Origin of the sequence: Caldimonas brevitalea (assembly GCF_001017435.1) — a bacterium.
Classification (GTDB): Bacteria; Pseudomonadota; Gammaproteobacteria; order Burkholderiales; family Burkholderiaceae_C; genus Caldimonas; species Caldimonas brevitalea.
Window position 1 is genome coordinate 4,745,060 of the sequence record NZ_CP011371.1, and the last position, 922,746, is coordinate 5,667,805.

At 67.2% G+C, this 922,746-nt stretch carries 798 protein-coding genes, 7 tRNA genes, 3 rRNA genes, 14 pseudogenes and 1 other annotated feature (1 of these 823 running past the window's edge); of the genes and pseudogenes, 396 read left to right on the top strand and 426 right to left on the bottom strand.

The genetic code is table 11. The annotated features are described in order from the left end of the window. Positions 1-426: the 3' end of a YncE family protein gene (locus AAW51_RS19995; RefSeq protein ID WP_238947647.1), read on the top strand. Its footprint begins 552 nt before the window's first position; only the last 426 of its 978 coding nucleotides appear in the window; its start codon lies off the left edge, out of view; its stop codon occupies positions 424-426. A 186-nt stretch (positions 427-612) separates the two neighbouring features. Here the strand turns inward: AAW51_RS19995 and AAW51_RS20000 are convergent, their stop codons facing one another. Both AAW51_RS20000 and AAW51_RS20005 read right to left on the bottom strand, forming a co-directional pair. After that, positions 613-2,016 (bottom strand): heavy metal sensor histidine kinase, encoded by a 1,404-nt coding sequence (locus tag AAW51_RS20000; RefSeq protein WP_053013785.1) that lies wholly within the window; start codon positions 2,014-2,016, stop codon positions 613-615. A 14-nt stretch (positions 2,017-2,030) separates the two neighbouring features. Next, entirely contained in the window at positions 2,031-2,711 is a 681-nt protein-coding gene (locus tag AAW51_RS20005; protein ID WP_047196015.1) for a heavy metal response regulator transcription factor, read from the bottom strand. Positions 2,712-2,888: 177 nt separating this feature from the next. On the opposite strand from AAW51_RS20005, the gene AAW51_RS20010 reads away from it, so the two are divergent. The 12 genes from AAW51_RS20010 (at position 2,889) to AAW51_RS20065 (ending at position 12,256) form a co-directional block, all read left to right on the top strand. Further along, on the top strand, positions 2,889-3,209 hold the full coding sequence (locus AAW51_RS20010) for a copper-binding protein (RefSeq protein ID WP_047196016.1): 321 nt from the start codon (positions 2,889-2,891) through the stop codon (positions 3,207-3,209). Positions 3,210-3,372: 163 nt separating this feature from the next. After that, positions 3,373-3,768: a hypothetical protein gene (locus tag AAW51_RS20015; RefSeq protein WP_157359969.1), complete on the top strand. Its 396-nt coding sequence runs from the start codon at positions 3,373-3,375 to the stop codon at positions 3,766-3,768. Positions 3,769-3,888: 120 nt separating this feature from the next. Continuing rightward, a complete protein-coding gene (locus AAW51_RS28410; protein WP_053013786.1) occupies positions 3,889-4,368 on the top strand; it encodes a hypothetical protein in 480 nt (159 codons plus the stop codon). Positions 4,369-4,378: 10 nt separating this feature from the next. Continuing rightward, positions 4,379-5,818 (top strand): TolC family protein, encoded by a 1,440-nt coding sequence (locus tag AAW51_RS20025; protein ID WP_047196018.1) that lies wholly within the window; start codon positions 4,379-4,381, stop codon positions 5,816-5,818. Positions 5,819-5,840: 22 nt separating this feature from the next. Further along, complete coding sequence (locus AAW51_RS20030) at positions 5,841-7,259, top strand: multicopper oxidase family protein (RefSeq protein WP_047196019.1); 1,419 nt, start codon at positions 5,841-5,843, stop codon at positions 7,257-7,259. A gap of 52 nt (positions 7,260-7,311) precedes the next feature. After that, a complete protein-coding gene (locus AAW51_RS20035; protein WP_047196020.1) occupies positions 7,312-7,827 on the top strand; it encodes a cupredoxin domain-containing protein in 516 nt (171 codons plus the stop codon). Positions 7,828-7,837: 10 nt separating this feature from the next. Further along, a complete protein-coding gene (locus AAW51_RS20040) occupies positions 7,838-8,335 on the top strand; it encodes a cupredoxin domain-containing protein (RefSeq protein WP_047196021.1) in 498 nt (165 codons plus the stop codon). After that, the gene (locus AAW51_RS20045; protein WP_047196022.1) at positions 8,332-8,787 is read left to right on the top strand and encodes a DUF411 domain-containing protein; all 456 of its coding nucleotides are present in this window, start codon (positions 8,332-8,334) and stop codon (positions 8,785-8,787) included. The genes AAW51_RS20040 and AAW51_RS20045 overlap by 4 nt, the downstream gene beginning before the upstream one ends. 20 nt (positions 8,788-8,807) lie before the next feature. Further along, a complete protein-coding gene (locus tag AAW51_RS20050; protein ID WP_047196023.1) occupies positions 8,808-9,158 on the top strand; it encodes a copper-binding protein in 351 nt (116 codons plus the stop codon). A 241-nt stretch (positions 9,159-9,399) separates the two neighbouring features. After that, complete coding sequence (locus AAW51_RS20055; protein WP_047196024.1) at positions 9,400-9,774, top strand: four-helix bundle copper-binding protein; 375 nt, start codon at positions 9,400-9,402, stop codon at positions 9,772-9,774. A 294-nt stretch (positions 9,775-10,068) separates the two neighbouring features. Beyond that, on the top strand, positions 10,069-10,656 hold the full coding sequence (locus AAW51_RS20060) for a DUF305 domain-containing protein (RefSeq protein WP_238947648.1): 588 nt from the start codon (positions 10,069-10,071) through the stop codon (positions 10,654-10,656). 70 nt (positions 10,657-10,726) lie between these two features. Next, complete coding sequence (locus tag AAW51_RS20065) at positions 10,727-12,256, top strand: FAD-dependent oxidoreductase (protein ID WP_047196026.1); 1,530 nt, start codon at positions 10,727-10,729, stop codon at positions 12,254-12,256. 70 nt (positions 12,257-12,326) lie between these two features. Here the strand turns inward: AAW51_RS20065 and AAW51_RS20070 are convergent, their stop codons facing one another. Then, complete coding sequence (locus AAW51_RS20070; RefSeq protein WP_047196027.1) at positions 12,327-14,258, bottom strand: multicopper oxidase domain-containing protein; 1,932 nt, start codon at positions 14,256-14,258, stop codon at positions 12,327-12,329. A gap of 221 nt (positions 14,259-14,479) precedes the next feature. Between AAW51_RS20070 and AAW51_RS20075 the strand changes: the two genes are divergently transcribed. Genes AAW51_RS20075 through AAW51_RS20090 form a run of 4 tightly spaced genes read left to right on the top strand, consistent with a single transcriptional unit; the run spans position 14,480 to position 17,766 of the window. Next, entirely contained in the window at positions 14,480-14,737 is a 258-nt protein-coding gene (locus AAW51_RS20075) for a heavy-metal-associated domain-containing protein (RefSeq protein WP_047196028.1), read from the top strand. Continuing rightward, complete coding sequence (locus tag AAW51_RS20080; protein WP_335337635.1) at positions 14,721-15,056, top strand: DUF2933 domain-containing protein; 336 nt, start codon at positions 14,721-14,723, stop codon at positions 15,054-15,056. The genes AAW51_RS20075 and AAW51_RS20080 overlap by 17 nt, the downstream gene beginning before the upstream one ends. 48 nt (positions 15,057-15,104) lie before the next feature. Further along, complete coding sequence (locus AAW51_RS20085) at positions 15,105-15,326, top strand: hypothetical protein (protein WP_047196029.1); 222 nt, start codon at positions 15,105-15,107, stop codon at positions 15,324-15,326. A gap of 13 nt (positions 15,327-15,339) precedes the next feature. Beyond that, the gene (locus tag AAW51_RS20090) at positions 15,340-17,766 is read left to right on the top strand and encodes a copper-transporting P-type ATPase (protein WP_083438444.1); all 2,427 of its coding nucleotides are present in this window, start codon (positions 15,340-15,342) and stop codon (positions 17,764-17,766) included. Positions 17,767-17,871: 105 nt separating this feature from the next. Here AAW51_RS20090 and AAW51_RS20095 read toward each other — a convergent pair whose 3' ends face one another. Then, entirely contained in the window at positions 17,872-18,432 is a 561-nt protein-coding gene (locus AAW51_RS20095) for a hypothetical protein (RefSeq protein WP_047196030.1), read from the bottom strand. Between the two features lie 124 nt (positions 18,433-18,556). Here AAW51_RS20095 and AAW51_RS20100 point away from each other — a divergent pair, with 124 nt between their 5' ends. The 9 genes from AAW51_RS20100 to AAW51_RS20140 all read left to right on the top strand — a co-directional run bounded on the left by AAW51_RS20100 (position 18,557) and on the right by AAW51_RS20140 (position 30,968). Beyond that, positions 18,557-19,141, top strand: coding sequence for a Crp/Fnr family transcriptional regulator (locus tag AAW51_RS20100; protein ID WP_047198081.1), 585 nt, complete (start codon positions 18,557-18,559; stop codon positions 19,139-19,141). 158 nt (positions 19,142-19,299) lie between these two features. Next, on the top strand, positions 19,300-21,720 hold the full coding sequence (locus AAW51_RS20105) for a heavy metal translocating P-type ATPase (protein ID WP_047196031.1): 2,421 nt from the start codon (positions 19,300-19,302) through the stop codon (positions 21,718-21,720). Continuing rightward, positions 21,717-22,133, top strand: coding sequence for a Cu(I)-responsive transcriptional regulator (gene cueR, locus AAW51_RS20110; protein ID WP_047196032.1), 417 nt, complete (start codon positions 21,717-21,719; stop codon positions 22,131-22,133). The genes AAW51_RS20105 and cueR overlap by 4 nt, the downstream gene beginning before the upstream one ends. 97 nt (positions 22,134-22,230) lie before the next feature. Beyond that, positions 22,231-22,608: a DUF305 domain-containing protein gene (locus AAW51_RS20115; RefSeq protein WP_238947650.1), complete on the top strand. Its 378-nt coding sequence runs from the start codon at positions 22,231-22,233 to the stop codon at positions 22,606-22,608. A gap of 125 nt (positions 22,609-22,733) precedes the next feature. Next, complete coding sequence (locus AAW51_RS20120; RefSeq protein ID WP_047196033.1) at positions 22,734-23,132, top strand: hypothetical protein; 399 nt, start codon at positions 22,734-22,736, stop codon at positions 23,130-23,132. Between the two features lie 82 nt (positions 23,133-23,214). Then, positions 23,215-24,498 (top strand): TolC family protein, encoded by a 1,284-nt coding sequence (locus AAW51_RS20125; protein ID WP_047196034.1) that lies wholly within the window; start codon positions 23,215-23,217, stop codon positions 24,496-24,498. 4 nt (positions 24,499-24,502) lie between these two features. Continuing rightward, the gene (locus AAW51_RS20130; protein ID WP_047196035.1) at positions 24,503-26,038 is read left to right on the top strand and encodes an efflux RND transporter periplasmic adaptor subunit; all 1,536 of its coding nucleotides are present in this window, start codon (positions 24,503-24,505) and stop codon (positions 26,036-26,038) included. Next, entirely contained in the window at positions 26,035-29,217 is a 3,183-nt protein-coding gene (locus tag AAW51_RS20135) for an efflux RND transporter permease subunit (protein WP_047196036.1), read from the top strand. The genes AAW51_RS20130 and AAW51_RS20135 overlap by 4 nt, the downstream gene beginning before the upstream one ends. Positions 29,218-30,134: 917 nt before the next feature. Continuing rightward, a complete protein-coding gene (locus AAW51_RS20140; RefSeq protein ID WP_053013789.1) occupies positions 30,135-30,968 on the top strand; it encodes a TIGR04325 family methyltransferase in 834 nt (277 codons plus the stop codon). A gap of 218 nt (positions 30,969-31,186) precedes the next feature. Here the strand turns inward: AAW51_RS20140 and AAW51_RS20145 are convergent, their stop codons facing one another. Further along, a complete protein-coding gene (locus AAW51_RS20145) occupies positions 31,187-31,870 on the bottom strand; it encodes a class I SAM-dependent methyltransferase (protein ID WP_047196037.1) in 684 nt (227 codons plus the stop codon). A gap of 643 nt (positions 31,871-32,513) precedes the next feature. On the opposite strand from AAW51_RS20145, the gene AAW51_RS20150 reads away from it, so the two are divergent. The 10 genes from AAW51_RS20150 (at position 32,514) to AAW51_RS28420 (ending at position 45,670) form a co-directional block, all read left to right on the top strand. Continuing rightward, entirely contained in the window at positions 32,514-33,422 is a 909-nt protein-coding gene (locus AAW51_RS20150; RefSeq protein WP_047196038.1) for a DUF4124 domain-containing protein, read from the top strand. Next, entirely contained in the window at positions 33,419-34,195 is a 777-nt protein-coding gene (locus tag AAW51_RS28415) for an ankyrin repeat domain-containing protein (protein ID WP_053013790.1), read from the top strand. The genes AAW51_RS20150 and AAW51_RS28415 overlap by 4 nt, the downstream gene beginning before the upstream one ends. 53 nt (positions 34,196-34,248) lie before the next feature. Then, entirely contained in the window at positions 34,249-36,126 is a 1,878-nt protein-coding gene (locus AAW51_RS20160) for a type VI secretion system Vgr family protein (protein WP_053013791.1), read from the top strand. Positions 36,127-36,214: 88 nt separating this feature from the next. Next, a complete protein-coding gene (locus AAW51_RS20165; RefSeq protein ID WP_047196039.1) occupies positions 36,215-36,670 on the top strand; it encodes a DcrB-related protein in 456 nt (151 codons plus the stop codon). A gap of 33 nt (positions 36,671-36,703) precedes the next feature. After that, positions 36,704-41,338, top strand: a complete 4,635-nt coding sequence (locus AAW51_RS20170; RefSeq protein WP_047196040.1) for a PAAR domain-containing protein — start codon at positions 36,704-36,706, stop codon at positions 41,336-41,338. Position 41,339: 1 nt separating this feature from the next. Further along, positions 41,340-41,798 carry a hypothetical protein gene (locus AAW51_RS20175; protein ID WP_047196041.1) on the top strand — a complete coding sequence of 153 codons (459 nt, stop codon included), beginning with the start codon at positions 41,340-41,342 and terminating at the stop codon, positions 41,796-41,798. A gap of 129 nt (positions 41,799-41,927) precedes the next feature. Continuing rightward, positions 41,928-42,701 (top strand): hypothetical protein, encoded by a 774-nt coding sequence (locus AAW51_RS20180; RefSeq protein ID WP_157359971.1) that lies wholly within the window; start codon positions 41,928-41,930, stop codon positions 42,699-42,701. A 65-nt stretch (positions 42,702-42,766) separates the two neighbouring features. After that, the gene (locus tag AAW51_RS30100; protein ID WP_157359972.1) at positions 42,767-43,867 is read left to right on the top strand and encodes a hypothetical protein; all 1,101 of its coding nucleotides are present in this window, start codon (positions 42,767-42,769) and stop codon (positions 43,865-43,867) included. Between the two features lie 200 nt (positions 43,868-44,067). Next, positions 44,068-44,355 carry a hypothetical protein gene (locus AAW51_RS20185; protein WP_157359973.1) on the top strand — a complete coding sequence of 96 codons (288 nt, stop codon included), beginning with the start codon at positions 44,068-44,070 and terminating at the stop codon, positions 44,353-44,355. 307 nt (positions 44,356-44,662) lie between these two features. Then, the gene (locus AAW51_RS28420; RefSeq protein ID WP_053013792.1) at positions 44,663-45,670 is read left to right on the top strand and encodes a hypothetical protein; all 1,008 of its coding nucleotides are present in this window, start codon (positions 44,663-44,665) and stop codon (positions 45,668-45,670) included. A gap of 611 nt (positions 45,671-46,281) precedes the next feature. Here AAW51_RS28420 and AAW51_RS20195 read toward each other — a convergent pair. The 16 genes and pseudogenes from AAW51_RS20195 to AAW51_RS30115 all read right to left on the bottom strand — a co-directional run. Beyond that, positions 46,282-46,881 (bottom strand): annotated as a pseudogene (locus tag AAW51_RS20195) (integrase core domain-containing protein); the annotation flags it as partial. Between the two features lie 29 nt (positions 46,882-46,910). Further along, positions 46,911-48,191 (bottom strand): annotated as a pseudogene (gene tnpC, locus AAW51_RS20200) (IS66 family transposase); the annotation flags it as partial. Positions 48,192-48,455: 264 nt separating this feature from the next. Next, positions 48,456-48,722, bottom strand: coding sequence for a transposase (locus AAW51_RS20205; protein WP_047196044.1), 267 nt, complete (start codon positions 48,720-48,722; stop codon positions 48,456-48,458). A 1,233-nt stretch (positions 48,723-49,955) separates the two neighbouring features. Continuing rightward, positions 49,956-50,306: a hypothetical protein gene (locus tag AAW51_RS20210; protein ID WP_157359974.1), complete on the bottom strand. Its 351-nt coding sequence runs from the start codon at positions 50,304-50,306 to the stop codon at positions 49,956-49,958. After that, on the bottom strand, positions 50,290-51,840 hold the full coding sequence (tnpC, locus tag AAW51_RS20215) for an IS66 family transposase (RefSeq protein WP_047198089.1): 1,551 nt from the start codon (positions 51,838-51,840) through the stop codon (positions 50,290-50,292). The genes AAW51_RS20210 and tnpC (AAW51_RS20215) overlap by 17 nt, the downstream gene beginning before the upstream one ends. Continuing rightward, a complete protein-coding gene (gene tnpB, locus AAW51_RS29405) occupies positions 51,740-52,339 on the bottom strand; it encodes an IS66 family insertion sequence element accessory protein TnpB (RefSeq protein ID WP_157359975.1) in 600 nt (199 codons plus the stop codon). The genes tnpC (AAW51_RS20215) and tnpB overlap by 101 nt, the downstream gene beginning before the upstream one ends. Further along, complete coding sequence (gene tnpA, locus AAW51_RS20220; protein ID WP_047196046.1) at positions 52,327-52,710, bottom strand: IS66-like element accessory protein TnpA; 384 nt, start codon at positions 52,708-52,710, stop codon at positions 52,327-52,329. The genes tnpB and tnpA overlap by 13 nt, the downstream gene beginning before the upstream one ends. 312 nt (positions 52,711-53,022) lie before the next feature. After that, on the bottom strand, positions 53,023-53,286 hold the full coding sequence (locus AAW51_RS30105; RefSeq protein ID WP_157359976.1) for a hypothetical protein: 264 nt from the start codon (positions 53,284-53,286) through the stop codon (positions 53,023-53,025). A gap of 224 nt (positions 53,287-53,510) precedes the next feature. Beyond that, positions 53,511-53,933 carry a hypothetical protein gene (locus AAW51_RS20225; RefSeq protein WP_047196047.1) on the bottom strand — a complete coding sequence of 141 codons (423 nt, stop codon included), beginning with the start codon at positions 53,931-53,933 and terminating at the stop codon, positions 53,511-53,513. A gap of 605 nt (positions 53,934-54,538) precedes the next feature. Further along, a complete protein-coding gene (locus AAW51_RS30110; RefSeq protein WP_157359977.1) occupies positions 54,539-55,159 on the bottom strand; it encodes a hypothetical protein in 621 nt (206 codons plus the stop codon). A 149-nt stretch (positions 55,160-55,308) separates the two neighbouring features. Continuing rightward, positions 55,309-55,860 (bottom strand): beta-barrel domain-containing protein, encoded by a 552-nt coding sequence (locus AAW51_RS20230; RefSeq protein WP_053013794.1) that lies wholly within the window; start codon positions 55,858-55,860, stop codon positions 55,309-55,311. Positions 55,861-55,942: 82 nt separating this feature from the next. Continuing rightward, a complete protein-coding gene (locus AAW51_RS28425; RefSeq protein WP_053013795.1) occupies positions 55,943-56,611 on the bottom strand; it encodes a fascin domain-containing protein in 669 nt (222 codons plus the stop codon). A gap of 778 nt (positions 56,612-57,389) precedes the next feature. Then, entirely contained in the window at positions 57,390-57,824 is a 435-nt protein-coding gene (locus AAW51_RS20240; RefSeq protein WP_157359978.1) for a single stranded DNA-binding domain-containing protein, read from the bottom strand. Positions 57,825-57,835: 11 nt separating this feature from the next. Continuing rightward, on the bottom strand, positions 57,836-64,381 hold the full coding sequence (locus AAW51_RS20245) for an RHS repeat-associated core domain-containing protein (protein ID WP_047196049.1): 6,546 nt from the start codon (positions 64,379-64,381) through the stop codon (positions 57,836-57,838). Next, a complete protein-coding gene (locus tag AAW51_RS20250) occupies positions 64,378-65,283 on the bottom strand; it encodes a hypothetical protein (RefSeq protein ID WP_047196050.1) in 906 nt (301 codons plus the stop codon). The genes AAW51_RS20245 and AAW51_RS20250 overlap by 4 nt, the downstream gene beginning before the upstream one ends. A gap of 644 nt (positions 65,284-65,927) precedes the next feature. Beyond that, on the bottom strand, positions 65,928-66,167 hold the full coding sequence (locus AAW51_RS30115; RefSeq protein WP_157359979.1) for a hypothetical protein: 240 nt from the start codon (positions 66,165-66,167) through the stop codon (positions 65,928-65,930). Between the two features lie 370 nt (positions 66,168-66,537). Between AAW51_RS30115 and AAW51_RS28430 the strand changes: the two genes are divergently transcribed. Continuing rightward, entirely contained in the window at positions 66,538-69,105 is a 2,568-nt protein-coding gene (locus AAW51_RS28430) for a serine/threonine-protein kinase (protein WP_169788059.1), read from the top strand. A 158-nt stretch (positions 69,106-69,263) separates the two neighbouring features. Here AAW51_RS28430 and AAW51_RS20260 read toward each other — a convergent pair whose 3' ends face one another. After that, positions 69,264-69,530 (bottom strand): DUF6127 family protein, encoded by a 267-nt coding sequence (locus tag AAW51_RS20260; protein WP_047196051.1) that lies wholly within the window; start codon positions 69,528-69,530, stop codon positions 69,264-69,266. Positions 69,531-69,903: 373 nt separating this feature from the next. On the opposite strand from AAW51_RS20260, the gene AAW51_RS20270 reads away from it, so the two are divergent. Both AAW51_RS20270 and AAW51_RS29415 read left to right on the top strand, forming a co-directional pair. Beyond that, positions 69,904-70,746 (top strand): DUF6216 family protein, encoded by an 843-nt coding sequence (locus AAW51_RS20270; protein WP_047196053.1) that lies wholly within the window; start codon positions 69,904-69,906, stop codon positions 70,744-70,746. Between the two features lie 262 nt (positions 70,747-71,008). Continuing rightward, positions 71,009-71,937 (top strand): annotated as a pseudogene (locus AAW51_RS29415) (IS3 family transposase); the annotation flags it as partial. After that, positions 71,287-71,403 (top strand) — a sequence feature (AL1L pseudoknot). It overlaps the preceding pseudogene by 117 nt. A gap of 241 nt (positions 71,938-72,178) precedes the next feature. On the opposite strand, the gene AAW51_RS20280 reads toward AAW51_RS29415, so the two are convergent. After that, complete coding sequence (locus tag AAW51_RS20280) at positions 72,179-74,005, bottom strand: sensor domain-containing diguanylate cyclase (RefSeq protein ID WP_047196055.1); 1,827 nt, start codon at positions 74,003-74,005, stop codon at positions 72,179-72,181. Positions 74,006-74,438: 433 nt separating this feature from the next. Between AAW51_RS20280 and AAW51_RS20285 the strand changes: the two genes are divergently transcribed. Together AAW51_RS20285 and AAW51_RS20290 are read left to right on the top strand one after the other, a co-directional pair. Next, positions 74,439-74,834 carry a VOC family protein gene (locus AAW51_RS20285; RefSeq protein ID WP_047196056.1) on the top strand — a complete coding sequence of 132 codons (396 nt, stop codon included), beginning with the start codon at positions 74,439-74,441 and terminating at the stop codon, positions 74,832-74,834. Positions 74,835-74,957: 123 nt separating this feature from the next. After that, a complete protein-coding gene (locus AAW51_RS20290) occupies positions 74,958-75,683 on the top strand; it encodes a helix-turn-helix transcriptional regulator (protein WP_169788060.1) in 726 nt (241 codons plus the stop codon). Between the two features lie 364 nt (positions 75,684-76,047). On the opposite strand, the gene AAW51_RS30120 is transcribed toward AAW51_RS20290, so the two are convergent. Then, positions 76,048-76,386, bottom strand: a complete 339-nt coding sequence (locus AAW51_RS30120) for a hypothetical protein (protein ID WP_157359980.1) — start codon at positions 76,384-76,386, stop codon at positions 76,048-76,050. A 733-nt stretch (positions 76,387-77,119) separates the two neighbouring features. On the opposite strand from AAW51_RS30120, the gene AAW51_RS20295 reads away from it, so the two are divergent. Next, positions 77,120-77,962 (top strand): hypothetical protein, encoded by an 843-nt coding sequence (locus AAW51_RS20295; RefSeq protein WP_157359981.1) that lies wholly within the window; start codon positions 77,120-77,122, stop codon positions 77,960-77,962. A gap of 277 nt (positions 77,963-78,239) precedes the next feature. Here AAW51_RS20295 and AAW51_RS30125 read toward each other — a convergent pair whose 3' ends face one another. Both AAW51_RS30125 and AAW51_RS20305 read right to left on the bottom strand, forming a co-directional pair. Next, positions 78,240-78,392 (bottom strand): hypothetical protein, encoded by a 153-nt coding sequence (locus AAW51_RS30125; protein ID WP_157359982.1) that lies wholly within the window; start codon positions 78,390-78,392, stop codon positions 78,240-78,242. 349 nt (positions 78,393-78,741) lie between these two features. Beyond that, positions 78,742-80,283 carry a hypothetical protein gene (locus AAW51_RS20305; protein WP_157359983.1) on the bottom strand — a complete coding sequence of 514 codons (1,542 nt, stop codon included), beginning with the start codon at positions 80,281-80,283 and terminating at the stop codon, positions 78,742-78,744. Between the two features lie 283 nt (positions 80,284-80,566). On the opposite strand from AAW51_RS20305, the gene AAW51_RS20310 reads away from it, so the two are divergent. Further along, entirely contained in the window at positions 80,567-80,977 is a 411-nt protein-coding gene (locus AAW51_RS20310) for a TetR/AcrR family transcriptional regulator (protein WP_238947651.1), read from the top strand. A gap of 384 nt (positions 80,978-81,361) precedes the next feature. Further along, a complete protein-coding gene (locus AAW51_RS20315; protein WP_047196061.1) occupies positions 81,362-81,805 on the top strand; it encodes a hypothetical protein in 444 nt (147 codons plus the stop codon). 162 nt (positions 81,806-81,967) lie between these two features. Here the strand turns inward: AAW51_RS20315 and AAW51_RS20320 are convergent, their stop codons facing one another. Then, positions 81,968-82,921 carry a MipA/OmpV family protein gene (locus AAW51_RS20320; protein WP_157359984.1) on the bottom strand — a complete coding sequence of 318 codons (954 nt, stop codon included), beginning with the start codon at positions 82,919-82,921 and terminating at the stop codon, positions 81,968-81,970. A 352-nt stretch (positions 82,922-83,273) separates the two neighbouring features. Beyond that, positions 83,274-83,894, bottom strand: a complete 621-nt coding sequence (locus AAW51_RS20330) for a glutathione S-transferase family protein (RefSeq protein WP_047196064.1) — start codon at positions 83,892-83,894, stop codon at positions 83,274-83,276. A gap of 109 nt (positions 83,895-84,003) precedes the next feature. Here AAW51_RS20330 and AAW51_RS20335 point away from each other — a divergent pair, with 109 nt between their 5' ends. Next, the gene (locus AAW51_RS20335; protein WP_047196065.1) at positions 84,004-84,966 is read left to right on the top strand and encodes a helix-turn-helix transcriptional regulator; all 963 of its coding nucleotides are present in this window, start codon (positions 84,004-84,006) and stop codon (positions 84,964-84,966) included. A gap of 121 nt (positions 84,967-85,087) precedes the next feature. On the opposite strand, the gene AAW51_RS30130 is transcribed toward AAW51_RS20335, so the two are convergent. Further along, the gene (locus AAW51_RS30130) at positions 85,088-85,495 is read right to left on the bottom strand and encodes a hypothetical protein (RefSeq protein ID WP_157359985.1); all 408 of its coding nucleotides are present in this window, start codon (positions 85,493-85,495) and stop codon (positions 85,088-85,090) included. 71 nt (positions 85,496-85,566) lie between these two features. Between AAW51_RS30130 and AAW51_RS30135 the strand changes: the two genes are divergently transcribed. The 4 genes from AAW51_RS30135 to corA all read left to right on the top strand — a co-directional run bounded on the left by AAW51_RS30135 (position 85,567) and on the right by corA (position 88,920). Beyond that, positions 85,567-86,046 (top strand): hypothetical protein, encoded by a 480-nt coding sequence (locus AAW51_RS30135; RefSeq protein WP_157359986.1) that lies wholly within the window; start codon positions 85,567-85,569, stop codon positions 86,044-86,046. Positions 86,047-86,714: 668 nt separating this feature from the next. Beyond that, on the top strand, positions 86,715-87,182 hold the full coding sequence (locus tag AAW51_RS20345; protein WP_053013798.1) for a hypothetical protein: 468 nt from the start codon (positions 86,715-86,717) through the stop codon (positions 87,180-87,182). 375 nt (positions 87,183-87,557) lie between these two features. Beyond that, entirely contained in the window at positions 87,558-87,806 is a 249-nt protein-coding gene (locus AAW51_RS20350; RefSeq protein WP_157359987.1) for a hypothetical protein, read from the top strand. A gap of 139 nt (positions 87,807-87,945) precedes the next feature. Continuing rightward, a complete protein-coding gene (gene corA / locus AAW51_RS20355) occupies positions 87,946-88,920 on the top strand; it encodes a magnesium/cobalt transporter CorA (RefSeq protein ID WP_047196069.1) in 975 nt (324 codons plus the stop codon). 391 nt (positions 88,921-89,311) lie between these two features. Here the strand turns inward: corA and AAW51_RS20360 are convergent, their stop codons facing one another. The 6 genes from AAW51_RS20360 to AAW51_RS20385 form a co-directional block, all read right to left on the bottom strand. Then, complete coding sequence (locus AAW51_RS20360) at positions 89,312-90,373, bottom strand: universal stress protein (protein ID WP_047196070.1); 1,062 nt, start codon at positions 90,371-90,373, stop codon at positions 89,312-89,314. Positions 90,374-90,489: 116 nt separating this feature from the next. Further along, the gene (locus tag AAW51_RS20365; RefSeq protein WP_047196071.1) at positions 90,490-90,912 is read right to left on the bottom strand and encodes a GreA/GreB family elongation factor; all 423 of its coding nucleotides are present in this window, start codon (positions 90,910-90,912) and stop codon (positions 90,490-90,492) included. 481 nt (positions 90,913-91,393) lie between these two features. After that, entirely contained in the window at positions 91,394-92,956 is a 1,563-nt protein-coding gene (locus tag AAW51_RS28435; protein WP_083438453.1) for a DUF3466 family protein, read from the bottom strand. 127 nt (positions 92,957-93,083) lie between these two features. Then, entirely contained in the window at positions 93,084-93,533 is a 450-nt protein-coding gene (locus tag AAW51_RS20375) for a VOC family protein (RefSeq protein ID WP_047196072.1), read from the bottom strand. Between the two features lie 91 nt (positions 93,534-93,624). Continuing rightward, positions 93,625-94,443 (bottom strand): helix-turn-helix domain-containing protein, encoded by an 819-nt coding sequence (locus AAW51_RS20380; protein ID WP_053013800.1) that lies wholly within the window; start codon positions 94,441-94,443, stop codon positions 93,625-93,627. A 535-nt stretch (positions 94,444-94,978) separates the two neighbouring features. Next, the gene (locus AAW51_RS20385) at positions 94,979-96,124 is read right to left on the bottom strand and encodes a calcium-binding protein (protein ID WP_053013801.1); all 1,146 of its coding nucleotides are present in this window, start codon (positions 96,122-96,124) and stop codon (positions 94,979-94,981) included. A gap of 533 nt (positions 96,125-96,657) precedes the next feature. On the opposite strand from AAW51_RS20385, the pseudogene AAW51_RS30940 reads away from it, so the two are divergent. Both AAW51_RS30940 and AAW51_RS20395 read left to right on the top strand, forming a co-directional pair. Further along, a pseudogene (locus AAW51_RS30940) lies at positions 96,658-96,896 on the top strand (integrase core domain-containing protein); the annotation flags it as partial. A gap of 223 nt (positions 96,897-97,119) precedes the next feature. Next, positions 97,120-97,584: a DUF6194 family protein gene (locus tag AAW51_RS20395; protein WP_047196075.1), complete on the top strand. Its 465-nt coding sequence runs from the start codon at positions 97,120-97,122 to the stop codon at positions 97,582-97,584. A gap of 141 nt (positions 97,585-97,725) precedes the next feature. Here AAW51_RS20395 and AAW51_RS20400 read toward each other — a convergent pair whose 3' ends face one another. Next, positions 97,726-98,052, bottom strand: a complete 327-nt coding sequence (locus tag AAW51_RS20400) for an Hsp20/alpha crystallin family protein (protein ID WP_053013802.1) — start codon at positions 98,050-98,052, stop codon at positions 97,726-97,728. A 95-nt stretch (positions 98,053-98,147) separates the two neighbouring features. On the opposite strand from AAW51_RS20400, the gene AAW51_RS31240 reads away from it, so the two are divergent. Beyond that, positions 98,148-98,396: a hypothetical protein gene (locus tag AAW51_RS31240; RefSeq protein WP_053013803.1), complete on the top strand. Its 249-nt coding sequence runs from the start codon at positions 98,148-98,150 to the stop codon at positions 98,394-98,396. On the opposite strand, the gene AAW51_RS20410 is transcribed toward AAW51_RS31240, so the two are convergent. Next, the gene (locus AAW51_RS20410) at positions 98,383-99,579 is read right to left on the bottom strand and encodes an amidohydrolase (RefSeq protein WP_047196076.1); all 1,197 of its coding nucleotides are present in this window, start codon (positions 99,577-99,579) and stop codon (positions 98,383-98,385) included. The two genes, AAW51_RS31240 and AAW51_RS20410, sit on opposite strands and share 14 nt — an antisense overlap. Before the next feature lie 99 nt (positions 99,580-99,678). Then, a complete protein-coding gene (locus tag AAW51_RS29420; RefSeq protein WP_083438454.1) occupies positions 99,679-100,020 on the bottom strand; it encodes a response regulator in 342 nt (113 codons plus the stop codon). Positions 100,021-100,563: 543 nt separating this feature from the next. On the opposite strand from AAW51_RS29420, the gene AAW51_RS20415 reads away from it, so the two are divergent. The 3 genes from AAW51_RS20415 (at position 100,564) to AAW51_RS31405 (ending at position 102,241) form a co-directional block, all read left to right on the top strand. Next, entirely contained in the window at positions 100,564-101,028 is a 465-nt protein-coding gene (locus AAW51_RS20415) for a hypothetical protein (protein ID WP_157359988.1), read from the top strand. A 274-nt stretch (positions 101,029-101,302) separates the two neighbouring features. Next, a complete protein-coding gene (locus AAW51_RS31400) occupies positions 101,303-101,668 on the top strand; it encodes a DUF6968 family protein (protein WP_417903577.1) in 366 nt (121 codons plus the stop codon). 270 nt (positions 101,669-101,938) lie between these two features. Then, complete coding sequence (locus AAW51_RS31405; RefSeq protein WP_417903578.1) at positions 101,939-102,241, top strand: IS66 family insertion sequence element accessory protein TnpB; 303 nt, start codon at positions 101,939-101,941, stop codon at positions 102,239-102,241. Between the two features lie 288 nt (positions 102,242-102,529). Here the strand turns inward: AAW51_RS31405 and AAW51_RS29425 are convergent, their stop codons facing one another. Beyond that, positions 102,530-103,357: a PEP-CTERM sorting domain-containing protein gene (locus tag AAW51_RS29425; RefSeq protein WP_083438455.1), complete on the bottom strand. Its 828-nt coding sequence runs from the start codon at positions 103,355-103,357 to the stop codon at positions 102,530-102,532. A gap of 264 nt (positions 103,358-103,621) precedes the next feature. Between AAW51_RS29425 and AAW51_RS30140 the strand changes: the two genes are divergently transcribed. The 3 genes and pseudogenes from AAW51_RS30140 (at position 103,622) to AAW51_RS31410 (ending at position 105,579) form a co-directional block, all read left to right on the top strand. Then, entirely contained in the window at positions 103,622-103,774 is a 153-nt protein-coding gene (locus AAW51_RS30140) for a hypothetical protein (protein ID WP_157359989.1), read from the top strand. 516 nt (positions 103,775-104,290) lie between these two features. Further along, positions 104,291-105,070, top strand: a pseudogene (locus AAW51_RS20425) (glucose 1-dehydrogenase); the annotation flags it as partial. A 191-nt stretch (positions 105,071-105,261) separates the two neighbouring features. Then, complete coding sequence (locus tag AAW51_RS31410; RefSeq protein ID WP_053013805.1) at positions 105,262-105,579, top strand: GyrI-like domain-containing protein; 318 nt, start codon at positions 105,262-105,264, stop codon at positions 105,577-105,579. Between the two features lie 74 nt (positions 105,580-105,653). On the opposite strand, the gene AAW51_RS20435 is transcribed toward AAW51_RS31410, so the two are convergent. Beyond that, complete coding sequence (locus AAW51_RS20435) at positions 105,654-105,947, bottom strand: hypothetical protein (RefSeq protein ID WP_047196079.1); 294 nt, start codon at positions 105,945-105,947, stop codon at positions 105,654-105,656. A gap of 444 nt (positions 105,948-106,391) precedes the next feature. On the opposite strand from AAW51_RS20435, the gene AAW51_RS20445 reads away from it, so the two are divergent. After that, positions 106,392-107,102 carry a haloacid dehalogenase type II gene (locus AAW51_RS20445; RefSeq protein ID WP_047196081.1) on the top strand — a complete coding sequence of 237 codons (711 nt, stop codon included), beginning with the start codon at positions 106,392-106,394 and terminating at the stop codon, positions 107,100-107,102. Positions 107,103-107,421: 319 nt separating this feature from the next. Further along, the gene (locus AAW51_RS20450) at positions 107,422-108,072 is read left to right on the top strand and encodes a TetR/AcrR family transcriptional regulator (RefSeq protein ID WP_047196082.1); all 651 of its coding nucleotides are present in this window, start codon (positions 107,422-107,424) and stop codon (positions 108,070-108,072) included. Positions 108,073-108,356: 284 nt separating this feature from the next. Here the strand turns inward: AAW51_RS20450 and AAW51_RS20455 are convergent, their stop codons facing one another. Further along, complete coding sequence (locus AAW51_RS20455; protein ID WP_157359990.1) at positions 108,357-108,686, bottom strand: hypothetical protein; 330 nt, start codon at positions 108,684-108,686, stop codon at positions 108,357-108,359. Between the two features lie 302 nt (positions 108,687-108,988). Between AAW51_RS20455 and AAW51_RS20460 the strand changes: the two are divergent. Together AAW51_RS20460 and AAW51_RS20465 are read left to right on the top strand one after the other, a co-directional pair. Then, a pseudogene (locus AAW51_RS20460) lies at positions 108,989-109,207 on the top strand (transposase); the annotation flags it as partial. A gap of 740 nt (positions 109,208-109,947) precedes the next feature. Next, positions 109,948-110,151, top strand: coding sequence for a hypothetical protein (locus AAW51_RS20465; RefSeq protein WP_047196084.1), 204 nt, complete (start codon positions 109,948-109,950; stop codon positions 110,149-110,151). A gap of 28 nt (positions 110,152-110,179) precedes the next feature. On the opposite strand, the gene AAW51_RS20470 is transcribed toward AAW51_RS20465, so the two are convergent. From AAW51_RS20470 to nosZ, 6 genes are all read right to left on the bottom strand, one after another. Further along, the gene (locus tag AAW51_RS20470; protein WP_047196085.1) at positions 110,180-110,701 is read right to left on the bottom strand and encodes a nitrous oxide reductase accessory protein NosL; all 522 of its coding nucleotides are present in this window, start codon (positions 110,699-110,701) and stop codon (positions 110,180-110,182) included. Beyond that, complete coding sequence (locus AAW51_RS20475; RefSeq protein WP_047196086.1) at positions 110,698-111,516, bottom strand: ABC transporter permease; 819 nt, start codon at positions 111,514-111,516, stop codon at positions 110,698-110,700. The genes AAW51_RS20470 and AAW51_RS20475 overlap by 4 nt, the downstream gene beginning before the upstream one ends. A gap of 11 nt (positions 111,517-111,527) precedes the next feature. Further along, a complete protein-coding gene (locus AAW51_RS20480; protein WP_047196087.1) occupies positions 111,528-112,475 on the bottom strand; it encodes an ABC transporter ATP-binding protein in 948 nt (315 codons plus the stop codon). After that, a complete protein-coding gene (locus AAW51_RS20485) occupies positions 112,447-113,694 on the bottom strand; it encodes a nitrous oxide reductase family maturation protein NosD (RefSeq protein WP_047198100.1) in 1,248 nt (415 codons plus the stop codon). The genes AAW51_RS20480 and AAW51_RS20485 overlap by 29 nt, the downstream gene beginning before the upstream one ends. Before the next feature lie 54 nt (positions 113,695-113,748). After that, positions 113,749-116,361 carry a NosR/NirI family protein gene (locus AAW51_RS20490; RefSeq protein ID WP_047196088.1) on the bottom strand — a complete coding sequence of 871 codons (2,613 nt, stop codon included), beginning with the start codon at positions 116,359-116,361 and terminating at the stop codon, positions 113,749-113,751. 67 nt (positions 116,362-116,428) lie between these two features. Then, entirely contained in the window at positions 116,429-118,354 is a 1,926-nt protein-coding gene (gene nosZ, locus AAW51_RS20495; protein WP_047196089.1) for a TAT-dependent nitrous-oxide reductase, read from the bottom strand. Positions 118,355-118,573: 219 nt separating this feature from the next. On the opposite strand from nosZ, the gene AAW51_RS20500 reads away from it, so the two are divergent. The 5 genes from AAW51_RS20500 to AAW51_RS20520 all read left to right on the top strand — a co-directional run bounded on the left by AAW51_RS20500 (position 118,574) and on the right by AAW51_RS20520 (position 124,915). Further along, positions 118,574-118,969, top strand: a complete 396-nt coding sequence (locus tag AAW51_RS20500) for a c-type cytochrome (RefSeq protein ID WP_047196090.1) — start codon at positions 118,574-118,576, stop codon at positions 118,967-118,969. A gap of 22 nt (positions 118,970-118,991) precedes the next feature. Continuing rightward, positions 118,992-120,023, top strand: a complete 1,032-nt coding sequence (locus AAW51_RS20505) for an FAD:protein FMN transferase (RefSeq protein WP_047196091.1) — start codon at positions 118,992-118,994, stop codon at positions 120,021-120,023. Positions 120,024-120,970: 947 nt separating this feature from the next. Continuing rightward, positions 120,971-122,389, top strand: coding sequence for an aminotransferase class I/II-fold pyridoxal phosphate-dependent enzyme (locus AAW51_RS20510; protein ID WP_083438457.1), 1,419 nt, complete (start codon positions 120,971-120,973; stop codon positions 122,387-122,389). Between the two features lie 20 nt (positions 122,390-122,409). Then, positions 122,410-123,900: an AMP-binding protein gene (locus AAW51_RS20515; RefSeq protein ID WP_053013807.1), complete on the top strand. Its 1,491-nt coding sequence runs from the start codon at positions 122,410-122,412 to the stop codon at positions 123,898-123,900. 40 nt (positions 123,901-123,940) lie between these two features. Continuing rightward, entirely contained in the window at positions 123,941-124,915 is a 975-nt protein-coding gene (locus AAW51_RS20520) for a DMT family transporter (RefSeq protein ID WP_047196092.1), read from the top strand. Here the strand turns inward: AAW51_RS20520 and AAW51_RS20525 are convergent. Continuing rightward, the gene (locus tag AAW51_RS20525) at positions 124,879-125,814 is read right to left on the bottom strand and encodes a LysR family transcriptional regulator (RefSeq protein ID WP_053013809.1); all 936 of its coding nucleotides are present in this window, start codon (positions 125,812-125,814) and stop codon (positions 124,879-124,881) included. The genes AAW51_RS20520 and AAW51_RS20525 overlap by 37 nt on opposite strands. Positions 125,815-125,883: 69 nt before the next feature. Between AAW51_RS20525 and AAW51_RS20530 the strand changes: the two genes are divergently transcribed. Both AAW51_RS20530 and AAW51_RS20540 read left to right on the top strand, forming a co-directional pair. Continuing rightward, on the top strand, positions 125,884-126,324 hold the full coding sequence (locus AAW51_RS20530) for a hypothetical protein (RefSeq protein ID WP_047196093.1): 441 nt from the start codon (positions 125,884-125,886) through the stop codon (positions 126,322-126,324). Positions 126,325-126,975: 651 nt separating this feature from the next. Beyond that, positions 126,976-127,941, top strand: coding sequence for an AraC family transcriptional regulator (locus AAW51_RS20540; RefSeq protein WP_047196095.1), 966 nt, complete (start codon positions 126,976-126,978; stop codon positions 127,939-127,941). 124 nt (positions 127,942-128,065) lie between these two features. On the opposite strand, the gene AAW51_RS20545 is transcribed toward AAW51_RS20540, so the two are convergent. Beyond that, positions 128,066-128,635 (bottom strand): 2OG-Fe(II) oxygenase, encoded by a 570-nt coding sequence (locus tag AAW51_RS20545; protein WP_047196096.1) that lies wholly within the window; start codon positions 128,633-128,635, stop codon positions 128,066-128,068. A gap of 184 nt (positions 128,636-128,819) precedes the next feature. After that, positions 128,820-129,197, bottom strand: a complete 378-nt coding sequence (locus AAW51_RS20550) for a hypothetical protein (RefSeq protein WP_047196097.1) — start codon at positions 129,195-129,197, stop codon at positions 128,820-128,822. Positions 129,198-130,357: 1,160 nt separating this feature from the next. On the opposite strand from AAW51_RS20550, the gene AAW51_RS31170 reads away from it, so the two are divergent. The 6 genes from AAW51_RS31170 (at position 130,358) to AAW51_RS20585 (ending at position 136,713) form a co-directional block, all read left to right on the top strand. Continuing rightward, the gene (locus AAW51_RS31170) at positions 130,358-132,295 is read left to right on the top strand and encodes a glycosyl hydrolase (protein WP_047196098.1); all 1,938 of its coding nucleotides are present in this window, start codon (positions 130,358-130,360) and stop codon (positions 132,293-132,295) included. Positions 132,296-132,501: 206 nt separating this feature from the next. Next, a complete protein-coding gene (locus tag AAW51_RS29430; protein WP_083438459.1) occupies positions 132,502-132,906 on the top strand; it encodes a class I SAM-dependent methyltransferase in 405 nt (134 codons plus the stop codon). A gap of 163 nt (positions 132,907-133,069) precedes the next feature. Next, complete coding sequence (locus tag AAW51_RS20565; protein ID WP_047196099.1) at positions 133,070-133,744, top strand: phytanoyl-CoA dioxygenase family protein; 675 nt, start codon at positions 133,070-133,072, stop codon at positions 133,742-133,744. 100 nt (positions 133,745-133,844) lie between these two features. Continuing rightward, the gene (locus tag AAW51_RS20575) at positions 133,845-135,764 is read left to right on the top strand and encodes an acyl-CoA dehydrogenase family protein (protein ID WP_238947652.1); all 1,920 of its coding nucleotides are present in this window, start codon (positions 133,845-133,847) and stop codon (positions 135,762-135,764) included. A gap of 173 nt (positions 135,765-135,937) precedes the next feature. Then, positions 135,938-136,198 carry a hypothetical protein gene (locus AAW51_RS20580; RefSeq protein WP_047196102.1) on the top strand — a complete coding sequence of 87 codons (261 nt, stop codon included), beginning with the start codon at positions 135,938-135,940 and terminating at the stop codon, positions 136,196-136,198. Between the two features lie 266 nt (positions 136,199-136,464). Continuing rightward, on the top strand, positions 136,465-136,713 hold the full coding sequence (locus AAW51_RS20585; RefSeq protein WP_047196103.1) for a DUF3297 family protein: 249 nt from the start codon (positions 136,465-136,467) through the stop codon (positions 136,711-136,713). Positions 136,714-136,776: 63 nt separating this feature from the next. Here the strand turns inward: AAW51_RS20585 and AAW51_RS20590 are convergent, their stop codons facing one another. Continuing rightward, positions 136,777-137,421 carry a DJ-1/PfpI family protein gene (locus AAW51_RS20590; RefSeq protein ID WP_047196104.1) on the bottom strand — a complete coding sequence of 215 codons (645 nt, stop codon included), beginning with the start codon at positions 137,419-137,421 and terminating at the stop codon, positions 136,777-136,779. Between the two features lie 87 nt (positions 137,422-137,508). On the opposite strand from AAW51_RS20590, the gene AAW51_RS20595 reads away from it, so the two are divergent. The 5 genes from AAW51_RS20595 to AAW51_RS20615 all read left to right on the top strand — a co-directional run bounded on the left by AAW51_RS20595 (position 137,509) and on the right by AAW51_RS20615 (position 142,889). Then, positions 137,509-138,843: an aminotransferase-like domain-containing protein gene (locus AAW51_RS20595; RefSeq protein ID WP_047196105.1), complete on the top strand. Its 1,335-nt coding sequence runs from the start codon at positions 137,509-137,511 to the stop codon at positions 138,841-138,843. Between the two features lie 150 nt (positions 138,844-138,993). Then, positions 138,994-139,206, top strand: coding sequence for a DUF4177 domain-containing protein (locus AAW51_RS20600; protein ID WP_047196106.1), 213 nt, complete (start codon positions 138,994-138,996; stop codon positions 139,204-139,206). Beyond that, on the top strand, positions 139,203-139,415 hold the full coding sequence (locus AAW51_RS20605) for a hypothetical protein (protein WP_047196107.1): 213 nt from the start codon (positions 139,203-139,205) through the stop codon (positions 139,413-139,415). Before AAW51_RS20600 ends, AAW51_RS20605 begins: the two co-directional genes overlap by 4 nt. A 566-nt stretch (positions 139,416-139,981) precedes the next feature. After that, positions 139,982-142,240 carry a hypothetical protein gene (locus tag AAW51_RS20610; RefSeq protein ID WP_238947653.1) on the top strand — a complete coding sequence of 753 codons (2,259 nt, stop codon included), beginning with the start codon at positions 139,982-139,984 and terminating at the stop codon, positions 142,238-142,240. Positions 142,241-142,511: 271 nt separating this feature from the next. Continuing rightward, positions 142,512-142,889, top strand: coding sequence for a VOC family protein (locus tag AAW51_RS20615; RefSeq protein WP_047198106.1), 378 nt, complete (start codon positions 142,512-142,514; stop codon positions 142,887-142,889). Positions 142,890-143,030: 141 nt separating this feature from the next. Here AAW51_RS20615 and AAW51_RS20620 read toward each other — a convergent pair whose 3' ends face one another. Next, positions 143,031-148,958 carry a DUF4011 domain-containing protein gene (locus AAW51_RS20620; protein ID WP_238947654.1) on the bottom strand — a complete coding sequence of 1,976 codons (5,928 nt, stop codon included), beginning with the start codon at positions 148,956-148,958 and terminating at the stop codon, positions 143,031-143,033. Between the two features lie 664 nt (positions 148,959-149,622). Between AAW51_RS20620 and AAW51_RS30495 the strand changes: the two genes are divergently transcribed. The 8 genes from AAW51_RS30495 to AAW51_RS20660 all read left to right on the top strand — a co-directional run bounded on the left by AAW51_RS30495 (position 149,623) and on the right by AAW51_RS20660 (position 157,820). Then, positions 149,623-149,979, top strand: coding sequence for a DUF1294 domain-containing protein (locus AAW51_RS30495; protein WP_047196108.1), 357 nt, complete (start codon positions 149,623-149,625; stop codon positions 149,977-149,979). Between the two features lie 156 nt (positions 149,980-150,135). After that, positions 150,136-150,741, top strand: a complete 606-nt coding sequence (locus AAW51_RS20630) for a TetR/AcrR family transcriptional regulator (RefSeq protein ID WP_047196109.1) — start codon at positions 150,136-150,138, stop codon at positions 150,739-150,741. Between the two features lie 60 nt (positions 150,742-150,801). After that, the gene (locus tag AAW51_RS20635) at positions 150,802-151,923 is read left to right on the top strand and encodes an alkene reductase (protein WP_047196110.1); all 1,122 of its coding nucleotides are present in this window, start codon (positions 150,802-150,804) and stop codon (positions 151,921-151,923) included. A gap of 5 nt (positions 151,924-151,928) precedes the next feature. Continuing rightward, a complete protein-coding gene (locus tag AAW51_RS20640; RefSeq protein ID WP_238947655.1) occupies positions 151,929-152,684 on the top strand; it encodes an SDR family oxidoreductase in 756 nt (251 codons plus the stop codon). A 12-nt stretch (positions 152,685-152,696) separates the two neighbouring features. Beyond that, entirely contained in the window at positions 152,697-153,527 is an 831-nt protein-coding gene (locus AAW51_RS20645; protein WP_047196112.1) for an enoyl-CoA hydratase/isomerase family protein, read from the top strand. A 405-nt stretch (positions 153,528-153,932) separates the two neighbouring features. After that, positions 153,933-155,192, top strand: coding sequence for a hypothetical protein (locus AAW51_RS20650; RefSeq protein WP_047196113.1), 1,260 nt, complete (start codon positions 153,933-153,935; stop codon positions 155,190-155,192). A 424-nt stretch (positions 155,193-155,616) separates the two neighbouring features. Next, a complete protein-coding gene (locus AAW51_RS20655; RefSeq protein WP_238947656.1) occupies positions 155,617-156,018 on the top strand; it encodes a DUF3592 domain-containing protein in 402 nt (133 codons plus the stop codon). Between the two features lie 707 nt (positions 156,019-156,725). Further along, on the top strand, positions 156,726-157,820 hold the full coding sequence (locus AAW51_RS20660; protein WP_238947657.1) for a c-type cytochrome: 1,095 nt from the start codon (positions 156,726-156,728) through the stop codon (positions 157,818-157,820). A gap of 115 nt (positions 157,821-157,935) precedes the next feature. Here the strand turns inward: AAW51_RS20660 and AAW51_RS20665 are convergent, their stop codons facing one another. Continuing rightward, positions 157,936-158,721, bottom strand: coding sequence for an RNA polymerase sigma factor (locus tag AAW51_RS20665; protein WP_157359992.1), 786 nt, complete (start codon positions 158,719-158,721; stop codon positions 157,936-157,938). A gap of 125 nt (positions 158,722-158,846) precedes the next feature. Further along, positions 158,847-160,292 carry a serine/threonine-protein kinase gene (locus AAW51_RS20670; protein ID WP_169788062.1) on the bottom strand — a complete coding sequence of 482 codons (1,446 nt, stop codon included), beginning with the start codon at positions 160,290-160,292 and terminating at the stop codon, positions 158,847-158,849. 908 nt (positions 160,293-161,200) lie between these two features. Between AAW51_RS20670 and AAW51_RS20680 the strand changes: the two genes are divergently transcribed. Then, a complete protein-coding gene (locus AAW51_RS20680; RefSeq protein WP_047196116.1) occupies positions 161,201-164,911 on the top strand; it encodes a DUF2339 domain-containing protein in 3,711 nt (1,236 codons plus the stop codon). Next, entirely contained in the window at positions 164,908-166,353 is a 1,446-nt protein-coding gene (locus AAW51_RS20685; RefSeq protein WP_083438463.1) for a DUF3999 family protein, read from the top strand. Before AAW51_RS20680 ends, AAW51_RS20685 begins: the two co-directional genes overlap by 4 nt. Before the next feature lie 170 nt (positions 166,354-166,523). Here the strand turns inward: AAW51_RS20685 and AAW51_RS28440 are convergent, their stop codons facing one another. Further along, entirely contained in the window at positions 166,524-166,958 is a 435-nt protein-coding gene (locus AAW51_RS28440; protein WP_053013812.1) for a DUF4148 domain-containing protein, read from the bottom strand. A gap of 367 nt (positions 166,959-167,325) precedes the next feature. On the opposite strand from AAW51_RS28440, the gene AAW51_RS20695 reads away from it, so the two are divergent. Together AAW51_RS20695 and AAW51_RS20700 are read left to right on the top strand one after the other, a co-directional pair. Next, a complete protein-coding gene (locus tag AAW51_RS20695; protein WP_157359994.1) occupies positions 167,326-167,592 on the top strand; it encodes a hypothetical protein in 267 nt (88 codons plus the stop codon). Positions 167,593-167,627: 35 nt separating this feature from the next. After that, positions 167,628-167,864: a hypothetical protein gene (locus AAW51_RS20700; protein ID WP_157359995.1), complete on the top strand. Its 237-nt coding sequence runs from the start codon at positions 167,628-167,630 to the stop codon at positions 167,862-167,864. A gap of 34 nt (positions 167,865-167,898) precedes the next feature. Here AAW51_RS20700 and AAW51_RS30965 read toward each other — a convergent pair whose 3' ends face one another. Further along, positions 167,899-168,255 (bottom strand): nuclear transport factor 2 family protein, encoded by a 357-nt coding sequence (locus AAW51_RS30965; protein WP_238947926.1) that lies wholly within the window; start codon positions 168,253-168,255, stop codon positions 167,899-167,901. A 123-nt stretch (positions 168,256-168,378) separates the two neighbouring features. Continuing rightward, positions 168,379-170,388 (bottom strand): annotated as a pseudogene (locus AAW51_RS20705) (oxidoreductase); the annotation flags it as partial. A gap of 120 nt (positions 170,389-170,508) precedes the next feature. On the opposite strand from AAW51_RS20705, the gene AAW51_RS20710 reads away from it, so the two are divergent. Then, complete coding sequence (locus AAW51_RS20710) at positions 170,509-171,045, top strand: PadR family transcriptional regulator (protein ID WP_047196121.1); 537 nt, start codon at positions 170,509-170,511, stop codon at positions 171,043-171,045. 78 nt (positions 171,046-171,123) lie between these two features. Here AAW51_RS20710 and AAW51_RS20715 read toward each other — a convergent pair whose 3' ends face one another. Then, positions 171,124-171,360, bottom strand: a complete 237-nt coding sequence (locus AAW51_RS20715) for a hypothetical protein (RefSeq protein WP_047196122.1) — start codon at positions 171,358-171,360, stop codon at positions 171,124-171,126. Beyond that, positions 171,357-171,977 (bottom strand): TetR/AcrR family transcriptional regulator, encoded by a 621-nt coding sequence (locus tag AAW51_RS20720; RefSeq protein WP_047196123.1) that lies wholly within the window; start codon positions 171,975-171,977, stop codon positions 171,357-171,359. The genes AAW51_RS20715 and AAW51_RS20720 overlap by 4 nt, the downstream gene beginning before the upstream one ends. Before the next feature lie 77 nt (positions 171,978-172,054). Here AAW51_RS20720 and AAW51_RS20725 point away from each other — a divergent pair, with 77 nt between their 5' ends. Continuing rightward, on the top strand, positions 172,055-172,507 hold the full coding sequence (locus AAW51_RS20725) for a VOC family protein (protein ID WP_047196124.1): 453 nt from the start codon (positions 172,055-172,057) through the stop codon (positions 172,505-172,507). On the opposite strand, the gene AAW51_RS20730 is transcribed toward AAW51_RS20725, so the two are convergent. After that, the gene (locus AAW51_RS20730; protein ID WP_047196125.1) at positions 172,482-174,050 is read right to left on the bottom strand and encodes a methyl-accepting chemotaxis protein; all 1,569 of its coding nucleotides are present in this window, start codon (positions 174,048-174,050) and stop codon (positions 172,482-172,484) included. The genes AAW51_RS20725 and AAW51_RS20730 overlap by 26 nt on opposite strands. A gap of 284 nt (positions 174,051-174,334) precedes the next feature. On the opposite strand from AAW51_RS20730, the gene AAW51_RS20735 reads away from it, so the two are divergent. Next, complete coding sequence (locus tag AAW51_RS20735; protein ID WP_047196126.1) at positions 174,335-175,894, top strand: methyl-accepting chemotaxis protein; 1,560 nt, start codon at positions 174,335-174,337, stop codon at positions 175,892-175,894. 114 nt (positions 175,895-176,008) lie between these two features. Then, a complete protein-coding gene (locus AAW51_RS20740) occupies positions 176,009-176,446 on the top strand; it encodes a CBS domain-containing protein (protein WP_047196127.1) in 438 nt (145 codons plus the stop codon). 107 nt (positions 176,447-176,553) lie between these two features. On the opposite strand, the gene AAW51_RS20745 is transcribed toward AAW51_RS20740, so the two are convergent. From AAW51_RS20745 to AAW51_RS20765, 5 genes are read right to left on the bottom strand one after another with little or no spacing between them, the layout of a single operon-like run. Next, complete coding sequence (locus tag AAW51_RS20745; RefSeq protein WP_047196128.1) at positions 176,554-177,987, bottom strand: hypothetical protein; 1,434 nt, start codon at positions 177,985-177,987, stop codon at positions 176,554-176,556. Beyond that, entirely contained in the window at positions 177,977-179,602 is a 1,626-nt protein-coding gene (locus AAW51_RS20750) for a class I adenylate-forming enzyme family protein (RefSeq protein WP_047196129.1), read from the bottom strand. Before AAW51_RS20750 ends, AAW51_RS20745 begins: the two co-directional genes overlap by 11 nt. Positions 179,603-179,625: 23 nt before the next feature. Further along, the gene (locus tag AAW51_RS30150) at positions 179,626-181,266 is read right to left on the bottom strand and encodes an FAD-dependent monooxygenase (protein WP_053013813.1); all 1,641 of its coding nucleotides are present in this window, start codon (positions 181,264-181,266) and stop codon (positions 179,626-179,628) included. A gap of 10 nt (positions 181,267-181,276) precedes the next feature. Beyond that, the gene (locus AAW51_RS28445) at positions 181,277-182,416 is read right to left on the bottom strand and encodes a cupin domain-containing protein (protein WP_053013814.1); all 1,140 of its coding nucleotides are present in this window, start codon (positions 182,414-182,416) and stop codon (positions 181,277-181,279) included. 41 nt (positions 182,417-182,457) lie between these two features. Then, positions 182,458-184,137 carry an AMP-binding protein gene (locus AAW51_RS20765; protein ID WP_053013815.1) on the bottom strand — a complete coding sequence of 560 codons (1,680 nt, stop codon included), beginning with the start codon at positions 184,135-184,137 and terminating at the stop codon, positions 182,458-182,460. Positions 184,138-185,069: 932 nt separating this feature from the next. Between AAW51_RS20765 and AAW51_RS20770 the strand changes: the two genes are divergently transcribed. Genes AAW51_RS20770 through AAW51_RS20785 form a run of 4 tightly spaced genes read left to right on the top strand, consistent with a single transcriptional unit; the run spans position 185,070 to position 188,443 of the window. Continuing rightward, positions 185,070-186,290: a DprA-like winged helix domain-containing protein gene (locus AAW51_RS20770; protein ID WP_047196130.1), complete on the top strand. Its 1,221-nt coding sequence runs from the start codon at positions 185,070-185,072 to the stop codon at positions 186,288-186,290. 47 nt (positions 186,291-186,337) lie between these two features. Next, on the top strand, positions 186,338-187,021 hold the full coding sequence (locus AAW51_RS20775) for an NHL repeat-containing protein (RefSeq protein WP_047196131.1): 684 nt from the start codon (positions 186,338-186,340) through the stop codon (positions 187,019-187,021). A 51-nt stretch (positions 187,022-187,072) separates the two neighbouring features. Continuing rightward, on the top strand, positions 187,073-187,846 hold the full coding sequence (locus AAW51_RS20780) for a DUF899 domain-containing protein (RefSeq protein ID WP_047196132.1): 774 nt from the start codon (positions 187,073-187,075) through the stop codon (positions 187,844-187,846). A gap of 33 nt (positions 187,847-187,879) precedes the next feature. After that, a complete protein-coding gene (locus tag AAW51_RS20785; RefSeq protein ID WP_047196133.1) occupies positions 187,880-188,443 on the top strand; it encodes a hypothetical protein in 564 nt (187 codons plus the stop codon). A gap of 64 nt (positions 188,444-188,507) precedes the next feature. Here AAW51_RS20785 and AAW51_RS20790 read toward each other — a convergent pair whose 3' ends face one another. Beyond that, positions 188,508-189,308, bottom strand: a complete 801-nt coding sequence (locus tag AAW51_RS20790; protein WP_047196134.1) for an NAD(P)H-dependent oxidoreductase — start codon at positions 189,306-189,308, stop codon at positions 188,508-188,510. A gap of 120 nt (positions 189,309-189,428) precedes the next feature. Between AAW51_RS20790 and AAW51_RS20795 the strand changes: the two genes are divergently transcribed. From AAW51_RS20795 to AAW51_RS20835, 9 genes are all read left to right on the top strand, one after another. After that, on the top strand, positions 189,429-190,364 hold the full coding sequence (locus tag AAW51_RS20795; protein ID WP_047196135.1) for a LysR family transcriptional regulator: 936 nt from the start codon (positions 189,429-189,431) through the stop codon (positions 190,362-190,364). A gap of 88 nt (positions 190,365-190,452) precedes the next feature. Further along, complete coding sequence (locus AAW51_RS20800; RefSeq protein ID WP_053014045.1) at positions 190,453-191,163, top strand: c-type cytochrome; 711 nt, start codon at positions 190,453-190,455, stop codon at positions 191,161-191,163. Positions 191,164-191,168: 5 nt separating this feature from the next. Further along, positions 191,169-192,455, top strand: a complete 1,287-nt coding sequence (locus tag AAW51_RS20805; RefSeq protein ID WP_047196136.1) for a c-type cytochrome — start codon at positions 191,169-191,171, stop codon at positions 192,453-192,455. 9 nt (positions 192,456-192,464) lie between these two features. Then, positions 192,465-192,635, top strand: coding sequence for a hypothetical protein (locus tag AAW51_RS30500; protein ID WP_047196137.1), 171 nt, complete (start codon positions 192,465-192,467; stop codon positions 192,633-192,635). Continuing rightward, entirely contained in the window at positions 192,632-193,204 is a 573-nt protein-coding gene (locus AAW51_RS20815) for a cupredoxin domain-containing protein (RefSeq protein WP_047198116.1), read from the top strand. The genes AAW51_RS30500 and AAW51_RS20815 overlap by 4 nt, the downstream gene beginning before the upstream one ends. After that, on the top strand, positions 193,191-194,813 hold the full coding sequence (locus tag AAW51_RS20820) for a cbb3-type cytochrome c oxidase subunit I (protein ID WP_047196138.1): 1,623 nt from the start codon (positions 193,191-193,193) through the stop codon (positions 194,811-194,813). Before AAW51_RS20815 ends, AAW51_RS20820 begins: the two co-directional genes overlap by 14 nt. Continuing rightward, positions 194,813-195,631 (top strand): c-type cytochrome, encoded by an 819-nt coding sequence (locus tag AAW51_RS20825; RefSeq protein ID WP_047196139.1) that lies wholly within the window; start codon positions 194,813-194,815, stop codon positions 195,629-195,631. The genes AAW51_RS20820 and AAW51_RS20825 overlap by 1 nt, the downstream gene beginning before the upstream one ends. A 605-nt stretch (positions 195,632-196,236) precedes the next feature. Beyond that, positions 196,237-197,700 (top strand): copper-containing nitrite reductase, encoded by a 1,464-nt coding sequence (gene nirK / locus AAW51_RS20830; protein WP_047196140.1) that lies wholly within the window; start codon positions 196,237-196,239, stop codon positions 197,698-197,700. Between the two features lie 16 nt (positions 197,701-197,716). After that, positions 197,717-197,938: a DUF3079 domain-containing protein gene (locus tag AAW51_RS20835; protein WP_047196141.1), complete on the top strand. Its 222-nt coding sequence runs from the start codon at positions 197,717-197,719 to the stop codon at positions 197,936-197,938. 85 nt (positions 197,939-198,023) lie between these two features. On the opposite strand, the gene AAW51_RS20840 is transcribed toward AAW51_RS20835, so the two are convergent. Genes AAW51_RS20840 through AAW51_RS20850 form a run of 3 tightly spaced genes read right to left on the bottom strand, consistent with a single transcriptional unit; the run spans position 198,024 to position 200,348 of the window. Further along, a complete protein-coding gene (locus tag AAW51_RS20840; RefSeq protein ID WP_157359996.1) occupies positions 198,024-198,398 on the bottom strand; it encodes a hypothetical protein in 375 nt (124 codons plus the stop codon). A 28-nt stretch (positions 198,399-198,426) separates the two neighbouring features. Beyond that, complete coding sequence (locus AAW51_RS20845; RefSeq protein WP_083438469.1) at positions 198,427-199,986, bottom strand: multicopper oxidase domain-containing protein; 1,560 nt, start codon at positions 199,984-199,986, stop codon at positions 198,427-198,429. Between the two features lie 44 nt (positions 199,987-200,030). Then, positions 200,031-200,348: a c-type cytochrome gene (locus AAW51_RS20850; RefSeq protein WP_047196143.1), complete on the bottom strand. Its 318-nt coding sequence runs from the start codon at positions 200,346-200,348 to the stop codon at positions 200,031-200,033. Positions 200,349-200,866: 518 nt separating this feature from the next. On the opposite strand from AAW51_RS20850, the gene AAW51_RS20855 reads away from it, so the two are divergent. From AAW51_RS20855 to AAW51_RS20870, 4 genes are read left to right on the top strand one after another with little or no spacing between them, the layout of a single operon-like run. Then, positions 200,867-201,739 carry a c-type cytochrome gene (locus tag AAW51_RS20855; protein WP_047196144.1) on the top strand — a complete coding sequence of 291 codons (873 nt, stop codon included), beginning with the start codon at positions 200,867-200,869 and terminating at the stop codon, positions 201,737-201,739. A gap of 14 nt (positions 201,740-201,753) precedes the next feature. Continuing rightward, positions 201,754-203,133: a cbb3-type cytochrome c oxidase subunit I gene (locus AAW51_RS20860; RefSeq protein ID WP_047196145.1), complete on the top strand. Its 1,380-nt coding sequence runs from the start codon at positions 201,754-201,756 to the stop codon at positions 203,131-203,133. A 4-nt stretch (positions 203,134-203,137) separates the two neighbouring features. Beyond that, the gene (locus tag AAW51_RS20865; protein WP_047196146.1) at positions 203,138-203,938 is read left to right on the top strand and encodes a CbbQ/NirQ/NorQ/GpvN family protein; all 801 of its coding nucleotides are present in this window, start codon (positions 203,138-203,140) and stop codon (positions 203,936-203,938) included. A 3-nt stretch (positions 203,939-203,941) separates the two neighbouring features. Then, a complete protein-coding gene (locus AAW51_RS20870) occupies positions 203,942-205,942 on the top strand; it encodes a nitric oxide reductase activation protein NorD (protein WP_047196147.1) in 2,001 nt (666 codons plus the stop codon). Here AAW51_RS20870 and AAW51_RS20875 read toward each other — a convergent pair. The 11 genes from AAW51_RS20875 to AAW51_RS20920 all read right to left on the bottom strand — a co-directional run bounded on the left by AAW51_RS20875 (position 205,939) and on the right by AAW51_RS20920 (position 215,074). Beyond that, positions 205,939-207,120: an NnrS family protein gene (locus AAW51_RS20875; RefSeq protein WP_047196148.1), complete on the bottom strand. Its 1,182-nt coding sequence runs from the start codon at positions 207,118-207,120 to the stop codon at positions 205,939-205,941. The two genes, AAW51_RS20870 and AAW51_RS20875, sit on opposite strands and share 4 nt — an antisense overlap. Positions 207,121-207,190: 70 nt before the next feature. Next, positions 207,191-208,378, bottom strand: a complete 1,188-nt coding sequence (locus tag AAW51_RS20880; RefSeq protein ID WP_047196149.1) for an NnrS family protein — start codon at positions 208,376-208,378, stop codon at positions 207,191-207,193. Beyond that, entirely contained in the window at positions 208,359-209,474 is a 1,116-nt protein-coding gene (locus tag AAW51_RS20885) for a hypothetical protein (RefSeq protein ID WP_047196150.1), read from the bottom strand. The genes AAW51_RS20880 and AAW51_RS20885 overlap by 20 nt, the downstream gene beginning before the upstream one ends. A 22-nt stretch (positions 209,475-209,496) precedes the next feature. Beyond that, on the bottom strand, positions 209,497-209,853 hold the full coding sequence (locus AAW51_RS20890; protein WP_047196151.1) for a metal-sulfur cluster assembly factor: 357 nt from the start codon (positions 209,851-209,853) through the stop codon (positions 209,497-209,499). A 16-nt stretch (positions 209,854-209,869) separates the two neighbouring features. Continuing rightward, entirely contained in the window at positions 209,870-210,409 is a 540-nt protein-coding gene (locus AAW51_RS20895; RefSeq protein WP_238947659.1) for an RrF2 family transcriptional regulator, read from the bottom strand. A 61-nt stretch (positions 210,410-210,470) separates the two neighbouring features. Then, a complete protein-coding gene (locus AAW51_RS20900; protein ID WP_047196152.1) occupies positions 210,471-212,726 on the bottom strand; it encodes a nitric-oxide reductase large subunit in 2,256 nt (751 codons plus the stop codon). A gap of 39 nt (positions 212,727-212,765) precedes the next feature. Beyond that, positions 212,766-213,053 (bottom strand): DUF2249 domain-containing protein, encoded by a 288-nt coding sequence (locus tag AAW51_RS20905; RefSeq protein WP_047196153.1) that lies wholly within the window; start codon positions 213,051-213,053, stop codon positions 212,766-212,768. Between the two features lie 177 nt (positions 213,054-213,230). Then, complete coding sequence (locus AAW51_RS20910; protein ID WP_053013816.1) at positions 213,231-213,746, bottom strand: NUDIX hydrolase; 516 nt, start codon at positions 213,744-213,746, stop codon at positions 213,231-213,233. Positions 213,747-213,911: 165 nt separating this feature from the next. Continuing rightward, the gene (locus tag AAW51_RS20915) at positions 213,912-214,340 is read right to left on the bottom strand and encodes a VOC family protein (RefSeq protein WP_053013817.1); all 429 of its coding nucleotides are present in this window, start codon (positions 214,338-214,340) and stop codon (positions 213,912-213,914) included. Beyond that, positions 214,309-214,461 carry a hypothetical protein gene (locus AAW51_RS30155; RefSeq protein ID WP_157359997.1) on the bottom strand — a complete coding sequence of 51 codons (153 nt, stop codon included), beginning with the start codon at positions 214,459-214,461 and terminating at the stop codon, positions 214,309-214,311. The genes AAW51_RS20915 and AAW51_RS30155 overlap by 32 nt, the downstream gene beginning before the upstream one ends. Before the next feature lie 211 nt (positions 214,462-214,672). Continuing rightward, positions 214,673-215,074 carry a winged helix-turn-helix transcriptional regulator gene (locus AAW51_RS20920; RefSeq protein ID WP_047196154.1) on the bottom strand — a complete coding sequence of 134 codons (402 nt, stop codon included), beginning with the start codon at positions 215,072-215,074 and terminating at the stop codon, positions 214,673-214,675. A 92-nt stretch (positions 215,075-215,166) separates the two neighbouring features. Here AAW51_RS20920 and AAW51_RS20925 point away from each other — a divergent pair, with 92 nt between their 5' ends. Together AAW51_RS20925 and AAW51_RS20930 are read left to right on the top strand one after the other, a co-directional pair. Next, complete coding sequence (locus AAW51_RS20925; protein WP_047196155.1) at positions 215,167-216,030, top strand: alpha/beta fold hydrolase; 864 nt, start codon at positions 215,167-215,169, stop codon at positions 216,028-216,030. A 195-nt stretch (positions 216,031-216,225) separates the two neighbouring features. Next, the gene (locus AAW51_RS20930; protein WP_047196156.1) at positions 216,226-216,627 is read left to right on the top strand and encodes a GFA family protein; all 402 of its coding nucleotides are present in this window, start codon (positions 216,226-216,228) and stop codon (positions 216,625-216,627) included. Positions 216,628-216,802: 175 nt separating this feature from the next. On the opposite strand, the gene AAW51_RS20935 is transcribed toward AAW51_RS20930, so the two are convergent. The 6 genes from AAW51_RS20935 to AAW51_RS20960 form a co-directional block, all read right to left on the bottom strand. Continuing rightward, positions 216,803-217,330, bottom strand: a complete 528-nt coding sequence (locus AAW51_RS20935) for a hypothetical protein (RefSeq protein WP_047196157.1) — start codon at positions 217,328-217,330, stop codon at positions 216,803-216,805. 140 nt (positions 217,331-217,470) lie between these two features. Then, complete coding sequence (locus tag AAW51_RS20940) at positions 217,471-218,001, bottom strand: hypothetical protein (protein ID WP_047196158.1); 531 nt, start codon at positions 217,999-218,001, stop codon at positions 217,471-217,473. Between the two features lie 20 nt (positions 218,002-218,021). Further along, positions 218,022-219,563, bottom strand: a complete 1,542-nt coding sequence (locus AAW51_RS20945) for a TRAP transporter large permease (protein ID WP_047196159.1) — start codon at positions 219,561-219,563, stop codon at positions 218,022-218,024. After that, complete coding sequence (locus AAW51_RS20950) at positions 219,560-220,099, bottom strand: TRAP transporter small permease subunit (protein ID WP_047196160.1); 540 nt, start codon at positions 220,097-220,099, stop codon at positions 219,560-219,562. Before AAW51_RS20950 ends, AAW51_RS20945 begins: the two co-directional genes overlap by 4 nt. Positions 220,100-220,445: 346 nt before the next feature. Then, positions 220,446-221,603 (bottom strand): ABC transporter substrate-binding protein, encoded by a 1,158-nt coding sequence (locus tag AAW51_RS20955; RefSeq protein ID WP_047196161.1) that lies wholly within the window; start codon positions 221,601-221,603, stop codon positions 220,446-220,448. Positions 221,604-222,173: 570 nt separating this feature from the next. After that, positions 222,174-222,695: a GNAT family N-acetyltransferase gene (locus AAW51_RS20960; protein ID WP_169788063.1), complete on the bottom strand. Its 522-nt coding sequence runs from the start codon at positions 222,693-222,695 to the stop codon at positions 222,174-222,176. A 413-nt stretch (positions 222,696-223,108) separates the two neighbouring features. Between AAW51_RS20960 and AAW51_RS20965 the strand changes: the two genes are divergently transcribed. From AAW51_RS20965 to AAW51_RS20975, 3 genes are read left to right on the top strand one after another with little or no spacing between them, the layout of a single operon-like run. Next, entirely contained in the window at positions 223,109-225,964 is a 2,856-nt protein-coding gene (locus AAW51_RS20965) for a type VI secretion system Vgr family protein (RefSeq protein ID WP_047198122.1), read from the top strand. A 16-nt stretch (positions 225,965-225,980) separates the two neighbouring features. Beyond that, the gene (locus AAW51_RS20970) at positions 225,981-228,455 is read left to right on the top strand and encodes a M23 family metallopeptidase (RefSeq protein ID WP_047196162.1); all 2,475 of its coding nucleotides are present in this window, start codon (positions 225,981-225,983) and stop codon (positions 228,453-228,455) included. Further along, positions 228,455-228,907 carry a hypothetical protein gene (locus tag AAW51_RS20975; protein WP_047196163.1) on the top strand — a complete coding sequence of 151 codons (453 nt, stop codon included), beginning with the start codon at positions 228,455-228,457 and terminating at the stop codon, positions 228,905-228,907. The genes AAW51_RS20970 and AAW51_RS20975 overlap by 1 nt, the downstream gene beginning before the upstream one ends. 89 nt (positions 228,908-228,996) lie before the next feature. Here AAW51_RS20975 and AAW51_RS20980 read toward each other — a convergent pair whose 3' ends face one another. From AAW51_RS20980 to cysE, 11 genes are all read right to left on the bottom strand, one after another. Further along, on the bottom strand, positions 228,997-229,938 hold the full coding sequence (locus AAW51_RS20980) for an SOS response-associated peptidase family protein (protein WP_047196164.1): 942 nt from the start codon (positions 229,936-229,938) through the stop codon (positions 228,997-228,999). 334 nt (positions 229,939-230,272) lie between these two features. Then, positions 230,273-230,803 (bottom strand): cupin domain-containing protein, encoded by a 531-nt coding sequence (locus AAW51_RS20985; protein ID WP_053013820.1) that lies wholly within the window; start codon positions 230,801-230,803, stop codon positions 230,273-230,275. Between the two features lie 177 nt (positions 230,804-230,980). Further along, positions 230,981-231,283, bottom strand: coding sequence for a hypothetical protein (locus AAW51_RS20990; RefSeq protein WP_047196165.1), 303 nt, complete (start codon positions 231,281-231,283; stop codon positions 230,981-230,983). Positions 231,284-231,323: 40 nt separating this feature from the next. After that, on the bottom strand, positions 231,324-232,223 hold the full coding sequence (locus tag AAW51_RS20995; protein ID WP_047196166.1) for a helix-turn-helix transcriptional regulator: 900 nt from the start codon (positions 232,221-232,223) through the stop codon (positions 231,324-231,326). Between the two features lie 428 nt (positions 232,224-232,651). Continuing rightward, positions 232,652-233,014 carry a hypothetical protein gene (locus AAW51_RS21000; RefSeq protein ID WP_047196167.1) on the bottom strand — a complete coding sequence of 121 codons (363 nt, stop codon included), beginning with the start codon at positions 233,012-233,014 and terminating at the stop codon, positions 232,652-232,654. Continuing rightward, a complete protein-coding gene (locus AAW51_RS21005; RefSeq protein ID WP_083438473.1) occupies positions 233,014-237,396 on the bottom strand; it encodes an RHS repeat-associated core domain-containing protein in 4,383 nt (1,460 codons plus the stop codon). Before AAW51_RS21005 ends, AAW51_RS21000 begins: the two co-directional genes overlap by 1 nt. Then, a complete protein-coding gene (locus tag AAW51_RS21010) occupies positions 237,393-238,694 on the bottom strand; it encodes a tetratricopeptide repeat protein (protein WP_047196169.1) in 1,302 nt (433 codons plus the stop codon). Before AAW51_RS21010 ends, AAW51_RS21005 begins: the two co-directional genes overlap by 4 nt. A gap of 18 nt (positions 238,695-238,712) precedes the next feature. Next, positions 238,713-239,336 (bottom strand): hypothetical protein, encoded by a 624-nt coding sequence (locus AAW51_RS21015; protein WP_047196170.1) that lies wholly within the window; start codon positions 239,334-239,336, stop codon positions 238,713-238,715. A 22-nt stretch (positions 239,337-239,358) separates the two neighbouring features. Continuing rightward, complete coding sequence (locus tag AAW51_RS21020) at positions 239,359-241,587, bottom strand: type VI secretion system Vgr family protein (protein ID WP_053013821.1); 2,229 nt, start codon at positions 241,585-241,587, stop codon at positions 239,359-239,361. Positions 241,588-242,047: 460 nt separating this feature from the next. After that, complete coding sequence (locus tag AAW51_RS21025) at positions 242,048-242,317, bottom strand: hypothetical protein (RefSeq protein ID WP_047196171.1); 270 nt, start codon at positions 242,315-242,317, stop codon at positions 242,048-242,050. Between the two features lie 129 nt (positions 242,318-242,446). Beyond that, on the bottom strand, positions 242,447-243,304 hold the full coding sequence (gene cysE, locus AAW51_RS21030) for a serine O-acetyltransferase (protein ID WP_238947660.1): 858 nt from the start codon (positions 243,302-243,304) through the stop codon (positions 242,447-242,449). A 240-nt stretch (positions 243,305-243,544) separates the two neighbouring features. On the opposite strand from cysE, the gene AAW51_RS21035 reads away from it, so the two are divergent. From AAW51_RS21035 to AAW51_RS21045, 3 genes are all read left to right on the top strand, one after another. Continuing rightward, positions 243,545-244,039 (top strand): hypothetical protein, encoded by a 495-nt coding sequence (locus AAW51_RS21035; protein ID WP_047196172.1) that lies wholly within the window; start codon positions 243,545-243,547, stop codon positions 244,037-244,039. Positions 244,040-244,298: 259 nt separating this feature from the next. Beyond that, positions 244,299-244,661 (top strand): response regulator, encoded by a 363-nt coding sequence (locus AAW51_RS30505; RefSeq protein ID WP_047198126.1) that lies wholly within the window; start codon positions 244,299-244,301, stop codon positions 244,659-244,661. 285 nt (positions 244,662-244,946) lie between these two features. After that, positions 244,947-245,810 (top strand): ParB N-terminal domain-containing protein, encoded by an 864-nt coding sequence (locus AAW51_RS21045; protein ID WP_047196173.1) that lies wholly within the window; start codon positions 244,947-244,949, stop codon positions 245,808-245,810. Between the two features lie 59 nt (positions 245,811-245,869). On the opposite strand, the gene AAW51_RS30160 is transcribed toward AAW51_RS21045, so the two are convergent. Next, positions 245,870-246,034, bottom strand: a complete 165-nt coding sequence (locus AAW51_RS30160) for a hypothetical protein (protein ID WP_157359998.1) — start codon at positions 246,032-246,034, stop codon at positions 245,870-245,872. Between the two features lie 532 nt (positions 246,035-246,566). Here AAW51_RS30160 and AAW51_RS21050 point away from each other — a divergent pair. Next, positions 246,567-248,933 (top strand): peptidase inhibitor family I36 protein, encoded by a 2,367-nt coding sequence (locus tag AAW51_RS21050; protein WP_083438476.1) that lies wholly within the window; start codon positions 246,567-246,569, stop codon positions 248,931-248,933. Between the two features lie 85 nt (positions 248,934-249,018). Here AAW51_RS21050 and AAW51_RS21055 read toward each other — a convergent pair whose 3' ends face one another. Further along, complete coding sequence (locus AAW51_RS21055) at positions 249,019-251,652, bottom strand: 2-oxoglutarate dehydrogenase E1 component (RefSeq protein ID WP_083438477.1); 2,634 nt, start codon at positions 251,650-251,652, stop codon at positions 249,019-249,021. 237 nt (positions 251,653-251,889) lie between these two features. Then, positions 251,890-253,431, bottom strand: a complete 1,542-nt coding sequence (locus AAW51_RS21060; protein ID WP_047198129.1) for a methyl-accepting chemotaxis protein — start codon at positions 253,429-253,431, stop codon at positions 251,890-251,892. A 379-nt stretch (positions 253,432-253,810) separates the two neighbouring features. On the opposite strand from AAW51_RS21060, the gene AAW51_RS21065 reads away from it, so the two are divergent. Continuing rightward, on the top strand, positions 253,811-255,118 hold the full coding sequence (locus AAW51_RS21065; RefSeq protein ID WP_047196174.1) for an NYN domain-containing protein: 1,308 nt from the start codon (positions 253,811-253,813) through the stop codon (positions 255,116-255,118). 40 nt (positions 255,119-255,158) lie between these two features. Here the strand turns inward: AAW51_RS21065 and AAW51_RS21070 are convergent, their stop codons facing one another. Together AAW51_RS21070 and AAW51_RS28450 are read right to left on the bottom strand one after the other, a co-directional pair. Then, positions 255,159-256,349 carry a winged helix-turn-helix domain-containing protein gene (locus AAW51_RS21070; RefSeq protein WP_083438478.1) on the bottom strand — a complete coding sequence of 397 codons (1,191 nt, stop codon included), beginning with the start codon at positions 256,347-256,349 and terminating at the stop codon, positions 255,159-255,161. 280 nt (positions 256,350-256,629) lie between these two features. Continuing rightward, a complete protein-coding gene (locus tag AAW51_RS28450) occupies positions 256,630-259,206 on the bottom strand; it encodes a DUF1996 domain-containing protein (RefSeq protein WP_169788064.1) in 2,577 nt (858 codons plus the stop codon). A gap of 582 nt (positions 259,207-259,788) precedes the next feature. Here AAW51_RS28450 and AAW51_RS21085 point away from each other — a divergent pair. The 3 genes from AAW51_RS21085 to AAW51_RS21095 all read left to right on the top strand — a co-directional run bounded on the left by AAW51_RS21085 (position 259,789) and on the right by AAW51_RS21095 (position 261,107). Then, positions 259,789-260,100: a hypothetical protein gene (locus tag AAW51_RS21085; protein WP_047196175.1), complete on the top strand. Its 312-nt coding sequence runs from the start codon at positions 259,789-259,791 to the stop codon at positions 260,098-260,100. A 107-nt stretch (positions 260,101-260,207) separates the two neighbouring features. Then, entirely contained in the window at positions 260,208-260,459 is a 252-nt protein-coding gene (locus AAW51_RS21090; protein ID WP_047196176.1) for a hypothetical protein, read from the top strand. A gap of 63 nt (positions 260,460-260,522) precedes the next feature. After that, entirely contained in the window at positions 260,523-261,107 is a 585-nt protein-coding gene (locus AAW51_RS21095; RefSeq protein WP_047196177.1) for a TetR/AcrR family transcriptional regulator, read from the top strand. A gap of 24 nt (positions 261,108-261,131) precedes the next feature. Here the strand turns inward: AAW51_RS21095 and AAW51_RS21100 are convergent, their stop codons facing one another. The 6 genes from AAW51_RS21100 to AAW51_RS21125 form a co-directional block, all read right to left on the bottom strand. Continuing rightward, positions 261,132-261,548 (bottom strand): PaaI family thioesterase, encoded by a 417-nt coding sequence (locus AAW51_RS21100; protein WP_047196178.1) that lies wholly within the window; start codon positions 261,546-261,548, stop codon positions 261,132-261,134. Between the two features lie 192 nt (positions 261,549-261,740). Further along, positions 261,741-262,154 carry a hypothetical protein gene (locus AAW51_RS21105; RefSeq protein ID WP_053013824.1) on the bottom strand — a complete coding sequence of 138 codons (414 nt, stop codon included), beginning with the start codon at positions 262,152-262,154 and terminating at the stop codon, positions 261,741-261,743. 416 nt (positions 262,155-262,570) lie between these two features. Next, positions 262,571-263,266, bottom strand: a complete 696-nt coding sequence (locus AAW51_RS21110; protein WP_047196179.1) for an aspartate/glutamate racemase family protein — start codon at positions 263,264-263,266, stop codon at positions 262,571-262,573. Between the two features lie 42 nt (positions 263,267-263,308). After that, entirely contained in the window at positions 263,309-264,499 is a 1,191-nt protein-coding gene (locus AAW51_RS21115; RefSeq protein WP_047196180.1) for a sensor histidine kinase, read from the bottom strand. 31 nt (positions 264,500-264,530) lie between these two features. Beyond that, the gene (locus AAW51_RS21120) at positions 264,531-265,361 is read right to left on the bottom strand and encodes a CheR family methyltransferase (RefSeq protein ID WP_047196181.1); all 831 of its coding nucleotides are present in this window, start codon (positions 265,359-265,361) and stop codon (positions 264,531-264,533) included. Further along, the gene (locus AAW51_RS21125; RefSeq protein ID WP_053013825.1) at positions 265,354-268,920 is read right to left on the bottom strand and encodes a response regulator; all 3,567 of its coding nucleotides are present in this window, start codon (positions 268,918-268,920) and stop codon (positions 265,354-265,356) included. Before AAW51_RS21125 ends, AAW51_RS21120 begins: the two co-directional genes overlap by 8 nt. Positions 268,921-269,078: 158 nt before the next feature. On the opposite strand from AAW51_RS21125, the gene modA reads away from it, so the two are divergent. Genes modA through modC form a run of 3 tightly spaced genes read left to right on the top strand, consistent with a single transcriptional unit; the run spans position 269,079 to position 271,682 of the window. Beyond that, positions 269,079-269,864 (top strand): molybdate ABC transporter substrate-binding protein, encoded by a 786-nt coding sequence (gene modA / locus AAW51_RS21130; RefSeq protein WP_047196182.1) that lies wholly within the window; start codon positions 269,079-269,081, stop codon positions 269,862-269,864. A gap of 28 nt (positions 269,865-269,892) precedes the next feature. Next, the gene (gene modB, locus AAW51_RS21135) at positions 269,893-270,582 is read left to right on the top strand and encodes a molybdate ABC transporter permease subunit (RefSeq protein ID WP_047196183.1); all 690 of its coding nucleotides are present in this window, start codon (positions 269,893-269,895) and stop codon (positions 270,580-270,582) included. After that, entirely contained in the window at positions 270,579-271,682 is a 1,104-nt protein-coding gene (gene modC / locus AAW51_RS21140) for a molybdenum ABC transporter ATP-binding protein (protein ID WP_047196184.1), read from the top strand. The genes modB and modC overlap by 4 nt, the downstream gene beginning before the upstream one ends. Positions 271,683-271,694: 12 nt before the next feature. Here the strand turns inward: modC and AAW51_RS21145 are convergent, their stop codons facing one another. After that, the gene (locus AAW51_RS21145; RefSeq protein ID WP_047196185.1) at positions 271,695-273,014 is read right to left on the bottom strand and encodes a hemolysin family protein; all 1,320 of its coding nucleotides are present in this window, start codon (positions 273,012-273,014) and stop codon (positions 271,695-271,697) included. 59 nt (positions 273,015-273,073) lie between these two features. On the opposite strand from AAW51_RS21145, the gene AAW51_RS21150 reads away from it, so the two are divergent. From AAW51_RS21150 to AAW51_RS30970, 18 genes and pseudogenes are all read left to right on the top strand, one after another. After that, positions 273,074-273,895, top strand: coding sequence for a symmetrical bis(5'-nucleosyl)-tetraphosphatase (locus tag AAW51_RS21150; RefSeq protein WP_047196186.1), 822 nt, complete (start codon positions 273,074-273,076; stop codon positions 273,893-273,895). 408 nt (positions 273,896-274,303) lie between these two features. Beyond that, positions 274,304-276,625, top strand: coding sequence for an acylase (locus tag AAW51_RS21155; RefSeq protein WP_047196187.1), 2,322 nt, complete (start codon positions 274,304-274,306; stop codon positions 276,623-276,625). Between the two features lie 631 nt (positions 276,626-277,256). Beyond that, on the top strand, positions 277,257-281,129 hold the full coding sequence (locus AAW51_RS21160; protein WP_238947928.1) for a type I polyketide synthase: 3,873 nt from the start codon (positions 277,257-277,259) through the stop codon (positions 281,127-281,129). A gap of 92 nt (positions 281,130-281,221) precedes the next feature. Next, positions 281,222-282,409 carry a MupA/Atu3671 family FMN-dependent luciferase-like monooxygenase gene (locus tag AAW51_RS21165; protein WP_083438482.1) on the top strand — a complete coding sequence of 396 codons (1,188 nt, stop codon included), beginning with the start codon at positions 281,222-281,224 and terminating at the stop codon, positions 282,407-282,409. Then, a complete protein-coding gene (locus AAW51_RS21170; protein ID WP_053013827.1) occupies positions 282,406-283,779 on the top strand; it encodes a hypothetical protein in 1,374 nt (457 codons plus the stop codon). Before AAW51_RS21165 ends, AAW51_RS21170 begins: the two co-directional genes overlap by 4 nt. Positions 283,780-283,819: 40 nt before the next feature. Continuing rightward, a complete protein-coding gene (locus tag AAW51_RS21175; protein ID WP_047196188.1) occupies positions 283,820-289,036 on the top strand; it encodes a non-ribosomal peptide synthetase in 5,217 nt (1,738 codons plus the stop codon). Continuing rightward, the gene (locus AAW51_RS21180; protein WP_047196189.1) at positions 289,033-295,677 is read left to right on the top strand and encodes a non-ribosomal peptide synthetase; all 6,645 of its coding nucleotides are present in this window, start codon (positions 289,033-289,035) and stop codon (positions 295,675-295,677) included. The genes AAW51_RS21175 and AAW51_RS21180 overlap by 4 nt, the downstream gene beginning before the upstream one ends. A 22-nt stretch (positions 295,678-295,699) precedes the next feature. Beyond that, a complete protein-coding gene (locus tag AAW51_RS21185; protein WP_047196190.1) occupies positions 295,700-296,107 on the top strand; it encodes a carboxymuconolactone decarboxylase family protein in 408 nt (135 codons plus the stop codon). Continuing rightward, entirely contained in the window at positions 296,104-296,952 is an 849-nt protein-coding gene (locus AAW51_RS21190) for a nucleotidyltransferase family protein (RefSeq protein WP_047196191.1), read from the top strand. Before AAW51_RS21185 ends, AAW51_RS21190 begins: the two co-directional genes overlap by 4 nt. 33 nt (positions 296,953-296,985) lie before the next feature. After that, complete coding sequence (locus AAW51_RS21195) at positions 296,986-298,212, top strand: MFS transporter (protein ID WP_047196192.1); 1,227 nt, start codon at positions 296,986-296,988, stop codon at positions 298,210-298,212. 2 nt (positions 298,213-298,214) lie between these two features. Beyond that, a complete protein-coding gene (locus AAW51_RS21200) occupies positions 298,215-298,766 on the top strand; it encodes a hypothetical protein (protein ID WP_047196193.1) in 552 nt (183 codons plus the stop codon). Between the two features lie 19 nt (positions 298,767-298,785). Further along, positions 298,786-300,495: an AMP-binding protein gene (locus AAW51_RS21205; RefSeq protein ID WP_047196194.1), complete on the top strand. Its 1,710-nt coding sequence runs from the start codon at positions 298,786-298,788 to the stop codon at positions 300,493-300,495. Further along, positions 300,492-301,298 carry a thioesterase II family protein gene (locus tag AAW51_RS21210; protein ID WP_053013828.1) on the top strand — a complete coding sequence of 269 codons (807 nt, stop codon included), beginning with the start codon at positions 300,492-300,494 and terminating at the stop codon, positions 301,296-301,298. The genes AAW51_RS21205 and AAW51_RS21210 overlap by 4 nt, the downstream gene beginning before the upstream one ends. Next, positions 301,291-301,962 carry a LysE family translocator gene (locus AAW51_RS21215; RefSeq protein WP_053013829.1) on the top strand — a complete coding sequence of 224 codons (672 nt, stop codon included), beginning with the start codon at positions 301,291-301,293 and terminating at the stop codon, positions 301,960-301,962. Before AAW51_RS21210 ends, AAW51_RS21215 begins: the two co-directional genes overlap by 8 nt. Positions 301,963-301,982: 20 nt before the next feature. Next, the gene (locus AAW51_RS21220) at positions 301,983-303,107 is read left to right on the top strand and encodes a porin (RefSeq protein WP_169788065.1); all 1,125 of its coding nucleotides are present in this window, start codon (positions 301,983-301,985) and stop codon (positions 303,105-303,107) included. A 55-nt stretch (positions 303,108-303,162) separates the two neighbouring features. Further along, positions 303,163-303,633 (top strand): GNAT family N-acetyltransferase, encoded by a 471-nt coding sequence (locus AAW51_RS21225; protein WP_047196196.1) that lies wholly within the window; start codon positions 303,163-303,165, stop codon positions 303,631-303,633. A 54-nt stretch (positions 303,634-303,687) separates the two neighbouring features. Next, positions 303,688-303,777 (top strand) — tRNA-Ser (locus tag AAW51_RS21230). 428 nt (positions 303,778-304,205) lie between these two features. Next, a pseudogene (locus AAW51_RS30970) lies at positions 304,206-304,649 on the top strand (FxDxF family PEP-CTERM protein); the annotation flags it as partial. Positions 304,650-304,719: 70 nt separating this feature from the next. Here AAW51_RS30970 and AAW51_RS21240 read toward each other — a convergent pair. From AAW51_RS21240 to AAW51_RS28455, 4 genes are all read right to left on the bottom strand, one after another. Then, the gene (locus tag AAW51_RS21240; protein ID WP_053013830.1) at positions 304,720-305,856 is read right to left on the bottom strand and encodes a PAS domain-containing sensor histidine kinase; all 1,137 of its coding nucleotides are present in this window, start codon (positions 305,854-305,856) and stop codon (positions 304,720-304,722) included. Positions 305,857-305,942: 86 nt separating this feature from the next. Further along, the gene (locus tag AAW51_RS21245; protein WP_169788066.1) at positions 305,943-307,769 is read right to left on the bottom strand and encodes a GGDEF domain-containing protein; all 1,827 of its coding nucleotides are present in this window, start codon (positions 307,767-307,769) and stop codon (positions 305,943-305,945) included. 3 nt (positions 307,770-307,772) lie between these two features. Beyond that, positions 307,773-309,980 (bottom strand): putative bifunctional diguanylate cyclase/phosphodiesterase, encoded by a 2,208-nt coding sequence (locus tag AAW51_RS21250; protein ID WP_047196199.1) that lies wholly within the window; start codon positions 309,978-309,980, stop codon positions 307,773-307,775. After that, positions 309,980-313,852, bottom strand: a complete 3,873-nt coding sequence (locus AAW51_RS28455) for a response regulator (RefSeq protein WP_053013831.1) — start codon at positions 313,850-313,852, stop codon at positions 309,980-309,982. The genes AAW51_RS21250 and AAW51_RS28455 overlap by 1 nt, the downstream gene beginning before the upstream one ends. Before the next feature lie 178 nt (positions 313,853-314,030). On the opposite strand from AAW51_RS28455, the gene AAW51_RS28460 reads away from it, so the two are divergent. Then, positions 314,031-315,743 carry a sensor histidine kinase gene (locus tag AAW51_RS28460; protein WP_053013832.1) on the top strand — a complete coding sequence of 571 codons (1,713 nt, stop codon included), beginning with the start codon at positions 314,031-314,033 and terminating at the stop codon, positions 315,741-315,743. 39 nt (positions 315,744-315,782) lie between these two features. Here the strand turns inward: AAW51_RS28460 and AAW51_RS21265 are convergent, their stop codons facing one another. The 14 genes from AAW51_RS21265 to flgB form a co-directional block, all read right to left on the bottom strand. After that, positions 315,783-316,394 (bottom strand): response regulator, encoded by a 612-nt coding sequence (locus AAW51_RS21265; RefSeq protein WP_047196200.1) that lies wholly within the window; start codon positions 316,392-316,394, stop codon positions 315,783-315,785. Between the two features lie 91 nt (positions 316,395-316,485). Continuing rightward, the gene (locus AAW51_RS21270) at positions 316,486-320,127 is read right to left on the bottom strand and encodes a PAS domain-containing sensor histidine kinase (protein ID WP_047196201.1); all 3,642 of its coding nucleotides are present in this window, start codon (positions 320,125-320,127) and stop codon (positions 316,486-316,488) included. Positions 320,128-320,211: 84 nt separating this feature from the next. After that, positions 320,212-321,408, bottom strand: coding sequence for an EAL and HDOD domain-containing protein (locus AAW51_RS21275; protein WP_047196202.1), 1,197 nt, complete (start codon positions 321,406-321,408; stop codon positions 320,212-320,214). 66 nt (positions 321,409-321,474) lie between these two features. Beyond that, on the bottom strand, positions 321,475-322,659 hold the full coding sequence (flgL, locus tag AAW51_RS21280) for a flagellar hook-associated protein FlgL (protein ID WP_047196203.1): 1,185 nt from the start codon (positions 322,657-322,659) through the stop codon (positions 321,475-321,477). A gap of 37 nt (positions 322,660-322,696) precedes the next feature. Continuing rightward, on the bottom strand, positions 322,697-324,562 hold the full coding sequence (gene flgK, locus AAW51_RS21285) for a flagellar hook-associated protein FlgK (protein WP_047196204.1): 1,866 nt from the start codon (positions 324,560-324,562) through the stop codon (positions 322,697-322,699). Between the two features lie 10 nt (positions 324,563-324,572). Beyond that, entirely contained in the window at positions 324,573-325,451 is an 879-nt protein-coding gene (flgJ, locus tag AAW51_RS21290) for a flagellar assembly peptidoglycan hydrolase FlgJ (RefSeq protein WP_047196205.1), read from the bottom strand. A gap of 31 nt (positions 325,452-325,482) precedes the next feature. Beyond that, positions 325,483-326,595 (bottom strand): flagellar basal body P-ring protein FlgI, encoded by a 1,113-nt coding sequence (locus AAW51_RS21295; protein ID WP_083438489.1) that lies wholly within the window; start codon positions 326,593-326,595, stop codon positions 325,483-325,485. A 41-nt stretch (positions 326,596-326,636) separates the two neighbouring features. Then, the gene (locus tag AAW51_RS21300) at positions 326,637-327,311 is read right to left on the bottom strand and encodes a flagellar basal body L-ring protein FlgH (protein ID WP_047196206.1); all 675 of its coding nucleotides are present in this window, start codon (positions 327,309-327,311) and stop codon (positions 326,637-326,639) included. 15 nt (positions 327,312-327,326) lie between these two features. Beyond that, the gene (flgG, locus tag AAW51_RS21305) at positions 327,327-328,109 is read right to left on the bottom strand and encodes a flagellar basal-body rod protein FlgG (protein ID WP_047196207.1); all 783 of its coding nucleotides are present in this window, start codon (positions 328,107-328,109) and stop codon (positions 327,327-327,329) included. 55 nt (positions 328,110-328,164) lie between these two features. Further along, positions 328,165-328,899, bottom strand: a complete 735-nt coding sequence (flgF, locus tag AAW51_RS21310) for a flagellar basal-body rod protein FlgF (RefSeq protein WP_047196208.1) — start codon at positions 328,897-328,899, stop codon at positions 328,165-328,167. Between the two features lie 49 nt (positions 328,900-328,948). Further along, the gene (gene flgE, locus AAW51_RS21315; protein WP_047196209.1) at positions 328,949-330,301 is read right to left on the bottom strand and encodes a flagellar hook protein FlgE; all 1,353 of its coding nucleotides are present in this window, start codon (positions 330,299-330,301) and stop codon (positions 328,949-328,951) included. Between the two features lie 40 nt (positions 330,302-330,341). After that, positions 330,342-331,013, bottom strand: a complete 672-nt coding sequence (locus AAW51_RS21320) for a flagellar hook assembly protein FlgD (RefSeq protein WP_053013833.1) — start codon at positions 331,011-331,013, stop codon at positions 330,342-330,344. Between the two features lie 34 nt (positions 331,014-331,047). Continuing rightward, positions 331,048-331,452 (bottom strand): flagellar basal body rod protein FlgC, encoded by a 405-nt coding sequence (gene flgC / locus AAW51_RS21325; RefSeq protein ID WP_047196210.1) that lies wholly within the window; start codon positions 331,450-331,452, stop codon positions 331,048-331,050. A 22-nt stretch (positions 331,453-331,474) separates the two neighbouring features. Continuing rightward, a complete protein-coding gene (flgB, locus tag AAW51_RS21330; RefSeq protein ID WP_047196211.1) occupies positions 331,475-331,891 on the bottom strand; it encodes a flagellar basal body rod protein FlgB in 417 nt (138 codons plus the stop codon). A gap of 200 nt (positions 331,892-332,091) precedes the next feature. On the opposite strand from flgB, the gene flgA reads away from it, so the two are divergent. From flgA to AAW51_RS21345, 3 genes are all read left to right on the top strand, one after another. Continuing rightward, complete coding sequence (gene flgA / locus AAW51_RS21335) at positions 332,092-332,835, top strand: flagellar basal body P-ring formation chaperone FlgA (protein WP_047196212.1); 744 nt, start codon at positions 332,092-332,094, stop codon at positions 332,833-332,835. A gap of 183 nt (positions 332,836-333,018) precedes the next feature. Continuing rightward, positions 333,019-333,342, top strand: coding sequence for a flagellar biosynthesis anti-sigma factor FlgM (gene flgM / locus AAW51_RS21340; protein ID WP_047196213.1), 324 nt, complete (start codon positions 333,019-333,021; stop codon positions 333,340-333,342). A 56-nt stretch (positions 333,343-333,398) separates the two neighbouring features. Beyond that, complete coding sequence (locus AAW51_RS21345) at positions 333,399-333,800, top strand: hypothetical protein (protein WP_047196214.1); 402 nt, start codon at positions 333,399-333,401, stop codon at positions 333,798-333,800. A 132-nt stretch (positions 333,801-333,932) separates the two neighbouring features. On the opposite strand, the gene AAW51_RS21350 is transcribed toward AAW51_RS21345, so the two are convergent. The 16 genes from AAW51_RS21350 to AAW51_RS21430 all read right to left on the bottom strand — a co-directional run bounded on the left by AAW51_RS21350 (position 333,933) and on the right by AAW51_RS21430 (position 354,233). Further along, entirely contained in the window at positions 333,933-335,069 is a 1,137-nt protein-coding gene (locus tag AAW51_RS21350; RefSeq protein ID WP_047196215.1) for a PEP-CTERM sorting domain-containing protein, read from the bottom strand. Between the two features lie 791 nt (positions 335,070-335,860). Then, the gene (locus AAW51_RS21355; protein ID WP_047196216.1) at positions 335,861-336,574 is read right to left on the bottom strand and encodes an RNA polymerase sigma factor FliA; all 714 of its coding nucleotides are present in this window, start codon (positions 336,572-336,574) and stop codon (positions 335,861-335,863) included. 18 nt (positions 336,575-336,592) lie between these two features. Next, entirely contained in the window at positions 336,593-337,453 is an 861-nt protein-coding gene (locus tag AAW51_RS21360) for a MinD/ParA family ATP-binding protein (protein ID WP_047196217.1), read from the bottom strand. Then, positions 337,446-339,092, bottom strand: coding sequence for a flagellar biosynthesis protein FlhF (flhF, locus tag AAW51_RS21365; protein ID WP_047196218.1), 1,647 nt, complete (start codon positions 339,090-339,092; stop codon positions 337,446-337,448). Before flhF ends, AAW51_RS21360 begins: the two co-directional genes overlap by 8 nt. Then, positions 339,089-341,173 carry a flagellar biosynthesis protein FlhA gene (gene flhA / locus AAW51_RS21370; protein WP_047196219.1) on the bottom strand — a complete coding sequence of 695 codons (2,085 nt, stop codon included), beginning with the start codon at positions 341,171-341,173 and terminating at the stop codon, positions 339,089-339,091. Before flhA ends, flhF begins: the two co-directional genes overlap by 4 nt. Beyond that, positions 341,173-342,366, bottom strand: coding sequence for an EscU/YscU/HrcU family type III secretion system export apparatus switch protein (locus AAW51_RS21375; protein ID WP_047196220.1), 1,194 nt, complete (start codon positions 342,364-342,366; stop codon positions 341,173-341,175). The genes flhA and AAW51_RS21375 overlap by 1 nt, the downstream gene beginning before the upstream one ends. A 1,432-nt stretch (positions 342,367-343,798) precedes the next feature. Continuing rightward, entirely contained in the window at positions 343,799-344,416 is a 618-nt protein-coding gene (locus tag AAW51_RS21380; RefSeq protein WP_047196221.1) for a protein phosphatase CheZ, read from the bottom strand. Positions 344,417-344,436: 20 nt separating this feature from the next. Beyond that, positions 344,437-344,829 (bottom strand): chemotaxis response regulator CheY, encoded by a 393-nt coding sequence (gene cheY, locus AAW51_RS21385; RefSeq protein ID WP_047196222.1) that lies wholly within the window; start codon positions 344,827-344,829, stop codon positions 344,437-344,439. A gap of 71 nt (positions 344,830-344,900) precedes the next feature. Continuing rightward, positions 344,901-345,881 carry a flagellar motor protein MotB gene (gene motB, locus AAW51_RS21390; protein ID WP_047196223.1) on the bottom strand — a complete coding sequence of 327 codons (981 nt, stop codon included), beginning with the start codon at positions 345,879-345,881 and terminating at the stop codon, positions 344,901-344,903. A gap of 18 nt (positions 345,882-345,899) precedes the next feature. Then, complete coding sequence (motA, locus tag AAW51_RS21395; protein ID WP_047196224.1) at positions 345,900-346,763, bottom strand: flagellar motor stator protein MotA; 864 nt, start codon at positions 346,761-346,763, stop codon at positions 345,900-345,902. 293 nt (positions 346,764-347,056) lie between these two features. Then, positions 347,057-347,830, bottom strand: a complete 774-nt coding sequence (locus tag AAW51_RS21400) for a flagellar brake protein (RefSeq protein ID WP_047198145.1) — start codon at positions 347,828-347,830, stop codon at positions 347,057-347,059. A 34-nt stretch (positions 347,831-347,864) separates the two neighbouring features. Then, the gene (locus AAW51_RS21405; RefSeq protein WP_047196225.1) at positions 347,865-348,167 is read right to left on the bottom strand and encodes a flagellar protein FliT; all 303 of its coding nucleotides are present in this window, start codon (positions 348,165-348,167) and stop codon (positions 347,865-347,867) included. A 62-nt stretch (positions 348,168-348,229) separates the two neighbouring features. Continuing rightward, the gene (gene fliS, locus AAW51_RS21410; RefSeq protein WP_047196226.1) at positions 348,230-348,634 is read right to left on the bottom strand and encodes a flagellar export chaperone FliS; all 405 of its coding nucleotides are present in this window, start codon (positions 348,632-348,634) and stop codon (positions 348,230-348,232) included. A 217-nt stretch (positions 348,635-348,851) separates the two neighbouring features. Beyond that, a complete protein-coding gene (gene fliD, locus AAW51_RS21415) occupies positions 348,852-350,276 on the bottom strand; it encodes a flagellar filament capping protein FliD (protein WP_047196227.1) in 1,425 nt (474 codons plus the stop codon). A gap of 134 nt (positions 350,277-350,410) precedes the next feature. After that, positions 350,411-351,613: a flagellin N-terminal helical domain-containing protein gene (locus AAW51_RS21420; RefSeq protein ID WP_047196228.1), complete on the bottom strand. Its 1,203-nt coding sequence runs from the start codon at positions 351,611-351,613 to the stop codon at positions 350,411-350,413. Between the two features lie 1,420 nt (positions 351,614-353,033). Continuing rightward, positions 353,034-354,233 (bottom strand): flagellin, encoded by a 1,200-nt coding sequence (locus AAW51_RS21430; protein ID WP_047196230.1) that lies wholly within the window; start codon positions 354,231-354,233, stop codon positions 353,034-353,036. A gap of 390 nt (positions 354,234-354,623) precedes the next feature. On the opposite strand from AAW51_RS21430, the gene AAW51_RS28465 reads away from it, so the two are divergent. The 8 genes from AAW51_RS28465 (at position 354,624) to AAW51_RS21470 (ending at position 362,930) form a co-directional block, all read left to right on the top strand. Further along, positions 354,624-356,573, top strand: coding sequence for an O-linked N-acetylglucosamine transferase, SPINDLY family protein (locus tag AAW51_RS28465; protein ID WP_053013834.1), 1,950 nt, complete (start codon positions 354,624-354,626; stop codon positions 356,571-356,573). 59 nt (positions 356,574-356,632) lie between these two features. Beyond that, positions 356,633-357,406 carry a glucose-1-phosphate cytidylyltransferase gene (gene rfbF, locus AAW51_RS21440; RefSeq protein ID WP_047196231.1) on the top strand — a complete coding sequence of 258 codons (774 nt, stop codon included), beginning with the start codon at positions 356,633-356,635 and terminating at the stop codon, positions 357,404-357,406. 110 nt (positions 357,407-357,516) lie between these two features. After that, positions 357,517-358,626 carry a CDP-glucose 4,6-dehydratase gene (gene rfbG / locus AAW51_RS21445; protein WP_047196232.1) on the top strand — a complete coding sequence of 370 codons (1,110 nt, stop codon included), beginning with the start codon at positions 357,517-357,519 and terminating at the stop codon, positions 358,624-358,626. Next, on the top strand, positions 358,623-359,192 hold the full coding sequence (rfbC, locus tag AAW51_RS21450) for a dTDP-4-dehydrorhamnose 3,5-epimerase (protein ID WP_238947661.1): 570 nt from the start codon (positions 358,623-358,625) through the stop codon (positions 359,190-359,192). Before rfbG ends, rfbC begins: the two co-directional genes overlap by 4 nt. Further along, positions 359,189-360,412: a class I SAM-dependent methyltransferase gene (locus AAW51_RS21455; RefSeq protein ID WP_047196234.1), complete on the top strand. Its 1,224-nt coding sequence runs from the start codon at positions 359,189-359,191 to the stop codon at positions 360,410-360,412. Before rfbC ends, AAW51_RS21455 begins: the two co-directional genes overlap by 4 nt. Next, on the top strand, positions 360,409-361,512 hold the full coding sequence (locus tag AAW51_RS21460) for a DegT/DnrJ/EryC1/StrS family aminotransferase (RefSeq protein ID WP_047196235.1): 1,104 nt from the start codon (positions 360,409-360,411) through the stop codon (positions 361,510-361,512). The genes AAW51_RS21455 and AAW51_RS21460 overlap by 4 nt, the downstream gene beginning before the upstream one ends. A 7-nt stretch (positions 361,513-361,519) precedes the next feature. Continuing rightward, entirely contained in the window at positions 361,520-362,212 is a 693-nt protein-coding gene (locus AAW51_RS21465) for an acetyltransferase (protein WP_238947662.1), read from the top strand. Beyond that, positions 362,196-362,930 carry a cephalosporin hydroxylase family protein gene (locus AAW51_RS21470; RefSeq protein WP_047196236.1) on the top strand — a complete coding sequence of 245 codons (735 nt, stop codon included), beginning with the start codon at positions 362,196-362,198 and terminating at the stop codon, positions 362,928-362,930. Before AAW51_RS21465 ends, AAW51_RS21470 begins: the two co-directional genes overlap by 17 nt. A gap of 99 nt (positions 362,931-363,029) precedes the next feature. Here the strand turns inward: AAW51_RS21470 and AAW51_RS21475 are convergent, their stop codons facing one another. Further along, the gene (locus tag AAW51_RS21475) at positions 363,030-364,268 is read right to left on the bottom strand and encodes a glycosyltransferase family 2 protein (protein ID WP_053013835.1); all 1,239 of its coding nucleotides are present in this window, start codon (positions 364,266-364,268) and stop codon (positions 363,030-363,032) included. A 367-nt stretch (positions 364,269-364,635) separates the two neighbouring features. On the opposite strand from AAW51_RS21475, the gene flhD reads away from it, so the two are divergent. From flhD to AAW51_RS21495, 3 genes are all read left to right on the top strand, one after another. Next, positions 364,636-364,968, top strand: a complete 333-nt coding sequence (gene flhD / locus AAW51_RS21480; RefSeq protein WP_047198149.1) for a flagellar transcriptional regulator FlhD — start codon at positions 364,636-364,638, stop codon at positions 364,966-364,968. 70 nt (positions 364,969-365,038) lie between these two features. After that, complete coding sequence (gene flhC / locus AAW51_RS21485) at positions 365,039-365,581, top strand: flagellar transcriptional regulator FlhC (protein ID WP_047196237.1); 543 nt, start codon at positions 365,039-365,041, stop codon at positions 365,579-365,581. A 758-nt stretch (positions 365,582-366,339) separates the two neighbouring features. Next, positions 366,340-367,493, top strand: a protein-coding gene (locus tag AAW51_RS21495; RefSeq protein ID WP_157359999.1) for an IS3 family transposase whose coding sequence is annotated in 2 segments (ribosomal slippage) — positions 366,340-366,598 and positions 366,598-367,493 — 1,155 coding nt in all. Because the reading frame shifts where the segments join, the coding sequence is not laid out codon by codon here. Positions 367,494-368,005: 512 nt separating this feature from the next. On the opposite strand, the gene fliE is transcribed toward AAW51_RS21495, so the two are convergent. Further along, positions 368,006-368,338, bottom strand: a complete 333-nt coding sequence (gene fliE, locus AAW51_RS21500; RefSeq protein ID WP_083438491.1) for a flagellar hook-basal body complex protein FliE — start codon at positions 368,336-368,338, stop codon at positions 368,006-368,008. A 262-nt stretch (positions 368,339-368,600) separates the two neighbouring features. Between fliE and fliF the strand changes: the two genes are divergently transcribed. The 15 genes from fliF (at position 368,601) to AAW51_RS21575 (ending at position 382,784) form a co-directional block, all read left to right on the top strand. Then, entirely contained in the window at positions 368,601-370,292 is a 1,692-nt protein-coding gene (fliF, locus tag AAW51_RS21505) for a flagellar basal-body MS-ring/collar protein FliF (RefSeq protein ID WP_157360000.1), read from the top strand. A gap of 62 nt (positions 370,293-370,354) precedes the next feature. Then, positions 370,355-371,350: a flagellar motor switch protein FliG gene (gene fliG / locus AAW51_RS21510; RefSeq protein WP_047196241.1), complete on the top strand. Its 996-nt coding sequence runs from the start codon at positions 370,355-370,357 to the stop codon at positions 371,348-371,350. Next, positions 371,334-372,083, top strand: a complete 750-nt coding sequence (locus tag AAW51_RS21515; protein WP_047196242.1) for a FliH/SctL family protein — start codon at positions 371,334-371,336, stop codon at positions 372,081-372,083. The genes fliG and AAW51_RS21515 overlap by 17 nt, the downstream gene beginning before the upstream one ends. Next, on the top strand, positions 372,080-373,495 hold the full coding sequence (fliI, locus tag AAW51_RS21520) for a flagellar protein export ATPase FliI (RefSeq protein ID WP_047196243.1): 1,416 nt from the start codon (positions 372,080-372,082) through the stop codon (positions 373,493-373,495). Before AAW51_RS21515 ends, fliI begins: the two co-directional genes overlap by 4 nt. A gap of 61 nt (positions 373,496-373,556) precedes the next feature. Then, the gene (fliJ, locus tag AAW51_RS21525; RefSeq protein ID WP_083438492.1) at positions 373,557-374,057 is read left to right on the top strand and encodes a flagellar export protein FliJ; all 501 of its coding nucleotides are present in this window, start codon (positions 373,557-373,559) and stop codon (positions 374,055-374,057) included. A 60-nt stretch (positions 374,058-374,117) separates the two neighbouring features. Next, positions 374,118-375,365 (top strand): flagellar hook-length control protein FliK, encoded by a 1,248-nt coding sequence (locus AAW51_RS21530; protein WP_047196244.1) that lies wholly within the window; start codon positions 374,118-374,120, stop codon positions 375,363-375,365. A gap of 134 nt (positions 375,366-375,499) precedes the next feature. Beyond that, positions 375,500-376,117: a flagellar basal body-associated FliL family protein gene (locus tag AAW51_RS21535; protein WP_047196245.1), complete on the top strand. Its 618-nt coding sequence runs from the start codon at positions 375,500-375,502 to the stop codon at positions 376,115-376,117. A 46-nt stretch (positions 376,118-376,163) separates the two neighbouring features. Continuing rightward, complete coding sequence (gene fliM / locus AAW51_RS21540) at positions 376,164-377,168, top strand: flagellar motor switch protein FliM (protein ID WP_047196246.1); 1,005 nt, start codon at positions 376,164-376,166, stop codon at positions 377,166-377,168. A gap of 7 nt (positions 377,169-377,175) precedes the next feature. Further along, the gene (fliN, locus tag AAW51_RS21545) at positions 377,176-377,613 is read left to right on the top strand and encodes a flagellar motor switch protein FliN (protein WP_047196247.1); all 438 of its coding nucleotides are present in this window, start codon (positions 377,176-377,178) and stop codon (positions 377,611-377,613) included. 195 nt (positions 377,614-377,808) lie between these two features. Continuing rightward, complete coding sequence (locus AAW51_RS21550; RefSeq protein ID WP_053014049.1) at positions 377,809-378,165, top strand: FliO/MopB family protein; 357 nt, start codon at positions 377,809-377,811, stop codon at positions 378,163-378,165. A gap of 2 nt (positions 378,166-378,167) precedes the next feature. Then, positions 378,168-378,968: a flagellar type III secretion system pore protein FliP gene (fliP, locus tag AAW51_RS21555; RefSeq protein WP_047196248.1), complete on the top strand. Its 801-nt coding sequence runs from the start codon at positions 378,168-378,170 to the stop codon at positions 378,966-378,968. A gap of 56 nt (positions 378,969-379,024) precedes the next feature. Next, a complete protein-coding gene (fliQ, locus tag AAW51_RS21560; protein ID WP_047196249.1) occupies positions 379,025-379,294 on the top strand; it encodes a flagellar biosynthesis protein FliQ in 270 nt (89 codons plus the stop codon). A gap of 102 nt (positions 379,295-379,396) precedes the next feature. After that, positions 379,397-379,888 carry a hypothetical protein gene (locus AAW51_RS30170; protein WP_157360001.1) on the top strand — a complete coding sequence of 164 codons (492 nt, stop codon included), beginning with the start codon at positions 379,397-379,399 and terminating at the stop codon, positions 379,886-379,888. Next, entirely contained in the window at positions 379,882-380,643 is a 762-nt protein-coding gene (fliR, locus tag AAW51_RS21565) for a flagellar biosynthetic protein FliR (protein WP_047196250.1), read from the top strand. The genes AAW51_RS30170 and fliR overlap by 7 nt, the downstream gene beginning before the upstream one ends. A 987-nt stretch (positions 380,644-381,630) precedes the next feature. After that, a protein-coding gene (locus tag AAW51_RS21575) for an IS3 family transposase (protein ID WP_157359999.1) occupies positions 381,631-382,784 on the top strand; the annotation gives its coding sequence in 2 pieces (ribosomal slippage) (positions 381,631-381,889 and positions 381,889-382,784; 1,155 coding nt in all). Positions 382,785-383,072: 288 nt separating this feature from the next. Here AAW51_RS21575 and AAW51_RS21580 read toward each other — a convergent pair. Both AAW51_RS21580 and AAW51_RS21585 read right to left on the bottom strand, forming a co-directional pair. Continuing rightward, complete coding sequence (locus AAW51_RS21580) at positions 383,073-383,702, bottom strand: response regulator (protein ID WP_047196251.1); 630 nt, start codon at positions 383,700-383,702, stop codon at positions 383,073-383,075. Beyond that, positions 383,699-384,862 carry a hybrid sensor histidine kinase/response regulator gene (locus AAW51_RS21585; RefSeq protein ID WP_047196252.1) on the bottom strand — a complete coding sequence of 388 codons (1,164 nt, stop codon included), beginning with the start codon at positions 384,860-384,862 and terminating at the stop codon, positions 383,699-383,701. Before AAW51_RS21585 ends, AAW51_RS21580 begins: the two co-directional genes overlap by 4 nt. A 181-nt stretch (positions 384,863-385,043) precedes the next feature. Between AAW51_RS21585 and AAW51_RS21590 the strand changes: the two genes are divergently transcribed. The 16 genes from AAW51_RS21590 (at position 385,044) to AAW51_RS21665 (ending at position 403,916) form a co-directional block, all read left to right on the top strand. Then, positions 385,044-385,496: a hypothetical protein gene (locus AAW51_RS21590; RefSeq protein WP_047196253.1), complete on the top strand. Its 453-nt coding sequence runs from the start codon at positions 385,044-385,046 to the stop codon at positions 385,494-385,496. A gap of 45 nt (positions 385,497-385,541) precedes the next feature. Beyond that, entirely contained in the window at positions 385,542-385,904 is a 363-nt protein-coding gene (locus AAW51_RS21595) for a response regulator (protein WP_047196254.1), read from the top strand. A gap of 40 nt (positions 385,905-385,944) precedes the next feature. Next, positions 385,945-388,101, top strand: a complete 2,157-nt coding sequence (locus AAW51_RS21600) for a chemotaxis protein CheA (RefSeq protein ID WP_047196255.1) — start codon at positions 385,945-385,947, stop codon at positions 388,099-388,101. A gap of 49 nt (positions 388,102-388,150) precedes the next feature. Next, positions 388,151-388,648, top strand: coding sequence for a chemotaxis protein CheW (locus AAW51_RS21605; protein WP_047196256.1), 498 nt, complete (start codon positions 388,151-388,153; stop codon positions 388,646-388,648). A 58-nt stretch (positions 388,649-388,706) separates the two neighbouring features. Next, a complete protein-coding gene (locus AAW51_RS31205; protein ID WP_047196257.1) occupies positions 388,707-390,338 on the top strand; it encodes a methyl-accepting chemotaxis protein in 1,632 nt (543 codons plus the stop codon). 205 nt (positions 390,339-390,543) lie between these two features. Next, a complete protein-coding gene (locus AAW51_RS21615; protein ID WP_238947931.1) occupies positions 390,544-391,077 on the top strand; it encodes a chemotaxis protein CheW in 534 nt (177 codons plus the stop codon). A gap of 59 nt (positions 391,078-391,136) precedes the next feature. Further along, on the top strand, positions 391,137-392,924 hold the full coding sequence (locus AAW51_RS29450) for a methyl-accepting chemotaxis protein (RefSeq protein ID WP_047196258.1): 1,788 nt from the start codon (positions 391,137-391,139) through the stop codon (positions 392,922-392,924). A gap of 215 nt (positions 392,925-393,139) precedes the next feature. Then, on the top strand, positions 393,140-393,673 hold the full coding sequence (locus AAW51_RS21625) for a chemotaxis protein CheW (protein WP_238947932.1): 534 nt from the start codon (positions 393,140-393,142) through the stop codon (positions 393,671-393,673). A 105-nt stretch (positions 393,674-393,778) separates the two neighbouring features. Continuing rightward, positions 393,779-395,560: a methyl-accepting chemotaxis protein gene (locus AAW51_RS21630; protein ID WP_047196259.1), complete on the top strand. Its 1,782-nt coding sequence runs from the start codon at positions 393,779-393,781 to the stop codon at positions 395,558-395,560. Positions 395,561-395,929: 369 nt separating this feature from the next. Further along, positions 395,930-397,507, top strand: coding sequence for a methyl-accepting chemotaxis protein (locus tag AAW51_RS31210; protein WP_047196260.1), 1,578 nt, complete (start codon positions 395,930-395,932; stop codon positions 397,505-397,507). A 116-nt stretch (positions 397,508-397,623) separates the two neighbouring features. Next, positions 397,624-398,103 carry a chemotaxis protein CheW gene (locus tag AAW51_RS21640; protein ID WP_047196261.1) on the top strand — a complete coding sequence of 160 codons (480 nt, stop codon included), beginning with the start codon at positions 397,624-397,626 and terminating at the stop codon, positions 398,101-398,103. 14 nt (positions 398,104-398,117) lie between these two features. Beyond that, positions 398,118-399,704, top strand: coding sequence for a methyl-accepting chemotaxis protein (locus tag AAW51_RS31215; RefSeq protein ID WP_047196262.1), 1,587 nt, complete (start codon positions 398,118-398,120; stop codon positions 399,702-399,704). A 454-nt stretch (positions 399,705-400,158) separates the two neighbouring features. Beyond that, positions 400,159-400,902, top strand: coding sequence for a hypothetical protein (locus AAW51_RS30185; protein WP_047196263.1), 744 nt, complete (start codon positions 400,159-400,161; stop codon positions 400,900-400,902). A gap of 287 nt (positions 400,903-401,189) precedes the next feature. Further along, positions 401,190-402,074, top strand: coding sequence for a CheR family methyltransferase (locus AAW51_RS21655; protein WP_053013836.1), 885 nt, complete (start codon positions 401,190-401,192; stop codon positions 402,072-402,074). 72 nt (positions 402,075-402,146) lie between these two features. Beyond that, on the top strand, positions 402,147-402,821 hold the full coding sequence (gene cheD / locus AAW51_RS21660) for a chemoreceptor glutamine deamidase CheD (protein WP_047196265.1): 675 nt from the start codon (positions 402,147-402,149) through the stop codon (positions 402,819-402,821). 12 nt (positions 402,822-402,833) lie between these two features. Continuing rightward, complete coding sequence (locus tag AAW51_RS21665; protein WP_047196266.1) at positions 402,834-403,916, top strand: protein-glutamate methylesterase/protein-glutamine glutaminase; 1,083 nt, start codon at positions 402,834-402,836, stop codon at positions 403,914-403,916. Between the two features lie 36 nt (positions 403,917-403,952). Here AAW51_RS21665 and AAW51_RS21670 read toward each other — a convergent pair whose 3' ends face one another. The 6 genes from AAW51_RS21670 to AAW51_RS21695 form a co-directional block, all read right to left on the bottom strand. Then, positions 403,953-404,369, bottom strand: a complete 417-nt coding sequence (locus AAW51_RS21670; protein WP_238947663.1) for a response regulator — start codon at positions 404,367-404,369, stop codon at positions 403,953-403,955. A 112-nt stretch (positions 404,370-404,481) separates the two neighbouring features. Then, positions 404,482-405,687 carry a radical SAM family heme chaperone HemW gene (gene hemW / locus AAW51_RS21675; RefSeq protein ID WP_047196267.1) on the bottom strand — a complete coding sequence of 402 codons (1,206 nt, stop codon included), beginning with the start codon at positions 405,685-405,687 and terminating at the stop codon, positions 404,482-404,484. Continuing rightward, positions 405,680-406,294 (bottom strand): RdgB/HAM1 family non-canonical purine NTP pyrophosphatase, encoded by a 615-nt coding sequence (gene rdgB / locus AAW51_RS21680; protein WP_047196268.1) that lies wholly within the window; start codon positions 406,292-406,294, stop codon positions 405,680-405,682. Before rdgB ends, hemW begins: the two co-directional genes overlap by 8 nt. Further along, a complete protein-coding gene (gene rph, locus AAW51_RS21685; protein WP_238947664.1) occupies positions 406,294-407,022 on the bottom strand; it encodes a ribonuclease PH in 729 nt (242 codons plus the stop codon). Before rph ends, rdgB begins: the two co-directional genes overlap by 1 nt. Before the next feature lie 79 nt (positions 407,023-407,101). Further along, on the bottom strand, positions 407,102-408,013 hold the full coding sequence (locus tag AAW51_RS21690; RefSeq protein WP_047196270.1) for a PP2C family protein-serine/threonine phosphatase: 912 nt from the start codon (positions 408,011-408,013) through the stop codon (positions 407,102-407,104). A gap of 29 nt (positions 408,014-408,042) precedes the next feature. Further along, positions 408,043-409,011, bottom strand: coding sequence for a serine/threonine protein kinase (locus AAW51_RS21695; protein ID WP_047196271.1), 969 nt, complete (start codon positions 409,009-409,011; stop codon positions 408,043-408,045). A 28-nt stretch (positions 409,012-409,039) separates the two neighbouring features. Between AAW51_RS21695 and AAW51_RS21700 the strand changes: the two genes are divergently transcribed. From AAW51_RS21700 to AAW51_RS21715, 4 genes are all read left to right on the top strand, one after another. Further along, complete coding sequence (locus AAW51_RS21700) at positions 409,040-409,978, top strand: YicC/YloC family endoribonuclease (protein WP_083438495.1); 939 nt, start codon at positions 409,040-409,042, stop codon at positions 409,976-409,978. Between the two features lie 20 nt (positions 409,979-409,998). Next, positions 409,999-410,619 (top strand): guanylate kinase, encoded by a 621-nt coding sequence (gmk, locus tag AAW51_RS21705; protein WP_047196272.1) that lies wholly within the window; start codon positions 409,999-410,001, stop codon positions 410,617-410,619. A gap of 105 nt (positions 410,620-410,724) precedes the next feature. Continuing rightward, entirely contained in the window at positions 410,725-410,928 is a 204-nt protein-coding gene (rpoZ, locus tag AAW51_RS21710; RefSeq protein WP_047196273.1) for a DNA-directed RNA polymerase subunit omega, read from the top strand. Positions 410,929-411,039: 111 nt separating this feature from the next. Then, a complete protein-coding gene (locus AAW51_RS21715; RefSeq protein ID WP_047196274.1) occupies positions 411,040-413,307 on the top strand; it encodes a RelA/SpoT family protein in 2,268 nt (755 codons plus the stop codon). A 34-nt stretch (positions 413,308-413,341) separates the two neighbouring features. On the opposite strand, the gene greB is transcribed toward AAW51_RS21715, so the two are convergent. Both greB and AAW51_RS21725 read right to left on the bottom strand, forming a co-directional pair. Beyond that, positions 413,342-413,899, bottom strand: coding sequence for a transcription elongation factor GreB (gene greB / locus AAW51_RS21720; RefSeq protein ID WP_047196275.1), 558 nt, complete (start codon positions 413,897-413,899; stop codon positions 413,342-413,344). Positions 413,900-413,953: 54 nt separating this feature from the next. Then, on the bottom strand, positions 413,954-414,877 hold the full coding sequence (locus AAW51_RS21725; RefSeq protein ID WP_047196276.1) for a LysR family transcriptional regulator: 924 nt from the start codon (positions 414,875-414,877) through the stop codon (positions 413,954-413,956). Positions 414,878-415,047: 170 nt separating this feature from the next. Here AAW51_RS21725 and AAW51_RS21730 point away from each other — a divergent pair, with 170 nt between their 5' ends. Together AAW51_RS21730 and AAW51_RS21735 are read left to right on the top strand one after the other, a co-directional pair. Beyond that, complete coding sequence (locus AAW51_RS21730) at positions 415,048-416,229, top strand: acyl-CoA dehydrogenase (protein WP_047196277.1); 1,182 nt, start codon at positions 415,048-415,050, stop codon at positions 416,227-416,229. 102 nt (positions 416,230-416,331) lie between these two features. Beyond that, positions 416,332-417,558 carry a CaiB/BaiF CoA transferase family protein gene (locus AAW51_RS21735; RefSeq protein WP_047196278.1) on the top strand — a complete coding sequence of 409 codons (1,227 nt, stop codon included), beginning with the start codon at positions 416,332-416,334 and terminating at the stop codon, positions 417,556-417,558. A 435-nt stretch (positions 417,559-417,993) separates the two neighbouring features. Here the strand turns inward: AAW51_RS21735 and AAW51_RS21740 are convergent, their stop codons facing one another. The 4 genes from AAW51_RS21740 to AAW51_RS21755 are packed head-to-tail and all read right to left on the bottom strand — an operon-like array spanning position 417,994 to position 424,658. Further along, positions 417,994-421,149: an efflux RND transporter permease subunit gene (locus tag AAW51_RS21740; RefSeq protein ID WP_083438496.1), complete on the bottom strand. Its 3,156-nt coding sequence runs from the start codon at positions 421,147-421,149 to the stop codon at positions 417,994-417,996. Between the two features lie 29 nt (positions 421,150-421,178). Beyond that, the gene (locus AAW51_RS21745) at positions 421,179-422,390 is read right to left on the bottom strand and encodes an efflux RND transporter periplasmic adaptor subunit (protein WP_047196279.1); all 1,212 of its coding nucleotides are present in this window, start codon (positions 422,388-422,390) and stop codon (positions 421,179-421,181) included. Positions 422,391-422,400: 10 nt separating this feature from the next. Further along, the gene (locus tag AAW51_RS21750) at positions 422,401-423,867 is read right to left on the bottom strand and encodes an efflux transporter outer membrane subunit (protein WP_047196280.1); all 1,467 of its coding nucleotides are present in this window, start codon (positions 423,865-423,867) and stop codon (positions 422,401-422,403) included. An 8-nt stretch (positions 423,868-423,875) separates the two neighbouring features. Next, positions 423,876-424,658: a TetR/AcrR family transcriptional regulator gene (locus tag AAW51_RS21755; protein WP_157360002.1), complete on the bottom strand. Its 783-nt coding sequence runs from the start codon at positions 424,656-424,658 to the stop codon at positions 423,876-423,878. A gap of 205 nt (positions 424,659-424,863) precedes the next feature. Between AAW51_RS21755 and AAW51_RS21760 the strand changes: the two genes are divergently transcribed. Both AAW51_RS21760 and AAW51_RS28475 read left to right on the top strand, forming a co-directional pair. Then, positions 424,864-425,613 (top strand): hypothetical protein, encoded by a 750-nt coding sequence (locus AAW51_RS21760; protein WP_157360003.1) that lies wholly within the window; start codon positions 424,864-424,866, stop codon positions 425,611-425,613. Then, on the top strand, positions 425,603-426,211 hold the full coding sequence (locus AAW51_RS28475) for an RES family NAD+ phosphorylase (RefSeq protein ID WP_053013839.1): 609 nt from the start codon (positions 425,603-425,605) through the stop codon (positions 426,209-426,211). Before AAW51_RS21760 ends, AAW51_RS28475 begins: the two co-directional genes overlap by 11 nt. Before the next feature lie 71 nt (positions 426,212-426,282). Here the strand turns inward: AAW51_RS28475 and AAW51_RS21770 are convergent, their stop codons facing one another. From AAW51_RS21770 to AAW51_RS21790, 5 genes are all read right to left on the bottom strand, one after another. Then, complete coding sequence (locus AAW51_RS21770; protein ID WP_083438498.1) at positions 426,283-429,210, bottom strand: adenosylcobalamin-dependent ribonucleoside-diphosphate reductase; 2,928 nt, start codon at positions 429,208-429,210, stop codon at positions 426,283-426,285. A 137-nt stretch (positions 429,211-429,347) separates the two neighbouring features. Next, positions 429,348-429,779, bottom strand: coding sequence for a ubiquinone anaerobic biosynthesis accessory factor UbiT (gene ubiT / locus AAW51_RS21775; RefSeq protein ID WP_047196282.1), 432 nt, complete (start codon positions 429,777-429,779; stop codon positions 429,348-429,350). Then, complete coding sequence (locus AAW51_RS21780) at positions 429,776-430,702, bottom strand: U32 family peptidase (protein ID WP_238947665.1); 927 nt, start codon at positions 430,700-430,702, stop codon at positions 429,776-429,778. Before AAW51_RS21780 ends, ubiT begins: the two co-directional genes overlap by 4 nt. Before the next feature lie 33 nt (positions 430,703-430,735). Beyond that, positions 430,736-431,761 carry a ubiquinone anaerobic biosynthesis protein UbiU gene (gene ubiU, locus AAW51_RS21785; protein WP_238947666.1) on the bottom strand — a complete coding sequence of 342 codons (1,026 nt, stop codon included), beginning with the start codon at positions 431,759-431,761 and terminating at the stop codon, positions 430,736-430,738. A 64-nt stretch (positions 431,762-431,825) separates the two neighbouring features. Beyond that, positions 431,826-432,935 carry an NAD(P)H-dependent flavin oxidoreductase gene (locus AAW51_RS21790; RefSeq protein WP_238947933.1) on the bottom strand — a complete coding sequence of 370 codons (1,110 nt, stop codon included), beginning with the start codon at positions 432,933-432,935 and terminating at the stop codon, positions 431,826-431,828. Between the two features lie 416 nt (positions 432,936-433,351). On the opposite strand from AAW51_RS21790, the gene AAW51_RS21795 reads away from it, so the two are divergent. After that, positions 433,352-434,113: a glycine zipper 2TM domain-containing protein gene (locus AAW51_RS21795; RefSeq protein WP_047196284.1), complete on the top strand. Its 762-nt coding sequence runs from the start codon at positions 433,352-433,354 to the stop codon at positions 434,111-434,113. A 108-nt stretch (positions 434,114-434,221) separates the two neighbouring features. Here AAW51_RS21795 and AAW51_RS28480 read toward each other — a convergent pair whose 3' ends face one another. Further along, positions 434,222-434,680, bottom strand: coding sequence for a YbhB/YbcL family Raf kinase inhibitor-like protein (locus tag AAW51_RS28480; RefSeq protein WP_053013840.1), 459 nt, complete (start codon positions 434,678-434,680; stop codon positions 434,222-434,224). Positions 434,681-435,266: 586 nt separating this feature from the next. On the opposite strand from AAW51_RS28480, the gene AAW51_RS28485 reads away from it, so the two are divergent. Both AAW51_RS28485 and AAW51_RS21810 read left to right on the top strand, forming a co-directional pair. Next, positions 435,267-437,519: a hybrid sensor histidine kinase/response regulator gene (locus tag AAW51_RS28485; RefSeq protein ID WP_169788068.1), complete on the top strand. Its 2,253-nt coding sequence runs from the start codon at positions 435,267-435,269 to the stop codon at positions 437,517-437,519. Positions 437,520-437,821: 302 nt separating this feature from the next. Beyond that, complete coding sequence (locus AAW51_RS21810; protein WP_047196285.1) at positions 437,822-441,193, top strand: hypothetical protein; 3,372 nt, start codon at positions 437,822-437,824, stop codon at positions 441,191-441,193. 19 nt (positions 441,194-441,212) lie between these two features. Here AAW51_RS21810 and AAW51_RS21815 read toward each other — a convergent pair whose 3' ends face one another. The 3 genes from AAW51_RS21815 to AAW51_RS21825 form a co-directional block, all read right to left on the bottom strand. Next, positions 441,213-441,407: a hypothetical protein gene (locus tag AAW51_RS21815; protein WP_169788069.1), complete on the bottom strand. Its 195-nt coding sequence runs from the start codon at positions 441,405-441,407 to the stop codon at positions 441,213-441,215. Positions 441,408-441,502: 95 nt separating this feature from the next. After that, positions 441,503-442,129 (bottom strand): glutathione S-transferase family protein, encoded by a 627-nt coding sequence (locus tag AAW51_RS21820; RefSeq protein WP_047196287.1) that lies wholly within the window; start codon positions 442,127-442,129, stop codon positions 441,503-441,505. A gap of 209 nt (positions 442,130-442,338) precedes the next feature. Continuing rightward, positions 442,339-443,049 carry an FkbM family methyltransferase gene (locus tag AAW51_RS21825; RefSeq protein ID WP_238947934.1) on the bottom strand — a complete coding sequence of 237 codons (711 nt, stop codon included), beginning with the start codon at positions 443,047-443,049 and terminating at the stop codon, positions 442,339-442,341. Between the two features lie 302 nt (positions 443,050-443,351). Here AAW51_RS21825 and AAW51_RS21830 point away from each other — a divergent pair, with 302 nt between their 5' ends. Beyond that, positions 443,352-443,612: a VF530 family protein gene (locus AAW51_RS21830; RefSeq protein ID WP_047196289.1), complete on the top strand. Its 261-nt coding sequence runs from the start codon at positions 443,352-443,354 to the stop codon at positions 443,610-443,612. 25 nt (positions 443,613-443,637) lie between these two features. Here AAW51_RS21830 and AAW51_RS28490 read toward each other — a convergent pair whose 3' ends face one another. Further along, entirely contained in the window at positions 443,638-446,031 is a 2,394-nt protein-coding gene (locus AAW51_RS28490) for a serine/threonine-protein kinase (protein WP_053013842.1), read from the bottom strand. Positions 446,032-446,282: 251 nt separating this feature from the next. Further along, positions 446,283-447,254, bottom strand: a complete 972-nt coding sequence (locus AAW51_RS21840; RefSeq protein WP_047196290.1) for a TIGR03885 family FMN-dependent LLM class oxidoreductase — start codon at positions 447,252-447,254, stop codon at positions 446,283-446,285. A 168-nt stretch (positions 447,255-447,422) separates the two neighbouring features. Between AAW51_RS21840 and AAW51_RS21845 the strand changes: the two genes are divergently transcribed. Next, positions 447,423-447,782: an FKBP-type peptidyl-prolyl cis-trans isomerase gene (locus AAW51_RS21845; RefSeq protein WP_047196291.1), complete on the top strand. Its 360-nt coding sequence runs from the start codon at positions 447,423-447,425 to the stop codon at positions 447,780-447,782. Between the two features lie 69 nt (positions 447,783-447,851). On the opposite strand, the gene AAW51_RS21850 is transcribed toward AAW51_RS21845, so the two are convergent. Beyond that, on the bottom strand, positions 447,852-450,434 hold the full coding sequence (locus AAW51_RS21850) for a PEP-CTERM sorting domain-containing protein (RefSeq protein ID WP_047196292.1): 2,583 nt from the start codon (positions 450,432-450,434) through the stop codon (positions 447,852-447,854). 240 nt (positions 450,435-450,674) lie between these two features. Continuing rightward, positions 450,675-452,933: a sugar nucleotide-binding protein gene (locus AAW51_RS21855; RefSeq protein ID WP_047198166.1), complete on the bottom strand. Its 2,259-nt coding sequence runs from the start codon at positions 452,931-452,933 to the stop codon at positions 450,675-450,677. A 348-nt stretch (positions 452,934-453,281) separates the two neighbouring features. Here AAW51_RS21855 and AAW51_RS21860 point away from each other — a divergent pair, with 348 nt between their 5' ends. Beyond that, positions 453,282-454,574, top strand: coding sequence for a M16 family metallopeptidase (locus AAW51_RS21860; protein ID WP_047196293.1), 1,293 nt, complete (start codon positions 453,282-453,284; stop codon positions 454,572-454,574). A gap of 38 nt (positions 454,575-454,612) precedes the next feature. Here AAW51_RS21860 and AAW51_RS21865 read toward each other — a convergent pair whose 3' ends face one another. The 7 genes from AAW51_RS21865 to AAW51_RS21895 all read right to left on the bottom strand — a co-directional run bounded on the left by AAW51_RS21865 (position 454,613) and on the right by AAW51_RS21895 (position 462,008). Beyond that, positions 454,613-456,151 carry a UxaA family hydrolase gene (locus tag AAW51_RS21865; protein WP_417903579.1) on the bottom strand — a complete coding sequence of 513 codons (1,539 nt, stop codon included), beginning with the start codon at positions 456,149-456,151 and terminating at the stop codon, positions 454,613-454,615. Between the two features lie 12 nt (positions 456,152-456,163). Beyond that, complete coding sequence (locus AAW51_RS21870) at positions 456,164-457,189, bottom strand: lactonase family protein (RefSeq protein ID WP_238947667.1); 1,026 nt, start codon at positions 457,187-457,189, stop codon at positions 456,164-456,166. Further along, positions 457,186-458,160, bottom strand: coding sequence for a Bug family tripartite tricarboxylate transporter substrate binding protein (locus AAW51_RS21875; protein ID WP_047196295.1), 975 nt, complete (start codon positions 458,158-458,160; stop codon positions 457,186-457,188). Before AAW51_RS21875 ends, AAW51_RS21870 begins: the two co-directional genes overlap by 4 nt. 10 nt (positions 458,161-458,170) lie before the next feature. Next, complete coding sequence (locus AAW51_RS21880) at positions 458,171-459,460, bottom strand: TRAP transporter large permease (protein WP_238947668.1); 1,290 nt, start codon at positions 459,458-459,460, stop codon at positions 458,171-458,173. Between the two features lie 97 nt (positions 459,461-459,557). Beyond that, positions 459,558-460,052 carry a TRAP transporter small permease gene (locus AAW51_RS21885; protein ID WP_047198168.1) on the bottom strand — a complete coding sequence of 165 codons (495 nt, stop codon included), beginning with the start codon at positions 460,050-460,052 and terminating at the stop codon, positions 459,558-459,560. 53 nt (positions 460,053-460,105) lie between these two features. Further along, positions 460,106-461,044: a TRAP transporter substrate-binding protein gene (locus AAW51_RS21890; RefSeq protein WP_047198169.1), complete on the bottom strand. Its 939-nt coding sequence runs from the start codon at positions 461,042-461,044 to the stop codon at positions 460,106-460,108. A 142-nt stretch (positions 461,045-461,186) separates the two neighbouring features. Further along, on the bottom strand, positions 461,187-462,008 hold the full coding sequence (locus AAW51_RS21895) for an NAD-dependent epimerase/dehydratase family protein (protein ID WP_047196297.1): 822 nt from the start codon (positions 462,006-462,008) through the stop codon (positions 461,187-461,189). 91 nt (positions 462,009-462,099) lie between these two features. Between AAW51_RS21895 and AAW51_RS21900 the strand changes: the two genes are divergently transcribed. From AAW51_RS21900 to AAW51_RS21915, 4 genes are all read left to right on the top strand, one after another. After that, positions 462,100-462,837 carry a FadR/GntR family transcriptional regulator gene (locus AAW51_RS21900; RefSeq protein ID WP_047196298.1) on the top strand — a complete coding sequence of 246 codons (738 nt, stop codon included), beginning with the start codon at positions 462,100-462,102 and terminating at the stop codon, positions 462,835-462,837. A gap of 185 nt (positions 462,838-463,022) precedes the next feature. After that, positions 463,023-463,937, top strand: coding sequence for a 5-dehydro-4-deoxyglucarate dehydratase (gene kdgD / locus AAW51_RS21905; protein WP_083438728.1), 915 nt, complete (start codon positions 463,023-463,025; stop codon positions 463,935-463,937). Positions 463,938-463,974: 37 nt separating this feature from the next. Continuing rightward, entirely contained in the window at positions 463,975-465,300 is a 1,326-nt protein-coding gene (gudD, locus tag AAW51_RS21910; RefSeq protein WP_047196300.1) for a glucarate dehydratase, read from the top strand. A gap of 27 nt (positions 465,301-465,327) precedes the next feature. Continuing rightward, entirely contained in the window at positions 465,328-466,767 is a 1,440-nt protein-coding gene (locus AAW51_RS21915) for an aldehyde dehydrogenase family protein (protein ID WP_047196301.1), read from the top strand. A 173-nt stretch (positions 466,768-466,940) separates the two neighbouring features. Here AAW51_RS21915 and AAW51_RS21920 read toward each other — a convergent pair whose 3' ends face one another. Next, positions 466,941-467,684, bottom strand: a complete 744-nt coding sequence (locus AAW51_RS21920; protein ID WP_047196302.1) for an NUDIX hydrolase — start codon at positions 467,682-467,684, stop codon at positions 466,941-466,943. A gap of 177 nt (positions 467,685-467,861) precedes the next feature. On the opposite strand from AAW51_RS21920, the gene AAW51_RS21925 reads away from it, so the two are divergent. The 7 genes from AAW51_RS21925 (at position 467,862) to AAW51_RS21955 (ending at position 474,513) form a co-directional block, all read left to right on the top strand. Next, positions 467,862-468,413: an RNA 2'-phosphotransferase gene (locus tag AAW51_RS21925; protein WP_047196303.1), complete on the top strand. Its 552-nt coding sequence runs from the start codon at positions 467,862-467,864 to the stop codon at positions 468,411-468,413. Further along, entirely contained in the window at positions 468,410-469,408 is a 999-nt protein-coding gene (locus AAW51_RS29460; RefSeq protein WP_083438504.1) for a DUF4291 domain-containing protein, read from the top strand. The genes AAW51_RS21925 and AAW51_RS29460 overlap by 4 nt, the downstream gene beginning before the upstream one ends. 209 nt (positions 469,409-469,617) lie before the next feature. After that, positions 469,618-470,181, top strand: a complete 564-nt coding sequence (ahpC, locus tag AAW51_RS21935) for an alkyl hydroperoxide reductase subunit C (protein WP_047196304.1) — start codon at positions 469,618-469,620, stop codon at positions 470,179-470,181. Between the two features lie 134 nt (positions 470,182-470,315). Then, positions 470,316-471,875, top strand: a complete 1,560-nt coding sequence (ahpF, locus tag AAW51_RS21940; protein WP_047196305.1) for an alkyl hydroperoxide reductase subunit F — start codon at positions 470,316-470,318, stop codon at positions 471,873-471,875. A gap of 231 nt (positions 471,876-472,106) precedes the next feature. Then, positions 472,107-472,445, top strand: coding sequence for a helix-turn-helix domain-containing protein (locus AAW51_RS28495; protein WP_053013843.1), 339 nt, complete (start codon positions 472,107-472,109; stop codon positions 472,443-472,445). Then, complete coding sequence (locus AAW51_RS21950; RefSeq protein WP_047196306.1) at positions 472,442-473,740, top strand: HipA domain-containing protein; 1,299 nt, start codon at positions 472,442-472,444, stop codon at positions 473,738-473,740. The genes AAW51_RS28495 and AAW51_RS21950 overlap by 4 nt, the downstream gene beginning before the upstream one ends. Before the next feature lie 422 nt (positions 473,741-474,162). Beyond that, entirely contained in the window at positions 474,163-474,513 is a 351-nt protein-coding gene (locus AAW51_RS21955) for a hypothetical protein (protein ID WP_047196307.1), read from the top strand. A gap of 197 nt (positions 474,514-474,710) precedes the next feature. Here AAW51_RS21955 and AAW51_RS21960 read toward each other — a convergent pair. The 5 genes from AAW51_RS21960 to hemC form a co-directional block, all read right to left on the bottom strand. Then, a tRNA-Arg gene (locus tag AAW51_RS21960) sits at positions 474,711-474,787 on the bottom strand. Between the two features lie 36 nt (positions 474,788-474,823). Next, the gene (locus AAW51_RS21965; RefSeq protein WP_047196308.1) at positions 474,824-476,071 is read right to left on the bottom strand and encodes a heme biosynthesis HemY N-terminal domain-containing protein; all 1,248 of its coding nucleotides are present in this window, start codon (positions 476,069-476,071) and stop codon (positions 474,824-474,826) included. A 12-nt stretch (positions 476,072-476,083) separates the two neighbouring features. Further along, a complete protein-coding gene (locus tag AAW51_RS21970) occupies positions 476,084-477,250 on the bottom strand; it encodes a uroporphyrinogen-III C-methyltransferase (protein ID WP_047196309.1) in 1,167 nt (388 codons plus the stop codon). Next, positions 477,247-478,032 carry a uroporphyrinogen-III synthase gene (locus AAW51_RS21975; protein ID WP_047196310.1) on the bottom strand — a complete coding sequence of 262 codons (786 nt, stop codon included), beginning with the start codon at positions 478,030-478,032 and terminating at the stop codon, positions 477,247-477,249. The genes AAW51_RS21970 and AAW51_RS21975 overlap by 4 nt, the downstream gene beginning before the upstream one ends. Before the next feature lies 1 nt (position 478,033). Then, positions 478,034-478,978 (bottom strand): hydroxymethylbilane synthase, encoded by a 945-nt coding sequence (hemC, locus tag AAW51_RS21980; protein WP_047196311.1) that lies wholly within the window; start codon positions 478,976-478,978, stop codon positions 478,034-478,036. A 148-nt stretch (positions 478,979-479,126) separates the two neighbouring features. Between hemC and ppc the strand changes: the two genes are divergently transcribed. Further along, positions 479,127-481,976, top strand: a complete 2,850-nt coding sequence (gene ppc / locus AAW51_RS21985) for a phosphoenolpyruvate carboxylase (protein WP_083438505.1) — start codon at positions 479,127-479,129, stop codon at positions 481,974-481,976. A 15-nt stretch (positions 481,977-481,991) separates the two neighbouring features. On the opposite strand, the gene AAW51_RS21990 is transcribed toward ppc, so the two are convergent. Next, positions 481,992-483,200, bottom strand: coding sequence for a urate hydroxylase PuuD (locus AAW51_RS21990; RefSeq protein WP_047196312.1), 1,209 nt, complete (start codon positions 483,198-483,200; stop codon positions 481,992-481,994). A 134-nt stretch (positions 483,201-483,334) separates the two neighbouring features. Beyond that, positions 483,335-483,688, bottom strand: a complete 354-nt coding sequence (gene uraH / locus AAW51_RS21995) for a hydroxyisourate hydrolase (RefSeq protein WP_047196313.1) — start codon at positions 483,686-483,688, stop codon at positions 483,335-483,337. 136 nt (positions 483,689-483,824) lie between these two features. Here uraH and AAW51_RS22000 point away from each other — a divergent pair, with 136 nt between their 5' ends. The 5 genes from AAW51_RS22000 (at position 483,825) to AAW51_RS28500 (ending at position 491,417) form a co-directional block, all read left to right on the top strand. Then, a complete protein-coding gene (locus tag AAW51_RS22000; RefSeq protein WP_053013845.1) occupies positions 483,825-484,640 on the top strand; it encodes a GntR family transcriptional regulator in 816 nt (271 codons plus the stop codon). A gap of 7 nt (positions 484,641-484,647) precedes the next feature. Further along, positions 484,648-485,607, top strand: coding sequence for an allantoinase PuuE (gene puuE / locus AAW51_RS22005; RefSeq protein ID WP_047196314.1), 960 nt, complete (start codon positions 484,648-484,650; stop codon positions 485,605-485,607). Continuing rightward, the gene (gene uraD / locus AAW51_RS22010) at positions 485,607-487,436 is read left to right on the top strand and encodes a 2-oxo-4-hydroxy-4-carboxy-5-ureidoimidazoline decarboxylase (RefSeq protein WP_047196315.1); all 1,830 of its coding nucleotides are present in this window, start codon (positions 485,607-485,609) and stop codon (positions 487,434-487,436) included. Before puuE ends, uraD begins: the two co-directional genes overlap by 1 nt. Beyond that, the gene (locus tag AAW51_RS22015; RefSeq protein ID WP_047196316.1) at positions 487,423-488,646 is read left to right on the top strand and encodes a M20 family metallopeptidase; all 1,224 of its coding nucleotides are present in this window, start codon (positions 487,423-487,425) and stop codon (positions 488,644-488,646) included. The genes uraD and AAW51_RS22015 overlap by 14 nt, the downstream gene beginning before the upstream one ends. Positions 488,647-488,813: 167 nt before the next feature. Then, the gene (locus tag AAW51_RS28500; protein WP_083438506.1) at positions 488,814-491,417 is read left to right on the top strand and encodes a serine/threonine-protein kinase; all 2,604 of its coding nucleotides are present in this window, start codon (positions 488,814-488,816) and stop codon (positions 491,415-491,417) included. A gap of 27 nt (positions 491,418-491,444) precedes the next feature. On the opposite strand, the gene AAW51_RS22025 is transcribed toward AAW51_RS28500, so the two are convergent. Next, positions 491,445-492,404: a hypothetical protein gene (locus tag AAW51_RS22025; protein ID WP_047196317.1), complete on the bottom strand. Its 960-nt coding sequence runs from the start codon at positions 492,402-492,404 to the stop codon at positions 491,445-491,447. A gap of 90 nt (positions 492,405-492,494) precedes the next feature. Between AAW51_RS22025 and AAW51_RS22030 the strand changes: the two genes are divergently transcribed. The 9 genes from AAW51_RS22030 (at position 492,495) to AAW51_RS22070 (ending at position 502,295) form a co-directional block, all read left to right on the top strand. Beyond that, a complete protein-coding gene (locus AAW51_RS22030; RefSeq protein ID WP_083438507.1) occupies positions 492,495-493,577 on the top strand; it encodes an AraC family transcriptional regulator in 1,083 nt (360 codons plus the stop codon). Between the two features lie 271 nt (positions 493,578-493,848). Then, the gene (locus AAW51_RS22035) at positions 493,849-494,892 is read left to right on the top strand and encodes a hypothetical protein (protein ID WP_047196319.1); all 1,044 of its coding nucleotides are present in this window, start codon (positions 493,849-493,851) and stop codon (positions 494,890-494,892) included. Between the two features lie 9 nt (positions 494,893-494,901). Then, positions 494,902-496,839 (top strand): asparagine synthase (glutamine-hydrolyzing), encoded by a 1,938-nt coding sequence (gene asnB, locus AAW51_RS22040; protein WP_047196320.1) that lies wholly within the window; start codon positions 494,902-494,904, stop codon positions 496,837-496,839. A gap of 20 nt (positions 496,840-496,859) precedes the next feature. Continuing rightward, on the top strand, positions 496,860-498,392 hold the full coding sequence (locus AAW51_RS22045; protein WP_083438729.1) for a class I adenylate-forming enzyme family protein: 1,533 nt from the start codon (positions 496,860-496,862) through the stop codon (positions 498,390-498,392). 56 nt (positions 498,393-498,448) lie between these two features. Next, entirely contained in the window at positions 498,449-498,706 is a 258-nt protein-coding gene (locus AAW51_RS22050; protein ID WP_047196321.1) for an acyl carrier protein, read from the top strand. Between the two features lie 10 nt (positions 498,707-498,716). Further along, positions 498,717-499,715, top strand: coding sequence for an NAD(+) synthase (gene nadE, locus AAW51_RS22055; RefSeq protein ID WP_047196322.1), 999 nt, complete (start codon positions 498,717-498,719; stop codon positions 499,713-499,715). Then, positions 499,712-500,656 carry a N5-glutamine methyltransferase family protein gene (locus AAW51_RS22060; protein ID WP_047196323.1) on the top strand — a complete coding sequence of 315 codons (945 nt, stop codon included), beginning with the start codon at positions 499,712-499,714 and terminating at the stop codon, positions 500,654-500,656. Before nadE ends, AAW51_RS22060 begins: the two co-directional genes overlap by 4 nt. A 59-nt stretch (positions 500,657-500,715) precedes the next feature. Beyond that, complete coding sequence (locus AAW51_RS22065; protein ID WP_047198176.1) at positions 500,716-501,396, top strand: Crp/Fnr family transcriptional regulator; 681 nt, start codon at positions 500,716-500,718, stop codon at positions 501,394-501,396. Positions 501,397-501,455: 59 nt separating this feature from the next. Next, a complete protein-coding gene (locus tag AAW51_RS22070; protein WP_047196324.1) occupies positions 501,456-502,295 on the top strand; it encodes an urease accessory protein UreD in 840 nt (279 codons plus the stop codon). Positions 502,296-502,306: 11 nt separating this feature from the next. Here AAW51_RS22070 and urtE read toward each other — a convergent pair whose 3' ends face one another. The 7 genes from urtE to AAW51_RS22105 form a co-directional block, all read right to left on the bottom strand. Continuing rightward, positions 502,307-502,999, bottom strand: coding sequence for an urea ABC transporter ATP-binding subunit UrtE (urtE, locus tag AAW51_RS22075; protein ID WP_047196325.1), 693 nt, complete (start codon positions 502,997-502,999; stop codon positions 502,307-502,309). Continuing rightward, positions 503,000-503,878, bottom strand: coding sequence for an urea ABC transporter ATP-binding protein UrtD (gene urtD / locus AAW51_RS22080; RefSeq protein WP_047196326.1), 879 nt, complete (start codon positions 503,876-503,878; stop codon positions 503,000-503,002). Next, entirely contained in the window at positions 503,875-505,005 is a 1,131-nt protein-coding gene (urtC, locus tag AAW51_RS22085; RefSeq protein ID WP_047196327.1) for an urea ABC transporter permease subunit UrtC, read from the bottom strand. The genes urtD and urtC overlap by 4 nt, the downstream gene beginning before the upstream one ends. 43 nt (positions 505,006-505,048) lie before the next feature. After that, a complete protein-coding gene (urtB, locus tag AAW51_RS22090) occupies positions 505,049-506,662 on the bottom strand; it encodes an urea ABC transporter permease subunit UrtB (RefSeq protein WP_417903580.1) in 1,614 nt (537 codons plus the stop codon). A 106-nt stretch (positions 506,663-506,768) separates the two neighbouring features. Continuing rightward, positions 506,769-508,043: an urea ABC transporter substrate-binding protein gene (gene urtA, locus AAW51_RS22095; RefSeq protein ID WP_047196328.1), complete on the bottom strand. Its 1,275-nt coding sequence runs from the start codon at positions 508,041-508,043 to the stop codon at positions 506,769-506,771. A 141-nt stretch (positions 508,044-508,184) separates the two neighbouring features. Beyond that, positions 508,185-509,138: a response regulator transcription factor gene (locus AAW51_RS22100; protein ID WP_047196329.1), complete on the bottom strand. Its 954-nt coding sequence runs from the start codon at positions 509,136-509,138 to the stop codon at positions 508,185-508,187. Then, positions 509,119-512,595 carry a hybrid sensor histidine kinase/response regulator gene (locus AAW51_RS22105; RefSeq protein WP_047196330.1) on the bottom strand — a complete coding sequence of 1,159 codons (3,477 nt, stop codon included), beginning with the start codon at positions 512,593-512,595 and terminating at the stop codon, positions 509,119-509,121. The genes AAW51_RS22100 and AAW51_RS22105 overlap by 20 nt, the downstream gene beginning before the upstream one ends. 83 nt (positions 512,596-512,678) lie before the next feature. Between AAW51_RS22105 and AAW51_RS22110 the strand changes: the two genes are divergently transcribed. The 11 genes from AAW51_RS22110 to AAW51_RS22160 all read left to right on the top strand — a co-directional run bounded on the left by AAW51_RS22110 (position 512,679) and on the right by AAW51_RS22160 (position 523,506). Beyond that, positions 512,679-512,981: an urease subunit gamma gene (locus AAW51_RS22110; protein ID WP_047196331.1), complete on the top strand. Its 303-nt coding sequence runs from the start codon at positions 512,679-512,681 to the stop codon at positions 512,979-512,981. A gap of 52 nt (positions 512,982-513,033) precedes the next feature. Beyond that, positions 513,034-513,648 carry a HupE/UreJ family protein gene (locus AAW51_RS22115; protein WP_047196332.1) on the top strand — a complete coding sequence of 205 codons (615 nt, stop codon included), beginning with the start codon at positions 513,034-513,036 and terminating at the stop codon, positions 513,646-513,648. 20 nt (positions 513,649-513,668) lie between these two features. After that, positions 513,669-513,974, top strand: a complete 306-nt coding sequence (locus tag AAW51_RS22120; protein ID WP_047196333.1) for an urease subunit beta — start codon at positions 513,669-513,671, stop codon at positions 513,972-513,974. 86 nt (positions 513,975-514,060) lie between these two features. Then, positions 514,061-515,785, top strand: coding sequence for an urease subunit alpha (gene ureC / locus AAW51_RS22125; protein ID WP_047196334.1), 1,725 nt, complete (start codon positions 514,061-514,063; stop codon positions 515,783-515,785). A gap of 19 nt (positions 515,786-515,804) precedes the next feature. Further along, positions 515,805-516,467 carry a LysE family translocator gene (locus tag AAW51_RS22130; protein ID WP_238947669.1) on the top strand — a complete coding sequence of 221 codons (663 nt, stop codon included), beginning with the start codon at positions 515,805-515,807 and terminating at the stop codon, positions 516,465-516,467. Between the two features lie 62 nt (positions 516,468-516,529). After that, the gene (gene ureE / locus AAW51_RS22135; protein ID WP_047196335.1) at positions 516,530-517,201 is read left to right on the top strand and encodes an urease accessory protein UreE; all 672 of its coding nucleotides are present in this window, start codon (positions 516,530-516,532) and stop codon (positions 517,199-517,201) included. Then, positions 517,201-517,914 (top strand): urease accessory protein UreF, encoded by a 714-nt coding sequence (locus AAW51_RS22140; protein ID WP_047196336.1) that lies wholly within the window; start codon positions 517,201-517,203, stop codon positions 517,912-517,914. Before ureE ends, AAW51_RS22140 begins: the two co-directional genes overlap by 1 nt. Next, positions 517,911-518,561, top strand: a complete 651-nt coding sequence (gene ureG / locus AAW51_RS22145; protein ID WP_047196337.1) for an urease accessory protein UreG — start codon at positions 517,911-517,913, stop codon at positions 518,559-518,561. The genes AAW51_RS22140 and ureG overlap by 4 nt, the downstream gene beginning before the upstream one ends. A 210-nt stretch (positions 518,562-518,771) precedes the next feature. Continuing rightward, the gene (locus AAW51_RS22150) at positions 518,772-519,116 is read left to right on the top strand and encodes a hypothetical protein (protein ID WP_157360006.1); all 345 of its coding nucleotides are present in this window, start codon (positions 518,772-518,774) and stop codon (positions 519,114-519,116) included. A gap of 250 nt (positions 519,117-519,366) precedes the next feature. After that, complete coding sequence (locus AAW51_RS22155; protein ID WP_053013847.1) at positions 519,367-522,114, top strand: G8 domain-containing protein; 2,748 nt, start codon at positions 519,367-519,369, stop codon at positions 522,112-522,114. A 240-nt stretch (positions 522,115-522,354) separates the two neighbouring features. Then, positions 522,355-523,506 carry an ABC transporter substrate-binding protein gene (locus AAW51_RS22160; protein WP_047196339.1) on the top strand — a complete coding sequence of 384 codons (1,152 nt, stop codon included), beginning with the start codon at positions 522,355-522,357 and terminating at the stop codon, positions 523,504-523,506. 106 nt (positions 523,507-523,612) lie between these two features. Here the strand turns inward: AAW51_RS22160 and AAW51_RS22165 are convergent, their stop codons facing one another. From AAW51_RS22165 to AAW51_RS22180, 4 genes are all read right to left on the bottom strand, one after another. Further along, positions 523,613-524,617 (bottom strand): S49 family peptidase, encoded by a 1,005-nt coding sequence (locus AAW51_RS22165; protein WP_047196340.1) that lies wholly within the window; start codon positions 524,615-524,617, stop codon positions 523,613-523,615. An 82-nt stretch (positions 524,618-524,699) separates the two neighbouring features. Further along, the gene (locus AAW51_RS22170) at positions 524,700-525,086 is read right to left on the bottom strand and encodes a Rieske (2Fe-2S) protein (protein WP_047196341.1); all 387 of its coding nucleotides are present in this window, start codon (positions 525,084-525,086) and stop codon (positions 524,700-524,702) included. Between the two features lie 35 nt (positions 525,087-525,121). Further along, a complete protein-coding gene (locus AAW51_RS22175; RefSeq protein WP_047196342.1) occupies positions 525,122-525,799 on the bottom strand; it encodes an HAD family hydrolase in 678 nt (225 codons plus the stop codon). Further along, a complete protein-coding gene (locus AAW51_RS22180; RefSeq protein WP_238947670.1) occupies positions 525,796-526,788 on the bottom strand; it encodes an RluA family pseudouridine synthase in 993 nt (330 codons plus the stop codon). Before AAW51_RS22180 ends, AAW51_RS22175 begins: the two co-directional genes overlap by 4 nt. Before the next feature lie 794 nt (positions 526,789-527,582). Here AAW51_RS22180 and AAW51_RS22190 point away from each other — a divergent pair. Continuing rightward, positions 527,583-530,639 carry an Rne/Rng family ribonuclease gene (locus AAW51_RS22190; protein WP_047196344.1) on the top strand — a complete coding sequence of 1,019 codons (3,057 nt, stop codon included), beginning with the start codon at positions 527,583-527,585 and terminating at the stop codon, positions 530,637-530,639. 390 nt (positions 530,640-531,029) lie between these two features. Continuing rightward, positions 531,030-531,779 carry an SDR family oxidoreductase gene (locus AAW51_RS29465; protein WP_047196345.1) on the top strand — a complete coding sequence of 250 codons (750 nt, stop codon included), beginning with the start codon at positions 531,030-531,032 and terminating at the stop codon, positions 531,777-531,779. Here AAW51_RS29465 and AAW51_RS22200 read toward each other — a convergent pair. From AAW51_RS22200 to AAW51_RS22310, 23 genes are all read right to left on the bottom strand, one after another. Beyond that, on the bottom strand, positions 531,660-532,667 hold the full coding sequence (locus AAW51_RS22200) for a LysR family transcriptional regulator (protein ID WP_053013849.1): 1,008 nt from the start codon (positions 532,665-532,667) through the stop codon (positions 531,660-531,662). The two genes, AAW51_RS29465 and AAW51_RS22200, sit on opposite strands and share 120 nt — an antisense overlap. 36 nt (positions 532,668-532,703) lie before the next feature. Next, positions 532,704-533,765, bottom strand: a complete 1,062-nt coding sequence (gene nagZ / locus AAW51_RS22205; protein WP_047196346.1) for a beta-N-acetylhexosaminidase — start codon at positions 533,763-533,765, stop codon at positions 532,704-532,706. Between the two features lie 7 nt (positions 533,766-533,772). Continuing rightward, entirely contained in the window at positions 533,773-534,168 is a 396-nt protein-coding gene (acpS, locus tag AAW51_RS22210; RefSeq protein ID WP_047196347.1) for a holo-ACP synthase, read from the bottom strand. Further along, positions 534,165-534,962 carry a pyridoxine 5'-phosphate synthase gene (locus tag AAW51_RS22215; protein ID WP_047196348.1) on the bottom strand — a complete coding sequence of 266 codons (798 nt, stop codon included), beginning with the start codon at positions 534,960-534,962 and terminating at the stop codon, positions 534,165-534,167. Before AAW51_RS22215 ends, acpS begins: the two co-directional genes overlap by 4 nt. Continuing rightward, positions 534,959-535,744: a DNA repair protein RecO gene (recO, locus tag AAW51_RS22220; RefSeq protein ID WP_047196349.1), complete on the bottom strand. Its 786-nt coding sequence runs from the start codon at positions 535,742-535,744 to the stop codon at positions 534,959-534,961. Before recO ends, AAW51_RS22215 begins: the two co-directional genes overlap by 4 nt. A 28-nt stretch (positions 535,745-535,772) precedes the next feature. Next, complete coding sequence (gene era / locus AAW51_RS22225) at positions 535,773-536,720, bottom strand: GTPase Era (protein ID WP_047196350.1); 948 nt, start codon at positions 536,718-536,720, stop codon at positions 535,773-535,775. A gap of 52 nt (positions 536,721-536,772) precedes the next feature. Next, positions 536,773-537,459, bottom strand: coding sequence for a ribonuclease III (rnc, locus tag AAW51_RS22230; RefSeq protein ID WP_047196351.1), 687 nt, complete (start codon positions 537,457-537,459; stop codon positions 536,773-536,775). Positions 537,460-537,513: 54 nt separating this feature from the next. After that, on the bottom strand, positions 537,514-537,876 hold the full coding sequence (locus AAW51_RS22235; protein WP_047196352.1) for a DUF4845 domain-containing protein: 363 nt from the start codon (positions 537,874-537,876) through the stop codon (positions 537,514-537,516). A 67-nt stretch (positions 537,877-537,943) separates the two neighbouring features. Next, a complete protein-coding gene (gene lepB, locus AAW51_RS22240) occupies positions 537,944-538,909 on the bottom strand; it encodes a signal peptidase I (RefSeq protein WP_047196353.1) in 966 nt (321 codons plus the stop codon). A gap of 103 nt (positions 538,910-539,012) precedes the next feature. Next, positions 539,013-540,821 (bottom strand): translation elongation factor 4, encoded by a 1,809-nt coding sequence (gene lepA, locus AAW51_RS22245; protein ID WP_047196354.1) that lies wholly within the window; start codon positions 540,819-540,821, stop codon positions 539,013-539,015. A 597-nt stretch (positions 540,822-541,418) separates the two neighbouring features. Further along, a complete protein-coding gene (locus AAW51_RS22250) occupies positions 541,419-542,921 on the bottom strand; it encodes a DegQ family serine endoprotease (protein WP_047196355.1) in 1,503 nt (500 codons plus the stop codon). Positions 542,922-542,978: 57 nt separating this feature from the next. Further along, entirely contained in the window at positions 542,979-544,010 is a 1,032-nt protein-coding gene (locus AAW51_RS22255) for a MucB/RseB C-terminal domain-containing protein (RefSeq protein WP_238947671.1), read from the bottom strand. After that, positions 544,011-544,706: a sigma-E factor negative regulatory protein gene (locus tag AAW51_RS22260; RefSeq protein WP_157360007.1), complete on the bottom strand. Its 696-nt coding sequence runs from the start codon at positions 544,704-544,706 to the stop codon at positions 544,011-544,013. 14 nt (positions 544,707-544,720) lie between these two features. Further along, positions 544,721-545,326 (bottom strand): RNA polymerase sigma factor RpoE, encoded by a 606-nt coding sequence (gene rpoE / locus AAW51_RS22265; protein WP_157360008.1) that lies wholly within the window; start codon positions 545,324-545,326, stop codon positions 544,721-544,723. Then, positions 545,316-545,798: a hypothetical protein gene (locus AAW51_RS22270; protein WP_047196357.1), complete on the bottom strand. Its 483-nt coding sequence runs from the start codon at positions 545,796-545,798 to the stop codon at positions 545,316-545,318. The genes rpoE and AAW51_RS22270 overlap by 11 nt, the downstream gene beginning before the upstream one ends. A 30-nt stretch (positions 545,799-545,828) precedes the next feature. Further along, positions 545,829-547,073, bottom strand: coding sequence for a beta-ketoacyl-ACP synthase II (gene fabF, locus AAW51_RS22275; protein WP_047196358.1), 1,245 nt, complete (start codon positions 547,071-547,073; stop codon positions 545,829-545,831). A gap of 40 nt (positions 547,074-547,113) precedes the next feature. Next, entirely contained in the window at positions 547,114-547,353 is a 240-nt protein-coding gene (gene acpP / locus AAW51_RS22280; protein ID WP_047196359.1) for an acyl carrier protein, read from the bottom strand. 136 nt (positions 547,354-547,489) lie between these two features. Beyond that, positions 547,490-548,239, bottom strand: a complete 750-nt coding sequence (fabG, locus tag AAW51_RS22285) for a 3-oxoacyl-ACP reductase FabG (RefSeq protein WP_047196360.1) — start codon at positions 548,237-548,239, stop codon at positions 547,490-547,492. Next, positions 548,236-549,174 carry an ACP S-malonyltransferase gene (gene fabD, locus AAW51_RS22290; RefSeq protein ID WP_047196361.1) on the bottom strand — a complete coding sequence of 313 codons (939 nt, stop codon included), beginning with the start codon at positions 549,172-549,174 and terminating at the stop codon, positions 548,236-548,238. Before fabD ends, fabG begins: the two co-directional genes overlap by 4 nt. Positions 549,175-549,241: 67 nt before the next feature. Then, the gene (locus tag AAW51_RS22295) at positions 549,242-550,231 is read right to left on the bottom strand and encodes a beta-ketoacyl-ACP synthase III (RefSeq protein ID WP_047196362.1); all 990 of its coding nucleotides are present in this window, start codon (positions 550,229-550,231) and stop codon (positions 549,242-549,244) included. After that, on the bottom strand, positions 550,228-551,328 hold the full coding sequence (gene plsX, locus AAW51_RS22300; RefSeq protein ID WP_047196363.1) for a phosphate acyltransferase PlsX: 1,101 nt from the start codon (positions 551,326-551,328) through the stop codon (positions 550,228-550,230). The genes AAW51_RS22295 and plsX overlap by 4 nt, the downstream gene beginning before the upstream one ends. A gap of 339 nt (positions 551,329-551,667) precedes the next feature. Further along, positions 551,668-551,850 (bottom strand): 50S ribosomal protein L32, encoded by a 183-nt coding sequence (gene rpmF / locus AAW51_RS22305; protein ID WP_047196364.1) that lies wholly within the window; start codon positions 551,848-551,850, stop codon positions 551,668-551,670. Between the two features lie 109 nt (positions 551,851-551,959). Then, the gene (locus AAW51_RS22310) at positions 551,960-552,574 is read right to left on the bottom strand and encodes a YceD family protein (protein WP_053013850.1); all 615 of its coding nucleotides are present in this window, start codon (positions 552,572-552,574) and stop codon (positions 551,960-551,962) included. A gap of 11 nt (positions 552,575-552,585) precedes the next feature. Here AAW51_RS22310 and AAW51_RS22315 point away from each other — a divergent pair, with 11 nt between their 5' ends. Together AAW51_RS22315 and AAW51_RS22320 are read left to right on the top strand one after the other, a co-directional pair. Further along, the gene (locus tag AAW51_RS22315) at positions 552,586-553,224 is read left to right on the top strand and encodes a Maf family nucleotide pyrophosphatase (protein ID WP_047196365.1); all 639 of its coding nucleotides are present in this window, start codon (positions 552,586-552,588) and stop codon (positions 553,222-553,224) included. Continuing rightward, on the top strand, positions 553,221-554,003 hold the full coding sequence (locus AAW51_RS22320) for an SAM-dependent methyltransferase (RefSeq protein ID WP_047196366.1): 783 nt from the start codon (positions 553,221-553,223) through the stop codon (positions 554,001-554,003). Before AAW51_RS22315 ends, AAW51_RS22320 begins: the two co-directional genes overlap by 4 nt. A gap of 97 nt (positions 554,004-554,100) precedes the next feature. Here AAW51_RS22320 and AAW51_RS22325 read toward each other — a convergent pair whose 3' ends face one another. The 9 genes from AAW51_RS22325 to AAW51_RS22365 form a co-directional block, all read right to left on the bottom strand. After that, positions 554,101-555,552 (bottom strand): DEAD/DEAH box helicase, encoded by a 1,452-nt coding sequence (locus AAW51_RS22325; protein WP_047196367.1) that lies wholly within the window; start codon positions 555,550-555,552, stop codon positions 554,101-554,103. 71 nt (positions 555,553-555,623) lie between these two features. Further along, positions 555,624-557,498 (bottom strand): polysaccharide biosynthesis protein, encoded by a 1,875-nt coding sequence (locus AAW51_RS22330; protein WP_047196368.1) that lies wholly within the window; start codon positions 557,496-557,498, stop codon positions 555,624-555,626. A 15-nt stretch (positions 557,499-557,513) separates the two neighbouring features. Continuing rightward, positions 557,514-558,110: a sugar transferase gene (locus AAW51_RS22335; RefSeq protein ID WP_047196369.1), complete on the bottom strand. Its 597-nt coding sequence runs from the start codon at positions 558,108-558,110 to the stop codon at positions 557,514-557,516. A 10-nt stretch (positions 558,111-558,120) separates the two neighbouring features. Continuing rightward, the gene (locus tag AAW51_RS22340) at positions 558,121-559,296 is read right to left on the bottom strand and encodes a DegT/DnrJ/EryC1/StrS family aminotransferase (protein WP_047196370.1); all 1,176 of its coding nucleotides are present in this window, start codon (positions 559,294-559,296) and stop codon (positions 558,121-558,123) included. Beyond that, positions 559,293-560,036 (bottom strand): class I SAM-dependent methyltransferase, encoded by a 744-nt coding sequence (locus AAW51_RS22345; RefSeq protein ID WP_047198185.1) that lies wholly within the window; start codon positions 560,034-560,036, stop codon positions 559,293-559,295. Before AAW51_RS22345 ends, AAW51_RS22340 begins: the two co-directional genes overlap by 4 nt. A gap of 23 nt (positions 560,037-560,059) precedes the next feature. Continuing rightward, on the bottom strand, positions 560,060-561,079 hold the full coding sequence (locus tag AAW51_RS22350) for a glycosyltransferase family 2 protein (RefSeq protein ID WP_047196371.1): 1,020 nt from the start codon (positions 561,077-561,079) through the stop codon (positions 560,060-560,062). 43 nt (positions 561,080-561,122) lie between these two features. Further along, positions 561,123-562,193 carry a glycosyltransferase family 4 protein gene (locus AAW51_RS22355; protein ID WP_047196372.1) on the bottom strand — a complete coding sequence of 357 codons (1,071 nt, stop codon included), beginning with the start codon at positions 562,191-562,193 and terminating at the stop codon, positions 561,123-561,125. Then, positions 562,190-562,726 (bottom strand): acyltransferase, encoded by a 537-nt coding sequence (locus AAW51_RS22360; RefSeq protein ID WP_238947672.1) that lies wholly within the window; start codon positions 562,724-562,726, stop codon positions 562,190-562,192. The genes AAW51_RS22355 and AAW51_RS22360 overlap by 4 nt, the downstream gene beginning before the upstream one ends. Positions 562,727-562,830: 104 nt before the next feature. Then, positions 562,831-564,123: a lipopolysaccharide biosynthesis protein gene (locus tag AAW51_RS22365; protein ID WP_053013851.1), complete on the bottom strand. Its 1,293-nt coding sequence runs from the start codon at positions 564,121-564,123 to the stop codon at positions 562,831-562,833. A gap of 130 nt (positions 564,124-564,253) precedes the next feature. On the opposite strand from AAW51_RS22365, the gene lysS reads away from it, so the two are divergent. Both lysS and AAW51_RS22375 read left to right on the top strand, forming a co-directional pair. Continuing rightward, positions 564,254-565,777 carry a lysine--tRNA ligase gene (lysS, locus tag AAW51_RS22370; RefSeq protein ID WP_047196374.1) on the top strand — a complete coding sequence of 508 codons (1,524 nt, stop codon included), beginning with the start codon at positions 564,254-564,256 and terminating at the stop codon, positions 565,775-565,777. 44 nt (positions 565,778-565,821) lie between these two features. Next, on the top strand, positions 565,822-566,379 hold the full coding sequence (locus tag AAW51_RS22375; protein ID WP_047196375.1) for a pyridoxamine 5'-phosphate oxidase family protein: 558 nt from the start codon (positions 565,822-565,824) through the stop codon (positions 566,377-566,379). 9 nt (positions 566,380-566,388) lie between these two features. Here the strand turns inward: AAW51_RS22375 and AAW51_RS22380 are convergent, their stop codons facing one another. Further along, positions 566,389-567,177, bottom strand: a complete 789-nt coding sequence (locus tag AAW51_RS22380) for an enoyl-CoA hydratase (protein ID WP_047196376.1) — start codon at positions 567,175-567,177, stop codon at positions 566,389-566,391. Between the two features lie 171 nt (positions 567,178-567,348). Here AAW51_RS22380 and AAW51_RS28510 point away from each other — a divergent pair, with 171 nt between their 5' ends. Continuing rightward, positions 567,349-567,849 (top strand): hypothetical protein, encoded by a 501-nt coding sequence (locus tag AAW51_RS28510; protein ID WP_053013852.1) that lies wholly within the window; start codon positions 567,349-567,351, stop codon positions 567,847-567,849. On the opposite strand, the gene AAW51_RS22390 is transcribed toward AAW51_RS28510, so the two are convergent. Then, positions 567,818-568,996 carry a DUF3108 domain-containing protein gene (locus AAW51_RS22390; protein ID WP_169788072.1) on the bottom strand — a complete coding sequence of 393 codons (1,179 nt, stop codon included), beginning with the start codon at positions 568,994-568,996 and terminating at the stop codon, positions 567,818-567,820. The genes AAW51_RS28510 and AAW51_RS22390 overlap by 32 nt on opposite strands. A gap of 47 nt (positions 568,997-569,043) precedes the next feature. Then, the gene (locus AAW51_RS22395) at positions 569,044-570,786 is read right to left on the bottom strand and encodes a M61 family metallopeptidase (RefSeq protein ID WP_047198188.1); all 1,743 of its coding nucleotides are present in this window, start codon (positions 570,784-570,786) and stop codon (positions 569,044-569,046) included. Positions 570,787-571,190: 404 nt separating this feature from the next. Between AAW51_RS22395 and AAW51_RS28515 the strand changes: the two genes are divergently transcribed. Next, on the top strand, positions 571,191-571,565 hold the full coding sequence (locus AAW51_RS28515) for a DUF4148 domain-containing protein (protein WP_053013853.1): 375 nt from the start codon (positions 571,191-571,193) through the stop codon (positions 571,563-571,565). A gap of 130 nt (positions 571,566-571,695) precedes the next feature. Here AAW51_RS28515 and AAW51_RS22405 read toward each other — a convergent pair whose 3' ends face one another. Both AAW51_RS22405 and AAW51_RS22410 read right to left on the bottom strand, forming a co-directional pair. Continuing rightward, positions 571,696-572,418: a DsbC family protein gene (locus tag AAW51_RS22405; protein ID WP_047196378.1), complete on the bottom strand. Its 723-nt coding sequence runs from the start codon at positions 572,416-572,418 to the stop codon at positions 571,696-571,698. A 59-nt stretch (positions 572,419-572,477) separates the two neighbouring features. Then, positions 572,478-573,584 (bottom strand): FAD-dependent monooxygenase, encoded by a 1,107-nt coding sequence (locus tag AAW51_RS22410; RefSeq protein WP_047196379.1) that lies wholly within the window; start codon positions 573,582-573,584, stop codon positions 572,478-572,480. 72 nt (positions 573,585-573,656) lie between these two features. Between AAW51_RS22410 and AAW51_RS22415 the strand changes: the two genes are divergently transcribed. The 5 genes from AAW51_RS22415 (at position 573,657) to AAW51_RS29470 (ending at position 579,210) form a co-directional block, all read left to right on the top strand. Further along, on the top strand, positions 573,657-576,110 hold the full coding sequence (locus AAW51_RS22415; protein ID WP_047196380.1) for an AsmA family protein: 2,454 nt from the start codon (positions 573,657-573,659) through the stop codon (positions 576,108-576,110). Beyond that, positions 576,107-576,961, top strand: a complete 855-nt coding sequence (locus AAW51_RS22420) for an MOSC domain-containing protein (protein ID WP_083438511.1) — start codon at positions 576,107-576,109, stop codon at positions 576,959-576,961. Before AAW51_RS22415 ends, AAW51_RS22420 begins: the two co-directional genes overlap by 4 nt. A 116-nt stretch (positions 576,962-577,077) precedes the next feature. Then, positions 577,078-578,172 (top strand): redox-regulated ATPase YchF, encoded by a 1,095-nt coding sequence (gene ychF / locus AAW51_RS22425; RefSeq protein WP_047196381.1) that lies wholly within the window; start codon positions 577,078-577,080, stop codon positions 578,170-578,172. 457 nt (positions 578,173-578,629) lie between these two features. After that, positions 578,630-578,893 carry a hypothetical protein gene (locus tag AAW51_RS22430; protein WP_047196382.1) on the top strand — a complete coding sequence of 88 codons (264 nt, stop codon included), beginning with the start codon at positions 578,630-578,632 and terminating at the stop codon, positions 578,891-578,893. Between the two features lie 17 nt (positions 578,894-578,910). Continuing rightward, the gene (locus AAW51_RS29470; protein ID WP_083438512.1) at positions 578,911-579,210 is read left to right on the top strand and encodes a DUF1488 family protein; all 300 of its coding nucleotides are present in this window, start codon (positions 578,911-578,913) and stop codon (positions 579,208-579,210) included. On the opposite strand, the gene AAW51_RS22435 is transcribed toward AAW51_RS29470, so the two are convergent. The 4 genes from AAW51_RS22435 to AAW51_RS30195 all read right to left on the bottom strand — a co-directional run bounded on the left by AAW51_RS22435 (position 579,186) and on the right by AAW51_RS30195 (position 582,054). Then, complete coding sequence (locus AAW51_RS22435; RefSeq protein WP_157360009.1) at positions 579,186-579,632, bottom strand: hypothetical protein; 447 nt, start codon at positions 579,630-579,632, stop codon at positions 579,186-579,188. The genes AAW51_RS29470 and AAW51_RS22435 overlap by 25 nt on opposite strands. Before the next feature lie 562 nt (positions 579,633-580,194). Continuing rightward, complete coding sequence (locus tag AAW51_RS22440) at positions 580,195-581,280, bottom strand: glycosyltransferase family 4 protein (protein WP_047196384.1); 1,086 nt, start codon at positions 581,278-581,280, stop codon at positions 580,195-580,197. 269 nt (positions 581,281-581,549) lie between these two features. Then, positions 581,550-581,858: a hypothetical protein gene (locus AAW51_RS30190; protein WP_157360010.1), complete on the bottom strand. Its 309-nt coding sequence runs from the start codon at positions 581,856-581,858 to the stop codon at positions 581,550-581,552. Beyond that, positions 581,851-582,054: a hypothetical protein gene (locus AAW51_RS30195; protein ID WP_157360011.1), complete on the bottom strand. Its 204-nt coding sequence runs from the start codon at positions 582,052-582,054 to the stop codon at positions 581,851-581,853. The genes AAW51_RS30190 and AAW51_RS30195 overlap by 8 nt, the downstream gene beginning before the upstream one ends. Positions 582,055-582,463: 409 nt before the next feature. Here AAW51_RS30195 and AAW51_RS22445 point away from each other — a divergent pair, with 409 nt between their 5' ends. Next, positions 582,464-583,171 (top strand): Crp/Fnr family transcriptional regulator, encoded by a 708-nt coding sequence (locus AAW51_RS22445; protein ID WP_053013854.1) that lies wholly within the window; start codon positions 582,464-582,466, stop codon positions 583,169-583,171. Positions 583,172-583,916: 745 nt separating this feature from the next. Here the strand turns inward: AAW51_RS22445 and AAW51_RS22450 are convergent. Next, positions 583,917-584,636 (bottom strand): Crp/Fnr family transcriptional regulator, encoded by a 720-nt coding sequence (locus AAW51_RS22450; RefSeq protein WP_047196386.1) that lies wholly within the window; start codon positions 584,634-584,636, stop codon positions 583,917-583,919. A 719-nt stretch (positions 584,637-585,355) separates the two neighbouring features. Between AAW51_RS22450 and AAW51_RS22455 the strand changes: the two genes are divergently transcribed. The 8 genes from AAW51_RS22455 to groL all read left to right on the top strand — a co-directional run bounded on the left by AAW51_RS22455 (position 585,356) and on the right by groL (position 595,139). After that, a complete protein-coding gene (locus AAW51_RS22455) occupies positions 585,356-586,141 on the top strand; it encodes a hypothetical protein (protein WP_157360012.1) in 786 nt (261 codons plus the stop codon). A gap of 189 nt (positions 586,142-586,330) precedes the next feature. Then, the gene (locus AAW51_RS22460; protein ID WP_047196388.1) at positions 586,331-587,248 is read left to right on the top strand and encodes an aldo/keto reductase; all 918 of its coding nucleotides are present in this window, start codon (positions 586,331-586,333) and stop codon (positions 587,246-587,248) included. A 31-nt stretch (positions 587,249-587,279) separates the two neighbouring features. Further along, positions 587,280-588,416: an exonuclease domain-containing protein gene (locus tag AAW51_RS22465; RefSeq protein ID WP_047196389.1), complete on the top strand. Its 1,137-nt coding sequence runs from the start codon at positions 587,280-587,282 to the stop codon at positions 588,414-588,416. A 422-nt stretch (positions 588,417-588,838) separates the two neighbouring features. After that, complete coding sequence (locus AAW51_RS22470; protein WP_053013855.1) at positions 588,839-590,023, top strand: calcium-binding protein; 1,185 nt, start codon at positions 588,839-588,841, stop codon at positions 590,021-590,023. A gap of 264 nt (positions 590,024-590,287) precedes the next feature. Next, positions 590,288-591,394, top strand: a complete 1,107-nt coding sequence (locus AAW51_RS22475) for a catalase family protein (protein WP_047196390.1) — start codon at positions 590,288-590,290, stop codon at positions 591,392-591,394. Between the two features lie 47 nt (positions 591,395-591,441). Beyond that, positions 591,442-592,782 carry a PQQ-dependent sugar dehydrogenase gene (locus AAW51_RS22480; RefSeq protein WP_047196391.1) on the top strand — a complete coding sequence of 447 codons (1,341 nt, stop codon included), beginning with the start codon at positions 591,442-591,444 and terminating at the stop codon, positions 592,780-592,782. Positions 592,783-593,152: 370 nt separating this feature from the next. Beyond that, on the top strand, positions 593,153-593,443 hold the full coding sequence (gene groES, locus AAW51_RS22485; protein ID WP_047196392.1) for a co-chaperone GroES: 291 nt from the start codon (positions 593,153-593,155) through the stop codon (positions 593,441-593,443). A gap of 55 nt (positions 593,444-593,498) precedes the next feature. Continuing rightward, a complete protein-coding gene (gene groL / locus AAW51_RS22490) occupies positions 593,499-595,139 on the top strand; it encodes a chaperonin GroEL (RefSeq protein WP_047196393.1) in 1,641 nt (546 codons plus the stop codon). A gap of 121 nt (positions 595,140-595,260) precedes the next feature. Here groL and AAW51_RS22495 read toward each other — a convergent pair whose 3' ends face one another. From AAW51_RS22495 to yihA, 3 genes are all read right to left on the bottom strand, one after another. Next, positions 595,261-598,056 carry a transporter substrate-binding domain-containing protein gene (locus tag AAW51_RS22495; RefSeq protein ID WP_047196394.1) on the bottom strand — a complete coding sequence of 932 codons (2,796 nt, stop codon included), beginning with the start codon at positions 598,054-598,056 and terminating at the stop codon, positions 595,261-595,263. Positions 598,057-598,438: 382 nt separating this feature from the next. After that, positions 598,439-599,350 carry an alpha/beta fold hydrolase gene (locus AAW51_RS22500; protein ID WP_047196395.1) on the bottom strand — a complete coding sequence of 304 codons (912 nt, stop codon included), beginning with the start codon at positions 599,348-599,350 and terminating at the stop codon, positions 598,439-598,441. Positions 599,351-599,416: 66 nt separating this feature from the next. Beyond that, entirely contained in the window at positions 599,417-600,157 is a 741-nt protein-coding gene (gene yihA / locus AAW51_RS22505) for a ribosome biogenesis GTP-binding protein YihA/YsxC (RefSeq protein ID WP_157360013.1), read from the bottom strand. A 61-nt stretch (positions 600,158-600,218) separates the two neighbouring features. On the opposite strand from yihA, the gene AAW51_RS22510 reads away from it, so the two are divergent. The 6 genes from AAW51_RS22510 (at position 600,219) to AAW51_RS22535 (ending at position 606,801) form a co-directional block, all read left to right on the top strand. Continuing rightward, positions 600,219-600,836 (top strand): c-type cytochrome, encoded by a 618-nt coding sequence (locus AAW51_RS22510; RefSeq protein WP_047196396.1) that lies wholly within the window; start codon positions 600,219-600,221, stop codon positions 600,834-600,836. Between the two features lie 240 nt (positions 600,837-601,076). Further along, positions 601,077-603,191, top strand: a complete 2,115-nt coding sequence (locus AAW51_RS22515) for a cytochrome c biogenesis protein ResB (RefSeq protein WP_047196397.1) — start codon at positions 601,077-601,079, stop codon at positions 603,189-603,191. Continuing rightward, the gene (gene ccsB / locus AAW51_RS22520; protein WP_047196398.1) at positions 603,188-604,528 is read left to right on the top strand and encodes a c-type cytochrome biogenesis protein CcsB; all 1,341 of its coding nucleotides are present in this window, start codon (positions 603,188-603,190) and stop codon (positions 604,526-604,528) included. Before AAW51_RS22515 ends, ccsB begins: the two co-directional genes overlap by 4 nt. A 61-nt stretch (positions 604,529-604,589) precedes the next feature. Next, positions 604,590-605,024: a hypothetical protein gene (locus AAW51_RS22525; RefSeq protein WP_047196399.1), complete on the top strand. Its 435-nt coding sequence runs from the start codon at positions 604,590-604,592 to the stop codon at positions 605,022-605,024. A 144-nt stretch (positions 605,025-605,168) separates the two neighbouring features. Then, a complete protein-coding gene (msrP, locus tag AAW51_RS22530) occupies positions 605,169-606,167 on the top strand; it encodes a protein-methionine-sulfoxide reductase catalytic subunit MsrP (RefSeq protein WP_047196400.1) in 999 nt (332 codons plus the stop codon). Between the two features lie 16 nt (positions 606,168-606,183). After that, entirely contained in the window at positions 606,184-606,801 is a 618-nt protein-coding gene (locus tag AAW51_RS22535) for a protein-methionine-sulfoxide reductase heme-binding subunit MsrQ (protein WP_047196401.1), read from the top strand. 25 nt (positions 606,802-606,826) lie between these two features. Here AAW51_RS22535 and AAW51_RS22540 read toward each other — a convergent pair whose 3' ends face one another. After that, positions 606,827-607,381 (bottom strand): YaeQ family protein, encoded by a 555-nt coding sequence (locus tag AAW51_RS22540; protein WP_047196402.1) that lies wholly within the window; start codon positions 607,379-607,381, stop codon positions 606,827-606,829. 178 nt (positions 607,382-607,559) lie between these two features. On the opposite strand from AAW51_RS22540, the gene AAW51_RS22545 reads away from it, so the two are divergent. Continuing rightward, entirely contained in the window at positions 607,560-607,748 is a 189-nt protein-coding gene (locus AAW51_RS22545) for a hypothetical protein (RefSeq protein ID WP_047196403.1), read from the top strand. A 34-nt stretch (positions 607,749-607,782) separates the two neighbouring features. On the opposite strand, the gene AAW51_RS22550 is transcribed toward AAW51_RS22545, so the two are convergent. Next, complete coding sequence (locus AAW51_RS22550; protein WP_047196404.1) at positions 607,783-609,606, bottom strand: ABCB family ABC transporter ATP-binding protein/permease; 1,824 nt, start codon at positions 609,604-609,606, stop codon at positions 607,783-607,785. A 56-nt stretch (positions 609,607-609,662) separates the two neighbouring features. Between AAW51_RS22550 and AAW51_RS22555 the strand changes: the two genes are divergently transcribed. From AAW51_RS22555 to AAW51_RS22565, 3 genes are all read left to right on the top strand, one after another. Continuing rightward, positions 609,663-610,112, top strand: coding sequence for an acyl-CoA thioesterase (locus tag AAW51_RS22555; RefSeq protein WP_047196405.1), 450 nt, complete (start codon positions 609,663-609,665; stop codon positions 610,110-610,112). 86 nt (positions 610,113-610,198) lie between these two features. Then, the gene (locus tag AAW51_RS22560; RefSeq protein WP_047196406.1) at positions 610,199-611,305 is read left to right on the top strand and encodes a glycosyltransferase family 4 protein; all 1,107 of its coding nucleotides are present in this window, start codon (positions 610,199-610,201) and stop codon (positions 611,303-611,305) included. 60 nt (positions 611,306-611,365) lie between these two features. Continuing rightward, the gene (locus AAW51_RS22565) at positions 611,366-613,576 is read left to right on the top strand and encodes an amylo-alpha-1,6-glucosidase (RefSeq protein ID WP_238947673.1); all 2,211 of its coding nucleotides are present in this window, start codon (positions 611,366-611,368) and stop codon (positions 613,574-613,576) included. A gap of 15 nt (positions 613,577-613,591) precedes the next feature. Here the strand turns inward: AAW51_RS22565 and AAW51_RS22570 are convergent, their stop codons facing one another. The 10 genes from AAW51_RS22570 to AAW51_RS22615 all read right to left on the bottom strand — a co-directional run bounded on the left by AAW51_RS22570 (position 613,592) and on the right by AAW51_RS22615 (position 625,759). Next, entirely contained in the window at positions 613,592-614,407 is an 816-nt protein-coding gene (locus AAW51_RS22570; protein ID WP_053013856.1) for an SGNH/GDSL hydrolase family protein, read from the bottom strand. Between the two features lie 28 nt (positions 614,408-614,435). Continuing rightward, positions 614,436-615,200 (bottom strand): enoyl-CoA hydratase, encoded by a 765-nt coding sequence (locus AAW51_RS22575; RefSeq protein WP_047196408.1) that lies wholly within the window; start codon positions 615,198-615,200, stop codon positions 614,436-614,438. A 46-nt stretch (positions 615,201-615,246) separates the two neighbouring features. Then, complete coding sequence (locus AAW51_RS22580) at positions 615,247-616,140, bottom strand: alpha/beta hydrolase family protein (RefSeq protein ID WP_047196409.1); 894 nt, start codon at positions 616,138-616,140, stop codon at positions 615,247-615,249. Positions 616,141-616,235: 95 nt separating this feature from the next. Then, positions 616,236-617,435, bottom strand: a complete 1,200-nt coding sequence (locus tag AAW51_RS22585) for an acetyl-CoA C-acyltransferase (RefSeq protein ID WP_047196410.1) — start codon at positions 617,433-617,435, stop codon at positions 616,236-616,238. A gap of 18 nt (positions 617,436-617,453) precedes the next feature. Further along, positions 617,454-619,838, bottom strand: a complete 2,385-nt coding sequence (locus tag AAW51_RS22590) for a 3-hydroxyacyl-CoA dehydrogenase/enoyl-CoA hydratase family protein (protein WP_047196411.1) — start codon at positions 619,836-619,838, stop codon at positions 617,454-617,456. A 53-nt stretch (positions 619,839-619,891) separates the two neighbouring features. Continuing rightward, on the bottom strand, positions 619,892-620,332 hold the full coding sequence (locus AAW51_RS22595) for a DUF2147 domain-containing protein (protein ID WP_047196412.1): 441 nt from the start codon (positions 620,330-620,332) through the stop codon (positions 619,892-619,894). 67 nt (positions 620,333-620,399) lie between these two features. Further along, positions 620,400-622,190 carry an acyl-CoA dehydrogenase C-terminal domain-containing protein gene (locus AAW51_RS22600; RefSeq protein ID WP_047196413.1) on the bottom strand — a complete coding sequence of 597 codons (1,791 nt, stop codon included), beginning with the start codon at positions 622,188-622,190 and terminating at the stop codon, positions 620,400-620,402. A gap of 27 nt (positions 622,191-622,217) precedes the next feature. Beyond that, on the bottom strand, positions 622,218-622,940 hold the full coding sequence (locus tag AAW51_RS22605; protein WP_047196414.1) for a TetR/AcrR family transcriptional regulator: 723 nt from the start codon (positions 622,938-622,940) through the stop codon (positions 622,218-622,220). Between the two features lie 480 nt (positions 622,941-623,420). Beyond that, positions 623,421-624,407 (bottom strand): FHA domain-containing protein, encoded by a 987-nt coding sequence (locus AAW51_RS22610; protein ID WP_047196415.1) that lies wholly within the window; start codon positions 624,405-624,407, stop codon positions 623,421-623,423. Next, positions 624,395-625,759, bottom strand: a complete 1,365-nt coding sequence (locus tag AAW51_RS22615; protein WP_047196416.1) for a S1C family serine protease — start codon at positions 625,757-625,759, stop codon at positions 624,395-624,397. The genes AAW51_RS22610 and AAW51_RS22615 overlap by 13 nt, the downstream gene beginning before the upstream one ends. Before the next feature lie 355 nt (positions 625,760-626,114). Between AAW51_RS22615 and AAW51_RS22620 the strand changes: the two genes are divergently transcribed. The 4 genes from AAW51_RS22620 to AAW51_RS22635 all read left to right on the top strand — a co-directional run bounded on the left by AAW51_RS22620 (position 626,115) and on the right by AAW51_RS22635 (position 629,619). Next, positions 626,115-626,672 (top strand): HNH endonuclease, encoded by a 558-nt coding sequence (locus AAW51_RS22620; RefSeq protein ID WP_047196417.1) that lies wholly within the window; start codon positions 626,115-626,117, stop codon positions 626,670-626,672. Positions 626,673-626,997: 325 nt separating this feature from the next. Beyond that, positions 626,998-627,654 (top strand): peroxiredoxin, encoded by a 657-nt coding sequence (locus tag AAW51_RS22625; RefSeq protein ID WP_047196418.1) that lies wholly within the window; start codon positions 626,998-627,000, stop codon positions 627,652-627,654. 88 nt (positions 627,655-627,742) lie between these two features. Continuing rightward, complete coding sequence (locus tag AAW51_RS22630; protein WP_047196419.1) at positions 627,743-628,687, top strand: CysB family HTH-type transcriptional regulator; 945 nt, start codon at positions 627,743-627,745, stop codon at positions 628,685-628,687. A gap of 95 nt (positions 628,688-628,782) precedes the next feature. Next, positions 628,783-629,619: a DUF72 domain-containing protein gene (locus AAW51_RS22635; RefSeq protein WP_047196420.1), complete on the top strand. Its 837-nt coding sequence runs from the start codon at positions 628,783-628,785 to the stop codon at positions 629,617-629,619. Between the two features lie 57 nt (positions 629,620-629,676). Here AAW51_RS22635 and AAW51_RS22640 read toward each other — a convergent pair whose 3' ends face one another. From AAW51_RS22640 to AAW51_RS22675, 8 genes are all read right to left on the bottom strand, one after another. Further along, positions 629,677-630,207, bottom strand: coding sequence for a GNAT family N-acetyltransferase (locus AAW51_RS22640; protein WP_047196421.1), 531 nt, complete (start codon positions 630,205-630,207; stop codon positions 629,677-629,679). Then, positions 630,204-630,797, bottom strand: a complete 594-nt coding sequence (locus AAW51_RS22645) for a helix-turn-helix domain-containing protein (RefSeq protein WP_047196422.1) — start codon at positions 630,795-630,797, stop codon at positions 630,204-630,206. The genes AAW51_RS22640 and AAW51_RS22645 overlap by 4 nt, the downstream gene beginning before the upstream one ends. A gap of 196 nt (positions 630,798-630,993) precedes the next feature. Further along, on the bottom strand, positions 630,994-632,034 hold the full coding sequence (locus AAW51_RS22650) for a sulfate/molybdate ABC transporter ATP-binding protein (protein WP_047196423.1): 1,041 nt from the start codon (positions 632,032-632,034) through the stop codon (positions 630,994-630,996). Beyond that, a complete protein-coding gene (gene cysW, locus AAW51_RS22655; RefSeq protein WP_083438732.1) occupies positions 632,031-632,936 on the bottom strand; it encodes a sulfate ABC transporter permease subunit CysW in 906 nt (301 codons plus the stop codon). Before cysW ends, AAW51_RS22650 begins: the two co-directional genes overlap by 4 nt. A 24-nt stretch (positions 632,937-632,960) precedes the next feature. Further along, entirely contained in the window at positions 632,961-633,803 is an 843-nt protein-coding gene (gene cysT, locus AAW51_RS22660) for a sulfate ABC transporter permease subunit CysT (RefSeq protein WP_047196424.1), read from the bottom strand. A 259-nt stretch (positions 633,804-634,062) separates the two neighbouring features. Continuing rightward, positions 634,063-635,073 carry a sulfate ABC transporter substrate-binding protein gene (locus AAW51_RS22665; RefSeq protein WP_047196425.1) on the bottom strand — a complete coding sequence of 337 codons (1,011 nt, stop codon included), beginning with the start codon at positions 635,071-635,073 and terminating at the stop codon, positions 634,063-634,065. 153 nt (positions 635,074-635,226) lie between these two features. Further along, the gene (locus AAW51_RS22670; protein WP_053013857.1) at positions 635,227-635,838 is read right to left on the bottom strand and encodes an RBBP9/YdeN family alpha/beta hydrolase; all 612 of its coding nucleotides are present in this window, start codon (positions 635,836-635,838) and stop codon (positions 635,227-635,229) included. A 30-nt stretch (positions 635,839-635,868) separates the two neighbouring features. Then, complete coding sequence (locus AAW51_RS22675) at positions 635,869-636,087, bottom strand: TOBE domain-containing protein (protein ID WP_047196426.1); 219 nt, start codon at positions 636,085-636,087, stop codon at positions 635,869-635,871. 293 nt (positions 636,088-636,380) lie between these two features. Here AAW51_RS22675 and AAW51_RS22680 point away from each other — a divergent pair, with 293 nt between their 5' ends. Continuing rightward, on the top strand, positions 636,381-637,529 hold the full coding sequence (locus tag AAW51_RS22680; protein WP_053013858.1) for a sigma-54 interaction domain-containing protein: 1,149 nt from the start codon (positions 636,381-636,383) through the stop codon (positions 637,527-637,529). A gap of 276 nt (positions 637,530-637,805) precedes the next feature. On the opposite strand, the gene AAW51_RS30200 is transcribed toward AAW51_RS22680, so the two are convergent. The 4 genes from AAW51_RS30200 to AAW51_RS22700 form a co-directional block, all read right to left on the bottom strand. Next, the gene (locus tag AAW51_RS30200; protein ID WP_047196427.1) at positions 637,806-638,312 is read right to left on the bottom strand and encodes a hypothetical protein; all 507 of its coding nucleotides are present in this window, start codon (positions 638,310-638,312) and stop codon (positions 637,806-637,808) included. Positions 638,313-638,452: 140 nt separating this feature from the next. Then, positions 638,453-639,175, bottom strand: a complete 723-nt coding sequence (locus AAW51_RS22690) for an XRE family transcriptional regulator (protein ID WP_053013859.1) — start codon at positions 639,173-639,175, stop codon at positions 638,453-638,455. 12 nt (positions 639,176-639,187) lie between these two features. Next, positions 639,188-639,418, bottom strand: a complete 231-nt coding sequence (locus AAW51_RS22695) for a hypothetical protein (RefSeq protein ID WP_047196428.1) — start codon at positions 639,416-639,418, stop codon at positions 639,188-639,190. A gap of 202 nt (positions 639,419-639,620) precedes the next feature. After that, positions 639,621-640,748 (bottom strand): ABC transporter substrate-binding protein, encoded by a 1,128-nt coding sequence (locus AAW51_RS22700; RefSeq protein WP_047196429.1) that lies wholly within the window; start codon positions 640,746-640,748, stop codon positions 639,621-639,623. A gap of 288 nt (positions 640,749-641,036) precedes the next feature. On the opposite strand from AAW51_RS22700, the gene AAW51_RS22705 reads away from it, so the two are divergent. Continuing rightward, positions 641,037-642,047, top strand: a complete 1,011-nt coding sequence (locus tag AAW51_RS22705) for a TauD/TfdA dioxygenase family protein (RefSeq protein ID WP_083438515.1) — start codon at positions 641,037-641,039, stop codon at positions 642,045-642,047. 229 nt (positions 642,048-642,276) lie between these two features. After that, the gene (locus AAW51_RS22710; RefSeq protein ID WP_053013860.1) at positions 642,277-642,900 is read left to right on the top strand and encodes a histidine phosphatase family protein; all 624 of its coding nucleotides are present in this window, start codon (positions 642,277-642,279) and stop codon (positions 642,898-642,900) included. A gap of 96 nt (positions 642,901-642,996) precedes the next feature. On the opposite strand, the gene AAW51_RS22715 is transcribed toward AAW51_RS22710, so the two are convergent. Next, positions 642,997-644,436, bottom strand: coding sequence for a right-handed parallel beta-helix repeat-containing protein (locus AAW51_RS22715; RefSeq protein ID WP_053013861.1), 1,440 nt, complete (start codon positions 644,434-644,436; stop codon positions 642,997-642,999). A 636-nt stretch (positions 644,437-645,072) separates the two neighbouring features. Here AAW51_RS22715 and AAW51_RS22720 point away from each other — a divergent pair. From AAW51_RS22720 to AAW51_RS22755, 8 genes are all read left to right on the top strand, one after another. Continuing rightward, positions 645,073-645,867, top strand: coding sequence for a GntR family transcriptional regulator (locus tag AAW51_RS22720; protein WP_083438516.1), 795 nt, complete (start codon positions 645,073-645,075; stop codon positions 645,865-645,867). 51 nt (positions 645,868-645,918) lie between these two features. Next, positions 645,919-647,667, top strand: a complete 1,749-nt coding sequence (locus tag AAW51_RS22725; RefSeq protein WP_047196430.1) for a fumarate reductase/succinate dehydrogenase flavoprotein subunit — start codon at positions 645,919-645,921, stop codon at positions 647,665-647,667. A gap of 40 nt (positions 647,668-647,707) precedes the next feature. Next, positions 647,708-647,950, top strand: coding sequence for a 4Fe-4S dicluster domain-containing protein (locus AAW51_RS22730; protein WP_047196431.1), 243 nt, complete (start codon positions 647,708-647,710; stop codon positions 647,948-647,950). A 95-nt stretch (positions 647,951-648,045) separates the two neighbouring features. Next, positions 648,046-649,422: an ABC transporter substrate-binding protein gene (locus AAW51_RS22735; protein WP_238947937.1), complete on the top strand. Its 1,377-nt coding sequence runs from the start codon at positions 648,046-648,048 to the stop codon at positions 649,420-649,422. A gap of 16 nt (positions 649,423-649,438) precedes the next feature. Then, positions 649,439-650,296 (top strand): ABC transporter permease, encoded by an 858-nt coding sequence (locus AAW51_RS22740; RefSeq protein ID WP_047196433.1) that lies wholly within the window; start codon positions 649,439-649,441, stop codon positions 650,294-650,296. Then, entirely contained in the window at positions 650,293-651,156 is an 864-nt protein-coding gene (locus tag AAW51_RS22745; protein WP_047196434.1) for an ABC transporter ATP-binding protein, read from the top strand. The genes AAW51_RS22740 and AAW51_RS22745 overlap by 4 nt, the downstream gene beginning before the upstream one ends. Positions 651,157-651,202: 46 nt before the next feature. Further along, a complete protein-coding gene (locus AAW51_RS22750) occupies positions 651,203-652,171 on the top strand; it encodes a HEAT repeat domain-containing protein (RefSeq protein ID WP_047196435.1) in 969 nt (322 codons plus the stop codon). Then, entirely contained in the window at positions 652,168-652,479 is a 312-nt protein-coding gene (locus AAW51_RS22755; RefSeq protein ID WP_083438517.1) for a DUF971 domain-containing protein, read from the top strand. The genes AAW51_RS22750 and AAW51_RS22755 overlap by 4 nt, the downstream gene beginning before the upstream one ends. 179 nt (positions 652,480-652,658) lie before the next feature. Here the strand turns inward: AAW51_RS22755 and AAW51_RS22760 are convergent, their stop codons facing one another. The 4 genes from AAW51_RS22760 to AAW51_RS22775 all read right to left on the bottom strand — a co-directional run bounded on the left by AAW51_RS22760 (position 652,659) and on the right by AAW51_RS22775 (position 654,766). Beyond that, on the bottom strand, positions 652,659-653,030 hold the full coding sequence (locus AAW51_RS22760) for a thioredoxin domain-containing protein (protein ID WP_047196436.1): 372 nt from the start codon (positions 653,028-653,030) through the stop codon (positions 652,659-652,661). Positions 653,031-653,224: 194 nt separating this feature from the next. Continuing rightward, positions 653,225-653,833 carry a DNA-3-methyladenine glycosylase I gene (locus tag AAW51_RS22765; RefSeq protein ID WP_047196437.1) on the bottom strand — a complete coding sequence of 203 codons (609 nt, stop codon included), beginning with the start codon at positions 653,831-653,833 and terminating at the stop codon, positions 653,225-653,227. Beyond that, positions 653,830-654,147 (bottom strand): YciI family protein, encoded by a 318-nt coding sequence (locus AAW51_RS22770; protein WP_047196438.1) that lies wholly within the window; start codon positions 654,145-654,147, stop codon positions 653,830-653,832. Before AAW51_RS22770 ends, AAW51_RS22765 begins: the two co-directional genes overlap by 4 nt. Position 654,148: 1 nt before the next feature. After that, the gene (locus AAW51_RS22775; RefSeq protein WP_047196439.1) at positions 654,149-654,766 is read right to left on the bottom strand and encodes a TetR/AcrR family transcriptional regulator; all 618 of its coding nucleotides are present in this window, start codon (positions 654,764-654,766) and stop codon (positions 654,149-654,151) included. Positions 654,767-654,963: 197 nt separating this feature from the next. Between AAW51_RS22775 and AAW51_RS31005 the strand changes: the two are divergent. Beyond that, a pseudogene (locus AAW51_RS31005) lies at positions 654,964-655,098 on the top strand (MetQ/NlpA family ABC transporter substrate-binding protein); the annotation flags it as partial. A gap of 134 nt (positions 655,099-655,232) precedes the next feature. On the opposite strand, the pseudogene AAW51_RS22780 reads toward AAW51_RS31005, so the two are convergent. Together AAW51_RS22780 and wrbA are read right to left on the bottom strand one after the other, a co-directional pair. Then, positions 655,233-655,928: pseudogene (locus tag AAW51_RS22780) on the bottom strand (MFS transporter); the annotation flags it as partial. 89 nt (positions 655,929-656,017) lie between these two features. Further along, a pseudogene (wrbA, locus tag AAW51_RS22785) lies at positions 656,018-656,616 on the bottom strand (NAD(P)H:quinone oxidoreductase); the annotation flags it as partial. Positions 656,617-656,743: 127 nt separating this feature from the next. Between wrbA and AAW51_RS22790 the strand changes: the two are divergent. Both AAW51_RS22790 and AAW51_RS22795 read left to right on the top strand, forming a co-directional pair. Next, a pseudogene (locus AAW51_RS22790) lies at positions 656,744-657,100 on the top strand (LysR family transcriptional regulator); the annotation flags it as partial. A gap of 337 nt (positions 657,101-657,437) precedes the next feature. After that, a complete protein-coding gene (locus AAW51_RS22795; protein ID WP_053013864.1) occupies positions 657,438-657,965 on the top strand; it encodes a LysR substrate-binding domain-containing protein in 528 nt (175 codons plus the stop codon). On the opposite strand, the gene AAW51_RS22800 is transcribed toward AAW51_RS22795, so the two are convergent. Continuing rightward, positions 657,960-658,967, bottom strand: coding sequence for an AraC family transcriptional regulator (locus tag AAW51_RS22800; RefSeq protein WP_047198206.1), 1,008 nt, complete (start codon positions 658,965-658,967; stop codon positions 657,960-657,962). The two genes, AAW51_RS22795 and AAW51_RS22800, sit on opposite strands and share 6 nt — an antisense overlap. A 143-nt stretch (positions 658,968-659,110) precedes the next feature. On the opposite strand from AAW51_RS22800, the gene AAW51_RS22805 reads away from it, so the two are divergent. Next, positions 659,111-660,112, top strand: a complete 1,002-nt coding sequence (locus AAW51_RS22805; protein WP_053013865.1) for an aldo/keto reductase — start codon at positions 659,111-659,113, stop codon at positions 660,110-660,112. A 34-nt stretch (positions 660,113-660,146) separates the two neighbouring features. Here AAW51_RS22805 and AAW51_RS22810 read toward each other — a convergent pair whose 3' ends face one another. The 8 genes from AAW51_RS22810 to ssuE form a co-directional block, all read right to left on the bottom strand. After that, positions 660,147-661,433 (bottom strand): O-acetylhomoserine aminocarboxypropyltransferase/cysteine synthase family protein, encoded by a 1,287-nt coding sequence (locus AAW51_RS22810; protein WP_047196441.1) that lies wholly within the window; start codon positions 661,431-661,433, stop codon positions 660,147-660,149. 38 nt (positions 661,434-661,471) lie between these two features. Further along, positions 661,472-662,374, bottom strand: coding sequence for an ATP-binding cassette domain-containing protein (locus tag AAW51_RS22815; protein ID WP_083438520.1), 903 nt, complete (start codon positions 662,372-662,374; stop codon positions 661,472-661,474). 21 nt (positions 662,375-662,395) lie between these two features. Then, the gene (gene ssuC / locus AAW51_RS22820; RefSeq protein WP_083438521.1) at positions 662,396-663,226 is read right to left on the bottom strand and encodes an aliphatic sulfonate ABC transporter permease SsuC; all 831 of its coding nucleotides are present in this window, start codon (positions 663,224-663,226) and stop codon (positions 662,396-662,398) included. After that, positions 663,198-663,611, bottom strand: a complete 414-nt coding sequence (locus AAW51_RS22825) for a VOC family protein (RefSeq protein ID WP_047196442.1) — start codon at positions 663,609-663,611, stop codon at positions 663,198-663,200. The genes ssuC and AAW51_RS22825 overlap by 29 nt, the downstream gene beginning before the upstream one ends. 21 nt (positions 663,612-663,632) lie before the next feature. Then, positions 663,633-664,841 (bottom strand): FMNH2-dependent alkanesulfonate monooxygenase, encoded by a 1,209-nt coding sequence (ssuD, locus tag AAW51_RS22830; protein WP_047196443.1) that lies wholly within the window; start codon positions 664,839-664,841, stop codon positions 663,633-663,635. 82 nt (positions 664,842-664,923) lie between these two features. Next, positions 664,924-665,913, bottom strand: a complete 990-nt coding sequence (locus tag AAW51_RS22835; protein WP_047196444.1) for a sulfonate ABC transporter substrate-binding protein — start codon at positions 665,911-665,913, stop codon at positions 664,924-664,926. Then, entirely contained in the window at positions 665,910-666,875 is a 966-nt protein-coding gene (locus AAW51_RS22840; RefSeq protein WP_047198209.1) for a sulfonate ABC transporter substrate-binding protein, read from the bottom strand. Before AAW51_RS22840 ends, AAW51_RS22835 begins: the two co-directional genes overlap by 4 nt. 210 nt (positions 666,876-667,085) lie before the next feature. Then, positions 667,086-667,652: an NADPH-dependent FMN reductase gene (gene ssuE, locus AAW51_RS22845; protein ID WP_047196445.1), complete on the bottom strand. Its 567-nt coding sequence runs from the start codon at positions 667,650-667,652 to the stop codon at positions 667,086-667,088. 207 nt (positions 667,653-667,859) lie between these two features. Here ssuE and AAW51_RS22850 point away from each other — a divergent pair. From AAW51_RS22850 to miaB, 3 genes are all read left to right on the top strand, one after another. Continuing rightward, positions 667,860-667,936 (top strand) — tRNA-Met (locus AAW51_RS22850). 518 nt (positions 667,937-668,454) lie between these two features. After that, a complete protein-coding gene (locus tag AAW51_RS22855; protein ID WP_047196446.1) occupies positions 668,455-668,835 on the top strand; it encodes a hypothetical protein in 381 nt (126 codons plus the stop codon). Between the two features lie 10 nt (positions 668,836-668,845). Beyond that, on the top strand, positions 668,846-670,222 hold the full coding sequence (gene miaB / locus AAW51_RS22860) for a tRNA (N6-isopentenyl adenosine(37)-C2)-methylthiotransferase MiaB (protein ID WP_047196447.1): 1,377 nt from the start codon (positions 668,846-668,848) through the stop codon (positions 670,220-670,222). Positions 670,223-670,257: 35 nt separating this feature from the next. Here the strand turns inward: miaB and AAW51_RS22865 are convergent, their stop codons facing one another. Further along, positions 670,258-671,955, bottom strand: a complete 1,698-nt coding sequence (locus tag AAW51_RS22865; protein WP_169788074.1) for a 7TM diverse intracellular signaling domain-containing protein — start codon at positions 671,953-671,955, stop codon at positions 670,258-670,260. 28 nt (positions 671,956-671,983) lie between these two features. Beyond that, positions 671,984-672,268: a hypothetical protein gene (locus AAW51_RS22875; RefSeq protein ID WP_047196450.1), complete on the bottom strand. Its 285-nt coding sequence runs from the start codon at positions 672,266-672,268 to the stop codon at positions 671,984-671,986. Between the two features lie 109 nt (positions 672,269-672,377). On the opposite strand from AAW51_RS22875, the gene hemA reads away from it, so the two are divergent. The 6 genes from hemA (at position 672,378) to AAW51_RS22905 (ending at position 677,757) form a co-directional block, all read left to right on the top strand. After that, positions 672,378-673,658, top strand: a complete 1,281-nt coding sequence (hemA, locus tag AAW51_RS22880; protein WP_047196451.1) for a glutamyl-tRNA reductase — start codon at positions 672,378-672,380, stop codon at positions 673,656-673,658. A 73-nt stretch (positions 673,659-673,731) separates the two neighbouring features. Further along, complete coding sequence (gene prfA / locus AAW51_RS22885; RefSeq protein WP_047198210.1) at positions 673,732-674,829, top strand: peptide chain release factor 1; 1,098 nt, start codon at positions 673,732-673,734, stop codon at positions 674,827-674,829. A 120-nt stretch (positions 674,830-674,949) separates the two neighbouring features. After that, on the top strand, positions 674,950-675,834 hold the full coding sequence (gene prmC, locus AAW51_RS22890) for a peptide chain release factor N(5)-glutamine methyltransferase (protein ID WP_083438524.1): 885 nt from the start codon (positions 674,950-674,952) through the stop codon (positions 675,832-675,834). Positions 675,835-676,041: 207 nt separating this feature from the next. After that, a complete protein-coding gene (locus tag AAW51_RS22895; protein ID WP_047196453.1) occupies positions 676,042-676,692 on the top strand; it encodes a hypothetical protein in 651 nt (216 codons plus the stop codon). A gap of 119 nt (positions 676,693-676,811) precedes the next feature. Then, positions 676,812-677,126 (top strand): Grx4 family monothiol glutaredoxin, encoded by a 315-nt coding sequence (gene grxD, locus AAW51_RS22900; RefSeq protein WP_047196454.1) that lies wholly within the window; start codon positions 676,812-676,814, stop codon positions 677,124-677,126. 67 nt (positions 677,127-677,193) lie between these two features. Continuing rightward, the gene (locus AAW51_RS22905; protein ID WP_047196455.1) at positions 677,194-677,757 is read left to right on the top strand and encodes a UbiX family flavin prenyltransferase; all 564 of its coding nucleotides are present in this window, start codon (positions 677,194-677,196) and stop codon (positions 677,755-677,757) included. Between the two features lie 13 nt (positions 677,758-677,770). Here the strand turns inward: AAW51_RS22905 and AAW51_RS22910 are convergent, their stop codons facing one another. Continuing rightward, positions 677,771-678,415, bottom strand: coding sequence for a lytic transglycosylase domain-containing protein (locus AAW51_RS22910; RefSeq protein WP_047196456.1), 645 nt, complete (start codon positions 678,413-678,415; stop codon positions 677,771-677,773). Next, positions 678,412-680,157 (bottom strand): proline--tRNA ligase, encoded by a 1,746-nt coding sequence (locus tag AAW51_RS22915; protein WP_047196457.1) that lies wholly within the window; start codon positions 680,155-680,157, stop codon positions 678,412-678,414. Before AAW51_RS22915 ends, AAW51_RS22910 begins: the two co-directional genes overlap by 4 nt. A gap of 116 nt (positions 680,158-680,273) precedes the next feature. Between AAW51_RS22915 and AAW51_RS22920 the strand changes: the two genes are divergently transcribed. After that, complete coding sequence (locus AAW51_RS22920) at positions 680,274-680,879, top strand: RNA pyrophosphohydrolase (protein ID WP_047196458.1); 606 nt, start codon at positions 680,274-680,276, stop codon at positions 680,877-680,879. A 110-nt stretch (positions 680,880-680,989) separates the two neighbouring features. Here AAW51_RS22920 and proB read toward each other — a convergent pair whose 3' ends face one another. The 5 genes from proB to rplU form a co-directional block, all read right to left on the bottom strand. Next, the gene (gene proB, locus AAW51_RS22925; RefSeq protein WP_047196459.1) at positions 680,990-682,108 is read right to left on the bottom strand and encodes a glutamate 5-kinase; all 1,119 of its coding nucleotides are present in this window, start codon (positions 682,106-682,108) and stop codon (positions 680,990-680,992) included. 48 nt (positions 682,109-682,156) lie between these two features. Then, positions 682,157-683,257 carry a GTPase ObgE gene (gene obgE / locus AAW51_RS22930; RefSeq protein ID WP_047196460.1) on the bottom strand — a complete coding sequence of 367 codons (1,101 nt, stop codon included), beginning with the start codon at positions 683,255-683,257 and terminating at the stop codon, positions 682,157-682,159. Further along, positions 683,254-683,451, bottom strand: a complete 198-nt coding sequence (locus tag AAW51_RS22935) for a LiaI-LiaF-like domain-containing protein (RefSeq protein WP_047196461.1) — start codon at positions 683,449-683,451, stop codon at positions 683,254-683,256. The genes obgE and AAW51_RS22935 overlap by 4 nt, the downstream gene beginning before the upstream one ends. 208 nt (positions 683,452-683,659) lie before the next feature. After that, on the bottom strand, positions 683,660-683,917 hold the full coding sequence (rpmA, locus tag AAW51_RS22940; protein ID WP_047196462.1) for a 50S ribosomal protein L27: 258 nt from the start codon (positions 683,915-683,917) through the stop codon (positions 683,660-683,662). Between the two features lie 31 nt (positions 683,918-683,948). After that, the gene (rplU, locus tag AAW51_RS22945; RefSeq protein WP_047196463.1) at positions 683,949-684,260 is read right to left on the bottom strand and encodes a 50S ribosomal protein L21; all 312 of its coding nucleotides are present in this window, start codon (positions 684,258-684,260) and stop codon (positions 683,949-683,951) included. A 356-nt stretch (positions 684,261-684,616) separates the two neighbouring features. Here rplU and ispB point away from each other — a divergent pair, with 356 nt between their 5' ends. From ispB to AAW51_RS22985, 8 genes are all read left to right on the top strand, one after another. Continuing rightward, on the top strand, positions 684,617-685,609 hold the full coding sequence (gene ispB, locus AAW51_RS22950) for an octaprenyl diphosphate synthase (protein WP_256365019.1): 993 nt from the start codon (positions 684,617-684,619) through the stop codon (positions 685,607-685,609). A 110-nt stretch (positions 685,610-685,719) separates the two neighbouring features. Next, positions 685,720-685,796, top strand: a tRNA-Pro gene (locus AAW51_RS22955). Positions 685,797-686,205: 409 nt separating this feature from the next. Next, a complete protein-coding gene (pilB, locus tag AAW51_RS22960) occupies positions 686,206-687,924 on the top strand; it encodes a type IV-A pilus assembly ATPase PilB (RefSeq protein ID WP_047196465.1) in 1,719 nt (572 codons plus the stop codon). Positions 687,925-687,961: 37 nt separating this feature from the next. Then, a complete protein-coding gene (locus tag AAW51_RS22965; RefSeq protein ID WP_047196466.1) occupies positions 687,962-689,182 on the top strand; it encodes a type II secretion system F family protein in 1,221 nt (406 codons plus the stop codon). Between the two features lie 301 nt (positions 689,183-689,483). Beyond that, the gene (locus tag AAW51_RS22970; protein WP_047196467.1) at positions 689,484-690,338 is read left to right on the top strand and encodes a prepilin peptidase; all 855 of its coding nucleotides are present in this window, start codon (positions 689,484-689,486) and stop codon (positions 690,336-690,338) included. A 30-nt stretch (positions 690,339-690,368) separates the two neighbouring features. Further along, positions 690,369-690,989 carry a dephospho-CoA kinase gene (coaE, locus tag AAW51_RS22975; RefSeq protein WP_047196468.1) on the top strand — a complete coding sequence of 207 codons (621 nt, stop codon included), beginning with the start codon at positions 690,369-690,371 and terminating at the stop codon, positions 690,987-690,989. A gap of 166 nt (positions 690,990-691,155) precedes the next feature. After that, on the top strand, positions 691,156-691,908 hold the full coding sequence (gene zapD, locus AAW51_RS22980; protein ID WP_047196469.1) for a cell division protein ZapD: 753 nt from the start codon (positions 691,156-691,158) through the stop codon (positions 691,906-691,908). After that, entirely contained in the window at positions 691,908-692,129 is a 222-nt protein-coding gene (locus AAW51_RS22985; protein ID WP_047196470.1) for a DNA gyrase inhibitor YacG, read from the top strand. Before zapD ends, AAW51_RS22985 begins: the two co-directional genes overlap by 1 nt. Before the next feature lie 17 nt (positions 692,130-692,146). On the opposite strand, the gene AAW51_RS22990 is transcribed toward AAW51_RS22985, so the two are convergent. The 6 genes from AAW51_RS22990 to argB all read right to left on the bottom strand — a co-directional run bounded on the left by AAW51_RS22990 (position 692,147) and on the right by argB (position 696,589). Further along, entirely contained in the window at positions 692,147-692,578 is a 432-nt protein-coding gene (locus tag AAW51_RS22990; RefSeq protein ID WP_047196471.1) for an NUDIX domain-containing protein, read from the bottom strand. After that, positions 692,575-693,456, bottom strand: coding sequence for an ATP-binding protein (locus AAW51_RS22995; RefSeq protein ID WP_047196472.1), 882 nt, complete (start codon positions 693,454-693,456; stop codon positions 692,575-692,577). Before AAW51_RS22995 ends, AAW51_RS22990 begins: the two co-directional genes overlap by 4 nt. A 113-nt stretch (positions 693,457-693,569) precedes the next feature. Beyond that, the gene (gene pdeM, locus AAW51_RS23000) at positions 693,570-694,223 is read right to left on the bottom strand and encodes a ligase-associated DNA damage response endonuclease PdeM (protein ID WP_047196473.1); all 654 of its coding nucleotides are present in this window, start codon (positions 694,221-694,223) and stop codon (positions 693,570-693,572) included. A gap of 9 nt (positions 694,224-694,232) precedes the next feature. Continuing rightward, entirely contained in the window at positions 694,233-694,871 is a 639-nt protein-coding gene (slmA, locus tag AAW51_RS23005; RefSeq protein WP_047196474.1) for a nucleoid occlusion factor SlmA, read from the bottom strand. Next, the gene (locus tag AAW51_RS23010; protein WP_047196475.1) at positions 694,865-695,599 is read right to left on the bottom strand and encodes a pyrimidine 5'-nucleotidase; all 735 of its coding nucleotides are present in this window, start codon (positions 695,597-695,599) and stop codon (positions 694,865-694,867) included. The genes slmA and AAW51_RS23010 overlap by 7 nt, the downstream gene beginning before the upstream one ends. A gap of 60 nt (positions 695,600-695,659) precedes the next feature. Beyond that, complete coding sequence (gene argB / locus AAW51_RS23015; RefSeq protein WP_047196476.1) at positions 695,660-696,589, bottom strand: acetylglutamate kinase; 930 nt, start codon at positions 696,587-696,589, stop codon at positions 695,660-695,662. Positions 696,590-696,783: 194 nt separating this feature from the next. Here argB and AAW51_RS23020 point away from each other — a divergent pair, with 194 nt between their 5' ends. Both AAW51_RS23020 and AAW51_RS23025 read left to right on the top strand, forming a co-directional pair. Then, positions 696,784-697,245 (top strand): DUF411 domain-containing protein, encoded by a 462-nt coding sequence (locus AAW51_RS23020; protein ID WP_047196477.1) that lies wholly within the window; start codon positions 696,784-696,786, stop codon positions 697,243-697,245. 31 nt (positions 697,246-697,276) lie between these two features. After that, entirely contained in the window at positions 697,277-697,552 is a 276-nt protein-coding gene (locus AAW51_RS23025; RefSeq protein WP_047196478.1) for a copper-binding protein, read from the top strand. 43 nt (positions 697,553-697,595) lie between these two features. Here the strand turns inward: AAW51_RS23025 and AAW51_RS23030 are convergent, their stop codons facing one another. Then, positions 697,596-698,510: a LysR family transcriptional regulator gene (locus AAW51_RS23030; RefSeq protein ID WP_047196479.1), complete on the bottom strand. Its 915-nt coding sequence runs from the start codon at positions 698,508-698,510 to the stop codon at positions 697,596-697,598. A 92-nt stretch (positions 698,511-698,602) separates the two neighbouring features. Between AAW51_RS23030 and AAW51_RS23035 the strand changes: the two genes are divergently transcribed. Beyond that, entirely contained in the window at positions 698,603-699,640 is a 1,038-nt protein-coding gene (locus tag AAW51_RS23035; protein ID WP_047196480.1) for a zinc-binding alcohol dehydrogenase family protein, read from the top strand. Positions 699,641-699,656: 16 nt separating this feature from the next. On the opposite strand, the gene bioD is transcribed toward AAW51_RS23035, so the two are convergent. From bioD to bioA, 3 genes are read right to left on the bottom strand one after another with little or no spacing between them, the layout of a single operon-like run. Then, a complete protein-coding gene (bioD, locus tag AAW51_RS23040; RefSeq protein ID WP_047196481.1) occupies positions 699,657-700,361 on the bottom strand; it encodes a dethiobiotin synthase in 705 nt (234 codons plus the stop codon). Then, entirely contained in the window at positions 700,358-701,569 is a 1,212-nt protein-coding gene (bioF, locus tag AAW51_RS23045; protein ID WP_047196482.1) for an 8-amino-7-oxononanoate synthase, read from the bottom strand. The genes bioD and bioF overlap by 4 nt, the downstream gene beginning before the upstream one ends. Continuing rightward, the gene (bioA, locus tag AAW51_RS23050; protein WP_083438526.1) at positions 701,559-702,992 is read right to left on the bottom strand and encodes an adenosylmethionine--8-amino-7-oxononanoate transaminase; all 1,434 of its coding nucleotides are present in this window, start codon (positions 702,990-702,992) and stop codon (positions 701,559-701,561) included. Before bioA ends, bioF begins: the two co-directional genes overlap by 11 nt. Positions 702,993-703,328: 336 nt before the next feature. Here bioA and AAW51_RS23055 point away from each other — a divergent pair, with 336 nt between their 5' ends. Then, positions 703,329-703,790, top strand: coding sequence for a phasin family protein (locus AAW51_RS23055; RefSeq protein WP_047196483.1), 462 nt, complete (start codon positions 703,329-703,331; stop codon positions 703,788-703,790). Positions 703,791-703,903: 113 nt separating this feature from the next. On the opposite strand, the gene argJ is transcribed toward AAW51_RS23055, so the two are convergent. The 3 genes from argJ to AAW51_RS23070 all read right to left on the bottom strand — a co-directional run bounded on the left by argJ (position 703,904) and on the right by AAW51_RS23070 (position 709,450). Next, the gene (gene argJ / locus AAW51_RS23060) at positions 703,904-705,133 is read right to left on the bottom strand and encodes a bifunctional glutamate N-acetyltransferase/amino-acid acetyltransferase ArgJ (protein ID WP_047196484.1); all 1,230 of its coding nucleotides are present in this window, start codon (positions 705,131-705,133) and stop codon (positions 703,904-703,906) included. A 221-nt stretch (positions 705,134-705,354) separates the two neighbouring features. Then, positions 705,355-708,099: a preprotein translocase subunit SecA gene (gene secA, locus AAW51_RS23065; protein WP_047196485.1), complete on the bottom strand. Its 2,745-nt coding sequence runs from the start codon at positions 708,097-708,099 to the stop codon at positions 705,355-705,357. A 304-nt stretch (positions 708,100-708,403) separates the two neighbouring features. Further along, entirely contained in the window at positions 708,404-709,450 is a 1,047-nt protein-coding gene (locus AAW51_RS23070) for a M23 family metallopeptidase (protein ID WP_047196486.1), read from the bottom strand. A 15-nt stretch (positions 709,451-709,465) separates the two neighbouring features. Between AAW51_RS23070 and AAW51_RS29485 the strand changes: the two genes are divergently transcribed. Then, complete coding sequence (locus AAW51_RS29485; protein WP_083438527.1) at positions 709,466-709,771, top strand: DciA family protein; 306 nt, start codon at positions 709,466-709,468, stop codon at positions 709,769-709,771. Between the two features lie 58 nt (positions 709,772-709,829). On the opposite strand, the gene AAW51_RS23075 is transcribed toward AAW51_RS29485, so the two are convergent. The 6 genes from AAW51_RS23075 to petA form a co-directional block, all read right to left on the bottom strand. Then, a tRNA-Thr gene (locus AAW51_RS23075) sits at positions 709,830-709,905 on the bottom strand. A 79-nt stretch (positions 709,906-709,984) separates the two neighbouring features. Continuing rightward, on the bottom strand, positions 709,985-710,545 hold the full coding sequence (locus AAW51_RS23080) for a ClpXP protease specificity-enhancing factor (protein WP_047196487.1): 561 nt from the start codon (positions 710,543-710,545) through the stop codon (positions 709,985-709,987). Between the two features lie 11 nt (positions 710,546-710,556). Then, positions 710,557-711,168, bottom strand: a complete 612-nt coding sequence (locus AAW51_RS23085) for a glutathione S-transferase N-terminal domain-containing protein (protein ID WP_047196488.1) — start codon at positions 711,166-711,168, stop codon at positions 710,557-710,559. Positions 711,169-711,283: 115 nt separating this feature from the next. Next, entirely contained in the window at positions 711,284-712,060 is a 777-nt protein-coding gene (locus AAW51_RS23090; protein WP_047196489.1) for a cytochrome c1, read from the bottom strand. A gap of 23 nt (positions 712,061-712,083) precedes the next feature. After that, positions 712,084-713,484: a cytochrome b gene (locus AAW51_RS23095; RefSeq protein WP_047196490.1), complete on the bottom strand. Its 1,401-nt coding sequence runs from the start codon at positions 713,482-713,484 to the stop codon at positions 712,084-712,086. 33 nt (positions 713,485-713,517) lie between these two features. After that, entirely contained in the window at positions 713,518-714,114 is a 597-nt protein-coding gene (gene petA, locus AAW51_RS23100; protein WP_047196491.1) for a ubiquinol-cytochrome c reductase iron-sulfur subunit, read from the bottom strand. 236 nt (positions 714,115-714,350) lie between these two features. On the opposite strand from petA, the gene mscL reads away from it, so the two are divergent. Together mscL and AAW51_RS28520 are read left to right on the top strand one after the other, a co-directional pair. Next, positions 714,351-714,770, top strand: a complete 420-nt coding sequence (gene mscL / locus AAW51_RS23105; RefSeq protein WP_047196492.1) for a large conductance mechanosensitive channel protein MscL — start codon at positions 714,351-714,353, stop codon at positions 714,768-714,770. Between the two features lie 135 nt (positions 714,771-714,905). Beyond that, positions 714,906-717,569, top strand: a complete 2,664-nt coding sequence (locus tag AAW51_RS28520; protein WP_083438528.1) for a DUF1631 family protein — start codon at positions 714,906-714,908, stop codon at positions 717,567-717,569. Between the two features lie 21 nt (positions 717,570-717,590). Here the strand turns inward: AAW51_RS28520 and pdxA are convergent, their stop codons facing one another. Further along, the gene (pdxA, locus tag AAW51_RS23115) at positions 717,591-718,634 is read right to left on the bottom strand and encodes a 4-hydroxythreonine-4-phosphate dehydrogenase PdxA (RefSeq protein WP_047196493.1); all 1,044 of its coding nucleotides are present in this window, start codon (positions 718,632-718,634) and stop codon (positions 717,591-717,593) included. Positions 718,635-718,755: 121 nt separating this feature from the next. Continuing rightward, a complete protein-coding gene (locus AAW51_RS23120; protein ID WP_047196494.1) occupies positions 718,756-719,505 on the bottom strand; it encodes a Nif3-like dinuclear metal center hexameric protein in 750 nt (249 codons plus the stop codon). A gap of 13 nt (positions 719,506-719,518) precedes the next feature. On the opposite strand from AAW51_RS23120, the gene AAW51_RS23125 reads away from it, so the two are divergent. Then, a complete protein-coding gene (locus tag AAW51_RS23125; protein ID WP_047196495.1) occupies positions 719,519-720,673 on the top strand; it encodes a S1C family serine protease in 1,155 nt (384 codons plus the stop codon). A gap of 194 nt (positions 720,674-720,867) precedes the next feature. Here the strand turns inward: AAW51_RS23125 and tatC are convergent, their stop codons facing one another. The 18 genes from tatC to AAW51_RS23215 all read right to left on the bottom strand — a co-directional run bounded on the left by tatC (position 720,868) and on the right by AAW51_RS23215 (position 733,351). Further along, entirely contained in the window at positions 720,868-721,662 is a 795-nt protein-coding gene (gene tatC, locus AAW51_RS23130) for a twin-arginine translocase subunit TatC (RefSeq protein WP_047196496.1), read from the bottom strand. Next, positions 721,659-722,165 (bottom strand): Sec-independent protein translocase protein TatB, encoded by a 507-nt coding sequence (gene tatB / locus AAW51_RS23135; RefSeq protein ID WP_047196497.1) that lies wholly within the window; start codon positions 722,163-722,165, stop codon positions 721,659-721,661. The genes tatC and tatB overlap by 4 nt, the downstream gene beginning before the upstream one ends. A 64-nt stretch (positions 722,166-722,229) precedes the next feature. Further along, positions 722,230-722,454, bottom strand: coding sequence for a Sec-independent protein translocase subunit TatA (gene tatA, locus AAW51_RS23140; RefSeq protein ID WP_047196498.1), 225 nt, complete (start codon positions 722,452-722,454; stop codon positions 722,230-722,232). A gap of 34 nt (positions 722,455-722,488) precedes the next feature. After that, the gene (locus AAW51_RS23145) at positions 722,489-722,836 is read right to left on the bottom strand and encodes a histidine triad nucleotide-binding protein (protein WP_047196499.1); all 348 of its coding nucleotides are present in this window, start codon (positions 722,834-722,836) and stop codon (positions 722,489-722,491) included. Positions 722,837-722,843: 7 nt separating this feature from the next. Then, positions 722,844-723,215, bottom strand: coding sequence for a DUF4870 family protein (locus AAW51_RS23150; RefSeq protein WP_047196500.1), 372 nt, complete (start codon positions 723,213-723,215; stop codon positions 722,844-722,846). Beyond that, positions 723,212-723,580 carry a phosphoribosyl-ATP diphosphatase gene (locus AAW51_RS23155; protein WP_047196501.1) on the bottom strand — a complete coding sequence of 123 codons (369 nt, stop codon included), beginning with the start codon at positions 723,578-723,580 and terminating at the stop codon, positions 723,212-723,214. The genes AAW51_RS23150 and AAW51_RS23155 overlap by 4 nt, the downstream gene beginning before the upstream one ends. Further along, the gene (gene hisI, locus AAW51_RS23160; RefSeq protein WP_047196502.1) at positions 723,577-723,966 is read right to left on the bottom strand and encodes a phosphoribosyl-AMP cyclohydrolase; all 390 of its coding nucleotides are present in this window, start codon (positions 723,964-723,966) and stop codon (positions 723,577-723,579) included. Before hisI ends, AAW51_RS23155 begins: the two co-directional genes overlap by 4 nt. 51 nt (positions 723,967-724,017) lie before the next feature. Continuing rightward, positions 724,018-724,776 carry an imidazole glycerol phosphate synthase subunit HisF gene (gene hisF / locus AAW51_RS23165; RefSeq protein ID WP_047196503.1) on the bottom strand — a complete coding sequence of 253 codons (759 nt, stop codon included), beginning with the start codon at positions 724,774-724,776 and terminating at the stop codon, positions 724,018-724,020. A gap of 30 nt (positions 724,777-724,806) precedes the next feature. Then, entirely contained in the window at positions 724,807-725,556 is a 750-nt protein-coding gene (gene hisA / locus AAW51_RS23170) for a 1-(5-phosphoribosyl)-5-[(5-phosphoribosylamino)methylideneamino]imidazole-4-carboxamide isomerase (protein ID WP_047196504.1), read from the bottom strand. 58 nt (positions 725,557-725,614) lie between these two features. Next, entirely contained in the window at positions 725,615-726,259 is a 645-nt protein-coding gene (gene hisH, locus AAW51_RS23175; RefSeq protein ID WP_047196505.1) for an imidazole glycerol phosphate synthase subunit HisH, read from the bottom strand. 3 nt (positions 726,260-726,262) lie between these two features. Next, on the bottom strand, positions 726,263-726,874 hold the full coding sequence (gene hisB, locus AAW51_RS23180) for an imidazoleglycerol-phosphate dehydratase HisB (RefSeq protein ID WP_047196506.1): 612 nt from the start codon (positions 726,872-726,874) through the stop codon (positions 726,263-726,265). Positions 726,875-726,882: 8 nt separating this feature from the next. Continuing rightward, entirely contained in the window at positions 726,883-727,962 is a 1,080-nt protein-coding gene (gene hisC / locus AAW51_RS23185) for a histidinol-phosphate transaminase (RefSeq protein WP_047196507.1), read from the bottom strand. Position 727,963: 1 nt separating this feature from the next. Next, a complete protein-coding gene (gene hisD, locus AAW51_RS23190) occupies positions 727,964-729,295 on the bottom strand; it encodes a histidinol dehydrogenase (RefSeq protein WP_047196508.1) in 1,332 nt (443 codons plus the stop codon). 7 nt (positions 729,296-729,302) lie between these two features. Continuing rightward, entirely contained in the window at positions 729,303-729,959 is a 657-nt protein-coding gene (gene hisG, locus AAW51_RS23195) for an ATP phosphoribosyltransferase (RefSeq protein WP_047196509.1), read from the bottom strand. Beyond that, on the bottom strand, positions 729,956-731,218 hold the full coding sequence (gene murA / locus AAW51_RS23200; RefSeq protein ID WP_047196510.1) for a UDP-N-acetylglucosamine 1-carboxyvinyltransferase: 1,263 nt from the start codon (positions 731,216-731,218) through the stop codon (positions 729,956-729,958). Before murA ends, hisG begins: the two co-directional genes overlap by 4 nt. A 107-nt stretch (positions 731,219-731,325) precedes the next feature. Continuing rightward, the gene (locus tag AAW51_RS23205; RefSeq protein WP_047196511.1) at positions 731,326-731,589 is read right to left on the bottom strand and encodes a BolA family protein; all 264 of its coding nucleotides are present in this window, start codon (positions 731,587-731,589) and stop codon (positions 731,326-731,328) included. 17 nt (positions 731,590-731,606) lie between these two features. Next, positions 731,607-732,401 (bottom strand): ABC transporter permease, encoded by a 795-nt coding sequence (locus tag AAW51_RS23210; protein ID WP_238947674.1) that lies wholly within the window; start codon positions 732,399-732,401, stop codon positions 731,607-731,609. After that, positions 732,398-733,351 carry an ABC transporter ATP-binding protein gene (locus AAW51_RS23215; RefSeq protein WP_047196512.1) on the bottom strand — a complete coding sequence of 318 codons (954 nt, stop codon included), beginning with the start codon at positions 733,349-733,351 and terminating at the stop codon, positions 732,398-732,400. The genes AAW51_RS23210 and AAW51_RS23215 overlap by 4 nt, the downstream gene beginning before the upstream one ends. Before the next feature lie 138 nt (positions 733,352-733,489). Here AAW51_RS23215 and AAW51_RS23220 point away from each other — a divergent pair, with 138 nt between their 5' ends. After that, complete coding sequence (locus AAW51_RS23220) at positions 733,490-734,173, top strand: TetR/AcrR family transcriptional regulator (protein WP_047196513.1); 684 nt, start codon at positions 733,490-733,492, stop codon at positions 734,171-734,173. Between the two features lie 13 nt (positions 734,174-734,186). Continuing rightward, positions 734,187-734,960, top strand: a complete 774-nt coding sequence (locus AAW51_RS23225) for a tetratricopeptide repeat protein (RefSeq protein ID WP_047196514.1) — start codon at positions 734,187-734,189, stop codon at positions 734,958-734,960. Positions 734,961-734,985: 25 nt separating this feature from the next. On the opposite strand, the gene AAW51_RS23230 is transcribed toward AAW51_RS23225, so the two are convergent. Beyond that, positions 734,986-735,492 (bottom strand): DNA-3-methyladenine glycosylase, encoded by a 507-nt coding sequence (locus AAW51_RS23230; RefSeq protein WP_238947675.1) that lies wholly within the window; start codon positions 735,490-735,492, stop codon positions 734,986-734,988. 217 nt (positions 735,493-735,709) lie between these two features. On the opposite strand from AAW51_RS23230, the gene AAW51_RS23235 reads away from it, so the two are divergent. From AAW51_RS23235 to AAW51_RS28525, 3 genes are all read left to right on the top strand, one after another. Beyond that, positions 735,710-736,222, top strand: coding sequence for a hypothetical protein (locus AAW51_RS23235; protein WP_047196515.1), 513 nt, complete (start codon positions 735,710-735,712; stop codon positions 736,220-736,222). Positions 736,223-736,922: 700 nt separating this feature from the next. Further along, entirely contained in the window at positions 736,923-738,626 is a 1,704-nt protein-coding gene (locus AAW51_RS23240; RefSeq protein ID WP_047196516.1) for an ExeA family protein, read from the top strand. 4 nt (positions 738,627-738,630) lie between these two features. Continuing rightward, positions 738,631-739,377: a general secretion pathway protein GspB gene (locus AAW51_RS28525; RefSeq protein ID WP_053013869.1), complete on the top strand. Its 747-nt coding sequence runs from the start codon at positions 738,631-738,633 to the stop codon at positions 739,375-739,377. 24 nt (positions 739,378-739,401) lie between these two features. On the opposite strand, the gene uvrA is transcribed toward AAW51_RS28525, so the two are convergent. Then, on the bottom strand, positions 739,402-745,077 hold the full coding sequence (gene uvrA / locus AAW51_RS23250; RefSeq protein WP_047196517.1) for an excinuclease ABC subunit UvrA: 5,676 nt from the start codon (positions 745,075-745,077) through the stop codon (positions 739,402-739,404). 288 nt (positions 745,078-745,365) lie between these two features. Here uvrA and AAW51_RS23255 point away from each other — a divergent pair, with 288 nt between their 5' ends. Then, on the top strand, positions 745,366-746,487 hold the full coding sequence (locus AAW51_RS23255) for an ABC transporter substrate-binding protein (RefSeq protein ID WP_047196518.1): 1,122 nt from the start codon (positions 745,366-745,368) through the stop codon (positions 746,485-746,487). A gap of 102 nt (positions 746,488-746,589) precedes the next feature. Here AAW51_RS23255 and AAW51_RS23260 read toward each other — a convergent pair whose 3' ends face one another. The 7 genes from AAW51_RS23260 to AAW51_RS23290 all read right to left on the bottom strand — a co-directional run bounded on the left by AAW51_RS23260 (position 746,590) and on the right by AAW51_RS23290 (position 754,627). After that, positions 746,590-747,456, bottom strand: coding sequence for an alpha/beta fold hydrolase (locus AAW51_RS23260; protein WP_047196519.1), 867 nt, complete (start codon positions 747,454-747,456; stop codon positions 746,590-746,592). A gap of 172 nt (positions 747,457-747,628) precedes the next feature. Next, positions 747,629-748,771 (bottom strand): branched-chain amino acid ABC transporter permease, encoded by a 1,143-nt coding sequence (locus AAW51_RS23265; protein WP_083438530.1) that lies wholly within the window; start codon positions 748,769-748,771, stop codon positions 747,629-747,631. A 14-nt stretch (positions 748,772-748,785) separates the two neighbouring features. Further along, the gene (locus tag AAW51_RS23270; RefSeq protein ID WP_047196520.1) at positions 748,786-749,748 is read right to left on the bottom strand and encodes a branched-chain amino acid ABC transporter permease; all 963 of its coding nucleotides are present in this window, start codon (positions 749,746-749,748) and stop codon (positions 748,786-748,788) included. Between the two features lie 88 nt (positions 749,749-749,836). Beyond that, positions 749,837-750,589: an ABC transporter ATP-binding protein gene (locus AAW51_RS23275; RefSeq protein WP_047196521.1), complete on the bottom strand. Its 753-nt coding sequence runs from the start codon at positions 750,587-750,589 to the stop codon at positions 749,837-749,839. 346 nt (positions 750,590-750,935) lie between these two features. Further along, a complete protein-coding gene (locus AAW51_RS23280; RefSeq protein WP_047196522.1) occupies positions 750,936-751,700 on the bottom strand; it encodes an ABC transporter ATP-binding protein in 765 nt (254 codons plus the stop codon). A gap of 46 nt (positions 751,701-751,746) precedes the next feature. Further along, a complete protein-coding gene (locus AAW51_RS23285) occupies positions 751,747-753,243 on the bottom strand; it encodes an extracellular catalytic domain type 2 short-chain-length polyhydroxyalkanoate depolymerase (RefSeq protein WP_238947676.1) in 1,497 nt (498 codons plus the stop codon). Between the two features lie 178 nt (positions 753,244-753,421). After that, entirely contained in the window at positions 753,422-754,627 is a 1,206-nt protein-coding gene (locus tag AAW51_RS23290; RefSeq protein ID WP_047196523.1) for a substrate-binding domain-containing protein, read from the bottom strand. A 324-nt stretch (positions 754,628-754,951) separates the two neighbouring features. Between AAW51_RS23290 and AAW51_RS23295 the strand changes: the two genes are divergently transcribed. Continuing rightward, on the top strand, positions 754,952-755,461 hold the full coding sequence (locus tag AAW51_RS23295; protein ID WP_047196524.1) for a DUF2231 domain-containing protein: 510 nt from the start codon (positions 754,952-754,954) through the stop codon (positions 755,459-755,461). A 100-nt stretch (positions 755,462-755,561) separates the two neighbouring features. Here the strand turns inward: AAW51_RS23295 and AAW51_RS23300 are convergent, their stop codons facing one another. The 5 genes from AAW51_RS23300 to AAW51_RS23320 all read right to left on the bottom strand — a co-directional run bounded on the left by AAW51_RS23300 (position 755,562) and on the right by AAW51_RS23320 (position 763,294). After that, positions 755,562-757,094, bottom strand: coding sequence for a sigma-54 interaction domain-containing protein (locus AAW51_RS23300; RefSeq protein ID WP_047196525.1), 1,533 nt, complete (start codon positions 757,092-757,094; stop codon positions 755,562-755,564). Positions 757,095-757,361: 267 nt separating this feature from the next. Next, positions 757,362-760,271: an adenosylcobalamin-dependent ribonucleoside-diphosphate reductase gene (locus AAW51_RS23305; RefSeq protein ID WP_047196526.1), complete on the bottom strand. Its 2,910-nt coding sequence runs from the start codon at positions 760,269-760,271 to the stop codon at positions 757,362-757,364. 196 nt (positions 760,272-760,467) lie between these two features. Next, entirely contained in the window at positions 760,468-760,911 is a 444-nt protein-coding gene (locus AAW51_RS23310; protein WP_047196527.1) for a universal stress protein, read from the bottom strand. A 91-nt stretch (positions 760,912-761,002) separates the two neighbouring features. Further along, complete coding sequence (locus AAW51_RS23315) at positions 761,003-762,601, bottom strand: OpgD/OpgG family glucan biosynthesis protein (protein ID WP_047198218.1); 1,599 nt, start codon at positions 762,599-762,601, stop codon at positions 761,003-761,005. A gap of 225 nt (positions 762,602-762,826) precedes the next feature. Then, the gene (locus AAW51_RS23320; protein WP_157360014.1) at positions 762,827-763,294 is read right to left on the bottom strand and encodes a hypothetical protein; all 468 of its coding nucleotides are present in this window, start codon (positions 763,292-763,294) and stop codon (positions 762,827-762,829) included. Between the two features lie 138 nt (positions 763,295-763,432). Between AAW51_RS23320 and AAW51_RS23325 the strand changes: the two genes are divergently transcribed. Beyond that, a complete protein-coding gene (locus tag AAW51_RS23325; protein WP_047196529.1) occupies positions 763,433-763,990 on the top strand; it encodes a hypothetical protein in 558 nt (185 codons plus the stop codon). Positions 763,991-764,026: 36 nt separating this feature from the next. Here the strand turns inward: AAW51_RS23325 and AAW51_RS31415 are convergent, their stop codons facing one another. From AAW51_RS31415 to AAW51_RS23415, 19 genes are all read right to left on the bottom strand, one after another. Continuing rightward, on the bottom strand, positions 764,027-764,491 hold the full coding sequence (locus AAW51_RS31415; protein ID WP_083438533.1) for a helix-turn-helix domain-containing protein: 465 nt from the start codon (positions 764,489-764,491) through the stop codon (positions 764,027-764,029). Between the two features lie 32 nt (positions 764,492-764,523). Further along, positions 764,524-764,670 carry a hypothetical protein gene (locus AAW51_RS30515; RefSeq protein ID WP_169788075.1) on the bottom strand — a complete coding sequence of 49 codons (147 nt, stop codon included), beginning with the start codon at positions 764,668-764,670 and terminating at the stop codon, positions 764,524-764,526. A 22-nt stretch (positions 764,671-764,692) separates the two neighbouring features. Further along, on the bottom strand, positions 764,693-766,363 hold the full coding sequence (locus AAW51_RS23335; RefSeq protein WP_047196530.1) for an MFS transporter: 1,671 nt from the start codon (positions 766,361-766,363) through the stop codon (positions 764,693-764,695). Positions 766,364-766,559: 196 nt separating this feature from the next. Further along, on the bottom strand, positions 766,560-767,231 hold the full coding sequence (locus tag AAW51_RS23340; RefSeq protein ID WP_047196531.1) for a 2-hydroxychromene-2-carboxylate isomerase: 672 nt from the start codon (positions 767,229-767,231) through the stop codon (positions 766,560-766,562). A 13-nt stretch (positions 767,232-767,244) separates the two neighbouring features. Continuing rightward, positions 767,245-767,457 carry a DUF1289 domain-containing protein gene (locus tag AAW51_RS23345; RefSeq protein ID WP_047196532.1) on the bottom strand — a complete coding sequence of 71 codons (213 nt, stop codon included), beginning with the start codon at positions 767,455-767,457 and terminating at the stop codon, positions 767,245-767,247. Positions 767,458-767,467: 10 nt separating this feature from the next. After that, on the bottom strand, positions 767,468-767,971 hold the full coding sequence (locus AAW51_RS23350) for a YbaK/EbsC family protein (protein WP_047196533.1): 504 nt from the start codon (positions 767,969-767,971) through the stop codon (positions 767,468-767,470). After that, on the bottom strand, positions 767,968-768,891 hold the full coding sequence (locus AAW51_RS23355) for a hydroxymethylglutaryl-CoA lyase (protein ID WP_047196534.1): 924 nt from the start codon (positions 768,889-768,891) through the stop codon (positions 767,968-767,970). The genes AAW51_RS23350 and AAW51_RS23355 overlap by 4 nt, the downstream gene beginning before the upstream one ends. Positions 768,892-768,941: 50 nt before the next feature. Beyond that, positions 768,942-770,933: an acetyl/propionyl/methylcrotonyl-CoA carboxylase subunit alpha gene (locus AAW51_RS23360; RefSeq protein WP_047196535.1), complete on the bottom strand. Its 1,992-nt coding sequence runs from the start codon at positions 770,931-770,933 to the stop codon at positions 768,942-768,944. Positions 770,934-770,943: 10 nt separating this feature from the next. Continuing rightward, positions 770,944-771,723 carry an enoyl-CoA hydratase/isomerase family protein gene (locus AAW51_RS23365; RefSeq protein ID WP_157360015.1) on the bottom strand — a complete coding sequence of 260 codons (780 nt, stop codon included), beginning with the start codon at positions 771,721-771,723 and terminating at the stop codon, positions 770,944-770,946. An 11-nt stretch (positions 771,724-771,734) separates the two neighbouring features. Then, on the bottom strand, positions 771,735-773,357 hold the full coding sequence (locus tag AAW51_RS23370) for a carboxyl transferase domain-containing protein (protein WP_047196536.1): 1,623 nt from the start codon (positions 773,355-773,357) through the stop codon (positions 771,735-771,737). Between the two features lie 171 nt (positions 773,358-773,528). Beyond that, positions 773,529-774,131, bottom strand: a complete 603-nt coding sequence (locus tag AAW51_RS23375) for a 2-hydroxychromene-2-carboxylate isomerase (protein ID WP_047198221.1) — start codon at positions 774,129-774,131, stop codon at positions 773,529-773,531. Positions 774,132-774,217: 86 nt separating this feature from the next. Beyond that, positions 774,218-775,348 (bottom strand): acyl-CoA dehydrogenase family protein, encoded by a 1,131-nt coding sequence (locus AAW51_RS23380; protein ID WP_047196537.1) that lies wholly within the window; start codon positions 775,346-775,348, stop codon positions 774,218-774,220. 58 nt (positions 775,349-775,406) lie between these two features. Beyond that, positions 775,407-776,075 carry an SDR family oxidoreductase gene (locus tag AAW51_RS23385; RefSeq protein WP_047196538.1) on the bottom strand — a complete coding sequence of 223 codons (669 nt, stop codon included), beginning with the start codon at positions 776,073-776,075 and terminating at the stop codon, positions 775,407-775,409. 58 nt (positions 776,076-776,133) lie between these two features. After that, positions 776,134-776,589 carry a MaoC family dehydratase gene (locus tag AAW51_RS23390; protein WP_053013871.1) on the bottom strand — a complete coding sequence of 152 codons (456 nt, stop codon included), beginning with the start codon at positions 776,587-776,589 and terminating at the stop codon, positions 776,134-776,136. A gap of 54 nt (positions 776,590-776,643) precedes the next feature. After that, positions 776,644-777,822, bottom strand: coding sequence for an acetyl-CoA C-acyltransferase (locus tag AAW51_RS23395; protein ID WP_047196539.1), 1,179 nt, complete (start codon positions 777,820-777,822; stop codon positions 776,644-776,646). Positions 777,823-777,898: 76 nt separating this feature from the next. Then, entirely contained in the window at positions 777,899-779,749 is a 1,851-nt protein-coding gene (gene aceK / locus AAW51_RS23400) for a bifunctional isocitrate dehydrogenase kinase/phosphatase (RefSeq protein WP_083438535.1), read from the bottom strand. Further along, on the bottom strand, positions 779,749-780,432 hold the full coding sequence (gene can, locus AAW51_RS23405) for a carbonate dehydratase (protein WP_047196540.1): 684 nt from the start codon (positions 780,430-780,432) through the stop codon (positions 779,749-779,751). The genes aceK and can overlap by 1 nt, the downstream gene beginning before the upstream one ends. Positions 780,433-780,535: 103 nt before the next feature. Beyond that, on the bottom strand, positions 780,536-781,714 hold the full coding sequence (locus AAW51_RS23410; RefSeq protein ID WP_047196541.1) for an isovaleryl-CoA dehydrogenase: 1,179 nt from the start codon (positions 781,712-781,714) through the stop codon (positions 780,536-780,538). 115 nt (positions 781,715-781,829) lie between these two features. Further along, positions 781,830-782,264 (bottom strand): MerR family transcriptional regulator, encoded by a 435-nt coding sequence (locus tag AAW51_RS23415; protein ID WP_047196542.1) that lies wholly within the window; start codon positions 782,262-782,264, stop codon positions 781,830-781,832. A gap of 41 nt (positions 782,265-782,305) precedes the next feature. Between AAW51_RS23415 and AAW51_RS23420 the strand changes: the two genes are divergently transcribed. Further along, complete coding sequence (locus tag AAW51_RS23420; RefSeq protein WP_047196543.1) at positions 782,306-783,373, top strand: MBL fold metallo-hydrolase; 1,068 nt, start codon at positions 782,306-782,308, stop codon at positions 783,371-783,373. A 24-nt stretch (positions 783,374-783,397) separates the two neighbouring features. Here the strand turns inward: AAW51_RS23420 and AAW51_RS23425 are convergent, their stop codons facing one another. Then, a complete protein-coding gene (locus AAW51_RS23425) occupies positions 783,398-784,303 on the bottom strand; it encodes a LysR family transcriptional regulator (protein WP_047198224.1) in 906 nt (301 codons plus the stop codon). A 142-nt stretch (positions 784,304-784,445) separates the two neighbouring features. Here AAW51_RS23425 and AAW51_RS23430 point away from each other — a divergent pair, with 142 nt between their 5' ends. Continuing rightward, complete coding sequence (locus tag AAW51_RS23430; protein ID WP_047196544.1) at positions 784,446-785,051, top strand: DJ-1/PfpI family protein; 606 nt, start codon at positions 784,446-784,448, stop codon at positions 785,049-785,051. Positions 785,052-785,109: 58 nt separating this feature from the next. Then, positions 785,110-786,021 carry a DMT family transporter gene (locus AAW51_RS23435; protein ID WP_047196545.1) on the top strand — a complete coding sequence of 304 codons (912 nt, stop codon included), beginning with the start codon at positions 785,110-785,112 and terminating at the stop codon, positions 786,019-786,021. Here the strand turns inward: AAW51_RS23435 and AAW51_RS23440 are convergent. The 8 genes from AAW51_RS23440 to AAW51_RS23475 all read right to left on the bottom strand — a co-directional run bounded on the left by AAW51_RS23440 (position 786,018) and on the right by AAW51_RS23475 (position 794,506). Beyond that, positions 786,018-786,944, bottom strand: coding sequence for a M48 family metallopeptidase (locus AAW51_RS23440; protein ID WP_047196546.1), 927 nt, complete (start codon positions 786,942-786,944; stop codon positions 786,018-786,020). The genes AAW51_RS23435 and AAW51_RS23440 overlap by 4 nt on opposite strands. Before the next feature lie 31 nt (positions 786,945-786,975). Further along, entirely contained in the window at positions 786,976-787,746 is a 771-nt protein-coding gene (locus AAW51_RS23445) for a lysophospholipid acyltransferase family protein (protein ID WP_157360165.1), read from the bottom strand. A gap of 2 nt (positions 787,747-787,748) precedes the next feature. Beyond that, a complete protein-coding gene (gene gmhB, locus AAW51_RS23450; protein WP_047196548.1) occupies positions 787,749-788,339 on the bottom strand; it encodes a D-glycero-beta-D-manno-heptose 1,7-bisphosphate 7-phosphatase in 591 nt (196 codons plus the stop codon). 49 nt (positions 788,340-788,388) lie between these two features. Then, positions 788,389-789,000, bottom strand: a complete 612-nt coding sequence (gene gmhB, locus AAW51_RS23455) for a D-glycero-beta-D-manno-heptose 1,7-bisphosphate 7-phosphatase (protein ID WP_335337642.1) — start codon at positions 788,998-789,000, stop codon at positions 788,389-788,391. Between the two features lie 17 nt (positions 789,001-789,017). Next, positions 789,018-791,129 (bottom strand): glycine--tRNA ligase subunit beta, encoded by a 2,112-nt coding sequence (gene glyS / locus AAW51_RS23460; protein WP_047196550.1) that lies wholly within the window; start codon positions 791,127-791,129, stop codon positions 789,018-789,020. Between the two features lie 2 nt (positions 791,130-791,131). Next, a complete protein-coding gene (gene glyQ, locus AAW51_RS23465; protein ID WP_047196551.1) occupies positions 791,132-792,040 on the bottom strand; it encodes a glycine--tRNA ligase subunit alpha in 909 nt (302 codons plus the stop codon). A gap of 94 nt (positions 792,041-792,134) precedes the next feature. Then, positions 792,135-793,637 carry an apolipoprotein N-acyltransferase gene (gene lnt / locus AAW51_RS23470; RefSeq protein ID WP_047196552.1) on the bottom strand — a complete coding sequence of 501 codons (1,503 nt, stop codon included), beginning with the start codon at positions 793,635-793,637 and terminating at the stop codon, positions 792,135-792,137. Next, entirely contained in the window at positions 793,637-794,506 is an 870-nt protein-coding gene (locus AAW51_RS23475) for an HlyC/CorC family transporter (RefSeq protein WP_047198225.1), read from the bottom strand. Before AAW51_RS23475 ends, lnt begins: the two co-directional genes overlap by 1 nt. Positions 794,507-794,751: 245 nt before the next feature. Here AAW51_RS23475 and AAW51_RS23480 point away from each other — a divergent pair, with 245 nt between their 5' ends. From AAW51_RS23480 to hslU, 5 genes are all read left to right on the top strand, one after another. After that, positions 794,752-795,801 (top strand): CobW family GTP-binding protein, encoded by a 1,050-nt coding sequence (locus tag AAW51_RS23480; RefSeq protein ID WP_047196553.1) that lies wholly within the window; start codon positions 794,752-794,754, stop codon positions 795,799-795,801. 285 nt (positions 795,802-796,086) lie between these two features. Next, a complete protein-coding gene (gene dksA / locus AAW51_RS29490) occupies positions 796,087-796,932 on the top strand; it encodes an RNA polymerase-binding protein DksA (RefSeq protein WP_083438735.1) in 846 nt (281 codons plus the stop codon). A 15-nt stretch (positions 796,933-796,947) separates the two neighbouring features. Next, a complete protein-coding gene (locus AAW51_RS23495) occupies positions 796,948-798,642 on the top strand; it encodes a hypothetical protein (RefSeq protein ID WP_047196556.1) in 1,695 nt (564 codons plus the stop codon). A 122-nt stretch (positions 798,643-798,764) separates the two neighbouring features. Further along, positions 798,765-799,301, top strand: coding sequence for an ATP-dependent protease subunit HslV (gene hslV / locus AAW51_RS23500; protein WP_047196557.1), 537 nt, complete (start codon positions 798,765-798,767; stop codon positions 799,299-799,301). A 45-nt stretch (positions 799,302-799,346) separates the two neighbouring features. Then, positions 799,347-800,681, top strand: a complete 1,335-nt coding sequence (gene hslU / locus AAW51_RS23505; RefSeq protein ID WP_047196558.1) for an ATP-dependent protease ATPase subunit HslU — start codon at positions 799,347-799,349, stop codon at positions 800,679-800,681. An 11-nt stretch (positions 800,682-800,692) separates the two neighbouring features. Here hslU and AAW51_RS23510 read toward each other — a convergent pair whose 3' ends face one another. Further along, positions 800,693-801,472 carry a type III pantothenate kinase gene (locus AAW51_RS23510; protein ID WP_047196559.1) on the bottom strand — a complete coding sequence of 260 codons (780 nt, stop codon included), beginning with the start codon at positions 801,470-801,472 and terminating at the stop codon, positions 800,693-800,695. Positions 801,473-801,595: 123 nt separating this feature from the next. On the opposite strand from AAW51_RS23510, the gene AAW51_RS23515 reads away from it, so the two are divergent. Then, complete coding sequence (locus AAW51_RS23515) at positions 801,596-802,468, top strand: polyphosphate kinase 2 family protein (protein WP_083438736.1); 873 nt, start codon at positions 801,596-801,598, stop codon at positions 802,466-802,468. A gap of 21 nt (positions 802,469-802,489) precedes the next feature. Here AAW51_RS23515 and AAW51_RS23520 read toward each other — a convergent pair whose 3' ends face one another. Continuing rightward, complete coding sequence (locus AAW51_RS23520) at positions 802,490-802,738, bottom strand: hypothetical protein (protein ID WP_047196560.1); 249 nt, start codon at positions 802,736-802,738, stop codon at positions 802,490-802,492. Positions 802,739-802,980: 242 nt separating this feature from the next. Here AAW51_RS23520 and icmF point away from each other — a divergent pair, with 242 nt between their 5' ends. From icmF to AAW51_RS23540, 4 genes are all read left to right on the top strand, one after another. Continuing rightward, on the top strand, positions 802,981-806,271 hold the full coding sequence (gene icmF / locus AAW51_RS23525) for a fused isobutyryl-CoA mutase/GTPase IcmF (protein WP_047196561.1): 3,291 nt from the start codon (positions 802,981-802,983) through the stop codon (positions 806,269-806,271). Positions 806,272-806,472: 201 nt separating this feature from the next. Then, the gene (locus AAW51_RS23530) at positions 806,473-807,642 is read left to right on the top strand and encodes a zinc-dependent alcohol dehydrogenase (protein ID WP_047196562.1); all 1,170 of its coding nucleotides are present in this window, start codon (positions 806,473-806,475) and stop codon (positions 807,640-807,642) included. A 17-nt stretch (positions 807,643-807,659) separates the two neighbouring features. Beyond that, positions 807,660-808,214 (top strand): hypothetical protein, encoded by a 555-nt coding sequence (locus AAW51_RS23535; protein WP_047196563.1) that lies wholly within the window; start codon positions 807,660-807,662, stop codon positions 808,212-808,214. 49 nt (positions 808,215-808,263) lie between these two features. Next, entirely contained in the window at positions 808,264-809,271 is a 1,008-nt protein-coding gene (locus AAW51_RS23540; protein ID WP_047196564.1) for a metal-dependent hydrolase, read from the top strand. A gap of 22 nt (positions 809,272-809,293) precedes the next feature. Here AAW51_RS23540 and AAW51_RS23545 read toward each other — a convergent pair whose 3' ends face one another. Beyond that, positions 809,294-810,277 carry an alpha/beta hydrolase gene (locus tag AAW51_RS23545; protein ID WP_047196565.1) on the bottom strand — a complete coding sequence of 328 codons (984 nt, stop codon included), beginning with the start codon at positions 810,275-810,277 and terminating at the stop codon, positions 809,294-809,296. Positions 810,278-810,335: 58 nt separating this feature from the next. After that, a pseudogene (locus AAW51_RS23550) lies at positions 810,336-812,153 on the bottom strand (carboxyl transferase domain-containing protein); the annotation flags it as partial. Positions 812,154-812,383: 230 nt separating this feature from the next. Between AAW51_RS23550 and AAW51_RS23555 the strand changes: the two are divergent. Both AAW51_RS23555 and AAW51_RS23560 read left to right on the top strand, forming a co-directional pair. Continuing rightward, entirely contained in the window at positions 812,384-812,725 is a 342-nt protein-coding gene (locus tag AAW51_RS23555; protein WP_047196566.1) for a hypothetical protein, read from the top strand. Between the two features lie 112 nt (positions 812,726-812,837). After that, the gene (locus tag AAW51_RS23560; RefSeq protein ID WP_047196567.1) at positions 812,838-814,331 is read left to right on the top strand and encodes an AMP nucleosidase; all 1,494 of its coding nucleotides are present in this window, start codon (positions 812,838-812,840) and stop codon (positions 814,329-814,331) included. Between the two features lie 48 nt (positions 814,332-814,379). Here the strand turns inward: AAW51_RS23560 and AAW51_RS23565 are convergent, their stop codons facing one another. Continuing rightward, the gene (locus AAW51_RS23565; RefSeq protein ID WP_047196568.1) at positions 814,380-814,970 is read right to left on the bottom strand and encodes a helix-turn-helix domain-containing protein; all 591 of its coding nucleotides are present in this window, start codon (positions 814,968-814,970) and stop codon (positions 814,380-814,382) included. 101 nt (positions 814,971-815,071) lie between these two features. Here AAW51_RS23565 and AAW51_RS23570 point away from each other — a divergent pair, with 101 nt between their 5' ends. Both AAW51_RS23570 and AAW51_RS23575 read left to right on the top strand, forming a co-directional pair. Continuing rightward, complete coding sequence (locus AAW51_RS23570) at positions 815,072-815,830, top strand: SDR family NAD(P)-dependent oxidoreductase (protein WP_047196569.1); 759 nt, start codon at positions 815,072-815,074, stop codon at positions 815,828-815,830. Next, positions 815,827-816,948, top strand: coding sequence for an S-adenosylmethionine:tRNA ribosyltransferase-isomerase (locus AAW51_RS23575; protein WP_083438537.1), 1,122 nt, complete (start codon positions 815,827-815,829; stop codon positions 816,946-816,948). The genes AAW51_RS23570 and AAW51_RS23575 overlap by 4 nt, the downstream gene beginning before the upstream one ends. Before the next feature lie 34 nt (positions 816,949-816,982). Here the strand turns inward: AAW51_RS23575 and AAW51_RS23580 are convergent, their stop codons facing one another. Continuing rightward, entirely contained in the window at positions 816,983-817,975 is a 993-nt protein-coding gene (locus AAW51_RS23580) for a tripartite tricarboxylate transporter substrate binding protein (protein WP_047196570.1), read from the bottom strand. 200 nt (positions 817,976-818,175) lie between these two features. Between AAW51_RS23580 and AAW51_RS23585 the strand changes: the two genes are divergently transcribed. Beyond that, a complete protein-coding gene (locus AAW51_RS23585) occupies positions 818,176-819,747 on the top strand; it encodes an acyl CoA:acetate/3-ketoacid CoA transferase (RefSeq protein ID WP_047196571.1) in 1,572 nt (523 codons plus the stop codon). A 23-nt stretch (positions 819,748-819,770) separates the two neighbouring features. Continuing rightward, positions 819,771-819,977 carry a dodecin gene (locus tag AAW51_RS23590; protein ID WP_047196572.1) on the top strand — a complete coding sequence of 69 codons (207 nt, stop codon included), beginning with the start codon at positions 819,771-819,773 and terminating at the stop codon, positions 819,975-819,977. A 36-nt stretch (positions 819,978-820,013) separates the two neighbouring features. Here AAW51_RS23590 and AAW51_RS23595 read toward each other — a convergent pair whose 3' ends face one another. After that, entirely contained in the window at positions 820,014-820,253 is a 240-nt protein-coding gene (locus AAW51_RS23595) for a KTSC domain-containing protein (protein ID WP_047198229.1), read from the bottom strand. 250 nt (positions 820,254-820,503) lie between these two features. Here AAW51_RS23595 and fusA point away from each other — a divergent pair, with 250 nt between their 5' ends. Further along, positions 820,504-822,567 (top strand): elongation factor G, encoded by a 2,064-nt coding sequence (gene fusA, locus AAW51_RS23600; protein ID WP_047196573.1) that lies wholly within the window; start codon positions 820,504-820,506, stop codon positions 822,565-822,567. An 80-nt stretch (positions 822,568-822,647) separates the two neighbouring features. On the opposite strand, the gene AAW51_RS23605 is transcribed toward fusA, so the two are convergent. The 3 genes from AAW51_RS23605 to AAW51_RS23615 all read right to left on the bottom strand — a co-directional run bounded on the left by AAW51_RS23605 (position 822,648) and on the right by AAW51_RS23615 (position 825,332). Continuing rightward, positions 822,648-823,244 carry a PEP-CTERM sorting domain-containing protein gene (locus AAW51_RS23605; RefSeq protein WP_047196574.1) on the bottom strand — a complete coding sequence of 199 codons (597 nt, stop codon included), beginning with the start codon at positions 823,242-823,244 and terminating at the stop codon, positions 822,648-822,650. A gap of 153 nt (positions 823,245-823,397) precedes the next feature. Continuing rightward, on the bottom strand, positions 823,398-824,528 hold the full coding sequence (locus tag AAW51_RS23610) for a mechanosensitive ion channel family protein (protein ID WP_047196575.1): 1,131 nt from the start codon (positions 824,526-824,528) through the stop codon (positions 823,398-823,400). A gap of 240 nt (positions 824,529-824,768) precedes the next feature. Beyond that, entirely contained in the window at positions 824,769-825,332 is a 564-nt protein-coding gene (locus tag AAW51_RS23615; protein WP_047196576.1) for a Yip1 family protein, read from the bottom strand. A gap of 211 nt (positions 825,333-825,543) precedes the next feature. Here AAW51_RS23615 and AAW51_RS23620 point away from each other — a divergent pair, with 211 nt between their 5' ends. The 4 genes from AAW51_RS23620 (at position 825,544) to AAW51_RS23635 (ending at position 829,272) form a co-directional block, all read left to right on the top strand. Beyond that, complete coding sequence (locus AAW51_RS23620) at positions 825,544-826,299, top strand: ABC transporter ATP-binding protein (RefSeq protein ID WP_047196577.1); 756 nt, start codon at positions 825,544-825,546, stop codon at positions 826,297-826,299. 194 nt (positions 826,300-826,493) lie between these two features. After that, the gene (locus tag AAW51_RS23625) at positions 826,494-827,264 is read left to right on the top strand and encodes an ABC transporter permease (RefSeq protein ID WP_238947939.1); all 771 of its coding nucleotides are present in this window, start codon (positions 826,494-826,496) and stop codon (positions 827,262-827,264) included. A 46-nt stretch (positions 827,265-827,310) separates the two neighbouring features. Then, entirely contained in the window at positions 827,311-828,339 is a 1,029-nt protein-coding gene (locus AAW51_RS23630; protein WP_047196578.1) for an ABC transporter substrate-binding protein, read from the top strand. Positions 828,340-828,450: 111 nt separating this feature from the next. Beyond that, positions 828,451-829,272, top strand: a complete 822-nt coding sequence (locus AAW51_RS23635) for an HDOD domain-containing protein (protein WP_047196579.1) — start codon at positions 828,451-828,453, stop codon at positions 829,270-829,272. An 88-nt stretch (positions 829,273-829,360) separates the two neighbouring features. On the opposite strand, the gene AAW51_RS23640 is transcribed toward AAW51_RS23635, so the two are convergent. Continuing rightward, positions 829,361-830,809 (bottom strand): alpha/beta hydrolase family protein, encoded by a 1,449-nt coding sequence (locus AAW51_RS23640; RefSeq protein ID WP_047196580.1) that lies wholly within the window; start codon positions 830,807-830,809, stop codon positions 829,361-829,363. 364 nt (positions 830,810-831,173) lie between these two features. Next, a complete protein-coding gene (locus tag AAW51_RS23645) occupies positions 831,174-831,656 on the bottom strand; it encodes an Lrp/AsnC family transcriptional regulator (protein WP_047196581.1) in 483 nt (160 codons plus the stop codon). Positions 831,657-831,782: 126 nt separating this feature from the next. On the opposite strand from AAW51_RS23645, the gene hppD reads away from it, so the two are divergent. The 3 genes from hppD (at position 831,783) to AAW51_RS23660 (ending at position 834,804) form a co-directional block, all read left to right on the top strand. Further along, on the top strand, positions 831,783-832,910 hold the full coding sequence (hppD, locus tag AAW51_RS23650) for a 4-hydroxyphenylpyruvate dioxygenase (protein ID WP_047196582.1): 1,128 nt from the start codon (positions 831,783-831,785) through the stop codon (positions 832,908-832,910). Between the two features lie 10 nt (positions 832,911-832,920). After that, entirely contained in the window at positions 832,921-833,823 is a 903-nt protein-coding gene (gene phhA, locus AAW51_RS23655; RefSeq protein ID WP_047196583.1) for a phenylalanine 4-monooxygenase, read from the top strand. A 156-nt stretch (positions 833,824-833,979) separates the two neighbouring features. After that, positions 833,980-834,804, top strand: coding sequence for a hypothetical protein (locus tag AAW51_RS23660; RefSeq protein WP_047196584.1), 825 nt, complete (start codon positions 833,980-833,982; stop codon positions 834,802-834,804). Here the strand turns inward: AAW51_RS23660 and AAW51_RS23665 are convergent. The 3 genes from AAW51_RS23665 to AAW51_RS23675 form a co-directional block, all read right to left on the bottom strand. After that, on the bottom strand, positions 834,708-835,649 hold the full coding sequence (locus AAW51_RS23665) for an esterase/lipase family protein (protein WP_047196585.1): 942 nt from the start codon (positions 835,647-835,649) through the stop codon (positions 834,708-834,710). The genes AAW51_RS23660 and AAW51_RS23665 overlap by 97 nt on opposite strands. Before the next feature lie 96 nt (positions 835,650-835,745). Continuing rightward, on the bottom strand, positions 835,746-837,371 hold the full coding sequence (locus AAW51_RS23670; protein WP_047196586.1) for a GMC family oxidoreductase: 1,626 nt from the start codon (positions 837,369-837,371) through the stop codon (positions 835,746-835,748). A 14-nt stretch (positions 837,372-837,385) separates the two neighbouring features. After that, positions 837,386-837,835: a hypothetical protein gene (locus AAW51_RS23675; RefSeq protein WP_238947678.1), complete on the bottom strand. Its 450-nt coding sequence runs from the start codon at positions 837,833-837,835 to the stop codon at positions 837,386-837,388. Positions 837,836-838,300: 465 nt separating this feature from the next. On the opposite strand from AAW51_RS23675, the gene AAW51_RS23680 reads away from it, so the two are divergent. Both AAW51_RS23680 and AAW51_RS23685 read left to right on the top strand, forming a co-directional pair. Beyond that, positions 838,301-839,992, top strand: a complete 1,692-nt coding sequence (locus AAW51_RS23680; protein ID WP_047196588.1) for a long-chain-fatty-acid--CoA ligase — start codon at positions 838,301-838,303, stop codon at positions 839,990-839,992. Between the two features lie 107 nt (positions 839,993-840,099). Beyond that, positions 840,100-841,017 (top strand): MBL fold metallo-hydrolase, encoded by a 918-nt coding sequence (locus tag AAW51_RS23685; protein WP_047196589.1) that lies wholly within the window; start codon positions 840,100-840,102, stop codon positions 841,015-841,017. 33 nt (positions 841,018-841,050) lie between these two features. Here the strand turns inward: AAW51_RS23685 and AAW51_RS23690 are convergent, their stop codons facing one another. From AAW51_RS23690 to ptsP, 7 genes are all read right to left on the bottom strand, one after another. Next, on the bottom strand, positions 841,051-841,299 hold the full coding sequence (locus AAW51_RS23690; RefSeq protein WP_157360017.1) for a hypothetical protein: 249 nt from the start codon (positions 841,297-841,299) through the stop codon (positions 841,051-841,053). A 438-nt stretch (positions 841,300-841,737) separates the two neighbouring features. Beyond that, positions 841,738-841,850 (bottom strand): 5S ribosomal RNA (gene rrf / locus AAW51_RS23695). Between the two features lie 210 nt (positions 841,851-842,060). Next, positions 842,061-844,934 (bottom strand): 23S ribosomal RNA (locus tag AAW51_RS23700). A gap of 299 nt (positions 844,935-845,233) precedes the next feature. Beyond that, positions 845,234-845,309: transfer RNA gene (locus tag AAW51_RS23705), tRNA-Ala, on the bottom strand. Positions 845,310-845,330: 21 nt separating this feature from the next. Further along, a tRNA-Ile gene (locus AAW51_RS23710) sits at positions 845,331-845,407 on the bottom strand. Positions 845,408-845,570: 163 nt separating this feature from the next. Continuing rightward, a 16S ribosomal RNA gene (locus AAW51_RS23715) occupies positions 845,571-847,101 on the bottom strand. The 16S, 23S and 5S rRNA genes sit together here with 2 tRNA genes alongside, the layout of an rRNA operon. A 456-nt stretch (positions 847,102-847,557) precedes the next feature. Beyond that, entirely contained in the window at positions 847,558-849,348 is a 1,791-nt protein-coding gene (ptsP, locus tag AAW51_RS23720; RefSeq protein ID WP_047196591.1) for a phosphoenolpyruvate--protein phosphotransferase, read from the bottom strand. Between the two features lie 318 nt (positions 849,349-849,666). Here ptsP and AAW51_RS23725 point away from each other — a divergent pair, with 318 nt between their 5' ends. The 5 genes and pseudogenes from AAW51_RS23725 (at position 849,667) to AAW51_RS23745 (ending at position 853,056) form a co-directional block, all read left to right on the top strand. Further along, on the top strand, positions 849,667-849,990 hold the full coding sequence (locus AAW51_RS23725; protein ID WP_047196592.1) for a DUF1840 domain-containing protein: 324 nt from the start codon (positions 849,667-849,669) through the stop codon (positions 849,988-849,990). A 37-nt stretch (positions 849,991-850,027) separates the two neighbouring features. After that, positions 850,028-850,651: a YbhB/YbcL family Raf kinase inhibitor-like protein gene (locus AAW51_RS23730; RefSeq protein WP_047196593.1), complete on the top strand. Its 624-nt coding sequence runs from the start codon at positions 850,028-850,030 to the stop codon at positions 850,649-850,651. A gap of 73 nt (positions 850,652-850,724) precedes the next feature. Then, a complete protein-coding gene (locus AAW51_RS23735) occupies positions 850,725-851,396 on the top strand; it encodes a histidine phosphatase family protein (protein ID WP_047196594.1) in 672 nt (223 codons plus the stop codon). Positions 851,397-851,493: 97 nt separating this feature from the next. Further along, positions 851,494-852,468 (top strand): annotated as a pseudogene (locus AAW51_RS23740) (sterol desaturase family protein); the annotation flags it as partial. A gap of 183 nt (positions 852,469-852,651) precedes the next feature. Continuing rightward, on the top strand, positions 852,652-853,056 hold the full coding sequence (locus AAW51_RS23745; RefSeq protein WP_047196595.1) for a hypothetical protein: 405 nt from the start codon (positions 852,652-852,654) through the stop codon (positions 853,054-853,056). 52 nt (positions 853,057-853,108) lie between these two features. On the opposite strand, the gene ruvB is transcribed toward AAW51_RS23745, so the two are convergent. The 4 genes from ruvB to AAW51_RS23765 all read right to left on the bottom strand — a co-directional run bounded on the left by ruvB (position 853,109) and on the right by AAW51_RS23765 (position 857,521). Then, the gene (ruvB, locus tag AAW51_RS23750) at positions 853,109-854,170 is read right to left on the bottom strand and encodes a Holliday junction branch migration DNA helicase RuvB (RefSeq protein ID WP_047196596.1); all 1,062 of its coding nucleotides are present in this window, start codon (positions 854,168-854,170) and stop codon (positions 853,109-853,111) included. An 11-nt stretch (positions 854,171-854,181) separates the two neighbouring features. Next, positions 854,182-854,754 carry a Holliday junction branch migration protein RuvA gene (ruvA, locus tag AAW51_RS23755; RefSeq protein WP_047196597.1) on the bottom strand — a complete coding sequence of 191 codons (573 nt, stop codon included), beginning with the start codon at positions 854,752-854,754 and terminating at the stop codon, positions 854,182-854,184. Between the two features lie 28 nt (positions 854,755-854,782). Continuing rightward, the gene (locus AAW51_RS23760) at positions 854,783-855,448 is read right to left on the bottom strand and encodes a response regulator (RefSeq protein ID WP_047196598.1); all 666 of its coding nucleotides are present in this window, start codon (positions 855,446-855,448) and stop codon (positions 854,783-854,785) included. A 195-nt stretch (positions 855,449-855,643) separates the two neighbouring features. Continuing rightward, positions 855,644-857,521, bottom strand: a complete 1,878-nt coding sequence (locus AAW51_RS23765; RefSeq protein ID WP_238947679.1) for a sensor histidine kinase — start codon at positions 857,519-857,521, stop codon at positions 855,644-855,646. An 81-nt stretch (positions 857,522-857,602) separates the two neighbouring features. On the opposite strand from AAW51_RS23765, the gene AAW51_RS23770 reads away from it, so the two are divergent. Both AAW51_RS23770 and ybeY read left to right on the top strand, forming a co-directional pair. Continuing rightward, complete coding sequence (locus AAW51_RS23770; protein WP_047196600.1) at positions 857,603-858,565, top strand: PhoH family protein; 963 nt, start codon at positions 857,603-857,605, stop codon at positions 858,563-858,565. Further along, positions 858,565-859,029: an rRNA maturation RNase YbeY gene (ybeY, locus tag AAW51_RS23775; protein WP_047196601.1), complete on the top strand. Its 465-nt coding sequence runs from the start codon at positions 858,565-858,567 to the stop codon at positions 859,027-859,029. The genes AAW51_RS23770 and ybeY overlap by 1 nt, the downstream gene beginning before the upstream one ends. A gap of 40 nt (positions 859,030-859,069) precedes the next feature. On the opposite strand, the gene AAW51_RS23780 is transcribed toward ybeY, so the two are convergent. The 8 genes from AAW51_RS23780 to AAW51_RS23815 form a co-directional block, all read right to left on the bottom strand. Beyond that, positions 859,070-860,074, bottom strand: coding sequence for an ABC transporter ATP-binding protein (locus AAW51_RS23780; protein ID WP_047196602.1), 1,005 nt, complete (start codon positions 860,072-860,074; stop codon positions 859,070-859,072). 59 nt (positions 860,075-860,133) lie between these two features. After that, the gene (locus AAW51_RS23785; protein WP_047196603.1) at positions 860,134-861,126 is read right to left on the bottom strand and encodes an ABC transporter ATP-binding protein; all 993 of its coding nucleotides are present in this window, start codon (positions 861,124-861,126) and stop codon (positions 860,134-860,136) included. A 14-nt stretch (positions 861,127-861,140) separates the two neighbouring features. Continuing rightward, positions 861,141-862,055: an ABC transporter permease gene (locus tag AAW51_RS23790; RefSeq protein WP_047196604.1), complete on the bottom strand. Its 915-nt coding sequence runs from the start codon at positions 862,053-862,055 to the stop codon at positions 861,141-861,143. 83 nt (positions 862,056-862,138) lie between these two features. Beyond that, positions 862,139-863,713 carry an ABC transporter substrate-binding protein gene (locus AAW51_RS23795; protein ID WP_047196605.1) on the bottom strand — a complete coding sequence of 525 codons (1,575 nt, stop codon included), beginning with the start codon at positions 863,711-863,713 and terminating at the stop codon, positions 862,139-862,141. Next, complete coding sequence (locus tag AAW51_RS23800; RefSeq protein ID WP_047196606.1) at positions 863,710-864,942, bottom strand: M20 aminoacylase family protein; 1,233 nt, start codon at positions 864,940-864,942, stop codon at positions 863,710-863,712. The genes AAW51_RS23795 and AAW51_RS23800 overlap by 4 nt, the downstream gene beginning before the upstream one ends. Before the next feature lies 1 nt (position 864,943). After that, the gene (locus AAW51_RS23805; protein WP_047196607.1) at positions 864,944-865,924 is read right to left on the bottom strand and encodes an ABC transporter permease; all 981 of its coding nucleotides are present in this window, start codon (positions 865,922-865,924) and stop codon (positions 864,944-864,946) included. A 164-nt stretch (positions 865,925-866,088) separates the two neighbouring features. Next, positions 866,089-867,684 carry an ABC transporter substrate-binding protein gene (locus AAW51_RS23810; protein WP_047196608.1) on the bottom strand — a complete coding sequence of 532 codons (1,596 nt, stop codon included), beginning with the start codon at positions 867,682-867,684 and terminating at the stop codon, positions 866,089-866,091. A gap of 333 nt (positions 867,685-868,017) precedes the next feature. Continuing rightward, positions 868,018-869,079 carry a porin gene (locus tag AAW51_RS23815; RefSeq protein WP_083438542.1) on the bottom strand — a complete coding sequence of 354 codons (1,062 nt, stop codon included), beginning with the start codon at positions 869,077-869,079 and terminating at the stop codon, positions 868,018-868,020. Between the two features lie 256 nt (positions 869,080-869,335). Here AAW51_RS23815 and coq7 point away from each other — a divergent pair, with 256 nt between their 5' ends. After that, on the top strand, positions 869,336-869,977 hold the full coding sequence (gene coq7, locus AAW51_RS23820; protein WP_047198232.1) for a 2-polyprenyl-3-methyl-6-methoxy-1,4-benzoquinone monooxygenase: 642 nt from the start codon (positions 869,336-869,338) through the stop codon (positions 869,975-869,977). Between the two features lie 62 nt (positions 869,978-870,039). On the opposite strand, the gene AAW51_RS23825 is transcribed toward coq7, so the two are convergent. Next, positions 870,040-870,462: an OsmC family protein gene (locus tag AAW51_RS23825; protein ID WP_047196610.1), complete on the bottom strand. Its 423-nt coding sequence runs from the start codon at positions 870,460-870,462 to the stop codon at positions 870,040-870,042. Positions 870,463-870,959: 497 nt separating this feature from the next. Here AAW51_RS23825 and ilvA point away from each other — a divergent pair, with 497 nt between their 5' ends. Together ilvA and AAW51_RS23835 are read left to right on the top strand one after the other, a co-directional pair. Continuing rightward, on the top strand, positions 870,960-872,570 hold the full coding sequence (gene ilvA, locus AAW51_RS23830; RefSeq protein ID WP_083438543.1) for a threonine ammonia-lyase, biosynthetic: 1,611 nt from the start codon (positions 870,960-870,962) through the stop codon (positions 872,568-872,570). A 293-nt stretch (positions 872,571-872,863) separates the two neighbouring features. Further along, positions 872,864-873,910, top strand: a complete 1,047-nt coding sequence (locus AAW51_RS23835; protein WP_047196611.1) for a nicotinate-nucleotide--dimethylbenzimidazole phosphoribosyltransferase — start codon at positions 872,864-872,866, stop codon at positions 873,908-873,910. A gap of 190 nt (positions 873,911-874,100) precedes the next feature. Here the strand turns inward: AAW51_RS23835 and AAW51_RS23840 are convergent, their stop codons facing one another. Then, positions 874,101-874,625 (bottom strand): hypothetical protein, encoded by a 525-nt coding sequence (locus AAW51_RS23840; protein WP_047196612.1) that lies wholly within the window; start codon positions 874,623-874,625, stop codon positions 874,101-874,103. 99 nt (positions 874,626-874,724) lie between these two features. On the opposite strand from AAW51_RS23840, the gene gspG reads away from it, so the two are divergent. The 12 genes from gspG to AAW51_RS23900 all read left to right on the top strand — a co-directional run bounded on the left by gspG (position 874,725) and on the right by AAW51_RS23900 (position 886,785). Further along, positions 874,725-875,177 carry a type II secretion system major pseudopilin GspG gene (gspG, locus tag AAW51_RS23845; RefSeq protein ID WP_053013873.1) on the top strand — a complete coding sequence of 151 codons (453 nt, stop codon included), beginning with the start codon at positions 874,725-874,727 and terminating at the stop codon, positions 875,175-875,177. A gap of 16 nt (positions 875,178-875,193) precedes the next feature. After that, positions 875,194-875,658: a prepilin-type N-terminal cleavage/methylation domain-containing protein gene (locus AAW51_RS23850; RefSeq protein ID WP_238947680.1), complete on the top strand. Its 465-nt coding sequence runs from the start codon at positions 875,194-875,196 to the stop codon at positions 875,656-875,658. Beyond that, the gene (gspI, locus tag AAW51_RS23855) at positions 875,651-876,055 is read left to right on the top strand and encodes a type II secretion system minor pseudopilin GspI (RefSeq protein ID WP_047196614.1); all 405 of its coding nucleotides are present in this window, start codon (positions 875,651-875,653) and stop codon (positions 876,053-876,055) included. Before AAW51_RS23850 ends, gspI begins: the two co-directional genes overlap by 8 nt. Further along, complete coding sequence (locus AAW51_RS23860; RefSeq protein ID WP_047196615.1) at positions 876,052-876,738, top strand: PulJ/GspJ family protein; 687 nt, start codon at positions 876,052-876,054, stop codon at positions 876,736-876,738. The genes gspI and AAW51_RS23860 overlap by 4 nt, the downstream gene beginning before the upstream one ends. 5 nt (positions 876,739-876,743) lie before the next feature. Then, on the top strand, positions 876,744-877,745 hold the full coding sequence (gene gspK, locus AAW51_RS23865) for a type II secretion system minor pseudopilin GspK (RefSeq protein ID WP_047196616.1): 1,002 nt from the start codon (positions 876,744-876,746) through the stop codon (positions 877,743-877,745). Positions 877,746-877,922: 177 nt separating this feature from the next. Continuing rightward, entirely contained in the window at positions 877,923-879,092 is a 1,170-nt protein-coding gene (gspL, locus tag AAW51_RS23870) for a type II secretion system protein GspL (RefSeq protein ID WP_238947681.1), read from the top strand. Beyond that, on the top strand, positions 879,089-879,583 hold the full coding sequence (gene gspM / locus AAW51_RS23875; protein ID WP_047196618.1) for a type II secretion system protein GspM: 495 nt from the start codon (positions 879,089-879,091) through the stop codon (positions 879,581-879,583). The genes gspL and gspM overlap by 4 nt, the downstream gene beginning before the upstream one ends. Continuing rightward, positions 879,580-880,506, top strand: coding sequence for a type II secretion system protein N (gene gspN / locus AAW51_RS23880; protein WP_083438545.1), 927 nt, complete (start codon positions 879,580-879,582; stop codon positions 880,504-880,506). Before gspM ends, gspN begins: the two co-directional genes overlap by 4 nt. Before the next feature lie 2 nt (positions 880,507-880,508). Next, positions 880,509-882,833 (top strand): type II secretion system secretin GspD, encoded by a 2,325-nt coding sequence (gspD, locus tag AAW51_RS23885; protein ID WP_047196619.1) that lies wholly within the window; start codon positions 880,509-880,511, stop codon positions 882,831-882,833. A gap of 21 nt (positions 882,834-882,854) precedes the next feature. Further along, the gene (gene gspE, locus AAW51_RS23890; protein WP_047196620.1) at positions 882,855-884,276 is read left to right on the top strand and encodes a type II secretion system ATPase GspE; all 1,422 of its coding nucleotides are present in this window, start codon (positions 882,855-882,857) and stop codon (positions 884,274-884,276) included. A gap of 34 nt (positions 884,277-884,310) precedes the next feature. Beyond that, positions 884,311-885,525, top strand: coding sequence for a type II secretion system inner membrane protein GspF (gene gspF, locus AAW51_RS23895; protein WP_047196621.1), 1,215 nt, complete (start codon positions 884,311-884,313; stop codon positions 885,523-885,525). 261 nt (positions 885,526-885,786) lie between these two features. Next, on the top strand, positions 885,787-886,785 hold the full coding sequence (locus AAW51_RS23900) for an AAA family ATPase (protein WP_047196622.1): 999 nt from the start codon (positions 885,787-885,789) through the stop codon (positions 886,783-886,785). 149 nt (positions 886,786-886,934) lie between these two features. Here AAW51_RS23900 and AAW51_RS23905 read toward each other — a convergent pair whose 3' ends face one another. Next, on the bottom strand, positions 886,935-887,873 hold the full coding sequence (locus AAW51_RS23905; protein ID WP_047196623.1) for a hypothetical protein: 939 nt from the start codon (positions 887,871-887,873) through the stop codon (positions 886,935-886,937). Positions 887,874-888,041: 168 nt separating this feature from the next. Here AAW51_RS23905 and AAW51_RS23910 point away from each other — a divergent pair, with 168 nt between their 5' ends. Then, entirely contained in the window at positions 888,042-888,956 is a 915-nt protein-coding gene (locus tag AAW51_RS23910) for a 5'-nucleotidase (RefSeq protein ID WP_047196624.1), read from the top strand. Between the two features lie 17 nt (positions 888,957-888,973). Here AAW51_RS23910 and AAW51_RS23915 read toward each other — a convergent pair whose 3' ends face one another. Together AAW51_RS23915 and AAW51_RS23920 are read right to left on the bottom strand one after the other, a co-directional pair. Next, positions 888,974-890,836, bottom strand: a complete 1,863-nt coding sequence (locus tag AAW51_RS23915) for a M48 family metallopeptidase (protein WP_053013874.1) — start codon at positions 890,834-890,836, stop codon at positions 888,974-888,976. Positions 890,837-890,964: 128 nt separating this feature from the next. Further along, on the bottom strand, positions 890,965-891,684 hold the full coding sequence (locus AAW51_RS23920) for a Crp/Fnr family transcriptional regulator (RefSeq protein WP_047196625.1): 720 nt from the start codon (positions 891,682-891,684) through the stop codon (positions 890,965-890,967). Between the two features lie 160 nt (positions 891,685-891,844). Here AAW51_RS23920 and AAW51_RS23925 point away from each other — a divergent pair, with 160 nt between their 5' ends. The 9 genes from AAW51_RS23925 to AAW51_RS23965 all read left to right on the top strand — a co-directional run bounded on the left by AAW51_RS23925 (position 891,845) and on the right by AAW51_RS23965 (position 901,801). After that, on the top strand, positions 891,845-893,791 hold the full coding sequence (locus AAW51_RS23925; RefSeq protein WP_047196626.1) for an AMP-dependent synthetase/ligase: 1,947 nt from the start codon (positions 891,845-891,847) through the stop codon (positions 893,789-893,791). Between the two features lie 61 nt (positions 893,792-893,852). After that, a complete protein-coding gene (locus tag AAW51_RS23930; protein WP_238947682.1) occupies positions 893,853-894,734 on the top strand; it encodes an ABC transporter ATP-binding protein in 882 nt (293 codons plus the stop codon). Between the two features lie 39 nt (positions 894,735-894,773). Next, positions 894,774-895,703 carry a branched-chain amino acid ABC transporter permease gene (locus tag AAW51_RS23935; RefSeq protein ID WP_047196627.1) on the top strand — a complete coding sequence of 310 codons (930 nt, stop codon included), beginning with the start codon at positions 894,774-894,776 and terminating at the stop codon, positions 895,701-895,703. A 12-nt stretch (positions 895,704-895,715) separates the two neighbouring features. Next, a complete protein-coding gene (locus AAW51_RS23940; RefSeq protein WP_047196628.1) occupies positions 895,716-896,780 on the top strand; it encodes a branched-chain amino acid ABC transporter permease in 1,065 nt (354 codons plus the stop codon). 53 nt (positions 896,781-896,833) lie between these two features. Then, positions 896,834-898,159 carry an ABC transporter substrate-binding protein gene (locus AAW51_RS23945; protein WP_047196629.1) on the top strand — a complete coding sequence of 442 codons (1,326 nt, stop codon included), beginning with the start codon at positions 896,834-896,836 and terminating at the stop codon, positions 898,157-898,159. A 4-nt stretch (positions 898,160-898,163) separates the two neighbouring features. Then, on the top strand, positions 898,164-899,006 hold the full coding sequence (locus AAW51_RS23950) for an ABC transporter ATP-binding protein (RefSeq protein WP_047196630.1): 843 nt from the start codon (positions 898,164-898,166) through the stop codon (positions 899,004-899,006). Between the two features lie 33 nt (positions 899,007-899,039). Further along, positions 899,040-899,327 carry a hypothetical protein gene (locus AAW51_RS23955; protein WP_047196631.1) on the top strand — a complete coding sequence of 96 codons (288 nt, stop codon included), beginning with the start codon at positions 899,040-899,042 and terminating at the stop codon, positions 899,325-899,327. A gap of 40 nt (positions 899,328-899,367) precedes the next feature. Continuing rightward, positions 899,368-900,675, top strand: coding sequence for a phenylacetate--CoA ligase family protein (locus AAW51_RS23960; RefSeq protein ID WP_047196632.1), 1,308 nt, complete (start codon positions 899,368-899,370; stop codon positions 900,673-900,675). A 151-nt stretch (positions 900,676-900,826) separates the two neighbouring features. Then, on the top strand, positions 900,827-901,801 hold the full coding sequence (locus AAW51_RS23965) for a tripartite tricarboxylate transporter substrate binding protein BugD (protein WP_047196633.1): 975 nt from the start codon (positions 900,827-900,829) through the stop codon (positions 901,799-901,801). Positions 901,802-901,896: 95 nt separating this feature from the next. On the opposite strand, the gene dtd is transcribed toward AAW51_RS23965, so the two are convergent. The 3 genes from dtd to tyrS all read right to left on the bottom strand — a co-directional run bounded on the left by dtd (position 901,897) and on the right by tyrS (position 904,569). After that, the gene (dtd, locus tag AAW51_RS23970) at positions 901,897-902,343 is read right to left on the bottom strand and encodes a D-aminoacyl-tRNA deacylase (RefSeq protein WP_047196634.1); all 447 of its coding nucleotides are present in this window, start codon (positions 902,341-902,343) and stop codon (positions 901,897-901,899) included. Between the two features lie 5 nt (positions 902,344-902,348). Beyond that, on the bottom strand, positions 902,349-903,278 hold the full coding sequence (locus AAW51_RS23975; RefSeq protein ID WP_047196635.1) for a cation diffusion facilitator family transporter: 930 nt from the start codon (positions 903,276-903,278) through the stop codon (positions 902,349-902,351). Between the two features lie 112 nt (positions 903,279-903,390). Next, the gene (gene tyrS, locus AAW51_RS23980; protein ID WP_417903581.1) at positions 903,391-904,569 is read right to left on the bottom strand and encodes a tyrosine--tRNA ligase; all 1,179 of its coding nucleotides are present in this window, start codon (positions 904,567-904,569) and stop codon (positions 903,391-903,393) included. 290 nt (positions 904,570-904,859) lie between these two features. On the opposite strand from tyrS, the gene AAW51_RS23985 reads away from it, so the two are divergent. Both AAW51_RS23985 and AAW51_RS23990 read left to right on the top strand, forming a co-directional pair. After that, positions 904,860-906,236 carry a M23 family metallopeptidase gene (locus AAW51_RS23985; RefSeq protein ID WP_047196637.1) on the top strand — a complete coding sequence of 459 codons (1,377 nt, stop codon included), beginning with the start codon at positions 904,860-904,862 and terminating at the stop codon, positions 906,234-906,236. Positions 906,237-906,359: 123 nt separating this feature from the next. Further along, positions 906,360-907,472, top strand: coding sequence for an anhydro-N-acetylmuramic acid kinase (locus tag AAW51_RS23990; RefSeq protein ID WP_047196638.1), 1,113 nt, complete (start codon positions 906,360-906,362; stop codon positions 907,470-907,472). Between the two features lie 108 nt (positions 907,473-907,580). Here the strand turns inward: AAW51_RS23990 and erpA are convergent, their stop codons facing one another. The 6 genes from erpA to rplM form a co-directional block, all read right to left on the bottom strand. Further along, a complete protein-coding gene (gene erpA, locus AAW51_RS23995) occupies positions 907,581-907,949 on the bottom strand; it encodes an iron-sulfur cluster insertion protein ErpA (protein ID WP_047196639.1) in 369 nt (122 codons plus the stop codon). Positions 907,950-907,987: 38 nt separating this feature from the next. Continuing rightward, complete coding sequence (locus AAW51_RS24000; RefSeq protein ID WP_047196640.1) at positions 907,988-908,389, bottom strand: bactofilin family protein; 402 nt, start codon at positions 908,387-908,389, stop codon at positions 907,988-907,990. Between the two features lie 79 nt (positions 908,390-908,468). Beyond that, the gene (locus tag AAW51_RS24005; protein WP_047196641.1) at positions 908,469-909,176 is read right to left on the bottom strand and encodes a DUF6776 family protein; all 708 of its coding nucleotides are present in this window, start codon (positions 909,174-909,176) and stop codon (positions 908,469-908,471) included. Between the two features lie 34 nt (positions 909,177-909,210). Next, complete coding sequence (gene argC / locus AAW51_RS24010; RefSeq protein WP_047196642.1) at positions 909,211-910,263, bottom strand: N-acetyl-gamma-glutamyl-phosphate reductase; 1,053 nt, start codon at positions 910,261-910,263, stop codon at positions 909,211-909,213. A 135-nt stretch (positions 910,264-910,398) separates the two neighbouring features. Continuing rightward, entirely contained in the window at positions 910,399-910,791 is a 393-nt protein-coding gene (gene rpsI / locus AAW51_RS24015; protein WP_047196643.1) for a 30S ribosomal protein S9, read from the bottom strand. A gap of 9 nt (positions 910,792-910,800) precedes the next feature. Then, on the bottom strand, positions 910,801-911,229 hold the full coding sequence (gene rplM, locus AAW51_RS24020; protein WP_047196644.1) for a 50S ribosomal protein L13: 429 nt from the start codon (positions 911,227-911,229) through the stop codon (positions 910,801-910,803). A gap of 520 nt (positions 911,230-911,749) precedes the next feature. Here rplM and AAW51_RS24025 point away from each other — a divergent pair. The 4 genes from AAW51_RS24025 to AAW51_RS24040 all read left to right on the top strand — a co-directional run bounded on the left by AAW51_RS24025 (position 911,750) and on the right by AAW51_RS24040 (position 915,570). Continuing rightward, entirely contained in the window at positions 911,750-912,478 is a 729-nt protein-coding gene (locus AAW51_RS24025; protein WP_047196645.1) for a GNAT family N-acetyltransferase, read from the top strand. 238 nt (positions 912,479-912,716) lie between these two features. Then, positions 912,717-913,763 carry a DUF2726 domain-containing protein gene (locus tag AAW51_RS28530; RefSeq protein ID WP_083438546.1) on the top strand — a complete coding sequence of 349 codons (1,047 nt, stop codon included), beginning with the start codon at positions 912,717-912,719 and terminating at the stop codon, positions 913,761-913,763. A 28-nt stretch (positions 913,764-913,791) separates the two neighbouring features. Further along, positions 913,792-914,814, top strand: coding sequence for a serine/threonine protein kinase (locus tag AAW51_RS24035; RefSeq protein ID WP_047196646.1), 1,023 nt, complete (start codon positions 913,792-913,794; stop codon positions 914,812-914,814). A 147-nt stretch (positions 914,815-914,961) separates the two neighbouring features. After that, the gene (locus AAW51_RS24040; RefSeq protein ID WP_047196647.1) at positions 914,962-915,570 is read left to right on the top strand and encodes a PEP-CTERM sorting domain-containing protein; all 609 of its coding nucleotides are present in this window, start codon (positions 914,962-914,964) and stop codon (positions 915,568-915,570) included. Between the two features lie 217 nt (positions 915,571-915,787). On the opposite strand, the gene htpG is transcribed toward AAW51_RS24040, so the two are convergent. The 4 genes from htpG to pulA all read right to left on the bottom strand — a co-directional run bounded on the left by htpG (position 915,788) and on the right by pulA (position 922,733). Then, entirely contained in the window at positions 915,788-917,656 is a 1,869-nt protein-coding gene (gene htpG, locus AAW51_RS24045) for a molecular chaperone HtpG (RefSeq protein WP_047196648.1), read from the bottom strand. A 121-nt stretch (positions 917,657-917,777) separates the two neighbouring features. Beyond that, positions 917,778-918,530: an amino acid ABC transporter permease gene (locus AAW51_RS24050; RefSeq protein WP_047196649.1), complete on the bottom strand. Its 753-nt coding sequence runs from the start codon at positions 918,528-918,530 to the stop codon at positions 917,778-917,780. A gap of 28 nt (positions 918,531-918,558) precedes the next feature. Next, positions 918,559-919,443, bottom strand: coding sequence for a basic amino acid ABC transporter substrate-binding protein (locus tag AAW51_RS24055; protein WP_047196650.1), 885 nt, complete (start codon positions 919,441-919,443; stop codon positions 918,559-918,561). A gap of 185 nt (positions 919,444-919,628) precedes the next feature. After that, complete coding sequence (gene pulA, locus AAW51_RS24060) at positions 919,629-922,733, bottom strand: pullulanase-type alpha-1,6-glucosidase (protein ID WP_047196651.1); 3,105 nt, start codon at positions 922,731-922,733, stop codon at positions 919,629-919,631. Positions 922,734-922,746 lie beyond the last annotated feature (13 nt).

The following is a 922,746-nucleotide window of genomic DNA, read 5'->3' on the forward strand; positions in this document are numbered from 1 at the left end:
AAAGGGCCGGTGCAGGTCGGCTTCTCACCGGACGGCGCTCGGGCCTTCGTCTCCCTCAGCGCGGAGAACCGTTTGGGCATCATTGACACCTCCAAGGGCCGGCTGGTGAAGAAGGTCGCGGTGGGCAGCATGCCGATTCAGATGGATGCCACCCCGGACGGACGACGCGTCTACGTGGCCAACCAAGGGACGTCCAGCAAGCCCGCCGACACGGTGTCGGTGGTCGACCCGGTGGCTGGCAAGGTGGTGGCGACCGTGACAACCGACAAGGGCGCGCACGGTGTCGCGATGAGCAAGGACGGCCGTTATGTCTTTGTCACCAATATCGAGGCCGGCACGCTGAGCGTCATCGACACCGCCGTCAACCAGGTGGTGTCGACCCATCGAGTGGGCGCGGGGCCGAACGGCGTGACGTATTCGGAATAGTGCCGCGGTGCGCCCTGCAAAGAACAGGCGACGGCCGAGGTCGCACGAACACCCAGGCGCGTTTGCATCAGCTGGGCAGGGCCTCACCCAGGTCCCGGCTTAGATGCGGCCCACCCACGCCAGGGGCCTCGTGTCGCTCACGGTCCTGAGGCTGGCCTGGCCCTTTCCATGTGACACGCCGTTGTGTCACGCGCTATGGTTGGGTGCGGCCACGGCTGGCAGGGACGGGCGGTGCAGAGTGTCGCTGCGCGGTTGCGCGGGAAACTCCAAGCCGATCTCCGTCCAGCCCTCGGCGCACTGCGCCAACGTGCGCCCTCCGTGCATCACCGCGATCGCCCGCACAATCGCCAAGCCCAGCCCGTGGTGACTGCCCGAGCGCTCGCGGGCACTGTTGGCGCGGAAAAATCGCTCGAACAGGCGCGGCATCGATTCGGCGGGGATCGGCGGCCCCGGATTGCGCACCGCCAGCCGCACCCGGCCTTCGTGCTCGCTCACGTCCACATGGATACAGCCTCCCGCCGCGGTGTAGCGGGTCGCATTGCCCACCAGGTTGACGAGTGCCCGGCGCACCAGCGCAGGGTTGCACAGCGCCGTCGCGCCGCCCTCGACCTGCACCCGTTGCTGCAGCTCCTCCAGCAGCGGTTCGAAGTATTCCGCCACGCGCTGCGCTTCGCTGTGCAGGTCGGTCGGCGTGAGGCTGTCGGCCAGCCGACCGCGGTCGGCCTGCGCCAAGAACAGCATGTCGTTGACCAGGGCCGACTGCTCGCGCAGCACCTCCAGGTTCAGTTGCAGCGTCTCGCGCAACTCGTCGGCCGAGCGCTCCCGGCGCAAGGCCACCTCGGTGGCGTTGATCATCGTCGCCAGGGGTGTGCGCAGCTCGTGGGCGACATCGGCGTTGAAGCCTTCCAGCTGGCCATAGGCCGCCTCGACCCGGTCCAGCGCCCGGTTGAAGGCGTCGACCAGCAGCTGCAGCTCGTGCGTTTGCACGGGGGACAACCGTGCCGCCAGCGCGGTCGGGCTGAGCGAGGCAGCCTCCTGCGACAGCCGGTGGACCGGCCGCAGCGATCGCCGCGCGATCCAGGCCGTCAACAGCACGGTCAGCGCCACGCCCAGGCCGCACACCATGGCGATGGTGGCGCGGTAGCGCCGCAGCAGGGCGGCCTGAGGCCGGGTGTCCACCGCGACGACCAGCTCGGACGCGGGCAGTACCTGGGTTGACGGCAGGCGAACGCGGCGCCCCTCCATCGGCAACCCGTCCTCGCGCCGGACCTGCACGCGGTCGCCGGCCCGCGGTGTGAGCTCGGGTGGACGCTGGCCGCCGTACAGCACGCCCCCGTCGTCGCGCATCAGCCAAATCCGCATCTCGCCGTCGCCGATCAGCACGTCGTCCAGGTGGTGGCGCAGCTCCCCCAGGTCCTGGGCGGACTGGATCTCGTCGACAAAATGCCGCACCACGTCGACCTTGCCGGCCAGGTCCTGGTCCAGGGTGCGGTGCAGCTCCTCTTGCAGGGCGCGCTGCAGCAGCACCGCCACGGTGACGAACACCACGACCGCCACCAACGACAGCGCCAAGGTCAGGTGCGCGGCCATGGAGCGCGTTGCCCTCAACCGCGCGCCTCCAGCACGTAGCCCATGCCCCGCACCGTGTGCAGCAGGGGGCGATCGAATGCGTCGTCCAGCTTGGCGCGCAGCCGCCGCACCGCCACGTCGATCACGTTGGTCTCGCTGTCGAAATGCATGTCCCAGACCTGCTCGGCCAGCACGGTGCGCGACAGCACTTCACCCTGGTGGCGCAACAACAAGGTCAGCAGCGTGAACTCTTTGGGCGTCAGATCCAAGCGCTTGCCCGCCCGCGTTGCCTTGCGGCGGGCCAGGTCCACTTCGAGGTCGGCCAGGCGCAGGGTCGTCACAGGCTGACCGCCTTTGCCAGCGCCGCGGCGCAACAGCGCCTCCACGCGGGCCAGCAGCTCGGTGAATGCAAACGGCTTGACCAGGTAGTCGTCGGCGCCCCCCTTGAGACCCTGCACCCGGTCTTCGACCTTGTCCCGCGCGGTCAGCATCAGCACCGGCGTGTCCTTGCGCGCGCGCAGCTCGCGCAGCACCCCGAAACCGTCGATGCCGGGCAGCATCACGTCCAGCACCACCAGGTCGTATTCGCCCTCGACCGCGAGGTGTTTGCCGTCGATGCCGTCGTGCGCGAGATCGACCACATAGCCGTTCTCGCTCAGGCCCTTTTTGAGGTAGTCCGCCAGCCGGACTTCATCTTCCACCACCAAGATGCGCATGTCTGCAGTGTCGCCCAGGAGCGCCACGGCGTCACATTACGAAACCGTAATGAACTTGTACGGGTGCCGTGGGGGGCGGCTGTCTACAGTCGCGGTCACGGTGTGGCGATCGGTGGCAGCGGTAGTTCGCTCGCCCTGTGGCGCCGTCCTCAACGAAACTGGGAATCGGAGCAGACGATGAATTTCAGAGCCGTGATCCTGGCCGCGGGCCTGGCCTCCCTGGCACCGTGGATCGCCCTGGCGGCGAGTGAGGCGCCGGTCGCCACGGCAACACCGGCGGCCGGCTATGCCCAGGCGGAGGTGAAGAAGATCGATGTCGAGCAAGGCAAGATCACCCTCAAGCACGGCCCGATCGAGAACCTCGGGATGCCGGGCATGACGATGGTGTTCCGCGCCGACGCGGCGACGCTCGCCGGCGTGAAAGTGGGCGACCAGGTGAAGTTCAAGGCCGACAAGGTCGATGGCGCGATCAAGGTGACCGAACTCGCCCCGCAATGAGATCTGTGGCGCAGTCGGGTGTCGGTGACATCCGGTTGCGCCCTGATTCCGCGTCGGATATCTCACGTTTGAACAACATCCAATAGACTGTCGTTTCATGTGGCGTGTCATTCGGTCCGCTCTGTTATGGGTGCTTGCCGTCGCGCTGCCGTTCCAAGGAGCGGTGGCAGCGACGATGATCGCCTGCGGCCCGCATCACCACATGACCGGCGTCGTCGCCTCCCAACCCGCGTCGCACGGGACACATGACGAGGCCGGCGGGCACGCCGAGCACGGCCATGGGCCGCATGCGCACGGGCCTTCGACGTCGGCAGAGGACACCCCCGACGCCCAGGGTACAACCGCAGCCGACGCCCAGCCCGACGCCGAAGCGCACAAACCCGTGGCGTCGAAGTGCAGCGTCTGCGCGTCCTGCTGCTCGGCAGCCGCGTTGCCGGCCTCGGCGATCGTGATCGACCCGTCCCCGGTCGCCCACAGTGTGCGCCCGAGCGTCGAGTCGCACCCCGCGGTCTTCATGACCGACGGCCCCGAGCGGCCGCCCCGAACCTTCCTCGCCTGACACCGCCGTGGTGCGCCTCGGTGGACGCCCAGGTGCGTCCTGAGGCCGCCGTCTTCCACCGCCGCTGGCGTGGGGCGCCCTTGGTGCCCGCCGTGACGCGGAGTGCTTTGCGAGGAATTCATGTCCCACTGGAACACCGCCTGCCTGGCGGCTGCGCTCGGCGTTGTGCTGCCGATCGCGCACGCCCAACCACCCGCTGCCACTCCCGCCCCGGGCGCTTCGGCGCCATCGACCCAGCCCAGCGCGCGGGCCGCCGCGCCGCGTCCTGACGGCACCTACCGTTCCGCCTTCGAGGGCTACCCCCGTTACGCCGACGAGCCGGTGGTGTCCTGGAAAGAGGCCAACGACCATGTCGGCCGCATCGGCGGGTGGCGGACCTACGCGGCAGAGGCGGCGGGCGAGCAGGGCGGCGGCCATGCAGGCCACGGCGCTGCCCCGGCCTCGTCCGGCCAAACCCCGCCGCGCGCCGGCACGGCGAACACCGAGAAGCCCTTTGGTCAGACGGAAATGACCACCCCGCCGAAGACGGCACCGAAGCCGTCACCGGCTCCGGCGGCATCGCAGCCCGCGGCGCCCGCCGGCCACTCGCAACATCATTGAGGAGTCCCGCATGACCTTCAGGGCTGTACCACGCCCTCGGCTCACCGCCGTGGTGGCGGTGACCGCGGCGCTGCTGCTGGGCGGCTGCGCCAGCACGGCGATCGACCAAAATTTCCAAGGCGCCCAGCGCCTGACCCAGAGCCACCTCGGGGCCGAGGTGAAGTGGCTCACCAGCGACGAGGCTCGCCGCCAGGCACAGGCCGACGTGGACGCGACGCTCGCCAAGCCGCTCACGGCCGATGATGCGGTGCGGCTGGCGCTCGCGCACAGCCCGGCGCTGCAGGCGGCGCTCTTTGAGAGCGCCGCTGCCTCGGCCGGCGCGACCCAGTCCGCCCGACTGCCCAACCCGATCTTCACCTTCGAGCGCCTGGTGCGCCGAGAAGGCGGGGAAACCGAGCTCGACATCGGCCGCATGCTCGGCATCTCGGTGTTCGACTTCCTGCTGCTGCCCTCACGGCTGCGCATGGCGGATTTCCAGCAGCAGCAGCTCCAGCTGCGGCTGGCCAGCGACGTGGTGCAGGCGGCCAGTGACGCACGCCAGAACTGGGTGCGCGCGGTGGCCGCGCAGCAGTCGCTGCAGTACTTCGAGCAGGTCAAGCAGGCGGCCGATGCCAGTGCCGAACTGGCCCGCAGGATGCAATCGGTGGGCAACTTCAACCGGCTGCAACGGGCACGTGAACAAGCGTTCGCGGCCGACGCCGTCGCGCAGCTCACCCGCGCCCGCCAGGTGGCGCAGAGCACCCGCGAAGCGCTGGTGCGCTCGCTGGGGCTGAACGAGGCACAGGCGCGGCGTTTGACGCTGCCCGAGCGACTGCCTGACCTGCCCAAGGCGCCGAAGCAGGAAGCCGACATCGCGCAGCAGGCGCTCGACCAGCGGCTCGATGTGCGGCTGGCGCGTGCCGACCTGGAGTTCACGGCTCGCGACCAGGGACTGACGCGAGTGACGAGCTTCGTCAACGGGTTGCACGTCGCCGCCGTGCGCAACAGCGAGACCGGCGAGCCGCCCCAAAAGGGCTACGAGCTGGAGCTGCCCCTGCCGATCTTCGACTTCGGCGACGCCAGCCGCGCGCGCTCGCAAGCGACCTACATGGCCGCACTGAACCGCACGGCGCAGATTGGCGTGGACGCCAGTTCGCAGGTGCGCGAAAGCTACGGCGCCTACCGCACCACTTACGACGTGGCCAAGCACTACCTAGAAGAAGTGGTGCCGCTGCGCAAGACGATCGCCGACGAAAACCTGCTTCGCTACAACGGCATGCTGATCGGCGTGTTCGAACTGCTCGCCGACGCGCGCGAGCAAGTCGGCAGCGTGGTGCAGGCGATCGAAGCCCAACGTGATTTCTGGCTGGCCGACGCCGCCTTGCAGGCGGCCCTGATCGGCAAACCCACCGGCGGCGTGTCGATGCAGGCGGCCCCGGCGGCCTCAGGCGGCGGCGATGGCGGCCATTGAACCTCTAGACGGAGTACCTCCCATGACAACGAGTCGACGCCGCTTCCTGACCGGCACCGCCGCAGCGGGCGCCGCCGTGGCGGCCTCCACGGTGAGCAAGGTCGCGATGGCGGCCTTGCCCGAGCCGGTCATCCAGACCAGTCCACTGACGGCACCGCCGCTGGTGCCCAACACCGGCCGGCCCTACAACCCCATGGTCACGCTCAACGGCTGGAGCCTGCCCTGGCGCATGAACAACGGCATCAAAGAGTTCCACCTGGTGGCCGAGCCGGTGGTGCGCGAGTTCGCGCCCGGCATGAAGGCCCACCTGTGGGGCTACAACGGCAGCTCGCCGGGTCCCACGATCGAAGCGGTCGAAGGCGATCGGGTGCGCATCTTCGTGACCAACAAGCTGCCCGAGCACACGACCATTCACTGGCACGGCCTGCGGCTGCCTAACGGCATGGACGGCGTCGGCGGCTTGACCCAGCCGCACATCCAGCCCGGCAAAACCTTCGTCTACGAGTTCGTCGTGCGGCGCAGCGGCACCTTCAAGTACCACCCCCACGCCGACGAGATGGTGCAGATGGCGATGGGTATGTACGGCATGTTCATCGCCCACCCGAAGGACCCGAAGTTCATGGCCGTGGACCGTGACTACGGCTTCATCCTCACCGCCTTCGACATCGAGCCGGGCAGTTTCACCCCTCGGGTGAGCGAGATGACGGACTTCAACCTGTGGACCTTCAACTCGCGCGTGTTCCCGGGGATCGATTCGATGGTGGCGCGGCTCGGCGAGCGGGTGCGCATCCGCATGGGCAACCTGACGATGACAAATCACCCCATCCACCTGCACGGCCACGAGTTCATGGTCACGGGCACCGATGGCGGCTGGACCCGCGAGAGTGCCCGCTGGAACGAGGTGACGACCGATGTGGCCGTCGGCCAGATGCGCGTGGTGGAGTTCTTGGCCGATGAGCCGGGCGACTGGGCGTTCCACTGCCACAAGAGCCACCACACCATGAATGCGATGGGCCATGACCTACCTACGATGATCGGCGTGGACCACCGCGGCATCGCCCAACAGGTCCACAAGCTGATCCCCGACTACATGGTGATGGGCGAGCGCGGCATGGCCGACATGGCCGAGATGGAGATGCCGATCCCCGACAACACGCTGCCGATGATGACCGGCCAGGGCCCGTTCGGCCCGGTGGAGATGGGCGGCATGTTCACGGTGATGAAGGTGCGCGCGGACCAGAAGCGCGGCGACTTCAAAGACCCGGGCTGGTACCAGCACCCCAAGGGCGAGGTGGCCTACGAGTTCACCGGCACGCTGCCCGAGCCAGCCCGCTCCTTCGCGGCCGGCGGCCAGTCGATGCCGTTGGCGCGCAAGCCGACCAAAAACGTCGAGATGCGCGTGCGCAAGCCCACCGGCGGGGGCGGCCACAACGGGCACTGACACAGCCCCGCGTCCGATTTGCCCATCACCGATTCACTTCCAAGGAGCTCACATGACCTTCCATTCGATCGCCGTCACCCTGGCGCTGGCGCTGGCGGCGTCGGCCAGCTGGGCCGGCGACAGCCACGCCGGCGGCCACGGCCACGGCAGCGAGACCAGCCCGATCGGCGCACCCGGCGTGGCCGCCAAGGTGACGCGCACCGTCACGGTCGACATGACCGACGGCATGCGTTTCAGTCCGTCCAGCATCAGCGTCAAGCAAGGCGAAACCATCCGCTTCAAGGTGAAGAACTCCGGACAGCTGAAGCACGAATTCGTGCTCGGCACCGAGCAGGACCTGCAGGAGCACTACCAGCTGATGATCAAGAACCCGGAGATGGAGCACGAGGAGCCCAACATGGTGACGCTGGCCGGCGGCAAGACCGGCGAGTTGATCTGGCACTTCACCCAATCCGGCACCGTCCACTTCGGCTGCCTGCAGCCCGGCCACTGGGACGCGGGCATGAAGGGCGCGGTGACCGTGGCCAAGGGCCAGGCGCAGCGCGCTGCGGCGCACCACCATCACTGAGCGAGGCGGCATGAGCACCATCCATACCCTCGTACTCGTGACGCTGCTAGGCGTCACGGCTGCGGTCCACGCCCACGGCGACGACGACCACGCCAAAAAAGACGCCAGCCAGCCGGTCAAGAAGGAGCAGAAGGCCTGGGGCATCGCCGGCGATGCCAAGGCGGTCAAGCGCACCATTGAAATCAAGATGACCGATGACATGCGCTTCACGCCCGACCGACTGAGCGTGCAGCAAGGCGAGACGGTCAAGTTCGTGATCCGCAACGCCGGCCAGGTGATGCACGAGCTGGTCATCGGCACCAAGCAGGAACTCGACGAGCACGCGGCCTTGATGGCCAAGTTCCCGGAGATGGAGCACGACGAGCCCTACATGGCGCATGTCAAACCGGGCAAGACGGGGGAGTTGATCTGGACCTTCAACCGTCCGGGTGAGTTTGACTTCGCCTGCCTGATCGCCGGCCACTACCAGGCGGGCATGGTCGGCAAGATCAAGGTGGCTGCCAAATGAAGCGCCGCGATTTCGTCATGGCCGGTGCGGCGCTCGGGCTGACCGCCAGTGTCTACGCCAAGCCCACGCCGACCGCCATCGAGGTGTGGAAGTCGCCCGAGTGCGGTTGCTGCAAAGGGTGGATCGCGCACCTGGAGAAAAACGGCTTTGTCGCCATCGTCCACAACGAAGGCAACACCGACGCGCGCAAGGCACTGGGCCTCCCTCTGCAGTTCGGCTCGTGCCACACGGCCAAGGTCGGCGGCTACGCGATCGAGGGCCATGTGCCGGCGCGCGAGATCCGGCGGCTGCTGCAAGAGCGGCCCAAGGCGGTCGGGCTGGCCGTGCCGGCCATGCCCTTGGGCAGCCCGGGCATGGACGGCCCCGACTTTGACCACCAGACCCAACCCTACGACGTGCTGCTCGTCCTCCAAGACGGCAGCACCCGCGTGTACCAGTCGTACTTCCGCTGAACTCTCAAAGGAGCATCTTCATGAACAACAAATCTCTGCTTGCCCTGCTGGCGGCCGTCTCGCTGGTGACCAGCACCGCGGCGTTCGCCGCGCAGCAGGCCGCCAGTGGCTCAGACGCCAATGCCGCCGCGGCTTCGACGGCGGCAGGCGAGCTGGTCGAGGGCGAGGTCCGCAAGATCGACACGGCGAACAAGAAGATCACCTTGAAGCACGGCGAGATCAAGAACCTCGGCATGCCCGGCATGACGATGGTCTTCCAGGTGAAGGACGCGTCGCTGTTGGACAAGGTCAAGGTCGGTGACAAGGTGCGATTCGCGGCTGAAAAGTCCAACGGCGCCATCGTGATCACAGAGCTGCAACCGGCTCAGTGAAGCCAGCGCTTCAGGGTATCGCCCTGGTGAACGCCGATCCGCGTTGCAAGAAGGACAAGCACATGTAGACATCACCTGAGCGACTAGAAGAAATTTCAACGCACCGACCGATGTCGCGCAGAACGTGCACGGCAGGGATTGGTGCGATGTTGCTTTGCGCTCAAACGGTCTGTCCAGCTAGGACTGTCGCTTGCTTTTCAGCCAGTGCCGAATCCCCGGCGCTCTGACTTGGAGAGACAAGATGGCTCATGAACAGTACACATCGTGCATCGAAGCTTGCAGCGCGTGTGCGGTGGAGTGCAACCACTGCGCGACCGCCTGCCTGCAGGAGCAGGACGTGAAGATGATGGCGCGCTGCATCGCGTTGGACATGGATTGTGCCGCTATCTGCCAGCTCGCCGCGGCCGCAATGGCGCGGGGCAGCGAGCAGGCCCAGGCGATCTGCGCGCTGTGCGCGGACATCTGCGAAGCCTGTGGCGAGGAGTGTGCCAAGCACCCAATGGACCATTGCCAGTCCTGCGCGGCCGCCTGTCGCCGTTGTGCCGACGAGTGCCGTCGGATGTCGCAGATGCCGCGCACGCAAGCAGGCCAATCCGTGACCGGTCACGCACATTGATCGAGAGGAACTGTCGCGTCAGCGTCTGAAGCGCTGATGTGGCCCTCGGGCTTGTGCTCTGGCTGCTGTGCCGGTGAGGCGTCAGTGGCGCGGCGCCGCTGCCCGTCGTAGATTTCTCGATGGCGTTTGTCAACGCCATTGCCTTGTACCCCTTGGGAGCTCGCCATGTTCACCATCCCTGCTATGAGGCGCCCGTTAGCCGCCGTTTTCGCTTGTGTGACGCTGTCGCTGTCCCCCGCCTCTCATGCCGATGCCCCGGGCGCCGGCCACACGGCCGGGTTTGAGGTCGAGTTCATGCAGATGACCATCGACCATCACTTTTCTGCGCTGCGCATCACCGAGCTCGCTGCCGGCACCGACCTGCAACGCAACGGGGACATCGCCCCCAACGAAGGCGTGTCCCCGACGCCGGGTTTTGGCGCCACGCCGGCCAAGGCAACTTTGGACGATCTGAAGTCGCTGGCACGCCGCAACAACCGCATGCAGCGGGAAGAGATCATGACGCTGCAGCGCTTCCTGCACGACTGGTACGGCATCGACTACGAACCCAAACTCCGCCGCGACGGCCGCGAGATGATCGAGCTGCTGGAGCAGGCGCGCCCGGGCGCGGACTTCAACCACCTCTTTTATGAAGTGTTCAGCCGCCATCACTACACCTTGATGGAGCCGGTCAACGGCTGCGTCGCCGGTGTCGACTTGACGCACGAGGACCTGCGGCATGAGTGCAGCAACATGTGGCACAGCCAGACGGCCGACATCCACATGATGCGCAAGGAGTTGCGCAAGCACTTCGGCATCGACGACTACCAGCCGTTCAAGGGACGCGAGCCGCTGCGTGATCGCTTTTGGGGACCGCGCGGGCAGCACAGCCGTCACGACTGATGCGGCGTGCTGCGGCTGACCGATGGCGGGCAAAGGGCCGAGCGAAGGTCTTCGCGACGGAAAGGACAGGATGAGCACGACTTCCGTCTGGACTGACAAACGCACCTCTGCAGGATGGCCCACCCTGACGGAGGACGTGTCGACCGATGTCGCCGTCGTCGGTGGCGGCATCACGGGCGTGACCGCTGCGCTGCTCTTGGCGCAGGGCGGCCTGCGCGTGGTGTTGCTAGAAGCACACCGCGTCGGCGCGGGCGCTACCGGGTACTCGACGGGCAACCTGTATCAGACGGTCAGTCATGGCTTGCACGCAACCCGCAGCAGATGGGACGGTGAGGTCGCCTCGCAGGTCGCGCAGTCGCGACGTGATGCGATCGCCTTTGTCGAACGGCAAGCGGCGTTGGAGCAGAACGAACAGGGCAACCTTTGCGGCTTCCGGCGTTGTCCCCTCTACTTCTATGCTGCCGGCGCCGAGGCGGAGGGCACGGTGTACGACGAGTACCAGGCTGCGCAACAAGCCGGCATGGCGGCCCGTCTGGTCGGAACACTCCCGGAAGGCCTCACCCCAGCGGCTCATGGGCCGGTGCTGGTGATGGAGGGCCAGGCCCAGTTCCATCCGCTGGCGTACGTTCAAGCGCTCGCACGGCGTGCGCACGGTGCCGGCGCGCTGATCTACGAACGCTCGCCCGTCGTCGTATGCGATGCGTCCGAGCGCTCGCTGCGCACGCCGGTGGCGCACGTGCAAGCTCGCGAGATCGTGCTCGCCACACACTCACCGTGCGGACGGCATCCAGTCCAGGCGGGGCTGCTCCCCGGCCGCGAGTACGGCGTGGCGTACCGACTGGCCACGGACAGCCCATGCCCGCCCGGCATCTTTTGGGCACAAGGGGCTGAACGCCTGTCGCTGCGGGGCCTTGAGGACGAGCCGGGACGGTACTGGCTGGCGGTGGGTGTGAACCACGGCACCGGCCAGCGCGATGCCGTGCGGGCGATGCAAGAACTTGAGGATCGGGCCGAGCGGCAGCTGGGCCTGCGCGATCCTGCGTACCGCTGGTCGGGGCAGCATTTCCACTCGCCCGACGGCCTGCCCTACATCGGACGGGACGCGGCGGGTACCTACATCGCGACCGGCTTCGGGACTGACGGACTGACGTACGGCACCCTGGCCGCCCAACTGATCGCCGAGCAACTGGTGGAAGGCAGGCGCTCGGCCTGGAGCGAGCTGTACCGCCCGGATCGGCTCGCTCTTCGCCAGTCTCTGCGCGGCATGTTCGAGGGAGTCCGCAACACGGCCAAAGCATGGCTTTACGACTACCTGACACATCGCCACGGCCCCCCACTGCAACACGTGCAGCCGCACCAAGGCGCGATCGTGGAGGTCGACGGCGAGCGCTGCGCCGCGTATCGCGATCCGCAAGGTGACGTGCACCTGGTGTCGCCGGTGTGCACCCACATGAAGTGCATCGTTCGCTGGAACGCCCTGGAAACCAGCTGGGACTGCCCGTGCCACGGGAGCCGCTTTGCCCCGGACGGGCGCGTGCTAGAAGGCCCAGCGATGCGGCCGCTGGAGCGGAAGGTGGTCGCGATCCACAGGCAGGAGTAACTCTGTGAGGACTTTAGAGGTCCCGTACGGGCGGACCGACCGGGACGCATTTTCGGTGAAAGCCCATCCATCAGCCTTGCACGTCGAGCACCATGGTCAGGCCGCCGCCGCCCTTGTGCTCGACGTTGTTGTTGGTGGTGTGGTGGGGGATGTGGCAGTGGATCAGCCACTTGCCGGGGCGGCGAGCCCTCCAGACCACGTCGTAGCGCTGCCCGGGCCCGACGTTGACCGTGTCAGCTTCGAAGCGCGCGCCCTCGGCCAGTGTGTAGCCGTCACGCGCCACCACGGTGAAGGGCCCCCCGTGGACATGCATCGGGTGCACGAAGTTGTTGTGGGTGCCAATGAAACGCAGCTTGATGGTCTCGCCCACCTTCATCGAGATCGTGTCCGTCTGCGGGTAGGCCTTGCCGTTGATGGTGAAGTAATTCGGCAGGGCGCCTTCCATGAGCATGGCCGGGTAGGTCAGGCCCTGGCGTTGGAGCCACTCCTGCAGCTGGATCACGTACTCCTTGTCGGCTCTCGGCTCGCGGGTGGTGTCCCTTGGGTCGATGATCAGCGCGCCGTACAGGCCGAGCGCCTGCTGCCGGTCGGCGTGGTCGTGCGTGTGATAGAAGAAGGTGCCCGCCTGCTCTGTCGTGAACTCGTAGGTGTAGCTTCCCCCAGGCGGAATAGGGTCCTGCGTGATCTCGGCCGGCCCATCCATGCGATTCGGCAGGATGAGCCCGTGCCAGTGCACGGTGGTGGACTCGGGCAGCCGATTGGTTACCTTGATGCGCACACGGTCGCCCTCGGTCACGCGGATGCGCGGACCAGGGATCTGGCCGTTGAAGGCATAGCCTTCGACCCGCACATCGGGCAGCACATTCCAGCGCACCACGCCGGCCTCCAACTCGAAGACCTTGACGCCGTTCTCCAGCCTGGGATGCAGGGGCTGGTCGCCACGGGCGGTGCTCTGCGCGGTGCGCTGCACCAGGCGCGGGTGCACGGCGCCCATCTCGCGCATCGATTCCGCTGGTGTATCCCAGCCCATGATCATGCCCGGCGGCATGATGGCGCCGTCGACGTCGCGGGCGGACAGTTGCAGGTTCACGAAAAGCGCCGGCACGGTCATGCCGCCGAGCAGCAGGAGTGTCGTGCTCAAAGTGACGGCCGCGAGCTGCGCGCGCGTCACGTTGGGCGTCATCCCGTGGTGCTCGTGCGTCGTTCCGCTGTGCGGCGCTTGCCCATGCCCCGGGCCGGCCTGGTCGCCCGCATGGCCGTGACCTGCGGTATGCGCCGCACGGTGCGGCTCCGCCGACGCGTCGGTGTGGCGCTGCCCGGTCGCCGTGTTGCCCGTGCCGCGCTCGGTCATCAACCCGTGCTTGAGCTTGCGTGCCACCATCCACACGTTGACGGGGTAGCAGGTGGCGAAGCCGACGATGACGCCCAGCGACATCACCCCCCAAAACAGCAACTCGGTCGGCTCCATCGCGCGCATGTCGCGGCCCATCATCAGCAGCGACATGGTCGGCGCCATGCCGGCCATCATCGCGTTCATGCTGATGAACTCAGGCCTGAACGACCGGCGAACGTTCTCCCAGTAGCCGCCGCCCATCATGTTCTTCATGAACAACGCCTGGAAGATGAACAGGCCAAAGCAAAAGCCCGCCACGTATTCGACGATCAGGTCGATCCACATCGGCAGCCCCAGCGCGGCGGTGACCGCGGCCGCCAGGATGATGCCGGTCGCGTCGCCGGCCACGCAGTGGATCGAGGAGCCGGCGCCTTGCTTCCACAGCGGCTTGATGAACTCTTCGTGGGTGCCTGGTGCGGGTTCCTTGTCGGCCATCACGTACAGCAGCAACCCGATCGGTCCCATGTACAGGGTGATGAGCACGAAGCCCCATTTCATGACCACCGGCTCGGGGTTGTGACGGAACTGGTCCCAGGCGACATAGGCCGTCGACATGACGGCCAGTGCAAACCAGGCGATGAGGAAGTAGTCGATCGGCTGCGCAATCATGGTGGTTCTTCCTTGTCGATTCCCTGTGTCAGCCGAGCTCGGGGATCGGCTGCCCGCGGATGGACCGTTGAGTCTGCGCCTTGCCCCTATGGGAAGGTCAAGCACCGCCTCAGTCCCCGCCCGCGGTGGGGTTTTGTCGGAGGCTCGCTGGACTTTGCCATGGTGGGAAGCTTCAAAGTTCCCTCACCGGATACCCCAGACCCCTAGTGAAGGAGCTTGAGATGATTTCATTTGAAGTGAACGACATGACCTGTGGCCACTGCGTGAGCGCGATCACCAAGGCGGTCAAGCAGACCGACCGCGGTGCGGTCGTCGCCGTCGACCTCGGCAGCAAGCGCGTGCAGATCGATTCGAAGGTCGCCGACGAGGCCGAGTTGAAGGCAGCCATCGAAGAGGCCGGTTACACGCCGGTCAAGGCGGCGGCTGCCGCCGAGGCATCGGGCCAGTCCGGCGGGAGCTGCTGTGGCAGCTGCCACTGAGCGCGATGGATTGATTGAGGTCAAGGGGCTCGGCAGCGTCTTCCAGGAGCATGGCGTCATGAAGACCTCCTCGACTGCCTCTTCGAGCCGCGCCCGGCGCCTGCTCGCCATTGCCGCTTGGCTACTCGGTGCCGTCGGCGCGTACTTTCTGCTGACGCGCCACTTCGATCACGCGCTGCAGGCGGTGCCTTACCTGCTGCTGTTGGCCTGCCCGTTGATGCATGCTTTCGGGCACCGGCATGGGCAGAACGGACACCACGACGCGCACCACGCCCATGGGAACGCCCGTGACAAGGCCGGCGACAGAACCGGTGAATGAGGCCGGTGCCCTGACGGTCGCCGACTTGCTCTCTGCACTGGAGCGGCTGTGCTGGGCGCCGGGATCGCGCTGCTGTGGCCGAGCTTGGCCGAGCATGCGGTGGCGCTGCTCGTGGTCGGCTCGCTGGTCCATGCCACCGGCATGGGACTCAAACACCGCCTGCAACTCGACCAGGCGCAGCCGCGCTGGAGTCGCTGGCTCGTGGCGCTGTGCTGGGTCGCCCTGGCCGTGCTGGCGGCCACGCTCGCCTGGCACATCGGTTTCAGATGAACGGAGCAGAAGAATGAACCCACACCGGCACGATCCCCCCGGACGCCCAGTCCCCCCTTCGGCGGCTGCGCCCAGCGGCGCCGCTGTCTACACCTGCCCCATGCACCCCGAGGTCCGGCAGGACCGCCCGGGCAATTGCACCAAGTGCGGCATGCACTTGGTGCCTGAAGGCGCCGTTGGGTCTGCAACGGCGCATGCGCACCACGGCCATGGCGGTATGCCGCGCCACGAGGCCGCGCATGGGCATGACCACGGCCAGGGGCATCACCGTGGCGACGGTGCCGGTCCAGAAGCCCGACCGGCGCCGGCAAAGGCTCCCGCCGCGGCCCCGGCCACTCCCGGCGCCATCTACACCTGTCCGATGCATCCGGAGATCCGGCAGGACCGCCCCGGCAACTGCCCCAAGTGCGGCATGACGCTGGAGCCGTTGATCCCGGAGGCCACGGCGGACGACAACAACCCAGAACTGCGGGACTTCTCCCGGCGCTTCTGGTGGACGCTGCCGCTGACGGTGGCGGTCACGGTCCTGGCGATGGCCGGACACCGGCTGGGTTGGATGGATCCCGTCAAGCAGAGCTGGCTGGAACTGGTGCTCTCGCTGCCGATCGTCCTGTGGGCCGGCTGGCCCTTCTTTGTGCGCTGCGCCCAGTCGTTCCGGCATCGCAGCCCGAACATGTGGACGCTGATCGGCATCGGCACGGGAGCCGCCTTCCTCTACAGCGTCGTCGCCACCGTCGCGCCGCAGCTGTTCCCGGCCAGCTTCATGGCCCACGGCCGCATCGGCGTGTACTTCGAGGCCGCCGCGGTCATCATCTCGCTGACCCTGCTCGGGCAGATGCTGGAGCTGCGGGCGCGCTCGCAGACCTCCGCGGCGATCAAGTCGCTGCTCGGCCTGGCGCCCAAGACGGCCCGGCGGATCGAGCCGGACGGCAGCGAGGCGGATGTGCCGCTCACTCACGTCCATGTCGGCGATCGCCTGCGCATCCGCCCAGGCGAGAAGGTGCCAGTCGACGGTGTCGTGCTCGAAGGCACGAGCGCCATCGACGAGGCCATGCTGACGGGCGAGCCGGTCCCGGTCACCAAGCGGCCCGGCGACAAGGTCATCGGTGCCACGATCAACACCTCCGGCTCGCTGGTGATGCGTTCGGAGCGGGTCGGCTCGCAAACCATGCTGTCGCAGATCGTGCAGATGGTCGCGCAGGCCCAGCGCTCCAAGGCACCGATGCAGCGCATGGCCGACCAGGTCGCCGGCTGGTTTGTGCTGGTGGTCATCAGCATTGCCCTGGCGTCGTTTTTCACCTGGGGCTTGCTGGGCGGCGAACAGGGCTGGCAGTACGGGCTGATCAACGCCGTGTCGGTGCTGATCATCGCGTGTCCTTGCGCCCTGGGACTGGCCACGCCGATGTCCATCATGGTGGCCACCGGCAGGGCGGCCAGCCAGGGCATCCTGTTTCGCGACGCATCGGCGATCGAGCACTTCCGGCGGGTCAACACGATGATCGTCGACAAGACCGGAACGCTGACCGAAGGCAAGCCCGCCTTCGACCGCGCCGTGCCGGTGACGGGCGCCACCGAGGACGACGTGCTGCGCCTGGCGGCCAGCCTCGACCAGGGCAGCGAGCACCCCTTGGCACAGGCCATCGTGGAAGCGGCCCGCGGCCGGGGCCTGCGCCTGTCGGATGCGGTGGACTTCGAGTCGTCCACCGGCATCGGGGTGCGAGGTTTTGTCGACGGGCAGCGCCTGGCGCTCGGCAACACGGCGCTGATGGCGCAGGAAGGCGTTGATGTCGCCTCGCTGACGGGCGCGGCCGAGGAACTGCGCCAGCAGGGCAGCAGCGTGATGTTCCTGGCCCGCGACGGGCGCGCCGTGGGCCTGCTGGCCGTCTCCGACCCGATCAAGCCGAGCACGCCCGAGGCAGTCGAGAGCCTGCACCAGGCCGGGATGCAGGTGGTGATGGCCACCGGCGACGGTCTCACCACCGCACGGTCCGTCGCCCGGCAGCTCGGCATCGACGAGGTGCACGGCGAGGTGAAGCCCGCCGACAAGCTCGCACTGGTCGACCGACTGCAGCGCGAGGGACGTGTGGTCGGGATGGCAGGCGACGGCATCAACGACGCGCCGGCCCTGGCCAAGGCCGATGTGGGCGTGGCGATGGGCACGGGCACGGACGTGGCGATGAACAGCGCCCAGGTCACGCTGGTCAAGGGCGACCTGCGGGGCATCGCGCGGGCCCGGACGATCTCTCAAGGCACCGTGGCGAACATGCGGCAGAACTTGGTGTTCGCGTTCCTGTACAACGCCCTGGGGGTGCCGCTCGCTGCGGGCCTGCTCTATCCCCTGACCGGCTGGCTGTTGTCGCCGATGATCGCCGCGCTGGCGATGAGCCTCTCGTCGCTCAGCGTGGTGGCCAACTCACTGCGCTTGCGGGCGGGGAAGTAGTCGGGCCGGGGACGAGATCGAGGCTACACGCGCTCTTCCCCGCCCCACCGTCCCGGGCCCCGAGCGGTGGGTTCACGTGGACGGCGGCGGCGTGCCGCTTGTCATTCAATACCCGCGTAGCCGGCCGTAGGCGGCGACCTGGGCGGGGGTGAGGACGTCCACCATCAGCAGGTGGTACCGGAGATGCGCCGCCCGCAGCTGGCCTTGCACCCGGGCCGCGGTGGCCACTGCGGTGGCCACTGCGCCCGCGCTGGCGTGCCGTTCGAGGAAAAGCCGGTCCAGCGCCGCTTCCGCCGCGATGAACTGCTCGCCCAGGGCTGCGGCCTCGGTTTTCATGCGGTCGGCCAATTGCTGGGTCCGCTGGACCTGTTGCGCGCTCAATGCGAGCGGCTCGGCCAGCTCAAGCACATGCGTCGGGCCGGGGTAGCCATGGAGTTCGGCCGGCAGTGCCATCGCCATGCCGCGGCCCGCGCGGAGATCGGCGATCTGCTCTGCCGAGAGGGCCTTGATCTCACGGTGGTGCAGGCCGGCGTAGTGGGAGCGCGTGTGGCCGGTTCCACCTGCATCCCGGCCATCTGCTGCGCGAGGCGGGTGGTGGTCGTGCTGCTGGGCGGCTGCGGACGTGGCGAGCGCGAGAAGGAGGGTGAGCTGCAGGTGACGTTTCATGGCGCAGGGAGGTGAGGCAACCGCTTCACATCGTCCCAAGATCCGGCCCCTCTCGCTATGATTGCAATCATACGAGCCGATGCTCTCGGTTGTTGAGCCCCCTCCTCCGCAGGAACTCCCTTTGGTGTCCACCTTCCCCTTCGAACTCGGCGTCGATCCGACACGCCGAACCGTTCCCGCTGGAGGTGTGCTGTTTCGCCAAGGATCCGTGTCCGTGGGGGTGTTCCAGCTGGTCTCGGGACGTCTTCGCCTGATGCGCTCGACGCCCGGCGGTGCGGACGTCCCCATGCACACGGTCCGGCCCGGCGAACTGTTCGCCGAAGCGTCCCTGTTCTCCTCGCACTACCACTGTGACGCCGTGGCGCTGGACAACTGCGAGGCCCGGCTGTACCCGAAGGCGGCAGTGCTGCGCCATTTCGCTGACCGCCCAGAGGCCTTGTGGGCCTTCACGCAAGAGCTGGCCCACCGGCTCCAGAACGTTCGTACCCGTTTGGAGATCAAGCAGATCCGCTCGGCGACCGAGCGTGTCCTGCAGTACCTGCGCCTGATGAGCGACTCGAAGGGCGTGTGGCAACGCCCGGGCCCGCTCAAGCACCTGGCCGAGGACATCGGGCTGACGCACGAGGCGCTTTACCGGGCGCTGGCCAAACTCGAACGCGAGGGATGGATCCACCGAAGCGGTGCAGAGATCCGCCTGTGTCCGCCATAGCGGGCCACCCGTTTGGGGAGCAGCCGGCCCCGGGAGAGGGCAAGGCGGCTCTCCGGGGCGGGCCCAGGAATTTATTCTGCGAAGGCGCTTGACTCTCCCATGATGGGAAGCTTGAGACTTCCTGCAAGCCGGAGATGTCCCGGCAGCAAAGGAATGCCATGAGCACACTTGCCACCCATGTTCCGCCGCCGTCCCGCCGCTGGTCTTTTCCGGTGGAAGGCATGACCTGCGCCTCCTGCGTCGCCCGCGTCGAAAAGTTCCTGGCCGCCGTCCCGGGGGTGAAGGACGCCACCGTCAACCTGGCCACCGAAGCCGCCACCGTGGAGGCCGACGCGGCCGTGGGACTGGACAGTTTGCGGTCCGCGGTCGAAAAGGCCGGCTACCAGCTCGCCGAGCAGACGGTGGAGCTGCAGATCGAGGGCATGACCTGTGCCTCCTGTGTCGGGCGGGTCGAGAAGGCCCTGCGCCGTGTCCCGGGGGTGGTGGCGGCCGAGGTGAACCTGGCGACCGAGCGGGCGCTGGTGCGCGTCGCCGCCCGCGAGGCGGACAGCAGCTCGCTCGTCGCCGCCGTCGAGAAGGCCGGATATGCCGCGGCACCGGTCGCAGCGATGGCCGGGCAGGCGCCCGCCACTGCGGTTCGGCGGGGTGCGGACTGGTGGCCCATTGCGCTGGCGGCGGCGCTGTCGTTGCCCCTCGTGCTGCCGATGTTCGGGGCGCTGTGGGGCTCGGACTGGATGCTGCCCGGGTGGGTCCAGTGGGCGCTGGCCACGCCGGTGCAGTTCTGGCTCGGCGCCCGGTTCTACCGGGCTGGCTGGAAGGCGCTGCGGGCGGGCGCAGGCAACATGGACCTGCTGGTGGCGCTGGGCACCAGTGCCGGGTATGGCTTGAGCGTGTACCAGTTGGGGGTGCACGGCGACCACGGCATGCCGCACCTGTATTTCGAAGCCTCCGCCGTCGTCATCACCTTGGTGCTGCTCGGCAAATGGCTGGAGGCTCGCGCCAAGCGGCAGACCACCGAAGCGATCCGGGCGCTGAACGCCTTGCGCCCGGAGCGAGCCCGGGTGCGTCGCCGAGGGGTGGACGTGGATGTGCCGGTGGGCGAGGTCCAGCCGGGCGACCTGGTGGTGGTCCGGCCCGGCGAGCGGGTGCCGGTGGACGGCGAGGTGGTGGAAGGCGCCAGCCAGATCGACGAGTCGCTCATCACCGGCGAGAGCTTGCCGGTGGCCAAGCACCTTGGTGATCCGGTCACCGGGGGCTCGGTGAACGCCGAGGGCCTGCTCTTGGTGCGCACGACGGCGGTGGGCGCTGAGTCGACGCTGTCCCGGATCGTCCGCCTGGTGGAGTCGGCCCAAGCCAAGAAAGCGCCGATCCAGCGCCTGGTGGACCGTGTCAGTGCGGTGTTTGTCCCGGTGGTCATCGGCATCGCGGCGCTGACTTTGCTCGGCTGGGGCGGGGTCACCGGCGACTGGGAGGCCGCCATCCTGAACGCGGTCGCCGTGCTCGTGATCGCCTGCCCCTGTGCGCTGGGCTTGGCCACGCCGACCGCCATCATGGCCGGTACGGGCGTCGCGGCACGGCGCGGCATCCTGATCAAGGACGCCGAGGCGCTGGAGGTGGCGCACGGGGTCAAGGTGGTGGCCTTCGACAAGACCGGCACGCTGACCGAAGGCAAACCGGAATTGGTCGCCTTCGAGGCGGCCGATGGCGACCACCGGGCCCTGCTGGGAGCGAGCGCCGCGATCCAGGCCAACAGCGAACATCCCCTGGCCCGTGCGGTCATGGACGCGGCCAAGCGCCACCAGGTAGGTGTGCCGCCAGCGACTGAGGTTCGGGCGGTGGCCGGTCGCGGCATGGCCGCACTCGTGCGCGGGCGCTCGCTGCGCCTGGGCAGCAGCCGCTTCATGCAGGAACTGAAGGTCGACCTCTCGCCGCTGAGCGCGCGTGCCGAGCAGCTCCAGTCGCAGGGTCGCACAGTGTCCTGGCTGGCCGATGTCGGGGCCGCGCAGCCGCGCCTGATCGGCTTGCTGGCCTTCGGCGATGCGGTCAAGGCCAACGCTTTCGACGCGGTCCGCCGACTGCACCAGCTGAGCATCACCACCGTGCTCGTGACCGGCGACAACCATGGCAGCGCCCGAGTGGCCGGCGAGCAGCTGGGCATCGACCGCATCGAGGCAGAGGTGCTGCCGGAGGACAAGGCGAACATCGTGGCCCGCCTGAAGCAGGGCGGACAGCGCGTCGCCATGGTCGGCGACGGCATCAACGACGCCCCGGCACTGGCCGCGGCCGACGTCGGCATCGCGATGTCGACCGGGACGGACGTGGCGATGCACGCGGCCGGCGTCACCCTGATGCGCGGCAACCCGGCGCTGGTCGCCGATGCGATCGACATTTCGCGGCGCAGTTACGCCAAGATCCGCCAGAACCTGTTCTGGGCCTTTGTCTACAACGTGGTCGGCATCCCGCTGGCGGCCTTCGGCCTGCTCAGTCCCGTCATCGCCGGCGCGGCGATGGCTTTCAGCAGCGTGAGCGTGGTCACCAATGCGCTGATGTTGCGGCGCTGGAAAGGAAGCGAACAATGAACGAGGCGACCTTGTCCTCGGGGCCGTTCAACATTGGCGAGGCGGCCAGCCGCTCGGGGGTGTCCGCCAAGATGGTGCGGCACTACGAATCGCTGGGTTTGTTGCCCAAGGTCGGGCGCACCGACGCTGGCTACCGGCAGTACACCGACAAGGAGGTGCACACGCTGCGCTTCATCCGCCGCGCCCGGGATCTGGGCTTCAGCATGGCGGAGATCGCCGAGTTGCTCAAGCTGTGGCAAGACCGGCGACGCGCCAGCGCCAACGTCAAGCGCATCGCTTTGGCGCACGTCGCCGATCTCGACCGCCGCATGAAAGAAATGGACGCGATGAAGCGCACGCTGGAGCGCCTGGCCGCCTGCTGCCACGGCGACCACCGCCCGGACTGCCCGATCCTCGACGAGCTGGCGGATTGAACCGCCGCGATGTCCACGTGTGTGAGGAAAACGCGGGGGCTGTAGGCCATCGGTTTAGGAGCGCTGATTGCTTGGCTCGAAGGCGCGGGGATAACCCGTGACCTTCGACTTCTCAGGAGTGCGCATGAACCCTCACCTGACCCGATCGCTCCGTTGGGCCCTCTGCCCGCTCGTCGTTGCCGCCGGCCTGATCAGTGGCGCCGCGGTGGCCCAGTCCGCCCAGCACGGCTCCGAGCAGATGCACCAGTCCATGATGTCCGGCATGCAGGCCATGCAAGACATGAAGCCAAGCGGCGACACCGACAAGGACTTCGCGATGATGATGAAGATGCACCATCAGCAAGCCCTGGACATGGCCAAGGCGGAAGTGGAGCACGGCAAGTCGCCCGAGATGAAGGCCATGGCCCAGAAGATCATCAAGGACCAGACGAAGGAAATCCAGAAACTGGACAGCTGGCTGGAGAAACAAAAGTAAATGGGACGGCGGCGGCCGGCGCGCAACGGCCGGCGCAGTCGCATTGCAAGGACCAACTGGCACTTTTTTGCGCCACCGCAAAGCCCGCCGTGCGCCGCCGGCACTGTGCCCTGTAAACTGAGAATATGAAGCTGAACAAGGTGGCCCGACGCTGGGTGGCGAGTCTGCTCGCCGCGGTGTTGGTGTGCCTGCAGCTCGTCACCGCCGCCTATGCCTGCATGGGGTCCCAGTCATCCGAGGTCATCGCGATGGCGGACATGCCCGACTGCGAGGGTATGTCGGCAGCGGATACGCCACAGCCGCAGTTGTGCAAGGCGCACTGCGACCGCGACAAGCAGACGGTGAACAGCGCGCCGGTTGTCGACGCGCTGGCCCCGCCCGTGCTCGACTGGCTGATCACTCGCCTGCTGCTGGTGTTGCCGACGCTGAACGGGGAGGCCCTGCCCGCCACCGTCGCTGCGCACACCGGTCCCCCCGACGGCGCCCCTCCCCCGTACCTCGCCTTTCTCGTTCTCCGCAATTGAGCCGTGACGCCTCGTGCGCGGCTGCCTTGACGCAGCGGCGCTGACACGTGGTGTTCGTTTTGGGTCATTGTGGAGAACCGTCATGGCATTCTGTCTGGGCGAGGGCTTAGGGGCCCGCCCGTCCGCCGCGAGCCGCGCTCGCGCCCCCCTACGCGCTGCCTTGGTTGCGGCAGCGCTTCTATCCGGGGCCGTACACGCCGCCCCCCTCTCGTTCGAACAGGCGCTCGCGCTGTCGGAAGAACGCGCCGCCAGCTTGCAGGCGCGGCGGGCGGCAGTCGAAGGGGCTCAGCAAGCGCGGGTGGCCGCAGGCCAGCTGCCCGACCCTCAACTCGCCGTCGGCGTCGAGAACTACCCGGTCTCAGGTCCGGAGCGCTTCAGTTGGACCCGCGAGTCCATGACCATGCGCCGCATCGGCGTGATGCAGGAGGTGCCCAACGCTGCCAAGCGGGCTGCGCAGCGCGATTCCGCTGACGCCACGGCCGAGCGCGAGCGCGCCATGCTGGAGGCCGAACGGCTGGCGGTGCGCCGCGAGGCGGCGCTCGCCTGGCTCGGGTTGCACTTCGCCGAGCGCAAGCTCACCGTCTTCACCGTCCTCGAGCAAGAGAACCAGGTGCTCCAGGACACCCTGGCGGCACGCGTGGCGGCCGGCACGGCGATGCCCGCCGACGCGCTGATGGCACGCCAGGAAGCCCTGGAGCTGGCCGATCGCCGCGACGAGCTGCGAGCCGACGTCGAGCGGGCACAGGCCCAGCTGCGGCGCTGGACCGGGGAGTTGCCAGACCTGTCGGCGCGCGCCGAAGCTCCCGCGCTGCGGCTGGATCTCGCACGGCTGCTGAGCGGGCTCGATCGGCACGCCGAGCTGCTCGCCTATGCGCCGATGCAGGCCATGGCCCGCGCCGACTTCGACGAGGCGGTGGCCATGCGACGAGGCGACTGGGGTTGGGAGCTGGCCTACGCCAACCGGGACCGCGCCTTCGGCGACATGGTGTCGTTCCAGCTGACCTTCGAGCTGCCCGTCTCGCGCGCCACCCGCCAGGAGCCGCTGATCGCGTCCCGCCAGAAGGCGGTTGAGCGGCTGCAGGCCGAGCGCGAGGACGCGCTGCGCCGCATCCGCGCAGAGGTGGACGCCCAGGTGGCCGAGCTGCAACGACTGGAGCGCACGCTGCAGCGGCAACAGAGCGCCGCGCTGCCGCTCGCACAGGAGCGCGCGAAGGTGACGCTGACCAGCTACCAGTCCGGGCGCGCCGACCTCGGCGCCGTGCTCGCGGCGCGCAAGAGCGCCGCCGAAGCGCAGCTGCGCGGCCTGGATCTCCAAGCCCAGGTGATGGCCCAGCAGGCCCGCCTGGCCTACCTCATTGCGGAGTGACGCCATGACCGCCAACAAGAAGCTTTTCGTCGCCGCCGGGCTGCTCGTCGCCCTGGGAGCTGGGCTGGGTTACGGTGTCGCCCATTGGCGCTCCGGGTCGGGGCCTGCCTCACATTCCGAGACGTCCCCTGTCGCAGGTGCTGCCAGTGCTCCAGCGTCCGGCGAGCGCAGGGTGCTCTATTGGTACGACCCGATGGTGCCGCAGCAGAAGTTCGACAAACCCGGCAAGTCGCCCTTCATGGACATGCAGCTGGTGCCGAAGTATGCCGACGAAGCGCCTGCCGGCGGGGTTGCGGTCGACCCGCGTGTCGCCCAGACACTGGGCGTGCGCACCGCGGTGGTCGAGAAGCAGCGTATCGGCGCCTCGGTCGAAGTGCCCGCCACCGTACAGCTCAACGAGCGTGACGTGGCCATCGTGCAGGCGCGTGCCACCGGCTTTGTGCAACGGGTGGCGCGGCTGGCGCCGGGCGACGTGGTCGCGCCTGGCGCTGTCATCGCCGAGCTGCTGGTGCCCGAGTGGGCCGGCGCGCAACAGGAGTTCCTGGCGGTGCGCCGCACCGGCGATGAGGCGTTGGCGGCGGCTGCGCGGCAACGCCTGGTGCTGCTGGGCATGCCCGCTGCAGTCATCCAGCAGGTCGAGCGCAGCGGCCAGGTGCAGGCCTTGGCCCTGATACACGCCCCGACCGGCGGGCTCGTGCAGGAACTGATGGTGCGCCCCGGCATGACCGTCTCGCAGGGCATGAGCTTGGCACGCATCACCGGGCTGTCCACCGTCTGGGTGGAGGCCTCGCTGCCGGAGGCGCAAACCTGGGCCGCCCGCGTGGGACAGCCGGTCGAGGTGCAGCTGTCGGCGTTTCCCGGCGAGACGCTGCGCGGCAAGGTGACCTCGGTGCTGCCGGAGGCCAACACCGAGACGCGCACGCTGCGGTTGAGGGCGGAGCTGCCGAATCCTCAGGGCCGGCTGCGCGCCGGCATGTTCGCTCAGATGCGCTTCGGCACCCAGGCGGAAGAAGCGCTTTTGGTGCCGACGGAAGCCGTCATCCGCACCGGACAGCGCGCACTGGTCTACGTCGTCGAGCAGCCGGGTCGCTTCCGCCCCGTGCAGGTGCAGCTCGGCCGCGAGCTGGGTGACCAGCTCGAAGTGCTGCAGGGCCTGCAGCCGGGCCAGCAGGTCGTGGCCTCCGGCCAGTTCCTGATCGACTCCGAGGCGAGCATGCAGGGCGTCTTGCAGCGTCAGGCCAGCGCCAGCGCGCCGGCCGCCAGTGCCGCCACAGCACCGGCCCCGTTGCCGGCGGCTGCGCTGCACGAGGGTGTCGGCAGGATCGTGGAGCTGTCTGCGCAGGAGGTGACGCTGGACCACGGCGCTGTGCCGAGTCTGCGGTGGCCCCCGATGGAGATGGGATTCAAGCTGGCACAGCCGGAGGTGGCGAAGGGCTTCAAGGTCGGCGACACCGTCCGCTTCATGTTCCGAGAGGGCCAAGACGGCTATGAAGTGACCCGCCTGGAGCGTGAGCAGCACCAGCACGGAGGTGCGCGATGATTGCCGCCCTCATCCGCTGGTCCGTGGGCAACCGGTTCCTGGTGCTCCTGGCCACGCTGTTTCTCACTGTCGCGGGCGTGCTGTCGCTGCGCTCGACCCCGATCGATGCGCTGCCCGATCTGTCGGACGTGCAGGTCATCATCCGCACCAGCTACGCCGGCCAGGCGCCGCAGATCGTCGAGAACCAAGTCACCTACCCGTTGGCGACTACCATGCTGTCGGTGCCCGGGGCCAAGGCCGTGCGGGCGTTCTCGTTTTTCGGTGACTCCTTCGTCTATGTGCTGTTCGAAGACGGGACGGACCTGTACTGGGCGCGCTCGCGCGTGCTGGAGTACCTGAGCCAGGTCCAGGGGCGCTTGCCGGCAAGCGCCAAGCCCTCGCTCGGGCCCGACGCGACCGGCGTCGGCTGGGCCTTCCAGTACGCGCTGGTCGACCGCAGCGGGCGCCACGACCTGTCGCAGCTGCGCGCGCTGCAGGACTGGTTCCTCAAGTTCGAGCTGAAGTCGGTGGCGAATGTGGCCGAGGTGGCGACCGTCGGCGGCATGGTCAAGCAGTACCAGGTGGTGGTCGACCCGGCCAAGCTGATCGCCTACGGCATCACCCACGACCAGGTGCGCGAGGCGCTGATGAACAGCAACCAGGAGACCGGCGGCGCGGTGCTGGAGCTGGCCGAGGCCGAGTACATGGTGCGCTCGGGCGGTTTTCTAAAGTCGCTGGAGGACTTCCGCAGCATCGTGCTGGACAGCCGGAACGGCGTGCCGGTGCTCCTGAACCAGGTGGCCACGGTGCAGATCGGCCCTGAGATGCGCCGCGGCATCACCGAGCTGGACGGCCAGGGTGAGGCAGTCGGCGGCGTGGTGATCCTGCGCACCGGCAAGAACGCCCAGGCGACCATCGCCGCGGTCAAGGACAAGCTCAAGCAGCTGCAGACCAGCCTGCCTCAGGGGGTGGAGATCGTCACCACCTACGACCGCAGCTCGCTGATCCAGCGCGCCATCGACAACCTGTCGATGAAACTGCTCGAGGAGTTCGTCGTGGTCGCGCTCGTCTGCGCGGTGTTCCTCTGGCACCTGCGCTCGGCGCTGGTGGCCATCATCTCGCTGCCGCTGGGCGTGATGGCCGCGTTCCTGGTGATGCAGCAGCAGGGGCTCAACGCCAACATCATGTCGCTCGGCGGCATCGCCATCGCGATCGGCGCGATGGTCGACGCGGCCGTGGTCATGATCGAGAACGCGCACAAGAAGCTGGAGGCCTGGCAGCACGCGCACCCGGGGGAGGAGCTGAAGGGCGAAGCGCGCTGGGCGGTGATCACGGACGCGGCCGTCGAGGTGGGACCGGCACTTTTCTTCTCCCTGCTGATCATCACGCTGTCCTTCATCCCGGTGTTCACGCTGGAGGCGCAGGAGGGGCGGCTGTTCGGGCCACTCGCCTTCACCAAGACGTACGCCATGGCGGCGGCGGCGGCTCTGTCCATCACCTTGATTCCGGTGCTCATGGGCTACTGGATCCGCGGCAGGATCCCCGACGAGCAGCGCAATCCCATCACACGCGGGCTGATCGCGGTGTACCGTCCCGCGCTGGACGGGGTGCTCCGCTGGCCCAAGCTCACGCTGGTGATTGCCGTGGCGGTGTTCGCCACGACCGCCTGGCCGCTGATGCGGCTGGGCGGTGAGTTTCTGCCGCCGCTCGACGAGGGCGACTTGCTGTACATGCCCTCGGCGCTGCCCGGCCTGTCGGCCCAGAAGGCGTCGGAGCTGCTGCAGATCACGGACCGGATGATCAAGACGGTCCCGGAAGTCGAGCGCGTGTTTGGCAAGGCAGGGCGTGCGGAAACCGCCACCGACCCGGCGCCGGTCGAGATGTTCGAGACCACCGTGCAGCTCAAGCCGCGCGACCAATGGCGGCCGGGCATGACGCCCGAAAAGCTGGTGGAAGAACTCGACCGAACGGTCAAGGTGCCCGGGCTGAGCAACATCTGGATCCCGCCGATCCGCAACCGCATCGACATGCTGGCCACTGGCATCAAGAGCCCGATTGGCGTGAAGGTGTCGGGCACGGACCTCGCTTCGATCGATCGCGTTGCCTCCGCCATCGAGGGCGTGGCCAAGACGGTACCCGGCGTCAGCTCGGCGCTGGCGGAACGCCTGACGGGCGGCCGCTACGTCGATGTGCAGATCGACCGTGCAGCTGCGGCGCGCTACGGCCTGAACGTGAGCAACGTGCAGTCGGTCGTCTCCGGGGCCATCGGGGGCGAGAACGTCGGGGAGACGGTGGAGGGCCTGGCGCGTTTTCCGATTAACCTGCGTTACCCGCGCGAGCTCCGGGACACGCCCGAGAAGCTGCGCAACCTGCCGCTGCTCACGCCCACCGGTCAGCAGATCACCTTGGGGACCGTGGCTCGGGTGGTGCTGGTCGACGGCCCGCCCATGCTGAAGAGCGAGAACGCGCGCCCATCGGGCTGGGTGTACATCGATGTGCGCGGCCGCGACATCGCGTCGGTGGTCGGCGATTTGCGACGCGCGGTGGCCGAGAAGGTCAAGCTGGAGCCGGGTGTGAGTCTCGCCTATTCCGGCCAGTTCGAATACATGGAGCGGGCCAACCAGCGCCTGAAGGTGGTCGTGCCGGCGACCCTGCTGATCATCTTCGTGTTGCTGTACCTGACGTTCCGGCGGTTTGAGGAAGCCCTGCTGATCATGGCCACACTACCGTTGGCGCTCACCGGCGGTATCTGGTTCCTCTACCTGCTCGGCTACAACCTGTCGGTGGCGACGGGCGTGGGCTTTATTGCGCTGGCCGGGGTCGCCGCCGAGTTTGGCGTCGTGATGCTGCTCTACCTCAAACACGCATTGGAGGACCGGGCGCGTGCCGGCGTCGCGATCGATCGAGACGTGGTGCTCGACGCGATCCGAGAAGGTGCGGTCCTGAGGGTGCGCCCGAAGGCGATGACGGTGGCGGTCATCCTCGCAGGTCTGGTGCCGATCGTCTGGGGCTCGGGCACCGGATCGGAGGTCATGAGCCGTATCGCCGCACCGATGCTGGGTGGCATGGTGACGGCGCCGCTGCTGTCGCTGTTCGTGGTGCCGGCCGTCTTCCTGCTGATCAGAGGCAGGCAGCCGTCACGGGGCAGTCGCCTCGACAATCGGCATGTGGGGCTGGACAGCCAGATCCAAGCTGGGTGAGGAGGACACGCTGCGGCACTCGCCTGAACACCGGTCGTCCCCCTCAGACGGGGGGAAGCTGCGAGCGCCGCTTGGTAGAGGGCGCGCGCTCACATACACTTCCGGTCCATGTGGAGCATGCTGCTGCGAGCCGCACTTGTCTGGCTGATCACGATCGCCATACCCGTTCAGGGCATGGCGGCGGCGGCCATGTTGTTTTGCGGACCCGGCCACCACAGTCCAGCAGGCCCCGAGGATCATCGCGCTCAGCATGCTGCTCTCCTTCACGATCACGACCCGGGCAGCGCGACAGCATCCGACAGTGCCTTGTTGCACGCCGGGGAGCGGCAGCCGCAAGGACCAGCTGCCGTTCCGGTCCGCGGCGACAGTTGGATCAAGACAGGCTCTGCCGCTTCGGACGGACAGGCCGCAGCAGCCAAAGAGAAACCGATGGCGGCTCAGCGGTCACTGCCTGCCGTCAAGCACAAGTGCAGTGCCTGCGCTACGTGTTGTACGGCCTTGGCCCTGCCGTCTCAACTCTCGGCTTTGGACCTGCCTCCGCCGGACCGAGCCGTGGGCATCTGGCTGCGCCGCATGCGGCCTGACTTCCTCATCGACCGCCTTGATCGGCCACCTCGGGCGACGCGCGCGTGACGTTCGGCTGGGTCCACCAACCCAGCCGTCCCACGCTTGCCTTGACCCAGCCTTCTCCTGCGCCTGTTTGACGCTGCCTCCCGCCTTCGCGGCGATGGGCTGCAAAGGCAGGACGCTCGGGTCAGCCAGCCCTGATCGGCCTTACTGCACTTCGCGGTGAGGTAGAGCAGGACCGCTCCAATCACTTCTGTCGACCCGGCGCCGTCATGCTGGAGCAGCCACGACTGCGTCCGCTGTCCGCCGTACGCCCGATATGTCGACCTCACATCATCAGGACGAGTTTCATGAGTGCTCTGAACGCCCTCCGCACGGTGGCTTCCGCAGTCGGTGCGCTGCCGGTCATTCGGCCGCTCCGTGAGCGCGCTTACCGCCGCCGGTTCCTGAACAATCGGAACCAAAACCTTTTCATGGGGGTGTACGCGAGGTTTGAGGACGCCGCAGCGGCGGCCCCCTCGGGCGGCCGTGTCGGCTATGACAATCAGGAGTCTGCCGAGCTGTACACGCCCGAGATCTACCCCTACGACTACCCCGCATTGTTCTGGCTGCAACGCTCTTTCGACGAGGGCTTGCGCACCGTCTTCGACCTGGGGGGGCACGTTGGCATCAAGTACTACGCGTTCCGCCGCCACTTGCGATTGCCCGTCGGCCTGCAATGGATGGTTTGTGATGTCCCGGCAGTTGTCGCTCGTGGCCGGGCCCTTGCCGAGGGTCGGGGACTAGGTGAAGAGCTGCGCTTCACGACCAGCATGAGCGATGCCAGCGGCTTCGACGTGCTCTATGCATCCGGAAGTCTGCAGTACCTCCCGCGGCGGCTCGGCGAGTTGTTGGCCGACCTGGAGTCGTTGCCCAGGCGTATCGTCCTCAACATCACCGCGGTGCATCCGACGACGACGTACTACACCCTGAACAGTATCGGGACAGCCTTTTGCCCTTACAGGGTCCAGGCCCGCGATGAGCTGCTCGACGAAGTGAGCTCCTTTGGGTATGTCAAGCGGGATGCTTGGGAAAATCCGGCGAAGCTGCTCGTGCTGCCGTTTCGCCGCGGCTTGAGTCTGGACCACTACAGCGGGTTCTGTTTTGACCGCCTGCCGGCGGCGTCGGGCCGTGATGCTCTGTGACCGTCAACTGAAGTTCGACGAGTGACGAGCAACGCATTGGGGCAGCCCCCTGAATCACGACGAGCCTTGTCTCGACTTGCGGTGCAGCGACCGCGTCAACCGCACCGCCCAGCTCAGGATCGCGGTCGCTGTTGGCAGACATCCTTGGCGGGTAGCGGCAGCAACTCTATCGCCTGTCATGCCGGCTCCGAAAGCCGCTTGCACGGGGCGCTCTACCGCTACCTTCGCACGGCGGCCACAGCTTCGAAACCGAGCGCACGGAAGTAAGGGACCGGGGCAGCGAACCCGGCCTGTCCCAGCAATGCGTCACGGCGTGTGCGATCGATGCAGTGGAACTTGCGGGCGAGTTGTTCCGGCAACTGATCGGCCGCTGTGGCTGGCAAGCCAAGTGTGCGGCTGGCGGCCGCATGTGCCGGGCGTTCCCAGGCATCCTCCGGCCCCATCAGATCGGCGAGGAGCAGGACGCCCCCTGGCTTTAGCCGATGCGCGATGTCTGTCAGCAGCGCCAGTTTGTCCCCGGTGTCGGGGAGGAAGTGCAGCACGAGCAACAGCAGTGTTGCGTCGTGTTGAGTTGCCGGCAACGAGGTCAGCTCGCCGTGGTGAAGGCGGACCCGCTGCAGCACGCCGGCACTGCTCAGCCGTTCGCTCGCACGCTGCAGCATCTCGGTCGACAGGTCCGTTCCCACGAAACGCCATTCGGGGTGGGCCGGGGCGAGCCGCACGATCTCCTCGCCGCTGCCTGCGCCAACGATGAGCAGGTCGGCCTGCGCGGACAGCCGGCAGCTGAGCCGCGCGGCACTGAGAAGGTGCAGGACGTCATAGCCCGGCACCAGTGCACGAATCGAAGTGTCGTAGCGTCGCGCTTCCTCACGATCGAAGCGTTTCGTTTGCGTCTCTGGCATCCCTGTGGTCCTTCCACGATCCACAACCGTTGGCGCCAGCGGCTTGGCCCTTCCTCGGGTGGACCCTTGTGTGCCGAAGTTTCTCGACTTGGCAGGCAGGCAGTCAACAGTATGCAAACGAGAGTCGCAACACCTCCCTGGCGTGAAATCGAGCGTTCAGCGGACCGTGTTCTGTCGCTTGTGGCGACGTGTCCCCACATTGTTGCTTGAGGCGTTGAGGAGAGAAGGCACAGGACGATTTCTCACTGGCCGCCGCTACACTGCACGGCGCGTCCCAACCCTCTCCCAACTCCCTGACCGGGACGCCTTCGGCTCGCCAGTCCGGCATCCCGGACGCTGTAGCGGGCCGTTTTCTTGTCGACTCCTGCTGCCGCTTCGTCCGAAGCGTCAAGGGCGGAATCAGACACAAGTAAGCACAGGCACACTCCCGGTCAAACCCGCGGTGGAAGCATCCTGTTGCCATTCCCCCCAACTCGGGCGGGTTACGATCCGCCAACTTTTCCTCAAAATCAGCGCTGCAAAATTAAGCAGCCATCGCTCTCGGGAGGGGTCGTGAGACACGTTGCAGCGTTGTCGTCGCACAGAGCCGTTCTGTGCCTGAGCCGGAACACGCGCGGCTGCTCCCGCTTGAAGGGGCACTGACGTGGGGAACTTCTATCGCCAGGTCGATGAACACGGCAACGTTACCTACACCGATCGCCCTGTGCCGACTCAAGGGGAGATCGAGGCCGTAGGCCGCGATGGGCGCCGCCGACCGCCGAGCGAGGCGGAGGCCAAGAAGCGCCACGAGGAAACCACCCAATACATCAAGCAGACCCAGAAGTGGGTGCCCAAACTGTACGAGTACTACGAGTACCTGCAGTTCCTGCGCGACTTCGATCCCCTGCGCTTCGAACTGCTGATGAAGGATCTCCAAAAGGAGGATCCTGAAACCTGGTTGAAGTTGATGGAGCACCCCCAGTTCCGGCCGATGCACAACACCGCCCTCGGCGCCAAGGCCGCCGGCAACCGAGCGCACTACGGCGTAGACATCGTGGTCTCCCAAACCGTGACGGGCAAGTACACCGGCAGCGTCGAGAAATGGTTCGAGACGACAGTGCAGGAGATGATGAAAAAGCAGCGCTACGGTGGCTATGCTGATGTGCTCGGGGACAAGGCGACGACGCTGCCGACGAAGACACCCGAGTACTCATCGAGCCGGCTGGGGCAGTTCCAGAAGCTCGACGACGTGCGGGCTGCCGCCGCGGCGAAGGACGCACGGGCAGCAATGGACGCTGCCAATGCGGCTCGGCGCACCGCCCGAGGCGCGGCCATCACCCGACCCGGTAACACCTTGGTCGACATAGGTGTCCAGCTCCTCAACCCGGAGGCAGCGAGCAGCCTCGGCATCGCCAACCTGAACCGAAAAGCCCAAAAACTCTTCGAACGCGGCGTGCTCGATGTTGAGCAGTGGGCAAAGGCGAAGCAGTTGCTCAGCCAAGGACGCTATGTCGAGATGCAAAAGCTCATGGACGACGCGGTCCGAGATTACGTGAAAGGCGCGCCCGAGTGATCAGTGTGCGACAGGCCGTCGTGGCCGTGCTGGCGATGGCGGTGGCCCAAATCGGCTGTACTGCGCCCATCAAGCCTGTGGGGATGGAACGGTGTCCGGACGTAGAGGTGCCGGTCGACTTCGATCCGACGTCTCCTGCCTCGCTGCAGAAAACACGCCTCATCGGCCCCCGCATATTCAATGCATTGGGCAAAGGCAGTCGTGCAGAGCTGAAACGCCTGCTTGCCGAGGGCGAGAACCCCAATGTTTGCGCCTACAACCTCAGCCTCTTGTCCCTCAGCGCCTTCAATGGCGATGTCGAGGAGGTGCGGATCCTGCTCGACGGCGGCGCCCACCCGGACAAGCCGCTCTCGCCCGAAGGCCAGTCTCCCTTGCTAACGGCCCTGGGGATGGGCCGCTATGAAGTGGCTCAGCTGCTCGTGTCGCGCGGCGCGAACGTGATGCAAGCCTCCCATGGCGGCTTGACCGCCTTACACCAGTTGGCAACGGCACTTCCCCCCGAAGCCGGCCATGTCGAGGCCCAGTTGGCACTCGCCCGAGTGTTTCTAGACCGTGGCATTCCGGTCGATGCACTGGCCACGGTGCACCGAACATCACCACTGATGATGGCTGCGATCCAAGGCAACAGACCCTTGGTGGCGCTGCTGCTGCAGCGGGGAGCCGATCCGCAGTTGCGCAACGCCAAGGGTCAGACGGCGCTCAGTTACGCGCAGAAGCGGGGCCACACAGAGGTCGTGGAACTGCTCACCGCAGCTGCCGCAGCCCGGCGCTGAGGCGCGCCCGCGACCTCCACGACGCACTCGTCACTACATCCAGGGACCACCGAATGACCGACATGTCTGAAGCCAGTCAAGCGATCCTGGCACTCCTGGCCAACCCCCAGCACAAGCGCATGGTCCGCATGGAGTTCCCCCGTGGGGACGCTCCACAAGCGAAGATGCTCGCCAACAAGTTCGACGGCTACGAGTCAGTCTCGCGCGATTTTCACTTTGTCGTCGAGGTACTGTCCGACAACGCCCGCATCCCGCTCAAGGACGTGCTGGGCAAGATGGTGACCGTCGAGCTGGTGCGGGAGGACGGCAGTCTCAGGTATTTCAACGGCTTCGTCTTCGAGTTCCGCTTCGTCCGCACGGACGGCGCCTTCGCGTTCTATGACATGGTGCTGATGCCCTGGCTGGCCTTCCTGCGGCTGCGCAAGGACAACTACCTCTTTCATGGCAAGACCGTCGAAGAGCAGATCGACGAGATCTTCAAGGACTACCCCGAACACGACTGGCGCTACGAGGCGGAAGGCGAGGACCGGCCGATGACGGACGCCTGCCAGTTCGACGAAAGCGATTACAACTACGTCCACAGGCGCTTGGAAGAGCGCGGCCTGTACTACGCCTACGAGCACCGCAAAGATGGCCACACCCTGGTGGTCCGCAGCAACTCCACCCTTTGCCCGCCCATCGACGGCGCGACCTGCGAGATTGCCTGGCAGAGCGAATCCGGCTCGCTGGACGACGATGCGATCGCCGACTTTACACCGGTGCGCCGTATCGCGTCGACTACCGTCAGTGCCAGCTCCTTCGACTTCAAGGACCCGCGGCCCAAGTTCGCCGAGGTCCCCACAGTCAACAAGCAAGGCCAGGTGCCTCCGTTGGAGGTGTACGAGTACACCGGCGCCTACGGCTTTGCCACCCAGGACCAAGGGCAAGCGCATGTGCGCCGACGCATGGAAGAAATCGAAGCGGCAGCCAAGCACTTCCAGGCCAGTGGCAACGATCGCACCGCGCAGGCGGGGCGCTGGTTCCGCCTGACGGGGCATTTCGACACGGACTTGCTGGGCAGCTCCGATCCGGATCAGGAGTTCTTCATCATCCAGGCGCAGCATACGGCCCAGAACAACTATGAACAGGCCCGGGGTACACCATCGGAGTACTCCAACCGTTTTGTGTGCTTGCGCAAAAAGATCCCCTGGCGCCCGGGGCTGGGTTTCAACAGCTACCAGCCCAAGATCGACGCGCAAACCGCCATCGTCGTCGGTCCGAAGGGGGAGGAGATCTACACCGACCAATACGGTCGTGTGAAGGTGCAGTTTCACTGGGACCGCGTGGGGAATTACGACGAGAAATCGTCGGCCTGGATCCGCGTCTCGTCGGCCTGGACCGGCGACGGCTACGGCTTCATCGGCATCCCGCGCATCGGCCAGGAGGTGCTGGTGATTTTTCTGGATGGGAATCCGGACAGGCCGCTGATCACTTCTTGCCTGTTCAATGAGCATAACCAGCCGGCCTGGGGTTATCCGGAAGCGGCGCACCAGACCGGCATCCAGTCTCGCTCCACGCCCGGCGGCAACGGTTTCTGCGAGATCGTGATCCACGATCGCGCCGGCCACGAGTTGATCAACATCCACTCGCAGAAGGACATGGTCACGACGGTCCAGCACAACAAGGCCACCATCGTGAACGGTCCAATGCAGACCATCGACGTCACCAAGGGCTACCAGGAGACGAAGGTCAAGCAGCACATCAAGGTGGAATCGCTGGACGACGAAATCGAGATCGTGGCGGCGACGAAGATCACCTTGCGCTGTGGCGCCAGCACCATCGTGATGGACAAGGACGGCAACATCGACATCCAGGGCAAGGTGATCCGCTCGGTGGCGACGGACGATCACACCGTCAAAGGCTCAAAGCTGCATCTAAACCCGCCCGGCTGAGCCGGGGCGGCTCCCATCTACTTCGTCGTCAGCCTCGGCCGGCTCTGCCGACGGCTGTCCCTGTACCGAACCGCAGACACCCATCATCATGCAAAACATCGGCGAAGGCTCGCTCGACATTCCCGGGGAGTGGCACAACCGCACCGTCAACGTCTTCACGGCGCAAGGCCCCGGTGTGCCGGGTCTGAGCGTCACCGTCAACCGTGACCGGCTCCCGTTCCAGACCACCCTGAACGACTACACGCAGCAGCAGTCCCACAAGCTGGCGCAGCAGCTGAAGGGCTGGGAGCTGATCGACGAGGTCAGCCTGGAAGTCGATGGCCGGGCGGCGCGCCAACTCGAGTTCTCGTGGGAGACCGACGACGCCGGCCCCGTGCACCAAGTCCTGCTCTGCGTTGCCGACGGTCAAACCTTGCTCAACCTTGCCGCGTCGTTCGGCGGTCGCATGAGCGAAGCCCAGGTCGCGGAAGCGAAACGCATCCTGCACTCGTTCCGGTTTGCTGCGCCGGAAGACGCCGGGTCGGCCGCCAGCTCTGCAGCTTGAGTCTCCCTTCTTTTCGACAGAAAGCCCGCCGACATGGAGATGACCGCCGAGCAGCGCATCGCGCAAGTACAGCAGCAGGCCCGCACCGAGGTGGGGGACGACAAAGCGCTGGAGCGCGGTGAGCAGATCGCCACCGTCTCTCACTATGGCTCGATGGCCGTTGGGGCGGGCATCGCCGCAAAGGGCGGATGGGTGGGACTCGCCGCCTACGGTGCTGCGATCGGTGGGGGCTATGCGGGCGCCTGGGTGGCGGAGAAGACCCATGCCGACGAGTTGGCCGCGGACGCCATGGAGGCGTTCGGCATGCGCCGCATCGGAGGCGGCGGACCGCACCCGGCTACTGTGGGCGACCAGGTGGCGCACTCGCACGCGTTCGCTGGCTTCCTTGCCAGTGTCGTGGTCGGCGCGCTGGCGGCAGTTGCGGTAGGCGCCTTGATCGTCGCCACTGGCGGCGCAGCCGCCGTGGCCCTCATCGGTGCGGCTGCAGCAGGGGGATTCGTTGGCGGACTGGTCGGCGGCGCGATCGGTGCCGCTGCCGCGAAGATGGGAACACGGACAGGACCCATCATCAAAGGCTCCTCCGACGTGTTCATCGAAGGGCGGCCGGCGGCCCGCATGACCGATGTGGCCGCTTGCAGCAAGGAAAGCAGCCCGCAGCCGATCGTCGAAGGCAGCGAGACGATCTTCGTCAACGGCTTGCCGATGGCACGCGTGGGGCACAAGCTGCTGTGCGGCGCCGTGGTCGATCAGGGGCGCGACAGCGTCTTCGTGGACCAGACGACGGCCGCGTGCGCGCAGCCGGCCCCCGATATCCCGGTGTGGGCTCGTGTGGCAGCGGATTGGATCGGCTTTCTTCCGATGGGGAAGGTGGCGGCGGCCCTGGGCAACAGGACCCGGTCGGCGCAAGCTTGCGGCCGGTCACCCGTCAATTGCACCCGGGCCGGCGACCCCGTGGACGTGGCCACTGGCGAATTCGTGGACTGGCGCACCGACATCCACATCCCCGGCGTGCTGCCGCTGGAGTTGCGGCGCGACTATGCAAGCCGGCGAGCGTTCGCTGGCGAGCCGCCGTCGGGGCTGTTCGGCCCCCGCTGGCTCGACAGTTGGAGCGTGAGCCTGCGCCGCACGGATGAGGACAGCACGACGATCGACTATCACGCCGACGACGGCGTGGTCTACACCTTCGACACGCCGGATGAATTGCTCGAAGCCGAGCACCTTCGCGCGCCGCAACTCATCCTGCGCGGCACGCGGGGGGAGCCGGTTTTGCATGACCATGACAGCGGCTTGCGCACGCATTTCGAGTGGCGAGGCTTGCGGGCGCGCCTGAGCGGCTACAGCGACGCCAGCGGCAACCGGTGCGAATTCGTCTACCAGCCCGACGTGTCCGTCCCCGCCGAAGAGCGGCTCACCGCCATCCGGCATAGCGACGGCTGGCATGTCGAGCTGATGTGGGAGCGCGGCTGTCTGCAAAGCGCCTGGCTTCACGAGCCCGATCGTGTCGCGGTCGAGCTGGTGCGCTACCGGCACGACGAACAAGGCCGACTGATTCGCGCCGCCAGCTTGAACAGCGGCCGGTTCGCCTACCAGTACGACGACGAACATCGGATCGTCGGCTGGAACGACGACAGCGAGACGCGCGTCCAGTTGACCTATGACGGCGATCGGGTCGTGGAGGTGCTGACGCCCGGTGACGTGCTGAGCGCCCGCTTCGTGTATGACGTTCAGGGCCAGGTGACTCAGGTGTGGGAGTGGGAGCCAACGGAACCCGACGAAGAGCCGACCTGCACAACCTACGAGTACAACGACGAGGGGCTGGTGACCTGCATGCGCGATGCGCTGGGCAACTCAACGCTGACCGGATGGGACCGCCACCATCGCGTGCTGAGCCGAACTGATGCCTTGGGCCGGGTCACGCGATACGAGTACGACGAAGCAGGCCGGCTGACCAGCGTCGTTGACCATCGAGGGCGCCCGAGCAAGCTGGAATACGACGCCGAAGGGCGGCTGATGCAGGTCACCGACGTGCATGGCCGCGTGGCCTGCCAGGGCTACGACGATGCCGGCCGGTTGAGCGCAGAGACAAGCCACGATGGCGGCACGGTGCGCTACGAGTACGACGCACGCGGGTGGCTGCGGTATGAGCACCTGCCCGATGGCGGCGTGGTGCAGCACCACTACGACGAGCATCGCCGCCCCTGCGGTCGCACGGTAACCAACGGAGGCCACACCAGTTGGCGTCAGGATCGCCTCGGGCGAATGGACTGGCAGACCGATGCGGCAGGCGCGACGACACACTACGAGTTCGACCCAGCGCCCGAAGACGACGACGCTCCCCGCCTTGACGGTCACCTCCAGCCTGCACGGGTGGTCTTCGCGGACGGCGCGGTCATTCATCAACGCTACACGCGTGAAGGGATGCTGGCGGAGCGGGTCGACCCCCTCGGTCATGCCCAGCAGTGGCACTGGGGCGCGTTCGACCTGCTCACCGCTCACACGGACGCACTCGGCTTCACCACCCACTACCGCTACGGCCGCCAGGCCCGGCTGGTGGAGTTGACCAACGCACGCGGGCAACGCTGGCGGTGGCGCTATGACGCCGCAGGCCGACTGTTCGAGCAAATCGACTACGCCGGGCGACGCACCCTCTGGCGGCACGACGTTGTCGGCCGACCGGTGAGCCGAGTGGCACCGGACGGCGTCGAGCTGCGCTACGAATGGGATGAAGCCGGTCACCTGTGCCGTATTGGGGGCCCGGGTGTGCGCAACGAGTACCGCTACGACGAGCGCGACCGCCTCGCCGAGGCCCAGGTGTGGCGCGAGGACGTGCTTGAGAGTTCCTTGAGCCTGACATACGACGAGGCCGATCGGCTCGTCGAGGAGGCGCATCGGTGCGGCGAAGACGGCGAATGCCGACGTGTGCAGTATCGCTATGACGATCACGGCCGCCTGGTCGCGCGGCACGGGCCGCTCGGCGAAACCCGCTATGAACACGACGCGCTGGGCCTGCTGAAGGAGCTGCATACCGCCCACGGGACGGTCTATTTCGATCGCGACGTGCTGGGCAGGGAGGTGCAGCGGTCGAGTGCACCGCTGAAGCAGCACATCGGGAAGCCGAGCCATGGTGGACCGCGCTTCCTGTTGCAGCAGACGCACGACAAGCTGGGTCGCATCCAGCAGCAACGCGTCGCGGGTACGACGGCGGTAGCCGACACCGTCGTCCGCCGCTACCACTGGCAGCACGACCGCCTGACCGGAATCGACGACGGCCGTTTCGGCAGCGTTCGATGGCAGCTAGACGCGCGCGACCAGATCCGGGTGGCCGAGTACGACCCGGCCCACCAGGAGGTGGTGGGACAGCATCGGCTATCCGACGGCCCGTCGACCCTGCGGGCGTCGCAGAGCCTGTCGCGAGAGGAATTCCGATACGACCCGCTCGGCAACCTCGCCGAACAGGATCGCACCCCGCTGCGGTACGCCGCCGACACGGTGACGCAGGCAGGGCCGCATCGATACGAATGGGACGCCTGCGGACGAATGATCCGCCGCACGGAACAACGCAAGGGCTTCAGGCCGCGGACTTGGCAGTTCCAGTGGGACGCCTTCGACCGATTGGTGACGATCACGACGCCCGATGGACAGCGCTGGCGCTATGTCTACGATGTCTTCGGGCGTCGGCGCGGCAAACGTTGTGAGAGCGTTTCCCCGCCCAACACCGGTCGCGGCAGGCGAACGCTGCGGGAAGCTGAATACCTTTGGGACGGCGCGACGGTAGCGGCACAGTGGAAGGTGTATGCCGACGGCAGCACAGAGGCACCAGTGGCTCGCAGCACTGAAGAAGTGCAGGAGTGGCATTTCGAGCCCGGCACCTTCGCGCCCCTGGCGGTGCTTCAGGCCCGCGGCGGGCAGACGCAGCTGGTCCACGTCGTCAGCGACCTCAACGGCTCACCGCGTGAACTGCTGGACAACCACGGTGACCTGCTGTGGACCGGGCAGCTGAAGACCTGGGGGCACCTGGGTCGCAGTCATGTCAAGGACAACGACACTGCGTTCTCATCACAGTTCGCCGAGAGCTACCGGCCGGCGGCGAATGATCCGGCGATCGACGTGGAGCTGCGGTTTGCGAATCAGTGGGAGGATGAAGAGTCCGGGCTGTTTTACAACCTGAACCGATATTACGATCCATCATCAGGACAGTACGCCAGCCTCGACCCACTGGGGCCTGCTGGGGGGATTGCCACACACCGGTACGTTTCCAATCCGGCGACTTGGATCGATCCGATGGGACTTTCTGGTTGTCCCACCAGGTCGAAGGCCTTCAAGCGTGCCGACGCTATTGCTCGTCGATGGGTTGACCGTCTTACCGGTCAAACGCCGAACGATGTGGACGCGCATTTGCAGTCAAAAGGCTGGGTGAAGAGTTACCCCTTCCAAGGTACCCCAAAGACGCAGCACGTCTACTACACTAGAACGACCAAGAGCGGCACAGAATATCGGCTTGACTACAATCCTGACGGGAAGTTGCACGGAGTCGATTACTGGAAGGTGCTGAGAATTGATAGCCAGAGCGAGAAAACGGTGCTTGGTCGTATTGCTCATGGTCCATTTAAGAACTACGACCTGATCAACGATTCTCCTGTCTATGTTGATGGCGTATTGGTGAACTGAAATGGATATAAACGCAGAGATCATCTCCGGAGAGTCAATCGGGGGTGTGCGAATCGGCGAATGCCTGCTGCCAGCAATAGAGGAAGCTAGAGCGGAGGGGTTCTTGACGTTGGAGGCAGAGCCGGCAGGGTACGGGTTGAGCAGATACTATTTCTGGGATGGCGCCCTGGTCGTGGTGGTAGATCAAGGGCTCATCGTCAAACGGATGTGGTGCCGGAAGCCGTACGGGGGGAAGTACCGAGGGATTTTTGAACCAGGCATGACCGTAGAGGACGTTGTGAAAGCCTCTCGGAAGCAGCTGATTACTGCCGGCGTTCTTCTTCTGGACGGCGACTGCGGCGCAGGATTTGATATTCCCGACGAATTCGGCGATTATGATTATGTTGAGCAGTTACCGCAGGACTTGAAACTAGAGGAGTTTCACGTCGCGCGACCATATTGGTGGCGATTGCCGGATTGAGACGACACGTGCGGGAATAACAAGCCATCACCAGGATGCAGGTCGCAGGCGACTGAGCGGGCCACCTTCCTGGCTCGGCTCTGCGACAGCAGGTCACCGCAACCCCTTGTTCCCGGAAGACTGTGCCTCATGACGAAAGCAAGCCAACGCCCCGACGCGCCGGATCGTATGGCGGCCATACACCGCGCGGCCCAGGCCGCCGGCAACAGGTGCCTGGACACGCAGTGGCTGGGCTGCGAGCACAAGTACCGCTTCCGTTGCGCTCATGGCCACGAATGGCTGCGACGCGGCGACAACTGTGCTACACGCCCCCACTGCTCGCGGTGCATGAGAGCGGCAAAGTACAACCACGAGAACTTAGACAGACTGCGCGAAGTGGCGCTGGAGCGGATGGGCAAATGCCTCAGTGACGAATACCTCGGAATGCGGGCGCCCTACCGCTTCCAATGCCACCATGGCCACGCGTGGACGGCGGACGGCAAATCGGTGCTGAAGGGCAACTGGTGCGCGGTGTGCCGGGACCTCAGGCTCCAGCCTGGCCCAGAGGGCGTGCCAGCGCCCAGGAAGCGCCGCCCCCCGCAGCGAACCGCGTCCGACCAGCAGACGCAGCGCGAGCACCTGGACCACCGCAAGGAGCACCTGTTTGCTGCGATGCAGGATTTGGCTCGGGCTCGCGGGGGCACTTGCTTGTCGGAGCAGTACATCGGCGCCAGGCGCTACCGCTGGCGCTGTGCCCGCGGCCACGAATGGATGGCGGTGACCAAGCAGGTGTTTGCGGGCGCGTGGTGCCGCCAGTGCGAGCAGGAGGCGTGGCAAGAGCGTATGCAGGCGAAACGCAGCAAGCCGGCTCGCATCCTGAAGAAGACCATGTGCCTGGATCAATCGCCCCCCGACGCCGAGTGACGGCTTTGTCCCGCTCAGCACCGCCATCGTTTGGGCAGACCTACCGGAGCAGTCCGGACACGAGCATGACGCAGCCAAGCAAGACGGCCAAAAAGCAGCGCGCACCGGTGGGCTCGCTGCGGCAGCCTCATCCCGTATTGGATCGCAGCAAGAAGCTGCGGACGAGCGCGAACGAGATGGGCTGGATCTGCCTCGATGAAGCATGGTCAGGGTGGCACGTCCCCCACCGTTTTGTTTGCAGCAACGGTCACGTTGTACCCGCTCTTCCTTCGGGCGTTCTTCGGCAGATCGCGAGGTGTCTGCAATGCCACGCCGACGCCCAGCTCGAGGAACTGCGCCGCGCGGCCGTACGTGACGGCGTGGTGTGCCTTTCCTCCAAGTGGGAAGGGGTCATGACGCCCTACAGGTTCAGTTGCTCCTGTGGCCACGAATGGCTGCGCGCCCCTCGGCATGGGTTGAAGAAGGAAGGCTTGCTCCGGTGCCCGGAGTGTGTGAAAGCGGCAGCGAATGCCGGAAAGCGGTTGCATGACGGTCTGGACCGGTTGAAACGGGCTGCAGCCGACAAAGGTGGGCGCTGCCTCAGCAAGCGCTACGAGGGGTGGCATCAGCGCTACCGATTCCGTTGCTCGGCAGGGCACAAATGGGATGCGGTCGGCGGTGAAGTCATACGCGGTAGCTGGTGCCGCCTGTGCGCGCTGGAGGACAGGCGGCTTTCCTACCGGCTGCCTGATGGGCTTGAGCGCCTACAGACCATCGCCGCCGCCAAGGGAGGCTGCTGCGAGAGCGCCGCCTACATCGGAACCCGGGGTCGATACCGATTCCGCTGCGGCCAAGCTCATCGATGGGAGGCCGCTGGCGGCAATATCGTCAACGGCTCGTGGTGTTACGAGTGCAGCAAGGAAAGCAAACGCCTCGGCATCGAAGCCGCGCACGAAGCAGCGCGCGCTCGGGGTGGGCAGTGCTTGTCGGACACCTACGTCAACGCGGCAACCAAGCTGACGTGGGTGTGCCACCGGGGTCACATGTGGCACGCGGCCTTGTCAACCATCCGGCAGGGCCATTGGTGCCGCGAATGCGCAAACGCAGCACGCATCACCAACAAGAAATCCAGAGCGCGAGCCCGCTACGGCAACTCGCCGCGGCATTCTCCGAAGGCTGCTGGATGAGCCGGACAAGGCTGGAGAAGGGTATCCGTCCAGGTGCAAGATGAAGGTTTACTTTCTGGGGCGAAGGTCCAGCTGGGCGCGATTGAGTACCCGAAATAACTGCTCGCTTGCGCAGCTCCTTAACTGCCTTCCGGCTTCCGATCGCCCCGTCCGCTAGGACGAGGCCGGTCTGCGACACCTTTTGGGGAACGAGAGCCATCATGTCCCACATCAACCAACGCACAGTGAGAGGACCAACGATGGCGAAGCTACCGGGAAGGAAAATCAACGGCATCAAGCCGCTGCCGTTAAAACCGGAGTCCGAAGAGTTTCTCGAATGGGAGGAGCAGGTCACGCGACACATCGAAGAACACGGTGAGGTAGACCGGTCGGATGCGCAAGGCATCATGATGTGCCGGGACCGCTTGCTGCGCCGCTGCCACAGCGAGGGGAAGTGCCCTGCGGAGACGGGCGACCTGCTTTTGGAAGCACCGGCCGAGCCACTGTAAACAAGTAGGCGGCGTCTGCTCGGGGCGCGGCCCCCCTTAGGCCGAGTCGAGAGGGCGGGCGCCACGTACAGATCGGCTCTGCCTCTCACCCCGCCCGACGCTCCTGTTTGTATTCGTCCGCATCGCGAGCCGACTCTTGATACGGCGTTCCCCCCGGCATCCTTCTACCAGCCACCGGTCACACGATCTAACGACGGGCGCCCCGCGTCGCCGAGCGGGTATGTCAGCGCCGCGACGCTGAGGCAGCCGCGCAAGTCGGAGGCTCGACCGTGTATATTTATCCAGTGTTCTCGCCAAGGGAGGCGACGTGCAGATTCTGGAAGCCTATTGCGAAGAGCTGGACCGGGTCGTGGACATCTACGAGGCGAGGGAGGAGTTCATCGCGCTCCCGTTGGAAAGCCGGCGGCGATTCACCTTCCGGTGCTCCGACGTGCGGTGTCGGATCTCACGCAAACCTCAGGTGCTTGTCAGCGGCGTCAACTACGACAAGGTTGTCGAGGAGACGGAGCGCTATGTGCAGCCTCACTATCGAGCGCTGAACAATCACCCGCATCTCGATGACTGCGTGTGGGTCGTTGGCGAGCGCAAGCGGCAGAAGGCAGAGCCTGTCGATCCGCAGGAGCCGCACGGGCGCACGCCCCGGGCCAAGGGCAGCGACTTCGTCGATTTCTTCGATCCGCCAGAGTTTGACACGCCGAGTGGCAGTGTCAGCGCGCCGGTGCCGAATTCAATCGAAAAACCGGAGTCGGAGGAAGAACCCGGCCACCAGCGGGGTCCTCGGGACCATGGTGGCGTTACGACGACCTCCAAACTGGAGCGCTTCATTGATTGCTGGGCCCAGCTTGACGTCGAGGCGAGAAAGCAGGAGCACATCACTCTCAACAAGGGGGAGCGTGTTACCTACTACCAAGCCGTCCTCCCGATCCGGCTGGTCGAGCCCCACGAAAACGGGGCCCGTGTCGTATGTGGCGGCGCCCGCGTGAAGCTGTGGCCGCAAGACAAGCCAAAGTTCGCCTACATCAACTTCATCGACGCCTGCGAGCGATTTGAGTTGAACCAGGAGGCCCGCACCTTGACGATTGAACTGCCGCTGTCCCGGGTGGACCGATTCCGCGGTGGGGCATTGATGAGGCAACGGCTTGAAAAGGCGACTGCGCGCGGGCACTACCTGCGCATGTACGTGTGGGGCGTGATTACCCCACATCCGAAGCGTCCCGGCTACCTGTTGGAAGTGGCTGCGCTCGACAACCTGGTGCTCAAGGTCATTAAGAGCAAGGCCGCGGTCAATCAGCAGCTGGCAGCGCAGGAGGAGTGATCAGGGTCACGGTTTGGTTTCCTCTTGGGCATGGTTCGGCATTGCTTGCATACACTTCTATCATCGCAGGCGCCCGCGCGAGCTGCAAAGGACGGTTTGCACTGGCGTTGGACTGCACCACCAGCCACTCGCGCCCCAGTCGCTGCGCGCCCCTCGGCGGCCCGCGGGAACCCGCAGGAGCTTGAGAGGAAAGTTCGCCGTAGCCTCCTTCTCCTGCACCAGAACACAACGCCCAACCCTCTCGGTTGGGCGTTTTGCTTTGGGCGTTCCGCAGCGGCGCGCGGTTCCGGGCCATTCTGCGTAGGCCACGCCTTCGCCCTTCCCCGCCGTTTTTGGCCCGGTTGGACTCTCTTTTCCTCTCTCTTCTCTAAAAAGTAGGGCAACTTTTTCGGTCTGGCCTACGCAGAAGTCGTTTGGTGACGCGGACTTACGCGAAGGCCGCAGAGAGCGGTTTTCCACCCCGCTTGCTGTAGCAAGGACAAACGAAAAACAGGAACGTGCCGGCTGATGCTTAGTTTGCGAAAAGAGTGGCCGTCGCGTCCCGACCCGTTGCCGCCGTTCGACGTGCCGCCGCCGATGACTGGTACGCAGCGGTTGCGTAAGCTCCCCCGTCAAGTAGACATTCCAGAACTAGAGTCTGCGGCGGTTGTGATCCTGGGCAGGAACTGCCGCGGCGGCAGCCCTCCCAGGGCATCGTGAGGTCGGCGCTCGTTGTATTCGAGCAGCCATTCCTCGGTAATGTGCTGCACCTGCTCGATGGACCTGAACAGGTAGGCGTCGAGTACCTCGGTGCGGTACGTGCGGTTGAAGCGCTCGATGTAGGCATTCTGATTGGGCTCGCCGGGCTCGATGAAGCGCAGCGCGATACCCTTGACAGCAGCCCACTCGGTGAACGCCTGGGAGGTCATCTCCGGCCCGTTATCCAAGCGAATCGAGTCTGGCGTGCCGTACCACTCCATCAAGCGGCTGAGCGTGCGAATCAGCCGCCTGGCCGGAATAGAGGTGCCGACCTCGATGGCCAGCGCCTCTCGGTTGGCCTCGTCGATGACGTTCAGTGTCCTGAAGCGTCTGCCGTCGTACAGGGCGTCGTGCATAAAGTCCAGCGCCCAGCCTTGATTGATGTACTGGCCCGCCTGCAGCGGCACGCGCTCTCGCTGTGGCACACGCTTTTTCGTTCGCCGCGGCAGGTTCAATCCCATCTCGCAGTACACGGTAAGCGTCGCCGGCTCACGCCTTGACATCAGGCCGCCTGCAGTTCCTCGACGGCGCCGCGGTCCAGCAGGCTCGCGACGTTCCACGGCAGCAGCTCCGCCACACGGTCTACGCGGTGCTCGCCGATGTGTTCCAGCACATGCGCGAGGTACGCCTGCGGATCCAGCCCGTTCAGTTTGGCCGTTCCGATGAGACTATAAAGCGTTGCGGCGCGCTCACCGCCCGCGTCCGATCCGGCGAATAACCAGTTTTTCCTGCCTAGGGCCACGGCGCGGATTTCGCGCTCGGCCGCGTTGTTATCGATCTCCACCCGCCCGTCCTGCGCGTAGCGCACCAGCGCAGGCCAGCGACCCAGCGAGCAGCGAATCGCCCGGGCGAGTTCTGACTTCGATGAGGTGCCGGCCAGCACTCCGTCCAGCCATCCCCGCAGCGCCTGCAGCTTCGGCACGGCATGCTCCTGCCGCACGCGCCACCTTTCCTCGGGCGGGCGGCCACGAATGTGCCGCTCGACCTCATACAGCTCGCCGATGCGCCGCAATGCCTCGTGGGCCTGCGGCGACTTCGTCGCCTGGTGTAGGTCGAAGAACTTGCGCCGCGCATGCGCCCAGCAGGCTGCCTCGACCACCCGGCCTTGCTCACACAGTGCCTCGAAGCCCGCATAGCCGTCGGCCTGCAGGATGCCGTTGAAGCGCTTCAGGTGCTCTTGTGGCCGCTCGCCCTTGCGGTCGGGCGAGTATTGGAACCACACCGCGGGTGGTGCCTGGCTGCCCATCGGTCGCTCGTCCCGCACGTAGGCCCACAGCCGCCCGGTCTTCGTGCGTCCCTTGCCCGGCGCGAGCACGGCCACCGAGGTGTCGTCGGCGTGCAGCTTCTCGGCGCTGAGTACGTACTGCTGCAGCGCGTCCATCAACGGCTCCAGCAGGCGCGAGGCGCTGCCGACCCAGTCGGCCAACGTCGAGCGCTCCAGCTCCACGCCCTCGCGGGCGTAGATCTCGCTCTGCCGGTACAGGGGGAGGTGGTCAGCGAACTTGCTGACCAGCACGTGTGCCAGCAGGTTCACGCCGGCCAGGCCGCGAGCGATCGGGCGACTCGGTGCCGGCATCTGGACCAGGGTCTGGCACCGCGGGCAGGAGTACTTCGGCCGCACATGCCGCCCGACCTTGAAGCGCTGCGGCACCAGCTCCAGCACCTCGGCCACGTCCTCGCCGACGTAGCGCAGCTCTACGCCGCACTCGCTGCAGCTGCAGGCCGGCTCGTGGCGGACCGTCTCGCGCGGCAGGTGCGGCGGCAGTGGCTTGCGTGCAGGGGGATGAGTACACGCGCCATACCCTCTTGTGGTTCCACGCCCGCCCATCCAGGCGCAGCCGCTGGTAGCACTTCCAGAAGCCCCAGCGGCCATTGCGCCCGACAACGTCGTTCAGCGCCTGAATCACCTCCCCGTCGCGCATCGGACCGTGGACAGGCTTGCGGTAGTACGCCGCCCGCGACAGGCCCACCAGTGCGCAGGCCTGTTTGACCGGCACGTGGTGCTCGTCGGTCATGACTTGCACCACCTGCCGCTTCGCAGACGGCGTCACCACTTTCGCGACAGCACGTCCTTCATCGCCGCGATCTCCAGCGCCTGCTCCGCGTACATGCGCTTGAGCTTTGCGTTCTCGACTTCCAACTCGCGCATGCGCGTCAGATCGCTGACCGTTGCTCCCGCGTACTTGCTCTTCCAGCTGTAGTACGTCGCGGCGCTGACTCCGTGCTTGCGGCATAGCTCGGCCACCGCGACGCCCGCCTCGCTTTCCTTCAGGATCGCCACGATCTGGCTCTCGCTGAACTTGCTCTTTCTCATCGGTCCTCGTCTTCCTATTCGAGGCCGCATTCTCCAGATTCAGGTGTCTACGTCGAGGGGAAGCTTACGACTCCGCGGCACCTCGACAACATGAACGATGCCGGTCGTGAGTTGGGCCACGCGAATGCCCCTTGGGTCGCCGCCGGGTAGATAGATCTGGATGGTCTTAGGACGTGTGCTCACAAGCTGATCTCCCATGTGGTTGCGCCACTTCTTCGATGCGCTATTGATGTGGGAGAGGACGATAACGGCGCGCAAAGAGGCCGAGCAAGGCCGAATCTCACAGGGCGCGCCTGCTAAAACATGCAGCGTTGAGGTCGGGACCGCTTGTAGCGGCCTGGCGGCGAAGCGTGTACACCGCCCGTTCACAACGTTGTCCACCGCGCAGGTGAACAACCAGGATCCGCTGCTTTCAATTCGCAGGTGAGCACAGCCGAGAAGGAAGCGCACCTCCTCCCGGCCCGCTTGTCTTTGAGCCGACCCGGCTGCACGGCGGCACCCGAGCCTTCAAAGGCCTGAGCCTGAAACCGTCGCAGTACGGCTGCCGCGGCTACAGCCCCGCGGATTGATGGTGGTGACGCATGGTGACGGTCTTTCCTATTTATCCGCTGCGCCTGCGGGTAACGCAGTAATACGGAATGACGGTCACCAAGCGTCACCCGGTTCGACTCATTCGGATCAAGCAATGATGAACATGGCCTGGCGCCGGTGGATGGACGCGCTGGCCGTTGTCGCCGGCCGGCTCAACGTGAAGGGCACCGCAGGCGTGGCGAGCCGCAGCGGGAATTAGCGGGTTGTGCCGGGCCGGCGAGGGCTTGCGCGGGATGGCAGGGGCTGCTGCGGTTTTGGCGCGTGAACACTTTGGGCCGGTTTTGCGTACAGTTCGAACTACGGTGACGCAAGGACCAGCCTAAGCATCAGTTGAAGCGCCTCGAACCGAAGCTTGCCGACAAAGCCGGAGACGCGCCAAACGGCCCGACTGGAGACATGGCAGGATCTCGATGGATGGGATAGCTAACCGTCGAGCACACACTACGCCGCCTCTTCACCATGCATCTCTACCTACGTCTTCTGACGTGAATCCGGGCTTGCGGCCTCGCCGGAGGAGGCAAGGCGCCTCTGGGAGTTGTTGGCCTCCGCTCCGGGCGTGAATCGAATCAAGGGAATCGAATTACATCCCAAGGGCGTAAGCGGCTGGCGAAGGCCTCTTGACTTCCAGATGGCCATCGGACGTCACAGAACCTCTCGACGGAAGTACTCTTTGTTGGCACCAATCGAGACCCAATATGTTTCGGGGTCGAGGAAGTGCAAGTGACGTTCTTCGTCGCGATCTTCGGTCCTGCAGACGATGACGACGGAATCCGAATTGGAGGCAATCACGCGGTAGGAACACGCGGTCTGGTCACCATCAAACTCGGTGTGCACCGTTTCCGCCGTATAGCGAACGAGTAGCTTTCCGAGGGAGGCCTCCAAGGATGCCCGCCACGCTTCAGTCGAGTCGCTGGAGAAGATCCATTGCGACAAAGTTAAGTTCTTGTCGGACCGCCATGTACCAAGGAGGCGAGTATCAAGATTGCTTCCCATCGTGCTTGCTCAGAGGTTGCAGACCCCAATTGTGTGGCAGCAACTCCTCGATCGTCTGGTTCGGATGTGTGGGCAACCGAGTGAGCACGTCCTTGAGGTAAGCCCACGGGTCGTGCCCCTTCAGCTTGGCCGACTGCACGAGACTCATCACGATGGCCGCGCGCTGACCGTCCAACTCGCTGCCGGCGAAGAGCCAGGCCTTGCGCCCCATGGCCCAGGGCCGCAGCAGGTTCTCCAGGTGATTGTTGTGGCTGCTGACCTCGCCGTCGCGGAGGAAGCGGCCCAGCACCGCCCAGCGGTTCAGGCTGTAATCGATGGCGCCCGCAATGCCGCTGCCATCCGGCACCCGCTGGCGCTCGCGCTGCAGCCAGGCGTGCAGCTCGTCCCAGTGCAGTTGCGTCTGGCTCTGGCGAACCGCCAGCCGTTCCTGGGCGTTGCAATCCCGGGCGTCCTTCTCGAGCTTGAAGATCCAAGCCATGCGCCGGATCGCCTCGGCGGCCACCTCGCTGTGGCCGTGCTTGATCAACTCGTCGAACTTGCGCCGTGCGTGCACCAGGCAGCCGGCCTCGGTGCGGCCCTGCAGCTTGAACAGCGTCTCGTAGCCCTTGTAGTCGTCGCACACGAGGGTACCGTTCCAGTCCTTGAGGAACGCCACCGGGTATTTGCTGCCGCGGCCCACGCAGAAGTCGTAGACGACGCCCGGCTGCGCGTCGAACTCGCTGCGTGCGTAGCCCCAGACGTAGGCCCGCTTGGTCTTGCCGGCGCCCGGATCGAGCATCGCCACCGGCGTCTCGTCGGCGTGCAGCACCCGGCAGCCGAGCACGAACGCCTTGCGCGCCTCGAACAGCGGCTCCAAGCCGGCACCCGCCGCACCGGACCACGCCGCAAGGGTCGCTCGGGGGGTGTGAACACCGCAGCGAGCGCTGATCTCCTGCTGCCGATAGTACGGCAGGTGGTCGACGAAGCGGCTGACCAGGGTGTGCGCCAGCAGGCCGGGGGCCGGCATGCCCTTGTCGATGATCTGCGGCTCCACCGGTTGCTGCACCAGGATCTGACAGCACTTGCATGCCCATTTGCCGCGCACGTGCCGGTGCACGAAGAACTCGGCCGGCACGATGTCCAGCCGCTCCCTGACGTCCTCGCCGATGCGAACCATCGGCCGGCCGCAGCCGGGCGCGGGGCAGTTCGTGTCGTCAGGCTCGTGGCGGTGCTCAACCCGGCGCAGGTGATCCGGCAGCGGGAGGCGGCGGGGACGGTGCTTGTCAGCGGGCTCGGTGGCGTCAGGTGCGGGTGCGTGGTGCAATGCATCCAGCTGCGCCTGCAGGTCGGCCTCGTCCTCGGTCACGGTCTCCTCGAACAGGCGACGCTGCTCGGCGTTCATCGCCTCGGTCTTGGCGCCAAACTTCCACGCCTTCAGCCGCGCCAGCTCGAAGCTAACCTTCTGTAGCTTGGCGTCCTTGTACTTGATGGCCTCGTCGCGCTCGGCGATCTGCCTGGCATGCTCGGCGTTCATCGCCTCGATGCGCTGCCGCATCAGTGCCGCGATCTGCGTCGCCGTCCCGGCGTCCAGACCCTGCAGGTCTTCGGGCTTGAGCTGGTGGACGTCGACCATGGAGGGCAATTGTGCGCGTGCCGGGAAGTGGCAGGCAATCCAGGGCAACGTCCCGTTGCCATTGCACCGGCCACAGCCGCGAGATCACGCGCAGCTGCTCCAGGCGCTGCCACGGCAGCCCGACCACCAGCGCGTCGAACTGCTGCTGCGTCAGCTGCAGCGGTGGCGCCGAGGCGCTCAGATCTCGCGGCCAGACAAAGCCGCCCGTGTTCAGTCTGCGCGCCGCGCACCACACGCCAAAGCCATCGTGCACCAGCAGCTTGAGGCGACTGGCGCGGGCGTTCGCGAACAAGTAGCCGTGATGGGCCTGCGCTGCGCCGAAGACCTTGACCACCTGGGCCAGCAGGCGGTCAGCTCCGGCACGCATGTCCATCGGCTGAACGGCCAGCCACAGCGCGTCGATGCGGATCACTTCAGCCACTCGCGCAGCCAGGCGCCGCACTCGACAGCGGCAGCCGCGGGCCAGCTCATGACCATCGTGGTCGCGCCGCGTCGTAGCTCGATGCGGATGTCGGGGACCGTCGGTGGGGGCGGTACTGGAACTGCAACCGCGGAGAGCTGCAACGGCACGAAGCCGTCGGCAGGTACCGGGGGCGACGCCTGACCGCTCTGCTGCGGCTCGGTCCGCGCCTTGGCCTGCTGCTGGCGTCGCCACTTGTGCACGAGGTTGGCATTGAGACCATGTGACTGCGAAACTGCTGCCACGGATGCTCCGGGCTGGTCACACTCGACCAGCACCTGCGTCTTCAGTGCACGGCTGTGACGGCGCCGCTGCACCGGCTTGGAGTCCATAGGTGTCCACCTAAAAATTCTTGGTGGACACCATCGTGAAGCCACACCTCGGCCCGTTCAAGGTGGAATGCCGAGCCGCTTACGCAAGGGCGGCTACCGCGTACAGTTGGATGTGGAGCCGGAACTTCTTGACTCCCTCATCGAGTTCCTTCCGGCAAACGGTCTCATGTCCGTCATCTGAGACCACCGGCAGAGCCGTTCTAAGTTGGGGGCCGGCAGCGGCAGTCGCAGCCCGAAGTCAGCAAGGGCAAGCTGGACCGGCCCTGGCGCGACGCTCGCATGCTCAAGCAGGCGTCGGCAACGAGTTCTTCACTACATCCAGAACATGAGCCGACATTCGCCGGTCTCGTCACTGACGAAAACGACCGTGGGGTGATCACGAGGTGGAGTCGTCTTTCGTTTGACGGGCGGGCCCGCGTAAGCAAACTCCACGCAATACTCCCCCGCGGCCTGTCCTAAGGAAGGCGCCGGCGAGTGCTTGATGGACGAAAGCGGGCCGATCGGCGACTTTCCGCGCTTGGCTCTGAGGAACGCCTCGGCAAGGGCCGCCGCTTGATCCGACGAAATTTTGGTCATACCGCCATTCTGCAATCCCCTGACGCCGCAAAGCCGCCCCGGGTCTCGAAGTCAACCAGCTGCCCCGGTGCTTGCACTGATAGGAGAGTTTGCGGGTCCTTCCTTCTGGTACCCAATGCGGGGGGGAAACCCGCAACGCTTCGCTAGCGTCCGGCTGCGAACTGGGGTTCGCACCGTTCGCACATCGGGGTGTCAAGCTGCATCTCGAGGCTCGTGGGCCGATCTCAGGGTTCCTTGCCACTAACGCCGGTCCTGCAGATCGGCGTCGAGTTCGGGCGGTCGACTTTGAGCAGTGGTACCCGCTTGTTCGTGCGGTCGTTGACCACGGAAATGCGACAAGCCCCGGCACTCACCAGCACCTGTAGCCCCTCGGGATATACCCGCCCACCCGTCAGCGTGTAGCTCTCACCTTCTTCAAGCACCATGTCGGCCGTAACGTCGCAACTTCGGTCTGCTCCGCTCTCGAAGTAGGACAAGCGGATCACATGGCCAGCCGCAATGCGAACATAGTTGGTGGGCTGCCCTTTCGATTTTCTAAGGTCGAACAGCAGGCCGTAGGCACCTGCTCCCGGCGAGGACGGTTTTTCGCAATCGACCCCGCCCTTGAAATACACCTTGCGGCTCTCGTTGCGATTGCCCCCGAACATGTCGGTTCTCAAGCGGGCCGTTGGTATGTTTGCTGGTGGCTCCACGTACTTAGGCACTGCGGTGCATGCCGCAAGACAGCACAAAAGGAGGGTTGTGAGGGAGTGTTCTAACCTGTTCATGACTTCAGAACTTCGATTAGCGCTAGTGCAAGCCGGGTCATAACCGGTGCGGCGAGCGTGGAGGCTTGCCACATCCGCTTCTCCCTTAAGACGGGGTTCCATACCGGCGGCTCATACGTGACCGAGGCCGGGGCGGCGTGGAGCCGCCCGAGGCGCAGAAGGATGATAGATCCGAACTCGGCGGTCGAGTCGGCACGTCATGTCAAAACGGGCAAAGCCGTGTTGAACGAAGCAGCCGAGACGTGGTCTCGCTAACGAGAAAGCGCTGCCCAGCCGACCACTTGGCCTTGAACTCTGCGCTGCACCGGCAACGCCGGGCTGTACATCGGCTACTGAGAGGCTGCCCTCAGCGACCTTCCTCGCAATATCTCCCAGAGAGTTGAAGAGCGAATTACCAGCCGCTGATCCGGCACTGCCGATATCGAAAAGGTCTGCCGATGAAAGCTTCTCTCCCCAGACACTAATGAAGGTGTAGTCAGGTGTGCTCACGATTCAGTTCTCCGACGAGCGTGCGTATCAAAAAATAGACGAATATTCAGGAGTTGCGCTCCGCAGCAGAGCGCACCTGGATATATCAAGCAAACAGTGAGAATGGCAAAACCGACTCGATTGTCAGACGTCGCCCCTCTCGCGAAGGAAGGATCACCTGGCAACGTCACGAAGGCATAAATGGAAGCCAGGAAAACGAAAGCCCCGAGCAAGATGACCAGATGCTGACGCAACGTCAACGGCCCGAACGCCAAGCGCTTGGCTAGCAAAGTGTGATAGTTGATGTGATTGAGGACTGTGAACACGAGCGTCATCACAAAGAACGCGAGCAGGCTGAGGCTGTGCGTCAGTCTCGCCGGTTGCGGATATGTCGTTGAATCGGCGTGTTGTCCCATATTGACAAACGGAAGCAGCTGCTGAACCCATTCCGTCAGGGCTCTGGCAACGGGAACGGCATCGAGCACATCCGCAGGGGCAAACAGCGCCGATAAAAATGGCATGGAAAGGGGAATAAGCAGAAGTGGACTACACGCCCCCCGCCACGACATTGCCGGAATGCTGCGAGCAACAGTTGAGCGGTCGCGGTGGTTTTGAATATATTTCGATTGATGTTTCATGCGCATCCTTGAAATGCGTGCTCAACGCATCATATTTACTCACCCGCGAGGCCCACTCTGCGGGCCAGCCTGAGCACGAGCCGCGATATAAGATTTACTCAATGAGAGAAATTGGAAGTAGTGAGCAGAGCAATAGATGCCACTAATGCTTAGCGCTCACCCAAGCTTTCCGAGACCTGTCGTTGCAGCGGCGCCAACACATACTCAATCGCGCGGCGCTTCCCGGTCTTGATCTCGGCGTTCACATTCATCCCTGGCGTCAGCCCGACCGCCTTGCCGTCGACATCGATGCTCGCTTTGCTCAACTTCAACGTCGCCGGGAAGATCGCGCCTCGCTTCTCGTCCTGCACGGCGTCGGCGGTGACCCATGTCACCTTCGCCGGCACTGTCCCGTACTTGGTGAAGTTGAAGGTCTCCAGCTTGATCTCCGCGTCTTGACCAGCGTTGACGAACCCAATGTCCTTATTGTCGATCGTGACCTCCGCCGTCATCTCTGCATCGCGAGGCACGATTACCAACAGAGGCTGTGCTTCCGTGGCCACGCCACCGGCCGTGTGCACCGCCAACTGCTGCACCGTGCCGGCCACCGGCGCCGTCAACTGCGTGAGCTTCGTGCGCTGCTGCGCCTTGGCCCCTTCCTGCCTCAGCTGGTTGCGCTTGAGTGTGGCGTCCGATCGCCGATCGCTCAGAGGCGGATTCAACCGGTCGTCGCAACACCTTCAATCATGGAGGTGTTATGGGAAGACCCGCAGGGTGGATGGATGCCGTCGCCGAAATCCACACCTACCGGCCGCCGCCCTCGACAAGAATAAAAGCCTCCTGCCCTCCTACGAAACTGTTCCTCGCCCGCAGCATTCCTTGCTCGCCGCCAGCGTAGTTCAGCTCCGCGGAAACGTATAAATTGTTGGCAACGGATTGGAGGCTGAAGACCTGTTCCCCATACTGGTTGCGGTACAAGGAACGCACCCGGAACAGTTCATGGCCGCCCAGAAAGCTACTCCTCGCCCTGAGCCTGGCATAGTGGCTGCCGGTTCTCTCTACTTCCGTGGAAACATAATTGCCGGCGGCCCGCGACCATATCGCGTAGGTGCCGGATTCCCAGTCTGTCGACCGACACAATTCGAACTTTTCCCAATCACCGGCGCTACCGCGCCGCGTTCGAGCACGGATCAGCCCATACATGTCACCGGTGTAGCCGACCTCCGCCGTGACGTACTGGTTGGTCGCCTCGGCGACGATGAGGTACCGCACACAAAACATGTCGCCAGCCGTGGCCGCTTGTGGTCGGCTGGCGTCGGCGTCTGATTCGCTGTGCCCCGATGCCGAACTTGCACGCTGCTCCATACTGCTGGCCGCGCCTGCCTCTCCCGGGGTGGTGGCGTCGGCGGACTGCGCCGCGCTGAGAATGACGACAAGCAGGAGTGCAGTCGCGGACGGAAGGTGGGTTTTCATCTCGTTCTCCTTAGGTGGCTCGTTGCCCCGCGTAATGGACGATCTCTAAGCCAGATGGCGCCGCATTTCAGGCCGCGCGGCTCTCTCAGACGGGGGCGCAGGTCATATGCAGCTCTCGGCTGCGCTCGCTGTCCATCGCGCGCCAGCTTATGCGTGCGGGATACTGACCGCTATCTGTTCCAAATGCCAGGTGTTGACGCTGTTACCGACGAAGCGCATGGCTTGGCTCGGATGAAGGGACGGTCGCGCGCAGGTGCTGTTGCAAACGCACGCCAAGTCCTAGGGAGACAAGACCCGCGCCGCGGAGGCCGGATCAACCCGAGCAGACCGGACGCCGACTCTTTTCCCGCGGCGGTCTGTGCTTCGATGCCTTCGCGACCATTCACTCTGGCCGTAGCAAGAACCCGCTGCTGGTCGTCGAACGGTTGAACCGGGCGAGTCCGATGGATGCGTTGGATGAGAAGACAACTAACGTGTTCTTTGCCGATGCTCGCCTGCCGAGAGCACACCGCACTCAACTCGACGACTCCCGATCCAGCGGCTTCGATGGGGCCACATGGCGCCGGCCGGGGACATGCCCTGCCGGGGCTTCCGACCGCCACGGAAGGTCACAGGAAGTTCGGTCTTTGGTCCCTTGCTTCCCATGTCCCGGAGGGCACCGGGCCGGGCCAATGCCATAAGCAAGCGTCAGGTTGAACGAAGGCGCGCGGTACGAACACGGTTGGTCTCCAGAACCATTTAGCAACGCGTACCGCTGCTGCTGGCAACAAGCTGATCGTCACGGACATTGCAGGCCTTTCACAAACCCAATGCCAGTCAACGAGTATTGGCACTGCCCCATGTAAAACGCCGACGGATGGATCTCGTGGTTGAACGTGTAGCGGTAGTACTTGTAGGCAGCGAAGTACACGCCCAGCAGTTCCACTGGCTGACCCTGCGGAACGAAATAGGGGTTGTGCCGCAAATAGAGTCTGACAAAGCAGTTGCCTGCCGGGTCCTTCAGCTGCAAGATCCAATAGGCTCGCCCGCTGCCCGAGCGTCGCTTCTGGACACTCGTGATAACTCCTGCGGCGACCAACACCCTCGCATTGTGTTTTGCTCGTTCGTTCGAAAGGGTGCACACCGACGTGGCCGGGACAGGAGCCTGAGCCTGTACAGCTCCGGAGGGGCCCCAGAGGAGACCGAGCGCCAATAGGACGTGGACGAGTCTCACGATACAACTCCCTAGGGCGTTCCGTTGGTGGTCTTTGATGGATCCGGTGGCACTTGCGACGGCAGGTACAGACCGAGGTGGTTGAAGATCTTGACCACGTCCTCCCACGTCGCTGGCGCAGGCGCGCGAGCGTCGGGCAGTTCCTGCCATGCCCAATACAGGCCAAGTCGCTCGTTCAGCGACTCCGTGACGAGCCGGTAGTGAGCCCGCTCCGCGGTATTCCGGCGGTCGGCTCGAAACTGCTTCAGCGCTTCCGCCTCACTGTTCGCAATCCGCTGATTCATGCGATAGAACGGTCCGATCCAGTCATTGAAATCGTCGGCTGTGAGTGCCAGGTCGAGTAGGATTCCCGGCCCAGTCTCCATACCCTTCAGCCCCTGGCCTGGCGTGAACATCGGCATGAACATCAGCGGATTCGTCAGGCTAATCTGCAGTTCTCTGTGGGCCTGCCGGGCCGCGTCATTCTTCACCTGCATCTGTCGAACGAACACCTCGGCTTGATCGGCGTGGGAAAGGTCGGCCAAGGGCCGATCGTGCGGAAGCGGCTGCCGCACCAGAGGTTCTTGTGCAAAACCGCCTGGGGACGATCCCTGAACGTCCGCTTGTCCGGGCGCCGACGGAGGCCCCGAGGCCCCTGACGAGTTCTTGCTGGGACCCACCAGCCATTCGAGCAGTTCGGAGAGCCATGACGCGGAATCTCCGGTGTCGCCTCCTTGAGGTGACTCGCCGCCGAGCGATTTGTCGATTCGAGCGTCCTGGAAGCCGGTCGGGTCGGAGAAGGCGAGCGGATTGTTCAGCACGTACGAGTAAGGGTTGCGAGCCTGCCCCGAGCCGTTCGTCCGGACAAACGGGTCGGGAGTCAGGAACCGCGCTGTCGCGGGATCGTAGATCCGGCCGCCCATGTTGGTCAGGCCCGCTTCCGGGTCTGCTTCGTGTCCGCCGAAGCCGCGGTGAACAACGCCGTCTGGAATCCGGGTCGGATCCGCTAGCTGCAGCGGATTGCGGCGACTGCCGAACGGGTCGAATTTCAGGCGGTCCGTGATCGCGCCACTCGAATCCGTGACAGCGTCGGTCGATCCCATCCGATCGTCATGAAGGTAAAGCACATGGCGGTCGGTGATCACGCCATTGGTCTCGGCGGATACCAGTTGCGCTACCGCCCGCTCGGCGCCCATGACCGTCACGACGTGAACAACGGCCCCACCCGACTTTCGGCGCTCGTACACTCCACCTACGTACGCTGTCTCCTCTGAGGCGGACGACTTGATGACGCGCTTGCGAAAGGCGTCGTACTTGAAGTCCGTGGTGTCCGCGGACGTGACGATCTTCGAAGGCAGGTGGAAGGGCGTGTACGTGATCGTCCTATGCGACCCGGTCGTCTGCCTTCCGGCCGCGTCGTAGCCGAAGGAACCGACCCGGGTCCCCGTGGTCGAACTCTTCACCGCATGCGGCCCGCCCCCTAAGCCGGTGTAGCTGTTGACGACGTTGTCACCCAGGCCCTCGAGGACGGTTCTCGTGAGCAAGTTCCCGGCGTCGTCGTAGCCGTACTTCAGCACGGATCGCCCGCAATCTTGATAGACGCTCCATAGCGACAGGCGTGAAAGAAAGTCGAAGTCAAACGTCTCGGTCGTCTTCGCACGTGGATCGTGCCGGCCGGTCAGGTGGCCTCGTGGATCGGCGTAGTCGTAGGCGAGCCGTTGAATGGGGCCGGAAGTGCCTGCACTCTCGACATACTTCAAGCGGTTCTCGATGTCGTAGGCTCGTGTCGTTTGCAACCCGTTGCCAAACGTTTCGCCAGTGATGGCGCCGGCCGCGTTGCGGGCATCGGCGCGCCAGTACAGCGCACCGTTGGTGCCGTCGGCGCGTATTTCATGAAGGAAGCCGTGATCGTTGTACGTGTACCGAAGCGTGGCGCTCGGCACCGTGAGCCACTCGAGACGCCCATAGGCGTCGTACAAGCGGCCAACGAGCCAAGACTGCCCTTGAACTGAGGTCACCTCGTTCGTGACGCGTCCGGACAAATCGTAGCTGTATGCGGTCGCAACTCCATCCGCACTTTGCGTCTGTGCCAGCTTGCCCACGCCATTTGCTGCACTGTCCCATACGAAGAAGGTCGTGCCCGAGGAGTTCGTCGTGGTGTAAATTCGTCCGAGGACATCGACCGCGATCGTCGTGGTCTGACCGCTGCCGTCGGTGAACTGCTTGGGGTCGCCGAACGCATTGAACGAGGCAGTCTCCACGCCCGCGTCGAAGCTGGTGCGCTTCGTGAGGCGCCCCAGGGCATCGTGCTCGAACGAAACGACATCTCCCGCGGGTCCTGTCGTAGCCGTCAGGACATCGAAGGGTCCGTATTCGAACGTGCTCGACAACTCTCTTCCACCGGGCTCGACATCAACGCTCTTGACGATCCGACCCAGCACGTCGGTCACTGCGTAGCGCAGGTTTCCCTGCTCGTCACGGGTACTAGAAACGAGACCGTCGTACTCGAACGTCCGTGGCGCGGACGCCGGTCGGGTCGAACTCTTCATGCGGCCTAGGTTGTCGTAGGCATACGCCCACGATCCCGCTGCAGGCGGCGGCCCGCTGCTGCGGTACGGCACCGTGCGGCCGACGACGCGGCCGTGCCTATCGTAAGACACGTCGGAGACGGACTGGCCGCCTGCGAAAGTGGTGTGGGCGATACGAGCCGGACGTCCGATGCGGTCATAGACGATCGTCTGGCGCGGATCCTTCCACAGGACCGGCGACTGTGCGAGGTCTCGGACAATGGCCCGCCCTTGCACGTTGTTCCCGGAATACCCGGAGGTGTAGCGGAAGGTGGCGTCAGCCTCGCCGGGTCCGTCGATCTTGCGCACCCTTCCGTATCCGTCGTACAGCTGGTCCGTGCGAACCCCGTTGGGGTCGTCGATGGAGGCGAGGACCCCCAGCCCGGAGTGGTAGTACACGGTGGTGCGATGTCCTGCAGCGTTCGTGACAATCTGCGGAAACGTGTGATCGAGGGTGTCGTAGGCGATCGTCTCTTCGCGGAGGGTCCCGGCCGATCGGCTCACCCCGGTGACCAGGCCGAACGCGTCCCGCGAGTAGGCGGTATGCAGATACACATCGGACGACGAGGCCGAGACGGTGGCGTCGAACTGCGACGGCATCACTTCGACCGTCGCCAGTAGGCCGTTTGCCTGCTCGTAGTCGTACCGCCAGTCGCGTGTTTCGGCCGGGCGGCCAGGAACAGTGCTCAAGGCGGTGACCGTCAGCGGCAGTGCCACCAGCCATCGCGTGGCGTCGTTCCTGTAGCTTATCGCAACGTTCCTCGAATAGGCCGGTCCACCCGCAACTGCGGACGCAACCGTGGTCTGCGTCGAGTTGGTCGGACTGCCATAGCCGTCGACTTCGAGCACGTTGGTCCGCGTCCGAAACGGCGCCGGTGCTCCAACCCCTTCCGACTCTGTCGTCGTCGTAGATTGTGGGTAGGGAATCAGGATCTTTTGCGACGCGTCCAGGCGGGTCGCCAACGTCGCGTGCGTGGCCCGCCGGTAGGTGGGGGCGTTGGCGGTTGAATCGACCTTGACCTCGTAGGTGGATCGCTCGACCATCCCCGCGAACGGATAGGAGTACGTTGCCGCGGTCGGTGAAACACGCCCCACCGTGGCGTGATCGCGCGTCGTGGTCCGAATCTCCGCGAGCTGCTCATCCACGACGGACGACGTCCCGAATCCGAGCCAGCCCCGTCCCTGCAAGTCCTGGCGGCCGTCCTTGTACGTGTAGCGCCACGCGTTCTGCCCCGTTGCGCCGTCCTCGATGGTGTGCCGCGCCACCACCCAAATCCCCCGCGCCACGCACTCCTGCGGATGCGAGCAGGTGCCGCGGGTGTAGAGCGACGGGTCCGCGCCGATCGCGGCGTATGTGATCTGAATGCCGGGCGACTGCGGGCGAGCGGCCACCGCGACCAAGGCGTCGGGCTTGCGCCCCTTTCGCAGGTACAGGTGCAGCCGCCCGCCAAGCACTTGCACGATGTCGGTCAGGCCATCGCCGTTGGCGTCGAGCAGTTGCAGCATGCGCTGCCCGTGCCCGCGATCCCAGGGCCCGCCGCGCGGGCCAAGTAGCGTTGAATCTCCGATGCCGATGTTCAGACGCCGGGTGTTGAACCCGGTGTCGTTCGATTCCAGCACCACGAGCGTCGACCTCCGCGGCCCGCCGCCGAGGCGCTGTCCGTTGTCGCCGACAAGCAGGTCCATGCGGCCGTCCTGGTTGTAGTCGAACGGCCGCACACCAACGTCGACCGTGCGGCCAGCCGGGACGTCGAAGGTCGGAGAGATCTCGCCCACCGGATCCGTGAACTTCTTCTGGTACGCCTGGAAGCCGTTTCCGGTATTGAGCGCGACATACGGCTGGCCGTTGAACGTGGTCAGGCCAGTGGAACTTGGAAACGGGATCTTGAGGTGCTCGCGCACGGCCACGGCGTCGCGCAAACCATCGCCGTTCACGTCGATGAACCACGGCCGCAGGTAGTGGTACTGCGGCCAACTCGGCGCACCGGACGGCGTGATTTGCACACTCAGTTCGATGGGCAGCGCTGACAACGCCGTTGGCACCTTGTTGACCTGTCCCTGCGGAGTCACGCTCACGGCGAAGTACTGGGCGGAGAACCCATCGCCGGCGCCGCTGGCAATGGCGTCTCGAGCAAGGAAGTCGACGTTGCCATCATTGTTCCAATCGACCACGTGCGACGCGTGCTCAAAACCACTCACGATCCCCATGGATTCGTAATCATCCAGCGCGATCGAAGCGCCTGACGTGTTTCGGCGGAACGCCCAGCGAAACGGTTTCGGCTCCCCGGAAGGTTGCGACGGAGAGGTGGCGACCGTGGAGCGCACGAACTCAGGACGCCCGTCTCCGTTCAAGTCCGCTATGTGCATCGCCGGGAACAGCACCGGTTGGCTCGCTGTCCACCAACCCTGGAAGGTTTCCGCACCGATCGCCGCCGGCTGGAAACGTGTTCCATCGAACGTGAAAGCCTCATAGGACCCGTTGTGGCCGAGGTTCGGATCGGCATGCTGTACCGCTACGACGTCCACCCGCCCATCGGTGTTGAGGCCGACGGTTCGGAGATCATCGATGGCGCGCCCCGTTTTTGATTCGGGCAGAAAAGCTTTTGATGCGGGGCCGAATCCTCGCCCCGTCGAAAGGCGGAAGTGCCAGTCTGATTGAAGGAGCGCCGTTCGCGATGAGTTCAAAACGGGCACGCGGTACAGCAGGTCGTCGCGGCCGTCGCCGTCGATGTCAGCGGTCTGCAAGGTCCAGAGATCGGCAATTTGCGGAACAACCTGCCACGCTGTCGAGTCGCCCGAAAACTTCATCTCCTCGGCAACACCCAGGTCGATGTCCTCGAAGGGGCTCGCATTGGGATCAGTGCCAGCGCTGCACTCCGTGCCGATGCGTATTGGGAACGTAACGGTCCCCACGCCGCATCCCACTTCCCACCGGAAGTCGAACGGTACCCTGCACACTCCGCTGCCGTCGCATTCCTGGACGCCGGTGAGCAGACTGCGGGCACTGACGCTGTACGTGTCGTAGCGCAGCGTGAACCGCCTGAGCAATGTGGTGGAGCCTGCGTAGCTGGCGTCGCTCAGGCCGGGGCCGTGCATCTCGATGGTGGCCAGGCGCTCGGTCGACCGCAGTCCCAGCCCCGAGACAAACCGATACTCGGAGTCGGGTCGAGCCTCGTACCCAAATATCACCTTGCGGGTCGCAGGTGCTGGCGCACCCGCCGCAAAGCCGCTGAATCCGGTGTAGCTGATCTCGGCAGGGAGCTGCTCGACGTACGGGGCGCCGGGGCATTGCGCGCTCGAGAGCTTGTAAGTCCATCGCAGGTAGTTTCCCGCTCGGTCCCTCACCTCCGAGAGGGCCCACGCGTGGCGGACTGTCTGCTGGGTGGTCGTGAGCGTGTCGTCGCTGCCGGCCATCGTCATCCCGAGGCGAGTCCCTTCCAGGCGCGCATTGCCGCCGGCTGAACCGCCGAGCGCGGATCCGTACGTCGACACGCGGCCGTCACGCGTGGCCACCTCGAAGTGGGTCGGACCCGAGGCATCGAGGTGCATCAGCACGCGGGTCGACGCTTGCTGCTCGGGACGGTATTCGAGCGCTCCGGTACTGGTCAAGCCGACGGCGACAAGCTGCTGTCCGTCCAGACAAAATGCATCAGCCGCGGTGAAGTCCACCGCCGCGTTCACGCCGTTCTGAGCGAGAGTACGACGACATCTCGTGATCTGCGAGGCACCCGCAAGGCGCCACCCCACGCCGACGGGCCCGTTGCCTCCCCGGCTGCCGTAGGCCAAGGCCAGCACAGGTTGCACGGCAGCACGGCCGGGGGGGACCCAGAGGGGAATTTCGTATCGAGCTTCTCCGTCATGCGAGACGCTGAACACGCCGGTTGTGTCGCCGAGCCCGTGGGCATTGTCCTCCGTCGGCAGCAGTGTGTACCCGGCCGCGGATGTGCAGGTGGGTAGGGATAGCGTCAACGCCAGCAGCGTGGAACACCCGGCTAGTCTGTACGAAGTCATTGCGACACCTCTTCATGGGGGCCCCTGCGAACGCCGGCAGGCTGACTCGGACGGATCTGAACCGGAACGTCAGATGCCGCTATGGCAGGGATGGGGACGCACGAGGTGTTGGTGCTTGCGCAGACATCTCCTTCATCGATTTGGCCGTTGCCGTTGTCATCAAGTCCATTGCATGCCTCGCCCAGGACAGTGGGTCCTCCGGGTACGGGCTTGACGGGCGTTTCGCGCGACCCGGGATCGAGCGAAACGCACACCCAGTCGAAGACGTTTCCTTCGTGGTAGAGCCGCATCGAGATGCGGCCATCGACGGATTGGCCCGGCGGTGCATCGAGCCGCTCGTCAAATGCCGTGGAAAAGCCCATCGGTAGGCACGTCGGTCCAGGGCACGGACGGGGAAGAGAAGGACCTTGCGGCATCGTGCAGCGGCCGCGGGAAGGCAGCGGCAGATCGTCGACCAACGCGATGTGAGGGTTGCTCACCACCCACGCGGCGCGCCCAGACAGCGTCACGCCGGCGAGATAGAAGTCCCGCGCCTCGACGTACCCGTCACGTGCTCCGCGGTCCGGGTCACGGACGACCACGAAGAGATCCCCGCTGAACGAACCATCTTTTTCACTGAGTTTGCCGAACACGCCGAGTGCCGATGGGGTATTCGATAGCGCGGCGGCGCGCACGCCTTCTCGCGATGACATCTCGGACACCTGCGTCCTTCCCGAAGCCTGCAGCGCTGCGAGGAAATCGCTCTCCGCAATCAGTATGGCGTCCCCACCGATGGGCACCGCAGCGGCCATCTCGGCCATCACTGTCGACGGCTCGTCATGCGGTGGACCGGCGACCTTGTCTTGCACGAGACCGACGCAAGCTGACATCGACACCAGGGCTGCGATGGCGACCCCGGTCATGCTGGTTCGCCGGCCAGGCGCGGACTGCGGCCAGAGCAACCCTGAATCGTCTTGCATTGCGCGAACCTTCCCTGGTCAAATGCTCCACCCGCCACTCGCTTTGGGGTCGAACGAGCTCTCGTGGGGAGTCAGGAGATTGCTGCACCTGCATGACCGGGCGCGACCCGTCGCTTTGGTGATGCCCTCAATCTACTCGCGTATCTGCCCCCACAGTTCGGGGACTTGGGGGGGGCCCCTGGAACAGGGGGCGCTCCTACACCTTATTGAAACGACGCTGATCGTCGCCTATCACGGTCAAGGTATCGTCCCGGGCCCGTCATGCTTGCCCAAAACTGCGAACGCTTCCGGCCTGCCCTATACCTGCCGGCGCGCTCGGGCTCTTGTCGCTGCTATGTCGCTCCGCAGTGTTGCCGGCCGCGAGCAAAGGCGGTGGCGCCCTGTCCGCGGCTGGTGGAGCTCCAATGGCAGCAATGTCGGCTCTGTCGGGATGCGGCCGCAGTCGTTATCGAGAAATAGGCCGTAGCCGGAAGGTTCCCGGTTCGCTTCGTCTCTGGTACAGCAGCAGGCCGCGCAGCCGCTCTCTTCGACGCACACGCGGGAGTGTTTGCGGTGACGGGACCGTCCCTGCATTGCCTAGCGCAACCTCACTGCATCAGCTGATCGAATACCGTGTCCGCCATTGAGCAAAAGGCGGTACGCGCGATGGAAGGTTGGCGTTCGGCAAGCGCTTGGAACTCAGGTGAGAGCAGTTTTGCCGCGAAACGCTGTCGATGATCCGCATTCAAAAGCCATTCGCGAATCTTTCCCCGGAATTCAGGGCGATCACCGGCGAATGCGTTGCCATATTCTCGTTGCTCCCAGAAGTCGCAGTAGGTCGCGACCACAAACTGAACCGTGGAGGCAGGATCCTCGCAGTACAGTCAAAGATTCAGCAGCGGCTCAATCGCCAGCCCGCCGATGTCGAACATCAGCAGGACCGCTCTCTTCGACGCACGCGTAAATGCTTGATCCGAGACACCGTGCTTCCTCGGTAGCTCCGGCTCCCTCGCGCGGTCTTGCAGCGTCTGTGGAAGCGCTGCCATATGAACAGCGTCGGGATGCCTACGAAACGGCGTAGTTGTAAGCGAGCCAACGCCGCCTAAGCTAAAGCTGGATCGTGAGCAGCGCGGTGCCCCTCTCGCGGTTGAGCGCGCCACGTGATGCTGGTTGTGCCAAGACCAGCCGTCTTGGAGAACCGCTGCAATGGACTCTCGCGTGACCTCAAACGCGCGTTCTGCTCGAGGCCTCGACGCTGCCGGATGGCAACGCATTAAAACCTTGTTCGCCGAGGCGCTGACGCTGCCGCCCTCGCAACGCCTTGTATTCGTCGCCCGACTGGCGGCCGATGACGCTGCCCTGGCGGAGGAGTTGGGGGCCCTGTTCGACGCGGCTGCGTCCAGCAGCACGCTGCTCGACAGACCACTGGTTGCGATGCTATCGGTTGTAGATGTGTCGCGCATCGGTCATCAGTTGGGGCCTTACCGCATCGTCGCCCTGATAGGCCGAGGCGGCATGGGCGAGGTGTACCGGGCCGAGCGCGCCGACGGACAGTTCGAACAGCAAGTAGCGATCAAGCTGATGACGGCAGCCCTTGACCGGGAGCACGCCATCTCACGCTTCCAGGCCGAGCGCCAGATCTTGGCCAACCTCGACCATCCCAACCTGGCCAAGGTGTTCGATGGCGGCGTGACCGAGGACGGGCAGCCGTACTTCGTGATGGAACTGGTCGACGGCGAGCCCATCGATCTCTACGCCGAGCGCCGCCAACTACCGGTGGCGCCCCGCCTGGAACTGTTTCGCACTGTTTGCCAGGTCGTTCATTACGCCCACGGCAAATGTGTGGTGCACCGCGACCTCAAGCCGAGCAACATCCTGGTGACCGGCAGCGGCCTCGTCAAACTGCTGGATTTTGGCATCGCCAAGCGCCTCGCTCTAGCCGACAGCAACGACCAAACGAGTACCTGGACCGCGCAGCGCATTCTGACGCTGGCCTACTCCAGCCCGGAGCAGGTGCAAGGCGACGAGATCACGCCCGCCAGCGACATCTATTCGCTGGGCGTGGTGCTGCACCGGCTGCTGACAGGCCGATCACCCTACCTGGAAGGGCCGACGAACAGCGACTATGAGCTGGCCAAGGCCATTTGCGATGGGGAAGCGACGCCGCCGAGCAAGGCAGCCGCCGATCGGCGCCTTCGAGCGCAGCTGCGGGGCGACCTCGACGCGGTGGTGTTGAAGGCGCTGCGCAAAGACCCGGGGGCACGGTATGCCAGCGCCGAACATCTCGCTGATGACGTGTTCCGGCATTTGGAGCGGCTGCCCGTTCACGCACGCCGGGGAGCCTGGAGCTACCGGGCCGGCCGTTTTGTGCTGCGCCACCGGATCGCGGTCGCTGTCGCACTGATGGCCAATCTGGCGATGGTGGTCGGCCTTGCCGTTGCAGCACACCAGGCCTACGAGGCCACGCGCGAACGAGAGCGTGCCGAGCGGCACTTCGCCGATGTGCGTCAACTGGCCAACGTGTTTATCTTTGACATCCACGACGCTATCCGCGATTTGCCTGGCTCGACGCCGGTGCGCCGGCTAGTGGTGGAAAAGGCCTTGGCCTACCTGCAGAAACTGAGTAGCGAGGCGGGCAGCGACGCGAGCCTTCTCGTGGAAATTGCTGCCGGCTATCGCAAGGCAGCTGACGTTCAAGGTGCAGGCGTTGGATCTAACCTGGGCGACCCGAAGGGAGCGATGTCGAGCTACGAGAAAGCGAGGGCACTGCTCGAACCACTTGTGGCGTCCCGCAATGATCGCAACGCTGACCTCGCTGCGGCGCAGCGGGAACTGGCGGTAGTGTGCGTACTCCAGGCTCAGCTGTTGAGTGGGCTTGGCAAGTTCAACGAGGCAGATGCAGTTTTCCGTAGAGGCTTGTCTGTGGCAGGGGATCTGGCAACCGCTGACCCTTCTTTCGAAAACCAGCTGCGGCTTGCAAGGTTATATATGCGGCAAAGCATTGCGCAGTTGGACGCAGGGCAGATGGCCGCCTACGTCAAGACGTCCGAGACTTCCATCCGTTTGCTCGAGGCACTCGTCGCACGGCAGCCCGAGGAGCTCGATGCGGAAGCATATTTAGTGAGCGCGTACAGCAAACGCGGCCAATATTTCGTCCACATCGGACAATTTCACAAAGCCATGGTGGCCTCTCGTAAGGCCCTGTCGATATCGGAGCGCCAACATGCGAAATATCCAAATAACACTCGTTTTGCGAGCAACGTTGCGGGCGGACACAACAACCTGGGCGCCACATTACAGCAAGCCGGCGAGTCTAAACAGGCGGCACAAGAATTTCGGAGGGCGATTGAGCTGATTTCTTCATTGATGGCGAAAGACCCAGGTAACGTGAACTTTGGAATCAATCTCGCAACAGCAAACGCCAATATAAGCGAATCCCTATTCACTCTCGGGGATGTCGCGGGAAGCATTGATGCTGCACAAACCGCCCTCACTCTGTTTGACGATTTCCGCAAGGACGTTCACATGCGCGTGAACGTGCGCAGCGTCCAAGGCGAGGCTCACTACCATCTCGCTAAGGCCTTGGAAGCACGTGCAAGCGGACAAAACCGCGACGCCGCGGCGTTCAAGAAGGATCGTCAGGAGGCGTGCCAAAACTATCGCCGTGCGTTCGATATCTTGGAAGATCTAAAAGACCGCGCCAGCCTCCCTCCAGATAATGTTCGACCCGAGATGGCGCGTAAGGCGATGCAGGATTGCCCGCTGCAGCGTCAAGCCTCTAGGTAAGGTCTTGGCCCCTCTGGCCCCGCGTAGGCGCTCGAACTCCAGCGCCCTGTCCTGCACGGCCAGCTCGTGCGCACGCTCGCCCGCGCGGTCCAACCACTTGAGCAGCTCGGTTGAGAGCCGGAAGGCGCCGCCGAGCAGGCCGCCCAGCAGCGTCCCGATCACTGGCCGCCTCCCCAAGGGTTGAACTTGATGGAGACGACCACCAGCAGCGCGGCGAGCACGCCGGTGGTGAGCACCTTGACCACCGTCCGCCAGGCGGTACGACGGGCATCACGCCAGGCGTCCACCAGATCGCGCAGCTCTCGCAGGTCGCGTGCCGCAAAGCCTTGGTCGTCGAAGCCGAGCAGCATCAGCACGCGCTCGGCGCCGCGCTCTGCTGCGCGGTCCAGCAGATCGTCGAAGTCTTCCTTGTTCAACACGAGCATGTTGTCGACGAGGGCCCGTTTTTTTGTGGACGCGGCGCCTGCTCCCGCCGGGACTTCCGGGCAGCTTGTGTTTCATGACGGAGACGACTACCGCACGGAGGTTATTGCGTCCAGCATTGGAGAGTACTTCGATGACCTCATCTCGTGCCTGAAACGCAAGCTGATTTTCTCGGATGGGCATGCTTGGTTGAGTACGGCCACTGGAGCAAGCTTTTCCAATCTGAAGACGGTACGGGTGCGTTGAAACCAAAAGGACAAGCGGGCTCATCCTGTCAATGTTGTCGCCCTCGCAAGAGGGATCCCCAACGCCGAGACGAGCTAACAGAATCGCATCCCTATGGCTGAGTACGCGGTGACATGGCAAGGAGGCGACATGGAAGTGTCTGAGATCTCAAGCAGCATACAGACCGTCGTGGGGTGGCTAGGTGGGCTTCAGCTCGTCCTGCCTACGGGGCTGTTTCTCGCGCTGCTGGGTTGGGCTTGGTTCCGCACGGGCTCCTCGCACCTCATCACGGCAAGAATATGGCACTTCCTGCTCGGCAAGCGAGAGGTTTCACAGACTCAGATCTGCCAGTACTTGAATGAGCGCGACGCCCTGATGCGCTTTCGGCTACAGACCGGACTCAAGAAGATCCGGACCTTGGCGCAGGCGCAGTGTGTGATCCATTGGACACGACGGCATGACGAAGACATTGACGCTGTACGGCAGTGCGGACACTTCTTTGATCTTGAGATCCCCGGGCTCAAGCCTTTACTCCCGGGCCTGGCTTCCCGGATCTTGATCGTCGCGATCGCAGCCATCTTCCTTTACGGTGCACTCGGTCAGCTGGCGTGGACGGTTCTGGGTGATACGTTGATCCGGGTCAAGCTCACGGGGTCCTGGTATACCGCGAGCGATGAGAGCGCCCGCCGGTTCTCGCTCGTCGAGAAAACGCCCCGCTTCGGCGCCGCGGAGTGTGTGGACCCCGCGGCGATCGCGGCCCGGTCTCGCTATCCGCTTCACGATGCCACCGTTCTTTGCGATCTGATGAACGGCACCGAGGGTCGAAAGTTCTTGCGGCAGGAGCAGCGCGCTCAACGTGCTGCGCTTGGGTTCGGGGCGGCACTGATGCTCGCTATTGGATGCGTGCTGTGGGGAGAGCAGCGTCGAGTTGGTGCGGCCAGCGCGTTGAACGAGCGGATTGCGAGGCGAAAGGCCGGGCCACCTCGAGAATGAGGAGCGATCTTGCGCTGTTGCTGCACTGCACGAACGCCGTGGTCAGCAGCAATGGCGAAGGCAGACGCTTACCTACCCGCTGCTCAGCAGCAACAGCACCTCTGCCTCGCGACGCACGACCAAGCCAGGCAGCGCTTTGCCGCCGCCGCAGCCGCCTGCAGGCGGCTGCGGCGATGTCAGAGGAGCCGGAAAGTTCTACTTCCGAGCGGTACTGAACCGTCCCGGGATTTGAGGAGGCTCTTTTCTCTGAGAGGATAGAGCCATGAAGAAGTCCCCCAGGTTTTCCCCCGAGGTGCGTGAGCGCGCCGTGCGCATGGTGCTGGAGCACCGCGGCGAGCACCCGTCGCAGTGGGAGGCCATCGAGTCCATTGCCGGCAAGATCGGCTGTGTGCCGCAGACGCTGCACACCTGGATGAAGCAGCACGAGGTCGACGCCGGCCAGCGCGGTGGCATCACGACCGCCGATGCCCAGCGCGTCAAGGACCTGGAGCGCGAGGTGCGCGAGTTGCGCAAGGCCAACGAGATCCTCAAGCTGGCCAGCGCGTTTTTCGCCCAGGCGGAGCTCGACCGCCGCACCAAGTCCTGAAGGCTTTCGTCGATCAGCATCGAACGCAGTTTGGGGTCGAGCCGATCTGTCGCGTCCTGCAGATCGCCCCCTCGGCGTACCGACGCCATGCTGCTCGTCAACGCAGCCCGGCTTTGCGCTCGCTGCGAGCCCAGCGCGACGCGAGCCTGCTGCCGCAGGTGCAGCGTGTCTGGCAGGCCAACATGCAGGTCTACGGGGCCGAGAAGGTCTGGCGCCAACTCAACCGCGAAGGCGTCGCGGTGGCTCGCTGCACCGTCGAGCGGCTGATGCGCCAGTTGGGACTGCACGGTGTGCGCCGTGGCAAGGTGCCGCGCACGACCGTTGCTGATTCCAAGGCGCCGTACCCGCTGGATCGCGTCAATCGTCAGTTTCGAGCTCAGCGGGCGAACCAGCTCTGGGTCTCGGACTTCACCTACGTCTCGACCTGGCAAGGCTGGGTCTACGTTGCGTTCGTCATCGACGTGTTCAGCCGTCGCATCGTGGGCTGGCGTCAGAGCAGCTCAATGCACACCGAGTTCGTGCTCGACGCGCTGGAACAGGCGCTGTATGACCGCAAGCCGTCCGAAGACGATGGCCTTGTGCACCACTCGGACAGAGGCTCGCAAGGCGGCAGCGCAGAGAGGCAACTGCTTCGGGTCAGCTGTCGACACCATCTTTCGGCGGCGAGCGCTGCAATCGTGGCGTCGGGGAGCTTGGCCGACTGGACGATGTCCAGCAGGTGGACCAACCGCACGGCGCTCTTGGGCGGATGGGTTCGCAGCAACCTGACTTCAGGCGCTGTACTTCGATGTCGTAGGTCTTCACGCGCGTTCTCCTGCGGCTGGGGGCACTGCACGGCTGCGAACGCTACGAGGCCGCCTTTGGCGTCAGGGCCGCGGCCATCCGCACCTGGTTGCGCCCGTGGTGCTTGGCCTCGTAGAGCGCCGCGTCGGCGGCGGCGATGAGCCGCTCGCCGGTCTCGCCGGGCTCGGCGACCACGGCCACGCCGATGCTGGCCGTCAGCGGCACCGGTGTGCATTCGTGCACCGCCGCCAGCTGCTCGACCGCAGCGCGGATGCGCTCGCCCAGCCGCCCCGCGCCCGCCGCGTCGGTCTGCGGCAGCAGCACCGCAAATTCCTCCCCGCCGTAGCGCGCCACTTCGTCGCCCGGCCGGAACAGCGACTCCGCGATCGCGCCGGCCACCGCGCGCAGGCACGCGTCGCCGGCCAGGTGGCCGTGGCGGTCGTTGACGGCCTTGAAATGGTCGATGTCGATCAGCAGCAGCGACAGCGGCAGCCGGCTGCGCTCGGCCACCTTCAGCTGCAAGGCCAGCTGCTCGTCGAAGTACTTGCGGTTTTTCACGCCGGTCAGGCCGTCCAGCACATTGAGCTTTTGCAGCTCGTTGTTGGCCTCCGACAGGTTGCGCAGCGCCTCGTCCAGCTCGCGCGTGCGCTGCTGGACCCGTTGCTCGAGCTGGCTGGTGGCCTCGGCCTGGATGCGCCGGTTTTGCTGCTCCAGCACCTTCATGCGGTGCGCCAGCGCGAAGGACAACAGCAGGGCTTCCAGTGCCGAGCCGATCTGCATGCTGTACTCGGTAAGGAAGACGGTCGGCAGCAGCCCGATCGTTTTCAGCGGATACACGGCCACGCCGCCCAAGAAGATCGCCCAGGCCAGCAGGAAGTAGCGTGCTTGCGCGACACCCCGCATCGTGCAGATGACGCCGATCACGGCCATCGTGATCGACATCACGAAGCCATTGACCGTCGTCAGCTTGATCATGACGGTATAGGGCGCGAACAGGGACACGAAGGCCAGGACGGAGGCAATGCGCGCATACCACCAAGTGAAACGGTCCATCAGCGGCAGGTGCTTGGGCAGGTTCAGGAAGGAGCGCGCGAAGTTGGCCGCGCCCGCCCACGACACCAACAGGCTGAAGGGCATCGCCGCCTGCACCCAGCGCGGCCGATCCAGCCACAGGTATTCATGGGCCAGGCCGTTGAGGCACATCTGGATCAGTATGAAGCCGCCGATGTACTGCACGTAGTGCAGGTAGCTGATGTCCCGCATCGACAGGTAAACCAGGGCGTTGAACAGCAGCATCGCCGCCAGCACGCCATAGTAGAGGCCGAAGGCGAACTGCTCGTCGCGGTCCTTCAGCGCCAGGCGCTCGGGTGTCCACAGCACCAGCGGCAGCTGCAGGGAGCTTTCGGTGTCGACGCGCCAGTAGAGGTCGAGCGCCTGGCCCGCGGGCAGTTCTAGCGGGTAGACCAGATTGCGGTGGCGCATCGGACGCTGGCTGAACGGGAGCAGCCGGCCGGCCTCGGACGACGAGAGCACGGCCCCGTCCCTCAGCGCGTAAAAACGTACCTTGTCGAGCAAGGGATACTGCGCTTCCAGCAGCCAGCGCGACTGGGGCGCGTTGTGGTTCTCCAGGCGCAGGTGGAACCAGTACACCGACCGGGTGAAGCTGAAGTTCGGCACCTCCTGTTCGCTGGGGCGGAAGCTGTCGTGCCGGGCGATGACGTCAGCCAATGCCAGCTTTCCCTGCGGATCTTCCAGGTAAGCCAGATGCCGGCCCAGCGGGCTTCCGATCCGCGAGGTCTCAAGCTGGAGCGTTTGCGCCGGGGCGCCGAGGGCCGTGCCGCCGGCAAGCAGCCAGAGCACAACCAAGCGGTACAGAAAAATCCGGAACATGCTGGTTGGCGACGTCAGGGGTCGGGAGCTCGCGGTCGCGCCGGCCTGCAGGACCGGCTTGGGATGCTGGCGGTGAGTGAGGTTTGTTACGCGCATCCTAGTCTATCCATCAGGCTGAGAGTTTCTTTGCAGGCGGTCGGTGCGCCCGGAGTCGCGGCATTGGTGACGGACACCCGGAATCGGCCGCAGCTATTCGCATGCCACGCCCCCATCTCCCCAGGCCAAACGGTTGGCTCATGGGGTGAAGACGAGGTGGCGCCCACGCTTCGGCAGCCAGCCGTCGATTCGCCAGACGGGCTGCATTGGGAGCTGAAAGGCGGTATGAGCGGTTCGGCACCAAAGTTGATCGAAACCGGATCAACAGACCTCTCTTTCGGCGCCTACACTGTCTTCGACTTTATGTTCCTCCAGCGCAGACGATCAAGGAGAAGGAATGTTCAATCACGTCATGCTCGGAAGCAACGACCTCGAACGGTCGAAGCAGTTCTACGATGCGGTGCTGGGTGTTCTCGGGGCCGGTGAACCGGTCCGCAACACCGCGGCCTCGGGCCATGCCCGGCTCTTCTACCGCCACAACGGCAACACGCTGGGCGTCAGCCGGCCGATCAACGACGAGCCGGCCACGTTTGCAAACGGCGGCACCATTGCGTTCCGGTGTGAGTCGCCTGAGCAGGTGCATGCGTTCCACGACGCGGCAGTGGCCCGTGGCGGCACGTCCGTCGAGGAACCACCTGGCCTGCGCAAGGACGCCCACGGCTCCTACTACTTGGCGTATGTTCGCGACCCCGACGGCAACAAGCTCTGCGCGATTCACCGCGTGTCGCCATAGCGCCGTACACGCCAATCCCATTCGACGATGCGCAGCGGAACAAGAAGCCTTTTTACCCGTTGCGGGGTTGGGCTGACGGCGAATGTCGTACAGCACAGCGCGCTTCGGTTCAGCAGGGTCGTGGTGGACAGCCCCGCGCTTATCCTCTTGCGCCACGGGACGAAGTCGCTTCAAACCGGAGGGCGGCGGTGGACATTACAAGGCGGCGACGCCATTGCCGTCGCAGGCGGGCAGGCCTTCGACGTGACGAACCGGTTGTCGGCGGCCGGTCTCTACGAAGCTCGCTGGCTGGTGTGGGACCCGGCCATCATCGAGCGTTTCATGCAAACAGCCCCGGCGGGACCGCCACTGTCTGGCGCCATGGTGCTCAAGCAGGCGAGCGCCGAGTTCGTCGCAGCAGTGGACCGTGCCGTTGCCGCCGTTTCCGACCCTTCAGGTCTTGCCGAAGAAGTGGCACGACACAGGCTTGCGGAACTGCTGGTCTGGCTGTCCGTCGCCGGGGTTCGATTCGGAACACCTCAGACGACAACGGCAACGTCCAAGCTGCGAAGGCTTTTCGCCGAATCGCCTGCAACAGCGTGGACGATGCCCCAAGTCGCCACGCGACTCGCGATGAGCGAAGCCACGCTGCGAAGAAGGCTGAACTCGGAAGGCACCAGCTTTGGCGAGCTACTCGCCGACGTTCGCATGTCCCACGCGATGACGTTGCTACAGTCTACCGACCACCCTGTCGCGCACATCGCCTTGAAGGTGGGCTACGAGTCGGCCTCGCGTTTCGCCATCCGGTTCCGCGACCGGTTCGGATTCGCGCCGACAGTCATTCGGGGACACCGCAGAGCCGGCGCATGAGACGGCGGCGACCGGCCTCTCAAGACCGCTAACAAGGGGCCAACGGCAGTCCTTGCTCGTCAACGACAAGCGACACTAAAGCCGGCTTTCAACCGCCGAGAGCCGTCGTATCCGGAAGTCCGCTCTTGGCCGATTCTGTTGAAGAACTCAAAGCAGCTCCGGAAGCGACTTTCGCAGCCGTCCTCGAACCCTTGATCAGGTCGTGATCGTCGATCCTGAACCGTTCTGCAAGATCGGCCTTGGTGCGGGCTCGCGCTCGCCGCAAGCCACCCGGGTTTTTCAACAGAATCAGCCTGAAGCAGCGGCTTGAAGGCAGCGGAAGTGGTCGCGTTCGTCGAGGATTTGAAGATGCGAAACCGGCAACTCAAAGCGCAGATGGGCTTCGAGCCTTCAATGCGAGGACTTGGGCCAAGTTGATCCCTGGGGCCCCATCAGCCAACCATCGTTCGAACTCTTCCGGATAGGCAGGGCTTCTGCCAGTTGCCGTCGATTCGAGGTGGGCTTGCACATAGGTCATGAAGTGAAATCCCTTGCCGTCATAGTCTGCATAGCCGGCCGGATAGCATTCGGAGGACTCGTCATCCAGGTCGTTGTGGCTCGACGCTCCCGACAAGATCAACCGAACTTCATTCCCTAATGCGGAGGCAACTAGCTCGCGAAGCAAGGCTACTGTGTTTGGCGCATCAACAGGCATGGTGTTCACCGAAGGCTGCTCAACTCTTGAGATTCTGACATTCCGTTTGCTCAAGCTCTGTCCGCTTCCAGCCTTAAGCTTCCCCGTCAAGTAGCCATCCCAGAACTGGAATCTGCGGCTGTTGTGATCCTGGGCACGATCTCTGGAGGTTGGGTACGGGGCAACGGCACAATCTCTGCAGCGCTTGCGCAGCCCGTCGCTGACGCGCCTCAACGTTTGCCCCCGGCAACGGTGGGCTGGCCGGCATCGGACTTCTCGATGCACTGTTGAACAACGCGAGTGTGCGCATCAGAGCGACGATGAGCTTGCTGTAGTACGCCGCCCACGACAGATGCACTATTGCCGAGTACGGTGTTGGCCTGCCGAACCTGGCCTCAGGCTTCGCGAACTGACGGTCCGCTTCGCCCAGTTGGCGGAACGGACGACAAATCCGGCATAAGGTGCTCCGCTCAACTGGGGCACGGGCACCATGAAAAACTTCAACGTCGTTGGAAGTCCTCGCGCAAACGTTTCGCCACTTGACCAGCCGCGCACGACACAGGCCCCAGCTGGCGACAATCCCGCAGCATCGCGGCTACCGAGCCAGTCGGGACTCGCAGGCCTCGGGCGCCCCCCGAGCACACCTGCGGGGAGCAGCGACAGTAGACCGCGCGCCAGCCTGGACCGCCTTCAACAGCCGCCTTCAGCGGGCACTCAGACGGCAGGCTATGTGAGAACGCTGCAAGTCGTGTCTCCTACTAGCGTGTCCGACGAGCTACGCCTGCACGAACAGGGCGTTCCGGTGTCTGCAACCGCCGTGGGAACGGGCCCGTTCAGAGCCTTCCAACAGAACCAACGCAGCGGCCTGGTTTTCGCTCAGGAAACGCCGATGGTTCTCGGAGCCAAGAAAGACATGGGTACGAACGTGCTGATCAAGGACGAAGCGTTCGGGCAAACCGTGAAACAGTCGAACACTCGGCCCGACCCTGCCGTGTCGGAGGCCGCGAAGGCAACGCTGCAGAAGCATTACGCCCAGGACGCCGACGATGAGGACATCAAGCGGCCGAGGCTTTCCAACAACAAGCAAGAATTGCAGGCTAAATATCAAGAAATGGCATTGCGCCAGACCGGGAGCGTGGCCGACAAGAGTTCGAAGCATGTGATTGCCGACGCGCTGAAGCAGGAGGGGCCGAATTTTGCGAGCGCGGCTGCGGCAATGCCGTCGTCAGCGCTCAGTGCTCATCTACAGCAGAAAATGACGCCCGTTCAGTTTGCCGCGGCTCAGCACGCGCTGCCGAAGCTGGAAGCGATGACCCCAGCGGAACGGCAAGGCTACTTGGAAAAAGGCGCCGCCGAGGCAGGGCAGCCCAAGTATTCGTCGAAGACGATCCTCCCTCACAACGAAAACCTGATCCAACCCCGCAAAGAAGACGTCTTGGGCGTACTGGTGAGTCCGGCAAAACCGGACGCTGCGCTCGAGTTGCAAAGGCAATACGCTGCCGCCCAAGGCGGCAAGCAGCTTCCGTTCATGACCTACGACAACAAGACAGGTCAGGTGCAGCCGGTGTCCGAGCAGGATGTTATGCGGATGGCAGGCAATACCTGAGACTCCAACTATTGACATGAAGCTGCCCTGCTTAGCTTCGGACGTCAGCAGGTCGAATTGCTGACGTCCGAAGCTCTCGGCCGCGTTTGGACGGTCGCGAAAGTCTTAAGCGGCCTTGCCCAGCTCGCAATACCGCGTAGCGAGTTTCAAGACGCAGCGTCAGGTAGCTCGGGTAGAGCCGCGAGGAGCCGTTCGAACAGTGGGCCGCCAAGCGCAGCCATCGTAGCTCGGCACGCTCGGTCGACGTCGCAATGGACACAGCGCAGGGCCATGAGAGCTACTGCTGAACCGGAGCTAGTTCGGCCTCTTCGCGCTTCTGGGTCGAACCCGCCTCCTCTTCGAACTCGGTGTCCTCAGCTGCCACTACGGCTTCATAGGTCAGCTGCTGGTTAATCTGAACATCTGCGACGACGCCGCGAGCGGCGGTCACGCCGACAGATCCTCTGGCTGAACGGCAAACCAGCTTGTCAGTCGTCAGCAGCCTGCGAGGCTGGATGGAGCACAACGACCGCCCGGAGGTCCTGGCCTTCATAAAGGGAGCGTCGTCAACGAGGCACGCTCTTCGCTGCAGGCCTTCAAGGCCCGCAGGAGCTGCTGCGACTAACCGTTCCGGAAGTGCGCCTCCTCCTCTTGGCGCCGGTTTGCTCCCCTCATTCAACACCTCGGCACACTCCGGCCTGGTCGTGCGGGCATCGACCCCTTCAGGCTCGCGCCAAGACCTGCCACTGCCGCCGCAGACAACTACGACTGTAGTACTCGGGGGCCGACTCTGTGCGGCCTCAGAATCGCAGCGCGTAGATGCGCCTGGACACCGGCATATCGCTGTTCCAGGTGGTGCGCGCCTTGCCGTTTTCACGGTCCAGATCGTAGGCTGTGTAGACCAGCATGGCTGCGCCACTGCGGTTGATCGCGACCTTGGGCCCCCACAGCCTGGTCTTGTTCGCGGCCTTCTTCCACTCGCTCCATCCGTTGTTGAAGTCGAAGCGGCCGTAGATCACGAGCTCATTGGTCTCCTTCGAATTGCCGTCCTGCGCAATGACGGCGGCGACGGCCTGGCCCTCACTGTTCATCGCCAACGCGATGCTGCCGCGGGACACCACTGTCCCGATCGAAGCCAGATTGGGAATGACTTCCTTCGGTGCGGTCCACTCCCCGCCCTGGCGCGAAACAGACCACTTCAACCGTGCGGGCGCGAGCGGTTGAAGCAGGTCGGCCTCCTTCCACACCGCCAGGGCGTTGCCGTGTCCATCCATCACGAGAGCCGGTGGCACGGGAATGAACCCATCGGAGGGGGTCATCTGCGCGCTTTCGATCTTCCTGTCGGCCGAGTCGTTGATGCGAATCAGATGCAGGGCAAGCGCGGGGCACCTGTCGATCTCGCTCTCGGCACCGGGCGCGAGCATCGCGACGGTCGTGTGCGAGGTCGGCGAGCTGGCGACTGTCCAAGTACGCGCAAGAGCCGTAGGCGTATCAACGTTGACATCGGTATCGTCGAGCCCACACAAAGCTCGATACGAGGTGATCAGATACGGCTCATCGACGCCCTGCTCCAGGGAGACCTTGGCCCCCCTGAGCTCGAAATAGGTAACATCGTTGCTCCGCCGCGAGAGCCACAGCAGCTTCCCCTCGCTGCCCGACCCCGTCGCGAAGTATGTCTCCTCGAGCATCTGCTCGCTCGAGAGTCTCGGGACCCTGCCGATCGAGGTCGGCGTGGGGCTGCCGGCCACGCGGGTGTGCGCTTCGACAGCTTGCATTTTCGTCTGCGCATCGCTTACCCGGCGGCTCGTGACGACGGCGCCGTCGGGCAGGATGTCCAGGTCGGACGTCTCCGCATGACGGCGAAAGGCGATCTCGACAGCCGAACCCTCCCAATCTCCTGAGCCGGACGTGAAACGCAGCGCGCGGGAGGAAGCTCGTGTTTCGTCCAGGAACGGGATGTGCGTCGCCCATCCCAGCACCGCATCACCCGAGCTGTTCACGCGCAGGCGCAGTCCCCTCAGGCCGTCCACGCCCACAGACTGCGGCAGCACTCGCTGTGAACTCCAGCTGCCCTGCGTGTCAGAAAGGCTCCACGCAACCATGTCTTCCGGGGCGTCGCGTCGGTGAGGGATCCATGCGGCCAAGGCCTGTCCGTTGTCCATGAGGGCCAGAGCCGGGTCGAACAACAAATTTCCATAGTTGGCGACCTCGCCGATCTCCACAGTACCCGCCGCGAGCCCGCTGCGGCCCATCCCGTCCGGATACGTCTCAGGCGACGAATCCGCCCCGCCGCTGCCACCGCCACCACCACCACCACCACACGCGGCCAGCACGACCGTCATCAGAACGCTCAAAGGCAGAGAGATGTGCATATACACTTTTATTAAGAAAAAATGACAGTGACCCTGTCTTAGGATTCAAGACCAAAGGCTTACAGAAACGGCCGGCATGCTGCAGGCCTTCAGGGAGGAAACTCGATGGATGCTGCGAAGCCGATGGTCATCGGGCGTTTCAGATCCCTTGTTGAAGCCCGCCATGCCGAGGCGGGATGGGTGTGCATCTGAACGCCACATGGCCGTCATCAAAGTCGCAACGGCGCAGATAATATGAAAGTTCATTCACATTGTGAATTCGCATTCTTTGGCGCGCGATCCCAGTCTCCTCAAACCAAGAAAGAAGCCGCTTCAAGCCCGATCGACCCGCACGGTCGAAGCCATCTCCGATGCCTGTATTCAGGTTTTGGTCGATGGGGGTATCGAGCGCGTGACCACCACACGCGTGGCCGAGCGCGCCGGCGTGTCCGTCGGTTCGCTCTACCGGTACTCCCCCAATCAGCAGTCGCTCCTGGCGGCTTTGCTGGAGCGGTATCTGCTAGGGGTGGTCGAGGCTGTCGAGCGGCTTGCTCGGACCTGGGATGTTCCCGTTCACCTAGATCTTGAACGCCGTCAGGCCGTCGCTGAGTCCATCGCCCGCGACGACCTCGAGTGCGCACGTTTCACGCGCCCGCAGTGCGTCCCGCATGTCCGCCGCAGCTAGCGTCTGATGGCCGAACGCGCGGAGCTTGGCGGTCCAGAGCTCGATATCTGACGCGGAAGCAGGAGGAGAATTCGCATCCCGCGCACGGTGAAGGATGCGGTCCACCACTGCTTCGCCATCCAGCCCTTCAGGCTGAACCGCCCCGGGTATCGCGGAGGCCGGTTGGTTTAAGTCAGACGGTCGCAGTCTGACCCGCGCGTTGACGATGGTCGTTGGCTTCGAAGTCGGCAGGCGGGACATAGCCCAGCGGCTCCATGAGCCGGTGATGAGGCGGTTCAGAGGGAGGGAAAGTGGCAGCACATGCTTCACCCATCCCTAGTGTGCTTTCGTGCCCTCGCGTTGTATTTATCGTCTTCTAGCGAGTTAATCACTGAAGGAGCCATCATGAGGTGTACGCGTCTTACCGCATCACTGCTGGGAACCTGCTTAGCGCTGACGCTCCAGCAAGCGGGCGCACAAACTTCCAAGAGCAGCCAGGCGGAGGCCGGCGGCGTCACGCGCGAGCAAGCGAAGAAGGAACGTGACGAGTTCTTGAGAACCCATAGCTGGGACAAGGTGAACTCAGTCTGGACAGTCAAAGAGAACGTCAAGCCGCCGCCGGGCGTGAAGAGTCGCGAGGAAATCAGGGCGGAAGCCGAGGATTTCGTGAGCCGGCACCGCTGGGACGAACAAGCCGGAACGTGGAAGACGAATGATGGGCCTCCACGAGATTTGAGCACGATGACGACCGAACAGAGACGCCTCGAAACCCAGAGGTTCGTGGACACGCATCGGTGGGACGAGCAAGGTCAGGCCTGGGTCGAAACGGGGCAACGCGCAGGGAAATAGCCGCCGGTTTCTCGATCCCGCGTTTGGCGGGACGCGCCCGGTCCTCGGCCTCGACGTACGTCGAGGCTTCGCTTCCTCCGCCTCGTCGGGCTCGGTCGGTAGCGCCCGCCGAACAAGGAGGCGAACGGCCCCAATACCTTCATCGCGGCCTCTAGGCGCGCATTAACGCCATGTGTAGGCAATGCCGCCGCCCACGGTCCACTGGTTGGGATCGCCCCTTCGCGTGACGATGGGGCTGTCTGCCGCATCACCGGTCAGGCGCTGGTAGAAGGCGCCCGCGCCGGCGAACCAGCGAGGGCTCAGCCGGACCACCACGGCCGGCCACGCATAGAACTGCCGCACGCCGGCGCCAGCGGTGTACACGGGCAGCCCGCTGACCGCCGCCGCCCCGGGACTCACGCCGAAGCGTTGCCGCATGAAGCTGTCGCTCGACCACGTGAAGCCGGCGCCCATGCCGACGAACACCGTGCGGCTCAGCGGCATCCAGAAGCTGGCATAGGGCGTGACCTGACTGCCGGTCGCATCGCCGCCGATCGCCGTCATTGCAGAAACACCCACACGCAATCGCCACGGCACGCCTTGCGTGTTGACGTAGTGGTAGCCGCCGAAAACGCCTGCCTCGACTCCCCCATCGATCGGCGGGAGCGAGTTGACCACCGGGTCCTCGACATCCTTGCGGCCGAAGCGAAACGACAGCATCGGTCCGAACTCCCAGTTGGGGTGGTCAAGCACGTTGACGTCGCCAAAAGGACCATAGAGTTCCGCGAACCGGTGTCCCTCGAGTTGCACCCGCGCCGCCGGCACCAGGCCACCCACCTGGTCGGCGGAACCCATCCATTCGGTCGTGGTGCCGAAACCGAGGCCGACGAAATCGGGGACGACGTCGACCATGAGGCCCGCCGCCGTCAGCGGCGGCGTGACCGCTAGCGCTGCGAATGCGACCAGAACGTCAAGCCTGCGCTCGACAGCGGGGGGAAAGGCCGGCATGGGAACCTCCTCGGGTCGAATGAATCGACTGCTGCATTCGGGAGGTCTATGGTAGGAGTCACCTGGCCCCGACGCAATGAAGTAGCTCTTGTCCAGCGCGCCGTAGGCCCAGACCGCGTTGGACTTCAAGGGCGTATGAATGCGAGGCCGCCGCGAGGCAACGCGCTTGCGCGGGCGCTTCCCGGGCCCGCGCAGACCATGCCACAGCCGGTGCGTGCGCGACCAACTCAGCTCGAAACCTTGATGGCGATGTGCCGCTCGGCGAGGCGCCTCTTCTCGGTGCTTTTCGTGCAGGTCCCCCACGCGGATCCCACCGTCACGTACGCGCTCGAGATCGAGGCCAACGCGACGCTGCTGCGCGACGGGCCGATCGGGGGGGCGCGCTCGTGCGCCTGGTCACCTTGGGTGTCGTGTCGATGCGCAGCGGGCGCCGCAGGGGCGCTGATGGGGTGGCACATGCCGCCCCCTTACACCGCCGCCCTCACCCCTCACCCCTCATCGCCGGCCGCGCCTGCACCTTGCCCAGCCAAGCCTGCACACGCGCATGCTTAGCCACCGGCGCGCCGATGAACACGCTGTAGCCGATGACCGATGCCACGAGCAGGTCGGCCATCGAGTACTGCGCACCCAGCATCCACGGCTGCACCGCGAGCCGCTCGTCCAGCAGACGCAGCAGCCCGTCGAGCCCCTCGCGCGCGGCGTCGGCGTGCGCCGCACTGCGCAGCGCCTCGTCGCCCATGGTGGCCACCTGCAGGCGCACCAGCCCCGTGCCGTAGGTCACGTAGGCCCACGTGCACCACGACATCGCCTGCAGCCGCTCGGGCGTGCCGGCGGCGGGCCACAGGCCCTTCGCCACGCCGTACTCCTCAGCCAGCCAGAGCTGGATCGCCAGCGCCTCAAACATAGGCGCGCCATCCACCGTCAGCGTGGGCACCTTGCCGTTCGGGTTGAGGGCCAGGTACTCCGGCTTGCGCTGCTCGCCGGCCTTGATGTCGACCTTCACGCGCTGGTGTGGCACACCGAGTTCGGCCAACGCGCAGGCCACCGGCGTGGCGCTCGACATGGGGTGCCAGTACAGGACGATGGATTGGGGCTGGGACATGGAATTCTCCTTGGGCTGGGTGACGGGGTCGTCACGGTGGATTGATGGGGTTCACTGTAGGCATCATTGCGGACAGATTCCGCCCTCGATGTGAGCTAGAGTGCGGCGCATGCTCACCTCGTCTTCCCGCCTGCTGCGCCTGCTTTCGCTGCTGCAGGCCCGCCGCCACTGGGCCGGCGCCGAGTTGGCCGAGCGGCTGCAGGTCCATCCCCGCACCCTGCGGCGCGACGTCGACCGCCTGCGCGAGCTGGGCTACCCCATTGAGGCCAGCAGCGGCGTGGGCGGCGGCTACGCCTTCCGCCCCGGCCAAGCGCTGCCCCCGCTGCTGCTGGACGACGACGAGGCCCTGGCCGTGGCCATCGCGCTGCGCACCGCCGCCTCGGGCATGGTGGGCGGCATCGAAGAGACGGCACTGCGCGCCGTCGTGAAACTCGAGCAGGTGATGCCCGCTCGCTTGCGCAAACGCGCTGACGCTCTGCGCACCACCATCACGCCGCTCGACAGCATCGGCCCGGTCATCGACGCGACCCTGCTCGCCGCCCTGGCCAGCGCCTGCCGCGACCAGCTCAGCGTGCGCTTCACCTACACCGACATCCGCGGGGCTGCGAGTGAGCGCTGGGTGGACCCGCAAGGCGTGGTCCACACGGGCAGCCGCTGGTACCTCGTGGCGTGGGACCGCGGGCGCGAAGACTGGCGCACCTTCCGCCTCGACCGCATTCAACCGCCCGCAACCATGGGCGCCCATTTCGCCCCGCGCCCCGGCCCGGAAGGCGGCGACCTCAAGGCCTTTGTGTCTCGCTCATTGGCCGTGTCGCCATATTCCGCGCAAGCGCGCATCGTGCTGCACGCGCCCCGCGAGGTGATGGCCCAGCGCATCCCCGCCACCTACGGTCTGCTAGAAGCGATCGATGTCGAACGTTGCGTGCTGCGATGCGGTGCCCATGCCCTCGATCACCTGACCTACTGGCTGCTGGCGTTCGATGTGGATTTCGAGGTGCTGGAGCCGGTGGAGTTGAAGGAGCGCTTGATCAGGGCGGGGGAAAGGGTGGCGAGGAGCGTGGGCCCACGCTAGTGCCCTCCGCTGCCGGCACTCGACAGGGGGCTGGGGGCGGGTCCGAGCGGCAGCTTTGCGCGCTCCACGCGAGGGACAGCTCCGCCGCTGGAGACGAAAGATGTGCGTTTAGAACATCGGCCTACCGATGCGCAACCACCTTCTTGCCTGTGATTGTGCTCAGACGAGCACCGACGATCGATACCTCCGTGGCATCAGTGGTTCGACCGATTTGCACACGTGAAAGCCAAGAGATGTACAGGCTCACCCTCCAGGTTTCCTGACCTTCGTCGTCTGCCTCTCGAGCGACCTCGATCGATTGAATCTGGTCGAACAGAGCCAACACCCTGTCTCCGGACTTGATGGTGCGGTAGCGCTTGTTGGCGATGATCTCTCTTCCCATTGACCTCAGCACAAGGGAAACATCATCGTGATCAGCAATCTCGATGGTTTCGCCGGACAGAAGAACTTCCTTGGTCTTGCCAAGAAATTTGCAGGCGTACCGCTCGTACGGCGTATGGGAGCAGGTGAATGAAGAAATTTGCAGCACGAATGGGATATGGGAATACCGGAGGCAACTTCACTCTCTCGGTAGAGTGACAGAAAGTTTAAAATTTCTCCATGAGCGAAACACGACTGCGAATGGCCGCGATAGTCACGGGCTGCTGTGTCGGCGCGGCCGTGCTCCTCGCCGCATTCATTTTGGCGCCTGCGACTGACGAGCTTCGAGCGGTTTCCGCACGGACCGGACGGTTTGAGTATCACAAGGCCAGTGTTAGAGAGAGCGCCTTCGGCAGGTTGGACAATACGGCCATGATCTGCGGCGCTTCCATTACGGACATCAGCACTCGGTGCGGCATAGCCCCTAGCGGGACTGTCATGACAGTCTCCTTCACACGAGTGCGCACACTTCGCGGAACGTATGACGTCGCTATAGAAGCCACCGTTGGCGGACGGATAATTTATGCGCAGAACCCAGAACAATTTCTCGATGCGTGGTACTTCGGGTCCACATGGGATGCGATTTTCCTAGGTTCGTTAGTGACGTTCGTCGTCTATATCGGGCTGCTTGTTGTTCAAGATCGCAAAAAGAGCAAATGATGTCCGGAGTTCCTATTCCCATCAGCGGTAAAGTGGGCGCTGCTCTCGACAAGAGAGCATCGAGTTTCTATCGTGGGCTTTGAGTGATGCAAGACATGGCTCTGCAAGGCGCATGAAAAACGTTCCCCATCTTTGGTTGTCGCATTGAACGAAATTTTCTCAGCCCTGTTGAAGTGTTGAGGTCGAGGGGAGTGTTCGTTAAGGACGCGTGAAACGTCAGCGCTAGCAGTCTCTTGGTTGTGTCGCCACCGTCAAGCAGAAAAGCCTAGCCGGACGTTCCGAACAGCACAGCTATCTCTCACAGGCGCCATCCAACGAGAAATAGTGCACGCGGCACCGTGGGGCGTACATGAGATCACGAAAAGTCGTGGTTATCCTTGAATCCAAGATAACAACGTCCGACCCCACGACTCGCTGCCGACAACTGGATGCCGGCCATGGGTCGCTTGTCACACTAGCGGCGTGCTAATTGTCGGCAACGAGCCGCCCCCGCCGCGCTTGAGCGGACAGGCCTACAGTCCTGCACCTGATCTCAGACGGCCTGAATACGGAGATATTTAATGACCAGCACTTCAACGCTTCCAGAGACTATGCAGCAACGGCTTCGCACAGAATTAAAACCAGGGGAGTCGTTAGTGTGGGCGGGGCAACCAAATCCGACTTTGTACATGAAGTCTGGCTACAAAGCCTGGAGCTTCTTTGTTCCTTGGACTGCCTTCTCCTTGTTCTGGATGGCCGGTGCATCGGGGTTCCGTTTGCCGACCTTCGAAAGCGGCTGGAGCCTTTTTCCTCTATTTGGCCTTCCATTCTTGCTAATCGGAATCGCAGGGCTCGCTTCGCCCATCTGGCAGAAGCGCAAGGCCTACTCGATCGTTTATGCGATTACAAACCAACGGGCCTTCATCATGCAAGGGACGAAATCGGTCACGGTGAAGTCGTTTCGCCCTGTAGATATCGAGAATTTGGAACGAACAGAGCATCAAGGCGGCTTCGGCGATCTCCTTCTGAAGACAGAATTCTATCGAGATAGCCGTGGTCGCCAACGGGGGCATGAGCAGGGCTTCTTTGCGATTGCCGATGTGCGGCGTGTTGAGCGCATGATCGAAGCTCTTGTCCACCGTGCCGATGTGCCATGATGCATTCAACGATCTAGCAAGCGTAGGGCTCGGTGCGGCAAAGTCCCTTCCATCCGGTAAACCCCGTGGCTCAACTCTCCGAAGGTTTGCTCAATCAACTATATGAGCGGGGCTACTTTCGCTGTTCCAGCCCGGAGTTGTCGAAGGACGAGATGTCTTTGCACATCGAAAGCTATGGCTCTTGTTTGAGCCGCCGTCGTACTGACCGTCGAAGCTATTGCCCTTGTGCACGATCTCGCCGATATAGACATCGGTTGCGCAAAAGCTTGAAGAGATACAGCCGGTCGCCGCTATGCTCTCCCTTATCAAGCGTGAACGGGCGATCCAGTGGCGACTCCTGACCTGATCCAATCTTGGGCGAGAACCGAAGCCCTCTTGAACGAAGCCAGGACCGAGCTGCCTACGGACGTTGCGGCGGAGTTCTCGTCACAGCTCGAACAGTTCGCCGAGTTCCTGGCACACAACGAACTTGGCTTGGCCTTCGATACGATGCTCGGCATCGTCGAGGACGCCGGCTGCGCAGCCGCGCCCCTCATCCAAGCGCTTGTCTTGGCGGCAGGCAACATGGGGCGGGAGCAATTGCGGCAGTCCCTCGCCGAGCAACTCGCGTCTCTCACAAGCTGACGCGTGCATCTTGCCAAGGCGAGATCCCCGAATCCATACGACCCGGTTGGTAGAGGCGTGCGCCCAAGAGGAGATCTGACCGGCCGCCTGAGATCGTGAATCCCTCGTCCTGATCTTCGGCCATATAAAAGGAGCCACCGTGTTGATCAATTGCGTCGCCTACCGCGAAGGCGTCAAGGTCGCCGACATTCCGGTTGAGGCCATCAGCGACTACCTGCAGAAGCCCGAACATTTTGTGTGGGTCGCCCTCAAGGACGCGTCTCCCGAAGAGCTGCGCCAGATGCAGGAGGAGTTCACGCTGCACGACTTGGCGGTCGAGGACGCGGTTCACGGTGACCAGCGTCCGAAGGTGGAGCGATACGGAAGCTGCCTTTTCTTGTTCATGCATCTGGTCGAGCCTGGCGACCTTGCCGGCGGGGACCGGTGCGTTGGTGAGGTTTCGGTGTTCGCCGGGCCCAACTTCGTGCTCTCGGTGCGCAACCGCAGCAAGTCCGATTTCCTGGGCGTACGCAAGAGGACAGAAGCTGAGCCGGACCTGCTACGTCACGGGTCGGTCTTCGTCCTTTACGCTCTCATGGACGCCGTTGTAGATCGGTACTTCCCTGTCCTCGATGCGCTGGAGGAAGAGCTGGAGAAGATCGAAGACGACATCTTCGGCAAAGGCAGCGCAAGGGAGAACATTGAACGCTTGTACCGTCTCAAGCGCCGCGTCATGGTACTTCGGCGCGCAGTGGCGCCTTTGATCGAGGCCATGAGCGAACTGCAAGGGCCGCGCGTTCCTGCGCTGGTCGCCAATGTGCAGGAGTACTTCCGGGACGTCCTCGACCACCTCGCGCGCATCAACGGCTCCATTGATTCAATCCGCGAAACCGTCAACACGGCGATCCAGGTGAACCTGTCGATGACTGGCATCGAAGAGAACGCGGTGTCGAAGCGGCTTGCGTCCTGGGCCGCAATCTTCGGTGTCTGGACGGCACTGGCGGGTGTTTGGGGCATGAACTTCGAGCACATGCCGGAGCTGAAGCTCCAGTACGGCTATGCGCTGGCCCTCGGCACGATGGCCGCCGCCTGCGGCACCCTGTACTGGCGTTTTCGCCGCGCCGGGTGGCTTTGACACCTTCGTTCCAGCCGAAGGGTCCAGCCTGTACAGCTGGTTGGATCGGGTCAGTCGACTTGCGTCATTCCATTCGGTTCTCATTCGGACTCCGGTAAACGTCCCAATGCGAGGGCGCGACGAACTCCGTGTCAAGGCGGAACGAGGGGCGGTCGCCCTGTAGCAGCAGCGACGCCACTCGTCACGCCACTCGTCATGTGCGAGCACCATCGTTCCTTCGCACTGGGCAAGGCCTGGACGGGTCGGACGAGATCCGTCGCCGCCCTCGCGCTGCCGCCTCCCGGGGGCCCGCTACGACACCGGCTCAACCGACGGCTTCGGGCCGTTGCAGGTCTGCGCGGTTGCAGTTCCAGGACCGTCCCCACCGACGGTCCCCGACATCCGCATCGAGCTACGCCGCGGCGCGACCTCGATGGTCATCGGCTGGCCCGCCGCTGCCGGTGCCGAGTGTGGCAGCTGCCTGCGTGAGTGGCTGAACTAATCCACATCGACGCGGTGTGGCTGGCCGTGCAATCAGTGGACATGCCTTAGCGGAGCTGGAGAAGCCGTCTCGCCGCTCGGGTTGTGCGATCAAGCGAGGAACGCTCGCTTTGGGGATGACCAGAACGTCGCATGGCGTGTTGGACATCACGCGATTTACCACGCTCCCCAGCAAGAAGTCGCTCACCGTCGATTGGCCCTTCTTGCCCATCACGACAAGGTCCGCAACGATCCGCTTCTGCTTCGCGAGGGTCAGGTGGGCCGGGTCGCCATGGTCGGCGCAAATGTGGAGCCTGGCGTGATCCAGCGATGCCACCATCGAGCGGAGCCGGCGCACACCCCTTTGTCGGTCGCGCGCCTCGTACTCGCGGATCACCGCTTCGGGTACATCGGCCCGCAGTCGCGTCAAGGGGTGCCCGCTCAGCGCATGGATGAGATGTATCGCCGCGAAAGGGGCGAGATCGAGTGCTGTGCGCACGGCGGCTTCGGAGCTCTCGGTGAAATCCACCGGCACCAGCACACGACGGTACGGGCCCTCCAGCGGCTGCTTCGCCACGAGAACGGGTCGCCGCAGGAGCCTCAACAGCCTTTCGGTCGGCGTTCCGAACAGGAAGTCCTTGAGGGGATCTGCGCTGCTCGCACCGACGACCAGCAGGTCGGCGTCTTCCATCATCTGACGGACATGCTCGAGTGCGTCGCCGATTTGCACCGCGGTACGCACATGAACGTCGTGCCTGCCGGCGATCTCGGCGGCGAAGCCACCCAGGGCAACGTGGGCCTGCGCGACCTTGAAGTCGATGGCGGTCGACTTCGACACCCATCCTCGCAAGGGCCTGAAGGTGGAGGGATCGACGACATTCAGCAAGGTCATCCGTGCGTCGTGCTGCGCCGCGATCAAGGCGGCCCTGCGCACGGCGATGTTGGCTGCCACGGAAAAATCGGTGGCCACGAGAATGGACGTGATCGGGGTCATGAGAAATCTCCACTGTTGAGCTGGCATGACTCGCATGCCGCCCGGACGTGTGTATGCCCACCCCGCCAGCAAAGGCGTTGTGCAACAGGCGCGGGTGAGGCCGAGTGTTCGGGGCGCTACAACGTGTAGTCGCCGCAGGCCTCGGGCTGAAAGAGCAGTGCCACCACTTTCGCGGCGCCCTCTTCGCCGCCGGGCAGGCGCCACCGAGCGATGGAGCCGACGCGCAAACCGAGCAGGCTCGCGCCGACGGGCGACAGAACCGAGACGAAGCCGGCATGGGGCTCGGCATCCGGGGGATAGCAGATCGTCAGCCGGTATCTCTTGCCCGTGGTCAGGTCCGCAAGTTCAACTTGCGAGTACATCGTGACCACATCGGGCAAAACCCGGCGTGAAGGCACCAGCTCGGCGCCATCGAGAATGGCCAGCATGGCACCGTTGGCCTGCGGCGCCGCTGGCTCGCCCACGCCTCGGATCAGTCGCTCCAGGCGAACGTGGTCCAATTCAGTGAGCGTGCGTACCTCGTGCGTCAACACTTCCATGAGCACTCCTGTCGAAGGCTGGCGAGCACCTGCCAACGGCAGGCGCTCGCCAAAGCGCTGGGCGGGTGGCCCGGCGATCGAAGGTTTGCGCGGAAGGTGGAAGTGGATCGCCGGGCTTAGGGCTGTGCGGCCGGCTGGAGGAGCCTCGCCGCACACCAGGTGCTCATCGCTGGCATGCCGCACGATGAACCAGCCACTAGGGTGGCCAGCACGTGGGTGCCCGATTGCACTGGTGTGAACGAAGTGAAGCTCATGCGAGGATCATAGCGTCGAGCCACGGCCGCTCCCAATGGCGCAAGGCTTTGGCCTTGTCGTCGTTGCCGATATCCGTGTGCCGCGTCCGGGTCATCAGGGTCGCGTCCAGAGGCGCTTGCGCGCGGGATCGTGTTTGGCGGTGGTCCCACCGTGCGTCGTCGCGACCTCCACCCAGGTCTAGCGCTCGAACTTCTTCGCGGCAAGATCAAGCTCGACGCTCGGCACTTCAATCAGCAGGCCGGCGCCCCGGCTGATTCGTAGATGATCGTCCGCTTAACTGAGGCCCGCTCCAGTCCTGAATGACCGATACGAAGCTGGCGGTCGAGGGGTGGCGGGCGTATTCGTAGTCGAAGCCCGGATTGCCGTTGACCTGGCTGTCGGCTGCGGTGCGGATTTTCCCGATGGAATAGCGTGCCTGGTTTTCACCTGTGCTCTGCAACGTCACCGTGTCGGCAAAGGTGAGGGTCATGGTGAACGGGGTCGGATCGATCCACGGCTCGATGTACATGCCGTGGTGCAATCGGGTGTAGCCGACCTGCTCCATCTGCACGTCGAGCGAAATCTCTTTGGCGATCGCCGGCGCACCCGCTGCGGCGGTCAGCAAGGCCGCCAGACCGGCCACAATGCGCCTGCTGCTCTTGCTTTCGCCGCCTTTCCGGCCTCGGCCCGGCCCGGCAGCGCCGCGCCGCACCTGCCGCGCGGCGACGGCAGCCAGCCCGGCAAGCATGAGCACATAGCTGTGGGGCTCCGGTACGGGCGTCAGCAGGAATGCGCGCGTCACACCATCGACGACGCCAGTGCCGACGATCTCGCCGCGGTCGTTGATGGCATTGGCGAAGCGAAGTGTCCAACCTGCCCCGCTGCTGTCGAGCAGGAGGTGGAGGTCGAGCAGGGCGCTCCCGTCAAACAGGAAGGCATGCTGGGTGCCGCCGTCGATCATCGACGACCCGACCACGTGACCGTGCGAGTTCACATCCATGGCGCTCGAGTCATTCCCGCCCAGGGTACCCAGGTCGTGCATCGTCACGCCATCGTGCAGGAAGGCATGGCTCGCCGCATTGCCGGCAAGATCCGCCATGCCGACGACATGACCCGCATCATTGATCCCGTAGCCCCAACTGGTCATTCCACCCAGCGTTCCAAGATCATGCATCGATTCGCCGTCGTGGCGGAACGCGTGCACTGGCCCGTAATCGGCGATGCTGGCGTAGCCAGCGACCTGTCCGGAATCGTTGATTGCACTTGCGACGCTGTCGGTACCTTCAGAGGACGGGTCTCCTCCTAGAGACCCCAGCATGCGCGTGCCCTGGTTGTCGTACACGAATGCGTCGTAGCTGACACCGAGGCGGTCGGTGATGCCACCCACGATCTGGCCCTTCTCGTTGATGTCGTTCGCGCTGCCGTACTGACCCAGGCCGTGCATCGACACGCCATCGAACCAAGCCGGTTGGGAATCGTAGATGTACCAGGAGGGGCTGGAGCTCATGGCCACCTGACCTGCCCGATTGATGCCGCCGCCAGCACTGTATCCGCCGAGACTGGGCAGGGTGCGTAGCACGCCTGCCTTATAGATGTACGCCCGTCCCAACACGTTCTCGGCGTCATAGGCGGTGGCGGCCACGTACCCGGTCACCAGCCCGTTCTCGCTGATATCGACAGCCGTGCTGTAAGCCGAATTGAATCCGTCAAGGCTGACGAGCCGATAGCGCGGTGCCGCCTCTGCCGCTGCCAGCCCACTGCCGGCAAGTATGGCCAACGCAGCACGCACTGAGCGCCTTAGAGCCGTCATGAGGGGCCTCCGGTCCGGAGAGTAGAGAGTGCACGATAGCGGCACTCATTCAATGCCGGATCCCCCAGTTTGCGGTGGACCTCGGGTGTGCAGCTTGCTCCGGTCCTCGTCTCGACACTGACGTCGTTCAGGCTCCGGCAGCCATCATCGCCGTATAGCGCCGCTGCATCTCGTCGGGCTCGATCTTCTCGATCGAGTGCCCAAGCAGCCAGGTGTGGCCGAAAGGATCGCGCAGCCGGCACGACCGTTCGCCATAAAACTGATCGCTGGGGGGCATCAACATCGTGGCGCCGGCCGCGACCGCACGTTCGCCCATCTCGTCGGCGTTGTCCACATGCAGGTGGATCGTGCAGCCGGTGAACTGGTCGCCTTGCGGGCCTCGCATGCCGTACTCGGGGTATTCGTCGCACACCATGAGGACCGAGGGTCCGAGCTGCAGCTCCACGTGGCCGATGCGACCCGAAGGCTCGACCAGCCGGAACAGTTCAGTCGCGCCGAACGCCCTTTGGTAGAACTCGATCGCGGCCTTGGCGTCGCGCACCATCAGATATGAAAATACTTCGTGAATCTCGTTCATCGGGATCTCTCCTTCATGCGACGATGTGCCGCCAGGACCACAGCCTAAGAGGCCGGCTTCCGGGTGTATTGGAAATTTTTTTCGGCACGGTTCAAGGCCGCAGGGCTACGTGCATCGGCTGGCCGGGCTGCACCGGCACATAAGCACCGGGCGCCATGCCGGCCAGCTCGCGGAACTCGTGGATCAGGTGTGATTGATCGTAGTAGCCGGCACCCACAGCGATCTGTGCCCAGTCGCGCGGCCCGCAGCGAGCCAGCGACGGCAGCAGCACGCCGAAGCGCAGCACGCGCGCATAGCGTTTGGGCGTGAGCCCCACCGCCTGCTCAAAGCGGCGGATGAATTGCGCCGGCGTGCAGCCGCTGTCGTTCCGTACCGGCTCCACCCGCGCGCTGGCCGGGTCACGGCGGAAGGCATCGATCGCTGCGGCGACCAACGGATCCGGCAGCGTCGCATTGCGAAGCCGCTGCAGCAGTTCCCGCTGCAGCAGTTGCAGGGCGCGCCGGGGCGACCCTGCGGCCTGCAGCTTCTCGCGCAACTCGCGTGCGGCCGGTCCCCACACGTCCTCTAGCAGTTCGGTGCGGTTTCGAAGCTCGGGCAGCGCACCACCCAAGAATGCCGCGGCGCCGCCGGCCCTGAAGTGCACGCCGACCACGGCCGACGCGCCTTCGGTGCCCCGCACCCCGAAGCGGTCGCTCGCCCCCTGCACCACGGCGCCGTGCAGCCGGCGCGCATCAGTGGCCTGCTCGGTCTCGTAGCGGATCAGATGATCCTGCAGCAGTGGCACGACGATGTCGAAGCAGCCGGTGGGCAGGCTGCGCTCACGCGTGTGGGGCAATGCACCGCGCTCGCTGTACCAGAGGCAATCGACGTAAAGGGCGAGCGGGCCGGACGGGCGGTGACGCAGGAACATCGCTTCTTGTAGCCCGGATGTCATCCGGGAGCAAGCGCCGCGGCGCTACAGATCCGGACGCAGCTGCCAGATCTTCGGGCGGCCCGCGGAACCCCGCAAGAGCCGTTCGCAGAAACTCGTCACGCCCCATCTTCCATTGCTCCCGGCTGCTCGGGGCCGACTGTGAGGTGTCAGTGGACGTCCGGGTCGTGTGCCGACTCCCTACGCTCCACTCTACTGACGCGCAGAAGGTGTAAGCCGGCATGAAGCGCGGGGTCACCCTGCGCCAGCCGCCGTTGCAGAGGCCCGGCCCGCCGCACAGCGAACATCCGAATGCTGGCAGCGGTCCCCACGGGGCTTGCAACCGCACGGACACGCAACTCAAGTCCTGCATGTGGCCGTCCGCGTAAAGCGCTGACTCACATCTCGCATGCCGGCAGATGGCAGGCGTGGAGTTCGATGGCCCACCTATGGGGATACGGTGCCATCAGGCGCGGGGCTGCCGGAGGTGGCCCGATCGAGCGACCTCCGGCACTTCCGAGCACAGCGCGGCGCGTCACGCGCCGTAGATGAAATCGTTCTGCGTCAGTGCGGCCGCGGCGCCGACGGTGACCGTCCCGAGCAGTTCGGCATCGCCTCCCGCCGCGGTGGTCGGGTTGTACCAGATCTCACCATCGACAGTATCGATATAGATGCCGCTCGTGTTACCTGCCGCGTTGCCCGATACGTTGGCCCCCTTGAAGAAGGACGCCAGGGCCAGTGGGTTGCCGGGGTTGTTGCCGCCCGCAAACGTCAGCCCCAACACGCCTGGACTGATGGCGCCGGCCAGACCCGCATCCAAGGCATCCAGCAGCACGATGCTGTCGTTGGCGACGACGAAGTCGGTGATCGTGTCTGCATTGCCCGCGCCCCGGTTGCCGAAGACGAAGGTGTCGCTGCCGTTCCCGCCCGTGAGGGTGTCGTTGCCGACGCCGCCGTTCAGCTCGTCGGCGCCGTTGTCGCCGCTCAACGTATCGTTGCCTGCCTGCCCCGACAGCATGTCGATGCCGTTGTTGCCATTGAGCGTGTCATCGCCAGCCCCGCCCTCCACCGTGTCGGCGCCGTTGTTGCCATTGAGCGTGTCGTTGCCCGCGCCGCCATTCAGCGCATCCGCACCGTCGTCGCCGTTGAGGGTGTCGTTGCCGGCCCCGCCGTTGAGCGTGTCGGCACCGTTGCCGCCAGAGAGGATGTCGTTGCCGGCGTCACCGTTGAGGGCATCGCCGCCGTTTCCGCCGCTCAGCGTGTCGTTGCCATTGCCACCGTTGAGCGTGTCCGCTCCGTTTTCGCCGTTCAAGGTGTCGTTGCCGTCCAACCCGGACAGCACGTTGTTCGCGTTGTTGCCGGTGATCACGTTGTTCAACTCGTTGCCGGTGCCGTTCAACGCCACCACCGGCGCGGTGTTGTTCAGCGTCAGGTTTTCGACGTTGACCCCGAGCGTGTAGGCCCCAAGACTGGAGACCACCGTGTCCGATCCTTCGCCCGCGAACTCAACTACCAGGTCGCCTGCGGAGTTGACGAAATAGGTGTCGTCGCCGGTGTGGCCGATCATCACATCGTCGCCGCCGGAGAGGTTGCCGTTGAGTGTCGAATTGGGATCGGCGCTGAAGTCGATGAGGACGTCGTTGCCTGCGTTGCCATCGAGGATTGCCATGAAGATCTCCATTTAAGTGACTGCATCACACCCTCGGCGCTTCTGAACTGCGCGCTCGAGCGGTCCCATCGCCCGTGCCGTTGGCACGAGACAAAGCGCACTGCTCCCCTTGCGCTCCCCAACGCCTACAGCGACATCGCGGTCATCTCGACGTGCAGGCAGCGTGTCAGCCGGGAACAATCTCGGCGGAGAGAAAAACAGCCACGGGTACTCGGAGACATCGAGCGTTGCTGACGGGCCTTTGGGACCTGCAGCAGCACCATCGTGTCTCAGACTCACCTTCAGTGGCACCACCCAGGCAGCGGGCCTTGTCACTGCGCCATCTCTCCAACATGTCGAAGCTAGTCGACACCCCTTACGAGTCAATGCGGGAATATGTTGATGCGCCAGCCGCCTCTGCCACCGTGCTGATCCACTGCGTTGCCTACAAGGACGGGCACGCCACCAGGCATCCAGACTGAATCCGTCAACGCGGCCCTCGCACAGGCGAGACGGCTTCGTGCCGTTGCAGCTTCCTGCGGCTGCTGCAATACGCAAGGCTGCTGCAATACGCAAGCCAAGCGCATACGGAGTCGCTGGCCCGCCGTGGGCTGCTGGGCAGCATGAGCCGCAAAGGCAACGGTTGGGACAATGCCGCCATCGAGCGCTTCTTCCTCAATCTGAAGATCGAGCGCGTCCAGCGACACGACGGTGCCGACCAGGCCGATGCCACAGTTGACATCGCCGACGACATCGTCGGCTTCTACAACTCGCGCGCCTGCACTCCACGCTCCCCCTCGCATAAGGGGGCCTGGCACGCCGGCGCAGGCCTAGCGTGTAGTTGGTGCCCTCGCAATCACCGGCCCTGGAACTCAGAACCGAGTTGGACAGTCGTCGCAGAAAGCGAGGAGCGCTCGAGTTTTCTGGCGTCGACGATGGTCAATCGCAGCGGTGCCGCCGTGGAGGCCGGGATGTACCGCCGCGCGGGTTGCTAACATCTGGCCCCCTCAAGACGCAGGAGACCACCAGTGACCCAGGACGACATCCGCGCCCATCTTGCGAGCCATCCCCAAGTGCATGTTCTCCTGTCCGCCCCGGGCGACGGGACGCCGGAGATGGCATGGGGCGACACCTTTTTCTCGATCATCGATGCGACGACCGGCGAGCCCGGGAAGATGCCGTTCGCGACCATCGTGATCAAGGACTACGGGGACTTCGACAACGCGTCGGCGCTCAACCGCGGCGGGCTCTACCGGCTCAACGTCGAGGTCGGGAGGGAGAAGTTCGAGCAGCTGTTCGGGTTCAAGCCTGCGGAGCTCGAAGCCCATCGCGGACGCTTCGATTTCACCGAGGCCGATCGGCTGTTCCCCCACCCGGCCTACGGCTCGAGCGGATGGGTGTCGATCATCAATCCGGCGGCATCGTCCCGGGGCTTGGTAACGGAGCTGCTGGACGGTTCGAGGGATCGAGCGCTGCAGCGGAGCAGCCGCTAATAATCGTGGGCCTGACGCCGCGCCCCCTGCTTCAGGTCTCGGAGTGAGCCGGCCAGCACCGGTGCTTTCGAGCAAGGTCCCGGTCCGGCCGAGCGGCATTGAGCCGGTACACCGGGGCCCGGGCGCCGACGGCCCTCGGCATCACCCGCCCTTCACCCAGATGCGTTGGGTGCGCTCGCCGTCGGCCTTGAACAGCTCGATGCGCAGCACGCCGTCCCGATACGTCGCCCTGGTGCGATCGGCACGCACGTGGCAGGGCAGCTGCACGGTGCGGTGGAAGTCGCCGTAAGCGCCCTGCACCGTTCTCCAGCGGCCCGAGCTGGACTCGCGCTCGAAGCGCTTGCGCCCCTGCACCACGAGCTGGTCGCCGTGCAGCTCGACGTGACAACTGATCGGCGTGGCATCGGATTGGCCAGCGATGCAAATGAAGTTGGCCCAGTTCGGGCCTGCTAACGCGCAGAAAGCCACCGCTCAACGAGCCGAACCCAGAACGTGGCGCCTACTGGAATCAGTGCGTCATTGAAATCGTAGGAAGCGCTGTGCAATGTGCACGGTCCTGACCCATGGCCTTCCAGACGGTGGTCTTTTTCGCGCTGACCTTCGCCATTACCAACGCAGAAATACGAACCGGGCTTGATCTTGAGGTAGTAACCAAAGTCCTCGCTCCCCATGCTCGGCTCACGAGCATGCACTTTCTCCGGCCCCACAAGATCAATCATCAGCTGCCGCACAAACTCGGTCTCGTCAAGGTGATATCCGTCACCCAGCTGCAAATCAACTTGATCGATTCCACTTCGATTAGCGCACGGTGAGCCATCGCTCCACCAGCCGGACCCAGAGGGTGGCACCCAATGGAATCAGCGCATCATTAAAGTCATAGGAGGCGCTATGCAACGTGGACGGCCCAGGTCCGTGGCCCTCCATGCGATAGTCCTTTTCGCCTTGCCTAGGCCCAGCACCGACCCAAAAATACGAGCCGGGCCGGACATGCAGGTAGTAGCCGAAATCCTCGCCTCCCATCGTCGGCTCGCGCTCGTGCACTTTCTCTGCCCCCACCAAGTCAATCATCAACTGCCGTACAAACTCAGTTTCTTTTGTGTGATTGTCCACGCCGGGGGTGTAATGACTCCATTCGATGCGCCCGGCCAGCTCGTACGCTGTCGCGGTATTTTCAACGATCTGTGTCATGCGCCGCTTGAACATCGCCATCAGGGCTTCAGGGCAGCGGACGGTGCCTTGCAAAACGCAGCTGGACGGGACCACATTGACTGCCTCACCAGCATGAATCATGGTGACTGAGATAACCCCCCGTTCAACCGGCGCCTTGTTTCGGCTTATGACTGTTTGAAAGGCTTGTTCAATTTGACAGGCGGCGGGAATTGGATCCAGCCCTAAGTGAGGCATGGCGGCATGTGTCCCCCTGCCCTCCAACGTCACCTTGAAATTGATCAATGACGCGCCGGTGCCGAAACGGAATGCGAAATGACCTATCGGGAGGTTGACGAAATTGTGAAAACCAAAAATCGCGTCTACCGGAAATCTCTCGAACAGCTTGTCTTGAATCATGGCGCGGGCGCCGCCCATTATTTCCTCTGCGGGCTGAAACACCAGCACAACCCGGCCGTCAAATTTCGCTTCTTCCGCCAGCACTCGGGCGGCGCTTAGCAGCATCGTCGTGTGGCCGTCATGTCCACACGCATGCATCTTGCCGGGGGTTTTACTGACATGCGAAAATTGGTTCAGCTCCTGAATCGGGAGCGCATCCATATCTGCTCTCAGCGCGACGCTGCGATCAGACGTTCCCTTACGGATCACTCCGACAACTCCGGTGCCGCCTACACCGCGATGAACCTCCAAGCCCCAGCTTTCAAGGCGCTGCGCGACGATGTCAGCAGTCCGGTGCTCGTCAAATCCCAGTTCTGGATGAGCGTGAAGATCACGCCTGAGACGGACGTTTTCGTCGGCACGGCTGATCAGGCTTTCGACCACTTGCATAAATTATTTCTCCTCGTGGCACAGATGGTGAATTCTTGATGGGAGGTGGCTACTGCCGCACGCAATTTGATGCCGGCTTGGTTTTGAGGCAAGCTTGAGTTAATGCATCGGGCGGGATATGCCCATACTCGATACCGATCGACACGGCATGAGTGCGGCTTTTTGCGCGCAGAGCATCGATGATGGCGCAGAATTGTTATCGATCGTGCCGGGAGTCAGATTTAGCTGGCGCGCTTCTCGAATCAAGGATAAGCCGCGCGCTCCTGGAATATCGACATCGAGCCAAATTCGAAACCAGTCACTCTCGCTCTGCAGTTTCTGAATCGTCTGCGCGGCTGTGTTGCAGGTCTCGACTCTGTCAGCGAGCTGCATATTCAAGAAGAGAGACGCAGTGCACTGCGCAACGACTGGATGATCGTCGACGACCAGCATTCGCTTCATGGGTGCGGACCTCCCCGGGCTATCGGCGAATTAGAGCATTGGGTGGAATGAACGAGGCAGGAAAACCACTCCGACCGGATGCTCTTCGCTTCATACGCCCCATTTGCGAGGTTTGCGAAGTTTGCGAAGGACGTGTGGTTTCACATATTGCGTTTTGGCCGTGAGGTGGGAAGGCGGCGCTTGTCGTCGCTTTTTCACGCTCGACCTGCGAATATTCTCAGGAACTGAGTGTTCCCTCCTTGCTTTCCGTTTTGTCGTGATGTCGCCCGGCGTGGCAGGCAGGGCATGAGAAATCACATCTTTCCTACGATGACCAGCGGCACCACCATTTCGAGCCGTAAGGAGAACAGGGAGACGATTTACCGCCGGGTCGGCGCCGGTGTGTCTCGGGCGCATTGCGCTGCCCAGGCTACCCCGTGGGCCTGATGAGCGTGGGAGGGTGGGTGGTGCCGGCGTGAAAGCGCGTCTTGATAACGGGGCTGTCGGGCACCCACGCGCGCCATTTGCACTTCTTCCTCCGCTCACCCTTTCGGGAGCATGAACATGAGTGTTGACCGTAGAACCGTTTTGCAGACCTGTCTCGTCGCCACTGCCGCCATCTGTGCCGGCGCTGAACCCGTCATCGCGCGGGCGCTCAGGTTCTCCACGCCACTCGATGCGGCGGACGATACGTCGAACGTCGCCCTCTTCCTGACACAGATCGAGATCGGCGGAGCGACCCGTCTGGTGGGCTACGTCGGCGAGGTCGGGGTCGACCTATCGGCCGCTGGTCGCGCCCTGAAGGTGCATGTACCGACATCCTGGAGCGAACTGGCAACGACCGCGAACCTGCAGCGCGTGCGTGCGCTGATAGTCTGCCTTGAGCGCAGCGGCGCCGTGCAGCTGCATTCCGTTGACCTTGGTCCCACCACACGCCGCTCGCTGCCATCGCTAGCGTCGATGCTCATGGTACCCGGCGTGCGTTCCGTGAGTTTGAATCACGACGCGCAGGTCGTCGCCATCGTCTAGCCCGAGTCTCGACGGCACTGTTTTGCCGTCGTACAGCGTGCGACTGCTGGCATTGCAAAAAACCTTCACGAGGCTCACAGCAAAACCATGCCGCTGCGCCGCATCTGCGCACGACGTGCGGCGCTAGCGCCACCGCGGGCATTGAACTGCTGAGTGACGGCATCCGTGACAGGAATGCCATCGAAGCGGTCGCCTGGGATTCACCGGCCCTATAGACTGCCCGGTTGTCCTACAGCAAAGTCTGGTTCTACACCCATATCGTGACAGGGATCAGATGACACAACTAGCGCCAATTCCGTCCGACTTCACTTCAGCCGTTGCAACCCGGGAGTTCGAACTCGTCAGAGACGCGGTTGCCTCCAAGTTGCTCGTTGAGATCGGCACTCCCGTGCAAGACGTGGAGAGCCTGGGTGGAACTGACTGGCGGTGCCCTGTCCGATTCTCCGGCGGCGAGACAACTCGAGTGCAAAGTGCATGTGGTGTTGATTCGTTCCAGGCGCTACACCTTGCGTTTCGCTTGGTTCAAGTGGAATTGGATAGGCTGACAAAGGACGAGCAAGCTACACAAGTGCTGTTCCTTGGCGCAGCTTATGACGCAGATACTCACCTGCCGATCGGCGCTCCTGGCCTTCTTCTTTGAAGACGGCTTTCGCCGCAGGCTCCGCTCTGACCTACGCCAAGCCGAGATGCCTCGACAATGACGTGATCTGACACGCCCCTCGCCTCGGACCGACCGGCCCCCAGCAGGTGTACCGTACGCGTTCCGCCATTCCATTTTGAACGGCGAGCACTGGCATAGGAGTCTCGAGTCCACTTAACTTTTGGTGGACAAGTGAACACTGAGCTGGAAGACAAGGGCGCGGGACGCAGGCGGCGGCGCCGGCATAGTGGGGAGTTCAAGGCGGAGGTCGTGGCGGCCTGCCGTCACACCGGGGTCTCGATTGCAGCGGTGGCTCTGACGCACGGACTGAACGCCAACCTTGTGCGACGTTGGGTCGAGCAGGAGGAACGAGGAGCGCGCTCAGCGAAGGCGTTGCCACGGCCTGCTCCTGCAGATGAAGTGCCGGCCTTCGTGCCGCTGAACGTGGAGCCGCCGAGCGCGGCGCCCGACATCCGCATCGAGTTGCAGCATGGGCGGACCCTCGTGAAGGTCAGCTGGTCGGCCAGCGCTGCGGGCGAGTGCGCCGCCTGGCTGCGCGAGTTGCTGAGGTGATCGGGGTAGATGCCATCTGGCTGTCGGTGCAGCCGATGGACATGCATATGGGCACCGACACGGCGCTGGCGCGGGTGGTGGCGGTCTTCGGTGCGGCACGGCCTCACCATGCGGTAGCCTTCCGGTCGAGATGAGATGCCCCGACGCCTACCATTCTCTGCGCGCATCAACAAGTGAATCGTCGCACGATCCTTGAATGCAAGATCGGCATCCGGCAGCCGTGCGCCTCGGCCCCGATCATGTCTTCCTCCACGTCCTGGCCTTCCGCTCAGCGGTCCTCCTCGCTCATCAAAGGCGGCGGCGTCGCTTCCCAACAGCGACAGCGACAGCTGCCAGTCCTGCAAGCAACATTACGTTGGTCGCAGGCTCCGGAACTGGCAATATCTCTCCCTTAATTCCGAACTCGTCGAGTTCCAGCTCAATCCGAGGTGGCTTCGGCTCGAACGGAGGCCCCGGAGGATCTGGATCCGGCAGATCCGGTGGTGGCGTAGGTTCCGACTTCTTGGTCGCTATATCGATGGTGAGACGCCCGTCATTCAGAATATTGATCTCTGCCGGCCCATCTTGAGCCGCGACCGGCGTCCGAATTGCAACGCTCCCTCTTCCGGAAAATTTATACTCTTTATCAATCCCAGAAACAGGTAGCCCGATTGTCACATCGTTCGCCGTGTTAATCCATCCAGCTCCTAGAAGCCCGATCTCCTCATAATCAAACGTTGCATAGTTTCCTGCCACCGCATCCCAATTCCATACAACTTGACCCGACGTCGAGAAGCTCTGGCCCTTGATTGTGCCATTGGATGTCAAATTCACGACGATATTTTGTCCAAGGCTGCCCGCCAAAGTTCCTTGATAACTTTGCGAAAACGATTGGCCGTCTATTGTGCCGGTGCTAGTAGCGACAAAACCGGCACTCGTGAAGCTCCCCGTCACATCGAGAGTCGGTGTGTCTTCGATGTAATCGAGCAGTTGAAGTCCGTCCATCGAACGAACCAAGCCTTCCATCAGGGATACTACGTTCATCCCCTCCATCGTTGTCATCGCCAGCGATGAGGGCCCTAAAGCTGCCAGCGGCAAGCCAAAGAGCGGGGCCAAAAGGGTGCGACGTACTCTCATCTTCAGTCTCCTTCCTAAAATGGAGCGATAGACACCACCCAAACGAGGGTGAAACGGTCGCTTGCCGCGTCAAGCCGACTGCCGACGCCAAATGTTCAGACGCCTAGGTCCTGCCACATTCTTAGTACTATCCGGCACATAAAATCGTCCCCTAAAGGCGCTTGGTCAAGGAACATTTACGCTCAAAAGGGGCTGTTTCGCAGCGAACGGGCCCCATGACGCCGATCGTAGCGAGTCACTGCGAGGCGAAGAAGACAGCGCTACATGCTGAAGCAGTCGCAGGACGCACCTCCGCAGCTTTATGCCAAGACGCCAAGTTTTGTGAGCCGCTTTTTCATCGCTGACGGAACACCTGTATGCCCGAACAAGAACAACCCACATGAAAGCTCTGGTATCGGCTTGGCAGATCTCGATTGAGATGAATAAAAATTTCTCGACTCGCCTCCAAGTATGGAAGATTGCTTACGAGAAGCGATTAGTCAAGAAACGTCTATCCCCTCCCCCCAAAAATGGGAGTGCCACTTCGAACTCCGCACACCACACCGTTATTGCAGAGTCAAAAATAATGTCGGCGCCTAGGCAAGGATTGCTGGCTTCCGCGGTTTCAGCGTGGTGTGTGCTGTTGCCAGTTCGATGAACGTCCCCAAAGACTGTCCGGAGGCCCCCGAAGTTCTAACGCACCGGCACGCGGGTAAACGCACAGTGTAAAGATGCCATAGGGCGCACAGGTGCTTTCGCCGTGCCGCGGGAATCTTCAGCGAGCCGCAGGCCTCCGGTGTGTAAGCGGCTCGGCGTTCCACCTTGAACAGGCCGAGGTGTGGCTTCACGATCGTGTCCACCAAGAATTTTTAGGCGGACACCTATAGACTCCAAGCCGATGCAGCGGCGCCGTCACAACTGTGCACTGAAGACGCACGTGCTGGCCGAGTGTGACCGGACCACGGCGAGCGCAGCTACAAAGGCTCCGGCCGGATGCAAGGCAAGGTGGCTCTGATCACCGGTGGGGACAGCGGCATCGGCCGCGCCGTGGCCATAGCCTTTGCCCGAGAGGGCACCGATGTGCTGATCTCTTACCTGAACGAGCACCAGGACGCCGAGCAGACGGCACACTGGGTCACGGAAGCCGGCCGGCAAGCGGTGCTCGTGCCAGGAGACGTCGCAGGCCCCGGCCACTGTCGCGCGCTGGTGCAGCGTGCCGTGGACACCTTCGGCAGGATCGACGTGCTCGTCAACAACGCGGCGTTCCAGATGACACGTGACTCGCTCGACGAGATCGGCGACGACGAGTGGGACCGCACCTTCGATGTCAACATCGGAGCGATGTTCAGGATCACCAAGGCCGCGGTGCCGCACATGCCACCGGGTGGATCGATCATCAACACGGCGTCGGTCAATGCCGACACGCCCAAGCCCAAGCTGCTGCCCTACTCCGCGACCAAGGCCGCGATCCAGAACTTCACCGGAGGGCTTGCGCAGTTGCTCGCTGAGCGCGGTATACGGGCCAACTGCGTCGCGCCAGGCCCTATCTGGACACTGCTGATCCCCGCCACGATGCCGGCGGAGCAGGTGCAGAACTTCGGCAAGCAGGTGCCGCTGCAACGCCCCGGGCAGCCGGCCGAACTGTCCCCCGTGTACGTGCTGCTTGCGAGCGACGAAGGCAGTTATGTTTCCGGGGCCACCATTGCGGTCACGGGCGGCGTCCCGGTCTTGTAGCAGGCAGGCAAGCAGGCCGCGCCCTTGGCGAAGCGGTGCGGCAGCGAGGGCTCCAGCATCCGCTTCGCGGTTGCCCGACAACGTGGAGCCATCCGACAGACCGCAGGCAGTCCCAGGACATTCCCCGCTTCTAGGATGACTTCGGCGTACGGCGGTCGTATCTCCAATTGCCCTGCAGGGCAGCGCCAGACATGGCGCACGGAATATCCTGTCACTTCGAAGACGACGGCCGCTTCGCTTTTCTCGTCGGGGAGCCGGCCACCGCCGCTTGGGACGGAGTGCTGCCGGAAGGATTCACGCAAGTCGTCTTGCCCGCCGGGCGCTATGCCTGCTTCACGGTCGTCGGCCCTGCTTCTGGCGTGCCGGATGCCGGGCGGCACATCTACGGGTGCTGGTTGCCTCGAGCGGACGTGCAACGCGGCGAGGGTCCGGACTGGGAGGTCACCGACGTCCGCGCTTCTGCCTTCCCCGACAGGCTGCACGTGCAGATCTTCATCCCTGTGCGATGACGGGACTGCCGGCCAGCGAGCCACTGGCGTGAGCTGGAGCGGCCCCTGGGCACCCTCGCCCGAATTCACCGTCATCACATGGCGGGTAGCACCGGTGGATGCAGGTCCTCGTCTGGCACGGCGTCGTCCGCCGCTTGACCCGCCGAATAGGAAGCACCGAAGAGCGCTCGTCGAGTGGTGTCCAGCACATTCAACGTCGCTTGCATCATGACCACCTCCTCCTCGATCTGCCTCCACGGAACGGCGGCAGACCGATGCAGCTGATCGACGAGCTGTAAACGGGTCCGGCATTGCAGCTCGTGCCTCACGATCAACTTTTTGAACCTCACCACCACGTCGCCGTGCCCGGCACTCATTTCCATCGGCATCCAAGTCTCCTTGCTGGTAGTCGGCCGACTCTAGTGCGTTGCGACGGTGCGCGCCACGTGTCTTTCGTCAGGTGCCTTTAAGCAAGGCGTCTTGTTGTACTGTCACATGTGACAGGCCACGGTCTTCCTACCTGACCTCCTGAGATCGCCACCCCTTAGGGCCCGTACCCCGGACGTCTGTCGCCCATGCCCAGGTCTTGGGCCTGCTTCGTCTGCAATGCCGCCGCTGGTTCGCTCACTCCCTGACGGTCGGCCTTGCACTGCATCAGGTGTTGCATCGACTGCACGCCCATTGAGCAATAGTCTTTTGTCTGCGCGAGTCTCGGCAACCCCGTCATGGCCTGCGAAGCTGCGGCTACATGCAGTGCGACGGACTGCATCGGAGGCCCGGCAGCCGTTGCTTCGGCTCTCCGTCAAGACTTTCACTTCGGCAACAAGATCCACATGGCAGATGAACGCCTGACAGATATCAAGGTGCTCGCATTCGATGTGTTCGGGACGGTGGTCGACTGGCACGGCTCCATCACCCGGGAAGTCGAGGCGATGCAGTTGGACGTGGACGCACAGCGCTTCGCCTTGGCTTGGCGTGAAGGCTACAAGCCGGCGATGAAGCGGGTGTCGGACGGCCTGCAGGGTTGGACGAAGATCGACGCGCTGCACCGACAGATCCTCGACGAGTTGCTGCCGAGTTTTGGGCTGTCGGACCTGAACGAGGCACAACGCTTTCATCTCAACTTGGCCTGGCATCGTCTCGACCCCTGGCCCGACACGGTGGCGGGCCTGACACGCCTGAAACGCCGCTACGTCCTCACGACCCTGTCCAACGGCAATGTCAGCTTGCTGGTCGACCTGGCACGGCACGGCGGCCTGCCATGGGACTGCGTGCTGTCGGCGGAAACTTTCCGGTGCTACAAGCCGCACCCGGCCACTTACCTGGGCGTGGCGCAGCTGCTAGATGTGGCGCCCGAACAGGTGATGCTGGTCGCGGCCCATCACGAAGATCTGGAGGCGGCAGCGGCCTGCGGGCTGCGCACGGCTTACGTCGAGCGGCCGCTCGAATATGGGCCGGCACAGTCTAAGGACGTCTCGCCCCGCGCAAGCCACACGCTCCACGCGCGGCACCTGCTCCACCTGGCCGAGCTGCTCGGCGCATAGAAGGCGGGCCACCCGGCGCCGTTGAATGCGGGCCGGGCGGCCGCCGCCCTCTACATTTTTGCTAGAAAAAAATGACAGTGATCCTGTCTTAGGACTCAGAACCGAGGGCTTACAGAAACTGCCGGTGTGATGCAAGCCTTCAGGGAGGAAACCCGATAGACGCCGTGAAGCCTATGCATCGGGCGCTTCAGATCGCTTGCCGGAACACACCATGCCGACTCGGGATGGGTGGTGTGCCTCTGAACGCGACATCGCCGTCCTCGAATTCACAGCGGCGCAGATAATATGAAACTTCATTCACATTGTGAATTCGCATTCGATGGCGCGCGCTCCCAACCCCTACAACCCAAGAAAAAAACCGCTTCAAGCGCGCTCGACGCGCACCGTCGAAGCCATCTTCGATGCCTGCATTCAGGTTTTGGTCGATGGCGGCATCGAGCGCGTGACCACCACCCGCGTAGCCGAGCGTGCCGGCGTGTCCGTCGGGTCGCTCTACCAGTACTTCCCCAACAAGCAGTCGCTCCTGGCGGCATTGCTTGATCGGTATCTGTCGGGGGTCGTCGAGGCCGTCGAGCAGACGTGCTCAGCATCCAAAGGCTGCAGCTCGGACACCATGGCGGCCCAGGTGGTCGATGCTTTCGTGACTGCCAAGCTCAAGCATGGCCCCGCCTCCAGCGCCCTGTGTGGCCTTGCCAGCGAAGTGTGGGGAATCGACGTGGTCGCGCGGGCGACCGAACGCTGTCAGCTCGCCTTGCGCGACATGCTGGCGTCCGCGGCCGATCGTCGGTTCACGGATCTGGCCAACGTCAGCTTCGTCGTATCGACCGCCGTGATCGGGCCGGTGGAGGCCTTGCTGGCAGCCCAAGCCCCGCCAAGGCGGATCTCGGCCGTGCGCGCCCAACTCAGATCCATGGTGGCGGCTTACCTGCGTGAGGTCGCATCACTGCCGGCCGAGGAGCATTCGGGCTAGAACCTATCTCAAAACGACCGTATCGTGTCGCCTGTGGGAGTCGGTCCTCAATGCTTCCAGATACTTGACGCGGTGGGGCACGATGATCAGGCCCTCGCGATGCTGCGCAAGCATGCGTGCACATCCGCCTTGGGGGCCGCGGCGGCCTTGTCCAGCGCCTCCCACAACCCGGCGCGCACCGATGCGTCAGCAGGATGCAGCCCGCGCGGTCAACCCGCAACGGCATCAGCGGCAAGACGGGGATCGGGGCCGTTCTCGCCCGCGGCGGCCGAATGCTGGCTGTCTCAGAAGGGCGGCGGTGCGTCGGGCCGCGGCGGTCCGTCCGGCGGGAGAGGCGGACCACCGTCCGGAACCTGCGGTTGCTGAAAGCAATGGGCACTGACGATGATGTCGCGTGCCTTCAGAGACTTCTTGTGATGCCCTTCGCGGAACAAAAACGATTTGACGAAGTTCACCGTCTCTGGAGGCACTCGCACGACCAGCTTGCGGTGCGCCGCCTCTCCGACCAGTTGTTCCAAACAGCCCAGCGACTTGACCTCCTCCACGAGCTCGGCGATTTGGCTCAGGGACCATGCCATTGCATCGGTCCCCTTGTACAGAAATGGCTCATTCATTCTGCTCTCCCGTGCCGATCGCCGCTCTGAACGGAAAACGTCAAGGAAGCGGTGTGCGGTGTAGGCACTATGGGCCGAGGAGTTGCGGTGGACAAGCGCTTTGCTGCTGCCCCCCCACAGAGGGGGTGCTGGTGCCATGGCCGTCGCCGAAGGACAAAAAGCTCTAAGCCAGAACATCAGCGACTCACCTCACGGCTCACCTGACCTGACCTGACCCTTGACCCTGTCCCAGGTTTCCGTACCGTTCGGTAACAGAATGGACCGGCATGATGAGGCCTTAAATGGGCCTGGAAGGTCATGCGATGAGGAAGAGCAAGTTCACCGAGGAGCAGATGGCCTACGCGCTGAAGCAGGCGGAGCTCGGCATCAGCGTCGAGGACGTGTGTCGGAAGATGGGCATCAGCAGCGCGACCTTCTACAAGTGGCGCCAGAAGTACGCGGGTGTGGGGCCGTCGGAGCTGCGGCGCATGCGCCAGCTTGAAGAAGAGAACCGCAAGCTCAAGCAGATCGTGAATGATCTGCCGACGCGTTCAGAAAACTATATTGATAAAGATTTCCGGACCAAAGGCGGTGGATTGAATTGCGCAGAGAGTTCGCGGGCCTCGTCCGCTGCCGCCGTCGAAATGGTGTCTCAGGCGTTGACTTCGGGCGGCGGGGTGAGGGAATCCATCAAAGCTCTCGTCCAATGAGGTTGGTCTGCATGCCTTTGCTCTGCGCCGCCCAACGATCCCGCTCGCGCTGGCCATCGTCAGTGACGCACCGCACGACCCGCGTGTTGGCGGTGTTGGCGACCCTTGCCCTGCACCTGGCGGTGATCGGCTGGCTGGCCCGCACCCTTCCCTCCCTGTGGCCACCGGCGGAGCCTCAGGCGCCGCGGAGGATGGTCTATGTGACCTTGCCGCCGAGCGCCGGCGAGGGCGCGCTCCCCGAGGGCGAGGAGCACCGACCGGAGACGTCGCAGCCGGTCGCAACGGCGCCGCCAGCGACGAGCTCGAAACGGGCACAACGGGCAGGAGCACCCTCGGCCCCTGCACAGCCCACGCGCCCGAGCCCGCCTCCCCTCGCTATGCCGTCCACACCGAGCCCGCGTGATCCTCGGCCACAGACCCTGGACGAACCGGGCCGGGCCGCCGAGCAAGCACCGTCACCCTCGACGCCGGGCCCTGATGGAGATCAGGCGCCGGCGCCAGCACCTGAACTAGACCTCGGTCCGGGCGCGATCAAACATGCAACACAAGGGAGCAAAGGCGCGGTGGCACAGATGGCCGAACGGAGCCAGGCGGGTCCGCTGAACAGCGACCTGCCCGCGCCTGGCCAGCGCTTGAGCGCGCAGATGAAGGAGGCGGCCATTCCCGATTGTTTGCGCGAAGATGCCCTGAAGCATGCGCCGGTCCCCCTCGGCGGCCTGCTCGCGATTCCCTCCCTGGTACACGCCGCCGTGACCGGCCGCTGCAACACCCCGTGAGTCGCGGGCCATCGCCCCGAAAGCCAGCTCACATGCCTCCGTGCTGCTGCGCACCACCGCCGAGGTCGACCATCGCGGGCGTGACCTCGGCGAACCGCAGCACCTTGCCGCCGTGGTCACCCGCAAAGCGGCGGGCGTCGGCCTCCGCCGCGAAGCTGGCGATGGTGGGGCCCATCGACCCATGGCGCTTGCTGCCGGCCACGTACCAACCGGCCTTGGCGTCGATCCAGTGGCCGCGCGGCTGCTGCCAATCGGCGCGGCCCATGTCCTGCACGAACACCGCGCGCACGCTGCGCACCTGCTCAGGAGCCAGCAGCGTGCTGAACATCTCGACCGTGTCGCAGCAGAACACCGGCTTGTCCTGACCGGCGTAGTGAATCTGCGCCTTGGGCCCGGGGTAGTCGGCCAGCAGCATGCCGTCCAGGTCGCAGGTGGTGCCCGGGTCGATCTCGTGCGGCGTCACGGCCGCCGAGGTAGCACTGCGGTCGCAGCCGGCCAGAACGGCCGCGCCCAGCGCGGCGAGGAGAACGGTTCGACGGGGAAGCTTCATGATGAGCGAAATCTCCAAGTGGCCAGGCCGAGCGGGGCGACGATCCAGGCGAGCATGGCGCCCGCCAGCAGCCAGGGGCTGCCGAGCGCCGGTGGCACGAGGCTGTCCAGGCCATACAGCGTGCGAACCTGGTCCAGCGAAAACACATTGAGGATGCGGAACACGTCGGCCGGGTTCAGCAGCAACAGGTAGGGAAACAGATCACCGCCCCACCGGCCGCCGCCGAACACGAGCGCCCCCAGCAGCAGCAGGTCGAACACCAGCACGAACAGGAACCAAAGCGCGATCGCCAAGCCGGAGGCGCGGGCACGATCGTGCGCCAGCACCGACAGCATCACCGCGAGGCTGAGGAAAGCCAGACCCAACAGCATCGAGCTGAGGACAAAACCACCGTAGTGGTAGAGCCCGCCCCACCCCAGCGGTTTGAACATCAACGCCCCCACCAGCGCGAAGCCGGCGAGCATCGACAGCGACAGCGCCGCCGCCAGCCCGAGGTACTTGCCCAGCAGCAGCTCGAGCCGCGTGATCGGCAAGGCCAGCAGCAGGTCGAGCGATCCGCGCTCGCGTTCGCCGACGATGGCATCGAAGCCCAGCAGCAAGGCGATCAGCGGGATCAAATAGATCACCAGGCTGACCAGGCTGGCGATCGTGAACTCGATCGAACGGAAACCCAAAGCGCCCTGCTGGGCGCCCCCCATCGTCGCGATCACCAGGGAGAACACCGTGAACACCAGGGCCACGGCCAGCACCCAGCGATTGCGCATGCGGTCGCGAAACTCCTTGGCCGCCAGCGCCCAGATCTGTTGCCATTGCATGGGTCGGCTCCTCAGCGTGCCAGGTCGAAGAACACGTCTTCGAGCGAAGGTTCGGTGATATGCACGTCCAGCACCCGGGCGCCGAAGGGCGCCAAGGCCTGCAGCAGCTGCATCTTGGCGCTGCGAGGGCAGCGCAGTTGCAGGCCCTCGGGTGTGGGCTCGGGCTGCAGCGCACCGCACGGCAGCGACAGCGCGGACAGCGCCAGCGCCACGGCGGAGGTGTCGGCCGCCTCCACCCTCAGTTGCACGGTCAGCGGCATCGCAACCTGTTCGCGCAGCGACTGCACGCTGCCCATGGCCAGCACACGTCCGGCCGACAGGATCGCGAGCCGGTCGACCCGGTCCTGCAGCTCGGCCAGGATGTGAGAGGTCAGGATCATCGTCACGCCCTCGTCGCGCAAACCGCGCAGCGTGGCGTAGAAGTCGCGGATCGCGAGAGGGTCCAGACCCGTGGTCGGTTCGTCCAGGAACAGCACCTGCGGCTTGCCCAGCAGCGCCTGCGCGAAACCGAGCCGCTGGCGCATGCCCTTGGAATACTCGCGCACCGGCCGTTCTCCGGCGTGGGCCAGGCCGACACGCTCGAGCGCGGCTTCGCACTCCTGCGCCGGCACACTCTTGAGCCGCGCGAAGAAGCGCAGCGTTTCCAGGCCGCTCAGGTTGTCGTAGAGCACCACGTTCTCCGGCAGGTAGCCCATGTGCCGGCGCACGGCGCGAAAGCCGCGCCCGCTCACGGCCGCACCGCCGATCTGGATCTCGCCCGCGGTGGGCACGATCAGGCCCAGCATCATCTTGAACAAGGTGCTTTTGCCGGCGCCGTTGTGGCCGATCAAGCCGAACACCTCGCCGCGCCGCACGCTCAGGTGCACACCGTCGACGGCGCGCACCGTCCGGTAGTGTTTGCTGACGCCGCGCAGCCGGATGGCGTCGGCCTCAACGTTCGTTGGTTGGGTGTTCGACACGCCATTTGCTCCAATTCGGGTTGCCCGGCAGCATGCGCGGGTTCGGATCGACCACGCTGGGCACGCGCATCACCGGGAACTGCTGGCCCACCAGCCGCAACGCCTGCACCGCCGGGCTGGCCAGCAGCATCTTCACCGTCGGGTGCTGCCAGCTCAGCCGGTCCACCAGGTCGTTGGCTTCGTAGGGCACGTCGCCGCGGCCGTCGTCGTTGCGGTCCCAGCCCAGGTAGTTGCTCCAGTGGTTGCCACGCTCGCCTCCCCAGCGTTCGTCGCGCGCTCCCACGTAGCGCACCTGTTCGCGGTTGTGGATGAAGTCGTTGCCCTCGACCCTGTTGCGGGTGGAGCCGGCCGACAGGTGCACACCGACGTCGTTGTCCAGCACCAGGTTGCCCTTCAAGGTGGTGTATTCGACGTCATAGATGAAGAAGCCGCGTCCGTTGCCGGCCACCACGTTGTTCTCGATCGTCGAGTCCTGCAGGGTGCGCAGCATGATGCCGTGGTCCGAGTTGCCCCAGGCGCGGTTGTTGCGCACGATCTGGTCACGCACTTCCATCAACGCCAGGCCGCCGCGGTTGTTCCAGCTGTCGTTGTCTTCCCACACGTTGTGGTAGGAGTTCATGTAGTGGGTGCCGTAGCGGCTGTGGTGCAGCTTGTTGCCACGGAACAGCGCGTGGTGCGACACGTCCACGTACAAGGCGTCGCGCACGAAGGCGATGCGGTTGCCGACGATACGTGCACCGCGCGTGTTGTAGAGCTGCACACCGTTGCCACGCTGCGACGTGGCGTACTCGCGCTTGCCGGTGATCAGGTTGTGCTCCACCCGCACATCGTCGGCCTTCTCGATCCACAGGCCGAACAGGTTGTAGACCAGGTCGCAGTGCCGCACCACGGCACGGTGGGCACCGGGACGGATGTAGATGCCGGCGTTCTGCGCCAGCAAGCTGTCGCCGGAGTCGCGCACGATCAGGCCTTCAATCACGACGTCGGGCGCCGTCACCCGCACCGTGTCGCCGCTCAGGCCCCCGCTGAGCGTGGGCCGGCCGATGCCGCGCAGCGTCAGCGGCTTCGTGATCGTCAGGTTGCCCACGTACAGCCCTCGGGCGACCTCCACCACGTCGCCGGGCGCGGCCCGGTCGACCGCCGCCTGCACCGAATCGCCGGGCTTCACACTCCACGTCGTGGCCAGAGCGCCGGCGGACACGGTCGCGGCGGCGCACATCACGAGCCAGCGGATCCACCACCTTGCCATCACGGATCGCATGCCCGCTTCTCCTTACACCGCGAGCCGTCCGAGCGCTTTGAGCACCAGGAACAGGGTTGCGCCGATCAGCAAGTTCTTGAAGCCGACATAGCTGAGCATGTCCATCACGCTCGCGACCCGCCAACGGTGCAGCCACCATGGGCCGTCTTTCACCAGCCGCTTGTGGTCCAGACGGATCAACACCTCGTACAGGCTCCAACCGAACCACCAGCCGATCAACGCGCCCGCCGACAGCCGGCCGCTGGCCGCTAGCAGCCAGGCGACGCTCGCCGCCACCGCGATGGACAGGCCGGCAGCCTGCAGGGCGCGGCGGCGCCCGAAATCGCCTCGGCTCCAAGGCCACAGATGGTGCAGCAGCTCGGCTGCCAGCCACGGCAAGGTACGTCCGGGCACCGGGTACGGGGCGGGTGCCGGCGGTGTCGGCAGGCGCGGGTCCACGCCGCTCACCTCGCGAGCCGCAGGGGCGGTCTCCATCGGCACCGGGTGGATCGGAATGAAGTAGCCGTCGCGCCCGATCGGGGTCAGCGGCAGCCCGGCGCGTTCGCGCTGCTTGCGCTCCTTCGCCAGCGGCGGGCAGCCGGTGCTGTCGGTGTAGAGCACCATGCAGTCCAGGCAATGCAGGCATTCACGATGGTCGATGCGGCCATGCTCGTCGATCGCCTGCGCACCGCAGCCCACGGCGCAGGCCTTGCAGCGGTTGCAATCCGGCTTGCGTCGCAGCCCGAACCAGCGGAAGGTGCTGGGCATCGCCAGCGCACCGCCGAGCGGGCACAAATACTTGCAGAACGGCCGCTCGATGAAGATGGCCAGGCCCAGCAGGGTCGCGACGAACAGCGTGTAGGGCCAGGCGCGGTTGAACACGCCGACCAGGAAGGTGGTCTTGAACGGCTCCACCTCGGCCAGCATTTCGGCGAGGCCCATCGAGAACATGGACACCGCCAGCAGGCCGAAGAACACGGCGTACTTGACCCATTTCAGGCGGTCGTGCCAGCGCCGCGGCAGCTTGAACTGCCAGCGCTTGAGGCCGACCGCAGCGGCCACCTTGTGGATGATCTCCTGCAGCGAGCCGAAGGGACACAGCCAGCCGCAGAACAGCCCGCGGCCCCAGATGAACACGGTGATGACAATAAAGATCCAGAACAGGAAGATGAACGGATCGCTCAGGAACAGCGACCACCGCCACTGGAACAGCAGCGCGTGGAACCAGGTCAGCACTTGGGTGATAGACGGCTGCGCCATCGCCCCGAAGCCGACGAACACCACGCTCAACACCCACGCCGTGTACTTGAAGCCGTTGACCGGCCACTTGTTCTTGTGCGTGGCGCGGCGGGTCAGCCGGTCGCGCAGCGCATAGACCACCGCCACGGCCACCAGCAAAGTGGCGAACAGCGCGATCTCGACAGCGCGTGCCTTCCACACCCGCACCCAGGGAGCGTCCGGCGTCTGCACTTGCGGTCGGCCGCCTTCCAACGCGGCCTCGGGGAGCCAATAGGCGGCGTCGAAGTTGGCGAAACTGCGCGCGCCGGTGGCACGGTCGACGCGGTTGCCGAGGAAGCTCAGCTTCCACGGGTGGGCCGGCGAGAAGGCCGACGAACGCACGATGAAGATCGCCGACTCGGTGAACCTCGGAGCACCGGGGGCCTGCAGTCCGTAGAGGTTCAGGTAGTCCAGGTCGCGGAAGGTGAAAGCGTCGGCCTCCTGGTGCAGCTGGATGCGGTCGTAGATGCCGCCCCGCACGAAGCCGGAGCCCTTGAACGACTCACTGCCTGCGGTGCGAATCACGAACAGCGCATGCTCGTGGTCTTTCAGTTGCGCGCGCAGGTTGGCAAAGCCGCTGTCGCCGAGCAGGCTGCGGCCGATGTCGGGGTGGTTCAGGTCGCCGAACCACAGTTCGATGAACGGCGTATCGCCGTGCGGCAGGCCGACCTGTTCCGGTTGCACCACCAGGCGCTGCACCGCACCTTGCTCGACCAGCGAGGCCCAGTCGCTGCGCTGGCCGGTGACGCGAAAGCGTGCCGGCTCACGTTGCGTCGGGGCCAGGATGCCCACCTGCCGCGCCACCGCGGTGCCCGAGGCCGTCAGCACCTGGTTCTGCGCGATCACGGTGACGGTGGCGCCGGAGATCGCGTCCACCCCCAGCACACCCTCGTCCGGACGCGACTGGCCGACCTCGATCTTGTCCGCCACCGACTTGCCGACGTACTGCTGGTTGAATCGGACCAGCGCCTCCTCGGGGATGCCGAGCAGCAGGATGGGCTCGGAATGCTTGAGCACCTTGACGCCGACAAAACGGCCGGTGACGTCCATGCCGATCAGCGTGACCACCGGCTTGCCGGAATAGGCCGGCGTGTCGGTGATGTCGGTCGACAGCATCACGTAGCCCAACAGCTTGCGTGTACCGCCCGCGTCGGCCTCTCCGTAGGCCTCCACATAGGGAGGCTGGCCCTTGCGCTCGGAGAACGACCGCGCGCCGGGAAACACCTCGGCGCAGGGCACCCACGCGCACAGGTCTTTGGCGGTGCTCAATTCGGCCGGCAGCGACGCCTCGTAACTCGTCGCGCCGGCGGGGGCACTGACCAGCAGGCACAGCGCGGCCCAGCAGGCCGCAAGGACTCGGATCAACATCGTGATGGGTTCCAGCCGAGCGACCCGTGCGGCGTCGCCGTCGCACGGGTCACGGCACAGGGATGTGTCAGGCTTCGACGATCATCCGCGTGCGCATCTCCAGGTGGAGCGCGTGACAGAAGTGGGTGCAGTAGCACCAGAACACGCCGGGCTGGTCGGCGATGAAGGTCACCGAGGCCGTCTCCAACGGGTTGACGATGAAGTTGACGTTGTACTTCGGTATCGCGAAGCCGTGCGTCAGGTCCTCGACCTTGTCCAGGTTGGTGAGGATCAGCGTCACCTCGTCGCCCTTCTTCACGGTGAACTCGCGCAGGCTGAAGGCCGGCGCCAGCGAGGTCATCTTCACCGTCACCTTGCGGCCGCTGCGGAACACGCCGGACTCCTTAGGGTCCTTGACCGCCAGCGGGAAGTCGTCCAGCGCATAGACCTGCTTCGGGCGCAGCAGCTCACGCTTCAAGATGATGAAGTCGTGCGGCTCGCCGCGCACCGGGTGGTCACCCGCGAGCACCATCTTCTCGCCGGAGATGTCGATCAGCTGCTCGTTCTCGGGATGCAGCGGCCCGACCGGGAGGAAACGGTCCTTCGAGAACTTGCAACCCACCGCCAGCCACTTGCCGTCAGCCGCCACCGTTTCCGATTGCGACGCGTTGACGTGGCCCGGCTGGTATTGCACGTCGATGCGGTCCAGCACGTACTTGGCGGTCTTGTCGCCGGCGTGGAACTTGATGGCGGCCTCGATGTTCCACTTCACCACCTGGCTGTCCAGGAACAGGGTGGTGTAGCCATTGCCGCGGCCGTCGAAGGCGGTGTGCAGCGGGCCGAGGCCCAGCTCCACCTCGGCCACGATGGCCTGGTCGATCTTCTCCAGCTTGCCGTCGAACCAGTCGAGCACCTTGGCCAGCTCGATCACGGTGCCGGTCGGCGACAGCTTGCCGGCGCAGATGAAGTACTTGCCGTCCGGGCTGGCGTTCACGCCGTGCGGGTTCTTCGGCACGCTGACATAGGCGGTCAGCGCGGTCTTGGGATCGGCGTTGTTGGCGCGCGTGCCGTCGACCACGGGCACCTTCGAGGTGCCGACGGTGCGGAACTTGCCGTCCTTCACCGCCTGCTCGATGCGGGCGATGTTGAAGAACAAGCAGGCGTCCCGCTCGGCCGACATCATGTCCTCGTAGCGCGCGCCGTTTTCGACGTTGTACTGGTTGGTGGCCGCCAGCTTGCCGTCGTACGAGGTCGCGGTCAGGTCGCAATTGCCATCGATCAGCACCTGCCAGCGGACCTCCATCGTTTCCGCGTCCACGCAGGTGAACATCGACCGGTACTGGTCCGTCTTGTCGGTCCCCTGCCCCTGGTTGGGTAACGGGATCTGGAACTCGGAGCCGCAGAAGACACGCGTCGTGTAGTTGATGGCCGGGTCGACCGGGTCGCGCTTGTCGGGGAAGATGCCGTGGAAGCCCTGCACGTTGGGCAGCTCGGTGATCTTGTCGCAGACGAAGTAGTCGAGCCGGATGCGGGCCAGGCGGCTGTTGATCTTGTCGTTGATCCAGGCATAGCGACCGTCGTAGTTGCCGTCCTTGTAGGAGGCGTGCACGTGGTGGCTGTCGCCGACGGTGTAGCGCAGGCTGCCGTCGGGCTTGGTGCCCATGATCTTCTTGGACTCGTTGGTGATGCCCCAGCCCACCAGCGCATCCGGCACGAAGCAGGGAATGCGCAGGATCTCACGGCCCGAAGGCAGTCCCAGCACCCGCAGGTCGCCCGTGTGGCCGCCGCTCCAGAGGCCGTAGTAGGTGTCCAGCTCGCCGGGCTTCAGGTGCGGGCTGGATGCCTCGCCATGGCTGGCACCGGACGCCGCCGGGGCGGCCGATGTCGACGCGGCAGTCTTATCGGTACACCCGACGAAGCCGACGCTCAGGCCGGCGAGCGCTGCGGTATTCAGGAAGCGACGGCGGCCGGTGACGGGCGCGGATTCGTTCGGCGATTTTTTGCCTTGACTCATGTTGCGATCCTCAGGGATGGTCCGGCGACCTGAAATGGCGGGCTCCGGTACTGCTTGGATATGCATCCGGACTGAATACTCCGCAATCTCGCCGGCGTGCCTCTTGAGGTGGGTCAACGTTTTCCGAAGCTCGCAGACTTGCAACAGGCTTTGACGTGCGTCAGGTCACGGCCGCCGCGATCCCTCTAGGCTTCGTCCAACTTCTTCCTGGAATTGATCATGAGTAAACGACTGCTGATTTCCGTCTTGGCCATCGCGGCCCTGGCCGCCTGCGGCAAGAAGGAGGCGGAAGCGCCCACTGCCCCGCCGGCTCCCGCCACCACCCCTGCCCCTGCCCCGGCCGCTCCCGCGGCAGCTGAGAACGTGGTGGGCAAGAAGGTGTACGGCAACGTCTGTGCGATGTGCCACGCAGCCGGCGTTGCCGGTGCACCCAAGCCCGGCGACCAGGCCGACTGGACCGCCCGCTCGGCACAAGGCAAGGACGTGCTGTACAAGCACGCCATCGATGGTTTCACCGGCGCGAAGGGCATGATGCCCGCGCGAGGCGGCAACGCGTCGCTGACCGACGACGAGGTCAAGGCCGCCGTCGACTACATGATCGCCTTCACGCGCTGAACCTCGCAAGGACGCGGCTCTCATGGACACGCGATCTCACCTCCCGGTGAACCGGCGCCGCCGCAGCTTGATGGCCGCCCTGCCGCTGCTGGTCTGCGGACTCGGGCTCGGCGATGCCCGAGCCGAGCGCTCCGTGCTGCGAGACTCGCGCCTGCTGATGGGCACCCGAGTGGACATCAGCGTGGCGGCCGCGAACCCCGCACTGGCGCGTCGTGCCATCAACCTGGCTTGGACGGAAATGGGGCGCCTGGTGGACATGATGAGCCACTTCAGCGCCACCAGCGTCGTCGCCGCGATCAACCTGGCCGCCGGCGTGCAGGCGGTGCAGGTGCCGGCCGAGTTAATGCGCGTGCTGAAGATGGCTCAACAGGAGTCCGTACGCAGCCGTGGTGCGTTCGATATCACGGTGGGTTCGATCCGCGGCTGGTCCTTTGATCCGCATCAACCCGGGATGCCCTCCGGCGAGGCCGTCGCCCGGCAGTTGCCGCTGGTCGACTTCCGCCGTGTGGTGCTCGACGAACAGGCCGGGACTGCGTTCTTGACCCAGCGCGGCATGCGCATCGACCTGGGCGGCATCGCCAAGCTGCCGATCCTCGAAGCCGGCATCGAGACGCTGAAACGCAACGGGATTGCCAGCGCGATGATCAACGGCGGTGGCGACGTGGCCGTCGGCGGCCCGCTCGAGGAGCGTCCTTGGCGCATCGGCGTGCGCGACCCGCGCGCCCCGCAGCGCCTGCTGGGCGTGCTGCCGGTCACCGAGGGGTTTGTGGTCTCCTCCGGCGACTACGAGCGCTTTTTCATGCGCCATGGCCAGCGACTGCACCACATCCTCAACCCCGGCACCGGGCGTCCCACGGAGGGGCTGCGCGGCGTGACGCTGGTGGCCCGCGACCTGGAGTCGGTCAACGGCGTGGGGGCCAGCTTGATGGTGGCCGGCGCAGCCGCCGCAAGGCAACGTGTGCGCCGTGAGGCGGGGCTCGAGGGACTGTGGGTGAAGGCCGATGGAACGCTCTCGATGTCGCCCGGGCTGGCCCACCGTTGGGTCGGGGCCTGACCTGCCCCTGCCCCAGCTCTCCGGACGTTCGTTCACGAAGACGACCGGCATGACGGATGGGCCAAGCGGCCCGGAAGATGTCCGGTCACCGGGCGAGTTGACGTGGTAGACGTCGTGGTGATGCGGCCGAGAGCGGACCCGCGGATGCCGACAACGTCCTCGACTTTTCCCATGCTGCTGACACGCTGGCACCGCACGACGCGCTGGACGCCTCCCTGAGCGACCACCTGGAAGGTGGCGTGTTGGCGATGTTCGGCTGTTGGGGCAGCTGACGGTGAACCCGGCGCACCCAGTGAAGACGTTGGACTTCGTCTACGGCGCTTGAGCTCCACTCCGTGCGCGACGCTCCCCGAGGCTGGGGCCCACATCGGCGCCCTCGGCCGATTCGAGTGCAACAGCGCATGGTCAGTGGATCGGCAGGTGCCGCGTGACGGCCACTGAGCGACCGAACGTCGCGCGACTGCTTGTTTTGGCGTGCAAGCGGCACCAGCACCTCTGCTCGTTGTCGGCAGCCGGTGCAGCCAACGCCTTATGCCAGTCCTCCAACCCATCCCCGCTGTCGACCCGCTTGCGTTGCTCGTGCTCTTGCGCCCCGTGACGGACTTGGCGCCACAGAAATCGCCGAAGCCGCGGTCGCCCGGGCCACATGCTCTTCTTGCGCCAAGTGTGCCTCGCCCGCGGCCCCCACCGCCACCCCGGCAGGCCCAGCGTCTCTTCTCTCGTGCTCTTCTCCCCGACAGCGCAGGCGTCGCTCTTGACAGCGTTGCCACGGCATCGACGGCTCGGACAGCGGCCGCCTGGATCGCCGGCGTCGATCCGATCGCCATCGCCGGCCTGCATCACGAAATCTTTTAGCGATGATTCAAATTAACGAATGGCTTGCCTGAGGCTTCGTCCTTAGAGTCAACGTCATAAATCAATCAACCGGCTACTGGAGAGGGAAACACATGGCCCAGGATATATCGCTCGGAGAGGATGATAAATGGCTTGCCCCTATCGCCGACAGCTTACGAGCGCTTGCTAAAGATGTTCGATTCAACTTCCATGCCTTGCCCATATCGCAAGGCGCCTCCCTACACGGTACTCTCTGCAAAGAGAAATACCGAAAAATATTCAGCGAAGATGTTCTGAAATTTGAAACCACAGTGACTGGAAAGCACTTCGACACCTTCTTTTTCGCCGAAAGTTGCATTCAAAAGTCCGAAAAAATGGCGGCCGAGTTGTTTGGCGCCAATGGGACGCTGTTTATCACAGCTGGGACAACAGCAGCAAATCAGATTGCGCTGAATGCATTGTACAAAAACGGTCACAAAGTACTGCTCGATAGAAACTGCCACCAGTCTCTCCATTTCAGCCTCAACATGCTGCGCGCAGAGGTGTCCTATCTGACGCCGAACTGGTCATGCCATGCGACCGGCATGCGAGCGTGGGACGTTGACGCTTTGCTCGCCAACTGTCTTGCTGCACAGGAGTCCGGCGCTGGGTTCGATCTCATCATTCTGAATGCTCACTCATATGATGGCTTGGTGCACAGCATCCCCCGAGTTCTTGCACACCTGCTGAACAACGGAGTGAAAACCAGGAATTTTCTGATCGACGAAGCTTGGGGGGCCGCCAATTATTTTTGCGACATCCTCTCGGAGCATGCAGCCCTCAACATCGAAGAGCTTCAAGAATCGCATCCCGACCTCAATATCGTCGTCACCCATTCCTCGCACAAATCGCTCAGCTGTTTGCGGCAAGCTTCGATGGTTCATTACCGCGGCGACGGCAGCGTTCTAGAGAAACTTCGTATCTCACGTTTCCGCCTTCACACCACATCTCCGAGTTATCCGATCCTGGCCTCATTGGACCTGGCGCGCGCTCAGATGCAAGCCGAGGGATGGGAGCTCAGAAAAGAAGCACGACATCTTGCCGAGAGCTTCAAGCACGAAATCATCACCAACCCTCAATTCCAGTCGCTTTCGATTGACCTGCCGATGGTTCCGCGTTCGGCAGCATCCCATGTGATTCACGACCCGACGAAGATTCCACTCAACACCGAGCGACTCGCCATTTCGACGGAAGAGATCAAAGACTATCTTTTCCTACACCACGGGATATATGTAAACCGAATCACAGAAAAATCCATGCTGCTCAATTTTCATATCGGGATCACAAAAGAAGCGACAGTTGCCCTACTGGCGGCCCTATCCGATCTTTTGCACCAGGAAGGCATGTCCGCCCAAGCAGTCACGTCGACTGACTACATCATTCCCTACCCTCCCGGTGTGCCGCTGATTGTGCCGGGAGATCAGATAACAGCTGAAACGCACCGAGAAATCGACAACATCAGAAAACGTGGCATTTTGGTTTTCAACGCCTGACGCAACCCAAGGAGAACCATATGATTGCTTTGAAAGGAATTGCCGCGATAGCGAGGGAAACGCCCGAAGAACCGGCGATTGTGGATGGCCCGGTGGTGATGAGCTGGCGCCAGCTTGAAGGCTGTACGCGAAAGAAGATCGCCTTTCTTCTAGCGCATTACGGGAAAGATTTGCCTAAGCAAGCGCTGTACATCTCGAAGAATCGAGTCGAATTGGTGCCATGGTTGTCGGCATTCGCCACTCTGGGCGTACCGATTTCGGGGCTGGACTACACCTTATCACTGCAGTCCTTGAGCAGCCTTATCGAGAAGACGGGCGCTACCCTGCTTCTGATGTCCTCCACGCTCTGGGATCACCGTGCCGCTCTCGATCGCCTCGCACCAGAAAGCGTCTTGAAGATCGATCTTGACTCGGTAACCCAGTCGTTCTTCGAAGAATACTCTTATAGCGCACAACCGGAAAGCGCGTTGTCGCCCGAGCAAGGTTATGCCCTGCAAAGTTATCGCGCCCTAGGCTTCACGTCTGGCACAACGGGCCTCCCGAAAGCCGTGCTCCGCACCAAGTCATTCGACCCGCGGCGTTTTGCGTACTTTACCGCGACTTATGGGTTCAACCGCCGGGATCGCTATCTTCTGTGTATGCCGCTCTACCACGCAGCGGGAAATGGGTGGGCCCGACTTTTCTTGTCGCTCGGAGCCACCATCTTCATTGCGGATCTCGACTGCCCCGGGATATTGGTGGAGGCAATGGTGCGGCACGAGATCACCACCACGACCCTGACACCGGTAATGCTCTCGCGCCTGCTGGACCACATAGAGACCGCAGTCCTCGGGCAACCTGCTGCTTTGCGGTGGGTCCTGGTGGGCGGCAAACACTTTCCTGTTCCGCTGAAGTCGCGCGCGCTGTCGGTCCTGGGCAGCTGCGTACACGAGTATTACGGCACCACCGAAACCGGCGTGAACACTATCGCGGACCCGCGCGACATCGAACTCTGTCCCGGGAGTGTCGGTCGCGCATACGACGGGAACAAGATCATCATCATTGATGCGGATGGAAAGATCGTTCCGAATGGCGTCCCTGGCGCCGTGGCGATTCACAGCTATATGAGCATGGACCGCTATCTAGATGGGGACATGCAGCGGAGAACGATAGACGGCCTGGAGTATCTAGTGACCCCGGAGCTTGGCTACCTCGACGACGACGGCCGGCTTTTTCTACTCAACCGTACCGCAGACACTCGCCAGACGGCCCACCTTTATCGATTGGAAGATTCGATTCGAGCCCTACCTTGCGTCGCCGATGTGGCCATCGTCTCTGGAGAGGGGGCACCGCATTGTGCGCTCTCTCTCATCAAAGGACGCCTATCCACCGACCAAGCGGTGCTGGCCCGTGTTCAGCGCCTAGCCGAAGCCGAAGACGTGCGCTTCGAGCGCATGGCAATTCTGCCGTCTATTCCCTACAGCCCGAGCGGCAAGGTGCGCGTCCAAGACTTGGAGGCGTTACTCGCCTGAGTAGTGTCAGCACCCTGCAAACCGTTGAAGAGAGATTAATATGAAACCGACTTATCTGAAAGGCGTCCTCGCCTGTCTTATTGCCACAGTCTCATGGGGAGCAATGTTCCCAGTGATGACGTCAGCGTTGACCAAACTCGACCCGTTCAATTTCACCGCCCTGCGATACACCTTGGCGGGACTCGGCTTCATCATCCTCCTGCTGTTGATGGAGGGCTCAAAATCTTTGAGCTTGAAGGGCGAGCGCACCATTCTGGTGTGGTTCCTCGGGACATGCGGCTTTGCAGGGTTTGGTTTCCTTGTTTTTTATGGGCAGGAGCTGGCCGGCCCGAGCGGCGCACTCACGGCTTCTATCACGATGGCAACGATGCCCATGCTTGGAATGCTCGTCAACTGGATCGTCCGTCGCACACGTCCGCCCCTTCCCACGCTATTGCTCATCCTGCTGTCTTTCGCAGGCGTTTCCCTCGTCATAACGGAAGGAAATTTTTCCGACCTCGTCATGACCCCGGAAGCCTTTGTCCCCAATATCCCCATCCTGGCCGGCGCCCTGTGCTGGGTTATTTATACGGTGGGTGGCAGCTTCTTTCCGACATGGTCGGCCTATCGGTATACGGCGCTCACGACGGTGATGGGGCTCACAACGGTTTACGCAGTCGTAGCGGTGCTCACCGTGCTCGGAAAGATTCATATCCCATCCGTTGCCCAGGTCTTCAGCGTCGGCCCCCATTTGCTCTACATGGCGCTCGTGGCCGGACTGGTGGCGGTACTTTGCTGGAACGTTGGGAACAAGATTCTCACGCCACTTAACGGGGTTCTCTTTATGGACGTTGTCCCCATCACTGCCTTCACCTTGTCGGCATTGACCGGTGTTCAACCAGGCTCTATGCAAGTCGCTGGCGCCTGTATCACCGCCTTCGCCTTGATAGCGAACAACATCTATCAGCGCATGCAGGCGGCAGGCGCTTCCCGCAAAAATCAGATGGTGGGGCTGACCGCTAAACGAGCCGCATGAGAGCGGCGCCCGGCTTGATTTCCATGCCATAGGTCTGAGATCACGGAGAGGACAGCCCTGAGCATCGGGCTGTCCCGCTCAGACTTGAGATATACAAGGTTGAGATGGCTCACTTCCACACCCGGGCCCCAGATGACCAACTTCCCCGCAGTCTCCGCAGCAATGGCAAGGTCCTCGCGAAGAAGAGTCAATCCGACGCCGGTGTGCACAAGGTCAACCAAAGTATTTTCTTGGTCCGCTTCGATAACAGTCCGCGGAGCGACGCCGTTTCTCGCGAACATGTCCGAAGCGATCTGACGAAACGAGCATTTCGCCGGTGTCGTGATCCAAGGGTAGGTGGCAACGTCCTTCCAGGTGGCTTTTTGAATATCGTGCTGAAGTTGCATCGGGCCAACGACGCGCAACGTAATCGGAGCAACGGGAATGAATTCCAAATCAGGATGTGGTACTTCGCCGATGATGTACCCGGCGTTGATGGCCCTCTCCAGCACCCTGTCAACGATAAAACCCGAAATGCTGTGCGAAAGCGCAAGCCTGAGCTCTGGATACCGCTCCAAGATCAACGTCAAGAATTGACTCAACCTCAGCACTGAGGGTTCCGATATCGTCCCCAGCTTGAATTCACCTCGTACACCGTTGCCGTTGAAGGATTTAGCAGTGCGCTTTACGTTTTCCGCTGCCGAAAGTGCTTTGCTGGCCTCTTCTATTATGACCTTCCCCTCTTCCGTCAGGACCATGCCGCGCGGCGTTCTATCGAACAGTCGCAAATCGAGCTCTTCCTCGAGGCTCTTCAATTGGGCACTGACGGCAGGTTGGCTAAGGCACAGTTTGTCTGCAGCGAGAGTCAAGCTTCGCTCTTGCGCTATCACGACAAAAGTCCGGAGGTGCTGAAAATTCATCGCTAACACTCTTTAACGATCATTTTTTGCAGGATCAAGTTTTTCCCACTTAACCACTGAGGGAGTTCTATGACTACGGAAATCACCAGCCATCAGAAGTATTTCAATGCATTCATGGGACGCTGGGAAGGCCTGAGCAAGACATTCGACGAGAACGGCGCTCTTCTGGAATCGACTGCGGTGCACATGGACATTGCGTGGCTAGATTCAGAGACATTTGAGCAAGTCGAACACATCGAACGCCTGTATCAGGTGGGCGAGGTGACGCTCAAATCGAGGATCCGCGTCTCAGAGAAGATCGCACGGGCGAAGACCGACCATCTCGATTTGCAGGCGACGGCGCTATCCGCTGGAGTATTCTTTTTCCGCGTAGAGAGTGGAGTTTCAAAAACAACCCTTCATAACACTCACGTCTTTCTAGACCACAATACCAGGCGCGTGGTCACGCACAAAATCAAGGATGGGAAGACATTCGTCTTTCAGGTGCAAGACTTCAACCGGATCGACTGACTGACGCCGTTGCACCCCCGCTGCTAGCATGGCGCCTCGCGAGAGGCGGCTCGTCCTCCGATGGACTGCCTCCCCGCATGCCGCAAGTGAGAATGCGGCGCCCTCCGTGATTCGCAAACGTGAAGCCTTGCCCGTCCTGGGCTTGAGGAGTTGGGCTCTCGCGTGGTTCCGCCTGGACGGTGCCGGCATTTTTCTCCTCATGTTTATGAATTCGTAAGCGCACGTAGCGCCTTGCCCAGAGTACTCAAGCACGCCGGCACCGGCCAGCTGTAAGACCTACCAGAAGCGTGCGGTGCCGCCTGAGACGGCTGAGACCTCCCATCCGAGCCACTCCATCAAATCGAGGAGCGATGCATGAGGGGCGAACACGACCGCGTCGATCCACCCGACGCGGTGCGCCACCACCTGTTGCCTCACGTGCCGCGAGCTTGCCTGCAGAGCGTTCCCGCCGCAGGCCACGAGCTCCTGACGCGGTCGCGCGTGCGCTGGGTGAGATCGCCGCAGCCTCCGAGGCCTTGTTGCCCTCGAATCGCAAGCCGGGTGCGCCGGCGGCGTAGCGACCCACCGGGCAGGAAGGGCGCCGTGGCGGGGTTCGCCGTCGAGCACGGCCGGACACGCGCACACGGCGGCGTCCCTGCAGAATCCGCCCGCATGGCCCCCGTCCTCCGTCACCTCCGTGTCCCGCCCTTGCCGCGTATCGAGCGTAACGGCGAGCTGATCGCCCGGGCGCTCGTGCACATCGAGACCCACCTCGACGAGCTGCTCGACGCCAGCACGCTGGCCGATCACGCCGCGATGTCGCGCCACCACTTCCACCGCATGTTCCGGGCGTACGTCGGCTGCAGCGTTGCCGCGTATGTCACCTGGCGTCGCCTGCAGCGCGCTTGCGCGCTGCTCGCCAGCGGCCGCGAGCCCGTGCTCGACATCGCGCTGGCGGTCGGCTACGAGTCGGCGCAGGCGCTCGCGAAGGCCTTGCGCCGTGAACTGGGCACCACCGCGACCGCGGTGCGCAACGGCGACGCGGGGCCGTGGTCCGACCTGTTGTCCCCGGGGCGCTGGCCCCGCTTCCAACCACACCGCCAAGGAGATCCGATCATGCAGCCCACCCGCCACGCAACCTTGCCCGAGGGCATCGTCGCCCTCACCGCCACCGCGCGAGGTATGGTCGACCACCAGATGACCCGCTCGGCCCAGCAGGCCTTCGGCGAGCTCTATCCCGCGGTGGCCGCGCGGGGGCTGCTGCCACAGGTGTCCAGCATCATCAGCATCGTCCCGGACGAACCCAAGGGGCCGGACGATCCGCACTGCCGCTATGTGGGCGGTTTCGTGTTCGGCCATTCGATGCTCGACGGCACCGGCACCTGCCGGCAGCCCGAGCTGCCGCTCACCGGCACGCTGGCGTGGCAGCCCCTGCAGCCCGGCCGCTATGCCGTCTTCACCCACCGTGGCCCCTACAGCGGCCTGCAGCACACCTGGGCCGCGATCTACCGCGACTGGCTGCCGGCGTCGGGCGAGCAACTGCGCGACGCGCCGCCGCTGGAACTGTGCATCAACACGCCGCAGACCGCCGCCCCGGAAGACCTGCACACCGAGATCTGGATTCCGGTGGAGGCGTGAACGGCGGAGGCGGCCCGCGCCGCCGCCCTGGTCCATGCACTGAGCGTCAAGCGGCAGGGTAGCGGTCAACGGTGCGACGGCAACCGGTACGCACGCCGCACGCCCTCCGCTTCTCACCCTACCTTCAAGCGCACCGTTGGCCAGGCGCCGCCTGGCTTGCGTACATCACGTCAGACCGGAGCACGTACTTCACTCCCCTCGCCATCTTCGCCCCCTGATGCCGGAGGCGATGGGGAAAGACCAGCGCCCTTCCCTGCACCGGACGGACCGAGTCCCACCCAAAATCGGTACTGCCGCCCTCGAAATCGGCGTTCAGGTAGATCATGAACGTCAGCAAACTCTCTTCTTCCGGACTGATCCGCACGGTCCCGTCCTGGTGCCATGTGAACTTCTGCTCCGGGCCGTAGCGGTAGTAGCGCCAGCGCGGGTTCAGTCCTGACAACCGCCAACCGTCCAGCTCTGCCGGCAAGCACGGCTTGGCCCGCTCATACACCTTTAGGGCGAGCTCGTTGTCGTCAAAGATGATGCGATCGTTGTTGCGCGCTTCCTTGTACAGCCGATCTCCGTCGTCGGTTTGTATGGCGGCTTCCGAATAGCCCATGGCTTCACTGCGCACGATCAACGCGGTGCATTCTTCTGGTGAAAGGAAGCCATCGATGGTGAGGACGCCTGCACCGAGGCGAGTAACTTGCATGATCTTCTGGATGAGCCGACAAAGAGGACGTGGTTTGCACACGGCACACGCTCGGGCCAAAGGAGGTTGGTCTCGCGCCCCCTCCTCGGCCGGCTAAACGCTACCGCAAGATTGTACGAACCGATCTGCAAGCAGCGAGGCCATCGACGGTCAGCGATCTTCGTCGGAGGTTGAGAGACATCAGTTACCCGAGCCGCGCAACGTACCGCGCATAGCCCGCGCCTTCAGAGTTGACGTAGAGGATGGGCCGTCCCGGCGCCGCGATCTCCAGACACAGGAAGCCGCCGCCCACCGCGCCCCCTTCCTGGATCAGCCACTCGCGTCGCTTGAGGAGATCGCTGGCGAACTCGTCAAACTCGGCGGCGGTCATTTCATGCGTGTCGGTCACGTAGACCCACTGAAGGTCACCGTCCTTGACGTCGTGAAGGGTGCCGGGCTGGCGCGCAAACGGCAGCGGGATACCCAGCTCGGTGACCTCGAAACGTTGGCCGTTGAACATGACGGACCGGTGGGTCCGGGCGATGCTGATCGTCACCGCGTCTTGAGAAATCGTGATGTCCATCGTTGTGTTCATCCTGCGAGTCATCGTGGCAATCCGAGCGGGTGGCGAACCGTCGGGGCGACGAGGAAGTTATGGGGTTGGCTTGGGGAGGTTGATCGTGATGGGCTGCACGAGGGCCGCTGTCTGCGACGGAAGCGCGCTCACGGGGCGTCGCCTTGAGGTGTTCGAGTTCCCTGCTCCCGTGCGGCTTCGGTCAGGAGGAGGTCGAACGCCTTGAACGGGTCGAAGACACGCTCTGCGACCTATCCCACCCTAAGGCGACAGCGTGGGCAGCGGCCGCAGAACACCTCGAGCCATCGGATCGACCAGACCTCTATCGACGAGGACCGGCAGCGCCGCGGGGGGCGCCTATGACGTGAGGAGGAATCCATTCAATGAAGCCGTCTCTGTCGTCCATTGCGTACTCAAGGATCAGGTGGTGTGCATCGCGCAACGGTGTCTGGCTCACGGCAAGTCCTTGAAGGTGAATCAAGCAGGGTCACCTGGGCGGCAGCCCTCGCGTCATGAATCTCTCTACCAGGCCAGGAAGCAACTCTCCCGTCCTCCGGGTCGGCATGCGTTAGATGTCGCGACTTCAAGTCGTCTTCCGGAGGAGGCCAGGGCAACGTGCTCGGTCGCCTTCAGATGGAGGCTCGGAACTTGTTGCATCGCGTGCTCGCCAGCGCCTGCACCTTCATGCCGGTGCCATCGGTCACCTTGTCTCACAAGGAAGGCCTTCACCATGACCGGCGTGTCGCTCGCCGCCGCCCAGCGCCACGTCCGTGCGCAAGTTCCGGGAATTCTTGGCGCCCGCAGGCCGCGCGTCGAGTCCGCGAGGGGCCTGCCAGCCGCCCGCCCCCCGCGCGTCCAAAAAACCCTTACACGGCGGCCCGCCGCAGTGACAGCCCGCACCAAGCTGCGCTGATGTTGCCCAAACCCGATCGCGCCCAAAATTCTTCCTGTCGCAACGAGCATTCGACGCACAGACGCCAGTCTGTCACCGCTCGCTTTGCGGGGTAGAGGCAGTCCTGACATCACGTCGCATCGACACCGCTCGATGCCATTGCCTGAAACGCGTTCCCCCGCTGTTCCCGCCTGCTCTGCCTGTCCGGTCGTTGACCGGCGGGCCGAGCGGCACCTTCGGAAACACCGTCGAAAACGCTGCTCAGGAAATCAAGATCATGTCTGCTCTCAAGCAAGGTTGGCTCCCCGTTCTTACCGCTGTCTGTGCTGCCCTGTTGACCGCCTGCGGCGGTGGTGGTGGTGGTGGTGATGAGGGTGCTGAAAACACCGAACAAAGCGCGACCGCCGATCTGCCGGCGCTCGTGTCCGAGGCCCCCGACACCGGCGTGTCGACCGAGGAGCTGTCGGCCGAGACCCCCGAAGCCGGCGAACGCGCCACCGCGATGGCCGTCTCGAGCAGCGTGCTCAGCCTGCCGGCCCAGGGCGGCAGCTCGGTGCAGAGCACCCGGCTGGTGACGTCCTCGATGAACGACGCCTACTCCTACACCGCCCCCGGCTGGAAGCTGAACCTGTGGGGCTCGCCGGTGGCCACCGCCGACGCCGGCCGCGAAACCCGGGCCGGCTACGTCCGCAGCGGCGCCTCGCAGCGCTTTCGGATGACCAGCAAGACCAATGGCGACGCCCACCTGACCTACCCGTATGCCTTCGCCCGCGGCAAGACCTACCGCTCGACCCTGTGGGTGCGCAGCGACGTGGCCACCAGCGTGACGGTGCAGATGCGCCGCGACGCGCCGCCCTGGGACGCCTTCGGCACCAAGACCGTCCAGGCCAACTCGACCTGGCAAAAGGTCGAGATCACCGGCACCTACCCCGGCACCACCACCGGCACGCTGCGCGTCGCCTCGGGCACCCCCGGCGCGAACCTGTGGATCGACGACGTCACCATCGAACAGCTGGAGTTCAACGACCTGGCCCCGTTCAGCACCGCGCCGATCCCCGACACGCTGTTCGGCATGCACGTGAACAAGCTGGGCCGCCACCAGAACTACCCGCAAGTGGGCCACCACGTGGTGCGGCTGTGGAACACCGGCACCACCTGGCGTGACCTGGAGCCGAGCCGCGGCGTGTGGTCGTGGGCGAGCGGCGGCGGCGGCGGCAAGCGCCTGGACATGTACGTCGACTTCGTCAAGCGCAACGACCCGAACGCGGCCATCCTGTACACGCTGGGCCAGACGCCGGCGTGGGCCTCCAGCACCCCCTCGGAGAAGGGCCTGTACGGCTACGGCGCGGCGGGTGCTCCGGCCAACATGAACGACTGGCGCAACTATGTGCGCGAGGTGGCACGCCGCTACGCGGGCAAGATCAAGTACTTCGAGCTGTGGAACGAGCCGGACTACCAGCCGCACTACAACGGCACGATGCAGCAGATGGTCGAGATGGCGCGTATCGCCCACGAGGAAGTGAAGGCGGTCGACCCGACCAACGTGCTGGTGTCGCCCGGTGTCACGAGCGGCCAGGGCATGGGCTTTTTGAACAACTTCCTGGCCGCCGGCGGCGGTGCCCACGTCGACAACATCGGCTACCACTGGTACTTCAGCACCTCGCCCGAGAAGCTGGCCCCGATGATCGGCAACGTGCGCCAGATGATGAACAACTACGGCGTGGGCAACAAGCCGCTGTGGAACACGGAAGGTGCGCCGGGTTGCGATGCGCTGACCACCACCTGCGCCACCTTCGTGCCGACGCAGCAGCAAGTGCGCTCGTCGACGGCGCGTGCGCTGATGATCATGTGGGCCAAGGGGGTGAGCAACTTCAACTACCACATCTGGGAAAGCGGTGACGCGCTGGCGCGCATGGTGGAAGACGACTTCCGCACGCCGACCGAAGCGTCGACGTCTTACTCGACGATGGTGAGCTGGATGCGCGGGGCCCGACTGCTGGACGCGTATGCGTTGAACGGCCAGGTCTATGTGTTCAAGCTGCAGCGTGGCACCGAGTACCAGTATGTGCTGTGGTCGACGGTGGAAGGCCAGCAGGTGCAACTGCCGGACGCCTGGACGGTGTCGACGGCGGCGACGCTGCAGAACACCTCGTCTGCACTGCCCGCCTCGCGCCGGATCACCCTCGGGCTGGAGCCGGTGATGCTGCGCCGCTGAGCACAGTCGACCCGGTGGCTGCCCCAGCGGCAGTCGCCTGATCTTCGACACGCCGCCTTGACACCGATGGGTGCAAGGCGGCGTTTTCTATGGGGTGTCGGGTGCCGCTTTGGCCGTCCGCTCGGTGACAGCAGAACGAACAAGTCCCGAAACGCGCAGCTCCCGCTGGCATCATCGTCGACTCCAGGCCTCACCCATCTTCATCCATGAACTCATCAACCTCGTCTTGGTACGACCGGAAGGTGCTGCCTCGTCTCCTGGACTTCGCTTGCGGGCTATCACCCATCGCGGGGTTCGATTGTGTCGTCTGCACCTACACGCTCTGCAGCGTTCGAGATCCGTCCGCGGCCCTCGCGGAAATGCGCCGTGTCATTCGCCCGGGTGGAAGGCTCTTGTTCGCCGAGCACGGTCTTGCGCCAGACGCCTCCGTTCGGAAGTGGCGGCGCCGCCTCGAGCCCTGGTGGTCACGGATGGCCGGAGGCTGCCGCCTCACCCGCGACGTCCCGGCACTGCTGAAGAGCGCGGGTTTCACGCCGACCTACCAAATGGGGTATGTCGCTCGCCCCAAGTCGCTCGCCTACAACTTCTGGGGCGATGCAACGTGCCCCTAGTGTCCTGTCTCACGGGGACGGCCCCCGATGGCAAACTGTTCGGCTTTGACGCCTACCGACACATCACGATGGTTCACCTCGACGGCTCGGGTACTTGGTTTGGGTCGCAACTCGTCGGCGCCCCAGTAGCGGGGCGATGATCCCTTCCCAGAATGGACAGCCGATGTTCACGACCCAGTTCAAAGACCAGGGCTTTGTGTGCATTCCTCGGGTTCTCACCGACGACGAATGCAAGACACTGACGTGGTCTACAGACCAGTTAAATGCCAGGTCCGTGGGGACCAGGTGTTTGCTGTCGCTCGTCTGGGCGCGGCATTGTGTGGCGCGCCTGCGGCAGGATCCGCGCATCTCTCAAGTTGTCCCCGCTGACTATGTTGCCGTGCAGTGCACCTACTTCGAGAAGTCCGCCTCGCGGAACTGGTTGGTGCCTGTCCACCAGGATCTCAGCATTCCTGTCGCAGCGCGAGTCGAGGCGGCGGCGCTTGGAGGCTGGTCCGAGAAGGAAGGCGCGCTGTTTGTGCAGCCTCCGACCTCCGTGCTCGAACGCTTGATTGCCGTCCGACTGCACCTCGATGCCTGCGGCGAGCCAGACGGGCCTTTGATGGTGGTTCCAGGCACGCACACGGTGGGTCGCATCGAGTCGGAGGACGCGGCCGACATCCGTCGCCGCGCCCCGATGACCCCTTGCCTCGCGGCTGCCGGCGATGCGCTGGTCATGCGCCCCCTGCTCCTGCATGCCTCGTCTAAGGCGTCAGGGACAAGCTTGCGGCGGGTCTTGCACTTCTTGTTCGGGCCGCCAGTCCTACCTTTCGGGCTTCGGTGGCACCATACTGCTTGAGTCGCAGCATGCGTCGATGTCCGGCCGGGTTTTGCCCGCTCAGCACGCGGGTTCGAGAGACACGTCGGCTGAAAGAAACTCGCTTCTGCAGCAAAGCCGTTTGCCGACCAACACCTGCAACCGCCGTTCGCGGTGCGACGCTAGACGCTCGGCCTGCACGGCTCGGACGGCCGCAGCGGCCGATGGACTGCGAAGCAAATCCCACAGTTGCATCGCCGAAAGCAGTGAATTAAGGTCCACCCGCCGCGCCGCGCTGGACGGCGACATCTCTGCGCTCACGTCCCCCCTCACCGAGAGAAGCATGAATGCCTCGCACTCATCGGAGCCGCTGAAGCTTGCTCAAATGACCCGTGACGGCCACGCCACGCATCTCGTCGTGAACCAGGCACGCGCCCCTGCCGGGTTCAACGCCTTCGCCGCTGACGCCGTCCTGACCGCCGCCGTGGCGCGCGAGGCACCATGGGCAGCCGAGCGCTGTTCCGCACTGGGGCGTTTGGCGGGCGAGGACGACGTTCAAGAGTTGGCTCGGCTCGCCAATCGCTACCCACCAGAACTCAAGACCCACGACCGGTACGGCCACCGCGTCGACTGGCTCGAATTCCATCCGGCCTGGCATCAGCTGATGGACCTGGCCTGGAAGCACGAAGTGCACTCGCTGGCGTGGAGCGCCCCCGGGCCGCAGCCGCACTTCGCGCGCGCCGTCCTGTCCTACCTTTGGAACCAGGTCGAGCACGGCACCGGCTGTCCCACAGCGCAGGCCTACTCCGCCTTCGCCGGGTTCCAGGCAGAGCCGGCGCTGAAGGTCTGGGCCGAGAAGGTGCGGGGTACCCAGTACGAGTTCAGTCGGCGCGAGGTCGCACAGAAGCCGTCGGTCGTGGTGGGCTACGCGATGACCGAGAAGCAAGGCGGGTCCGACCTGCGGCAAACACAGACGACCGCGCTGTTCTCACACGCGGCCGACTACCACGGCGCAAGAGCCGAGTGGTACGTGTTGACGGGCCACAAGTGGTTCTGTTCCGTGCCGCAGGCCGACGGCTTCTTCACGCTGGCCAAGGTGGCGGGCGCGGTGACCTGCTTCTTCCTGCCGCGCACCTTGCCGGACAACAGCTACAACCCGTTCAGGATTCAGCGACTGAAAGACAAGTGCGGCAACAGGTCCAACGCTTCGAGCGAGATCGAGTACAGCGGCAGCCTTGCCATCCGGGTGGGAGCCGAAGGTGCCGGCCTACGCGAGATCCTCTCGCACAGCCACCTGGCCCGGCTCGACTTCGCCGTCGGGTCCGCCGGCTTGATGCGCCAAGCGCTGACGTTGGCGTTGAACCATGCCGGCACGCGCGATGCCTTCGGCGCGCCGCTGGCACGTCAGCCGATGATGGCCAACGTGCTGGCCGACATGGCCGTCGAGGTGGAGGCCGCAACCTTGCTGGCGTTGCGTGTGGCGAAGGCCACCGATCACCTCGGAGACGATGAGCAGGAAGCCGCCTTCGCCCGTGTCGCCACACCCCTCGCCAAGTTCTTCAACTGCTCCCGGGCCCCGGCCATTGCCTACGAGGCCATGCAGTGCCACGGCGGCAACGGGTTCATCGAGGAGCACCCGATGGCGCGCCTCTACCGCGAAGCGCCGCTGAACAGCATCTGGGAAGGGACGGCGAACATGATGTGCATGGACGTGCGCCGCGCCTTGCTGAAGAACGGCAGTTGCCGTGCGGCGCTGCAGGCCGAGTTCCAGTCTGTGCGCAAGCTCGACCAGCGGTTCGACACCTTCATCGACCGGCTCGATCCTCTGCTCGACACCCTGTTGCACGACGAGTTCGTGGCACGGCCAGCGTGCGAAGCCCTCGCGCGTGCCCTCCAAGGCGTGCAGCTGATTCGCCATTCGACGGATGAGGTGGTGCACGCCTTTTGCGAGACACGGTTGGGCCCGCCGTTCCACCTCGGCGGCCCACTTGGAACCACGGGAGCGTACATCGACAAAACCCAAGCGGATGCCATCGTCAACCGCGCTCACGTGATTCGCTGACCCTTCGCAAAAAATATACCGCCGGGCCCGCTCAGACGCACTTGACCGACGAAGACATTGCAGGCGCACATTTTTTCGGCGACGGGTGACGCTGCATCAGCGTTCGGCCCAATCCACAAATCCTCCGGATCGCGGTATGGTGCAGGCGTGATCACAGCAGCCGGAGTCCAGATTTGAAATACCAGGTGATCAAGCGCGGCGCACGGTTGGAGGCTGTGGGCGCCCACAGTGGTTATCGCATCCGGATGTCGACCCTGCCCGCCCCCGGACTCGACAGTTACCCCGTCACCGTACACGTGCGTGGTTCCGAAAGTGAGGACGAAGTGTTGGTCGAGGTGCCCAAGCGCATTCTGCGCGACACGACCGAGGCGTTCGACTTCGGCTACCAGTGCGCCACACTCTGGATCGACGCGCTCGACCATCGCAGGGGCTGAGCCAGCGCGCGGCCCGCCTAAGCTTCACATGTTCTCTCGCGCGACGCGCCCCGTGCCGGGTCTGGCTGACGCGTGACCCGTTTGATCGGAGGATCACGGCTCGCGCCCTGGTGTGACGCGCCAAGAAGAACGTGGTGAGAAGGCATCGCGGGGCCTTTGTACCCGGCAGCCGCATCCCGTGCTCAAGGTCCGACGCGCGGCTGCACCCGTCGCCTGCGTCGTGGACAATGCCGGGTCATCACTTGCCGAACCGAGGTCATTTGTCCATGAACGAGAACCAAGACAGACCCCCTTTGCCCGACCGCCTTTCGATCGACCCGAAGAGCCCTCACCACATCGCCGCCGTGTTTCAGCACGAAGTCGCCATCCGCTTCAATGGCAAGGAACGCTTCGACGTCGAGGAGTACTGCATCAGCGAAGGCTGGATCCGCGTCCCGGCGGGCAAGACGCTGGACCGCAAGGGCAAACCGTTGATGATCAAGCTGAAGGGCAAGGTCGAAGCGTCCTACAAATGAACGGCCCGGTCCGCCCAGGCACGACTTGGGCGACTCGGCGACGAGGACGCGCGGTGCCGACCGTCAGGGGCGTGGCCGAGCAGGCGAGGGACGCCCGGTCGCGACCGAGCCCTCCAGGAACGGCGTGATGTTGTCGATCGCGCGCGACACGTAGTCTTCTTTCTCGCCCACCGGTGCGACATAGTGCATCGCGCTTCGGGCCGCGTCGACACCCTCGAGGCGCGCGATGACCCAGGCCGCCAGGTACTGCGAAGACAAACACCCGCCCGCGGTGGCGACGTTCCCCTTGGCCACGAAAGGCTGGTTGAGGATGGCGACACCTGCCTCCTCGACCCACGGCTTGGTGGTCAAGTCGGTGCAGGCCGGAACGCCTTCGAGCAGACCGAGCTTGGCCAACACCAGCGTGCCCGAGCACTGCGCTCCCAGCAGTTGCCGTGTCGGGTCGAGCTTCAGTTGGGCCATCAGCGCCGCATCGGCCACCACCTCACGGGTCTGCAGGCCGCTGCCCACCAGCACCGCGTCGGCCTCCACAGCGTCTTGCAGCGATGCCTGCGCCTCGAGCACCACACCATTCATCGAACGGACTTTGGCGGTTGGACTGGCGATCGAGACGCGCCAGTCGGGTTTCTTGACCCGGTTGAGGATGCCGAGCGCGATCAGCGAGTCGAGTTCGTTGAAACCTTCGAAGGTGAGGATGGCGATGTGCATGGTGTCGTTTTCCCGATATGGATGCCGGGCGCCATCGTAGGATCGACGACCAATACAATCAAATAATTGTCATGGATACATTGAGGTATGGGTCAGGCTCGCTACAAGCAGTTGGTCGATCAGCTGGCGGCTGACATACGCTCAGGTCGCCTGCCACCGGGGACACGCCTGCTCACGCACCGGCAGTTGGCCGCCCGAGAGGGCTTTGCGCTCGTGACCGCCACGCGTGTCTACGCGGAACTGGAGGCCATGGGGCTGGTCAGCGGTGAAACGGGCCGCGGCACCTTCGTCAAAGAATCGGCGCTCCCCCGGGGCCAGGGCATCGATCAGCATGCGGTTGCGTCCGACATGGTGGACCTGAATTTCAATTACGCGTCATTGCCCGGCCAAGCCGAGACGCTGAGGGCCGCGCTGCGGCAGTTGGCGACGGCCGGTGATCTGGACGCGCTGCTGCGATACCAGCCACACGGGGGTCGCCCGCACGAACGGGCCATCGTCGCCCGCCACCTCAGTTGCCGCGGCTTGTCGGTGACGGCAGACCAGCTGACGCTTGTGGATGGTGCTCAGCATGGTCTGGCGTCGACGGTGATGGCGCTGCTACAGCCGGGAGACGTGGTGGCGACCGATGCCCTGACCTACCCGGGCTTCAAGTTGCTCGCGCAAGCGTTTCGCCTGGAACTCGTCCCGCTCCCGGCCGCCGGGCAAGGGCCCGACCTGGACGCCCTGGGCACGCTGTGCAAGCGACGACGGGTGCGCGCCGTCTACACCATGCCGACGCTGCACAACCCTCTGGGGTGGGTGATGAGTGCGAGCCGGCGGCGAGAGTTGGTGGCCATCGCCCGTCGGCACGGCCTGCTCATCATCGAGGATGCCGCCTATGCCTTCCTCGCCGAGACACCCCCCGCGCCGTTGGCCGCGTTGGCCCCTGAGACCACGGTCTATGTGTCGGGGTTTTCCAAGAGCGTGGCCACGGGGTTGCGGGTTGGCTTCGTCGCCGCCCCACTCGAATCGGTGCCGAAGATCGAGCGTGCGATCAGGGCCACGACGTGGAACACGCCCGGCGTGATGACGGCGATCACCTGCGGCTGGCTCGGCGACGGCACCGTAGCCCGGCTCGAATCCGAGAAGCGCCAGGATGCGGCGAGGCGACAGCGGCTGGCCGCGGAGGTTCTTGCCCACCGCCAGCGCGTCTGCCATCCGCTGTCTTACTTCGTCTGGCTCCCGCTGCCGCCAGAGGTTCGCGCGGACAAGGTGGCGATGGCGCTCCTGCGTGCAGGCATCTTGGTCTCCACCGCCGAACCTTTCTCGACGTCTCCCCGCGTACCTCATGCCATCCGCCTCGCGTTGGGTTCCGTCGAGCTCGATGCGCTGGAGGCGGCGCTGCGCAAGGTCGACCGCGTCATCGAAGACCAAACGTATTGAGACGCGACGCAGACCGGGTTTGCCTCGCTGCCCGGTTGCGACACACCCCGCTCCAGGGATTGATACTTTCAGTTACTTCCTCTAGGATGGCCTCGACCTTCACGACCGTCGGCCATCCGACGCACTTAATACTTTTGGCAGTTCGCGCATATGAAAGAGTACAAAGTCACGATTTATCAGGAAGGCATGCTCGGCTCGTTGCTGCTGGGCGCGTCCAAGGTGGACCCGGTCCGCTTCACTGCCTTCTTGAACAAGAACGCCAAGGAGGGCTGGCGCGTGATCACGATGGAGAAGGACATCCGCCGCATGCTGCTGCTGTGGCGTCGTGAGGCCTATGTTGTGATCATGGAGCGGGAAGCTTGAGGACCGGGGCCATCGTCTGCACCACCCTGTTCGTCGGCTGGGTCGCGCTCGCACTGGTGCAGTTGTGGACCTCGGCCCTCGACGGGGCCCTGTTCGTCAAGATTTCGCTCACGCTCGGCGCCCTGTTCGTCATCTGCCTCGCCGTCACGCTCGTGGCCCGGGAGGTCAAGAGCGACAACAAGCTGCAGAAAGACGGCTTCATCGACTAGACGCAGGGGCTCGGCCTTCGCATTGGGGCTGAGCCAGCTGCGCTTCGACTGTGATGCGTTTCCGTCGACCGTGAACGGGAATGCATCACGCGTGCAGAACGGTCTCTGGATCGCTCCTTCTCCCATTCCTTTTTTCCGGCTGGTTCCCGCTGCCGTCGGTGGTCGCCCACTTCCTTTCGATCCGTGCGCAACCCGGGGCAAGGAACGACCCAAGGCGCTTGCCTTCACGGGCACCTCCGCTCCCCATCTGAGATGGAGGCTCGCCGGCACGAGCTTGCAAGGCACGCCCCTTCACGATTGAGGCGTCATTCAAGGCCGACGGGACGGCATCGCGCCGTGCCAGCCTTCCTTGCAGTCCGGCGCCCAACCACCACCGTTCGGCGGCCGCATGCGGCACCTTTCGCAGTGACGACGACAATGGTCGCCGGAAGGTCGGACCGGCAAGGCAGCCGCACACGCCCCTCCAAGAACAACCACGTACGACAACTCGAAGGTGGGGTGGCGACAGTGCATGCGGAGCATCTTTCACAGGACACCGCTCCGACCCGCCGCTCAGGAGAGGCGAGATGAGCAGGACCAACCTCAGGCCCGGAACCGGAAGCGGGCATTTCCGACTGGCCGCCTTGCTGCTGTCGGCAGCACTCGCGGCCTGTGGTGGCGGCAGCGGCGGTAGCCGTGACAACGGCAGCGACGGCGGCGTGCCTCCCCCGGACGGCAGCTCCGGCCTCCTGCGCGCGGGGGCCCGACTCACGACGCTGCGCATCGACAGCAGCGCGTCGACCGCGCAGAGCGCCGTGCCGCTCACCTTCGGGCAGACCTTTCCACCCGGCCATATCGCCGCATCGCAAGGTGTGATCGCCACGCTGCCCGACGGGCGGCAACTGCCCGTCCAGCTCGATGCGAAGGCAACGCATGGGGACGGCTCCTTGCGGCACGCCGTGATCTCCACCGTATTGCCGGCCCTCGAGGCTGGGCAATCGCAGACCTTGGCGCTGTTCAGCCGGGCCGACCGCTCCGTGGCCGCGCCGCGTCACCCGAAGGAGTTGCTCGACCAAGGGTTCACGGCCTCGGTGGAAGTGCGGCTCGGCGGTCAAACCTATCGGGCCTCTGCCGACGCCCTGCTGCGCTCCGGTGCCGTGGAGCGCTGGCTCGAGGGCCCGATCGCCAACGAATGGCTGGTCGCCGCACCACTGACCACCGCCGGCGGGCTCGCGCACCCGCACCTGCAGGCCCGCTTCGCGCTGCGTCACTATGGCGGAAAGCGCGGCCGTGTCGACGTGGTGCTCGAGAACACATGGTCCTACGAGCCCGATCCGCAGAACTTGACCTACGACGTCCAGATCGAAGTGGGTGGACAGCCGGTCTACAGCAAAACCGGGCTGAGCCACTACCACCACGCCCGCTGGCGCCAGACGTTCTGGTGGGGCACCGCGCCGCAAGTCCACTTGCGCCACGACGCGGCCTACCTGATCGCCTCGCGCGCACTGCCGAGCTACGACACCTCGATCAAGGTGTCCGCCACGGCCCTCGGCCAGTTGGCCAGCCGCTGGAGCACCTCCGACCTGGAGCCGATGGGCCGCGGCCTCGTCACCGCCTACATGCCGACGACCGGAGGTCGTGGCGACATCGCCCCTATGCCGCACTGGGCGGCGATGTATTTGCTGAGCCAGGATGACGCGGCGAAGCGGGTCACGCTGGGCACCAGCGACCTGGCCGGCAGCTGGCCGATCCACTACCGGGACAAGGCCACCGGCCTGCCGGCCAGCATCGTCCAGTACCCCTACATGGCGCTCCTCGGGACACCGGGCGACAAGGTCAATCGCGCGACGGGCAAGAGCGAGGCGTTCCCGCCTTGCGCGGCGGGCGGCAGTTGCAGCACGCCGTACACGCCCGACACGTCCCATCAACCGTCGCTCAGCTACCTCCCCTATCTCGTCACCGGCGACCACTACCACCTCGAAGAGCTGCAGTTCTGGGCGAACTTCAACCTGCTGAATCTGAACCCCTGGTATCGCCAGTTCGACAAAGGCGTCGTGTCGTCCGATCAGGTCCGCGGCCAGGGGTGGTCGCTGCGCACCCTGGGGCAGGCGGCTTACATCACGCCCGACGCCCATCCGATGAAGTCCTACTTCGCGGGCCGCCTCCAGCACAACCTTGCCTACTACAACGCCAACTACACCCAGGCGCAGCCGAACGCACTGGGCGTGATCGACGGCACCGGGCTGTATGCCTTCAACCCCGTGGTCTACACGACGGCAACCGGCAGCCGCACCGGCATCGCGCCGTGGCAGGACGACTTTTTCACCTGGAGCGTGGGTCACCTGGCGGAACTCGGCTTCACCGACGCAGAACCGCTGCTGGCCTGGAAGGCGCGGTTCCCGGTGGGCCGCATGACGGCGCCCGGCTTCTGTTGGATCGAGGGCGCCGCCTACGCGATGGCCGTACGCCCCACCGACCAGAAAGGCCCGCTCTTCGCCAACCTTGCCCAGGTCTACACCGCCACCGTGCAGGAAGGCAAGCTGACCGACGACAGCGGGACGACACTCGTGCACCCCGCCGGGTTGAAGTATCTCGACCAGCCCTGCGGGAGCGAGGCGCAGGCGCAATGGCGCACGGCTGCCGGTGGCAACCCCTGGCGCGCCGGGCAGATGACCGGCTACTCCGCGTCGGAGTCGGGCTTCCCCTCGAACATGCAGCCTGCACTGGCGGTGGCGGCCACGTTCGGATTGCCTCAAGCGCGCGAAGCGTGGTCGGTGTTCACCGGGAGGTCGGTCAAGCCGGACTACAGCACTGGCCCGCAGTGGGCCCTCGTGCCGAGGCCCTGAGCCTCTCGAGCGAGTCCACGCAGTACCCGGTGCCGGCCGGCACCGCGGCCTTGCCGTGCGCGTGAGCCCCGACCTGCGAGTGTCGGTGGACGCAGAGCCGCACGCTCGATTGACGGGCGTGCGGGCAGCGCGTATACCGGATCGGTGACCCTCAGGAAGGGAGGGCGCTCAAAGCGTGCGTTGGCCTCGTCCCGCAGGTTTTGCCGCCTTCACCCGTGCGAAGCTCGAGCGTCTTCGAATTGCGGAAACGCTCTGCAAACAGGAGATGAGCATGCTGCAAGAGTCCCCGATGTACGCCTACATTCCGGCCCTCGACATGGCACGCGCGCGCCAGTTCTACGAGCAGAAGCTCGGGTTCAGGGCCAAGATGGAGACCGCGGGCGGCGTGGTGTACGAGTTCGGCCAGCACACCGCGTGCTTTCTGTACCCGACACCCAATGCGGGCACGTCGAAGGCGAGCCAGGCCTTCTGGCAAGTCGACGATGTGGAACGCGAGGTGGCCGACCTGCGTGCGCGCGGTGTCGAGTTCGAGCACTACGACGTGCCGGGTGCCAGCACCCGCGGCGACATCGTGACCGGGGGCGGCGCCAAGGCAGCATGGTTCAAGGACACCGAAGGCAACATCCTCGCGATCATCGAAGAGGAATGAGCGTCTATCCCGCGCCGCGAGGCTGCGCGCGAACCGAAACAGCGGTGCACGCGAGAGTCGCGGCCACGGCCCGCGAGTGACGGGCGGCGGACGGGCACCAGGCGCCGGCGGGCTCCTGGTGCCGACCGTCCCATCTTGTGCCTACAACGCAGCCGGTGTCGCCAGCTCCCGGCCGGCGCGCCGCGCCCGCAACAAGGCCTGCAACTGCCGGTGCACCTTCTCGAGCGTTCCGTCGGGGTCGATCCACCAGTCGGTCGACCACAGCCTCAAGGTGTCCCAGCCCAGGCTGCGCAGCACCTGCTCGCGCAGCTTGTCACGGTCCCGGGCGGTGGCGGAGCGCCGGTAGGTGGCGCCGTCGCATTCGATGCCGGCGAGGTAGCGGTCCGGGGCGTCCGGGTCCACCACCGCGAGGTCGATCTTGAACGCCGACACGCCGACCTGCGCACGCACGCGCCAGCCCCGATCACGCAAGGCGCGCGCGACCATCTGCTCGAACAGTCCGTCGGGCTCGCCAGTGCTGCCATGCTGGGGGCTGTCCTCGAGGGCGCCGGCCCCGCGCTCGGCGAACTCCATGAAGTGCTTGAGATCGCGCACGCCGATGGAGGCCGTGCGCGACAGGTCCATCTGCTCCGGCCTCAGACTGGAAAAGACGCGCAGCTCGTGGCGGGCGCGCGTGATGGCCACATTGAGCCGCCGCTCGCCGCCCTGGCGGTTCATCGGCCCGAAGTTCATCGACACGGCGCCGCCGGCACCCGGCCCATAGGTGATCGAGAAGTACATGATGTCGCGCTCGTCGCCCTGCACACTCTCGAGGTTCTTGACGAACACGGGCTCCGGCTGGTCCTCGGCGAAGAACGACTCGATGGTCGGGTCCTTGCGGCGCTCCTCGTCCAGCAGGTCTTCGACCAGCGACTGCTGCTCGACGTTGAAGGTGACGACCCCCACCGTCAGCCCGGACTCGCGGAAGCCGGGCGACTTCAGGCGATCCACCAAGTCGCGCACCAGCGCCTGGGCCTCGGGCTGGTTGGTGCGGCTGCCACCCTTGTCGTAGACACCATCGCCGACGTGATGGAAGCTGACCGACCGGTCCTGCGTGACGGGTGACGGGAAGGTCACCAGCTCGCCGCGGTAGTAACGGCGGTTGGAGAAGGCGATCAGGCTCTCGTGGCGGCTGCGGTAGTGCCACGACAAGTGCATCGTCGGCAGGCTAGCGCCGATGCATTCGTCCAGGATGCTTTCCAGGTCGCCGTCCAGCTCGACATCGTCGTCATCGTCCGACTCGGCACGGTCGAAGAAGTGGGTGGGCGGCAGCTGTTTCGGGTCGCCCACCATCACCACCTGGCGGCCCCGCGCCATCGCGCCGATCGCATCCCAGACCGGGATCTGCGAGGCCTCGTCGAACACCACCACGTCGAAGTTCGCCGTCTCGGCCGAGAGGTAGTGCGCGATCGACAACGGGCTCATCAACAAGCACGGCGTCAGCGTCAGGATGGCCTCGGGCGCGCGGCGCATCAGTTCGCGCAGCGGCAGGTGGCGCGTCTTCTTCTGCATCTCGTAGCGCAGCAGGCCCCAGTCGGAGTTCTTCGCCACGCTGTCTTGCACCGGCAACGACGCGCACAGCCGCGCCCGCACGCCTTCTCGCGTGAGGGCGATGAAACGCTCGTCGAGGGCCTGGAAGTCGCGGATGCGCTTCTCGTGCACCGCCGAGACGAAGCCGCGCAGCACCTCGTCACGGTCCACCACCGCGTTGAGCCACCAGCGGCAGTAATCGGTCTCGAACACCTCGCGCACCTGGCCCGGCGACACCGTGCCCTGCTCGAGGCCACCCACCAATGCCGTCAGGCCCAGGGCCAAAGCCTGCTCGCGTGCGCCGCGCCAGGCGCACCAGACGTGCAGCCGGCCGGCGGCATCGAGCAGCTGCCGGCAGGCGAGCGCGAGCGCCGCCGGCGTCTGCTCGGCAAAGACGACACGCCGCTCCTGGGGCATCGACGCCTGCTGCGTGAAGCGCGCCATCGCCTCGTGCAGGGCTTGCAGCGCCTTGCGCCAGGCCTGCGCCGCCACGGCGACCGGGCCGGAGGACTCCAGCAGCATGTTGCCCTCGCCCAGCAAGGGCTCGAGCGGCGCCTTCAGCTCTGCCAGTGCTTCGGGCGTGCTCGCCAGCTTGGCAAGGCTGGTCGACAGGGCGGCATGGAAGGCCACCGCGGCTTCGACCTCGTCGGTGCGGGTCTGCAGCCCCGCCCAGAGTCCCCCGGTCGGTGCCGACAGCGGGTTCAGCGTGTCGATCTCGCGCTTGAGTCCTTGCAACTGACGCAGCTGCGCGAGGGCGGCCGCGGCGGCCGGGCCGCAGCGGCCGTCCTCCACCGCGGCGTAACCCTCGTCACGCCACGGCTGCCCGTCACGGGCCGCCGCCAGCGCAGCCTGGAGGGCCAAGGCTGCCGCGGCAGCGCCGAGGTCGGTGTCATGACCGGCCCACACCACCGTGAGGTCCAGCGCGCCCAGGCGCTCCAACTCGCCGGCAAGACTGCGCATCTCGCGCAAGCGGCGCAGGTCTTCCGCCATGCCCGGGCCACACGCGCCTTCTGCGGCCGGCTCGAGCCCAGCCTCGTCCCAGGGCTGCCCGGCCAGCGCCAGCGGCAGGCTGGCCTGGAAGGCCAGTGCGGCATGTGCAACGTCGCGCCGTGTCTGCAAACCTGCCCAGATCTTGCCGGTGCGCAGCGACAGCGCGTCCAGCGTTTCGATCTCGGCCTGCAGCGCCCGCAGTTTCGCGAGCCGCTGGATGTCGCTGCCGACGTCGGGCTCGCCGCCGCCGCTGGCAGCCGACTTCAGCCGGCGTGCGAGTGCGCGGTGGCGCAGGCCGCTCAACGGCCAGACCGACTGCTCGGCCTCCTGCCAGTCACGCTGCAGCTGCGCCGCGTCGAGCTGGGCCACCGCGTCGCCATAAGGCAGCGAGAGCTGCTTGGCGAGGCCATCGTAGGCCGCGAGCCCCTGCACGCCGCGGGCGAACTCTTCGGTCAGCGCAGCCGACCAGCGGCAGGTGATCTGCGACGCCAACTCATTCCAGCGGGTCAGCAGCGCCACACCCCGGCGCAAGCGCTCGGTGGTCTGTGCGTCCCACGGCAGTGGCAGTTCGTCGCGCAGCTCGCGGTGCTGGGTGACCAGGCGTGCGCCGCGCTGCAGGTCCTCGGCCAACGCCCGCGCATCCGCACGCAGCGTGAAGCGCCAATTGCGCCCGGCGGCGCGCGGCAACACCTCGGCCAGGCCCAACAACCCTTCGCGCACGCGGCGCTCCAACGTGAACGTGGGCCAGCCGACCGCCTGCGTGAAGGCGAGCGCCGCCGCCTCGGCCCCTTGCGCCGTGCTGGCCATCCCCCGCACTGTTTCGAGCAGTTTGGCCTGCCAGCTCGGTGACCATGCGCCGTGCCCGATCCAGTGCCACGGGCCCGCCGCCAGGGCCGCAGCGCCAACCGCCTCGGCGTTGACGTCCAGCAGTTCGGCCGCCTCCTGGAAGGCGGCGAGTGCCGCCCCGTCGTGCAGCGTCGGGTCCGGCCAGGCCAGCTGCAGGGTGGGCAGGTGCTGGCCGGCGAGCACACGCCCGATGGCCTGGTGCACGCTCAGCCCGTTGGGATGGCTGCGATGCAGCCGCTCGACATAACCGTTGAGGCGATCGCGCAGTGCGCCCAAACGCTCGGCTTCGGCCTGCCACTGCAGCGGGTCGGCCTCGGCGCTGACGTTCCAGGCGCGGCGCAACTGCTCCAGCACCTCCGCCTTGCGGGCCTTGCTCGAATGCAACTCGAGGCAGAACTCGCCCAACCCAACATCGCGCAAGCGGCGCCACACCACGTCCAGCGCCGCCATCTTCTCCGACACGAACAGCACACGTTTGCCTTCGGCCAGACACTGTGCGATCAGGTTGGCGATGGTCTGGCTCTTGCCGGTGCCGGGCGGGCCGATCAGCACGAAGTCCTTGCCCTGCTTGGCGGCGACGACCGCCGACAGCTGGGAGGAGTCGGCCGGCAGCGGGCAGAAGGTGTCGCGCGGCGCCAGCTCCTGGTCGAGCCGGCGCGGGTCGGGAAAGGCCACCGTACTCGGGAACGGCTCGCGCGGCGTCTCGATCAGGTGCCGCACGACCGGGTTCTGCTTGAGCTGCTCGGTGCGCGAGCTGAGGTCCTTCCACATCAGGTACTTGGCGAACGAGAAGGTGGACAGCACCACGTCCTCCACCACCTCCCACCCCTTGATGTCCTTGATCGCGGCCGACACCTTTTTCCACACGCCGGTGATGTCGAGCCCGGAGTCGTCACGCGGCAGCTCAGCGTCCTGGACGCCCAGGCTCAGCTTGAAGTCCTGGCGCAGCATCTCCAGCAGCGTGGGGTTGAAGCGAGCCTCGTCGTCGTGCAGCTTGAGGCGAAAGCCCGAGCGCACGCTTTTGCGCTCCAGGCTCACCGGCACCAGCACCAGCGGCGCCTTGAAGCGCCGCTCGTCACGCTCGCCGCGCGCCCACGACAAGAAACCCATCGCCAGGTAGAGCGTGTTGGAGCCGCCCTCCTGCAAGCTGGCGCGGGCGGCCCGGTACAGCTCGACCAGCCGCGCCTCGAGATCGTCCTTGGGCAGGCCGACGAACACCTCGCTGCGCTGCAGCGCATCGAGCGCGTGCTGGCGGCGCAGGTTTTCGCGCTCGCGGCTCTCGTGCAAGGCCGGGTCGCGAGGGTCCTGGCCATCCATCAGCTCGGGCCGCGGCAACAGCTTGACCGCCTGGCCGGTGGCCAGCAGGTCTTCGAACCGGCCCGGGTCGGGTGCTTCCAGCTTCAAGGCCTTCTGGCTCATCTTGAAGCTCAACAGGTTGTTGCGCAGCGACAGGTCCAGGAGCTTGCGTTGCCAGCGGCCGAGGCGGTCTTCCGGGCCTTCGGGCAGATCGGCGTCGGAGGCGATGCGGTCGTCGAGCAACTCGGGAGCCGCTTCGAACGGCGGCTCCTCTTCGGGCGGCGGCAGCGCCACCAGGCCCGGTGCCGCCGGTGGCGGCTCGGCCCGCGCCGTCGCCAGTGGCTTGATACGCTGCAGCCGGGCGCGCCGGATGTCGACCGCCAGCTCGAAGGTCGGGGCTCGCTCTTCACCCACTTGCTGGGCACCGCGCTCGATGGCGTAGCTGAAGGGTGGCAGCGGCCGCTGCGTGACCAGCGTGGTCTCGAACAGCACCAACTCTTTGAGCTTCACCCGCTTGCGCAGCGCGGTGACGTCGTCCACCACCGAGGTGTTGAACTCCTCCGCTTGCAGCCACAGGCCCGCCAATGCGTGGCCCTCGGTGAACACCAGCACCGGGTGCAGCCCGGCCTGCTCCAGCGCGGCGCAGAACAACAGCGCGAGGTCCAGGCAGGTGGCGAGACCGGCCTCTGCGATCTGCGACGGGTCGCGCACCTTCTGGCCCTTGTGCTCGAAGCTCGCGGGTGGCAATGCGTAGTCCAGATGCAGTGCACCGACGGCGCTCCAGATGGCGGAGGCCAGTTCCCAGGCGCGTCGCGCGCCGCCGCGGTAGCCGTCGATGTCGGTGTGCCGGTCGGCCTTGCGCAGCACCTCGGCCGCCTGCTTCAACACCCGCCCGACGGCCGGATCATTCGGTTGCACGAAGGCGGCCACCATGTCCGGCAGGCCGGCCAGTCCACCCCACTGGTTGCGTGGCAGCAACTCCACCTCGACCTCACGTCGCGCAAGCTCTGTTCGGCCCTCGCGGCGCTTTTGCAACGAGAAGCTGACGATGGCGCGTTCGGCTTCGATCAGACGGCTCAACAGCACGCCGTCGAGGCCCAGATCGAGTTCGACGATGCGGTAGCGTTGCCCCGGCGCGATGGATTCGATGCGCCAGGTGCAGGGCTTCAGAAAAGGGGGCTGCGAGCTCATGCAGAGGTCGACCTCCGTCAGCGGCTCGTCACCGTTGTTCACCACGGCGAGTTCGCGCAATGCCGGGATGGCGTTCTGAAAGTCGGCCAGGTTCAGCTTGGGAACCAGCGTGAGTTCGATGTGCACCGACGGCGCCTGCGGCTCCGACAATACCTTCGAGCGGTCCATACGGCCCATGTCCTCTCCTGAGTGTGTTTCGTTCGGCCTGCGCACGGAGCCGGCCTTGGTCTTTTAGTTCGTCGTGATGCGTCGGCCGGCACTGCCTCGTTGGCCTGCCTGTCACGCGTCAATGTCGAGCTCTAGAAAGTTGAAGGGCACGGACGAAGACAGGCAGGCAGGCAGGGACGTGGCGAGCGCATGACAAGCGCAACATTGCATTCTCATCGCCAGCCCGCCGGAACACACTCGCTGACTGTGTAAGGTGCGCTACAGCTCACCAGGAGTGTGTCTTTTCCGCGTCGGTGCAGGTACTGCCGTCCGCTTCACTTCATATAGGAAGCATTCGAGGGCCGGTTGAAAGTGGTGGCGGCGCAACATGCTGATGACATTAACGAGTTGTTGCGGCGCTGTTCGACGCCGGCTGTCGCCCGCAATCGCTGCCGATACAGCTCAGCGTTTCGATCGCGTCGCTCGGTGCTACGATCCGCCGCGCTATGTGCTGATGAGACGAACAGCACGCCACTGCCTTCCCTGCCTGCTTGCATCCCGAACCTTGAGCCTTCCTCCCACCGCGAAGAGGCGCCCGAAAGCGCCGCAGCCCTCCTCCCGTCCCCTTGTTAGCCGCAAGCCGCGAGAGCAGCCCCGCACTTCGCGAGAGCAGCCCCGCACTTCGCGGCCCGCCATGCCGGTGAGCAGCATCGCGATCCTGGTCTTCGTGGCCATCTACCTCGCGGTGGCACTGACCTGGTCCGTGCCTTCATGGTTGATGGTCGTCTACCTCGCCGCAAGCTTTGCCTGTTTCGTCACCTACGCGCTCGACAAGGAGGCCGCGCGAGCAGGCCGCCGAAGGGTCCCTGAACGCACGCTGCACTTGATGAGCCTGGCGGGCGGATGGCCGGGGGCCCTGCTGGCCCAACAGTGGCTCCGGCACAAGTCGAGCAAGCCGTCTTTCCAGGTCCGGTTCTGGGCTACCGTGGCCTTCAATGTGTTGGCGTTCGTCCTGCTCAACTCGCCGTGGGTGGCGGCCCTCACGCGCTAGGGCCTGGGCCCTCCGCACGAGCACGGCCTCCGTCTCGATCGCGGAGGATGCGAACCGTTTCCTCCGTCCCGACTGCAACTGGCCCGAGCGCGTGGGCATGCCTCCCCTGTCGCGCAGGCGTCACAAGTTCAAGACGACTGGTCATATATTTCCTAGATGGCTCGCATCGCAGGAAGAACCAGCACACCCGAACGACTCTTGGTCGCAGGCCGAGAGCTGTTCTCCCGGTGCGGCTACAACGCCACCGGGATCCAGCAGATCACCGATGACGCAGGAGTACCCAAAGGGTCCTTCTACAACCACTTCGAAAGCAAAGAGGCATTCGCCGCAGCCATCATCGACCAGTACGCGGCGGAGACGCGGCAGGCGTGGTCGCGCATGATGGAGCGCGCGCCGGCGCAACCGGTGGCGGCGATCTCTTATGCGTTCGAGCAGATGATTGCGCACAACGAACGATCCGCCACCTGGACCGGCTGCCTGATCGGCAATTTCGCTGCGGAAGTGGCTGATTCCAGTGAGCTGTGCCGGCAACGTCTTGCGGTCGCGATGAGGGGCTGGCGCACCATGCTCACGCCCCTGATTCGCAAGGCGCAGACCCTGGGTGAAGTCCGCGACGACGCCGACCCCTCCCAACTCTCGGCCCTGGTGTGGGATGCCTGGGAGGGCGCACTGCTGCGCACCAAGCTCGAGCGGTCCGCCGCGCCTTTGCGTGAATGTTTCGACCTCATCCTGAATTGTCTTCTCCGCCCGTCGCGTCACTGACGGGCGGCGGCCGACCTTCGATCCGTTTTTCTTCACTCTCTGCAGCGCAGATCTCATCTCATGGGCAACCCAACCGAACGTTTCCTCACTGACGCCTTGTTCGAGCCGATCAGCCTCGGTCAACTGAAACTCGCCAACCGCATGGTGATGGCGCCGATGACGCGCAATCGGGCCGACACAGGCAATGTGATTGCCGACATGACGGTCGAGTACTACGCGCAACGCGCTTCGGTCGGCCTGATCATCGCCGAGGCGACCCAGGTGTCCGAGACGGCCCAGGGTTATGCCGATACCCCGGGTTTGCATACGCAGGAGCAGATCGCGGCCTGGAAGAAAGTGACCGACGAAGTGCACCGTCGCGGCGGCCGCATCTTCGTGCAGCTGTGGCATACCGGCCGCATGTCGCATGTCAGCTTCCAGCCCAACGGTCAGGCGCCGGTGGCGCCGTCGGCGATTGCCGCCAAGGCCAAGACCTATCTCGCCGGACAAGGTTTTGTCGACACGTCGGTCCCCCGTGCGCTGGAGACAGCCGAGATCGCCGGCATCGCGCAGGACTTCGGCCGCGCGGCGGCCAGCGCCATCGAGGCCGGGTTCGACGGCGTCGAGATCCATGCGGCCCACGGTTACCTGATCGATGCTTTCCTGCGCGACGGCTCGAACCATCGCACCGACCAGTACGGCGGCAGCATCGAGAACCGCGCGCGTTTCCTGCTCGAGGTGATGCAAGCGGTCATCGGCGCGATCGGCGCGGAACGCTCCGGCATCCGCCTCTCGCCGGTGTCGCCCGTCAATGACTCGAGCGAAAGCAATCCGCAGCCGCTGTTCGAGTACGTGGTGCGGGAGTTGGAGAAACTGCATCCCGTCTTCATCCATGTCGTCGAAGGCCATACCGGTGGCCCGCGCGACAACGCGCCCTTCGATTACGAAGCGCTGCGTCGCCTGTATTCCGGCATCTGGATGGTGAACAACGGCTATACGAAAGAGATGGCGGTCGAGGCGATCGCGAGCGGTCGTGCCGACATGGTGTCGTTCGGTCGGCCGCTGATCACCAACCCCGACCTGCCCCGCCGCTTCCGCGAGAACGCCCCGCTCAATCCTCCGTACAAGGATGCACCGCTGTACGGCGGCGTCGGGCCGCACGGCTACATCGACTATCCGGCGCTGCCCGCATCCGAAGGTTGATGGGCATGCACTTCTCGGGACGGGTTGCCGTCATGACCGGTGCCGGCCACGGCATCGGCCGGGCCACGGCCCTCGCCTTTGCCGCGCAGGGGTTGAAGGTGTTGGTGGCCGACGTCGACATCGCGGGCGGCGAGACAACCGTGGGCATGGTGCGTGACGCAGGCGGCGACGCCTCGTTCATCCGGTGCGACGTCACTTCCGAAGACGATGTCCGCACCTCGATGGACACCGCCGTGTCCCGGTTCGGCCGGCTCGACTACGCCTTCAACAATGCGGGCATCGACATCGAACGGACCAAGCTGGCCGAAGGCAGCATGGCGGAGTATCAGGCCATCATGGACGTCAATGTCCGCGGCGTCTGGCTCTGCATGAAGCACCAGATTCCCATCATGCTGAAACAGGGTGGCGGCGCCATCGTCAACACCGGCTCCACGTCCAGCTTGCATGGCGCGCCGCGCATGAGCATCTACGCCGCGTCCAAACACGCGGTGATCGGTCTGACGAAATCGGCGGCCATCGAGTACGGCAGGAAAAACATACGGATCAACGCCGTTTGCCCTGCCGTGATCGACACCGACATGTACCGGCGCGCCGTTGCCGAGGACGAGCGGGTCGAGAAGCAAGTGCTGTCCGCCCACCCGGTCGGCCGCATCGGTCGCGCCGAGGAGGTGGCCGGCGCGGTGCTGTACTTGTGCAGTGACGCCGCGGCCTTCACCACCGGCATTGCCCTGCCGGTGGACGGCGGTTTCTCAGCCATCTAGGAGAACGGATCGATGAGCACCTATCGAACCCTGCGTCGCGAGGACAGCCACGGCGTGGCTGTCATTCATTTCAACAATCCGCCGATCAATCTGGTCGACCGCGCTTTGCTCGTCGATCTGATCGCGCTGACGAAGGCGCTGGAAGCGGATCAGGACATTCGGGTGGTGATCTTTCGCAGCGACCATCCCGACTTCTTCCTGGCGCACTACGATCTGGCGGGCGAGGTCGGCGGCAAGCCGCGGCCCCTGCCGGAAGGCATGGCGAGCCCCCTCAGCACCTTGTTGACGCGGATCAGCCGATTGCCGCAAGTGACGATCGGCGAACTGCAGGGCCGCGCCCGTGGTGCCGGCAGCGAGTTCCTGCTGGCGCTGGACATGCGATTCGCGTCGCGGGAACGTGGCCTCCTCGGGCAACCGGAAGCGGCGGTCGGTCTGCTGCCCGGGGCCGGGGGCACGGTTCGGCTGGCGCAACTGCTGGGCCGCGCCCGTGCGCTGGAGGTGTGCCTGGGTTGCCACGACTTCGACGCTGAACTGGCCGAGCGCTACGGCTGGATCAACCGGGCCTTGCCCGACGCAGAGCTGCCAGCTTTCGTGGACGCGCTGGCGCGCCGCATCGCCGGTTTCCCGGCGAGCAGCATCACCCATGTCAAAGCGGTCGTCAACAAGGTGACGGAACCCGATCCCCAAGCGTTGATCGAAGAATCTCAGCGTTTCGTCGGCAACATGTATTCGGACGAAACCCTGAAGCGCGTGGCATGGATGGTCGAGCAGACCAACAAGAGCGGCAGCACCATGGAGATGAACATGGGGCCGCTGCTCGATCGGTATCCCGCCGAGATCTGACGCCTGCTTCGCTCGGGCCCACGCCCGAAGGTGCATCATCCGACGACGCCCAACCGGCCCCGGTTGGGCGTTTTGCGTTGTGAGTTTTGCGTTGTGAGTTCAGTGCAACGGTGCGAGGGTCGAAACCGACCGAGCCGCTCGGCTCACAGCCTCCTCGCCCGGCGCTTCTGATTTCAGGCCGTCGCTTCGCATTCGCGCCGCGGCCCCCCGGCGTTCTTCGAGAAAGTGAAGTCATCTGACAAAGCCGACAGGTTGAGTGCCGGCCCGCTTCACCTGGGGCCGCGCCGGCATTTGCCACGACACCAGGGGCCTTGAGCCGTGCGCGACAGCTCGCTCGCCGGGCACCGGCTCCAACATCCGCTGCAAGCGGACGGCTGCGTCATCACCCAACCCTCCGGAGGAAAGATGCAGAGCGTCAGCTTCAGTCCCGCCCCACTCGCCATCCTTGCGCAGCAGCAGCCGTGCCAGCCCAAAACCCAGCAAAGTGCGCTGACGCCCGAGATCCAGGCCGCGCTGAGTTTCCTGATGCTGGCGGTGGCTCAGCAACTCGCCGGCAGGCTCAAGCAATCGAGCCAGGCACAGCAGCAGCCGCAAGGGGGCAATCCCCTGGCCTTCGCGCCATTGCTGGCACCGCTCCTCCTCGCCGGGGCAGCCAACGCCCACAGTTCTTCCGGGCAAACCGGACCCGGCTCGAACGTGGGATGCGAAGGACCGACGCAGAGCAAGGTGCAGACGAGCAACGGCGAGTCCTCTGCAAGCGGCCCGCCGGCAGGCTCCCCCTCCGGCGTGCCGGGGGCGCCCGACAAGGTGCCCCAGCGCAACGACAAACCAGCCGGCAACCACAGCGTCGACGACTACCTCAATGCGAACAACGGCCTGCTGCGCAACCTCGGCAACCAGGAGGGCGTGAAAGACAAGCTCAAGGAGCGCTATGGCAACTGGGAGGACCCCAACCGCAGCGAGGCGGAGCGCAAACAGTCGGCCTACAACGCGTCGCGGCACGTCGGCACCATCAAGCACAAGCAAGCCTGGGACGGCACGGACCGTGGTGACGTGACGACCAACGGCAAGATGGAAGGTGCGACGAAGGACCGCGAGATCCGCGCCGGCACCGAGATGGCCGCACTGAAGGATTCTCTGAAGGGGACCGGTGCGGAGCAGGACAAGAACACCAACGACATCCTCGGCAACCCCAATCTCGCCAAGACCAAAGACAAGCACGTGCGCAAGAACGGCACCAACCGCGACAACGCGGAGGTGATCGCGCGGGACATCGGGCAAGGCTTCCTGAAAGGCCTCTCGGTGGTCTTCGGTGGCGTGGCGAGCTTGGTGAGCAAGACGCTGGGCCGCATCCCGGGTCTCGGCAAGCTGTTGGCCGCACCCACCGACGCCTTGTTCGGCACCCTTTCCAACTACACCAAGGCCGGTTCCGAGATCGTGGGCAAAGACCTGACCGGACAGGAGAAGCAGGACGTGCTGGACACCGCCGGGCGTAAGTCCGCCGGCAATGCCGCGGGGGCTTTCGTCAAGATCGTCGATCCGACCGGCGCCCTCGCCGGGGTCGTCGACAACGCCGTGCAGCATGCGATCGACCCTGAGAAAGTGGCCCTCGATCCGGGCAAGGGAGCGCTGGACGGTCTCGACCGGACCGGCCGTCTCGTGTAGGACCGACGGGTGTGAGCAGGCGGCGTAGACGCCGGCCCAGCAGGTCGAGCGGGGCGCACCGGCAAACGGCGGCAGCCGGCGCCGGTGGCTCCGAGCGGCCCTTGCGGACCGGCGGCGGCACTTCCAGTGTTGGCGATGCCAGCGACGCGGCACTCTTCGCACAAGGTCCGCCAGCTTTCCATCCATCACCGACTGGCTGCCATTCGAGGGAGCCGCGGCGCCAGATCCTTCACGACTGCCGCCATTTCATCCCAGCCCAGTGCGACGGCTCATGAGACAGTGCGAGGCAGATCTGTGACCTCCTGCTTGCTTCCATGTCTCGAAAAACCCGCCGTCAGCGGCCCCCTAAGGTGAGCGAGGGCTCGACCTATGCCCTCCTTTTTTTGGGCCCTTCATCATCGGTCTTGGCTTGTACTTGTGCGCCTTGGCCAGCCCGGACGTGCGCGATACGTGGTTGCTAGAGGCGGAAGCACGCCGCGCAACGGGGACAGTGGTCGCGATGCAGATGCGCGGAGGCGGCCGCAAGAGGAAGCTGACCTATGTACCGACCATCGAGTATGACGCTGGCGGGCAGATGCGCCGGTTCACACCAAGCGGGGTCAGCTCGACGAAGCCGTACCAGGTTGGAGAGCGATGGCCGGTTCTCTACCGTCCAGCCACGCCCACGACACGCATCCTCGAAGACGTGGAGCGACGCATGCCGCTGTGGGTCCTGCCGTCGACGTTCGTCGTCTTCTCGCTCGGCATTGCTGTCGCTGGCGCACTGATGCTGCGCCACGGGGTGCGGCAGTTCAAGCTGCTGATGAAGACACCCCAGCACTATTGAGGTGGCCGTGCGCAGCGTTGAATCGACCATTTCGAAGTCATCGGAATGTCGATGAGGGGTCCACGCAGACCGTCTGCGCGGCCACAGGTCCTCATCTGTCTTGTCATGGTCTGCCGGCCTCCGTCCGGCCCCGGTCATCCACCCCCTGCACGATGACAGGCTGAAAGTTGTCACCTTTCGGATGCTGCTGCGTCTAATGACCATCGCTGCTGGCAAAACTCGTTGTGCCAGCCGAAAGGCCACGCTGATGCCCATGCCGCCTTGCCGACCACCTCCCACGCCTGCACCGAGCTCGAACTCGGGCTGCCGGTGCTTCCAGCCGACGCCTCCGAGGCGTAGGACGTGTTACAGCAGGCTGCCGCACCGCTGGCCATGCTGCAGGCCTGCGGGCTGATGCCGCGGCACTGCCAGCGTCCCACCTTCCCCACTCTTCAGCTCAACAGGAGATGACCATGACAGGTCAGGGTACCCCTTTGCCGATCGATTCCTTTCCTTCTCACCGCGCCGTGCCGCTGCGCGGCTCAGGCCCGCCGCCCGTGTCTGCCAAGACGCCCCTCCCCTCCATCGGTGACATCGCCCATGCTCCTTCCAGGCCTCAGTCGACCCTGCGGTCCGTCAAGGCGCCCGCGGCCGCGCTGGCATGCGCGTTGGGGCTCGCCGCGTGCGGCGGCTCTGACAGCTCGGCCCCCCAGAGCGACCCGGGCCCCGTGGCAGAGGGCCGGCAAACCTTCCGCCACGACACCTTCGGCAACGAAGCCCACTGGACCGGCGTCCTGAAGCTGCACCAGGTGATCGAATCGGCGGTGGACCCGAAGACCGCCCTGTCGGTCGGACTGAAGGTGGACGCCGACGCGGTGCCATCGGCGGTGCTGCAGGCGATCCGCAACGGCACGGCCGACCTCGACAGCCCGGCCACCACCCTGGCCCTGATCCAGGCCGATGCGGTGGTGGGCGTGAAGGGCACCGTGCAGACCATTGACGGCGTGCAGCGGCTGACACGGGTCGGCATCACCTGCGCGCTGTGCCATTCCACCGTGGACGACTCGGTGACCCAGGGCATCGGCCGGCGCCTCGACGGCTGGCCCAACCGGGACCTGGACCCGGGCGCCATCATCGCGCTCTCACCCGCGCTCGACGAGGTGACCAAGGCGGTCTACCGCTCCTGGGGGCCAGGTCGCTACGACGCCCGTTTCAACATGGACGGGCAGAACAAGCCCGTCGTCATTCCGCCGGCCTACGGCCTGGCCGACATACACCGCATCACCTTCACCGGGGATGGGGACAGCATTGCCTACTGGAACCGCTATGTCGCCGTGACCCAGATGGGGGGCCTCGGCAGCTTCTCCGAGCCGCGCTTGGCGGTGAACGTCCGTCACGGCACCGAAGACCGGGTCGACGCCAAGCTGGATGCCTTGCAGGCCTATCAGCTTTCCCTGACAGCACCCAAGGCGCCTGCCGGCAGCTTCGACTCGGCCGCGGCGGCCCGTGGACGGGTGCTGTTCGCCGGCAAAGCGATGTGCATCACCTGCCACAGCGGCGACACCTTCACCGATGCCAACGAGCGCCTGCACCCGCTGACCGCGTCGATGGCCGAGCCGGAGACACCGAGCTACGCCTCGCGCTCGGCCACCAAGCTGTACCGCACCAGTCCGCTCAAGGGGGTGTGGCAGCACCCGCCGTATTTCCACGATGGCTCGTCACCGACGCTCGAACATGTGGTGGAACGCTATAACGAGCGGCAGCAGCTGCAGCTCTCGCCGCAGGAAGTGCAGGACGTGGCGCAGTACTTGAAATCGCTTTGAGCTTCCCGGGCCGCTGTCTGCCGCGAGTCGGCGTGCGGTGTACGGTCAGACATGCCCGTGGAAGTTCCGCCGCGGGCCTCGCCAGCGCGGCGCGCGCGAGTGCCCGTGCCCTGGATCACAGGCGCGTCGGCCTGCTCCGGGACAACGGGTCGGTCTCACCGGGAGGGGTCCCAAGGAGAAGCAATGGGGTTCGGTGCGCCCGGATCAGCCCACGTGCGTGCAGTTCGGCCAGCACGGTGGCCACCACGGCATCGCACCGCTCGCCAGCGAAGGTATGCACCCGCTGTGCGGCGACCCCGACCTCGGCGCCCAGTTCGCTGCGTAACATCGCGCGGGCCCGCAGAAACCGGGTCTTCACGACGTCGGGCGTCACGGCGAGGGTTTCGGCCGCTTCTTCCACGCTGAGCTCTTCGACCGCCCTCAGCATGAACACGCTGCGGTAGATGGGCGGCAGCCGGTCGATCGCCTGCTCCAGCAGTCGGCGCACCTGGGCCTGCGCAGCCTGCTCCTCGGGGCCGGCCGGGCCGGCGCCCGTCTCGCTCAAGGTGCGTTCGGGGCCGTCTTCAAGCACTTCATCTGGGCTATCCATCTCGATCCATCGGCTTTTCTTGCGCTGAATGGACACCGCGACGTTCATCGCAATGCGTGCCAGCCAGGTGGCCAGCGCCGACGCACCGCGCCAGCCCGCGATCGCCGTGAAGGCGCGCAAGTAGGCCTCCTGCACCACGTCTTGCGCCTCGGCGTCGTCTCCGACGATGCTGCGCGCAGTGCGGAACATCAGGCGGTTGTGGCGCCGCATGATGGCTTCGAAGGCGCAGGCGTCACCAGCCAGCACCGACTCCACGAGTTCGGCGTCGGTGCGGGCGTCGGAGGTGGGCAAGGCGGCGCGGGGCATCGACATTTCGGCTTGAACCAACAGTTTCGTCAGCGGCGATGGACATTAGACGCGGCGGCGGGCGAAAGGTGACAGTGCCTTCGCCGATCGCTCGGTCGACCTGGCTCGCAAGGGGCACTGGCCTTTCTAACTCATCGCCCCCCGCACGACGGGCCGGCAGGAGGGGAGCACGACGTGCGGCCCTGTGCCAGATCCTCGCGCACCTCCCCACTGCCGGTCCGGTTGCGCTGCGCCGGGGGCAGACCGGAGACGGACACGTTCGCCAGCTGCCGCAAGGCGTCGAGACGCCTCTCGGCCCGTTCGCGCTGCTGCTGTGTCTCATAGGCTCGCTGCACCGCCGTGACCAAGATGCCCGCGCAGGCCGAGGCGCCGACCAGCGCCATGCCGAACGCCGCGCGGTGGCGCAGCAAGAATCGCCGGATGCGGTAGCCCCACCCGTCGCGTCGGGCGGACACCGGCAGCCGCGCCAGGCAGCGCAACACGTCGGCACCGAATTGCTCTGCCGTCGCATAACGTCGCACAGGCTCCTTGCGCAGGGCCATCAGGGCGATGGCATCGAGATCGCGCTGCAGCGAGGCTGGCAGGCGTGCGGGCGCGACGGCCACACTGGGCGGCAACGGGTCGCTGCGCCGGATCGCCTCGACCAGCTCGTGGTCGCTGCCGGACACCTCGGTCGAGTAGGGTGAAACCGCCCCCAGCAAGCGGTACAGCAACACGCCCAGCGAGTAGACATCGCTGGCCGTGGTGATGTCGCGGCATTCCACCTGCTCGGGGCTGGCATAGGCCAGCGTCGCCGCGCCCCCGGTGATCTCGCTCGTCGCGGCGCTCGGCTCGGTGTCCACCTGTTTGGCGACCCCGAAATCGAGCAGCTTGACGTCGCCCTGCGGGGTCACGAGCAGGTTGCTCGGCTTCAGGTCGCGATGCACCACACCACGCCCGTGTGCAAAGTGAACCACGCGGCACACGCTGCAGAACAGGTGCAGACGCTGCTCGACCGGCAGTTGGTGCCGGTCGACGTACACGTCGATCGGCTCGCCGTCGATCAACTCCATCACGAAGTAGGGCCAGCCGTCGTCGGTCACGCCGCTGTCCAACACCTTGGGCACCTGGGGATGGTCGAGCCGGGACAGCAGGCGGCGCTCCGCCTGAAGGCGGGAGATGGACGCCTCTTGCTCGTCGCCGTCGCGTGCCAGCTTGATCGCGACCTGCTGCTCGTAGAGACCGTCCGCGCGTTCGGCTCGGTAGACCTCGCCCATACCGCCGCGCCCGATCAGCGCGACGATGCGGTATGGCCAGAACTGCTGCCCGATGCGCAGCACGCCGTCCGGCGCGTCGAGGGCCGGTGCCATTGCGACGGCCGCCGGAACCTGCGAGGCGCGACCCGGGGCTGTGGCTTCCATCATCGACCCCAGTTCCTCCGCCAGCACGGCGTCCTCGGCCGCCACGCGGGTAACGAAGGCGCTCCATTGCGAAGGCGGCAGCGTCAGCGCGTCAGCCAGCAAGCTCTTCAGGCGCTGCCACCGAGCGGGGTCGAAATCTCCGGTAGGTTGCGCGTGACGAGTCTCGCTGGAGTGCATGGAGCGGTTTTTTGGGGCAGTGGGTCGGGGAACCGGCATCCCGAGGATCGGTTCAGCCGCGGGGGCAGCGGCTGCCCAACTCGCGATCCTGCTTTAGCTTAGGCGGGACTGGCTGCGGTACAACTACGCTGCTCCGTAGGCTGCCGGCCGCGGTGTCGCTTCTTTCGTCTGTACGACAGAGGCGGCTCGACGATGTGGGGTGGCCCTGCGGCACGCCCCGGGGCGTGAGGACGGTCCGGGTATGCGTAGTCCCCGCGGGCGGGGTTCAAGTTGCGGCGCCCATCCAACGCCGTCAAGGCATACGGGAAGTACACCCCGGGGCTGCCCTGAAAGCCACCGGGCGGCACCCCCTGTCCGGGCGTTGCCGCCCGGCGAGAAGCCTCCTATCCTGCGGCCCCAAAAGCCACACGGCCGCGACTGGAACGCGACCACCGCCGCGCACCCGCGGCGGACATCACCACGAGGACTGGGGGAGAGGGGAATGAACCGCACGCCTGCAGCGCCACCGCGCAAGGTAGCGCTCGCGTCGCAAGGCGGGGACGAGGCGGCGTCGGGGGACGCCCTCGTCGAGCCTACCGCGGACGGCACGCCGGTGCACCGGCCGCGGCCTGAGCGACGCCTCGCGGCAACCTTGGCGTACACAGTCCGCGCCGATGATCTGACCGGTCTGCGCGCTCGATGAGGCCCGGGTTGTTGTCGCCGGCCCTGTCCGTGGCCGTGCCGACCGCGCGTCACACCGGTCAGACCCATGACACCGCCCCGGGGTTGCGCCGCGCGCGGCAAATCCTGCACCGCCACGATCCGGACAGCGTGTGGGCCACGACCACACGCTACAGGGTACCGTCCGCGATGAACGACATGCGCACCACCACGCCGCGGCGGCGGCCGACCATCGAAGAAACGAGCGTATGAAGATACTTGCTGCACTGATCGGCGCGGTCCTCGGCGGACTCTCGTCCGGCCTGCTGGGCGCCCTGGTCGGCCTCGTGCTGGGACCGGTCCTGGTCACGCTGCTGCGGAATTCCGCGAAAGACAAGCCGCCGCCGCAGGACAGCGCCGACCTCTCGTCACGCCGCTCGAGCGGCCTGGAAGCGCGCGTCGCCGCGCTCGAGCAAGAAGTCGCCGGCCTGCGCCAGCAGGTGCAGCGGCTTTCGCAGGGTCTGACCGAGGAAGACCGGCCGATCTTCGACTCGACGGCCCCACCCGAGACGCATGCTGAGCGGCCGCCCGTACCACCTTCTGCGCAGGCCACCGCCCCCGCCGCGGCACCGGTCATGCTCCCGGCCCGCGCCCCGCAAGTCGCTGCAGCAACGATGGCGGCGCCCGCCGTGATCCCGCCCATGCCGGCCCCGCAGCCGTCTGCGGTGCTGCCGAAGGCAACGGCCGCGCCCACTGACGCCGTGGGTGCCGCGCCGGCCAGGCGCCCGCCCCCACCCAACACCCCCGCGGCCCCGCCACCCGTGCCGCTGCGCGACCGCCTGCCGCCGTTCCTGACGCGCTGGATCTTCGGCGGCAACACCATCGTCAAGGTCGGCGTCCTGATCCTGTTCCTCGGCCTGGCCTTCCTGCTGCGCTACGCCGCGGAGCGTGTCACGGTGCCGCTGGAGTGGCGCTACGCCGGCGTGGCGCTGGTGGGCGCCGCGCTGCTGGGCCTGGGCTGGCGGCTGCGCTCGCGAGCCGATGCTGCCGGTGGTCAGGGCTACGGCTTGATCCTGCAGGGGGCCGGCATCGGTGTTTTCTACCTCACCACGCTGGCGGCGCTGAAGCTGCACGAAACGCAGGCGCTGCTGACGCCCACGGTCGCCTTCGCCTTCATGGCTGCCGTGTCGCTGCTGGGCGCCGTGCTCGCCGTCGCACAGAACGCCCCGTGGCTCGCACTCGTGTCGGTCGCCGAGGGTTTCGCCGCGCCGGTGCTGGTGTCGACCGGGCAGGGCAACCACATCGCCTTGTTCAGCTACCTCGCCATCCTCGACCTCGGCATCTTCGCGATGGCCTGGTTCAAGGCGTGGCGGCCGCTGCACCTGGTCGGCTTGGCCGGCACCTTCACGCTGGCCAGCGCCTGGGCGCAGCGGCACTACCAGGACGCGCTCTATCCCAGCACGCAAGCCTTCTTGCTGCTGTTTTTCCTGCTGTTCACCGCGATCGGCGTGCTGTTCGCGCGGCGGGCGCTGGCGGTCGAGCCGGAGCAGAGCGCTCCCGCCCCATCCTTGTCGTCGCGCGCCGTAGAAGCCCTGAACCAGGTGGGCCGGGTCGACAGTGCGCTGGTCTTCGGCGTGCCGCTGGCGGCGTTCGGCCTGCAATACCTGCTGGTGCAGCAGCGGCCGTTCGGGCCCGCCTGGGCCGCCTTCGGTTTTGCACTGTTCTACCTGCTGCTCGGCGGTGCGTTGCTGCGCGGCGGGCACCGGCGTTATGCCCTGCTGGGCGAAGCCTATGTGATCGTCAGCGTGATTTTCGGCACGCTGGCGATCCCACTCGCGCTCGAAGGCGAGTGGACCGGGGCGACCTGGGCCGTGGAAGCCGCCGGCATGTACTGGCTGGGCGCACGCCAGCGCCGACCCTATGCCCGCGCGTTTGCGCTGGCCGTGCTGGCCGGCGCGCTGGTGCGCCTGGCCACGGGCCTCGGGCTGGACCTGCAGCCGGGCACGCCGCTGCTCACCGGCTCGGTGCTCGGCGCCGCGCTGCTGGCCGCCAGCGCCGCGGCGATGTATCTCGTCTTCCGCCGGCTCCCGGCCGACCAGCGGCCCGCCTGGGAAGCGGCCAACACGCTCGCGCTGCCCTGGTGCGTGAGCCTGCCGCTGGCCGCCATCGCCTGGATGCTGCTGCCGCCGCCGTGGGCCAGCGCCGCCACCGCCTGGCTGGCCTTTGCCTGCACGGCACTGCAAGAGCGGCTGCGCCTCGGCGTGTTGCAGGCCAACGCCGGCGTGTTGCATGCGGTCGCGCTGGGCGGCCTCGCCTCGACGCTGCACACGGCGCAGGGCGCCGCGATGCTGAGCGATGGCTGGCAAGGCCTGGTGCCGGCGGTGCTGATCGGCACGGCCCTGCTGCTTGGCGCCCGGTTGGAGCTGCAGCGCGGGTGGCAGGCCGCATCCAGGTCGAAGGGCGCCGTGAGCTGGTCCTGGGCGAGCAGCGCCGGCCTGCTCGCGGGCCTCGGCGTGCTGAACCTCGGGTTGTTGTACCTGATGCCCGCAGAACGGGCGGCGCTGGTCTGGCCCTGGGTCGGCCTCGGTGCGCTGTGGGCCGGGTTGCGCCTCGGACATCCCGCGCTCTCGCTCGCCTGGGTCGTGCTGCAGTGGGCGGCGGGCTTCGCCGCACTCGCCTTCGGGCCCCCGTTGTGGCAGACCGCGCCCACCCAAGCGCCGTCACTGTGGGTACCGCTGGTGTTGACGGTCACCGGGCTGATCGCCGGCGACTGGCAGCGGCGCGTCGGTCCGCTGCGCCCGAAAGGTGGGCTGAACGCCTGGACGCGCGAGCCGGCGCTCCAGTGGGGCATCGTCGGCTGGAGCCTGGCCTGGTGGGCGGCAGCGCTGCCGCCAGAGTTGTACCGTTGGCTGCTGCGACGCGAGACGCTGCTGCTGTGGCCAGCGCTCCTGACCGGTTGGGTGCTGCTGACCTCGATCGGCGTGGTGGCGCTCGCCCGCGTGCGCCGTTGGCCGGTGCTCGGCCAAGCCAGCGCTTTGACGGTGCCGGCCTGGGTGGTGGCGGCGGCGATCGGCCCCGCCGTGGCCGGCCTCCTGCCCTCGAGCCAGTTCGGCTGGCTCGTGTGGCCGCTCGCGCTGCTGTGGCACGGTGTGCTGCTGCGCGCCCAGCAAGCCTGGTGGCGGCCGCAGCAGCTGCAACCGCTGCACCTGCTCGGCTTCTGGTTGTTCCTGCTGCTGGCCGCGCGCGAAGGCCAGCTGCGGATGTCGGCCCTGGGAGATCCCGGCTCGGCCTGGCCCGCGCTCGGCTGGATGCTGGTGCCGTCGTTGTTGCTGGTGCTGCTGACGCGTCCCCGGCTGCAATCGCGCTGGCCGCTGCGCGAACACCGCGACACCTACCTGATCGCCGCCTGCGCACCGCTCGCGCTCTACCTGCTGGGCTGGCTCTGGCTCGGCAACCTGGGTTCGGGCAGTGCAGCGCCGTTGCCCTATCTGCCGCTGCTCAACCCGCTCGAACTCGGACAGGGGCTGGTGTTGCTCGCGCTGGTGTCATGGCACCGTGCGCTGGCGCCGCGCATCGCGCAGTGGGTCTCGCCGGCTGCGTTACGCGCTGTATTGGGGGCGACGGCGTTCGCGCTCTACACCGGGCTGGTGCTGCGCGCTTGCCACCACTGGGCCGATGTCGCGTGGACGCCGCAGGCGCTGTTCGACTCGACGCTGACGCAAGCCGCGTTGTCGGTGGCCTGGTCGCTCGCGGGTGTGGGTCTGATGCTCGCCGGGCATCGTCGCGCCCATCGGCAGCTGTGGGCGGTGGGTGCGGTGCTGCTCGGCGTTGTGATCGCCAAGCTGTTCGGCGTGGAGTTGGCCGACCGCGGCAGCCTCTATCGCATCGTGTCGTTCATCGTGGTCGGCATGCTGTTGTTGCTGGTCGGCTACTTTGCGCCCGTCCCGCCCAAGCAGCGCAGCGCGCAGGTGAGCCCATGAGACGACGACCCACCCCCCGCCGCTACGCCGGCCTCTTCGCCTGCCTTGTCACGTGGGCGCTGACACCAGCGGCCTTCGGTGCCGGAGGTGCAGAGCTGGTGCTCCACGGCACCGGCCCCTACTTCACGCTGCAGCTGCCGATCGCGCTGCCGGCGCCGGCGGCAGCGGCCGCATCGCCCAACAACCTGCGCGTGCTGAACGGCCGCGGCGAAGTGCTGCCCTTCGCCTGGGACGACGAGGCCGCGCCGGTCGCCGTCGAGCAGCTGCAGACCGTGCCGCTGTTCAAGCTGCCGGGCGCACGCGCTGCCAACGACCGCCCGCGTGCAGGCGCCGAGCCGGGCTGGATACTCGACACCCGTGAGGTGAGCGGCACCCTGCAGCGCCTCGAGCTGGAGCTGCCGGAGAGCACGCGCGGGATGTTCACCTTGCAGGTCTCGGCCAGCGACGACTTGCAGCAGTGGCGCGTGGTGCGCGCCGCGGCCCCGGTGGTCGCGCTCCAACATGCCGGCCAGACGCTGCGCCAGACCACGATAGAGCTCGCGCCCCTCTCGGCGCGCTATCTCAAGCTGAGCCTCGCACAGCCCGGCACCCTGCCCGAGCTGATCGGCGCCCGCGTCGCCAGCCTTCGCGAACAGGCGCGCGGGCCTGAGCTGCAATGGACCGACCCCATCATGCCGAGCCGGTGCGACGCCCGCCACTGCGACTACCCGTTGCCGCCCCGGCTGCCCGTCGAACAGCTGCAGGTGATGCTGCATGAAGCCAACACGCTGGCCCTGATCGAGGTGCTGGGCAGCGTGGACCCGGAGCAGCCGGTCGCCGCCGCAGCACGCCACGGACTGCGCGAGCAGCTCCGTGCGGTGCGCCGCAAGACCGAGCCCGCGGCCGAACCGGCCTCGGAGCGCCATTGGGTCGGCCTGGCGGCGGCCACAGTCTATTGGCTGCGGCTGCCAGAAGCCGAGCTGAAGTCGCCGCCGTTGCCACTGGCCGGCAGCCAGCACGCCCAGCTGCGGCTGTCGAGCGCCGTGCCGATCTCCCAGCTCGGCCGCCAGCCCCCCATGCTGAGGGCGGCGGCCCGCACCCGCTCGCTGGTGTTCCTCGCGCGCGGTCCCGGCCCTTACCAGCTGAGTTGGGACGCGCCCCCGGCCGGGCCGCCCGCGCTGACGCTCACGCAGCTGATGCCCGGGCGTGCGGCCGCGGCCCCGCTGCCAACCGACCGGGCAACGGTGATGCTGGCCCGAAGCGCCGCCGTGGCCGTGTCACCGGGACCGACGCTGACGGTGCCCCAGCCCTCGCACCCCCGGGCCGCCGCCCCGTCCGGCGCACCCGGGTTGTGGGCGGTGCTGTTCGGCGGCCTCGCCCTGATGGCCTGGATGGCCCGCTCGCTGCTGAAACGCCCGGTCCGGCAAGACGCAAGGGCCCGCGCGCCGTCCGACCGACCCTGAGCGCGCTGCGCGCCCGGGCCCTGCCAGCCGCCTGACCTGTACCGAGGACCCGGGTGCTTTTCGTCTGGAACCGGAGCCATGACGACAAAACCCGCCGAAGCGGGTTTTGCTGTAGGTGCCGGGAGGCGGTGTCGGCGGCCTCTGGCTGAGAGGGCCACCGGCCGTGCTCATCAGCCGCCGATTTGTTCGCGCTTGGCGTCTTCGCGGTTGCGGGCCGTGGCGGTGCGCCCCTGCTCCGGGAACACACTGGCTTCACCGCTGAACACGGGCAACACGCTGGCGGCACGGGCTTCGGCCAGTTCCGCTTTCACCTCGGCGCGGGTCTTGCCGGCGACCGGGCTCGCCGTGAACCGGCTGTCCTCGCGGCGGCCGGCGAAGGCGGTGCGGGAGGTCGCCTCCGGGAACACGCTGGCTTCGCCGCTGAACACCGCCAGCTGGCCTTGTGCGCGCGCTTGGGCCAGTTCGGCCTTCACTTCGGCTCGCGTCTTCACCGAGGCGTACTTGGCGTGGAAGTTGTCGTCTTCGGGCGTGGCTTCCTGCGCAAACGCGCCGGCGGCGGCAAAGGTGGTCATCACGGCGACGATCAATTTCTTCTGGACGTTCATGGTGCTACTCCGTTCTTCAATCAGGTGATAGGTCCGGGTCGGGCGGGTAAGCCGTCTGGCCCATCGCTGAGTCGCAAGCGTGATTCGTTTGTGCTCATCGATGGGATGAACTGTAAAGATGCGGAAACTGAAGAAAAACGGGGGCCACCTCAATGGATTGTTTCCAAAACAGAAACAGACGCCACATGGACGCCGCGACGCTCGCCCCCTCGAGCAGGTGGGGAGCCGCAGCTCTGCTGCACAGGCCGTGAATTACTGCACGCTCTCCTTCGTCACGTCGGTGAGACACTGCTGGCCGTAACAAAATTTAACGAAACCTGCGGTGCGGATGACCTCCAGCGCCCAGGCCTGAACGAGGGGTGCAGAGATGATCAGTTGGCGAGGGTTGGGTTTTCTTGGATTCATGATTCCTTTGGCGCTCTGGGGCCTCGCCTTGTCGATTTGGGGCCACGACAACTTCGCCGCGGCGCGCGTCGCGCTCTTGCTGGCAGCGGTGCTGGTGTGGGTGATCGGCAGGAAACTGAATCAAGAAGCGCGGGAAGAGGGAGACGAAGAGCCGCATCAGGCCTTCGGGTTTCCGATGCAGTGGTCCGTGCTGCTCGCGCTCGGCGGCGTTTTTCTGACGTTCCTGTGAACGTCCGGCCCGTTGATGTGTTGGAGGGCAGATTCGTGAACCACCCGCGTCGCAGTCTCGTGCTGGCCGGCTTGCTGCTGGCGATTTCGGCTTCGGCCCGCGCGCTCCCTGAGGCCGGCGCTCACGCCCGCATCCCCCTGGTGCAGGCGAAATCATCGGCGCGCCGCTCCATCGGGGGCGGGCGGCGCCGATGGAGCGGTGGCAAAGTGCTGTTTGTGTTGGGGGGGCTGATCGCCGTCATGACCTACGTGGTCTGGCCGCGAAAGAAGTAGCGTCGCCCCCCCTGGCCCGGGCGCCCAGGCGAACTCAGGCCGTCTTCATCGCCGCCAGATAAGGTGCCAGGCGCCGGCCCATCTCCTCGCCCAGCGCCTGCAAGCCGCTCATGGGCCGGATCATCACCTCGAAGTCGACGATCTTGCCGTCCTCGTCGAAGCGGATCATGTCGATGCCCTTGAGCTGCTTGCCATGGACCGTCGCGCTGAACTCGAGCACGACGCTGTGGCCGTCGGTGTCGACGAACTCGCGGTGGTAGGTGAAGTTTTCGAACACCTTGATGACGGTGCCGAGGATCAGCTGCACCGCCTGGGCGCCGGGGTATGGCGTATGAGCCATCGGCGAGCGGAACACCGCGCGCGGATGCAGCAGCTCGGAGAGGCCCGCCATGTCGCCCTGCTGGACGATCGCATGCCAGCTCTGCAACGACTGGGCAGCCTTGGGCGCCAGCCGCTGTGCGGGGGTGTCGTGGTGCTGCGCTTCGGCCGACGAGGCATCGGCATCGAAGTGCAGCGCGAGCTCGGTGCCCTGCCGGATCGCGCGCTTGGCGTCCAGCTCGGCGGCCCGGTCGGCCCCGCCGATCAGGTGCACCTGGCAGCCGGCGGCCTGCAGCGCCGATTGCAACTCCCGCAGCGGCTCCTGGCCGGCACAGAGGATCACGTGATCCACCGGCAGGGTCGTGTCGCGCCCGTCGACGGTGATGTGCAGGCCCTCGTCGTCCACCTTGCGGTAGCTGACGCCCGGGATCATCTCCACGCCGCGTTGTTTCAGCGAAGTGCGGTGGATCCAGCCGGTCGTCTTGCCCAGGCCGTCCCCCACCTTGCTGGTCTTGCGCTGCAGCAGCCAGATCTTGCGCGGCGCGGGCGGCAGTTGCGCCGGCTTCAGGCCACCGCGGGAGACGCCGCTGCGGTCCACGCCCCATTCATCGAAGAACTTCGCGGCGTCCAGACTCGGCGACACACCCTCGTGCAGCAGGTATTCGGCCACGTCGAAGCCGATGCCGCCGGCACCGATGATGGCGACCTTGCGGCCCACCGGCCGCTTGGCGCGCAGGACGTCCAGGTAGCCCAGCACCTTGGGATGGTCCACGCCCTCGAACTCGGGCGTGCGCGGCGAAACACCGGTGGCCAGCACGACGTGCCGGAAGCCGGCGCCGACCAGGTCGGCTGCGGTCACCGGCTGCCCCAGCCGCAGCGTCACCCCGGTGATCTCGATCTGCCGCCGGAAATAGCGCAGCGTTTCGTGGAACTCCTCCTTGCCCGGCACCTGCTTGGCGATGTTGAACTGGCCGCCGATCTCGTTCGCGGCATCGAACAGCGTCACCTCGAAGCCGCGTCGCGCGGCGGTGGTGGCAAAGGCCAAGCCGGCAGGGCCCGCGCCCACCACGGCGATCGACTCGCGCAGCAGCGCAGGGGTTTCGACCAACAGCGTTTCGTGGCAGGCGCGCGGGTTCACCAAACAGGAGGTGATCTTGCCGGCGAAGGTGTGATCCAGGCAGGCCTGGTTGCAGCCGATGCAGGTGTTGATCTCGTCCGCCCGGCCCGCAGCCGCCTTGGCGACGAACTCGGCGTCGGCGAGGAAGGGCCGCGCCATCGACACCATGTCGGCCATGCCGCTGGCCAGCACCTGCTCGGCCACCTCGGGTGTGTTGATGCGGTTGGTCGCCACCAGCGGGATGCCGACCTTGCCCTTCAACTGCTGCGTCACCCAGGCAAAAGCCGCACGCGGCACCTTGGTGGCGATGGTGGGGATGCGCGCCTCGTGCCAGCCGATGCCGGTGTTGAGGATGGTCACGCCGGCGCGCTCCAGCGCCTGCGCGAGCTCGACCACCTCGTCCACCGTCGAGCCGCCTTCGACCAGGTCGAGCATCGAGAGGCGGAAGATGATGATGAAGTCGGGGCCGACGCGCGCCCGGGTACGGCGCACGATCTCCAGCGGGAACCGGATGCGGTTCTGGTAGCTGCCGCCCCATTCGTCGCTGCGCTGGTTGGTCTGCGCCGCGATGAACTCGTTGATCAGATAACCCTCGGAGCCCATGATCTCGACCCCGTCGTAGCCCGCGCTTTGGGCCAGCGCGGCGGCGTTGGCGAAATCGTCGATCGTTTGCTCGACCTCTTGGCGCGTGAGCTCGTGCGGGCGGAACGGATTGATCGGCGCCTTCAGCGGGCTCGGCGCCACCAGCTCGGGATGGTAGGCATAACGGCCGAAGTGGAGGATCTGCATGCAGATCTTGCCGCCGGCCTCGTGCACGGCGCGCGTGACAACGCGGTGCTTGTCGGCCTCTTCGGGTGTCGTCATCGCAGCGCCACCGGGCATCGGGCGGCCCCGGTGGTTGGGCGCGATGCCGCCCGTCACGATCAGGCCGACGCCGCCACGGGCACGCTCGGCATAGAAGGCGGCCATGCGCTCGAAGCCGTTTTCCACCTCTTCCAGCCCGACGTGCATCGAGCCCATCAGCACTCGATTGCGCAAGGTGGTGAAACCCAGGTCCAAGGGGGCCAACATGTGCGGATAAGCGGTCATCGGGGTGTCTCCTGTTCGGGCCGTCGCGGCGCCTTCTATGCAACCGGTTGCATACTTTAGTGCAACTCGGCCGAACAATGCAACTCGTTGCATACCGGGGACGTCGTATGCTTCGCCCCCATGTCTTTGCCCCATGCACTGCTCACGTCGCTGTTGGAGAAGTCGTCGTCCGGTTATGACCTGGCGCGGCGTTTCGACAAGTCGATCGGCCACTTTTGGCACGCCACGCATCAACAGATCTACCGTGAGCTGGCGCGTATGGAGGAACAGGGCTGGATCGCCTCCAAGCCGGCGGCCGACGCCGGCAAAACCCGCAAGCGCGAATACCGCGTGCTACCCAAGGGCCGTACCGAGCTGACGCGCTGGGCCAACGAGACGGGCGCGCCGCTGGACCTGCGCGACGGGCTGATGGTGAAGGTGCGCGCCGCGGCAACGCTGCCCGCCATCGAACTCGACGACGAGATCCACGCCCGGCTGCAAGATCACGCGCAGCAGCTGGCCCACTACCGCGAGATCGAACAGCGCGATTTCCCGGGCCCCGACAGCACCCGCACGCAGCGGCTGCAGCACTTGCTGCTGCGCCGGGGCATTTTTTATGAAGAAGCGTCGATCGCCTGGCTGAAGGAGTTGCAGAAGGCGTTGCGACAGAAAGACTGAACGATCGGGGCGAGCCGAGCCATCTACTCGCGCAGCAGCCGGCTCTCGATCATCAGTTCAGTTGTTCAGGCCCCGGTCTCAGCACCGCCCTGAACGCCGGCTGCGCGGCTGCAACTTGTCGAGCTCGGCCAGCTGCTGCTTCAGCAGGATCACCAGCGTGCGCGCATCCTCGACGCTCAGGCGCACGCTGCTGCTGGTCGACTGCTCGTCCCGCACCGGGCGGGACAACACCAGGGCGTCGACGGCGAGTTCGATCAGGCCTTTGTCGTGCTTCATCGACTTGAGGCGCTGCACTTCGATTTCGTAGGTTTTCACATCTTCTCCTCGGGATCTGCGACACCGGATTGTCCCTGTGATGCCGCCGCCGGGCCGAGCACGCGCTCGAGCAGCCACAGCATCGCCGACCGCACCTCCTGCGCACCGCTCCCAGCGTCGATCTCGAGTGCCGCACGATCGAACGCTGCCGAGAGCAGCTTTGCCAGCGCGTCGATGGCGACCGGTTCAGCGCCGAGCGCCGCGGCCAAACCTTCTCGCAGGGTGCCGGCCGCATGCGATGCGTCGATCGCCATCACCTCCGCCGCGCCGAGCACCGCAGGTCCTTCGATGAGCAGCAAGCGGGTGCGCCCTGCCACGGTCATCGCGTCCAAGTAGGCAAGGCTGCCGGCGAGCAAGGCCTGGCGCGGTGTGGCCTGCGCTGGCGCGGCGCCCTCGATGGCCGCGCTGACGGCGCGCGCCTCGCGCATCAGGACGGCTCGAAAAAGGTCGCGCTTGTCGTCGAAGTGATGGTAGAGCGCACCCCTCGTGATGCCTGCCGCGCCGCAGATCTCCGGCGTCGACGTGCCGCCGTAACCCCGGCTGACGAACAAGGCGCGGCCCGCGTCGAGGAGGGCGGTACGAGTGGCTTCAGCACGTTCTGGGTTGGAGCGGACCATGGGAGCGATTGAAAACATACAGCCTGTATGTTAGCCTTCAAAAACATACAGACTGTATGTTTTAAGGAGACTCCCAGATGAAGATCACCAGCTACTACCCGGTCGTCATGACCTTCGATGTCGCCAACACCGTCGCCTTCTATCGCACCCACCTGGGCTTCAAGCCCTTGTTCACGGCGGACTGGTATGTGCACCTGCAGTCAGAGGAGGATGCCGCCGTCAACCTGGCCGTGGTGGCCGCCGATCACCCGACCGTTCCAGAACCGGCGCGCGGTCGGGCCGCAAGCGGTGTGCTGCTCAACTTCGAGGTCGATGACCCGGATGCCGTCTACGCCCGCTTCACCGCCGCCGGGCTGCCCATCCTGCTGGCCTTGCGCGACGAGGCCTTCGGCCAGCGGCACTTCATCACCCAGGACCCCAACGGGGTGCTCATCGACGTCATCAAACCGATCCCGCCGAGTGCGGAATACGCCGTGGCCTATGAGGACGGGGCCCTAGCCCGAATCACACCCCCTGCGACGCGAGCTTGAACGCCTCGACACTCCTGAGCAGTTGTTGCGCTTGCTCCTGCAGCGAGGAGGCAGCCGCGGCCGACTCCTCCACCAGCGCCGCGTTCTGCTGTGTCATGTCGTCCAGCCGGGTGGCCGACCGGTGAATCTCACCGATGCCGTGCGCCTGCTGGCTGGCGGCATCCCGGATGCCGCCGATGATGACGTTGACCTGTGTCACCGACTCGACGATCTTCTGCATCGCGGCGCCGGCATGCTCGACCAGTCGGGTGCCCGACTCCACCTTGCTGACGCTGTCGCCGATCAAGGTCTTGATCTCGCCGGCCGCTTCGGCGGAGCGCGCCGCCAGCCCGCGCACTTCGGCGGCCACGACCGCAAAACCGCGCCCTTGCTCGCCGGCCCGGGCCGCCTCGACCGCGGCATTGAGCGCGAGCAGATTGGTCTGGAAAGCGATGGCGTCGATGGTGGTCAGGATCTGGCCCATCTTGCCGGAGCTGACGCGGATCTCACCCATGGTCTCGACCACCTCTCGCACCACGGTGCTGCCCTGCACGGCCGCGGCCGAGGCCGCGTCGGCCACCGTGTTCGCGTCGCGCGCGGCGGCTTCGGTGCGTTGCAGCAGGCCGTGCAACTGCGACATCGAGGCGGCGGTTTCCTGCAGGTCGGCCGAGGCCTGTTCGGTCCGATGCGACAGGTCGTGGTTGCCGGACGCGATCTGCGCCGCCGCACTCGCCATCGCATCGGCCGAGCCCCGCACCGTGCCGACCATGCGGTTCAGGTTGCCCGTCATGCGCTGCATGGCCGCGATCAGGCGGGCGATCTCGTCGCGCCCGCGCGGTGCCATCTCTTGTGCGATGTCACCGGCGGCGATGCCTTCGGCCACGCGCACCGCTTTTTCGACGCCACGCACGATGGTCCCGGACACGGCACGTCCCACCACCCAGCTGAGCAACGACGCGCCGAGAACCCAGGCGGCCAGCACGTACAGGTCGCGCATCAACTCGTCCTTGACGTCGTCCACATACAAGCCGGAGCCGAGGACCCACCCCCACGGGGCGAACCCTTTGACATACGACACCTTCGGCACCGGCTTCTCGGCGCCGGGCTTCGGCCAGAGATAGTCGACAAAGCCGGCCTGTTCGGCGCGCACCTTCTGCACGAAGGCGACGAACACGGCCTTGCCGTTGGGGTCCTTGTGCCCGCTCATGTCCTGCCCGATCAACTCGGGTTTCACCGCATGCATGAGCATGCGCGGGTGCAAGTCGTTGACCCAGAAATACTCGCCGTTCCCGTAGCGCATCTCACGCACGGTCTGCAGCGCCAGTTGCTGGGCGTCGGCCCGGCTGAGGCGGCCGGCCAGTTCCTGGGCGTGGGCCTGCACCAGCGCACCGTAGGCGGTCTCAACGGTTTGCCTGACCAACGCACCCCGCTCATCAAGGCCGCGCTGGTAGTTGTTGAACAGCATGACGACCGACACAGCCACCAAGGCAAGGATGCCGATGGCCGAGAGAACCCGCAACTGGGTCACGATGGACAAACGATGGAGCACACGGCTGAGCGGCATGAAACCTCCGGCAAAAGGAGAGAAACCACGGCAGCCCGAAGCCCGAGCGCCGGCCTCGTTTTCGGCATGGCCCCGACAAGATTGAGGACGTCGTGCATCCAACCGTCGAGGCCGGCGCGTTTGCGCGGGTTTTCCAGCGGTTGCGGGGCCCGCAAAGCCCTCTATTCCCACCCGCTCCGTAGGCAATTGGCTTAAGTTCGCCCCCTCTACAGCCGAAAGAGCACCGCAACAAGGCTTGCCCCGTGACCTGCCGGCCGCCCCCAATCCCAACATCAGACTCCATCATGCGCATCAACCAACCCGTCACGCAGCGCGAGTACGAACTGCGCGACCACGAACTGCTCGTGTCGACCACCGACGCGCAGGGCCGCATCACGCACTGCAACCAGCTCTTCGTGGAGGCGAGCGGCTTCACGTATGAGGAGTTGCTCGGGCAACCTCACAACATGGTGCGGCACCCCGACATGCCGCCAGAGGCCTTCAAAGACCTGTGGGGCACCATCGGCCGCGGGCGCCCGTGGACGGGCGTGGTGAAGAACCGGCGCAAGAACGGGGACCACTACTGGGTGGTCGCGAATGTCACGCCCGTGCTCGAGAACGGGAAACCGAAGGGCTACATGTCGGTCCGCACGAAACCCAGCCGCGAGCAGGTCCGCGAGGCGGAGCTGCTCTATGCACGTTTCGCTGCAGAACGCGAGTCCGGCCAGGCGACGATACGACTGCATGCCGGTGGCGTGCGCCGCATCGGCTGGCGCGACTGGCCCTACCGGGTCCACCGCCTGAACCTGAGCCAGCGTATGGCCCTGATCCTGGCGGCCATGGTCGCATTCGACCTGCTGCCTGCCCTGATGGGATGGGGGTGGGACCATGGATACGCCAGCAGTGCCGCACTCGCCCTGGTCGCAGCCGCCGTCTGGGGCTGGTTCCACCGCTCGATCGCCACCCCCCTGCAGCAGGCCACCCAATTCGCGACGGCCGTCGCCGGCTGCAACTTGAACGGCTCGACCCACTACAACCCCCGCCACCCGCTGGGTCAGCTGATGCGGCGCTTGGGGCTGATCAACCTGAACATGAAGGCGATCGTGGAAGACGTGCGTACCGAGGTCACGAACATGACGCGCTCGTCGGCCGAGATCGCCCAAGGCAGCCAGGATCTCTCGTCGCGCACCGAGCAACAGGCGGCAAACCTGCAGAAGACGGCGGCGACGATGGAACAACTGACGAGTGCGGTGACGCACACCGCCACCGCGGCACAGCAGGCCGCACAGGTGAGCAGCGATGCGAGCGACGTGGCCGCACGCGGGGGCGACGCGGTGGGAGAAATCGTGCGCACCATGCAGGCGATCCAGTCTGCCTCAACGCGTGTCTCGGAGATCATCCAGGTGATCGAGGGCATTTCGTTCCAGACCAACATCCTGTCCTTGAACGCTGCGGTCGAAGCGGCACGGGCGGGCGAGCAGGGGCGCGGATTCAGCGTCGTCGCCTCCGAGGTGCGGGCACTGGCGCAGCGAAGCGCCGAAGCGGCCCGCGAGATCCGCGGCCTCATCGGTGCGTCGGTGGAACAGGTGGCGGACGGCTCCCGCCGCGTCGATGCAGCGGGCTCGGTGATTGCCGAGGTCATCGGCGCGGTGGACCGGGTCGGCGATCTGGTGAAACAGATCACCGGCGCGGCCACCGAGCAATCGCAGGGGATTGCCGAGGTCAACGGGGCCGTCGCGAGCATCGACGCGGCCACGCAGCAGAACGCGGCGCTGGTGGAGCAGTCCGCCGCGGCATCGGCCAGCCTGAATTCGCAGGCGGCCACGCTGATCCGCTCTGTTCAGATCTTCCGGGTCAACGCCTGACAGCAGCTACCGCGCCAGGAACGGGCACACACCGTGCTCGCCCTGCTGGAGGCCCCAGCCGACACCGCGCCCGCGGTGGGGGCCCTGGCCACGCCGGGCGCGATGGAGACTGCTATGAAGGTAAGCGAAGCGATGACGGTTGACGTGCAGCTGGTCAGCCCCGACCAGACCATCGGTGAAGCCGCCCGGATGATGGCGGATCACGACATCGGCGCCCTCCCCGTCGGTCAGAACGACCGGTTGGTCGGCATGATCACCGACCGCGACATCACGGTGCGCGCCACCGCCGCCGGGCGAGGCCCCGACACGAAGATCAGCGAGGTGATGTCGCAAGAGATCCAGTACTGTTTCGATGACGACGACCTCGACGAGGTGGCCAACAACATGGGGAACATCCAGGTGCGCCGCCTGCCGGTGGTGAACCGGGACAAGCGGCTGGTGGGCATCGTCTCGCTGGGCGACATTGCCGCCTGCGAAGACGCCAAGCACACCGGCAAGGCGATGGCGGGCATCTCGACTCCGGGCGGCCCTCATTCGCAGACGGCGCATTGACCGGTGCAGGTCAGCAGCACATCGCGGCACCCTGGTCGGACGCTCGCTCATGGGTGCCGCGCTGGCTCTCGCACGGGGCAGGGTCGGGGCCGCCCTGCCCCGTCGCCCTATCCCGCCTTCGCCCCCAGCAGCGTCGCAGTCGCCCGCAAGGCCTGCGGCGCATTCGCCATCCGCTGCAGCTCCGCCAGGTAAGGGCCCCGGAACAGCTCGTCGAAGTGCTCCCCGAAGGCCGCCCGGTCATAGAGCAGGATCATCCGCACCCGGCCGCGGAAGCCGGAGAACTGGCACATCACCGAGCCGGGCGGGAACACCTGCGCATGGGTGAAGAACTCCATCACCTCCAACTCGCCGAAGCTGGGCAGGTCGAAGGGGATCTGCCCGGGATTGGTGACCAGCACACGGGCCTGGACGGTTCTGCCGATCATCCAGCGTTTCAGTTGCGGCAACCGCGCCCCGCGCAACAGCATGTTGGTCTTGGAGTACTTGAAGCACTCGCGCACATAACCGCCTGCCTTCACCTCACTGGTGCGCCGATAGATCTGCGCCAGCATCTCGCAGTCGCTGCCGCGCTCCACCCGCAGGGTGTAGGGCAGCACCAGGTTTTCGTACAGGTGACCCACCCCCGGGCCGAGCTGGCCTCGCATCGAGTACATGTCGAGCAGGCGCAGCACCCGCCCCGGCCGCGGGTGTGATGCCAGGATCACGCGGCACAGGGCCAACAGCATCACCGAATGCACCGTCGTGCCGCTGGCGCGAGCCGCCGCACGCAGCCCGGCGAACAGCGATTCGTCCATGTCCTGCACCACCAGCCCGCGCGAGCCGAGGGTGCGGGGGGCCGGCACCGGCAACGACGTGTCGGTGACCGCGAGGTCGCGCACACTGCCGGCCAGGACCTTCAGTTTTTCGAGCACACCCAGCGGCTCACGACTGCGCGCCACCACACTGTCCATGTCGGCGGCCGGCGGGTGCACCACACCGCGGTCCGTGAACGCAACCGCCGGGTTGGCGTACGCCTGCGCCAGGTCGTGGGAGATCAAATAGCTCGCGTAGGCGTCCTCCGCCACGTGGCTCGTGATGATCTGCAGCAGGCTGTAGCGAGGCGTCTCGAACACCGCCAGCGCGAACGGGATGCGCTGCTCCAGCGGCAGCTCGACCTCCCACGCATGGTTGACCGCGCGCTCCATCAACTGCGGCAGCGGCGTGTCGTCCACCTTGTGCCAGTGCAACACCACATCGCTCGGCGCCGGCGGCTCCGTCAACTGCCAGCCGATACGCCCGCGCTTGCGCGCCAGCATGGAGCGCAGCAGCGGATGGCGCCGCAGCAGTGCCACCGCGGCCTGCCGCAGCCGCTGTTCGTCGGGCGTGCCATTCAGCACGAACAGGCAGGCGGAGTTGGCGTTGACGAACTCGCTGCCATGCAGAAACAGCCGGCACATCGACGACATCGGACGCCAGCGCTCGGGGGCGCCGCGCGACGAGTGGGTGTCGGCCGGGTCGTCCAGGCCCGGCGAGCCGATCAGGCTACGTGCGTCATGCGCCATCGAGTTGCCTCCTCAGTTCGCGCTTCAGCACCTTCCCCGTCAGCCCGCGGGGGATCTGCTCGGGCACCACGATGCGCAGCTCCAGCTGATCCACACCCTGGGGCAATCCGGAGCGTGCCCATTGCAGCAGCTCGGCATCGGCGGCCCGCTCGTCGCGGCGCAGTTGCACATAGGCAAACGGCACATGGCTGCCGTCGGCCGCCCGCTTGCCGACCACCACCGCTTCGGACACCTTGGGGTGGTTCAGGATGTGTTCTTCGAGCAGCAGGCTGGAGACGGCGCAGGTGCGGGTGCGCACCGTGTCGACGTCACGGTCGAGGTGGAAGTAGCGACCGCGGGCATCCCGGTAGCCGACGTCGCCGGTCCACCACCAGCCGTCCTTGACCACGCCGTGCAGCCGGTCGTGGCTGTTCCAATAGCCCTTGAACAGCGTCGGGCCCTTTACCATCAGCCGCCCGATGTGATCGGGGGGCAGTTCCTGGCCATGTTCGTCGGCCACCTTGACCTGCGGCCCGGACCACATCCGCTTGCCGATGCAGCGGGAATACAGCGTGGAGTACCGCGACGAGATGCGGTGGAAGGCCGGGAACCCGACTTCCGAAGACCCAAGGTTGTCGATGTAGAGCGAGGGCAGCAGCGTCTTCCCGAACACCTTCACCAGCGAGCCCCGCCGCACGAACTCGCGGATGTGCGCCTCGTGGCTGCAGTCCGCCCCCGCCATCCACAGCTTGACCGAATCGAGGTCGTACTGCTTCATTCCGTGGTGGTACATCTCGACCAGCGAGTGGGGAAAGCTGAACACCACGCCGGGCCGCAGTTTCTGGATCAGCTCCAGCATGCGCTCGCCGCTCGGGCGGCTCACGAGGATGCCCACATTGCCGCCGACGAGGGCCGAACCGATGCCCTGGTAGGCGATGTAGTGGTTGAACGGGAAGGCCGACATGATCGGCAGGCGCTGCGGGATGATCGCCACCTTCAGCATGCCTTTGAGGCCGGCGACGTAGGAACCGCTGGTGTGCAGCACACCCTTGGGCACCCCTGTCGTGCCACTGGTGTGGACGATCAGCACGTCTTCGTCGGGCTCCAGCGCGACCGGCTCGAAGCGGTCGGAGGCACGGCTCAGCAAGGCCGGCAACGACCCGCCTTGGGGGCCGGGTGCGTCGGTGACCAGCACCTCGCGCACCTGCGGGCAACGCGAGCGCCAGTCGAGCGCCTCGAGCCGCTCGAGACGCTCCCGGTCGAGCACGACCACCGTCGCGCCGACATAGTTCAGATAGTCCACCACGATATGCGGCTGCATGCCCCCGTTCATCGGCACGGCGATGCCGCCGGCGCGCACGGCCGCGAAGCCGTAGACGAAGTAATCGGCGTCGTTGGCCTTGAGCAGCGCCACCCGGTCGAAGCGCTGCAGGCCATGCTCGAGCAGGACGTTGCTGGCCCTGTTCATCACGGCGATCAGCTCGCTGACCGTGATCTTCGGGTAGCGACGATCCAGCTCCAGCGGCACGTCGAAATCGAGAAAGTGCTTGTCGCCGTAGACCTGCAGCGCCTTCTCGAAGAAATTGGCCGCCGACAGACGGCGGTCGAAGATGATGTGTAGACGTTTGAGTGACATTGGTTTTCTCCTCCTCGGACGGGCTAGCGAAGCGTGAGCGGCACGGTATCGGGCAGCGGTGCGGCGGCGCGCAGGGTCGACCCTGAGGCGGTGTACAAGCCGCCGAACAGGTTGAAGCCGCGCACCGGGCACGACCGTGCCGCTGCGGCCGCTGCATGCAGACGCTCCAGCTCCATCGACAGCGCGCTGTCCAGGCCTAGCCGTGCCGCACCGCCTCGCTCGATGCCGAAGTGCAGCCATTGCACGCCAGCCAGGCCCAGCGAACGGGCGCGAATGCGGGCGAAATGGCCCAAGGCCTCGGCCTGGCAGTCGGTCACATGCAGCCGAGCGAGCCACGCCGCCGTCGGCTCGGCCTGGCCGGCCTCGCGCGCTGCCGCATGCAGCGCTTCGATGACGGCCGCCCGCTCGCTGCCGGCCACCAGCAGCTGCCCGCCCGGATCGCCGGCAAGCCGGGCCAGGGCCGCATGCGCCGCGAGCAGGCCGAATTCACCGGTCACCAGGTACAGCACGGAGGAGGCCGTTGCTTCGTCGACACCCTGCACGGCACGGCTCACGCCGTCCGCCGTCGGCTCCTCGGAACGGGTCAGCAGGCTGTGACCCAGTTCGTGCACCGGCCAGTGCATCCGATCGTCCACCTGCTGGAACCATTGCATCGACAGCTCGGCCTTGCGTTGCACGCGCACCGACACCTCCTGCCGCACCTCGGCGTAGCGCTGCAGCGCCGTGTCCAGGTCGACGTCGCGGCCCACCCCTTCCAGCGCATCGGCGAGCACCAGCGCATCGCCGAGCGCCAGCCGCGTGCCGGAACCGATCGAGAAGTGGGCCGTGCGTGCCGCGTCGCCCAGCAGCGCGACCCTTTGGTCACCCTGGCGCATCACCCAGCGCTCGCAGCGCACCGTGTAGAAGCGTTCCCAGGCGACACCGTTGCCCATGTTGGGCAATTGCAGCGCGCGTCCCTGCAGCGTTTGCTCGAAGGTGCGCGACAAGGACGTGGCCAGCGCCTCCGGGCTGCCGCAGCGCTGCGCCAGCTTGCTCGCGGCCGTGGCCGACATCTCGATCACGGCACTCGAGCGGTCGGCGGCGTACGGATAGCCGTGCAGCACCGCGACACCGTCGGCGGTCTCGCGCAGGTCGAACTCGAAGCTGTCGAACGCGACATCGGCGTACATCCACAGGTAGCGGTGTTCGTACTCGACATACGACGGCCGGAACGTCTCGGCATGCGCGTCGCGGAACTGGCTGCGAGCGCCGTCGGCGAGCAGCACCAGGTCTCCGGCGTCCTCGAGTGACGCCAGCGAACGAACGTTGTGGCCCCAGCAGATCTCGACGCCCTCGGCGAGGCAGCGCTCGACCAGGAGCTCGACCAACATCTGCCGGGACAGGCTGTACAGGTGCCGCTCACCGGCGGCATGCAGCCCTCCGCGATGCCTCACCGACAGCCGGTCGATGATGCGCACCCGCTCTGCGATCTGGCGCCCGAAGACTTCATCGCGCATCAGGAACGCGAGCAGGATGTTGCCGTGCAGGATGATGCCCAGGCCCCGGTCTTGGCCCCGCTGGCGTCGTTCGTGAACCACCACACGGCAGCCGGGCCGCTGGCGTCGCAGCAACAGCGCTGCGAACAGTCCGCCGGGTCCGGCGCCGATGATGTCGATCTTCTGCATGCTGTCTCCCTTAAGCTTGCTGAGGTTGTGCCTGAGGTGTTGTGACTGGCGACGGTGCGGGCACGGTGCCCTCGCAGGCGAGGTACAGCGCGTCCTCGTCCTCGCGCAGGTTGCGATGCTGGTACCAGACGCAGGCGGGGATGTAGACCGCGTCGCCCTCTTCCCATTCCACGCTGTGCTCGTCGATCACGGTCACGCCGCCGCCGCGCAGGATGTAGAGCATGGTCTCGTGTTCGGCGCGTTCGCGGGCCGTCGACTGCCGCGGCTCCAACTCGGTCAGCTTCATCCTCAGCGCCCGGCTCGGCAGCTCGACGTGCCGTTGCAGCGGGACACCGGGCGGCTGCCCTGCGGCCGGCAGGCCCTGCGCCCTGCGCAGCACCCGCTTGTGAATCCAGCTTTGCGGGCCGTGAGATGTGGCACTCGCCGACGTCTCGCGAACCGGCCCTGCCGCGGCCACCACGTCGTCGAGCCATGCCTGCCACGCATGCAACACCTGCTCGGCCGCCTGCAGCGCCTCACGCCACGCGACCGGGCGCGCCTGCATCAAGCGGCGCAACACGTCGCGCGTCACCCGCGCCTGCTCGGTCTCGCGTTCGATCGCGGCGTGGAAGTACTGCAGCGGCGCAGACGCGGTCCCGGCCTCGCGCAACGCGTGAAGGACGTCGGTGTACAGCGTCTGCAGGACGGCCGCCGTACCGAGCGCGAGCGCGCCCAGCCCCGCGGCGCCTCCCGGCATGCGGCACAGCATGAAGGTCGTGTCGACCACCTGCTGGGTGCGCGCCGAGATCGACGAGCAGCCGGGTTCGAGTTCGAGGCTGCGCAGCAACTGCTGATGCAGCGCCGCCGAACGCGGGTTCTTCGCGTCCACCTGGCGGCTCAGACTCTCACACACGAGCAGGTCTTCGCCCGGCTCGAGCGTCGAGATCAGCGCACACAGCAAGCGGACGCGGAAGTTGCCGTAGTGCCCGAGCTGGAGTACCAGCCCCTGCAGTTCGGCGCGCGATGCCCGTCCCTGTCGGCAACGTTGCACCAAGGGGTGAGCGCGCAGCCGATGGATCAGCGGGGCCACGGTCACGGCCCAGAAGTCGTGCTCGGACGTCTGAACCCGGGCGTCCGCGCATGGAAGGGGAAGGATGTCGATGTCGCTCATGACAGACTCCGGAAGATCTGAAGAAGATGGCTTCTGGCGCGTCACGCGTTGCCGGCCCTCGCCGAGGCTCCGGGCCCGAGGCGCAACTTGAAGCGCTGCAACTTGCCCGACTCGGTGCGCGGCAAGCTGCTGCAGAAGACGATGGAACGCGGGTACTTGTAGGGCGCGATGGTGGCTTTGACAAAGTCCTGCAGCTCGCTGGCCAGCACGTCGCTGGCTTCGAAGCCATAGCGCAGCACCACATGCGCCTGCACGATCTGCCCGCGCGCGGCGTCGGGCGCCCCCACCACTGCACACTCGCTCACGGCGGGGTGCTGCAGCAGCACCGCCTCGACCTCGGGGCCGGTGATGTTGTAGCCGGCACTGACGATCAGGTCGTCCGCGCGCCCGGCGTAATACACATACCCGTCCTGGTCGAGCCAGCCCACGTCGCCCGGGAGATTCCAGCCGTCCCGCACGTACTGCGACTGGCGCGAGTCGGCCAGATAACGGCACCCGGTGGGGCCGCGCACGGCCAGCAGCCCGGTGCTGCCGGGGGGCAGCGGTTGCAGTGCCTCGTCCAGCGCCACCACCTGGTAGCCTGGAATGGCCCGCCCGATCGCGCCGGGGCGGTAGTCTTGCGGCTTGCACGACACGAAGACATGCAGCAGCTCGGTGGAGCCGAGGCCGTCGATCATTTGCAGGCCCGTGGCCGCATGCCAGTCGAGGCGTGTCGTGGCTGGCAGGGACTCGCCCGCCGAGACGCTGTGGCGCAACGACCCCAGACGGTACTGCTGCACCAGCGGCACCATCTGCCGATAGAAGGTCGGCACCGTGAAGCACAAGGTGGCCTCGGTGTCCTGGATCAATTGCAGCAGCCCGGCCGGCGTCAGGCTCTCCGCCAGCACACCGGTGGCACCGTGGTACAGCGGGAAGCACAGCAGGCCCCCGAGACCAAACGTGAAACCGAGCGGCGGGGTGCCGCAGCAGCGATCGTCGGGGTTGACCTCGAGCACGTGGCGGGCAAAACCCTCGCAGATCGAGATCAGGTCTTGATGGGTATGGATGGCCCCTTTGGGCACGCCCGTGGTGCCGCTGGTGAAGCCGATCAGGGCCGGCTCGGTCGACTTGCCGGCCCAGGCCTCGAAGGTGTCGGGCCGGGTGGCCATGCGCCGCTCGAGGTCGGCACCGTTGCCATTGAAGTGAGCAACGTGCTCCAGCAAGCTGGTGTCCCCCATCCGCACCATGGCGCGGCATAGCTCCAGTTCTTCGCTGAACCGCTCGTCGCACAGGGCCAGCCGGATGCGCGCCTTGGAGACCACATCGCGCAGCTCTTTCGCCCGCAGCAGCGGCATGGTCGTGACGGCGACACCGCCGGCGCGCGCCACCGCCAGCCAGCCCACCGCCAGCATCAGGGTGTTGGGGCCGCGCAGCAGCACCCGCTCACCGGGCACCAGGCCCATCTCCTGCACGAGCACATGGGCGACCCGCGACACTTTTTCGTACAGCGCGGCGTAGCTGGTGCGATGCAGGCCCCAACCGTCGGCGCTGAGCAGGGCCAGACGTGCGTCGGTGCCGCGGCCCAGGTGTGCGTCGAGCAGTTCGTGGGTGGCATTGGTGGTCTGTCGAGCCGGTGCCGGCACCGCCTCGAGGCTCGGCAGCAAATGCGGTTCGGGAAGATTGGCCTCGACGAAGCGGTCACGCCGCGACGCTTCGGCCGGTTTGGTGGATGTGTTGCTCATGGTGACTCCTGCATGAAGGGGGACCGCTGTCGAGGGCGAGTGCGAGCAGCCGCAGCTGTCACGAGGGCCGCCGAGGCAGGGCGCATCGAACCGGCGCGTGCCGCGTCGACGCAGGGGTTGTCTCGTGTGCCACCACAGGCGGGATCGGCCATGGGTGCACGGTGGGAAGCTGGATGCCGCGCCTGGCGGGCCGCGCAGGGGTGTGCGCCGCGGCAGACAGTGCGTGGGCGAGCGGCGAGAGCCGCCATGCCGTCGCACCAAGACCTGCGCGCCACAGGGGCGAGCGCGACCGCTTCCAGCGGCTGATGAGTCGGCACCCAAAAGCATGTTCTCGCATAGCGTCTCGACCTCGAAGTAGCGCACCGCCAGAGCGACGGGACGATCGATAGAACGCCCGGTGCACACACCCGGAACGGGTTTGCACGGAGAGCCTCAGCAGCAATCGACAGAGGCTGGGCCCCTCGTCGTACGACCCGCCGTGGCGGATGTGTGCTGCAGTGCGATGGATGGTAGAGAGCCGCCCGGGTCCCGTCTCCTATTACTTTTTATAGGAATCGTTCATCTTCGAGTAAGCATCCTCGGGCACAGGGAAAAGGGCGCGGGCGCTGTGAAGGCGCCACCGCCCTCCCCGGCACAAGGGGTCGCGGCGACCCCGCAGCCCCTCGGTGGTTCAGGTCTGCGCGGCCTTCGACCTTGCGCAAAGGTTCTGAGGTGCCGGCTGTGCTCATGCGGCTCGCGCGGCTGACGCGCCATATGCTTCGCACCTAAACTGCCACTCCAAGGCCTCGATACCGAGCCAGTCCTCGGCCTAGCGAACATGACACAGCACCAGCAATGCAGGGCCAGGTGGGCGCCCCAGACCACAGCAGGATCTGGCGTATCGGCATCTGCCCAGCGGCGCGGCCTATGAGTCCCACGGCCGACGGCTGCCTATGGACTCCCTGATCAACGCAGCAGCCCGCGCCCTCGCGGGTGGCGATGCGCTGGGGGCTCTCAAGCGCGTCGCGCTGCGCGACGACCCGTCGGCGCTGGCCTTGCGCGGCATCGCGATGGCGCAACTCGGTGAGCACCCGCGCGCCCGAGAGCTGCTGCAGCGCGCAGCCCGCGGCTTTGGGGCCCATGAGGAGCTGGCGCGCGCACGCTGCATCGTGGCCGAGGCCGAGGTGGCTTTGGCCATGCGCGACCTCCGAGGCTCGCCGCGCACACTCGCGACGGCCGCCGGCACCCTCGAGGCACGCGCCGACCTTGCCAACGCCCTGCAGGCTCGTTTGATCGCGGTGCGCCGGCTGTTGCTGCTGGGCCGTTTGGAGGAGGCTGCCGCCGCACTGACACGCCTGGATGCTCGCGACATGTCACCGTCGCTCACGGCAGTGGCCGAACTGGCGGCCGCCGAGCTGGCGCTGCGCTCATTGCGGATCAGCGCCGCGCAGGCAGCGTTCGAGCGTGCGCACCAGGCCGCCACTCGCGCCTGCGTGCCGGCTCTGCTGGCCGAAGTGGCGGAGGCGCGGGCCACGCTCGATCGTCCTGCGGCTCGGCGTTGTGCCGGCGGGGTCGAACAGGCGCTGCGCCTCGACGAGGTGGCGGCGCTGATGGCGTCGAGCGGCCTGGTGGTCGACGCCTGCCGGCGCGGGCTGCACGCCGGTGCGACCTGGCTACCGCTGGCGCGTCGGCCGGTGCTGTTCGCCTTGGCACGCGCGCTCGCCGAGGCCTGGCCCGCCGATGTCGATCGCCAAGCGCTGATCGCGTGCGCCTTTCGCATCCGCCGCCCCGACGAGACCCACCGGGCGCGCTTGCGGGTCGAGATCGGCCGTCTGCGCGCCCTCATCTCTCCCTATGCGCATATCGAGGCGAGCGCGCGCGGTTTCGTCCTCAAGCTGCACGAGGGTGGCGACGCCGTCGTCCTGGCGCCGCCGGTCGACGGCGAGCAGGCCGCCCTGGTCGCGCTGCTCTCCGACGGTGTGCCCTGGTCGACGTCGGCACTCGCCTTGGCACTCGGCGCCAGCCAGCGCACGGTACAGCGGGCCCTGGCCGAACTCGAGACCGGCGGACGGGTGCGTTCGGTCGGGCGTACGCGGGCACGCCGCTGGCTGTCGCCGCCGCTGGCCGGTTTCACGACGATCTTGTTACTCCCCGCTGCGCTGCCGCCTGAGTAGAGTGGTCTCACGCCTCGCATCCCAGGGGCGTCACAAGGAAACAGGCGATGACGCGCAAGACCCAGGACCACCACCCAGCCTCCGTCCACCCAGCCCCCGTCCACGCGGCCGAGATCGTGCGCGAGTACGGCCCCTATCCAGGAGCGGACCGCGTGAATGGTGTCACCCACGACGGCCACCACGTCTGGGCCGCCACCGGCACTCAGCTGGTGGCCATCGATCCCGAGAACGGCCAGCCCACCCGCAGCCTCGACTGCGCATGCGATGCCGGCACGGCCTTCGACGGCACCCACCTCTATCAGATCGCCGAGGCACGCATCGACAAGATCGACCCCGCCACCGGCCAGGTGCTGGCCTCGATACCGGCGCCCGGCCATGGCAGCGACTCGGGGCTCACCTGGGCCGAGGGCAGCCTGTGGGTGGGGCAGTACCGTGACCGCAAGATCTACCAGATCGACCCGATGACCGGCGCCGTGCTGCGCACCATCGAGACCAACCGCTACGTCACCGGCGTCACCTGGGCAGAGGGTGAGCTGTGGCATGGCACCTGGGAAGGCGACGAGAGCGAGATCCGCCGCATCGATCCGCACAGCGGCGCCGTGCTGGAGCGGCTGCAGATGCCCGCCGGCACCGGCGTCAGTGGACTCGAGTCCGACGGCGCTCAACTCTTTTATTGCGGCGGCGGGCCGAGCGGCAAAGTCCGCGCCGTGCGACGCCCCAAGACGCGCTGACTGTCGCCCCGACCGACCCGCGTCCTTCAACCCCATTGGAGCCAACAGACCATGAACACAGCCTTGCCCGAAACGAGCCTCCTGAACCACCCCGTGGTGTCCCAAGACCGCTGGTTGGCCGAGCGCCAGCAGCTGCTGGCTCACGAGAAGGAGCTGACGCGTTTGAGCGACCAGATCGCCCGCGAGCGACGTGCGCTGCCGTGGGTGCGGGTCGACCAGACCTATGTCTTCGACACCCTTGAAGGGCCGCGCACGCTCACGGAGCTGTTCGAGGGCCGCCGCCAGCTGCTGGTGCAACACTTCATGTTCGCGCCCGGCTGGGACGCGGGCTGCAAGAGCTGCTCGTTCATGGCCGACCACCTCGACGGCGCCGCCGCGCACCTCGCACAGCGCGACGTCACGCTGCTGGTCGTCTCGCGCGCGCCGCTGGCCGACATCGAGCGCTTCCGACAGCGCATGGGCTGGCAGTTTCGTTGGGTGTCTTCGCACCGCAACGACTTCAATCACGACTTCAACGTCTCCTTCAGGCCGGAAGAACTCGCACAGGGCGAGGTCTACTACAACTATGCGATGCAAGCCTTCCCGGAAGAGGAGGCGCCGGGCATCAGCGTGTTCTACAAGGGCGCCGAGGGCGAGGTCTTCCACACCTACTCGACCTATGGGCGCGGCGTGGAGCTGATGATGGGCACCTACCGCTTGCTGGACATCACACCCAAGGGTCGCGACGAGGCGCATCTGGAACACACGATGGGCTGGGTGCGTCACCATGATCGCTACGAGCACACGCCGCAGGCCGGGGGCTCGTGCTGCACGACACAGGGCTGACGCCGACGTCAGCGCGATCCGGAGCAGACGGCGATGGCAAACGATTGGCCCTGGCTGGCGGTCGCAGGGTTGGGTGCCCTGCACGGACTGAATCCTGCCACCGGTTGGCTGTTCGCCGCCGCGTCACACCTGCAGGCTGGCGAGGGAGCGCCTCTGTGGCGCGTCTTGGGCCCGATCGCGCTGGGGCATCTCGCCGCGGTGGCGCTGGTGCCGGCTGCGGTGGCGTTGGGCGTGTCGCTGCACGGTACCGCAGCGCGAGCCCTGGTCTTTGCATTGCTGGCCGTCATCGCGCTGTGCCAGCTGTCGGGCTGCGCCTTGCGGCGGGCGCCCGGGGCAGTGCGGCATGCCGGGCTGGCGTTGTGGTCGTTCACGATCAGCGCGGTACACGGCGCCGGCTTCATGCTGGTGCCGGCGCTGACCTCCTTGTGCCTGAGCAACGCGCCGGCCCGCCAACTCACCGCCTCGGGATCGCTACTGCTGGCCCTCACGGCGGTGGTCGTGCACACCACGGCGATGCTCGTTGTCAGCGCCTTGATGGCGAGCGTGGTGTGCCGCGCAGCGCAGGGCGTGCGGGAGCGCCTGCGACGCCCGGCGTGAATATCTGCAGTCGTCCCCGCAGAGCATGCAAGGTCGCTGGGAACGCCTGACCCAGGCATCGGCCTCACGCCTGCATCTGGCCGGGCGAAGCATCGCTTGCGACATGGGCCGACAGCCCACTTTGGCCAACGGCCACTCCGTCGGCAAGCAGATGTCCGTCCGGATAGTCGCCGCCGTTCTGGGAGCGGAAGGGAATGGGACGGTCCTCAAAGAGGCGCTCGAGGCGCGCGCGCCAGACGGCCTTGGCCTGCGCCACGCCTTGCGCATCGAGACGCCCTGCGCCGAACACCGCGTGGGTCGGCAGCACGTGCATGCCGGGATAAAACAGCGTGCCGTGGGTGATGGGAAACAGCAGCTGCTCGAGCGGCCCGTTGATGCCGCGCGGTGAATAGTCTTCAGCCGGCCCTCCGACGGTCACCGACAGCAGCGCGCGCTTGCCCTTGAAGCCTCCGTCGCCATAACGATACCGATTGCCGGCCCCCTGGTACCCATAGGCCAGGCCATAGGCGAACACGCGGTCAACCCAGCCCTTGAGAATGGCCGGCATGCCGAACCACCACAGCGGAAACTGCAGGATCACGGCGTCGGCGGCCAGCAGCTTCTCCTGCTCCGCGGCGACATCCATCGTTTGCAGCCCGTGCTGGTAGGCGTGGCCGGACTCCCGGATGAAACACAGGCGTTCCGGGTCGGCGCGCACCGGAAAGTCATGCGCGTCGAACACGGCCTTCCAGCCCATCGCATACAGGTCGGACTGCAGGACCACGTGTCCTTGCTCGCACAGCGCCTGCTCCGCGACGTCGACCAGTTGGCGATTCAGCGATGTGGGCTCGGGTTGTGCATGGACGATGAGGATGTTCTTTTGCATGACGTCACGCTCCATCTCGTGTCGGGGTTGGGATGTGTAAGGTGGGGAAGTCGTCGGTGCAGTGTGGGGTGCACCGAGCCATTCGTGAAATTGCCTCTTTGTTTGGCTACCATCCACGCCATGGATACCTCGCGCCTGGATCTCAACCTGCTGGTGACGCTCGAGGCCTTGCTGGTGGAGCGGAACGTGACCCGGGCGGCGGCTCGCCTCCACTTGAGCCAGCCGGCGGTCAGCGCGCAGTTGGCACGCCTGAGGGATGTGTTCGGCGATCCGCTGCTGATTCCCGCGCACCGGGGAATGACGCCCACCGCCCGCGCCCTGGATCTGCTCAACCCGTTGCGGCTCGCCCTCGATCAGGTGCGCGCGACCGTCGGCACCCACCAGCGCTTCGAACCGGCAAAAGCCGAGTTGACCGTCACAATCGCCTGCACCGACTACCTCCAGGTCGCGCTGGTCCAACCGCTCGCCGTCGCCCTCAGGCGCGACGCGCCCGGTGTGCGCCTGGCGCTGCGCCATCTCGACGTGCCGCGGTTGGAGGCACAGATGGTGCGCGGGGACGTGGACCTCGCGCTCATGACCCCGCAGGCGGGCCCCCCCGGGTTACGCGCCCGGCATTTGTTCGACGAACGTTATGTCCTGATCGCCCGGCGCGACCATCCGCGGTTGCGGCGCCGACTCAAGGTCGAGGTGTTTGCGCAGTTGGAGCACGTCATCGTGTCGCCCGACGGCGGCGGCTTTGTCACGCCGGTGGACGATGCGCTGGCCGCCCTCGGCCACCGGCGTAAGGTGGTGCTGTCAGCGGCATCGTTCCTGTTCGTTCCCGAGATCGTGGCGCATTCGGACTTCGTGGCCCTGGTCCCGCAGCGCCTCGTCCAGGACCGCGGCGACCGGCTGCGCTTGCTCGACTGTCCGTTCCCGCTGCAAGGTTTCTCGGTGGGCATGGTGTGGCACGAGCGCCATCACGGCCACACAGGGCATCGCTGGGTGCGTGACACCCTGGTCGCGTTGGTAAATGCCAAGGCCGCTGGACGCAAAGGCGCCCTGACACGCGCCTGAAGCGGCGACCCATAATAGGAACACTACTTGCTGCACCGCTTCACCAGCTCGAGTAAGGGCGCGAGTGACCACGCGGCATCGACATCACATCGTCCGAGGACCGCGAGCGACAGTCTTGTCGCTCGGCTTGGTCGCGCTCGGCGCTCAGGCGCAAGAGGCCACCATCCCCTCATTCAATCGCATCGATTCGATGGAGGCCCGGGTGCAAGGCTGCGTGACCTGCCACGGCAACCACGGGCAGGGGACGAACAACGGCTACTTCCCCGGTATCGCCGGCAAACCCGCCGGCTACCTTTACAACCAGCTGGTGGCGTTTCGGAACGGCACGCGGCGGTACCCGCCCATGAATTACCTGGTCGCGTACCTCCCCGACGCCTACCTGAAAGAGATGGCCGAGCACTTCGCCAACCTCCGCCCTCCCTATGCCGCACAGGAACAGTCCAACGCAGACCAGACCACGCTGACGCACGGGCAACGCCTGGTCGTCAACGGCGACCCGACGCGCGGCATCCCCGCGTGCGTGGCCTGCCATGGGGCCGGGCTGACCGGCATGAACCCTGGCATCCCGGGGCTCGTCGGCTTGCGGCCCACCTACATTGCCGCGCAGTTGACACGCTGGAAAGTGGGTGAGCGGCACGCAGCCGAACCAGACTGCATGAAGCGCATCGCAACCCGCCTGAGCGACACCGACATCGCGGCCGTTTCGGCGTGGCTGGCACGCCAGCCCGCGCCGAGCGACCCGTCGCCGGAGCCGGCCAATCTCAACCGCATGCCCTTCGCCTGCGGCAGCCAGCGGTGAGGGCGATGCGCACACCCGTCAAGATCCTGCTCGCACTGGTGCTCCTCGGCTTGCTGGGGGTGCTGGCGCTGTATCTCCTGCGGCCGGGCACCCTGCCGAGCACAGGGCAGCCGGCGCAGGTCAACCAGACGACGCAGGTCATCAACCGCGGCGAATATCTCGCGCGCGCCGGCGACTGCGTGGCGTGCCACACCGCGCCAGGCGGCAAGGAGTTCGCCGGCGGCCGTGCGATGCCCACGCCTTTCGGCAATATCTACGTGCCCAACATCACCCCGGACGACGAGACCGGCATCGGCCAGTACACCGCCGACGAGTTCTACCGGATGATGCACACCGGCATCGCGCGCGACGGCAAGCTGCTCTACCCCGCCATGCCCTTCGCGTCGTACACCAAAGTGACGCGGGAGGACTCGGACGCGATCTACGCCTACCTGATGTCGGTGCCGCCGATCCAGCAGCCCAACCGACCGCACGAGCTTCGCTTCCCTTACAACCGCCGCGAGTTGCTGGTCGGCTGGCGCACCTTGTATTTCCAGGAAGGCGAGTACCAGCCCGACTCGAAGCAGTCCGCCCAATGGAACCGCGGGGCCTACCTGGTGCAGGGGCTGGGGCACTGCGCGATGTGCCACACGCAGGTGAATGCCTTGGGGGGCTCCAGTGAATCCAAGGCGTTCGAGGGCGGCATGATCCCCAACCAGAACTGGTACGCCCCTTCCCTGACGTCCAACCGGGAGGCGGGCCTCGGCAACTGGAGCCTGCAGGACATCAAGGACCTGCTGCAAACGGGCGTGTCGCAACGCAGCACGGTCTATGGGCCGATGGCCGAGGTGACCTACAACAGCCTCCAATACATGACCGACGAGGACATCGAGGCGATGGCGGTGTATCTGAAGTCGCTGCCGCCCCGGGATGCGGAAGCACCGCCGACGAGCCAGGCGCGCCTGGTCAGCCCCGAGGTGATGGAGCTGGGCCGCCGCACCTACGCGGCGCAGTGCGCGATGTGCCACGGCGACGAGGGCAAAGGGCACCCCCCTGCCTTCCCGCCCCTGGCCGGCAACCAGTCGATCACGATGTCGTCGCCGGTGAACTCGATCCGCATGGTGCTCAACGGCGGTTATGCGCCCGGCACGAAGAAGAACCCGAGGCCGCACGGGATGCCGCCTTTCAACCACATACTGAATGACGAGGAAGCTGCCGCCGTCGTGACGTACATCCGCGTGGCGTGGGACAACAGCGGTACGCCCGTCTCCCCCGCGCAAGTCAATGAACTGCGCAAGCTTCTGCCCGAATGAGGAGGTTCGATGGCCGAGCACCCACCCCACGACGACCCGGAACAGCGCAAGGTCGATGAGATCGTCAGCCGCGGGCCTTCGGGCGCCTTCGCGGTGGCCAGCGTGGCGACCGCCATCGTCGTCGCCCTCTACTTCATCTTCTACGTCGTCGTCTACCTCCCGCGAGGGGCGGTCCAATGACGGCGGCGACGCCTCCGGCGCATGCCCATTCGGAGGCGGTTGCCATCGCCGCCGAGCGACGTTGGGTTTATGTCGTCGGCGCCATCATCGCGCTGCTCATCCTGATGATGGTCGTGACCGGCCTGCACTGGGCCTCGATGCCGCCGTCTCGCGTGGAGACGGTCGACGTGAAGACGCTCCACCTGAAGGGTGAGTTCGTCGAGAACAACCTCGGCACGACGTTGGGCACGGACGGCAAGGTCACGGTTCGCCTCATCGCCCAGCAGTACGCGTTCATGCCCCAGTGCATCGTCGTCCCGGCCGAGATGCCGGTGACGTTCCGGGGTACGGCGACCGATGCCATCCACGGCTTCGTGGTGGGGACGACCAACGCCAACACCATGCTCATTCCCGGCTTCGTCGCCACCTTCACCACCACCTTCAAAAAGACCGGCGAGCAGCTGATGCCCTGCCACGAGTACTGCGGCACGGGTCACGAGGCGATGTGGGCCAAGGTCCAGGTGCTGCCACCACAAGAGTTCCTGGCCCGCGCGCGCAGCGGGGAAAGGCTGAGCTGTGTTGCTAGCTAAAAAGCTCGTCCTGGCGCACTTCTGGGTCGCCTTCGTCGCCTTCCTGGGGGCCATCGTCCTCGGCGAGTGGCAGATGTTCGTGCGCAGCCCGTTGGCGCAGTGGGTCAACAACCCGGAGCACTATTACCGATCCGTCACCGCACACGGCACCGTGATGGCCTATGTCCTCCCCACCCTGGTCGCGATGGGCTTCGGCTACGCGATCTCGGAGCTGGCCCTGAAACGGCCATTGCTCGGGGTCAAGTGGGCCTGGCTGGGTTTCTGGCTGGTGGTGCTCGGCACCGCGATGGCAGCCGTGACGATGGCGATGGGCAAGGCCTCGGTTCTCTACACGTTCTACCCGCCGATGATCGCCAGCCCCTTCTACTACTTCGGCGTCGTCCTGGTGGTCGTGGGCTCCTGGGTGTGGGTCGCCCTCATGTCCGTGAACCTGCACGCCTGGAAGAAGGAGAACCCCGGCCAGACGGTGCCGCTCGCGATGTTCGGCAATGTCGCCGGCGCCTACCTGTGGGCCTGGACGTCGGTGGGGGCGGCGGTCGAGGTGATCGTGCTGATCCTTCCCGCCTCGCTGGGATGGACGGACACCATCAACGCCGGGCTGGCGCGCGTCTTCTTCTCGTGGACGCTGCACGCGATCGTCTATTTCTGGCTGATGCCTGCGTACATCGTCTTCTACACCATCGTTCCCCGCGCGATCGGAGGCCGCCTGTACAGCGACACGATGGGCCGGGTGGCGTTCGTGCTGTTCCTGGTGTTCTCGATGCCGATCGGCATCCACCACCTGTTCGCGGACCCCCAGGTGGGCGCCGGCTTCAAGTTCGTGCATGCCGCGATGACGGCGATGGTGTCGGTCCCTACCCTGCTCACCGTCTTCACCATCGTGGCGTCGGTCGAGATTGCCGGCCGCCTGCGCGGCGGCACCGGCCTGTTCGGATGGATCAGGGCCTTGCCGTGGGGCAACCCGATGATGCTCGCCGTCACGTTCTCGTTCATCATGCTCGGCTTCGGCGGCGCCGGCGGCATCATCAACATGAGCTACCAGCTCAACGAGACGGTCCACAACACGCAGTGGGTCACCGGCCACTTCCACCTGATCTTCGCCGGTGCCATCGTGCTGATGTATTTCATGGCCGCCTACGAACTCTGGCCACAGCTGACCGGCAGCGGGCCGCTGCCGCAGTCCCTCATCAAGCTGCAGGTCTGGCTGTGGTTCATCGGCATGATGATTCTCTCGATGCCCTGGCACCTGGTCGGTCTGCTCGGCATGCCTCGGCGCATGGCCTACTACGACTACACACACCCCGACATCCAGCCGCAAGCCTGGACGGTGATCGCCTCGACCTTCGGCGGCCTGCTGCTGGTCATCTCCGCCTTCATCCTCGTGTTCATCCTGGCCAGGGCCCACAGGACGCCCAAAACGGCGCCGCCGCCGTTCACGTTCAGCCTCGAGGCCCATCCCGGTGGCCGCACCCCGGCGCTGCTGAACGGATACGCGCTCTGGCTGGCGATGATGATCGGCCTGACCCTCGTCAACTACGGCTTCCCCATTGCCCAGCTCGCGTCGCTCAAGGAAGCCTCCGTCCCCGTCATTCCGATCGGGAGCCGCTGATGGACCGGCACGCCCGCGTTTTCTCCTGGTCGAACCGCGGTTTTCGCTGGAGCGTCGTCTCGCTCGTCCTGTTGACCGTCGTCTCGTTGCTCGTCGGTTTCGTCTGGCTGCCGTCGGTCCACCCCGACTTCACGGCCCAGGGGCTGTGGGCCGCGATCTGTCGGGCCGCGGGCGTGCCCAGCCGCTGGTATGAAGACACGTCGGCGCAACAGCCGGCCGTGGCCAGCCACGTCGTGCTCGAACGCAACATGGCGCGGGTCACCGACGCCGGGTCGGTCGGCCGCGGCGCGACCCTGGCGCTGAACTGCACGATGTGCCACGGTGCCCAAGGCATGAGCACTTCCAACGCGCCCAACCTCGCCGGACAGTACCCCGAGGTCATCATCAAGCAGCTGATGGACTACCAGTCGGGCAAGCGGGTCCACGCGCTGATGCAAGGCCTGGCAGCGCCCCTGAGCGAGGAGAACATCCGCGATCTCGCGGCCTACTACGCGTCGTTGCCGAAGGCCCGCACCGCTCCCACCTTCTACGATGAATCGCTGCCCGCCCTGGTGCGGGTGGGCGCACCGCTGCGCAACATCGCACCTTGCATCTCCTGCCACGGCGGCGTCGATCAGAAGTTCGGCGCACCGTGGATAGAAGGGATGCCCAAGGACTACCTGGTGGGCCAGTTGCACGCCTTCCGCACCGGTGCTCGCGGCAATGACGTACAGGGGCAGATGCGCGCCGTCGCGCGCACGATGACCGACCAGGAGATCCAGGAAGTGTCGGAGTTCTACGCCCGCAAAGCGGCGGCGGCAGGCGTCCAGGGTCATTGACTGGTCGTGCACGCGATATTCGCGCCGGCGGGCCTTGTTCACGCGCGATTATTCTTTCCATATTCATCCGACCGCCCGGTCCCGATTCTGTTTTCTGCGCCGCGACGCAACCGGGTTGTATTCGCCGCTGTTGTGCAGCGCGCCGCCTTTTAACAGTACACGGCGGCGCAGAAGGCGATCGACTGCCGCTCGCGCCTCATCTATAACGAATTTCGCTCATTCAAGCGAGCAGGGACGGCGCCGAAAACCGCAACAAGAATGGTCGGGCCTATATTCCTGTCTGAATGGAGCCGGCCGCCCCTCTCGTCGCCCCTGCTCGTCCACGGGGTGGTCCGAAGCAGGCGCTGACGCACCGCGAGTCAGATCCCTTGAGGACGGCTGCCCAGCCGGGCTTGCGAACGTGTTAACTTGTGGCAATCGAAACCCTGCTATCGATAGTGAATACACATGCCGCCAATAAGTGGCGGACGGAGTTTGATGCAGGGCAACATTCGGTTTATCGACCCAAAACGACACGGTGCGTAATTCTTATACTTTCCGTACCGGTTCAAAAGATCGGCGCCTCACGGGGGGCTGCCCCGCGAATGACCGTAAAAGGTATAAAAATGTTTGCCCGCGTCCTTGCCCCGATTCCCTTCGCCATTGCCGTGTTCGTCGGCGCTGCGATGGCAGGACCTTTGACCTCTGTCGCCCAAGCGGCACCGGCCACGGCCCAGAAAGAAGTCGTACGGCAATACACCCTGTCCACCGGCATGGCCGATGGCAAGATGGTTTATCTCGATGCCCAAGGGAAGGCGTCGAATCCGGTCCTGAAGGCCAATGTCGGCGACACGGTGGTACTCACCATCGGCAGCGGCGAAGGCGCACAACACGATATCGTGATCCCCGACCTGAAGGTCGCCTCGAAGAAGTTCGACAGCAGCACCGGTTCGGTGACGGTGCGGTTCAAGGCCAGCAAGCCCGGCCGGTTCACCTACTACTGCTCGATCCCGGGCCATCAGCAGATCGGCATGGAAGGTGTCCTGGAAGTCGCAGCGACGTCGGCGAGTCCCGCTGCCGCGGCGCCGGCAAGCAAGGCCGCCGTCGCCGCAGCGGCCGGCCCTGCGCTGGCCCTGGCGCCCGCAGCCGCCGATGCGGTCAGCATCACGATGGACCCGAACAGCGTGCCGCCGGCCATCGGCAAGCGGGCGCCGACGTTGGTCAAGTACCGCATCGACACCGTCGAACTGAATGGCAAGCTCGATGACGGCACCACCTTCAACTACTGGACCTTCGGCAGCAAGGTGCCGGGCCCGATGCTGCGCGTGAAGCAAGGCGACACGGTCGAGATGACGCTCGCGAACCACAAGAGCAGCAAGATGGTCCACTCGATCGACCTGCACTCGGTGACCGGCGGTCATGGCGGTGGTGCGGACACGCAAGTGGCACCCGGGCAGGAGAAGACGATCCGCTTCAAGGCGCTGAACCCGGGGCTCTACGTCTACCACTGCGCCACCCCGTCGGTGCCTCACCACATCTCCGCCGGCATGTACGGTCTCATCCTGGTGGAGCCGGAAGAGGGCCTGCCGCCGGTGGACCGGGAGTACTACGTGATGCAGGGTGACCTCTACACCGGCCGCGCGGCCGGCACCAAGGGCCACCACGAGTACAGCCCGGAACGCGCGAGCGACGAACTGCCGAGCTTCTACACCTTCAACGGCGCCGTCGGCTCGCTGACCAAAGAGTTCAAGATGACGGCCAAGGTCGGCGAGACGGTGCGGGTCTACTTCGGCGTCGGGGGCCCGAACAAGGTGTCGTCCTTCCACGTGATCGGCGAGATCTTCGACAAGGTCTACAGCGAAGGCTCGGTGTCGAGCGTGAAGAAAGACGTGCAGACCACCCTCGTCGCGCCCGGCGGTGCCACCATCGTCGACTTCAAGGTGAACTACCCGGGCAGCTACATCCTGGTGGACCATGCCCTGTCGCGCGTCGGCAAGGGTCTGGCCGGCATCCTGGAAGTGACCGGCGAACGTGATGTGGCCGTCTACGAGCCGGTGAGCCCGACGCAGACGGTCGCCCACCAGCACTGAGCGGGAGCAGCAGGACATGGCCGCCAAGAAGTTTCCCATCGTCCCGCTGCACCCCGAGCGCATTTGCTGGGGCTGCGACCGGTACTGCGCTGCCGACTCGATGACGTGCGGCAACGGCAGCGTTCGAACCCCTCACCCCTCGGAGCTGTTCGGGGAGGACTGGATGGAGTGGGGGCTGGACGCCCGTTCAGCCGCAGCGCACGAAGAAGAACAGAGCCCGCTCGCCCCCACACCTTGACGCGCCGCGCTCGCTGGCCGTCCAGAAGCCGCCGTTCTCCGGGAGACGGCGGCTTCTCTTCTCCCGCGCATAGGTCGACACCCCCTCAGCGCGGGCTCAGCGTTCGGATCAACGAGACCTCGGTGGTTGGGCCGAGCAGTGCGGCGACGCGTGCGACGGCCCGCTCCGGCGTCTGTACGCCAGGATCGAGCGCAAACGAAAGCGCCATCGGTTGGGCCGACGCCCTGACCGTGTCCGCATCGACCCCCGGGATCGACTTCGCCGCCTGCAGCATCTGCTCGGGTTTCACCACACCTTTGACATTGCAGAAAACCACCAGCCGCTTCTGCGCCGCGGCCCGCTGCACCACATCATGGTCGTAGGTCGCCGCCATCTTGTCTTCGACGCAGACCCCACAACCGAAGGCCGGCGTCGTCACGCTTTGGCCGACGAACAGCATCACCGTCGCGGTCTTGCCCACCCACTGCAACCCATCCATGTCGCACTCCTCAATGGGCATGGCCCTTGGTCGTGGCTGGCGACGAAGGCTGCTTGGTGCCCGGCGGAATGGGGGTGGCCGACTTGGTTTCCGAGGGGGACAGTGCTGCACCCGGCGATGCCGGTTGCGGCTGGACCTTACCCTGCGGCTTCACGTGTTCGTCGGCCCACTTGAAGTAGGCGATGTACTGGCGCACCTCCTGGTCCGACAGATTCTGGTTCGGCATCGGCACCTTCCACTGCTCCAGCAACTTCCGGCCGAGCTCGTCGGTCTGCGCCATCCGCTCCGGGTCCTTCATCCAACGGAACAACCAGGCTTCGTCGCGGCGTCGAGACACGCCATACAGGTCGGGCCCGAGCTTGTCGCCGCCCGCGATGGAATGGCACGCCAGGCACTTGGACTCGAAGTCGAGCTTGCCGCGCTGCGCGACCGGATCGGTGGGCGCGGCCGTGGCCGGGATGTTGTGGTGCTCCGGGTCACCTGCCGGCGCATGATCCCCCGCACCGCCGCCTGCGGCGATGAGGCCGATGGCGCCTTGCGAGGCGTTGGCGAAGTGATGGTCGACCATCACATAGCTGCCCTTCTCCGGCACGAGGAACTCGACGATGGCGCCATTGGACGAGCCGAGCAGCACGGTTTGCGCACCGCGCCACTGATTGTCCGGGTTGCCTTCCATCCACACGCGGTCGAAGATGGTGCCGACCACGTGGAAACTGGAGGTGTTCGAGGGTCCGACGTTCAAGACGAAGAGACGCACGCGCTCACCCGGCTGCGCCGGCAAGGGCTTGTCGACAAAGCCGTTGTACTTGCCGTTGAAAACGGTGTAGGTGGGTGCCTTGGCTCGCACCCGGTCGCCGTCGAGAAGGTACAGCGGCACACCGTCGACCTGCCGCTTGTCGGGGTCCGGCTTGGTGTAGAACTCGCTCTGCACGACGGCGTATTCGCGGTCGACCTTGGTCGGATAGCCCTTGCGCGGCTCCACGATCATCATTCCGTACATCCCGGACGCGATGTGTTCCAGCACCATCGGTGTGCCGCAGTGATACATGTACACGCCGGGGTAGTTCGCAGTGAACTCGAACGAGATGGTTTGCCCCGGGGCGATGGACCGATATTTGTCCTGCGGCGACACCATCGCCGAATGGAAGTCCATCGAGTGCATCATCGGCGCCGCCGTCACCCTGACACCGGGAATAGGTTCATCCGACCGGTTGGTCATCGTGAACTTGATCCGGTCGCCCACCCGCGCCCGCACCACCGGCCCCGGCACCGTGTCGCCGAAGGTCCACGCGCTGAATTTGACGCCTGGCGCGAGGTCGATGATCTTGTGCGTCGTGTCGAGTCGCACCTCCTTGACCGGCTCGGGTGACAGTGGGCGTACCGTCGCGTCCATGCTCAAGGCACTGCCCGCCGCGTACGGCCCCGTGTAGCGCGTGCTGGTGACGACGGCCGGCGGCGATTTCAAGTCCATGTTCCGAACGTCGTAGGGGTCGTCCAAGGTGGTACAGGCCACTAGAAGTGCACAGCCGAGCACGGCCGCGCACACCCGAGGGTGCTGGCTCAAACGCATGATGGCTCCTCGTGAAAGAGAGGTGGAAAGCCGGCTGGATCGCGCTATTTCTGCTTGAGAATCCACTGCACCAGCTGGCGCGCTTCGGCCTCGCTGACGGCCTGCGGCGGCATCGGTACCGGCCCCCAGACGCCCGCGCCGCCCTTGATCACCTTGGTCGTGAGCGCCGTCACCGCGTCCTTCTGGCCGGCGTACTTCTTCGCGACGTCCTGATAGGAGGGGCCCACCATCTTCTTGTCTGCCGCGTGGCAGGCGAGGCAGTTTTTCTGCTGGGCGAGCTTCGCGGTGGCCTCGTCGTTCTGAGCAAAGGCGCAGCTGCTGGCAAGCGCCAGCACCGCGGGTAAAGGTGCAAGCAAGCGCATCGTGGGTCTCCTCTTACGGGATGGGGTCCGAGGGGCATTGCGCATGCCCAGGCCGAGTTTCGCGGCCTGGGCCAGAAGATCTAGTGATTCGAATGACAAGAGAGAGGTGCAAGCGACAAAGGGACGCTGGCGACCATCCTGCACACGAGCAGAAGCTGCATCACTGTTTACTTATTGCACGGAAGAATCTGCTCACGCCAACCGTTTTATGCACACGACCTTGCGGGAACGTGGCACTCGAACGCTACCGCGAGCCGATAGCACGCCTCACCTCAGGACGCTGCCGATCCACAGCATGTGCAGTGGATCGGCACACAGGTTGCTGGGCCCTACCCGCACCGCCGTCTCGCTGAGAGCGGCAGGCCCGACCACGCAACAACAAAGGGGTGCCCATGCATGCACCGCTCAAAATCCTGAGCTACCTCATCGTGCTCTTGATGGCCATCGCCGTCGCGTACGCGCTCTACATCTCGTTCACCTACTGGGCCGGCATCGGCGTCTGATCGGGGAGGCCCGCCATGAACAAGCGACAGTCCCGCCTGTTTGCCATCGCCTGCACCGGCATCGCGGCCGTGGTCTTCCTCGGCCTGACGGTCGACAGCCACCGTCAGTTCCCGACGCTGACGAACGAAGCCCAACTGACCCCGCAGGTCATCGCGGGCAAGGACGTCTGGCACAAATACAACTGCGTCAACTGCCACACCTTGTTCGGCGAGGGCGCCTACTACGCGCCGGACCTGACCAAGATCGCGAAGCACAGGGGTGAGCAGTACCTGCAGGCCTACATGCGCAACCCGGCCCAGTTCTACGACGAGCAGCGGCATCGGCGCCTGATGCCCAAGCAGGACCTGAGCGACGAGGAGATCAAGAACCTGATCGACTTCCTCGGCTGGGTCAGCAACGTCGACAACCAGGGCTGGCCACCGCGCCCCATCCTGGTCACCGGCGCCACCATCCCGGGCACCGACATGACCGCATCGCAACAGGCGCAGACCTCCGGTGAGCAGACAACCACCGGCCAGGTGCCGCCCGGTGCTCGCCCGTTGACAGGCAACGAAAACCCGATCGCCCTCGGGGAACGCCTGTTCCGGTCCGTGACGCCGGCGTGCAACGCCTGCCATTCGGTGGCCCAGGGCGCCAACATGGCCGGGCCGTCTCTGGCCGGCCTGACCGCCAAGGCGTCGCAGCTGGTGGGCTCGCCCGACTACAAGGGCAAGGCGAAGGACCCCGAAGGCTACATTCGGGAGTCGATCGTCGACCCCAGCGCGCATGTCGTACCGGGCGCCATGTACTCGGCGAACAACATGTCGTTCATGCCGAACACCTACGGACAGAGCCTGAAGCCGGAGCAGGTCGACCAGCTGGTGGCCTATCTCTCGTCGATCAAGTAAGCGAGGTGCCTGCCATGCGCTACAAATCCCAATCGGTCGCCTACTGGTACTTCGCGGTGGCGATGGTGCTGTTCGGGCTCCAGATCGTGTTCGGCCTGCTCTCGGCGACCAAGTACCTGGGCCCGGACCCGCTGCTGTACATCCTGCCGTTCGACGTCACCAAGGTCATCCACACCAACCTGCTGGTGGTCTGGGTGCTGACCGGATTCATGGGCGCCACCTACTGGATGGTCCCGGACGAGTCGCGCACCGAACTGCACAGCGTCAAGCTCGCCTACCTCCAGCTGGCCCTGTGGGTCGTGATGGGCGTCACCGCCGTGATCGGCTACCTGTTCCGCTACGGCACCGGCAACAAGCTGCTCGAGCAGCCGCTGCCGCACAAGATCGTCATCGTCGTGGTGATGCTGATGTTCCTCTACAACGTGGTCATGACGATCCGGAAGTCGGGTCGATTCACCACCACCGAAGGTGTGCTGCTGCTCGGCGTGGCCGGCGCGGCGGTGCTGTACCTCCCTTCCCTGCTCGAATACGACAACTACGTCGTGTCCATCTTCTACCGCTGGTGGACCATCCACCTGTGGGTGGAGGGCGTGTGGGAGATGATCCAGGGCGGCTTCCTGGCCTACCTGCTGATCCGCCTGTCCGGGGCCGACCGGGAGGTGATGGAGAAGTGGCTCTACGTCATCGTCGGCCTGGTCTTCATGGCCGGCATACTCGGCACCGCCCATCACTACTACTGGGTCGGTGTGCCGAGCTACTGGCTGCCCATCGGCGGGATCTTCAGCGCGCTCGAGCCGGTGGCCCTGGTCGGCATGGCGATGTACGCCTACTCCGCGATGCGCCGCTCCGGACTGGCCCATCCCAACACCCTGGCCCTGCACTGGACGGTGGGTAGCGCGGTCTACACGCTGTTCGGCGCCGGTTTGCTGGGCCTGGCCCACACCTGGCCCAGCGTGAACAAATGGACCCACGGCACGCTGATCACCGCGATGCACGGCCACGCCGCGTTCTACGGCGCCTACGCAATGATCGTGCTGGCGATGATCACCTACGCGCTGCCGGCCATCTCGCCGGCACGCCGCGAGCAAGGCACGTCGCTCGGCTATTGGGCGTTCTGGCTGCAGCTGGCCGGCATGTTCGGCATGACACTCTCGTTCGCCACTGCGGGCATCGGCCAGGTGTACCTGGAGCGCATCATGGGCCTGGGCTACCTCGACGCCCAGCTCAAGATCCAGGTGCACTTCCTGATGCTCATCGGCACCGGGACGCTGTTCGCCATCGGCGTGGCCCTGTTCATCATCGACTTCTTCCGCTATGCGCCCCGGCTCGAGGTGACGCAGGACGCGACCGACCCCGACCTGCAGGCGGTGCCGGTGAAGCCGGCACGCGCGTGAGCCCATGGCGGGGGAGGCCACACGCCTGCAGGACGAGCCCTATTACTTGCCCTCGGGCCGCGAGGTCGAGGTCTTCGAGCAATGCCACGCACGGCATCTGGCGGTGTTGCTCAAGGGGCCGACCGGTTGCGGCAAGACACGCTTCGTCGAGCACATGGCGTGGCGGCTGGGGCGGCCGCTGGTCACGATCTCCTGCCATGACGACCTGACGGCGAGCGACCTGGTCGGCCGTTTCCTGATCCGTCACGACGGCACCGCCTGGCAGGACGGGCCCCTGACCCGCGCCGTGCGCGAGGGCGCGATCTGCTATCTCGACGAAGTGGTCGAGGCGCGCCAGGACACCGTCGTCGTGCTGCACCCCCTGACCGACTACCGCCGCGTGTTGCCGATCGACAAGACTGGCGAACTGGTCGAAGCCGCGCCCGGCTTCCAGCTGGTGGTGTCGTACAACCCCGGCTACCAGCGCATGCTGAAGGACCTGAAGCCCAGCACCCGGCAGCGCTTCGTCGCGCTCGACTTCGATTTCCCTCCCGAGGACGTCGAAGCCCGCATCGTCGAACGAGAGAGCGGCGCCGACCGCGCGAGCGCCCATGCGCTGGTGTCGCTCGGGCAGCGTCTGCGCGGTCTCCGCGACCGCGGCCTGGCCGAAGTGCCCAGCACCCGCTTGCTGATCAACGCAGGCCGCCTAATCGCCAGCGGCATCGAGGTGCGACAGGCCTGCTACGCCGCGGTGGTGTCACCGCTGTCCGACGACCCGTCGCTGCTGAGTGCGATGCGCGACCTGGTCGATGCGTCTTTTGTCTGAACCATGGCAGAAGCGGAAGAGGTCCTGCAGGACGTTGCGAAACACGCGACGGTGTTTGCGCGCGACCTCTGGCGCAGGCATCGCAAGGCGCGACCCGGCCCCGCCCAGACCGCCTTGCGCGACGTGGCGCAACGCCTCGACCTGCTCCTCTGTGCCGCGTTCGGACGCTCGTTCCCGCTGAAGCTGGCCGAGCCGCCCGCACCGGCCAGCTTCCTGACCAAGGTGTTCCGCCGCGGCGAAGGCCCGCGTGTAGAGCAGGCGCTCCCGTCCACCGACGGGCTGTCGATCTGGCTGCCCGGTGCACTCGAAGACCAAGAGGCGCTGAGTGGCCTCGAGCACTACCGCATGTCGGCCTTGCAGCAGGCAGCCCGCGCCGTCCGCGGCAGCGCTGCTGCCTGGGCGTCGTTGGCGCGGCCGACCGAGCGCGCGCTGTTCCTGCTGCACGAGGCGCACGCCGCCGATGCGCAACTGTTGCAGCTGCTGCCCGGGACCATGCCTGTCCTGCAGCGCCTGAGAGGCCTGGCGTTGCGCCGCCGTCCACCGCTCGATGCCTTTCCTGCCCACCGCCAGCCGATCGAGCAGGCGCTGCGCCAGTTGCTGGAGAGCGACCTGCACGGTGCCCGGCCTCGACCCGTTGACGCCGTCGTGGCGCACGTGCGCGAACTGGCGCACGGCCTGCCCGACGTGCCCAGCGGGCGGCTGCTGCTGCGCGACGCGTGGACGGGGGAGTTCCGGCTCGCCTCGCCGGTGGCGATCAGCTCGTTGTCGGGCGGCGAGCCGCCGGACAGCAATGCAGAACCTCCGCGCAGCGCCCGGCTGGGCCGCCGACCGCAGGTGCGAGAGGCTGCGGAAGACGAGGACGACCAGCAGCCCGGCGCCTGGATGGTGCAGACCTCGCAGCCCCAGGAGCAGGCCGAGGACCCGGTCGGCCTGCAGCGCCCCACCGACCGGGACGCGTCGACCGCCGCCGAGGAACTGGCCGATGCCCTCTCGGAGCTTCCCGAGGCGCGCCTGGTCTCGACACCCGGCCGCGCCAAGGAAATCCTGCTCTCCGAAGACCCGCCAGAGCCGCGCGCGAAGCAAGCGCCCCTGCCCTCGCCCGCCGCCGCCGAAACGCAGCTGCGCTACCCCGAGTGGGACTACCGCGTCCAGGCCTATCACGAGGACAGCGTGACGGTGCACGTCGGAGAGGCTCCCGAAGGACCGCAAGCGTGGGTCGACGAGCGGTTGAAGACATCGCGCGCCATGCTCGACCTGGTGAGGCGCCGCTTCGAGATGTTGAAGGCCCAGCGGGTGCGGCTGCGCAAGCAGTGGGAAGGCGACGAGGTCGACCTGGATGCCTACATCGAGGCCCATGCCGACTTCCGGGCCGGCCGCCCGATGGCGCAAGCGCTCTATCAGAGCTGGCGCCAGGCGCGGCGCGACATGGCCATCCTCATCCTGACCGACGTCAGCGGCTCCACCGATGGCTGGATCTCGGCGCACCAGCGGGTGGTCGACGTCGAGCGCGAGGCGCTGCTGCTGGTGGCGATCGCGCTGCAGGGTATGGCCGAGCCTTGCGCGCTGCAGGCGTTTTCCGGCGAAGGCCCGCGCGGGGTACGGGTGCTGAGCCTCAAGCGCTTCGACGAACCCTTCAGCGACCGCATCGCCCGCCGCATCGCCTCGCTCGAGCCGGAGCACTACACGCGCGCGGGCGCCGCGATCCGTCACGCCGCGGCAACCTTGATGCGCGAGCCGGCGCGGCACCGCCTGCTGCTGCTGCTGTCGGACGGCAAGCCGAACGACATCGACGACTATGAAGGGCGCTACGGCGTGGAGGACATGCGACAGGCGGTCACCGAAGCCAAGCTGCAGGGCATCCACCCCTTCTGCCTGACCGTGGACCGCCAGGCGGCCCGCTACCTGCCGGGCATCTTCGGCCCGCATCACTATGCGTTGCTGCCCCGGCCGGACCTGCTGCCGACGGTCCTGCTCGAGTGGATGAAGCGCATGGCGCGGGCCTAACGGCCGGCCGGCGGCCGGAGGTTCCCGGCGCCGAGCCAGCGCCCGTGCCGCAAGGCCCACACCAACCAGATAGCAGCCCACAGGAGTCCGGCCGCGACGACGGCCGCGCCAAGGCCGACCACTGGGCCGACGACCCGCAGCACGGCGGCGGCCTGCAAAGCCCAGAACAAAGCCCACAGCAACGCGTCGACAACGACCGTGCGCCCAGCGCCTGTCGCGATCACGCGGCTCAGCATCGCCAGCATCGTGGTCCCGAGAAAGCCGAGCGTGAACGCATGCAGCGGAGCCGACCCCCACGGGTTGCCGGGCCGCCCACCACCGAGACCGGTGAGCACCAGGCTCGCGCCCAGCCACAGAAAGCCGGCATACAGCATCCTCAGCATCCGCGGCCGCAGGCTTTGCACGAAGGGCCACCGCAGGGCAAACACGACCAGGACGGCGCCCACGCAGAGGTCGATCGCGGCCGCCAGGCGTGCCGCTGCCGGAAGGAGTTGGGCGACGGCATTCGCGAGAAAGGCCAACCCCAGGCCGGCCAGTGACAGCCCGGGCCATGGCACCTCGAGTCGGCGCACGGGGGCTGCCGAAATGAAAGGCACCATCCGGTGCGCGGCGGCCCCGAAGGTGAGGCCGACGAAGCCCCACACCGACGCACGCGCCAGGGTCACCACCAGCGCCCACCGCTCGAGCAGGCTGGCGACGGCAGCCGCCCCCATCGCCACCGCCCCCACCGCACCGGCGAGCGCGATCAGGGTGACGTGCCCCGAGGGCGCCGCGGCGCGCCTCGTCGACAGCAGCGCGAGCCCGGCGACCATCCAGGCCCAGGCCCCGGCCGCCAGCGTCAGGCCCCCGGCAAGCCACGGCGGACGCTGCAGCGCCACCGCGCATCCCACCGCGGCCCAGCCGAGCAGGAAGGCGACCGTGGCCGGTGCGAGGAAGGCCGGCGGGCACGCGGGCACGTGCATCCACTTGAGGCCGGTGCTGAAGATGAACCCGGCGAAAAACATCGGGAAGAAGCCGAAGGTCATCACCAGCGCATGGACCGCAGCGGGCGGCATGCCGGAAGGACGGCTCGCCGGCGCGAGCAGCACGGCCGCCCACCAGAGCGACGCCAGCACGAGGATGAGCGCGCCGGCTGCGAAGCACAGGCGGTGCGGCCGCACCTCCCGGCGTTCAGCCATGGAGCGCGACCCGGGGGCCGCCGCATGAGCCGGGCTGCGGCTCCGTCTTCATCCCCGAACAGCCCACTACTCAGCCCGGCTTGCCGTCGAGGCGCGGCCGGGTGAGGACCGGGAAGTAGCGGATCGCGTAGAGCCCGAACCCGGCCGACCAGAGCGCCGCCGACCCAAGCACCGCCGCCAGCATCAGCTCCGGCGACGCGAGCGGCAGCACCACGCGGACCACCGCGGCCAGCAGCACCAGGACATAGCAGCTGGTGTCCACGGCGTCGGCGCGCAAGGGGCGGCCAGTGTGACCCTTGGCCGTCCGTGTCACCATGCCGATGATCAGGCCGCCGATGGCGCCGACCGTCAGCGCATGGACCGCTGCCGACGGCGGCACCGCGCCGAGCCCGGCCAGCGTGCGCAGGCCCAGATGCAGGGGCACCCACAGGTAGGCCAGGTGGAGCACCCACACCAGGGATTTCGAGCCGGTCTTCCAGGGTTGCCACAACAGCCACCGCACCAGGTGCGCCACGCCCGCGACACCGGCGACGGTCGCGATGGCGAGTTCGGGCAGCCGGGCCGCGTCGGCCACCGTCAAGCCGATCAGCAAGCCCAGCGAGGCCTTCTCCACTCCCGCCTGACGCATCGCGTTGGCACCGGGCACCCCGTTGTTCGTGAACATCGGAATCACGCGCCCCCCCATCACGGCCAGGATGAACAGCACGACGTCGAGCGCCACCTGGATGCCAAGGGGCCCGAGCGACGGCACCCTCCCCATCTGAGCAAGATGGAAGGCGCCAGCGGCCACGCCGAACATCAACAGCAAGCCGACGAAGAAGTAGTTGCGCCGGTTCCGGGCCTTCCAGAACGGGATGGCCAGTGCCACCGCAGCGGCCACCGGGAATGCCACGTTGGCGAGCGCCGCAGCCCAGGCGAACGGGGTCAGCACCAGAATCCGGGCGGCCAGCCACAGCCCGGCCAGCGCCGCAAGCGCGCTGCCAGTAGGCGTTGGAAGATTGCTCCAGTTGCGCCCGGCCGTGAACAGGAATCCGACGATGACGGCCAGCGTGAAGCCGAACACCATCTCGTGGGCGTGCCACAGCGGCCCGCTGAGATACGCATGGCCGAGCATTCCCGAGAACTGCAGGGCCCACAGCGGAATGGACAACGCCGCGAAGACACTGGCCAGCAGGTAGAAGGGCCGAAACCCGAGCGCCCAGAGCGCAAAGCCGCGGACCGGCGTCTGCGGAGGTTCTTCAATGGTGAGCAGAGGCATGTCGAGTCCGCAGGGAAGAGGTGGACGAGTGCTTGCGGCGCCAGGCCCATGCGGCGCCGGCGACGATGGCAGCGAACAGCCCCATCGCGGCCGCATTGCCGATCGCCCCGGCGGGCAGCAGCCCGGGGACGCCCACGCGCACCAGCAGGGACAGGTGGAGCAGCGCCAGCGGCAGGTAGAAAACAGGTCCGTACAGCAGCTTGACCTTCGCGACGGCCGGCAGGATGACGGGCGCATGGGCGAGCATCATGCTCACCACGAAGCCCAGCGCGAGCGCATGCAGCGCGGTATCGCGCACCGCATGGCCGAGACCGACGCCGATCCACGCCAGCCCCGCCACCCCCAGCCAGCCGTAGCCCAGCAAGAGGCACACGGCCATGTAGCGGCTCAGCGCGTTCGCCTTCACGGTGCGCCGCGCAATATCGAAGCAGAGCAGCCAGACCGCCAGACCGGCGAGCGCCAAGCCGAACACCAGCTGCCCAGCGGCCGGTGCCAACGACGCCGTCGCAGCCCCGGCCAGCAGCGTGCCCAGCAGCAAATACAACACCTCGGCCGCACCAGCGCGGCGTCGCATCAAGCGTGTCATCTCGAGCCGTTCGGCGGCGATGGTCAGCACGAGGAACGAGAACCACCAGGGCACCACGGCGTCGGCCGGCAGCCCGGCGGCGTAGAGGGCATTGCCGACCAGCCAGCCGACCGCCCCGACCAGCAGCAAGACGGTATGCGGCTCTCGGTGGCGTCGCACCACGTGCAGGTTGACACCGACGAACAACAGGGCCGCCGCAACGGCCAAGGCGGCAGCGGCCGCCCCTGCCCCTGCGAGCGCACACACGCCGCCGAGCGCCGACAGCGACGGCGCCCAGAACGACCAGCGCGCCTTGAGGGCCACCGCGCGCTCGAGGCCGATGACGGTGCCCATGAAGCCGGACACCATCAGGAACGCATGGGCCAGCACGGCATGCGGCACCCAGCCGCCGCTCACGGCCCCGGGCAGCAGAACACCGGCGCGGACCAAGCCTCCGAGCACGCCGCCCACCAGCGAGGAGGCGACCAGGCCCACGAACAGCAAGCGGGCCACGGGGGGGCGGCTGGGCATGATGTGGCGATTCCCGGCAGCCTCACCAGCCCATGAAAGCCTTGGCTTTCGCACTCATGCGGTCAGGCGTCCAGGGCGGCTCCCAAACGAGTTCGACCTCGATCTGGTAGTGGGCGGGCACGACCCGGTCCAGCTCCGACTGCACCTCGTCGAGGATGACATCGGTGACCGGACAGGCAGGCGACGTCATCGTGATCGTCAGGTGCACCAACTGGTCGGAGACCGCGACGCCATAGATCAGCCCGACGTCGACCACCGACATCGCGACCTCCGGGTCGACGACACGACGCAGTGCGGCTTCGATCGGCTGCCGCAGCGCTTCCGGGCCTTCATAGGGAAAGGGGGCGGCGGACGTGGCCGGCGTGGGGGCTGGTTGCATGATGGGGTGTGCGTTCTCACGCCATTTGCGGCGCAGGAAGGGTACGGTAGAAGTCGAGCACTTGCGCCAGCGCTTCCTGATTGCGCGTGACATCGGCCAAGGTGTAGCGGTCGAGCACGGCGTAGAAGGCCTGGACAGCCTCGGCCAGAACGCCTTTCAGCCCGCAGCAGCCGCCGATGGCGCAGTGTCCACCGCCACTCTCGAAGCATTCCGCGGGCTCGAGCAGGCCTTCGGTGTCGCGCACCACCCGGCCGACGCAGATCGCCTGCGCCGATGTGGCAAGCGTCATGCCGCCTCCTTTGCCGCGCACCGTCGTGATCCAGCCCTTCTTGCCCAGGAAGTGAACCACCTTGACGAGGTGGTGTTCCGAGACGCCGAAGGCGCGCGTGATCTCGGCAATCGTGGCCTTCTTGCCCGGGTGGGCAGCCAGATAGATGAGGACGCGCAGGCTGTAGTCGGTGAAGGCGGTGAGTTTCACGGTGAGCAATGCGGTGCAGAGGTGAAACAAACGCCGCAAGCGGCGTTCCAGGAGATCTAGATAGAGTGGCGACGGCATCGAAAGTTCGAGGGCCGCCGACACGAGGCAGGGGCGAGGCCGAGCTCCGCCCCTGCTGCCGTCACGGCTTGACCGGCAAGGCGCCCACGGGGGCGGACGTCACCGCGGGCTTCCGGAGCAGCTTCAGCGCATACAGCGCGAGGTACACCGCACCGGCCGCAAACACGATGTCACCGGGCACGCGCAGCCACACCAGGGTCTCCATCACGCTGCCGTGGATCACTTCGGGCGAGCGGGCGTACCACAGGCCTTGCGTGATGGCCGCGTAGGCCTGGTAGATGCCGGCGGGCAGCAGCGACATGAACACCATCATCGCGAGGCCACCGTTGAAGGCCCAGAAGGCGGGCTTGATCAACCGGTCGGCATGCAGCGAACGCTCGTACAGGCCACGCAGGCAGAACAACATCAGCCCGATGCCCAGCATGCCGTACACCCCGAACAGCGCAGCGTGGCCGTGGGCCGCCGTCATGTTGAGGCCCTGCACGTAGTACAGCGCAGCAGGCGGGTTGATCGCGAAGCCCAGCAGGCCGGCACCGACCGTGTTCCAGAAGCCGACGGCCACGAAACACAGGATGGGCCACTTGTAGGCTTGCAGCCAGGCCACCGACTGCGAGCGGCGCCAAGTTTGCATGGCTTCCAGGCCGATCAGGGTCAGGGGCACCACTTCGAGCGCGGAGAACACCGCACCGACGGCGATCACCGAGGTGGGCGTGCCGGTCCAGTACAGGTGGTGCAGCGTGCCCAGGATGCCGCCGAACAGGAACACGATGGTTTCCGCGACGATGGCCCGGTTGGCACTTGCGGCATGCACGAGACCCAGCTTGGTGAAGATGAGGGCGATGACCGCGGTGGCGAACACTTCGAAGAAGCCTTCCACCCACAGGTGCACCAGCCACCAGCGCCAGTACTCGACCATCGAGTAGTGCGTGTGCTGGCCCCAGGTGAGCGAGGTGGCGTAGAAGCCGCCGATGCAGGTCGCCGACAGGAACACCATCGCGATCAGGCCGCGGGTCTCCGAGGGTGTCTTCAGCGCCGGCCACAGGGCACGGCCCAGCAGGTACACCCAGAACAGCAGGCCGACGAACAGCAGCAACTGCCAGACACGGCCCATGCTGGTGAACTCCAGCCCCTGGTTGCCGAGCCAGAACGCGAAGTCGACACCGCGGTGCTGCAGGGTCCCGAGCCAGCCGGTGACGGTGGACCCGAGCACGACGACGATGAGCGCCCAGAACAGCGCATCGACCCCCAGCTTCTGCAGCTTCGGCTCGCGGCCGCCAAGCAGCGGGGCGATGTAGAGACCGGTGGCCAACCAGGCGGTCGCAATCCAGAATATGCCGACCTGGGTGTGGATGGTGCGGGTGCTCACGTAGGGCAGCACGTCGGCGAGCGGGATGCCGAAGAACGCCTTGCCTTCGACCGCATAGTGGGCGGTGATGACCCCCATGCCGATCTGCAGCAGGATCAGGCCGATGACCGCGAAGAAGTACTTGCGGGTGGCCTTCATCGACGGCGTGGCCTTGACGCCCAGCAGCGGATCGGTCTTGGGCACCTCGGCTTCTTCCTCGCCATGGCCGCGGGCATGCAGCCACAACATCGCGGCGATGCCGGCGAGCAGCAGGATCACACTGGCCATCGACCACATCGCCGCAGTGCCGGTCAGCGTGTTGCCCACCAGCGGCTCATGCGGCCAGTTGCTGGTGTACGACAGGCCTTCCTCGCTCGGACGGTCTGTGCTGGCGGACCAGGCCGACCAGAAGAAGAACGCGGTGAGGGCCTGGCGGTCCGCCTTCTCGGGCAGCACACCATCGCCCATCGCGTACTGCTCGCGCAGCGCGGCCAGCGACGCCTCGCTGCCAAACAGGCCGTCGAAGTGCGCCGCCACCTCGCGGATCGCCGCGGCACGTTCGGGCGACACCTTCACGGCGCCGCTGAGGTCGTCGTAGGTGTTGCGTCGCATCTCGCGTTTGACCTTGGCGTCGATCGCCGCGGCGGTTTCTTCGGTCAGGGCCTGCTGCCCGACGAGGATCTTGCGCAGCGCCACGGCTTCACGGTGCAACCAGTCGGCCGACCAGTCCGGGGCGACATAGCTGCCGTGCCCCCAGACGCTGCCGAGTTGCTGGCCACCGGCCGCCCGCCAGGCTTGTTGGCCGCGCTGGATCTGGTCGCCGGTGTACAGCACCTCCCCTCCCGTCGTCTGGACCGACTTCGGAATGGGAGGCGCAAAGAGATAAATCTGCCATCCGAGGTACCCGAGGGCCCCGAACGACAGGACGAAGATGAGGCCGAGCCAACGCCACAGCCTGTTGGTGCTCTTCATGGCATGTCCGATGTGGTTGTAGGAGGAAAAGACGGTCGCTCAGGCACCGCCGCAGCCGCCGCAGCAGCGACCTTCGCTGGCGGCAGCGGCCCGCTTGGTGATGCGCACGCGCCAGACGTCCGGGCCCGACTCCAGGGTGTCCCAGGTGAACCGCCCCGGCTGCATCTCCTGCAGCTGGAAGTACAGCGGTCGGGGGTCGTGGTCGTTGACGATCTCCATCGCAGCGCCATCCGCCAGGCTGTGGAAGGTGCCGAAGATCAGCGGGTGTCGTTCGCGAGGGGGGATGACGCGCACGTCGATCGTGGGGTGCGAGAGGGCTTGGGTCATGGGACGCTCCGTGGGGATTAAAGGTGCATTTGGGATGCACCTAATTTACGGAAGGCCTTTGTCGCGACCTTTGACCCACATCAACAGGCTTGCCGTACGCCCGGGGCCGGGCGTGGGGCACGAAGCCGACAACACCGCAGGCGCGGCGGCGCCTACGCGAGCCTTCAGGCGTAACCGTTACGCCGGGCGGCGCTCATTGCCAAGGTCGATCTGGAGGGTGTGGCTCGGAATGGCGCCCGCCAGCAGGGGTTCGAGGTGCCGCACCAGGCTGGGCGGCACGACGAACTCGCGGGTCTTTTTCAGCGCCGCCAGCGACCACCACTTGAACGACTTGACCACCTGCCGCTCCTGCTCGGTCATGCGGTCGGTGGACACATCGGTGCAGACCGTGCGCACCAACAGGAAGGTCTCCTGGTGGAGCGTGAGCACGCCATCGCGCTGCAGCCGGTGTTCGCCATACCAGACCGGCGGGCCCCACACCACGTCCCGGTCCGTCAAGCCGGTCTCTTCACGCAGCTCCCGCCGCGCGGCCTGTTGAGGCGTCTCGCCCGCGTCCATCCCCCCGCCGATCGTGCACCAGAACGTCCGGTCCGGCAGTGCGACCTTCATCAGCAGCAACTCATCGCGGCCGTTCAGAAGCACCAGCCGCATGCTGCGGCGCACCGGGGTCGAGGGGTGGGGCTGCGGTTCCAAGGGATCTCCTCGCACAAGGTTCGTGACGTCGGATCGAAGGGCTGAAGTATCCAGGGGCGCGCGGTTCATGCGCGGCCGAACAAGACGGGACGGTGTTCAAGACCGCGCGACCGTCTGCTGCCGTCGGGGCAGCCGAACGGGACCGTTGCTGCTTCCGCCCGCGGCTCAGTGCGCCGCAAGGCGCAGCCACCCGAACTGCAGGTACTCGACCACGTCTCCCGATGGAAGGCGCGCCGCCAGGTGTTGCCCGGTGCTGATGCGGTAGGGGCCGAACACGATGCGGGCCCCGGCCGCCAGCAGCGTCTGCTGCATCTCCTGCAGGTCGGTGACCACCGCAATCGTGTGAATCTCGGCCCGCGAGCCCAACAGGCCCGCCCGACCGCACATGAGCCAGAAGCCGCCGGCCAGCGCGGCCTCGAGCCCGCGATGCGTGAACCGCAGCACGGGCACCGTGGGCCGCAGCCGTGCAAAGGCAGACACCGCCTGCTCCAGGTCGGGCACGATCAACGGCGCGTAGACATGCAGGATGGCCATGGGCAGCACCAGCTCGGTGGGGGGCGGGTCAGCGCACGGCGCCGCCGAGCGGATGGACATCGGCCGTGTCGATCAAGTCGATGCCGGCCTCGTCGGTCGGCAGACCGACGGTCGTGGTGCGCAACACGGGACGCAACACGGTGAGGTCGGTGCGGCCGAGACGGGTGGTGGGAAGGGTCATGGGTGGTGCAGCAGCGGGATGTGGTGCGCTGCCGATGCAGCGTTCGTGCCACGCTCGAGGCGGCTGGACTGAACGACACGCAGCAATTCGGCGGGGCACGATGTTGCGGTGCCGGCAGCTTGCAGGCCGAGGTGTCGCGAATGCAGCAGGCCGCGCCGTCGTGCAGCGGCGAGGGGCTGGGGCCGCGCACGCCCCTGGTCGCGCAAGGGAATCAAGCCCGGTGGACGCGCACCGACGGCGGCCTCGCCTGCCGGGCATCGAAGCGCGCTTGGGCCGATTGCGTCCGCCCGAGGGTCTGCACCGCCCAGGCCCGCAGCTGCTCGACGATCTCCGCCAGACCGCGCCCGTGCGGCGTGATGGCGTAGGCGACGGCGATGGGCTTGAGGCTCCACACCTGCCGTTCGACCAGCCCGTTGCGCTCCAGCTGCTGCAGGGTCTGCCCCAGCACCTTCTGTGAAATGCCCTCGACCGTGCGCTTGAGTTCGTTGAAGCGCACCGGCTCGTCGCGCACCGCCATCAGCACCAGCACCGCCCACTTGTTGGCGATCTGATCGAGCAATAGCCGGGTCGGGCAGCTGGCCGACAAAGGGCCCTGGGGCAGCTTCCGCGCCATCGTGGTTTCCTCCTGGTATCCACTCACCTGCTGGTATCTGATTGATACCGCAATGTCTGAGGGTCAGCATAGCGTCATTTGAAGGAAACGCCATGCAAGCTACCCCCTCGACCAGCTGGTTCGAACCGCGCCTCGTCACGGCCAACGGCATCCGCCTCCATGTCATGCTGGCGGGCACCGGTCACCCTGTGCTGATGCTGCATGGCTGGCCGTTCACGTCGCACCTGTGGCGTTTGGTCACCCCGATGCTGACGGCGGCCGGCTACCAGGTGATTGCACCCGACCTGCGCGGCATTGGGCTGAGCGAGCGGCCGAGCCACGGCTACGACCTCTTCCATCTGTCCGAGGACGCGGCCCAGCTGCTCGATGCCTTGAACATTCCTGAGGCGCATGTCGTCGGCTTCGACCTCGGCACACCGGTGGCCTGGATGCTCGCCATGCGGCACCCGGCACGGGTGCGCAGGCTGGCGCTGATGGAGGCCCTGCTGGGGTCCCTGCCCGGGGCCGAAGCTTTTCTGGCCAGCGGCCCGCCCTGGTGGTTCGGCTTCCATGCGGTGCCCGGTTTGGCCGAACAGGTGCTGGCCGGCCGCGAAGCCGAGTATCTCGGCTGGTTCTTCAGCGCACGGGCTGCGGGGCACCGCGCGGTCGACCCGGCGGCGCAAGCTGTTTATACGCAGGCCTATGCGGGAGTCGAAGCCTTGCGTGGCGGCTTCGAGCACTACCGTGCGTTTGCGCTGAACGCACGGCAGATCGAGGCGGTGGTGTCGTCGCGCCGGCTGGTGCAGCCCACGCTCGCCATTGCCGGCGGGGTGGTGGGAGACAGCTTGTATCGCCAGCTGCAGCCGCTGTGTGACGACCTGTCGGGCGTGCAGATCGAGCACTGCGGACACAACATTCCGGAAGAGCAGCCCGAGCCGCTGGCGCGGGCGCTGCTGGAGTTCTTATTGAAGGGGTGAACCCGGCAGGCAGCTTGGTTGCAGTGCCGCCTAGACATCGCGAGGCCCTCGCCGCTGCTGCGCCACAGGTACCGTCAGTTGCAACCGTTCGGCGGTGCCGCAGGGGCCGGGCCGCGCGCCGCGTGTAAGCTGGCGCGACCAGGGTTCGAAGCGCCTGTCTCCGCCCACCGCTTCCACACGTCCGGTGCCTGCCCGATGCAAAGAACAGCTCGTTGCGCTTGCGGCCTCGCGTCCATCACCTTGCAAGGTGCGCCCGAGATGCATGGTGTGTGCCATTGCACCAATTGCAAGCGCCGCACCGGCAGCGCGTTCGGCATCTCGTCGTACTTCCCGAAAAGCAGCGTGGTCGAGACGAGCGGGCCCACCCAGGTCTATGCCTTCCATCATGTGGCGCAGCAGCACGAGCAGACCCGCCACTTCTGTCCGACCTGCGGCACCACGCTGTTCTGGTTGGTCTCGACACTGCCGGAGCTGATCGGGGTGGCGGGTGGCTGCTTTGCCGATCAAGGTCTGCCCGCGCCGACCTATTCCCTCACGCATGCCAAGAAGGAAGACTGGTTGAGCCTGCCGCCGCACTGGAAGGTCTATCCGGATTGAGGGGTCGGGGCCGCCGCTCGGGGGCCACCCGATCGTCCATCGTGCGAGGCCGTCGCCGCGTCCAACGCCCCGGCGGCGCGGGCGCGCAAACGACCAGCTCGGACCCACACGTCACCGCTTCAAAACGCGACGCCGCCCCACGGGCGCCATCGAACCGCCTTGCCGCCGCCTCGGGTTAAAGAGGGCCCGGGCCACTACGGGGCCGGCTGCCCAGGCGTGCCATCACACCTTCGAAGATCTCGCGGCTGGCCTGCCAGGCCGCCGGATCGCCATTCGCCCGCCCTTCGAGCAGGTCGATGGCGCGCTCGAGCGCTTGGCCGGCCATTTCGAGCGTCGAGCAGGTGGCCCGGGCATCGGCCCCGGCTTGGCGCAGCTTGCTCACGACAAGTTGTTGGACTTCGGGGGGAGCACTGTCTTTCAGCGGCGCGTCGGCCGCCAGCGCGTCGATACGGTCACCGCAGACACTGGCCCGCCCCCAACCCACCGCGGCCAGCGTGTGGGCCGCCCGCGCCAGCGGCAGCAAGGACTGCGCGCCCGCTGCGGGCCCCTCGGCCGGGTCGGCCGCCAGGGCTTCGGCGCCGCGGCCGGCGAGCCCGACGATCTGGCTGCACAACAGGCCCAGCGTGGCCAGCAGGCTGCCCAGCTCCCGCGCCGCGCGCGTCACGTCTTCCAACTCCGAAGCGATCTTTTCGTTGTTCGACATCAGTTCTATGGCCTGTGGTTTCGGGTCGGGGTGTCCCCCGCACGGAACAATGACACAGGCCGGCGCGCCGGGGCAAGCCCGGAATCAGGGGGTGAGGCAGGACTCACTGCGTTGCCCACCCTGCACCGGCGCCAAGGCGCTCAATCCCAGAGCGCGCCGTAGGTGAGCCGCGCGAAGGCGCGCAACACCTCCTGGTCCGCACTTTGGACCACCACGCGGCGGCCGGTGCGCAGCTTCAGCATCAAACGGGGCACGATCAGCCAGCTGAGATAAGGCACGTAGAGGAACTTGAACTGCACCACATCGGCCAATGCCACCTCTTTGGTCCACAACCCGGTCTGGCGGATGTGGGTGGCGTCGATGCGGGTGCGGCTTTGCAGCAAGGCGCCGTAGGCCACCACCAGGCTGGCGGCGACGAGCAAGACGAACAGCTGCATCGAAAGCGGCCAGCGCTGACTGAGCAGGGTGTCGACGGCGAGGCCGGCCTGCCAGGCGATGGCCAGCAACAGCACCCCGGCCAGCACCTTGATCGCGCGCGGGAACGCGGGCCCCTCACAGGCGGCCGCGGCGGGGCCCAGATGGTCAGCCGGTTGTGCGAGCGGTTGTGTGACCGGTTGTGCGACCGGTTGTGCGACCGGTTGTGCGGCCGCTGCGGCGGTAAGGTCGGACACCCTGCGCTCCTGCTCTTGCCTCACGGTGCAGAGGCGGCGGCCTCGACGGCCTCGGCCGCGCTGGCGGCCGGGTCGGTTTCGGCCGCCGGGGGCTCGAACCCGCGCATCGCGTCGTCTTCGGCTCCGTTCTCGGGGCCGTACGGGTCATCCACGGGCGCCTCGATCTTCACCTTGTCGAGATCGACAGCCTCTTCCTTCGGAAGGAACACGGTGACGGTCTGCGGCACGAAGATGACGATGACCACCAGCACCAGCTGCAGCACGACCCAGGGGATCGAACCCAGGTAGATGTCTCTCGATTCGACCCGCTTCGGGATGCTGCCGTTCTTGAACAGCGTGTCGGAGATGCCGCGCAGATAGAACAGCGCGAAGCCGAACGGCGGGTGCATGAAGCTGGTCTGCATGTTCACGCAGAGCATCACGCCGAACCACACCAGGTCGATGCCCATCTTCTCGGCCACCGGGCCGAGCATGGGCAGGATGATGAAGGCGATCTCGAAGAAGTCGAGGAAGAACGCCAGGAAGAAGATGAAGATGTTGACGACGATCAGGAAGCCGACCTGCCCGCCCGGCAGGCTCGACAACATGTGCTCGATCCACTTGGCGCCGTCGACCCCCTGGAAGACCAGCGAGAACACCCGCGAGCCGATCAGGATGAACACGACCATCGCGGTGATCCGCATCGTGCCCGCCATCGCCTCACGGACCAGCGCCCAGTTGAGGCGCCGGTGGATGGCCGCGAGGATGAAGGCCCCCACGGCCCCCATCGCGCCGGCTTCGGTCGGCGTGGCCACTGCCGTGGTGATGCCGGGCAGCCCGCCCATGCTGCCGAGCACGGCGAAGATGAGGATCGCCGACGGGATGATGCCGCGCAAACACTTTTTCCAGAGCTGCCAGCCGTGCAGCGTGCGCGCCTCGACGGGCACGCCCGGCAGGTAGCTGGGCCTGAGCCGCGTCAGCAAGAAGGTGTAGAGCGCAAACAGCACCACCTGCAGGATCGACGGGCCCCAGGCGCCCTTGTACATGTCGCCCACCGGGCGGCCGAGCTGGTCGGCCAGCACCACCAGCACCAGCGACGGCGGCACCAGCTGGGTGATCGTGCCGGAGGCCGCCAGGACGCCAGTGGCGTAGCGCATGTTGTAGCCGTAGCGCATCATCACCGGCAGCGAGATCATCGCCATCGCAATCACCTGGCCGGCGACGGTGCCGGTGATCGCACCGAGGATGAAGCCGACGATGATCACCGAGTAGCCAAGGCCACCGCGCATCGGCCCGAACAGCTGCCCCATCGAGTCGAGCATGTCTTCGGCCAGGCCGCACTTCTCGAGGATGGCGCCCATCAACGTGAAGAACGGAATGGCCAGCAACAGGTCGTTCGACAGGATGCCGAAGACGTTGAGCGGCAGGTTGGCCATGAAGGCGACCGGAAACCAGCCCATGTTGATGGCGATGAACCCGCACAGCAGCCCGAGCGCCGCGAGCGAGAAGGCCACCGGAAACCCGATCAGCATGATCAGAATCAGGCCCCCGAACATCAGGGGGGCGAAGTTCTCCATGCTCATTGCAGCGGCCTCTCGTAGTGGGTGTTCATCTCATAGCGGTTCATCAGCCACAGCACGCGCTTGATGATTTCCGCACTGCCCTGCAGCAGCACCAGACCGAAACCCAGCGGCAGCGTCAGCACGGCCGGCCACCGGATCAACCCACCGGCGTTGCCCGACATCTCGCCGCTGTTGAAGAACTGAATGAACATCGGCACCGAATAGATCAACATCACGACCATCACCGGCACCAGGAAGAACACTAGCCCGAACAGGTCGACCCAGACCTTGGCGCGGCCACTGAGCCGGCCATAGAACACGTCGACACGCACATGCTCGTTGAGGCGCAGGACCTGGGCGGCACCGCACATCACGCAGGCGGCGAACAAGTACCACTGGATTTCCAGCCACGCGTTCGAGCTGTAGCTGAAGGAATAGCGGATGGCGGCATTGCCGGCGCTGATGAAGCAGGACGCGATGACCGCCCACTGGGCGATCCACGCAAACCCGTCGTTGATGGCATCGACGAGCCGCGTGTACCAGAGCAATAGCCGCACGGATCTGTCTCCTCGGTGTGAACTTCTGTCGGGGGCGATCTCAATTCGGACGCAACTGTAGGGTTCAAACGCTGAACCGTCGCTTAAAAATCGCTGAGGGTCGGGAAAGTACTGCCCCGGAGCGAGCACTCGCCTGGCCGCGTCCCGCTGGGACATCGAGGCCGCGCAGCGGCGCCTTGCGCAAGCATGCGCGACGGTGCTCGACGCGTTCGCTGTGCCGAGGCTGCAAACGAAAACGCCCGACCTCCACAGAGGTCGGGCGTCATGGACGGCGGTGCTGCAGCACCGCGGCACAGCGGTCTGCTGCGACGCGGCCTGCCTTGCAATGGCAGGCCGCCGCGATACGTCAGGCGCGCAAGCGCCCGTCTCCGCTGAACACGCCGATACGGATCGAGTTCGACGCGACGAAGGGCGCGCTGCCCTGGAAGCCGAGCGTGAAGTCGCCCACGTCCATCTGGCGGATGCTGGCGAGGGCGCTGCGCAGCTTGTCGCGGGTCACGTCGCGGCCGGCGCGGCGCAGACCCTCGATGAGCAACTGGGCGTTGATCCAGCTTTCGAGGCCGCCGCCACCGATGTCGTCGAGCTTGGCGGCGCGCACCGCCGCCTGGTAGCTGCGGGTGGCTCCCGTTTTGGCGCTGAACGGGTCGGGGAACACGAGCGCCTGGCCGATACCTTGGGCCGCTGCGCCGAGCTTGGGCAACTCGGACGGCAGCACGGCCACCGACACGCCCAGCAGCGGCAGCGCCGCGGCCTTGGCGCGCAAGGCCAGCACGGCCTTGGTCGTCACCGAGCCGGTGGTGCCCATCAGCACGGCACCCGCCTTGGCGTCGAGCACTTGCTGGGCGACCTGGGCGGCGTTGCTGCCGTCGAGGGCGAGGGGGAAGGCACCCGCGGCCTGCAGCTTGTTGCTGACGAGCGTGCGCTGGGCCGCTTCGAGCACTTCCTTGCCGAAGGGGTTGTCGAGATAGACGATGGCGATGCCTTGCAAGCCCATGTTGACCAGCTGGGGCACCACACGCTGCACTTCGTCCTGATAGCTGGGACGCACGTAGAAGGTGAAGCGCTGGTTGGCCGTGCGCAGCGAGCTGGCACCGGTGATGGGGCCGACGAAGGGCACGCCCTGCTGCTCGACCATCGGCAACACGGCGGCGTTGTTGGCCGTGCCTGTGATGGACATCAGCGCAAACACCTGACCGCCGTCGAGCATCTGCTTGACGTTGGCGGCCGTGCGGGCGGGCACATAGCCGTCGTCCAACGTCTGCAGCCGCAACTCGCGGCCGTGGATGCCGCCGCTGCGGTTCACCGTGGCGAAGGCAGCCTTGATGCCGATGACGTGTTCGGCGCTGGTTCCGGCCAGGATGCCCGTGAGCCCCATCGAACTGCCGATGGTGATGTGGTTGGCCGACAGGCCTTCATCGGCGGCGCGGCTGCTGGTGGCCCAGGAGGCTGCGCCCAATGCGGCCGCGGCACCGGTGAGCCGGCTGACAAATTGACGGCGATCCATTCGAAACTACTCCTTCATGCCCACAAAGGCCTCGCCCGCAACACTGTGCGGTGCAAGGCCGGGCCCTGTTCCTTGCCTTTTGCGCAGGCACAACGAGACAGAACCCGATGACGATCGCGAGGGACTGCAGCCACGGCGACGCCGGCGACTTGCACCGGATGGGCCTGGTCGCGACGGCAGTCCTCACGCACGCACCCGAGCGCCTGCTCGCCCATAGGGTCACAGGTGCTACGGTTCTTGTCTCTTCACTCTCCTAACGCCCATCGCCCGCTTGTTGTGTGTCCAGCAGGTCTTGCGCTGGACGTATTGTCGCCTTACGACTCGCTTGGAACTGTTGCAATGGGGCCTTCCCGCCCCTCTTGAACGGGGGGGTTAAGAAATCGGATTTTCTGCCGACCAGAGGGTCTTCGGTGTGCTTCAGAAGCTTGCAAACAACTTAAGTTGTAAGAAAACCGGCGAGGATTTTGACAAAGAGGGGCGCCGGCCCGCGCCGCCCTGCGATTGTTCACATCTAAGGTGTCGCCTTCGCGACACGCCGCTCCTGTGGCATGGCGCGTCTGGGCGGCCAGCTCACCCGAGGGCGCGTAAGAAGCGTGTTTGGTCGGTTCCGGCGTATCCCTGCGCCTGGTAGAAGCGGTGGGCCTCTGTCCGCCGGTTGCCGCTGATGATCTCGATGCGGGTAGCGCCGCGCCCCGCGGCCCAGGCTTCGGCCGCGTGCAGCAGCGCCCGGCCCACACCGCCACGGCGCGCAACCTGTGTGACCACAAACCCGGTGATCTTCGCCAGCACGCCGGCATCGTGCAGCGTCGGCAGCACGTGCACGCTGATGAAGCCGATCACGGCGCCGCCGCGCTGCGCGACCAGCACCTGATCCTGTTCGGGGCGCAGTTGTGCCAGGCTTAGGCGCACGAACTCCGGCGTGCGGGGGTAGTCCCATTCGGCAAACAAGCCGGAGAGTGCGACGGCGTCGCCGCTATGTGCGGCGCGGATCGTGAGGGTCGGCCGTGCGTCGTCTAGAGGCGCAGGGCTCGGGCTGGTGCCGTTCTTCGGCGCGGCCGGCGGCTCAGGAGGCACGGGATGGGGGGAGGTCATGAGGGTCTGCGCGAGCGGCCTGTCGCCAAGAAGGCGGTGGTCGCATTCTGGCGAGAGTGCGCGCCGATTCAACGAAGAAAATGTAGGCAGCTTCATTGCCGCCTTGCAGCCTGCCCTCGAGGACCGGCCTCACGCGGGCATCATCCTCGCCCGCACACCGTCAGGGTGCTGCTGCCGGCGCTGGGTGTACTCGGCCGCCTAAGCCGCCAGCCGGTGCTCGTAACAGGACCGAGGGCGGTCGAGGGTGGCGTACTGGGCCGCCATGTCGGCTAGTAACGTCGGCCTGTAACAACAGCCGCTACTGTGACGGCACCCCCACCCGGGTGGTTGGGGTGCTTGCAGGGGTATGCGAGACTTGCGGCTCACGAAAAGGCTGACCGCTGGATCGGCGGCCACAGAACATGGGAGGGGTGATGCTCCGTGGGTCGCTAGGCGCGCCGGCTGCGCTCAACACCATCGCTCGCGCACTCGGCGTGACGTTGACTTCGGACACGCGACTCTTCGAGTTGAGCGGCGGCGGTGCCGTCGACCGGCTGCTGGTGGAGTCCTGGGTTGCCGACGAAGGCTTGTCGGACAGCTTTGAATATCGCGTGACCGCGCTCAGCGTGGACGCACACATCCCCCTCGACCAACTGCTCGGCCAACGCGCCGTGCTGACCGTCTCCCTCGCCGATGGCAGTCGCGCCACGCGCACCGGTATCGTGATGCAGGCGGGCACCTTGCAATCTGACGGCGGTCTGGCCCGGTATCAGCTCATCATCCGCCCCTGGCTGGCCGTCCTGAAGCTGCAGCGCCGCAGCCAAAGCTTTATCGACAAGACCGTCGTCCAGATTGTCGAGTCGATCTTCGCGGCGCACAGCAGCGTCGCCGCGTGGCGGTGGTCGGACGAGGTCAGCAGCGACCTGGCGCAAGTGCCGCCGCGCCACTATTGCAACCAGTTCCGCGAAACCGCTTACGACTTCATCCGCCGCATCCTCGCGGAAGAGGGCATCGGCTGGTGCTATGAAGAGGACGAAGCGGCACCGTACGGTCACCGGGTGCTGTTCTTCTCCGACAGCGCCCGCCTCCCAGAAGACTTGAGCAGCAAGCGCGACGGCGGCATCCGCTTTCACCGGGCCAGCAGCCAGGAAGACAGCGACGCGGTGCAGCAGTTTGCGCAATGGCACCGCCTGGCACCCGCCACCTTCACACTGCAGGCGTGGCACTACGGTGCGAAATCAGGCCGCAGCGCGAGCGTCCCGACACTGGGGGCGGTGGGGGGCAAGAATGCGCCGCACGTCGAGAGCTACGACGCAAGCGGCGGTGTCGACCACCACAACGGGGTGACCGCTCTCGCGAGCGAGCACTACAGCCGCCGGCTGCTGGAAGCGCACGAGGCGCGGCGTCAGCGCTATGTGGGCGAGGGGACGGTGCGAAGCCTGCGGCCCGGCACGCAATTCTCGCTGCGCGGCGCGCCGCTCGCCGCCGGCGAGGACACACGCTACACCGTCACGGCCGTGCGGCAGGCCGGCATCAACAACCTGCCCAAAGATCTCAACGACCGCATTGCGGCCCGGTTGGGTCAAGCCGAGCTGCAACTCGACGGGGTCAAGCTGTCGGACACCTTGCGTGCGCAAGTGCAGACGAGTGGCTACGCCAACGAATTCGAGTGTCTGCCGGCGCAGCGCCCCTGGCGTCCGATGCTGGTGGACGAGACGGGCGCCCGCCTCAATCCCAAGCCGACCGTACACGGCCCGCAAAGCGCAGTCGTCGTCGGCCCCGAGGGCAACACACAGCCGCAAGGCGCTGACGAGATCTACACCGACCGGCTCGGGCGTGTGCGCGTGCAGTTCCACTGGCAAGCTGCGGGCCACCACGGCGACGGCAGCAGTGACCACAGCATCTGGGTGCGTGTGGCGCAGCGGTATGCAGGGCCCGGCATGGGGGCTCAGTTCGTCCCGCGCATCGGCCAGGAAGTGCTGGTGGATTTCGAAGAGCTGGACATCGACCGCCCGGTGGTGCTGGCCGCGTTCTACAACGGCCGGGGCGAAGGCGGTGTGCCCGCCACGCCTGGCGGTGCCGCAGCCGAGACCGACACCGGCGTGTTCGGGCAATCCACTGATCATGGGCCCAGCGGCCAAGGCAACCTGGCGGGCGGTCAGGGCCCGGCCTGGCACGGTGCCGCCGCGGCCGAAGATCATCAGCGCAACGCCGCGGCATTGAGCGGCGTCAAGACCAAGGAGTTCGGCGGCGAGGGCTACAACCAGTTGGTCTTCGACGACAGCGACGGTCAGCTGCGCGTGCAGGCGGGCAACAGCCAGTACGCGACCTGGCTGAACCTCGGCCACTTGTTGCACCAGGCCGACAACCACCGCGGCAGCTTCCGCGGGACCGGATTTGAGCTGCGCACAGATGCCTACGGGGCGATCCAAGGGGGTCGTGGTGTGCTGCTGAGCAGTTTTGGGACATCGGCCGCGGCTCCTGCCGGTGATGATGCCCCGGGCATGGCGCTGGCGAAGCAGGCTCATCAGTTGTCGCAGACGTTCAGCGAGGCGGCCAAGACACATCAAACGGTACAACAGGCGGGGCACATGGGCAGCATCAAGCCCAACAGCAGCTCGCTTGACGCGGAGGCAGCACCGCTGAGGGCCCTGCACACCGCCCTCAGCGGGACAGTAGCGCAGTTGGACTACGACAGCGCGCTGAACGACGCCGCACAGAAGCACACCCAAGCTAAGCCAGAGAAGCTACCGCACACCACCGACCCGGTTGTCGCAGTGGCCGCCAAAGCTGGCCTGGCCCTCAGTGCGGGGCAGGACCTGCAGATGTCAGCCGCCGAGACGGTACACCTCGCAACCGGGCAAGACACACACGTGGCCGTGCGCGGGCAAGCTCGGTTGCACACCGGGCAAGCGATCGGGGTGCTGGCGGGCAGCGTCAAGGCTGGCCAAGGCGCTGCCGGCACGGGCCTGACCTTGGTCGCCGGGCAAGGCAACATCGACGTACAAGCGCAGGCGGATGCGTTGCAAGTGGCGGCCCACCAGCAGATCGACATCAAGAGCAAAAACGCACACATCGACTGGGCCGCGGTGAAGAAGATCACGCTTGCAACCGCCGGCGGCGCGAGTATCACTATCGACGCTAACGGGATAGTCACGCAGTGCCCGGGCAAGATCACTGTGCATGCCGGGAAGAAGAGCTTCGCCGGGCCACAGCACGTGAGCTATGACATGCCGCTGATGCCCAAGGGCGACTTCAAACCGAACAGCAAGCGCCTTTTCTCAGAATAAAACGACGTCAATCGAGATGCTGATCAGCCCTCCATTTCTTCCTCCTCGGGGAACCCTTAGCGAAGAGAACTGGCTTGAGCAGGCAATGGCCGTCGATCATGTGGCGCGCGGCTCCTATCCTGTAGGTCAATTGCTAGATTGGCACGGCGGACTGCATTTGGCTGCCCCTATGGGTCAGAACAACGTGCCGCAGCCTGTACGCGCCATTGCCGACGGGACGGTGGTTTACGTCAAACATCGATCAGAAGCTGCGCCTAACGGCCCCCTGCATTACGGTCCCGGCTACACCAGCGACGCCGTGGTCGTCGTTCGGCACAAGACGAGCATCGGCGTCGGGGCTGGGGAGGCGGCTGTTGAGGTGATCTTCTTCTCGATCTACATGCACTTGCACAGCGTCAGACCCTCGGTGATCAAGGGCAAGCCGATCTACCGCAAGGACGAAATTGGCCAGGCCGGTCATATCTATGGAGAACCGAACAAGATCCACTTCGAGATCGTTTGCGACGACCAGAACCTGCAAAAGTTGGTCGCAAGGACGACTCCCGCGCTCAACACACAAGTAGACGGGAGGACGGATGCGGTTTTTGGCGACATTTACTTCGTCGTCCCAGCCGGGGCCCCGGTCTACGCCGAGAACCCCTCCACGACGACAAGAGAGCACGTCTTGACCGCGGGCGACACGCCGGGGTCGCTTGCCGCTCGCTTCACCACCCGAGTATCAACTCTCAAAGCGATCAACGGGCGTAGTGCCGATACGGACGCAGCCTTCGCCACATGGATCGCGTCGAAACTCGCCTCGACAAACAAGAGAGTCAGGGTGCCGGCTCCGTCGACGGCTGCCGCGGCCGCAGCTGCGCCTGGCATTACGCGCATCGCGGAAGTGGGCAGGACCGGATCGGCAATGGTGGCCGGAATGCGCTTCGCTACCGGCGCTCGTGTCATGTACAGCTTGACCCTGGAAGGTCGCGCGATTGGCACGGAACCGCTAAGCGAACCAAACGCGGAATACCGCCTTCTTGCGGAGGCAACGTCTCTTTTTCCGAACCGTGCGAGCGCCGGCCTAGAGATCCTCAGATTTGGTCGCGTTCTGGGGACGGACACCTTGCACGCGGACGACACCAACCTGCACATCGGGCGCCATGTTCACTTCCGCCGGGTCAATGCAGTGCTCGAAGGGGGAGCGGTCTCCTCGGGTTGGATCGATCTCAACGCGCCGAACGTCAGGAAATTTAGCGATGCCGACTGTCCTCCCTGGGCAGGCTGGTCCTTGATCGATGACGACAAGGACGCCGACAGCCGGTGCAACTCGCCGACCCTTAGGCGATGGCTAGATGCGAATGGCGACAACGCGCTTACCGCCGCCGAAATCAGCGCCCGGCTCGCCACCGACGACCTGCGAAAGCGCGCGCGTCGCGCCATCTGCAAGTTCCCGACCGAATGGGACGCCTCCAACTACGACAGTCGTCACAGCTGGCTGAAGGTCCAGACGGAAGAGAATCTGCTGCCCCTGACCGACGTCGAGTATGCAGAGCGCCAAGCGCACGTCAGCGCTCTGAGCTTTTGGCAGTCGGCCAAGTTGAAAGCAAGTGACGCCGCCGACAGCGCCGATTTTCCCTCCACGCATTGGAAGTTCGACCCGAGGGAGTTCATCCGCCACTTCCGCAAGTGCGGATGGTTGAGCACGCGAGAGTTCGCTCAATGCATTCCCCGCCAGCACCGCCATCTTTCTTCCACCGGGACATTCCCGATTTCCAATGTTGCGTCGTGGGAAAATGCAGAAGCGAGAGCACGCCGCTTCGCCATTCCTATCAACATCGCTGCTCGGAAATATTTGATATCGGAATCGAAACAGCGACTCGCCCACCTGTTTGCTCAGTTGGCAGAAGAAAGCGGCTTCTTCCAGTTTGTCGTGGAGGGCGGCGGACCGAATGCCACGTATGCGCCGTATTACGGGCGCGGATTGATTCAGCTGACTCACTTCAATAACTACAAGACCTATGGCAAGTACCGAGGCTTCAATGGAACGGCGCCCGCACCGTTTCAAAATCTTGGCTACAATCCAAACGATGTGATCGCGAGCACAAATTCAAACTTCAGCGCGGCGAACTGTGCGGATAGTGGCGGCTTTTATTGGATCAACCCTTCCCTGATCGCCACCGGGATCAACGTGCTGCAAACGTCCGATGCGGGATTGCGGATTGACGACGTGGTAAATGGCAGTCGTGCCACCAATGGGAATGTGGCCATTGAGAAGGTGAACGGGTTGGCAACTCGACTGCAGGCTGCCGTATATCTGAAATATGTGTTGCTTGACGACATCAGTCAAAGCGACACCGAAACAATCGAGTTCGATTGGAGACGCAGGCCGGTCAAAGAGCCGATATTTAACGATGACGGCACCCCGGCGCTGAATGCGAACGGCCAACCCAAGAAGAAATTCTTCAGGGTGCATCACTCGATAGAAGTGCCGCTAACCAAGCAGAGGCAATAATGAAAAGTTTAATCATCGCGGCGATATTCGCCCTCTCCTTGCCGGCCTATTCCTGCGGCTCTCTGGAACAGCAGCAGGAGATGGCCAGCCTTCTGCATAAGGACAAAGAATACTTGCAGTTCGTCTGCGGCGAAGAGCCATGCGAACTGGATCAGTTCCAGTCCCAACTGGAGTTCCATGGCAAGAAGATCGCGAAGAAGGGAAACATTCAAGGCTGTTTTGTCGAGCCAGTGAGGAAGGCACGCAATTTCTACACGGGGGTGTTTTTGGTCGACGGTATGGCCGTGAAACAGCAATTCATCTACTTCGGATCGGGCATAGGCCCGGTGTCAAAAAGAACTGGCGGCTACAAGGACCTCGTTGGGACTGAACTGTCAGGTCCCAACGATTTCGAACGCCATTTGTTTAGATGGGATGGAACCCGGTACACAGAAAGCGACGGCAATAGGTGATCTCGTCACGGACCGGCTTCACGCGGCCATCATCCTCGCGGGCAAACAATCAGGTCGCAGCTCTGCAGGGGCCGCGCGTACTCGGCCGCCTAAGCCGCCAGCCGGTGCTCGTAATAGGGCCGAGGGCGGTCATCGAGGATGGCGTACTGCGCCGCCATGTCGGTCGGGTCGGGGTTGAGCCAGGCGTCGATGTGCTGCGGTTGGATCGGCACGATGCACCGGTCGTGGCCGGCCGCCGCCACTTCGGGTGGCGGCTCGTCGGTGATGGCGGCAAAGGAATACAGCACCTCGCCGGTGGCCCTGTCCTCCCAGCGTGACCAGAGGCAGGCGACCAGCATGTCCTGGGGGGGTTGGGGCCGGAACTCGAGCACGACGTTTTCCGTCGTGCCGTCGGCCCGGACGCCGCTGACGTTCTCGTAGAAGGCGTTGACGACCATCAGACCGTGCGAGTAGCCGAACAGCGGCTTCCAGTAGCCTTCGAGGTTGTCGCGGCGGGCGTTGTAGGTGCCCGGGAACTTGGTGTCGTAGGCGGCGAGCTTGCCGGCGGGGCGGCACTGGTAGCGCATCAGCTTGACCACCCGTCGGCCGCCCTCGGCGACCATCACCGGCGCATAGTGACCCGGGAAGATGCGGGCGTCCTGGTCTTGCACGTCGCGTCGCCCGAGGTCGGCCAGCTTGCCGCGCAGCCATTCGATCTTGGCCGTGGCGATACGCTGCGCTTCGAGTGCGGCCTTGGTCGTCTTGGTCTGCAGCCTACGCTCGGCGTCCGCCAAACGCTTCTTCTGCTTGAACAGTTCCTGCTCCCAACCGGTGGCCTGCGCGGCGCGGAACTCGTCGATCCAGGTTTTGACCTGTTGCGCCGGCTCGGACTCGGGCGTTTCGAAGCTCGCCTCGACGGCCCGCGGAATCTTGATCTTCGGATTGCTGCGGCGATGCCAGAAGACGTCGACGAACTGCGGCAGGTCGAGGATGGCGCCGAACTGCCGGATGAAATCGCGGTAGTGGGCCCAGATCTGCGCGGAGTAGCACATCTGAAAAATGTACTACGAGCGAGCCGCGCTGGTGTGCTCGCGCACCATAAGAAAAGCCCGCGGCCATTGCTGGCGGCGGGCTCGACTTCCGGGACATCGGCACAGCGATGGTGCTCGACGACGGTTTCTTTGCGCTGGGTGACGGGTTCCCGGGACATCAGTCCGATCCGCCCAATGTTGCGGCCGGTTCTGCGCTTCGATGGGGAAATTCTAGGCTTGCGGTGGTCGTCCGATCAGCGGAAATGGAGGGCTTTTGCAGTCCTTCTTGCGGGGACCACCCGATGCAAACTGCAGCGGCCGCGACGACGCGCCCAGGCAGCCGCTCGCCCGGCCCTTACCCAGGATCACGGCGACTGCGAGGCTCGACGGGTAACTCGAAAATTCGCGGCCGCTCCGGCTCACCGTCGTAGTAAGGCGCGTCGTCGAGGTAGCCCACCCGCCCGAGGCTGCGCACATTGATCTTCCCGGTGTCGGGATAGACGCAGACTTCATGCGGATCGTTGAGGCCGATGCCGAGGTAGACGAGGTCGCTGTCGAAGGGATTGGCGAGTTGATGCGCCACGCCGGTGTCGGCAGGGCACGAGATGCAGTCGCCGGGCCCGATCTCCTGCACGCTCTCGCCATACCGGAACACGCCACGGCCCGACAGCACGAAGAACACCTCATCTTCCCGGCTGTGCGCGTGGAAGGGACAGGCCGAGCGGCCGGATGGCACACGCGAGAGGTTGACGCCGAGGCGCCCGGGTCGTTTGTCGAGCGCCGGCGTCAGCGGCTTGAAGGCGCCGCCCCAGTGTTCACCTTGCAGGTGCTGCTCTTCCTCGACGCTGTCGACGTTGACCACGAATGGCGCTGGCTTGTCCAACATGGCGGCCCCCTGATGCAGAGCAGTTCATTGTGGCACTCTCACTTGACAGCCCAAGGCCTCTTGGACCTGCATGAAGTAGGGCTCCGACGGAGAGGCGTTGCCAACGGTGCAGTGTCCTCATCGCCGGTGAGCTGGGTCAGCTGAGCCCCTAGAACAGCCCATGCCGGCGTGCGGGCGTCATTCGTCTTGCAGAGCGCCGAAGGTCGCCAAGAACTCCTCGACAAAACGCGGCGAGCCGGCCAGGGTCAGCGTCACGACGTGCCAGGCACCGTCTTCCACATGCACCTGCAGATCATGGTCCCAGTCCATGCCGTCATCCACGGGCCCGTGCGTGTGCGGGAACCGCTGCCAGGCCCAGTCCAACACCTGCTGCGCCTCGGCGAGCACCGCTGCATGGTGTTCGGCCGATGTGGACGCCATGGCCTCCAGTGTGGTGATGCCCTCGGCACCTTCGCTGATGTCGAATGTCAGGTAGTGCACATCGGTTCTCCGCCTGAGGGTGCCCGGGCAACCGGCCTCGTCACACCGGCACCAGGCCCTGGGCGACCTGCAATAGTTGGACGCGATTTTGCACGCTGAACCGCTTGCGCAGCTTGCGCATGTGGTAGTCGACATTGGCGCGGGTGGTCTGCACTACGGCGGCGATCTCTTTGTCGGACAGGCCGCGCCGCAAGGCCTGCAAGATGCGCCGCTGGATCGGCGTCACCTGGCCCTCGGGCCCGGCCGGGTGCACCGGGGGCACGGTGTAGCGGCTGTAGAAGTCGTGCACGGCGAGGGCGAGCAAGGTGGCGGGCTGCAAGACCTCATACAGGCTTTCGACCTGCAACGTGGTGGAGGTCAGCGTGATGAAGTAGCGGTCGGCCCCGGTGCCGCTCGGCACGCTCACCGTGATGCCAGCGCGTGCACCGGTGGCTTCGAGATCGGCCACGAACCGGAGCAAGGTCAGGGACGCCGGCTGTCCGCCCATCTGTCGGAGGCCCTGCGTTTCCCACAGCAGAGGCAAGGAGGCGGAGGCGGCGGCAGGCAGTCGCGGATCGATTCGCCAGTATTGGGCGGCGAGGTAGCGGCGTACCCAGCTTTCGTCTTCGTGGGCGGAGCACAGGGCAATGGGGGTGGCGCGCCCGCCGGCGCATGTCATCCGGGCGTAGCCCAGCCACGACAGGCCGAGGCGCTGTAACGTGAAGGACAGGGCTTGGCGCCTCTGAGGGAGGCCACTGGCACGCAGCAGTTCGGCCAGGATGGGGGGCACGGCTGGGCCGGTGGGTCCGGACGGGTTCTGCTGGGAGACGTCGTAGCGTTTGGGCGGGTCGGCGTAGACGAGTGCACCTGCGGTGTCGTCCTGGTCCGCGAAGGCGTGCGCGGAGAGGCCGGACACGTAAACTCTGTTCTCGGTCGCCGAGCCTCGTCGCGACTTGTCCATGTGAGTCTCCTGCGGTACGGGGGGACGCAACAGCAATGCGTTGCATCCTTACAGCGCAGCGGGAGCGGGGCGGGTGTCAGATCTGATACAGGACGTCGCATCTAACGCAGCGCCATGTCGGTCGGATGTTTTGATGACCTGGAGCACCTTGGCAGGATGTTCTTGATCGGATTCGTAGCGAGGCGGTCGTCGCTACATCCCCCAATGCTCCTGAACGACGCTTGCCCGTCGGCGGACGCCGCTGCAGGCGCTTCCCGCCCACTGCCGCCGTCGTGCCGCGCAGAAAGCCTCCCGCGACGCGAACGACGTTCTCCTTGCGGGTCGCTTCTCTCGAAGCTGGACGCCTCGACCTCCGGGGCAGCCCGGTGCCAGTAGCGTCACGGGGAGCTTGCAGCCTGTTGGACTTCGCCGTTCGACTCGCTCTCGATCTACGCTTGCTGCGCGGCCTGACTGACGCGCTCAACCACCGTCCAATCCACATCGGCAGGAGCGCGTTCCAACACCTTGAAGGCTTCCTGCTCAATACCGGCATCAAAGCCATACCGAGCCTGGTATCGCTTTGCGAACACCAAAACCCAGTAGTACGCGTTGTAGAACGCGGCGGACTCCGACAGGTCACTGACACCCAACTCCCGCCGCAAATCGCTATCTAGCAGTGCGACATGGCGGGCATATGCCTGCCTTACGTCTTCGTCAAGGTCGCGCCAACGAACAGTCGGCACTTTCTCCGCCAGTCGCGTCAGCAACGCGACGCCAACGGTCAATCTGTTTTCCGAAATCAGGATGTCCATTATTCCCCCGCCACAGGCAGATACGTCACTGTAATCGGGATGGGCTGGGGTTGACTTTGGAACAGGGCCTGCAACTGAGCTGCTGCCCGTTCGTCGGAGACCAGCCATTCCACTTGCAGGTTCGCGGCCCTGGCCGCTTCCACCTGTCGATTGGCTTCTGCCAGGATATTCTTGTTTAGGAACTCAGGCTTGTCCGCGACATAGTAGATGGAACTCGGACTCGTAACCAGTTTTCCATCCTGAAGCGTGTCACCCGCAAGGTTCTCGAACTGAACGTACCCGCCATTGGGGTGAGGCAGGTAGTAGCTCTCGTTGTTCGGGTTTATCTGGCGCTCGTACGCGTCAGCGTCCGGGTCGGTCAGCGGAAACCTCTGGCCCCAGTAACCAGGGGGCGCCTCACGCACGTCCACATCCCTAATGCCCCAGCGGATCCTTCCCGTGTAATTCCCGACCTCGGAAGCTCCAGCATCGCCAGCTGCCGCCGTGCCTGGATCAGCCCGCTCCGCGTTCGGACCGCATCTCTCACAATCTGGTGTGGCGTCTTCTCCGTGCGGGCACGTCAGGCCTAGCACGTCGACTGCAAGCAGCGGATTAGCGGTGTAGGCGTATAAATTGTATCCCCCCGCCTGCCCCATCGGATCTGACTGCAGATATCGAGCGAGCATGGGGCTGTACGATCGAAATCGGTTGTAGTGCAGTCCGGTTTCGCGGTCGAACCAATGCCCCGGCCATCGCAGGTCGTACTCCACTGTATTACCGGAGACAACGGAGATGGAGCCGTACGGATCGATATCCTTCGCCTGCCACACTGCCCCAATCGATGCGTCCTGGATGAGTTCGGGCAACCCCACTTGATTGCAAAACACAAAGTGGGGTCGCCCTGACTCTGGCGTTTGCTCGACGCTGTCGTAATCGATGAACATGAACGGCAGCAAGGCTGCTTCGTCCACGTAAACGTAGATGCGCAAGTTACCTTCTGGCCCCACCTCTCCCGCCAGCCTGTCTCCGTCCCAGTAGTATTCAGTGCGTGCGGCATGGAGGGCCTTCGAGATTCGGCGGCACAGCCCGTCGTACTCTGCCGTCCAGGCACCTTCGCGGTTGCTCCATTCCACCCCGACCAACAGATCCATGCTGTTGTAGTGGTAGGACGTCCGAGTACCGAGGGCGTCAACGACTTCAGCCAAGTGGTTTCGCTGGTTGTAGTGGTACGTCCCCCGGGTCGACTCGACAAGCCGGTTACCGTTGTCGTAACGCATTTCGGGATTGCTCGAAGCCGACAACAGGTTGCCTGCACCGTCGTATTCGTAGCGTCGCAGCACCCAGCCGTCGCGGGCCTCGCCGACGAGCCGATGGGCTCGGTCGTAGTGGTACTCGACCGAGCCGTCGGCGCTGCTCACGACCCGCAGCAGCTCGCCCGTCGCGCTGTACTGATAGCGCACCCAATGCGCCGTCTGAGCGCATTCGCCCTGCCAGCGCAGTCGTCCGATACACCAACCGTCTGCGTCGAACCGCCTCAGCTCAGTTGTGCCGTTGTCCAGCTTCAAGAGAACCGCGCCGTCGGCGCTTCGCATCACTCGCTGAACACCCCCGTCGGGTGTTCTGATGCAGATGTCTCCATCGGCCGTGACGTCGTAGTGGATGACAAAGCGATTCAAGTACTCGCTGCGGGACAAGAGCGAGCGTCGGTACTCGTGTCGCACACCCTTGCCGTCGCGCAGGTCCGACGTCCGGCGGCCCAACGCGTCGTGCGTGATGCGCACGTCGTACTTTTTGGTCGACCCCATGGTCAGATTGCCCCGTTCGTCGTACTCATAGCTGTGGACCTCGCCACTGCGCAAGATGCGCTTGCTGTGCAGGCCGTTGCTTCCCACCTCGAAGCTCAGCAACGCCTCGCCGTTGGCGTCCCTCTTCTCGATCAGCCGGTCGCCGACGTCATAGCGATAGGTTTCCCGCACAATGCCGTGCCGGGTGACGCTCGTGAGACGATTTTTGTAGTCGTACTCGTAGCGGCTCTCGTTGCCGTTCGCGTCGATGACCTGCGCGACCTTCTCGCGCAGCGTGTAGCCGTACTGCACCGTATGGCCCAAGGGGTCGCCCTCGGCACCCCGCACTCGCCACGATGACCTGGCATAGCGCCAGATCTGCCCGTCCTTGTCCTCGCGTGACCTGAGGTGGCCGGCTGCATCGTAGGCAAACCGTTCCTTGCGCCCGTAGGCGTCCACCTCCTCCACCACCCGACCCGCCATGTCGCGCACGATCGCGGGCTCTGCCAGTACGGGTGCGGCCAGCGCGAGCACCTGCGCAGCCACAGATTGCAGTTGGACCGGAATGCCAAAGAACTCGGCCGGCTTGAGCGCCTGCACGTTTCCCCACTGCAACTCGAACGGCGTACCCGGCACGTCATGGGCCAGCGGATTGGGCAGGACCGGCGCCTCGTCTTTCGTCGGCCAGACATTCCCCCAACGGTCCATGCGCCCCGTATTGCGCCCCTTCGCGTCGTAAAGCCACCTCATCGCGTGACCGCCCGACCCGATCTCTTCAATGACCCGCCCGTCCTCACCGATGACACGTTCCGTCGCCCCGCCATACGGGTCCACGATCCTCGTCACCGTGCCAGCTTCGTTGTAGACGAAAACCCACTGCCCCCCATCCGCCTCGGTCACCCGCGTCCGCCCCGGCTCGTACTTCAGCTCCACCCGCCACACCTGGTCCTGCCCCGCGCTCGCGACGCAGCGCCCCTCGCCGTCGTATCCATAGAAGAACGAGAACCCGTTGGCGTCTGTCTCGCGCGTCATGCGCCGCTGGTCGTCGTAGCCGTAGGTCATCGATGCACCGAGCGCGTTCGTCCACGTGACGAGGCAGCCTTCCTCGTCATACGCGTAACGGGCAACAGTCGACAACTCATGTCCTTGCGATCGTTCGATCGTGGTCAAGTGCCCATGCTCGTCGTACCGGAACCAGAAGCTCTGCTCGAAGACCTGCTCTTCGCCCGCCGCGGCCACCGCTGCCAGCCGCTGATGGTCGTCGTAGCCAAAATGCATGCGCACGTCGCCAAGCACCAAGGCCACGAGCCGAGCCGTCTTCTCGTCCGGCGTCGCGCGCTCAAAGCCCATCGACCCGTGCACGTCGTGGCTGACCACGAACCGGTGCTCGTCGCGCTGCTCCAGTTCGTAGCCGGCCAGCACACCTCGGTAGACGCCGTCCTCCCCCCGCCGGAAGCTGTAGGTCTGCCCTTCCCCGTCCACGTACACGGCGCGCGTGCGCAACAGCCGCAGCTCCCGCTGGTAGTAGTGCCGAAAGCCCCATCCCAACGCGCCGTCTTCGTTGCAGCGCGCGCTGCTGTAGTACCGCTCCCACCGAAAGCACCCGGGGCCGAACTCTTCGTGGTCGACAAACTCGTTCACGCTTGCGCCGCTCACCGGGTCTACCGGGTGCCCGGGCCGATCGCATTTCGCGTTCTGCTTCTCCAGCGGCGGCTTCTTCGCCTTCGGTGGCGGCCCCGCCCTCTTCGCCGCCTTCAGCAGCCCGAACGCCTTGCCCACTGCTTCCATCGCATCGGGCAGCGGAAAGCCCCCGATCAGCACGGTCGGGCTGCCAGCCATCAGCATGCCCATGCTGGGTGCCATACCGGGGTCCTTGCCGAGCAAGGCGCTCAACGCCGCCATGATGGCGGCCGCCGCAGCGTCCGCCGCTGTCTGAGCCGCCGTCATCGCCGCCGCGCCAGAGTCACCCCCGGCCGCCTGCGCACCAGCGGCAAGTCCCCCCGTCACCGCACCGGCGGCCGACATCGCCATCCCCAGTTTGCCGATTGCGGACGCCGGGTTGCAGTGGCGCGTCAGGTCCATCCCCAGCCGGGCCGCCCTCGAGCCGCCGATGAAGGTGTTGCTCGACCCGGTGAAGACCTCATACGCCGGCGCATAGCCCACACAGGTGGGGGCCATGCCGATATCACCCGCACGAGCGGCCGGGATACCGGAGATCAACACACTCAAACACCCCGAGCCCACCGTGAGCCCGAGGCTGGGCAACGGCGCCATCATGCTGGGCGGGTGGGCGTGGGCATGCGGGGTCCCGAGGTGCGGCACTGTCAGAAAGGCCGCCGGCAAAGCCGGCGCGAGCGAGTTCAGCGGCGACGTCAACAGCGCGAAACCGGTGTTGAGCAGTTCAAAACATCCGCCCACCACCCCCATCGTCGCGCCCACCCAATGGCTCGCGACCCCCACACTGCCTTGCTCAGGCGGCGGGCTGCCCTGAAACGGCGATGCCGTGCGGTTCACCACCCCCGCGAGCGCATCGACACCGCTGTTGCCGGTCGGTGCGATCAGGGGCTGGGGAGCGGGCTCCTCAGCGCCAGGTTGCAGTTGATGCGACGGCAGTGTCATGTCGACAGCGACGAAGCCGGCTGGCCCGCTCTATGGTCACAGGCGTGGGCAGCCGCGTGTTCCGCACCAAGCGCCTCGGTCTTGCGGAGCAGCGCCCCCAACTCCAGTTCGCAAGTCGCCACCTCGGGCTGCATCCCCATCCCTGCGTACAGGTCACGCAAGCGGTCCAACAGCGAGCGCCAGGCATCGAAGCAATCGAACGCCCGGCACAGCCCCTTCGCGTCGATCCAGAGCTTCGCGGCATCGACGGGCTTGCCTTGTGCCGCCAGCGCCGCGCCCTGCTGCTCCATCGCCTCAATCTTGGCGTTCGTGAACAGCAGCTTGCCAGCCAGCCGGCTGGCAAGTTCGTAGTAGCCCTCGGCGTCGCCCCAGCGGCTCAGCCCTAGAGAGAGGCGACCGGCCGCCATCAACAGGTTGAGCATCACGCCTGCGCTCTTCGCCGGTCCCGCCAGCGCGATCGCTTGCTGATAGCGGTGGAGCGCTTCCTCCTCACGCCCCAGTCGCGTCGCGACGTCACCCGCACCGCCTAGCGCCAGCGCCCGGCCGACCATGTCGCCCTGCTGCCGGTGGTAGTCGTACAGCAGCGCATATTTCTCGTGCGCCATGTCGAAGCGCTCGTAGGCGAGGTCGAACGCGGCCAACTGCAGCAGCGCCTGCATGCGCTGCGGTAGCGGCTGCAAGGGGTCGTTGACGGCCTGCACGAGCGAGTCGGCCGCCCTGGCGGCAGAGAAGTCGATCTCCAGCCGCAAAACGCCGTCGAGCCGTTCGCGGCCTTGCAAGAGAAACGGCTCGTCGCGCCGGTCACGCACGATGAAGTGCTGGCCCAGCATCCAGTCGTGCACCCCCTCCAGCAGCGGCGCCACCAGATCGCGGTAGCCTTCGGCATCGCCGACCTCGTTGGGCAACATTACCCACACGACCTCTTGCTCGGCGGCCAACAGCCCGCGCACGTGCATGATCGCCGCGACCAGACGCTGCGCCGCCGGCCGGCGCTTGTCGAGGCACAGCAGCGGCAGCGGCGCCCACGGTGTCAGCCCTTCTTTCGCGCGCACTGCGTTGCCGGCCTGGATTTGCGTGCTCACCGCATCCAGGCTCGCCTTCAGAAAATCGTCGACCGTGTTGCACGGGAACGCAAACAGCATGAACACCGGATCGGGCCGCTGCCGGTCCCACTCCTGCAGGGCCTTGAGCGGAAACAGCATGTCTGCATCCGGGCCACGCAGCACCAGCACCGGGTCGTCGGGCTGCTCGATGAACTCTTGCAGCGCCGACTCCATGGCAACGTACTCGCGGCGCATGGACACTCGCCTTTGCGGTCAGTTGAGCCTGATGTAGCGGCTGCGCACCACCGTATCGGCCTCGGTGCGGATGTCCACGCCGCCGCGCCCCGCCTGCAACTCCAAGGTCTCGGCCTGCAGCTTCAAGGTCTTGGGGGCCTCCAGTGTCAACGCATCGCCCAGCAACCGTACGACAGGTCCCTGGCTCGATGCGTAGACCTCCAACAGCGGTCGCTGCGCATCGTCGGTGATGCGCACGCACTGGTCGTGCGGCAGCTCCAGCGTCTGAGCCACAGCCTCGGCGGGACGGGCCGAGGCCTCCTGGTCGGTGATCAGCACACCCGTCACCAGCTTCTCGGGCCAGTTGGCCGGCTGTTCCAGCAGCACACGGTCGCCTCGGTTCGCCGCCGCGCCGCGCACACAGGCCAGCCATTGCTCGCAAGACTGACCTGTCTCGGACAACCACTGCACGAAGACACGCCCGGGCAGGTCGGGATGGTGGGTGTCCATCACCTCGCCGACCAGCGAGGTCCCACCGCCGGCCGATGCAGCGGGCCGCGCCGGTTCCGTCGGCGTCGCCGCCTGCTGCAGCAACTGGCGCAGGGAGGCCCTCACGTCGTCGAGATCGATGTCGGCGGTCAGATGCACCTTGTCATGCCACATGATGTCTGTCTCCCTGCACACCTCAATTGATGTGCGCGATCGTGCCTTGCAGGATGATTTCGCCGCCGTCGAGGGTGATGCTGGCGCCGCCGCCCGTGGTCAGCACGACCTTCTTGCCGAACACCGTGGCCTCTCCCGTCGATTCGTTGCCGACGTTGACGGTCTTCGCGAACACCCGGGCCTGCTCCGTCCCGCTCAGCTCGCTGCCCGGATCACCGAACACCGCCACACCACCACCACCTTTTCCGTCGATGTACACACCTTCGGACGTGCCGAAAACCTTGACGCCCTTCTCTTTGCCATTGACCGTCACGCCGCCCTGGTTCCCGGTGATCATGACGCCCATCTGGTTGCCGGTGATCGACACGCCTTCGCCATTGCCGGTGAGTTTCACGCCCTTGGCGTTGCCGACGATCGTCGCGCCCATGTCGTTGCCGGTGATCATCACGCCTTGGGCGTTGCCCGTCAGGTTGACCCCTGCCACATCGCCGATCACGCTCACGCCCTTGCCCTTCCCGTGCAACGACACCGCTTGTGCCGCCACGGCCAAGTAGTTCCCGGTCAACACCGAAACCGTCCTCGAGCCGCTTTGCACGGTGTGACTGCTGTCGCCCTTCACGGTCACGCTGCGCGCCCCCGCCAGCACACTCAACGCGTCATTGCCGACCTGCACGGTCGTCGTTCGGTTGTTCTTCACCGTGTTCGTCTGGTCGTTCTGCACCGTGTTCGTCTGGTCATGGAGGACCGTCGTGCCCATGTTGTATTGGGCATGCAGGTTCATGTTCTCCTTGCCCGCCGTGTCGTCCATCGAAACCTCGTTGAACCCCGCCCCCTTGTGCGTCTGCGACTTCAACCCGCTCACCATCCCCGGCGCCGCATACGGCGGCATCAGTTCCGCGTTGTAGACCCGCCCCGTGATCAGCGGGCAGTCCGGGTCCCCTTCCAGAAACTCGACCACCACCTCCTGCCCGATGCGGGGAATGCTCACCGCACCCCAGCCCTTGCCGGCCCAAGGGTGCGACACGCGGATCCAGCAAGAGCTGTTTTCGTCGCCGCTGCTGTAGCGGTCCCAGTGGAACCGCACCTTCACCCGGCCCTGCTCGTCGGTGTGGATCTCCTCGCCCGCCGGGCCCACCACCAGTGCGGTCTGCGGCCCCTGAACGACCGGCTTGCGCGTGAGCCGCTCGGGACGGAAGGGCTGCCTGCTGGGCAGCGCCGTGAAACTGCAGTCGTAGCGCACGCCCTCCCCCTCGGCCGACTCGTACTCCTCGCCCTCTAGCCGGTAGTCGGCCGACAGCACGAGGTATTCGCGGTTCTGGTCCAGCCGGGGCTGCCCGGTCAGCTTGAACAAATGGCCGACGCACAACCCGCGCACATTGGCCTGGCCTTGCACGGTTTCATGGCGGGCCTGCAGTTCTTCGATGCGCACCTGCGCATAGTCGTGCGCCTCTTCGGGCGTGAGGTGGTTGTCGGGGTAGTCGTAGACCTCGTAGTCGGCGTGCGCGTGGGCCCGCGCCATCGCCGCCATGCCCTGCAACTGCACGCGGGGCTTCCCGGGGTCGTAGTTGTCGTGCACATAGCGGCCCGGCTGGATCTCGCGGCCGAAGCTCCACTCGCCGATGTGTTCGGTCTCGGCCCGCGCCGCATGCTCGTGCGGCAGGTAGGGAATGTGCTCGAAGCCAGCATATGGCCGGTGCCCGCCCATCGCGTCGGTCAGCACCAGCACATGACGCCCGGCTTCATGGCGGAAGTAGTAGTAGATGCCCTCGTGCTCCATCAGCCGGCTCACGAAATTGAAGTCGCTTTCGCGGTACTGCACGCAGTAGTCCCACTGCCGGTACTCGCCGCTCAACTCGAAGCTGGTGCTTGCCACGTCGCCGTGCGCGTCGAACACCTTCTTCAGGATCTCGGGCACCTTCATCTTCTGGAAGATGCGGCAGTTCGCATTGCGCGTCAGCAGCCACAGCCAGGGCCGCATCGTCAGCCGGTAAAGGTGCAGTCGCCGCTGGTAGCCGACTTGTGCAAAGCGCGTCGCGTGGCCGCTCAGGTACCGGTAGCCCCCCGTCGGCAGCTCGATCCGCACCGAGATCTTGCTGCCCAGGACTTGGTCAGGGTCCAGGTCCTCCCGTTCGCTCAGCGCATCGATCTCGAACTCGCCCAAACGGGCCAGTTCCTCACGACCGTGCATCCGGTGAAACTTCAGCACGTCGGGCCCGAGCGGCGTGATCAGCTGGAAGGTCCTGGTCGTCATGTGTCGAAGGCTCCAGATGAGGTGAACCCTCCCGGCGGGGCGATCGATGGCCTCCGTAGAAGCACCAACGTTCACGCCAGGAAGAGGTGATGCCGCGCACCTGACGGAGGCCGTTGCACGCCAGTCACCCTTGACACCTCATGCTAGGGAACATGCACCGGAGCCAACACCCCTAACTATCGGGCTGTAAGCATTGACAGGTGGCCAGCAACTGCTTGAGCTCCTGCTGTGAAGAAATCCGTTCACCTTGCAGCCATCGCCGCCCGCCCGTGGGCACGGCCGGCAAGGACGCTCCGAGCGCCCTGCGCCTGTTTCGGCTCGGCACTGCGCAAGGGCGAGGAGGCCCGCGCGTCACGCACTTTTCATGCACCGAAGGGCGTACAGGTTCGCAAGCGCCGGAACGAAGACGAGCAAGCGTCTAAAGACCACGATGGCGTTCAGGCCTCGTGATGCGGCGCCATCACCCGCCGAACTCGCCGCGGGTGCGAGGAGCGTCGGGCAGCTGTTCATCCAGCGACTGTCGGTAGCGAACGCAGCCGCGCATGAACTGCGGCCAGTCGGGCACCGCCACCTGCGGCGCGGTCTGCTCGGGAAGCAATGACCACAGCGCTGGGTGATGCCAGCACAGCTCCTGCCCAGTAGAGTCTCTGTGCGCCCGAATCGCCGCACGCAGCTTCTTGATCTGAGCCAGCAGTTCGTCGCGCGACAGGGTCTCGAGGTCTTCGTCCATTTGGTTTCCTCCTGTAGAAGTGAACCCGTCCGTGCACGCCAAGCGCCACGTCGACGCCCGCGACTCGACCCGCATCGACCCGCATCGACCGTAGCCGTCAGCGCTGAAGAAGCGCCGACGGTCGCCACCTCAGCACTCGGCCTCGGACAGCGGCACCGCCGGCTCGGCCGTTGCGCTCTGTGTCCCCGCCAGAGGGCGCTGGCCGTCTTCGGCCCATGCCCGATCCCCCTCGATCCGCTGATCCATCATCAACGCGGGACTGTCGACACGCGGCGTGCCCACCGGCCGCGCCGGCACGCCTACCACCGTCGTATGCGGCGCCACGTCGGACAGGACTACGCTGCCAGCGCCGATCTTCGAGCCCTCGCCGATGCGGATGTTGCCCAGCACCTTGGCACCGGCGCACACCAGCACCCCCTTGCCGACCTTGGGGTGCCGGTCACCGCTCTCCTTGCCCGTTCCGCCCAGCGTGACTTCCTGCAACAGCGAAACGTCGTCTTCCACCACGGCCGTCTCGCCCACCACCACCCCGGTACCGTGGTCGATGAACACGCCGCTGCCGATACGGGCCGCAGGGTGGATGTCGACCGCAAATACTTCCGACACCCGGCTCTGCAGGAACAGGCTGAGGCAGCGCCGTTGCCCTAGCCACAGGGCATGGGCGAGACGATACGCCTGCAGCGCCTGAAAGCCCTTGTGATGGAGAAAGACGTTGGCAACACCGTGGGCCGCCGGGTCACGGTCCGACGCGGCGACGAGGTCGCGCGCGACGGCCTGCAGGAGGTCGGGCGAAACGGCCAGGGTCTGCAGGAAGACGTCCGCGAGCTCACCTTCATCCACCCCCGCCGCCGTCAGCTTCGCCGCGAGCACGGCTGACAGTGAGCGGCCCAACGACGATTGCTCCAGCACGAACAGGCCCATGTAGCGCGCCAGTACAGACTCCTGATGCGCCGTTTGCTGTGCCTGATGGCGCAGCGTCGCCCACAAGTTGTCGAGTTCTGGAGAGTGCATGACGCAGCGCAGATGGCGGGTGGCAGGGGGTCTGACGAGAGCCTTGCGTCGGCCCTCACATGCAACGAGAGCGTAACGCAATCGCGTCGAACCGGCACAGGTGAACGACCGGTGGCCCGACCGGCTCCACGCTCGCGCGCAGCGCGTGGCGGTGTGCGCCGCAAGCGCCCGCGCCCACTTCATCTTCACTTCACCCGTCCCTCCTAGAGTCGCGCCATGAACACCAATGCGCTGATCTTGTGGGGAGTGGGCTACGCTGCGGTCGGCGCGCTGGCAGGCGCGTGGGTGTACCGACACGTGGCCGATCCGGCACTGCGGGTGCTCGGCGCAAGTTTTGTCTGGGCCCTCTTCTTCTCGTTGTCACTGGTGGTGGACCGTCTGCCCATCCCGCGCCCCACGTTGCTTTTGCTGATGGTGGTGGCCCAAGACTGGCTGGTGACGCTGTGGCAGGAAGGCTGCCCGTATTCGGCCCGGACCTGCCACCCCAGGCACGAAGGCGATTTCGTGGTGCTCGCGCCTCTGCTGCTTCAATGGATGGTGTGGCTGATCGGGGTCTTTGCGGTCGACGTGCTCCGCCCGACCACAGGGGCACAGTGGCGGCACAACCTTCAGCCGGAACAGACCCCGCCCCTGCCTGACCTGCAGGCGACATCCGCGTCGCTGCCCGGCCATCCTGTGCTCCCTGATGCATCGGGCCGAGCGCCGGGCTGAGCAACCCGGCGGTGGATGCGCTGGGCTTCCGACAGCCGACCGCTTGCAGCCATGGAACCTCACACGGCACTTCGACACCAATGCAGAACTGCGGACGTCGTCGCGACGTTCGGCTGTGGTGCCCTCGCCCCCCCATTTCGGTGGAGTGCGGGCGTCGAGATCACTTCGACGGCAGAATCCACACCCAACGCCAGCCGACAACGTATTTCCTGCAGGAGCGCCCTTTGCTACCCGTGATTCATCACCTCCGCACCGTCCCATGAGCAAGCCCAAACGTATCTTGGTGGCCGACGACAACCGCGACGCAGCCGATTCGCTGGCCGTCGTGCTCGAGATCTGCGGCCACGAGACCTGCGTCGCCTACGACGGTCAGCAAGCGGTCGAGCTGGCCGAGGAGTTCGGGCCCGACATCGTGATCCTGGACATCAACATGCCCGTGATGGACGGCTACGAGGCCGCCCGCTCCTTGCGCCACCTGGCGGGCGAGCGGCTGGTCCTGGTGGCGGTGACCGGTGTGCCGATGTCCGAAACACGCGAGAAGGCCGCCGACAGCGGCTTCGATGTGCACTTCACCAAGCCGGTCGAACTGCGCGACCTCGAAGACGCGATGCGCGTCAAGTAGCGAGCGTTCACCGGCCGACGCGATCCTCACACCGCCCTGAGAGCTGGCTCACCCTGTGCCGGCGCTGCGGGCGGCGCAGCGGCTGTCCCGCCCCTCCCATCCGACGGCCGCCGTTTACTTCGACCATCTGGCGCGCTGTCCGGACAGGCCGGCGCCGCGGATGCCCCGTCTCGACAGGCTCTAGAATCGCCCGCTCGTTTCGACTGCGGCGCCCTTTGCGCGCGCCCAGGCGTCGAGCCAGCCGTGCTTTGGCCTCGGCGTCCGTCTACCCCCACCGAACCCATCATGGACATCACCGTCAACGACGAACTGCGGGCTTATATCGACCCGTTGACTCCCGACGAACACGACGCGCTCGAGCGCAGCCTCCTCGCCGAGGGCTGCCGGGACGCACTGGTGTTGTGGGGCAACGTGCTGGTCGACGGCCACAACCGCTACGGCATTTGCCGCAAACACGGCATTCCGTTCCAGACGGTGCAGAACCCCCGCTTCAAGTCGATCGAAGACGTGCACCTGTGGATGATCGACCAGCACCTGGGGCGCCGCAGCGTCACCGACTTCCAGCGCGGCGTGCTGGCGCTGCGCAAGAAGGAGACCTTGGCAACGCGCGCCAAGACCGGGGTGGAGACGCCGGCCGCTGAACCGCCGGCCGAAACATCGCCGCGACCGGCCCCGGAAAGCCTCGACACCCGGGAGGCGATCGCCAAGGCGGCGCGCATCAGCAGCACCACCGTCAGCCAGATCGAGAAGATACAGAAGAGTGCGGCGCCGGAACTGGTGGCCGCGGTCAAATCCGGCACCATCTCGATCAATGCGGCGGCGGCGGTCGCTTCGCTGCCCAAGGAAGAACAGGTGGCCGCCGTCGTCGCCGGCAAGAAGGAATTGCGGCAGGCTGCCAAGCAGGTGCGCGAGTCGAAGGCCCGGGCGAAAGTGGCGGTGGCTGTGTCACCTGAAGACGCTGCCGCGGCACCTGCCGGGGCCTTGGGTTCGTCTTCGTCGTCCGTCAACCCGTTCGAGAGCGACGCAAGCGAAGAAGAGATCCAACGCCTGACACGTCAGGTGCAGGCACTGACGGCAGAAAACGTCGCGTTGAAAGAACAAGTCCGGCAACTGCAAGCCGAATTGGGTCAACACGCTGCGGCCGACTGAGAGGCCCGCCCTCACCTGCAGGACGAGCGACTCGTGGACGAGCGTCGCGATGCTACCGCTCAGCGGCGGCGGTACCGGCGCCAGGCGGACGAGAACGTCCTGAATGCGCCGCGCACGAAGACGCGGTAGACCCCGGCCACCAGCAGCATCAGGGTCAGGAGCGCATACACGGCGGCCACACGAGGGTTGTCGAGTTGGCGGGACAGATGGAGGTCGAGGGACACAAAGCACCCAGAGGAGTTCAGTGAGCCCACTGTAGGCAGGCCGGGTGAAGTCAGCATGAAGTGGCGCCCGTTCTCGGCGGCCTGCCGGGCAGCACCGGCGGCCCGGGCTGGAGACGCTTTCGCTCCAGGCAAAGACACCCGCCCCTCGGCTGGCGTTACGCAACCTATCGCCCGCACAAGGCCCGACCGGCAACACAAAACGTAAACGTTGCACCCTTCGTAACGCTGCACTGCCGCAATTGGCGGGGGGTGAGATACGGCCTAACCGCACGGTACGCTTGATCGCCATTGGAACCGGTCCCACCTTTCAGGGTTGCTGCTGCGCAGCACGGCGGTAGGAGCCGGTTACGGAAAGCGAGTCCCTGGTTGCATCGCCCGTCCTGACAATCAAGCGCCTTTAACGTTCGCTTAAAGGTGGGTTTACGCGAACTTCAAAGGCGCGGGCCTTCCGCACCCCAGTCCCATCCGACCGACACCGGCGTCAGCGGGTCCCGACGGAGACATCGACCCACCACCACCTTTCAAGGCCATCATGCATCACCCCCGACTTCACGCACCGCGGGTTCGCGCGCCCCGCTCTCGAGCACCTTGGTGCGGCTGGGCGCTGGCCGTCCTGTCCTTCGCCGGCGCCGTTCAAGCAGCCGACTACACGCAGGGCGTCGCCGTTTCCGGCAGCACCGCCACCCTCTGGTTCAAATCGAGCGTCAACACCAGCTGGGTCGACGTGCACTACCGCGTCAACAACGGCGCGCAACAGAACGTGCGGATGAACTACGTGGCCTCGGCGCTGCGCTACGAGCAGCGGGTGCCCGTGTCGACCGGCAACGTCATCAGCTATTCGTTCACCTACAACAACGGCACCCCCGCCTACGACACGCCCACGCTGACCTACACCGTGAATGGCGGCGGCCCCGTCTCGCCGCCGCCGCCGGACACCGGGCCGGCGTGCTTCTACGAGAACGCGTCTTACGGCGGCGGCTCTTATTGCGCCGGGGCCGACAGCGCCTTTGTCGGCGCCGCCTGGAACGACAAGATCTCGTCGGTCAAGGTCCAGTCGGGCTACGAGATCGAGTTGTTCGAGCACGCCAACTACATCGGGCGCGTGCGCAAGTTGACGGCGGACGCCGGCAGCCTCGGCGACTTCGACAACCTCGTGTCGTCGTTCCGGGTGAAGAAATCCGGCACCGGCCTGCCGACCTCCGACACGCCGGACTTCGGCCCCAACGTGCAGGTGTTCGACCCGTCGACGCCGTCCTCCACCATCCAGTCGCGCCTGGACGCCGCGTTCAACCCGCAGTTGCTGAGCCCGACGGCGCAGTTCGGCACACAGCGCCATGCCTTCTTGTTCAAGCCGGGCAAGTACTCGGGCATCTGGGCCAACCTCGGCTTCTACACCTCCATCATCGGCCTCGGCCAGAAGCCCGACGACGTGACCATCCAGGGCAACGTCAACGTCGACAGCGGCTGGAACTACGGCGATGCCGGCAACGCGACGCAGAACTTCTGGCGCTCCGCCGAAAACTTCGCACTGATGCCGACCGGCGGCACCAACCGCTGGGCCGTGTCGCAAGCCGCGCCGATGCGCCGCGTGCACATCATCGGCAACCTGCACCTGGGCCCGTCGAACCAGGACCACGGCCAGGGTTACGCGAGCGGCGGCTATCTCGCCGACAGCAAGGTCGATGGCTCGATCTCCTCGGGCTCGCAGCAGCAGTGGTACACCCGCGACAGCAACATCGGCGTCTGGTACGACGGCGTCTGGAACATCGTGTTCTCGGGCGTGAGCGGCGCACCGGCCACCAGCTTCCCGGCCGTGTGGGGCTCCGCGCCGCCGTACACCTCGCTCCCCACCACGCCGGTGTCGCGCGAGAAGCCGTTCCTGTACATCGACAGCACCGGCAAGTACCGTGTGTTCGTGCCCGCCCTGCGCACCAACGCCTCGGGTGCCAGCTGGGTGAGCGGCACCACCGCCGGCAGCTCGATCCCGATGAGCCAGTTCTATGTCGCCAAGCCCGGCGTGACGGCGGCCACCCTCAACGCCGCCCTGGCCCAGGGCCTGAACCTGTTCTTCACGCCCGGCACCTATCGCCTGAGCGAGACGATCAAGGTGACGCGCCCCAACACGGTGGTGCTGGGCATCGGCTTCCCGACGCTGATGCCTGAGAACGGCGTGACCGCGATGACGGTGGCCGACGTGGACGGTGTGAAGATCGCCGGCTTGCTGTTCGATGCCGGTACGGTCAACAGCCCGTCGCTGCTGACCGTCGGCACACAGGGCTCGACCACCCGCCATGCCACCAACCCGACCACGGTGCAGGACGTGTTCTTCCGCATCGGCGGTGCGGTCGCGGGCAAGGCGACCACCAGCCTGATCGTCAACAGCGCCGACACCATCATCGACCACATCTGGGCCTGGCGCGCCGACCACGGCAGCGCGCCGACCGGCTGGACCGTCAACCCGGGCGACACGGGCGTGATCGTCAACGGCAGCCACGTGCTGGCCACCGGCTTGTTCGTCGAGCACTACGAGAAGTACGAGGTGATCTGGAACGGTGAGAACGGCAAGACCATCTTCTTCCAGAACGAGAAGCCGTACGACGTGCCGAATCAATCGGTCTGGATGAGTTCGGCCGGCAACGGTTATGCCGCTTACAAGGTGGCCGACCATGTGAAGACGCACGAAGGCTGGGGCATGGGCTCGTACTGCTACTTCAACGTCAACCCGAGCGTGAACCTCTACCACGGCTTCGAGGTGCCCAACACGCCGGGGGTGCGACTGCACAACGTGTTCACCGTCTCGCTGGGCGGCGTGGGCACCATCACGCGTGTCGTCAACAACGTCGGCGGCACCGCGCAAGGTGTGCAGACCGTTCCGCAGAACGTGATCAGCTATCCCTGATCGACAGCGTTGCGACGGCTGTAAAACAAGAAGGGGGCCGAGGCCCCCTTCTTTCTTGCGGCTTGCGCGTGATCGCGCGCCCGCTTCAGCGCGCCGTCGGCGCCAGCCCCATGGCCTTCGCCACCAGCTCACGCTCCTCGCGGCCGTGCACGGCGTAAGAGGACGTCGCTCCCGAGGCGGTGTTGGGCCTTGCGACACAACGCAGCTCGACGCCGGCCGGGCAGGCCTGGCTGATGTCATCGCGCACGAACGACCACGCGCCGTGGTGCAGGTTCTCTTCCTGCGCCCACACCACCGTGCGCAGCGCCGGGTAGCGGCGCAGCACCTTGGCCAGCACGTCGGTCGGGAACGGATACAGCTCCTCCACCCGCACCAGCGCCACGTCGGCGCAGGCGTGCTCGCGGCGCGCGCGCTCGAGCTGGTAGTACAGCTTGCCGCTGCACAGCACCAAACGCGTCACCTCGCCGACCGGCCCGACCAGGTCATCATCCAGCACCGGCTGGAACTCGCCTTCGAGGAAGTGCTGCACCGGCGAATGCGAGCCGGGCTCCTTGTAGAGCTTGACCTTGGGCGTCATCACCACCAGCGGCTTGCGCGTTTCGCAAAAGGCCTGGCGACGCAGCAGGTGGAACATCTGTGCCGAGGTCGACGGGTAGGCCACTCGCAGGTTGTTGTCACCGCACAGTGACAGGAAGCGGCCGAGGTGGGCATTGGAATGCTCCGGGCCCACACCTTCGTGCCCGTGCGGCAACAGCATCGTCAGAGCCGAGCGATAGCCCCACTTGTCTTCGCCGGCACTGATGTACTGGTCGACATACACCTGGGCGCCGTTGACGAAGTCGCCGAACTGCGCCTCCCAAACCGTCAGCGCCCGCGAGGCCTGGACGCTGTAGCCGTACTCGAAGCCCAAGGCCGCCTCTTCCGACAGCACCGAGTTGGCAATGTCGAAGCGCCCGGTGGTGCCCAGTTGCTGCAGCGGAATGAACTCCTCTTGCCCGGCCGGCTGCGGCGCCTGGTGGTGCCACACAGCGTGACGGTGCATGAAGGTGCCGCGGCGCACGTCCAGCCCCGCGACGCGCACGTCGACGCCAGCGCCCAGCACCGAGGCATAGGCCATGTTTTCCGCGAAACACCAGTCGGCGGTGGCGGCCTCGCCGTTCGCGACAGCATGCCACCCCTCGATCAGCTTGCGAATGTGCACATGCGGCTCGAAACCAGCGGGCAAGCGCGTCATCTCCTGCACCGCAGCGCGCAGCGCTGCATGCGTGAGCGGGGCCGCTTCCGGTGCCGGCGAGCGCGTCGCTGCCACGCTGTCGTCGCCCCGGCGCTCCGGCGCGCTGAAGGCCGCAATCGCCGCCGACCGGCTGGCCGCAATGTGGGCCCCGATCTCGGCTTTCAAGGCCACGCCCGCCGCCACCAGGGCATCGCCATACACGGCCACCACCGACGGCTTGCCCTGCGTGGTCGCAGAACCGCGCGGGTTGGTGAGCGTCGGCATGTCGTGCTCGGAGTGGCCGAGGCGGCGGTAGCCGATCAGATCGATCACCACATCGCTGCCGAAGGTGTTGCGGTATTCGACCGCGATCGCCGCCGCGCGCAGGACCTGCTCAGGGACGTCGGCGTTGACGCGCAACACCGGCGCGTCCACCATGCGCGTGACATCGGTGCAATAGCGCGCCTGAGCCGCGTTCATCATGTTCAGTTCGGTGAAGCCGACCTGGTTGTTGATGATCACATGCACCGTGCCGCCGACCGAATAGCCCGGCTTCTGCGACATCGCCAAGGTTTCCATCACCACACCCTGGCCGGCGAACGCGGCGTCGCCATGCAGCACCAGCGCCATCGCACGGGTGCCGCGGCGCGGCGTGTCGAGCGCCTGGCTGGCGTGCGCCATGCCGGTCACGACCGGGTAGACGCTCTGCAAGTGCGACGGGTTGTAGGACAGCTGCACCGACACCTCACCCTGCGCCGTCGACACCACGTGCGACGCCCCCAGGTGATACACCAAGTCGTGGTGCTTCTCCGGGTTGGGCGACGCCGGGTCGAAATAGTCGAGGATGTCGGCCGGGGCCATGCCCAGCACATTCACCAGCACGTTGACACGGCCGCGGTGCGGCATGCCCATGAAGATGTGGCTCAAGCCTTGCGCCGCCGCCTCGGCGATCAAGGCGTCGAGCAGCGGCACCAGCGTCTCGCATCCTTCGAGCGAGAAGCGCTTCGCCTCCGGGAAGCGCTCGGCCACGTGTTGCTCCCACGTTTCGGCGCGGATCAAACGGTCGAGCAGCGCCTTGCCGCCGGCCGCGGCACCCAAGCCCGCGGTGGCTTCCATCTTGGCATACAGCCATTCGCAGCGGCTTTCGTCGCGCACCGCAGAGCAGTCCAGCGCCAGCGCGCTGCAATACGCTGCCTTCAGCCGCCGGTCCAGCTCCTGCACCTGGTGCGTGCCCAGCCACCCCTTGCCGGCACCGCCGAAGGTGTCGGTGAGCGCCAGGCCGAACCGCGCCGGCGCCAGGCCTTGCGCGTCCATCGGCTTGGCCACGCCGAGCGGGTCGAGCGCGGCAAAGCGGTGGCCTTCGCGCCGGTGCGCGGCGACGAAGCGCTGCACAGCGGCCTCGAGACCGGCGGCCGCGAGAGCACCCGCGGCGCTGGTGGTGATCGAATCGGTCTGGGAGCGGTGGCCTTGCAGCGCGCCGTCCGCCAAAAGCGTATCTGTAGACATGGGTCTCACTGACCAAAAGAATGTGGAGCCGCAGCTCCATGGGTCGTTCACGACGCGGCGGCGCTCACGCTGGCGCCGCTTCGTCGTCGTGATGTCCCGCATACGGGCAATGCGCGTCGCGCGTCGTCGCAACGGCACTGCCCACCCGATCGCCGAGCCGGGGCTCGGCGTGCGTCTCCTGCCCTGCTCTCGCCTGCCCCTGCCGACGCTGTGTCGGCGGGGTGGCGGTCAAGCGGCTCAGAGCGCGAAGGTCCTGACCATGTCGGTCAGCTGCTTGGCCTGGTCATGCATGGCGCGGGCCGAAGCCGTGCCTTGCTCCACCATGCGGGCGTTCTTCTGGGTCGCATCGTCCATCTGCAGGATGGTCGCGTTGACCTGCTCGATGCCCAGGCTCTGCTCGCGGCTCGAGGCGCTGATCTCGGCCACGATGCTGCTGACCTGCTGGATGCTGGTCACCACCTGGTCCATCGTGGCGCCGGCCTCTTCGACCATCTTGCTGCCCTTGTCGACCTGTTCGACAGAGGCGTCGATCAGCGTCTTGATTTCCTTGGCGGCATGCGCGCTGCGCTGGGCCAGGCTGCGAACCTCGCCGGCCACCACCGCGAAACCGCGGCCTTGCTCGCCGGCCCGGGCGGCTTCGACCGCTGCGTTCAAGGCCAGGATGTTGGTCTGGAAGGCAATGCCGTCGATCACGTCGATGATCTCCACGATGCGCTTGGACGACGTGGCGATCGAGCCCATCGTGTCGATGACCTGACCCACCACCTGGCCACCCTGGGCGGCGATCTGGGAAGCCGACACCGCCGACTTGCTCGCCTCGCTCGCACCATCGGCGCTCAGCTTGACGGCCGACGTCAGCTGCTCCATCGCCGACGCGGTCTGCTGCAGCGCGCCCGCCTGCTGCTCGGTGCGCGACGACAGGTCGAGGTTGCCCTGCGACACCTCGTGGGCGGCGCCGGCGATCGTGTCGGCGCCGGTGCGCACTTGCGACACGATGCCGTGCAGGCTCTGCACCATGTGCTGCAGGGCGTTGATCAGGCGCGCGACCTCATCCTTGCCTTCGACCTGCACCCGATGGGTCAGGTCGCCGGCGGCGACCGACTCGGCCAGCCCGATAGCGCGCTGGATCGGACGCGTGATGGAACGGGTGATGTAGAACGCGGTGCCTGCGCCCAGCAGCATTGCCACCAGCGAGGCCAGCACCATCTGGATCTTCGCCTGGCTCGCGCTGTTGCGCGCTTCGGCGGCGGCCGTGGTCATGTTCTGCGCCTGGTGGTCGACCATCTTGTCGATCAGGGCGTAGTAGCGCGCTTGCGGCCCGGGCATTTCGTTTTGGTACACCGCGAGCGCTTCTTCGCGCTGATCCTTCGCGATCAGGTCGAAGACCTTGCGGACCACAACGCCGTACTCCTTGCGCGCCTTGCTCTGCTCTTCGAAGATCGCCTTGGTTTCGGGCGAATGCACCATCTTCTCGAGCTTGGCGAGGTTTTCGGTGTTCGCCTTGCGGATGAGGGCGTACTCGTCCATGTACTTCTTCGCCTGCTCGGGCGTGCTGGACAGCAGCAGACGCCCGATCGTGAGCGCACCCTTGTCACCCATCGACTTGATGGTGTTGCTCATCGCGATCTGGGCATAACGATCGTCGACCGCACTGTCCATCGCAGAGCTAAGCTGGCCGAGAACCGACACGCCGACGCCGAGGATGACCAGCAATAGCGCAATGACGACCGAGAAGGCCAGTGCCAGCCGGGACCCTATCTTGAGATTTGTGATGCTCATGTTGATGCCTTGATATCGAGATGACAGCGACAGGCGCTGGAGCGGCGGGGTTGCCGCCGTCCGCTACGCCGCCGCGGCTTCAGGCGTCATCTTCGGCAGGGCACTGCGGGGGTTAAGGGCCGGTTGGGCCGCGTAGGGAATTTGGAAGGTCGCATTGCGGCAGATCAACGGCGAAACGGGGAACTTGTCACGAGCTGCGGCCGCACCCGCTTCAGGCCATCTGCGAGGGCCCTCGGCGTGCTTAGGGATACGGCTTATGCCCCAGGCCGCAACGCGATTACGGCGCGGCGATCCGCCCGGTGCAGGCATCGGACACGCCCTGCCACAGCGCCTGAGCGCGAACGCGCTAGCATGCCTACTTCTCACCCAAAGCGACTCTATGGCTTCAAACCCCGAAAACACCAGCATGGCGCTGTTCTGCGACTTCGAGAACGTCGCGCTGGGCGTGCGCGACGCCAAGTACGACAAGTTCGACATCAAGCGTGTGCTCGAGCGCTTGCTGCTCAAGGGCAGCATCGTGGTCAAGAAGGCGTATTGCGACTGGGACCGCTACAAGGGTTTCAAGGCGGCGATGCACGAGGCCAACTTCGAGCTGATCGAGATTCCCCACGTGCGGCAGTCCGGCAAGAACTCGGCCGACATCCGGCTGGTGGTCGACGCGCTCGACCTCTGCTACACCAAATCGCACGTCAACACCTTCGTGATCATCAGCGGCGACTCCGATTTTTCGCCGCTGGTTTCGAAGCTGCGCGAGAACGCCAAGCAGGTGATCGGCGTCGGTGTCAAGCAATCGACCTCCGACCTGCTGATCGCCAACTGCGACGAGTTCATCTTCTATGACGACCTGGTCCGCGAAGGCCAGCGCGCCGCCGCCAAGCGCAGCCCGCAGGAAGCGGAGCCGGGCCCCAAGCGCTCGCCCGAAGAAGACCGCCGCCGGCGGGAAGAGACCGAAGCACGCAAGAGCAAGGCCATCGAAATGGCGCTCGAGACCTTTGAGGCCCTGGTGTCCGAGCGGGGCGACAGCGGCAAGATCTGGGCCTCGGTGCTCAAGGATGCGATCAAGCGCCGCAGGCCGGACTTCAACGAATCGTATTTCGGCTTCCGGACCTTCGGCAGCCTGCTCGACGAGGCGCAGTCGCGCGGCCTGCTCGAAGTCGGTCGCGACGAGAAGTCCAACACCTATGTGTACCGTGGCCACGGCGGGGCGCCGCGCGGCGACACACCCGCCGCACCGGCCGTCCCCTCTTCCGGACGGCGGGGCCGAGGCAACGGCCGGGCCGCCGCCCCTGCAGCCGCTGCCAACACGGCCGCGCCGCTCGGCCCCGTGTTCCCGGCCGCACCGGACGCCGAAACCCGCGCGCCGGCGGTTGAACCGCCGCGGCCGCCCGAGGCTGCCGGCACGTCGGCCAGCGCCGAAGCTGCGCCTACGGCGGTCGAAGCGCCGCCGGCGGCGAGCAAGCGCCGCACCGGCCGCAAGACGGCAGGCAAGAAGACGTCGGCAGCACGGGAACAGCCGTCGACTGATGAGACGCCCGCCGCGCCGATGCCCGCCGTGGAACCCGAGGCCCCGCCGGCCCCTCAAGCCGAGGCGGCCCCGCCCGCCCGAGCCGCCGCCAAGCGGGCGTCTCGCAAGACCTCCACTCGGGCAAGGCGGCCACAGAAGGCAGAGGAAGGCGCCGGCGAATAACCGGAGCGCGGGGCGAGCCCGTGCGCAGGCGCGCGTCGGCTCAGGCCCGCCTTGCGCGCGTCACGCTCGCCGTTGCCCCCGCGCGCCCGGCGCGTGGCGTCGCCCGCAGGGCCTCGGCTTGCACGACCTCACACCCGTTGAACGCCGCCAGGGGTTGGAGCGCCTCGGCCAGGCTCGGCAGGAACAGGTCGACGTCCACCGTCCGGTCCTCCAGGTGCAGGCTGAGCACCTCGAACCGCTTTTCGGCGCGATGCGCCTTGCAATCGGCCCGTCCGATGAACCGATCGCCGTAGATCACGGGCAAGCAGAAATAGCCGAACCGGCGCTTGGGCGCCGGCACGTAACACTCGAGCCGGTAGTCGAACCCGAACAACTGGCTCAGCCGGTCCCGGTGGATCACGGCGTTGTCGAACGGTGACAACAGACGAACCCGGCTGGCCGCGGCCTTCGGCACGCGCTCCAGCGCGTCGGGCTCGGCGTAGCCGTCGGACAGGCCATCGTCGTGCAGCGCGACGAGGCGACGCTGCGCCATCCTGTCGCGGATCACGCCTCGCATGGCCTCCTTCAGCGGCTGGCCCGTCTTCAGGTGCAGCACCTGCTTCCAGGTGACCACGCCGTGGGCCCGGAGCGTGGTGTCGAGCAGGTGCTCGGCGTACTCCGGCAGCGTGGGCTCGCGCAGATCCAGGCCGGCCGGCAAGACGTTTTCGGTCAGGTCGTAGAGTTTCTCGATGCCGTTGCGCTCCCGCACCATCAGGTCGCCCTGCATGAACAACTGGTCGAGCGCGCGCCGGCCCGGTCCCCAGTTCCACCAGTTGCCGGGCCCGTCCTGGCGCGACTCGAGATCACGCACCCGCAGCGGCCCCTCCCCTCGCACCCGGGCCAGGATCTCCTGCGCGAGGCGCGGGTCGCCGTGATGGGTTCGGCTGCGGTAGGCCGACATGCGTGGCAACGCGAAACGGAAGTCGCGCATCGGCAGGTAGGACGCGGCATGGAACCAGTATTCGAAGACACGCCGCTCGCGGATCAGGCCGGTCAGGTGTTCCGGCCGGTAGCCCGGCACGCGCGCCCACAAGGTGTGGTGGTGCGCCCGCTCGACCACCGACAAGCTGTCGATCTGCACATAGCCCAGATGTTCGATCGCCCGGCAGGCGCCGGCCAGCCCCTTGCCGAAGGGCTGCGGCGACATCAGGCCCTGCCGGGCCAAGGCCAGGCGCCGCCAGTGCGTCTTCATGCGAGCGGTCGCCGGCGACCGGCTTGTCGATGGCGGCAGCACACGTGGGCTGCCGCAGGATCTGAGGTGGGCACGGGGACTCCTGGTTGAGATGCAGCCCCCGTGTACCCGCCTCACTGCAGCAGGTGTTCCGCGATGGCCGCTCGGCGCCGATTTTTCCATGCCACCGCCTCACCCGAGTCCGGCTGGAGCCCACAAAAAGAAAGCGCCGCCCAGAGGGCGGCGCTTCGTTGTGCAAGCCACGAGATGGGCAGTCACTCACGCGACGCCCGCAGCCGACTTACATCATCCTGCCGTCGCCGAGCAGGTGGGAGTGGCAGTCCAGCCCGGCCTGGTCGCAACCGCGAATCCAGGCGTCCATGATGTCCGACTTCCAGCCGTTCCACCAATCGGCATGCGCCGAGTAGCCGCCCGGCTTGGACGGGTCGTACATGTCCGAGCTCAGCCGCCAGCGCTGCGGTGCACCCGCTTCGGTGACCAGGTAGCGGATGTTGAAGGTGATCACCGGGATCGCCACCGGGTGGGTGGCCGGGCAGCGTCCGGCGGACGGATACGCCATGTGGCTCTTGTGATCCGCGGAGTCGAGGTTGCGGCCGTCCCAGCACTGCGGGAATTCGATCTCCAGCCACAGCTCCGAGCGCACGGGGCAGTTCGGGATCGCCTGCGAGTACATCGCATCCGCCCCCTCGCCAACGCACTTGTAGCGGTGCGGCCCCCGCGGTCCATCGTTCTTCGCGTCGCCGGCGATCATGCGCAGTCCTTGCGGAATGGCACGGATGTCTCGCGGTGCGATGCCGTAGTAGCCGCTCTTGTAATAGAAATGGCTGTCCATCGGTTTGAGCGGTCGCCCCTCGCGGGTGTCGATCATCGCCGGCACCCAATAGGCCGAACGGTTGATCGTGCCGCCGCGGCAGGTGGAGTTGCCGGTCCGTGCGATGCTGTCCGCGGTCGAGTGGGCGTTGACACCCGTGTTGCCGAAGAACACATGCAAGTGCGATTTGCCAGGCTGACCGGGGAAGACGATGGGATCGTCATAGGCCATGTGGCTGAACTCGCACATCGTGCGGAAGGCGCCGACGCCGTCCGCCGGCGTGGAAGGCCGCTCGCTGGTCGGGAAGAGCCGCTCCTCGCCGATGCCGGCCGAACCGGTGGGGATCAACGCGTTGTTGATCATCGGCCCATGACCCTCGTGGGGGTTGGGCGTCGGCGTCGGCGTCGGCGTCGGGTTCGGTGTGGGGGTGGGCGTCGGGTTCGGCGTCGGCGTGCTCGACGAGTTGTTGACTTCACACACCTTGCCTACGCCGGGCAGCGGGTCACGTCCGAAAAACTCGTTGCTGCAGCGCTGGGTACCGGAGACCGTCTTGGACACCCAGGACGTGTTGTTCCCGTAGCGCACCTGCTTGCTGCCGGTCACCGTGAAGGTCGCCCCTTCATACGCGATCCTCGTCCACTGCTCCGGCGCGGGAGCGGGAGCGGGGGTGGGCGTCGGCGTCGGCGTCGGCGTCGGCGTGGGGGTGGGGGTGGGGGTGGGTGTGGGCGTCGGCGTGCTCGCCGCGGTGGCGACTTCACACACCTTGTGCACGCCCCTCAACGGGTCGCGGCCGAAAAACTCGTTGGTGCAGCGTTGCGTGCCCGAGACCGTCTTGTAGACCCACGTGCTGTTCTTGCCGTAGCGCACCTGCCGTGTCCCGCTGACGGTAAAGCTCGCCCCTTCATTCGCGACGTGAACCCACTGCTGCGGCGCTGGCGGCTTTGCGGCACAACTGCCCGAGGTCTGGAAGTGGGTGCGCTTGGAGGTCTTCTGGATGCTGGCAGCGTCGCTCGACACCACCTCGGTCGCCCATCCCGGCTTCAACGTGGACAGGTGGATGCCGTCGCTCACCATGCTGAAGAGCGAGGCACCGTCAGGCCCCGGGCATTCGGTGCTGTGGCCGTCCCAAGACCAGGGCAGGTAGCCGATGCCGTAGGTCTGGGCCTGCCGGATGATGTGTTGGTAAGGCACCGACTGCGAGCAGGCGCCGGGCGTGACCGGGCCGAACTCGCCGACGATCAGCGGGATCTTCGCCGTCACCGCGGCATTGAACGCCGACGTGATGCGCGCTGCCTGCTCGTTGCCCGAGTCGTACGGATGCCACGAGAAGACCAGGTTGTGCAACGGGTCGGCGGCCTGCAGGCGCGGCGCGACGCGCAGCAGCTGCTCGACGTTGCGGCCCCAGCCGGCGGCATCGACCACCAAGGGCATGCGCAGGCCCGCCGTGCGCAACCGGCCGATGATGCGGGTGTAGGTGGAGACGAACTCCTCGTCGCTCACCTCGTTGCCGGCCTCGTTGGCGATGTTCAGCAGCAAACGCGATTCAAACTGGCGCAGCACTGCGATCGTCTCCGGCGCGGTCCAGTAAGCCTCGATCTGCGCGAGCCGGGCAAAGTTGCCCGTGGCGTCGTGCAGCTCCCACATCGGGATCAGATGCGAGTCCACGGCGCGCTGCAGCGTCTGCACGGCTTCCGACGCAGGCACCTGCGTGTTCCACATGAACCGAACGACGTTCGCACCGGCCTGGGCAATCTCCGGGAAGGAGTTTCCAGCCCGGTCCTGGTACACCGCCATCTTGTTCACGCCGCGCAGCACCACGGCTTCGCCGCAGGGGTCGTACAGCTTGCCGTCGCGCACATAGTAGGTGGCACCCGGGGTCGGCGGTGCCGCCGGTTGCACCGTGCTGGTGTCGCCGGGACTGGGATGGTGATGGCCGGTGTGCGTCGCGTCGACCTTCGAGGCGGACCCGGAAGAGCCGCCGCCGCAAGCCGTGAGCACGGCCATGAAGATCAGCGACAACGTCGCTCCGTGCCATGCGCCATGCATGGCGCGCCCTGCTTCTTGCATCTGAGAACCTTTCGTTGTTGTATGGATCGAAACCCGGCGGCCGCGACTCCCGACGGTTCGCGGCTGCGACAGCAGGTGCTCCTCACCTGCCGCCTCGCCTTCGTGCCTACGCCGCGCGCACCTCCAACACTGCGCGCCGAATTCAGCTTGGCGTAAGCAACAGGGGCCGATCGTAGAAGCCGGACCACCGCCTTCGCACCGAGTTTGTGGGATTTGGTAAGCCGGTCACGCTGCTCAGCGCGCGCTCACTTGTCCTTCGGGTTCCAACCTCACGACGCCGCCCGCATTCGCCCCGGTTCGGTCACGAACTCATTTGTTTGCGCTATTCACCGTTTGCTACCCAACAGTCAATGGAATGACATCCGCCTGAGGTCCGATTTGCGACCGTTTGTCGGCAGGCCGTTGTACCGGGGCCGCACCGTCTCGGAAGGCCAAGACAAAATGCCGGCACCTCCGAGGCCGTGTCCCTCGCGGCGTTTTCGCACCCAGTGCATGCCCCAGCCCTCGATCAACACCCACACCATGCGCATTGCAAGCACAGGCGCTCATTTAAGAACCGCGGTGCAACGTCCGCGTCGCACGCTCGGCATGCTGCTGTGCGCTGCGATGCTGTCGACACCGATGCTCGGCTGCCGCACGCACGACCCTCGAGTCCCCCCTGCCCTGGGACAGGTGGTGGCGGTCTATGCGACGGCAAGCGACGTGTATGACGTGGTACAGGGCCGCATGGGTGTGGTGCCGGTGGCGCTGGCGGCACCGGCCCACCTCGAGGTCGTCGCAGCCCCGGATGTCGCAGAGGATTTGGCGGTGTCGGTTCGCACCGCAGGCGGTGTGTCGGGCTGGGTAGCGCGCGACGAACTGAACCCCTCATAGGGTCGTCGTCACAGGGGGGAGGCGCGAGAGCTCGACCGGTGCGTTAGCGGCGTGACGCGTCAGCGCGCCCGACCACACCTACACTGAGGCCTGCGAAAGGGCTGGACGTGGGCGATGGGTTGGTGGAGGCGGTGATCGAGCTGGTGCTGATCGGCACCGGGAGGGTGGCGGTCCGTGTCGTGAGTCTCGGACGTTGGCGCGGCGCGGCGTTCGACGGCAACGAGGAGCGCATCTTCTCGGCGGCGGGCGCGCTGAGCTTCCGCAAGGAGGGGCGTCGGATCATCACCAGCACCGGGCTGTTGTTCGCCGGCGTGTTGGCCTACCTGATCCTGTTCGCCGTGCTGGTCGCAGCGGCATAGAAGCAAGAGCACCGCGTCGCACTTCTGTAGACTCACAGTCCCCCGGCCCTGCAACGCCTCCCCATGGCAGCCACACCCAAACACCGAGACGCCCTGGTGGCCTCCGCCACGCTGCTGTTCCGGCGGCATGGCTACAGCGGCACCGGCGTGCAGGAGATCTTGCAGCACAGCGGGGCACCGCGCGGCTCGCTGTACCACTACTTCCCCGGGGGCAAGGAGCAGATCGCCGTCGAGACCGTGCGCTTCGCCGGCGAGCAGGTGCACCGCACGCTGCTCGAGCTGGCACAAGAGCATCCGCATCCCAAGGATCTGCTGCGCGCATATGCCCGCCTGCTCGGCGACTGGATCGAAGCGTCCGGCTTCCGGGACGGCTGCCCCATCACCACCACGCTGCTCGAACTGGCGGCAGACGTTCCGCCGGTGGCTGAATGCGGCAGCGCTGCGCTTTCGGCCTGGGCCGGCGTGTTCGACGCTCGATTGACGTCGCTGGGATGCGAGGCCACGCGCGCGAAACGTGTCGCCCAGTTGACCATCGCCGCCATCGAGGGGGCGCTGATCCAGGCACGCGTCACCCGCTCGCGCCAGCCGATCGACGACGCCGTGGCCGAGCTCGGTCTGGTGATCGACGCAGCGCTGCGGCAGCCCTGAGGGCGCCGCGCCCCCGCCTGTGCGTCACACCCGGGCGATGGTCGCCAAAGCCGTCGCCACGATCTTCTCGCTGCCGGCCTGGCGGCAATAGACATCCGCGCGCACCACCACCTGGCGTGAGCCGCTCTTGATCACCTGCCCCACCGCACGCAGATGCTCACCGCGGGCCGGCGCCAGAAAGTTGAGCTTGTATTCCGAGGTCACGACATCGCCGACGGTCGACGCCGCTGCCCAGGCGCACGCCGTGTCCGCCAGGTAGCCGACCAGCGCGCCGTGCACGAAGCCGTGGTGCTGCGCCATCTCGGGGCGCACGTCGATCTCGATCTCTACCTCGCCCGCGGCGTAATGTCCGAGCCGGGTGCCGGCCCAGCGTGTGAAGGGGCTGCGTTCTATGGCCTGCTCCAGCGCTTGGCGGCTGACCACCGTGGTGTCGTCGTGCATGTCGTCTCCTCGACCCGGCCCGGTCGCCGCCCCGTTGCGGCGCCATCTAGACCGATCGTCATAGTAGGAGCCGGAACAGGACCGGTCAAGCGGTCTTCACGGCCGCCCGCAAAGGTTGGGGCACGGCGGCCCCTCTCGGCACGCGAGATCGCTCGGCTGGCTGCGAGCGACACCCTCGGTGCTGCGCGGACCTCAGGTTGCGCGGCTCGCCCACCCCGGCGCCACCGACGACGCCGCGACGAGCGGCGCGGCCCGACGACGCGCCGCATCACCACCGTAAGGACGGAGCGGCTCGTGCAACTTGGGTTTGTGCTGCTCGAGTTCCCACAACGCTTGCGCGACCGCCAGCAAGCGGTCGAGTTCCTCGAAGGGGTCGACGCGGTGATGCTTGGGTCGTTCGCGGCCCAACAGGTCATAGGCCTGCACGGCGACCCGCCAGTTCGCGCCGTCGGTGATGACCAGCGCGCGGTTGAACAGGCTGCGCAACACACGGCTGCGGGCCGCCCCCTTGACCTGCGGCGGGAACCACTCGATACGACCCTCGGTGTGGTCGATGGCGTGCTCGAGAACCTGGCGTTGGGTTTCGGTAAGGGGACGATCGGTCATGGGCAGCTCCGGTGCAGAAGCGGTTGAAGGTCGAGGTGACAAGCGGCCAAGAACAGGCCCGCGACGAGCGCGCCGGGCGGCTTCGCCCCACGACGCGAGCCAGGCGAGGTCAGGAGACAACCGTGCCGCGCGACTCGGCCTGAGGTGACCGGCATCCGGCAAGCCGTTGCGCCTGTGACGTGAACCGGCCCGGTCCGTGTGCCCCCGACGGGTTCAGCCCCGCACTGCGGACGCCACGGAGGGCCGCCTTGGCGTGGCTTGCATCCTGCCCGGCTTCCGCCGGCGCGACAAGCGCGTTGCCATCACAGGGGCGCGCCCGCCCGTCCGCCGCCTCGACAAGGACGACCGCCAGCGGTCGGTCAGTCACCTCGGTGCTCGGACTGCAAGGCGACCGCTTTTGCGCAGCGAGGCGACGCTCATGCTTGCAGGGCGCGCCGCAGCGCTGCGAGCGCCAACAGCCGGGTCGAATCCAAGGCCGGCAGCGGCAGCTGGGTGTCGCCGACGAGCAACGGGATCTCGGTGCACCCGAGGACCACTGCGTCACAGCCGTCCTCGTCGCGCAGACGGGTGACGACTTGCCGGAAGTAAGCCAGCGCCTGGGGCTTGAGCACGCCGTACACCAGCTCGTCCAGGATGATGCGGTTGATCTCGTCGCGCTCGGCGACATTCGGCCGTCTCCAATCGACCCCGTGGGGCGCCAGCTGGCCCGGGTACACCTCGCTGTCGACCAGCCAGCGCGTGCCCGTCAAGCCGACACGCCGGAATCCGCACCGCGCCGCCTCTGCCGCGACCACCTCGGCGATGTGGAGCCAGGGCAGGGGCGAGCGGGTCCGCACATCGGGCAGCACATCGTGGATGGTGTTGTCGGGGCAGATCAGGAATTGCGCGCCGGCTTGCGCCAGCTTGTTCGCAGACGACAGCATCAAGCTCGCGACGCCTTGCCGATCGCCCTGGCCCAGACATGCCACGTAGTCGGCCAGCGAGTGCGAGTGCAGCGACACTTCCGGGTGGGCGTGGGGGCCGAGCAGGCGCGCCCCTTCGGCGCAGATGGTGCGATAGCAAAGCGCCGCGCCTTCTGCTGAGCAGGCGACGATACCGATGTGTTGAGGCATGGGGCGAGTGTACAAAGCCGACCGCGCCCATGCGGCGGCCGCTCAGCGGGCCGGCGAGCCGGGCTCGACCCCGCGCGGCAGCGCAAAGCAGAAGGTTGCCCCCTGGTCGGGCGCGCTGTCGGCCCAGACCCTGCCATGGTGGCGCTGCACGATGCGCTTGACCGAGGCGAGGCCAACGCCCACCCCTTCGAAGGTGGACCCGGAATGCAGACGGTAGAAGGCGCTGAACAGCCGGCCGGCGCGTGCCGGATCGAAGCCGACGCCGTTGTCGGTGACGCGGTAGACCACCTCGTCGCCGGTGACCTCACCCGTGACCGTGATGCAGGCCGGGTCGCGCGTCTGCGAATACTTCACCGCATTGGACAACAGGTTCACCCACACTTGCCGCAACAGTTCCTGGTCGCCGGACGCAAGCGGCAGGGGCTCCAGCCGCCATTCGATCCGCCGCCCCTGGGTGGCGGGCTGCAGTTGCTCCAGGCATTCGCGCACCAGCGTTTCCATGTCGACCGGCGCGGTCGTCAACTCAGTGGCGCCGAGCCGCGAAAAGCGGAGGAACTCGCCGATCAACTGCCGCATGCGCATCGTGGACTCGCGGATGGTGCCGACGTACTGCTGCTCGCCGGGCGAGAGCTTGGACGCGGCCGAGGCCTGCAACAGATCGATGAAACCTTCGACGTGGGTGAGCGGCGTGCGCAAATCGTGCGAAACGGCAGCGCAGAACGCGTCCAGCTCCGCGTTGGCCGCGGCCAGTTCGCCGTTGCGCTTCTCGAGCAGCAAGTTCAACGCTTCGAGTGCCCCAGCAGCACGCTCGCGCTGTTCGATCTCGCGCTTCAAGCTGGCGCGTGCACGTTCCAGCTCGATGAAGACCTCGACCTTGGCGCGCAGGATGGCCGGCACCACCGGCTTGGTGAGATAGTCGACCGCTCCGGCCGAATACCCTTCGAACATCATCTCGGGGCTTTTCTCGAGCCCAGTCAGAAAGATGATCGGCGTGGTCTGCGACCGCCGACGTGACCGGATCAGCGTCGCGGTCTCGATGCCACTCATGTCGGGCATGCGCACATCGAGCAGGATCACCGCGAAATCGTCATCCAGCACCCGGCGCAGCGCCTCGGCACCGGATTGCGCCTGCACCAGCCGCTGTCCGAGGGGCCCCAAGACACCCTCCAGCGCTAGCAGGTTGGCCGGCTCGTCGTCCACCATCAGGATGCTGACGGTGTCTTTGTCGCTCATGAAGTGGCTGCCTTTGAAAGATCGGCCTGCATCAACGCAGGCGCCGGAACAGCGTCTCGCTGGGTTCGAGCCGCTGGTAGTCGCGCTGCTGCGACGAGTGCATCATCGACTCGCTGTTGCCGAGGCCGAGGAAGCCCAGCCGAGCAAGGCTTTCGTGTATCACGCCGAACGCACGGCGCTGCGCCGCACCATCCAGGTACATCAAGACGTTGCGACATGAGACCAGGTGGAACTCGTTGAAGGACATGTCGCTGACCAAATTGTGCACGGCGAACACGGCGTTGCCGAGCAAGTGCGGTCGCAAGCGGCTGTACCCCTCGGCGACCTCGAAGTAGTCCAGGAACTGCCGCTTGCCGCCGGCTGCCCGGTAATTCACTTCGTAATCTTTCAGTAGAGAGGCATCCACTGTGCCCGCCTGTGCGGTGGCCAGCACCCCCTCGCTCAGGTCGGTCGCATAGAGCGTGCAGCGTTCGCCGAGCCCCTCTTCCTCAAGGAGGATGCGATACGAATACAGTTCCTGGCCTGTGGAACAGCCCGCCACCCACAGCCTCGGGTGCGGATAGGTGCGCAAATACGGCACCACCTGCTCGCGCACCGTCCGAAAGAAGGACGGATCGCGGAACATCGAGGTGACGTGCAGTGTCAGGGCTCGGCGCAGTCGCGCCAGGCAATCCGGGTCGCGCTGCACTTTCTCCAGCAAGCCTTGCAAGGACCCGGCGTTCTCTGCTTCGACGCGCCGCAGCACACGGCGCAGCATGGCCGGACGCTTGTATTGCCGAAAGTCTTCGCCCGAGTGGCGGTAGACCTCCTCGAGCAGGGCGTGCAGGGCTGCACGCGTGGCATCCTGCGACTCTTCAAGCATCTGGCACCCCGGTGAAGAAGACGCGCAGCATGGCGCGCAGGCGGTCCATGTCGACAGGTTTGGTCAGATAGTCCGAGGCCCCGGCATCGATGCAGCGTTGCCGATCGCCGGGCATGGCCTTGGCCGTGATGGCGATCACCGGCAAGGTGCGCTTGCCCGGCATGAGGCGCAAACGTCGCATCGCTTCGAAGCCGTCCATCTTGGGCATCATCACGTCCATCAGCACCGCGTCGATGTCCGGGTCTTGCTCGATGATCTGCAGACCGTCGGCCCCGCTCTCGGCGTTCAGCACCCTCATCCCGTAGGCTTCGAGTGCCGCCGTGGTGGCAAAGATGTTACGCATGTCGTCGTCGACCACCAGCACCTTGCGGCCCGAAAGCAGGGGATCGTCCTGATGGCCACGCTCGATCATGCGCTGCTTGGTTTCGGGCAGCCGCGACTCCTGGCGGTTAAGCAACACCGCCGTCTCGCCCAGCAGGCGCTCGGGCGAACGCACGCCCTTGACGATGATGGCCTCCGAAATCGGTTTCAACGCGGCTTCCTCCGAACGGGTCATCTCGCGCCCGGTGTAGACCACGACGGGTGGGCACTGCGCGCCGAAGCGCTGGTGCATCGCTTCCAGCAGTTCCGCACCCTCCATGTCGGGCAGGCCCAGGTCGACCACCACGCAGTCGTAGGGAGCCCGGGCCAGTTCGTCGAGCGCCTGGCTGCCGGCACCGACGCCGGTGGCATAGACATCGCCGTTGCCGATCAGGTCGAGGATGGCCTGGCGCTGGACCGGATCGTCCTCGACCACCAGCAAAGTGCGATAGGGTCGGGCCAGTCGCTCCATGTGCGGCCCCAGCGTGTTTTCGAGCAACTCGGGCGTGAGACCCGTCGCCGGCAGGGTGGAGGCTGCTCCCAGCGACAAGGCGCGCTCGCGGTCACCGGGCGCGCAGACCAGGTGCACGGGCACAGAGCGGGTGCGGACGTTCTGCTTCAACACCCCCAGCGTCACCCAGCCCTGCTCGTCCTCCATCGCCGCCTCGAGGACCACCAGCGTCGGCAGCATCCGCTCGCACAAGCTCTTGAGCTGACCGAGTTCCGTCACCGGCACAGCCTCGAAGCCGCGGTCCCGGGCCACTGCGCTCACCTGCTCGATGAAGCCGGCGTCGCTGTGTGCGACCAGAATGCTGGAGCGCTGTGCAGCACCAGCCGTACGCGCGCCCGTGGACGCCGGCGCGACCGCGGGCACCGGGCTGCCAGCCACGGCCGGCGGCGGCGGCGCGGCCGGTGTTTCGGGAGCGGCCGCCGCCGCAGGGGCGCGCCGCATCGGGTGCAGGGGCAGGTAGAGCGTAAAGACACTGCCCTTGCCCAAGGTGCTCTCGACCCTCAACGTGCCGCCCAGCAATTCGGCGAGCTTGCGGCTGATCGACAGGCCGAGGCCGGTGCCGCCGTACTTGCGCGCGGTCCCCCGGTCGCCCTGGTGGAACGACTCGAAGATCTTCTCCAACTGCGAAGGTGCGATGCCGACACCCGTGTCCGCCACGGCCACCGCCACCCACGGCAGGGAGCCCGCCTGGTGCTCGAGACCCGCTGGCTCGTCACAGGGGGCGATGCTGAGCGTCACCTCGCCTTGCTCAGTGAACTTGAACGCATTCGACAGCAAGTTCTTCACGATCTGCCACAACCGGCGCGCATCGCTCTCGAGGCCCGCCGGCAGCCCGGCATCCAGCTGCGTCTTGAACCCCACCTTCTTGCTATCGGCCATCGCGCGGAAGGTGCTTTCGGCGGAACGCACCAGCTCGGCGAATTCGACGTCTTCGTGCTCCACCTGCACCGTGCCCGACTCGATCTTGGCCAGATCCAGGATGTCGTTGATCAGCGCCAGCAGGTCTTCGCCCGCACCGTGGATGGTTCGCGCGTACTGGATTTGCTTCGCGTTCAGCGTACCTTCAGGGTTGTCGGCCAGCAGCTGCGACAGGATGAGCAAGCTGTTGAGTGGCGTGCGCAGTTCATGCGACATGTTGGCCAGGAATTCCGACTTGTAGGCCGACGCCATCGTCAGCTGGTGCGCCTGGTCACGCAGCGTCGCTTCGCTCTGCCGCAGTTCGGCATTCGCTTCCTCGTACTCTTCGTTGGCCTGGCTCAGCCGCTCCTGTTGTTCGCGCAGCAGCGCTTCGGACTGGCGCAGCTGTTCGGCCTGCGCCTCCAGTTCGTCGTAGGACTGGGTCAGCTCGTCCTGCTTCTGTTGCAAGCTGGCGGTCAGCCGGCGCGACTCGGCCAGCGACGCCTCCAACGCCTGGCGAGCCTCCAGGCCGTTCAGCACCACCGCGAGATTGGTCATGAACCGGTCCAGGAACTCGACCTCGACCTCCGACAAGGGCTGCAGAAAGGCCAGCTCGAGGACGGCCTTGACATGGCCCTCGAACACCGCCGGCAGCACCCGGATCTCGGCCGGCAGGCTCGACCCTAAGGCCGAACTGACCCTCAGATAACCCTCGGGAACCGGGTGCAGGTGCAGCGGCCGTGCCTCCACGCCGCACTGGCCCACCAACCCCTGCCCCAATGCCAGCTGTTGCGGCGCGCCATCCGCCGCGTACGACGCGCAGAGGGTCAGCACTTGCCCTTCTTCGTCCGTTTCGGTCTTTTTGCAGCGCGTGTACATCACGGCATAAGGTGCGTTCATCAGCGGCGCGAGCTGCGACAGCATCGCGTGGCAGAACTGGCCCAGTTTGAACTGGCTCTGGAACAGCGGCAGAAACCGCGCCAGGCTGGACTTGATCCAGTCCTCCTGGGAGAGCCGGATTTCGCGCTGCTGCACCTGTTCGGTCATGCGGTTGAACATCGCCGCCACCTGGCCGATCTCGTCGGAGGACTCGCGCAGGCGCAGGCCGTAGTCGCCGCTGCCCACGCGCTCGCTGCCCTGTTTCAGCTCGCGCAAGGGTCGGTTGATCGCGCCGGCGGTGCGCCACAATCCCACCGCGACGATCAACACGGTCAGCGCGGTGGTGCCGGTGATCAGCAGGCGCGTGTGTCGTCCGGTGTTAGCCGCCTGTTCTCGGCGCTGCTCCAGCAGGCTGCGCTCATTGGCGCTGATGGCACCCAGCACCTGGCGGCTGCGCTGGGAAAAGGCAAGACTTTCCTGCTGCAGCTCCTGCCCCTCGGACAGTTCCCTCCCGCCGCCTTGTGCCCGGTACTCGGAGAGACGTTCGAGCAGGTCGAGACGCTGCTGAACGAGGGGCTCGAACTCGACCAGACGGTTCGATTGTTCGCGGTTGTCGGCGAGCAGCTGGCGCAGCGTCTCGATCGACGTGTGCAAGCGCGTCTGGGCCGTGCGGAAATTTTGCAGGAACTGCCGATCTCCCATCAGACGGTAGCCCCGCACGTTGTTCTCGGCTTCGGCCAGCTGGGTGGCGGTCTCGTTGACGGCGGCCAGCACCTGGAAGGTGTGGGTCACCCAGCGTTCGTCACTCGCGACGGCATCCAGGCGGCCGAGCGACAGACCGCCCACCACCAGCAGGCCGAGCAATGCAGGTACGAGCCCGAGGCCCAGGCGGAGCGGGATCGACAAAGTCATGCGGCGGCGTCTCCGGGACGGGACGCGTTCCGGGGTCGTGGGCCCCATGAAGACGGTCCTGCTGTTGTGATCTCATTGGCCTGCAAGCGCTGTGCCCACCTGGGCGCCCGCACCTGCTCCGGTAGACTGCCGGCTTCGCCCACTCCGCGAGCGCCCTCATGATCCAGCGCACCTTGCGCCACTGGCTTGCCGTGTTCGCTTTTGCAGCCACCGCGCCGACCGTGGCGGCGGCGGATCTGACCGTGTTCGGTGCCGCCAGCCTGTCGGACGCGCTGAGGGAGATCGGCCACAGCTACCGCGCGGCAACCGGTGAGGTGCCGCGGTTCTCGCTTGCGGCGTCATCGACGCTGGCGCGCCAGATCGAGGCCGGCGCGCAGGCCCAGCTGTTCATCTCGGCAGACCGTCAGTGGATGGACTATCTGGCCGAGCGCCGCTTGATCGAGCCGGCGACCCGCACCGATCTGCTCGGCAACCGCCTGGTGCTGGTGACCCCTGCCGACCGCCCTCGCACCGTGACGCTCGCGCCCGGCTTCGACCTGGGCGCGCTGCTCGGGCCGCAAGGCCGGCTCGCCACCGGCGACCCGAGCCATGTACCAGCCGGCAAGTATGCGCAGGCGGCGCTCACCTGGCTGGGCAGCTGGGCGGTCGCCCAGCCGCGCCTGGTCCGCACCGATTCGGTCCGCGCCGCGCTGGCGCTGGTGGAACGAGGCGAAGTGCCGGCCGCGATTGTCTATGCGACCGACGCCGCCGCGGCCCGTGGTGTGCACGTGGCCGCCGTCTTCCCGGCCGAGAGCCACCCGCCGATCGTCTACCCCGCCGCGGTGGTCGCGACGGGCGAGCCTGTCGAGCGTGAAGCCGCGCGCCGCCTGCTCGCCTGGCTGCGCAGCGCGCCGGCCAGCGCGGTGTTCCGCAAGCACGGCTTTGCCGTGCTGACGCCCCCGTGACGGGGGAGCCTTGCGCGCAGGGGGTGGCGTGCTGAGCCCGCTCGAATGGGAGGCACTGCGCCTGAGCCTGCAGGTGGCGTTGGCGAGCATGGCACTGTGCCTGCCGATGGCACTGGCCACCGCCTGGCTGCTGTCGCGCGTGCAGTTTCCCGGCAAATCGCTGGTGGAGGCGCTGGTGCATGCCCCGCTGGTGCTGCCGCCGGTCGTGATCGGCTATTTGCTGCTGATCTCGCTCGGCACCCGGGCCCCGCTGGGCCGCTGGCTCTACGAGGTGTTCGGCTTGCGGTTGATCTTCACAACCGAGGGTGCGGTGTTGGCTGCCGCCGTGATGGCGTTTCCGCTCGCGGTGCGCGCCATCCGGCTCTCGCTCGAGGCGGTCGACCCGGGCCTCGAGCTGGCCGCCCGCACGCTCGGCGCGTCGCGCTGGGACGCCCATGTCAGCGTGACGCTGCCGCTGCTGCTGCCGGGCCTGCTGTCCGGCGGCATGATGGCCTTCGCCGCGAGCCTCGGGGAGTTCGGCGCCACCATCACCTTTGCCGCCAACATCGAAGGCGAGACGCGCACGCTGCCGCTGGCCATCTACACCGCGACGCAGACCCCCGACGGCGACCGCACCGCGTTGCGCCTGGTGGCCTTGTCGATGGGGCTGGCGCTGGCCGCGCTGCTCGTCTCGGGCCTGTTGGAGCGGCGTGCACGACGCTGGCTGGGACGCGCATGATCGAGTTGGCGTTCGACAAGCAGCTCGGCACGCTGGGCCTGCAGGTGCGGGTGTGCCTGCCGGCGCGCGGCGTGACCGCCATCTATGGCCCGAGCGGCTCGGGCAAGACCAGTTTGATCAACGCCGTCGCCGGCCTCCTGCGGCCCGACAGCGGCGTGATCCGCGTGCAGGACCGGCTGTTCTTCGACGCGACGCGCGGCATCGACGTGCCGGTCGAGCGGCGCGGCATCGGCTATGTGTTCCAGGATGCACGCCTGTTCCCCCATCTCAGCGTCGCCGGCAACCTGCGTTACGGCCTCAAGCGGCATCGCGACGGACCGGCGCCAGTGGGCTTCGACAGCGTGGTGGCCGTGTTGGGCATCGAGCCGCTGTTGCAGCGCCGCCCGCACACCTTGTCGGGCGGCGAGCGGCAGCGGGTGGCGCTGGGGCGGGCCCTGTTGCGCCAGCCCCGCTTGTTGCTGATGGACGAGCCCCTGGCCGCGCTGGACGCGCCGCGCAAGGCCGAACTGCTGCCCTACATCGAACGGCTGTGCCACGAGTTCACGCTGCCGGTGCTCTATGTGAGCCATTCGGTCGACGAGATCGTGCGGCTGGCGCAGCAGATCGTCATCGTCGAGGGCGGCCGCAGCATCGACAGCGGCGAGTTGACCGAGGTCATGTCACGCCCGGCCCACGCCCGCCTGCTCGGGCGCTTCGAATCGGGCGTGGTGCTGGCCTGCGTGGTCGCGCAGCACGACGACCGCTACCAGCTGAGCACGCTGCGGTTTGCCGACGGTGAGCTGCGCGTGCCGCGGGTCGACCTGCCCCCCGGCAGCCCGGTGCGGGCCAGGGTGCGCTCACGCGACGTTGCGCTGGCGTTGGCACCCTCGCCTGCGCTAAGCATCGGCAACCAGCTGCACGGCCAACTCGTGTCGCTGGCCGACGTGCACGGGCCTTACCTCGAGACGACCGTCGCGCTGGGCACCACGCAGGTCCGCGCGCTGATCACCCAGGAGTCGCGCGACCGGCTCGGCCTGCAACCGGGCCGCGAGGTCTGGGTGATGGTGAAGTCGGTCGCGGTCGATGCGGTCGGCGGGCAAGGCAGCGAAGCGGGGCGCTGACGCAGCCCCACGTCAGGTCGACGGCTTGTCGTCGGTCGTGTCGTCGGCCTCGATCGGCGTCGCGAGCACTTTGTCGATGCGTCGACCGTCGAGGTCGACCACCTCGAAACGCCATTGCTGCCACTCGACCGCATCGGCGGTTTCGGGCAGCCGCCCGAGCAGCAGGATGACCATGCCGGCCAGCGTGTTGTAGCGGCCCCGGTCTTCGTCGGGCAGTTCGCGCACGTGCAGCCGGTCTTTCAGCTCATGCACGGGGATCAGGCCGTCGATCAGCCAGGAGCCGTCCTCGCGTTGCACCATCCAGGCTTCCTCGGGCCGGGTGGCCGACTGGAACTCGCCGGTGATGGCCTCGAGCACGTCCTGCAGCGTGATCATGCCCTGGATCTCGCCGTATTCGTCGACGACGAACACCATCTGCATGTCGGAGGCCCGGAAGCTTTCCAGCAGTTCCAGGCCCGTCAGCGTCTCGGGCACGAAGACGGGCGGCTGCAGGTCGGTGGTCAGGCTGAGGCCGGTGCCCTGCGCCAGTTGCTGCAGCAGCTGGCGCGCGGTGACCACCCCGGTGACATCGTCGAGACCGCCGCGGCACACCGGGTAGCGCGAATGCTCGGTCTGGGTGATCACGCGCAGCGCTTCTTCGGGCGGTGCCGAGGCATCGAGCCAGACAATCTCGCCGCGCGGGATCATCATCGATGACACATGACGTTCGTCGAGCCGGAACACGTTGCGCACCATCTGGTGCTCGTGCGCCTCGATGACGCCGGCGTCCAGCCCCTCTTCGAGGCTGGCCGCGATCTCCTCTTCGGTCACCGCGCGATCGGGGGCCTCCTTGATGCCCAGCACCCGCAGCACACCTTGTGTCGCGAGCGAGAGCACGACGACAAACGGTTTGCCGACATGGGACATCCAGTTCATCGGCTGCGCCACCAGTCGCGCCACCGTTTCGGGGTACATCTGGCCGAGCCGCTTGGGCACCAGCTCACCGAAGATGATGGTCAGGAAGGTGATGATGACCACCACCAGCGCGGTGGAGATCACCGCGGCGAGGCGCTCGGTCATCTCGAAGCGCTCGGTGAGCCAGGCGCTCAGCGGTTGCGAAAACGCGGCATCGCCGACGATGCCGTTGAGCACGCCGATCGACGTGATGCCGATCTGCACCACCGACAGGAAGCGGGTCGGGTCGTCGTGCAGCTCCATGGCCGCCCGGGCCAGCGCGTCACCGTCGTCCACCATCAGCTGCAAGCGCGTCTTGCGGGCGGCGGTCAGCGCCATTTCGGACATGGCGAACGCGCCGTTGAGCAGCACGAGAAATATCAGTAAAGCGACGTCCATTCAGGGCGACGGTGCGGGTCGGATACAACGAATGGTCCGCAGCGTAGCAGAATCTCGCGATGATTTACCTCATCGGCGACCTGCAGGGCTGCTGCGATGCCCTCGACCGTTTGCTGGCCACCATCGGCTTCAGCCCCTCCCGCGACCGCCTATACGCTCTCGGCGATCTGGTCAACCGCGGCCCCTGCTCACTCGACGTGCTGCGCCGCCTGCATGGTTTCGGGGACGCCGCCACCTGCTTGCTCGGCAACCACGACCTGCACCTGCTCGCGGTCGCCCACGGCGTGCGCCCGCCCCATCGCCGCGACACCTTGCAAGCGATCCTCGACGCGCCCGACCGCGCCGACTGGCTGCACTGGCTGCGACACCAACGGCTGGCCGTGCAGGCGCACGGCTGGTTGATGGTGCACGCGGGTGTCGCACCGGCCTGGGATGCGGCCCAGACGCTGCAGCTGGCCGGCGAGGTCGAGCAACGGCTGCGCAGCGCCGAGTTCGGTGATTTCCTGGCGGTGATGTACGGCAACCAGCCGGCACGTTGGCGCGATGACCTGCAAGGGCACGACCGGCTGCGCAACGCCGTCAACACCTTGACCCGCATCCGGTTCTGCAGCGCCGACGGCGTGCTCGAGTTCGCCGCCAAGGAAGACGCTGCACGGGCACCGGAGGGTTATCTGCCCTGGTTCGACGTTCCCGGCCGCCGCACGGCCAGCACGCCGATCGCTTTCGGTCACTGGTCGACCCTCGGCCTGGTGCAACGGCCCGACCTGCTGGCACTCGATACCGGCTGCGTCTGGGGCGGGCAGCTGAGCGCGGCACGTGTCGACGGCAACGAAGTCGAGATCCTCCAGGTGCCCTGCCGGCAAGCCCAGGCTCCCGGCTGAGGTTGCCGGTCGTCTCCTGCCAGGCCCTCGGCGACCCGTCGCCGCGAGGTCCTGTCAACAGGACGATCGAAAGCCCTGCGGCGACATTGCCGCCGAACGGGGCCGCTGGCATCATCCGTCGCCGCGCCGCTGGCGCGCACAAGGGAGGGGCCGACCGCAGAGTCTGCCGACATCGAACCGGTTGGGGCCGCTCCCGATGGCAGTCGTGTTTCAGAGAGCGACGTCACACAGCGACGAGGTCGAGACCGCGGGGGACGTTGCCGTCGCCGCGGTGGATCACGCCGCCGCGTCGCGATATCAACTCCACCCTGGTCCGCGGTCCTCTTCATGTCTTGCCTACACCTACTCTTGCCTGCGCCTGTGCGCGCTGCGGGCGCGTCCCGCACGGCCCATCGTCTGTATGCCGCCATGGCGGCCGCCACCCTCGTCGGGTGCGGCGGCCTGTCGTCCACGCCGTCAGCGCCGAACGGTTATGCGGTCGAGGTGCGCCGCACGACGCACGGTGTGCCGCACGTCAAGGCGGACGACTACGCCAGCCTCGGCTACGGGCTCGGCTATGCCTATGCGCAGGACAACCTGTGTCTGCTGGCCGACCAGATCGTCACCGTGCGCGGCGAGCGCTCGCGCCACTTCGGGCCCGACGCGAGCACGACCGTCGCGTTCCGCCCCCTGAAGAACCTCGACAGCGACTTCTACTTTCGCCTGACGATGGACGATGCCGGCCTGGCAGCCGGCTTTGCCCGGTCCAGCGCCGAGGCGCAAGCATTGCTGCGCGGTTATGCCGCCGGCTACAACCGCTACCTGCGCGACACGCCCGAGGCACAGCGGCCGGCAGCCTGCCGGGGGGCCGAATGGGTGCGCCCCATGACCTTGGCCGACCTGTTGCGGTTGAACGAAGAGAAGGCCACCCAGGCGGGCGCCGGCACCTTCGCACTCGCGATCGCCAGCGCCAGCCCACCGCAGCCGGGCGCCAAGCCGACCACTGCGCTGCCCAGGCTCGACCTCGCCGCCCTCGACACCGTCTCCAGCGTGCTGGCGCCGCCCATCGGCAGCAACGGTTGGGCCTTCGGCAAGGCGACCAGCGCCAATGGCCGAGGGCTGCTGCTGGCCAATCCGCACTTTCCGTGGGGCACCACCAATCGGTTCTATCAGGTGCACCTGACCGTGCCCGGCCAGCTCGACGTGATGGGCGCGTCGCTCGGGCAACTTCCGCTCGTCACGATCGGGTTCAATCGTGACGTCGCCTGGACCCACACCGTTTCGACAGCCCGGCGCTTCACCTTGCATGCGCTGCAACTGGTCCCCGGCCACCCGACCCGCTATGTCGTCGACGGCGCCGTGCGCGAGATGCAGGAACGTCTGGTCAGCGTCGAGGTGCGCGGCCCCGATGGAACGCTGAGCACCCAGACACGCCGCTTCCACACCACCGAGTACGGGCCCACGCTGGTGATGCCGGCGGCCGGGTTGCTTTGGACCGCTCAGCACGCCTATGCGGTGGCCGACGCCAACCGGCTCAACACACGCATGCTCGACACTTGGCTGGCCATCAACCGCGCCCGCTCGGTCGCCGAGGTCCGCGCCGGGCTCGGCAATCTGGGCATCCCTTGGGTCAACACGGTCGCGGCCGACCGTCACGGCGCGGTGCTGTACGCCGACATCTCCGCGGCGCCCAACGTGAGCGAGACCCACATGCGCCGTTGCGCGCCGCCGGAGGCGGCCAAGCTGTTCCAGAGCGCCAAGCTGGTGCTGTTGGACGGCGCCCGGCGCGAATGCGCCTGGCGGGTCGACCCGGCCTCGCCCGTGCCGGGTCTGTTCGCACCGGCCGAGATGCCGGCCACGGAGCGCGACGACTACGTGGCCAACAGCAACGACAGCTACTGGCTGACCCATGCCGCGCAACCGCTGTCGGGGCTCGCGCCCATCCTGGGCCCCACCGGCGTGCCGCAAGGGCTGCGCACGCGCATGGGTCTGATGGAGATCGGCCGGCAGCTGCGAAGTGGCGACGGGCACGCGCCAGGACGGGTCGACGACCGGCAGTTGCAAGACATGGTGTTGTCGAACCGCAGCCTGGCCGCAGAACTGGTGCTCGACGACCTGCTCGCCGTCGCGAGCGAGGCGGCCGATGCCGAAGTCCGCTCGGCTGCCGCCGTGCTCGCCCGCTGGGACCGTCGCCACGACGCGAACAGCCGCGGCGCGCCGCTGTTCAAGGAGTGGTGGTCGCGCGTGCGCACGCTGCCCTCGCTCTACCGCGTGCCCTTCGATGCAGCAGACCCGGTGCACACGCCGCGTGGCCTTGCGCTGACCGAGCCCGCGCGACGCGACCAGCTACTCGGGGCGCTCAGGGAAGCCCACGCAGCGATGCTTGCGGCCGGCTTCGCACCCGATGCGCCCCTCGGTGAGATGCAGGCCGCGCTCACCCACGGGGGACGCATTCCGGTACACGGCGGCGATGACCATGAAGGTGTGCTGAACAGCGTCGCCACGACGCGGCTGTCTCGCTCGGGTTACCAGCCGGTGTACGGCACCAGCTATCTGCAGACCGTCCGGTTCGACACGTCCGGGCCGATCGCCCACGGTCTGCTGGTCTACGGTCAAACCACAGACCCGTCTGCGGCCACGACAAACCAGGCCTTGACGCTGTTTGCCGAGAAACAATGGCCGCGGCTCCCTTTTACCGACGCGGCCATCAATGCCGAAAGCCTCTCGAGCCGCTTGTTTTTGCGCGAATAACAGCCACACACCCCTGTCAAATATGACAAGGGGAATGTCTTGCATTCACCAGAGCGGGCAGGCCCAATACGTGGACTTACTGCCCGCCTCTGTTGAACCAGCTTTTCAACCAGAGAAACAACACACGCGCTCCACCCCTGATCCCGGGGGGACCAGCGGCATGTGTCTTGCCCTCGCCCCAACTTTGTTCGGGGCCCCATGAGCGGCTGACAAGACAAGATATAGAGTAGCGGCACAGCCGCCTGCCACCCCCATGAGAGGGTGCACTCCGAGAATTCGGAGTGATGGCGTTGCATTGCACCATTCCCGTGCGTTGCGCCGCGCCAGCCCGCGTGGCGCCTCAGTTCCGCCGCTGCCCGCCAAGCCGCCTGCAATCTCGCGGTGGGCCGCTGTGCAGCACGATAACGGCGCTCTCACTCCCATCGCTTTACCACGCCAATTTGGTGCAAAAGGGCTGTATACCCACACGCAAAATTCGATGACGAACAGATGAAAACAGTAGGACAGTTACTACGTCTTACTTGTTGTCGCCTCCTGCAGTTTCAAACTTCGCAGGGTTGATGATCCGACTTGCCGGCATCGACAGTACAGATCCAGGTGTCCGGAGGTTGGTTTGCATTCTTCTGATTCTTTGTCACCTGAGGCTTTTGACAGGATTGCTGTCGTAGGCCTCCAGGGTGTTTTTCCTCAGGCAGAAGACGTCGAGGCGTTTTGGCAGCACATCGTCGCCGGGCGCGATTGCAGCACGGAGTTTTCGGACGCCGAACTGAAAGCCGCCGGCGTGCCGGAAACGCTGCTGAAGCAACCCAATTTCATCAAGCGCCGCCCGCTGCTCAAGGCGTGCGACCGCTTCGATGCGAAGTTCTTCGGCTACACCGACATCGAGGCCGAAGCCCTCGATCCGCAGCTGCGTTTGCTGCTGCAATGTGCCTGGCGGGCGCTCGAAGAGGCCGGCGCCGTGTCGACGACGCAGCGGCAGCGCGCGGGCCTGTTCGCCGGGTTGCGGCAAAGCCGCTATCTCGATGAACACCTGCTGGCCAGCCAGCGCCACTGCGACGCGCTGGGCGCCGACTACCTGCAGATGATCAACCGCAAGGACAGCGCCGCGACGCTGCTGGCGTACAAGCTCGACCTCGGCGGTCCGGCGATCAGCGTCAACACCGCCTGCTCGACCTCCTTGCTCGCGGTGCACCTGGCCTGCAACAGCCTGCTGTCCTTCGAATGTGACGTGGCACTGGCCGGCGGCGCCGCCATCCCGGCCTTCGGCCCCGACGGCCACCTCTACGTCCCCGGCGGCTTCTTGTCGGCGGACGGCCGCTGCCGCCCCTTCAGTGACGACGCCGGCGGCACCATCGATGGTGCCGGTGTCGGCCTGGTCGCGCTGAAGCGGCTGTCCGATGCACGCCGCGACGGCAACCTCATCCATGCGGTGATCCTCGGCAGCGCGGTCAACAACGACGGCGCCGACAAGGTCGGCTACACGGCACCCAGCGTCAGCGGGCAGGCACGCGTGATCGCCGACGCGCTGGCGCTGGCCGATGTATCGCCCGAGACGATCGGCTATGTCGAGACGCACGGCACCGGCACGCGCCTGGGCGACCCGATCGAGATCCGCGCACTGACGCAGGCATGGCGTCAGCACACATCCCGCAGCGGCTATTGCCATCTCGGCTCGGCCAAGGCCAATGTGGGGCATCTCGGGGCCGCGGCCGGCGTCGTCGGCCTGATCAAGGCGACCTTGGCGGTGCGCGAAGGACACATCCCGCCGCTGGCCAACCACCGCCAGCCCAACCCGCAACTCGAGCTCGAAACCTCGCCGTTTCGCGTGCCGCTGAAGGCGATCGACTGGCCGGCCGCCGACGGGCCGCGACGTGCGGCGGTCAGCAGCTTCGGCATCGGTGGGACCAACGTGCACATGATCGTCGAGCAAGCACCGGCGCCCCTGCCGCGTCCCGCTGCGCGGGCGACAACGACCGGCGAGCGGCTGTTCGTGCTGTCCGCCAAGAGCCCCGCGGCCTTGGCAGACACGGCCGCCGCCATCGCCGCTGCCGTGACCACGCTGCCGCCCGGGGCCCTCGACGACCTCGGGTTCACCTTGCGCCTCAGCCGGGCTCATCTGCCATGGCGCACCTTCGTGGTGGCCGACCGTGCCACCACGCTGGCCTCGCGCTGGCAGGCGCTGCCGCTGCCCGCCGCAGCCTCGGTGAGCCGGCCGCGCACGGCTTTCCTGTTCCCGGGCCAAGGTTCGCAGCACCGGGGCATGACGCTCGCGTTGCGCGACCGCTTGCCCGCCTATCGTGACGCGCTCGATCGCGCCGCCGCGCTGGTGCGCCAGCATGCCGGCTTCGACCTGCTCGACCTGCTCCAGCATGCCGACGACGCAGCCCTGACCCGCACCGACCGTGCACAGCCCGCCCTGTTCGCGACCAGCTACGCGCTCGCGGCGGCCTGGCAGTCGCTGGGGGTGCAGCCCGAGGCATTGCTGGGCCACAGCGTGGGTGAACTCGTCGCCGCCTGTGTGGCCGGCGTGTTCTCGCTGGAGGACGGCGTGCGGCTGGTGTGCGAACGCGGCCGTTTGATGCAGGCCGCACCGCACGGTGCGATGCTGGCCGTGCTACTGCCGGCGGCCGAGCTGGCACCGCTGCTGCCGGCGTCGGTCGAGCTGGCCGTCATCAACGGCAAGGCGGCCTGTGTGGTCGGCGCCGAGACCGGCGCGATCGAATCGATGCAAGCCGCCCTCACCTCGCGCGGCATCGGCACGCGCCGGCTGCACACCTCGCACGCCTTCCACACCGCGGCGATGGAAGAGGCCGCGCAGCGGTTTGCCGACGTGGTCGGCTCGGTGCCACTGTCGGCGCCGCGGCTGCCGGTGATTTCCAACCTGACCGGCGAGCTGCTGCGCGACGACCAGGCCCGCTCGCCGCAATACTGGTCGCGCCAGCTGCGCTCCACGGTCCAGTTCGAACGTGGCCTGGCGTACCTGGCCTCGATGGGTGTCGACTGCCTGGTCGAGGTCGGCGCGGGCACCACGCTGACCGGGCTGGCGCGCACGGAACTGCCGAAGACCGTGGCCATCGCCTCGCAGCCGCATCCGACCCGTTTGCAAGAGAGCCCCTCGGCGGCCGTGTCGGCGTTTTTGCAGGCAGCCGGCGAGTTGTGGGCCCGCGGCGTCGAATTGGACCTTGCCGCCTGCAACCCGCCGCATCCCGACGCACGTCAGGTGCCGTTGCCGGGCTACCAGTTCGAACGGCAACGCCATTGGGTCGAGGCGAACCCGCGGCGCTCAGAGACGCCCTCGGGCCAGGCCCCCCTGGCCGCACCTGCGCTTCAGAAGGTGACGTTGCAGCCGCTGCTGCGCGACCCGGCCGCCAGTCAGGATGATGCTGCCACCCCCTTCGACGCGCACGCACTGCCGGCCGATCTCTTCCGCACCCTGGCCGCTCGAGGGCTGCCCCTGCTGGCAGCACCCGAGACCCCTGCGGCCGCGGTCTTGCAGCATGACCCGCATCCGGTCGAGGCGGCCTTGCTGGCGCTGGCCTGTGCGCCCTCTCCCGCTGCGGCCCCTGCCATCGTCGCCAACTTCGAACTGCGCGCCAATCAAGAGGCGCTGCCACGACACGGCCAGGCAGCGAAGGCGGCCGTCCCCCTTTTGCTGCTCGAAGGCCAGGCGTTTCTGCTCGCGTTGCAGGAGGCCGGCGCGGTGCCCGGCGCCTCCGTCAGCAGGCTCGGCCATCTCGTGGGCTGGCCCGAGGCCTGGCAGCAAAGCCTGCACGCCGACTTCACCGACGCACAGGATGCCGACCTGCCGCGATTGCATCTGGCGCGCCTCGCCGACGCCGCACCGCGCAGCTGGCCGGCGCCCTCGGACGCCGGTGTGTCGCGCGACGTCTGGCTGCTCGTCGACGAACCCGGCCCCGCCGCGCCCGAACGGCTGGACCGCCTGCGCGGTGCGCGGGACGCGCTGCAGGCGCTGGGTTGGCACCACGTCGTTTGGCTGGTGTTGCGACGGCCGCTCACACCCGACGCACTGCCCGAACTTGCCCGCTCGCTGCCGGCCATCGCCGCGGACGGCAGCGTGCTCTACCTCGGTGCCGCGGGCGCACCGGACCAACCCTCTCTCGCAGGACCCCAAGGAGTAGCGAACGTGGATGCCGCAGCAACCCCCGACCCGACCAACGCGACCGATCCGAAAGACGTGCGGGGTGTGATCCGCGACATCTGGCGCCAGGTGTTGGGGGTCGACCAGGTGGGCCTGGACGACAACTTCTTCGACCTGGGCGGCAACTCGCTGTGGGCCTTGCAGATCGTCAGCCGTGTCAACAGCGCCTTCGGCTGCGAGCTTCATTTGTCTGAATTGCTGCACGCCGCCACCGTCAACGACCTGTCCGCGCTGGTCGAGAGCAAGCTGCTGAGCGATGTCGACGACGGCGAGTTGAGCGCCTTGCTCGAAGAGCTTGGCGATCTGCCGGAAGAGGAAGCGCTGCGCCTGTTGCAGCAGTCCTGAACGACGCGCGCCCTCCACCGCCTTCCCACTCCCGGTCTTTGCCTGCCTGCCATGTGCGGTAGGCAGAGCCGACCTCACGCCCAGGAGTCGTCATGAACGATCTGAAAGACAGGCTCGCATCGCTGACACCCGAGCAACTGGCGCGCCTGAAGAGCCAGCTGGCCTCGGCCAAGCCACGCACGCCGTCCAACGGCAAGCCGCTCGAGTTCACGCTGTTCTTCTTCTCGGCCGACGGCACCAGCGGCTCGGACCACAAATACGACCTGCTGTTGCGCTGCGCCGAGTTCGGCGATGCCCACGGCTTTCGCGCCATCTGGACACCCGAGCGCCATTTCTCGCCCTTCGGCGGCCTCTACCCCAACCCGGCCGTGCTCGGCGCTGCGCTCGCGGCACGCACCAGCCGCATCGAGATCCGCGCCGGCAGCGTGGTGCTGCCGTTGCACAACCCGATCCGCATCGCCGAGGAATGGAGCGTGGTCGACAACCTGTCCAACGGCCGGGTCGCGATGGCGTTCGCCAGCGGCTGGCACAAGACCGACTTTGCACTGCGGCCCGAGGCCTATGCCGCACGCCGTGACGCGATGGGCAGCGGCATCGAGACGGTGCGCCGCTTGTGGCGGGGCGAGCGGGTCGGCCTGCCGGGGGTCGACGGCGAGACCGTCGAGATCGTCACCTACCCGCGGCCGATCCAGCCCGAGCTGCGCTATTGGTTGACCTGCAGTTCCCCCACCGGCTGGGAGAAGGCCGGCGAGATCGGCGCCAACGTGCTGTGCATGCTGGGCCCGTCGGTCAGCAAGCTGGGTCAGAACATCGCGGCCTACCGCCAAGCCCGCGCGGCGGCCGGCCATGCAGCCGAAGGCGGCACCGTGTCGGTGATGCTGCACACCTATGTCGACAACGACCGCAAACGCGCCAAGGAGAAGGTACGCGGACCGCTCAAGGGCTACCTCGAGGACTACATCCGTCAATACGACGTGATGGTCGACGAGACCATCCAGAAGGACGTGCTGGCCAACAAGGACGCCTTCCTCGAGTTCGCGTTCGAACGCTATTTCGAGCAGGCCTCGCTGCTGGGGCCGCAAGACAAGTGCCAGCGGCTGCTCAACGAGCTGTCCGAGATCGGCGTCAACGAGATCGCCTGCCTGGTCGACTTCGGCGTCGAGACCGACGACGTGCTCGACAGCCTCTCGCTGCTCGAAGCCCTGCATTACCGCCACGCATCACCACAAGGCCTGGACACCGCCACGGCCGACACGACCGTCCAGAAGGAAACTACATGACCCAGACCGCCGACCGCCAGCAGCAGATCGACCAGCTCAGCCCCGAGGTGCGCAGCCGCTTGATCGCCAAGCTCGCCGAGCGTTCACGTTCCACCCAGCGTAAGGTCGAACTGCTGCAGACCCCGGCCGACTGGCTGACGCTCGACCGGCGTGCGCTGCTCAACCTGTTCGCTGCCGGCGAAGAGGCACCGGTCGACGCCGTCTCGATCACCTGTCTGAGCGACCGGGTGATCGGCAACGGCTATGCCTTGAGCGACATCACGCACAAGTTCTGCGGCGACCTGCCGATGCTGACCAACGTGCGCGAGCTGTCGATCGGGCGCATCGCCACCCTCACCTTGCCGCGCACCTACGGGCAGATCTATGCCGAGAGCCAGGACATCGTCCGCCTGGTGCAGCAGAGCCTGCGCATCTCGGCGATGCTGGGCGCCAAGGCGGTGTCGCTGACCGGCTTGATCCCGTCGGCCACCGACTACGGCCGCGCCATCCGCAGCGAGCCGGGCCTGCCGGTGATGACGACAGGGCACGCCACCACCACGTCGTCGGTGCTGCTGGCCCTGAAGCGGCTGCTCGACGAATCGGGCCGGCGCCTGGCCGAGGAAGATCTCTGCTTCATCGGCCTGGGGTCGGTCGGCACCTCCACCTTGCGTCTGATGCTGAGCGCGCTCGAACACCCGAAGCGCCTGACGCTGTGCGACGTCTACGGCAAGCGCGCGGACATCGAGGCGCTGATGCGGGAGATCCGCGACGACCTCGGCTACCAGGGTGAGCTGCGCTTCGTCGCCTCGCAACGCGTCTGCCCGGACGAGGTGTATGCGGCCACCACCGTGGTGGGCGCCACCAATGCGCCCAACGTGCTCGACATCGACCGGGTGCGGCCGGGCACCTTGATCGTCGACGATTCCGACCCGCATTGTTTCGACGCCTCACGCGCCATCGCCCGCTTCGAAAGCGCCGGCGACATCCTGTTCACCGAAGGTGGCGCGCTGCGGGCGCCCGACGTGATCCGCCACCGCATCTATGTGCCCGAACAGTTCGAATGGGCGCTGCAGTACCCGGTCGACGACGACAACGCGCACCACATCACCGGCTGCATCTTCTCGAGCCTGCTGTCGGCCAAGTACGGCTATCCGACCACGCTCGGCTACGTGAAGCCGGAGGACGCGCGCACCCATCTGGCGGGGTTGGTCAAGTACGGCTTCAGCGCTGCCAATCTGCACTGCGGCCCGTACCGGCTCGCGCGCGAGCGCATCGACGCGTTCCGCCGTCACCACGGTGGCGGCGCCACCGAGCCGGCGGTCTTGCACGTCGACGACGTGCCGGGGCAAGGCCGCGTGCACGCCGCGCTGGCCGGCACGGCCGCAGGCTGACCCCTTTCCCGACGCCCAGGTATCCACAAAGGTTCCGACGATGACGCAGCCGGTCGACTCCCTGCCCAACTTCTATTCGGTGATCCGCCACTGGGCGGCGCAAGCGCCCCAGCGGCTGGCCTTCAACTTCCTGGCAGACGGCGACACCACCGAGGCCACGCTCACCTACGGCGAACTCGACCGCCGGGCGCGAGCGGTCGCCAGCGTGTTGCAGGCCCGTGGCTGGGCCGACGCACCGGTGCTGTTGCAATACCGGCCGGGCCTGGACTTCATCGTCGCGTTCTTTGGTTGCTTGTACGCCGGCAGCATCGCGGTGCCGGCCTATCCGCCCACCGGCAACCGTTCCAAATCCGACCGTTTGCAAAAGCTGGTCGCCAGCTGCGGCGCCGTCGTCGTGTTGACCAACAACACCACGCGCGGTGACCTCGAACGCGACCTCGACGGGGCGGCCGCCACACTGCCGGTGGTCTGCACCGACGCGCTCGGCGACGCAGGCGCCGACGACTGGCGCGACCCTCAGGCCGACAGGCAACGCATCGCCTTCCTGCAGTACTCGTCCGGCTCCACCGGCGACCCGAAAGGTGTCGTCGTGACGCACGGCAACCTGATGCACAACCAGGCCACCATCCGCGCGGCGATGGGCAACGGCGACCACACCGTGTTCGCCAGCTGGCTGCCGCTGTTCCACGACATGGGCCTGATCGGCAACGTCATGCAGCCGCTGTATCTGGGCGTGCCTTGCCATTTGATGCCGCCGATGGCCTTCCTGCAGAAGCCGCTGCGCTGGCTGAAGCTGATTTCGGAGCAACGTGTCACTTGCACCGGCGGCCCCAACTTCGCCTACGACTTGTGCGTGGACAAGATCAGCGACACCGAGCGCGCCTCGCTCGACCTGTCGAGCTGGCAGGTGGCGTACAACGGCTCCGAGCCGGTGCGCGCCGAGACGCTGCGTCGTTTTGCCGACGCCTATGCGCCGCACGGCCTTGCGGCCGGCGCGCTCTACCCCTGCTACGGGCTGGCCGAGGGCACGCTGTTCGTCACCGGCCCCGAACCCGGGGCCGGTGCGCGGGTGCTCGACCTCGACGCCCGCGCGCTCGAATCCGGCCTGGTGCGGCCGGCGCACGGTGATGCTCGGTCGTCCCGGGCGCTGACAAGTTGCGGGCGGGTCTGGGGTGGTCAGTCGGTGCTGGTCGTCGATGCCGCCACGCGCACCCGTTGTGCCGACGGCCAGGTCGGCGAAATCTGGCTGCAGGGCGAGAGCATCACCGGCGGCTACTGGCAGCGCCCGGACGCCAATGCCCAAAGCTTCGCGACGCTTGCCGATGCGGCCGACGCGGGCCGCTACTGCCGCACCGGCGATCTCGGCTTCTTCTCGAACGGCGAGCTGTATGTGACCGGCCGCCTGAAGGAGATGATGATCGTGCGCGGACGCAACCACTACCCGCAAGACATCGAGCACACCGTGCAGCAGGCCTGGCCGGGCTTCGTGCGCGGCGGCGGCGCCGCCTTCGTCGACGGTGAGCCGGGCCGCGAGCGGCTGGTGTTGGTGCAGGAGATCGCTCGCACCGCATTGCGCGGGTATCAGCACGCGCAGGCCGAGGAGTTGGCGCGCGAGGCGGTCGCGCTGCACCACGGGTTGACACTGTCGGAGTTGGTGCCGATCAAACCCGCGACGCTGGCCAAGACCTCGAGCGGCAAGATCCGCCGCGACTTCATGCGAACGGCGTGGCGGCAGGGCGAGCTGACGCGGGTGGACCTGGGGCTGCCGGCCGGGCGCGGCGAGAGCGGCCCCGCGGCGGCGACGCTGCCGCCCCACTACGCCACGTTGCGCGACGCGCTGATCGAGCTCGACGTGCCGGCCACGGCCATCGACGCCCGACACACCCTGCTGCAGCTCGGGCTCGACTCGCTGCAGCTGGTCGAGCTGCAGTCGCGACTGGCCCGGCGCCTCGGGGCCGCGCCCGCCATCGAAACGCTCTTTCGCGCCCAGTCGCTCGCGGCACTGGCCGCCGAGCTGGACCGCGTGCAGCCGGTGACACCGAGCGCCGACACCCAGCTGAGGACGCCCGAGGTCGAGACCGACACCCTGACGCCGTATCAATGGGCCATCTGGCTGAAGCAGCAGCAAACGGAGGCGCCGATCTACAACCTGGCGGTCGCCTTCGAGTTCGAGCCGCACCTCGACACCGGCCGAATTGCGGCTGCGCATGCGCAACTGCTCGAACGCCATCGCCACTTGCGCAGCCACGTCGTCGAAGGCCCCGCCGGCGAACTGCGCTGGCAGCCGCTCGACACACCCGCCGCCGCCCGCCTCTGCGCGCTGCAATGCGAGCGCGTCGACGGCTGGAGCGAGACGCAGGTGGACGCCGCACTGGCGGCCTTCCGCCGCCGCCCCTTCCGCCTCGAGCAGGAGCCGCCCTTGCGCGCCTGGCTGCTCGAACGCGCCGGACGCGGCCCGCTGCTCGCGCTGTGCATGCACCACATCACGACCGACTTCCACGGCGCCGGCGCGCTCGTCGACGAGTTGCTGCGGTCGGTGGCGACCCCCGGTGACGTGCTGGCGCCGCCCGCGCCCGCACCGCACGCTTTGCTGGCTGAGGTGGCGACGTCCGCCCCCGCGGCTGACGAGGGCTGGCTGGACACATTGGCCGCGGCCGATGCCGATCTCGACCTCGGACTGCCCGCCCCCGCCGCCCCGGGCCTGCTGCCGCTGGCCAGTGTCGACCGCGCGCTGCCGGGCGATCTCGTCAAGGCGCTGCGCGACACCGCCCGCGACACCGGCAGCACCCTCAACGTGCTGCTCGCCGCCGCCTTTGCGGCGCTGCTGCATCGCTACACCGGGCAGGACTCGCTGTGCCTGGGCATGCCGTTCTCGGTGCGGCCGGACACACTGCTCGACTGGCCCGGCAATGCCGTCAACATGGTGCCGCTGGCGCTGCGCTTCTCGGACGCCGACACACTGCAGACGCTGACCGACCAGACCACGCACGCGGTCGCCGCCGGGCTGCGCCACCGACACCTGCCGTTGATGCAGGTCGCCGAAGGTGTGCGGCGCCGGCAGCCGGGCCGCACGCAGTTGTTCGACGCCGTGTTCATCTGCCAGCCCGAGCGCGGTGGCGCCCGGCAGGCGGCGGCGGCGCTGCTGGCCGGCAGTGAGGCATGGCGCAGCAGCGGGCAATGGCCCGGGCTGCGGGTGCGCTCGCGTCAGGTGACGGCGAGCGCCGGCCAGGCGCTGCTGACGCTGCTGGTGTTCCCGCACGCCGATGGCGCCCGCCTCGCACTCGAATACGACCCGCAACGCCTGCCGGCCGACTTCGCCTCCCGTGTGCTGGATCACTACGCCGGCTTGCTGCGGACCTTCGTGCGCGACCCGCGGCAGCCCATTGCGCGAGCCGACTATTTGTCCGCGGACGAGTTGGCCTTGCAATGGCAGGCGTGGAACGCGGCCGGACACGCGACACCAGACACCGTACGGCGCACCACACTGGTCGAGCTGTTCCAGCAGCAAGTCGCAGCCCGGCCCGACGCGGTGGCGGTGCTCGATGCGAGCGGCAGCGCCTTGCGCTATGCCGAGCTGGCGACGCAGGCGCGGCAGTGGTGTGCACAGCTGCAGCGCCTGGGCGTCGGCCGTGGCGACTGTGTCGGCGTGGCCCTGCCCCGCGACCGTCACCTGCCGGCCGCGCTGCTCGGGGTCCTGATGAGCGGTGCCGCCTATGTACCGCTCGACCTCGACTACCCGGCGGCCCGTTTGCATCACATCCTCGACAGCAGCGGCGCGCGTTGTGTGGTCACGGTGCCGGCGCAGGCGCAGCGGTTCACCGCCAGTGGCCGCCCCTGCCTGTTCCACGACAGCACGGCCGCCAGCGCCGAAGTGCGGCCCGTCCCGCTCAGTCCGGCGGACCCCGCCTATGTGCTCTACACCTCCGGCTCGACCGGCCAGCCCAAGGGCGTGCAGGTGACACACGGCAACGTGGTGGCGCTGCTCGCCTGGGCGTACCAGGCCCTCGACGAGTCGGAGCGCGCCCGGGTGCTCGCCTCCACCTCGGTGTGTTTCGACCTGTCCGTGTTCGAATTTTTCGTGCCGCTGTGTGGCGGCACCACCTGCGTGGTGGTCGAGCGCATCCTCGACCTGATCGAATCGGTGCCGGCGCCAGTGACCCTGATCAACACCGTGCCCTCGGCGATCGACGCGCTGGTGGCCGCGCGTGCCGTGCCCGACAGCGTGCTGACCGCCCTGGTCGCGGGCGAACCGTTCCGCCAGGCGCTGGTCGAGCGGCTCTACGCCGGCAGCCGGGTGCGTCGGGTGCTCGACCTCTACGGGCCGACCGAAGACACCGTGTATTCCACCTGCGCCGAGCGCCGCCCCGGCGGGCGCGAGACCATCGGGCGGCCGCTGCCCGGCACCCGTGCCTACTTGCTCGACGCCCGTCAGCAACCAGTGCCGGCGGGCCTGCCCGGCGAGCTGTACCTGGCCGGCAGCGGCCTGAGCCTCGGCTACCGGGGTCGCGACGACCTGACCGCCGAGGCATTCGCCTTGCCGGCCGCGCTCGCCCACCTCGAGCAGCGCGTCTACCGCACCGGCGATATCGTGCGCTACACGGCCGGCGGCGAGATCGTCTACCTGGGGCGACGTGACCACCAGGTCAAGGTGCGTGGCTACCGCATCGAGCTGCAGGAGGTCGAAGCCTGCTTGCTGCGAGGTGATGCGGTCCAGGAGGCGGTGGCCCATGTCGTGCCGTCGGGGCAAGGGCATGCGACGTTGGTGGCCTATGTGGTGTGGCAAGGCGCGGGCGACGACACCGTGCGGCAACGCGAACTGAACGCTCACCTGGCGCGCCAGCTGCCGAGCTACATGCGGCCGTCGGTGATCGTGACCTTGGCGCAGCTGCCCCGCACGCTCAACGGCAAGGTCGATCGCAAAGCCTTGCCTACGGTCCAGCTGGCCGACAGCCGCGACGCCACCCCGCTCCAGCCCGGCCTGGAAACCGAGCTCGCCGCCTTGTGGGGCGCCGTGCTCGGCACCACGCCGACGCAGCGTCGCGATCACTTCATCGAGCTGGGCGGCAACTCCTTGTCGGCCGTCCAACTGCGCACCGCACTGAAGCGCGAGTGGGCGCTGGATGTGCCGCTGGCGGCCCTGATCGCCGTGCCCGTGCTCGCCGATCAGGCCGAGCTGCTGCGCGAAATGTCGGCCCGCCCGGCCGCTGCCGACGACACGTCTGGCGCCGCCACCGAACTCGAGGAAGTCGAACTGTGAGCAAAGACGTTCTGCTGCTGATCGAGCGGCTGCGCGGGCGTGGCATCCAGCTGCGCGGCGAGCACGGCCAGTTGAAGATCACCGCGCCCAAGGGTGCACTCGATGCGGCCACCACGCAGCTGCTGCGCGACCACAAGGCCGAAGTGCTGACCTGGCTCACACAACTCGAGGCCGGTACGCCCGGCGGTATCCCCAAGGCCGACCTTTGCCCCGACACACCTGTGCCGGCGACCGTGGGCCAACAGCGCTTGTGGCTGCTGACCCAGCAAGGCATGGGCAGCGCCTATCACATCGCGGCTGGCCTGCGCCTGCAAGGCGAGCTCGACGAGGGCGCACTGCGCGCCGCGGTCGCGCACTGCCTGCAGCAGCATGCGGCCTTGCGCACCCGGCTGGTCGAGCGTGACGGCCGGCTGTGGCAGCAGGTGCAGCCCGAGGGGCCCGAGCTGGAGGTGGTGGACACCCCGGGGGCCGATGCCGTCGCGCTGCTGCACGACTACGCCGAGCCGCCCTTCGACCTCGCGCAACATGCCCCCGCCCGGCTGCGGTTGCTGCGCTGCGGCCCGCGCGAACAGGTGCTGCTGATCTGCGTGCACCACAGTGCCATCGACGGCTGGGGCCTGGGCCTGGTGCTCGAGCACCTCGGGCGCGCGTATGCAGCGCTGGCCCAGGGCCAAGAGCCCAGTTGGCCCACGGCCTCGCTGAGCATGGCCGATGTCGCGCTGTGGCAGCAACGCCAGGACGAACAAGGCGCCCACGAGACCGCCCTCGCCTACTGGCAGGCCCAGTTGGCCGAGCGGCCCGAGCCGCTGCGCCTGAGCCCGCGCGAAGCGGCCCCCGACGACTGGCGCGGCGGCCAGCATCTGTTCGAGCTGCCCGCCACGCTGGCCCACGATCTGCAGCGCCTCGCCTCGGCCAGCCGCATCACGCTGTACCACTGGCTGTTGGCCAGCTACAAGCTGCTGCTGGGCAAGTACTGCGGCCAGCGCGAGGTCGCGCTGCTGGTGCCGGTGGCCAACCGGCAGGCCGCCGGCCTGCAGGACCTGGTCGGCCTGTTGACCAACACCGTGCCCAGCGTCAGCGTGATCGACAGCCGTTTGAGCCTGCGGCAATGGGCCCAGCAGGAGAGCGACACCACGCTGCAGGCCCTGGCGCACCACGGTGTGCCGTTCGAGCGCATCGTGCAGCACTGCCGAGCGCAAGGCCTGGAGGTGCCGGCCCACCTGATGTTCAGCCTGCAGACCGTCTCCGAGCTGGACCTGCAGCTGCCCGGGCTGCAGGGTGAGCTGCTGCGCTACCAGGCCAGCCAGGCCAAGTTCGACTTGAATTTGACCGTTGAGCAGCGCGGCGAGCGCCTGCTGGGGGTGCTCGAATACCGCCAGGCCGTGCTCGACGAAGACCAGGCGGCCACGCTGGCGCAGGCTTATGTGAGGCTGCTCGAACAGGTCGTGCAGGCGCCCGACCGGCCGCTCGGCGCCGTCGCGCTGGCGCCGGCGCGCGTGGAACCTTACGTGCCGGTGGCCGAGGGCCCCAGCGTGATCGAGCAGATCTACGCGCAAGTGGCCCGCACGCCGGACGCGCCGGCGGTTGTGCAAGGCACTCATGCCCTCAGTTATGCCCAGCTCTGGCAGCAGGTCAGCGGTGCGAGCCGCGCCTTGCGCGACGCCGGCATCGGCCGCGGCCAACAGGTCGGTGTGTTGTTGCCACCCGGCCCCTCGCTGGTCGTCGCGGCGCTGGCCGCGCATTGTGTCGGCGCCGCCTATGCGCCGCTGGACCTGCACCAGCCCACCGAACGCCTGGCACTGATGGTGCAGGACGCGCGGCTGGATGCGGTGTTCGCCTTGCCCGGCAGCACCCCGCTGGGAGAGGCGCTCTGGCTCGCGTTGAATCTTGAATCGGCAGTGGACCTCGAGCCGGTGATACCTGCGCCCGCCGATGCCCGCGACCCGGCCTATCTGATCTTCACCTCCGGCTCGACCGGCCGGCCCAAGGCGGCACGGGTCCACCAGCGTGGCCTGACCCAGCTGGTGCAGTGGTACCGCGAGACTTGCGTCGACGCGAACACCCGGGTGCTGGTCATCAGCAACCCCAGCTTCGACCTGACGCAGAAGAATTTGCTCGCGCCGCTGACCTGCGGTGCCGTGGTCGGCTTCCCCGCTGCCGAGCGCTTCGACCCGCAAGCGATCGCACAGGCCTTGCAGGCGCAGCGCAGCACCTTGGTCAACTGCACCCCCACGGCCTTCCAGACGCTGCTGCTGCAGGCCGAGGCCGACCCGCAAGGCGACACCGCGCTGCGCAGCCTGCGCCACGTCGTGCTCGGCGGCGAGCCGATCGCGCTGCAGCCGCTGCGCCGCTGGCAGCAGCGCCACGGGCCGGTGCAGATCGTCAACAGCTATGGCCCCACCGAGTGCTCCGATGTGGTCGCCTATGAACTGCTGCCGCTGGACCTGGCGCAGGCCACCGCACCGATCGCCATCGGCGTAGCGGTGCCGGGTTGTCGGCTCGAGGTGGTCGACTTCGATGCCCAGCCGCTGCCGCCTGGCGCCGTCGGCGAGTTGCGCATCGACGGCGATTGTGTGGGCCTGGGGTACGTCGGCCGCGACGAGCTGACCGCCCAGCTGTTCCGCTCCGGCGGGTGCGGTGTCAACGGCTGGCGTTACCACAGCGGCGACCTGGTGCAGCAGCAAGCCGATGGGCGTTTGCAGTACCTGGGCCGGCGCGACCAGCAGATCAAGCTCAACGGCTACCGCATCGAGCTGGGGGAGGTCGAGGCCGCACTGCTGGCGCTCGAGGGCATCGCCCAGGCCGCTGTCGCGGTGCGCCGCGATGCGCGTGGCAATGCCGTGCTGGCCGCCTTCTACGTGGGCCGTGAGGGCCACAACACGCACAGTGAAGACGGGCTGCGCCAGGCGCTGGCGGGCACACTCGCGAGCTACCAGGTGCCGGCCCGGTATGTGGCGCTCGAGGCCCTGCCGCTGACCCGCAGCGGCAAGGTCGACCGCAACGCGCTGCCACAGCAGTTGCCGGAGCGCGTGGCCACGACGGAGAGCGACGACGCGACACCGCTGAACCCGCGCGAGCACCACCTCGCCGCCGTCTGGGCCCAGCTGCTCGGCCTGGAGCGGCTACCGCGCCGTGACGACGACTTCTTCGCGCTCGGCGGCCACTCGATGCTCGCGCTTGAACTGGTGCGTGCCTTGCGTGAACAACACCAGCTGCGCCTGAGCGTCGACCTCGTGTTCCGCCACCCCACCTTGCAAACCATGGCCGGCGTGCTCGAAGACACCCCGCCCGACGTGCAACACCCGCTGCTGCAGGTCGACGCCGCCACCCCGGTCGCGTTGACACCTTTGCAGCGCCGCCTGTGGTTCTTGTTCCGCCTCGAAGGACCGAACGCGAGCTACAACATGTCCGCCGCCTATCGGCTGCGCGGCAGGCCCGATGTGCCCGCCTTGCTCGCCGCGCTGCGCGACGTCGTCACCTGCCACTGGATCTTGCGCAGCCGGTTGCAGCAAAGCGCCGACCAGCCGCTGCCGATGCTGGCCGTCGGCGACGTCGCCGACGTCCCGATCGTGCAAACATCGGCCCCGGCCGACCAAGTGCGCGACCAGGTGGCGGCCTTCCTCGCCCGGCCGTTCGACCTCGCGCACGAAGCACTCGCGCGCTTCGAGCTGCTGCGGGTGTCCAACGACGAATGCCTGTTGCTCGCCAACCTGCACCACATCGTCTGCGACGGTCTGTCGCTGCGCACCCTGTTCGCCGACCTGGGGCGCGCCTACACGCTGCGGCGCCGCGGCGGCGCCACCCTGCTGGACGACAACCCGCCGCTGCAGTTCGCCCAACTTGCCGCGAGCCAGGCCCGCGACCGGGATGACGCCGCTTACCGGCGCCAGCGCGACGAACTGACGGCCGCCTTGCGCGACGCACCGCACGACTCGTCCTTGCCGACCGACTGGCCGCGTCAGCGGCAGCAGACCGATCGGGCCGCCGGCCGGATCGACCTGTCGCTGCCGCCGTCGCTGCGGGCGCAAATCCAGGCGCTGGCCGCCGCACACGCCACCTCCGGCTTCTGCGTCCTGCTCGCCAGCTGGTGCTGGTTGCTGTCGCGCTACCGGCGGCAGCACGACGTGGTGGTCGGCGTACCCATCGTCTGCCGCGACGAACCGGGCAGCGAAGACGTCATCGGCCCACTGCTCAACACGCTTGCGGTGCGGGTGGATGGCAGTGACACGCCCCACTTCTCGGCCTTGATCGACCGCACCGCGCGTGCACTCGAGTTCGCCCGCGAGCGCCGCCGCGTGTCGTTCGAAGACCTCGTCGACGCGCTGAACCCGCCCCGCATGCTCGACCTGTCGCCGGTGTTCCAGACCCAGTTCGTGATGGACCCGGTCGACGTCGGCGCGCTGGCCTTGGACCCGCTCGAGGTGCAAGCGCTCGGAGCGGCCGAGCTCGGCGCCGAGACCGGCGCGAAGTACGACCTGAACCTGCATTTGTTCGACAGCGGTCGCGACCTGAGCGGCTATCTCGACTACCGCCGTGCGCTGTACCACCGCAGCACCATCGAAGGTGTCGCCCAGGCCTGGTTGACACTGCTGCAGAGCCTCACGCAGCAACCCGAGCGTCCGCTCGCCGAGCACACGCTGCTGGACCCGCCAAGCTGGCGCGCCTTGCAGGCGGTGGTGCAACGTGTCGACCCGGACCTGCCCACCGATCAGACCGTGCACCGGCTGTTCGAGCAGCAGGTGCGCCGCACGCCCGAGGCCGTCGCGCTGTCGAGCCGTGTCGAAGGCGAGTTGCACTACGCGGAACTCGATGCCCGCGCCAACCAGTTGGCCCACCGGCTGCTCGCCGAAGGCCTGCGCGGCGGCGAGGTGGTGGCGGTGCTGCAAGGTCGCGGCCATGCGCGTATCGTCACGCTGCTGGCGGTGCTCAAGGCCGGTGCGGCCTACCTGCCGGTGGACCCTGAATGGCCCAGCGAACGCCGCCGGCTGGTGCTCGATCAGGCGCGCTGCGGCTGGGCCATCGTCGACGAAGGGCAACGCCAGGCGCTGGCGGCGTCGGCCGCCACCGTGGCAGCACGTGTGCTGAGCCCATGGTCGCCGGCCGACCGCGTGCACCCCTCGCAAGCCCCGGCGGTGACCGTCGGCGGCAACAGCCCCTGCTATCTGATGTTCACGTCCGGCTCGACCGGTGTGCCCAAGGGTGTGCTGATCCGCCACGGCGGTGTCGCACACGACCTGCTGTTTTTGATCCGCAAGCTGGGCCTGGGCCCCGGCGACCGGGTGCTGCAGCTGACCTCGTTCAGCTTCGACCCCTCGGTGCGCGACCTGTTCGCCACGCTCGGCAGCGGCGCGACGGCGGTGGTGGTCGACGACGAGACCGCCAAACACCCGGCCCGCATCGTCGCTGCCCTGCAATCGGCCCACGCGACCCATGTGCTGTCGATGGTGCCGACCCTGTTGCGTGCCTTGCTGGCAGAAGCCGACGCTGACACCACCCCGTGGCAAGGCGGCTTGCGTGTGCTGGGCCTCAACGGCGAGCGGCTGAGAGGCGACGATTGCGAGCGAGCGCGCCGCCGCTTCGGCACCGACCTGCACATCCTCAACCAGTACGGCCCCACCGAAGCGACGATGACGAGTGCGACGCATCTGGTGCAAGAGGCCGACACGCAAGCGCTCACCGTGCCGCTCGGCACGCCCAACCCCAACACGTCGCTTTATGTGATGGACGAACAGGGCCAGCCCCTGCCCGTGGGCGCCATCGGCGAAATCTGGATCAGCGGGCCGGGCCTGGCGGACGGCTACACGGGCCAGCCCGAGCAAAGCGCCGCCAGCTTTGTCAGCCGCTGCTTGCCGCACCAAGCGCAGCCGACGCGGTTCTACCGGACCGGCGACCTCGGCCGCTGGCGCGGCGACGGCGTGCTGGAGTTCCAGGGCCGGGTCGACTTCCAGATCAAGCTGCGCGGCCACCGGATCGAACTGGGCGAGATCGACGCCTGCCTCGGCCAGCAGCCGGGCATTGCGCACTGCGCCAGCACTTTGTACGAGGACGGCGCGGGGCGCCAGTGGTTGTGCGCTTTCTACACGCCGGCCGAGCCGGGCGTCGCGCTCGACGTGGGCCTGCTCAAGCAGGCGCTGGCGCGCCGGCTGCCGGCCGCGATGGTGCCGACACACTTCATCGAGCGCGCGACGCTGCCCCTGACCTCGAGCGGCAAGGTCGACCGCAAACGCCTGCCCGACCCGGCGCCGTTCGTGAACCTGCGCACCAGCGGTGGCAGCGCGCCGGCCGACGCGGTGGAGCGTCAGATCGCTGCGGTCTGGGCCGAACTGCTCGACCTGGCCGCCGCGCCCAACCGCGAGGCCAATTTCTTCGAGCTGGGCGCCAACTCGCTGTCGATGGTGCAGGCGCGCGACCGGCTGGCGCAGCAGTTCGGCGAGCAGCTGAGCGTGGTCGACCTGTTCCAGCACCCGAGCATTGCCGCGCTCGCCGCACACTTGCGTGGCAGTACATCGGGCGCGCCGGTCGTCCCCGGCGGTGTGGACGCCGACAAGCTCGACCGCCGCCGCGAGTTCCTGCAGCAGCGCGCGGGGCGTCAGCGTCCCGCCAGCCGCCCCCTGCAGGACCGTTTGCGCCACCAAGATTGATCTTCAGGAAGAAGCCGTGCCCATGAACACCCCCCAAGACGACACCCGCTTCGAGCGCGGGCTCGCCCTGCTGCGAGAGATCGAGCTCGACCTCGGCAACGAACACGGCCTGCTGCACGGCATGCGGGTCCATGCGCCGCGCTTCAAGCGCCGCACCATCGAGATGTTCGGCGATTTCTATGCGGGCGAGCAGACCGTCGACCTGAAGACCAAGCTGCTGCTCGCGGTCGCGCATGCTTCACACCAGGCCAGCGACGAGGGCTTGCTGGAGTTCCACATCGGCGCCGCGCTGAAGGCGGGCTGGAGCCAGGTCCAGGTGGTCGAGGTGCTGGAACTGGCTGCCGCTTTCGCCGGATGGCAAACCGCCATTCGTGCGGTCCAGATCGCGGTGCGCACCTTCGAGAAATGCGCCAGCGCCGAAAAGAAATGAACACCACCGCCCCCCGTTTGTCGCCGCGCCCGATGGGTGCGTTCCTGCCCGTCGACGCCGAGGGCTACCTGGTCAACGACTGCCGCGCCGACCATGTGCCGCCGGCGTTGGCGGCGCTCGTGATCGAGCACTACCGGCAAAGCTTCGGTGCGCACCTGCGTTCGGTCTATGTGCGCGGCTCGGTGGCCCGCGGCACCGCGGTGGACGGCGTGTCCGACCTCGACACCTTTGCGGTGGTCGACGACGCCGCGTCGCCGTCCTGCCCGCTGCTGCCGCCCGAGTTGCTCGAGCGGCTGCACGCGGCGGCGCCCGGGCTGGCCGACTTCGAGTTCCACGCCTGCCGCCGCAGCGCGGTCACCGGCAGCTACTACAGCACCTGGGCCTTTCTGGTGAAGACGCAATCGGCCTGTTTGCACGGCGAAGACCTCGGGCCCGCGCTCGCCCCCTACCGCGTCGGCCCCGAATTGATGGCCGAAGCCCTTTACCTGCGACAACGGCTCGCGCTCTATGCGCAGCGCCTGGCGGCGGAGCAACAGGCACCGCCGCCACAGCAGATCGCCACCTGTCAGTGGTTCATGAAAGCCCTGGTGCGCGCCGCGTTCGACCTCACGCTCGACCGCGCCCGGCGCTACACACGCGACCTCTATCCCTGCTATGCGACCTTCGCGGAGCTGTATCCCGAGCGCGGGCCCGACTGCTGGCGGGCGCTTGAATGGGCCATCTCGCCCACGCCGGACACCGAACCGCAGCGCCAGCTGGCCGAGGACTTCGGCCACTGGATCTGCGACGAGGCAGACGTGGTCGCGCGCCGCAACGGCATCGATCCGAGCCGCTATGTGCTGTGAGCCGGCCGCGCCGCCTTTGAGGAACGGAACGTCATGAAAGAACTGTTGCGCACCGGCAGCTTCACCAAGCTGTGGCTCGCGATCTTCGTCAGCACCGTCGGCAATTTCTTGCTGATGCTGTCGCTGTCGGTGTACATGTACCGCGAGACCGGGTTGAACTTCGCCGCCGCCTCGGTCTTCGGCACGCAGTGGATGGCGGCCTTGTTCTCGGCGCCCTTGGGCGGCTGGTTGACCGACCGCTTCCGCTCGGCGCGCCTGGCAGGTGTCTGCGAGGGCGCCGGCGGCGCGGTGTCGCTGCTGATCGGCGTGCTGATCGGCTGGACGCCGGTCGTGTTTGCATTGCTGTTCGTGCGGGGGCTGGCCGAAAGCGTGGGCAAGTCGGCGCGTGTCGTGGCCATGAAGGAGCACATCCCGGAGCCCTTGCTCGAGCGGGCCGCCTCACTGATCGGCACCGCCACCTTCCTCGGCATCTCGCTCGGCTCGCTGGCCGGCGCGGTGTTGATCGACCACCTGAGCCTGACCCAGGTGGCGCTGCTCGACGTGCTGAGCTTCGCGTTGGCCGCGGCCCTCTATCTCAGCTTGGGCCGCACGGCGGCCTGGCAACCCCGGCCGGATGCCCCGCGCTTCCACCAGGTGCTGAGCGCTGCCGTTGCGAGCCTGCGCCGGCATCCGGACCTGATGCGCAACTTCGGTTATGTGATCCTGACCACGGCGTTCTTCCAGGGGTTTCACAACATCGCCCGCGCGCTGCTGCCGATCACCCATCTGCAGATGGGCGAACGGGGCGTGATGCTGCTGCAGGCGCTGGCCAGTCTGTCGTTCTTTCTGGGGGCGGTGTTCGTCGCCCTCGTGATGCAGCGCCGCCAAGCGGCGGGCCATGCCGAACCCTGGTGGTTGTGCACCGGCACCGCGTTGCTGATGCTGTCGTCGGTGTTCATCAGCACGCCGTTCTGGAGCCTGCTCGCCTACGCGGTCTACCTGTTCTTGTTCGAAACCAGCTTCGTTTTCTGCCAGAAGAACATGATCACGCTCACGCCCAAGGAAGACCTCGGCCTGGTCTCGTCATTGGCGCTGTCGCTCGCGACCTTCGGCATGGTGCTGGTCATCTACCTGGGCGGCTGGCTGTCCGACCAGATCGGGCTGACCCCGACCGCCGTCACGCTGTTCGTCTTGCTGATGCTCGGGGTGCTGGGCATCGAACTCAAATCTTTGCAACTGCGCCGCTATGTCGTCGCAGCGGTCCGTAACGGGGAGGAATGACCATGGACAGACGATTGCGCCTCGATCTCACCGACAAGCTCACCTTTTGGTTCAAGCCGACGGTCGGCGACGTCGCGGCCGACTTCGTGCAGACGCTGGCCGACGGCCACATCGCCGGGACGCAGCCGCCCTACATGCTGGGCGACACCGCCTGCGTCGCGTTCACCGAGATACCGTTGTCGGTCTCGGCGAAGCTGCTACAAGGCGGCCGCGACTTCGGCATCAACTACGCGCCGGTGGGGTTCTTGTGCGACCGGCGCTGGCTGTTCGAGCAGGGCGCCCGCCCGGTGATCTATCAGAGCGAGGCGGAAGCGGAGCTGCTGCCCCCGTCGCAGCGCTACCGCCACGTGACGCTCGACTTCGAGCGCGGCATCGACTTCACCTGGAAGCGCGAGTGGCGCCTGCCGCAGCCCCATCTGAAGCTCGTGCCGCAACACTGCCACCCGGTGCTGCCGAGCGCTGCCTGGCTGGAGCGCGCCCGCACGCTGGCTGGCGCATCGGCAGCGGCCCAGGCGCTGTTGGCGCACGCCGTCGTGCTCGACACCTTTGTCTGACCCGCTGATCGCACCGCCCATGCCATCCGACACCGCCCCCTCCGGCACCGCCGACCGTCCCGCCCTGGTACACGGCGGCCCGCTCGACCATCCGATTGCCCGTCACGTCACCCTGGCCGACGCGCTGTCGCACGCTGCCGCCCACAGCGGCGAACGCGGCTTCGTGTTCGTCGACGCCCAGGGACACGAAACACGCTGGACGTACCGCGAGCTTCACGAGGCAGCGCGTCGGGCGGCCGCCCTGCTGCAGGCCCAAGGCCATGCAAGCGGCAGCCGCATCGTGTTGCGGCTGGGCGACCCGCGCGGCTTTGCGCTCGCGCTGTGGACCTGCATCCTCGGCGGCTATGCCGCTGTGCCCACCGCCGACACGGGCCCACTGCCCAGCGAACCCGAGGCGGTGCAAGCCCTCGGCGCCTCGCTGCAGGCGCTCGACCCGGCGGTGTTGATCGTGCCGGCAGCGCAAGCGGCACAAGCCGTGGCGCTGAAGGACCGGCACGGCTGGTCACGCCTGGCCGTGCTGACGCCCGAGCAGCTGCTCGAGGCACCGCCTGCCCCGCCAGACGCCGCGCCCCAAGGGGCACCAGGCGACACAGTGGCCCTGATCTTCCCGACCTCGGGCTCGACCGGCACGCCCAAGCCGGTGACGCAGACCGGCACCGCGATCTTGTCGATGTGCGCCGGCAGTGCACAGATGAACGGCTTCGATGCCGAGGACGTGTTCCTCAACTGGATGCCGCTCGAGCATGTCGGTGCGGTCGTGTTCCTCCACCTGCTGCCGGTGTGCGTGCAGGCCGAGCAGGTGCATGTGGAACATCGGCGGGTGCGCGAGCGCATGCTCGGCTGGCTCGATCTGCTCACCCGCCACAAGGCCAGCGTGACCTGGGTGCCCAGCCATGTGTTCAACATCGTCGCCAAGGCGGTCGAGCAAGGCGAGACCGGCGCCTGGGACTTGCGGGCTTTGCGCTTCCTCGTCAATGCCGGCGAAAGCATCAGCAGCGACTTTGCGCACAAGTTCGCGTTGCAGCTGCAGCGCTACGGGCTGCGCGCCGACGCCATCCGCCCCGCCTTCGGCATGTCGGAAACCTGCTCGGGCATCACCTGGGCCAGCGCGCTGCAGGTGCACGACGAACGGTATGTCGATCTGGGCGCGCCCATCCCCGGCGCCGCCCTGCGCATCGTGGGGGCCGACGGCCAGCTGCTGTGCGAACGGCAGGTCGGGCAGTTGCAGGTACAGGGGCCGTCGGTGACGCGAGGCTATTACCGGGCCGCCCGCGACGAAAAATTTTTAAGCGACGGCTGGTTCGACACCGGCGACCGGGGCTTTCTGCACCAGGGCCGGCTCCACCTGACCGACCGCGAGGGCGACGCGATCGAGATCGACGGCACGCAGCTGCACGGCTACGAACTCGAGGCGGCGATCGAAGCGCTGCCGGGCGTGCTGGCCGGCCATGTCGCGGTGTGCAGCGTGCTGCACGCCGGCCGTGCCACGCTGGCCGCCTTCTACTGCGGCGATCCGACACGGGCCGAGACGGCGGCACTGCAGGCACATGTCGAAGCCGTGTTGGCCGGGCTGGCGCCGCAGGTGCCGCGGATCGTGGTGGCCCTGGCACCGCATGAACTGCCGCGCACCTCCATCGGCAAGATACAGCGCAAGGTGCTTCGGCGCCGGCTGGAACGGGCACCCCAAGCGGCCGGCACCGCCGTGCGCAGCACGGAGGTTTCCGGATGACACGGCTGGCAGGTGGACTGGGCGGGAGTGTCGTCCCGGGCGCGCACCACCTCAATTGGCACCGGCAGGGCGAGCAGCGCGTGCTCGGCTTTGGCTACGCAGGTGGGCACGGCGCGGTCTTCGGTGGGTTGGCGGCGCAGCTGCCGCCGGCCTTCGGCCTGGCCGAGTTCGTGATGCCCGGCCGCCAGCGACGGGCCCGCGAAGCGCCCGCGACGACGCTCGAGCGCGCTTGCGAAGAGGCGATGGCCGAGTTGCGCGGCTGGTCACAACCGCCGCTGCTGCTGGGCTACAGCATGGGGGCCTTGCTCGCCTATGAGACCGCCCGTCGGCTCCAGGCCGAGGGCCGACCGCCCCACGCGTTGTTGGTGTGTGCGCTCAATGCACCCCACCGGCTGTTGCCGCCCGAAGGTGTCCACCGCTACCCGCTGCCTCGGCTGCAGCAACACCTGGCGCGTCTGGGCGGCACGCCGGCCGAGGTGCTGAACGACCTCGACGTGCTGGCCTGCTTCGCGCCGGCCGTGCAGAGCGACTATGCGCTGGTGGAGACCTATCGTTTTGTGCCCTCGCCGCCGCTCGGCTGTCCCATCGTCGTCCTGGCCGGCCGTCAGGACGACCGCACCACCGGCCCGGGCGTCGCGGCCTGGCAGGAGCTGACCACCGCCGCCTTCCGCGAACAATGGGTCGACGCGGGCCATTTCTTCCTGCACGCCCAGCCGCAACTGCTCGCGCAAGGGCTGGCGGAGGCGGCCCGCCTGGCCGAGGGCGCCGCCCCGACCCTGGATGCAAAGGACCTTCATGCCTGATCTCGGCCTGCTCGCGACCTTCGCGATGACCAATTTCCTGCTCAACATCTCGCCCGGCCCGGCCGTCCTGCAGGTGCTGGGGCATGCCATCGCCAACGGCGCGCTGCGGGCGCAGGCCTCGGTGCTGGGCATCTTGGCCGGCAACCTCGTGTACTGCACGCTGTCCGCACTCGGCCTGGGCGCGATCCTGATCGCGTCGCCGACCCTGTTCGGCGTGCTGCGCTACCTGGGCGTGGCCTATTTGCTGTACATCGGCGTGCGGCGCATGTTGGCCCGCTCGCAGCCCCTGGCCGTGAAGGCGGCCGGCGCCGGCTTCGGCCCGCTGACCTTGTTCCGCGACAGCCTGCTGCTGCAGCTGTCGAACCCGAAGTCGCTGCTGTTCTTCGGCGCCATGCTGCCGACCTTCGTCGACCCTGCCCGGCCTGCCGGCCCGCAGATCTTCACGCTCGGGGTGCTGGCCATCCTGCTCGAACTGCCGGTGCTGGCCGCCTATGCCCTGCTGGGCGCGCGCATCGCCACCTCGGTCGAAAACCCGCGCTACCACCGCTGGCTGGACCTGGCCTGCGGCGGCATGCTGGTGGTCGCCGCGCTGTTTGTCGCCACCACCCCCGTTCATCCGCCCTCGGCCCCGGTCGCGACTGCAGCGGGCGGCACGCCCTCGTGACCGGGGCCCGCTGGGCCCCGGTGGCTGCGCAACAGACGGCCGTGCGGGCCAGCTCATCCTTCAACACCCTGCCCCTGCTGCTGCTGGCGGCGCTGGCCACGGCCACGCCGGCGGTGGCCGAGTCGACGCTGCAAGTGGCGGGTGAACTGAACCTGTCGCTTGCGCACTACAGGGGCCACCAGGAAGCGGGGGGGTTGCACACCCAGACGCGGCTCGACAGTTACGGTTCACGCCTGACGCTGCGGGGCACCGAAGCGCTCGGCGGCAGCCTGAAGGCCTCGTTCACCTTGGCCAGCAGCCTGGGCCCCGACGACGGCCGCGGCCGGTTTTGCAGCCGTGATTGCTGGGTGGCGTTGAGCGGCGATTTCGGCATGCTGAAACTCGGACGTCTGCTGCCGATCTACGACGACGTGTCGGTGCCCTGGTATTTCATCGAAACCCCCGGCACCCACAATCCGCTGGCCCTTTGGGCCAATTGCGGCGGTGGCGCCGGACTCGAAAGCGGCTGCCTCGACAACTATTTGCCCGGCTCGCTGCGTTACGACACGCCGCGCGTTTCCGGATGGTCCGCAAGTGCGTCGGCCTCTCGAGTCGAAGACGTGCCGGAGCCGGGCCGCGCGGCCAAGGTCTATACCCTGGGCGGAGATTATCGGGACGCCGGTTGGTATATGGGCTACGCGGCCCAGATTCAGGACGACGCACGCGGCGCCGGGCTGCGCGATACCGGTTTCACGGTGTCGCTGTTGTACAAGGGGCCGCTGACGTTGGGCCTCGGCTATGAACACTTGCGCTACAAAATGGCCGGCGGCGAGACCCTGCGGCGCGATTATCTCGGCCTGCTGCTGGCCCGCTACACCGGCCCGCATGCCACCTGGTTCAACCTCGGTCGCGCCGGCAGCGGGCACGGCGATGCGGCGCGCGGCGCCACGGTGAATGCGGTGAGCCAGCTGCCGCGATCCGGCGCTTGGATGTGGAGCGTGGGGCAGCACTACAAGATCAGCCCGACGGTCAAGCTGTACGGGTTCTATACCGAGATCCGCAATGAACCCCACGGCGCGTACGCGCTCGACGCCGCCAGTGCCAAATGGCTGGGCCGGGGGCGGCGTCTGTCGACCTGGGCGCTGGGCTATATAGTGCGTTTCTGATGCTGCGAGCCCGCGACCTCCCGCCCGCAAACATGCCTGCCCTCTCTCGTTGCACATGAAGATCGAACTCGTCGACAGCACCCCCCACCACCCCGACGCGCTTTCCTTGCTCGACGAATTGTCGGCCGAGCTGCGCGCCATCACCGGCAGCGACGGCACCGCCCGCTTCCGAACCGGCGACCTGGATCATCCGCGTTCGGTGTTTCTCCTGGCCAGGCAAGACGGCCGCGCGGTCGGGTGTGGTGCGTTGCGCCCCCTGGAAGCGGCTGGCGATCCGCACGTGGCCGAAATCAAACGCATGTATGCGCGTGAACGCGGCCGAGGCATCGGCGCGGCGGTGCTGGCAGCGCTGGAAGCACGGGCCCACAGCTTTGGATATCGCGAGATTTGGCTCGAAACCCGCAAGGTCAATCTGAAGGCGGTGGGGTTTTATCAAAGGCTGGGCTACCGGGTTCGCGAGAACTACGGCCCATACGTCGGACGCACCGAAGCGGTGTGTTTTGAAAAAGCCCTGCCAGGCGCTTGACCCTAACCGGGGCAGCGCTGCCCCGCTCCGCTCCATTACACTAGCGCCTTCCAAGGAAGGCTGGCCGAGCGGTTTAAGGCACTGGTCTTGAAAACCAGCGAGGGTGCAAGCCCTCCGTGGGTTCGAATCCCACGCCTTCCACCAACCGGCTGGGTCCATACACGGGCCAACCCGCACGCCGATTTCCCGGCGCCTCGCGCCCTGCCTTTGTCGGCTCCAGGTCGACAGCCCCCTCGGCCGGCGTGGTCGATTCATTTCCTCCCCTGCTTGGCGCATTTTCTGGCGACGGCGCGACCGCTGTCTGGCGATGCGCTGCGCCCGCCGGCCTTGTAACAATTCCCCTCGCAAGAGCAGGCGATGTGCCGTCTCGCCCCCCACGGCCATGGGCTGCATGACCCTGAGAGCAGCAGGTACAACTTGCTGCGCCGTCTGACGTTCGTCCCCCCGAACCCGGGCGGCGCCATCACTCAACCCATCCCATCATCTCTCTGGGAGTTCTCATGAAAAAACTGCTTCTGGCCGCTGCTCTCGGCCTCGGGCTCGCGTCGCAAGCCTTTGCGGCCGTCGATCTGGCCAACGGGCCCTTCCACTTCGAAGCGAAGAAGTTCAGCAACGCGTCGTTCTCCGACAGCTACGACTTCACCGCGGGCGACCTCGGCGGCCCGGTGTCGTTCAGCTTCGTGGAAGTGAAGCTGGCGAAAAACGTTGACATCGACTGGGACGACAGCGCCGCCCTCACGATCCTGGGCAACGACGGCAGCGTCCTGTACCAGGCTGGCGAGAACGGCCCGATCCAGTTCACGCTGGAAGACAGCTTCTCGCTGCCGGCCTCGTTTTCGATCGTGCTGAAGGGCGCTGCGATCGGCGACGGCACCTCACCCTGGAACCCTGGCCTGAAGGGCTGGTACAACCTGTCGGTGATCGCCAACCCGGTGCCCGAACCCGAGACCTACGCGCTGATGCTCGCCGGCCTCGGCGTTGTCGGCTACATGTCGCGCCGCCGCAAGGCCGTTTGACCCGCGCCTGAGTTGACGTGAAAACGAAGCGGGCTGCGGCCCGCTTTTTCCTTTGCTCCGGCAGCCGCAGTCAACGCGCTTGCTCGAGCGGCAGTTTGACGGTGAAGGCGCTGCCCTGTTTCGAGCCGCCGCTGCGCACTTCGACGGTGCCGTTGTGGAGTTGCACCAGGTCCTTCACCAGGGCCAGGCCCACGCCCAGCCCGCCGTTCTCACTGTCTTGTGAGCGGCCGCCCTGCGTGAACAATTCGAAGATGCGGGGCAAGGTGTCCGCGTCGATCCCCACACCCGTGTCCTCGACGGTCAGCACCGCGTGGTGCGCCTCCACCGACCCCTTGACCCAGATCCGGCCGCCCGGCGGCGTGAACTTGATCGCGTTGTTGACCAGGTTGACGACGATCTGGGTGTAGCGCAGCCGGTCGACCGTCAGCGTCACCGGGCCGGATGGCATCAAGCACTCCAAGTTCTGGCGGCGCGCGTCGGCGGCCGCCCGGCAGCTGTCCACCGCCGTCAACGTCACGGCCTGCAGTTCCACCGGCTCCAGCCGCAGTTCGATACGGTCGGCGTCGCGCCGCGTCATGTCCGTCATGTCGTCGATCAGGCGCTGCATCTGCATCAATTGCCGCTCGATGATCTGCACATAGGGCGGCGTCCCCGCGTCACCGCCCGTGAGGCGCAACAAATGAGCGACGTTGGCCAGCGGCGTGAGGGGATTGCGCAACTCGTGCGCCAGGCCACCGAGGAAGACGCGTGTCGCCTCTTGCTCCTGCAGCAGCGCCGTCACGCGCCGTTCGAGCGCTTCGATGGTGGTGCAGATGTCGGTGCGGTCGCGCAGCACCTTGACGAAGGCGACCAGCCGCCCTTGCTCGTCCCGCAGCGCCTGCACGGCGCCGCTGACCCAGATGCGACTGCCGTCGCGGCGCACGTGCCAGCGGTCGTCCTCGGTGTCCCCGGCACTGCGCGCGACGGCGGTCTCGTGCACATCGAGTCCGAGTTCGAGGTCTTCGGGCGTGAACAAGACCGAAATGGGTTGTCCGACGAGGTCGGAGGGCGCATAGCCCAGCACATGGCGCGACCCCTCCGAGGCGTATTCGACGGTGCCCGCCGTGTCGATGACCAGGACGACGTATTCACGGCTCTGCTGCAGCCACATCGCCAACAGGTCAGGAACGCGGCCCGCGAGTGCGTGAACGGCCGGCTCGGTTTCCATCGCGGTGCCCCGGCTTGCTCCGGGCCTCCTGGGCCAAGAGCAGCAATCGCGAGGCCCGTGGAAGGCCTTAGACCCTGTAAGAGGTGTCAGGCGACGCAGCTGCGGTTCTTGCCGGTGCGCTTGGCCTCGTAGAGTGCTTCGTCGGCCCGGTCCAGCGTCTCTTCGAGGCGCTCGCCGGGGCGGTAGAGGGTCACGCCGGCCGAGAAGGTGACGAACACCTGCCGGTCCTCGTGCATGAAGAAATTGGCCGTCAACGTGCGTTGCAAACGGGTCAACACGACACAGGCCTCCTCGGTGGTGGTCTCCGGCAGCAGCACGACGAACTCCTCGCCGCCATAGCGGGCCACGGTGTCCATCGGTCGCAAGGCCTGCTTGACCTTCTGCGCCAGAAATTTCAGGGCCTGGTCGCCGGTCTGGTGGCCCAGCGTGTCGTTGAGCTTCTTGAAGTTGTCGATGTCCAGCAGCCCCACCGACAGCTCACGGCCGCTGCGCTGCGTGCGCGCATGTTCGGTTTCGAAGGCCTGGATCAGGCCCCGGCGGTTGGCCACCTCGGTGAGCTGGTCGGTCGACACCTCGGTCGACAGGCGCTGCAGCTCGGCTTCGAGTTCGCGCACCCGCACCTGCAGCTGGTCGGCCTCGGCGTGCTCGGCCTGCAAGCGCTGCTGCGTCTGCCCCACCTGGCTCTGGACCGACTTGGTCTCCTCGACCAGGTCTTTGACGACGCCGGCCAGGCTCTCGAGCGTGTCGGCCTGCTCGATCACGTCGGCATACCGGCCGATGCTGTCGTGGAAGCGGCCGGTGCGCGCGCCCAGTTCGCCGATTTCCTGCAGCATGCTGTTGATCAGCCCCTTCAGCACCTCGCGCGCCTGGTTGCGCTGGGCGCGCACGCCCTGCTGCTGGCTGCGGGTGGCGTGCAGCAAATGGCTGACCGAGCGCACGGTGCGGCTGGTGAGGCCTTCTTGCAGCTTGCTGCGCATCACCTCGCACTGCCCCTGCACCCAGCTGCCGTCTTCGGCCAGGTCGGCGAGACCGCCGGTCAATTCGCCGCACAGGTCGTGCAGCTGCGAGACCAGGTGCTGGCGGTGGTCGAGCAGGCGCTGCGCGTCGCCGGCCCAACCCCGCCAGTCGTCGGCCAGCTCTTCGTCGGCGGCGTCAGCCTCGTCGTCGAGGGCGAGCAACAGCTCGTCCAGGCGCGAGCGCAGCCGCACGCAGCGCGGATCATCGACCGGCAAGGCCGGCGTCACCGCGTTCGACAGGTCCCGCACCACCGCCTGCCAGGGCGCCGGCAAGCGTTGGTCGTCCGCCGCGCCGGCCAGGACGGGCGCAGCAGCGCTGCCGCCAGCTGCCGGTGCTGTCTCCGCGAGCGGCGGCGCCACTTCGGAGGACTCGGCCGGCGGCGCGTCGCTCTCCCAGCTGGCCGTCAGCTGCGACAAACGCTGCTGCAGCACGGCGGGGGCGCCGCGGCTGCCGGTCAGCACGCGCTGCAGGCTGTCCTTTTTGCGTCCGCTGGTCCATTGCCGGCCGCCGCGCTCGACACCCTTGACGATGCGGCCGATCAGCGTCGCCCATCCCTGCGCCTGCGCGGCCGGGTCCTGCTCTGACGCCGTCAGCAGCCGGTCGGCCTGCTCCCAGCGGCCCTGCTGCACGGCATCCAGCAACTCGGGGGCAGCACCGGCCTGCTGCGCGAGCCGGTCCACCACCCGCTGCGCGGTGCTCGGCAGGCCTGGCTCGGCCGGAGCCGATTCGCCGGCCTCGGCGCGGTAGGCGCGCTGGTAGTTTTCAGGCGTCGGTTCCAGCCTTTCCTGGGCCAGGCGCCGCAGTGCGGCCTTGGCGAGCTGGGCGGGAGTGGGCGCGGCGCCGGCCAAAGGGGCCGGCATCGTCGGGCGACCGCCGGCAGAAGAAGGGGCGTCCATGGCTCAGGCTTTCACGGCGCGGTCCTGGCCGCTCGTGTCGTCGGTGGTGCCGCCGAGCGACGGCAGCCTGAGCTGTCGCCACCACGGCTCGAGGTCGGCCGCAGGCAGCGGCCGGCTGAACAGAAAACCCTGCATGATGGTGCAGCCCAAACGGCTCAGCACCTCCATCTGCAAGGGCGTTTCCACGCCCTCGGCGATCACGCGCAGGCCCAGCGAACGGGCCAGCGCGATGATGGCGGTGACCACGGCCGAGCTTTCCGGCCGGTTGCCGAGGTCGTGCACGAACGAGCGGTCGATCTTGAGCTCGCTGATCGGCAGCGTGGTCAGGTAGGCGAGCGAGGAGTAGCCGGTGCCGAAATCGTCGATCGAGATCGGCACGCCGATGCCGTGCAGGCGTTGCAGCGACGGGATCACGTTCTGCAAATCCTTCATCAGCCCGGTCTCGGTGATCTCGAGTTCGAGGCAGCGCGGGCTGACATGCTGCTCCTGCAAGCCGGCCTGGATGCGTTCCACCAGGTCGCTGCGCTGGAACATCCGGCTGGGCAGGTTGACCGCCACCGCAACGTCGAAACCGAAGGCCCGCTGCCACAGCTTGGCCTGGCGCATCGCCTCGCGGATCGCCCAATAGCTCATCGGGATGATCAGACCGGTCTCCTCCGCGAGCGGGATGAATTCGCCCGGCGGCACCAATTGGTGCCCGCGCTTCCAGCGCATCAGCGCTTCCACTCCCACCAAGCGGCCGCTGTGCACATCGACCTTGGGCTGGTAGTGCAACACCAGTTCTTCGCGCTCGAGCGCCTTGTGCAGCGCGCTTTCCAGCTCCAGCTTCTCGCGGCCCTTGCCGGCCAGCTGGGGCGTGTAGATCGACGCGGCATTGCGGCCCTGCGCCTTCACCGAGTACATCGCGACGTCGGAGTTGCGCAGCAGGTCGGCCACGCTCTGCCCGTCACGCGGGAAGATCGCGATGCCGACGCTGGCGGTGACGAAACACTCCTGTCCCCCCACCAGCACCGGCTCGCGCAACACCTCGAGGATGCGCATCGCCACCCGCTCGGCGTCGCGCTCGTCGCTCACCTCGGACAGCAGGGCGACAAACTCGTCGCCACCCAGCCGGCCGACGGCCTCGAGCGTGCGGTGGGCCCGCGAGGTGACGCTGTCGAAGGTGACGTCGATGACCTGCTCGGAATGCCGCACGCAGCCGCGCAGCCGGCGCGCCACCTCGACCAGCAACTCGTCGCCGGCGGCGTGGCCGAGGGTGTCGTTGATGATCTTGAAGCGGTCCAGGTCGATCAGCAGCAGGCCCACCTGGTGGCCCAGGTGGCGCGCATGGTCGATGGCCCGTTCGGCCCGCCAGATCAGCTGGCGCCGGTTCGGCAGGCCGGTCAGCGAATCGAAGTTCGCCAGGTGCTTGATCTTGTCCTCGGCGATGCGGCGGTCGGTGACGTCCTGGACGATGCCGTTGTAGGCCAGTACACCGCCGTGTTCGTCGAACTCCGGCTCGGCCTCGAGGTGCAGCACCCGGTGTCGCCCGTCGATCAGGTGCACCGGCACATCGGTGCACAGCACGGTGCAGTGGCGCAGCACCTCGCGCAAGATGGCGAAGAAGGCGGCGCGCTCCTGCTTGGGAATCATGCGCAGCACCATGCGCACCGTCAGGTGGTCGCGGGGGCCCATGCCGAACACCCGCAGCCCCTCGGGCGAGAACAGCAGCTCGTTGCGGCCCGGCCGCCAGTCGAAGCTGCCCATGCGGGCCAGGTCTTGTGCACGGGCCAGCTGGGCCTTGCTGCGCTCCAGCTCCTGGCGCGTGCGCGATGAGCGCAGCAGATACCGCAAACGACCGGCCAGCAGGCTCCACTGGGTCGACTTGACGAAGAAGTCGGTCGCGCCGACTTCATAGGCGCGGTTGATCGAGGCCTCGTCGTCCAGGCCGGTGAGCATCAGCACCGGGATCGAATAGTAGCCCGCCTGGTTGCGGATCTGGCGGCAGGTGGCGAAGCCGTCCAGCCCGGGCATGATGGCGTCGAGCACCACCATGTCGGGCGACCAGTTGGCCAGGATCTGCAGCGCCTTCTCGCCGCTGTTCGCCTCGGTGATCGCGAAGCCGCGCTCGCGCAGTGCGATCGACGTCAACAGCAGCGTCACCTCGTCGTCGTCCACCAGCAGCACGGTGGGCTGCTCGAGGTCACCGTCGCGCTTCACAGACACGTTCATCAAGCAGATTCCAACAAGTGTCCGAGACTGTCCAGCACGCGCTGGGCTTCGCGCTGGAGCACGTCGACGCGGTCGCCGAACGGCCCGGCGTCGCCCCCACGGACGGCCGATTCGAGCTCGGCGCAGAGCGCCGAGAGCTGCAAGGCGCCAACGCTGGCGCTGGACGATTTCAGGGTGTGGGCGGTGAAGCGGACCGCGTTGCCGTCGTTCACCTGCGCCGCCTCGACCATCTGCGGCACCAGTTTCAGCAAGGAGGCCTGGAAGGTGCGGAACAGCCGCGGCAGCAGTTTGTTCTGGCCGTGTGGATCGAGTTCGCGCAGGCGCGCCACGGCTTCCGGGTCGAATACGTTGGGGTCCGGTGTGAACATGTTCGGCTCCGTGTTGACGGGCTCCGCGGCAAGACGGCGGGGTGCTTCCTGCGTGGCATTCGGCGCGCCTGCTGGCGCCGCCTGTAGCCAACGGGTCAGGACGGCGAGCAACTGGTTCTGCCGGAACGGCTTGGACAGGTAGTCGTCGAAGCCGTGGGCGAGGTAACGCGCTTCGTCGCCCCCCAGCGCGTTGGCCGTGACGGCGAGCACCGGCGTGTGGCTCGGGGTGACGAAATCGAAGCGCCCGCCCGAGCCCTGGCGGAACCAGCGCAGCGCTTCCACCCCGTCCATGCCCGGCATTTGAATGTCCATCAGCACCAAGTCGAACCGATGTTCGCACAACGCACGCAGCCCCTCCGGCCCCGAGTGGGCGATGCGGGTGCGGCAGCCCAGGCGGCGCAGCATCTGATGCATCACTTCCTGGTTGACGTGATTGTCCTCGATCACGAGCACCTCGCGATCCAGCGAAGGAAGTGCTTGCTCACGTTCCCGCATGACACCGCCGAACAGGCCCATGATGGCCTGACGCAACTCGATTTTTCGGACCGGTTTGGCCACGAACCGGTCGAAGCCGGCGTCGTGAGCGACCCGCACGTCGTCAGGGCTGGACACCGACGACAACAGCATCAGCTTGACCGGGGCCAGGTCGGGCTCGGCGCGCACGGCCTGGGCCAGTTGCACGCCGTCCATGCGCGGCATCGCCATGTCCACCAGGGCCAGGTCGAAGCGCCCGCCGGCGGCACGGTCACGCCGCAGCAGGTCGAGCGCCTCGGCGCCGTCGACCGCCAGCGTGACGCGCATGCCCCAGGCGCCCAGGATGTTTTCGAGCACGGTGCGATTGGTGTCGTGGTCCTCGACCACTAGCACGCGCAGTGCCGGCATGTCGGGCCCGTCGAGCGGGCCGGCGGCGCTGTCGTCGGCCACCTCGCCGAGCGGCAGCCGGACCCGGAACTGCGACCCCAGCCCCGGCACGCTCTGCACGCTGATGCTACCCCCCATCAGCTCGGCCAGCTGCCGCGAAATGGCAAGACCGAGACCGGTGCCGCCGTAGCGCCGCGCCATGCCGCCATGGGCCTGGGTGAAGGCGTTGAACAGCCGCGGCAGCACCTCGGGTTCGATCCCGATGCCGGTGTCCTTGATCGCGAACTCGACCCACAGCTGGCCGTCGACCGCCTCGCCTTCGACCTGCTGCACGTCCACCACCACCTCGCCGCGCTCGGTGAACTTGATGGCGTTGGCGACCAGGTTGGTCAGCACCTGGCGCAGCCGCAGCGGATCGCCGTGCACCGTCGACGGCAGGCCCGGCTGCTCGCGGAAGTTGAGCTCGAGCGACTTCTCGTGCGCCCGCGGTGCCATCAGTTCCAAGGTGTCCTCGACCACCGCGCGCAGCACGAAGTCAGTGGGCGCAAGCTCCAGCTTGCCCGCTTCGATCTTCGAGAAGTCCAGAATGTCGTTGATGATTTCAAGCAAGCTTTCCCCGGAACGGTAGACCGCATGGGCAAAGCGCCGCTGCTTCTCGGTCAGCGTCGTTCCCAACAGCAGTTCCGTCATGCCGAGGATACCGTTCATCGGCGTGCGGATCTCATGGCTCATGTTGGCCATGAACTGGCTCTTGGCCTGGCTGGCCGCCTCCGCCGCATCGCGGGCCCGCTGCAGCTCCTGCTCGCGCTCGTGCTCGACGGTGATGTCGGTGCACAGCCCGTAGACCCGGATCTCGCCACTCGGCAGCCGGTGCGCCCGGGTGCGGGTGCGCAACCAGCGTGTGCCGCGCGTCGGATGCTCGAGCCGGTGTACGTAGTCCACCGGCAACAGCTGCCGTTCGCGCTCCCGCGCCTGCTCGTGATCGTCGCTCGGGCTCAGGCGCAGATAGCGCTGCGGGTCCTCGGCGTGCTCTTCGGCCGTGACACCCCAGAAGGCTTGCAGCCGCGGGCTGACGTAGACGAAGTGGCTGCGCTCGGGGTTGGTGATGAACAGGTGGTCGTCGATCGCATCGGCGAACTCCTTGAAGCGCGCCTCGGACTCGACCAGCGCGCCCTCTGCCCGGCGCCGCTCGGTCAAGTCGCGCGCCAGCACCAGCAGCGCGCTCGGTGTGCCGTCATCGTCGCGCAGCGCCAGATAGCGCATGTTCAGATAGCGTTCGCCGCGGCGCGCATTGCGCCAGGTGAACTCGTCCTCGATCGACTCGACCCCGGCCAGCGCCCGCGCCACCGACGGCCCGATCAAGGCCTGCACCTGGCGGCCGTAGGCCTCCAGCGGCGGCTTGCCGATCATCTCCTCGCGCTTGAGCGCGAACTCCATCTCGGCGTGCCGGTTGACCGCCACCACTTTCATTTCCTGCGGCTCGACGACGAACAGGCTGACCGGCAGGTGCTCGATCAGATCGTTCAGCCTTGCGCGTTCGTTCTCGACCTGTTCGGCACGCTGCTGCCGCTCGGTGATGTCGCTCAACACACCGAGGAACACAAAACGTTCGCCCTGCTCGTCGAGCACGTAGGCCGCGTCGATCTCGGCCCAGAACGGTTCGGTCTGGCCGTCCGGCGTGCGGCGCCGGGCGCTGAATTCGAAGCGGAAGTTCTGGCGCGCCTCGACGGCCCGACGCAAGGTGTCGGCCGCGGTGTCCGAGGTGCCGCTCATCAGGCTCCAGCACTCACGGCCCAGCGCCGCTTGCGCGGGCCATCCGGTGATGCCGCTGAAGGCGTCGTTGACCCATTCGATGCGGCCGCGCCCGTCGGCGATCACCACGCCGCTGGCGACCCGGTCGGCCACCATCGCCAGGCGCCGCGAACGCTCGACGCTGCGCAACATGCTTTTGTGGGCCGTTTCACGGCCGGCGAGCAGCGACAACTGGCCCATCGCGATCGACAGCAGCGTGAGGGCGTCGTCGTCCGGCTCCTGTTGCACGTCGTACCACTCGATCAGCGCCAACGGCGCGTCGTCGCCCCACACCGGCACCGCCAGGCCCTGCCGCGCCTTGCGGGGACGCAAGCGATGGCCGGACGCTCGCAGCTCGCGGCACAGCACCGGGCGATGCCGGGCCAGCGCGCGGCCGGACAATTCGTCTTCGCTGTGCACGGTGTCGAGCAGGCCCAGGTCGATGCGGTCCTCACGGCCATCGTCGCGCTCGTCCCACGGCAACACCAGGCCGGTGGTGCCGTTCCAGTCTTCGACCCGCAGCACCGCCCATGCATCGGCCCGCAGATGGTCGGCCACCAGACGACCCACCGCTTCCAGCGCCGGGCCGAGGCCGCGCGCCTGCGCCACCGCCGCGATCACCCCCTCGGTGGCCGCCAACCGCCGCCGCAGCGCGTCAGCGTCGGCCGGGGGCGAGGGCGGCAACACGGCATCCGCTGCGCGCCTGCCGTCACGCCACGCAAAGGCGAGCGCCACCACCAGCGCGAGTGACGCGGTGGCGGCCAGCGGGACAGGTCCGAGCAGCGCGGTGAGCCAGCCTGCCGCACCCAGCAGGCCGACCGCGGCCAACCTCTTGGTGGTCGAGCGGTTCATCGATGTGTCGTTCCCGCAGCGTCCTGCCGGCCGTGCAGCTGCGGCCGGGCGCTCGCGCGCGGGGGTCCTCTCCGAGGGTTTTCGACCGCCGCCGCCGCGACTTGAGCCGATGGAAATCCGGCCCAGGCGTGCGAAGCGCACGCAGGCGAGCGCTGCCCCCGTCCTTACAATGGTTGCGATGGACCGTTCCCCTGCCCACGAGGAGATGCCGCGCGGCAAACGCCTGCTCCTTGCCGCCGGCACCGGGGCCGGGTTGACGCTCGCCTGGGTGCTGTTCAGCCTGGCCGCCGCCAGCTGGATCACGCCCGCACTGCCCGGCGCCGACGCGCCGGCGCAGGCACGCCTGCTGGTCTGGGTGTTCGTCGTCGGGCTGGGCCTGATGATGGCGCTGGCCTGGTGGTTCGGTCGCCGACTCGATGCACTGTCGGTCGAACGCCGCCAGGCACAGAGCCACCGACAGGCCTTGCAGCAGTTGTTGTCCGAGTGGTACTGGGAAACTGACGCCGCACACCGGCTGACGGTCCTGCGGCCACCGCAAGGCGCCGCGGTGCGCGACTGGCACTTCGAGGGACGACTGGGCCGCACCCTGTGGGACGACTTCGGCAGTGAACCCGAGCTGTGGAGTGCCCACCGGCAGATGCTCGACGCGCACGAACCCTTTCTCGGCTTGCCGGCGCACCGCCGCGAGCCCGACGGCCGCAGCAGCCTGTGGCTGCTGCGCGGTGTGCCCCGCTACGATGCCGAGGGCCGCTTCACCGGCTATCTGGGCTGCGCACGCAACGTGTCGGCCCGCGCCGAACTGCAGTTCGACCGCCAGATTGGCATGCAGTTGCTCGACACGGTGCCGAGCGCGGTGCTGTTGGCCGAGTCACTGCCCACCGACGGCGCCGCGCCCCGCTACCTGATCCGGCACTGCAACGAGCTGGCGGCGCGCCGCATCGGCGACAGCCGCGAGAAGCTGATCGGGCGCGACGTGTTGACCTCGGTGGGGCGGGTGGCGGAATGGCCGCTCGCGCCGGTGCACCAGCGCCTCGGCCTGCCGGCCCCGGACGCCGCCGCCTCGGCGCCGCCCTCGCGCGCCTGGGAGGCACAGATCGACATGTTCACCTTCGAACACGGTGGCACGCGGCGCCAGGCCCTGCTGCTGGTGTTCACGCCGCCGACGGCGAGCGCCGACGAAGCGGCGCAGCTGGAGCGGCAGGCCGCGGAGCGCGAGCTCGAGTCGTTCAGCTACACCGTCTCGCACGACCTGCGGGCGCCGATCCGGGTGGTGGAAGGCTTCACCAAGATCCTGAAGGAAGACTACGGCCGCTCGCTCGACCGCATCGGCAACGACCACCTCGACCGGGTGTTGGGCGCGGCGGCGCGCATGAACGGCATGATCGACGCCTTGCTGGCGCTGTCGCAGTTGTCGGCCAAGCCGGTGCAGCAGCAGCCGGTCAACCTGACGCAGCTGGCCACCTACATCCTCGACGACCTGAAACGGCAATCGCCCGAACGGGCCGTGGAGGTGCACATCCGCCCCGGCATGACGGCCCAGGGTGACCCGACCCTGCTGCGGGTCGTGCTCGACAACCTGCTGGGCAACGCCTGGAAGTACAGCGCCAAGCGCGACAAGGCGGTGATCGAATTCGGCTGCACCCAGCAGGACGGCCGCACGGTCTACCACGTGCGCGACAACGGCGCGGGCTTCGACATGCGCTTCGCCGATCGCCTGTTCGGTGTGTTCCAGCGACTGCACAGTGCCAGCGACTTCCAGGGCACCGGCGTCGGTCTGGCGTCGGTGCAGCGTATCGTGCGGCGCCACGGCGGCCAGATCTGGGCCGAATCGGAAGTCGGCCAGGGCGCCACCTTCTACTTCACGCTGGGCGAAGCGAAGCGGGGTAACTGACGCGCCTTGCGTCGGTTCGGTGCAGCGCCTTGCGTCGGCTCAGCCGAGCCCGCCCGGGGCGCTCAACATCTCGAGCGCCTCGACAAACCGCCGGCTTTGCTCCTCCAGCGTCAGGCCACCTTGCTGCGCCAGCTTCTGCAAGCGCTGCAAGGCCTCGCGCCGGTTGACCGAGAAGCGGTGCATCGCAATGCCGACCGCGATCGCGACCCAGGCATTCAGCGCCGCGTCGCCAGCGGCTGCTGCGGGCGCCGGCGAGACCGGGGCCGGCGACGGCCGGGCGGTGAACGCGGCCTCGACGGCGGGCACGATCTGCCGGATGTCGACCGGCTTCACCAGATAGGCCACCGCGCCGAGTTCCTTGACCTTGCGGACCGTCTCGTCGTCCGAGAACGCCGACAGGAACATGAAGGGAATCTGCAGATGGTCGCGCAGGTAGGCGGCGACGTCGAAGCCGCTCTTGCCTTCCATGCGGATGTCGAGCAGGGCGAGCGCGGGGCGGTGTTCGCGCGCCAGCAAGATGGCGTCGTCGCCGTTGTCGGCATCCACCACCTCGTAGCCGGCCTGCGACAGCCCGTGGGTCAGCGTCGCCAGCACCAGCCGGTCGTCGTCCACCACCAGGATCTTGCCTCTGTCAGGCTGCACAGCGCTCATGTCGTTGCATCGACTTTCTCAATCCGAACGGCGATTGTCGCGTAAATCCCGTTGACACCGCCGCCAACCGACGAGCGCGCTCCCCGGAGGTTCAAACGGTGTCCTGGCGCACCACACCGGGCGGCGTGAGATGCACCCGCGAGAGCACCCCGCCGTCGCTGTTCTCCAGCGTCAACCGGGCGCTGCGGCGGGGCAGCAGCGCCCGGATCAGGCCCAGGCCCGAGACGCCGCCCGGAAAGCGGGCCAGGCTGAAGTCGGCCGGCAGCTGCCCGGGGTTGGCCACCTCGATCTGCACCCATTCGGCGTCGCAGCGCAGCCGGCAGACCACGGTGCCCGCCTCGCTGTGCTTGATCGCGTTGGTCAGCAGTTCGTTGAGCGTCAGCGCGATCGGGATCGACTCGGCTTCGGGCAGAGCCCATTCGTCGACGTGCACACCTTCGATGCTCAGCGTGATCGGGCGGTCGAAGCTCTTTTGCACCGAGCCGGTGATGGCCTCGACCACCCGCCGCAGCCTCAGCATGCCGGCCGCGCCCACCTGCAAGCCGTAGACATGGGCGATGGCCTGCACCTGCCCCGCCACTTCGCCGATCGCCTCGGCCATCTCCGGCTTGCGCGCCGCGATCTGCTGCAGCAGGCCGGCCACACCCTGCAGGTTGTTCTTGATACGGTGGTGCACTTCCTTGACCAGCAGCTCGCGCTGCGCGATCACCGCTTCGAGCCGCGCCTCGTGGGCGGCGCGCTGCTCGGTCACGTTGGCCGCCACCAGCAGCAGCTGGTCCGGTGGCTCCCCGGGCTTGGCCAGCGGCAGATAGCGTGCATCCCAGACGGTCTCGGCGTCGTCCAGCACCACCGTGTAGTCGCGTTGCGTGACGCCCTGCGCCGCCAGCGCCGTCTGCATGTCCTCGCGCATCGCCCGCGCGCGCCCGGGCGGGTAGACCTCTTCGGGGATGGTGCCGATGAGGGCTTCGACCGGGCGCCCGATCAGGCCCGCCGCAATCGGATTGGCTTGCAGGATGCGCAGCGTGCGCGCGTCGCGCAGCGTGATCGCCAGCGGCGCCAGGTCGATCAGCCGCGTCAGCGACGCCTGCGCCTCCGCGATGCGCTGCTCGGCCTGGCGCCGGCTGTCGATGTCGAGCAAGGCATAGGTGATTTCGCGGCCGTGGGCGCTGCTGCCGGTCAGCACCGCATTGCCCACCACCCAGAAGTGGCGGCCGTCGCGCGCCAGCACCTCACATTCGAAGGTGTTCGACTCGCCTTCCTCGATCTGATCGGTGGACCGGCGGAAGGGGTGATCGGGGTCGTCCGACGCCACCAGGCTGATCGGCTGGCCGTGAAAGTCGGCCAGGTCGCCGCCGAACATGCGGCGGGCCGAGCGGTTCATCCACTCGATGCCGCCCGGGCCGACGGTGACGATGCCCACCAGCACCGAGTCCAGGATGGCGCGGGTGCGCTCCACCTGGTGGGCCAGCGCATGCTCGGCGGTGCGCCGGGCGTCGATGTTGACATAGGAGCCGATCACGCCGAGGCCGGGCGCGCCGTCCTGCACCCGCCGTTTGTGCACCTGCACCCAGCACAAGGAGCCGTCCTTGCGTCGCAGCCGGCGCTCGCCCGTCCAGCGCCCGTCGCGCTGCAAGGCGCCCTCGCACTCGGCCTGCCAGCGCCCGTATTCGGCGTCGTCCGAGAACAGCACCCGTTCGTCGAGCCCGATGACCTCTTCGGCGCTGTAGCCGGTCAATAGCGTGAAGCCGGCACTGGCACGCTGCACACATCGGTCGCGGACGAACACGATGCCCACGTCCGACAGGCTGAACATCAGCTCGCGGTCGCGTGCCAGTGCGGCCAGCTCGGCCTGCTGCGCCTTGAGCCGGCTGACGTCGGTCAGCACGGCAATCGCTTCGAGTTCGGGGCCGCCACTGTCCATGCGGCGCACCGACAGCACACACCAGCGGGCGCCGGCCTCGGCCGGCATCTCGAGTTCGGTCTCGTACAGGCCGTCGTCGGCCAGCACCTGCATCGCGTCGCGCAAGGCCTGCTGGGTGGCGGCGTCGCGCGGCAACAGCGTCGCCAGCGGCCGCTCGTGGGCGGCGTGCGGCTCGAGCCCGAGCATCCGCTCGAACTGGCGGTTGCAACGTTGCACCATGCCGCCGCGCAGGTAGGCGATCCCCGTGGTGGTGCTTTCGAGGATGGTGGTCAGCTCGCGCAGCAAGCGCTCGCCGCGCTGCTGTGCCACGTGCTGCTCGGTCACGTCGAGCGTGACCACCGACGTGCTGCGCCGCCCCGAACTCAGCGTGCGTGGCTCGACGCGGGTCTGCAGCCAGCGTTCGCCCAGCTCGGGATGCCCGATGGCATAGCGCGCATCGGCGCGCACCCCCTGCCGCACCGCGCGCTGCACGCGGTCGAACTCGGGCAGGGTGTCAGGGCGCACCAGGTCGCGGCTGATCGCCTTCAGCTCGCTCGACATCAGGCCGACCCCGCTCGGCACACGGCCGCCGAACTGGAAGCGGCCCGTGCCCGCATCGAAGGTGGCGAGCCCGGCTTGTGCGGTCTCGGCCAGCGCCCCGAGCTGGGACTCCGCCATGTCGCGCTCATCCTCGGCAGTGCGGTCTTCGATCACCACCATGTAGCGCCGTTGGCCCTGACGTTCTTCCAGGCACCGGACCACCGCCCGCAAGGCCAGTTCTTCGTCGCCGTTGACCAGGCTGCCATGGCGGTGCAAAGGCGGGCCGCCGGGAGGCTGGGCCGCCAGCGGCCCGCCGGCGTACCAGCCGAGCAGGTCTTGCAGACTCGGGTCGGCCTGCGCCAGCGACGCCGGCACCGAGCCGATCAACTGTCGCAAGGCCGGGTTGGACCGCACCACCTGCCCGTCTTCGTCGAACAGCATCATGCCCACCGGCGTCAGCTCGAACCATTGATCCAACTCGTGCACCGAGCGGTCGGCGCGCTCACGCGCCTGGTGCTCGGCGGTGCTGTCGTGCAGCACGGCCAAGGCCAGCACGCGGCCGTCGGCGTCGCGCACACGGCGGTGGGCGGCGCGATACCAGCGCGTCTGCCCGGCCGCGTCGATGAAACGGCGCTCGGTCAGCTCCGCGCTGTGGGCATCGTCGCGAGCGAGTTGTTGCCGCAGCTGCTGGTGGTAAACACGGTCGTCGGCGTGGAACAAGGCCATCGGGTCCAGCCCGATCAGCTCGTCGCGGCTGTAGCCGCTGTAGTCGATAAACGCCTGGTTGATGTCGACGATGCGGTACTGAGCATCTTGCAGCACGACCGGAAACGGCGAGTGCCAGAACATGCGGCGCAGTTCGCGCAGGGCCTGGTCGTCGCCCTCATCGGACGGCGGCGGGGTGCCGGGTGCGGCAACAGGCCTGCTGCGTGGAGCGCCCAGCGCCTCCAGCCGGAGCTGCCAGTGCCCGCCGCCATCGCCGCCGAACACCAGTCGCGCCGGCTGCTGGGGGACGGCCGTCACGCGAGGTCCGGTGACCGGCCAGAACGGCCGTTCAGGGTGACGAGCCGCCTGACGCAGTTGCGCCAGCACCCATTGCAGCGCAGACAGGCCGAGCACCCCGACCAGGGACGACACGGCGCCGCCCTCCTCCACCCGCAGCTGGGCGCGCGCTGCCGCATTCGCCTGCACGATGCGCCCGCCGGCATCGAGCACCAGAACGGGCGCTGCGGCAGAGTCGGCGGCTGCGTCCTCCGGAGTGCCTGTGCCGTGTTCGCCTGACTGCGCGCTCATGGTCCTGCCTGTCTGCTGTTCGGTGCGATCAGCAAGTGTAGAGGCAGCGTGCGCCCGCGGTGGCGCTGGGGGTCGTGGTCCGGCTTATTCCAGCTGGCCTGCCGAGGTCAGCGTCGCCAACACCGCACGGTTGGTCTCGGCGAGGCTCATCAGCAGGTGCTCTGCATGTTCATTGATCACCGGCGCCGTCTCGGTTTCCACCGCGCGTGCCAGCTCCAAATACGGCTGGTAGGGGCCGCTGGCGTCGACCAGTGCCTGGTACACCGCTTCGGGCACCGGGATGGTCTTGAGCAGCTCGTCGAACGGTTTGTGGAACAAGCGGTCGAGCAACGAGAACACGCCGCAGATGAACACCTCGCCGCGCATCTCTTCGCTGCCGGAGGGGCCCACCAGCTGCTCCATGAAGATGCCGCGGCGCACCGACGCGAACATCACCGGGCGCATGTTGGCGTCCTTGCTCGCCGTCGCGAGCAGCAGCGCGAGCCAGCGCTTCAGCCGTTTGTAGCCCAGCAGCATGATGGCGTGCCGGAACGAGCTGATCTCGACCGACAGGCCGAAGGCCGGCGAGTTGATGTAGCGCATCAGCTGGAAGGCCAGCGTCGGGTCGCGCTTGAGCACCGCATCGAGCTTGTCCACGTCTTCGCCGGCATCGACGCGGCGGATCAACTCGACCAGCACGCCCATGTCGGGCTGGCCGGCCTTCACGCCCGCGGTCGAGATCACGTCTTCGATCGGCCAGCCGAGGATGGCCAGGGCGCCGCGGCCGAAGCTGGCTTCCATCTCGGCGATCGTGCGCACGCCACTCTGGATGAAGCCGATGCTGCGCGTGACGCCCGGCTCGCTATGGCCGGGCGCCTCGTTCTTGCGACGGTCGTCGTGCAGGTCGATGATGGAGTACTTGAAGCAAGGCAGCACCTCGCGCGGCAGGCTCGAGGCGGGCCGGCCGTGCAGCAACAAGGTATTGCCGTTGGCGCGCAGCTGCTCCATCACGGGGATGTTGGCCGGGTCGCTGGCGATGAACGAGGGCACCTCGATCATCACGTTGGGCAAGGGCTTGGCCCGCATCAGGTCGTTCAGCAAGGTTTCGCTCATGATGTTGAGCGACACCCGCGCACCTCCCTCGGGCCACACCTGGGCGATGGCCTGCAGCAGTTCGTCGGCCTGCAAGGCGCTGCCCGGCTTCAGGGCCGAGACGGTGAGGCGCGTCGCCACGACCGCGCGGTTGCGGTCCACCATCGGCGAGTAGCTCAGCGCGATGTGGCGAAGGACGTCGATTTCCATGACAGTGATTCCGGGTGCCATCCCCCGGCGGCGGCGGTGACGCCTGCGCTGGCTCGAGCCGGTGGACTAGCGGATGTAATCGAACAGCGACATGCGCTGCACTTGGGCATAGGTCTGCAATGCGGCATCGTAGCCGCTTTGCTTCTCCTGAAATTTGGAAATTGCCTCTACCAGGTCCAAATCTTCCGCACTTGCGCGATCTGTTTGCGCGTGCAGCTTGGACGAGGCCAGCCGGTCCTCGACGTTCTCGACCCGGTTCAGCGTGTCGCCAACCGCGCTGCGCACGCCCTGCAGGCGTCCGAGCACCGAATCCAGGTCGCGCAGGCCGTCGCTGACAGACTGCTGAACATTGCTCGAACTCTTGAGCCCGGCGATGGCCTTGTCCAGCGCGTCGAAGACGGTCAAGTTGGGTTCGCTGGGGCGCAGCTCGAAGCTGTCGCCGTTGGCGGCCGGGCCGGTGATCGTGAACGACATGCCGTCGATCTCGATCGCCTCGCCGGTCTCGTAGGGCACGCCCGTCAAGGCGGTGGCGGCACCGTCGCGCAGCACGGAGTAGCTGGTGACGCCGCCCGCCACGGTCATGTTGACGGTGTAGGTCGAGCCGGTCAACGCCGCCGGGTCCTTGATGGCGCCCGCGTCGATCCAGCTCTTGCCGGTGTTGCCCGCGCCCGCACGCGTCTCGAACACGCCGTTGCCGGTCATCGCCGTCATCCAGGCCGAGTTGCCGTCCACCGTGATGGGCAGCGTCTCGCCCGAGGCCACCGCGATCTCGCCGCTGGTGCCGGTGAACACCACCTGCCCTGCGCTCTCCAGGAAGGGCTGCGAGGGCGACCCCTGCCCGGCGAACAGGTAGCCACCGGCGCCGTCGCTGCGGTTGGCCACTTTGAGCAGTTGGTCACGGTATTGCTGCAGCTGCGCGGCCAGGGTCTTCTGTTCGGCCGGCGTGTAGCTGCCGTTGCCGGCCGCCACCAGCCCTTCGCGGGCGGACTGCAGCAGGCCGATGCTGTCGCCCAGCGCATCCTCGGTCAGCGTCATCGCGTTGCGGCTCGACTCGACCGCACGCTGGGCCACCACGGCGCGTTCTTCCTGCGCACGCGCGCGCTCGGCCCGCGCCGCGGCCGTGGGGTCGTCGCTGCCGCGCATGACACGCTTGCCGCTGGTCAGCCGGTCCTGCGCTTCCGACAGATCGCTCTGGCGATGCTGCAGGTTGTTGACGGCGACTTCGTAGGTGTGGACGGTGGCGATTCTCATCGGGAACTCCCTCTTCTAGACGCTCGGCCGCGCGGCATCAGCCGGCCGCCGTTTGCAGCAGTGTGTCGAACACCGACTGGGCGATCTGCAGCACCTTGGCTGCCGCCTGGTAGCTTTGCTGGAACTGGATCAACCGGGCGGCCTCCTCGTCGAGGTTGACCCCCGAGAGGTTGTTGCGCGCTCCCAGTGCGTCCTTCGCAATGGTTTCGGACATCTTGGTCGCGGCCTCGGCGCCCTGCACCCGCACGCCGACGTCGCCAATCGCACTTGCATAGGCGTCGGTGATGCTGGCGCCGTTGACCATCTTTTCCTCGCGCAGGGCCAGCATGGCCAGCGCGTTGCCGTTGTTGGTCGCCGGCGGCACGACCGGGCGGATGTTGATGACATCGCCTGCCGCGGGTGTCCCGGTCAGGCTCAACTCCCAGCCGTTCAGGCTGATGGGTTGGCCGGGCACGATGGCGAAGGTGGTCGCGCCGCCGTCCGGGCTGTAGGTGGTGGGCGACATGAAGGTCAGCGTGAGTGCCGAGCCGAGCGCCGGGTCGGCCTGCTTGGGCAGCAGGCTGCCCACGCCGACCGTGCCCCGGTTGGTGCTCGCGACCTCGCCGATCACCGGCGAGGCGGCCGCGATGTCACGCGGGTCCTTGGTGGCCACGCGCACATCCGTCGAGGCCAAGCGCGTCGGCTGCAGCAGGAAGCGGTCGCCCGCCGCGGCCCCGGCGCCAGGCAGCAGCGTCAGGCCGTCGCGCTCGGTGCCGGGCGTGTAAGGCCAGCTGCTGCCGTCGTTCAACCGGGTCAGCTGCCAGGCCGCGCCGTCGAAACGCAGCTCGTAGTCGCTGGCCTGCAGTTGCGTCGCGTCGCTGATGGTCAGCGCTGGCGACGCGCTGCCGGTGTTGTTGGTGTTGGGCAGCACACGGGCGCTGCCGAATTCGAGCAGCGGGCCGCCGGTGGCACCCAGCTGGTTCACACCCAGCGCCTGCTGTTCGTTGATGCGGGTCGACAACACCACCGCCATGCGGCCGATCTCGTTGAAGGCGGCCGCGAGGTCGGTGGCCTGGAAGCGCAGCAGCCCGGCGATGGAGCCGCCGCTCAGCGAGTTCTCGGGCACCGGGCGCACCACGCCTGCCTCCTTGATGCCCAGCGTGACCTGGTTGGCATCGTAGGCATTGGGCGCGGCGACCAGTTCCAGCGCGCTGTTGCCCAGCACCAGCCGCTGGCCGCCGCCGATGAACAGGCCCATCGTGCCGTCGTCGGCCGGGATCTGCGTGACCGCGACGTATTGGCCGAGCTCGTTGATCAGCTGTTCACGCTGGTCCAGCAGGTCGTTGGGCGCGTGGCCCAGGCCCTTGACGCGGGCGATCTGCTGGTTGAGGTCGGCGATGCGCTTGCTCAGTTCATTGGCCGCCGTGACCTGCGTCTTCAGGTCCTGCGTCACACCGGCCTGCAGGCTGGTCAGCTCGCCAGCGGTGTTGCGAAAGCGCGAGGCCAACTCTTCGGTGTTGGACAGCACCACCTGGCGCGCCGAGGCATCGCGCGGCGCACTGGCCACGTCGGTGAAGGAGTTGAGCAGCTTGCCGGCGGAGAAGCCGAGGCCGTTCTCGCCGAGCTTGAAGACGTTCTCCATCCGCTGCAGCTGGTCGAGCCGCGCCGCGTCGGCCGACGCCACCGCGCCGGTGGTGGCCACCTCGGTGCTCAGGTGGTCGTTGTGGGCCCGACTGACCGTCGTGATGTTGACGCCCTTGCCGAAGAAGCCGGCGCCGCTGTACTGGCCGCCGGCGGTCTCCAGCTGCACGGTCTGGCGCGAATAGCCGGCCGTGTTGGCGTTGGAAATGTTGGCAGCGGTGGTATTGAGTTGGGCTTGCGACGCGAACATCGCGCGCGTTCCCAGGCTGAGCAGTCCGGCCATGCGCGCCTCCTCAGGTCACGGTGCGCTGCAGGCGCAGCGTGGTGTTGATGATGCGGGTCAGCTTGTCGGCATAGGCCGGGTCGGTGGCGTAGCCGGCCTTCTGCAGACCCTGCGCGAAGGCCTGGGCATTGCCGCCCTGGCGCACCACGTCGGCATAACGGTCGTTGTGCTTCAACAGCCGGGCGTAGTCGCGGAAGGCGTCTTCCGCCGACTCGTAGGCGCGGAACTTCGCCACCACCTTGCGCGGCTGGCCGTTGATGTACTCGGTGGTCGTGACCTCGGCGACCTTGCCCTTCCAGCTGCTGCCGGCCTTGATGCCGAACAGGTTGTGCGACGGGCTGCCGTCGGGCATGCGGATGTCGCGCTTGCCCCAGCCCGATTCGTGCGCGGCCTGGGCCAGCACGAACTCGGCCGGGATGCCGGTTTCCCGCGACGCCACCTCGGCCGCGGCGCGGTGGGTGCGCAGGAACTCGCCCTGCTTGCCGCCCACGCGCGACGGGGCGGCCGACGATTGCAGGTCTTGCAAGGGCTGGGCCGCGGGGCGCACCGGCGCCGCGGCGCCTGCCGCGGCCGGCACGCCGCCCATGCTGCGCGCCAGCTGCTTGGCGATGACGTCGGCCAGCCCGCCGGGCAGGCCGCTCATCTTGTTGGCGTACTGCGTGTCCAGCATCTCGCTGCCCATCTCGGAGCCTTCGTTGTCCAGCATGCCCGACTTCATCGAAGCCGAGCGCATGCTTTTCATGATCTCCTGCATGAACACCGTCTCGAACTGCTTGGCCGCCTCCTGGATGGCGGCCTTCGGGTCTTTGGCGGACTTGGCGCGCAGCGCGTCGAGCGAACGGCTGTCGTTGCCCAGACCTTGTGTCGGCAGGCGTGAGGAGTCGATCATGGGCGGGCTCCGTGGGGCAGCAGCAGGGTCATCAGATCACTTCCAGCTCGGCCTGCAGCGCGCCGGCGGCCTTGATGGCCTGCAGGATGGCGAGCAGGTCTTGCGGGGTGGCGCCGAGGGCATTCAGCGCCTTGACGACGTCGGTCAGCTTGGTGCCGGCCGGCATCTCGAGCATCGCGCCGTCGTCTTGCTTGACCTGGATGTCGGCCTTCTCGCCGGCCACGGTCTGGCCACCGCTCAAAGGGCCGGGCTGGCTGACCACCGGCGTCGAGCTGATGCTGACCGACAGGTTGCCGTGCGCCACGGCACAAGCGCCCAGCGTCACCGCCTGGTTCATCACGATGGAGCCGGTGCGGGCGTTCAGCACCACCTTGGCGGACGGCGCCGCCACGTCGATCGGCAGGTTTTCGATGTCAGCCAGGAAGGCGACGCGCTCGCCCGCCGCCTGCGGCGCGCGCACGCGCACGACACGGCCGTCGAGTGCTTCGGCGCTGCCCTCGCCCTTGGCACGGTTGATGGCCTGGGCGACCTGGCGGGCGGTGTTGAAATCGGCCGCGTTCAAGTCGAGTTGCAGGAACTCGCCGGACTGCAACGAGGTGGGGACGCTGCGCTCGACGCTGGCGCCAGCCGGGATGCGGCCGGCGCTCAGGTGGTTGATCTGCACCTTGGAGCCGCCAGCCGAGGCGCCGGCGCCGCCGACCACCAGGTTGCCCTGGGCCAGCGCGTAGATCTGGCCGTCGGCGCCCTTCAGCGGCGTGGCTATCAGCGTGCCGCCGCGCAAGGACTTGGCGTTGCCCATCGACGAGACGTTGACGTCGATGGCCTGGCCGGGCTGGGCGAAGGCGGGGAGCTGTGCGGTCACCATCACGGCGGCCACGTTGCGCAGCTGCATGTTGGTGCCGGGCGGCACGGTGACGCCCATCTGCTGGAGCATCGCCATCGTGCTTTGGGTGGTGAACGGCGTTTGGGTGGTCTGGTCGCCGGTGCCGTCGAGGCCCACGACCAGGCCGTAGCCGACCAACTGGTTGGTGCGCACGCCGGCGACGCCGGCGACTTCCTTGATGCGCAGCGCCTGCGCCGACATCGGCAGCGCCAGGATGCATGCGCCCGCGGCGCCAACCAAAAACTTGAGGATCGTGTTCATCGGCCAACTTCCCACTTACTTAAGGGAAGTATTGGCCGGGATCACATCGGCAGAACGTTCAAAAAGAACCGTGCCAACCAGCCTATTCCCTGCGCTTCGGCCTGCTGGCCCTGGCCTTTGTACTGGATGCGCGCGTCGGCGATCTGCGCCGACGACACCGAATTGCCCGGCTGGATGGAGCGCGGGTCGACGCGCCCGGAAAAGCGCATCACCTCGACGTTCTTGTTCAAACCGATCTGTTTTTCGCCGGCAATCACCAAATGCCCGTTCGGCAGCACGTCGATCACGGTCGCGGTGATGGTGCCCGTGAAATTGTTGCTGCTTTCGGTGTTGCCCTTGCCGGCGAAGGTGTTGGCCGAATTCCCCGTCGCGCTCGCGCGGTTGAAGGAATTGGGGCTCAGGAACGGCAGCGCGGTGACGCCCGCCTCGACCGAGCCCTGCTTGTCGACCGTGGTCGACGACTTCTGGCTGGCCTGCACCCGCTCGTTGATGTTGACGGTGATCGTGTCGCCGGGCACGCGGGCCCGGTGGTCCTCGAACATCGGCCGGTAGGCCGCAGCCTGGAAGATGGAACCGGTGGCGACCGGCGCGGGGGCAGCGACCGCGGGTTGCGGGCGTATCGTGGTCGGCTCGACCACGTCGACCTTGGGGTCCATCGTGGCGCAGCCGGTCATCAGGGCAGCGGCGGCGAGTGCCAGGGCACGCAGGGTGTTCATCGTGTCAGGTCCTCATCACAGCTGGGTCAGCCGCTGCAGCATCTGGTCGGAGGTCTGGATGGCCTTGGAGTTCAGCTCGTAGGCGCGCTGGGTCTGGATCATGCCGACCAGCTCCTCGACCACGTTGACGTTGGACGTCTCCAGAAAACCCTGCTGCAGCGTGCCCATGCCGTCGGCGCCGGGGGCGCCGGCTTGCGGCGTGCCGGAGGCGGCGGTTTCGACGTACAGGTTCTGCCCGCGCGGCTCGAGACCGCCCGGGTTCACGAAGGTGGCCAGCTGCAGATTGCCCAGCACGACTGGTTGGGCCGAACCCTGCACGGTGGCGCTGACCGTGCCGTCCGGTGCGACCGTGATGCTCTGGGTGTTGGGCGGCACGGTGATGCCGGGGGCAACCCCATAGCCGTTGTTGGTCACCAGCTGGCCGTTGGCGTCGGTCTTGAACGAACCGTCACGGCTGTAGCCGATGGTGCCGTCGGGCATCTGGATCTGGAAAAAGCCGTTGCCGTTGATCGCGACGTCGAGCGGATTGCCCGACTGCTGCAGATTGCCCTGCGTGAAGCTGCGGGCGGTGGCCACCGCGCGGGTGCCCAGGCCGACCTGCAGGCCGGTCGGCAGCGTGGTCTGCTCGCTCGAATTGGCGCCGCTTTGCCGCAGGTTTTGGTACATCAGGTCCTCGAACTGGGCCGAGGCACGCTTGTAGCCGGTGGTGGCGACGTTGGCGAGGTTGTGCGAGACATGGTCCAGCTGCACCTGCTGGGCCTCCATGCCGGTCTTCGAGATCCACAGGGAACGCATCATGTCGGGTGCCTCTTTCGGTCCAGATCGTCAGTTCAATTCTTCAGGTCGCGACGCGTCAGGCGCCACTTTGCGACAGCAGCTTGGTCGCGCTCTGCTCGTTGCGTTCGGCGGTCTGCAGCATCTTCATCTGCGCCTCGAACTGGCGGGCGGCGGCGATCATCGAAACCATGGTCTCGACGGCGCTGACGTTCGAGCCTTCCAGCGCGCCGTCTTGCAAACGGGCGTTCGGGTCAGCCGGCAACTCGTTGCCGTCGGCCGCACGGAACAAGGCGTCGGCGCCGCGCTGCAAAGGCGCTTCGGGCGTCACCATCTTGAGCCGGCCGATCGGCGTGATCGGGCCGTTGCCGGTCTTGGCGCCCAAGGTGCCGTCCGGGGCGATCGACACCTGCGCGTTCGGCGGCACCTGGATCGGCCCGCCGTCGCCTAGCACGGTCAGGCCGTTGTGGGTCATCAGCGTGCCGTCGGCCGCCACCGTGAGGGCGCCGTTGCGGGTGTAGGCCTCGGTGCCGTCCATGCCCTGCACCGCCAGCCAGGCGTTGCCCTGCATCGCCACGTCGAGCGGTCGGCCGGTGTTTTGCAAGGTGCCGGTGCTGTCGTCATAGCCGGTGGTGGTTTCCAGCGCGTAGACGCGCGTGCTGGCGCCGTCGCCGCGCACCGGCACGGCCCGGAACGCCTGCAGCTCGGCACGGAAGCCGACGGTGGAGACGTTGGCGAGGTTGTTCGCCAGCGTCTCCTGTCGCTGCATCGTCGCCTTGGCGCCGGTCATCGACAGATAGATCATGCGGTCCATAACGGCGGCTCCTCGTCAGCGTGGGGTCACGGCGCTTGCAGCGGCGATATCAACGCAGGCTGACCAGCGTCTGCAAGACCTGGTCCTGCGTGCGGATGGTCTGCGCGTTGGCCTGGTAGGCGCGCTGCGCGGTGATCATGTTGACCAGCTCGGCGGTCAGGTCGACGTTCGACTCTTCCAGCGCGCCCGACTGCAGCACACCCATGCTGCCGGAGCCCGGCACGCTCAGCGTCGGGTCGCCCGAGGCATAGGTCGCCGCCCAGGCGTTGCCGCCCAGGGGCTGCAGGCCTTGCGGATTGCGGAAGGTGGCGAGTTCGAGCTGGGCCGCAGGCTTGGACTGGCCGTTCGAGAAACGCGCCATCACGATGCCGCTGTCGTCGATCGTCACGCCCACCAGCTGGCCGGCGGCGTAGCCGTTCTGCGTCAGGTTGGTGACGCCGAAGGTGGTGCCGTACTGGGTGGCGCCGTTCATGTCCAGCGTCAGCCCGGTGATCGCCAGCGTGGTGCTGCCGTCGGCCTTGGTGGTGGCCGGCACTTCCAGCGGGATGCGGCCGTCGGTCGAGGTGCCGCCGCCGGCCAGGTAGTACTGGACCGAGCCGTCCGGGGCCACCGGGTTGCCGCCGGTGTTGGGCGGGTAGCTGATGGTGGCGATCGGCGCCGGGTTGCCGCCGCCGTCAGCCAGCAAGGTGTCGCCGTTGGCCGTGGCGAAGACGTCCCAGGTGTCGGCGTTGGTCTTCTGGAAGTAGTAGGTCAGCGCAACGTCCTGGCCCTTGGCGTCGTACACCGTCACCGAGGTGGCGTTGTTGTAGGTCAGCGGGTCGGTGAAGTTGATGCTGCCGGCGGCCGGCTGCGTCACGCCGGCGCGCGAGTCGAGGTTGAACTCGAGGTTGATCGCGTTGGTGGCCTGCGGGTTGATGCCGGCGGTCGGCAGCTGCAGCGGGCGGGCCTGCTGCGGCGCGATCAAGCCGTTGGTGTCGGCCATGTAGCCGAGCAGCGCCTGGTTCTGGTTGTTGACGATGTAGCCGCTGCGGTCCAGCTTGAACTGGCCATTGCGGGAGTACATCGGCGGGCTGGCGACCTGCGGCGGCGCGGTCGGCGCGGCGTTGGGGTCGCGGTAGATGTCAGCCACCTGGAAGAAGCCGCTGCCGTTGACCGCCAGGTCGAGCGAGTTCTCGGTGGTGGTGATGTTGCCCTGCGTGAACTGCTGCGCCACCGACGCGAGCTGGACACCGATGCCGATGCTGTTGGCGCCGGCGCCGTTCATCGCACTGGCGTACATGTCGGCAAATTCGGCGCGCGCCGATTTGGCACCGAAGGTGCCGGCGTTCGCGACGTTGTTGCCGATGACATCGAGGTTCTTGCTCGATGCGTTCAGGCCGGAGAGTCCTTGCTGAAAACCCATGGTGGTGTTCCTTGGTCTGGGGTTCGGGTGCGGTGGCGGATCAGGGGTTCAGGACGCCGGCGACCTTGCCGTACGACACCGTGGTGCCGTTGGCGAGGTCCAGCTCCAGGCCGTTGGCCGTCGTGCTGACGGCGCCGACGGTCTCGCGGCTGTAGGTGGTGGCGGCCACGGCGCTCGCGCCGGACGACGCGGTAACGCGGAAGTTCACCGATTCGGGCGGCGTGCCGTCCTCGGTCTTCCAGGCGAAGTGGTGCCGGCCGGCTTCCAGGCCACCCAGCGAAATCGTGTCGAGCACCTGGCCGGCGGCACCGGTGATCTCGACCGTGACCTTGTCGGCCTTGCCGTCGAGTTCGAACGCCGCACGGCCCTGGCCTTCGTTGATCGCCATGCTCGAACCCGCCACCAGCACGTCGCGGCCGATCAGCGACGCGCCCTGCATGGCCTGGCCCTGCAGGAAAGACGTGCTCATCGTGCCCAGGCTGGTGTTCAGCTTCTCGATGCCGCTGACGGTCTGGATCTGCGCCATCTGGCTGGTCACCTGGGCGTTGTCCATCGGGTTGAGCGGGTCCTGGTTCTGCATCTGCGTCACCAGCAGCTTCAGGAAGCGGTCCTGGGCGGAGGGGTCCTTGCTGCTGTCGACGGCGCTGCCGGCGTACAGCTCGTTCAGCTTGCTGGAGGTCGTCGCGGAGTTGCTGACGGAGGTGGTGGTCATCGTGGCCTTTCAGTCGCGGCGGGGGTGGGTGGCGTCACTGGCCCATCTGCAGCGTCTTCTGCAGCAGCGACTTGGCCGTGTTCATCACTTCGACGTTGTTCTGGTACGAGCGCGAGGCCGAGATCATGTTGACCATCTCCTCGACCGCATTGACGTTGCTGAAGGTCACATAACCTTGCGCGTCGGCCTGCGGATGCGCAGGGTCGTGCACGCGCCGGCCGGGGGTCTGGTCTTCGGTGACCTGGTTGACCTTGACGCCGGCCGCGCCGGCCTCGCCCATCAGCACGGTCTGGAACACCACCTGGCGCGCCTTGTAGGCCTGGCCGTCGGGGCCAGCGACCGTGTCCGCGTTGGCCAGGTTGCTGGCCACGACATTGAGCCGCTGCGACTGCGAGCTGACGGCGCTGCCGGAGATATTGAAAATCTTGAACATCGACATGGTGTATCTCCAGACCCGCGCGTTACTGGCCGGTGATGGCCGACAGCATCGTGCGCACGCTGCCGTTGATAAAGCGCAGCGTCGCTTCGTAGCGCACCGAGTTGTCGGCGAAGTTGGCACGCTCGCGGTCCATGTCGACGCTGTTGCTGTCGAGATTGGTCTGCGAGGCTTGCGCGTAGGTCAGCTCGACGGGTGCCCGGCCGTTGACGCTGTTCGTGATGTGCCCGGGCGCGCTGGTCGACAGAACACGCGCGCCGGTGCCGCCGGAGCCCGGGCCCTCGGTCGCCTGTTTCAGCTGCTGCGCGAAGTTCATGTCACGCGCCACGTAGCCGGGCGTGTCGGCGTTGGCGATGTTGCTGGCGATCAGGCGTTGCCGCTCAGAACGCAGCACCAGCGCTTCCGCCTGGAAATTCAGCGAGCTCGCGATCCGGTCGAACATGGCAAACCCCTAGTAAGTGCCTGCCTGCGCCTGTCCTCATCTGCTCGGGTCAGGTCGCAGGACTCGATGGAAGGCATTGTCTGGATCCGCCGCCGGAACATGAGCCCGAATAGCAGGGCAAAACGGACGCAATTCCCTGCCTACGGCCAGCGCCGTCTCTCTACAGTCACGTTCCGTCAAACGTTGTCGCACCGAACCGAATGAAGCCTGCTCCGCGTCCCCTGCTGCACATCGCCGGCCTGTCGCTGGCGCTGTGGGGCGGGGTCGCGGGCAGCGCGACGGCCGGAGAAGTGACGGCAAACATCGAGACCACGCTGCGCGAAGCCGCGCAAGCTCATGCTCGACAGAAGACTGCAGCCGCAGCGGGATCTCCCGCGCCGCGCTTCACCCGCATCGAGGTGAGCGTGGGCGAGCTGGACAGCCGGCTCAAGCTGGCTCCGTGCGTCCGCATGGAGCCCTACATGCCGGCTGGCCTCAGGCCCTGGGGGCGCACGCGGATCGGCGTGCGCTGCGTGGAAGGGCCGACGCGCTGGAACGTGTTCCTGCCGGTGACGGTGCGCGTCTTCGCCGAGGCCTGGGTGGCCCGCGGCCCGCTGTCGGCGGGCACGGTCCTCAGCCTGGACCACCTGCAGCGCGGCGAGACCGATCTCGCCGCCGCTGTTTCTCCTGCCGTCACCGATGCCGGTGTCGTGGCGGGCCGGACACTGGCGCGCCCCCTGGTTGAGGGGGAGGTGCTCAAGCTCAGCGATTTGCGGCCGAAACAATGGTTCGGCATTGGAGATACTGTCAAAGTCATCGCGGTCGGCCAGGGCTTCACGGTCCATGGCGAAGGCCGCGCGATGGCGCCAGGTCTCGAAGGCCAAGCCGTTCGCATCCGCACTGACAGCGGCCGTATCATCACGGGCTTTGCGAGCGCCGAGCGCACCGTCGAGGTCCCGTTATGAGGACGGACGGCTCTGGAGGGCAGATGGGCGGTCTGAGGATCGGCAAGGTGGGCAGGCGTCATCCGCAGCCCGCACGGTCGGTCGAATTTTTTTCAGGCCCAACCCTAAAGTCCGGCGCGTGTCTGACGAAATACCGTCCATGGCGGACGCGACATCGTCTTCCAACCGGTCAAGGAGAAGGTCATGAAAATCGGCAACCACATTGAGACCCCCTCGCTCACGGCGACCCCCTCTGCAACGCAGCGGACGGCGTCGGGCGACGCGGCGGCAAATGCTGCCGCCCCCAAGCCTGCAGCAGCACCTGCCGCGGGCAGCACCGAGAGCGCGACCGTGAAACTGTCGAGCACTGCGGCCAGCCTGATGTCGGGCAACGCCGAATTCGACGTCGACAAGGTCAACGCGATGAAGCAGGCGATTGCCAACGGCACCTTCCGGGTCAATCCGGAGGTGATCGCCGACAAGCTGATCGCCAATGCGCGCGAGTTGCTCGACCGCACCGCACACTGATCACACCGGCCGATTCGGCCGGCTCCGCCCGACCCTTGACCTTAGCGACCCGCGTCATGTTGTCCCCCCAAGCGACGTCCGGCCCTGGTGACCGTGAGCTCGAACCCGTGGTTCAGGCCGTGGAGGCCCGCCTCCAGGCCCTCGGACAGGCGCTGCTGGCACGAGACAGCAGCGCCGTCGAGCAGTCTGCTTCCGATTTGCATCGCGCCCTGACCCAGGCCGTCGATGCGTTCAGCCAGGCCGCGCGCCGCGGGCGAGTGCCTCCGGCCTTGCGCCAGCGCCTGGTGAGCGCCACCGGGCAGGTGGCCGCACAACGGGAAAGTCTGGCGCGCGCCACCGCCGCGCTGGACCGCGCGATGGATGTGCTGATGCCGCGAACCCAAGACGTCGTATATTCCGGTCAGCCCGGCAGCGCCACTTACGGCAACGGCCCGCGCGGTGGTTTGATCCGCGCCTGACCCGCTGACGCCACGCTGCTTCCAGTTTTCGTCAAAAAGAAAACAAGAAGACAGAACAAAAAGAAGATAGAACAAACAAAAGACAAAACGGCCGCAGATGCGGCCGTTTTGCATGGCGAGCGGCGAGCCGGATCAGGCTTGTGCCGCGCGCAACTGGCGCCGGCGTGCACGCCAGGCCAGTGCACCCAGGCCCACGACGAACAACGCGATGGTCTCGGGTTCCGGTGCCGGCGACAGCAGCACCGTGCGGCCGTCCTGCGAGAAGGCGAGGATCTGCCCCTGGTTGTTGATGGCGCGCGGGTCGGTCACGACATAACCGTCCTCGATCAGCACGCTGTTCAAGAACGTCTTTTTGCCACTTTGCCAGACGAAGGCGCCCTCACCGATCGTCAGGCCGACGACCTGGCCTTTGTCGTTGATCGCCGAGCCGAAGCTGTCGACCCCCTTCTTGCCCGCGTCGAGGTCGATGAAACCCGTTTCGGCGTTCCAGACGAAGGCATGCCGGTTCTCTTCGATCCAGCAGGAGCCCCATTCGTCGCAGATCTCCTCGCCACCGGCGATCGCGCCGGTGCCGACCACCCAGCCATTGCCGTTGATACCGGCCGGGCCGGCCCAGGTACCGCCCGGGGTGCCGAAGTCGGTCTTGCGGCCCTGGCCCGACACGACGAAGGGGTTGGGCGGTGTGGTGCTGCCGTTGTAGCCGGTGACGGCGCCGTTGTTGTTGATCGCCGTCGGGAAGAAGCCGACGCCGTCGGGCGCCCCTTGCAGCAAGGGCTTCAGGCCGCTGCCGGCGCTCCAGGTGTAGATGCTGTCGGCGTTGGAGAAGCGCACCTTCAACAAGACGGTGCCGTGGTCGTTGATGCTGACCGCTTCGCCATAGAGGGCCGACGCCGGCAGGTTGATCTTCTGCAGACCCTTCTGTCGGTTCCAGACGAAGGGCGAGGCGCTCTGGCCATTGCCGTAGGAGTGGCCGACCACCGTGCCGTTCGACGAGATGTCGGTGGCGACGACCGACAGACCGGTGCTGGAGCCGATGTCGAGGAAACCGGCCTTCGCGTCCCAGACGAAGCTGGTGACGCCGCCGCCGGCGCGCTCTCGGGTGCCCACCACCTGCCCGGCATCGTTCAGGCTGGCGCCCGAGACATTGCCGAGATCGGTCACGTGGTAATGGTGCTGGACCGCCGCCCAGGTGGCCGGGGCCACCGTGATCGCCGCCGCTGCGACGACGAGCGTGCGAGCCAAGCGTGACGGGGTGAAAGTTGCCTTCATGAAGAGATGCCTCCCGATGTCCGGTGAGCGATGGAAACGTGGCTCCCTGGGGATTCCGTTCGGGCTTCCGTTGTTACCAAATGCGCCACACGTCCTGTTGCAAATTGGTCTCGCGGCTAAGCGAGCGCACACAACGAATGATCGGCGATCGTTCCCCGGTTAGGGGGACTTTTCATTCTGATGGTGTGGGGAACACAACGCGGGTCCCCCTACATTGGGGGCGGGTTGCAGCTTGACGGAATTGCGGGAACGCCGTTTGCTTGACGGCCCGCCTCCGGGTTGCAAAATTTCACCCATACCCTGCGCCGGGGGCTTGCACGGCGCGCCGTACTGCCCCATGGCAGACACGCCCTGCACGCCCGCAAGCGCCCACACACTTCAGTTTCGTTGCGGGGGCGACCCTAACGGGGACGATCTGCGACAGGCTCCCACGTCGACCCAGCGGCCATCAACGCGCGACCAACGGACAGATTTGGCAGGAGGACTGGCGGGAGGGCCTGCGGGCGTCAGCAGCGGTGTCAGCAGCCGGCCAAGGCCCTGCAGAGAGGGCACGCAGGGGTGGAGGGAGACGCCGCGAGGGGCTGCCGACACCTGAAGGTCGGCCGGCAATGGCACCGTGGCCGACGCCGCGGGTCGGCCTCTTGCAGCCGCGGCCGCAAGAGACGAGAGGACTTGGTGGGGATGAGAACAACCGCCGAGCAGAAGACGGCGGGCGCCAGGATGGCATCGGCCCCCGGCTCATCTGCCGGGGAGAGGCTGGCGGGTCGCCCTCGCGACCGCGCCGCCCGGGTTCACCACTCGCGGAGTTTGACGCGCAAGCGGGCGATCGACTGGCTGTGCAGCTGGCACACGCGCGACTCGGTGACGCCGAGCACGGCGGCGATTTCCTTCAGGTTCATGTCCTGCTCGTAGTACATGCTCATCACGTACTGCTCCCGCTCGGGCAGGGTTTTGATCGCGTCCACCAGGGCGCTGCGCAAGCGGTGGTCGTTGAGCTGGCTGAGCGGGTCGGCGTCCTTGTCGCTGACATGGCGATCGAGGTAATCGTCGTCGCCGTTGTCGCTGCTCATGTCCTCCAGGTACACCAGCTGCGTGCCGCGCACCTTGTTCAACATGTCCTGGTAGTCGCTGAGCGTCACGCCCAGTTCCTTGGCGATTTCGCTTTCATGCGGCGGGCGCCCGAGCTTCTGCTCGAGACGGTGCACCGCCGCCTCGATGGTGCGCTGCTGTTTGCGGGTGCCGCGGCTCATCCAGTCGGCGCCGCGCAGCTCGTCGAGCATGGCGCCGCGGATGCGCTGGGTGGCGAAGGTTTCGAACTGCACGCCCTGTGCTGCGTCGAAGCGGCTCAAGGCGTCGTTCAGGCCGATCATGCCGACCTGGATCAGGTCGTCGATCTCCACATTGGCCGGCAGCTTCGCAATCATCTGGTGGGCAAGACGCCGCACCAGCGGGCTGTACTGCTGCAGCATCGAGTTCTGGTCGAGGCGGCCCTTGGCGGTGTACATGAAGTGGCGCTCCGGAGATCAGTTGAACGCGTGGGTGACGGAGGTCGCGGCCGCCGAGGCGCCGCGATGGTGGTGGTGCTGCTGCTGGTGTGCGCGGGCGTCGGAGGACGGCATCGCCCCCCACGTCCCGTTCTCGCCGTCCTGCAACGAGAACGGCAGCGCATAGTGCAAAAGATTCATCGAGAGCTGGTGCAGCGCCTGCGCGAGCACATGTTCGTTGTCGTTGGCCGTGCTGGTCAGCGCCACCAGGTGCGCCTCACCGCCGAGAAAGTCGCTGACGCAGCGCACCAGTCGCAGTGCCGCGGGCGGCACGCCGATGGCCTGCTCGGTGGCGTCCATCACCACCGCGTGGTCGAGCAGCCCGCCGTATTGGGCGAGGATCTTGATCGACGCGTAGGCATGCTTCAGGCTCTGCGCGTCGTCGCCGGTGAACACCAGCGGCCGCACCCGGCGGTGGCCGAACAGCGCGCTCAACACCGCGGCGTCGGCATGGAAGACGATCACGTCGGCCGACGGCGCCGCTTCCCGCAGGGCCTCGAACAGCAAGGCAGAGCGACCTTCGCTCACCTCGGTGAAACGGGCCAGCGAACCGCCGGCCGCCAGCACCGAGGTATGGGTGTCGAATTCGTCGATCCACTGGCCGAGGTCGAGGTCGCGTGCGATCGCCGCGGCCACGTCCACGCCGGTGGTGTAGCGGCTGGCAACGCCGTCCACCACCAGGGTGTGCAGCCCTTGGGCCGCCAGGCCCTGGCACAGGCCTTCCAGCAGCACGTGGCTGCTGGTCGCGTAGGGGTTGGCGACCACCGGCAGCAAATGCACCGTGTGATGGGCGAACAAGCGGCGCAGGCCGTGGGCTTGGTCGAAACCGCGCTCAAGCATGGGCGCCCCCGCCGATGTTGTGTTGCTGCACCGCGGCGCTGCGCTGCGGCGGTGCGGTAAACACCAAATTCACGTCGTCGCTGTCGAGCCGGTAGGCCGAGCTGCCGCCGCCGCGCAAGGCGCGGTGCACCAGCGCGTGGGACGACATGCGGTGCCAGTCTTCGGGCACACGCTGGCCGTTGGCCACGCCGAGCACCTTGAGCTTGTGGCGGATCATCGCGTCGAGTGCCGGGCCCAGCTTGACGGCCTCGTCGAGCTTGGACAGCACCACACCCTTGCACTGGTTGGCACGGTAGGCCAGCAGCACGTCTTCGATGGTCTCGCCTTGCGACGCGGCGTTCACCACCAGCAGGCGCTGGATGCTGCGATGGCCGACCATCTCGAGCAACTCTTGGGTGCGGCTGTCGCGCTGGGCGATGCCGGCGGTGTCGATCAACACCATCTTCTTGGCCGAGAGCAGGTCGAGCAGGTCTTCCAGCGCCGGGCGGTCGTGGGCGGTGTGCACCGCACAGCCGATGATGCGGCCATAGGCCCGCAGCTGCTCGTGCGCACCGACACGGTAGGCGTCGAGCGTGATCAGGCCGAGGTTGGACGCGCCGTACTTGGCCGCGAAGGCCGCCGCCAGCTTGGCGGTGGTGGTGGTCTTGCCGACGCCGGTGGAGCCCACCATCGCGTAGACGCCGCCTTGATCTTCCAGCGCCGGTTCGGCTTCGCCGGTCAGCAGGTTGCGTTGCAGCACGCTGGCGACCCAGGCGTCCAGGTCGGCCACGTCGGCCGGCGTGCCGGCAGCGAGCTTGCGGATCAGGGCCGGCGAGAAGCTGCAATCGAGCAGCTTCTGCGTCAGCTTGGCCTGATGCGGGTTGCGTTGCAGCTTTTCCATGAAGGCCAGCGCACCGAAGCGCTCTTCGATCAGGCCTTTCATCTGGCGCAGCTCGTTGAGCATGGTGCGCTGTTCGTGGTCGGCCTGGCTGGCGAGCGCCGGCATCACGGGGGCAGCGGCCTGCACGGCGGCCGGGGCATGCCAGGCGGCGTCGTCGTGCAGCGACAAGGCACCAGCGCCGTAGTGGCTGTCATCGGCCAGCAGCGCGCGCTGCGTTTGCTTCGGCTGATGCTGCTGTGCGGATTCGGCGGCGATGCGCTCGGCCTGACGCAATGCGGCGCGCTCGGCCAGGCGCTGTTCGAGCGGCAGCGGTGCGGCGCTGGCCGCGGGGGCTGCGGCGCGCGGCAGGGCTGCCGGCGTCGGAGCGGCTTGCTGCTGCGGCTGCTGCGCGGCCTGGCGGCGCTTGAGCATGCGCTCGCGCACATAGTCCTGGAACGACAGCGTGCTCATCGCCAGCTGTTCGACGTCGCCATCCACCGGCGCACGCGGCGCAGCGGCGGCTTGCGGCTCGGCCGGCATCGCGGCGGCGCGGCGCGCAGGCGCTGCTGCAGCCGGCAGACGCGGCGTCGCGGCGGGGGCGGCAGCTGCGGTCGACTGGAACTTCTCGATCGCCGCCACGCTGTCCGGCGCCATCGCCAGCACTTCGACCCCTTCGGCGCAGGGCCGGGTCGACAGGATCACGGCCTCGTCGCCGAAGGCCTGGCGCACTTGCACGAGTGCGTCGCGCGAGGTGCGCGCGACAAAGCGCTTGACGTTCATGCGTGGGCTCCGATGATCGAACCGATGCGGATCGTGTGGGTTTCAGGAATTTCGCTGTGGCCGAGCACGCTCAGGCGGGGCGCGGCGCGCTTCAGCAGCCGGGCCATCGGGGCGCGGATCATGTCGGGTACCAGCAAACAGGCGGGCACGCCCAGGTCTTCCTGCTTCTTCGAGGCCTGCGCGGCCGACTTGGTCAGCGTTTCGGCCACGCCCGGGTCGAGCGCCGCGCCGTGCGGCGACAACAGGGCCTGGGTGATCAGGCGCTCCAGCTCGGGCTCGATCGCAATCACGTCGAGCTCCTTGGCCGGGCCGTAGATTTGCTGGACGATCGCCGGGGCCAGGCTGATGCGCACGCGCTTGGCCAGTTCACCCGGGTCGGTGATCGTGGCGCCATGTTCGGCAAGCGATTCGACGATGGTGCGCATGTCGCGGATATGGACCGATTCTTCGAGCAGCAGCTGCAGCACGCGCTGGAGCGTCGCGACGCCGACCATCTTCGGCACCACGTCTTCCATCAGTTGCGGGGCAAGCTTCGTCACGTGTTCCACCAGTTGCTGTGTTTCGCTGCGGCCGAGCAACTTGGCCGCTTGAACTTGCATCAAGTGTGAAAGATGGGTGGCCACCACGGTCGAGGAATCAACAACCGTAAATCCGGCCATTTGCGCGCTTTCTTTCTGGCGCTCCTCAATCCACACGGCGGGCAGCCCGAAGGCCGGATCGGTGGTCTGCGTGCCGATCAGCGGCGTGTTGGCGTGGCCCGGGTTGATCGCCAGGAACATGCCGGGGAAGCACTCACCTTCGCCGATCACCGCGCCGCGCAAGGTGATGCGGTACACGCTCGGCTTGAGTTCGAGGTTGTCGCGGATGTGCACCGCCGGCGGCAAGAAGCCGACGTCCTGGGCGAACTTGCGCCGCACGCCCTTGATGCGCGCCAGCAGATCGCCCTGGCGCTCCTTGTCGACCAGCTGGATCAGCCGGTAGCCCACCTCCAGGCCCAGCGTGTCCACGGGCTGCAGGTCGTCCCAGCTCGCCTCGGCGTTCGGGTTGGCGGCGGGCGCGGGCGGTGCCAGCTCGGCTTGGTGTTTGGCCTTTTCGTTGCGCCGGTGCATCCACCACGCGCCGTAGCCGAAAGCGCCGGCAATCCCCAGAAACGTGAAATGCGGCATGCCCGGGATCACGCCAAGGAAGCCGATGATGGCGCCGGTCAGCCCCAGCACGCGCGGCGTGTTGAACAGCTGCCGCATGATCTGGCTGCCGACGTCCTGGTCCTTGCCGACGCGCGACACCACCATGGCCGACGCGATCGAGATCAGCAGGGCCGGAATCTGCGCCACCAGCGCATCACCGACGGCCAGCAGGATGTAGCTGTCGGCCGCCTGGCCGATGCCCAGCCCGTGCTGCACCATGCCGACGATCAAGCCGCCGATGATGTTGATCACCAGGATCAGGATGCCGGCCACCGCGTCGCCGCGCACGAATTTCGACGCACCGTCCATCGAGCCGAAAAATTCCGCCTCGTCGCCCACTTCGGCACGGCGTCGCTTGGCTTCCTTCTCGTCGATCAGGCCGGCGTTCAAATCGGCGTCGATCGCCATCTGCTTGCCGGGCATCGCGTCCAACGTGAAGCGCGCGCTCACCTCGGCGATCCGCTCCGCGCCCTTGGTCACGACGATGAAGTTGATCACCACCAGGATCGCGAACACGATCAAGCCGACCGCGAAATTTCCGCCGATCAGGAAGTGGCCGAACGACTCGATCACCTGCCCCGCCGCGCCGGTGCCGGTGTGGCCTTCGAGCAGCACGACCCGGGTCGACGCGACGTTGAGCGACAGCCGCAGCATCGTGGTCAGCAGCAGCACCGCCGGGAAAGCCGCGAAGTCGAGCGGCCGCACCATGTAGGCCGACACCATCATGACCATCAGCGCGATGGCGATGTTGAAGGTGAACAGCATGTCGAGTGCGAACGGCGGCAATGGCAGCACCATCATCGCCAGGATCAGCACGACCACCAGCGGCGCGGCCAGCGCCTTGATCGGCAAGCCGCCGAGCACCGACTGGAACTGGCGCAGGGTCGGGTTCATCAGGCGGTCTCCTCGCGGTCGTTGTTGTTGTCGTCGTTGTCGTCGTCAGACAGCGTTTTGCCGTGGTGCGGGTCGAGTTCCACCGGCACGTTGAGTTCGGGCAGCGCACCGGGCATCGAGCCCCGGCCCGCCATCGCGGCGCGCAGTTGGTAGACGTAAGCGAGCACTTGCGCGACGGCGCTGTAGAGCGCCATCGGGATCTCGCGGTCGACCTCGGCGTGGGCGTAGAGCGCACGCGCCAGCATCGGGGCCTGCAGCACGGGCACCTTGTGGTCGCGCGCCAGGTCGCGGATCTGCATCGCGAGCAGGTCGGCGCCTTTGGCCACCACCCGCGGCGCGGCCATCTTGCCTTCTTCGTACTTGAGCGCGACGGCGTAGTGGGTCGGGTTCATCACGACCAGGTCGGCGCGCGGCACCGCGGCCATCATGCGGCGGTTGGCGGCCTCGCGCATGCGGGCGCGCATCTTGGCCTTGACTTCCTGGTTGCCCTCGCTCTCCTTGTGCTCCTGCTTGGCTTCCTGGTGCGACATCTTCAGCTGCTTCATCAGCTTGTGCCGCTGCAGCGGGATGTCGATCAGCGCCACCACGCCGAGCGCCAGCAGCATCAGGCCAAGGCCGCCCAGCAGCAGCTGGCTCAGCTCGGCGACGGCAGCTGGCAAGGCCATGCTCAGCGCGTTCTGGAACGCGCCGATCTTCTGATAGAGATAGGCGCCGCCGATGCTGCCGATCAGCAAGGCCATGCCGCAGGCCTTCAAGGCTTCCATCAGCTGGTCCTTGGAGACGATGCGCGGCAGCCCGGTGATCGGGTTGAGCTTGGAGAACTTGGGCGACAGCGGCTTCATGGTCCAGTTCCAGCCGCCCGAGGCGAGGCTGCCGCCGACCGTGACGAAAGTCATGATCACGCCGATGGGCAGCACCACCCACAGGAATTTCAGCGCCGCGACGCTGAGCCTCTCGCCCATCTGGGCGCCGGAGGCCACGTCGGCGACGGCGAAACGCAGGCCGCTGGCCAGGATCTCTTGCATCCAGCCCGACATCTTGCCGGCGCCGGCCGTCATCAGCGCGAGGCCGGCGGCGACGATCAGGAAATGGCCCAGCATCCGCGAGCGCGCGACCTGGCCCTCCTCCCGGGCCTTGCGGATCTTCCGCTCGGAGGCCGGTAGGTTGCGGTCTTGCTGGTCTTGTTGGGACATGGCGAGGGCAGGATTTGGGTCTCGCCATTGTCGAAATGGAGGCGGGTGAACTTAAGGGGGAATAGAGGGGGAAAGGGAGCCTGTCTTTGAGCCGGGGTGGCTGATGAGGAAGGATGGGGAGCGCCAGGGGTGAGGCAGGTGAGAACTTTTGCTCGCCGCCTGCCACTCCTGGGCTGAACTGCGGATTTGTTCACTCCTGCCCTGCCGCCGTGTCTCGTTTCCCGGGGTGGAGCCGCGTGCCGAGTACGCGATCTGGGCGGCCGCGATGGGGGACTTTCAGACACGGCGCGCGTAGCGGGCAGAACTGGAGCAGGCCTGGAAGCACTGGCCGCGACATGCGCGTTCGCTACACCAGCCGGTGTTCAGGCGGGTGGATGAGGCGTTGAAGGCGGCGGCGTTGAAGGGTTGAGGGAGTGGCGGGTTTGCTCTTGTGGAGGATTTCGCGCTTGCTGAGGTTGTATTCGCCCCGTTGGGGCGATCGCCCTGCGGGCGAGTGCCGGGATGTGCGCCCGGCGGCGCACCTACCTTTCTTGTCTCGCCAAGAAAGGTAGGCCAAAGAAGGCGACCCTAATCCTCGCCCCCGGCTGCGCCGGGGGTGCCTTGCGCTGCTCGGGGCGGGCGGGAAGGGCCTCAAACTCGCCCTTCGGGCTCAGACAGTCGGCCCTTCTTTTTCCGCCCACCCCTGCGCTGCTCAGCTCGTCATAAGGGGACCCGTTCACCAGTCAGACGACCCACTCCCCCACCCTCTCCCCGAGGGAGAGGGGGTCAACCAGCGGGGTTTTGGCGTTGGCCTCAACCTTGGCGTGCGGCGCACCTCGCTGTGCTCGTGCTCGGACTGGGATCGCGATCGGCAGGGCTAGTGCTTCGCCCAGATTTCTAGCGGCTTGCCATCGATGTCCCCCGCCCGCACCAGTCCTCCGCGATCCTCTTCCGCAGGAAGAGGCAGCCTTTCCAGGCGATGCGCAGCGAGCCGCGCCTCTCCCCCTCCCGTGTGCGGCGTCGAGGAGCGCAGCGACGGGAAGGTTGCCCCGCGCGCAGCGCGGGGTCGGCGAGGACTGTCTGAGCTCCGTTTGAAGAGCGCGCAGGCGCTCTTCAAAAAGGGCGAGTTCCGCAGCCGCCTTCCCGTCGCGAGCACCGCAGAGCACCCCTTCGCGCAGCGAAGGGGCGCCGCACCCGGGTCGCCTTTCTTTGCCTACTTTCTTTGGCGACGCAAAGAAAGTAGGTGCGCCGCCGGGCGCACATCCCGGCACCGCCCGAAGGGCGCTCGCCCCGCAGGGGCGATACCAGGCAACGCCAACTAACCAACTAACCAACTAACCAACTAACCAACTAACCAACTAACCAACCAGAAAACCAGAAAACCACAAACACCAAAAAAAACGCCCCGCGGTCCCCCGCGAGGCGTTTTCCCCTCTCCCCTGACCTTCGAGGGTCAGAATCCTAAGCTTGCCAGCAGGTCATCCACCTGCTCCTGGTTGGCCACCACATCGGTGCGTCCTTCCGGATTCACCACCGGCCCGTTCAGGAAGGTCTGCTCGACCTTGTGCACCTGGTCCTGCGGCGCCGTCTGCAGCAGCAGCTTCACCAGTTGATCTTCAATGTCGGCCGCCAGCTTCACGACCTTGGCCACCACCTGGCCGGTCAGGTCGTGGAAGTCCTGCGCCATCATGATGTCGGTCAGATGCTGGTCCACGCGCGCCGTCGCCGATTCGACATCGCCGACGAAATTCAGCACGTCGCCGCGAGCCACCGCCTTCACGGGGTCAGCCACGATGGCGGCGCCGATACGGCGCGTCTCCGATGCGATGTGCGACTGCTCGGCCTTCGCCTTGTCGACCAGGTTCAGCACCTTCTCGGCCGCCTCGCCGGTCTTCTCGGCGATGTAGGTCAAGCGGCTGCGGGCGTCGGGCAGGCTGTCAGTGATCTCACCGAGCTTGGGCATGAAGCCGAGCTGGGCCAGGGTGTCGTGCAACTGGCGCGTCATCTCGCCGAGCTGCTGGAATACCTCGGGCGACGTCGTGCCGCGGGAAGGGGTGGTGTTGTTGTCCATCTTCGTCACCGGCCTTTCTCTCACTTGCCCAGCTTCTGCATGATCTTGACGACCTTCTCTTCCAAGGTCGCCTTGGTGAAGGGCTTCACGATGTAGCCGGCCGCGCCGTCTTGCGCCGCACGCACGATGTCTTCCTTGCGGGCCTCGGCGGTCACCATCAGCACCGGCAGATGCTTCAGCGAGTCATCCGCCTTGATCGACGCCAGCAGATCGAAGCCGTTCATGTTGGGCATGTTGATGTCGCTGACGACAAAGTCGAACTTGCCGTTCTTGAGCATCTGCAGCGCCACGGCCCCGTCTTCGGCCTCCTCGGCGTTGTTGTAGCCGATCTCCTTCAACAGCCCCCGCACGATGCGGCGCATGGTGGAGAAGTCATCGACGATGAGGAACTTCATGTCGGGAGGGGTACTCATGAGTTTTGTCCTTCAGGAGATATTCGTAGTGCGTGCGCGCTTGCTTGCTTGCGTGCGTGCGTTCCTGTGGCTTATCGGGTGCCCAGGCGCGAACTTGAGGAGATGCCGTCCGCCGGCTGTGGTGTATGCAACGAGAGTCCGACCTCGGCCGCGGTGCCGACTCCGACGTCACCCTCACCGTCGCGCTCGAAGAAGCGGTCCTCGGCATCACGGTTCATCACGATGATGCTGATGCGTCGGTTCATCGGGTCGGTCGGGTTCTCTTTGTCGAGCAAGGAGCTCGACGCCAGGCCCAGCACCCGCACCACCTGGCCTTCGCTGAGGCCACCGGCCACCAGCTCGCGCCGCGATGCATTGGCCCGGTCGGCCGAGAGCTCCCAGTTGCTGTAGCCGCGTTCGCCACGGCTGTATGGCGTGGCATCGGTGTGCCCGGCCAGCGTGATGCGGTTGTTGGTCTGGCTCAACACCTTGCCGATCTCCCGCAGGATCTCGCGCATGTAGTCCTTCACCAGCGCACTGCCCGAATCGAACATCGGCCGGTTCTGGTCGTCGACGATCTGGATCCGCAAACCTTCATGCGTGATGTCCAGCCGGATCTGCGATCGGAACGCCTGCAGCTGCGGGTTGTTGGCGAGCGCCGTCTCGATGCTGCGCTTCAGGCTCTCCAGACGCGCCGCCTCGGCCTTGCGCGCCTGTTCCTTCAGCGCTTGCAGGTTGACGGTCTTGCGCTTGGCCTCGATGTCGCCGCCCTTGACCTGGCCGTTGGCGCGCGACAAGTCAGTGCCGCCACCCTTGATCACATGCGACGAGTCGCCCGAGCCGCTGCCGCCGCCCAGCAATGCCACCTTCAGCGGCGAGTTGAAGTAGTCGGCGATACCTTTACGGTCGCCCTCGGTGGTCGACCCGAGCAGCCACATCAGCAGGAAGAACGCCATCATCGCCGTCACGAAGTCGGCATACGCGATCTTCCAGGCGCCGCCATGGTGCGCATGGCCGCCCTTCTTGATGCGCTTGATGATGATGGGCTGAAGTTTCTTCGAATCGCCTGCCATAGGGCCTCCGCGGTCGGCTTACGCCTTCTTGCCCTTCACATGGCCTTCCAGCTCAATGAAGCTGGGGCGTTCGGTCGAGTACAGCACCTTGCGGCCGAACTCCACCGCCACCTGCGGCGCATAACCCTGCATGCTCGCCAGCAGCGTGGTCTTGATGCACTGCAGTTCCTTGGTGTCTTCGTCGTTCTTCTGCTCCAGCAGGCCGGCGAGCGGCTCGACAATGCCGTAGGCGAGCAGAATGCCCAGAAAGGTCCCGACCAGCGCCGAGCCGATCATGGCACCGAGCACCGGCGGCGGCTGGCCAACCGAGCCCATCGTGTTCACCACCCCCAGCACCGCGGCGACGATGCCGAAGGCCGGCAAGCCGCCCGCAACCCGCGTGAGTGCCGCCACCGCCTGATGCGACTCGTGGTGATGGGTCTCGATTTCGCTGTCCATCAGCGCCTCGATCTCGTGCGCGTTGAGGTTGCCCGACACCATCATGCGCAGGTAGTCGGTGATGAACTCCACCACGTGGTGGTCGCTGCCCACCGTCGCATGCTTCTTGAACACCGGCGACTCATGGGGCGTTTCCACGTCTTTCTCGATCGACATCAGGCCTTCCTTGCGGGCCTTCTGCAGAATCTCGTAGAGCAACGCCATCAGCTCCATGTAGCGAGCCTTGCTGTACTTCGAGCCCTTCAACAGCTTGGGGATGGAGGCGAGTGTGGCCTTCAGCACCTTGGTCTGGTTGTTGACGATGAAGGCGCCGGCGGCGCCGCCGCCGATCACCATCAACTCGGTCGGCAGGGCGGACAGGATCACCCCCATGTTGCCACCGTGGATGATGAAGCCGCCGAAGATGCAGCCGAGCGCAACGACGTAGCCGATGATGACGAACATAGGGGCGTTGTTGTTTCGGGAAGAAGGAACTGTGGCTGATGCTGCTGCTGCTGTTGTTGCGCTCGTGCGAACGCGACCGCTGCGCGGGCCATCATCAGCCAGGCATTGGGAGGTTTATCGGCGACGCGTGCGGCATCTTGAGGGACTGCCGCCGCCCGGCAAAGCCTGAAAAGCCGGGTAAAGCCGGCGCATGTGTCTGCCTCGGGTGGGCGGCAGGGCCACCACAGCAACAAGAAGGCGCCCCTCGGGGCGCCTCGTCGTGTCTTGCTGCGTCGCTCGTCGGCCGTGGCCGGTCAAGCGTCGTCGAGCGCCATCAGACGGCGGCGCTTTTGCGTCTGGTCGATGTAGCGCTGCAGCGACCGCAGCGCTTCACCGTTCAGGTTCTCGAGTTCGCAGCCGATGCGCATGCCCTTGCTGTTGTCGAGCATCGAACTCGCGTGTGCGACGCGCAAGGTGGCGTTGAAGCGGGTCTCTGCGTCCAGTTCCACCGACACCTGGCCGATCTGCGTGCCGGGTTCGACGACGGGGACGTTCTCGGGGATGAACAGCGCGATGCCGCCGATGCTGACGTCCAGCACGCGCAGCTCCAGCCGCATCTCGGCGATCGCCGGGTGACGGAAACTGGCCACGGGGGGGCTGTTGAGCAGCGGCCGCACGCGGAAACTGGTGCGCCGCTGGAAGCGGAACAGTTCGTCCGGCAGCACGCAGTTCAACGTGGTGGCGGCGGTCTGGCCCGCATGCACTTGCACCAGGCCTTCGACGTCGAACTGGATCTTGATGCTGTCGAGGTAGGCCACCGCGACGGCGTCGCCGGCATCCAGCACCCGCTGCAACTGCGGGTCCAGCCGGTCGGCGCTGAAGCGCATCACGCCCTTGTCCGGCTCGACCTCCCACACGTTGGTGGTGTAGCAGGCGCCTTCGGGCGTCGCGATCGTCACCAGCGCGCGTTGCTGCACGAGCTGCTGCAGCAGGGTGGCGATCTCGAAGCGGCCGGTGATGCGAAAGTCGTCGAGCTTCGCAGCGTCTTCGGCCTGATCGTGAGCCTGCGGGTTCGAGGGCGTCGCCATGGCGTGGTGGAACATCCGACTGGGCGTGGTCGCCTCAGTGCACCATCTTCGGCGAGCCGGCCAGCAGACGGTCGAGGTCTTCCAGCCACGGCTCCGCGAGATTGCGGATCTGCGCGTCGTTCAGCAGGATGCGCTGCATGATCTTGGTCTTGCGGCGTGCTTCCTCGGGTTGCAGGTCACGGTTGGCAGCGGCGTGCTTGAGCTGGGAGATCAGCACGGCACAAGCGCCTTCGAGCTTGACCACACGGTCCCAGTCGCCGTCGCGGGCGGCCTGCAGCATGTCTTCGCTGGCTTGCTCGATGGCTTCGTAGTAGCCCAGTAGCGCCTTGTCTTCCATCGCCATCTCCAACTTGGACAGGGTGGCCGTTCTCGCTGTGGTCGTCATCGGTGCTGCCTCTCTCAAGCGGCGTTCTGTTGGGGCGTCTGCATCCGCGTCCAGGCATCACGCAGGCCGGACAACAGGTCGTGGCATTCCTGCAGCGCTGCGTCGTCGTTGCGCAGATTCGCGTGCGTCAGGCGGCCATTGATGTAGACGTAGAGGTTGTTCAGGTTGCTGGCCAACTCGCCACCCGCCGGGTTCAGGCCGCCACGCAGCCCCTCCTCGACGATGCGCACGGCTTTGCCGATGCTGTGGCCCTTGGCCTCGATGTCCTGGCGTTGCAAGGCGCCGCGGGCCGTGGCGATGGCGCTCAAGGCGCCGTCGAACAGCATCAGCACCAGGGCATGCGGATCGGCGGTGGAAACGCTGGTCTCGACCTGGACGCGCCCGTAGGCGCTGGCTTGGCTTCTGAACGGTGCAAACATGGTGTTGTGCTCGTGTGTTGAACCTGTCAGAAGAGTTATCGGCGGCCTGTCTGTGCAACTTGAACGGATTTTGTCGTTTCGGAGTGCAACGCAAAGCTCGAAAAGGCGGGTCTAGGGCCCTTTGATGGGGCGCTGCTTTGCTGCCCGTTCGGGGCCCGGCGGGCCTGCTGCTGCTGCACCGCAGCACCGGTAGCGCCCGCGCCGGGTTGTGAGGGCGTCAGTTGTTGTTGCCGGAATTCTTCGCCAACGCCGCCATCTGCTGCGACACGTAGCTGTTCAGGCCGTTCAGCTTGCTCATCGTCGTGTCGAGCGCGCCGTACTGGCGCAGCAGGCGCTGTTGCACCAGGGCGACGCGGTCTTCCATCTTGGCCTGCTGCTCGTCGTTGCGTTTGATGCTGTTACGCAACGCTTCGCTGCGCGCGGCCACCAGGCCGTCGCTGTCGAGCAACGAGGTGGTCAGCGCCTTGAGGCGCACGCCGAAGCCGTCTTGCGCAGTGCCTTCCACGTCGTTCGAGAAGGCCTTGCCGAGCTCGTCCAGCTTGCCCATCGCGTCGGAAAACTTGCCCTCGTCGAGCTTGAGCGTGCCGTCGCGCTGCATCTCCAGGCCGATGTCCGACAGCCGCCCGAAGACGCTCGAGGCACTGCTCGACTGCGTGACCGCTGCGCGCAACTGGCTTTGCAGCGAGAGCGACGAGCGGTCGCCCTGCAGCGCGCCGGCCACCTTGGTCTCTTCGTCGTATTTCGTTTGGGTCGAGATGTACTTGCTGATGTCGTTGTAGGCCTTGACGAAGTCGTCGACGGCCTTACGCATCGCCTCGGTGTCGGTGCCGACGCTGATGCGCACCGGCGTCGTGGTGACCTTGGCCGCAGTGAACTTCAGGCCCTCGGCCGCGCCATCGAAGGTGTTGGTCGACGAGGTCAGCTCGACACCATCCACCGTGGCCAGGGCGTTCTTGGCGGCCTGCTTCTGCGCCATCTGGGTGCCGCCCGCGGGGGGGTCGAAGCTCAGCGCCTGCAGCGACGCGTCGCCGGTGCTGGTGATGCGCACCGCGTTCTCGGCACCGGTGGCAGTGGAGCGCAGCGCCAGGCGCGCGCCGGATGCGTCGGTGACGATCGATGCGGTCACGCCGGCGTTGGCGGCGTTGATCTTGTCGCGCACCTGCTCGAGCGTGTCTTCGCCGGGGGCGATGACGACGTCCACCGAGGTGGCGCCCGACTTGGGCGTGAAGCTGGTCAGGCCGGCGTCCCAGGCACCGAGTTCGATTTTCAGGGTGCCGGCGCCGACGTTCGACGTCTTGCTGGCGAAGGCCGACGAGGCGAGGGTTTGCGTCTGCGCGAGCTGCGACACCTGGACGTTGTAGCTGCCGCTGGCCGGTGTGCCGGTCGTGGCGACGGTGACCGCGGTCGCGTCGGCGGTGGTCGCCTTGGTCTGGGTCCAGAGTTTGGCGTTCGTGAGCCGGCCCACGGCGTCCTGCACGTTGACCGTGTAGCTTTGCATCAGTCCGAACGCCGACAGCTTGGACTGCAGCGTCGTCTTTTGTGTCGCCAGCTGCTCGATCGGCCGACGTTCCAGCGAGACCAGCTGCTCGACGATGCTGTTGACGTCGAGACCGCTGCCGAGGCCGAGTGACGTGATCGCCATGGACAGACTCCTTCAGTGTCGTATTCGTATCGGCACGTGCGCGCGGAACTTGAGCGCCGAAACAAGCGCGGCCCACCAGGGTTTCCCCGGGCGGGCCGACGGGCGGGCCGGCGCGTGGCCGGCGGGCATCTGCATCAGCCCTGCAGCAGCTTCAGCACCTGCTGCGGCAGCTGGTTGGCCTGCGCCACCATCGCGGTGCCGGCCTGCTGCAGGATCTGGGCGCGCGACATGTTGGCCGTCTCGGCCGCGAAGTCGGCGTCCATGATCCGGCCGCGGGCGGCGGCGGTGTTCTCGGACTGGATCTGGATGTTGGACACCGCGTTCTCGAAGCGGCTCTGCACGGCACCCAGCGTCGCCCGGGCCTCGTTGATCTGGTCGAGCGAGTCGTCGATCTGCTTCAGCGCCAGCCAGGCGTCTTCGACCGTCTCGATCGACAGTTCGTCGATGCCGGCGGTAGAGGTCGCGTCGCTGTTGGTGATCGCCGGGGTGGTGGTCAGGCCGGTGGTGGCGGTCGCAAAACCGGCCAGCGTCACGGCCACCGCGCTGCCGTCGGCATCCAGGTTGGACGAGCGCAGCTGCACCGTGTACTGGCCGTCGTCTTCCTGCTGCAGGAAGGCGGCGACGCCGGTATCGGAGGTGCGGCGGTTGATCGCTTCGACCACTTGGCCCATGCGCTCGGCGCCGGTGCGGGCGACGGCCAGGTCGCCCAGCGTGAAGGCCTCGGTGCCGACCGTGACGACCAGAGAGCCGTCGGTGATGGCCCCCAGATCGGTGATGGCCGAGGCGTCGATGTCGGCTTCGCTGGCCTCGCCGTAAACCACCTTGGACAGGCCGTCGGCGGACGCGTCGGTCAGCGCGGCGATGGTGATGCTTTCGCCGGAGTTGGCGCCGACCTGGAAGGTGGCAGCCGAGAACGAGCCGTCCAGCAGCTTCTGGCCGTTGAAGGCGGTCTGCTTGGCGACGCGGTTGATTTCATCGCGCAGCTGGCTGACTTCGGCCTGCAGCGCCTTGCGGTCGTCGGTGCTGTTGGTGGCGTTGGCCGACTGCACGGCGAGTTCGCGCATCCGCTGCAGCATGTCGCTGACCTTGCCCAGCGCGCCTTCGGCGACCTGAGCCAGCGAGATGCCGTCGTTGGCGTTGCGGGCCGCGACGTTGAGGCCACGCACCTGCGTGCTCATGCGCTCGGCGATGGCCAGACCGGCCGCGTCGTCCTTGGCGCTGTTGACGCGCAGGCCGGAAGACAGGCGCTGCATCGAGGTGGACAGCGAGCTCTGCGACGAGTTCAGGTTTCGCTGAGCGGTCAGCGAAGCAATGTTCGTGTTGATCGTTTGGGGCATGGCAGCTCTCCTTGAGAACCAGGATCAAGATCCGGCTCTTGGCGCCGGGACTACCGCTTTCGGTTCCGTCATTTTTCGGTAAGTGGGGGGGAGGTAAAAGCTGGAAAAGGCGGGGAGAAAGGGGGTTGTTTTGAGCTGAGGGTGGGGGTCGGGACTGGCGGCTGGCGGCTGGCGGCTGGCGGCTGGCGGCTGGCGGCTGGCGGCTGGCGGCTGGCGGCTGGCGGCTGGCGGGCGGCGGGCGGCGGGCGGCGGGCGGCGGGCCGGGGAGAGGATTGGCGGGCGTTGCGTGTTGTCGCCCCGTTGGGGCGATCGCCCTGCGGGCGAGTGCCGGGATGTGCGCCCGGCAGCGCAGTACCTTTTCTTTGCTTGCCCAAAGAAAAGGCACCAAAAGAAAGGGCACCCTAATCCTCGCCCCCGGCTGCGCCGGGGGTGCCTTGCGCTGCTCGGGGCGGGCGGGAAGGGCCTCAAACTCGCCCTGCGGGCTCAGACAGTCGGCCCTTCTTTTTCCGCCCACCCCTGCGCTGCTCAGCTCGTCATAAGGGGACCCGTTTACCAGTCAGACGACCCACTCCCCCACCCTCTCCCCGAGGGAGAGGGAGTCAACCAGCAAGGTTTCGGGCGTTGGCCTAAGGCTCGGGGTGCGGCGCACTTCGCGGTGCTCGTGCTCGTGCTCGTGCTCGTGCTCGTGCTCGTGCTCGTGCTCGTGCTTGGGCTTGGGCTTGGGCTTGGGCTTGGGCTTGGGCTTGGGTTCGGGTTCGGGTTCGGGCTGCGATCTTGTTCGGCCGGGCCAGCGCCTCGCCTGGATTTCTCCGGCTCGATGTCGAGCTTCAGCCACCGATAACCCCACCCGCACGAGTCCCCCGCGATCCTCTTCCGCAGGAAGAGGCAGCCTTTCCAGGCGATGCGCAGCGAGCCGCGCCTCTCCCCCTCCCGTGTGCGGCGTCGAGGAGCGCAGCGACGGGAAGGTTGCCCCGCGCGCAGCGCGGGGTCGGCGAGGACTGTCTGAGCTCCGTTTGAAGAGCGCGTAGGCGCTCTTCAAAAAGGGCGAGTTCCGCAGCCGCCTTCCCGTCGCGAGCACCGCAGAGCACCCCTTCGCGCAGCGAAGGGGCGCCGCACCCGGGTCGCCTTTCTTTGCCTACTTTCTTTGGCGAAGCAAAGAAAGTAGGTGCGCTGCCGGGCGCACATCCCGGCACTCGCCCGCAGGGCGATCGCCCCACAGGGGCGACAACACGCACCGCCAACCAGCCAGCCAGCCAGCCAGCCAGCCAGCCAGCCAGCCAGCCAGCCAGCCAGCCAGCCAGCCAGCCAGCCAGCCAGCCAGCCAGCCAGCCAGCCAGCCAGCCAAAAAAAAAGCCCGGCAGAGCCGGGCTTTTTGTCGCGAAGCAGCCCCCCTCGAGAGGAAGGCCACCCAGCGGGACGCTTACCGAAGCAGCGACAGCACTTGCTGGGGCAGCTGGTTGGCCTGAGCCACCATCGCCGTACCGGCTTGTTGCAGGATCTGCGCCTTCGACATGTTGGCGGTTTCCTGGGCGAAGTCGGCATCCACGATCCGGCCGCGAGCCGCCGAGGTGTTCTCGGTCTGGATCTGGATGTTGGACACAGCGTTCTCGAAGCGGCTCTGGACGGCACCCAGCGAGGCACGGGCATCGTTGATCTGCTTCAGCGAATCGTCGATCTGCTTCATCGCCAGCCAGGCGTCTTCCACCGTCTCGATCGACAGCTCGTCGATACCAGCCGAAGAGGTGGAATCGTCGTTGGCGATCGTGGCAGCGGTCGTGATGCCGGTGGTCGCCGTGGCGAAACCGGTCAGCGACACCGCCACGGCGCTGCCGTCGGCGTCCAGCTTGGACGAACGCAGCTCGATGCTGTATTCGCCGTCGTCTTCTTCCTTCAGGAAGGCCGTCACGCCGGTGTCGGCGGTGCGGCGGTTCAGCGCTTCGACCACTTGGCCCAGGCGCTCTTCACCGGTGCGGGCCACTTTCAGGTCGGCCAGGGTGTAGGCGGTGCCGTCGACCGTGATCGACAGCGAACCGTCGGTGATCTCGGCCAGGTCGGTGATGTCAGCAGCGTCGATGTCGGTTTCGCTGGCGGAACCGTAGACCACCTTGGACAGGCCTTCGGCCGACGAGTTGGTCACAGCGGCGATCGTGATGTTTTCGCCGGAGTTGGAGCCAACTTGGAAGTTCGCGGCAGAGAACGAACCGTCGAGCAGCTTCTTGCCGTTGAAGGTCGTGTTCTTGGCGACACGGTCGATTTCGTCACGCAGCTGGCCGACTTCGGCCTGCAGGGCCTTGCGGTCGTCGTCGCTGTTGGTGGCGTTGGCCGACTGCACGGCCAGTTCGCGCATCCGCTGCAGCATGTCGCTGACCTTGCCCAGCGCGCCTTCAGCGGTCTGAGCCAGGGAGATGCCGTCGTTGGCGTTGCGGGCAGCCACGTTCAGGCCGCGGGTCTGAGCGTTCATGCGCTCGGCGATGGCCAGGCCGGCAGCATCGTCCTTCGCGCTGTTCACACGCAGGCCGGAAGACAGGCGCTGCATGGCGGTGCCGAGCGTGCCTTGCGACGCATTCAGGTTGCGCTGGGCGGTCAGCGACGCCACATTGGTGTTGATGGTCATTGCCATGGTGTAACTCCTAGTCGTTTGATGAACTCCCGGCGAGGACGCCGGCTTTGCCTCGGCTGCCAGGATCGCTCCTGTCAACCGCGCCGGTCCAAGACCAGCTGCGCCCGGCGGCAGTCATCAGGGAACCCGAGGTTTCGGTTGTGTCGGTTCTCTGTCGTCTGTTCCGGACCACGAGACGTGAAGTTCATGTCCCGTTGCAAGCAATATCGGGCCGCTGCAGAACGAACTTAAGAGCTTTTTGCGGACCCGGTACACCAAAAAGTGCGCGCTCGGGGGACTCGCTATCGCGAAATGCAGGGAAACCAGCGACCTTATTCACGCATCGCCCCCGACGGGCCGCGGATAGATTTCATGGGGTCACGATCACGCACGCCTGCAGGACACCCCGAGATGCCCCCGAGCCCAAGCCAGCGCCAGTCCACCCCGGCCGCAGTAGCGAAGCACTACGAGCAGTCGCGCCGCCGCGCCTACCAGTCGGTGCTGTCCGGCGCCTGGCAGCAGGCCGCGTCCACGCTGGCCGAGCTGGCCCATGACCGCCGCTTCGGCCTCAAGGACTGGACCACGCTCGCCACGGCCCACTACCGCCTGGGCCAGTTCGAAGAAATGGCCCAGGCTGCACGCCGCGCGCTCGAACTAGAGCCCGACGATTTCAAGGCGGCGCATCTGTTGACGATGGCGCTGATCGAGCAGCACCGCTTTGCCGAAGCCCTGCCCTATTTCCAGCGGCATGCGAGCGGCCCGGCACGCCAGCACTACCACTTCGTCACCAACCACGCCATCACGCTGGCCCAACTCGGTCGCCCGGCCGAAGCGGTGCATGCCTACCTGGAAGCGGTGGTGCAGCAGCCCGCCGACCCGGCCATCCACATGCGGCTGGGCCTGGCCTTCAAGGCCCTCAAGATGTATGAGCAGTCGGCCGAGAGTTTTCTCACGGCCCATGTGCTCGACCCGAAACGTTTCGCCGCGCAGCTGATGGTGCTGCACATGCGGCAGTACGCATGCGTCTGGGAAGGCTTCGACGCGGCCCGCCAAGAGATCGTGAAATCGCTCACGGACATGGACGTGCGCGCCGGCGGCACGCAAGGTGAAGGCGCCGTGTGGTCGCTGACCGCCATCGAGACGCCCCCCGAGCTGTTCAGAAAAGCGACCGAGCAGGTGGCCGTGAAATGTGCCACGGGTGTCGTGCCGCTGCCGCGCAACCGCGTGCCGGCCGAGGGCGAACGCCGCATCCGCATCGGCTACGTCTCGTCCGACTTCCACAGCCACGCCACCACCTTGCTGATGGTCGAGGCGCTCGAACGGCGCGACACCGAGCGCTTCGAGATCACGCTGTATTCGCACGGCAAGGACGACGGCAGCGTGGTGCTGCGCCGGGTGCGCAGCGCCTGCGAGCACTTCGTCGACATGACCGGCATGTCCGAGGAGCAGATGGCGCGGCGCATCCACGCCGACGGCATCGACATCCTGGTCGACCTGAAGGGCCACACCCATGGCAACCGGATGCGGCTGTTTGCCTACCGGCCCGCGCCGCTGCAAGTGGCCTTCCTCGGCTTCCCCGGCACCTGCGGCGCCGACTACATCGACTACATCGTCGGCGACCGGATCGTGACGCCGCTCGAACATGCCGAGTGGTACAGCGAGAAGATCGCCCAGCTGCCCCACAGCTACCAGCCCAACGACAGCCGCCGCGCCCGTCCGGCGCCCGACAGCCGGGCCCGCTGGGGCTTCAGCGAAGACACGCTGGTGCTGGGCAATTTCAACCAGAGCTTCAAGCTCTCGCCCGACACCTTCGACGCCTGGGTCCGCATCCTCAAGGCGGTGCCGAACAGCGTGCTGTGGCTGCTGGCCGACAACCCCCAGGCCATGCACAACCTGAAGCACGAGGCCGAAGCGCGCGGCCTCGACCCGGCCCGCCTGGTGTTCGCGCCGCGTGTCGGCGTCGAGCCGCACCTGGCGCGCCTGCCGGTGGCCGACCTGATGCTCGACAACTGGCCCTGCAATGCCCACACGACGGCAAGCGACGCCTTGTGGATGGGCGTGCCGCTGGTGACGCTGATGGGCGACAGCTTCGCCTCGCGCGTCGCGGGCAGCCTGCTGCATGCGGTGGGGCTGGGCGAGCTGGTGTGCACCAGCGTCGAGCAATACGAGGCGCTGGTGATCGAGCTGCTCAACGACCGACCCCGCCTGCAGGCGCTGCGCCAGCACCTCGACGCCGGCCGCACCGCCTTTCCGCTGTTCGACGGCGCGCGCTTTGCCGGTGATCTGGAGCAGCTGTACCTGCGCATGGCCGACCTCGAACGCCGCGGTCTGCCGCCTCAAGCGCTGCCCGCGGCCGTCTGAGCCGTCTGTCTGCCCACCCACCTGTTGTCGACCCACTTCCCCGAACGGTACCCACCCCCATGAAAGCAGTCATCCTCGCAGGCGGCCTCGGCACCCGGTTGGCCGAAGAAACCTCGGTGCGGCCGAAACCCATGGTCGAGGTGGGCGGCCGCCCGGTGCTGTGGCACATCCTCAAGCTGTACTCGCACCACGGCATCAATGACTTCATCGTCTGCCTGGGCTACAAGGGCTATGTCGTGAAGGAGTACTTCGCGAACTACTTCCTGCACATGTCAGACGTCACCTTCGACCTCGCCAACAACCGCATGGAGGTGTGCCACCGCCATTGCGAACCCTGGCGCGTCACGCTGGTCGACACGGGCGAGCAGACGCAAACGGGTGGGCGGCTGCGGCGCGTCAAGGACTATCTCGACGACGACGAGCCGTTCTGCTTCACGTATGGCGACGGCCTGGCGGACGTCAACGTGAGCGAGCTGATCGCCTTCCACAAGGAGCAGAAGCGCACCGCCACCGTCACCGCGGTGCAGCCCCCGGGCCGCTTCGGTGCGCTGGACATCCAGGACAAGCGCATCACCCGCTTCGAGGAAAAACCGCAGGGCGACGGCAGCTGGATCAACGGCGGCTTTTTCGTGCTGCAGCCCGAGGCGGTCGACTATGTTGACAGCGACCGTACCGTGTGGGAACGCGAACCGCTCGAGCGCCTGGCGCGTGACGGACAGCTCGCCGCTTACACCCACAAAGGCTTCTGGCAGCCGATGGACACCCTGCGCGACAAGCTCAAGCTCGAAGACTTGTGGCAGAACGACGAGGCGCCCTGGAAGGTGTGGGCATGAGCCCCGCTCGGCCGTCCGAAGGGGCTCGCACCGGAGTGCGGCAGCACGGAGGTTATCCACTGACCCCCGCCCGGCCGCCCGAAGGGGCGCGCGCCGCAGGAGGCCAACCCATGAGCATTCCCTGGCTGGGCGGCTTGTTCGGCAACGTCTACGCCGGCCGCCGCGTGCTGGTCACCGGCCATACCGGCTTCAAGGGCTCTTGGCTGGCCTATTGGCTCCATGCGATGGGCGCGCGCGTGTTCGGGCTGGCCTTGCCGCCCGATGCCGAGCCGGCGCACCTGCCGCTGCTGGGCTTGCAACTCGAGGAGGCCCTGGTCGATTTGCGCGACGCCGCGGCGGTCACCGACGCGGTGCGCCGCTTCGAGCCCGAGGTGGTGTTCCACCTGGCGGCACAGCCGCTGGTGCGGCGCAGCTACCGCGAGCCGCGGGCGACCTTCGACACCAATGTGATGGGGCTCGTGAACTTGCTGGAAGCGGTGCGGGCGATGCCGAGCGTGCGTGTCGTCGTCAACGCCACCACCGACAAGTGCTACCAGAACCTCAACACGCCGCGCGGCTACCAGGAGGGCGACGCCCTCGGCGGCCACGACCCCTACAGCGCCTCGAAAGCCTGCGCCGAGATCGTCTCGGCGAGCTACCGCGCCAGCTTTCTGGCGCAGGATGAGGGCCGCGGCCATGCGGTGGCGCTGGCCACCGCGCGCGCCGGCAACGTGATCGGCGGCGGCGACTGGTCGGAGGACCGGCTGATCCCGGACCTGGCGCGCGCCGCGATGCAAGGCCGCGTCACCGCCATCCGCCATCCGGGCGCCACCCGCCCGTGGCAGCATGTGCTGGAGCCGCTGTCGGGCTATCTGCTGCTGGGCCAGCGGCTGCTGGCCGATCCCGCCGCCTGCGCCGAGGCCTGGAACTTCGGACCCGATGCCGAGGGGCATCTGAGCGTCGGCGAGGTCGTATCCCGCTTCGCAGACGCATGGCCTGCTGTGCAGCATCAACTCGACAGCGCCCCGCAGCCGCACGAGGCCGCCCTGCTGCATCTCGACTGCCGCAAGGCGCATGACCGCCTCGGCTGGCGCCCGGTGTGGGAGGCCGGCACGATGCTTGCGCGTACCGCCGCGTGGTACCGCGGCTGGCACGACAGCGGCCGGGTCGCGACCTGCCACGATCTTCAGCAGTACGTGGCCGACGCCCGGCGCGCCGGCCTGGAGTGGGCGAGCCGATGACGATGGACCTGAGGCCGGCGCCGCTGCCCGGCATGTGGGTGGTGCACACGCAGGCACGCTGCGACGAGCGCGGCAGTTTCGCACGTGTGTTTTGCGCCGCAGACTGCGCCCGCATCCGACCCGACCTCCGTTTTGTCCAGGTGAACCACTCGGTCACCGCCCGCCGTGGCACCGTGCGCGGATTGCATCTGCAGCGCGCCCCTCATGCCGAGGCCAAGCTGATCCGCTGCCTGCGCGGCCGCGTCTACGACGTCGCGGTCGACCTGCGACCGCACTCGCCCACTTATGGCCGCTGGCACGCGGTGGAGTTGTCCGAGCACAACGGTGTGCAGGTCTTCATTCCCGAGGGTTGCGCCCACGGTTTTCAGGCCCTCGATGACGACGCTCACCTGCTGTACCAGCACACGGCACCGCATGCGCCCGGCAGCGAAGCCGGCGTGCGCCACGACGACCGCGACCTCGCCATCGCCTGGCCGCTGCCGGCGGCCCTGCTGTCGCCGCGCGACGCCGCCCTGCCGTCGTTGGCCGAGTGGACACGCCAGTGCCAGGAAGGAGCCTTGTCTTGAAGTGCCGCCACTGCCAGGCCGCGCTGCACGACGTCTTCATCGACCTCGGTGCGGCCCCGCCGTCCAATGCCTTTCTACGGCCGGAAGACCTGGCGCAGCCGGAGACCTACTTCCCGCTCAAGGTCTACACCTGCGCGGCCTGCCACCTGGTGCAGGTGGACGAGGTGCAGCGCCACGACGCCTTGTTCTCCAATGACTATGTCTACTTCTCGTCGTACTCGCGCAGCTGGCTCGCCCATGCGCGCGCCTATGTCGAGCAGGCGACGCAGCGGCTGGGCCTGGGCCCGAACTCGCTGGTGATGGAAGTCGCGTCGAACGACGGGTATTTGCTGCAATACGTGCAGGAGCGCGGCATCCCTTGCGTCGGCGTCGAGCCGACGGCGAGCACCGCCGACGTCGCGCGCGGCAAGGGCATCGAGACGATCGGCGAGTTTTTCGGTGCGGCCTTCGCGCAGCGCTTCGCGGCCGAGCGCCGCCGCGTGGACCTGGTGCTGGGCAACAACGTGCTCGCCCATGTGCCCAACATCAACGACTTTGTCGCCGGCCTGCGCGACGTGTTGGCACCCGGCGGCACGGTCACCGTCGAATTTCCACATCTGTTGCAACTCGTGCAACAGTGCCAGTTCGACACTGTCTATCACGAGCATTTCTCGTACTTGTCCTTCCACACCGTGCAGCGCATCTTTGCCGCGCACGGGCTCACCGTGTGGGACGTCGAAGACTTGTCCACCCACGGCGGCTCGTTGCGCGTGTGGGCGCAGCACCGCGACCACAGCCGGCCGGTCGGTGCGTCGGTGGCGGCCATGCTGCAGCGCGAAACCGATGCCGGCATGCTGCAGCCCGCGTTCTACCGCGGCCTGCAGGCGCAGGCCGACCGCATCAAGAACGACTTGCTCGCCTTCCTGATCGAGCAGAAGCGAGCCGGCCGCCGCGTGGCGGCATACGGCGCCGCCGCCAAGGGCAACACCTTGCTCAACTACGCCGGCGTACGGCCCGATCTGCTGCCCTATGTGGTCGATGCGTCGCCCCACAAGCAAGGCCGCTACCTGCCGGGCTCGCGCATCCCGGTGGTGGCCGAGTCGCACCTGCGCGAGCACCGGCCCGACGTGGTGCTGATCCTGCCGTGGAATCTGCGCGACGAGATCGTCGCCCAGCTCGGCTACATCGCTACCTGGGGCGGTCGTGTCGCGACCGCCGTGCCCCACCTGCAGTTGACATGAACCGCATCCACTACACCAAGCCGTCGATCACCGAGCTGGAGGTCGAATACGTCACCGACGCGGCCCGCAACGGCTGGGGTGAACGTTGCTACGAGTACATCCACCGTTTCGAAGCCGGTTTCGCGGCCCACCTGGGGGTGCCCCATGCGATCGCGACGTCCAGCTGCACCGGGGCGATGCACATGGGCCTGGCAGCGCTGGGCATCGGGGCCGGCGACGAGGTGATCCTGGCCGACATCAACTGGATCGCGACGGTGGCGCCGGTGTGCCACCTGGGTGCCAAACCGGTGTTCGTCGACGTTCTGCCCGACACCTGGTGCATCGATCCGGTCAAGGTCGAGGCTGCCATCACGCCGCGCACCAAGGCGATCATCGCCACCCACCTGTACGGCAACCTGTGCGACATGGTGGCCCTGCTCGCCATCGGCCACCGCCACGGCATCCCCATCGTCGAAGACGCCGCCGAGGCGATCGGCTCGCGCTGGCTGATGCGCCGCGCCGGCTCGATGGGCACTTTCGGCACCTTCTCGTTCCATGGCACCAAGACCATGACCACCGGTGAAGGCGGCATGTTCGTGACCCACGACGAAGCGCTTTACGAACGTGTGCTGTGCCTCAGCAACCACGGCCGCTCGTCCAGCCAGCCGCGCCAATTCTGGCCCGACATGCTCGGCTTCAAGTACAAGATGAGCAATTTGCAGGCGGCGGTGGGCTGTGCGCAGGTCGAACGGTTGGACGAGTTGATCGCGGCGAAACGCGCGGTCTTCCATGCCTATGCAGAGCGGCTGTCGCACCTGCCCTTGCGGATGAACCCGCAGCCCGATGGCACCTACAACGGCTACTGGATGCCCAGCATCGTCGTGGACGAAGGGGTGGCGTTCGACCGCGAGGCGCTGCTGGCCGACTTCAAGGCCCAGCACATCGACGGCCGGGTGTTCTTCTGGCCGCTGAGCATGCTGCCGATGTTCGAGCCTTGCCCGGCCAACACCGTGAGCTACGGCCTCTATGGGCGGGCGTGCAACCTGCCGAGTTACCACGACCTGGGCGAGCCCGAGATCGACCGCGTGTGCGCGGTGGTGGAGCGCCATGTCCGGGCCTGAACGAGAGATGATGAAGCAGGACATATTGTTTTGGGGCGCCACCGGCCAGGCCAAGGTGCTCGACGAAGCCTTGCACGGCTCGCCGCTGCGCCTGGTGGCGCTGGTCGACAACCGCCAGGTGCCGCCGCCGCTGCCCGGTGTGCCGGTGCTGCTGGGCGAAGACGGCTTGAAGCAATGGCTCGAGGCACGCGACCCGCGGCTGTCGTTGTGGTTTGCGGTGGCGGTCGGCGGCGGACACGGCGCCGAGCGCATCGCGCTGATGGATCTGCTACTCAACCATGGTTTGCGGGCGGCGACCATCGTGCACCGCACCGCATTCGTCGCCGTCGACGCCTGGATCGGCCAGGGCTGCCAGGTGCTGGCGCAGTCCAGCGTCTGCAGCCATGTGCGGCTGGGACGGGGGGTGATCGTCAACACGGCGGCGTCGGTCGACCACGATTGCCAGCTCGGCGACGGTGTGCACATCGGCCCCGGCGCGCGGCTGGCCGGCGAGGTGACGGTGGGCGACCGGGTGTTCATCGGTACCGGCGCGGTGGTGTTGCCGCGCTTGCGCATCGGCGCGGATGCCGTGGTCGGGGCCGGCGCCGTCGTCACGCGCGACGTGCCGGCGGGGGCCACGGTGGTCGGCTCTCCGGCCCGCCCGATCGCCAGGAAAGCCAGCTCTGAAGAAAGGAAGCCAGGTCATGGACGACCCCATTGAGCAGTTTCGCCAGGAGGTGCAAAGCAACATCGAGGGCCTGAAGCAGGACCGCGACATGCAGGACCTGTCGCGCATCTGGTTGCGCGACACGCTGAAACACCGCTACTCGTACAACTTCAGCTGGATGGGCCGGCCCATCATCCAGTACCCGCAGGACATGATGGCGATGCAGGAGCTGATCTGGTCGGTACAGCCCGACCTGATCATCGAGACCGGCATTGCCCACGGCGGCTCGCTGGTGTACTACGCCTCGCTGCTGGAGTTGATCGGCAAGGGCCGGGTGCTCGGCATCGACATCGAGATCCGCCCGCACAACCGGGCCGCACTCGAAGCCCACCCGATGAAAAAGCGCATCTCGCTGATCGAGGGGTCGAGCATTGCGCCCGACATCGTCGCGCAAGTGAAGCGCGAGGCCGAAGGCGCGCGCAGCGTGATGGTCGTGCTCGACTCCAACCACACGCACGACCATGTGCTGGCCGAGCTGGACGCTTACGCCGGGCTGGTGAGCGTGGGCAGCTATTGCGTGGTGTACGACACGGTGGTCGAGGACCTGCCGCCGGCCTTGTACCCGAACCGTCCCTGGGACGTGGGCAACAACCCGAAGACTGCCGTCTGGGAGTACCTCAAACGCGATCCGCGTTTCGAGATCGACGCCGACCTGCAGGCCAAACTGCTGGTGACCGTCGCGCCGGACGGCTATCTGAAGCGGGTGCGCTGAGGCCGGCCACCGCAAGCGACGGCCGGCGCCTTCGCGCGCCGGCCCTGCAGGCCGCCCCGCGCTTGCGGGCGCTGCCTGCGGGTGGCGGACGTCCGTCCGTCAGCCCGGAAACTTCTGCATCAACTCCGCTTCCGCGACGACCCGCACGTTGGCGGCCTGCAGCGCGTCCGCCGGCACGTCGGGCGTGTAGGCACCCCGCGCCAGCACCAGCGTGTCGCGCAGCTCGCCCAGCTGGGCGCCACGGCCCAGGAAGTGCAATGGCCGCGGCGCGTGCGCCTCGACATACTCGCGCAGCGCCGGTTCGACCTCACCGGCAAAGGCGAGCGCTCCGACGCCGCGGTTGAGTTCGGTGTCGTGCAGCAGGAAGTCCATCGCGGCGCGAGCGCGCAGCGTTTCCATCGGCACCGGCAGCAGCTTCTGGGCGCCCAGGGCGCGCAGGCGCGAGGCCAGGTAATAGGTCTCGACGGCGTTGCGGCCGGCCCGGTGGCGCAGCCGCACCGCGACGGAGATACGTTGGGCGATCAGGTCCTGGATGCGCAGCGAAAAGCCGATACGTTCGGCCTCTCCCATCGCGGCCGTGGTCGCGCAGGCACGCGCGAGGATGTACTCCAGGCCGCCGCGGTAGCGGTCCCAGGCGTACTCGGCCTCCTCGCCGCCCGCCTGCGTACGCTGGGGCGCGTCGGCGAAATAGCGCGTGATCGAGACGTAGAACGGGTCTTTCAGCAGCAGCACGCCGGCGCGTTCGAGAAATTCGGATGCATGCACGAAGGCGTAGAAGGCTTGCTCGTGGATGCGTGGCTTCACCTGGGCCAGCAGTTCGCGGCGGCAGACATAGATCTCGGGGAACACCGCGTGGCGCAGCAAGGCGTCGAGCAGCGCCCGCTGGTCGCCGCGCTCGATGCGCACGTCGCGGTCCTGCCGGTAGAACTGCCCTTTGGGCTCGCCCGAAACCAGGTCGTACAGCATCCACGGCGCATAGGCAATGCCGACGTCGGGGTTTTGCTCGAGACGGGCGATGACGTCGGCGACGCGGTCTCCCAGCACCGCGTCGTCGTCGGCCAGATAGATCAGGTAGGTGCCCCGGGCCTGCGACATCACGTATTGCCAGTTGCCGGGGCCGCCCCGGTTGTCGTCATGGCGGGTGTAGCGGATCGGCAGCCGGTCGCGGAACGACTCGACCACCTCAGGGGTGGTGTCGGTCGAGGCATTGTCCGAGATGAAGACCTCGTACGAATAGGGGAATTCGGCCAACTGGGTCACCAGCATGTCCAGCAGCGATTCGAGATACCGGCTGCGGTTGTAGGTGGGGACGCAGAAGCTGACCAGGGGGCGGTTCATCGGGGCGGGCCTCGGGGAGAGAGAGAAAAAAGTATTGGCGCCGATTATCAAAACCACGGCCTAGCGTGAAGCCCGGATCAGCGTGGTGTTTGCCCCTGAATTGGCGCTCGAAGGTGTTTCGGGGGCTGGGCAGTGGCCGATTCGGCACTCGCCCCGCCGACCTGAGAGAAAAAAGCGGGGTGGTTTTCGCGGTTGTGTAGGAAGTTGCCTGACACGGCTCGTGAGGTGCAGCGACAGGTCGGACAGAAGCAAGCTGATGTTACGAAACCGGGCCGAAGCCCAGAATTCATTCCATCGCAGGCCACAACGTCCTGCACCTCCACGAAGCGATTCGAACAGCAGTAGCAGCAGAGACCAGGAGCAGATGATGACCACCAACGTCGAGCAGATCCTCACCGAGATCCGTGAAGCCAACCTCTCGTACCTGATGCTGGCGCAGAACCTGATCCGCAGCGACCGCGAACAAGCGCTGTTCCGCCTGGGCGTGAGCGAAGACACCGCCGACCTGCTGAGCGTGCTGACGCCGTCGCAGATGATGAAGATCGCCTCGGGCAACACGCTGCTGTGCCGCTTCCGTTTCGACGACGAACTGGTGTGGGGCTTGTTGACCAGCCACGGCAAGAGCAGCGCCGCCAACGACGCCACGTCGCGTCTGCACGCTGCGATCGTGCTGGCCGGGCGCCACCACGAAGCCGCGTGAAGCTTCGCTGACCCGTCCGTCCTCTCCGTCCGCCGTCCCCGCCCCTCGTACTCACTGAAAGCCAGCCCCCATGCGCAGCAAGAGCATCCTGACCGAAGCCAAGCAGATCGACCGTGCCGTCACGCTGATCCAACTGGGTGCTCGTTTGCAGGTGCTGGAGTCGGAGACCGATATGTCCTACGAGCGTCTGCTGCGCTTGTACAAGGAAGTCTCGGGCAAGTCGCCGTCCAAGGGCCAGCTGCCGTTCTCGACCGACTGGTTCATGACCTGGCAGCCGAACATCCATGCTTCGCTGTTCCTGAACATTCACGAATACCTGAACAAGGTGGCCGAGATCGACGAGATCGACACCATCATCAAGGCCTACCGGTTGTACCTGGAGCAGACGCAGGCGCAGGGGCTGGAGCCGCTGTTGTCGGTGACGCGGGCGTGGCGGCTGGTGAAGTTCATCGACAACGGCATGCTGACGATGACCAAGTGTTCCAAGTGCGGCGGCCACTTCGTGACGCATCCGCACGAGATCGCCAAGCACTTCGTGTGCGGCATGTGCAACCCGCCGGCGCGGGCGGGCAAGGGCAAGGCCGCGGGTGGCTTGCACATTCCTCAGCATTGATCTGGATCGATTTCTTCTGAATGAACCGTTTTCCGTTTTTCTCCTAGTCGTGGTTTCCTCCTGAGAGAAGCACAGTCCGCTGTGCCTTGCACGGGCTCCCTTCGGGGAGCCCTTTTTTTTGCTTTTAGGGGTGGGGTCGGGCGCTCTGGCTGGCTGGTTTGCTGGTTTGCGGTGCGTGTTGTCGCCCCTGCGGGGCGAGCGCCCTTGCGGGCGGTGCCGGGAGGTGCGCCCGGCAGCGCACCTACTTTCTTTGCTTCGCCAAAGAAAGTAGGCAAAGAAAGGCGACCCGGGTGCGGCGCCCCTTCGCTGCGCGAAGGGGTCCGCTGCGGTGCTCGCGACGGGAAGGCGGCTGCGGAACTCGCCCTTTTTGAAGAGCGCCTTCGCGCTCTTCAAACGGAGCTCAGACAGTCCTCGCCGACCCCGCGCGTTCCGCGCGGGGCAACCTTCCCGTCGCTCCGCTCCTCGCCGCCGCACACGGGAGCGGGAGAGGCTCGGCTCGCTGCGCATCGCCTCGAAGGCCTGCTCTCCCTGCGGGAGAGTGACGGGAAGGTTGAATGCGGCTGTGTTCAAGCACATGGGTGACATCCGCGCTGGCCTGTCTACGCCCATAGTCCTTGCACATCACTGTTTCTCATGTTCATGACTCACGAGCGGCTGCCCTTGTCCGCCGCCCGCAGAGCAGAGGTCGCGCACGTGTCGTGGTCCAATCTTGATGGACACCTTGATAGGGGATTCACCCCGAAGAGGACCAAACAGAGATGAGCAAGACGACCCGGCGAACCTTCGACGCGGCATTCAAGCTGCAAGTCGTGAAGATGATTCGAGAACAAGGGCTGAGTGTCGGGCAGGTGTGCCGCGACATGAGCCTGGTGGACAGCGCCGTGCGGCGTTGGGTGGCGCAGTATGACGAGGAACAGGCAGGAGGCAGCGGCATCGGCCGGCCGCTGACGCCGGAGCAACAGCGCATACGGCAGTTGGAGGCTGAGCTGCGGCAGGCGCAGTCGGACAACGAACTGCTAAAAAAAGTCTCGGCCTTCTTCGCCCGCGAACTGAAGTGATTCATCAGATCGTGCAGCAGGAGGGGAAGGCCTGCATCAGCCAGCTGTGCCGGCTGCTGGGAATCAGCCGCTCGGGCTTCTACGCGGCGCGCCGCCGCGCAGCCCAAGACGCCGCGGTGTGCCCGGTGGGCGCGTGCGCCAAGGCCGCATTTGAGGCCAGCGGACGCAGCTACGGCAGCCGTCGGCTCAGCGCCGCGCTGAAGGCTCAGGGATGGGCCGTGGGGCGCCAGCGCGCTCGCACGCTAATGCGGCACCACCGACTGCGCCCCCGCTGGCGGCGCAAGTTCGTCCACACCACCGACAGCCGGCACGAGCTGCCGGTTGCAGCCAATGTGCTTGCCCGGCGGTTCAGGCCTGAGGCGCCGGACAGGGCTTGGGCGGGTGACATTACCTACATTCGAACGCGCAGCGGCTGGCTGTATTTAGCCGCGGTGATGGACCTGTTCTCCCGCAAGATCGTAGGCTGGGCCATGGCCGCGGACATGTCTGCTCAGCTGGTCTGTGCGGCCCTGCGTATGGCCATCGCAAGCCGCCAACCTGCGCCGGGCTTGCTCGTGCACACCGACAGAGGCAGCCAATACGCCAGCCAGGTCCATACAGAGTTGCTGGCCCGCCACGGGCTGCTGGGCAGCATGAGCCGCAAAGGCAACTGTTGGGACACCGCCGTCATCGAGCGCTTTTTCCTCAACTTGAAGATGGAGCGCGTCTGGCTACGCGACTACGCGAACCACGCCGAGGCAATGGCTGACATCGCCGACTACATCGTCGGCTTTTACAACTGCGTGCGCTTGCACTCCACGCTCGGCTACCGCTCCCCGGTCGTTCACGAGCAATTGATGGCGGCCACCCTATAAACCACGTTTTTACCTATCGGCGTGTCCGAAAAAACTGGACCACGACAACGTGCCTCTCGCGAATTCTCCGAAGGAGAAGAGCCCTTGGAGGCGATGCGCAGCGAGCCGACGCTCTCCCCCTCCCGTGTGTGGCGTCGAGGAGCGGAGGGGCTGGGAGGTTGCCCCGCGCGCAGCGCGGGGTCGGCGAGGACTGTTTGAGCTCCGTTTGAAGAGCGCGAAGGCGCTCTTCAAAAAGGGCGAGTTCCGCAGCCGCCTCCCAGCCCCGAGCACCGCAGAGCACCCCTCGCGCAGCGAGGGGCGCCACACTCGGGTCGCCTTTCTTTGCCTACTTTCTTTGGCGACGCAAAGAAAGTAGGTGCGCTGCCGGGCGCACATCCCGGCACTCGCCCGCAGGGCGATCGCCCCGAAGGGGCGAATACAACGCCACCCAGCAGCGGAAAGCGGAAAGCGGAAAGCGGAAAGCAGGAAGCAGGAAGCAGGAAGCAGGATTGCAGGGAAAACCGAGAAATCCTTCACACCTGCATATTCATGATGTCCGTATACGCCTGCACCAACCGATTCCTCACATGCAGCGTCGCCTGAAACCCAATCTGCGCCTTCTGCATCGCCACCATCGTCTCTTCCAGCGACACCGTCGGATTGTCCAACTGCACCTGCCGCTGCATCTCCGTGGCATTCCCCTGCGCCTGACTGACTGACTTCAGCGCATTGTTCAGCGCCTGAGAAAAGCCGACCTGCGAGCCTGACGACTCCGCCTTCCCAACACCCCCACGCTGCGACGGCAGCACCACGCCGCTCTTGGCAACGGCTTGCTCGAAGTTGAAGGGTTTGAGGCGGACATCCATGGCGTTGGTTCCAACGAGGAAGAGGGCCAGGGGCGGACGCGCTGCCCCTGTTTGACGTGGTGCCATCTTAGGCCTCGGGCCCGCCCCGCAATGCCGGGAACTGGCGCCCCTTTGCGGCCTTCTTCCAACCATAGCAACCCCCTCCTCCTCCGAATAATCGCTTCCCAAGACCTGATGGGGCAAGGCCCTGCCCACCCCACACAGGACGTGAAGAATTGCCGGAATCCTTGCCGTGGACAACGCCGTCGCCCTGCAGCCGAACATGACCCCCGCCGCCCTGCCCGGCGCCCCCGCCCCTGAAGGGGCGGCGGCGCCGTCCAGCTTTGCGGGACGCGTCGCGGCCCTGCCGATGAAAAGCAAGATCGCGGCGGGTGTGGGCATCGCCTCGCTGCTCGCGATCATCGTCGCGCTGTCGCTGTGGTCGAACAAGCCCGACTACAAAGTGCTCTACACCAACCTGTCGGACAAGGACGGCGGCGCCATCATCAGCCAGCTGTCGCAGATGAACGTGCCCTACCAGCACGCCGACGGCGGCGCGGCCCTCCTGGTGCCGGCCGACAAGGTGCACGACGTGCGCCTGAAACTCGCGTCGCAAGGCCTGCCCAAGGGCTCCACCGTCGGCTTCGAGCTGATGGACAACGCCCGCTTCGGCATCACCCAGTTCCAGGAACGCCTGACCTTCCAGCGCGGCCTCGAAGGCGAACTGACCCGCTCGATCGGTGCCATGGCCGCTGTGCAGAGCGCCCGCGTGCACCTGGCACTGCCCAACCAGAACGGCTTCTTCCGGGAACAGCAAAAACCGTCGGCCTCGGTGATGCTGACGCTCTACCCAGGCCGCACCCTCGACCGCGCCCAACTCGCCGGTATCGTCCACCTGGTCTCGTCCAGCGTGCCCGAGCTGTCGCCCAAGGCTGTCAGCGTGATCGACCAGAGCGGCGCGCTGCTGACCGAATCCGCCGACGGCATGGGCGGCCAGAGCCTGGACGCGAAACAGCTGCAGTACGTCACGCAGATCGAGTCGTCCTACACCCGCCGCATCATGGACCTGCTGGAGCCGGTGGTGGGCCGCGACAACCTGCGCGCCCAGGTCACCGCCGAAATCGACTTCTCGCAAAGCGAATCGACCTCCGAACAGTTCCGCCCCAACCAGGGCAACGAGCCGGCCGCGGTGCGCAGCCAGCAAACCTCCGAATCGAACCAGCCCAACGCGGCCATGCCCACCGGCGTGCCGGGCGCCACCACCAACCAGCCGCCGGTGCCGGCGACGGCGCCGATCAACGGCACCGCACAACAGCTCCAAGCCGCGGGCAATGTCGCGCCAGGCGGGCCGTCGAACACCAAGCGCGACGCTGTCACCAACTACGAAGTCGACAAGACCGTGCGGGTGACGCGCAACGCCACCGGCTCGATCAAGCGCGTCAATGCCGCGGTGGTGATCAACCACCGCACCAGCACCAACGCCAAAGGCAAGACCACCACCGAACCGCTGTCGGAAGAAGAACTGCAAAAACTGACGACGCTGGTGCAGGAGACCGTGGGCTACAACCAGGAGCGCGGCGACTCGGTCAAAGTGGTGAACGCGCCGTTCCAGGTCGAGAAAGTCGACGAGCAGAACCTGCCGTTGTGGAAAGACCCGCAAACGCTGGAACTGCTGCGCGCCGCCGCCATCCCGGGCTCCCTGGTGCTGCTGGCGCTGGTGATCGTGTTCGGCGTGATCCGCCCCGCGCTGAAGGCCGTGGCCCCGCCCGCGCCGGAGCCCAAGAAGCTCGACACCGTCATCGCCGACGCCGAAGTGCTGCCCGCCCTGCCCGACGGCGCCCAGCCGGGCGTGCCGATGCTTGCTACGCCCATGGCCAGCGAGCGGCTCGACTCGGCCCGCCAGCTGGCGCGCGACAACCCGGCGGCGGTCGCCAACATCGTTCGCAACTGGGTCAGCAAGGAAGGCACGGCGTGACCGCGCGCCCGACCGCTCCGACGACCCACCAGTAGCCCCTTACTTCGAGTACCACGACCACCATGGATGAAGCCGGCCTGCAGGACGCCGCAATCCTCTTGATGTCCCTCGGCGAGGAAGAAGCCGCCGAGGTCTTCAAGCACCTGCTCCCGAAGGAAGTGCAGCGTCTGGGCGAGACCATCGCCAAGATGAAGGTGATCTCGCGCGAGCGCGTCGACGAGGTGTTGAACCGCTTCGGCGACGACGCAGCCGACCAGAGCATGCTGGTCAGCGACACCGACGAGTACGTGAAAGCCGTGCTGCGCAAGGCGCTGGGCGAGGACAAGGCCAACCTGCTGATCGACCGCATCTTGCAGGGCAGTGACGTCACCGGCATCGAGAGCCTGAAGTGGATGGACGGCAGCTCGGTGGCCGAACTGCTGCGCAACGAACATCCGCAGATCGTCGCCGCCATCCTGGTGCACCTGGATTTCGACCAAAGCTCGCAGGTGCTGCGCTGCTTCACCGAACGCCAGCGCAACGAGGTGATGATCCGCATCGCCACGCTCGACGGCATCCAGCCGTCGGCGCTGAAAGATCTGAACGAAGTGCTGTCCAAGGTGCTGGCGGGCGGCGACAAGCTGCGCAAGGCGTCGCTGGGTGGAGCCAAGACCGCGGCCGAAATCATCAACATGATGGGTTCGGCGGTCGAAAGCTCGGTGCTCGACTACATCCGCCAGAGCGACGGCGACCTGGCGCAGAAGATCATGGACAACATGTTCACCTTCGACGACCTGATGAAGGTGGACGACCGCGGCGTGCAGCTGATGCTCAAGGAAGTGCAGACCGAGTCGCTGGTCATCGCGCTCAAGGGCGCGGCGCCCGAGCTGCGCGAAAAAGTGTTCGCCAACATGTCCACCCGTGCGGCTGAAACGCTGCGCGAAGACCTCGAGTCGCGCGGTCCGGTGCGGTTGTCCGAAGTCGAAGCCGAACAGAAGGAAATGCTGAAGATCGTCCGCCGCCTGGCGGACGAAGGTCAGATCGTGTTGGGAACCGGCGGCGATGACAGCTTCGTTTAAAGGCCACGCGCAGCGGCCGCTGCAGAGCCGCTTCATCCCGCGCGAAGAACTGCATTCGTTCTCGGCCTGGACGCTCGGCTCGCTCTCAGAAGGCGAAAGCGGCCCGGTGCCGCCCGCGCCGCCCGCACCGCCGGAGCAGCCTGCCGCGCCGGCCGAACCCGCCCCGCCGACGCCGGAGGAGATCCAGGCGCAGATGCACGAAGCGCGCCAGTCGGGCTACAAGGACGGCTACCGCGACGGCCTGTCGGCGCTCGAGAACTTCAAGCAAAGCTACGCGGCGCAGATCACCGCCCAGGTGGGCCAGATCGCGGCTGCCTTCCAGGCCCAGCTCGACGGTATCGAACAGCAGCTCGCGCTGTCGCTCGCCCAGCTGGCCACCGACATCGCGCGCCAGGTCGTGCGCACCGAGCTGTCCACCCAGCCGCAGTTGGTGGAAGCGGTGGCGCAAGAAGCGCTCAGCACGCTGGTGCATTCGGCGCGGCATGTGCGCGTGCTGGTGAACCCGGACGACCACCAGATGCTGACCGAACGCGGCCAGCTCGACCTGGAGTCGCGCAACGCCCGGCTGATGCCCGACGCGGCGATCACCCCTGGCGGCTGTGTCGTCGAATCCGACGTCGGCGTGGTCGATGCGTCGGTGGAGGCGCGCTGGCGCAACGTCGCGGCAGCGCTCGGCCAGCACAGCGAATGGAACGACGAAGCGGCCGGCGCCGACGCAGGAGCCGCGTCATGACGACCACGTCAGTCCCGGCCAAGCTGCAGGCCTGGCAGCAGTACCTCAACGATTTGCGCGCCTTCGCCAACGCGCCGCTCGCCCTGGAAACCCAGGGCACGCTGGTCAAGGTGGCCGGCCTGGTGCTCGAAGCCGCGGGCATCCGCGTGCCGGTCGGCTCGGTGTGCGAGGTGCGCATGGAAGGCCAGCCGCCCGTGCAGGCCGAAGTGGTCGGCTTCGCCGGCGACCGCGCCTACCTGATGCCCACCGGCGAGGTGCACGGCCTGGCCAGCGGCGCCCGCGTGGTGCCGATGTCCAGCCCGATCCAGCCGCCCAAGCTCGGCCAGGCCAGCCACCCGTGGCGGCGCAGCGAAGACCGCAGCCTGCACCTGCCGATGGGCGACGGCCTGCTCGGTCGGGTGGTCGATTCGCACGGCCGGCCGATGGACCGGCGCGGCCCCTTGCAAACGGTGCACAACGAGCCGCTGGTGCGCCGGCCCATCAATGCGATGGACCGGGACCCGGTGCGGCTGCCGCTGGACACCGGCGTGCGGGCGATCAACTCGATGCTCACCGTCGGCCGTGGCCAGCGCATCGGCTTGTTCGCCGGCTCCGGCGTCGGCAAGTCGGTGCTGCTGGGCATGATGGCGCGCTACACGCAGGCTGACGTCATCGTGGTGGGTCTGATCGGCGAACGCGGCCGTGAAGTCAAGGAGTTCATCGAGGACATCCTCGGTGCCGAAGGCCTGGCACGTTCGGTCGTGGTGGCCGCGCCGGCCGATGCGCCGCCGCTGACGCGCATGCAAGGCGCGAGCTATGCCACCGCGATCGCCGAGCATTTCCGCGACCGCGGCCAGCATGTGCTGCTGTTGATGGACTCGCTGACCCGCTACGCCATGGCCCAGCGCGAGATCGCGCTGGCGATCGGCGAGCCGCCCGCGACCAAAGGTTATCCGCCCAGCTGTTTCGCCAAGCTGCCGCAGCTCGTCGAGCGCAGCGGCAACGGCCTCAACGGCGTCGGCTCGATCACGGCCTTCTACACCGTGCTCAGCGAAGGCGACGACCAGCAGGACCCGATCGCGGACGCGGCACGCGCCATCCTCGACGGCCACATCGTGCTGACGCGCGAGTTGGCGGAAAGCGGCCACTACCCCGCGATCGACGTCGAGAAGTCGGCCTCGCGGGTGATGCACAACGTCGCGTCGCACGACCACCTCGACGCCGCGCGCCGCTTCCGCCAGATGTACGCCCGCTACAACCGCAGCCGCGACCTGCTGCAGATCGGCGCCTATGCGCCCGGACAGGACCCCGAGCTGGACGCCGCCGTGCGCGCCTTCCCGGCCATGCGCGCGCTGCTGCAGCAGGACATGCACCACGGTGCCACGCTGAAGGACAGCGTGGCGCAGATGAAAGCCACGGTGGGCCTCGGCTGACGACGAGTGCCGCTGACAACAACCCACAACACCCTCACCGAGCCCCCTGCTAGGAGCCCCCATGAGCCGTCACCACGCCCTCGCCCTCGCCCTCGAACACGCGGAGAAACAGCGCGACGAAGCCGTCTCGACCTGCCAGCGGGCCGCCGCCCAGCTGGAAAACGCCGAACGGCAGGCCACCCAGCTGGAAGACTACCGGCGCGAGTACCAACAACGCTGGGGTGAACAGTTCAAGCGCCAGGGCACGATGGACATCCTGCGCTGCTATCAGGACTTCGTCGGCCGCATCAACCAGGCCATCGAGCAACAGCAAGGCGCGGTCGAACAAGGTCGCCGGCAGGTCGAGTGGGCCCGCGGCGTGTTGGCCGAGCGCGAGATGCGCGTCGCGTCGATCCGAAAGCTGATCGAGCGGCGCGTCGCCGAGCAGGCGATGACCCAGCAGCGGCGCGACCAGAAGGCCACCGACGAGCAGGCCGCCCGCGTGGCGTGGAGCCAGCGCAGCGGCAGCGGCAGCGGTAGCGGTAGCGACGCGGGCACGCCCTCCGGCCTGGCGCTGGCCTGATCGATCGACCGACCGAACGCCGCTCTCGACGCCCCCTCCACCTGACAAAACCCCGACCCCATGCTCTTCACCACGCACCTGTTGAGCCCCATGCCCGGCAGCAGCAACAGCACCGCTCCCGCTCTGGGCGCCGGTGCAGGTGGTCCGGCTGGGCGCGGCGCGGCTGCGCCGACCGCCGGCTTCTCCAACCTGTTGCAGCAGGCACGCGAACAAAACCAGCAGCAAACCGAGCGCGCGCGCAGCACCGCCCAGGCGGAAGCCAAGGCGGCCGCGTCCAACCGGTCGACGCCACCGGCCGCCGCCGCTGCGCAACGCCCCGCGCTGCCGGGCGCCGCCGGCGAGCCGGACAGCCTGACGAACATGAGCGAAGCGGCCACGCCCGCTCCCCGCGAAGGCGAGCCGGCGGCCAGCGGTGGCGCCGAGCGCTCGGAGGCGTCGGAGGCGGCGCGCGACACGCGCGAGACCGAGCACGCGCCGTCAGGGACCGACCTGAGCGGTCTGGGATGGGTGCCGCCCGAGCCGAAGGCAGGCGCAGGCGAGTTGACTGAAAACCTCGCCGGTGAGGCCGCGCTCGACGGGGCCTCCGCCGAACTCGGCAAGGCCGCCGACCGCGCGACGCTCGACAAGGCGACGGCCGCGTTGGAAGCCGACGCACCGACGCAAGGCGCCGTGGAGAGCGAGGAGCAGCCGGCGTTCCAGGCCCAACTGGACGCGCAACTCGAGACCCAGGGGCTCGGCGGCGACGCCAGCGGAACAGCCGAAGTGACCGCGCCTGCCGCGAACCTCCAGACCGCCACGCTGCTGCCCGGCCAGCTGGCCACCACCAGCCTGTCCAACCCGGTGGCCACGCCGTCGGCCGAGGCGCAGGCGAGTGTCGCGGTGCCGGTCCAGTCGCCCGAGTTCCCCGAGGCCTTGGCCAACCAGATCAGCTACCTGGTGCGCGACGGTGTGCAGCAGGCCAAGCTGATGCTGAACCCGGTCGAGATGGGCCCCGTGACGGTGCAGATCGCGCTGCAGGGACAGCAGGCCCAGGTCGACTTCGCCGCCAGCCAGGCGAGCACGCGTGCGGCGCTCGAGGCCAGCCTGGCCCAGCTGGCCGCGTCGCTGCAAAGCGCCGGCTTCACGCTGACCGGCGGCGGTGTCTCGCAGCAGCACCAGCCGTCGGCGCAATCGGACAGCCACAACGGGCAGCAACCGTCGGACGGCCGCACCGGCACGGGTGCAACGGCTGGCGTCGCCGAGCCCGGTGCGCGCGCCGCCACCGCCCCCCGGCGCGCCGCGCAGGGGCGCCTCGACCTCTACGCCTGATGCCGCCCACGGGCGCGCCGCGCCGGCCGTCGATTAGCCCGCCTTTCGGCCGCTTATCGGGGCTTCCGCGGCGCGCGCAACTCGAATAATCGCTTTCATCCTTTGTTTGTTGTCGCCTCGCCTCAGGAACCGCCATGTCCGCCGCCGCCGCATCTGCTGACGCTCCCGCCAAGAAGAGCCCGAAAAAGCTGATCCTCGGCATCGTCGCCGTCCTGGTCGTGCTCCTGCTCGCCGGCGCGGCCGCGCTGGTGCTGTTGAAGAAACCCGCCGAGTCCGACGAGGAAGGCGCAGAGGAGGAAGAGGTCGCGGCGGTCGAACATGAAGCCGGCAAAGGCAAGAAGGGCGCGAAGGCCGGCCCGCCGGTGTTTTTGCCGCTCGACCCCTTCACCGTCAACCTGGCCGACAAGGACGCCGAACGTTATGCCCAGGTGGGCATCACGCTGGAAGTCGACACACCCGAGATGGCCGAGCAGCTCAAGGGCTACATGCCCGCGATCCGCAACAACGTGCTGATGGTGCTGGCGCACAAGACCTCGGTCGAGCTGCTCGAGCGCGCCGGCAAGGAAAAGCTGGCGGCCGAGATCATGCGCGAGTCGGTCCGGCCGATGGGCATCGAGATTCCCGACCCGGACCAAGCAGCCGCAGAAGAAGAGGAAGAGGCGCCGAAGAGCAGCAAGAAAAAGAAGAAAAAGAAGAAGGCACCCTACAACCCGGTGCACCAAGTGCATTTCTCGAACTTCATCATCCAGTGAAGCCGGCGTCTTTGCGTCTGTTCGTTCTTCGCCCGAAGGCAGCACGATGAATCAACAAATCCTCTCGCAAGACGAAGTCGATGCCCTGCTACAGGGCATCACCGGCGAAAGCCAGAAGCTCGAGCAGGAAGAGGTCCAGGTCGGTGGCATCCGCGATTACGACATCGCGAGCCAGGAGCGCATCGTCCGCGGTCGCATGCCGACCATGGAGATCATCAACGAGCGCTTCGCCCGCAACATCCGGATCGGCTTGTTCAACCTGATGCGCAAGAGCCCCGAGGTCTCGGTGGGCCCGATCAAGGTGCAGAAATACAGCGCCTTCTTGCGTGAGATCGTCGTGCCGACCAACTTCAACATCGTCTCGGTGCGGCCGCTGCGCGGCTCCGGCCTGATCGTCTGCGACCCGACGCTGGTGTTCGCGGTGATCGATTCGCTGTTCGGCGGCACGGGCAAGTTCCACACCCGCATCGAAGGGCGTGACTTTTCACCGACCGAGCAGCGCATCATCAACCGGCTGGTCGACGTGATCCGCGACGAATACAAGAAGGCCTGGACCGGCATCTACCCGCTCGAGCTCGACTACCAGCGCTCCGAGATGCAGCCGCAGTTCGCCAACGTGGCGACGCCCAGCGAGATCGTCGTGACGACGTCGTTCACGCTCGAGATCGCTGAAAGCTCGGGCACCATTCATTTCTGCATCCCGTACGCGACGATGGAGCCGATCCGGGATGTGCTGTATTCCACGATCCAGGGCGACTCGGTCGGCGCGGACCGCCGCTGGGTCAAGCTGCTGACGCACCAGATCCAGGCGGCCGAGGTCGAGCTGGTGGCGGAGCTGGCCCACGCCCCCGCCACCGTCGAGGAGTTGCTGGCGTTCAAGCCCGGCGACTTCATCGAGCTCGACCTGGCGCAGGTGATCCAGGCCAAGGTCGACAGCGTGCCCGTGTTCGACTGCCACTACGGCACCTCGAACGGCAAATACGCCGTCAAGATCGATCAAATGTTGACCGGCCACGATTTCGGCTGGTTGGGAGAATCTCATGGCAGTTGATCCGCAAATGGCAGCCTCCGAAGAACAGGACGCGATGGCCGCCGAATGGGAGGCGGCGCTGGCGCAGCAGACCAGCTCCTCTTCGTCGACGGCATCGCAAGTGGTGGACGCCGAGCCCGAGCACGTGGCGCCGGCGTCGTTCACCAACTTCTCGCCGACCGGGCCCACCTCGGCCGGCAACGACATCAACATGATCCTGGACATCCCGGTGCAGCTCACCGTGGAGCTGGGACGCACCCGGATTCCCATCAAGCACATCCTGCAGCTGGCCCAGGGTTCGGTGATCGAACTCGACGCGCTCGCCGGCGAGCCGATGGACGTGCTGGTGAATGGCTATTTGATCGCGCAGGGTGAGGTGGTGGTGGTGAACGACAAGTTCGGCATACGCCTGACCGACATCGTGACGCCGTCAGAGCGCATGCGTCGGCTGAGCCGCGGCATGTGACGGGTTGCACAGGCGGCCGCAGGAGCGGCGCCGAACGACAAGACTAGGGGCCAATTGGCCCCTTTGTTCTTGGGTTTCCGGCGGCAGCGTTTGCCCACAATCTTTCCCGTGGCGGTGGTGTTGTTTGCGACCGTCACGCACCCACCCGCCCGCCCTGTCTTCAAGCTTTGCGTCGCCCACGAGCCGCCCGCCATCATGCCGTCTGCCGGAATGTCTGCCCTGTGGTTTTTCTTCATCATCGCGATGATCCCGGCCGCCCTGTGGCTGCTCAAGCGTTCGCAGGCCGCCGGCCTCGGCGCGCTCGGCCAGGCCCAGCAGGCCACGCGCGTGGTCTCGATCACCGGCTTGGGCCCCAACCAGCGTCTGGTCACGGTCGAGGTCGGCCAGGGTGACGAGCGCCAGTGGTTGGTGCTCGGCGTCACGGCCCAGTCGATCACGGCGCTGCACACGCTGGCCGCCCAGGAACTGCCGCCGGCCCAGCCGTTGACGATGCCCAAGCTGCCGGCATCGTTCGCGGCCCTGCTGAACAAGGCCAAGAAGGGAGGCCAGTGAACATGGCCCGCTTCGACTTCTCTTGGCGTCAGGCGGGCTTGTTCGTCGCCGGCGCCGGCGTGGCCCTGCTGGCGACGCTGCCCGAGATGGCCGCCGCGCAACAGCAGATGGCGGTGCAGCCGACGGCGCCCGCCTCGCTGCCGCTGCTGGTCGGCCAGGGTGCCGGGGGCAACAGCTACTCGGTGCCGATCCAGACGCTGCTGTTCTTCACCGCGCTGAGCTTCATCCCCGCGGTGTTGCTGCTGATGACCGGCTTCACGCGCATCGTGATCGTGCTGTCGCTGCTGCGCCAGGCGATGGGCACGCAGGCCGCGCCGCCCAACCAGGTGATCATCGGTCTGTCGCTGTTCCTGACGTTTTTCGTGATGAGCCCGGCCATCGATCGGGTGTATGCCGAGGCCTACAAGCCCTATACCGAGCAACAGATCGGCTTCGAGGAAGCCATCTCGCGTGCCCAGGTGCCGATGCGGCAGTTCATGCTGAAGCAGACCCGCGAGTCGGACTTCGCGCTGTTTGCCAAGCTGGCCCGGCTCGACACTTCGGTGAAGGCCGAGACGGCGCCGTTTCGTGTGATCGTGCCGGCCTTCGTGACCAGCGAGCTGAAAAGCGCCTTCCAGATCGGCTTCATGATTTTCATTCCGTTCCTGATCATCGACATGATCGTCGCCAGCGTGCTGATGAGCCTGGGCATGATGATGTTGTCGCCGGTGCTGGTGGCGCTGCCGTTCAAGCTGATGCTGTTCGTGCTGGCCGACGGCTGGAATTTGCTGCTGGGTTCGCTGGCCGCGAGTTTCGCCACCTGATCGATCGATCGTCCGCCCCTGAATTCTCTGCAGAAAGAAGTTCGCCAGGAACCGTCATGAACGCACAAGAAGTCTTCTCCTTCGGGCAACAGGGCATGTATTTGCTGCTGACGCTGTCCGCCCCGGTGTTGTTGACCGTGTTGGCGGTCGGCCTGGTGGTCAGCATCATCCAGGCGGCCACCCAGATCAACGAACAGACCCTCGCCTTCGTGCCGAAGATGGTGGCGGCGGTGGCGGTGCTGGTGATCGCCGGCCCCTGGATGCTGACGACGCTGGTCGAGTACATCCAACGGACCATCACGTCGATTCCGTCGATGGTGCTGTGACACCGGTGCCGGAACGACCGCCGACGCCGCCAGCCCTCTAGCCAACTTCTTGTCGCCCAACAGCCGTTCGCGTGAGCCTCTTCCATGAACCGGCAGCTTTCCTTGTTCACCGCCGCCCCTGGTCGCCCCCTGCTGGGTGAGCGCCGGGCGCAGCCCCGACCCGTAGCCGCCATTCCGGTCGTGTCGCCGTCGCCGGCAGGGCGGTTGCCCGGCAGCAGCAGCATCATCGGCGCCAGCAGCCACCACCACCACAGCAGCCTTCGCAGTCCACGCGAGCCGGTGCAGCTGTGCCTGGTGTTCGACGCCACGCCGGCCGCGCAGCGTCTGCTGGCGGGTGCAACCGGCCCTAATAAAAGCCAGCGTGAGGCCCATGCGGCACGCGTGGCGGCTGCGCGGCGGCCGGCGGCCCTCGCCGGGACGTCGTTGTCTTCCTCCTCATCACCCACGCCAATAACACCAACACCACCGGATTTCGGCCGCGTCGTGCCGCATTGGCTGCTGCTGGCGAACAACAGCAACGGTGATCCGGCCGTTGCGTCGTCGGGTGCTACCTCCGCCTTCGGCGGTTTCTCGGAAGGGCAGCAGGCGTGCTGAGTGTCACCGAAGCCCAGTTGATGGCCTGGGTGACACCGATCTTGTGGCCGTTCTTGCGCACGCTGGCGCTGTTCGCCAGCGCACCGATCTTGTCGATGCGGTCGGTGCCGGTGCGCGTCAAGGTGGGTCTGGCCTTTTTCGTCGCGGTGGCGTCGCAGGTGTCGATGCCCGAGTCGCCGGCCATCTCGCTGAATTCCGCCGACCTGTTTGGGGCGGTGGTGCAGCAGGTGCTGATCGGGGTGACGATCGGTTTTGCCGTGCGCATCGTGTTCGCCGGCATCGAGTTTGCGGGTGAGCTGATCGGCCTGCAGATGGGTTTGGGTTTTGCCTCGTTCTTCGACCCCACCTCGGGTGGGCAGAGCAATGCGGTGAGCCGCATTTTCGGCGCGACGGTGTCGCTGCTGTTCATCGTGATCAACGGGCATCTGGTGCTGATCTCGGCGGTGATCCAAAGCTTTCACGCGTTTCCGGTGTCGGCGCATCCGATGGCGTTCGTGCATGCCATCCAGGTGCACACCTGGGGGGCCGAGATCTTCAAGCTGGGGCTTTGGATCGCGCTGCCGATCGTGGCGATGTTGTTGTTCGTCAATCTGGTGCTGGGGGTGATCTCCCGGGTTGCGCAGCAGATGAACATCTTTTCGATCGGGTTTCCGATCACGTTGTCGGTGGGGCTGGTGGGGGTGGTGGTGACGCTGCCGATGCTGGAGCAGCCGTTCACGTTTGCGCTGGAGCGGATGCTCACTCACTTTCAGTGAGGGGCTGCTCTGGGTGGCGCTGCTCTGGGTGGCGCTGCTCTGGGTGGCGCTGCTCTGGGTGGCGCTGCTCTGGGTGGCGCTGCTCTGGGTGGCGCTGCTCTATTCGCCCCTTCGGGGCGATCGCCCTGTGGGCGAGTGCCGGGATGTGCGCCCGGCGGCGCAGTACCTTTTCTTTGCTTGCCCAAAGAAAAGGTACCAAAAGAAAGGGCACCCTAATCCTCGCCCCCGGCTGCGCCGGGGGTGCCTTGCGCTGCTCGGGGCGGGCGGGAAGGGCCTCAAACTCGCCCTGCGGGCTCAGACAGTCGGCCCTTCTTTTTCCGCCCACCCCTGCGCTGCTCAGTTCGTCATAAGGGGACCCGTTCACCAGTCAAACGACCCACTCCCCCACCCTCTCCCCAAGGGAGAGGGGGTAAACCAGTGGGGTTTCGGCGTTGACCTGAGGATCGGCGCGCGGCGCACTTCGCTGTGCTCGTGCTCGTGCTCGGACTCGGACTCGGACTCGGACCGCCATCGTGATCGGCGGGGCTAGCCCCTCACCTAGCTTCCCCGCTGCTTGATGCCGGGCTTCAGCCACCGATAAACCCCGCCCGCACGAGTCCCCGGCGATCCTCTTCCGCAGGAAGAGGCAGCCTTTCCAGGCGATGCGTAGCAAGCCGTGCCTCTCCCCCTCCCGTGTGCGGCGTCGAGGAGCGCAGCGACGGGAAGGTTGCCCCGCGCGCAGCGCGGGGTCGGCGAGGACTGTCTGAGCTCCGTTTGAAGAGCGCGTAGGCGCTCTTCAAAAAGGGCGAGTTCCGCAGCCGCCTTCCCGTCGCGAGCACCGCAGAGCACCCCTTCGCGCAGCGAAGGGGCGCCGCACTCGGGTCGCCTTTCTTTGCCTACTTTCTTTGGCGACGCAAAGAAGGTAGGTGCGCTGCCGGGCGCACTGTCGTGGTCCAATCTTGATGGACACCTTGATAGGGGATTCACCCCGAAGAGGACCAAACAGAGATGAGCAAGACGACCCGGCGAACCTTCGACGCGGCATTCAAGCTGCAAGTCGTGAAGATGATTCGAGAACAAGGGCTGAGTGTCGGGCAGGTGTGCCGCGACATGAGCCTGGTGGACAGCGCCGTGCGGCGTTGGGTGGCGCAGTATGACGAGGAACAGGCAGGAGGCAGCGGCATCGGCCGGCCGCTGACGCCGGAGCAACAGCGCATACGGCAGTTGGAGGCTGAGCTGCGGCAGGCGCAGTCGGACAACGAACTGCTAAAAAAAGTCTCGGCCTTCTTCGCCCGCGAACTGAAGTGATTCATCAGATCGTGCAGCAGGAGGGGAAGGCCTGCATCAGCCAGCTGTGCCGGCTGCTGGGAATCAGCCGCTCGGGCTTCTACGCGGCGCGCCGCCGCGCAGCCCAAGACGCCGCGGTGTGCCCGGTGGGCGCGTGCGCCAAGGCCGCATTTGAGGCCAGCGGACGCAGCTACGGCAGCCGTCGGCTCAGCGCCGCGCTGAAGGCTCAGGGATGGGCCGTGGGGCGCCAGCGCGCTCGCACGCTAATGCGGCACCACCGACTGCGCCCCCGCTGGCGGCGCAAGTTCGTCCACACCACCGACAGCCGGCACGAGCTGCCGGTTGCAGCCAATGTGCTTGCCCGGCGGTTCAGGCCTGAGGCGCCGGACAGGGCTTGGGCGGGTGACATTACCTACATTCGAACGCGCAGCGGCTGGCTGTATTTAGCCGCGGTGATGGACCTGTTCTCCCGCAAGATCGTAGGCTGGGCCATGGCCGCGGACATGTCTGCTCAGCTGGTCTGTGCGGCCCTGCGTATGGCCATCGCAAGCCGCCAACCTGCGCCGGGCTTGCTCGTGCACACCGACAGAGGCAGCCAATACGCCAGCCAGGTCCATACAGAGTTGCTGGCCCGCCACGGGCTGCTGGGCAGCATGAGCCGCAAAGGCAACTGTTGGGACACCGCCGTCATCGAGCGCTTTTTCCTCAACTTGAAGATGGAGCGCGTCTGGCTACGCGACTACGCGAACCACGCCGAGGCAATGGCTGACATCGCCGACTACATCGTCGGCTTTTACAACTGCGTGCGCTTGCACTCCACGCTCGGCTACCGCTCCCCGGTCGTTCACGAGCAATTGATGGCGGCCACCCTATAAACCACGTTTTTACCTATCGGCGTGTCCGAAAAAACTGGACCACGACACACATCCCGGCACCGCCCGCAGGGCGCTCGCCCCGCAGGGGCGACAAACACCTCACCCAGCCGAGCCAACAGCCACCCGGCCGCAGCCATCACCCAGCTGCAGAAGAACAGCCAATCACCGGCAAAGCCTCACCCGACACCCCCACCAGAGGCGTCCTACTCATCGAATCCCGCCAGCCACCCGCGTCAAAGCCCCAACATTCAGCCCACGCTCAGCCCGGCGCCACCACCACCAAACAGGTCACACCAACCCATTCCGTATCGCATACACCGTCAGCTCCGAGTTGTTGGACAAGCCCAGCTTCTCCAACACCCGCGCCCGGTACACCGAAACGGTCTTCGGACTCAGCGTCAATTCTTCTGCAATATCGGACAGCCGTTTGCCCGACGCGATCATCACCAGCGTCTGCAGTTCGCGGTCGGACAGCCGCTCGTGTGCGGCCTCGGTGGTCGGCGTGGTCAGGCTCTCGACCAGCATCTGCGCCATGTCGGCCGTGACGTACTTGCGCCCCTGCGACACCATGCGCACGGCCGCCACCAGCTGCGCCGGATCGCCGCCTTTGTTGACGTAGCCATACGCGCCCGCCTTCAACGCACGGATCGCGTACTGGTCTTCGGGGTACATCGACACCACCAGCACCTTGACCGGTGAACCTTCGTCCTTCAAGACGTGCAGCACGTCCAGCCCGCTGCGGCCGGGCAAGTTGATGTCCAGCACCAGCACATCGCATGCCTGCGTTCTCAGCAGGCTGCGCAGTTCTCCATAGTCGCCCGCTTCTCCCACGACGTCGATGTCGGGCACGTCCGCGAGCGTGTCGCGGATGCCGCGCCGAATCAAGGCGTGGTCGTCGCAGAGGATGACTTTGATCATAGGTCTCCCCAGAAAGTCGGGTCGTCTCCTGAACGCTCATCGGCGTCGTTGCCATCATCGCCCGTCGCCCCGCTCTCGGTCAACGGCACCAGCAGGATCAACGTCGTCCCCGACGGGCTGCTGCTCAGGTCGACCCAGCCGCCCACGGTGCTGGCGCGCTCGTGCAACCCCCGGATGCCGAAGGAGCGCGCCTTGGCCAGGTCCTCGGGGTTCAAGCCGCGGCCGTTGTCGCTCACCTCCAGCGACAACACGCCGCCGGCCAGCGTCAGGTCGACCTTCACCTGGGTCGCGTTGGCATGCTTGGTGACGTTCGTGAGCGCCTCCTGCGCGGTGCGGTAGGCCACCAGCGGCACCCCCGCCGGCAGCTGCAGCTGCTCGTGGCTGGAGTGGAAGGTGGTGGCGATGCCGTTGCGCTTTTCGAAAGCGCCCGTCATCCACTGCAGCGCGGCCACCAAACCCTGCTCCAGGATGGCCGGCCGGAGGTTGTGCATGATGCGCTTGCTGGCGTCCAGGGCGTGGCTCACCGTCTCCAGCGCCGAATGGGCCCGCTGGCGCACCGCTTCGTCCTGGGTGTGGCGGGCGATCCAGGCGATGTCGAACTTGAGTGCCGTCAAGGAACCACCGACGTCGTCATGCACCTCGCGCGCAATCGCGGCGCGCTCGGCCTCGACGCTGGTTTGCAGATGCTGCGCCAGCTCCCGCAAGCGTTCCTGCGACTGCTTCAGCGCCAGGTCGGCGGCCTGCTTGGCGCGCAGCGCCTCCTGCGCCTCGATGGCGTGCAGCGCCGCCGGCGCCAGCCGCGTCAAGTTGTTCTTCAGCAAATAGTCGCTGGCACCGTTGCGCATGGCCTCGACCGCGACGTCCTCGCCGATCTCGCCCGACACGATGATGAAGGGAATCACCCGCCCGCTGGCGCGCAGCATGTCGAGCGCCATCAAGCCGGAAAAGCCGGGCAGGTTGTAGTCCGACAGGATGATGTCCCAGGGCCGGCCGTCCAGGCCGTTGCGCAGGGCCGATTCGAACGCCGCCGCGGTCTCGACCCGCACCGCATTGATGCTCAGGCCGGCGCGCGCCAGCTGGGTGATCGTCAGTTCGTGGTCGAGTTCGGAATCTTCAATATGCAGCACGCGCAGCTCGCGGCGCATGGTGGATGGGTTCATGAAGGCGCCTCGAGTTGGAGAAGAAATGGGCGACTTGCAAAAAAAGTCCTACAGGCAGGGTCCGCGCGTGCCGAAGATGTGTGCGATTCCTTGCCCTATTTAGTCGATGGCTTCGCCCAAGTCTGTCCAAAATTCTACTGGGATGGCCGCAGAAGAGTGCTCATCGTGGAGACCCGTTTTGATGAACGAGACACCCCCGTCTGACGACGGCAGCCCGATCCCGCTGCTGATGGCGGCCGACCTGCAGGACCACCTGATGACGGCAACCAACGACCTGGAAAGGCTGCAAACCCTGCTCGCCGACGCTTGCGACGGCCTGATGCTGCGCTTTTCCACCGCGGTGGAACAGATGCAAAACCTGATGAGCGCAGCCATTGATCACCGTATTCAGACATCCGAACTCATGCCTGTGATGCAGAACCTCGGCGCCGCAGTGACCTCACTGCAGTTCCAAGACATGGCGTCACAGCTGATCGTGCACACCAACCGGCGCCTGCGCAACTGCGCTGACCGGATCGCACGCGAAGCGATGGGCGACGACGAGGAGGGCGCCTCCGTGGTGGAAAGCGCCCCCCTTTGCCCGAATCCTGTCACACAGGCAGAGATGGACGCCGGCTCCATCGATCTGTTCTAAAGAACCCCCGGCAACTATCCGAAATAGGCCAAAACGGAGCAAGCTATGCATTCAATCCTTGCCGTAGACGACTCGGCATCGATGCGCCAGATGGTGTCCTTCACGCTGAAGAGCGCCGGCTACAACGTGGTCGAAGCCGTGGACGGCCAGGACGCGTTCGAAAAAGCGGGCAGCCGCTCTTTCGACCTGGTGCTGACCGATCAAAACATGCCTCGCATGGACGGCATCAGCCTGACCAAGAAACTGCGCGAAAACCCGCAGTTCAAGGCGACCCCGATCCTGATCCTGACCACGGAGTCGAGCGACCAGATGAAGCAAGCCGGGCGCGCCGCAGGCGCCACCGGCTGGCTGGTCAAGCCCTTCGATCCGAGCAAGTTGATCGAAGTCATCCAGAAGGTCATTCGCTGAGCCCAGCGCAACCCTTAAGCACAATCACAAGGAGCATGCCATGGGCGACATGACGTCCGAAGGCTCTCAGTTGAGCGCCGGCATCGACCTGAGCCAGTTTTATCAGGTCTTTTTCGAAGAGGCCGGAGAGAACCTCGAGCGCATGGAGCAGCAACTGCTCGAGCTCGACATCGAAGCGGCTGACGACGAGGAACTCAACGCGATCTTTCGCTGCGCGCACTCGATCAAGGGCGGCGCGGCGACCTTCGGCTTTGCCGATGTCGCCGAGCTGACGCACCAGATGGAGACGCTGCTGGACAAGCTGCGCCGCCACGAGTTGCAGCCGACCTCCGCCATGGTGGACGTGCTGCTGGCCTCCGGCGATGCGCTGCGGGCCCAGCTCTCGCGGCACCAGACCGGCACCGGCGACGAAGTCGACACGACCGAGCTGCTGTTCAACATCCGCGCCATGGTGGCCGGCGAAGCACCCGTGACGGCGTTGGTCGCCGCGGCCCCTGCGCCCGCCCCTGCTCAGGTCGCCGCACCGGCCCCGGCCCCCGTGCCGGCCGCTGCTGCCGGCCCGCGCACGCTGGAACTGACGGTCGGCCCGCTGAGCGACCCGTCGCAGGCGAATAACCTGCTCGACCTGTTCAAGGAAATCACCGACCTGGGCACGATCGAGCCGCTCGACGGTGGTCAGGCCGAAGCCGGCATGCGCCGCTTCAAGGTGGTGACCCAGAGCAGCGAGAGCGACATGCTCGATCTGTTCACCTTCCATGTCTCGAAAGAGCTGGTCCGCTTCACGCCGCTGCCGCAAGACGCCGCGTCGACGCCGGCTGCCGCGAAGGAAGACGATCTAGGCTACGGCTTCTTCGACGACGCCCCCGGTGCCCCGGTCGCGGTGGCGAAGGACGGTGACCCCGGCTACGGCTTCTTCGAGAACTCGCCCGGCGCTCCTGCGAGCCACGTGACGAGCGAAGCGCAAGCGCAAGCCGCCCAGAAGCCGACCGCCGCCAAGGCGGCTGCCAAGGCCGAGCCCAAGGGTGCTGCGCTGGATGCCGCCACGATCCGCGTGTCGGTCGAGAAGGTCGACCAGCTGATCAACCTGGTCGGCGAACTCGTGATCACCCAGGCGATGCTGGCGCAGAACAGCCGTGGCCTCGACCCGGTGGTGCACCAGCAAATGCTGGCCGGCCTGACCGACCTGGACCGCAACACCCGCGACCTGCAGGAAGCGGTGATGTCGATCCGGATGATCCCGATGTCGACCGTGTTCAACCGCTTCCCGCGCATGCTGCGCGACCTGGCCGCCAAGCTGGGCAAGAAGGTCGAACTGGTGACGCAGGGTGAAGCCACCGAACTGGACAAGGGCCTGGTCGAGAAGATCACCGACCCGCTGACCCACCTGGTGCGCAACTCTTGCGACCACGGCATCGAGTTGCCGGAAGAGCGGCTCGCCAAGGGCAAGCCCGAAACCGGCACGATCACGCTGGCAGCCTCTCACCAGGGCGGCTCCATCGTCATCGAAGTGCGAGACGACGGTCGCGGCCTGTCGCGCGAGAAGCTGCTGAAGAAAGCGCGCGAGCGCGGTCTGCACGCACCCGACTCGCTGACCGACCAGGAAGTGTGGGGTTTGATTTTCGAACCGGGCTTCTCGACCGCCGACCAGGTCACCGACGTCTCCGGGCGCGGTGTCGGCATGGACGTGGTCAAGAAGAACATCGCGGCCTTGAACGGCACGGTGGAAATCGACTCGGCCGAAGGCTATGGCATGCGTGTCGCCGTGCGACTGCCGCTGACGCTGGCCATCATGGACGGCATGAGCGTGGGCGTGGGCGAAGAGGTCTACATCCTGCCGCTGTCCTCGGTGGTCGAGAGCTTCCAGGTCGAACCGGGCATGGTGAAGACGATCGGCAACAGCGGCCGTGTGGTCGAGGTGCGCCAGGAGTACATGCCGGTGGTGGAGCTGGAGCAGGTGTTCCAGGTGCCTCGCTTCGACTTCGAGCACGTCAGCTCCATCATGGTGGTGGTCGAGGCCGAAGGCGGCCGGGTCGCCCTGCTGGTGGACGAACTGCTGGGTCAGCAACAGGTGGTGGTGAAGAACCTCGAAGCCAACTACCGCAAGGTGACCGACGTGTCGGGCGCGACGATCATGGGCGATGGCCGTGTCGCGCTGATTCTCGACACGGGCAGCCTGGTGCGTCGCTCGCGCCATTGATGAAGAAGACGATCTGCGCCCCCGCTGCGGAGAAGAAGGAGACGACGACATGGGCATGATGGAACGATTCGACGCGGGGGCCCAGGCCTCCGCCCGCGAATACCTGACCTTCCGCCTCGGCAACGAGGAATACGGCATCGACATCCTGAAGGTGCAGGAGATCCGCGGCTACGAGCAGCCGACCCGGATCGCCAACGCGCCCGATTTCATCAAGGGCGTCGTCAACCTGCGCGGCGTGATCGCGCCGATCGTCGACCTGCGCATGCGCTTCGGCTGCGAAAAGATCGAGTACAACGGCTTCACCGTCACGGTGATCCTGACCGTGCACAACCGTGTGGTCGGCGCGGTGGTGGACTCGGTCAGCGACGTGCTGGAAGTCCCGGCGCAAGCCATCAAGCCGGCACCGGAGATCCATTCGGCGGTCGACGCCCGCTACATCCGCGGGCTGGGTCAGGTGGGCGACCGCATGCTGATCCTGCTCGACATCGAAAGCCTGATCGCCAGCCCCGAACTGGGCCTGGTCGAAGAAGAGCGGCTGGCAGCCTGACATCCCTGGGCCCGTTGGCGGCCGGGCAGCCCCGCCCTGCTGCTGGAGACTGAACAGCATGAACCCGAGTGTGTCGATGACCCACATCATCGCCCGGCGCAAGCTCGCCGAGCGCATGATGCTCAAGCTGCAGGCCGGCATGGCCGTCGTCACGCTGCTGATCGGCGTGTTGCAGGGCCAGCTCGCGGCGGCACTGCTCGGTTCGGCGTTAGGGCTCGGCATCGCCGGCGCCGGCTACCTGCTGTTCGGCGGGACCCAATGGGTTCGCGCCCTGATGACGTTGACCGGCGTCGGCGCCGTCGCCTTGCAGATCCAGCTGGGCCAGGGCGCCCCGCTGTACCACTTCGGGGCCTTCGTGTTCATGGCCTTCCTGATGGTGTTCCGCGACTACCGCATGCTGGCCCTCGGGACCGTGCTGTTCGCCGCCCATCACATCGTGTTCGACCGGCTGCAGGCCGGCGGCACGCCGGTCTACCTGCTGAGCCGGCCGGACCTGCAGCAGGTGCTGCTGCAGCTCGGCTTCCTCTGCGCACAGGCCTGGTACCAGGGCCGCTTGTCGAAGCAGGTGCGACAGCAGACCGACGAAGGCTACGAGCTGCAGGCTCTGGTCAATGCGCTCGGCCAGGACGACCAGCTCGACTTCGACGTCAGCCGCATGGCGACCCATTCGAGCGCCGCGAGCCGCCTGAAGAGCGCCTTGCTGCGCGTGCACCAGTCTTTGTTGAGCGTGCACGAGGCCGCCGGCAGCATCCAGCTGGCATCGACCGAGATCGCCAGCGGCAACCTCGACCTGTCGCAGCGCACCGAGCAAGCCGCCAGCAACCTGCAGCAGACCGCTTCGTCGATGGAGCAGCTGACCGGCACGGTCAAGCAGTCGGCCGACGCCGCCCGCCAGGCCAACCAGCTCGCCTCCTCGGCCTCGACGGTCGCCTCGCGCGGCGGTGAAGTGGTCTCGCAGGTGGTCTCGACGATGGACGAGATCAGCGCGGCCTCCAAGAAAATCGCCGACATCATCGGCGTGATCGACGGCATCGCCTTCCAGACCAACATCCTGGCGCTGAACGCGGCGGTCGAAGCCGCGCGCGCCGGTGAACAGGGCCGCGGCTTCGCGGTGGTGGCCGGCGAGGTGCGCAACCTGGCGCAACGCAGCGCCCAGGCCGCCAGGGAGATCAAGAGCCTGATCGGCGCCAGCGTCGAGAAGGTCGATTCGGGCGCGAAGCTGGTGCAGGACGCCGGCAGCACGATGACCGAGATCGTCGCCTCGGTGCAGCGCGTCACCGACATCATCGGCGAGATCACCGCCGCCACCTCCGAGCAAAGCACCGGCATCGGCCAGGTCAACACCGCCGTCAACCAGCTCGATCAGATGACGCAGCAGAACGCCGCACTGGTCGAAGAATCGGCCGCCGCCGCCGAGTCGCTCAAGGAGCAGGCCGACAAGCTGAGCCGGGTGGTCGCCAGTTTCAAGGTGCATGGCAGCTCCCCCGCGCCGAGCCAGGCACCGGCACCCTCGCCCGCTCCCAAGGCGCCGACCGTCACCCCTCGGGCGCCGGTCGCTGCACGCCCCGCCCCGGCGCCGATTCCTGCCCCGGCCACGCCGTCCAAGCCGGCGGCACCCGCTCAGGCATCGAAACCGGCACCGCTCGCCGCCGCCCCAGCGGGCAGCGACGACGACTGGACCTCTTTCTGACGCGATCGCCCTTCGAACGTCTCGACCTGGCGGAACACCACCGGGCAGCGCCGACAGCCCGCGCTGCCCTGGGCCCGTTGGTGCCGCTGACGCGGCAGCGCGTTCAAGTGCGGGCCATGGCGGCCGAAAACAGGGCTGAACCCGACCAACACCGCTGCTGCAGCCGCAGCAGTTGCAGCAGTAGCAGGAGTCCCCCATGGGCATGATGGAACCGATTCAGAACATGATGCCGGCGCGTACCGGCAACCGCAGCAGCGTCGCCGACGCCCGCGCCACCACCGGCCTGACCCGCGAATACCTGACCTTCCGCCTCGGCAACGAGGAATACGGCATCGACATCCTCAAGGTGCAGGAAATCCGCGGCTACGAAGAGCCCACCCACATCGCCAATGCCCCCGCCTTCATCAAGGGTGTGGTCAACCTGCGCGGTGTGATCGTGCCCATCGTCGACCTGCGCATGCGCTTCGGCTGCGCCAGCGCCGACTACACCGACTTCACCGTCACCATCATCCTGAACCTGAAGAACCGGGTCGTCGGCGCCGTCGTCGACGCCGTCAGCGACGTGATGGAACTGCCGGTCGACTCGATCAAGCCCGCCCCCGAAATGAGCTCGGTGGTCGACGCCAAGTTCATCACCGGCCTCGGCCAGGTCGGCGACCGCATGCTGATCCTGCTCGACATCGAGAGCCTGATCCTGTCGCCCAGCCTCGGCCTCGCCGGCACCGACCTGGGCAACTGAGCGTCCTTGGCGCGCTTTCGGCCCTCGCAAAACCGATCTCCCCGAGAAAGAACAACACCATGCTTCGCAAGCTTTCCATCCAGACCCGGCTGATGCTGGCCTTCGGTGTCATCGCGCTCCTGGTGACCGCGATGGGCACCGCCGGCTGGTACATCGCGCGCATGCAGAACGGCTCGTTCAACCGCTTCAACAAGCATGTGGTGGGCTCCGTGATGGCCTACGACAAGGCGCGGGTCGCGATGTTGGAGAGCCACGCACTGGAACGCGCGATCCTGATCCGCGCGTCGGATGCCGCCGCCACGGCCGAATACCTGAAGAAATGGGACGAGCAGCAGCAGGTGGCCGACAAGGCCATTGCGGCCTTCAAGGCGGTGATCCTCGACCCCAAGACCTTGGTCGATGCGAACGCCGCCGAAAGCGGCTTTGCCGCGTATCGGCAGAACGCTCGCCCGGTGCTCGAGAAAATCATCGCCGGCCAGCTTGCCAGCCCGGCCGACGCGGATGCCGCGCTCAAGCCGGCGGTCGAGCAGCTCCAGAGCGGCGTGGCAGCGCTGGCCAGGGTCGACAGCACGGTGAGCTACTACACCGACGTCGCGATGACCAAGCTGAACGGCTTCCTGAGCTTCATCACCACCGCCGCGTTCGTGCTGATCGCCCTTTCGGTCGGCCTGGTGGCGCTGCTGGCCTGGCGCATCAGCCGCTCGATCGTGCAGCCGATGAACGATGCGGCCCGCTTCGCCGAGCAGGTGGGCGCCGGTGACCTCACCGCCACCCTCGACGTGCAAGGCCAGGACGAAGCCACCCGGCTGCAGCGCAGCCTGGCGCAGATGCGCGACGCACTGCAATCGATGGTGTCGCGGGTGCGTGACGTCACCGAAGGCATCACCACTGCGTCCAGCGAGATCGCCCACGGCAACCAGGACCTGTCGCAGCGCACCGAGCAGACCGCCAGCAACCTGCAGCAGACCGCCTCGTCGATGGAGCAGCTGACCGGCACGGTCAAGCAGTCGGCCGACGCCGCCCGCCAGGCCAACCAGCTCGCCTCCTCGGCCTCGACGGTCGCCTCGCGCGGCGGTGAAGTGGTCTCGCAGGTGGTCTCGACGATGGACGAGATCAGCGCCGCCTCCAAGAAGATCGCCGACATCATCGGCGTGATCGACGGCATCGCCTTCCAGACCAACATCCTGGCGCTCAACGCGGCGGTCGAAGCCGCCCGCGCCGGTGAACAAGGCCGCGGCTTCGCGGTGGTGGCCGGCGAGGTGCGCAACCTGGCGCAACGCAGCGCCCAGGCCGCCAAGGAGATCAAGAGCCTGATCGGCGCCAGCGTCGAGAAGGTCGACTCCGGTGCACGCCTGGTGCAGGATGCCGGCAGCACGATGACCGAGATCGTCGCCTCGGTGCAGCGTGTCACCGACATCATCGGCGAGATCACCGCCGCCACCTCCGAGCAGAGCACCGGCATCGGCCAGGTCAACACCGCCGTCAACCAGCTCGACCAGATGACGCAGCAGAACGCCGCGCTGGTCGAGGAATCGGCCGCCGCCGCCGAATCGCTGCGCCAGCAGGCCGAGCGTTTGTCGGAAGTGGTGGCCGCCTTCAAGCTGGCCGACGCCCAGCGGCTGGGCAGCGTGGCCATGGCACGCGCTCACGAGACGGCGCTGGTCAGGTCTGCACCGGTGGTTCGGTCTGCCCCTGCTGCCCCTGCCGTGAAACCGGCTCCGGCCGCGGTGAAGGCTCCGGCTCCCGCCCCCGCCAAACTGGCGCCGGTCGGCGCGACGGTCACGACGGCGGCCGCGCCCAAGCCCGTCGCGGCGCCCGCGCACGACGACGACTGGGCCACGTTCTAAGCGAAACGACAGGGCCCCGCCAGGGCCCTGTCGCCCGCCGCCCCGGCTGCCGACAGCGCCGCCGGGCGCACCGTCGCGGTGCAAAGCCTCGCCGCGCAGGGCCGCAGCCCCCACTGCGGCACACTCCCCCGCCTTCTTTCCATCGCAGCCCTCAAGTCCGCGCACCGCGGGCCGATACCACGGGAAACCCGCAGCAGGAGTCCCCCATGGGCATGATGGAACCGATTCAGAACATGATGCCGGCGCGTACCGGCAACCGCAGCAGCGTCGCCGACGCCCGCGCCACCACCGGCCTGACCCGCGAATACCTGACCTTCCGCCTCGGCAACGAGGAATACGGCATCGACATCCTCAAGGTGCAGGAAATCCGCGGCTACGAAGAGCCCACCCACATCGCCAATGCCCCCGCCTTCATCAAGGGTGTGGTCAACCTGCGCGGCGTGATCGTGCCCATCGTCGACCTGCGCATGCGCTTCGGCTGCGCCAGCGCCGACTACACCGGCTTCACCGTCACCATCATCCTGAACCTGAAGAACCGGGTCGTCGGCGCCGTCGTCGACGCCGTCAGCGACGTGATGGAACTGCCGGTCGACTCGATCAAGCCCGCCCCCGAAATGAGCTCGGTGGTCGACGCCAAGTTCATCACCGGCCTCGGCCAGGTCGGCGACCGCATGCTGATCCTGCTCGACATCGAGAGCCTGATCCTGTCGCCCAGCCTCGGCCTCGCCGGCACCGACCTCGGCAACTGACGCGCCGCGCGTTGTGCGCGGCTGGTTCGTCGTGAGGGCCTCGCGCCCTCGCTTCGTGTTCCCCGGGGGCCGACCCGACTCGTCCCCGTTGCTCCACACCCCATCATGCTTCGACGCCTGTCCATCAAAACCCGACTGACCCTGGCCTTCAGTGCGATTGCCTTGCTCGTGATCGTGTTGAGCGCAGCTGCCTGGTTTATCAACAAGCTGCAGAACGAATCGCTCAACCGCTACAACTACCACGTCCTGCTCGGCATGAGGGCAGCGGACCAGACCTGGGTCGCGATGCTGCAGAGCCGCCGTTACGAGAAAGACGTGCTGCTGCACCTGGGCGACGCGGCGAAGAGCGCGGAGTACCTGAAGAAGTGGAAGGCCGAACAGGAGCGCATGGTCAAGGAAGCGACCGACCTGCGGTCGCGCATGACGGACCCTAATTCCGTCCGGCAGGCAAAAGAGATCGACGAAGCGTTCGCGGCTTACGGGCAGGCGGCACTGCCGGTGCTGGAGAAGGCTGCGGCAGGGCAGCTGACCAGCATCGCCGAAGCCAACGAGGCACTCAAACCTGCGAAGGCACACATGGCCAAGGGCGAGGCCACGATGATCGAGATCCTGGACAGCGTGAGCTTTTTCACGAAGTTCGTGATCGACAAGTTCAACCGGCTCTACGCGGTGATCACGCTGGCAACCGCCGTCATCGTCTCGCTGTCCGTGGCGCTGGTGGCCTTGCTGGGCTGGCGCATCAGCCGCTCGATCGTGCAGCCGATGAACGACGCAGCCCGCTTCGCCGAGCAGGTGGGCGCCGGTGACCTCACCGCCACCCTCGACGTGCAAGGCCAGGACGAAGCCACCCGGCTGCAGCGCAGCCTGGCGCAGATGCGCGACGCACTGCAATCGATGGTGTCGCGGGTGCGTGACGTCACCGAAGGCATCACCACTGCGTCCAGCGAGATCGCCCACGGCAACCAGGACCTGTCGCAGCGCACCGAGCAGACCGCCAGCAACCTGCAGCAGACCGCCTCGTCGATGGAGCAGCTGACCGGCACGGTCAAGCAGTCGGCCGACGCCGCCCGCCAGGCCAACCAGCTCGCCTCCTCGGCCTCGACGGTCGCCTCGCGCGGCGGTGAAGTGGTCTCGCAGGTGGTCTCGACGATGGACGAGATCAGCGCCGCCTCCAAGAAGATCGCCGACATCATCGGCGTGATCGACGGCATCGCCTTCCAGACCAACATCCTGGCGCTCAACGCGGCGGTCGAAGCCGCCCGCGCCGGTGAACAAGGCCGCGGCTTCGCGGTGGTGGCCGGCGAGGTGCGCAACCTGGCGCAACGCAGCGCCCAGGCCGCCAAGGAGATCAAGAGCCTGATCGGCGCCAGCGTCGAGAAGGTCGACTCCGGTGCACGCCTGGTGCAGGATGCCGGCAGCACGATGACCGAGATCGTCGCCTCGGTGCAGCGTGTCACCGACATCATCGGCGAGATCACCGCCGCCACCTCCGAGCAGAGCACCGGCATCGGCCAGGTCAACACCGCCGTCAACCAGCTCGACCAGATGACGCAGCAGAACGCCGCGCTGGTCGAGGAATCGGCCGCCGCCGCCGAATCGCTGCGCCAGCAGGCCGAGCGTTTGTCGGAAGTGGTGGCCGCCTTCAAGCTGGCCGACGCCCAGCGACTCGCCACGGCGGCCGTCACGCGCGCCCGCGAGACCGCTGCGCCGGCGCCGACCGTCGCGCCCACCCGCGTCGAGAAGCCGGTGAGCGCGCCGGTGAAGGCCGCCTCGGCACCGGCACCGGCACCGGTCAAGCCTGCCCCGGTCAGCACGACTGTCGCCGCCGCGCCGGCGTCCAAACCGGTCGCCGCGCCTGCCCACGACGACGACTGGACCTCGTTCTGATCGACGGGCCGGCGCCCCACTGCAGGGCCAGCGCCGGACCATCGAGCACCCCACGACCCAGGGCCGCCAACGCGGCCCTGTTTTTTTTCCGTCTCCAGGTGCTGCCGCCGGCCGGCTTGCCCGCGGGCGGCAAACCAGGGTTAGTCCCAACTCCGGAAACCCGCAGCGCCGGGCTCGATCCCTCAAGAAGCGGCATCGGACCGTCGATATTTCTCAAGACCGCCGTGATGGTCTTGTCGACAATTCGTTGTCAGCGCTCGCTCGGGCCCCGCAGGGCCCGAGGTCCACGCAGATGCCATCGGGGCGGTTTCGACACGCCCAAAGCCGCCGCCCGCGGCTCGAATCTCGCGAGGACCAAGGAGACGAACAATGAACTACATCCAACGCTTCAAGAACACACGCATCTCGACCCGGCTCGCTGTGGCGTTGGGTCTGCTGATGACGCTGATGGTGGTGGTCAGCAGCTACAGCGTGAAGAAGCTGTTCACCACCACCGCCGTGCTGGAGCAGCTCTCCAACGAAGAGTGGAAGCTGATGCGCATGACCGGCGAGTGGAAAGCGTTGGTCGAGATGAACGTGATGCGGGTCGCCACCCACTCGCGACTGGGCACCGGAGACTATCCCGACCAGCTGATGAAGGACTACGACGCCGCCTCGGCCGTGGTCGAGAAGCTGCAGAAGTCGGTCGAGTCCGCCCTCACCACCGACGAGATGCGGGCCGAGTTCAAGAAGATCGACGCCCTGCGCCAGCAACTGCAGGCAGCGGCACCGCGCATCAAGGCGTTCCGCGACCAGGGCGATTACGTGGCACTCGAAGGTCTTCTCAACGGCGAGTTCGAACAGGCGCGCAAAGCCTATCTCGGCGCCATCGTGGGTTTGCAGGAGATGGCGATCAAGCGCGCCGAGGCCGCGTCGCATGCGGCGGTCGAGCAGACGCGTGCCGCCGGTCTCGTCACGGTCGTGCTGGTCGCGCTCAGTTTGCTGTTCGCCGGCGCTTTCGGCTGGTGGATGAGCGGCTCGATCTCGCGCCCGATCCGCAGCCTGGTGCAGCATGCACGCTCGATCGCGCAAGGCGACCTGTCGCACAGCCTCGCGATCGACTCCGGTGGCGAGGCCGGTGAACTGCAGCAAGCACTGGCCGAGATGCAAGAGGCCTTGCGCGGCATGGTCGCGCAAGTGCGCCATGCCACCGACAGCATCACCACCGCCAGCAGCGAGATCGCCAGCGGCAACCAAGACCTGTCGCAGCGCACCGAACAGGCGGCCAGCAACCTTCAACAGACCGCGTCGTCGATGGAGCAGCTGACCGGCACCGTGCGCCACAGCGCCGAAAGCGCCGAACAGGCGTCGCAACTGGCCACCTCGGCGACCTCCGCGGCGCAGCGCGGCGGCAGCGTGGTCTCGCGGGTGGTCTCGACGATGGACGAGATCAACGCTGCCTCCAAGAAGATCGCCGACATCATCGGCGTGATCGACGGCATCGCCTTCCAGACCAACATCCTGGCGCTCAACGCCGCGGTGGAGTCGGCCCGCGCCGGCGAACACGGCCGCGGTTTCGCCGTCGTGGCGAGCGAGGTGCGCAACCTTGCACAGCGCTCCGCGGCAGCCGCGAAGGAGATCAAGACGCTGATCGGCACGTCGGTCGAAAAGGTCGAGGGCGGCGCCAAGCTGGTGGCCGACGCGGGCAGCAGCATGCATGAAATCGTCGCCGCCGTGCAGCGTGTGACCGACATGATCGGCGACATCGCCGCCGCGGCCCGTCAGCAAAGCTCAGGCATCGGCCAGGTGAACCAGTCGGTCACCCAGTTGGATCAGATGACACAACAGAACGCGGCGCTGGTCGAGCAATCCGCCGCCGCAGCCGAGAGCCTGAAGGACCAGGCACAACGCCTGGCCGGAGTCGTGGCCCAGTTCCGTCTGGAGCGGGCGACGACGGCCGCGACCTGAAACGTAGGCTCAAGCGAGCACGGATTACGCCGATAAGTCGCACATACCTCTCGTGTTGCGCGCCCCGAGCGGGCGCGCAGCAGCTTCAACCCAGACCACATCTTCTCAGCAACATCATGGGCGCCACCGAAGGCTTCACCACCGAAACCACCAGCCGGCCTCGCGAGTACCTGACCTTCCGCCTCGGCCAGGAAGAGTACGGCATCGACATCCTGAAGGTCCAGGAGATCCGGTCCTACGAGCCGCCGACGCGCATCGCCAATGCGCCGTCCCACGTCAAGGGCGTGGTGAATTTGCGCGGCGTGATCGTGCCCATCGTCGACCTGCGCATCCGCCTCAACACCGCCAACTGCGACTACACCAACTTCACCGTGGTGATCGTGCTGCACGTGGCCAACCGGGTGGTGGGCATGGTGGTGGACGGCGTCAGCGACGTGCTCGAGGTCGCCGCCGAGAACGTGCGCCCGGCACCCGAGATCAGCTCGGCGGTGGACGCGGGCTGCATCACCGGGCTGGCCCAGGTGGGCGAGCGCATGCTGATCCTGTTGAACATTGAACAGTTGATGACAGACCCGGCGATGGGTTTGATCGACTGACACTGGAGTTCGAGATGCAACTGATGCGACTGATGCGGGCCTTCGACATCCGCACCCGCATGATCGGCGCCATCCTCGTGGTGCTGGTGCTGCTCGCCATGGTCGGTGGCGCCGGCCTGCTGGGGATGTACCGGCTGCAGGCCTTGAGCGACGACTTCATCCACACCGCTGCCACCAAGACCCAGACCCTGGGTGCCTTGCGCGACGCGATGGGCATGATGCGCAGCCACCAGAAGGACATGATCATCAACTACGAGAGTGCCGCCGCCGTGCGTACCTCTCGCGGGGCCTGGCGCAAGAGCTACGCCGACGTCCAGGCGCAGCTGCAAAAAAGCTTGAGCGGCAAAAGCACGGACGACAAGCTGGTCGGCGAGATCGATCAACATCTGAAGGAATACGTCACCCGATTCGACAGCGTCGCCAGGCAACTGGAAGAGAACGCCTACGATTCGGCGACCACCGCCAACAAAGTGGCAGAGCCTGCCTACGCCGCCTACAACCAGGCCGAGTCACGCCTGGACGCGCTCGACAAGGCGCTGCAGGGCGAAGGCCAGGCCGCACAGCAGGCCAATGCGTCGGCGATGCAAGGCACCATCGTGCTGTTCGGCGCCGCGGTGCTGCTGGCCACGCTGGTCGTCGTGCCCCTGACGCTGCTGAACATGCAAAGCATCTGCACGCCGCTGCGCGAGGCCCAGGCGCTGGCGCATGCCATCGCCGGCGGTGACCTGACGCACTCGGTGCAGGTGGTAGGCCGCGATGAAGCGGCCCGGCTGCTCGAAGGCCTGGTGCAGATGCAGTCGTCGCTGCGCACGATGGTCGAGAAGGTGCACGTCACCAGCGAGAGCATCTCCACCGCATCGAGCGAAATCGCCTCGGGCAACCACGACCTGTCGGCCCGCACCGAACAGACCGCGTCCAACCTGCAGCAGACCGCCTCCTCGATGGAGCAGCTGACCGGGACCGTGAAGCAGTCGGCCGACGCCGCCCGCCAGGCCAACCAGTTGGCAGCGTCGGCGAGCGAGGTCGCGGCCAAGGGTGGCGCCGTGGTGTCGGAGGTGGTCGCGACGATGGACGACATCAACGTCGCGTCGAAGAAGATCGCCGACATCATCGGCGTGATCGACGGCATCGCCTTCCAGACCAACATCCTGGCGCTGAACGCGGCGGTCGAAGCCGCCCGCGCCGGCGAGCAGGGCCGCGGCTTCGCGGTGGTGGCCGGCGAGGTGCGCAACCTGGCACAGCGCTCTGCCCAGGCCGCCCGCGAGATCAAGAGCCTGATCGCCGCCAGCGTCGAGAAGGTCGAAGGCGGCACGCGGCTGGTGCAGACGGCCGGCACGACCATGCACGACATCGTGGGGTCGGTGCAGCGAGTGACGGACATCATTGCCGAGATCAGCGCGGCCGCCGGCGAGCAGAACGACGGCATCGGCCAGGTGAACCAGGCGGTTGCCCACCTCGACGAAATGACGCAACAGAACGCCGCACTGGTCGAGCAGTCGGCGGCTGCGGCCGAGAGCCTGAAGGACCAGGCCCACCGCCTGTCCGACGTGGTGCGCGCCTTCAAGCTGGAGCGAGCCGAAACGCTCACCGAGGCTTCCTGACACCGGGCGCAGCCGCCCGCCGGCGGCACCGCCCCTGTGCTGCACTGCCCCCCAGGCGCCCCGCGCGTCTGGGGGGTTTTCACTTCAGCACGACCTGCCTGCGGGGGGCCTGGCGATGTTGGGCCGGGGCGACAAACCGGTGGCCGACCGGCGCGACTGCAACGGCTCGTTCCGCGGCCGCCTCGAAAGATGGACCCCGAAAAACCTGCTGTTCTTTGCGTCGGCCCTCGACGGTCTCGCCACAATGCCTGCATGCGCCTCACAGCGATCCGATGCCACGGACCCCGGATGTGAGCATTACCTCACGTCGCTCGACAAGTCTGGTCACGAGGCGGTCACGGTCTTCCTGATAATGCGATCCGCAGCGGCACCGACCTCGGCGCCGCCACTCCCCCGGACGAGGGTCGCGGCCCGCCTTGCCCCGGGGCACACTATCAACAGGAGCGTTCGAGACATGAGCAGGCACCACCACCACCGACCTTCACGCGCAGCACTGTGGCTGGCAGGTGCGGTCCTGGTCGCCAGCGGCTCCGCGCAGGCGGCCTCGGGTGTGCTGGCGCTGCCCAATGTCGCCACCGACGATCCGAGCCGCGTGGCGCCTGGCGGCTGCCAATTCGAAGGCTGGTATCAGCACGACAGCGGCGCCAGCGCCCGCCTGTCGGCGCCCGCCTGCAACCCGGCCGGACAGCCGCAAGTCCAGGGCAACCTCGGCGCGCTGACGCGCGCCAAGCTCGGCACCTGGGGTTTGGGCGCCACTGCGAAGTTTTACGACAACGCCTGGCGACTCGGGCCCGCGCGCTGGGGCTGGAAGTTGTCGACGTACGGGCAGGGACTGGGCCCACTCGACCATGTCGAGCACCAATACACCAGCCTGCTCGGGCTGGCCACCATCACGCTGCCCGCCGACCTGAGCTTGCGTGTCAACGTGGGCCCGAAACACGAGACGCAAAGCCGGCAGACCGCCACCCAGCTCAATGCCGCACTGCTGTGGTCGCTCAACGACCAGTTCGCGCTGGCGGGCGAAATGCAGACGTCGGACCGCAGCAACACGGTCCAGTCGCTGGGGACCAACTGGTGGCTCGTGCCCGGCCGGGTCGGCATGAAGCTGAGCGCCGGACGCACCATCGGCAACGAAAGTTCGTCGGTGTACTCGCTGCAGCTCAACTGGCATTTGCTCGACCGCAGCCGCGGTCGCTGACCCTCCCACCTCCTCCCCCCGGATTTTCCCTGCCCGGCGCCGCTGCACGCCGCATCCCGCGCCGCGCGGCGCCGTCACGAGCGGTGAATCCCCTCAAGCCGCTCCTGGGCGTGCCGATAAGCTCAATGCGGCACCTGCTGTGCCGCACCGAGCCGGTTGTGCTGTTCCGGGGCGGTCGCCAGCCGAGCCAGGCAGGCGCCACCCCCGGCGGGTGGTTTTCGCGCCATCCGTCCGGGAACGGCAACGGCCGGAGCCCCTGAACCGTGGACCCGGTGCCCCGAGCCAACATGAGTGCTGTTCTGCCATCTCCCCTCGTGCCGCTGCCGACCGCCGCTCCTGCCGGTGGTGGTGATCGGAACCCGGAATTCAGTTTTGGGGCCGCCGATTTCGAACGCGTGCGGCAGCTGATCTATCAGCGCGCCGGCATCAGCCTGCATGCCGGCAAGCAAGCGATGGTGTACAGCCGCTTGTCGCGGCGATTGCGCGAAACGGGCCACCGCTCGTTCTCGGACTATCTGCAATGGCTCGAGCGCGCGGTGGGCGGGCAGGCCGAGGCCGAATGGCAGGAGTTCGTGAACTGCCTGACCACCAACCTCACCGCCTTCTTCCGTGAAGAGCACCATTTCGGCGTGCTGGCCGAGGCGCTGCGCAAGCACGGCGCGGGCAAGCCCTTGCGCATCTGGTGCAACGCCGCGTCCACCGGCGAAGAGCCGTACTCGATCGCGATGACGGTGGCCGACACCCTGGGCCTGCAGGCGCCGGTCAAGATCCTGGCCAGCGACATCGACACCAAGGTGCTGGCAACTGCCGGCCGCGGCGTCTATGCAGACGACTCGCGCGGGCTCTCGCCGGATCTGCTGAAGCGGCACTTCCTGCGTGGCACCGGCCGCAATGCCGGCTCCATCCGGGTCAAGCCCGAACTGGCCGCCATGATCGAGTTCCGCAGCTTCAACCTGATGAGCACGAGCTGGTCGCTGGGCGAGGCCTTCGACATCGTGTTCTGCCGCAACGTGATGATCTACTTCGACGCCGCCACGCAACGGCGCGTGCTCGAACGTATCCACGGCGTGATGAAGCCGCAAGGTCTGCTGTTCGTGGGCCACTCCGAGAACTTCACCGATTCGCGGGACCTGTTCCAGTTGCGCGGCAAGACGGTGTATCAGCGCGCCTGATCCCGCCCCCGAGTCGCAGCCCACGCCACCGCCACCGCCAGTCCCCGACGCGCCAAGACGATAAGGACGTTCATGGTCGACAGCCCCACCCTCAGAACCAGCTTCACCGGCACCGCGGGAGCCCCCGCCGGCTCGCGGCTGGAGAAACTGAAGAGTCACCCGCGCAAGCCCGGTGAAGCGTCCTTCTTTTTCTACGACGCCCATTTCAAGAACGACGCCGTCAAGGTGCTGCCGGGCGAGTATTTCGTCCACGACGAAGACCTGGTCATCATGACCACGCTCGGCTCTTGCATCGCCGCCTGTCTGTGGGACCGCAACGCCAAGGTCGGCGGCATGAACCACTTCATGCTGCCCGACAGCGGCGGCGCGCAGGACGGCGGCCGCTACGGCTCGTATGCGATGGAGCTGCTGATCAACGAACTGATGAAGCGCGGCGCGAGCCGCAGCACGCTGGAAGCCAAGGTGTTCGGCGGCGGCCAGGTGATCGCCGGCATGAACACGATCAACGTCGGTCAACGCAACACCGAGTTCGTCACCAACTACTTGAAGACGGAACACATTCCCATCGTGTCGAAAGACGTGCTGGAGATCTACCCGCGCAAGGTCTGCTTCTTCCCTGCCAGCGGCAAAGCGATGGTCAAGCGCCTCGCCGCCGCCAATCCGGAAGCGCTGCTGGCGCAGGACCGCGCCGCCAGCCAACGTGTCGTGCCGCCGTCCAGCGGCGCCGGCTCGATCGACCTGTTCTGAGAGGTTTATTCGATGTCCAAGATCCGCACCGTGGTGGTCGACGACTCGGCCCTGGTCCGCAGCCTGCTGACCGAAATCATCAACCGCCAGCCCGACATGATCTGCATCGGCGCGGCGAGCGACCCTTATGTCGCGCGGGAGATGATCCGCAACCTGAACCCAGACGTCATCACGCTCGACGTCGAAATGCCCCGCATGGACGGCATCGATTTCTTGTCGAAGTTGATGCGGCTGCGCCCGATGCCGGTGGTGATGGTGTCGACGCTGACCGAGCGTGGCGCCGACGTCACGCTGCGCGCATTGGAGCTGGGCGCGGTTGACTTCGTCGCCAAGCCCAAGATCGGCATTTCCAACGGCCTGCAGCAGCTGGCACAGGAAATCACCGACAAGATCCGCATCGCGGCCAAGGCACAGGTGCGCAAGCTGCACACGCCGGCCGCCGGCGAGTCGGGCGATGCGGCGCCGCCCCGCGTCGTGCACAACATCGGCCGGCTGTCGACCGAGAAGCTGATCTTCATCGGCGCCTCCACCGGCGGCACCGAAGCCACCCGTGAAGTGCTCGTGAACCTGCCGGCGGATTCGCCTGCCGTGGTGATCACGCAGCACATGCCGCCCGGCTTCACCCGCAGCTACGCGACCCGGCTCGACGGGCTGTGCAAGATCGCCGTGAAAGAGGCGGTCGACGGCGAGCGGGTGCTGCCCGGTCACGCCTACATCGCGCCCGGCGGCCATCATTTGAGCGTCGAGCGCAGCGGCGCGAACTACATCGCCCGTGTGCAGGACGGCGAGCCGGTGAACCGGCACAAGCCATCGGTCGAGGTGCTGTTCAAGTCGGCCGCCCGGGTCGTCGGGCCGAACGCGATCGGCCTGATGCTGACCGGCATGGGCGCCGACGGTGCCAAGGCGATGAAGGAAATGCGCGACGCGGGCGCCTACAACTATGCGCAGGACGAGGCGAGCTGCGTGGTGTTCGGCATGCCGCGCGAGGCCATCCTGCACGGCGCCGTGCACGAAGTGCTGCCGCTCTCGCAGATTGCACCGCAGCTGATCGAAAGGCTGCGCAGCACCTCGGGCTTGAGCCTGAATCGAGTCTGAACATCACCCGCGCGACGCGGGACGTGTCGCCTTGCGTCAGGTCCCGCGCAACTTGGCGCACAAGGCGGCGATCTGGGCGCCGGGTACGGGTTTCTGCAGCAGACACTCCATACCGGCCGCCAACGCCAGCGGCGCGTCTTCGCTGTCGGCACTGGTGCCGATCAGCCGCACCTGTGCCCCACCCGGATGGGCTCGCAAAGCGCGGGCGAATTCATAACCGTCCATGCGCGGCATACGGCAGTCGGTGATGACCAAACGATGGTGGTGGGCCTGCCACATCTCCAGGGCGTCTTGCCCGTCTTCGGCGATGTCGACCACACAGCCATTGGCCTCGAGATGGGTGGACAACAGCAGCTGCTGCACCCGGTCGTCTTCCGCCACGAGCACACGCAAGGGTTCCCCGCCGGTTTGCGACGCAGACAAACTGGGCAGTGAAGGGGAAGCGGCAGACACGATCCAACTCCGGTGAGCGGCGTTACAGCGCGCCGCTGGGCTATCGTGCCACGCCCGCCTGCGACTGAAAACCCCCTCTCGCCCTGAGCGCTGCGTTTGCAGCGCCGACGCGTCAACGGTCGGCCAGGAACAGTGCCTGCAGGTCGCTGAGGAAGTCGAATCCCCGCTCGCTGGGGCGCACGCTGTTGCCCTCGCGCTCGATCAAGCCGCGTCGCTCGGCCTCGTCCAGCCCGCCCTGTATCGCCGACAGGGGCAAGCCGGTGCGTTCGGTGAAACGCGGCAGCTCGAAACCCTCGCGCAGGCGCAAGGCATTGAGCATGAATTCGAACGGCAGTTCGCGACGTGGCACCTCGTCGTCCTGCGCCACGGCGCTGCCCGCCAGTGCTGCGTCCATGTAGCGCGCCGGCTCGCGGAAGCGCACCTGCCGGATCACCCGGTGCGGGAAGCTGAGCTTGCTGTGAGCGCCCGCTCCGATGCCGAGGTAGTCGCCAAAACGCCAGTAGTTGAGGTTGTGCTCGCAGGCGTGCCCGGGCTTGGCGTAGGCCGACACTTCATAGCGCGACATGCCCGCCTCGCCGGTCAGCCGGGTGATCAGGTCGAGCATGTCCGACGCCGTGTCGTCGTCGGGCACCACCGGCGGGAACTTGGCGAAATAGGTGTTGGGCTCGAGGGTCAGGTGGTAGACCGACAGATGGGGCGGTGCGAAGGCGAGTGCCTCACGCAGGTCGGCCTCGCACTGCGCCAGCGTCTGGCCGGGCAGCGCGTACATCAGGTCCAGGTTGAAGGTGTCGAAATTCTGCTGGGCCTCTTCGATTGCCGCCCGGGCCTGGGCCCGATCGTGCACGCGGCCGAGCGCCTTCAGCTTGTCGTCATCGAAACTCTGCACGCCGATGGACAAGCGGCTGACCCCGGCCTGCCGGAAGCCGCGAAAGCGATCGCGCTCGAAGGTGCCGGGGTTGGCCTCCAACGTGATTTCACAGCCCGCTTCGAGTGGCAACCGAGCCCGCACGTCGGCCAACAGCCGGTCGATGCTTTCAGGCGAAAACAAGCTCGGCGTGCCGCCGCCGATGAAGATGCTGTGCACGCGGCGTCCCCACACCAGCGGCAGCGCCGCCTCGAGGTCGGCGCGCAAGGCGTCGAGATAGTGCGCCTCGGGGGGCGTGCCGCCGTCGCGCCACTCGTGCGAATTGAAGTCGCAGTACGGGCACTTCTTGAGGCACCAGGGCAAGTGCACGTACAGCGACAACGGCGGCAAGGCCGTCAGCTGCAGCGTGCCGGGCCGCAGATAGCGTGCCTGCAGATCGTGGGTCTCAGCCAAGCTGCCATACCTCTTGCATCTGGCGCCGCAACTGCTCGGCCGCCTGGGCACGGTGGCTGAGGCGGTTCTTGTCGTCGGCGCTGAGCTCGGCCACCGTCTTGCCGAGGGTCGGGATGAACATCAGCGGGTCGTAGCCGAAGCCGGCGTGACCTCGTAGTTCTGACAGGATCTCACCCTCCCATCGCCCCATCGCAATCAAGGGTTCAGGGTCTTGTGCGCTGCGCACGGCGACCAGCACGCAGACGAAGCGGGCGCGGCGCTGTGCGGTGTCGCCCAGCCGGGCCAGCAGCGTCCGGTTGTTCTCGGCGTCGTCCTTCGGTCCGCCGAACAAGGTGGCGTAGCGCGCAGACAGCACGCCGGGCGCGCCCCCCAGTGCGTCGACACACAGCCCGGAATCGTCCGCGAGTGCCGCCCCGTTTGCCGCCTGCGCAGCATGGCGCGCCTTGGCCAGCGCGTTCTCGACAAAGGTTGGATGCGGCTCTTCCGCCTCGGGAATGCCCAGCGAGCCCTGACTCACCAGGGCGACACCCAACGGTGCGAACAGGGCCTGCAGCTCCACCAGCTTCTTGGCGTTGTTGGACGCCAGCACCACCCGAGAGGTCGTCATCACAATCCCAGCGCCTGGCGCTGCGCTGCCAACAGCTCGCGGATGCCTTTGTCGGCCAACGCCAGCAAGGCGTCCATTTCGGCACGCGAAAAGGGCGCCCCTTCGGCCGTGCCTTGGATCTCGACAAACCCGCCGGCCCCCGTCATCACCACGTTCATGTCGGTGCCACAAGCGGCGTCTTCGGTGTACTCGAGGTCGAGCAAGGGCACGCCCTGCACGATGCCGACCGACACCGCCGCGACGGCGTCGCGCAGCGGCGACCTGCCGATCGCGCCACGGGCGAGCAAGGTCGAAACGGCATCGTGGGCCGCGACCCAGGCGCCGGTGATCGCGGCCGTGCGCGTGCCGCCGTCGGCCTGGATCACGTCGCAATCGAGCTGGAGGGTGCGTTCGCCGAGCGTGGCCAGGTCGAACACGCTGCGCATCGAGCGGCCGATCAGCCGCTGGATCTCCTGCGTGCGGCCGGTCTGCTTGCCTCGCGCGGCCTCGCGGTCGCTGCGGCTGTGGGTGGCGCGCGGCAGCATGCCGTACTCCGCGGTGACCCAGCCCTCGCCGCTGCCCTTCTTGTGCGGGGGCACCCGTTCTTCGATCGACGCCGTGCACAAGACCTTGGTATCGCCGAACTCGATCAGGACCGATCCTTCGGCGTGCTTGGTGTAGTGGCGGGTCAGGCGCACCGGGCGCAAAGCATCGGGCGCGCGGCCCTGGCTGCGGATGATGGTGGTCATGGCGGTCATGGGAGTGAGAGGCCGTTAGCACGCCGGGCGCCGGCGGGGCGGCGTGCCGGCGCGCCGGTCGGCGGGGACCTCAGGTCTTCTTCTGCGAAGACCGTTTGATCGCTTCGTTGATCTCGCGGATCGAGCGTTCGATCTCGGCTTCGTCGAGTTCGTCGGGCTCCTGGCCCAGCACGCTGGCCTGGATTGTCGAGGCGAACACCTCTTCGCCCAGCGTCTGCGTCGAGATGGCCTTCGTCGAGTCGTAGTCTTCGGAAGACTCCCACTCGACGGCGAGCACGGTGACGTTGTCGCTCTTGCTGCCGGCGCGTCGCAACGCCTGCTCGACCAGTTCGGGCACCGCGTCGGAGATCGGCCGGGTCGCCAGCTGGTCGGCGATGACCTGGTCGGGCACGCTGCCCCACAGGCCGTCCGAGCACAACAGCACGCGGTCGCCCGATTGCATCAGCATCGGCCCCACCGTGTCGACCACCGGTTTGCCCGGGCTGCCGAGACAGGTGAACAGCACGTTGCGGTTGAAACGTTCGCCGAGCGGCACGACACCGTTCAGCGTTTCCTGCAACTCGGAATAGGAATGGTCGCGGGTGCGGGCGATCAGCTTGTCGCCGCGCACGAAGTACAGCCGCGAGTCGCCGCAGTGCGCCCAGTAGGCGGCCCCGTTCTGCAGCACGCAGGCGACCACGGTGGTGCGCGGCGTGTCGATCAGCGCTTTCTCGGTGGCATAGCGCAGCAGCTGATGGTGGCCGGCGATGATGGCGTCGTGCAGGAAACGCAAGGGGTCGCGCAGCATCGGCTTGGCGTCGCGCTGGAACAAGGCCGCCATGGTCTGCAGCGCCACCTGCGACGCCACTTCGCCTTCGGGGTGGCCGCCCATGCCATCGGCCAGGGCGAACAGGCCGGAATCGCGGGTATAGCAATACCCCATCCGATCCTCGTTCTTTTCGCGCCCGCCCTTGCGGCTCACTTGATATACCGAAAACCTCATCGTGGCGCCCTGTTACTTGGTGGAGCGGGTCAAGCCTGCTTGCCGCCCTTGAGGTTCTCAAGCTGCAACTTGAGACGCTCGCTGAAGCTCAGCTTCGTGTAACGCCGTTCAGTCTCGCGCGCCAGTTCTTTTTGCAATGCAAACACGCTCTGCGGCCGCGACAGCGGGTCGAGCGCCATGCACCACTCCGTGACCTCGATGAGGTTGTCGGAATAGATGTTGCGTAAGCGCGAGAGCGACAGGGTCAGTCGGTCTTTTTCGATGCGCTGCGGCGCGTCGTTGGGCGGATACCCTTGCATGCAGGCGTAGATGCAGGCGCCGATCGCGTAGATGTCGGTCCAGGGGCCCAGCGTGCCGTCGCGACGGTACATCTCGGGGGCCGCGAAACCCGGCGTGTACATGGGCCGGATGAAATTGCCCTCTTTGCTCAACACCTCGCGCGCGGCGCCGAAGTCGAGCAGCACCGCCTTGTTGTCGTTGGTGATGAAGATGTTGGCCGGCTTGATGTCCAGGTGCAGCATCTTGTGCTGGTGGACGATCCGCAGCCCGCGCAGGATCTCGTCGAACAAGGACCGGATGGTCGACTCGCGGAACACCTTGTCGCGCTTGAGCTCGCGCGCCGTGACGATGAAGTCCTGCAGGGTGTCGCCCTGCAGGTAGTTCATCACCATGTAGACGGTTTCGTTCTCGCGGAAAAAATTCAGTACCGAAACGACGCTCGGATGCGAGATCTGGGCAAGAGACCGGCCTTCTTCGAAGAAGCTTTTGAGGCCCAACCGGTAGAGCGGCTGCTTCTCGGGCTTCACCCGCGGCGCCAGTTCACCCGGCGAGCGCTCGGCGAGCGACGAGGGCAGGTATTCCTTCAACGCGACCAGGCGCTTGTCCTGGTCTTCGGCAAGATAGACGACGCCAAAGCCACCGGCCGCCAGCTTCTTGATGATCTGATAACCGCCTACCACGGTGCCGGGTGGCAGCGGGGACGGTTTGGGCTTTGACATAATCGGATTTTGCAATGCGATAAGTGTCATGGCAGTTTACAGCATGACCGGGTATGCGAGCGCGGCCTCGCCTTCCCCGGTAGCCCCGGCGACGCCGGGGGAGCCAGCGGTTCTGCGGGAGCCCGGCGCCGCCGGGGCGACCGTGACGGTCGAACTGCGCTCGGTCAACAGCCGCTTCCTCGACCTGGCGTTCCGCATGCCGGACGACCTGCGCGCGATCGAGCCGGCGCTGCGCGAACTGCTGACGGCCACCTTCCGGCGCGGCAAGATCGAGTTGCGCCTGAACGCCCAGCGCGAGACCGACAGCGCCCTGCCCCAGCCGCAGGCCGACCAGCTGAACCGGCTGGCAGGACTGGAGGCCGCGGTGCAGAGCTGGCTGCCGAAGGCGCAGCCGCTGTCGGTCAACGAAATCCTGCAGTGGTGCCGCGGCTCGGCGCCGAACGAAAAGCTCGACGAATCAGCGCTGGCGGCGACGCGACAGTGCATCACCGGGCTGGTCGAGGCGCGCGCCCGCGAAGGCGAGCGGCTGGTCGGCATCCTGATGGAGCGCATCACCAAGCTTCGCGAGTTGGCGGCGCAGGCGGCGCCCTTGGTGCCGCAGGTGGTCGAGAAGCAGCAGCAACGCTTTCTGGAACGCTGGCAGCAGGCGCTCGACACGGCGGGCGCGGCGCAAAGCATGAGCGCTGACGCACTGCGCGAGCGAGCGCTGAGCGAGGCGGCGTCCTATGCCATCCGGATCGACGTGGCCGAGGAGCTGTCGCGACTGAACGCCCATCTGGAAGAGATCGCCCGGCTGTTGAAGGCCGGCGGGGAAATCGGCAAACGGCTCGACTTCCTGATCCAGGAACTGCACCGGGAAGCCAACACGCTGGGCTCGAAGGCCTCGGCGCTCGAACTGACCCAGATCTCGGTGGAGATGAAGGTGCTGATCGAGCAGATGCGCGAACAGGTGCAGAACATCGAATAGATCACGGCGGGCGACGATTTATGGAATACCCGGGCAATCTTTTTGTCGTGGCGGCGCCGAGCGGCGCCGGCAAGTCCAGCCTGGTCAAGGCGCTGCTGGAACTCGACTCCCACCTGGTCGTGTCGATCTCGCACACCACCCGCCCACCACGCGGGCAGGAGCAGGACGGCCGCGAATATTGGTTCATCGAGCCGGCCGAGTTCCGCGCGATGGTGGAACGCGGCGATTTCTTCGAGTGGGCCGAGGTGCACGGCAATCTCTACGGCACCTCACGCGCCGCGATCGAGTCGCGCATGGCAGGCGGCGAAGACGTGGTGCTTGAAATCGACTGGCAGGGGGCGCTGCAGATCAAGCAGCTGTTCCCGCATGCGGTGCTGATTTTCATCCTGCCGCCGAGCTTCGAGGAGTTGTTACAGCGGCTGCGTCGGCGCGGCGAAGACGGCGACGACGTGATCGAGACCCGCATGTCCAACGCCCGCATCGAGGTGGACCAGGCCCGCCACTTCGACTTCGTTATAATCAACGCTTTGTTCGAGACGGCGCTGTTCGACCTGAAGGCGATCGTCCATGCGCAGCGGCTCAAGTACGCGGCGCAACGTCGAAGCAAAAAAGCGGTGTTCGACGCGCTCGGCCTCAACTGAGCGCAGAACTCAGCCCGGGAGCCCGGCCCGGGCCCGCTGTCGTCGGCCTGCCGGCCGATCCGATCTTGTTCATATTGGGCCATTTCTTGGCCCACGGAGTGTTTCATGGCCCGCATCACCGTTGAAGACTGCCTGCAGAGAATCCCGAACCGCTTCCAGCTGGTGCTCGCCGCGACCTACCGCGCACGCATGCTGAGCCAGGGCCATGCGCCCAAGATCGAATCGAAGAACAAGCCCGGCGTGACCGCCCTGCGCGAGATCGCCGCCGGTGAAGTCGGCGTCGAGATGCTGCGCAAGGTGCCGCTCTGAGCACGGCACCCCGGCCGCCGATGACCTGCCGGCGCTGAATCTCCCCGCCTGCGCCCGACGTCGTTCGGGCGCAGTCGTTTGAGGGCTTGCAATCCGAGCTACATTCGACTCATGGTCGCTCACGCCGCATCGAAAGCCAGCAAACAGGCCGCCCCCGACACCGCCCCCCACGGCGCGCACGGCGACGCAGCCGCTGCGTCGTTCGCGGCGTTGACACACCGGCTCGACTACCTCGAGCCCGCCGACGCGAAGCGTGTGCGCGAGGCCTACAAATACGCCGACGAAGCCCACCTGGGCCAGTTCCGCGCCAGCGGCGAACCCTACATCACCCACCCGATCGCCGTCGCCGGCCTGTGCGCCGAGTGGAAGCTCGACGCCCAGGCCATCATGGCCGCGCTGATGCACGACGTGATGGAGGACAGCGGCGCGACCAAGGTCGACCTGATCGAGAAATTCGGCGCCCCGACGGCGGAATTGGTCGACGGCCTGACCAAGCTCGACAAGCTGCAGTTCTCGACGCGCGAGGAATCGCAGGCGGAGTCGTTCCGCAAGATGCTGCTGGCGATGGCGCGCGACGTGCGGGTGGTGTTGATCAAGCTGGCCGACCGGCTGCACAACATGCGCACGATGGAGGCGATGCCGGCTGCCAAGCGCAGCCGCATCGCCCAGGAAACCCTCGACATCTATGCGCCGATCGCCCACCGGCTGGGCCTGAACCAGATTTACCGCGAACTGCAGGAGCTGTCGTTCCAGTATTTGCGGCCGTGGCGCTTCGCCGCGCTGGCCAAGGCGGTGCAGCGGGCCCGCGGGCACCGGCGCGACATCGTCGAGCGCATCCACAACGACGTGGTGCGCGCCTTTGCCGAGGCCAAGCTCGAGGTGCAGATCTTCGGCCGCGAAAAAACGCTGTTTTCGATCTACAACAAGATGCACGAAAAACACCTGAGCTTTGCACAGGTGAACGACATCTTCGGCTTCCGCGTCGTGGTGCCGGCCCTGCCGCAGTGTTATCTGGCGCTCGGGGTGCTGCACCAGCTCTACAAGCCGATGCCCGGCCGCTTCAAGGACTACATCGCGATTCCCAAGGCCAACGGCTACCAGTCGCTGCACACCACGCTGGTCAGCCCGCTGGGCACGGCGGTCGAATTCCAGATCCGCACCGAATCGATGCATCTGGTGGCCGAAAAAGGCATTGCCGCGCACTGGCTTTACAAGGCGAGCGACAGCGGCAGCGTGACCGAAGCGCAGCGCGCCGGCACCGTGTCGCTGCAGTCGCTGCTCGACATCCAGGACGAAACACGCGACTCGGCCGAATTCCTCGAACACGTCAAGGTCGACCTGTTCCCGGACGCCGTCTACGTGTTCACGCCCAAGTCCAAGATCCTCGCGCTGCCCCGCGGCGCCACGCCGGTCGATTTCGCCTACGCGATCCACTCCGACGTGGGCGACCACACGGTGGCCGCCAAGGTCAACGGCGAACAGGTGGCATTGCGCACCGAGTTGCGCAGCGGCGATGTGGTCGAGGTGATCACAGCCCCCGTGTCGCGCCCGAACCCGGCCTGGCTGAACTTCGTGCGGACCGGGCGCGCCCGCTCCAAGATCCGCCACTATTTAAAGAACATGCGCCAGGAGGAATCGCTCGAACTGGGCGAAAAACTGCTGGCGCAGGCAATGCGGGCCGAGGGCCTGCAGATGCCCACCGGCGACGAAACCGCCGGGCCCGACACCGCCTTGTGGCAGGGCCTGGTGCGCTGGAGCGGCAACCGCGGCCGGCGTGAACTGCTGATCGACATCGGGCTGGGCAAGAAGATCGCCACCATCGTCGCCAAGCGGCTGGCCAAGCTGATGGCCGAGGCAGGCGCCAGGCCCGACGCCTTGACGCTGTCGATGAGCCGCTACCTGACCGACGACAGCATGCCGACCCAGTCGATGGTGACGCTCGACGGCAGCGAAGGCGCGACGGTGCAAATGGCCACCTGCTGCCGGCCCATCCCCGGCGATGCCATCGTCGGCTACCTCGGCCGTGGCGAAGGCCTGGTGGCCCACACCAGCGAATGCCAGGTGGGCAAGCGCTTGTTCCAGCGCGACAGCGAACGCTGGATCGCGGTCGAGTGGTCGGAGGAGCCGCAGCGCATGTTCGACACCGCCGTCGGCGTGCTGGTGCAAAACAGCAAAGGCGTGCTGGCGAAGGTGGCGCAGGCGGTCAGCGAAGCCGAGGCCGACATCACCCACATCGACATGGGACACGACCCCGGCCAGGCTACCATCGATCTCAAGCTGCTGCTGGCGGTGCGCGACCGTGTGCACTTGGCGCACGTGCTGCGCACGCTGAAGCGGTCGCCGCTGGTGTTGCGGGCGGGCCGGGTCAAGCCGCAGTAATCGTCGAATTCGGGCGCGGGCCGCGGCCGCGGCGTCAGGCCTCCGGCGCCGGGTAGCGCACCTCCAGCACTTCAAGCTTTTCGACGCCACCGGGCGTCATCAGCTGCACCTCGTCGCCCTCGCGCGCCTTCAATAGGGCCCGCGCGATCGGCGACACCCAGCTCACTTCGCCGTTCAGGTTGTCGGCCTCGTCGATGCCCTTGATCGTGATCGTGCGTTCGTCGCCACGCGAGGTGGCGTAGGTCACCGTGGCGCCGAAGAAGATCTGGTCATTCCCGTGGTGCAGGGACGGGTCGGCCACTTCAGCGATGTCGAGGCGTTTGGTCAAAAAGCGGATGCGCCGGTCGATCTCGCGCAAACGCTTCTTGCCGTAGAGGTAGTCGCCGTTCTCGGAGCGGTCGCCGTTGGACGCGGCCCAGTGCACGATCTCGACCACCTTGGGCCGTTCGACGTCGATCAGCGACATCAGCTCTTCGCGCAGGCGTCGGTAGCCCTGCGGCGTGATGTAGTTTTTGCCGCCCTTGGGCAGCGCCGGCAGGGCGAGGTCGTCCTCGTCGTCGGCGTCGGTTTCTTTGGTGAAGGCTTTGCTCATGGCGGTGGCCAGCGGCGCCTCGGCGTAGGCCCTGATCGCGTCGGCGTGCCCTGATTATGCCGAGCCCTGCTCGGCTGCGTAGGCGGTGGCCTCGGCGACGATCCACTCGCGCAGCCGCGCCACCAGCGGGTCGCCGGCCTTGCGCTCGGGCGTGACGAAATAGTAGAAGCGTTCGCCCCGGTAAGGGCGGTCACACGCCACCACCAGCTCGCCGCGCTTCAGTTCGGCCTCGATCAACAGCGGCGGGATCAGCGCCAGGCCCATGCCCTGCGCCGCCGCCGTGGCCAACATCGAAAACAGCTCATAGCGCGGGCCCGCGCTGTCTTGCGGATGTTGCACGCCCTGCCCTTCGAACCACTGCCGCCAGCCATAGGGCCGCGTGCTCTGCTGCAGCAGCGGAAACCGCACCAGTTCGTGCGGCGCGAGGTGGGAATGGGGCGCGATCAGCGCGGGGCAGCAGACCGGCACCAGGTCTTCGCGCAGCAAGGCCACCGCCTCGGTGCCCGGCCAGTTGGCGACTTGCTCGGGCGTGCCGGCGTACAACGCGGCGTCGAATTCCGTGTCGGCGAACAGAAACGGCCGCGTGCGCGTTTCCAGGTTCACCACCAGGTCGGGCGAATGGCGGGCCAGCCGGGGCAGGCGCGGGACCAACCAGCGGGTCGCGAAGGTGGGCACCACGGCCAGTTCGAGCGTGCCGGCGGCGCCAGGGTGGGCCATCAACGCCAGCGTGTCGCGCTCCACCGCGTCGAGCCGCTGGCCGATGCGCCGGCTGTAGGTCGCGCCCGCTTCCGTCAGCACCACGCCGCGGCGGGTGCGGCGGAACAATGGCACGCCCAAAAATTCTTCCAGCGACGCGATCTGGCGGCACACCGCACTCTGCGTCAGTGCCAGTTCCTGGGCCGCCTTGGTGAAACTTTCGTGGCGCGCGGCGGCCTCGAAGCAGACCAGCGCCGGCGTGTTGGGGATCTTGCGTCTCATTGTGCAAAAGTAGCATCTCGACGCCGGGTTTTCCCTCTCTTTCGGGCCTCAGCGGCGGCATCGGAGTTCCATTTTCGCACAAGCCGCTGCCGAATCATCGTTTGCGGGCCGTCCCGAGCCGGCCTAACATGGCCCCTGCCTTCGCTTTACTTGCCTTCGAGGAGACATCCATGGCCCAGCCCAGCTTCCAGTGGGACGACCCGCTGCTGATCGACCAGCAACTGACCGAGGACGAGCGTATGGTGCGCGACGCCGCTCGCGCCTACTGCCAAGACCGGCTGATGCCCCGGGTGCTGGAGAGCTTCCGCCACGAGAAGACCGACCCGGCCATCTTCCGTGAAATGGGCGAGCTGGGCCTGCTGGGCCCGACCATCCCGACCGAATATGGCGGCGCCGGCCTCAACTACGTCAGCTACGGCCTGATCGCCCGCGAAGTCGAACGTGTCGACTCCGGCTACCGCTCGATGATGAGCGTGCAGTCGTCGCTGGTGATGGTGCCGATCAACGAGTTCGGCTCCGAAGAACAGAAACGCAAATACCTGCCCAAGCTCGCCAGCGGCGAGTGGATCGGCTGCTTCGGCCTGACCGAACCCAACCATGGCTCCGACCCCGGCAGCATGGAAACCCGCGCCCGCAGCGCCGACGGCGGCTTCCGCCTGACCGGCAGCAAGATGTGGATCACCAACAGCCCGATCGCCGACGTGTTCGTGGTCTGGGCCAAGAACGACGCCGGCCGCATCCGCGGCTACATCCTCGAAAAGGGCATGCAGGGCCTGTCGGCGCCGGCCATCCACGGCAAGGTCGGCCTGCGCACCTCGATCACCGGCGAGATCGTGATGGACAACGTGTTCGTCCCGGCCGAAAACGAGCTGCCCAACGTCGAAGGCCTCAAGGGCCCGTTCACCTGTTTGAACAGCGCGCGCTACGGCATCGCCTGGGGCGCCTTGGGCGCCGCCGAGTTCTGCTGGCACGCCGCCCGTCAGTACACGCTCGACCGCAAGCAGTTCGGCCGCCCGCTCGCGGCCAACCAACTGATCCAGAAGAAGCTGGCCGACATGCAGACCGAGATCACGCTGGGCCTGCAAGGTTGCTTGCGGCTCGGCCGCATGAAGGACGAAGGCACGGCGGCGCCCGAGATCACCTCGATGATGAAGCGCAATTCCTGCGGCAAGGCGCTCGATATCGCGCGCGTCGCGCGTGATATGCACGGCGGCAACGGCATCAGCGACGAATACGGCGTGATCCGCCACGTGGTGAACCTCGAGGTGGTCAACACCTACGAAGGCACCCACGACGTGCACGCGCTGATCCTCGGCCGCGCGCAGACCGGCATCCAGGCCTTCAGCGCTTGAGCGCCGCCGGCGCCCGCGTTCAGCGGGTGCCTGGCCGCGATAGAGCGCCCCGCTGAGCGCGGGCGTTCGCAGCGGCCTGTTCGCTGTTTCGGAGGAAACCACATGACCCATCGTGCGTTGGGGCATCTGCGCGTGCTCGATCTGTCGCGTGTGCTGGCCGGCCCCTGGTGTGGCCAGATCCTGGGCGACCTGGGGGCCGACGTGATCAAGGTGGAGCGGCCCGGCGAGGGCGACGACACGCGCCACTGGGGCCCCCCCTTCCTGCGCGACGCGGAAGGCAAGGTAACCGAACAGGCCAGCTACTACACCTGCGCCAACCGCAACAAGCGCTCGGTCAGCATCGACCTCGCCCGCCCGGAGGGCCAGGCGCTGGTGCGCGAGTTGGCGCTCAAGTGCGATGTGCTGATCGAGAACTTCAAGGTCGGCGGCCTGGCGCGCTACGGGCTGGACTACGCCAGCCTCCAGCAGCTCAACCCGCGGCTGATCTACTGCTCCATCACCGGTTTCGGCCAGACCGGGCCCTATGCGCAGCGGGCCGGCTACGACCTGTTGATCCAGGCGTCGAGCGGCATGATGAGCATCACCGGCCGGCCCGACGAGGTGCCGGGCGGCGGGCCGATGCGGGTCGGCGTGGCCGTCACCGATTTGTTCACCGGCGTCTATGCCGCCACCGCCATCCTGGCGGCCGTCGAAGCCCGCCACCAGACCGGCCGGGGCCAGCACATCGACATGGCGCTGCTCGACGTCGGCATGGCCATGCTGGCCAACCAGGCCTCGGCCTACCTGAATGCCGGCACCGTGCCGCAACGGCAAGGCAACAGCCACCCGAGCATCGTGCCCTATCAGGACTTCCCGACCCGCGACGGCAGCATGCTGCTGGCGGTCGGCAACGACGGGCAGTTCCGGCGCTTCTGCGAAGCGGCCGGCGTCCCGGCCTGGGCCTCGGACCCCCGCTTTGCCACCAACACCGACCGGGTGGCGCACCGAGACGAACTGGTGGCCCGCATCGCCGAGATCACCCGCACGCGCACGACCACCGAATGGGTCACGCTGCTCGAAGACCGCGCCGTGCCCTGCGGCCCGATCAACGACATCGGCCAGGCCTTCGACGACCCGCAGGTGGTCGCCCGCGGGCTGCGCACCGAGCTGCCGCACACGCGCTTCGGCAGCATCGCCGGCGTGGCGAGCCCGTTGCGCCTGTCCGACACGCCGCCGCAACTGCGCCATGCGCCGCCGGACCTGGGCCAGCACACCGACGAGGTGCTGCGCGAGCTGCTGGACTACCCGGCCGAACGTATCGCGGCGTTGCGCACGGATGGCGTGATCTAAGCCCCGCGTCGGCCAGCACAAAAAACAAGGGCGCCCGGATCACCGGGCGCCCTTGGACGATAGAGACATCGCGCCGGCGGTGCCGTGAAATCACGGCCGCGGAGGCTGGTGCCGGAGAGGCTGAGGCTTCGAGGGCGTTGCATCCGCTCGAACGCGATCAGGACACTCGGTCGGCAGCCAGCAGACCATTCGTGGGCGGGGAGCGAGAAGAACGCAAACCGGCGAAGACGGAATCCGGGACGGGCTGTTGCCTGGATGAGGATGGCAGATCAATAGGGGGGACTGCCGCCCTCGCAACAACTTCGTACGTTCGGGCCAATCTCAGCGTCGCAGCTGTCTTCAGCTCGCACCGGCACGACGCGATGCACGTGAATAGTAGGCGCTGCGCCGGGCGCTGTGCGTCAGCTATCCGGCGCCCGACCTGTCAGTCTCGTCCTACACACCCGGCCGTACCGGCGCCTGTGGCACCCCCTCCGGCGCCGGCTGCCCATGGGGCTGTGGCTCGGCGTGCGGGTGGTGGCGGTGGTGTGGGTGCACGATACGCCGCTTGATCCAGCTCACCGCGTCGTCCACATAGGTGAACAGCACCGGGATGACCAGCAGGCTCAGGAAGGTCGACGTGATCAGGCCGCCGATCACCACCACGGCCATCGGCGAGCGGAAGCTCGGGTCGACCCCGATCCCCAGCGCGATCGGCATCATGCCGGCGCCCATCGCCACCGTCGTCATCACGATCGGCTGCGCGCGCTTGTGGCAGGCGTCGAGCAAGGCGTCCCAGCGCGAGAGGCCGTGGTCGCGCCGGGCGACGATGGCGTACTCGACCAACAGGATGGAGTTTTTGGTCGCGATGCCCATCAGCATGATCATCCCGATCATCGATGGCATCGACACCGCCGTCTGGGTGATGAACAACGCCAGGAACGCGCCGGGGATCGACAGCACCAGCGCCGCCAAGATGGTCACCGGCTGCACGAAGTCCTTGAACAGCAGCACCAGCACGATGTAGATGCACAACACGCCCGTCAGCATCGCGAGCAAGAAGCTGCCGAACAGCTCGGCCATCGCTTCGGCGTCGCCGACCGTGGTCTGGATCACCCCCGGCGGCAGGTTTTTCAGGCTGGGCAGCGCCAGGGCGCGCTTTTCCACCTCGCCGAGCGGCTGCTGGTTCAGCTCGATCTCGAAATTGATGTTGCGCAGCCGGTCGTAGCGGTCGATCGCCGCCGGGCCGCTGTCGATCTGCAGGTGCGCGACGTTGCCCAGCATCACCGGGCCGTGGGCGCCGGGCACCGGCAAGCGGGCGATCAGGTCGAGGTCCTGGCGGGCCTCGGCCGGCAGCTTCACCACCACCGGCACCTGCCGCTGCGACAGGTTGAGCTTGGCCAGGCCCTGCTCGTAGTCGCCTGCGGTGGCGATGCGCAAGGTATCGGCGATCGCGGCCGAGGTGACGCCCAGGTCAGCGGCGCGCGCGAAATCGGGCCGCACGATCAGCTCCGGGCGGACCAGGCTGGAACCCGACGTGACGTTGCCAATGCCGGGGATGGTGCGCAATTCCCGCTCGACCACCCGGGCGTGCGCGGCGAGCGCTTCGCCATCCTCGCCGGCCAGCACCAGCACGTATTTCTCGCTCGACCCGCCGAACCCGACCTTGATCCGGGCACCGGGCAGCGCCTCCAGCGCGCTGCGCAACTCGGACTCGATGGCCTGCTTGCTGATGCCCGGCCGGTCGTCGCGGTGGGTCAGGTTGAGCGTCAGCGTCGCCTTGCGCGCTTCGGCCGCGCCCGCCGGCGAGAACGGATCACCGCCGGCACTGCCGCCGCCGATGGCGGTATAGACCATCTTGACATGCGGGTTGCGCTGCACCAGCTCGCGGGCCTGCTCGGCCAGCTCATAGGTTTGCCGGAAGGTGCTGCCGGGCGGCAGCGCCAGGTTCACCTGGGTTTGCGACAGGTCGTCAGGCGGGATGAAGCCGGTCGGCAGCAGCGGCACCAGTGCGCAAGAGCCGATCAGGAACACCAGCGCCGCCAGTGTCGTCAGCACCCGGTGTTTCAGGCTCCAGGCGGCCGCCTTCATATAGAGCCGCATGACGCGGCCTTCCTGCACCGCGTGGTGGTCGGGGCGCAGCATGTACGCCGCCATCATTGGCGTCAGCATGCGCGCGACGACCAGCGAAGCGAACACCGCAATCGACGCGGTCCAGCCGAACTGGACGAAAAACTTCCCCGGCACACCGCTCATGAAGGCGGTCGGCAAGAACACCGCGATCAACGTGAAGGTGGTGGCGATCACCGCAAGGCCGATTTCGTCGGCCGCCTCCATCGCCGCCTGGTAGGGGCTCTTGCCCATGCGCAGGTGGCGCATGATGTTTTCGATCTCGACGATGGCATCGTCGACCAGGATGCCGACCACCAGCGACAGGCTCAGCAGCGTCACGACGTTGATCGTGAAGCCCAGCAAATGCATGCCGGCGAACGCGGGGATGATGGACAACGGCAACGCCGTGGCCGCCACGAAGGTCGCACGCCAATTGCGCAGGAACAGCCAGACGACGATCACCGCGAGCACGGCACCTTCGTAGAGCAGCTTCATCGAGCCGTCGTAGTTCTCCACCACCGGGTCGACGAAATTGAAGGCTTCGACGACCTCGACATCGGGATAGGCCGCCCGCAGACGGTCGAGCGCCTCGCGCACGCCGTCGGCCACGTCGACCTCGCCCGCGCCACGGCTGCGGGTGATCTCGAAGCCCACCACCGGCCGGCCGTTGAGCAGCGCCGCCGAGCGCTGTTCGGCCACGGTGTCGCTCACGCTCGCCACCTGGTCGAGCCGCACACGACGGCCGTCGCTCAGCGTGATTTCCATCTGGGCCAGCTCGGCCGCCGATTCCACCGTCGCGATGGTACGCACCGACTGCTCGGCGCCGCCGACGTCGGTGCGGCCGCCCGAGGCCTCCTGCTGGATCTGGCGCAGCTGGCGCGAGATGTCCGCTGCGGTGGCGTTGAGCGCCAGCAGCCGGGCCGGGTCGAGCTCGACGCGCACCTCTCGGGTGACACCACCGACCCGGGCCACCGCCCCCACCCCCTTGACGCTCAGCATCGCCTTGGCGACGGTGTTGTCGACGAACCACGACAAGGCCTCGTCGTCCATCCGGGTCGACGCCACCGTGTAGGTGAGGATGGGCAGCCCGGACAAGTCCATCTTGGAGATCACCGGGTCGCGCAAATCGCCCGGCAGGTCCGAGCGCACGCGAGACACCGCGTCGCGCACGTCGTCGACCGCTTCCTGGGTCGGCTTCTCGAGCCGGAACTCGACCGTGATGATGGCGACGCCGTCCTGCACCTTGGTGTAGATGTGCTTGACGCCCTGCAGCGACGCGATCGAGTTTTCGATCTTGCGCGCCACCTCGGTTTCCAGCTGGGCCGGGCTCGCACCCGGCAACGACGCCGTCACGATGACCGTGGGCAGGTCGATGTCGGGGAAGTTCTGGATCTTCATCGCCCTGAACGACATCAGGCCGACGATGGTCAGCAACACGAACAGCAGGATCGACGGGATCGGACTGCGGATCGACCACGACGAAACGTTGAATGAGGCCATGCCTTACGCTCCTGGCTACCTGCTGCCGCTCAGCGGCGGACCGCCGGCGCGGCGGACGCTGCCGACACCCCGGCGCCGGGCGCGGCGGCGACCTGAGGCGCCGCCACCACCTTGACCACATCCCCGTCACTCAGGAAGCCGGCGCCGCTGGCCACCACCGGCATCTCGGGCTTCAGGCCCGACAACACCTCGATGCGGTCGCCCAGCCGGCGTCCGGTGGTGACCTTGAGTTGCGAGACCTGGCCGTCCGGACCGACGTGGAACACATACTGGAATCCGTCGCGCAGCAGCACCGCCGACTGCGGCAGCGTCAGCGCGCCGGAGCGGCCCACCTGGAACTCGCCTCGGGCGAACATGCCCGCACGCACGCCGGCGTCGGCGGGCAGGTCGACATAGACCAGCCCGTTGCGCGTCTGCGGGTCGATGGTCGGTGCCACCATCCGCACCGTGCCCTCCACGGGCGTGCCGTCGGCGGCCACCAAGGTCGCCTTCATGCCCGAACGCAGCCGGCCCAGCTCCGCCGCCGTCACCTCGGCGCGCCACTCGAGACGGCCGCGCCGGATCAGCCGAAACAACTCCTGCCCCGGCTGCGCCACCGATCCCACCGTCGCTTGGCGGGCCGAGATCACGCCGTCGTCCGGTGCCAGCACGCGTGTCTGGCTCAGCCGCAGCTCTTCGGCCTTGAGCGCGGCGCGCTGCGCTTCCAGGCGGGCCCGCGCGGTCTGCTCGGCCGTCAGGTATTGGTTGATCTGCTGCGCGCTGATCGCACCCGTGGTCTGCAGCTGCCGGGCACGCTCGGCATTGGCCTGCGCGTCGGCCAACGTGGCCTGCGTTTCGGCGAGCGCCGCGCGGGTCTGTGCCAGCTGGGCTTGCACCGTGTCGGCCGACAACAGCGCCAGCACCTGACCCTTGCGCACCACGTCGCCCACGTTGACGCGCACCTCGCTCAGGCGCAAGCCGCCCAGCTCGGCGCCGACGACGGCCTCCTGCCAGGGCGCCACGTTGCCGTTGGCCGCCAGCGTCTGCGCCCACTCGGCCGGCCGGGGCCGGGTGGTGGTCACCGTCAGGGCCGCCTTCGTTGCGTCGGCCGACGCCGGCGCCGCCGGCGCCGCGGCCGATGCCGCACTGTTGGCAGCGGCAGTCTCGCCGCGCCCCAGCAGCCACAGCGCGGTGGCGCACGCCAGCGCCACCACGGCCGCGACCGCGCCTTGCCTCACGAATGTTTTTTGCCTGTTTTGCATCTGCTTCTCGTCAATGGACTGCTGCTGGAGATGCGGCCGCGGCACCCGCCGCGGCCTGTTCGGCGCCGGCGGACGCGGGGTCCCGCTGCCAGCCGCCGCCGGCTGCCTTGTATAGCGACAACCAGGCCGCCACCCGCTCACGACGCACCTGGATCAGTGCCGCGTCGGCCGCGAGCGCCTGCCGCCGCGCCTGTTCGAGGTCGAGCAGGCTGCCGGTGCCGACCCGGTATTGCGTCTGCGCCGCCAACAGGAAGTCGCGATAGCCTTGGGCCGCCCGCGCCGTGTCGTCCTCGCGCTGACGCGCCGCGTCCAGGCGCACCAGCGCTTCCTCGACCTCGCGCACCGCCGCCAGCGCCCGCTCGCGATACGCGGCCACTGCCTCGTCGTAACGGGCTTGCGCCGCCTCCACCGCCGCGCCGCGCCGGCCGGCGTCGAACAACGGCAGCACCAGCGACGGACCGAACGACCAGGTGCGCCCGTCCACGGTCTCGCCACCGACCCGCACGCCGGCCCGGCCGATCGAGCCGGCCAGGCTCAAACGCGGATAGCGGTCGGCCTGGGCCACGCCGACCTCGGCTGAGGCGGCCGCCAGCTCACGTTCCGCGGCCGCCAGGTCGGGCCGCTGCGAGAGCAGCTGCGCCGGCAAGGCCTGGACGTCGAACAGCGCCGGTGTCGGCAGCGTGCCGCGGCCGGCGCTCAGGCGCTCGCGCAAGGCGGGCTCCGGCTGCGCCGTCAGCGCCACCAGCTGCTTGACCAGCACCTCGCAGTCGCCGCGCTGCGCCACCGCACGGCTGGCGGCCTCGGCCGCACTGGCTTGCACCAGCGAGCCGCTGGCCGGTGCCTCGAAGCCCGCCTGCACCTTCTGCCGCGTCAATTCGGCGGCCTGTTTGAGCGACGCCGCGTCCTGTTCAAACACCGCCAGCACCGCTTCGCAGGCGCGCAGGCCCACGTAGGTGTTGGCCACCTCGGCCGCCACGCTGACCCGGGCCGCATGCCATTGCGCCGCGCTGCCTTCGGCACGCGCTTGCGCGGCGGCGGCGGTGCGGCGGTTGGCGCCGAACAAGTCGATTTCCCACAAGGCATCGAGCGTGGCGCTGCCGGCGGTCTGCACGCCGGGCGCCGGCGGCAGTTCGGTGCTGCTGCGCGAGCCCCCGGCCTTGGCATCGAGCGAAGGCCAGCGGGCCGCGCCGGCCATGCGGGCCTGCGCGCGCGCCTGGTGCAGCCGCGCCTCGGCCTGGGCCAGGGTCGGGTTGGCAGTCTGGCTGAGGTCGACCAGCCCGGCCAGCTGCGGGTCGTTGAACTGACGCCACCAGGTGTTCAGCGCGGTGGTCTGGCCGCCGTGTGGCAGAGGGGCCGACCAGCCAGGCGGCGCCACGTCGGCCGGCGGCGTTGCCGGGGGCGGCGAGACGCAGGCGGTGAGCGCAGCCAGGGCTGCCGCGAGCGCCGCACACCGCGTGCCGCTCGACAAGACGGACATCAGAAGCTTCATGAAGGCAAACTCGGGCCAGTAGAAGAAGGAGACACGGAAGCGGTGGGCGCGGCGCGCCGTTGCGCCTCGTGCCGGACCATCGCGCAGCCCAGACCGACCAGCCGCTCGAGCACGCCGTCGAGCGCGGCGGGGCGCGACAGCATGCCGGGGGCGAGGACGTCCATCCAGTCGCGCGACAGCCAGTAGTCCTGCACGATGGCGGTCAGCGCGAACGCGAGCTGATGCAGACCGTCGTCGGGCGACGCCACGCGGCAATGGCGCGCGAGCAGCCGCAGCAGCGCCTGGTGGTGCGGCACCACATAGTGCTCGACCACGTCGCGCAGCATCGGGGTCGGCTCGACCATCTCGCGCAGGTGGATGCGCACCACATCCTGCAGCCCGCTGTCGTCGGTCAGCGGCAGCAAGAAGGCACCGAACATCCGGCGCATCGCCTCGGCGAGCGAGAGCGTCTCGTCGTCGAAGGGCGGCAGGTGCTCGACGATGCGCTCGATCGGCTCGACCAGCACGGCGCGGTAGAGCGCTTCTTTGTCGCCGAAGTGGTAATGGATCGAGGCGACGTTGGCGCCCGCCGCCTGGCAGATCTCGCGGGTCGACGCGGCGGCGTAACCCTTCTGCGCGAAGATGCGCGTCGCCTCGTCCAGCAGTCGCTGACGCGCGGGCGAGCCGCCCGGCACACCCGCCGGCGAGCGCCGGCCGCGGGCCGAGCGTGCGGCGGTGGAGTGCACCGCCTCATTGGGCGGGCGGCGAACCGAAACGAGGGAGCGTCTGGAGGTGGACATGGCGGCATCGGCGACACGTGGCAAGTGAACTGCCAGAGGCTGTACAGCCGACCCCTGTCCCTGTGAGTGTACTCAGGTCAAGCAAGCGCTTGAATGACGGATACAAGGAATTGCTTCCCAGTACAGCACGAGACCCATCACAACCCTGCTTGCTTTGCTTGCCCTCACCTTGCTCTTGGAGCCTGTGGCCACTATGCTTCGCGACATGGCCCAAAACCCAGCGCCCAAGCGTCCAAGACCTGGCGAGCCGACGAAGAAGACGGCCGCGGCCAAGCGCTCGAACACGACGGGTTTGAAGCGCCCGCACCGCGTGGCCAACGAGGCGCCGCCCCTGCTCACGACCGTGGTCGACGAGTTGCGAGCGCTGGTCCACCAGCTACGCGACCAGGTCGCGATGCAGGAACGCCAGATCCAGGCCCTGATCACCAGGCAGGCCGATCAGCTCACCGAGCGCCGCACCAGCGGTCCGGCGTCGACCGAGCGCATCGACCTCGCCCTACAAGAGCTGCGCCACCGCCTGCCGGTGCAGGAGCACGTGGTGGTCGAAGGGTCTGAATCGGTCCGCCGCCGTTGGGTCGACCAGGGCCTGGTGGTCGGCTCGGCCGAGCTGCGCAAAGCATGGGGGGTGAGTCGACAGGCGCTCGACCAGGCTGCGGAGCGCGGTGACCTGGTCCGGATGAAGATCGCCAACCGCCAGTATTACCCGGCGGGCTTCTTGGAACTTGCGTCCCAGGACGTGGCAAAGGTTTGCCGGGCGCTGCAGCCCTTGGACGAGATCACCAGCATCGTTTTCTGGAGTCGCAAACACGGCGCCCTCGGCAACCGGACCGTGACCGAAGCGCTCAAGGACGGCAAGCTCGCCGCCGTCCTGCAGCTCGCCGGTGCGTACGCAGAAGAATTGCGCCCCGCCGTGGGTGCCGATACGTCGACGGCGGCAGGCGCGCATGCTGCGTAAGCCCAAGAAAGGCAGTTTCGAGTCCCGCCTGCAAGTGGTGCCGGTGTCGACGCAGGACCTGTGGAGGTTCAGCAAATTTCCTGACACCGAGCCTTACTGGGCCACCCGCGGCCACTACCGCTTCGACGACCCGGGCGGCGCCGTTGGCGCGGCGACCTTCGGCGTGCTCTACGTCGGCCACCTCCCCGAAGTGGCATTCGCCGAATCGTGCATCCACGAAAACTCGCTGTTCAACACCGACACCGGGCGGTTCGAAGTGCCCAAGGCGGTGTTGACCGGACGCTCGCTCGTGAACTTCCGGCACCCTGCAAAACCACAGCTGTTGATGGCCGATCTGACCGGACCGGCCCTGAAGGCTCTCGGGCTGAACAACGACATCTCCGCGGGCAACGACTATGGCATTCCGCAGCAATGGAGCGCCGCCATCCACACGGCTCGCCCCGACGTCGACGGCATCCGGTACGCCAGTCGGCAACTCAACAGTTCGTTCTGTTATGCCGTTTTCCAGCGCAGCGGGTTGGCCAGGGACCAATACAGGCCGCTGCCTCCGGACCTTCTGGAAGCCCTGTGTGCCCGCTTCAACGTCGCGCCGGTTTGAGCCGGCCGCCTCTGCCCTCAGTGCTCGCTCGGGCCTGATGGCGGCCCTGACGCCCGCGCCTGCGGCACCGTTCAGCCGCAACTCCCCAGATGCCCGCACGCGGTGCAGAACTGGCAGCCGTCCTTCTGGATCATCGTGTGGTTGCCGCACTCCGGGCAGCGGCTGCCCGCCATCGGCACCGCGGCCTCGACCTTGCCGGCCGGCGCCATCAGCACCCCCATCTCCTGCAGCGGGTGACCGTTTTCGTCGAGTACCCCCAACATCGCATAGCGGTGGATGATGAGCCGGGCGATGTAGGCCACCGTCGACGGCCAGGTCTGCTGGCGCCGCGCCTGCGGCGGCAAGCCCGGCACGAAGGCCATGAAGTGGCCGAGCGGCTCGGCATAGCTCAGCAGCTTGCGCAGCTTCATGCCGATCCAGGCCGGGTCGATCACCCGCATGTCGAGCGACAGCACACGGGCCAGGCCGTCGAGGGCGCGCGGGTAGTTGCCCGAGAAGCCGAGCGCGCAGGGCCGGGTGCGCGGGTTCCCATCGGCGCCGGGCAGCACGATTTCCTTCAAGGTCAGCGTGAACTCCTCGCCGGTGCTCGGGTTGTGCACATCGGCGGCCCAGGCCAGCGTGCCCGGCGTGCCGGTGCGCGGCTCATCGCGGCTGAACATCGCATCGAGCACCGGTGTCGGTGCTTGCGCTGCGCCTGCGTCCCACAGCCCCAGCTGTTCGCAACGCCAGCGCACCACCGCGGCGGTGGCGGCCACCACCCCGGGGAAGGGCCTGCGCTGGCCGTCGGGCGGGAACGGCATCTCGAAGGCACGCTCCTCCTGCACCGTCGCCAAGGCGTCGAGCTTCAACCGCACCCACGCCGCATCGCGCGTGCGCAAGTCCATCGACAAGGTTTTGGCCAGGGCACCGAGCCCGCGCGGCTGCTCGGCCCCGTTGACCCACACCTCGAAGGGCAGCGGCCGCGCCGCATCCGCTCCGGCCGGCAGCTCGCCGACGAACAGGCCGAACTTGCCGTGTGCATGCTCGATCATGTAGGTCCAGGCGCTGTTGCCGGCCGGCAGGTCCGGGCGCCCCGGCCAGCGCAGCGACGCCAGCACCGGCTCGGGCAACCGCTCCAGCGCGAGGCGCCGGTTGGTGGCGTCGGAGGGGGTGGGCGCGACCGGGGCTGTCGGCGTCGGGGCCACCGTCAACACCGCCCCCAGCACCGAGTTGGGCCGGTAGGTGGCCAGGCCCTTCAGGCCCGCTTCCCAGGCCCGCAGATAAAGATCCTGGAACTCGGCATATGGATAGTCCTCAGGCACGTTGACGGTCTTCGAGATCGCCGTGTCGATGTATGGCGCGACCGCGGCAACCATCTTCTGGTGGGCCTCGGCACTCATCTCCAGCGCGGTGACGAAGGCCTCGGTGAGCGGCGCTGCAGGCCCTTTCAAGTGCCGGTAGAGCCGCCATGCATGGTCTTCGACCATATGGTCCTGGTGGCTGCCGTCGGGCATGCGCTTCTTGCGCCGGTAGCTCCACGAGAACGCCGGCTCGATGCCGTTGCTGGCGTTGTCGGCGAAGGCCAGGCTGATGGTGCCGGTGGGCGCGATCGACAGCAGGTGGGAATTGCGCAGCCCGTGTGCCCGGATGCGCTCCTTCAGTGCGGCCGGCAAGCGTGATGCGAAGGTGCCGCGGCGCAGGTACAGGTCGGCATTGAACAGCGGGAAGGCGCCGCGTTCGCGCGCCAGCTCGACCGACGTGTCGTAGGCGGTATCGCGCATCAACTCCGCGATACGCCGTGCCATGGCCCGGGCCGGCTCGCGGTCGTAGCGCAGGTTGAGCATCACCAGCGCATCGCCAAGACCGGTGAACCCGAGCCCGATGCGGCGCTTGTCGCGTGCCTCCTCCTGTTGGCGCGGCAAGGGCCAGTGCGTGACGTCGAGCACGTTGTCGAGCATGCGCACGGCCACGCGCACCTGGCGGGCGAAGCCCTCTTCGTCGAAGCGGGCACCGGGCTCGAAGGGGTCGATCACGTAGTGCGTCAGCGCGATCGAGCCGAGGCAGCAACAGCCATAAGGTGGCAGCGGCTGCTCGGCGCACGGGTTGGTCGCCGCGATCGACTCGCAATACGACAGGTTGTTGTCTTGGTTGATGCGGTCGAGAAACAAGACACCCGGCTCGGCGTGGTCGTAGGTCGAGCGCATGACCTGGTCCCACAACACACGCGCCGGCAGCCGGCGGTACACCCACAGGCCGTCATCACGCCGATAAGCCCCGGCCGCCTTCTGCTTCACGCCGGGCTCGCAGCGGTGCGTCAGTTCCACCTCCGCGTCGGCCCGCACCGCCTGCATGAAGCTGTCGGTCACGCCCACGGAGAGGTTGAAGTTGCGCAGGTCGCCGGTGTCCTTGGCGTGGATGAACTCCTCGATGTCGGGATGGTCGCAGCGCAGCACCCCCATCTGCGCGCCGCGGCGCGCGCCGGCCGATTCGACTGTTTCGCAGGAGCGGTCGAACACGCGCATATACGACACCGGTCCGGAGGCATTCGACTGGGTGCTGCCCACCCAGGCCCCGCGCGGGCGGATGCGCGAGAAGTCGTAGCCCACGCCGCCCCCGCGGCGCATGGTTTCGGCGGCCTCGGTCAACGCCGTGTAGATGCCGGGATGGCCTTCGTCGTCCTGTGCGATCGAATCGCCGACAGGCTGGACGAAGCAGTTGATCAGCGTCGCGGCGAGGTCGGTGCCGGCCGCGGAATTGATGCGCCCGGCGGGTATGAAGCCGTCTTCCTGCGCCTGCCGAAACAGCGCTTCCCAGTGCGAGCGCTGCTCCGGGGCCTCGCAGGCCGCGAGCGCCCGCGCGACGCGCCGCCGCACGTCGGCCACACATTGCTCGTCGCCCTTTGCATACTTTTCGAGCAGTACTTCTTCGCTGATGGGCTGGGCCGGCAACGGCGCAGCAGGCGTAGCGGATGTGATGGCGGCGGCGGCAGCAGCAGCAGCGGCGAGGGTCTCGGAGGTCATGGCGGTTTTCGTCTGGCATCCAGGATCGGACGTTCCGCACGGTAGCGAGCCGCGCCCCCGGGCGTTTTGACCCCGATCAGCCTTCGGTGGAAGCACGGCAACGCCCATCGGTCTTCCCGGTGCCGGGCCCACGACCCTCAGCGCCACAACGGCCCGATGGCATCGAGCGTGTTCTTCAACACCAGGCCCAGTTCGGTGTCGCCCTCCATCACCAGCGCCCGTTCGAAGAACAGCCGGTCGGCGTCGTCTGTGCCGCACAGCAAGCGCCAGTAGGCCGGCACCGCCGCGGCGATGCGCAAGGCCGGCTGCGCGCCGCGCGGTGCCACGCCGAAGCCGTGCGACGACAGCTGCAAGCGCAGCCGCAAGCCCAGGTCGAGCACCGCCACCTCGACGGTATGGCCTGACAACGCCGCACGCATGTCCTGCGGCAAACGCGGCAGCAACCACCGGTTCAGCGCCAGCGCCAGGGCCACCGCGGGCGGCTGCATCGGCAATCGCTGCACCAGCGGCACCAGCCGCTCGGCCAGCTCGGTCACGCGCCACCAGGGGAGCTGCGGGGAGGTGTTCATCGTCCACTCCATTCGAGGCCGGCGGCCCCATGTGCATAGCCGTCGGCCAGGCCTCCGGGCAAGCTGCTCGCTTGCAGGCAGGCCAGCGCGTCCTGCGCGTTCGCCCCGTGGTTCATGACCTGCTCGAACGCCTCGATGACGGCAGCAAACCCGTGCGAGCGCGGCGACAAGCGCAACCGCGAGACGCCGGCGGCCAGCAGCGCGTCGCGCTCGCCGAGCAAACACTGCTGCGCCGCCGACTGGGTCTGGATGCCGTTGAGCACCAGAAACGGCACACCGTCGCCGGTCCGCAAGAGCAGGCCGTCGGGGTCGTCGGCGCAGCGAAACTCGCACTGGTCTTTCTGCAGGCGGTGATGGCGGGCGGTGAAGCAGCGCGCTGAAAATGCGAGCGGCATCCGGCCGTAGCCCCAGGCTTCGGTCGCAAGCGGTGCACCCTCGTGGCGGGTCCGCACCGGTTGGCCCGGCGGATTCACCAGCGCCAGCGTGCGCAGCGGCTGCTCCACCGACGCGACCCAGCGGCAAGCGCCGAGCAGCGCCAGCTCTTGCAGCGCCGGACGGCTGTAGACGTTGACATGCGGGCCGACGACAAACGGTGCACCGGCCTGCGCCAGCAAGCGCAAGGCCGAGGCATCGCCGGCCTCGACCAGGTGATCGCCCTGGGACACCAGCCGTCGCAGCGTGCGCAGTTCGGCCTCCGACTCGATCAGGGCCTGGCTCGCCAGCACCACCTCCTTGCCGGTCGCCGCGAGGTCGTGTGCCAGCGCGAGCCAGTCGTCGGTCTTCATCTGGTGCCGCCGCGAGCACACCACCTCGCCGAGCACGACGGTGTCGGCGGCCGATTCGGCCACCTCGGCGTAGAACTGCAGCAGCGCGGTGCGCGTCCAGTAGGTCAGCACCGGGCCCACCGTCAGGGCGATCCGCATCGGCATTTCCTTCCGATCGTCCATACCGTTCGTTCACCGCCAGGGGCGGTCGTAAGCGCCCAGGCTGTGCTGCTGGCCTTCGGCCAAATGGCCCAGCGCCGCCGTCCACGCCGGTTGGACCTTGAATCGCTCGGCGTCGGCGCCGGCCTGGTCGATGGCCTGGCGCCACACCCGGGTCACCTGCTCGACATAGGACGGGCTGCGCTGGCGGCCCTCGATCTTGATGGCCCGCACGCCCAGCCGTATCAGCTCGGGCAGGATGGCGAGCGTGTTCAAACTGGTCGGCTCCTCGAGCGCGTAGTCGCGTCGACCGGCGACCTCGAACCGCCCCTTGCACAGCGTCGGGTAGCCACGCGGCTCGTCGGGTGCATAGCGGTCGATCAGCAGCCCGTTGAGCCGCACGTCCACGTCCTCGCCGCTTTCCTGCCAGCGCACCGCCGACGGCGGCGAGCAGACGCCGGCGCCGTTGGGCGACTGCCCGGTGGCATACGACGACAAGGCGCAGCGGCCTTCCACCATCACGCACAGGCTGCCGAAGCCGAACACCTCGATGTCGACCTCGGTATGGCGCAGCAGATGGCCGACCTGCGACAGCGTCAACACCCTCGGCAGCACCGCACGCCGTATGCCGTAGCGCTCGCGGTAGAAGGCAATCGCTTCATAGCTGGTAGCCGACGCCTGCACCGACAGATGCAAGGGCAGCGAAGGGTGACGGGCGTACGCATAGGCCAGCACGGCGATGTCCGCGGCAATCAGCGCGTCGGCGCCCAACTCGGCCGCGGCGTCGACCGCACGGTACCAGGGCGACGGGTCGGCGGCGTCGGCATAGGTGTTCAACGCCATCAACACCTTGCGCCCGCGCGCGTGCGCATAGGCCATGCCCTCGCGGAGGGTGGTCGCGTCGAAGTTCAGCCCAGGAAAGTTGCGCGCGTTGGTGGCGTTGCGCAGGCCGAGGTAGACCGCGTCGGCACCGGCGTCGACTGCCAGTTGCAGCGCGCGCAACGAACCGGCGGGACACACCAGTTCGGGCCGCTTCGAGACAGGGGTGGAGTTCATCATCGCCGGGCACTTTAGCGAGCGCCGAGACCGGCGTTTTGCGCCGCATCAACGGTGTTTCGTGACGTCAAACGGGTGAAGGCGCGATGGGCCCGTCGGCGCCAAGCAAGCGCAACAACAACTCGCGCACGCTGCGCATCTGGCTGCCGAAAGGCAGCGCGCCACGGCCCCGGAAGAACAGGCCGCGCTTGACGTCGCCGCGCAAGGCCGCCGCCAGCTGCTGGTCGATGCAGAACTGGCCCCATCCGGCCTTGCCGTCGCGCAGGCCGCATTGCGCCAGGCAGTCGAACACCTTGGTGCAGCGCGCCTTGGCATGCGCGACCGCCTGCAAGCGGGGTTCGACCTTCAGATAGGCCTTCAACCACGGCGTTGCGACCGCACGCGCCGGCAGCCCAGCCACGCTGGTGAACTCGACCAGATCGTCGTCGCTCGCCTCGGCCAGCACGCGCTTGAACTCGGGATGCGCGTCCGACTCGGTGGTCACCGCGAACGGTGTGCCGAGTTGCACGGCACTCGCACCCAGGTCTTGCAGGCGGCGGATGTGGGCCAGCGTGCGGATGCCGCCGGCCGCGATCACCGGCACCTCGCGCTCGACGCCGGCGGCGCGCAGCACGGCCAGCGTCTGTGGCACCGACTGGTCGAAGTCGAAGCGCACATCGTCGAGGTCTTCGATCTTGGCGGCGCCCAGGTGCCCGCCGGCGTGTTTGGGATGTTCGAGCACGATGGCGTCGGGCAAACGTTGCCTGCGCTCCCATTTGCGCACCACCAGCTGCACGCCGCGAGCGTCCGACAGGATGGGCACCAGCAGCGCCTTCGGATGGTCGGCGGCCAGTTCCGGCAGATCGAGCGGCAGGCCCGCGCCCACCACGACGGCGTCGATGCCGCATTGCAGGGCGCGGGTCACGTAGGGTGCGTACTCGCTGACCGCGCGCATCACGTTCACCGCGAGCAGTCCGCGCCCGCCGCTGCGCTCGCGCGCCGCGGCGATTTCACGCGTCAACGCCTCCAGGTTGGCCGCGTTGATCGCCTCCTTCGCCGCCGCCCCGACGCCCAGGCCGCGGGTGCGCTCCATCAGGTCGGGGTGGTGGCGCCGCAAGTCGACGGACGACAACGTGCCGACACCGCCGAGGGCCGCCACGGCCCCCGCCAGCCGGTGCGCCGACACCCCGATGCCCATGCCCCCCTGGACGATGGGCAGCAGCCGGCGGCCACCGAACAGCAAAGCGCGCAGGCCGCTGGCGGAAAGCGCTGACCACAGGTCGGGATCGGTGTGCGGGGAAGCCGGGGCGGCATTCGGAACAGCGAGGGTCATGTCATCTGGAAAAGAAACTCACAAGCACCGCACGCTAGCCGGCCGGCGCCCCGCCGGGCTTGTCCTGGGTCAGTCTCGATGCACTCTCCGGCGGCGCCGGCGGCTGCGGCGGACGTCATCAGTCGCAATCGTGGTGTCTTCGCGTTATCCCAGCCGCGTGGATTTGACAGTCAGTGACATCTCGGCGTCCTGCATCGATGCCCAACGCGTCGATCGAACGTTGAATGCGCGGGGCCGTTCGCTCCCAGCGACGGCTCGACAGCAAAAAGAAAGGGCTTCCCATGAACACCCCCTCCTCGTCTCTCGATGCCGCAGCTCCGGTCGCGGCGCCACCGCACGGCTTGACGGCACTGCCGCGGGCGGTCTGGATGGCTGGCGGCGTCGCCCTGTTCACCATCGGCGGACTGGCCTCGGCGCTGGTGCTGCAGGCGCGCAGCCCCGCTCCGGCAACGTCCGCTGCCGCTCCGGTTCAGGCGCTGCAAACGGGTCCACAACTCGCCGCCCCGACCGAGAGCGCGACGCTGGTTCCGCCGCAAACGCCGTCCGAGGGCCGCCCCGCATCTTTGGTGCCGCCCGAACCGACCCGGGACGCCCCGCGGGAGCCAGAGGCCCGCGAGATGCAGCCGGCGGCGGCGGCGGTATGCCGCCATTGCGGTGTCGTCGAATCGGTCCGCGCGGTCCAGCACAAGGGCGAGGGGACCGGCGTCGGCGCCGTGGCCGGCGGTGTGGTCGGCGGCCTGCTGGGCAACCAGGTCGGCAAAGGCAACGGCCGCAAGGCCATGACGGTGGTCGGTGCGGTGGGTGGCGGCTTCGCCGGGCATGAGATCGAGAAACGCGCCCGCAGCGTGACCGTCTATCGCGTCAAGGTGCGCATGGACGATGGCACCCTGCGCACCGTGTCGCATCCGCAGGCACCCGCGGTGGGTCAGCGCGTCACGGTCCAGGGCCGTACCCTCAGGATGGCCGCCGCGCCCGAAGCGGGCTCACCCGACGCGCCGCGCACCTGGAAGACGAATGCCGCGGCGGACGCCGCAGGCGCCTGATCGATACGATCGACACGTTTACATCCTGGCGCTGGCGCGTTGCGACACGCCAGCCCGCCGTGCCGCTGCTGCGTGCGTGACGACGCGGGCGTGCCACGCCACCGGCCGCTACCGCGCTTCGAATTGTTTGCAGCAGGTGCGCACCTGCTTGCCGGAGGCCAGCGACTTGCCTTGCGCGTCACGCGCCTCGACACGCATCTCATAACGATGGTCGGCGCCGGTCGGCGGGCAGGGGCCGGACCATGCCTTGAGCGCCCCTTCCGGTAGCGTGGCGCTGCCGCCCTGCGCCACGGTCGCTTCGCCGCCGCCGTGATCGAAGCTGAGCAGGTCGAGGTCGACCATCTCCACCTTGACGACGCGTGTCTGCGGCGGCAGTTGCGTCAGCTCCAGGCGGGGCGAACTGCGTGACAGCCGCGCCATCGCCATCTTGTAGGGTCCGTCGCCGCACGCATGGCGCCGCTCGAACTGGTAGTTCACGCCGACCTGCGGCCGATCGTCAGGAACGCGCAGGGTGCCACAGGCGCCGAGCGCCAGGCATGTGAGGGGGAGGAAGGCGAGTCGCATCATGCAAGCTCCTTGGTGGTGGTGGCCGCGCAAGACCCATCGCCGGCAACAGAGTCGGTCGCGACAACATCTGTTGTCGCCTGCCGGCTTTTGCTGCGCTGGCTCGCCGGTCGAGCAAGCAGCATTCCGATACCGCCCTGCGGCAGGAGAAGACACAGGGTCGGCCGGCGGGAGCCTCCACCAAACGTAAGATGGGTTTCCGCGCGCGTGCCCAGGGGCCCTTGCCGGACCTGCTCCCGCCCCCGGGGACGCAAAAGCACATTGACGAAAGCGCGACCCACCCGCCTCCCGAATCCGCTGGCCGCACGAGGGTTGCGCTTTGACGCGGGGGCCCCGGGAGACCGAGGATAGGAGCAACAACTCGAGGGAAGCGGGACAACACGCGCCGTGGTGCTACACGGCACAGGCAGACCAGCGACCACCGTGGTCGCAGGACCCATCGAGCCACCCCGTGAGGGTGGGTCATCGGCGTATGCCGGGCGTCCGCACCGCGGAGTTTGCAGGGCCAGACAGGGAAGCGCAGCGAGAAGGGTCGACGATGCCGGGCAGCCGTAGGTCAGACAAGAGCGCACGTCGCCAAGAGGGCCCGGTGGGGTCGAAACTGCAAGCATTGCTCGCACAGGCCCGCATCGCCACTTGGGAATGGGATGTCGAGGACGACCGCGGCTCGGTCTGTCGCACATTGCCGACACTCTTCGGTCTGCGATCCGGCGACCCCATCGACGACTTGCCGCCTGCACTGCGCTGGCTCCACTCCGCCGACAGTGCCGGCTACCGGACCGCTTTCGAAGCGGCGCTGACGCAGGGCGCGGGGGGCCATTGGCACAGCGAGTTCCGCATCGTCCAGCCCCATGGCGGCGCAGTGGTATGGCTCGAAGAACGAGCGCACGTCGGGAGGGACACCTCGACCGGTCACCGCTGCATCAGCGGCTTGCTGTGGGACATCACGCCGCGCAAGCAGTTGGAACAGAAGCTCGTCAGCAGCGAAGAGCAGTTTCGCACCCTCTTCGAAGCGGCCAACGTCGGCATGGCGCAGGCAGACCCCGACAGCCGCCGCTTGCTGCGCGTCAACGACTGCCTGGCCGGGATGTTGGGCTACGAGACCGAGGCCTTGATCGGCCGCCCGATACTCGACCTGACCTATCCCGACGACCAGGTCGAGAACCGGCGGCGCCTGGAGAAGATCCTGCGGGGCGAGGCAGACCGGTGGACCTTCGAGATGCGGTTGCGGCACCAGAACGGCCAGATGATCTGGGTCTCGGTGAACGCGACGGTGCTGCGGCTGCCGGACGCTCGTGCAGCGCGCTTGAATGCGGTGTTGATCGACGTGACACGTCGCCGCGAAGCCGACGAGCAGCGGCGTCGTTCGGAGCATCGGCTGCGCAAGGCGCTCGAGATCCAGACGGTGGGGGTGATCTTTTTCCGCACCAACGGCGCGATCACTTACTGCAACCCGGCCTTCTTGGCGATGAGCGGTTATGACGAAGTCGATGTGGCCGCCGGCCGCGTGCGCTGGGACGTGATGACACCGCCGGAGTGGGTGCCGGCGTCTTACAAGGCCATCGAAGAGTTCGTCACCGTGGGCCGTACGGTGCCTTACGAGAAGCAGTACATCCGCAAGGACGGGAGCCGCTGGTGGGCGTTGTTCGCCGCATCGCGGCTCGACGAAGAGCTGGGCATCGAGTTCATCGTCGACATCACCGCGATGAAAGAAGCACAGCATGCACTGCGCGAAGCCGACCGGCGCAAGGACCAATTCCTGGCCACGCTCGCCCACGAACTGCGCAACCCGCTCGCGCCCCTGAGCAACGGGCTCGAATTGTTGCTGCGGTCGCCACCGGCCGATCCCGGCGAGATGCGCGAATGGCACGAGATGATGTTGCGACAAGTCGAGCACATGGTGCACCTCGTGGACGACCTGCTCGACATCCAGCGCATCACCCACGACCGCATCACCTTGCGCCGGGAGGCCGTGGACCTGCGGCAGGTGTGCCGCGACGGCGTCGAGGAGAGCCTGCCGTTGATCCAGCGCGCCGACCACCGCCTGCATCTCGCGCTGCCCGATACGCCGCTGCTCGTGGACGGCGACCGGGTGCGCCTGGCCCAGGTGGTCACCAACCTGCTGAACAACGCGGCCAAGTTCACCCCCAACGGCGGCTCGCTGCACCTGAGCCTGCAGGCGGAGGGCGACGCCGCGGTGCTGGGGGTGCGCGACAACGGCTGCGGCATCGCGGCGCAAGCGCTGCCGACCATCTTTGAGATGTACGCCCAGGCAGCGCCGCCGGCCAACGGTTGCGAGCCGGGGCTGGGCATCGGCCTGGCCCTCGCGAAGCAGTTGGTCCGCCTGCATGGCGGCAGCATCGAGGCGCACAGTGACGGGCCCTCCCGCGGCAGCGAGTTCGTGGTGCGGCTGCCCCTGACCGACCCGCTGGCACTGCCACAGAGCCGTGGGTCGGCGGCCACGCCCGCGCCACAGGGGCTGCACGTGATCGTGGCCGACGACAACCAGGAAGCGGCCGACAGCCTCGCCGCACTGTTGCGCCTGATCGGCGCCGACGTGAGAGTGTGTTACGGCGCCGATGGTGTGCTCGAAACCTTGGAGCAAGGCTTCCCGGCCGATGCCGCGGTGATCGACCTGGGCATGCCGGACATGGACGGCTACGAGCTGGCGCGGCGGCTGCGAGCGGGCTCGGGCACCCCCGACCTGCTGCTGGTCGCCCTGAGCGGATGGGGGCAGGAAGCCGACAAGGTGTCGTCCGCGACCGCCGGATTCCAGCACCACCTGGTCAAGCCGCTGCGGTTCGAGCAGCTCGAATCCATCCTCGCGCAAGCTCGGCACTGACGGCCGCGAGGCACGATCGGCTGCCGCGCCACCTTCTCGCGCATCGCCACCCGGGGTTGCCGGCCGTTTCCAACATTTACTTCTCGTGCCAGCGTGTCAGGGGAGAAAGCAGGGCCAATGCGGGAGGCAGTGCTCGGCGACGGTGCCCGGGAATGGGAAACTCGCGCCCTGAGCGTTGCGACGCTGTTCGATCGTTTTTCGATGGCTTTCTTATCGATGTTGTCACCCTACGCAGCCCCCTGTCCCCTTCCGTTGCCCGGTTCGCACCCGGCCCTGTCGGCCCTGCGCCGCAAGGAGAAGCCGTGAGCGTTCCTCTGAGTGAGCAAGGCCTGCCTCCCCTGACCCGCCGGCTCGGGTTGTCGCTCGACGCGTGGCTGTGCGTCGGCCTCGCGTCGCTGGCCTTCGGGCTCGCATGGGTGCTGGCGCTGACCGCGCCGGACCGGTTGTTCGCGCCCGAGACGCTCGGGTATCGGTCGAATGCCGGCAACGTCTGGTTCCAGTCCGATGTGCTGCGTGTGCTGCAGGACATGAGCGACAGGCAGGCCGATCACCCGCGAGCGGTCGTGCACCCGCTGTTCTCGCTGCTGACACTGCCTGTGGTCACCGCGCTGCAATGGCTGCCTGGCGTGGACGCACGCGCGGCGGCGGCGCTCTTTTCGGCGGCCACCGCGGCCGCCACGGTGGCCCTGCTGTATTTGACGCTGCGCCGACTCGGGCGCCAGCGGGCCGAAGCGGCGCTGCTGTGTGCGCTGCTGTGCGCGAGTGCCGGCTGGCTGTTCTTCTACACGGTGCCCGAAGCCTTCCAGCTCGGCGGCCTGACCATCATGCTGGCCCTGTATGTGGCGGCCGCCCCCCCTGCGGCCAGCCCTCGGCGCGAGCAGATCCGCGTCTGGTGGGTCAGTGCCGCGACGTTGGCGGTCACGCTGACCAACTGGATGTTCGGCTGGCTGCTGGCGCTCGGCCGGCTGCGCCCACTCGCGGCCGCGGCCGTCACCGCCGGCGCGTTGGCCGCCGTCGCGGCGGGCGCCGGGCTGCAGCACCAGCTGCTGCCCAACCTGCCAGGCTTCGGCAGCCTCGGCGGCGAAACCTCGTTCATGCTCAAGGAAGAGGCCGGCGGCCCGTTGGCGGTGGCCAAGGTGTTCTGGTTCGACACCGTGGTGGCCCCCCGGCCTGACCTGACCGGCCCCAACCCGCATTGGCAGGCCTTGTCGTTCCAGCACAGCCCCCTGGGATCGGGCTCCCCCTTGGCATGGCCCGCATTGGCACTGTGGGCGGCCCTGCTGGCGCTCGGGCTGCTGCGGGTGTGCCGTCGCGGCGCCCTGCCGCCCGGGTTCCGCCTGGTGCTGGTGGGCGGGCTGGTCGGGCAGTGGGCGCTGCATGCGGTCTACGGCGAAGAAACTTTCCTCTACGCGCTGCACTTCCTGCCGCTGCTGGTGGTGCTGGCGTCACTCGCCTTCGATCTGCCGGCCGGCCGCCCGATGCTGTCGGCCGCCCTGTTCGCGCTGCTGGCCACGCTGGTCGGGCTGAGCCTGGTTCACAACGGCCAGGCGCTGGACCGCGCCAAGCAGCACGCCGCCGAGCAGGGTTCGACCCGCACCGACTTGCTCGAAGAAATGGCCCGCCGGCCCCTCGGGCCGTGGCCGCGCGGCCAGGCGCATGTGCTGCTCGGCGTGCCGGGCGCGTCGAGCGCCGACAAGGCGTATTTCGAGCCGGGCGGCAGTTTCTCGCCGTGGGTCGGGTCCTTCGGCGTGTCGGTCTGGGCGGTCGACGCGTCGGGCAGCGTGAAGGCGACCAGCGACAGCATCGGGTTGCGTGACACCCGGCAGGAGGTCGCGCTGGCGCAAGGGCGCTGGCCTTCGGTGGCATTCGCCACGCCGCTCTACACCGGGCGGTGGGCACAAGACGCCGCCGGTGTCTGGCAGCTGGGGTTGGAGGCCGCCGCCGGGTTGCCGGCCGGGCAGTCGCTGCAGCTGCTGGTGCGCGGCGTCGGCCCGGCTGCGGGCCCGCTGCGCCACCTCGAGTGGCGGCCCGCGACGCGCACGCTGCTGATCGAGGGCCGTTGGCGGTTGCGCCTGCCGGAGGGCGCGGCGGTGCGGCTGGGCGACGAACACCAGGACGGTTGGGAGACGCCCGCTGGCACGGCCACCTCCGTGCGCAGCCCGACCGGCTGGGCCTACGCCCGCATCGACTGGCCCGCCACGGCATCCAAGGCCAGCATCGAGGCGCTGGAGTCGGCCACCGTGCCGGCCCCGGCGCTGCGCGACGCCGTGCACCTGCCGCAGGTCGAGGTGCCGGAGCCGGCCTTCGTCGCCAGCCTGCACGCCCAGGTGCACCATCTGGCGATGTCGGTCGACGGTCGCGAGGTGCGCCCCGGCGACCCGCTCAACTATGGCCAGGCCTGGTTGCGCGACAGTGCCTATGTGGCCGCCGCGCTGGCGCAATCGGGCAACCTGGCGTTGGCACGCGAGCTGGCGCTCGACCTGGCCCAGCGCGACTTCTTCGGTGGCTTCGGTGCCGAAGCCGACGCGCCGGGCATCGCCTTGTGGGCGCTGCAGGAAGTGGCGTCGCGGCTGCGCGACCCGGTGTTCGACCGCTCGGTGTGGCCGGACGTGCAACGCAAGGCCGCCTGGATCGTCGCCTGCCTCGACGCCGAAGCCGTGCTGATGGCGGACCCGGAAGGTGCCGTGCTCGGCCGTCACGCCCTTGCACGCGACACGCGGCTGGCCTGCTTGCCCGCCGACGGCGACCTGATCGCCGGCCGCATGGACTGGCATGTGCCGCGGCTGTACCTCACGGCCTTCTCGTATCGCGGGCTGATGGACGCGGCCGAGTTCGCCACCCGGCTGGGCCACCGGGCGCATGCGGAACAGTGGACGCAAGCGGCCGCGCGCCTGCAGGCTGCCTGGAATGGTGAGCTGACCGGGGCGCCGCGCGAGCTGCCCAGCCGCGGCGACCTGGAGCTGTGGATCCGGGCTGCGGCGGCCGAGCACGGCCTGTACGGCGTGCGCAGCGCCGCCAAGCTGTGGTCTGCCAGCCGCAAGGCCGGTGGCGAGTTGAACAATCCGCGCACCTTCATCTCGGGCACCTGGCCCACCCGCGTCGCGCTGCAGGGCAAGCAGGCCTATGCGGAGCGACTGTTCCGGCAGCCGGTGCCCGGCCCGGCGCCCGGGCATGCGCGGCCCCGCTGGACCTATTTCGACATCGCGCTGGCCCACCAGGCGCTGTACCTCGGCCGGCCCGAGCGGGCCTGGGAAACGCTGCGGCGCTATTGGGACCACAGCGTCGCGCCCGGCACCTACACCTGGTGGGAAGGCGAGGGCGAGGAAAACACCTCCTACGGCTGGCAGGCGCTGCGCGGCTGGGTCTCGCCGCCCCATGTCACGCCGCACTACTGGACGGCGGCCGAAGTGCTGGCGCTGCAACTCGAGATGCTGGCGATGCTCGACGACGACGGCGGCGCGGCCCAACTCGTGATCGGCGCCGGGGTGCCGGCGACGTGGCTGACCGCGCCGGTGTCGGCCGCCGGCCTGCAGGTCCGCGGCGCGCGGGTCGACTGGCGCTGGGACGGTGGGCGCGTCGAGGTGAGCGTCACCGGAGCCCGCTACCCCGTGCGATTGGGGCCGTCATTCCCGGCCGGCACCCCGGTCACGGTGCGGCACGTGGACGGGCCCTGAAGCAAGCGCGCCTTCGCGCTCAGGTCGAGCGCGACAGGTCTGCCGCGTCGGCGCGGCCCTCGTGCCGGCGTCCGGCAGGGCCGAACACACGTTCGTAGGGGTCGATCAGGGCCAGCAGGCGACGCATCTCACCCTGGTCGGCCTCCCCGCTCGCGACAGCCCACAGCGCGTCGAAGCGCGCGGTGAGCGCCCGGTACTCCACCTCGCTGATCAAGGTCGCTGGCGGCGGAGGGGGCGCGACGCACCGCCCTTGTGCCCGAGGTTCGCCCGCCTGCTCACGCCGGCCCGGTTGTTGCGTGGCCAGGCCCATCATGCGGCGACGGCCTCGACGGCGGGGAACGGCTCCCGCCATGCGTCCAGTTCCTCCAGCCGGGCATGCCAGCGACGGATGTGGGAATAGGGCTGCAGCGGCAGCTTCGCGGCATCGGCATACGGCAGCGTGATGCCCACCGCGAAATCGGCCACGCTCAGCGTGTCGCCCACCAGGTAACGGCGGCCGTCGAGATGGGCGTCCAGCACCTTGGCGAAACGGTGGAACCCTTCGGTCGCCTTCTCGACCTCGGCTGCGTCGGGCGGCACGCCGAGGAAGTGGGCCTTGATGATGTGCTCGAAGTAGAGGGCGCCGGCGTGCGGCAGGAACTCCGCCGCATCCCAGGAGAGCCAGCGCAGCACCTCCACCTGCCGGTCGTCACGCGGCCACAGGTCGGAGCCCGCCTTGCGGGCGAGGTGGCACATGATGGCCGTCGACTCCCAGAGGTTGAGGTCACCGTCCACCAGCACCGGCACCTTGGCGTTCGGATTCATCGCACGAAACGCGGGCGTCTGGTGTGCACCGGCGGCGAGGTCGACATGCACGTAGTCGACCGGCGAGTTGAGGTACTTGGCCACGGCGCAGGCCTTGCGCGGATTGAGGACACGAGCGTAGTAGAGCTGCATGAAGAGGTCTCCTGAGGCGCGGCCGCCGCTCGAAGCCGACAGCGGGCCGCTGGTGTGGCGCCGCCGGTGCGGGTGGCCAGCGCCGGCGGGAGCGCATCAAAGATAGCAAGAAAAATGTACAGCGTCCACATTTGCGCAACGCCGTGGGCCCGCCCGGTGGTGGCGAGCCCTACGGCGAGGGAGCGGCCCGGCCCTGCGGGCGGGGCGGGTCAGGCGAGGCGGAAGCCGTCGTCGCCGAGATCTTGCATGCCGATGCGCCGGCCGACGATGCGGCGGGCGCCGCGCAGGTACTTGACGCCCGCGATGTGCGTCTTGCTCGACCAGCTGAGAGGATGCCAATGCTGGTTGATGAACAACACGTCCATGCGGTTCTTGGACAAGTCGATGTGCCAGAAGCCGAGGTGCTCCAGGCGCCGGGTGATGGTGGCGACCGGCTCACGCTGATTGGCGTCGAGGAAGTCATGAAACTCGATGGTCACCTGCCCGATGCGCCGCAATTCGTCGTCGCTGGCCGCTTCGAGCATCGCCACCTCCGCGCCCTCGATGTCGCACTTCAGCAGGTCGACGTGGTCGATGCCGGCCTGCTCCATGAAGCCGCCGAAGCTGACCGACGGCACGTCGACCGTCTCGGCCTTTTCGGCTTCGAGTTGCGAGAACACCACCGAGGCGCAGTGTTGCTTGTAGATGGACAGGCGCAACGTGCCGGGGCCACCGCCGATGGCGACGTTGTAGGGGTGGATGTGCGGGTCTCGCGGCAGTTGCTCGCAGAGGACAGGATGGGCCTCCGCGCCGTAGACCTCGCAGTCGAACAGCCTGCGCATGCGGGTCGAGAAGGCCCCGTGGTTCATCCCGAAATCGACGACAACACTGCGTGCGTCGACCCAGTCGCTGACGAACGTGTGACCATGGACGCGTATCACCTTCAAGAGCAGCTCCTTTTCCAACGGTAGGGCCTTGCCGGCGGTGTGCAGCAGTCTCAGCAGGTGTTGTGGGCGGGGCACCCCGGCCAGTGCGGCGCCTTGGTCGTGGCTCGTGCTCACGCCAGCGGAGGTTGTAGACGACATGCGGGGGGATGGGCGGCGTCGCCTTTTTAAAAGCGGGGACATCCCCCTGCTGCCTCGTTCTCGTCGTAGGGATTGCGAGGCCCGACCTCACGCCGATGGGGTCCGGTCGCTGTGCGTCCTCTGGGAGCCTGCCGCCGCTGGAATGGCATCATCGCGAGATGCCCCCTGCCCCGACCCGAGACCCTCTCCACGGCAAGACGCTGGAACAGTTGCTGACCGAACTGGTCGAGCACTTCGGCTGGCCCGAACTGGGACGCCGCATCGCCATCCGCTGCTTCACGCACGACCCCAGCGTGCGCTCGAGCCTGACCTTTCTGCGCCGCACGCCGTGGGCCCGCGCCAAGGTCGAAAGCCTCTACCTCTACATGCTGCGCGAGCGCGAGCGCCAGCGCCAAGCCGGTTCGTCGCAGGATCGATAGCGGCTGCGGCACGCCGCCGCCGGCGTCACGGCCCGAGGCTGCTGACGACCGGTGCTCCTGCCGTCGCACAAGACGCCAAGGCGGCTTGCACCATGGCCGGGGTCACCAGGCCCGGGCCATGAGGCGGCAGGGGATCGGCACTCTGCAAGGACCGCTGGGCGCGCCGGTACAAGGTGCAAGCCTGGGCCCGGTCTGCGATCGCAATCGTGCCCGGCTCGGCCTGCGCGTTGCGACGCCATAGAGCCTGTGCGAGGTGGTAGTCGGCGTAGGCCGACGCGTACAGCACCAGCCGCAGGCCACGCGCGGAGGTCGGCAAGGCCTCGTGTTGGCGCACCGCTTCACGGCCGATGCCGATACTCGCCTCGACGTCGCCCTGTGCAAGCGTGACGGCCGCCAGCTCTGCCCGGGTGCGTGCGAAGAACGCCTGCAGCATCGTGTCGTGGGGTGTTTGGTCGAGCTGTTGCTCCAGCAATTGCAGGCTCATGCTCTGCTGGCGCACCGCATGCTCGAACTGGCCCAGGCGGGCCAGGGCCAGCCCCAGGTACTCGTGTCCGAGGGCCAGCGCCCGCGTGACGACGGTGTCGTGCGGGTCGTTGCGCTGCAGTTGCTCCAACATCTGCAGACCCTCCTGGGCAGCCTGTGCCGCCGCACGCGCGAGTTCGCCGCTGCTGCCGTGCTTCAGGAGCCGCAGTCCATGCTCGAGCCGCAGGATGGCGAGATTGGTCGCCGCCATCCGGTCTTCCGGATGCCGAGCGAGCACGGTTTCGGTCAAACGCCGCGCCGTGGCGAGGTGCTTCTCGTAGGCCGGCCAATCGCCGGCCGACTCATAGGCCGACGAAAGATTGCCGTAGACGGCCGCCAACAGCGTCTGCGAGCGCACGTCACTGGGGTTGGCGGCAGCGGCAGCATGGGCGGCGGGCAGCGCGCGCTGCAGCAGTTGCAGCGCACCGGTGTGCCGGCCTTTGGCCTCGAGCAGGATGGCCTGGCGCATCAGCACCCGCGCCAGCTCCAGTTGCGCCGCCGCACGCGGCCCTCGGTCCAGCAGGGCACGTCGCGTCAGCGGCTCGAGCAGGCCTTGCGCCTTGGCATAGACGCGCGCGGCGGCGTCGAGGTCGCCGAAAGCGGCGTTGTAGGGTTGGCCCAGCGCGTCGCCGACCCGCAGGTAGGCGCGGGCGATCTCGATCTGCAGCTTCGGATCGTCACGCCGCTCGGTGCCCAGTTGCTCGAGGTAGGTCAGCGCCGTTTGCACCACCAGCTTGCGGGCGTCGGAGCTGCCCGGCAGGGTCCGGATCGCCTCGTGCATGTCGAAGATGAAGACATTGGCCAGATGCCGCACGCCGTTGGCATGCCGTTCGGCGCGTTCGCGCTGGCGGTTGGCCTCGTAGACCTCGTAGCCTGCGAAGCCGAGGCCGGCCAGCAAGGCGAGGTTGGCCACCAGCGCCACCCCCGCGGCAGCACGATGGCGCAGCAAGAAGCGATGCGCGCGGTAGCTCCACGCGCCACGCCGCGCCTGCACCGGCAACCGCTCGAGATGACGGAAGACGTCGTCGGCCAGCTGCTCGGCCGAGGCGTAGCGTCGAGCCGGGTCCTTGCGCAGCGCCATCATGACCACGGCGTCGAGATCGCCCTGCAGGTCGGCCCGCAAACGACGGTCGGCCACGGCCTGGCTGGGCCGTGGTGGGTCGACCTCGCAGACCGCGGCCGACCAGGCGTAGTGGTCGTCCGGCGTGACGCCCAGGTAGGGCGAGACACCGGTCAGCAACCGGTACAGCACGACGCCGAGCGCGTAGACGTCGCTGGTCGGCGCGACACGGCCGCCGCGCACCTGTTCCGGGCTGGCATAGGCCAGCGTCAGGGGCATCGCTGCGCCGGCGCTCGGGGCCGCCCCGTCGGCGTCGGTCACGTCGATCTTGCGCGCGATGCCGAAGTCGAGCAGCTTGATGACCCCGCGCTCGGTCACCAGGATGTGGCCGGGCGTCAGGTCGCAGTGCACCACGCCCTGTTGATGCACATAGTGCACCACCTGGCACACGGTGCGAAACAGGCGTAACCGCTGTTCGATGGACAGGCCGTTGCGCTGCGCATAGACATCGATCGGCTCGCCGGCCACCAACTCCATCACCAGGTAGGGGCGGCCGTCTTCCATCACGCCGCCGTCGTACACCTTGGCGAGATTGGGATGGTCGAGGCTGGCCATGATCTGTCGCTCGGCCCGAAAGCGCGCCACCGCGTGCTCGCGGTCCAGGCTGCCGCGCATCAGCTTGACCGCGACCTGCTGCTCATAGGCCCCGTCGGCCCGGGCAGCGCGGTAGACATCGCCGGTGCCACCGCGGCCGATCAGCGCGTGCAGGCGGTACGCCCCGAGCCGCTGGCCCGAGCGGATGTCGAAACGGGCCCGTTCGAGGGCGAGGGTCAGCACGGCCGCTCCGCCGGCGTCTGAAGGGGGTCGAGGTGACGTGTGCACATCGCAGAAGGTCTGTTGGAAAGCGCGAGGGCTGCCACGGCACGGCGCGCGGCATGCATGCCGCCGTGATGACGAGTGGCAACCGTCGCGCACTCGCCCGCGGCATCCCGTCGGCGCCGCTGTGCCAAGAATACGCGATGCGTGATGAAGGCCGACGGGATGCCGCGAGGCAGCGGCGAGCGAGGTGTGCCGCGGCGTCGGCAGGCTCAGCCGCGCAACGCCGGCAGCACCTGGCGCCCGTAGAACTCGATGAACTCGTCCTGCAAGGGCCCGACCTGATGCACGTCGACCGCAGCCACGCCTCGCGCCGCCAGCTCGCGCAGATGCTGCAGATGGCGCTCGACATCGCACGCGACGAGCACGTTCGCGTGCAGGTCCTCGGGCCGCACATGTCGCGTGGCCGCTTCGAAATGCTCGGGTTGCCTCAGGTCCCAGTTGACGTCGCTGCCCAGGCAGTTGAACCGCCAGTGCTCGAACGCCAGCCGCAGCGCCTGCGAGTCGTCCTCGGCCCAGCTGACATCGAGCTTCACATGCACCGGTTTCCCGGTACCGCCGCCGGCACGGAAGGCAGCGATCACCTGGTCGAGCCGCGCCAGGTCGCGGCCCAGCGTCAGCAGGCCGTCGGCCCAGCTGCCCAGCCAGCGTGCGGTCTCGACACCGGTGGCGGCACCGAACAGCAGGGGCGGCTGCGCCGGCCGGTCCCACACGCGCGCATCTTCGACGACGATACGCCCGCGGTGCGTGACCCGCTCGCCGGCCAGCAGCGCCCGCACGATGGCGGCGCCTTCCTGCAGCCGCGCGTTGCGCTCGTCCTTGGCGGGCCACGGCGCGCCGGTCAGCTGCTCGTTGATCGCCTCGCCACTGCCGAGCGCCACCCAGGTGACGCGCCCCGGAAACATCTGCGCCAAGGTGCCGATGGCCTGCGCCAGCACCACCGGGTGGTAGCGCCAGCCACCCGGCACCGTGATGGTCGAGAAGCGGGCGCTGCGGGTGGCCTGCAAGGCGGCACCCAGCCAGGCCCAGGTGTAGCCCGAGTGCCCTTGGCGCGGTGCCCAGGGCTGCAGGTGGTCGGAGCAGAACACGTCGTCGAAACCCGCCGCTTCGGCGCGCTGGGCCAGGCCCAGCAAGGCCGCGGGCGAAAACTGTTCATGTGAAGCGTGATAGCTGTAACGGGTCATCGATGCCTCCAACCTCGACATCAGCAACCCGTATGCCGCGCCGTGCTGAGGGCCCGGCGCAGACCTCCTCCGATGTTCACCCGCAGGCCGCGTCCCGCATCGAAAACGGGCCTCGCGCGAGCCGGTGGCATCATCGCGCTTTTCTATCTATCCACTGAAGGAGACAGCATGGCCACCACCACCCCGAGCGGACTGCAGATCGACGACGTGCAGACCGGCAGCGGTGCCGAAGCGAAGGCCGGGCGCAGCGTCCAGGTGCACTACACCGGCTGGCTGCACGATCCCAAGGCGCCCAATGGCCGCGGCCAGAAGTTCGATTCGAGCAAGGATCGCAACGACCCGTTCGAGTTCTCGCTCGGCGCCGGCATGGTGATCCGCGGCTGGGACGAGGGCGTGCAGGGCATGAAGGAAGGCGGCGTGCGCGTGCTGACCATCCCCGCCGAACTGGGTTACGGCGCGCGCGGTGCCGGCGGTGTGATCCCGCCGAATGCGACGCTGGTGTTCGAGGTGGAGTTGCTCAAGGCCTGAGCGGCCTTCGGGCTCGCGGTCGCGACGGTGGGCATGGCCGGCTGCCGGCCATGCCCCCGCAGGGCCGCTTCACCCTCGGCGCAGCCCGCGCTTGCGCCACACCAACAGGGCCAGCCCTGCCGCCATCAGCGCATAGGTTTCCGGCTCGGGCACCGGCGCGGCGGGCAGTCCCATCGCCATCACATCGGCACCCACCGACAACCCGGCGGCCGACGCCACCCGGGTCACCCGCAGGTCCACGTGGTCGCCACCGTAGATCGCGTCGACCTGGTACTGCGCGAGGTCGAGGTTGGTGAGGATGGCGAAGCTGCCGTCCAGGCCACCGGTCGCGGTCAACACCCGGTACTGACCTTCGGCGAGTGCGGCGTCGCTGAACTCGGCGAACAGCGTGCCGCCCAATACCGCGTGGCCACTGATCGAGACCACGTCGTAGCTGCCCGCACCGGCGATGTCCACGTCCAGCCGGCCGCTGCCGAACCGCACCTCGGCGCCGGTGAGCGAGGCAGAGCCGATCGCGTTCTCGAGGCCCGCGCCCCACAGGCCACCGGCGAACTCGATGCTGTCGGCCTGCAATAGGCCGTCGATCCAGGTCTGGCTGCGGCTGCCGCTTTGGCGGTAGAGGCCGGCGACCTCCAGCACGCTCCCCTCCCCGACCGCGATGCTGCCCTGGTTGGTCAACCCGGCATCGGTCTTCACGCTGGCGCCCTCCAGCACACGCAAGCTGCCGTCGTTGAGCGTCAGCGAGGCCAAGGCTTCGCGATCGACACCGCCGTGGTTGTTGAACAGCCGGGCCGCCGCGCCCCTGAGCTCGATGCGAGCCGAATTGCGGGCGATGCCGGCGGCACTGCCTAGGTTGAGGCCGATGACGTTGCCGTTGGACAGATAGGTGCCGCCGGTCAAGCGGCGGTCGGCCGCGGACCATTGCGCCAGCGAACCGCGCACGTCGATGCGGGCGCCACGGGCTTCCAGCGTGCCGGTGTTGTTCAGCGTGCCGGAGAAGATCATCTGCCCGGTGCCTTCGACGCGCAGCGTGCCGGCGTTGTTGAAGGTGCCGGTGGACTCGGTGGTGCCGGCGCCGATCTTCCGGTAGGTGCCGTTGTTGTCGAAGCGCGCCACACCGAGCCGGATCGGGCGTCCTCCGTTGTTCGCATCCAGGTTGGCCGCCGTCTCATCGATGAAGACGCGGCGCGACGCCACCGAGATGCGGCCGGACCCGGCGATGTCGGTCTCGCCGCTCCAGCTCGCGTGGCCCAACGACAGCCAGCCGTTGACCACCTTGCTGTACCCCGGCTCGACGTTGCCGTTGCCATCGGTGGTGTAAGACACCGCCCCGCCGTGCAGCCGCGCATTGCCGGTGACCGTGATGCGTCCCGGCACGTGCAGGTCCGCGACGCCCCAGTCGAATTCGTTGACGCGGATGTCCGGCGCGCTGAAGGAGCCCCACACGTCCGGCCCGTTCGACATCGGCACGGTGCCGCCGATGCGCAGCAGGGCCACGTTCACGGCCGTGTCGGTAGACACTTTGGCGGCGTTGCGCAGTTCGACCATGTTGCCGGCCAGCGCCACGCCGTTGCGGAAGGACGTCCGCCCGCCGTCGAAGGTGACCTTGCCGTCGTTGCGCAGTGTGCCGCGCAGGAACTCGATGGGCATGCCCCGTTCGTCGAAGCCGTCGTTCTTGAACACCAGCGAGCCGCCCCGCCCCACGGTCCAGTCGCCCGTGCTCAGCAGGCCCGACCAGTCGACCGAGAAGGTGGCCTTGCCGTTGACGCGGACCGTGCCGCTGTGTTCCAACACCTCGTAGCGGAACAGGTCCATCGACAGGGCCGCGCCGGAGCCGACATCGATCACGCCCGTATTGCGCCACTCGCCCGACGGTGTGCCCTGGACGGCCAATGTCCCCTGTCGCACGAACAGTGTGCCGGCGTTGTCGAACGTGGCGCCGGCCAGCGAGATGTCGGTGCGGCCCCGGCCCGCCTTCTCGTAGACCCCGGCATTGCGGAAGGCAGTCCCGACCTCGAGATAGTGGTCACCGCTGCTCGCCACGTCCTCCAGGCGCCCGGTGCTGCCCACGTTCAGGGTGCCCTGCAGCGACAGGCTCGACTGCCCGTCCAGCCAGCGGCTGCGCCCCCGCAGTTCCAGCGTGGATTGGTACCCCATGTACTTGTTGCCGCCGTTGCCGAAGCTGGCGTTGCCGTTCACCACGATCTGCGTGGTCGGGCCACCGAAGTCGGGTGAGAACTCGCCGGCGTTCCAGTGGAACTCCTGCACCGTCAGCGGCCCAGGCGACGACACCCGGCCACCGTTCATCCGGAAGATGCCCAGCGTGGAGGCTGCGCCATTCAGGCGCAATTCACCACCGCTCACGGTTAGGGTGCCGGTGCCCTGCACGCTGCCGACGTCGAACAAGCCACTGCGCAGGGTGGTGTTGTAGGCGCCGAGGAGCAATCGGGCTTCCACCCCGGCAGGCACGCTGGGTGACCAATTGGCGGCCACGTCCCAGAACGAGGCCCCCGGGCCACCGCCGCCCGTCCAGTTGAAATCGGCCGCGCCGGCGGTGCCGACGCAGCAAAAGGCGGCGCAAGCGAGCGCAATACGGCGGCGGGCAAGGGTGCGGCGGGCGCGGGCGGTGCGCCGGTCGACGGGCTGGATCATGATCTCCTCCAAGGCGGCGTTGCGTGCCCCTGTACGAAAGGAGACGAAGGATCGGGGCGCCCGACCGATGTGAGTGCGAACAGTGCAAGAAAATGTTTCTTGCGAACACGACCGCCACGTCCCAAGCGGGCTATAGAACGTCCCGGGATTGCGGGGGTGGTTCGGGCACGCCGGCTGCTATGCCGGCGGCTGCACCTTCATGGGGCGCTGGGTGGATCGACCCGGCCAACACCGCGCCTGCTACCGGGCGGCACACCCGGCGCCCGAGCGTGCCTCGATCCGGTCATCCTGCTGGGCTGCCCAGAGGTCCCAGAAGCGGTTCAGGGCGTCTTCCAGCGGCGGCAACATCACGGCCTTGACACTCGAGAGGGCGCTGTAGGAGGGCACCGGGGCATTCGGCGCCAGTTCCGCCGCGCAACAGGGCTGCAAGCACGCCGTATCGAGACCACCGCGTTGCGCGGCGCGCCGCAAGCACTGCCACCAGGTCACCGGCTGGCCGTTGGTGAGATGCCAGAGGCCGGCCTCGCCATCGATCAGCAGATCGAGGCAGGTGTGCACGAGATCGGGGACGTAGGTGGGCGACACGGTGACGTCGTCGGCCACGCGGAACACCTCACCCCGCGCCAGCGCCTGCAGGCCCCGCACCAACACATTGCGCCCGTCCCAGGGGCCGAACAAGGCGCTCGTGCGCACGACCAGCGCGCGCGCATGTTCGCCGAGCACGGCGCGTTCGGCCTCCACCTTGCTGCGGCCCAGCGTATTCAACGGCGCGGGCACGTCGGTTTCCACATAAGGGCGGCCCAGCCGGCCGTCGAACACCATCTCGCTCGAGAACGTCAGCAGGGGGATGTCGGCGGCCGCGCAGACCCGCGCCACCACCGCGGCACCCACGGCGTTGGCTGCCTCGCAGGCCTTCGGGTCGGCTTCGGCGCGGTCCACGTCCGGCATGCCAGCCGCATTGACGATGGCCCAGGGCCGGTAACGCGCCACGGCCGCTTCGACGGCCTGCACGTCGGTGATGTCCAGTGCGGCACGTGACATTGCATGGCAGGCCAGGCTGCGCTGCGCGCACAGGCGCACGAAGGCGCTGCCCAATCGGCCATCGGCACCGGTCACGAGGATGGCGGAGCGGTGGGCATCGCGACGTGGCTCGGGTTGCAGATGGAGCGGCGGCGGCTCGTGCTGGCGCACCACCGGCTCGCACAGGAAACGACCCGGCCGCCGCCACCAACCGGGCCCGTCCAACACCGGGTGCGAAGGCGCGCCGCCCGCCGACAGCTCCTGCATCAGCCGGGCCAGCGCCGTGGGCCGGGGCACCGCCGAGCGCACGTCGAACGGGCCGGGCTCGTAATAGCCCTTGCAGCAGGTGACGAGGCTGTTCCAGTCGTAAGAGCCGAGCAGCGCCCACACCGTCACCGCCCGCACGTCGGCCCCGCCCTGGCGCACGCTCTGTGCCGCGCGCCAGATCTCGACCAGCCACCTCAGCTGGTCTTCCCGATGGGCGTCGATGTGCGCTTCGGTGACCGCGATGGGCAACCGGTAGCGATCCCAGGCCTCCTGCAGCAAGGCGCCGACGCCGGGCGTGGGCACCGCGAAGGCGCGGGGCGTCTCGATGTCGGCGAAACGGTGCTCGCCGTTGCCGCCGTGATAGCGGGCCGGATAACGCTCCAGGTGCTCGTCCAGCCACCGTTCGCCGGTGATGTAGTAGTTGATGCCGAGGATGTCCGGCGGGCAGCGGTGCTCCTGGAACCACAGCAGCTCGGCAGGCGTCGCGCCGCTGCGCATCAGGTAGTCCCACAGCGCATGGTCGCGGTCGACCTTGCCGCACAGCAGGTCCCAGCTGAGCCAGCGCCGATGGTTGTAGAACTCGCACACCGAGCGCAGGGCCGGCGTGCTGTAGGTCTTGCCCAGGTCCTCGGTCTGCACCAGCTGCGCGCGCGGGTTGACGCTGCGGATCGCCTGCATCGACAGCACCACCGCGCGGCACTGATGCAGCAAGGCCCGCACGAAACTGCGGTCGCTGCGGGCATGTGGATACCAGACGCCGTAGAGCCCGCTGAAGCGCGCGGTGGTCAGCGGCTCGTTGACCGGTGTGTACCGCTCCACCCACGGGTAACGACGCGCCACCTCGGCGGCGAAGGCCGCCAGCCCGGTGGCGAACCCCGGGTCCACCAGGCTGGTGTGCTGCGGGCCGCTGCCGTGGTGCACCAGGCCGACGATGGGGCTCACGCCCAGCTGCCTCAGGCCGTTCAGCCGGGCATCGGACCACGCCCATTGCGCATGCTCCAGCGCGCCCGGTGCCGTGCGTTCCCACAACACGGGGTAGCGGATGGCCCGGATGCCGAGCGAGGCGAACCGCTCCAGGTCGTCCGGGCGCATCGCATGGCCGTTGCGCTCCATCTGGCTGAAATATTGGTCTTCGACACGATTGACCGTGCACTCCAGACCGCCCCACAGTTCCATGCCGTCCTCGGCAGGCTGCCCTGGTACAGCTCGCATCACCACCTCGAGGTTCAAGTTCGACGTCCGTGCCTTCTTGCAACCGACGGGCCAGTGCGCGGCGGGGCGGGCCCACGCCACCGGCCGGGCTGGGGGCTTGGCGCGGCGCGGCCTGCGAGCGGTCGGGCCGCTGCTGCCGGCCATCGCCCAGCCCGGGCGCCATGTAAGCCTTGCCAGGCATCGAGCGATCTGCGCTGGCAGGCTTGCCGACGCGACGAGCCGAGAAGCGCGCCTCGCGGCGACAAGCGACAATCATGGCCGGCGCGCTGCGGCGCCGTCAGCCAATCTTCAGCCTGGCCGCCGGGGCCCCTGCGGGCCAGCCCGACCTCGTTGCTCCACGCCTTGACGATGACACTTTCTGCTTCCGGTGCCCCCGACACGTTCGTGACCACGCTCGCCAACGGCGTGCGCGTGCTGGCCCTCCAGATGCCGCACCTGGAAACCGTCAGCGTCAGCGTGTTCGTGCGCAGCGGCAGTCAGCACGAAAGCCGCACGCTCAACGGCATCAGCCACTTCGTCGAGCACATGGCCTTCAAGGGCACGCACCTGCGCAGCTGCCAGCAGATCAACCTCGACGCCGAACGGCTCGGGGCCGAGGTCAATGCGCACACCGACAAGGACCACACCGCGTACCACATGCGCGGGTTGCTGCGCGACACCGGCCGGCTGATCGAGATGCTGGGCGACATCGTGCAGAACAGCACCTTCCCCGAGGCCGAGCTCGAGCGTGAACGCCAGGTGATCCTGCACGAGTTCCTGGACGACGAGGACGACGGCCTGTCGACCGCCTACAAGCTGTTCGACAAGACCTGCTTCGGCCCGCACCCCGTGGCGCAGCCCATCATCGGCACCCGTCGCAGCATCGAGCGGTTCAGCCGCGGTGACTTGCTGGGCCATGTGCAGCGGCTGTACACCGGCGCCAACGTGATCGTCGGCGTGGCCGGCGCGGTCGACCCGCAGCGTGTCGTCGAGCACGCCGAAGCGGCGTTCGGCGCAATGCCCCGGGGCAGCGAAAACACCGTGGCGCCGGCCACTTATGTCGGCGGCATCACGACGCGCCGCATCCCGGGGGTGAGCCAGACCCATGTGGTGCTGGGCTTCCCCATCCCGTCGCTGCGCGAGGACGACGCCGCCAGCCTGGTAGCTGCCGCGCTGTTCGGCGAGGGCATGAGTTCACCGCTGATGGATCAGATCCGCGAGCGCCTCGGCCTGGTCTACCACGCGGCCTGCTCGGCCGATGTGATGGACGTCTGCGGCCAGTTCGTGATCGAGGCGTCGACGATGCCCGAGCACCTGGAGCGCCTGGTCGGCGAGGTGATGCAGCTGCTGGCCTCGCATGCGGAGTCCACCGACGCTGTGGGACTGGAGCGGGCGCGCAACCAGCTCGCGGTGCGCAGCCTGCAATCGCAGGAGCGGCCTTTCGGCCGGCTCGAGTCTGCCGCCCAGGACTTGTTCGTGCACGGCAGGGTGCGCACACCCGCGGAATGGCTGCAGCGTGTGCACGCGGTCAGCGCCGAGCAGGTGCGCGAGGCGTTTGCCCGGATGCTGGCGGTGCCGGCCGCGCTGGCCGTGGCTGGCAAGGTCGGCAAGAGCGCCCAGGAGCGCCTGCACGAGTTGGTGGTGTCGGCGCGCGGCCACTGACGTCAGCGCCCTGCCCTGCCCGCCGCCGCGTCAGGTCCTCACCCGACGACGCCGATGTTCCAGGGCACGAACTCGTGGTCGCCGAGCCCCAGTCGCTCGCTGCAGGTCTTCTCGCCCGAGGCCACCCGCAGCATCCGCTCGAAGATCTGCTGCCCCATTTCCTCGACCGACGCCGTGCCGTCGAGGATTTCGCCGCAATTGAGATCCATGTCCTCGGTGAGGCGGCGGTACATCGGCGTGTTGGTCGCGAGCTTCACCGACGGCACCGGCTTGGCGCCGAACATCGACCCGCGGCCGGTGGTGAACAGAATCAGGTTGGCGCCTCCGGCGATCTGGCCGGTGGCCGAGCAGGGGTCGAAGCCGGGCGTGTCCATGAACACCAGTCCGTGCTGGCGCACCGGCTCGGCATAACGATAGACCTCCATCAGGCCGGTGGTGCCGCCCTTCATCGACGACCCGAGGCTTTTCTCGAAGATGTTGGCCAGGCCCCCGGCGTTGTTGCCCGGGCTCACCTTGCCGTTGATCTGCACGTCGCGCCCGAGCGTGTACTCGTCTTTCCACCAGCGCACCCGCTCGAGCAGCTTCTGGCCGACCTCCGGCGTGCGCGCCCGGCAGGTCAGCGTGTGCTCGACACCGTAGATCTCGGGGGTCTCGCTCAGGATCGCGGTGCCGCCATGCGACACCAGCAGATCCACCGCCGCACCGAGGGCTGGGTTGGCGGTGATCGACGAGAAGCCGTCCGAGCCACCGCATTGCAGGCCGATGGTCAGGTGTTGGGCCGACACGGCCCGCCGCACCACCCGGTTGGCCTCGGGCAGCAGTGCCTGCACCGCCTCGATCGCCGCGGCGATGGTCTGGCGCGTGCCGCCTTGCTCCTGCATCACGAAGGTGTGCAGCCGCGGGCCCGCGCTCAGGCCTTGTTGCTGCAGCAGGCCGGCCAGCTGGTTGCGTTCGCAGCCGAGCCCGATCACCAGCACCGCGGCGAAATTCGGGTGCACGGCATAGCCGCCCATCGTGCGGCGCAACAGGTCCATCGGCTCGCCGCTCATCTCCATGCCACAGCCGGTGTCGTGCGTGAAGGCGGCGACACCGTCGATGTTCGGGTAGTCGGCCAGCCGCTCGGGCGTGAACCACTGGGCCACCTTGTGGCACACCGTGGCCGAACAGTTCACCGTCGACAGGATGCCGATGTAGTTGCGGGTGCCGACCCGGCCGTCCGCGCGCACGATGCCCTGGAACTGCGCACGCTCGGCCTCGGGGCGCAACGGTGTCGGCCGATAGTCGCGGGCGAGCGCCGGGTCGCGGTCGAACTCGCGGAAATCGATGTTGTGCGAGTGCACCAGCGTGCCGGCCGGGATGTCGGCCGCGGCGAAACCGATCACGACGTTGTATTTGCGGATCGGCTCGCCGGCCCGCAGCGCGCGTGCGGCGATCTTGTGGCCGGGGCCGACCTGGCTGCGCGCCGTGAAACCTTCGCCCGGGACCGGGGTGCCGATCGCCACGTCGACCCGTGCGATGACGACGTTGTCGTCGGGATGGAGCCGGATCACCGGGCCGGCGATCCGTTTGCTAGCCATTTGCAGCATCAATCAATCCCCCCTGACGATCTCGACCCAGGTCGGGTTCTGGCCGACCGGCTCGGTGTGCCGCGTCGTGAGCCGCCCTGTTTCGGCATCGATGGCACACACCCGCACCGCATGCGACAACTGCCCGGCCACGATCAGATAGCACCCGCTCGGGTCGATGTTGAAGCCGCGCGGCTGCAACTCGGTGTCGACATGCCCCTGCAGCGTCAGCCGCCCCGAGGTGGCGTCGACCGCAAAGCAGGCCAAGGTGCTGGAGGTGCGCTCGGAGGTGTAGAGGAAGCGCCCGTTGGGCGTCAGGTGCAGGTCGGCCGCCCACGGCCTGCCCTCGAAACCTTCGGGCAAGGTCGGCAACGTCTGCAGTGACGCCAGCGTCCCCTGCGCGTCGTCATACGCCAGCACCTCGACGGTGGCGTCGAGTTCGTTGAGCAGGTAGACGAAACGGCCGTTCGGGTGGAACACGAGATGGCGCGGCCCTGCGTGGGCGCGGCCTTCGAAGTGCGGCACGGCATTGGGGCGCAATGCACCGCTGTCGGCATCGAACGCCCATTGCATCACGACGTCGGACCCGAGGTTGCTCACGAACAGATGCCGGTTCGACGGCGCCACCAGCGTCGCGTGCGCATGGCGGCCGGTGGGCAGCACCTGCGCGGGCGCCTCGGCCTGGCCCTCGGGCCCGATCGGGCTGACGCTGAACAGGTTCCCGGGGTAGGACGCCGCGAACAACCACTGCCCCCTGCGGTCCGTCGCCAGGTGGGCCATGCTGTCGGGCAGGGGGGCGGTGCCGATGAGGTGCAGCCGACCGTCGTCGGCGTCGACCTCGAAGCTCGCCACGTGGTACGGCTGCGTTCGCACCGCGGCATACAGGCGGCGGCGGTCGGGGCTGAGGGCCAGCGGGCCGACCTGGCCTTCGAACGTCACGGTCTGCAGCGGGTGGAGGCGGCCGCTGTCCACGTCGAGCGACAGCACGGTGATGTCACGGCTGTCGGCGTTCGACACATAGACGCGGGTCGACATGGTGCTCTCTGTCACGGCTGTACCTTTGCTTGTTTGACGACCCTCGACCACTTCGCCAACTCATCGCGCCCGAACGCGGCGAACTGCTCCGGCGTGTTGGGGGTGTGGTCGACGCCGAGGCTGTCCATCCTGGCTTTCACCTCGGGCATCGCGACGATCTCGCTGAGCTCCTCATGCAGGCGCTTGACGATGGGCGGCGGTGTGCCGGCCGGCGCATAGAACGCCTGCCACGACGACACGTCGAAGCCGGGCACGCCCGCTTCGGCCATCGTGGGCACGTCCGGCAGCGCCTTGCTGCGCTGCGCCGACGTGACCGCCAACGCCCTCACCTTGCCGCTGCGGATGTGCGGCAAGGCCACCACGGTGGTTTCGAAGCTCATCGGAATCTGCCCGCCGATCACGTCCTGGATGGCCGGCGCACTGCCCTTGTAAGGCACGTGCGTGAGCCGGGCACCCGTCATCAGCTTGAAGGTCTCGCCCGACATGTGCTGCGAGCTGCCGGTCCCGGCCGACGCGAACGGCAGCGGCGCCGCCTGCGCCTTGGCCTGCTGCACCAGCTCCTGCACCGTCTTGACCGGCTGGCCAGCGCCCACCAGCAGCACGTTGGAGATCGAGCCGAGCAGCATCACCGGCGTGAAGTCCTTGGCCGCGTCGTAGGGCAGCTTGGGCTGCAGCGCCGGGTTGATCGCGTGGCTGGCCACCGTGCCGAGCAGCAGCGTGTAGCCGTCGGCAGCCGCCTTGGCCACCGCATCGGCGCCGATCACGCCACCGGCACCGGCCTTGTTTTCGACCACCACCGTCTGCCCCAGGCGCAGCTGCAGTTGCTGCGCCAGCAAACGGGCCAGGATGTCCGACGTGCCCCCGGCCGCGAACGGCACCACCAGCCGGATCGGCTTGGCCCGCGGCCATTCGTCTTGCGCCGACACGGCCGGCGCGGCGGTGATGCAGACGGCCGCTGCCAACCATGAGCGTCGTGAAATCCCCATCTGAGCCTCCTTACTTGAACAAGGCCGGCAGCCACAGCGAGAAAGCCGGCACGTAGGTGACGAGCAACAAACACAGGCCGAGTGCGCCGTAGAAGGGTGCGATCGAGCGCATCACCTGCCCAACCGAGATCTGGCCGATGGCACAGCCGACGAACTGCGTCGTGCCCACCGGCGGCGTGTTGAGCCCGAGCGCGCAGTTGATCAGCATCATCACGCCGAACTGCACCGGGTCCATGCCGAAGGCTTGCGCGATGGGCAGGAAGATCGGCGTGCAGATCAGCATCGTGGCGGCCATGTCGAGAAAGGTTCCGAGCACGAACAGCAGCACGTTGATCATCAGAAAGATCACCCAGGGCTCGCTGGTCACGCTTTGCATCAGCTCGCCGGTTTTCTGTGGCACTTCGTACAGCGCCATGAAGTAGCCGAACGCCGACGAGATGCCGATCAGCAGCAACACCACACCGGTGGTCTTGCAGGCCTTGGCACAGGCTTTCAGAAAGTTCTCCCAGCTGAGCGTGCGGTAGACCACCGCGGTGATCAGCAGCGCCCAGAACACCGCGGTGGCGGCCGATTCGGTGGCCGTGAAAATGCCCGACAGGATGCCGGCCAGGATGATCACGACGATCAGCAGCCCGGGCAGCGCGCCGAGGAAGGCGCGCAACACCGCGCCCCAACCGGGGAAGCTGCCGTGGGTCGGATAGCCGCGCTTGACGGCCACCCAATAGGCGGCGGCGAGGTTGCACAGCGTCAGGATCAGCGCCGGGATCACACCGGCCAGGATCAGGCTGAACACGCTCACCGAGGCGATGCCGGTGGTGGCGAGCGTGAAGATGATCAGGTTGTGCGAGGTGGGTGTCAGCGCGCCGACCAGCGCCGCATGGGTGGTGACGTTCACCGCATAGTCGGCGTGGTAGCCCTCTTTCTTCATCAGCGGGATCATCACCGAGCCCATCGCCGACACGTCGGCCAGCGGCGAGCCGGCGACGCCGCCGAACAGCGTGCAGCCGAGCACGTTGCTCATGCCCAGGCCGCCACGTACATGCCCGACCAGGCTGTTGGCGAAGCGCACGATACGGTCGGCAATACCGCCGTACAACATCAGCTCACCTGCGAACACGAAAAACGGGATCGCGAGGAAGCTGAACACCTGCATGCCGCCCAGCATCTTCTGGAACACCACCGCGACCGGCAGGCCCGCTGCCAGGATGGTGGCGATCGACGACAGGCCGATCGCGAACGCCACGGGCACGCCGAGCACCAGCAGCAGCGCAAAGCTGCCGGCGAGAACCATCAACTCCATGTTCACTCCCTGGGGCCGTGGGCCCGCTCGGTGCAGTCGCGCACGTCGCATGGCCGCGATGTGCAAGGTGGCGGGCCGGCATCGCGGGGCGGGCCGCTCAGTGACACGCCGGCTCCACGTCTTCGCCCCGCAGCAGTGCGACGATGTGTTCGATCGAAAACAGCAGCACCAGCACGCCGCAGACGACCAGGGCCAGGTAGTCGAGGCCCACGGGCACCCCCAGCATGGGCTTCAGGTCGCTCCATTTCAGTCGCGTCCACATCCAGCCGTTCCACGCCATCAGCGCGCCGAAGCTCGCGACCAGCGCATGGATGAGGACCTCGAGCTTGCGACGCCAGCGCTCGGGCAGCAAGGCGATGAAGGATTCGAGCCCGATATGGCCAGCGTCGCGCACGCCCACCGCGACCCCCAGGGCCGTGACGTACAGCACCAGCAACAGGGCCAGCGCCTCGGCCCAGGTGGGGGTGTCGTTGAACACATAGCGGCCCACCACCTGGATCTGCACGCTGAGGATCACGCCCACCAGGCCGACCACGGCCAACAGCAGGCTGGCCTTGGACAACACGGCGCACAGCCGGGTGAATCCGCGCAGTGGGTGGGCGGGTCGACCGGCCGCGGTCACGACGGCAGCAGCAGCGGCGACGCTCACTTGAGGTCCTGCACGGCCTTGACCAGCCGCTTGAGGTCGGGGGTGGTGATGAAGCGGTCGTAGACCGGCCCCATCGCACTTTGGAACGAGGCCTTGTCGACGTCGTCGACGATGGTCGCGCCGCCGGCCTTGACGTTGGCGAGCGATTTGGCCTCTTGCGCGTCCCACTTCTTGCGCTGGAACGCGACCGATTCCCTGGCCGCGGCGCGGATCAGGTCCTGCTCCGCCTTGGGCAGCTTGTCGAACACGGCCTTGCTCATCACCAGCATCTCGGGCGCCATCGAGTGTTCGGTGCGCGAGTAGTACTTCACCGCCTCGAAGTGCTTGAAACCGTCGTACGAGGGCACGTTGTTCTCGGCCGCGTCGATCAGGCCGGTCTTGAGCGCGGTGTAGACCTCGGCGATCGGCATCGGCGTGGCGTTGGCCCCCATCGCGCCGAGCAGCGCGACCCACAGGTCGGACTGCTGCACGCGGATCTTCATGCCGCGCGCATCGGCGATCGAGCGCACCGGCTTCTTGCCGTAGACCGAACGCGCGCCGCTGTCGTAGAAGGCCAGCCCGACCAGGCCCTGGTCTTCGCAGCTCTTGAGGATCTCGTCGCCCACCGGGCCGTCGAGCGCACGCCGCATATGGTCGACCGAGCGAAACAAAAAGGGCATGGTCGGCACCAGCGTCTTGGCGCACATCGAATTCACCGGCGCGATGTTGACGCGGGCCATGTCGAGCGCGCCGATCTTCACCTGGTCGAGGGTTTCCTTCTCGGACCCGAGCACACCCTTGTTGAAGACCTTGATCTTGTGCTTGCCGTTGCTGCGCTTTTCGATCAGCTCACCCATGTACTTGACCGCCGCGACGGTCGGGTAGTCGTCGCTGTTGTGAACGTCGGCCGAGCGGAACTGGACCGCCTGAGCCGACAGCGACACCGAGGCCAGCATGGCGCTCAGCAGCACCCGCCGCCCGACCCGGCGCCAGGGTGGGCGGGACGCGGCGGGCGGGGCAACGGGCGAGGCGGTCTGGGAGGAAGCGGAAGCGCAGGGATGCGCTGTGCGGCGAGAGGGGGCCATGGTCGTCTCCTTGTCATTCGAACGGGCCGGTGCGCACGAAGGCGCCGCCCTGGTAGATCACGGCGGGGTCCTGGTGATCGAGCGTCGGCTGGCGGGCTTCGACCGCAGCGCGGAAAGGTTCGGAGCTGTCGAGCGGGCGGAAGCCCAGGTGCCGGGCGCAGCGGTTGTCGTACCAACGGGTGGTGTTGTCCGAGGTGCCGTACACGATGGTGTGGCCGACCACCGGTGCGGTCAGGCTGGCCATCACCAGCCGTTCGAGGTCGTCGAAGCTCATCCAGGTGGCGAGCATGCGTCGGTCCTTGGGCTCGGGGAAGGACGAGCCGATGCGCAAGCAGACGGTCTCGATGCCGTAGCGGTCGAAGTAGAAGCGCGACAGGTTTTCGCCGAAGGCCTTGCTGACGCCGTACAAGCCGTCCGGGCGCAGCGGCGCCTGCGCGTCGATCACCTCGTCTTGCCGGTAGTAGCCAGTGACGTGGTTGGAACTGGCAAACACCACCCGCTTCAGGCCGTTCAGCCGTGCAGCTTCATAGAGGTGGTAGACGCCGACGATGTTGGCCGCGAGGATGGGCTCGAACGGCGCTTCGACCGACACGCCACCGAGGTGCACCACACCGTCCACACCGTCGAGCAGGGCCAGCACGGCCGCCCGGTCTTCCAGGCGGGCCGGCACCAGTTCTTCGCCAGGCGCGGCCGCGCCGAGGTCGGCGATGTCGGACAGGCGCAGGACGTCGCAATAGGCTTTCAGGCGCTGGCGCAATTGCCGCCCCAGGCCGCCAGCGGCCCCGGTGAGCAGCAGGCGACGAAAGCGCAGAGGTGCGGAGGAGGCAGCGGTCATTTGCTACAGTGAGTGGGTTGTCGTCGTCTGTTGTCGTACAACTCGTGCGATTATTCCCAGACCGTCTTCGTTGCCTCTTCGGACAAACCCTATGAGCTCCATCGCCCCCACCAGCCGCCGCCGGCCGCGCACGCTCGCCCTCGAACTGGTCGAGTCGCTGGGCGACCGGGTGCGCGACGGGCGGCTGCCGCAAGGCGCCAAGCTGCCCACCGAGGCCGCCATCATGGAGGAGTTCGGTGTCAGCCGGACGGTGGTGCGAGAGGCGATCTCCAAGCTGCAGGCGGCCGGCCTGGTCGAGACGCGGCATGGCATCGGCACCTTTGTCGTCGGGCTCGGTGACAGCGGGGTGTTCCGCATCGCGCCGGAGCAGGTCGCCACGCTGCGCGACGTGATCGCGGTGCTCGAATTGCGCATCGGCATCGAAACCGAGAGCGCGGCCTTGGCGGCCCAGCGTCGCACGCCCGAGAACCTGGCCGCGATGCGTGCGGCGCTGCACGCCTTCAGCGCCGCCATCGAGCAGGGTCGCGACGCGGTGGGGCCCGACTTCCAGTTCCACCTCGAGATCGCCCGCGCGACGCAGAACAGCCATTTCACGGACATCATGGCCACGCTCGGCGCCACCATCATCCCGCGCGCCCGACTCGAGCCGGCCCCGGTGATGAGCGACGAGCGGCGCGCCTACCTGCGACGCGTGAACGGCGAACATGAAAGCATCTTGGATGCGATCGCCGCACAAGACGTCGAAGCCGCGCGCGCCGCGATGCGCACGCACCTGGCGAACAGCCGCGAACGGCGCCGCCGGGCCGCGGGCGACGTGCCGGCCGCCTGAGACGCCGCGGCGAGCGCCCTCGCCCCTCGCCCCTCGCCCCTCGCCCCTCGCCTCTCGCCTCTCGCTTCCCTCACCGCCCCACGCCCTTCAGCTCAGGAGCGCGCCGCCCACGCTGCCCTCCGCATTTCTCCTCATTTGGCCCCACCCCGTTCGAGTTGTACGATGTCTTATCTCTTTTCGGAGTCATCATGTCCCCACAGGATCTCAAACTCGCCCTGTCGTCCGGCCTGCTGTCGTTCCCGTTGACCGACTTCGACACCCAGTTGCGCTTCGAGCCGGCCGGGTATGCCGCACGGCTCGAATGGCTGATGCCGTACGGCGCTTCGGTGCTGTTCGCCGCCGGGGGCACCGGCGAGTTCTTCTCGCTCGAACCTGTCGAGTACTCGCAGGTGGTGAAGACCGCGGTCGAGACGTGCCGCGGCCGCGTGCCCATCGTGGCCGGCGCCGGCGGCGGCACCACGCTGGCGGTGCGCTATGCGCAAGAAGCCGAGCGGATGGGCGCGCAGGGCATCTTGCTACTGCCCCACTATCTGACCGAAGCCACGCAGGAGGGGCTGGTCGCGCATGTGGAGGCGGTCTGCAAGGCCGTGAAGATCGGCGTGATCGTCTACAACCGGGGCGCGTGCAAGTTGACGGCCGCATCGCTGCTCCCGCTGGCCGAACGCTGCCCCAACCTGATCGGCTTCAAGGACGGCCTGGGCGACATCGAGCGCATCGTGCAGATCCGCCAGCGCCTGGGCGACCGTTTCGTCTACATCGGCGGCATGCCCACCCATGAGGTCTACGCGAACGCGTACCAGGCGCTGGGCGTGCCGGTGTATTCGTCGGCGGTGTTCAACTTCGTGCCGCGCACCGCGATCGAGTTCTACAACGCCTATGCGGCCGGAGACGCCGCCACCACCGGGCGGCTGCTCGACGAGTTCTTCCTGCCCTACCTCGAGATCCGCAACCGTGGGCAAGGTTATGCGGTGAGCATCGTGAAGGCCGGCGCCGCCGTGGTGGGCCACAGCGCCGGGCCGGTCCGCCCGCCGCTGTCCGACCTGAAGCCGGCCGAGGTCGAGCAACTGCGGGCGTTGATCCAGCGCCTCGGCCCGCAATGAGGGCGGGCACGCCCCTGCGCGGCACGGAGGTGGCCCGATGAGCACCCCGGTCATCCAGGAACTGCGCGTCGTCCCCGTGGCCGGGCGCGACAGCATGCTGCTCAACTTGTCCGGTGCGCATGCGCCGTTCTTCACCCGCAATCTCGTCATCGCGCGCGACAACGCGGGGCACACCGGCGTCGGCGAGGTGCCCGGAGGCGAGCCGATCCGCCAGACGCTCGAAGAGGCGCGTGAACTGGTCGAAGGCCGGCCGATCGGCGACCTGCAGGCCATCCTGAAGACCATGCGCGCGCGCTTCGCCGACCGCGATCGCGCCGGCCGCGGCCTGCAGACCTTTGACCTGCGCACCACCATCCACGCCCTCACCGCGGTGGAGTCGGCGCTGCTCGACCTGCAGGGCCAGCACCTCGGCGTGTCGGTCGCCGCACTGCTCGGCGAAGGCCAGCAACGCGACCAAGTGCGTCTGCTCGGCTACTTGTTCTATCTGGGCGACCGGCGCAAGACCGAGCTGCCCTACGCCGCCGAGCCCGATGCCGAAGACGACTGGCTGCGACTGCGCCACGAGCCGGCCCTGACACCGGCGGCCGTCGTGCGACTGGCCGAGGCCGCCCACGCCCGCTACGGTTTTCAGGACTTCAAACTCAAGGGCGGCGTGCTGCGCGGCGAAGAAGAGATCGACACGCTGCGCGCCTTGCACGAACGCTTTCCGCAGGCCCGCATCACCGTCGACCCCAACGGCGCCTGGTCGCTGGACGAGGCGGTGCGGTTGCTGCGCGATCTACACGGCGTGCTCGCCTATGCCGAGGACCCGTGCGGCGCCGAGGACGGCTATTCGGGTCGCGAGGTGATGGCCGAGTTTCGCCGCGCGACCGGGCTGCCGACGGCGACCAACATGGTGGCGACCGACTGGCGGCAAATGGTGCATGCGCTGAGCCTGCAGGCGGTCGACATCCCGTTGGCCGACCCGCACTTCTGGACCCTGGGCGGCTCGGTGCGCGTGGCGCAGACCTGCCGCGACTGGGGCCTCACCTGGGGCTCGCACTCCAACAACCACTTCGATGTGTCGCTGGCGATGTTCACGCACGTCGCCGCGGCGGCGCCCGGGCGCGTCACGGCCATCGACACGCATTGGATCTGGCAGGACGGCCAAGGGTTGACGCGCGAGCCGCTGCAGATCCGCAACGGCTGTGTGCAAGTGCCGGCCAAGCCCGGGCTCGGTGTCGAGCTGGACCTGCAGAAGGTCGAGCAAGCCCACGCGCTGTACCGCCAGCACGGGCTCGGCTCGCGCGACGACGCCATCGCCATGCAGTCCCTGGTGCCAGGCTGGCGCTTCGACCCGAAGCGGCCGTGCCTGGTGCGTTGACGACCCCCTTTTCATCGGAACAACGTCATGCACAAGAACCTGATCGGCGGCGCCTGGGTGGACGCGACCCGCGCCAGCCGCAACCTGAACCCCTCCGACACCCGAGACGTGGTGGGCGAGTACGCCCAGGCCGATGTCGAGCAGGCAGGCGAGGCGGTGGCAGCAGCGCACGCGGCGGCGCCCGCCTGGGCCCTCACCACACCACAACAGCGTTTCGATCTGCTCGATGCGGTGGGCAGCGAGATCCTCGCGCGCAAGGCCGAACTCGGTGACCTGCTGGCCCGCGAGGAAGGCAAGACCTTGCCCGAAGCCATCGGCGAAGCGGCGCGCGCCGGCTACATCTTCAAGTTCTTCGCCGGTGAAGCCCTGCGCAGCGGTGGCGACAGCCTGGCGTCGGTGCGGCCGGGGGTGGGGGTGGAGGTGACGCGCGAGCCGCTCGGCGTGGTCGGCCTGATCACACCGTGGAATTTCCCGATCGCCATCCCGGCCTGGAAGATCGCGCCCGCGCTCGCCTTCGGCAACACCGTCGTGCTCAAGCCCGCCGAACTGGTGCCCGGCTGCGCCTGGGCGCTGGCGGACATCCTGCACCGCAACGGATTGCCGCCTGGCGTGTTCAACCTCGTGATGGGCCGCGGCACCGACGTGGGCCAGGTGCTGCTCGACGACAGGCGGGTGCAGGCGGTCAGCTTCACCGGCAGCGTCGCCACCGGGCAGCGTGTGGCCGCGGCCTGCGCGGCGCGGCTTGCCAAGTTCCAGTTGGAGATGGGCGGCAAGAACCCGATGGTGGTGCTGGACGACGCCGACCTGGACGTGGCCGTGACGGCGGCCGTCCACAGCGGCTACTTCTCGACCGGCCAGCGTTGCACCGCGTCGTCGCGATTGATCGTCACCGAGGGCATACACGACCGCTTCGTGGCCGCGATGGCCGAGCGCATCGCGCGGCTGACCGTCGACGATGCACGCAAGGCCGGCACCGACATCGGCCCGGTGGTCGACGACCGGCAGCTGGCGCAGGATCTCGAGTACATCGAGATCGGTCGGCGCGAAGGCGCGACATTGCTGACCGGCGGCCAGGCACTCGAACGCAACAGTGCCGGAGCCCCGGGGTACTACCTGCGACCCGCGCTGTTCACCGAAACGACACCTCAGATGCGCATCAACCGAGAAGAAATCTTCGGCCCGGTGGTGAGCGTGCTGCGGGTGAAGGACTACGAGGAAGCGCTCGCGCTGGCCAACGACACGCCGTTCGGGCTGGCGGCCGGCATCGCGACCACATCGCTGAAGCACGCAGCGCACTTCAAACGGCACGCGCAAGCCGGCATGGTGATGGTGAACTTGCCGACCGCCGGGGTCGACTACCACGTGCCCTTCGGTGGCCGTAAGGCGTCGAGCCACGGGCCGCGGGAACAGGGGCGGTACGCGGCCGAGTTCTATACGGCGGTGAAGACCGCGTACACGCAGGCATGAAGGCGAGTGTCTACCGTCGCGCGCGGGCTGGCGTGCGCTCTGGCGGCACCGGAGCACGACGGGTGTGCCGAGCAGACGCCACACTCGCGGCGCTTTGGCACGGGCGTCCCGTTCTTCCCGGCGCAGACACATGAGGTACCTCGCTGCGCTGGCGACGCACGCGGCGCCCCAGGCTATTGCCGAGGACTGAAGGTGCGAGGAAACACCACCGGCCCGGTCCGATCGCGCAGCCGATAGCCCATCGCCGGCCGGTTGGAGTGGCCGGCGACGTATCCGGCCTCCTCAAGGAAGTGCGCCGCAAGCATGCGGGTGCGAAACCCGCTCTTGTCGACGTCGCGCCCCAGCACCACCTCGTACATGCGCTGCAACTGAGGCAAGGTGAAGGGCTCTTCGAGCAGGAACGCCGGCAACGACGTGTACTCGACCTTGCTGCGCAACCGATCCACCGCCGCCCGCAGGATCTCGGCATGGTCGAACGCCAGTGCCGGCCACCCGAGCACCTCGTCGACCTCGAACCACCCCACTTCTGCGGCATTGGCGCCCTTGGCGAGCTGCAGCCCTTCGGCGGGAATCAGCGCGAAGTAGACGTGGGTCGCCGACCAGCCGCGCGGGTCGCGCCGGGCGCCGCCCCAACTGCCCAGCTGTTCGAGATAAGGGCTCACCACCGCGGTCTTCTCGAGCAGCTTGCGCCGCGCGCAGGCCTCGAGGCTGTCGTCGCGGTCGACGTCGACAAACCCGCCCGGCAGCGCCCACAGGCCCGGGCAGGGGTCGTCCTTCACATTGGGCCGCTGTACCAGCAAGACCCGCAGGCGAGCTTCGATCACGGTGAAGATCACCACGTCGACCGTGGTGAACGGCAATGGGAAGTCGGGCTTGTGCGGCCTTCCCCGGCCACCTTCGGCACTCGTTTGTTGCATGGATGCTGCCGTGCGCACGCTGACGCTTGCGTTGTTCACATATAAGTTGTAATGTACAACTTGTTGTGAGTTGCACTGTACCACCGACGCGTTTGACCGACCCCGTGTCCCGTTCTCGCTGAAGGCACTCACTGGCTGGAGGGCCCTTTGCCCCAGCCCATGCATTAAAAGAACAACATGACAAATCCAAGCAAGCTGACGACGATCAGCAAATTCCTGAGCCTTGTGCTGCGCCACCAACCCCAGTCCATCGGCCTGCACCTCGACACGGCAGGCTGGGCCGCGATCGACGAGTTGCTGGCCCGCACCGCGGCCGCCGGCAAGCCGTTGACGCGCGACGTACTGCAGCAGGTGGTCGACACCAGCGACAAGCAACGCTTTCAAATCAGCGCCGACGGGCAACACATTCGCGCCAACCAGGGCCACTCGATCAAGGTGGACCTGGGTCTCGCCGCCGTGCCCCCGCCGGACGTGCTGTACCACGGCACCGCCGAGCGCTTTCTCGCGTCCATCCTTGCCGAAGGGCTGAGCAAGCGCGAGCGCCACCATGTACATCTCACCGAGGACCGGAAGGTGGCAGCCTCGGTCGGTCGACGCTACGGTCAACTCGTGTTGCTGCAGGTGGATGCGGCACAGATGGCGCGCGACGGCCGGCTGTTCTTCCGGTCCGACAACAACGTCTGGCTCACCGACGCGGTGCCGCCGCACTACCTGCAGGTGCTGCGATGAACGACGACACGGTGGTGATGTTCCGGCCCACAGGCCCCGAAGAGCTGGCGCTGGTCGCGCAATCCGGTTTCAAGCGTTGGCCGCCCCGTTTGCCCGACCAGCCGATCTTCTACCCGGTGTCGAACGAGCCCTACGCGATCGAGATCGCGCGCGACTGGAACGTGCCGGCCAGCGGCCAGGGCTACGTCACGCGCTTTCGGGTCCGCAAGTCCTTCATGGCCCGCTACCCGCTGCAGCAGGTTGGCGCCCGGCACCATACCGAGTGGTGGATACCGGCCGACGAGCTGGAGCAGTTCAACCAGCAGATCGTCGGCAGCATCGAGGTGCTGTGGCGCTTCGACACGCAGGGCGCCCACGCAACCGGCCGGCAGCTGGCGGTCGCACCCTACCTGGCACAGCAAGCCGGCTGGCCGCAGGAGGGCGAGCAGGTGATGGCACAGTACGACGCCACCTCGGTCATCGTCTACCAGGCGTACCGGCCCAGCATTGCCCGCTACGTGCTCGATCACGGCGAGTTCGGTGGCCCTGACTTCAGCTTCTCTCGCATGAGCTGGATCAAGCCCAACTTCCTGTGGATGATGTATCGCTGCGGCTGGGGGACCCAAGAGGGCCAGGAGACGATCCTCGCCTTGCGCGTGCGCCGCGAATTTTTCGACGCGCTGCTGGAACAAGCCGTGCCGTCGTCCTTCGACGCGACCCGGTATGCCTCCAGACAGGCCTGGTCTGACGCCGTCGCCGCTTCCGAAGTCCGCCTGCAATGGGACCCGGACCACGCGCCCAGCGGTGCAAAACTCGCGCGCCGTGCCGTTCAGCTGGGGTTGCGCGGCTCGGTGCTGGCCCGCTACGCAAAGGAGGCGCTGGTGGAGGTGGTCGACATGACCGGCTTCGTCGCCACCCAACGCCCCCATGCGGCCGACGACTCGAGCGAGCTGCTCACGCCGGTTGAAGAGGTTTATCCGGCACCCGCCACAACTACCACGGAGCCGAGCCGCTGATGGAGGTCAGGTCCTCGCTGGCCGGTGCGTGATAGCAAGCCCGCATGGATCGCCCCAGCCGCCTCGGCGCCGAGCGGCCCGGAGCCTGGGAACATGACCGTCATAGCCCCCTTCAATGGGGGTCTTTTAAACTATTAAATCGACTTACTTAATAGTTTTCGTACCATACGGTCTTCTGATTCCACAACCCGACCCCTCCAGGAGAAACGATGTCTCTGATCAACACCCCGCTCCAGCCGTTCAAGGCCACCGCGTTCCACAACGGCAAGTTCGTCGACATCACGAACGAGTCGGTCAAGGGCAAGTGGTCCGTGTTCATCTTCATGCCGGCCGCCTTCACCTTCAACTGCCCGACCGAGGTGGAAGACGCTGCCGAGAACTATGCCGAGTTCCAGAAGCTGGGCGCCGAGGTCTACATCGTGACCACCGACACCCACTTCGCGCACAAGGTGTGGCACGAGACCTCGCCGGCCGTCGGCAAGGCCAAGTTCCCGCTGGTGGGCGACCCCACGCACCAGCTGACCCGCGCGTTCGACGTGCACATCGATGAAGAAGGCCTGGCGCTGCGCGGCACCTTCGTCGTGAACCCCGATGGCGTGATCAAGACGCTCGAGATCCACGACAACGCGATCGCTCGCGATGTGAAGGAAACCCTGCGCAAGCTGAAGGCGGCCCAGTACGTGGCGAACAACCCGGGCCAGGTGTGCCCGGCCAAGTGGCAAGAAGGTGCTGCGACGCTGAAGCCGTCGCTGGACCTGGTCGGCAAGATCTAACCACTCTTGCTACCGCAGCCTGCGCGGCTGCTGCCATGTCCTCCCTGGCCGTCGGCAAGACGACGGCTTCGGCCGCCCCTCTTCGAGGCGGGGCGGCCTTTCTTTTTCTGGACCCTTCCTGAGAGGTGTATTCCATGCTCGACGACAGCCTGAAAGCCCAGTTGAAGTCTTACCTGGAGCGCGTGACCCAGCCGATCGAGATCGTGGCGGCGCTGGACGAGACGCCCGCCTCGCAGGAGATGCAGGGTCTGCTGCGTGACATCGAGTCGCTGTCCGACAAGATCACGCTGAAGCTCGACGACGACCGAAAAGACGTGCGACGCCCCTCGTTCAGCCTGCAACGTGCCGGCACCGCGATGGACCTGCGCTTTGCCGCCATCCCGATGGGCCACGAGTTCACCTCGCTGGTGCTCGCGCTGCTGCAAGTCGGCGGCCACCCGCCCAAGGTGAGCGAGGAGCTGATCAGCCAGGTGCAGGGCCTGCAGGGCGACTTCCGCTTCGAGGTTTTCATGTCGCTGACCTGCCACAACTGCCCGGACGTGGTGCAGGCGTTGAACCTGATGGCCGTGCTCAACCCGAACGTGCACGTCGTGACCGTCGATGGCGCGCTGTTCCGTGAGGAGGTCGAGCGCCGCGAGATCATGGCGGTGCCGATGATCTTCCTGAACGGGCAGCCATTCGGCCAGGGCCGGATGGACCTCGACGAGATCGTCTCCAAGCTCGACACGAACCGTGCGGCCCGCGACGCCGCAGCCCTGTCGGCCAAGGCGCCGTATGACGTGCTGATCGTCGGCGGCGGGCCGGCTGGCGCGGCGGCCTCGGTATATGCAGCACGCAAAGGCATCCGCACCGGCGTGGTGGCGGAGCGCTTCGGCGGCCAGGTGATGGACACGCTGGGCATCGAGAACTACATCTCGGTGCTGGCCACCGACGGGCCGAAGTTTGCGCAGGCGCTCGAATCGCACGCGAGTGCCTATGGTGTCGAGATCATGAATCTGCAGCGCGGCGAGAAGTTGATTCCGCCGTCGCAGCCGGGCGAGCTGATCCAGGTGCAACTGGCCAACGGCGGTGTCGTGCGCGGCCGCACCGTGATCCTGTCGACCGGCGCGCGGTGGCGTAATGTCAACGTGCCCGGCGAGCAGGAGTACCGCAACAAGGGCGTGGCCTACTGCCCCCATTGCGACGGCCCGCTGTTCAAGGGCAAGAAGGTGGCCGTGATCGGCGGCGGCAACTCGGGTGTGGAAGCCGCGATCGATCTGGCCGGCATCGTCGAACACGTGACGCTGATCGAGTTCGCCGACCAGTTGAAGGCCGACGCGGTGCTGGTGAAGAAGCTGCACAGCCTGCCCAACGTGACGGTGCACACCAACGCGCAGACCACCGAGATCAATGGCGACGGCAGCAAGGTCACGGGCCTGACGTTCAAGGACCGGGCGACCGAGGAGTTGCGCCAGGTGCCGCTGGCCGGCGTGTTCGTGCAGATCGGGTTGGTGCCGAACACCGAATGGCTGAAGGGAACGATAGAGCTGTCGCGCTTCGGCGAGATCGTGGTCGATGCGAAGGGCCAGACCTCGGTGCCGGGGGTGTTCGCGGCGGGTGACGCGACGACGGTGCCATACAAGCAGATCGTCATCGCCGCCGGGGATGGGGCGAAGGCGGCGCTGAGCGCGTTTGATCATTTGATCCGCGGTTGAGGCGGTGGCCGGGTTGAGCGCCTGCCTTCCGGGGCTGGTGCTGGCCGGTCTTACGCTTGAAATGACGCCGCTACCCCCGGGATGAAGGAAGGCCGGAAGCCCCAAACTTGTCTGCGGACGTAGGACCGCGGGCACTCCACCTGTCGCTTGCCGTCGAACGACCTACGCTTGCAGGTATTCGCATCAGCGACGCAGAATTCGCGCTACGATACCTGCCACAGTAGGTAACTCATGCGCGTTCCCATACACAACCCTGCCGATCTGGGCGTCGTCATCCGCGCCCTGCGCAAATCCGCCGGCATACGCCAGGATGATTTGGCGGCCACGGTGGGGGTCAGCAAGCAGTTCGCGACCGACGTGGAGGGTGGCAAGCCGACCGCCCAGGTCGGCCTGCTGATGAAACTGCTGGAGGAACTGGGTGGACGGCTGGAGGTCGAGGTGGCCGACAGTGTGAAAGCCACCCTGGAGGAAGTGCAGGCCCGCTTTGTCGCGCAAGGCGGCAAGCATCAGAAGCGCCGAGGTCGAACCCCGACCGCCTTCGCCACGGCCCCTAAGGACCAGGATCGGTGAGCCGCGCCCTGGTCGTTTATCTGAACGATCGCCGGGTCGGCCTGCTTCAGGAACACAACGACCTCTGGGCTTTCGAGTACGACCGCGAGTGGGCGTCTCACCCCACGAGCTTCGACTTGTCGCCAGCGCTGTCGCGCCAACAGACGGCGCATGCGGACGGGGCAACGCTGCGGCCCGTGCAGTGGTACTTCGACAACCTGCTGCCCGAAGAAGGCCTGCGCGAGGCGATCTCGTCTGAGGCGAAGATCCGCGGCGACGACGCGTTCGCACTGCTCGAGTACCTGGGCGCCGAGTCGGCCGGCTCCCTGACGTTGCTGCCACCCGGACAACCGCTGCCGCCACAGACCGGCCTGCAGGCCTTGCCGGATGCCGAACTCTCCCGCCGCATCGCGCGGTTGCCGCGGTCCACGTTGACGGCCGAGGCACCCAAGCGGATGTCAATCGCAGGCGCACAGCACAAGCTACCCGTGGTGCTGCAGGATGGCCAGCTGTTCGAGCCGATTGGCGCCACACCGTCGACCCACATCCTCAAGCCGAACCACCCGTCTGCCGACTATGCGGCCTCGGCTGTCAACGAGTTCGTGACGATGCGCCTGGCGCGCGCCTTCGGCTTGAAGGTTCCCACCGTTCACCTGCGATACGTGCCCGAGGCCATCTACTTGGTCGAGCGCTTCGACCGTGTGGTGGGTCCAGGCGGCGTGCAGCGGCGTCACATCATCGACGCCTGCCAATTGTTGAACAAGGCGCGCACGTTCAAGTACACCGGCCAGTCCGTCACGGCGCTCAACGACATCGTGAGCCTCACTCGCCATCGCATCGCCACCCGACAGGCGCTGTTCCGCTGGCTCTTGTTCAACCTGGCCATCGGCAATGACGACTGCCATTTGAAGAACCTCTCCTTCCTCGTGTCCCACGAGGGCATCGATGTGGCGCCCCACTACGATTTGCTCTCCACCTGCGCGTACCGCACGCCGCTGTTCGCAGAAAGACAGAACGCCAGCTGGTCGCAGACGGCCCTGCCGTATCCGCTGGCCATCGCCCGCAGCTTCGATCAAGTCACGTGCGAGGCGGTGGAGTGGGCCGCAGACGAACTGCGCGTGGGCTCCTTCGGTCGCCGGCAGATCCACCTCCTCGCTCAACTGCCTGCGATGTTGCAAGCGCTCGCGGCGGAAGTGCACGACATCCGCGACCGGCACCCGGACGCAGCCTTGCAGGCGGCCGGCGAGTCGAGGCTGTTGCGGGTGATCGAGCACATCGTCCTGCGCGACATGCTGACGACGCTGCGGGTACGCTGAGCCCTGTGTCCTCGCAAGGAAGCGCATTTCTTTCCAGATGCTCCTGGCCGTGAGGACATGTCACGCCGCTGCTGACTCCGTCCACTCAACTCTTGGTGCCAAGGGCTCGGCTATGACGGCGGACGAAAGAATTCTCAATCCGCTATCGGGGCTTGCCGAAGCGAAGCGTGAATTACCGCGGCATATTCCTTATGGAGTCGGCCTCACTAGCCAATGAATCAATCATCGGCGGGCAGTGCGTAATGCATTCCCAAACGTGACGCTCTGTGTTGAATAAGTCTCACGGAGCATGAAAGGAACGGAGGGCCGCTGCCCAAAGAGCCAGAACAGCACCGATGCCGGCTACACTGCCGCGCACAAAGGCGTCAGTCGCCGAGCCTCCGTCAAGAGTGGCCAGCGGCCGGGGCGGCTGTTGAACGAATATGAGCGAGGGACGAGGGGTGTTTTTGTTATTGCCGCTGCTGAGCGCCTATTTCATCGCCAGCGTGATTCTTTTTTGGATCGGTACCGCCGTTTCCATGTTGATTGCGCGTTGGTTCAACGCTCAAAAGCCGATTATGTACGTCATGCCCGTCGTGCTGGGTATCTGCCTTGCACCAGCGGGTGGCGCTGCTGGCCACGGGGTTCTGATCGTCCCCTTCATACTCACTTTGCTAGTGCCCAGTGACCTCGTCGTCAAGTGGGCGCTTGTCATGGTTCCCATTTGGACGGTTTGCTCCTACCGCACGTTCCGGTTTTTCGCGAACAAGCGGGGTATCGCAAATGAGCGGTAACGGGTAGCCAGTGGCGCGACTGCCACGACCGCCAAGCGGGTCGACCTCGCGAACAAGGTAGGCAAGACGCGCGACCGGACCACGCTGCTGCGTGGCGGTCAACGGGTAGGCCACCCGTGAAAGTCACGCAGCAGCCGCCCAAAAGAAAAACGCCTCAGATACCGAAGCATCTGAGGCGTTCTCTAGAACCTAAATTCTGGTGCGGCTGGCAGGATTCGAACCCACGACCCCTTGGTTCGTAGCCAAGTACTCTATCCAACTGAGCTACAGCCGCGAAGAACGCTAGTATAGCACTACTTTTTCTAGGTTGTCACTCCAATTCTGCGGCACGCCGGTAACACCGGTGCATGCGCGCCTCGTCGCCTTCGCGCTCGGCCAGCTGCGCCAGCTGCCGCCATGCCGCGCGGCGTTGGGCCGCCGGCAGGCCGGTGTGGTCGGCGCAGCGCTCGAGCTGCTGCTTGGCCTTGCCCCACAGCTGCAACTCACCAAGCGCGCGGCCCAGCGTGTAGGCCAGGAACGGGTCACGCGGTTCGGCCTGCGCGGCCGCTTCGAGGCGTGGCAACCAGTCAGGGCCGAGGCCGGACATTGCGGTCACCAGCGCCTCGCCCAATTCGGCGCGCTCTTCGCCGCCCACCGTGGTCACCTGCTCCCAGAACGGCTTGAGCCACAAACGTGCGTCTTCGTGGTACCCCATGCCCGACATCGCCCGAGCCGCATGGGCGGCCACATAAGGATCACGTCGGTCGCTCACGTCCAGCTGTTGCCACACGCGGCGCAACTGGTCGGCGTCGCGCGCCGAGTCGAGCGCCTCGATCGCCAGCGAACGCAGCAAACCGGCCGCGGCCGACTGCGAGAAGCCCTGGTGCTTGGCGAGCAAGCGCGCCGTCTTGAGCGCATCGAGCGGCCGGCGCGCCAGTCGGGCGGCCTGCAGTTTCAGGCGCAAGGCCTGCGTGCGGCGCGCCACACCGGGCGACAGTTCACCGATCAGGTCGAGGGCCCGGTCGGCGTCGCGGTCTTCCAGCGCCCATTCGGCGGCAAGCAAACGCGCGCCCTCTTCGGCAGCGCGTGTCGCGCCTTGCGTGCGCGACGCCACCAGCGCCTGCAGCAGATGTTCGTCGCGCCGCGCGCGGTCTTGCAAGCGGTGCATGCTGCCGGCCGCCAACAGATGGGCCAGCATCGCGAACTCGGGGTCGCTCCCCAGCTCGGGCGTCTCGGACTGGATGGTCATCGCGCGCTGCGCGGCCTTGTGGGCGCGCGTGTAGCGCGCGCCGAAGAACAGGGCCAGCGACTCGCGCAAGGCCTCCTGGGCCGACCGGTCGCGCTTGGCCACGCGCCACTCGCGGGCCCGCTTCGGCAGGCCCACCAGCGCGTTCAAGCCCTGCAGCGACACATAGACGGTCGCCACCGTCAACAGCAGCACGACGATGAACAGGTTGAACGACACGTCGAGCCGCCACGGCGGCCAGAACAACGTCACCAATGCATCGTTGGTGCCGAGAAAGGTGGCAGACACCACCGCAGCGGCGAACAGCAGGATGATCCAGATGATCGTGCGCATAGACGGGCTCGCTCAACGACCTGCAGCTGCAGCCGCCAGCGCGGTGAAGCTGTCGTCGGGCCGAGGCACGCTGGAGTGCACTGCCTGCGCCATGACCTGACGCACCAGTTCGTTCAGCAGCACCCAGCGGCGCGAGCCGCGCTCGAAATAGCGATCCAGCGCTTCCTGCGCGCTGTGCAGGTCCGACTGCACCGTCTCGAACTGGCGGCTCAGCAGCGCCAGGCGCGCATTCAGCAAGCGCAGCTTGAGGTTCTCCCGCAAGAAGAAGGTTTCTTCAGGCGCGATCAGCATCGCTTCGGGGCGGTCGATACGGCTCACCCGCACCAGCGTGCGCACCTCGTTCCAGGCCTTGTGGGCCGCGCGCTGCCACCAGGGGATCACGTCGGGCTCGCGGGCCGGCGGCACCACGCCGTTGACGACGCCGTGGCCACGCGCTCCTCCGTTCGCTTTCGACCCCGGCGTGCCAGGGCCCGCCGTTTTGGTCGGCCCTGCGGCGGCTTCGGCGCCCTCGCCCACCGAGGCGAGCAGAGGCACTTCATCCACCAGGCGGGCCGCCTCGTCGAGCTTGATCACCAGTGCCGACACGTCGGCCACGCCGACCGAGCGCACACGCTCGAGGTCGCGCGCAATCGCACGGCGCACACCTTCGAGGCGCGGCTGGTTGACACGCTGCAAACGCTCGTCGGCAGAACGCAAGGCGACCACCAGAGGTTCTGCGCTGCCGGTGATGACGGCTTGCTGCACGGCCAGTCGCAAGCCGGCGTCGATGTCGACCACCAGGTTCTCGTCACGCGAGCGCGACAACGACTGCATCAGCTCTTCGAGCTGGCCGCGCTGCAGGGCCACTTCGGCCAGCCTCGCCTCGACCAGCGCCACCTTGGCGCTCGCGTCGCGCGAGATGTCCTGAGCCTGCCGGGCAAGCGCACGCGCTTCGGTGGACTGGTCCTGGCTGTCTTGCTGGCGCCGCACCAGGTCTTGTTCGAGGCTCTGCACACGCTGCTGCGCCTGGTAGGCCAGCACCAGGCTGGCGCCGCACAGCAGCAGCAAGCCCGCGGCCGCGGTCCAGACGAGGCCGCGGCCGCCGCTTTGGTGGGGTGGCGGGCTGACGGGGGTGGGGGGCGCGGGGGCGACAGGATCGCCGGCGGCGGTATTCGGATTGACGGAGGAGGTGTCGCTCACAGTGCGAAGGATTGTATAGAGCGGTCGATGCCGGCTACGACGGCGTCGAGCGCAGGGCGCACCTCGATCACCGCTTGGCAGCCAAGGGCCCGCGCACGCTCTGCGATACGGGGGTGGGTCGCGAGCGCCCGGCTGTCGGCCCAACGGGTCGGCAGCGCGCGCGCAGTGCAACACGCTTCAAGATGGTCGATGGCTTCGGAGCTGCTGAAGAACCAGAGGTGCTGCTGCGGTGCGTCCACCACCGCGGCGTGCAGCAAGCGCTCCTGCTCGGCATCGAGTTGCGGCGGTCGGCGCCGATAGGCCGACAGGAACCGCACCTCGGCGCCAGCCGACGTGAGCTGGTCGGCGAGCCAATTGCGCCCGCCCTCACCCCGCACGATCAACACGCGAGCGCCTTGCCAAGAGTGTCGACCGAGTTCGACCCACAACGATTCGGAGTCGAACTGCGGCGCATCCTCGGCCGGGCGGCAGCGGTTGGCGGCCGGCACACCGGCGGACTGCAAGGCGCCGTCCGTGCCCGGGCCCGGGGTGGCCGCGAGGACCGTATCGGGCCACTGCGCCCCCTCGGGGCGGACAGCGAAAAAATGCTCGGCGGCATTCGGGCTGACGAAGACCACGGCACGGTAGCCATGCAACTGGTGCCACGCCGCGCGCACCGCCTCGACGTCGTCGGCCGACGTGATGCCGATCAAGGGCAGCGCCACGGCGTCGACACCGCGCGCACGCAACTGCTCGACCCACTGCCGCGCCTGTGCCGCCGGTCGGGTCACGAGCACTTTCATGTCAGAGCCGCTGCAAGATGGCCTCGGCCCCTTGCTCGCGCAGCAAGCCCGCCGCCTCGACGCCCAAGGCCTCGGCCTGTGCCGGGCTGTCGACCGCAGCACCCGCACGCGCGCGCAGCAGCGGCTGGCCGGCCTGTGCCGGGTCGCCGATGGCCGCGGTGAGTTCGAGGCGGCCGTTCTGCCACACGCCGTGCGCTGCCAGCGGCACGCTGCAGCTGCCGCCTAGCGCACGCGACACGGCACGCTCGGCCAGCGTGGCCAGCCAGGTGTCGCGGTCGATCAACGACGCCAGCTGCTCGCGCAACGCGGCCTGCCCGGTGGTCCTCACCTCGATGCCCAACGCGCCTTGTCCGGCCGCCGGGATCATCGTGTCGACCTCGAACACCTGGCGGATACGCTCGGCCAGGCCGAGCCGCTTGAGCCCGGCCGCGGCGAGCACGATGGCCTCGTACTGCCCTTCGTCGAGCTTGCGCAGCCGCGTGTCGAGGTTGCCGCGCAAGGGCTCGATGCGCAGGTCGGGCCGCAGCGCCCGCAGCTGCACCACACGGCGCAGGCTCGAGGTGCCGACGATGGCACCGTGCGGCAACGCTTCGAGGCTCGCATGGCGCGGCGACACGAAGGCATCGCGCGGGTCCTCGCGCTCGAGCACCGCCGCCAGCACGAAGCCCTCGGGCAGGTCCATCGGCACGTCCTTGAGGGAATGCACCGCCAGGTCGGCGCGGCCTTCTTCTAGCGCGGTTTCCAGTTCCTTCACGAACAGGCCCTTGCCGCCCACTTTCGAGAGCGAACGGTCAAGGATCTGGTCGCCACGGGTGGTCATGCCGAGCAACTCGACCCGGGCGGCGAAACGTTGTTGCAGCAGGGCCTGGACATGGTGAGCCTGCCAGAGCGCGAGGCGGCTCTCGCGGGTGGCGATCACCCAGCGCGGTGTGGTGTCGGTCGTCATGATCGGCGATGCTACCCGAGCAGCCGCCGCCAGCGAGGCCTAGGGCCTGTTTACACCGCAGATGGCGGTGAACAGGCCCTAGGGGAAACGGGTGCTACCATCCCGGGCTTGTAATAAAGTTACCAACTCGACGCTTACCGAGGTACCCATGCCCCGCGCCGCCCGCCCTGCCGCCTCCCCCGCCCCGTCGTCCTCGCGTCGCAGCGCCACTGCTGCTGCTGCCGCTCGCGCCGAGGACGATGCAGCCGAGAAAAACCGCCCGCTGGTCGAAGACATCCGTCTGCTCGGCCGCATTCTCGGTGACGTGATCCGCGAGCAGGAAGGCAAGCAGGCTTACGAGCTGATCGAGCGCATCCGCCAGTTGTCGGTGGCCTATCGGCTCAAGCGCGACACGCAGGCGGGCAAGTCGCTCGACCGGGTGCTCAAAAATCTGAGCGGCGACCAGACCGTGTCGGTGATCCGGGCGTTCAGCTATTTCTCGCACCTGGCCAACATCGCCGAGGACCGCCACCATGTGCGCCGCCGCGAGCACCACGAACGCCAGGGCCATTTGCAGGAAGGCTCGCTGGCGATGACCTTCGAGCGCCTGGCACAAAAAGACGTGCGCGCCGACGACGTCGCCAAGACGCTGGCCCACGCCTACATCTCGCCGGTGCTCACGGCCCACCCGACCGAAGTGCAGCGCAAGTCCATCCTGGACGCCGAACGCGCCGTCGCCGAGCTGATCGAGCGCCGCGACCACCTGCACACGCAGCGTGAACTCGACGAAAACGAAGCCATGCTGCGCGCCCGCGTGACGCAGCTGTGGCAGACCCGCATGCTGCGCTACTCGAAGCTGACGGTGGCCAACGAGATCGAGAACGCACTCAGCTACTACCACGCCACCTTCTTGCGCCAGATCCCGAAGCTGTATCGCGAGCTCGAGCACGCCCTGCCCGGCTTCGACATCCCGTCGTTCTTCCGCATGGGCAACTGGATCGGCGGCGACCGCGACGGCAACCCCAACGTGACCGCGGCCACGCTGGAACTGGCCTTGCGCGAACAGAGCGAGACCGCACTGCGCTTCTATCTGACCGAGGTGCACGAGCTGGGTGCCGAGCTGTCGGTGTCGGCGCTGCTGGTGCAGGTCACGCCCGAGATGCAGGCACTGGCCGAGCGCTCGCCCGACACCAATGTGCACCGCCTCGACGAGCCCTACCGCCGCGCGCTGACCGGCATCTACTCGCGCCTGGCCGGTACGCTGCACCGCCTGACCGGCACCGAGGCGCTGCGCCACGCGGTGGCACCGTCCACCCCCTATGGCTCGGCCGAAGCGTTGCTGGCTGACCTGCGCACCATCGAAGCGTCGCTGGTCTCGCACCACGGCGCGGCGATGGCCAGCACCCGGCTGTGCCCGCTGATCCGAGCGGTGCAGGTGTTCGGCTTCCATCTCGCCACCGTCGACCTGCGGCAAAGCTCCGACAAGCATGAGGCGGTGGTCACCGAGCTGCTGGCGCTGGCCAAGGTCGAGCCGCGCTACGCCGAGTTGAGCGAAGACGACAAGCGCGCCCTGCTGCTGCGGCTGCTCAACGACGCCCGCCCGCTGCAGGTGCGCGGCGCCAGCTATTCTGAACTGACCGAAAGCGAACTGGCCATCTTCGAGACGGCGCGCGAAATGCGCGAGCGCTTCGGCCCGCAGTCGATCAAGCACTACATCATCAGCCACACCGAGACGGTCAGCGACCTGCTCGAAGTGCTGTTGCTGCAGAAAGAAGCCGGCCTTGTGCGCGGCACGCTGGATGACGGCGCGAGCGCCGCGCTGATCGTCGTGCCGCTGTTCGAGACCATCGGCGACCTGCGCAATGCCGCGCCCATCATGCGCGAGTTCTATGCGCTGCCCGGCATCGTCGAGCTGGTCAAGCGCTCGGGCGCCGAGCAGGACATCATGCTGGGCTACAGCGACAGCAACAAGGACGGCGGCTTCTTCACCAGCAACTGGGAGCTGTACCGCGCCGAGATCGCACTGGTCGAACTGTTCGACGGCCTGCGCGACGAACACGGCATCACGCTGCGTTTGTTCCATGGCCGCGGCGGCACCGTCGGCCGTGGCGGCGGCCCCAGCTACCAGGCCATCCTGGCGCAACCCCCGGGGACCGTGAACGGCCAGATCCGCCTCACCGAGCAGGGCGAGGTGATCGCGTCGAAGTACGCCAACCCCGAGATCGGGCGCCGCAACCTCGAGACCCTGGTGGCGGCCACGCTGGAAGCGACCCTGCTGCACCCGACCAAGAGCGCGCCCAAGGCCTTCCTCGAGGCGGCCCACGAGATCTCGAATGCCAGCATGGCCGCCTACCGCAACCTGGTCTACGAGACCCCCGGCTTTACCGATTACTTCTTCGCCGCCACGCCGATCCGCGAGATCGCCGAGCTGAACATCGGCTCGCGCCCGGCCTCACGCAAGGCCACGCGCGCGATCGAAGACCTGCGTGCCATCCCCTGGGGCTTCTCGTGGGGCCAGTGCCGCGTGGCGCTGCCGGGCTGGTTCGGCTTCGGCTCGGCCATCGAGGCCTTCCTGGCGGCCGACCCCAAGCAAAAGAAAGAACGCCTGGCGCTGTTGCAGCGCATGTACAAACAATGGCCGTTCTTCCGCACGCTGCTGTCCAACATGGACATGGTGCTGGCCAAGAGCGACATGGGCCTCGCCACGCGTTATGCCGAGCTGGTCGAAGACAAGCGGCTGGGCAAAAAGATCTTTGCCAGCATCCAGGCCGAGTGGCAGCGCACCCACGATGCGCTGACCTTGATCACCGGCGAAAAACGCCGGCTGGCCTCCAACCCGGCGCTGGCACGTTCGATCGAGCACCGCTTCCCTTACCTCGACCCGCTCAACCACCTGCAGGTGGAACTGATGCGCCGCTACCGGCAGCAGAAGCAGGCCGGCGAGGTGAGCGAACGGGTGCAGCGCGGCATCCACATCTCGATCAACGGCGTGGCCGCAGGCCTGCGCAACACCGGCTGACCAAACCGCGCATCATCAGTACAGCGGCGCGCCGGCCGTGAACCAGCGGGCGATCAGCGCCCGTTCGTCCTCGGTCATGCCGGTGGCGTTGTTCAACGGCATGCTCCGCTGCACCACGGCCTGCTGGTAGACGGCGGCCGCATGGCGGCCCAGCAACTCGTCGCTGTGCAGCGCGACGTTCTTGTTCTGCAACTGTGCGTTGTGGCAAGCCACACAACGCTGCTCGACCACGGTGCGCACCTGGGCGAGGGTGGGTGCCGCCGAGGCCGACGTTGACGAGACGGCGGCGGGACGTGGCGGCGCGGTCCACACCGCCACCGCGACCAACAGCAGCACGCCCGTCACCGCGTAATGCCAGGGCGCCCGGTGCCCGGCCACACGCGCCTTGTGACGCGCGACGAACGAATGCCGCACCAGCGCACCGGCCGCCATCACGAGCACCAGCACCCCCCAGTTGTGCACATGGCCGTACAGGTAGCCATAGTGGTTGCTGAGCATCGCAAACAGCACCGGCAGCGTGAAATAGGTGTTGTGCACGCTGCGCTGCTTGCCACGCTTGCCGTGCACCGGGTCGACCGGCTCGCCGGCGCGCAGCTGGGCCACCACCTTGCGCTGGCCGGGAATGATCCAGAACAGCACGTTCGCGCTCATCGCGGTCGCCATCATCGCGCCGACCAGCAGAAACGCCGCGCGCCCCGGGAACCACTGGCAGGCCAGCCAGGAGGCCCCCACCACCACGGCCGCCACCAACACCCCCACCAGCAGGTCCCCCCGCTTGCGCTGCCCGAACACACGGCACACCGCGTCGTACACCCACCAAAAGACGAGCAGAAACGCCAGCGCGGCCACCACGGCCGCCGCCGGGCTCCAGTCGTGCACGCTCTTGTCGACCAGAAAGGTACCGGCATTGAACAGATACAGCACCGTGAACAGGCCGAAGCCGGTCAGCCAGGTCGAATAGCTCTCCCAGTAGAACCAGTGCAGGTGCTCGGGCAAGCGCGGCGGCGCCACCAAATACTTCTGGGGGTGGTAGAAGCCGCCGCCATGCACCGCCCACAACTCGCCATCGACGCCCTTCTCGCGCAGGTCGGGGTCGGTCGGCCGGGTCAGGCTGTTGTCGAGAAAGACGAAATAGAAGGATGAGCCGACCCAGGCGATCGCGGTGACCACGTGGGCCCAGCGCAGCAGGAGGTTGGCCCAGTCGAGCAGGTAGGCGGTGTCCATGCGTTCACGTCGGTTGAGGGCGCGCTTCGGGCGAAGCGCACCCCATCGGCCTTACCACGGCGGGCTCTGTAAGGCACTGGCGTCGCGACCGCTGCATCGGCGGGCACCGCGGCGACGTGTCAGCTGTATACAGCTCAACTGCCCCGGTAGGTCGAATAGGCCCAGGGGCTGACGAGCAGCGGCACATGGTAGTGCTGCGCCGCATCGGCGACGCCGAACTCCACCGCCACCTCGTCGAGGAACGCCGGCTCGGGCAACGGCACGCCCCGGCTGCGGAAATACGCCGCCACCGCGAACACCAGCCGATAGCGCCCCACCTGCAAGCCGTCGCCTTCCAGCAAGGGCCCATCGGCGCGGCCGTCCGCATTCAGCTGCAAGGCTTGGACAGGACTCGCCTGGGCGTTCCCGACGCGGACCAGCGTCACCGCCATGCCGGCCGCGGCGCAGCCGTTCATCGTGTCGAGTACATGCGTCGTCAGCTTGCCCATGGCACCGCCTTGAAGGTGTTCACCGGCGCGCCATGGCCGGGCCATGCCAGCGCCGCAGAACGGGTTGCGCGTGTTGGAAAAGTGTATACAGTTTGCCGGACAACGCAACCGTCACGCGGACCCCACGCCTACTCTCATGCCGGCCCGTTCCGACCGTCCCGCACGCAGCAGCACCGCGTCCGCCGCCGGCAAGGCGCGGGCCCGCAACGGCACGGCGCAGCGGCAGGCCAACCCCACGCAACGTATCGTCGAGTCGATCACCACCGCCATCGTCGAGCGTCGCTTGATGCCCGGCACCAAGCTGGCCGAGCAGAAGATCGCCGACGTGTTCAAGGTCTCGCGCACCCTGGTGCGGCAAGCGCTCAACCAGCTCAGCCGCGACCGGCTGGTGACGCTGGAGCCGGCGCGCGGCGCTTTCGTCGCCCGGCCCAGCGTGGCCGAAGCACGGCAGGTGTTCGAGGTGCGTCGGCTGCTCGAGGCCGAGATGATCCGTCGGCTCGCAGCCCGCATCACCCCGGCCCAGGTGAGCGGGCTGCGCGAACATCTGCAGCGCGAGCAGGCCGCGGTGCAACGCACCGACGTGCCCGGCCGCACCCGGCTGCTGGCCGACTTCCACGTGGTGCTGGCCCGTCTGCTGGGCAACGACGTGCTGGCCGAGATGCTGCAAGACTTGTTGTCGCGCAGCTCGCTGATTTCGCTGATGTACCAATCGGCCCATTCCGCCGAACACTCTTTCGACGAGCATGTGGCGGTCGTCGACGCCCTCGAACGCCGCGACGCCAACGCGGCCGTGCGCTTGATGGAGCACCATCTGCACAACGTCGAGCGCAACCTGCAGCTCGATCCCCGTGTGCCCGACCTGCAAGCAGCCCTGGCACCACAGGCCGAACCGATCGACCCGACCTTCGAGCCCGTTGCGCCCAAGCGCCACCGCCGAGCCACACCAGCATGAGGTCCCGATGACACCCGCTGCGATGCCCCCTTACCCGCGTGACCTGATCGGCTACGGCGAACACCCTCCCCATGCCCGCTGGCCGGGTCAGGCGCGTATCGCCGTGCAGTTCGTGCTGAACTACGAAGAAGGCGCCGAGAACTCGGTGCTGCATGGCGACGCCGGCAGCGAACAGTTCTTGTCGGAGCTGTTCAACCCCGCGGCCTATCCGGCGCGCCACCTCAGCATGGAGTCGATCTACGAATACGGCTCGCGCGCGGGGGTCTGGCGCATCCTCAAAGAGTTCGAGAAGCGCGCGTTGCCGCTGACGGTGTTCGGCGTGTCGATGGCCCTGGCCCGCCACCCGGAACTGACCCAGGCCCTGGTCGAACTGGGGCACGAAATCGCGTGCCACGGCTGGCGCTGGGTGCACTACCAGAACGTCGACGAAAGCACCGAGCGCGAGCACCTGCAGCGCGGGGTCGAGGTCCTCGAGCAGCTGACCGGCGAGCGCCCGCTCGGCTGGTACACCGGCCGCGACAGTCCCAACACCCGGCGCCTGGTGGTCGAACACGGCGGCTTCGAGTACGACAGCGATTACTACGGCGACGACCTGCCTTTCTGGTTGCAGGTCCAGACGCGGGACGGTACGCTGGCCCCGCACCTGGTCGTGCCCTATACCCTCGATGCCAACGACATGCGGTTTTCGCTGCCGCAAGGTTATGCCCATGGCGACGACTTCTACACCTATCTGCGCGACAGCTTCGACGTGCTGTACGCCGAAGGCGACGAGGCACCCAAGATGATGTCGATCGGCATGCACTGTCGCCTGCTCGGTCGGCCGGGCCGCTTCAAGGCGCTGCTGAAGTTTCTCGATCACGTCGAGTCGCACGACAGGGTCTGGGTCACACGGCGCATCGACATCGCCCGCCATTGGCGCCAGACGCACCCCTACGACCCCGCCACCGCCTTCGTCTGGAGGGCCTGATGACGACCACAACGCTCTCGCTCGCCCAGCTCAACGCCGCCGACGAAGCCGGCTTCGTCGCGTTGCTCGACGGCATCTATGAACACTCACCGTGGGTGGCCGCGGCGGCCTGGCCACGGCGGCCGTACAGGACGCTGGCACAGCTGAAGCGGTCGCTGGTGCAGGCAGTGCGCGACGCCGGGCGCGAGCGCCAGCTGCAGCTGCTGCGGGCCCACCCCGAGCTGGCCGGCAAGGCCGCGGTGGCCGGCCAGCTGACGGCCGAATCGACCGACGAGCAGGCGCGTGCCGGCCTCGGCCACTGCAGCCCGGCCGAGTTCGGCACACTGCAGCGGCTCAACGTCGGCTACAACACCAGGTTCGGCTGGCCGTTCATCCTCGCGGTGCGCGGGCCGCGCGGCACGGGCTTGAGCCGCAGCGAGATCATCTCCACCTTCGAACGCCGGCTCGATGGCAGCGTGGAGTTCGAGTTCGCCGAGTGCTTGCGCAACGTCCACCGCATCGCCGAGTTGCGGCTGAACGAGCGTTTCGGTTTCGTGCCCGAACAGGGCAACCAGGTGTGGGACTGGGCCGAGCAGCTGGCCGTCCACAGCGACCCCGGCTATGCCGAGCACGGGCAGCTGACCGTCACCTATCTCACCGGGGCCCACCGCGCCTGCGCGGCACAGCTGTGCGAGTGGATGCGGGCTTGCGGCTTCGACGAGGTGGGCATCGATGCCGTCGGCAACGTGGTCGGGATGTACTTCGGCACCGCAGAAACGGAGACACGCGGGCCGCGGTTGCTCACCGGGTCGCACTACGACACGGTGCGCAACGCGGGCAAGTACGACGGTCGCCTCGGCATCCTGGTGCCGATGGCCTGCGTCGCGTCACTGCGCCGGGCCGGCCGCCGTTTACCGTTCGACCTCGAGGTGATCGGCTTCGCCGAGGAGGAAGGTCAGCGCTACAAGGCCACCTTCCTCGGCTCCGGCGCCCTGGTCGGTGCCTTCGACCCCGCATGGCTCAACCAGGTCGACGCCAGCGGTGTGACGATGCACGCCGCGATGCAGGCCGCGGGCCTCGCCATCGCCGACGTCCCCGAGCTCGAGCGCCAGCCCGAGGACTACCTGGGTTTTGTCGAAGTCCACATCGAGCAGGGCCCGGTGCTCAACGAACTCGATCTGCCGCTGGGCGTGGTCACCTCGATCAACGGCGGCGTGCGCCTGGTGTGCGAGGCGATCGGTACCGCCAGCCATGCCGGCACCACGCCGATGGACCGCCGCCGCGACGCCGCAACGGCGGTGGCCGAACTGGCGCTGTATGTCGAGCAGCGGGCAGCACGCGACGGCGATTCGGTCGGCACCATCGGCGTTTGGGACGTGCCCGGTGGCTCGATCAACGTCGTGCCCGGCCGCTGCCGCTTCAGCCTGGACCTGCGCGCGCCCACCGACCTGCAACGCGACCGCCTGCTGGACGACGTGATCGCCGAGGCCGATCGCATCTTTGAGCGGCGGGGCATTGTCTGGCAACACGAGACCGTGATGCGGGCCGCGGCGGCCCCGAGCGACCCGGCCTGGCAGGCACGCTGGGAGGCGGCCGTCGCCGCGCTCGGCTTGCCCGTGCACCGCCTGCCCAGCGGTGCCGGCCACGACGCGATGAAGTTGCACGAGCGGATGCCGCAGGCGATGCTGTTCGTGCGGGGCGGCAACGGCGGCATCAGCCACAACCCGCTCGAAACCATCACCAACGACGACGCGCAGCTGTGCGTCGACGCCCTTGCGCAGCTGCTCGACCAGCTGGCGCTCGTGTCCTCCACCCGCCCCACCTCGGAGGCCCGGCATGCAGCCACATGACCAACTCGACGCCTGGGTCGACGCGCATTTCGACGAGCAGGTGCGCTTTCTGCAAGAGGTGGTGCGTGTGCCCACCGACACCCCCCCGGGCCACAACGCCCCCCATGCGCGGCGCACCGCCGAGTTGCTCGCGCGCATGGGCTTCGAGGCCGAACAGCATGTGGTGCCGGAAGAGCGCGTGCGCGAGGCCGGGCTCACCTCGATCATCAACCTGGTGGTGCGCCGCCCCTACGGCGCCGGCCCCACCATCGCCCTCAACGCCCACGGCGACGTGGTACCGCCCGGCGAAGGCTGGACCCGTGACCCCTATGGCGGGCAGATCGAAGACGGCCGGCTCTATGGCCGCGCCGCCGCCGTCAGCAAGAGCGACTTCGCCACCTATACCTTCGCGGTGCGGGCGCTCGAATCGTTGGGGCTGCCGCTGCAGGGGGGCGTCGAGCTGCATTTCACCTACGACGAAGAGTTCGGCGGCGCACTGGGCCCCGGCTGGTTGTTGAGCCACGGCATCACGCGACCCGATCTGCTGATCGCGGCGGGTTTCAGCTACGAAATCGTCACGGCGCACAACGGTTGTCTGCAGCTCGAGGTGACCGTGCACGGCCGCATGGCCCATGCCGCGATACCGGACACCGGTGTCGACGCATTGCAGGCCGCAGTGCAGCTGCTGGCTGCGCTCTATGCGCGCAACGCGGCCTACCGGCAGGTGGTGTCGCAGGTGCGCGGCATCGAACATCCCTCGTTGAACGTCGGACGTATCGAAGGCGGCACCAACACCAACGTCGTGCCCGGCAAGGTGGTGTTCAAGCTCGACCGGCGCATGATCCCGGAAGAAGACCCGGCCGAGGTCGAGACCGAGCTGCGACGGGTCATCGCCGACGCCACCGCGGCGATCCCCGACATCAGCGTCGAGATCCGCCGTTTGCTGCTGGCGCGCGCGCTGCAGCCGCTGCCCGGCAACGCCTCGCTGGTGCACGCCTTGCAGCGCCACGGCGAACGCATCTTCGGCGAACCGATCCCGACCATGGGCAGCCCGCTCTACACCGATGTGCGCCTCTACAGCGAGCGCGGCATCCCGGCCGTCATCTATGGCGCCGGGCCGCACACGGTGTTCGAGTCGAACGCCAAGCGGGCCGACGAACACCTGGTGCTCGAGGATCTGCGCGGTGCCACCAAGGTGGTGGCCCGTACGTTGTTCGATTTGCTGCACTAGGGTGCGGAACGCGTCAGTGGGAACGGGCCGGCGCCGATGCCCGGCGGCGCCTTGACTCCCGCAAGGGCGTTGCCTAGATTGCTTGCTCGTCATGCGATCTTGTGTCGACAGACGCAGGACTCGCAGGAACAGGCCGGCGTCCTCCTTGTCTGGCAGCGAAGCCCCCCATGCACTTCGAATCGAAGTCCGAGGCCCCTCCCGTCGGAGACCACGACCGAGCCGGTTGGCAGCGGATGAAGCGGATGCTGGGCGAGGCCCTGACGCTATCGCCTTCGCAACGCCGCGTCTTCGTTGCCCGCCTGGCGGCCCACAACTCGACGCTGGCCGAGGATCTACGTTCACTGTTGGACGCGGCGGCCGCCAGCCGCACCCTGCTCGACCAGCCCGCGGCGACGGTCGACCGGGTCGAAAACGTTCGACGCATCGGCCAGCAGCTCGGTCCATACCGCATCGTGGCGTTGATCGACCGCGGCGGCATGGGCGAGGTCTACCGTGCCGAGCGGTTCGACGGCCAGTACGAGCAGCAGGTTGCGATCAAGCTGTTGCGTGACAGCGTCGACCGTGAACATGCCGTCTCGCGCTTTCAAATCGAGCGCCAGATTCTGGCCAGCCTCGACCACCCCCATCTCGCGAAAATATTCGACGGCGGCGTCACCGAGGATGGCCAACCCTACTTCGTGATGGAGCTGGTCAATGGCGAGCCGATCGACCTCTACGCCCAGCGTCGGAGGTTATCGATCGAGGAGCGTTTGCGACTGTTCCGAACCGTGTGCGCAGTGGTTCACCATGCGCACGGAAAAGGGGTGATACACCGAGACCTGAAGCCGAGCAACATTTTGGTGACCGACGACGGGGTGGTCAAACTGCTGGATTTCGGCATCGCCAAACGGCTTGCGCCAACCGACCATCCCAAGCGCACCAGCACCTCGACTGCGCAAGGCATCCTGACGCTGGCTTACTCCAGCCCGGAGCAAGTGCAAGGCCGGGAGGTCGGCCCGGCCAGCGACGTCTATTCGCTCGGCGTGGTGCTCTACCGGCTTTTGAGCGGCAGTTCACCCTACCTGGCAGCCCAGACCAACAGCGATTACGAGCTGGCGAAGGCCATCTGCGACGAGGAGCCGACGCGCCCTAGCAAAGCCGTCTCCGACCGTGAACTGAGAGCACGGTTGGCGGGCGACCTCGACGCGGTGGTGCTGAAGGCCTTGCGCAAGGACCCGGCGCTGCGCTATGCCAGTGCCGAGCAGTTGGCCGACGACGTTCTTCGGCATCTGGAGAAGTTGCCGGTGTACGCGCGCAGCGGCGCGTGGACCTACCGAACCGGGCGTTTCGTGCTGCGCCATCGGTTCGCGGTGGCGGCGGTGCTGATCGCCAATCTGGCGATGGTGGGCGGCCTTACCTTTGCCACCTATCAGGCTTACGTGGCACATCGCGAGCGCGAGCGTGCAGAGCGTCATTTCGGCAGCGTGCGTGAACTGGCCAACGTGTTCATCTTCGACATCCACGACGCCATCCGCGATCTACCCGGTGCGACTGCGGCTCGTCGCATGGTCGTGGAGAAGGCGTTGGCGTATCTGCAAAAGCTGAGGCAGGACGCGGGTGCCGACGCGAAGCTGCTGCTTGAAGTGGCCGCCGGATATCGCAGGGTCGCCGATGTGCAAAGTGCCGGCGGCGAACCGAACCAGGGCGATCCGAAGGGGGCCCTGTCCAACTACGGGAACGCGCGGGTCCTGCTCGAGTCGCTGATCGCCTCCCCTCGCGATCGCGGCGCCGACCTGCACGCGACACAGCGGGCGCTGGCGCAGGTCTGCGAGTACGAGGGCACGCTGTTGCGGGCGTTTGGCAAGTTCAACGAGGCCGATGCCATCTATCGCAAGGGCTTGTCGGTGAGCCACGATCTGACCGACGCGGACCCTTCTCACGAGAACCAGTTACAGCTCGCGAAGCTGTATTCGAGACAAAGTTATCTCAAGTTGCTTGCAGGCGATCGCGACGCCTACCTCACCACGTCCGACACCGCCATCCGCTTGTTTCAGGCGGCCGTCGAACGCGACCCTGCCGACGTCACCCCTGCCGCCTTCTTGGCCGGCGCTTATGCCACCCGCGGCGAGTACTTCACCGACACCCAGGCCTTTCAGGAAGCCATCGCATATCACCGCAAGAGCTTGGCCATCCTAGAGCGGTTGCATCGACTGAACCCTGATCGTCTGAGTTTTCTCAACCAACTCGCCGTGGCGCATCTCAACTTGGGTCACGTGTTCTGGAGCTTGGGCGACGTCCGGCAAGCTTTGCACGAAAGCCGACAGGCGATCGACCTGCATGCGTCCATGCTGGCCAAAGACCCTGGCGCGGTCAACGTCCGGATCGGTCTCGCCATCGCGACCGACAACACCAGTGAACCGCTGCTTCACCAGGGCGACGTCGCGGGCGCCATCAAGGCCGCGCGCACCGCCATCTCGCTGATCGACGACCTGCCCGAAGGCGCCCGCATGGACTTGTCCGCCCGAACGTGCAAAGTCAGCGCTCATCTCAACCTCGGCCTGGCCCTGGAGGCACGCGCTAGGAGCCCGGGCGGCAGCGCTGCGGCGGCGGATCGCGATCACCAGGAGGCCTGCGTGAACCAGCAGGCTGCGCTCGATCTCTTGCAGGAACTCCCACACGCGGCAAGGACCAAGCCGGGACGGATGTCCTGGGAACCTCAGGTGCGTGAGGCGCTTCAGCATTGCACGGGGGGGCAGAACCGGTCCTCACCCAACCCGGCGCATGCCCCTTGAGGCGCCACGAGGAGCCCTCCTGCCCTGTCATTTGCCCAGTTCGAACCCGCCCCGACGGCCGCCCCACGCGTCATGCCCGCCGTCACCGCCAGAACCACCCGTGAGGCGCCGTGCGGGCGCCGAGCCCGGCCAGGGCGCCAGCAGCCGGGCAGCGGGCCCCCATCCAGAGTGCAGCGTCCACCACAACACGGCCAGGCCGAGTGCGAAGGCACTGACCAAGCCCAACAGGCCGGCTGCGTCCGGGCCGATGCCGAGGTCTAGCGGCCACCAGCGCGCCACGCCTCGCACCACCACCGACGCCAGCACCGCCACGCCCAGGCAGACGCCGAACACCGTGCCGAGCAGGGTGGCGATCAGCCGTGCCGGCGAGGGGGCGATCGAGCCGGCCTCGCGCTGACCGGCCTGCGCCCAGCGCACCATCAGAAAGAAATAGGCCGGCAGCAGGAACAGGCCACACGCCAGCAAGCTGCGGTTCACGCCGCTCCCGAGAAAGCCCAGCAGGGCCTGCAGCAGCGTCGAGGGCGTTGCGCCGGCACCTGGCGTCCAGGCGGGCGCCCCTGGCCACGCGCCGCGGTCGTACAAGAAGCGGTCGTAGCCCAGGCCGTCCCAGCCGTGCACCAGCACGACAAACATGCCGAGGTAGCCGACCATCCAGTTCAGGTGCGTCGCCCGCGCACGACGCCGCCGAATCAACCACGCGCCCACGGCGAACCCTAGTGCGCCCTGGCTCACATTGGTGATGCCGAAGGCCAGCACGAGCAGCGGTGGCAAGGCCATGAAGCTCTCCGCCACCTGCATCGTCTCCCAGCTCGGATGCCGCAACAGCAAATACATCCCGGTCGGCGCCCACACCAGCGCGAGAAACAGCAGGGTCTGCGAGAAATAGCGGCTGTCGAGCGGGCTCGCCGTCTTTTGCAGCTGCGGCCCGGCCGCCATCGCGAGGCTGGCGCCCAGCCCCCAGGCCCAGAACACGTCTACTTGCACCATCTCGAGCTCCCGGTCGTCTGTGCCGATGGCGCCGATTCTTGGGTCGCATGAGGCTGGCGCGTGAGGGGTGCGCGCGCCAGAATACTTGTCATGGCAGGCCACCGTCCCTCCACCGCGCCACATTTCATGCCGCCGCCCGGGCCCGACGAGCCGAGCGTGGCGGGGGCCTACCCGGCGCTGCTTTTGGACATCGTCGCCGAGCGCGGCCACGACACCACCTCGGTGCTGGAAGCCGGCGGCCTCTCGGCCTCCGCCCTCGCGCCGCCCACCGCCCACCTGAGCGCTGCGGCCTATGCCGCTATGGTCCTGGAGGCGGCGCGCGTGACCGGCGACCCCGGCATCGGCCTCGCCCTCGGCTTGCGCCTGCATCCCAGCACCCACGGTTTTCTGGGCTATGCGCTGTTGACCTGCCGCACCTTGCGCGAGGCCATCGAGCTGGGCATGCGTTACTCGGGCCTGCGGCAACGCCACCTCGTGTTCAGCCTGCACGTCGAGGCCGATGTCGCCGCGCTGGAGGTGCGCGAGCTGGCCCCGATGGGCCCGGTCCGGCAGATCCTGCTCGAAGCCATGCTGGCCGGCGCCGCCCGCGCGCTGGGCGTGCTGCTCGGCGCGCCGTCGCCCGGGCTCGCTTTGTGGTTCCAGCATGACGAGCCACCCCACTTCGCCGCCTACCGCGAGCAGCTGCCGGCGGTGCTGTTCGGGCAATCGTCCAATCGGATGGTGTTCCCTTCCGCCTGCTTGGACGCAGCGCTGCCGCTGCACAACCGCGATGCACAAGCGCAGGCCGTCGGGCAGTGCGAGCACGAGCTGCAGTACGCGGGCGTCGGCGGTGATGCCGATCTGCCCGGCTGGGTGCAGGCGCAACTCGAACTCGAGTTGCTGCGCCCGCCCGCGCTGCCGCAGCTCGCGGCGCGCCTGCATCTGTCCGAGCGCACCCTCAAGCGCCGGCTGCAAGCCCACGGCACCAGCTTCCAGGCACTGCTCGAAAGCGCGCGGCGTCGGCGTGCGTTGCAATTGATCGCGCAACGCACCCTGAGCGTGGCCGACATCGCCGCCTTGCTCGGCTACCAGGACCCGGCCAACTTCACGCGCGCCTTTCGTCGCTGGACCGGCCGGGCCCCCAGCGAGCACCGGCTCGACAGCGGCGGCACGCTGCACCCGCCGCCGCGCTGAAGGTCCTCGGAAGTCAGCGCGCACAGCCGCCATGCGGACTGTCGCTCACGCGACTTCAGCCCCCTAGAACACAGGTCCCGACCTGCCCCCCCGCCTGCGGGGGTGGGCGCTGCCGCCCGCTGTACCGACTGTTACGATCGCCGGCAAAAGGAGAAGGGGTCCACGGAGAGGGCCCGGGCAGCGCCGAGGGGGCGCACCCGGGGCGTCGGGTCGGCGTCGGCAATGCTAGGCCGGTGCCGTCGCACGGGTGCGTCCGTGGCGGTCGTCAGCCATGCGCTCAACAAGATATATCGCCGAAGAATCGGCCATCGCCGGCAATGAGGCCACGCTCGCCTCGTTGTGGGCGCAGAACCTGCCGGACTACACGGCCGCGCTGGCGCAGGCCAAGCTGCAGCGCAGCTACCTGGGCAACCCGGCCGGCCCCGGTGCCTGCGTGCTGCTGCAGGAGCAAGCGAGTGCGCAGACGGTCGGGGTGCAGTGTCTGCATGCGCGCGTCTTCTGGCGTGGGAGCCAGCCCTTGCACGCCGCCGGCATGGCCGACTATGTGGTGGGCCAGGCGCACCGCTCGCTCGGCCCGGCGCTGACCTTGATGCGCCGCTGCATCGCGGTGGGCAAGTCGCGCTTCGATTTCGTCTACGGTTTTCCCAACAGCAAATCCGAGCCGGTGTGCACCCGCGCTGGCATGGTCCGGGTCGGCGGCGCCACACGTTACGCCAAGCTGCTCAGCAGCGGCTTGCTGTTGCGCCAGCGCGTGCCGAAGCCGCTGCAGCCCTGGCTCGCCGCGCCGGCCGACCTGCTGCTGCGGGCGTTCGACGCCGTGCGCCAACGGCGGCACGCCAACGCCTGCAGCTGGCGCGCGGTGCGCGCCGACGACCCGGGGCTGGCCCAGCTGTGGGAACGTCGGCCGGCCGAGCTGCTGTTGTCGGAGCGGTCGCCGGCCGTGCTCGCTTGGCGTTACCCGGCGCGCGCCGGCTGGCAGCTTTCATTGGCGAGTGACGCCGACGGCCAGCCTTGCGGCTATGTGGCCTGGCGCAGCGTCGGACACGACGTGCTGATCAGCGACTTCTTCTGCGCCGACCCCGACCGTGACACGCACCGCCTGCTGGCCGGGTTCTGCCACGTGGCCCGGCGCGAGCGTGCGCATGCCGTGTTTCTCGAGTTCTACGGACGCCCCCAGATCACCGGGGCCTTGCGGCGCGCCGGCTTTGTGCCGCGTCCGGCCCGCACGCCGATCTTCCTCGCGCATGGCGAGGAGACGGCCTGGGAAGATGCCGCGAGCCTCTACATCACCGCGTTCGACCGCGACGACGACTAGGGCGGCGGCATGTGCGGCATAGCAGGCATTTACGCCCCCCAAGCCACCCGCGGCCCCGAGCCCGAGGCGCTGCGCGCGATGATCGACCGGCTGCGGCACCGCGGCCCCGACGGCAGCGGTGTGTACACGCAGGGCCCGGTCGGCCTGGCCCATGCACGGCTGAGCATCGTCGACCCCGAGGGCGGCGCCCAGCCGCTGCACAACGAGGACCGCACGGTGTCGGTGGTCTTCAATGGCGAGATCTTCAATCACCGCGAACTGCAGCGTGAGCTGGAGGCGCGCGGGCACCGCTTTCGCACCCGCTGCGACACCGAGGTGCTGGTGCACCTTTATGCCGAGCACGGCGAGGCCTTCGTCGAGCACTTGAACGGCCAGTTCGCGATCGCGTTGTGGGACGCGACACGCCAGCGCCTGCTGTTGGCGCGCGACCGCACCGGCATCCGCCCGCTGTTCTACACCTGGCAGCAAGGCCGGCTGCTGTTCGCCTCCGAGGTCAAGGCCTTGTTTGCCGACCCGGCCGTGCCGCGCCGCCTCGACACACGTGCGCTCGGCGAGCTGTTCACCTATTGGGCGCCGCTGGCCCCGCGTTCGGTGTTCGAGGGGGTGCTGTCGCTGCCCCCCGGCCATGTGATGACCTTCGACAGCCGCCGCCGCACGCTGCGCCGCTACTGGGACTGGCAGTTTCCGACGGCGCCGATGCAGCCTTTGGCGAGCGAGCAGGACAGCGCCGAGGCCCTGCGCGAGCTGCTGCTCGATGCGCTGCGCCTGCAGCTGCGTGCCGACGTGCCGGTGGGGGCCTACCTGAGCGGCGGGCTCGACTCGGCCATCGTCGCGGCGCTGGTGCGCGAGCACAGCAGCGCGCCCTTACGCACCTTCTCGGTCACCTTCGACGACGACGAGTTCGACGAGAGCGCCCACCAGCAGGCGCTGGTGGCGCACCTCGGCACCGACCACACCTCGCTGCGTTGCACCCGCGCCGACATCGCCGCGGCCTTTCCGCGCGCCATCCGGCACATCGAATCGCCGGTGCTGCGGACCGCACCGGTGCCGCTGATGCTGCTGGCGGGCCAGGTGCGCCAGGCCGGCTACAAGGTGGTGCTGACCGGCGAAGGCGCGGATGAAGTGTTCGGCGGCTATGACCTGTTCAAGGAAGCCAAGGTACGCCGCTTCATGGCACGCCAGCCCGGCTCGGCCTGGCGTGCCCGCGTGCTGGACCGCCTCTATCCCTATTTGCGCCACTCGCCGACCGCGGCGCGCGGATTTGCCCAGCGCTTTTTCGCCGAGGGCCACGAGCACCTCGGGCAGCCGTTCTTCGCCCACCTGCCGCGCTGGACCACCACACAGCGCTGCTGGCAGTTCTTCTCGGCCGACCTGCAGCAGGCGCTGCAGGGCTTCGATGCACAGCAAGCGATACGCTCGGCACTGCCGCCCGAGATCGAGCACTGGGAACCGCTGTGCCAGGACCAGTACCTGGAGGCCCACACGCTGATGTCGGGCTATCTGCTGTCGTCGCAAGGCGACCGGGTCGCGATGGCGGAGTCGGTCGAAGGCCGCTTCCCCTTCCTCGACCACCGGGTCATCGAGTTCGCCAACCGATTGCCGCCCGGCATGAAGCTGCGCGGGCTGACCGAAAAATACCTGCTCAAGCAGTCGGTGCGCGGCCTGATCCCCGAAGACATTCGCCGCCGCACCAAGCAGCCCTACCGCGCCCCCGACAGCCAGAGCTTCTTCCACGACGGCCGCCCGGTCGACTATGTCGAAGACCTGCTGAGCCCGACCCGATTGCGCGCAGCCGGCTATTTCGACCCGGTCGCCGTCGGCAAGCTGTTCGACAAATGCCGTGCCGGCCGCGCGATCGGCTTCGGCGACAACATGGCCTTCGTCGGCATCGTCTCCACCATGCTGCTGCACGAGCAGATGCTCGCGCCGGCCGCCCCATCTCTTTGACCGCCCGGTCGCTGCCCTGCATGCTGCTCCACGACGATTTCGAAGCCTCGGTGCGCCGGCACCCGAACAAGACGGCCCTGATCTGCGGCGCCGAACGCCACAGCTACGCCGACATCGACCGTCTTGCCACGACCTTCGCAGCGCAGCTGCAGCGTGCGGGCATCGAGCGCGGCGACCGCGTGGCGCTGCTGCTCGACAACCGGGTCGAAATGGTGGCCGGCGTTTATGCCGCCCTCAAGATCGGCGCGGTGTTCATGCCGGTCAACCCGCTCACCAAGGCCGACAAACTCACCTATCTGCTCAACGACGCACGGGCGTCGGCGCTGATCACGCAGGCCACGCTGGCATCGGTCTACCGTGTTGCGCTGGCCGCCAACAGCAGTGTGCGGCTGTGCGCCGTGGCCGGCAGCGTGCGTGGCGACGGCCCGAGCGACGCTCGCGAGCAAACCCTGGCCTCGGCCGATGCGGCCGTGCCACTGCCCACCGTCGCCACCATCGACCAGGACCTGGCCGCCATCGTCTACACCTCCGGCTCCACCGGCTTCCCCAAAGGGGTGATGCTCAGCCACCTTAACATGCGCACCGCCGCGGCCTCGGTCAGCAGCTACCTTGGCTTGCGGGAGGACGACGTCATCCTGTGCGCCCTGCCGCTGGCCTTCGACTACGGCCTGTACCAGGTGCTGATGGCCTTGCGCCTCGGCGCCACGGTGGTGCTCGAGCGCTCGTTCAGCTTTCCGGCCAAGGTGCTGGAGACGATGGCGCGCGAGCGCGTGACGGTGTTCCCCGGCGTGCCGACGATGTTCTCGATGCTGTTCGAGCTGCCACAGCTGCTGGCGTCGACCGACCTGTCGGCACTGCGGCTCATCACCAACACCGCGGCGGCCTTGTCGGAAGCCCACATCGCGCGGCTGCGCACGCTGTTCCCGCAGGCCACCTTGTTCTCGATGTACGGCCTGACCGAGTGCAAGCGCGTCACCTATCTGCCACCCGACCAGCTCGACTGGCGCCCCACCAGCGTCGGGCGCGGCATGCCCAACGAGGAGTTGTGGCTGGTCGACGAGCACGGGCAGCGCCTGCCGCACGGCAGCACCGGCGAGCTGGTGATCCGCGGCAGCCACGTGATGCGCGGCTACTGGGAAAAACCGGCCGAGACCGCCGAACGCCTCAAGCCAGGCCCGCTGCCGGGCGAATCCGTGCTGTATTCGGGCGACATCTTCCGCAGTGACGCCGAAGGGTATCTCTACTTCGTCGCGCGCAAGGACGACGTGATCAAGAGCCGCGGCGAGAAGGTCAGCCCGCGCGAAGTCGAGAACGTGCTGTATGCGCTCGACGGCGTGCGCGAAGCGGCCGTGGTCGGCGTGCCCGACCCGGTGCTCGGCGAGGCGGTCAAGGCCGTGGTTGCCTTGCGGCCTGGCTGCAACCTGAGCGAACGCGACGTCATCAAACACTGTTTGGCCCACCTGGAGAGCTTCATGGCGCCGCGCTATGTCGAGTTCGTCGACAGCCTGCCCAAGACCGACACCGGCAAGATCAAGAAGACCGGCCTCGCCTGAGCCACCCGACATCACCACCATTTTTCCCGCCCCGTTCTTTACTTCACGAGCACCACATGCCCATCGCCATCAAGCAGCAGGTCCGCGCCTACATCCTCGACAACTTCCTGATGGGGACGCAAGGCGCCGAGTTCGCCGACAGCGACTCCTTCATGGAACACCACGTGATCGATTCGACCGGTTTTCTCGAACTGGTCACCTACCTCGAGGAGGCCTTCGGCATCCGCGTCGAAGACGAAGAGATGGTGCCGGAGAACCTGGACAGCCTCGACAACATCGAGGCCTATGTGAGCCGCAAGCTCACGCTGCACTGAGCTGGCGGCGATGAGCAGCAAGACCACGGTGCGTCTGGACACCTCGGTGCTCGCGCTCGACTGCGAACGCGAGGCGCAGCGCATCGCCGACTGGCTGCGGCACGGCATCGCGCAGCGTTTGCACCGACGCGGCGCGGTGGTGGCGCTGTCGGGCGGCATCGACAGCTCGGTGTGTGCCGCGCTCGCGGTGCGGGCGTTGGGGCCCGGCAAGGTGTTCGGGCTGTTGTTGCCCGAGCTGGATTCGAGCGCGAGCAGCGCCGACCTCGGCCGCAGCGTCGCCGAGCACCTCGGCATCGCCTACGAGCTGCACGACATCGCCCCGGCGCTGCAGGCGCTCGGGTGCTACCGGCAGCGCGATGCGGCGATGCGCGCGGTGTTCCCGGCCTACACCCCGGCGTGGAAGAGCAAGCTGGCGATCGCCGGTGGCACTGCCGGGCGCATCAACTGCTTCAAGCTGGTGGTGCAATCGCCCGACGGCGAGCAGCACGAGGCCCGCTTGCCGCTGAGGGAGTATCTGCAGATCGTCGCCGCGACCAACTACAAGCAGCGCATCCGCAAGACCGTCGAGTACTGCCATGCCGACCGGCTCCACTACGCGGTGATCGGCACGCCCAACCGGCTCGAGTACGACCAGGGCTTTTTCGTCAAGAACGGTGACGGCGCCGCCGACCTGAAACCCATCGCCCATCTGTACAAGACCCAGGTCTATGCGATGGCGCGCCATCTAGGCCTGCCCGAGGGCGTCTGCCAGGCCCAGCCCACCACCGACACCTACAGCCTGCAGCAGGGGCAGGACGAGTTCTATTTCGCGCTGCCCTACGCGCAGATGGACCTCGCCTTGTGGGCCCACCGTCACCAGGTGCCGCCCGAAGATCTGGCCGAGGCGCTCGCGCTCGACCTCGACACGGTGCAGTTCATCTACCGCGACATCGAAGCCAAGCGCCGCAGCACCGCGTATCTGCATGCGCGGCCGATGCTGGTGGAGACGGTCGACGAGGTGTGCGCATGACCGGGCCGGCCTTGCGACAGCCTGCCGACACGCACGCGCTCGGCGAGGCGGCCGAAGGCCTGTTCGCGCAGTTGTCGCAGGCGCTGCAGCAAGGCCTGCAGCAGCAGCCCGACAAGCCTGAAGAAACGCCGGCCAACACGCTGCGCGCCTTGTGGCACCTGGCCGCCGGCCGGCCGTTGTCGGCCCAGGCCGCAGCGGCCGCCGCGCTGCCGCCGCTCACGGCCCCGCAGCGCGAACGGCTGCACGCCCTGGTCGGCGAGCGCCTGGCCGGCCGCCCGCTCGCCCACCTGACCGGCCGGCAGCACTTCATGGCGATGGAACTGCTCGCCGGCCCCGAAGCGCTGATCCCGCGCCGCGAGACCGAGTTGCTCGGGCGCACGGCCTGCGCACTGCTCGGCGAGTTGGTGCACAGCCGCGCGGCGCCCGTCGCGATCGACGTCTGCACCGGGTCGGGCAACCTGGCGCTCGCGCTGGCCGGCACCGCCGCCGCAGCCCGCGTCTACGGCGCCGACCTGTCGCCCGAAGCGCTCGACCTGGCGCGCCGCAACGCCGACCACCTCGGCCTGTCCTCGCGTATCGATTGGCGCTGCTGTGACCTGCTCGACGGCTTCGACCCCGAGTTGCTCGGCGAGGTCGACCTGCTGGTCTGCAACCCGCCCTACATCTCGAGCGGCCGGCTGGCCGCGATGCCCGGCGAGATCGCCGGCCATGAGCCGCGCCTGGCCTTCGACGGCGGGCCGCTGGGCATCGCGCTGCTGAACCGGCTGGTGCGCGAGGCACCGCGCTTCCTGCGCGCAGGGGGATGGCTGGCCGTGGAGGTGGGCCTGGGACAGGGCCGCGCGATGCAGCAACGACTGGAGGCGCAGCGCCGCTTCCGCCCCGTGCGCCCGGTCCAGGACGAGGCCGGCGAGACCCGCGTGCTCGCCGCACAGCTGGCATGAACGTGAGGGACAATGGACCGATGTCCCTTCGCGGCTTGCATTTCGCCGCCTTGACCCCCATGACCCGCTTGACCGACATGCTCCGCAGCTCCGGCTGGGGGCGCAATCTGACGCCCAGTGAATTCGACCGCGTGGCCCGCGACGCGCAAGAGGTGACAGTGCCGGCGGGCGGCTATGTGGCCCGCAACGGTGAACCGGCCGAGCACTGGCTCGGCATCCTCCACGGCTTGGCCAAGATGTCGGTCACCTCGCCCGAAGGCCGCACCTCGACGCTCACCGGCGCCCGCACCGGCGCCTGGTTCGGCGAAGGCTCACTGCTGAAGAAGGAATTGCGGCGCTACGACGTGATCGCGATCCGCGACACCCGCGTGGCCCTGGTGCCGGCGGCCAGCTTCGAATGGCTGCGCGCCACCAGCCTGCCGTTCAACCACTACCTGCAAAACCTGCTCAACGCGCGGCTCGGCTTGTTCATCGGGCTGCTCGAATACGACCGTTTGCTGGGGCCCGATGCGCGCGTGGCCCGCTGTGTCGCCAGCCTGTTCAACCCCGACCTCTACCCGGAGCCCGGGCCGTATGTCGATCTGCTGCAGGCCGAGGTGGGGCTGCTGTCGGGCGTCTCGCGCCAACGCGCCAACGTCGCGTTGCAGCGATTGCAGCAAGCCGGGTTGATCCGCATCGAGAACCGCGGCCTGACGGTGCTTGACCTGGGCGGGCTGAGGCGGTTCGCCGGCGGCGGCTGAACATCCGGCTCACCTACACTGACGGCTTCACCTTGCGCGGCCGTGTGCCGAGACCTTGCATGGGCTGGCACGGCCACCTCGATCTTCACTACCGCTACGACGGTCAACGCACCACCGCCCTCGACCGGCACGAGGGCCCACTGCGGGTCCTGGCCGGCCTTCATCCCGAAGGCCCGCAGATCTGCCATCACGTGCTGGTGCACGCCCCCGGCGGCATCGTCGGCGGCGACACGCTGGACCTGCAGGTGCGCGTCGATGCCGGCGCCCATGGCCTGGTCACCACACCCGGCGCCACGCGCTTCTACCGCAGTGCCGGCGACGAGGCCCGGCAGTCGCTGACGGCACAGGTGGCCGAGGGCGGCCGCCTCGAATGGCTGCCGCTGGAGACCATCGCCTACGACGGTTGCCGCGCGGTGAACCGGCTGCAGTTCGAACTGGCGCCCGGTGGCCAGATGATCGGCTGGGACGTGCTCGCGCTGGGCCTGCCGGCCGCGGGCAAGCCCTATCTGCACGGGCGTTTCGAGCAGCACCTGGAATGGCCCGGCGTGTGGCTGGAACGTGGTGTGATCGACACCGACGAGCCCGGCTGGGAACGCCTGCTGGACAGCCCGCTGGGCTGGGACGGCCAGACCGCACTGGCGACGATGTGGTGTGCGAGCGGCAACGCCTGGCAGCGCACCGAGCTCGAAGCGCTGGTCGACGCGGCGCGCGAAGACCTGGGCGGCGACTCCCCGGTGCCGCGCGCCGGCGTCACCTCACTCGACGCGCGGCTGGTGGTGCTGCGCGCGCTGGCCGGCCGCACCGAGCCGTTGTGGGCACTGCTGCAGGCGGTGCGCCGGCGCTGGCGCCGGCTGCTGTGGAACGCGGGCGACGTCGAACCGCGGGTGTGGCGGACCTGAGGGCAGAGACGTCAGATCGACATCAGCTGCCGCACCCCGTCGGCCGCCATGTCGCGCCCGGCGCCTTGGCGCAACACCTCGCCCCGCTCCATCACCAGGTAGCGGTCGGCCAGTTCGGCGGCGAAATCGTAGTACTGCTCGACCAGCACGATGGCCATGTCGCCGCGCTCGGCCAGCTGGCGGATCACGCGGCCGATGTCCTTGATGATGGACGGCTGGATGCCCTCGGTGGGCTCGTCGAGGATCAGCAGCTTCGGGCCCGGCGCGAGGGCGCGGGCGATCGCGAGTTGCTGCTGCTGGCCGCCCGAGAGGTCGCCGCCGCGGCGCTGCAGCATCTGCTTGAGCACCGGGAACAGCTCGAACAGTTCGGCCGGCACGCCGCTGCGCCCGGGCTTGCTCGCCAGGCCCATGCGCAGGTTCTCTTCGACCGTGAGCCGGCCGAAGATTTCGCGCCCCTGCGGCACATAGCCCATGCCCTTGCGAACCCGCTCGTAAGGGCTGTCGCGGGTGACGTCGTGGCCGTCCAGCACCACACTGCCGCTCTTCACCGGCACCAGGCCCATCAGGCTCTTCAGCAAGGTGGTCTTGCCGACACCGTTGCGCCCGAGCACCACGGTGACCTCACCGGCCCGGGCTTCGAAACCGACGTTGCGCAGGATGTGCGAGCCGCCGTAGTACTGATGGATGGATTCGACTTTTAGCATCTAGCGTCCTAGGTAGACCTCGACCACTTTGTCGTTGGCCTGCACCTCGGCCAGCGTGCCTTCGGCCAGCACACTGCCCTCGTGCAGCACCGTCACCCGCTTGGCGGGCCCGCTGCCGCGGGTCAGGGCATCGATGAACTTCATGTCGTGCTCGACCACCACCAGCGAGTGGCGCCCCTGGAGCGACAAGAACAGCTCCGCGGTGCGTTCGGTCTCTTCGTCGGTCATGCCCGCGACCGGCTCGTCGAGCAGCAGCAACTGCGGGTCTTGCATCAGCAGCATGCCGATCTCCAGCCATTGTTTCTGCCCATGCGACAGCAGCCCGGCGATACGCTGGGCCTGGTCTTTCAGGTGGATCAGCGCCAGCACCTCGCCGATGCGGTCGAGTTGCTCGGCCCCGAGCCGAAACCACAACGACGCCCGCACCCGCCGGTCGGCCTTGAGCGCCAGCTCGAGGTTCTCGAACACCGTCAGCTGCTCGTAGACCGTGGGCTTCTGGAACTTGCGGCCGATGCCGGCCTGGGCGATACGGCTTTCGCTCAGGCGCAGCAAATCGATGGTGGAGCCGAACCAGGCCTGCCCGGCGTCGGGCCGTGTCTTGCCGGTGATGACGTCCATCAGGGTCGTCTTGCCGGCGCCGTTGGGGCCGATGATGCAGCGCAACTCACCGGCGCCAATGCTGAGCGACAACTGGTTGAGCGCACGAAAGCCGTCGAAGCTGACGGTGATGTCGTCGAGATAGAGGATGGCGCCGTGGGTCAGGTCGACCTGGCCCGGGGCCAGCACCCGGCCGTAGCTCGCCTCGCGCCCGCCCGAGCCGCCGGCTTCGGTATGCCGGCGGCGCACCGCCGCGCCGGCCTGCATCAGATCGGGTGTCATGAGCGCACCTCCGGGTCGTCGCGGCGTCGGCCTTTGAACAGACCGACGATGCCCTGCGGCAGGAACAGCGTCACCGCGATGAACAGCGCACCGAGGAAATACAGCCAGAACTCGGGGAAGGCGACGGTGAACCAACTCTTCGCGCCGTTGACAAAAAACGCGCCGACGATGGGGCCGATCAGCGTGGCCCGCCCGCCGACTGCCGCCCACACCGCCATCTCGATGCTGGCAGCCGTCGACATCTCGCCCGGGTTGATGATGCCCACCTGGGGCACGTACAGGGCACCGGCCACACCACACATCACCGCCGACAGCACCCAGATGCTGAGCTTGTACCAGAGCGGGTCGTAGCCCGAGAAGCGCACCCGGGTCTCGGCATCACGGATGGCCTGCAAGACCCGGCCGTATTTGCTGCCGACGATCCAGCGCGCCAACAGATAGCAGCCGATCAGCGTCAGCCCGGTCGTGACGAACAGGCCGATGCGCATGCCGGGCGTGGCCAGCGGCATGCCCAGCAAACGCTTGAAGTCGGTGAAGCCGTTGTTGCCGCCGAAGCCGGTTTCGTTGCGGAAGAACAGCAGCATCGCGGCGTAGGTCAGCGCCTGGGTGATGATCGAGAAATACACCCCCTTGATGCGCGAGCGGAAGGCGAAGTAGCCGAACACGAAGGCGAGCGCGCCGGGCACCAGCACCACCAGCAGCGCCTGCGCGAGGAACGACTCGCTGAAGGTCCAGTGCCACGGCAACGTCTTCCAGTCGAGGAACACCATGAAGTCGGGCAGATCGGCCGCATAGTTGCCGTCGCGGCCGATCTGGCGCATCAGATACATGCCCATCGCATAGCCGCCGAGCGCGAAGAACACGCCATGGCCGAGCGACAAGATGCCGGTGTAGCCCCAGATCAGGTCGATCGCGAGGGCGCAGATCGCGTAGCACATGATCTTGCCGATCAGGCTGACGTGGTAGTCGCTCAAGTGCAAGGCATGCCCGGGCGGCAGCGCGAGGTGCAGCAGCGGTGCGACCAGCACCACCGCCACCACCGCGGCGAGCACGCCTGACCAGGCGCGCCGGCCGAGCAGGAAGCCGGGCGAGGGCCTGAAGGCAGGGGTGGAAAGAACAGCGCTCATCTACAAGCTCCGGCGTGGGGTCGGGGAAGAAGAACGGGATGTCTCATGCCTCGGCACTCCTGCCCTTGACCGCGAACAGGCCTTGCGGGCGCTTCTGGATGAACACGACGATGAACACCAGCACCAGGATCTTGGCCAGCACGGCGCCGGCCCAGCCTTCGATGAACTTGTTCAGGATGCCGAGGCCGAGCGCCGCATACACCGCGCCGGCGATCTGGCCGACACCGCCGAGCACCACCACCATGAACGAGTCGACGATATAGCTCTGCCCCAGGTCCGGCCCGACGTTGCCGACCTGCGACAGCGCGCAGCCCGCCAGCCCGGCGATGCCGGCACCGAGCGAAAACGCATAGGTGTCGACGCGCGCGGTGTTGACACCGACACACGAGGCCATCGGTCGGTTCTGCGTGACCCCGCGCACGAACAGCCCGAGCCGGGTGCGCGAGATCAGCAAGCTCATGCCCAGCAGCACCAGGCCCGCGAAGGCCAGGATGGCGAGCCGGTTGTACGGCAAGGTGAGGTTGCTCATCACGCTCAGCCCGCCGCTCATCCAGGCCGGGTTCTCGACCTGCACGTTCTGCGCGCCGAACAGCGAGCGCACCGCCTGCATCAACACCAGGCTGATACCCCAGGTGGCCAGCAGCGTTTCGAGCGGACGGCCGTAGAGCCAGCGGATCACGCCGCGTTCGAGCACGGCGCCCACCAAGGCGGAGCACAGGAAGGCCGCCGGGATGGCCGCCAGCAAATACCAGTCGAACAGACCCGGCATCCAGCTGCGAAACAGGTACTGCACGACATAGGTCGCGTAGGCGCCGATCATCATCAACTCGCCATGGGCCATGTTGATGACGCCCATCAGGCCGTAGGTGATGGCCAGGCCCAAAGCCACCAGCAGCAGGATGCTGCCCAGGCTGACCCCGGAGAACAGCACCCCCAGCCGCTCGCCCCAGGCGAGCCGGTCTTCGACCTGGCGCAAGGCCGATTGCAGGGCGGCACGCACCTCCGCATCGGGCTCGACCAAGCTGTCGCCCTCCTTCTCCAGCCGGCCCAGCAACAGCGTCCGGGTCGCGGCCTGGCCGCTGTCAGCGAGGGCCTGGGCGGCTTCGAGCCGTTTGCCTTTGTCGTCGGAGGTGATCAGCACGGTGGCACGCATGCGTTGCAGGCGCGCTTTCAGGTCTTCGTCGGTCTCGGCGGCGGCGGCCTTGTCCAGCAGGGGCAGCAAGGCTTCGTCCACCTTGTCCTGCAGTTCGTCGACCGCTTGCGCGCGGCGCGACACGTCGGGCGAAAACAGCTTGAGCGCCGCCAGCGCGCCTTCGAGCGCCCGCCGCATGCGGTTGGAATTGACGACGTCCTCGGCCTCGGCCGGCAGCTGGGCGGGCGCCCCGGTCGCCGCGTCGCGTGCGCTGCCGTCCTGCACGATGTACACCTGCTCGCCAGCGAGCTTGACCTCGTCGCGCAGCAGCGCCTCGACGAAGGTCTGCAAGGCCGGGTCGCCACTGGCAGCCGCCTGGTTGAGCGCCTCGATACGCTCGTCGTTGTCGCCGCCCGCCAAAGCGCGCAGCTGCTGCGGCGTCAGTGCGGCGGCGCTGCCGGCGGCCAGCAGGGCCGCCCAGGCGCAAGCCCGCAGCAGGCGCGCGGCACAGTTCAACACGATCACTCGCCGTCCCTCCGGTCGGTGCGCACCGCGGTGCGCCTCTGCCTTGGTTCTGGTGCGCAGCGGGTGGCAGCAGCGCTCGCCGCTGCCACCCTGCATCACGCTGCGCTTACATCTTTTCGGGCTCGTCCTTCTTCTTGTCGTTGCCGGCGATGTAGGGGCTCCACGGGTTGGCCCGCACCGGGCCCTTGGTCTTCCACACCACGTTGAACTGGCCGTCGGCCTTGACCTCGCCGATCAGCACCGGCTTGTGCAGGTGGTGGTTCTTCTCGTCCATCTTGGCAACGAAGCCCGACGGCGCCTTGAAGGTCTGCCCGGCCATCGCGGCGATGACCTTGTCGGTGTCGGTGCTCTTGGCCTTCTCGACCGCCTGCTTCCACATGTAGATGCCGATGTAGGTGGCTTCCATCGGGTCGTTGGTGAGCGGTTTGTCCTTGTGGCCGGCGATGTTCTTGGCCTTGGCGTAGGCCGCCCACTTCTTCATGAACTCGTCGTTGGTCGGGTTCTTCACGCTCATGAAGTAGTTCCAGGCCGCCAGGTGGCCGACCAGCGGCTTGGTGTCGACACCGCGCAGTTCCTCTTCGCCGACCGAGAAGGCCACCACCGGCACATCGGTCGCCTTCAGGCCCTGGTTGCCCAGCTCCTTGTAGAAGGGCACGTTGGAGTCACCGTTGATGGTCGACACGACGGCCGTCTTCTTGCCCTCGGACGAGAACTTCTTGATCTTGGCAATGATGGTCTGGTAGTCGCTGTGGCCGAAGGGGGTGTACTCCTCCAGGATGTCGGCATCGGCCACACCCTTGGACTTCAGGTAGGCGCGCAGGATTTTGTTGGTGGTGCGCGGGTAGACGTAATCGGTGCCGAGCAGCACAAAACGCTTGGCCGAACCACCGTCCTTGCTCATCAGGTATTCGACCGCCGGGATGGCCTGCTGGTTGGGGGCGGCGCCGGTGTAGAAGACGTTCTTCGACAGCTCTTCACCCTCGTACTGCACCGGATAGAACAGCAAGCCGTTTTGCTGTTCGAACACCGGCAACACCGACTTGCGCGACACCGAGGTCCAGCAGCCGAACACCGCGGCCACCTTGTCCTGGCCCAGCAGCTGCTTGGCCTTCTCGGCGAACAGCGGCCAGTTGGAGGCCGGGTCGACCACCACCGGCTCGATCTTCTTGCCGAGCACACCGCCTTGTGCGTTGATCTCGTCGATGGCCATCAGGGCCACGTCCTTCAGCACGGTCTCGGAGATCGCCATCGTGCCCGACAGCGAATGCAGCACGCCGACCTTGATGGTCTCGGCCGCGTGTGCCGCCGGCAGTCCGAAGGCGGCGACGCCGAGCGCCACGGCGGACAAGGTCTTGACGAGGTGACGACGAGAGGATTTCATAAGGAACGCTCCAGGTCTGCGAACACGGCTCCGACAAGGCCCTCCCTCATCGGATGAACGCAGCTTAGGCAGCGGGGGTGCCGGCCGGAATACGCCAAGTGGCGTATGCCGTCGCGCGTGCGCCTCGGATCGGGCCGCGGGTCAACGCTGCCCGAGCAAGCCGACCCGACCGATCGCGACGCTCGCCGCCGCGGTGCGCGTCTCGACGCCGAGCTTCTCGTAGACATGCTCCAGGTGTTTCTTCACCGTGGCCGGGCTGCTGCCCAGGATGTCGCCGATGTCGCGGTTGGTCTTGCCCTTCACCACCCAGTAGAGCACCTCGGCTTCGCGCAGCGTGAGCTTGAAGCCGAGCGTCAGGGCTTCGATGGCCGCGGCGTCCGACGCCTCGTGCATCACCAGCAACCATTCGTCGTCGCCGGTCTGCCGGTGCAACGCGAAGACCAGGCGCCGAGGACCTTGCGTGACGGTGCGGGTGACCGGCTCGCGGGGGTTGAGCGGTGCCGCGGCCTGGCTCGCGACCCAGGCCAGCAGGTCGGCCGGCAACACCGCATCGCGGCAGCCCAGATAGTCTTGCAGGAACTTGCGCGCCAGCGGCGTCTGCCACACGACACGGCCGTCGCTCAGACGCACCGACAGCGTCGCATGGCCGAAGGCGTCGAGGGCGTTGCGGGCCTGCCGGGCCAATCGAGCACCCTGCACATGCGTGACGATCCGCGCCACCACCTCTTGCGGGCGGATCGGCTTGGTCACGTAGTCGACACCGCCGGCCTGGAACGCCGCCACCACGTGTTCGGTCTCGGTCAACCCGGTCATGAAGATGATGGGCACGTGCGCCGTTTCGGGCTGCGCCTTGAGGCGGCGCGCCACCTCGAAGCCGTCCAGGCCGGGCATCACCGCGTCGAGCAGGATCACGTCGGGCACCGCCTGGGCGGCGCGCGACAAGGCGCTGGCGCCATCGGTGGCCACCAGCACGGTATAGCCCGACTCGTCGAGCGCGTCGTGCAGCACCGCGAGGTTGTCGGGCACGTCGTCGACGATCAGCACGACGTCGGACTCGCTGCGGTCGATCGGAAGGTCAGGCGGCGGAAGACTCATGGCGGGCCTTGTGGAGCAAACGCGACATCGCGTCCAACTGGAACTGACGGGCCAGCTCGCGCATGCTGGTGACGAATGCGGCATGCCGCTCGCCGTCGGCCTCGATCTCGTCGAGCAGCCGCATGATGCCGCGGTGGTAGCCGAGGTCGACCAGCTGCTGCAGCGCTTGCAGCCGTGCCGGCGAGGGCGGCACCCAGGCGGCGGCAGGCGTCTCGGCCGTGGCCCGGGCGGCCTCGATCCATTCGAGCTGCAAGCGCCGGCCCAGCCAATCGAGCAGCTCGCCGAGCCGCACCGGCTTGACCAGAAAGTCGGCTGCGGAGATGCCGACGTCGTTGTCCAGCCCCTGGTCGAACGCATTGGCCGAGACGATCGCCACATGGGCCTGCGGGCACAGGCCCTCGGCCCGCAACGCCCGCAAGGTCTGCCAACCGTCCAGCCCCGGCATCGCCAGGTCCATGAAAATGGCGTCGGGCTCGAAGTCGCGCACCGGTTGCCGCAACAGTGCCAAACACTCGTCGCCCGACGCCGCCTGGCGCAACTCGAAGCCGAGCGGGGCCAGCAAACTCACCAGCAAGCCGCGGTCGTCTTCCTGGTTGTCGACCACCAGGATGTGCCGGCGCGGCCCGCGGTAGCCGGTACGTGGCCGCGGCGGCGTGCGCTCGGCGAGGGCCATGCGGGCCTGGGGCAGAAACAGCCGGATGCGAAACAGCGTGCCGACACCGACGGTGCTGCTCACGGTCATCTCGCCGCCCATCAACTCGGTCAGCATCTTGCTGATGGTCAGCCCCAAGCCGGTGCCGCTGCCAGGCTCGGACGCGGCGGCGCCACCGCGGGCGTAAGGCTCGAAGATGCGCTCGATTTCCTCGGGCGCAATGCCGGGGCCGCTGTCTTCGACCTCGAACAATGCGATCTCGCGGGCATAGCGCAGCCGGAAACAGACCCGGCCGTGCGCCGTGAACTTGACGGCGTTGCCCAGCACATTGATGAGTATCTGGCGCAAGCGCTTGCCGTCGGCCCGCACCACCTCGGGCACGCTGCCCTGCACTTCGTAGGTGAAGGCCAGGCCCTTGGCAGCCGCCTGCAGCTCGAACAGCCGCACCATCTCGCGCAGCACCTCGGCAAACCGCATCGGCGTCGGCTCCAGCGTGAGCTTGCCGCTTTCGATGCGGGCGATGTCGAGGGTGCCTTCGATCAGCGACAGCAGATGGTCGCCGCCCCGCCGGATCACCGACACCGCCTGGCGGCGGTGCGGCGGCACGTCCTCGTCTTCGTCGAGCAGCTGGGCATAGCCGAGGATGCTGTTCAAGGGCGTGCGCAGCTCGTGGCTGATGGCCGACAGGTAGCGGCTCTTGGCCTGGTTGGCCTGCTCGGCAGCCCGCTTGGCCTGCTGCAACTGTTCATCGGTGCGGCGGTGCGACTCGATTTCGCGCACCAGCAAATGCGTCTGACGGTTCGACTCCTCCTGGGCGACCTGACGGCTCTTGTGCGCCAGCACCAGCCACCAGGCGACCACACCGCCGACCACCACCAGCGACGCGTAGAGCTTGACGAGCGCGAGCCGCAGCGCCGGTCGCAGTTCGGCCGCGTGCGGCCCCATCGAGGCCAACTCCTGGTGATAGACCAGCGCGAACACGACGCCCAGCAGCGGCACGCTGACGCCCATCAGCAGCAGGAAGTGGCCCAGCTCGGTGTTCATACGCTGCCACAGCGGCGCCGGCAGCAGGGCCTTCGACACCGACGCCCATTGCGCCGACAGGCGCGCGTGCGGCTTGCACAGGTCGTGGCAACGGGCGTCGAGCGAACAGCACAGCGAGCAGATCATGCCCTGGTAAGCCGGGCAGTGGGTGCTGTCTTCCCGTTCGTATTCGCCGTGGCACACGGTGCAGCGATAGGCGCGCGGGGGGCTTGCCGTGTCGACCGGCGCCGGCGTTGCGGGCCGCGCCAGGTAATAGCGCCCGCGAGTGGCCCAGGCAATCGCCGGCGCCGCAACGAAGGCCGTCACCAGCGCGATCAGCGCCGAGAACGCCTGCGCCGTGGCACCGAGCAACCCGAGGTGAGCGATCACCGACAACACCGAGGCGATGCCCATCGCCCCCACCCCCACCGGGTTGATGTCGTACAGATGGGCGCGCTTGAACTCGATGCCCGGCGGCGACAGCTTGAGCGGCTTGTTGATCACCAGGTCGGCCACCACCGCCATCATCCAGGCGATCGCGATGTTGGCGTACAGCCCGAGCACCTTGCCGAGCGCCTGGAACACGTCCAGCTCCATCAGCAGCAGCGCGATCAGCGTGTTGAACACCACCCAGACGACACGGCCCGGGTGGCTGTGCGTCAAACGGGCAAAGAAGTTGGACCAGGCGAGCGAGCCGGCATAGGCATTCGTGACGTTGATCTTGAGCTGCGAGATCACGACGAAGGCCGCCGTCGCCGCCACGGCCCAGCCCACATGCGAGAACACATAACCGTAGGCGACCAAATACATCTGGTTGGGGTCGACGGCCCGGTCGGCCGACACCGAGTGGCTGATGGCGAGGTAGGCCAGCAAGGCGCCGCCCAACATCTTCACGACGCCCAACACCACCCAGCCCGGCCCGCCGATCAGCACACCGGCCCACCAGCGCCAACGCCGCCCAGGCCGCTGCTCGGGCATGAAACGCAGGTAGTCGGCCTGCTCACCCATCTGCGTGACGAGCGCGATGCCGACCGTGGTGGCGGCGCCGAAATGCAGCAGCTCGAAGCGGGGCCCGGCCTGGCCCTCGCCACCCTCGCCACCGTACCCCAGCAGCCCGCGCAGCACACCGGGGTTCTCGGCGAACACATAGATGAACGGCAGCACCAGCATCAACAGCCAGATCGGCTGGGTATAAACCTGCAAACGGCTGATCGCGGTGACACCGTGGGTCACCAGCGGGATCACCACCAGCGCGCAGATCAGATAGCCCCAGCCGGGCGGGATGTCGAAGGCCAGGTCGAGGGCGTAGGCCATGATGGCCGCTTCGAGCGCGAAGAAGATGAAGGTGAACGAGGCGTAGATCAGCGAGGTGATGGTCGAGCCGATGTAGCCGAAGCCGGCACCGCGGGTCAGCAGGTCCATGTCGACGCCGTAGCGCGCCGCGTAGACGCTGATCGGCAAGCCGGCCAGGAAGATCACCAGGCCGGTCGCGACGATGGCCCAGAAGGCGTTGACGACGCCGTGTTCGACCAGCAGCGTGGCGCCGACCGCTTCGAGCACCAGAAAGGACGCGGCGCCGAACGCAGTGTTGGCGACCCGCAGCTCCGACCACTTGCGAAACGTGCGCGGGGTGAAGCGCAGCGCGTAGTCTTCCAGCGTCTCGCTGGCGACCCAGCGGTTGTAGTCGCGGCGCACCTTGATCACCCGCTGCAAGGCCTCGCCGCCGCCGGTGGGCGTGGGGGCGGGCGAGACCGCCGCTCGGCTCGGGTCCGTCTCTTGCATTGGTGGGCGCTCCGTCATGTTGTCACGGCGAGCGCCTGCCGCAAGTTCGATGCCTTGCCGCCGGTCGCCGCCCACGCCCCACCATGGAACTGACCCCGCGCGAGAAAGACAAGCTTTTGATCTTCACGGCCGCCCTGCTGGCCGAGCGTCGCAAGGCGCGGGGTCTCAAGCTCAACTACCCCGAAGCGGTGGCCCTGATCAGTGCCGCCATCCTCGAAGGCGCCCGCGACGGCAAGTCGGTGGCGCAGCTGATGAGCGAGGGCAAGACGGTGCTGGGCCGCGCCGATGTGATGGACGGCGTGGCCGAGATGATTCCCGACATCCAGGTCGAGGCCACCTTCCCCGATGGCACCAAATTGGTGACGGTGCACCAACCGATTGCGTGAACGACACACGCAGTTGGTGCAGATCTACTCCCCACGCCCCTGAATGATGCCCATGACCCGATCTTTGCCCTGTTCGCTGCTCCGAGCCGGCCTGGCCGCCCTGTCGCTGTGCGTCACGTCGCTGCCGGCGCTCGCCCATGCGGGCGCCGACGCCGGCGGTCACCACGGCTTCTGGGCCGGTGTGTCGCACCCTTTGCTCGGATGGGACCACCTGGCCGCGATGTTGGCGGTCGGGTTCCAGGCCGGCACGGCTGCCGGCCACGACCCGGCGCGGCGGTGGGTCGGACCGCTGGCCTTTTGCGCACTGCTGCTGGCGGGCGCGCTGGCGGCTCGCGGCGGTTGGCTGCCCGGCGGCTTGGAAGTGACGCTCGCGGTGTCGCTGCTGGTGTTCGGGCTGCTGGCCGCCAGCGGTCGGCGGTGGCCGCCCGCGGGGGTCGCTGCCCTGGTCGGCGGCTTTGCGCTGTTCCACGGTGCGGCGCACGGCCACGAGCTGGCCGGCGCGGCGGCACTCGCCGGCATGCTGCTCGCCACGGCCCTGCTGCATGCCGCCGGCATCGCGCTGGGGACGGCGGCGCGAGCGCGTGGCGCGCTCTGGCGACGACTGCCCGGTGCGCTCGTCGCCGGCCTCGGCGCCTGGGCCGTGGCACCGCTGTGGATGGCGGCTTGAGACGGGAAGGAGCACGCCAGATGATCCCCGGAGAACTCTTCACCGACGGCCCCGACCATGCCCTCAACCCCGGGCGCCGCACGCTGGGCCTGGTGGTGCAGAACAGCGGCGACCGGCCGATCCAGGTCGGCTCGCACTACCACTTCGCCGAAACCAACCCGGCACTGCAGTTCGACCGCGAGGCAGCCCGCGGCATGCGGCTCAACATCGCCTCCGGCACGGCGGTGCGCTTCGAGCCCGGGCAGCAACGCACGGTGGAACTGGTGGACTATGCCGGCGAGCGGGTGGTCTACGGTTTCCGCGCCGCGGTGCAAGGCGCCTTGTGAACGCCTGCTGCCACCGCCCGGGCGTCGTGCCCGGCGCCGCCTTGTCCCCGCATGCCTGCTGATCCGATTGCCCCACAAGGAAGCCCATGGCCACTCTGTCCCGCCGTGCTCATGCCGAGATGTTCGGCCCCACCGTCGGTGACCGCCTGCGCCTGGCCGACACCGACCTGATCATCGAAGTCGAGCAAGACCTCACTGTGGCCGGCGGCCATGGCGAGGAAGTGAAGTTCGGCGGCGGCAAGACCATCCGCGACGGCATGGGCCAGAGCCAGCGGCCCAACGGCCCGGGTGCCTTGGACGCGATGGACTGCGTGCTGACCAATGCGCTGATCGTCGACCACTGGGGCATCGTGAAGGCCGACATCGGCCTGAAGGGCTCGCGCATCGCCGGCATCGGCAAGGCCGGCAACCCTGACGTGCAGCCGGGGGTCGACATCGTCATCGGGCCGGGCACCGAGATCATTGCCGCGGAAGGCATGATCGTGACGGCCGGTGGCATCGACACCCACATCCACTGGATCTGCCCGCAACAGATCGACGAGGCTTTGAGTTCGGGCGTGACCACGATGCTGGGCGGCGGCACCGGGCCGGCCACCGGCACCTTCGCGACCACCTGCACGCCGGGGCCGGCCAACCTCGAACGTATGCTGCTGGCGGCCGAGGCCTTCCCGATGAACCTGGGTTTCTTCGGCAAGGGCAACGCCAGCCGCCCGGAGGCCTTGCGCCAGCAGGTCGAAGCGGGCGCGGTGGCGCTCAAACTGCACGAGGACTGGGGCACCACACCGTCGGCCATCGACACCTGCTTGAGCGTGGCCGAAGAGCACGACGTGCAGGTCGCCATCCACACCGACACGCTGAACGAAAGCGGTTTTGTCGAAGACACCGTGGCGGCCTTCAAGGGCCGCACCATCCACACCTTCCACACGGAGGGTGCCGGGGGCGGACATGCGCCCGACATCCTGAAGGTGGTGGGCGAGGCGAACGTGCTGCCCAGTTCCACCAACCCGACCCGGCCCTACACCGTCAACACCCTCGACGAACACCTCGACATGCTGATGGTGTGCCACCACCTCGATGCCAACATCGCCGAAGACCTGGCGTTCGCCGAGAGCCGCATCCGCCGCGAGACCATCGCGGCCGAGGACATCCTGCACGACCTCGGCGCGATCAGCATGTTCTCGAGCGACTCGCAGGCGATGGGCCGCGTCGGCGAGGTGATCCTGCGCTGCTGGCAGACCGCCCACAAGATGAAGCAGCAGCGCGGCGGGCTGCCCGGCGACAGCGAGCGGCACGACAACGCCCGCGTCAAGCGTTATGTGGCCAAGCTGGCGATCAACCCGGCGCTGACGCACGGCATTGCGCACGAGGTGGGCAGCGTCGAAGTCGGCAAATGGGCGGACCTGGTGCTGTGGCGGCCGGCCTTCTTCGGCGTCAAGCCTTCGCTGGTGCTGAAGGGCGGCTTCATCGCGGCGGCCGCGATGGGCGACCCGAATGCCTCGATCCCGACGCCGCAGCCGGTGCACTACCGGCCGATGTTCGGCAGCCATGGCGGCGCGCTGGCGCGCGGCTCGCTCACGTTCGTCAGCCAGGCCGCGTTGCAGGGCGGCGTCGGCGAGCGCTTGCGGCTGACCCGCACGGTGGCCGGGGTGCAGGGCTGCCGCAGCGTCCGCAAGCAGCACATGATCCACAATCACTACACACCGCAGATGCAGGTCGACCCGCAGACCTACGAGGTGCGCGCCGACGGCCAGTTGCTGCGCTGCGAGCCGGCCAGCGTGCTGCCGATGGCGCAACGCTATTTCCTGTTCTGAAGCCTGAATCGAGCCGCCCATGGACCTACCGATGCTGCTGCTGCCCCCGACCGGCCATTTGATCGCGTTTGCCGGTGCCAGCCTGCTGCTGGCGGTGACGCCCGGGCCGGCCGTCATCTACATCATCACCCGCACGCTCGCGCAGGGGCGCCGCTCGGGCCTGGCCTCGGTGCTGGGCGTGGCGCTCGGCAACCTCGGCAACGCGTTGGGCGCGTCGCTGGGCCTCGCGGCCTTGTTCGCGGTGTCGTCAGCGGCCTTCACGCTGGTGAAATGGGCCGGCGCCGCCTACCTGATCTACCTCGGCGTGCAGGCGCTGCGGGCGGCCACGCCGCTCGACACGACCGGGGCCGCCGCACCACGGCCGGTGGCCAAGGCGCGTTTGTTCGCCGACGGCTTTCTGGTCGCGCTGCTCAACCCCAAGACCACGCTTTTCTTTGCGGCCTTCTTGCCGCAGTTCATGGCGCCGAACGCGCCGGTGATGCCCCAGGCCGTGCTGCTGGGCAGCCTGTTCGTGCTGATCGCGGCGAGCAGCGACGCCGTCTATGTCTGGCTGGCCGGGGCACTCGGTCCCTGGTTGCGCTCGCGCACGGCGCCGCCGCGCTGGAGCCGCTACCTGGCCGGTGGCAGCTACATCGGGCTGGGGGTGCTGACGGCGCTGAGCAGCCGCTCGACGTCGCGCTGACGGTACGGCGGCCGCTTCGCTATGCTGTCCAGCTTCCAAGATCTCGCTGACTGAGAGACGCCATGCTGACCGTCAACAAACTCCTGCCCCAAGGCCGCGGCCTGGCCCCGGTGCTGCTCAAGCGCGCCGCCAGCGTCGAACTCGATTGGGACGTGCGCCAGAAAAGCCGCTTCGACGCCACCGACAGCACCGGCCGGGCGCTGGCCGTGTTCCTGCCCCGCGGCACGTCGGTGCGGGGCGGTGACGTGCTGGTGGCCGAAGACGGCTCGCTGGTGCGCGTCACCGCGGCGCCACAGGACGTGATGGTGGTGACCACCTGCGCCGAGCACGGCAGTCGCTTCGACTTGCTGCGCGCTGCCTATCACCTGGGCAACCGCCATGTGCAGCTCGAGCTGCAGCCCGACCGCCTGCTGCTCGAGCCCGACCATGTGCTCGCCGACATGCTGCGCAAGATGCACCTGGTCGTCACGCCAACACAAGCCGCCTTCGAGCCCGAAGGCGGGGCTTACGCGGCGGGCGGGCATGCGCACGGGCACGGCCACAGTCACGGACATGACCACGACCATGGGCACGGCAACGCCTCTGCCGCAACGACAGAGCCCGGGCACGGGCCGCACTGCGACCACGAGCATCACGGACACGAACACGGGCACGGGCACGGCGATCCCAAGCCGGACGCGGCGGCGTCAGGGCACGTGCACGGCCCGCATTGCCGGCACGGCCACTCGCATTGATGCCGCGTGTGCTCGACCGGCGGGCCCCGGCCGCGCCCAACCCGCACACCCTGCTGCAGCTGATGTGGCTGGCGTCGCCGGCCTTGCCGGTCGGCGGCTTCAGCTATTCCGAGGGCCTGGAAGCCGCGATCGAGAGCGGGCGCGTCACCAACGAGACGCAGGCCGGTGACTGGTTGCTCGATCAGCTGCAGCTGTGTCTGATGCGCAACGAGCTGGCGGTGCTGGCGCAATCGCTGCGCGCCTGGCGACGTGGCGACGCCGAGCGGGTGGCCGAACTGAACCAGTGGGTGTTGACGACCCGCGAGTCGGCCGAGTTGCGGCAGCAGACCGAGCAGATGGGCCGCTCATTGGCGCAGTGGCTGCGCCTGCGTGCCGAAGACCCGCGCCTGGCCGTGCTGGAAGCGCTGCAGCCGGCGCCGACCTATCCGGTGGCCTTCGCCCTGGCGGCGGCACAGACCGGCGCCGCTCCCCGGGAGGTGCTGCTGTGTTTCGCCTTCGGTTGGTCCGAAAACATGGTGCAGGCGGCGATCAAGGCTGTCCCGCTCGGCCAGAGTGCCGGCCAACGTATGCTGGCCCGTTTGGCCGACGCCATTCCGCCCGCGGTCGAGCAGGCGTTGCAACTGCGTGACGCGCAGCGCCAGGCCTTTGCACCGATGCTCGCGATTCTGTCGTCTGTCCACGAAACCCAATATTCAAGGCTGTTCCGCTCATGACGTCCGACACCACCGCCCGGCCCGCCGGCCGCACCAAAGCCCGCCCTCCTCTGCGTGTCGGCGTCGGCGGCCCGGTCGGCTCGGGCAAGACCACGCTGGTCGAGATGCTGTGCAAGGCGATGCGGGACCGCTGGGACCTGGTGGTGGTGACCAACGACATCTACACCAAGGAAGACCAGCGGCTGCTCACCGTGGCCGGGGCCCTCGAGCCGGAACGCATCATGGGCGTGGAGACCGGCGGCTGCCCGCACACGGCGATCCGCGAAGACGCGTCGATCAATCTGGAAGCGGTCGACCGGATGCTGCGCAAGTTTCCCGACGCCGACATCGTCTTCATCGAAAGCGGCGGCGACAACCTCGCGGCCACCTTCAGCCCCGAGTTGTCCGACCTGACGCTGTACGTGATCGACGTGGCCGCTGGCGAGAAGATCCCGCGCAAGGGCGGGCCGGGCATCACGAAGAGCGACTTGTTCGTGATCAACAAGACCGACCTGGCCCCCCATGTGGGGGCCGACCTGGCGGTGATGGAGGCCGACACCCGCCGCATGCGCGGGCAGCGGCCGTATGCGATGACCAATCTGAAGACACGCGCCGGGCTGGACGACGTGATCCGGTTCATCGAGACCAAGGGCTTGTTGACCGTTTGAGCGCCTGCGGCCCTGCTGGGCCGCGCCCGGGAGAGCGCGGCACCGCACCTTGCGCGTGCACCCGGTCGAAGGCGGCACCGTTGCTCCATCGGCGGTGACCGTTGTTCGCCAACGGCGTCGGCAGATCTTGACGCAGCCCGGCCTCGCAGTAGGGTGGCGGTTTCGTCTGCCCGGCCGACCCGGCCCTCTCGCTGCATGCAAGCCCTGCTCGTGACCTCAGCCGCCGTCTGTGCCTTCGTGGTCGCCGGCTGTAGCGCGCAGCCGTCCGGGTCCGCAGCCAGCCCGGAAGGGTTGGCGCGTGTCGAGCAGGCCTGCGTCGATGCGATGGTGAAGAGCCGCTGCAGTGTCATGGCCGGGCCCTCGGCCGCTGAAGGCGCCAGCACGGTCTTCATCGCCGGCGTCGGGGCTGTGGACGTGCAGGCCTACCGCGCGTTGCGTGCCAGCGGCGAGGCGATGTGCGAGGTGGTCCGTCGCAGCTGTGAGCAAGACTGGAACGGACAGCAGTGCGTCACCGCGCGTCACCTGTGGACCGCCGCCAACACGGCGGCCCCATGACGTCCTGCCGAGAGGGGGCCGCGGAGCAGCCACTCCTGTCGCACACGTCTGTTGCGCAGACCACCGCAATGCCTCGCCAACCTTTACATGCGGTTGCGCACCCCCCGGTTGACGCTGCACGTCCTGACAGCTGCAATCGCCTCCAACTCAAACACCGGGTCGCCGCGCGCTTGGCGGGCGAACGACCTCATCTGCGCAGTGTTGTGGCTGTGTCATGCCATCCGCCGTGCGGCGGCCGAGAGAGGGCACCATGATTCCTGCGGACGCACCGCGCCAGTTGTCCCCCGTTGCCGCCGCGCGCGCGGCGATCTTCGTCGCCACTTTGCTGCTGGCGTCGTGTGGTGGCGGCGATGAGAAGTCGAGCGGTGCGCCTGCGGGCGCCCCTGAGTCGGCATCGCAACCTGAACCTGAACGACGGCCGGCCGTCGAAGACCACGCGCTGGCGTGGTCCCAGCCCAGCACCTGGGGCGGGCAGCTGCCGACGGCCGGTGTCGAAGTGGTGATCCCGGCCGGCAAGATCATCACGCTCGACACCGACACGCCCCCGCTGGCCGGCCTGCGCATCGAAGGTACGCTGCGTTTTGCGCGCCGCAACGTCGCGCTGACGGCCGGCTACATCGACGTCACCGGCGCCTTGGAGATCGGCACGGCCGATGAGCCCTACACCCAGCAGGCCGTCATCACCTTGACCGGCGCGCCCAGGACACCGAACGACGGTGTCTCCCGCGGTCTCAACGTGCGCGGGGGCCGACTCGAGATCCACGGCGCGGCGCCGCAGCCCGTGTGGACCCGGCTGGCTGCGCATGCGACGGCCGGCACCACGAGCTTGCAGCTGAACGACACGACGACCGGCTGGCGCGCCGGCGACCGCGTGGCGATTGCGCCGACCGACTTCTATGGCGCCACCGCCACCGAACGCCTGACCTTGTCGGCGGCCGGCGGGACGCAACTGACCCTGAGCACGCCGTTGGCCAAGTTCCGCTGGGGCCGGCTGCAATACGTGACCGACCACGGCATGAGCCTGACCGAAGACCCGAGCTTCGTGCCGCCGGCCAGCCCCGCTCCCACCGTGTTGGACGAGCGCGCGGCGGTCGGCAACCTCAGCCGCAACATCGTCCTCCAGGCGCCCGACGACGAAGCCTGGCGCAACAGCGGCTTCGGCGTGCACGTGATGATCATGAACCTGGCGTCCAAGGTGGTGGTCGACGGCGTCGAGATCCGGCGCGCGGGCCAGGCCGGCGTGGTGGGCCGCTACCCGTTCCACTGGCACATGCTGAGCTACGACGAGCAGGGCCAGCTGCGCGGCGACGCGGCGGGCCACGTGATCCGCAACAGCAGCGTGTGGGACTCCTCACAACGCTGCATCGTCGTCCACGGCACCAACGGCGTGCAGGTGCTGCACAACATCTGCCACGACATCGCCGGCCACGCCTTCTTCCTGGAAGACGCGGTGGAACGCCGCAACGTGTTCGAAGGCAACCTGGCGCTCAAGATGCGGGCCCCGCCGCCCGAGCGGCGCCTGCAGGTGCACGAGGGTGAGATCCACGAAGCCGGCCCGTCCGGGTTCTGGTTGACCAACCCCGACAACATCGTGCGCCACAACCTGGCGGGTGACACCGCCGGCAACGGCTTCTGGCTGGCCTTCCCGCCCAAGCCGCTGGGGCTGTCGGCCCGCGTGCCGCTGCGGCCCGACCGCATGGCCCACGGTGTGTTCGAGCACAACACCGGCCACAGTGCACGCGCCTCGGGCATCTTGCTCGAGCACGTGCCGATCGACGCTGCAGGCAACACGGTGGGCAACTACTACATCCCGACCGCCGACGGCACCGACGGGGGCCCGCGCCTGAAGTTCACGCTCAAGCGCATCACCTCGTACAAGAACAACGGCGGCGCCTACCGCAACCGGGCGGTCAACCCGCAGTATGTCGAGTGGGTCACGGCCGACAACGTCGGCACGCACTTCGCCGGCGCGGTGCAGGTCGGCGAGTTGACCCGGGCGCTGGTGATCGGCACCAGCCTCAACCAGCAGACGCTGCCTCCGTCGGACGAGCCGCCGGTGGCCTTCGCCAGCTACCACTCGGCGCTCGACATGCACCACAACACCGTAGTGAGCTTCCCGTTCGTCGCCGGCAAGTCGAGCGGCGTGTTCAAGACCGATGACTACTACCTGATGGGCGTCGACAAGGGGCCGGTGCGCAATGCCAACAATCGGCTGATCCAGAGTTCGCCGGGCTACCGCACCCTGCCGCCCCACATGGACGGACAGCCGCTGAACCGGCGCCACTGGACCTTTGCCGGTGCGTTGTGGGACCCGCACGGCTATTGGGGCCCCAAGGGCAATTACTGGGTCTACGACGTGCCCTTCCTGACCAGCGGCGCCCAGTGCGCGGCGGCGGCGCCCGCGGGCCAGAACGGCAGGAGCTGCGACGGCGAGTACTACGGCGTGCAGAGCTACAAGACCGATTTCGACCCGAGCGACTACTCGTTCACGTCCCCCGTCGAAGTGACCCGACAAGACGCTACCGGCAACACCATCGGCACCTGGTCGGTGGCCGACGGGACCGTTTCGACGATGCTGGGCCACATGCGCCACTTCGCGGCCCGCAACGGCGGCCGCTACGTGCTGAGGTTCCCCGGCCGGCCGCTGCCGCGCTCCATCGAGCTCAGCATCACCAACGTCTACCGCAGCTCCGATGCCTTCATCCTGGCGGTGAGCTTCGACGGTTCGCTCGACGCCACCGGCTACCTCACCTCGTGGCACAACCGCGCCGAGCCGAAGTCGTGGAGCCCCGACACTCGGCCCGACCATGTGCGCCGTTTCACGCCGGCCAACAGCTATGCGGAGGTGCTGAACGGCAACGGCAACCTGGTCTGGCAGGACCGGGCCAACCACTTGGTATGGGTCAAGGTGCAAGGTGGGCTGACACCGCAAACCGGGCCGGTCAACTCCGACCAGGACCTGTACCGCACCTACGGGCTGTTGCTCTACCCTCGATAAAGGCGGACGCCAGGGTCCGGGCGGGTTGAGTTGCATCGACCCGCCTCGGGCCTCCTGCGCACCCCGGCCCCGCCGGCCATCGCCGGCTGACACGGCACTCGGCGGGGGGGCCCTGCCGGGCCGGCGACGGAATCCACATTCCCTCGGAAAAAGCGGGAATATCAAGGGAATTTCCCCCCTTTTGGGCCATCCCAAAGGAGATACAAGCACTCACAATCGTGGGTTCGCATTGGAGGAACGATGTCCCAGGAATTCTCGAACCCGATCGCCCGACGTGCTTTGCTGAAGGCCGCGGGTGCCGCGGCGGCCGCGATCGCCCTGCCCACGACGGTGCGTGCCCAAGAGCAAGCCTTTGTGATCGGCCAGACGGCATCTCTCACCGGCCCGCAGGCCTACCCCTATGTGGAAATGAACCGGGGCATCAAGGCGGCGTTCGACGAAATCAACGAGCGTGGCGGGGTCGAAGGGCACCGTCTCGAGTTCCGCAGCCTGGACGACGCCGGCATGCCGGAGAAAGCCACCGAAAACGCGAAACAGCTGATCGAGCGCGACAAGATCGTCACCTTCTTCGCCTGCGGCGGCACCACCAGCGTGTTGGGCCTGCTGCCGGTCGCGCAACAGGCCAGGGTGCCCCTGATCGCGCCGGCCACCGGAAGTGACGCGCTGCGTGTCCACAATCCGCTGGTGATCCACACGCGCACGAGCTATTCGGGCGAGCTGAACAAGATCGCCCAGCAGCTGAGCACCACCAGCTTGCAGAAGTGCGCCGTGATCTACGGCAACGACCCCTTCGGCAAGGCCACGCTGGCGGCCTTCGAAGCGGCCGCGAAGCGCCACAACAATACCGAGTGGAAGGCATTTCTGCTCGCGGGCGACAGTGCCGAAGAGGTCCAGAAGACCGTCGCCGAGGTGGTGGCCTTCCAACCATCGTCGCTGCTGTCGCTGGCGATCGGGACCGGGAGCATCCTCTCCTGGCGTTCCTTGCGCCAGAAGCTGCCCATGGCCGCACCGTTCCTGATCTCGTTCTTCGGCGTGAAACCGCTGCTGGACATGCTCGGCGACAGCGCCAAGGGGGTCACGGTGGCCCAGGTGGTGCCGAACCCGGACAGCGGCACGATCGCCGTGGTGCGGGCCTACCAGGCCGCGCTGAAGAAGGCCGGCAACCCGACCACCTCGTACCCGTCGCTCGAGGGCTACATCAGTGCGCGCATCCTGGCCGAGGGCCTGCGCCGCGCCGGCCGCGGCGCCAGCAGAGACAGGCTGGTGGCCGCCTTCGAGACCATGCGCCCGTTCGACCTGGGCGGCTACGAAGTGAGCTACGGCCCGCGTGACCACGAAGGCTCGAGCTTCGTGGAACTGACCTATTACAACGGCGAGCGGTTCCGCCGTTGAACGAACGAACCCGGTCACGACGAGGGGCCCCGACGGGGCCCCTTTTGTTTGTGTCGCGCGCAAGGCCCGGCGGGCGGGCCCCTGTGCTTCTGTGCGCCAGCGCCTCTCAGCGCAGCGAGCCGGCGCTGCGCAGGGCCTGCACCGCGCCGCTGCCGATCGCCGCGCCGAAGCGCTTGACCAGCCGTTCCGCGACGTTCTCGCGCGGCGTGTAGTCGATCACCTCTTCGGCCTTGACCACCTCGCGCGCGACGTAATCGAGCGTGCCGAAGTGGTCGACCAGCCCCAGCGCCACCGCTTGTTCGCCGTTCCAGAACAGGCCCGAGAACAGCTGCGGCTCGGGCTTGAGCCGGTTGCCGCGGCCTTCTTTCACGACGCTGATGAACTGCTGGTGGATCTGGTCGAGCATGGCCTTGGCATAGGCCTTCTCTGTTTCCGACTGGGGCGAGAACGGGTCGAGAAAACCCTTGTGCTCGCCGGCCGTCAGCAAGCGCCGCTCGATGCCGAGCTTGTCCATCAGCCCGGTGAAGCCGAAGCTGTCCATCAACACACCGATCGAGCCGACGATGGACGCCTTGTCGACATAGATCTCGTCGGCCGCCACCGCGATGTAGTACGCGCCCGACGCGCACACTTCCTCGACCACCGCGTACACCTTCTTCTTGTGCAGCTCTTTCAGCCGGCGGATCTCTTCGTTGATGATGCCGGCCTGCACCGGGCTGCCGCCCGGCGAGTTGATGCGCAGCACGACGGCCTGGGCGCCGGCGTCTTCGAAGGCGTTGCGCAAAGCCGACAGCAGGTTCTCGGCGCTGGCCTCGGCGTCGACGGCGATTTCGCCGCGCACGTCGATCAGCGCGGTATGCGGCCCGGTTTGTGCGTTGGTCGCCGCACGCTGGCTGTAGCCCAGCGCCAGGACGGTCAAGGCCACCAGCAACCATGCCAGGCGGAAGAAGATGCGCCAGCGCCGCTCGCGACGCCGGTCGTCGAGGTAGGCGCGTGCCAGTTGCGCCACCAGCGCGGTGTCGCTGGGCGCCGCGGGAGCCGACGCGGCCGCCGGGGCCCGGACCGGCTCGGCTTGCACATCGGGCAGGTCGCCGGGATCGTTCGAATTCATGGTGTCCCTGAAAAAACGAAGTGGAGAGTACAACCGCCGACCAGGGCCGGCGGGCTGCCCCGAGCCTCGAGGCGTGCCGGCTTCAGTCGGTGAAGGCGGGCTGAATATCGCCAGAAGGATACCAATAGACCTTGCCGTCGCGCTCATCAACCTCAACGCGGATCAAGCCCTCGCCACGACACGGGCCGCCGACGCAGTGCCCATCCCGCGGGTCATACAAGGCCCCGTGGATCGAACAGATGATCCAGTCCCCGCTGTCGTCCAGGAACTGGTTGGGCTGCCAGTCCATCTCGACCGGCACATGGGCACAGCGGTTCACATAGGCCACCGGGCGGCCATCGAAGCGCAGCGCAAAGGCGCGTGCCCCCTGGCTCCACAACACGATGTCGAAGGGCACGGCGGGCCCGCGCTCGACCAGGGCGTCCGCCTCGCACAACTCGACTTCCGTAGGCTTCAAAACTTCACTCATCACGACTTCCTACCGATCACAACATCCACGCGCCCTCAGGCGTTTGCATCCAGCCATTGCTGCAGCTCGCGCACCGAGTGGGCGACGAAGCGCGGCCCGTAGTCCTGGAAGAACGTGGGCTCGTGCGCGCCGTAGCTCACCGCGACGCTCGCCGTGCGCGCGTTCACGGCCAGCTGCAGGTCGTGTGTGGTGTCGCCGATCATCAGGGTGCGTTCCGGCTCGACGCCGAACTCCGCCATCAGCTCTTCGAGCATGCGCGGGTGCGGTTTCGGCAAGGTTTCATCGGCCGTGCGGGTGGCGTCGAACACGCCCCGCAGCAGCACCGTCTTGAGCGCTTCGTCGAGCCCGCGGCGCGACTTGCCGGTGGCCACCGCCAGCCAGTGGTGGCGCTGCTTCAAGGCCTGCAGCATGCCCAGCACGCCCTCGAACAGCGTCAGCTCGTGCTGGCGCTTGAAATAGTGCTGACGGTAGCGTTGCGTCAGTTCGGGGTAGAGATGCGGCGCCAGGCCCGGTGCGGCGTGCTCGAAGGCTTCCTGCAAGCCCATGCCGATCACATAGGCGGCGCGGCTGTCGTCGGGCACGGGCACCTTCAGATCGGCGCAGGCGGCCTGGATGCTGCGCACGATCAGCGCGGTGGAATCGAACAAGGTGCCATCCCAGTCGAACACGATCAGGTCGTACTGGCGCGGGCGGTGAAGACGGTGGTCGTTCATGGATGGGCCGGCAGCACCGGCAGGGCAGACAACAATTCGGTGCACTCGGACGGCAGCGGCGCTTCCAGCTGGATGGTCTCGCCGTTCGCCGGATGTTCGAAACGCAGCCGACGGGCGTGCAAAAACATGCGGTCGAAACGGCACCCGGGCACGGCCTCGCCGCGGGCGAGTGCCTTGTTCAGCGCGAAATCGCCGTATTTCTCGTCGCCGGCGATCGGATGGCCTTCGTGCAGCAGATGCACGCGGATCTGGTGGGTGCGGCCGGTCTTGATGGTGACATCGAGCAAGGTGAAGCCGGCATAGGTTTCGGCGATGCGCACCAGCGTGATCGAGCGGCGGCCATCGTCGTCGGCCGGCGACACCGCGCGCACGCGCCGTTCGCCCTCGCCGGTGAGGTATTTGTGCAGCGGGACGTCGATCACCTTGCGGTTCGCCGGCCAGGCGCCGACCACCAGCGCCGCATAGGTCTTGCCGGTCTCGCGCTGGCGGAACTGGTCCTGCAGCAGGGTCAGCGCGCTGCGCTTTTTCGCCAGCAACAGCACCCCCGAGGTCTCCTTGTCGAGCCGGTGCACCAGTTCGAGGAAGCGGGCCTGCGGGCGGGAGCGGCGCAATTGCTCGATCACGCCGAAGCTCACACCGCTGCCGCCATGCACCGCGACGCCGGCGGGCTTGTTGACCGCGAGCAGATGGTCGTCCTCGAACAACACCGGGAACTCGCGCGCCGGCGCCGGCGGGGCGGAGGCGCGCTCGGCCTGACGCACCGGCGGCACGCGGACCTCGTCGCCCAGGGCCAACCGCGTGTCGGCGGCCGCCCGGCCCTTGTTGACCCGCACCTCGCCGCTGCGCACGATACGGTAGACGTGGGTCTTCGGCACGCCCTTGAGCGTCTTCAGCAGGAAGTTGTCGAGCCGTTGACCCGCGGAGCCTTCGTCGATCACCAGGCGCTGCACGGCCGGTGCGCGCGCCTCGGGCCCGGCGCTGGGGACCACAGCCTGTTTCGGGGCCGCTGGCCGCGACCCGCGTGGGGCGCGGCCAGCGGTTTCAGCAGGTTCCACCTGCCTTGGCCGTTTCGCCCCTATAATCCGTTGCACCACGTTTGCGTTGTAAGTGTTTGATTTTCAAGAGTTTACCCGCCACTCTGCCGACCCTGATCGGAAGAGTGTCGACAGCACGGGCAGGCAAAGTGGTTCGCAAGGCCCAGGCGTGATGAAGTTGCAAAACGCCGGCCCTGCATATTTGGTGATGCAACGCAGTCCGGCATGGCGGGCCGCTTCCCAAGGTGAAGTGGCGGCCGAGGTTGGGGCTGCGATAGAGCGAACGTCGAAAGAACCCAAGAACAAGGTTTCCGGCCGCAGGCCGGGCCCGCCCGACCGTTGGGGGCCGACCCGGCCCGCGGCGACATCGGGTGTCCGCCTGCAGCCCGCTCCGAAGACTCTCCCCACGGATGCTGTTCCCCCTCCCCTCGCTTCCCCCCTTGCGCTGCACCGCCGCGGATGTGACCCCGCGGCCGGTTTGCGCCTGGCCGCACGTGGCACGCCTGGTCGTGCACCACGCCGGGAAGGAGTCGGGGCGCATCAGGGCCGCCCTTCCCTCGAAGGGCGTGGTCATGCGGATGCATGCGCCAACGCTGTTCTCCTGATCTTGAAGATCAGAGCAGTCCAGGGCGATTCCTTTCGGTTCCACCTCGTTTCTCGTGCATCGATGAGTCGCCCCTGACAGTGATTGTCCGAGGCGACATGTTGGTATTGCCGCGACCGCAGATGTCGCCGGCAGGAGGAGCGCAATGAAACGCATGCTGATCAATGCGACGCAGCAGGAAGAGCGTCGCCTGGCTATCGTCGATGGCCAGAAACTGCTCGATTTCGAAACCGAAATCGAAGGACGGGAACAGCGCAAGGGCAACATCTACAAGGCGGTGGTCACCCGCGTAGAACCGTCGCTCGAGGCCTGTTTCGTCGACTACGGCGAGGAGCGCCACGGCTTTTTGCCCTTCAAGGAAATCTCCCGACAGTATTTCAAGGACGGCGTGGACGTCCGCAACGCCAAGATCTCCGACGCGATCAAGGAAGGCCAGGAACTGCTGGTCCAGGTCGAGAAGGAAGAGCGCGGCAACAAGGGCGCCGCCCTCACCACCTTCATCTCGCTGGCCGGCCGCTACCTGGTGCTGATGCCCAACAACCCCCGCGGCGGTGGTGTTTCTCGCCGCATCGAGGGTGAGGACCGTGAAGAACTGAAGGAAGCCCTCGACCAGCTCGATTACCCGAAGGGCATGAGCCTGATCGCCCGCACCGCAGGCATCGGCCGCAGCGTCGCCGAGCTGCAGTGGGACTTGAACTACATGCTGAAGCTGTGGACCGCCATCGACGGCGCAGCCCAGTCTCGCAAAGGCGCCTTCCTGATCTACCAGGAATCGTCGCTGGTGATCCGCGCGATCCGCGACTACTTCACCGCCGACATCGGCGAAATCCTGATCGACACCGACGACATCTACGATCAGGCCCAGCAGTTCATGAACCACGTGATGCCGGACAACTCCGGCCGCGTGAAACGCTACCGCGACGACGCGCCGCTGTTCAGCCGCTTCCAGATCGAGCACCAGATCGAAACGGCGTTCTCGCGCACCGTCAACCTGCCCTCGGGCGGCGCCATCGTGATCGACCACACCGAAGCGCTGGTGTCGATCGACGTCAACTCGGCGCGCGCGACCCGCGGCGGCGACATCGAGGAAACCGCCACCCGCACCAACCTGGAAGCAGCCGACGAGATCGCCCGCCAGATGCGGCTGCGCGACCTGGGCGGCCTGATCGTGGTGGACTTCATCGACATGGAAGAGTCGAAGAACCGCCGCGAGGTCGAAACCCGGCTGCGCGACGCGCTGCGCCAAGATCGCGCCCGCGTGCAGTTCAGCTCGATCTCCAAGTTCGGCCTGCTGGAGCTGTCGCGCCAGCGCCTGCGCCCGGCACTGAGCGAAGGCTCGCACATCACCTGCCCGCGCTGCAACGGCACCGGCCACATCCGCGACACCGAGTCGAGCGCGCTGCAGATCCTGCGCATGGTGCAGGAAGAGGCGATGAAGGAGAACACCTTCGCCGTCCACGTGCAAGTGCCGGTCGAGGTGACCTCCTTCCTGCTCAATGAAAAGCGGATGGAGATCAACAAGATCGAGTTCAAGCAGAGCGTGAAGGTGCTGCTGGTGCCCAATAAGCACCTGGAGACGCCCAACTACAAGCTCGAACGCCTGCGCCACGACGACCCGCGGGTCGAGAACCTGCAGGCCAGCTACTCGATGATCGAGGAGCCGGACGACGAGGTCGGCATCACCCGGCGCGAGAAGGCCAAGCCCAAGCAGGAACCGGTGATCAAGGGCCTGCTGCCCGAGCAGCCGGCGCCCCCGTCGCCGGCCAAGGAAGTGGCCCCGGCGCCGGCCCCTGTGGCCGCCGCACCGGTCACGACCGCGCCTGCCGCGGCGACGCGCCCGAGCGCTGCGGCGCCGGCCGCCGGCGGCGGCTTCTTCGGCTGGATCAAGAAGCTGTTCGGCGCACCGGCCGCGCCGGAACCGGCGCCGGCGCCCGTGCCGGCTCCCGTCGCCGCCCCGGCCGCGAAGGAAGCCCAGGACGGGCGCCGTCGCGGAGGTGGCGGTGAGGCGCGCGGCGAACGCGGCGGTGAGCGTGGCGAGGGCCGACGCGGCGGTGGCCGCGGTGGCCGCGAGAACGGACGCGAGGAAGGCGCGCGAGCCGAAGGCCGACGTGAAGGTCGCGAGGGCCGGGAAGGCCGTGACCGCAACCGCGACCAGCGTGGCAAGGCCGCGGGTGCCGATGTCGGCACCGCGATGCCGCTGGAGCTGAGCGGGGAGGCCGGCGCACGCAAGGAACGCCCGCCACGTGAACCGCGCGAGCCGCGTGAACCGCGCAACGTCGAGGCACGTGAAGGCGCTGCGCCGCAAGAGCCGCGTGGCCGCGGTGAGGGTCGCGGTGAGGGTCGCGGTGAAGGCCGCCGCGGGCCCCGCCCGGAACGCGAACTGCCGCCCGCGGCAGAGACCGTCGAGGCCGGCGAGGAGGGTTTTGCCGACACCGTGCCGCAAGACGGTGCCGTGGAAGCCGCCGGCGAGGCGCAGCGTGACGGACGCCGCCGCCGCCGCGGTGGCCGCGGCCGCCGTGAGCGAGATGCAGCGACCGAGAGCCAGGACCTGGGCGGCGAAAGCGCCGAAACCGGCGACACCACCGCCTTGCAGCCGGACAACGCCGGCCTGCTGGGCGAAACGCAAGTGGTGGACACCGGCGCCGCGGCCGAGCCGTTGAGCGCCGAGGCCGAAGCGGGCGGCGACGACACCGCCGCACGCGAAGGCGAAGGCCGCCGCCGCGGCCGTGGGCGCGACCGCTACCGTCGCGAGAAGCGCGAGCAGGACGGCACCGCACCGTCGGAGGTGGTGACCGAGGCCGAGGTCGTGGAAGGCGAACCGGCCGATCTGCAAGACGTCGCGCCCACCAGCCCTGCCCCCGCCGCAGAGCCGGCCGTGGTGCCGACCCCGGTGGCAGCGCCGGCGGTTGCTGCTGCGGCACCGCTGCCCGCGGTGGCGCCGCAGCGTCCGCAACCCTTCGTGCTGCCGCTGGCCGACCTGCAGAACGTCGCCGCGCAAGCGGGGCTGGAATGGGTCAACTCGGACGCCGAGAAGGTCCGTGCCGCCCAGGACAGCATCGCCCGCGAGCCCCAGCCGCCGCGCGTCCCGCGTGAGCGCAAGCCGGTCGTGACGGTCGACGAAGGCCCGCTGGTGCTGGTCGAAACCCGCACCGACCTGGCCCGCGTGACCCTGCCGTTCGAAACCGGCGCCGAGGTGCGCTGAACCCGGAAGGCGCCGGCCCCGGCGCCCGGTCCAGGCAAACGACAACGCCGCCGAAGGCTGACTTCGGCGGCGTTGTCATTTGAAGCGCGGCTGGCAGCCTCGCCATGCCGGGCAAGCGGGCGGTGCAAAGGCCGGCGCAGACCGACCTGCCGCGCACCGTGAAGCACGGCCCACCGCCGTCTGCAATACCTTTGCACGGGTGCCGCAGCCGCTTCGAGCAGCGGCGGGAGCGTGAACGCGCTCGACGGGCGGCCCACCCCGTCCGGCACACCTTTTTCGGCATCGCAAAACCCGAATCCGAGTTTCGTCATCTCCTGCTTTGCGCCTCGCCTCTCGGCGCCCAGACTGCTTGCCGTGACCCCGCAGGGGGCACGACGAAAGGAACTGGAGATGCAAGAGAGCACAGAAATGAAACAACGGACGCCCCAGCGCGTGCTGGTCGTCGGCGGCGGTTCGGGCATGGGCCGGGCCGTGGTGGCGCAATTGCTCGCGCGCGGTGATGCGGTGGTGGCCGCCGGCAGAAGCCGGCCGCGATTGAACACGCTACGCGAGGCGCTGGCCACGCCAGCGAGGCTGGACACGGAGACGGTCGACGTGACCCAGGAGCAAGACGTCGAGCGGCTGTTTCGCGGCATCGGCGAGCTTGATCACATCGTCTGCACCGCCGCCGACATCGCCGGCGCCTACGAACTGCTGCCACAGCTGAGCATGGCGGCGGTGGAACGTGTCGTCCGCTCCAAGCTGCTCGGCCCCTTGATGCTGGCCAAGCACGGAGCGCCGTGTCTACCGACCACCGGTTCCATCACCTTCACCTCCGGCATCGCGGCTTATCGGCCGGCCCCCAAAGGAGCGGCGGTTGCCGCGGCCAATGCGGGCCTGGAGGGCCTGGCCAAGGCGCTCGCCGTGGAACTGGGGCCCGTGCGGGTCAATGTGGTCTCGCCAGGCTGGGTCGACACCGGCATCTGGCAACACGTCGCCGGGGATGCCAAGCGCAGCGTGCTCGACGCCATGGCCGAGCGACTACCGGTGCGCAGGACCGGGCAGCCGTCCGACATCGCGCAGGCCATCCTGCACCTGCTCGACAACGGCTACATCTCGGGCACCGTTGTGCACGTGGACGGTGGGCACCGTCTGGCCTGACACCACCTCTCGCGCCGTTTGCAGAAACACCCGCAGCGCCGGGGCAGGTCGCCGCTGGCGGCGGGACACCATGAAGATCGGCACGGTCGCGAACCGATGATCGTCGAGCGGCACCAGCGCCAGACCTTGCGAGGCGCCAGGAAATGAAACGGCCAGGCGCGGCACGATCGACACGCCGGCGCCGGCGGCCACCAAGGCACGCGCGGCGGCGATGCTGCCGCTTTCCATGCCGACCTGCAGGGGTGATCCCGACGCGGCGGACACAGCGTCAAGCAGCCCTCGGTAGACGCACCCCCTGGCGGTGGCCACGACACGTTCACCCGCCAGATCCTGCGGCGACAAGGCGCTGCGTTGCGCCAGCCGGTGGTGTTGCGGCAGGATGACCACCGCTTCATCTTGGCCCACGCGCTCTGTCTCGAGTTCGGCGTCGTCGGCATGGCTGAAGAGAAAGGCGGCGTCGAGCGTGCCGCCCTTCACCCCCAGTCGCAACGCGACCGTGGCGTCGGTGTCCAGGACCAGCTGCACCTGGGGACACCGGCCGGCGAAGACCTCAGCGATACGCGGCAACACCGCGGCGCACAACGACTCCAGAGCGCCGACCCGGAGCTGGCCGCGCATCGCCTCGGCATGGGCAGCCACCGCGGCTTCCGCCTGGCGGCTCAGGTCGAGTAGCTCCTTCGCATAGTCGAGCAGCACCTCACCTGCCCCGGTGATGCGAAGACCGTCGCGCGTGCGCATGAACAGCTTGGCGCCGAGGTGCGCCTCCAGCGCGGACAACTGCTCCGACACGCTCGACGGCGACAGATGCACCAGCCCGGCCGCTCGCGTCAGGTTGCGCGTCTGGGCAATCGAGACGAACACCTGAAGCTGGCGGAGCTGGAGTGGCATGGCGCCGGGGGCCCAAGGGCAGAGCGGGCCGGCGGCTCAGGGCAGGCGGGCGAGTGCCTGCTGGTAGCGCGGCTGGTGCATCAGTTCGTCCCAGGTGTGCGGGGCGGTCTGGGGCAGCAGGTCGAGACGCCGCGCTTCGCTGTCGGCGCTGGCCTGCCAAAGGCCGTCGGCCAGGGCTTGCTCCAGCCCGTCGAGCAGTTCGTCGACACCCGCGCCGCCGTTGAGCGACTGGTTGCACAGCAGCACCAGGTCACAACCGGCATTGAGCGCGGCGATCGCACCCTCGACCGGCGTGCCCGCCACGGTCGCGCCCTGCATGCTCAGGTCGTCGCTGAAGATCACACCGGTGAAGCCGAGCCGCGTGCGCAGGATGTCTTGCAGCCAGCGGTCGGAAAAACCGGCCGGCTGGGCGTCGACCTTGGGGTAGATCACGTGCGCCGGCATCACCGCGGCCAGCGAAGTGCTGAGCCACTCGTAGGGCTTGGCGTCGTCGGCGAGGATGTCCTTGAGCGAGCGCTTGTCGACCGGCACGTCGACATGCGAGTCGGCCGCCACGTACCCGTGCCCCGGGAAGTGCTTCCCGCAGGCCTGCATGCCGGCCAGCAACAGCCCTTGCATCACGCTCTTCGCCAGCATCGTCACGACCCGGGCGTCACGATGGAAGGCGCGGTCGCCGATGACACCGCTAGGGCCGTGGTCGAGGTCGAGCACCGGCGTGAAGCTGAAATCGACACCGCAGGCCCGCAGTTCGGCGGCCAGGATGTAACCGCATGCGGTGGCGGCGTCGGTCGCCAGCAGCGCATCCTGCATCCACAACTCACCGAGTGCGCGCATCGGCGGCAAATGGGTGAAACCGTCGGTCTTGAAGCGCTGCACCCGGCCGCCTTCATGGTCGACGCAGATCAACACGTCAGGCCGGATCGACTTGATCTCGGCGCACAGCTCGGTGAGCTGCTGGCGGCTCTCCCAATTGCGGGCGAACAGGATCAGGCCGCCGGTGAGGGGGTGCTGCAGCCGGCGGCGGTCGTCGTCGTCCAGTCGGGTGCCGGCGATGTCGAGCACGACGGCGGCATGGTCGGTACGCTGGGATGCATCCATAACAGGTTCAGTCTTTCGTTTCGACCACCACAAAACTGGCGGCATAGTCGGATTCGTCGGTCACGCTGAGATGCGCGCGCAGGCCGCGCTCGTCGAACCAGGCGGCGAGCTGGCGGTGCAAGCGGATCTCGGGCTTGCCGCTCGGCGCCTTGACCACCTCGCAGTCGCGCCAGGTCATCGGCATGCGCATGCCCATGCCGATCGCCTTCGAGAAAGCCTCCTTGGCCGAGAACCGGGTCGCCAGGTAGCGCAAGCCGCGCGCCGGCACCCGGGCGAGGCGCTCGCGGAACACGCTCATTTCGTGCGGGCCGAGCACCTTGGCCGCAAAACGTTCGCCGTGACGGGCGTAGGCCGCTTCGATACGGCGGATGTCGCAGATGTCCGTGCCGATGCCGTAGATCATGCGCCCTGGTTCCTCGCCAGCACCGCCTCGGCCTTGAAGTCGCCGATCGCCTGGCGCAGCCCGACGAACACGGCATGGCCGATCAGCGCATGGCCGATGTGCAGCTCGGTGACCTCGTGCAGCGCGGCCACCGCATAGGTGCTGCTGGCAAAGGGGTGCGGCGCCGGCCGGTCCCACACCGCCAGGCCGTGGCCGGCGTTGGTCTGCAGGCCGGCGGCGCGGCCCCGGCGCAGCCCGTCCTGCAGCCGCTGCAGCTCGGCCGCCATGCGCACCCGGTCTTGCGCCCACCAGGCCTCGGCATAGGCGCCGGTGTGCAGCTCGACGCAGGACGCGCCGGCAGCGGCGCTGGCTTCGATCTGGCGCTCGTCCGCGTTGATGAACAGCGACACGCGGCAACCCGCCGCAGCCAGGCGCGCGCAGGCGTCCTGGATGCGGGCGAACTGCCCGGCGACGTCGAGCCCGCCCTCGGTCGTGACCTCCTGGCGCCGCTCGGGCACCAGGCAAACGTGCTCGGGCCGCACCCGCTCGATGATGCCGATCATCTCGTCGGTGACGGCGGCCTCGAAGTTCAGCGGCACCTGCAATGCCGCCTTCAGCCGGGTCACGTCGTCGTCGCGGATGTGACGACGGTCTTCGCGCAGGTGGAAGGTGATGATGTCGGCCCCCGCCTCGACCGCCAGCTGCGCGGCGGCCACCGGGTCAGGGAACTGCCCGCCGCGCGCGTTGCGCAAGGTGGCGACATGGTCGATGTTGACGCCGAGCAGTGGCGCGTTCGGGGGACCGGCGAAGATCATTTTTGCTGGAGCTCCATCATCAGTTGCCGCGTGCGCAGCACCGGCGTGCCCAGATGATAGTGAAGCAGCGGCCGCAACACGCTTTTCAACTCGGGCAGGGACGCGGCGCAGGCCTGCTGCATCGCCTCGAGCGAGCCGCTGTCGAGCGCCGCGTCGAGCGCCATCAAGGTGGCGCCGCGCAGGGCCGGCTCGCCAGCGCGCGCCAGCCGGACGCCGGCTTCGCCGTGCAAAGCGTAGGCTGCCCCGGGCTGCAACGGCTCGACCGTGAGGGTGACCAGGCCCAGTTCGGGCAGCACGCCGATCTCGCGCAGCAAGGTCAGCTCGAACGCGCGCAGCGCGGCCTGGACGACCGTTTCGTCGTCGGCCGCCAGGCCGGGCAGCGTCGCGGCATAGGCGTCGAACAGCCGCGGATGGGCGTCGGCGCGGGCCAGCAGCTTCATCAGCAGTTCGTTCAGGTAGAAACCGGTCAGCAGCGCCGCGCCGGTCAGCATTGCCGTGCCGCCCGCCCATTCCGCGGCCTTGAGGGTGTGGACCTCGGCGCCGCCTTCTTCGCGGCTGCTGAAGCTCGCGCTGACGCGCTGGAACGGCAGCAACACGGCGCGCAGTTGCGAATACGGCCGCTTGGCGCCTTTGGCGACCACCGCGACCCGGCCGTGCGCCCGGGTGAACAGATCGAGGATCAGGCTCGATTCGCTCCAGTCGTAGCGGTGCAACACGTAGGCCGGCTCGGCCGCCACGCGGAACCCGGGGCGAGGTGCGCTGCGCGGCCGGCTCGACGCCATCGTTCAGACCCGCCGCAGCGCCCGCGGCTCACTCATAGCCATAGCTGCGCAGGCGCTGCTCGTCGTCGGCCCAGCCTGAGCGGACCTTGACGAACAGTTCGAGAAAGACTTTCGCGTCCATCAGCTTCTCGAGTTCCTGGCGGGCTTCGGTGCCGATGCGCTTCAGGCGCTCGCCGCCTTCGCCGATCACCATGCCCTTGTGGGCATCGCGCTCGACGACGATGGTGGCCGCGATGCGCCGCAGCAACCCCTCTTCCTCGAACTTGTCGATCACGACGGTCGATGTGTAGGGCAGTTCGTCACCGGTGAGGCGGAACAGCTTTTCACGCACGATTTCGCTGGCGAGGAAGCGCTCGCTGCGATCGGTGAGGGCTTCCTCGTCGTACCACCAGCCTTGCTCGGGCAGGTAGGGCCGCACGATGTCGAGCAGGCGCCGCACGTCCTCCGGGCGCTTGGCCGTGAGCGGCACGAATTCGGCGAACGGATGGCGCTCCTGCATGCCCTTGAGCCACGGCGCCAGCTCGGCCCGGCGCACCACCTTGTCGAGCTTGTTGGCGACCAGGATGACCGGTTTGCCCTCGGGCACCAGGGCCAGCACCTTGGCGTCGTCGAGCCCGAACCGGCCGGCCTCGACGACGAACAGCACCACGTCGACGTCGCCCAGCGAGGCGAGCACCGTGCGGTTGAGGGTGCGGTTGAGCGCGTTGCCGTGGCGGGTCTGGAAGCCGGGTGTGTCGACGAACACATATTGGGCGTCGCCGGCGGTGCGGATGCCGGTGATGCGGTGGCGGGTGGTCTGCGCCTTGCGCGACGTGATGCTGACTTTCTGCCCCACCAGGGCATTCAGTAGCGTCGACTTGCCCACGTTGGGCCGTCCGACGATGGCGATCAGCCCGCACCGCTGGCCGTCGGCCTCCGGCACGGCGGGGTCGGGCGATTCGGCGTCGGGCGCCGGGGAAGATGTATCGACGTTCACGTTCGAGGGTCCATGGCAGCCGGGGCTGCGTTTGCAAGGGGATCGGGAGGGCTCAGCGGGCCCCGGACGCCTTCAGTTTAGCGAGCACGGACTGTGCCGCCACCTGTTCTGCGGCGCGGCGGGAGGCACCCTCGCCGTTCTCGCTGATCTGCAGGGCCGGAACGGTGCAGCTGACCACGAATTGCTGCTGGTGTGCATGACCCCGTGTCGCCACGATGGCATAGCTCGGCACGGCCAGCTTGCGGGCTTGCAGCCATTCCTGCAACTCGGTTTTCGCGTCTTTGGCGCTGTTGCGCAAGTCCGGCTCGGTCAGCACCGGCGTGAACAAGCGCTGCACCACGGTGCGGGCGGCGTCGAAACCGCCGTCGAGGTAGATGGCGCCGAACACGGCTTCGACGGCATCGGCCAGGATCGACGGTCGCTGCGCCCCGCCGCTACGCGCCTCGCCTTCGCCGAGCCGCAAACAGGCGGGCAACTCCAGGCCCAGGGCGATGCGGTGTAGCGTGTCCTGCCTGACCAGGCTGGCGCGCACGCGCGACAGGTCCCCCTCGTCGGAGCCGGCAAAACGTTCGTAGAGGAGGCCGGCGATGGCCAGGCCCAGGACCGAGTCGCCGAGGAATTCAAGCCGTTCGTTGTGGTCGGCACCGAAGCTGCGGTGCGTCAGCGCCCGTGCCAGCAGCGCGGGGTGCCGGAAGCGGTAGTCGAGCCGTCGCTCGAGGGCTTTGATCAGGTCACTCACGTCGAATTCCAGCGCGCTGCAGCGGGGGCCAAGGCCGGCGACGCCGGCCGGCCGTCACTCGGAACGGCCCGAATACTTGATGACGAGGTAGACCGGGTCGAACAGCTTGACCTCGGCGTCGTAGGCGAAGCTGACCACCACGCGGTCGTTTTCCTTGGTCACGATCAGATCGCTGCCCGAAATCGACTGGATCGAATACTCGATCTGTTTCTGTCGGTCGAAGGCCGCGCGGATCTCGGGCACCGAGGTAGCGCCTTCCTGGGCCACCTTGTTCACGGCGCTCCGAATCGTCAAGTATTCGTTCACCGTCGGCAGCACCTTCATGGCCACCAGTGCCAGCATGCCGATGACGACGGCCCAGAACAACAGGCCCAGCAGGGAGACGCCGCGTTGGCGTGCCGGTGAAACATGCATCATCGTTGTGCTCCTCGAGCCTGTTGTACTTGTCGTGCTTGCGGTGAACCGCGGTGCGCCGCCGACCCGTTTACTTGAACCCACCAATACGGCCGAGATTACCCAAATTCATCCAGATCCAGAAGGCCTTGCCGACGATGTTCTCGTCCGGCACGAAGCCCCAGTACCGGGAATCCTGAGAATTGTCACGGTTATCGCCCATCACGAAGTAGTGACCGGCCGGCACTTTGCAGGTCACGCCCTCCGCCGTGTAGCTGCACTGGTCCCTGTACGGGAAGTCGTCGGCACCCACGATGAAGGGCGCCGCATCCTTGTTGGTCAGCACGCGGTGTTCGTTGCCGCCGAAGGTCTCGGAGAAATGCTGTGAGTAGCGGCGGCTGTCCTCGTCGTAGTACTCGCCCAGCGATTCGGTCGGCACCGGCTGGCCGTTGATGAACAAACGCTTGTTGAGGTAGGCCACTTGGTCGCCCGGCACGCCGACCACCCGCTTGATGTAGTCGATGCGGGTGTCCTTGGGGTAGCGGAACACCATCACGTCGCCGCGCTTGGGATCTTCGTTGGCGACGATCTTCTTGTTGATCACCGGCAGGCGCACGCCGTAGTGGTATTTGTTCACCAGGATCAGGTCGCCGACCAGCAGGGTGGGCACCATCGAGCCGGACGGAATCTTGAACGGCTCGAACAGGAAGGAGCGCAGCAGGAAGACGATGCAGATCACCGGGAACAGACCGGCGGTCCAGTCGAGCCACCAGGGCTGCATCAACAGGCGCTGCTTGGCTTCGTCGATGTTGCCGTCGACCTCGGCAATGCCCTGGCGCGCCAGGTCGTTGCGCCGCACCGCGTGATGGGTCTCGACCGAGGCCGCGGCACGCTCGCGGGCGGGCCGGAAGTGGAGGCGCTCGGCGAGCCAGTAAACCAGTGTCACGAGGGTCAGCACGAACAGCAGCAGCGAGAAATTGCCGTGCCATTCGCCCAGATACCAGCCGCCCAAGTAAACGATCAGGCAGGCATACAAAGCTGCAGTGAGCAGTCCCATCCAGGCTCCAGTAAGAGGGGAAATCAGATCGCGCGAGGCGACAGTATCTCAAGCAAGTGCCTCGGCCCGCCGCGCGGCGGGCGTGGGGCGGTGGCCCGCAGGCTCAGTCGTCGACTTGAAGGATGGCAAGAAAGGCTTCCTGCGGCACTTCGACGCTGCCGATTTGCTTCATCCGCTTCTTGCCCGCCTTTTGCTTCTCGAGCAGCTTGCGCTTGCGCGAGATGTCGCCCCCGTAGCATTTTGCCAGCACGTTCTTGCGCATCGCCTTGATGGTTTCGCGCGCGATGATGTTGGCACCGATGGCGGCCTGGATCGCCACGTCGAACATCTGCCGCGGGATCTGCTCGCGCATCTTGGCGGCCACCGCACGGCCGCGGTACTGGCTCTGGCCGCGGTGCACGATCAGCGACAAGGCGTCGACCCGGTCGCCGTTGATCAGGATGTCGACCTTCACGACGTCGGCGGCACGGTACTCCTTGAACTCGTAGTCCATCGACGCGTAGCCGCGCGAGACCGACTTCAGCTTGTCGAAGAAGTCGAGCACGATCTCGGCCAGCGGCAGCTCGTAGGTCAGCATCACCTGCCGGCCGTGATAGGCCATGTTCAGCTGCACCCCGCGCTTCTGGTTGGCCAGGGTCATCACCGGCCCGACGTAGTCCTGCGGCATGTAGAGGTGCACCGTGACGATGGGCTCGCGGATCTCGCGGATGCGGCCCAGGTCGGGCATCTTGGACGGGTTTTCGACCAGCACCACCTCGCCGCTGTTCAGCTCGACCTCATAGATCACGCTGGGGGCCGTGGTGATCAGGTCCTGGTCGAACTCGCGCTCGAGCCGCTCCTGCACGATTTCCATGTGCAGCAGGCCGAGGAAGCCGCACCGGAACCCGAAGCCGAGGGCCTGCGACACCTCGGGTTCGTAGCGCAGCGACGAGTCGTTGAGCTTGAGCTTTTCGAGCGCGTCGCGCAACTGGTCGTACTCGCTCGCCTCGGTCGGATAGAGGCCGGCGAACACCTGCGGCTGGATTTCCTTGAAGCCGGGCAGCGCCTCGGTCGCGCTGCCGAGGTTGTTCGGCAGCTTTTTCTCGAGCGTGATGGTGTCGCCGACCTTGGCCGCCTGCAACTCCTTGATACCGGCGATGATGAAGCCCACCTCGCCCGCCTTGAGCACCTCGCGCGACAGCGACTTGGGCGTGAACACGCCCAATTGCTCGGCGTTGTAGGCGGCATTGGTCGCCATCATCCTGATGCGCTCGCCCTTCTTGAGCTCGCCGTCGACGACCCGCACCAGCATCACGACACCGACATAGTTGTCGAACCAGGAGTCGATGATGACGGCGCGCAGCGGCGCATCGTAGCGGCCGCGCGGCGACGGCATGCGCGCGATGATGGCTTCGAGGATGTCGTCGATGCCCATGCCGGTCTTGGCCGAGCAGGGAATGGCGTCGCTGGCATCGATGCCGATGACGTCCTCGATTTCCTCCTTGGCGCGCTCCGGGTCGGCCTGCGGCAGGTCCATCTTGTTGAGCACTGGCACCACCTCCACGCCCAGCTCGAGGGCCGTGTAGCAGTTCGCGACCGTCTGCGCCTCGACCCCCTGGCTCGCGTCGACCACCAGCAATGCACCCTCGCACGCCGACAGGGAACGGCTCACTTCATAGCTGAAGTCGACGTGCCCCGGGGTGTCGATGAGGTTGAGGTTGTAGACCTGGCCGTCGCGCGCGGTGTATTGCAGCGCGGCCGTCTGGGCCTTGATCGTGATGCCGCGCTCGCGTTCGATGTCCATCGAGTCGAGCACCTGCGCCTCCATCTCGCGATCGCTCAGGCCGCCGCAGCGCTGGATCAAGCGGTCGGCCAGCGTGGACTTGCCGTGGTCGATGTGGGCGATGATGGAAAAGTTGCGAATGTGCTTCATGGGAACGATCGAGCGCTCATGTGAGCGTGTAGAGGCCACCGCGCCGTGGTGCCGTGGCGCCGCGCTGGGCCTGCGCGGCAGGCGGCCCGGGCCGCACTGGAGCGCGGCCCGGGCCTAAAAAAAAGGCGCGTCGAATCGGCGACGCGCCTTCCAACAAAAAGGTATGGCAACTGCTTTGTTGGACCTTCATTGTAGCCAAAACCCCTTCGGCGAGAACCGCGTGGCCCCTTGCGGGACCCTCGTTGCACTGTGCCAACAGCACAGTTTATCTACATCTTATCCACAGAGTTGTGTGGACTGCCTGGGGATAGTTGCAAAGCTGACCGACTCTTGAAGAGGGGACAGCGGAAAGCAGTTTGCGTCGTCCGTGATTTTATCGAAATGTACCTGGAATAGCGGCCCGTGCGAGCTTGATGTTAGCGGCCACAAACATACAACGACGGACTTATCAACACGACTTTTGTGTACCGGACGTTCCAGCGGTGTCTTGATATCGCGCGGCATTGCACCACGTGAAAAGACCCGACAACTTGCTAGGTTGCCGGGCCTCTTCTGGAGGACCGGCGGCCGTCGGAACGGTCGCCGGCCCCCCGCCGCTCAGCGTGCCGGGCGAATCACCGCGTACTGCGCCCACTCACCCCGCCGGAACAGGATGTTGAAGGGTTTGCTGCGGTCGATGCGGCTTAGGACCGCTTCGAACTGGCGTCCATCCTTCACCTCGGTGTTGCCGACGGCCAGGATCACGTCGCCTTCGCGCAGCCCGCCCCGGGCGGCCGGGCCTTCGGCCGACTCGACGCGCACGCCACCCTTGACGTTGAGTTCGCGTTGCTGCGCTTCGGTCAGGTCGGCCACCACCAGGCCGATGCTCTGCGCCGCGGCACCGCTGCTCGGGCCGCTGGCGCGCGGCTCGCCGCCTTGCGCTCGCCGCGGCCGATCGGGCTCGATCTCGGCCACGGTCACCGTCAGGTCACGGTAGCTGCCGCGACGGAACACCTGCAAGCCTAGCTTGCTGCCAGGCTTGCTGTTGCCGACGATGCGCGGCAAGTCGCCGGCCCGCTCGATCGTCTTGCCGTCGAAGCGGGTGATGATGTCGCCCGCTTCGATGCCGGCCTTCTCGGCCGGGCCGCCGGCCTCGACGCTGCGCACCAGCGCGCCGACCGATTTGCCCAGGCCCATCGATTCGGCCACTTCCTTGGTGACCTGGTCGATCTGCACCCCGATGCGGCCGCGGATCACACGACCGGTGGTGCGCAGTTGCTCGGCCACACGGGTCGCCTCGTCGATCGGGATCGCGAACGAAATGCCCATGAAGCCGCCGGAACGGCTGTAAATCTGCGAGTTGATGCCCACCACCTCGCCGCGCAGGTTGAGCAGCGGCCCGCCCGAGTTGCCCGGGTTGATCGCCACGTCGGTCTGGATGAACGGCAGGTAGTCGCCGGTGTCGCGTGCCTTGGCGCTGACGATGCCCGCGGTGACCGTGTTCTCAAGGCCGAACGGCGAGCCGATCGCCATCACCCATTCGCCCACACGGAGCTTGCCGACATCGCCGATGCGCACGGCCGGCAAGCCGGACGCGTCGATCTTGACCACCGCCACATCGGTGCGCTTGTCGGCGCCGATGATGCGCGCCTTGAACTCGCGCTTGTCGGTCAGGGTGACGTAGACCTCGTCGGCTCCCTCGACGACGTGGGCGTTGGTCATCACGAAACCGTCGGACGTGAGGATGAAGCCGGAGCCGACGCCGCGCGGCTGTTCTTCTTCCGGCCCGGGGCGCGGTTGGCGACGCGGGTCTTGTCGTGGGCCAGGCTGGCCCGGCATCGGGATGCCGAAGAAGCGCCGGAAGAACTCCTGCATCTCTTCGTCCATCGGTGGCCCGCCAGGCGTCTGCCCGGCGCGCACCTTTTCGGTGGTGCGGATGTTGACCACCGAGGGGCCGACGCGCTCCACCAGTTCAGTGAAGTCGGGCAGGTCGCGGCCTTGTTGCTGGGCGTGGCTGGTTGCGGGCAGCGCCAGCACGAAACTGGCGGCGGCCAGCATCGCGAGCAAGGCGTGGCGAAGCGAGGGCAACCGTCCACTTGTATGGATTTTGTTGGCAGTCATCAATCACCTCAAGGAAGCAGGCTGCGAAGAGGTCGCAGCAACCGGCGGAACGCGTGATTACTTCTTGCGTTCCAGGCCCTGCACGAACATGCGCAGGGTCGCGGGCGGGACTTCGCCGACGGCGGTGACCCACCAGTCGCCATGGCGGCGCGTGAGCGTTTGCGTCGCCCCCATGCTCATCAGCGTCTCGGTACCGTGGCGCCCGGCGTCATAGGGCTCGACGAAGATGGAAACATGGGCAAGCCCGTCGGAGAAGATGGTCTGCAGGAGCTGTGGCGGCGGCCCCCCGGGCGCGCTGGCGGCGCTCGCCCCGAGCGCGCGCTTGACGCAGTTGACGTGCCGGAAGCCGGCCACTTTCTGCTTGTAGACCCAACCTTCTTGTTCGTAGTCGGTCTTGCTGAGCGTGGGACGGTCGACCCGGTAGCCCTCGAGCCGCTTCATCGGCTGCACCACGGTCTCGGGCTGCGACTTGACGCCGATCGCCACGTCCGAGAAAGCCGACGACTCGAGCACTTCGGTGCCACGCCCCAGCACTTCGGCCCGCAACAGCAAGCCACTTTGTTTCTCGGACCAAAGGCGGTAGCCATAGCGGTAGTGATCGCGCGGCCGCACCAGCAGCACTTCGGCCTCATGCCCCGCGACACGCTCGCTGCCTTGCCTGTGCACTTCATAGTGGTCGGACAGGCGATCGCCGTCGGTGTGCAGCAGCGCCGGGAAGGTGCTGAGCGTCTCGCGGTGCTCGACCACCGCGACGCGTGGCCCCGGCCAGAGTGTCGCGACGAGGTCGTTGTGCCGATACACACGACGCATCTGGCCATCGAGCGATTCGATGCGTTCGAACTGGTTGGCGCCGTCACAGAAATGCGCGATGCGCGAACTCGCAACCTGGCCGCCGGCGCTGACCACAAACGTGCCTTGGAAGTTGCGCCGCTGGGCTGCCTCGTGGATCCGCAACAACCAGTTGCGAACTTCGACCCGGTCGAGCGGTGCGTCGGTCGCGGCCTGGGCCAAGGCACCGAAGCTGATGAAAGCCATCATGCCCAGGCCCCACCAGGGGGCGAACCAGCGTCGCGCTTGCATGCCCATCATTCAGCGATTCTGGCCTTCGTAAGTCGCACTGCGCAGGAAGCCCGACGGCACGCCAAGCGCCGAACTGCCACCGAACTGCTTGTGGGCCGAGAGGTACTGATCGAGACGCGGGTCGCGCAACAGCCCGTGACCGACCGCAATTTCCGTCTCAGGTTGGGCCGGCGTCGAGGCCGCCACGGTCTGGAGCGGCGCGGCCACAACGCCCGGGGCGCCGGCCTGCACCATCTGGGGCGCACCGGTCAACGCACCACCCGGCGTCGAGACCCGGGTCACGACCAGCACACCGGCCACCGCCATCACACCGGCCGCGGCCGCCATCGGGGCCACCCAGGAGCGCCGACGGACCGCGATCGGCGCGCCATTCGCAACCTGCACCGTCGCATCAGGCGCGTCGACACGCGCCGTGGACGGTGCCGGCGCCATCACCACGGCTTCCTGGGCCAGGCGCTCGCGCAAGCGGGCCAGGAACTTGTCGTCCTCGCCGTGCCCGCAGAGGTCGTCGGAGCGCATGACGTCTCCGATCAAGTGATAAACGTGCCAGGTTTCACAGGTGCCGGCCCGCACCGCCGCATCTTCTCGCCAGCCGCTCAGCGTACTGTGCAGCTCTTCGGCGCCGGCCTCGCCGTCCGACAAGGCCGACAGGCGCTCGCGCGCTTCCGCGCTCAGGCCACTCACACGCATTCCATCCGTCAACATTTGTGCACTCCTACTCACCAACGCTTGCCGTCCGGCGTGTCCAGCAGGGGCCGCAGGCGTTCGGCAATCGCCTCGCGTGCCCGGAAAATACGTGAACGCACCGTCCCGATCGGGCAATTCATCACGTCGGCGATCTCGTCATAGCTCAAGCCTTCGATCTCGCGCAGCGTGATGGCCTGGCGTAAATCCTCGGACAGGGCCTCGATCGCGGCATTCACCGTGGCGGCGATCTCCTTGGAGGAAAGCACGGCCTCGGGCGTTTCACCATCGCTTAGTTCGTTCTCCACCCGGGAAGTTTCGTCGTCGTCGTCGACCGACGACAAGGCGCTCTCGGTGACCAGCGGGTCGCGCTTGAGTTCGACCAGGGCTTTCTTCGCGGTGTTGACCGCGATCCGGTACAGCCAGGTGTAGAAGGCGCTTTCGCCGCGGAACTGCGGCAGCGCCCGGTAGGCCCGGATGAAGGTTTCCTGCGCGATGTCCTGGATCAGGTCGGCATCCCGCACCATGCGGGCGATCAGCCGCTCGATCTTGCGCTGGTACTTGATCACCAGCAACTCGAAAGCCTTCTGGTCGCCGCGCTTGACGCGTTCTATCAAGAGGGCATCGGCGTCAGCGCTCATGCAGTGCGGGGTTCGTTGCGGCAGAAGAAGACGCCGCGGGAGTGGGCGAATATAACGCACAGCGCAGTGCGTGCCAGGACAACGGGAGGCCGCGCGCTTGCACCGGCAGGTAGAGCCGGCCGCGCCACCCCCCCTGCTCGGGACACAGCCGCAACCACAACCAGGGCCCCAGGTCGGCCAGCACCTCGACACGCCCGGCGTATTCGACCGATGCGGCGCGCCCCAGCAACTGCCAGCGCCACTGCTGGCCGTCCCACTGCAATCGGCAAGGCGGGCGGCGCCATTGCCGGGCGGCCAACACGAAGGTGAGCACCGAGACCAGCCCGAATGCGGCGCCGAGGACCGGCCGTTCGCGCAGGGCCGGCCACCAGCCGGCCAGGCTCGCGGCCGAAACCGCGAGCAGCACGGCGACCGCGGCTTGCCACTGTCCGTAGTGCCGGACTGTCACCTGCAAGGCTGGCGCCGTGGACATGCGGCGGCGGCAGCAGCGGGAAAGTAGGCGTCAGACCCGCTTGAACACGAGCGAGCCGTTGGTACCGCCGAAGCCGAAGTTGTTTTTCAGCGCGATGTCCATCTTCATTTCGCGCGCCGTGTTGGCACAGTAGTCCAGGTCGCACTCCGGATCCTGGTTGAAGATGTTGATGGTGGGCGGCGCAATCTGGTGGTGCAAGGCCAGCACGGTGAACGCCGACTCGATACCGCCGGCGCCGCCGAGCAAATGCCCGGTCATCGACTTGGTCGAGCTGATGACGAGCTTCTTGGCCTCGTCGCCGAACGCGAGCTTGATCGCATTGGTTTCGTTGGCGTCGCCAAGCGGCGTGGAGGTGCCGTGTGCGTTGAGGTATTGCACCTGGTCGGGGTTGATGCCGGCGTCGCGCAGCGCGTTCACCATCGAGCGGCGCGGCCCCTCGACATTGGGCGCCGTCATGTGGAAGGCGTCGCCGCTCATGCCGAAGCCGACCAGTTCGGCGTAAATCTTGGCACCCCGCTTCTTGGCATGCTCGTACTCTTCCAGCACCAGCACGCCGGCGCCCTCGCCGAGCACAAAGCCGTCGCGGTCCTTGTCCCAGGGACGGGACGCGGTTTTCGGATCGTCGTTGCGCGTGGACAGCGCGCGGGCGGCGGCAAAACCGCCGACGCCCAGCGGCGAGACGGTGGACTCTGCGCCGCCGGCGATCATCACGTCAGCGTCGCCGCGTTCGATCAGACGCCCGGCCGCACCAATGCTGTGCAGGCCGGTCGTGCACGCGGTGACGATCGACAGGTTGGGCCCCTGAAAGCCGTACTTGATCGACACATGCCCGGAGATCATGTTGATGATCGAGGCCGGCACGAAAAACGGCGAGATGCGCCGCGGGCCGCGCGCCGTCATCTCGGCATGGGTCTCCTCGATCATCGGCAGGCCGCCGATGCCGGAGCCGACCAGACAGCCGATGCGCTCGGCCAGTTCTGCGCTCAACGCGTCGCCGGTGGGAAGCCCGCTGTCTTGCACCGCCTGAATGGAAGCCGCCAATCCGTAGTGGATGAAGGTGTCCATGTGGCGGGCTTCCTTGCCCGGGATGTAGTCCTCGATGTTGAAGCCCTTGACTTCACCTGCGAAACGGCAGGCCAGGTTGCTGGCATCGAACTTGGTGATGTGGTCGATGCCGGGCTTGCCAGCGAGAAGATTGGACCAGGACTCGGCCACCGTGTTCCCCACGGGGGTCACGAGGCCCAGACCGGTCACGACGACACGGCGACGGCTCATGCGCGGAATACTCTGTTCAGTCGGGAACCCGGCAGGCCGATCAGGCCTTCTGGTGCTTCAGGGCGTAGTCGATGGCCAGTTGGACGGTGGTGATTTTTTCTGCCTCTTCGTCCGGAATCTCGATGCCGAATTCGTCTTCGAGTGCCATCACCAGTTCGACGGTGTCGAGGGAGTCAGCGCCGAGGTCGGCGACAAACGCCTTCTCGTTGGTGACCTCGCTTTCGGCCACGCCGAGTTGTTCGGCAATGATCTTTTTGACGCGTGCTTCGATATCGCTCATGACTCCTCCAGGAGGGTTTTCAAAAAACAGCCCGTGATTCTACGGCGAAGGGGGTGACAGCTTTTCGGTCCCCGCTTTGCCGCCGCTCCGGACGGGCTCCAGCCGGTGGGACGCCGCCGCATGCGGCGCCGCTCGCTCAGTTCATGTACATGCCGCCGTTCACGTGCAGCTCGGCCCCGGTGATATAGCCCGCCTGTGGCGATGCCAGGAAGGCGACCGCGTGGGCGATGTCCTCGGCGCGCCCCAGCCGGCCGAGCGGAATCTGGCTCATCAAGGCCTCGGTTTGCTGGTCGGACAGCGCCTTGGTCATGTCGGTTTCGATGAAACCTGGCGCAATGCAGTTCACGGTGATGCCACGGCTGCCCAGCTCACGCGCCAAGGCGCGCGTCATGCCCGCGACGCCGGCCTTCGCTGCAGCGTAATTGGCCTGCCCGGCATTGCCGCTCGCACCCACCACCGAGGTGATGTTCACGATGCGGCCATAACGTTGTTTCATCATCGGGCGGATCACTGCCCGGCTGAGCCGGAACACCGCCTTCAAATTGGTATCGAGCACCGCGTCCCAGTCTTCGTCCTTCATCCGCATCGACAACGTGTCGCGCGTGATGCCGGCGTTGTTGACCAGCACGTGCAGCCCGCCGAACTCTTTGATGATGCGCTCGACGGTGGTTTCGACGCCGGCAGCATCGTTGACGTTCAGGCACACGCCGCGGCAGCCTTCAAAGCCGCCCAGCGCTTCACTGATGGACGCGGCGCCGGCCTCGCTGGTCGCGGTGCCCACCACCTTCATGCCCTTGCCCGCGAGTTCGAGCGCGATCGCACGCCCGATGCCCCGGGTGGCGCCGGTGACCAGCGCAACCTGCGTTGCAGCTTGGATTTCGTTCATTGCAGCAGCCCCTTCACCTCGGCCAGCGACGCCGGATCGTAGATCGCGCCCGTGACCAGCTCGGCATCGATGCGCTTGACCATGCCCGACAGCACCTTCCCCGGGCCACATTCCACCACATGCGTGACGCCGCGGGCCTTGAGCGCCTGGATCGACTCGACCCAGCGCACCGGCCCGAACGCCTGGCGATAGAGCGCGTCGCGAATCGCGGCGGCCTCGGTCTCGACCTTCACGTCGACATTGTTCAGCACCTCGATACGGGCGGCGGCGAACGGCGTCGCGGACAGTTGGTCGCGCAGCCGCTCGGCGGCAGGCTTCATCAGGCTGGAATGGAACGGCGCCGACACCGGCAGGGCCAGCGCGCGCTTGGCGCCCTTGGCCTTCAACACGTCACACGCCAGCTCGACCGCGGCCTTGGTGCCGGCGATGACGGTCTGTTTCGGGTCGTTGAAGTTCACCGCTTCGACCGCTTCGCCGCTGCGCGCAGAGGCTTCGGCACAGCCTTCGCGCACCACTGCGGCGTCGAGCCCGAGGATCGCGGCCATGCCGCCGCTGCCCACCGGCACCGCCTCTTGCATCGCCTGGGCACGGAAGCGCACCAGCGGCAACGCGTCGGACAGGGTCAGCACACCGGCCGCGACCAGCGCGCTGTACTCGCCGAGCGAATGGCCGGCGACCACCGACGGCGTGCGCCCGGTCTCTGCCAACCAGGCGCGGTAGCAGGCCACGCCCGCGGTCAGCATCACCGGCTGGGTGTTGGTGGTCAGGTCGAGGGCTTCCTTCGGCCCTTGGGCGATCAAACGGCCGACGTCCTCGCCCAAGGCATCGGAGGCCTCTTGCAGGGTCTCGCGAACGGCGGCGTGGTCGCCCCAGACGTCGAGCATGCCGACGGATTGCGAGCCCTGGCCGGGAAACACGAAGGCGAACTGACTCATCTCGGTGCTAGCGTGTGTGTGGAGGAAACGCAGTGGCGTAGAACGGGCGGGTGCCGCCGTGGCGGACTCAGAGGTCGAGCAGCACCGCGCCCCAGGTGAAGCCACCGCCGACGCCCTCGAGCATCACGGTGTCTCCTGGACGAATGCGCCCGCCGCGCACTGCGTGGTCGAGCGCCAGCGGGATCGAAGCGGCGGACGTGTTGCCGTGCTCGTCGACGGTCACGACCAGCTTGTCCAGTGGCAGCTTCAGTTTCTTGGCCGTGCCCTGCATGATGCGGATGTTGGCCTGGTGCGGGATCAGCCAATCGATGTCGGCTTCGGTACGCCCCGCCTTCTCGAGCACCGAGCGGGCGACGCTTTCGAGCACGCCCACGGCCAGCTTGAACACCGCCTGGCCGTCCATCTTGAGCAGCGGATCGCCCAGCACCTGGCCACCGGCGACGGTGCCCGGCGTGCAAAGAATGCCGACATGGCGGCCGTCCGCATGCAGCTCGCTGGCCAACAGCCCCGGGCGGTCGCTGGCCTCGAGCACCACTGCGCCGGCGCCGTCGCCGAACAGCACGCAAGTGGTGCGGTCGTTGAAGTCGAGGATGCGCGAGAACACCTCGGCGCCGATCACCAGCGCCTTACGCGCGGCACCGGCCTTGATCATCGAGTCGGCCACCGTCAGGGCATAGACGAAGCCGGAGCACACCGCCTGCACATCGAAGGCCGCGCAGCCGTGCACGCCCAGCTTCTGCTGCACCAAGCAGGCGGTGGAGGGGAAGATCATGTCCGGTGTGGACGTGGCGACGATGATCAGATCGATCTGGTCTGCCGTCACCCCCGCCGCTTCCAGCGCGTGACGCGCCGCATGCGTGGCGAGATCGCTGGAGGCGACGTCCGGTGCCGCGAAGTGGCGGGCCCGGATGCCGGTGCGCTCCACGATCCACTGGTCGGAGGTTTCAATGCCCCGTTGCGCCAGCTCGGCCGCGAAGTCCGCGTTGCTGACACGCCGGGGTGGCAGATAGCTGCCGGTCCCGGTGATCCGGGAATGAATGGATGAAGAAACGGTCATGCAGTCGTTACGACCTGCACCTGGTTGTCCGACCCGGCCGCAGTCGGCAGGGCCTGGAGCGTCTCCAGGATTCGGTCATGCACCCGGTCGAGCAACCGGTTCCGGGCCGCATCATACGCTCGATTCAGGGCCTGCTCGAACGCGAAGGCGTCGGCCGAGCCGTGACTTTTGAACACCAGCCCGCGCAGCCCGAGCAGCGCGGCGCCGTTGTAACGGCGGTGATCTACGCGCTTTTTGAACTGGTTCAGCACCGGAAGCGCGACGATGGCGGCAAGTTTGGTGGCGAAGTTGCGCGTGAATTCCTGCTTGATGAAGCTGGAGAGCATGCCGGCCAACCCCTCGGACGCCTTCAACACGATGTTGCCGACGAAACCGTCGCAGACGACGATGTCGGTCGTGCCCTTGAAGATGTCGTTGCCCTCGACATTGCCGAAGAAATTCACGTGCCCCGCCTCGGCGACCGAGCGCAGCAACTCGCCGGCCCGCTTGATCGTTTCGCTGCCCTTGATCGCTTCTTCGCCGATGTTGAGCAGGCCGACGGTGGGGTTGTCCTTGCCCTGCACGGCCGCCACCAGCGCGCTGCCCATCACGGCGAACTGCAACAGGTGCTCCGGGCCGCAATCGACGTTGGCGCCCAGATCGAGCACCGTCGTGTAGCCGTCTTTCTGGTTCGGCATCACCGTGGCGATGGCCGGGCGGTCGATGCCTTCGAGCGTTTTCAGCAGGTAGCGCGACACCGCCATCAAGGCGCCGGTGTTGCCCGCCGAGACGCAGGCGTCGGCAGGTGCAAGGCCGTCGTCGGCCGGCTTCACCTGGCTGATCGCGACCCGCATCGACGAGTCCTTCTTGCGCCGCAGGGCCACCTCGACCGGATCGTCCATCTCGACCACCTCGGTGGCCGCGACGATGGTGCAGCGCGGCCACGCCGCCGCCGATTGCAACGCCTCGGCACGGCCGACCAGGATCAACTCGGCTTGGGGGTGTGCCTGCAGGAAGGCCTGACAGGCGGGCAAGGTGACGGACGGACCGAAGTCGCCGCCCATACAGTCCACGGCCACCCGTACCGGACGTGCAGCATTGTCAGCAGAGATACTCATCGCCAGTACCGGAGGACGCGAAGGACGCCGGGAACACCAGGAATGGGCACGGGCAGGCGCAGGCGCACAGCCGACGGCCGCCCTGACATGCAGCACCCGAGCGCACAAATGCCGCCGCCACGGCAGACAGCCGAGCGGACTCACGCAAACAACGGCAACGGGAGACGATAGATCGCGACACGGGTTAAAACACCCTCATGCGCACGGCGCGATGACGCACCCCGGCGCGGACGGATTCGCTCCCTGAGGCATGCCCGGCAGATTCACGGGCGTGCAACGACCGACTCGCTTGCCGAGCCGGCGTGCCGTGCAACGGCAGCGCCGCGCCCGCCAGCAAGCTCAGGCGTCGGCCTTGGTCTTGAGGACCTTGCGCCCACGGTAGAAACCGGTGGGGCTGATGTGATGACGCAAATGGGTTTCGCCGGTGGTCGGCTCAATCGCGGTCCCCGGGGTCGACAGGTGCTGGTGGGCACGATGCATCCCGCGCTTCGACGGCGATTTCTTGTTCTGTTGAACGGCCATGGCTCGCTCCTTGGGAAAACCCGAGATTCTAACACTTCTCGCCCGGCCGACGCCAGCACCCCGAATGAGCAGGAGTTCCGCATCGCGGGAGTGTCAACGCCGAGGCAGATCAGGACGACGACGTCGGCTTCTTCAGCTGGGCCAGCACCGCAAACGGGTTGGGCCGCTCGGGCTCACCCGGCACATCGGCCTCGCCCACCTCGGCGCCTGCCAGTTGGGCCGGCGGCGCGCAGGCATCGTGCCGGGGCACGAGCGGCAACGCCAGGATCAACTCGTCTTCGACCAGTTCCTGCAGGTTGAGGCTGCGCGACAGGGCCAGCACGTCTTCCTCGCTGTCCGCGTCGATCTGCGCCGCCGTCGCCTCGTCGGCCACGAACCTGAAATCGCGTTCGACCTCCAGCGCGGTTTCCACCGGCTGCAGGCACCGCTGGCATTCGAGCCCGAGCACCGTGCTGGCGCTCACGTGCATCCACAACTCCGCCGCCGCGCCGCGCTTCTCGACCTGCCATCCGCGTGCCGCCCATTGCACCGGCTGATCGCCCGCCTGCGCGTCGGCATGCGCCTCCTGGGCCAAGCGGGGCAGCGCGGCGAGCGGCCATTCCCCCCGCACCGCCACCTGGGCCTGGATGAACTCGCGGACGTCCAGGCGCTGCGGATTGAACTCTTTTGCCTTCATCTGGCGAGTGTAGCGCCGCGCTTGCAGCGCTTTGCCGGTGAAGGACAATCGACGCCATCATGCTCGACACGCCCCCCTCCTCCGCTGTGCCCCACCCCCTGCCCCGCCCGCTGATCCTCGGCTCGACCTCGCGCTACCGTCGCGAACTGCTGCAGCGGTTGCGCCTGCCCTTCGAGGTGCTGTCACCCCAGGTCGACGAAACGCCCGCCGCCGGCGAGGCGCCGGCCGACCTGGCCGTGCGGCTCGCGCTCGCGAAGGCACGGGCGGTGGCGGCGCAATCGCCCGACGCCGTCGTGATCGGTTCGGACCAGGTGGCCGACCTGGCCGGCGAGCCGATCGGCAAGCCGGGCGATCATGCCCGGGCCGTCACGCAGTTGCGCCGCATGAGCGGGCGCGCGGTGGTGTTCCAGACCGCCGTGGCCGTGGTGTGCCGCGCCATCGGCTTCGAGCAGGTGCAGCGCGTGCCGGTGACGGTGCGTTTTCGCACGCTGGACGACGCCGAGATCGAACACTACCTGCGAGCCGAGCAGCCGTATGACTGTGCCGGCAGCGCCAAGTCGGAAGGGCTGGGCATTGCGTTGTTGAGCGCCATTGAGTCCGACGACCCGACCGCCCTGATCGGCCTGCCGCTCATTAAGACCTGCGAGTTGCTGCGCGCCGCTGGCGTGCCGCTGCTCGGCGCTGGGGCCGGGTCTTGAGCGCGTCGCCCGGGCGCTTGTATCTGGTGCCCACGCCCCTCGACTTCGGCACCCTGGGCGCCGGCGCGACGCCGCCGCCGCTGACGCAGGTGCTGCCGCAGCAGGTGCTCGACGTGGCCGCCGGGCTGACCCACTGGGTGGTGGAGAACGCCAAGACGACGCGTGCCTTCCTGAAGCGCGTGCACGCGGTGGTGCCGCTGGCGCGGCCGCTGCAGGAAATGGTCATCGCGGAACTGCCCCGCCCCCCCAAGGGCAGTGCCAGAACGCCGCCGCCGGACGGCCAGCTCGACCTGCTGTTGCAACCGGCCGCGGCCGGCCACGACATCGGGCTGGTTTCGGAGGCCGGCATGCCGGCTGTAGCGGACCCGGGCGCCGACGTGGTGCGGCGGGCCCACGAACTGGGGCTGCAGGTGGTGCCGCTGGTGGGGCCTTCGGCGCTGCTGCTGGCGCTCGCGGCCAGCGGCATGAATGGCCAGAGCTTCGCCTTCGTCGGCTATCTGCCGGTGGACGACGGCGCACGCGCCAGCCGCATCCGCGAACTGGAAGCCCTGGCCCGGCGCAGTGGCCAGACCCAGATGATGATCGAGACGCCCTATCGCAACCCGGCCCTGCTGGCGGCGCTGCTCGCACATCTGCAGCCGACGACACGCTTGTCGGTCGCCTGCGGTCTCACGTTAAACGGGGGGTGGAACCGCTCGTTCGCCGTCTCGCGCTGGAAACAGCATCCGCAAGCCCTGCCAGCCGACGTGCCGGCAGTGTTCGCGATCCACGGCGGGTGACGGCGCACCGCCGGGTGGTCGCCGCGGCGGGCACAAGACTGCCGCCGGGACGCGAGCCCGCTGCTCGAGGCACCCGCCTGCCGCACCGAAGGTGCGATCAGCTCTTCTTGCCGCCGCCCAGCAGCGCCGCCACCTTGCGCTTCGGCTTGATATAGGGCGACGCCACCCGCGAGAGGGCGGGCGGCGTGCCGACCGGCTGTTTCTCCCAGCCCGGGTCGGCGCTGGGGTCCGCTTCGTAGGGCTTGCTGAAGAACGGGTCGCTGGGTGTCGTCGAGCCCATCGCATAGCCGCCGTAGCCGCGTGGATGGCGCGGGGCACTCGGCTGCGAGGACGACTCCTCGTCGTCCTCCCGGCGGCGCGGCGGCCGGCGCAGACGTTCTTCTTCGAGTTCGAGGGGCTCGATCTCGATCTTCTTCTTGATCAGCTTCTCGATGTCGGCCACCAGCCGCTGGTCGCCGCGCGAGACGAAGGACACCGCGAGACCCGACGCGCCGGCCCGGCCGGTCCGGCCGATGCGGTGCACATAGTCTTCGGCGTTGAAGGGGATGTCGAAGTTGAACACCGCCGGCAGGTCGGCGATGTCGAGCCCACGGGCCGCCACGTCGGTGGCCACCAGCAGTTCGACCTCGTTGCGCTTGAAGGCCTCGAGGGCCTTGAGCCGCTCGTCCTGCGACTTGTCGCCGTGCAGCGCCGCCGTCTTCAGGCCGTCGCGCTCGAGCGAACGCGCCAGGCGGGCGGCACCCAGCTTGGAATTGACGAACACGATGGCTTGCGACAACGTGCGCTCGCGCAGCAGATGCCGCACCGCGCGTCGCTTGTCGTCGTCTTCGACGGCGTAGAAACGCTGCTCCACCGTCGTCGCGGTCGCATTGGGCCGCGCCACTTCCACCAGCACCGGCTCCTGCAGATAGCTCTGCGCCAGCTTCTTGATTTCGGGCGAGAAGGTGGCCGAGAACAACAGCGTCTGGCGCTGCGTCGGCAGGTAGCTCAGGATGCGCTGCAGATCAGGCAAAAAGCCGATGTCGAGCATACGATCGGCCTCGTCGAGCACGACGTATTCGACCTGGCTCAGCGTGCAGTTCTTGGCCTGGATGTGGTCGAGCAAACGGCCCGGCGTCGCGATCAGCACTTCGACCCCGCGGCGCAACTCGGCCGTTTGAGGGTTCATGTCGATGCCGCCGAACACCACTGCCACGCGCAGCTGGGTGTGGCGTGCATACGCCTTGACGTTGGCGGCCACCTGGTCGGCCAGCTCGCGCGTGGGCGCCAGCACCAGCGCCCGCACCGGGTGACGCGCCGGGGAGGCGCTGCCGTTTTCGTGCTTCAGCATCTTCTGCAGCAACGGCAGCGAGAACGCGGCCGTCTTGCCGGTGCCCGTCTGGGCCGCGCCCATCACGTCCCGACCTGCCAGCACGATGGGAATCGCCTTGGCCTGGATCGGCGTCATCGAGGTGTAACCCTGGTCGGCGATGGCCTGCTGCAGCTTGGCGTCGAGAGGGAGGGAGGAAAACTGGCCGCCTGCGATGGGGCCCTCAGAAGCTTCGGTCATAAGTAGCACATTATCGTCCAGGCTGCCGGAACCGCCTCCTGTGCTGTACTAAAGCCCCGTTTCGGCGCCGTTCAGCGCCCAGTGGCACGGCGGTATTCGGGCACGCAGTCGGCCAGCCAGCGCTTCACCGCTTCGTCCCCCTGCGTGGCGTCCAGGGCGGACAGCACCTCGGGCGTGCGCCGCAACCATTCGGCCTCGTGGTCCTGGTGCAAGCGGGCGACGCGCAACCGGGCGATCGGGGTCGGGAGTGTGGTGTCGCTGTCCGCCAACAGCTCCTCATACAGCTTTTCACCCGGGCGTAAACCGGTGAACACGATCGAGATGTCGGCCAGGCTGTGGCCGGACAGGCGGATCATGTCGCGCGCCAGTTCGGCGATCCGCACCGGCTCGCCCATGTCGAGCACGAACACCTGGCCGGTCTCCCCCATCGCACCGGCCTGGATCACCAGGCGTGCGGCCTCGGGGATGGTCATGAAATAGCGGGTGATGTCGGGGTGGGTCACCGTGACCGGGCCGCCACGGGCGATCTGCTCCTTGAACTTGGGGATCACGCTGCCGCTGGAGCCGAGCACATTGCCGAAGCGCACCGCCATGAACCGGGTGGCGTGCCCTTGCGTCGCCAGGTGGGAGATGACCATCTCGGCCGCCCGCTTGGTGGCGCCCATCACATTGGTCGGGTTGACGGCCTTGTCGGTCGAGATCAGCACGAAACGTTCGGCGCCGGCCTCGGCCGCGGCGCTCGCCGCCAGGTAGGTGCCCAGCGTGTTGTTCTGCAGCGCCGCCCAGCTGTTGTCTTCTTCCATCAGCGGCACATGCTTGTAGGCCGCGGCATGAAACACCACCTGCGGTTTCCAGCGTCCGAAGCTGTGGCGCAAATGGGCGGCGTTCTTGACGTCGCCCACCAGCCGCACCAGCGCCACATGCGGGAATTGCTCGCTGAGCTCCTGTTCGATGCGGTACAGCGCGTATTCGCTGAGTTCGTACAGCACCAGCCGGCTCGGGCCGTAGCGCGCGACCTGGCGGCACAGCTCCGAGCCGATGCTGCCGCCGGCACCGGTGATCAGCACCGTCTTGCCGTTCAGGCACTCCGAGATGCCGGCCTCGTCGAGCCGCACCGGCTCGCGTCCCAGCAGGTCTTCCGGCTCGATTTCGCGCACCCGGCCGACCTGCGACCCCTCGCGCAGCTCCTGCGCGGACGGCACGGTCAGTACCGGCAGGCCGGTCTGCGCGGCGGCTTCGATGACCCGGCGGCGCTCGGCCGGCGGCAGCGACGGCATCGCGACGATCAAATGTGTGACGGCCCGGCGCTCGACATGGCGCGCCAGCTCGGCCAGCGGGCCGAGCACCGGCACCCCGCCCAGGCGCGCGTGCTGCTTGGCCGGGTCGTCGTCGAGCAGGCCGACAATCACATAACCCTGGTGCTGCACGCCGGCCAGCAGCAAGCGCGCCGCCTCGCCGGCGCCCAGCACCAGCGCCCGCCGGGTCTCGACGCCGTTGCCGGCGTGGCGGGCCCGCAGGTGCTCGTACAGCATCCGGTAGGCGACGCGCGCCCCGCACAGTCCCATCAGGCTCACCACCGGGTGCAGCGCGAGCACGGCGCGCGGCACCTCGGTGAGTTGCGCCATCAACACGATCACGGCGCCCAGCAGCCCGGCGATGGCACAGGCCAGCGTCAGGCGCTTGACCTCCCCGAAACCCGAAAACCGCCACAAGCCACGCGGCACGCCGGCGGCCCAGAACACCGTCAGGTAGAGCCCCACCAGACCCAGCAGCACCCAGGGGTCGTAGTCGGGGCGGGCACTCAGCCAGCGGTCGAAACCGAGCCGGAACAGATAGGTGACGTTCCAGGCCAGCGCGATCACGACACCGTCGATCAGCAGCGACAGCGGCCGGCGGTGCGCCCGGGCGCGGGTCAGGAAGGCGTCGAGGGTGTGCCAGAAGAACATGCAGAAGAAGAGGGTTCAGCGGGTGACGATCACGAACAGCGTGCGCGCCAGCAGCCGCAGGTCGGTCCAGAAGCCTGCCTGCTCGACATACTGCTGCGCATACCGCAGCTTGGCCGGCAGCACCTCTTCGACATAGGTGCGCTCGGGGTCGCTCGACGCCGCCAGCAGCTCGCTTTCGCGCCGGTATTCGATCGACGCCAGGTCGGTGATGCCGGGGCGCACCGACAGCACCTGCTCGCGCACGGCCGGTGGATAGTAGGCCAGGTAGCGCGGCACCTCCGGGCGTGGGCCGACCAAACTCATGTGCCCAAGTAGCACGTCGATCAGCTGCGGCAGTTCGTCGAGCTTGCTGCTGCGCAGCAGCGCGCCGACGCGGGTGATGCGCGGGTCGGCGCCAACCGTGATCTGGCGGCCCGCGTCGGCCGGCCGGTGCTGCATGGTGCGGAATTTGTGGATGCGAAACGGCTGGCCGTAACGCCCCACCCGCTGCTGGCGAAAGAACACCGGCCCGGGCGAGTCGAGCTTGACCGCCAGCGCGATCAGCGCCATCACGGGCGCCAGCAGCACCAGCCCGAGGCCGGCCGCCGCCAGGTCGAACAATCGCTTGCCCATGGCCGCCGGTTCACCCCAGGATGCGGCGCAGCGCGTCGATCACCCGCTCGACGTCGGCGTCGCACATGCGGGTGTAGAGCGGCAGGCTGATGATGGTCTCGTAGGCCCGCTGGCTGTGCGGGAACTGCGCCGGGCTGAGCTGGTAGCGATCACGCCAATAGGGGTGCAAATGCAGCGGGATGTAGTGCACGCTGCAGCCGATGCCGGCCTCGAACAAGCGCTCGATCACCGCATCGCGGCCGACGCTCGCGGCCTCGGTCAGCCGCACCGCATACAAGTGCCACGCGTGCAGGTCGCCGGCCGGCGCATCGGGCGGCGTCTGCAGCGGCAAGGCGGCGAGCGCCTCGTTGTAGCGTGCCGCGATCTCGGCGCGGCGGCGCTGGAAGCCGTCGACCCGGCGCAGCTGGTGCAGGCCCAGCGCGGCCGCGATGTCGGTCAGGTTGTACTTGAAGCCGGGCGCGACGATCTCGTAGTACCAGCTCGGCACCTTGGCAGTGAAGCGGTCGAACGCGTCCCGGTTCATGCCATGCAGCCGCATCACACGGGCGCGTTCGGCCAGGGCCGCATCGCGCGTCACCAGCATGCCGCCCTCGCCGGTGGTCATGGTCTTGTTGGCATAGAAGCTGAACACCGTCGCGTCCGAGCCCAGCGTGCCGACCAACTGCCCCTGCACGGTGGTCGGCAGCGCATGCGCCGCGTCTTCGACCACCTTTAGGCCATGGCGGCGGGCGATGTCGAGCAGCGCCGGCATGTCGGCCGCCAGCCCGGCGTAATGGACCGGCAGCAGCGCCTTGGTGCGCGGCGTGATGGCGGCCTCGACGGCGCGCGGGTCGATGTTGAGCGTGGCCGGGTCGATGTCGACCAGCACCACGTCGGCGCCGAGGTAGCGCGCCACCTCGGCGGTCGCCGTGAAGGTGTAGGTGGTGGTGATGACCTCGTCGCCCGGGCCGATGCCCAGCGCTTCGAGCGCCAGGTGCAAGCCGGCCGTGGCCGAGTTGACCGCGATCGCGTGCAGCTCGCCGGGCGCTCCGCCGAGGTACTCGGCGAAAGCGGCTTCGAAACGTTTGGCCTTCGGGCCGGTGGTGATCCAGCCGGAACGCAGGGTCTCCACGACTTCGGCGATCTCCTCCTCGCCGATTTCCGGCAGCGCGAAGGGCAGGAAAGGCAAGCGGCTGTCTTGCGTCATGGCGATGGGCTCTTTTCGATCCACGCCAGCACATGGGTGCGCAGCGGGACGAGGGTGTTGAACAGGGAATACAGCGACGGATGGACCCGCACCACGGCGCGTGCCACCGGCGGCGCCAGCGTCAGCCGCCGCACCGACAGCCGGCCTTGCGGAAACAGCTGGCGCAGGCGGCGCAGCGGCACACCCCGCACATCCGGATTGCGGGGGTTGTCGTAGATGAAGTCGTACCACAGCACGCCACCGCCGGGGCGCACCCACGACCACATCAAATCGGCCAAACGCTGCTGGAAGGTGTCGTCGAGCAGCGAGGAAAACACCGTCGACTGGTAGACCACGTCCTGGCTACCGGGCTCGATCTGTGCGGCCAGCGCGAGGGCGTCGGCGCAGTGCACCGCGAGCGTGGCCGGCAACACCCGCCGCGCCTGCTCGGCGCGCTCCTCGAGCAGTTCGATGCCTTGCAGGTGTTCAGGCGCACAGCCCAGGCGCAGCAGTTCGAGCAGATTGCCACCGGTGCCGCAGCCGACCTCCAGCATGCGGCGCGACGCCAGGTCCCACCACCCGAGGCGGGCAAACAAGGCGGCGATCGCACGCTGGCGTTCTTGTGCCGCGAGCAATGCGGACGGGTTCAGCAGGCTGTAGCGCGGATCGACCGGCGGGCGGCGCGCGTAACGCTCACGCACCGCCTGCGTTTCATCGGGCGCACCGCTTTGCGTCACGCGGGGGTGGGGGTCGGCTGACATCACCACGGTGTTCCCTTGCGCCGCTAGCGCGTCAGGCGCGAGAAGCGCGGCCGACCGGTGGTCGCGCCGCGCAGCACGTCGCACCAACCCCAGACCGAGCCGATGCCGTAGCCGAAGTGATAGGCGGCGATGACCGCCGGCAGCCGCCACAGCAAGTCAAGGCCGGTGTGCCGGGCGATCAGCACCGACGCGAGCAGCACAGCGACGGCGTACGCACCCGCGAGCGCGCCCGCCAGGCCCGGCCAGACCCCACACATCGCGAGCAGCAGGCTCACGCCCAGGACGAGCACATACAGCCCGGGCAGCAGCTGACGCAGCGATGCCGCCTGGCCGTGCTTTTTCATCACGAAGGGTTTCCAGTAGCCGTACTGCAGGTACTGGCGGAACAGCGCGCCGAGGTGGGCCCGCGGCCGGTAGGTCGAGCGGATCGCCGGCGACTGCCAGATGCGGCCACCGCCCTTGACGATGCGCAGGTTGTGCTCGTCGTCCTGGTTGCGCACCAGCGTCTCGTCGAAGCCACCGAAGCGCTCGAAGCTGCGGCGCGGCCAGCAGCCAAGGTAGACGGTGTCGACCTCGCCGTCGTAGTCGAGCTGGCGCGAACGAGCGCCGCCCGCCAACCAACGCGACTGGAAGGCGGCGGCCACGGCCCGCTGCATCGGGGTGACACCTTCGGCGTGCCACGGACCGCCGACGTTGTCGGCCCCGGTGGTAGCCAAGGTCTGCAGGCACTGGCCGATGTAGTCGTCGGCATAGGTGGTGTGCACGTCCATCCGCACGATCACCTCGCCGCTCGCCTTGGCCAGCGCACGGTTGAGGCCGGTCGAGACGATGCCGCCCGGGTTGTCGATCACCACCAGGCGCGCATCGCGGGACGCCAGTTCGGCCAGCAGCTCGCGGGTGCCGTCGTCGCTGCGGCCGTCGGTGATCACCACCTCGAGGCCCCAGTCGGCCGGCAAGCGCTGTGCGGCCACGGAAGCACAGAAGGCCTCGATGTGGTGGCGCTCGTTACGGCAGGGCACGATCACCGAGACGCGCCGGCTCATGAGGAATGCTCCGTGCGGCGTACCGCGCGCGGCCGTGCGACGTTCACAAGTAGGCCTTTCCGAGCAGTTCGCGATAGAGCCGGTCCATCCGGTCCATCTGATGCCGGCGCGATGCGTGAGGCTCGACCTTGCGGCGGTTGGCCTCGCCCATCCGGCCGGCCAGCAGCGGATCGCCCAGCAAGCGGGCGAGCGCGTCGGCCAATCGCTGCGGATTGCGCGGCGGCAGCAGTTCGCCGCCCGTGCCGTCGACCCACTGGCGATTGGCGGGCAGGTCGGACACCAGCACCGGCAAGCCGGCGGCCATCGATTCGAGCAAGGCCACCGAGGTCGCGTCGCTGCTCGGCACCGAGACGCTCACGTGGGCCTGGTTCACCAGCTCGGCCATGCGATCTTCGTCGACGCGCCCGTGGAAGCGCACCACCGAGCCGAGCTGCAAGGCCTCGGCCTGGGCCCGCAGACGCGACTCCAGCGCACCGCCGCCGAGCAGGTGCAGCTCGAGGGCCTCGTCGGGTGCCCGCGCGCGCAAGGCGGCGACCGCATCCAGGATCACGTCGATGTTGTAGTTGGGCTCCCAGGCGCGCAGGCTGACGATGCGAAACGGCCGCAGCGCCCGCGGCTGGGGGCGGAACTTGGCGGTGTCGGCACCCCAGAAGATCTGGTGCAGGGCGGCCTTCGGCCGGTAGTGGGCGATCTCGTCCAGCATGTCCTGGCTGTCGGCCGTGATCAGGTCGGCGCGGCGCAAGCTGAAGCGCGTGACGAGGCGCACCGCCCGGTTGTACACGGGCGACACCAGGATGTCCGAGCCCCACCCGGTCAGCACCCGCGGCGCCCCACCGCACGCGGCCGCCCACAAGCCGTAGGAGGTGACATAGTGGCCGTGCACGATGTCGGGCCGCAGCCGGGCCGCCAGCCGTCGCACGCGCGGCAAGGCGGCGAACCAGGCCCAGTTGCCGTCGGGCGTCGAGAGGGCATGCACGGTCGCGCCCGGGATCGGGTGGTGGCGGCGCGACACCACGCTGCAATGCCAGCCGCGTTCCACCATCGCGGTCACCCAGCGCTGGGTGTGCACGCTCTCGGCGTCGGCGAAAAACAGCAAATGCGGCCCGTGGCTCATGGTTCGCTCGACGGGGACGGGGCCCAGCCAGTGCCGCAGTAGTGGGGCGCGAGCTCGGGGTGGCGCGCGATCCAGGCCGCGTCGAGATCCCGCACGTCGCCGAGCACCCGGGCCGGCTGGCCGCCGATCACGGCGTGGTCGGGGAAGTCGCCGTCGACATAGCTGAAGGCGCGCACCAGCACACCGCGGCCCAGCCGGCTGCCGGGCATCACGACGCTGTGGGCGCCGATGAAGCAATAGGGGCCGATGTGGGTGGCCGCGCGCTGCACGCCGACCGGCTCGGGGTGGCCCCAGTACTGCCGCCCCATCAAACGCGTCGCGACATGCGACGAATGTGTCAGCACCGCGACGTGGTGCGTGATCTGCGTGCCCTCGCCGATCGTCAGCCCGCCCGAGGCGTCGATGAAGTTGAAGTGGCCGATGTAGACATGGTCCTCGATCTGCAGCCGCGCCTCGCCCTGCAACTCGCTCGTCGTGCTGACGCGGGTGTGCGGCAGCCACACGCCGTCGTGACGGCGCAGGCCGTACAACATGCGCGGGCGCACCAGGGTGCGCAGGCACCGGGACACGAGGGATTTGACGACGGACATCGGAAATGGACAAAAGGACCGCGCCGCAAGGCGGCGCGGCTCGCAGTCTACCGGGCCGCGGCCCGCAGGGGGGCGCTCAGGTCGGCCACCAGTTGCGCTGGCCGCGGGCGCAGCAGCTCGGCCCAACGCAGGCCGGCGTGGCGACGGAACAGCGCCAGCCCCCAGCCGATCGCGAGCAGGTACGACGCCGAAGTGGCCAGCGCACCGCCCACCGCACCGAGCCGCGGCACCAGCAGCGCGCAGACGACCACGTTGACCGCCAGCGACAGCGCCGCCACCGCGGCCGACAGCTGCGGGCGGCCCAGAAAGTTGGTGTAGTAAGCCGACAGCGTCGACGCGCTGGCATAGGCCCAGACGCCGGGCAACAACAAACACAGCAGCGGCACCGAGGCCACGTAGGCGGGGCCGAGCAGGTGCGGCAGCACCCACCAGGCCAGCGCGATCAGCACCGGCGAAACCAGCAGCAGGATGGCGAGGTTGAGGTGCATCACCCGCACCGTGAGGCCGGTGGCCGCCACGCGGTCCGGCGACCCGATGCGGGCATAGGCCGCGACACTGACCGACGACGAGACGAACCACAGCAGTTCGGCCGCGGTCACCGCCACCGAATAGACGCCCGCGACGCCGACCCCGGCATAACGTTCCACGATGAACAGGTCGACCCGGTAGTTGAGCCAACTCACCAGATTGGTCAGGCCGACCACGGTACAAAACCGCGCCTGCCCGCGCCACTGGGCCCAAGCAAAGCCGGCGGCACCGCTGTCACGCCAGGCCCAGATGGCGGCCAGCGCCCCGGTCAGTGCCCGAGCCGCCAGCCAGATGGCGAGCACTTCCATCAGCCCCGGGTCGCCGACCCAGGCCCACCAGCCGGCCAAGACCGCCAGCGTGAAGATCGGCGGCGCCAGCGCGATCGCGTTGATGGGGCCCATGCGGCCCTGCCCAAGGTAGAGACCGGACACCGTGGGTGACAGCAGCAGCAACGGCGCCGCGAGCGCCAGCAAGGGCAGGAAGCGATAGGCGGGCTCGTCGCCGACCGCCAGGCCCAGCCCTGCGAACACGCCCGCGCCCAGCACGCCGCCGAGCAGCGCCAGCGCCAGCGCGCCCGCCAGCCAGGCGCCACTGTCCTGACGGTGGTGCGACACCTGCCGCGCGATCACCAGACCCAGGCCTGAAAACAGTGCCGCGTAGACCGACTCGGTGGCCACCAGCAGCGAGAACACACCCTGCTCGTGCGGCCCCTGGCGCGCGACGATCACGACGATGACCAGGCCCAGCCCGATCGCAACCAGCTTGGCGGCGAAATGGCTCAAGGCACCGCGGGACAGCGAGGGACGGGACATCGGCAGCGAGGCGCAGGAGAAGAGGTGAAAGCGAGGCCCAGGGCCGGCGCGGGAGGCGGGGGTGGCCGATCATACGGCCGGCCCCGGCCCGCCCGGTAAAATCGTCCGCTTTTCCACGCCCGAGCCCGTCATGACCGACCGCGCGACGCCGCCCTCTTCCCCGGACGCAACTGCTTCCGACCCCAATCAGCTGATCGCCGAACGCCGCGAGAAGCTGTCCCAGATCCGCCAGCAAGGTGTCGCTTTCCCGAACGACTTCAAGCCCAGCCATGCGGCCGCGGCCTTGCACGCCGAATACGGCGAGCTGGCCAACGAAGCGCTGGAGCCACAGGGCATCCAGGTGCGCGTGGCCGGCCGCATGATGCTGAAGCGGCTGATGGGCAAGGCCAGCTTCTGCACGCTGCAGGACGCGAGCGGCCGCATCCAGCTGTTCATCACCAACGACGGTGTCGGCGATGCGGTGCACACCGCCTTCAAGCACTGGGACCTGGGCGACATCCTCGGCTGTGAGGGCACGCTGTTCAAGACGCGCACCGGCGAGCTGTCGGTGCGCGTGAGCGCGCTGCGCCTGCTGACCAAGAGCCTGCGGCCGCTGCCGGACAAGTTCCACGGCATGACCGACCAGGAGCAGAAGTACCGCCAGCGTTACGTCGACCTGATCACCGACGACGACGCGCGTCAGCGGTTCGTCGCGCGCAGCAAGGCGATTTCGTCGATCCGCAGCTTCATGATCGACAACGGCTTTCTCGAAGTCGAGACGCCGATGCTGCACCCCATCCCGGGCGGCGCCAACGCCAAGCCCTTCGTGACCCACCACAACGCGCTCGACCAGGAAATGTTCCTGCGCATCGCGCCCGAGCTGTACCTCAAGCGGCTGGTGGTGGGCGGCTTCGAGCGGGTGTTCGAGATCAACCGGAACTTCCGCAACGAAGGCATCTCGGTGCGTCACAACCCCGAGTTCACGATGATGGAGTTCTACGCGGCCTACTGGAACTACCACGACCTGATGGACTACACCGAGGCGGTGATCCGCCACGCGGCACGCCAGGCCGCGGGCACTGCGACGCTGAGCTACCAAGGCAAGCCGGTCGACCTGGAACGCCCGTTCGCGCGCCTGAGCATCCGCGACGCCATCGTGCGGCACGCCAGCTCGGTCAGCGCCGAACAGATCGACGACATCGAGCACTTGCGCGGCGTGTTGCGCAAGGCCGGGGCCGAGGCGCCGGCGCACTGGGGCCTGGCGCAAGTGCAGTTCGCGGTGTTCGAGGCGCTGGTCGAAGAGCAGCTGTGGGAGCCGACCTTCATCATCGACCACCCGGTCGAAGTGTCGCCGCTGGCCCGCGCCTCCGACACCAACCCCGAGGTGACCGAGCGCTTCGAGCTCTACATCACCGGCCGCGAGATCGCCAACGGCTTCAGCGAGCTGAACGACGCCGAAGACCAGGCCGCACGCTTCCACGCGCAGGTGGCGAACAAGAACGCCGGCGATGAAGAGGCGATGTTTTTCGACGCCGACTTCATCCGCGCGCTCGAATACGGCATGCCGCCGACCGGCGGTTGCGGCATCGGCATCGACCGGCTCATCATGCTGGTGACCGACTCGGCCAACATCCGCGACGTCATCCTGTTCCCGGCACTGCGCAAAGAGGCATGAGCCCAAGGGGCTCGCACCGCAGTGCGCAGCACGGAGGTTACTCAATGAGCGACGACACGCGGCTCGACTCGCTGGACCTGATCGAAAACGCGATCTGGGAGCAGCTGGTCGACGCGGCCCACCACAAGGGTCACGACTGGCGTACCCCGGTGCTGGCCACCGCGACGCCCGACGGCGTCAATGCGCGCACGGTGGTGCTGCGCGAGATCCGGCGCGGGCAGCGTGAGCTGCTTTTCTATACCGACTCGCGCGCGGCCAAGGTGCAGGAGATCGCGACGGCCCCTCACGGCATGCTGGTGATGTGGTCCCCGCAACTCAGCTGGCAGCTGCGCTGCCAGGTGGCGCTCGACGTGCAGTACAGCGGGCTCGACGTGCTGTCGCGCTGGGCCCAGGTGAAGCTGTCGCCGGCCGCGCAGGACTATTTGTCGGCGGTGGCCCCCGGTACGCCGGTCGACCTGGCCACGCCGCCGCAGCGTGCCAGCCGCGAGCATTTCGCGGTGGTCACCGCCGCCGTGACGTCGCTGGACTGGCTGGAGTTGCACCCGGAAGGCCACCGTCGGGCGCGTTTCGATGTCGATGGCGCCCGCTGGCTGCAGCCTTGAACCCGCACCTCAGCGCTGCCGGAACTCCGGCTTGCGCTTGTTGACGAAGGCGTCCATGCCTTCTTTCTGATCTTCGGTGCCGAACAGCGCGTGGAAGGCGCGCCGCTCGAACAACATGCCTTCGTTGAGCGGCGCTTCGAAGGCGCGATTGACACATTCCTTGGCTGCCATCAGGCTGGGCAGCGAGTAGCCGCAGATCGCGTCGGCCGCGGCGAACGCCTCTTCCAGCAGCTTGTCGGCCGGCACCACCCGCGACACCAGCCCGGCCCGCTCGGCCTCGGCCGCGTCCATCATGCGCGCCGTCAGCACCAGGTCCATCGCCTTCGCCTTGGAGATGGCGCGCGGCAGCCGCTGCGTGCCACCGGCCCCGGGGATGACGCCGAGTTTGATTTCGGGCTGGCCGAACCGTGCGCTGTCGGCCGCGATGATGAAGTCGCACATCATCGCCAGCTCACAGCCGCCCCCCAGCGCATAGCCGGCCACCGCCGCGATCACCGGCTTGCGCACGCGCTTGAGCGTCTCCCAGTTGCGCGTGATGTAGTCGGACTTGTAAACGTCCATGTAGGTCCAGGACGCCATCGCTGCGATGTCGGCGCCCGCCGCAAAGGCCTTTTCGCTACCGGTGATCACGATGCAACCAATCGTGTCGTCACGGTCGAGCCGATCCAGTGCCTGCCCCAACTCGTCCATCAATGTGTCGTTCAAGGCGTTGAGTTGCTTGGGCCGATTGAGGGTCAGCACGGCGGTTTTGAGAGCGGCGGTGCCGCGCACTTCGCTGAGGATCAATTGAGTGTCCACGGGGGTTCTCCTTTCGAGGCCGCACTATACGGCCGGCCTGCGGTTGCAAAGGACAACGCGACAAGACGCTTGGTTTGGAAACAACCCGTGAACATTGGCAATAGCACCAGGAGGGCGTAGGCGGTAAGCTCCCCGTCAGGACGACGGGACGTGCGACGGGGGAAACGAGCGATGGCAACCGTATACCGCAAGACCGACAAAGGTCATGCAGAGATCGCCACGCGCCAAAACCGTCTGGCGATGAAGCTGCGCACCGCGCTCATCATGGTTGATGGCAAACGCCAAGACGAAGAGTTGAGGCGCTTGATCCCCGGCGAAGCACAAGAGTGGCTCGAGATCCTGCTCGCCGAAGGCTACATCGAAGTCATCGCGGTGACCGGCGGCCGGTCCACCTCGCGCCCCGCCGGCGAGGAAGACTTGTCCATCTCCGCCTTCCGTCCTTCGTCGCCGCCCGGTGGCCGGCCGGTCGACATGTTGCGGCTACAGGCCGTACGTTTCATGAGCGAACAATTGGGGCCCTTGGGCGACAGCCTGTCCATGCGGATGGAAAAGGCCAGGACCTGGGAAGAACTCCAACCCTTGCTCACCACCGCCCACCGCATCATTGCCGACAACCGCGGCGGTGCCACCGCCGAGGCCTTCAAGGCGGCGTTTCTCGATTCCGGCGCATGACCGGCAAGGCCTGCTCCGGCAGCTTCGAGAGCATCAGGTCGATATAGGTCTCGGCGTCCTGCTGGATGCGGATGCGCACCGGCAAATACATCAAGCTGGGAGCGAACCAGATCTCGGCCGTCAGTTCGTCACGCGAGGCCACCTCGCGGCGCGGCACGAGGTGATAGGCCGGCAGGCTGCCGAACGGCGTCTCCAGCCGCTCTTCGCCCACCACGTCATAACGCCAGCGGTCCTGGCGGCGTGGCAACGCGAGCGGGAACTCGATGGCCTGCCCGGGGCGCAGCAGTTCGGGGTGGCGCAGCAGCCGCTGCGTCAGCTGCACGAACTGGCTCGCGGTGTCCTGCACGCCCGGCTGGGCCGGCACCTGCCGGCCGTTGTTCAGCGTCACCCACTCAGGCTCGAACACCACGCTGGCGCGGCGTTGCCGAAACGGCATCGACGTCACCTCGTCGTAACGTCGTGGCGCCAATCCGTCCGGCGTGATCGCGCCGTCGCTGCTCATGCGGCGGCTCATCAGCGGTGCGAAGCTGGGGCCGACGTAGACATCGACGTGCACCTGGTAGCGGTCGCCCTCCTTGATCCACTCCACTTGCGCGCTACCGCTCACCTCACCGCGGTAATAGCCCGACAGCGTGTAGCTCATGCGGGTCGACGGGGGCCACTCGAAAGCTTGCGGGGCGGTGCCCGTGCCTGCCGGCTCGCCGCCGGCCGCGTCGGACCCGGACGCCGTCGCGCTCGGTGCAGCGGCGGAGGCCGCCTCGGCAACGGCAGAAGCGGCGGGGTCGGCGACAGGCGCTGATGCGACGGCCTCCGGCGCGGAGGCCGTCGCTTCGACCGGCTGCAGGTCGGCCGGAAGCGCTGGTTCCGCAACCGATGCGGCCGCGTCGGGGGCCGACGCCGAAGCGGCGGGCATTTCCGGGGTCGGCACCGGCGTGGGGACACGGGCCGAACGCCGAGGGCGGGGCGCCGCGGCCGGGCGGCGAGCCGGCGCAGGTGCCGGCGGTGGCGGGGCCAGTTCGAGTTGCCGTGTGTACATCACCTGCAGCCGCTGCGGCATTGCCTCGCCCTCGGCCGTCGGCAGCCGGTCCGCCACCTCACCCGTCAGCCAAAAATGCGACAGCGCAACGAAGAGCACGAGCAGCAGCAAGGCCGCGCGCCGTCGCGGGCCGACCCACCTGCGCCCCTCGCGCGGCGTCAACGCGCGCTCAACCATGCCTCACGCAACGCCGCCGTCTCGCGACCGGCCGCCGGTGCCACGCCCAGCGAGCCGGGGCCCGGCACCGCCGTGGCTGCGGGCACTTGCAGCGGCAGACGGAGCAGCCGTTGGTCGCGCGAGACGAGCAGTTCGGCCGGTTGGCTCTCGGTGGCGTACAAGGGCAAGTCGTCCAGTTTGCGCAGCCGCCAGTCGTTCACGGCCAGCAGCTCGTCGCCGGCCGCCAAACCCGCCTGTTCGGCGGCGCTGCCGCGCATCACCGCCTTGATCGAGACGCCGCCGGCCGCATCGGCCGAACGCACCCCGAGACGCAGCGGCCAAGGCGCCGGCTGCTGTTTCCACTCGACCCCGACGGCCTGCAGCAAGGTCACGAGCGGCAGGTCCTGCGTGCCGTGCACCCAGCGCGACAGCTCGCGCGCATACGAGCGCCCGCCCACCTGCTTGAGCGCCGCCGCAATATCCGCCTCGCTGATCGGCCCGCCCGACGAGCCGGCCCACAGCTGCCGCATCACCTCGTCGAGATTGCCCTTGCCCTCGCCGCGCAGCGTCAGGTCCAGCGCGAGCGCGACGAGTGAGCCCTTGGTGTAGTAGCTGACGGTGGCGTTGACGGTGTTCTCGTCCTGGCGGTAGTACTTGACCCAGGCATCGAAGCTGGCCTGCGCCACGCTCTGCACCTGCCGCCCGGGCGTCGCCAGCACACCGCTGACGGTCTTGGCCAACAGCTTCAGGTAGCGCGCCTGGTCGATCAGGCCGGCCCGCACCAGGAACAGATCGTCGTAGTACGAGGTGAAACCCTCGAAGAACCACAGCAGCTGGGTGTAGTTCTCGGCGGTGTAGTCGTAGCGGGCGAACTCCGCCGGGCGCAAGCGTTTGACGTTCCAGGTATGGAAATACTCGTGGCTGATCAGGCCCAGCAGCGTCACATAACCGTCGCTCTGCCCGGCCTCGCCCACGCGTGGCAGGTCGCGGCGGCCACAGATCAATGCCGTGCTGGCCCGATGCTCCAGCCCGCCGTAACCGTCGTCGACTGCGTTGAGCAGGAACACATAGCGCTTGTACGGCGGCTTCTTGCGTCCGTGCCAGAAAGCGATCTGCGCTTCGCAAATCCGCCGCGTGTCCTGCAGCAGTCGCTCGCCATCGAAGTTCGGCAGTGCGCCGGCGACGACGAACTCGTGCGGCACACCGCCGGCGCGAAACTCACCGCGCCAGAACCGCCCCAGCTCGACCGGGTGGTCGACCAGTTCGTCATAGTCGCCCGCTTCGTAGCTGCCCTGTCCGCGCGCGTCGGTTTGCACCGCGCCGAGCGCGGTCGCCACCTGCCAGCCCTTCGGCAGCGCGCGGATCTCGACGCGCTGCGGCTCCTGCTCGCGGCCTTCGACGCGCAAAAACACTCCGGTGCCGTTGAAGAAGCCGCGCGTCGCATCGAGAAAAGCCGCCCGCACCGAGGTGTCGAAGGCGTAGACCTGATAGCTCAGCTCGAGCGCGCCCCGCCCTTCGCAGCGCACCACCCAGCTGGCCTTGTCGACCTGCTCGGCCGACAGCTCGCGTTGCCCCTGGCGGGCCGTCAGCTGCTGCAGATGGCGGGCGAACTCGCGCACCAGATAGCTGCCCGGAATCCAGACCGGCAGCGACACGCGCTGCTCCGGCGCCGGGTCTGGGATGCGCACCACCACGCGGAACAGGTGGGCGTGCAGATCGAAAGGTTCGATGCGATACGAAATCATGCAGGCGTCGCTCGGTTCGGGGTGAGGCTCGGCTGCCCGCGGCAGCCAGAAAAAACAGCTGGGGTTGGCCACTGCGGTGAGCCGAAAACGCAGCAGCAGCCAGGACGCCGTGCCGTCTCAGGAGCGCGACGGACCCGCCACACGACTCAACAGCAAGCGCCAAGACCGCGCCGGCAGCCGGCCGGCAGCGGAGATTGTCGCCGCTGCCGCGCGGGCGCGCCGCGCGCCGCCGGGGGCGACCGCCGCCCGTTACCTCCTGTCATTGTTCCTGGTTTCGCAACGACTCATTGCCTGGGCAGTGATTTCCCGAACCCAGGGAAACCCCTAATCTTCAGCCATCGGATACGCACTTCATGCCACAAGCAACGCAAGTCCGAACTTCTGAAGAATCGAAAGGAACTGCCGTGAACAAGATCGTCGCCGCTGCCCTCGTGTCTGCCGCCACCCTGATGTCCGCCACCGCGTTCGCCCAGGAAGCCACGCCGGACCCCGCACCGAACGGCAAGTCGGAGCGCACCCGCGCCGAAGTGCACGCAGAGTTGATCCGGGCCCGCGATGCCGGCGAACTGAAGGTGTTCGAGGAAGGCTATTTCCCGCAAGTCGCCAGCACCCGCACCCGTGCCGAAGTGGTCGCCGAACTGAAGCGCGCCCAGGCCAACGGCGAATACGCCGCGTTGCACGCCGAGCCGTTCGACCCGGTGGTCTACCAGGACCTGGTGGCCAAGAACCAGGAAGCCAGCCGTTACGCGGCCCAACCGGCCGCTCCCGCGGTACAGTAATCGACACCACCCAGGTGTCCCGGGAAGCAAAACGCCGCGCAACAGCGCGGCGTTTTTCATGAAGACGACGACCGCCCTCGGGCAGCACGCCGCCGCGCAGGCGTTCGCCCTGCGCCAAGCGCTGACCGCTTCAGCGCTTGGCCTGCGCGACCGCCGTGAGTTGCTGCTCGATCTGTTCGGTGTTCATGGCCCCCGGGACCCGGGTGCCGTCCTCGAACACCAGCGCCGGCGTACCGGTGACGCGGTGCTTGCGGCCGAGCGCGCTGTTGCGCGCGACCGGGGTCTGGCAACCCTCCGGTGCGGGGGCCGGCTGCACGCTGCGCAGCATCCAGTCCAGCCAGGCCTTGGTGCGGTCCTTGGAACACCAGATGGCGTCCGACTTGGCCGCCGAATCGGCCGCCAGGATGGGATAGAGGAAGGTGTAGACCGTGACGTCCTTCACGGCCTGCAGGTCCTGCTCGAAACGCTTGCAATAGCCGCAATTGGGATCGGCGAACACGGCGATCTTGCGCTTGCCCGTGCCGTTCTTCCAGACGATGGCGTCTTTCAGCGGCAGCGACGCGAAATCGATCGCGGTCAGCTTGTTGATGCGCTCTTCGGTCAGGTTCTTGCGCACGCGCGCGTCGATGATCTCGCCCTGGATCAAAAAGTTGCCTTCGGCATCGGTGTAGACGATGTCGGTGCCGAAGCGCACTTCGTAGAGCCCGTCGACAGGCGCTTTCGAGACCTCGTCGATCTTCGGCAAATTGGGCAGGCGCTCGGCCAGGTTCTTGCGAATCACGGCCTCCTGCGCAACGCCGGCGCTGGCAATGAGGGTCAACAAGGCGGCGGTGGCGACGCGGCGCAACTTCATGGACAGGGTTCTCCGAAACAGGGAAATGAGAGGCAGGCGGCCGTGATGCACGACGCGTGTCAGGAATCGAGCGCGCGCCCGGTGAGCCAGCGCTTCAGCGGGGCGAGTTGGTTGACTAGAGTCAGGCCGCGATTGCGAAGTTCCCGCACCGGGCCGGATTCGACGGCGAACAGTTGCAAGAGTCCGTCCGTGACGCGTCCCATCGCCCAGGTCGGGGCCGCCCGCTCGCGCTCGTACCGGCGCAGCAGCTTCTCGTCGCCGACACTCCGCCACGTTTCGCGCTCGCGCAACACGCGCGCCAGCACCTCCACGTCGGCCAGGCCGAGGTTGAGGCCCTGCCCCGCCAGCGGATGCACCACGTGCGCCGCATCGCCGAGCAACACCCAGCCGGCGCCGCTCCAACGGCTTGCCTGTGCCAGTGCGAGCGGCCAGGCTGCACGGGCCGAAGCCAGACGCAGCGTGCCCGCCGAAGCGCCGACAGCATCCTGCAGGGCCTGCGTGAAGCCGGGCTCGTCCAGCGCCATCAGCGCTTCGGCTCGCGCCTCGGGCAGCGACCACACCAGGCCGTAGCTGTGGCCCGCCTCCGGGCGGTCGAACGGCAACAGCGCCAGCACGTCGGGCGATCGGAACCATTGGCGCGCGACACCACGATGCGGCTGGTCGGCCACGAGGCGCGCCGCGATGGCGGTCTGGCCGTAGCCATGCCGCTGCCACTCGACGCCGCGCACTTCGCGCTCAGTCGACGCCTTGCCCTCGCACACGGCCACCAGGGCCGCCGTGACCGGGGCATCGACTTCGGTGATGTGGGCCTGGAAGCGCACTGCCTGGGCCAGCGAGGCCTCGAGCGCAGCGGCGTCGACGATCCACGCCAGCTCACCCACCCCCTGCTCCCAGGCCGAGAACTCGAGCGCGGCGACCGAGCCTGCATCACCTTCCACCCGCATGTCGTACACCGCTGTAGCGGCCAGCGGCGGCAAGCCGTCCCACACCTTCAGCGCCCGCAGCAGCTCGACCGACTTGGCGCTCAAGGCATAGGCGCGCACGTCCTCGCCCGGCGGCACGCTCGGGCGGCTCAACGCAATCTGGAGGCCCAGCTTCGCCAGGCTCAGCGCAAGCGCCTTGCCGACGATGCCACTGCCCCGTATCGAAACGTCATAGCGGTTCATCGCCGGCGATTGTAGGGGCCGCGCCACGGCGCGCTCCCGTCCCGTGCCGCGGCTCTCGCACAATGCGTGGCGATGAACACAAGCAAATCGAGCCCCTGGGTCAAGCGCATCGCGCTGGGCGTGGCGGCGCTGCTGGCCTTGCTGGCCGCGGCCGCCACCTATCTGATCGTCAGCTTCGACGCCAACCGCTACAAGGGCGTGCTGGTGGACTGGATGCGCGAGCACCGGCAACGCACGCTCACCATCGGTGACGTCGGTCTCAGTGTGTTTCCTCGACTGGGTGTGACGCTGCGCGACGTCACGCTCAGTGAACACCAGCGGGCCGACGAGTTCGTCCACCTCGAAGAAGCCAAGCTCGCCGTCGACCTGCTGCCGCTGTTGCGCCGCAGGCTGGTGGTCGACCGGGTCACCGCGCAAGGCGTGCGGCTGGCCTACCGGGTCGACGCGCAGGGTCGGCGCAACATCGACGACCTGCTGGCACCCGACGACCCGAAGGCCACACCCGACGACAACGAGGCCAGCCGCCAGCTGAGCTTCGATGTGCAAGGGGCCGAGTTGCGCGCGGTGCGGCTGCGAGTGGACGACGTCCCGGGCCAAGTGCGCGGCGAGGTTGTCGTGCAAACGCTCGACCTGGGCCGGCTGGCCGACGGCGCCGAGGCGCCGCTGACGCTCGACGCGCAGCTGGCCTTGCAGCAACCGGCCGTCGAAGGTCGGTTGCAAGGCCAGACCCGGCTGACGCTGGACCGCACACGCAGCGCCGTCCACCTGCGCGAAACCGAGCTGCGCTACCAGGGCCACGCGCTGGGCCTGCGCGAGCTCGACAGCCGGTTGAGCGGCGCCTTGTCCTACGACGGCGCGCAAGGCGCCCTCGGCGCCGAGGGGCTGAAGCTGGCCACCAGCGCGATGTTGGGCGCGGTGAAGCTGGAATCGTCGACGCTGTCGGTGCAGCGCTTCGGTTATCAACCGCAACGCCAGGCCCTGTCGCTCGAACAACTCGGCCTGCAGTTCAAGGCGGTGCGCGACAAACAGCCGATCGAGCTGAGCCTGTCGTGGCCCCGCCTGCAGGTCGAAGGCCAGGCCCTGCAGGGCAGCGCCTTGCAAGGGCAGCTGGCGCTGGGCGGGCCGCAACCCTGGAAGGCCGAGTTCCGCTCGGCCGCGCCCAGCGGCAATTTCGACCAGGTGCGCCTGCCCGCCTTCGAAGCCACGCTGCACAGCAGCGGCACGCGCCGCCTCGGCGGCACGGTGCGGGCCGACCTGGCGCTGCAGCCGGCGAAGGCGGCCCTGGCCCTCGACGCCCTGAAAGTGCAGGCGCAGGTGCAAGACCCGCAGCTGAAGCCCTTGGCGGTGCGCCTCGACGGGCGGCTCAGCGCGTCGACACGGGCGGCCTCCTGGGAGCTGAAAGGCGGCCTGAACGACAACACCTTCAACACCCGCGGCCAGGCCACCTTCACCGGCACGGTGCCGCACCTCGACGTCAGCGGCGAATTCGCGACGCTCGACGTCAACAGCCTGCTGGCCGACGCACCGACGACCCCCGCGCAGGACCGCCCCGCCACACCGACCAGCGGCCCCGCGACCGCAGCCGACACCCCGGTGGACCTCGCACCGCTGCGGCAGCTGCAGGGCAAACTGTCGCTCAAGGCGGCTCGATTGATCTACCGGCCCTACCAGCTCGACGACGCCCGCATCAATGCCACGCTGGAAGGCGGCATGCTGCGGGTGAGCCAGTTGGCCGGGCGCATCTGGGGCGGCAGCATCGACGCCAGCGCGTTTGCCGACGCGCGTGCGCAGCGCGTGATGTTCAAGGGCACCGGCAACGACATCGACGTCCACGCGGCCTTGCAGGACATCGCGAAGAAGGACGTGCTCGAAGGCCGCGGGCGGGTGCAGGTCGACCTCGAATCGGCCGGTCGCAGCGTGCAGGAACTGAAGTCGCGCCTGGCCGGGCAAGCGGCACTGCAGTTGCGCGACGGCGCGATCAAGGGCGTCAACCTGGCGCGCTCGCTACGCGAGGCCAAGGCGGCGCTGTCGATGCGGCAAGACAAGATCCAACAGGCCCGCCAGTCTGAAAAAACCGACTTCTCGGAACTGAGCGCGACCTTCCAGATCGCCAACGGCGTCGCCCGCAACCAGGACCTCGACGCCAAGAGCCCCTTCCTGCGCCTCAACGGCGAGGGCACGGTGGACGTTGGCAAGAGCCGCATCGACTATCTGGCGCGCGCCTCGGTGGCCAACACCAGCAAGGGTCAGGGCGGCGACGAGCTGACGGCGTTGCGCGGCGTGACGGTGCCGGTGCAGCTGAGCGGCCCGCTCGACGCGGTCGACTGGCGTATCCAGTGGTCGGCCGTGGCGGCGGCGGCGGCCCAGGCCGCGGTCAAGCACCAGCTCGAAGACAAGCTGCTGAAAGAGCTGGGCGGCAAGCGTGCGGCGCAGGGAACGGAAGCAGCCGCGTCGGCGCCGGCGCAGAATGCACGGGACGCGGCACGCGACAAGCTGAAAGACAAACTGAAGGGATTGCTGAAGTGAGCGACGAGAACTTCGTGGTGTCGGGGTTGCATGTCTACCCGATCAAGTCCTGCGCGGGCGTGGCGCTCGACGAGAGCTTGTTGATCGAAACCGGCCTCGAATTCGACCGCGCCTGGATGGTGGTCGACGCCCACGGCGGCTTTCTGACCCAGCGCGAGTTGCCGCGCATGGCGCTGATCCGTCCGCAGCTGCGCCATGCCGACATGGTGTTGCGGGCGCCCGGCATGCTGGCCCTGCACATCGCCTACGACACCGTCGAGACCCCCACCACCGTGCGCCTGTGGAACGACGACGTGAAGGCCTACGACATGGGCGACCTGGCGGCGCAGTGGTTCAGCGACTTCCTCGGCCAGCCGGTGCGGCTGGTGCGCTTCGACCCGGAGCAGAAGCGGCTGTCCAACCTGAAGTGGACCGGCGGCCGGGAGGCCGAGAACCAGTTTTCCGACGGCTACCCGGTGCTGGTGATCTCGCAGGCCTCGCTCGACGGCTTGAACGAGCGGCTCGCGGCGCGCGGCCAGGCGCCGGTCGAGATGTCGCGCTTTCGGCCCAACCTGGTGATCGCCGGCGCGCTCGATCCGCACGCCGAGGACTATTTCGACGTGCTGGAGATCGCCACCGACGAGGGGACGGTCCGGCTGCAACTTGTCAAGCCCTGCCCGCGCTGCCCGATCCCCAATGTCGACCCGGCGACGGGCGAAACCGGGCAGGAGCCGATCGACACGCTGACCACCTACCGCGCCGACGACCGCGTCGACGGTGCGATCACCTTTGGCATGAACGCCATCCTCCTGGACGGCATCGACCACGTCTTGCGCGTCGGCGCCGCCGGCACCGCGACCCTCAAGTTCTGACAGCCGGCCTGGCGGCGGCGGCGCTGCCGCCGGTGCGCCAAATGCCCCGGCCGTGCCCGGCCGGCGGCCCGCCCCGTAAAATCCCCGGTTTCCCTCTCCTACCCGGAAAGCCCGCCATGAGTCTCAAATGCGGCATCGTGGGCCTGCCCAACGTCGGCAAGTCCACCCTGTTCAACGCCCTCACCAAAGCCGGCATTGCCGCCGAGAACTACCCGTTCTGCACGATCGAGCCGAACGTCGGCGTGGTGGAGCTGCCCGACTCCCGTCTGCAGGCCCTGGCCGAGATCGTCAAGCCCGAGCGTGTGGTGCCGGCCATCGTCGAATTCGTCGACATCGCCGGCCTGGTGGCCGGCGCGTCGAAGGGCGAAGGCCTGGGCAACCAGTTCCTCGCCCACATCCGCGAGACCGACGCCATCGTCAACGTGGTGCGCTGCTTCGACGACCCCAACGTGATCCACGTGGCCGGCAAGGTCGACCCGATCGCCGACATCGAGGTGATCCAGACCGAGCTGTGCCTGGCCGACCTCGCCACCGTCGAGAAAAGCCTGCAGCGCTACAGCAAGGTCGCCAAGTCCGGCGGCGACAAGGAAGCCCAGCGCCTGGTCGACGTGCTGAAGAAGTGCGAAATCGCACTCAACGAAGCCAAGCCAGTGCGCTCGATCGCCTTCAGCAAGGAAGAAGCGGTGGTGCTCAAGCCGCTGTGTTTGATCACCGCCAAGCCGGCGATGTTCGTCGGCAACGTCGATGAAAACGGCTTCGAGAACAACCCCTTCCTCGACCGCCTGCGCGAGTACGCCGCGCTGCAGAACGCGCCGGTGGTGGCGATCTGCGCCAAGACCGAGGCCGAACTCGCCGACATGGGCGAGGAAGACAAGCTGATGTTCCTGCAGGAAATGGGGCAGGACGAGCCGGGCCTGAACCGTTTGATCCGCGCCGCCTTCAAGCTGCTCGGCCTGCAGACGTATTTCACCGCGGGCGTGAAGGAAGTGCGCGCGTGGACCGTGCCCATCGGCGCCACAGCCCCGCAGGCGGCCGGCGTGATCCACACCGACTTCGAACGCGGCTTCATCCGCTCGCAGACCATCGCCTACGACGACTTCATCACCTACAAGGGCGAGCAGGGCGCGAAAGACGCCGGCAAGATGCGCGCGGAAGGCAAGGAATACGTCGTCAAGGACGGCGACGTGCTGCATTTCCTGTTCAACGTGTGAGTCGGGAGCGCGATTTCTGCAGATTTCGGTAGGCTTCTGGTGGACTCCGCAGGATCCCAGCCTCTCAGCCAAGCCCTTGATACTCAAGGGCTTTTTCATTTCTAGAGCTTTCCTGACATGTCCTGAGCATGCAGACGAATGTTGCCTACACAGGTGACTACAGCTGCTCACCGATGCGCGTTGCCGCGTTGCCGAGCCGAAAGCCGCGCTCTACCGCCTAAACGACGACCGAGGACTGTCCGAGTCCGATCACACGAACGGCCGTTTCATCAGGACGCTGAAGCCGGTCGAGCCGCTGGGAAGCACACGCGGTAGCAGACGTATCAAGCCCATGACGTCACTGCAGAGTTGCGTGCGGTAGGGCACAGACGCCGCCCTGCGTGCGAGAGCAGGATCTTTGGCAAGTGGGCGTTCGGCCGACAACTACACGGCCTCGATCGCACGTCTGGAGAACAGCATGGGTCAATTCCGCAAGGGCGCTTCCTTCGACACGCAAGGGGAGGACGGCTGTGCCGACAGTGTCGTTGCGTGGGTGGAGTACATCCACATGGACGAGGGCGGCAGGGAGCGCTACAACGGGGAGCCGAGTGGCTTCGAGTCCCTTCGCCTCGAAGATGGACGTCATGTGCGGGCCATGGGAGATGAGCGCTATGAAACCGGCTCCTCGGGCCTGGTCTTGCACCGTGTCTTCAGAAGCACCCCGGCACACGACTTTCACTGATCGCCGCGCGGTTTCTCATGACCATCATGCCCCCCGCTCCATTCTTCCACCTCGCGTCCGGTGCGCTGCGCTTCTGGGTGTTGCAGGACGATGGACGCTGTGTTGGCGCCTCGATCTCAAAGGAAACGCTGCACTACTGCTTCCGGGGCGACAGCTACGGCGAGAACGCCGTAGCCACCTACGAGGTGAATCGCCGATGCATCGATGATGCAGTGCGGCGCCGCACCGCCGCTGGCTCTCTAGAGCCGGTGATGTTGCGCGACACGGACGTCTCCGACGGACGTCTCCGACCTCAACCGCCGCGACCCGGCGCGTGAACCGCAGGAGCGATCCTGGCGGTCCGGCGTGCGTGGTTTACCGCGTCCACCAGCTGGTCGTAGCGGGAACCGGCGAACAGGTAGCGGCCTGCCTCGAACCCAATGCCAAGAGATGCCATCAGCACGCAGCCGGCGTCGCCGGGAGGATCACGCCTCGGGTCCGGTGCGAAGACGGTGGCCTGGTCCTGGTCCTTGCCGGGCCGGCGGCTGCCCCGTCTCGAATCGGCAATCGCGTCGGCCACTATGTCGTATCGGTAGCCGGGGTACTCATAGCGAAATCCGTCGTAGTGGATGGCGTGGTTCGCCACCAGACGCTCGCGCCCTTGGCGCCGGGTGTCTGAGAAGAAACCGTCCTTCGACGTCAAACTGTCCAGCGTGCTGCGGTACGGCATTGCGATGTTGTGGCGACGTGACTTACGCATATTTGACTTCCGTGCTCGTGTTGAACTGCCAATTGCACTGTAAGCGCCGCTCCAAGCCAGTGTCTGTGCGCGAGCGAACGTCTTGGCAACCGGTAGCGCAAAGAACCTCCCTCAGCGCTGAGGGCGTGAAGAACGTTCGCCGGTCGGCGCAGCGCGCGGCCCACAGTGTGCAGACCGTCCGCTACCAAAGGTGATGCAGGCGCCACGCTCCACTCGAGCAACGGGGAGCAGGTGATGTCCACAGCGGTCGGGGCCACAGGTGCTGCCGAGCGCCAAAAGATGCGCAACGGTCACCGCCGGCTCTGCACCCGCCGCATGCGGTGTGCGACCAGCAGTCGCATGGCGGCGGAGCACCGCGGCGTTCACGGCGCGCCCTACGCTTGGTCAGACGTCAGTTCGAACGGCTCTTACACCGAAGGCCGTGGCCCCCACGCGACTGGCGAATGCTGCACTTCTTGTTCGAGCACGCGCTGCGCGCTGCAGCTGGAGGCGAAGAAAGGCCAAGCGCGCACTGGACGTTGCTTGTGGGCAGCGACGGGGGATTGCGTCGACGATGGGCGTCTTATCCGGGAGTTCGGATGACGTGATCGGTGCCGCCGACCGATCGCAGCTTTACCGTGCCTCTGCGTCGGGCGAGGGACTCGTAGACCTTGACGTACTCGCTCGCCATGATGGACGAAACATAGCGTCGCTCGAAACCGCGACGGCAAGCCTGCCGGTCGATCTCCCCAATGCTCCGTGCCGCCTCGATGGCCTGCGACTGGTTGCTTACGACGAATCCGGAGACGCCATGGTCCATGACCTCAGGCACGGCGCCGCGGGCATAGGCGACCACCGGTGTGCCGCAGGCCATGGCCTCGATCATCACGAGCCCGAACGGCTCCGGCCAGTCAATGGGAAACAGCAGCGCACGTGCGTTGCCGAGGAGCGCGTTCTTGTCGCCGTCGCCGACCTCCCCCTCGAATGCGATAAGCGGATGATTCAGCAGCGGACGGATGACGGTCTCGAAGTAGTTCCTGTCTGCAGCATCGACCTTCGCCGCGATCCGCAGGCGGGTGTTGCACGCCAGGGCGATCTCGATGGCCCGGTCCAGGCGCTTCTCCGGCGACACGCGGCCGACGAAGGCAAAGTAGTCCTGCGGTGTGCCGTTGAAGTCGTAGAGCGCCAGGGGCAGACCGTGGTGCACCGTCGCACACCAGTTTGCCTGCGGCAGCAAGCGCCGCTGAGCGTTGGAGATGGCCACGACCGGATGCTCTGCGAAGTGCTGGTGCAGCGCCGCCAGATCGGGCAGGTCGAGCCGGCCGTGAAGTGTCGTCACGCAGGGCGTCAGGCAGCGCCGGGCCATGGGGTAGTGCGTGCAGTCGACGTGAAAGTGGATCACGTCGAACTGGTCGGCGCGGCGGCTCACTTCGTCCAACATGATGGTGTGCCACACCGCGGGATCGCAGGGTCGCGGATGATTGCGCAGGCTGCGATCGCGGACCGCCACGAGGTCGGCGGAAGTCACCGAGTCGCCGCTGGCGAACAGCGTCACGTCGTGCCCGCCTGCTACCAGCGCTTCCGTCAGGTAGGAGACCACTCGCTCCGTGCCGCCATAGGCCTGCGGAGGCACGCTTTCCGCAAGGGGGGCTACTTGTGCAATTCTCATCGGTAGCCTTTGTCGCGCCCGGCCGCATCCACGCGGGATGTCGGCGAGCGCCGTTCGGGTTCTGGAACTGAGCCGATCGGCCGGCGCTGATCGACGCGGTTCCCGGGGCAGCGTGTCAGCACCGGGCACGGCTCTATGGGCCGCAGGCTGTGGGGCGGGCCGGATGACCCGGCGCTGCGGCGTGTGGAGTTCGACCTGGCGGGTTTGGTGAGATACCTGCTGCAGCACTTGCTGCTGCGACCTGCACGAGGTGTGATGACTGAAGCCGATCAGCCGCGGGAGAACAGGAGCCCCACCGCGAGGCCGAGGACGGCAGACGCAGCGAGCGCCCCCCAAGGGTAGACGCGGACATAGCTGTCCACGCTCTGTACCGCGCTTCTCGCACCGGAAGCAATCGCTGTTTCGAGTCGGTGAAGACCGGGGGCGTGCTCAGGCGTGCCACCCCACAGCGCCGGCCCTTCCTTGCGCGGCGTCGATCGTTCGATAGCAGGCCCGAGTCCGAGAGCAGCCAAGCGATCTGCATCGTCATCTACGACGGGCACCGCGGGCGTGCTCGGCTTGTTCTGTTGTTCATTCATGACTTCTCCAATCCGGTTGCGTATCGAGAAAATCGGCCTGACTCATTTCGCGCTGCCGAACGGGCGACCCGAGCCGTTTGGCCACGGCGCGAGCATCCCAACCGACGATGCCGTCGAGCCAGGCGAGAAGCGTGGCGCGGTGCGGCGATGGGTAGAGCGGCAGCCTGCGTGCTCTATGTCGGGCGGTAACGTCCATATGCTGCATCTTCCATTGCGACGCGGCAGATGTCTGTGCGGTTACGCACACACCATGCGCTCGCTCGGCACTTGGGCTGGACCGTGGGGCAACGCACCCTGATCAAACACCCCTGACTTCGCTCTTTGCCGTCGGGATGCAACTGGGCGGGCCGCTGCGCGACCATCGCAGGGGCGCGAGCCGGCGGTCATCTTCGCACCTTGCTCCGGGGGCGTGAATCCACCGATGCCTATGCATGCGAATGCGCTCGTCGACGCAGGCATCGCAGTGCAGCTCATCGACCCGTTCCGAGGACACGGAATCCGCCGCGCGATCAGTGATTGGCTCCAGTTGTCGCAGGCGGCCTCTTCGTACGACGTGCTCGCGACGATGCTCTGTGCGTTGGCAGACGGTCAAGCCGAAGCGGTGCATGCACACTCGCGACATGGCCCTTGCCGAAAATCACCTGCTCGCCCTGCTGCCGCGCCGCGACCGCGTGTCGCTGCTCGCCGCCTGCGAAACGGTGCAGTTGGATCTGGGCGAGGTATTGTGCGAACCGGGCGAGCCTACTCGCCACGTGTACTTTCCCTGCGATTGCTTCATTTCGCTGGTATCGGCGATCCGGGGCGAGCCCGGGCTCGAGGTCGGCATGGTGGGCCGCGAAGGCATGCTGGGGGCGCAGCTCGCCCTCGGGGTGAGCGCCATCCCGCTGCATGCGGTGGTACAGGGTGCAGGCATGGTACGGCGCATTGCGGCGAGACGGTTTCGCCGCGAGCTTGCCGGCAGCAAGGCGCTCCAGCTGACGCTGAACCGCTACGTCTACGTGCTGATGGCGCAGCTTGCGATCTCGGCCGCTTGCACGCGGTTTCACAACGTCGAGCCGCGGCTCGCCCGCTGGCTGCTAATGACTCAGGATCGCGCGCATTCCGACAGCTTCCACTTGACCCATGAGTTCCTGGCCCACATGCTGGGCGTGCGCCGCGTCGGCATCACCGGTGCGGCCAGCGATCTGCAGCGGCAGGACCTCATCCGCTACCGCCGTGGAGACATCATCGTGCTCGATCGCGCCGGCTTGGAGGCGGCTGCGTGCAGCTGTTACGCAGCGGATCGACGCGCCTACGACGCGACGATCCGGTGAAGGATCGCCATCTCCCGCCTCATCCCAGGCAACTCAGCGACGAAGTGCCGCTGGCCGCGCGCTCATGGGCCGCTCACTGCAACGGCGCGGGAAGGTTGTTCCACTCGCCGACCAGCGCTATGCCGAGGCGATCCTGCAGCGGCCGTAGCGCGGGAAGACGTGTTGACGGGACACACACGGCGGTCACGCCGATGAACCCGGAGATGTGCTTCAGCGCACCGACGCACTCGGTCCGCTTTGTCAAACTGCTTGAATCCAGCGGTGTGAATGGCTGGAATGGAGCAACGTCATGAATGAAATCAGAACCAGGCAGCGTCCCTTGGCGCCGTCGCAGTGCGAAGCGGAGGACAGGTTCACATCTGAGGGCGGTTCGGTGGGACCGCGGCGGCCCGCGGAGGTGAGGCGCAGCCTGACGATCGCGCCGGCCAGCGATCGTGTCGGGGGAATTGCAACGGTGGAGCACACCCTGGGCCAACCCTCCCGAAGCCCGGGCGCCGACAGCACTTCAGATGGACTTGATGCAGGACATGAATGTTGACTTTCGGGAGGGGACGTATCTGTACGAACGCCAGCGTTTCCTCTTGCTTGAGCAAGCAATCGATTATGCCGAGAGCACCCTTCGGGCCCGAAGCCGGGACCGCGAGTGAGGTCGGTGCCGGCCAAGAGGCGGCCCGTGCTGACCCTGCAACTGAATTCGGCGCTGCGACAGTCGGTCGGGGGGCGCTCGCAGCGTCGAGCGCCGCCTCTATTGCGCCGTCCCAAGCGGAAGCAAGCGCTCGTATTCCTTCCTGACCACCGAATAGCACTCGCAGGTCCGTTGCTCGAGCCCCTTGCGGTCCACCACCGTGATGTGGCCGCGCCGGTACGTGATAAGTCCAGCGCGCTGCAGGTTGGCTGCTGCCTCGGTCACACCTTCGCGCCGCACGCCGAGCATGTTGGCGATCAACTCTTGCGTCATGACCAGCTCGCTCGACTGCAGCCGATCCAGGCTGAGCAGCAGCCAGCGGCACAGCTGCTGATCCAGCGAGTGATGGCGGTTGCACACCGCTGTCTGCGCCATCTGCGTGATCAGCGCCTGCGTGTAGCGCAGCAGCAAATGCAGCACCGGACCGGAGCGGTTGAACTCGTCCTTGAGCAAATGCCCGCGCATGCGAAAGCCTTCGCCCACGCTTTGCACGACCGCGCGGCTGGGCGTGGTCTCGCCGCCCATGAACAGCGATATTCCGACGATGCCTTCGTTGCCGACCACGGCGATCTCCGCCGAGGCGCCGTCTTCCATCACGTACAGCAGCGACACGATAGAAGTGGTGGGGAAGTACACATGGGTCATGGCCATGCCCGACTCGTACAGCACCTCGCCGAGCGGCATCTCTACCGGTTCGAGCGCTGATATCCAGCGCGCCCACTCCTCGGCGGGTAATGCTGCCAAAAGGAGATTCTTCCTGGGATCCGGACGCGTTGCCATGACAGCTCCAGCACAGCCAAGATCCGAAGACCGCCGAAGCGGCGGCCTTTGCGGAGGTCGACTGCTGAAGTATAGGCAGCGAGTGTGCGCAAGCGCACCAACGCCGCGCTGCACCGGGGACGGGGTATCGAGCGGCCCGTGGCCCACAAGATGTCCAGAAAGACGCCGGCGCGAATGGCTTGAAGCGGTGCGCTTCGGCATCTGGGGTAAGCGACCCGCCTGTCGTGGTCCAAGCTTGATCGACACCTCGACAAGGGATTCACCCCGAAGAGAACCCAGTAGAGACGAGCAAGAAGACCAGACGAACCTTCGACGCGGCATTCAAGCTGCAAGTCGTGAAGATGATTCGAGAACAAGGGCTCGGCGTCGGGCAGGGGAGGGCCGAACTTCGGCGGACGTACACCGGCTTCGCTGCTCCCTCGTGCTCGACCTTCTCGGTCGCTTATCGTGATCGGCAAGGTTTCAACCCTCGAGAGCGATCGCATATGGTGTCCCCCATCAAAGGTCCTGGGCACGCGCCCGTCCAGGCCAACACCCCCGCCCAGCGTTCGTTGTCGTCCAGCCATGCTTCGGCGTCATCCGCCCCGGACACACAAGGCCAGCTGGGTGGCGACGGAACATTGAGCGGACTGCGCAGCCGACCGGCGAACCTCGCACCCACGAACTCGGCGCCGAGCCTCCATGGCGACGCCGCGTTCTACGGGACCTTTCGCAGTGTGATGACGCACGGCGTGCTCTCGCAGCCCGAAATGCGGCAGCGCGGCGTCGACTTCAACGCCTCGCACGACGGCAACGCGCGCGACACCGACCAGGTCGAAGTGACCCGCATGCCGGGCCGACAACCGGCCGACGCGCAGGCGCAAGTGGCGCAGAACGCCGTGACGAACCGGCATCACGGTGCGCTGACGGTCGCGCTCGAACGTGACACCGCGCTGCCGGCTCGCGCGCCGACCGAGCAGGAGACCCTCGCACGCCTGAGTAATGAGCAACGTGCCGACCTGCAGCAGCTCCCGGCCGACTTCCGGGCCATGGCACTCCGGACGCTGGGTAACGAGCAGGTGTTGACACCTGCAGGCCAAACCGAAGCGTCGCGACGCATGCACAGCTCCTTCGTCGTCACCGCCGATGCCTCGGGCCCCTCGGCGTCTGCCGCGGCGCACGAGCAACAGCGCGCACCGATCAGGCCGGGGGAGATGCAGCAGGTCCTGGTGCCAGCCGAGCACGGTCCGACCGCCGGACAGGCGCTGCGAGATCTGCGGGCGCGCGGCGCGACCGAGCTGCCGTCCCTGCAGACAGTGCCCAGCACGACCGCGCTGTCGCCGCAATACCATGACCGACGCGGCAACGCCGTCAGTGTCGAAGGAGCCTCCGCGCCCGCCTACCACCGGCCGATCGCCCAGCAAGCTGCACAACGCGGCGACACGGACATCCACCTCGTCAAGACCGGGACCTCAGGGCAGGACCCGGCTGCGGCGGCCCTGCGGCCCCGGTCGGACTCGATCTGACGCTCCGGGCAAGCGGTTCGGCACCGCGCCATCAGGCCATGCCTGGAACGCTCGTGTGCGCCGGCAGGCATGGCGATAAGATGCCGCCCGGCATCGAGCCAAACCTAGACGGAGATGACGACCCATGGATGACCGGCTGTGCAAGCCCACGCCGCAAGCGGCTCACCGCCACAACTTCCTGTTCAACGCATGACAGACACCCGCCCGCCCGTGCCCCGGGTCTCGTTGTGCCCCAACGGTTTGCAGTTGTCGCGCATCGTCGCCGGCGCCTGGCGCATGGACGCCTGGGGCTGGACGCCGCAGCAGCGCCAGCGCTGGATCGAGCAGAACCTGGAGGTGGGCGTCAGCAGCTTCGACCACGCCGACATCTACGGCGGCTACACGGTCGAGGCCTTGTTCGGCGAGGCCCTCGCGCTGGCACCGTCGCTGCGCGCACGTTTGCAGCTCGTCAGCAAGTGCGGCATCCAGCTGGTGTCGGCGGCGCGCCCCGAGCACCGGCTCAAGGCCTACGACACCTCCTACGACCATATCGTCGCGTCGGCCGAACACTCGCTGCGGGCCTTGCGGACCGATCACCTCGACCTGCTGCTGCTCCACCGGCCCGACCCGCTGATGGACGCCGACGAGGTGGCGCGTGCCTTCGACCACCTGCGCCAGGCCGGCAAGGTCCTGCACTTCGGCGTGTCCAACTTCACCCCGGCGCAGTTCTCGCTGCTGGCCAGCCGCACCGCGCTGTCGACCAACCAGGTCGAGTGTTCGCCGCTGCAGTTGCAGGCCCTGCACGATGGCACGCTCGACCAGGCCCAGCAACTGCGCCTCAAGCCGATGATCTGGTCACCGCTGGCCGGCGGTCGCCTGTTCACCGGCGACGACGAACGCAGCCGCCGCGTGCGTGCCTGCCTGGAGCGCATTGCGGCGCGTTACGGCTGCAGCCCGGCCAGCGTCGCCTATGCCTGGCTGCTGCGCCACCCCGCCCTGCCGCTGCCCATCGTCGGCTCGCGTCGCATCGAGGCGGTGCAAGAGGCGGTGGCGGCCTTGTCGGTGCCGCTCGACGCGCCGACCTGGCACGAGATCTGGTCGGCCAGCACCGGCCACGAGGTGCCTTGAAAAACCCGCACGCCGCCAGCGCACCCATGCCATGAGCCCGTCCGAACTGCAACGCTGCCTGTCGGTCCACCCGCGCCTGGCCTTCGTCGACCTCGAGACGACCGGCGGCAGCGCCGGCAGCGACACGATCACCGAGGTCGCCATCATCGAGGTGGATGCTGCCGGCGTGCGCGAGTGGAGCAGCCTGGTGTGCCCGGGCCGCCCGATCCCGCCCTTCATCCAGTCGCTGACCGGCATCACCGACGCGATGGTGGCCGACGCACCCCGCTTCGAAAGCCTGGCACCCGAGATCGTCCGCCGGCTCGAGGGACGGCTGTTCATCGCGCACAACGCCGGCTTCGACCATGGCTTTCTGCGGCATCATCTGCAGGCGATCGGCGTCGCCTTCGCGCCGCAGGTGCTGTGCACGGTCAAGTTGTCGCGCCGGCTGTATCCCGAGCAGGAGCGCCACAACCTCGATGCCCTCGTGGCACGGCACCGCCTGCAGGTCACCCACCGGCACCGGGCCCTGGGCGACGCGCAGTTGATCTGGCAGTTCTGGCAGGCAGCGAGCCGGGAGCTCTCGGCCGACGTGTTCACCGGCGCCCTGCGGCGTCAGCTGGGGGGCGCCGCGCGCCCCGCCCAGCTCGAGTTGCCCGGGCTCCACGACCTGCCCGAGGGGCCGGGCGTCTACCTCTTCTACGGCGAGCACGACGAAGCCCTGTATGTTGGACGCGCAAGCCGGCTGCGGCAGCGCGTGCTGTCGCACCTGCGCAGCGGGCAGGCACAGGGCAAGCCGCTGTCGCAACAAGTGCGACGGGTCGAGTGGCGAGCCACCTCGGGCCCGCTCGGCAGTGCGCTGCAAGAACTGGCGTTGCGTCAGGTGCTGCAGCCACGACACAACGCCCCTGCCGCGCCGGCGCAGCCACTGCCGCAAGCGGCCGTGCCAGCGTGGCCCTACCCCGGCGCCATCGGCGTGCGGGAGGCGGATGCTCTCCACCTGCTGGACCGTTGGTCCTATCTGGGGACCGCCCGCGACGGCGATGACATCGCCGCGCTGCTGCACCGACCCGCCCGCTTCGACGCCGAGACCTGCCAGCTGTTGCTGGCGCAACTGAACAGATTGCCGGCCCGCCGGGTCACCTTGCTCGACGCCCAACTCGACCTGTGGTCTTCGGCTTGCGCCTGACGGCGAGACCTAGTGTCCTGGTAGAGGATGAAGCCTCATCTTCTACCAGGGTCTATGTTCACATTTTGTTCTTGCTGCCTCCACATCATCGCCTAGTGTGAACTGGCCCGACTTGCAGGGCCGCGCCTCTCCCAGCGCGCACCCTGCGGACGCGGCCTGCTGTCCCCCTTGCAGTTCATAACCAAGAGACCGATGTCCCGGCAGGCCGGGCCAACTGCCGGGCGGAACGACGCACCTCAGCGCCGCCTCGACGCGGCCCACATATGTTTTTCGAATCCGCCAGTCGGTGACGTCTCCGACCGGCAGCCCCCGCGGGTGCTGCCGGCAGATGTCGCTCGCCCGTCGCCCTCACGCCGCATGCGGCGCCAGTGCGAGGGCCGCACTGGCAGCAGCACCTCGACCCCAACACAAGGAGTTCTCTCATGGCAATCCTGAACGGCACCCCCGGCAACGATGTCATCACCGACACCTCCGCCGACCCCACCTCGATCCTCAATGCCAACTGGTCCGCCGGTGAAGACCGCTTGATCGGCCTGGAAGGCGATGACACCTATCTGCTCAACTCGGCCGGCGACCGTGCCATCGAATTCGCCGACGAAGGCACCGACACCGTCATCTCGCGCCTGGTGGCGATCACGCTGACCGACAACATCGAGAACCTGACGCTCGACAACACCGCCCCGGTCACGGCGTTGAACGGCGCCGGCAACGCGCTCGCCAACATCATCACCGGCAACTCGGCCGACAACCTGTTGAACGGCCTGGGCGGCAACGACACGCTGTCCGGCGAGAACGGGGCCGACACGATCAACGGCGGCGACGGCGATGACATCATCAACGGCGGCAACGGGGCCGACACGCTGAACGGCAACGCCGGCGCCGACTCGATCAACGCTGGCAACGGCACCGACATCGTCAACGGCGGCGCCGGCGGCGACACGCTCAACGGCGACAACGGGGCCGACACCCTCAACGGCGGCGACGGCAACGACACGCTCAACGGCGGCAACGGCGTCGACGCGCTCAACGGCGGCAATGGCGCCGACAACCTGAACGGCGGCAACGGAGCAGACGTGCTGGCCGGCAATGCCGGCAACGACACGCTCAACGGCGACAACGGCACCGACACCCTGTTCGGCAATGTCGGTACCGACACGCTCGACGGCGGCGGCGGCAACGACGACCTGCGCGGCGGCAACGGCAACGACACCCTCACCGGGGGGGGCGGGGCCGACACCTTCGTGTTCGGATTCCGTGGCGCTGCCGACGCCGACGCCATCGTCGACTTCGTCACGGCCGACAGCATCGTGCTGATCAACCAGCTCGACAACGGCCTGCCGGGTGCCATCAGCCCGGGGGTGCTGGGCCTCACCTTCGTCGGTGGCAACGTGCCCGGCAATGCGCTGGCCACCGGGTCCTTCTTCAAGGGCGCCAACTTTACGGGCAATGCGGCAGGCAACATCAGCGGCATCTACGTCGACACCACCGACGGCGAGATTTGGTACAACCCGACCACCGCGGCGGGCGGTGATGCGGCGCTGCTGGGCACGGTCACCGTCGTCGCGGCCGGTACCGTGACCGCGGCCGACTTCATCTACGGCGCCTGACGGCGCCCGGGCCGGCGCTTTGCCTGAAGGGCGCCGGCCTTTCTGCTCTCTCTTCGTGTGGCACATGCCACCGCCTGCTCCTCCGCGGCAGGCGAGCCATTGAGGCGCGGCCCACGCCGCCGCCATCGTCTTCCGCCCTCACCACGCCGACGTCCGCACTGCGGCCTCGGCACGCGCCTTGCCTCGCAGCCCCTCATGGCACGCCGCGGCGATCCAACCGCCCGGCACCGCCCTTCATACCTCTAAATTCAAGGGAGTGTTCCAATGCCGCAAGCGCAGCAACCACTGCAGTACGTCCGCTACAGCGACCAGATCGAAACCCGGCAGGCCGACGAAGAAGAGCTGATCGACAAGATCGTCGCCTCGATGGGCCGGGTGAACCGCAAGGTGTTCGACCGTCACCGCCACGCCACCCGCGACGCGCATGCCAAGAGCCACGGCGTGCTCAAGGGCGAGCTGATCGTCTACGACGGGCTGCCCGAGCCGCTGCGTCAAGGTGTGTTTGCCGCAGCGCGGCGTTACCCGGTGGTGGCGCGACTGTCGAGCGCTCCGGGCGACATCCTCAGCGACCGTGTGCCCTCGCCGCGCGGCATGGCCCTCAAGCTGATCGGTGTCGACGGCCCTCGGCTGCTGCCCGGGCGCGGCGAGGCACGCACGCAGGACTTTCTGCTCGTCAATCATCCCGTGATCCCCTTCGGCCACGTCCACGCCTACTGGGAAGTGCAGCAGACGATGGAAAAGCACGCAGACAACCCGGAACTGGTGCGCCGTGCCGTGGCGGCACTCGCGCGCGGCGCCGGCAAGGTGGCTGACCTGCTGCACGTCGACCATCCGACGCTGGAGGCGGTGGGCAGCCCCGACCTCCACCCGCTCGGCGACACCTACTACAGCATGGCGGCGTTGCGCTACGGCGACTACGTGGCCAAGGTAAGCGCGGCGCCCTTGTCCGAAAACGTGAAGCGACTTGCCGGCCAGCATGTCAACGGCGACGGCGACTCGTTGCTGCGCGACCTGGTGGTCGACTTCTTCGCGGCGCAAGGCGCGGAGTACGAACTGCGTGTGCAGCTGTGCACCGACGTACAGCGCATGCCGATCGAAGACGCCTCGGTGGTGTGGCCCGAATCGGACTCGCCCTACCTGCCGGTCGGCAAGCTGGTGTTCCCGGCGCAGCCGGCCTACAGCCCGGCCCGGCGCGTCTATGCCGACGATGTGTTGTCTTTCAACCCGTGGCACGGCATCGAGGCACATCGCCCCCTCGGCTCCATCATGCGGGTGCGCATCAAGGCTTACGAGATGTCGTCGCGCTTCCGTCATGAGATGAACGTCCGCGAACGCGTGGAGCCCCGCTCGATCGACGAAATTCCGGACTGATCGAGCACGTCGCGCTCGACGCGGCTCATGCCACCGAAGGAGAACCGATGCACCCCCACCTGCCCTCTCCCTCCCGCCCGCTGCGACGGACGGCCGTCCTGGCCTGCGGCCTGGCGCTGCTGGGCTGCGGTGACACCGCGAACCTGACGGTCGCTGCGGGCACGGGGCCGGCGCCCCAACTGCCCGAGCCCAACCGCACCTTGATCCCCACCGTGCACATCGCACCGGCAAAAGGCTGGCCGGAGGGCGGCAAGCCGAGCCCGACCGCGGGCCTGGCCGTGGTGGCCTTCGCACGCGACCTCGACCATCCGCGCTGGCTGCATGTGCTGCCCAACGGCGACGTGCTGGTGGCCGAGAGCAATGCGCCGCCCAAGCCGGAAGGCGGAGGCATCCACGCCTGGGTGATGAAGAAGGTGATGCAGAAGGCGGGCGCAGGGGTGCCGAGTGCCAACCGCATTACCTTGCTGCGCGACACCGACGCAGACGGCATCGCCGAGCAGCGTTCGATCCTGCTCGAAGGGCTCAACTCGCCGTTCGGGATGGCACTGGTCGGCGCGCACCTGTACGTCGCCAACACCGACGCGGTGCTCCGCTTTCCCTATACACCGGGGCAAACCCGGCTGACCACGCCGGGCGAGAAGGTAGTCGACCTGCCGGGCGGGCCGATCAACCACCACTGGACCAAGAACATCATCGCGAGCCCTGACGGCCGCAAGCTCTACGTCACCACCGGTTCGAACAGCAACGTCGGCGAGAGGGGCATGGAACACGAAGAAGGCCGGGCCGCGATCTGGGAAGTCGACCTCCAGAGCCGGACGCACCGCATCTTCGCCTCGGGCCTGCGCAACCCCAACGGCCTGGCCTGGCAACCCGCCACCGGCGCCTTGTGGACCGCCGTCAACGAACGCGACGAAATCGGCAGCGACCTGGTGCCCGACTACATGACCTCGGTGCGCGACGGCGGCTTCTACGGCTGGCCCTACAGCTATTTCGGCCAGCATGTGGACACCCGTGTCTCGCCACCGCGCCCCGACCTGGTGGCCAAGGCCATCGTCCCCGACTACGCGCTCGGACCGCACACCGCGTCACTCGGGCTGGCATGGTCGGGCGGCACCAGCCTGCCGCCCCTCTACGCCAGCGGCATGTTCGTCGGCCAGCACGGCTCCTGGAACCGCAAGCCGCTGAGCGGCTACAAGGTCGTGTTCGTGCCCTTTCGAGACGGCCAACCGAGCGGCCGGCCGCTCGAGGTGCTGACCGGCTTCGTCAATGACCAGGGCGAGGCCCAGGGCCGCCCCGTCGGCGTGGCGCTCGACCAGCACGGCGCCTTGCTGGTGGCGGACGACGTCGGCAACATCGTCTGGCGCGTCACCTCAGCCGCACCCCGCTGAGGCGTTCGCCCCGGCCCGGCGGCGCCGGCCCGACACCGACGCGCTGAACGTGGGCTGGCTTTCCGCGTCCGCCCCCCCGACGACGTAACGGATTGCGGCGTTCGCACACCGCTGTCGCCGCGTTGACCACTGTCGGGCTGCCGGTTGGAGCCGCCCGTTGCTCGCAGCGCGCAGCCGCCCGCCGGGACCGCGGCCCCTCTGGTTCGCCAAGCCCGTAATTCCCCGCTGTTCGTAGTCTCTTGAAACCACGTCGGCCATCCCTATAATTCGTCCTGTTAGCACTCCTTCCAAGCGAGTGCTAGTGATGCAGATGAGCGCTCACTTGCGCTCATTCCTTTTCAGGAAGTGCCTTCTCAACCAAGGAGATGCAATGAAACTTCGTCCGTTGCACGATCGCGTGATCGTCAAGCGCCTCGAAAACGAAACCAAGACCGCTTCGGGCATCGTGATCCCCGACAACGCCGCCGAGAAGCCCGACCAGGGTGAAGTTCTCGCGGTGGGCCCGGGCAAGCGCAACGACAAGGGCGACTTCGTGGCCCTGAACGTCAAGGTGGGCGACCGCGTGCTGTTCGGCAAGTACAGCGGCCAGACCGTCAAGGTCGACGGCGACGAGCTGCTGGTGATGCGCGAAGAGGACCTGTTCGCCGTCATCGAGAAGTAATTCTCCGACCGCAACGACCTCACCCACAAGTTTCAAGCATACGGAGAAATCAAACATGGCAGCTAAAGACGTCATCTTCGGCGGCGACGCCCGTGCCCGCATGGTCGAGGGTGTCAACATCCTGGCCAACGCAGTCAAAGTGACCCTGGGCCCCAAGGGCCGCAATGTCGTGCTCGAGCGCTCCTTCGGCGCCCCCACCGTCACCAAGGACGGTGTGTCGGTCGCCAAGGAAATCGAGCTGAAGGACAAGCTCCAGAACATGGGCGCCCAGATGGTCAAGGAAGTTGCTTCCAAGACCAGCGACAACGCCGGTGACGGCACCACCACCGCCACCGTGCTGGCCCAGGCCATCGTGCGCGAAGGCATGAAGTATGTGGCCGCCGGCATGAACCCGATGGATCTGAAGCGCGGTATCGACCGTGCTGTGACGATCCTGGTCGAGCAGCTGAAGAAGGCTTCCAAGCCGACCACCACCAGCAAGGAAATCGCGCAAGTCGGTTCGATCTCCGCCAACAGCGACGAGTCGATCGGCAAGATCATCGCCGACGCGATGGACAAGGTCGGCAAGGAAGGCGTGATCACGGTCGAAGACGGCAAGTCGCTCGAGAACGAGCTGGACGTCGTCGAAGGCATGCAGTTCGACCGCGGCTACCTGAGCCCCTACTTCATCAACAACCCCGAGAAGCAAGCCGCGCTGCTCGACAACCCCTTCGTGCTGCTCTACGACAAGAAGATCAGCAACATCCGCGACCTGCTGCCCACGCTGGAGCAAGTGGCCAAGGCCGGCCGCCCGCTGCTGATCATCGCTGAAGAAGTCGAAGGCGAAGCGCTGGCGACCCTGGTGGTCAACACCATCCGCGGCATCCTGAAGGTCGTGGCCGTCAAGGCTCCGGGCTTCGGCGACCGTCGCAAGGCCATGCTGGAAGACATCGCCATCCTGACCGGCGGCAAGGTGATTTCGGAAGAAGTCGGCCTGACGCTCGAGAAGGTGTCGCTGGCTGACCTGGGCCAGGCCAAGCGTGTCGAAGTGGGCAAGGAAAACACCACCCTGATCGACGGTGCTGGTGCTGCCGCTGACATCGAAGCGCGCGTCAAGCAGATCCGCGTCCAGATCGAGGAAGCCACCTCCGACTACGACCGCGAGAAGCTGCAAGAGCGCGTGGCCAAGCTGGCCGGCGGTGTGGCCGTGATCAAGGTCGGCGCTGCCACCGAGGTCGAGATGAAGGAGAAGAAGGCCCGTGTCGAAGACGCACTGCACGCCACCCGTGCCGCCGTCGAAGAAGGCATCGTGGCCGGTGGCGGTGTCGCGCTGCTGCGCGCCCGTCAGGCTGCTGGCGAGATCAAGGGTGACAACCCCGACCAAGACGCCGGCATCAAGCTGATCCTGAAGGCCATCGAAGCCCCGCTGCGCGAGATCGTCGCCAACGCCGGCGACGAGCCGAGCGTGGTCGTCAACGCCGTGCTGAGCGGCAAGGGCAACTACGGCTTCAACGCCGCCAACGGCCAGTACGGCGACATGATCGAGATGGGCATCCTGGACCCGACCAAGGTGACCCGCACGGCACTGCAAAACGCCGCCTCGGTCGCTTCGCTGATGCTGACGACCGAGTGCATGGTCGCCGAAGCGCCGAAGGAAGACGCGCCCGCCGGCGGCGGCATGCCTGGCGGCATGGGCGGCATGGGCATGGACATGTAATGTCTTTGTCCTGATCTGCTGACAGCCGATCGAAAAGGGCCGCTGCACAGCGGCCCTTTTTTTCTTTTCGCTCGCGCAGGGTCTGTCTCATGATCACGTATGGGTGGGATAGGGCCCGAAACTATCCGCCGCGCGACCAGGCGGCATGCTGCAGCAATCGGCCGACCAACAGCCGCACGTCGCCGGCCTTCTGCAGAGAGATCTTCACGCCGGCCTCCTGCAATCGCGACACCAAGGCTTCGTCGCGTTCGGCTGACATCACCGCGACCGTGCCCGGCATGCCGCCCGGGCGCTGGCGCAGCACGTCGAGGATCGGAAACACGTCCCCATCGGGCAGGTTCACGTCGCTCAGCACCGCCTCGATCGGCGGCCCGTCGGCCTGCAGGGCTTCGATGGCCTGCGCGACCGTCGTCGCCGTGTGCACCTCGAAGCCCTGTTGCTCGAGCGCCTGCTCGAGCAACATCGCGTAGACCTCGGCATCCTCCACCAGCAGCACCCGCGGCCGGGCGCGCTCCCGGGCCGGCGGGTCAGCCGGGAGCGGCTCGCCGTCGACACGGCGCGCCTGCAAACTCAGCACCACCGTCGTCCCCACCCCGGGTTGGCTGTGCAGGGTCAACTGGCCGTGCATCAGCACGGCGAGGTCACGGCACAACGCCAGCCCCAGACCCGAGGCGCTCTCGGATGCAGCGCGGCCTTGTGCGCCGACGAAATAACGCTGAAACAACTGCGCCTGCTCCTGCGCCGTCAGCCCGGGCCCCTGGTCGGACACGGCGATCTCGACGGTGTCATGCGCCGGCTGGCGGCCCTCCACCGGCTCGCAGCGCACCCGGACGCACACTTCACCGGCGTGCGAGTACTTGATCGCGTTGCTGAGGAGGTTGCGCACGATCTGCTGCAGCCGCATCGCATCGATGCACAGCAGGGGGTCATGCTCGGCCGGCACCAGCCGCAGCGACAAGCCCTTGGCCTGTGCCGCCGGCCGCATCTCCTCGACGACGCTGCTCAGCGCCGGCGTCAGCCGGGCCGACTCGACGCTCAGCTTGAGCCGCCCTTCCTCCAGCCGGTCGCGATCGAGCAGGTTGTTCAGCAGCCCCAGCGTCGCCCGGGCCGACGCGGCGAGCGGCGCGATGATGTTCGGCGTCGCCTGCTGCGCGCTGCGCAGCAACTCGGTACCGGCGATGACCGAGTGCAGCGAATTGCGCACCTCGTGCGCGAGAAAGGTGACGAAGCGCTCGACGGCAACGCTGTGGCGCTCGGCCTCTTGCTGCGCCAGGCGCGTGCGCCGCACTTCATCGCGCAGCCGGCCGATGTGCCACCACCAGGCGCCGAGCAGGACCAGCAGCAAGCCGACCGCCCACGGCAAGGTTCGCAGCAGCGCGACACGCACCGCCCGCTGCGGCGAGGGTGGCGCAATCCAATGGCGCTTCAGCTCCACCAGTTCGTCCTGCATCACCGCGTCGAGCGCCCGCCTGAGCAAAGGCGGCAGAGCCGCGTCGGTCCGCGCCACGGCCAGCGCGTGTTCGTGGCGCACCTCGCCGACGGCCCCGGTCAGTTGCATGTCGCCGTAGAGGCGCTCGCCCCACTGTGTCGTCACCTCCAACAGCCCCGCCAGCGCCGCGTCGGCCTCGCCACGCCGCACCCGTCCGAGGCAGCGGTCGACGTCGTCACAGGCCACCTGCTTGATGCCGGGGTACCGGGCGTCGATCAGCGGCCGCGAGAAGTGCTGCGCCGGCAGGGCCAGCCGACGCCCGTTCATCTGCTCCAGGTCCCACAGAGTGGTACCGGGACGGCCGATCAGCACCATCGGGTATTCCATGAAGGGCCCGACGAAGCGCAGCTGGCTGCCGAGTTTTCCGGTTTCGATCAAGCCGACGCCGACGTCGATCTCACCGTTCGCCATCGCCTGGGCGATCTCGGGAGCCCCCGCCGCCCGCCAGCGCCCGACGCGCAGCCCGAGCCGTGCGAGCACGACGCGCAGCACGTCGACCGACAGACCCGCCGGCTCACCTGAGGCATCTAGAAAAGTGAAGGGTGGGTGGTGCACCACCACACCGGCGACCAGCGGCCTCATCTCCCGCAGGTGGTGCAGCTCGTGCGCCGTGAACACCAGTTGACTGCTGCGTTTGACCGCCACCGGCCGCGGGCTCCAGCGCTGGATGATCTCGAGTCGACGGGCCTCGCCCAGGGTGTCGAGCGCCGCCGAGATGCGCTGCGCGAGCGCTGCCCGATTCGACGGCACGACAAAATGCAACTCGCCGGACGGCAATGTCAGCGTGCGGGCGAGACGCAACCCCGTCAGGCGCTCGCGCTCGATCAACGCGACGATGGCCGGCTCGGCTTCGAGCAGCATGTCGGCTCGACCCTCGAGCACGCTCCGCAGGCCTTGTTCCAGCGAGCCCACCTCCACCCGCGTGGCCGCCGGGAACAACTCGCGTGCCCTGACCGCCGACACATAACCGGTGACCACCGCGATGCGCCGGCCGCCGAGGTCCGGCGTCGTCGGTGCGGAGGTGTCCGCGGCGCGGGTGACCAGGGCCTGGTTGATCACGGCATAGCCCATCGAAAACGCCAAGCCGCGCTCGCGCTCGGGGGTGCGCGCCACCGAACTGGCCAGATCGATCTTGCCCTGGCGCAGATCGGCTTCCAGGGCCGGGTAACTCTCGTAACGCACCGGGAGGATGACCGCGTCGAGCTTGGGGGCCATGCGTTGCAGCAACTCGAGGTCGGCGCCCCCGGGCGGCCCCCCGGACGGCCACATCTGGAAGGGGCCGAAGTCTGCCAGCAGGCCATAACGCAAGACAGTGCCAGGCGGTGTGTCGGGGCCCGGCGCTGACGGTGCCGACGGCGGGGGTGAAGCTTGCTGCGCCAGCGCCGGCCCGGCTGGATCGTCGAGCAGCAGCGCGAGCAGCGGCAGCACCAGTAGCGCCAGCCGTTGGACCCGGCGGGAGACGGATGGCCCGCGTGGCGGCGCGCGCGCTGGAACTCGCGCCCACGCATCCGCCCCCACCGCCCGTGCGGACAGACGCCCTGCGCTCCCCGTGCCGGCGCCCGAGGCGCACAGGCGGCGGCGACCTCCCCAAGAGGGGACAAGACAGGACGGCAAGGCCACGGCGGTCTCCGGTGATCTTGCCGACGTTAAACGCAGGGTTGTTCCTTGCCAAGGGAAAGGCGAGCCGCCGCAGCGGCGCGCCTTGACGGGTCACGGCGGGCGTGCTGCCGGCTGCGCGGCGAGGGGGAAGCGAGAGGGCCGGCCGGGCACCCAGGCCGCGGCCAGGACCGACGGTGGCGTCGGGAGAACCTTAGCCGGGCACCGGCCCGGCGGCGGAGAAATGCTCGCGCAGCGCCGCGCTCACCAGTTCCGGTTCCTCATGCACGATCCAGTGACTGGCGCCCGGCACACGGCGCAAGGTCATCTGCGGCACATAGGCCTCCAGCCCATCGAGCAGGCCAACCGGCAGCGCCACGTCGTTCTCGCCCCACAGCACCAGCGTGGGCACGCGCACCGTCACCTGCTCCGGCTGGAACTCGATCTTCAGCGCGGCGCGGTCCGCTTCGGTCGGCGGCCGCAGCGGCGAAGCCCGGTAGTAGTTCAGCGGCCCGGTGAGGCCCGCGTCCCACACCGCGCGGTATTGCGCTTTCACCGCGTCGGTCAGCCAGTCCTGCACCACGCCCATGTTGGCGAAGAAGGGCCACAGCTTGGCGTAGTCGTCTGCCGCCAGCAGCGTCTCCGCATCGGGGCGGCACAGGAAGTTCATGTAGGCGCTCGACTCTTGCTGCGCCGGGTTGCGCTGCAGTTCGCGCAAAAATGTCGCCGGGTGCGGCGAGTTCAGGATCGCCAATCGGCCGATCAGCTGGGGCTGCTGCACCGCCAGGTTCCAGGCCACCGCGCCGCCCCAGTCGTGGGCGACCAGACCGGCCACCGGCGCCCCGAGCGATTCGATCAGCGCGACCAGGTCCTGCACCAGGTGCTTGGCCCGGTAGGCTTCGACCTCGGTCGGCTTCGATGAGGCCTCGTAGCCGCGCAGGTTGGGCGCCACACAACGCCAGCGGTCGGCCAGCGACAGCATCACGTCGTCCCAGATGAAGGCCGCCTCGGGAAAGCCGTGCAAGAACACCAGCACCGGGGCATCGCGGGGGCCGCAGGCGCGGCACGAGAGCCGGATCCCGTGCGGCAGGTCGGCGAAGTAGGTCTCGATCGCGGGAGAGGTCATCGACGGGCTCCGATCATGCTGACTTGGTTGACGAGTATCAAGTCGGCCTGTCGGACGCCGCGTCACCTAGGCGACGTCGGCCGGCCCGGGTGCCGGCTCCGGATGGGCCCAGCCGTGCAGCGTCAGCGCCAGGTCTTCGAGCCCGGACTTGTTGAGCGCCGAGAACAGCGTGATGCCGATGTCGGCCTCGTCGGTGACGAACTCGCCCAACACCTGCTGGGCGTCGCGCAGCGCCTGCGCCTGTTCCTTGCGGTTGAGCTTGTCGGCCTTGGTCAGCACCACCAGCAGCTTGACCTGGCCAGAGCTCACGCGCGGCGCGACGAACTGCAGCAGCTGGTGGTCGAGGTCTTTGATGCCGTGGCGCGGGTCGACCAGCAACACCACGCCGCTCAGGCAGCGCCGCACTTCGAGGTAGTTGGCCATCACCTCCTGCCAGCGCAGCTTGGCCGAGCGCTCGACCGCCGCATAGCCGTAGCCCGGCAGGTCGGCGAACACCGTGTCCGCGGCGGCTTTCGGGCCCAGCTCGAACAGGTTGATGTGCTGCGTGCGGCCGGGCGTCTTGGACGCGAAGGCCAGCTGGCGCTGCTGCGTCAGCGTGTTAATGGCGGTGGATTTGCCGGCGTTGGACCGGCCGACGAAGGCGATCTCCGGCAGCTCGTGTTGCGGCAGTTGGTCGAGCTTGCTCGCGGTGGTCAAAAAACGCGCGGTGTGGGCCCAGCCGAGTGCCACCTTGGCGGTGACCTCGGCAGGCGAAGGACCCGCGGACGGGGGCTGGGAGGGTGCGCCGGAGCGTTGGGATTCGGACATTGTGGAGCGCATTGTAAAATCCCGCGGTTTTGCACCCGGCCCACAAAATCCCTCCCACGCCATGAAATCTGTCGTTTCCTTGCTGCTCGCTGCCTTCGCAGCGGCTCCTGCCGTGGCGGCCGACGCCGCGGCTCCCGCAAAGCCCGACCTTGCCAAGGGCCAGGCCATCGCCACCCAGGTGTGTGCGGCCTGCCACGCGGTCGACGGCTCGCGCGGCAGCCCGGCCAACCCCATCCTGCAGGGTCAGCACCCGGAATACATCGTCAAGCAGCTGACGGAGTTCAAGGCGGCCAAACGAAAAAACCCGGTGATGCAGGGCTTCGCGGCAGCGCTCAGCGAGGCCGACATGAAGAATGTGGCGGCCTTCTACGCCAGCAAGGAAGTCAAACCCGGCTTTGCCAAGAACAAAGAGCTGGTCGAGCTGGGCGAGAAGATCTACCGCGGCGGTATCGCCGACAAGCAGGTGCCCGCTTGCGCCGGCTGCCACAACCCCACCGGGGCCGGCATCCCGTCGCAGTACCCCCGCCTGGGCGGCCAGCACGCCGACTACACGCTGGCGCAGCTGAACGCCTTCCGCGCCGGTGCCCGTGCCAACAACGCCCAGATGAGCGCGATCGCGTCGAAGATGTCGGATCGCGAGATCCAGGCGGTTTCCGACTACATCGCCGGTTTGCGCTGAAGCGCAACTGGACGCCGGGCCCGAAGGCCTGTCGACACGGCGGTGGCGGATGCGGTGCGGCGTGAAGGCCGTGGGCCAGGCGCAACACGCAACCGCGTCAGTGACGGCAGCCCGTGCCGGGCGGCCCTGATGGCCGACAGAGGCGGGTCCCGGGAGGGATGCCCGCCTTTTTTCTTTCCCGGTGCGGCCATAGCCCGCCGGGCCCTCGCCCGCCACGCCCCGGCCCGATAATCCTCGCCCATGTCTGCCTCCACCACCGGTCTTGAAGTTCGTTCCCGCTCGCGGGTGTTGCGCGAAGCCGTGGAGCTGGTGTCGTCGATGCGCTTCGCGATCTCGCTGCTGACCGTGATCTGCATCGCCTCGGTGATCGGCACGGTGGTCAAGCAGCACGAGCCGTTGGTCAACTACGTCAACCAGTTCGGCCCCTATTGGTCCGAAGTGTTCGGCGCGGCGCGTCTCTATTCGATCTACAGCGCCTGGTGGTTTTTGTTGATCCTGGCCTTCCTGGTGGTCTCGACCAGTTTGTGCATCGCGCGCAACACGCCCAAGATCCTGCACGACCTGAAGACCTACAAGGAGCATCTGCGCGAGCAGAGCCTGCAGGCCTTCCACCATCGCTTCACCGCCGAGCTGCCCGAGACGCGCGACCAGGCGCTGGAGCGGTTGACACGATTGCTGCAGCGCAACCACTGGAAGGCCCGCGCCCAGGTGCGCGAGCACGGCGTGATGGTGGCGGCCAAGAAGGGCGGCGTGAACCGGCTCGGCTATCTGGCGGCGCACTCGTCCATCGTGTTGATCTGCCTCGGCGGCCTGTTCGACGGCGACCTGGTGGTGCGCGCCCAGATGTGGCTGGCCGGCAAGACACCTTATGCGGGCAGCGGCTTCATCCGTGATGTAGCCGACGAACACCGGCTGAGCCTGCGCAACCCGACCTTCCGCGGCAACATGCTGGTGCCTGAAGGCTCGCGCTCGGACACGGTGATCCTGAACCAGTCCGATGGCGTGCTGCTACAGCCCGTGCCGTTCGACATCGAACTGAAGAAGTTCATTGTCGATTACTACGAGACCGGCATGCCCAAGCTGTTCGCCAGCGAAATCGTGATCCACGACCACGAGACCGGTCGCGCCATTCCGGCCACCGTCAAGGTCAACCAGCCGGCCTTCCACCGCGGTGTCGCGATCTACCAGTCGAGCTTCGACGACGGCGGCTCGAAGCTGAAGCTGCAGGCCTACCCGATGAATGGCGGCGCCAAACGTTTCGAAGTCTCCGGTGAAGTCGGCGGCTCGACCACCCTGACCAACCGCGATGAAAAGCTGGGCCTCGAATTCACCGCGCTGCGGGTGATCAACGTCGAGAACCTCGGCGCACCGCAAGGCGCCACCGACGTGCGCAAGGTCGACCTGGTGCAAAGCCTTGAGAGCCACCTCGGCTCGGGCGCCAAGACCAAGGGCGAGAAAACGCTGCGCAACGTCGGCCCGTCGATCAACTACAAGCTGCGCGACGCGAGCGGCCAGGCGCGCGAGTTCCACAACTACATGCTGCCGGTGGAGCTGGACGGCCAGCGTGTGTTTCTGGCCGGCGTGCGCGAGACGCCCGCCGAGCCGTTCCGCTACCTGCGCATCCCCGCCGACGACCAGGACAGCCTGGAGACGTGGATGCGCATGCGCGCCGGCGTGCTGAACCCCGAGTTGCGCGATCGCGCGGTCGACCGCTATGTGGCGCAGGCGGTGGGTGCCGACAAGCCGGAGCTGGCCGAGCAGTTGCGGGTGTCGGCGCAGCGCGCGCTGCGTTTGTTCGCCGGCGACGAGCCGGGGGCGCCGGGCAAGCCGGTGACCGGCGGCCTGCAGGCGATCGCCGACTTCATGCAGGCCAACGTGCCCGAGGCCGACCGGGGCCGCACGTCGGAAGTGCTGATCCGCATCCTCAACGGCACGCTGTATGAGCTGACGCAGCTGACGCGCGAGCAAGCCGGCGCCAAGCCGCTGCCGGGGGACGAAAAAACCCAGGCCTTCATGACCCAGGCGGTGCTGGCCCTGTCCGACGCCGCCTTCTACCCCGCCCCGGTGCTGCTCGAGCTGAAAGACTTCCAGCAGGTGCAGGCCAGCGTGTTCCAGCTGGCCCGCGCGCCGGGCAAGAAGCTCGTGTATTTGGGCTGTTTGCTGCTGGTGCTGGGCGTGTTCGCGATGCTGTATGTCAGGGAACGGCGCGTCTGGATTTGGCTCCAAACCAGGGCCGAGGGCGGCACCCAGCTCACGGCCGCCCTGTCGTCCACCCGAAAATCGCTCGACATCGACCGCGAGTTCGATTCCCTGAAAACCGCTCTGCTCGCCCCAGTGGCACCGGAGGCACGATGAACACCACCACCCTCAGCCTGAACGCACCCGGCTATTTCGCCCGCCGCAGCTGGTTCGACTGGTTGTTCGCGCTGGCGGTCGTGGTCGGCGCCGGTTACGCCTTCGCCCGCTACGCCGGGGCGATGGACGAATACGAAAAAGCCATCCTGATCGGCGCGGCGCCGGCCGCCGTCTGGATCGGCTGGTTCTGGCGGCCCTTGCGCACGCTGATGTTGGCCACCGGCGGCGCCGCCCTGCTGGCCATTGCGCTCTACATGCGCAGCACCGACGCCTTTGGGGCCGACCTGGCGCAGGCGGACCAGGTGTTCCTGCTCAAGTATTTCCTGTCCAGCCAGAGCGCGATTCTGTGGATGAGCGTGCTGTTCTTCATGAGCACCGCGTTCTACTGGATCGGTTTTTTCGCACGCGGCACCAGCGGCACGGCCGAAAAGCTGGCGTCGCGCCTGACCTGGGTGGCGGTCGGCATGGCCTTGATCGGCACGCTGGTGCGCTGGTTCGAGAGCCACCAGATCGGCCCCGACATCGGCCACATTCCGGTCAGCAACCTCTATGAGGTGTTCGTGCTGTTCTGCTGGCTGACGGCGACTTTCTACCTGTATTACGAAGACCTGTACAAGACCCGCGCGCTGGGCGCCTTCGTGATGCTGGTCGTCAGTGCAGCCGTCGGCTTCTTGCTCTGGTACACCGTCGTGCGGGGCGCACACGAGATCCAGCCGCTGGTGCCGGCACTGCAGAGCTGGTGGATGAAGCTGCACGTGCCGGCCAACTTCATCGGCTACGGCTGCTTCGCGCTGGCGGCCATGGTCGCCTTCGCCTACCTGATCAAGCAGCAGGCCGGCGAAACGCGCTGGTACAAGCTGGCGCCGCTGTGGGCGCTGGGCGTGGTGCTGTGTTTCGAGCCGGTGGTGTTCCGGCCTTCCGCCGACGGGGGCACCAGCCGCTACTGGGCGGTGTATTTCGGCATCTCCGCGCTGATCGTCGCCGGCATCCTGATGGCCCGCCGCCGCATCGCCGAGCGCCTGCCCGGCCCGGAGATTCTCGACGACGTGATGTACAAGTCGATCGCGGTCGGCTTCGCCTTCTTCACGATCGCCACCATCCTGGGCGCCTTGTGGGCCGCCGAGGCCTGGGGCGGCTACTGGAGCTGGGACCCGAAAGAAACCTGGGCCCTGATCGTCTGGCTCAATTACGCCGCCTGGCTGCACATGCGGTTGATGAAGGGCCTGCGCGGCACGGTGGCGGCCTGGTGGGCCTTGACCGGGCTGGCGGTGACCACCTTCGCCTTCCTGGGCGTGAACATGTTCCTTTCGGGCCTGCATTCCTACGGCGAGTTGTGAGCGCCGGCGCCTGAGGGCGGCGTATAGTGGGTGGATCCACTCCGTCCATGCGCCGCCTGCCATGCCTTTCGTCGCTCGCAACTTTCACGGCGTTGTTGTCAGCCTGCACCTCGAGCCGACGCCGCACACGCAGGAATTCCTGCCTGACAACCATCCGGACGTCGAAGCCTTCGTCGGCCGCAAACCGCCGGCCCCGCGCAGCGAAGACCGCTTCCAGGCGCTGGACGCCGATTTCGTGCGCGTGCTCGAAGACGTGATCGACCTGCTGATCGCGCGCAACCTGATCCGCATCACCGACCTGCCGCCCGAGGCGCAGCAAAAGCTGTTCTCGCGCAAAAGCTTCCGCGACAACCGCAACCGCAACTCGCTCAAGCTGTTCGACCCGGCTGCCCTCGACGCCGTCACCCATCTGCCCCCGGTCGCCGACGGCGAGCCGCCGCCCGCGACCGGCCTCGACGTCATCGACACCGACTTCCACGACGACCTCGGCCGCTGAACCCGGAAGCGCCGTGCGCCCAGGCCGGTGCCGGTGGGCCGCCGGACGGGTCGGTGTAACCGTTGTGCGTCGGCATGCGTATCTGCAGGAGGAACCAAAATCCTTTCCTGCCCGTCGAACCAGCAGACTGCCCGAAAGACCCGCATGCATTTCCTCGACAAAAACCGCGGCTACGAGCACCCGACCGCCTCCGACATCACGCCGCGCGCCGTCTACGAGCAGCGCCGCGAACTGTTGCGCTGGATGGCAGCCGGCGGCGCCGGTGTCGCGCTGGCCGGGTGGGCCCAGCGCGAGGCGCACGCCCAACAAATCGCCCGTCCGCAGAAGCTCGCCGCCCTGTCGGCCACCCGCAGCACGCTCCCCGGTTCCGTGACGATGGAGAAGCCGACCCCCTACGGCGATGTGACCACCTACAACAACTTCTACGAGTTCGGGACCGACAAGGAAGACCCGTCAAGGCTGGCCGGCACGCTCAAGACCCGGCCGTGGACCGTGACGGTGGAAGGCGCGGTGGGCAAGCCGCGCGTCTGGGCGCTCGACGACCTGCTCAAGCTCGCGCCGATGGAAGAGCGCATCTACCGGCTGCGCTGCGTCGAGGGCTGGTCGATGGTGATCCCGTGGGTGGGCTATTCGCTGGCCGAGCTGATCAGGCGCTCCGAGCCGACCGGCAACGCGAAGTTCGTCGAATTCCACAGCCTGGCCGACAAGCGGCAGATGCCCGGCGTCAACTCGCGGGTGCTGCTGTGGCCGTATGTCGAGGGCCTGCGGCTCGACGAAGCGATGCACCCGCTCAGCCTGCTCGCCTTCGGCCTGTACGGCGAGGTGCTGCCCAACCAGAACGGCGCGCCGGTGCGCCTGGTCGTGCCATGGAAGTACGGCTTCAAGTCGGCCAAGTCCATCGTCAAGATCCGTCTGGTCGAAAAGCAGCCGGCCACCGCCTGGAACGTCTCGGCGCCGCAGGAATACGGCTTCTACTCCAACGTCAACCCGAAGGTCGACCACCCACGCTGGAGCCAGGCCACCGAGCGGCGCATCGGCGAAGACGGCCTGTTCCAGCGCCGGCGCCCGACCACGCTCTTCAACGGCTATGAAGCCCAGGTCGGCCAGCTGTACGCCGGCATGGACCTGAAGAAGTTTTACTGACGACGCGCGAGCCACCGTGCGCAGCCTGCTCCACCCCGCCGCCAAGCCTGTCGTCTTCGTCCTGTGTCTGCTGCCGCTGGCGGCGCTGGTCTACGGCGCGGCAACCGACACGCTGGGGGCCAACCCGGCCGAAGCGCTGATCCGTTCGCTGGGCGATTGGACGCTGCGCCTGCTGTGCGGCACGCTGGCGGTGACGCCGTTGCGGCAGGCCACCGGCTGGCATGCGCTGGCGCGTTTTCGGCGTTTGCTGGGGCTGTTCACGTTTTTCTATGGCGTGTTGCACCTGCTGGCCTACGCGTGGTTCGACATGGGTTTCTACCTGGACGAGATCGTCCGCGACATCGCCAAACGCCCGTTCATCCTGGTCGGCTTCGCGGCGCTGCTGCTGATGCTGCCGCTGGCCGCGACCTCGTTCAACCGCGCCATCAAGGCGCTCGGCGCCACCCGCTGGCAAACACTGCATCGGCTGGTCTACGCGGTCGCCGGCCTCGGATTGCTGCACTTCTTCTGGATGCGTGCCGGCAAGAACGACCAGGCCGAGGTGGCGGTCTACGCCGCCGTCCTCGGCGCCCTGCTCGGCTGGCGCGTGTTGAGGCGGCTGCGCTCGCGTGCGCCTAAGCTGCAGCGCGCCTGAGCCCTGCGGGCGGGCTGCAGCTTCTTCAGCGCGGGCCGGCCTTCGGCTGCTTCCAGACGGCCACTTCGAGCTGCACGGTCTGCCGCTCATGGCCCAGCCAGATCTGGCCGTCCTGGATGGTGCATTGCAACCGCATGGTGCGCTCGACCAGGGCCGCCAGCGCCTGCACGGCCTCTTGGGACAGGTGCAGCACCTTCAGGTTGTCGTAGCGCTCCAGTGCGCTGCGGTTCTGGGCCCACCAGACCTCGGCGGTGCGGCCGAAACACAGCAGCACCACCTCGCGGGCGCGGTGGCTGGCCTTGCGCAGCAGCTTCTCTTCGGGCTGGCCGACGTCGACCCACAGTGAAATGTCGCCGGTCAGCTCGCGCTTCCACAGGTCGGGCTCGTCGTTGCTGGTCAGGCCGTTGGCAAAGGCCAGGGTGTCGTCGGCATGCAGCGCGAACGCCAGCACCCGCGCCATCAGGCGCTCGTCGTTTTCGGAGGGGTGGCGTGCAAGCGTCAGCGCATGGTCCGCGTAGTAATGACGGTCCATGTCGGCGATCTGAAGATCGACCTTGAAGATGGTGGATTTGAGGGCCATGGCGCGAAGTCTGTCACAAGCGCGGCGCCTTGGGCGTGCTCGCGCCGCACATCGGGACCGCCCCTCACCCGTGGTGTCGCCCAGGGCAAGGACCGGCCGCACGACGCTGGCGCCCGAGGGCGGTACTATCAGGGCAACGTGACCCCCTACTCGCTGCGGCGAGACTGAAAGGACGAGATTGGCAACCCCGAATTACTCCTACGAGAAGCGCCAGCGAGAACTGGCCAAAAAGCGCAAGAAGGAAGAAAAGCTCAAGCGCAAGAGCGACCGCCCCGACGCGCCCTCCGAACCCCAGGCGCCCGAAGCGAACACCGGCACCGGCGAAAACGCCCCCGGCGGCTCCGACACGCCGCCCTCGCAACCCTGAGAAGCGTCGCCTGCGAGCGGCGCACCAGGCAGCGCTATTCGCTGCCGCCGCTTTGCTGCAGCGCCCACATGCGCGCGTAGCGCCCCGCTGCGGCCAACAGTTGCGCGTGCGTGCCGCGCTCGACGATACGCCCGCCCTCCATCACCAGGATCTCATGCGCGTCGACCACGGTGGACAACCGGTGCGCGATCACCAGCGCCGTCTTGTTGCGAGCCGCCGACGCCAGTTCGGCCTGGATCGCACGTTCGTTGGCCGAGTCGAGCGCCGACGTGGCTTCGTCGAAGATCAGCACCGGCGGGTTTTTCAGCAGCGTGCGGGCGATCGCGATGCGCTGCTTCTCGCCCCCCGACAGCTTCAACCCGCGCTCCCCCACCATGGTGTCGTAGCCGAGCGGCGTCGACACGATGAAGTTGTGGATGTGGGCCGCGCGGGCCGCCGCCTCCACCTCGGCCCGTGACGCGCCCGGGCGGCCGTAGGCGATGTTGTATTCGACCGTGTCGTTGAACAGCACCGTGTCCTGCGGCACGATGCCGATGGCCTGGCGCAGGCTCGATTGCGTGACGCTGCGGATGTCCTGGCCATCGATCGTGATGCGCCCGGCGCCAACGTCGTAGAAGCGAAACAGCAGCCGCGCCAGCGTCGACTTGCCGGCGCCGGAGGGCCCCACCACCGCCACCTTCTTGCCCGGCGGCACCTCGAAACTCACGTCGTGCAGGATCGGCCGGGCCGGGTCGTAGGCGAAGCCCACATGCTCGAAGCGCAGATGGCCGTCGTGCACCTGCAGCACGGCCGCGTCGGGCGCGTCGTCGATCTCTCGCTCGCGCTCGAGCAGGCCGAACATCTTCTCCAGGTCGGTCAGCGCCTGCTTGATCTCGCGGTAGATCACGCCCAGGAAGTTCAGCGGGATGTAGAGCTGGATCATGAAGGCGTTGATCATGACCAGGTCACCCAACGTCATGCGCCCCGCGGCAACGCCCTCGGTGGCCCGCCAGAGCATTCCCACCAGCGCGGTCGCGATGATGAACTGCTGCCCGCTGTTCAGCAGCGACAAGGTCGATTGCGACTTCAGCTTCGCGCGCCGCAGGCTCTCCAGGCTTTCGTTGTAGCGTCCCGCTTCATAATCTTCGTTGTTGAAGTATTTGACGGTCTCGTAGTTCAGCAGTGAATCGATGGCCTTGGTGTGCGCCTTCGAATCCAGCTCGTTCATCGTCTTGCGGAACTTGGTGCGCCATTCGGTCACCGTCACCGTGAAGCCGATGTAGAACACCAGCGCGAACGCGGTGATGCCGGCGAACCAGGCGTCGAACTTGAGGCCCAGCAGTGACAGCACCAGCACCACCTCGATCAGCGTCGGGATGATGCTGTAGAGCGAGTACGAGATGAGCGAATGCACACCCCGCGTGCCACGCTCGATGTCGCGCGTCATGCCGCCGGTCTGGCGTTCCAGGTGAAAACGCAGGCTCAGGCTGTGCAGGTGGCGGAACACCTGCAGCGAGATGCTGCGCGCCGCACCTTCGGTGGCCTTGGCAAATACCAGCTCGCGCAACTCGGTGAACAGCGACGTGCACAGCCGCAGGCCGCCATACGCCAGCAGCAGGCCGACCGGCACCACCAGCAGCGCGCGCACGTCGCCGGGCGCGATCGACATGCTGTCGACCAGCCGCTTGAGCAGCAGCGGTACCGCGACGTTGGCGAGCTTCGCGCCCACCATGAAGCCGAGCGCCAGCAGCACCCGCCAGCGGTAGTGCCAGAGGTAGGGAAACAAGCGCCCGAGCGTGGCCCAGTCGGACCGCGGCGCGGCGGCAGATCCGGTGTCGTTGGGGGCAGGATCGGGCAGAGTGAAGGCAGCACGGCGCATCGTGAAACAATCTCGTATCTGAAGTAGTCGATTTCGTTCGTTTAGGAGAGAGGCCCATGGCCGACCAATCCAGCCCCGTGCTCGCAACCCCTCTTGCCGTGAGTTTGCCCAATGACATGGAACTCGTCCTGCGGGTGTGTCCGATGCCCGCAGACGCGAATGCCAATGGCGACATCTTCGGCGGGTGGATCATGGCGCAAGTCGACCTGGCCGGCTCGGTGCTGCCGGCGCGCGTCGCCAAGGGCCGCATCGCGACCGTGTCGGTCAACCAGTTCGTCTTCAAGCAACCGGTGTCGATCGGCGATTTGGTGTCGTTCTACGCCCGCGTCGAGCGGGTCGGCCGCACCTCGATCACCGTCCACGTCGAGGTCTATGCCGAGCGCAACCCGGCCGACCTGCATGTGGTCAAGGTGACCGAGGCCAATCTGACCTACGTCGCGATCGACGCTGAAGGCCGTCCGCGACCGCTGCCGGCCTCCGCGAGCACCGCCAGCCCGGACCGATAAGCCTTGCCAACAACCCCGCGATTTGCATGGAAATGTAAGGAAGGAATGTAGTTTGCTCCACCCGGTGTGCACACCAGGAGAAGCGGATGAAGATTGCGCAAGTCGCGCCGCTGATCGAGAGCGTTCCCCCCAAGGCCTACGGCGGCACCGAACGAATCGTGTCCTACCTGACCGAGGCCCTGGTCGCGCAGGGCCATGAGGTCACCCTTTTTGCCAGTGGTGATTCGATCACCACGGCCGACCTGGTTCCCATCATCGACCGCAGCCTGCGCACGCACCCGCGCCGTCCCGACCCGGTGCTGTGGCACACCCTGCTGCTCGACGAAGTTTTTTCGCGTGCCGACGAGTTCGACGTCATCCACTTTCACGTCGACACCTTGCACTATCCCTTGGCGCGGCACTGCGCCACACCGCACGTCACGACCTTGCACGGCCGCCTCGACCTGCCCGACCTCGACCTGTTGCACCGGCGTTTTCAGGACCTGCCGCTGGTGTCGATCTCGGACCGGCAGCGCCTGCCCTTGCCCGATGCCCATTGGTGCGGCACCGTCCATCACGGGCTGCCGCTCGACCTCTATACCTTCCAGCCGCAGCCGCAGGACTATTTCGCCTTCGTCGGCCGTGTCTCGCCCGAGAAGCGGCTCGACCGGGCCATCGAGATCGCGCTCGCCTGCGACACGCCGCTCAAGATCGGCGCCAAGGTTGACGACAACGACCGCCCCTACTTCGACCAGTATTTGCGCCCGCTGCTCGAGCACCCGCTGATCGAGTTCGTCGGCGAGATCGACCAGTCCCAGAAGAACGATTTCATCGGCAACGCACGCGCGCTGCTGTTCCCCATCGATTGGCCCGAGCCCTTCGGCCTCGTGATGATCGAGGCCTTCGCCTGCGGCACACCGGTGATCGCCTACCCTTGCGGCTCGGTGCCCGAGGTGATGCAGGACGGTACCACCGGTCGGATCGTGCACGACCAGGCCGAGGCGATCGCCGCGGCGCGAGACGTCGGGCGCATCGACCGCGCCGCGTGCCGGCGGGTGTTCGAGCAGCGCTTCACCGCCACCACGATGGCACAGCGCTATCTGCAGGTCTACCAAATGCTCGCCCGCCCCTTGCTCGCGCATGCGGCGCGAAGCCGAGGGCTCACCTCCACGGCACGTATCGAACGTTACGCCGGCCCGGTGGCATTGCGGTGAGCGTGCACCCGTGCGGGCGCCCATATTGGCGGGCGCATGCGCCTGCGCAGGAGTCACAGCGTGACAGACAAGATCAGGATAGGTGACAAGTGGTACGTCAGTGCGCACGCTGCGCGCACCGAAGATGACCCGCATGTGCTGAAGCACGACGAGGCCTTCGTGCTGCTCGACCGCTACGGCGACATCCAGGCGCTCGGCGCTGGAGAACAAGGTCTTTACCGCGAGGACACGCGCTACCTGTCGCACCTGGAGTTGCTGATCGACGGCGTGCGGCCGATGTTCCTGGGTTCAGCGGTCAAGGAAGACAACAGCTTGCTGATCGTCGAACTGATGAACCCCGATTTGCCCCGCAACGCCGTGCCCAAAGGCACGCTGCACCTGTTCCGGGCCAAGCTGCTGTGGGAGAACACCTGCTATGAGCACCTGCGCATCACCAACCACGGGGATGAACGGGCCAGGCTCCGCATCACGCTGAACTTCGATGCCGACTTCGTCGACTTGTTCGAGGTCCGCGGCATGGAGCGCACCGGGCGGGGCGAACGCGCGCCGACCACCTGCAGCGCGGACGAAGCAACGCTGGGCTACCGCGGCCTGGACGGACGCACCCGTCGCACCCGCATCCGCTTCGAGCCACAGCCCGTGGCGCTGAGCGAGAACCATGCGGACTTCGACCTCGAGGTCGATCCGAAGGAAGAAGAGCACCTCTACATCACCTTCAGCTGCGAGCAAGAAGTGGCCGAGGACGCCGTCGCGGCCGCGCCGTCCCAACTCGAAACGACCACGCAACCCGCGCCGAGCGGCCTGCTGCATTACGACATCGCCTTCCGCAACAACGACAGCGCACGGCGCAACGCGATCAGCACCGCCTGCCACATCGAGACGTCGAACCCGCTCGTCAACCTGTGGTTGAAGCGCTCGGTGTCCGACCTGGCGATGCTGACCACCGAGCTGCCCACCGGCCCCTACCCCTACGCCGGCGTGCCGTGGTACTCGACCACCTTCGGCCGCGACGGCATCCTGACGGCGCGCGAATACCTGTGGGTCGACCCGGCACTGGCGCGGGGCGTGATCCGCTTTCTGGCGGAAACCCAGGCCACGGCCGAGGACCCGGAGCGCGACGCCGAACCCGGCAAGATCCTGCACGAGGCGCGCAAGTGCGAGATGGCCAACACGCGCGAGATCCCGTTCGGCCTCTACTACGGCACCGTCGATGCCACGCCCTTGTTCGTTGGGCTGGTCGGCGCCTATTACCGCCGCACCGGCGACCTGGAGTTGGTGCGCCAGGTATGGCCCAACGTGCTGCTGGCGCTGGAATGGATCGACCGTTATGGCGACCGCGACGGCGACGGCTTTGTCGAGTACGCGCGACGCAGCAAGGACGGCCTGGTGCAGCAGGGCTGGAAAGACTCGAACGACTCGGTCTTCCATGCCGACGGCCGCATGGCCGAACCGCCGATCGCGCTGTGCGAGGTGCAGGCCTACGTCTACGAGGCCAAGCTGTTTGCGGCCGAACTGGCCAGCCAACTGGGCGAGCACGAGCGCGCCGCGCAGTTGCGCGAGCAGGCCGAGACGCTCAAGCGCGAGTTCCAGGCCAAGTTCTGGTGTGAAGAGATCGGCGCCTATGCACTGGCGCTCGACGGCCACAAGCAACCGTGCCGGGCGGCATCGTCGAACACCGGCCACGCCTTGTGGACCGGCATTGCGGCGCCGGAGCATGCACGGCGCATGGCGCAGCGGCTGCTGCATCCCGACTTCTATTCCGGCTGGGGCGTGCGCACGATTGCGGGCGGCCAGGCGCGCTACAACCCGATGTCGTACCACAACGGCTCCATCTGGCCGCACGACAACGCACTGATCGCCGCCGGCATGGCCCGTTACGGCTACACGCAGGAAGCCTTGCGGGTGTTGTCCGGTTTGTTCGATGCGAGCCTCTATTTCGGCCAGCACCGTCTGCCGGAGCTGTTCTGCGGCTTTCCGCGGCGGCCCTCCGAAGGCCCCACCCTCTATCCCGTGGCCTGTTCGCCGCAGGCGTGGGCGGCCGCGGCCGTGTTCGGCATGGTCCAGGCGGGACTGGGGCTGGACGTGTGCTGCGACCCGCCGGAAGTGACGCTGCGCGCGCCGCGCCTGCCGGCCTTCATCGACTGGGTCAAGATCCGCAACCTGTCGATGGGCCCTAACACGGTCGACCTGTTGCTGCAGCGTTACGACCAGAACGTCGGCATCGAGGTGATGCGCAAGAGCGGCGAAATGGCGGTGCGGGTGGTGATCTGAGCGCTCCCTCGCGGGTCAGCGCGGGGGCGTGCCCAGGGCGGTGGTCGGCAGGAAAGGCGGCAGGTCCTGCCGTAACGATTGCAGGCGTTGTGCAATCAGTTGCCCGACGTGAGCGGCCCATCGGGCATACAGGGTCGGCCCGGGATGGAAGCCGTCCTCGGCCATTTCGGATGCCGCCAGCTGGCCGTCGGCCAACTCGGGCGGCAGTTCCACGTGCAGCACCTGGCGGGTGCGGGCCCAGGTCGCTTGCGCTTGGTTGAGCCGGCGGGCGTCGTGGCCCAGCACCGAGCGCAGTGGCCACGGCAACAGCGGAAAATGCTCCAGCGGCGGCGTCGCCGACCACAGGACCAGCGGCGCCTGGCAGTGCTGTTGGAGCCCGGTCCAGAGCGCGTCGCGCTCGCGCACCGCGCGCGGCGGCGGCACCTGCGTCAGCACGTCGTTGACGCCCAACACCACCAGCACCACGTCGCAAGCGCCCGGCGCGGTCGCGCGCAACAAAGCCAAGGCATGTTGCGTCGTGAGGCCGGTCTCGGCCAGGAGGCGCCAGCTGACGGGCCGGTCCAGCCGCTGTGCGAGGTCACGCGCGAGTGGACAGGCCAAGGCCTGATCCTGGGTGGCGGCACCGACGCCCGCAGCCGACGAATCGCCGACCACCAGCAGCCGCAAAGGGGCGGCCGTCGTCGACGATGTGTCGGCCGCAGCACTGCCTTGGGGCCTTTCGAGGCCTTCGCGCGCACCGTCCGCCTCGGGCAGGACCAGCGCGCGTTTGCGGATGCGCAGCCCCTGGGCGACCAGCAGCGGCGACAGGGTCAGCTTGGTGAAGCCCCACATGCGCGCGGCACGACGACGAGCGCGTGGCTCACTCGAACTTCGAGAAGTCGGGCTTGCGCTTTTCGAAGAAGGCCTGGAAGGCTTCGCGCGCTTCGGGGCTGCGCAGGCGCTGGCCGAAGATCTCGGCTTCGACCGCGATCGCCTCCTGCACCTGCTTGGCATTGGCCCGGCGCAGCAGCTTCTTGGTCTCGCGCACGGCGGAGGGCGGCAAGCCATTGAAGCGCTCGGCGACGCGGCGCGCGTGGTTCACCACTTCGCCCGCCGGCAGGATGGCGTTGATGATGTGCATCTCCAGCGCGTCTTCGGCGCTGAACGGGTCGCCCAGCAGCAGCTTCTCAGCCGCCTTCAACGGCCCGGCCAGCAGCGGCACCATCAGGCTGGAGGCGAACTCGGGCACCAGGCCCAGGCTGGCGAACGGCATCGCGAAGCGGGCGTCGTCGGCAGCGTAGACGAGATCGCAGTGCATCAGCAGCGTGGTGCCGATGCCGATCGCGGCACCCGTCACGGCGGCGACCACCGGCTTCTCGGAGCCGGTCAGCTGGCGCATGAACTGGAAGGTGGGCGAGTCCATGCCTTGCGGCGGGCGCTGCATGAAATCCTCGAGGTCGTTGCCCGACGTGAAGATGCCGGGCTGGCCGGTGATCAGCACCGCGCGCACGCTGCTGTCGCTCTGGGCGGCCTGCAAGGCGTCGGCCATCGACTGGTACATCGCCGCCGTCAGGGCGTTTTTCTTCTCGGGGCGTGCGATCTCGATGGTCTGCACCCCGTTCAACACGGCGCTGCGAATGCTCATGACCGGCTCCCTTCCTCGCTGCCGCAAGTCATGCCGTGGATGGTCTTCATGCTGTTGTCTCCTGGTTGAAGCCTTGAAAGCCCTGGAACAGTTCGCTCGCGCGACGCCACAGCGTGGCTTCGAACTGCTCCCTGAAAAATCCGAAATGGCCGATGCTCGGGGCGTTCGCGTCTTGCGGCGTGATGCGCTCGATGCGACGCGGTGCATTGGCATAACAATCGACCAGCACGCGGGTGCCGCGCTCGGTCATCAGCTCGTCGTCGGTCATCGACAAGGCCACCACCGGAAAGCGCGCCTGCTCGAAGGCGTGGCGCACCGCGTCCCCCTCGGCCCCGACGTGGTAGCGGGGGTGCAGACACCAGCGGCGCCATTGCAACGCCACCCCCGACGGCAGATCGCCCACCTTGCGCAGCCGGCGGCCCGGGAAATAGCCGAACAAGCGCGTCGCGATGGGCACCACCACGTGCCAGAAATAGAGCACCATGCGCCGGGTGCGCGGCGCGTTGTCGCGCCAATAGCCGCTGCCGGCGGCCACCGACACCAGCGCCGCAACGCGGTCGCGGTTGCGCAGCAGGCCGGGCAGCTGCGCACCCAGGCTGTGGCCGATCAAGTAGAGGGGCAGCTCGGGCGCCGCCTCGCGCACCGCATCGATGGCCGTGTCGTAGTCTTGTGCCCAGTCGAACAAATCGGCCTTGAAGCCGCGCAACGAGCCTTTCAGCTCGGCCGGCCGCGAGTCGCCCATGCCGCGGTAATCGAAGGTGGCGACGAGATAGCCCTCCTCCGAGAGCCATTGCGCGAACGGGCGGTAGTACTCCTGCCGCACGCCCATCGCCGGCCCGATCAACACCGCCGCGCGGGCTTCGGACACCTGCGAGTCGGGCTTGTAGAAGCGGGCGGCGACGCGGGTGCCGTCCGCCGTGATCAGCTCGACTGTTTCCATGGGCCCCTCTCCTGAAAGAATTCTTGATTTTGTTCTGATCGCGCATCACTTGCGCAAGTAACAAGGGCCGCATTTGCGGCCCTTGTCGTCAGGGTTTACACCCGCTCAAAGATGCCGGCAGCCCCTTGTCCGGTGCCGACGCACATGGTCACCATGCCGTACTTCAGGTTGTGGCGGCGCAGTGCGTGCACCACGGTGGCGGAGCGGATCGCCCCGGTCGCGCCCAGCGGATGGCCCAGCGCAATGGCGCCGCCCATCGGGTTGACCTTGGAGCGGTCGAGGTTCAGCGTGTCGAGCACCGCCAGCGACTGGGCCGCGAAGGCTTCGTTCAGCTCGATCCAGTCAAGGTCGGCCGCGCTGATGCCGGCGTAGCGCAGCGCCGCCGGGATGGCCTCGATCGGGCCGATGCCCATGATGTGCGGCGGCACGCCCTTGCTGGCGAAGCTGACGAAACGCGCGAGCGGCTTCAGGTCGTACTGCTTGATCGCCCGTTCGGAAGCCAGGATCAAACAACCGGCGCCGTCGGAGGTCTGCGAGCTGTTGCCGGCGGTGACACTGCCCTTGGCGGCGAACACGGCCTTCAGCTTGGCCAGGCCTTCCTTGGACGTGTCGGGGCGCGGACCTTCGTCGACGTCGACGGTGCGGGTCTTGACGCTGATCGAGCCGTCGGCCAGGTTGGGGAAGCGCTCGACGATTTCGACCGGGGTGATTTCGTCGCGGAACTCGCCAGCCTGGATGGCCTTGAGCGCCTTCAGGTGCGATTGCAGCGCGAATTCGTCCTGCGCTTCACGCGACACCTTCCACTGCTCGGCCACCTTCTCAGCGGTCAGGCCCATGCCGTAGGCGATGCCGATGTTCTCGTCGCGCAGGAACACCGCCGGGTTGATCGACGGCTTGTTGCCGCTCATCGGCACCATGCTCATCGACTCGGCGCCGCCGGCGATCATCACGTCGGCTTCACCGACGCGGATGCGGTCGGCTGCCATCTGCACGGCACTCAGGCCCGAGGCGCAGAAACGGTTGACGGTGATGCCGCCGACCGTGTTGGGCAGGCCGGCCAGCAGCGCCGCGATACGTGCGACGTTCAGGCCCTGCTCTGCTTCGGGCATCGCGCAGCCGATGATGGCGTCTTCGATGGCCTTCGGGTCGAGCGTGGGCACCTGCTTCAGCGCGCCCTGGATCGCGGTCACCAGCAGGTCGTCCGGGCGGGTGTTCTTGAAGTAGCCACGGCCCGACTTGCCGATGGGCGTGCGCGTCGCCGCGACGACGTAGGCTTCTTGAATTTGCTTGCTCATGTCTGATTCTCCGAGCGATTAGTTGCGAACCGGCTTGCCGGTCTGCAGCATGCCCATGATGCGTTCTTGGGTCTTCGGGCTGTCCAGCAGCGAGCAGAAGTGCTTGCGCTCGAGGGCCATCAGGTATTCCTCGGTCACCAGCGAGCCGGCCTCGACTTCGCCGCCGCACACCACGTCGGCGATCAGGCTGCCGATGTGATAGTCGTGCTGGCTGATGAAGCCGCCGTCGCGCATGTTGACCAGCTGGTTCTTGATGGTCGCGATGCCCGAGCGGCCTGCCACCGGGAACGGGCGGCGCACCGGCGGGCGATAGCCGCTGTCGAACAGCGACTTGGCCTGCTGTATCGCCACGTAGAGCAGTTCGTCCTTGTTCGGCACGATCACGTCGCTGTCGAGCAGATAGCCGAGCTTGCGCGCCTCGATCGCGCTGGTGCCGACCTTGGCCATCGCGGCGCTGGTGAAGCCGTCCGTCAGGAAGCTCAACACCGGCGCGTTGGCATTGCCCGCGGCAGCCATCTCGGCAGCACGGCGGGCGATGTAGGTCAGGCCACCGGCGCCCGGGATCAGGCCCACGCCCACTTCGACCAGGCCGATGTAGCTTTCCATCGCGGCGACACGCTTGGCCGAGTAGACCGCCAGCTCACAGCCACCGCCCAGCGCCATGCCGCGGATCGCGGACACCACCGGCACGTTGGCATAGCGCAAACGCAGCATGGCGTCCTGCAACTTCTTCTCTTCCGGCGCGATCGCCTTGGAGCCACCGGCCATGAAGGCGGGCAGCATGGCCTGCAGGTCGGCGCCGGCCGAGAACGGCTCGTCGGGCGACCACACGACCACACCCTTGTACTGCGCCTCGGCCAGGTCGACCGCCTTGTTCAGGCCCTCGACCACACCCGGGCCAATGGCGTGCATCTTGGTCTTGATGCTGACGATGACCACTTCGTCGTCGAGCGTCCACAAACGCACCGAGTCGTCTTCGTGCAGCGTCTTGCCGGCGGTCTCGGGTGCTTGGACGCCTGCGCCCAGCACGTCTTCGGCAAACAGCTGGCGCTCGTAGACCGGCAGCTTGCTGCGCGGCACGTACGTGTTCTTGGCCGGCGACCAGGAGCCTTCGGCGGTGTGCACACCGTCGCGGCCGTCGAACACCCAGGCGGGCAGCGGCGCCTTGCTCAGGGCCTTGCCGGCGTCGATGTCTTCCTTGACCCACTGGGCCACCTGCTTCCAGCCGGCGGCTTGCCACAGCTCGAACGGGCCTTGCTTCCAGCCGAAGCCCCAGCGGATCGCGAAGTCGACGTCGCGCGCGGTTTCGGCGATGTCTTGCAGGTGCACCGCGCAGTAGTGGAAGCCATCACGGAAGATGGCCCACAGGAACTGCGCCTGCGGGTTGGTCGATTCGCGCAGCAGCTTCAGACGCTCGGCGGCCGGCTTCTTCAGGATGCGGCCGACCAGTTCGTCGGCCTTGCCACCCGCGGGCACATAGTCGGCCTTGGCCGGGTCGAGGCGCAGGATGTCGCGGCCGGCCTTCTTGTAGAAACCGGCGCCGGTCTTCTGGCCCAGCGCACCCTGCTCGATCAGCTTGGCCAGCACCGGCGGCGTGGCATAGGTCGGGAAGAAGGGGTCATCGGCCAGGTTGTCCTGCAGCGTCTTGATGACGTGCGACATCGTGTCCAGGCCCACCACGTCGGCGGTGCGGAAGGTGCCCGAGCTGGCGCGGCCGAGCTTCTTGCCGGTCAGGTCGTCGACCACGTCGTACGACAGGCCGAAGTTCTCGGCTTCCTTGATGGTGGCCAGCATGCCGGCGATGCCGACGCGGTTGGCGATGAAGTTGGGCGTGTCCTTGGCGCGCACGACACCCTTGCCGACGCTGGTGCTCACGAAGCTCTCGAGCTGGTCGAGGATCTCGGGGCGCGTGGTCGGGGTCGGGATCAGCTCGACCAGGTACATGTAGCGCGGCGGGTTGAAGAAGTGGATGCCGCAGAAGCGCGGCTTGATTTCTTCAGGCAGCGCCTCGGACAGCTTGGTGATCGACAGGCCCGAGGTGTTGGACGCGACGATCGCGTGGGGTGCGATGTGGGCGGCGATCTTCTTGTAGAGATCGAGCTTCCAGTCCATCCGTTCGGCGATCGCCTCGATGATGAGGTCGCACTCCTTGAGCTGGTCCAGGTGCTCTTCGTAGTTGGCCTGGCCGATCAACGCCGCGTCTTCCGGCACGCCCAGCGGCGCCGGCTTCAGCTTCTTGAGGTTCTCGACGGCACGCGTGACGATGCCGTTCTTCGGGCCTTCCTTGGCCGGCAGGTCGAACAGCACCACCGGCACCTTGACGTTGACCAGATGGGCGGCGATCTGCGCCCCCATCACCCCGGCCCCTAGCACGGCCACTTTGCGGACTTGGAATCGACTCACGGAGTTCTCCTTGGATAGGGGCCGGCCCTGCGGATGCGCAGGCCGGCCCGGACTCATTCGACGCGCTGCCAGACTTGGGTGCGCCCGAGCATGGGGGCACCGATATAGCCGCGCACTTCCAGCTTCTGGCCACCGTCGGTGGGCTTGAGGCGCACCTTGTAGACCTTGCCGTTGTTCGGGTCGAGGATGTCGCCGCCGTCCCAAAGCTGGGCATCGTCGGCGTTTTTCTTCACGTTGCGAATGATCGTGAGGCCCGCCACAGGCTTGTCCTTGCGATCATCGGAACACTTTTCACACACGGCATCGGTCTTGGCCTCGGGGTCGAGCACCTTCTCGACACGGCCCGTCAGACTGCCGCCACTCTCGGTGATGCGCACCAGCGACTTCTCTTTCTTGGTCGAGTCGTCGATGGTCTTCCACAGGCCCACTGGGCTCGGTTGCGCAAACGCGGCGGTGGTGACGAGTGCGGCAGCGAGGGCCAGAAGCTTCTTCATATGTTCTCCTTGATGGTGTTTGAAACGAACAGGCCACGCATCTGCACGGCCTGTTCGCGACACCAGCTTAGAACAAAGCTTCGTCCATCTCCATCAGGGGCTTCACACCTGCGCGGGCAGTGCGGATCAGCGACGCCGTTTCGGGCAGCAGCTTGGCGAAGTAGAAGCGCGCGGTGATCAGCTTGGCCTTGTAGAAGGGATCGCCCGAGTCGACCTTGGCGAGCGCCACCTTGGCCATGCGGGCCCAGAAGTAGGCAAACACCAGGTGGCCGCAGACACGCAGGTAGTCGACCGCGGCACCACCGACTTCATCGGGGTTCTGGAACGCCTTCATGCCGATCTCGGTGGTCAGCTTGGTGACCTTGTCGCCCAGGTCCGCCAGCGGGTTGATGAACTCCTGCATGTTCTCGTTCACGCCCTCTTCCTCGACGAAGGCCTGCACGATCTTGCCGAACTTCTTCAGCTTGGCGCCGTTGTCGGCGAGCACCTTGCGGCCCAGCAGGTCCAGCGACTGGATCGTGTTGGTGCCTTCGTAGATCATGTTGATGCGGGCGTCACGGACGTACTGCTCCATGCCCCACTCTTTGATATAGCCGTGGCCACCGAAGACCTGCATGCAGTGCGAGGTGGCGATCCAGCCGTTGTCGGTCAGGAAGGCCTTGACGATCGGCGTCACCAGGGCCACCAGGTCGGCAGCTTCCTTGCGCTCGGCTTCATCGGTGCTCGACAGCTCGCGGTCGATCTGGAACGCGGTCCAGATGGCCAGCGCGCGGCCGCCTTCGGCATAGGCGCGGGCGGTCAGCAGCATCTTGCGAACGTCGGGGTGCACGATGATCGGGTCGGCCGGCTTGTCGGTGGCCTTGGCGCCGGACAGCGAGCGCATCTGGATGCGGTCTTTCGCATAGGCCACGGCGTTCTGGTAGGCCACTTCGGTCAGGCCCAGCGACTGCATGCCGACGCCGAGACGGGCCGCGTTCATCATCACGAACATCGCCTGCAGGCCCTTGTGGGGCTCGCCCACCAGCGTGCCGACGGCGCCGTCGAGCACCATCTGAGCGGTGGCGTTGCCATGGATGCCCATCTTGTGCTCCAGGCCGCCGCAATAGATCTTGTTGCGCTCGCCCAGGCTGCCGTCCTTGTTGACGACGAATTTCGGCACCACGAACAGCGAGATGCCTTTGGAGCCTTGCGGCGCGTCCGGCAGGCGGGCCAGCACCAGGTGGATGATGTTCTCGGCCAGGTCGTGTTCGCCGGCGGAGATGAAGATCTTCTGGCCGGTGATCTTGTAGGTGCCGTCGCCCTGCGGCTCGGCCTTGGTGCGCAGCAGGCCCAGGTCGGTGCCGCAATGCGGCTCGGTCAAGCACATCGTGCCGGTCCACTGGCCGGCCGTCAGCTTGGGCAGGTAGGTGGCCTTCTGCTCGGGCGTGCCGTGCGCGTGCAGCGCTTCATAGGCGCCGTGCGACAGGCCGGGGTACATGGTCCAGGCCTGGTTGGCCGAGTTGAGCATCTCGTAGAAGCACTGGTTCACCGTGATCGGCAGGCCCTGGCCGCCGTACTCGGGGTCGGTGCTCAAGGCCGGCCAGCCGCCCTCGACGTACTTCTGATAGGCCTCCTTGAAGCCCTTGGGCGCGGTGACCTCGTGCGTGGTCTTGTCGAGCTTGCAGCCCTCTTCATCGCCGGTCTGGTTGAGCGGGAAGATCACCTCCGCGGCGAACTTGCCACCTTCCTCCAGCACCGCGTTGATCGTGTCGGCATCGACCTCGGCGTGGGCGGGCATTTGCTTCAGCGCATCGACGACGTTGAGCAACTCGTGCATCACAAATTGCATGTCGCGCAACGGCGGGGTGTACTGGGCCATGGAGGAACTCCTAGAACGGGTTGGAAGTTATCGAGGGGAGACAGGGGTCGCGGTTTTCGTCGTCTTGCGCGCAAGCGTCGCCACCTGGGGGGCCGCGTCGGTGGCGTAGTGGTTCACGATGAAATCGAAACCGCGGCGGGCGCGGTCGAGGGCACCGGGAGAACGCAGGAAGCGGGCGTCGTGGTGCAGCGCGAGGATCAGGCCGTGCAACTCGAACAGCATCTGCATCGGGTCGACGCTGTCGTTGAGATGCGCGCACTCGACCGACAAGGCGATGGCACGGTGGAGGGCGCGGTGCCAGGTGCGCACCATCTCCACCAGCGCGTCGCGCACCGGACCGGGCCGGTCGTCGAACTCGACGGCGCCGCTGATGTAGATGCACCCCGAGTCGATTTCCACCGACACGCGGCGCACCCAGCGCTCGAACAGGGCCCGCAGGCGCGGCAGGCCTCGAGGCTCCAGCACGGCCGGGAAGAAGACCTCTTCCTCGAACTTGCGGTGGTACTCGCGGATCACCGAAATCTGCAGCTCTTCGCGCGACCCGAAGTGCGCGAAGACACCCGACTTGCTCATGCGCGTCACTTCGGCCAAGGCCCCGATCGACAAGCCCTCGAGGCCGACCTGCGAGGCCAGGCTGAGAGCCGCCTCGAGGATCACCGCCTTGGTCTGCTGCCCCTTCTGCAGCCCGCGCGCCGGCTCGCGTGCTGCGTCGCGCGGGGGTTTCGAAGAGGTGGAAGAAGGGGTGCTCACGGGTGGCCGAAATAAAACGAACGATCGTTCTATTTTGCAGAAATCCCGGCGCCCGCACTGCAGAAGCGCGAGGTTTTTCTAGAGTGACGTCCCTAGAATGCGACAGGACGTCGAGACCCAGGGTTTACACCTATCAACGCGGACGGTCGCCGTGGGGTAAACGGCGGCCGGGTGAGCGGTGGAACGTCGCGGGGGCGGATAGGGGTCACACCGGCGCGCGCGTGGGGCCGACGGTGTGGCGCTGAAGCGGGTCTCGTCGTGCGCTCACATCAAGAAGGCGCATGTCGCGTGCCCGCCCCCGAGTTCTGACGCAGCAGCGTGCACCGCTGCGCCGCGCCTGCTGGCGCCCCGGGCAGGGGTGCCCCGCCCTCGCCGGCGTGGACAGCCAGCGCAAGTGGTTCGCCCACCGGCCATCGTTTCAGTTGCACGCGCTCAGCCTCGGCGGTCGATGCGCGCCCCGGCGATCACGCCGCCCTCGCGCTAGTCCTCCGCCAAAGCGCCGTCGTGAGGCGCCGCGTCGTCGAGCTCCGCCGCCTTGCGATCGAGGCCAGGCTTCAGGTCACGCACGCTCTCGAGGAAATCGTCGGTCGGAGCGGCCGGGGCCAACCGCAAGGCAGGTGGCGGCAGCGTGCTGAGATACAGCTCGTCGGTGAGGCGACCGGTGCGCTGGTACTGCAGGGCGGCAGCCGTGCCGACCGCCGCGGTCGCCATCAGCGCGGCCACCCAGCCGAGCAGGCGCCGGCGCGCGGGCAGCACCGCGCACAGATGGGCATGGATGGCCACTGCGATCACGGCCGCCTCGGCCACCGGCCGCAAGCGACTCAGCAGCACCCAGGACGTGGCGAAGGCCAGCACGGCAAGCACCGCACTCAGCAGGTTGGACGCCAGCAGGCCGGTGGAAGCGATGCGCACGTGGGTCCAGTAGTCGAAGCGATGCTGGAACAGCTTGGACCCCAGCGCCCACATCAGGCTCCACAGCGCCATCAGCACCACGACCGTGATCAGCATGGTGGCGAAGCCGCTCAAGAACTCGCCCGGGTTGCTCTGCAGGTACTGGCGCCAACCGAGCCATCCCACCAAGCCCCCCAGCGCCCCCAGCACGAGCGCCGGGCGCCAGCGGCTGGGCTCGGGGACGGGCAGTTCGGGCGCGAGCGCCTGCAGCGGCAGGCGGACCCGCAGCCGGGTGCGCCCGACCAGCCAGTCCTCGCCGGCAGGCCGGCTGACCGTCACGCCAGCGGCCCATACCTCACGCCCGCGCCGGACGCCGTTGCGCGTCTCGCCCACCGTGAGTTGCAAGCCGGGGCCGGCGTGGTCGAGCGTCAGGTGATGGGCTGCAACGTATGGGTCGTCGAGCACCACGTCGTTGTTCAACGCGCGGCCGATGCGCACCGGCCAGGCGCTGACGGCAAGCGCCTGGCGCACCTGGCCGTCGCGGTCCAGCACCTCGATCAGGCCTACTTTTTCCATGCGTAGCCTTCGATGTAGTGACGCGCCAGCTTCATGGCATTTTCGAAATCCACGCCACGTGCATCGAAGCGCCCCTGGACGCCCACCGTGTCGTCGTCGAGCGTCGCGACGAGCACGCTCAGGTCGTACAGGCCGCGCAACTTCTTGTAGGCCGACAGACACAACACGGTGCGCAAGGGCAGGCCTGCGCGGTCCACGAAACCCTCGCGACAGGATGCGGCCGTACGGTCCCGGGTCGGGCGGTCGGGGAACGACTCGTTGCGGAAGCTCGCCGAGTACTGCGCGGAGAAACGCAAGGCTCCCAGCTTGCGGCCGTCATAGGCCTCGTGACGCACCGTCAAACCGCCGGTCTGCAGCCAGTCGCTGACAAAGATGTGCGTGTCCATCTGGCAATCGGAGCGCTCGAATTCCAGGCCCTTGGTCTCTGCCTGCGTGGTGCTGCCCCAGCAGCGCACGAAGCTCTCCTCGGGCACCGGGACCGTGTAGCGCGGGTGCGGGGGCGTGCGCCACGCTTGCTTCAGAAAGCGTTGGGTCAGCTGGTGCTGGTGGGCCATCAGCTGCTCGCTCAGCCGGTCGTAGACCGACTCGACGATGGGCGGCGCGGTACGCCCTTGTTCCAGCAAGGCGCGGCCGAACTCGGCCGGCACCAGGAAGCTCACCTGTTGGCCGTCACGGCGCGTCGCGACGTTGACGCCGATCACCTGTCCGCTCTCGTCGAGCGCGGGCCCGCCGCTCATGCCCGGGTTCAGTGCGCCCCCGAAGAAGATGTTGGGGTAGAAGCTGCGCTCCACCAGCCCGTTGTAGTTGCCCTCGAGGACGGCGAAGCCGACGTCGAGTGGATTGCCCAGCGAGTAGATGCGCTCGCCTTTGGACAAGCTGCGCGCCGAGGGGCGGAACGACAAGGGGGCGCGGCCCTGCAGCCCCGCGTCGCCGGCCTTCACCAGGGCAACGTCGTGCACGGCATCGAAGGCCAGCAGTTGCAGCGGGCCCTCGCGCCCGTCCGCCGTCGTGTAGACGAGGCGGTAGCGAGCCGGCTCGAGCGCCGCCTGGCTCACCACGTGGTAGTTGGTCAGCAAATGGCCTTCCCCGGTGACGAGGAAGCCGGAGCCCACCGAGGACTGGCTGGCCTGGCCCTTGAGCAGCGTGCGCACCTGCACCAGCTGCGCACGCGTGCGCTCGTACAAGCGCTGTGCGGAGGCGGACACCGGGGCCGGCGCACCGAGGCTGGCGCCCGGCTCGGGTACGGCGGCCGGGGGCGGAGGGGACACCGTCTGGGCGCGCGTGGCGGTGATGCACAGCGCCACACAGCAGGAAACGGCAGCGTGGCGCGCCACGGCAGAGAGGAACTTCATGCGGGCATTGTAGGAAGGCGGCGCCGCGCCCCGCCTCATCGGCCGCGCGGGGGCCGCAGGGCCTTGTCCTGCACGAGGGACAGGCAATGCGCGGTCGTGCCCTGTGCCCGACGGTAGGCATCGTTACCTGCGAGTGTTGGGCGCATTGCCTGGGTGTTCTCGCAGGAAGAACCCCGAGACTCGGAAACGCCTTGGGCCGCACCGACGGCCTGCGCGAAGCGAGGGCAGACGCCGGTGTCAGGCAAATGACGAAGATGTGTGAAATACGCCTTTGTTGTTTGCTTGTGGCCGCGGGACGCCCCCTCTTGAGCCGGGAATACGAATTGCACTATGCTCGACGTAGTGAGGCTTAGCGATGGATGTGTTGCAGCTCGACGTATCCGGCCGCCCTCAAGCGTGGATCTCGCCCAAGGATGCGGCCATCCTGTACGCCAGCGACTGTGTCGCCTGGACGTTGGGGGATCCCTTTCTCGTGTTGCGAGGGGGCATCCAACGTGTGAGCGGCTTGCAGTCCCGTATCGAGCTGCACCCCATCGTCGCCGTGCGAGGCGCGATTCCAAGCCGCGCCTGGCGTCAGGTGCCGGCCTTGTCCAATGGCAAGCTGTTCGTCCGCGATCGCCACCTGTGCGCCTATTGCGGCCACCAGTTCCACCCCGAAGACCTCACGCGTGAGCACATCGTGCCGACCTCTCGCGGCGGCTATGACAGCTGGATGAACTGCATCACCGCCTGCCGCAGCTGCAACGGCCGCAAGGGCAGCCGCACGCCGGAAGAGGCCCACATGCCGCTGCTGTACCTGCCGTATGTGCCCAGCCTGCACGAAGACATGATCTTGCGCGGCCGCCGTATCGTGGCCGACCAGATGGAGTTTCTGCTGGCCAGCGTGCCGCGCAACAGCCGGTTGCACGGCTAGAGGGCTGGGGTGGAGCTGCCGCCCTGCGGAAACGTCTTGAACTCGCGCCGGGCTCCTGCTTAAACGCCCGGACACATTCGCCCTCCTCGGACCCTCCGCAACCGCCGTCGGCGCCTCGGCGTTCGCATCTCACCCGCCCCGCAGATGCGCCCCCAGCATTCCGCGCCGGAGGCGACCGGCCCGCGGATCGACCCCCTAGCCCTTCTGCCAGCTGCAAAGCGGGCCTTCTTATGCGAAAAACGCGTTATCAAAACACTTTTTATTCGTTAGACAAATAAAAAGTGGTTTTGATAATCGTTTTCCGCATGCCAACAAGGAGGCAACCATGGCCAGTTTGCGTTTGGGCGACCTCGCCCCCGATTTCGAACAAGAGTCGACTGAAGGTGTCATCCGCTTTCACGAGTGGCTCGGCAGCAGCTGGGGCGTGCTGTTCTCGCACCCCGCCGATTTCACGCCGGTGTGCACCACGGAGCTGGGCTTGACCGCCAAGCTGAAACAAGAGTTCGCGAAGCGCAACGTCAAGGCGATCGCGCTGTCGGTCGACCCGGTGGACTCGCATCAGAAGTGGATCGGCGACATCAACAGCACCCAGAACTGCAGCGTCAACTTCCCCATCCTCGCCGACGCCGACCGCAAGGTCGCGACCCTCTACGACATGATCCATCCGAACGCGAATGCCACCTTGACGGTGCGCTCGCTGTTCGTGATCGACCCGCAGAAGAAGATCCGCTTGGTCATCACCTACCCCGCCAGCACCGGCCGCAACTTCGACGAGGTCCTGCGTGTGATCGACTCGCTGCAGCTGACCGACCACCACAGCGTGGCGACGCCGGGCAACTGGAAGCAAGGCGATGACGTGGTGATCGTGCCGTCGCTGCAAGACCCGGAACTGATCAAGCAGAAGTTCCCCCAAGGCTACAAGGCGGTGACGCCGTATCTGCGGTTGACACCGCAGCCCCAGCCGCAGTCCCAGAACTCATAACGACGCGAGAGAAAGCTGCAGGTCGGCCAGGTGCCGCAGGGCCTCTTCGAGGCCTTTTCAAGCCCCCCGCCGGCCTGCAGGTGCCGCCATGAACTTCCAGCAACTGCGCTCCGTGCGCGAAACCGCCCGGCGCGGCTTCAACCTCACCGAGGTGGCCAATGTCCTGCACACCTCGCAGCCGGGTGTCAGCCGGCAGATCCGCGAGTTGGAAGACGAACTGGGCATCGAACTGTTCGTCCGCGCCGGCAAGCGCCTGACCGGCCTGACGCCGCCCGGCGCCGAGGTGCTGCCCATCATCGAGCGCATGTTGCTCGACGCCGAGAACCTGCGGCGCGCCGGCGACGACTACGCGCAGCAGTCGCGCGGCAAGATCTCGATCGCGACGACCCACTCGCAAGCGCGTTATGCATTGCCGCCGGCGGTCAGCGATTTCCGCAAGCACTTTCCCCATGTCACGCTGAACCTGCACCAGGCCTCGCCCAAGCAGGTGGCCGAGATGCTGCTGACCGGCGAAGCCGACATCGGCATCGCGACGGAAGCACTGGCACGCTACGACGACCTGATCGCACTGCCCTGCTATCGCTGGACCCACTGCGTGATCGTGCCGCCCGGGCACGAACTGCTGGACGGCGAACCGGTGACGCTGGAGCGCATCGCACGCTATCCCGTCATCACCTACGACGAGGGCTACACCGGGCGAGCGCACATCGACGAGGCGTTCTCCCGCGTCGAACAAAAGCCCGATATCGTGCTGACCGCGATGGATGCCGACGTCATCAAGACCTATGTCGAGCTGGGCATGGGCATCGGCATCGTGGCGTCGATCGCCTATGACGAAGAGCGCGACCGCGGGTTGCGGGCGATCGACGCACGGCATTTGTTCGCGGTCAACATGACCCGGCTCGCGATACGGCGCGGCACCTATTTGCGCGCATACGTCTATGCCTTCATCGAGTCGTTCGCCCCGCCCCTGACGCGGGCGGTGGTCGACCGGGCCTTGAATGCGGCGCCGGGCATGAGCTTCGAGATCTAGCGCCCCCGACCGGACGCGAGCCGTCCCGTCGACGCCCACGACCCTTGTCGCCTCGTCTACAGTGAGGCCCATCGCAACGGCTGGAGCAGACGGGCATGGCGAACACGGGCCGCATCCGCGTGGGCATCGGGGGTTGGAGCTACGAGCCTTGGCGCGAGACCTTCTACCCCGACACACTGCCTTCGCGCGAGGAACTGCACTACGCCAGCCGGCGTCTGACCGCAATCGAGATCAACAGCACCTTCTACCGGGCACCGGGCCCCGAGGTGTACGAGCGCTGGCGCAGCGAAACGCCGGACGGTTTCATGTTCTCGCTCAAGGCGCCGCGCTACATCACGCACCGCAAGGTGCTGGCAGAGGCGGGAGACTCGGTGGCGCGCTTCCTCGAGGGCGCCGGCCGCCTCGGCGACCGGTTGGGACCGGTGGTGTGGCAGTTGCCGCCCAGCAAGCGCTTCGACACCCAGGACCTGAGCGCCTTCCTGGCCCTGCTGCCGGAACAGGTCGCGGGGCTGCGCTTGCGTCACGTGGTGGAGGCCCGCCACGACAGCTTCCGGGTCCCCGAGTTTTTGTCGCTGGTGCGCTCACGCGGTGTCGCCGTCGTCTACACCGACTCGCCCGACTACCCCAACTTCGCGGACCTCAGTGGGGACTTCGTCTACGCACGGCTGATGTGCTCGCAGCCCGACCTGCCCACCGGCTACCCCGACGAGGACCTCGACCTGTGGCTGGACCGCGCCCGTCTGTGGGCGCAGGGACAGGTGGCGGCGGACCTGCCGCGCATCGACACAACACAAGACACGGGGGCCGCACCGCGCGACGTCTTCATCTACTTCATCAACGGCGCCAAAGAGAATGCGCCGGGCGCTGCAGGCGCCTTGCTGCACCGCCTCGGGGTGCTCGATGCACAAGGTCAGGTGGCGGCGCTGCCGTAAGAGTCCATCGCCACGCCGCCCCGCCCTGCCGGCACCGAGCGCGGCCAGCGGCGCCCCTCAAAGATGCTTGTAGTAGAAGGTCGTCGAGCAGAACCCGCCGCGCGGCATCAAGGCGTAGTTCGGCACGTCGCCGACCCGCTGCCAGCCGGCGCGCTCATACACCCGCTGCGCGTCCGCGCCGGTCACGGTATCGAGCACCAGCACGGTCTTGCCCAGCCTGCGCGCGGCATCGTCCAGCGCAGCCATCAGCCGCGCCGCAATACCGCGCCGGCGCGCCTTGCGGTGGACCAACATCTTGGCCACGTCGCCGCGGTGAGGCTGGTTGTCGGGCAGCGACACGATCAGCTGCACCGTGCCGACGATCTGCCCTTCCGGGTCTTCGGCGACCAGCACCACCCGCTCCTGGCGCACCACGGCCTCCGCCACGCCACGCCAAAACGACATCGCCCGTTCACGTGGCAACGGCCACATGAAGCCGACCGACGCGTCGCCGTCGACACAGTCGATCAGCAGATCGGCCAAGGCCTCCACACACGCCGCGGCCTCGTTGGGGCCCAAGCGCCGTACCGTCACGTCCTCGACCTTCATGCAGTCCTCCTGGTGGGCATCGTCAAAGGCAGGGTGACCAGCGCGACGAAGTAGCGCGCCGGCCTGCGAGTGGGGTTGTGGTAGGTGATGGGCCGGTCCAGGCGCATCGCAAGGCAGTCGCCGGTCTCGAGGCGCCATGAGGTGTCGCCGACGGTCACGTCCATCACGCCGTCGATCAGCCACACCTGCTGCTGGGTGTCGACGTCGCGGAGGGTGGTCTCATAGGCCACCCGCTGCCCCGCGGGAAACACGACTTCGACCAGTTGCAGCGGCGAGGGCGCCGGCGGAGACAGGTTGCGTCGCACATAGCCCGAGGCCGGGTCGGTCCACAGCGGCTGGTCGGCCGCGCGGGCGATCGGCGACGGTGGCGAGGCCGGCGCGGGGACGTCTTCGAAGAACGACGCCAGCGTCACGCCCAACCCGGCCGACAGCTTGTCGAGCACGGTCGCGGTGGGGCTGCTCTGGCCCCGCTCGATCAGCGAAATGTTGGATCGGCTGACGCCGCTGCGCTGGGCCAGCGCGTCGAGGGAATAGCCGCGGGCCTCGCGCAGTTCGCGCACCCGCCGAGCGATGCGGTCGTTGATGTCCATGCGTCCATCATACTGGACAATCGTTTCCAGTAAAGTGACAGCATCGCCGCCGGTCCGGCCGCGCGACAGCCTGCCCGGTCTCGCAAGCGAGATGGGCAGGGTCACAAGGGATCGATGGAGAGGGGTCGCGACACGCAGCCGCAACGTCGGTGGGCGGGTCGTGCAATACCGCCGCCGCGGCAAGGCCCGCAGGGCGTCAGGCCGCCGCGTGCTCGAACCGGGTCACGCGGCGCGGCCGCAGGTGCACCGAGGCGCCCTCGTGCAGGCCCAGCTGCTCGCGCAGCCGGTGGTACTCGGCGCGCGGCAGTTCGACTTCCACATAGCTGCCATCGTCGACCCGCTTGAACTCGAGCCGGGTGTTCGGCCCGACGGTGAGGGCCTGGGCCAGCGTCACCGCCAGGGTCGTGGTGTCGGCCACGGTGACGATTTCCAGTTCATGCGGCCGCACGTAGCTCACGCCCGCATCGCCCGCAGCAGCAGCGCCCGGGGCATGGCCCAAGCGACCGTGGAAGAGATTGACGTCGCCGAGAAACTGCAGCACGAAGGGTGTGGCCGGATGGTCGTAGACCTCGTCGGGTGTGCCTTCCTGTTCGATGCGGCCGCGGTTCATCACGACCACGCGGTCGGCCACCTCCATCGCCTCGTCCTGGTCGTGCGTGACGAACACGCTGGTGACATGCATGTCGTCATGCAGCCGCCGCAGCCAGCGCCGCAGTTCCTTGCGCACCTTGGCATCGAGCGCACCGAAGGGTTCGTCGAGCAGCAACACCTTGGGCTCCACGGCCAGCGCGCGGGCCAGCGCGATACGCTGGCGCTGGCCGCCCGACAACTGGTGCGGGTAGCGGTCGGCGATCCAGTCGAGTTGCACCAGCTTCAGCAGCTCGCTCACCTTGGCGCGGATCTCGCGCTCGGGCGGGCGGGTCGCCTTGGGGCGCACGCGCAGGCCGAAGGCGACGTTTTCGAAGATGGTCATGTGCCCGAACAACGCATAGTGCTGGAACACGAAGCCGACCTGCCGATCCCGCACATCGGCAAACGTCGCGTCCTCGCCATGGAACAGCACCGACCCGCTGTCGGGCCGTTCCAGCCCAGCGATGATGCGCAACAGCGAGGTCTTGCCCGAACCCGAGGGGCCGAGCAGCGCGACCAACTCACCAGACGGAATGTCGAGATCGAGGTTGTCGCACACCACCGTCTCGCCGAAGCGCTTGTTGACGCCACGCACCTGAATACTCATGCGAATTCTCCTGCCATCTGCTTCTCGCGCCTGACGCGCTGCTCGACGGCGAACTTCAAGACCAGCGTCACCAACGCCAGGCCAGCCAACAAGGACGCCACGGCGAACGCGGCGGCGAACTGGTATTCGTTGTAGAGGATCTCGATGTGCAGCGGCATCGTGTTGGTCTGGCCGCGGATGTGGCCGGACACCACCGACACTGCGCCGAACTCGCCCATCGCCCGCGCATTGCACAAGATCACGCCATACAGCAGCGCCCACTTGACGTTGGGCAGCGTCACGCGCCAGAAGATCTGCCAGCCCGACGCCCCCAGCACCCGTGCCGCCTCTTCCTGCTCCTGCCCCTGCGCCTGCATCAACGGGATCAGCTCGCGCGCGATGAACGGAAAGGTCACGAACATCGTGGCCAGCACGATGCCCGGCACCGCGAAGATGATCTTGATGTCGTGGTCGCGCAGCCATTCGCCGAACCAGCCCTGCAGGCCGAACAGCAGCACGTAGATCAAGCCGGCGATCACCGGGCTGACCGAGAACGGCAGGTCGATCAGGGTCAGCAGCACGTTCTTGCCGCGGAAATCGAACTTGGCGATACACCAGGCGGCTGCGATGCCGAACACCAGGTTGAGCGGCAAGGAGATGGCCGCCGCCGTCAGCGTCAGCTGGATGGCCGACCAGGCGTCGGGCTCGACGATGGCCGCGAGGTAGACGTCGAGGCCCTTCTTCAGCGCCTCGTAGAACACCGACACCAACGGCACGAACAGGAACAAGGTGAGGAACAACAGCGCGACCGAGATCAGCAGCACCCGCACCCAGGGCGCTTCTTCGGTGGCCGCGCGCACCCGGGGCGGCGGCACGGCTGCGGTGACCCGCGGGGCGGGGAGCGGCAGGCTGGCGGACGTCATGGCAGGCATCTCGAACAAAAAAGCTCAACGGCCCTGGCGCTTGCGCGTCCAGGCTTGCAACATGTTGATGAACAGCAGCATCGCGAACGAGGTGACCAGCATCACCACCGCGATCGCCGTGGCCCCGGCATAGTCGTATTGCTCCAGCTTGGTGATGATCAACAGCGGGGTGATCTCCGACACCATCGGCATGTTGCCGGCGATGAAGATGACCGACCCGTACTCGCCCAGCGCACGGGCGAACGCCAACGCGAAGCCGGTCAGCAGGGCCGGCGTCAGGATCGGGAAGATCACGCGCGAGAAGGTTTGCCAGCGCGACGCGCCGAGCGTGGCCGAAGCCTCTTCGAGTTCACGCTGCAGGTCCTCCAGCACCGGCTGGACGGTGCGCACCACGAAGGGCAGCCCGATGAAGGTGAGCGCCACGAACACGCCCAGCGGCGTGAACGACACCTTGACGCCCAGCGGCTCCAGCCAGCGGCCGATCCAGCCGTTGGGGGCGTAGATCGCGGTCAGCGCGATGCCCGCCACCGCGGTGGGCAGCGCAAACGGCAGGTCGACCAGCGCGTCGACGATACGCCGGCCGGGAAACCGGTAGCGCACCAGCACCCAGGCCACCAGCAACCCGAACACCGCATTCAGCACGGCGGCCGCGAGCGAGCTGCCGAAGGTCAGCCGGTACGAGGCGAGCACCCGGGGGGACGTGACCGCTTCCCAGAACTGGGGCCAGGTGAGGGTGAACGTGCGCAGGAAAGCGGCCGACAGCGGAATCAGGACGATCAGGCTGATGTAAAGCAGCGTGAACCCCAACGCGAGGTCAAACCCGGGCAACACGCTGTGCCGGCGCAGCAGAGTACGAGACAGGATCATGAGGACAGCCCTCGGGCGCCGAACAACTGCACGCCGTGGCGCGCTGGCAGGGGGGCCTCGCCGCGGCCGCAAGGCCCGCGACGACCGGCAGCAAGACAGGCGGCGACAGCAAACATAAAGGACCCGCGACGTGGCAGATGCGGCATCCTAGGGAGGGCATCTTCTGCAGGGAACGAATCGATCCGCCCATCCTTACTCGTTTTTCGAGTAAGGCCACCCGTCGCCGGGGTCGACGCGCGGGCGGTGGGCGCCGGTTCGCTTACTTACGCGTGAACACCTGGTCGAACACCCCGCCATCGGCAAAGTGCGTTTTCTGCGCCTTGCCCCAGCCGCCGAACACCTGGTCGACGGTGAACAGCGAGACCTTGGGGAACTGCGCCGCGTACTTCGCGGCGGCCTGGGCGTCGACCGGCCGGTAGTAGTTCTGGCCGGCGATGTCCTGGCCTTCCGGCGAATACAGGTACTCGACGTAGGCCTGCGCCGCCGCCCGGGTGCCCTTCTTGTCGACCACCTTGTCGACGACGGCGACGGGCGGCTCGGCCAGGATGCTCACCGACGGGGCGACGATGTCGAACTTCTCGGGCCCCAGTTCCTTCTTGGCCAGCAAGGCCTCGTTCTCCCAGGCCAGCAACACGTCGCCGATGCCGCGCTCCACGAAGGTGGTGGTGGCGCCGCGGGCGCCCGAGTCGAGCACCGGCACATTGGCCAGCAGCTTGCCCACGAACTCGCGCGCCTTGGCGTCCGAGCCGTATTTCTTCTGGGCGTAACCCCACGCGGCCAGGTAGTTCCAGCGGGCGCCGCCCGAGGTCTTCGGATTGGGCGTGATCACCTGCACGCCCGGCTTCACCAGGTCGTCCCAGTCCTTGATGCCCTTGGGATTGCCCTTGCGCACCAGGAACACGATGGTCGAGGTGTAGGGCGAGCTGTTGTGCTGCAACCGCTTCTGCCAGTCACCCGGCAGCAGCTTGGCGCGCTCGCCGATCTCGTCGATGTCGTAGGCCAGCGCCAGTGTCACGACATCGGCGTCCAGGCCGTCGATCACCGAGCGCGCCTGCTTGCCCGAGCCCCCGTGCGAGGTCTTCACGGTGACGTTGTCGCCCGTCTTGCCCTTCCAGTACTTGGCAAACGCCGGGTTGTATTGCTGGTACAGCTCGCGCGTCGGGTCGTAGGACACGTTCAGCAAGGTGATGTCCTTCGCCAACGTCGCGGTGGCGCTCGCACCGAGGGCCAGCGCGGCCAGGCTCAGACGGATGAATCGGGAGGTGGTCATTCGGGCTTCCTTGTAGATCTCGTTTCAATCGCCTTGAGCGACGTCCGGGATGCTAAAAACACCTAGGTATGCAAGGAAGGAATCGATCTGCTCTTTGTTATACGAAAAACGAGTAAGTCGTGCAGGAGACTCAGGCGAGGGTCCACCGTCGGCCTAAACGGCAAACGAAAACTCGAGCGGGTGAGCCCGCTGAGGCCGGCGGGAACGCTCCACCTGGTGCACCAGCAACTGCGCCAGCGTCTTGGCCTGCGGCAGCGGCCCGAACCCCGAATCGACGTTGACGTGCCCCACGTCTCCCAGGTTGATGAAGTGGCAGCCCCAACGCCGCGCCCAGTCGCGTGCCGAGTCGAGGCGCATCCACGGGTCGGTCTCGCTGCCCACCAGACAGGTGGGCAGGGCCAGAGGGTGCTGCGGCAGCCGCGCCGCAAGGCCGAACTTCTCCGGCTCGGCCGGTGCCACCAGCAAGGCCGCCTGCACGCCGCTGCGCGCGTGCGGGCCGGTCGCCTGCCGCCGCTGCAGGTGATGCACCAGTGCCAAGCAGCCGAAGCTGTGCGCCACCGCCACCCAGGCGGATGCCGGCTCGGCGGCCAGCGTGTCCTCGATGCGGTCGGTCCAGCGGTCGAGATCGGGCACCGCCCAATCGTCCTGCTGCACGCGCACGCTGCGTTTGAACTGCTGTTGCAGCCAGCTCTGCCAGTGCTCGGGCGGGCTGTCGTGCAGCCCGGGAATCACCAGCAGCCGTACCGGATCGCCTCGATATGCCATCGCCGGCCCTCTTGCGGTGATGCGCCCCGCTCAGAGCGTGGCGATGGAGACCTCGGTGGACTTGACCAGCGCGATCACTTCCTTGCCCACCGTCAGGCCCAGCTCCTTCACGGAGCGGGTGGTGATGACGGACGTGACGATCAGGCCACTCGGGGTTTCGACGTCGATCTCCGACACCACCGGCCCTTCGATCACTTCCTTGACCTTGCCACGGAACTGGTTGCGCACGTTGATCGCGGTGATGCTCATGAAATCTTCTCCTGTGTAGCGGACGGGGGGGCTGGACGCCGCGGAGCCAGTCAGCCCGCAGCGCAAGAGCCGCAACGGTAGCCAAGCGCCGACGCTTTCCGAACGAACGAATTCGGCACAACACATGCAGAAAGCGCATGAGAAACACCGCAAGGCGCCGGCCGATACCACCGCTCACGCTGACGACTCTGGGCGCATATACAAAGCCGAAAACAAACGTTGGCGCCCCCGGGTCGGGACCTTAAGGTGGCCCCTCCTCCAACAGAGCCGCCTCCTTTGGGCCCCTGCCTGCCGTGGACAAGTTGCTGACCTTCCCCGATGCCGCCTCGATGGCCTTGTCGATCCGCGCCAAGGCCTTGCTGTTCCACGACGCCCGATCGGTCGAACTGCTCGAACACGTCGAACGTGTGGCACGCAGCGAAGCCACGGTGCTGGTGATCGGCGAAACGGGCACTGGCAAGGAATTGATCGCGCGCCACATCCACACCCAGAGCGGGCGCAAAGGCCCCTTTGTCGCGGTCAACTGCGGCGCCTTCAGCGAAACCTTGATCGACGCCGAGCTGTTCGGCCACGAGTCGGGCGCCTTCACCGGCGCGTCGCAAGCGCGGGCGGGCTGGTTCGAAGCGGCCAACGGCGGCACGCTGTTCCTCGACGAGATCGGCGACCTGCCGCTCGCCTTGCAGGTGAAGCTGTTGCGCGTGCTGCAGGAGCGCCAGGTGGTGCGGCTCGGCTCACGCCGTGCCACCGCGCTCGACGTTCGCCTGATCGCCGCCACCAATATCGAGCTGCGCCAGGCCGTCGAAGCACAGCGTTTCCGTGCCGACCTCTACTACCGGCTCAGCGTCGCGTCGGTGAACCTGCCGCCGCTGCGCAACCGCCCCGGCGACATCCTGCCGCTGGCCCGCCATTTCATCGGGCTCTACAGCGGCAAGCTGCACCTCGACAACGTGATGCTGGCCCCCGATGCCGAGGCCGCGCTGCTGGCTTATGCCTGGCCAGGCAACATCCGTGAACTCGAAAACGTCGTGCACTACGCGCTGATCGTGTGCCGGCACGGCGTGATACGCGCCAGCGACTTCCGCTTCGCCCCTACCCTCGCCACACCGGACGCCGCCCCGCGCGGCAGCGGACCTGCCTACGCCGCGCCGCCGCCTCTGACCCATGCACACACCGAGGGCACACCCCTCGACTCGCTGCTGTCGGCCTTCGAAACCTTGATCGCGGGGGGGCAGGAAGACCTGTTCCACACCGTCGAGTCGGCACTGGTGCGGCACGCCTTCCACCACTGTGACGACAACCAGGTGCAAACAGCGCGCTTGCTCGGCGTGACCCGCAACACCTTGCGGACCCTGCTGAAACGGTATGGCCTGCTCGGCGAGCCGGCCGAGTTGCAGCCGGGGAGCGCCGTCGAGGAGTCGGCGGACCACGCCTTCACGCATTGAGGACGGGCGGCGAAAGCACCCCTCCCTGCTGTCACCGTCTTGCCTCACCACGGCGGCGGCCCGCACGGGTCGCGCCTTTCTCGTCCGCAGCAGCTGCGGCGCCGACCTTCGTGGCGGCGTGCCCGCCCCCACCCCGCTTCACCCTCCCCGAGATCCCCCGTATCCGGTGCACCGGACGGCTTGTGCTGCGCCGCAGACATCGCCTTGCACTGCCCTCTGCTACAGGCGCAAAACTCATAAGCTCATGCTGAAATCGCGCTTGACGAGGGAGACGAATCAATCGCAGTTGCGTTGCCCTTCGACAGTCCCCAACCCGAGTTCCCAGGAGCCCCTTATGAAAGCGTCGATGCAAATGCCGATGAACGAGATGAACCCGATGGCCAGCATGCCGATGATGATGCCGATGGGCATGATGAGCCCGATGATGAGCCACATGAGCTGCGAGATGACCGAGGAGGGTTTGAGCTGCACGATGACGCCGGTCGAAGGCATGTCGATGGAGATGATGCGCGACTGCTGCGAGATGATGAACTCGATGGCCGAGCGTGGCATGCCTTGCACGATGAGCTGCAACGGCATGCCGATGATGATGGTGTGCGGCATGCCGGTGATGCCGGAGATGCGCATGGAGATGACGGACGACGGCATGCGTTGCACGATGATGGCCAGCGACGGCATGCCGATGGAGATGATGTCGATGTGCTGCGACATGATGACCCGCATGATGTCGTGCGGCATGTCGATGACGATGATGTGCGGCAGCATGCCCTTGATGGTCTGCACGCACTGAATCTCGTGCCTCCGACCGCGTGGCCGGCGCCGTCGGCCACGTCGCAACGCCGGGCTTGCCGCCCGGCGTTTTTCATGGCGCGGCGGGTGTGATGTAGCCCGACCGCCTGCTCGACGTCGGACCTGCCGGCCGGTCAGTCGCGCGACAGCGCGGCCAGCGGATGACGTGTTTGCGTCACCCAGAACGCCAGCACTTCGTCCGCCTGAAGGTTGCTGCAGCGCACGCCGCCCGGCCCTTCAAATTGGACCGCTTCGCGCGGGCCCAGCAGGTGCACCGCCTCACCGACGGTAACCTCGAGTTCACCTTGCACCACCACCACGTTCAGGACCTGGGTCGCCTCCGCGTCGCCCAGCTCCACGCTCGCACCCGTGGCAAGGCGCAGCTCGTGGAACTCGGCGTGCAGGGGCCGGTGGTGTGCGAACAAGGCCCGACGGTGGCCCGTGCCCCGCGCCAGCGGCCCCAAAGCCTCCGGGTCGACCGGGAGCACCAGGGCCTCCGGCTGGCGACGCGGCTGCAGGAACGACGTCAGCGACACGTCGAGCGACGCGGCGATCAACCACAGCGTGCGCACGCTGGGCACGCTGCGGCCTTGCTCCAACTGGCCCAGCATCGCCCGTGAGACGCCACTGGCACGCGCGAGACGCTCGAGCGACCAGCGCCGCTGACGCCGCAGCCGTTTGAGATGGTCGCCGACCAGCTGTGCCAGGCCGGCATCGGCGAGGTCGCGCGGGCCCAACCCCGGCGCTGTTTCGGAAGACGACGGCGACAGGCCGTCCGCGGACGTCACGCCTTGTTGTGCGGCCGCCGACACATCGGCCGGCCCGCTGCCGCCGCCCGGGTACGCTGGTTTGCGCATGTCTGGTGCGGGTCAACCGCGGCTCGCGCGGCGCAATCGTCCCCCGGCCCCGGCCGCCGCCGGGGCGAAGACCCATGGGCTGCAGGGCCACCCGCCGGGGCCCGCAGCCTGCGCCAGCAGCGCGGCAGCTCGGGCGGCCTGCTCGTAACGCCGGCGCAGCTGTTCGATTTCGTGACGACGACGCGCGGTGAGGAGGCGCCGGCGGGCGGCGACGAAGTCGATGATGTGGGCACTGTGGGTCATGGCAGCAGTGTGGTTGCGAGGAGAAGAAGCGCAGGCCAGGGACGGAAGACAAGATAGCGCGATGGCCCGCCGCACCGAACGACGCATTCCAGATATGGATAGCTGCCCGGCATGTGTGCGACTCCCGCAACCGTCTGGGCCCAACGCCGGCCGCGGCCTCTGCCTTTTCTCGCGCGGTACCGCCGTCGCTGCGCCTGCACGCTCAGGCGCCTGCAACTCGGCCGTCGGCCTGGTAAACCGGCCAGTAGGTCTCCAGCCGCAGTTCCTTCAACGCCGCGCTGAGCGGACGGCTGTCGATCCAGCTGTCGACGTCGAATTTCGAGCGGATCAGCTTGAAACGTGCCGCCTGTTCGACCGCGTCCTTGTACCGGGCCACCAGGAACGGATCGAAGTTCGGGTTCAGTCTCACTCGCAGGGGCTCGCCAGCGTAGTCTTCCTTCCAGTGCTCGTAGGGGGTGCCGGCACGGGCCCACAGCCGCAGAACTTCTTCTCGGTGGGCCTCGTCGGACGCCCATCGTGCCGTCTTCACGGCCGCCTTGACCACTCGCGCCGTCGCCTCCGGGTAGCGCTGCGCGAAGGTGTCGGTCACCAGCACCGCGCTTTGCCGTGTGTACACCGGCGACTGGCCCTTCGTGGTGTAGAGGATGCGGATACCGCCCTTGTCGCGCAGGCGCAGCAGGTCCTGCCCGCCGATGGCGGCGTCGACATCGTTGGTGCTCACCGCCGCGAGCGCGGACGCCGTGTCGAGGTTGACGAGGCGCAGGTCTTTTTCGCGCAAGCCGTGAGCCTCCAACAATCGCAGTGCCGGCAGATGGATGTTGGTGCCCTTGAACAGCGACACCCGCTGTCCCCGCAGATCGGCCAGCGTGCGCAGCGGCGAGCCCGACGGGACGGCCACGTAGAGGTTGGCCCGCACGCCGGTCGCCAGCACCAGCCGCGTCTTCAGCCCGCCGGCACGCCCGATGATGGACGGCAGGTCGCCCTGGAAGGCGAAATCGACCTGCTGGTTGGTGAGCGCCTCGTTGACGGCGGGGCCGGCGCCCTTGAACGAGTACCACTCGACCTTGATGCCGTCAGCCGCGAACTCCTGTTCGATCCACCCTTTGGCATGGGCGATCGCCATCGAGCTGGCGGAAAACGACGGCGGGGTGCCGGTGAAGGCTTGCGCCACCGCGATGCGGATCGCGGCAGGCTGCTGTGCCGGTGCGCTGTGCGCCCGGCGTGCCGACCCCGCGGCCGCGAGCAAGGTGACGGCGCCGACGGTCTTGAGCAGGTGACGTCGGCCGTCGTCGAACTCATGGGGAGGTAGAGGTTGTTCTGTCGTGTCCATGCGCATTGCCGTAGAGCGCGGCGTCCCGTCGAACCCCTTGGTTCGGCCTGCCGCGAGGGACCTCTTTGCAAGGCCTGTGCCGCTGACGGCCCCGTGCCACTGCAACGCGGCATAGGCCCCGCTGTTTCGAACCCAGCCCGGCTTGCTGCAGACCCAGCACCTCGGCACGCCCTGGCGGGTCCCCTGCGGAAAAGCCAGCAGCCACGACCGCCGCGAGCCCTTCTGGCGCTGGCATGTCCTTCGCATCACGGCGGTCCCCACCCACTTCACCGCCCCACGGCTCCCGCCATGACCTACGACGCTGCAAGCTCCACCGCCGCCGCTCCCTCCCGCGAGACCCACACACCGCCCACCGCGCCGCACCTCGAGATCGTCCCCGTGGCCGGCCGCATCGGCGCCGAGATCCGCGGCATCCGCCTGGGAGCCGACCTCGACCCGACGACCCAGCACGCGATCCGGCAGGCGCTGTGGCGCCACAAGGTGCTGTTCTTCCGCCGCCAGCACCACCTCGACGACGCCCACCAGGAAGCCCTGACGGATGTGTTCGGCGGGGCGCCCGTGCCCCACCCCACCGTGCCGGTCAAGCCCGGCAGCCGGTACATCCTCGAACTCGATTCGCAGCACGGCGGGCGCGCCGACTCCTGGCACACCGACGTCACCTTCGAAGCGGCCTACCCCAAGGTGTCGATCCTGCGCGCCGTCACCGTCCCTGCCGCCGGCGGCGACACGACGTGGGCCAACACCGTGGCCGCCTACGAAGACCTCCCGGCGCCGCTACGCCAGCTCGCCGACACCCTGTGGGCAGTGCACAGCAACGACTACGCCGCGCGGCGCCCACACGCCAGCGAGGCCGACCGCGAGCGGCACCGCACGGTGTTCGCGTCGACGGTGTATGAGACCGAGCATCCGGTCGTGCAGGTGCACCCCGACAGCGGCGAGCGCGCGCTGATCCTCGGCCATTTCGTCAAGCAGTTCGTCGGCTTCAACCGCTTCGACAGCCAGCGCTTGTTCGAGATCTTTCAGGCCCACATCACCCGGCCCGAGAACACCGTGCGCTGGCGCTGGGCCGAAGGCGACGTGGCGGTCTGGGACAACCGTGCGACCCAGCATTACGCGATCAACGACTACGGCGATCAACACCGGGTGGTGCGCCGCGTGACCGTCGACGGCGGCGTCGCCGTAGGCCTGGACGGCCGGCACAGCGTCACCCGCAGCAAGGTGACGCGCAGCAGCGACGTTGCCCTGGAGGGCGCTTCATCACGGCGAGCCGAGTCGACGACGGCCTCGCCCGTGGCGTGAGTCAGGCCGCCGGCTTGGCGCACGGCCCGGCGCTGTCTGCGATACCGAATCGCAGGAGCGGAGCGCTCAGGCGAATCGCCACGCAACACGCGCCGGCGGCGAGAATAGGCGCCATCGACGGCTGACAGGGACAGGCCTCTGCGCCGCGCCACGCCGCCCGTCCGGCGGCTGGCCCGGCCGCCTGTCTGCCTCGCATTGTTGTTTGTGTTCCACGCGCCCTCCTGCCTGCATGAAGCTCTACATCGCCCGCCACGGACAAACCGACCTCAACGCCCAGATGCGCTACCAGGGCAGCAGTGATTGGCCCCTCAACGACGAGGGGTTGCGGCAGGCACAGTTGCTGGCCGAGCGGTTGCCGGGCGATATCGATCACATCATTGCCTCACCCCTGCTGCGGGCCCAGCAGACGGCGCAGGCGGTGGCCGGCACACGGGGCCTGCCGGTCGTGACCATGCCGCAGTTCCGGGAACGCGATTACGGCTGCTTCGAAGCTTTGAACCGCGAAGACATCCTGGCCCGCTACGCCGAGCTGTGGCACGCCAAGATTGCGCAGCAATGGGATGCGGCGCCGCCCGGCGGCGAGACGGTGCGCGAGGTGGTGCAGCGGGTGGAGGCCGGGCTGGTCGAACTGCAGGCGCGGCTGCCGGGTGCGACGGTGCTGTTGGTCGCGCACGGCTTCGTGGCCCGCGCGGTTCATTTCTTGTTGACCCGGCTGCACGAGGCCGAGTTCTACCTCGAGCCGATGCTGGGCAACGCGGACTTCCTGCACTACCCGGAATTCGGGCATTGGCGGGGGCGACCAACGGGCAGCAGCAGCAGCAGCCCCGGCGAAGCCGTCGCCGAGGGCCTCTGACGTCGGCGGCCGGTCGCTGACCGGCCCCCGGCCCCCTTCTTGATGATCATCAGGGCGATGACGGCCGCCACGTCCTGTGCGGCCGCCCTGACGTCACTACTGCCGCTCGACCGCGCCGAGATCCAACCCGCTGCCCACCACCAGCCGCTTGGCCAGTTCGGTGGGGTTCTGCATCTCGTAGGCGACCACATAGGCCTGCGCCGCCGCCGGGCCGGCCTGTGCGTTGTCGAGCACCGGGCTGCCGGCCAGCGGCCGCATCGTGGCCAGGTCGACCGGCGGGGTGGTACCGGTGATCAGATTGGCGGCGCCATTGAGCTTGCCGCCCACCGTGTGCCACGGGCCGGCGTCGCTCCAGCGCGCGTCGATCCAGTTGCGGCCCAGGTTCAGGATGCCGCCCGAGGCGATGCCGGGGGCGTTGTCCTGCTTCTCGCGCATGCGCGGGTACTTGATCGCCGGATCGAACATGAACACGTTGTTCCAGACCTCGGCCTTCTCTTCGGTGGTCGACAGCTGGAACAGCACCGCATAGTCGTCGCCGGTCACGTGCACGGTGTTGTTGAAGAAGTACAGCGTGCCCTTGCGGTAGCTGGCTTCGTTGCCGGCATGGTCGCCGCCGTAGTGGATCGTCGTGCCGGTGCGGCCGTCCTTGACGATCTGGTTGCCATAGACCCAGCTGCTGCGGTAGGCCGGGTCGAGCTTGGCGGTCTCGGCGTAGTCTTCGGTCTCGACCAGGTCGATCGAGTGGGCACCGCCTTCGATGCGGTTATAGCGGATCACCGGTCCGACCGAGCGGTCCTTCAGCGCGTTGCCGAGCGCGCCGGGACGCATCGGACCATAGCGGTTGAACTCATAGACGACGTTGGCGCTCTGCACGTAGGTGGTGTGGATCAGGTAGCTGCCCGCCACGCCGTTGCCGTGCATGTAGTTGCCGGAGATGCGCAGGTTGCGCGTGACGCTGAACTCGCCCTTGCCCTGGTTCTGCCATTCGTCGCTCGAGCGGCTGAAGATGGCCTGGGTGCAGTCGGTGATCTCGTTGTCGGCGATCACGATGTTGTGGCCGCGCTCGACCCACACACAGGCGCCGAACTCGACATAGGGACGGCGCACGCCGGTCGAGTCGGTGAAGCTGTATTGCGGATGCGCGCCGCGGATCGACAGGCCGTCGATCTGGATGTACTTGGGGTAGGCCTCCCACAGCTGCGGCTGCAGGCGGTGGATGGTCACCACCGAATTCTGCTCGTACAAGGGATGGGCGTACTTCAAGCCAGGCCGTGTCGTGGCGTCCTTGCCGTCGACGACCGGGCGTTCGCCGTTGGGGCCTCGCACGCCGCAAACCCGCACTGGGGCGTCGGCGCGGCCTTCGGCGTTGAGCATGATCTTGCCGCGATAAGGGGTCGAACGATGAAAGATGCGGACGGTGTCGCCGGCGGCCAGACGCTCCCAGGGCACCTGGTCGAGCGAGGCGATCTGTCCGGCCCCGGGGCCGACCTGGTAGTCACGCCCCTTGCCGGAGGGTTCGCAGGGGGCGAGTGCCAACACTTCAGCCGGTGCAGCGTGTTGCCCCGGGTTGTCACTGGTGTCGCCACCGCTCCCACCACTATCAGTGCCGCCGCCGCTGCCGCCTCCACAGGCGACCAAGAGGGCGGTGGCGATGGGGACGAGGACCCATGACGTGAGGCGAGTTGACGGCCGTAGGCACGAGAAATGCGCCTTGGAAATGTTCTTCATATTCGTTTCTTCGGCCTTCCCGCGTACGCATTGGCGTAGGGCCGCCTTTCCCTGCGCGGGACTGTAACACGTGCTTTCAGGGGTGCGGGCTGGCAAGGATGTCAGTGTGGGGGGGGAGGAGGGGGTGGGTGCGGTGATCGCACGGGGGGCGGGTTGGGGCGGCGTTGTGGTCGCCCCTGCGGGGCGAATAGAGCAGCGCCAACCGAAACAGCAGCAGCAGCAAGAAGCCGCGCCCGAGCCGCCCCACCTCAACACCCCTGCTGCAATCCCAACACCCACCCACCACCTGCTGACTTTCCAACACAACAGTTGGATTCCCAACAACCAACACCGCCACCACCCCCTCCCCTCCCCTCCCCCAAAACCCAACCCCCCTGCCACTTCCAACCCCACCCCCCACCACCACCCCCTCCTGGCCCAACCCTTGCAGTCATGGAACCTGCCATGACAAGTTATCAAGCCCACGTCCACCCCCCAGGCCCCGGCGGCGGCGCCGACACGCTCCCCGCCCCCCTGGGAGGACGCCGGCCGGTCACCCTCTACAGCCGCATCCGCGAAGACCTGCGCGCCCGCATCCTCTCCGGCGCCTGGCAGGCCCACGACCGCATCCCCTCCGAAAGCGCGCTGATGGCCCAATACGGCGTCAGCCGCATCACCGTCCGGCAAGCCCTCGGTGACCTCGAGAAAGAGCGGCTGATCTTCAAGGTCCCCGGCAAGGGCTCCTTCGTCGCCCAGACCAAACCGTTCCAGGAGCTGGGCCGGCTGCAAGGCTTCGCCGAAGCAATGGGCGCCCTCGGGCACGAGATCTACAACCGCGTGCTGAGCGTCACGACACAGGCCGCCCCCGCACAGGTCGCCGACCGCCTGCACCTCGCACCGGGCGCGCCGGTCACCGAGATTCGCCGGGTGCGCCACCTCGACCGACAACCGGTGTCGCTCGACCTCACCTGGGTGCCCGTGCACATCGGCCAACGCCTCGCCGACGCCGATCTCGCCACGCGCGACATCTTCGTGATCCTCGAGAACGACCAAGCGATCCCGCTCGGCCACGCCGACCTCGTGATCGACGCCGAGACCGCCGACCCCGCGCTCGCCAACTGGCTCGGCATCGCCCCCGGCGACCCGGTGCTGCACATCGAACGCCTCACCCACACCCGCGACGGCGTGCCGATCGACTACGAACACCTCTATTGCCGCGCCGACAACTTCCAGTACCGCCTGCGCCTGCAGCGGCGCTGATGCATGGCCGGTCTGCCCCCTACGAACGTAGCCCACCAAGAGAACAGCGAGATGAACACCCTCGAGCAAGAAGTCGACGTCCTGGTCATCGGCGGCGGCACTGCCGGCCCGATGGCCGCCGTGAAAGCCAAGCAGGCCAACCCCGCACTGCGCGTGCTGCTGCTGGAAAAAGCCAACGTGAAGCGCAGCGGCGCGATCTCGATGGGCATGGACGGCTTGAACAACGCCATCATTCCCGGCCACGCGACGCCCGAGCAGTACGTGCGCGAGATCACCATCGCCAACGACGGCATCGTCAACCAGAAGACGGTGATGGCCTACGCGGCCAACAGCTACGCGATGATCGAAGAACTCGACCGCTGGGGCGTCAAGTTCGAGAAAGACGAAACCGGCGACTATGCCGTCAAGAAGGTGCACCACATGGGCAGCTACGTGCTGCCAATGCCCGAAGGGCACGACATCAAGAAGGTGCTCTACCGCCAGCTCAAGCGCACCCGCGTCGAGATCACCAACCGGCTGGTCGCCACCCGGTTGCTGACCGCCGACGGCCCGCAAGGCCGGCGCATCGCCGGCGCGATGGCCTTCGACTGCCGCACCGCCGACTTCCATGTGATTCGCGCCAAGTCCGTCGTGCTCGCGACCGGCGCCGCCGGCCGGCTCGGGCTGCCCGCCTCGGGTTACCTGTTCGGCACCTACGAGAACCCCACCAATGCAGGCGACGGCTACAGCATGGCCTACCACGCCGGCGCCGAACTCTCGGGCATCGAGTGTTTCCAGATCAACCCGCTGATCAAGGACTACAACGGCCCGGCCTGCGCCTACGTGACCGGCCCCTTCGGCGGCTACACCACCAACGCCGACGGCGAGCGCTTTATCGAGTGCGACTACTGGAGCGGCCAGATGATGTGGGAGTTCTACCAGGAACTGCAGGGCGGCAAAGGCCCGGTGTTCCTGAAGCTCGACCACCTGGCCGAAGAGACGATCTCGACCATCGAGACCATCCTGCACACCAACGAGCGACCGAGCCGCGGGCGTTTCCACGCCGGGCGCGGCACCGACTACCGCGAACGGATGGTCGAGATGCACATCTCCGAGATCGGCTTGTGCAGCGGCCATTCGGCCTCGGGCGTGTGGGTCGATGAACACGCCCGCACCACGGTGGCTGGCCTGCATGCCGCTGGCGACCTCGCCTGCGTGCCGCACAACTACATGCTGGGCGCCTTCGTCTACGGCCGCCTGGCCGGCGAAAGCTCGGCCCGCTGGTGCGCCGAACAAGAGCATGCGCCGGTCGACGCCGAGCAGGTCGAGCGCGAGCGCCAGCGCGTCTGGGCACCGCTGCAGCGCGAGCGCGGCCTGCCGCCCAACCAGGTCGAATACAAGCTGCGGCGCATGGTCAACGACTACCTGCAGCCACCCAAGGTGACCCGCAAGATGGAGATCGGCCTGGATCGCTTCGAAGGCATCCGCCACGACCTCGACCAGATCAAGGCGCGCGAACCGCACGAGCTGATGCGGGCGATGGAAGTGCACTTCATCCGTGACTGCGCGGAGATGGCGGCACGCGCCTCGTTGTTCCGCACCGAAAGCCGCTGGGGCCTCTACCACGCTCGCGTCGACTACCCGCAGCGCAACGACGCCGACTGGTTCGTGCACGCCCAGCTGCAGCGCAACGAGCGCGGCGAAATGGTGTGCTTCAAGCGGCCGATCGATCCCTACATCGTGCCGATCGCCGACACCGAGAAGCAGGCCTACCAGCGGCTGCGCATCGCCGCCGAACCGACCGCCCTCGCGGCCGCCTGAACCCCGCGGCGCACGCCCCGAAGACAGAGGAAATCAATCCATGCAATACGCCCCCACCGCCCTCAACCCCAGCAGCGTTCCGGTCAGCGTCGACCCCGAAAAGTGCATCGCGCACAAGGGCTGCACCGTGTGCGTCGACGTCTGCCCGCTCGACGTGCTGGCGATCGACCTCAGCAAAGGCACCGCCTACATGAAGTTCGACGAGTGCTGGTACTGCATGCCCTGCGAGAAGGACTGCCCGACCGGCGCCGTCCATGTCGACATCCCTTACCTGCTGCGCTGAAGCCACAAGAGCGACCCACGAGAGAGGACTGACCCATGTTCCGCATCCCCCTGACCCCCCTGCTGCCCCTGGCCGGCCTGGTGCTCGCCTTTTCGATGGCCGGCACCGCCCGCGCCGAAACCGTGATCCGCGTGGCCATCGGCACGCAGGACACGACCATCAACTGCGCTACCGGCGGCCTGCTGGTCCGCGAGTTGAAGCTGCTCGAGAAATACCTGCCGCGCGACGGCAAGTACCAGGACGTACGCTACGACATCCAGTGGAAGAACTTCACCTCGGGCGCGCCGCTGACCAACGAGATGGTGGCCGACAAGCTCGACTTCGGTGCGATGGCCGACTTCCCCGGCTCGCTCAACGGCGCCGCCCACCTGAAGGCCGGCAAGAAGAGCATCTTCTTGTCGGTGCTGTCCGGCAGCACCATCGGCAGCGGCAACGGCATCGTCGTGCCCAAGGATTCGCCGGTGCAATCGGTGGCCGAACTCAAGGGCAAGCAGATCTCGGTGCCGTTCGCGTCGACCGCCCACGGCATGTTGCTGCGCGCGCTGAAGGCGCAAGGTTTCGACCTCGAACGTGACGTCACCATCCTGACGCAGGCGCCCGAGGTCGCCGGCTCGGCGCTGCAGGCCAACAAGATCGACGCGCACGCCGACTTCGTGCCGTTCGCCGATCTGTTCCCCTACCGCGGCTTCGCTCGCAAGATCCTCGACGGCGCCCAGACCAACGCACCGACGTTGCACGGCACGCTGGTCAACGCCGACTACGCGAAGAAGTACCCGGAAGTCGTCACCGCCTACCTGCGCGCCGCGATCGAAGCCGACCGGCTCTACGCGGCCGAACCGGAGAAGTACAGCGAGCTGATCGAGAAGGTCACCGGCATCGAGGCCGAGGTCAACTACCTCTTCCATGGCCCGCTCGGCCTGCAGACCCGCGACTTCACTTGGAAGCCCGAATACCGCCAGGCCATCGCGACCTCGATCGACACGCTGCGCCTGCTCAAGCGCCACGACTCCGACCTGCGCGCCGACACCTTCATCGACGACCAGTACATCCGCGCGGCCTTCAAGCAGGCCGGCCTCGACTATGAAGCCCGCCTGAAGGACTACGATCGGTTGCCGCTCAAGGCACAGGACGCGTTGACCGGCAAGCCGATCACCGACGTCGCCCGCGTGGCCCAGGTGTGGGTCGAGGGCGAGCCCAAGGTGCGCCACTACGTGGGCCCCGAGAACGCGTTGGCCGACGTCAAGAAGCTCGAAGCGGCGGGCAAGAAGATCCGCATCGTCTATGCGCAAGACCGCAAGCTCGGCATCAAGCTGTTGGCGAACCAGGCCTGGTTCTCCGCCGACGCCCGCGGTCAGCTCAACGCCTTCCTGCTGAAAGATGCCGCCGTCGCTTGGGCCCAGGCCAACCAGGGCAAGGTACTCGACTACGCCCAGGCACGCGCCGGGTCTGCCGCCCAAGTCGCGGCCAAGTGATGCAAGGGGCGATGCGATGAGCGCTGTGGCACCTGTTGTTGCACCCTTGCCCACCGTGGCAGCGGGGCGGGAGGCCCGGCCTCGCCGCGCCGCGGCCACCGCCGGCCGCTGGGCGGCGCGCGGGCTCTCGCTCGCCGCCTGTTTGCTGCTCTGGCACTGGGCGTCGACGACCCACCTCAACCTGGGCGTGATCACCTTCGCCAACCTGCCGCCACCCGTCGAGGTGGCGCAGGCCGGCTGGGACCTGCTGCAATCGCCCAAGCTGCTGCACCACCTGGGCTACAGCCTGTGGCGCATCGCGGCCGGTTTTGCCGCGGCCGCCCTGCTGGGCATCGGCCTGGGGCTGCTGATCGGCCGCTTCCGCTGGGCGCAGTCCACGCTGCTGCCGCCGTTGGAGGTGTTGCGGCCGATCCCGGCGGTCGCATGGATCCCGCTAGCGATCCTGATGTTCCCGTCGTCGGAGGTGTCGATGATCTTCATCACCTTCACCGGCGCCCTGTTCCCCATCCTGCTCAACACCGTGCACGGCGTCGAAGCCGTCGACCCGCGGCTGATCGCGTCGGCGCGCAGCCTCGGCACGCGCGGCTGGCAGGTGTTCTCGCAAGTGGTGCTGCCGGCCGCCGCGCCCAGCATCGCCACCGGCCTGGCCATCGGCATGGGCACCTGCTGGTTCTGCCTAGTCTCGGCCGAGATGATCTCGGGCCAGTTCGGCATCGGCTACTACACCTGGGAGTCCTACACCTTGCAGAACTACGCCGGCATCATCGTCGGCATGCTGTGGATCGGCCTGTTCGGCATGGGCAGCAGCGCGCTGATCCGCCTCGTCGCCCAAGCCTTGATGCCGTGGTATGCAGCCAACCGGAGGTCGGCATGAGCGCACCGCACACCCCACCGCAGGGCCGCATCGACATCGAGGGCCTGCACATCGAGCTGGGCCACGGCCAGGATCGTTTCGAAGCGCTGCACGACGTCGGCTTCTCGGTCGCCCCAGGCGAGTTCGTCTGCCTGCTCGGCCCTTCGGGCTGCGGCAAGTCGACGCTGCTCGGCGCGTTGGCCGGCCACCTGTCGCCCACCCGGGGCTCACTGCGCCTGGACGGCCAGACGCTCAACGGCCCGGCGCCGGAGCGCGGCTTGGTGTTCCAGCAGCACACGCTGTTCCCCTGGCTGCGGGTGATCGACAACGTGGCCTACGGCTTGAAAATGCAAGGGGTGCCGCACGACGAACGCCGCACTCGTGCGCATCAACTGCTCGACAGCGTGGGGCTGGCCGGCTTCGAGCGGCACTATCCGTCGCAACTGTCGGGCGGCATGCAGCAGCGTGTCGAGATCGCCCGCGTGCTGATCAACCGCCCGCGGGTGCTGCTGATGGACGAGCCCTTCGGCGCGCTCGACGCGTTGACGCGCGTCAAGATGCAGCAGCTGTTGCTCGATCTGTGGGCCCGCGTGCCCACCACGGTGATCTTCATCACGCACGACATCGACGAGGCCCTGTTCCTCGCCGACCGGCTGCTGGTGATGAGCGCCCGCCCCGGCCGCATCCTAGAAGACATCACGCTGCCGTTCGCCCGGCCACGCGACGCCGAACTGCTGACGCAGCCCGAGTTCGTTGCACTGAAGCGGCGCTGCCTGGCCCTGCTGCACCACGGCGCCGGCAGCGTCCAGAGCCTGCCGCGCTTGTCGCCGCTCGGCGCCGTGCCGCCAGCGCCGGCAGCCGCGGCCCGTTTTGCCGTTTGACCCCTCGGGCTGTTCGAACCACACACGGCATCGACACATCCTCATCATGACCGACACCACCGTTGACGGGACCGACCTGCCGGCCCGCTTGCACCACCCCGACGCCGGCGTGCGACGCATCGCCCTGCTGGAACTGGCCGACCTCGAAGACGAGGCCCATCTGCCCGACCTCACCGCCGCGCTGGGCAGCGACGCGGCGCCGGAAGTGCGTTGCGAGGCCGCCCGCCTGCTGGCCGCCTGGGACGACGGCGACGTCGTCGAGGCGCTGGCGCGCGCGCTGCTCGACAGCGACCGCGAGGTGCGCGAAGCCGCGGCGCAAAGCCTGACCGAGTTGAAGCGCCCCGAGGCGGGCGAACGGCTGCTGCCGTGGGCCGCGCACGAAGACGGTTTCGTGCGCGCGGCCGCGTTGCGGGCCTTGAAGGAACTGCGGCTGCCGAGTGCCGCCGACGTGGCCGCGCCCTCGCTGCAACATGCCGATGCGAGCGTGCGGCGCGAAGCCGTGGGGGTGTTGGGATGGCTGAAGCACACGCCCGCACTGCCGGCGCTGGCCCGATTGGCCACCGATGATGCCGACCCTGAAGTGCGGCGTGCCGCCACTGGCGCGTTGGGCCTGGCCGATGCCGATGCCACCGCCGCAGCACTGCCCGCCCTGCTGGCGGCGCTGCGCGATCCGGTCTGGACCGTGCGTGAAGAGGCCGCCACCACGCTGGCCAAGCTGAAGCCCGCCGCGGCCCTGACAGCCCTGCTGGCGGCGATGGACGACGACTACTGGCAGGTCAAGCTGCGCGCCGCGCGCGCCCTGGGCCGGCTGCAAGACCGCGCAGCCCTCGGCGTGTTGAGTGCGGCCCTGGTGCACCCGGCCGGCAACTTGCGCAAGGAGGCCGCCATCGCCTTGGGCGAGATCGGCGACCCCGCGGCGCTGCCGGCCTTGCAGGTTGCGGCCGGCGACCCGGACCCCGAAGTGCGCAAGGCGGTGCGCCTGGCGGTGGCCCGGTTGACCGGCGGGCACCCGTGATAACACCGCTTTCCCTGCAACTCGACCCGGAGCGTTTGCGGCTGCGCTGGGCCGATGACGCCGAACACACGCTGGGCAGCGTGGCCTTGCGCCGGCACTGCCGCTGCGGCGACTGCCGGGCCGCGGCCTTGCACGACCGCGCCGTGGCGGTGCCATCGGACGTCCGGCTGGTCGATGCCCAGCCCATCGGGGCCTACGCCGTGCAACTGCTATTCAGCGACGGCCACGATCGGGGCATCTACCCCTGGCCTTATCTCCGAGAACTGGCGGAGAAGGACGCGGCCGAGCGCGCGATCGACGGGGGCTGAGCTACGCGTTCAAGCGGTGCTCAGCTGCGGCTGGGGCGACCGAAGAGGTCGTGATCCGGGCGGCGTTTCGGCATTGCGTGCGCAACCAGGTGAGCGCCGCCAAGCTGCTCGGCATCAGCCGCAACGCGATGCGCGCCCAACTGATGAAGATCGGGGAGATCGACCGTCCCCGCTGCCGCTCAGGGCCGCTGCAGATGCGCTGCCGTCTCGTCCAGCAGCGCAGCGACCAAGGCCGCGAGGGCCGGATCGGGCCGCAGCGGTTGCCTGCTCGCGACGCTGCGCAACAACAGGCGCAAGGTGTCGGCGTTCGGCATCACCGTGCCGAAAAAGCGGGGCTCGCCCAGATGGACGATCAGGACAACGGGAAAGTCCTCGACCTCCAGGCCGCCGAGCAGTTCGGCTTCGTCCTCGATGTCGACCCAGCGGAAGGCCACCTGCGGCCATTCCTCTCGCAGTTGGGACCAGATCGCTTGGTAAGACCTGCACAGGTGGCACCAGTCAGCGCACAGACACACCGCAAGGGTGTCAGGCCGGAAGGCGGGAATGAGCATGTCGGAAAGCGTAGCGCAGGCGCCAGGTCCGAGTGAGAGGGTGGGCTATTGCGCGCCACGCTGACGTCTACCCCGGGTTGGCCTCGGTGCACTCTCGCATCTACCGAGATCTTAGTGCCCGTCCGTCTCTCGGTCGTCGTCTCGGCAAACACCGAACGCGCATGCCTGCGGCCCTTGATCCGCCTTGCACTGGCTCACGTTGGACGCCGAAAAGCCGCCCGCGCGTCTTCGACACGCGGCCTGACCGAGCAGCCGTCGGCATGATCATTGATGAGCCCCATGGCCTGCATGAATGCGTACACCGTGGTCGGCCCCACGAACTTCCACCCGCGTCGTTTCAGCTCTTTCGACAACAGGATCGACGCGGGCGACGTGGGGGCCGTCTGAGGCGCCGGCAGCGAGAGACGATCCGGCTCGTGGCGCCAGAAAAAGGCCGCCAGCGAGCCCGCCTCTTCCACCAAGGCCTCCGCACGCGCGGCGTTGTGTATCACGGCCTCGATCTTGCCTCGATGTCGCACGATGCCCTCGTCCTGGAGCAGCCGCTCGACGTCAGCCGCGCCGAAGCCGGCCAGCTTGCGAAAGTCGAACTGCAAAAAGGCAGCGCGGAAGCGATCGCGCTTGTTCAGGATGGTCCGCCAGCTCAGGCCGGATTGAAACCCTTCCAGGCAGATCTTCTCGAACAGCCGCACATCGTCCGCGACGGGGAAGCCCCATTCATGATCGTGATAGGCAAGAAACTCCGGAGCCGCACCGCACCACCGGCAGCGTTGCAATCCATCCGGTCCGGTGAAGCCCGCGCTCATTCAGAGACTTCCGTGCTGCATGCCCGAGTCTCCATCAGGAACGCCAGACGAGGATCGGCCTTCGACAGCGCGACGTCGACGACCTCCGCGCTCACGATGTCATGAACGACAAATGGATCCTCGGCAAGGCGCCGTTGCAGTGCCGCCGAGTCCAGGCCCCACGCGAGTATGGCGCCGCCCCCCTGCCCTTGCAGGCTGCCGGAGGCCAGGAACACGCCCTCGTCGAATCCGCGCTGCAGCCACGCCTTGTGCGCCGCCATCCATGCGCCCGCCTGGGACCGGTTGGCCGAGAACCTGAGCAGCACCACGAACATGTCATTTTCCTTTTGCCGAACGAGAAGAAACCGAGACCGTGTGCAGCCACTTCAGCAGTTGCTCGACCTCCTGATGGATGAACCGCTCGTCGTCGAAGGCGTTTGCCAGGGTGGCAATACCCTGGCTTCTTGCCAGCAGGTGCATCGCCAGCTTGTCGGCCTCGTGGCCGGCGCCGAGCAGCGCAAACTGGCTGCCGAGCCACTCGCGGAACAAGGTAAACAACACACTCGCCCGGGGCAAGGCCGGGTGCTCGAGCTTGGCCAGTTCGGTGCACAAGCTGCCCACCGGACAGCCGTGTTTCCGTATCCTGGCGCCGTTCATCACCATCATCTGAATGAAGCGGCGGATGCGCTCCACCGGCGTGTCGGCTTCGACCGCCCAGGTGTCGAGCATCGCGTTCGTGTTCCCCCTGCGCCGCTCGATGACGGCATCGAGGATCTCGTCCTTGGTCTTGAAGTGGTAGTAGAAGTTTCCGCGTGACAGCCCGACCTCGGCGGCGATGTCCGCAAACGAGGTGTGCTCATAGCCACGTTCGTAGAACAACCGGTCCGCGACGCCGACGATGCGTTCCCGGGTCCGTGTGTTCGGTTCTGCCTTGGTTGGAGCTTGGGACGTCACGAGCTTTCGCTGTTGCAGGGTCGTTGGGTGCAGGATTAGGACGAACGCCCTAGATGGGCAAGATATTAGGACGCTCGACCTACAGCGTCAAGCAGACTGGCGCCCTCGACCGGCCCACAGCTTCGCCATCCCAGTCGCATGCCAGGGCGCCCTCCAAAGTTGCTGCCCTCCCCTGTCCTTTTCCGAGGATCTTCAGAGCCAACCTGATCGCGGTGCGCACCGTCGACAAGGACAAGCCGTGGGTGGCGAAGCTGCTCAAGGCGTATCAGTCGGCCGAGGTGCGCAAGCTGGTCGAGAGCACGTTCGCGGGGTCGATGGTGCCGGCGTTTTGAGAGCCGCTGAGCGCGGCATGCTGGTTGAAGAGGCGCCTTGGGGCCGGGCACGCCGCGTTACCGGACCTGCCCAGTGCAAAGAACATCAGGCTGTAGCAGAGGAAGCTCGCGGCCAGCGCAAACGCGATACGAGGCAGATCAGGGCCGGCCCCGCTGGACGCAGGCTTCGGTGCCCCCGAAAGCAGCGCCCCCGCCGCTCGCCGCGGCGCAGGCACCCACCACCCTATGGCGGCCAGGACCAGGCCCGTCACGGCAACCACCGCCCACCAGAGCACGCGCCAGTGGTCGAACCAAGGTGAGACGAGCATCACTGCGGCCAAGCCGGCGGGCATGAAGCAGCTCCACAGGGCGAAGGCGCGGTTGAGCTGCGCGGGCGACACGACACGTCGCAGCACCATGGGCCCTGCGACGGTGACCAATAGAAAACCCAGGCCCTCGACGACGCGCGACACCAGCAGCAGGCCGAGGCCGACAGCTTGAGCGCCGAGGCTGCCACCGAGCGCCATCACCGCCAATCCGAGCACCAGCATGCGGCGGTCACCGGCAGCGGCAACCAGCGTCCCCGCCGGCACGCTGGCGAGGGCGCCCAGCAAGGCGAACATCGCGCCAAGGGCGCCGACCTCCGTCAGGCTCAGTCCCAACTCCTGCTGCAGCTGCGGCACGACCATGGCCACCTTGCCGAGATGGACGGCGGTGACGGTCCCGGCCGCGACGACGGTCAGCACCGCGGGCCAACCGGTGCGCGCGGACGGGCGGTGGCTGTGGCTCGATCGGTCACGCCAACGCTGCGTACAGCGTTGAGAGCCCTCGGGCGGCCGCGCGGTGCTCATGACATAGCCTCCGGGCTGTGCTCGGCAGTGCGACCGCCTGCGCCCGGCGAAGGTGCGCCCGATGCCGCGTCGGCCACGCGGGCGCGACGCAGCGCTTCAGCGAGACGCGCCACATGGCGCCCCTGGAAGCGCGCGCCGTCGAGTTCGTTCTGCGTGGGCTGACGGTCGCCGCCGTGACCGTCGTCGGCGATGGTGGTCGCACCATAGGGCGAGCCGCCGGTGATCTCGTCCATGCGGAGCTGGCCCTTGAAGGTGTAGGGCAGGCCGGTGACCACCATGCCCAGGTGCAGCAGCACGATGTGCGTCGAGAGCAGCGTCGCCTCCTGCCCGCCGTGCTGGCTGCCGGTGACGTGAACACGCTGCCGACCTTGCCCACCAGGGCATCGTTCGCCCACAGCCCGCCGGCCTGGTCGAGGAAGTTCTTCAGCTGCGCCGCCATCGTGCCGAAGCGCGTGGGCGTGCCGAGGACGATGCCGTCGTAGTCGGCCAGCTCCCGCACCGTCGCGATCGGCACGCTGCCTGCCGGCTTGTAGCCGGCCTGTTGTGCGACCTCGGGCGGAACCAGTTCGGGCACACGTTTGAGGGCCACCGATTCGGCGCCGCCCTCGCGTGCGCCCTGCGCCACGGCTGCGGCCATTTGTTCGATGTGCCCATAGGACGAGTAGTAGAGGACGAGGATCTTCGCCATGCCTGACACTCCAAGGAATTGCGATGGGCAGCAGTATGGGAAGTCCTGTCGATCGACAGAAGTCATAAAATTTCGGCCAGACTGATCAAGCAAATCGATCATGTTGGAGGGCGTCACACTCGACCAGATGCGCATGTTCACGGCGGTCGCGGAGGCCGGCAGCTTCCGCTCGGGCGCCGCGCGGCTGCGACGCGCTCAGTCCGCCGTCAGCCATGCGATCGCCAACCTCGAAGCACAGCTCGGGGTTGCCCTGTTCGACCGCGGAGGCCACCGGCCCGTGCTGACGCCGGCCGGCCGCGCCTTGCTGGAAGACGCCTGCGCCATCCTGCTCAAGGTCGACCTGATGCGGGCACGCGCCCGCGGGGTGGCGCAAGGCCTGGAGCTCGAACTCGCCATCGTGGTCGACACGCTGTTTCCGCTGCCGCTGGTGGCCGCGGCCCTGAAGGACGTGCGCGACACCCTGCCCTCGGTGCGCCTGCGTTTGGCCGTCGAGCCGCTAGTGTCCTGTCTCAGAAATACGTGGCATTTCGACGGGCCGAAACGGGGATGAGCGCAAGGCGCGAAGCCGGGCAGATACCGGGTGGTATCTGCCCGGCTTCGCAACGCGGCGATCGCCCCGTTTCGGCCCGCCCCGCAGGGGTTCGGCCAGATGGCGCCCTCGCAGGCTTGCCGGTCGGGGTCGATACCACCCGGTATCGACCCCGACCGGCGCACCCGCGATCATCACCATCTGACCGAATCGAAATGCCACGTATTTCTGAGACAGGACACTAGGCGGGCCGCTGCAGGCCCTGCGCGATCAGCGCTGCGACCTGGCGATCATGGCCGGCGAGGACTTTCTCGATCCGCGCATCGAGTTCGAACTGCTGTTGCCGGTGGCGATCGTCGCGGTCGTCGCGGCCGGGCATCCGCTCGCGCAAGCCGCTGGCCGGGGCACGGCCCTCGGCGCGGCGGAGCTGGTGCAGCACCTGCAAATCGTGTTGGAAGATCCCACCGATTTGTCTGAAGGCAGGGACTTCGGCGTGCTGTCGCCGCAGACGCTGCGCGTGCAGGCGCAGGAGGCCAAACGCGCCTTGATCCTCGCCGGCGCCGGCTGGGGCCGGCTGCCGCGCTGGAGCATCGAGCGGGAACTGGCCGAAGGCCAGCTGGTGTCCCTGCCGCTCAAGGTCTTCGGCCGGCGCGGCGCCGCGCTCACCGCCACCTACCTGGCGCGCCGCATGGACCAGGTGCTGGGGCCGGCCGGCACCGCGTTGCGCGACGCGCTGCATCGCAGGGCCCGGGAGTTCGACACAGACGGGCGGGCCGACACCTCGGCATCCCGCCCCGCCTTGTCGCGGCGAGCGTCATGAGCCCTCGCCCGGCCACTCTGAAGTGGGCTCGCACCGGAGTGCGTCAGCACGGGCGTTACCCAGCGAGCCGCGCACCGCGCTCACCTCGGTTCTGGGCGGTGCGCCAAACACCCGCCGGTACTCCCGGTTGAACTGCGACGGGCTCTCGTAGCCCACGCAGTGGCCGGCGCCGGCCGCGTCCAGCCCCTCGCCCAGCATCAGCTGACGTGCCCGGTGCAGCCGCAGGTGCTTCTGGAACTGCAGCGGCGTCATCGAGGTGACCTGCTTGAAGTGGTGGTGCAGCGTCGACGGGCTCATGTGCACCTCGGCGGCCAGCTGCTCGATGCGCAGCGGTTTGTCGAAGCGACGCTTGATGAACTCAACCGCCGCCGTGATACGGCGCGCCTGGCCCCTGCCCGCCGCCATCGCGGCGAACCCGGGCCCCAGTGTGCCGATCAGCAACCGGTAGTGGATCTCGCGCAGCGCCAGAGGCGCCAGCACGGCGCTGTGTTGGGGCGTGTGCAACAGCCTCAGCAGCCGCGCCACGGCGTCCAGCAGGTCGTTGTCGACACGGGCGGCCGCCAGCCCCCGCTCGGGCAACCGGTCGGCAGCGGGAAGGACCGACGGATGTTCGGACAGCAGCGACGCGATGTCGCGCGCATCGATCTGCAGCACGACGCACAGGTAGGGCCGTTCCGGTGTGGCCTGCACCACCTGGCCGACGGGCAGCATGGTCACGGAGATCAGCAAGTAGTGCAGCGGGTCGTAGACGACCAGGTCCTTCCCGAGCCGCGCATGCTTGCGGCCCTGGACCACCAGCGCCAGCCCGGGCTCGTACACCGCCGGCAACGGCTGACCGGGGGCGCTGGCGCGCACGAGTTGCAGCGGCGCGATCGGCGTTTGGTGCAAGCCGTCGGTCGGCGCGTAGGCCTGCACCAACTGCACCAGGTCGTGCAGGCGTTGCGCTGGGGGTGCGGTCGTAGACGAAGGTGGCGTCGCGGCTGGCAGCAGGGCATCGGGCATGCGGCGGATTGTGACCCGCCCGGCGACGCCGGGGTGCGCACGCCGGAGGATCGTGCAAGCATTGCCGAGCATCGTGCTAACGCGGGCGGCCGGCGCGCCCTTACGCTCTCCCCTACCGATCCACCTGTTGAATGGAGCCGCCCATGACACCCTCTCACCCCATCCCCCGCCGCCAACTCGGTCAGGGCCTCGCGGTTTCCGCCATCGGCCTGGGCTGCATGGGCATGTCGGACTTCTATGGCCCGGCCGACGAAATGGCCTCGCTCGCCGTGCTGAACCGTGCGGTCGACCTGGGCGTGAACTTCCTCGACACCGCCGACATGTACGGCGTCGGGGCCAACGAACGCCTGCTGTCGCGCGTGCTGTCGTCGCGCCGTGACGAGATCGTCATCGCAACCAAGTTCGGCAACGTGCGCGCCCCCGACGGGGCGATGCTCGGCATCGACGGCCGCCCCGAGTATGTGCGCCAGGCTTGCGACGCCAGCTTGCAGCGCCTGGGCGTGGACCACATCGACCTCTACTACCAGCACCGGGTGGACCGCCAGGTGCCGATCGAGGAAACCGTCGGCGCGATGGCCGAGTTGGTGCAGGCCGGCAAGGTGCGCTACCTGGGGCTGTCGGAAGCGTCGGCCGAGACCTTGCGCCGGGCGGCGCGTGTGCACCCGATCGCGGCCTTGCAAACCGAGTACTCGTTGTGGACGCGCGACGTCGAGCACGACGTGCTGCCGGCCTGCCGCGAACTCGGCATCGGCTTCGTCGCCTACAGCCCGCTGGGCCGCGGCTTCCTGACCGGCGCCATCCGCTCGGTCGACCAGCTGGCACCCGACGACTGGCGGCGGCAGAACCCGCGTTTCCAGGCCGAGAACCTGGCGACCAACCTGGCGCTGGTCGACGCGGTGAAGGACCTCGCCACCTCGCGCGGCTGCACGCCGGCACAGCTGGCGCTGGCGTGGGTGTTGTCGCGCGGCCCGGATGTCGTGCCGATTCCGGGCACGCGCAGCCTCGAGCGGCTGGAAGAGAACGCCGCCGCGGTCTCGCTCACGCTGACCGACGAGGACGTGCGGCAGCTGGACGAAGTGCTCACCCGCCGCCGTGTCGCGGGCGACCGCTACCCGGCGGCGAACATGGCGGTCTTGAACGCGTGACCGGCAGCGTCGTCGAGCGAACTGCGGCCGTTGCCTAGGCGCCCGCCAATGCCTGGTCGAGGTCGGCCAGCAGGTCGTCGATGTGCTCGATCCCGATCGACAAGCGCACTGTGTCTTCCGACACGCCCGCCTTGCGCAGCTCTTCCGGCGACAGCTGGCGGTGCGTGGTCGAGGCAGGGTGGGTGGCCAGCGAGCGCACGTCACCGATGTTGACCAGCCGCGTGAACAGCTGCAGCTTGTCGAGGAAGCCGGCACCGGCCTCGCGGCCGCCCCGGATGCCGAAGGTCAGCAGGCCCGAGGCCTTGCCCGACAAATACTTGCGCACCAGCGCATGGTCGGGGTGGTCTTCGAGACCGGCGTAGTTGACCCACTCGACCTTGCCGCTCTGGCGCAGGTGCTGGGCCACCTTGAGCGTGTTGTCGCAAATGCGGTCCATGCGCAGCGACAAGGTCTCGATGCCCTGCAGGATCAAGAAGCTGTTGAACGGCGAGATCGCGGCGCCGGTGTTGCGCAGCGGCACGACGCGGGCGCGGCCGATGTAGGCGGCCGGCCCCAGCGCTTCGGTGTAGACCACGCCGTGGTAGCTGACGTCGGGCTCGTTCAATCGCTTGAAGCGTTCCTTGTGCTCGGCCCACGGGAACTTGCCCGAGTCGACGATGGCGCCGCCCAGGCTGCTGCCGTGGCCCCCGAGGTATTTGGTCAGCGAGTGCACGACGATGTCGGCGCCGTGCTCGATCGGGCGGCTCAGGTACGGCGTCGGCACCGTGTTGTCGACGATCAGCGGCACGCCATGGCGATGTGCCACCTCGGCGATCGCCGCAATGTCGGTGACGTTGCCCTGCGGGTTGCCAAGCGATTCGACGAACACGGCCTTGGTGCGCGCGTCGATCAGCGGCTCGAAGCTGGCCGGGTCGCGGTAGTCGGCAAAGCGGCTCTGGATGCCCCACTGCGGCAGCGTGTGCGCCAGCAGGTTGTAGGTGCCGCCATAGAGCGCGCTGGAGGCGACGATGTTGTCGCCGGCCTCGGCAATGGTCAGCAGCGCATAGGTCACCGCGGCCTGGCCCGAGGCGAGCGCCAGCGCGCCGATGCCGCCTTCGAGCGCGGCTACCCGCTGCTCCAGTACCGACTGCGTCGGGTTCATGATGCGGGTGTAGATGTTGCCCTGGACCTTCAGGTCGAACAGGTCGGCGCCATGCTGCGCGCTGTCGAAGGCATAGGCCACGGTCTGGTAGATCGGCGGGGTCACCGCCTTGGTGGTCGGGTCGGGCTCGTAGCCGGCATGCACCGACAACGTTTCAAACTTCCAGTTCGGGTCGCTCATCGAGGCTCTCCTAGTCAACGGTTCGGACGGCCTGAGGCTCAGACTGCAAACCGCAAGCCGGAGGCGGGGCGCTCGTGCGCCGGCAGCCACTGGGCGTCGGGACGCTCGGGCGGTGCCGGCTGCTGCAAGACCCGCTGCAGGATACGCTCCTCGGTGGCCGCGAAGGCCGCCGTGCCACGCGAGCGAGGGCGCGGCAACGCGATGCGCTCGTCGAGTGCGATCTGGTGCGATTCGACCAGCAACACGCGGTCGGCCAAGGCCACCGCCTCGGCCACGTCGTGCGTCACCAGCACCGCAGTGAAGCCATGCTCACGCCACAACCGCTCGATCAGTTGCTGCATCTCGATGCGCGTGAGCGCGTCGAGCGCACCCAGCGGCTCGTCGAGCAGCAGCAGGTGCGGGCGGTGCACCAGCGCACGCGCCAACGCGACCCGCTGGCGCTGCCCGCCGGACAACACCGCCGGCCACTCGTCGGCGCGGTCGGCCAACCCGACCTGGGCCAAGGCCTCGCGGGCACGCTCGCGACCTTCGCGCCCGGGCAGGCCGAGGGCGATGTTGTCGAGCACACGTTTCCACGGCAACAAGCGGGCATCCTGGAACATGATGCGGGTGCCGTCGTGGCGGTTGCCCGGCGCCAGCGCCTGGCCGTCGAGCGAGACGGCACCGGTGTCGGCCCCTTCCAGGCCGGCCAGCAGCCGCAGCAGCGTGCTCTTGCCGCAACCGCTGCGGCCGACGATGGCGACGAACTCGCCCGGGGCGATGTCCAGCTGCACACCGTCGAGCACAGGCCGGCCGCCATAAGACTTGCCGAGCCGGCGCACCGAGACGGCGGTGCCGGGCAAGGTGTCGCGCTTCACGCGGGCGGCGGGGGGCGCGGCGGTTTCGCGCGCGGTGCGGTCGATGAACACGGGCAACTCCAGTTCTGATGAGGTCACATGCATGGCGCTTCCTTGGGCGCCTGGTCAGGCTCGCCCTGCCGCCTGGTAGCCAGGGTGCCAGCGCAGCCACCAGCGTTCCAGCCCGCGGGCCAGCACGTCGGCCAGCTTGCCGAGCAGCGCATAGAGCAGGATGCCGACCACCACGACATCGGTCTGCAAGAACTCGCGCGCGTTCATCGTCATGTAGCCGATGCCCGATTGCGCCGAGATGGTTTCGGCGACGATCAGCAGCACCCACATCAGCCCCAGCGAGAAGCGCAGGCCGACCAGGATGGACGGCAGCGCGCCGGGCAGGATCACCTGGCGGTACAAGGCCCAGCCGCTCAGGCCGTAGCTGCGCGCCATCTCGATCAGGCCGCGGTCGACGGAACGGATGCCGTGGAAGGTGTTGAGGTAGATCGGGAAGAACACGCCGACCGCCACCAGGAACAGCTTGGCCCATTCGTCGATGCCGAACCACAGGATGACGAGCGGGATCAGCGCCAGCGCCGGGATGTTGCGCACCATCTGCAGCGTCGAGTCGAGCAGGGTCTCGGCGATGCGGAAGGTGCCGGTCAACAGGCCGAGCAGCAGGCCGAGGCCACCGCCGATGGCCAGGCCCGCCAGCGCCCGGCCGGTGCTCACCCACACGTGCTGCCACAACTCACCCGACGAGGCCAGGTTCCAGAACGCAGTGAGCACGGCCCACGGCTCGGGCAGCACCCGGTTGGACAGCCAGCCGGTGCGCGAGGACAGCTCCCACAACGCGAGGATGGCCACCGGCACGGCCCAGGGCAAGGCATTGCGCCACAGGCGCCCGGCGTCGGCTGCCGCGAGGCGCGGCGAATCAGACGGCAAGGTGGAGGTCTTGGACATGGTGTCGGGTCTTGGCTTCAAAAGACGTCTCGGGCGGCTCCAGCAGTTCCAGCCGGTTGCCGAAGGGGTCTTCGACGAAGGCGCGGCCGTCGCTGAGGGCCGAGCGGTCGACGCGGTGGCCGGCCGCCTGCAAGGCGTCGGCCAGGCGTGCCACGCCGACCACCCGCAGTGCGAGATGCGCCTGCGGTGCGACGCCCGTGTAGCGGCCCTCGCTCAGGTCCAGCCGCTGCCAGCCGAGCGAGAAACGCAGCACACCCGGCCGGTCCAGCTCGGGGTGGCGCACCTCGGCCAGGCCCAACAGGCCCTGGTAGAACGCCCGCGCCGCAGGCGAAGCGCCGAAGGGTATCGGCAGTTGGATGTGATCGACGCTGTGGATCTCGGCCATGCGGTACTCCTCAAAGTGTCATCAACTCGCGCCGACCTTCTGCAGCGGCGCCGGTGCGGCGGCGTCGTGCGCAGGCGGCACATAGCTGTTGGCGACGATCTCGCCGAACGGCCCGGTCAACACTTGGTGCGCCGGGGCCTGGCCGTCACGCTGCAAGGGCAGCAGCGGGAACACCAGCTCGGCGAAACGGTGCGCTTCTTCCAGGTGCGGGTAGCCGGACAGGATGAAGTACTCGAGCCCGAGGTCGGCGTACTCTTTCAAGCGCGCCGCCACCTGCTCGGGGTTGCCCACCAGCGCCGTCCCCGCGCCGCCGCGCACCAGCCCGACGCCGGCCCACAGGTTGGGGGAGATCTCCAGCCCTTCGCGGATGTTCTGGCGGTTGAACTTGCCGCGGTGCAGCTCGGCCATGCGGCGCTGGCCCACCGAGTCCATCTGCGAGAACTTCTTCTGCGCCGCCTCGACGGTCTTGTCGTCGAGGTGCGAGACGAGTTCGGCCGCGGCCTGCCAGGCGGCTTCTTCGGTCTCGCGCACGATCACGTGCAAGCGGATGCCGAAGCTGAGCGTGCGGCCGTACTGGGCGGCGCGGCGGCGGATGTCGGCCACTTTCTCGGCGACGGCGGCCGGCGGCTCGCCCCAGGTCAGATAGGTGTCGAGCTGCTGCGCGGCCAGTTCGTGGGCTTCGTCCGACGAGCCGCCGAAGAACAGCTGCGGATACGGCTTGTGGATCGGCGGGTACAGCGTCTTGGCGCCCTTGACGCGCAGGTGATCGCCTTCGAAGTCGTAGCTGCCACCCTCGTGGCTGCGCGCCAGGATCTCGCGCCAGATGGTCAGGAATTCGCGCGACAGTTCATAACGTTCGGCATGGCTGAGGAACAGGCCGTCACCTTCGAGTTCTTCGGAGTCGCCACCGGTCACCAGATTGACCAGCAGCCGGCCGCCCGACAGGCGATCGAGCGTGGCCGACATGCGAGCGGTTTGCGACGGCTGCATCAGCCCGGGGCGCAGCGCGACCAGGAATTTCAGCCGGCGGGTCGCGTCGATCAGGCTGGAGGCCAGGATCCAAGAGTCTTCGCACGAGCGGCCGGTGGGCAGCAGCACACCTTCGTAGCCGAGGCTGTCGGCGGCGATGGCGACTTGCTTGAAGTAGTCGAAGGTCGCGGCACGCGCGCCCTTGGTGGTGCCGAGATAGCGCGAATCGCCGTGGGTGGGGATGAACCAGAGCACTTTCATGACGTTGTCCTGTGATGTTTTTTCGTAGAGGCGCGGCGGGTCGGGCGGGGTGTGTCAGGGGTCCGTGGAGCTCGCGTCGAGATCAGCGCGCGCCGACGCGTTGGGCGGCCAAGGTCGCGCCCGGCTGCCACACCACGTCGGCCACCTGCACGCGCCGCGGCACCAGGCCCAGCGCATGGAAGGCATCGGCGACCTGCTGCTGCTCGGACACCACCTGGGGCGTCAACGGGCGCACCGGCGACGGCGGGCGACGTGAGATGAACAGATGTACGGTGGCCAGGCTGAGCCCGCTGAAGTCCGACACGAACTGCGCCACTTCGCGCTTGTGTGTTTGCAAATACGCGTCGGCCCGGGTGAGTTCCTCGAGCAGGCCCGACACCACCTGCGGGTGCTGCTGCGCCAGGGCCGGCGACGCCAGGTAGAACGAGTTGTTGCTCGTCAGGCCTTTGCCAGTGGCCAGCACGCGGGGCCGGATCGCCAACTCGGTGGCGGCGTAGTACGGGTCCCAGATCACCCAGGCGTCGACGCTGCCACGCTCGAAGGCGGCGCGCGCGTCGGACGGCGGCAGGTAGACCGGGTGGACGTCCTTGAAGGTCAGCCCGACCTGCTTCAAGGCCTGCACCAGCAGATAGTGCGCGCTCGAACCCTTTTGCAGCGCGACGCGGCGGCCCTTGAGGTCGGCCAGCGTCTTCAGCGGCGCGTCGGGCTTGACCAGGATGGCCGAGCTGAACGGCTTGGCCGGCTCGACCCCGACATAGGCGAGGTCCTTGCCGGCGGCCTGCGCGAACACCGGCGGCGTGTCGCCGGTCAGGCCGAACTCGAGGCCACCGACGGCCAGTGCCTCGAGCAGTTGCGGGCCGGCGGGGAACTCGATCCACGAGACCCGCGTGTTCGGGTAGCGCTTTTCCAGCCAGCCCTGTTGCTTGACGATGAGCAGGTTGATGGCCGACTTCTGGAAGCCGATGCGCAGCTCGGTCGGGCCAGCGCTGGCGGCGAACGCAGCGGCACCGGGCAGCCCGAGCCCGAACGCCAGCGCCGCTTGCAGCAGCACGCGACGGGTCGCGGGGCTCATGGTGCCGTGCCGCGGGCGACCGCGTTCGACGGGTTGGGCAGCGCGTCGGCGATGCGGATGGGCTTGGGGATCAGCTTGAGCTTGTGGAAGACATCGGCGATCTTCTGCTGCTCAGACGCCACCGCCGGGGTGATGGACTGGATGCCGTAAGCGAAGCGGCCGGCGGCCACCTCGGCGACGCGCAGGTCGAGGCCGATCTGCGGCGCCAGGAACTGCGCCACTTCCTGCGGGCGGGACTGGGCCCATGCATCGAGCTGGGCCAGTTCATCGACGATGGCCTTTACGACCGTCGGGTGCTGTTCGGCATACGGGCGGGCGGCCAGGTAGAACTGGTGGTTGGCGACCAGGCCCCGGCCGTCGGCCAGCACGCGGGCGCCGAGTTGCTGCTCGGCCGCCGCGAGGAAGGGGTCCCAGATCACCCACGCATCGACGCTGCCGCGCTGGAAGGCGGCCCGCGCGTCGGCGGGCGGCAAGAACACCACCTGCACATCCTGGTAGCGCAGGCCCGCCTTCTCAAGCGCCTTCACGAGCAGGTAATGGACGTTGGAGCCCTTGTTCAGCGCGACCCGCTTGCCCTTCAGTTCAGCCACCGACTTCAGCGTGGACTGCTTCGGGACGACGATGGCCTCCGCCTGCGGCGCGGGCGGCTGGTTGGCCACATAGACCAGGTCGGCGCCGGCGGCCTGCGCGAAGATCGGCGGCGCTTCGCCGACGGTGCCGAAGTCGATCGAGCCGACGTTGAGACCTTCGAGCAATTGGGGCCCGGCGGGGAACTCGGTCCACTTCACCTCCACCCCTTGGGGCGCCAAACGCTTTTCCAGCGTGCCGCGCGCCTTCAGCAGGGTCAACGTGCCGTACTTCTGGTAGCCGATCCGCAGCACCTGCGGGGCCTTGTTCTGCGCTTGCGCGACGGGGCTGACCGCGAGGCCGGCAGCGGCCAGCAACGCCAGGGTGCCGGACATCCAGCCGCGACGGGTGGTCCGGGGGGTGGCAAGCGCCGGCACGTTGCCGGGCAGCAGCTTCGAGAAATCGCTCATCGGGTGCTTTCGAATCACAGACAGAGAAAAAGCCACCCCGCACGGCCGACGGCCGTGTTGGTTCGGGGTGCAACGCCCTGTTGAGGGGGCGAGGAGACGCCAGCGCAGATGCGCTGGACAGCAGCAGCCAGGAGATCAGCTACACGACACCAGCGCGGCCTGGGCCGTCGCGTCGGCGGTGGGCTGGCGTTCGACCAGGACCTGCAGCGACCGGTCGAGCCGCTCGAGGATGGCGGGATGGGGCAGATAGACCTGGGTGTCGTGGGCCGGCAGTTGCGACTCGGCCGCGAACACGCCGTCGAGGATGTCGCGCGCGCCCAGCGCCGACAACACCGGCTTCAGCGCGTAGTCGAGCGCGAGCAGGTGGGCCGGGCTGCCGCCGGTGGCCAGCGGCAGCACCGTCTTGCCGCGCAGGCCGTCTTGCGGCAACAGGTCGAGGAACAGCTTGAGCAGGCCGCTGTAGGCAGCCTTGTAGATGGGGGTGGAGACGAGCACGACGTCGGCGTCGAGCACACGGTCGAGGGCCTGGCGAATCGCGGGGTGGGAGGCGTCCGCCAACAGCAGCGGTTGGGCCGGCAACGAGCGGACCGACAACACTACGCTCGAACGCGCCACACCCTCGAGCCGCGTTTGCGCCAGCTGCAGCAGCCAGCTGGAACGCGAGGATGCGGAGGGGCTGCCGGAAATACCGATGATCTTCATAAGTCGGGCCTGTCTGTCGCCATGAACACGATAGGCGCAACGATAGAAGCGTGCAGACTCGACGCGAACGAAGCTTTTCGGCTTAGTTAGAGAGAAAAGTGCATGACCTGTTGGCGGGTACTGAGGACGGTGGGCTGACGGGTGCGCAGCATCAGTTGCCACTCAGTTGCCAAACAGCGAGAAGAACACCTATAATGGCGGGCTCTTGGCGCTTTAGCTCAGTCGGTTAGAGCGACGGAATCATAATCCGCAGGTCCGGGGTTCGAATCCCTGAAGCGCCACCAGACACTGAACCCCTTGTCGATCGACAAGGGGTTTTTCGTTTCCGGGGCCGCAGTGGCGGGTTCTCAACACCTTGTCCCGCGTTCGCCACCGGCTTTGCACCGCTTGTTCACAGAGTTATCCCGTGACACGCGCGAGTCGGCCGGCGCGGCCACATCGCCCGCCGCGGTGCGGGGTCCGGGGAAAAAGGGCGCTGGCCTTCATGCTTAAAAAGCCCCCCGAAGGCCAGCGCCTCAAACACGGGCCACTGCACACGCGCAACCGCACGGCTGGAGACAGCAGGTCGGGCCGTCGCCGGGCGCAAGATGTGCGTTTTTCCCGGTCGACCGGTCGTGAGCAGTAGTTGACAAAACTGTTCCACAGTCTACTGGCCAAGCAACAGTGCGGCCTCCCCCGTAAGTGTGGTTTCACATCTTCCGCGTGCGCAGAACGTACAGCCAGGGGTGGCGATACACTTGCAAACTCGCTCAGCCGCTGGTCGAAGGCGGCTTTTTTCATCGACAGCCACTGGATCTACACCATGTCCCGCTGTGTCTTGCTCGGCCTTGCAGCCGCCCTCGCCGTGCCCGCCCTGGTGCAGGCCCAGGTACAACGCCAATTTCCCCAGAACGCACTGCGCGGCCAGATGGTCGTGCACCAGCCGCCCGTCATCGTGCTCAATGGCAAGGAGGCGCGGTTGGCGCCGGCCGCCCGCATCCGCGGGCAGAACAACATGATCTTGATGTCCGGCAGCCTGGTCGGTGCCGAGCTGCCGGTGAACTACACCGTGGACGACTACGGGCTGGTGAAGGACGTCTGGGTGCTGCGCCCGGAAGAAGCCAAGAAGCTCTGGCCCAAGCACCCGGAAGAAGCTGCCCGCTGGGCCTTCGACCCGGCGGCACAGACCTGGATCAAGCGTTGAGGAGCGGACGATGACAGCCCCCAAGACCGACGCGAAGAAGGTCTACATCAAGACCTTCGGCTGCCAGATGAACGAGTACGACTCGGACAAGATGGCCGACGTGCTGGGCGCCGCCGAAGGCTACCAGCCCACCGACGACCCCGAGCAGGCCGACCTGATCCTGTTCAACACCTGCTCCGTGCGCGAAAAGGCGCAGGAGAAGGTGTTCTCCGACCTCGGGCGCTACAAGCACCTCAAGCAAAAGGGCGTGAAGATCGGCGTGGGCGGCTGTGTCGCGAGCCAGGAAGGTGCGGCCATCATCGAACGTGCGCCTTATGTCGACGTGGTGTTCGGCCCGCAAACGCTGCACCGGCTGCCCGAGATGCTGGCGAGGCGCGAGCGGCAGGGCCGCCCGCAGGTCGACATCAGCTTTCCCGAGATCGAGAAGTTCGACCATCTGCCGCCCGCCAAGGTCGAGGGTGCGAGCGCCTTCGTGTCGATCATGGAAGGCTGCTCGAAGTACTGCAGCTACTGCGTCGTGCCGTACACGCGCGGTGAAGAAGTGTCGCGGCCGTTCGAGGACGTGCTGGTCGAGGTGGCCGGGCTGGCCGACCAGGGGGTCAAAGAGGTCACCCTGCTGGGGCAGAACGTCAATGCGTACCGCGGCAAGATGGGCGATACCGACGAGATCGCCGACTTCGCGCTGCTGATCGAATACGTCGCCGAGATCCCCGGCATCGAGCGCATCCGCTACACCACCAGCCATCCGAACGAGTTCACGCAGCGCTTGATCGACGTCTACGCCCGCGTGCCGCAGTTGGTGAGCCATCTGCACCTGCCGGTGCAGCACGGCTCCGACCGCATCCTGATGGCGATGAAGCGGGGCTACACCGCGCTCGAATACAAGAGCACCATCCGCAAGCTGCGGGCGGTGCGGCCGCAGCTGAGCCTGTCGAGCGACTTCATCGTCGGCTTCCCCGGCGAGACGGACGACGACTTCGCCAAGATGATGAAGCTGATCGACGACGTCGGCTACGACGCCTCGTTCAGCTTCATCTTCAGCCCGCGCCCCGGCACACCGGCCGCCGCGCTCGAGGACACGACGCCCAAGGACGTCAAGCTGCAACGGCTGCAGCACCTGCAGGCCACCATCGAGGCCAACGTGCGGCGCATCAGCGAAAGCCGCGTCGGCACGGTGCAGCGCATCCTGGTGGAAGGCCCGTCGAAGAAGGACCCGACCGAGTTGATGGGCCGCACCGAGTGCAACCGCATCGTCAACTTCGCCGCCGGACCGCAAGCCCAGCGCCTGGTCGGCCGGATGATCGACGTGACGATCACGCAAGCCCTGCCGCACTCGTTGCGCGGCGAGGTGCTCACCCGTGAGGGTGTGGTGGCGCAGCCCGCCTGAGGCACCGGCACAGGCGGAGCTGGGCCGGACTCAGCTCAGCTCAGCTCTCGCACCCGCGCCGCACTGCCGCGGCGCATCTGCCCCAGCAATTGGTCGAGCCGCTCGATCAGCGTCTGCGGGTCGCCCTTCAGATGGCGCGGTACGTGCGCGATCGCGGCGTGCCAGTGCAGCGCCTCGAGCGGCGGCAGCTCGGGATGGTGGTGCAGGCCCAGCTCGAGAATGCGCTCGGCCAGGGCCTGGGCTTCGCTGGGCGTCTGCACGTGTTCCAGCACCACGGCGTAACGCTGGTCGTCGAGCCGGATCGGCAGGTCCCCGGGGCTGCAGGCTTCGCGGATCACGCGGCCGCAGACCTTCGCCACCACCTCAGGTGCGACCGGGCTCGAACCGCGGCGCAGCTCGTCATGGTTGACCAGATGCAGCATCACGATGGCGCCGTGGGTGTTCAAGCGCAGGCCGCGCACCGCCATGGCCATCAGCAGCGACGGCAGTTCACCGGCCTGCAGCAAGCCGGTCCAGCGGTCGCGCTTGGCGCGGTCGCGCTTCAAACCCGGCTCGCTGAGCACCTCGCGTGCGCTGAAATTCAGCGCGTAGGTGAGCACGGCGATCTCGATGCCGACACCCGTGAGCATCGCGTAGCGGCCCCACCCATCGGCCGCCAGCCAGCCACGCAAATAGGCGAGTTGCGCGACCACCCCCGCCGCGGCAGCGGCAAAGGCCGCGACATACCAGCGCATGTAAGGCAGCCGCACGCCGCGCACGGTCCACAGCAACAGGCCGACGCTGACGACCACCAGCACGTAGTAGGCGTGCTGGGCCCCCACCACCGACGACCGCAACGCCAGCGCGGGCCACACCACATAGGCGCCGGTCAGGGCGACGCCGAAGGCGGCCACCGCAAGCGCCCAGGCACTCGCGCGCAACCCGCTCAGCGCCTTCGGCAGCGCCCGCCGCACGAACAACAGGCTGACCGATGCGAGCAGGGTGCCGACCACCAGCCGCGCCGCCTGTGTCGCACCCGCATCCTGGCCGCCCCCGTAGGCGCGCGCATAGCCCATCTGCACCCACTGGAAGGCCGCCATCAGCACCACATGCAGGACATACCAGCCACTGACCGCGTCGCCGCGCAGCAGGGCCTCGACCAGGCCGTAGACGACGGCCATCGCGACGACGCCGAGGAACACGCCGATCCACAGGTGTTCGATGGCGCGGTGGCTGTCGTAGGCCGATTTCTCCCACACCAGCGGCGTCGGCACGAAGGGGTCGGCGTGGCGCAGCCTCAGCAGCAGCTCGCCGCCAGCCGGCGTCGCGGAGGGCACCGGAAAGGCGAGTTCGGGCGCGGGCAGCGGCCAACGTGACGGCGCGATCGGATCACCGGCCACCAACCGGTCCCAGCCACCACGCGGACGTGGCAGGTACAGGCTGGCTTCGCTGACCACGGTCCGCGGCAGTTCGAGCACGACCTCCGACTCGCCGGCGCGCGACAAGCGCCACCGCAGCCATACGGCGGCGGGCGCCGCCGCCACCTGCTGCCGCGGCCCCAGCACCCGCCAGCCCCGGGCCGCCCGCGCCTGATCCGGCGTCCACGCGCCCTGCGGGTCGATCAGGTACTCGGCACGCCCGACCAGCGACAGGGGCGCTGCACCGGCCAGCACCGGCGCCGCCAGTACGACAAAGCAGCACAACAGCCAGCGCCACAGCCGACCCCAGGGTGACCACGGGGCGGCCTTCAGCACCACCCTTCCCCACCCCGGGGCAGCGCCGTCATGCACGGCGTCGCGGCCCCCAGCCGGCCCACGACAGGCCGGCCGAACTGGCGAGCACCATCGCGGCATAAGTGAGCACATGGCCGTCTCGCTCCAGCAGCACCAGGCCCAACACCAGCGCCGCGGCCGCCGCCGCACCGCTCCACAGCGCCAGGCGGCGCCAGCTCACGCCTTTCAGGCTGCCCCGCCAGAGGCATTTGGCGAACAGCGCGCTCAACAGGCCCAGGCCGATGGCGGGGGTGAAAAAGTTCAGCAAATGCCAGGCGGCGTCGAGGGGGCCCATACGGCGGCTTCGAGGTTGGAGTGGGGAGTGTCGTAGTCGTTGATTTCGATCAAGCCCATAAGACCTACCCCAAGTGCTTGAAAGAGCTTCAAATTTTATAATCGAGCAAATGAGTGTCTTTGCCCTCGGCCTGAACCACACCACCGCCCCGGTCGACCTGCGCGGGCGGTTCGCGTTCACGGTGGAGCAATTGGGCCCGACACTGCAGAGCCTGCGGGAGCGGCTCAGCCTGCGGCCCGAGGCGGCGCTGATTTCCACCTGCAACCGCACTGAACTGTACTGCGCCGCGCCGACCGATGCGGTGCACCCCGCGATGGACTGGCTGGCCGGCCTGGGCGGGGTGGGCAGCGGCGAGCTGGCCCGCCACGCCTATGTGCTGCAGGGCGGGCAGGCGGCCCGCCACGCGTTCCGCGTCGCCAGCGGCCTCGATTCGATGGTGCTCGGCGAGCCGCAGATCCTGGGCCAGATGAAGCAGGCGGTGCGCGAGGCCGACGCTGCCGGCACGCTGGGCACCACGCTGCACCAGCTGTTCCAGCGCTCGTTCGCCGTCGCGAAGGAAGTGCGCACCTCGACCGAGATCGGCGCCCACTCGATCAGCATGGCCGCCGCCGCCGTGCGCCTGGCCGGACAGTTGTTCGAGGACCTGCGCGAAGTCAAGGTGCTGTTCGTCGGCGCCGGCGAAATGATCGAGCTGGCGGCGACCCATTTCGCCGCCAAGGCGCCCAAGGCGATGGCGGTGGCCAACCGCACGCTCGAGCGGGGCGAGAAGCTGGCGACCCATTTCAGCGCCGAGGCGATGCGGTTGGTCGACTTGCCGCAACGGCTGGCCGAATTCGACATCGTCGTGTCGTGCACCGCCAGCTCGGTGCCCATCATCGGGCTGGGTGCGGTCGAGCGTGCCCTGAAGGCGCGCAAGCACCGGCCGATCTTCATGGTCGACTTGGCGGTGCCCCGCGACATCGAGCCCGAGGTGTCGCAGCTGTCCGACGTCTACCTCTACACCGTCGACGACCTGTCGGCCGTCGTGCAGACGGCCGGCGAGAAGCGCCAGGCGGCGGTGGCGCAGGCCGAGGCCATCATCGAGACCGGCGTGCAGAGTTTTGTCCACTGGCTCGACCAGCGTGCCAGCGTGCCGCTGATCCAGGCCCTCAACGCGCAGGCCGACAGCTGGCGCGAAACCGAGCTGGCCCGCGCGCGCAAGGCGCTGGCCCGCGGCGAGGACGTCGAGGCCGTGCTCGACGCCCTGTCGCGCGGCCTGACGCAGAAAATGCTGCACGGCGCGATGGCCGAACTGCACAGCGCCAGCCCCGAGCATCGCGAGGACGTCGCCGAGACGGTCTCGCGGCTGTTCCTGCGCGGCACCTCCCGCCCCAACGGCGGCCGCCGTTAGCGTCTCCCTCGCGCGCGATCGCGCGAGACCGGCGCCGGCGCGCCTCTCGGCGGTCGCGTGCGGAAAGCCCATGATGAAAAACGCCTTGCGTCAACAACTCGACCGTTACGTCCAGCGCCTGCAGGATCTGGACGCGGTGCTCGCCGCGCCCGACGTCGTCAGCGACCTCTCGCGCTTTCGCGGCCTGACGCGCGAACACGCGGAAGTCGCCGCCGTCGCGCAACGCTACCAGCGCTATCTGCAGCGCGAGCGGGACCTGGCCGGCGCGCGCGAGATGTTGTCCGACCCCGACATGGCCGAGATGGCCCAGGAGGAGATCGGCAGCGCCGAGACCGAGCTGCAGCGGCTGGAAGCCGAACTGCAGCGCGCGCTGCTGCCGCGCGATCCGGACGACGCCCGCAACGTGTTCCTCGAAATCCGCGCCGGCACCGGCGGCGACGAATCGGCCCTGTTCGCCGCCGATCTGCTGCGCATGTATTTGCGCCACGCCGAACGGCAGGGCTGGAAGTGCGAGCTGATGTCGGCCAACGAGTCCGACCTGGGCGGCTACAAGGAGGTGGTGGCCCGCATCGAGGGCACCGACGTGTATGCACAGCTGAAGTTCGAATCGGGCGGCCACCGCGTGCAGCGCGTACCGGCCACCGAAACGCAGGGCCGCATCCACACCAGCGCCTGCACGGTCGCGGTGATGCCCGAGCCCGACGAGGCGGAAGAAGTGGCGATCAACCCGGCGGAACTGCGCATCGACACCTTCCGCGCCAGCGGCGCCGGCGGCCAGCACGTCAACAAGACGGAGTCGGCGATCCGCATCACCCATTTGCCCACCGGCCTGGTGGCGGAGTGCCAGGACGACCGCTCGCAGCACCGCAACAAGGCCAAGGCGATGGCGGTGCTGGCGGCACGGCTGCGAGAGCGTGAACGGACCGAACGCCAGGCCAAGGAAGCCGCGACCCGCAAAAGCCTGGTCGGCACGGGCGACCGCAGCGACCGCATCCGCACCTATAACTTCCCGCAGGGCCGCCTGACCGACCACCGGATCAACCTGACCCTCTACCGTCTGCAGGCCGTGATGGACGGCGACCTGGACGAGGTGCTGGGCGCGCTGCGCACCGCCCGGGAGGCGGAGCAACTGGCCGAGCAGCTCGACGCGCTGGAACTGGGGAATGCATGAGCGCCGCCCGGCCGCCCGAAGGGGCTCGCGCCGCAGTGCGCAGCACGGAGGCTTTCCAATGAGCGCCGCCCGGCCGCCCGAAGGCGCTCGTACCGCAGTGCGCAGCACGGAGGTTTGTCAATGAGCGCCGCCCGGCCGCCCGAAGGGGCTCGCGCCGCAGTGACCATGGCGGCCGCCTGGGCGTCAGCCGTGCAGCGGGGCCTCGAGCGGCTCGACGCGCAACTGCTGCTCGCCCATCTGCTCGGCTTGCCGGCCGCCCGGGCCCGCGCCTGGCTGCTCGCGCACGACACCGACCCACTCGCCCCGGCCGTCGCGAGCCGATATGCCGAACTGGTCGAGCGACGGCTCGACGGCGTCCCGTTGGCCTATCTGGTCGGCGAGAAGGAGTTTTACGGGCTGCGGCTGGCGGTCTCGCCGGAGGTGCTGGTGCCGCGGCCCGACACCGAAACGCTGGTGGCATGGGCCGTGGAGCTGGCGCAGCCCCTGCCGGCGCCGCGCCTGGCCGACCTCGGCACCGGCAGCGGTGCGATCGCCCTCGCGCTCAAACACCTGCTGCCGCATGCCGAGGTCACCGCCACCGACCTGAGCCCCGCCGCGCTCGCGGTCGCCCGCGGCAACGGTGAACGGCTGGGCCTGCCGGTGCGCTGGCGGCAGGGCTGCTGGTGGGAGGCGCTGGCGGGCGAGGCCGACGAACAACACTACGACGTGGTGGCCAGCAACCCGCCCTACATCGCCGAGCGTGACCCGCACCTGGCTGCCTTGCGACACGAACCGCTGCAGGCCCTCGCCTCCGGACCGCTGGGCCTCGACGCGCTGCGGCAGATTGTCGCCGGCGCTCCGGACCACCTGACCGACGGCGGCTGGCTGTTGTTCGAGCACGGCCACGAGCAGGCCGACGACGTGCAGGCCCTGCTGCGCAAGGCCGGCTTTGTCGACGTGAGCACCCGCGTCGACCTCGCCGGCCGCCCCCGCTGCACCGGCGGCCGGTGGCAGGTCTCGCGCTGAGCCGAGCGGTTCGCGTCCTGAACGTCGCGTCGCAACGCGTATCAAAGAGTTTCTGTAGCACCGAGCTGTGGCATGCGGCACGCGACCGTCAGGTCTCGTGTGCCACCCTATTGGCGACGCACCCTGAGAGGTCTAGCATGATCCCATCGTCGTGTCGGCGCCGCCCGCTCGTCTTCTGGGAGGGCTCGGCGCCTTGAGGAGCGAGCCATGAAGACCGCCGTGTTCGTTCGTCTCGGCGCCGCGTGCGCCACCGCCTGCCTCTGTCTCACCGCGTCTGCCCAGAGCGCTTTGTCGGTACGGGTCGAGGGCCCCGGCTTGAAGGCCGGATACGCCCTGGGCATGCGGCCCGCCGCCAGCCTCGGCGTGAAAGGGCTGCAGTGGAACCGGTGGCGCGACGACGTCGGCGCGCGCGGGTTGCCCGCGTTGGGCCTGAGTGAATGGTCCGTGCTCGGCGACTACTACTTCCGCCAGGACGCAGGCCTGCGGGCCACCGGCGGTGTACTCAAGGCCGACAAGGCGCAGCGCGCCGCCCCCGAGGAGCGCCCCGCTCCGGCGCCCGCCTATGGGACCGGCGCGCGCAGCAGCCCGACACTGGGATTCGACAGCAGCAGCACCGCCGTGCCTTATCTGGGGATGGGATACAGCGGCGCGGCGCCCTCCGGCGGCTGGGGCGTGTTCGCCGATGTCGGCGTGGTGATGTTGAAGCCGAAATCCACCGTCAAACTTGGCTCGGCGGCCAACGGCGCCTGGTACAGCAACGAATGGACGCGCCGCGAGGGTGAGGTCGACCTGCCCCGTGCCCTGGGCGAGTGGCGACTCTCGCCGCTGGTCCAGGTCGGCGTTTCCTATTCGTTCTGAGGCCAGCCCGCCAGCCCCGACCGGGGCGCGCAAGGACTTGACGCAACGCGCTTCGGCCTGCGGTTTTTTGCTCTATAAAGTGGGCTGCTTCCCGATCCAACGCATCCACACACCCCACCATGAGCGACGTTCAACAGCGTATCGACGACCTCGTCAAGAACAACCGGGTGGTGCTCTTCATGAAGGGCACTGCGCAATTCCCCATGTGCGGTTTTTCGGGCCGTGCAGTGCAGATCCTCAAGGCCTGCGGCGTCACCGACCTGAAAACCGTCAACGTGCTGGAAGACGAAGAGATCCGCCAGGGCGTGAAGGAATACGCCAACTGGCCCACCATCCCGCAGCTCTATGTCGACGGCGAGTTCGTCGGCGGCTCGGACATCCTGATGGAGATGTACCAAGCCGGCGAGTTGCAGGACGTGCTGCGCTCCTCGTGACCCGCCACAGCGACCTGGGGGCCCGATTCCGGGCGCTGCCTCCCCGGCCGTCCCCGGCGGGCCTCGCATGACCGCCCGGCTGGTGGTCGGCATCACCGGCGCGACCGGTGCGATCTACGGCGTGCGCCTGCTGCAGCGCCTGCGGCAGCTGGAGGTCGAGACCCATCTGGTGGTGACGCCGGCCGGCGTGCTGAACGTGCACCATGAACTGGGCCTCGACCGGGCGACGCTGGAGGGCCTAGCGGCCCGCGCCTACCACCCCGGCGATGTTGGCGCGGCCATCGCGAGCGGTAGCTTCCAGGCCGACGGCATGCTGGTCGCGCCTTGCTCGATGAAAACGCTGGCGGCCGTCGCCCACGGTCTGTGCGACAACCTGCTGACGCGCGCCGCCGATGTCACGCTGAAAGAGCGCCGCCGCCTGCTGATGATGGTGCGCGAGACACCGCTGCACCTGGCCCATCTGCGCAACATGACGGCGGTGACCGAAATGGGCGGCGTGATCTTTCCGCCGCTGCCGGCGTTCTATCACCGGCCGCAAAGCATCGACGAACTGGTCGACGAAACCGTCGAGCGGGCGCTCGCGCTGATGGGAGTGCGGCAGGCCGCCCCGCGGCCCTGGCAGGGGCTGTGAGACCGCCGGCGCCTCAGTCGCGCAGTTCCCACAACTTGCGTGAGGCGAACACCGCGCTCGGGTATTCCGGGCGGCCGCGGCTGCCGTTGTAGCGGCCGAGCGCCAGGTAAAGGTCGCCCTTCTCGATGTCCACGTAGTGACGCAGGATCACGCAGCCGAAACGCAGATTGGTCTGCATGTGGAACAGCTTGCCGGGGTCGCCGTCGCCGATCAGCCGGCTCCAGAACGGCATCACCTGCATGTAGCCGCGCGCACCGACGCGGCTGATCGCGTATTTGCGAAAGCCGCTCTCCACCTGGATCAGGCCGAGCACCAACGCCGTTTCGAGCCCGGCACGGTGGCTTTCGTACCAGACGGTCTCGAGGAATTCGAGGCGGGTCTGGGTGTCGGGCTTGCGCTTTTTCAGCCGTTCGCTCATCGCGCCTAGCCAGCGCAGGTAACGCAAACGGTCTTCGATGTTGGTGAACACGGCCTTGGGCGGCGCCGTGTTGCCGATGGCGGCCGACAACGCGGTCTTGACCGCATTGGCCAACGGCTCCTCGACCTGCCCGCCAGCCCATGCAGGGCTGGCACCGCCCGCCAGCAACAGGCCGGCAGCGGTGCCACTCAACCAGTCGCGGCGCGTCAGTCCTGCACCGCCCCACACCGGTCGCGTCATGCGCCGAGCTTCTCCCGCAGCAGTGTCACCACGTCGGCCACGGTCACCGAGGTCGCTTGTGCGTCGCGGCGACCCTGGTATTCGAGCTTGCCGTCCTTCAGGCCGCGGTCGGAGATGACCACCCGGTGCGGCACGCCGATCAATTCCCAGTCGGCGAACATCGCCCCGGGGCGCTCACCGCGATCGTCCAGCAACACGTCGACGCCCAGCGCGGACAGCTCGTCGTGCAGTTGTTGCGCAGCGGCTTGCACCTCAGCGGAGCGGTCGTAGCCGATCGGGCACAGCACCACGGCAAACGGCGCAATCGAGGTCGGCCAGATGATGCCGCGCTCGTCGTGGTTCTGCTCGATCGCGGCGCCGACGATGCGGGTCACGCCGATGCCGTAGCAGCCCATTTCCATCGGCCGCGGTTTGCCGTTTTCGTCCAGGTAGTTGGCGTTCATCGCGGCGGAATACTTGGTGCCGAGATAGAACACGTGGCCGACTTCGATGCCGCGCTGGATCGCGAGCACACCTTTGCCGTCGGGCGACGGGTCGCCTTCGACGACGTTGCGGATGTCGGCGACCGCGTCGGGCTCGGGCAGGTCGCGGCCCCAGTTGACACCGGTCAGGTGGAAGTCGGCCTCATTGGCGCCGCTGACGAAATCCGCCATCTGTGCCACGGTACGGTCGGCGATCACCTTGACCGGTTTCTTGACCCCGACCGGGCCCAGGTAGCCGGGCTTGCAGCCGAAATGGTCGGCGATCTCGGCCTCGGTCGCGAAGCGGAAGCCGGCCTTCAGGCCCGGCAGCTTGCCGGCCTTCACTTCGTTCAGGTCGTGGTCGCCGCGCAGCAGCAGCAGCCAGACGGTCGTCTTCACGATGTCGCCGGCCTCGTTTTTCTCGTCGGTCGCGAGCACCAGCGACTTCACCGTCTGGGTCAGCGGCAGGCCCAGCAGTTCGGCGACCGCGGCGCAGGTGCTGCGGCCCGGCGTCGCGGTTTTCTCGAGCGCGCGGGTGGCGGCGCCGCGGCTGGGCAGCAAGGCCACGGCTTCGGCCAGCTCGATGTTGGCGGCGTAGTCGGAGTCGGGGCAATAGACGATGGCGTCTTCGCCGGTCTCGGCGATCACCTGGAACTCGTGCGAACGGTCGCCGCCGATGGCGCCGGTGTCGGCGGCCACCGCGCGGTAGCGCAGGCCCAGCCGGTCGAAGATGCGGCCATACGCCGCATACATGTTTTCGTAGCTCTTGCCGGCCGATTCGACGTCACGGTCGAAGGAATAGGCGTCCTTCATCGTGAATTCGCGGCCGCGCATCACACCAAAACGCGGCCGGCGTTCGTCACGGAACTTGGTTTGGATGTGATAGAAGTTTTTCGGCAGCTGGCGGTAGCTGCGCAGTTCCTGCCGCGCAATGTCGGTGATCACTTCTTCCGACGTCGGCTGGATGATGAAGTCGCGCTCGTGGCGGTCTTTGACGCGCAGCAGCTCGGGGCCCATCTTGTCCCAGCGGCCGGTTTCCTGCCACAGCTCGGCGGGCTGAACCACCGGCATCAGCAGTTCCACCGCACCGGCGCGGTTCATCTCTTCGCGGATGATGGCCTCCACCTTGCGGATCACGCGCAGGCCCATTGGCATGTAGTTGTAGATGCCGGCGCCCAGGCGCTTGATCATGCCGGCGCGCATCATCAATTTGTGGCTCACGACCTCCGCATCGGCAGGCGCTTCTTTTTGCGTGGAAATGAAGAACTGAGAGGCTTTCATGGATGAAGGCCCGCATCGGCAACCCGAGCAGGCGGCAGGCAGCAGGGCTTAGGAGGGGTTGAAACCGCACCGGCCAGTGCAATAATGGTTTCAGTTGACAAAATTGAGGTTTGATTATGCTCGACCGGGAAGGCTTCCGGCCCAACGTCGGCATCATCCTGCTCAACCAGAAGAATCAGGTTTTCTGGGGCAAGCGCATCCGGACGCACTCTTGGCAGTTTCCCCAAGGGGGTATCAAACACGGCGAGAGCCCCGAGCAGGCGATGTACCGTGAACTGCATGAAGAAGTCGGGCTGAAGCCCGAGCATGTGCGCATCTTGGCCCGGACCCGCGACTGGCTGCGCTACGAGGTGCCGGAGCACTACATCCGCCGTGATGCGCGGGGGCACTACAGGGGGCAGAAACAAATCTGGTTCCTGTTGCAACTCACCGGGCGCGACTGCGACATGAATTTGCGGGCGACCGACCACCCGGAGTTCGATGCCTGGCGCTGGAACGAGTACTGGGTGCCGCTGGACGTGGTGATCGAGTTCAAGCGCGACGTCTACCAGATGGCGCTGACCGAGCTGGCGCGCTTTCTGCCGCGCGCCAACCACCACAATCGGTATCTGCGAGGCGGCATGAGGCCGCACCACCGCGACGAGACCGCGCCGCGTACCGAGCGGGGTTCGGCCCAGACGGTGGCGGAGCCGCTGGACGGCGACCTCGACGGCAATCTGTAGCGTCGGGCCGGCAGGCGGCGCAAACACCGCCTCGCGCCGGGCGCGGGCCGCGCAGATCCACCGCCACGGCATCTTCGCCACGCCAAGGCGACCGGTGCGCCTGCTGGCCCTCAGGCCAGCACGAGGTTGTCGCGGTGGATCATTTCCGGCTCACCGGTGAATCCGAGCAGTCGCTCGAATTCGCTCGAAGGCTTGCGGGCGATCAGGCGCGCCTCGCTGCTCGAATAGTTGGCGAGGCCGCGGGCCACCTCCAGACCGCTCGGATCGCGCACCGCGATGACATCGCCGCGCGCGAACTCACCGATCACCTCGACCATGCCGATCGGCAGCAGGCTCTTGCCGTCGTCGCGCAATTTCTTGACCGCGCCGTCGTCGATCACGACCGCACCGCGCAACTGCAGATGGTCGGCCATCCATTGCTTGCGGGCCGCGAGCTTGGGCGTCGACGCCAGCAACAGCGTGCCGATCGACTCGCCGGCCGCCAGGCGCAGCAGCACATCGGGCTCGCGGCCCCAGGCGATCACCGTGGAGGCGCCGCTGCCGGCGGCGCGCTTGGCGGCCAGGATCTTGGTGATCATGCCGCCCTTGCCGATGCTCGAGCCGGCGCCGCCGGCCATGCGTTCCAGCTCGGGGGTGCCGGCCTCCGACACCTCGATGAAGCGCGCGGTCGGGTCCTTGCGCGGGTCGGCGGAGTACAGGCCGCGCTGGTCGGTCAGGATCACCAGCGCGTCGGCCTCGACGAGATTGGCCACCAGCGCGCCCAGGGTGTCGTTGTCGCCGAACTTGATTTCGTCGGTCACCACGGTGTCGTTCTCGTTGATGACCGGCACGACCCGCAGGCGCAGCAGCGTCAGCAGCGTCGATCGGGCGTTCAGGTAGCGCTCTCGATCGGCCAGGTCGGCATGGGTCAGCAGCACCTGGGCGCTGCCCATACCCTGCTCGCGCAGCTTGGTCTCGTAGATCTGCGCCAGGCCCATCTGGCCCACCGCGGCAGCCGCTTGCAGTTCGTGCAGTTCCTTCGGCCGGCGCGCCCATCCGAGGCGTTTCATGCCCTCGGCAATGGCGCCGCTGGACACCATCACGATCTCGCGGCCTTGGCCGGCGAGCGCGGCCAACTGCCGGCACCAATGGCCGATGGCCTCGGCGTCGACACCGCGACCTTCATTGGTCACCAGGCTGGAACCGACCTTGACGACGATACGTCGTGCGTTCTTGAGCGCGTCACTCATGCTGCAGGGGAGAGGCGAAAGTCGAAAGCGGGCTGGGTAAGTTCAGGGTCACCGGAAGCGAGGGTCGTCGGACGGCGGCGCGGCCGGAGCCGCCGGGTCCGGGGCAAAGCGCACGTCGACCGGTTCGATCACCGGCTCCCGATGCGCCGCGACGTGATCGTAGATGGCGCGGATCAACCCCTCGCAGCCCTCACGCGTCAACGCCGAGATCTGGTGCACCGGGCCCTTCCACTTCATCCGCTTGACGAAGTCCTTGACACGCTGCTCGCGCTCCTCGACCGGCACCATGTCGAGCTTGTTCAGCACCAGCCAGCGCGGCTTCTCGTAGAGGGCCTGGTCGTACTTTTTCAGCTCCCCGACGATGGCCTTGGCCTGCGCGACCGGATCGACGCCCTCGTCGAAAGGCGCGATGTCGACAAGATGCAGCAGCAAGCGGGTGCGCTGCAAATGCCGCAGGAACTGATGGCCCAGGCCCGCGCCTTCGGCCGCGCCCTCGATCAGCCCCGGAATGTCGGCGACGACGAAACTCTGTTCCGGGGCGACCCGGACCACGCCGAGGTTGGGGTGCAGTGTCGTGAAGGGATAGTCGGCGATCTTGGGGCGGGCGTTCGAAATGGCGGCGATCAGCGTCGATTTGCCGGCGTTGGGCATGCCCAGCAGGCCAACATCGGCCAGCACCCGCAGTTCCAGCTTCAGGCGGCGCTGTTCACCGGGCCAGCCCGGCGTCTTCTGACGCGGCGCGCGGTTGGTGCTCGATTTGTAGTGCAGGTTGCCGAAACCGCCGTCACCGCCCTTGGCCAGCATCACGCGCTCGCCGGGCACCAACAGCTCGGTGATCACCTCGCCGGTGTCCGCGTCGCTGATGATGGTGCCCACCGGCATGCGCAGGACGATGTCGTCGGCGGCGGCACCGAACTGGTCCGAGCCACGGCCCTGCTCGCCGTTGCGCGCCTCGTGGCGGCGGGCATAACGGTAGTCGATCAAGGTGTTCAGGTTCGGGTCGGCTTCGACAAACACATGCCCGCCCCGCCCGCCGTCGCCACCATTGGGGCCACCGAAAGGGATGAATTTTTCGCGGCGAAAGCTGATGCAGCCGCTGCCGCCATTGCCCGCCGCGACGTCGATGTACGCTTCGTCTACGAATTTCATGCTTGTGTGTCCGACTTCGATACGTCCCGCCGGCCTTCGCCCTTAGGCGTCCTCCGCCCCAACAGGGACCAGACGCCAGCGATGATGAGCAACAACGGCCACCAGCGCGTCAGCGCCTGCAGGCTGATCCACCCGAGGTTGTGCGCCAGCAGGACCGAGCCGATGACGATGAGCAGTACGCCGCTCTTGTTCATGCCGCCCTCCAGGAGTTCACGCCGTCGTCCCGGGCGCGTGGGTGGCGCCTCGGAACGGCGCCGCCTTGCATGCCAGCCGCGCCGCGGCAACGGCAGCAGGGAAGATGGTACTTGATGCCCGGGCCCGCTGGCTCGCCTGCTGGGGCGCCGCCGCAAACGACAAAGCCCCGGCGGACCGGGGCTTTGTCAGAAGACGCGCAAGCGCCGCTCAGACGGGCGTGACGCTGACGGTCTTGCGGTTCTGCGGGCCCTTCACCGAGAAGGAAACCTGGCCGTCGACCAGCGCGAACAGCGTATGGTCGCGACCGGTGGCCACATTGGTGCCCGCGTGGAAACGGGTGCCGCGCTGGCGCACGATGATCGAGCCGGCCGGGATGACCTGACCGCCGAACACCTTGACGCCGAGCATCTTCGGTTGGGAGTCGCGGCCGTTCCGGGTGGAACCGCCGCCTTTTTTCTGTGCCATGGTTGATTAGCTCCTTGACGTTGCCGACGGATCAGACGCTGACAGCGCCGATTTCCAGCTCGGTGTAGGTCTGGCGATGACCTTGATGCTTCTGGTAGTGCTTGCGACGGCGCAACTTGAAGATGCGCACTTTGTCGTGCTTGCCATGCGCCACCACGGTGGCCTTCACACTCGCGCCAGCAACCAAGGGCGTGCCGACCTGCAGTTCTGCGCCGCTACCCACGGCGAGGACTTGGTCGATCACGATCTCTTGGCCAACTTCCGCAGCAATCTGTTCTACCTTGATCTTTTCGCCTGCAGCAACCTTGTATTGTTTGCCGCCGGTTTTTATGACCGCGTACATATCAGCCCCTTCACAGGCCCGTAGGCCCACATGCTTCGCGAGCTTCCCGAGCGCCGCACACGACACCACCTACAAGACACGCCCTCAAGAACGCGCTGCAGGCCGTCTGTCACGACGGCAGCCGGGTGAGACACCCGGCCGAGAAACCCGCACGAATAATCCCGGCCTTTTCAGCCGAGCCCGAGAGTGTAGCACGAACGAGGAAGACGACCCCGGCGCGACCAGGGTCCACACCCCACGGACCGTGGCCCCCGTCACGCCCGGCGCGGCTCTACACCCCGCTGATAAGCCATCGACAGCGCGCGAACCCGCAAGGCCGCTCTCTATAATTTGCGCACTCTGCTTCAAGGTCTCGCGTGTCAGTCCCACTTGCCTCCGCCTCCTCGCCCCCGAATGCCCTCGCGCTCATCGCCGACGAAATGGGCGAAGTCGACAAGGTGATACGCCAGCGGCTGACGTCAGAGGTGGTGCTGATCAACCAGATCTCCGACTACATCATCAGCGCCGGCGGCAAGCGCATCCGACCGATGCTGGTGCTGCTGTTCGCCAACGCACTCGGCTTCACGGGCCGCGAGCGCTACGAACTGGCCGCGGTGGTCGAATTCATCCACACCGCAACCCTGCTGCACGACGACGTGGTCGACGAGTCGCAACTGCGGCGCGGGCGTGACACGGCGAATGCCCTGTTCGGCAACGCCGCGAGCGTGTTGGTGGGCGATTTTCTCTATTCACGCTCGTTCCAGATGATGGTGTCGGTCAACCGCATGCGGGTGCTCGATGTGCTGGCCGATGCCACCAACGTCATTGCCGAGGGCGAGGTCCTGCAGTTGATGAACATGCATGACCCGGACATCGACATCCCGGCTTACCTGAAGGTCATCCGCTACAAGACGGCCAAGCTGTTCGAAGCCAGCGCCCGGCTCGGGGCCGTGCTCGCGGGGGCATCGCCCGAGACGGAAACCGCCTGCGCCAACTACGGCCGCTGCCTGGGCACCGCGTTCCAACTCATCGACGACGTGCTCGATTACCAGGGCAACACCGCAGAGCTCGGCAAGAACGTCGGCGACGACTTGCGCGAGGGCAAGCCGACCTTGCCACTGTTGCTGGCGATGGAGCGCGGCAGCGCCGAACAGCGCGACTTCATCCGTCATGCCATCGAGCACGGCGAAGTCGAACGCCTGCCGGAGATCATCCGCATCGTCGCGCAGACGGGCGCGCTGGAAGCCACCCGGGAAGCCGCGCGCGCCGAGGCGCAGCGCGCTCGCGACACGCTCGATGCAATTCCCCCTTCGCCTTATCGAGAAGCTCTGCTAGAATTATGCGTTCGCTCGATAGACCGGTCTTCTTGAGACCGTCACGAGCACGGCAAGCAGAGCCAGCCGTCGTTGCAGCGCTCGCCCCGGGGTAGCCCCGAAGGCAAGCATCGAGCGACGACTTATCTGCCCCGCTTGCCGACACACGGGGTGTAGCTTAGCCTGGTAGAGCGCTACGTTCGGGACGTAGAGGCCGGAGGTTCGAATCCTCTCACCCCGACCAGATACCAAGACCTGCACATCTGCAGGTCTTTTTCATTTCTGAAGATCAATTCACCTCGGCGCACAGCCGAGGGCGAGCGCTTCGCGTCGCCCGGCAAGGCGCTGCGCCGCAGACGCCGTGACCCGGCGTCCACCGTCTTGCGGCCTCGCCGCGACCCGGACGGGATGTGCACCGCCCAGCGGGCAACGGCCACTTCCTCAGCGTCGCTCGCACAGCGGCAAAAGCGGCGTCGCGCGCTCGACACGCCCGTCATGACGATTTGCCGCAGGGCTGCGGTTTATTGCACGGACCTACTGGCTTCCAAGGTTTACAGTGCCAACTGAATCAGCGATGATTTGGCGGCTTTTGGCGCTCCTAGGAGGCCCATTCCGAGCACTTTTGCTCACATTGCGCTGAGATCCCCCCATCCATGGACACACTGGCCGAGGCCCCCAACCTGACCCTGTCTGGCGTTGCCCGGGTGCTGGTCAATGCCGGCAAGCTCAATGCGAAGACGGCAGAAGAGTTGGCGAAGGCCGCCAAAGAGAAACACGTCAGTTTCATCGCGGCCGTGATCGCGGCCGGTGCCGTGTCGCCGGCCGACCTCGCGCACGCGCTGTCCACGGCCTTCTCGTTGCCGCTGATCGACCTGAATGCGGTCGATGTGCCGCGGCTGCCCAAGAATGTGATCGAGTCCAAGTTGGCGGCTCAATATCAGGTGGCCGTGCTAGGCAAGCGCGGCAGCCGGCTGTTCGTCGCCGGCGCCGACCCGACCAACCAGGAGGCGCTGGAGCGCATCAAGTTCGCCACGCAGTTGACGCCCGAGTGGGTGGTGGTCGAACACGACAAGCTCCTGAAGCTGCTCGAAAGCACGGGCACCTCGGCCGCAGAAGCGCTCGAGCAGATGGCCAATGCCGAGTTCGATTTCGACGTCTCGGAAGACGATACCGGTGAGAAGGAATCGCAGGACGTCGCGACCGACGTCGAAGACGCGCCGGTGGTGCGCTTCCTGCAGAAGATGCTGATCGACGCCATCAACCTGCGTGCGTCCGATTTGCACTTCGAGCCTTACGAACAGAACTATCGGGTGCGCTTTCGGGTCGACGGCGAACTGCGCGAGATCACGCAGCCGCCGGTGGCGATCAAGGAAAAGCTGGCGTCGCGCATCAAGGTCATCTCGCGCCTCGACATCGCTGAAAAGCGTGTGCCGCAAGACGGGCGCATGAAGCTGAAGTTCGGCAACCGTGCCATCGACTTCCGCGTCAGCACCTTGCCGACCCTGTTCGGCGAGAAGATCGTGATCCGTATTCTCGACCCGTCCAGCGCCAAGCTGGGCATCGAGGCGCTGGGCTACGAGAAGGAAGAGAAAGACCGATTGCTGAAAGCGATCGAGCGCCCCTACGGCATGATCCTGGTCACCGGGCCGACGGGTAGCGGCAAGACGGTGTCGCTGTATACCTGTTTGAACATGTTGAACCGCCCCGGCGTCAACATCTCGACGGTCGAAGATCCCGCCGAAATCAACCTGCCCGGCATCAACCAGGTTAACGTCAACGACAAGGCCGGACTGACGTTTTCGACCGCGCTGAAGGCCTTTTTGCGCCAGGATCCCGACGTCATCATGGTCGGCGAAATCCGCGACCTGGACACGGCCGACATCGCGATCAAGGCCGCCCAAACCGGCCACATGGTGATGTCGACCCTGCACACCAACGATGCGCCGACCACGCTGACCCGTCTGCGCAACATGGGTGTGGCCTCGTTCAATATCGCCTCCAGCGTGATCCTGATCACGGCACAGCGCTTGGCGCGCCGGCTCTGCGAGAACTGCAAGGCGCCGGCGACTTATCCTCGCGAGGCGATGCTGAAGGCCGGCTTCCAGGAAGCGGAACTCGACGGCGGCTGGAAGCCCTACCGCGCCGTGGGCTGCGCCAATTGCAACAATGGGTATAAAGGTCGTGTCGGTCTTTACCAAGTGATGCCCATCTCGGAAGAGATCCAGCGCATCATCCTGTCCGACGGCAGCGCCCTGGACATTGCTGCGCAGGCCGCGAAAGAAGGCGTGCGCGACCTCCGGCAGTCCGGACTGGTGAAAGTGAAGTTGGGCGTCACAACGCTCGAAGAAGTGATCTCGGTCACAAACGAATAGACACGACAAATCGGGGGTGGTGAGCCCCGGAGGCATTATGGCAACGGCTGCTGCGGCGAAGAAGGTTCAAGATTTCGTTTTCGAGTGGGAAGGCAAAGACCGCAATGGCAAGCCGGTGCGGGGCGAAATGCGCGCCGGCGGCGAGGCAATGGTCAGTGCCAGCTTGCGCCGCCAGGGCGTGCTGGTCACCAAGGTCAAGAAGCGGCGCATGGGTGGCGGCAAGGCCATCAAGCATAAGGACTTGACCGTGTTCACCCGCCAGCTCGCGACGATGATGCGCGCCGGCGTGCCCTTGCTCCAGGCCTTCGACATCGTCGGTCGCGGCAGCACGAATGCCAAGATGGCGCGCCTGGTCAACGACATCCGCAGCGACGTCGAAACCGGCACCAGCCTGTCGTCCGCTTTCCGCAAATACCCGCTCTACTTCGACGCGCTCTATTGCAACCTGGTCGAGGCCGGTGAAGCCGGCGGTATTCTGGAAACCCTGCTCGACCGGCTCGCCACCTATCAGGAAAAGACGCTGGCGATCAAGGCCAAGATCAAATCTGCGCTGATCTACCCGGTCGCGGTGCTGGTGGTCGCCTTCGTCGTCGTCGCGGTGATCATGATTTTCGTGATCCCGGCCTTCAAGGAGGTCTTCACGTCTTTCGGCGCCGACCTGCCCGGGCCGACCTTGCTCGTGATGTCGATTTCCGAGTTTTTCGTCGCGTACTGGTGGTTGATCTTCGGCGTCACGATTGGCGGCACCTATTTCTTCTTCCAGTCGTGGAAACGCTCGGAGAGGATGCAAAAGACGATGGACCGCCTGCTGCTGCGCGTGCCGATGTTCGGACCGCTGGTCAACAAGTCAGCCGTGGCGCGCTGGACCCGCACGCTGGCCACCATGTTCTCGGCCGGTGTGCCGCTGGTCGAGGCGCTCGACTCCGTGGGCGGCGCGTCTGGCAACGCCGTGTTTGCCGAAGCGACCGAGAAGATTCAGAAAGACGTCTCGACCGGCTCCAGCCTCACCATGTCGATGCAGAGCACCGGCGTGTTCCCGACCATGGTGCTGCAGATGTGCGCGATCGGCGAAGAATCCGGTTCGATCGACCACATGCTCAACAAGGCGGCCGAGTTCTACGAGAACGAGGTCGACGAGGCCGTCAAGGGTCTGTCCAGCCTGATGGAGCCCGTCATCATCGTGGTGCTGGGCAGCATCATCGGCGGCATCGTCGTCTCGATGTATTTGCCGATCTTCAAGCTGGGTCAGGTGGTGTGAGCGGTGCGCCGGCCTGCATCACCGGGCACACCGCGAAGGCGGGCGCGCCGGCAGGCAGGACGGCTCCCGGCAGCCGGCCCAATTGAAAAGGCGACGCCTCATCGCACGGCGTGCCCTGCGCGCGTGACGCCGCCGCAGCGCGGCGCCCCAGGCCGTCGGCCTCCGCGATCGGGCTCGACGCCGCGCCGCAACAGCGCCGATATCCTGCTGCCTCCAGGGGCGGTTGCGGTGGAGCCGATCCGGCGCGCCTTGCTCCCTCTCGACAGTCTCCCGCCGAACCCCCTCTCGCCCCCTTCATCGCATGAACGCTGAACTTCTCCACTGGTGGCTGTCGCCGCTGGCGCTGGGCCTTCTGGGGCTGTGCGTGGGCAGTTTCCTCAACGTGCTGATCTACCGCCTGCCGGTCATGCTCGAGCGGCAATGGAAGCGTGACGCCTGCGAGATGCTCGAACTGCCCTTGCCGGAAGAAGGCGCGCCGTTCAATCTCGCGGTGCCGCGTTCACGTTGCCCCCACTGCGGGCACACGATCCGCTGGCACGAGAACCTGCCCGTGCTGGGTTGGCTGCGGCTGGGTGGACGGTGCGCCCAATGCAAGGCGCGCATCTCGATACGCTATCCGCTGGTGGAGTTGCTCACCGGCGTCCTGTTCGGTGCGGTCGCCTGGAAGCTCGGCCCGCAACCGAGCGCCTTGCTGTGGTGCGGCGTGATGGCGGTGCTGGTGGCGCTGGCCTTCATCGACTGGGACACCACGCTGTTGCCCGACGACCTCACGCTGCCCTTGCTGTGGGCCGGCCTGGTCGCCGCCGCGCTGGGCTGGAACCTGCCACTCGGCACGGCCTTGTGGGGTGCGGTGGCCGGGTACCTGGTCTTGTGGGCGGTCTATTGGCTGTTCAAGCTGACCACCGGCAAGGAAGGCATGGGCTTCGGCGACTTCAAGCTGTTGGCCGCCATCGGCGCGTGGCTCGGTTGGTCGATGCTGTTGCCGGTGCTGATCATCGCGTCGGTGCTCGGCACCGTGGTGGGCCTGGGGATGAAGGCGACCGGCCAACTGCGCGAAGACCGCTATGTGCCGTTCGGCCCCTTTCTCGCGGGGGCCGGCATCGCCGTGTTCCTGATCGGCCCATCGACCGTGTCGGCCTGGCTCGGCTGGTATTGAGGATCACACCCCATCAAGGACACGCGCGACATGACAGCAACCTCACGGCGGATCGGGCTGACCGGCGGCATCGGCAGCGGCAAGAGCACCGTCGCGGCGATGTTGGCCGACCTGGGCGCGCTGATTGTCGACACCGACGCCATTTCCCGCTCGCTGAGCGCAGCCGGCGGCGCGGCCATCCCGGCCCTGCGGACCGCCTTCGGCGATGACTTCATCGATGCCGAGGGCGCCTTGGACCGCGCCCGCATGCGGTCGCTGGTGTTCCAGGACCCTTCGGCCCGCACCCGCCTCGAGCGACTGCTGCACCCTTTGATCGGGCAAGAGACGGTGCGGCAGGCCGCCTTGGCCACCCCGGGTCAGCCGGTGGTGTTCGACGTTCCGCTGCTGGTCGAGTCCGGACGCTGGCGTGCGCTGGTCGACTGGGTGCTGGTGGTCGACTGCACACCCGAGACGCAAGTCGAGCGGGTGGTGCAGCGATCGCAGCTGGCACCAGCCGAGGTCGAGCGCATCATCGCGCAGCAGGCGCCTCGCGCCGCTCGGCTGGCCGCCGCCGACGTGGTGATCTGCAACGATGGCCTGACGCTGCAAGAACTCGAGGCCGAAGTGCGCGCGGTCTGGCAGCGCTGGCAGCTCGACAGCCCCGCCGGCTGAGGGCACTCGTCGACGTCAACCTTGCAACGTCGGCGCCATATTGTGAGAACAGGCCCTCGCCTGTTACGGTGTCTTGCGTGGGTTTGGCCGGGGGCAATGCCTGTGAAACAATCCGCGTAGCTTCGCCCACCGACGGCCCGGCGCCTGCGGACCGAGGAAACCTGCCTTGACACTGTACGAATACCCCTTCAACGAAAGCATCCGCACGATGCTGCGGCTCGAACACCTGTTCGACCGACTGGCCCAGCTGATGCCGCGAGAAGCCCCAGTCGACCACCACTACTCGCTCGCCACGATCTTCGAGATCATCGACGTCGCCTCGCGCGCCGACCTCAAGTCCGACCTGTTGAAGGACCTCGAACGGCAGAAGACACTGCTGAACGGCTACCGAGGCAACCCGTCGATCTCGGAGCGTGTACTGGACGACGTGATCGGCCGCATCGACCACGCCTTCAACGGCCTCAACCAGCTGCCCGGCAAGGCCGGCCATGCCTTGACCACCAATGAGTGGCTGATGAGCATCCGCAGCCGCATCAGCATCCCCGGCGGGACCTGCGAGTTCGACCTGCCGGCCTATTACGCCTGGCAGCAGCTGCCGCCGGCACAGCGCCAGGCCGACCTGCAGCAATGGGTGTCCACCCTGCTGCCGCTGGCTGAGGCGCTGAACCTGTTGCTGGGCCTGTTGCGTGATTCGGGCATGCCGCACAAGGTGTTGGCCCAGCACGGCCAGTACCAGCAAAGCCTGCCGACCGGACGCACCTTCCAGCTGCTGCGGGTGCGCATCGACCCCACCCTGGGCCTGATCCCCGAGATCAGCGGCCACCGGTTGATGGTGTCGATCCGCTTGATGCGCCAAGACCCCGAGGGCCGTTTGCGCCCCGCGAACGAAGAAGCGAATTTCGAACTCGCGTTGTGCTGATGGACCCTCAGAAACCGGCGCCCGTGCGGCGCACCGTCACCTGCCCCAATTGCAAAGGGGAAAGCGTGTACGGGCCCGAGAACCCGTACCGGCCGTTCTGCAGCGCCCGCTGCAAGAACATCGACTTCGGCGCCTGGGCCAGCGAGAGCTACCGTGTCGAGGACAGCACGCCGCGGCAGGACGGCCTCGACGACGAGAACGGTAGCGGTGCGGCACGCTGAAGGCGCGCCGGTGTCGCTCAGTTCACGGCGCCAGGGTGGGTCGGGCCGCTGAAGCCTCGCTCTTCGGCAAACCAGGCCAGCACCGGCACGGTGCCCGGCAGCACCGGGTGCACCTCGACCGGCAGCGTCTGCCAGGCCATGGCCTGGCGCTCGCGCATCTCGAACTCGCCGCGCCATTCGTACACCTTGCAGAAGTGCAGGCGCACCAGGGCGTGCGGATAGTCCACCATCTCGACCTTCCAGGGGTGGACGGACCCGATGGTGATGCCCAGCTCCTCGTGCAGTTCACGCCGCAGTGCCGCTTCGACCGTTTCGCCGGCCTCGAGCTTGCCGCCGGGGAATTCCCAGTGGCCCGCGTAGACCTTGCCCTCGGGCCGCGACGTCAACAGAAAGCGGCCTTTGGCGTCGATCAGCACGCCCACCGCCACGTCCACCGGCGTGCGGCTCACCGTGTGCCCCCCTCGCGCCGACCGGCGTAATCGCGAGCGAACTGGTACGCCACCCGCCCCGAACGCGAGCCCCGCTCCAGCGCCCACACCAGCGATTCCTGCCGCGCCGCCTCGATGGCCGGCTCGTCGACGCCGAAACTGCGCAGCCACTGCGCCACGATGGCCAGGTATTCGGCCTGGCTGAAGGGATAGAAGCTGATCCACAGCCCGAAGCGTTCGGACAGCGAGATCTTCTCTTCGACCACCTCGCCGGGGTGCACCTCACCGTCCTCGGTGTGCTGGTAGCTGAGGTTCTCTTTCATGTACTCCGGCAGCAGGTGCCGGCGGTTGGACGTGGCGTAGATCAGCACATTGGCCGATGACGCCGAGACCGAGCCGTCGAGGATGGACTTGAGTGCCTTGTAGCCCGGCTCGCCCTCGTCGAAGCTGAGGTCGTCGCAATAGACGATGAAACGCTCGGGGCGCTCGGCCACCAGGTCGACGATGTCGGGCAGATCGACCAGATCGGTCTTGTCCACCTCGATCAGCCGCAGGCCCTGCCCGGCGAACTCGTTCAAACAGGCCTTGATCAGCGACGACTTGCCGGTGCCGCGTGCGCCGGTCAGCAAGGCGTTGTTGGCGCCCCGCCCGGCGACGAATTGCGCGGTGTTGCGCCACAGCCGTTCCTTCTGGCCCTCGACCTCGCGCAGGTCGGACAACAGGATGCCGGCGACATGGCGCACCGGCTCCAGGCAGGCCGACCCGGCACGCTTGCGGTAACGGAAGGCCACCGAGGCCGACCAGTCGGGTGCCGTCAGCGGGTGGGGCAGTACCGCCTCGAGGCGGCTGAGCAAGCTTTCGGCTCGCGCGATCAAGGCGTCCAGGGAAGCAGCAGGCATCTTGGTGACAGACAGGTCTGGTGGGTCAGTGGAGGCTGGCGAACGCAGTGTAGCGGCGCTCATTGGAACACCCCCGTGGCGCGCACCGCGGCGCGAGCGCCTTCGGGCGGCGCTCACCCCCGCGGCACTTCCATCACCCGGCCGTCGGCCGTCACGAACAGCCGATCGCCTCCGGCCGGGGTGATGCGATGCATGCCGGTAAAGGCGCCGAACGCCGGCAGCACGCCGACAGCTGGACCGAGCCAGAAGCACGGCAGGCGCAAACGGTCGAGGGCACGGCCGCTCAGGTTGAAACAGGGATGCAAATGGCCGGCCAGCACATAGGCGTTGGCCACCTGTTGTGGATGGTGGCACAAGGCGAAGGGCCCGAGCCGGTACGGCTCGTCGACGCAGCGGATGCGCAGGGCAGCGGGCGGGTCCCCGGCGCGGTCGTCGTGGTTGCCGCGCACCAGCACAAGGTCGAGGTCGGGATGCGCGTCGCGCCAGCGCTGCAAGGCGCCCAGCGTGCCCGGTGCGTGGGCACGCGCCGAATGAAGAAAGTCGCCAAGGAAGACCACCCGCCGGCACGCGGTGCGCTGCAGCAGGGTGTCGAGCACCGCCAGCGTTTCGGCCGTGGTGCCGCGCGGCACCGGCACGCCCCAGCGTCGGAACGACACCGCCTTGCCGATATGTGCATCGGCCACCAGCAAGGTCTGGTGCGCCGCCAGGTAGGCTGCCTTCTCGGGCAGCAGCGTCAGCGGCTCACCTTGTAGCTGCGTGGTCAGCACCGCGGGCGGTCAGCCTCCGACGAGTTGCTTCAGGCTGGCTTCGAGGTGCTCGCTGGGCGAGCGCTTGAAGCCCGAGCGGGCATAACGGTGCAGGCGGCCGACGATGAAGCTGGTCAACGCCGAGGCCAGCGCGGTGCCGTCCACGGTCGGCGTCACCGAGCCGCCGGCATCGGCCGCGCTACGCAGGCTCTGGCGCAGTTGCGACTCGATGCGGTCGAAGAACTGGTTCATGCGCACCAGCAGGCGTTCGTTCTCGAACACCAGCGCGTCGCCGACCATCACGCGGGTCATGCCCGGGTTGCGTTCGCCGAACTGCAACACGACGACGGCGATCTTCTGCGCCTGCGTCACGCCCTGCGGCTCGCGCTCGGCGATCTGGTTGACCAGCGTGAACACGCTCTGCTCGATGAACTCGATCAGGCCCTCGAACATCTGCGCCTTGCTGGCGAAGTGCCGGTAGAGGGCGGCTTCGGAGACGTCGAGCTTGGCGGCCAGGGCCGCGGTGGTGATGCGCTCGGCGCCCGGCTGCTCCAGCATGCCGGCCAGGGTCTGCAGGATCTGGATCCGGCGCTCGCCAGGCTTGGGCCGCTTGCGCGCCGGAACGTCACTCCCTCCCTCCGAGGGCAGGTCCGGGGACGAGGTCACCATAGTGATAGGGGCATTGTTTTCGGACATGACAGCTCGCGTAACTTTTGTAGCGAGCGGATTCTCGCATGCACGTAAGTCGGACGACGCAGCACGTAAACACCTACTTCGGGTCCGTGTGAATTGCGTCTCACGTATCGCTGCATCCACACCGTCCGCATCCCCAATTTGCGTGCAGATTTCTGGTGTGCGAGCGTGTCTTCGACCAGGACGCAGCGATGCGCGGGCGTTTTCAGACGCGCCAGCACGTGCCGCAGCATGCGCGCATCGGGCTTGGGGCGGAAGTGGCCGAACATGCGCATGTCCTCGATGCACAACAGGCCGTCGAAGCAAGCGCTCAGCCGCAGCTCGGCCAGCACCCGGCGCGCGTAGGCCGCGGGCGCGTTGGTCAACACGTACTTGCGCCCGGGCAGCCGCTTCAACGCCGCCTTGTCATGTGCATGCGCGCGCAGGCGCTCCTCCAAGCCGGGCAACTGGTGGGTCACATGCAGGAAGTCGGTCGCGCTGATCTGGTGGTGGCGCACCAGGCCCAGCAGGGTCGCGCCATAGCGGCGCCAATAGTCGCGCCGCAGAAAGTCGGCCTCTTCCGCGCTCACCTGCAGCGTGCGCCGAATGTAGTCGTTCATCGACACGTCGAGCATCGAGAACGCCGCATGCGAGGCGTCGTGCAAGGTGTTGTCGAGGTCGAACAACCAGACCGGCTGGCGCGAGGTCGGCAGGGCACGGTTCATCGGGTCACCGCATGAAAACGGCCGCATCAGCGGCCGTATGGAGGGGTATGAGGCCGCCGTTCAATGCGACCGGATCATGGTGCCGTAGGCCTGCTCGGTCAGGATCTCGAGCAGCATCGAGTGGGGCACCCGGCCGTCGATGATGTGCACCGAATTGACGCCGCTCTTGGCCGCATCGAGCGCCGACGCGATCTTGGGCAGCATGCCGCCCGAGATGGTGCCGTCGGCGAACAATTCGTCGATCTCGCGGGCCGACAAGTCGGTCAGTAGCCTGCCGCTCTTGTCGAGCACACCCGGCGTGTTGGTCAGCAGCACCAGCTTTTCGGCCTTCAAGACCTCGGCCAGCTTGCCCGCCACGACGTCGGCGTTGATGTTGTAGTTCTCGTTGTGCTCGCCGAAGCCGAGCGGCGAGATCACCGGAATGAACTGGTCGTCCTGCAGCGCCTTCACCACCGACGGGTCGATCGATTCGATCTGGCCGACCTGGCCGACGTCGTGCTCCTTCGACGGATCGTCCTTGTCGAGCATCTTCAGCTTGCGCGCGCGGATCAGCCCACCGTCCCGCCCCGTCAGGCCGACGGCCTTGCCGCCCGCGACGTTGATCAGGCCGACGATGTCCTGCTGCACCTGGCCGGCCAGCACCCATTCGACCACTTCCATGGTCTCTTCATCGGTCACGCGCATGCCTTGGATGAAGGTGCCCTTCTTGCCGATCTTGGCCAACGCCTCGTCGATCTGCGGGCCGCCGCCGTGCACCACCACCGGGTTCATGCCCACCAGCTTCAGCAGCACCACGTCTTCGGCGAAATCGAGCTGCAGCGCCGGGTCGGTCATCGCGTTGCCGCCGTACTTGATGACGATCGTCTTGCCGTGGAACTTGCGGATGTAGGGCAAGGCCTGGGCGAGGATTTCGGCCTTGTCGCGCGGCGAGACGTGGGCGAGATCGGCTTGGTGGACGGCGTGGCCGGCAGCGGGGGGCTCGTTGCTCATGGAATCTGGACTCCGTAGGCGGGGTGTGCGGAATGAAACAGGTCGACGTGATTTTAGAGGGGGTCGCCTGACGCCGGCTTGAACACCGGCTCCGGACCCCCAGTTGCCGTTGCACGGCCGCGCTAAGCTTGCGGGCAAGGCACACGCCCTTGCGCCCGCGGGCGCGTGCGCCGCCACCCAACGGAGTTGTTGTCATGTCCACCCGACGCCATGTTCTCGGCACCCTCGCCGCCGCCGCGGCCACCGCATTCGTCTGGCCCGCCCAGGCCGCCAAGACACCACAACAGCGCATCGAGGTCTGGAAGTCGCCCACCTGTGGCTGCTGCACCGCCTGGGTGGAGCACCTGCAGCAAAACGGTTTCGAGGTGACGGTGCACGAGGTCGAGGCGCCCGGCGAGTACCGGGCGCGTTTCGGCTTGCCCGACACCTATGGTTCCTGCCACACCGGGCGGGTCGGCGGCTACGTGCTCGAAGGCCATGTGCCGGCACGCGAAATCGTCCGGCTGCTGAAAGAAAAGCCCGCCGCGGTGGGCCTGGCCGTGCCCGGCATGCCGGTGGGCTCGCCCGGCATGGAAGTGGGCGCTCGCAAGGACCCGTACGACGTGCTGCTTGTCACACGGGACGGCAAGGCTCGCGTCTACCAAAAGTACCCCTGAGGCGTTAAGGGGCAGGAAGGAGAAAACCGAGATGAAACGTTGGATGGCCACGCTCTTACTGCTCGCGTCGGGTGCCGCGATGGCGCAGATGACCGACGGCGAAGTGCGCAAGATCGACAAAGACAACGGCAAGATCACGATCAAGCACGGCGAGATCAAGCACCTGGACGTGCCCGCGATGTCGATGGTGTTCAGGGCCCAGCCGGCGGGTCTGATCGACAAGGTGCAGGTGGGCGACAAGGTGCGTTTCCGCGCCGAGAAGGTCGGCGGCACTTACACCGTCACGTCGATCGAGCCGCAGAAGTAAGCCTGGCTCCGCTGCCGGCCTCGGGGGCACGCGCTGCCCCCTTTCACACCAGCGGTGGCAAGGCTGCGCAGCAGACGGCCAGGTGGTCGACCAGGGCGCGCACCCGCGCCGGGATGAACCGGTTGCTGGGCAGCACCGCATGCAGCGGAATCGCCTCCCCCTGCCAGCCGGGAAACAAGCGCACCAGGCGGCCCGCGAGCAGATCGGCCTGCACGTCGAGTTCGCTCTTGTAGGTCACCCCCAGGCCCTGCACGGCCCAGCGCCGTGCGATTTCGCCGTCGTCGCACTGGCGCCGGCCCGTCACCCTCACCTCGCACCCTCCGCCGCCCACCGCGGGCCAGAACGGCCACACGGTGTTGCGCCGGTTGCGCAGGCGGAATGTGATGCACTCGTGCGCCGACAGGTCTTCCGGCCGCTCGGGCGTGCCGTGCTCGGCCAGATACCGGGGTGACGCGCAGGCCACCCGCCGGCAATCGAGCAGTTTGCGGGCGACCAGGCGGCTGTCGTCCAGGTGGCCGTAGCGCAAGGCCAGGTCGACCTGGTCCTTGACGACGTCCTGCAGGCTGTCGCTGACCCGCAAATCCAGCTCCACGCCGGCATGACGGGCCAGAAAGGTGTCGAGCCAGGGCAGCAACACATGGCGGGTCAGGTCGCTCGCCGCCGTCAGCCGGACCGTGCCGCGCAGCGCCTGGCGGTCGTCGCCGATCTGGGCCACTCCTTCATTCAGCAACTCGAGCGCACGCCGCGCGTAATCGGCCAGCACCTCGCCTGCCGGTGTCGGCCGCATGGCCCGGGTGCTGCGCTCGAACAACCGCGCCCCCACCCGCGCTTCCAGCCGTTGCAGCATCGCGCTGGCCGCTGCCGGCGAGACGTCGAGCAAGCGCCCGGCGGCCGACAGGTTGCCGCCAGCCGCACAGGCCACGATCAGGCGCAGCTCCTGGGTATTTTCAATTTTCATTTGAATGAGTTGCTTGTTATTCGCGACTTATCAACCATGAATTGAATCAACAGAATAGCGCCTCCTCTGCCCTCTCCACCCAAGGAAGCACCATGAAAGCCGTCGGCTACACCCACAACCTGCCCAGCGACGATCCCCGCGCGCTGATCGACCTCGAACTGCCCTCCCCGGTCCCCGGGGCGCACGATCTGCAGGTGCGGGTGCAGGCGGTTTCGGTCAACCCGGTCGACACCAAGGTGCGCCGCAAGCGCCCGGCCAGCGAGGTGTCGCCGCAGGTGCTCGGATGGGACGCGGTGGGCACCGTGCTCGAGGTGGGATCGGCGGTCCAGGGCTTCCGGCCCGGTGACCGGGTCTGGTACGCCGGGGCCATCGACCGACCGGGCAGCAATGCCGAACAGCAACTGGTGGACGCGCGCATCGTCGCCAAGGCGCCGTCCCGGCTGTCGGACGCCGAAGCGGCGGCGCTGCCGCTGACCACCATCACCGCGTGGGAGCTGTTGTTCGATCGCCTGCAGGTGCCGCGCGCGGCGCCCCAGCCCCAAAGCGCCGGCCCTGCCGCTTTGCTGATCACCGGGGGCGCCGGCGGCGTCGGGTCGATCCTGATCCAGCTCGCACGCCAGCTGACCGACCTCACGATCGTGGCCACCGCATCTCGGCCGTCGTCACGCGAGTGGTGCCTGGCGCTCGGCGTCCACCATGTGATCGACCATCGCGAACCGTTCGTGCCGCAGCTGCAGGCGCTGGCGCTGCCGCCGCTGCGCTATGCGGCCAGCCTCACCCACACGCCGCAGCACTACGCACAGCTGGTCGAAGCCCTCGCGCCGCAGGGGCGTTTGGCACTGATCGACGACTTCGAGCCCGGCGACATCGACGTGATGGCGCTCAAGGGCAAGTGTTTGTCGCTGCACTGGGAAATGATGTTTGCGCGCTCCTTGCACCAGACGCCCGACATGGCCGAACAAGGCCGCTTGCTCGGCGAGGTCGCGGCGCTGGTCGAGGCGGGGCGGGTGCGCAGCACGCTGAGCGACAACCTGGGGCCGATCAACGCCGCGAACCTGCGGCGGGCCCACGCGCTGGTGGAGAGCGGGCAGGTGCAGGGCAAGCTGGTGTTGCAAGGTTTCGGCGACTGACACCGCCGCGCCGCGCTCAGGGTGTCCAGCGTCTCAGCAAAGGCGTGACGTCGAGGTGCCGCGCGGCGGCCGCGGCCGCGCCGCCTTCGAGCCAGGGCATGATGCCCAGGCAGGGCGCGTCGAAGCGACCGCCCAGGCTGCTGTGCAACGCCGCGATGTTGTCGTCGGCCCAGGCCATGCCCGGGTCGACCCGGTTGCCGACCCACCCGGCCAGGGGCAGCCCGCGCGCGCGGACCACCTCGGCCGTGAGCAGCGCATGGTTCAAACAGCCCAGCCGCAACCCCACCACCAGCACCACCGGCAGCCCCAGATCGGCCGCCAGCTCGTCGGCCCCGCCGGCGTCGCCGAGCGGGACACAAAAGCCGCCCACACCTTCGACCACCACCACGTCGGCGCGGCGGGCGAGATGGTGCGCGCCGTCCAGCAGGGCCTGGCGCGACAGCACCCGGCCCGCAAGGCGTGCGGCGATGTGCGGCGCGCAGGGTTCGTGTAGCAGCGTTGCGCACACCTCGTCGTCCGCAAGATCGACGTTGGACGCGGCCTTCAGGGCCTCGACATCCTCGTTGACCTGCCGCCCGTCACGCCACACCGTGCCGGCCGCCACCGGTTTGTAGCCGGCGCAGCGCAATCCACTCGCGGCCAGGGCTTGCAGCAGCGCCGCGCTGACGAAGGTCTTGCCGACCTCGGTGTCGGTGCCGGTCACGAAACATCCCTTGGTCACCGCGCCACCTCCCCTGCGGCCCGCGCCAGCGCCTGCACCAACCGGTCGACGTCGGCTTCCCGATGGGCCGCGCTGAGGGTGATACGCAAGCGGGCGGTGCCGGCCGGCACGGTGGGCGGGCGGATGGCTGGCACCCAGCAGCCCTGGGTTTCGAGCGCCGCGGCCAGTTGCAGCGCGTCGGCGTTGGCGCCGACGATCAGCGGTTGGATCGCAGTGTCGGACGGCGCCAGACACCAGCGGTGGCCGGCCAACACCTCGCCCAGTCCGTCGCGCAAGCGTGTCACCAGCGCCCGCAGGTGCTGCCGGCGCTGTTCGCCCTCGTCGCCGCGGATCAGATCCAGGCTGGCAAGCAGCGCATGGGCCAGCGGCAGCGGCGCGGCGGTGGTGTAGATGTAGGTGCGCGCGCTCTGCACCAGCCAGTCGATCACCGTGGGATGCGCGGCGACGAAGGCACCGGCGACACCCGCCGCCTTGCCCAGCGTGCCCATGTAGATCAGACGCTCGCTGCACAAGCCGAAGTGCGCGAGGCTGCCCCGCCCCTGCTCGCCCAACACGCCGAAACCATGGGCGTCGTCCACCACCACCCAGGCGTCGTGGCGCTCCGCCAAGGCGAGCAGTTCGGGCAAGGGCGCGATGTCGCCGTCCATGCTGAACACCGCATCGGTGACGATCAGCTTGACCGGGCTGCGGCAGGCCGCCAGCTGCGCCTCGAGCCCGGCGACGTCGGCGTGGGCGTACTTCTCGACCGCGGCCTTCGCCAGGCGCGCGCCGTCGATCAACGAAGCATGGTTGAGGGCCTCCGAGAAGATCGTGGCCTGTGCATCGCCGAGCGCGGTGAGCACGGCCAGGTTGGCCATGTAGCCGGAGCAGAAGAACAAGGCGCGGGCGTCCGGCACGTGCGGCGCCAGCATCTCGGCCAGCCGCTGTTCCAGCGCCACATGCACCGCATGGTGCCCGCTCACCAGGTGCGACGCACCGCTGCCGACACCATCGCGCTGCGCACCTTCGATCAACCCGGCGCGCACGTGCTGGTGTTGCGCCAGCCCGAGGTAGTCGTTGCTGCAAAAGGCCAGCATGTCGCGGGGCGGCGACGTGCCGTCGGCGACCTGCTGGTGCGGGCCGCACGCGCCTTGTGCGGTGCGGCGTCTGCGCAGCAGTGCGTCGGCGCGGCGGGCCGCGAGTTGACGCTCGAGATGGTCAAGCAGCATGGCGGCTCCCGGGGGTGGAGGGCAGCACCTGGTCGAGCGTGTCGAGCGTGCGCTGGGCGAGCCAGGCCGCGCCGTCGGCGTCGAGCACATAGGGCGGCATCAAGTAGACGGTGCGGCCGATCGGGCGGATCAACAGGCCCAGCTGCCGACCGGCCAGGTGGAAGCGTTCGGCAAAAGCCGGGTCGGCGAGGTCTGCGCGCACGTCGAAGGCCCACATCATGCCGAGGTGGCGCAGGCCGCCGCTCACCCGCGGGTCGTCGTTCACCCGCTGCAGCACCGCGGTCAGCGCCTCGGCGGCCACCCGGTTGCGCTCGAACACGGGCTCGGTGTCGAAGCGGTCGAGCACGGCGAGCGCGGCACGACAGGCCAGCGGGTTGCCGGTGTAGGAGTGCGAGTGCAGGAAACCGCGGGCGGTGTCGTCGTCGAGAAATGCGTCGTAGAGCGTGTCGCGCGCGAGCACGAGCGACAACGGCAGATAACCGCCGGTGATGCCCTTGGAGAGGCACACCAGGTCAGGCCAGACAGGGGGCGTTTCGCTCCCTGCCGCCGCCTGCTCAAAGGCGAAGAAGGTGCCGGTGCGTCCGCACCCGACGGCAATCTCGTCCGCGATCAGGTGCACCTGGTAGCGATCGCACAAGGCGCGCGCCTCGCGCAGGTAGAGCGGGTCATGGAGGGCGATGCCGGCGGCGCACTGCACCAGCGGCTCGACGATCAGCGCGGCGATGTGGGCGTGGCGTGACGCGAGCATCGACTCGAGGTCGGCCAGCGCGCGGCGCGCCACGTCGGCAGCCGACTCGCCGGGCTGCGCCTGCCGGGCGTCGGGCGACATCACGATGTGCGAGCGCATCAACAGCGGGTCATAGGCATCGCGAAACAGCGCCACGTCGGTGACGGCCAGCGCGCCGATGGTCTCGCCGTGGTAGCCGCCGCGCAGGCAGACGAACTCGCGCTTGTCGATCAGGCCCCGGTTGCGCCAGCTGTGGAAGCTCATCTTCAACGCGATCTCGACCGCCGAGGCACCGTCGCTTGCGAAGAAGGCGTGCCCGAGCACACCACCGGTGCGGGCGGACAGGCGCTCGGCCAGTTCGACGGCAGGCGCATGGGTGCAGCCCGCGAGCATCACGTGTTCGAGCCGGTCGAGCTGGTCTTTCAGTGCCGCATTGATGCGGGCGTCGGCATGACCGAACAGGTTGACCCACCAGGAGCTGATGGCGTCGAAGTAGCGCTTGCCTTCGTGGTCGGTCAGCCAGGGGCCTGCGGCGCTCGCGATCGGCAGCGGCGGCACCGCCTGCAGCCGCTTCATCTGCGTACACGGATGCCACACGCTGGCGACGCTGCGTTGCTGCCAGCGCGCATTGGCGCCCTCGCCCCCCGGCCCTGGCAAGGGGGGCGCGGCCTCATGGGCCGTGACGCGAGCTTTCATCGATGTCTCCCTCGGCGCGGTCGGACCGCCGGCCAGCCGCGAAAAAACGACGATCTTAGGAAGCGTCGCGGCGGCCCGCAACCCGTCTCCTCCAGCGAGGTTGTAGGCCGGTTGGCAGCAGTTGCCGACAGCAGTGCGCCTACGGCCGCCAAGGGCGCGGCTTTTGTCTCGAACCTCGGGGCCCACGAACGCCGTGATATTGCGTGAGCGTCAAAACCGCCGGCCGCCACGCGGCCGTCCCGACGATAGAGCCGGCTCACTAGACGTTTAGGCTGTGACCCCGAGACCGCGCTTCTATAGTCCCGCCATGCTTTCAAGGCCCGGGCCGTCCCCGTCATGTTGAAGAAACTACCGCACATCGCAGATGAAGACACGCTGCCGAGCGCCGACGGGGCCGACCCGGCCCTCGCCGCTTCGGTGCCGGAGGCCGCCCAGCGCATCTGGCTCGCCGGCCTCGGCGCTTATGCCCGTGCCCAGGCCGAGGGGGGCAAGGTGTTCGAGGCACTGGTGCAAGAAGGCGTGAGCCTGCAACGCAAGACACAGGCGCTGGCCGAAGACAGCCTGGCGGCGCTCGCGGCCCGCGTCGGTGCTGGCGTGGCAGGGCAGCCGGGGGGCCAGCTCGAAACCATCTTCGAAACGCGGATCGCGCAGGCCTTGACCCGGCTCGGTGTGCCGCTGCAGCGCGACCTCGAAACGCTGCTGGCGCGCATCGAACGGCTGGATCAGGCGGTGGCGCAGTTGGCGAACCAGGCGACCCAGAATCCCGACAACGACCGAGCCGGCCGGCCGGCACCATAGGCCTCCCGGGAGGCAGCGGCGGGGGGCCACAAGCGGGGCCCGGTGGCAAGCCAGCGAGCAAGCCGGCGAAGCTGACTTCGCAGCAGCTCGCCGCCCTGCTCGCCGACCGCGGCTCAACTGCGGTAGTCGGCGTTGATCGACACGTAGTCGTGCGACAGGTCGCAGGTCCAGACCGTGGCCGTCGCGTTGCCGCGGCCGAGCAGCACTCGCACGGTGATCTCGCTTTGTTTCATCACCCGCTGACCGTCGGCCTCCTGGTAGGCCGGATGGCGGCCGCCCTGGCGGGCCACGTGCACATCGTCGAGATAGAGGTCGATGCCGGTCTGGTCGAGATCGGCGATGCCCGCATAGCCCACTGCGGCCAGGATACGGCCGAGGTTGGGGTCGCTGGCGAAAAAGGCCGTCTTGACCAGCGGCGAGTGGGCGATCGCATAGGCCACCTGGCGGCATTCGTCGACCGAGGCGCCGCCGTCGACCTGCACCGTGATGAACTTGGTGGCCCCCTCGCCGTCGCGCACGATCGCCTGGGCCAGCTGCTGCGCGACCGCCACGACTGCGTCGCGCAAGGCCCGGCCCTCGGCCGAATCGAGCGCGGTGATCGGCGCGTGGCCGGCCTGACCGGTGGCGATCAGCATGAAGCTGTCGTTGGTGGAGGTGTCGCCGTCGATGGTGATGCGGTTGAAGGACAGGTCGGCCGCTTCACGCACCAGTTGCTGCAGCGCCTCGGGCGCCACCGCCGCGTCAGTGGCCATGAAGCCGAGCATCGTCGCCATGTTGGGCCGGATCATGCCGGCACCCTTGCTGATGCCGGTGATGCTGACCTCGCGGCCGCCGATCTGCAGGCGACGCGAGGCGGCCTTGGGCAGTGTGTCGGTGGTCATGATGGCTTCTGCCGCAGCACCCCAGTTGTCGACCTTCAGATCGGCCAGCGCGCCCGGCAGGCCGGCCTGGATGCGGTCGGCCGGCAGCGGCTCCATGATGACACCGGTCGAGAACGGCAGCACCTGCTCGGGCGCCACCTCGAGATGGCGCGCCAGCGCGACGCAGGTCGAGAAGGCGCGCACCAGGCCGTCTTCGCCGGTGCCGGCATTGGCGTTGCCGGTGTTGATCACCAGCGCCCGCGTGCCGACGTTCGCGGCCAGGTGCTGGCGGGCCAGTTGCACCGGTGCGGCGCAGAAGCGGTTTTGCGTGAAGACGCCGGCGACCTGGCTGCCTTCGTCGAGCACGATGACCGTCAGGTCGCGCCGGTTGGCCTTGCGCACGCCGGCCATCGTGATACCGAGGCGGACGCCGGCGACGGGGTGGAGGGTGAGCGGGTCGGGAGCGCTGAGATTGACGGGCATGGGCGGGCTCGGCTGCGTGGAGGGGATGGGGGAGAAAACGCTCGATTGTAGAGACCGCACCGCGAGATTCCGAGGCGCGTCACTCGCCGCGCCGAGCGCTCGGTGATCCGCTGCCGGTGGCCGACGCCGAAGGCCGGGGCGCGTGAACGCCACCAACGAAAAGGGCTCCCGCAGGAGCCCTCAGCCGCATCTCGCCCCGGCGGGTGCCGGGGCTGGAACGCTCAAGTCAAGCGGCCATGGCACTGCTTGTACTTCTTGCCGCTGCCGCAGGGGCAGGGGTCGTTGCGGCCCACCTTGGGCACTGCGCCGGCCGCGGTGGCCGTATCGGTTTCGGTCGCGATGCTGCCGTCGTCGTTGGGGTGCGTGTAGGTGACGTTGGAGATGTTCTCCGCCCGGTCTTCCAGCGCCTCGGTCGCCTGCGCGATCTGCTGCTCCGACTGGATGCGCACGGTCAGCAGCACGCGCGTGACCTCCATCTTGACGATGTCGAGCAGCTGCGCGAACAGCTCGAACGCCTCGCGCTTGTACTCCTGCTTGGGGTTCTTCTGCGCATAGCCGCGCAGATGGATGCCCTGGCGCAGGTAGTCGAGCGCGGCCAGGTGCTCACGCCAGTGCGAGTCGATCGATTGCAGCAGCACCATACGCTCGAACTGCGTGAACTGCTCCTTGCCGACCTGCGCCACCTTGATCGCATACAAATCGTGGCCGGCCTTGACCACCTTCTCGACGATCTCGTCGTCGGTGATGGACTCGCTCTTCTCGACCTCGGCCTTCAGCGGCAGGTCGATCTGCCACTCTTCGCGCAGCGTCTTCTCGAGGCCGGCCAGGTCCCATTGCTCTTCGAGGCTCTGCGCCGGCACATAGGTGCGCGCCACGTCGGTCAACGCCCCTTCGCGCAGGTTGGTGATCTGCTGGCTCAGCTCGGTCGCATCGAGGATCTCGTTGCGCTGTTGGTAGATGACCTTGCGCTGGTCGTTGGAAACGTCGTCGTACTCCAGCAGCTGCTTGCGCACGTCGAAGTTGCGCGCCTCGACCTTGCGCTGGGCGCTCTCGATCGAACGCGTCACGATGCCGGCTTCGATGGCCTCGCCGTCGGGCATCTTCAGCCGGTCCATGATGGCGCGCACGCGGTCGCCCGCGAAGATGCGCATCAACGGGTCTTCGAGCGACAGGTAGAAGCGCGACGAGCCCGGGTCTCCCTGGCGGCCCGAACGACCGCGCAGCTGGTTGTCGATACGGCGCGACTCGTGGCGTTCGGTGGCGATGATGCGCAGGCCGCCGAGCGACTTGACCTGCTCGTGCAGGCCTTGCCATTCGCTCTTCAGCTGCTCGGCGCGGCTGGCTTTCTCGGCGTCGCTGAGCGCCGGGTCGGCCTCGATCAGCTGCACCTGCTTCTCGACGTTGCCGCCGAGCACGATGTCGGTACCGCGGCCGGCCATGTTGGTCGCGATGGTGATCATCTTCGGCCGACCGGCCTGCGCGACGATCTCGGCTTCCTTGGCGTGCTGCTTGGCGTTGAGCACCTGGTGCGGCAGGTCGGCCTTCTTGAGCAGGCCCGAGATCAGCTCGGAGTTCTCGATCGAGGTGGTGCCCACCAGCACCGGCTGGCCGCGTTCGTAGCAGTCGCGGATGTCACCGATGACGGCGTCGTACTTCTCGCGCGCGGTCTTGTAGACCAGGTCGAGCTGGTCCTTGCGCTGCATCGGCCGGTTGGGCGGGATCACCACGGTTTCGAGGCCGTAGATCTCCTGGAACTCATAGGCCTCGGTGTCGGCCGTGCCGGTCATGCCGCCGAGCTTGGCGTACATGCGGAAGTAGTTCTGGAAGGTGATCGACGCCAGCGTCTGGTTTTCGGCCTGGATCTCGACGCCTTCCTTGGCCTCGACGGCCTGGTGCAGGCCGTCCGACCAACGGCGGCCCTGCATCAGCCGGCCGGTGAACTCGTCGACGATGATGACTTCACCGTTCTGCACCACGTAGTGCTGGTCGCGGTGGTACAGGTGGTTGGCCCGCAACGCCGCATACAGGTGGTGCATCAGCGTGATGTTGGCCGGGTCGTAAAGGCTCGCGCCTTCGGCGAGCAGGCCGGCCTGGGCCAGGATGCGCTCGGCGTTCTCATGGCCGTCTTCGGTCAGGAACACCTGGTGGGTTTTCTCGTCGACCGTGAAGTCGCCCGGCTCGATGATGCCTTCGCCGGTGCGCGGATCGGCCTCGCCGATCTGCTTCTTCATCAGCGGCACCACCTTGTTGATGCGCTGGTACAGCTCGGTGTGGTCTTCGGCCTGGCCGCTGATGATCAGCGGCGTGCGGGCCTCGTCGATCAGGATCGAGTCGACCTCGTCGACGATGGCGAAGTTGAGGCCCCGCTGCACACGGTCGGCGGTCTCGTAGACCATGTTGTCGCGCAGGTAGTCGAAGCCGAACTCGTTGTTGGTGCCGTAGGTCACGTCGGCCGCGTAGGCGGCCTGCTTTTCTTCCCGCGGCATCTGCGGCAGGTTGATGCCGACGCTCAAGCCCAGGAAGTTGTAGAGCCGGCCCATCCATTCGGCGTCGCGCCGGGCCAGGTAGTCGTTGACGGTGACGAGGTGCACACCGCGGCCGCTGATCGCGTTCAGGTACACCGGCAAGGTGGCCATCAGGGTCTTGCCTTCACCGGTGCGCATTTCGGCGATCTTGCCGTCGTGCAGCGCCATGCCGCCGATCAGCTGCACGTCGAAGTGGCGCATCTTCAGCGCTCGCTTGCTGCCCTCGCGCACGGTGGCGAAGGCTTCGGGCAACAGGTCGTCGAGCGACTCGCCCTTGGCCACCCGATCGCGAAACTCCTGCGTCTTGCCGCGCAACTGCTCGTCGTTCAGCGCCTCGAACTGGGGCTCGAGCGCATTGATCTTCTCCACCACACGCCGGTATTGCTTGAGAAGGCGGTCGTTGCGACTGCCGAAAATCTGGGTGAGAAGCTTGGGCAACATGCGGTTCGTTCTTGAATGATGAAAGCCGGCGACGCGTGGCAGGCGGCCCTCGGGCCGCATCGATGCACACAACGCTCACGCCGGGAATGGCAGAAAGCCGGGATGTTCCGATACGCGCTCAGGCCGCTTGTGGGTCAGTCGTGAGTCAGCACAAGTGAGTCAGCACAAGTGAGGCCGCTCGCCGCCTTTGCAAGCAGACCCCTGGGCCTGGGCATCGGGCGGGTGAGTGACCGCTCCAAAAGCGTCGGAGTTTAGCACCGGGGCAGCCTGCGCCGCCCTGTGCCGGGGCGGGTACGGCGAGCGCTCAGGGCGCGGCAGGCGTGGCGTCGATGCCGACCGCGGCGACGCTGCGGGCCACCCGGCTGTTGCGGCCGCGCGAGGGCCGCTCGGCCACTGCCGTTGCAGCAGGGGCGTCGTTGGTGAGGAACTTGGCCGGGTCCTGGTGCACCCCGCCCATCAGCACTTCGAAGTGCAAATGCGGGCCGGTGGAGCGGCCGGTCGAACCGACGTGCGCGATCACCTGACCGCGCTTGACCAGGTCGCCCTGCTGGGCCAGCAAGCGCGACGCATGGGCGTAGCGGGTGACCAGGCCGTTGCCGTGGTCGAGGTCGATCATGTTGCCGTATTGGGGATGCGCTTCGGCCCGCACCACCACACCGCCGGCCGCGGCCATGATCGGAGAGCCGGTGGGGGCCGGGAAATCCAGCCCGGTGTGCAGGGCGGAACGGCCCGAGAAGGGGTCGCTGCGGAAGCCGAAACCGGAACTGGTGTGACCTTCGACCGGCTTGGTGTTGGGCACCATCAGCGACTTCATCTGCTCTTCGAACAGGCGCGCCTCGATCATCGTGAAGACGTCGGCGCGCTGCGCCGAGAACTCGTCGAGCCAGTCGATGGCGCGGTTCAGCTCGGTCAGCGACGGGCGGCCGCTGGGGATGAACGGGCCGCCCTGCCCGCCCGGGCCGGTGGCTTCGCCGGGCTTGGCGGGCTGCGTGTCGCTGGCCGGCTTGATCTCTTCGGGCTTCAGGCCCGCCAGACCCGAGACCCGCTCGCCCACCGCTTCGAGGTGGATCAGCTTGGCCTGCATCTCGCCCACCCGCTGCGCCATCGCGTCGAGGTTTTCACGCATGAAACGGTCGCGCTGGGCGAACTCGTCCTTGACGACCAGCTTCACCAACTGGCTGACCACCGGCCAGCCGTCACGCGCGGCCTTGAGGAAGATGAAGTGGTAGATCGCGCCCGACAACGCGAGCATTGCAGCGGCCAACAGAAGCACCAGGAATGCCAATTGCCACGGCGCCAGCTGAAGGACGCGCGTCCTGGCCAGCCGGCCGTGGGTGATCATGATCTGCATCGCTACACTCCTGTCATGAACCGTCGCGCGGACCGCACGCTACCCATCCACGAAGCCCTCAGCCGCCATGCGGGGCTGGCTCGGATTCAGCAGCTGATGCGTGAATCGAACGAGCGCTTCGAAGTGGTCCGTCCCCTCCTGCCTCCTGCTCTCGCGGCCCATGTCAAAGCCGGGCCTGTCGACGAGCAGGGCTGGTCCCTGTTGGCCCCCAACGGGGCCGCCGCAGCCAAGCTACGGCAGTTGCAACCGCGCCTGGAAGAGGCACTGCGGCAACGTGGCTGGCAGGTTAGCGCGATCAGGGTGAAGGTTCAATCAGGCTGAAACGCTCAGCCGCAACCGCGCGTAACGCAGCGGTAAGCCTTCACGAATGATGGATAGGTGGTGCCGACTATCTGACTCGAACAGATGACCTACCGCTTACAAGGCGGTTGCTCTACCAACTGAGCTAAGCCGGCATGAAGACGTGCGGGCGATGCCGACGTCAGGTGGCGTTGCGGACGTAACCGCAACGCGAGGATTTTACTTGACGCGCTTTTACTTGACGCGCTTGAGCGAAGGGCGGCCCCCGGCCGGCGGTGTCGGCGGCTCGGTGGACGCATCTTCACCTTGCGGCGACGGAGACGGCGGCACGCGCTCGGCCGAAGCCGACGTCGGCGGTGCCAGCTTCAGGCTTGGGGCCATCTCGCCGCGAGCGGCGGCTTCGGCCTCCGGGTCAGCCTCGTCGTCGCTCGCCTCGGCGCCGGCAGTCGTCGGGTCGCCCGGCATCTGGAACGCCATGCCCTGCCCGTTCTCGCGGGCATAGATGGCGATCACATGGTCGACCGGCACGACGATGTCGCGCGGCACACCGCCGAAACGGGCACGGAACTCGATGTACTCATTGCCCAGCTTCAGGCCACTGGTGGCGTCGAAGCTGACGTTGAGCACGATCTCGTTGTTCTTGACGTACTCCATGGGCACCTGAACCGACCGGTCCACGAACACCGCCAAGTAAGGCGTGTAGCCGTTGTCGGTGCACCAGTCGTGCAAGGCACGGATCAGGTAGGGCCGGGTCGAATTGCCTGTGCCACCACCGGTCGATTGCAGATTGCTCATGTCTGAAGCACTTACTTGCGCATCACCTTTTCGGACGGCGTCAGGGCCTCGATGTAGGCGGGCCGCGAGAAGATCCGCTCGGCGTACTTCAGCAACGGCGCGGCGTTCTTGGACAGCTCGATGCCATAGTAGTCGAGACGCCACAGCAGCGGCGCGATCGCCACGTCCAGCATGGAGAAATCCTCGCCGAGCATGTATTTATTCTTGAGGAAGATCGGCGCGAGCTGGGTCAGGCGGTCGCGGATCTGGGCGCGCGCCTTTTCGAGCTGTTTGTCGTTGGGCTTCATGCCGCGCGACTCGAGTACGTTCACATGCGTGAACAATTCCTTTTCGAAGTTCAACAAGAACAGGCGCACGCGAGCCCGCGCGACCGGGTCGCCCGGCATCAGCTGGGGGTGCGGGAAGCGCTCGTCGATGTACTCGTTGATGATGTTCGACTCGTACAGGATCAGGTCGCGCTCCACCAGGATGGGCACCTCGTTGTACGGGTTCATCAAGGCGATGTCTTCGGGCTTGGCGAACAGGTCCACGTCCCGGATCTCGAAGTCCATGCCCTTTTCGAACAGCACGAAGCGGCAACGGTGGGAATACGGACAGGTGGTCCCGGAGTAAAGCACCATCATGATGGCGTGCTCCTAAAAGCGCAGGGGTTGATTCAAAAACACAAACGGAGTGGGCGACGGTCGTACGCCCACTCCGAGCGGTACAGCGCCGCCGCAAGGGCGGCACCGCACACGATCACTTCACGTCTTTCCAGTAGGCGGCATTCAACCGCCAGGCGATCAAGGTGAAGATCGACAGGAAGATCAGGACCCAGACGCCCAGGCGAACCCGGGTCGTCTGCACCGGCTCGCCCATCCATTGCAGGAAGGCGACCAGGTCGGCCACTGCAGCGTCGTACTGCTGGGGGGTGAGCTTGCCGGGGGTCAGTTGCTCGAAGCCGGCAAACACCAGGTGCGTCTTGCTGGGATCGTGGTGATCCTTCTCTTCGACGTACTTCGCGGCGCGCTGGCCCTGCAACTCCCACAACACGTGCGGCATGCCGACGTTGGGGAAGGCCAGGTTGTTCCAACCGGTGGCCTTGGTTTCGTCGCGGTAGTAGCTGCGCAGATAGGTGTAGAGGTAGTCCGCGCCGGTGCCGCTGTGCGAGGCGCGCGAGCGGGCGATCACGGTCAGGTCGGGCGGGGTGGCGCCGAACCAGTCCTTGGCCTGCTTCGGATCCATCGACACCTTCATGGTTTCACCGACTTTTTCGGAGGCGAACATCAGGTTGGCCTTGATCTGATCTTCGGTCAGGCCCAGGTCACGCAGCCGGTTGTAGCGCATGAAGGCGGCCGAGTGACAGTTCAGGCAGTAGTTGACGAACAGCCGGGCGCCGTTTTGCAGCGCCGTCACGTCGGTCACGCGGCTCACCTCGAAGCGGTCCCAGGGGACGCCGCCTTCCGCCGCACGCGCCGGCGACATGCCGATCGCCAGGGCGAGCGACGCCAGCAGGGAGAGGATCAGTTTTTTCATGATGATGCTTGTCTCCTGCTTGCTCAGTGGGCGGCGTAAACCACACGTTGAGGCACCGGCTTGAAGGTGCCGATGCGGCTCCACCAGGGCATCAGCAGGAAGAAGCCGAAGTAGAACAGCGTCCCGACCTGGGCCACCAGGGTGCCGACGTCGGAGGGCGGCTGGATGCCCAGGTAGCCGAGCACCAGGAAGTAGACGACGAACACACCGTAGAGGTAGGTGTGCCACTGCGGACGGTAGCGGATCGACTTGACCGGGCTGCGGTCCAGCCAGGGCAGGAAGAACAGGATCACGACCGCCCCGCCCATCACGACGACACCCCAGAACTTGGCGTCGAAGGTCTTGAGCAGGAACACCGCCACCAGCGCGCCGACCAGCGCGGCCAGCTTGCCCTTGGCACCGAAGCCACCCTTGAGCACGGCCAGCACGGCGCCCAGCGCGACCACGATGCACAGCACGTTGACCATCTGGTCGGTGGTCGCGCGCAGCATCGAATAGAAGGGCGTGAAGTACCAGACCGGCGCGATGTGCGGCGGCGTCTTCAGCGGGTCGGCCGGGATGAAGTTGTTGTATTCGAGGAAATAGCCACCGAACTCGGGCGCGAAGAAGATCACTGCGGTGAACAGGATCAGGAACACCGACAGCGCGTAGATGTCGTGCACCGTGTAGTACGGGTGGAAGGGAATGCCGTCGAGCGGATGGCCGTTGGGCCCCGGGGTTTCCTTGATCTCGACGCCGTCCGGGTTGTTCGAGCCGACTTCATGCAGCGCGATGATGTGCGCGACGACCAGGCCGATCAGCACCAGCGGGATCGCGATCACGTGGAAGCTGAAGAAGCGGTTCAGCGTCGCGTCGGAGACGACGAAATCGCCACGGATCAGCAGCGCCAGGTCGGGGCCGATGAAGGGCACGGCGGCGAACAGGTTCACGATCACCTGGGCGCCCCAGTAGGACATCTGGCCCCACGGGAGCAGGTAGCCGAAGAAGGCTTCGGCCATCAGGCACAGGAAGATCGCGCAGCCGAAGATCCACACCAGCTCACGCGGTTTGCGGTACGAGCCGTACAGCAGGCCGCGGTACATGTGCAGGTAGACGACGATGAAGAAGGCCGACGCACCCGTCGAGTGCATGTAGCGGATCAGCCAGCCCCAGGGCACGTCGCGCATGATGTACTCGACCGACGCGAACGCGAGGTTGGCGTCGGGCTTGTAGTGCATCACGAGGAAGATGCCGGTGACGATCTGGATCACCAGCACCACCAGCGCGAGCGAACCGAACACGTACCAGAAGTTGAAGTTCTTGGGCGCGTAGTACTGGCCCACGTGCTCGTTGTACAGCTCGCTCAGCGGAAACCGGTTGTCGATCCAGTTGAGCAGCTTTTGCGCGGCGGGGGCGCCAGCGGGAGCTTCTTTGAATTTAGCCATGGGGTGTCACCTCAGAATAGGGCGTCGTCGGCTTCAGGCCTTCTTGTCCTCGCCGATCAACAGCTTGTTGTCCGAGAGGTACATGTGCGGCGGCACTTCGAGGTTGTCCGGCGCCGGCTTGTTCTTGAACACACGCCCAGCCATGTCAAAGGTCGAGCCGTGGCAGGGGCACAGGAAGCCGCCCTGCCAGTCGGCCGGCAGCGACGGCTGCGGGCCCGGCTGAAAACGGCTGGTCGGCGAGCAGCCGAGGTGCGAGCAGATGCCGACGCCGACGAAGATCTCGGGCTTGATCGAACGATGCGGATTCTTGGCGTAGTCCGGCGTCGGGACTTGCGTGCGGGCGGACTGGGGGTCGGCCAGTTCGGCCTCGGTTTTCTTGAGTGACTCCAGCTGCGCGGGGGTGCGTTTGATGATCCACACCGGTTTGCCGCGCCACTCGACGGTGGTCATTTCACCCGGTTGCAAGGCACTGATGTCGACCTCGACCGGTGCCCCTGCGGCGCGTGCCTTTTCGGAGGGCTGGAAGGTGCTGACGAAGGGAACGGCAGTGGCAACGCCACCGACGGCACCCGCGCCACAAGCAATGGCCACCCAGGTTCGGCGGCCTTTATCCACTTGCTGGTCACTCATGGGGATCCTCAGAAGCACTTCTACAGTTAGGGGCAACCCGTGATTCTAGCCCACAGCCACAAGCTGAAACCAGCCATGGCGGGCCGCTGCGCGGCTGTGATGGAGATCCAGGCCGGCGGCGGCCCCGCGCGGGTGTGACGCCTCGCAAACCGGCAGTCGCTCCAAGCTGGGCAATACTCGCCTTTCGCGGCGCCCGGGCCCCGGGCGCCCGGATCAACCCCGGTCAGGAGGCCCGCATGGGATTCGCAAAGGAGTTCAAGGAGTTCGCCGTCAAAGGCAACGTGATCGATCTCGCCGTCGGCGTGATCATCGGCGGAGCCTTCGGCAAGATCGTCGACTCGCTGGTGGGTGACGTGATCATGCCGATCGTGAGCCGCATCTTCGGCGGGCTGGACTTCTCGAACTACTTCATCCCGCTGGCCGGGCAGACCGCGACCACCTTGGCCGAAGCGAAGAAAGGCGGCGCGGTGTTCGCCTACGGCAACTTCATCACGGTCGCGCTGAACTTCATCATCCTGGCGTTCGTGATCTTCCTGATGGTCAAGCAGATCAACCGGGTCAAGCATCAAGCCCCGCCGCCCGCGCCCGCCGCTCCGCCGGAACAGGTGGTGTTACTGCGGGAAATCCGGGATGCACTGAAAAGCAACCGGACGTAACAATACTGTTCTTTCGGGCCCACTCAAGGGGCCCGAGATGGCGAACTGTTCACGCTCGCCTCGCTGCACGGAGTTCGACCATGTCGTAAGCAGGTTTTTCACGCGATACTGCGATTTCCTGATAACGCAGGTGCGATGAGCCTCCCCGACCCGCGACTCCACGCCGCCATGCAAGCGGCGGTGCAGAAGATTCTGTCCACCGTGTCGACCACCTCCAGCCGGGTGGTCGACGTGATGGGCATGCTCGCGCTTTCGGCGAAGAGCAACGCGCAGCGGCAGGGCTACATGGCCGCACAGTTCGACCTGCAACGGTCCTTGCCGAACTTCAACATGACGTTTTCGACGGTGTTGAACGAGAAGGTGGCGCAGGACCTGAACCCCGGCCAGGGCACCCGCGGCTTCGCGGCGACCAACTGGGCCTCGCTCAGCTTGGTCGACGACAGCGAAGTCGAGGAGCAGGTGACGGCCCACCGGCTCGGCCTCGAGATCGCCCACCAATGTGAGTGGGAACTGCGCGAGCTCGACGCCTACATGGGCACGCTGCTGGGACTCGAACGGGCCGACCCGGACCGCAACCCGATCCGGCCGGAGGTGCTCGGCAAGGCCTTGTTCCGCGCCATCGAGGCGGCATCGCCCGACGCCTCGGTGCGCAAGACGCTGGCCGGCGAACTGGGCCACGCGCTCGCCAAGTCGATGCGCGAGTGTTACGGCGAGATCGTGGCCGACTTCGGCCGCCGGGGCATCCAGCCCGCCGGGCTGGTGGTGCGCCAACGGCCCGCGGCCGGCTCCGGGGACACCGCCGCCGGCGCGCTGCCGGGCGGCGCGGCAAGCGGTACCGCCAGCGACGCCCCCCGCGACGCCGGCCCCACCGACCCGCGGCAGGCGGCGGCACAAGCGCTCAGCGCGCTGTTCGGCGTGGCGCCACCGACCGAGCTGGCCACGGTGCCGGTCGATCTCCCGATGGGCGATACGCGCTCGAGAGGGTTGGGCTCGCGCTTCGGCAGCACCGGCGCCGGGTCGGGCTTCGGCGCGTCGGGGCAGAGCACTTCCGGGCACGGCGCGTCGGGGCAGAGCACTTCCGGGCACGGCGCGTCGGGCCATGGCATGTCCGGGCACAGCACCTCCGGCCACGGCATGTCGGGATACGGCACCTCCGGATATGGCACGTCACGACAGGGCGGCGCGGGCGGCACTGCCGCGGGGGCCTTGGCGGCCAGCGACGCCCACATGCTGGACGTGATCCGGCGGCTGGCCTTCCTCAGCAGCGTTCCGGCGTCCCTCGACGGCCCGGTCACCACCACCGACTGGCATCCGTCCAGCGGCGCGTCGATCGGCAGCGCGGCCGGCGCGGGGCGCGGAGTGCCGACGTCTTCTTCGGGACTCGGCGGCCTGATGGCCGTCAACCTGATCCGCACCCACCGCGAAGAGCTGATGCGGGCCTCGACCGGCACGCTCGATCACATGGTGATCGACATCGTCGCGTCGCTGTTCGACCAGATCCTGTCCGACCCGAAAGTGCCGCCCCAGATGGCGCGGCAGATCGCGCGGCTGCAACTGCCGGTGTTGCGCGTGGCGCTGAAGGACATGCAGTTCTTCTCGTCGCGCAGCCACCCGGTGCGCAAGTTCGTCAACCGCATGGCGTCGATCGCCTGCGCGTTCGAAGAGTACGGCGAGGGGCCGGGCAAACGTTTCCTGGACCTGGTCCGCGACCTGGTGCAGCAGGTGGTCGAGGGCGACTTCGACCAGATGGAGCTGTACGAGGCCAAGCTGCGCCTGCTGGAAAACTTCGTCCAGGAGCAAAGCCGCGACGAAGCGCAGGCGCACGCCGAAGCGGTCGAGATGCTGGCGGCCAAGGAAACCCAGCTGCGCGTGCAATCGCGTTTCGAGCAGCAGGTGCAGGCGCTGCTGCGCCCGATCGCGCTGCCGGACTTCCTGCGCGAGTTCCTGCAGGGGCCGTGGAGCCATGCGGTGGTGGCGGCGACCTTGCGCCACGGCGCCGAGGCCGAGCCGGCGCAGCGCTTGCGCCGGGCGTCGCGCGAGCTGATCCTGAGCGTGCAACCGAAAAGCACGCCGGCCGACCGCAAGCAATTCATCCTGACGCTGCCGCAGCTGATGAAAACGCTCAACGAGGGCCTGGCGATGATCCGCTGGCCCGACGAGCAGAAAAAAGCCTTCTTCGCCGAGCTGCTGCCGCTGCACGCGCAATCGCTGAAAGGCCAGGCGCTGACGGATTTCCAGTTGCGCCAGCTGGAAATCCACCTGCAGGCGCTGGAGCGCCAGCCGGTGCCGCCGGCCGACGACCTGCCCGATGTCGCGCCCACCGCCACCCTGGCCGGGGGCGACACCGGCTTCTCCGAGGACGAGGCGGCACAACTCGGGCTGGTCGAGGAAAGCTCGATCGACTGGGACGGCAACGTCGACATCGACCTGGCGAGCCTGGACTCGGGCTCCAGCGACCTCGACATCAACCTCGACGGGCTGGGCCCCGAACTGGTGCCGGAAACCCCCACCAAGGGCCTGCAGTTGGCGCAGTGCGTGCAGGCGGGCATCGCCTACCAGATGCACACCGAAGAAGGCTGGCAGAAGGTACGGCTGAACTGGGTCAGCCCGGGGCGCACCTTCTTCATCTTCAGCCAGGGCAAGAAGCACCAGAAGATCATCTCGCTGACCGGCCGCATGCTCGCCAAACTGTGCGAGACCGGCCGTTTCCGCGCCTTCGAGCAGGCCTACCTGATCGAGCGCGCGGTCGCACGCGCCCGCAAGCAGCTGGCCGCGCTGTCGACGACCAGCAAGGCGTGACACGGCGCCTTCGCGCGCCGCTCAGGCAGCCGACAAACGCCGGGCCATCTCGATCGCGGCGATCATGCTGGCCGGGTCCGCACGGCCTGTGCCGGCCAGGTCGAACGCGGTCCCGTGGTCGGGACTGGTGCGGATGAACGGCAGGCCCAGCGTCACGTTCACGCCGCGCTCCACGCCCAGGTATTTGACCGGGATCAGGCCCTGGTCGTGGTACATCGCCAGCACCACGTCGAATTCGCCCGGGTGGTCGAGCGTGTTGCGGGCGCGCATGAACACGGTGTCCGGCGCATAGGGGCCGCGCGCATCGATGCCTTCGCGCTGCGCCGCCTCTATGGCCGGCCCGATGATGCGCAATTCCTCGTCACCGAACAGCCCGCCTTCGCCGGCGTGCGGATTGAGGCCGGCCACGCCGATGCGCGGGCTCGGCTGGCCCCACAAGGCCGCCGCCCGGTGGACGATACGCAAGGTTTCCAGCACCGCGTCGAAGCTGACCGCGTCGATCGCCTGGCGCAGCGACATGTGGATCGTCACCAGCACCGTCTTCAGCTCGTCGTTGGCCAGCATCATGCGCACCGGAGCGCCGCCGGGCCCATTGGCGTAAGCCTGCAACATCTCGGTGTGACCGGGAAAGGTGACGCCCGCCAGCGCCAGCGCTTCCTTGTGGATCGGGGCCGTGACCACCCCTGCCACCTCACCGGCGGCCGCCAGCTCGCAGGCCGCGCGGATGCAATCGTGGGCGGCGGCACCGGCGCGTGCGTCGACACGACCGAGCGGCAGATCGTCGGGCAGGCGCACCACCGGCAACACGCCGAGACAGCCGGGCGGCAGGGTCAGCGCGTCGGCGGCACGCTCGATCACCGCGACGGGCAGCAGGCCGCCGGTGGCCTCCGCCGCGCGCCGCATCACCGCCGGGTCGCCGAGCACGAAGGCCTGCCGGGCCGCGCCGCAGCGCACCGCCTGGACGACGATCTCGGGGCCGATGCCGCAGGCGTCGCCCATCGTGATGGCGAGGGGCCGCATCGTGGGGGCCCGCGCTGAGCCGTCAGGCATGTGTACGGCGCTCATTCGGTAACCTCCGTGCTGCGAACTCCGGTGCGAGCCCCTTCGGGCGGCCGTGCGGCGCTCATTGAGTAACCTCCGTGCTTGCGCACTGCGGTGCGAGCCCCTCCGGGCGGCCGTGCGGCGCTCATGCCGGGTTCTCCACATCGATGAATTCGTGTTGCAGGCCAAAGCGCTCGGCCACATGCGCCGCCACGGCCGGCGCACCGTAGCGTTCAGTGGCATGGTGGCCGCAGGCGAGAAAGGCAACCCCGGTTTCGCGCGCGTAATGCGCTTGCGGCTCGGAGATCTCGCCAGTCAGGAAGGCGTCGGCGCCGGCCGCAATGGCCGCCTCGAAATAGTTTTGAGCGCCGCCGGTGCACCAGGCGATGCGGCGCAGTGCCCGCCCGTCGCCGGCGACCGTGACCGGCGGCCGCCCCAGGCGCGACGCCACCCGGGCCTCCAGGGCCGGCAGGTCGAGCGGCTGCTCGGGCACGCCCAGCCAGCCCAGCTCCTGTTCGCCGAAGCGGCCGTCGGCTGCCAGGCCCAGGCGCTCGCCCAGCTGTGCGTTGTTGCCGTAGTCGGGATGGGCATCGAGCGGCAGGTGGTAGGCGTACAGGTTGACGTCGTCGGCCAGCAGCCGCTGCAGCCGCTTTTTCATCCAGCCCACCACCCGACCGTCCTGGCCGCGCCAGAACAAGCCGTGGTGCACCAGGATGGCGTCGGCACCTCGGGCGACGGCGGCCTCGATCAACGCGAGGCTGGCGGTGACACCGCTGACCAGCTTACGAACCTCGGCCCGGCCCTCGACCTGCAACCCATTCGGCCCATAATCCCGGAACCGATCCACCTGCAACAGGTTTTTTAGGTACGAATCCAGTTCATCGCGGTGGGTCATCGAAACACGTCCTATGCGCAAAACTTGGCTGATTTTCTCGCAAGCGGTCACGGTGGCCGTGGCCGCGTTGTTCGTCGTCGCAACACTGAAGCCCGAGTGGATGCAGCGCCACCCCGCCAGCGTGGTGCCGACCGTGTCGATCACCGAGGCCCCGCCCCCGCCGCTGGTCGCTCGCGCCACCGGTGGTTATGCGGCCGCCGCCAAGCGCGCCTCACCGGCCGTCGTCAACATCGCCACCAGCAAGGCACCCGCCCGCTCGCCGCAGAGCGAGGACCCGTGGTTCCGCTTCTTCTTCGGTGATCCGGGCCAGGCGCAACCGCAGCTCGGCCTGGGGTCGGGCGTGATCGTCTCGCCCGAGGGATACGTGCTGACCAACAACCACGTGATCGAAGGCGCCGACGACATCGAGGTGATGTTGAGCGACGGCCGCAAGGCCCACGCCAAGGTGGTCGGCACCGACCCGGAGACCGACCTGGCCGTGCTCAAGCTGACGCTGGAAAAGCTGCCGGCGATCACCTTCGGCGACTCCGATTCGCTGGAGGTGGGCGACGTGGTGCTGGCGATCGGCAACCCCTTCGGCGTCGGGCAGACGGTGACCTCGGGCATCGTCAGCGCGCTGGGCCGCAACCAGCTCGGCATCAACACCTTCGAAAACTTCATCCAGACCGACGCGGCGATCAACCCCGGCAATTCCGGCGGCGCCTTGGTCGACGCCGCCGGCAACCTGATGGGCATCAACACCGCAATCTACTCGCGTTCGGGCGGCAACATGGGTATCGGCTTCGCGATCCCGGCCTCCACCGCGCGGCAGGTGATGGAGGCGTTGATCAAGGAAGGCCAGGTCACACGCGGCTGGATCGGCGTGGAGCCGCAGGACCTGACACCCGAGATGGCCGAAACCTTCAACCTGCCGGTGAAGGAAGGTGTGCTGATCACCGGTGTGCTGCAAGGCGGGCCGGCGCAGGAAGCCGGCGTGCGACCGGGCGACGTGGTGACGGCGGTGGCCGACCAGAAGGTGAGTTCGACGGTGCAGTTGTTGAATGCAGTGGCCGCGTTGAAGCCGGAATCGCGCGCGGCCCTGACGGTGCAGCGTGGCGAGAACAAGCTGGAACTGCAGGTTCATGTGGCGCGGCGCCCCAAGGTGTCGCGGCGCGGCGCCGAACGCTGAAGAAGCGCGGCCCCTCCCGGTGCCTTCCAGGGGGGCGCCTGCAGCGGCGCGGGGCCGGCGGCGGCCCGAGGCAAGAGCCGGAGCGGCATCGCCGCCTCCGGCAGGAGCCGATCTGAACGCCTGACCGCCCCGAAAGGCGGTCCAAGCGGATGTACGGCGCGCACCGGCGGGCATCTACCACGCCGTACCGCCGATCAGGCCGGCGTATCTTCCTCGGCGTCCGGCGCCTTGGTGTGCTTGATGAACACCTGCGCCGCCCAGATGCCGACCTCGTAGAGCAAACACATCGGCACCGCCAGCGCCAGTTGCGAGATCACGTCGGGCGGCGTGACGATGGCCGCGACGATGAAGGCCAGCACGATGAAGTAGCTGCGAAAGGCCTTCAGTTTCTCGATGCTCACCATACCCAGCCGCGCCAGCACCACGACGACGATGGGCACCTCGAAGGCGAGACCGAAGGCAAGGAACATGGTCAGCACGAAGCTGAGATAGGCCTCGATGTCCGGCGCCGCGGTGATGCTCTTGGGCGCGAAGCTCTGGATGAATGCGAACACCTGGCCGAACACGAAGAAATAGCAGAACCCCACCCCGACCAGGAACAACAGCGTGCTCGAGATCACCAGCGGCAGCACCAGCTTTTTCTCGTGCGAATAGAGCCCCGGCGCGACGAAAGCCCACACCTGGTAGAGCACCACCGGCAGGGCCAGCAAAAACCCCGCCATCAGCGTGATCTTGAGCGGCACGATGAAGGGCGAGATGACGTTGGTCGCGATCAGCGTCGCGCCCTGGGGCAGGTGCGAGACCAGCGGCGCGGCCAGCAGGTCGTAGAGCCCGGAGGGGCCGGGCCACAGCGCCAGCGCACCGAAGGCGATGCCGACCGCGATCAGCGCACGGATCAGCCGGTCGCGCAGTTCGACCAGATGTGAGACAAAAGGCTGCTCGGTCCCCTCCAGTTCGTCGCGGGGATCTTCGTTGGACGGATGGCTCACGGACGGGCTTTCGATGCAGCGCGCGGCGGACGGAAGCGGGCCACACGCGCGGCGCCGGATTGGGCGCGCGTGCGCACGCCGTGGCGCTGCTTGTACCACTGCGGCACCGCGCCGCGCTTCAGGCGCCAGTTCTTCTTCGGATGTTTGTATTGCGGTGCGGGCGGTTCCCAGCCGTGGTCGGCCAGGGCTTCCGGGTCGCTCGCGCGGTTTGAGCCGGTGGCATCGGACCAGGCTTGCTCGAATTCGGTCGACGCGTCGTGCACCTCGCGCGAAATCGATTGCTCCACATTGCGCGCCGCGTCCTCGAACTCGCCGCGCATCTTCTTGAGCTCTTCGAGTTCGATCGAGCGGTTGACCTCCGCCTTCACGTCGGCCACATAACGCTGCGCCTTGCCGAGCAGATGGCCGACCGTGCGGGCCACGCGGGGCAGGCGCTCGGGCCCGATGACGATCAGGGCCACCGTGCCGATCAACGCCAGCTTGTCAAAACCGAGATCGATCATGGGATGTCACGCCGCGGGTGGTCAGGGGCCGCCCCGGGCCGGCCGCGGCGGCGCTCGGGTCGCGTCACGACTTGCTCTTGGCCTCGACGTCGATGGTCGACTTGTCGGCCGCCTTGTCGGTGGTCACCTGCTGGGCCGGGCTGTCGGCCGCGCCGTCGCGCATGCCGTCCTTGAAACCCTTGACCGCACCGCCCAGGTCGGACCCCATGTTCTTGAGCTTTTTGGTGCCAAACACCAGCACGACGATCAACAGCACGATCAACCAGTGCCAGATGCTGAAGGAACCCATGATCTTCTCCTTACGACAGAGTCAAATTTTAAAGTCAGCCGATCTTCCAGGGCCGCGGACCGCCCATGACATGGACATGGAGGTGGTATACCTCTTGCCCACCGTCGACGCCGGTGTTGACCACAGTGCGGAAACCGTTGGTCGCCCCCTGCTCCCGCGCCAGTTTGGGCGCCAGCGCGAGCATCCGGCCCAGCAGCGCCTCGTGCTCGTCGCCCACCTCGAACAGCGAGGGGACGTGCAGCTTGGGAATGATCAAAAAATGGATGGGCGCGTGCGGCCGGATGTCGTGGAACACCAGCAGTTCCTCGTTTTCGAAGACTTTCTTCGACGGGATCTGGCCATCGACGATCTTGCAGAAGATGCAGTTCGGGTCTCGGTTCATGCTGGTCTCAAATGGGACGGTTGGCGGACAAATTCATCCAGCCGCGGATGATGCGGTAGAGAAGCCAGATCGAAATCAGGGTCCAGGCGATCATGCCGGGCACCAGGAACAGCAGCCACAACGGCAGGGTCAGCAGGTAAAGCCCGCCCGCCCAGAGCACCGAGCGGATGCGCCAGCTGAAGTGCGATGCCTGCCACGTGCCGGCGGCGTCGTCTTTCTTGACCAGGTCGAGGATGATGGCGACCAGCAGCAGCGCCACGCCGGCCTGCACGCCCGGCAGCACCGCGGCAACCGCGACGATGGTGTGCAGCAGGTAGCTGACGACACCCAGGGACTTGAGCGAGCGCTCGCGCTCGCCGAGGTCGATGATCTCGCTCATGGCGTGTTGGCCTCCTTGTCACTGCCCGCCGCCGGCGCAGGTGCACCGCGGCGCGCGAACTCTTCCAGACCCGACAACCCCTCGCGGCGTTCCAGTTCGGCCAGCACCTGCTCGGGGCCGAGGCCGAAGTGCGCCAGCGCCACCATCGAGTGGAACCACAGGTCGGCCACCTCGTAGACGATCTTGGCGGTGTCGCCGTCCTTGGCGGCCATCACCGTCTCGGTGGCTTCTTCGCCGACTTTCTTCAGGATGGCGTCGGTGCCCTTGTGGAACAACCGGGCCACATACGACGCCTGCGGGTCGCCGCCCTTGCGCGACTCGATGACCGCGGCCAGGCGCTCCAGGGTTTGGTTGGATGACGTCATTTGTAGATCCGTTCCGGGTCTTTCAAGACCGGATCGACGGCTTGCCACTGGCCGTTCCGCAGCACGCTGAAAAAGCAGGAATGGCGGCCGGTGTGGCAGGCGATGCCGGGCTCGTGGCCGAGTTGCTCGACCGTCAGCAGCACCACGTCGGCGTCACAGTCGATGCGCAGCTCGTGCACCTTCTGGATGTGGCCGGATTCCTCGCCCTTGTGCCAGAGCCGCCCGCGCGACCGGCTCCAGTACACGGCCTCGCCCAGTTCGGCCGTCTTGGCCAGGGCCTCGCGGTTCATGAAGGCGAACATCAGCACGTCTTTGCTGCCACGCTCCTGCGCGATGACAGGCACGAGGCCCTGCTCGTCCCACTTCACTTGATCTAGCCAGTTCATCCCGGCAGTGTAGCAACCGCGTGTGACGCGGCGGCGGCGGGGCCGAAAGCGTCAGTTGCGCACCGGAATGCCGCGCGATGCCATCAGTTGCTTGGCCTGGCCCACGGTGTACTCGCCGTAGTGGAAGATGCTCGCCGCCAACACGGCGTCGGCGCGGCCCTCCTGGATGCCGGCGGCCAGGTGTTCCAGGTTGCCGACACCACCCGAGGCGATCACCGGCACCGGCACCGCGTCGCTGACGGCGCGCGTCAGGGCCAGGTCGAAGCCGCTCTTGGTGCCGTCGCGGTCCATGCTGGTCAGCAGGATCTCGCCGGCGCCGTGTTCGGCCATCTGCCGCGCCCAGTCGACCGCGTCGAGGCCGGTGTTCTTGCGCCCGCCATGCGTGTAGACGTCCCAGCCGCCGCCCGGGCGCGCCTTGGCGTCGATCGCGACGACGATACATTGCGCGCCGTACTTGCGCGACGCGTCGCGGATCACCTGCGGGTTCGCGACCGCAGCCGAGTTGAAGCTCACCTTGTCGGCGCCCGCATTCAACAGCCGCCGCACGTCTTCGACCGTGCGCACGCCGCCGCCCACCGTCAGCGGGATGAACACCTGGCTGGCGACCGCCTCGATGATCGGCAGGATCAGGTCACGGCCGTCGCTGGTGGCGGTGATGTCGAGAAAGGTCAGCTCATCGGCGCCCTGCTCGTTGTAACGAGCGGCGATTTCGACCGGGTCGCCCGCGTCGCGCAGTTCAACGAAGTTGACACCCTTGACGACCCGGCCGCCGGTGACGTCGAGGCAGGGGATGATACGTTTGGCGAGCATGGCGACAAATGGTGTGGGGGGGAGGACGGCTCAACCGCCCCCGCCGTTGAGTTGATCGGCGCGCTGCTGTGCGGCGACGAAGTCGAGGGCGCCGGTGTAGATCGCCCGGCCGCAGATCACGCCTTCGACACCTTCGCTCTCCACGGCGCAGAGCTTCTCGATGTCGGCCAGGTTGCTCAGTCCGCCCGAGGCGATCACCGGGATGCTGAGCGCTTGCGCCAGCTTGACGGTGGCGTCGATGTTGATGCCGGTGAGCATGCCGTCGCGGCCGATGTCGGTGTAGATCACGGCTTCGACGCCGTAATCCTCGAACTTGCGCGCCAGGTCCACCACTTCGTGGCCCGACAGTTTCGACCAGCCGTCGGTCGCCACCTTGCCGTCCTTGGCGTCGAGCCCGACGATGATGTGGCCGCCGAAGGCGGTGCAGGCGTCTTTCAAAAAGCCCGGGTTCTTCACCGCGGCGGTGCCGATGATCACGTAGCTGAGGCCGTCGTCGAGGTAGCGCTCGACGGTGTCGAGGTCGCGGATACCGCCGCCGAGCTGCACCGGTATCTCGTCGCCGACCTCGGCCAGGATGCTCTTGATGGCCGCCTCGTTGACCGGTTTGCCGGCAAAGGCGCCGTTCAGGTCGACCAGGTGCAGCCGCCTCGCGCCTGCCTCCAGCCAACGCCGGGCCATGGCGGCCGGGTCTTCTCCGAAGGTGGTGGAGTCGTTCATGTCACCCTGTTTCAGGCGCACGCACTGGCCGTCTTTCAGGTCGATGGCAGGGATCAGCAACATAGCCGAAGCGATGGGAGGTGGAGGAATGGGGGGCGGAGAGAGGAGGTGTGCAGTGCCGTCAAGGCTTCCAGGTCAGGAAGTTGCGGTACAGGGCGAGGCCGTGGTCTGCGCTCTTCTCCGGGTGGAACTGCGTGGCAAAAATATTATCCCGGCCCACAGCACAGGTAAAGCGAACGCCGTACTCGGTTTCCCCCGTGCTGTGGTGCGGATGCCGCGTGCGGGCATGGAAGCTGTGGACGAAATAGAAGTAGGCGCCGTCGGGAATGCCAGCCCAGATCGCATGAGGTTGTGACTGGAACACCCGGTTCCAGCCCATTTGAGGCACCTTGTAACGACTGCCGTCGGGCTGGATCTGCCCGTCGAGCTGGAACCGCACCACGTCGCCGGGGATCAGCCCCAGGCCCTCGGTGGGGCCCTCTTCGCTTGATTCGAGCAGCATTTGCATGCCGACGCACACCCCCAGCAAGGGCTTGTGCGCCGCGGCATGCAGCACCGCCTCCTGCAGCCCGGAGGCCGCCAGTTCGTGCATGCAATCGGGCATCGCGCCCTGGCCGGGCAACACCACCCGCTCTGCCGCATAGACCTCGTCGGCACGGCTGGTCACCACCACCTGCACACCCGAGCCTTGCGCCGCATGAAGCACCGCCTGCGAAACCGAACGCAGGTTGCCCATGCCGTAGTCGACAACTGCAACGGTGGGCATGGCTTAGAGAGATCCTTTGGTGGAGGGAATGATGCCGGCCATGCGAGGGTCCAGCTCGAGGGCCATGCGCAGCGCACGCGCAAAAGCCTTGAACACCGTCTCGCACTGATGGTGCGCATTCTCGCCACGCAAGTTGTCGATGTGAAGCGTCACCAGCGCATGATTGACGAAACCCTGGAAGAACTCATAGGCCAACTGTGTGTCGAACGCGCCAATCGAGCCGGCTTTGAAGGGCACGTGCATCGTCAACCCGGGTCGACCCGAGAAATCGACCACCACACGCGACAACGCTTCGTCGAGCGGCACATAGGCATGGCCGTAGCGGCGCAGCCCCTTCTTGTCGCCGACCGCTTTCGCCACCGCCTGGCCCAGCGTGATGCCGACGTCTTCGACCGTGTGGTGGCCGTCGATGTGCAGGTCGCCCTTGGCGTCGATCTCGAGGTCGATCAGCCCGTGGCGGGCGATCTGGTCGAGCATGTGGTCGAAAAAGCCGATGCCGGTGGACAACCGGGCGACGCCGGTGCCGTCGAGGTCGACGCGCACGCGGATCTGGGTTTCGGCGGTGTTGCGCGTGACTTCGGCCACGCGCGTCGATCGGGTCTCGGGTGTCGTCATTTCGGGCCTCATGCCACGCTCTCGCGCAAGGCGGCGATCATCAAGTCGTTCTCTTCGGCGGTGCCGACGGTCAGGCGCAAACAGTTGGCCAGTGCCGGGATGCTCGACACCTTCTTCACCAGCACGCCGCGCTGCTTCAAGTGCGCGAAGCTGCGCTCGGCGTCGGGCATGCGCACCAGCACCATGTTGGCGTCGCTCGGAAAGGGCAACACGCCGGGCATCTCGCGCAAGGCCTCGATCAGACGCTCGCGCTCGGCCCTGAGCAAGGCCGCCTGTCGGGCGAACTCGGTCTCGTGTTCCAGTGCGAACAAGGCGGCTTCACAGTTGAGCACGCTGATGTTGTAGGGCGGGCGCACCTTTTCGATCTGCTCGATCAGGCTGCTTCGCCCCATCATGTAGCCGATCCGCACGCCGGCCAGGCCGAACTTGCTCATCGTGCGCATCAGGATCACGTGCTCGTGGCGCGTCAGGCGGTCGAGATAGGTCTTGCTGGAGAACGGCTGGTAGGCCTCGTCGATCACCACCAGCCCGGGCGCAGCCTGCACCACCCGCTCGATGATGGTGTCGTCGAACAAATTGGCGGTCGGGTTGTTCGGGTAGGCGATGTAGACCAGCGCGGGCCGGTGCGTTTCGATGGCGGCCAGCATCGCCGGCTCATCGAGGTCGAACCGGTCCGGCGTCAGCGGCACGCCGACGTAGTTCAAGCCGTGCAGTTCGGCCGACACCGCATACATCACGAAACCGGGCGACGGCGCCACCACGCTCGCACCCGGCCGGTTGCAGCACAGGGCCAACAGCGAGATCAGCTCGTCCGAGCCGTTGCCCAGCATCAGCGCGTAACCCTCGGGCAGCCCCGCGTGGCGCGCCAAGGCGCGGCGCAGGTCTTCGACCCGGTCGCCGGGGTAACGGTTGAGCGCGACGGCCCCCAGGCGCTCGCCCAGTTCGCGCTGCAGCGCGAGCGGCAGCGTGTAGGGGTTTTCCATCGCGTCGAGCTTGACGTAGCCGGCGCTCGGCTGCACCACGTAGGGCAGCATGGCCTGCAGATCGGGCCGCAAAAAGGCCGACATGCGTTGTTCGAGGCTGGCCATCTCAAGCTCCTTCGGGGGTGTCGTCGGACAAACGCATTTCGGCCGCGCGCGCATGCGCCTGCAACCCCTCGCCATAGGCCAGCTCGGCGGCGATGGGGCCGAGCGCCTGCGCGCCGGTGGGGCTGACCTCGATCAGGCTGGAACGCTTCTGGAAGTCGTAGACGCCGAGCGGCGACGAGAACCGGGCCGTGCCGGAGGTCGGCAGCACATGGTTGGGCCCGGCGCAGTAGTCGCCGAGCGACTCGCTGGTATAGGCCCCCAGGAAGATCGCGCCGGCATGCCGCAACAGCGGCTCCCAGCGATGCGGGTCGCGCGACGACACCTCCAGGTGTTCCGGCGCGATGCGGTTGCTGATCTCGCAGGCCTCTTCCATGCTGCGGGTGTGGATCAAGGCGCCGCGGCCTTCGAGCGAAGCGCGGATCACGTCGCGGCGCGGCATCTCGGGCAGCAGCCGATCGATTTCGGCCCGCACGCGCTCGAGGTAGCCGGCGTCGGGGCACAGCAGGATGCTTTGCGCCAGCTCGTCGTGCTCGGCCTGGCTGAACAAATCCATCGCGACCCAGTCGGGCGGCGTGCTGCCATCGGCCAGCACCAGGATTTCGCTCGGGCCGGCGATCATGTCGATGCCGACGGTGCCGAAGACGTGCTTCTTCGCACTGGCCACATAGGCATTGCCGGGGCCGGTGATCTTGTCGACCTTGGGCACCGTCGCGGTGCCATAGGCGAGCGCCGCCACCGCCTGCGCCCCGCCGATCGTGAAGGCGCGGTGGACGCCGGCGACGGCCGCCGCCGCCAACACCAGCGCGTTTTTCTCGCCGCGCGGCGTCGGCACCACCATGACGATCTCGCCGACACCGGCAACCTGCGCCGGGATGGCGTTCATCAGCACACTCGACGGATAGGCGGCCTTGCCGCCCGGCACGTAGATGCCGACGCGGTCGAGCGGCGTGACCTTCTGGCCCAGCAGCGTGCCGTCGTCGTCGTGGTAGCTCCACGAGCGCCCGCAGGCCTCGAGCTGGCGCTCGTGGTAGGCCCGCACCCGCCGTGCCGCCGCCTCCAGCGCCTGGCGCTGGGCGGGGGTGATCTGCTCGAGCGCGGCGCGCAACTCGGTTTGCGTCAGCTCCAGCGCGGCGACCGAGGTCGCACCCAGTGCGTCGAAACGGTTGGTGTAGTCGAGCACCGCGGCGTCACCACGGCCGCGCACGTCGGCCAGGATCTCGGCCACGCGCTGCTCGATCGCATGATCCGTCTCGGCCGCCCAATGCAGCGCGCGATGGAATTCGGCTTCGAAGTCCGGCGCGGTGGTGGCGAGTTGACGGATCTGCACCTTCATGACGAGGTCACCTTGGGTTGGGGTTGGAAGACGAGACGACGCTTTCGAACACGTCGATGATGCGGCGGATCGGCTCGCGCTTGAGCTTGAGCGCCGCCTGGTTGACGACGAGGCGCGACGAGATCTCCATGATCTGCTCGACCTCGACGAGATGGTTGGCTTTCAGGGTGCTGCCGGTGGACACCAGGTCGACGATGGCATCGGCCAGCCCGGTCAGCGGCGCCAGCTCCATCGAGCCGTAGAGCTTGATCAGGTCGACGTGCACACCCTTGTCGGCGAAGTGCTGGCGCGCCACGGTGGTGTACTTGGTCGCCACCCGCACCCGCGAGCCCTGCTTGACCGCGGCGCCGTAATCGAAGTCGGCACGCACCGCGACGCTCATGCGGCATTTGGCGATGCGCAGGTCGAGCGGCTGGTACAGGCCCTGGCCGCCGTGCTCGAGCAGCACGTCCTTGCCGGCCACGCCGAGGTCGGCGCCGCCGTATTGCACGTAGGTCGGCACGTCGGTGGCGCGCACCAGCACCACCCGCACATCGTCGCGGTTGGTCGGCAGGATCAGCTTGCGCGACTTCTCGGGGTCTTCGGTGACCTCGATGCCGGCCGCCTTCAACAGCGGCAGCGTCTCTTCGAAGATACGTCCCTTGGACAGTGCCAGCGTGATCATGCCTTGGTCCGCTCGATGTCGGCGCCGATGCCGCGCAGCTTGGCTTCCATCTGGTCGTAGCCGCGGTCGAGGTGGTAGATGCGGTCGACGCGCGTCTCGCCCTCGGCCACCAGCCCGGCGATCACCAGGCTGGCCGAGGCGCGCAGATCGGTGGCCATCACGGTGGCACCCGACAGCCGTTCGACGCCCTGCACCACCGCCGTGTGCCCGTCGACCTCGATGCGGGCGCCCAGCCGCACCAGCTCGTTGACGTGCATGAAACGGTTCTCGAAGATGGTTTCGGTGACCTTCGCGGTGCCGTCGGCGACGCAGTTCAACGCCATGAACTGGGCCTGCATGTCGGTCGGGAAGGCCGGGTACTCGCTGGTGCGGAACGACACCGCCTTGAGGCGGCCGTTGCCCTTGACGCGGATCGAGTCACCGCCGGCCTCGATCACCGCGCCTGCTTCGCGCAGCTTCTCGATCACCGCATCGAGGTGGTCGGCGCGCGCGCGCTTCAGCACCACGTCGCCGCCGGCGGCGGCCACCGCGCACAGGAAGGTGCCGCATTCGATGCGGTCGGGGATGATGTCGTGCGCCACGCCGTGCAGGCGCTCGACCCCCTGGATGCGGATGCGGCTGGTGCCGTGGCCTTCGATGCGGGCGCCCATGCCGATCAGCATTTCGGCCAGGTCGGGGATCTCGGGCTCCTGCGCGGCGTTTTCGAGCACCGTCTCGCCTTCGGCCAGCGTGGCGGCCATCAGCAGGTTCTCGGTGCCGGTGACGGTCACCATGTCGGTGGTGATGCGCGCGCCGCGCAAACGCTTGGCCTTGGCAACGATGTAGCCATGCTCGACCTGGATCTCGGCGCCCATGGCCTGCAAGCCCTTGATGTGCTGGTCGACCGGCCGCGAACCGATGGCGCAGCCGCCGGGCAGCGACACGGTGGCCTGCCCGAAGCGCGCCAACAGCGGCCCGAGCACCAGGATCGAGGCCCGCATCGTCTTCACCAGGTCGTAGGGCGCTTCGGGCTTGTCGAGCGCGCCGGCGTCGAGCACCACCTGGTCGGGCAGCGCCTCGGACCGCTCGGCGCTGACGCCCATGTTGCGCAACAGCTTCAGCGTGGTGTTGACGTCCTGCAGCCGGGGCACGTTGCGCAGCGTCACCGGCTCGGCCGTCAGCAGCGCCGCGCACAACTCCGGCAGGGCGGCGTTCTTGGCGCCCGAGATCGTGACGTCACCGTGAAGCCGGCGGCCACCGCGTATGAGGAGTTTGTCCATGGTGTGTGGGGTGGACCGCCCCGCGCCACGCTGCTGTCGGACCGCTCACGGCGTGCGGTGTGCACGCGTGGAGTCCTGCACAACCGCGCCGCAGCAGCGGTTGCCGATCAATGATGGTGGTGGTTGGCCGAAGTGTGGGCCCACTCGGCAGGGGTCAGCGTCTTCATCGACAGGGCGTGGATTTGCTCGCGCATTCTATCGCCCAGCGCCCGGTACACCGCCTGGTGGCGCGCCACCCGGTGCTTGCCCTCGAACTCCGTCGAGACGATGGTCGCGAAAAAGTGACGGCCGTCCCCCTCCACCTCCAGGTGCTCGCACGCGAGCCCCTGGGCGATGTAGTCGCGGACCTCTTGGGGGGTGGGATCGGCCATAAGGGCGCAATTATGACTCAGTGGCGCAATTTGTACCCGGAGCGCAACAGCAGCAGCGCGGCCGAGGCGATCAACGCGAAGCTCGTGCCCACCACCGTCAGGCTCAACCACGGCGACACATCGCTGACGCCGAAGAATCCACGCCGGAAGCCGTCGATCATGTAGAAAAATGGATTCAGATGGCTGATGTTCTGCCAGAAAGACGGCAGCGAGTGCACCGAGTAGAAGACGCCGGACAAAAACGTCATCGGCATGATGATGAAGTTCTGGAACGCCGCCATCTGGTCGAACTTCTCCGCCCACAGCCCGGCGATCAGGCCCAGCGACCCCAGCATGCCGGCGCCCAGCAGCGCGAACACCAGGATCCACCACGGCTCGGCGAACGCCGGCGGCGCGAACCAGACCGTGACGGCGAACACCCCCAGCCCGACCGCCAGGCCGCGCACCACCGACGCGCCGACATAGGCGGTGAACCAGGCCCAGTGCGACAGCGGCGTGACCAGCAAAAACACCAGGTTGCCGGTGATCTTGCTCTGGATCAGCGACGACGAACTGTTGGCGAACGCGTTCTGCAGCACGCTCATCATCACCAGGCCCGGGATCAAAAAGCTGGTGTAGGCCACGCGGTCGTAGACCTTCACGTGATCCTCGAGCACGTGCCCGAAGATCAGCAGGTAGAGCACGGCCGTCAGCACCGGGGCCGCCACGGTTTGGAAGGCGACCTTCCAGAAGCGCAGCACTTCCTTGTGAAACAGTGTGCGAACGCCGGCGAAACGGGTGATCACTCCCGCGGGGATGCGCCCCGTCATCATCGAGACACCCCGGCAATCTCGGGCCGCCGCACAAAGGCACCGGGATAGGTGTCGGCCTGCATGATCTCCAGGAACACGTCTTCGAGGTCCGCGCGGCCGATCTCGAGATCTTCGACCTTGCACCCGGCCTGGCGCAGCAGCACCAGGATTTGCTCGACCTCGCGTGCGTCATGCGCCTTGATCTGCACGATGCGCCCGATCCAGCGGGCCTGCTCCGACAGCGCAGACGGCAGTTCGCCGTCGAGCTTGAAGCTCAGCATGGTGCTGGCGGTGCCCGACAACAACGACGTGGTGCGGTCGAGCGCGACGATCTGGCCCGCCTTGAGCATCGCGATGCGATGGCACAGCGCCTCGGCCTCTTCGAGATAGTGCGTGGTCAGCAACACCGTGTGCCCTTCCCGGTTGAGCCGGCCGATGAACTGCCACAAGGTCTGGCGCAGTTCGACGTCGACGCCGGCGGTGGGCTCGTCGAGCACGATCACCGGCGGCCGGTGCACCAGGGCCTGCGCCACCAGCACGCGACGCTTCATGCCGCCCGACAGCCGGCGCATGTTGGCGTCGGCCTTGTCGGCCAGGCCCAGCTGGGTCAGCAATTCGTCGATCCAGTCGTCGTTGCGGCGCAGCCCGAAATAGCCCGATTGGATGCGCAAGGCCTCGCGCACCGTGAAGAAGGGGTCGAACACCAGTTCCTGGGGCACCACCCCCAGGTGCCGGCGTGCCGTGGCGAAGTCGGTCACCACGTCGTGTCCGTGCACGCAGACGGTGCCGCTGCTGGCGCGCGCCAGCCCGGCCAGCACGCTGATCAGCGTGGTCTTGCCGGCGCCATTCGGCCCCAGCAACCCGAAGAACTCGCCAGGCTGGATGTCGAAGCTGACGCCTTTGAGAGCCTGCAGCTCGCCCTTGGGGCCCGGATAGGACTTGAACACATGCTGGAAGCTGACGGCTGGCATGGCGGCAGATTGTAGGCAGCGCCCGCGGGGCTGTCGCGTCGGGGTCTTGGTGCGTTCCCCGCCCCGCCCGAATTTGCTAGATTGCTTGGCAGCCGCTCGCTCGCCCCCGAGGGCGGGCGTCACGGTCCGGGAGCCCACATGCCGCAGAAGAAGCCGCGCCGTACGGCCGAACGTATCCTCGAAGTCACGCTCGATCTCTTCAACCGCTTTGGCGAGCCCAATGTCTCGACCACCCTGATCTCGGCCGAACTCAACATCAGCCCCGGCAACCTCTACTACCACTACCCGGCCAAGGACGAGCTGATCAACTCGCTGTTCGACCGCTACGAACGTGCCTTGGGTGAACTGCTGGGGGCGGCCGACAACGTCAAGAATGTCGAAGATGCCTGGCTGTTCTTCCACATGCTGTTCGAGCTGATCTGGGAGTACCGCTTCCTCTACCGTGATCTGAATGACCTGCTCAGCAAGAACCGTCGGCTCGAAACACACTTCCAGTTCGTGCTGAAGAACAAGTCGCGCGCCGTGCAGGCAGTGCTGGACGGCCTGTGCCGCCACGCCGCGGTCCGCATTTCACCGGCCGAGGCCGAGCCGGTCGCGACCGCGATGGTGGTGGTGTTGACCTATTGGCTCAGCTATGAATACGTGCGGGACCCGCGCAAGGCCCTCGAGCCCGAAGGTGCCGCTCAGGCTATGGTGCGCGGCGCCCATCATGTGCTGAGCCTTTTGACGCCCTACCTCGACGCCGCCGGCAAGGAGCATATGCTCGGCCTGATCTCGCGCTACGAGACGCGCCAAGACGGGCGCGGCACCACCACCCCCTGAACGAGACGCCCCGATGCACCGCTGGTTGGCCTTTCCCTTTCCCGACGCGCAATACGACTATGCCGGCCCGGCGCTGCGCGAGCACTGGGCCCGGCTACACGCCGGCGACGCGGTGCCCTTCCCCGAAAACGAGGCGGTGCAACAGGCGTGGCGTTGCTTTCATGCCGGCGAATTCGAGCAGGCGGTGCGCGCCGGGCTGGCGGCCGGCCCGGCTGGCCTGACGGTGGCGAACAAGGCACAGGCGGTCTACGCCACCTACCTCGAACCCAACGAAAAGCACAAGCTGGCGCTGCTGCTCGAGGTGGCCGAACGTGCGCAGGCGCAATGTGCCGGCCAGCCGGACGACGCCGGCGCCCACTTCTGGCTCGGCTACGCGCTGGGGCGGTATGCGCAGGGCCTGAATCTCCTGCGCGCGGCCGAGCAGGGCCTGGGCCCGCGGGTGCGCGAGGCGCTGGAAGCGACGCTGCGGCTGGCGCCCGCCCATGCCGACGCCCGAATCGCGCTTGCCGCACTGCAGGCCGAACTGGTCGACAAGACCGGGCCCCTGCTCGGCAAGATGCAGGGCGCCAGCAAGGCGTCGGCCGTCGCCCTGTTCGAGGCAGCGCTGCAGCTGAATCCCACCTCGGTGATCGGCCGTATCGAGTACGGCATCGGCTTGATGATGCTGGAAGGCGAGGAGGCACTCGACGCCGCCGAGCGGCTCTACCACGACGCAGCGGCCTGCCGGCCTGCCGACGCAACCGAACGCCTGGCGGTGGAGGCGGCGATCTCTCTGCTGGACGTCTGAGTCTCGAGGCGCAGCGGCCGGCGCCTCACCGCATCGGCCGGCTGAGGAAGCGCGACCCCTGCGCCACGAAACGCCACGGCAGCTCGGTCGCCTTCGAGATGCCGATGCGGGCGCCGGCCAACACCGGCAGCGGCTCGGTGGCCGGCAGCCATTGGAACGGCGGCTCGGTCACCGGCACGCCGTCGTGGCCGCCATCGATCGCCAGCGCCTGGCACAACCGGCCCGGGCCGGCGCACAGCAGCGACGGCGATTGCACACCGCGCCGGGCCTGCATGACCTGGATGCCGTGCGTCGGCTCGAGCGCACGGATCAGCACCGCGGCCCCCTGCCCGGTGGCGCCACACACGATGTTCAAACACCAGTGCATGCCGTAGGAACGGTAGACGTAAGCGCGGCCGGGCGGGCCGAACATCGCCGCGTTGCGCCGAGTCGGCCCCGCGTAGCTGTGCGAGGCCGGGTCCTTGCGGTCATAGGCCTCGGTCTCGACGATGCGCCCGCCGACACCGTCGACCAACAGGACGACACCGATCAACGACCGGGCGAGGTCGACTGGAGGTTGGCCGAAATCGATGGCCGCAACGGCACTTGATCCGGCATCAGGTCCCAAAGCCGTCACGCCCCGCAACCCACATGTGGTGCCGAACTGTGCAGAAGTTCATGAACCGACCCTGCGCCCCTGCGGGAAACCGCCGAGTCGACACCGCAGAGGGCCAACGCAAAATCGTTTTGCAAAATGTGAGGGTGGTCACTTGAAGTACGCCAAAACAAGCCAGGGCAGCGACGTCATCAAGTCCAGGACAGTCGCGTTGAGCCCCAAGCTGCGCACCTTGCTGCTGCTGTGCGACGGACACCGTTCCGACGCCGAGGTGCTGGGCACGACCCACGGCATGGGGGCCACGCCGGCCGACCTCCACGAGTTGTTGACGCTTGGGCTCATCGAACCCGTGGGCGGCATGCGGCCCCCGCCGGCGCCAGCCAAACTCGCGGCCCAGAGCGCGCCCGAAGCCCTCTCCTTCGCCCCGACGATACCCAACGACACCGCGCAGCGCTACCAGGTGGCGTACCGGCTGGCGACCCAGCTGACGTCCGAACTCGGCCTGCGCGGCGTGCGCCTGCAGCTCGCGGTCGAGGCGGCGATGACCCTGCAGGATCTGCAGCAGCTGGAGCCCCGGCTGCACGAAGCCTTGCTGGCCACCCACGGGCCGGCCAAAGGGGCCGACAAAGCACGCGAACTCGGGCGCGCCCTGCACGGCCAAGGCTGAGCACGCCAGGCCCGGCGCACCGCCCCTCGGTGCAACTCAGCGGGGCGAGCCGCGATGCTGGTCGCGCGCGGCATCGGGCCGGGTGGTGCGGGGAGGCCCGAGGGCGTCGGCGTCCTGCTCGGACAAGCCATCGTGCCCCAGCGCCATGTCCATGCCGGCTCCCGGATCCTCCTCGCCGGCCACCGATTCGGCCGACAGATCCACCGCTGCGCCCTGATGCTGCTGCGCGTCGGCTACGGGCGTTGCACCGGCTCCCTTTGCGGGGGGCGGGGTGGCGGATGGAGGGTTTCGATTCGAATTGCTCACTGTGGCTCCTGGTGACGGAACGAACGGCATCGGTCTGCCGCCGCGATGGATGCCCTGCACCACTGCAATCGCTATACCCGCGGCTCCGGGGCACCCCGGCCGCCGCCACGTGTCGCCCCGACCGGCGCCCGCGTACCGACTACACCTGCGTGTAGTCCGTACCGCGCCGCGGCGCTGGGCACCCCGCACCGTCGTCGCCCCAGATCGGCGCTCGCCGCCCGGTACACTGATCTGTCGGGACAGGTCGCCTCGCAGGCCGGTTGTGACGGGCTGCTGGCGCTAGACTGCGCAGCCGGGGCCCCGCCCCCATCGCAGGCCGCATGCGGCCGCGGCAGCGCGCGACCGCGGCAGCGCGCGACGTTCGTGCGGTCGTCCGCCCTTTATCCTTGCCATCATGTACGCGAAATTCTTCGGCTTGCGGCACGAGCCTTTTTCGATTGCCCCCGATCCGCGCTACCTGTTCATGAGCGACAGGCACCGCGAAGCGCTGGCGCACCTGCTCTACGGGTTGCGCAGCGGCGGCGGGTTCGTGCTGCTGACCGGCGAGATCGGAGCCGGCAAGACCACCGTGTGCCGCTGCTTCCTCAAGAAGATCCCGCGGCGTTGCAACGTCGCCTACATCTTCAACCCGAAGCTGACGGTCCACGAGCTGCTGAAATCGGTCTGCGACGAGTTCCGCATCTGCTACGAACATCAGGGCCCGGGCCCGGCGACCGTCAAAGACTACCTCGATCCCCTCAACGACTTCCTGCTCAAGGCCCACGCCGCCGGTCAGGACAACGTCCTGATCATCGACGAGGCGCAGAACCTGTCGGCCGACGTGCTCGAACAGCTGCGGCTGCTGACCAACCTGGAGACCAGCGAACGCAAGCTGCTGCAGATCATCCTGATCGGCCAGCCGGAGCTGCGCGGCATGCTGGCGCGGCCTGAGCTGGAACAGCTGGCCCAGCGCGTGATCGCCCGTTTCCACCTCGAAGCCCTGTCCGAGGCCGAAACCGCGCAATACATCCGCCACCGCCTGGCCGTGGCCGGCATCAGCGGCCCGGTGCCGTTCGACCGCAAGGCGATGCAGGCCATCCACCGGCTGTCGCGCGGGGTGCCCCGCCGCATCAACCTCTTGTGCGACCGGGCGCTGCTCGGCGCGTACGCCAGCGGCAAGGCCAAGGTCGACGCCCGCATCGTCGACAAGGCCGCGCGCGAGGTGTTCAACAGCAAGACCGAGCGGTCCGCCGTGCCACTACGCCGCCGCCCGCGCCGCATGGCCGCCGTGGGGCTGAGCCTGGCCGCAGGTGCCGCGGTGGTGGGGGTGGCCGCGCTTGCGCTCGAAGGCCGCTTCGATCGCCATGCCGTCGCCGCCGCACCGGCTGCTGCGGCCTCGGCCGCCCTGGCGGCGTCGGCGCCGGCGTCGTCGGCTTCACCACCCAAGCCGTCGCTGGTCAGCGTGGCCGCACCCGGTTCCGGGCCCGCCACCGGCAGCGCGGCGGTGCCGGAGAGCGATCTCAGCGCGTCCAGCGCCAACCTGCTGCGCAGCGAAAAAGACGCCTGGCGCGAGCTGGCCCAGGCCTGGGGTGTCACGCTGCCCGAGGGTGACCCCTGCGAACAGGCCGCCGGCCGGCAGTTGCACTGTTTCCGCACCGGCGGTGGGCTGGCATTGATCCGGCAACTGGCCCGGCCGGGCATCCTGACCCTGCACGACCACAACGACAAGCCCGCCTACGCACTGCTGACCGGCTTGGGCGACCGCAGTGCCACCTTGCGCGTGGCCGGCGTGACGCAAAAGGTCTCGCTGACCTCGCTGGCCCGCATGTGGCGCGGCGATTTCTCGACCTTCTGGCGGACGCCGACCGGCTACCAGGACAGCGTGGGCGAGGGTGATGCCGGCCCGGTGGTCGACCACCTGGTGCGCTCGCTCGCCAGCGCCAATGGCCGCCCGCCGCCGACCGGGCCGCACAGCTTCGACGCCGCCCTCAAGTCGGAGGTCTACACCTTCCAGCTGGCGCAAGGGCTGAAGCCAGACGGCCGCGCAGGCCCGACCACGTTCATGCAGCTGAACCGCGCCACCGGCGTCGCCGAACCGCGCTTGCAGACTGAAAGGTAGCGCGATGTCCTACATCCTCGACGCCCTGAGACGGGCCGACTCCGAGCGCGAACGCGGCGCGGTGCCCAGCCTCCACACGATGCCGGCACCGGCCGTCGTCGACGACGGCGACGGCGACGACGACGACACGCCGCGCGCCAAGCCCTGGGTCTGGATCGCAGCCGGCGTCTCGCTGGGCTTGCTCGTGCCGCTCGCATGGCAGATGTTCGGGCGCGACGACCCGCCCCCGAGCGTGGCCCTTGCCCCGGCGCCGGCGGCCGCCCTGCCCGCGGCACCGCCACCGGCCCTGCCGCCCGAGACCGCGATGACACCGGCCGAGCCCCCCTCACCGCCGCCGCTCGTCGACCCGGCGCCCGCGCGCCCTGCGACGGCGCCGATGCACCCGGCCGAACGCCACGCCGCCGCGCTGGAACCCCCGCGTGCTGCGACCAAAAAAGGCGCGCCGGCCGAGACCGCCGCCCCAGCCGGCGAGAACCGCACGGCGCGCCCGACGCCGCCGCCGGCCAAGCCCGCGTCCGAAGGTCGCATCTATGCCGAGCACGAGTTGCCGGCCGAGATCCGGCGCGACCTGCCGAAGGTGGCGGTGGGCGGCTCGATCCACTCCGACAACGCCGCCGACCGCATCCTGATCATCAACGGCGGGCTCTACCACGAGGGCGACCGGCTCGAACCGGAGCTGACACTCGACAAGATCGAGCTGAAGCGGGCCGTGCTGAAGTTCCGCGGCTACCGCTACGCGATCAGCTACTGACCGCCCGCCAGGCCGGGCTGGCGGTCAGCCCTGGCGTGCCAGCACCGGCCGCAAGGCGCCGCCGGTGTGGCTGCCGGCCGCCACCACCGCTTCCGGCGTGCCCGCCACCACCACCCGTCCGCCGTGCACGCCGCCTTCAGGGCCGAGGTCGACGATCCAGTCCGCCTCGGCAATGACGTCGAGGTCGTGCTCGATCACCACCACGCTGTGCCCGCCGTCGACCAGGCGGTGCAGCACGCGGATCAGTTTTTCGACGTCGGCCATGTGCAGGCCCACGGTGGGCTCGTCGAGCACGTACAGCGTGTGCGGCGCCTTCTGGCCGCGCCGCGTCACGTCGTCGCGCACCTTGCTCAGCTCGGTGACCAGCTTGATCCGCTGCGCCTCGCCGCCGCTCAGCGTCGGTGACGGCTGCCCCAGCGTCAGGTAGCCGAGCCCGACGTCCTTCAACAGCTGCAAGGGGTGCGAGATGTTGGGCATGGACGCGAAGAACTCGACCGCCTCGTCGACCTCCATGTTGAGCACGTCGCCGATGCTCTTGCCGCGCCAGGTCACCGCCAGCGTCTCGGCGTTGAAGCGCTGGCCGTGGCAGACGTCGCAGCCGACCTTCACATCGGGCAGGAAGCTCATCTCGATGGTGCGCATGCCCTGCCCTTCGCAGGCCGGGCAGCGGCCGTCGCCGGTGTTGAACGAGAAGCGCGCCGGCGCGTACCCGCGCGCCTTGGCCTCGAGGGTTTCGGCGAACAGCTTGCGGATGGTGTCCCAGAAGCCGACGTAGGTGGCCGGGCAGGAGCGCGGCGTCTTGCCGATCGGCGTCTGGTCGACCTCCAGCACCCGGTCGACGCGCTCCCAGCCCTCGATCGCGCTGCAGCCGCTGAAGGCCGGCAGGCCTTTGCCACGGTTGGCGACGATGGCCTGCACATTGGTCAGCAGCACGTCGCGCGCCAGCGTCGACTTGCCCGAACCGCTGACGCCGGTGACCGCCACCAGCCGGTGCAACGGCACCTCGACCGTGACCCCGCGCAGGTTGTGCAGGTTCGCCCCGCGCACCACCAAGGCGGGCGCGCCGTCGGCGACCTCGCGGCGCGGCTGCAGCGGGTGCAGCAGCGGGCGCGCCAGGAAGCGGCCGGTCAACGAATCGGCATGCAGGGCCAGCTCTTCGGCCCGGCCTTGCGCGATCAATCGGCCCCCGCGCTTGCCGGCCCCCGGCCCGATGTCGATGATGTGGTCGGCCCGGCGGATCGTGTCCTCGTCGTGCTCGACCACCACCAGCGTGTTGCCCTGCGCGCCCAGCTTGTGCAACGCGTCGAGGAGGATGTTGTTGTCGCGCGGGTGCAGCCCGATGGTGGGCTCGTCGAGCACGTAGCACACGCCCTGCAAATTAGAGCCGAGCTGGGCCGCGAGTCGGATGCGCTGCGCCTCGCCGCCCGACAGTGTGGGGGCGGCGCGGTCGAGCGTCAGATAGCCCAGCCCCACCTCTTCGAGGAATTCGAGCCGGCTGCCGATCTCGGCGATCAGGTCGCGTGCGATCGCGCCTTCGCGCCCGTCGAGCTGCAGCGATCCGACCCAGCCGCGAGCATCGCCGACCGAACGCGCGGCGATCTGTGCGATCGATTCCTCGCGGAAGCGGATCGCCAGCGACACCGGGTTGAGCCGCGCGCCCAAACAGGTGCCGCAGGGTTGATCGGCCACACCCTCGACTTCGGGCTCGGCGAAGGTCTGTTCACGGCCCTTGTTGTCGTCGTCGCGCTGGGTGTCGTCGAAGGCCTTGCGCTGCTCGCGCGTCAGTTGCACGCCGGTGCCGACACATTCCATGCACCAGCCGTGCTTGGAGTTGTACGAGAACATGCGCGGGTCCAGCTCGGGATAGCTGGTGCCGCACACCGGACAGGCGCGCTTGGTCGAGAACACCTTGACCTTGCCGATGCCGTCCGTGGGCGTGCCCGCCGCCATCGCCGCGCGCAGCCCGTCGAGCGGCGCGAGCAAATGCATCACGCCCTTGCCGAGTTCGAGCGTGCGGGCCAGCAGCTCGCGCAAGGCTGCCTCGTTGTCGGCCGAGACGACGATGTCGCCCACCGGCAGTTCGAGCGTGTGCTCCTTGAAACGGTCGAGCTTGGGCCACGGGTCGACCGGCACGAACGCACCGTCGACGCGCAAATGCGTGTGGCCGCGCGCCTTGGCCCATTTGGCCAGGTCGGTGTAGAGGCCCTTGCGGTTCACCACCAGCGGCGCCAGCAGGCCCACGTGCTGGCCCTTGTGGTCGCGCATCAGCTGCGCGGCGATCGATTCGGGCGTCTGCGGGCGCACCTCGGCGCCGTCATGGATGCAATGCTGCACGCCCAGCTTCACATAGAGCAGGCGCAGGAAATGGTAGACCTCGGTGGTGGTCGCCACCGTGCTCTTGCGCCCGCCGCGCGACAGCCGCTGCTCGATCGCGACGGTGGGCGGGATGCCGTACACCGCGTCCACCTCGGGGCGGCCGGCCGGCTGCACGATGCTGCGGGCGTAGGCGTTGAGCGATTCCAGGTAGCGCCGCTGCCCTTCGTTGAACAGGATGTCGAAGGCCAGCGTCGACTTGCCCGAGCCCGACACGCCGGTGACCACGCTGAACTTGCCGCGCGGGATGTCGACGTTCATCGACTTGAGGTTGTGCTCGCGGGCGTTGACGATGCGGATCACCTCGTCGGTCGCGCGGGCGGCTTCGCGGCGCGAGCGCAGCAGCGATTGCAGCGGCCGGCCCTCCTCCACCCGCTGGCCGTTCAGGCCCAGTGCCGCCTCGTATTCGCGCAAGGCCTGGCCGGTGTACGAGCGCGGATGCGCCTTGACGTCGTCGGGCGTGCCGGTGCACACCAGCTCGCCCCCCTGCTCCCCGCCGTCCGGGCCCAGGTCGACGATCCAGTCGGCGGCACGGATCACGTCGAGGTTGTGCTCGATCACGATCAGCGAGTGGCCGGCGTCGAGCAGCTTGCGGAAGGCCCGCATCAGCTTGGCGATGTCGTCGAAATGCAGCCCGGTGGTGGGCTCGTCGAACAAAAACAGCGTGCCCTTCTTGGCCACCGCCTGGCGGCTCGCGGTGGCGTTCTTGGCCGCCTCCGCCAGAAAGCCCGCCAGCTTGAGCCGCTGCGCCTCGCCGCCGCTCAGCGTGGGCACCGGCTGGCCCAGCTTGACGTATTCCAGCCCGACGTCGACCAAGGGCTGCAGCACGCGCAGCACCGCGCGGTCGTCCTTGAACAGCTCGGCCGCCTCGCTGACAGTCAGCTCCAGCACGTCCGACACGCTCAGGCTGCGCCAGCCGCCGGCGCCCTGGCGTTCGATGTGCACCTCGAGCAGCTCGGCGCGGTAGCGCTTGCCGTCGCAATCCGGGCAGCGCAGGTAGACGTCGCTCAGAAACTGCATCTCGACGTGCTCGAAACCCGAGCCGCCGCAGGTCGGGCAGCGGCCGTCGCCGGCATTGAAGCTGAACATGCCGGCGCCGTAACCGCGCTGTTGTGCCAGCGGGGCAGCCGCGAACAGCGCGCGGATCTCGTCGAAGGCGCCGACGTAGCTGGCCGGGTTGGAGCGCGCCGTCTTGCCGATCGGCGACTGGTCGACGAACACCGCATCGGCCACCCAGTCGGCATTCAGCAACCGCTCGTGCTCGCCGGGCGTTTCGGTGGCCTTGCCGTAGTGGCGCGACAGCGCCGGGAACAGCACGTCCTGCATCAGCGTCGACTTGCCGGAGCCGCTGACGCCGGTCACGCACACCAGACGCTGCAGCGGGAACTCCACCGAGACGTTGCGCAGGTTGTGCTCGCGCACGCCTTCGAGGATGAGCTTGGGTGTGCTGTCGTTGACCACCCGCCGCAGGCCGATGCCGATGTGTTTGCGCGCACCCAGGTAGGCGCCGGTCAGGGTGTCGGCCTGGCGCAAGGCGTCGGGCGGGCCGTCGAACACGATCGCGCCGCCCTTCTCGCCGGGGCCGGGCCCCATGTCCAGCACCCGGTCGGCAGCCAGCATCACGGCCGGATCGTGCTCGACCACCACCAGCGTGTTGCCGGCGTCGCGCAAGCGGTGCATCGCTTCGACGATACGGTTCATGTCGCGCGGATGCAGGCCGATGCTCGGCTCGTCGAGCACGAACAGCGTGTTGACGAGCGAGGTGCCGAGCGCGGTGGTCAGGTTGATGCGCTGCACCTCGCCGCCCGACAGCGTGCGGCTCTGCCGGTCCAGTGTGAGGTAGCCGAGGCCGACGTCGCACAGGTAGCGCAGCCGGGTGCGGATCTCGTCGAGCAGCAGCTTGAGCGCTTCGTCGAGCAAACCGCTGGGCAAGGTGAGGCTGTCGAAAAAGCGCTTCAGGCGCTCGATCGACAGCATCATCAAATCGTGCAGGCCCAGGCCGGGCAGCGCTTCGAGCTGCTCGCGGCGCCAGCCGGCGCCGACCGGCAGGTGACGCTTTTCGGGCGGCAGCACCGCGTCGGCGTCAGCCTTGGAGCCGAGCCGCCACAGCAGCGACTCGAGCTTCAGCCGGGCCCCCCCGCAGTCGCCGCAGGGCGTGTAGCTGCGGTACTTGGACAGCAGCACCCGGATGTGCATCTTGTACGCCTTGCTTTCGAGGTACTCGAAAAAGCGCCGGATGCCGTACCACTGCTTGTTCCAGTTGCCGCTCCAGTGCGGCGAGCCCTCGATCACCCAGTCGCGCTGTGCCGGGCTGAGCTGGCTCCAGGCCGTGTCGCGCGGGATGCCGGCTTCGCCGGCGTACTTGAGCAGGTCGTCCTGGCATTCCTTCCACGCCGGCGTCTGCAGCGGCTTGATCACGCCGGCCCGCAGTGTCTTGCGGTGGTCGGGGATCACCAGCCCCCAGTCGACCCCGATCACGCGGCCGAAACCGCGGCAGGTCTCACAGGCGCCGAAGGCCGAGTTGAACGAGAACATCGCCGGCGTCGGCGCGCTGTAGCGCACCTCGCTGTCGGGGCTGTGCAGGCCGGCGGAATAGCGCCACAGCTCGGGCTCGGCGTCGTCCCGCAGCGCATAGACGTTGACGCGGCCGCTGCCGCGCTTGAGCGCGACTTCCAGCGCTTCGATCACACGCGCGCGTTCGGTGCCGGGCAGGCGGAAGCGGTCGGCCACCACGTCGAGCACCTTGCGCGGGCCGGTCGGCGTGGCGACCTCGCGCTCGGCCTGCACGCGTGTGAAGCCACTCGCCGACAGCCACTGCTCGACCTCTTCGGGCGAGGTGTGGGCCGGCAGTTCGACCGGAAAGGTCACGATCAGCCGCGGTGCAGCGGCGGCGCTGCGCTCGCTCAGGTCGGCGTAGATCGATTCGGGGGTGTCTTCGCGCACCGGCTTGCCGGTCTGCCGGTCGAACAACTGCGCCGCCCGCGCGTACAGCAACTTCAGGTGGTCGTTCAGCTCGGTCATCGTGCCGACCGTGGAGCGCGAGGTGCGCACCGGGTTGGTCTGGTCGATCGCAATGGCGGGGGGCACGCCGTCGACCTTGTCGACCGCCGGCCGGTCCATGCGGTCGAGGAACTGGCGCGCGTAGGCGCTGAACGTCTCGACGTAACGCCGCTGCCCCTCTGCGTACAGCGTGTCGAAGACCAGGCTGGACTTGCCCGAGCCGGACGGGCCCGTCACCACCGTCAGTTCGCCGGTGTGGAGGTCCAGATCGAGGTTCTTCAGGTTGTGCTGTCGTGCGCCGCGGATGCGGATGACACCGGAGCTCATGGGGGAGGGTCTTTCTGGGAATGCCGGCCAAGCGGGCCGCGGGACATTCTAGGGAAGCCGGCCTGGCATGTCGGACAGGTCGTGGATGGCCCCAAAACAGGGGGGCAGCCTGGGTCTGGCGGTGCTTCCCTGGCACTTCATACAGAGGTCAATCCGCCGTCTAGATGTTACAAAAGCCGCGCTTCAGGCCCCGTTCAGGTTGGAGGGCTTGGCATGCGGGCGGCGGCTTGCCTCGCGGTGTGCATGCGTTCGCCCACCCCTCTCACCACACGACCGGAGAGTACGCAGATGAGCTTCAAACACTGGGGAGGTTGGGCGCTGGTCCTGGCCCTCACGCAAGCCCTGGCCGGCGCGGCAGCGGCGCAGGTGTTGATCGGCCAGACCGCCGGGTTCTCGGGCCCGGTGGCGGCAGGCGTGAAAGAAACCACCGACGGCGCCCGGCTCTATTTCGACGCGGTCAACGAGCGCGGCGGCGTGTACGGCCAGAAGATCGAGCTGGTCTCGCTCGACGACAAGTTCGAGCCCAAGCTGGCCGCCGTCAATGCGCAGAAACTGATCGTCGAGCAGAAGGTCAGTGCGATGTTCCTGACCCGGGGCACCCCGCACACCCAGGCGGTGGCGCCCTTGCTGGCCGAACACCGGGTGCCGTTGGTCGGCCCATCGACCGGCGCCGTCGTGCTGCACGACCCGGTGCACCCCTACATCTTCAATGTGCGGGCCACCTACCAGCGCGAGGCCGAACGCGCGGTGCGGCACTTGAGCCTGATCGGCATCGACCGCATCGCGGTGGTGCATGTCGACGACTCTTTTGGCGCCGATGCGCTGGCGGGCGCGATGCGCGGCTTCAATGCGGTCAGCAAGCAGCCGGTGCTGGTGGAGAAATACGACCGCAGCAAGCCCGATTTCATGCTGCTCGTGCCCCGCATCGTCGGTGCCAACAGCCAGGCGGTGCTGTTCATCGGCGCGGCCGCAGCCCTCGTCGACGGCACCCGGGCGCTGCGCACCGCCGGCTCGCGCGCCCAGGTCGTGACGCTGTCCAACAACGCCTCGGCCGGCTTCATCAAGCAGATGGGCGACCTGGCGCACGGCACCATCGTGACGCAGGTGTTCCCGTATGAACGCTCGGTGGCCGCGCCTCTCGTCAAGGAGGCCCTCGACCTGGTGCGCAGCAAAGGCGGGACCGAAGTGTCGCCGGCCATGATGGAAGGCTTCGCCTCGGCCAAGGTGCTGGTCGAGGCCTTGCGGCGTGCCGGTCCCCAGCCGAGCCGCGACAAGATCGTCGCGGCGCTGCACAGCCTGAGGAAGTACGACCTGGGCGGCATGGAGATCAGCTACACGCCCGCGGACCACTCCGGCCTCGACTACGCCGACCTGTCCATCGTCGACTCGAACGGCCGCTTCCGGCGTTGAACCATGGCAGCAGCGGCGGGGCACGACCACGGTGAGGGCCACGAAGGTGCGCCGCCTGCTGCCGCGGGCGGACGACACACACCAGAGCGGGCCGTCTCGCCCTCAGGCCGCCGTTTGCCGCTGCACGAGCTCACACCGGTACAAAAACCGGCTCACCAAGTCCCACTGTGCCGGCACGTTGAGCGCAGGCGCATGCCCGCAGCCGGGCACCGTGACCACCGTCGCGCAGGGCCCGCGCCGTTGCATCGCCTCGGCCACCTCGGGCAGCAGCAGGTCGGACTCGGCGCCGCGCAAACACAGCACCGGGATGTCCAGGCTGTCGTAGACCGGCCACAGGTCATAGTCGCGGGGGTGGCGGGCGAATTGCATCGCGATGGCCGGGTCGTAATGGGTGGTGACGCGCCCGCCCGGCAAACGCCGCGTCGAGGTTTCCGCCATGCGGCGCCATTGCGCGTCCGACATCCAGCCATAGGGCTGGTAGACCGTCCGCAAGAAATCCTCCAACTCGGTGACCCGTTCGAACGACGGCGGTTGGCCGGCGTAGTCGCGGATGCGGGCGATCGCCGGCTCGGCCAACTGGGGCCCGATGTCGTTGAGCACCAGCCCCTGCACCCGCCCGCGCAGCGTGGTCCCCGCCGCCAGCATGCCGATCGCGCCGCCCATCGACGTGCCGAGCCAGAACATGCGGTCGAGCTTGAGCTGGTCGACCAGCGAGGTCGCCAGCTTGACGTAGAACGACAGCTGGTACTCCTGCTCGGGTTCGGGGCTCCATTGCGACAGGCCGCGGCCCAGCGTGTCGGGGCAGATGACACGGTAGCGGCTGCACAGGTGCTGGGCCACCTCGTCCATGTCGCGCGCGGTCCGGGCCAGGCCATGCCACGCCACCACCGTCTCTCGATGGTGCGCCCCCCATTCGGTGAAATGGATCTCGCGACCTTCGCACGCCAGATAGCGGGATGTGAAACTCATGACGTCTCCCTTGACTCCTGCACAGGAGATTCGTGACTCGAAAACCAGCTGTCCGTCGCACGCCGGCACGCACAATCCCTGCCGGGGCCGGGACCGGCCTCGACGACGACACGACAGATGCGGGATCGGATCGGCGCCAGGGGAGCGGCCCCCGAGCACCGGCTCGGCGGGGCTAGGACATGGCGCTGCACTCTTCCTGGGGTTCACCCGGGCCCGATGCCGATGCCGCTGCCGTGCCCGGCTGCGGTGCAAGGGCGGCGCGCTCACGCAGCCGGCCCACGATGCCGGTCGGGAAGTGGTAGACACACAGCACGAACAGCACGCCCAGCCACAGCAGCCAGCGGTCGGGCGAGACCAGTTGCGACAGCAGCGGCACACCTTCGACCGCGCCGGACGCCAGGCGCATCAGGTCTTGCAGATAGTTCTGCGTCAGCACGAACAGCACGCTGCCGACCACCGCGCCGTAGAGCGTGCCCATGCCGCCGATCACGACGATCAGCAGGATGTCGAGCATGATCTCGAAGCTGAGCGAGGTGTCCGGGCCGTTGTAGCGCAGCCAGACGGCCAGCATGCAGCCCGCCAGCGTCGCGAACAAGGCCGCCAGCACGTTGCTGAGCGTGCGGTACACCACGGTGCGGTAGCCGATCGCCTCGGCCCGGAAGTCGTTCTCTCGGATGGCTTGCAACACCCGCCCGAAGGGTGAGTTGACGATGCGCAGCATCAGCAGCACCAGGGCGGTCGCGATGGCGAACAGCAGGTAATAGCTGATCAGCCGCCCGTCGATCAACACCCCCAGCACCTCGCTCTCGAAGGGCTCGAAACTGGGGCTCAGCCATTCGGGCACGCGGAAGGTCAGCCCGTCTTCGCCGCCGGTGAAATCGGACAGCTGGGACGCGAGCGTCTGGAAGGCGGATGCCACAGCCAGCGTGATCATCGCGTAGAACATCGCCTTGACGCGCAGGCTGAACAACCCGATCACGAGCGACAGCACCAGCGACAACAACAAGGCCGCCGCGATGCCAACGCCGAGCGCGCCCCATCCGTCACCGAACCGGTGCGAGGCGATCGCGACACCATAAGCGCCGATGCCGAAGAACATCGTGTGGGCGAAACTGACGATGCCGGTGTAGCCCAACAGCAGGTCGTAGCTCGCCACCAGCACGATGAAGATGAGGATCTTGGCCGCCACGTTGAGCGACTTGCTGCCGGGCAACAAGAAGGGCACCAACAGCAGGCCGAAGAAGATGACGACCAGCGCCAGGGCCAGCCAGCGGCTCCTGGGAAGGTCGTAGGACAACAGCTTGCGCCATGACATGAGCAGCTCCTTTTTCAACGACCGGTGACGGGGTACAAGCCCCGCGGGCGCCATAGCAGGATCAGGACCATCAGACCGATGTTCGAGAACAGCGCCACCTTGGGGGCCAGAAAGCCGGCATAGTTGGCCATCAGGCCGACCAGCAAGGCACCGACGAAACAGCCCAGCGTCGAGCCGAGGCCGCCGATGATGATGACGATGAACAGCAGGTTGTTGATCTGCACGCCCATCTGCGGCACCACCATCTGCTGGTAGAGCCCCCACAGCACGCCGCCCAGCCCGGCCAGCCCGGAGCCGACGACAAACACGCCGACGAACAGCTGCCGGATGCGATAGCCCAGGCTTTCGACCATCTCGCGGTCTTGCACGCCGGCGCGGATCAACAGCCCGATCTTGGTGCGGTTGAGCAGGAACAACATCGCGCCCAGCACCACCAGGCCGATCGCCACGGCCATCACCCGGTACTTTTCGATCGCGGCGTCGCCCAACAGCAGGGCGCCGCGCAAGGCCTGCGGCAAGGGCAGCGCCACCTGCTCCGGCCCCCAGACCACCTTGATGATCTCCTCGCCGATGATCATCCCGCCCATGGTGATCAGGATCTGCTTCAGGTGGTGGCCGTAGACCGGCCGCACCGCGACGCGCTCGAAGGCGTAGCCGAGCGCGCCGGCGACGGCCATCGCGACCAGCATGGCCGCGAACACCGCGACCAGGTTCTGCACCAACGATGCGCTGCCGGTCCAGTCGGCCATGCCCCCCAGCACGCTGGTGGCGACGAAGGCCCCCAGCGCGATGAACACGCCGTGGCCGAAATTCAGCACATCCATCAGGCCGAACACCAGCGTCAGGCCTGAGGCGATGATGAAAACAATCATGCCCATCGCCAACCCGGCGACGGTCAGCGTGAGCCAGGTCGAGCCGGAACCGACCAGCGGCAGCGCGGCCAGCATCAGCCCGAGCACGAGCAGCAGGGGCACCATGTCGAAGCGGGTTCGTGCCACGGATCCGACCGCAGGGGCTGTTTGAGGGGCAGGGACGGTAATGGTGTTCATCTGCAGGCCTTCCTCTCTATTGATGCGACGCAAGCGACAACCCGAGCAGGCGCTGCTGCAAGCCTTCGTCTTCGGCCAGTTCGGCCATCGGGCCGGTGTGCACCACCTGGCCGTCGTCCATCACGGCGACACGGTCACCGAGGGCCTGGGCCATCGCGAAGTTCTGCTCGACGAGCAGGATGGTGGTTTCGCTGCGCTTGAGCTCTCGCAGCGCGGCGATGAGGTTGTGGATGATCGCCGGGGCCAGGCCTTTGCTCGGCTCGTCGATCAGCAGCAGCTTGCGCGGCTCGATGATGGCGCGTGCCACCGCGAGCATCTGCTTCTGCCCGCCCGACAGCTTGCCGGCGGGATAGAGCCAGAACTTCCTGAGCGCAGGGAACAACTCGAAGATCCACGCCAGCCGGCGGCTGTCGAAGTCGTCCTCGGTGCGGGCCGAGCGGGCGGCCAGCACCAGGTTCTCCTTGACGGTCAGGTCGGAGAAGATGCCCATGCTCTCGGGCACGTAGGCGATGCCGCGCTGAGCGATCTCGGGTGTGGAGAGTGCCTTGCCCGGCGCGGACAGCACCTGCCCGTCGAACACGATGCGGCCATAGCTCGCGTGCCACAGGCCCATGATGGTGCGCAAGGTCGTGGTCTTGCCGGCGCCGTTTCGGCCCAGCAGCATCGTGACCTCGCCCCGCCGCACCTCGAGGTTGACGCCGTGCAGGATGTGGTACGCGCCGATGTGGGTGTGCACCGATTCGAGGCTGAGCAGTGACGTGGCGGTCATGGAGTTCCTCCCGTACAGCGGGGTGCATGCCCCGGATTCGGATGTGTCGCCCGCACGGTGGGTGCGGTCGGTTGAAGATCTCGGCCTTCAGGTCGCTGCAGCCTCCGGCGAGCCGGAGGACGCAGCGCTGACGGCAGCTCGGAAGGCGCGCGACACGCTGCCTGCATCGGCACCCGGCCCGTGCCGATGTGCAGCGGTCGGCGCGGGTTGGGCCGGCGAGGTGTGCGCCGCCCGGGAAGGGGCGGGGCCGGACTGGGCGGGGTGGGCGGTATGGGGGTGAGCGGGATGGGAGCACACACGTGCCCCCATCCCGGGCTCCCTTGCTCACCTTCGAAATCCGAAGGCCTCATACCCCCTCCTCCACCGTCGTTCCCATGTAGGCGCTCTGCACCATCGGCAGTTGCATCACTTCGCCCGGCTGGCCGTCGGCCAGCAGCTGGCCCTGGTGCAGCACGACGATGCGGTCGGCGAGCTCGCGCACGACGTCCATCTTGTGTTCGACCAGCAGGATGGTCTTGTCGCGCCGGCGTTTGAGCTGGCGGATCAAGTCGAGGATCACCGGCACCTCGTCGACGCTCATGCCGGCCGTCGGCTCGTCGAACATGTAGACCTTGGGGTCCAACGCCATCATCAAGGCCACTTCGAGCTTGCGCTGGTCGCCGTGCGGCAGGCCGGCCGCGGGCGTGTCGGCCTTGTCCTGCAGACGCACCGCGGTGAGCACGGCCTGCGCTTCGTCGATCAGGTGCCGCTGTTCCAGCCACACGCTCAGCAGCTGCAGCGCGCCGCCGTGGCGTGCCTGGACGGCCAGGCGCACGTTCTCGAGCACCGACAGCCGCGGAAACAGCTGGGTGAGCTGGAACGCACGCCCCAGCCCACGCCGGGTGCGCAACGGCGCGGGCAGGCCACTGATGTCTTCCCCTTCCAGGCGAACGGAGCCGCTTGTCGCTTTGATCTGCCCGGAGATGAGGTTGAAATAGGTGGTCTTGCCCGCGCCATTGGGCCCGACGATGGCGGTCAGTGTGCCGGCATGGAAGGCACAGCTGACGCGGTCCACGGCCACGTGGCCACCGAAACGGATCGTGAGGTCTTGGGTTTCGAGCACGGCTGTCATGGCGTGGTCTTCTTTCGAGGAAGGTCGGACGTCGGGTACCGCGACGTCAGGAGCAGGTGCCGAGCACGTAGTGACCGGGCCCGGTCTGCTTCAGCGTCGTGACGATGAAAAAGTTCCACAGCCCGATGTTCTGGTCGGACCCCTTCGCATAGGCAAAGCCGTGGCGCTGGTAGGCGCGTCCGGCCGCCACATGGGCGAAGTTGTTGGCCGTGGTGCAGCTGGCCGTGGCGCCAGTGGTCTTGCCCGTCGCAGCGGCCGACGGCTCACTCTCTGCTCCGCTCGCATCGACCGACCTGACCGTCCACTGGTAGGCGGTGCCGGGCGACAGGCCGGTGTCGGTGTAGCGGGTGTCGGTGACCGGCTCGGAGGTGACCCGGCTGCCGCCGCGCTGCACGTGGTAGCCCGCGGCCCCTTCGACGGCGGTCCAGGAGATCGTCATCGTGGTGTCGGTGGCGCCAGACGTGCTCACGCTGCTGGGCGGCGCCAGCGACGACGCCGGGTCGCCCCCGCCGAGCCGGTCGACCATCGCCTTGATGCCCGCCATCTGCGGCCCGTTCTTCTTGGCATAGTCGGGGCTGTCATAGCCCCACCAGTCGAAGCAGCCGTTGGTCGCGCCCGGCCCGGTCTGGGGATAGAGCACCACGATGTCGTTGGTGTCGGCCCAGCGGTTGTAGCCGGTCTCGCGGATGAACTGCTGGTTCACGGCGCCGGTGTTCTGCACGCAGCCGTGCAGCGCCACGTGGAGCTTGCAGGATGCGCCGGCGGTGCAACTCTGCGGCACATAGACCCAGCCGGTGCTCGCCATGCCGTGGCCGCGCACGTAAGGGGTCTGGTCGAACTCGATGTAGCGGCCGGCAGCGGCTTCGCTGCTGCGCGGCTTGAGCGGGCCGTGCAAATGCTTGAGGATCTCGCCGGCCAGGTCGAAGCCACACTTGTTGATGTAGGGCGAGCCCTTGGTCGCACAGGCATTGCCGTATTGCTCGGTCACGAAGGCATGCTCCGCCGGGACGTCCTTGCGATAGACGATCTGCTCGGCCGGCACCAGCTTCCGGTAAAAGGCGTCGAGGTCGTCCATCACCGCGGGCCGCACGACACTGTCGCGTGAGCCCGAGAACAGATAGACCTTGGAACTGCGCAGGTTCTCGAGGGGGTCGAGGGCGCGGCTGGCCGCCCAGCTGCGCGTGATGTCGATCAGGGATTGGACCGGTATAGGGCCCGAATGCGTCATGCAGCGCCCGGTGGCGTTGACGATGCTGTTTTCGGCGCAGTAGTAGGGCCCGCCCGCGACGACACCGGCCCCTTTCTTGAAGGTCGACGAATAGGCCAGATGCAGCTGCACGGCCATGAAACCGCCGGCCGACAGCCCCGACACGCTGACCTGGGCCGGATCGATGCGCAGTTCGGGCAGTGGTTCCGCCTGCAACGAGCCGGCCAGGGCCAGGGTGGCGGACGCGAGTGAAACACGTCTGAGGTCGAACGTGAGGTCCGAGCCGATGTCGAGAACGAGATCGAGCATGTGATCGAACTTCTGGATGAACGCCATGTTGTCTCCTGTACTACGGGGGTGTGTGACCCTCCCCCTGATCGACTCACCGGCGTGCGCTCAGCCGCCCCGCGTAAACGGGGCCGGCATGGCAAGCCTGCAGCGTCGCCCGGCTTGTCGCGCCGGGTGGCTCTGGCTTCTTCCCTGACGGTTTAGGAAAGGTCTTGCAGGTGCGGGTTCATCCCCGCTTGTTGCGGATCGGCACCGGCATTTCCTGGGGTTTGATTTCGCGGACCAGCTCCGGCACTCCCCACGGGAACGCCGGGTCGACCTTGATCTTGAAGTGGTACATCGACTGCAAGGCCTGGTGGTCTTCGGGACGGAAGGTCATGGTGCCCTTCGGCGTCTCGAAGCTCATGCCTTCCATGGCCTTGATCAGCTTGTTGGTGGTGGTGTCGCCCGCCGTCTTCTTCAGCGCCTCGACCACCGCGATGCCGGCGGACATGCCACCGGCCGTGAAGAAGTCGGGCGGCGTCTTGTAGCGGCTGTAGTGGTTGGAGACCAGCCACTCGTTGACCGGGTTCTTGGGGATGCCGAAGTAGTAGTACGAGGCGCCTTCCATGCCCGGGAACTGCTTGTAGTTCACCATCTGCGGCAGGATGTTGCCGCCGGTGGCGATCTCGATGCCGTAGCGCTTCGGATCGAGGTCGGCGATCTTGAAGGGGTTGCCGGCACCGGCCCAGATGATGAAGATGATCTTGCGGCCGGGCTGGTCCTTGAGCTTGTCGAACAAGCGCTGCGCGCCGGCGGTGAAGTCGGTGGTGGTGGTCGGCAAGTACTCTTCGTGCACCAGCTTCGCATGCTTCAACGCGCTCTTGAAGGCGGCCACGCCGTCGCGACCGAAGGCGTAGTCTTGCGCCAGGGTGGCGACCGAGGTGCCGGGCTTGTCGAGCGCGACGGCGTTGGAGATCGCGTCCTGCGAGCTGTTGCGGCCGGTACGGAAGACGTACTTGTTCCATTTCTCGCCGGTGATCGAGTCGGCCACCGCCGGTTCGACCACCAGGATCTTCTTGAACTCCTCCGCCACCGGCAGCATCGCGAGCGCGACGCCCGAGGAGGTGGGGCCGACCGCCAGGTCGACCTTGTCGTCGCCATAGGCGGCCGCGAGCAGCGACTTGCCGACGTCGGGCTTGCCCTGGTCGTCTTTTTCGATCACCACCAGCTTGCGGCCCGCCACGGCCATGGTGCCCTGCGTCGCATACTCGAGGCCCATCAGGAAGCCGGCCGCCGTCTGCTTGCCATACGCTTCGAGCGCGCCGGTCTTGCTGTAGATGTGGGCGATGCGGATGTCTTTGCCTTGCTGTGCTTGCACCGCCGCTGCGGCGAGCGTGAGCGAGGTGACGGCCAGGGCCAGCAGGGCCCGCGGGATGAAACTCAAGATCATGGGGTCTCCTTCGATTGTGAGGCGGGCTCTGCCGGGCGCCTGCGCCGCTTTGTTGCAGCGCACCCTCTTAGCGCAAGAGCTGTGCCACATCGGCGATGCTGACCCAAGTGCTTGTCAGGCTTGATATTTCCCGCTACTACCGAGGGAAAACACCACTGCCGTAGTGCCCGGACTCCTTACAGTGTTTTCCCGCGAGACCGTCTGTATTTCAGACACTGTGTCTGAAGTTTGGACAGTTGACGTGGAAGGAGGCGCGCAGATTGCTGGACTCTCGTCGGCGCCCGCGGCGCAGCCGCGGGTCTCATTGAAGCAAAGGAGATCCTCATGGAAAGTCGTGCAAAGCTGTTGGGGCACCCCGTGCACCAGATGCTCGTGGTGTTCCCGCTCGGGCTGTTGGCCACGGCCGTTATCTTCGATGTGATCTTTCTGGCCAACGGCGATCCGATGATGTCCAGTGTCGCCTACTGGTTGATCGCCGCCGGGCTCATCGGGGCGGTCGTGGCAGCGCCGTTCGGCACGCGGGATTGGTTTGCGATTCCGAAAGGCACGCGTGCGAAGCGCATCGGCGCGATGCACGGCGGCGGCAACATGATCGTCGCCGTGTTGTTCCTGGTCAGCTGGTGGCTGCGGCCGGAGCCGCCCGCGGGCCCTGCGGTGTCCGCCCTCGTGCTGTCCTTCGCTGGCGCCGCCCTCGCGATGGTGACCGCGTGGCTCGGGGGTGAACTGGTCGACCGGCTGGGCATCGGCGTTGACGACAACGCCAACGTCAATGCACCCAGTTCGCTGAAGCGGGACCCGGCGCGACGCGACGCGCACTACGCCGGCCAACGCTGAGCGTGATGGGTGGGTGGCGGTGCCTCCACGCACCGCCGCTGCCCGCGCCGTGTGGCCGCCATGTAGCCGGTGGGCGCGGACCGTCACACGGCGTCTGGCCTCAGGCCTTGGCCAGCCCCAGCTGGGTCAGCTTGTCGTAGAGCGTCGCGCGTGAGATCCCGAGCAGCCGCGACGCCGCCAGCTTGTTGCCTCCAGTGGCCGCCAAGGCCGCTGCAATCGACTGCCGCTCCAGTTCGGCTATTGCCTCCGGCAGCGGCTTGATGGCGGCCGGAGCGGGCGCCGCGGCCACGGACGGCAGCGTGCGGTCCGCCTCCTCGGCGTCGCTCTCGGCCACCTCGGTGGCAACGCCCGCCGGCGCCTCGGGCACATGCGGCAGCACGCGCCGGAAGTGGCGGGCCTCCAGCCGCAGATCGTCGCTGAGCATCATGACCTGCTCCAGCACGTTGCGCAGCTCGCGGATGTTGCCCCGCCAGGGATGCTGCCGCAGCACCGCGAAGGCGTCGGGGGTGACCTCCCGGTGCGGCATGCCGCTGCGACGCGCCACCTCGTTCTCGAGCGCCTCGACCAGCGCCTCGAGGTCGCCCAGGCGTTCGCGCAGCGCCGGCAGGCGGATCGGCACCACGTTGAGGCGGTAATACAGGTCTTCGCGGAACTGCCCTTCGCTGACCAGCCGGGCCAGGTCGCGGCTGGTGGCGGCGATGACGCGCACGTCGACCTTGATCACCTGGTTGGAGCCCAGCGGCTCGATCTCCTGTTCTTGCAGCGCACGCAGCAGCTTGGCCTGCAGCGCGGCGGGCATGTCGCCGATCTCGTCGAGGAACAGCGTGCCACCGTCGGCCAGCTTGAACTTGCCGTCGCGTCCGCGCCGGTCGGCCCCGGTGTAGGCACCCGGCGCCACGCCGAAGAATTCGGCCTCGAGCAGGGTTTCGGGCACCGCTGCGATGTTCACGCCGATGAAGGGCCGGCCGACCCGCGACGAGGCGGCATGGATCGCATGCGCCAGCAGCTCCTTGCCGGTGCCGGTCTCGCCGAGCAGCAGCACGCTGCTGTCGGTCTGCGCGACACGGCGGGCCTGTCGTTTCACTTCGACGACCTGCGGGCTCGCGCCGATGAAGCTGGCGAAGGTGTATTTGGGTCGGCGCTGCTCCGCCAGTTGCTTGCGGGCGTCGTTGAGTTCGTTCTGCAGCCGCGCGAACTTGCGCATCAGCGGTTGCATCGTGCTCTCGGGATGGGCCATCAGCACCAGGCCCAGCGCGCCAATGATCTGCCCGGCCGGATCGCGCAAGGGGATGCGGCTGACAAGGAAGGTGCCCGCCTTGTTCGTCAGCAGATCGACCAGGATCGCGCGCCCGCTCTCGATGACTTCACGCATCAAGGTGTTGGGCACCACTTCATCGACCGCATGGCCGACGAAGTCGGATTCCTGGCTGATGCCCAGCCCCGGCAGGAACTGCTTGTAGCCCTCGCTGATCCACACCACCCGGCCGCTTCGATCGACCACCAGCATGCCTTCGACGGTCTCGGCGAAGAGCTGGAACATCGACCGTGCGGTCAGCTCGAGCACGCTGCGTGCGTCACGCGGCAGATCGGTCGCGTGGGCGATCTCGTCCAGAGGGAACAATGAAGCAGTCACGCTTGCATGGTACTGCGCTCCGACACCGACCGGACCTACGAGCTTTCGTGCATCTGAGAAGCAAACAGATCTGAAACAGCGGCCCGATTTGGATGGGCGCGTCGCCTCATGCACTGGTGAACGAATCACACCGAACGCCCCGCCACGCCGCATGCCGCCGCGATGGACGAGCAGGTCGACGGGGCGGATCGCACCCGACCGACCCCGCATAAACCCTGAGCGCTCACCCAGCGAACAGCCGACGAGGTCGGCTGCGCGATCTGCGCATCAGCCGCAAGTGCCGGTGTAGCCGCAGGCGGTGCAGAAGTCGCAGCCGTCGCGGTGGATCATCGTGGCGTTGCCGCATTCCGGGCACGGGGCGCCGGCCATCGGCGCGGTACCGGCGCGAACCTCGGTCGCGGCGGTCGGCGCTTGCAAGATGCCCATCTCGCGCACCGGATAGCCGGCCTCGTCCAGCACGCCGAGCATGGCATAGCGGTGGATCACGAGGCGCGCCAGGTAGGCCACCGTCGAAGGCCAGATCTGCTGGCGCCGTTCGGCATGCGGCAGGCCCGGCACGAATGCCAGGAAATGGCCCAGCGGTTCGGCATAGTTCAACAGCTTGCGCAGCTTCATGCCGATCCACGCCGGGTCGACCACACGCATGTCGAGCGACAGCAAGCGGGTCAGCCCGTCGAGGGCACGCGGGTAGTTGCCCGACAGGCCCATGGCGCACGGCCGGGTCGTCGGCAGGCCGTCCGGCCCGGGCAGCGTGATCTCTTTCAGGGTCAGCGTGAAGCTCTCGCCGCTGGCCGGGTTGTCGACATCGACCGCCCAGGCCAGCGTGCCCGACGCGCTGGTGCGCGGCTCGTCGCGGCTGAACATCGCGTCGAGCACCGGCGTCTGGCCCGGGCCGGGTTCGTCGCGCCACACCCCCAGCTGCTCACAACGCCAGCGGATCACGGCGGCCGTGGCCGCCACCACGCCGGGGAAGCGGCGCAACTCGCCGTGCGGCGGAAACGGCATGTCGAAGGCGCGCTCTTCGGCGCCGGTGGCGAGCGCGTCCAGCTTGAGCTTCAGCCAGGCCACGTCGTTGGTGCGCAGGTCCATCGACAAGGTCTTGGCCAGCGCCCCGAGGCCGCGCGGCTGCTCGGCGCCGTTGACCCACACCTCGAACGGCAGCGAGGGCCCTGCCCCGTTCTCGGCCGGCAGTTCGCCGACGAACAGCGCGAATTCGCCGAAGGAGTGGCGGATCATGTAGCTCCACGCCGTGTTGCCGGCCGGCAGCTCGGGCCGGCCCGGCCAGCGCAGCGAGGCCAGCACCGGGGCCGGCAGCCGTTCCAGTGCGAGGCGGTGGTTGGGGTCGTTGGTGGCGAGCGGCTGGGGTTGCAGCTGCGGATGGGCCGGCGCCGGCGGCTCGGTGGTGAGCACCGCGCCGAGCACCGGGTTGGGCCGGTAGGTGGCCAGGCCCTTCAGCCCGGAGCGCCAGGCGCGCAGGTACAGGTCCTGGAAGTCGCTATAGGGATAGTCGGCCGGCACGTTGACCGTCTTCGAGATGCCGGTGTCGACGTAGGGCGCGACCGCGGCCACCATCGCCTGGTGGTCGCGCGCGCTCATCTCCAGCGCGGTGACGAAGGCGTCGGTCAGCGGTGCGTCTTCGCCGTGCATCTGCCGGTAGAGCCGCCAGGCGTGGTCCTCGACCTTGTATTCCTGGAAGCTGCCGTCGGGCAGGCGCTTCTTGCGCACATAGGTCCAGCTGAAGGCGGGCTCGATGCCGTTGCTGGCGTTGTCGGCGAAGGCCAGGCTGATGGTGCCGGTCGGTGCGATCGACAACAGGTGGGAGTTGCGCAGGCCCAGCTCGCGGATGCGCTCCTTCAGCGCGGGCGGCAGGCGCGACGCGAAGGTGTCGCGGCTGAGGTAGAGGTCGGCATTGAAGAGCGGGAAGGCGCCGCGCTCCTGCGCCAGCTCGATCGACGCCTGGTAGGCCGTGTCGCGCAAGGCTTCGGCGATGCCGGCGGCGGCCGCCCGCGCCGGCTCGCTCGAATAGCGCAGGCCCAACATCACCAGCGCGTCGCCCAGCCCGGTGAAGCCGAGCCCGATGCGGCGCTTGTTGCGGGCCTCGGCCTGCTGCTGGGGCAGCGGCCAATGGGTCACCTCGAGCACGTTGTCGAGCATGCGCACCGCCACCTTGGCCACCGCCGCGAAGGCCACCGTGTCGAAGCGCGCCTGTGGCGTGAACGGCTCGCGCACGAAACGCGTCAGGTCGATCGAGCCCAGGCAGCAGCAACCGTACGGCGGCAGCGGCTGCTCGGCGCAGGGGTTGGTGGTGGCGATGGTCTCGCAATAGCTGAGGTTGTTGTCGGCGTTGATGCGGTCGAGGAACAGGACGCCGGGCTCGGCGTGGTCGTAGGTGGACCGCATGATCTGGTCCCACAGCTCGCGCGCGTCGACGCTGCGGTAGGCCCACAGGCCATCGCGCCGTTGGTAGGCGCCGGCGGCCTTCTGTGCGGGCCCTGGTTCGGCCTTGTGCACCAATTCGAGGCTGCCGCCCGACTCCACCGCCGCCATGAAGGTGTCGGTCACGCCCACCGACAGGTTGAAGTTGCGCAGGTCGCCCTGGTCCTTGGCGTGGACGAACTCCTCGATGTCCGGGTGGTCGCAGCGCAGCACGCCCATCTGGGCGCCGCGCCGCGCGCCGGCCGATTCGACCGTCTCGCAGGACCGGTCGAACACCCGCATGTAGGACACCGGCCCCGAGGCACTCGACTGTGTGCTGCCGACCCAGGCGCCGCGCGGGCGGATGCGCGAGAAGTCGTAGCCGACACCGCCACCGCGGCGCATCGTTTCGGCGGCCTCGGTCAGCGCGGCGTAGATGCCCGGATGGCCCTCGTCGACATGCGAGATCGAATCGCCCACCGGCTGCACGAAACAATTGATCAGCGTCGCGGCCAGTTCGGTGCCGGCAGCCGAACAGATGCGCCCGGCGGGGATGAAGCCACGCTGTTGGGCTTCCAGAAAACGCTGTTCCCAGGTGCCGCGCTGCGCGGGGGGCTCGGCCTCTGCCAGGGCGCGGGCCACGCGGCGGCGGACGTCGTCGGCCTGGCGCTCGTCTCCTTTCGCGTATTTTTCGATCAGCACCTCGTCGCTGATCGCCTGGGCAAGGGGAAGGTCGGTGCGGAGCGAAGGTGCAGCGAGCATGGCGGTACGGCTGGCAGTCTCGGACCCTGGTGGTGTACCCCTCCCCCGCCGGCACTGCAACAAGGCCGGCACAAGCCCCTCACGGTCACGACGGGCGCCTTGCGCATCCGCCGCCATGCCGGCAGACGCCTCGGGCAGCGTGCCCGCGTCGGTGTCCGCGTCCTCTCAGCCGGCCTGGCCCTGCAAGACCCTGACGTCAGCGCAGGATCAGCACCGGGATGTCGCTGCGCGCCAGCACGTCCTGGGTGCGGGAGCCGTACAGCAGACGGCCGACGCGGCCGCGGCCGTGGGTGACCATCACGATGAGGTCGCAGCCGAGGCGGTGGGCCGCTTCGACGATGGCGGTGCCGACCGGCTGGATGCTGGTATGGAAGGCCTGGAAGGGCACGCCGGCGGCGGCGGCCGTGGCGGCGAAACTGGCCATCAGGTCTTGGGCGTGTGCGGCGGCGAGCAGCCGTTGATCTTCGACGGCCTGCATCGCGCTCGCGGCGGAATGGCCGGTGGCGATCGGCGCCGCGGTCGGCTCGGCAATGAAGCCGGTCACCGCGGCGCCGAGCTTGCGGGCCAACTCGACACTGGCCTTCATGGCGCGGGGCGACAACTCGTCGCCGGCGAGCGGCACCAACAGGTGCTGGAACATGGGGGGGTCCTCCGGGCGGCAAGGCGCGCCGCGGCAGGACCGCAGCGCCCCCAGACTCTACGACCTCACCTGGCCGGCCGCTTGAGCTGCGTCAAGCGAACTTGCGCTCGGCCGGCGGCGGCGGCACCCACTGGTAGATCCAGGTTTCGGTCAGCGGCTGGCCGTCGCACTGCAGATACATGCGCAGGTTGATCGGCTCGGTGCTGTTGTCGGTGGGCCGCAGGTCGAACATCGCGCGGTAGCCGTTGATCGCGCCTTGCGGCCGCGCCGAGGTGATCTCGATCTTGCCGCGCGACGCGGTGATGACCGGCTCGACCTTGGAGTCTTTGCCCAGCAGCGACAGGTCGCCGCCGGCGAAGTCGACCGCGAAGCGCCACGAGAAGTACTTGCGCGGCTGCCCGACGATGCCGCCTAGGCCGGTGCGTGTCGCCACACATTGCGCCAGCGGCGGGCGCGCCGGCGGCTGGGCGCCCCAGTACAGCCGGTAGCCGAACAGCAGTTCCTGGCCGGGCTGCGGCTTGGCGGCCGGGTTCCAGAACGCGACGATGTTGTCGAAGGTTTCGTCGATGGTCGGGATCTCGATCAGTTGCACCGAGCCGGCACCCCAGCCCGACTTCGGCTCGACCCACAAGCACGGCCGCTTGTCGTAGAACACGCCGTCGTCCTGGTAGTTGTTGAAGTCACGGTCGCGCTGCAACAAGCCGAAGCCACGCGGGTTCTGGTCCTGGAAGGCGTTGAAGCGCAGCGCAGCCGGGTTGGTGAGCGGGCGCCAGATCCACTCGCCGCTGCCGGTCCACATCGACAAACCGTCGGTGTCGTGGATCTCGGGCCGCCAGTCGTTGGCCATGCGTTTGTCGTTCTCGCCGAACTGGAACATGCTGGTGCACGGCGCGATGCCCAACCGCTCGATGGTCTTGCGCGGATACAAGGCGGCATCGATGTCCATCACCTGCGTGTCGCCCGGCGTGATCATGAAGCGGTAGGCGCCGGCGATGCTGGGCGAGTCGAGCAGCGCATACACCGTCACCGTGTTGGACTGCGGCGCCGGCTTTTCCAGCCAGAAGGCGGTGAAGTTGGGGAACTCCTCCGGGCGTGGCATGCCGGAGTCGATCGCAAGGCCCCGCGCCGACTGGCCGTACTGCCATTCGCCGCCCACGGCGCGGAAATAGCTCGCGCCGAGGAAGGCGGCGATGTCGCGTTCGAGGTCGGTGTGGAAGTTGAGCCGGAAGCCGGCGAAGCCGAGATCGGCCGGCAGGCTGCCGGGCTTCACGCCGCTCTTGCCGGGGTCGAACATGGTCGGGTCGTAGGCCAGTTCGCGGGCCTGGCCGTCGGCCAGTTCGTAGATGCGCACCGGCGACTTGAAGAACAAGCCCAGGTGGAAGAACTGGGCCTGGAAGCGCAGTTGGTCGTCACGCCACAGCGCGTGGTCCTTGCGGAAGCGCAGGGCCTGGTACTGGTCCCAGTCGAGCGACTCGATCTGCTTGGGCAGCGTGTTGCGCGGCGGCTGGTAGGCCTTGGCCGCGAGCGAACGCGCAAGGCCCTTCAGCCAGGCGTAGTCGAACGCCTGAGGCTTGCCGATCGACTGCATTTCGGCCGCGTGAGCGGCCAGCGAGAACCAGGGGGTGGTGGGTGCAAGGGCGGCGAGGCCGGCCGCTTTGCTGGTATGGGCGAGAAAGCGTCTTCTTTGCACGTGACAGTCGGCAGCGGGGTTGGACACGGGCGGCCGCATCGACACCGCAGACAAGCGCGCGCCAATCCGGGCAGGCCGAAGCAGGCCGCGAGGAAGGTCGGTGCATGGTACCGGTCAATTGCAAGACGCAAATTTCTACACCTCGCAACTTTCGTGACACGAAGTGCGAACGAGCGCAGCGGTGCGCCCGGGGTAGCAGCGTCAGAGGTGTCGGGCTACACGCGCCTACCCGACCGCGGAGACCCTTGCGCGTAAGGCGTCGACGAATCGACCAACGTCCGGATGATCCCACCGGTACCCGATGAGATCATCCGGAAGATCGTGGATCGCCAAGGAGCCGCCTCTTTGCGACTCGCGATGGAGTTTGACGTGGAAATTGCGCAGCCTGGCGCCCTTGCCAGAAACGCCGGTGACGGCAAACCGCTCCATCATTCCATTCCAAAGCGTGACCCGGAAGACATCACCTACGAGGGCCAGTCGATGCGGGCGCACGACGAGGCCCAGGGCCCATTGTGGGTCGTCGATCAGCGGCCCGTCCTGCAGTCGGTTGCGCCAGACCTCCCGCATCATCGCCTCGCTCAGAACTCGCTTCTGATCTCCGATCTTCACGGCCTCCATCGGCCAGTTGCGCCACCGGGCCCAATTGGCGGCCGCCGAGTAGTACTGTCGATGCAAGAGGTCGAGGTACTCCACCGTTCTCTGCCATTGCCTGTCGGGGCGGAGTGTGGTCTTGAGGCGAGCCATTGGGGAGTGCAGCGATCAGATCGAAACCCGGTTCATCTTAGCCGGCCAGTATGAAAATGGGCGAGCCATCCTGCACAAGCCGAGATCATGACCACCGTCTTTCGCTATAGAGCCCGCCCCGATCTGCCCCCGGTGGCGATGACCCCCCATTGGGCTTACTGGTTCGTCCCGCTTGTCGCGGCCGTTGCCTCACGCCTCGCCCGCAGCGATGAGCAGCGCACGCTCGCGGTGTGGCTCGCCTCGCTCGACCGGCGCGTTTGGGGCAGCTTGGCGGAAGGGCGCGACGTGGGAACCCTGCCGTGGGTCGACGCCAGGATCGATGAGCAGAAGGCATTTCTGCAGGAGATCGTCGACGCCGGCCGATCGCGTGTCTGTTGGGACCTTTTTATGGCACCGGGCGACGAGGAAGACTTTCGCCCGCTGCTACGTCCGCTCGGTACGCTGGGGCAGCTCGTGGCGCAATTCTCGCCTCAGCATGCCTGCCGAGACGAGGCGATCGTGTGGGGCTACAACGGGGGGCGTGCACCGGCCACGTTCGAGCGATGTCACAAGCACCCGGTCTACCTGCATGCGAACGGTTGCTTGTGGTGCAACGATGGCGACCTGTCGGAATGCTACGAGCAGGTCGTCGTGCAACGCGACTGACCTCACGCCCCTACCGCCTGCTTTGCGGACGTGGCGTCAAACGGACGGCAATTGAAACGACAGCCGCAATCTTTGCTTTCGCGCATGTCGCCCAGACGAGATCTTCTGGACCACCCTCTCCATGAGGGCAGGCACGGACAGATCGAGAGCATCTGCCAACGCAAAAACAGTCGTGAGACTGGGCACGGACTGCCCTCGCTCCACCTTGCTGACGTATTGCAGGTGCAGGCCTGAACGCAAGGCGAGGTCGCTCTGCGTCAGCTCGCGGTGCTGCCGCTCTGCTCGCACTACAGCTCCAAAAGCCTCAACGACGTCCATATGTTGTTCGTAAGAATCGCTCGCGACTCCGTTGTGCCGCTGCTCCGTCATCAATCCTATCGGCTTAACGAGGGAGGAAGACCGAGATGATGGGGCCGGCGGGGCGGCGGGCCGAAGGTCCAAGCGGCCGGATCGATGTTGCCGCGCAAATGAAAAGGCCCGGTGCACGCACCGGGCCTTCATACTCGCGCCGGTCCACCGGCTGGCGCTGGCTGCTACTGGCTGGCCGCGCCCTCCGCCGCCGGCGCGTGGGTAGCGTCGGCGCCGTGCTTCTCACCGCTCATGTCGATGTCGCCGCCATTCATCAGCAGCACGATGGCGGCCGCGGCAAAGACGGCGAAACCGGCCAGGATCTTCCACATGTTCTGCTTTCCTTTCGCGGGGTCAGTCGTTCGCGAAGATGTCGCGGTCCTTGGTCTCGCGCACGAACAGCGCGCCGATCACGACCGTCGCCAGCGCGACGATGATCGGGTACCACAGGCCGTTGTAGATGTTGCCCGTCTGCGCCACGATCGCGAACGAGATGGTGGGCAGCAGGCCGCCGAACCAGCCGTTGCCGATGTGGTACGGCAGGCTCATCGAGGTGTAGCGGATGCGGGTCGGGAACATCTCGACCAGCATCGCAGCGATCGGGCCGTAGACCATCGTCACGTAGATCACCAGCAGCGTCAGGATCGCGACGATCATCGGCTTGTTGAGTTTGGCCGGGTCGGCCTTGGCGGGGTAGCCGGCGTCCTTGATCGCGCCGGTGACGGTCTTCTTGAACTCGGCATCACGCGCTTTCAACGCGTCGCCGCTGAGGGCCGAGGCGTCGTACGACTCGATGTTCTTGTCGCCCACCTTGATCACCGCGGTGCCGCTGCCGTCGACGGTTTCATAGTTCACCGAGTTGGCCGCCAGCAGCTGCTTGGCAACATCGCAAGAGCTGGTGAACTTGGCCGTGCCGGTCGGGTTGAACTGGAACGAGCACTCCTTCGGATCGGCCACCAGCGACACTGGTGCGTTGGCCTGGGCACGCGCCAGGTCGGGGTTGGCGGCTTCGGTCAGCGCCTTGAACAGCGGGAAGTAGGTGGCGGCGGCGATCAGGCAGCCGGCCAGGATGATGGGCTTGCGGCCGATCCTGTCCGACAGCGATCCGAACACCACGAAGAAGGGCGTGCCGATCAGCAGGGAGACGGCCACCAGCACGTTGGCGGTCGCCGCGTCGACCTTGAGCGCCTGGGTCAGGAAGAACAGCGCATAGAACTGCCCGGTGTACCAGACCACCGCCTGGCCGGCCACCATGCCGAGCAGCGCGAGGATGACGATCTTCAGGTTCTTCCACTGGCCGAACGATTCGGACAGCGGCGCCTTCGACGTCTTGCCTTCGGCCTTCATCTTCTGGAAGGCCGGCGACTCGTTCATGCTCATGCGGATCCACACCGAGATGGCCAGCAGCGCGATCGACAGGATGAAGGGCACACGCCAGCCCCACTCCTTGAACGTGTCTTCGCCCAGCAGCAAACGGGTGCCGAGGATGACCATCAGCGACAGGAACAGGCCCAGCGTCGCGGTGGTCTGGATCCACGCGGTGTAGGCGCCGCGGCGGCCGTTGGGCGCGTGCTCGGCGACATAGGTCGCGGCACCGCCGTATTCACCGCCGAGCGCGAGACCCTGCAGCAGCCGCAACGCGATCAGCACCACCGGCGCCGCAACGCCGATCGAGGCATAGGTGGGCAGGATGCCGACGATGAAGGTCGACAGGCCCATCAACAAGATCGTCACCAAGAAGGTGTACTTGCGGCCGATCATGTCGCCCAGGCGGCCGAACACCAGCGCGCCGAAGGGGCGCACGATGAAGCCGGCGGCGAACGCCAGCAGCGCGAAGATGAAGGCCGACGTGGGGTCGAGGCCGGAGAAGAACTGGGCCGCGATGATGGGCGCGAGCGAGCCGTAGAGATAGAAGTCGTACCACTCGAATACCGTGCCGAGCGAAGAGGCGAAGATGACCTTCTTCTCCTCCTTTGTCATCGGCGCCGCTCGCACGGGCGCCTGGGCCGCCATCGTCACTGCCATGCTGTGTCTCTCCGGTCAGGGTTGGAATGCCGCGGGGTGCGGCAGTGCCGGCGACTATCAGCGCGGGCTCTGACCGCGCGCTGACGCGCACCCAACGCTGGCTGACAAATTAAGGTCGAACCCTAGGCCCTTGTTTCTTGATGTGAAACACCGGAGAGAAATGCGGCTCGAGCTAGGGCAAACGAGCATACAGACGTCACGGCTCCGACCGGCGCCGTCGGCTCGCGCCCAGGGGCACCGTGCCCAAGGGCACCGTGCTCGCCTCGTCCCAGTCCGGGCCCGTGAACCACGGGTCACCCTGCACCGCGGCGCGCAGCATGTCGAGCGCGTCCAGGCCCCAGAACAATCGCTCCCCGGCCTCGACCGTCGGCACGCCGAACACGCCCCGTTGCGCTGCCGCCTCGGTGGCGGCCCGCAGCGCTTGCTTGACGTCTGCGCCGTTCGGGTCGCGCTGCGGCGCCAAACCGGCGGTCAGCGCCGCCAGTGTTTCGGCATCGTCGGCCGCGCGACCGGAGCGCCAAACGTGGCGCCAGATCGTCTCGCAGACATAGCGGTTCGGCAGCCCGCCCGCCGGGGCGCAGGCCAGTGCCAGCCGCAGCAAGGGCAGCGGGTTGAACGGATGCGCGGCGGGCAACTGCAGCGGCACGCCCAGCTGCCGCGCCTGCCAGGCCACGTGGCGATAGGTCCAGAGCCGCTTGGGCTCGATCTCGGCCGGACCGAGCTGCCCGTGGTGCTGCAGCAAACCGGCGAACAGCACGGGCTGATAGCTCACCTGCACCGAGCAGCCCTGCAGCGCCTGCGGCAGCGTCTCGAAGGCCAGATAGGCATAGGGCGAGACGAAATCGAAGTAGAAGCGCAGCGCGTGCATGGTCGGCTCCGGCTCACAAGGTCGGCGGCGGCACACCTTCGTCGACCGCCCGCCGCTGTGGCAAACGCGACCAGACGCGCTGCTTGTCGGCGTCGCTCATCGTCGACCAGGCGGCGATCTCGTCCAGCGTGCGGGCACAACCTTCACACCAGCCGGTGCGCGGGTTGATGCGGCACACGTTGACGCAGGGGCTGGGCACGCCGGTGGCGGGGCTGGACGGAGGCATGGGCGGACCATCAGGCCGTGACGTCGGCCACCGGCGCGCCGGTGAGCTGCACCAGGGCTTGCGGTGCAACCTTGAACACGCCCTTGGGGTGCCCGGCCGCCGCCCACACCTCGTCGAAGCGGAACAGCTCGCGGTCGATCAGCATGACCGGCGGGGTCAGGTGGGCCACCGGCGACACGCCACCGATCGTGAAGCCGGTGCGGCTCTTGACGAACTCGGCATCGGCACGCCCGATGGGCCCCGCCAACGCAGCCACCTTACGTTCATCGACACGCTTGTCGCCCGACGTGACGACCAGCACCGCGAGGTCGTCGCTCTTGCGCCGGAACACCACACTCTTGGCGATCTGGCCCACGGCCAGGCCCAGCACCTCGGCCGCCTCCTGCGCGGTGCGCGCCGGCACGTCGAGAAACTGCGGCGCATGCGGGTGGCCCAGCTGCTGCAACACCTCGGCCACGCGCCGATAGCCTTCCGGCAGGTCTTGCGTCTCGGCGGGCGGGAAGGACGAACTCATGCGGCAGACTCCTGCAAGGACGGGCGTTTGGCGAGCACGGCATTGCCGACCCGCGAGACGGGCTTGCGGCCCAGCACGCCGGAGATGAAGGCACCGGCGTCGACCAGCCGGTCGAGGTCGACACCGCTGTCGATGTCCAGGCCCTGTAGCAAGAACACCACGTCTTCGGTCGCGACGTTGCCGGTGGCGCCCTTGGCATAGGGGCAGCCGCCGAGGCCGGCGACGCTGGCGTCGAAGGTCGCCACGCCCAGTTCCAAACAGGCGTAGATGTTGGCCAGCGCCTGGCCGTAGGTGTCGTGGAAATGGCCGCTGACCTCGGACAGCGGGTAATGGCGCAAGGCGCGCTCCATCGCCCGCTGCACCCGCTTGGGTGTGCCGACGCCGATGGTGTCGGCCACGCCGAGGTGGTCGACACCGATCTCGCGCATCAAGCGGGCCACACGTTCGACCTCGTCGGCCGACACCTCACCCTGATAGGGGCAGCCGAGCGCGCACGACACCGCGCCGCGCACCTTGATGCCGTGCGCATGCGCGGCTTGCACCACCGGCTGGAACCGCTCGATCGACTCGGCGATGGAGCAGTTGATATTGCGCTGGCTGAAGGCTTCGCTGGCGGCACCGAAGACGACGATCTCGTCGGGCCGGCTGGCGAGCGCCGCCTCCAGGCCTTTCATGTTGGGCGTCAGCACCGAGTAGCGCACGCCGGGCCGGCGCTGCAGGCCGGCCATCACCTCGGTGTTGTCGGCCATCTGCGGTACCCACTTGGGGCTGACGAAGCTGGTGACCTCGATCTCGCGCACACCGGCCGCCTGCAGCCGGTGCACCAGGTCGATCTTGTCGGCCGCGGCGACGGGTTGCTTCTCGTTTTGCAGGCCGTCGCGCGGGCCCACCTCGACCAGTCGCACCTGGTGGGGAATCATCGGCAAAGCTCCATCTGGGTCTTCACGGGATGCTGCATTGTGCCGCGGCGTCAGGCCGCCTTGAGCCGCAGCAGCTCGGCGCCTTCGGCTACCTGGTCGCCGACGCGAAACAGCAGTTCCTCGACCACACCGTCGGCCGGCGCGACGATAACGTGTTCCATCTTCATCGCTTCCATCACGGCCAGCGCCTGGCCGCGACGGACCGTTTGCCCGGCCTGCACGTGCAGCGCGATCAGCTTGCCCGGCATGGGCGCCGTCAGACGGCCGCTGTCGTGCGCGGCGTCGGCCGCATGCGCGATCGTGTCGTGCCAGGTGAGGCTGGTGCTGCCGTCGGGGGCGTAGACGGCGATGTGGTCGCCATGCCGGTAGACGGCCAGTGTCCAGCGGTGCTCGCCCAGCGTCACGTCGTAGCGGTCGTCGCCCAGCGACCGCGTGCGCAGCGGCTGCCCGGTCTCGTCGCCGGGCAGCTGCAGGTAGAGGCCGTCGCGCCGGTATTCGAGCGTCGCCGTGTGGCGCTGGCCCGCCAGCTCCAGGTCGAGGCGGCGGCGCGCCGCGCCGTGCATCCGCCAGCCGTCACGGCGCGACCAGGGATCGGTCGTTTCGCTGCCCGCGTCCTCCTGCAAGGCCAAGGCCGCCACCCCCGCCGTGGCACAGCCGAGGTCGAGTGCAGGGGCGCCGAACAGCGCCTCGCGTTCGCGCTCGATCAGGGCGGTGTCCAGGTCGGCCTGCGCAAACGAGCGGCTGCGCACGACCCGCCGCAAGAAGGCCAAATTGGTGTGCAGGCCGACGATGTGCGTCTGGCCCAGCGCCTGGTCGAGGCGGGCCAGCGCCTGCGCCCGGTCCTCGCCCCAGACGATCAGCTTGGCGATCATCGAGTCGTAGTACGGCGAGATCGCGTCGCCTTCGCGCACACCGGCGTCCAGCCGCACGGGGGCCACCGCGAATTCGGTGGCCGACGCCGGCGTACGGAACACCTGCAGCCGGCCGGTGGCGGGCAGGAACTGCGCCTCGGGGTTCTCGGCACAGAGGCGCGCCTCGATGGCATGGCCGCGAAGGCGCAACTCGTGCTGGGCCACCGGCAAGGGCTCGCCGGCCGCCACGCGCAGCTGCCACTCGACCAGGTCGTGGCCGATGACGGCCTCCGTCACCGGGTGCTCGACCTGCAGCCGCGTGTTCATCTCCATGAAGTAGAACCGCCCGTCTTGTTCCGCGATGAACTCCACCGTGCCGGCGCCGACATAACCCACCGCGCGGGCCGCGGCCACCGCCGCCTCGCCCATCTGTGCGCGACGCTCCGGCGTCATGCCGGGCGCGGGCGCCTCTTCCAGCACCTTCTGGTGGCGCCGCTGCACCGAACAGTCGCGCTCGAACAGCGAGACATAACCGCCATGGCGGTCGCCGAACACCTGGATCTCGATGTGGCGCGGCCGCGTGACATAACGCTCCACCAGCACGTGGTCGTCGCCGAAGCTCGCCTTGGCCTCGCGCTTGCACGACGCCAGCGCCGCTTCGAACTCGTCGGGCCGGGCCACCGCGCGCATGCCCTTGCCACCGCCGCCGGCACTCGCCTTGATCAGCACCGGGTAGCCGATGGCCTCGGCCTGCGCCTTCAGAAACTCCGGCTCCTGGCGGTCGCCGTGGTAGCCGGGCACCAGGGGCACGCCCGCCTTCTCCATCAACGACTTCGCGGCGGCCTTGCTGCCCATCGCGGCGATGGCGGCGGCGGGCGGGCCGATGAACACCAGGCCGGCGTCGGCGCAGGCACGCGCGAAGGCCTCGTTCTCGCTCAGAAAGCCATAGCCTGGGTGCACGGCCTCGGCGCCGGTCGCGCGCGCCGCTGCCAGCACACGCTCGATCTGCAGATAGCTGTCGCGCGGCGCCGGCCCGCCCAAGTGCACCGCCTCGTCGCAGGCGGCGACGTGCTTGGCCTGCGCATCGGCGTCGGAGTACACGGCCACCGTGCGCACGCCCAGACGGCGTGCCGTTGCGGCGACACGGCAGGCGATTTCACCTCGGTTGGCGATCAGGATCTTCTTGAACATCGTCTCGCTTTCAGAGCGTCCACGCGGGCGCGCGTTTCTCGAGGAAGGCGCGCAGGCCCTCGCGGCCTTCGTCGCTGGCGCGCACATCGGCGATGCGCCGTGCGGTGTCAGCCCGCAAGTCGGCGGTGAGCGGTGTGCCGGCAACGTCTTGCACCAGGCGCTTGTTGGCCTTCACGGCCTGCGGCCCGTTCGCCGCAATCGCCTGCACCACGGTGTCCACACGCGCGTCGAGCGTGTCCACCCCGCACACCTCGTGCACCAGCCCGATGCGCTGCGCCTCGGCCGCCGGGAACCGCTCGGCGGTGACGAAATAGCGCTGCGCCGCCCGCGCCCCCATCGCCCGGATGACATAGGGGCTGATGGTGGCCGGCAGCAGCCCCAGCTTGGCCTCCGACAGGCAGAACTGCGCGACGTCAGCGGCCAGCAGCACGTCGCAGACGGCGGCCAGGCCGACACCGCCGGCATAACAATCGCCGTGCACACGGCCGACGATGGGGTGCGGGCAGCGGTAGAGGGTCCACAGCATCTCGGCCAGCCGGGTCGCGTCGGCCTGGTTCTGCTCCCAGGTGTAGTCGGCCATCGCCCGCATCCAGTGCAGGTCGGCCCCGGCGCAAAACGCCTTGCCGTGGCCGCCGAGGACGATGGCGCGCACGCTGTCGTCAGCACCCAGGTCCTGGAAGGTGCGGGTCAGCTCGGCGATGGTCGCGTCGTTGAAGGCGTTGCGGACCTCGGGACGGTTCAGGAACACACGCACGACGGCACCGTCGCGCTGGAGATCGAGCATCTGCATCGTGGCCTCGTTCACATCCGGAACACGCCGAAGCGCGTGTCGGCGATCGGCGCGTTGAGGCTGGCGCTGAGCGCCAGCGCCAGCACGCGCCGCGTGTCGGCGGGGTCGATCACCCCGTCGTCCCACAAGCGGGCCGACGCGTAATAGGGGTGGCCCTGCGCTTCGTACTGCTGGCGGATCGGGGCCTTGAAGGCTTCTTCTTCCTCGGCACTCCACTGCCCGCCCTTGGCCTCGATGCCGTCGCGCTTGACGGTGGCCAGCACGCTGGCGGCCTGCTCGCCACCCATCACGCTGATGCGGGCGTTGGGCCACATCCACAACAGCCGCGGGCCGAAGGCGCGCCCGCACATGCCGTAGTTGCCGGCGCCGAAGCTGCCGCCGATGATGACGGTGAACTTGGGCACCTGGGCACACGAGACGGCCGTGACCATCTTGGCGCCGGCACGCGCGATGCCCTCGTTCTCGTATTTGCGCCCGACCATGAAGCCGGTGATGTTCTGCAGGAACACCAGCGGGATCTTGCGCTGGCAGCACAGCTCGATGAAGTGCGCGCCCTTGTTGGCGCTCTCGGCGAACAAGATGCCGTTGTTGGCGATGATGCCCACCGGCATGCCGTCGATGTGGGCGAAGCCGGTCACCAGCGTCGCGCCGTAGCGCGCTTTGAACTCGTCGAACTCGCTCGCGTCGACGATGCGCGCGATGACCTCGCGCACGTCGAAGGGCTTGCGCGGGTCGGTCGGCACGATGCCGTACAACTCGCGCTCGGCATAACGCGGCGGGCGCGGCGCGATGCAGGCGAGCGGCTGCGGCTTGCGCCAGTTGAGCCGGGCCACCGAGGCGCGCACCAACGCCAGCGCATGGGCGTCGTTCTGGGCCAGCTGGTCGGCCACCCCCGACAGCCGCGTGTGCACGTCGCCACCGCCCAGGTCTTCGGCGCTCACCACTTCGCCAGTGGCCGCCTTCACCAGCGGCGGGCCGCCGAGGTAGATGGTGCCCTGCTCCTTGACGATGATGGTCTCGTCGCTCATCGCTGGCACATAGGCGCCGCCGGCGGTGCAGGCGCCCATCACGACGGCCAGCTGCGGGATGCCGTCGGCGCTGAGGGTGGCCTGGTTGTAGAAGATGCGGCCGAAGTGGTCGCGGTCGGGGAACACCTCGTCCTGGTTGGGCAGGTTGGCGCCGCCCGAGTCGACCAGGTAGATGCAGGGCAGCCGGTTCTGCTGCGCGATCTCCTGGGCCCGCAAGTGCTTCTTGACCGTCATCGGGTAGTAGGTGCCGCCCTTGACCGTGGCATCGTTGCAGACGATGACACATTCGACGCCGCTGACACGGCCGATGCCGGCGATCAGCCCGGCGCCGGGGGCCGCGTCCTGACCCTCCTTGTCGCGGTACATGCCGAAGGCGGCCAGCGGGGCGATCTCGAGGAAGGGGGTGCCGGGGTCGAGCAGGCTTTCGACCCGGTCGCGCGGCAGCAGCTTGCCGCGTGCGAGGTGCTTGGCCCGGGCGGCCTCGCCGCCGCCCTGCGCGATGCGCGCCAGCTGGGCGTTCAGGTCGTCGACCAGGGCCGACATCGCAGCGGCATTGGCCTTGAACTCCTCGGCACGTGGGTTCAGTTTCGATTCGAAAACAGGCATGGCGTCGGGCAGACGGCAGCTCGGGAGCTTCCGTATTACGTTTACGTAAACGTCAATCTTACGCAACTTCCCCGGCAGTGACCAGCCGGCTCGCCTGTGCGTCGTCGCAGGCGGCATGCCCTGCCCTCGCTCAGACGCCGCGCGCCGCATCCGGCGGCGAAGCTGTTGGGCTCAGAAGGGGCCTTGCGCGAGCCAGCGCTCGATCTGCTGCTTGCGGTCGTTGCCCCAAAACGGCTCGCCGTCGACGACGATGAAGGGCGCACCGAACACGCCGGCCGCCACGGCCGCCTCGTTGGCGTGCTTGAGCCGCTCTTTCCACTTCGCGTCGTGCCAGATCGCTTCGGCCTCGTCGGGCACCAGCCCGAACTCGCCGGCCAGCGTCTTCAGCGCCTCGGGATCGGCGAGGTGGACGCCGCGCGCGAAATAGGCCCGGAAGCAGCTGCGCGCCCAGGCCGCCGCCCGCTGCGGATCGGCCTCGGCCAGCCACCAAAACACCCGCGCGGCGTTCTGGGTGGGAATCGGGAAAGGCTCGGGCTGCACGAAGGGCACACCCTCGGCGCGGGCCGACCGGGCGAAATCGCGCAAGGCGTACTCGCGTTTGATCGGATGATCGGTCAGTGGCCGCAACTGCGCGGCCTGGAACGCGACGCCGAGCAGGATCGCGTGCCAGCGTACGGTGCGGCCATGGCGGGCGGCGAGCGCCTCGATCCACTCGGACGTGATGTAGGCGTAGGGTGACGAGAAGTCGAAATAGAAGTCGATCGGGGACGGCATGATCACCCCATCCTAGACCGCCCCGTCAACCGCGCCCCTAGCGGAAAACCCCGCCCTGATGGGGATTGCTGGGTGGGCCCCCCCAGTCACGCCAGGGCGCGCCCGATCAGGATTTTCTGCACGTCGGACGTGCCCTCGTAGATCTGGCAGACGCGCACATCGCGGTAAATGCGCTCGACCGGAAAGTCGGTGACGTAGCCGTATCCACCGTGGACCTGCAGGGCTTGCGAGCACACCCGCTCGGCCATCTCGGACGCGAACAGCTTGGCCATCGCCGCCTCCTTCAAGCAGGGCTGGCCGGCGTCGCGCAACGCGGCCGCATGCCAGACCATCTGGCGCGCCACCTCGACCTCGGTGGCCATCTCGGCCAGGCGGAACTGCACCGCCTGGTGTTCGAAGATGGGCCGCCCGAAACTCTCGCGCTGCTTGGCATAGTCGAGCGCCGCCTCGAACGCCGCGCGCGCCATGCCGACGCTTTGCGCGGCAATGCCGATACGGCCGCCTTCGAGCGCCGACAAGGCGATCTTGTAGCCCTCGCCGGGCTCGCCGATCAAGTGGTCGGCCGGCACCCGGCAGCGTTCGAAGACGATTTGCGCGGTGTCGCTCGAGTGCTGGCCGAGCTTGTCTTCGAGCCGCGCCACCTGGTAGCCGGGAGTGTCGGTCGGCACGATGAAGGCACTCATGCCGCGCTTGCCGGCGCCCTTGTCGGTCACCGCGATGACGATCGCGACCTGGCCGTTGCGGCCGCTGGTGATGAATTGCTTGACACCGTCGATCACGTAGTCGTCGCCGTCGCGTACCGCCGTGGTCCGCAACGCCGAGGCGTCCGAGCCGACGTGCGGCTCGGTCAGGCAGAAGGCGCCCAGCCATTGCCCCTGGGCCAGCGGCACCAACCAGCGCCGCTTCTGGTCCTCGCTGCCGTAGCGCATCAGGATGGCGCACACAGGGCAGTTGTTGACGCTCACCGCGGTGCTGGTGCCGCCGTCGCCGGCCGCGATTTCTTCGAGCACCAGGGCCAGCGCCAGGTAGTCGAGCCCGGCGCCGCCGTACTCGGTCGGCACGCAGACGCCGTAGGTCCCCAGCTCGGCCAGGCCGCGGTGGACCTCGCGCGGGAAATGGTGCTCTTTGTCCCATCGCGCCGCATGGGGCTTGATCTGGGCCTGCGCATAGTCGCGCACAGCCTCGCGGATCATCGTGTGGTCGGGGCTCAACAGCATGGAACGACTCGGCGGGGGACGACGGATCGCGGCGCCCACGTCGCGCGGGCGCCGCGGGTCACCAGGGGATGGGGTGGCCGTCGTGGTTGAAGAAGCCGCCGTTGTCGGCGGGTTGCAAGCGGGACAGCAAGCGACGCAGATCGGCGACGCTGCGTTCGGGTGTCAGGGTGGCGCCGGGACCGCCCATGTCGGTCTGGACCCAGCCGGGGTGGACAGCGACGCACACGACACCGCGCGCTGCCCAGGTCAGTGCCACGTCCTTGAGCACGGAGTTGAGGGCAGCCTTGGACGCGCGGTACAGCCAGCCGCCGGGGCTGGTGCGCCCGCCGATCGAGCCCATGATCGACGACAGCACGGCCACGCGGGCGTCGGGGGCGAGCAGGTCTTGCAGCGCCGGCAGCACGCGCATCGGGCCGAGCACGTTGGTGTGCATCACGGTGTCGAAGTCGGCCGCGCTGGGCGCTTCCAGGCCATCGGCGCGCGGGCCGTACACGCCGGCGTTGACCACCACCGTCGCGAAGCGCTCGCCGTCGAGACGCCAGCCGAGGCCCGCGACACTCGCCGCGTCGGTCACGTCGAGCGGCAGGGCCTCACAACCGAGCTCACGCAAGCGCGCCAGCCCAGCTTCGTCGCGCGCCGTGGCCACCACCCGGGCGCCTTCGGCGCGCCATTGGCGCGCGAATTCGTGACCGATGCCGCGCGATGCACCCACGACCAGGACCGTCATTGAACAACCTCCGTGCGACGCACCGCGGTGCGAGCGTCTCCGGACGCTCGCGCAACGCTCATGCCACTTCCTTCACCAGCAAGGTGCCGCGGCCGACGACCGCGACGCCGGAGCGCTGGGTGCTCGCGGCACCGTCGACCAGCACGACATAGCCCTCCAGCTTGCGGTTCCACTCGACCGACGAGACCACCCAGTGCATGGTGATGTCCTCGTTGGCGTACACCGGCGCCTTGTAGGCGAAGTTGAAATTCAAACACACCATCTGCCGCTTGATGCCGTCGTTGCGGCGCGAAAAGTGGCTCGCGGCCAGGCCCATCAGCATCGATGCCGTATGCGGACCGCTGGCGATCACCTCGCCGAACCTCGACTGGCCCGCTTCGGCCTCGTCGCGGTGCAAGGGGTTGCTGTCCTGGCATGCCGCGGCGAAAGCCGCGATGTCTTGCACCGTGAACAGGATGGTTTTGCCAAACGTTTCGCCTAGTCTGACGATCTCGTTTTCAGCGACTGCGCTCAAAGTTTCCTCCCAATACGGCGGCGACACCGGCCCAGTGCCGCCACCCTGATGAACTCAATAGAGTTCCAAAGCCATCGCCGTGGCCTCGCCGCCGCCGATGCACAGCGCGGCCACTCCCTTTTTCTGGCCGAGCTTGCGCAACGCCCCCAGCAGGGTCACGACGATACGTGCGCCGCTGGCACCAATTGGGTGCCCCAGCGCACAGGCGCCGCCATGAATATTTACCTTCTGGTGCGGCAATTTGTGCTCGGCCATCGCGGCCATGGTCACTGCGGCGAAGGCCTCGTTGATCTCCCAGAGATCGACGTCCGCAGCGGACCAGCCGGCCTTTTTCAACACCTTGTCGATCGCCCCCACCGGTGCCGTCGTGAACCACTCGGGCGCCTGTGCATGAACGGCGTGCGCCACGACGCGGGCCAGCGGCGTGACGCCCATGCTGCGGGCGGTCGACTCTCGCATCAGCACCAACGCCGCGGCGCCGTCGGAAATGCTCGACGAGGTCGCGGCGGTGATGCTGCCGTCTTTCTTGAAAGCAGGCTTCAGGCCAGGGATTTTGTCGAGCTTGGCCTTGAAGGGCTGCTCGTCACGCGTCACCTGCACCTCGCCACCTTTGCCGGCCAAGGCCACCGGCGCCATTTCCCATTCGAAGCTGCCGTCCTGGTTGGCCTTCAGGGCCCGCTCGGTCGACGCAATCGCGAACTGGTCTTGCGCCTCCCGGCTGAAGGCGTACTTCGAGACGCAGTTTTCGGCAAACACGCCCATGGCCTTGCCGCGCTCGTAAGCGTCTTCCAGGCCGTCGATCGCCATGTGATCGTAGAAGGGCGTGGCACCGTACTTCACCCCCTTGCGCACGAAGGACAGGTGCGGTGCGTTGCTCATGCTTTCCATGCCGCCGGCGACCATCACGTCGGCACTGCCCACGGCCAGCATGTCGTGCGCGAACATCAGCGCGCGCATGCCGGAGCCGCACATCTTGGACAGCGTCACCGCGCCGGCGGATTGTGGCAACCCCGCCTTGAGCGCCGCCTGACGCGCCGGCGCTTGACCCTGGCCCGCCATCAGGCAGTTGCCCATCAGCACTTCGTTGACCGCGTCGCCCGGCACGCCGGCGCGCTCGATGGCGGCACGGATCGCGACCGCTCCCAGTTCCCAGGCCGCAAGGCCGGACAGGTCACCGAGCAGGCCGCCCATCGGGGTGCGGGTCGCCGACGCAATAACGATAGCATCAGACATGGTCATCTCCTTTTAAGCGCAAGTAAAAATCGGAACGGTTGTGGCCTGCATCGCACACACAGCGGCGGCATGCCCCTCACGCCTCGGCCGAGGTGCTAGGCGCACCGTCGGTCTCCGGCACGCCGTCGTCTCCCACCAGCAGACCGTTGCTGCCGCTGCCGTTGTGAGGGCGGCCATGACGCACGCGCGTGAAGCGCTTCTGGACATCGTAGGGGAACACGTCGTGGACGTGGCCGGCCAGGATGCGTTGCTTGTGGCCTTGCCAGAAGGCCGGGTCGAGCAGGTCGGCATGGTGGCGCATGAACACCTCGCGCACCCGGTCGTTGCCGAGCAGAAAGGGCTGGAAGGTCTCGGGGAACACGTCCTTGGGACCGACGTGATACCAGATCTCGCCTGACAGCTCTTCTTCCTCGGTCCGTGCCTCGGGCACCTTGCGGAAATTGCAGTCGGTCAGGTATTCGATCTCGTCGTAGTCGTAGAACACCACCTTGCCGTTGCGCGTGACGCCGAAGTTCTTCCACAGCATGTCACCCGGGAAGATGTTGGCGGCCACCAGGTCCTTGATGGCGTTGCCGTACTCGATCACGCCATGCTCGATCTGCTCGGGCGTGCCCTCGGCCAGGTAGATGTTGAGCGGGATCATGCGCCGCTCGATGTAGAGGTGTTTGATGACCAGGTCGTTCTGGTCTTCCTCGATCAGGCTGGGGCAGAAATGCTTCAGCTCGGCGATCAGCTCTTCTTCGAAACGCGCGCGTGGGAAGGCGACGTTGGAATACTCCAGCGTGTCGGCCATCCGCCCAACCCGGTCGTGCGACTTGACCAGCAGGTATTTGCTCTTGATCAGCTCGCGCGTGGTGTCCTTCTGGGGCGGGAAGAAGTCCTTGATGACCTTGAACACATAGGGGAAGGACGGCAGGTCGAACACCAGCATCACCATGCCCTTGATGCCCGGCGCGATGCGGAACTTGTCGCTCGAATGGCGCAGGTGGAACAAGAAGTCGCGGTAGAACAGGTTCTTGCCCTGCTTGTGCAGGCCCAGCGCGTTGTAGATCTCCGAGCGCGGCTTGCGCGGCATCAGCGAGCGCAGGAAGTGCACATACGCCGCCGGGATCTCCATGTCGACCAGGAAATAGGCGCGTGCGAAGCTGAACAGCATCTGCATCTCGTCTTCGCCGAACAGCGCCGCGTCGATGTAGAGCCGGCCCTTGCTGTTGTGCAGGATGGGCAGCGCGAACGGCGTCTCGCGAAAGCCGTTGATGATCTTGCCGACGATGTAGGCGCCCTTGTTGCGGAAGAACAGCGAGCTGAGCACCTGGATCTGGAAATTGGCGCGGAAGCGGATCTCGCCGAAATGATGGGCGACCGCGCGCAAAATGTTGTCGACGTCACGCGACAGGTCGTCGAACTCGCATTGCAGCTGGAAGTTGGTGACGATGCGGTGCAGCTCCTCGCGCATCGTGTCCTTGTTGGGGTAGTAGGCGCGGTAGGTGGGCTGCGAGCCCGGTTCCTCGTTCTCGATGTACTCGGTCGAGATGGCGGGCCGGACGAAGATGAAGGTGTTGTGGAAGTAGCTGCGGTGCAGGATCTTGGTGGTGACCGAGTTGAAGAAGGTCTCGGCCAGCTCGGGCTGCAGATGGTTGGTCAGCAGCCCGATGTAGTGCAGCTTGACTTGCTGCCACACGTCCATCGGCAGCCGGTGCGCCTGGAACTCGCTCTGCAGTCGCTCGGCCGCTTCGTCGACGCGCTTGTCGTAGAAGACGATCCGCTCGCGCTGTGCGCGCTGTTGACCGTGCCAGTCGGCCGCCTCGAAACGCTGCTTGGCAGCGGCGCTCGCTTCGCGGAACAGCCGATAGTGGCGGTTGAAGCCTTCGAGCAAGGCCTTGGCGATCTCGAAGGCGCGACTGTCGTTGAGGAGCTGCGGAAACATCAACGCACCATCGAGACGTCTTGACGGTCGTAGCGCTCCCGCAGTTTGGCCAGGGCTTCGTCGTAGGCGGGATGCAGCGCGTCGGGCGAGTTCACGACCATGCGCAGGTCTTGCAGCAGGCCGTTGTGCACGCCGTAGACCCAGCCGTGCACCACCACCTGTTGGCCGCGTTGCCAGGCGTCGCGCACCACGGTGGTCTGGCACACGTTGAGGGCCTGCTCGAGCACGTTCAGCTCGCACAGCGCGTTGTGGCGCTGGGTCTCGTCGGCCAGCGTATCGAGCCACGCCTGGTGGCGGTTGCAGACGTCCTGCACATGTCGTAGCCAGTTGTCGGCCAGGCCGACGCGGGTGTGCTGCAGCGCCGCCTTGACGCCGCTGCAGCCGTAGTGGCCGACCACCATGATGTGCTTGACCTTGAGCAGGTCGATCGCGAACTGCATCACGGACAAACAGTTGAGATCGGAGTGCACCACGACGTTGGCGACGTTGCGGTGCACGAACAGCTCGCCGGGCATCAACCCGACGATTTCATTGGCCGGCACCCGGCTGTCGGCGCAGCCGATCCACAGGTATTGCGGCTCCTGCTGACCGGTCAGGCGGGAAAAGAAGCCGGGCGAGCGCTGCTCGATGTTGCGGGCCCAGGCTCGGTTGTTGTCGAAGAGGTCTTGAAGTGGTGTGGTCATGGCGTGCCCGTTTTTCGCAGTGCGAAGTGTACGCACGGGCGCCCTCGGCGCGGTTTCAAGCCGGGGACGGGCGGGGGGACGGCCGGCCGCGCCCCGCCTTTCCTCAGGCCGTCTCGCTGTACAGCTCGCGCCCGATCAGCATGCGCCGGATCTCGCTGGTGCCCGCGCCGATCTCGTAGAGCTTGGCGTCGCGCCACAGCCGGCCCAACGGATAGTCGTTGATGTAGCCGTTGCCGCCGAAGATCTGCACCCCCTCGCCGGCCATCCAGGTGGCTTTTTCGGCACACCACAGGATCACCGCGGCGCAGTCCTTGCGCACCTGCCGCACATGTTCGCTGCCCAGGCTGTCGAGGTTTTTGCCAACCGTGTAGCAGAAGGCCCGCGCCGCCTGCAGCACGGTGTACATGTCGGCCACCTTGCCCTGCACCAGCTGGAACTCGCCGATGCTGCGGCCGAACTGGCGCCGGTCGTGGATGTAGGGCACGACGTTGTCCATCACCGCCTGCATGATGCCGATCGGCCCGGCCGCCAGCACCGCCCGCTCGTAGTCCAGCCCGCTCATCAACACCTTGGCGCCGCCGTTGACCTGCCCCAGCACGTTGTCGGCCGGCACCTCGACGTTCTCGAACACCAACTCGCCGGTGTGCGAGCCGCGCATGCCGAGCTTGTCGAGCTTTTGCGCCACCGAGAAGCCGCGCATGCCCTTCTCGATCAGAAAGGCGGTGATACCTTGCGCGTTCAGTTCGGGCTCGGTCTTGGCGTAGACCACCAGGGTGTCGGCGTCGGGGCCGTTGGTGATCCACATCTTGCTGCCGTTGAGCAGGTAGTAGCCGCCCTTGTCTTCGGCGCGCAGCTTCATGCTGACCACGTCCGAGCCGGCGCCCGGCTCGCTCATCGCCAGCGCGCCGACATGCTCACCGCTGATCAGCTTGGGCAGGTAGCGGCGCTTTTGCGCCTCGTTGCCGTTGCGGCGGATCTGGTTGACGCACAGATTCGAATGCGCGCCGTAGCTCAGGCCCACCGAGGCCGAGGCGCGGCTGATTTCCTCCATCGCAATCATGTGGGCCAGGTAGCCCATCGCGGCGCCGCCATAGGTCTCTTCGACCGTGATGCCGAGCACGCCGACCTCGCCCATCTTGCGCCACAGGTCCATCGGGAACTGGTCGCTGCGGTCGATCTCGGCCGCACGCGGTGCGATCTCGGCCTCGGCGAAAGTGCGCACCGCGTCGCGCAGCGCGTCGATGTCCTCGCCGAGCTGGAAGTTGAGTCCGGGCAGTTGCATGTAGGCCTCTCAGGGAACAGGCCGCAGCGCCAGGGCCGGGCGGATGGCCGGGCCTCTGCGGCGGCGCGCAATTGACGTTGACGTAAACGTCAATTCTACGGATTCCGCGGCCGCCTCAGACCTTTTTCTTCTTCTCGCTTTCCCCGAGCAGGCGGCGCGTGTCGCGCTCGTGGGCCCGCACCTCGTCCAGCGTCACCTGCAGGTCGGCCATCTGCTGTTCGAGCTGCTCGCGATGGGTGGCCAGCACCGTGAGAAACTTCTTCAGCTGCGGCACCGTGTCGCGCGGCGACTCGTACATGTCGACCAGTTCCTTGATCTCGGCCAGGCTGAGCCCGAGCCGCTTGCCGCGCAGGGTCAGCTTCAACCGGGTGCGGTCGCGCGCGGTGTAGATGCGGCTGCGGCCGCTGGGCCCGCTGCGGCCGGGGCTGAGCAGGCCACAGTCTTCATAGAAGCGAATGGCTCGCGTGGTCAGGTCGAACTCACGGGCCAGCTCGCTGATGGTGTAGGTGGCGGTCGTGGTGGACGCCGCGGTGACAGCAGAAGCAGCCATGGTTCCCTATACTGGATTGACGTTTACGTAAAGTGTAGCCAATGAACGCTCTGGAACAACGTTTGGAATACCCGCTGGGCGACCGCCTGCCCGAGCCGGGTCACACGATCGAAGTCGCCCCTGGCGTGCGCTGGTTGCGCATGGGGCTGCCGTTCGCGCTCGACCACATCAATCTGTGGCTGCTGCGCGACCAGGCCGACGGCCCGGACGGCGCGGTACAAGGCTGGACCATCGTCGACTGCGGCATCACCAACGACGCCACGCGTGAGGCCTGGGAGCGCGTGTTCGAGCACGAACTCGACGGCCTGCCGGTGCTGCGCGTGATCGTCACGCACATGCATCCCGACCATATCGGCCTCGCACACTGGCTCACCGAACGTTGGGGCTGCCGGCTGTGGATCAGCGCCACCGACTTCAACGCCGCACGTATCGCGAGCCAAAGCACCACCGGCTACGGCGGCGACGCCGCAGCCCGCTTCTTCGCCAGCCATGGCCTGAACGACGCCGAGTCGATCGGCAAGGTGCGGGCGCGCTCGAACTACTACGCGACGATGGTGCCGCAGGTGCCGACGCAATTCCGCCGCCTGATGGACGGGCTGGAGCTGCGCATCGGCGCACACGGATGGCGTTGTATCGCCGGCTATGGCCATGCGCCCGAGCACATGTCGCTCTATTGCGACGAGCTGAAGGTGCTGATCTCCGGCGACATGCTGCTGCCGCGCATCTCGACCAATGTCAGCGTGTTCGACGTCGAGCCCGAGGGCAACCCGCTGCCGCTGTATTTGCGCTCGCTGCGCGCGCTCGAGCCGCTGCACCACGACACGCTGGTGCTGCCCGCGCACGGGCGCCCCTTCCGTGGCCTGCATGAACGGGTGCAGCAGCTGCTGACGCACCACGACGAGCGTTTTGCCGAGGTGCGCCAGGCCTGCGCGCAATCGCCCTGCTCGGCTGCCGACCTGCTGCCGGTGATGTTCAAGCGCAAGCTCGACCTGCACCAGACCACTTTTGCGATCGGCGAGGCGATTGCTCACTTGCACGCCTTGTGGATCGGCGGCGAGCTGCGGCGCGTGACCGACGCCGAGGGCGTGCACCGCTTCGTGCCAGCCTGAGCCCGGCCCCCCCCGGCACAGACCTCAGCCCTGCACCAGCGGCTCCAACCGCCGCCCGGTGCGGCGCCCATACATCTCGCGCGCCAGTTCGACGAAGGCCCGCGCGGCGGGCGACAGCTGGGCGCTGTCCCGCACTGCCAGGCCCACCCGCCGAGGTGCGCGCGGCGTGAGGCTGCGATAGACGATGCCGGGGTGATCGTCGGGCAGGGCCAGCCGTGCGGCGACCGAGATGGCCAGCCCGCGCGCGACGAACCCGAGGATCGACAACAGCTGCGGAAACCGATAGAGGATGCGGGGCCGCGCGCCGGCCGCGTCGAGCAGCGCCTGGATCAGCTCGGCACAGCCGGCCTCGGTCATCACAAAGGGCTGGCCATCGAGGTCGGCCGCCGACACGGTGGCTTGGGTGGCCAACGGATGACCCTCGGGCACCAGCACCACGAACTCGTCCTCGACCAGCGCCAGGGTTTCGAAGCGCTCGTCGGGCAACACGACAAACCCGATCTCGACCCGCCGCTCGGCCAGCCAGCGCACCACCGTCTCGTCGTCGTCTTCGTCGATGTAGACCTCGATGCCGGGGTGCCGGGCCTGAAAGCCGACCAGCAGGTCGGGCAGGATGCGCAGGCTGGACGTGAAGCCGAAGGAGCCGATGCGCAGCACTCCCTCGTTCAGCCCGCGCGCGTCTTTCGCTTCCTGGATCAAGGCTTCGTGCAAGGCGCCGATCTCGTGCGCGCGCGCCAACAGACGCCGGCCAGCAGCCGTCAACTCGGGCTGCAGGCGGTCGCGCGAAAACAGGCTCACGCCCAGTTCGCGTTCCAGGCCCCGCAGCGCATGGCTGACGGCCGACTGGGTGATGCCGAGCAGCGTGGCCGCGCGTGAGAAATTGCGGGCTTCGGCCAAGGTGGCGAACACCTGGAGCTGTGTGAAGGTCATCTGCGACGCTGCGGTAAGGGACGGCCCGCAGGCCGCCTGGTGCATGAGCATTTGCTCATTTCACTATGAATGAGCACGAGCATACACTCATCTTCACACCGGTGGCCAACGTGGCGGCCGGCCCTTCGGATCGCCTTCCCCCATGACCCTCCAGATCGGTTTGTTCCTCTTCGACGAGGTCGAAGTGCTCGATTTCGCCGGCCCCTTCGAGGTCTTCTCGACCGCGACACGTGTGCACCTGCGTCAGCACCCCGGCACCGAGCCGCCGTTCGAAGTGCACACCGTTGCGCGCGACACGCGGCCCGTTCTGGCCCGCGCTGGCCTGGCGGTGCAGGCCCGTCACACCCTCGCCACCGCGCCGGCGTTCGACGTGCTGCTGGTGCCCGGTGGTGTCGTCGATGCCGAGTTGCAGCGTGCCGACGTGATCGACTGGATCGCGCAACGCAGCCGCACGGCGCAGCTGGTCGCCTCGGTGTGCACCGGCGCGTTCTTGCTGGCGAGGGCCGGCGTGCTGGCGGGTCGTACCGTGACGACGCACTGGGAAGACGTGGCGGCGCTGCGCGAGGAGCTGGGCGCGGCGCAGGTGGTCGATGACGTGCGTTATGTCGATCACGGTTCGCTGGTGACGTCGGCCGGCATTTCGGCCGGGCTGGACATGAGTTTGCACCTCGTCGCCCGGCTGGCCTCGCCCGGGTTGGCCCGCGCCACGGCGCGCCAGATGGACTACGCCTGGGAGGAGACCCGATGAGTGCCGCTCGGCCGTCCGAAGGCGCTCGCACCGCAGTGCGCAGCACGGAGGTAACCCAATGAGTGCCGTGCTCACCGCTCCCCCCGCCTCCACCGCCCTCTGGACGCTCTACGCCCGGCTGGTCGCCGTGCCGGCGATCTGGGGCGGCACCTTCATCGCCGGCCGCATCCTCGCACTGCAAATGCCGCCGGCCACCGCCTCGCTGATGCGCTACCTGGTGGCCTGCGTGGCGCTGCTGCTCGGCGCCTGGTGGCTGGAAGGCGGGCTGCCACGGCTGACGCGCCGGCAGGTCGTGGTCACCTTCGCGCTCGGCGCCACGGGCATCTACACCTACAACCTGTTTTTCCTCGGCGCGCTCGCCCACCTGCCCGCCAGCCGCACCTCGCTGATCATCGCGCTCAACCCGGCGGTGACCATCGCCGCGGCGGCCTTGCTGCTGCACGAGCGATTGTCGGCACGCCGCTGGTGCGGTGTCGCCTTGGCGCTGGCGGGGGTGTGGATCGTGGTGTCGCGCGGCGACGTGACGGCCGCGCTCGGCCAGTCGGTGGGCCGGGGCGAGTGGCTGATGTTCGGGGGGGTGTGCAGCTGGGCCGCCTACACGCTGATCGGCCGCGTCGCGCTGAAGGGGCTGACGCCGTTGGCCGCCACCACCTACGCGTCCTTGTGGGGCACCTTGCTGTTGGCCACGACCGCAGGCTTCGAGTGGCCGCAACTGCGGGCCGAGATGTTCAACCTCGACGTGGCGCTGGCCGCCGGCTATCTCGGCGTGTTCGGCACCGCGCTGGCCTTCGTCTGGTATTCGCAAGGTGTGCAGCGGCTAGGCGCCGCCCGCACGGTGGTGTTCAACAACCTCGTGCCGGTGTTCGGCGCGGCCCTCGGCTTCGCGCTGCTGGGTGAGCCGCTGCTGCCCAGCATGCTGGTCGGCGGTGCCGTCGCGGTGGCGGGGGTGATGCTGGCCTCGCGCGCCTAGTCGAGCACGGGCAGGACCGTCTCTTTCAACGTGCCGCGCACCTGCTCGTAGTCGGGCATCACCGAACGGACCACGTCCCAGAAGCGCGGGCTGTGGTTCATCTCGCGCAGATGGGCCAGTTCGTGCGCGACCACGTAGTCGATGGTCGGCAAGGCGAAGTGGATCAAGCGCCAGTTGAGCCGGATCGAGCCGTCGACCGACGCGCTGCCCCAGCGCGTTTGTGCCGACGACAAGGACAGCCGCTGATACCGCACGCCCAGCCGCTCGGCGAAGTGCGCGCAGCGTTCTTCGAACACCCGGCGCGCCTGGCGCTGCAGCCAGCTCTGCACCGCGTCGCGGATCTGCTCCGGGCTGGCGTGCTGAGGCAGCCCGACATGCAGGGCCAGACGCGGCACGCCCGGCAAGGCGTCGGCATCGCTGTTGAGCACGGCGCCGGTGGCGCGCGGGTCGAGCACCACGATCACGGTCTCGCCGAGAAAGGGCAAGGACGTGCCATCGCACCATTCGACGCGCGACTGCTGCAGCCGCTTGTTGCGGTCGGCCTGCTCGGCCAGCTTGCGCAAAATCCAGCTGCCCTTGTCGTGCAGGGCCGACTCGATCTCGCTGCCCGCCACCCATCGCGGCGCGCTGACGCTGAGGCCTTCGGTGCTGACGACGAAGCCGATCGAGCGCCGCTTGGCACGCTTGAGTTCGTAGCCGATCAGGTGCTCGCCGAGCAGGACCTCGCGGTTGGCGCGAGGATGGCGGAAGATCGGCGGGCCGGAGGGCGGCGCCGGGACAGGCGCTGCAGTGGTGGCTGGTGCGAGCGGCTCGGCAGAGGCCCGCTCCGGCAGCTTGCGCCCTCCCCGGCGTGCCGGCGGCTCGCTGGTGAAGAAGGGCAGCGTCAGCTGCGGAGATTGAAGATCGCTTGCCCTGCGTGCCATGGGCCGCAAGTATAGGGCCCGGGCCGAGGGCTCAACGTGGCGGCTGGACGCTGGCCGCGGCCGCTGGGGGGACCGGTTGCGCATAGGCCTCGGGATCGAGCCGGCGCATCTCGGTTTCGATCCAGGTCTCGACTTCACGCATCACGTCATCGGCCGTTCGTCCCACCGTGGCGATGGGCCGGCCGATCGACACGTCGACCACGCCGGGGCGCTTGAGCAGCATGCGCTTGGGCCAGCAACGCGCCGAGGTCACGGCGATCGGCACCACCGGCACACCCACCGTGATGGCCAGCCGGGTGCCGCCACTCTTGTAGCTGCCTTGTTGGCCGCGTGCGATGCGCGTGCCCTCGGGGAACATGATCACCCAGTTGCCTTGGTCCAGGAACCGGCGGCCCTGGTCGGCCACCTTGTTCCAGGCCTCGGCCCGCTTGCTGCGGTCGATATGCACCATGTCGAGCCGGCCGATGGCCCAGCCGAAGAAGGGCACGTAGAGCAGTTCGCGCTTGAACACATAGCTCAGCGGTCGCGGCATCAGGACCGGGAAGGCAAACGTCTCCCACGCCGATTGGTGCTTGGACAGCAGGATGGCAGGCCCGTCGGGCAGGTGCTCCATGCCCTGCACGCGCCAACGGATGCCGCAGATCCAGCGCGCGCCGTAGATGGCCACGCCGAGCCAGCCGGCACACATCCAGTAGAGCGGGTTGCCACGGCGGAAAATCGACACCAGCAGCACGGCCAGGGCCCAGGGGATCACGGTCACGGTCAGCCACAGGGCATAGAGCAGGGAACGCAGCAAAGACAGCATCAGGTCGGGCCTCCGGGGGCCTGGGAAGTGGCGGACGCGGTGCGCCCGATCAGGGTGTCGGCAAAGGCGTCGAGACTCGCATGCACGGCGGTGCCGGGCACACGTTGGACGATTTCGGCCAGGCCTTGCGCGTCGAGGCGCGCGGCCTTGCCGGTGAGCACCAGGTGCGGCTCGCACCCGAGCACGGCGCCGGCCTGCAGGTCGCGCAAGGTGTCGCCCACCATCGGCACGCCGTGCAGGTCGAGGCGGTAGTGCTCGGCAATCTGGCGGAACAGTCCCGGGCGGGGCTTGCGGCAGTCGCAATCGTCTTCGGGGCCATGCGGGCAGAAGAACACCGCGTCGATGCGCGCCCCGAGCGGCGCGAACAGCGCGTTCATCTTGGCATGCATGGCGTTCAGTGTGGCCATGTCGAACAGGCCCCGTGCCAGGCCGGACTGGTTGGTTGCGACCACCAGGTGCCAGCCGGCGTGGAACAGTCGCGCCGCGGCCTCCAGCGCGCCGGGAATGGGCACCCATTCGTCAGGCGACTTGACGAAGTCGTCGCGGTCCTCGTTGAGGGTGCCGTCGCGGTCGAGTATCACGAGTTTCATACGGAGGGATCACACAGCGGACGCCGCAGCGGGGCCGGCGTCGAAAGCATCACTTCGGATCGGTGTAGCCGGCGCGGCCGGTGCCGTCGCGCACACGGCTGCGCTTGACGAGATAGGAGGTGAAGGCGTCGAGATCCGCGTGCACCAGGCTGCCGGGCACCTGCGCCGCCAGCGCCTCGGCCTCGTCGGCGCTGAGGTGGCCACTTCGACCGCTACGCACCAGGTGCGGCTCGCAGCCCGCGGCCTGCGCCGCCTGCAAGTCGCGCACGGTGTCGCCCACCACCACCACCTCGTGCAAGCTGACGCCGAAGCGCTCGCCGATCTTCAGCAGCAGGCCCGGCGCCGGCTTGCGGCAGTCGCACAGGTCGCTGGCGGTGTGGGGGCAGATGAAGATGGCGTCGACCCGGCCGCCATGGCGCGCCAGCGATTGGTTCATGTGCTGGTGCACCGAGTTCAGGCCGGCCATGTCCAGCAGGCCGGTGCCCAGCCCGGGCTGGTTGGTGGCGACCACCACATGCCAGCCGGCATGGTTGAGGCGCGCCACCGCTTCGAGCGCGCCGGGCAGCGGCTCCCATTCGTTCGGCGAGGCCACATGCTCCTCGCGGAAACGGTTGATGACGCCGTCGCGGCCCAACACCACCAGCTTCATCGCGCGTTCCACGTCGGTCTCCCAGGGTGCTATACGGCGAGTTTGGACAGGTCGGCGACGCGGTTCATCGCCACATGCAGCAGTGCCAGCAGGCCGAGCCGATTGGCCCGCAGTGCGGCGTCCTCCGCGTTCACCATCACGTCGTCGAAGAAGGCGTCGACCGGCGTCTTGAGCGCGGCCAGCGTCTGCAGCGAGGTGGCGTAGTCGCCACGCTCGAAGGCCGCATCGGCGGCCGGCCGCACGCCTTGCAAGGCCTCGTGCAGCGCGCCCTCGGCGGCCTCGCGCAGCAAACTCGTGTCGACCTGCGGCACCACCACTGCGTCGGCCTTCTTGAGGATGTTGCCGACCCGCTTGTTGGCGGCCGCAAGACTGGCGGCCTCGGGCAGCGAGGCGAAGGCGCGCACCGCCTGCAGGCGCTTGGGCACGTCGGCCAGGTGGGGCGGGCGCAGGGCCAGCACGGCGTCGACTTCCTGGGCGGTGTAGCCCTGCTCGCGCAGGCTGCCGCTGAGCCGCTCATAGATGAAGTCGGACAGCGGCGCGACGGGATGGGTCAGCTTGTCGCCGAACGGCTGGACGGCCAGCGTCAGCAGCGCGTCGAGCGCGAGCGGCAGCTGCTTTTCGCTCAGCAAACGGATCACGCCGAGCGCATGGCGGCGCAGCGCGAACGGGTCTTTGTCGCCGCTGGGTAGCTGGCCGATGCCGAACAGGCCGACCAAAGTTTCCAGCTTGTCGGCCAGCGCCACCACCACGCCGATCTGGTGGCGCGGCAGTTCGTCACCGGCGAAGCGGGGTTTGTAGTGGTCTTCGATGGCCGCGGCCACCTCGTCGTCGAGGCCGTCGTGGCGGGCGTAATAGCCGCCCATGATGCCCTGCAGCTCGGGGAACTCGCCCACCATGTCGGTGAGCAGGTCGGCCTTGGACAGCATCGCCGCCTGTTCGGCGCGCGTCGCCAGCACCTCGCCGCCGAGCCGTTCGCCGATGGCGCGGGCAATCGCTGAGACACGGTCGACGCGCTCGCCTTGCGTGCCCAGCTTGCCGTGGTAGACCACCTTGGCCAGGCCGGGGATGCGCGAGACCAGCGTTTTCTTGCGGTCTTGGTCGTAGAAGAACTTCGCGTCGGCCAGCCGCGGGCGCACCACCCGCTCGTTGCCGCCCACCACCGCCGACGGATCGTCCGGGCGGATGTTGCTGACCAGCAGGAAGCGGTGGGTCAGCTTGCCGGCGGCGTCGAGCAGCGGGAAGTACTTCTGGTTGGCCTTCATCGTCAGGATCAGGCATTCCTGCGGCACGTCGAGGAACTCGCGCTCGAACTGGCCGACCAGCACGTTGGGCCGCTCGACCAGCGCCGTCACCTCGTCGAGCAGCGCATCGTCGTCGATCGGCCGCACGCCGCCGCCGACCGCCTCGGCGGCCGCCGCGAGCTGCCGCTCGATCTCGCCCCGGCGCGCCGCGAAGCTCGCGATCACCGCGCCGCCGGTTTCGAGCTGGGCCGCATAGCGGTCGGCGTGCTCCAGCACCACCGGGCTGACGCTGGCTTCGAAACGGTGGCCTTCGGTGTTGCGCCCGGACTGCAGGCCGAGCACCGACACCGGCACCACGTCCGCGCCGTGCAGCGCCACCAGCCCATGCGCCGGGCGCACGAAGTTGACGCTGCTCCAGCCGTCACCCAGCTGGTAGGTCATGACCTTGGGGATGGGCAAGCGCGCCAACGCGTCCTCGAGCGCCTTCTGCAGCCCTTCGGCCAGGCTGGCGCCCTTTTGCACGCTGTCGAGGAACAGGGCTTCGGCCTTGCCGTCGACGGCGCGCTTGAGGCTCGGTACCACCGAGGCGTCGGCTCCCAGCGCGGCCAGCTTCTTCAGCAGTGCCGGCGTCGGCGCGCCTTGCGCATCGAGCGCCACCGCGACCGGCATCAGCTTCTGCTGCACCGGCTTGTCGGCGGCGCGGGCCAGCACCGCGGTGATGTGGGCGGCGAGGCGGCGCGGCGAGGCGTAGGGCGTGACGGTGCTGTCGCTGCCGGCCAGACCCTGGGCCTTGAGCCCGTCGGCCAGCGCGCCGGCGAAGGCCTCGCCGAGCTTTTTCAGGGCCTTGGGCGGCAGCTCTTCGACGAACAGTTCGACGAGCAGGTTGTTGGTGTCTGTCATGGTCAGTCTGCCTTCTTCGCCGGCAGTTGCGCGACCCACTCGCGCGGCGCCATCGGGAAACCCAGCCGTTCGCGGCTGTCGTAGTAGCTCTGCGCCACGCTGCGCGCCAGGTTGCGGATGCGGCCGATGTAGGCGGCCCGCTCGGTCACGCTGATGGCACCGCGGGCGTCGAGCAGGTTGAAGGTGTGTGCGGCTTTCAGCACCTGTTCGTAGGCCGGCAGCGCGAGCTGCTGCTGCATCAGGTGCTGGGCCTGCTTTTCGTAGGCGCCGAAGGCGCCCAGCAGGAAGTCGACGTCGCTGTGCTCGAAGTTGTAGGTCGATTGCTCGACCTCGTTCTGGTGGTAGACGTCACCGTAGCTCAGGCCTTCGGTCCACTTCAGGTCGTAGACGTTCTCGACACCCTGCAAATACATCGCCAGGCGTTCCAGACCGTAGGTGATCTCGCCCGTCAGGGGTTTGCAGTCGATGCCGCCGACCTGCTGGAAGTAGGTGAACTGGGTCACCTCCATGCCGTTGAGCCAGACCTCCCAGCCCAGGCCCCAGGCGCCCAGCGTCGGGTTTTCCCAGTCGTCTTCGACGAAGCGGATGTCGTTTTGCTTGAGGTCGAAACCGAGCGCCTGCAGCGAGCCGAGGTACAGCTCGAGGATGTTGGCCGGCGCCGGCTTCAACACCACCTGGTACTGGTAATAGTGTTGCAGCCGGTTCGGGTTCTCGCCGTAGCGCCCGTCCTTGGGCCGGCGGCTCGGCTGCACATAGGCGGCCCGCCACGGCTCCGGGCCGATGGCGCGCAAGAAGGTGGCGGTGTGGCTGGTGCCGGCGCCCACTTCCATGTCGTAGGGCTGCAGCAAGGCGCAGCCTTGGCGGTCCCAGTACTCCTGCAGGCGCAGGATGATTTGCTGGAAAGTCAGCATGTCGTGTGGTGTGGTGAGTCGGGAAGGCCTTGCCCGGCGGCAGGGCCAAACGCCCGATTCTATTGGTGAAGCCGCCGCAAGGCGGTCTCGGGCGTCAGGCGGCGCGCCGGCGCCACACGAACGCCGCCCCGAGCAGCGCCAGCCCGAGCACGAGCAGCGGCCACAGGCCGGCCGCCGAGGCCCAGCGCGCAAACGGCGTCAGGCCGGTGCGGCCCTGCACCGGCCCGGTCAGCACCCCGCGCGTGAAGGGCTTGAGCTCCTGGGTGACCCGCCCGGTGTGGTCAATGATGGCGGTGGCCCCGGTGTTGGTGGCGCGCAGCATCGGAATCTGGAACTCGAGCGCCCGCATACGCGAGATCTGCAAATGCTGGTAGACCGCCACGGTGTTGCCGAACCAGGCGATGTTGCTGATGTTGGCGAAGATGGTGGGCGCCTGTTCCAGTTGGCCGAAGCGCACCGCCAGTTCCTCGCCGAACAGGTCTTCGTAGCAGATGTTGGGCGCCACCCGCTCGCCCTGGACCGGAAACGACGGCGGGTTGCGAGAGCCTCGGCTGAAGTCGCCCAGCGGCATGTTCATCAGGTTGACGAACCAGCGGAAGCCGAGCGGGATGAATTCGCCGAACGGCACCAGGTGGTGCTTGTCGTAGCGGTAGGGCTCCGCGCGGGCCCGGGCCAGCCCGAGCACCGAGTTGGTGTAGCCGGTCTCGAAATCGCCCAGCGGAATGCCGACCAGCGCCGCCGTCTCGGTCTTGACGAAGTGCTGCAGCCGCCCTTGCCAGTAGTCGGCCGGCAACTGTTGCGGCAGCAGGGGAATGGCGGTTTCGGGGGTGATGACCAGATCGGCGGTCGCGGCTTCCAGCTCGTCGGCATACCACTGCAACGCCTGCGCCAGCCCGTTTTGCGAGAACTTCTCGTCCTGCGGCACATTGCCTTGCAGCAGGGCGACCGTGAGCTTGCCGGTCGGCACGGTGAAACCGTGGTTGACCCCAGAGGCCGCGACACACAGGCCCAGCGCCGAGAGCAGTGGCGCCCAGGCGCGCGGGCGAGCGCTTGCTTTCGTCAGGCCGCCGAGCGCCGCCGCGAGCCAGGCGGCCACGAAACCGATGCCGTAGACACCCACCCAGGGCGCGAGCGTCGCGAGCGGGCCGTCCACGTGGGCGTAGCCCGAGGCGGCCCAGGGGAAGCCGGTGAAGAGATAACCCCGCGCCAGCTCGCCGAGCAGCCAGGCGGCGGCAAACAACGGCGCCGACCAAAGCCTGGAGGCCGCTGCCACACGGTGGTACAGCGCCATCGCCGCGGCCAGGTAGAGCGACAGAAAGGCCGCCAGCAGCAGCACCGCGGCCGCCGCGAGCGGGGCCGGCAGCAGGCCGTAGTCGTGCATGCTGATGTAGAGCCACCAGGTGGCACCCACCAGCCAGGCCGTGCCGAAGACCCAGCCGCACGCCGCCGCGCGGGCCGCGGTGGGGCAACGCTGCACGCGCCAGGCGAGCACCGCCAGCGCGAGCAACTGCAGCCACCAGAGCGAGGTGTTGCTGAAGGAGACAGCGTGCCCGTATCCGCCGGCCGCGACGACCAGCAGCTCGGCCCACAGCGGCATCAGTGGTCTGCCGACGGCGGTGGGGGCGCCGCCCGCGTCACCTTGAACCAGCGCACGGCGCCAGCCCGGGTGAACATGACCGAGAAGCGCAGGCCGCCGTTTTCGACCACCTCGCCGCGCCGCGGCACATGGCCCAGCTCGTGGGCGATCAGGCCGCCGATGGTGTCGAAATCGTCTTCGGGCAGGTCGACCCCGAAGAACGTGTTGACGGCTTCGATGTCGGCATCGCCGGCGACGCGGTGACTGCCGTCGGCCAGCGTGTAGATGCCGATCGGGGCGTCGTCGTCATCGAATTCGTCCTCGATCTCGCCGACGATTTCCTCGAGCACGTCCTCGATGGTGATCAGGCCGGCCGTCTTGCCGAATTCATCGATCACGAGGGCGAGATGATTGCGGTTGGAGCGGAAATCGCGCAGCAACTCGTTCAGGCGTTTGGATTCGGGCACGAAAACTGCTGGACGCAGCAGCGTCCGCAGGTTCAACTCGGGGGCACGCTGCAGCTTCAACAAGTCCTTCGCCATCAGGATGCCGATGATGTTGTCGCGCTGGTCTTCATAGACCGGAAACCTCGAGTGAGCCGTGTCGATCACGATGGCCAGCAGTTCCTCGTAGGGGGCATCGATGTCGAGCAGGTCCATGCGCGGGGCGGCGACCATCACGTCGCCGGCGGTCATGTCGGCCATGCGCAGCACCCCTTCGAGCATCAGCCGGGATTCCGGCTCGATCAGCTCGCGGTCTTCCGCGTCGGCCAGCGTTTCGATCAGTTCGTCTTTCGAGTCGGGCCCGGGAGAGATGAATTCGACCAGGCGTTCGAAAAGGCTGCGCTTGTCGCCGGGGCGGTGCGAACGACTCGGGTGGGGGTCGGACACAAGCATGCGTCGGAGTTGGGAAGACGCAAGGATACCCCAGCCCCGGCAACCGATCCACGGGCGGACACACCTTGACTTGACGGCGTCGCTACACTCGTCGTTTTTGTCGAGTTCCGGCGCCGCCCCGGTCCCGGCCATTGCAACCGCGTCACGGCGCGGCGGCTGCCCGGCTGTTGCGTCCGCGTCGGCTGTTGCTGCAGCAGCACCAGCGTTCGCCGGCCTCTCCTGATCATTGAAGGTGTCGCATGTCACAAGGCCTCATTCCTGCCACCATCCTGACCGGTTTCCTCGGCAGCGGGAAGACGACGCTGCTGAAGCGAGTGCTCACAGAGGCCCATGGCCAGAAAATCGCCGTGATCGAGAACGAGTTCGGCGAGGAAAACATCGACAACGACATCCTGGTCGCCGAATCCGAAGAGCAGGTGATCCAGATGAGCAACGGGTGCATCTGCTGCACCATCCGAGAAGACCTGCGCGCCACGCTCAGCGACCTGGCGGCCAAGCGCCGCAAGGGAGAGCTCACATTCGACCGGGTCGTGATCGAGACCACCGGTCTGGCCGACCCCGGCCCGGTGGCCCAGACCTTCTTCATGGACGACGAGATCGCCGAGCAGTACCTGCTGGACTCGATCCTGACACTGGTCGACGCCAAACACGCCTCCCAGCAGCTCGATGACCGGCTCGAAGCGCGCCGCCAGGTGGGTTTCGCCGACCAGATCTTCATCAGCAAGTCGGACCTGGTCGACAGCGATTCGGTCGACGCGCTGGCGCACCGGCTCAAGCACATGAACCCACGCGCGCCGCAGCGCCGGGTGCATTTCGGCGAAGTGCCGCTGTCGGAGGTGTTCGACCTGCGAGGCTTCAACCTGAACGCCAAGCTCGAGATCGACCCGGACTTCCTGTCGGCTGAAGACGATCACGGCCACCACCACCATGATCACGACCATGACCACGAGCATGGCGAGCACTGCGACCATCCGCACCACCACCACCATGACGACGACGTGAAGTCGTTCGTGTTCCGTTCCGAACGGCCCTTCCTGCCGGCCAAGCTGGAAGACTTTCTCGGCACCGTGGTGCAGATCTATGGGCCCCGCATGCTGCGCTACAAGGGCGTGCTCTACATGGCGGGGACCGAGCGCAAGGTGATCTTCCAGGGCGTGCACCAGTTGATGGGCAGCGACCTGGGGCCGCAATGGGCCGAAGGCGAAGCGAAGCAGAGCAAGATGGTGTTCATCGGCATCGACCTGCCGCGCGATATCTTCACCCAGGGACTCGAGCAGTGCCTCGCATGACGAACGGTTGCACCCACCTGGGGAAAACGCCAGCTCGCCGTCTTGTGGGATGGCTACAATCCGCGGCGCCCTTGGGTGGCCCGAACCGACCGCGCTCAAGTTCCAACAAGCCCGCTGAACCGGCCGACTGGCACGTGACCCGGTGGCCGTTGGGCCCCGGGGCCGCATGCGCGGCGCGCTGCCCCGCTGCGTTAGCGCCCAGGACGCGAACCGTCCAGCGGACTAGCCGATTCTGACAAGAGCAGGTATATAACTGCCACTGCGAGGAGACGGAAAGTGAGCAAGATCCCGGCCCAAGGAACCAGCAGTGACGCGTCCGCCGCGACGAGTGCCTCCACGACCGCCGCCGACAAGCCGGCAGCGAAGGCAGCCTCCGTGAAGGCGCCCAAGGCTGCAGCTGCCGCTGATGCGGACACCGGCGACAGCAGCAGCTCGTCGAGCGCTGCGTCGGCACCGACCAAGGCGGCCGCGAAGAAGAGCGCCGGTGCCAAGACCGCCGCCAAGAAGGCTGGCGCGAAGGCGGACCCGATGCTGGCGACAGGCGGGCCTGAGACCGGCGCCGCGGCCGAAGCGCCCGCGGCACCGCCCACGGCAGTACGCCCCACTTCCTCTTCTACATCCATGACCAAAACATCTGCTACCGCGGTACTCGATCAGCCCCGCTCCACCATGCCTCAAGCCGACCCCAAACTCGCCTCTGCCTGGAAAAACAAGTCCGGGCGGGAACTGACAGACGCCGAAGTGCTCGCGATGCCTGAAAGCGAGTACATGAGCGATCAGCAACTCGAATTCTTCCGGGCCAAGCTGGAAACGCTGAAAGAAGATCTGCTCAGCAACGCCGGCGAAACGACGGAACATCTGCGCGAAGACACCACCATCGTCCCCGACCCGGCCGACCGCGCCACCATCGAGGAAGAGCACGCGCTGGAACTGCGCACGCGCGACCGCGAGCGCAAGCTGCTGAAGAAAATCTCGCAGGCGCTGACCCGCATCGAGGCCGGCGATTACGGTTTTTGCGACGAAACTGGCGAACCTATCGGCCTTGGCCGGCTGATTGCCCGCCCGACCGCTACACTCTCCCTGGAAGCTCAACAACGGCGTGAGCTCAAGCAAAAGCTGTTCGGAGATTGATTTCTCCCGCGAGCCATGTCGGACCCGAAAGACAAAGACAACGAGAGTTTCTTGCGCAAGGTGGTGCGGTTCGTCGCGAATCCGACCACTGACTGGGCCGACTTGAACTCCAACAGCACCGAGTCGCGCGAGAGCGAATACGCCAAGTCCGAGCTGAAGGCGATGATCGAGCGCAAGCGGCGCAACGATTTCGTGCGCAAGCGCGAGTTCGACATGCTGCGCAAGGTGCGCCGCGAAGGCCTGACCGAAGCGACCGTGGGAGTGCTCGAGGCGACGTCCAACCTCGACGAGAACGACCGCGACCTGGTCGCCCGCTCCGACGTGGGCGTCGTGAAGGCCAAGATCGACGAAATCGAGCAGCAGATGGTCGGCGAATCGATCGGCTCGCGCCGGTCGCCGTCCTTCTACAACGCGCCGACACAGCCGGGGCCGCTGCCGGAGTTGCTACCGCAGCCGACACCGCTGACCGAGCCGATGACACCCGTGGCACCGCGGGTCGAGCCCGCGCCAGCCAAGGCGGCCTCGCCGTCCGGGCCACCGCCGAATGCCACGGTGCCGGTGCTGGGCGCCCCCATCCCGGGCTTCCCCGACACCTTTGCCGTCGAAGTCAGCGAGGTCGCGCACGATCCTGAGCTCGACGAGGCCGTCATCGCGTTCGCCAACGCCGATTTCACGTCGTGCGAGCAATCGCTGTCGGAGCTGATCAAGCCGGGTGCGAGCCGGGCCCAGCACGCTGAGACCTGGATGGTGCTGTTCGACCTGTACCGCGCCACGGCCCAGCAATCCAAGTTCGAGAGCCTGGCGCTCGACTACGTGCACCAGTTCGGCTGGTCGGCGCCGCAGTGGTTCTCGCTGCCGCGCATGGTGGCCGAAGCGGCTGCGGAAGAAGCGCCTGCCGCCAGCGACGACAACAAGATCGAAGGCCAGGTGGGCTGGGTCTGCAGCGAAGTGCTCGACGTCGACACGGTCGCGCAGCTGCGCTCGCAGACGCTGCAGATGCCGCTGCCCTGGGTGCTCGACTGGGCGCCGCTCAGGAGCATCGACGCCGAAGCGGCGTCCAAGCTCAGCGAGGTGTTCCGCGGCTGGGCCCAGGACATGCTCGACATGCGCTGGCTGTCCGGCGAGCGCTTGTTCCTGGCGCTGCAAGACGCGGCACCGACCGGCGTCAAGGATGCCGACCCCGCCTTCTGGCTGCTGCGCCTCGACGCGCTGCGCCTGGCCAACCGGCCCGACCAGTTCGACGAAGTCGCGATCGACTACTGCGTCACCTACGAGGTGTCGCCGCCGTCGTGGGAAGCCGCCAAGTGCCAGGTCAAGATCGGCGGCGCCAGCGGCCACACCAACACCTCCGCCGCGCCGTTGTCGGTGGTGAGCGACGTCTCGACCAGCTTTGTCGAGTCGCAAATCATGGACGACCCGGCCGTGATCGAGGTCGCGTCGCTCGAATTGTCGGGCCAGCTGGTCGGCGACATTTCCGAAACCCTGCAGGTCCTCGACAAGGGCCTGGGCAAGGCGGCCATCGTCAAGGTGGCCTGCACGCGGTTGATCCGCGTCGACTTCATCGCCGCCGGCGACTTGCTGAACTGGGTGCTCAACCGGCGCGGCGAGAACCGCGCGATCCAGTTCGAAGAGACGCACCGGCTGGTGGCCTTGTTCTTCGGCGCGATGGGCATCACCGAGCACGCGCGCGTCAAGGTGCGCAACATCTGAGGCACGCGCCGCGGGGCCACCAGCGCCGCCGCGTGTCGCTTCCGTGTCGAGAGTATCAAGCGGCGCCGGCTTGAAGGATGGCCTCCCGGCCCCACCTCCTCATCACCGAAACGAGCCCTCCCATGGAACCCTATCACGGCACTACCATCCTCAGCGTGCGCCGCGGCAACACGGTCGCCCTCGGCGGCGACGGCCAGGTCACGCTCGGCACCATCGTCGTCAAGTCCTCCGCCCGCAAGGTCCGCAAGCTCTACCGTGAGCAAGTGCTGGCCGGCTTCGCCGGCGCCACTGCCGACGCCTTCACGCTGTTCGAGCGCTTCGAGGCCAAGCTCGAGAAACACCAAGGCCATCTGCAGCGTGCGGCCATCGAACTGACCAAAGACTGGCGCACCGACCGCGTGCTGCGCCGTCTCGAAGCCATGCTCGCGGTGGCCGACAAGGAAAGCTCCCTGATCATCACGGGCAACGGCGACGTGCTCGAACCCGAGTTCGGCATCGTCGCGATCGGCTCCGGCGGCGCCTATGCTCAAGCAGCGGCCCGAGCCCTGCTCGAGCACACCGAGCTGTCGCCCCGCGACGTCGTCAAGAAGTCGCTCGAGATCGCAGGCGACCTCTGCATCTACACCAACCAACACCACACGATCGAGTCGCTCGGCTGAGCCGCCGCCCGCCTCTATCGTGACGCCCGCAGAAAGAACCGCTCCATGAGTGCGATGACGCCGCAAGAAATCGTCTCGGAACTCGACCGCCACATCATCGGCCAGGCCCAGGCCAAACGCGCGGTCGCGATTGCGCTGCGCAACCGCTGGCGCCGCCAGCAGGTGGACGAGAAGCTGCGCCCCGAGATCACGCCCAAGAACATCCTGATGATCGGCCCCACCGGCGTCGGCAAGACCGAAATCGCCCGCCGGCTTGCCAAACTGGCCGATGCGCCCTTCATCAAGGTCGAGGCGACCAAGTTCACCGAGGTCGGCTACGTCGGCAAGGATGTCGATTCCATCATCCGCGACCTGGTCGACATGGCGGTCAAGCAGACCCGCGAAACCGAAATGCGCAAGGTGCGCACGCGGGCGGAAGACGCCGCCGAAGAGCGTGTGCTCGACGCCCTGGTGCCGCCGCCGCGCGGTGACTTCGGGCTCACCCCGTCGCACCAGGCACCCGACAACACCGCCCGCCAGACCATGCGCAAACGCCTGCGCGAGGGCGCGCTCGACGACAAGGAAATCGAGATCGACGTCGCCGACATCAAGCCCTCGCTCGAGATCATGGGCCCGCCCGGCATGGAAGAAATGACCGAGCAGTTGCGCGGCATGTTCGCCAACCTCGGCAACGGCAAGCGCAAGACGCGCAAGCTCAAGATCGCCGAGGCGATGAAGCTGCTGGTCGACGAAGAAGCCGCCAAGCTGCTCAACGAAGACGAGGTCAAGACGCAGGCACTGGCCAATGCCGAGCAGAACGGCATCGTCTTCATCGATGAGATCGACAAGGTCACCTCGCGTTCCGAAACGAGCGGGGCCGACGTGTCCCGCCAAGGCGTGCAACGCGACCTGCTGCCGCTGGTCGAGGGCACCACGGTGAACACCAAGTACGGCATGGTCAAGACCGACCACATCCTGTTCATCGCCTCGGGTGCTTTCCACCTGAGCAAGCCGAGCGACCTGATCCCCGAGCTGCAGGGCCGCTTCCCGATCCGGGTCGAGCTGGGCTCGCTGTCGGTCGACGACTTCGAAGCCATCCTGACGCAGACCCATGCCAACCTGACCAAGCAGTACCAGGCGCTGCTGGCGACCGAAGGTGTCACGCTCGAGTTCACGGCCGAGGGCATCCGCCGGCTCGCACAGATCGCCTACGACGTCAACGAGCGCACCGAGAACATCGGCGCGCGCCGGCTTTCCACGGTGATGGAGCGCCTGCTCGACGAAGTGTCGTTCGACGCCACCCGGCTGCAGGGCGAAACCGTCACCGTCGACGCCCCATACGTGGAAGGCAAGCTGGCCGAGCTGTCGAGGAACGAAGACCTGTCGCGCTACATCCTTTGAGGCCCACCGCCTCAGCGGACCACCGGGCGCTCGCTGAAGCGCCGCTCGGCCACCTTCAGCAGCCCGTCGAACACCAGCGACTCGACCAGCTCGAACGGCACCGTCAGGTAGGGCGCCATCTTCCAGCCCGCGCCGCCGGTCACGATGCAGCGCGGCGCCTCGCCGCAGTGCTGCACGATGTTGCGGTGCATCCGTTCGATGGCGCCGGCGATGGCGTAGGTGCCGCCGCTGGTGAGCGCATCGCTGGTGTTGGACGGGAAGTCGCGCACTTCGCCGGTCGGCACGTGCAGCCCGGCGGTGCCACTCTCCAGCGCCTTCAGCATGATGCCGTGCCCCGGCAGGATCAACCCGCCCAGGAAACGCCCGTCCGGGTCGATCGCGTCGACCGTGACGGCGGTGCCGACCATCACCACCAGCGCCGGCCGTGCCGGCCCGTCGCGCAGCAAACGCTCACGTGCTCCGATCATCGCCACCCAGCGGTCGGCGCCGAGGCGGGTCGGATGGTCGTAGCCGTTCACAAGGCCCGCCTCCGCCTGGCTCGACACCACCCAGCTGGGCACCACGTCCCACAGCTCCAGCTGCTCTTCCACGCGGTGGCGCACGGCTTCCCCGGCGACACAGCAGCCCAGCACCTGGTCGGGCGGCGGCAGCTCTTTCCAATCGCCGTCGGCGAGCTGGTGGATGGTTTCCAGAAAAGCGGCGCCATGCGCCAGCAACCGGGCTCCCGGGCGGGGCGATTCGTACTGCGCCCACTTCAGACGCGTGTTGCCGATGTCGATGGCGAGAAACATGTGGAGCGGATTATCCCGAATTCGCGCCGATCTGCCTGTCGGCGCCGCTTGTCAGGCCGGCACCCGCCCGGCATGCTGCACAGCAGGACCATCGCCCACCGCCGCAGCCCGGCGCCCGCCACCATGACCTCCCGCACCGCCGCTCCCCTCGACCTGCGCGCCGCCCAGGCGCTGTTGCGACCCTGGCAGATCGGCACCGCCGAGGGCCATCGCGCGGCGAACTCGTTCCAGCTCGCCGCGCTGGACCCCGGCGCCAAACCCTTCAGCAGCGGCGACAAGGCGCGCGACCGTGAAGCGCTCGGCGAGCAGGCGCTGCGGCTCGACGAACTGCAGGACCTGCTCTATGCCGACGGCCGTTACAAGCTGCTGGTGGTGCTGCAGGGCATGGACACCAGCGGCAAGGACGGCACCTTGCGCGACGTGTTCGGCCGTATGAGCCCGCAAGGTGTGCACAGTGTGTCGTTCAAGGCCCCCAGCACAGAGGAACTGGCGCACGACTTCCTCTGGCGCGTGCATGCCAACGTGCCGCGCAGCGGCGAACTGGTGGTGTTCAACCGCAGCCACTACGAAGATGTGCTGGTGCCCCGCGTGCGCGGCAGCCTGGACGCGGCCGAACTGCAGCGCCGCTACCGCCAGATCAACGATTTCGAACGCTTGTTGAGCGAATCGGGCACCGTCATCGTGAAGTGTTTCCTGCACATCTCGAAGGCCGAGCAGCTGCGGCGCCTGCAAGCCCGGCTGCAGAACCCGGCCAAACACTGGAAATTCGACTTGGCCGACGTCGAAGCCCGCAAGCACTGGGACGACTACCAAGCCGCCTACCAGGACGCCATCGCCGCCACCGGCACTGAATGGGCGCCCTGGACCGTGGTGCCGGCCGACTCGAAAACCCACCGCAACCTGATGGTGGCCACGCTGATCGAATCCACGCTGCGTCAAATGCAGCTGCGCCACCCGCCGGCGGCGCCCGGGCTGGCCGACCTGGTGCTCGAATAGCCAGCCCCCCGCCAGCCGGCCTCAGTGCACCGGCCGGCAGGTGCGCGGTCCATGCTGGGTCGCGTTCGGCGCGCGCCGCCACCGGTCGCGGCGCCGATGCAAGGTCGTCCCACGGTGGTACATCGGGTTCGGGTGCGGGCCGCCCGGGTCGAGCGGCTCCTCGTCCATCGGGTCCGGGTCGATCGGCTCGGACGGATCGGGGGCCGGCCCGGGGTGGAGCGGCGGCTCGCGGTGCATGGGCAGCGGCAAAGGGCAGTGCAGCCGGTTCATCACAGTTCCTCGTGGGGTCGTTCGGGCCCAATGGGAGCCCGTCCCTGATTGCTTGGCAGTCAGCGTGCCCTCCCTTTCCTTCGCGACCCCCGCCCTTGCCGCCCGCCCGTCGTTTTCCCGGTCGGCGCCCCGGGTTTGCCAGGCTTTGTGTTCCATGGGCCCGTGGCATGATTGACGTTGACGTAAACGTCAATTAACGACGTGGGCGGGCCGACAGTGCGGCCCGCGCACCAGGAGGCCCGATGACCGACCTGTCCGACGCCGCCCGTGTCCTCAGCAGCTACCGCCCGAAGCACAAGGTGCGCTTCGTCACGGCGGCCTCGCTGTTCGACGGGCACGATGCCTCGATCAACATCATGCGGCGCATCCTGCAGAGCATGGGTGCCGAGGTGGTGCACCTCGGCCACAACCGCTCGGTCGACGAGGTGGTCACCTGCGCGCTGCACGAGGACGCCCACGCCATCGCCATCAGCTCCTACCAGGGCGGCCATGTCGAGTACTTCAAGTACATGATCGACCTGCTCAAGGCCCGCGGCGGCGAGCACATCCAGGTGTTCGGCGGCGGCGGCGGTGTGATCGTGCCGCCCGAGATCCGCGAACTGCAGGCCTATGGCGTGGCCCGCATCTACAGCCCCGAGGACGGGCAGCGCCTGGGCCTGCAAGGCATGATCGGCGAGATGCTGATGCGCAGCGACCGCGACCTGGGCGCCGACGCACCGCAGCACCTGGGCGCCCTGCAGGGGCACGGCGACGCCGCCTGGCGCGCCCTCGCCCGCCTGATCACCGGGCTCGAGAACGGGGCCGTGCCGCCCGAGCTGCGCCAGCGACTGCAGGCCGAGGCTGCCGGCGCCCGCGTGCCGGTGCTGGGCATCACCGGCACCGGCGGCGCCGGCAAGTCCAGCCTGACCGACGAACTGATCCGCCGGCTGCGGCTCGACCAGGATGACCGGCTGCGCATCGCCGTCATCAGCATCGACCCGTCGCGACGCAAGAGCGGCGGCGCCTTGCTGGGCGATCGCATCCGGATGAACGCGATCGGCCCCTGGCGCGACGGGCCGCGCGTCTACATGCGCAGCCTCGCCACACGCGACTTCGGCTCCGAGATCAGCCAGGCGCTGCCCGACGTGGTGGCCGCCTGCAAGGTGGCCGGCTTCGACCTGGTGCTGGTCGAAACCTCCGGCATCGGCCAGGGCGACGCCGCCATCGTGCCGCACGTCGACGTGCCGATGTACGTGATGACGCCCGAGTTCGGCGCTGCCAGCCAGCTCGAGAAGATCGACATGCTCGACTTCGCCGAGTTCGTCGCGATCAACAAGTTCGACCGCAAGGGTGCGCTCGACGCCTTGCGCGACGTCGCCAAGCAGGTGCAACGCAACCGCGAGGCCTTCGACCGGCGCCCCGACGACATGCCGGTGTTCGGCACCATCGCGAGCCGCTTCAACGACGACGGCGTCACCGCGCTGTTCCAGGCGCTCAAACCCCGTCTCGCCGCCCTGGGCCTGCCGCTGCGCGAGGGCCGGCTGCCGAGCGTCTCGACCCGCTACAGCAGCCAGCAGACACCCATCGTGCCGCCGGCGCGCACGCGCTACCTGGCCGAGATCGCCGAGACGGTGCGAGGCTACAAGCGGCGGGCGCGGCAACAGGCCCAGTTGGCCCGCGAGACGCAGCAGCTGCGGGCCGCCGCAGCCATGCTGCGCGCTGCCGCCGGCGCTGCCGACGCGGTGGACCGTCTACAGCAACTGGCCGAACAGCGCGAAGCCCAGCTCGAGGCGCACGCACGCGAGCAGCTGCAGCAATGGCCGCTGCTGCAGCAGGCCTACGCCGGCGACGAACACGTGGTGAAGGTGCGCGACCAGGAGATCCGCACCTCGCTGGTCCACACCACCTTGAGCGGCACCCGGCTGCGCAAGGTGGCCCTGCCCGCCTACGAGGACCACGGCGAACTGCTGAAGTGGCTGCTGCTCGAACACCTGCCCGGCCGTTTCCCCTACACGGCCGGCACCTTCGCCTTCAAGCGCGAGGGCGAGGACCCGACCCGCATGTTCGCCGGCGAAGGCGACGCCTTCCGCACCAACCGGCGCTTCAAGCTGTTGAGCGAGGGCATGCCGGCCAAGCGCTTGTCGACCGCCTTCGACAGCGTCACGCTCTACGGCCACGATCCCGACCGGCGCCCCGACATCTACGGCAAGGTCGGCAACTCCGGCGTCAGCATCGCGACGCTGGACGACATGAAGGCCCTCTACGACGGCTTCGACCTGTGCTCGCCGCAGACCTCGGTCAGCATGACGATCAACGGCCCGGCGCCGACGCTGCTGGCGATGTTCATGAACACCGCGATCGACCAGCGCGTCGACGCCTTCACCGCCGAGCACGGCCGCCCGCCTGATGAGGCCGAGCGGGCCGAGCTGCGCGCCTTCGTGCTGCAGAACGTGCGCGGCACCGTGCAAGCCGACATCCTCAAGGAAGACCAGGGCCAGAACACCTGCATCTTCAGCACCGAGTTCAGCCTCAAGGTGATGGGCGACATCGCCCAGTACTTCGTCGAACACCGGGTGCGCAACTTCTATTCGGTCAGCATCAGCGGCTATCACATTGCCGAAGCCGGCGCCAACCCGATCTCGCAGCTCGCCTTCACGCTCAGCAACGGCTTCACCTTCGTCGAAGCCTATCTGGCGCGCGGCATGCACATCGACGATTTCGCCCCCAACCTGAGCTTCTTCTTCAGCAACGGCATGGACCCGGAGTACAGCGTGCTGGGGCGCGTGGCGCGGCGCATCTGGGCCGTCACGCTGCGCGAGAAGTACGGCGCCAACGATCGCAGCCAGAAGCTCAAGTACCACGTGCAAACCAGCGGCCGCAGCCTGCATGCGCAGGAGATCGCCTTCAACGACATCCGCACCACCCTGCAGGCTCTGATCGCCGTCTACGACAACTGCAATTCGCTGCACACCAACGCCTACGACGAAGCCATCACGACGCCCACCGAAGAGAGCGTGCGCCGCGCGATGGCGATCCAGCTCATCATCAACCGCGAGTGGGGCCTGGCGAAGAACGAAAACCCGAACCAGGGCGCCTTCGTGATCGACGAACTGACCGAGCTGGTCGAAGAAGCCGTGCTGGCCGAGTTCGACCGGCTGGCCGAGCGCGGCGGCGTGCTGGGCGCGATGGAAACCGGCTACCAGCGCGGCAAGATCCAGGAAGAGAGCCTGCACTACGAGATGCTCAAGCACACCGGCGAGCTGCCCATCGTCGGCGTCAACACCTTCCGCAACCCGCAGGGCGATACGGTGCCCGAGCAGCTCGAGCTGGCCCGCTCGACCGAGGCCGAAAAGCAGTCGCAGCTGACGCGTTTGCACCAGTTCCACGAGCGCCACGCCGCCAGCGCCCCGGCGATGCTCGCGCGCCTGCAACGCGCGGTGATCGACAACGACAACGTCTTCGACGTGCTGATGGACGCGGTGCGCGTCTGCTCGCTGGGGCAGATCACCGCAGCACTGTTCGAGGTGGGCGGCCAGTACCGCCGCAGCATGTAAGACAGCAGACCCTTCAGATCTTCAGCACCGGCCGGCGCACCCGCAGCCGGTGCCCCGTTGCATCCCGGCAAAGGAGATGTAAAGCCTACCGATTCGACTCCCGACCAGCGCCCATGGCCGCACGTCGCCCGGCCGCATTTGCCGCGCGCCACTCTGGCAAGGCATTTGCCGGAGCCTTGGACACCACTCAAGGAGAGCGCCATGAGAGCCCTGCGTTGGCACGGGAAGAAGGACATTCGCTGCGACCACGTGCCGGACCCTCAAATCGAGGACGGCCGCGACGCCATCATCAAGGTGTCGAGTTGCGCGATCTGCGGTTCCGACCTGCATTTGTTCGATGGTTTCATGCCCGGCATGGAGTCGGGCGACATCATGGGCCACGAGTTCATGGGTGAAGTCGTCGAGGTCGGCCGCGACAACAAGAAGCTCAAGGTGGGCGACCGCGTCGTCGTCCCCTTCACCATCTGCTGCGGCGAGTGCGACCAGTGCCGGCGCGGCAACTTCTCGGTGTGCGAGCGCAGCAATCGCAACAAGCACCTGGCCGACAAGATGTTCGGCCATACCACCGCCGGCCTGTTCGGCTACACCCACCTCACCGGCGGCTACCCGGGCGGACAGGCCGAATACGTGCGGGTGCCGTATGCCGATGTGGCGCCGGTGAAGATCCCCGACGGCCTGACCGACGAGCAGGTGCTGTTCCTCGGCGACATCTTCCCGACCGGCTGGCAGGCCGCCGTGCAGTGCGACATCCAGCCGACCGACACGGTCGCGGTGTGGGGTGCCGGCCCGGTCGGCCAGTTCGCGATCCGCAGTGCCGTGCTGCTGGGCGCCAAGCAGGTGGTGGCGATCGACAACGTGCCGGAGCGGCTCAGCATGGCCAAAGCCGGCGGCGCGATCACGATCAATTTCGACGAAGAGAGCGTGGTCGAGCGGCTGCAGGAACTGACCCAGGGCAAGGGCCCCGAGAAATGCATCGACTCGGTCGGCATGGAAGCGCACGCCACCCGCTCGATCGACTCGATGTACGACCGGGCCAAGCAGGCGGTGATGCTCGAGAGCGACCGCGCCCACGTGCTGCGCGAAATGATCTACGTGTGCCGCCCGGCCGGCGTGATCTCGATCCCCGGCGTTTACGGCGGCCTGGTCGACAAGATCCCCTTTGGCGCGCTGATGAACAAGGGGCTGACGATCCGCACCGGCCAGACCCACGTGAACCGCTGGACCGACGATTTGCTGCGCCGTATCCAGGAGGGGCAGATCGACCCGTCTTTCGTGATCACGCACACCGTGGGCCTCGAGCAGGGGCCCGAGATGTACAAGACTTTTCGCGACAAGAAGGACGGCTGCATCAAGGTCGTGCTGAAGCCGTGATTCGAGGAGCTACTGCCATGCAAACCACCCAACGTAAACAAGTTTGGCGCCGCACCCAGACGGCCAAGGCCGCGCGTGGCCTGGCCTGGTTCAGCATCGGCCTGGGCGTGGCCCAGGTGTTGATGCCGCGCGTGATGAGCCGGCTCTCCGGCGTGCCGGGCGGCGAAGCCTTGATGCGGGCCTATGGCGTGCGCGAGATCGCGACCGGCGTCGGCATCTTGTGGGGCGGCCATCCGGCGCGGTGGATGTGGGGTCGGGTGGCGGGTGACGCGCTCGACGTCGCAACGCTCGCCGCCGCCCACCTGACGCCCGGCAACCCGCTCGCCGGGCGTGCCAAGGGGGCGCTGGCGGCCGTCGCGGCGGTCACGGTCGCCGACATCGCCACCGCGCGCGCCTTGCAGGTCGAGCAGCGCCAGCTGTCGCGCCCGGTGGCCGACTACAGCGACCGCAGTGGCCTGCCGGCCGACGCCGAACAGATGCGCGGCGCGGCGCTGGACGACTTCGAGGCACCGGCCGACATGCTGACGCCGGAAGCGCTGCGGCCCTACCCAGAGGTGCGCGCGTCGATGTGAGCCAGGCGGGCTGCCGCGAGACGGCCCGGGCGCGCGAGAATGCGCGCCCATGGATTCCCTCTCCCAACTCGCGCTCGGTGCCGCCGTCGGCGTCGCCGTCATGGGACGGCGCACCGCCGTCTGGAAGGCCGCCTTGTGGGGCGGCGTGTGCGGCACGCTGCCCGACCTCGACGCCCTGATCGGCCGCGGCGACCCGATCAGCGACATGACCTACCACCGCACCGAGAGCCACGCGCTGTTCTACCAGACGCTGCTGGCCCCGGTGCTCGCCTGGCTCATCGCGCGGCTGCAGGGCGAGCGCGAGCACTGGCGGCGCTGGTGGCTGATGGTGTGGCTGGCGCTGGTCACCCATCCGCTGCTCGACCTGATGACGGTGTACGGCACCCAGCTGGGCCTGCCGTTCACCGACCACCCCTATGCGGTCGGCAGCGTGTTCATCATCGACCCGCTCTACACGCTGCCGCTGCTGGTCGGCCTGGCCGCGGCGCTGATGCGCCCGCAAGGCCGGGGCAGGGCCTGGAACACGGCCGGGCTGGTGTTGAGCACCGCGTATCTGGCCTGGGGCGCCGCGGCACAGCAACATGTGACATCGATCGCGCGGGCGTCGCTGCCCGCGGACGAGCAGGCCTCGGCCCGGTTGCTGGTCACGCCCACGCCCTTCAACACCGTGCTGTGGCGGGTGGTGGCGGTCACCCCCGACGGCTGGCGTGAAGGCTACCACTCGCTGCTCGACGCCGAACCCCGGGTGCACTTCGAACCCTACCCACGCGGCAACGAACTCTACGCACCGGTCCGCGACAACTGGCATGTCGCGCGGCTGGCGTGGTTCTCGAAAGGCTTTTTCAAGCTGACCGAGCAAGGCGGCGAACTGCGCATCAGCGACCTGCGCATGGGCATGGAGCCGTATTACACCTTCACTTTCACGGTCGCCGAGCGACGTGGCGGCGCCTGGGTGGCGGTGCCGCCGCGCCTGATCCAGCAGCGGCCGGACCTGAAGCGGGGCCTTGCGTGGCTGTGGCGGCGTGCGCTCGGAGACCCGGCGCCGCTGGCCCGCTGAGGCGCCCGCCCCGGCCGCTCGCTCAGCTGCCTTTCGCCTGCAGCCCTTGCACCGCGGTGACGGCGGCCTTCACGGCGCCGGGGTCGAGGGTCAGGTTGACGTGACCGACGCCCGGCAGCAGCGTAACCGGCCAGTCCTGGCCCTGCGCGCGGAACTCGGCCGCGAGCTTCTCGGTGTAGAACACTTCGTCATCGGCGCCGGCCAGCACCGCGCAGGGGCGCTTCACGCCGCGGATGTCGGCTGCGTAGTCGCGGTGCGGCCGGAAGTTGGCCGCCAATGCGAACGAATATTGCGGCGTCAGGAAGCGTTTCGCTTCCTCGCTGACGGCGAACTGGGCGACGGGCAGGTGGTTGAACGCCTTGAGGCCGATCTGGTTGAGCACCGAGAGCGCGACGACGCGCGGAACACCGACCTCTACCCAGCCCCCGCTCTTGGGCCGGTACGTCGGCGCGTCCTGGCTCAGGAAAGGCGACAGCAGCAAACAGCTCTGAAAGACGTCTTGCCGAGCGCCACCAACGAAGCGCAGCACGAATCCACCGCCGGCCGAGAAACCGACCAGCGTCGAGGGCCGGGGCGGTTGGACCGCGGCGACGAAAGCGCCCAGGTCCTCCTCCAACTGCCCGATGTCGTCGATGCGACCTCTTGTCCCCGACTCGCCATGTCCGCGCATGTCCAGCGCGTAGGTGTCGTAGCCGGCACCGGCGTAGCCCTTGGCCAGCACGTGCATGCTGCTGCTGTTGCCCGACGACCCATGCACCAGGACGACGCTGCCGGGGAGTGCCGAGCCCGTCGCGCGATACCGGCGGTAGGCCAGCGAGGCCCCATCGTTGCCGCGGAAGCGCTGCAGCGGCGGCAAGTCAGAGAAATCGACCGCCCTGAACGGGTTGTTGATGCTCTGCATGGCGGCCGGCGAGGCGGGGCCACCGAACACGATGGCGGCGGCCAGGGCGGCCACAGCCACCAAGACGATCAGAACCAAGGTTTTGAGGAGCGCGGAGAATTTCATCTTCAAGGAACTCACGAGAACATGCGCAGTGTCGCCGTTCTCCCGCCCGTGCTTCCGTTCACCAGGTGTCGACAAAGCGCGAGCCGCCCGGCGCCATCGGCGCCGCCGCCAGCCCTCCGGCCAACCAGCGCCGCGTGTCGGCCGGGTCGATCACGGCGTCGATCTCCAGCGTCGCCGCCATGTTGAGCGCCTTGCCGTTCTCGTACTGCTGTGCCAGCAGCCGCTCGTAGAGCGCTTCGCGCTGCGGCCCTTCCGGTTGAGCCTCGAGCTCCTTGCGATAACCCAGGCGCACGGCCCCTTCCAGGCCCATCGCGCCGAACTCGCCGGTGGGCCAGGCGACGGTGGCCATCGGCGCATGGAAACCGCCGCCGGTCATCGCCATCGCGCCCAGGCCGTAGCCCTTGCGCAGCACCACGCTGAAAAACGGCACCCGCAACTTGGCGGCCACCACGAACAGCCGGCTGACGTGACGCACCTGCGCGGTCGCTTCGGTCTCGGGCCCGACCATGAAGCCCGGCGTGTCGACCAGCGACACCAGCGGCAGGCCGTGGGCGTCGCACAGTTGCAAAAAGCGCGCGGCCTTGTCGGCGGCGTCCGCATCGATGGCACCGCCCAGGTGGCCTGGGTTGCTGGCCAGCAGGCCCACCGGGCGTCCTTCGATGCGGGCCAGCGCGGTCAGGACGCTGCGACCGAACTGGGGCCGCAGTTCGAGCAGCGAGCCGGTGTCGGCCACCGCGGCCATGACCCGGCGCACGTCGTAGGCCCGCACGCGGTTCTCGGGCACCAGGTCGCGCAGGGTGGCGGGGTCGGCACTGTGCCACTCGGCGGTGCGCCCCTGGAAGAACGACAGATAGTGCTTGGCGACCCGCACCGCCTCGGCCTCGTCGGCCACCAGCACGTCGATCACGCCGTTGCGCGACTGCACCTCGCTCGGGCCGATTTGTTCGGGCTTGAACACCCCCAGGCCGCCGCCTTCGACCATCGCCGGCCCGCCCATGCCGATGTTGCTGTCGGCGGTCGCGATGATGACGTCGCTGCAGCCCAGCAGCGCCGCGTTGCCGGCGAAGCAGCGGCCCGAGACGATGCCCACCACCGGCACCTGGCCCGACAGCCTGGCGTAGCTGGCGAACGTGGTCACGTGCAGGCCGGCGACGATGGGCATGTCGGTGTCGCCCGGGCGCCCGCCGCCGCCTTCGGCGAACAGCACCACCGGCAAACGCTGCTGCAGCGCGATGCCCAGCATGCGGTCGGTCTTCTGGTGGCTGCGGATGCCTTGCGTGCCGGCCAGCACGGTGGCGTCATAGGCCATCGCGACACAGCGCGAGCGGTCGGGGCCGAAGCGGTCGGCGTTGACCGTGCCGATGCCGGTGACGATGCCGTCGGCCGGGGTGTTGTCGATCAGGTCGTCGAGCGAGCGGCGTGCACGTTGCGCGGCCACCGCCAAGGCACCGTATTCGAGGAAGCTGCCGGCGTCGCACAGGTCGGCAATGTTTTCCCGGGCGGTGCGCTGGCCGGCCGCGCGGCGGCGGGCCACAGCGTTGGGGCGGGCCGCGTCTTCGGTCTTGGCCAGCCGCTGCTGCAACTCGCGCAGATCGGCACGCGGGCCGCCGGGGGCCGCTTCCGCGGGCGTCGAAGGCGCGGTCACTGTCGATGTCGTGTCGGCGGGTGCAGCCGGCGCCAGCCGTACCAGCGTCTCGCCCTCGGCCACCATTTCGCCCGCCTGGGCCAGCACCGCCTCGACGCGGGCGTCGGCCGGCGCGTGGATCTCGTGCTCCATCTTCATCGCTTCGAGCACCAGCAACGTCTGCCCGGCGCGCACGTGGTCGCCAGCGGCCACGCCCAGATGCACCACCGCGGCCGCCATCGGCGCGCGGACTTCCGTGTGTCCCATCTCGCGGTCTCCTGTTGGTCGGCGCACTGTAGCCCGCCGCCGCGGCGGCGGATGACGCCTGGATGACAGGCCACGGGGGACGGCGGCGCCCGGCCCGGGCAGCGGCAGCCCGTAGGCCTGGTCCTACGTCCGGCCTGGAACAGCACGGACAGTGACGGCCCGGCGCCTTCGGCACCATCGGCTCCAGCCAGTCCCCCCTCAGGAAGGAGCGACGTATGACCCCCTTCGACGACGCCAGCCCGGCCGCCCTGCGCGCGCGCCGCCGGCACCAACGTGAACATGCAAAGGCGCGCCTGGCGGCGCTCGCAGCCGACAAGCGCGTCCTCGCCAGCGGCTTCGCCCTCGCGTTGATGTTGCTGCTGACCTACCACCAGGTGTTGAGCGCCGCGGTGCAGCGGGCCGAACAGGCCCGCTCGCACATCGGCTTGCAGATGGAGGTGTCCGCGGCGTGTCAAGGTGCGACAGCGCGTGAGACCTGCAGCACCGACGCGGACGCCGCGGTGCCCGAAGCCCAAACCCCTGCCAACGCCACACTGGCCGCTGCGTTCGAACGCTGACCGCCGCCGCGCGGTCGCCCTGTCTGTCGGTGGGGATGCTGCGGGGGCATACGGCCGGAAGAAGCGGCCCGTCTCGGCCACAATGGGCCCATCACCACAGGATGCGCCCAGCATGTTCGCAGCTCCCAGCTTCCCCACCGCCCGGTTCGACGACGCCAGCGCCGCGCTCGAACGGGTGCGCGAGATCTACCACGCCCAGATCGCCCACCTGCGCGACGCCCTGCACCGCTTTGTCGCCGGCGACACGCCGACCGCCCACGTGCGCGCCTGCTACCCCTTCGTGCGCGTGCACACCGACACCGTGGCTCGCGCCGATTCACGGCTCGCCTACGGTTTCGTCGCCGGCCCGGGCACCTATGAAACCACGCTGACCCGCCCCGAGCTGTTCCGCAACTATTACCTCGAACAGTTCGACCTGCTGATCAAGAACCACCGGGTGCCGCTCGAAGTCGGCGTCAGCTCCCAACCGATCCCGCTGCATTTCTCGTTCGCCGAAGACGACCATCTCGAAGGCAGCCTGGAGCGTGCCCGCCGGCTGCTGATGCGCGACGTGTTCGACCTGCCCGACCTGGCCGCGATGGACGACGGCATCGCCAACGGCACCTACGAGCCCAACGCCGGCGACCCCCACCCGCTCGCGCTGTTCACCGCGCCGCGCGTCGATTACTCGCTGCACCGGTTGCGCCACTACACCGGCACCGCGCCCGAGCACTTCCAGAACTTCGTGCTGTTCACGAACTACCAGTTCTACATCGACGAGTTCGTGCGCCTGGGCCGTGAGCTGATGGAGACGGCACCCGACAACTCGCCCGATGACGACTATGTGGCCTTCGTCGAGCCCGGCAACGTCATCACGCGCCGCGCCCATCTGCTGCCCAGCGAAGCCGACCTGAGCGGCTCGCCGCCGCCGCGCTTGCCGCAGATGCCGGCCTACCACCTGGTGCGCAAGGACGGCTCCGGCATCACGATGGTCAACATCGGCGTCGGCCCGAGCAACGCCAAGACCATCACCGACCACATCGCCGTGCTGCGCCCGCATGCCTGGATCATGCTGGGGCACTGCGCCGGCCTGCGCAACAGCCAGCAGCTGGGCGACTACGTGCTGGCCCACGGCTATGTGCGCGAGGACCATGTGCTCGACGAGGACCTGCCGCTGTGGGTGCCGATCCCGCCGCTGGCCGAGGTGCAGGTGGCACTCGAGTCGGCGGTTGCGGACGTGACGCGCTTGCAGGGCTACGAACTGAAGCGCGTGATGCGCACGGGCACTGTGGCCTCGGTCGACAACCGCAATTGGGAGCTGCTGCCGCACCGCACGCCCGAGCGGCGCTTCAGCCAGAGCCGCGCGGTGGCGCTCGACATGGAAAGCGCCACCATCGCCGCCAACGGCTTCCGCTTCCGCGTGCCTTACGGCACCTTGCTGTGCGTCAGCGACAAGCCGCTGCACGGCGAGATCAAGCTGCCGGGCATGGCCAACCAGTTCTACCGTGAGCGGGTCGACCAGCATTTGCGCATCGGCCTGCGGGCGGTCGACATCCTGCGCCAGCAGCGCCAGGACCGGCTGCACAGCCGCAAGCTGCGCAGTTTTGCGGAAGTGGCGTTCCAGTAAGGGGGACCCAGGCGGCGCCTCGCCCCCGCGGCGCCGGCCCAACCGCGCCTACACCCCGGCCTTCGCGAACACCACCACCGACACGCCGCGCGCCGGACGCTGCGCATCGGGGTTCTGGTAGGAATGGCGGACGTTGCCGGGGAAGGCCAACACCTCGCCGCTGTCCAGCTCATAAGACTCGCCGGCCACAAACAGCGTCACCCGCCCGTCCAGGCAGGTGAAAAACTCGCGCGTGCCCGGCAGGTGCGGTGTGCCGCCGAGCACACCGCCGGGCTCGAAGTCCATCACGCTCATCATCTCGTCGGGCACCGGCTCGGGCAGCAAGTCGCGCTCGGTGACACCGCGCCCGCGCACGCGCACACCGATGTCGCGAGCCGACCACTTGCGGACCTTGGCACGCGGCGCGGCCAGCAGCTCGTCGATCGGCACGCCCAAGGCGCCGGCCACCTTGACCAGCACCGCCAGCGACGGATTGGCCTCGCCCGACTCCAGGTTGGCGATGGTCGAGCGCGGCAGCGCACTCGCCGTGGCCAGTGCGTCTTGCGTCAAACGCCTGGCGTGGCGCAGGCTCGTCAGGTTGCGCGCCAGATGGGCGCTGGCGCGCGCCCCGCTGTCGTCCGGCTCTTGCTTGTTGTCCATCGTCTCGACGTTTTGCCAATGGAGTGGACGCCGCGCTTCGGGCGCCGCGCCTGCGTCTCTACGCTGTGCCTGTCGATGTTTCAAGTCAACAGGAGCTTCAGATGCAAACAGGATACAAGACCTCCACCCGATCGGCAGAGGCCGGGCGGGGCCCGCGCGTCGCCATCACCGGCGGCACCTCGGGCCTGGGCCTCGCGCTGGTGCACGAGCTGCGCCGGCGCGGCGCCCAGGTTGCCTTCGTGGCCCGGCAGGCGGCGAGGGTGACGGCACTCGAGCACGCGCTGCCCGGCAGCCACGGCATCGCGGGCGACGTGGCGGACAAGGCGTCGATCCACCGCATCGCGTTGCAAATCCTCGGACGCCTCGGCGGCGTGGACGTGCTGGTCAACAATGCGTCCAGCCTCGGGCCGACGCCCTTGGTGCCACTGGCCGACACCGAGTGCGAGGCGCTCGAACGGGCACTGGCCACCAACGTGGTCGGGCCGTTTCGTCTCACCAAGGCCTTGCTCGGTGCGCTGTCGGCCTCGGCCCGCGAAGGACGCGGTGCGGTGGTGCTGAACGTCTCCAGCGATGCGGCGCTGTCGGCCTACCCGGGCTGGGGCGCCTACGGCGCGAGCAAGGCGGCCCTGCACCAGCTCACCCGGGTGTGGAACGAAGAGCTGGCGCACGGCGCCGGCGTTCGCTTGCTGTCGCTCGACCCGGGCGACATGGACACGCCCTTGCATGCGTTGGCTGTGCCCGACGCCGATCCCGCCAGCTTGAAGCCGCCAAGCGTCGCCGCATGCGAGATGGCCGACGCGATCTGGGCGGCCCTGCCCGTGGCCGCTGCCGCAGGTCTCGCCCGCGAAGGTGCAGCATGATCGCCGCCGATCAAGCCGTTCAGCGCCCGGCCGATGCACGGCTGCTGGTCATCGCCGCTGACGGGTCGATACGGCCCACGGCCCGGTCCCGCCTGATCGAGTGGTTACGCCCGGGCGACCTGCTGGTGGCCAACGATGCCGCCACCCTGCCCGCCAGCCTGTTCGGCACCCATGAGCCCAGCGGCGGGGCCATCGAGGTGCGCCTGGCCGGGCGCGACACGCTCGACCCGCGCTCGGTCAGCCCCTTCACCGCGGTGGTGTTCGGCGCGGGTGACCACCGGGCCCGCACCGAGGACCGCGCGCCGCCGCCCACGCTGCGCGCGGGCGACCGGCTCTTGCTGGGGCCGCTCGACGCGCGTGTCGACGCCCTGCTCGGCCACGCGCGTTTGCTCACCTTGCGATTCGCCGGCACGCCGGCCGAGATCTGGGCCGGCCTGGCGCGGCACGGCCGCCCGGTGCAGTACGCGCATGTGCCGATGCCGTTGGCGCTGTGGGATGTGTGGACGCCGATCGCGGGCCTGCCGGTGGCCTTTGAGCCACCGTCGGCCGGCTTTGCCCTCGACTGGCGGCTGTTGAGCAGCTTGCGGGCACGAGGCGTGGCCTTCTCGACCCTCACGCATGCGGCCGGGCTGTCCTCGACCGGTGACCTGCAGTTGGACCGCCGCCTGCCCCTGCCCGAGGCCTATCGCATTCCGAAGGTGACGGCCGAGGCGATCGCGGCGACACGTCGGGGCGGTGGCCGGGTGGTGGCCGTCGGGACCACCGTCGTGCGCGCCCTCGAACAAGCCTGGGCAACGCATGGCACCGTGCCGCCCGGAGACGGGCTGGCGACCTTGCGCATCGGCTCGAGCACACGGCTGCAGGTCGTGGACGTGCTGTTGTCGGGCACACACGAGCCCGACACGTCCCACCACGCGTTGCTGCGGGCCTTCACCGACGACACCACGCTGCGGCGCGCCGACCGGGCGTTGGAGGCCGAAGGCTTCCGCACGCATGAGTTCGGCGACTCGGTGTGGCTCGAGCGGCGTGACCGGCGACCGGTCAATGTGGGGCCCGGGCCGGGCGCGACGGGTGTGCGGCCGGCCGACGACCACCGAGAGGGTGCGGCGTCGCGCTAACGGCAGGGCGCGGCGTCGCGCCCCGGCCTGTGGGTCACTCCGCCTGCACCTTGGCCGTGCGGATCACGCGGCCCCATTTCGCCGTCTCGGCCGCGATGAAGTCGTTGAACTCCTTGGGCGTGTTGCCCACCGGCACCGTGCCCATCGCTTCGAGGCGCTGGCGCACCTCGTCTTCGCGCACGATCTGGGCCACCTCGTCGGCCACCTTCTGCACGATCTCGCGCGGCGTGGCGGCCGGTGCGATCACGCCGGCCCAGGTGCTGCCGGTGAAGCCGGCGATGCCTTGCTCGATGAAGGTGGGCACCTCGGGCAGCGCCGCCAGGCGCTTCTCGCTGGCCACGCCGATCAGCCGCACCCGCCCCTGCTTGCCGGGTTGGATGAGGCCAGACGCTGCGTCGAGGAAAAGCTGGATCTGGCCGCCGATCAGATCGGTCAGCGCCGCGGCCGCGCCGCGGTAAGGAATGTGCACCATGTAGGTCTGCGTCAACGCCTTCAACAGCTCGGTGCTGAGGTGCGCGGCGGAGCCGTTGCCCGACGACCCGAAGCTGACCTTGCCCGGCTGACGGCGCGCGTACTCGATCATCTCGCGAGCGGTCTTGAACGGCGCCTCGTTGTGGACGGCTGCGACGAGCGGCGAGATGCCGATCAGCGAGACGCCGGTGAGGTCGCGCGTGGGGTCGTAAGGCAGCTTGGGATACAGCGTGGTGTTGGCCGCGTGGGCGGCGATGACAACACCGAAGGTACCGCCATCGCCCGGCGACTTGGCCACCGCGTCGACCCCGATGATGCCGTTGGCACCGGCCTTGTTGTCGACGTTGACGGTCTGCCCGAGCCGCTGCTGCAGGCCGCGGGCGATCAAGCGCGCCGTGACGTCGGTGAAGCCCCCCGGCGGGTAGGGCACCACCAACCGAATCGGCTTGGACGGCCAGCCGGCCTGTGCGAAGACGGGCGCCGACAGCGCCGCAGCCGACAAGCCGCCGGCGGCCTGCATCAAAAAGCGGCGTCGGGTGGACACGGGCGAGGACATCGTGGGGACTCTCCGGGTGCGACTGGAAGGTGTGAACCAGTCTAGGGACGGGCCTTGCCAGCGCCCATCCGCGCGAACCCCACGTGTCAATTCCGCTGCGCAGTACGTGGGGTCTCGTCTCAGCTGACGCAGCCGTTTGCGGCTTCAGCGCGAGGGTGAAAGACGCCATACTGCAGCGCTCGAAGGTAGAACGTTCAGATATGAAGATCCTCAGCGCGGACCAGGCCGCATCGCTCATCCAGGACGGCTGGACCGTCGTCACCGCAGGCTTCGTCGGTGCCGGCCATGCCGAGGCCGTGACGGCCGCGCTGGAACGCCGCTTCCTGGCGGAAGGGGCACCGCGCGACCTGAGCCTGGTCTATGCGGCCGGCCAAGGCGACCGTGCGCACCGCGGCGTCAACCACTTCGGCCATGCCGGGCTGCTGAAGCGGGTCATTGGCGGGCATTGGATCTCGGCCCCCAAGCTCGGCGCGCTGGTGGCCCGCAACGAGATCGAGGCCTACAACTGGCCGCAGGGCGTGATCTCGCATCTCTACCGCGCGATCGCCGGCCACAAGCCCGGTGTGATCACCAAGATCGGGCTGCACACCTTCGTCGACCCGCGCCATGACGGTGGTCGTTTGACACCACGCACCACCGAATCGCTGGTCGAGTTGATCGAGTTGCGCGGCGAGGAGCATCTGTTCTACCCCAGCCTGCCGGTGCACTGCGCATTGATCCGCGCCACCACCGCCGACGAGCATGGCAATCTCACGACCGAGCACGAACCCTTCCACCAGGACCTGCTGGCCATCGCGCAAGCGGCGCACAACAGCGGCGGCATCGTCATCGCACAGGTGAAACGGCTCGCCCAGGCCGGCAGCCTGAACCCCAACCTGGTGCGGGTGCCGGGCATCCTGGTGGACCACGTGGTGGTGACCGAAGACCCGAACGACCACTGGATGACCTTCGGCGAAGCCTACAACCCAAGCTACACCGGCGAGGTGCGGGCGCCCGACCACGCACCGCCGCCGGTGCCGCTGGACGCCCGCAAGATCGTGCAGCGGCGCGCCTTTCTCGAGCTGCTCAAGCTGCGCGCGCCGGTGGTGAACCTGGGCGTCGGCATGCCGGCCGGCATCGGCCACATCGCCCGTGAGGAAGGCCATCGCGATTTCACGCTGACGGTCGAGGCCGGCCCGATCGGCGGCACGCCGGCCCAGCTGCTCAGCTTCGGGGCCAGCGCCAACCCCGAGGCCATCATCGACCATGCGGCGATGTTCGACTTCTACGATGGCGGCGGCATCGACATCGCGTTCCTCGGCATGGCCGAACTCGACCCGCTGGGCAATGTCAACGTCAGCCGCTTCGGCGACAAGATCGCCGGGGTGGGCGGTTTCATCAACATCACGCAGAGCGCGCGCCGGGTGGTCTTGATGGGCAGCCTGACCGCCGGCGGGCTGTCGGTGCGCGCCGGCGACGGACGGCTGCAGATCGTGCAGGAGGGGCGCGTCGCGAAGGTGGTGCCGCAGGTGGGCCACCTCAGCTTCAACGGTCCGTATGTCAGCGGGCTCGGCCGCGAGGTGCTGTACGTCACCGAACGGGCGGTGTTCGAGTTGCGCGAGGGTCGGCTCACGCTGTGCGAAGTGGCACCGGGCATCGACCTGCGGCGCGACGTGTTGGAGCGCTGCGCCGCGCCGGTGGCCGTCGCGGCCGATCTGCGGACGATGGACGAGCGGGTGTTCCGCGACGGGCCGATGGGCGCTTGTGGCAGGCAGCGGGGGTCGCTATCCTGAGTTAGCCCTCAGCAGGAGTCCTCATGAGCGAACACGTCTACAAGCTGGTCGAGTTGACCGGGTCGTCCACGGTCGGCAGCGACGATGCGGTGCGCCGCGCGATCGCCAAGGCGCACGAGACGGTGCGCAACATCCATTGGTTCCAGGTGGTCGAGACGCGCGGCCATGTGGTCGACGGCCAGGTGGCGCACTGGCAGGTCACGCTCAAGGTCGGCTTCACCCTCGAGTGATCGTGGGCTGCAACCCCATTCCAGGGTGACAGGCCACTAGCGCCGCCGGCGGCTCGACCGCGCCGGTGTCACCTCCTCGGTCGGGTAGCGGTCGCGCACGCGGGCGTTGAAGTGCCGGCCGAGCGAATCGGCGGCCAGCAACTCGTCGTAGGCCTCCTGCGGCACGTCCTCGTAGCGGTAGACGCGGCCGGTGGCGAACTCGACTTCCAGCAGCTGGTGCGACGGGTCGTAACCCACCGAGCGCAAGCTGCTGGAGGCGACGGTGTGACGTTGCATGGGCAAGGCAGAGATCGGGCTGGCGTCAGGCCCCGTGACGGCGCTCGAAGCCTGCATCGCCGACAGGGGTGCTGCCCCGCTCCGGCAAGGCCCGTTCCCAGGCGGCGCGGCAGTTCGGTCCCCAACGGCCTTGTGCGCCCGCGCCTGATCCCTTACGCTGTGCCGCTTCGGTCGGCCCACTGAACGGTGGCGCGACCTGCCCGCCATGCACGGCGCAGGCGCCGCCTCCGCGTCTCACAGGAGAGCGCCCATGACCTTGCCCGGCTCGCTCGGGACCGCCTCGATCCGCACCCTCGCCCTCGTCGGCGCCGCGGCGTCGGGCAAGACCACCTTGCTGGAAGCGCTGCTGCACAAGTCCGGCGCCATCGGTGCACCGGGCAGCGTCGAGCGCGGCAGCACCGTCAGCGACTTCGACCCGCTCGAGCGCAAGGTGCAACACTCTTTGGCCTCCACCGTGGTGCATTTGCACCACCTCGACAGCCGGGTCCATTTGATCGACACACCGGGCTCGCCCGACTTCCTCGGGCATTCGCTGGCGGCCCTCGAGGCCGTCGAGACGGCGGCGGTGGCGGTCAGCGCGTCGGCCGGCATCGAGATGATGACGGCGCGCATGATGGAATGGGCCGGCCGGCGCGAGCTGTGCCGCCTCATCATCGTCAACAAGATCGACGCCGAACGCACCGATTTGCCGCGACTGTTGCAGCAGTTGTCCGAGACTTTCGGCAAGGAGTGTCTGCCGTTGAACCTGCCGGCGGGGAACGGCACCCGGGTCGTCGATTGTTTTTTCAATCCCGATGGCGAGGCCGACTTCTCGTCGGTGCAACAGGCGCATCGGGCGCTGGTCGAACAGGTGGTCGAGGTCGACGCCGAGTTCGTCGAGCGGTATCTGAACGACGGTGATGTCGATCCGCGCGAGTTGCATGCGCCGCTCGAGCAGGCGCTGCGCGAGGGCCATTTGATCCCGGTGTGTTTCGTCTCGGCGCGCAACGGCGCCGGCATCGCGGAACTGCTCGACGTGCTGGTGAAGCTGATGCCGCACCCCGGCGAAGGCAACCCGCCGCAGTTCTTGCAAGGCGAAGGCCCCGAGGCGCAACCGCTACGCGCCGAGCCCGATCCGCAACGCCATGTGCTGGCACATGTGTTCAAGATCACGGTGGACCCGTATGTGGGCAAGATGGGCGTGTTCCGCATCTACCAGGGCACCGTCACGCGCGACAGCCTGCTCTACGTCGGCGACGGCCGCAAGCCGTTCAAGGTGGGCCATTTGTTTCTGCTGCAGGGCAAGGACCACGTCGAGATACCGCGCGCGGGCCCGGGCGAGATCTGCGCGGTCGCCAAGGTCGACGAACTGCATTTCGACGCGGTGTTGCACGATGCCGCCGAAGACGAACACATCCACCTGAAGCCGCTCGACTTTCCGCTGCCCGTGCATGGGTTGGCCATCGAGCCACGCCGGCGGGGCGACGAGCAGCGGCTGTGGGACCTGCTCCAGAAGCTGGTCGACGAGGACCCGTGCTTGCGGGTGCAGCACGTGCCGACCACCAACGAAACCGTCGTCTACGGCCTCGGCGAGCTGCACCTGCGCAGCCTGCTCGACCGCCTGACCGAGATCTACAAATGTGACGTGAACGCCCGGCCGCCGCGCATCGCCTACCAGGAGACGATCACGGGCGCCGCCGAAGGCCACCACCGGCACAAGAAGCAGACCGGCGGCGCGGGGCAGTTCGGGGAGGTCTATTTGCGGGTGGAGGCGCTGCCCCGCTCGAGCGGCGAGAGTTCAGGCTTCGAGTTCATCGACCAGGTCAAGGGCGGCACCATCCCGACCCAGTTCATTCCGGCGGTCGAGAAAGGCGTGCGCCAGGTGCTGGAGAGTGGCGTGATCGCCGGCTACCCGGTCAAGGACGTGCGCGTGACGGTCTACGACGGCAAGCACCACTCGGTCGATTCGAAGGAGATCGCGTTCGTGACCGCCGGTCGCAAGGCCTTCATCGATGCGGTGCTGAAAGCCGGCCCCATCGTGCTGGAGCCCATCGTCGACGTGGAGATCACCGCGCCGGAGTCGAGCGTGGGGGACATCACGGGCGATCTCGCCGCCAAGCGGGCCCAGGTGGCCGGCACCCGCGCGCTGAGCGGCGGCGTGATGGTGGTGCTGGCGCAGGCCCCGCTGTCGGAGTTGAACGGCTACCAGTCGCGCCTGAATGCGATGACCGGGGGCCAGGGGCGCTACACCATCACCTTGTCGCATTACGACCCGGTGCCGCCAGGCGTGCAGCAGCAGCTGGTGGGGCAGTACCGCGTGAAGGACGAGGAGTAGGGGGACCGGCGAGGCGGCGAAGGAGACCGCCTCACCGATCGACGGCAGCGCGCCATCGCGAGCCGCCGTTCATCAACCGCTCAGACGCTTTTGCGGCTGCGGCGGCGGGCCATGGCGCCCACGCCAGCCAGGCCGGCCAGCATCAGCGCATAGGTTTCGGGCTCGGGCACCGGCGTCGTGACCTTGATCGACGTGTAGTCGCCCAGGCCCGACACGCCCTGGAAGTGCAGCAGCATCGTGCCGTCGAACGACGCCACGTTCAGGCCGTCGCCCGAGATCTTCCAGACGGCCGCATCACCGGCCAGGAAGCGGTCCGAGCCGGGCTTGTTGCTGACCGGCAGCGCCGCTTCCCAGGTGAAGTCGTAGGACGCGTTGACATGCGCGCCATAGGTCGGGGCGGTGCGGAACGTATTGCCGGAGACGGCGGTGGCGTCGCCGGTCGGACCATTGAATTCGATGCGGCTCAGGAAACTGCCGTCACCGAGGGTGCCGAACGAGCCTTGCAAGGTGAACTGCACGCCGCCCGCAACGTCTTCGAGCGTCAAGGTCGCCAGCGGCGCCGAGACTTGCTCGCCGGAGATCAGCTGCGTGAAGCTGTAGGTCTGGGTGGCAGCGTGGCCGGCGCTGGCGGCGCCGAGTGCCAGGGCCGCGACGGCAGCATAAAGGGGTGCCTTCACTGGGTCCTCCTGAGGGGTTATGGGATTGTGTCCCAGATGTTCGAACATCATGGGGAAGATTGCCATGACAAGTTCGTAAGCAGGCGTCGCGAACCGCAACAGGGCGGCGACCCTTTGGGGCGGTGGCCCAAGGCACAAGCGGGCGGCGGTGTTTCAGCCCGCCCCACCCCCTCGAATGCGGTGGTGGGCGTCCAGTTGCGGCACTGCAACAGGGGACGGGCCCGACGGGGCCTGCTCGCGCCGCACCTCGCCGTCCAGCTCGGCGCGCATGCGGGGCAGGAATTGCGGGTATTCGCGCCGCATGAAGTCCACCAGCGCCTCGCGCACCGCGCAGCGCAGGTCCCAGTTCTCGCCCGAGGACCGCGACGTGACCAACACACGCAGTTGCACGGCCTGCGGCGTGACGTCGGTGACCTGCAGCAGGCACAGCCGCCCGTCCCACTGCGGCGCGGCCTTGCAGGCACGCAAGGCCTCGGCCCGCAGCGGCTCGAGCGGCATGCCGTAATCGACCCACAGGAACACGGTGCCGGTGATCTGCGCGTTGGTGCGGGTCCAGTTCTCGAACGGGTTTTCGATCAGCCACTGCAACGGGATGATGAGGCGCCGCTCGTCCCAGATCTTGAGCACGACGTAGGCGCCGGTGATTTCCTCCACCCGGCCCCACTCGCCGCGCACCACCAGCACATCGTCGATGCGGATCGGTTGTGACAGGGCGATCTGCAGCCCGGCGATCAGGTTGCCGAACACCGAACGGGCCGCGATGCCGGCCACCACCCCGACCACCCCGGCCGACGCCAGCAAGCTGGCGCCGACCTGGCGCGCGCCGGGAAAGGTCATCAGGATCAAGGCCAGGCCGAACAGCAGGATCAGGAACTGGGCAGTGCGGGCCAGCACGCGGGCCTGTGTGTGGACACGGCGCGCCTGCAGGTTGTTGTCGATCTCGACCGGGTAGTACTTCAGGAAGCCGTTGGCGAGACCGCGGATGGCCCGCATGCCCAGCCAGGTGATGCAGGCCAGCAGCACCACCGCGTTCACATGTCGTACCGCGCCAAGCCGGGGCAAGGCTTCGCTGGCCGCGTGCCACACCACCTGCAGCGCCGCCAACGGCAGCACGAACTGCGCGGGCCGGTCACTGGCACGCGCCACGGCGTCGAGCACCGTCGTGTGCCGCGTGATGCGCAACACCAGAAAACGTCCGACGCGGTGCACGACCAGGGCGAGCACCAGCGCCACGAGAGCCGCCCAGCCGGTGTGGAGCCAGGGCGCGAGGAGTTCCAGGGTCATCGGGAAGGGGTCAGTCAAACGAGGCGTCTGCGTTGCAAGAGCCGGGCCACGGCAGGGGAGCGTCGCTGGCGCGCTCGACCCGCGTGGCGCGCGCCCGCCTTGGCACGCCCCCAGGCGCCGTGGACCCCGAAAGCGGCCGAGGCTAGCAGAGCCGAATGACGCGATCTTTATCCAGCCGAAACAATTGCGTCGGGACCGGCCGCTGGCGCCGCCGTGCGCCGGCCTGCCCCCTTGCGAGCCTCACACAGCCCCCGGCCGCGACAGCATGGTGATGGCCGTCTCGACCACGAGGTCCAGCACGATGCCGCACACCACCACCACGGCCGTGTAACCGCCCGCCTTCTGCTGCGGCACCTTCATCAACACCGGCAGGCCGTTGTAGAGCAGCCAGACCGACCACAGCGCGCCGAGCAGGCTCAACACCCCGAGCGAGGGCAACAACATGAACACGCCGGTGACCATGGCCGGCGTCAGGCTGTAGGCCGCGACCTTGAAGGCCTGCAGCGGGTGCCGGCGGCCGCCGAAGGCGGGGGCGAACGCATCCACCAGCAGGCCCAGGCCGAACACCATCGCGAGCCACAGCACGTAGCCGACAGCGATGCGCAGCAGTGCGCCGAGCAGCGTCATGTGGGCGGTTTGACCCAGGATCGCGAGGCCGATGAAGCCGGCAACGGCGGGAATCGCCGCGAGGATCGCGACGTACTGCAGGTAGAGCGTGGCGATGCTGTGCCGCTCGGCTGCGATCACCGGCCATTCGGCGCGGGGCGAGAGCAGGATGTCGCGCACCCGCTGGACGATGTTCATCGGCGTCTCCTGGTTACGCCCGGCAGCACCGGGCGGCGCCCATGCTACCCACCGCCGGTCCTCACCCCTCCCTGAGGTCGGGGACCGGTCCTGCCATGTCCCGACTTTCAGGGACGCCGCTGGCCGCCCCCCGGTAACGGCTTCGTGCTCCCGGCGACCCGATTCGCCGCGACAATCGGGCCCCAGCCAGCCTGCCGACAAGGACCCGACGTTGTCGCCTCCCCTGATCGAAGCCCGTCACCTCGACAAACGTTTTGCCACCGGGACCCTCGCGGTGCGCGACCTGAACCTGCACGTCGAGGCCGGTGAGTTCGTCTCGCTGCTCGGCCCCTCGGGCTGCGGCAAAAGCACTGTGCTGCGGCTGGTGGCGGGGCTGGAGCAGCCGAGCCGCGGCCGCTTGCGGCTGCCCAAGGCGGAGGCGGCGGTGGGCTATGTGTTCCAGGAGCCGACCCTGATGCCGTGGGCCAGCGTGTTCGACAACGTCTGGCTGCCCTTGCGCATCGCCGGCTGCACCCGGGAGCGGGCGCGCGATCGTATCGACACGCTGCTGCAATCGGTGGGCTTGCAAGGTTTTGCGCACGCCTTTCCGGCCGAGCTGTCGGGCGGCATGAAGATGCGTGCGTCCATCGCACGCGCCCTGGTACGCCAGCCCGTCCTGCTGCTGATGGACGAGCCCTTCGCGGCACTCGACGAGATCACACGCCAGAAGCTCAACGACGACCTACTGGCGTGGTGGCGCACCGGCGGCTTCACCAGCCTGTTCGTCACGCACAGCGTGTTCGAAGCGGTCTACCTGAGCCAGCGCGTGTTGGTGATGAGCCACCGCCCCGGGCACATCGTCGAAGAAGTGCATGTCGAGCAGCCCTACCCGCGCCACAGTGCCTGGCGCACCTCCAGCGACTACGTGCAGACCTGCGCGCGCGTGTCGCAGGCGCTGGAGCGTGCGCAGACCGAGGTGGCGCGGTGAGCGCCGCACGGCCGCCCGAAGGCGCTCGCGCCGCAGTGCGACAGCACGGAGATGACCGAGTGAGCCCCGCGCGGCCGCCCGAAGCCGCCGCGGCGCGGCAGCACGGACGTGACCCGGTGTCGCGACGCAAGGTCAGACCCCCGTCGCGCAGCGTGCCGTCCTCACCCGCCACGCCCAGCGCCGGATGGCGCCGGCTGCTGGCGCGGCACGACCTGTGGGTGCCCGCGTTGGCGCTCATCGTCGCCACGCTGCTGTGGGAAGGGCTGGTGCGCTGGGCCGAGATCCCGCACTACATCCTGCCCGCCCCCACCCAGGTGCTGGCCAGCCTTTGGGCCGATGCGGGCTCGCTGGCCACGGCCTGGTGGTTCACGATCAAGATCACCTTCGGTGCGCTGCTGCTGGCCGCACTCGGCGGGGCGCTGCTGGCGGCGCTGTTCGCCAGCTCGCGCTGGATCGAGATGGCGCTGTTTCCGTTTGCCATCGTGCTGCAGGTGACCCCCATCGTCGCGATCGCGCCGCTCATCATCATCTATGTCGACAGCACCACCGCCGCGTTGTTGCTGTGCACCTGGATCGTCGCGTTCTTCCCGATCCTGTCGAACACCGTCATCGGCCTGCGCTCGGCCGACCCGAATCTGCGCGATTTGTTCACCCTCTACCGTGCCAGCCGCTGGCAGCGTTTGCGTTGGCTGCTGCTGCCGTCGGCCCTGCCCTATTTCGTCGCCGGACTCAAAATCGCTGGCGGGCTGAGCCTGATCGGCGCCGTGGTGGCAGAGTTCACAGCCGGCGCCGCCGGGCGCGAGACCGGCCTGGCCTCGCGCATCCAGGAGGCCAGCTTTCGCACCGACACGCCCAAGCTGTATGCCGCGCTGCTGCTGACCTCGCTGACCGGCATTGCGATCTTTTGGCTGTTCAATGCGCTGGCGCGCTGGTGCCTCGGACGCTGGCACGCCTCCGAGCGCTGACGTACACCGCACGCCTGCTGCCTCTCACCGACCCGGAGTTGTTGCCATGCCCCTCGTTCTGCGTCCCGCCCCCTGGATGGTTGCCTGTCTCGGCCTTGCCGCTGCCGGTGTGGCGGCAGCCCAAGACAAGGTGACCTTCGCGACCAACTGGAAAGCGCAGGCCGCGCACGGCGGCTTCTACCAGGCCCTGGTCGACGGCACCTACAAGCAGTACGGCCTCGACGTGACGCTGCAGCAAGGCGGCCCGCAGGTGAACAACCGGCCCCTGCTGCCAGCCGGCAAGATCGACTTTCTGATGACCGGCAACCTGCTGCACACCTTCGACAACGTCAAGAACGGCCTGCCCACGGTGGTGGTGGCCTCGATGTTCCAGAAGGACCCGCAGGCCCTGGTGGCCCACCCGGGCCAGGGCTACGAAACGTTTGCCGACCTGAAGAAGGCGCCGGTGGCCTTGATCGCCAAAGATGCGCAGTACACCTGGTGGCAGTGGCTGAAGGCCGAGCACGGCTTTCGTGACGAGCAGCTGAAGCCGTACAACTACAACCTCGGGCCCTTCCTGGCCAACAAGAAGGCGATCCAGCAAGGCTATTCGGTGGCGGAGCCGATCTACGTCGAGCAGCAGGGACGCTTCAAGCCGGTGGTGCACCTGTTGGCCGACCACGGGTACTCGACCTATTCCACCGTCATCGAGGCGCGCACCGAGATGGTCCGCCAGCAGCCGCAGCTGGTGCAGCGGTTCGTCGATGCCTCCATCGTCGGCTGGTACCGCTACCTCTACGGCGACCGCAAGGCGGCCCACGCCGCGATGCGGCGCGACAACCCCGACATGAGCGAAGAAGAGCTGGAAGCGTCGGTGGCGTTGCTGAAGCAGCAGGGCATCGTGGATTCGGGCGAGGCGCTGACGCTGGGCATCGGCGCGACGAACATGGCGCGCGTGCGCGGTTTCTATGAGCAGATGGTCAAGGCCGGCCTCTACAAGCCCGGCGAAGTCGACCTGAGCAAGGTCGCGACGACGCAGTTCGTCAACAAAAAGGTCGGGCTGGACGTGAAGCGGCGCCTGACGGGCAAACCGTGAGCACCTCGCCGCGCCGGCCGCCGGCGGGCTGCCTGCTGGTGTTTACCCCCATCCAGTGCGCCGCGGTGGCGGCCGATAGTCCGTTTACCCATGGGCTCTCGACCGGTTGACATGCTGCTGCGCGCCCTGCCCGACCTTGCCGCCTGGACGGCCTACTTCCGCGACGCGGAAATCCCGGTGCTGCCATCGACGGTGAGCACGCTGGAGGCTTTGCGGGCGGCCGAAGACCAGGTCGACGCGCACACGCTCGCCCCCCTGCTCGGCGGCGACCCGCTGATGTCGCTGAAGCTGCTGATCCACGCTGCCCGGGCGCGCCCGGCGCACTTCAGCGGCAGCACCGAGACGGTGACGGCGGCGCTGGTGTTCCTCGGCATTTCGCCGTTCTTCCGCGCCTTCGACACGCTGGTGTCGACCGAGGCGCTGCTGCACGAGCACCCGGACGCCCTGGAAGGCCTCGCCGGGGTGCTGCGCCGGGCCGGGCGCGCCGCCACCTTCTCGCTGGGATTCGCGGTGCACCGCATGGACACCGACGCACCGGTGCTGCACGAAGCCGCGCTGATCCACGATTTCGCCGAACTGCTGCTGTGGTGCCATGCGCCGGCGCTCGCCGCGCAGATCCGCGCCTTGCAGCGACAAGACCCGAGCTTGCGCTCGGCCGCGGCGCAACGTCAGGTGTTGAACGTGACGCTGTGCGAGCTGGAGCAGTCGCTGATGCGGGCCTGGCGGCTGCCGGAGATCCTGATCCGGGTCACCGACGACGCCCATGCCGACCAGCCGCAGGTGCGCAACGTGATGCTGGCGATCCGACTGGCACGCCATACGGAACAGGGCTGGGACAACCCCGCGGTGCCCGACGACATCGCCCACATTGCGGCGCTGCTGCACATGTCGGAAGCGGCGGCGTGGGAGCTGGTGCGGGAGTTGGACGCCTGACCCGGCAGGCGTCCACCGCGCCGCCTCGGCGCGGTTTGGGCGCCCGCGGCGTGAGGGCGAGCGCCTTCACGCCGCGGGACGCGAGCCGTCAGGGGCAAGCCGGCAGGGCCGCCCGCACGTCGGCGAGGGCGGGGTTGTCGTCACGGCCGAGGGTGTTGACGGTGAAGGTACAGCCGTATGCGGCGGCAGCCACCTTGGCCGGATCGAGCACGTCATCGCCGGCCGCCGGGGCCCTCGCGTCCAACGCCTTCTGCAGCATCGTCTCGAAGGCAGCTTCCTGCTCGGCCACCGTGAAGTCGCAATGCCCCGGGGCACGGATGGCGCGCTGCGCCAACAAGGCCCCCTTGCCCTTGGCCTCGACGCGCTTGCGGTAGATCTGCTGCATGCTGAAGGGCACGTACATGTCGCCCAGCGTGTGCAACGTGACCACCGGCACGTCGATCTCGCCGTTGACCTTGGGGATCCAGCGCAGACCGTCGGGACGCTCGGCATTGGCGCCTTCGGCTGCCTTGGCGCGGAAGATGGCGTCGTTGAAGGCCTTTTCCTCGGCGCTCACGGCGGGGTCGGCATCGAACTGGTAGGTGAAGCGGGTGGTGTCCACCACGTTGCGGTTCAGGATGCCGTTGATGGTGCCGTCACCGCCGAAGGCGGTTCCCCACACCACGCTCTGCAGCGCCGTGTTGCGATAGCCCGCATCGAAGATCGGACGCTCGCCGCCGGTCAGGTTCTTCACCACCGCCTTGAGCTTCTCGCCTTGCGCAGTGGATTGGGTGCTGAACGTGGTGAACAGCGCCGCTTGCACGTCCCCTCGGATCTGGCCCCAGTCGGTGGTCGGGAACGACGTCGCGGGCTTGCCGGCGAGGTGTTGGGCGGCCAACTGGTAGGCGCCGAAGTAGTCGAACAACTCGGTGTCGCCCATCACGCCGCACATCGGCACCGCGCCCTTGTAAGTCACCTTGTTGCGGGCCTTCTCCAGCGTCTCTTTCTCGACCGCGGCGGCCGCGACGTGGCCGCCCATCGAGTGGCCGGTGACGTAGAACTCCTGCGGCTTCTCGAGCGTCCGGCCGTTCTCGGCGGCAATCTTCGTGAAGGCGAGCGCGAGCGCATTGGTGTCCTCGACGCCGGCGCGCACATCATAGAAGTTGGTGCTGTAGCTCGACGCGGCCCAGGCGTAGCCGTTCTCGATCAGGTAGCGCCGCAGCGACGGTGTGGTGACCTTCAACTGATCGCCGGTGCCGTTGTAGCCGTGCGCGTACATCACCAGCTTGCCGTTCCAGTTCTTGGGCACTTCGATGCGGTAGCCGGCGCCGTTCAGCACGCCGGTCCAGCGATCGGTCAGCGCGGTCGTGCCGGTCAAGGCGGGGAAGGCCAGCGTGGCCGGGTCGATCTTGAAGGTGCGGCTGTCGTGCGCCCGCGTCTCGACGACGGGCGGCGGCGGGGCGTTGCCGTCGTCGTCATCGCCACCACCACCTCCGCACGCCGCCAACAGCACCGCGGCGATCATAGGGGGCGCGGCATTCCAGGGTCTTGCGTTCATGCATGTCTCCATCGAGTCGGTATGTTTGATGTTTCGTCATGGCTCGGACACGGCCACGCGCACGACGTCGTCAGGCGAACGTCATTGCGCGGGACACGAACCGCTGCGAGCCGGTCAGCGGCATCTGGCAAGAAGACGGGGCGCGGAGGAGGAAAGAGCGTCGAGGCGACCCTGCCGCTCGACGGCGGCGGCAGGACCGGCCATGCAGGGCGCGCGCTGGCGCACGAGATGGACACAACAAAGTGGCGGCAAGGCCATCGCAGCTCCTCAAAACGGCACGGGGTGCGAACTAATCCCGATTTTGGGACGACGTTCCGCCGAATATGTCGCCAAGGCGACAGCTGTCTATCAGGTTTACCCAGGGTTACACCGGAACCGCGGTGGTGTTCTTGACCCGGTCGAGCACGAAGCTGGTCTTGCAGTCTTCCACGCTGGGGTGCTTGAGCAGCGTGTCCATGATGAAGCGCGAGTAGTGCGCCATGTCCTCCACCACCACCCGCAGCAGGTAGTCCATCTCGCCGGTCAGCGCGACACACTCGACCACCTCCGGCCAGGCTTGTACCGCTGCGCGGAACAGGTCCATCGGATTGCGCTTGTGGATCTCGGTGTGCTTTTCGAGCCGGACGTTGAGGTAGGCGGTCAGCCCGAGGCCGACCCGCTCCGGCGGCACCAGGGCCACGTAGCCGGCGATGATGCCGGCGTCTTCCAGCCGCTTGACCCGCCGCAGCGTTGCGGACGCCGACAGCTGCACCTCGCTCGCCAGCTGGTCGTAGGTCATGCGCCCGTCCGACTGGAGCGCGCGAAGAATGCGTCGATCGATGGCATCGAGATCAATTTGTGCGTTCATTCTTTTGCTTTCGCATGTTCCATGCGTTGTTTTGACTTCGAGCAAAGATAATGCAAGAAAACTGCGCCGGGGGCGACCTACAGTCTTTGCATTTCTTCTTCAACCGAATCGACGCGGGAGATCACGATGCAATTCACCCCCTGGGACAACCCGATGGGCACCGACGGCTTCGAGTTCATCGAGTACGCGGCACCGGACCCGGTGGCGATGGGCCAGCTGTTCGAGCGCATGGGGTTCAAGGCGATCGCCCGGCACCGCCACAAGAACGTGCTGTTGTACCGCCAGGGGGAGATCAACTTCATCATCAACGCGGAGCCCGATTCGTTTGCGCAGCGTTTCGCCCGCCTGCACGGCCCCAGCATCTGCGCGATCGCCTTCCGCGTGCAGGATGCCGCCCAGGCCTACCGCCGCGCGCTCGACCTCGGCGCCTGGGGCTATGCCAACCAGGCGGGGCCGGGCGAGCTGAACATCCCGGCCCTGAAGGGCATCGGTGATTCGCTGATCTACCTGGTCGACCGCTGGCGCGGCAAGAACGGCGCGAAGGAAGGTGAGATCGGCAACATCGGCTTCTACGACGTCGACTTCGAGCCGCTGCCCGGCGCCGAGCTGAATCCGGTGGGCCATGGGCTGACCTACATCGACCACCTGACCCACAACGTACACCGCGGCCGCATGGCCGAATGGGCCGAGTTCTACGAGCGGCTGTTCAACTTCCGCGAGATCCGTTACTTCGACATCGAGGGCCAGGTCACCGGTGTGAAGAGCAAGGCGATGACCAGCCCCTGCGGCAAGATCCGCATCCCGATCAACGAAGAAGGCAACGACAAGCCGGGCCAGATCCAGGAGTACCTGGACCTGTACCACGGCGAGGGCATCCAGCACATCGCGCTGGGGTCGAACGACCTGTTGCAGACGGTGGATGCGCTGCGCGGCAGCGGCGTGAAGCTGCTGGACACCATCGACACCTATTACGAGCTGGTCGACAAGCGCATCCCGGGGCATGGCGAGAACGTCGCCGAACTGCACCGCCGCAAGATCCTGATCGACGGCAAGCCGGGTGAGTTGCTGCTGCAGATCTTCTCGGAAAACCAGCTCGGCCCGATCTTCTTCGAGTTCATCCAGCGCAAGGGCGACCAGGGTTTCGGCGAAGGCAACTTCAAGGCCTTGTTCGAAAGCATCGAGCTTGACCAGATGCGCCGCGGCGTGCTGAAGGCCGACACGTCCTGCACCCCGACCGACCCGCAACACGCCTGAGGACCACGCCATGCAGCAGGACGCTTGGACCGACGAGACCCCGCGCGCCGTCAACCAGGGCGTGGCGCCTGTGACCTATGGCCAGGGCGACCGGCCACCCCGCGGCGACTATGCCCGCGCGCGTGCCGACTACACCTGCGAGCAGGACTGGGCCGCCTATAGCGAGGCCGAGCATGCGCTCTACCGCCGGCTCTATGAGCGCCAGGCGGCGCAACTCCCGGGGCTGGCCTGCGAGGAGTTCATCGAGGCGGTGCAGCACCTGGGAGCACCCGAACAGATCCCGCGCTTCGACAGCTTGAGCGAGCAGTTGCACCGGACCACGGGTTGGGAGGTGGTGGCGGTGCCGGGTTTGATCCCCGAGGAAGCCTTCTTCAAGCTGCTGTCGCAGCGGCGCTTCCCGGTCACGCAATGGATACGGCGACCGGACGAATTCGACTACGTGGTGGAGCCCGACCTCTTCCACGACTTGTTCGGCCACGTGCCGCTGCTGTTCAACCCGGTCTTTGCCGACTACATGCAGGCTTACGGCGCGGGCGGCCTGAAGGCGAGCGGGCTGAATGCCTGCGAGCTGCTGGCGCGGCTGTACTGGTACACGGTGGAGTTCGGGCTGATCGCGACGCCGCAAGGTGTGCGGGCCTACGGCGCCGGCATCTTGTCGTCGGCCGGAGAACTGCCCCACAGCGTGCGCGTGGCACAGCCCAAGCATGTGCCCTTCGACCTGCTGCGCGTGATGCGCACCCGCTACAAGATCGACGCCTACCAGGAGACCTACTTCGTGATCGACTCGTTCCAGCAGCTCTTCGAGGCCACGGCGCCCGACTTCGCACCTCTGTACGAGCAGGTGCGCGGGCTGCCTGAGATCGAGGCCGGGGTGGTGCTGCCGCACGAAGCACCGCCCCGTGTGCTCGCGTAGCACGAGGGCGGCCCGCAGCGGGCTCTGCAGGCCCCGCATTCGGGTGGCCTGCCTCCCCCCGCAAGAGTGATTGTGAGCCCCTGGGACGGGGTCGACACTGCAAGCCTTCGGAGTGCCTGCGGCGCGCCCTGCGCCGCCCTAGCGGAGGTGGCGTTGATGAACCCCGTCCTGACCAAACGCTGCGCGGTCGCGCTGCTGGCCGCGATGACCTTGGCCCTGGTGGTCGGCCTGCTGGCCTATGGCCCCATCCTCGGCCCGAGCTTGCGGCCGCTGCCGGCGCCGCCCGCGGCGGCTCACAGTGCGCTGCACCTGCTGGCGGCGCTGAACCTGCTCGCGGCCGGCCTGTGGGGCTGCGCCTACGTGCCGCTGCCTCGCGATGGCGGGCCGCCGGTGCAGGCATGGCGTTGCTGGTTTGTCTCGATTGCATTGGCGGGGGCCGCGGCCTTCTATGCCGGCCTCGACCGCGCACACTGGCCATTGTTCCTGCTGCAGGCGGCGAGCGGCGTGGCCCACGCGATGTTGCTGTGCACCTTTCTGGCCGAACGGCTCAGCCCGCGCTGGGACAGCGCGTGGGTGCTGCTGGCGGCCTTGTCGCTGTCGATCGGCGCGGTGAGCCACTGGACGGTGGGCGAACTGACCCTGGGCGCCGGTGACCAGCGCGCGCTGTTGCTGCTGCAGTTGCTGCCGCTGCTGCTGATCCCGTCCGGCGCACTGCGCCTCGAAGGTCGCTACACCCACCGCAACGACTGGACCGTGGTGCTGACGCTGTATGCGCTGGGCCTGCTGGCCCAGGCGAGCCACGCGCGGCTGGCACCGTGGCTGGGCCCGCTCGCCGGCCCGACCCTGCAGTTGCTGCTGCTGGCCAGTGCGGCCGCCTGGCTGGCTCAGCGGGCGGCCACGTCGGCACCGCGGTCGGCGCCGGGTGCCACGGTCGAGGCGGCGCCGACCGAGGCGAGCACTTCGTTGAAAACCTGCGGGTGATGCACCATGTGGACGTGCGCCCACCCGGGCAGGTGCAGATTCACGGCCCCCGGCAAGCTGGCCACGGCGGGTGGGAACACGATGTTGTCGCAGTTGCTATAGAAGCAGGTGAAGCGGCGGTAGCGCTCGGGCGGCTCTGCGGCCGTCAGCTGCTGCAGCCAAGGGCTGTCCAACCCCATTTGTCGCGTGTTGAGGGTGCGACCGTGGCGGCCGAGGTGGGTGCCGCGATGCGGCGTGCCGATGGTGATGACCCGGTGCACACGCGCATCCGCCTGCTCGCGCCGCAACCAGGCCCGTGCCGCCAGGCCCCCCATGCTGTGGCACACCAGCACCGGAGCCTGGCCGGTGCCCAGCTCGAGCCGCCGCACGGCGGCTTCGACCAGGTCGGCGTAATGATCGATGCTGCCGAACACCGGCTCCAGGCTCACCGCGACGAAGGGCACGCCGCGGGCGCGCAAGCGCCGCATCCAAGGGGTCCAGAAGCCGCGGTTGCAGACGAAACCGTGGATCAACACGACACCGCGGCGCCCGGCTGCCTCGGGACGGTCGGGCACGGCGTTCGGAACGAACGGCTGGCGCCAGCAGAAGATGACCGGTGAGTGGGTGACCTCGCCCCACCACGCCGCCACCAGTTCGCGCAGGCTCGCCTTGGGCGTCGGGTCATCGCCGTGCACCCGCGACAGGATGACGAACTCGATCGCGAGCACCAGCGCGTAGCCGAGCGCGATCAGCAGCGCACCGGCGGCTGCCACCAGCGGGCGGCCCTGCTGTGCCCACCAGAAGGCCCATGCAAAGGCACTGCCGAGCAGCGTGAGGGTGATGGCTTGTTGGAGACGGGCGAGCATGGGATGAAGCGGGTCACAGGGGCGGGCAGACTGCCGCAGGGTGCACAGGCTGCGAAAGCCCGGCCTTGCTGCGGCGGCGTGGGGCGCTGCAGCGCATCACGCCGTGGGCGAGGTCAACGATGCCACTTTACCGGTGAGCCGTTGCGCAAGGCCGCTGGCCAGCCGGGCCGCCAGTGCGTAGACGGACACCTGCGGATTGGCACCGATGCTGGTGGGAAACAAGGAGCCGTCGTGCACACTGAGATTGTCCACCTGCCAGTGGCGTCCGTCGGGGCGTACCACGCCCAGGCGCTCGTCACCGGCGAGGCCGCAACCCCCCATCACGTGAGCGCTGACGACGCGCGTCTTCAGCGGCTCCATCGGCAGCTGGGCCATCGCGTCGCGCGCCTCGGCCCAGCTCGTATAGGGACGCGCGAGTTCATGGATCGGCAACACCTGTCGCGCGCCGGCGGCGAACTGGATCTCGGCCATGCTGAGCAGCGCACGACGCGCCCCGTCCATCAGGAAATCGTTCAAGGGGTAGTCGAGCAGCGGCGAGCCGTCATCGCGCAGCCGCACGCGTCCACCGGCTGCGTCCGGGTGGAAACCGTCGCGCAACAAGGCGATCAGCGCCTGGGTGTTGGCAAACTGGGCCAGCAGCTGCGCCTGAGTAGCGCCGTAGCCGGGCGCGGTGGAGGCGAACATCACCGGGTGCAGCGGCGGCGCTTCGAGCTTGTAGCCGATCGGCCCGTCCAGCGGTTGGGTGTGCAGGAAGTGGTCGCTGTAGACCGTCTGCGGTGCGCCTTGCCAGCCTTGCACCGGCTGCGGCATCAGCGCGGCCGAGATGACCACCGGATGCAAGAAGGTGCGCCGGCCCAGGCGGCCGTGCGGATCGGGCGCGGCCGAGCGCAACAACAGGGCCGGTGAGTTGATGGCCCCGCCCGCGAGCACGTAATGGCGTGCGACGACGCGGGTGGGCCGCGCAGCTTCGAGGCTGCCGTCGGGTCGTGTGGGCAGGCACACCAGCGCGCGCACCCGCCCGCCGGCCAGCTCGAACTGGCGGGCCTGGGTCTGCACCAGCAAGCGCGCCTGGCGATCGAGCGCGGCCGGCACCGTGGTCAACAGCATCGATTGCTTGGCGTTGGTCGGGCAACCCATGCCGCAGGAGCCGAGGTTCCAGCAACCGTTGACGTTGCGACGGATGGCGCCGAAGGACAGGCCGAGGCGTTCGGCGCCCCGTTTCAGCACGTCGTTGTTCTCGTTCGGCGGCACGTCCCAGGCGGCGATGTGCAGGCGCTGCTCGACCTGGGTGAACCAGGGGCTCAGGCCCTCGGGCGACAACTCGGGGAGCGCATAACGCTCACGCCAGTGCTGCAGCGTGTCGGCGGGGGTGCGGAAGGAACTCGTCCAGTTGACAGTGGTGGAGCCGCCGACACAACGGCCCTGCAAGATGGTGATGGCCTTGTCGGCGGTTTTGCGCGCCGCACTCTCCTGGTAGAGCGCGGGATAAGCGTCGCTCTCGCGCTGACGGAAATCGTTGCTGCTCTTGAGCGGGCCTTCTTCGATCATCACCACCTCGAGCCCGGCCCGCGCCAGCAGTTCGGCGGTGATGCCGCCACCGGCGCCGGTGCCGACGATGGCGACATCACAGGTGAGGCGCGACGGCAGCGCGGCGTGTTCACCACCCATCACCTTCCAGCCTCGCGCTAGACCTTGCCGTATCGGATCGGGTTGCTGGCTCATGGCTGCTGTTGGCCTCAGATGTCGGTAGGGCCGGGGTAGCCGAGTGCGGCCCAGCTGGTGGGGGTGGCGTAGAAGCTCACCGCGCTCAGGTCGCGCAGCGCGTGATACGCCTGCTGCCGCAGTGCCAGCCGCGAGAGCCGCAGGCGGTCGAGCGCCTGCTGCACTTCGGCGACGCTGGCGTCGCCCCAGTCGGCGTCGAGACCTGCGAGCAAACGGCGCCCCGGTGCGCTGCCGAGCACCGTCAGCAACTGCGACAGTTCGTGCCGGGTGGCCGGTGGCACCGTGGCAACGAAGGCCTGGATGCGGTCGACCTGGGCCAGCACTTCGGCGTCGCGCAGCGCCGGGTCGGCGGGCAGCTGTCCATCGAGCACTGCAAGCGTGACGGCCCGCCAGATCGCCCGGTGCCGCTCGCGCTCGCCGCCGCTGCCGGAGGGGGCCAGCCACAGAGCGGTGCCGCCGGCCACCGATAGCAGCAGGGCGGATCCGATTCCAAGCTTGAGCAGGCTTCTTCTGTGCATCGGCGGCGAGTGTTGCACCAATTCGGCGGGGCGGGCTAGGCAGGACGGTCTATTCCCTTGCCGTGGGCCGGGGGCGCGAGCGGCGAGCGGCGAGCGGCGAGCGGCGGGCGGCGGAGGATGCGATCGCGTTGGGAGGCGTCCGGCGATGCTGCGATCCGTGGTGCCACGAGTTTCCGCTTCTTTGTCGTGTGTCGGCGAGGGTCCGCGGCGACGCGGCGCCGGGCAGTGAGTGCCAACCCCGGACCGCGGGTTGTCACCGTCGGGCTCTGAAGTCGCACCGTCTTCGTGCGTACGGTCGCCATCCGTGACATTTGAGTCGCCAAGGTGACGCCTCGTTAGTGCAACTACCGTAGGCGCGCTGTCCGCCTGTCGGAACAATGGACGACTAAGTAACTATGTGTGGGAGAACAAGTGACTGCGTCCAAGCCCTGGCTCGTGAACTATCCGCCGTCGGTGCCGCCCGAGATCGACTGTACGAGGTACGACTCGGTGCCCGCCTTGATGGAGGAGTCGTTCCGTAAGTATGCGCAGCGCAACGCCGCGATGTGCATGGAGCGCCCGATCACCTTCGGTGAAGTCGACCAGCTGTCGACGGCGCTGGGCGCCTGGCTGCAGGGCAAAGGGCTGCAGCGCGGTGCCCGGGTGGCGATCATGATGCCCAACGTGCTGCAGTATGTGGTCGCCATTCCGGCGGTGCTGCGGGCCGGCTTCGTGGTAGTGAACGTCAACCCGCTGTACACGCCGCGCGAGTTGGAGCACCAGCTCAAGGATTCCGGCGCCGAGGCCATCATCATCCTCGAGAACTTCGCCAACACCCTGCAAGAGGTGATCACCAAGACCAACGTGAAGCACGTGGTGGTCGCGGCGATGGGTGACATGCTCGGTCAGGTCAAGGGCGCCTTGGTGAATTTCGTCGTGCGGCACGCGAAGAAGATGGTGCCGGAGTTCAAGCTGCCGCTGGACGGTGGCCGCACGGTCACCCGTTTCAACGCCGCGCTGTCTGAAGGCCGGCGCCTGACGCTCAAGCGTCCGCAGTTGGGACCGCAAGACATCGCCTTCCTGCAGTACACCGGCGGGACCACCGGCGTTTCGAAAGGTGCGACGCTGTCGCACCGCAACATCGTCGCCAACATCCTGCAGAGCGAGGCTTGGTTCAAGCCCATGCTCGACAAGCTGGGCGAGCGGCCGTTGACGGTGGTGTGCGCGCTGCCGCTGTACCACATCTTCGCGCTGACGGTGTGCTACATGATGGGCGCGCGGCTCGGCATGATGAACTTGCTGATCCCCAACCCGCGCGACATCCCCGGCTTCGTGAAGACGCTGCAGAAGCACCGCGTCAACATGTTCCCGGCGGTCAACACGCTGTTCAATGCGCTCGCCAACGACGCCGAGTTCGCCAAGCTCGACTTCTCCGAACTGGTGGTCAGCAATGGCGGCGGCATGGCGGTGCAGCAGGCCACGGCCGAGAAGTGGCTCAAGGTCACCGGCTGCCCGGTGGTCGAAGGCTATGGATTGAGCGAAACGTCGCCGGTGGCCACCAGCAACCGCCTCGACCTGGCCGAGTTCACCGGCACGATCGGGATGCCCATCCCCTCCACCGAGGTGTCGATCCGCGACGACGAAGGGCGCGAGATGCCGCTCGGAGAGCCCGGCGAGATCTGCATCCGCGGGCCGCAGGTGATGGTCGGCTACTGGATGCGTCCGGACGAAACCGCCAAGGTGATGACCTCCGACGGCTACTTCCGTTCGGGCGACGTTGGCGTGATGGACGAGCGCGGCTACGTGAAGATCGTCGACCGCAAGAAGGACATGATCCTCGTCTCGGGCTTCAACGTGTACCCCAACGAGATCGAGCAGGTCGTCAACCTGCACCCGGGCGTGCTGGAATGTGCGGCGGTCGGGGTGGCGGACGCCAAGTCGGGCGAGGCGGTCAAGCTGTTCGTCGTCAAGAAGGACCCGACGCTCGCCGAAGAAGACCTGATGGAGTATTGCCGCCAGAACTTCACGGCCTACAAGCGTCCGAAGTATGTGGAGTTCCGCGACGACCTGCCGAAGACCAACGTCGGCAAGATCTTGCGCCGCGAGTTGCGGCAGGCCGCCTGAGCTGGCAGCCCCTCTGGCGCCGCCCTACCCTGGCGGCGCCACTGCCGCCCTTGGTCAGCGCCGGCGTCGCGCGCCTCAAAGGCGGTGACGCCGGCCATTGAGACGCCATGACGCTGCCGGCCGATGTGGTCGTCTTCGAACGCGGTTGGCTGTCTTCCAACAACGTGCTGCTGCGCGGGTCGGCCGGCGAGCCTGCCGTGCTGGTCGATTCCGGCTACGCGACACACGCGTCGCTGACCCTCGCGCTGGTAGAGCAGTCGCTCGGCGGGCAACGGCTGGGCCGCGTTTTCAACAGCCATCTGCATTCCGACCACTGCGGCGGCAACGCCGCCCTTCAGCAGCGGTATGGTTGCGAAGTGCTGGTGCCGGTGGCCGAGCGGAACGCGGCGGAGGCATGGGACGACGACCAGCTCAGCTTCAAGGCAACCGGCCAACAGTGCCCTCGCTTCAGCGTCCAGGGTGTATTGGTGCCGGGTAGCGAGTACCAGATCGGCACGAGGACGTGGCAAGTCCTGGCGGCGGCGGGACACGACCCGCATGCCGTGATCCTGTACGCCCCCGAAGACCAGCTGCTGATCTCGGCGGACGCGCTGTGGGAGAACGGGTTCGGCGTCGTCTTTCCTGAGCTCGACGGTGAAGATGCGCTGCAAGAGGTGCGGGCAACGCTGGATGTCATTGCAGGCCTCGACGTCCGCCTCGTGATCCCCGGCCATGGCCAGCTTGTCTTCGATGTCGACGCTGCGCTCGAGCGCGCGTATCGCCGGCTGGCGCAGTTCCAATCGGACCCGATTCGGCATGGCTGGTATGCCGCCAAAGCGCTGGCCAAGTTCCACCTGATCGAGGTTCAGACGATCGGGCGTGACCAGATGATGGAGTGGCTGAGGGCAACGCCTTTATTCGGCCGCATTCACGCCCGATATTTCGCGCGGGAGCACCCGTTCAGCGCCTGGTGTGACCAGCTCCTGCAGGCGCTGGAGAACACGGGCGTGTTGAAGCGCAGCCGCGGGGTGCTGGTCGACATTTGAGGTCCGGCAGTCCGCAAGGTCGGGTAAGCACGCTTATCGCGCCATTCGTTCTGCGGCCAACGTCGAATCGCCGCGTCGCGCTGCCAGCAGCCCACCGGCGAACATCACGGTGCCGGGCAGGATGAACAATGGCTGAGCGTTGTAGCTTCCGCGTGCAGTACGGTGCAGCAGCGCCTCCATCTCGTCTTTCGAGTAGGCGACTCTTGGGCTGGAGTCCAAGTAATCGAATTCGGTCTTCAACACTTTGCGAATGCCGAACCGTGACAGGACGGCAAATTGCAAGGCAATGAGCCATAACATGCCATGACAAGTAGAAAGTAGCCCAACTTCCTCATTTGCACTCGCCCTCATTGGTCGGCGGTGTTGCGCCGTAGCGGGTGAAATCAAAGATGCGCCCGGCTCCCCAGGCGGACTTTAATGTTCGGCTGTGCGGATCGGCTTGGTCACTGTCATCCGTGCTGTCCGATGCCCAGCCCCAATTCGACGGCAATTCCTCAACTCGGTCGAAGCGGCGGGTGCGAATCGGCCTGTGATGTTCTCGAGCCAGAGAACAGAACGACAAAGCCCGCAACGGATCTCGGTAGGCCATCTACTTAGTTGCCCGCTCGATGTCCCACCGCCTCTCACGTCCCGGGAACTGCGCCGAGTCGGCGGCGATATTCATCCGCAAAAGCAAAACCCCACCGACTGCGAGAGTGGGTGGGGTTTTGAGGGATAACAGCCTGACGATGTCCTACTTTCACACGGGAATCCGCACTATCATCGGCGCTGAGGCGTTTCACTGTCCTGTTCGGGATGGGAAGGAGTGGGACCACCTCGCTATGGTCATCAGGCATAACTGGTTGCCGTCGTGCGGCGCCGCGGGAGGCGGCGTGGTGCAAGACGACCAATTCGTAGAGTTTGAACTGCAGCGCTCTTTAATGGCGCTGCAGTGAATCAGCAGAATTTGATTGCGTACCAGAGGTGAGCGACGCGTTGGCGTGCTACCTGGCATAACAGCTTAAAGACTCCACCTTGAAGGCTGTGAGGCACATCAAAGTTATAGGGTCAAGCCGCACGAGCAATTAGTACTGGTTAGCTTAACGCATTACTGCGCTTCCACACCCAGCCTATCAACGTCCTGGTCTTGAACGACTCTTCAGGGGGCTCAAGGCCCCGGCAAGACTCATCTTGAGACGAGTTTCCCGCTTAGATGCTTTCAGCGGTTATCTCTTCCGCACTTAGCTACTCGGCAATGCCACTGGCGTGACAACCGATACACCAGAGGTGCGTCCACTCCGGTCCTCTCGTACTAGGAGCAGGCTCTCTCAATCTTGCAGCGCCCACGGAAGATAGGGACCAAACTGTCTCACGACGTTTTAAACCCAGCTCACGTACCTCTTTAAATGGCGAACAGCCATACCCTTGGGACCGGCTACAGCCCCAGGATGAGATGAGCCGACATCGAGGTGCCAAACACCGCCGTCGATATGAACTCTTGGGCGGTATCAGCCTGTTATCCCCAGAGTACCTTTTATCCGTTGAGCGATGGCCCTTCCATACAGAACCACCGGATCACTTAGTCCTACTTTCGTATCTGCTCGACTTGTCAGTCTCGCAGTTAAGCACGCTTTTGCCTATGCACTATCAGCACGATTTCCGACCGTGCCTAGCGTACCTTCGAACTCCTCCGTTACGCTTTGGGAGGAGACCGCCCCAGTCAAACTGCCTACCATACACTGTCCCCAACCCGGATCACGGGCCAAGGTTAGAACCTCAAACACACCAGGGTGGTATTTCAAGGACGGCTCCACGGCACCTAGCGGCACCGCTTCAAAGCCTCCCACCTATCCTACACAGATCTGTTCAAAGTCCAATGTAAAGCTACAGTAAAGGTTCATGGGGTCTTTCCGTCTTTCCGCGGGGAGATTGCATCATCACAAACATTTCAACTTCGCTGAGTCTCTGGAGGAGACAGTGTGGCCATCGTTACGCCATTCGTGCAGGTCGGAACTTACCCGACAAGGAATTTCGCTACCTTAGGACCGTTATAGTTACGGCCGCCGTTTACCGGGGCTTCGATCAAGAGCTTGCACCCCATCACTTAACCTTCCGGCACCGGGCAGGCGTCACACCCTATACGTCGACTTTCGTCTTTGCAGAGTGCTGTGTTTTTATTAAACAGTCGCAGCCACCGATTCTCTGCGACCCCGTTTGGCTCCCCTTGTACAGGTTCACCTACTAAGGGCACACCTTCTTCCGAAGTTACGGTGTCAATTTGCCGAGTTCCTTCTCCAGAGTTCTCTCAAGCGCCTGAGAATACTCATCACGCGCACCAGTGTCGGTTTGCGGTACGGTCGTGTGTAGCTGGAGCTTAGTGGCTTTTCCTGGAAGCAGGGTATCACTCACTTCAGCGGCAAGCCGCCTCGTCATCACCCCTCATCTAAGCCCGGCGGATTTGCCTACCAGGCACGACTACAGGCTTAAACCGGGACATCCAACACCCGGCTGAGCTAACCTTCTCCGTCCCCACATCGCACTACACATCGGTACAGGAATATTGACCTGTTTCCCATCAGCTACGCATCTCTGCCTCGCCTTAGGGGCCGACTCACCCTACGCCGATGAACGTTGCGTAGGAAACCTTGCGCTTACGGCGAGGGGGCTTTTCACCCCCTTTAACGCTACTCATGTCAGCATTCGCACTTCTGATACCTCCAGCATCCCTCTCGAGACACCTTCACAGGCTTACAGAACGCTCTCCTACCGCGCACATTGCTGTGCACCCGCAGCTTCGGTAACTGGCTTAGCCCCGTTACATCTTCCGCGCAGGACGACTCGATCAGTGAGCTATTACGCTTTCTTTAAATGATGGCTGCTTCTAAGCCAACATCCTGACTGTTTTAGCCTTCCCACTTCGTTTCCCACTTAGCCAATTTTAGGGACCTTAGCTGGCGGTCTGGGTTGTTTCCCTCTTGTGTCCGGACGTTAGCACCCGGTGCACTGTCTCCCAAGCTGTACTCATCGGTATTCGGAGTTTGCAATGGTTTGGTAAGTCGCCATGACCCCCTAGCCATAACAGTGCTCTACCCCCGATGGTAATACTTGAGGCACTACCTAAATAGTTTTCGGAGAGAACCAGCTATTTCCAAGTTTGTTTAGCCTTTCACCCCTATCCACAGCTCATCCGCTAGTTTTGCAACACTAGTCGGTTCGGACCTCCAGTAAGTGTTACCTCACCTTCATCCTGGCCATGGATAGATCACTTGGTTTCGGGTCTACACCCAGCGACTGAACGCCCTATTCGGACTCGGTTTCCCTGCGCCTTCCCTATTCGGTTAAGCTTGCCACTGAATGTAAGTCGCTGACCCATTATACAAAAGGTACGCCGTCACCCCGGAGGGCTCCGACTTTTTGTATGCATGCGGTTTCAGGATCTATTTCACTCCCCTCCCGGGGTTCTTTTCGCCTTTCCCTCACGGTACTAGTTCACTATCGGTCGATTACGAGTATTTAGCCTTGGAGGATGGTCCCCCCATCTTCAGACAGGATTTCACGTGTCCCGCCCTACTTGTCGCACGCCTAGTTCCACAACCAACTTTTTTCATACAGGGCTATCACCTGCTATGGCCGGCCTTTCCATGCCGTTCTGATAAGTCGACTGCTAAAACGTGCAGGCTGGTCCGATTTCGCTCGCCACTACTTTCGGAATCTCGGTTGATGTCTTTTCCTCGAGCTACTGAGATGTTTCAGTTCACCCGGTTCGCCTCGCATACCTATGTATTCAGTATGCGATACCCCTAAGGGTGGGTTTCCCCATTCGGAAATCTCCGGATCACAGCTAATTTGCCAGCTCCCCGAAGCTTATCGCAGGCTATCACGTCCTTCGTCGCCTGTAATCGCCAAGGCATCCACCACATGCACTTAGTCACTTGACCCTATAACTTTGACGCCTCTCAGCGTCGTCAAGGACTGTCTGAGCGATGGCTCGCTCAGTTGAGTATTTACGCGTTATGCCGTCTTCAAACTCGCTTTTAATTCACGAATTGAAGTCTGGTGACGCAATCAAATGTTGTTGGCGGCACGGTCCGCCATGAAGCGGTTTCCGCCAACAACGCTGATTCGACTCTACGAATTGTTAAAGAACAACAGCCGTTCTCACGAACCGCTAACGCCAGCAATCTTCCAATTGCTCGCGTTAACGTTCTGAACAGAGTGACCGCCCTTTTGGCGGCGGTGGTGGAGGATGACGGGATCGAACCGACGACCCCCTGCTTGCAAAGCAGGTGCTCTCCCAGCTGAGCTAATCCCCCAACATGTCTCATGCAGAAGGATGGTGGGTCTGGTTGGATTCGAACCAACGACCCCCGCCTTATCAAGACGGTGCTCTAACCGACTGAGCTACAGACCCGTTTTCACTTCTGCGTGAAGCGCGTCTGCGGCTCGCGTCAACCCAGGACCAACTCTCGTCAGCCCCGCCAGCTTCCGCCTGCCGGTTCACGTTCACTCACTGTCGTCAACAACAACAGCCGATAAGTGTGGGCGCAAGAATTTGAGTGCTTCTGTGTTACCAGAAAGGAGGTGATCCAGCCGCACCTTCCGATACGGCTACCTTGTTACGACTTCACCCCAGTCACGAACCCTGCCGTGGTGATCGCCCTCCTTGCGGTTAGGCTAACCACTTCTGGCAGAACCCGCTCCCATGGTGTGACGGGCGGTGTGTACAAGACCCGGGAACGTATTCACCGCGGCATGCTGATCCGCGATTACTAGCGATTCCGACTTCACGCAGTCGAGTTGCAGACTGCGATCCGGACTACGACCGGTTTTCTGGGATTAGCTCCCCCTCGCGGGTTGGCAGCCCTCTGTACCGGCCATTGTATGACGTGTGTAGCCCTACCCATAAGGGCCATGATGACCTGACGTCATCCCCACCTTCCTCCGGTTTGTCACCGGCAGTCTCATTAGAGTGCCCTTTCGTAGCAACTAATGACAAGGGTTGCGCTCGTTGCGGGACTTAACCCAACATCTCACGACACGAGCTGACGACGGCCATGCAGCACCTGTGTCCAGGTTCTCTTTCGAGCACTCCCACATCTCTGCAGGATTCCTGGCATGTCAAGGGTAGGTAAGGTTTTTCGCGTTGCATCGAATTAAACCACATCATCCACCGCTTGTGCGGGTCCCCGTCAATTCCTTTGAGTTTCAACCTTGCGGCCGTACTCCCCAGGCGGTCAACTTCACGCGTTAGCTTCGTTACTGAACAGCAAGCCGTCCAACAACTAGTTGACATCGTTTAGGGCGTGGACTACCAGGGTATCTAATCCTGTTTGCTCCCCACGCTTTCGTGCATGAGCGTCAGTGCAGGCCCAGGAGATTGCCTTCGCCATCGGTGTTCCTCCGCATATCTACGCATTTCACTGCTACACGCGGAATTCCATCTCCCTCTGCCGCACTCTAGCCGTGCAGTCACAAATGCAGTTCCCAGGTTGAGCCCGGGGATTTCACATCTGTCTTGCACAACCGCCTGCGCACGCTTTACGCCCAGTAATTCCGATTAACGCTCGCACCCTACGTATTACCGCGGCTGCTGGCACGTAGTTAGCCGGTGCTTATTCTTCAGGTACCGTCATCGCTCCGGGGTATTAGCCCAGAACTTTTCTTCCCTGACAAAAGCGGTTTACAACCCGAAGGCCTTCTTCCCGCACGCGGCATGGCTGGATCAGGCTTGCGCCCATTGTCCAAAATTCCCCACTGCTGCCTCCCGTAGGAGTCTGGGCCGTGTCTCAGTCCCAGTGTGGCTGGTCGTCCTCTCAGACCAGCTACAGATCGTCGCCTTGGTAGGCCTTTACCCCACCAACTAGCTAATCTGACATCGGCCGCTCCAATAGCGCGAGGTCTTGCGATCCCCCGCTTTCACCCTCAGGTCGTATGCGGTATTAATCCGGCTTTCGCCGGGCTATCCCCCACTACTGGGCACGTTCCGATGTATTACTCACCCGTTCGCCACTCGCCACCAGGATTGCTCCCGTGCTGCCGTTCGACTTGCATGTGTAAGGCATGCCGCCAGCGTTCAATCTGAGCCAGGATCAAACTCTTCAGTTCGATCTTGAAATTTTGCTCAAAACGGAATTGAAGTGAACTTCACTTCTTCTCCGTGAGCGTTTGTGGCACCCAGTCTTGCGACCGGGTAGCCTTGGCACTCGCCTTCAAACGCCCACGCTTATCGGCTGTTATTTGTTAAAGAGCATCTGATCCGCGTCTCGCGCCACCTCGGTGACACTGCACACTTCTCAGTTCGCTGATTCGTCTTTCGTCGTCATCAGCAAAGAAGCGAGATTATGAAGAATTTTTAAAACCCTGTCAACTACTCTGCTTCACTTTCTTCACTCACCACTTCAGTCTGCCGCTCAAGCTCCGTTACCGGAGAACTCTCTACGATTCGACCTTCTCGCCGCAGTTCCCTTGGAATCTCTTCCTCAGTTACCTTCGTTTGCAGCGCCGTGATCAGCGAAGAATGTGACTATAGCAGGATTTCGAGAAGGGACGCAAGTGGCTCGCTCACGCCGCCAATGCGGGAGTGCGACTCGGCTCGCCATCCACGAGTTCGCGGTAGCGCGCATGCGGGTCTTCGCTGGACAGAATGTCATGGACATGCAGCCGCAGCTTCTGCGTGTCGGAACGAAGGATGCGCTGCTTGATGGACGCGATCTGCGACGGGTGCATCGAGAACGACCTGAGGCCCATCGCCAGCAACAACGGGGTGAAAGCACTGTCGCCCGCCATTTCACCGCAGACGCTGACGCCCTTGCCGGCGAGCCGGGCCTGGGCGATGGTGTCGGACACCAGCTTCAGGATGGCCGGGTGCCAGGGGTCGTACAGGTAGGAGACGTTCTCATCGGCCCGGTCGATCGCCAGTGTGTACTGGATCAGATCGTTGGTCCCGATCGAAACGAAGTCGAAGTGGCGCAGAAAGAGCGGCATCAGCAAGGCCGCTGCGGGCACCTCGATCATCGCGCCCACTTCGACCTCGGCGAACGGCAACCCCGCGTCGCGCAGCTGTTGCTTGGCGCGTGCGACCTGCTCGAGCGTCTGGCGGATCTCACCGCGGTGCGCCAGCATCGGGATCAGCAATTTGACCGGTCCATACGCGCTGGCGCGCAGGATGGCGCGCAACTGCATGCGGAACATGCTGGGCTCCGAGAGGCTCCAGCGGATCGCACGCAGCCCGAGCGCCGGGTTGAGCGTGTGCTCATGGCGCAGTTCGTTGATCGACATGCGCTCCAGCGACTTGTCGGCGCCGATGTCGACCGTGCGGATTGTCACCGGCAAGCCTTGCATCGCCTCAACGGCCGCCCGGTAGGCTTCGAACTGCTCGTCCTCGCCCGGCAGGCTGCCGTTGCGGTTCATGAACAGGAACTCGCTGCGGAACAGGCCGACGCCGGCAGCACCCGCGGCGAAAGCGCCGGGTGCGTCCTGCGGCAGTTCGATGTTGGCCAGCAACTCGACGCGCTCGCCGTCGAGGGTGACGGCGGGCGTATGGCGCAGCCGCGCCAAGCGCTCCCGCTCGAGTTCGCTCTGGCGCTGCCGGAACCGGTACTCCTCGAGCACCATCGGCGAGGGATCGACGATCACGACACCGGCGTCGCCGTCGATGATCACCCAGTCGTCCTGGCGGATCAGCCGGCTGGCCTCTCGCGCCCCGACGATGGCCGGAATGTCCATGCTGCGCGCGACGATGGCGGTGTGCGAGGTCTTGCCGCCGACATCGGTGACAAAGCCCTTGAACACACTCTGTTTGAACTGCAGCATGTCCGCCGGCGCAATGTCGTTGGCGATCAACACCAGCGGCTCTTCGCCACCCCAGCCCGAGCCACCGTGCGAGGCGCCCGACGCGATCGCCGAAGTCGCGCCACGGGCCAGCACGCTCAGCAGCCGCTCGACCACCTGCTCGACGTCGGCCTTACGTTCGCGCAGGTAATCGTCCTCCATCTCATCGAACTGTCGCGCCAGTACTTCGAGCTGCGCCGACAGCGCCCACTCGGCGTTGTAATGGCGATCGACGATCCATTGCTTGGTAGCGCCCGTGAGGGCGTCGTCATGCAGCAGCAGGAGGTGAACGTCGAGCAAGGCGCCCAGTTCGCCGGGCGCATCGTCGGGCATCTCACGTTTGAGCGTTTCCAGTTCCCGGGCGACCACGTCACGGCCTTCGCGCAGCCGCTCGATCTCGCTTTCGACTTGGTCGGCATTGATGAAATAGTGCGCGACGTCGACCCGGCTCGAGGCGACCAGCACCGCCTTGCCGATGGCCACCCCGCGGGAAACGGGCAATCCGAAGACCTGCAGTGTCATGCACGCATGCTAGCGCGCAAATGCGCCGCTTCCACCGGGTTTTCGCGCGGTTTGCTGCCGCCCTGGGGGATTTCACATGCGGTAAATACCTAGTTCCACAACATATGAACCTGGATTCTCCGAATATCGCACCTTGTGTTCCGTATCGGGTTCCGGTTCGACCGCTCCCTCTGTATATGTTTGCAGAGTGGCAGCGACCATGGGCCCTGGCCCTGTTTCAACTGCTTGCGGTGCCCGTGCGCCCTCGGCTCGCGCCAGCAGGTGACCGCCGCACAATCGACGCTACAGATCAACCGAAGCCCTCTGCAAGGACGACCCATGCTCTACAAGTTCAAATCGAAAGCAGCCGGCGATGTGATCATGACCGGGCCCTCTGGCGACCAGTTGTTGCGCCTGTTGGGGAAGGAGCCGGCGCCCAAGGGCATCATCGAACCGCCCGACATGCCGCAGGCCATTGCCGCCCTGGAGCGTGCGGTCCTCGAAGATGAGGCGGCACGCGAACGCGCGGAAGAAGAGGCCCGCGCCGAAGGACGGCCTTTGCCGCCGCGCGAAGGCGTGACCTTGCGCCAACGGGTGTGGCCCTTGATCGAGATGATGAAACGGTCGCACGCCGAGAAGAAAGATGTCGTTTGGGGAGTGTGATGCTCCCTTCCTGCCCATCCGCTCACCAGGAGACCTGATGAAACTTTCGAGCAACAGTTGGTCCGATGGCGGCCGCATCCCGGAGCGCTTTGCCGCCGGGCGCTTGGACGCCTCCGGCGTCGGCTTTTCCGACAACGTGAACCCTCACCTCAGCTGGGACGCCGTACCGACCGGGACACAGTCGCTGGCGCTCATCTGTCACGACCCCGACGTCCCCAGCCGTGGCGACGACGTTAACCAGCCCGACCGCGAGGTGCCCGCCGACTTGGCCCGGGTCGACTTCTTCCACTGGGTCCTGGTCGACCTGCCGCCGTCCCTGCGGGAAATCGCCGAAGGCGAGTTCAGCCGCGGCTTCACGGAGCGGGGCAAGGCCGGGCCGGCCACCTTGCACGGTGCACGCCACGGGGTGAACGACTACACCGGCTGGTTCGCACAGGATCCGCAGCGTGCCGGCCAGTACTTCGGCTACGACGGCCCCTTCCCGCCCTTCAACGACGCCCGTATCCACCGCTACGTCTTCACGCTGTACGCCCTCGACTTCGCCCACTGCCCGGTCGACGCTGCCTTCACCGGCGCCCAGGTGCGCAAGGCCATCGCCGGGCACATACTCGCGGAAGCCTCGATTTCGGGGACTTACACGCTGAACCGGCGTCTGCTGTAGCCGGAGCTGCGGCGTGCGGCGAGAATGAGCGTGCAGGCCGAGTTCCGATCGGCCATCCAGCACATCACGCCGCATGCCGCACCGCGACCTCACCCGCATCATCGCCATTCGCCACGGAGAAACCGCGTGGAACGTCGACACGCGCATCCAGGGCCATCTCGACATCCCGCTCAACGAAACCGGCCGTTGGCAGGCCCAGCGTGTCGCCGCGGCGCTGGCCGACGAACCGTTGGCCGCCATCTACTCGAGCGACCTGGCGCGCGCATTCGAGACCGCCAGCGCCCTCGGCCAACAGCTCGGCGTGCCGGTCAGCACGGAACGCGGACTGCGTGAGCGCAGCTTCGGCGAGTTCGAGGGGCTCACCTTCCGCGAGATCGAGGAGCGCTGGCCGGACAAGGCCTTGCGCTGGCGCAAGCGCGACCCCGCGTTCGAGCCCGCGGGCGGTGAGTCGCTGACCACCTTTTACGCGCGCGTCGTCGAGGCGTCCGGCCGGTTGGCGGGACGACACGCGGGGCACAGCATTGCGCTCGTCGCCCATGGCGGGGTGCTCGATTGCCTCTACCGCGCCGCGTCGCGCGTCGATCTCCAGGCGCCGCGCACCTGGGAGCTGGGCAACGCCAGCATCAACCGGCTGCTCTACACCGCCGACGGCTTCACGTTGGTCGGCTGGGCCGACACCCACCACCTCGAACAATCGGGTCTCGACGAGAATACGGACGGCGATCGGGTCGGGCACGCAGCCTGAGCCACGGCACCCGGGGCACAGCACCCGGCGGACAGCCAGCCGGGCGGCGCGCCGACGCCCGATCGCATCGCTTCCGTCGTGCGTCAGGAGCCCTGCGATGCAAGCCGCCCAGATCATCGTCCTCGCGACCCCCGTGTTTCTGCTGCTGATCGCCGCGGAGTACGCCGTCGGCGTTGTGCGAAGGCGCAATACCTACCGCCTCAGCGACGCACTCAACAGCATCGGTCTGGGCGTGATGAGCCAGCTGACCGGCGTGTTCACGGCACTGATGACCGTCGGCATCTACAGCGCCGTACATCGGCATGCGGCCCTCTGGCGTTGGCCGGCGGACTCGCTGTGGTCTTGGGTGGCGGCGCTGGTGTTCTACGACTTCTGCTATTACTGGCACCACCGGGTCGGCCACGAGTGCGCCTTGTTCTGGGCCGCACATGTCGTGCATCACCAGAGCGAGGACTACAACCTGTCCACCGCGCTGCGCCAGACCAGTTCCGGCTGGTTGGCCGGCTGGATCTTCTACCTGCCGATGGCGGTGGCGGGGGTGCCGCCGCTGGTCTTCGCCGGCGTCGCACTGATCGACTTGCTCTACCAGTACTGGGTCCACACCCAGCAGATCGGCCGCCTCGGCTGGTTCGACCGTGTGTTCTGCTCGCCGAGCAACCACCGCGTGCACCATGCGGTGAATGACCAGTACCTCGACAAGAACTACGGCGGCATCCTGATGGTGTGGGACCACTGGTTCGGTACCTTCCGCGACGAAGACGACCGCGACCCGTGCGTCTGGGGCACCCGGGGACCGCTGCACAGTTGGAACCCGGTGTGGGCCAATCTGCAGGTGTACGCGGAGTTGTTGCGCATCAGCCGGCGCACCCGCCGCTGGTCCGACAAGTTGAAGGTGTGGTTCAAGCCCCCCGGCTGGCGCCCGGCCGACGTCGCCGCGGCCGACCCCAAGCCCCCCTTCGACATCACGCAGGTGCAACGCTACGACCCGCCCGTCGGCCCGGCGGCCCGATGGGGCGCCGCCGCCCTCTTTGTCGCTGTCCTCGGCGCCACCTCGTTCCTGCTCTGGAACGCCCACCGCCTCGACCCGCTGTGGCTCGCGCTCGGCACGGCCGGCGTCGTTGCGGCCTTGTGCACCGTGGGCTGGCTGTGTGAGCGCCCGCCGCGTGCCATGCTGGCAGCAGGGGCACCCACCGCAGGCTTGCCTCGAGAGCCGACCTCACTAAACTGAGGCCATCTTCCTGCAAGGGGATACGCCATGGCGCTCAAGCGGATGACCAAGGACGACATGCCCCTGTCCTTTGGTGCTTTCAACCCCGTCGGCCACATCGTGCTGGCCTTCGACAACGCCGAGGACGCCCGAGCCGCGACCGACGCCCTGCACAAGGCCGGGTTCGACGACGAAGACGTGCTGCACTACTCCGCGGAAGAAGAATCCGAGTTGATGGCGCGCCGTCTCGCCGACGCCAGCGGGGCCGCCGAGTTCGGTGCCGAAATACGCCTGATGCGCCGCTACAAGGAACTGGCCGACCAAGGCTGCTGCTGGATGGTGGTGTTCGCGCCGACCGCCGTGCGCGCGCACCAGGTGGGCGAGATCGCCCGCCAACACGACGCCCGTATCGCCGAGCGCTACGGCCGGCTGATCATCGAAGACCTGTTGTAGTGCCGGCGCGGCGCTGGCCGGGCGCATCGCCCAGGCCCACCACACCGCCGCTTCACTCCGAAAACAGCTCCCCCTCGGCACGCCGTGGCGGCGCGAGCCCGAGGTGGCGGTAGGCCGCCAGCGTCGCGATGCGGCCGCGCGGCGTGCGCTGCAAATAGCCTTGCTGGATCAAATACGGCTCGATCACGTCTTCGATCGTCTCGCGCTCTTCGCCGATGGCCGCCGCCAGGTTGTCGAGGCCGACCGGCCCACCGTCGAACTTGTGGATCACCGCTTCCAGCAGCTTGCGGTCCATCACGTCGAAGCCCTGCGGGTCGACGTCGAGCATTGCGAGCGCCTTGTCGGCGATCAGCTTGTCGATCCGCCCGTCGGCCTTCACCTCGGCATAGTCGCGCACCCGGCGCAGCAGGCGGTTGGCGATACGGGGCGTGCCGCGCGAGCGCCGCGCCACCTCCATCGCGCCTTGTGCGTCGATCGGCGCCTTCAGCAGCCCGGCCGAACGTGTGACGATGCGGGCCAGTTCCTCGGCGGTGTAGAACTCCAACCGCGCGACGATGCCGAAACGGTCGCGCAAAGGGTTGGTGAGCATGCCCGCCCGCGTCGTGGCGCCCACCAGCGTGAACGGTTGCAAATCGAGTTTGATCGAGCGGGCGGCCGGCCCCTCGCCGATCATGATGTCGATCTGGTAGTCCTCCAGCGCCGGATACAAGATCTCTTCGACCACCGGCGACAAGCGGTGGATCTCGTCGATGAACAGCACGTCGTTGCGCTCGAGGTTGGTCAGCAGGGCCGCCAAATCCTTCGGTTTCTCGAGCACCGGCCCCGACGTCTGCCGCAGGTTCACGCCCAGTTCGTGGGCGATGATGTGGCTCAGCGTCGTCTTGCCCAGCCCGGGCGGCCCGAACAGCAGCACATGGTCGAGCGCCTCGCCGCGCTTGCGCGCTGCGCGGATGAAGATCTCGAGCTGTTCACGCGCCTTGGCCTGGCCCACGTAGTCGGTCAGCCCCTTCGGGCGCAGCGCGCGCTCGATCGCCTCCTCGTTGGGCGACGTCGGCGCGGCAGACACCACCCGCTGCCGGGGCGGCGGGCTGAAGTCGTCGGTCTGGATGCTCATCGACGCCTACCTCATTTCGCCAGCGCCCGCAGCGCCAGCTTGATGCCTTCGCTCACGCCCACGTCGGGCGGCAAGGCCTTCAGCGCCGCGGCGGCCTCGCGGTCGCTGTAGCCGAGCGCGATCAGGGCCTGCAACACATCGCCCTGCGCGTCGCTCGCCACGCTGGCCGGCCGGGCGATGTCCGGCCCCAGCTTGCCTTTCAGTTCGAGCAGCAGGCGTTCGGCGGTTTTCTTGCCGATGCCCGGCACCTTCACCAAACGCCCCGATTCCTGCAGGCTGACCGCCTGCGCGAGGTCGGCCACGCTCATGCCGGACAGGATGGACAGCCCGGTGCGCGGGCCAACGCCGGAAATCTTGATCAGCTGGCGGAACGTCTCGCGTTCTTCCGCCGAGGCAAAGCCGAACAGGATTTGCGCGTCCTCGCGGACGACAAAATGCGTGAGCAGCGTGACGCGCTCGCCGAGGTTGGGCAGGTTGTAGAAGGTGCTCATCGGGACATCGACCTCGTAGCCGACGCCGCCGACATCCACCAACACCAGCGGGGGGGCTTTCTCCGCGATCACGCCCGTCAGACGACCAATCATCGACGGGATTATCGCGGCCCCGCCGCGGTCAGCGCGGCGACTTGCGGAACAATCCGAGCCGCTGGGCTTCGAGCGCCGCCTCGGCGCGCGACGACACGTTGAGCTTGCGGTAGATCTGCTTCACGTAGTCGGCGATCGTGTGGCGCGACAAGCCGAGCTGGACGCCGATTTCCGGCAGCGTGAAGCCCTTGGCCACGCGCAGCAGCACCTCGTTTTCGCGGTCGGTCAGCGACACCGGCGGCAGCAGCGGCTCGGTCTGAGCCGGCTGGGTGCGCGCCTGCGACGCGAAGTAGGCGATCACGCGGCGCGCGATCGACGGCGACAACGGCGGCTCGCCCTGCGTGATGCGCTGCAGCTGCTCGGCGAGCTGGTCCTTGGCCTGCTCCTTGAGCAGGTAGCCGAAGGCGCCGGCCTGCAGCGCGGGGAACAGGTGGTCGTCGTCGTCGTGGATGGTCACGACCACCGACTGCGCCTCGGGCTGCGACTCGCGCAGCGCGGCGACCACCTCGACACCGGAGCCGTCGGGCAAACCGAGGTCGATCAGCGCCAGGTCGAAGCGCAACGCGGTGATCTGTTCCAGCGCATCGTGCACACGTGCACTTTCCGACACGCGTGCCGCTGGAAACACCTGCGTCACCAGCGTCTTGAGCCACTGGCGGATTTCGGGAAGGTCTTCAAGCAGCAGGATATGCATGGCGGCGGACTCGGTAGGCCGTCACGGCACCGGCGCGTGACAGTCAGTCGGGATAGTACCGTGCAATCGGCGCTCCGAACACGGCTCTGATGGGGGAGACCCTGTCTGTGGCACCGGAACGAGGGTGTGCGCCCGCACTTTGAACGTTCGTGGCTCAACGCCTGGCCCCGCCCCTCGCCGGCGCGGCCGGTACCGCTACAACGGCAAGGTGAGCCGGATCACCGTGCCGTAGCCGGGGCCCGACTCGACCAGGCACTGCCCGGCCAACTGTTTTGCACGCCGTTTCATGCTCGCCATGCCGTGCCCGCGGTCCAGCTTGCCGTCCAGCTCGAGCGGAATGCCGCGCCCGTTGTCCTGGATCACCAGGTTGAAATCGGTCGCGTCGATCACGCAGCGGATGGTGCAGGCCGTCGCGCCGCTGTGCTTGATGATGTTGCTGATCGCCTCGCGCAGGATGCGGGTGGTTTGTACATAGGCGCGCGCGGACAGGTGGCGCTCGTCGCTCTCGTGGGCTGTCATCCAGTCGACCTGCACCGCCGCCTGGCCGAGACGCGACACCGTTTCGGCGCGCCAGTCGGCCAGCGCGTCGGACACCTTGACCGGCTTGCCGGTCAAGCCCCGCACCGACAGCCGCATTTCTTCGAGCGCCTCGCGCGCCAGCGTTGAGATGCGTTCGTCGCCGCTGGTGTGCACGATGGTCAGCAGCTTGGCACCCAGGTCGTCGTGCAGATCCCCGGCGATGCGCTTGCGTTCGGCCTCGGCCACCTGCTCGATGCGGGCCTCGGCCAGCTCTGCGTAACTGCGCTCGATTTCGGCCGTCTTTTCGCTGATGCGCTGCTCGAGGTGGAAGCGCGCCATCTCGGCGGCCTGCAAGGCCTGCACGAAGTGCTGGACCAGGCGCAACCCGACCGCGAAGAACAGCAGCGGCATCGCGAAATGGATCAAATGGATGCGCGGCAGGTCGAGGATGTCGTGCTGCACCGCCGTTTCGATCGTCGCGAGCACCACCACGATGATCAGCACGGCGCTCATGATCCAGAACTCGGGGCGCCGCTCGTCCCAGGCGTGGCGCAGGTAGTAGGCGATGGCCCAGCTGACCTCCAACACGTAGACGGTGGTCCAGACCGTCATCACGGTGAAGAAATGTTCGTCTCCGGCCAATGCAATCGAGGCTGGCACCAGCAGGCACTGCAGCAACATCGCGATGTTGACGGCGCGGTGCCGATGGCCGCCGTAGCGCTGCAAGAACAGCACGGCGCAGGCCACCACGGGCGCGTAAAGCGTGCTGATCAGCACCTCCGTCGCCCAGTTGTCCAGCGGCATGTGCCGCACCCACAGCCGCGCCCCCAGCGTCGCCCAGCCGAGCAGCAGCAGGCCGAAATAGAGGTAGGCCGGCTCGTTGCGCCGCGCCCAGGCGAGCCCCAGCATGAACACGCCCAGCACGACGATGGTCAGCCCGACGACCTGGCCCATCGTGACGTTCCAGAACAGCTGGCGCTCGTAGCGCGACAGCAGCTCGGCCTGCGGCGCGATGACCAGGTTCGACAGCCCCCCGGCACGCTGACGGGCGGCCACATGTTCGAGCGCGTAACCGACGACCCGCAGCTCCAGAAGGTTGCCGCTGGGCTTGAGCAGCCCGGCCGGCAGGCCGACCAGTTGCGGGTAGTAGCAGTTGCGGGTGACCGGCGGTCTCAGGCTGCCATGCCGCAGGATCAGCTGCCCGTTCAGCCGCGCCTCCACATTCGAGCAGGCCCGCTCGATGTACAGCGCGAGCAAGTCGCCCTGAGGCATGGACGGCAGGTCGAAGCGGGCGTGATAGGTCACCGTGCCATCGAAGCCGGGCCGGCTCACCGACCAGGCGTCCGGCAGCGACACCGGTTGCTGCATCGACCGGGCCGGCCCTTCGAAGCCCTGCTCCCCGACCACCACGGCCTCACGCACCTGCACTTCGGCGCCCCACGCCGCCGGCAACGCCGCCACCAGGCACCACAGCACGAGCAGCGGCCAGAACGGCCAGGGCATGGGGCGCGGCACGCCGTGGCGAGAACACCGCATCGACAACAAGGAAGTCATGGGAGCGGATTCTGCGCGAGGCCCGGGCGAGGGACAATCCTGCACCGGCCGCGCTTGGCGGCCGCATGGAGTTCTTCACACGTGATCCTTCGCCACGCCTTCATCCCGCTCGACAACGCCCGCCTGGCGCACCTGTGCGGCACGCTCGACGAGAACCTCCGCAGCATCGAGGCGGCCTTCGATGTCAGCATCACCCGCCGCAACGAGTCCTTCCGGATCGAGGGCGCCAAGAAACCGGCCGAACGGGCCGTCGCACTGCTGCAATCGCTCTACGACCGCGCGCGTCACCCGATCCCGGCCGATGATTTGCAACTGGCGTTGATCGAGGCGATGCAACCGGAGGATGGGCGCAGTCACAAGGCGGCCGAAGGCGAGGAACTGGTGCTGCGCACACGACGTGCCGACCTGCAAGGCCGCACCCCCATGCAGGACCAGTACCTGCGCAACATCATCGGCCATGACATCACCTTCGGCATCGGCCCGGCCGGCACCGGCAAAACCTTCCTGGCGGTGGCCTGCGCCGTCGATGCCCTGGAGCGCAGCGCGGTGCAGCGCATCATCCTGACCCGGCCGGCGGTCGAGGCCGGCGAGCGGCTGGGTTTCCTGCCGGGCGACCTGACCCAGAAGGTCGACCCGTATCTGCGCCCCCTCTACGACGCGCTGTACGACCTGATGGGCTTCGACCGCGTCACCAAAGCCTTCGAGAAGGCCACGCTCGAGATCGCGCCCCTCGCCTTCATGCGCGGACGCACCCTCAACCACGCCTTCGTGATCCTCGACGAGGCGCAGAACACGACGCCGGAACAGATGAAAATGTTCCTCACCCGCATCGGTTTCGGCAGCAAGGCAGTGGTGACCGGCGACGTCAGCCAGATCGACCTGCCGCGCGGCCAGAAGAGCGGGCTGATCGACGCCGAACGTGTGCTCAAGCGGGTGCGTGGCATCGCGATGACGCGTTTTTCCGCCGCCGACGTCGTGCGCCACCCGCTGGTGGCCCGCATCGTCGAGGCCTACGACGCCGCGAAGAAGACGGACGAAGCCTGATGGGCGCCGTGAAACCGCAGCTGCAGCTGTCGCTGCAGTTTGCCGACCCGCGTCACCGCGCCGAATTGCCGCGCCACAAGGTGATGCGCTGGATGCGCGCCGCGCTCGAAGCGCCGGCCGAGATCACCGTGCGGGTGGTCGACGCCGAGGAAGGCCAGCGGCTCAACCGCGAATTCCGCGCCAAGGACTACGCCACCAACGTGCTGACCTTCGACTACGCACACGAGCCGGTGGTGATGGCCGACCTGGTGCTGTGCGCACCGGTGGTCGAGCGTGAAGCGGCCGAGCTGGGCAAATCGCTGCAGGCCCACTACGCCCATCTGCTCGTCCACGGCACCTTGCACGCCCAGGGTTACGACCATGAAGCCGACGACGAGGCGCAGGTGATGGAGGCGCGCGAAACCGAGCTGATGCTGGCGCTGGGCTTCGACGATCCCTACCTGAAGCCACCGTTAGAGGCTTGACGGCACCTGGGGCCGCCACAGCCCTTCCCCCGGCCCGCCGTCAGATCCGCCCCTCCTCCACCGCGTGGCACGCCACCTTGACGCCGCGGATCTGCAGCAGTTCCGGCCGCTGCTGCACACAGCGTTCGTTGGCATGCGGGCAGCGCGGATGGAAGGCGCAGCCGCTCGGCGGGTTGAGCGGGTTGGGCACCTCCCCGTGCACCGGCGTGCGGGACCTTCCGGTCATGCGGATGTCGGGGATCGCATCCAGCAGCATCCGGGTATAGGGATGTTGCGGCCGGTCGAACAGCTCGCGCTTGGGCGCCAGCTCGACCAGACGGCCCAGGTACATCACACCCACCTCGTCGGCCACATGGTGCACCACGGCCAGGTTGTGCGAGATGAACAGATAGGTGAGGCCGCGCTGCCGCTGCAGGTCCTTCATGATGTTGAGCACCTGCGCCTGCACCGACACGTCGAGCGCAGAGGTCGGCTCGTCGCAGACCAGAAACTCCGGTTGCGTCGCCAAGGCTCGCGCGATCGAGATGCGCTGGCGCTGGCCGCCCGAGAACTGGTGCGGGAACTTCTGCATGTCGGCTGCGGCCAGGCCGACCGACTCCAGCAGTTCGCCCACGCGCTGCTTCACGGCGGCGGCGCCCTGCAGCAGACCGTGTTCGACCAGCGGCTCGGCCACGATGGCCTCGACCTTCCAGCGCGGATTCAGGCTCGCATACGGGTCCTGGAAGATCATTTGCATGCGCCGCCGCAGGTCTCGTCCGTTGGGGCTGGCCAAGGCTTCGGCCGTGGTTTGGCCATCGAAGCGCACCTGCCCCCGGCTCGGCTGGTACAGCCCCACCAGCAGCCGAGCCACGGTGCTCTTGCCGCAGCCGGACTCGCCCACCAGCGCCAGCGTCTTGCCACGCTCGATCGCGAAGCTGACACCGTCCACCGCATGCACGAACTGGCGCGGCTTGCGCTCGACCACCCGGTTGAGCCAGGGCGCCGAGACGTCGAAGATCTTGGCCAGGTTGTCGACCTGTACCAGGGTTGATGCCACTGCAGTCATTGGAGAACCTCCGTGCTGGTGCACTGCGGTGCGAGCGCCTTCGGGCGGCCGTGCGGCGCTCATGCCGCCCTCCGCAGAGGTTGAGGTTTGTCGTGCAACCAGCACGCCGCGCGCGTGCGCCCAGCGTCCAGCAGGTCGGGCCGCTCGCTGCGGCAGCGGTCGAAGGCCTTGGGGCAGCGCGGATTGAAGGCGCAGCCGCTGGGGATGGCGGTCAGGCGCGGCATCGAGCCATCGATCTGGGACAGCCGTTCGCGGTCGTCCTCGAGCGACGGGATGGAGCCCATCAGGCCCACCGTGTAGGGGTGGGCCGGCGTGTGGATGACCTCTTGCACCGGCCCGATCTCGGCGACACGCCCGGCATACATCACCGCGACCCGGTCGCAGGTTTCGGCGATCACGCCCATGTCGTGCGTCACCAGCATCACCGCCGCACCCTTCTCGTGGCACAGCCGCTTCAGCAAGGTGATGATTTGCGCCTGGATCGACACGTCGAGCGCGGTGGTCGGCTCGTCGGCGACGATCAACCGGGGCTCGGCCGCCAAGGCCAGCGCGATCACGACGCGCTGCCGCATGCCGCCCGAGAACTGGTGCGGATAGTGGTCGACGCGCGCCTCCGGGGCCGGAATGCCGGTGTCGCGCAGCAACTGGATGGCCCGCTGGCGCGCCTCGGCGGCGTCGACCGGCAAATGGGTCTGGATGGTTTCGATCAGCTGGCGGCCCACCGTGTAAAGCGGGTTCAGCGAGGTCAGCGGGTCCTGGAAGATGGCGCCGATCTGGCGGCCCCGAATCTTGCGCATGGCCTCGAACGGCAGGTTGTCGATACGTTCGCCGTTGAGCAGGATCTCGCCGGAGGCGATCCGCCCGGGCGGCTCGAGCAGGCCGATGATGGCCGCGCCGGTCAGCGACTTGCCGGCACCCGACTCGCCGACCACACCGAGGATCTCACCGGCGCCGATGTCGAAGGACACGTCGTCGAGGGCGACCAGCGTGCCGCGCCGGGTGGGGAATTCGACGCGCAGGTGACGCACCTGCAGCAAGGGGGAATGTGTCATGGGGCGTCTCCTCTTCAGCGCAGCCGCGGGTTGAGTGCATCACGCAGCCAGTCGCCGAGCAGGTTCACGCTCAGCGCAATCAGCACCAGCATCACGCCGGGAAAGATCGTGATCCACCACTCGCCGCTGAACAGGAAGTCGTTGCCGATGCGGATCAAGGTGCCGAGCGACGGCGAGGTGGGCGGCACGCCGACCCCCAGGAACGACAGCGTGGCCTCGATGATGATCGCCTGCGCTACCTGGATGGTCGACAGCACCAGCACCGGGCCCAGCACGTTGGGCAGCACGTGGCGACGCATGATGCGCAGCGGGGTGACCCCGATGACACGGGCCGCGTGCACATAGTCCTTGTTGCGCTCCACCAGCGTGGAGCCGCGCACCGTGCGCGCGTAATCGACCCATTTGGTCAGCGCGATCGAGACGATCAGCACCGCGAAGGCGAGCGACTCGTGGGCGTCGGGGAACATCGCGCGGCCGACCCCGTCGATCAGCAAGGCGACCAGGATGGTCGGGAACGACAGCATCACGTCGCACACCCGCATCAAAAAGGCGTCGAGCTTGCCACCGACGAAGCCCGACACCAGCCCGAGCGTCACGCCGATCAGCAGCGACAGCACCACCGAGGCGAACCCGACCAGCAAGGAGATGCGCGCGCCATACATCAAGGCCGACAGAATGTCGCGCCCCTGGTCGTCGGTGCCCAGCAGGTAGGTGCTCTTGCCGCCCTCGATCCACGCGGGCGGCAGCCGGGCGTCACTCAGTTCGAGGGTCGACAGGTCGAACGGGTTGTGCGGCGCGACCGCTTCTGCAAACACCGCACAGAAGATGCAGACGGAGGCGATCGCCGCGGCCAGCACCGCCACCGGTGAGGTGCGGAAGCTGAACCAGACGTCGCCGTCGAAGAATCGTTTCAAAGCCGTGGTGGTCATCGGAAACTACTGAGACATCGGGGGATGGAAAACCGCCGCACCCCGGCGGAGTGCGGCGGCGCCGAACAGGGTCGGCCGGATCGTCACTTGACGACGACCCACTTGTAGAACATGAAGTTGTCGGGCAGCTGCACCAGCTCGATGTTCTTCTTCGCGGCCCAGGCGAGCGACTGCTGGTGCAGCGGGACGTGGCCGATGTCGTCCTGGTGCAGCTTGAACGCCTCGCGGATCAGCTGGTTGCGGCGCGCGTCGTCGGTCTCGGACTGCACCTTCTGCACCAGGGCGTCGAGCTTGGGGTTGCTGTAGCCGCCCAGGTTGAACTGGCCTTGCCCCTTGTCGTTGGGTGTCGCCATCAGGCTGCTCAAGGGGTTGTGCGCGTCATAGGTGGCCGGCGTCCAGCCGAACATGAACAGGCTGCCGTTGCGCTTCAACACTTTCGGGAAATAGGTGGCCTTGCTCTCGGTCTGCAACTGCGCCTTGATGCCCACCCGCGCCAGGTTGGCCGCCACGGCCTGGCAGATCTCGCCATCGTTCAGGAAGCGGTCGTTGGGGCAGTTCATGCCGACCTCGAAGCCGCTCGGGTAGCCCGCCTCGCTCAGCAAGCGGCGCGAGGCGTCGGGGTCGTAGGGCAGACGTTTGTTGAGGTCAGGGGCGAAGCCGTGCACGGCGGGCGCCACCAGCAGGCCGGTCGGCGTGGCCGCATTGCGCATCACCTGCGTCTTGATGGTGTCGATGTCGATCGCCTGGTACACCGCCTGGCGGACTCGCTTGTCCTTGAACGGGTTCTTGCCCTTCACGTTGGACGACAGCAACTCGTCGCGCATCTGGTCCATCACCAGGAACACCGTGCGCATCTCCGGGCCCTGCAGCACCTTCAGCTGCGGGTTGGCCTTGATGCGGTCGATGTCTTGCAAGGGCACCGGCTCCATCACGTCGATCTCGCCGGACAGCAGCGCCGCCACACGGGTGCCGTCGTTGGCGATGGGCGTGAACACGACCTCGTCGACGTTCGAGTCGACCTTCCCCCAGTAGGCGCCGTTGCGTGCCAACACCGTACGCGTCCCGGGTTGCCGCTCCTTCAGCCGGAAGGGCCCCGTGCCGTTGGCACGGAAGCTGGCCGCATTCTCGACGCCCTTGCGGCGGTCGACGGGGCGTTCGGCACGGTGCTGCTCACACCAGCGCTGGCTCATGATGTAGACGTTGGACAAGACCGACGGCAGGATGGAGAACGGCTGGTCGGTCTCCAGCTCGACCGTGTGCGGGTCGACCTTGCGCACTGCGCGGATAGGGGCTGTAAAAGTCCTCAGGTCAGACCCTTCGGCCGACGCTCGCTGCAGTGAGAACACGACGTCGTCCGCGGTGAAGGGGCTGCCGTCGTGGAATTTCACGTTGCGACGCAACTCGAAGCGCCACACGTTGGGCGACGTCTGCGTCCAGCGCGTTGCCAGCAGGGGCGTCAACTGCAACTGCTTGTCGCGGCCTACCAGCGGCTCGTAGATGTTGCCGGTGAAGCTCAGCTGCAGCGACTCGTTGAGCGAGTGGGGGTCCATCGAGAGGGCCTCCCCCTGGTTCGCCACCCGCAAGGTCGCGGCCGCGGCGGTGCCGCACGCGAGGGCGAAGGCCAGGGCCAGCAAGGTCGATCTCAGCGTTTTCATCATGTTCCTCCTGGGTTGACGGGCATGGCCTGTTCGACCAGCGAGGCGAACAGGGCCGAGCCCAGCGGCAGGATGTCATCGTTGAAGTCATAGCGGCCGCTGTGCAGGAAGCAACCGGGGTCACTGGCGTCGCGCCCTTGACCGATGCGCAAATACGCGCCCGGCTTGACCTGCAGCATGAACGAGAAGTCCTCGGCGCCCATGCTGGGCTGCAGGTCCCGCTTCACCTGCTCGGGGCCCAGCAGCGACGCCGCCACCCGGGCCGCGAACTCGGCCTCCGCCTCGCTGTTGACGGTGGCGGGGTAGACGCGCTGGTAGTCGAGCGAGGCGTTGGCGCCGAACCCGAGTGCGACCGATTCGACCAGCCGTGCCAGCCGTTCCTCGATCATCTCCTGCACCTGCGGACGGAAGGTGCGCACGGTGCCGACCAGCCTGGCCTGCCGCGGGATCACGCTCATCGAGCCGATGTCGCCACCTTGCACGGCACAAATGCTGACCACGGCGTTGTCGAAGGCGCTGACATTGCGAGCCACCAGGCTCTGCACCGCCGTGATGATGTGCGCCGACACCAGCACCGGGTCCACCGCCAAGTGCGGGTGGGCGCCGTGCCCGCCCTTGCCGGTCACCGTGATCTCGATGCGGTCCGCCGCGGCCATCATTGGCCCGGGGCACACGCCCACCTGGCCCACCGGCAGATGCGGCCAGTTGTGCATCGCGTAGACCGCCTGCGCCGGGAAGCGGTCGAACAAGCCTTCGTCGATCATGGCTTTGGCGCCGGCAAACCCCTCCTCGCCAGGCTGGAAGATCAGATAGGCAGTGCCGTCGAAACGCCGCGTCTCGGCCAGGTAGCGTGCGGCCCCCACCAGCATCGTCGTGTGGCCGTCGTGCCCGCAGCTGTGCATCAGCCCGACCTTGCCGGAGCGCCAGGCGAACTCGTTTTCCTCGCGCATCTGCAGCGCGTCCATATCGGCGCGCAAGGCGATGCTGCGCCCCGACGCCGTCGAGCGGCCGCGGATCACGGCCACCACGCCGGTGCGGGCAATGCCGGCATGCACCTCGTCCACCCGGGTCAGCTTGAGCGCCTCCACCACCCGGGCCGCCGTGCGGACCTCTTCAAAACCGATCTCGGGGTGGGCGTGCAAATCGCGCCGGAACGCGGTGAGTTCCGGATGGAAGCGTGCGATGTGCCCGAACACGGCCCCGGAGGCCAGATGTGACAGTGCCGACGCCATCTCAGTGCCCCCCCGGGCGGTCCAGACGCAACCGGGGGTCGACGGCGAAATACAGCAGGTCGACCGTCAGGTTGATCAACACGAACAACAGGGCGATCAGGCACAGGTAAGCCGCCATCACGGGGATGTCGGCGAAGCTGACCGCCTGGATGAACAACAATCCCATGCCGGGCCACTGGAACACGCTCTCGGTGATGATCGCGAAGGCGATCAGCGAGCCGATCTGCAGGCCGGTGATGGTGATCACCGGCACCAGCGTGTTCTTCAGCGCATGGCCGAAATGAATCGCGCGGTTCGACAAGCCCCGGGCGCGGGCGAACTTGATGTAGTCGGTTCGCAGCACCTCGAGCATTTCCGCCCGCACGATGCGCATGATCAGCGTCAGCTGGAAAATCGCCAGCGTGATCGAGGGCAGCAGCAAATGCTTCCAGCCGTCGACGGTCAGGAAACCGGTCGACCAGGAGCCGAGGGCGACGGTTTCGCCGCGGCCGAAACTGGGCAGCCAGCCGAGCGTCACCGAAAACACCAGGATCAGCAGGATGCCGATCAAAAAGGTCGGCAACGACACGCCCAGCAGCGACAAGGTCAGCAGCAACTGGGCCAGAAAGCTGCCGCGCCGCAACGCGGTATAGACCCCCATCGGGATGCCGACCAGCAACGCGAGGACCGCGGCCGTGAGCGACAGCTCCAGCGTGGCCGGCAGCCGCTCGGCGATCAGGGCCGCGACGGAGCGGCCCTGCCGCAGGCTGATGCCGAACTCACCTTGCACGGCATTGCCCACGAAACGGGCGAACTGCACCGGGAACGGTTGGTCCAGACCGAGGTCGGCACGCAGTTGGACGCGGTCCTCCGGCGTGGCGTCCTGCCCAAGCAGATTGGTGACCGGGTCACCCACGTACTGGAACAGCGTGAACGCGATGAAGGCGACCGCCAACATCACGAGGGCCGCCTGCAGCAGGCGGCGGACGATGAATACCAACATCGACTTCGTCCTAGTTTCCGACGGCGAGGGGTGACCTGCGCCGCCGCACAGAACCTGCGCCGGGACGCCCGGGTAACGGGCGGCCCGACGCGTCACCGCCCAGGGCCGCCCCGCAGTGTCTGCGCGGCGGCGCCGGACGGCACATCAGGCAGAAAAAGTCTCAGTCAATTGACCTTGACGTAGCGGATGTCGATGCGATTGTCCGCCCGATGCACCAGCTGGATGTTCTTCTTCATCGCCCACGGGATCACCGGATCGTGCAGCGGCAAATAGGCGACGTCGTCGTGCGACAGCTGCAGGGCCTGCTCGATCAGCTGGTTGCGTGTCGTCAAGTCGGCCTCTTTCTTGATGCGCTCGACCAGCGCGTCCATGCGCGGGTTGCTGTAGCGGCCGACGTTGTAGTTGCCGTCGCCCTGGGCACCGACGCTGCGCAGCAGCGACTGCAGCGAATACAGCGCGTCGAAGGTCGGCACCCCCCAGCCGAGCATGTAGATGCTGGCTTCATAACGCTGGATCATCGGGAAATAGGTCGAGGTGGGCAGCGTGCGCAGCTTCGCCTTCACGCCGATGCGGGCCCACATCGCGGTGATGGCCTGGCAGATTTCCTCGTCGTTGACGTAGCGATTGTTGGGGCAGGCGAAGTCGACCTCGAAGCCGCTGGGATAACCGGCGTCGGCCAGCAGCTTCTTGGCACCCGCAACGTCATAGGGGTGGCGGGCATGCACCTTTTTGGTCCAGCCGTTCACCATCGGCGCCACCAGCGTGCCGGTCGGCTGGCTGAGCCCGCGCATCGTGTTCTTCTGGATCGCGTTGATATCGATCGCCTGGTAGAGCGCCTTGCGCACCTTGACGTCCTTGAGCGGATTCTTGCCCTTGACGTTGGAGTTCGGCAGCTCGTCGCGGAACTGATCCAAACCCAGGAAGATGGTGCGGTATTCGACACCGTCGATCACCTTCAGGTCGGGGCTGTTGCGCAGCCGCGGCAGGTCGGCCGGCGAGGGATCGAGCAGCAAGTCCACCTCGCCCGACAGGAGCGCCGCCACCCGGGTCGCCTCTGCCTTGATCGGCGTGTAGAGGATCTCGGTGACGTTGCTGTCCATCTTGCCCCACCAGTTGGGGTTGCGCGTCAGCACCGCGCGCACGTCCTGCTCCCAGCTCTTCAGGATGAACGGCCCTGTGCCGTTGGCGTGGCGGTGCGCGTGGTTTTCCTCGCGCGACTTGATGTCCATCGGCGTGGTGGACTTGTGCTTCTCGGCCCACTGCTTGTCCATCATGCGCAGCTCGGTCAGCTGGCGCAGTAGCACCGGATTGGGGCCCTTGGTGTAGATGTCGACGGTGTGGTCGTCGACTTTCACGACACGGTCGATACCCTGCGTGTAGACGCCGTAGTTGGACGTCTTCTCCATCGCACGGTTGAGCGAGAACACCACGTCGTCGGCGGTGAAGTCGGCCCCATCGTGGAATTTCACGCCCTTGCGCAGCGTGATGCGCAACTGGGTCGGATTGATCTGCTGCGAACCGGTCGCCAGCACCGGCTGCACCTGGAACTTGGAGTCGTAATAGAACAGGCTTTCGTAGACATAGGCGTGCACGCCGTTGCCGAAGGCATTGTTCTGGGAGTGAACGTCCCATGTGGGGACGTCGGTCGCGCTGGCCCATTTAAAGGTCTTAGCGTGAGCGCTCGAAACGCCGACAGCGTACAGGGCGGTGGCCGTGCACACGGAGGCGACGGCCGCCGCAAAGGTCTTGCGATGCACCATGAAGGGGACTTCCTGAATTAGAAAAGCCGAATCATCAGCAAAAGGCTTGCCAGTCGTCAAAGGGGTAAGCCCGACGCTGTTGCTTTCAACAGGAGAGGAGTTGGATCGAGACGTAAGGGGACCCGGCTCAGCGTGCAGGTCAACGCCGGTATTGGGCCGGCTCCGAGCAAGCGGAATGCCGAATTGTTGGGTTGGCAACAGCGGATGCTGCGATTCCCGCCGCGGTGACTTGCCGGCTCTGCGACCCGAGAACGTCTCGGGCCCGAATGAAAAGAGCCGCCCGAAGGCGGCTCTTTTGTCCGAGTCCGACAGCTCGTCGAGCGAGCTGCGAGATCAGAAGTTGTGCTGGAGACCGATGTCCCAAGCGGTCCGACGCTTCAGGTCGGGTTCGGTAACGCGGGAGGAGCCGACGTCCGCATACACCTTCGTGCGCTTGCTCAGCGGGTAGTGATAGCCGACACCGTACTTGGTCACCTTGGTGTCGTCGATGATACCGGAGGTGCCCTCGAGGCGGCTGATTTGACCGCGCAGTTCGCCCACGCCGATCGGCGCGGTGATGGCGAAGGTGAAGTTGCGCATCTTGATTTCGTCGCCCGCGACCGGATCAGCATTGCTCTGGGCAAAGCTGCCGATCAGCTTGACCACGCTCAGGTCGTACGAGGCGGTCAGGTTCCACAGGGTGACAGCGTCGTCGGCGCTGAAGGCCACCAGACCGGCGGGGAGCATCACACCCAGGAGAGCACCGGGGGCGAGCAGGTCGGTCGCCGGCGCGCGATGGAAGCCGAAGCCGGCGTACAGCGGACCGCCCTTGTACTGCACGTTGAAGCCGGTGGTGTACTCGGTGTCGTCCGCTTCGGGCAGACCGATCGCAGCGTGGATCGTCAAGCCGCCGAGGCTGGGCGTGCGATAGCTGATGCTGTTGGGGTAGCGGGCCGGGACGTTTCCAGACAGACCGGCGAAGGTGTGTGCGGTACCGACGGACGCGGTGGTGTCATAGCCCCAGGGATCGGACGCAATGCCGGTCCAGAAAATCGGCGAATAATCGCGGCCCAGGCGCACGTCACCGAAAGCACCCGAAACGCCCACCCAGGACATGCCCTGCCAGAAGTTGGCGTTGGCGGCGCCGGTATCCGGGGAGAAGCGGTGTTCGATTTGGAAGTTGGCCTTCAAACCACCACCCAAGTCTTCCGTGCCACGGAAGCCGAGACGCGAACCGGCTTGCTCTTGAAGCTGGACCTCGTCGTTGGCCCAGTTGCCGTTCGCCAGATATGAATCTCCGCTATTGCGCTTCGTCACCGCCAAATCGATCTTGCCGTAAATCGTCACGGCCGACTGGGCCGACGCAGCGCCAGCAAAAGCGCCCAGCACGGCGAGAGCGAGAAGAGATTTTTTCATTGCAACTATCTCCTAGGTTTGAACAAGAGGTCCTGAGCGCACATCTTGGGCGGTGCACTTCAGGCCGACCTCCTTATCGGAAGCTGGCGTTATTCCACCAGAGCAACCGAGGTCAGACCAGCCTTTGAACGCCAAAAGCAGAAGGATGTTGCCCTCGCGCAACGCGGCCTCAGGGCTTACCCGACAAGGCGCAGCGCGGGGGCGGCCGGCGTACGGGTTATCCTCAATGTTCTTCGTCATCGCCCCTGAATCGCCCATGAGTTCAACTGCCCTCGATGCGATCCTTGCCACTGCCGACAATGCGCTGCGCGCCGTGTTCGGCGTGCACCATGCGGCCCGACCGCGACCGCTGCCCGCCGCGGGCAGCGTCGACGACACGCCACTGCAGGAGTCCGAACGCAGGTTGTCCGCCGCGTTGATGCGGGTCAATCACGTGGGAGAGGTGTGCGCGCAAGCGCTGTACACCGGGCAGGCGCTGGTGACGCGTGACGCCGGCCTCAAGGCCCACTTCGAAGCGGCGGCGCGCGAGGAGACGGACCACTTGGCGTGGACCCAACAACGCTTGCAAGAACTCGGCGATCGCCCCAGCCTGCTCAATCCGCTGTGGTACGGCGGTGCGTTGGGCATCGGTCTGCTGGCCGGCCGTCTGGGCGACCGGGTCAGCCTGGGCTTCGTGGTCGAAACCGAGCGCCAGGTGGAGCAGCACCTCGAGAGTCACCTCGAACGCCTGCCGGCGCAAGACCAGGCATCGCGCGCGATCGTCGAGCACATGAAGCAGGACGAGGCGCGCCATGCGACGCAGGCAGAAGAGGCGGGCGCCATGCGGCTGCCCTGGCCGGTGCGCATGACGATGCGCGCGGCAGCCAAGGTGATGACCACGACAGCCCACTACATCTGAATCTGAAGACGACAGGCGCAGGCCCGCCGTCTGCTTGCGCCCCTGCCAGGGCAGCTTGGATGTCAGCCCTCGACGACTTCGAAGCTGGTGCTGATCTCGGCCGTCTTCGCCAGCATGATGCTGGCCGAGCAGTACTTGTCGTGCGACATCTGAACCGCCCGCGCCACCGCCGCTTCGGGCACGCCCTTGCCCGTGACGACGAAATGCATGTGGATCTTGGTGAACACCTTGGGGTCCACCTCGGCACGGTCTGCCTTCACTTGGACCTGGCAGCCGCGCACGTCATGGCGTCCGCGCTTCAGGATCAGCACCACGTCATACGCGGTGCAACCGCCGGTGCCGGCCAGCACGGTTTCCATCGGCCGCGGCGCCAGGTCGCGGCCGCCGCCGTCGGGTGCGCCGTCCATCGTCAACAGATGACCGCTGCCGGTTTCGGCGGAGAAGGCCATGCCGGAAGCCGGCAGCCAGTTCACTGTGCATTCCATCGCGGAGTCGTTCAGAGGTGAGAAAAAGCTGGCATTTGTGCAATGCGACGCGATTGTGACACCGCTCCCTGTCGTGAACTGCAGGGCAAAAGCGTGATTTTTTTATTGCGCTGCACCATCGGACCGCATTAAACTTATGTTCATCTTGAGGTCGCCGCCCACTGCTCACGCAGCATTGCGTTGCGGCACTTCAGCCAAGATTCTGTACCAGTTGTCTCCTCCACCCTCCTCTATTGGTGGATTCGGCCCGAGGCCTCACGGCCCCGGGCCTTTTTCTTTTCCGGCCTTCGCGCTGGTGAGGCCCAGTCGCCCCACCACGCCGTCGCGCCACTTCCCTACGCCACGCTGCTGCTGCTCGTCCTCGTGCTGCCCAGCGACGCGGGCACGGGACAGCCACTGCCGTCGGCACGACACCCGGCGCGCCTGGCAGGGCCCGCCGCGGTGCTGCGGGTCGCTGGCGTATGATGCCCCGCCCCCGTTAGGAGAAAGCAGATCAGATGGCCCGCGCCGCATCCCGTCCGTCCTCGACGCCGAAGCCCACCAGCGCACAACGCGACAATCAGCGCGACAAGAAACCCAAAGCCCCGCGCGCGCTCAAGCCTGCCGACTACCTGCAGAAGATTCTCAACGCCAAGGTGTATGACGTTGCGATCGAGTCCGAACTGGGGCTGGCGCGGAACCTGACGGCCCGGCTGGGCAACGAGGTGTGGCTGAAGCGCGAGGACAACCAGCCCGTGTTCAGCTTCAAGCTGCGCGGCGCCTACAACAAGATGGCCCACCTGACACCCGCGCAACTCAAGCGCGGTGTCATCTGCGCCTCGGCCGGCAACCATGCCGCCGGCGTCGCGCTGAGCGCGAGCCGGCTGGGCTGCCGCGCCGTCATCACGATGCCCGTCACGACACCGCAAGTGAAGATCGACGGCGTAAGGGCACTGGGTGGCGAGGTGGTGCTGCACGGCGACAGCTATTCCGACGCGTATCTGCATGCGGTCGAGCTGCAGAAAAAACACGGCCTGACCTTCGTCCACCCCTTCGACGATCCTGAGGTGATCGCCGGTCAGGGGACCATCGCGATGGAGATCTTGCGGCAGCATCAGGGGCCGATCGACGCCATCTTCGTCGCCATCGGCGGCGGCGGGCTGATCTCGGGCGTGGCCAACTACGTCAAGGCGGTGCGCCCGGAGATCAAGATCATCGGCGTGCAGATGAATGACTCCGACGCGATGGTGCGTTCGGTACGCCACAACAAGCGGGTGCAACTGCCCGACGTCGGTCTGTTCTCCGACGGCACCGCGGTCAAGCTGGTCGGCGAGGAAACCTTCCGGATCGCCCGCGAGCTGGTCGACGACTACGTGGTGGTCGACACCGACGCGGTCTGCGCCGCGATCAAGGACGTGTTCCAGGACACCCGCAGCATCGTCGAGCCAGCTGGGGCGATGTCGATCGCCGCCATCAAGCAATACGTCGAGCGCCATCGCTGCAAGGGCAAGACCTTCGTCGCGATCACCTGCGGCGCCAACATGAACTTCGACCGGCTGCGCTTCGTCGCCGAGCGGGCCGAGGTGGGCGAGGAACGCGAGGCCGTGTTCGCCGTCACCATCCCCGAGGAGCGCGGCAGCTTCCGGCGCTTTTGCGAATTGGTCGAGCAGCGCAGCGTCACCGAATTCAACTACCGCATCTCGGACAGCCAGCAGGCGCACGTGTTCGTTGGCCTCACGACGGCGAACCGGGGCGAATCGGCCAAGCTGGCCGCGATGTTCAAGAAACAGGGCTTCCCGACGCTGGACCTGACGCACGACGAACTGGCCAAGCAGCATGTGCGGCACATGGTCGGCGGCCGCAGCGAATTGGCCAAGGACGAGCGGCTCTACCGCTTCATCTTCCCCGAGCGTCCGGGCGCCTTGATGAAGTTCTTGTCCAGCATGCATCCGGACTGGAACATCAGCCTGTTCCACTACCGCAACCAGGGCGCCGACTACGGCCGCATCCTGGTCGGCATCCAGGTGCCCAAGGGCGACAAGAAGGCGTTTCAGCAGTTCCTCGACACACTGGCCTACCCCTACGTCGAGGAAACCGACAATCCCGTCTACCGCCTGTTCCTGCGCTGAAGCCGGTCCGCCGGCTCGGGCTTGCGCGGGAAGGCGTCCGCATCTACAACCTCGGGCCGAGGCCGCCAAGCCCCTCAATGCCCCGGACGGGTCGCCGGTGCCTCGCCTCCGGGCACTTGCCGCGGTCGATCCCGACCGTGACAGCCGTGTGATCGCCGCCCCTGCGTTCCGGGGGGCCGTCTACCGCCGCGGCCCTTGCGGGGCGGCCCGCCCACTGAAACAATCGCGGGCCGGATTGCGCGGTCTGAGGGAGGGCGGCGCACGGCTACTCATGATCCACAAGGGCAGGCCCCATGTCACAGAACCGCTCGTTGATCGCGCCGACATTCCACGCGCCGCTCGAACAGGCATTGAAGAAAAAGATCGAGCAGCGCCAGGCTGCCGCCGGCAGCCTCGGCGAACTCGAGCCCCTGGCCGTGCGCCTGGGGCTGATCCGCAACACGCTCAAACCGCGTTTGCACGACCCCCAATTGCTCGTGTTCGCAGCCGACCACGGCCTGGCCGTGGACGGCATCACCACCCTCGACGGGCCGACCACCTCGGCGCAGGTCGACGCGGTGGTAGCCAACCGCGTGCCGCTCGGCGTGCTGGCCCGGGCGCACGGCCTGCACCTGACCGTGGTCGACAGCGGCCTGGCCGATGCCACGCCCCGCCATCCGTCGGTGCTGGCGCGCAAGATCGCACACGGCACTCGCAACACCCGGGTCGGCCCGGCGATGTCGGTCGACCAGGCCCAGGCCGCCATCCGCGCCGGCATGGAGATCGCTGACCACTTGCCGGGCAACGTGCTGGCCTGTGCCGGGCTCGGCGTGGGCAGCGAGGAAAGCGCGGCGCTGGTGATCGCGCGCCTGGCCCAGCTGCCGGTGCGCGACCTGGTGCTGACCGGCCCGCAAATGAACCCCGACCTGCTGGCCCGCCTGATGGTCTTGCTCGAGGGAGCGCAAGGCCGCCACAAGAACATCACCGATCCGGTCGAGATCGTCGCCGCGGTCGGCGGCTTCGAGATCGCGATGATGGCCGGCGCGATGCTGGTGGCCGCCGGCAAGCGCAGCCTGATCCTGGTCGACGGGCTGCCCGCTTGCGCGGCCCTGATGCTGGCCTCGCGCATCGCCGCACCGGTCACCGACTACTGTGTGTACGCCCGCAGCCACAGCCGCCAGGGTCTGAGCTTCGCCCTGCAACATCTGCGTGCGGGGCCGCTGCTCGAATTGGGGCTGGAAACGCTGGACGGCACCGGGGCCGCACTCGCCTGGCCGCTGGTGCACAGCGCCGCCGCGATGTTGTCCGAGGTGACCGAAGAGGAAGAAGAGGTTCGGGTCTCGCAGCCCGCCGCACTCTGAGCCGCGGTGGCCGCCTGCCGGCGGCGCCGGCAGCATTTCCGGCGCGCCACATGGCTCGAGGGCCGGTGGCAGACGCGCCCGCCGGCGGCCCATGCGCTCGCTCGACAATGCTGCGCGCCCACTCCAGCCGCCCCCCCTGCCCACCCAAGGTGGCAGCGCGGCGCGGTTTCCTTACACGCCCTGACCGACTTTACTGTTGGATGGCTTCCGGCGGCGGCATTTGCGGCGTGAAGGCCGGTGCCGCGCCTTCTGCCGGCGGAATCTGCGGCAGCGCGCCGGTCTGCGCAATAGGCGGCGGCGGCAATTCGAGGGTGAACGAGCTGCCGCCAGCAGCCCCGCGGCCGATGGTCGCGCTGCGCTGGGCCAGGCCCTGGAGCGTCAGGTCGCCTTCGACCGTGCTGCCGAGGGCGAAGGCCTTGGGCGGCTTGCCGTCGATCGACAGCAACGCGACACCCGGGCCACTGCCCCCGCCGGCCGGCGCCATCACGCCGATGAGCCGGAAGCGTGAACTCTCCGGTGGCGGCGCAGCGGCCTGCTCCTCGCGTTTGGGGCCGCCGAGCATGCGCACGACGGCCGCGGGACTGCCGACCTGGGCGACCACCGGCGACGCATGCGCCGGCACGGCCAGGGGCTGTGCCGCCAGACGCAGAGTCCAGAACACCGCGCTGCATGCCACCAGCGCCCATACTACAAATGCGATCAGTCTAGAGACCATGAGGCGATTATGATTCAAGCCCGTTGTTTCATGCCCCTCGCGTTGCGCAGAAGCGCCGCCGAGAGGTCAGGCCTCACTTTCGGACACAAACGAACGATCATGAATCGTCTGCCTATGCGACGCACGTCGTCCCCCTCCTCGCCGCGGTCACGCGGTTTCACGCTGATCGAGCTGATGGTGGTGCTGGTGATCATCGGCATCCTCGCCGCGCTGGTCGTGCCCAACGTGCTCAACCGGGCCGACGACGCCCGTGTCACGGCGGCCCGCACCGACATCAACAACCTGATGCAGGCGCTCAAGCTGTACAAGCTCGACAACATGCGATACCCCGCGGCCGAGCAAGGCCTGCAGGCGCTGGTGGCCAAGCCCACCGCGGGCGCCATTCCGCCGAACTGGAAGCCCTATCTGGACAAGCTGCCCAACGACCCCTGGGGTCGCCCATATCAATATGTCAATCCGGGCGTGAAGGGAGAGGTCGATGTGTTCAGCTATGGCGCCGACGGGCAAACCGGGGGTGAAGGCAACAACGCCGACCTCGGCTCCTGGCAATAAGCGGCCGCAGCTGCGTGTGGCGCGCTTGCGCGGCAGCAGCGGCTTCACGCTGCTCGAACTGCTGGTCGTGCTGGCGCTGCTGGCCATCGTCGTCGGCACCGTGACGCTGGCCATCCGCGACCCGTCGGCCACCCAACTGGAGCGCGAAGCCGAGCGGCTCTCGGCGCTGCTGGAATCGGCGCGCGCCGAAGGGCGGGCGCTGGGGCTGACGGTGCGCTGGCAGCCGGTGCGTCTGGAGGGCGAAGGCGGCACGCAGGACTTCCGCTTCATCGGGCTGCCCGACACCTTGCACCTGCCGACCCGCTGGCTGAATGCCGACGTGCGCGCCGACATCGTCGGCGCGCCGACGCTGCAGCTCGGCCCCGACCCCATCATCGGGCCGCAGCGGCTGACGCTGTCGCTCGGCGACCGCCGCATCACGCTCGCCACCGACGGCCTGCAACCGTTCGCCATCGTCAGCAGCGAGGTACCCCGTGAATAGCGCTGCAACCCGTTTGCACCGAGGTCGTGCGCAACGCCCCACACGGGGTTTCACGCTGATCGAGGTGCTGGTGGCCCTGGCCATCGTCGCCGTCGCCCTCGGCGCCGGCGCCAAGGCCGGCGGCGCGCTGACCCGCAATGCCGAGCGGCTGTCGGACGTGATGGCCGCGCAATGGTGTGCCGAGAACCAGCTCAGCGGGCTGGTGCTGGCCCAGCAGTTCCCGTCGGTGGGCGACGCCAGCTTCGTCTGCGAACAAGGTGGGCGGCAATACGCCGGCCAGCTGGTGGTGCGCCCCACCCCCAACCCCAATTTCCGTCGTGTCGACGCCCGCATCGCCAGCGAAACGGGCGAGCCCCTGCTGGTGCTGTCGACCATCCTGCCGCGGAGACGGCTGTGAAGCGCTCACAAGGTTTCACACTGATCGAGGTGCTGGTGACCATCACCATCCTGGCCGTCGTGGCCGGCATGGCGTGGCGAGGGCTCGACGGCATCATGCGCAGCAAGAACATCAGCGAGGCGCGCCTGGACACCGTGTTGCGCCTCAACACCGTACTGGCCCAGTGGGAGGCCGACCTCGCCAGCCTGCACGACACCGAACAGGTGCCGGCGCTGACGTACGACGGCGCGGCGCTGCGCCTGACCCGCCGCACCGAAAACGGCGTGCAGATGGTGGTGTGGACGCTGCGCGACGGCCAATGGGACCGCTGGGCCTCGCAGCCGGTGTTGCGCAATGGCGAGCTGCAAGACCTCTGGATGCGCTCGCAGCAGTTGCTGGGCGATGAAGCCGGCACCGTCCATGCGCTCCCGGGCCTGTCGCAATGGCAGGTGTATTTCTGGCGCGACAACGCCTGGACGAATCCCCAGTCCACCGGCGACCTCGACCCCGGCGAGCCGCCCCCCGCCGGCAACCCCGGCGGGCCACCGCCTTCCGAGGGCGGCGCGCCTGCCCCCAAGGACAAAGGCGGCAGCCAGCGCATGGCGCTGCCACAAGGCGTGCGGGTGGTGCTGGCGCCAGCGCCGGGCTCGGGCCTGAACGGCACCTACACGCGCGACATCGTGCTGCGCACCGGTACGGAGTGAATGTGATGTCTACTGTGTCGCACCGTCGTCAGCGCGGCGTCGCGTTGCTCACGGCGATGATCATCGTGACGCTGGTCGCCACCCTGGCCAGCGCCATGTACTGGCGGCAGTGGCGCTCGGTCCAGATCGAGCTGGCCGAGCGCGGCCGGTCGCAGTCGTCCTGGATCCTCAGCGGCGCGCTCGACTGGGCCAGCCTGATCCTCGCCGAAGACAGCAAGACCGGCCAGGTCGACCATCTCTCCGAACCCTGGGCGACGCCACTCGAAGAAGCCCGCCTGTCGACCTTCCTGGCCGCCGACGAAGCCAACACCGACGACGCGCCAGAGGCTTTCCTCGCCGGCAAGATCAGCGATGCCCAGGCGCGCTACAACCTGCGCAATCTGGCCGCCGCGGACCCGGTGACCGCCAAGAAGAACCTGGAGGCGCTGACGCGCCTGTGCGAGCAACTCAACATCGACTCGAGCGTCCCGCCGCGGCTCGCCGCCGCCATGCGGGCCGCCCTGCCCAGCGCACCGCCCACAGGAGAGGGCTCGGGCGCCCCGGTGGCTGTGCAAGTGGTGAGCGAGGAAGCCCCGTTGCTGCCGCCCTCGGTCGAGTATCTGCGTTGGCTGGGCCTCGACGCCCAAAGCAGCGCCCGGCTCGCCCCCTACGTCACGCTGCTGCCCAAGCCGACGGCCGTCAACGTGAACACCGCGCCACGGGAAGTGCTGGTGGCCGTGTTGGAAGGCGTGGACCCGGGAAGCGCCGATCGCTTGGTGCAGGTGCGACAGCGGACACAGATCAAAAGCACCGCCGACATCGGCGCGGCCATCGGCCGCACCAACTTCCAGCAGCCCGACGCCCTTCAAATCGGCTACAGCTCCAACTACTTCGAGGTCCGCGGCCGCATGCGCATTGAGCAGCGTGTGCTCGAAGAACGCTCCCTGGTGCACCGCGAACGCCGAAACATCACCGTCCTGCAACGCGAGCGCGCCAGCTTCACCCTGGCAAGTCAAGTTACGCCTTGACGCAACCTCGCGGATCTGAGCGACACTGAAACCGCGGGTGTCAGACCGCTATCCCACTTCGCTTCATACAATCGCCCATCCTTATACGCACCCTGCATGAGCGTCCTAGTCCTACTTCTAGCGCCCCGCCCGCATCTGGGCCCGCGCGCCGCCCCGGCGGCGGACGCAGCATTGCGCGTGCCCACCGAGTTTGACTATCTCGTCAGCAAGGACGGCGTGCAGGTGCACCGCCAGGGCCGTTGCGCAGTCTCCCTGCTGCCCAAAGCCGACTCGGTGGTCGGGGTGATCCCCGCGACCGACATCGGCTGGCACCAGCTGACCCTCCCGAAAGCCCCAGCCGGCAAAATGCGTGCCGCGCTGGCAGGCATGCTCGAAGAGGCCCTGCTCGACGACACCGAGGAAAGCCATTACGCGCTCCCGCCGCAGCCGCAACCGGGTCAGGAAGCCTGGGTGGCTGTGACACAGCGCGCCTGGCTGCGCGCGCAACTCGATGTGCTGGAAAGCGGCGGTGTGTTCGTCGATCGGCTGGTGCCTCAAAGCGAACCGAGCGAGGTGCCGCGCGGCCATTTCGAGCACGACCCCGACGCCGAGCAGAGCCGCGCGCTGCGGCTCATCTGGTCGCGCCCTGACGGCGTGCTGGTGCTGCATCCGGGCGGTACGTTGCCACGCGCCTGGCTGGCCCGCTCCGAGCCCGATGCCACGCTGTGGACCGCCGAGCCCGCGGCGGTCGAGGCCGCCGAACGTTGGTTGGGGCAGTCGGTGACGGTGCTGCCGCGTGACAACGCCGCATTGCAGGCGACCGAGTCGGCCTGGAACTTCCGCCAATTCGACCTGGCGCTGCGCCACCGCGGCGTGCGCGCCTTCCGCGACACGCTGCGCCAGCTCAGCGCGCCCGCTTGGCGGCCGATGCGCTGGGGCCTGATCGCACTGCTGGTGCTGCACGTGGTGGGCCTCAACGCGTGGGCCTTGCACCGCCGCAGTGAAATCGCGCAGCGCCAGCGCGAACAGGTGACCGTGCTGCAGCAAGCTTTTCCGAACGTGCGGGCGGTGCTCGATGCCCCCGCGCAGATGCAGCGCGAAGCCGAGCTGATGCGCATGCAGGCCGGCAAACCCGGCGACACCGACCTGGAGCCGATGCTGCAGGCGGCCGCCAGCGCCTGGCCGGCGGGCCGTCCGCTCGAAGGCCTGCGTTACGAACAAGGGCGGCTGACGTTGTCGTCGCCGGGCTTGTCGGACGAAGACATCGCGACATTCCAAGCCAGCCTGCAACCGGCCGGCTGGGCCGTGGACCGCGACGGCAGCCGCTTGACGCTGCGCCGCGCCGCGCTGCCCGGAGGGGGGACATGAAGGACATCAAAGAACTGCGCAAGCAGCTGCGGGCGCGCTGGGCGGGCCTCGAAATGCGGGAACGGCGCCTGGTGCTGGCGGCGGCCAGCATCATCGGCGTGGCCCTGCTGTGGTGGGTGTTCCTGCAGCCGGCGCTGCGCACCTTGCGCGAAGCGCCGGCGCGCCTGGCTGCGCTGGACGAGCAACTGCGGGTGATGCGCGCGCTGGGCTCCGAGGCCAAGACCTTGAAAGACACCCCGAGGGTGCAGCCCGGCGTCGCGAACAAGGCGCTGCAAGCCGCGACCGACCGGCTCGAGGGCAAGGGCAAGCTCAGCCTGCAGGGCGACCGCGCCACGCTGACGCTGCAGGGGCTGCCCGGCGAAGCTCTCTGGGCATGGCTGGGCGAGGCCCGCAACACGGCCCGTGCGCGGCCGGTCGAAGCACAGCTGACGCAAGGGCCGGAGGGATACAGCGGCAGTGTCGTGGTCAGCCTACCGGGCGGTGGTTCATGAAACTGCGCACGCCCCGCTTCAAATCCAAGGCGAATGCATCGCGCTTTGGCAATTCCCGCTTTGCGAATTCCCGCTTCGCCAACTCGCGCTTCGCCAATTCGCGCTTCGCGAGCGACCGCCCGGTGCGCAGTGCTGCGGCCAGCGCCGCGCGCCGCTGGGCCTGGTTCGGCGCGGCACTCGGCGTCGTGGTCGGCGTGGTGGCCTTCGCGCCCGCCACCTGGCTGGCGAACCAGGTCGCCAGTGCCACCGGGCAGCGAGTGCTGTTGGCACAGGCCGACGGCACCGTGTGGCGCGGCAGCGCGGTGCTGGTGTTGACCGGCGGCGCGGACAGCCGCGACGCCGCCACGCTGCCGGGCCGGTTGTCGTGGAATCTGGGCCTGGTGGGCCGCGCGCTGCAGCTCGACCTGCGCCAGGACTGCTGCCTCAACGGCACCGTGTCGCTGCAGATCCGACCGGGCCTGGTGGGGCGCACCGAGGTCAAATTGCTGCCGCACAGCGGCTGGATCGGCCAGTGGCCGAGCGGCTTGTTGAGCGGTCTGGGTACGCCCTGGAACACGCTGCGCCTGGGCGGGGCGGTCCGGCTCAGCTCGCCGGGGCTGGTGCTGGAGCAAGCGGCCGGGCGCTGGCAGATGCAGGGCCGCGCCGAGTTCGAAGTGTTGAATGCGTCGTCGCCGGTCACCACACTCGACCAGCTCGGCAGCTACCGGCTGACGCTGTTCAGCAACCCCGAAGGCCAGGTACAAACGCAGTTGAGCACCACGGAAGGTGCGCTGCAACTCAGCGGCGACGGCATCTGGGGCTCGTCTGGCGTTCGTTTTCGCGGTGAAGCCCGCGCAAGCGAAGGCAACGAGGCCGCACTGAACAACCTGTTGAACATCATCGGGCGGCGCGACGGCGAGCGCTCGGTCATCTCGATCGGATAAGCATGAAGGTGAAGTTGCAGGGTCGGATCGCATCGAAGGCGCTGTGTACAGCGGTCTCGGCCGCGGTGCTGGTCTTGAACACGCCGGTGGCGTTCGCGCAACCGGCCTCCACGGAGCGCGCCGCCACCGACGCCTCCGCCTCCAACCTGGTGACGCTGAACTTCGTCAACGCCGACATCGAAGGCGTGGCGCGGGCGATGGGCGTGATCCTGAAACGGCAGTTCGTCGTCGATCCGCGCGTCAAGGGCACCATGACGCTCTACAGCGAACAGCCGATGACGCGGGCCGACGCCTACCTCAGCTTCCTCGCGTCGCTGCGCGGCCTGGGCTTCGCGCTGGTGCAGGTCGAAGGCCTGTACAAGATCGTGCCGGAAGCCGACGCCAAGCTGCAGACCGGCGCCGTCACCGCGGGGGGCGTCACCGGCCAGCGCGGTGACCAGATCCTGACCCAGATCTTCCGGCTCAGCCACGAGAACGCCAACAACCTCGTGACGGTGCTGCGGCCGCTGATCAGCCCCAACAACACGATCAACGTCAACGCCGGCAACAACTCGCTGGTGATCACCGACTATGCCGACAACCTGCGCCGGCTGGCCAAGATCATCGCGGCGCTCGACCTGCCCAGTTCGACCGACGTCGAGGTGATCCCGCTGCGTTACGCGGTGGCCTCCGATATCGCGCCAATGCTGCTGCGCCTGACCGACCAGGCCGGCGGCGTCCCCGGCATGCCTCCCGGCGCCCCGCAACAGCAAGGCGGCGGTGGCGGTGGCAGCGGTTCGATCATCCCGGACTCGCGCACCAACTCGCTGCTGGTGCGGGCCCAGAACCCGGCCCGCCTCAGCATGATCCGCTCGCTGGTCGAGCGGCTCGACCGGCCGGGCGCGACCGGCGCCGAAGGCAGCGGCATCCACGTCGTGTACCTGAAGAACGCCGACGCGGTGCGTCTGGCCCAGGTGCTGCGGGCCGCCTTTGCCGCGCAGGCGCAGTCGCAATCGGCCAACCAGGGCGGCGGCTTCGGCGGCCAGGGTGGGCAAGGCGGCTTTGCGGGCGGCGCCGGCGGCGGCGCTCAGAACGCAGCGCAGAACAACATGGCCAACTTCGGTGGCGGCAACAACAACAGCGGCGTGTCGGCGCAGGCGGCCGCCCCGATCGCCGCGACGGCCCAACCGTCCACCGGCGGCTTCATCCAGGCCGACCCGGCCAGCAACTCGCTGATCATCACGGCCAGCGAGCCGCTGTACCGCCAGCTGCGCGCGGTGATCGACCAGCTCGATTCGCGCCGCGCCCAGGTGCATGTCGAGACCATGATCGTCGAAGTCAGCGCCACCAAGATCGCCGAAGTCGGCTTCCAGTGGCAAGGACTGCTCGGCAAAGAGGGCGACAAGTACGGCTTGATCGGCGGCACCAACTTCGGCTCCGGCGGCGGCAACATCGTCGACCTGTCGATCGCCGCCGCCGGCCGCGGCTCGACCGAGGGAGGTGGGACGATCAAGCCAGCCGCCGGTCTGAACGTCGGCCTGATCAAGAAGTTCGGCAACGTGTACAGCCTGGCGGCGCTGGCGCGCTTCCTCGAAACCAATGCCGACGGCAACGTCCTGTCGACGCCCAACCTGGTGACGCTCGACAACGAGGAAGCCAAGATCACGGTGGGCCAGAACGTCCCCTTCGTCACCGGGCAGTTCACCGGCGCAGGCGGCACCAGCTCGGTCAACCCCTTCCAGACCATCGAGCGCAAGGACGTCGGTATCACGCTGCGAGTCAAGCCCCAGATCGGCGAGAACGGCACCGTCCGCATGCAGATCTACCAAGAGGTCTCCGACGTCGTCAACGAAGTCTCGTCCGGCCTCATCACCAACAAGCGCTCGATCGAATCGAACGTGGTGGTCGACAACGGGCAGATCGTCGCGCTGGGCGGCCTGATGGAAGACAAGCTGAAGAACAACCAGGAGAAGGTGCCGCTGCTCGGCGACGCGCCGCTCGTGGGCGGCCTGTTCCGGAACGACAACCGCGAACGCCGAAAGACCAATCTGATGATCTTCCTGCGTCCGGTGGTGATGCGCGACCAGCAATCCCTCGACAGCCTGTCGATGGACCGTTACGACGTCATCCGCGCGCAGCAGAAAGATGCGCAGCCGGAGAAGCGTACGTTCATGCCGATCAACGACGGGCCGGTGCTGCCGGCGCTGCGCATGCCGCAGCGCCCCGATGCGGCGACGCCGCCGCAAGCGCCCGCGCCCGGTGCACCGGCGCCACAAGGCGCTGCCCCGCCGGCCACCACGCCACCGTCGCCGCCCCAGCAAGGCACGCCGGCCGCGCCCAACCGCTAACCCGACGCAGAGGTCACGACCATGGGTGCCCGTCATCCCCTGCCCTACGCCTTCGCCAAGGCGAACACGCTGCTGCTCGAAGACGACGGCGAGCGGCTGATCCTGTGGGCCGACGAGAACGTGTCGGCCCAGGCGATCTCCGAAGTGCTGCGCCATTTCGACGTGCATGCCTTCGAGCGCGAAGCCGCCGCCACGCTGGGCCAGCGTATTGCCGCGGCCTATGCTGGCGGTGAGTCGAGCGCGGCGGCCGTGGTCGGCGAGGTCGAGAGCGCGGTCGACCTGTCGCGCATGATGCAAGACCTGCCGGCGGTCGAAGACCTGCTCGAAGCCGCCAACGACGCGCCCATCATCCGCATGCTCAATGCGCTGCTGACGCAGGCGGCCAAGGACGGCGCGTCGGACATCCACATCGAACCCTATGAGCGCAGCTCGTCGGTGCGCTTCCGGGTCGACGGCACGCTGCGCGAGGTGGTGCAGCCGAACAAGGCGCTGCACGCCGCGCTGATCTCGCGTCTGAAGATCATGGCCGAGCTCGATATCGCCGAGAAACGCCTGCCGCAGGACGGCCGCATCTCGTTGCGCATCGGCGGCCGGGCGATCGACGTGCGGGTCTCGACGCTGCCGTCGGCACACGGTGAACGCGCCGTGCTGCGTCTGCTTGACAAGGGCGAGGCCAAGTTCTCGCTCGAGAGCCTGGGCATGGGCGGCGACACGCTGGTGCGCTTCAACAAGCTGGTGCAGCAACCACACGGCATCGTGCTGGTGACCGGCCCGACCGGCTCCGGCAAGACCACCACCCTGTATGCCGGGCTGGGCCGCATCGACACCTCCACCACCAACATCCTGACCGTCGAAGACCCGGTCGAATACGAGCTGGCCGGCGTCGGCCAGACCCAGGTCAACGCCAAGATCGAGCTGACGTTCGCAAAAGCGCTGCGGGCCATCCTGCGCCAAGACCCGGACGTCATCATGATCGGTGAGATCCGCGACTTCGAAACCGCGCAGATCGCGATCCAGGCCTCGCTGACCGGCCACTTGGTGCTGGCCACGCTGCACACCAACGACGCTCCCAGCGCCGTCACGCGCTTGATCGACATGGGCGTCGAGCCGTTTCTGCTGTCGTCGTCGCTGCTCGGCGTGCTGGCGCAGCGGCTGGTGCGCAAGCTGTGCATCGTCTGCAAGAAGCAGGACCCGCAGGGCCGCTGGCATCCGGTTGGCTGCCCCGAGTGCGGCAACTCCGGCTACAAGGGCCGTACCGGCGTGTACGAGCTGATGGTGGCCGACGACAAGTTGCGCGCGCTGATCCACAGCCGCGCCGCCGAGTCGCAGCTGTTCGTCGCCGCCGAGCAGGCCGGCATGCGCACGATGCGCGAAGACGGCGAACGCCTGGTGCGCGCCGGCATCACCTCGCTCGAAGAAGTGCTGCGCGTGACGCGCGACTGACCCACCCCACGGCCACGCCCCAACCCCGCACCGCATGCCCGCCTACCGCTTTGAAGCCCTCGACGCCGCCGGCAACAGCAGCACCGGCCTGATCGAAGCCGACAACGCGAAAGCCGCGCGGGCGCAATTGCGCGCGCAGAAGCTGGTGCCGCTGGAGGTCAGTGCGGTCGCCTCCGAGTCGGAAAGAGTCGGCAAGGTCAATTTCCGCCGCAAGGCCTTCAGTTCCACCGGCCTCGCCATCTGGACCCGCCAACTGGCCGGCCTGGTCACGTCCGGTCTGCCGCTGGAACGTGCGCTCACCGCCTTGAGCGACGAGATCGAAGACGACCGGCAGCGCGAACTGGTGGCCCATCTGCGCAGCGAGGTCAATGCCGGCGCGCCGTTCGCGAAGGCCCTGGCCAGTGCACCGCGCGAGTTCGACGACATCTACCGGGCCGTGGTGGCCGCCGGCGAGCAGAGCGGCAGCCTGGGCATGGTGCTCGAGCGGCTGGCCGACGACCTCGAAGAACGCCAGCAGCTGCGCGGGCGCCTGGTGTCGGCGGCCCTCTACCCGGCCATCGTGTCGTTGGTGGCGGTGGTCATCGTGATCTTTCTGGTCACCTACGTGGTGCCCCAGGTCGCCTCGGTGTTCGCCACCAGCAAACAGGCCCTGCCCTTCCTGACGGTCGCGATGCTGGCCATCAGCGATTTCACCCGCAACTGGGGCTGGATGGTGGCGTTGGCCATCATCGGCGCCGTCGGCACGCTGTCCTACATGCTGCGCAACGACGCCTTTCGCGAACGCTTCGATGCGGCATGGCTGACCTTGCCGCTGGTCGGACGTCTGGCGCGCGGCTACAACGCGGCCCGTTTCGCCGGCACGCTGGCGATGCTGGCCGGCGCCGGGGTGCCGATCCTGAAGGCCTTGCAGGCGGCCGCCGAAACCCTGAACAACCGGGCGATGCGGGCAGACGCGATGGACGCGCTGGTGCAGGTGCGCGAAGGCGCGCCGCTGGCCTCGGCGATTGCCGCGAAAAAGCGCTTCCCGGGCCTGATCGGCATGTTCTCGCGCCTGGGCGAACAAACCGGCACCCTGCCCGCCATGCTGGCGCGCGCCGCCGTCCAGCTGGGCCAGGAAGTGCAACGCCGCGCGATGCAGATGGCCACCATCCTCGAGCCGCTGCTCATCGTCGTGATGGGCCTGATCGTGATGTTGATCGTGCTGGCGGTGCTGCTGCCCATCATCCAGCTGAATTCCTGGGTGAAATGACATTCGCTTACGCCGGGCGGCTCAACCAGCCGCTACGGCCGCCCCGGCCGCCTGGTGCGGCCTTGGGCTCGCCCCATCCCCACCCCTGAACCTCCTTGAGCTGGCGACCTCGCCAGGTTTCCCCTCTGTTTGCGCTCTGCTGGAAAACCCGGGCACGGCTCATGCTTAGGAAAGGGCGGGGTTTCCCCGTTTGTTTCAAGGTACGCCACCGGTAGGCTTTGCTTCAATGAGCCTGAGGGTGGTGTCCTTTGGAGGTCTTCGATGAGTTCCAACGATCTGGTTCCCGTGCGCGGCGGTCATCATCACATTCCGATCGCTCACATGCGTGCCGTCTACCGGCTCACCGACGTCGAGCGGCGCTTGGACAAGCTGCCCCACAAAGAGCACGAAAACCTGCGCTCCACTTATGAGCGCATGCTGGAGCGCGGTCCCGAGCGCTTCCAGGTCAAGCCGTCCGGGCTGCCCGCGATGGACGGCCTGTACGACGAACTGCCCAATTTCGGCGAGGTGCTCGACGACGTGAAACGTCAGCTGGCGCTGTGTGAAGACAGCCGCGATGCACTCGAAATCACGCCGATGCTGCTGCTCGGCCCGCCTGGCATCGGCAAGACCCACTTCGCCCGCCGCCTGTCACAGCTGCTCGGCACCGGGATGGGGTTTGTCGCGATGAGTTCGCTGACGGCCGGCTGGGTGCTCTCGGGCGCGTCGTCGCAATGGAAAGGCGCCCGCCCGGGCAAGGTGTTCGAAACCCTGGTCGACGGCCAATATGCCAACCCGGTGATGGTGGTCGACGAAATCGACAAGGTCGGCGGCGAAGCCACCTACGACCCGCTCGGCGCGCTGTACAGCCTGCTCGAACACGACACGGCGGGCGCCTTCACCGACGAATTCGCCGAGGTACCGATCGACGCCAGCCAGGTGATCTGGGTGGCCACCGCCAACGACGAACGGGTGATCCCCGAACCCATCCTGAACCGGATGAACGTCTACACCGTGCCGCCGCCCGACCGCGACGCCGCACGCAAGATCGCGCTGCGGCTCTACCAGGCGATCCGCGGTGAACACGATTGGGGGTCGCGCTTCGAGCCCGAGCCCGGCGAAGCCGTGCTGGACCGCATGAGCGGCCTGGCCCCTCGCGAGATGCGGCGTGCCTGGATGACCGCCTTCGGCAACGCCAAGCTCGACGCCCGCGGGCGCATCGAAGAAAAGGATTTGCCCGACGCGGGGGCGAAGAAGCAGGCGATCGGCTTTGTGCACTGAAGCTGAAGCCGCGGCTTCTTGCAGGTTGAGCGGCTGCGCGAAAACGGTGCCGCCCGGTTGCAGGAGCCGAGCCGCGCCGGCCTTCGAGCCTGGCGGCCCGCCACAGGAGAGGCGGCCGTTGCCGCCCTCTCCCTCGGCGTCTGCCTCGATCAGTTGTAAGCGATGCTGATCGGGCCAGCAGTCGGAGCGGTGCTGCCGGCGGCATAGAACGTTGCGGTATAGGCCGTCGTGCCCGCCACCAGTTCGACGTAGTCGCCCTGCTTGTCGATCAGGCGGAACTTGCCGGACACTGGCCGCCCTCCAGACAAGGTGAATGCCGCGTCTTGCTGCAGCTTGTAGGCGTCGCTGCCAACCACCACGAAGCCGCTAGCACTGACGGTCTGCTTGCCCGTGCTGGCGTCCTCGCTCAGCTCCAGCGTGTACCACATGCGCGCGTCCGCTCCGGCGCCGGCCCCCGCCATGCCTTCGAAGGTAAAGGCGATCCGCTCGGAGCCGTTGGACTCGGAAGCCGTGTAGGTGACCGAGCCATTCAGCGCTTCACCCGCCGGCCCAAAGGCCTCAAACGCCATTCGCATCGACAGCTTTGTCTCAGTGGCCTCCAAGACCGTGGCGATGACCCGGCCGTTCACGACGGGCGCGTCAAAACCATTTTTGCAGTCATTGGCAGTGAACGTCACCTTGTCGCCGCGGCGCGGCTCTTCGCCCGACACGTCCGCGGTAAACGTCATCGAGCCGCCGTAGGGGCACGCGATCGAGCCGCTCTCTGTTGCCGCAGCCTGTGCGGACCGCGTCGGGTTCAGTCGTTGCAGCATGAGCTGGGACACCCCACGCACCGACAGATCGACACCGCCGCCGCCCGCGTTGGTGACGCCGGCCGCCAGGGTCAGCACCGAGGGGCCCTTGACGCTAGAGGAAACGGCAGCCGCGCCCGACCGGGTGGTGCCGTCGTAGTTGGTATTGGTCAGGTCGCCGGTCGCCGCGGACGGGCCGGCATTGTCGTCACCACCACCACCACCGCCGCCGCCGCACGCCGACAAACCGGCGATTGCGACGCCGCACACCAAAGCCTGGATTGACTTACGAAACATGGAGACCCTCTCTTGCATTGATATCGTGTTGACGCCTGCCCTTGTCACCGGGCGTACGCAGCGCGAATCATGTCATAGGGCCCCGACCCGGGACTATCCCAAGAGCCTCACGACGCTCCCGGGCGTGTGCTTTTTTCGACATTCCGCACCCCACTATCATCCCGGCCCATGAGCATCACCCTTGCCGGCCAGTTGGTCGTCGCCATCTCTTCGCGTGCCTTGTTCGACTTCGAAGAAGAGAACCAGCTGTTCGAGGCCACCGACGACCATGCCTACATGCAGCTGCAGATGCAGCGCCTGGACGTGCCGGCCAAGCCGGGCGTGGCCTTCTCGCTGGTGCACAAGCTGCTCGCCTTCAACCAGCAGACAGCTGACGGCAAGCCGCGCGTCGAAGTGGTGATCCTGTCGCGCAACGACCCTTATTCGGGCCTGCGGGTGTTCCGCTCGGCGCAACACTACGGCCTGCCGATCCAGCGCGGCGTGTTCACCCGCGGCCAGCCGCCCTACCGCTACCTGCGCCCGCTGAACGCCAACCTGTTCCTGTCGGTCAACGAGCTCGACGTGCGCTCCGCGCTAGAGGTGGGCTTTCCGGCCGCCCGCGTCTACCCGCTCTCGGCCCGCGCCTCCGACGCCCACCCGCACGAAGTGCGCATCGCCTTCGACGGCGATGCGGTGCTGTTCTCTGACGAAGCCGAACAGATCTTCCAGTCGGGCGGCCTCGACGCCTTCCAGCAGCACGAAAGCAGCCGCGCCGAATTCCCGCTGCCGGCCGGCCCGTTCAAGCCGCTGCTCGAAGCGCTGCACCGTTTGCAAAGCAGCGGCAGCCCGACCATGCGGGTGCGCACCGCCCTCGTCACCGCGCGCAGTGCGCCGGCACACGAACGCGCGATCCGCACGCTGATGAACTGGAAGATCGAGGTCGACGAGGCGCTGTTCCTCGGGGGCCTGCCCAAGGGCGAGTTCCTGCGCGAGTTCGAGCCCGACTTCTTCTTCGACGATCAGATGCGCCACATCGAGAACGCGGCCGCCCACGTGCCGGCCGGCCACGTGGCCGCCGGCGTGATCAACCTCGGCACCGGCTGAGGGCGCCGCGTCCCGGCTCAGCGGGCGGCACGCTGATACAGCGGCTGGGCCCCGGCCTCGATCATCTGACGTTCGCGCACATGCAGGTCGACCACGGTGACCTGCAGCAGGCCGGCGAACGCGGGCAGCTGCATCAAGCGCCGCACGACCGCGTTGGCGCGGGCTTCGTCGAGCCGCTTGAGCCGCACGAACAGCACCAGATAGGCGCGCCCCGGCATCACGCCCACCTGCTTGCCGCAGACCCAGCCGGCCTCGACCTCGCGGGTGCGGATCAAGGCTTCGGTCAGCAGCTTGCGCTCGCTGTCCTTCAGGCGCGGCGCGACGGCATGTTCACACGGGTGCGCCGACGAGAAGGCCTGCCAGGCCTGTGCCTCGAGGGTTTCGAAGCGTTCGAGGCGTTCACGCCAAGCACGCCGTGTCTTGGCGGTCACGTCGTGCCCGGCATGCTGCACACGATCCAGCAGTTCGAGCGCCATCGAGCAGGCGGCATAGCCATGCTGCACATGCTCGGCCTGCAGCCGTTCGAGCAGATCCAACGCACCGGGGTCGGCGCCTTGTGCGCGGCGCGCGGCCAGGCCGCGCATCGCCTCGGGGTGGGAGGGCTCACAGCGCAGTGCGCGTTCGTAGAAGGCGCTGCTGTCGGCGCCGCTGAGCGCTTCGAAACACTCGGCCCATTCGAGCCAGCCGTCGGCATCGAGCTGGGCCGTGCGGGCCTTCAGCGTGTCGATGCGCTGCTTGCAGCGCCGCAGGTGCTCATGGTGGCGGGCCCAGTCGCGCCGCATCTCCTGCCACCAGAGGGTGTCGAAATGCCGCGCCGCGCGCGCTGCAGCGGCACCGAGCCACGACACGGCGTTGTGCTGCGACCAGTCGGGCAGCTGCGGTTTCTGGCCCAGCGCGGCGAGGCGGTCGCGTGGCACCGGGTGGGTGTCGTCGTAGGTGGGCAAGCGCTGCAGCGCCAGGCGCAGCGCCTCCTGCGCGAAAGCCGGCGGTGGCGGCTGCAGCAACGCGGCCTGCATCTCCGCGTGGGGCAGAGGCTCGGGCTTGTCCTGCAGGGCGGCACGGCGCCACACCGCGAGCCAGTACTCTTCGTCGTACCAGCGCGCCTTGACCTGGATCTCGTTGTAGGCCTGGCCCACCACTTCGGCACTGCACAGCTCGGCCGCGATGCGGTCGGCCTCGTACTCGTCCTGCCGCGCCATCGCGAAGGTGCGTGCATAAAAACGCGGGAAGTACCACGCGAAGAAGCGGCTGAACAGCCATGACAGCGGGCTGTCGTCGTGTTGGTAACGTTCCTGGATGCGGGCCCAGGCGCTGCGGGTGCGGTAGACCCAGGCCGAGAACTTGCCGTGCTCGCCGCGCAAATGGCCGTACTCGTGGGCGATCACCGTGAGCAAACGCCGCGGCTCCAGCGAGCACAACATCGGCCAGCCGATCAGCAAGTAGTTGGTGTGCCCCCACAAGCCCCAGCGCGGTTGGTGCACCGCGGCGGCGTTGAACTCGGGCACGATGAGCACCACGTCGATCGGCGGGCCCTTGACGCGTCGCCGCATGCGTTCGAGGGCGTCGAACAAGCGCGGCGCATCGGCAGGCTCGACGCGGAACCCTTCAGGGGCTTCGAACCGGATCAACAGCGCCCGCGTGCAGGCCAGCAACAGGGCCGCGGCGGCCAGCCCCGGCCACACCATCCAGCCGCTGAAGCCACGCTGGCGCCAGGCCCAGCCGAGCGCCAGCAAGGACGCCAGGGCGGCCAGGCCAATCGCGATCACGGCCGCATACCCCAGCGCCGCGAACCACCAGACGCTGCGTCGGTAGGCCCGGGCATCGCTCTCGCACGCCTGCTCACTCAGACGCACAAGGTGCATGAAATCGACATGTTGCATCGGGCGGCTTTCTTCCCGCGGCGCAGGGCGCGCGGGTGCGGTTGGAGCCCAGGGCGTCCCCTCTAGACGCCAGCCCTGTTACATGACCCAGGGCCTTGACGCTGCAGTATACGGAGGCGGTCTGCCTTTCAACTGTGGAAGACTTGGCGTTGCAGCCCTTCCAGATCGAGCACCCGCACACCGCCGTATTCGATGCGGATCAGCGCGCGGCGTTGCAGCGTGTGCAGGGCCTCGTTGACCCGTTGCCGCGACAGCCCCACCAGCATGCCCAGCTCCTGTTGCGTGATGCGCAGCATCGTGCCGACGCCGGGATACAGCACCGGATGAAACAACGACGCCAGGCTGCGCGCGACGCGCACGTCGGGGTCATTCAGGCGGTCGATCTCGCGCGCCGCGATGAACTGCCCCAGGCGTTCGTTGAGCTGGCGCATCACAAAACGGTTGAACGGGATGCTGTGGTCGAGCAGGCGCTGGAAGCTGTCGATGGGCAGCCCCGCCACGACACTCTTGCGCAGCGCCTGCACGTTGTAGCGATACGGCTCACGCTTGAGCAGCGTGCCCTCGCCGAACCAGGCGCCGGGCGGGATGCCGGTGAAGGTCACCATCGCCCCCGTCGACGCGTCGTTGTTCATCTTCAACAGACCGGCGAGCACGCCGAACCAGTAGGTCGGCGCGCGGCCGATGCGGCACAGCAATTCGCCCGGCTCGGCTTCGGCGACCCGCAGCTGCGATGCGATCTGTTCACGGTCGCTGTCGTCCAGCACCTGCAGCCAGGCGATGCCCTGCAGTTCGACCGGCGTGGCGGCACGAACGCGACGATGCAAAGGGGCTGCTGCGGCTTCGGCCATGACGTTGGGGTCACGCACTCGGGTAATTCCCCTGGGGGCGGACCCTAGGATTGTCGTCACAACGACAACCTGACGTCAAACTTCTCCCTAGCATCGCGGCAGACAGCGCCACACACCCGGGCCCGCGGGTGACACTCGGGGCCCTTCAAGGAGATTGCCGGTGTCGACGACCTTTCCCCGTCTGCTGCTGGAGCACGCCGCCCGGCGCCCCACGAGCCCAGCCCTGCGGGAGAAGGAATACGGCATCTGGCAGACGCTCGGCTGGGCGCAACTCGCGCAGCTGGTGCGGCACTTGGCCTGTGGCTTGGCCGACGCCGGGGTGCGGCGCGGCGAGCATGTGGTGGTGATCGGCGAGAACCGGCCGCGGCTGTATGCGGCGATGCTCGCGGCGCAGTCGCTCGGCGCCATCCCGGTGCCGCTCTACCAGGACGCCACGGCAGCCGAACTGGTCTACCCCTTGTCGAATGCCGAAGTGCGCTTTGCCGTCGTCGAAGACCAGGAGCAGGTCGACAAGCTGCTGGAGATGCGCCCGCAGTGCCCGCTGCTGCAGCAGATCTGGTTCGACGACGCGCGCGGGCTGCGCCACTACCGTGAACCCGGTCTCGACAGTGTCGATGCGCTGGTGGAACGGGGCCGTGCGCACGATGCACAAGACCCGCAGTTCTTCTGGCAGGAGGTCGAACGCGGGCAGCCCGACGACACCGCGGCGATGTTCTTCACCTCCGGCACCACCGGGCATCCCAAGGGGGTGGTCCACACGCACCGGGCGCTGCTCGACCGGGCCCAGGCCGGCGCCCGGTTCGACCACCTGACCGAGGCCGAAGAGGTGCTGGCCTACCTGCCCCCCGCCTGGATCGGCCAGAACTGCTTCAGCTATGCGCAGTGGCTCGCCTGCGGCTACGTGGTCAACTGCCCCGAGTCGAGCGCGACCGTCGCGATCGATCTGAAGGAGATCGGCCCGACCTATTACTTCGCGCCGCCACGCGTGTTCGAGGGGCTGCTGACCAGCGTGATGATCCGCATGGAAGACGCCGGGCGGCTCAAGCGCTGGCTGTTCGACCGCTGCATGCGCTGGGCGCGCCGCATCGGCCCGGCCCGGCTCGACGGCCAACCACTGCCGGCGCTCGACCGCCTGCGCTACAGGCTCGGCGACTTGCTGGTCTATGGTCCGTTGCGCAACACGCTCGGCTTCAGCCGCATCCGGGTGGCCTACACCGCCGGTGAAGCCATCGGTCCCGACCTGTTCACCTTCTACCGCTCGATCGGCATCAACCTCAAGCAGCTGTATGGCTCCACCGAGACCGCCGTGTTCGTCTGCCTGCAGCCCGACCACCAGGCGCGGGCCGACACGGTGGGCGTGCCGATCGAGGGGGTCGAGCTGAAGGTCGAGCCGAGCGGCGAGATCCTGATCCGATCGCCCGGCTTGTTGAAGGAGTACTACAAGAACCCGGAGGCGAGCGCCGAGGTGAAGACCCCCGACGGCTGGTACCGCACCGGCGATGCCGGCTTTCTCGACAGCGCCGGCCATTTGAAGATCATCGACCGGGCCAAGGACGTCGGCCGCTTGCGCGGCGGCGCCCACGACGGCGCGCTGTTTGCGCCCAAGTACGTCGAGAACAAGCTGAAGTTCTTCCCCTACATCAAGGAAGCGGTGGCCTTCGGCGACGGGCGCGACCGCGTTTGCGCCTTTCTCAACATCGACTTCGAGGCCGTCGGCCACTGGGCCGAGCGCCGCAACCTGCCCTACGCCGGCTACACCGACCTGGCACAGAAGCCCGAGGTCCAGGCGCTGCTGCGCGACTGCGTGGCCCAGGTCAATGCCGACCTGGCCGGCGACGACCAGCTGGCCGGCAGCCAGGTGGCCCGCTGCCTGGTGCTGCACAAGGAACTCGACGCCGACGACGGCGAACTGACCCGCACCCGCAAGGTCCGGCGCGGCCACATCGCCGACAAATACCGGGTGCTGGTCGATGCGCTGTATGCCGGGCACACGTCGCAGTACATCGAGACCCAGGTGACCTTCGAGGACGGCCGCCGCGGCATGGTGTCGGCCGAGCTGGCGTTGATCGACGTGCCGGTCTATCCGGCGGTCAGGAGGGCGGCATGAGTACAAATCGGCTGTCCGCAGGCGCTGGCACCGCAGCAGTGCGCAGCACGGAGGCCACGTCATGACGGTCGCCGTCGTTTCGCGCATGCCGTCGCCTGACGCCGAGCAGCCTCGATCCGGGAGCGCCTCGGCTGCCGATCGCGTCCCAAGCGCGGCGCCCGCCCGCCGGTCCGCGGGCGACGTCATCCTCGACGTGCAGAACGTCTCGCTCGCCTTCGGCGGTGTCAAGGCGCTCACCGACATCAGCTTCGACGTGCGCGAGCACGAGGTGCGCGCCATCATCGGCCCGAACGGCGCCGGCAAGAGTTCGCTGCTCAACTGCATCAACGGCGTGTACACGCCGCAGCAGGGCACCATCCGGCTGCGCGGCCAGACCTTCCGGCACATGAACCCGCGGCAGGTGGCCGAAATGGGTGTCGCCCGCACCTTCCAGAACCTGGCCTTGTTCAAGGGCATGAGCGTGCTCGACAACCTGATGACGGGGCGCAACCTGAAGATGAAGGCCAATTTGTTCCAGCAGGCGCTGCGTTTCGGCGCCGCCGAGCGCGAGGAGATCGCCCACCGCGAGGTGGTGGAACGCATCATCGACTTCCTCGAGATCCAGCCCTGGCGCAAGACACCGGTGGGCCGGCTGCCCTATGGGCTGCAAAAGCGCGTCGACCTCGGCCGCGCGCTGGCGATGGAACCCCAGCTGCTGCTGCTCGACGAGCCGATGGCCGGCATGAACCTCGAGGAAAAGCAGGACATGTGCCGCTTCATCCTCGACGTCAACGACGAGTTCGGCACGACGCTGGTGCTGATCGAACACGACATGGGGGTGGTGATGGACATCAGCGACCGGGTGGTGGTGCTCGACTACGGACGCAAGATCGGCGACGGCCCGCCCGACGAGGTGCGCGGCAATGAAGACGTGATCCGCGCCTACCTCGGCACGGCAGGCTGACCCCGGGCACACCCCCCACAGAAGAAAGGCATCGGCGCGATGGGATTTTTCCTCGAGACGCTGTTCGGCGGCCTGATGGCCGGCATGCTGTACGCGCTGATCGCGCTCGGCTTCGTGCTGATCTTCAAGGCCTCCGGCGTCTTCAACTTCGCGCAAGGCGCGATGGTGCTGTTCGCCGCGCTGGCCATGGCGCGTTTTGCCGAGTGGTGGCCGCGCTGGCTGGGCTTCGACAGCAAGCTGCTCGCCAACCTGCTCGCCTTTGTCACGACCATGGCGGTGATGGTGGCGGTGGCCTGGCTGATCGAGAAGCTGGTGCTGGGCCGGCTCGTCAACCAGGACGGCATCACCTTGCTGATGGCGACACTGGGCATCACCTATTTCCTCGACGGGTTCGGCCAGACCCTGTTCGGCTCCGACATCTACAAGATCGATGTCGGCATGCCCAAGGACCCGCTGATCGTCGCCGAGCAGACCTTCGAGGGCGGCATCCTGCTCAGCCAGGAAGACCTGATCGCGGCGCTGGTGGCGGCCGCGCTGGTGGCGCTGCTGGCCTTGTTCTTCCAAAAGACGTCGACCGGGCGGGCGCTGCGCGCGGTGGCCGACGACCACCAGGCGGCGCAGTCGATCGGCATCCCGCTGTCGCGCATCTGGGTCATCGTCTGGTCGGTGGCCGGTTTTGTCGCACTGGTGGCCGGCATCATCTGGGGCTCCAAGCTGGGCGTCCAGTTCTCGCTCTCGATGGTGGCGCTCAAGGCACTGCCGGTGGTGATCCTCGGCGGGCTGACCTCGGTGCCCGGCGCCATCGTCGGTGGCCTGCTGATCGGTGTCGGCGAGAAGCTGTCGGAGGTCTATCTGGGGCCGTTGCTCGGCGGCGGCATCGAGATCTGGTTCGCCTATGTGCTGGCGCTGCTGTTCCTGCTGGTGCGCCCGCAAGGGCTGTTCGGCGAAAAGATCATCGACCGGGTCTGAGGAGGGTCACACGTGCTCTACCGAGAAAACGGCCAGTTCAAGACCAGCTACCGGGCCGACCAGCAGATCTTCCCGATCCGCCAGGACCGCATCGCGGTCGGCCTGCTGCTGGCCGTGGCCTTTGTCGTCGTGCCCGGGCTGGCACCGGAATACACCTTCCGCGCCATCCTGATCCCCTTTTTGATCCTGTCGCTGGCCGCCCTGGGGCTCAACATCCTGGTCGGCTATTGCGGGCAGATCTCGCTGGGCACCGGTGCCTTCATGGCGGTGGGCGCCTATGCGGCCTACAACTTCCATGTCCGCGTCGAAGGGCTGCCGCTGGTCGTTTCGCTGCTGCTCGGCGGCCTGTGCGCCACCGGCGTCGGCGTGCTGTTCGGCATCCCGTCGCTGCGCATCCGCGGGCTCTACCTCGCCGTCGCGACGCTGGCGGCCCAGTTTTTCGTCGACTGGGCCTTCTTGCGCATCCGCTGGTTCACGCACGACTCGGCGTCGGGCTCGGTCAGCGTGTCGGGGCTGCAGGTGGCCGGGTTGCCGCTGGAGACGCCGGCGCAAAAGTACTACTTCTGTCTGATCACCGTGCTGGTGTTCGCCCTGCTGGCGAAGAACCTGGTGCGCGGCGCGATCGGGCGCGAATGGATGGCGATCCGCGACATGGACGTGGCGGCCGCCGTGATCGGCATCCGGCCCGTCTACGCCAAGCTCACCGCATTCGCGGTCAGCTCCTTCCTGGTCGGCGTGGCGGGCGGGCTGTGGGGTTTCATCCACCTCGGCGCCTGGGAGCCGGCGGCCTTCGGCATCGACCGCTCGTTCCAGCTGCTGTTCATGGTCATCATCGGCGGGCTGGGTTCGATCATGGGCAGCTTTTTCGGCGCGGCCTTCATCGTCGTGCTGCCCATCCTGCTCAACCAGGTGCCGGGTTGGTTCGGTTTGCCGCTGTCGACCGCCACCGCATCGCATCTCGAATCGATGATCTTCGGCGCGCTGATCGTCTTCTTCCTCGTGGTCGAGCCGCACGGCCTAGCGCGGCTGTGGTCGACCGCGAAAGAAAAGCTGCGGCTGTGGCCCTTCCCGCATTGACCTCACGGCACGCCGCGCCGTTTCGCCCTTTCTTTCGACCCAGGAGTATGCGTATGAGATTGAAGCCGCTCGTCCTCGCCACGCTGACCGCCGCCGTTTGCAGCAGCGTCCTCGCGCCCGCCGTGTGGGCACAGGCCAAGGAGCAGTTCTTCCCGGTGCTGGTCTACCGCACCGGCGCCTATGCGCCCAACGGCGTGCCCTGGGCCAACGGCTATCTCGACTACCTGAAGCTGGTGAACGCGCAAGGCGGCTTGAACGGCGTCAAGCTCACCTACGAGGAGTGCGAGACGGGCTATGCGACCGACCGTGGTGTCGAATGTTATGAGCGACTGAAGGGCAAGGGGGCCACGCTGTTCCAGCCGTTGTCCACCGGCATCACCTTCGCGCTGACCGAAAAGGCGCCGCAGGACAAGGTGCCCTTGATCACCGCCGGCTACGGGCGCTCGGAGTCGGCCGACGGTGGTGTCTTCAAATGGAACTTCCCGCTGCTGGGCACCTACTGGGTCAATGCCGACGTGCTGGTGCAGCACATCGGCAAGAAGGAAGGCGGGCTGAACAAGCTGCGCGGCAAGAAGATCGCCCTGGTCTACCACGACTCGCCCTTCGGCAAGGAGCCCATCCCGCTGCTGCAGGAGCGCGCCAAGATGCACGGCTTCGAGCTGCAGATGCTGCCGGTGACCGCCCCCGGCGTCGAACAGAAATCGACCTGGCTGCAAGTGCGCCAGGCCCGGCCCGACTATGTGTTGCTGTGGGGTTGGGGCGTGATGAACTCGACCGCGCTGAAGGAGGCCCAGGCCACCGGCTACCCGCGCGAGAAGATGTACGGCGTGTGGTGGGCCGGCGCCGAGCCGGACGTCAAGGACGTCGGCGAAGGCGCGCGCGGCTACAGCGCCGCGGCCATGCAGCACGGCGTGCACCCCGATGCCAAGGTGGTACAAAACATCCTGAACTTGGTTCACGCCAAGGGCCAGGGCACCGGCCCCCGGGAAGAGGTGGGCACGGTGCTCTACATGCGCGGCATGCTGTCGGCGATGCTGGGCGTCGAGGGGGTCAAGCGCGCGCAGGAGCGCTTCGGCAAAGGCAAGGTGATGACCGCCGAGCAGGTGCGCTGGGGCCTGGAGAATCTTTCGCTCGACCAGGCCAAGCTGGACGCCCTCGGCTTTGCTGGCGTGATGCGACCGGTCAGCACCTCTTGCGTCGACCACATGGGCTCGAGCTGGGTGCGGGTGCACAGCTGGGACGGCAAGAAGTGGAGCTTCAGCTCCGACTGGTACCAGGCCGACGAGCAGATCCTGAAGCCGATGGTCAAGAGCGCCGCCGACCGTTATGCCGCCGAGAAGAAGCTCGAGCGGCGTCCTCCGGCCGACTGCCAGTCCTGACGCCATGCAGCTCGACGATCGCAACCTGACCGCGGCAAAGCCGCCGCCGAGTCTGTTGAACGTCAATGGCATCGAGGTGATCTACCACCATGTGATCCTGGTGCTCAAGGGCGTGTCGCTGCAGGTGCCCGAAGGCCGCATCGTCGCGCTGCTGGGCGGCAACGGTGCCGGCAAGACGACCACCTTGCGCGCGGTCAGCAATCTGCTGGGCGGCGAGCGGGGGGAGGTCACCAAGGGGTCGATCGAGCTGCGCGGCGAGCGCATCGAAGCCTTGAGCCCGGCCCAGCTGGTGCACCGCGGTGTGGTGCAGGTGATGGAAGGCCGCCACTGTTTCGCGCATCTGAGCATCGAGGACAACCTGCTGACCGGCGCCTACACCCGCCGCGACGGCAAGGCCGCGATCGCCGAGACGCTCGAGAAGGTCTATCAATATTTCCCACGCTTGAAGGCGCGCCGGCAGTCGCAGGCCGCCTACACCTCGGGCGGCGAGCAGCAGATGTGCGCGATCGGCCGCGCGTTGATGGCCAACCCGAAGATGGTGCTGCTCGACGAGCCGTCGATGGGGCTGGCGCCGCAGATCGTCGACGAGGTGTTCGGCATCGTGCGCGACCTCAACACGCGCGAAGGTGTCACCTTCCTGTTGGCCGAACAGAACACGGCGATGGCCTTGCGTTATGCCGACCATGGCTACATCCTCGAGAACGGGCGCGTGGTGATGGAGGGCGAAGCGAAGGCGCTGGCCGAGAACGAGGACGTCAAGGAGTTCTACCTCGGCATGGGCGGCGGCGACCGCCGCAGCTTTCGCGACGTCAAGAGCTACCGGCGCCGCAAGCGTTGGCTGGCCTGATGCCGCCGGCCGCGTGACCTGCAAGGAGTGCGCATGGACGATTTTTTCACCCCCCCGCCCTTCAAGCCAGCCGAGGCGCTGGTGCAGCTCAAGCGCAGCCTGCGCGAGACGCGGCCGTTGGCCGAGCGCGGCGAGGGCTTCGACTTCCAGGGGCAGCGGGTCATCGAGCTGGCGCTCGACGGCGCCGTGTTGAGCGCCAAGCTCGCCAAGCGCCCGGCCCGCTCCCCCGACTGGGAGACCCGCGCCTTGACGACCGCGGCGCAGGTGCGCCAGTTCGTCGACGAGGTCAAGCGCCGGGTCGAACGTTGGGGCGACGAATGACCGGGCTGCACCCGCCCCCACCCCGGCAGGAGGCCCGCTGATGGACATTGCCGACCGCTCGCACCGCGACGCCCCCTACGACCGGCTCGAAACCCGCGACCCGGCCGAACGTGAAGCCACGCTGATGCAAGCGCTGGCCGCGCAGGTGGCCCATGCGCAACGCACCACCGCGGCGTATGCCGAGCTGTTGCGGGAGGTCGACGCGAGCGCCGTCGTGTCACGCGCCGCGCTGGCCCGCTTGCCGCTGACCCGCAAGGCCGACCTGATGGAGCGGCAACGGCAGCAGCAACAGCGCGAGCACGATGTGTTCGGGGGCCACAGCGCGATCGGCTGGCGGCGCCGGCAAGGGGCCGGCGGAGCGGTCAAGGTCTACCAGTCGCCCGGGCCGCTCTACGAGCCGGAAGGGCCGGGGCCTGACTATTGGCGCATGGCGCGGGCCTTGTGGGCCGCCGGCGTGCGGGCCGGCGATCTGGTGCACAACAGCTTCAGCTACCACCTCACGCCGGCCGGGGCGATGATGGACAGCGGCGCCCGCGCGCTCGGCTGCACCGTGTTCCCGGGCGGCGTCGGCAACACCGAACTGCAGCTGCAGGCCATGCACGACCTGCACCCCGATGCCTATGCCGGCACCCCCGGCTTTTTGAAGATCGTGCTCGACAAGGCGGCAGAACAACAGCAGACGCTGCCGGCCAGCCTGTGCAAGGCGCTGGTCTCGGGCGAAGCGTGCCCGCCGTCGCTGCGGCAGGCCTTCGCGGAAAGCGGCATCGAGGCCTACCAGTGTTATGCCACGGCCGAACTCGGATTGATCGCCTACGAGACCGCCGCCCGTGCCGGGCTGGTGGTCGACGAACAGGTGATCGTCGAGATCGTGCGGCCGGGCACCGGGGAGCCGGTGCCCGAGGGCGACGTCGGCGAGGTGGTGGTCACCACCCTCAACCCCGACCATCCGTTGATCCGCTTCGCGACCGGCGACCTGTCGGCGCTGCTGCCGGGGCGCTGTCCCAGTGGGCGCACCAACATCCGCCTGCGCGGTTGGCTCGGACGCGCCGACCAGTCGACCAAGGTGCGCGGCATGTTCGTGACGCCGACCCAGGTGGCCGACATCGTGCGGCGCCACCCGGAGGTGCGGCGCGCCCGCCTGGTGGTCAGCGGGTCGCCCGCGCAAGACCAGCTGAGCCTGCGCGTCGAACTGACGCCCGACGCCGGCGCCGCCCCCGCGGGGTTGGCCGAGCGGCTGACCGAGAGCCTGCGCGACCTGACCAAGCTGCGCGGTGAGGTGGAGCTGCTGGCGCCGGGCACCTTGCCCAACGACGGCAAGGTGATCGAGGACCTGCGGCGTCAGGATTGAGGGGGTTGCGGCGCAGGGAGGCGCTCGCTGCCGGCGGCAGCGCCTGTGCAGGGCGCTTGCGACACTTTTTTACGTAGTTTCCGTGATGCGGAATCGCAGGCCCCGGCCTAGCATTCGGGCGTTCTGAACACCGCAACCCGGAGACCCCTCCATGAAACGCTTCCTGATGGCGGCTGCGGCCGCGGCACTCACCACCACCGGTGCGCTCGCCCAAGACTACCCCGCCAAGCCGGTCACCTTCGTCGTCCCGTTCGCGGCCGGCGGCCCCACCGACAAGGTGGCGCGCGACCTCGCCGAGGCGATGCGCAAGCCGCTGGGGGGCCAGATCATCATCGAGAACGTCGGCGGCGCCGGCGGCACGCTGGGGCAGACCAAGGTCGCCAAGGCGGCCAACGACGGCTACACGCTGCTGCTGGCCCACATCGCGATGGCCACCGCCCCCTCGCTCTACCGCAACCTGCAGTACAAGACGCTGGAGGACTTCGAGTACCTGGGCCTGGTCAACGAAGTGCCGATGATGTTGATCGCCCGTCCGACACTGCCGGCGAACAACTACGCCGAGCTGAACAAGTGGATCCAGGACAACAAGGGCAAGATCAACCTGGCCAACGCCGGCCTCGGTTCGGCCTCGCACCTGTGCGGCCTGATCTACATGTCGACCGTGAAGATCGACATGGTGACGGTGCCGTACAAGGGCACCGGCCCGGCCATGACCGATCTGATCGGCGGCCAGGTCGACCTGATGTGCGACCAGAGCACCAACACCACCGCGCAGATCGAAGGCGGCAAGGTCAAGGCCTACGCGGTGACGACACCCAAGCGTCTGACCACCCCGGCGCTCAAGAACCTGCCCACGCTCGACGAGTCGGGCCTGAAGAACTTCCAGGTCTCGATCTGGCACGGCCTGTATGCGCCCAAGGGCACGCCCAAGCCGGTGCTCGACAAGCTGAACGCGGCCCTGAAGGCGGCGCTGAAAGACCCCGAGTTCATCAAGCGCCAGGAAGCGCTGGGCGCGGTGCTCGTCACCGACGGGCGCGTCAACCCGGCCGAGCACAAGAAGTTTGTCGAGGCCGAGATCAACAAGTGGGGCCCGATCATCAAGGCCGCCGGTCAGTACGCCGACTGAGTGAGCCCGCCGGGGCGGCCGATGGCAGCCCCGGACCTATCGCAAACAGCCGCCCATCCGGGCGGCTTTGTTTTTGAGGGCCGAGGGGCGGCCCATCACCCCGGCGCGATGCGCAGCGGGATCGTCACCGGCCCGTCGTTGACGAGGTGCACCTGCATGTCGGCGCCGAACGAGCCGGTCGCGACCCGCGGATGCTGCGCGCGGGCCTGGGCCACCACGTGCTCGTAGAGCCGGCGGCCCTCGTCGGGCGGCGCGGCCTGGGTGAAGCTCGGTCGATTGCCGCCCGAGACGTCGGCCGCGAGGGTGAACTGCGAGACGATCAGCAGCCCGCCGGCCGCGTCGCGCACGCTGCGGTTCATCTTGCCGGCCTCGTCGCTGAACACGCGCAGCTTCAGCAGCTTGTCGACCAGCCGGTCGGCCTGCACCGTGGTGTCGCCGCGCTCGGCGCACACCAGCACCAGCAGGCCTTGCTCGATCGAGCCGACCACCTCGGCGTCGATCACCACCTGCGCCCGCGTCACGCGCTGTATCACCGCCAGCATCGTCTTCAGCCCTTCTGTTGCGGCACCGGCCGCGCTCCTGGTTCGGTACCCTGACGCTCGCCCTGCTGGCCCAGCGGTTCGACATGGGTGGGCAGCAGTTCGATGGTCACCTTCAGCCCGCGCACGCACTGCATCAGGGCCCGCTCGACGTCTTCGCGCCGGCGCGCCGCCGCGTCGAGCCGCCAGGCGCCGGGCACGTGCATGTGCAGCTGGCAGAACTTGGCGCCGCCGGCGCGGCGCGTGCGCATGTCGTCGAACCGCACCTCGGGCGTCGCCAGCGTGGCCAGCGCGGCCTGGATGCGCGCCTGGTCCTCGTCGCTGAGGGCCCGGTCCATCAGGCCGTCGATCGAGCGGCGCATCAAGCTCCAGGCTTCGCGGGCGATGTTGAGGGCCACGGCGATGGCCAGCAGCGGGTCGAGCCACAGCGCGCCGGTGACCGGCACCAGCAACAGGCCGAGCACGACGCCCACCGAGGTCCAGACGTCGGTCATCAGGTGCCGGCCGTCGGCCTCGAGCGCGATCGAGTCGTAGCTGCGGGCGGCCCGCAGCAGCAGCCAGGCCACCACGCCGTTGATCACCGAGCTGAGCAGCGACAGCGTCACGCCCAGCCCCAGGTCGCCCAGCGGTTGCGGCGTGATCAGGCGCTGCACGGCGGCCCAGATGATGGCCAGCGAGGCGCCGAAGATCAGCAGCCCTTCGAAACCGCTCGAAAAGTATTCGGCCTTGCTGTGGCCGAAATGGTGGTCGAGATCGGCCGGGGCGCGGGCGATGGTCACCATGGCCAGCGCGAACACGGCCGCCGCGAGGTTGACGAAGGACTCCATCGCGTCCGACAGCAGGCCGACCGAGTCGGTCAGCCACCAGGCGCCGGTCTTCAACGCGATGGTCGCGATCGCCGCGGCGATCGACAGTTTCAGATAGGCCGTGACCGACATGGGGCGTAGGGGTGGGCAAAGCGTCGGCCAGCCGCTGACGGCAGCGCCGATCGCGCCGCCGCCCACGAGTGCCGGCCGGCGTTGGCGCTGTCGTCCATCGGCCGGGGCCCGGTCAGCCCAGCGTGACCCGCGCGAATTTGCGCTTGCCGACCTGCACCACAAAACTGCCCGCAGCCAACTTCAGCGCCTTGTCGCTGACGGTGGCGCCGTCGATTTTCACGCCGCCCTGCTCGATCATCCGCATCGCTTCGCTCGACGACGGGACCAGCCCGGCCTGCTTGAGCAAGGCGCCGATGCCCAGCGGCGCGCCGCTGAGCGTCACCTCGGGGATGTCGTCGGGGATGCCGCCCTTGGCCCGGTTGTTGAAGTCGACCAGCGCCTCCTCGGCCGCCCGCGTGTCGTGGAAGCGCGCGACGATCTCCTGGGCCAGCATCACCTTCGCATCGCGCGGGTTGCGGCCGGCCTGGCATTCGGCTTTCAGGCGTTCGATCTCGTCTTCCGGACGGAAGCTCAACAGCGTGAAATAGCGCCACATCAAATCGTCGGAGATGCTCATCAGCTTGCCAAACATCTCGTTCGGCGCCTCGCTGATGCCGACGTAATTGCCCTTGGACTTGGACATCTTCTCGACGCCGTCCAGGCCCTCGAGCAGCGGCATGGTGAGGATGCACTGCGGCTCCTGGCCGTACTCCTGCTGCAGATGGCGCCCCATCAGCAGGTTGAACTTCTGGTCGGTGCCGCCGAGCTCGAGATCGCTCTTCAGCGCCACCGAGTCGTAGCCCTGCATCAGCGGATAGAGGAACTCGTGCACGGAAATCGGCGTGCCGGCCTTGTAGCGCTTCGTGAAATCGTCGCGTTCCATCATGCGGGCGACGGTGTATTTGGCCGCCAGCTGGATCAGGCCGCGCGCGCCCAGCGGGTCGCTCCATTCGGAGTTGTAGCGAATCTCGGTGCGGTCCGGGTCGAGCACCAGGCTCGCCTGGCGGTAGTAAGTCTCGGCGTTGGCCTTGATCTGCTCGGGCGTCAGCGGCGGGCGGGTGGTGTTGCGGCCCGAGGGGTCGCCGATGGTGGACGTGAAGTCGCCGATGAGAAATATCACCGTATGCCCCAGGTCCTGCAGCTGGCGCATCTTGTTCAGCACCACGGTATGGCCGATATGGATGTCAGGAGCGGTCGGGTCGAGACCGAGTTTGATGCGCAGTGGCACGCCCGTTGCTTCTGACCTCGCCAGCTTCGTGATCCATTCCTCCTGGGGCAGCAATTCGTCGCAACCCCGTAAAGAAACTGTCATCGCCGCCCGAACTTTGTCGTTGATCGGGAATCTGGTGACAGGGGTCGACGCTCCGGCGTTAGGAGTGGCGACCGAGGTAACAGGATTAGAAGGCATACGGTTGTAGGCAGTAGGGGACAAAAAAGCGCGTTGCTATACTGTGCCGCGGTTTCAGCCCCCAGTTTTTGGTGCCCCGGCATTTTAGAGGACGGCCTCGTGGCTGCCCTCCCCGGCCGGGATCGATTGACACTGTGGGTGCGCTGGCGCCGGGTTCACGACCCGCACGGCCGCTTCAAAAAAGACTGATCAAATTGAAAGCGTTGGAGACTTTTGAGCGTGGCTTCGGTCGCGCCACCGGTTGGTCGCACCGCCACCACAAGGGCATCGCCGCGGCCGTCGTCACCCTGCTGCTCGGGACCGGCATCACCGCCTTCGGTGTGGCGCCGCTGACCGCGCCGGACGTGTCGAAGATGCCCCAGCGCCTGATCGCCGAAGAGGTGCAGCCGGCCGAACTCGACGCGCAGGTCGAAGCGCTCGGCGAGTACCTGCTCGAGCTGACCCGCAGCGACCTGACCCGCAGCAGCGACACCGTCGACTCGCTGCTGAGCCGGCTCAATGTCACCGACGCCGAGGCCGCTGCCTTCCTGCGCAACGACATTGTCGGGCGCAAGCTGTTGGCCGGCCGGTCGGGCAAGATGGTCCAGGTCGTCACCGGCGACATGGGCGAGTTGCGCCAGTTGATCGCGCGCTACCCGGTTGAAGACGCCGGCCGCTACAACACCCATTTCAACCGCCTCACGATCACGCGCGACCCGGTGGGTTTCCGCGCCAAGGTCGAGCAGGCGCCGCTGAATTCGCAGGTCCGGCTCGGCAGCGGCACCATCCGCACCACCTTGTTCGCCGCCACCGACGAAGCCCGTTTGCCCGACACCGTCGCGAGCCAGCTGGCCGAAATCTTCGCGAATGAGATCGATTTCGGCGTCGACCTGCGCCGCGGTGACCGGTTCACCGTGCTGTACGAGGCGCTGGAGGCCGACGGCGAGCCGATCACCTGGAACCAGGCAGCAGGGCGTGTGCTGGCGGCGCAGTTCGAGAACAAAGGCAAGCAGCACGAGGCCGTGTGGTACCAGGAGCCGGGCCACAAGGGCGCTTATTTCGATTTCAAAGGCCAGAGCATGCGCCGGGCCTTTTTGGCGTCGCCGATGGAGTTCTCGCGCGTCACGTCGGGTTTCGCGATGCGCTTCCATCCGGTGCTCAAGACCTGGCGCCGTCATCTGGGCGTCGACTACGGCGCGCCCACCGGCACGGCCGTGCGCACGGTCGGCGAAGGGGTGGTCGAGTTCGCCGGGGTGCAGAACGGCTACGGCAACGTGGTCTACATCAAGCATGCGGGCGAGCGCGTCACGGTCTATGCGCACTTGAGCCGGGTCAGCGTTCGCAAGGGCCAACGGGTCGAGCAAGGCCAGTACATCGGTGCGGTTGGCGCGACCGGCTGGGCCACCGGGCCGCATTTGCACTTCGAATTCCGCCAGGGTGGCGCGCAGGTCGACCCGCTGCAAGTGGCCCGAGCGTCCGAAGCCGTGACGATTTCGCCCACGGCGCGCCCCAAGTTCCTGGCCCAGGCCGCAGCGATGAAAACGCAGCTGGCAGCCGCGAGCGCGAGCACGACGGTGGCCAGCGCCGAGTGACGGCGGCACCGGGGCGGTTCGCGGCGTCGCCGCCGGAACGTGTCGCCCCCCATACCGCGGTCCTCTGCCCCAAGCCCGCCCCTGGCGGGCTTTTTCACGTCAGCCCCGGCACAATGCCCTGATATGACACCGCTCTACATCGGTCTGATGTCCGGCACCTCGCTCGACGGCGTCGACGGCGTGCTGGCCGATTTCGACAGCGCCGGCGGCGCACTGCGCGTGCTGCACCATGTGGCCCGCCCGTTCGACGAGCCGTTGCGCCAGGAGCTGATGGCCCTGAACAGCCCCGGCGACAACGAATTGCACCGTGCGGCACTGGCCGCCAACCGCCTGGCGCGCGAATACGCGCAGGTCAGCCTGGCCTTGCTGGAGCAGGCGGGCGCCGACCGCTCGCAGGTGGTTGCCATCGGCGCCCACGGGCAGACTGTGCGGCATCGGCCGCTGGAGTTCGACGGGACCGGCTACACGCTGCAGCTGCACAACCCGTCGCTGCTGGCCGAGCTGACCGGCATCGCCATCGTGAGCGATTTCCGCAGCCGCGACGTCGCCGCCGGCGGCCATGGCGCCCCGCTCGCGCCCGCCTTTCACCAGGCCGTGTTCGCCGACCCTGACCATGAAGTGGCGGTGCTCAACGTCGGCGGCATCGCCAACCTCACCTTGCTCGCCCCCGGGCGCGACGCCCTCGGCTTCGACTGCGGCCCCGGCAACGCCTTGATGGACTTGTGGTGCCAGCGCCACCTGGGCCGGCCTTACGACGCCGAGGGCGCCTGGGCCGCCCAGGGGCGGGTGCTGCCCGAGCTGCTCTCGTCCTTGCTCGCCGAACCCTGGTTGGCCAGCGCGCCGCCCAAGAGCACCGGGCGCGATCTGTTCAACCCCGGCTGGCTCGATGCCCGCCTGAGCGACACGACGCTGCGACCGGAAGACGTGCAGGCCACGCTGTGCGAATTCACCGCCAGCGCCGCAGCCCAGCACCTGCGCATGCTCCAGGCGGCCGCCTCGACGCTGATCGTCTGCGGCGGCGGCGCCTACAACACCCAGCTGATGGGCCGGCTCGCCGCGCTGCTGCCCGGCACCGAGGTCATCGACAGCGGGCAGCGCGGCCTCCCCCCGCTGCAGGTCGAGGCGGCCGCCTTCGCCTGGTTGGCGCGCCAAAGGGTGTTGGAGGCGCCCGGCAACCTGCCGAGCGTCACCGGCGCCCAGGGGCCCCGGGTCCTGGGCGGCTGGTTCGCTGCCTGAACTTGTCGCCGGTGGCTCGCGAACTGTCGCCCGAAAACAACAAAGCCGCCCGAAGGCGGCTGGACGGTGGGTGCAACGGCGAGCACACGGCCCGCGCTGCGATCGGCGTCAGACCGAGAAACTCGAACCGCAACCGCAGGTGGTCTGCGCGTTGGGGTTCTTGATCACGAACTGTGCGCCTTCGAGGTCTTCCTTGTAGTCGATCTCGGCGCCGGTCAGGTACTGCAGGCTCATCGCGTCGATCAGCAGCGTGACGCCGTTCTTGCTCATCTGCGTGTCGTCGTCGTTGACGATTTCGTCGAAGGTGAAGCCGTACTGGAAGCCGGAACACCCGCCGCCCTGCACGAACACGCGCAGCTTCAGGTCGGGGTTGCCCTCTTCGTCGACCAGTTCCTTCACCTTGGAGGCGGCACTGTCGGTGAAGACGATGGGGGCGGGCATGTCGGTGACGGGCAGGCTTTCGGCGACGGCGGTCATGTAGGCAACTCCAGGGGCGATCGATCCAACAGCGGCGATTATGCGTTGCTGGTCGCCAGCTTCAGCGAATTAGATGAGGACAGGGCGTCGGTCTTCAAGGGATGCACCTCACCCTCGATCGTGGCACCTTGGTGCATTTCGAGGGAGTGGTAGCGCACGTCGCCGAAGATGCGGGCCTTGGGCTGCAACTCCAGCAAGTCGTCCGACTCGACCGGGCCTTCGACAGTGCCGTTGATGATGACATGCCCGGCTTTCACCTTGCCCGTGACCCTGGCTTTTTCACTGATCACCAGCATGCTGCTGCCCTCGCCGCTGGCGATCACGTCGCCGGCCACTTCACCATCGATGCGCAAACCGTCGCTGAATGCGAGGCGGCCTTCGATGCGGGTGCCCTCACCGATCAGGGTGCGGATGGGCGGCTGCTTTTTCTTGCCGAACATGAAATAACTCCAACGATTGAGGCGGCTTGGCGCAGGGCGGGCCGCTCTTGGGACGGTGCTCGCGCACCCGGGGAACGGGCTAGAGCTTGATGGTTTGTTGGGCGCGCACTGCGCCGGACGCGTCGGTCACACGTACGTGAACCTGTTTTACCATGGCCTGCTCAGGGAAGTCGATGACGCCTTCCACACGCTCGTACTGTTTCACCTGCAAAGGACGCGGGCCGCCGGGCGTCGACAGCGACCAGGTGCGCCCGCCGAGCGTGCCTGTCAGCGTCACCTCGTAGCTGCCGCTGAACTGGGGCTGCGCCTTGCCCTGCTGCGACACCAACATGCGGTAGCGCAACTGCCCGGCCTTCGTCTCGGCTTGCAGCGAGCGGACCGTGACGCCGTGCGCCCCGGCCGAGGGCAGCAAGCGCTCGAAAAATCCCAGATCGCCCTTCAAGGCCTGGTTTTCGCCTTCCAGTTCTTTCACCTGCGCCGCCAGCCGGTCCTGCGCCGCCTGCTTGGCAGTCAACAGGCTCTCGGCGGTGTTGGCAATCCGCTGCGCCTTGTCGCGTTCCTCGCGCAACTGCTCCACCTCGGCCCGCAGGCGGTGCAACTCCTCGGGGTTGCCGCGGTCGAGGCCCGCCAGCGACTTGCCGAGTTCGAAGGCCCACAGCGCGAGCGCCGCCGAGAACCCGAAGGTCAGCGCCAGCACCACCCAGCGCAGCGGCCATGGCAGGTGACTGCGCACCGTCATGCGGGGTGCACTGATCGACAGGCGACGGCGGATCAGCTTCCAGCGCATGGAAACACAACGTTCGAGATCACCACGATAGCGCTCAGGGCAGCACCGGGACGTGCATCAGGCCCAGGGTTTCGTCGAGGCCGCACATCAGGTTCATGCACTGCACTGCCTGGCCGGACGCCCCCTTGGTGAGGTTGTCCTCGACCACCAGCACCATGGCGAGGTCGGGTTGCGGGCGGTGCACGGCGATGCGCACGAAGTTCGAAGCGCGCACGGAGCGGGTCTCGGGCGCCGAGCCGGGCGGCATCACGTCGATGAAGGGCTCGTCGCGGTAGAAGTCTTCGAACAGCTGCTGCAGGTCGACGCTGCGGCCGGCCGCGGTCAGGCGCGCATACAGCGTCGAGTGGATGCCACGAATGGTCGGCAGCAGGTGCGGGACGAACAAGCAGTTCACCTCGCCGGAGCCGGCCGGCACACCAGCCACCATGCGCAGCTGCTGGTTGATCTCGGGGCCGTGGCGGTGGCCTTTCACGCCATAGGCCTTGAAGTTGTCGCTCGATTCGGCCAACAGGGTGTGCACCTCGGCCTTGCGCCCGGCGCCCGACGCGCCGGAGGCGCAGTTGGCGATCAGCTGTGAGGCCTCGATCAGGCCACGGGTCTTGAGCAGCGGCGCGAAGCCGAGCTGCACGGTGGTCGGATAGCAGCCAGGATTGCCGACCACGCGAGCGCGCTTGATGGCTTCACGGTTCAGCTCCGGCAGGCCATAGACGGCTTCGCCGAGGATGTCCGGGCAGGTGTGCGGCATGCCGTACCACTGCTCGAATTCGGCGACGTCCTTGAGGCGGAAGTCGGCTGCCAGGTCGATGATCTTGACGCCGGCGTCGACGAGTTCACGCGCCTGCGACATCGCCACGCCATGGGGCGTCGCGAAAAACACCACGTCGCACTGCGTGAGCTTGGCGTCGTCGGGGGTCACGAAGGCCAGGTCGACACGGCGGCGCAGCGACGGGTACATCTCGGCGACCGGGGTGCCCGCTTCCTTGCGCGAGGTGATGGCCGTGATCTGCACCTGCGGGTGCTGGGACAGGATGCGCAACAACTCCACACCGGTGTAGCCCGTGCCACCGACGATACCGACCTTGAGCATGACAACCTCCGAACGACGGGCGGCGGCGTGCTTGCACCGCGGCCTCGGGCCACCTACCTGTAAGAGCCCGGATTGTAGAAGCACAAAGGCCGCCCGAAGGCGGCCTTTGTTGGGTAACAAAAAGGCAGAATCGAATCAGCGCTTGCTGAACTGCTTGCGGCGACGGGCGCCGTGCAGACCGACCTTCTTACGCTCGACTTCACGCGCGTCACGCGTGACGAAGCCGGCTTGGCTAAGCTGGGGCTTGAGGCCCGCGTCGTAGTCGATCAGCGCGCGGGTGATGCCGTGACGCACAGCGCCCGCCTGACCCGATTCGCCACCGCCATGGACGTTGACCTTGATATCGAAGGCCTCGACGTTGCTCGTCAGCGCCAGGGGCTGGCGGACGATCATGATCGAGGTCTGGCGACCGAAGTACTGGTCGACGGGCTTGCCGTTGACCGTGATCTGGCCGCTGCCCTTCTTGATGAAGACGCGGGCCACCGAAGATTTGCGGCGGCCGGTGCCGTAATTCCAATTGCCGATCATCGCCGCTCCTTAGATTTCCAGCGCCTTGGGCTGCTGTGCGGTGTGCGGGTGGGTGGCACCGGCATACACCTTCAGCTTCTTGATCATCGCGTAGCCCAGAGGACCCTTCGGGAGCATGCCTTTGACGGCCTTCTCCAGCGCGCGGCCGGGGTGCTTGGCCTGCATGTCCTTGAACTTGGTGCCATAGATGCCGCCCGGGAAGCCGGAGTGGCGGTAGTACACCTTTTGTTCGGCTTTATTGCCGGTGACACGGATCTTGTCGGCGTTCACGATGACGATGAAGTCACCGGTGTCGACGTGAGGCGTGTAGATGGCTTTGTGTTTGCCGCGCAAGCGGAGAGCGACTTCGCTGGCCACTCGTCCGAGCACCTTATCGGTGGCGTCAATCACAAACCACTCGTGCTTCACCTCGGCCGGCTTGGCGCTGAAGGTTTTCATGAGCTGTTCCAGAGTTGGTTTGTTCAACCCGTCTGGCCTGACGCCGGCGCGGTCGGTGCTGCTTCTGAGCCCTCTGGCACCCCCACATGTCATGCACATGTTCGGATGCACCAGACAGCATGCTGGCAGCCTCTTAGGCGCTCGGTAAGCCGGCCGTCGGGCCCACTGCGGGCCCGCCGCCTCGACCGACCCGCGATGCGGAGCCGGCCGTGAACGCTGCGCTTCCTGATTTCTCGGGCACCGCGCCAGCCCGGAGGGCCAGGCGCGTTGCAGCGTTCAGACGGATTTCCCCGGGGTTGAAGACGGGAAAGCCGAGCAGTATAGCCGCAACCAACCCCGTTGACCAGATCCGTTTGACCCGGCCCAAACACGTCGCGCGCCACGGCGGCCAGGGCCGTCGCGGCCTCGCACGTGAACGCGCCCTAACTCACTGTTGCTTTGTGCGCAATCGTGCCGCCCGGAGAGGGCACAACTGTCATATGATTCAGACCTAGGGAAAACCCTAGGCCAGGAGAACACCATGAACTACAGCGGCAATGCAGCACTGAGTGTCACGTCATTGGGAACGGAAGGCTACGAGCGTCCGGGCCAGGGCGAGCCCAAGGCACGGCCCTATTCATGGGTTCCCATCCGTTCGCTGGCTCCGCGACATCGGGGCCGTATTCTGACGCATCTGTTGTCGCTCTCGCCCGAGGATCGCTACCTGCGCTTCGGCTACACCGCGCGCGACGAACAGGTCGAGAAATACGTGCAGTCGCTCGACTTCGAGCGCGACGAGGTGTTCGGCGTGTTCAATCGCCGCCTGCAGTTGATCGCTGTGGCGCACCTGGCCTACGACGCGCCGCAGCAGATCGTCGGTCGCCCGGCGATGGTGGAGTTCGGTGTCTCGGTGTCGCCTTGCGCACGCGGGCGCGGCCTGGGGGCGCGGCTGTTCGACCGGGCCGTGATGCACGCCCGCAACCGCCGCATCGACACCCTCTATATACATGCGCTCAGCGAGAACACTGCGATGCTGAAGATCGCACGCAACGCTGGCGCGAAGGTGCAACGTGATGGCAGCGAGAGCGAGGCCTATCTGCAGTTGCCGCCCGACACGCTCGCCACCCATCTCGAACAGATGTTCGAGCACCAGGCGGCCGAAGTCGACTATCGGCTGAAGGTCAACGCACGGCGTTTCAACGCCCTGCTGGAGGGCTTTGCCGAGATCAAGGCCGGCATCGGGGCGCGCCGCCGCAGCTCGATCGAATAGCGCACTTAGTGGGCAGGGGCGGGTGGAGGCCCGGGCGCGACGTCCGCCCCATATCAGCGCCTGCCACACCCTTTCTGCACGCGGCCTCGCCGCCTGAGCAGCGGAACGGCCCGCACGTCGGCCTCCCCCGGAAATGGGCGGTGCCCCTCGGGTAACCCCGGTCCTATGATCCTGCATCGAGTCTGCGCCCAATGCAGAAGATGTGAGACAAATCAAGGCGGGCGCCCCGGGTGAGGCTATGCAAACCAACTTAATGATCGCCGCCCTGACCGGCGCGGCCGGCGCCACTGCCCTGTTATGGATGTGGCGGCTACTCGCACGCCGCCGTCAGGTGCAACTCCCCGACGAGTGGCATTTGATGCTGCGGCCGGTGTTCACCGCGGACGAGCGCCGCATGCACCGGCAACTGAAAGAGGCATTCCCGCAGCACATCGTGCTCGCGAAACTGCCGCTGACGCGCTTCACGCAACCCACTGAACCGAGCCGGGTCGCGTTCTGGCACGGCCTGATCGGCTCATTACACGTGACCTTCGCGCTGTGCCTGCCCAACGGCCGGGTGGTTGCCGCCATCGACGTCGAGGGCCGCCAGCCCCGATCCCGACGCGCCGCGGCCATCAAGACCGGCGTGCTCGATGCGTGCCGCGTTCGCTACCTGCGGCTGTTCTCGGACGAACTGCCCTCGCTGCAGGAAGTGCAACAACTGGTCGGGGCCGCCACCGCGGCGGTGGGCACCGAGCCGGTCCGTCCTGCGGGCTTCGACAAGGCGCGCGAGACGCTCGCCACCACGGTTCGCAAGCGCCGCGCCCAACGCACCGGCGCCGGCTGGCAAGACTCGAGCTTCTCGCAAGACTCCTTCTTCGCACCCGACAGCCGCCTCGACAATCTCGTGGAAAGCGGGTTCATGGACCTGTCCGCACAGTCCAGCGGCGCCCCGGCGGCAACCTCCGTCTCGCGCGCGGCCTCGGGCGCTGCGGCTGCCACGCCCCCTGCTGCCCCCACCACCGTTGGCACCCCGCCCGACGCAGCCCCGGCCATCGACGCCAACGGCAAGACCGGGCCCAGTGCAGCTGCGAGTTCTACTGTCGCGACCGGGCCTACGGCGGCTGCAGCCACCGCCGCACCCGCCACCGCTGCACCTGACGAAGGCCCGAGCGCGGCCAACGACGCCGGCGCGGTAGGCGACGACGCGGCAACGGCGACGGCAAGCAGCGCCCGCGACAACAACACAAACGAGGGTGTCACGGCGAGTCCGATGACACCACCCACGGCAGACCGAAGCGCCTGAGCGGAGCACAGGTAGGTAGGATGGCGCGATGCCCCCATCCGAATCCCTCGACGATACCTGTCTCCACCCCTACTCGGCCCTGACCCCCGACCTCGTGCTCGACGCCCTGGAGCACGCCGGCCTGCGCGGCGATGGTCGCCTGATGCAGCTGAACTCCTACGAGAACCGCGTCTTCCAGGTGTTCCTCGAAGACGGCAGGCCGGTCATCGCAAAGTTCTACCGACCCGACCGCTGGTCGGATGCCCAGATCGACGAAGAGCACGCGTTCGCGCGGCAGCTGGCCGACGCCGAGATCCCGGTGGTCGCGCCCATGGACCTGCCGTCACCCGAGGCCAGCACCAACCCCTGCCTCGGCCGCCATGCCGGCTTTCGTTTCGCCGTCTACCCGCGCCGCGGTGGCCGCGGGCCCGAACTGGACGACCCGGCCACGCTGCAGTGGCTGGGGCGGTTTCTCGGCCGCATCCATGCCGTCGGCGCGCAGCAGCCTTTCAGGCACCGGCCGGCGATCGATCTCGGAAGCTTCGGCTACGACACCCGTGACTGGCTGCTGCAGCACGACGCGGTGCCGCCCGACGTGCTGCCGGCTTGGCGCGACACGCTGGACCGCGCGCTGGACGCCGTGGCGCAGTCTTATGCCAAGGCCGGCGACGTGCGGCAACTGCGCTTGCATGGCGACTGCCATGTGGGCAACATCCTCTGGACCCCCGAAGGACCCCACTTCGTCGACCTGGACGACGCCCGCACCGGCCCAGCGATCCAAGACCTCTGGATGCTGTTGTCTGGCGACAACTCTTCGATGCGCGAGCAGCTCGAGAGTGTGTTGAAGGGTTACGAGGATTTCTCACATTTTGATCGGCGCGAGTTACACCTGATTGAGGCGTTGCGAACCTTGCGGCTTGTGCACCACAGTGCCTGGTTGGCACGTCGATGGGAAGATCCCGCATTCCCGCTGGCCTTCCCGTGGTTCGGTAGCTCCTCCTATTGGTCGGAGCAGGTGGTCCGGATGCGTGAGCAGTTGCAAGCAATGCAAGAACCCCCGTTGCAGGTGTAAAACCAAGGGCGAACGGCGTGCCCGCGAATTCCCCCGCGGGACCCTCAAGTAGGGGCTGAATCTTCTAGCAGCTCACCCTACTCTCCTGAGTGCCCCATGCGTTATCGCCCGTATTGGGCTTTTACCCCCCTCAGGAGGACTTAAAGAATGAAACGCAAACTGCTCGCGCTTGGTCTCGCGCTGGCTGCCGGTACTGCAAGCGCGCAGCTGGCCGTCGAAGGCTCGGAAATCTCTTTCTCGGGCTACAACGGCACGCCGACCAGCTTCACTGGCACGCTGAACAGCGGCTTCCTCAATGGCCTGGTCGACGCTGGCCTCGGTGGCAAGCTGACGGTCACCTTCCTCGGCAAGGACGATGCGTGGCACACCAACACGCTGTCCTTCGGCGACACGGTGATCAACAACTTCACGACCACCGTCGGTAGCAGCCTGTCGTTCGACGTCGGTGCTGGCAACCTGAACTTCTCGTACGCCGACACCGTGGACGGTGACACCATCGCCAACGGTGGCACGCCCTCGCGCTATGGCAGCTATGTTGTCGTCGACGCCTCCAAGCTCGACGCCAGCTCGCCCGCTTATGGCAAGTACGACTTCATCCTGGGCTTCAACGACGGCGCCCGCCACGATGCTGACTACGACGACCTGGTCGTCGGCATCAGCCTGGCTCCCGTTCCCGAGCCCGAGACCTATGCTCTGATGCTCGCGGGCCTGGGCGCCCTGGGCTTCATGGCTCGTCGCCGCCAGCGTCAGGAGTGAGCCAGCCGCAAGGCTAGCCACCCATGAAAAAGCCGCCCTCGGGCGGCTTTTTCTTTGGTCGTTGCCGTTGTGCTTGTGTCGTCGGCGGCGGATCTGCTCGGCCGACGGGCCGTTGGGCGGCCTTGCCCCGCCGTTCGTTCGAGGCCCTACCCCGGGCAGCGCCTGGGGCCGCTGCGGCGGTGCCCTGCTGGCACGCGCCGAAGCGGCAGGAGCAGGCTCAGGCCGTTAGCAAGGCGTTGACGCGGCGCACGTAGGCCGCCGGATCTTCAAGCTGGCCTCCCTCGGCCAGCAAGGCCTGGTCGAACAGGATGTGGGCCAGCTCGTCGAACCGTTCGCTGTCCTGCAGCCGCTGCACCAGCGCATGCTCGGCGTTGATCTCGAGCACCGGCTTGGTCTCGGGCGCCGACTGGCCGGCCTGCTTCAGCAAACGGGCCAGATGGCCGCTCATCTCACCTTCCTCGGTCACCAGGCAGGCCGGCGAATCGACCAGTCGCGTGGTCACCCGCACATCCTTGGCCTTGTCCTTCAGCGATTCCTTCAGGCGGTCGAGCAGCGGCTTGAACGCCGTGGCGGCTTCCTCGGCCTTTTTCTTTTCCTCTTCGTCCTGCAGCTTGCCCAGGTCGACGGCGCCCTTGGCGACGCTCTGCAGCGGTTTGCCGTCGAATTCGTAGAGGTAGTTCAGCATCCACTCGTCGACACGGTCGGTCAGCAGCAGCACCTCGAGGTCTTTCTTGCGGAAGATCTCCAGCTGCGGGCTGTTCTTGGCCGCCGCCAGCGTGTCGGCGGTGATGTAGTAGATCGCTTCCTGTCCTTCCTTCATCCGCCCCACGTAGTCGGCGAACGACACGCCCTCGTCGGCCCGGGTCGAGGCGAAGCGCAGCAGCTTGGCCAGGCGCTCGCGGTTGGCGTTGTCTTCGCCGACGCCCTCCTTGAGCACCGCACCGAACTCCTTCCAGAAGCTGGCGTACTTCTCCTGCTGGTTCTCGGCCAGGTCTTCCAGCATCGACAGCACGCGCTTGGTCGAGCCCTCACGGATCGCCTTGACGTCGCGGCTTTCCTGCAGCAACTCGCGCGAAACGTTGAGCGGCAGGTCGGCACTGTCGATCACGCCTTTGACGAACCGCAGGTAGACCGGCAGCAGCGCCTCCGCGTCGTCCATGATGAAGACACGCTTGACGTACAGCTTCATGCCGCCGCGCTTGTCGCGGTTCCACAGGTCGAACGGCGCTTTGGCGGGGATGTAGAGCAGCTGGGTGTACTCGCTGCGGCCTTCGACGCGGTTGTGCGTGTAGGCCAGCGGCGCCTGGCTGTCGTAGCTGATCTGCTTGTAGAACTCCTGGTACTGCTCTTCGGTGATGTCGCCCTTCGAGCGGGTCCACAGCGCGGCCGCCTGGTTGACGGTTTCCCACTCGTCTTGCTGGACGTACTCGCCCTTGTCCTTGTCCCACTCCTCCTTGCGCATCAGGATCGGCAGCGAGATGTGGTCGGAATACTTGCTGATGATGGACTTCAGCTTCCAGGTGCTGGCGTATTCGTCCTCGCCTTCGCGCAGGTGCAGGATCACGTCGGTGCCGCGCCGCTCGCGCGTGAGGGTCTCGACCTCGAAGTCGCCGGTGCCCTGGCTGCTCCAGCGCACGCCCTCTTCGGGCCGGGCGCCGGCGCGGCGCGACTCGACCGTGATGCGGTCGGCCACGATGAACCCGCTGTAGAAACCGACGCCGAACTGGCCGATCAGCTGGGCATCCTTTTGCTGGTCGCCCGACAGCTTGTCCATGAACTCGCGGGTGCCGCTCTTGGCGATCGTACCCAGGTTGGCGATCGCCTCTTCGCTCGACAAGCCGATGCCGTTGTCGCTGATCGTGATGGTGCGCGCGGCCTTGTCGAAGCTCACCCGCACTTCGAGGTTGGGCTGGTCTTCGTACAGCGAGTTCTGGTTCAGCGCCTCGAAGCGCAGCTTGTCGCAGGCGTCGGACGCGTTGGAGATCAACTCGCGCAGGAAGATCTCTTTGTTCGAATACAGCGAATGCGCGACGAGGTGCAGGAGTTGTTTGACTTCCGCTTGAAACGACAGGGTCTGTTTTTCCATGGCGTGCGTGTCCGTAGGTGTTTGTGACTGCGGCGCAAGAATAGGGGCGACCGGCCGGCTTTCAAGGGGTGCCAAGAAAAAACGCCGGCGGCGCCGGCGTTTTCGGGGGTCGCGATGCGCGTCAGCGCCCTCGCAGATGGGCTGGCGCTTCCAGCCGCCGGGCCAGCAGCGACAGCACCAGGGTCAGCACCAGATACATCGCCGAAATCGCCAGATAGGGCTCCCAGTAGCGGGAATAGGCCCCGGCGACGGTGCGGGCGGCCAGCGCCAGCTCGGCGAGGCCGATCGCCGACACCAGCGACGAATCTTTCACCAACGTCACCGCCTCGTTGACCAGCGGCGGCACCATGCGGCGCACCGCCTGCGGCAGGATCACGAAGCGCATGCTCTGCCCGTGCGTCAGCCCCAGGCTGTAGGCGGCCTGGGTCTGCCCGGTGTGGATCGACAAGATGCCGGCGCGGAAGATCTCGGAGATGTAGGCGCCGGCGTTCAGCGTCAACGCCAGCGCGCCCGAGAAGAACGCGCCATGCTCCTGCCGGAAGCTGATGGCCGCTTCACCGCTCAGCAGCAGACCGTGCTCGGGCTGGATCAGCGTGGGCATCAACGCGAAATGCACCAGCAGGATCTGCACGAACAGCGGCGTGCCGCGGAAGAAGGTGACATAGGCCAGCGTCAGCCATTGCAGCGGCTTGACCAGCGCCGCGCCCAGCACCGACTTGGGCGCCGGCGCGTTGCGCGAACTGCTGACCAGCCCGAGCAGCAGGCCGAGCGCCAGGCCCCCGGTGATCGCCACGATGGTGAGCTTGACGGTCATCCACAAGCCGGCGGTGAACAACGGCACGTAGCCGGACAGGATTTCCCAGCGCAGGTCCACGACGTGGCATCCCTCTCAGTTCAGCGCTTCAGTTCGACGCAGCGGCCGAGGCGGGTGCCGCCGCGGCGTCGCCCTTCTTGGCGCCGAAATACTTGGCGTAGATCTGGTCGTAGGTGCCGTCGGCCTTGATGTCGGCGAGGCCCTTGTTGAGCTTCTCCATCAGCTCGGTGTTGCCCTTGCGCACGGCCAGGCCGTACTGCTCGGGCGTGAAACCGGGGTCGCTGACAGTCTTGAACTTGGCGGTCGGGTTGTTGGCGACGTAGTTCTCGACCACACCGTTGTCGGCCACCACGGCGTCGACGCCGCCGGCTTCCAGCTCCTTCAGCGCCAGCGGCGTGGACTCGAAGCGCTTCACGTTGGGGCTGTTCTTGCCCAGCAGCTTGCTGGTCACTTCGTCACCGGTGGTGCCGGTCTGCACGCCGACCTTCAGCTTCTTCAGGTCGTCGAACTTGGCCACCTTGGAGTTGTCGCGCACCGCGATCAGCTGGCGGGCGTCGAAATACGGCTGCGAGAAGTCCATCGACTGCTTGCGCTCGTCGGTGATGGTGATGGCCGAGACCAGGAAGTCACGGTCGCCCTGCGTCAGCGTGTTGAAGATGCCTTCCCACGGCGTGTTGACGAACTTCACCTCGAACCCGGCCTTGGCCGCCACTGCCTTCACGACGTCGATGTCGAAGCCGACGATCTCGCCGGTCTCGTTCTGCGACTCGAACGGCGCATACGCCGCATCGGTCCCGACCACGTACACCTTGGCCGGCGCCGGCGCGGGTGCGGCAGCAGAAGCCTCGGTCCCCGGTGTCGGCGTCGGGGCGGGCGCCTCGGCTTGTTTGCCACAGGCCGACAGCAGCAGGCCGGCCAGCAGCATCGAGGCGCGCTGCCACAGCGGAGTCAAAGAGATGTTCAAGGTGTGCATGAAACCCTCATGAAGAATCGTTAAACCCACATTTTGACCGCAACGGACGCAAAGAAAGACCGCCGGTCGGGGCCGGCGGCAGGGCAAAACCGATGCCAGGCTGCGGCAAAACAACGGATTCTGCCGTGTCTCCGTGCGGCCGCAGCCCTGGTTTGCCCCCAGGAAAGGGGACAAACCGGCCGCTGTCAGGGCTCTACGAAGACCGCAACGGTGCGCGCGGGCACCGTGAAAGTGCCGCCCGCCGCGTTGAAGGCAGCCGTCTTCACGCGGGCGTCGCTGCCGCTGGCGAGCACCGGGTGCAGTTGCACCGTCTTGCCGGCGTAGCCGGGCACCGCATAGGTGTACGAGCCGCCGGCGGCGTTGACGAACACCAGCACGCTGCGGTACTTCGCGTCGCCGCAGGCGCCGCCGTCACCGCGGCGCCCGGCGATGCGCATCACGATCAACCCGTCCTTCTGCTCGGCCGCGTCGGGGAAGCTGACGCAGCCCTTGACCTCGGCGCCGGTGCGCAGGCGGAACAGCGTCGTGTCCTTGCGCACCCGCAGCAGGTCCTTCACCGCGTCGCGGGTGGCCGCGATCTGCGCCGTGGTGGGCTTGACGTTGGCGTTCGCCAGCAACGGCTGCATCAGCGCCCAGCCCTCCTCGTTCTTCTCGGCCGGCGGCAGCCCCATTTCCCCGAAGTAGTTGGTGCTGGCGGTCCAGTCGATGCGGTTGAACCAGTCGCCCGAGTTGTAGCTGTCGCGGTCGAACGACTTGGAGCGCAGCAGTTCGTCACCCGCATGCAGGAAGGGAACGCCCTGCCCCATCAACACCGCACCGAGCGCGACCACCTGGGCGCGCGCGCGTTCGGCCGCCGGCGTCGCCAGCGGGTGCTTGTACTGGCTGATGTCGAACAGCGTCTCGCCGTCGTGCACGCCGGCGTAGTTGATCACCTCCTGCGGGTCGTCGGTGTAGCCGGCCGGCTGGCCGCCGTAGTCGTACTCGGAGCCCGGCTTGCCGTTGAGCACATAGTCGCGGAGGTTGCCGGCCATGCCGAGGCGGATCAGCTGCTGCTGCGCCTGCAGCGCGGCACGCTGGGCGGCCGTGCAGCTGCCCTCGTTCAACTCGTTGTTGGCGTAGCACAGCCCGGTCGCATACCCCTGGTGTTTCATCATGTCGACGCCGACATCGAACGGGCCGCCGCCGCGCAGCGAATCTCGGATGCGGTCGCTGAACGATCCGATCCCGCTGCCGGCCAACTGCGCCTGGCGGGCCTGGACGAACAGCCGGTCGTTGACCACCTCACCGAAGTTCCAGGCTTCGCCGTAGTAGTACAGCGAACGACCGGCAGCGGCATCGGCCGCCGCCTTGGCCTTGAGCATCGAGCGCTTGGGGAGGTGCCCCATGATGTCGAAGCGGAACCCGTCGATCGCATAGTGCCGCGCCCACACCTGCAGCGTGTCGAGCATCAGCTTTTCCATCATCGCGAACTCGGGCGCGGTGTTGTCGCAGCAGGTGCTGCGCTCGATCACGCCGTCCGTGTTGAGCCGGTAGTAATAGCCCGGGACGATCTTGTCGAGGAAGTTGCCGCTGGTGTGGTTGTAGACCACGTCCATCACGACGCGCAGGCCGGCGTCGTGCAGCGACTTGACCATCTGGCGGAACTCGCGCACCCGCACGCGGCCGTCGGCGGCGTCGCTGGCATAGCTGCCCTCGGGCGCCGCATAGTGGCGCGGGTCATAACCCCAGTTGAAGCAGTCGGTCTCCTTGGTGGCCGTGACGGTCTTCTGCGGCGCCTCGCTCACCGGGCTGGTCGGCGTGGCGATCTGCGGCGTCGAGCAACCGTCTTCCTTCACCGTGTTGACGTCGAACACTGGCAGCAGGTGGACGTGCGTGAGACCGGCGCCCGCCAGCGCCTTCAAATGGGTCATGCCCTGTGAGCCGCTGGCAGCGAACGCCTTGTACTTGCCGCGATCGGCGGCCGGCACGCTCGGGTCGTTGACCGAGAAGTCGCGCATGTGCAGCTCGTACAGCACGCTGTCTTCCGGCGCGTCGAGCGGCGGCACGGCATGGCCGTCCCAGCCGGCAGGTTTCAGCTCGGGTGCCGCGAGGTCCGCCACCAGCGCCGCCTGCCCGTTGGTGTTCAGCGTCACCGCATACGGGTCGGTCACCTCATGGGTTACCACCGCGCCCTCGGTACGCGAATAGACCGTCACGGCGTAGGTGTAGTAGGCGTTGCCGGTCCAGGCCTTGTCGCCGGTGGCCTGCCAGACGCCGCTGGCCGGGTCCGGCTGCATCGCCAGCGTCGGCCCGCCCTGGACCTTGAGCGTCACCTCCCACGCGGTGGGCGCCCACAGTCGGAAGGTCGGCGCGCCATCGCCGGCGAAGCTGACGCCCAGCACCTGTGGCGCCGCCGTGGCGGCGTAAACGTCGTCGAGCACACCCTGGATCTGCACCTGGGTCGCACCCACCACCTTGCCGTCCTGTTCGCGCGTCAGCACCAGCTGGCCTTTCAGCAGCGACGGGACTTGGCTGTGCACACCTGCCGGGAGGGCGAATGCCGGCGCATCGGCCAGATGGCCAAAGCGCGTGCGCAAGGCCTCGGACAGGCTGGCCGGGGCCAGCTCGATGCTGCCGTCCGCTCCGCTGACACCCTGCGCCGACACCTGCATGCCGCCCGCGGCCGCATGATGGAGCCGGAAGCTGCCGGATAGCGCCGCCCCGGGCCACACCAGCGTGCCGCGCGCCAGCCACAAAGCCTTCGCGGTGCCGAGGCTCAGACCGCTGGCGGCATTGGCGTCGGCGTAGACCGCGCAATCGCCCTGCTTGAGCCAGACCTGCTGGCCGCGGGTGGCGATGTCTTGCGCGAACGCGACCGAGCGGTCGCAATCGCCGTCCTTGTCGGCGCCGCCGGCACCGTTCGGCTTGTTCAGCAGGAACTCGATCTTGCCGGCCGCGATGTCGAGCGGCACGTCCACGTAACGCCCGTAGTCGTTCGTGGTGGCGAACAGGTGGCGCGGCTCGCCGGGCCAGCCTTCGGACTTCTGCTTCACGCCGGTCCAGGCGTACACACCCCAGCCGCTGTAGTCGCCGTCCTGGCGCTGATAGTGGATGCGCAGCGTGGCGGCGGCCGGTGCCACGACGACGGGCGCGCCGTCGCCGCCGCCCGGCGAACCAGGGCCCGCCGGGCTGCCGCCCGCCTCATCGTCCTCGCTGCTGCTGCCACCACCGCAGGCGGTCAGCCATACGCTCGCCAGACAGGCGAACACCGACAAGGTCCGGCGCCAGCCCGACCTGTAGGAAGCTTGCATCTTTGTCTCCAAG

Bases quoted from the DNA above. Each gene is read 5' to 3' on its own strand.
- AAW51_RS20000 (WP_053013785.1), bottom strand. From the start codon at position 2,016: ATGGCCGCGCACCTGACCTTGGCGCTGTCGTTGGTGGCGGTCGTGGTG.
- AAW51_RS20005 (WP_047196015.1), bottom strand. From the start codon at position 2,711: ATGCGCATCTTGGTGGTGGAAGATGAAGTCCGGCTGGCGGACTACCTC.
- AAW51_RS20010 (WP_047196016.1), top strand. From the start codon at position 2,889: ATGAATTTCAGAGCCGTGATCCTGGCCGCGGGCCTGGCCTCCCTGGCA.
- AAW51_RS28410 (WP_053013786.1), top strand. From the start codon at position 3,889: ATGTCCCACTGGAACACCGCCTGCCTGGCGGCTGCGCTCGGCGTTGTG.
- AAW51_RS20025 (WP_047196018.1), top strand. From the start codon at position 4,379: ATGACCTTCAGGGCTGTACCACGCCCTCGGCTCACCGCCGTGGTGGCG.
- AAW51_RS20030 (WP_047196019.1), top strand. From the start codon at position 5,841: ATGACAACGAGTCGACGCCGCTTCCTGACCGGCACCGCCGCAGCGGGC.
- AAW51_RS20035 (WP_047196020.1), top strand. From the start codon at position 7,312: ATGACCTTCCATTCGATCGCCGTCACCCTGGCGCTGGCGCTGGCGGCG.
- AAW51_RS20040 (WP_047196021.1), top strand. From the start codon at position 7,838: ATGAGCACCATCCATACCCTCGTACTCGTGACGCTGCTAGGCGTCACG.
- AAW51_RS20045 (WP_047196022.1), top strand. From the start codon at position 8,332: ATGAAGCGCCGCGATTTCGTCATGGCCGGTGCGGCGCTCGGGCTGACC.
- AAW51_RS20050 (WP_047196023.1), top strand. From the start codon at position 8,808: ATGAACAACAAATCTCTGCTTGCCCTGCTGGCGGCCGTCTCGCTGGTG.
- AAW51_RS20055 (WP_047196024.1), top strand. From the start codon at position 9,400: ATGGCTCATGAACAGTACACATCGTGCATCGAAGCTTGCAGCGCGTGT.
- AAW51_RS20060 (WP_238947648.1), top strand. From the start codon at position 10,069: ATGCAGATGACCATCGACCATCACTTTTCTGCGCTGCGCATCACCGAG.
- AAW51_RS20065 (WP_047196026.1), top strand. From the start codon at position 10,727: ATGAGCACGACTTCCGTCTGGACTGACAAACGCACCTCTGCAGGATGG.
- AAW51_RS20070 (WP_047196027.1), bottom strand. From the start codon at position 14,258: ATGATTGCGCAGCCGATCGACTACTTCCTCATCGCCTGGTTTGCACTG.
- AAW51_RS20075 (WP_047196028.1), top strand. From the start codon at position 14,480: ATGATTTCATTTGAAGTGAACGACATGACCTGTGGCCACTGCGTGAGC.
- AAW51_RS20090 (WP_083438444.1), top strand. From the start codon at position 15,340: ATGAACCCACACCGGCACGATCCCCCCGGACGCCCAGTCCCCCCTTCG.
- AAW51_RS20095 (WP_047196030.1), bottom strand. From the start codon at position 18,432: ATGAAACGTCACCTGCAGCTCACCCTCCTTCTCGCGCTCGCCACGTCC.
- AAW51_RS20105 (WP_047196031.1), top strand. From the start codon at position 19,300: ATGAGCACACTTGCCACCCATGTTCCGCCGCCGTCCCGCCGCTGGTCT.
- cueR (WP_047196032.1), top strand. From the start codon at position 21,717: ATGAACGAGGCGACCTTGTCCTCGGGGCCGTTCAACATTGGCGAGGCG.
- AAW51_RS20120 (WP_047196033.1), top strand. From the start codon at position 22,734: ATGAAGCTGAACAAGGTGGCCCGACGCTGGGTGGCGAGTCTGCTCGCC.
- AAW51_RS20125 (WP_047196034.1), top strand. From the start codon at position 23,215: ATGGCATTCTGTCTGGGCGAGGGCTTAGGGGCCCGCCCGTCCGCCGCG.
- AAW51_RS20130 (WP_047196035.1), top strand. From the start codon at position 24,503: ATGACCGCCAACAAGAAGCTTTTCGTCGCCGCCGGGCTGCTCGTCGCC.
- AAW51_RS20135 (WP_047196036.1), top strand. From the start codon at position 26,035: ATGATTGCCGCCCTCATCCGCTGGTCCGTGGGCAACCGGTTCCTGGTG.
- AAW51_RS20140 (WP_053013789.1), top strand. From the start codon at position 30,135: ATGAGTGCTCTGAACGCCCTCCGCACGGTGGCTTCCGCAGTCGGTGCG.
- AAW51_RS20145 (WP_047196037.1), bottom strand. From the start codon at position 31,870: ATGCCAGAGACGCAAACGAAACGCTTCGATCGTGAGGAAGCGCGACGC.
- AAW51_RS20160 (WP_053013791.1), top strand. From the start codon at position 34,249: ATGACCGACATGTCTGAAGCCAGTCAAGCGATCCTGGCACTCCTGGCC.
- AAW51_RS20165 (WP_047196039.1), top strand. From the start codon at position 36,215: ATGCAAAACATCGGCGAAGGCTCGCTCGACATTCCCGGGGAGTGGCAC.
- AAW51_RS20170 (WP_047196040.1), top strand. From the start codon at position 36,704: ATGGAGATGACCGCCGAGCAGCGCATCGCGCAAGTACAGCAGCAGGCC.
- AAW51_RS20175 (WP_047196041.1), top strand. From the start codon at position 41,340: ATGGATATAAACGCAGAGATCATCTCCGGAGAGTCAATCGGGGGTGTG.
- AAW51_RS20180 (WP_157359971.1), top strand. From the start codon at position 41,928: ATGACGAAAGCAAGCCAACGCCCCGACGCGCCGGATCGTATGGCGGCC.
- AAW51_RS30100 (WP_157359972.1), top strand. From the start codon at position 42,767: ATGACGCAGCCAAGCAAGACGGCCAAAAAGCAGCGCGCACCGGTGGGC.
- AAW51_RS20185 (WP_157359973.1), top strand. From the start codon at position 44,068: ATGTCCCACATCAACCAACGCACAGTGAGAGGACCAACGATGGCGAAG.
- AAW51_RS20205 (WP_047196044.1), bottom strand. From the start codon at position 48,722: ATGAGAAAGAGCAAGTTCAGCGAGAGCCAGATCGTGGCGATCCTGAAG.
- AAW51_RS20210 (WP_157359974.1), bottom strand. From the start codon at position 50,306: ATGGGAAGCAATCTTGATACTCGCCTCCTTGGTACATGGCGGTCCGAC.
- tnpC (WP_047198089.1), bottom strand. From the start codon at position 51,840: ATGCGGCAGCGCATCGAGGCGATGAACGCCGAGCATGCCAGGCAGATC.
- tnpA (WP_047196046.1), bottom strand. From the start codon at position 52,710: ATGGACTCCAAGCCGGTGCAGCGGCGCCGTCACAGCCGTGCACTGAAG.
- AAW51_RS30105 (WP_157359976.1), bottom strand. From the start codon at position 53,286: ATGACCAAAATTTCGTCGGATCAAGCGGCGGCCCTTGCCGAGGCGTTC.
- AAW51_RS20225 (WP_047196047.1), bottom strand. From the start codon at position 53,933: ATGTTCGGGGGCAATCGCAACGAGAGCCGCAAGGTGTATTTCAAGGGC.
- AAW51_RS30110 (WP_157359977.1), bottom strand. From the start codon at position 55,159: ATGAAACATCAATCGAAATATATTCAAAACCACCGCGACCGCTCAACT.
- AAW51_RS28425 (WP_053013795.1), bottom strand. From the start codon at position 56,611: ATGAAAACCCACCTTCCGTCCGCGACTGCACTCCTGCTTGTCGTCATT.
- AAW51_RS20245 (WP_047196049.1), bottom strand. From the start codon at position 64,381: ATGACTTCGTACAGACTAGCCGGGTGTTCCACGCTGCTGGCGTTGACG.
- AAW51_RS20250 (WP_047196050.1), bottom strand. From the start codon at position 65,283: ATGACCGGGGTCGCCATCGCAGCCCTGGTGTCGATGTCAGCTTGCGTC.
- AAW51_RS20260 (WP_047196051.1), bottom strand. From the start codon at position 69,530: ATGCTCGTGTTGAACAAGGAAGACTTCGACGATCTGCTGGACCGCGCA.
- AAW51_RS20270 (WP_047196053.1), top strand. From the start codon at position 69,904: ATGGAAGTGTCTGAGATCTCAAGCAGCATACAGACCGTCGTGGGGTGG.
- AAW51_RS20280 (WP_047196055.1), bottom strand. From the start codon at position 74,005: ATGTTCCGGATTTTTCTGTACCGCTTGGTTGTGCTCTGGCTGCTTGCC.
- AAW51_RS20285 (WP_047196056.1), top strand. From the start codon at position 74,439: ATGTTCAATCACGTCATGCTCGGAAGCAACGACCTCGAACGGTCGAAG.
- AAW51_RS20305 (WP_157359983.1), bottom strand. From the start codon at position 80,283: ATGACGGTCGTGCTGGCCGCGTGTGGTGGTGGTGGTGGTGGCGGTGGC.
- AAW51_RS20315 (WP_047196061.1), top strand. From the start codon at position 81,362: ATGAGGTGTACGCGTCTTACCGCATCACTGCTGGGAACCTGCTTAGCG.
- AAW51_RS20330 (WP_047196064.1), bottom strand. From the start codon at position 83,894: ATGTCCCAGCCCCAATCCATCGTCCTGTACTGGCACCCCATGTCGAGC.
- AAW51_RS20335 (WP_047196065.1), top strand. From the start codon at position 84,004: ATGCTCACCTCGTCTTCCCGCCTGCTGCGCCTGCTTTCGCTGCTGCAG.
- AAW51_RS30135 (WP_157359986.1), top strand. From the start codon at position 85,567: ATGAGCGAAACACGACTGCGAATGGCCGCGATAGTCACGGGCTGCTGT.
- AAW51_RS20345 (WP_053013798.1), top strand. From the start codon at position 86,715: ATGAAGTCTGGCTACAAAGCCTGGAGCTTCTTTGTTCCTTGGACTGCC.
- AAW51_RS20360 (WP_047196070.1), bottom strand. From the start codon at position 90,373: ATGACCCCGATCACGTCCATTCTCGTGGCCACCGATTTTTCCGTGGCA.
- AAW51_RS20365 (WP_047196071.1), bottom strand. From the start codon at position 90,912: ATGGAAGTGTTGACGCACGAGGTACGCACGCTCACTGAATTGGACCAC.
- AAW51_RS28435 (WP_083438453.1), bottom strand. From the start codon at position 92,956: ATGACGGCTCTAAGGCGCTCAGTGCGTGCTGCGTTGGCCATACTTGCC.
- AAW51_RS20375 (WP_047196072.1), bottom strand. From the start codon at position 93,533: ATGAACGAGATTCACGAAGTATTTTCATATCTGATGGTGCGCGACGCC.
- AAW51_RS20380 (WP_053013800.1), bottom strand. From the start codon at position 94,443: ATGTTCCTGCGTCACCGCCCGTCCGGCCCGCTCGCCCTTTACGTCGAT.
- AAW51_RS20385 (WP_053013801.1), bottom strand. From the start codon at position 96,124: ATGGAGATCTTCATGGCAATCCTCGATGGCAACGCAGGCAACGACGTC.
- AAW51_RS31240 (WP_053013803.1), top strand. From the start codon at position 98,148: ATGGCCTTCCAGACGGTGGTCTTTTTCGCGCTGACCTTCGCCATTACC.
- AAW51_RS20410 (WP_047196076.1), bottom strand. From the start codon at position 99,579: ATGCAAGTGGTCGAAAGCCTGATCAGCCGTGCCGACGAAAACGTCCGT.
- AAW51_RS29420 (WP_083438454.1), bottom strand. From the start codon at position 100,020: ATGAAGCGAATGCTGGTCGTCGACGATCATCCAGTCGTTGCGCAGTGC.
- AAW51_RS20415 (WP_157359988.1), top strand. From the start codon at position 100,564: ATGAGTGTTGACCGTAGAACCGTTTTGCAGACCTGTCTCGTCGCCACT.
- AAW51_RS31400 (WP_417903577.1), top strand. From the start codon at position 101,303: ATGACACAACTAGCGCCAATTCCGTCCGACTTCACTTCAGCCGTTGCA.
- AAW51_RS29425 (WP_083438455.1), bottom strand. From the start codon at position 103,357: ATGAGAGTACGTCGCACCCTTTTGGCCCCGCTCTTTGGCTTGCCGCTG.
- AAW51_RS30140 (WP_157359989.1), top strand. From the start codon at position 103,622: ATGCTGAAGCAGTCGCAGGACGCACCTCCGCAGCTTTATGCCAAGACG.
- AAW51_RS31410 (WP_053013805.1), top strand. From the start codon at position 105,262: ATGGCGCACGGAATATCCTGTCACTTCGAAGACGACGGCCGCTTCGCT.
- AAW51_RS20435 (WP_047196079.1), bottom strand. From the start codon at position 105,947: ATGCCGATGGAAATGAGTGCCGGGCACGGCGACGTGGTGGTGAGGTTC.
- AAW51_RS20445 (WP_047196081.1), top strand. From the start codon at position 106,392: ATGGCAGATGAACGCCTGACAGATATCAAGGTGCTCGCATTCGATGTG.
- AAW51_RS20450 (WP_047196082.1), top strand. From the start codon at position 107,422: ATGGCGCGCGCTCCCAACCCCTACAACCCAAGAAAAAAACCGCTTCAA.
- AAW51_RS20455 (WP_157359990.1), bottom strand. From the start codon at position 108,686: ATGAATGAGCCATTTCTGTACAAGGGGACCGATGCAATGGCATGGTCC.
- AAW51_RS20465 (WP_047196084.1), top strand. From the start codon at position 109,948: ATGGCCGAACGGAGCCAGGCGGGTCCGCTGAACAGCGACCTGCCCGCG.
- AAW51_RS20470 (WP_047196085.1), bottom strand. From the start codon at position 110,701: ATGAAGCTTCCCCGTCGAACCGTTCTCCTCGCCGCGCTGGGCGCGGCC.
- AAW51_RS20475 (WP_047196086.1), bottom strand. From the start codon at position 111,516: ATGCAATGGCAACAGATCTGGGCGCTGGCGGCCAAGGAGTTTCGCGAC.
- AAW51_RS20485 (WP_047198100.1), bottom strand. From the start codon at position 113,694: ATGTGCGCCGCCGCGACCGTGTCCGCCGGCGCTCTGGCCACGACGTGG.
- AAW51_RS20490 (WP_047196088.1), bottom strand. From the start codon at position 116,361: ATGTTGATCCGAGTCCTTGCGGCCTGCTGGGCCGCGCTGTGCCTGCTG.
- nosZ (WP_047196089.1), bottom strand. From the start codon at position 118,354: ATGAGTCAAGGCAAAAAATCGCCGAACGAATCCGCGCCCGTCACCGGC.
- AAW51_RS20500 (WP_047196090.1), top strand. From the start codon at position 118,574: ATGAGTAAACGACTGCTGATTTCCGTCTTGGCCATCGCGGCCCTGGCC.
- AAW51_RS20505 (WP_047196091.1), top strand. From the start codon at position 118,992: ATGGACACGCGATCTCACCTCCCGGTGAACCGGCGCCGCCGCAGCTTG.
- AAW51_RS20510 (WP_083438457.1), top strand. From the start codon at position 120,971: ATGGCCCAGGATATATCGCTCGGAGAGGATGATAAATGGCTTGCCCCT.
- AAW51_RS20515 (WP_053013807.1), top strand. From the start codon at position 122,410: ATGATTGCTTTGAAAGGAATTGCCGCGATAGCGAGGGAAACGCCCGAA.
- AAW51_RS20520 (WP_047196092.1), top strand. From the start codon at position 123,941: ATGAAACCGACTTATCTGAAAGGCGTCCTCGCCTGTCTTATTGCCACA.
- AAW51_RS20525 (WP_053013809.1), bottom strand. From the start codon at position 125,814: ATGAATTTTCAGCACCTCCGGACTTTTGTCGTGATAGCGCAAGAGCGA.
- AAW51_RS20530 (WP_047196093.1), top strand. From the start codon at position 125,884: ATGACTACGGAAATCACCAGCCATCAGAAGTATTTCAATGCATTCATG.
- AAW51_RS20540 (WP_047196095.1), top strand. From the start codon at position 126,976: ATGGCCCCCGTCCTCCGTCACCTCCGTGTCCCGCCCTTGCCGCGTATC.
- AAW51_RS20545 (WP_047196096.1), bottom strand. From the start codon at position 128,635: ATGCAAGTTACTCGCCTCGGTGCAGGCGTCCTCACCATCGATGGCTTC.
- AAW51_RS20550 (WP_047196097.1), bottom strand. From the start codon at position 129,197: ATGGACATCACGATTTCTCAAGACGCGGTGACGATCAGCATCGCCCGG.
- AAW51_RS31170 (WP_047196098.1), top strand. From the start codon at position 130,358: ATGTCTGCTCTCAAGCAAGGTTGGCTCCCCGTTCTTACCGCTGTCTGT.
- AAW51_RS29430 (WP_083438459.1), top strand. From the start codon at position 132,502: ATGAACTCATCAACCTCGTCTTGGTACGACCGGAAGGTGCTGCCTCGT.
- AAW51_RS20565 (WP_047196099.1), top strand. From the start codon at position 133,070: ATGTTCACGACCCAGTTCAAAGACCAGGGCTTTGTGTGCATTCCTCGG.
- AAW51_RS20585 (WP_047196103.1), top strand. From the start codon at position 136,465: ATGAACGAGAACCAAGACAGACCCCCTTTGCCCGACCGCCTTTCGATC.
- AAW51_RS20590 (WP_047196104.1), bottom strand. From the start codon at position 137,421: ATGCACATCGCCATCCTCACCTTCGAAGGTTTCAACGAACTCGACTCG.
- AAW51_RS20595 (WP_047196105.1), top strand. From the start codon at position 137,509: ATGGGTCAGGCTCGCTACAAGCAGTTGGTCGATCAGCTGGCGGCTGAC.
- AAW51_RS20600 (WP_047196106.1), top strand. From the start codon at position 138,994: ATGAAAGAGTACAAAGTCACGATTTATCAGGAAGGCATGCTCGGCTCG.
- AAW51_RS20610 (WP_238947653.1), top strand. From the start codon at position 139,982: ATGAGCAGGACCAACCTCAGGCCCGGAACCGGAAGCGGGCATTTCCGA.
- AAW51_RS20615 (WP_047198106.1), top strand. From the start codon at position 142,512: ATGCTGCAAGAGTCCCCGATGTACGCCTACATTCCGGCCCTCGACATG.
- AAW51_RS20620 (WP_238947654.1), bottom strand. From the start codon at position 148,958: ATGGGCCGTATGGACCGCTCGAAGGTATTGTCGGAGCCGCAGGCGCCG.
- AAW51_RS30495 (WP_047196108.1), top strand. From the start codon at position 149,623: ATGCCGGTGAGCAGCATCGCGATCCTGGTCTTCGTGGCCATCTACCTC.
- AAW51_RS20630 (WP_047196109.1), top strand. From the start codon at position 150,136: ATGGCTCGCATCGCAGGAAGAACCAGCACACCCGAACGACTCTTGGTC.
- AAW51_RS20635 (WP_047196110.1), top strand. From the start codon at position 150,802: ATGGGCAACCCAACCGAACGTTTCCTCACTGACGCCTTGTTCGAGCCG.
- AAW51_RS20640 (WP_238947655.1), top strand. From the start codon at position 151,929: ATGCACTTCTCGGGACGGGTTGCCGTCATGACCGGTGCCGGCCACGGC.
- AAW51_RS20645 (WP_047196112.1), top strand. From the start codon at position 152,697: ATGAGCACCTATCGAACCCTGCGTCGCGAGGACAGCCACGGCGTGGCT.
- AAW51_RS20650 (WP_047196113.1), top strand. From the start codon at position 153,933: ATGCAGAGCGTCAGCTTCAGTCCCGCCCCACTCGCCATCCTTGCGCAG.
- AAW51_RS20665 (WP_157359992.1), bottom strand. From the start codon at position 158,721: ATGTCGATGCCCCGCGCCGCCTTGCCCACCTCCGACGCCCGCACCGAC.
- AAW51_RS20670 (WP_169788062.1), bottom strand. From the start codon at position 160,292: ATGCACTCCAGCGAGACTCGTCACGCGCAACCTACCGGAGATTTCGAC.
- AAW51_RS20680 (WP_047196116.1), top strand. From the start codon at position 161,201: ATGAAGATACTTGCTGCACTGATCGGCGCGGTCCTCGGCGGACTCTCG.
- AAW51_RS20685 (WP_083438463.1), top strand. From the start codon at position 164,908: ATGAGACGACGACCCACCCCCCGCCGCTACGCCGGCCTCTTCGCCTGC.
- AAW51_RS28440 (WP_053013812.1), bottom strand. From the start codon at position 166,958: ATGAACGTCCAGAAGAAATTGATCGTCGCCGTGATGACCACCTTTGCC.
- AAW51_RS20695 (WP_157359994.1), top strand. From the start codon at position 167,326: ATGATCAGTTGGCGAGGGTTGGGTTTTCTTGGATTCATGATTCCTTTG.
- AAW51_RS30965 (WP_238947926.1), bottom strand. From the start codon at position 168,255: ATGGCGGGCCTCTCCGAGCTGCTGCATCCGCGCGCGGTGTTCCGCTCG.
- AAW51_RS20710 (WP_047196121.1), top strand. From the start codon at position 170,509: ATGTCTTTGCCCCATGCACTGCTCACGTCGCTGTTGGAGAAGTCGTCG.
- AAW51_RS20720 (WP_047196123.1), bottom strand. From the start codon at position 171,977: ATGGTCCGCTCCAACCCAGAACGTGCTGAAGCCACTCGTACCGCCCTC.
- AAW51_RS20725 (WP_047196124.1), top strand. From the start codon at position 172,055: ATGAAGATCACCAGCTACTACCCGGTCGTCATGACCTTCGATGTCGCC.
- AAW51_RS20730 (WP_047196125.1), bottom strand. From the start codon at position 174,050: ATGCCGCTCAGCCGTGTGCTCCATCGTTTGTCCATCGTGACCCAGTTG.
- AAW51_RS20735 (WP_047196126.1), top strand. From the start codon at position 174,335: ATGCGCATCAACCAACCCGTCACGCAGCGCGAGTACGAACTGCGCGAC.
- AAW51_RS20740 (WP_047196127.1), top strand. From the start codon at position 176,009: ATGAAGGTAAGCGAAGCGATGACGGTTGACGTGCAGCTGGTCAGCCCC.
- AAW51_RS20745 (WP_047196128.1), bottom strand. From the start codon at position 177,987: ATGGCGCATGACGCACGTAGCCTGATCGGCTCGCCGGGCCTGGACGAC.
- AAW51_RS20750 (WP_047196129.1), bottom strand. From the start codon at position 179,602: ATGTCACTCAAACGTCTACACATCATCTTCGACCGCCGTCTGTCGGCG.
- AAW51_RS30150 (WP_053013813.1), bottom strand. From the start codon at position 181,266: ATGCAGAAGATCGACATCATCGGCGCCGGACCCGGCGGACTGTTCGCA.
- AAW51_RS28445 (WP_053013814.1), bottom strand. From the start codon at position 182,416: ATGAGCGACATCGACATCCTTCCCCTTCCATGCGCGGACGCCCGGGTT.
- AAW51_RS20765 (WP_053013815.1), bottom strand. From the start codon at position 184,137: ATGAGCAACACATCCACCAAACCGGCCGAAGCGTCGCGGCGTGACCGC.
- AAW51_RS20770 (WP_047196130.1), top strand. From the start codon at position 185,070: ATGGACTCCCTGATCAACGCAGCAGCCCGCGCCCTCGCGGGTGGCGAT.
- AAW51_RS20775 (WP_047196131.1), top strand. From the start codon at position 186,338: ATGACGCGCAAGACCCAGGACCACCACCCAGCCTCCGTCCACCCAGCC.
- AAW51_RS20780 (WP_047196132.1), top strand. From the start codon at position 187,073: ATGAACACAGCCTTGCCCGAAACGAGCCTCCTGAACCACCCCGTGGTG.
- AAW51_RS20785 (WP_047196133.1), top strand. From the start codon at position 187,880: ATGGCAAACGATTGGCCCTGGCTGGCGGTCGCAGGGTTGGGTGCCCTG.
- AAW51_RS20790 (WP_047196134.1), bottom strand. From the start codon at position 189,308: ATGCAAAAGAACATCCTCATCGTCCATGCACAACCCGAGCCCACATCG.
- AAW51_RS20795 (WP_047196135.1), top strand. From the start codon at position 189,429: ATGGATACCTCGCGCCTGGATCTCAACCTGCTGGTGACGCTCGAGGCC.
- AAW51_RS20805 (WP_047196136.1), top strand. From the start codon at position 191,169: ATGCGCACACCCGTCAAGATCCTGCTCGCACTGGTGCTCCTCGGCTTG.
- AAW51_RS30500 (WP_047196137.1), top strand. From the start codon at position 192,465: ATGGCCGAGCACCCACCCCACGACGACCCGGAACAGCGCAAGGTCGAT.
- AAW51_RS20815 (WP_047198116.1), top strand. From the start codon at position 192,632: ATGACGGCGGCGACGCCTCCGGCGCATGCCCATTCGGAGGCGGTTGCC.
- AAW51_RS20825 (WP_047196139.1), top strand. From the start codon at position 194,813: ATGGACCGGCACGCCCGCGTTTTCTCCTGGTCGAACCGCGGTTTTCGC.
- nirK (WP_047196140.1), top strand. From the start codon at position 196,237: ATGTTTGCCCGCGTCCTTGCCCCGATTCCCTTCGCCATTGCCGTGTTC.
- AAW51_RS20835 (WP_047196141.1), top strand. From the start codon at position 197,717: ATGGCCGCCAAGAAGTTTCCCATCGTCCCGCTGCACCCCGAGCGCATT.
- AAW51_RS20845 (WP_083438469.1), bottom strand. From the start codon at position 199,986: ATGCGTTTGAGCCAGCACCCTCGGGTGTGCGCGGCCGTGCTCGGCTGT.
- AAW51_RS20850 (WP_047196143.1), bottom strand. From the start codon at position 200,348: ATGCGCTTGCTTGCACCTTTACCCGCGGTGCTGGCGCTTGCCAGCAGC.
- AAW51_RS20855 (WP_047196144.1), top strand. From the start codon at position 200,867: ATGAACAAGCGACAGTCCCGCCTGTTTGCCATCGCCTGCACCGGCATC.
- AAW51_RS20860 (WP_047196145.1), top strand. From the start codon at position 201,754: ATGCGCTACAAATCCCAATCGGTCGCCTACTGGTACTTCGCGGTGGCG.
- AAW51_RS20865 (WP_047196146.1), top strand. From the start codon at position 203,138: ATGGCGGGGGAGGCCACACGCCTGCAGGACGAGCCCTATTACTTGCCC.
- AAW51_RS20870 (WP_047196147.1), top strand. From the start codon at position 203,942: ATGGCAGAAGCGGAAGAGGTCCTGCAGGACGTTGCGAAACACGCGACG.
- AAW51_RS20875 (WP_047196148.1), bottom strand. From the start codon at position 207,120: ATGGCTGAACGCCGGGAGGTGCGGCCGCACCGCCTGTGCTTCGCAGCC.
- AAW51_RS20880 (WP_047196149.1), bottom strand. From the start codon at position 208,378: ATGCCTCTGCTCACCATTGAAGAACCTCCGCAGACGCCGGTCCGCGGC.
- AAW51_RS20885 (WP_047196150.1), bottom strand. From the start codon at position 209,474: ATGCCCAGCCGCCCCCCCGTGGCCCGCTTGCTGTTCGTGGGCCTGGTC.
- AAW51_RS20890 (WP_047196151.1), bottom strand. From the start codon at position 209,853: ATGCAACCAGCCCCCACGCCGGCCACGTCCGCCGCCCCCTTTCCCTAT.
- AAW51_RS20895 (WP_238947659.1), bottom strand. From the start codon at position 210,409: ATGCCGTCGCCACTCTATCTAGATCTCCTGGAACGCCGCTTGCGGCGT.
- AAW51_RS20900 (WP_047196152.1), bottom strand. From the start codon at position 212,726: ATGAAGAGCACCAACAGGCTGTGGCGTTGGCTCGGCCTCATCTTCGTC.
- AAW51_RS20905 (WP_047196153.1), bottom strand. From the start codon at position 213,053: ATGACCCAAGCCCTCTCGCACCCCACGATCGACGTGCGCGTCATCCCC.
- AAW51_RS20915 (WP_053013817.1), bottom strand. From the start codon at position 214,340: ATGTCCATCCGCTCGGCGGCGCCGTGCGCTGACCCGCCCCCCACCGAG.
- AAW51_RS30155 (WP_157359997.1), bottom strand. From the start codon at position 214,461: ATGACCCTTCCCACCACCCGTCTCGGCCGCACCGACCTCACCGTGTTG.
- AAW51_RS20920 (WP_047196154.1), bottom strand. From the start codon at position 215,074: ATGGCGCGGAAGCTGCCCCAGGGCCCTTTGTCGGCCAGCTGCCCGACC.
- AAW51_RS20925 (WP_047196155.1), top strand. From the start codon at position 215,167: ATGCAAGCTACCCCCTCGACCAGCTGGTTCGAACCGCGCCTCGTCACG.
- AAW51_RS20930 (WP_047196156.1), top strand. From the start codon at position 216,226: ATGCAAAGAACAGCTCGTTGCGCTTGCGGCCTCGCGTCCATCACCTTG.
- AAW51_RS20935 (WP_047196157.1), bottom strand. From the start codon at position 217,330: ATGTCGAACAACGAAAAGATCGCTTCGGAGTTGGAAGACGTGACGCGC.
- AAW51_RS20945 (WP_047196159.1), bottom strand. From the start codon at position 219,563: ATGAGCATGGAGAACTTCGCCCCCCTGATGTTCGGGGGCCTGATTCTG.
- AAW51_RS20955 (WP_047196161.1), bottom strand. From the start codon at position 221,603: ATGGATCGCCGTCAATTTGTCAGCCGGCTCACCGGTGCCGCGGCCGCA.
- AAW51_RS20960 (WP_169788063.1), bottom strand. From the start codon at position 222,695: ATGACCTCCCCCCATCCCGTGCCTCCTGAGCCGCCGGCCGCGCCGAAG.
- AAW51_RS20965 (WP_047198122.1), top strand. From the start codon at position 223,109: ATGCTCCGTGGGTCGCTAGGCGCGCCGGCTGCGCTCAACACCATCGCT.
- AAW51_RS20970 (WP_047196162.1), top strand. From the start codon at position 225,981: ATGCTGATCAGCCCTCCATTTCTTCCTCCTCGGGGAACCCTTAGCGAA.
- AAW51_RS20975 (WP_047196163.1), top strand. From the start codon at position 228,455: ATGAAAAGTTTAATCATCGCGGCGATATTCGCCCTCTCCTTGCCGGCC.
- AAW51_RS20980 (WP_047196164.1), bottom strand. From the start codon at position 229,938: ATGTGCTACTCCGCGCAGATCTGGGCCCACTACCGCGATTTCATCCGG.
- AAW51_RS20985 (WP_053013820.1), bottom strand. From the start codon at position 230,803: ATGTTGGACAAGCCAGCGCCATTCGTGGTCAACGTCGACAGCGTCGAG.
- AAW51_RS20995 (WP_047196166.1), bottom strand. From the start codon at position 232,223: ATGGACAAGTCGCGACGAGGCTCGGCGACCGAGAACAGAGTTTACGTG.
- AAW51_RS21000 (WP_047196167.1), bottom strand. From the start codon at position 233,014: ATGGACATCCTGATTTCGGAAAACAGATTGACCGTTGGCGTCGCGTTG.
- AAW51_RS21005 (WP_083438473.1), bottom strand. From the start codon at position 237,396: ATGACACTGCCGTCGCATCAACTGCAACCTGGCGCTGAGGAGCCCGCT.
- AAW51_RS21010 (WP_047196169.1), bottom strand. From the start codon at position 238,694: ATGCGCCGCGAGTACGTTGCCATGGAGTCGGCGCTGCAAGAGTTCATC.
- AAW51_RS21015 (WP_047196170.1), bottom strand. From the start codon at position 239,336: ATGTGGCATGACAAGGTGCATCTGACCGCCGACATCGATCTCGACGAC.
- AAW51_RS21020 (WP_053013821.1), bottom strand. From the start codon at position 241,587: ATGACGACCAGGACCTTCCAGCTGATCACGCCGCTCGGGCCCGACGTG.
- AAW51_RS21025 (WP_047196171.1), bottom strand. From the start codon at position 242,317: ATGGACGAAGACCTCGAGACCCTGTCGCGCGACGAACTGCTGGCTCAG.
- AAW51_RS21035 (WP_047196172.1), top strand. From the start codon at position 243,545: ATGAACACCAATGCGCTGATCTTGTGGGGAGTGGGCTACGCTGCGGTC.
- AAW51_RS30505 (WP_047198126.1), top strand. From the start codon at position 244,299: ATGAGCAAGCCCAAACGTATCTTGGTGGCCGACGACAACCGCGACGCA.
- AAW51_RS21045 (WP_047196173.1), top strand. From the start codon at position 244,947: ATGGACATCACCGTCAACGACGAACTGCGGGCTTATATCGACCCGTTG.
- AAW51_RS21050 (WP_083438476.1), top strand. From the start codon at position 246,567: ATGCATCACCCCCGACTTCACGCACCGCGGGTTCGCGCGCCCCGCTCT.
- AAW51_RS21055 (WP_083438477.1), bottom strand. From the start codon at position 251,652: ATGTCTACAGATACGCTTTTGGCGGACGGCGCGCTGCAAGGCCACCGC.
- AAW51_RS21060 (WP_047198129.1), bottom strand. From the start codon at position 253,431: ATGAGCATCACAAATCTCAAGATAGGGTCCCGGCTGGCACTGGCCTTC.
- AAW51_RS21065 (WP_047196174.1), top strand. From the start codon at position 253,811: ATGGCTTCAAACCCCGAAAACACCAGCATGGCGCTGTTCTGCGACTTC.
- AAW51_RS21070 (WP_083438478.1), bottom strand. From the start codon at position 256,349: ATGAAGACGCACTGGCGGCGCCTGGCCTTGGCCCGGCAGGGCCTGATG.
- AAW51_RS28450 (WP_169788064.1), bottom strand. From the start codon at position 259,206: ATGCATGGCGCATGGCACGGAGCGACGTTGTCGCTGATCTTCATGGCC.
- AAW51_RS21095 (WP_047196177.1), top strand. From the start codon at position 260,523: ATGGCAGCCACACCCAAACACCGAGACGCCCTGGTGGCCTCCGCCACG.
- AAW51_RS21100 (WP_047196178.1), bottom strand. From the start codon at position 261,548: ATGCACGACGACACCACGGTGGTCAGCCGCCAAGCGCTGGAGCAGGCC.
- AAW51_RS21105 (WP_053013824.1), bottom strand. From the start codon at position 262,154: ATGACCGATCGTCCCCTTACCGAAACCCAACGCCAGGTTCTCGAGCAC.
- AAW51_RS21110 (WP_047196179.1), bottom strand. From the start codon at position 263,266: ATGCCTCAACACATCGGTATCGTCGCCTGCTCAGCAGAAGGCGCGGCG.
- AAW51_RS21115 (WP_047196180.1), bottom strand. From the start codon at position 264,499: ATGAGCGACAAAGACACCGTCAGCATCCTGATGGTGGACGACGAGCCG.
- AAW51_RS21120 (WP_047196181.1), bottom strand. From the start codon at position 265,361: ATGCTTGAAGAGTCGCAGGATGCCACGCGTGCAGCCCTGCACGCCCTG.
- AAW51_RS21125 (WP_053013825.1), bottom strand. From the start codon at position 268,920: ATGACTTTGTCGATCCCGCTCCGCCTGGGCCTCGGGCTCGTACCTGCA.
- modA (WP_047196182.1), top strand. From the start codon at position 269,079: ATGATCCAGCGCACCTTGCGCCACTGGCTTGCCGTGTTCGCTTTTGCA.
- modC (WP_047196184.1), top strand. From the start codon at position 270,579: ATGATCGAGTTGGCGTTCGACAAGCAGCTCGGCACGCTGGGCCTGCAG.
- AAW51_RS21145 (WP_047196185.1), bottom strand. From the start codon at position 273,014: ATGGACGTCGCTTTACTGATATTTCTCGTGCTGCTCAACGGCGCGTTC.
- AAW51_RS21150 (WP_047196186.1), top strand. From the start codon at position 273,074: ATGATTTACCTCATCGGCGACCTGCAGGGCTGCTGCGATGCCCTCGAC.
- AAW51_RS21155 (WP_047196187.1), top strand. From the start codon at position 274,304: ATGGCGGCCGCCACCCTCGTCGGGTGCGGCGGCCTGTCGTCCACGCCG.
- AAW51_RS21165 (WP_083438482.1), top strand. From the start codon at position 281,222: ATGAACGATCTGAAAGACAGGCTCGCATCGCTGACACCCGAGCAACTG.
- AAW51_RS21170 (WP_053013827.1), top strand. From the start codon at position 282,406: ATGACCCAGACCGCCGACCGCCAGCAGCAGATCGACCAGCTCAGCCCC.
- AAW51_RS21175 (WP_047196188.1), top strand. From the start codon at position 283,820: ATGACGCAGCCGGTCGACTCCCTGCCCAACTTCTATTCGGTGATCCGC.
- AAW51_RS21185 (WP_047196190.1), top strand. From the start codon at position 295,700: ATGAACACCCCCCAAGACGACACCCGCTTCGAGCGCGGGCTCGCCCTG.
- AAW51_RS21190 (WP_047196191.1), top strand. From the start codon at position 296,104: ATGAACACCACCGCCCCCCGTTTGTCGCCGCGCCCGATGGGTGCGTTC.
- AAW51_RS21195 (WP_047196192.1), top strand. From the start codon at position 296,986: ATGAAAGAACTGTTGCGCACCGGCAGCTTCACCAAGCTGTGGCTCGCG.
- AAW51_RS21200 (WP_047196193.1), top strand. From the start codon at position 298,215: ATGGACAGACGATTGCGCCTCGATCTCACCGACAAGCTCACCTTTTGG.
- AAW51_RS21205 (WP_047196194.1), top strand. From the start codon at position 298,786: ATGCCATCCGACACCGCCCCCTCCGGCACCGCCGACCGTCCCGCCCTG.
- AAW51_RS21210 (WP_053013828.1), top strand. From the start codon at position 300,492: ATGACACGGCTGGCAGGTGGACTGGGCGGGAGTGTCGTCCCGGGCGCG.
- AAW51_RS21215 (WP_053013829.1), top strand. From the start codon at position 301,291: ATGCCTGATCTCGGCCTGCTCGCGACCTTCGCGATGACCAATTTCCTG.
- AAW51_RS21225 (WP_047196196.1), top strand. From the start codon at position 303,163: ATGAAGATCGAACTCGTCGACAGCACCCCCCACCACCCCGACGCGCTT.
- AAW51_RS21240 (WP_053013830.1), bottom strand. From the start codon at position 305,856: ATGGAAACCGAGCCGGCCGTTCACGCACTCGCGGGCCGCGTTCCTGAC.
- AAW51_RS21245 (WP_169788066.1), bottom strand. From the start codon at position 307,769: ATGGACGCCCCTTCTTCTGCCGGCGGTCGCCCGACGATGCCGGCCCCT.
- AAW51_RS21250 (WP_047196199.1), bottom strand. From the start codon at position 309,980: ATGAACGTGTCTGTGAAGCGCGACGGTGACCTCGAGCAGCCCACCGTG.
- AAW51_RS28455 (WP_053013831.1), bottom strand. From the start codon at position 313,852: ATGAACCGCTCGACCACCAAGAGGTTGGCCGCGGTCGGCCTGCTGGGT.
- AAW51_RS28460 (WP_053013832.1), top strand. From the start codon at position 314,031: ATGGACCGTTCCCCTGCCCACGAGGAGATGCCGCGCGGCAAACGCCTG.
- AAW51_RS21265 (WP_047196200.1), bottom strand. From the start codon at position 316,394: ATGAGCGCTGTGCAGCCTGACAGAGGCAAGATCCTGGTGGTGGACGAC.
- AAW51_RS21270 (WP_047196201.1), bottom strand. From the start codon at position 320,127: ATGAGCGCGCAGTCAGGCGAACACGGCACAGGCACTCCGGAGGACGCA.
- AAW51_RS21275 (WP_047196202.1), bottom strand. From the start codon at position 321,408: ATGGAAATCGACGTCCTTCGCCACATCGCGCTGAGCTACTCGCCGATG.
- flgL (WP_047196203.1), bottom strand. From the start codon at position 322,659: ATGAGAATCGCCACCGTCCACACCTACGAAGTCGCCGTCAACAACCTG.
- flgK (WP_047196204.1), bottom strand. From the start codon at position 324,562: ATGGCCGGACTGCTCAGCCTGGGAACGCGCGCGATGTTCGCGTCGCAA.
- flgJ (WP_047196205.1), bottom strand. From the start codon at position 325,451: ATGATCGACTCCTCACGCCTGCCGACACAAGGTCTGGGCAACGACAGC.
- AAW51_RS21295 (WP_083438489.1), bottom strand. From the start codon at position 326,595: ATGAACACGATCCTCAAGTTTTTGGTTGGCGCCGCGGGCGCATGCATC.
- AAW51_RS21300 (WP_047196206.1), bottom strand. From the start codon at position 327,311: ATGAACACCCTGCGTGCCCTGGCACTCGCCGCCGCTGCCCTGATGACC.
- flgG (WP_047196207.1), bottom strand. From the start codon at position 328,109: ATGATGCGTTCCCTGTGGATCTCGAAGACCGGCATGGAGGCCCAGCAG.
- flgF (WP_047196208.1), bottom strand. From the start codon at position 328,899: ATGGACCGCATGATCTATCTGTCGATGACCGGCGCCAAGGCGACGATG.
- flgE (WP_047196209.1), bottom strand. From the start codon at position 330,301: ATGGGTTTTCAGCAAGGACTCTCCGGCCTGAACGCATCGAGCAAGAAC.
- AAW51_RS21320 (WP_053013833.1), bottom strand. From the start codon at position 331,013: ATGACCACCACCTCCGTCAGCAACTCCGCGACGACCTCCAGCAAGCTG.
- flgC (WP_047196210.1), bottom strand. From the start codon at position 331,452: ATGTCGATGTTCAAGATTTTCAATATCTCCGGCAGCGCCGTCAGCTCG.
- flgB (WP_047196211.1), bottom strand. From the start codon at position 331,891: ATGTTCGACCGGATCGCGAGCTCGCTGAATTTCCAGGCGGAAGCGCTG.
- flgA (WP_047196212.1), top strand. From the start codon at position 332,092: ATGAAGCCTGCTCCGCGTCCCCTGCTGCACATCGCCGGCCTGTCGCTG.
- flgM (WP_047196213.1), top strand. From the start codon at position 333,019: ATGAAAATCGGCAACCACATTGAGACCCCCTCGCTCACGGCGACCCCC.
- AAW51_RS21345 (WP_047196214.1), top strand. From the start codon at position 333,399: ATGTTGTCCCCCCAAGCGACGTCCGGCCCTGGTGACCGTGAGCTCGAA.
- AAW51_RS21350 (WP_047196215.1), bottom strand. From the start codon at position 335,069: ATGAAGGCAACTTTCACCCCGTCACGCTTGGCTCGCACGCTCGTCGTC.
- AAW51_RS21355 (WP_047196216.1), bottom strand. From the start codon at position 336,574: ATGTACACCGCCAAGGGCCGCCTCGACCAGAACTCGATGCTGCAGCAG.
- AAW51_RS21360 (WP_047196217.1), bottom strand. From the start codon at position 337,453: ATGCTTGAGCGCGGTTTCGACCAAGCCCACGGCCTGCGCCGCTTGTTC.
- flhF (WP_047196218.1), bottom strand. From the start codon at position 339,092: ATGAACGTCAAGCGCTTTGTCGCGCGCACCTCGCGCGACGCACTCGTG.
- flhA (WP_047196219.1), bottom strand. From the start codon at position 341,173: ATGAACCCGACCCTGCGCCAGTTCCAGTCGGTGCTCGGCGGCTTGCCG.
- AAW51_RS21375 (WP_047196220.1), bottom strand. From the start codon at position 342,366: ATGTCCCAACAAGACCAGCAAGACCGCAACCTACCGGCCTCCGAGCGG.
- AAW51_RS21380 (WP_047196221.1), bottom strand. From the start codon at position 344,416: ATGGACAACAACACCACCCCTTCCCGCGGCACGACGTCGCCCGAGGTA.
- cheY (WP_047196222.1), bottom strand. From the start codon at position 344,829: ATGAGTACCCCTCCCGACATGAAGTTCCTCATCGTCGATGACTTCTCC.
- motB (WP_047196223.1), bottom strand. From the start codon at position 345,881: ATGGCAGGCGATTCGAAGAAACTTCAGCCCATCATCATCAAGCGCATC.
- motA (WP_047196224.1), bottom strand. From the start codon at position 346,763: ATGTTCGTCATCATCGGCTACGTCGTTGCGCTCGGCTGCATCTTCGGC.
- AAW51_RS21400 (WP_047198145.1), bottom strand. From the start codon at position 347,830: ATGGCGACGCCCTCGAACCCGCAGGCTCACGATCAGGCCGAAGACGCT.
- AAW51_RS21405 (WP_047196225.1), bottom strand. From the start codon at position 348,167: ATGGAAGACAAGGCGCTACTGGGCTACTACGAAGCCATCGAGCAAGCC.
- fliS (WP_047196226.1), bottom strand. From the start codon at position 348,634: ATGTTTGCACCGTTCAGAAGCCAAGCCAGCGCCTACGGGCGCGTCCAG.
- fliD (WP_047196227.1), bottom strand. From the start codon at position 350,276: ATGGCGATCACGTCACTCGGCCTCGGCAGCGGTCTCGACGTCAACAGC.
- AAW51_RS21420 (WP_047196228.1), bottom strand. From the start codon at position 351,613: ATGCCCCAAACGATCAACACGAACATTGCTTCGCTGACCGCTCAGCGA.
- AAW51_RS21430 (WP_047196230.1), bottom strand. From the start codon at position 354,233: ATGGCAATGACCATCAACACCAATGTGGCGTCGCTGACCGCCCAGCGC.
- AAW51_RS28465 (WP_053013834.1), top strand. From the start codon at position 354,624: ATGCCCCCGAGCCCAAGCCAGCGCCAGTCCACCCCGGCCGCAGTAGCG.
- rfbF (WP_047196231.1), top strand. From the start codon at position 356,633: ATGAAAGCAGTCATCCTCGCAGGCGGCCTCGGCACCCGGTTGGCCGAA.
- rfbG (WP_047196232.1), top strand. From the start codon at position 357,517: ATGAGCATTCCCTGGCTGGGCGGCTTGTTCGGCAACGTCTACGCCGGC.
- rfbC (WP_238947661.1), top strand. From the start codon at position 358,623: ATGACGATGGACCTGAGGCCGGCGCCGCTGCCCGGCATGTGGGTGGTG.
- AAW51_RS21460 (WP_047196235.1), top strand. From the start codon at position 360,409: ATGAACCGCATCCACTACACCAAGCCGTCGATCACCGAGCTGGAGGTC.
- AAW51_RS21465 (WP_238947662.1), top strand. From the start codon at position 361,520: ATGATGAAGCAGGACATATTGTTTTGGGGCGCCACCGGCCAGGCCAAG.
- AAW51_RS21470 (WP_047196236.1), top strand. From the start codon at position 362,196: ATGGACGACCCCATTGAGCAGTTTCGCCAGGAGGTGCAAAGCAACATC.
- AAW51_RS21475 (WP_053013835.1), bottom strand. From the start codon at position 364,268: ATGAACCGCCCCCTGGTCAGCTTCTGCGTCCCCACCTACAACCGCAGC.
- flhD (WP_047198149.1), top strand. From the start codon at position 364,636: ATGACCACCAACGTCGAGCAGATCCTCACCGAGATCCGTGAAGCCAAC.
- flhC (WP_047196237.1), top strand. From the start codon at position 365,039: ATGCGCAGCAAGAGCATCCTGACCGAAGCCAAGCAGATCGACCGTGCC.
- fliE (WP_083438491.1), bottom strand. From the start codon at position 368,338: ATGGATGTCCGCCTCAAACCCTTCAACTTCGAGCAAGCCGTTGCCAAG.
- fliF (WP_157360000.1), top strand. From the start codon at position 368,601: ATGACCCCCGCCGCCCTGCCCGGCGCCCCCGCCCCTGAAGGGGCGGCG.
- fliG (WP_047196241.1), top strand. From the start codon at position 370,355: ATGGATGAAGCCGGCCTGCAGGACGCCGCAATCCTCTTGATGTCCCTC.
- AAW51_RS21515 (WP_047196242.1), top strand. From the start codon at position 371,334: ATGACAGCTTCGTTTAAAGGCCACGCGCAGCGGCCGCTGCAGAGCCGC.
- fliI (WP_047196243.1), top strand. From the start codon at position 372,080: ATGACGACCACGTCAGTCCCGGCCAAGCTGCAGGCCTGGCAGCAGTAC.
- fliJ (WP_083438492.1), top strand. From the start codon at position 373,557: ATGAGCCGTCACCACGCCCTCGCCCTCGCCCTCGAACACGCGGAGAAA.
- AAW51_RS21530 (WP_047196244.1), top strand. From the start codon at position 374,118: ATGCTCTTCACCACGCACCTGTTGAGCCCCATGCCCGGCAGCAGCAAC.
- AAW51_RS21535 (WP_047196245.1), top strand. From the start codon at position 375,500: ATGTCCGCCGCCGCCGCATCTGCTGACGCTCCCGCCAAGAAGAGCCCG.
- fliM (WP_047196246.1), top strand. From the start codon at position 376,164: ATGAATCAACAAATCCTCTCGCAAGACGAAGTCGATGCCCTGCTACAG.
- fliN (WP_047196247.1), top strand. From the start codon at position 377,176: ATGGCAGCCTCCGAAGAACAGGACGCGATGGCCGCCGAATGGGAGGCG.
- AAW51_RS21550 (WP_053014049.1), top strand. From the start codon at position 377,809: ATGCCGTCTGCCGGAATGTCTGCCCTGTGGTTTTTCTTCATCATCGCG.
- fliP (WP_047196248.1), top strand. From the start codon at position 378,168: ATGGCCCGCTTCGACTTCTCTTGGCGTCAGGCGGGCTTGTTCGTCGCC.
- fliQ (WP_047196249.1), top strand. From the start codon at position 379,025: ATGAACGCACAAGAAGTCTTCTCCTTCGGGCAACAGGGCATGTATTTG.
- AAW51_RS21580 (WP_047196251.1), bottom strand. From the start codon at position 383,702: ATGATCAAAGTCATCCTCTGCGACGACCACGCCTTGATTCGGCGCGGC.
- AAW51_RS21585 (WP_047196252.1), bottom strand. From the start codon at position 384,862: ATGAACCCATCCACCATGCGCCGCGAGCTGCGCGTGCTGCATATTGAA.
- AAW51_RS21590 (WP_047196253.1), top strand. From the start codon at position 385,044: ATGAACGAGACACCCCCGTCTGACGACGGCAGCCCGATCCCGCTGCTG.
- AAW51_RS21595 (WP_047196254.1), top strand. From the start codon at position 385,542: ATGCATTCAATCCTTGCCGTAGACGACTCGGCATCGATGCGCCAGATG.
- AAW51_RS21600 (WP_047196255.1), top strand. From the start codon at position 385,945: ATGGGCGACATGACGTCCGAAGGCTCTCAGTTGAGCGCCGGCATCGAC.
- AAW51_RS21605 (WP_047196256.1), top strand. From the start codon at position 388,151: ATGGGCATGATGGAACGATTCGACGCGGGGGCCCAGGCCTCCGCCCGC.
- AAW51_RS31205 (WP_047196257.1), top strand. From the start codon at position 388,707: ATGAACCCGAGTGTGTCGATGACCCACATCATCGCCCGGCGCAAGCTC.
- AAW51_RS21615 (WP_238947931.1), top strand. From the start codon at position 390,544: ATGGAACCGATTCAGAACATGATGCCGGCGCGTACCGGCAACCGCAGC.
- AAW51_RS29450 (WP_047196258.1), top strand. From the start codon at position 391,137: ATGCTTCGCAAGCTTTCCATCCAGACCCGGCTGATGCTGGCCTTCGGT.
- AAW51_RS21625 (WP_238947932.1), top strand. From the start codon at position 393,140: ATGGAACCGATTCAGAACATGATGCCGGCGCGTACCGGCAACCGCAGC.
- AAW51_RS21630 (WP_047196259.1), top strand. From the start codon at position 393,779: ATGCTTCGACGCCTGTCCATCAAAACCCGACTGACCCTGGCCTTCAGT.
- AAW51_RS31210 (WP_047196260.1), top strand. From the start codon at position 395,930: ATGAACTACATCCAACGCTTCAAGAACACACGCATCTCGACCCGGCTC.
- AAW51_RS21640 (WP_047196261.1), top strand. From the start codon at position 397,624: ATGGGCGCCACCGAAGGCTTCACCACCGAAACCACCAGCCGGCCTCGC.
- AAW51_RS31215 (WP_047196262.1), top strand. From the start codon at position 398,118: ATGCAACTGATGCGACTGATGCGGGCCTTCGACATCCGCACCCGCATG.
- AAW51_RS30185 (WP_047196263.1), top strand. From the start codon at position 400,159: ATGAGCAGGCACCACCACCACCGACCTTCACGCGCAGCACTGTGGCTG.
- AAW51_RS21655 (WP_053013836.1), top strand. From the start codon at position 401,190: ATGAGTGCTGTTCTGCCATCTCCCCTCGTGCCGCTGCCGACCGCCGCT.
- cheD (WP_047196265.1), top strand. From the start codon at position 402,147: ATGGTCGACAGCCCCACCCTCAGAACCAGCTTCACCGGCACCGCGGGA.
- AAW51_RS21665 (WP_047196266.1), top strand. From the start codon at position 402,834: ATGTCCAAGATCCGCACCGTGGTGGTCGACGACTCGGCCCTGGTCCGC.
- rdgB (WP_047196268.1), bottom strand. From the start codon at position 406,294: ATGACGACCTCTCGGGTGGTGCTGGCGTCCAACAACGCCAAGAAGCTG.
- rph (WP_238947664.1), bottom strand. From the start codon at position 407,022: ATGACCACCATCATCCGCAGCCAGGGCCGCGCGCCCGATGCTTTGCGC.
- AAW51_RS21690 (WP_047196270.1), bottom strand. From the start codon at position 408,013: ATGAGGTTTTCGGTATATCAAGTGAGCCGCAAGGGCGGGCGCGAAAAG.
- AAW51_RS21695 (WP_047196271.1), bottom strand. From the start codon at position 409,011: ATGTCAAAGCCCAAACCGTCCCCGCTGCCACCCGGCACCGTGGTAGGC.
- AAW51_RS21700 (WP_083438495.1), top strand. From the start codon at position 409,040: ATGGCAGTTTACAGCATGACCGGGTATGCGAGCGCGGCCTCGCCTTCC.
- gmk (WP_047196272.1), top strand. From the start codon at position 409,999: ATGGAATACCCGGGCAATCTTTTTGTCGTGGCGGCGCCGAGCGGCGCC.
- rpoZ (WP_047196273.1), top strand. From the start codon at position 410,725: ATGGCCCGCATCACCGTTGAAGACTGCCTGCAGAGAATCCCGAACCGC.
- AAW51_RS21715 (WP_047196274.1), top strand. From the start codon at position 411,040: ATGGTCGCTCACGCCGCATCGAAAGCCAGCAAACAGGCCGCCCCCGAC.
- greB (WP_047196275.1), bottom strand. From the start codon at position 413,899: ATGAGCAAAGCCTTCACCAAAGAAACCGACGCCGACGACGAGGACGAC.
- AAW51_RS21725 (WP_047196276.1), bottom strand. From the start codon at position 414,877: ATGAGACGCAAGATCCCCAACACGCCGGCGCTGGTCTGCTTCGAGGCC.
- AAW51_RS21730 (WP_047196277.1), top strand. From the start codon at position 415,048: ATGGCCCAGCCCAGCTTCCAGTGGGACGACCCGCTGCTGATCGACCAG.
- AAW51_RS21735 (WP_047196278.1), top strand. From the start codon at position 416,332: ATGACCCATCGTGCGTTGGGGCATCTGCGCGTGCTCGATCTGTCGCGT.
- AAW51_RS21740 (WP_083438496.1), bottom strand. From the start codon at position 421,149: ATGGCCTCATTCAACGTTTCGTCGTGGTCGATCCGCAGTCCGATCCCG.
- AAW51_RS21745 (WP_047196279.1), bottom strand. From the start codon at position 422,390: ATGCAAAACAGGCAAAAAACATTCGTGAGGCAAGGCGCGGTCGCGGCC.
- AAW51_RS21750 (WP_047196280.1), bottom strand. From the start codon at position 423,867: ATGTCCGTCTTGTCGAGCGGCACGCGGTGTGCGGCGCTCGCGGCAGCC.
- AAW51_RS21755 (WP_157360002.1), bottom strand. From the start codon at position 424,658: ATGTCCACCTCCAGACGCTCCCTCGTTTCGGTTCGCCGCCCGCCCAAT.
- AAW51_RS21760 (WP_157360003.1), top strand. From the start codon at position 424,864: ATGGCCCAAAACCCAGCGCCCAAGCGTCCAAGACCTGGCGAGCCGACG.
- AAW51_RS28475 (WP_053013839.1), top strand. From the start codon at position 425,603: ATGCTGCGTAAGCCCAAGAAAGGCAGTTTCGAGTCCCGCCTGCAAGTG.
- AAW51_RS21770 (WP_083438498.1), bottom strand. From the start codon at position 429,210: ATGACCTCCGAGACCCTCGCCGCTGCTGCTGCTGCCGCCGCCGCCATC.
- ubiT (WP_047196282.1), bottom strand. From the start codon at position 429,779: ATGAACACCTCCCCGCAGCTCCCCTGGTGGCGCGTGACCGAGCTGGCC.
- AAW51_RS21780 (WP_238947665.1), bottom strand. From the start codon at position 430,702: ATGCGGATCGCCCTGACGGTGGGCCCGGTGCTGACCTACTGGACGCGC.
- ubiU (WP_238947666.1), bottom strand. From the start codon at position 431,761: ATGATGAACTCCACCCCTGTCTCGAAGCGGCCCGAACTGGTGTGTCCC.
- AAW51_RS21790 (WP_238947933.1), bottom strand. From the start codon at position 432,935: ATGGGCATCGGGGTGTCGGCGCACCGGCTGGCGGGGGCCGTGGCGGCC.
- AAW51_RS21795 (WP_047196284.1), top strand. From the start codon at position 433,352: ATGAACACCCCCTCCTCGTCTCTCGATGCCGCAGCTCCGGTCGCGGCG.
- AAW51_RS28480 (WP_053013840.1), bottom strand. From the start codon at position 434,680: ATGATGCGACTCGCCTTCCTCCCCCTCACATGCCTGGCGCTCGGCGCC.
- AAW51_RS21820 (WP_047196287.1), bottom strand. From the start codon at position 442,129: ATGCAGCTCTACTACGCTCGTGTCCTCAATCCGCGCAAGGCCTGCGCC.
- AAW51_RS21830 (WP_047196289.1), top strand. From the start codon at position 443,352: ATGCCCCCTGCCCCGACCCGAGACCCTCTCCACGGCAAGACGCTGGAA.
- AAW51_RS21840 (WP_047196290.1), bottom strand. From the start codon at position 447,254: ATGACCCGTTACAGCTATCACGCTTCACATGAACAGTTTTCGCCCGCG.
- AAW51_RS21845 (WP_047196291.1), top strand. From the start codon at position 447,423: ATGGCCACCACCACCCCGAGCGGACTGCAGATCGACGACGTGCAGACC.
- AAW51_RS21850 (WP_047196292.1), bottom strand. From the start codon at position 450,434: ATGATCCAGCCCGTCGACCGGCGCACCGCCCGCGCCCGCCGCACCCTT.
- AAW51_RS21855 (WP_047198166.1), bottom strand. From the start codon at position 452,933: ATGCGAGCTGTACCAGGGCAGCCTGCCGAGGACGGCATGGAACTGTGG.
- AAW51_RS21860 (WP_047196293.1), top strand. From the start codon at position 453,282: ATGACACTTTCTGCTTCCGGTGCCCCCGACACGTTCGTGACCACGCTC.
- AAW51_RS21865 (WP_417903579.1), bottom strand. From the start codon at position 456,151: ATGGCTAGCAAACGGATCGCCGGCCCGGTGATCCGGCTCCATCCCGAC.
- AAW51_RS21875 (WP_047196295.1), bottom strand. From the start codon at position 458,160: ATGGGGATTTCACGACGCTCATGGTTGGCAGCGGCCGTCTGCATCACC.
- AAW51_RS21880 (WP_238947668.1), bottom strand. From the start codon at position 459,460: ATGGAGTTGATGGTTCTCGCCGGCAGCTTTGCGCTGCTGCTGGTGCTC.
- AAW51_RS21890 (WP_047198169.1), bottom strand. From the start codon at position 461,044: ATGCTGGCCTCGGTGTCGCTGTCGGCTCAGGCGGTCCAGTTCCGCTCG.
- AAW51_RS21895 (WP_047196297.1), bottom strand. From the start codon at position 462,008: ATGACCGCTGCCTCCTCCGCACCTCTGCGCTTTCGTCGCCTGCTGCTC.
- AAW51_RS21900 (WP_047196298.1), top strand. From the start codon at position 462,100: ATGAGCTCCATCGCCCCCACCAGCCGCCGCCGGCCGCGCACGCTCGCC.
- gudD (WP_047196300.1), top strand. From the start codon at position 463,975: ATGAGCACCCCGGTCATCCAGGAACTGCGCGTCGTCCCCGTGGCCGGG.
- AAW51_RS21915 (WP_047196301.1), top strand. From the start codon at position 465,328: ATGCACAAGAACCTGATCGGCGGCGCCTGGGTGGACGCGACCCGCGCC.
- AAW51_RS21920 (WP_047196302.1), bottom strand. From the start codon at position 467,684: ATGCAACAAACGAGTGCCGAAGGTGGCCGGGGAAGGCCGCACAAGCCC.
- AAW51_RS21925 (WP_047196303.1), top strand. From the start codon at position 467,862: ATGACAAATCCAAGCAAGCTGACGACGATCAGCAAATTCCTGAGCCTT.
- AAW51_RS29460 (WP_083438504.1), top strand. From the start codon at position 468,410: ATGAACGACGACACGGTGGTGATGTTCCGGCCCACAGGCCCCGAAGAG.
- ahpC (WP_047196304.1), top strand. From the start codon at position 469,618: ATGTCTCTGATCAACACCCCGCTCCAGCCGTTCAAGGCCACCGCGTTC.
- ahpF (WP_047196305.1), top strand. From the start codon at position 470,316: ATGCTCGACGACAGCCTGAAAGCCCAGTTGAAGTCTTACCTGGAGCGC.
- AAW51_RS28495 (WP_053013843.1), top strand. From the start codon at position 472,107: ATGCGCGTTCCCATACACAACCCTGCCGATCTGGGCGTCGTCATCCGC.
- AAW51_RS21955 (WP_047196307.1), top strand. From the start codon at position 474,163: ATGAGCGAGGGACGAGGGGTGTTTTTGTTATTGCCGCTGCTGAGCGCC.
- AAW51_RS21965 (WP_047196308.1), bottom strand. From the start codon at position 476,071: ATGCGCACGATCATCTGGATCATCCTGCTGTTCGCCGCTGCGGTGGTG.
- AAW51_RS21975 (WP_047196310.1), bottom strand. From the start codon at position 478,032: ATGAAAGTGCTCGTGACCCGACCGGCGGCACAGGCGCGGCAGTGGGTC.
- hemC (WP_047196311.1), bottom strand. From the start codon at position 478,978: ATGACGACCGACACCACACCGCGCTGGGTGATCGCCACCCGCGAGAGC.
- ppc (WP_083438505.1), top strand. From the start codon at position 479,127: ATGCCCCGCGCCGCCCGCCCTGCCGCCTCCCCCGCCCCGTCGTCCTCG.
- AAW51_RS21990 (WP_047196312.1), bottom strand. From the start codon at position 483,200: ATGGACACCGCCTACCTGCTCGACTGGGCCAACCTCCTGCTGCGCTGG.
- uraH (WP_047196313.1), bottom strand. From the start codon at position 483,688: ATGGGCAAGCTGACGACGCATGTACTCGACACGATGAACGGCTGCGCC.
- AAW51_RS22000 (WP_053013845.1), top strand. From the start codon at position 483,825: ATGCCGGCCCGTTCCGACCGTCCCGCACGCAGCAGCACCGCGTCCGCC.
- puuE (WP_047196314.1), top strand. From the start codon at position 484,648: ATGACACCCGCTGCGATGCCCCCTTACCCGCGTGACCTGATCGGCTAC.
- uraD (WP_047196315.1), top strand. From the start codon at position 485,607: ATGACGACCACAACGCTCTCGCTCGCCCAGCTCAACGCCGCCGACGAA.
- AAW51_RS22015 (WP_047196316.1), top strand. From the start codon at position 487,423: ATGCAGCCACATGACCAACTCGACGCCTGGGTCGACGCGCATTTCGAC.
- AAW51_RS28500 (WP_083438506.1), top strand. From the start codon at position 488,814: ATGCACTTCGAATCGAAGTCCGAGGCCCCTCCCGTCGGAGACCACGAC.
- AAW51_RS22025 (WP_047196317.1), bottom strand. From the start codon at position 492,404: ATGGTGCAAGTAGACGTGTTCTGGGCCTGGGGGCTGGGCGCCAGCCTC.
- AAW51_RS22030 (WP_083438507.1), top strand. From the start codon at position 492,495: ATGGCAGGCCACCGTCCCTCCACCGCGCCACATTTCATGCCGCCGCCC.
- AAW51_RS22035 (WP_047196319.1), top strand. From the start codon at position 493,849: ATGCGCTCAACAAGATATATCGCCGAAGAATCGGCCATCGCCGGCAAT.
- asnB (WP_047196320.1), top strand. From the start codon at position 494,902: ATGTGCGGCATAGCAGGCATTTACGCCCCCCAAGCCACCCGCGGCCCC.
- AAW51_RS22045 (WP_083438729.1), top strand. From the start codon at position 496,860: ATGCTGCTCCACGACGATTTCGAAGCCTCGGTGCGCCGGCACCCGAAC.
- AAW51_RS22050 (WP_047196321.1), top strand. From the start codon at position 498,449: ATGCCCATCGCCATCAAGCAGCAGGTCCGCGCCTACATCCTCGACAAC.
- nadE (WP_047196322.1), top strand. From the start codon at position 498,717: ATGAGCAGCAAGACCACGGTGCGTCTGGACACCTCGGTGCTCGCGCTC.
- AAW51_RS22060 (WP_047196323.1), top strand. From the start codon at position 499,712: ATGACCGGGCCGGCCTTGCGACAGCCTGCCGACACGCACGCGCTCGGC.
- AAW51_RS22065 (WP_047198176.1), top strand. From the start codon at position 500,716: ATGACCCGCTTGACCGACATGCTCCGCAGCTCCGGCTGGGGGCGCAAT.
- AAW51_RS22070 (WP_047196324.1), top strand. From the start codon at position 501,456: ATGGGCTGGCACGGCCACCTCGATCTTCACTACCGCTACGACGGTCAA.
- urtE (WP_047196325.1), bottom strand. From the start codon at position 502,999: ATGCTAAAAGTCGAATCCATCCATCAGTACTACGGCGGCTCGCACATC.
- urtD (WP_047196326.1), bottom strand. From the start codon at position 503,878: ATGACACCCGATCTGATGCAGGCCGGCGCGGCGGTGCGCCGCCGGCAT.
- urtC (WP_047196327.1), bottom strand. From the start codon at position 505,005: ATGAGCGCTGTTCTTTCCACCCCTGCCTTCAGGCCCTCGCCCGGCTTC.
- urtA (WP_047196328.1), bottom strand. From the start codon at position 508,043: ATGAAATCCTCTCGTCGTCACCTCGTCAAGACCTTGTCCGCCGTGGCG.
- AAW51_RS22100 (WP_047196329.1), bottom strand. From the start codon at position 509,138: ATGAGTCTTCCGCCGCCTGACCTTCCGATCGACCGCAGCGAGTCCGAC.
- AAW51_RS22105 (WP_047196330.1), bottom strand. From the start codon at position 512,595: ATGCAAGAGACGGACCCGAGCCGAGCGGCGGTCTCGCCCGCCCCCACG.
- AAW51_RS22110 (WP_047196331.1), top strand. From the start codon at position 512,679: ATGGAACTGACCCCGCGCGAGAAAGACAAGCTTTTGATCTTCACGGCC.
- AAW51_RS22115 (WP_047196332.1), top strand. From the start codon at position 513,034: ATGACCCGATCTTTGCCCTGTTCGCTGCTCCGAGCCGGCCTGGCCGCC.
- AAW51_RS22120 (WP_047196333.1), top strand. From the start codon at position 513,669: ATGATCCCCGGAGAACTCTTCACCGACGGCCCCGACCATGCCCTCAAC.
- ureC (WP_047196334.1), top strand. From the start codon at position 514,061: ATGGCCACTCTGTCCCGCCGTGCTCATGCCGAGATGTTCGGCCCCACC.
- AAW51_RS22130 (WP_238947669.1), top strand. From the start codon at position 515,805: ATGGACCTACCGATGCTGCTGCTGCCCCCGACCGGCCATTTGATCGCG.
- ureE (WP_047196335.1), top strand. From the start codon at position 516,530: ATGCTGACCGTCAACAAACTCCTGCCCCAAGGCCGCGGCCTGGCCCCG.
- AAW51_RS22140 (WP_047196336.1), top strand. From the start codon at position 517,201: ATGCCGCGTGTGCTCGACCGGCGGGCCCCGGCCGCGCCCAACCCGCAC.
- ureG (WP_047196337.1), top strand. From the start codon at position 517,911: ATGACGTCCGACACCACCGCCCGGCCCGCCGGCCGCACCAAAGCCCGC.
- AAW51_RS22155 (WP_053013847.1), top strand. From the start codon at position 519,367: ATGATTCCTGCGGACGCACCGCGCCAGTTGTCCCCCGTTGCCGCCGCG.
- AAW51_RS22160 (WP_047196339.1), top strand. From the start codon at position 522,355: ATGTCCCAGGAATTCTCGAACCCGATCGCCCGACGTGCTTTGCTGAAG.
- AAW51_RS22165 (WP_047196340.1), bottom strand. From the start codon at position 524,617: ATGAATTCGAACGATCCCGGCGACCTGCCCGATGTGCAAGCCGAGCCG.
- AAW51_RS22170 (WP_047196341.1), bottom strand. From the start codon at position 525,086: ATGAGTGAAGTTTTGAAGCCTACGGAAGTCGAGTTGTGCGAGGCGGAC.
- AAW51_RS22175 (WP_047196342.1), bottom strand. From the start codon at position 525,799: ATGAACGACCACCGTCTTCACCGCCCGCGCCAGTACGACCTGATCGTG.
- AAW51_RS22190 (WP_047196344.1), top strand. From the start codon at position 527,583: ATGAAACGCATGCTGATCAATGCGACGCAGCAGGAAGAGCGTCGCCTG.
- AAW51_RS29465 (WP_047196345.1), top strand. From the start codon at position 531,030: ATGCAAGAGAGCACAGAAATGAAACAACGGACGCCCCAGCGCGTGCTG.
- AAW51_RS22200 (WP_053013849.1), bottom strand. From the start codon at position 532,667: ATGCCACTCCAGCTCCGCCAGCTTCAGGTGTTCGTCTCGATTGCCCAG.
- nagZ (WP_047196346.1), bottom strand. From the start codon at position 533,765: ATGGATGCATCCCAGCGTACCGACCATGCCGCCGTCGTGCTCGACATC.
- acpS (WP_047196347.1), bottom strand. From the start codon at position 534,168: ATGATCTACGGCATCGGCACGGACATCTGCGACATCCGCCGTATCGAA.
- AAW51_RS22215 (WP_047196348.1), bottom strand. From the start codon at position 534,962: ATGATCTTCGCCGGTCCCCCGAACGCGCCACTGCTCGGCGTCAACATC.
- recO (WP_047196349.1), bottom strand. From the start codon at position 535,744: ATGGCGTCGAGCCGGCCGCGCAGCGCACCTCGCCCCGGGTTCCGCGTG.
- AAW51_RS22235 (WP_047196352.1), bottom strand. From the start codon at position 537,876: ATGATGCATGTTTCACCGGCACGCCAACGCGGCGTCTCCCTGCTGGGC.
- lepB (WP_047196353.1), bottom strand. From the start codon at position 538,909: ATGGGACTGCTCACTGCAGCTTTGTATGCCTGCCTGATCGTTTACTTG.
- lepA (WP_047196354.1), bottom strand. From the start codon at position 540,821: ATGAAGCACATTCGCAACTTTTCCATCATCGCCCACATCGACCACGGC.
- AAW51_RS22250 (WP_047196355.1), bottom strand. From the start codon at position 542,921: ATGACTGCCAACAAAATCCATACAAGTGGACGGTTGCCCTCGCTTCGC.
- AAW51_RS22255 (WP_238947671.1), bottom strand. From the start codon at position 544,010: ATGATGGGCATGCAAGCGCGACGCTGGTTCGCCCCCTGGTGGGGCCTG.
- AAW51_RS22260 (WP_157360007.1), bottom strand. From the start codon at position 544,706: ATGTTGACGGATGGAATGCGTGTGAGTGGCCTGAGCGCGGAAGCGCGC.
- rpoE (WP_157360008.1), bottom strand. From the start codon at position 545,326: ATGAGCGCTGACGCCGATGCCCTCTTGATAGAACGCGTCAAGCGCGGC.
- AAW51_RS22270 (WP_047196357.1), bottom strand. From the start codon at position 545,798: ATGTCCACGGCGCCAGCCTTGCAGGTGACAGTCCGGCACTACGGACAG.
- fabF (WP_047196358.1), bottom strand. From the start codon at position 547,073: ATGAGCCGTCGCCGTGTCGTCGTGACCGGTCTGGGCCTCGTGACCCCC.
- acpP (WP_047196359.1), bottom strand. From the start codon at position 547,353: ATGAGCGATATCGAAGCACGCGTCAAAAAGATCATTGCCGAACAACTC.
- fabG (WP_047196360.1), bottom strand. From the start codon at position 548,239: ATGAACGAAATCCAAGCTGCAACGCAGGTTGCGCTGGTCACCGGCGCC.
- fabD (WP_047196361.1), bottom strand. From the start codon at position 549,174: ATGAGTCAGTTCGCCTTCGTGTTTCCCGGCCAGGGCTCGCAATCCGTC.
- AAW51_RS22295 (WP_047196362.1), bottom strand. From the start codon at position 550,231: ATGACCGTTTCTTCATCCATTCATTCCCGGATCACCGGGACCGGCAGC.
- plsX (WP_047196363.1), bottom strand. From the start codon at position 551,328: ATGAGTATCTCTGCTGACAATGCTGCACGTCCGGTACGGGTGGCCGTG.
- rpmF (WP_047196364.1), bottom strand. From the start codon at position 551,850: ATGGCCGTTCAACAGAACAAGAAATCGCCGTCGAAGCGCGGGATGCAT.
- AAW51_RS22315 (WP_047196365.1), top strand. From the start codon at position 552,586: ATGCTCGACACGCCCCCCTCCTCCGCTGTGCCCCACCCCCTGCCCCGC.
- AAW51_RS22325 (WP_047196367.1), bottom strand. From the start codon at position 555,552: ATGACCGAAGCTTCTGAGGGCCCCATCGCAGGCGGCCAGTTTTCCTCC.
- AAW51_RS22330 (WP_047196368.1), bottom strand. From the start codon at position 557,498: ATGTTCTTCTGGCACACCCTCGACGCCTTCCTGACCCGCGCCCGGGCG.
- AAW51_RS22335 (WP_047196369.1), bottom strand. From the start codon at position 558,110: ATGGGCAAGCGATTGTTCGACCTGGCGGCGGCCGGCCTCGGGCTGGTG.
- AAW51_RS22340 (WP_047196370.1), bottom strand. From the start codon at position 559,296: ATGACGCAAGACAGCCGCTTGCCTTTCCTGCCCTTCGCGCTGCCGGAA.
- AAW51_RS22345 (WP_047198185.1), bottom strand. From the start codon at position 560,036: ATGTCAGCCGACCCCCACCCCCGCGTGACGCAAAGCGGTGCGCCCGAT.
- AAW51_RS22350 (WP_047196371.1), bottom strand. From the start codon at position 561,079: ATGAGCCGGCGCGTCTCGGTGATCGTGCCCTGCCGTAACGAGCGCCAC.
- AAW51_RS22355 (WP_047196372.1), bottom strand. From the start codon at position 562,193: ATGAGCCACGGGCCGCATTTGCTGTTTTTCGCCGACGCCGAGAGCGTG.
- AAW51_RS22360 (WP_238947672.1), bottom strand. From the start codon at position 562,726: ATGTTGTACGGCCTGCGCCGTCACGACGGCGTGTGGCTGCCGCACACC.
- AAW51_RS22365 (WP_053013851.1), bottom strand. From the start codon at position 564,123: ATGTCCCGTCCCTCGCTGTCCCGCGGTGCCTTGAGCCATTTCGCCGCC.
- lysS (WP_047196374.1), top strand. From the start codon at position 564,254: ATGACCGACCGCGCGACGCCGCCCTCTTCCCCGGACGCAACTGCTTCC.
- AAW51_RS22375 (WP_047196375.1), top strand. From the start codon at position 565,822: ATGAGCGACGACACGCGGCTCGACTCGCTGGACCTGATCGAAAACGCG.
- AAW51_RS28510 (WP_053013852.1), top strand. From the start codon at position 567,349: ATGGCAACCGTATACCGCAAGACCGACAAAGGTCATGCAGAGATCGCC.
- AAW51_RS22395 (WP_047198188.1), bottom strand. From the start codon at position 570,786: ATGATTTCGTATCGCATCGAACCTTTCGATCTGCACGCCCACCTGTTC.
- AAW51_RS22405 (WP_047196378.1), bottom strand. From the start codon at position 572,418: ATGAAGTTGCGCCGCGTCGCCACCGCCGCCTTGTTGACCCTCATTGCC.
- AAW51_RS22410 (WP_047196379.1), bottom strand. From the start codon at position 573,584: ATGAACCGCTATGACGTTTCGATACGGGGCAGTGGCATCGTCGGCAAG.
- AAW51_RS22415 (WP_047196380.1), top strand. From the start codon at position 573,657: ATGAACACAAGCAAATCGAGCCCCTGGGTCAAGCGCATCGCGCTGGGC.
- ychF (WP_047196381.1), top strand. From the start codon at position 577,078: ATGAGTCTCAAATGCGGCATCGTGGGCCTGCCCAACGTCGGCAAGTCC.
- AAW51_RS22430 (WP_047196382.1), top strand. From the start codon at position 578,630: ATGGGTCAATTCCGCAAGGGCGCTTCCTTCGACACGCAAGGGGAGGAC.
- AAW51_RS29470 (WP_083438512.1), top strand. From the start codon at position 578,911: ATGACCATCATGCCCCCCGCTCCATTCTTCCACCTCGCGTCCGGTGCG.
- AAW51_RS22435 (WP_157360009.1), bottom strand. From the start codon at position 579,632: ATGCGTAAGTCACGTCGCCACAACATCGCAATGCCGTACCGCAGCACG.
- AAW51_RS22440 (WP_047196384.1), bottom strand. From the start codon at position 581,280: ATGAGAATTGCACAAGTAGCCCCCCTTGCGGAAAGCGTGCCTCCGCAG.
- AAW51_RS30190 (WP_157360010.1), bottom strand. From the start codon at position 581,858: ATGAATGAACAACAGAACAAGCCGAGCACGCCCGCGGTGCCCGTCGTA.
- AAW51_RS30195 (WP_157360011.1), bottom strand. From the start codon at position 582,054: ATGGACGTTACCGCCCGACATAGAGCACGCAGGCTGCCGCTCTACCCA.
- AAW51_RS22445 (WP_053013854.1), top strand. From the start codon at position 582,464: ATGCACACTCGCGACATGGCCCTTGCCGAAAATCACCTGCTCGCCCTG.
- AAW51_RS22450 (WP_047196386.1), bottom strand. From the start codon at position 584,636: ATGGCAACGCGTCCGGATCCCAGGAAGAATCTCCTTTTGGCAGCATTA.
- AAW51_RS22455 (WP_157360012.1), top strand. From the start codon at position 585,356: ATGACGCACGGCGTGCTCTCGCAGCCCGAAATGCGGCAGCGCGGCGTC.
- AAW51_RS22460 (WP_047196388.1), top strand. From the start codon at position 586,331: ATGACAGACACCCGCCCGCCCGTGCCCCGGGTCTCGTTGTGCCCCAAC.
- AAW51_RS22465 (WP_047196389.1), top strand. From the start codon at position 587,280: ATGAGCCCGTCCGAACTGCAACGCTGCCTGTCGGTCCACCCGCGCCTG.
- AAW51_RS22470 (WP_053013855.1), top strand. From the start codon at position 588,839: ATGGCAATCCTGAACGGCACCCCCGGCAACGATGTCATCACCGACACC.
- AAW51_RS22475 (WP_047196390.1), top strand. From the start codon at position 590,288: ATGCCGCAAGCGCAGCAACCACTGCAGTACGTCCGCTACAGCGACCAG.
- AAW51_RS22480 (WP_047196391.1), top strand. From the start codon at position 591,442: ATGCACCCCCACCTGCCCTCTCCCTCCCGCCCGCTGCGACGGACGGCC.
- groES (WP_047196392.1), top strand. From the start codon at position 593,153: ATGAAACTTCGTCCGTTGCACGATCGCGTGATCGTCAAGCGCCTCGAA.
- groL (WP_047196393.1), top strand. From the start codon at position 593,499: ATGGCAGCTAAAGACGTCATCTTCGGCGGCGACGCCCGTGCCCGCATG.
- AAW51_RS22500 (WP_047196395.1), bottom strand. From the start codon at position 599,350: ATGACCTCTCCCGCGATCGAGACCTACTTCGCCGACCTGCCGCACGGG.
- yihA (WP_157360013.1), bottom strand. From the start codon at position 600,157: ATGTCCGAATCCCAACGCTCCGGCGCACCCTCCCAGCCCCCGTCCGCG.
- AAW51_RS22510 (WP_047196396.1), top strand. From the start codon at position 600,219: ATGAAATCTGTCGTTTCCTTGCTGCTCGCTGCCTTCGCAGCGGCTCCT.
- AAW51_RS22515 (WP_047196397.1), top strand. From the start codon at position 601,077: ATGTCTGCCTCCACCACCGGTCTTGAAGTTCGTTCCCGCTCGCGGGTG.
- ccsB (WP_047196398.1), top strand. From the start codon at position 603,188: ATGAACACCACCACCCTCAGCCTGAACGCACCCGGCTATTTCGCCCGC.
- AAW51_RS22525 (WP_047196399.1), top strand. From the start codon at position 604,590: ATGCCTTTCGTCGCTCGCAACTTTCACGGCGTTGTTGTCAGCCTGCAC.
- msrP (WP_047196400.1), top strand. From the start codon at position 605,169: ATGCATTTCCTCGACAAAAACCGCGGCTACGAGCACCCGACCGCCTCC.
- AAW51_RS22540 (WP_047196402.1), bottom strand. From the start codon at position 607,381: ATGGCCCTCAAATCCACCATCTTCAAGGTCGATCTTCAGATCGCCGAC.
- AAW51_RS22550 (WP_047196404.1), bottom strand. From the start codon at position 609,606: ATGCGCCGTGCTGCCTTCACTCTGCCCGATCCTGCCCCCAACGACACC.
- AAW51_RS22555 (WP_047196405.1), top strand. From the start codon at position 609,663: ATGGCCGACCAATCCAGCCCCGTGCTCGCAACCCCTCTTGCCGTGAGT.
- AAW51_RS22560 (WP_047196406.1), top strand. From the start codon at position 610,199: ATGAAGATTGCGCAAGTCGCGCCGCTGATCGAGAGCGTTCCCCCCAAG.
- AAW51_RS22570 (WP_053013856.1), bottom strand. From the start codon at position 614,407: ATGTGGGGCTTCACCAAGCTGACCCTGTCGCCGCTGCTGGTCGCCCAG.
- AAW51_RS22575 (WP_047196408.1), bottom strand. From the start codon at position 615,200: ATGAGCATTCGCAGCGCCGTGTTGAACGGGGTGCAGACCATCGAGATC.
- AAW51_RS22580 (WP_047196409.1), bottom strand. From the start codon at position 616,140: ATGGAAACAGTCGAGCTGATCACGGCGGACGGCACCCGCGTCGCCGCC.
- AAW51_RS22585 (WP_047196410.1), bottom strand. From the start codon at position 617,435: ATGAGCAAGCAAATTCAAGAAGCCTACGTCGTCGCGGCGACGCGCACG.
- AAW51_RS22595 (WP_047196412.1), bottom strand. From the start codon at position 620,332: ATGAAGAAGCTTCTGGCCCTCGCTGCCGCACTCGTCACCACCGCCGCG.
- AAW51_RS22600 (WP_047196413.1), bottom strand. From the start codon at position 622,190: ATGGCCCAGTACACCCCGCCGTTGCGCGACATGCAATTTGTGATGCAC.
- AAW51_RS22610 (WP_047196415.1), bottom strand. From the start codon at position 624,407: ATGGAAAAAGTAGGCCTGATCGAGGTGCTGGACCGCGACGGCCAGGTG.
- AAW51_RS22615 (WP_047196416.1), bottom strand. From the start codon at position 625,759: ATGAAGTTCCTCTCTGCCGTGGCGCGCCACGCTGCCGTTTCCTGCTGT.
- AAW51_RS22620 (WP_047196417.1), top strand. From the start codon at position 626,115: ATGGATGTGTTGCAGCTCGACGTATCCGGCCGCCCTCAAGCGTGGATC.
- AAW51_RS22625 (WP_047196418.1), top strand. From the start codon at position 626,998: ATGGCCAGTTTGCGTTTGGGCGACCTCGCCCCCGATTTCGAACAAGAG.
- AAW51_RS22630 (WP_047196419.1), top strand. From the start codon at position 627,743: ATGAACTTCCAGCAACTGCGCTCCGTGCGCGAAACCGCCCGGCGCGGC.
- AAW51_RS22635 (WP_047196420.1), top strand. From the start codon at position 628,783: ATGGCGAACACGGGCCGCATCCGCGTGGGCATCGGGGGTTGGAGCTAC.
- AAW51_RS22640 (WP_047196421.1), bottom strand. From the start codon at position 630,207: ATGAAGGTCGAGGACGTGACGGTACGGCGCTTGGGCCCCAACGAGGCC.
- AAW51_RS22645 (WP_047196422.1), bottom strand. From the start codon at position 630,797: ATGGACATCAACGACCGCATCGCTCGGCGGGTGCGCGAACTGCGCGAG.
- AAW51_RS22650 (WP_047196423.1), bottom strand. From the start codon at position 632,034: ATGAGTATTCAGGTGCGTGGCGTCAACAAGCGCTTCGGCGAGACGGTG.
- cysW (WP_083438732.1), bottom strand. From the start codon at position 632,936: ATGACGTCCGCCAGCCTGCCGCTCCCCGCCCCGCGGGTCACCGCAGCC.
- cysT (WP_047196424.1), bottom strand. From the start codon at position 633,803: ATGATCCTGTCTCGTACTCTGCTGCGCCGGCACAGCGTGTTGCCCGGG.
- AAW51_RS22665 (WP_047196425.1), bottom strand. From the start codon at position 635,073: ATGACCACCTCCCGATTCATCCGTCTGAGCCTGGCCGCGCTGGCCCTC.
- AAW51_RS22670 (WP_053013857.1), bottom strand. From the start codon at position 635,838: ATGGCATATCGAGGCGATCCGGTACGGCTGCTGGTGATTCCCGGGCTG.
- AAW51_RS22675 (WP_047196426.1), bottom strand. From the start codon at position 636,087: ATGAGCATCACCGCGATCAACGTGCGCAACCAGTTCCGTGGCAAGGTC.
- AAW51_RS22690 (WP_053013859.1), bottom strand. From the start codon at position 639,175: ATGCGCAAACCAGCGTACCCGGGCGGCGGCAGCGGGCCGGCCGATGTG.
- AAW51_RS22695 (WP_047196428.1), bottom strand. From the start codon at position 639,418: ATGACCCACAGTGCCCACATCATCGACTTCGTCGCCGCCCGCCGGCGC.
- AAW51_RS22700 (WP_047196429.1), bottom strand. From the start codon at position 640,748: ATGGACACGACAGAACAACCTCTACCTCCCCATGAGTTCGACGACGGC.
- AAW51_RS22705 (WP_083438515.1), top strand. From the start codon at position 641,037: ATGACCTACGACGCTGCAAGCTCCACCGCCGCCGCTCCCTCCCGCGAG.
- AAW51_RS22710 (WP_053013860.1), top strand. From the start codon at position 642,277: ATGAAGCTCTACATCGCCCGCCACGGACAAACCGACCTCAACGCCCAG.
- AAW51_RS22720 (WP_083438516.1), top strand. From the start codon at position 645,073: ATGACAAGTTATCAAGCCCACGTCCACCCCCCAGGCCCCGGCGGCGGC.
- AAW51_RS22725 (WP_047196430.1), top strand. From the start codon at position 645,919: ATGAACACCCTCGAGCAAGAAGTCGACGTCCTGGTCATCGGCGGCGGC.
- AAW51_RS22730 (WP_047196431.1), top strand. From the start codon at position 647,708: ATGCAATACGCCCCCACCGCCCTCAACCCCAGCAGCGTTCCGGTCAGC.
- AAW51_RS22735 (WP_238947937.1), top strand. From the start codon at position 648,046: ATGGCCGGCACCGCCCGCGCCGAAACCGTGATCCGCGTGGCCATCGGC.
- AAW51_RS22740 (WP_047196433.1), top strand. From the start codon at position 649,439: ATGAGCGCTGTGGCACCTGTTGTTGCACCCTTGCCCACCGTGGCAGCG.
- AAW51_RS22745 (WP_047196434.1), top strand. From the start codon at position 650,293: ATGAGCGCACCGCACACCCCACCGCAGGGCCGCATCGACATCGAGGGC.
- AAW51_RS22750 (WP_047196435.1), top strand. From the start codon at position 651,203: ATGACCGACACCACCGTTGACGGGACCGACCTGCCGGCCCGCTTGCAC.
- AAW51_RS22760 (WP_047196436.1), bottom strand. From the start codon at position 653,030: ATGCTCATTCCCGCCTTCCGGCCTGACACCCTTGCGGTGTGTCTGTGC.
- AAW51_RS22765 (WP_047196437.1), bottom strand. From the start codon at position 653,833: ATGAGCGCGGGCTTCACCGGACCGGATGGATTGCAACGCTGCCGGTGG.
- AAW51_RS22770 (WP_047196438.1), bottom strand. From the start codon at position 654,147: ATGTTCGTGGTGCTGCTCAGGTTCTCGGCCAACCGGTCCCAGGCGGGC.
- AAW51_RS22795 (WP_053013864.1), top strand. From the start codon at position 657,438: ATGGCCGGCGAGGACTTTCTCGATCCGCGCATCGAGTTCGAACTGCTG.
- AAW51_RS22800 (WP_047198206.1), bottom strand. From the start codon at position 658,967: ATGCCCGATGCCCTGCTGCCAGCCGCGACGCCACCTTCGTCTACGACC.
- AAW51_RS22805 (WP_053013865.1), top strand. From the start codon at position 659,111: ATGACACCCTCTCACCCCATCCCCCGCCGCCAACTCGGTCAGGGCCTC.
- AAW51_RS22810 (WP_047196441.1), bottom strand. From the start codon at position 661,433: ATGAGCGACCCGAACTGGAAGTTTGAAACGTTGTCGGTGCATGCCGGC.
- AAW51_RS22815 (WP_083438520.1), bottom strand. From the start codon at position 662,374: ATGCATGTGACCTCATCAGAACTGGAGTTGCCCGTGTTCATCGACCGC.
- ssuC (WP_083438521.1), bottom strand. From the start codon at position 663,226: ATGTCCAAGACCTCCACCTTGCCGTCTGATTCGCCGCGCCTCGCGGCA.
- AAW51_RS22825 (WP_047196442.1), bottom strand. From the start codon at position 663,611: ATGGCCGAGATCCACAGCGTCGATCACATCCAACTGCCGATACCCTTC.
- ssuD (WP_047196443.1), bottom strand. From the start codon at position 664,841: ATGAAAGTGCTCTGGTTCATCCCCACCCACGGCGATTCGCGCTATCTC.
- AAW51_RS22835 (WP_047196444.1), bottom strand. From the start codon at position 665,913: ATGAGCCCCGCGACCCGTCGCGTGCTGCTGCAAGCGGCGCTGGCGTTC.
- AAW51_RS22840 (WP_047198209.1), bottom strand. From the start codon at position 666,875: ATGTCCGGCACCCTGGCGTTGCTGGCCGCTGCCGGCCTCGCGGTCAGC.
- ssuE (WP_047196445.1), bottom strand. From the start codon at position 667,652: ATGAAGATCATCGGTATTTCCGGCAGCCCCTCCGCATCCTCGCGTTCC.
- AAW51_RS22855 (WP_047196446.1), top strand. From the start codon at position 668,455: ATGTCCCGCTGTGTCTTGCTCGGCCTTGCAGCCGCCCTCGCCGTGCCC.
- miaB (WP_047196447.1), top strand. From the start codon at position 668,846: ATGACAGCCCCCAAGACCGACGCGAAGAAGGTCTACATCAAGACCTTC.
- AAW51_RS22875 (WP_047196450.1), bottom strand. From the start codon at position 672,268: ATGGGCCCCCTCGACGCCGCCTGGCATTTGCTGAACTTTTTCACCCCC.
- hemA (WP_047196451.1), top strand. From the start codon at position 672,378: ATGAGTGTCTTTGCCCTCGGCCTGAACCACACCACCGCCCCGGTCGAC.
- prfA (WP_047198210.1), top strand. From the start codon at position 673,732: ATGAAAAACGCCTTGCGTCAACAACTCGACCGTTACGTCCAGCGCCTG.
- prmC (WP_083438524.1), top strand. From the start codon at position 674,950: ATGAGCGCCGCCCGGCCGCCCGAAGGGGCTCGCGCCGCAGTGACCATG.
- AAW51_RS22895 (WP_047196453.1), top strand. From the start codon at position 676,042: ATGAAGACCGCCGTGTTCGTTCGTCTCGGCGCCGCGTGCGCCACCGCC.
- grxD (WP_047196454.1), top strand. From the start codon at position 676,812: ATGAGCGACGTTCAACAGCGTATCGACGACCTCGTCAAGAACAACCGG.
- AAW51_RS22905 (WP_047196455.1), top strand. From the start codon at position 677,194: ATGACCGCCCGGCTGGTGGTCGGCATCACCGGCGCGACCGGTGCGATC.
- AAW51_RS22910 (WP_047196456.1), bottom strand. From the start codon at position 678,415: ATGACGCGACCGGTGTGGGGCGGTGCAGGACTGACGCGCCGCGACTGG.
- AAW51_RS22915 (WP_047196457.1), bottom strand. From the start codon at position 680,157: ATGAAAGCCTCTCAGTTCTTCATTTCCACGCAAAAAGAAGCGCCTGCC.
- AAW51_RS22920 (WP_047196458.1), top strand. From the start codon at position 680,274: ATGCTCGACCGGGAAGGCTTCCGGCCCAACGTCGGCATCATCCTGCTC.
- proB (WP_047196459.1), bottom strand. From the start codon at position 682,108: ATGAGTGACGCGCTCAAGAACGCACGACGTATCGTCGTCAAGGTCGGT.
- obgE (WP_047196460.1), bottom strand. From the start codon at position 683,257: ATGAAATTCGTAGACGAAGCGTACATCGACGTCGCGGCGGGCAATGGC.
- AAW51_RS22935 (WP_047196461.1), bottom strand. From the start codon at position 683,451: ATGAACAAGAGCGGCGTACTGCTCATCGTCATCGGCTCGGTCCTGCTG.
- rpmA (WP_047196462.1), bottom strand. From the start codon at position 683,917: ATGGCACAGAAAAAAGGCGGCGGTTCCACCCGGAACGGCCGCGACTCC.
- rplU (WP_047196463.1), bottom strand. From the start codon at position 684,260: ATGTACGCGGTCATAAAAACCGGCGGCAAACAATACAAGGTTGCTGCA.
- pilB (WP_047196465.1), top strand. From the start codon at position 686,206: ATGGACACACTGGCCGAGGCCCCCAACCTGACCCTGTCTGGCGTTGCC.
- AAW51_RS22965 (WP_047196466.1), top strand. From the start codon at position 687,962: ATGGCAACGGCTGCTGCGGCGAAGAAGGTTCAAGATTTCGTTTTCGAG.
- AAW51_RS22970 (WP_047196467.1), top strand. From the start codon at position 689,484: ATGAACGCTGAACTTCTCCACTGGTGGCTGTCGCCGCTGGCGCTGGGC.
- coaE (WP_047196468.1), top strand. From the start codon at position 690,369: ATGACAGCAACCTCACGGCGGATCGGGCTGACCGGCGGCATCGGCAGC.
- AAW51_RS22985 (WP_047196470.1), top strand. From the start codon at position 691,908: ATGGACCCTCAGAAACCGGCGCCCGTGCGGCGCACCGTCACCTGCCCC.
- AAW51_RS22995 (WP_047196472.1), bottom strand. From the start codon at position 693,456: ATGCCTGCTGCTTCCCTGGACGCCTTGATCGCGCGAGCCGAAAGCTTG.
- slmA (WP_047196474.1), bottom strand. From the start codon at position 694,871: ATGGTGACCTCGTCCCCGGACCTGCCCTCGGAGGGAGGGAGTGACGTT.
- AAW51_RS23010 (WP_047196475.1), bottom strand. From the start codon at position 695,599: ATGAACCGTGCCCTGCCGACCTCGCGCCAGCCGGTCTGGTTGTTCGAC.
- argB (WP_047196476.1), bottom strand. From the start codon at position 696,589: ATGAGCAACGAGCCCCCCGCTGCCGGCCACGCCGTCCACCAAGCCGAT.
- AAW51_RS23020 (WP_047196477.1), top strand. From the start codon at position 696,784: ATGTCCACCCGACGCCATGTTCTCGGCACCCTCGCCGCCGCCGCGGCC.
- AAW51_RS23025 (WP_047196478.1), top strand. From the start codon at position 697,277: ATGAAACGTTGGATGGCCACGCTCTTACTGCTCGCGTCGGGTGCCGCG.
- AAW51_RS23030 (WP_047196479.1), bottom strand. From the start codon at position 698,510: ATGAAAATTGAAAATACCCAGGAGCTGCGCCTGATCGTGGCCTGTGCG.
- AAW51_RS23035 (WP_047196480.1), top strand. From the start codon at position 698,603: ATGAAAGCCGTCGGCTACACCCACAACCTGCCCAGCGACGATCCCCGC.
- bioF (WP_047196482.1), bottom strand. From the start codon at position 701,569: ATGCTGCTTGACCATCTCGAGCGTCAACTCGCGGCCCGCCGCGCCGAC.
- bioA (WP_083438526.1), bottom strand. From the start codon at position 702,992: ATGAAAGCTCGCGTCACGGCCCATGAGGCCGCGCCCCCCTTGCCAGGG.
- AAW51_RS23055 (WP_047196483.1), top strand. From the start codon at position 703,329: ATGTTGAAGAAACTACCGCACATCGCAGATGAAGACACGCTGCCGAGC.
- argJ (WP_047196484.1), bottom strand. From the start codon at position 705,133: ATGCCCGTCAATCTCAGCGCTCCCGACCCGCTCACCCTCCACCCCGTC.
- secA (WP_047196485.1), bottom strand. From the start codon at position 708,099: ATGTTGCCCAAGCTTCTCACCCAGATTTTCGGCAGTCGCAACGACCGC.
- AAW51_RS23070 (WP_047196486.1), bottom strand. From the start codon at position 709,450: ATGCAGATCATGATCACCCACGGCCGGCTGGCCAGGACGCGCGTCCTT.
- AAW51_RS29485 (WP_083438527.1), top strand. From the start codon at position 709,466: ATGAACCGTCGCGCGGACCGCACGCTACCCATCCACGAAGCCCTCAGC.
- AAW51_RS23080 (WP_047196487.1), bottom strand. From the start codon at position 710,545: ATGAGCAATCTGCAATCGACCGGTGGTGGCACAGGCAATTCGACCCGG.
- AAW51_RS23085 (WP_047196488.1), bottom strand. From the start codon at position 711,168: ATGATGGTGCTTTACTCCGGGACCACCTGTCCGTATTCCCACCGTTGC.
- AAW51_RS23090 (WP_047196489.1), bottom strand. From the start codon at position 712,060: ATGAAAAAACTGATCCTCTCCCTGCTGGCGTCGCTCGCCCTGGCGATC.
- AAW51_RS23095 (WP_047196490.1), bottom strand. From the start codon at position 713,484: ATGGCTAAATTCAAAGAAGCTCCCGCTGGCGCCCCCGCCGCGCAAAAG.
- petA (WP_047196491.1), bottom strand. From the start codon at position 714,114: ATGAGTGACCAGCAAGTGGATAAAGGCCGCCGAACCTGGGTGGCCATT.
- mscL (WP_047196492.1), top strand. From the start codon at position 714,351: ATGGGATTCGCAAAGGAGTTCAAGGAGTTCGCCGTCAAAGGCAACGTG.
- AAW51_RS28520 (WP_083438528.1), top strand. From the start codon at position 714,906: ATGAGCCTCCCCGACCCGCGACTCCACGCCGCCATGCAAGCGGCGGTG.
- pdxA (WP_047196493.1), bottom strand. From the start codon at position 718,634: ATGAGCGCCGTACACATGCCTGACGGCTCAGCGCGGGCCCCCACGATG.
- AAW51_RS23120 (WP_047196494.1), bottom strand. From the start codon at position 719,505: ATGACCCACCGCGATGAACTGGATTCGTACCTAAAAAACCTGTTGCAG.
- AAW51_RS23125 (WP_047196495.1), top strand. From the start codon at position 719,519: ATGCGCAAAACTTGGCTGATTTTCTCGCAAGCGGTCACGGTGGCCGTG.
- tatB (WP_047196497.1), bottom strand. From the start codon at position 722,165: ATGATCGATCTCGGTTTTGACAAGCTGGCGTTGATCGGCACGGTGGCC.
- tatA (WP_047196498.1), bottom strand. From the start codon at position 722,454: ATGGGTTCCTTCAGCATCTGGCACTGGTTGATCGTGCTGTTGATCGTC.
- AAW51_RS23145 (WP_047196499.1), bottom strand. From the start codon at position 722,836: ATGAACCGAGACCCGAACTGCATCTTCTGCAAGATCGTCGATGGCCAG.
- AAW51_RS23150 (WP_047196500.1), bottom strand. From the start codon at position 723,215: ATGAGCGAGATCATCGACCTCGGCGAGCGCGAGCGCTCGCTCAAGTCC.
- AAW51_RS23155 (WP_047196501.1), bottom strand. From the start codon at position 723,580: ATGACGTCATCCAACCAAACCCTGGAGCGCCTGGCCGCGGTCATCGAG.
- hisI (WP_047196502.1), bottom strand. From the start codon at position 723,966: ATGAACTGGCTAGATCAAGTGAAGTGGGACGAGCAGGGCCTCGTGCCT.
- hisF (WP_047196503.1), bottom strand. From the start codon at position 724,776: ATGCTCGCCAAACGTATCATCCCCTGCCTCGACGTCACCGGCGGCCGG.
- hisA (WP_047196504.1), bottom strand. From the start codon at position 725,556: ATGTTGCTGATCCCTGCCATCGACCTGAAAGACGGCCAGTGCGTGCGC.
- hisH (WP_047196505.1), bottom strand. From the start codon at position 726,259: ATGCCCACCGTTGCAGTTGTCGACTACGGCATGGGCAACCTGCGTTCG.
- hisB (WP_047196506.1), bottom strand. From the start codon at position 726,874: ATGACGACACCCGAGACCCGATCGACGCGCGTGGCCGAAGTCACGCGC.
- hisC (WP_047196507.1), bottom strand. From the start codon at position 727,962: ATGGCCAGCCTCGAACAACGCATGTCGGCCTTTTTGCGGCCCGATCTG.
- hisD (WP_047196508.1), bottom strand. From the start codon at position 729,295: ATGAAGGTGCAGATCCGTCAACTCGCCACCACCGCGCCGGACTTCGAA.
- hisG (WP_047196509.1), bottom strand. From the start codon at position 729,959: ATGATCACGCTGGCACTGTCCAAGGGACGTATCTTCGAAGAGACGCTG.
- murA (WP_047196510.1), bottom strand. From the start codon at position 731,218: ATGGACAAACTCCTCATACGCGGTGGCCGCCGGCTTCACGGTGACGTC.
- AAW51_RS23205 (WP_047196511.1), bottom strand. From the start codon at position 731,589: ATGGCCGATCCCACCCCCCAAGAGGTCCGCGACTACATCGCCCAGGGG.
- AAW51_RS23210 (WP_238947674.1), bottom strand. From the start codon at position 732,401: ATGATGACGGGGCGCATCCCCGCGGGAGTGATCACCCGTTTCGCCGGC.
- AAW51_RS23215 (WP_047196512.1), bottom strand. From the start codon at position 733,351: ATGCCAGCCGTCAGCTTCCAGCATGTGTTCAAGTCCTATCCGGGCCCC.
- AAW51_RS23220 (WP_047196513.1), top strand. From the start codon at position 733,490: ATGCCGCAGAAGAAGCCGCGCCGTACGGCCGAACGTATCCTCGAAGTC.
- AAW51_RS23225 (WP_047196514.1), top strand. From the start codon at position 734,187: ATGCACCGCTGGTTGGCCTTTCCCTTTCCCGACGCGCAATACGACTAT.
- AAW51_RS23240 (WP_047196516.1), top strand. From the start codon at position 736,923: ATGTACGCGAAATTCTTCGGCTTGCGGCACGAGCCTTTTTCGATTGCC.
- AAW51_RS28525 (WP_053013869.1), top strand. From the start codon at position 738,631: ATGTCCTACATCCTCGACGCCCTGAGACGGGCCGACTCCGAGCGCGAA.
- uvrA (WP_047196517.1), bottom strand. From the start codon at position 745,077: ATGAGCTCCGGTGTCATCCGCATCCGCGGCGCACGACAGCACAACCTG.
- AAW51_RS23255 (WP_047196518.1), top strand. From the start codon at position 745,366: ATGAGCTTCAAACACTGGGGAGGTTGGGCGCTGGTCCTGGCCCTCACG.
- AAW51_RS23260 (WP_047196519.1), bottom strand. From the start codon at position 747,456: ATGAGTTTCACATCCCGCTATCTGGCGTGCGAAGGTCGCGAGATCCAT.
- AAW51_RS23265 (WP_083438530.1), bottom strand. From the start codon at position 748,771: ATGTCATGGCGCAAGCTGTTGTCCTACGACCTTCCCAGGAGCCGCTGG.
- AAW51_RS23270 (WP_047196520.1), bottom strand. From the start codon at position 749,748: ATGGTGCCCCTGCTGCTCGTGCTCGGGCTGATGCTGGCCGCGCTGCCG.
- AAW51_RS23275 (WP_047196521.1), bottom strand. From the start codon at position 750,589: ATGACCGCCACGTCACTGCTCAGCCTCGAATCGGTGCACACCCACATC.
- AAW51_RS23280 (WP_047196522.1), bottom strand. From the start codon at position 751,700: ATGACAGCCGTGCTCGAAACCCAAGACCTCACGATCCGTTTCGGTGGC.
- AAW51_RS23285 (WP_238947676.1), bottom strand. From the start codon at position 753,243: ATGGCGTTCATCCAGAAGTTCGATCACATGCTCGATCTCGTTCTCGAC.
- AAW51_RS23290 (WP_047196523.1), bottom strand. From the start codon at position 754,627: ATGATCTTGAGTTTCATCCCGCGGGCCCTGCTGGCCCTGGCCGTCACC.
- AAW51_RS23295 (WP_047196524.1), top strand. From the start codon at position 754,952: ATGGAAAGTCGTGCAAAGCTGTTGGGGCACCCCGTGCACCAGATGCTC.
- AAW51_RS23305 (WP_047196526.1), bottom strand. From the start codon at position 760,271: ATGCTCGCTGCACCTTCGCTCCGCACCGACCTTCCCCTTGCCCAGGCG.
- AAW51_RS23310 (WP_047196527.1), bottom strand. From the start codon at position 760,911: ATGTTCCAGCACCTGTTGGTGCCGCTCGCCGGCGACGAGTTGTCGCCC.
- AAW51_RS23325 (WP_047196529.1), top strand. From the start codon at position 763,433: ATGACCACCGTCTTTCGCTATAGAGCCCGCCCCGATCTGCCCCCGGTG.
- AAW51_RS31415 (WP_083438533.1), bottom strand. From the start codon at position 764,491: ATGAAGGCCCGGTGCGTGCACCGGGCCTTTTCATTTGCGCGGCAACAT.
- AAW51_RS30515 (WP_169788075.1), bottom strand. From the start codon at position 764,670: ATGTGGAAGATCCTGGCCGGTTTCGCCGTCTTTGCCGCGGCCGCCATC.
- AAW51_RS23335 (WP_047196530.1), bottom strand. From the start codon at position 766,363: ATGGCAGTGACGATGGCGGCCCAGGCGCCCGTGCGAGCGGCGCCGATG.
- AAW51_RS23340 (WP_047196531.1), bottom strand. From the start codon at position 767,231: ATGCACGCGCTGCGCTTCTACTTCGATTTCGTCTCGCCCTATGCCTAT.
- AAW51_RS23345 (WP_047196532.1), bottom strand. From the start codon at position 767,457: ATGCCTCCGTCCAGCCCCGCCACCGGCGTGCCCAGCCCCTGCGTCAAC.
- AAW51_RS23350 (WP_047196533.1), bottom strand. From the start codon at position 767,971: ATGAGTTCGTCCTTCCCGCCCGCCGAGACGCAAGACCTGCCGGAAGGC.
- AAW51_RS23355 (WP_047196534.1), bottom strand. From the start codon at position 768,891: ATGATTCCCCACCAGGTGCGACTGGTCGAGGTGGGCCCGCGCGACGGC.
- AAW51_RS23360 (WP_047196535.1), bottom strand. From the start codon at position 770,933: ATGTTCAAGAAGATCCTGATCGCCAACCGAGGTGAAATCGCCTGCCGT.
- AAW51_RS23365 (WP_157360015.1), bottom strand. From the start codon at position 771,723: ATGCAGATGCTCGATCTCCAGCGCGACGGTGCCGTCGTGCGTGTGTTC.
- AAW51_RS23370 (WP_047196536.1), bottom strand. From the start codon at position 773,357: ATGCCTGTTTTCGAATCGAAACTGAACCCACGTGCCGAGGAGTTCAAG.
- AAW51_RS23375 (WP_047198221.1), bottom strand. From the start codon at position 774,131: ATGCCGTCCCCGATCGACTTCTATTTCGACTTCTCGTCACCCTACGCC.
- AAW51_RS23380 (WP_047196537.1), bottom strand. From the start codon at position 775,348: ATGCTGTTGAGCCCCGACCACACGATGATCCGCGAGGCTGTGCGCGAC.
- AAW51_RS23385 (WP_047196538.1), bottom strand. From the start codon at position 776,075: ATGACGGTCCTGGTCGTGGGTGCATCGCGCGGCATCGGTCACGAATTC.
- AAW51_RS23395 (WP_047196539.1), bottom strand. From the start codon at position 777,822: ATGTCTGATGCTATCGTTATTGCGTCGGCGACCCGCACCCCGATGGGC.
- aceK (WP_083438535.1), bottom strand. From the start codon at position 779,749: ATGTTTCCGCAGCTCCTCAACGACAGTCGCGCCTTCGAGATCGCCAAG.
- can (WP_047196540.1), bottom strand. From the start codon at position 780,432: ATGACCACACCACTTCAAGACCTCTTCGACAACAACCGAGCCTGGGCC.
- AAW51_RS23410 (WP_047196541.1), bottom strand. From the start codon at position 781,714: ATGCAACTGCCCGGACTCAACTTCCAGCTCGGCGAGGACATCGACGCG.
- AAW51_RS23415 (WP_047196542.1), bottom strand. From the start codon at position 782,264: ATGGCTGCTTCTGCTGTCACCGCGGCGTCCACCACGACCGCCACCTAC.
- AAW51_RS23420 (WP_047196543.1), top strand. From the start codon at position 782,306: ATGAACGCTCTGGAACAACGTTTGGAATACCCGCTGGGCGACCGCCTG.
- AAW51_RS23425 (WP_047198224.1), bottom strand. From the start codon at position 784,303: ATGACCTTCACACAGCTCCAGGTGTTCGCCACCTTGGCCGAAGCCCGC.
- AAW51_RS23430 (WP_047196544.1), top strand. From the start codon at position 784,446: ATGACCCTCCAGATCGGTTTGTTCCTCTTCGACGAGGTCGAAGTGCTC.
- AAW51_RS23435 (WP_047196545.1), top strand. From the start codon at position 785,110: ATGAGTGCCGTGCTCACCGCTCCCCCCGCCTCCACCGCCCTCTGGACG.
- AAW51_RS23440 (WP_047196546.1), bottom strand. From the start codon at position 786,944: ATGGCACGCAGGGCAAGCGATCTTCAATCTCCGCAGCTGACGCTGCCC.
- gmhB (WP_047196548.1), bottom strand. From the start codon at position 788,339: ATGAAACTCGTGATACTCGACCGCGACGGCACCCTCAACGAGGACCGC.
- glyS (WP_047196550.1), bottom strand. From the start codon at position 791,129: ATGACAGACACCAACAACCTGCTCGTCGAACTGTTCGTCGAAGAGCTG.
- glyQ (WP_047196551.1), bottom strand. From the start codon at position 792,040: ATGCTGACTTTCCAGCAAATCATCCTGCGCCTGCAGGAGTACTGGGAC.
- lnt (WP_047196552.1), bottom strand. From the start codon at position 793,637: ATGCCGCTGTGGGCCGAGCTGCTGGTCGTCGCGGCCGGCGGATACGGG.
- AAW51_RS23480 (WP_047196553.1), top strand. From the start codon at position 794,752: ATGTCACAAGGCCTCATTCCTGCCACCATCCTGACCGGTTTCCTCGGC.
- AAW51_RS23495 (WP_047196556.1), top strand. From the start codon at position 796,948: ATGTCGGACCCGAAAGACAAAGACAACGAGAGTTTCTTGCGCAAGGTG.
- hslV (WP_047196557.1), top strand. From the start codon at position 798,765: ATGGAACCCTATCACGGCACTACCATCCTCAGCGTGCGCCGCGGCAAC.
- hslU (WP_047196558.1), top strand. From the start codon at position 799,347: ATGAGTGCGATGACGCCGCAAGAAATCGTCTCGGAACTCGACCGCCAC.
- AAW51_RS23510 (WP_047196559.1), bottom strand. From the start codon at position 801,472: ATGTTTCTCGCCATCGACATCGGCAACACGCGTCTGAAGTGGGCGCAG.
- AAW51_RS23515 (WP_083438736.1), top strand. From the start codon at position 801,596: ATGACCTCCCGCACCGCCGCTCCCCTCGACCTGCGCGCCGCCCAGGCG.
- AAW51_RS23520 (WP_047196560.1), bottom strand. From the start codon at position 802,738: ATGAACCGGCTGCACTGCCCTTTGCCGCTGCCCATGCACCGCGAGCCG.
- icmF (WP_047196561.1), top strand. From the start codon at position 802,981: ATGACCGACCTGTCCGACGCCGCCCGTGTCCTCAGCAGCTACCGCCCG.
- AAW51_RS23530 (WP_047196562.1), top strand. From the start codon at position 806,473: ATGAGAGCCCTGCGTTGGCACGGGAAGAAGGACATTCGCTGCGACCAC.
- AAW51_RS23535 (WP_047196563.1), top strand. From the start codon at position 807,660: ATGCAAACCACCCAACGTAAACAAGTTTGGCGCCGCACCCAGACGGCC.
- AAW51_RS23540 (WP_047196564.1), top strand. From the start codon at position 808,264: ATGGATTCCCTCTCCCAACTCGCGCTCGGTGCCGCCGTCGGCGTCGCC.
- AAW51_RS23545 (WP_047196565.1), bottom strand. From the start codon at position 810,277: ATGAAATTCTCCGCGCTCCTCAAAACCTTGGTTCTGATCGTCTTGGTG.
- AAW51_RS23555 (WP_047196566.1), top strand. From the start codon at position 812,384: ATGACCCCCTTCGACGACGCCAGCCCGGCCGCCCTGCGCGCGCGCCGC.
- AAW51_RS23560 (WP_047196567.1), top strand. From the start codon at position 812,838: ATGTTCGCAGCTCCCAGCTTCCCCACCGCCCGGTTCGACGACGCCAGC.
- AAW51_RS23565 (WP_047196568.1), bottom strand. From the start codon at position 814,970: ATGGACAACAAGCAAGAGCCGGACGACAGCGGGGCGCGCGCCAGCGCC.
- AAW51_RS23570 (WP_047196569.1), top strand. From the start codon at position 815,072: ATGCAAACAGGATACAAGACCTCCACCCGATCGGCAGAGGCCGGGCGG.
- AAW51_RS23575 (WP_083438537.1), top strand. From the start codon at position 815,827: ATGATCGCCGCCGATCAAGCCGTTCAGCGCCCGGCCGATGCACGGCTG.
- AAW51_RS23580 (WP_047196570.1), bottom strand. From the start codon at position 817,975: ATGTCCTCGCCCGTGTCCACCCGACGCCGCTTTTTGATGCAGGCCGCC.
- AAW51_RS23585 (WP_047196571.1), top strand. From the start codon at position 818,176: ATGAAGATCCTCAGCGCGGACCAGGCCGCATCGCTCATCCAGGACGGC.
- AAW51_RS23590 (WP_047196572.1), top strand. From the start codon at position 819,771: ATGAGCGAACACGTCTACAAGCTGGTCGAGTTGACCGGGTCGTCCACG.
- AAW51_RS23595 (WP_047198229.1), bottom strand. From the start codon at position 820,253: ATGCAACGTCACACCGTCGCCTCCAGCAGCTTGCGCTCGGTGGGTTAC.
- fusA (WP_047196573.1), top strand. From the start codon at position 820,504: ATGACCTTGCCCGGCTCGCTCGGGACCGCCTCGATCCGCACCCTCGCC.
- AAW51_RS23610 (WP_047196575.1), bottom strand. From the start codon at position 824,528: ATGACCCTGGAACTCCTCGCGCCCTGGCTCCACACCGGCTGGGCGGCT.
- AAW51_RS23615 (WP_047196576.1), bottom strand. From the start codon at position 825,332: ATGAACATCGTCCAGCGGGTGCGCGACATCCTGCTCTCGCCCCGCGCC.
- AAW51_RS23630 (WP_047196578.1), top strand. From the start codon at position 827,311: ATGCCCCTCGTTCTGCGTCCCGCCCCCTGGATGGTTGCCTGTCTCGGC.
- AAW51_RS23635 (WP_047196579.1), top strand. From the start codon at position 828,451: ATGCTGCTGCGCGCCCTGCCCGACCTTGCCGCCTGGACGGCCTACTTC.
- AAW51_RS23640 (WP_047196580.1), bottom strand. From the start codon at position 830,809: ATGAACGCAAGACCCTGGAATGCCGCGCCCCCTATGATCGCCGCGGTG.
- AAW51_RS23645 (WP_047196581.1), bottom strand. From the start codon at position 831,656: ATGAACGCACAAATTGATCTCGATGCCATCGATCGACGCATTCTTCGC.
- hppD (WP_047196582.1), top strand. From the start codon at position 831,783: ATGCAATTCACCCCCTGGGACAACCCGATGGGCACCGACGGCTTCGAG.
- phhA (WP_047196583.1), top strand. From the start codon at position 832,921: ATGCAGCAGGACGCTTGGACCGACGAGACCCCGCGCGCCGTCAACCAG.
- AAW51_RS23660 (WP_047196584.1), top strand. From the start codon at position 833,980: ATGAACCCCGTCCTGACCAAACGCTGCGCGGTCGCGCTGCTGGCCGCG.
- AAW51_RS23665 (WP_047196585.1), bottom strand. From the start codon at position 835,649: ATGCTCGCCCGTCTCCAACAAGCCATCACCCTCACGCTGCTCGGCAGT.
- AAW51_RS23670 (WP_047196586.1), bottom strand. From the start codon at position 837,371: ATGAGCCAGCAACCCGATCCGATACGGCAAGGTCTAGCGCGAGGCTGG.
- AAW51_RS23685 (WP_047196589.1), top strand. From the start codon at position 840,100: ATGACGCTGCCGGCCGATGTGGTCGTCTTCGAACGCGGTTGGCTGTCT.
- ptsP (WP_047196591.1), bottom strand. From the start codon at position 849,348: ATGACACTGCAGGTCTTCGGATTGCCCGTTTCCCGCGGGGTGGCCATC.
- AAW51_RS23725 (WP_047196592.1), top strand. From the start codon at position 849,667: ATGCTCTACAAGTTCAAATCGAAAGCAGCCGGCGATGTGATCATGACC.
- AAW51_RS23730 (WP_047196593.1), top strand. From the start codon at position 850,028: ATGAAACTTTCGAGCAACAGTTGGTCCGATGGCGGCCGCATCCCGGAG.
- AAW51_RS23735 (WP_047196594.1), top strand. From the start codon at position 850,725: ATGCCGCACCGCGACCTCACCCGCATCATCGCCATTCGCCACGGAGAA.
- AAW51_RS23745 (WP_047196595.1), top strand. From the start codon at position 852,652: ATGGCGCTCAAGCGGATGACCAAGGACGACATGCCCCTGTCCTTTGGT.
- ruvB (WP_047196596.1), bottom strand. From the start codon at position 854,170: ATGAGCATCCAGACCGACGACTTCAGCCCGCCGCCCCGGCAGCGGGTG.
- ruvA (WP_047196597.1), bottom strand. From the start codon at position 854,754: ATGATTGGTCGTCTGACGGGCGTGATCGCGGAGAAAGCCCCCCCGCTG.
- AAW51_RS23760 (WP_047196598.1), bottom strand. From the start codon at position 855,448: ATGCATATCCTGCTGCTTGAAGACCTTCCCGAAATCCGCCAGTGGCTC.
- AAW51_RS23765 (WP_238947679.1), bottom strand. From the start codon at position 857,521: ATGACTTCCTTGTTGTCGATGCGGTGTTCTCGCCACGGCGTGCCGCGC.
- ybeY (WP_047196601.1), top strand. From the start codon at position 858,565: ATGGGCGCCGTGAAACCGCAGCTGCAGCTGTCGCTGCAGTTTGCCGAC.
- AAW51_RS23780 (WP_047196602.1), bottom strand. From the start codon at position 860,074: ATGACTGCAGTGGCATCAACCCTGGTACAGGTCGACAACCTGGCCAAG.
- AAW51_RS23785 (WP_047196603.1), bottom strand. From the start codon at position 861,126: ATGACACATTCCCCCTTGCTGCAGGTGCGTCACCTGCGCGTCGAATTC.
- AAW51_RS23790 (WP_047196604.1), bottom strand. From the start codon at position 862,055: ATGACCACCACGGCTTTGAAACGATTCTTCGACGGCGACGTCTGGTTC.
- AAW51_RS23795 (WP_047196605.1), bottom strand. From the start codon at position 863,713: ATGATGAAAACGCTGAGATCGACCTTGCTGGCCCTGGCCTTCGCCCTC.
- AAW51_RS23800 (WP_047196606.1), bottom strand. From the start codon at position 864,942: ATGGCGTCGGCACTGTCACATCTGGCCTCCGGGGCCGTGTTCGGGCAC.
- AAW51_RS23805 (WP_047196607.1), bottom strand. From the start codon at position 865,924: ATGTTGGTATTCATCGTCCGCCGCCTGCTGCAGGCGGCCCTCGTGATG.
- AAW51_RS23810 (WP_047196608.1), bottom strand. From the start codon at position 867,684: ATGGTGCATCGCAAGACCTTTGCGGCGGCCGTCGCCTCCGTGTGCACG.
- AAW51_RS23815 (WP_083438542.1), bottom strand. From the start codon at position 869,079: ATGAAAAAATCTCTTCTCGCTCTCGCCGTGCTGGGCGCTTTTGCTGGC.
- coq7 (WP_047198232.1), top strand. From the start codon at position 869,336: ATGAGTTCAACTGCCCTCGATGCGATCCTTGCCACTGCCGACAATGCG.
- AAW51_RS23825 (WP_047196610.1), bottom strand. From the start codon at position 870,462: ATGGAATGCACAGTGAACTGGCTGCCGGCTTCCGGCATGGCCTTCTCC.
- ilvA (WP_083438543.1), top strand. From the start codon at position 870,960: ATGGCCCGCGCCGCATCCCGTCCGTCCTCGACGCCGAAGCCCACCAGC.
- AAW51_RS23835 (WP_047196611.1), top strand. From the start codon at position 872,864: ATGTCACAGAACCGCTCGTTGATCGCGCCGACATTCCACGCGCCGCTC.
- AAW51_RS23840 (WP_047196612.1), bottom strand. From the start codon at position 874,625: ATGGTCTCTAGACTGATCGCATTTGTAGTATGGGCGCTGGTGGCATGC.
- gspG (WP_053013873.1), top strand. From the start codon at position 874,725: ATGAATCGTCTGCCTATGCGACGCACGTCGTCCCCCTCCTCGCCGCGG.
- gspK (WP_047196616.1), top strand. From the start codon at position 876,744: ATGTCTACTGTGTCGCACCGTCGTCAGCGCGGCGTCGCGTTGCTCACG.
- gspM (WP_047196618.1), top strand. From the start codon at position 879,089: ATGAAGGACATCAAAGAACTGCGCAAGCAGCTGCGGGCGCGCTGGGCG.
- gspN (WP_083438545.1), top strand. From the start codon at position 879,580: ATGAAACTGCGCACGCCCCGCTTCAAATCCAAGGCGAATGCATCGCGC.
- gspD (WP_047196619.1), top strand. From the start codon at position 880,509: ATGAAGGTGAAGTTGCAGGGTCGGATCGCATCGAAGGCGCTGTGTACA.
- gspE (WP_047196620.1), top strand. From the start codon at position 882,855: ATGGGTGCCCGTCATCCCCTGCCCTACGCCTTCGCCAAGGCGAACACG.
- gspF (WP_047196621.1), top strand. From the start codon at position 884,311: ATGCCCGCCTACCGCTTTGAAGCCCTCGACGCCGCCGGCAACAGCAGC.
- AAW51_RS23900 (WP_047196622.1), top strand. From the start codon at position 885,787: ATGAGTTCCAACGATCTGGTTCCCGTGCGCGGCGGTCATCATCACATT.
- AAW51_RS23905 (WP_047196623.1), bottom strand. From the start codon at position 887,873: ATGTTTCGTAAGTCAATCCAGGCTTTGGTGTGCGGCGTCGCAATCGCC.
- AAW51_RS23910 (WP_047196624.1), top strand. From the start codon at position 888,042: ATGAGCATCACCCTTGCCGGCCAGTTGGTCGTCGCCATCTCTTCGCGT.
- AAW51_RS23915 (WP_053013874.1), bottom strand. From the start codon at position 890,836: ATGCAACATGTCGATTTCATGCACCTTGTGCGTCTGAGTGAGCAGGCG.
- AAW51_RS23920 (WP_047196625.1), bottom strand. From the start codon at position 891,684: ATGGCCGAAGCCGCAGCAGCCCCTTTGCATCGTCGCGTTCGTGCCGCC.
- AAW51_RS23930 (WP_238947682.1), top strand. From the start codon at position 893,853: ATGACGGTCGCCGTCGTTTCGCGCATGCCGTCGCCTGACGCCGAGCAG.
- AAW51_RS23935 (WP_047196627.1), top strand. From the start codon at position 894,774: ATGGGATTTTTCCTCGAGACGCTGTTCGGCGGCCTGATGGCCGGCATG.
- AAW51_RS23945 (WP_047196629.1), top strand. From the start codon at position 896,834: ATGAGATTGAAGCCGCTCGTCCTCGCCACGCTGACCGCCGCCGTTTGC.
- AAW51_RS23950 (WP_047196630.1), top strand. From the start codon at position 898,164: ATGCAGCTCGACGATCGCAACCTGACCGCGGCAAAGCCGCCGCCGAGT.
- AAW51_RS23955 (WP_047196631.1), top strand. From the start codon at position 899,040: ATGGACGATTTTTTCACCCCCCCGCCCTTCAAGCCAGCCGAGGCGCTG.
- AAW51_RS23960 (WP_047196632.1), top strand. From the start codon at position 899,368: ATGGACATTGCCGACCGCTCGCACCGCGACGCCCCCTACGACCGGCTC.
- AAW51_RS23965 (WP_047196633.1), top strand. From the start codon at position 900,827: ATGAAACGCTTCCTGATGGCGGCTGCGGCCGCGGCACTCACCACCACC.
- dtd (WP_047196634.1), bottom strand. From the start codon at position 902,343: ATGCTGGCGGTGATACAGCGCGTGACGCGGGCGCAGGTGGTGATCGAC.
- AAW51_RS23975 (WP_047196635.1), bottom strand. From the start codon at position 903,278: ATGTCGGTCACGGCCTATCTGAAACTGTCGATCGCCGCGGCGATCGCG.
- tyrS (WP_417903581.1), bottom strand. From the start codon at position 904,569: ATGACAGTTTCTTTACGGGGTTGCGACGAATTGCTGCCCCAGGAGGAA.
- AAW51_RS23990 (WP_047196638.1), top strand. From the start codon at position 906,360: ATGACACCGCTCTACATCGGTCTGATGTCCGGCACCTCGCTCGACGGC.
- erpA (WP_047196639.1), bottom strand. From the start codon at position 907,949: ATGACCGCCGTCGCCGAAAGCCTGCCCGTCACCGACATGCCCGCCCCC.
- AAW51_RS24000 (WP_047196640.1), bottom strand. From the start codon at position 908,389: ATGTTCGGCAAGAAAAAGCAGCCGCCCATCCGCACCCTGATCGGTGAG.
- AAW51_RS24005 (WP_047196641.1), bottom strand. From the start codon at position 909,176: ATGCGCTGGAAGCTGATCCGCCGTCGCCTGTCGATCAGTGCACCCCGC.
- argC (WP_047196642.1), bottom strand. From the start codon at position 910,263: ATGCTCAAGGTCGGTATCGTCGGTGGCACGGGCTACACCGGTGTGGAG.
- rpsI (WP_047196643.1), bottom strand. From the start codon at position 910,791: ATGATCGGCAATTGGAATTACGGCACCGGCCGCCGCAAATCTTCGGTG.
- rplM (WP_047196644.1), bottom strand. From the start codon at position 911,229: ATGAAAACCTTCAGCGCCAAGCCGGCCGAGGTGAAGCACGAGTGGTTT.
- AAW51_RS24025 (WP_047196645.1), top strand. From the start codon at position 911,750: ATGAACTACAGCGGCAATGCAGCACTGAGTGTCACGTCATTGGGAACG.
- AAW51_RS28530 (WP_083438546.1), top strand. From the start codon at position 912,717: ATGCAAACCAACTTAATGATCGCCGCCCTGACCGGCGCGGCCGGCGCC.
- AAW51_RS24035 (WP_047196646.1), top strand. From the start codon at position 913,792: ATGCCCCCATCCGAATCCCTCGACGATACCTGTCTCCACCCCTACTCG.
- AAW51_RS24040 (WP_047196647.1), top strand. From the start codon at position 914,962: ATGAAACGCAAACTGCTCGCGCTTGGTCTCGCGCTGGCTGCCGGTACT.
- htpG (WP_047196648.1), bottom strand. From the start codon at position 917,656: ATGGAAAAACAGACCCTGTCGTTTCAAGCGGAAGTCAAACAACTCCTG.
- AAW51_RS24055 (WP_047196650.1), bottom strand. From the start codon at position 919,443: ATGCACACCTTGAACATCTCTTTGACTCCGCTGTGGCAGCGCGCCTCG.
- pulA (WP_047196651.1), bottom strand. From the start codon at position 922,733: ATGCAAGCTTCCTACAGGTCGGGCTGGCGCCGGACCTTGTCGGTGTTC.